The organism is Streptomyces sp. CRCS-T-1, assembly GCF_024442335.1.
Lineage (GTDB): Bacteria > Actinomycetota > Actinomycetes > Streptomycetales > Streptomycetaceae > Streptomyces > Streptomyces koelreuteriae.
In genome coordinates this window covers 2,289,779-3,203,214 of record NZ_CP101651.1, presented here as the reverse complement: position 1 = coordinate 3,203,214, position 913,436 = coordinate 2,289,779, and the positions used below count along the sequence as shown (strand labels likewise).

818 protein-coding genes, 3 tRNA genes, 6 pseudogenes and 4 riboswitches (2 of these 831 running past the window's edge) are annotated in these 913,436 nt (G+C 71.2%); of the genes and pseudogenes, 491 read left to right on the top strand and 336 right to left on the bottom strand.

Translation table 11 applies throughout. The features are described from left to right. The 8 genes from map to truA all read left to right on the top strand — a co-directional run. Positions 1-720, top strand: partial view of a type I methionyl aminopeptidase gene (gene map, locus NNW99_RS14140; RefSeq protein ID WP_215119428.1) — the 3' portion only. 117 nt of this gene lie to the left of the window's left edge; only the last 720 of its 837 coding nucleotides appear in the window; the start codon falls outside the window, past its left edge; the stop codon is at positions 718-720. A 234-nt stretch (positions 721-954) separates the two neighbouring features. Next, entirely contained in the window at positions 955-1,176 is a 222-nt protein-coding gene (gene infA / locus NNW99_RS14135) for a translation initiation factor IF-1 (RefSeq protein WP_003948620.1), read from the top strand. Between the two features lie 58 nt (positions 1,177-1,234). After that, positions 1,235-1,348: a 50S ribosomal protein L36 gene (gene rpmJ / locus NNW99_RS14130; protein ID WP_003948619.1), complete on the top strand. Its 114-nt coding sequence runs from the start codon at positions 1,235-1,237 to the stop codon at positions 1,346-1,348. A gap of 198 nt (positions 1,349-1,546) precedes the next feature. Beyond that, positions 1,547-1,927: a 30S ribosomal protein S13 gene (gene rpsM / locus NNW99_RS14125; protein ID WP_189728755.1), complete on the top strand. Its 381-nt coding sequence runs from the start codon at positions 1,547-1,549 to the stop codon at positions 1,925-1,927. Positions 1,928-1,992: 65 nt separating this feature from the next. Further along, entirely contained in the window at positions 1,993-2,397 is a 405-nt protein-coding gene (gene rpsK / locus NNW99_RS14120; protein ID WP_003956432.1) for a 30S ribosomal protein S11, read from the top strand. Positions 2,398-2,557: 160 nt separating this feature from the next. Continuing rightward, complete coding sequence (locus NNW99_RS14115) at positions 2,558-3,580, top strand: DNA-directed RNA polymerase subunit alpha (protein ID WP_003966937.1); 1,023 nt, start codon at positions 2,558-2,560, stop codon at positions 3,578-3,580. Between the two features lie 172 nt (positions 3,581-3,752). Then, the gene (gene rplQ / locus NNW99_RS14110; protein WP_215119426.1) at positions 3,753-4,253 is read left to right on the top strand and encodes a 50S ribosomal protein L17; all 501 of its coding nucleotides are present in this window, start codon (positions 3,753-3,755) and stop codon (positions 4,251-4,253) included. 80 nt (positions 4,254-4,333) lie between these two features. Beyond that, positions 4,334-5,188, top strand: a complete 855-nt coding sequence (truA, locus tag NNW99_RS14105) for a tRNA pseudouridine(38-40) synthase TruA (RefSeq protein ID WP_215119424.1) — start codon at positions 4,334-4,336, stop codon at positions 5,186-5,188. A 15-nt stretch (positions 5,189-5,203) separates the two neighbouring features. On the opposite strand, the gene NNW99_RS14100 is transcribed toward truA, so the two are convergent. After that, positions 5,204-6,019 (bottom strand): hypothetical protein, encoded by an 816-nt coding sequence (locus NNW99_RS14100; protein WP_370869198.1) that lies wholly within the window; start codon positions 6,017-6,019, stop codon positions 5,204-5,206. Between the two features lie 230 nt (positions 6,020-6,249). On the opposite strand from NNW99_RS14100, the gene NNW99_RS14095 reads away from it, so the two are divergent. The 5 genes from NNW99_RS14095 (at position 6,250) to NNW99_RS14075 (ending at position 13,035) form a co-directional block, all read left to right on the top strand. Continuing rightward, the gene (locus tag NNW99_RS14095; protein WP_251057788.1) at positions 6,250-7,392 is read left to right on the top strand and encodes a CapA family protein; all 1,143 of its coding nucleotides are present in this window, start codon (positions 6,250-6,252) and stop codon (positions 7,390-7,392) included. 205 nt (positions 7,393-7,597) lie between these two features. After that, positions 7,598-9,844, top strand: coding sequence for a HAMP domain-containing protein (locus tag NNW99_RS14090; RefSeq protein WP_215124272.1), 2,247 nt, complete (start codon positions 7,598-7,600; stop codon positions 9,842-9,844). A 7-nt stretch (positions 9,845-9,851) separates the two neighbouring features. Further along, positions 9,852-11,339, top strand: a complete 1,488-nt coding sequence (gene pgsB, locus NNW99_RS14085; protein ID WP_251057787.1) for a poly-gamma-glutamate synthase PgsB — start codon at positions 9,852-9,854, stop codon at positions 11,337-11,339. Positions 11,340-11,426: 87 nt separating this feature from the next. Continuing rightward, entirely contained in the window at positions 11,427-11,909 is a 483-nt protein-coding gene (locus NNW99_RS14080) for a poly-gamma-glutamate biosynthesis protein PgsC/CapC (protein WP_215119418.1), read from the top strand. A 40-nt stretch (positions 11,910-11,949) separates the two neighbouring features. Next, positions 11,950-13,035: an NlpC/P60 family protein gene (locus NNW99_RS14075; RefSeq protein WP_215119414.1), complete on the top strand. Its 1,086-nt coding sequence runs from the start codon at positions 11,950-11,952 to the stop codon at positions 13,033-13,035. Between the two features lie 22 nt (positions 13,036-13,057). On the opposite strand, the gene NNW99_RS14070 is transcribed toward NNW99_RS14075, so the two are convergent. Further along, positions 13,058-13,930, bottom strand: coding sequence for a hypothetical protein (locus NNW99_RS14070; protein WP_215119413.1), 873 nt, complete (start codon positions 13,928-13,930; stop codon positions 13,058-13,060). 74 nt (positions 13,931-14,004) lie between these two features. Between NNW99_RS14070 and NNW99_RS14065 the strand changes: the two genes are divergently transcribed. The 4 genes from NNW99_RS14065 to glmM all read left to right on the top strand — a co-directional run bounded on the left by NNW99_RS14065 (position 14,005) and on the right by glmM (position 17,102). Beyond that, positions 14,005-14,352 carry a hypothetical protein gene (locus tag NNW99_RS14065; protein ID WP_215119411.1) on the top strand — a complete coding sequence of 116 codons (348 nt, stop codon included), beginning with the start codon at positions 14,005-14,007 and terminating at the stop codon, positions 14,350-14,352. 214 nt (positions 14,353-14,566) lie between these two features. Continuing rightward, on the top strand, positions 14,567-15,010 hold the full coding sequence (gene rplM / locus NNW99_RS14060) for a 50S ribosomal protein L13 (protein WP_215119410.1): 444 nt from the start codon (positions 14,567-14,569) through the stop codon (positions 15,008-15,010). Between the two features lie 44 nt (positions 15,011-15,054). After that, entirely contained in the window at positions 15,055-15,567 is a 513-nt protein-coding gene (rpsI, locus tag NNW99_RS14055) for a 30S ribosomal protein S9 (RefSeq protein WP_184591418.1), read from the top strand. Between the two features lie 176 nt (positions 15,568-15,743). Continuing rightward, a complete protein-coding gene (gene glmM, locus NNW99_RS14050) occupies positions 15,744-17,102 on the top strand; it encodes a phosphoglucosamine mutase (RefSeq protein ID WP_215119408.1) in 1,359 nt (452 codons plus the stop codon). Positions 17,103-17,193: 91 nt separating this feature from the next. On the opposite strand, the gene NNW99_RS14045 is transcribed toward glmM, so the two are convergent. Both NNW99_RS14045 and coaA read right to left on the bottom strand, forming a co-directional pair. Further along, positions 17,194-18,117, bottom strand: coding sequence for a DUF389 domain-containing protein (locus NNW99_RS14045; RefSeq protein WP_215119407.1), 924 nt, complete (start codon positions 18,115-18,117; stop codon positions 17,194-17,196). A 31-nt stretch (positions 18,118-18,148) separates the two neighbouring features. Further along, positions 18,149-19,117 carry a type I pantothenate kinase gene (coaA, locus tag NNW99_RS14040; protein ID WP_215124271.1) on the bottom strand — a complete coding sequence of 323 codons (969 nt, stop codon included), beginning with the start codon at positions 19,115-19,117 and terminating at the stop codon, positions 18,149-18,151. A gap of 201 nt (positions 19,118-19,318) precedes the next feature. Here coaA and NNW99_RS14035 point away from each other — a divergent pair, with 201 nt between their 5' ends. The 3 genes from NNW99_RS14035 to glmS all read left to right on the top strand — a co-directional run bounded on the left by NNW99_RS14035 (position 19,319) and on the right by glmS (position 23,148). Beyond that, the gene (locus NNW99_RS14035; RefSeq protein WP_215119406.1) at positions 19,319-20,329 is read left to right on the top strand and encodes an ATP-binding cassette domain-containing protein; all 1,011 of its coding nucleotides are present in this window, start codon (positions 19,319-19,321) and stop codon (positions 20,327-20,329) included. Further along, on the top strand, positions 20,326-21,135 hold the full coding sequence (locus tag NNW99_RS14030; protein WP_215119405.1) for an ABC transporter permease: 810 nt from the start codon (positions 20,326-20,328) through the stop codon (positions 21,133-21,135). The genes NNW99_RS14035 and NNW99_RS14030 overlap by 4 nt, the downstream gene beginning before the upstream one ends. A 165-nt stretch (positions 21,136-21,300) precedes the next feature. Beyond that, entirely contained in the window at positions 21,301-23,148 is a 1,848-nt protein-coding gene (glmS, locus tag NNW99_RS14025; RefSeq protein ID WP_215119404.1) for a glutamine--fructose-6-phosphate transaminase (isomerizing), read from the top strand. 133 nt (positions 23,149-23,281) lie between these two features. On the opposite strand, the gene NNW99_RS14020 is transcribed toward glmS, so the two are convergent. After that, complete coding sequence (locus tag NNW99_RS14020; protein ID WP_215119403.1) at positions 23,282-23,638, bottom strand: hypothetical protein; 357 nt, start codon at positions 23,636-23,638, stop codon at positions 23,282-23,284. A 162-nt stretch (positions 23,639-23,800) separates the two neighbouring features. Further along, positions 23,801-24,466, bottom strand: a complete 666-nt coding sequence (locus NNW99_RS14015; RefSeq protein ID WP_251057786.1) for an ankyrin repeat domain-containing protein — start codon at positions 24,464-24,466, stop codon at positions 23,801-23,803. A 58-nt stretch (positions 24,467-24,524) separates the two neighbouring features. Between NNW99_RS14015 and NNW99_RS14010 the strand changes: the two genes are divergently transcribed. Continuing rightward, complete coding sequence (locus tag NNW99_RS14010; RefSeq protein WP_215119400.1) at positions 24,525-24,896, top strand: holo-ACP synthase; 372 nt, start codon at positions 24,525-24,527, stop codon at positions 24,894-24,896. A 158-nt stretch (positions 24,897-25,054) separates the two neighbouring features. Here the strand turns inward: NNW99_RS14010 and NNW99_RS14005 are convergent, their stop codons facing one another. Beyond that, complete coding sequence (locus NNW99_RS14005; protein WP_215124623.1) at positions 25,055-26,242, bottom strand: hypothetical protein; 1,188 nt, start codon at positions 26,240-26,242, stop codon at positions 25,055-25,057. A 231-nt stretch (positions 26,243-26,473) separates the two neighbouring features. Between NNW99_RS14005 and NNW99_RS14000 the strand changes: the two genes are divergently transcribed. From NNW99_RS14000 to NNW99_RS13980, 5 genes are all read left to right on the top strand, one after another. After that, positions 26,474-27,940 carry an NAD(P)H-hydrate dehydratase gene (locus NNW99_RS14000; RefSeq protein ID WP_215119399.1) on the top strand — a complete coding sequence of 489 codons (1,467 nt, stop codon included), beginning with the start codon at positions 26,474-26,476 and terminating at the stop codon, positions 27,938-27,940. Between the two features lie 140 nt (positions 27,941-28,080). Next, positions 28,081-29,250 carry an alanine racemase gene (gene alr, locus NNW99_RS13995; protein WP_215119397.1) on the top strand — a complete coding sequence of 390 codons (1,170 nt, stop codon included), beginning with the start codon at positions 28,081-28,083 and terminating at the stop codon, positions 29,248-29,250. Between the two features lie 122 nt (positions 29,251-29,372). Continuing rightward, the gene (locus NNW99_RS13990) at positions 29,373-30,632 is read left to right on the top strand and encodes an alpha/beta fold hydrolase (RefSeq protein ID WP_215119395.1); all 1,260 of its coding nucleotides are present in this window, start codon (positions 29,373-29,375) and stop codon (positions 30,630-30,632) included. Then, positions 30,601-31,119: a tRNA (adenosine(37)-N6)-threonylcarbamoyltransferase complex ATPase subunit type 1 TsaE gene (gene tsaE, locus NNW99_RS13985; protein ID WP_215119394.1), complete on the top strand. Its 519-nt coding sequence runs from the start codon at positions 30,601-30,603 to the stop codon at positions 31,117-31,119. The genes NNW99_RS13990 and tsaE overlap by 32 nt, the downstream gene beginning before the upstream one ends. A 176-nt stretch (positions 31,120-31,295) precedes the next feature. Next, positions 31,296-31,463, top strand: coding sequence for a hypothetical protein (locus tag NNW99_RS13980; protein ID WP_215119392.1), 168 nt, complete (start codon positions 31,296-31,298; stop codon positions 31,461-31,463). Here the strand turns inward: NNW99_RS13980 and NNW99_RS13975 are convergent. Continuing rightward, positions 31,460-32,014 (bottom strand): hypothetical protein, encoded by a 555-nt coding sequence (locus tag NNW99_RS13975; RefSeq protein ID WP_215119386.1) that lies wholly within the window; start codon positions 32,012-32,014, stop codon positions 31,460-31,462. The genes NNW99_RS13980 and NNW99_RS13975 overlap by 4 nt on opposite strands. 212 nt (positions 32,015-32,226) lie before the next feature. On the opposite strand from NNW99_RS13975, the gene tsaB reads away from it, so the two are divergent. The 4 genes from tsaB to NNW99_RS13955 are packed head-to-tail and all read left to right on the top strand — an operon-like array spanning position 32,227 to position 34,745. After that, positions 32,227-32,880 (top strand): tRNA (adenosine(37)-N6)-threonylcarbamoyltransferase complex dimerization subunit type 1 TsaB, encoded by a 654-nt coding sequence (gene tsaB, locus NNW99_RS13970; RefSeq protein WP_215119385.1) that lies wholly within the window; start codon positions 32,227-32,229, stop codon positions 32,878-32,880. An 11-nt stretch (positions 32,881-32,891) separates the two neighbouring features. Next, on the top strand, positions 32,892-33,383 hold the full coding sequence (rimI, locus tag NNW99_RS13965; RefSeq protein ID WP_215124270.1) for a ribosomal protein S18-alanine N-acetyltransferase: 492 nt from the start codon (positions 32,892-32,894) through the stop codon (positions 33,381-33,383). After that, the gene (gene tsaD / locus NNW99_RS13960; protein WP_215119384.1) at positions 33,376-34,491 is read left to right on the top strand and encodes a tRNA (adenosine(37)-N6)-threonylcarbamoyltransferase complex transferase subunit TsaD; all 1,116 of its coding nucleotides are present in this window, start codon (positions 33,376-33,378) and stop codon (positions 34,489-34,491) included. Before rimI ends, tsaD begins: the two co-directional genes overlap by 8 nt. Further along, on the top strand, positions 34,488-34,745 hold the full coding sequence (locus NNW99_RS13955; RefSeq protein ID WP_215119383.1) for a hypothetical protein: 258 nt from the start codon (positions 34,488-34,490) through the stop codon (positions 34,743-34,745). Before tsaD ends, NNW99_RS13955 begins: the two co-directional genes overlap by 4 nt. Before the next feature lie 9 nt (positions 34,746-34,754). Here the strand turns inward: NNW99_RS13955 and NNW99_RS13950 are convergent, their stop codons facing one another. Further along, entirely contained in the window at positions 34,755-37,061 is a 2,307-nt protein-coding gene (locus tag NNW99_RS13950) for a glycoside hydrolase family 3 N-terminal domain-containing protein (protein ID WP_215119377.1), read from the bottom strand. A gap of 163 nt (positions 37,062-37,224) precedes the next feature. Here NNW99_RS13950 and NNW99_RS13945 point away from each other — a divergent pair, with 163 nt between their 5' ends. The 4 genes from NNW99_RS13945 to NNW99_RS13930 all read left to right on the top strand — a co-directional run bounded on the left by NNW99_RS13945 (position 37,225) and on the right by NNW99_RS13930 (position 41,380). Then, entirely contained in the window at positions 37,225-38,304 is a 1,080-nt protein-coding gene (locus NNW99_RS13945; RefSeq protein ID WP_215119375.1) for a LacI family DNA-binding transcriptional regulator, read from the top strand. A 218-nt stretch (positions 38,305-38,522) separates the two neighbouring features. Further along, positions 38,523-39,566 carry an LCP family protein gene (locus NNW99_RS13940; protein ID WP_251057785.1) on the top strand — a complete coding sequence of 348 codons (1,044 nt, stop codon included), beginning with the start codon at positions 38,523-38,525 and terminating at the stop codon, positions 39,564-39,566. A 141-nt stretch (positions 39,567-39,707) separates the two neighbouring features. Further along, a complete protein-coding gene (locus tag NNW99_RS13935; protein ID WP_215119371.1) occupies positions 39,708-40,064 on the top strand; it encodes a YciI family protein in 357 nt (118 codons plus the stop codon). Positions 40,065-40,111: 47 nt separating this feature from the next. Beyond that, positions 40,112-41,380 (top strand): RNA polymerase sigma factor, encoded by a 1,269-nt coding sequence (locus tag NNW99_RS13930; RefSeq protein ID WP_215119370.1) that lies wholly within the window; start codon positions 40,112-40,114, stop codon positions 41,378-41,380. Positions 41,381-41,391: 11 nt separating this feature from the next. On the opposite strand, the gene NNW99_RS13925 is transcribed toward NNW99_RS13930, so the two are convergent. Next, entirely contained in the window at positions 41,392-42,555 is a 1,164-nt protein-coding gene (locus NNW99_RS13925) for a class I SAM-dependent methyltransferase (RefSeq protein ID WP_215119368.1), read from the bottom strand. A gap of 131 nt (positions 42,556-42,686) precedes the next feature. On the opposite strand from NNW99_RS13925, the gene NNW99_RS13920 reads away from it, so the two are divergent. The 5 genes from NNW99_RS13920 (at position 42,687) to NNW99_RS13900 (ending at position 47,923) form a co-directional block, all read left to right on the top strand. Further along, on the top strand, positions 42,687-43,610 hold the full coding sequence (locus NNW99_RS13920; RefSeq protein ID WP_215119367.1) for a polysaccharide deacetylase family protein: 924 nt from the start codon (positions 42,687-42,689) through the stop codon (positions 43,608-43,610). Then, on the top strand, positions 43,607-44,338 hold the full coding sequence (locus tag NNW99_RS13915; protein WP_251057784.1) for a polysaccharide deacetylase family protein: 732 nt from the start codon (positions 43,607-43,609) through the stop codon (positions 44,336-44,338). The genes NNW99_RS13920 and NNW99_RS13915 overlap by 4 nt, the downstream gene beginning before the upstream one ends. Before the next feature lie 345 nt (positions 44,339-44,683). Continuing rightward, on the top strand, positions 44,684-44,992 hold the full coding sequence (groES, locus tag NNW99_RS13910) for a co-chaperone GroES (RefSeq protein ID WP_003974211.1): 309 nt from the start codon (positions 44,684-44,686) through the stop codon (positions 44,990-44,992). A 121-nt stretch (positions 44,993-45,113) separates the two neighbouring features. Next, entirely contained in the window at positions 45,114-46,739 is a 1,626-nt protein-coding gene (gene groL, locus NNW99_RS13905) for a chaperonin GroEL (protein WP_215119365.1), read from the top strand. A gap of 140 nt (positions 46,740-46,879) precedes the next feature. Next, positions 46,880-47,923 carry a hypothetical protein gene (locus NNW99_RS13900; RefSeq protein ID WP_251057783.1) on the top strand — a complete coding sequence of 348 codons (1,044 nt, stop codon included), beginning with the start codon at positions 46,880-46,882 and terminating at the stop codon, positions 47,921-47,923. A 13-nt stretch (positions 47,924-47,936) separates the two neighbouring features. Here the strand turns inward: NNW99_RS13900 and NNW99_RS13895 are convergent. The 5 genes and pseudogenes from NNW99_RS13895 to NNW99_RS13875 all read right to left on the bottom strand — a co-directional run. After that, positions 47,937-48,545: pseudogene (locus NNW99_RS13895) on the bottom strand (BREX system ATP-binding domain-containing protein); the annotation flags it as partial. A 51-nt stretch (positions 48,546-48,596) separates the two neighbouring features. After that, a complete protein-coding gene (locus tag NNW99_RS13890; protein WP_215119363.1) occupies positions 48,597-48,878 on the bottom strand; it encodes a type II toxin-antitoxin system RelE/ParE family toxin in 282 nt (93 codons plus the stop codon). A 5-nt stretch (positions 48,879-48,883) separates the two neighbouring features. Continuing rightward, the gene (locus NNW99_RS13885; RefSeq protein ID WP_251057782.1) at positions 48,884-49,165 is read right to left on the bottom strand and encodes a type II toxin-antitoxin system Phd/YefM family antitoxin; all 282 of its coding nucleotides are present in this window, start codon (positions 49,163-49,165) and stop codon (positions 48,884-48,886) included. Between the two features lie 47 nt (positions 49,166-49,212). Then, the gene (locus tag NNW99_RS13880; protein ID WP_251057781.1) at positions 49,213-49,848 is read right to left on the bottom strand and encodes a hypothetical protein; all 636 of its coding nucleotides are present in this window, start codon (positions 49,846-49,848) and stop codon (positions 49,213-49,215) included. Positions 49,849-49,931: 83 nt separating this feature from the next. After that, positions 49,932-50,822: a hypothetical protein gene (locus tag NNW99_RS13875; RefSeq protein WP_215119361.1), complete on the bottom strand. Its 891-nt coding sequence runs from the start codon at positions 50,820-50,822 to the stop codon at positions 49,932-49,934. A 335-nt stretch (positions 50,823-51,157) separates the two neighbouring features. On the opposite strand from NNW99_RS13875, the gene NNW99_RS13870 reads away from it, so the two are divergent. Next, on the top strand, positions 51,158-51,451 hold the full coding sequence (locus NNW99_RS13870) for a hypothetical protein (RefSeq protein ID WP_215119360.1): 294 nt from the start codon (positions 51,158-51,160) through the stop codon (positions 51,449-51,451). An 820-nt stretch (positions 51,452-52,271) separates the two neighbouring features. On the opposite strand, the gene NNW99_RS13865 is transcribed toward NNW99_RS13870, so the two are convergent. The 3 genes from NNW99_RS13865 to NNW99_RS13855 form a co-directional block, all read right to left on the bottom strand. Next, on the bottom strand, positions 52,272-52,979 hold the full coding sequence (locus NNW99_RS13865; RefSeq protein ID WP_215119358.1) for an ester cyclase: 708 nt from the start codon (positions 52,977-52,979) through the stop codon (positions 52,272-52,274). A gap of 119 nt (positions 52,980-53,098) precedes the next feature. Beyond that, positions 53,099-53,872: an SDR family oxidoreductase gene (locus NNW99_RS13860; RefSeq protein ID WP_215119357.1), complete on the bottom strand. Its 774-nt coding sequence runs from the start codon at positions 53,870-53,872 to the stop codon at positions 53,099-53,101. Between the two features lie 94 nt (positions 53,873-53,966). After that, positions 53,967-54,635: an MOSC domain-containing protein gene (locus NNW99_RS13855; protein ID WP_215119355.1), complete on the bottom strand. Its 669-nt coding sequence runs from the start codon at positions 54,633-54,635 to the stop codon at positions 53,967-53,969. Between the two features lie 81 nt (positions 54,636-54,716). Between NNW99_RS13855 and NNW99_RS13850 the strand changes: the two genes are divergently transcribed. Continuing rightward, entirely contained in the window at positions 54,717-55,613 is an 897-nt protein-coding gene (locus tag NNW99_RS13850) for a LysR family transcriptional regulator (RefSeq protein ID WP_215119353.1), read from the top strand. Positions 55,614-55,671: 58 nt separating this feature from the next. Here the strand turns inward: NNW99_RS13850 and NNW99_RS13845 are convergent, their stop codons facing one another. Next, entirely contained in the window at positions 55,672-56,001 is a 330-nt protein-coding gene (locus NNW99_RS13845) for a WhiB family transcriptional regulator (RefSeq protein WP_184591351.1), read from the bottom strand. A 380-nt stretch (positions 56,002-56,381) separates the two neighbouring features. Between NNW99_RS13845 and NNW99_RS13840 the strand changes: the two genes are divergently transcribed. From NNW99_RS13840 to NNW99_RS13825, 4 genes are all read left to right on the top strand, one after another. Next, complete coding sequence (locus NNW99_RS13840; protein ID WP_003948568.1) at positions 56,382-56,993, top strand: response regulator transcription factor; 612 nt, start codon at positions 56,382-56,384, stop codon at positions 56,991-56,993. A gap of 409 nt (positions 56,994-57,402) precedes the next feature. Further along, positions 57,403-57,990 carry a sigma-70 family RNA polymerase sigma factor gene (locus tag NNW99_RS13835; protein WP_184591349.1) on the top strand — a complete coding sequence of 196 codons (588 nt, stop codon included), beginning with the start codon at positions 57,403-57,405 and terminating at the stop codon, positions 57,988-57,990. Between the two features lie 149 nt (positions 57,991-58,139). After that, complete coding sequence (gene guaB, locus NNW99_RS13830) at positions 58,140-59,648, top strand: IMP dehydrogenase (protein ID WP_215119351.1); 1,509 nt, start codon at positions 58,140-58,142, stop codon at positions 59,646-59,648. Between the two features lie 116 nt (positions 59,649-59,764). After that, a complete protein-coding gene (locus NNW99_RS13825) occupies positions 59,765-60,889 on the top strand; it encodes a GuaB3 family IMP dehydrogenase-related protein (protein WP_184591345.1) in 1,125 nt (374 codons plus the stop codon). A 15-nt stretch (positions 60,890-60,904) separates the two neighbouring features. Here the strand turns inward: NNW99_RS13825 and NNW99_RS13820 are convergent, their stop codons facing one another. Beyond that, a complete protein-coding gene (locus NNW99_RS13820) occupies positions 60,905-62,113 on the bottom strand; it encodes a nucleotide sugar dehydrogenase (RefSeq protein ID WP_215119349.1) in 1,209 nt (402 codons plus the stop codon). A 270-nt stretch (positions 62,114-62,383) separates the two neighbouring features. On the opposite strand from NNW99_RS13820, the gene NNW99_RS13815 reads away from it, so the two are divergent. Beyond that, complete coding sequence (locus NNW99_RS13815) at positions 62,384-64,090, top strand: glycerol-3-phosphate dehydrogenase/oxidase (RefSeq protein ID WP_215119347.1); 1,707 nt, start codon at positions 62,384-62,386, stop codon at positions 64,088-64,090. An 84-nt stretch (positions 64,091-64,174) separates the two neighbouring features. Here the strand turns inward: NNW99_RS13815 and NNW99_RS13810 are convergent, their stop codons facing one another. Then, positions 64,175-65,218, bottom strand: coding sequence for a serine hydrolase (locus NNW99_RS13810; RefSeq protein WP_215119346.1), 1,044 nt, complete (start codon positions 65,216-65,218; stop codon positions 64,175-64,177). Between the two features lie 172 nt (positions 65,219-65,390). Between NNW99_RS13810 and NNW99_RS13805 the strand changes: the two genes are divergently transcribed. The 8 genes from NNW99_RS13805 to NNW99_RS13770 all read left to right on the top strand — a co-directional run bounded on the left by NNW99_RS13805 (position 65,391) and on the right by NNW99_RS13770 (position 80,435). Continuing rightward, complete coding sequence (locus NNW99_RS13805; RefSeq protein WP_215119344.1) at positions 65,391-67,511, top strand: serine/threonine-protein kinase; 2,121 nt, start codon at positions 65,391-65,393, stop codon at positions 67,509-67,511. 153 nt (positions 67,512-67,664) lie between these two features. Next, the gene (locus NNW99_RS13800; RefSeq protein WP_215119343.1) at positions 67,665-70,166 is read left to right on the top strand and encodes a protein kinase; all 2,502 of its coding nucleotides are present in this window, start codon (positions 67,665-67,667) and stop codon (positions 70,164-70,166) included. A gap of 167 nt (positions 70,167-70,333) precedes the next feature. Further along, positions 70,334-72,103 (top strand): serine/threonine-protein kinase, encoded by a 1,770-nt coding sequence (locus NNW99_RS13795; protein ID WP_215119336.1) that lies wholly within the window; start codon positions 70,334-70,336, stop codon positions 72,101-72,103. A gap of 105 nt (positions 72,104-72,208) precedes the next feature. Further along, on the top strand, positions 72,209-73,423 hold the full coding sequence (locus NNW99_RS13790) for a serine/threonine-protein kinase (protein ID WP_215119334.1): 1,215 nt from the start codon (positions 72,209-72,211) through the stop codon (positions 73,421-73,423). 81 nt (positions 73,424-73,504) lie between these two features. Then, positions 73,505-75,178 (top strand): serine/threonine-protein kinase, encoded by a 1,674-nt coding sequence (locus NNW99_RS13785; protein ID WP_215119329.1) that lies wholly within the window; start codon positions 73,505-73,507, stop codon positions 75,176-75,178. 71 nt (positions 75,179-75,249) lie between these two features. Then, positions 75,250-76,857: a serine/threonine-protein kinase gene (locus NNW99_RS13780; protein WP_215119327.1), complete on the top strand. Its 1,608-nt coding sequence runs from the start codon at positions 75,250-75,252 to the stop codon at positions 76,855-76,857. A 144-nt stretch (positions 76,858-77,001) separates the two neighbouring features. Beyond that, positions 77,002-78,630: a succinic semialdehyde dehydrogenase gene (locus NNW99_RS13775; RefSeq protein WP_215119325.1), complete on the top strand. Its 1,629-nt coding sequence runs from the start codon at positions 77,002-77,004 to the stop codon at positions 78,628-78,630. 17 nt (positions 78,631-78,647) lie between these two features. Next, positions 78,648-80,435 carry a GMC oxidoreductase gene (locus NNW99_RS13770; RefSeq protein WP_215119323.1) on the top strand — a complete coding sequence of 596 codons (1,788 nt, stop codon included), beginning with the start codon at positions 78,648-78,650 and terminating at the stop codon, positions 80,433-80,435. 91 nt (positions 80,436-80,526) lie between these two features. Here the strand turns inward: NNW99_RS13770 and NNW99_RS13765 are convergent, their stop codons facing one another. After that, entirely contained in the window at positions 80,527-81,510 is a 984-nt protein-coding gene (locus NNW99_RS13765) for an LAETG motif-containing sortase-dependent surface protein (protein ID WP_215119322.1), read from the bottom strand. Positions 81,511-81,722: 212 nt separating this feature from the next. Here NNW99_RS13765 and NNW99_RS13760 point away from each other — a divergent pair, with 212 nt between their 5' ends. After that, the gene (locus NNW99_RS13760) at positions 81,723-82,859 is read left to right on the top strand and encodes a hypothetical protein (protein ID WP_215119320.1); all 1,137 of its coding nucleotides are present in this window, start codon (positions 81,723-81,725) and stop codon (positions 82,857-82,859) included. A 464-nt stretch (positions 82,860-83,323) separates the two neighbouring features. Here NNW99_RS13760 and NNW99_RS13755 read toward each other — a convergent pair whose 3' ends face one another. Beyond that, positions 83,324-83,617: a chorismate mutase gene (locus NNW99_RS13755; RefSeq protein WP_215119318.1), complete on the bottom strand. Its 294-nt coding sequence runs from the start codon at positions 83,615-83,617 to the stop codon at positions 83,324-83,326. 342 nt (positions 83,618-83,959) lie between these two features. On the opposite strand from NNW99_RS13755, the gene guaA reads away from it, so the two are divergent. After that, positions 83,960-85,540: a glutamine-hydrolyzing GMP synthase gene (gene guaA, locus NNW99_RS13750; RefSeq protein WP_215119316.1), complete on the top strand. Its 1,581-nt coding sequence runs from the start codon at positions 83,960-83,962 to the stop codon at positions 85,538-85,540. A gap of 3 nt (positions 85,541-85,543) precedes the next feature. Here the strand turns inward: guaA and NNW99_RS13745 are convergent, their stop codons facing one another. Next, on the bottom strand, positions 85,544-86,017 hold the full coding sequence (locus tag NNW99_RS13745; protein ID WP_215119315.1) for a pyridoxamine 5'-phosphate oxidase family protein: 474 nt from the start codon (positions 86,015-86,017) through the stop codon (positions 85,544-85,546). 355 nt (positions 86,018-86,372) lie between these two features. Between NNW99_RS13745 and NNW99_RS13740 the strand changes: the two genes are divergently transcribed. Beyond that, the gene (locus tag NNW99_RS13740) at positions 86,373-87,167 is read left to right on the top strand and encodes a class II aldolase/adducin family protein (protein WP_215119313.1); all 795 of its coding nucleotides are present in this window, start codon (positions 86,373-86,375) and stop codon (positions 87,165-87,167) included. A gap of 43 nt (positions 87,168-87,210) precedes the next feature. On the opposite strand, the gene NNW99_RS13735 is transcribed toward NNW99_RS13740, so the two are convergent. Next, positions 87,211-88,101, bottom strand: a complete 891-nt coding sequence (locus NNW99_RS13735; protein WP_215119312.1) for a DUF4429 domain-containing protein — start codon at positions 88,099-88,101, stop codon at positions 87,211-87,213. A 306-nt stretch (positions 88,102-88,407) separates the two neighbouring features. Between NNW99_RS13735 and NNW99_RS13730 the strand changes: the two genes are divergently transcribed. Then, positions 88,408-89,667 carry a hypothetical protein gene (locus tag NNW99_RS13730; RefSeq protein WP_215124267.1) on the top strand — a complete coding sequence of 420 codons (1,260 nt, stop codon included), beginning with the start codon at positions 88,408-88,410 and terminating at the stop codon, positions 89,665-89,667. 137 nt (positions 89,668-89,804) lie between these two features. Beyond that, positions 89,805-90,332 carry a DoxX family protein gene (locus NNW99_RS13725; protein WP_215119310.1) on the top strand — a complete coding sequence of 176 codons (528 nt, stop codon included), beginning with the start codon at positions 89,805-89,807 and terminating at the stop codon, positions 90,330-90,332. Between the two features lie 74 nt (positions 90,333-90,406). Here NNW99_RS13725 and NNW99_RS13720 read toward each other — a convergent pair whose 3' ends face one another. Both NNW99_RS13720 and NNW99_RS13715 read right to left on the bottom strand, forming a co-directional pair. Further along, positions 90,407-90,625, bottom strand: coding sequence for a hypothetical protein (locus NNW99_RS13720; RefSeq protein WP_215119308.1), 219 nt, complete (start codon positions 90,623-90,625; stop codon positions 90,407-90,409). After that, positions 90,612-92,120, bottom strand: a complete 1,509-nt coding sequence (locus tag NNW99_RS13715) for a PspC domain-containing protein (RefSeq protein ID WP_215119307.1) — start codon at positions 92,118-92,120, stop codon at positions 90,612-90,614. The genes NNW99_RS13720 and NNW99_RS13715 overlap by 14 nt, the downstream gene beginning before the upstream one ends. Before the next feature lie 178 nt (positions 92,121-92,298). Between NNW99_RS13715 and NNW99_RS13710 the strand changes: the two genes are divergently transcribed. Together NNW99_RS13710 and NNW99_RS13705 are read left to right on the top strand one after the other, a co-directional pair. Beyond that, positions 92,299-93,585: an ATP-binding protein gene (locus tag NNW99_RS13710; RefSeq protein WP_215119306.1), complete on the top strand. Its 1,287-nt coding sequence runs from the start codon at positions 92,299-92,301 to the stop codon at positions 93,583-93,585. Next, positions 93,582-94,325 (top strand): response regulator transcription factor, encoded by a 744-nt coding sequence (locus NNW99_RS13705; protein WP_215119305.1) that lies wholly within the window; start codon positions 93,582-93,584, stop codon positions 94,323-94,325. The genes NNW99_RS13710 and NNW99_RS13705 overlap by 4 nt, the downstream gene beginning before the upstream one ends. 68 nt (positions 94,326-94,393) lie before the next feature. Here the strand turns inward: NNW99_RS13705 and NNW99_RS13700 are convergent, their stop codons facing one another. Continuing rightward, positions 94,394-95,461, bottom strand: coding sequence for a C40 family peptidase (locus tag NNW99_RS13700; protein ID WP_215124266.1), 1,068 nt, complete (start codon positions 95,459-95,461; stop codon positions 94,394-94,396). 421 nt (positions 95,462-95,882) lie between these two features. Here NNW99_RS13700 and NNW99_RS13695 point away from each other — a divergent pair, with 421 nt between their 5' ends. Further along, positions 95,883-96,236 (top strand): hypothetical protein, encoded by a 354-nt coding sequence (locus NNW99_RS13695; protein ID WP_215119304.1) that lies wholly within the window; start codon positions 95,883-95,885, stop codon positions 96,234-96,236. Here NNW99_RS13695 and NNW99_RS13690 read toward each other — a convergent pair. Then, positions 96,214-97,230 (bottom strand): hypothetical protein, encoded by a 1,017-nt coding sequence (locus NNW99_RS13690; protein ID WP_215119303.1) that lies wholly within the window; start codon positions 97,228-97,230, stop codon positions 96,214-96,216. The genes NNW99_RS13695 and NNW99_RS13690 overlap by 23 nt on opposite strands. Before the next feature lie 77 nt (positions 97,231-97,307). Continuing rightward, positions 97,308-98,486: a C40 family peptidase gene (locus tag NNW99_RS13685; RefSeq protein WP_215119302.1), complete on the bottom strand. Its 1,179-nt coding sequence runs from the start codon at positions 98,484-98,486 to the stop codon at positions 97,308-97,310. A gap of 8 nt (positions 98,487-98,494) precedes the next feature. Continuing rightward, positions 98,495-98,653: riboswitch (cyclic di-AMP (ydaO/yuaA leader) on the bottom strand. A gap of 304 nt (positions 98,654-98,957) precedes the next feature. Between NNW99_RS13685 and pcrA the strand changes: the two genes are divergently transcribed. Next, positions 98,958-101,435, top strand: coding sequence for a DNA helicase PcrA (gene pcrA / locus NNW99_RS13680; protein WP_215119300.1), 2,478 nt, complete (start codon positions 98,958-98,960; stop codon positions 101,433-101,435). Positions 101,436-101,501: 66 nt separating this feature from the next. Here the strand turns inward: pcrA and NNW99_RS13675 are convergent, their stop codons facing one another. Together NNW99_RS13675 and NNW99_RS13670 are read right to left on the bottom strand one after the other, a co-directional pair. After that, on the bottom strand, positions 101,502-103,169 hold the full coding sequence (locus NNW99_RS13675) for a M23 family metallopeptidase (protein ID WP_215119298.1): 1,668 nt from the start codon (positions 103,167-103,169) through the stop codon (positions 101,502-101,504). Between the two features lie 97 nt (positions 103,170-103,266). Further along, a complete protein-coding gene (locus tag NNW99_RS13670) occupies positions 103,267-104,133 on the bottom strand; it encodes a triacylglycerol lipase (protein ID WP_215119297.1) in 867 nt (288 codons plus the stop codon). Positions 104,134-104,609: 476 nt separating this feature from the next. Between NNW99_RS13670 and NNW99_RS13665 the strand changes: the two genes are divergently transcribed. After that, positions 104,610-105,026 (top strand): cobalamin B12-binding domain-containing protein, encoded by a 417-nt coding sequence (locus NNW99_RS13665; protein WP_215119295.1) that lies wholly within the window; start codon positions 104,610-104,612, stop codon positions 105,024-105,026. A 179-nt stretch (positions 105,027-105,205) separates the two neighbouring features. On the opposite strand, the gene NNW99_RS13660 is transcribed toward NNW99_RS13665, so the two are convergent. Together NNW99_RS13660 and NNW99_RS13655 are read right to left on the bottom strand one after the other, a co-directional pair. Then, on the bottom strand, positions 105,206-106,879 hold the full coding sequence (locus NNW99_RS13660) for a DUF5691 domain-containing protein (RefSeq protein ID WP_215119293.1): 1,674 nt from the start codon (positions 106,877-106,879) through the stop codon (positions 105,206-105,208). A 142-nt stretch (positions 106,880-107,021) separates the two neighbouring features. Continuing rightward, positions 107,022-108,377, bottom strand: coding sequence for an SWIM zinc finger family protein (locus tag NNW99_RS13655; protein WP_215119291.1), 1,356 nt, complete (start codon positions 108,375-108,377; stop codon positions 107,022-107,024). Positions 108,378-108,522: 145 nt separating this feature from the next. On the opposite strand from NNW99_RS13655, the gene NNW99_RS13650 reads away from it, so the two are divergent. The 7 genes from NNW99_RS13650 to sucD all read left to right on the top strand — a co-directional run bounded on the left by NNW99_RS13650 (position 108,523) and on the right by sucD (position 117,496). Further along, on the top strand, positions 108,523-109,641 hold the full coding sequence (locus NNW99_RS13650) for an AAA family ATPase (RefSeq protein ID WP_215119290.1): 1,119 nt from the start codon (positions 108,523-108,525) through the stop codon (positions 109,639-109,641). Positions 109,642-109,686: 45 nt separating this feature from the next. Further along, positions 109,687-112,086 (top strand): DUF5682 family protein, encoded by a 2,400-nt coding sequence (locus NNW99_RS13645; protein ID WP_215119288.1) that lies wholly within the window; start codon positions 109,687-109,689, stop codon positions 112,084-112,086. After that, entirely contained in the window at positions 112,083-112,229 is a 147-nt protein-coding gene (locus NNW99_RS13640; protein ID WP_215119286.1) for a hypothetical protein, read from the top strand. Before NNW99_RS13645 ends, NNW99_RS13640 begins: the two co-directional genes overlap by 4 nt. Continuing rightward, positions 112,226-113,389, top strand: coding sequence for a VWA domain-containing protein (locus NNW99_RS13635; RefSeq protein ID WP_215119284.1), 1,164 nt, complete (start codon positions 112,226-112,228; stop codon positions 113,387-113,389). The genes NNW99_RS13640 and NNW99_RS13635 overlap by 4 nt, the downstream gene beginning before the upstream one ends. Positions 113,390-113,612: 223 nt before the next feature. Beyond that, a complete protein-coding gene (locus tag NNW99_RS13630) occupies positions 113,613-114,896 on the top strand; it encodes a hypothetical protein (RefSeq protein ID WP_215119283.1) in 1,284 nt (427 codons plus the stop codon). A gap of 515 nt (positions 114,897-115,411) precedes the next feature. Continuing rightward, on the top strand, positions 115,412-116,590 hold the full coding sequence (gene sucC / locus NNW99_RS13625; RefSeq protein WP_215119282.1) for an ADP-forming succinate--CoA ligase subunit beta: 1,179 nt from the start codon (positions 115,412-115,414) through the stop codon (positions 116,588-116,590). A 21-nt stretch (positions 116,591-116,611) separates the two neighbouring features. Continuing rightward, positions 116,612-117,496 (top strand): succinate--CoA ligase subunit alpha, encoded by an 885-nt coding sequence (sucD, locus tag NNW99_RS13620; RefSeq protein ID WP_215119281.1) that lies wholly within the window; start codon positions 116,612-116,614, stop codon positions 117,494-117,496. A 149-nt stretch (positions 117,497-117,645) separates the two neighbouring features. Here the strand turns inward: sucD and NNW99_RS13615 are convergent, their stop codons facing one another. After that, positions 117,646-118,899, bottom strand: coding sequence for a helix-turn-helix domain-containing protein (locus NNW99_RS13615; RefSeq protein WP_215119280.1), 1,254 nt, complete (start codon positions 118,897-118,899; stop codon positions 117,646-117,648). Positions 118,900-118,995: 96 nt separating this feature from the next. On the opposite strand from NNW99_RS13615, the gene NNW99_RS13610 reads away from it, so the two are divergent. Beyond that, the gene (locus NNW99_RS13610) at positions 118,996-120,735 is read left to right on the top strand and encodes a DUF6350 family protein (RefSeq protein ID WP_215119279.1); all 1,740 of its coding nucleotides are present in this window, start codon (positions 118,996-118,998) and stop codon (positions 120,733-120,735) included. 32 nt (positions 120,736-120,767) lie between these two features. On the opposite strand, the gene NNW99_RS13605 is transcribed toward NNW99_RS13610, so the two are convergent. After that, a complete protein-coding gene (locus NNW99_RS13605; protein WP_215119277.1) occupies positions 120,768-121,550 on the bottom strand; it encodes a hypothetical protein in 783 nt (260 codons plus the stop codon). A 334-nt stretch (positions 121,551-121,884) separates the two neighbouring features. Between NNW99_RS13605 and purN the strand changes: the two genes are divergently transcribed. The 18 genes from purN to NNW99_RS13515 all read left to right on the top strand — a co-directional run bounded on the left by purN (position 121,885) and on the right by NNW99_RS13515 (position 139,590). Continuing rightward, positions 121,885-122,523: a phosphoribosylglycinamide formyltransferase gene (gene purN / locus NNW99_RS13600; protein WP_184591279.1), complete on the top strand. Its 639-nt coding sequence runs from the start codon at positions 121,885-121,887 to the stop codon at positions 122,521-122,523. Continuing rightward, complete coding sequence (purH, locus tag NNW99_RS13595; RefSeq protein WP_215119276.1) at positions 122,520-124,085, top strand: bifunctional phosphoribosylaminoimidazolecarboxamide formyltransferase/IMP cyclohydrolase; 1,566 nt, start codon at positions 122,520-122,522, stop codon at positions 124,083-124,085. Before purN ends, purH begins: the two co-directional genes overlap by 4 nt. A gap of 229 nt (positions 124,086-124,314) precedes the next feature. Continuing rightward, entirely contained in the window at positions 124,315-124,974 is a 660-nt protein-coding gene (locus NNW99_RS13590; RefSeq protein WP_215119275.1) for a ScbR family autoregulator-binding transcription factor, read from the top strand. A 211-nt stretch (positions 124,975-125,185) separates the two neighbouring features. Continuing rightward, positions 125,186-126,088, top strand: a complete 903-nt coding sequence (locus NNW99_RS13585; RefSeq protein WP_215119273.1) for a helix-turn-helix transcriptional regulator — start codon at positions 125,186-125,188, stop codon at positions 126,086-126,088. Then, positions 126,085-126,906: an MBL fold metallo-hydrolase gene (locus NNW99_RS13580; protein WP_215119272.1), complete on the top strand. Its 822-nt coding sequence runs from the start codon at positions 126,085-126,087 to the stop codon at positions 126,904-126,906. The genes NNW99_RS13585 and NNW99_RS13580 overlap by 4 nt, the downstream gene beginning before the upstream one ends. Positions 126,907-127,134: 228 nt before the next feature. Further along, complete coding sequence (locus NNW99_RS13575; protein ID WP_215119270.1) at positions 127,135-127,656, top strand: flavin reductase family protein; 522 nt, start codon at positions 127,135-127,137, stop codon at positions 127,654-127,656. 32 nt (positions 127,657-127,688) lie between these two features. Continuing rightward, on the top strand, positions 127,689-128,807 hold the full coding sequence (locus tag NNW99_RS13570; protein ID WP_215124265.1) for a Gfo/Idh/MocA family protein: 1,119 nt from the start codon (positions 127,689-127,691) through the stop codon (positions 128,805-128,807). A 99-nt stretch (positions 128,808-128,906) separates the two neighbouring features. Continuing rightward, a complete protein-coding gene (locus NNW99_RS13565) occupies positions 128,907-130,055 on the top strand; it encodes an LLM class flavin-dependent oxidoreductase (RefSeq protein ID WP_215119268.1) in 1,149 nt (382 codons plus the stop codon). A gap of 225 nt (positions 130,056-130,280) precedes the next feature. Further along, positions 130,281-130,937: an AAA family ATPase gene (locus tag NNW99_RS13560; RefSeq protein ID WP_215119264.1), complete on the top strand. Its 657-nt coding sequence runs from the start codon at positions 130,281-130,283 to the stop codon at positions 130,935-130,937. Between the two features lie 46 nt (positions 130,938-130,983). Next, positions 130,984-131,781: an ATP-binding protein gene (locus NNW99_RS13555; protein WP_215119259.1), complete on the top strand. Its 798-nt coding sequence runs from the start codon at positions 130,984-130,986 to the stop codon at positions 131,779-131,781. 114 nt (positions 131,782-131,895) lie between these two features. Beyond that, complete coding sequence (locus NNW99_RS13550) at positions 131,896-133,365, top strand: MFS transporter (protein ID WP_251057780.1); 1,470 nt, start codon at positions 131,896-131,898, stop codon at positions 133,363-133,365. A gap of 122 nt (positions 133,366-133,487) precedes the next feature. Then, entirely contained in the window at positions 133,488-134,423 is a 936-nt protein-coding gene (locus tag NNW99_RS13545) for an AvrD family protein (protein WP_215119257.1), read from the top strand. A gap of 117 nt (positions 134,424-134,540) precedes the next feature. Continuing rightward, on the top strand, positions 134,541-135,554 hold the full coding sequence (locus tag NNW99_RS13540; RefSeq protein WP_215119255.1) for a beta-ketoacyl-ACP synthase III: 1,014 nt from the start codon (positions 134,541-134,543) through the stop codon (positions 135,552-135,554). Between the two features lie 51 nt (positions 135,555-135,605). Further along, a complete protein-coding gene (locus tag NNW99_RS13535; RefSeq protein ID WP_215119253.1) occupies positions 135,606-135,869 on the top strand; it encodes an acyl carrier protein in 264 nt (87 codons plus the stop codon). Beyond that, positions 135,859-136,617 (top strand): HAD family phosphatase, encoded by a 759-nt coding sequence (locus tag NNW99_RS13530; RefSeq protein ID WP_215119252.1) that lies wholly within the window; start codon positions 135,859-135,861, stop codon positions 136,615-136,617. Before NNW99_RS13535 ends, NNW99_RS13530 begins: the two co-directional genes overlap by 11 nt. Positions 136,618-136,689: 72 nt before the next feature. Beyond that, positions 136,690-137,697, top strand: coding sequence for an NADP-dependent oxidoreductase (locus tag NNW99_RS13525; protein WP_215119251.1), 1,008 nt, complete (start codon positions 136,690-136,692; stop codon positions 137,695-137,697). 111 nt (positions 137,698-137,808) lie between these two features. Further along, positions 137,809-138,861, top strand: a complete 1,053-nt coding sequence (locus tag NNW99_RS13520) for a ScbA/BarX family gamma-butyrolactone biosynthesis protein (protein WP_215119250.1) — start codon at positions 137,809-137,811, stop codon at positions 138,859-138,861. Positions 138,862-138,876: 15 nt separating this feature from the next. After that, the gene (locus NNW99_RS13515; protein ID WP_251057779.1) at positions 138,877-139,590 is read left to right on the top strand and encodes an HAD-IA family hydrolase; all 714 of its coding nucleotides are present in this window, start codon (positions 138,877-138,879) and stop codon (positions 139,588-139,590) included. Here NNW99_RS13515 and NNW99_RS13510 read toward each other — a convergent pair. From NNW99_RS13510 to NNW99_RS13500, 3 genes are all read right to left on the bottom strand, one after another. Next, positions 139,559-141,115 (bottom strand): protein kinase, encoded by a 1,557-nt coding sequence (locus tag NNW99_RS13510; protein WP_215119249.1) that lies wholly within the window; start codon positions 141,113-141,115, stop codon positions 139,559-139,561. The two genes, NNW99_RS13515 and NNW99_RS13510, sit on opposite strands and share 32 nt — an antisense overlap. Further along, the gene (locus NNW99_RS13505; protein WP_215119242.1) at positions 141,112-141,858 is read right to left on the bottom strand and encodes an FHA domain-containing protein; all 747 of its coding nucleotides are present in this window, start codon (positions 141,856-141,858) and stop codon (positions 141,112-141,114) included. The genes NNW99_RS13510 and NNW99_RS13505 overlap by 4 nt, the downstream gene beginning before the upstream one ends. A gap of 133 nt (positions 141,859-141,991) precedes the next feature. Continuing rightward, positions 141,992-142,573 (bottom strand): hypothetical protein, encoded by a 582-nt coding sequence (locus NNW99_RS13500; protein WP_215119241.1) that lies wholly within the window; start codon positions 142,571-142,573, stop codon positions 141,992-141,994. Positions 142,574-142,851: 278 nt separating this feature from the next. On the opposite strand from NNW99_RS13500, the gene NNW99_RS13495 reads away from it, so the two are divergent. From NNW99_RS13495 to NNW99_RS13450, 10 genes are all read left to right on the top strand, one after another. Continuing rightward, the gene (locus NNW99_RS13495) at positions 142,852-143,706 is read left to right on the top strand and encodes a bifunctional methylenetetrahydrofolate dehydrogenase/methenyltetrahydrofolate cyclohydrolase (protein ID WP_086602564.1); all 855 of its coding nucleotides are present in this window, start codon (positions 142,852-142,854) and stop codon (positions 143,704-143,706) included. A gap of 67 nt (positions 143,707-143,773) precedes the next feature. Beyond that, a complete protein-coding gene (locus NNW99_RS13490) occupies positions 143,774-144,493 on the top strand; it encodes a DUF3017 domain-containing protein (protein ID WP_215124262.1) in 720 nt (239 codons plus the stop codon). A gap of 367 nt (positions 144,494-144,860) precedes the next feature. Further along, a complete protein-coding gene (locus tag NNW99_RS13485) occupies positions 144,861-146,237 on the top strand; it encodes an XRE family transcriptional regulator (RefSeq protein ID WP_215119239.1) in 1,377 nt (458 codons plus the stop codon). A 383-nt stretch (positions 146,238-146,620) separates the two neighbouring features. Further along, on the top strand, positions 146,621-147,610 hold the full coding sequence (locus NNW99_RS13480) for a malate dehydrogenase (RefSeq protein ID WP_215119238.1): 990 nt from the start codon (positions 146,621-146,623) through the stop codon (positions 147,608-147,610). A 95-nt stretch (positions 147,611-147,705) separates the two neighbouring features. Beyond that, on the top strand, positions 147,706-148,290 hold the full coding sequence (locus NNW99_RS13475) for a DinB family protein (RefSeq protein ID WP_215119237.1): 585 nt from the start codon (positions 147,706-147,708) through the stop codon (positions 148,288-148,290). 180 nt (positions 148,291-148,470) lie between these two features. Beyond that, the gene (locus tag NNW99_RS13470; protein ID WP_215119235.1) at positions 148,471-149,991 is read left to right on the top strand and encodes an aldehyde dehydrogenase family protein; all 1,521 of its coding nucleotides are present in this window, start codon (positions 148,471-148,473) and stop codon (positions 149,989-149,991) included. Positions 149,992-150,087: 96 nt separating this feature from the next. After that, positions 150,088-151,620 carry a GMC family oxidoreductase gene (locus NNW99_RS13465; protein ID WP_215119233.1) on the top strand — a complete coding sequence of 511 codons (1,533 nt, stop codon included), beginning with the start codon at positions 150,088-150,090 and terminating at the stop codon, positions 151,618-151,620. Positions 151,621-151,625: 5 nt separating this feature from the next. Beyond that, positions 151,626-152,738 carry a glycine betaine/L-proline ABC transporter ATP-binding protein gene (locus NNW99_RS13460; RefSeq protein ID WP_215124261.1) on the top strand — a complete coding sequence of 371 codons (1,113 nt, stop codon included), beginning with the start codon at positions 151,626-151,628 and terminating at the stop codon, positions 152,736-152,738. Further along, positions 152,738-154,687: a proline/glycine betaine ABC transporter permease gene (locus tag NNW99_RS13455; protein ID WP_215119232.1), complete on the top strand. Its 1,950-nt coding sequence runs from the start codon at positions 152,738-152,740 to the stop codon at positions 154,685-154,687. The genes NNW99_RS13460 and NNW99_RS13455 overlap by 1 nt, the downstream gene beginning before the upstream one ends. 1 nt (position 154,688) lies before the next feature. Further along, positions 154,689-155,645 (top strand): ABC transporter substrate-binding protein, encoded by a 957-nt coding sequence (locus tag NNW99_RS13450; RefSeq protein WP_215119227.1) that lies wholly within the window; start codon positions 154,689-154,691, stop codon positions 155,643-155,645. Positions 155,646-155,649: 4 nt separating this feature from the next. On the opposite strand, the gene NNW99_RS13445 is transcribed toward NNW99_RS13450, so the two are convergent. Genes NNW99_RS13445 through NNW99_RS13435 form a run of 3 tightly spaced genes read right to left on the bottom strand, consistent with a single transcriptional unit; the run spans position 155,650 to position 157,324 of the window. Beyond that, complete coding sequence (locus tag NNW99_RS13445; protein WP_215119226.1) at positions 155,650-156,366, bottom strand: isocitrate lyase/phosphoenolpyruvate mutase family protein; 717 nt, start codon at positions 156,364-156,366, stop codon at positions 155,650-155,652. Beyond that, a complete protein-coding gene (locus NNW99_RS13440; RefSeq protein WP_215119224.1) occupies positions 156,363-156,809 on the bottom strand; it encodes a carboxymuconolactone decarboxylase family protein in 447 nt (148 codons plus the stop codon). Before NNW99_RS13440 ends, NNW99_RS13445 begins: the two co-directional genes overlap by 4 nt. Further along, on the bottom strand, positions 156,806-157,324 hold the full coding sequence (locus NNW99_RS13435; RefSeq protein WP_215119222.1) for a carboxymuconolactone decarboxylase family protein: 519 nt from the start codon (positions 157,322-157,324) through the stop codon (positions 156,806-156,808). Before NNW99_RS13435 ends, NNW99_RS13440 begins: the two co-directional genes overlap by 4 nt. Before the next feature lie 47 nt (positions 157,325-157,371). Between NNW99_RS13435 and NNW99_RS13430 the strand changes: the two genes are divergently transcribed. Together NNW99_RS13430 and NNW99_RS13425 are read left to right on the top strand one after the other, a co-directional pair. Next, complete coding sequence (locus NNW99_RS13430) at positions 157,372-158,760, top strand: PLP-dependent aminotransferase family protein (protein WP_215119220.1); 1,389 nt, start codon at positions 157,372-157,374, stop codon at positions 158,758-158,760. Positions 158,761-158,809: 49 nt separating this feature from the next. Continuing rightward, positions 158,810-159,277: a carboxymuconolactone decarboxylase family protein gene (locus NNW99_RS13425; protein ID WP_215119219.1), complete on the top strand. Its 468-nt coding sequence runs from the start codon at positions 158,810-158,812 to the stop codon at positions 159,275-159,277. A gap of 64 nt (positions 159,278-159,341) precedes the next feature. Here the strand turns inward: NNW99_RS13425 and NNW99_RS13420 are convergent, their stop codons facing one another. The 7 genes from NNW99_RS13420 to NNW99_RS13390 form a co-directional block, all read right to left on the bottom strand. Then, positions 159,342-160,139, bottom strand: a complete 798-nt coding sequence (locus NNW99_RS13420) for an aminotransferase class IV (RefSeq protein ID WP_215124260.1) — start codon at positions 160,137-160,139, stop codon at positions 159,342-159,344. 13 nt (positions 160,140-160,152) lie between these two features. Further along, a complete protein-coding gene (locus NNW99_RS13415) occupies positions 160,153-161,331 on the bottom strand; it encodes an FAD-dependent monooxygenase (protein WP_215119215.1) in 1,179 nt (392 codons plus the stop codon). Next, positions 161,328-162,917 (bottom strand): class I adenylate-forming enzyme family protein, encoded by a 1,590-nt coding sequence (locus tag NNW99_RS13410; RefSeq protein WP_215119212.1) that lies wholly within the window; start codon positions 162,915-162,917, stop codon positions 161,328-161,330. The genes NNW99_RS13415 and NNW99_RS13410 overlap by 4 nt, the downstream gene beginning before the upstream one ends. A 23-nt stretch (positions 162,918-162,940) precedes the next feature. Further along, on the bottom strand, positions 162,941-164,473 hold the full coding sequence (locus NNW99_RS13405) for an AMP-binding protein (protein WP_215124259.1): 1,533 nt from the start codon (positions 164,471-164,473) through the stop codon (positions 162,941-162,943). 17 nt (positions 164,474-164,490) lie between these two features. Continuing rightward, positions 164,491-166,956, bottom strand: coding sequence for an aminodeoxychorismate synthase component I (gene pabB, locus NNW99_RS13400; RefSeq protein WP_215119210.1), 2,466 nt, complete (start codon positions 166,954-166,956; stop codon positions 164,491-164,493). Between the two features lie 30 nt (positions 166,957-166,986). Then, entirely contained in the window at positions 166,987-167,601 is a 615-nt protein-coding gene (locus NNW99_RS13395) for an antibiotic biosynthesis monooxygenase (protein ID WP_370869136.1), read from the bottom strand. Between the two features lie 131 nt (positions 167,602-167,732). Next, on the bottom strand, positions 167,733-168,602 hold the full coding sequence (locus NNW99_RS13390) for a DMT family transporter (protein WP_215124258.1): 870 nt from the start codon (positions 168,600-168,602) through the stop codon (positions 167,733-167,735). A 162-nt stretch (positions 168,603-168,764) separates the two neighbouring features. On the opposite strand from NNW99_RS13390, the gene NNW99_RS13385 reads away from it, so the two are divergent. From NNW99_RS13385 to NNW99_RS13365, 5 genes are all read left to right on the top strand, one after another. After that, the gene (locus NNW99_RS13385) at positions 168,765-169,133 is read left to right on the top strand and encodes a hypothetical protein (RefSeq protein ID WP_215119207.1); all 369 of its coding nucleotides are present in this window, start codon (positions 168,765-168,767) and stop codon (positions 169,131-169,133) included. A 14-nt stretch (positions 169,134-169,147) separates the two neighbouring features. Continuing rightward, on the top strand, positions 169,148-170,329 hold the full coding sequence (locus NNW99_RS13380; RefSeq protein WP_215119205.1) for a glutathionylspermidine synthase family protein: 1,182 nt from the start codon (positions 169,148-169,150) through the stop codon (positions 170,327-170,329). Positions 170,330-170,404: 75 nt separating this feature from the next. Beyond that, positions 170,405-170,490: riboswitch (ZMP/ZTP riboswitch) on the top strand. Continuing rightward, positions 170,472-171,968, top strand: coding sequence for a glycine hydroxymethyltransferase (locus NNW99_RS13375; protein ID WP_215119203.1), 1,497 nt, complete (start codon positions 170,472-170,474; stop codon positions 171,966-171,968). Its footprint overlaps the riboswitch before it by 19 nt. 140 nt (positions 171,969-172,108) lie before the next feature. Next, positions 172,109-173,122, top strand: a complete 1,014-nt coding sequence (gene trpS, locus NNW99_RS13370) for a tryptophan--tRNA ligase (RefSeq protein ID WP_215119202.1) — start codon at positions 172,109-172,111, stop codon at positions 173,120-173,122. Positions 173,123-173,263: 141 nt separating this feature from the next. Beyond that, positions 173,264-173,842: a 2'-5' RNA ligase family protein gene (locus tag NNW99_RS13365; protein WP_215119200.1), complete on the top strand. Its 579-nt coding sequence runs from the start codon at positions 173,264-173,266 to the stop codon at positions 173,840-173,842. Between the two features lie 60 nt (positions 173,843-173,902). Here NNW99_RS13365 and NNW99_RS13360 read toward each other — a convergent pair whose 3' ends face one another. Next, positions 173,903-174,658: a decaprenylphospho-beta-D-erythro-pentofuranosid-2-ulose 2-reductase gene (locus tag NNW99_RS13360; RefSeq protein ID WP_215119199.1), complete on the bottom strand. Its 756-nt coding sequence runs from the start codon at positions 174,656-174,658 to the stop codon at positions 173,903-173,905. A gap of 16 nt (positions 174,659-174,674) precedes the next feature. Then, positions 174,675-176,057 (bottom strand): FAD-binding oxidoreductase, encoded by a 1,383-nt coding sequence (locus NNW99_RS13355; protein ID WP_215119197.1) that lies wholly within the window; start codon positions 176,055-176,057, stop codon positions 174,675-174,677. A 133-nt stretch (positions 176,058-176,190) separates the two neighbouring features. On the opposite strand from NNW99_RS13355, the gene NNW99_RS13350 reads away from it, so the two are divergent. The 4 genes from NNW99_RS13350 to NNW99_RS13335 are packed head-to-tail and all read left to right on the top strand — an operon-like array spanning position 176,191 to position 179,036. Next, positions 176,191-176,712, top strand: a complete 522-nt coding sequence (locus tag NNW99_RS13350; RefSeq protein ID WP_215119195.1) for a phosphatase PAP2 family protein — start codon at positions 176,191-176,193, stop codon at positions 176,710-176,712. A 10-nt stretch (positions 176,713-176,722) separates the two neighbouring features. Then, positions 176,723-177,667 (top strand): decaprenyl-phosphate phosphoribosyltransferase, encoded by a 945-nt coding sequence (locus NNW99_RS13345; RefSeq protein WP_215124257.1) that lies wholly within the window; start codon positions 176,723-176,725, stop codon positions 177,665-177,667. Beyond that, positions 177,664-178,119, top strand: a complete 456-nt coding sequence (locus NNW99_RS13340) for a GtrA family protein (protein ID WP_251057777.1) — start codon at positions 177,664-177,666, stop codon at positions 178,117-178,119. Before NNW99_RS13345 ends, NNW99_RS13340 begins: the two co-directional genes overlap by 4 nt. Next, positions 178,107-179,036, top strand: coding sequence for a YihY/virulence factor BrkB family protein (locus NNW99_RS13335; protein WP_215119193.1), 930 nt, complete (start codon positions 178,107-178,109; stop codon positions 179,034-179,036). The genes NNW99_RS13340 and NNW99_RS13335 overlap by 13 nt, the downstream gene beginning before the upstream one ends. Positions 179,037-179,235: 199 nt before the next feature. On the opposite strand, the gene NNW99_RS13330 is transcribed toward NNW99_RS13335, so the two are convergent. Then, positions 179,236-180,549, bottom strand: a complete 1,314-nt coding sequence (locus NNW99_RS13330) for a D-alanyl-D-alanine carboxypeptidase family protein (protein WP_370869135.1) — start codon at positions 180,547-180,549, stop codon at positions 179,236-179,238. A 91-nt stretch (positions 180,550-180,640) separates the two neighbouring features. Between NNW99_RS13330 and NNW99_RS13325 the strand changes: the two genes are divergently transcribed. The 4 genes from NNW99_RS13325 (at position 180,641) to NNW99_RS13310 (ending at position 184,516) form a co-directional block, all read left to right on the top strand. Continuing rightward, on the top strand, positions 180,641-180,880 hold the full coding sequence (locus NNW99_RS13325; protein WP_184591218.1) for an SCO4848 family membrane protein: 240 nt from the start codon (positions 180,641-180,643) through the stop codon (positions 180,878-180,880). A gap of 23 nt (positions 180,881-180,903) precedes the next feature. Further along, positions 180,904-182,367, top strand: a complete 1,464-nt coding sequence (locus tag NNW99_RS13320; protein WP_215119190.1) for a metallophosphoesterase — start codon at positions 180,904-180,906, stop codon at positions 182,365-182,367. Between the two features lie 42 nt (positions 182,368-182,409). Beyond that, positions 182,410-182,769, top strand: coding sequence for a hypothetical protein (locus NNW99_RS13315; protein WP_215119188.1), 360 nt, complete (start codon positions 182,410-182,412; stop codon positions 182,767-182,769). 190 nt (positions 182,770-182,959) lie between these two features. Further along, positions 182,960-184,516, top strand: a complete 1,557-nt coding sequence (locus tag NNW99_RS13310; RefSeq protein WP_215119187.1) for an ABC transporter substrate-binding protein — start codon at positions 182,960-182,962, stop codon at positions 184,514-184,516. Positions 184,517-184,564: 48 nt separating this feature from the next. Here the strand turns inward: NNW99_RS13310 and NNW99_RS13305 are convergent, their stop codons facing one another. The 3 genes from NNW99_RS13305 to NNW99_RS13295 are packed head-to-tail and all read right to left on the bottom strand — an operon-like array spanning position 184,565 to position 186,240. Continuing rightward, positions 184,565-185,308, bottom strand: a complete 744-nt coding sequence (locus NNW99_RS13305) for a TetR/AcrR family transcriptional regulator (RefSeq protein ID WP_215119186.1) — start codon at positions 185,306-185,308, stop codon at positions 184,565-184,567. Between the two features lie 32 nt (positions 185,309-185,340). After that, positions 185,341-185,820, bottom strand: coding sequence for a thiol-disulfide oxidoreductase DCC family protein (locus NNW99_RS13300; RefSeq protein WP_215119184.1), 480 nt, complete (start codon positions 185,818-185,820; stop codon positions 185,341-185,343). A gap of 12 nt (positions 185,821-185,832) precedes the next feature. Continuing rightward, the gene (locus NNW99_RS13295; protein ID WP_215119183.1) at positions 185,833-186,240 is read right to left on the bottom strand and encodes a hypothetical protein; all 408 of its coding nucleotides are present in this window, start codon (positions 186,238-186,240) and stop codon (positions 185,833-185,835) included. A 119-nt stretch (positions 186,241-186,359) separates the two neighbouring features. Between NNW99_RS13295 and NNW99_RS13290 the strand changes: the two genes are divergently transcribed. After that, positions 186,360-186,752, top strand: a complete 393-nt coding sequence (locus NNW99_RS13290; RefSeq protein WP_215119181.1) for a hypothetical protein — start codon at positions 186,360-186,362, stop codon at positions 186,750-186,752. After that, complete coding sequence (locus tag NNW99_RS13285; protein ID WP_215119179.1) at positions 186,752-189,223, top strand: DUF4132 domain-containing protein; 2,472 nt, start codon at positions 186,752-186,754, stop codon at positions 189,221-189,223. Before NNW99_RS13290 ends, NNW99_RS13285 begins: the two co-directional genes overlap by 1 nt. A 1-nt stretch (position 189,224) precedes the next feature. Here the strand turns inward: NNW99_RS13285 and NNW99_RS13280 are convergent, their stop codons facing one another. The 6 genes from NNW99_RS13280 to NNW99_RS13255 all read right to left on the bottom strand — a co-directional run bounded on the left by NNW99_RS13280 (position 189,225) and on the right by NNW99_RS13255 (position 194,123). Then, a complete protein-coding gene (locus NNW99_RS13280) occupies positions 189,225-189,836 on the bottom strand; it encodes a Uma2 family endonuclease (protein WP_215119178.1) in 612 nt (203 codons plus the stop codon). Between the two features lie 154 nt (positions 189,837-189,990). Continuing rightward, a complete protein-coding gene (locus NNW99_RS13275) occupies positions 189,991-190,770 on the bottom strand; it encodes a succinate dehydrogenase iron-sulfur subunit (protein WP_215119176.1) in 780 nt (259 codons plus the stop codon). After that, positions 190,770-192,524: a succinate dehydrogenase flavoprotein subunit gene (sdhA, locus tag NNW99_RS13270; RefSeq protein WP_215119175.1), complete on the bottom strand. Its 1,755-nt coding sequence runs from the start codon at positions 192,522-192,524 to the stop codon at positions 190,770-190,772. Before sdhA ends, NNW99_RS13275 begins: the two co-directional genes overlap by 1 nt. 19 nt (positions 192,525-192,543) lie before the next feature. After that, positions 192,544-193,023 (bottom strand): succinate dehydrogenase hydrophobic membrane anchor subunit, encoded by a 480-nt coding sequence (locus NNW99_RS13265; protein ID WP_215119172.1) that lies wholly within the window; start codon positions 193,021-193,023, stop codon positions 192,544-192,546. Between the two features lie 5 nt (positions 193,024-193,028). Continuing rightward, a complete protein-coding gene (gene sdhC / locus NNW99_RS13260) occupies positions 193,029-193,409 on the bottom strand; it encodes a succinate dehydrogenase, cytochrome b556 subunit (protein ID WP_184591193.1) in 381 nt (126 codons plus the stop codon). A gap of 255 nt (positions 193,410-193,664) precedes the next feature. Next, positions 193,665-194,123, bottom strand: a complete 459-nt coding sequence (locus NNW99_RS13255; protein ID WP_215119170.1) for a 2-oxo-4-hydroxy-4-carboxy-5-ureidoimidazoline decarboxylase — start codon at positions 194,121-194,123, stop codon at positions 193,665-193,667. A 290-nt stretch (positions 194,124-194,413) separates the two neighbouring features. Here NNW99_RS13255 and NNW99_RS13250 point away from each other — a divergent pair, with 290 nt between their 5' ends. The 4 genes from NNW99_RS13250 to NNW99_RS13235 all read left to right on the top strand — a co-directional run bounded on the left by NNW99_RS13250 (position 194,414) and on the right by NNW99_RS13235 (position 197,791). Next, positions 194,414-196,009, top strand: coding sequence for a glycoside hydrolase family 20 protein (locus NNW99_RS13250; RefSeq protein ID WP_215124255.1), 1,596 nt, complete (start codon positions 194,414-194,416; stop codon positions 196,007-196,009). 96 nt (positions 196,010-196,105) lie between these two features. Continuing rightward, a complete protein-coding gene (locus NNW99_RS13245) occupies positions 196,106-196,612 on the top strand; it encodes a hypothetical protein (protein ID WP_215119169.1) in 507 nt (168 codons plus the stop codon). 107 nt (positions 196,613-196,719) lie between these two features. After that, complete coding sequence (locus NNW99_RS13240; RefSeq protein WP_215119168.1) at positions 196,720-197,274, top strand: hypothetical protein; 555 nt, start codon at positions 196,720-196,722, stop codon at positions 197,272-197,274. Between the two features lie 121 nt (positions 197,275-197,395). Next, positions 197,396-197,791 carry a hypothetical protein gene (locus NNW99_RS13235; RefSeq protein ID WP_215119167.1) on the top strand — a complete coding sequence of 132 codons (396 nt, stop codon included), beginning with the start codon at positions 197,396-197,398 and terminating at the stop codon, positions 197,789-197,791. A 2-nt stretch (positions 197,792-197,793) separates the two neighbouring features. Here the strand turns inward: NNW99_RS13235 and NNW99_RS13230 are convergent, their stop codons facing one another. Beyond that, positions 197,794-199,059 carry an N-acetylmuramoyl-L-alanine amidase gene (locus NNW99_RS13230; protein WP_215119166.1) on the bottom strand — a complete coding sequence of 422 codons (1,266 nt, stop codon included), beginning with the start codon at positions 199,057-199,059 and terminating at the stop codon, positions 197,794-197,796. Between the two features lie 233 nt (positions 199,060-199,292). Between NNW99_RS13230 and NNW99_RS13225 the strand changes: the two genes are divergently transcribed. Further along, on the top strand, positions 199,293-199,910 hold the full coding sequence (locus NNW99_RS13225) for an RNA polymerase sigma factor (protein ID WP_215119165.1): 618 nt from the start codon (positions 199,293-199,295) through the stop codon (positions 199,908-199,910). 183 nt (positions 199,911-200,093) lie between these two features. Beyond that, on the top strand, positions 200,094-200,636 hold the full coding sequence (locus NNW99_RS13220) for a hypothetical protein (RefSeq protein ID WP_215119164.1): 543 nt from the start codon (positions 200,094-200,096) through the stop codon (positions 200,634-200,636). Between the two features lie 30 nt (positions 200,637-200,666). Here the strand turns inward: NNW99_RS13220 and NNW99_RS13215 are convergent, their stop codons facing one another. The 21 genes from NNW99_RS13215 to NNW99_RS13115 all read right to left on the bottom strand — a co-directional run bounded on the left by NNW99_RS13215 (position 200,667) and on the right by NNW99_RS13115 (position 223,051). Continuing rightward, a complete protein-coding gene (locus NNW99_RS13215) occupies positions 200,667-201,641 on the bottom strand; it encodes a ScbA/BarX family gamma-butyrolactone biosynthesis protein (RefSeq protein WP_215119162.1) in 975 nt (324 codons plus the stop codon). Between the two features lie 1,137 nt (positions 201,642-202,778). After that, the gene (locus NNW99_RS13210) at positions 202,779-203,255 is read right to left on the bottom strand and encodes a flavin reductase family protein (RefSeq protein WP_215119159.1); all 477 of its coding nucleotides are present in this window, start codon (positions 203,253-203,255) and stop codon (positions 202,779-202,781) included. A gap of 105 nt (positions 203,256-203,360) precedes the next feature. Continuing rightward, positions 203,361-204,470 carry an LLM class flavin-dependent oxidoreductase gene (locus tag NNW99_RS13205; RefSeq protein ID WP_215119158.1) on the bottom strand — a complete coding sequence of 370 codons (1,110 nt, stop codon included), beginning with the start codon at positions 204,468-204,470 and terminating at the stop codon, positions 203,361-203,363. Positions 204,471-204,533: 63 nt separating this feature from the next. Beyond that, the gene (locus tag NNW99_RS13200) at positions 204,534-205,799 is read right to left on the bottom strand and encodes an ATP-grasp domain-containing protein (RefSeq protein WP_215119156.1); all 1,266 of its coding nucleotides are present in this window, start codon (positions 205,797-205,799) and stop codon (positions 204,534-204,536) included. After that, positions 205,796-207,133 carry a PLP-dependent aminotransferase family protein gene (locus NNW99_RS13195; protein ID WP_251057776.1) on the bottom strand — a complete coding sequence of 446 codons (1,338 nt, stop codon included), beginning with the start codon at positions 207,131-207,133 and terminating at the stop codon, positions 205,796-205,798. The genes NNW99_RS13200 and NNW99_RS13195 overlap by 4 nt, the downstream gene beginning before the upstream one ends. Before the next feature lie 67 nt (positions 207,134-207,200). Then, on the bottom strand, positions 207,201-207,506 hold the full coding sequence (locus NNW99_RS13190; RefSeq protein WP_215119154.1) for a YciI family protein: 306 nt from the start codon (positions 207,504-207,506) through the stop codon (positions 207,201-207,203). A gap of 47 nt (positions 207,507-207,553) precedes the next feature. Next, positions 207,554-208,309: an SDR family NAD(P)-dependent oxidoreductase gene (locus NNW99_RS13185; RefSeq protein WP_215119152.1), complete on the bottom strand. Its 756-nt coding sequence runs from the start codon at positions 208,307-208,309 to the stop codon at positions 207,554-207,556. 30 nt (positions 208,310-208,339) lie between these two features. Beyond that, positions 208,340-209,599 carry an MFS transporter gene (locus NNW99_RS13180; protein WP_215119150.1) on the bottom strand — a complete coding sequence of 420 codons (1,260 nt, stop codon included), beginning with the start codon at positions 209,597-209,599 and terminating at the stop codon, positions 208,340-208,342. Further along, a complete protein-coding gene (locus NNW99_RS13175) occupies positions 209,599-211,506 on the bottom strand; it encodes a transposase (RefSeq protein WP_215119148.1) in 1,908 nt (635 codons plus the stop codon). Before NNW99_RS13175 ends, NNW99_RS13180 begins: the two co-directional genes overlap by 1 nt. Positions 211,507-211,661: 155 nt before the next feature. Continuing rightward, complete coding sequence (locus NNW99_RS13170; protein ID WP_215119147.1) at positions 211,662-212,912, bottom strand: hypothetical protein; 1,251 nt, start codon at positions 212,910-212,912, stop codon at positions 211,662-211,664. Then, on the bottom strand, positions 212,909-213,796 hold the full coding sequence (locus tag NNW99_RS13165) for an FAH family protein (RefSeq protein ID WP_215119145.1): 888 nt from the start codon (positions 213,794-213,796) through the stop codon (positions 212,909-212,911). Before NNW99_RS13165 ends, NNW99_RS13170 begins: the two co-directional genes overlap by 4 nt. A 98-nt stretch (positions 213,797-213,894) precedes the next feature. Continuing rightward, entirely contained in the window at positions 213,895-215,040 is a 1,146-nt protein-coding gene (locus NNW99_RS13160; RefSeq protein WP_251057775.1) for a mandelate racemase/muconate lactonizing enzyme family protein, read from the bottom strand. Beyond that, positions 215,030-215,911, bottom strand: a complete 882-nt coding sequence (locus NNW99_RS13155; protein ID WP_215119143.1) for an alpha/beta hydrolase — start codon at positions 215,909-215,911, stop codon at positions 215,030-215,032. The genes NNW99_RS13160 and NNW99_RS13155 overlap by 11 nt, the downstream gene beginning before the upstream one ends. Before the next feature lie 47 nt (positions 215,912-215,958). Further along, entirely contained in the window at positions 215,959-217,632 is a 1,674-nt protein-coding gene (locus NNW99_RS13150) for a GH3 auxin-responsive promoter family protein (protein ID WP_215119141.1), read from the bottom strand. A 147-nt stretch (positions 217,633-217,779) separates the two neighbouring features. Then, positions 217,780-217,977 (bottom strand): hypothetical protein, encoded by a 198-nt coding sequence (locus tag NNW99_RS13145; RefSeq protein ID WP_215119139.1) that lies wholly within the window; start codon positions 217,975-217,977, stop codon positions 217,780-217,782. Next, the gene (locus NNW99_RS13140; protein ID WP_215119137.1) at positions 217,974-218,660 is read right to left on the bottom strand and encodes a hypothetical protein; all 687 of its coding nucleotides are present in this window, start codon (positions 218,658-218,660) and stop codon (positions 217,974-217,976) included. Before NNW99_RS13140 ends, NNW99_RS13145 begins: the two co-directional genes overlap by 4 nt. Before the next feature lie 315 nt (positions 218,661-218,975). Further along, positions 218,976-219,782: a carbon-nitrogen family hydrolase gene (locus NNW99_RS13135; protein WP_215119135.1), complete on the bottom strand. Its 807-nt coding sequence runs from the start codon at positions 219,780-219,782 to the stop codon at positions 218,976-218,978. Between the two features lie 49 nt (positions 219,783-219,831). Further along, on the bottom strand, positions 219,832-220,593 hold the full coding sequence (locus NNW99_RS13130) for an SDR family NAD(P)-dependent oxidoreductase (RefSeq protein ID WP_215119133.1): 762 nt from the start codon (positions 220,591-220,593) through the stop codon (positions 219,832-219,834). A 45-nt stretch (positions 220,594-220,638) separates the two neighbouring features. After that, on the bottom strand, positions 220,639-221,202 hold the full coding sequence (locus tag NNW99_RS13125) for a TetR family transcriptional regulator (RefSeq protein WP_251057774.1): 564 nt from the start codon (positions 221,200-221,202) through the stop codon (positions 220,639-220,641). 203 nt (positions 221,203-221,405) lie between these two features. Beyond that, complete coding sequence (locus NNW99_RS13120) at positions 221,406-222,389, bottom strand: NAD(P)-dependent oxidoreductase (RefSeq protein WP_215119131.1); 984 nt, start codon at positions 222,387-222,389, stop codon at positions 221,406-221,408. Next, the gene (locus NNW99_RS13115) at positions 222,386-223,051 is read right to left on the bottom strand and encodes a ScbR family autoregulator-binding transcription factor (RefSeq protein WP_215119129.1); all 666 of its coding nucleotides are present in this window, start codon (positions 223,049-223,051) and stop codon (positions 222,386-222,388) included. The genes NNW99_RS13120 and NNW99_RS13115 overlap by 4 nt, the downstream gene beginning before the upstream one ends. A gap of 140 nt (positions 223,052-223,191) precedes the next feature. Between NNW99_RS13115 and NNW99_RS13110 the strand changes: the two genes are divergently transcribed. Next, positions 223,192-224,133: a ScbA/BarX family gamma-butyrolactone biosynthesis protein gene (locus NNW99_RS13110; protein ID WP_215119128.1), complete on the top strand. Its 942-nt coding sequence runs from the start codon at positions 223,192-223,194 to the stop codon at positions 224,131-224,133. A gap of 49 nt (positions 224,134-224,182) precedes the next feature. Here the strand turns inward: NNW99_RS13110 and NNW99_RS13105 are convergent, their stop codons facing one another. Further along, the gene (locus NNW99_RS13105; protein ID WP_215119127.1) at positions 224,183-225,103 is read right to left on the bottom strand and encodes a LysR family transcriptional regulator; all 921 of its coding nucleotides are present in this window, start codon (positions 225,101-225,103) and stop codon (positions 224,183-224,185) included. A gap of 101 nt (positions 225,104-225,204) precedes the next feature. On the opposite strand from NNW99_RS13105, the gene NNW99_RS13100 reads away from it, so the two are divergent. The 6 genes from NNW99_RS13100 (at position 225,205) to NNW99_RS13075 (ending at position 231,034) form a co-directional block, all read left to right on the top strand. Beyond that, positions 225,205-226,317: a DMT family transporter gene (locus NNW99_RS13100; RefSeq protein ID WP_251057773.1), complete on the top strand. Its 1,113-nt coding sequence runs from the start codon at positions 225,205-225,207 to the stop codon at positions 226,315-226,317. Then, positions 226,314-227,078 (top strand): cyclase family protein, encoded by a 765-nt coding sequence (locus NNW99_RS13095; RefSeq protein WP_215119123.1) that lies wholly within the window; start codon positions 226,314-226,316, stop codon positions 227,076-227,078. Before NNW99_RS13100 ends, NNW99_RS13095 begins: the two co-directional genes overlap by 4 nt. A 100-nt stretch (positions 227,079-227,178) precedes the next feature. Next, complete coding sequence (locus tag NNW99_RS13090; RefSeq protein WP_215119122.1) at positions 227,179-228,096, top strand: helix-turn-helix transcriptional regulator; 918 nt, start codon at positions 227,179-227,181, stop codon at positions 228,094-228,096. Next, a complete protein-coding gene (locus NNW99_RS13085) occupies positions 228,093-228,893 on the top strand; it encodes an SDR family oxidoreductase (RefSeq protein ID WP_215119121.1) in 801 nt (266 codons plus the stop codon). Before NNW99_RS13090 ends, NNW99_RS13085 begins: the two co-directional genes overlap by 4 nt. A gap of 360 nt (positions 228,894-229,253) precedes the next feature. Continuing rightward, positions 229,254-229,928, top strand: coding sequence for an RNA polymerase sigma factor (locus NNW99_RS13080; protein WP_215119119.1), 675 nt, complete (start codon positions 229,254-229,256; stop codon positions 229,926-229,928). After that, positions 229,928-231,034, top strand: coding sequence for a hypothetical protein (locus NNW99_RS13075; RefSeq protein WP_215119118.1), 1,107 nt, complete (start codon positions 229,928-229,930; stop codon positions 231,032-231,034). Before NNW99_RS13080 ends, NNW99_RS13075 begins: the two co-directional genes overlap by 1 nt. A gap of 165 nt (positions 231,035-231,199) precedes the next feature. Here the strand turns inward: NNW99_RS13075 and NNW99_RS13070 are convergent, their stop codons facing one another. Further along, positions 231,200-232,078, bottom strand: coding sequence for a L,D-transpeptidase family protein (locus NNW99_RS13070; RefSeq protein ID WP_215119117.1), 879 nt, complete (start codon positions 232,076-232,078; stop codon positions 231,200-231,202). 151 nt (positions 232,079-232,229) lie between these two features. Between NNW99_RS13070 and NNW99_RS13065 the strand changes: the two genes are divergently transcribed. Both NNW99_RS13065 and leuE read left to right on the top strand, forming a co-directional pair. Then, a complete protein-coding gene (locus NNW99_RS13065) occupies positions 232,230-233,810 on the top strand; it encodes a methylmalonyl-CoA mutase (protein ID WP_215119116.1) in 1,581 nt (526 codons plus the stop codon). 108 nt (positions 233,811-233,918) lie between these two features. Next, positions 233,919-234,572, top strand: a complete 654-nt coding sequence (leuE, locus tag NNW99_RS13060) for a leucine efflux protein LeuE (protein ID WP_215119114.1) — start codon at positions 233,919-233,921, stop codon at positions 234,570-234,572. 34 nt (positions 234,573-234,606) lie between these two features. On the opposite strand, the gene NNW99_RS13055 is transcribed toward leuE, so the two are convergent. Beyond that, positions 234,607-236,022: an FAD-dependent oxidoreductase gene (locus NNW99_RS13055; RefSeq protein WP_215119112.1), complete on the bottom strand. Its 1,416-nt coding sequence runs from the start codon at positions 236,020-236,022 to the stop codon at positions 234,607-234,609. A 74-nt stretch (positions 236,023-236,096) separates the two neighbouring features. Between NNW99_RS13055 and NNW99_RS13050 the strand changes: the two genes are divergently transcribed. Further along, positions 236,097-236,747 carry a TetR/AcrR family transcriptional regulator C-terminal domain-containing protein gene (locus tag NNW99_RS13050; protein WP_215119111.1) on the top strand — a complete coding sequence of 217 codons (651 nt, stop codon included), beginning with the start codon at positions 236,097-236,099 and terminating at the stop codon, positions 236,745-236,747. A gap of 9 nt (positions 236,748-236,756) precedes the next feature. Here the strand turns inward: NNW99_RS13050 and NNW99_RS13045 are convergent, their stop codons facing one another. The 4 genes from NNW99_RS13045 to NNW99_RS13030 form a co-directional block, all read right to left on the bottom strand. Continuing rightward, positions 236,757-237,680: a class I SAM-dependent methyltransferase gene (locus NNW99_RS13045; RefSeq protein ID WP_215119110.1), complete on the bottom strand. Its 924-nt coding sequence runs from the start codon at positions 237,678-237,680 to the stop codon at positions 236,757-236,759. 63 nt (positions 237,681-237,743) lie between these two features. Then, complete coding sequence (locus NNW99_RS13040) at positions 237,744-238,898, bottom strand: acyltransferase (RefSeq protein ID WP_215119109.1); 1,155 nt, start codon at positions 238,896-238,898, stop codon at positions 237,744-237,746. A 229-nt stretch (positions 238,899-239,127) separates the two neighbouring features. Continuing rightward, positions 239,128-240,459: an alpha-2,8-polysialyltransferase family protein gene (locus tag NNW99_RS13035; RefSeq protein ID WP_215119108.1), complete on the bottom strand. Its 1,332-nt coding sequence runs from the start codon at positions 240,457-240,459 to the stop codon at positions 239,128-239,130. Continuing rightward, positions 240,459-241,445 carry a glycosyltransferase family 2 protein gene (locus NNW99_RS13030; RefSeq protein ID WP_215119107.1) on the bottom strand — a complete coding sequence of 329 codons (987 nt, stop codon included), beginning with the start codon at positions 241,443-241,445 and terminating at the stop codon, positions 240,459-240,461. The genes NNW99_RS13035 and NNW99_RS13030 overlap by 1 nt, the downstream gene beginning before the upstream one ends. A 198-nt stretch (positions 241,446-241,643) precedes the next feature. Between NNW99_RS13030 and NNW99_RS13025 the strand changes: the two genes are divergently transcribed. The 4 genes and pseudogenes from NNW99_RS13025 to NNW99_RS13010 all read left to right on the top strand — a co-directional run. Further along, a complete protein-coding gene (locus NNW99_RS13025; protein ID WP_215119105.1) occupies positions 241,644-242,990 on the top strand; it encodes a DUF6716 putative glycosyltransferase in 1,347 nt (448 codons plus the stop codon). 35 nt (positions 242,991-243,025) lie between these two features. Beyond that, entirely contained in the window at positions 243,026-244,291 is a 1,266-nt protein-coding gene (locus NNW99_RS13020; RefSeq protein WP_215119103.1) for an N-acylneuraminate cytidylyltransferase, read from the top strand. Between the two features lie 13 nt (positions 244,292-244,304). Next, the gene (locus NNW99_RS13015; protein ID WP_215119101.1) at positions 244,305-245,243 is read left to right on the top strand and encodes an N-acetylneuraminate synthase family protein; all 939 of its coding nucleotides are present in this window, start codon (positions 244,305-244,307) and stop codon (positions 245,241-245,243) included. A gap of 47 nt (positions 245,244-245,290) precedes the next feature. Further along, positions 245,291-246,337 (top strand): annotated as a pseudogene (locus NNW99_RS13010) (hypothetical protein); the annotation flags it as partial. A gap of 736 nt (positions 246,338-247,073) precedes the next feature. On the opposite strand, the gene NNW99_RS13005 reads toward NNW99_RS13010, so the two are convergent. After that, complete coding sequence (locus NNW99_RS13005; RefSeq protein ID WP_215119097.1) at positions 247,074-247,772, bottom strand: class I SAM-dependent methyltransferase; 699 nt, start codon at positions 247,770-247,772, stop codon at positions 247,074-247,076. A gap of 298 nt (positions 247,773-248,070) precedes the next feature. Here NNW99_RS13005 and NNW99_RS13000 point away from each other — a divergent pair, with 298 nt between their 5' ends. The 9 genes from NNW99_RS13000 (at position 248,071) to NNW99_RS12960 (ending at position 258,624) form a co-directional block, all read left to right on the top strand. Continuing rightward, the gene (locus NNW99_RS13000) at positions 248,071-249,303 is read left to right on the top strand and encodes a M20 family metallopeptidase (RefSeq protein ID WP_215124251.1); all 1,233 of its coding nucleotides are present in this window, start codon (positions 248,071-248,073) and stop codon (positions 249,301-249,303) included. A 248-nt stretch (positions 249,304-249,551) separates the two neighbouring features. Next, complete coding sequence (locus NNW99_RS12995; protein WP_215119095.1) at positions 249,552-250,598, top strand: BMP family protein; 1,047 nt, start codon at positions 249,552-249,554, stop codon at positions 250,596-250,598. A 350-nt stretch (positions 250,599-250,948) separates the two neighbouring features. Continuing rightward, the gene (locus tag NNW99_RS12990; RefSeq protein ID WP_215119094.1) at positions 250,949-251,998 is read left to right on the top strand and encodes a BMP family protein; all 1,050 of its coding nucleotides are present in this window, start codon (positions 250,949-250,951) and stop codon (positions 251,996-251,998) included. Between the two features lie 211 nt (positions 251,999-252,209). After that, positions 252,210-253,775, top strand: a complete 1,566-nt coding sequence (locus NNW99_RS12985; RefSeq protein WP_215119091.1) for an ABC transporter ATP-binding protein — start codon at positions 252,210-252,212, stop codon at positions 253,773-253,775. Further along, a complete protein-coding gene (locus NNW99_RS12980) occupies positions 253,775-254,902 on the top strand; it encodes an ABC transporter permease (RefSeq protein WP_215119089.1) in 1,128 nt (375 codons plus the stop codon). The genes NNW99_RS12985 and NNW99_RS12980 overlap by 1 nt, the downstream gene beginning before the upstream one ends. Beyond that, a complete protein-coding gene (locus tag NNW99_RS12975; RefSeq protein ID WP_215119088.1) occupies positions 254,899-256,164 on the top strand; it encodes an ABC transporter permease in 1,266 nt (421 codons plus the stop codon). The genes NNW99_RS12980 and NNW99_RS12975 overlap by 4 nt, the downstream gene beginning before the upstream one ends. Then, positions 256,161-256,565, top strand: coding sequence for a cytidine deaminase (locus tag NNW99_RS12970; protein WP_215119087.1), 405 nt, complete (start codon positions 256,161-256,163; stop codon positions 256,563-256,565). Before NNW99_RS12975 ends, NNW99_RS12970 begins: the two co-directional genes overlap by 4 nt. 85 nt (positions 256,566-256,650) lie before the next feature. Then, positions 256,651-257,934: a thymidine phosphorylase gene (locus tag NNW99_RS12965; RefSeq protein ID WP_215119086.1), complete on the top strand. Its 1,284-nt coding sequence runs from the start codon at positions 256,651-256,653 to the stop codon at positions 257,932-257,934. A gap of 96 nt (positions 257,935-258,030) precedes the next feature. Further along, positions 258,031-258,624, top strand: coding sequence for a Uma2 family endonuclease (locus NNW99_RS12960; RefSeq protein ID WP_215119085.1), 594 nt, complete (start codon positions 258,031-258,033; stop codon positions 258,622-258,624). A gap of 1 nt (position 258,625) precedes the next feature. Here the strand turns inward: NNW99_RS12960 and NNW99_RS12955 are convergent, their stop codons facing one another. Next, the gene (locus tag NNW99_RS12955; RefSeq protein WP_215119081.1) at positions 258,626-259,552 is read right to left on the bottom strand and encodes an AEC family transporter; all 927 of its coding nucleotides are present in this window, start codon (positions 259,550-259,552) and stop codon (positions 258,626-258,628) included. A gap of 138 nt (positions 259,553-259,690) precedes the next feature. On the opposite strand from NNW99_RS12955, the gene NNW99_RS12950 reads away from it, so the two are divergent. Continuing rightward, the gene (locus NNW99_RS12950) at positions 259,691-260,077 is read left to right on the top strand and encodes an STAS domain-containing protein (protein ID WP_215119079.1); all 387 of its coding nucleotides are present in this window, start codon (positions 259,691-259,693) and stop codon (positions 260,075-260,077) included. Here the strand turns inward: NNW99_RS12950 and NNW99_RS12945 are convergent. The 3 genes from NNW99_RS12945 to NNW99_RS12935 form a co-directional block, all read right to left on the bottom strand. Further along, entirely contained in the window at positions 259,961-260,977 is a 1,017-nt protein-coding gene (locus tag NNW99_RS12945) for a sigma-70 family RNA polymerase sigma factor (protein WP_215119074.1), read from the bottom strand. The two genes, NNW99_RS12950 and NNW99_RS12945, sit on opposite strands and share 117 nt — an antisense overlap. A 140-nt stretch (positions 260,978-261,117) precedes the next feature. Beyond that, positions 261,118-262,332: a DNA polymerase III subunit beta gene (dnaN, locus tag NNW99_RS12940; RefSeq protein WP_215119073.1), complete on the bottom strand. Its 1,215-nt coding sequence runs from the start codon at positions 262,330-262,332 to the stop codon at positions 261,118-261,120. A 100-nt stretch (positions 262,333-262,432) separates the two neighbouring features. After that, entirely contained in the window at positions 262,433-263,704 is a 1,272-nt protein-coding gene (locus tag NNW99_RS12935) for an MFS transporter (protein WP_215119068.1), read from the bottom strand. 63 nt (positions 263,705-263,767) lie between these two features. Here NNW99_RS12935 and NNW99_RS12930 point away from each other — a divergent pair, with 63 nt between their 5' ends. Beyond that, a complete protein-coding gene (locus tag NNW99_RS12930) occupies positions 263,768-264,727 on the top strand; it encodes a LysR family transcriptional regulator (RefSeq protein ID WP_215119066.1) in 960 nt (319 codons plus the stop codon). Between the two features lie 73 nt (positions 264,728-264,800). On the opposite strand, the gene NNW99_RS12925 is transcribed toward NNW99_RS12930, so the two are convergent. Continuing rightward, positions 264,801-265,559 (bottom strand): alpha/beta hydrolase, encoded by a 759-nt coding sequence (locus NNW99_RS12925; protein WP_215119064.1) that lies wholly within the window; start codon positions 265,557-265,559, stop codon positions 264,801-264,803. A 123-nt stretch (positions 265,560-265,682) separates the two neighbouring features. On the opposite strand from NNW99_RS12925, the gene NNW99_RS12920 reads away from it, so the two are divergent. Continuing rightward, positions 265,683-266,840: an adenosine deaminase gene (locus NNW99_RS12920; RefSeq protein ID WP_215119062.1), complete on the top strand. Its 1,158-nt coding sequence runs from the start codon at positions 265,683-265,685 to the stop codon at positions 266,838-266,840. Between the two features lie 142 nt (positions 266,841-266,982). After that, the gene (locus tag NNW99_RS12915) at positions 266,983-267,309 is read left to right on the top strand and encodes an ATP-binding protein (protein WP_215119060.1); all 327 of its coding nucleotides are present in this window, start codon (positions 266,983-266,985) and stop codon (positions 267,307-267,309) included. Between the two features lie 85 nt (positions 267,310-267,394). Here the strand turns inward: NNW99_RS12915 and NNW99_RS12910 are convergent, their stop codons facing one another. The 5 genes from NNW99_RS12910 to afsQ1 form a co-directional block, all read right to left on the bottom strand. Next, the gene (locus tag NNW99_RS12910; RefSeq protein ID WP_215119058.1) at positions 267,395-267,607 is read right to left on the bottom strand and encodes a PspC domain-containing protein; all 213 of its coding nucleotides are present in this window, start codon (positions 267,605-267,607) and stop codon (positions 267,395-267,397) included. 63 nt (positions 267,608-267,670) lie between these two features. Continuing rightward, entirely contained in the window at positions 267,671-268,255 is a 585-nt protein-coding gene (locus tag NNW99_RS12905; protein ID WP_215119057.1) for a VanZ family protein, read from the bottom strand. Positions 268,256-268,353: 98 nt separating this feature from the next. Continuing rightward, positions 268,354-268,971 carry a hypothetical protein gene (locus tag NNW99_RS12900; RefSeq protein WP_215119053.1) on the bottom strand — a complete coding sequence of 206 codons (618 nt, stop codon included), beginning with the start codon at positions 268,969-268,971 and terminating at the stop codon, positions 268,354-268,356. Continuing rightward, positions 268,971-270,572, bottom strand: a complete 1,602-nt coding sequence (locus NNW99_RS12895) for a HAMP domain-containing sensor histidine kinase (RefSeq protein WP_215119051.1) — start codon at positions 270,570-270,572, stop codon at positions 268,971-268,973. The genes NNW99_RS12900 and NNW99_RS12895 overlap by 1 nt, the downstream gene beginning before the upstream one ends. After that, positions 270,569-271,246, bottom strand: a complete 678-nt coding sequence (gene afsQ1, locus NNW99_RS12890; protein ID WP_215119050.1) for a two-component system response regulator AfsQ1 — start codon at positions 271,244-271,246, stop codon at positions 270,569-270,571. Before afsQ1 ends, NNW99_RS12895 begins: the two co-directional genes overlap by 4 nt. A gap of 237 nt (positions 271,247-271,483) precedes the next feature. Between afsQ1 and NNW99_RS12885 the strand changes: the two genes are divergently transcribed. Beyond that, positions 271,484-272,233, top strand: coding sequence for a SigE family RNA polymerase sigma factor (locus tag NNW99_RS12885; protein WP_215119049.1), 750 nt, complete (start codon positions 271,484-271,486; stop codon positions 272,231-272,233). Positions 272,234-272,475: 242 nt separating this feature from the next. Here NNW99_RS12885 and NNW99_RS12880 read toward each other — a convergent pair whose 3' ends face one another. Next, entirely contained in the window at positions 272,476-273,180 is a 705-nt protein-coding gene (locus NNW99_RS12880; RefSeq protein ID WP_370869134.1) for a uridine kinase, read from the bottom strand. 56 nt (positions 273,181-273,236) lie between these two features. Between NNW99_RS12880 and NNW99_RS12875 the strand changes: the two genes are divergently transcribed. Further along, positions 273,237-273,638, top strand: coding sequence for a hypothetical protein (locus NNW99_RS12875; protein ID WP_215119037.1), 402 nt, complete (start codon positions 273,237-273,239; stop codon positions 273,636-273,638). 83 nt (positions 273,639-273,721) lie between these two features. On the opposite strand, the gene NNW99_RS12870 is transcribed toward NNW99_RS12875, so the two are convergent. Genes NNW99_RS12870 through deoC form a run of 3 tightly spaced genes read right to left on the bottom strand, consistent with a single transcriptional unit; the run spans position 273,722 to position 277,037 of the window. Then, on the bottom strand, positions 273,722-274,606 hold the full coding sequence (locus NNW99_RS12870) for an aldehyde dehydrogenase family protein (protein WP_215119035.1): 885 nt from the start codon (positions 274,604-274,606) through the stop codon (positions 273,722-273,724). Then, entirely contained in the window at positions 274,599-276,062 is a 1,464-nt protein-coding gene (locus NNW99_RS12865) for an aldehyde dehydrogenase family protein (protein WP_215124250.1), read from the bottom strand. The genes NNW99_RS12870 and NNW99_RS12865 overlap by 8 nt, the downstream gene beginning before the upstream one ends. A 12-nt stretch (positions 276,063-276,074) precedes the next feature. After that, the gene (deoC, locus tag NNW99_RS12860; protein ID WP_215119033.1) at positions 276,075-277,037 is read right to left on the bottom strand and encodes a deoxyribose-phosphate aldolase; all 963 of its coding nucleotides are present in this window, start codon (positions 277,035-277,037) and stop codon (positions 276,075-276,077) included. Between the two features lie 216 nt (positions 277,038-277,253). Here deoC and NNW99_RS12855 point away from each other — a divergent pair, with 216 nt between their 5' ends. Continuing rightward, complete coding sequence (locus NNW99_RS12855; protein ID WP_215119031.1) at positions 277,254-277,940, top strand: PH domain-containing protein; 687 nt, start codon at positions 277,254-277,256, stop codon at positions 277,938-277,940. Positions 277,941-278,010: 70 nt separating this feature from the next. Here NNW99_RS12855 and NNW99_RS12850 read toward each other — a convergent pair whose 3' ends face one another. The 3 genes from NNW99_RS12850 to NNW99_RS12840 all read right to left on the bottom strand — a co-directional run bounded on the left by NNW99_RS12850 (position 278,011) and on the right by NNW99_RS12840 (position 281,367). Further along, a complete protein-coding gene (locus tag NNW99_RS12850) occupies positions 278,011-279,660 on the bottom strand; it encodes a phospho-sugar mutase (protein WP_215119029.1) in 1,650 nt (549 codons plus the stop codon). A gap of 339 nt (positions 279,661-279,999) precedes the next feature. After that, positions 280,000-280,836, bottom strand: a complete 837-nt coding sequence (locus tag NNW99_RS12845; protein WP_215119028.1) for a purine-nucleoside phosphorylase — start codon at positions 280,834-280,836, stop codon at positions 280,000-280,002. Positions 280,837-280,929: 93 nt separating this feature from the next. Beyond that, on the bottom strand, positions 280,930-281,367 hold the full coding sequence (locus tag NNW99_RS12840) for a gamma-glutamylcyclotransferase (RefSeq protein ID WP_215119027.1): 438 nt from the start codon (positions 281,365-281,367) through the stop codon (positions 280,930-280,932). Between the two features lie 96 nt (positions 281,368-281,463). Between NNW99_RS12840 and NNW99_RS12835 the strand changes: the two genes are divergently transcribed. Both NNW99_RS12835 and NNW99_RS12830 read left to right on the top strand, forming a co-directional pair. Then, positions 281,464-282,912 (top strand): NAD(P)H-quinone dehydrogenase, encoded by a 1,449-nt coding sequence (locus NNW99_RS12835; RefSeq protein WP_215119026.1) that lies wholly within the window; start codon positions 281,464-281,466, stop codon positions 282,910-282,912. Between the two features lie 177 nt (positions 282,913-283,089). Further along, positions 283,090-284,073, top strand: coding sequence for a DeoR/GlpR family DNA-binding transcription regulator (locus NNW99_RS12830; RefSeq protein ID WP_215119025.1), 984 nt, complete (start codon positions 283,090-283,092; stop codon positions 284,071-284,073). A gap of 204 nt (positions 284,074-284,277) precedes the next feature. On the opposite strand, the gene NNW99_RS12825 is transcribed toward NNW99_RS12830, so the two are convergent. Beyond that, on the bottom strand, positions 284,278-286,050 hold the full coding sequence (locus tag NNW99_RS12825; protein ID WP_215119024.1) for a biotin carboxylase N-terminal domain-containing protein: 1,773 nt from the start codon (positions 286,048-286,050) through the stop codon (positions 284,278-284,280). A gap of 344 nt (positions 286,051-286,394) precedes the next feature. Here NNW99_RS12825 and NNW99_RS12820 point away from each other — a divergent pair, with 344 nt between their 5' ends. Continuing rightward, positions 286,395-286,826 carry a hypothetical protein gene (locus NNW99_RS12820; protein ID WP_215119022.1) on the top strand — a complete coding sequence of 144 codons (432 nt, stop codon included), beginning with the start codon at positions 286,395-286,397 and terminating at the stop codon, positions 286,824-286,826. Here the strand turns inward: NNW99_RS12820 and NNW99_RS12815 are convergent. From NNW99_RS12815 to NNW99_RS12800, 4 genes are all read right to left on the bottom strand, one after another. Then, positions 286,795-287,415, bottom strand: a complete 621-nt coding sequence (locus NNW99_RS12815; RefSeq protein ID WP_215119021.1) for a nucleoside triphosphate pyrophosphatase — start codon at positions 287,413-287,415, stop codon at positions 286,795-286,797. The genes NNW99_RS12820 and NNW99_RS12815 overlap by 32 nt on opposite strands. Before the next feature lie 27 nt (positions 287,416-287,442). Next, positions 287,443-287,571: a morphogenic membrane protein MmpB gene (mmpB, locus tag NNW99_RS12810; protein WP_255961279.1), complete on the bottom strand. Its 129-nt coding sequence runs from the start codon at positions 287,569-287,571 to the stop codon at positions 287,443-287,445. Between the two features lie 76 nt (positions 287,572-287,647). Next, positions 287,648-287,857: an acyl-CoA carboxylase epsilon subunit gene (locus tag NNW99_RS12805; RefSeq protein WP_215119020.1), complete on the bottom strand. Its 210-nt coding sequence runs from the start codon at positions 287,855-287,857 to the stop codon at positions 287,648-287,650. Between the two features lie 25 nt (positions 287,858-287,882). Next, entirely contained in the window at positions 287,883-289,487 is a 1,605-nt protein-coding gene (locus NNW99_RS12800) for an acyl-CoA carboxylase subunit beta (protein ID WP_215119019.1), read from the bottom strand. A gap of 110 nt (positions 289,488-289,597) precedes the next feature. Between NNW99_RS12800 and NNW99_RS12795 the strand changes: the two genes are divergently transcribed. Beyond that, entirely contained in the window at positions 289,598-290,473 is an 876-nt protein-coding gene (locus tag NNW99_RS12795) for a biotin--[acetyl-CoA-carboxylase] ligase (RefSeq protein WP_215119017.1), read from the top strand. 177 nt (positions 290,474-290,650) lie between these two features. Next, complete coding sequence (locus NNW99_RS12790; RefSeq protein ID WP_215119015.1) at positions 290,651-291,754, top strand: adenylate/guanylate cyclase domain-containing protein; 1,104 nt, start codon at positions 290,651-290,653, stop codon at positions 291,752-291,754. Positions 291,755-291,768: 14 nt separating this feature from the next. On the opposite strand, the gene NNW99_RS12785 is transcribed toward NNW99_RS12790, so the two are convergent. After that, positions 291,769-292,410, bottom strand: coding sequence for a hypothetical protein (locus tag NNW99_RS12785; protein WP_251057770.1), 642 nt, complete (start codon positions 292,408-292,410; stop codon positions 291,769-291,771). Between the two features lie 217 nt (positions 292,411-292,627). Between NNW99_RS12785 and NNW99_RS12780 the strand changes: the two genes are divergently transcribed. The 3 genes from NNW99_RS12780 (at position 292,628) to hutH (ending at position 296,430) form a co-directional block, all read left to right on the top strand. Next, positions 292,628-293,428, top strand: coding sequence for an enoyl-CoA hydratase/isomerase family protein (locus NNW99_RS12780; protein WP_215119014.1), 801 nt, complete (start codon positions 292,628-292,630; stop codon positions 293,426-293,428). A gap of 206 nt (positions 293,429-293,634) precedes the next feature. Beyond that, a complete protein-coding gene (locus NNW99_RS12775) occupies positions 293,635-294,789 on the top strand; it encodes a sensor domain-containing diguanylate cyclase (RefSeq protein WP_215119007.1) in 1,155 nt (384 codons plus the stop codon). Positions 294,790-294,891: 102 nt separating this feature from the next. Then, positions 294,892-296,430 carry a histidine ammonia-lyase gene (gene hutH / locus NNW99_RS12770; protein WP_215124248.1) on the top strand — a complete coding sequence of 513 codons (1,539 nt, stop codon included), beginning with the start codon at positions 294,892-294,894 and terminating at the stop codon, positions 296,428-296,430. A 70-nt stretch (positions 296,431-296,500) separates the two neighbouring features. Here the strand turns inward: hutH and NNW99_RS12765 are convergent, their stop codons facing one another. Next, positions 296,501-296,815, bottom strand: coding sequence for a hypothetical protein (locus tag NNW99_RS12765; RefSeq protein ID WP_215119005.1), 315 nt, complete (start codon positions 296,813-296,815; stop codon positions 296,501-296,503). A 109-nt stretch (positions 296,816-296,924) separates the two neighbouring features. Between NNW99_RS12765 and NNW99_RS12760 the strand changes: the two genes are divergently transcribed. From NNW99_RS12760 to NNW99_RS12740, 5 genes are all read left to right on the top strand, one after another. Continuing rightward, a complete protein-coding gene (locus tag NNW99_RS12760; RefSeq protein WP_215119003.1) occupies positions 296,925-297,254 on the top strand; it encodes a hypothetical protein in 330 nt (109 codons plus the stop codon). A gap of 242 nt (positions 297,255-297,496) precedes the next feature. Beyond that, a complete protein-coding gene (locus NNW99_RS12755) occupies positions 297,497-298,762 on the top strand; it encodes an Ig-like domain-containing protein (RefSeq protein ID WP_215119002.1) in 1,266 nt (421 codons plus the stop codon). Positions 298,763-298,915: 153 nt separating this feature from the next. Further along, positions 298,916-300,385, top strand: a complete 1,470-nt coding sequence (locus tag NNW99_RS12750) for an ABC transporter permease (protein ID WP_215118994.1) — start codon at positions 298,916-298,918, stop codon at positions 300,383-300,385. A gap of 31 nt (positions 300,386-300,416) precedes the next feature. Next, complete coding sequence (locus NNW99_RS12745) at positions 300,417-301,100, top strand: ABC transporter ATP-binding protein (RefSeq protein ID WP_215118992.1); 684 nt, start codon at positions 300,417-300,419, stop codon at positions 301,098-301,100. Between the two features lie 207 nt (positions 301,101-301,307). Further along, positions 301,308-304,622, top strand: coding sequence for a S8 family peptidase (locus tag NNW99_RS12740; protein ID WP_215124247.1), 3,315 nt, complete (start codon positions 301,308-301,310; stop codon positions 304,620-304,622). Positions 304,623-304,700: 78 nt separating this feature from the next. Here NNW99_RS12740 and NNW99_RS12735 read toward each other — a convergent pair whose 3' ends face one another. Continuing rightward, positions 304,701-305,627, bottom strand: a complete 927-nt coding sequence (locus tag NNW99_RS12735; RefSeq protein ID WP_215118990.1) for a helix-turn-helix domain-containing protein — start codon at positions 305,625-305,627, stop codon at positions 304,701-304,703. 180 nt (positions 305,628-305,807) lie between these two features. Between NNW99_RS12735 and NNW99_RS12730 the strand changes: the two genes are divergently transcribed. Next, positions 305,808-306,848, top strand: coding sequence for an NAD(P)-dependent alcohol dehydrogenase (locus NNW99_RS12730; RefSeq protein WP_215118988.1), 1,041 nt, complete (start codon positions 305,808-305,810; stop codon positions 306,846-306,848). A gap of 46 nt (positions 306,849-306,894) precedes the next feature. On the opposite strand, the gene NNW99_RS12725 is transcribed toward NNW99_RS12730, so the two are convergent. The 3 genes from NNW99_RS12725 to NNW99_RS12715 are packed head-to-tail and all read right to left on the bottom strand — an operon-like array spanning position 306,895 to position 310,015. Next, the gene (locus NNW99_RS12725; RefSeq protein WP_215118986.1) at positions 306,895-307,953 is read right to left on the bottom strand and encodes an iron chelate uptake ABC transporter family permease subunit; all 1,059 of its coding nucleotides are present in this window, start codon (positions 307,951-307,953) and stop codon (positions 306,895-306,897) included. After that, positions 307,950-308,960, bottom strand: a complete 1,011-nt coding sequence (locus NNW99_RS12720) for an iron ABC transporter permease (RefSeq protein WP_215118985.1) — start codon at positions 308,958-308,960, stop codon at positions 307,950-307,952. The genes NNW99_RS12725 and NNW99_RS12720 overlap by 4 nt, the downstream gene beginning before the upstream one ends. After that, positions 308,957-310,015: an iron-siderophore ABC transporter substrate-binding protein gene (locus NNW99_RS12715; protein ID WP_215118978.1), complete on the bottom strand. Its 1,059-nt coding sequence runs from the start codon at positions 310,013-310,015 to the stop codon at positions 308,957-308,959. The genes NNW99_RS12720 and NNW99_RS12715 overlap by 4 nt, the downstream gene beginning before the upstream one ends. 80 nt (positions 310,016-310,095) lie before the next feature. Between NNW99_RS12715 and NNW99_RS12710 the strand changes: the two genes are divergently transcribed. Continuing rightward, positions 310,096-310,479, top strand: a complete 384-nt coding sequence (locus NNW99_RS12710; RefSeq protein WP_215118977.1) for a VOC family protein — start codon at positions 310,096-310,098, stop codon at positions 310,477-310,479. A gap of 104 nt (positions 310,480-310,583) precedes the next feature. Further along, the gene (locus NNW99_RS12705) at positions 310,584-311,345 is read left to right on the top strand and encodes an SDR family oxidoreductase (protein ID WP_215118976.1); all 762 of its coding nucleotides are present in this window, start codon (positions 310,584-310,586) and stop codon (positions 311,343-311,345) included. Positions 311,346-311,378: 33 nt separating this feature from the next. On the opposite strand, the gene NNW99_RS12700 is transcribed toward NNW99_RS12705, so the two are convergent. From NNW99_RS12700 to NNW99_RS12680, 5 genes are all read right to left on the bottom strand, one after another. Beyond that, on the bottom strand, positions 311,379-312,296 hold the full coding sequence (locus tag NNW99_RS12700; RefSeq protein ID WP_215124246.1) for a DUF5829 family protein: 918 nt from the start codon (positions 312,294-312,296) through the stop codon (positions 311,379-311,381). Between the two features lie 74 nt (positions 312,297-312,370). Then, positions 312,371-313,027 (bottom strand): DUF4389 domain-containing protein, encoded by a 657-nt coding sequence (locus tag NNW99_RS12695; protein ID WP_215118975.1) that lies wholly within the window; start codon positions 313,025-313,027, stop codon positions 312,371-312,373. A gap of 102 nt (positions 313,028-313,129) precedes the next feature. After that, a complete protein-coding gene (locus NNW99_RS12690; protein WP_215124245.1) occupies positions 313,130-314,236 on the bottom strand; it encodes an AI-2E family transporter in 1,107 nt (368 codons plus the stop codon). A 130-nt stretch (positions 314,237-314,366) separates the two neighbouring features. Beyond that, entirely contained in the window at positions 314,367-315,035 is a 669-nt protein-coding gene (gene msrA, locus NNW99_RS12685; RefSeq protein ID WP_215118974.1) for a peptide-methionine (S)-S-oxide reductase MsrA, read from the bottom strand. A 110-nt stretch (positions 315,036-315,145) separates the two neighbouring features. Continuing rightward, complete coding sequence (locus NNW99_RS12680; RefSeq protein WP_215118972.1) at positions 315,146-316,264, bottom strand: hypothetical protein; 1,119 nt, start codon at positions 316,262-316,264, stop codon at positions 315,146-315,148. Between the two features lie 165 nt (positions 316,265-316,429). On the opposite strand from NNW99_RS12680, the gene NNW99_RS12675 reads away from it, so the two are divergent. Further along, the gene (locus NNW99_RS12675; protein ID WP_215118970.1) at positions 316,430-317,584 is read left to right on the top strand and encodes a cystathionine gamma-synthase; all 1,155 of its coding nucleotides are present in this window, start codon (positions 316,430-316,432) and stop codon (positions 317,582-317,584) included. A 22-nt stretch (positions 317,585-317,606) separates the two neighbouring features. Here the strand turns inward: NNW99_RS12675 and NNW99_RS12670 are convergent, their stop codons facing one another. The 3 genes from NNW99_RS12670 to NNW99_RS12660 all read right to left on the bottom strand — a co-directional run bounded on the left by NNW99_RS12670 (position 317,607) and on the right by NNW99_RS12660 (position 318,991). Next, a complete protein-coding gene (locus tag NNW99_RS12670) occupies positions 317,607-317,855 on the bottom strand; it encodes a hypothetical protein (RefSeq protein WP_215118968.1) in 249 nt (82 codons plus the stop codon). After that, on the bottom strand, positions 317,852-318,358 hold the full coding sequence (locus tag NNW99_RS12665; RefSeq protein ID WP_215118966.1) for a sigma factor-like helix-turn-helix DNA-binding protein: 507 nt from the start codon (positions 318,356-318,358) through the stop codon (positions 317,852-317,854). Before NNW99_RS12665 ends, NNW99_RS12670 begins: the two co-directional genes overlap by 4 nt. A 126-nt stretch (positions 318,359-318,484) precedes the next feature. Continuing rightward, the gene (locus NNW99_RS12660) at positions 318,485-318,991 is read right to left on the bottom strand and encodes a MarR family transcriptional regulator (protein ID WP_189722925.1); all 507 of its coding nucleotides are present in this window, start codon (positions 318,989-318,991) and stop codon (positions 318,485-318,487) included. A gap of 163 nt (positions 318,992-319,154) precedes the next feature. Here NNW99_RS12660 and ilvA point away from each other — a divergent pair, with 163 nt between their 5' ends. The 3 genes from ilvA (at position 319,155) to NNW99_RS12645 (ending at position 322,387) form a co-directional block, all read left to right on the top strand. Further along, positions 319,155-320,384: a threonine ammonia-lyase gene (gene ilvA, locus NNW99_RS12655; RefSeq protein WP_215118964.1), complete on the top strand. Its 1,230-nt coding sequence runs from the start codon at positions 319,155-319,157 to the stop codon at positions 320,382-320,384. Between the two features lie 147 nt (positions 320,385-320,531). Then, the gene (locus tag NNW99_RS12650) at positions 320,532-321,533 is read left to right on the top strand and encodes an ATP-binding cassette domain-containing protein (protein WP_215118962.1); all 1,002 of its coding nucleotides are present in this window, start codon (positions 320,532-320,534) and stop codon (positions 321,531-321,533) included. Then, positions 321,530-322,387 (top strand): ABC transporter permease, encoded by an 858-nt coding sequence (locus tag NNW99_RS12645; RefSeq protein WP_215118960.1) that lies wholly within the window; start codon positions 321,530-321,532, stop codon positions 322,385-322,387. The genes NNW99_RS12650 and NNW99_RS12645 overlap by 4 nt, the downstream gene beginning before the upstream one ends. Before the next feature lie 65 nt (positions 322,388-322,452). On the opposite strand, the gene greA is transcribed toward NNW99_RS12645, so the two are convergent. Together greA and NNW99_RS12635 are read right to left on the bottom strand one after the other, a co-directional pair. Beyond that, entirely contained in the window at positions 322,453-322,950 is a 498-nt protein-coding gene (gene greA, locus NNW99_RS12640; RefSeq protein WP_215118958.1) for a transcription elongation factor GreA, read from the bottom strand. Positions 322,951-323,129: 179 nt separating this feature from the next. Further along, on the bottom strand, positions 323,130-323,528 hold the full coding sequence (locus NNW99_RS12635; protein ID WP_215118957.1) for a DUF4307 domain-containing protein: 399 nt from the start codon (positions 323,526-323,528) through the stop codon (positions 323,130-323,132). Between the two features lie 148 nt (positions 323,529-323,676). On the opposite strand from NNW99_RS12635, the gene mca reads away from it, so the two are divergent. Together mca and NNW99_RS12625 are read left to right on the top strand one after the other, a co-directional pair. After that, positions 323,677-324,558 (top strand): mycothiol conjugate amidase Mca, encoded by an 882-nt coding sequence (gene mca / locus NNW99_RS12630; protein ID WP_215118953.1) that lies wholly within the window; start codon positions 323,677-323,679, stop codon positions 324,556-324,558. Beyond that, complete coding sequence (locus NNW99_RS12625; protein WP_215118951.1) at positions 324,551-324,871, top strand: hypothetical protein; 321 nt, start codon at positions 324,551-324,553, stop codon at positions 324,869-324,871. The genes mca and NNW99_RS12625 overlap by 8 nt, the downstream gene beginning before the upstream one ends. A 303-nt stretch (positions 324,872-325,174) precedes the next feature. Here the strand turns inward: NNW99_RS12625 and NNW99_RS12620 are convergent, their stop codons facing one another. The 3 genes from NNW99_RS12620 to NNW99_RS12610 all read right to left on the bottom strand — a co-directional run bounded on the left by NNW99_RS12620 (position 325,175) and on the right by NNW99_RS12610 (position 332,683). After that, complete coding sequence (locus NNW99_RS12620) at positions 325,175-326,512, bottom strand: CHAT domain-containing protein (protein ID WP_215118949.1); 1,338 nt, start codon at positions 326,510-326,512, stop codon at positions 325,175-325,177. 13 nt (positions 326,513-326,525) lie between these two features. Further along, entirely contained in the window at positions 326,526-329,375 is a 2,850-nt protein-coding gene (locus NNW99_RS12615; RefSeq protein WP_215118945.1) for a hypothetical protein, read from the bottom strand. Positions 329,376-329,482: 107 nt separating this feature from the next. Further along, positions 329,483-332,683 carry a tetratricopeptide repeat protein gene (locus NNW99_RS12610; protein WP_215118943.1) on the bottom strand — a complete coding sequence of 1,067 codons (3,201 nt, stop codon included), beginning with the start codon at positions 332,681-332,683 and terminating at the stop codon, positions 329,483-329,485. 238 nt (positions 332,684-332,921) lie between these two features. Here NNW99_RS12610 and NNW99_RS12605 point away from each other — a divergent pair, with 238 nt between their 5' ends. Next, positions 332,922-334,958, top strand: a complete 2,037-nt coding sequence (locus NNW99_RS12605; RefSeq protein ID WP_215118942.1) for a thioredoxin domain-containing protein — start codon at positions 332,922-332,924, stop codon at positions 334,956-334,958. 20 nt (positions 334,959-334,978) lie between these two features. On the opposite strand, the gene NNW99_RS12600 is transcribed toward NNW99_RS12605, so the two are convergent. Genes NNW99_RS12600 through NNW99_RS12590 form a run of 3 tightly spaced genes read right to left on the bottom strand, consistent with a single transcriptional unit; the run spans position 334,979 to position 337,118 of the window. After that, positions 334,979-335,710 (bottom strand): Mut7-C ubiquitin/RNAse domain-containing protein, encoded by a 732-nt coding sequence (locus NNW99_RS12600; RefSeq protein WP_215118939.1) that lies wholly within the window; start codon positions 335,708-335,710, stop codon positions 334,979-334,981. Positions 335,711-335,743: 33 nt separating this feature from the next. After that, the gene (locus tag NNW99_RS12595) at positions 335,744-336,370 is read right to left on the bottom strand and encodes a TetR/AcrR family transcriptional regulator (RefSeq protein ID WP_215118937.1); all 627 of its coding nucleotides are present in this window, start codon (positions 336,368-336,370) and stop codon (positions 335,744-335,746) included. A 34-nt stretch (positions 336,371-336,404) separates the two neighbouring features. After that, positions 336,405-337,118 (bottom strand): hemolysin III family protein, encoded by a 714-nt coding sequence (locus tag NNW99_RS12590; protein WP_215118935.1) that lies wholly within the window; start codon positions 337,116-337,118, stop codon positions 336,405-336,407. 328 nt (positions 337,119-337,446) lie between these two features. Here NNW99_RS12590 and NNW99_RS12585 point away from each other — a divergent pair, with 328 nt between their 5' ends. Next, positions 337,447-339,276 (top strand): phosphoenolpyruvate carboxykinase (GTP), encoded by a 1,830-nt coding sequence (locus tag NNW99_RS12585; protein ID WP_215118934.1) that lies wholly within the window; start codon positions 337,447-337,449, stop codon positions 339,274-339,276. A gap of 237 nt (positions 339,277-339,513) precedes the next feature. Beyond that, on the top strand, positions 339,514-341,247 hold the full coding sequence (locus tag NNW99_RS12580) for an Ig-like domain repeat protein (RefSeq protein ID WP_215118930.1): 1,734 nt from the start codon (positions 339,514-339,516) through the stop codon (positions 341,245-341,247). Between the two features lie 159 nt (positions 341,248-341,406). On the opposite strand, the gene NNW99_RS12575 is transcribed toward NNW99_RS12580, so the two are convergent. Continuing rightward, positions 341,407-341,823: a hypothetical protein gene (locus NNW99_RS12575; RefSeq protein WP_215118928.1), complete on the bottom strand. Its 417-nt coding sequence runs from the start codon at positions 341,821-341,823 to the stop codon at positions 341,407-341,409. Between the two features lie 113 nt (positions 341,824-341,936). Continuing rightward, on the bottom strand, positions 341,937-343,148 hold the full coding sequence (locus tag NNW99_RS12570; protein WP_215118922.1) for a pyridoxal phosphate-dependent aminotransferase: 1,212 nt from the start codon (positions 343,146-343,148) through the stop codon (positions 341,937-341,939). Positions 343,149-343,568: 420 nt separating this feature from the next. Between NNW99_RS12570 and NNW99_RS12565 the strand changes: the two genes are divergently transcribed. Continuing rightward, positions 343,569-344,495 carry a serine protease gene (locus tag NNW99_RS12565; protein WP_215118915.1) on the top strand — a complete coding sequence of 309 codons (927 nt, stop codon included), beginning with the start codon at positions 343,569-343,571 and terminating at the stop codon, positions 344,493-344,495. Positions 344,496-344,517: 22 nt separating this feature from the next. On the opposite strand, the gene NNW99_RS12560 is transcribed toward NNW99_RS12565, so the two are convergent. Further along, on the bottom strand, positions 344,518-346,131 hold the full coding sequence (locus NNW99_RS12560; protein WP_215118909.1) for an amidohydrolase family protein: 1,614 nt from the start codon (positions 346,129-346,131) through the stop codon (positions 344,518-344,520). Between the two features lie 11 nt (positions 346,132-346,142). After that, on the bottom strand, positions 346,143-347,420 hold the full coding sequence (locus NNW99_RS12555) for an amino acid deaminase (protein WP_215118908.1): 1,278 nt from the start codon (positions 347,418-347,420) through the stop codon (positions 346,143-346,145). 141 nt (positions 347,421-347,561) lie between these two features. On the opposite strand from NNW99_RS12555, the gene NNW99_RS12550 reads away from it, so the two are divergent. The 5 genes from NNW99_RS12550 to NNW99_RS12530 all read left to right on the top strand — a co-directional run bounded on the left by NNW99_RS12550 (position 347,562) and on the right by NNW99_RS12530 (position 351,942). Further along, positions 347,562-348,596: a sugar kinase gene (locus NNW99_RS12550; protein ID WP_215118907.1), complete on the top strand. Its 1,035-nt coding sequence runs from the start codon at positions 347,562-347,564 to the stop codon at positions 348,594-348,596. Beyond that, positions 348,593-349,354, top strand: a complete 762-nt coding sequence (locus NNW99_RS12545) for an IclR family transcriptional regulator (RefSeq protein WP_215118906.1) — start codon at positions 348,593-348,595, stop codon at positions 349,352-349,354. Before NNW99_RS12550 ends, NNW99_RS12545 begins: the two co-directional genes overlap by 4 nt. Further along, positions 349,351-349,761, top strand: a complete 411-nt coding sequence (locus NNW99_RS12540; RefSeq protein ID WP_184591008.1) for a RidA family protein — start codon at positions 349,351-349,353, stop codon at positions 349,759-349,761. The genes NNW99_RS12545 and NNW99_RS12540 overlap by 4 nt, the downstream gene beginning before the upstream one ends. Before the next feature lie 97 nt (positions 349,762-349,858). Further along, positions 349,859-351,337, top strand: coding sequence for a GntP family permease (locus NNW99_RS12535; protein ID WP_215118905.1), 1,479 nt, complete (start codon positions 349,859-349,861; stop codon positions 351,335-351,337). Between the two features lie 65 nt (positions 351,338-351,402). Further along, positions 351,403-351,942: a hypothetical protein gene (locus tag NNW99_RS12530; protein WP_215118904.1), complete on the top strand. Its 540-nt coding sequence runs from the start codon at positions 351,403-351,405 to the stop codon at positions 351,940-351,942. A 21-nt stretch (positions 351,943-351,963) separates the two neighbouring features. Here NNW99_RS12530 and NNW99_RS12525 read toward each other — a convergent pair whose 3' ends face one another. Then, positions 351,964-353,316, bottom strand: a complete 1,353-nt coding sequence (locus NNW99_RS12525) for a M14 family metallopeptidase (RefSeq protein ID WP_215118903.1) — start codon at positions 353,314-353,316, stop codon at positions 351,964-351,966. 274 nt (positions 353,317-353,590) lie between these two features. On the opposite strand from NNW99_RS12525, the gene NNW99_RS39115 reads away from it, so the two are divergent. The 5 genes from NNW99_RS39115 to NNW99_RS12495 all read left to right on the top strand — a co-directional run bounded on the left by NNW99_RS39115 (position 353,591) and on the right by NNW99_RS12495 (position 360,149). Then, positions 353,591-356,713, top strand: coding sequence for a LuxR C-terminal-related transcriptional regulator (locus NNW99_RS39115; protein ID WP_370869133.1), 3,123 nt, complete (start codon positions 353,591-353,593; stop codon positions 356,711-356,713). Positions 356,714-356,756: 43 nt separating this feature from the next. Beyond that, positions 356,757-357,668, top strand: a complete 912-nt coding sequence (locus tag NNW99_RS12510) for an MEDS domain-containing protein (RefSeq protein WP_215118902.1) — start codon at positions 356,757-356,759, stop codon at positions 357,666-357,668. Positions 357,669-357,741: 73 nt separating this feature from the next. Further along, positions 357,742-358,224: an ATP-binding protein gene (locus NNW99_RS12505; protein ID WP_251057769.1), complete on the top strand. Its 483-nt coding sequence runs from the start codon at positions 357,742-357,744 to the stop codon at positions 358,222-358,224. Positions 358,225-358,383: 159 nt separating this feature from the next. Beyond that, positions 358,384-359,700, top strand: a complete 1,317-nt coding sequence (locus NNW99_RS12500; RefSeq protein WP_215118901.1) for an Nramp family divalent metal transporter — start codon at positions 358,384-358,386, stop codon at positions 359,698-359,700. A 17-nt stretch (positions 359,701-359,717) separates the two neighbouring features. Further along, the gene (locus tag NNW99_RS12495) at positions 359,718-360,149 is read left to right on the top strand and encodes a hypothetical protein (protein WP_215118900.1); all 432 of its coding nucleotides are present in this window, start codon (positions 359,718-359,720) and stop codon (positions 360,147-360,149) included. A 6-nt stretch (positions 360,150-360,155) separates the two neighbouring features. Here NNW99_RS12495 and NNW99_RS12490 read toward each other — a convergent pair whose 3' ends face one another. After that, complete coding sequence (locus NNW99_RS12490) at positions 360,156-361,844, bottom strand: chitinase (RefSeq protein WP_215118899.1); 1,689 nt, start codon at positions 361,842-361,844, stop codon at positions 360,156-360,158. 305 nt (positions 361,845-362,149) lie between these two features. On the opposite strand from NNW99_RS12490, the gene NNW99_RS12485 reads away from it, so the two are divergent. From NNW99_RS12485 to NNW99_RS12400, 18 genes are all read left to right on the top strand, one after another. Next, complete coding sequence (locus NNW99_RS12485; RefSeq protein ID WP_215118896.1) at positions 362,150-362,983, top strand: hypothetical protein; 834 nt, start codon at positions 362,150-362,152, stop codon at positions 362,981-362,983. Between the two features lie 70 nt (positions 362,984-363,053). After that, the gene (cpaB, locus tag NNW99_RS12480; RefSeq protein ID WP_215118894.1) at positions 363,054-363,761 is read left to right on the top strand and encodes a Flp pilus assembly protein CpaB; all 708 of its coding nucleotides are present in this window, start codon (positions 363,054-363,056) and stop codon (positions 363,759-363,761) included. A 9-nt stretch (positions 363,762-363,770) separates the two neighbouring features. Then, positions 363,771-365,024 carry an AAA family ATPase gene (locus NNW99_RS12475; protein ID WP_215118892.1) on the top strand — a complete coding sequence of 418 codons (1,254 nt, stop codon included), beginning with the start codon at positions 363,771-363,773 and terminating at the stop codon, positions 365,022-365,024. Next, positions 365,021-365,422 carry a TadE/TadG family type IV pilus assembly protein gene (locus NNW99_RS12470; RefSeq protein ID WP_215118890.1) on the top strand — a complete coding sequence of 134 codons (402 nt, stop codon included), beginning with the start codon at positions 365,021-365,023 and terminating at the stop codon, positions 365,420-365,422. The genes NNW99_RS12475 and NNW99_RS12470 overlap by 4 nt, the downstream gene beginning before the upstream one ends. After that, a complete protein-coding gene (locus NNW99_RS12465) occupies positions 365,409-365,822 on the top strand; it encodes a TadE/TadG family type IV pilus assembly protein (protein ID WP_215118888.1) in 414 nt (137 codons plus the stop codon). The genes NNW99_RS12470 and NNW99_RS12465 overlap by 14 nt, the downstream gene beginning before the upstream one ends. A 16-nt stretch (positions 365,823-365,838) precedes the next feature. Next, positions 365,839-367,176, top strand: a complete 1,338-nt coding sequence (locus NNW99_RS12460) for a CpaF family protein (RefSeq protein WP_215118886.1) — start codon at positions 365,839-365,841, stop codon at positions 367,174-367,176. 9 nt (positions 367,177-367,185) lie between these two features. Then, positions 367,186-368,130: a type II secretion system F family protein gene (locus tag NNW99_RS12455; protein ID WP_215118884.1), complete on the top strand. Its 945-nt coding sequence runs from the start codon at positions 367,186-367,188 to the stop codon at positions 368,128-368,130. Positions 368,131-368,152: 22 nt separating this feature from the next. Next, positions 368,153-369,040 carry a DUF5936 domain-containing protein gene (locus NNW99_RS12450; protein ID WP_193481765.1) on the top strand — a complete coding sequence of 296 codons (888 nt, stop codon included), beginning with the start codon at positions 368,153-368,155 and terminating at the stop codon, positions 369,038-369,040. A 16-nt stretch (positions 369,041-369,056) separates the two neighbouring features. Beyond that, entirely contained in the window at positions 369,057-370,682 is a 1,626-nt protein-coding gene (locus NNW99_RS12445) for a sensor histidine kinase (protein ID WP_251057768.1), read from the top strand. A gap of 25 nt (positions 370,683-370,707) precedes the next feature. Beyond that, positions 370,708-371,646: a response regulator transcription factor gene (locus NNW99_RS12440; RefSeq protein ID WP_215118882.1), complete on the top strand. Its 939-nt coding sequence runs from the start codon at positions 370,708-370,710 to the stop codon at positions 371,644-371,646. Between the two features lie 145 nt (positions 371,647-371,791). Continuing rightward, positions 371,792-372,025, top strand: coding sequence for a Flp family type IVb pilin (locus tag NNW99_RS12435; protein ID WP_215118880.1), 234 nt, complete (start codon positions 371,792-371,794; stop codon positions 372,023-372,025). Next, entirely contained in the window at positions 372,022-372,627 is a 606-nt protein-coding gene (locus NNW99_RS12430) for a pilus assembly protein TadG-related protein (protein WP_215118878.1), read from the top strand. The genes NNW99_RS12435 and NNW99_RS12430 overlap by 4 nt, the downstream gene beginning before the upstream one ends. 34 nt (positions 372,628-372,661) lie before the next feature. Continuing rightward, positions 372,662-373,237 carry a hypothetical protein gene (locus NNW99_RS12425; protein ID WP_215118876.1) on the top strand — a complete coding sequence of 192 codons (576 nt, stop codon included), beginning with the start codon at positions 372,662-372,664 and terminating at the stop codon, positions 373,235-373,237. An 8-nt stretch (positions 373,238-373,245) separates the two neighbouring features. Then, a complete protein-coding gene (locus tag NNW99_RS12420) occupies positions 373,246-373,893 on the top strand; it encodes an OmpA family protein (protein WP_215118875.1) in 648 nt (215 codons plus the stop codon). Between the two features lie 62 nt (positions 373,894-373,955). Beyond that, positions 373,956-376,679 (top strand): Flp family type IVb pilin, encoded by a 2,724-nt coding sequence (locus NNW99_RS12415; protein ID WP_215118873.1) that lies wholly within the window; start codon positions 373,956-373,958, stop codon positions 376,677-376,679. A 47-nt stretch (positions 376,680-376,726) separates the two neighbouring features. Next, positions 376,727-378,046, top strand: coding sequence for a hypothetical protein (locus NNW99_RS12410; protein ID WP_215118871.1), 1,320 nt, complete (start codon positions 376,727-376,729; stop codon positions 378,044-378,046). A gap of 91 nt (positions 378,047-378,137) precedes the next feature. Next, positions 378,138-378,902, top strand: a complete 765-nt coding sequence (locus tag NNW99_RS12405) for a hypothetical protein (RefSeq protein ID WP_215118869.1) — start codon at positions 378,138-378,140, stop codon at positions 378,900-378,902. 64 nt (positions 378,903-378,966) lie between these two features. Next, positions 378,967-379,587 (top strand): hypothetical protein, encoded by a 621-nt coding sequence (locus tag NNW99_RS12400; protein ID WP_215118867.1) that lies wholly within the window; start codon positions 378,967-378,969, stop codon positions 379,585-379,587. A gap of 36 nt (positions 379,588-379,623) precedes the next feature. Here the strand turns inward: NNW99_RS12400 and NNW99_RS12395 are convergent, their stop codons facing one another. After that, positions 379,624-380,007: a DUF192 domain-containing protein gene (locus NNW99_RS12395; protein ID WP_215118866.1), complete on the bottom strand. Its 384-nt coding sequence runs from the start codon at positions 380,005-380,007 to the stop codon at positions 379,624-379,626. Between the two features lie 228 nt (positions 380,008-380,235). Here NNW99_RS12395 and NNW99_RS12390 point away from each other — a divergent pair, with 228 nt between their 5' ends. Genes NNW99_RS12390 through NNW99_RS12365 form a run of 6 tightly spaced genes read left to right on the top strand, consistent with a single transcriptional unit; the run spans position 380,236 to position 384,887 of the window. Then, positions 380,236-380,895 carry a hypothetical protein gene (locus tag NNW99_RS12390; RefSeq protein ID WP_215118865.1) on the top strand — a complete coding sequence of 220 codons (660 nt, stop codon included), beginning with the start codon at positions 380,236-380,238 and terminating at the stop codon, positions 380,893-380,895. Continuing rightward, positions 380,883-381,920 (top strand): hypothetical protein, encoded by a 1,038-nt coding sequence (locus tag NNW99_RS12385; protein WP_370869132.1) that lies wholly within the window; start codon positions 380,883-380,885, stop codon positions 381,918-381,920. The genes NNW99_RS12390 and NNW99_RS12385 overlap by 13 nt, the downstream gene beginning before the upstream one ends. A gap of 53 nt (positions 381,921-381,973) precedes the next feature. Then, on the top strand, positions 381,974-382,639 hold the full coding sequence (locus tag NNW99_RS12380; protein WP_215118861.1) for a hypothetical protein: 666 nt from the start codon (positions 381,974-381,976) through the stop codon (positions 382,637-382,639). Positions 382,640-382,696: 57 nt separating this feature from the next. Beyond that, complete coding sequence (locus NNW99_RS12375) at positions 382,697-383,575, top strand: LLM class flavin-dependent oxidoreductase (RefSeq protein WP_215118859.1); 879 nt, start codon at positions 382,697-382,699, stop codon at positions 383,573-383,575. Positions 383,576-383,610: 35 nt separating this feature from the next. Next, positions 383,611-384,087, top strand: coding sequence for a GNAT family N-acetyltransferase (locus NNW99_RS12370; protein ID WP_215118857.1), 477 nt, complete (start codon positions 383,611-383,613; stop codon positions 384,085-384,087). Then, the gene (locus NNW99_RS12365; RefSeq protein WP_215118855.1) at positions 384,084-384,887 is read left to right on the top strand and encodes a class I SAM-dependent methyltransferase; all 804 of its coding nucleotides are present in this window, start codon (positions 384,084-384,086) and stop codon (positions 384,885-384,887) included. The genes NNW99_RS12370 and NNW99_RS12365 overlap by 4 nt, the downstream gene beginning before the upstream one ends. 131 nt (positions 384,888-385,018) lie before the next feature. On the opposite strand, the gene NNW99_RS12360 is transcribed toward NNW99_RS12365, so the two are convergent. After that, the gene (locus NNW99_RS12360) at positions 385,019-386,170 is read right to left on the bottom strand and encodes a winged helix DNA-binding domain-containing protein (protein ID WP_215118853.1); all 1,152 of its coding nucleotides are present in this window, start codon (positions 386,168-386,170) and stop codon (positions 385,019-385,021) included. 756 nt (positions 386,171-386,926) lie between these two features. Here NNW99_RS12360 and NNW99_RS12355 point away from each other — a divergent pair. The 4 genes from NNW99_RS12355 to NNW99_RS12340 all read left to right on the top strand — a co-directional run bounded on the left by NNW99_RS12355 (position 386,927) and on the right by NNW99_RS12340 (position 392,115). Then, the gene (locus NNW99_RS12355) at positions 386,927-387,700 is read left to right on the top strand and encodes an isoprenyl transferase (protein ID WP_189722993.1); all 774 of its coding nucleotides are present in this window, start codon (positions 386,927-386,929) and stop codon (positions 387,698-387,700) included. A 570-nt stretch (positions 387,701-388,270) separates the two neighbouring features. Continuing rightward, complete coding sequence (locus NNW99_RS12350; RefSeq protein WP_215118852.1) at positions 388,271-389,596, top strand: PhoH family protein; 1,326 nt, start codon at positions 388,271-388,273, stop codon at positions 389,594-389,596. Between the two features lie 419 nt (positions 389,597-390,015). Beyond that, positions 390,016-390,714: a transglycosylase SLT domain-containing protein gene (locus tag NNW99_RS12345; RefSeq protein ID WP_251057767.1), complete on the top strand. Its 699-nt coding sequence runs from the start codon at positions 390,016-390,018 to the stop codon at positions 390,712-390,714. An 87-nt stretch (positions 390,715-390,801) separates the two neighbouring features. Further along, on the top strand, positions 390,802-392,115 hold the full coding sequence (locus tag NNW99_RS12340) for an AI-2E family transporter (RefSeq protein ID WP_215118848.1): 1,314 nt from the start codon (positions 390,802-390,804) through the stop codon (positions 392,113-392,115). A gap of 117 nt (positions 392,116-392,232) precedes the next feature. On the opposite strand, the gene NNW99_RS12335 is transcribed toward NNW99_RS12340, so the two are convergent. Both NNW99_RS12335 and NNW99_RS12330 read right to left on the bottom strand, forming a co-directional pair. After that, positions 392,233-392,766, bottom strand: coding sequence for an alkyl hydroperoxide reductase (locus NNW99_RS12335; RefSeq protein ID WP_215118847.1), 534 nt, complete (start codon positions 392,764-392,766; stop codon positions 392,233-392,235). Positions 392,767-392,772: 6 nt separating this feature from the next. After that, positions 392,773-393,327 carry a peroxiredoxin gene (locus NNW99_RS12330; RefSeq protein WP_184590931.1) on the bottom strand — a complete coding sequence of 185 codons (555 nt, stop codon included), beginning with the start codon at positions 393,325-393,327 and terminating at the stop codon, positions 392,773-392,775. 133 nt (positions 393,328-393,460) lie between these two features. On the opposite strand from NNW99_RS12330, the gene NNW99_RS12325 reads away from it, so the two are divergent. Further along, positions 393,461-394,411, top strand: a complete 951-nt coding sequence (locus NNW99_RS12325; protein ID WP_215118844.1) for a LysR substrate-binding domain-containing protein — start codon at positions 393,461-393,463, stop codon at positions 394,409-394,411. 46 nt (positions 394,412-394,457) lie between these two features. Here NNW99_RS12325 and NNW99_RS12320 read toward each other — a convergent pair whose 3' ends face one another. The 5 genes from NNW99_RS12320 to NNW99_RS12300 all read right to left on the bottom strand — a co-directional run bounded on the left by NNW99_RS12320 (position 394,458) and on the right by NNW99_RS12300 (position 399,322). Then, positions 394,458-396,797: an ABC transporter permease gene (locus NNW99_RS12320; protein ID WP_215118842.1), complete on the bottom strand. Its 2,340-nt coding sequence runs from the start codon at positions 396,795-396,797 to the stop codon at positions 394,458-394,460. Then, entirely contained in the window at positions 396,794-397,483 is a 690-nt protein-coding gene (locus NNW99_RS12315) for an ABC transporter ATP-binding protein (RefSeq protein ID WP_215118841.1), read from the bottom strand. The genes NNW99_RS12320 and NNW99_RS12315 overlap by 4 nt, the downstream gene beginning before the upstream one ends. Further along, entirely contained in the window at positions 397,480-398,004 is a 525-nt protein-coding gene (locus NNW99_RS12310) for a PadR family transcriptional regulator (protein WP_215118836.1), read from the bottom strand. Before NNW99_RS12310 ends, NNW99_RS12315 begins: the two co-directional genes overlap by 4 nt. 113 nt (positions 398,005-398,117) lie before the next feature. Further along, the gene (locus NNW99_RS12305; RefSeq protein WP_215118834.1) at positions 398,118-398,390 is read right to left on the bottom strand and encodes a hypothetical protein; all 273 of its coding nucleotides are present in this window, start codon (positions 398,388-398,390) and stop codon (positions 398,118-398,120) included. After that, the gene (locus NNW99_RS12300; RefSeq protein WP_215118832.1) at positions 398,387-399,322 is read right to left on the bottom strand and encodes an SPFH domain-containing protein; all 936 of its coding nucleotides are present in this window, start codon (positions 399,320-399,322) and stop codon (positions 398,387-398,389) included. The genes NNW99_RS12305 and NNW99_RS12300 overlap by 4 nt, the downstream gene beginning before the upstream one ends. A gap of 260 nt (positions 399,323-399,582) precedes the next feature. Between NNW99_RS12300 and NNW99_RS12295 the strand changes: the two genes are divergently transcribed. Then, positions 399,583-401,874 carry a transglycosylase domain-containing protein gene (locus tag NNW99_RS12295; RefSeq protein ID WP_215118830.1) on the top strand — a complete coding sequence of 764 codons (2,292 nt, stop codon included), beginning with the start codon at positions 399,583-399,585 and terminating at the stop codon, positions 401,872-401,874. Between the two features lie 60 nt (positions 401,875-401,934). Here NNW99_RS12295 and NNW99_RS12290 read toward each other — a convergent pair whose 3' ends face one another. The 4 genes from NNW99_RS12290 to NNW99_RS12275 form a co-directional block, all read right to left on the bottom strand. Beyond that, the gene (locus NNW99_RS12290; RefSeq protein ID WP_215118829.1) at positions 401,935-404,079 is read right to left on the bottom strand and encodes a SpoIIE family protein phosphatase; all 2,145 of its coding nucleotides are present in this window, start codon (positions 404,077-404,079) and stop codon (positions 401,935-401,937) included. 322 nt (positions 404,080-404,401) lie between these two features. Further along, positions 404,402-405,094 carry a DUF402 domain-containing protein gene (locus NNW99_RS12285; protein WP_215118828.1) on the bottom strand — a complete coding sequence of 231 codons (693 nt, stop codon included), beginning with the start codon at positions 405,092-405,094 and terminating at the stop codon, positions 404,402-404,404. Positions 405,095-405,177: 83 nt separating this feature from the next. Continuing rightward, the gene (locus NNW99_RS12280; RefSeq protein ID WP_215118827.1) at positions 405,178-406,581 is read right to left on the bottom strand and encodes an aspartate ammonia-lyase; all 1,404 of its coding nucleotides are present in this window, start codon (positions 406,579-406,581) and stop codon (positions 405,178-405,180) included. Between the two features lie 221 nt (positions 406,582-406,802). Next, entirely contained in the window at positions 406,803-408,473 is a 1,671-nt protein-coding gene (locus tag NNW99_RS12275; RefSeq protein WP_215118826.1) for a fumarate hydratase, read from the bottom strand. A 165-nt stretch (positions 408,474-408,638) separates the two neighbouring features. On the opposite strand from NNW99_RS12275, the gene NNW99_RS12270 reads away from it, so the two are divergent. Continuing rightward, positions 408,639-409,334 (top strand): DUF1707 domain-containing protein, encoded by a 696-nt coding sequence (locus tag NNW99_RS12270; RefSeq protein WP_215118825.1) that lies wholly within the window; start codon positions 408,639-408,641, stop codon positions 409,332-409,334. Positions 409,335-409,509: 175 nt separating this feature from the next. Continuing rightward, positions 409,510-409,887: a WhiB family transcriptional regulator gene (locus tag NNW99_RS12265; RefSeq protein WP_215118824.1), complete on the top strand. Its 378-nt coding sequence runs from the start codon at positions 409,510-409,512 to the stop codon at positions 409,885-409,887. A gap of 86 nt (positions 409,888-409,973) precedes the next feature. On the opposite strand, the gene glpX is transcribed toward NNW99_RS12265, so the two are convergent. Then, positions 409,974-411,008, bottom strand: a complete 1,035-nt coding sequence (gene glpX, locus NNW99_RS12260; RefSeq protein WP_215118822.1) for a class II fructose-bisphosphatase — start codon at positions 411,006-411,008, stop codon at positions 409,974-409,976. Positions 411,009-411,135: 127 nt separating this feature from the next. On the opposite strand from glpX, the gene NNW99_RS12255 reads away from it, so the two are divergent. Continuing rightward, the gene (locus NNW99_RS12255) at positions 411,136-411,660 is read left to right on the top strand and encodes a DUF4245 domain-containing protein (RefSeq protein WP_215118820.1); all 525 of its coding nucleotides are present in this window, start codon (positions 411,136-411,138) and stop codon (positions 411,658-411,660) included. A gap of 106 nt (positions 411,661-411,766) precedes the next feature. Here the strand turns inward: NNW99_RS12255 and NNW99_RS12250 are convergent, their stop codons facing one another. The 3 genes from NNW99_RS12250 to xseA all read right to left on the bottom strand — a co-directional run bounded on the left by NNW99_RS12250 (position 411,767) and on the right by xseA (position 413,955). Next, positions 411,767-412,357, bottom strand: coding sequence for a malonic semialdehyde reductase (locus NNW99_RS12250; protein WP_215118819.1), 591 nt, complete (start codon positions 412,355-412,357; stop codon positions 411,767-411,769). A 134-nt stretch (positions 412,358-412,491) separates the two neighbouring features. After that, positions 412,492-412,737, bottom strand: coding sequence for an exodeoxyribonuclease VII small subunit (locus tag NNW99_RS12245; protein ID WP_215118818.1), 246 nt, complete (start codon positions 412,735-412,737; stop codon positions 412,492-412,494). A gap of 9 nt (positions 412,738-412,746) precedes the next feature. Next, positions 412,747-413,955 carry an exodeoxyribonuclease VII large subunit gene (gene xseA / locus NNW99_RS12240; RefSeq protein ID WP_215118817.1) on the bottom strand — a complete coding sequence of 403 codons (1,209 nt, stop codon included), beginning with the start codon at positions 413,953-413,955 and terminating at the stop codon, positions 412,747-412,749. 168 nt (positions 413,956-414,123) lie between these two features. Between xseA and NNW99_RS12235 the strand changes: the two genes are divergently transcribed. Beyond that, entirely contained in the window at positions 414,124-415,161 is a 1,038-nt protein-coding gene (locus tag NNW99_RS12235; RefSeq protein WP_215118812.1) for a 4-hydroxy-3-methylbut-2-enyl diphosphate reductase, read from the top strand. 69 nt (positions 415,162-415,230) lie between these two features. Continuing rightward, entirely contained in the window at positions 415,231-415,977 is a 747-nt protein-coding gene (gene ppgK, locus NNW99_RS12230; RefSeq protein ID WP_215118810.1) for a polyphosphate--glucose phosphotransferase, read from the top strand. Between the two features lie 382 nt (positions 415,978-416,359). Here the strand turns inward: ppgK and NNW99_RS12225 are convergent, their stop codons facing one another. Beyond that, entirely contained in the window at positions 416,360-416,938 is a 579-nt protein-coding gene (locus tag NNW99_RS12225; protein WP_215118808.1) for a DUF6542 domain-containing protein, read from the bottom strand. Positions 416,939-417,108: 170 nt separating this feature from the next. On the opposite strand from NNW99_RS12225, the gene ychF reads away from it, so the two are divergent. Together ychF and NNW99_RS12215 are read left to right on the top strand one after the other, a co-directional pair. Next, positions 417,109-418,197 (top strand): redox-regulated ATPase YchF, encoded by a 1,089-nt coding sequence (gene ychF, locus NNW99_RS12220; RefSeq protein WP_215118806.1) that lies wholly within the window; start codon positions 417,109-417,111, stop codon positions 418,195-418,197. Positions 418,198-418,518: 321 nt separating this feature from the next. Beyond that, complete coding sequence (locus NNW99_RS12215) at positions 418,519-419,937, top strand: ATP-binding protein (RefSeq protein WP_215124241.1); 1,419 nt, start codon at positions 418,519-418,521, stop codon at positions 419,935-419,937. A 61-nt stretch (positions 419,938-419,998) separates the two neighbouring features. Here NNW99_RS12215 and NNW99_RS12210 read toward each other — a convergent pair whose 3' ends face one another. The 3 genes from NNW99_RS12210 to NNW99_RS12200 all read right to left on the bottom strand — a co-directional run bounded on the left by NNW99_RS12210 (position 419,999) and on the right by NNW99_RS12200 (position 421,523). Further along, on the bottom strand, positions 419,999-420,619 hold the full coding sequence (locus NNW99_RS12210; RefSeq protein ID WP_215118803.1) for a DinB family protein: 621 nt from the start codon (positions 420,617-420,619) through the stop codon (positions 419,999-420,001). Between the two features lie 70 nt (positions 420,620-420,689). After that, positions 420,690-421,094: a cupin domain-containing protein gene (locus NNW99_RS12205; RefSeq protein ID WP_215118801.1), complete on the bottom strand. Its 405-nt coding sequence runs from the start codon at positions 421,092-421,094 to the stop codon at positions 420,690-420,692. Positions 421,095-421,202: 108 nt separating this feature from the next. Then, complete coding sequence (locus NNW99_RS12200) at positions 421,203-421,523, bottom strand: carboxymuconolactone decarboxylase family protein (RefSeq protein ID WP_215118799.1); 321 nt, start codon at positions 421,521-421,523, stop codon at positions 421,203-421,205. Between the two features lie 152 nt (positions 421,524-421,675). Between NNW99_RS12200 and NNW99_RS12195 the strand changes: the two genes are divergently transcribed. Then, complete coding sequence (locus tag NNW99_RS12195; protein ID WP_215118797.1) at positions 421,676-422,575, top strand: helix-turn-helix transcriptional regulator; 900 nt, start codon at positions 421,676-421,678, stop codon at positions 422,573-422,575. A 135-nt stretch (positions 422,576-422,710) separates the two neighbouring features. Here the strand turns inward: NNW99_RS12195 and NNW99_RS12190 are convergent, their stop codons facing one another. The 3 genes from NNW99_RS12190 to NNW99_RS12180 all read right to left on the bottom strand — a co-directional run bounded on the left by NNW99_RS12190 (position 422,711) and on the right by NNW99_RS12180 (position 425,698). Then, positions 422,711-424,300 carry a S8 family peptidase gene (locus NNW99_RS12190; RefSeq protein ID WP_215118796.1) on the bottom strand — a complete coding sequence of 530 codons (1,590 nt, stop codon included), beginning with the start codon at positions 424,298-424,300 and terminating at the stop codon, positions 422,711-422,713. 194 nt (positions 424,301-424,494) lie between these two features. After that, complete coding sequence (locus NNW99_RS12185; protein ID WP_215118795.1) at positions 424,495-424,719, bottom strand: DUF2283 domain-containing protein; 225 nt, start codon at positions 424,717-424,719, stop codon at positions 424,495-424,497. Positions 424,720-424,741: 22 nt separating this feature from the next. Next, entirely contained in the window at positions 424,742-425,698 is a 957-nt protein-coding gene (locus tag NNW99_RS12180) for a DUF4258 domain-containing protein (RefSeq protein ID WP_215118794.1), read from the bottom strand. Between the two features lie 232 nt (positions 425,699-425,930). Here NNW99_RS12180 and NNW99_RS12175 point away from each other — a divergent pair, with 232 nt between their 5' ends. The 10 genes and pseudogenes from NNW99_RS12175 to NNW99_RS12130 all read left to right on the top strand — a co-directional run bounded on the left by NNW99_RS12175 (position 425,931) and on the right by NNW99_RS12130 (position 436,186). Beyond that, a complete protein-coding gene (locus tag NNW99_RS12175; protein ID WP_215118793.1) occupies positions 425,931-426,590 on the top strand; it encodes a response regulator transcription factor in 660 nt (219 codons plus the stop codon). After that, positions 426,587-427,795: a sensor histidine kinase gene (locus NNW99_RS12170; protein ID WP_251057766.1), complete on the top strand. Its 1,209-nt coding sequence runs from the start codon at positions 426,587-426,589 to the stop codon at positions 427,793-427,795. Before NNW99_RS12175 ends, NNW99_RS12170 begins: the two co-directional genes overlap by 4 nt. A 133-nt stretch (positions 427,796-427,928) precedes the next feature. Beyond that, complete coding sequence (locus NNW99_RS12165) at positions 427,929-429,047, top strand: DUF4190 domain-containing protein (protein WP_215118792.1); 1,119 nt, start codon at positions 427,929-427,931, stop codon at positions 429,045-429,047. 147 nt (positions 429,048-429,194) lie between these two features. Then, on the top strand, positions 429,195-429,947 hold the full coding sequence (locus NNW99_RS12160) for a GntR family transcriptional regulator (protein WP_215118791.1): 753 nt from the start codon (positions 429,195-429,197) through the stop codon (positions 429,945-429,947). A gap of 313 nt (positions 429,948-430,260) precedes the next feature. After that, positions 430,261-430,494: pseudogene (locus tag NNW99_RS12155) on the top strand (SPOR domain-containing protein); the annotation flags it as partial. 81 nt (positions 430,495-430,575) lie between these two features. Then, positions 430,576-431,043: a (deoxy)nucleoside triphosphate pyrophosphohydrolase gene (locus NNW99_RS12150; RefSeq protein ID WP_215118787.1), complete on the top strand. Its 468-nt coding sequence runs from the start codon at positions 430,576-430,578 to the stop codon at positions 431,041-431,043. A 123-nt stretch (positions 431,044-431,166) separates the two neighbouring features. Then, on the top strand, positions 431,167-431,610 hold the full coding sequence (locus NNW99_RS12145) for an ATP-binding protein (RefSeq protein WP_215118785.1): 444 nt from the start codon (positions 431,167-431,169) through the stop codon (positions 431,608-431,610). Positions 431,611-431,862: 252 nt separating this feature from the next. Further along, on the top strand, positions 431,863-434,502 hold the full coding sequence (locus tag NNW99_RS12140; RefSeq protein ID WP_251057765.1) for a SpoIIE family protein phosphatase: 2,640 nt from the start codon (positions 431,863-431,865) through the stop codon (positions 434,500-434,502). A gap of 31 nt (positions 434,503-434,533) precedes the next feature. Beyond that, positions 434,534-435,115: a GNAT family N-acetyltransferase gene (locus NNW99_RS12135; RefSeq protein WP_215118781.1), complete on the top strand. Its 582-nt coding sequence runs from the start codon at positions 434,534-434,536 to the stop codon at positions 435,113-435,115. A 75-nt stretch (positions 435,116-435,190) separates the two neighbouring features. Then, on the top strand, positions 435,191-436,186 hold the full coding sequence (locus NNW99_RS12130; RefSeq protein WP_215118780.1) for a phosphotransferase family protein: 996 nt from the start codon (positions 435,191-435,193) through the stop codon (positions 436,184-436,186). On the opposite strand, the gene NNW99_RS12125 is transcribed toward NNW99_RS12130, so the two are convergent. From NNW99_RS12125 to NNW99_RS12110, 4 genes are read right to left on the bottom strand one after another with little or no spacing between them, the layout of a single operon-like run. Further along, on the bottom strand, positions 436,161-436,937 hold the full coding sequence (locus NNW99_RS12125; RefSeq protein ID WP_215118778.1) for a succinate dehydrogenase/fumarate reductase iron-sulfur subunit: 777 nt from the start codon (positions 436,935-436,937) through the stop codon (positions 436,161-436,163). The genes NNW99_RS12130 and NNW99_RS12125 overlap by 26 nt on opposite strands. Further along, entirely contained in the window at positions 436,934-438,871 is a 1,938-nt protein-coding gene (locus tag NNW99_RS12120; RefSeq protein WP_215118776.1) for a fumarate reductase/succinate dehydrogenase flavoprotein subunit, read from the bottom strand. The genes NNW99_RS12125 and NNW99_RS12120 overlap by 4 nt, the downstream gene beginning before the upstream one ends. A 16-nt stretch (positions 438,872-438,887) precedes the next feature. Beyond that, on the bottom strand, positions 438,888-439,724 hold the full coding sequence (locus NNW99_RS12115; RefSeq protein ID WP_215118772.1) for a hypothetical protein: 837 nt from the start codon (positions 439,722-439,724) through the stop codon (positions 438,888-438,890). 54 nt (positions 439,725-439,778) lie between these two features. Further along, complete coding sequence (locus NNW99_RS12110) at positions 439,779-440,069, bottom strand: hypothetical protein (protein WP_215118771.1); 291 nt, start codon at positions 440,067-440,069, stop codon at positions 439,779-439,781. A 290-nt stretch (positions 440,070-440,359) separates the two neighbouring features. Here NNW99_RS12110 and NNW99_RS12105 point away from each other — a divergent pair, with 290 nt between their 5' ends. The 9 genes from NNW99_RS12105 (at position 440,360) to NNW99_RS12065 (ending at position 452,257) form a co-directional block, all read left to right on the top strand. Beyond that, positions 440,360-442,528 carry an ABC transporter family substrate-binding protein gene (locus tag NNW99_RS12105; protein ID WP_215118770.1) on the top strand — a complete coding sequence of 723 codons (2,169 nt, stop codon included), beginning with the start codon at positions 440,360-440,362 and terminating at the stop codon, positions 442,526-442,528. Between the two features lie 97 nt (positions 442,529-442,625). Further along, positions 442,626-443,249 (top strand): hypothetical protein, encoded by a 624-nt coding sequence (locus tag NNW99_RS12100; RefSeq protein ID WP_215118769.1) that lies wholly within the window; start codon positions 442,626-442,628, stop codon positions 443,247-443,249. Between the two features lie 143 nt (positions 443,250-443,392). Then, positions 443,393-445,300 carry a translational GTPase TypA gene (gene typA, locus NNW99_RS12095; RefSeq protein ID WP_215118767.1) on the top strand — a complete coding sequence of 636 codons (1,908 nt, stop codon included), beginning with the start codon at positions 443,393-443,395 and terminating at the stop codon, positions 445,298-445,300. A 621-nt stretch (positions 445,301-445,921) separates the two neighbouring features. Next, a complete protein-coding gene (locus NNW99_RS12090) occupies positions 445,922-447,535 on the top strand; it encodes an ABC transporter substrate-binding protein (RefSeq protein WP_215118759.1) in 1,614 nt (537 codons plus the stop codon). A 133-nt stretch (positions 447,536-447,668) separates the two neighbouring features. Continuing rightward, positions 447,669-448,598 (top strand): ABC transporter permease, encoded by a 930-nt coding sequence (locus NNW99_RS12085; RefSeq protein ID WP_215118757.1) that lies wholly within the window; start codon positions 447,669-447,671, stop codon positions 448,596-448,598. Continuing rightward, positions 448,591-449,553: an ABC transporter permease gene (locus NNW99_RS12080; RefSeq protein ID WP_215118755.1), complete on the top strand. Its 963-nt coding sequence runs from the start codon at positions 448,591-448,593 to the stop codon at positions 449,551-449,553. The genes NNW99_RS12085 and NNW99_RS12080 overlap by 8 nt, the downstream gene beginning before the upstream one ends. 11 nt (positions 449,554-449,564) lie before the next feature. After that, positions 449,565-450,623: an ABC transporter ATP-binding protein gene (locus tag NNW99_RS12075; RefSeq protein WP_215118753.1), complete on the top strand. Its 1,059-nt coding sequence runs from the start codon at positions 449,565-449,567 to the stop codon at positions 450,621-450,623. Beyond that, on the top strand, positions 450,616-451,764 hold the full coding sequence (locus tag NNW99_RS12070; RefSeq protein WP_215118752.1) for an ABC transporter ATP-binding protein: 1,149 nt from the start codon (positions 450,616-450,618) through the stop codon (positions 451,762-451,764). The genes NNW99_RS12075 and NNW99_RS12070 overlap by 8 nt, the downstream gene beginning before the upstream one ends. Before the next feature lie 82 nt (positions 451,765-451,846). After that, positions 451,847-452,257 (top strand): VOC family protein, encoded by a 411-nt coding sequence (locus tag NNW99_RS12065; RefSeq protein ID WP_215118751.1) that lies wholly within the window; start codon positions 451,847-451,849, stop codon positions 452,255-452,257. 124 nt (positions 452,258-452,381) lie between these two features. Here the strand turns inward: NNW99_RS12065 and NNW99_RS12060 are convergent, their stop codons facing one another. Further along, positions 452,382-454,505, bottom strand: coding sequence for a prolyl oligopeptidase family serine peptidase (locus NNW99_RS12060; protein WP_215118749.1), 2,124 nt, complete (start codon positions 454,503-454,505; stop codon positions 452,382-452,384). A 177-nt stretch (positions 454,506-454,682) separates the two neighbouring features. Here NNW99_RS12060 and NNW99_RS12055 point away from each other — a divergent pair, with 177 nt between their 5' ends. The 8 genes from NNW99_RS12055 to NNW99_RS12020 all read left to right on the top strand — a co-directional run bounded on the left by NNW99_RS12055 (position 454,683) and on the right by NNW99_RS12020 (position 462,410). Next, positions 454,683-454,877: a hypothetical protein gene (locus tag NNW99_RS12055; RefSeq protein WP_019755516.1), complete on the top strand. Its 195-nt coding sequence runs from the start codon at positions 454,683-454,685 to the stop codon at positions 454,875-454,877. A 62-nt stretch (positions 454,878-454,939) separates the two neighbouring features. Next, positions 454,940-455,800, top strand: coding sequence for an N-acetyl-1-D-myo-inositol-2-amino-2-deoxy-alpha-D-glucopyranoside deacetylase (mshB, locus tag NNW99_RS12050; RefSeq protein ID WP_215118748.1), 861 nt, complete (start codon positions 454,940-454,942; stop codon positions 455,798-455,800). Further along, entirely contained in the window at positions 455,797-456,207 is a 411-nt protein-coding gene (locus NNW99_RS12045; protein WP_215118746.1) for a DUF6113 family protein, read from the top strand. Before mshB ends, NNW99_RS12045 begins: the two co-directional genes overlap by 4 nt. A gap of 155 nt (positions 456,208-456,362) precedes the next feature. Next, positions 456,363-458,825 carry a hypothetical protein gene (locus NNW99_RS12040; RefSeq protein ID WP_215118744.1) on the top strand — a complete coding sequence of 821 codons (2,463 nt, stop codon included), beginning with the start codon at positions 456,363-456,365 and terminating at the stop codon, positions 458,823-458,825. Positions 458,826-458,984: 159 nt separating this feature from the next. Further along, positions 458,985-459,896, top strand: coding sequence for an ABC transporter ATP-binding protein (locus NNW99_RS12035; protein ID WP_215118742.1), 912 nt, complete (start codon positions 458,985-458,987; stop codon positions 459,894-459,896). Further along, the gene (locus NNW99_RS12030; protein ID WP_215118741.1) at positions 459,893-460,633 is read left to right on the top strand and encodes an ABC transporter permease; all 741 of its coding nucleotides are present in this window, start codon (positions 459,893-459,895) and stop codon (positions 460,631-460,633) included. The genes NNW99_RS12035 and NNW99_RS12030 overlap by 4 nt, the downstream gene beginning before the upstream one ends. Next, positions 460,630-461,799, top strand: a complete 1,170-nt coding sequence (locus tag NNW99_RS12025) for a sensor histidine kinase (RefSeq protein ID WP_215118739.1) — start codon at positions 460,630-460,632, stop codon at positions 461,797-461,799. Before NNW99_RS12030 ends, NNW99_RS12025 begins: the two co-directional genes overlap by 4 nt. Then, positions 461,796-462,410, top strand: a complete 615-nt coding sequence (locus tag NNW99_RS12020) for a response regulator transcription factor (RefSeq protein WP_215118738.1) — start codon at positions 461,796-461,798, stop codon at positions 462,408-462,410. Before NNW99_RS12025 ends, NNW99_RS12020 begins: the two co-directional genes overlap by 4 nt. A 91-nt stretch (positions 462,411-462,501) precedes the next feature. Here NNW99_RS12020 and NNW99_RS12015 read toward each other — a convergent pair whose 3' ends face one another. After that, a complete protein-coding gene (locus NNW99_RS12015) occupies positions 462,502-463,353 on the bottom strand; it encodes a transglutaminase-like domain-containing protein (protein WP_215118736.1) in 852 nt (283 codons plus the stop codon). A gap of 30 nt (positions 463,354-463,383) precedes the next feature. After that, complete coding sequence (locus NNW99_RS12010) at positions 463,384-464,400, bottom strand: GNAT family N-acetyltransferase (protein WP_215118734.1); 1,017 nt, start codon at positions 464,398-464,400, stop codon at positions 463,384-463,386. A gap of 140 nt (positions 464,401-464,540) precedes the next feature. On the opposite strand from NNW99_RS12010, the gene fdxA reads away from it, so the two are divergent. After that, on the top strand, positions 464,541-464,858 hold the full coding sequence (gene fdxA / locus NNW99_RS12005; protein ID WP_010047804.1) for a ferredoxin: 318 nt from the start codon (positions 464,541-464,543) through the stop codon (positions 464,856-464,858). Positions 464,859-465,171: 313 nt separating this feature from the next. Continuing rightward, positions 465,172-466,263, top strand: a complete 1,092-nt coding sequence (locus NNW99_RS12000) for a bifunctional succinyldiaminopimelate transaminase/glutamate-prephenate aminotransferase (RefSeq protein WP_215118732.1) — start codon at positions 465,172-465,174, stop codon at positions 466,261-466,263. Between the two features lie 86 nt (positions 466,264-466,349). Here the strand turns inward: NNW99_RS12000 and NNW99_RS11995 are convergent, their stop codons facing one another. Both NNW99_RS11995 and NNW99_RS11990 read right to left on the bottom strand, forming a co-directional pair. Continuing rightward, the gene (locus NNW99_RS11995) at positions 466,350-466,796 is read right to left on the bottom strand and encodes an ATP-binding protein (protein ID WP_215118730.1); all 447 of its coding nucleotides are present in this window, start codon (positions 466,794-466,796) and stop codon (positions 466,350-466,352) included. Between the two features lie 355 nt (positions 466,797-467,151). Then, positions 467,152-468,075: a heavy metal transporter gene (locus tag NNW99_RS11990; RefSeq protein ID WP_215118726.1), complete on the bottom strand. Its 924-nt coding sequence runs from the start codon at positions 468,073-468,075 to the stop codon at positions 467,152-467,154. A 145-nt stretch (positions 468,076-468,220) separates the two neighbouring features. On the opposite strand from NNW99_RS11990, the gene dapE reads away from it, so the two are divergent. After that, positions 468,221-469,300 (top strand): succinyl-diaminopimelate desuccinylase, encoded by a 1,080-nt coding sequence (gene dapE / locus NNW99_RS11985; RefSeq protein WP_215118724.1) that lies wholly within the window; start codon positions 468,221-468,223, stop codon positions 469,298-469,300. 120 nt (positions 469,301-469,420) lie between these two features. Next, the gene (locus NNW99_RS11980) at positions 469,421-470,179 is read left to right on the top strand and encodes a TIGR00730 family Rossman fold protein (RefSeq protein ID WP_215118722.1); all 759 of its coding nucleotides are present in this window, start codon (positions 469,421-469,423) and stop codon (positions 470,177-470,179) included. A gap of 36 nt (positions 470,180-470,215) precedes the next feature. On the opposite strand, the gene folP is transcribed toward NNW99_RS11980, so the two are convergent. Beyond that, on the bottom strand, positions 470,216-471,076 hold the full coding sequence (gene folP, locus NNW99_RS11975) for a dihydropteroate synthase (protein ID WP_215118720.1): 861 nt from the start codon (positions 471,074-471,076) through the stop codon (positions 470,216-470,218). A 142-nt stretch (positions 471,077-471,218) separates the two neighbouring features. Here folP and NNW99_RS11970 point away from each other — a divergent pair, with 142 nt between their 5' ends. Next, on the top strand, positions 471,219-471,614 hold the full coding sequence (locus NNW99_RS11970; RefSeq protein ID WP_215124239.1) for a DivIVA domain-containing protein: 396 nt from the start codon (positions 471,219-471,221) through the stop codon (positions 471,612-471,614). Then, positions 471,611-472,195: a DNA-3-methyladenine glycosylase I gene (locus NNW99_RS11965; RefSeq protein WP_215118719.1), complete on the top strand. Its 585-nt coding sequence runs from the start codon at positions 471,611-471,613 to the stop codon at positions 472,193-472,195. The genes NNW99_RS11970 and NNW99_RS11965 overlap by 4 nt, the downstream gene beginning before the upstream one ends. Positions 472,196-472,210: 15 nt before the next feature. Here the strand turns inward: NNW99_RS11965 and NNW99_RS11960 are convergent, their stop codons facing one another. Then, positions 472,211-473,014 (bottom strand): enoyl-CoA hydratase/isomerase family protein, encoded by an 804-nt coding sequence (locus NNW99_RS11960; RefSeq protein WP_215118717.1) that lies wholly within the window; start codon positions 473,012-473,014, stop codon positions 472,211-472,213. Positions 473,015-473,396: 382 nt separating this feature from the next. On the opposite strand from NNW99_RS11960, the gene NNW99_RS11955 reads away from it, so the two are divergent. Next, positions 473,397-473,564, top strand: coding sequence for a DUF3117 domain-containing protein (locus NNW99_RS11955; RefSeq protein WP_003966491.1), 168 nt, complete (start codon positions 473,397-473,399; stop codon positions 473,562-473,564). Between the two features lie 115 nt (positions 473,565-473,679). Here NNW99_RS11955 and NNW99_RS11950 read toward each other — a convergent pair whose 3' ends face one another. Then, positions 473,680-474,378, bottom strand: a complete 699-nt coding sequence (locus NNW99_RS11950; protein ID WP_285439965.1) for an O-methyltransferase — start codon at positions 474,376-474,378, stop codon at positions 473,680-473,682. Positions 474,379-474,540: 162 nt separating this feature from the next. On the opposite strand from NNW99_RS11950, the gene sigE reads away from it, so the two are divergent. The 5 genes from sigE to NNW99_RS11925 all read left to right on the top strand — a co-directional run bounded on the left by sigE (position 474,541) and on the right by NNW99_RS11925 (position 479,705). Next, positions 474,541-475,311 (top strand): RNA polymerase sigma factor SigE, encoded by a 771-nt coding sequence (sigE, locus tag NNW99_RS11945; RefSeq protein ID WP_221298717.1) that lies wholly within the window; start codon positions 474,541-474,543, stop codon positions 475,309-475,311. Between the two features lie 71 nt (positions 475,312-475,382). Continuing rightward, the gene (locus NNW99_RS11940) at positions 475,383-476,306 is read left to right on the top strand and encodes an anti-sigma factor (RefSeq protein ID WP_370869131.1); all 924 of its coding nucleotides are present in this window, start codon (positions 475,383-475,385) and stop codon (positions 476,304-476,306) included. A gap of 133 nt (positions 476,307-476,439) precedes the next feature. Further along, the gene (locus NNW99_RS11935) at positions 476,440-478,170 is read left to right on the top strand and encodes a S1C family serine protease (protein ID WP_215118709.1); all 1,731 of its coding nucleotides are present in this window, start codon (positions 476,440-476,442) and stop codon (positions 478,168-478,170) included. Between the two features lie 208 nt (positions 478,171-478,378). Then, on the top strand, positions 478,379-478,831 hold the full coding sequence (locus NNW99_RS11930; protein ID WP_215118707.1) for a sec-independent translocase: 453 nt from the start codon (positions 478,379-478,381) through the stop codon (positions 478,829-478,831). 202 nt (positions 478,832-479,033) lie between these two features. Then, the gene (locus NNW99_RS11925) at positions 479,034-479,705 is read left to right on the top strand and encodes a hypothetical protein (protein WP_215118705.1); all 672 of its coding nucleotides are present in this window, start codon (positions 479,034-479,036) and stop codon (positions 479,703-479,705) included. A gap of 51 nt (positions 479,706-479,756) precedes the next feature. Here NNW99_RS11925 and NNW99_RS11920 read toward each other — a convergent pair whose 3' ends face one another. The 3 genes from NNW99_RS11920 to NNW99_RS11910 are packed head-to-tail and all read right to left on the bottom strand — an operon-like array spanning position 479,757 to position 482,805. Beyond that, positions 479,757-480,890 (bottom strand): Mrp/NBP35 family ATP-binding protein, encoded by a 1,134-nt coding sequence (locus NNW99_RS11920; RefSeq protein WP_215118703.1) that lies wholly within the window; start codon positions 480,888-480,890, stop codon positions 479,757-479,759. Between the two features lie 42 nt (positions 480,891-480,932). Next, on the bottom strand, positions 480,933-481,532 hold the full coding sequence (locus tag NNW99_RS11915) for a DUF1003 domain-containing protein (RefSeq protein ID WP_215118691.1): 600 nt from the start codon (positions 481,530-481,532) through the stop codon (positions 480,933-480,935). Then, the gene (locus NNW99_RS11910; RefSeq protein ID WP_215118690.1) at positions 481,522-482,805 is read right to left on the bottom strand and encodes a magnesium transporter MgtE N-terminal domain-containing protein; all 1,284 of its coding nucleotides are present in this window, start codon (positions 482,803-482,805) and stop codon (positions 481,522-481,524) included. Before NNW99_RS11910 ends, NNW99_RS11915 begins: the two co-directional genes overlap by 11 nt. A gap of 237 nt (positions 482,806-483,042) precedes the next feature. Here NNW99_RS11910 and NNW99_RS11905 point away from each other — a divergent pair, with 237 nt between their 5' ends. After that, positions 483,043-483,798: a hypothetical protein gene (locus tag NNW99_RS11905; protein WP_215118686.1), complete on the top strand. Its 756-nt coding sequence runs from the start codon at positions 483,043-483,045 to the stop codon at positions 483,796-483,798. A gap of 23 nt (positions 483,799-483,821) precedes the next feature. On the opposite strand, the gene NNW99_RS11900 is transcribed toward NNW99_RS11905, so the two are convergent. Together NNW99_RS11900 and NNW99_RS11895 are read right to left on the bottom strand one after the other, a co-directional pair. Beyond that, entirely contained in the window at positions 483,822-484,334 is a 513-nt protein-coding gene (locus NNW99_RS11900) for a hypothetical protein (RefSeq protein WP_215118685.1), read from the bottom strand. 23 nt (positions 484,335-484,357) lie between these two features. Next, positions 484,358-485,473, bottom strand: coding sequence for a magnesium and cobalt transport protein CorA (locus NNW99_RS11895; RefSeq protein WP_215118683.1), 1,116 nt, complete (start codon positions 485,471-485,473; stop codon positions 484,358-484,360). 463 nt (positions 485,474-485,936) lie between these two features. Here NNW99_RS11895 and NNW99_RS11890 point away from each other — a divergent pair, with 463 nt between their 5' ends. Beyond that, entirely contained in the window at positions 485,937-486,521 is a 585-nt protein-coding gene (locus tag NNW99_RS11890) for a suppressor of fused domain protein (protein WP_215118681.1), read from the top strand. Positions 486,522-486,581: 60 nt separating this feature from the next. On the opposite strand, the gene NNW99_RS11885 is transcribed toward NNW99_RS11890, so the two are convergent. Beyond that, positions 486,582-487,805 carry an MFS transporter gene (locus NNW99_RS11885; protein ID WP_215118679.1) on the bottom strand — a complete coding sequence of 408 codons (1,224 nt, stop codon included), beginning with the start codon at positions 487,803-487,805 and terminating at the stop codon, positions 486,582-486,584. A gap of 159 nt (positions 487,806-487,964) precedes the next feature. Between NNW99_RS11885 and NNW99_RS11880 the strand changes: the two genes are divergently transcribed. The 3 genes from NNW99_RS11880 to NNW99_RS11870 all read left to right on the top strand — a co-directional run bounded on the left by NNW99_RS11880 (position 487,965) and on the right by NNW99_RS11870 (position 490,420). Further along, positions 487,965-488,606, top strand: coding sequence for a DUF6758 family protein (locus NNW99_RS11880; RefSeq protein ID WP_215118677.1), 642 nt, complete (start codon positions 487,965-487,967; stop codon positions 488,604-488,606). Positions 488,607-488,799: 193 nt separating this feature from the next. Continuing rightward, a complete protein-coding gene (locus NNW99_RS11875) occupies positions 488,800-489,657 on the top strand; it encodes a PHP domain-containing protein (RefSeq protein ID WP_215118668.1) in 858 nt (285 codons plus the stop codon). Positions 489,658-489,814: 157 nt separating this feature from the next. Next, positions 489,815-490,420 carry a MarC family protein gene (locus NNW99_RS11870; protein WP_215118667.1) on the top strand — a complete coding sequence of 202 codons (606 nt, stop codon included), beginning with the start codon at positions 489,815-489,817 and terminating at the stop codon, positions 490,418-490,420. Positions 490,421-490,433: 13 nt separating this feature from the next. Here the strand turns inward: NNW99_RS11870 and NNW99_RS11865 are convergent, their stop codons facing one another. Both NNW99_RS11865 and NNW99_RS11860 read right to left on the bottom strand, forming a co-directional pair. Beyond that, positions 490,434-492,491, bottom strand: a complete 2,058-nt coding sequence (locus NNW99_RS11865; protein ID WP_215118666.1) for a serine protease — start codon at positions 492,489-492,491, stop codon at positions 490,434-490,436. Between the two features lie 135 nt (positions 492,492-492,626). Next, on the bottom strand, positions 492,627-492,779 hold the full coding sequence (locus tag NNW99_RS11860; protein ID WP_010047718.1) for a hypothetical protein: 153 nt from the start codon (positions 492,777-492,779) through the stop codon (positions 492,627-492,629). Positions 492,780-493,008: 229 nt separating this feature from the next. Between NNW99_RS11860 and NNW99_RS11855 the strand changes: the two genes are divergently transcribed. Next, positions 493,009-493,902, top strand: coding sequence for an NYN domain-containing protein (locus NNW99_RS11855; RefSeq protein WP_215118665.1), 894 nt, complete (start codon positions 493,009-493,011; stop codon positions 493,900-493,902). Here the strand turns inward: NNW99_RS11855 and NNW99_RS11850 are convergent. Continuing rightward, the gene (locus NNW99_RS11850) at positions 493,899-494,771 is read right to left on the bottom strand and encodes an alpha/beta fold hydrolase (RefSeq protein ID WP_215118664.1); all 873 of its coding nucleotides are present in this window, start codon (positions 494,769-494,771) and stop codon (positions 493,899-493,901) included. The genes NNW99_RS11855 and NNW99_RS11850 overlap by 4 nt on opposite strands. Before the next feature lie 112 nt (positions 494,772-494,883). Then, complete coding sequence (locus NNW99_RS11845) at positions 494,884-497,604, bottom strand: DEAD/DEAH box helicase (protein WP_215124237.1); 2,721 nt, start codon at positions 497,602-497,604, stop codon at positions 494,884-494,886. Positions 497,605-498,085: 481 nt separating this feature from the next. Between NNW99_RS11845 and NNW99_RS11840 the strand changes: the two genes are divergently transcribed. Continuing rightward, a complete protein-coding gene (locus NNW99_RS11840; RefSeq protein WP_215118663.1) occupies positions 498,086-498,841 on the top strand; it encodes a ferritin-like fold-containing protein in 756 nt (251 codons plus the stop codon). A gap of 115 nt (positions 498,842-498,956) precedes the next feature. On the opposite strand, the gene NNW99_RS11835 is transcribed toward NNW99_RS11840, so the two are convergent. The 4 genes from NNW99_RS11835 to NNW99_RS11820 all read right to left on the bottom strand — a co-directional run bounded on the left by NNW99_RS11835 (position 498,957) and on the right by NNW99_RS11820 (position 500,861). Continuing rightward, on the bottom strand, positions 498,957-499,229 hold the full coding sequence (locus tag NNW99_RS11835) for a hypothetical protein (RefSeq protein WP_215118662.1): 273 nt from the start codon (positions 499,227-499,229) through the stop codon (positions 498,957-498,959). Positions 499,230-499,425: 196 nt separating this feature from the next. Next, positions 499,426-499,653, bottom strand: a complete 228-nt coding sequence (locus tag NNW99_RS11830; RefSeq protein WP_189723087.1) for a DUF3107 domain-containing protein — start codon at positions 499,651-499,653, stop codon at positions 499,426-499,428. 135 nt (positions 499,654-499,788) lie between these two features. Next, positions 499,789-500,430 carry a TetR/AcrR family transcriptional regulator gene (locus NNW99_RS11825; protein WP_215118661.1) on the bottom strand — a complete coding sequence of 214 codons (642 nt, stop codon included), beginning with the start codon at positions 500,428-500,430 and terminating at the stop codon, positions 499,789-499,791. Positions 500,431-500,636: 206 nt separating this feature from the next. Beyond that, complete coding sequence (locus tag NNW99_RS11820) at positions 500,637-500,861, bottom strand: hypothetical protein (RefSeq protein ID WP_215118660.1); 225 nt, start codon at positions 500,859-500,861, stop codon at positions 500,637-500,639. A 215-nt stretch (positions 500,862-501,076) separates the two neighbouring features. On the opposite strand from NNW99_RS11820, the gene NNW99_RS11815 reads away from it, so the two are divergent. The 12 genes from NNW99_RS11815 (at position 501,077) to moeZ (ending at position 515,675) form a co-directional block, all read left to right on the top strand. Continuing rightward, entirely contained in the window at positions 501,077-502,108 is a 1,032-nt protein-coding gene (locus NNW99_RS11815; protein WP_215118659.1) for an alpha/beta fold hydrolase, read from the top strand. An 8-nt stretch (positions 502,109-502,116) separates the two neighbouring features. After that, positions 502,117-503,685, top strand: a complete 1,569-nt coding sequence (locus NNW99_RS11810) for a DUF3152 domain-containing protein (RefSeq protein ID WP_215118658.1) — start codon at positions 502,117-502,119, stop codon at positions 503,683-503,685. 68 nt (positions 503,686-503,753) lie between these two features. After that, a complete protein-coding gene (locus NNW99_RS39110) occupies positions 503,754-503,846 on the top strand; it encodes an Ms4533A family Cys-rich leader peptide (RefSeq protein WP_321170411.1) in 93 nt (30 codons plus the stop codon). A gap of 173 nt (positions 503,847-504,019) precedes the next feature. Further along, positions 504,020-505,738 (top strand): ABC transporter substrate-binding protein, encoded by a 1,719-nt coding sequence (locus NNW99_RS11805; RefSeq protein WP_215118657.1) that lies wholly within the window; start codon positions 504,020-504,022, stop codon positions 505,736-505,738. A gap of 4 nt (positions 505,739-505,742) precedes the next feature. After that, on the top strand, positions 505,743-506,750 hold the full coding sequence (locus NNW99_RS11800; protein ID WP_215118656.1) for an ABC transporter permease: 1,008 nt from the start codon (positions 505,743-505,745) through the stop codon (positions 506,748-506,750). Beyond that, positions 506,747-507,745, top strand: coding sequence for an ABC transporter permease (locus NNW99_RS11795; protein ID WP_215118655.1), 999 nt, complete (start codon positions 506,747-506,749; stop codon positions 507,743-507,745). The genes NNW99_RS11800 and NNW99_RS11795 overlap by 4 nt, the downstream gene beginning before the upstream one ends. After that, positions 507,742-509,331 (top strand): ABC transporter ATP-binding protein, encoded by a 1,590-nt coding sequence (locus NNW99_RS11790; protein ID WP_215118654.1) that lies wholly within the window; start codon positions 507,742-507,744, stop codon positions 509,329-509,331. Before NNW99_RS11795 ends, NNW99_RS11790 begins: the two co-directional genes overlap by 4 nt. 189 nt (positions 509,332-509,520) lie before the next feature. Then, complete coding sequence (locus NNW99_RS11785) at positions 509,521-511,233, top strand: DUF3492 domain-containing protein (protein ID WP_215118653.1); 1,713 nt, start codon at positions 509,521-509,523, stop codon at positions 511,231-511,233. Continuing rightward, positions 511,230-512,546, top strand: coding sequence for a hypothetical protein (locus NNW99_RS11780; protein WP_215118652.1), 1,317 nt, complete (start codon positions 511,230-511,232; stop codon positions 512,544-512,546). Before NNW99_RS11785 ends, NNW99_RS11780 begins: the two co-directional genes overlap by 4 nt. 181 nt (positions 512,547-512,727) lie before the next feature. Continuing rightward, complete coding sequence (locus NNW99_RS11775; protein WP_215118651.1) at positions 512,728-513,687, top strand: NAD(P)-dependent oxidoreductase; 960 nt, start codon at positions 512,728-512,730, stop codon at positions 513,685-513,687. After that, complete coding sequence (locus NNW99_RS11770) at positions 513,675-514,433, top strand: spherulation-specific family 4 protein (protein WP_215118650.1); 759 nt, start codon at positions 513,675-513,677, stop codon at positions 514,431-514,433. The genes NNW99_RS11775 and NNW99_RS11770 overlap by 13 nt, the downstream gene beginning before the upstream one ends. A 63-nt stretch (positions 514,434-514,496) precedes the next feature. Beyond that, positions 514,497-515,675, top strand: coding sequence for an adenylyltransferase/sulfurtransferase MoeZ (moeZ, locus tag NNW99_RS11765; RefSeq protein WP_215118649.1), 1,179 nt, complete (start codon positions 514,497-514,499; stop codon positions 515,673-515,675). Between the two features lie 71 nt (positions 515,676-515,746). Here moeZ and NNW99_RS11760 read toward each other — a convergent pair whose 3' ends face one another. The 3 genes from NNW99_RS11760 to NNW99_RS11750 form a co-directional block, all read right to left on the bottom strand. Beyond that, entirely contained in the window at positions 515,747-517,222 is a 1,476-nt protein-coding gene (locus NNW99_RS11760; RefSeq protein WP_215118648.1) for an alpha/beta hydrolase, read from the bottom strand. Between the two features lie 171 nt (positions 517,223-517,393). Beyond that, positions 517,394-518,941 carry an alpha/beta hydrolase gene (locus NNW99_RS11755; protein ID WP_215118647.1) on the bottom strand — a complete coding sequence of 516 codons (1,548 nt, stop codon included), beginning with the start codon at positions 518,939-518,941 and terminating at the stop codon, positions 517,394-517,396. A gap of 150 nt (positions 518,942-519,091) precedes the next feature. Further along, on the bottom strand, positions 519,092-521,845 hold the full coding sequence (locus NNW99_RS11750) for a lysylphosphatidylglycerol synthase domain-containing protein (protein WP_215118646.1): 2,754 nt from the start codon (positions 521,843-521,845) through the stop codon (positions 519,092-519,094). A 185-nt stretch (positions 521,846-522,030) separates the two neighbouring features. On the opposite strand from NNW99_RS11750, the gene NNW99_RS11745 reads away from it, so the two are divergent. The 5 genes from NNW99_RS11745 to nudC all read left to right on the top strand — a co-directional run bounded on the left by NNW99_RS11745 (position 522,031) and on the right by nudC (position 532,230). Beyond that, positions 522,031-522,453 (top strand): MGMT family protein, encoded by a 423-nt coding sequence (locus tag NNW99_RS11745; protein ID WP_251057763.1) that lies wholly within the window; start codon positions 522,031-522,033, stop codon positions 522,451-522,453. A 266-nt stretch (positions 522,454-522,719) separates the two neighbouring features. Further along, positions 522,720-526,133, top strand: coding sequence for an ATP-dependent DNA helicase (locus tag NNW99_RS11740; RefSeq protein WP_215118644.1), 3,414 nt, complete (start codon positions 522,720-522,722; stop codon positions 526,131-526,133). A 114-nt stretch (positions 526,134-526,247) separates the two neighbouring features. Further along, a complete protein-coding gene (locus tag NNW99_RS11735) occupies positions 526,248-529,715 on the top strand; it encodes an ATP-dependent DNA helicase (protein WP_215118643.1) in 3,468 nt (1,155 codons plus the stop codon). A 10-nt stretch (positions 529,716-529,725) separates the two neighbouring features. Then, positions 529,726-531,129 (top strand): dipeptidase, encoded by a 1,404-nt coding sequence (locus NNW99_RS11730; protein WP_215118642.1) that lies wholly within the window; start codon positions 529,726-529,728, stop codon positions 531,127-531,129. A 156-nt stretch (positions 531,130-531,285) separates the two neighbouring features. Continuing rightward, positions 531,286-532,230 carry an NAD(+) diphosphatase gene (gene nudC, locus NNW99_RS11725; protein WP_215118641.1) on the top strand — a complete coding sequence of 315 codons (945 nt, stop codon included), beginning with the start codon at positions 531,286-531,288 and terminating at the stop codon, positions 532,228-532,230. Between the two features lie 98 nt (positions 532,231-532,328). On the opposite strand, the gene NNW99_RS11720 is transcribed toward nudC, so the two are convergent. Continuing rightward, positions 532,329-532,571 (bottom strand): mycoredoxin, encoded by a 243-nt coding sequence (locus tag NNW99_RS11720; RefSeq protein WP_031132359.1) that lies wholly within the window; start codon positions 532,569-532,571, stop codon positions 532,329-532,331. A 184-nt stretch (positions 532,572-532,755) separates the two neighbouring features. On the opposite strand from NNW99_RS11720, the gene NNW99_RS11715 reads away from it, so the two are divergent. From NNW99_RS11715 to NNW99_RS11695, 5 genes are all read left to right on the top strand, one after another. Further along, entirely contained in the window at positions 532,756-534,951 is a 2,196-nt protein-coding gene (locus NNW99_RS11715; RefSeq protein ID WP_215118640.1) for an ATP-dependent DNA helicase UvrD2, read from the top strand. Positions 534,952-535,115: 164 nt separating this feature from the next. After that, complete coding sequence (locus NNW99_RS11710; RefSeq protein WP_215118639.1) at positions 535,116-535,442, top strand: hypothetical protein; 327 nt, start codon at positions 535,116-535,118, stop codon at positions 535,440-535,442. A gap of 173 nt (positions 535,443-535,615) precedes the next feature. Continuing rightward, positions 535,616-535,984, top strand: coding sequence for a WhiB family transcriptional regulator (locus NNW99_RS11705; RefSeq protein WP_190049450.1), 369 nt, complete (start codon positions 535,616-535,618; stop codon positions 535,982-535,984). Further along, positions 535,981-536,304 carry a hypothetical protein gene (locus tag NNW99_RS11700; RefSeq protein ID WP_215118638.1) on the top strand — a complete coding sequence of 108 codons (324 nt, stop codon included), beginning with the start codon at positions 535,981-535,983 and terminating at the stop codon, positions 536,302-536,304. Before NNW99_RS11705 ends, NNW99_RS11700 begins: the two co-directional genes overlap by 4 nt. Before the next feature lie 164 nt (positions 536,305-536,468). After that, positions 536,469-536,678, top strand: a complete 210-nt coding sequence (locus NNW99_RS11695) for a hypothetical protein (protein WP_215118637.1) — start codon at positions 536,469-536,471, stop codon at positions 536,676-536,678. A 39-nt stretch (positions 536,679-536,717) separates the two neighbouring features. On the opposite strand, the gene NNW99_RS11690 is transcribed toward NNW99_RS11695, so the two are convergent. Both NNW99_RS11690 and NNW99_RS11685 read right to left on the bottom strand, forming a co-directional pair. Beyond that, a complete protein-coding gene (locus tag NNW99_RS11690) occupies positions 536,718-538,085 on the bottom strand; it encodes an AarF/ABC1/UbiB kinase family protein (RefSeq protein ID WP_215118636.1) in 1,368 nt (455 codons plus the stop codon). Beyond that, positions 538,078-539,292, bottom strand: a complete 1,215-nt coding sequence (locus tag NNW99_RS11685; protein ID WP_215118635.1) for a ThiF family adenylyltransferase — start codon at positions 539,290-539,292, stop codon at positions 538,078-538,080. The genes NNW99_RS11690 and NNW99_RS11685 overlap by 8 nt, the downstream gene beginning before the upstream one ends. 269 nt (positions 539,293-539,561) lie before the next feature. Between NNW99_RS11685 and NNW99_RS11680 the strand changes: the two genes are divergently transcribed. The 4 genes from NNW99_RS11680 (at position 539,562) to NNW99_RS11665 (ending at position 543,495) form a co-directional block, all read left to right on the top strand. Next, a complete protein-coding gene (locus tag NNW99_RS11680) occupies positions 539,562-540,170 on the top strand; it encodes a M48 family metallopeptidase (RefSeq protein ID WP_215118634.1) in 609 nt (202 codons plus the stop codon). 142 nt (positions 540,171-540,312) lie between these two features. Beyond that, positions 540,313-542,031, top strand: coding sequence for a TerD family protein (locus tag NNW99_RS11675; protein ID WP_215118633.1), 1,719 nt, complete (start codon positions 540,313-540,315; stop codon positions 542,029-542,031). A gap of 11 nt (positions 542,032-542,042) precedes the next feature. After that, positions 542,043-542,723, top strand: coding sequence for an AIM24 family protein (locus NNW99_RS11670; RefSeq protein WP_215118632.1), 681 nt, complete (start codon positions 542,043-542,045; stop codon positions 542,721-542,723). 16 nt (positions 542,724-542,739) lie between these two features. Further along, positions 542,740-543,495 carry an AIM24 family protein gene (locus tag NNW99_RS11665; RefSeq protein WP_184590674.1) on the top strand — a complete coding sequence of 252 codons (756 nt, stop codon included), beginning with the start codon at positions 542,740-542,742 and terminating at the stop codon, positions 543,493-543,495. 190 nt (positions 543,496-543,685) lie between these two features. On the opposite strand, the gene NNW99_RS11660 is transcribed toward NNW99_RS11665, so the two are convergent. Further along, positions 543,686-544,213 (bottom strand): NUDIX hydrolase, encoded by a 528-nt coding sequence (locus NNW99_RS11660; protein ID WP_215118631.1) that lies wholly within the window; start codon positions 544,211-544,213, stop codon positions 543,686-543,688. Then, positions 544,210-545,685, bottom strand: a complete 1,476-nt coding sequence (locus tag NNW99_RS11655) for a zinc-dependent metalloprotease (protein ID WP_215118630.1) — start codon at positions 545,683-545,685, stop codon at positions 544,210-544,212. Before NNW99_RS11655 ends, NNW99_RS11660 begins: the two co-directional genes overlap by 4 nt. A gap of 193 nt (positions 545,686-545,878) precedes the next feature. Here NNW99_RS11655 and NNW99_RS11650 point away from each other — a divergent pair, with 193 nt between their 5' ends. The 3 genes from NNW99_RS11650 (at position 545,879) to NNW99_RS11640 (ending at position 549,057) form a co-directional block, all read left to right on the top strand. Beyond that, positions 545,879-547,000: an SDR family oxidoreductase gene (locus NNW99_RS11650; protein WP_215118629.1), complete on the top strand. Its 1,122-nt coding sequence runs from the start codon at positions 545,879-545,881 to the stop codon at positions 546,998-547,000. Positions 547,001-547,122: 122 nt separating this feature from the next. After that, positions 547,123-547,584, top strand: coding sequence for a molybdenum cofactor biosynthesis protein MoaE (locus tag NNW99_RS11645; protein ID WP_215118628.1), 462 nt, complete (start codon positions 547,123-547,125; stop codon positions 547,582-547,584). Between the two features lie 381 nt (positions 547,585-547,965). After that, on the top strand, positions 547,966-549,057 hold the full coding sequence (locus NNW99_RS11640) for a PDZ domain-containing protein (RefSeq protein WP_215118627.1): 1,092 nt from the start codon (positions 547,966-547,968) through the stop codon (positions 549,055-549,057). A gap of 122 nt (positions 549,058-549,179) precedes the next feature. Here the strand turns inward: NNW99_RS11640 and NNW99_RS11635 are convergent, their stop codons facing one another. Beyond that, entirely contained in the window at positions 549,180-549,725 is a 546-nt protein-coding gene (locus tag NNW99_RS11635; RefSeq protein WP_215118626.1) for a PPA1309 family protein, read from the bottom strand. 164 nt (positions 549,726-549,889) lie between these two features. On the opposite strand from NNW99_RS11635, the gene NNW99_RS11630 reads away from it, so the two are divergent. From NNW99_RS11630 to NNW99_RS11615, 4 genes are all read left to right on the top strand, one after another. Next, positions 549,890-552,838: a UPF0182 family protein gene (locus tag NNW99_RS11630; protein ID WP_215124236.1), complete on the top strand. Its 2,949-nt coding sequence runs from the start codon at positions 549,890-549,892 to the stop codon at positions 552,836-552,838. A 57-nt stretch (positions 552,839-552,895) separates the two neighbouring features. Next, positions 552,896-552,969: transfer RNA gene (locus NNW99_RS11625), tRNA-Met, on the top strand. A 234-nt stretch (positions 552,970-553,203) separates the two neighbouring features. Then, positions 553,204-555,024, top strand: a complete 1,821-nt coding sequence (locus tag NNW99_RS11620; RefSeq protein ID WP_215118625.1) for a tetratricopeptide repeat protein — start codon at positions 553,204-553,206, stop codon at positions 555,022-555,024. Between the two features lie 111 nt (positions 555,025-555,135). Then, a tRNA-Met gene (locus NNW99_RS11615) sits at positions 555,136-555,209 on the top strand. A 65-nt stretch (positions 555,210-555,274) separates the two neighbouring features. Here NNW99_RS11615 and NNW99_RS11610 read toward each other — a convergent pair. From NNW99_RS11610 to hisN, 6 genes and pseudogenes are all read right to left on the bottom strand, one after another. Continuing rightward, the gene (locus NNW99_RS11610) at positions 555,275-556,420 is read right to left on the bottom strand and encodes an ABC transporter substrate-binding protein (RefSeq protein WP_215118624.1); all 1,146 of its coding nucleotides are present in this window, start codon (positions 556,418-556,420) and stop codon (positions 555,275-555,277) included. Continuing rightward, positions 556,417-557,279, bottom strand: a pseudogene (locus NNW99_RS11605) (ABC transporter permease). The gene NNW99_RS11610 and the pseudogene NNW99_RS11605 overlap by 4 nt, the downstream one beginning before the upstream one ends. Further along, a complete protein-coding gene (locus tag NNW99_RS11600; RefSeq protein ID WP_215118623.1) occupies positions 557,276-558,043 on the bottom strand; it encodes an ABC transporter ATP-binding protein in 768 nt (255 codons plus the stop codon). Before NNW99_RS11600 ends, NNW99_RS11605 begins: the two are co-directional and overlap by 4 nt. Positions 558,044-558,186: 143 nt before the next feature. Beyond that, positions 558,187-558,603: a Fur family transcriptional regulator gene (locus NNW99_RS11595; RefSeq protein ID WP_215118622.1), complete on the bottom strand. Its 417-nt coding sequence runs from the start codon at positions 558,601-558,603 to the stop codon at positions 558,187-558,189. Positions 558,604-558,749: 146 nt separating this feature from the next. Continuing rightward, the gene (locus NNW99_RS11590; protein ID WP_215118621.1) at positions 558,750-559,142 is read right to left on the bottom strand and encodes a cyclic nucleotide-binding/CBS domain-containing protein; all 393 of its coding nucleotides are present in this window, start codon (positions 559,140-559,142) and stop codon (positions 558,750-558,752) included. Positions 559,143-559,286: 144 nt separating this feature from the next. Beyond that, the gene (gene hisN / locus NNW99_RS11585) at positions 559,287-560,087 is read right to left on the bottom strand and encodes a histidinol-phosphatase (RefSeq protein WP_215118620.1); all 801 of its coding nucleotides are present in this window, start codon (positions 560,085-560,087) and stop codon (positions 559,287-559,289) included. Positions 560,088-560,435: 348 nt separating this feature from the next. On the opposite strand from hisN, the gene NNW99_RS11580 reads away from it, so the two are divergent. After that, the gene (locus NNW99_RS11580) at positions 560,436-561,044 is read left to right on the top strand and encodes a TetR/AcrR family transcriptional regulator (RefSeq protein WP_215118619.1); all 609 of its coding nucleotides are present in this window, start codon (positions 560,436-560,438) and stop codon (positions 561,042-561,044) included. A gap of 7 nt (positions 561,045-561,051) precedes the next feature. Here NNW99_RS11580 and NNW99_RS11575 read toward each other — a convergent pair whose 3' ends face one another. The 4 genes from NNW99_RS11575 to NNW99_RS11560 form a co-directional block, all read right to left on the bottom strand. Continuing rightward, positions 561,052-561,375 (bottom strand): multidrug efflux SMR transporter, encoded by a 324-nt coding sequence (locus NNW99_RS11575; RefSeq protein ID WP_193481056.1) that lies wholly within the window; start codon positions 561,373-561,375, stop codon positions 561,052-561,054. Between the two features lie 106 nt (positions 561,376-561,481). Continuing rightward, positions 561,482-562,492, bottom strand: a complete 1,011-nt coding sequence (gene rsgA, locus NNW99_RS11570) for a ribosome small subunit-dependent GTPase A (RefSeq protein ID WP_215118618.1) — start codon at positions 562,490-562,492, stop codon at positions 561,482-561,484. Positions 562,493-562,509: 17 nt separating this feature from the next. Next, complete coding sequence (gene aroA / locus NNW99_RS11565; RefSeq protein WP_215118617.1) at positions 562,510-563,826, bottom strand: 3-phosphoshikimate 1-carboxyvinyltransferase; 1,317 nt, start codon at positions 563,824-563,826, stop codon at positions 562,510-562,512. Between the two features lie 110 nt (positions 563,827-563,936). Continuing rightward, positions 563,937-564,659 carry a M50 family metallopeptidase gene (locus NNW99_RS11560; protein WP_215118616.1) on the bottom strand — a complete coding sequence of 241 codons (723 nt, stop codon included), beginning with the start codon at positions 564,657-564,659 and terminating at the stop codon, positions 563,937-563,939. Positions 564,660-564,709: 50 nt separating this feature from the next. On the opposite strand from NNW99_RS11560, the gene NNW99_RS11555 reads away from it, so the two are divergent. The 10 genes from NNW99_RS11555 to NNW99_RS11510 all read left to right on the top strand — a co-directional run bounded on the left by NNW99_RS11555 (position 564,710) and on the right by NNW99_RS11510 (position 574,804). Further along, positions 564,710-565,525: an SOS response-associated peptidase gene (locus NNW99_RS11555; protein WP_215118615.1), complete on the top strand. Its 816-nt coding sequence runs from the start codon at positions 564,710-564,712 to the stop codon at positions 565,523-565,525. Positions 565,526-565,535: 10 nt separating this feature from the next. Next, on the top strand, positions 565,536-566,183 hold the full coding sequence (locus NNW99_RS11550; protein WP_215124235.1) for an alpha/beta family hydrolase: 648 nt from the start codon (positions 565,536-565,538) through the stop codon (positions 566,181-566,183). Positions 566,184-566,439: 256 nt separating this feature from the next. Then, positions 566,440-567,126 (top strand): RNA polymerase sigma factor SigR, encoded by a 687-nt coding sequence (gene sigR, locus NNW99_RS11545; protein WP_215118614.1) that lies wholly within the window; start codon positions 566,440-566,442, stop codon positions 567,124-567,126. Then, positions 567,123-567,434 carry a mycothiol system anti-sigma-R factor gene (gene rsrA, locus NNW99_RS11540; protein ID WP_215118613.1) on the top strand — a complete coding sequence of 104 codons (312 nt, stop codon included), beginning with the start codon at positions 567,123-567,125 and terminating at the stop codon, positions 567,432-567,434. Before sigR ends, rsrA begins: the two co-directional genes overlap by 4 nt. A 163-nt stretch (positions 567,435-567,597) precedes the next feature. Beyond that, entirely contained in the window at positions 567,598-568,929 is a 1,332-nt protein-coding gene (locus NNW99_RS11535) for an HD-GYP domain-containing protein (protein WP_215118612.1), read from the top strand. Then, entirely contained in the window at positions 568,926-570,173 is a 1,248-nt protein-coding gene (locus NNW99_RS11530; RefSeq protein WP_215118611.1) for an HD domain-containing protein, read from the top strand. Before NNW99_RS11535 ends, NNW99_RS11530 begins: the two co-directional genes overlap by 4 nt. Positions 570,174-570,290: 117 nt before the next feature. Continuing rightward, a complete protein-coding gene (locus NNW99_RS11525; protein ID WP_215124234.1) occupies positions 570,291-571,271 on the top strand; it encodes a hypothetical protein in 981 nt (326 codons plus the stop codon). Between the two features lie 137 nt (positions 571,272-571,408). Next, a complete protein-coding gene (def, locus tag NNW99_RS11520; protein ID WP_215118610.1) occupies positions 571,409-572,059 on the top strand; it encodes a peptide deformylase in 651 nt (216 codons plus the stop codon). A 295-nt stretch (positions 572,060-572,354) separates the two neighbouring features. Continuing rightward, positions 572,355-573,440, top strand: coding sequence for an epi-isozizaene synthase (gene cyc1 / locus NNW99_RS11515; protein WP_215118609.1), 1,086 nt, complete (start codon positions 572,355-572,357; stop codon positions 573,438-573,440). Then, complete coding sequence (locus NNW99_RS11510; protein ID WP_215118608.1) at positions 573,437-574,804, top strand: cytochrome P450; 1,368 nt, start codon at positions 573,437-573,439, stop codon at positions 574,802-574,804. The genes cyc1 and NNW99_RS11510 overlap by 4 nt, the downstream gene beginning before the upstream one ends. Positions 574,805-574,818: 14 nt before the next feature. Here NNW99_RS11510 and NNW99_RS11505 read toward each other — a convergent pair whose 3' ends face one another. From NNW99_RS11505 to NNW99_RS11480, 6 genes are all read right to left on the bottom strand, one after another. Then, entirely contained in the window at positions 574,819-575,781 is a 963-nt protein-coding gene (locus NNW99_RS11505) for a GlxA family transcriptional regulator (protein ID WP_215118607.1), read from the bottom strand. A 248-nt stretch (positions 575,782-576,029) separates the two neighbouring features. Then, positions 576,030-577,037 (bottom strand): ribonucleotide-diphosphate reductase subunit beta, encoded by a 1,008-nt coding sequence (locus NNW99_RS11500; RefSeq protein WP_215118606.1) that lies wholly within the window; start codon positions 577,035-577,037, stop codon positions 576,030-576,032. After that, the gene (locus NNW99_RS11495) at positions 577,037-579,412 is read right to left on the bottom strand and encodes a ribonucleoside-diphosphate reductase subunit alpha (protein WP_215118605.1); all 2,376 of its coding nucleotides are present in this window, start codon (positions 579,410-579,412) and stop codon (positions 577,037-577,039) included. The genes NNW99_RS11500 and NNW99_RS11495 overlap by 1 nt, the downstream gene beginning before the upstream one ends. A gap of 122 nt (positions 579,413-579,534) precedes the next feature. Continuing rightward, positions 579,535-579,691, bottom strand: a riboswitch (cobalamin riboswitch). Between the two features lie 134 nt (positions 579,692-579,825). Beyond that, positions 579,826-581,454, bottom strand: a complete 1,629-nt coding sequence (gene mctP, locus NNW99_RS11490) for a monocarboxylate uptake permease MctP (RefSeq protein ID WP_215118604.1) — start codon at positions 581,452-581,454, stop codon at positions 579,826-579,828. Next, positions 581,451-581,705, bottom strand: coding sequence for a DUF3311 domain-containing protein (locus NNW99_RS11485; protein ID WP_215118603.1), 255 nt, complete (start codon positions 581,703-581,705; stop codon positions 581,451-581,453). Before NNW99_RS11485 ends, mctP begins: the two co-directional genes overlap by 4 nt. 139 nt (positions 581,706-581,844) lie before the next feature. Beyond that, positions 581,845-582,609, bottom strand: a complete 765-nt coding sequence (locus tag NNW99_RS11480) for a GntR family transcriptional regulator (RefSeq protein WP_215118602.1) — start codon at positions 582,607-582,609, stop codon at positions 581,845-581,847. Between the two features lie 265 nt (positions 582,610-582,874). Here NNW99_RS11480 and NNW99_RS11475 point away from each other — a divergent pair, with 265 nt between their 5' ends. From NNW99_RS11475 to NNW99_RS11450, 6 genes are all read left to right on the top strand, one after another. After that, positions 582,875-584,155 (top strand): extracellular solute-binding protein, encoded by a 1,281-nt coding sequence (locus tag NNW99_RS11475; RefSeq protein ID WP_215118601.1) that lies wholly within the window; start codon positions 582,875-582,877, stop codon positions 584,153-584,155. A gap of 121 nt (positions 584,156-584,276) precedes the next feature. Next, the gene (locus tag NNW99_RS11470; RefSeq protein WP_215118600.1) at positions 584,277-585,263 is read left to right on the top strand and encodes a carbohydrate ABC transporter permease; all 987 of its coding nucleotides are present in this window, start codon (positions 584,277-584,279) and stop codon (positions 585,261-585,263) included. Beyond that, entirely contained in the window at positions 585,260-586,138 is an 879-nt protein-coding gene (locus NNW99_RS11465; protein WP_215118599.1) for a carbohydrate ABC transporter permease, read from the top strand. Before NNW99_RS11470 ends, NNW99_RS11465 begins: the two co-directional genes overlap by 4 nt. 9 nt (positions 586,139-586,147) lie before the next feature. Beyond that, positions 586,148-587,716, top strand: coding sequence for a glycoside hydrolase family 3 protein (locus NNW99_RS11460; protein ID WP_215118598.1), 1,569 nt, complete (start codon positions 586,148-586,150; stop codon positions 587,714-587,716). Between the two features lie 64 nt (positions 587,717-587,780). After that, positions 587,781-588,029: a helix-turn-helix transcriptional regulator gene (locus NNW99_RS11455; protein ID WP_184590604.1), complete on the top strand. Its 249-nt coding sequence runs from the start codon at positions 587,781-587,783 to the stop codon at positions 588,027-588,029. Continuing rightward, a complete protein-coding gene (locus tag NNW99_RS11450; protein WP_215118597.1) occupies positions 588,026-588,577 on the top strand; it encodes a hypothetical protein in 552 nt (183 codons plus the stop codon). The genes NNW99_RS11455 and NNW99_RS11450 overlap by 4 nt, the downstream gene beginning before the upstream one ends. Positions 588,578-588,672: 95 nt before the next feature. Here NNW99_RS11450 and nagB read toward each other — a convergent pair whose 3' ends face one another. Further along, positions 588,673-589,458, bottom strand: coding sequence for a glucosamine-6-phosphate deaminase (gene nagB, locus NNW99_RS11445; protein WP_215118596.1), 786 nt, complete (start codon positions 589,456-589,458; stop codon positions 588,673-588,675). Between the two features lie 263 nt (positions 589,459-589,721). On the opposite strand from nagB, the gene NNW99_RS11440 reads away from it, so the two are divergent. Further along, complete coding sequence (locus tag NNW99_RS11440; RefSeq protein ID WP_215118595.1) at positions 589,722-590,795, top strand: SIS domain-containing protein; 1,074 nt, start codon at positions 589,722-589,724, stop codon at positions 590,793-590,795. A 176-nt stretch (positions 590,796-590,971) separates the two neighbouring features. Here NNW99_RS11440 and NNW99_RS11435 read toward each other — a convergent pair whose 3' ends face one another. Then, positions 590,972-591,724 carry an SDR family oxidoreductase gene (locus NNW99_RS11435; protein ID WP_215118594.1) on the bottom strand — a complete coding sequence of 251 codons (753 nt, stop codon included), beginning with the start codon at positions 591,722-591,724 and terminating at the stop codon, positions 590,972-590,974. A gap of 97 nt (positions 591,725-591,821) precedes the next feature. Here NNW99_RS11435 and NNW99_RS11430 point away from each other — a divergent pair, with 97 nt between their 5' ends. Both NNW99_RS11430 and NNW99_RS11425 read left to right on the top strand, forming a co-directional pair. Then, positions 591,822-592,520, top strand: a complete 699-nt coding sequence (locus tag NNW99_RS11430) for a TetR/AcrR family transcriptional regulator (RefSeq protein WP_251057762.1) — start codon at positions 591,822-591,824, stop codon at positions 592,518-592,520. Between the two features lie 379 nt (positions 592,521-592,899). Next, positions 592,900-594,366, top strand: coding sequence for a sensor histidine kinase (locus NNW99_RS11425; RefSeq protein ID WP_215124232.1), 1,467 nt, complete (start codon positions 592,900-592,902; stop codon positions 594,364-594,366). A 188-nt stretch (positions 594,367-594,554) separates the two neighbouring features. On the opposite strand, the gene NNW99_RS11420 is transcribed toward NNW99_RS11425, so the two are convergent. Both NNW99_RS11420 and NNW99_RS11415 read right to left on the bottom strand, forming a co-directional pair. Beyond that, a complete protein-coding gene (locus NNW99_RS11420; RefSeq protein ID WP_016639615.1) occupies positions 594,555-594,812 on the bottom strand; it encodes a WhiB family transcriptional regulator in 258 nt (85 codons plus the stop codon). 322 nt (positions 594,813-595,134) lie between these two features. Then, the gene (locus tag NNW99_RS11415; protein WP_215118593.1) at positions 595,135-596,103 is read right to left on the bottom strand and encodes a diacylglycerol kinase family protein; all 969 of its coding nucleotides are present in this window, start codon (positions 596,101-596,103) and stop codon (positions 595,135-595,137) included. A gap of 116 nt (positions 596,104-596,219) precedes the next feature. On the opposite strand from NNW99_RS11415, the gene NNW99_RS11410 reads away from it, so the two are divergent. Continuing rightward, entirely contained in the window at positions 596,220-596,669 is a 450-nt protein-coding gene (locus NNW99_RS11410) for a hypothetical protein (protein ID WP_215118592.1), read from the top strand. Between the two features lie 3 nt (positions 596,670-596,672). On the opposite strand, the gene NNW99_RS11405 is transcribed toward NNW99_RS11410, so the two are convergent. From NNW99_RS11405 to NNW99_RS11395, 3 genes are all read right to left on the bottom strand, one after another. Then, complete coding sequence (locus NNW99_RS11405) at positions 596,673-597,809, bottom strand: RNA polymerase sigma factor SigF (RefSeq protein WP_215118591.1); 1,137 nt, start codon at positions 597,807-597,809, stop codon at positions 596,673-596,675. A gap of 17 nt (positions 597,810-597,826) precedes the next feature. Beyond that, positions 597,827-598,240: a hypothetical protein gene (locus tag NNW99_RS11400; protein ID WP_003992877.1), complete on the bottom strand. Its 414-nt coding sequence runs from the start codon at positions 598,238-598,240 to the stop codon at positions 597,827-597,829. A gap of 260 nt (positions 598,241-598,500) precedes the next feature. Beyond that, the gene (locus tag NNW99_RS11395; RefSeq protein ID WP_107455506.1) at positions 598,501-598,761 is read right to left on the bottom strand and encodes a UBP-type zinc finger domain-containing protein; all 261 of its coding nucleotides are present in this window, start codon (positions 598,759-598,761) and stop codon (positions 598,501-598,503) included. Between the two features lie 62 nt (positions 598,762-598,823). Here NNW99_RS11395 and NNW99_RS11390 point away from each other — a divergent pair, with 62 nt between their 5' ends. Next, positions 598,824-600,422, top strand: a complete 1,599-nt coding sequence (locus NNW99_RS11390; RefSeq protein ID WP_215118590.1) for a Na+/H+ antiporter — start codon at positions 598,824-598,826, stop codon at positions 600,420-600,422. Positions 600,423-600,507: 85 nt separating this feature from the next. Here the strand turns inward: NNW99_RS11390 and NNW99_RS11385 are convergent, their stop codons facing one another. Next, entirely contained in the window at positions 600,508-601,425 is a 918-nt protein-coding gene (locus tag NNW99_RS11385; protein ID WP_215118589.1) for a 1-aminocyclopropane-1-carboxylate deaminase/D-cysteine desulfhydrase, read from the bottom strand. Between the two features lie 50 nt (positions 601,426-601,475). Continuing rightward, on the bottom strand, positions 601,476-601,907 hold the full coding sequence (locus NNW99_RS11380) for a DUF6010 family protein (RefSeq protein ID WP_215118588.1): 432 nt from the start codon (positions 601,905-601,907) through the stop codon (positions 601,476-601,478). A gap of 290 nt (positions 601,908-602,197) precedes the next feature. On the opposite strand from NNW99_RS11380, the gene NNW99_RS11375 reads away from it, so the two are divergent. The 3 genes from NNW99_RS11375 (at position 602,198) to NNW99_RS11365 (ending at position 605,935) form a co-directional block, all read left to right on the top strand. Further along, entirely contained in the window at positions 602,198-603,604 is a 1,407-nt protein-coding gene (locus tag NNW99_RS11375; protein ID WP_215118587.1) for a family 2B encapsulin nanocompartment shell protein, read from the top strand. Between the two features lie 111 nt (positions 603,605-603,715). Beyond that, positions 603,716-604,927: a family 2 encapsulin nanocompartment cargo protein polyprenyl transferase gene (locus NNW99_RS11370; protein ID WP_215118586.1), complete on the top strand. Its 1,212-nt coding sequence runs from the start codon at positions 603,716-603,718 to the stop codon at positions 604,925-604,927. Between the two features lie 393 nt (positions 604,928-605,320). Further along, the gene (locus NNW99_RS11365; protein WP_215118585.1) at positions 605,321-605,935 is read left to right on the top strand and encodes a GNAT family N-acetyltransferase; all 615 of its coding nucleotides are present in this window, start codon (positions 605,321-605,323) and stop codon (positions 605,933-605,935) included. Positions 605,936-606,017: 82 nt separating this feature from the next. Here the strand turns inward: NNW99_RS11365 and NNW99_RS11360 are convergent. After that, positions 606,018-606,152, bottom strand: a pseudogene (locus NNW99_RS11360) (TetR/AcrR family transcriptional regulator); the annotation flags it as partial. 159 nt (positions 606,153-606,311) lie between these two features. On the opposite strand from NNW99_RS11360, the gene NNW99_RS11355 reads away from it, so the two are divergent. From NNW99_RS11355 to NNW99_RS11340, 5 genes are all read left to right on the top strand, one after another. Then, complete coding sequence (locus NNW99_RS11355) at positions 606,312-606,896, top strand: dihydrofolate reductase family protein (RefSeq protein WP_215118584.1); 585 nt, start codon at positions 606,312-606,314, stop codon at positions 606,894-606,896. A 26-nt stretch (positions 606,897-606,922) separates the two neighbouring features. Then, entirely contained in the window at positions 606,923-607,246 is a 324-nt protein-coding gene (locus tag NNW99_RS39105) for a hypothetical protein (protein ID WP_370869130.1), read from the top strand. An 84-nt stretch (positions 607,247-607,330) separates the two neighbouring features. Next, positions 607,331-607,744 (top strand): YciI family protein, encoded by a 414-nt coding sequence (locus tag NNW99_RS11350; protein WP_215118583.1) that lies wholly within the window; start codon positions 607,331-607,333, stop codon positions 607,742-607,744. Positions 607,745-607,778: 34 nt separating this feature from the next. Continuing rightward, the gene (locus NNW99_RS11345; protein WP_215118582.1) at positions 607,779-608,999 is read left to right on the top strand and encodes an RNA polymerase sigma factor; all 1,221 of its coding nucleotides are present in this window, start codon (positions 607,779-607,781) and stop codon (positions 608,997-608,999) included. 10 nt (positions 609,000-609,009) lie between these two features. Continuing rightward, entirely contained in the window at positions 609,010-609,249 is a 240-nt protein-coding gene (locus NNW99_RS11340) for a hypothetical protein (RefSeq protein ID WP_215118581.1), read from the top strand. Here NNW99_RS11340 and NNW99_RS11335 read toward each other — a convergent pair. Further along, a complete protein-coding gene (locus tag NNW99_RS11335) occupies positions 609,246-609,980 on the bottom strand; it encodes a VOC family protein (RefSeq protein WP_215118580.1) in 735 nt (244 codons plus the stop codon). The genes NNW99_RS11340 and NNW99_RS11335 overlap by 4 nt on opposite strands. A gap of 105 nt (positions 609,981-610,085) precedes the next feature. On the opposite strand from NNW99_RS11335, the gene NNW99_RS11330 reads away from it, so the two are divergent. Further along, complete coding sequence (locus tag NNW99_RS11330; RefSeq protein ID WP_215118579.1) at positions 610,086-611,240, top strand: inorganic phosphate transporter; 1,155 nt, start codon at positions 610,086-610,088, stop codon at positions 611,238-611,240. Positions 611,241-611,256: 16 nt separating this feature from the next. After that, entirely contained in the window at positions 611,257-611,490 is a 234-nt protein-coding gene (locus NNW99_RS11325; RefSeq protein ID WP_215118578.1) for a hypothetical protein, read from the top strand. 84 nt (positions 611,491-611,574) lie between these two features. On the opposite strand, the gene sodN is transcribed toward NNW99_RS11325, so the two are convergent. Beyond that, entirely contained in the window at positions 611,575-611,970 is a 396-nt protein-coding gene (gene sodN, locus NNW99_RS11320; protein WP_030928916.1) for a superoxide dismutase, Ni, read from the bottom strand. Between the two features lie 144 nt (positions 611,971-612,114). Here sodN and sodX point away from each other — a divergent pair. Next, positions 612,115-612,366, top strand: a pseudogene (sodX, locus tag NNW99_RS11315) (nickel-type superoxide dismutase maturation protease); the annotation flags it as partial. Positions 612,367-612,431: 65 nt separating this feature from the next. On the opposite strand, the gene NNW99_RS11310 reads toward sodX, so the two are convergent. Continuing rightward, a complete protein-coding gene (locus NNW99_RS11310; RefSeq protein ID WP_251057761.1) occupies positions 612,432-613,088 on the bottom strand; it encodes an ABATE domain-containing protein in 657 nt (218 codons plus the stop codon). An 89-nt stretch (positions 613,089-613,177) separates the two neighbouring features. On the opposite strand from NNW99_RS11310, the gene NNW99_RS11305 reads away from it, so the two are divergent. Next, positions 613,178-613,948 (top strand): class I SAM-dependent methyltransferase, encoded by a 771-nt coding sequence (locus NNW99_RS11305; RefSeq protein WP_215118576.1) that lies wholly within the window; start codon positions 613,178-613,180, stop codon positions 613,946-613,948. A 65-nt stretch (positions 613,949-614,013) separates the two neighbouring features. On the opposite strand, the gene NNW99_RS11300 is transcribed toward NNW99_RS11305, so the two are convergent. Genes NNW99_RS11300 through NNW99_RS11290 form a run of 3 tightly spaced genes read right to left on the bottom strand, consistent with a single transcriptional unit; the run spans position 614,014 to position 616,699 of the window. Continuing rightward, positions 614,014-614,775 carry an amino acid ABC transporter ATP-binding protein gene (locus NNW99_RS11300; RefSeq protein WP_285439950.1) on the bottom strand — a complete coding sequence of 254 codons (762 nt, stop codon included), beginning with the start codon at positions 614,773-614,775 and terminating at the stop codon, positions 614,014-614,016. Then, entirely contained in the window at positions 614,772-615,713 is a 942-nt protein-coding gene (locus NNW99_RS11295; RefSeq protein WP_215118575.1) for an amino acid ABC transporter permease, read from the bottom strand. The genes NNW99_RS11300 and NNW99_RS11295 overlap by 4 nt, the downstream gene beginning before the upstream one ends. A 32-nt stretch (positions 615,714-615,745) precedes the next feature. Further along, a complete protein-coding gene (locus tag NNW99_RS11290; RefSeq protein ID WP_215118574.1) occupies positions 615,746-616,699 on the bottom strand; it encodes an ABC transporter substrate-binding protein in 954 nt (317 codons plus the stop codon). Between the two features lie 594 nt (positions 616,700-617,293). On the opposite strand from NNW99_RS11290, the gene NNW99_RS11285 reads away from it, so the two are divergent. The 4 genes from NNW99_RS11285 (at position 617,294) to NNW99_RS11270 (ending at position 620,888) form a co-directional block, all read left to right on the top strand. Then, positions 617,294-618,526, top strand: a complete 1,233-nt coding sequence (locus tag NNW99_RS11285) for an NADP-dependent malic enzyme (RefSeq protein WP_215118573.1) — start codon at positions 617,294-617,296, stop codon at positions 618,524-618,526. Between the two features lie 521 nt (positions 618,527-619,047). Next, complete coding sequence (locus NNW99_RS11280; protein ID WP_215118572.1) at positions 619,048-620,013, top strand: zinc-binding dehydrogenase; 966 nt, start codon at positions 619,048-619,050, stop codon at positions 620,011-620,013. 102 nt (positions 620,014-620,115) lie between these two features. Beyond that, complete coding sequence (locus NNW99_RS11275) at positions 620,116-620,325, top strand: HTH domain-containing protein (protein WP_004925761.1); 210 nt, start codon at positions 620,116-620,118, stop codon at positions 620,323-620,325. Beyond that, on the top strand, positions 620,325-620,888 hold the full coding sequence (locus NNW99_RS11270) for a Clp protease N-terminal domain-containing protein (RefSeq protein WP_215118571.1): 564 nt from the start codon (positions 620,325-620,327) through the stop codon (positions 620,886-620,888). The genes NNW99_RS11275 and NNW99_RS11270 overlap by 1 nt, the downstream gene beginning before the upstream one ends. Positions 620,889-620,909: 21 nt before the next feature. Here NNW99_RS11270 and NNW99_RS11265 read toward each other — a convergent pair whose 3' ends face one another. Next, positions 620,910-622,001: a PadR family transcriptional regulator gene (locus NNW99_RS11265; protein WP_215118570.1), complete on the bottom strand. Its 1,092-nt coding sequence runs from the start codon at positions 621,999-622,001 to the stop codon at positions 620,910-620,912. A 1-nt stretch (position 622,002) separates the two neighbouring features. Beyond that, entirely contained in the window at positions 622,003-622,971 is a 969-nt protein-coding gene (locus NNW99_RS11260; protein ID WP_215118569.1) for a DUF4097 family beta strand repeat-containing protein, read from the bottom strand. Positions 622,972-623,119: 148 nt separating this feature from the next. On the opposite strand from NNW99_RS11260, the gene NNW99_RS11255 reads away from it, so the two are divergent. Then, complete coding sequence (locus NNW99_RS11255; protein ID WP_215118568.1) at positions 623,120-623,959, top strand: hypothetical protein; 840 nt, start codon at positions 623,120-623,122, stop codon at positions 623,957-623,959. A 33-nt stretch (positions 623,960-623,992) separates the two neighbouring features. Here NNW99_RS11255 and NNW99_RS11250 read toward each other — a convergent pair whose 3' ends face one another. The 5 genes from NNW99_RS11250 to NNW99_RS11230 all read right to left on the bottom strand — a co-directional run bounded on the left by NNW99_RS11250 (position 623,993) and on the right by NNW99_RS11230 (position 631,027). Further along, positions 623,993-624,172, bottom strand: coding sequence for a DUF6104 family protein (locus NNW99_RS11250; RefSeq protein ID WP_003992906.1), 180 nt, complete (start codon positions 624,170-624,172; stop codon positions 623,993-623,995). Positions 624,173-624,258: 86 nt separating this feature from the next. Next, positions 624,259-628,083: a multifunctional oxoglutarate decarboxylase/oxoglutarate dehydrogenase thiamine pyrophosphate-binding subunit/dihydrolipoyllysine-residue succinyltransferase subunit gene (locus NNW99_RS11245; protein ID WP_215118567.1), complete on the bottom strand. Its 3,825-nt coding sequence runs from the start codon at positions 628,081-628,083 to the stop codon at positions 624,259-624,261. A gap of 281 nt (positions 628,084-628,364) precedes the next feature. Continuing rightward, complete coding sequence (locus NNW99_RS11240; RefSeq protein ID WP_215118566.1) at positions 628,365-629,477, bottom strand: HAMP domain-containing sensor histidine kinase; 1,113 nt, start codon at positions 629,475-629,477, stop codon at positions 628,365-628,367. Further along, positions 629,474-630,214, bottom strand: a complete 741-nt coding sequence (locus tag NNW99_RS11235) for a response regulator transcription factor (protein ID WP_215118565.1) — start codon at positions 630,212-630,214, stop codon at positions 629,474-629,476. The genes NNW99_RS11240 and NNW99_RS11235 overlap by 4 nt, the downstream gene beginning before the upstream one ends. A 135-nt stretch (positions 630,215-630,349) precedes the next feature. Further along, positions 630,350-631,027 (bottom strand): spermidine synthase, encoded by a 678-nt coding sequence (locus NNW99_RS11230; protein WP_215118564.1) that lies wholly within the window; start codon positions 631,025-631,027, stop codon positions 630,350-630,352. Positions 631,028-631,606: 579 nt separating this feature from the next. Between NNW99_RS11230 and NNW99_RS11225 the strand changes: the two genes are divergently transcribed. Beyond that, positions 631,607-632,410 (top strand): rhomboid-like protein, encoded by an 804-nt coding sequence (locus NNW99_RS11225; RefSeq protein ID WP_215118563.1) that lies wholly within the window; start codon positions 631,607-631,609, stop codon positions 632,408-632,410. A gap of 12 nt (positions 632,411-632,422) precedes the next feature. Here NNW99_RS11225 and NNW99_RS11220 read toward each other — a convergent pair whose 3' ends face one another. After that, entirely contained in the window at positions 632,423-633,073 is a 651-nt protein-coding gene (locus NNW99_RS11220; RefSeq protein ID WP_215118562.1) for a GNAT family N-acetyltransferase, read from the bottom strand. A 176-nt stretch (positions 633,074-633,249) separates the two neighbouring features. On the opposite strand from NNW99_RS11220, the gene lon reads away from it, so the two are divergent. Together lon and NNW99_RS11210 are read left to right on the top strand one after the other, a co-directional pair. Continuing rightward, complete coding sequence (lon, locus tag NNW99_RS11215) at positions 633,250-635,673, top strand: endopeptidase La (RefSeq protein ID WP_215118561.1); 2,424 nt, start codon at positions 633,250-633,252, stop codon at positions 635,671-635,673. 175 nt (positions 635,674-635,848) lie between these two features. Further along, complete coding sequence (locus NNW99_RS11210) at positions 635,849-636,343, top strand: MarR family winged helix-turn-helix transcriptional regulator (RefSeq protein ID WP_215118560.1); 495 nt, start codon at positions 635,849-635,851, stop codon at positions 636,341-636,343. 28 nt (positions 636,344-636,371) lie between these two features. Here the strand turns inward: NNW99_RS11210 and NNW99_RS11205 are convergent, their stop codons facing one another. Then, positions 636,372-637,157: a protein phosphatase 2C domain-containing protein gene (locus NNW99_RS11205; RefSeq protein WP_215118559.1), complete on the bottom strand. Its 786-nt coding sequence runs from the start codon at positions 637,155-637,157 to the stop codon at positions 636,372-636,374. A gap of 368 nt (positions 637,158-637,525) precedes the next feature. Here NNW99_RS11205 and NNW99_RS11200 point away from each other — a divergent pair, with 368 nt between their 5' ends. From NNW99_RS11200 to NNW99_RS11180, 5 genes are read left to right on the top strand one after another with little or no spacing between them, the layout of a single operon-like run. Continuing rightward, entirely contained in the window at positions 637,526-640,321 is a 2,796-nt protein-coding gene (locus NNW99_RS11200) for a nitrate- and nitrite sensing domain-containing protein (protein WP_251057760.1), read from the top strand. Beyond that, entirely contained in the window at positions 640,318-640,842 is a 525-nt protein-coding gene (locus NNW99_RS11195) for a roadblock/LC7 domain-containing protein (protein ID WP_215118557.1), read from the top strand. The genes NNW99_RS11200 and NNW99_RS11195 overlap by 4 nt, the downstream gene beginning before the upstream one ends. Further along, positions 640,839-641,261 carry a DUF742 domain-containing protein gene (locus tag NNW99_RS11190; protein ID WP_215118556.1) on the top strand — a complete coding sequence of 141 codons (423 nt, stop codon included), beginning with the start codon at positions 640,839-640,841 and terminating at the stop codon, positions 641,259-641,261. Before NNW99_RS11195 ends, NNW99_RS11190 begins: the two co-directional genes overlap by 4 nt. Beyond that, the gene (locus NNW99_RS11185; RefSeq protein ID WP_215118555.1) at positions 641,242-641,889 is read left to right on the top strand and encodes an ATP/GTP-binding protein; all 648 of its coding nucleotides are present in this window, start codon (positions 641,242-641,244) and stop codon (positions 641,887-641,889) included. Before NNW99_RS11190 ends, NNW99_RS11185 begins: the two co-directional genes overlap by 20 nt. 13 nt (positions 641,890-641,902) lie before the next feature. After that, positions 641,903-643,165 carry a styrene monooxygenase/indole monooxygenase family protein gene (locus tag NNW99_RS11180; protein WP_215118554.1) on the top strand — a complete coding sequence of 421 codons (1,263 nt, stop codon included), beginning with the start codon at positions 641,903-641,905 and terminating at the stop codon, positions 643,163-643,165. On the opposite strand, the gene NNW99_RS11175 is transcribed toward NNW99_RS11180, so the two are convergent. From NNW99_RS11175 to NNW99_RS11155, 5 genes are all read right to left on the bottom strand, one after another. Beyond that, positions 643,129-644,313: a C40 family peptidase gene (locus NNW99_RS11175; RefSeq protein ID WP_215118553.1), complete on the bottom strand. Its 1,185-nt coding sequence runs from the start codon at positions 644,311-644,313 to the stop codon at positions 643,129-643,131. The genes NNW99_RS11180 and NNW99_RS11175 overlap by 37 nt on opposite strands. Positions 644,314-644,419: 106 nt before the next feature. Continuing rightward, entirely contained in the window at positions 644,420-644,719 is a 300-nt protein-coding gene (locus NNW99_RS11170) for a hypothetical protein (RefSeq protein WP_251057759.1), read from the bottom strand. A 10-nt stretch (positions 644,720-644,729) separates the two neighbouring features. Further along, positions 644,730-645,383, bottom strand: coding sequence for a TetR/AcrR family transcriptional regulator (locus tag NNW99_RS11165; RefSeq protein ID WP_215118551.1), 654 nt, complete (start codon positions 645,381-645,383; stop codon positions 644,730-644,732). A 255-nt stretch (positions 645,384-645,638) separates the two neighbouring features. Then, a complete protein-coding gene (locus NNW99_RS11160; protein WP_215118550.1) occupies positions 645,639-646,616 on the bottom strand; it encodes a hypothetical protein in 978 nt (325 codons plus the stop codon). An 86-nt stretch (positions 646,617-646,702) separates the two neighbouring features. Further along, positions 646,703-647,641, bottom strand: a complete 939-nt coding sequence (locus NNW99_RS11155) for a diiron oxygenase (RefSeq protein WP_215118549.1) — start codon at positions 647,639-647,641, stop codon at positions 646,703-646,705. Positions 647,642-647,763: 122 nt separating this feature from the next. Here NNW99_RS11155 and NNW99_RS11150 point away from each other — a divergent pair, with 122 nt between their 5' ends. Then, a complete protein-coding gene (locus NNW99_RS11150; protein WP_215118548.1) occupies positions 647,764-648,876 on the top strand; it encodes a ferritin-like domain-containing protein in 1,113 nt (370 codons plus the stop codon). Between the two features lie 81 nt (positions 648,877-648,957). After that, positions 648,958-649,557: a Uma2 family endonuclease gene (locus NNW99_RS11145; protein WP_215118547.1), complete on the top strand. Its 600-nt coding sequence runs from the start codon at positions 648,958-648,960 to the stop codon at positions 649,555-649,557. On the opposite strand, the gene NNW99_RS11140 is transcribed toward NNW99_RS11145, so the two are convergent. From NNW99_RS11140 to NNW99_RS11110, 7 genes are all read right to left on the bottom strand, one after another. After that, positions 649,554-650,060: a DUF3291 domain-containing protein gene (locus tag NNW99_RS11140; RefSeq protein WP_215118546.1), complete on the bottom strand. Its 507-nt coding sequence runs from the start codon at positions 650,058-650,060 to the stop codon at positions 649,554-649,556. The genes NNW99_RS11145 and NNW99_RS11140 overlap by 4 nt on opposite strands. A 44-nt stretch (positions 650,061-650,104) precedes the next feature. Continuing rightward, complete coding sequence (locus NNW99_RS11135) at positions 650,105-651,583, bottom strand: penicillin-binding transpeptidase domain-containing protein (RefSeq protein WP_215118545.1); 1,479 nt, start codon at positions 651,581-651,583, stop codon at positions 650,105-650,107. After that, positions 651,580-652,944, bottom strand: a complete 1,365-nt coding sequence (locus tag NNW99_RS11130; RefSeq protein WP_215118544.1) for an FtsW/RodA/SpoVE family cell cycle protein — start codon at positions 652,942-652,944, stop codon at positions 651,580-651,582. The genes NNW99_RS11135 and NNW99_RS11130 overlap by 4 nt, the downstream gene beginning before the upstream one ends. 52 nt (positions 652,945-652,996) lie before the next feature. Next, a complete protein-coding gene (locus tag NNW99_RS11125; RefSeq protein WP_215118543.1) occupies positions 652,997-653,437 on the bottom strand; it encodes an SH3 domain-containing protein in 441 nt (146 codons plus the stop codon). Positions 653,438-653,551: 114 nt separating this feature from the next. Beyond that, entirely contained in the window at positions 653,552-654,805 is a 1,254-nt protein-coding gene (locus NNW99_RS11120; RefSeq protein WP_215118542.1) for an ATP-binding protein, read from the bottom strand. Further along, positions 654,802-655,515 (bottom strand): hypothetical protein, encoded by a 714-nt coding sequence (locus tag NNW99_RS11115; protein WP_215124230.1) that lies wholly within the window; start codon positions 655,513-655,515, stop codon positions 654,802-654,804. The genes NNW99_RS11120 and NNW99_RS11115 overlap by 4 nt, the downstream gene beginning before the upstream one ends. 442 nt (positions 655,516-655,957) lie before the next feature. Then, positions 655,958-656,461 carry a dual specificity protein phosphatase family protein gene (locus NNW99_RS11110; protein WP_215118541.1) on the bottom strand — a complete coding sequence of 168 codons (504 nt, stop codon included), beginning with the start codon at positions 656,459-656,461 and terminating at the stop codon, positions 655,958-655,960. Between the two features lie 111 nt (positions 656,462-656,572). Between NNW99_RS11110 and NNW99_RS11105 the strand changes: the two genes are divergently transcribed. Beyond that, entirely contained in the window at positions 656,573-657,376 is an 804-nt protein-coding gene (locus NNW99_RS11105) for a nuclease-related domain-containing protein (protein WP_215118540.1), read from the top strand. Between the two features lie 44 nt (positions 657,377-657,420). Here NNW99_RS11105 and ligD read toward each other — a convergent pair whose 3' ends face one another. After that, a complete protein-coding gene (ligD, locus tag NNW99_RS11100; RefSeq protein WP_215118539.1) occupies positions 657,421-658,302 on the bottom strand; it encodes a non-homologous end-joining DNA ligase in 882 nt (293 codons plus the stop codon). A gap of 54 nt (positions 658,303-658,356) precedes the next feature. On the opposite strand from ligD, the gene NNW99_RS11095 reads away from it, so the two are divergent. Then, positions 658,357-659,373 carry a Ku protein gene (locus tag NNW99_RS11095; protein ID WP_215124229.1) on the top strand — a complete coding sequence of 339 codons (1,017 nt, stop codon included), beginning with the start codon at positions 658,357-658,359 and terminating at the stop codon, positions 659,371-659,373. A gap of 64 nt (positions 659,374-659,437) precedes the next feature. Here NNW99_RS11095 and NNW99_RS11090 read toward each other — a convergent pair whose 3' ends face one another. Together NNW99_RS11090 and NNW99_RS11085 are read right to left on the bottom strand one after the other, a co-directional pair. Next, positions 659,438-659,935, bottom strand: a complete 498-nt coding sequence (locus NNW99_RS11090; RefSeq protein ID WP_215118538.1) for an Asp23/Gls24 family envelope stress response protein — start codon at positions 659,933-659,935, stop codon at positions 659,438-659,440. A 213-nt stretch (positions 659,936-660,148) separates the two neighbouring features. Next, positions 660,149-660,220, bottom strand: a tRNA-Arg gene (locus tag NNW99_RS11085). Positions 660,221-660,336: 116 nt separating this feature from the next. On the opposite strand from NNW99_RS11085, the gene NNW99_RS11080 reads away from it, so the two are divergent. The 26 genes from NNW99_RS11080 to NNW99_RS10955 all read left to right on the top strand — a co-directional run bounded on the left by NNW99_RS11080 (position 660,337) and on the right by NNW99_RS10955 (position 688,288). Then, positions 660,337-660,849, top strand: coding sequence for a response regulator (locus NNW99_RS11080; RefSeq protein WP_251057758.1), 513 nt, complete (start codon positions 660,337-660,339; stop codon positions 660,847-660,849). Positions 660,850-660,954: 105 nt separating this feature from the next. Next, complete coding sequence (nrtL, locus tag NNW99_RS11075) at positions 660,955-662,070, top strand: ArgS-related anticodon-binding protein NrtL (protein WP_215118536.1); 1,116 nt, start codon at positions 660,955-660,957, stop codon at positions 662,068-662,070. Positions 662,071-662,082: 12 nt separating this feature from the next. Further along, positions 662,083-663,474, top strand: coding sequence for a diaminopimelate decarboxylase (lysA, locus tag NNW99_RS11070; RefSeq protein WP_215118535.1), 1,392 nt, complete (start codon positions 662,083-662,085; stop codon positions 663,472-663,474). Between the two features lie 147 nt (positions 663,475-663,621). Then, entirely contained in the window at positions 663,622-664,914 is a 1,293-nt protein-coding gene (locus NNW99_RS11065; protein WP_215118534.1) for a homoserine dehydrogenase, read from the top strand. Between the two features lie 6 nt (positions 664,915-664,920). Beyond that, entirely contained in the window at positions 664,921-665,979 is a 1,059-nt protein-coding gene (gene thrC / locus NNW99_RS11060; protein WP_215118533.1) for a threonine synthase, read from the top strand. A 340-nt stretch (positions 665,980-666,319) separates the two neighbouring features. Beyond that, positions 666,320-667,249 (top strand): homoserine kinase, encoded by a 930-nt coding sequence (gene thrB / locus NNW99_RS11055; RefSeq protein ID WP_189723219.1) that lies wholly within the window; start codon positions 666,320-666,322, stop codon positions 667,247-667,249. 402 nt (positions 667,250-667,651) lie between these two features. Further along, positions 667,652-669,703 (top strand): transcription termination factor Rho, encoded by a 2,052-nt coding sequence (gene rho / locus NNW99_RS11050; RefSeq protein WP_215118532.1) that lies wholly within the window; start codon positions 667,652-667,654, stop codon positions 669,701-669,703. A 131-nt stretch (positions 669,704-669,834) separates the two neighbouring features. Continuing rightward, the gene (locus tag NNW99_RS11045) at positions 669,835-671,622 is read left to right on the top strand and encodes a trypsin-like serine protease (protein WP_215124228.1); all 1,788 of its coding nucleotides are present in this window, start codon (positions 669,835-669,837) and stop codon (positions 671,620-671,622) included. Between the two features lie 210 nt (positions 671,623-671,832). Then, entirely contained in the window at positions 671,833-672,969 is a 1,137-nt protein-coding gene (locus NNW99_RS11040) for an LCP family protein (RefSeq protein ID WP_215118531.1), read from the top strand. A 185-nt stretch (positions 672,970-673,154) separates the two neighbouring features. Beyond that, positions 673,155-673,376: a 50S ribosomal protein L31 gene (rpmE, locus tag NNW99_RS11035; protein ID WP_003992975.1), complete on the top strand. Its 222-nt coding sequence runs from the start codon at positions 673,155-673,157 to the stop codon at positions 673,374-673,376. A 106-nt stretch (positions 673,377-673,482) separates the two neighbouring features. Further along, positions 673,483-674,559: a peptide chain release factor 1 gene (gene prfA / locus NNW99_RS11030; protein WP_215118530.1), complete on the top strand. Its 1,077-nt coding sequence runs from the start codon at positions 673,483-673,485 to the stop codon at positions 674,557-674,559. A gap of 74 nt (positions 674,560-674,633) precedes the next feature. Further along, complete coding sequence (gene prmC / locus NNW99_RS11025; RefSeq protein WP_215118529.1) at positions 674,634-675,473, top strand: peptide chain release factor N(5)-glutamine methyltransferase; 840 nt, start codon at positions 674,634-674,636, stop codon at positions 675,471-675,473. A 79-nt stretch (positions 675,474-675,552) separates the two neighbouring features. After that, complete coding sequence (locus tag NNW99_RS11020) at positions 675,553-676,200, top strand: L-threonylcarbamoyladenylate synthase (RefSeq protein ID WP_215118528.1); 648 nt, start codon at positions 675,553-675,555, stop codon at positions 676,198-676,200. Further along, positions 676,197-676,877: a protein-tyrosine-phosphatase gene (locus tag NNW99_RS11015; RefSeq protein WP_215118527.1), complete on the top strand. Its 681-nt coding sequence runs from the start codon at positions 676,197-676,199 to the stop codon at positions 676,875-676,877. Before NNW99_RS11020 ends, NNW99_RS11015 begins: the two co-directional genes overlap by 4 nt. A gap of 71 nt (positions 676,878-676,948) precedes the next feature. Beyond that, positions 676,949-678,187, top strand: coding sequence for a serine hydroxymethyltransferase (glyA, locus tag NNW99_RS11010; protein WP_215118526.1), 1,239 nt, complete (start codon positions 676,949-676,951; stop codon positions 678,185-678,187). Positions 678,188-678,316: 129 nt separating this feature from the next. Beyond that, positions 678,317-679,642, top strand: coding sequence for an MraY family glycosyltransferase (locus tag NNW99_RS11005; RefSeq protein WP_215118525.1), 1,326 nt, complete (start codon positions 678,317-678,319; stop codon positions 679,640-679,642). 297 nt (positions 679,643-679,939) lie between these two features. Then, positions 679,940-680,377: a hypothetical protein gene (locus tag NNW99_RS11000; protein WP_215118524.1), complete on the top strand. Its 438-nt coding sequence runs from the start codon at positions 679,940-679,942 to the stop codon at positions 680,375-680,377. A gap of 273 nt (positions 680,378-680,650) precedes the next feature. Continuing rightward, positions 680,651-681,418 carry a F0F1 ATP synthase subunit A gene (gene atpB / locus NNW99_RS10995; RefSeq protein WP_215124227.1) on the top strand — a complete coding sequence of 256 codons (768 nt, stop codon included), beginning with the start codon at positions 680,651-680,653 and terminating at the stop codon, positions 681,416-681,418. Between the two features lie 68 nt (positions 681,419-681,486). Beyond that, positions 681,487-681,726 (top strand): ATP synthase subunit C, encoded by a 240-nt coding sequence (locus tag NNW99_RS10990; RefSeq protein WP_053670587.1) that lies wholly within the window; start codon positions 681,487-681,489, stop codon positions 681,724-681,726. A 39-nt stretch (positions 681,727-681,765) separates the two neighbouring features. Then, entirely contained in the window at positions 681,766-682,314 is a 549-nt protein-coding gene (locus NNW99_RS10985) for a F0F1 ATP synthase subunit B (RefSeq protein ID WP_215118523.1), read from the top strand. Further along, the gene (locus NNW99_RS10980) at positions 682,311-683,126 is read left to right on the top strand and encodes a F0F1 ATP synthase subunit delta (protein ID WP_215118522.1); all 816 of its coding nucleotides are present in this window, start codon (positions 682,311-682,313) and stop codon (positions 683,124-683,126) included. Before NNW99_RS10985 ends, NNW99_RS10980 begins: the two co-directional genes overlap by 4 nt. A 123-nt stretch (positions 683,127-683,249) precedes the next feature. After that, positions 683,250-684,839 (top strand): F0F1 ATP synthase subunit alpha, encoded by a 1,590-nt coding sequence (gene atpA / locus NNW99_RS10975; protein WP_215118521.1) that lies wholly within the window; start codon positions 683,250-683,252, stop codon positions 684,837-684,839. Positions 684,840-684,859: 20 nt separating this feature from the next. Next, positions 684,860-685,777 carry a F0F1 ATP synthase subunit gamma gene (locus NNW99_RS10970; protein ID WP_215118520.1) on the top strand — a complete coding sequence of 306 codons (918 nt, stop codon included), beginning with the start codon at positions 684,860-684,862 and terminating at the stop codon, positions 685,775-685,777. Between the two features lie 2 nt (positions 685,778-685,779). Then, positions 685,780-687,216: a F0F1 ATP synthase subunit beta gene (atpD, locus tag NNW99_RS10965; RefSeq protein ID WP_215118519.1), complete on the top strand. Its 1,437-nt coding sequence runs from the start codon at positions 685,780-685,782 to the stop codon at positions 687,214-687,216. Between the two features lie 117 nt (positions 687,217-687,333). After that, on the top strand, positions 687,334-687,711 hold the full coding sequence (locus NNW99_RS10960; RefSeq protein ID WP_215118518.1) for a F0F1 ATP synthase subunit epsilon: 378 nt from the start codon (positions 687,334-687,336) through the stop codon (positions 687,709-687,711). Positions 687,712-687,841: 130 nt separating this feature from the next. Then, on the top strand, positions 687,842-688,288 hold the full coding sequence (locus tag NNW99_RS10955; RefSeq protein ID WP_215118517.1) for a DUF2550 domain-containing protein: 447 nt from the start codon (positions 687,842-687,844) through the stop codon (positions 688,286-688,288). Between the two features lie 14 nt (positions 688,289-688,302). Here the strand turns inward: NNW99_RS10955 and NNW99_RS10950 are convergent, their stop codons facing one another. From NNW99_RS10950 to NNW99_RS10940, 3 genes are all read right to left on the bottom strand, one after another. Beyond that, entirely contained in the window at positions 688,303-690,129 is a 1,827-nt protein-coding gene (locus NNW99_RS10950; protein ID WP_215118516.1) for a glycoside hydrolase family 18 chitinase, read from the bottom strand. A gap of 122 nt (positions 690,130-690,251) precedes the next feature. Next, complete coding sequence (locus tag NNW99_RS10945) at positions 690,252-690,893, bottom strand: response regulator transcription factor (protein WP_215118515.1); 642 nt, start codon at positions 690,891-690,893, stop codon at positions 690,252-690,254. Beyond that, positions 690,890-692,077, bottom strand: coding sequence for a sensor histidine kinase (locus tag NNW99_RS10940; protein WP_215118514.1), 1,188 nt, complete (start codon positions 692,075-692,077; stop codon positions 690,890-690,892). The genes NNW99_RS10945 and NNW99_RS10940 overlap by 4 nt, the downstream gene beginning before the upstream one ends. 151 nt (positions 692,078-692,228) lie before the next feature. On the opposite strand from NNW99_RS10940, the gene NNW99_RS10935 reads away from it, so the two are divergent. Both NNW99_RS10935 and NNW99_RS10930 read left to right on the top strand, forming a co-directional pair. After that, complete coding sequence (locus tag NNW99_RS10935; protein ID WP_215118513.1) at positions 692,229-692,813, top strand: hypothetical protein; 585 nt, start codon at positions 692,229-692,231, stop codon at positions 692,811-692,813. After that, complete coding sequence (locus NNW99_RS10930; protein ID WP_215118512.1) at positions 692,810-692,998, top strand: DUF5708 family protein; 189 nt, start codon at positions 692,810-692,812, stop codon at positions 692,996-692,998. The genes NNW99_RS10935 and NNW99_RS10930 overlap by 4 nt, the downstream gene beginning before the upstream one ends. Here NNW99_RS10930 and NNW99_RS10925 read toward each other — a convergent pair. The 3 genes from NNW99_RS10925 to NNW99_RS10915 are packed head-to-tail and all read right to left on the bottom strand — an operon-like array spanning position 692,995 to position 695,141. Then, the gene (locus NNW99_RS10925) at positions 692,995-693,567 is read right to left on the bottom strand and encodes a cob(I)yrinic acid a,c-diamide adenosyltransferase (RefSeq protein ID WP_215118511.1); all 573 of its coding nucleotides are present in this window, start codon (positions 693,565-693,567) and stop codon (positions 692,995-692,997) included. The genes NNW99_RS10930 and NNW99_RS10925 overlap by 4 nt on opposite strands. A gap of 13 nt (positions 693,568-693,580) precedes the next feature. Next, positions 693,581-694,330, bottom strand: a complete 750-nt coding sequence (locus tag NNW99_RS10920) for an ABC transporter permease (RefSeq protein ID WP_215118510.1) — start codon at positions 694,328-694,330, stop codon at positions 693,581-693,583. A gap of 28 nt (positions 694,331-694,358) precedes the next feature. Next, positions 694,359-695,141, bottom strand: a complete 783-nt coding sequence (locus NNW99_RS10915) for an ABC transporter ATP-binding protein (RefSeq protein WP_215118509.1) — start codon at positions 695,139-695,141, stop codon at positions 694,359-694,361. 103 nt (positions 695,142-695,244) lie between these two features. Here NNW99_RS10915 and NNW99_RS10910 point away from each other — a divergent pair, with 103 nt between their 5' ends. From NNW99_RS10910 to NNW99_RS10895, 4 genes are all read left to right on the top strand, one after another. Further along, the gene (locus tag NNW99_RS10910) at positions 695,245-695,886 is read left to right on the top strand and encodes a TetR/AcrR family transcriptional regulator (protein ID WP_215118508.1); all 642 of its coding nucleotides are present in this window, start codon (positions 695,245-695,247) and stop codon (positions 695,884-695,886) included. Between the two features lie 128 nt (positions 695,887-696,014). After that, a complete protein-coding gene (locus NNW99_RS10905) occupies positions 696,015-696,863 on the top strand; it encodes a 3-hydroxyacyl-CoA dehydrogenase family protein (RefSeq protein ID WP_215118507.1) in 849 nt (282 codons plus the stop codon). A gap of 150 nt (positions 696,864-697,013) precedes the next feature. Then, positions 697,014-697,337 (top strand): STAS domain-containing protein, encoded by a 324-nt coding sequence (locus NNW99_RS10900; RefSeq protein ID WP_003993003.1) that lies wholly within the window; start codon positions 697,014-697,016, stop codon positions 697,335-697,337. 268 nt (positions 697,338-697,605) lie between these two features. Next, positions 697,606-700,113, top strand: a complete 2,508-nt coding sequence (locus tag NNW99_RS10895; protein ID WP_215118506.1) for an ATP-binding protein — start codon at positions 697,606-697,608, stop codon at positions 700,111-700,113. Between the two features lie 83 nt (positions 700,114-700,196). On the opposite strand, the gene nucS is transcribed toward NNW99_RS10895, so the two are convergent. Continuing rightward, positions 700,197-700,868, bottom strand: coding sequence for an endonuclease NucS (nucS, locus tag NNW99_RS10890; RefSeq protein WP_215118505.1), 672 nt, complete (start codon positions 700,866-700,868; stop codon positions 700,197-700,199). 253 nt (positions 700,869-701,121) lie between these two features. Here nucS and NNW99_RS10885 point away from each other — a divergent pair, with 253 nt between their 5' ends. Beyond that, positions 701,122-701,514, top strand: a complete 393-nt coding sequence (locus NNW99_RS10885) for an SCO5389 family protein (protein WP_215118504.1) — start codon at positions 701,122-701,124, stop codon at positions 701,512-701,514. Positions 701,515-701,598: 84 nt separating this feature from the next. Here NNW99_RS10885 and NNW99_RS10880 read toward each other — a convergent pair whose 3' ends face one another. Beyond that, a complete protein-coding gene (locus tag NNW99_RS10880; RefSeq protein ID WP_215118503.1) occupies positions 701,599-702,627 on the bottom strand; it encodes an LLM class flavin-dependent oxidoreductase in 1,029 nt (342 codons plus the stop codon). 251 nt (positions 702,628-702,878) lie between these two features. On the opposite strand from NNW99_RS10880, the gene NNW99_RS10875 reads away from it, so the two are divergent. Further along, complete coding sequence (locus tag NNW99_RS10875; RefSeq protein ID WP_215118502.1) at positions 702,879-703,211, top strand: ATP/GTP-binding protein; 333 nt, start codon at positions 702,879-702,881, stop codon at positions 703,209-703,211. 6 nt (positions 703,212-703,217) lie between these two features. Here NNW99_RS10875 and NNW99_RS10870 read toward each other — a convergent pair whose 3' ends face one another. The 7 genes from NNW99_RS10870 to mce all read right to left on the bottom strand — a co-directional run bounded on the left by NNW99_RS10870 (position 703,218) and on the right by mce (position 713,210). Further along, positions 703,218-704,099 carry an ABC transporter permease subunit gene (locus NNW99_RS10870; protein ID WP_215118501.1) on the bottom strand — a complete coding sequence of 294 codons (882 nt, stop codon included), beginning with the start codon at positions 704,097-704,099 and terminating at the stop codon, positions 703,218-703,220. Next, positions 704,096-705,526: an ABC transporter ATP-binding protein gene (locus NNW99_RS10865; protein ID WP_215118500.1), complete on the bottom strand. Its 1,431-nt coding sequence runs from the start codon at positions 705,524-705,526 to the stop codon at positions 704,096-704,098. Before NNW99_RS10865 ends, NNW99_RS10870 begins: the two co-directional genes overlap by 4 nt. A gap of 148 nt (positions 705,527-705,674) precedes the next feature. Next, positions 705,675-706,445: an ABC transporter permease gene (locus tag NNW99_RS10860; RefSeq protein ID WP_215118499.1), complete on the bottom strand. Its 771-nt coding sequence runs from the start codon at positions 706,443-706,445 to the stop codon at positions 705,675-705,677. A 5-nt stretch (positions 706,446-706,450) separates the two neighbouring features. Beyond that, positions 706,451-707,413: an ABC transporter ATP-binding protein gene (locus NNW99_RS10855; protein WP_215118498.1), complete on the bottom strand. Its 963-nt coding sequence runs from the start codon at positions 707,411-707,413 to the stop codon at positions 706,451-706,453. Positions 707,414-707,498: 85 nt separating this feature from the next. Beyond that, positions 707,499-708,434, bottom strand: a complete 936-nt coding sequence (locus NNW99_RS10850; RefSeq protein ID WP_215118497.1) for a cellulose-binding protein — start codon at positions 708,432-708,434, stop codon at positions 707,499-707,501. A gap of 210 nt (positions 708,435-708,644) precedes the next feature. Beyond that, positions 708,645-712,559 (bottom strand): polarized growth protein Scy, encoded by a 3,915-nt coding sequence (gene scy / locus NNW99_RS10845; RefSeq protein ID WP_215118496.1) that lies wholly within the window; start codon positions 712,557-712,559, stop codon positions 708,645-708,647. A gap of 210 nt (positions 712,560-712,769) precedes the next feature. Then, complete coding sequence (gene mce / locus NNW99_RS10840; RefSeq protein WP_215118495.1) at positions 712,770-713,210, bottom strand: methylmalonyl-CoA epimerase; 441 nt, start codon at positions 713,208-713,210, stop codon at positions 712,770-712,772. 148 nt (positions 713,211-713,358) lie between these two features. On the opposite strand from mce, the gene NNW99_RS10835 reads away from it, so the two are divergent. Then, entirely contained in the window at positions 713,359-714,567 is a 1,209-nt protein-coding gene (locus NNW99_RS10835; protein WP_215118494.1) for an acetyl-CoA C-acetyltransferase, read from the top strand. A gap of 64 nt (positions 714,568-714,631) precedes the next feature. Beyond that, positions 714,632-715,588 carry a methylmalonyl Co-A mutase-associated GTPase MeaB gene (gene meaB / locus NNW99_RS10830; RefSeq protein ID WP_215118493.1) on the top strand — a complete coding sequence of 319 codons (957 nt, stop codon included), beginning with the start codon at positions 714,632-714,634 and terminating at the stop codon, positions 715,586-715,588. Between the two features lie 528 nt (positions 715,589-716,116). On the opposite strand, the gene NNW99_RS10825 is transcribed toward meaB, so the two are convergent. Next, positions 716,117-716,785 (bottom strand): PepSY domain-containing protein, encoded by a 669-nt coding sequence (locus NNW99_RS10825; RefSeq protein WP_215118492.1) that lies wholly within the window; start codon positions 716,783-716,785, stop codon positions 716,117-716,119. 116 nt (positions 716,786-716,901) lie between these two features. Here NNW99_RS10825 and NNW99_RS10820 point away from each other — a divergent pair, with 116 nt between their 5' ends. Continuing rightward, a complete protein-coding gene (locus NNW99_RS10820; RefSeq protein ID WP_215118491.1) occupies positions 716,902-717,570 on the top strand; it encodes a response regulator transcription factor in 669 nt (222 codons plus the stop codon). After that, positions 717,567-718,979, top strand: coding sequence for an ATP-binding protein (locus NNW99_RS10815; RefSeq protein ID WP_215118490.1), 1,413 nt, complete (start codon positions 717,567-717,569; stop codon positions 718,977-718,979). The genes NNW99_RS10820 and NNW99_RS10815 overlap by 4 nt, the downstream gene beginning before the upstream one ends. Positions 718,980-719,012: 33 nt before the next feature. On the opposite strand, the gene NNW99_RS10810 is transcribed toward NNW99_RS10815, so the two are convergent. From NNW99_RS10810 to NNW99_RS10795, 4 genes are all read right to left on the bottom strand, one after another. Beyond that, positions 719,013-719,489, bottom strand: coding sequence for a MarR family winged helix-turn-helix transcriptional regulator (locus NNW99_RS10810; protein ID WP_215118489.1), 477 nt, complete (start codon positions 719,487-719,489; stop codon positions 719,013-719,015). A 116-nt stretch (positions 719,490-719,605) separates the two neighbouring features. Next, positions 719,606-720,406, bottom strand: coding sequence for an AIM24 family protein (locus NNW99_RS10805; RefSeq protein ID WP_215118488.1), 801 nt, complete (start codon positions 720,404-720,406; stop codon positions 719,606-719,608). After that, positions 720,403-721,053 carry an AIM24 family protein gene (locus tag NNW99_RS10800; protein ID WP_215118487.1) on the bottom strand — a complete coding sequence of 217 codons (651 nt, stop codon included), beginning with the start codon at positions 721,051-721,053 and terminating at the stop codon, positions 720,403-720,405. The genes NNW99_RS10805 and NNW99_RS10800 overlap by 4 nt, the downstream gene beginning before the upstream one ends. A 1-nt stretch (position 721,054) precedes the next feature. After that, positions 721,055-721,687: an AIM24 family protein gene (locus tag NNW99_RS10795; RefSeq protein ID WP_184591833.1), complete on the bottom strand. Its 633-nt coding sequence runs from the start codon at positions 721,685-721,687 to the stop codon at positions 721,055-721,057. Positions 721,688-721,917: 230 nt separating this feature from the next. Here NNW99_RS10795 and NNW99_RS10790 point away from each other — a divergent pair, with 230 nt between their 5' ends. The 4 genes from NNW99_RS10790 to NNW99_RS10775 all read left to right on the top strand — a co-directional run bounded on the left by NNW99_RS10790 (position 721,918) and on the right by NNW99_RS10775 (position 726,677). Then, on the top strand, positions 721,918-722,262 hold the full coding sequence (locus tag NNW99_RS10790; protein ID WP_215118486.1) for a DUF3817 domain-containing protein: 345 nt from the start codon (positions 721,918-721,920) through the stop codon (positions 722,260-722,262). After that, positions 722,259-722,552: an MTH1187 family thiamine-binding protein gene (locus tag NNW99_RS10785; RefSeq protein ID WP_215118485.1), complete on the top strand. Its 294-nt coding sequence runs from the start codon at positions 722,259-722,261 to the stop codon at positions 722,550-722,552. Before NNW99_RS10790 ends, NNW99_RS10785 begins: the two co-directional genes overlap by 4 nt. A 309-nt stretch (positions 722,553-722,861) precedes the next feature. Then, positions 722,862-724,718, top strand: a complete 1,857-nt coding sequence (locus tag NNW99_RS10780; RefSeq protein ID WP_215124226.1) for a glycosyltransferase family 2 protein — start codon at positions 722,862-722,864, stop codon at positions 724,716-724,718. A 3-nt stretch (positions 724,719-724,721) separates the two neighbouring features. Continuing rightward, entirely contained in the window at positions 724,722-726,677 is a 1,956-nt protein-coding gene (locus tag NNW99_RS10775) for a kelch motif-containing protein (RefSeq protein ID WP_215118484.1), read from the top strand. Between the two features lie 85 nt (positions 726,678-726,762). On the opposite strand, the gene NNW99_RS10770 is transcribed toward NNW99_RS10775, so the two are convergent. Next, positions 726,763-727,782 carry a glycoside hydrolase family 6 protein gene (locus NNW99_RS10770; protein ID WP_215118483.1) on the bottom strand — a complete coding sequence of 340 codons (1,020 nt, stop codon included), beginning with the start codon at positions 727,780-727,782 and terminating at the stop codon, positions 726,763-726,765. Positions 727,783-727,964: 182 nt separating this feature from the next. On the opposite strand from NNW99_RS10770, the gene NNW99_RS10765 reads away from it, so the two are divergent. The 5 genes from NNW99_RS10765 to NNW99_RS10745 all read left to right on the top strand — a co-directional run bounded on the left by NNW99_RS10765 (position 727,965) and on the right by NNW99_RS10745 (position 736,735). Beyond that, complete coding sequence (locus NNW99_RS10765; protein ID WP_184590369.1) at positions 727,965-728,474, top strand: MarR family winged helix-turn-helix transcriptional regulator; 510 nt, start codon at positions 727,965-727,967, stop codon at positions 728,472-728,474. Between the two features lie 43 nt (positions 728,475-728,517). Next, positions 728,518-728,856: a DUF3817 domain-containing protein gene (locus NNW99_RS10760; protein WP_215118482.1), complete on the top strand. Its 339-nt coding sequence runs from the start codon at positions 728,518-728,520 to the stop codon at positions 728,854-728,856. Between the two features lie 84 nt (positions 728,857-728,940). Then, positions 728,941-730,641: a methylmalonyl-CoA mutase gene (locus NNW99_RS10755; RefSeq protein WP_215118481.1), complete on the top strand. Its 1,701-nt coding sequence runs from the start codon at positions 728,941-728,943 to the stop codon at positions 730,639-730,641. 449 nt (positions 730,642-731,090) lie between these two features. Continuing rightward, positions 731,091-736,067: an RICIN domain-containing protein gene (locus tag NNW99_RS10750; RefSeq protein ID WP_215118480.1), complete on the top strand. Its 4,977-nt coding sequence runs from the start codon at positions 731,091-731,093 to the stop codon at positions 736,065-736,067. 2 nt (positions 736,068-736,069) lie between these two features. Continuing rightward, positions 736,070-736,735, top strand: a complete 666-nt coding sequence (locus NNW99_RS10745; protein ID WP_215118479.1) for a hypothetical protein — start codon at positions 736,070-736,072, stop codon at positions 736,733-736,735. A 198-nt stretch (positions 736,736-736,933) separates the two neighbouring features. Here the strand turns inward: NNW99_RS10745 and NNW99_RS10740 are convergent, their stop codons facing one another. Continuing rightward, positions 736,934-737,557, bottom strand: coding sequence for a TetR/AcrR family transcriptional regulator (locus NNW99_RS10740; RefSeq protein WP_215118478.1), 624 nt, complete (start codon positions 737,555-737,557; stop codon positions 736,934-736,936). A gap of 233 nt (positions 737,558-737,790) precedes the next feature. On the opposite strand from NNW99_RS10740, the gene NNW99_RS10735 reads away from it, so the two are divergent. The 4 genes from NNW99_RS10735 to NNW99_RS10720 all read left to right on the top strand — a co-directional run bounded on the left by NNW99_RS10735 (position 737,791) and on the right by NNW99_RS10720 (position 742,044). Then, entirely contained in the window at positions 737,791-738,765 is a 975-nt protein-coding gene (locus tag NNW99_RS10735; RefSeq protein WP_215118477.1) for a tetratricopeptide repeat protein, read from the top strand. Positions 738,766-739,387: 622 nt separating this feature from the next. Next, positions 739,388-740,047 carry a DUF6230 family protein gene (locus tag NNW99_RS10730; RefSeq protein ID WP_215118476.1) on the top strand — a complete coding sequence of 220 codons (660 nt, stop codon included), beginning with the start codon at positions 739,388-739,390 and terminating at the stop codon, positions 740,045-740,047. A gap of 127 nt (positions 740,048-740,174) precedes the next feature. Next, complete coding sequence (locus NNW99_RS10725; protein WP_215118475.1) at positions 740,175-740,735, top strand: DUF6114 domain-containing protein; 561 nt, start codon at positions 740,175-740,177, stop codon at positions 740,733-740,735. Beyond that, entirely contained in the window at positions 740,725-742,044 is a 1,320-nt protein-coding gene (locus tag NNW99_RS10720) for a hypothetical protein (RefSeq protein WP_215118474.1), read from the top strand. Before NNW99_RS10725 ends, NNW99_RS10720 begins: the two co-directional genes overlap by 11 nt. Before the next feature lie 154 nt (positions 742,045-742,198). Here the strand turns inward: NNW99_RS10720 and pyk are convergent, their stop codons facing one another. The 3 genes from pyk to pta form a co-directional block, all read right to left on the bottom strand. Next, on the bottom strand, positions 742,199-743,626 hold the full coding sequence (gene pyk, locus NNW99_RS10715; RefSeq protein ID WP_215118473.1) for a pyruvate kinase: 1,428 nt from the start codon (positions 743,624-743,626) through the stop codon (positions 742,199-742,201). Positions 743,627-743,700: 74 nt separating this feature from the next. Further along, on the bottom strand, positions 743,701-744,915 hold the full coding sequence (locus NNW99_RS10710; protein WP_215118472.1) for an acetate kinase: 1,215 nt from the start codon (positions 744,913-744,915) through the stop codon (positions 743,701-743,703). After that, positions 744,912-747,020, bottom strand: a complete 2,109-nt coding sequence (gene pta / locus NNW99_RS10705; RefSeq protein ID WP_215118471.1) for a phosphate acetyltransferase — start codon at positions 747,018-747,020, stop codon at positions 744,912-744,914. The genes NNW99_RS10710 and pta overlap by 4 nt, the downstream gene beginning before the upstream one ends. A 232-nt stretch (positions 747,021-747,252) precedes the next feature. On the opposite strand from pta, the gene NNW99_RS10700 reads away from it, so the two are divergent. Further along, positions 747,253-748,278 carry an ATP-dependent 6-phosphofructokinase gene (locus NNW99_RS10700; protein ID WP_215118470.1) on the top strand — a complete coding sequence of 342 codons (1,026 nt, stop codon included), beginning with the start codon at positions 747,253-747,255 and terminating at the stop codon, positions 748,276-748,278. 76 nt (positions 748,279-748,354) lie between these two features. On the opposite strand, the gene NNW99_RS10695 is transcribed toward NNW99_RS10700, so the two are convergent. Next, a complete protein-coding gene (locus NNW99_RS10695; RefSeq protein WP_215118469.1) occupies positions 748,355-749,095 on the bottom strand; it encodes a helix-turn-helix transcriptional regulator in 741 nt (246 codons plus the stop codon). A 187-nt stretch (positions 749,096-749,282) separates the two neighbouring features. Between NNW99_RS10695 and NNW99_RS10690 the strand changes: the two genes are divergently transcribed. Beyond that, positions 749,283-749,732 carry a PPOX class F420-dependent oxidoreductase gene (locus tag NNW99_RS10690; protein WP_215118468.1) on the top strand — a complete coding sequence of 150 codons (450 nt, stop codon included), beginning with the start codon at positions 749,283-749,285 and terminating at the stop codon, positions 749,730-749,732. Between the two features lie 104 nt (positions 749,733-749,836). Here the strand turns inward: NNW99_RS10690 and NNW99_RS10685 are convergent, their stop codons facing one another. Continuing rightward, positions 749,837-750,622, bottom strand: a complete 786-nt coding sequence (locus NNW99_RS10685; protein ID WP_215118467.1) for an IclR family transcriptional regulator — start codon at positions 750,620-750,622, stop codon at positions 749,837-749,839. Positions 750,623-750,763: 141 nt separating this feature from the next. Between NNW99_RS10685 and NNW99_RS10680 the strand changes: the two genes are divergently transcribed. Next, positions 750,764-752,101: a gluconate:H+ symporter gene (locus NNW99_RS10680; RefSeq protein WP_215118466.1), complete on the top strand. Its 1,338-nt coding sequence runs from the start codon at positions 750,764-750,766 to the stop codon at positions 752,099-752,101. A 36-nt stretch (positions 752,102-752,137) separates the two neighbouring features. Next, complete coding sequence (locus NNW99_RS10675; RefSeq protein ID WP_215118465.1) at positions 752,138-753,472, top strand: enolase C-terminal domain-like protein; 1,335 nt, start codon at positions 752,138-752,140, stop codon at positions 753,470-753,472. Positions 753,473-753,955: 483 nt separating this feature from the next. On the opposite strand, the gene NNW99_RS10670 is transcribed toward NNW99_RS10675, so the two are convergent. From NNW99_RS10670 to NNW99_RS10650, 5 genes are all read right to left on the bottom strand, one after another. After that, positions 753,956-754,795 carry a carbohydrate ABC transporter permease gene (locus NNW99_RS10670; RefSeq protein WP_215118464.1) on the bottom strand — a complete coding sequence of 280 codons (840 nt, stop codon included), beginning with the start codon at positions 754,793-754,795 and terminating at the stop codon, positions 753,956-753,958. Between the two features lie 5 nt (positions 754,796-754,800). Continuing rightward, the gene (locus NNW99_RS10665; protein WP_215118463.1) at positions 754,801-755,721 is read right to left on the bottom strand and encodes a carbohydrate ABC transporter permease; all 921 of its coding nucleotides are present in this window, start codon (positions 755,719-755,721) and stop codon (positions 754,801-754,803) included. Positions 755,722-755,731: 10 nt separating this feature from the next. Then, entirely contained in the window at positions 755,732-757,105 is a 1,374-nt protein-coding gene (locus NNW99_RS10660; protein WP_370869129.1) for an extracellular solute-binding protein, read from the bottom strand. A 114-nt stretch (positions 757,106-757,219) separates the two neighbouring features. Then, positions 757,220-757,918, bottom strand: coding sequence for a response regulator (locus tag NNW99_RS10655; protein WP_215118461.1), 699 nt, complete (start codon positions 757,916-757,918; stop codon positions 757,220-757,222). Beyond that, a complete protein-coding gene (locus tag NNW99_RS10650; RefSeq protein ID WP_215118460.1) occupies positions 757,915-759,585 on the bottom strand; it encodes a sensor histidine kinase in 1,671 nt (556 codons plus the stop codon). Before NNW99_RS10650 ends, NNW99_RS10655 begins: the two co-directional genes overlap by 4 nt. A gap of 177 nt (positions 759,586-759,762) precedes the next feature. On the opposite strand from NNW99_RS10650, the gene NNW99_RS10645 reads away from it, so the two are divergent. Beyond that, the gene (locus NNW99_RS10645; RefSeq protein WP_215118459.1) at positions 759,763-761,154 is read left to right on the top strand and encodes a cation:dicarboxylate symporter family transporter; all 1,392 of its coding nucleotides are present in this window, start codon (positions 759,763-759,765) and stop codon (positions 761,152-761,154) included. Between the two features lie 103 nt (positions 761,155-761,257). Here NNW99_RS10645 and NNW99_RS10640 read toward each other — a convergent pair whose 3' ends face one another. The 4 genes from NNW99_RS10640 to NNW99_RS10625 all read right to left on the bottom strand — a co-directional run bounded on the left by NNW99_RS10640 (position 761,258) and on the right by NNW99_RS10625 (position 764,362). Further along, positions 761,258-761,500 carry a ferredoxin gene (locus NNW99_RS10640; protein ID WP_215118458.1) on the bottom strand — a complete coding sequence of 81 codons (243 nt, stop codon included), beginning with the start codon at positions 761,498-761,500 and terminating at the stop codon, positions 761,258-761,260. Between the two features lie 3 nt (positions 761,501-761,503). Further along, complete coding sequence (locus tag NNW99_RS10635) at positions 761,504-762,829, bottom strand: cytochrome P450 (protein ID WP_215118457.1); 1,326 nt, start codon at positions 762,827-762,829, stop codon at positions 761,504-761,506. Positions 762,830-762,909: 80 nt separating this feature from the next. Then, positions 762,910-763,800 carry a DUF4097 family beta strand repeat-containing protein gene (locus NNW99_RS10630; RefSeq protein WP_215118456.1) on the bottom strand — a complete coding sequence of 297 codons (891 nt, stop codon included), beginning with the start codon at positions 763,798-763,800 and terminating at the stop codon, positions 762,910-762,912. A gap of 82 nt (positions 763,801-763,882) precedes the next feature. After that, a complete protein-coding gene (locus NNW99_RS10625; RefSeq protein ID WP_215118455.1) occupies positions 763,883-764,362 on the bottom strand; it encodes a hypothetical protein in 480 nt (159 codons plus the stop codon). A gap of 218 nt (positions 764,363-764,580) precedes the next feature. On the opposite strand from NNW99_RS10625, the gene NNW99_RS10620 reads away from it, so the two are divergent. After that, positions 764,581-766,830 carry an MMPL family transporter gene (locus NNW99_RS10620; protein WP_215118454.1) on the top strand — a complete coding sequence of 750 codons (2,250 nt, stop codon included), beginning with the start codon at positions 764,581-764,583 and terminating at the stop codon, positions 766,828-766,830. Here NNW99_RS10620 and NNW99_RS10615 read toward each other — a convergent pair. Next, complete coding sequence (locus NNW99_RS10615) at positions 766,827-767,738, bottom strand: aldo/keto reductase (RefSeq protein WP_215118453.1); 912 nt, start codon at positions 767,736-767,738, stop codon at positions 766,827-766,829. The genes NNW99_RS10620 and NNW99_RS10615 overlap by 4 nt on opposite strands. 1 nt (position 767,739) lies before the next feature. Further along, positions 767,740-768,654 carry an NAD-dependent epimerase/dehydratase family protein gene (locus NNW99_RS10610; RefSeq protein WP_370869128.1) on the bottom strand — a complete coding sequence of 305 codons (915 nt, stop codon included), beginning with the start codon at positions 768,652-768,654 and terminating at the stop codon, positions 767,740-767,742. A gap of 45 nt (positions 768,655-768,699) precedes the next feature. Between NNW99_RS10610 and NNW99_RS10605 the strand changes: the two genes are divergently transcribed. The 4 genes from NNW99_RS10605 (at position 768,700) to NNW99_RS10590 (ending at position 772,420) form a co-directional block, all read left to right on the top strand. After that, complete coding sequence (locus tag NNW99_RS10605; protein WP_251057756.1) at positions 768,700-769,209, top strand: Lrp/AsnC family transcriptional regulator; 510 nt, start codon at positions 768,700-768,702, stop codon at positions 769,207-769,209. A gap of 29 nt (positions 769,210-769,238) precedes the next feature. Beyond that, positions 769,239-769,652 carry a MerR family transcriptional regulator gene (locus NNW99_RS10600; protein WP_215118451.1) on the top strand — a complete coding sequence of 138 codons (414 nt, stop codon included), beginning with the start codon at positions 769,239-769,241 and terminating at the stop codon, positions 769,650-769,652. 50 nt (positions 769,653-769,702) lie between these two features. After that, positions 769,703-770,017 carry a co-chaperone YbbN gene (locus NNW99_RS10595; RefSeq protein WP_215118450.1) on the top strand — a complete coding sequence of 105 codons (315 nt, stop codon included), beginning with the start codon at positions 769,703-769,705 and terminating at the stop codon, positions 770,015-770,017. A 171-nt stretch (positions 770,018-770,188) separates the two neighbouring features. Beyond that, a complete protein-coding gene (locus NNW99_RS10590; protein WP_251057755.1) occupies positions 770,189-772,420 on the top strand; it encodes an AAA family ATPase in 2,232 nt (743 codons plus the stop codon). Between the two features lie 33 nt (positions 772,421-772,453). Here NNW99_RS10590 and NNW99_RS10585 read toward each other — a convergent pair whose 3' ends face one another. The 6 genes from NNW99_RS10585 to NNW99_RS10560 form a co-directional block, all read right to left on the bottom strand. Next, positions 772,454-772,924, bottom strand: coding sequence for a hypothetical protein (locus NNW99_RS10585; RefSeq protein ID WP_215118449.1), 471 nt, complete (start codon positions 772,922-772,924; stop codon positions 772,454-772,456). A 152-nt stretch (positions 772,925-773,076) separates the two neighbouring features. Continuing rightward, positions 773,077-775,863, bottom strand: coding sequence for a 1,4-alpha-glucan branching enzyme (glgB, locus tag NNW99_RS10580; RefSeq protein ID WP_215118448.1), 2,787 nt, complete (start codon positions 775,861-775,863; stop codon positions 773,077-773,079). A 30-nt stretch (positions 775,864-775,893) separates the two neighbouring features. Continuing rightward, positions 775,894-777,336, bottom strand: a complete 1,443-nt coding sequence (locus NNW99_RS10575) for a maltokinase (protein ID WP_215118447.1) — start codon at positions 777,334-777,336, stop codon at positions 775,894-775,896. Between the two features lie 155 nt (positions 777,337-777,491). After that, positions 777,492-779,192, bottom strand: a complete 1,701-nt coding sequence (treS, locus tag NNW99_RS10570) for a maltose alpha-D-glucosyltransferase (RefSeq protein WP_215118446.1) — start codon at positions 779,190-779,192, stop codon at positions 777,492-777,494. Next, on the bottom strand, positions 779,189-781,309 hold the full coding sequence (locus NNW99_RS10565; RefSeq protein WP_251057754.1) for an alpha-1,4-glucan--maltose-1-phosphate maltosyltransferase: 2,121 nt from the start codon (positions 781,307-781,309) through the stop codon (positions 779,189-779,191). Before NNW99_RS10565 ends, treS begins: the two co-directional genes overlap by 4 nt. Positions 781,310-781,524: 215 nt before the next feature. Next, positions 781,525-782,727 carry a S8 family peptidase gene (locus tag NNW99_RS10560; RefSeq protein ID WP_215118445.1) on the bottom strand — a complete coding sequence of 401 codons (1,203 nt, stop codon included), beginning with the start codon at positions 782,725-782,727 and terminating at the stop codon, positions 781,525-781,527. A 290-nt stretch (positions 782,728-783,017) separates the two neighbouring features. Between NNW99_RS10560 and NNW99_RS10555 the strand changes: the two genes are divergently transcribed. Continuing rightward, positions 783,018-785,636 carry a glycosyltransferase family 1 protein gene (locus tag NNW99_RS10555; RefSeq protein WP_215118444.1) on the top strand — a complete coding sequence of 873 codons (2,619 nt, stop codon included), beginning with the start codon at positions 783,018-783,020 and terminating at the stop codon, positions 785,634-785,636. Between the two features lie 73 nt (positions 785,637-785,709). Here NNW99_RS10555 and NNW99_RS10550 read toward each other — a convergent pair whose 3' ends face one another. The 7 genes from NNW99_RS10550 to NNW99_RS10520 form a co-directional block, all read right to left on the bottom strand. Continuing rightward, the gene (locus NNW99_RS10550) at positions 785,710-786,231 is read right to left on the bottom strand and encodes a DUF1990 domain-containing protein (RefSeq protein ID WP_215118443.1); all 522 of its coding nucleotides are present in this window, start codon (positions 786,229-786,231) and stop codon (positions 785,710-785,712) included. Positions 786,232-786,300: 69 nt separating this feature from the next. Beyond that, on the bottom strand, positions 786,301-787,944 hold the full coding sequence (locus tag NNW99_RS10545) for a M4 family metallopeptidase (protein ID WP_215118442.1): 1,644 nt from the start codon (positions 787,942-787,944) through the stop codon (positions 786,301-786,303). A 207-nt stretch (positions 787,945-788,151) separates the two neighbouring features. Further along, positions 788,152-790,233 carry a M4 family metallopeptidase gene (locus NNW99_RS10540; protein WP_215118441.1) on the bottom strand — a complete coding sequence of 694 codons (2,082 nt, stop codon included), beginning with the start codon at positions 790,231-790,233 and terminating at the stop codon, positions 788,152-788,154. A gap of 168 nt (positions 790,234-790,401) precedes the next feature. Further along, positions 790,402-792,174, bottom strand: coding sequence for an ABC transporter ATP-binding protein (locus NNW99_RS10535; RefSeq protein ID WP_215118440.1), 1,773 nt, complete (start codon positions 792,172-792,174; stop codon positions 790,402-790,404). After that, positions 792,171-793,925, bottom strand: a complete 1,755-nt coding sequence (locus tag NNW99_RS10530) for an ABC transporter ATP-binding protein (protein ID WP_215118439.1) — start codon at positions 793,923-793,925, stop codon at positions 792,171-792,173. The genes NNW99_RS10535 and NNW99_RS10530 overlap by 4 nt, the downstream gene beginning before the upstream one ends. A gap of 20 nt (positions 793,926-793,945) precedes the next feature. Continuing rightward, positions 793,946-795,808: an ABC transporter ATP-binding protein gene (locus NNW99_RS10525; protein WP_215118438.1), complete on the bottom strand. Its 1,863-nt coding sequence runs from the start codon at positions 795,806-795,808 to the stop codon at positions 793,946-793,948. Continuing rightward, the gene (locus NNW99_RS10520) at positions 795,805-797,805 is read right to left on the bottom strand and encodes an ABC transporter ATP-binding protein (RefSeq protein WP_215118437.1); all 2,001 of its coding nucleotides are present in this window, start codon (positions 797,803-797,805) and stop codon (positions 795,805-795,807) included. Before NNW99_RS10520 ends, NNW99_RS10525 begins: the two co-directional genes overlap by 4 nt. A 184-nt stretch (positions 797,806-797,989) precedes the next feature. Here NNW99_RS10520 and NNW99_RS10515 point away from each other — a divergent pair, with 184 nt between their 5' ends. From NNW99_RS10515 to NNW99_RS10500, 4 genes are read left to right on the top strand one after another with little or no spacing between them, the layout of a single operon-like run. Then, the gene (locus NNW99_RS10515) at positions 797,990-798,892 is read left to right on the top strand and encodes an ABC transporter ATP-binding protein (RefSeq protein WP_215118436.1); all 903 of its coding nucleotides are present in this window, start codon (positions 797,990-797,992) and stop codon (positions 798,890-798,892) included. Further along, the gene (locus NNW99_RS10510) at positions 798,889-799,638 is read left to right on the top strand and encodes an ABC transporter permease (RefSeq protein ID WP_215118435.1); all 750 of its coding nucleotides are present in this window, start codon (positions 798,889-798,891) and stop codon (positions 799,636-799,638) included. Before NNW99_RS10515 ends, NNW99_RS10510 begins: the two co-directional genes overlap by 4 nt. A 44-nt stretch (positions 799,639-799,682) precedes the next feature. Next, positions 799,683-800,936, top strand: coding sequence for a sensor histidine kinase (locus NNW99_RS10505; RefSeq protein WP_251058089.1), 1,254 nt, complete (start codon positions 799,683-799,685; stop codon positions 800,934-800,936). Further along, entirely contained in the window at positions 800,929-801,573 is a 645-nt protein-coding gene (locus NNW99_RS10500; protein WP_215118433.1) for a response regulator transcription factor, read from the top strand. The genes NNW99_RS10505 and NNW99_RS10500 overlap by 8 nt, the downstream gene beginning before the upstream one ends. A gap of 9 nt (positions 801,574-801,582) precedes the next feature. Here the strand turns inward: NNW99_RS10500 and NNW99_RS10495 are convergent, their stop codons facing one another. Beyond that, a complete protein-coding gene (locus NNW99_RS10495; protein ID WP_215118432.1) occupies positions 801,583-802,989 on the bottom strand; it encodes a sulfatase in 1,407 nt (468 codons plus the stop codon). A gap of 165 nt (positions 802,990-803,154) precedes the next feature. Next, the gene (glgX, locus tag NNW99_RS10490) at positions 803,155-805,407 is read right to left on the bottom strand and encodes a glycogen debranching protein GlgX (protein WP_215118431.1); all 2,253 of its coding nucleotides are present in this window, start codon (positions 805,405-805,407) and stop codon (positions 803,155-803,157) included. Positions 805,408-805,595: 188 nt separating this feature from the next. Between glgX and NNW99_RS10485 the strand changes: the two genes are divergently transcribed. The 5 genes from NNW99_RS10485 to NNW99_RS10465 all read left to right on the top strand — a co-directional run bounded on the left by NNW99_RS10485 (position 805,596) and on the right by NNW99_RS10465 (position 811,173). After that, positions 805,596-806,840, top strand: a complete 1,245-nt coding sequence (locus NNW99_RS10485) for an Ig-like domain-containing protein (protein ID WP_215118430.1) — start codon at positions 805,596-805,598, stop codon at positions 806,838-806,840. Positions 806,841-806,993: 153 nt separating this feature from the next. Beyond that, the gene (locus NNW99_RS10480; protein ID WP_215118429.1) at positions 806,994-808,226 is read left to right on the top strand and encodes an Ig-like domain-containing protein; all 1,233 of its coding nucleotides are present in this window, start codon (positions 806,994-806,996) and stop codon (positions 808,224-808,226) included. 99 nt (positions 808,227-808,325) lie between these two features. After that, complete coding sequence (locus NNW99_RS10475) at positions 808,326-809,093, top strand: enoyl-CoA hydratase/isomerase family protein (protein ID WP_215118428.1); 768 nt, start codon at positions 808,326-808,328, stop codon at positions 809,091-809,093. Positions 809,094-809,367: 274 nt separating this feature from the next. Beyond that, a complete protein-coding gene (locus NNW99_RS10470) occupies positions 809,368-809,871 on the top strand; it encodes an ATP-binding protein (protein ID WP_215118427.1) in 504 nt (167 codons plus the stop codon). A gap of 123 nt (positions 809,872-809,994) precedes the next feature. Then, the gene (locus tag NNW99_RS10465) at positions 809,995-811,173 is read left to right on the top strand and encodes a YncE family protein (protein WP_215118426.1); all 1,179 of its coding nucleotides are present in this window, start codon (positions 809,995-809,997) and stop codon (positions 811,171-811,173) included. 55 nt (positions 811,174-811,228) lie between these two features. On the opposite strand, the gene NNW99_RS10460 is transcribed toward NNW99_RS10465, so the two are convergent. Next, entirely contained in the window at positions 811,229-811,894 is a 666-nt protein-coding gene (locus tag NNW99_RS10460; RefSeq protein ID WP_251057753.1) for a GNAT family N-acetyltransferase, read from the bottom strand. Between the two features lie 49 nt (positions 811,895-811,943). Between NNW99_RS10460 and NNW99_RS10455 the strand changes: the two genes are divergently transcribed. Further along, the gene (locus NNW99_RS10455; RefSeq protein WP_215118424.1) at positions 811,944-812,858 is read left to right on the top strand and encodes a MerR family transcriptional regulator; all 915 of its coding nucleotides are present in this window, start codon (positions 811,944-811,946) and stop codon (positions 812,856-812,858) included. Between the two features lie 56 nt (positions 812,859-812,914). Further along, positions 812,915-813,127, top strand: a complete 213-nt coding sequence (locus tag NNW99_RS10450) for an EF-hand domain-containing protein (RefSeq protein WP_189727755.1) — start codon at positions 812,915-812,917, stop codon at positions 813,125-813,127. A gap of 73 nt (positions 813,128-813,200) precedes the next feature. Here the strand turns inward: NNW99_RS10450 and NNW99_RS10445 are convergent, their stop codons facing one another. After that, positions 813,201-813,992, bottom strand: coding sequence for an ABC transporter ATP-binding protein (locus tag NNW99_RS10445; protein ID WP_215118423.1), 792 nt, complete (start codon positions 813,990-813,992; stop codon positions 813,201-813,203). Next, positions 813,989-815,704 (bottom strand): 2-isopropylmalate synthase, encoded by a 1,716-nt coding sequence (locus tag NNW99_RS10440; protein WP_215118422.1) that lies wholly within the window; start codon positions 815,702-815,704, stop codon positions 813,989-813,991. The genes NNW99_RS10445 and NNW99_RS10440 overlap by 4 nt, the downstream gene beginning before the upstream one ends. Positions 815,705-815,912: 208 nt before the next feature. On the opposite strand from NNW99_RS10440, the gene NNW99_RS10435 reads away from it, so the two are divergent. Beyond that, positions 815,913-816,605 (top strand): FadR/GntR family transcriptional regulator, encoded by a 693-nt coding sequence (locus tag NNW99_RS10435; protein WP_215118421.1) that lies wholly within the window; start codon positions 815,913-815,915, stop codon positions 816,603-816,605. Positions 816,606-816,639: 34 nt separating this feature from the next. Here the strand turns inward: NNW99_RS10435 and NNW99_RS10430 are convergent, their stop codons facing one another. Further along, positions 816,640-817,197 carry a glycoside hydrolase family 25 protein gene (locus NNW99_RS10430; protein ID WP_215118420.1) on the bottom strand — a complete coding sequence of 186 codons (558 nt, stop codon included), beginning with the start codon at positions 817,195-817,197 and terminating at the stop codon, positions 816,640-816,642. A gap of 583 nt (positions 817,198-817,780) precedes the next feature. Between NNW99_RS10430 and NNW99_RS10425 the strand changes: the two genes are divergently transcribed. The 9 genes from NNW99_RS10425 to NNW99_RS10385 are packed head-to-tail and all read left to right on the top strand — an operon-like array spanning position 817,781 to position 829,239. Then, positions 817,781-819,592, top strand: coding sequence for a hypothetical protein (locus NNW99_RS10425; protein WP_215118419.1), 1,812 nt, complete (start codon positions 817,781-817,783; stop codon positions 819,590-819,592). A gap of 3 nt (positions 819,593-819,595) precedes the next feature. Further along, positions 819,596-820,813: an acetyl-CoA carboxylase biotin carboxylase subunit family protein gene (locus NNW99_RS10420; RefSeq protein ID WP_215118418.1), complete on the top strand. Its 1,218-nt coding sequence runs from the start codon at positions 819,596-819,598 to the stop codon at positions 820,811-820,813. Beyond that, on the top strand, positions 820,810-821,595 hold the full coding sequence (locus NNW99_RS10415; protein WP_215118417.1) for a gamma-glutamyl-gamma-aminobutyrate hydrolase family protein: 786 nt from the start codon (positions 820,810-820,812) through the stop codon (positions 821,593-821,595). Before NNW99_RS10420 ends, NNW99_RS10415 begins: the two co-directional genes overlap by 4 nt. Further along, positions 821,592-822,452, top strand: a complete 861-nt coding sequence (locus NNW99_RS10410; RefSeq protein WP_215118416.1) for a hypothetical protein — start codon at positions 821,592-821,594, stop codon at positions 822,450-822,452. Before NNW99_RS10415 ends, NNW99_RS10410 begins: the two co-directional genes overlap by 4 nt. After that, complete coding sequence (locus tag NNW99_RS10405) at positions 822,449-823,516, top strand: hypothetical protein (protein WP_215118415.1); 1,068 nt, start codon at positions 822,449-822,451, stop codon at positions 823,514-823,516. The genes NNW99_RS10410 and NNW99_RS10405 overlap by 4 nt, the downstream gene beginning before the upstream one ends. Continuing rightward, on the top strand, positions 823,513-824,181 hold the full coding sequence (locus NNW99_RS10400; RefSeq protein ID WP_215118414.1) for a hypothetical protein: 669 nt from the start codon (positions 823,513-823,515) through the stop codon (positions 824,179-824,181). Before NNW99_RS10405 ends, NNW99_RS10400 begins: the two co-directional genes overlap by 4 nt. Then, entirely contained in the window at positions 824,178-825,476 is a 1,299-nt protein-coding gene (locus NNW99_RS10395) for an MFS transporter (RefSeq protein WP_215118413.1), read from the top strand. Before NNW99_RS10400 ends, NNW99_RS10395 begins: the two co-directional genes overlap by 4 nt. Next, complete coding sequence (locus tag NNW99_RS10390) at positions 825,473-827,968, top strand: ATP-grasp domain-containing protein (protein WP_215118412.1); 2,496 nt, start codon at positions 825,473-825,475, stop codon at positions 827,966-827,968. Before NNW99_RS10395 ends, NNW99_RS10390 begins: the two co-directional genes overlap by 4 nt. A 2-nt stretch (positions 827,969-827,970) precedes the next feature. Beyond that, positions 827,971-829,239, top strand: coding sequence for an ATP-grasp domain-containing protein (locus NNW99_RS10385; RefSeq protein WP_215118411.1), 1,269 nt, complete (start codon positions 827,971-827,973; stop codon positions 829,237-829,239). A 2-nt stretch (positions 829,240-829,241) separates the two neighbouring features. On the opposite strand, the gene NNW99_RS10380 is transcribed toward NNW99_RS10385, so the two are convergent. From NNW99_RS10380 to gcvT, 4 genes are all read right to left on the bottom strand, one after another. Further along, positions 829,242-830,609, bottom strand: coding sequence for an L-serine ammonia-lyase (locus NNW99_RS10380; RefSeq protein WP_215118410.1), 1,368 nt, complete (start codon positions 830,607-830,609; stop codon positions 829,242-829,244). A gap of 115 nt (positions 830,610-830,724) precedes the next feature. Next, positions 830,725-831,987 carry a serine hydroxymethyltransferase gene (gene glyA / locus NNW99_RS10375; protein ID WP_215118409.1) on the bottom strand — a complete coding sequence of 421 codons (1,263 nt, stop codon included), beginning with the start codon at positions 831,985-831,987 and terminating at the stop codon, positions 830,725-830,727. A 14-nt stretch (positions 831,988-832,001) separates the two neighbouring features. After that, a complete protein-coding gene (gene gcvH / locus NNW99_RS10370; protein ID WP_215118408.1) occupies positions 832,002-832,379 on the bottom strand; it encodes a glycine cleavage system protein GcvH in 378 nt (125 codons plus the stop codon). A 156-nt stretch (positions 832,380-832,535) separates the two neighbouring features. Next, positions 832,536-833,711: a glycine cleavage system aminomethyltransferase GcvT gene (gene gcvT / locus NNW99_RS10365; RefSeq protein ID WP_370869127.1), complete on the bottom strand. Its 1,176-nt coding sequence runs from the start codon at positions 833,709-833,711 to the stop codon at positions 832,536-832,538. 120 nt (positions 833,712-833,831) lie between these two features. Next, positions 833,832-833,933, bottom strand: a riboswitch (glycine riboswitch). A 182-nt stretch (positions 833,934-834,115) separates the two neighbouring features. Here gcvT and NNW99_RS10360 point away from each other — a divergent pair. From NNW99_RS10360 to NNW99_RS10310, 10 genes are all read left to right on the top strand, one after another. After that, complete coding sequence (locus NNW99_RS10360) at positions 834,116-834,784, top strand: AAA family ATPase (protein ID WP_215124223.1); 669 nt, start codon at positions 834,116-834,118, stop codon at positions 834,782-834,784. A gap of 653 nt (positions 834,785-835,437) precedes the next feature. Beyond that, the gene (locus NNW99_RS10355; RefSeq protein WP_215118406.1) at positions 835,438-836,226 is read left to right on the top strand and encodes an enhanced serine sensitivity protein SseB; all 789 of its coding nucleotides are present in this window, start codon (positions 835,438-835,440) and stop codon (positions 836,224-836,226) included. A gap of 163 nt (positions 836,227-836,389) precedes the next feature. Continuing rightward, a complete protein-coding gene (locus NNW99_RS10350) occupies positions 836,390-837,190 on the top strand; it encodes an enhanced serine sensitivity protein SseB C-terminal domain-containing protein (RefSeq protein WP_215118405.1) in 801 nt (266 codons plus the stop codon). A gap of 330 nt (positions 837,191-837,520) precedes the next feature. Next, positions 837,521-838,519, top strand: coding sequence for an ABC transporter permease (locus NNW99_RS10345; RefSeq protein ID WP_215118404.1), 999 nt, complete (start codon positions 837,521-837,523; stop codon positions 838,517-838,519). An 8-nt stretch (positions 838,520-838,527) separates the two neighbouring features. After that, positions 838,528-840,294, top strand: coding sequence for an ABC transporter substrate-binding protein (locus tag NNW99_RS10340; protein WP_215118403.1), 1,767 nt, complete (start codon positions 838,528-838,530; stop codon positions 840,292-840,294). Between the two features lie 91 nt (positions 840,295-840,385). Then, complete coding sequence (locus NNW99_RS10335) at positions 840,386-841,396, top strand: ABC transporter permease (RefSeq protein WP_215118402.1); 1,011 nt, start codon at positions 840,386-840,388, stop codon at positions 841,394-841,396. Then, positions 841,393-842,475, top strand: coding sequence for an ABC transporter ATP-binding protein (locus NNW99_RS10330; protein WP_215118401.1), 1,083 nt, complete (start codon positions 841,393-841,395; stop codon positions 842,473-842,475). Before NNW99_RS10335 ends, NNW99_RS10330 begins: the two co-directional genes overlap by 4 nt. After that, positions 842,472-843,608 (top strand): ABC transporter ATP-binding protein, encoded by a 1,137-nt coding sequence (locus tag NNW99_RS10325; RefSeq protein WP_215118400.1) that lies wholly within the window; start codon positions 842,472-842,474, stop codon positions 843,606-843,608. Before NNW99_RS10330 ends, NNW99_RS10325 begins: the two co-directional genes overlap by 4 nt. A gap of 64 nt (positions 843,609-843,672) precedes the next feature. Next, a complete protein-coding gene (locus NNW99_RS10320) occupies positions 843,673-844,347 on the top strand; it encodes a trimeric intracellular cation channel family protein (protein WP_215118399.1) in 675 nt (224 codons plus the stop codon). Positions 844,348-844,798: 451 nt separating this feature from the next. Beyond that, entirely contained in the window at positions 844,799-845,659 is an 861-nt protein-coding gene (locus tag NNW99_RS10310; protein WP_215118398.1) for a thioesterase family protein, read from the top strand. Positions 845,660-846,256: 597 nt separating this feature from the next. On the opposite strand, the gene NNW99_RS10305 is transcribed toward NNW99_RS10310, so the two are convergent. Further along, the gene (locus tag NNW99_RS10305; protein WP_215118397.1) at positions 846,257-846,895 is read right to left on the bottom strand and encodes a TetR family transcriptional regulator; all 639 of its coding nucleotides are present in this window, start codon (positions 846,893-846,895) and stop codon (positions 846,257-846,259) included. A 115-nt stretch (positions 846,896-847,010) separates the two neighbouring features. Here NNW99_RS10305 and NNW99_RS10300 point away from each other — a divergent pair, with 115 nt between their 5' ends. From NNW99_RS10300 to NNW99_RS10290, 3 genes are all read left to right on the top strand, one after another. Then, the gene (locus tag NNW99_RS10300; RefSeq protein WP_184598666.1) at positions 847,011-847,178 is read left to right on the top strand and encodes a hypothetical protein; all 168 of its coding nucleotides are present in this window, start codon (positions 847,011-847,013) and stop codon (positions 847,176-847,178) included. A 65-nt stretch (positions 847,179-847,243) separates the two neighbouring features. Next, a complete protein-coding gene (locus tag NNW99_RS10295; RefSeq protein WP_215118396.1) occupies positions 847,244-847,510 on the top strand; it encodes a DUF4190 domain-containing protein in 267 nt (88 codons plus the stop codon). 161 nt (positions 847,511-847,671) lie between these two features. Further along, positions 847,672-848,841 carry a cysteine desulfurase family protein gene (locus NNW99_RS10290; protein ID WP_215118395.1) on the top strand — a complete coding sequence of 390 codons (1,170 nt, stop codon included), beginning with the start codon at positions 847,672-847,674 and terminating at the stop codon, positions 848,839-848,841. A gap of 37 nt (positions 848,842-848,878) precedes the next feature. On the opposite strand, the gene NNW99_RS10285 is transcribed toward NNW99_RS10290, so the two are convergent. After that, complete coding sequence (locus NNW99_RS10285; protein WP_215118394.1) at positions 848,879-849,544, bottom strand: N-acetylmuramoyl-L-alanine amidase; 666 nt, start codon at positions 849,542-849,544, stop codon at positions 848,879-848,881. Positions 849,545-849,604: 60 nt separating this feature from the next. Here NNW99_RS10285 and mnmA point away from each other — a divergent pair, with 60 nt between their 5' ends. Next, positions 849,605-850,735, top strand: coding sequence for a tRNA 2-thiouridine(34) synthase MnmA (gene mnmA, locus NNW99_RS10280; protein WP_215118393.1), 1,131 nt, complete (start codon positions 849,605-849,607; stop codon positions 850,733-850,735). A gap of 46 nt (positions 850,736-850,781) precedes the next feature. Here mnmA and NNW99_RS10275 read toward each other — a convergent pair whose 3' ends face one another. Together NNW99_RS10275 and NNW99_RS10270 are read right to left on the bottom strand one after the other, a co-directional pair. Then, a complete protein-coding gene (locus NNW99_RS10275; protein ID WP_215118392.1) occupies positions 850,782-851,564 on the bottom strand; it encodes an alpha/beta fold hydrolase in 783 nt (260 codons plus the stop codon). Positions 851,565-851,625: 61 nt separating this feature from the next. Then, the gene (locus NNW99_RS10270) at positions 851,626-851,949 is read right to left on the bottom strand and encodes a DUF427 domain-containing protein (protein WP_215118391.1); all 324 of its coding nucleotides are present in this window, start codon (positions 851,947-851,949) and stop codon (positions 851,626-851,628) included. An 80-nt stretch (positions 851,950-852,029) separates the two neighbouring features. Between NNW99_RS10270 and NNW99_RS10265 the strand changes: the two genes are divergently transcribed. The 10 genes from NNW99_RS10265 (at position 852,030) to gatB (ending at position 863,556) form a co-directional block, all read left to right on the top strand. Further along, positions 852,030-852,833 (top strand): class I SAM-dependent methyltransferase, encoded by an 804-nt coding sequence (locus NNW99_RS10265; protein WP_215118390.1) that lies wholly within the window; start codon positions 852,030-852,032, stop codon positions 852,831-852,833. Then, on the top strand, positions 852,830-853,369 hold the full coding sequence (locus NNW99_RS10260) for a TIGR00730 family Rossman fold protein (protein WP_215118389.1): 540 nt from the start codon (positions 852,830-852,832) through the stop codon (positions 853,367-853,369). Before NNW99_RS10265 ends, NNW99_RS10260 begins: the two co-directional genes overlap by 4 nt. Before the next feature lie 18 nt (positions 853,370-853,387). Further along, positions 853,388-854,086: an SDR family oxidoreductase gene (locus NNW99_RS10255; RefSeq protein ID WP_215118388.1), complete on the top strand. Its 699-nt coding sequence runs from the start codon at positions 853,388-853,390 to the stop codon at positions 854,084-854,086. Positions 854,087-854,117: 31 nt separating this feature from the next. Then, a complete protein-coding gene (locus NNW99_RS10250; RefSeq protein WP_215118387.1) occupies positions 854,118-855,122 on the top strand; it encodes a methionine synthase in 1,005 nt (334 codons plus the stop codon). A 15-nt stretch (positions 855,123-855,137) separates the two neighbouring features. Next, positions 855,138-857,333, top strand: coding sequence for an NAD-dependent DNA ligase LigA (gene ligA, locus NNW99_RS10245; RefSeq protein WP_215118386.1), 2,196 nt, complete (start codon positions 855,138-855,140; stop codon positions 857,331-857,333). A 259-nt stretch (positions 857,334-857,592) separates the two neighbouring features. Further along, the gene (locus tag NNW99_RS10240; protein ID WP_215118385.1) at positions 857,593-859,890 is read left to right on the top strand and encodes a bifunctional diguanylate cyclase/phosphodiesterase; all 2,298 of its coding nucleotides are present in this window, start codon (positions 857,593-857,595) and stop codon (positions 859,888-859,890) included. 103 nt (positions 859,891-859,993) lie between these two features. Beyond that, positions 859,994-860,290: an Asp-tRNA(Asn)/Glu-tRNA(Gln) amidotransferase subunit GatC gene (gene gatC / locus NNW99_RS10235; protein ID WP_095936815.1), complete on the top strand. Its 297-nt coding sequence runs from the start codon at positions 859,994-859,996 to the stop codon at positions 860,288-860,290. A gap of 6 nt (positions 860,291-860,296) precedes the next feature. Next, positions 860,297-861,790 carry an Asp-tRNA(Asn)/Glu-tRNA(Gln) amidotransferase subunit GatA gene (gene gatA, locus NNW99_RS10230; RefSeq protein WP_215118384.1) on the top strand — a complete coding sequence of 498 codons (1,494 nt, stop codon included), beginning with the start codon at positions 860,297-860,299 and terminating at the stop codon, positions 861,788-861,790. Then, positions 861,787-862,026, top strand: a complete 240-nt coding sequence (locus NNW99_RS10225) for a hypothetical protein (RefSeq protein WP_215118383.1) — start codon at positions 861,787-861,789, stop codon at positions 862,024-862,026. Before gatA ends, NNW99_RS10225 begins: the two co-directional genes overlap by 4 nt. A gap of 15 nt (positions 862,027-862,041) precedes the next feature. Then, a complete protein-coding gene (gatB, locus tag NNW99_RS10220) occupies positions 862,042-863,556 on the top strand; it encodes an Asp-tRNA(Asn)/Glu-tRNA(Gln) amidotransferase subunit GatB (RefSeq protein WP_215118382.1) in 1,515 nt (504 codons plus the stop codon). 74 nt (positions 863,557-863,630) lie between these two features. Here the strand turns inward: gatB and NNW99_RS10215 are convergent, their stop codons facing one another. Then, positions 863,631-864,434 carry a cyclopropane-fatty-acyl-phospholipid synthase family protein gene (locus tag NNW99_RS10215; protein WP_215118381.1) on the bottom strand — a complete coding sequence of 268 codons (804 nt, stop codon included), beginning with the start codon at positions 864,432-864,434 and terminating at the stop codon, positions 863,631-863,633. 368 nt (positions 864,435-864,802) lie between these two features. Here NNW99_RS10215 and NNW99_RS39100 point away from each other — a divergent pair, with 368 nt between their 5' ends. The 7 genes from NNW99_RS39100 to NNW99_RS10180 all read left to right on the top strand — a co-directional run bounded on the left by NNW99_RS39100 (position 864,803) and on the right by NNW99_RS10180 (position 872,412). Continuing rightward, positions 864,803-865,087: a hypothetical protein gene (locus NNW99_RS39100; RefSeq protein ID WP_370869197.1), complete on the top strand. Its 285-nt coding sequence runs from the start codon at positions 864,803-864,805 to the stop codon at positions 865,085-865,087. Positions 865,088-865,245: 158 nt separating this feature from the next. Beyond that, positions 865,246-867,492, top strand: coding sequence for an MMPL family transporter (locus tag NNW99_RS10205; RefSeq protein WP_215118379.1), 2,247 nt, complete (start codon positions 865,246-865,248; stop codon positions 867,490-867,492). Beyond that, on the top strand, positions 867,470-868,042 hold the full coding sequence (locus NNW99_RS10200; RefSeq protein WP_215118378.1) for a GNAT family N-acetyltransferase: 573 nt from the start codon (positions 867,470-867,472) through the stop codon (positions 868,040-868,042). Before NNW99_RS10205 ends, NNW99_RS10200 begins: the two co-directional genes overlap by 23 nt. 26 nt (positions 868,043-868,068) lie before the next feature. Continuing rightward, complete coding sequence (locus NNW99_RS10195; RefSeq protein ID WP_370869126.1) at positions 868,069-868,641, top strand: hypothetical protein; 573 nt, start codon at positions 868,069-868,071, stop codon at positions 868,639-868,641. 201 nt (positions 868,642-868,842) lie between these two features. Further along, positions 868,843-869,016: a hypothetical protein gene (locus NNW99_RS10190; RefSeq protein WP_215118376.1), complete on the top strand. Its 174-nt coding sequence runs from the start codon at positions 868,843-868,845 to the stop codon at positions 869,014-869,016. Positions 869,017-869,135: 119 nt separating this feature from the next. Further along, positions 869,136-872,180, top strand: a complete 3,045-nt coding sequence (locus NNW99_RS10185) for a helix-turn-helix transcriptional regulator (protein WP_215124222.1) — start codon at positions 869,136-869,138, stop codon at positions 872,178-872,180. A gap of 49 nt (positions 872,181-872,229) precedes the next feature. Beyond that, the gene (locus tag NNW99_RS10180; protein ID WP_215118375.1) at positions 872,230-872,412 is read left to right on the top strand and encodes a DUF6191 domain-containing protein; all 183 of its coding nucleotides are present in this window, start codon (positions 872,230-872,232) and stop codon (positions 872,410-872,412) included. A gap of 19 nt (positions 872,413-872,431) precedes the next feature. Here the strand turns inward: NNW99_RS10180 and NNW99_RS10175 are convergent, their stop codons facing one another. From NNW99_RS10175 to NNW99_RS10160, 4 genes are all read right to left on the bottom strand, one after another. Then, the gene (locus NNW99_RS10175; protein WP_215124622.1) at positions 872,432-872,689 is read right to left on the bottom strand and encodes a DUF6221 family protein; all 258 of its coding nucleotides are present in this window, start codon (positions 872,687-872,689) and stop codon (positions 872,432-872,434) included. A gap of 33 nt (positions 872,690-872,722) precedes the next feature. Beyond that, positions 872,723-873,552 (bottom strand): IS5 family transposase gene (locus tag NNW99_RS10170; protein WP_370869196.1). Its coding sequence is split into 2 segments (ribosomal slippage): positions 872,723-873,231 and positions 873,231-873,552, totalling 831 coding nucleotides; the frame shifts between segments, so codons are not numbered across the junction. Positions 873,553-873,627: 75 nt separating this feature from the next. Beyond that, positions 873,628-874,800 (bottom strand): sorbosone dehydrogenase family protein, encoded by a 1,173-nt coding sequence (locus NNW99_RS10165; protein WP_251057752.1) that lies wholly within the window; start codon positions 874,798-874,800, stop codon positions 873,628-873,630. A gap of 145 nt (positions 874,801-874,945) precedes the next feature. Next, on the bottom strand, positions 874,946-875,944 hold the full coding sequence (locus NNW99_RS10160) for an aldo/keto reductase (protein WP_215118372.1): 999 nt from the start codon (positions 875,942-875,944) through the stop codon (positions 874,946-874,948). 77 nt (positions 875,945-876,021) lie between these two features. Here NNW99_RS10160 and NNW99_RS10155 point away from each other — a divergent pair, with 77 nt between their 5' ends. From NNW99_RS10155 to serA, 6 genes are all read left to right on the top strand, one after another. Beyond that, positions 876,022-876,972: a 2-hydroxyacid dehydrogenase gene (locus tag NNW99_RS10155; protein WP_215118371.1), complete on the top strand. Its 951-nt coding sequence runs from the start codon at positions 876,022-876,024 to the stop codon at positions 876,970-876,972. Between the two features lie 343 nt (positions 876,973-877,315). Further along, a complete protein-coding gene (locus tag NNW99_RS10150) occupies positions 877,316-880,330 on the top strand; it encodes a bifunctional diguanylate cyclase/phosphodiesterase (protein ID WP_215118370.1) in 3,015 nt (1,004 codons plus the stop codon). A gap of 225 nt (positions 880,331-880,555) precedes the next feature. Then, positions 880,556-882,406 carry an acetolactate synthase large subunit gene (locus NNW99_RS10145; RefSeq protein WP_215118369.1) on the top strand — a complete coding sequence of 617 codons (1,851 nt, stop codon included), beginning with the start codon at positions 880,556-880,558 and terminating at the stop codon, positions 882,404-882,406. A 21-nt stretch (positions 882,407-882,427) separates the two neighbouring features. Further along, positions 882,428-882,952, top strand: coding sequence for an acetolactate synthase small subunit (gene ilvN / locus NNW99_RS10140; protein ID WP_010048631.1), 525 nt, complete (start codon positions 882,428-882,430; stop codon positions 882,950-882,952). Between the two features lie 122 nt (positions 882,953-883,074). Then, a complete protein-coding gene (gene ilvC, locus NNW99_RS10135) occupies positions 883,075-884,073 on the top strand; it encodes a ketol-acid reductoisomerase (RefSeq protein WP_215118368.1) in 999 nt (332 codons plus the stop codon). A gap of 218 nt (positions 884,074-884,291) precedes the next feature. Continuing rightward, positions 884,292-885,881, top strand: coding sequence for a phosphoglycerate dehydrogenase (gene serA / locus NNW99_RS10130; RefSeq protein WP_215118367.1), 1,590 nt, complete (start codon positions 884,292-884,294; stop codon positions 885,879-885,881). Positions 885,882-885,888: 7 nt separating this feature from the next. On the opposite strand, the gene NNW99_RS10125 is transcribed toward serA, so the two are convergent. Continuing rightward, positions 885,889-887,430 carry an MFS transporter gene (locus tag NNW99_RS10125; RefSeq protein ID WP_215118366.1) on the bottom strand — a complete coding sequence of 514 codons (1,542 nt, stop codon included), beginning with the start codon at positions 887,428-887,430 and terminating at the stop codon, positions 885,889-885,891. Positions 887,431-887,529: 99 nt separating this feature from the next. Here NNW99_RS10125 and NNW99_RS10120 point away from each other — a divergent pair, with 99 nt between their 5' ends. Continuing rightward, positions 887,530-888,114, top strand: coding sequence for a TetR/AcrR family transcriptional regulator (locus NNW99_RS10120; protein WP_215118365.1), 585 nt, complete (start codon positions 887,530-887,532; stop codon positions 888,112-888,114). Here NNW99_RS10120 and NNW99_RS10115 read toward each other — a convergent pair. The 6 genes from NNW99_RS10115 to NNW99_RS10090 all read right to left on the bottom strand — a co-directional run bounded on the left by NNW99_RS10115 (position 888,089) and on the right by NNW99_RS10090 (position 895,202). Then, positions 888,089-888,781: a dipeptide/oligopeptide/nickel ABC transporter ATP-binding protein gene (locus NNW99_RS10115; RefSeq protein ID WP_215118364.1), complete on the bottom strand. Its 693-nt coding sequence runs from the start codon at positions 888,779-888,781 to the stop codon at positions 888,089-888,091. The two genes, NNW99_RS10120 and NNW99_RS10115, sit on opposite strands and share 26 nt — an antisense overlap. Then, entirely contained in the window at positions 888,778-889,746 is a 969-nt protein-coding gene (locus tag NNW99_RS10110; RefSeq protein ID WP_215118363.1) for an ABC transporter ATP-binding protein, read from the bottom strand. Before NNW99_RS10110 ends, NNW99_RS10115 begins: the two co-directional genes overlap by 4 nt. Then, positions 889,736-891,502: an ABC transporter permease subunit gene (locus tag NNW99_RS10105; protein ID WP_215118362.1), complete on the bottom strand. Its 1,767-nt coding sequence runs from the start codon at positions 891,500-891,502 to the stop codon at positions 889,736-889,738. The genes NNW99_RS10110 and NNW99_RS10105 overlap by 11 nt, the downstream gene beginning before the upstream one ends. Next, positions 891,499-892,995 (bottom strand): ABC transporter substrate-binding protein, encoded by a 1,497-nt coding sequence (locus NNW99_RS10100; RefSeq protein WP_215118361.1) that lies wholly within the window; start codon positions 892,993-892,995, stop codon positions 891,499-891,501. Before NNW99_RS10100 ends, NNW99_RS10105 begins: the two co-directional genes overlap by 4 nt. A gap of 108 nt (positions 892,996-893,103) precedes the next feature. After that, positions 893,104-893,748, bottom strand: coding sequence for an HAD family hydrolase (locus NNW99_RS10095; RefSeq protein ID WP_215118360.1), 645 nt, complete (start codon positions 893,746-893,748; stop codon positions 893,104-893,106). Between the two features lie 14 nt (positions 893,749-893,762). Beyond that, complete coding sequence (locus tag NNW99_RS10090; RefSeq protein ID WP_215118359.1) at positions 893,763-895,202, bottom strand: CdaR family transcriptional regulator; 1,440 nt, start codon at positions 895,200-895,202, stop codon at positions 893,763-893,765. Positions 895,203-895,393: 191 nt separating this feature from the next. On the opposite strand from NNW99_RS10090, the gene NNW99_RS10085 reads away from it, so the two are divergent. The 4 genes from NNW99_RS10085 (at position 895,394) to NNW99_RS10070 (ending at position 898,999) form a co-directional block, all read left to right on the top strand. Further along, positions 895,394-896,320: a proline dehydrogenase family protein gene (locus NNW99_RS10085; RefSeq protein ID WP_215118358.1), complete on the top strand. Its 927-nt coding sequence runs from the start codon at positions 895,394-895,396 to the stop codon at positions 896,318-896,320. Positions 896,321-896,354: 34 nt separating this feature from the next. Next, positions 896,355-897,986, top strand: a complete 1,632-nt coding sequence (gene pruA / locus NNW99_RS10080; protein ID WP_215118357.1) for an L-glutamate gamma-semialdehyde dehydrogenase — start codon at positions 896,355-896,357, stop codon at positions 897,984-897,986. A gap of 92 nt (positions 897,987-898,078) precedes the next feature. Further along, a complete protein-coding gene (locus tag NNW99_RS10075) occupies positions 898,079-898,621 on the top strand; it encodes a GNAT family N-acetyltransferase (RefSeq protein WP_215118356.1) in 543 nt (180 codons plus the stop codon). Positions 898,622-898,867: 246 nt separating this feature from the next. Continuing rightward, complete coding sequence (locus NNW99_RS10070; protein WP_005479955.1) at positions 898,868-898,999, top strand: hypothetical protein; 132 nt, start codon at positions 898,868-898,870, stop codon at positions 898,997-898,999. A gap of 58 nt (positions 899,000-899,057) precedes the next feature. Here the strand turns inward: NNW99_RS10070 and NNW99_RS10065 are convergent, their stop codons facing one another. Then, positions 899,058-900,644: a metallophosphoesterase family protein gene (locus NNW99_RS10065; protein ID WP_215118355.1), complete on the bottom strand. Its 1,587-nt coding sequence runs from the start codon at positions 900,642-900,644 to the stop codon at positions 899,058-899,060. Between the two features lie 118 nt (positions 900,645-900,762). Here NNW99_RS10065 and NNW99_RS10060 point away from each other — a divergent pair, with 118 nt between their 5' ends. Then, complete coding sequence (locus NNW99_RS10060) at positions 900,763-901,806, top strand: 3-isopropylmalate dehydrogenase (protein ID WP_215118354.1); 1,044 nt, start codon at positions 900,763-900,765, stop codon at positions 901,804-901,806. Positions 901,807-902,050: 244 nt separating this feature from the next. Continuing rightward, positions 902,051-903,139 (top strand): branched-chain amino acid aminotransferase, encoded by a 1,089-nt coding sequence (locus NNW99_RS10055; RefSeq protein WP_215118353.1) that lies wholly within the window; start codon positions 902,051-902,053, stop codon positions 903,137-903,139. A 41-nt stretch (positions 903,140-903,180) separates the two neighbouring features. Here the strand turns inward: NNW99_RS10055 and NNW99_RS10050 are convergent, their stop codons facing one another. Then, entirely contained in the window at positions 903,181-904,632 is a 1,452-nt protein-coding gene (locus NNW99_RS10050; RefSeq protein WP_215118352.1) for a cytosine permease, read from the bottom strand. Positions 904,633-904,747: 115 nt separating this feature from the next. On the opposite strand from NNW99_RS10050, the gene ureA reads away from it, so the two are divergent. From ureA to cimA, 6 genes are all read left to right on the top strand, one after another. Beyond that, positions 904,748-905,518 (top strand): urease subunit gamma, encoded by a 771-nt coding sequence (ureA, locus tag NNW99_RS10045; RefSeq protein ID WP_215118351.1) that lies wholly within the window; start codon positions 904,748-904,750, stop codon positions 905,516-905,518. Then, the gene (locus NNW99_RS10040; protein WP_215118350.1) at positions 905,515-907,224 is read left to right on the top strand and encodes an urease subunit alpha; all 1,710 of its coding nucleotides are present in this window, start codon (positions 905,515-905,517) and stop codon (positions 907,222-907,224) included. The genes ureA and NNW99_RS10040 overlap by 4 nt, the downstream gene beginning before the upstream one ends. Before the next feature lie 22 nt (positions 907,225-907,246). Then, entirely contained in the window at positions 907,247-908,287 is a 1,041-nt protein-coding gene (locus NNW99_RS10035; RefSeq protein ID WP_215118349.1) for an agmatine/peptidylarginine deiminase, read from the top strand. Between the two features lie 16 nt (positions 908,288-908,303). Continuing rightward, complete coding sequence (locus tag NNW99_RS10030; RefSeq protein ID WP_215118348.1) at positions 908,304-908,903, top strand: TetR/AcrR family transcriptional regulator; 600 nt, start codon at positions 908,304-908,306, stop codon at positions 908,901-908,903. A gap of 113 nt (positions 908,904-909,016) precedes the next feature. Beyond that, complete coding sequence (locus NNW99_RS10025) at positions 909,017-910,264, top strand: PD40 domain-containing protein (RefSeq protein WP_215118347.1); 1,248 nt, start codon at positions 909,017-909,019, stop codon at positions 910,262-910,264. A 302-nt stretch (positions 910,265-910,566) separates the two neighbouring features. Further along, complete coding sequence (cimA, locus tag NNW99_RS10020; RefSeq protein ID WP_215118346.1) at positions 910,567-912,171, top strand: citramalate synthase; 1,605 nt, start codon at positions 910,567-910,569, stop codon at positions 912,169-912,171. A 394-nt stretch (positions 912,172-912,565) separates the two neighbouring features. Here cimA and NNW99_RS10015 read toward each other — a convergent pair whose 3' ends face one another. Beyond that, complete coding sequence (locus tag NNW99_RS10015) at positions 912,566-913,225, bottom strand: SLATT domain-containing protein (RefSeq protein ID WP_215118345.1); 660 nt, start codon at positions 913,223-913,225, stop codon at positions 912,566-912,568. Between the two features lie 183 nt (positions 913,226-913,408). Here NNW99_RS10015 and NNW99_RS10010 point away from each other — a divergent pair, with 183 nt between their 5' ends. Beyond that, on the top strand, positions 913,409-913,436 hold the beginning of the coding sequence (locus tag NNW99_RS10010) for a hypothetical protein (protein ID WP_215118344.1). It continues 1,331 nt past the right edge of the window; 28 of the gene's 1,359 nt are visible here — the first part of the coding sequence; the start codon lies at positions 913,409-913,411; its stop codon lies beyond the right edge, outside the window.

Here is a 913,436-nt window from a genome sequence, read left to right as displayed (position 1 = left end):
CTGGACCAGGCCGCCCGCAAGGTCCTCGCCGAGCACAACGCCAAGCCGAACTTCCTCGGCTACGGCGGCTTCCCGGCGACGATCTGCACGTCCGTGAACGAGGTCGTCGTCCACGGCATCCCGTCCGACGACGTCGTCCTCAAGGACGGGGACGTCATCTCCATCGACTGCGGCGCGATCATCGACGGCTGGCACGGCGACGCCGCCTACACGGCCTTCGTCGGCTCCGGCCACTCCCCGGAGCTGGTCGAGCTCTCCCGGGTGACCGAGGAGTCGATGTGGGCCGGCATCGCGGCCATGAAGCAGGGCAACCGGCTGGTCGACATCTCCCGGGCCGTCGAGACGTACATCCGCCGCCAGCCCAAGCCCGGCGGCGGCAAGTACGGGATCATCGAGGACTACGGCGGCCACGGCATCGGCACCGAGATGCACATGGACCCGCACCTGCTGAACTACGTCGACCGGCGGCGCGGCAAGGGTCCGAAGCTGGTGCCCGGCTTCTGCCTCGCGATCGAGCCGATGGTCTCTCTGGGGACGCCGAAGACGGAGGTCCTCGAGGACGACTGGACCGTCATCACGACGGACGGTACGTGGTCGTCGCACTGGGAGCACTCGGTGGCTTTGACCGAGGAGGGGCCGTTGGTGCTGACGTCTCCCGACGGGGGGAAGGCGAAGCTTGCCGAGCTGGGGATTGTGGCCGCTCCGGATCCGTTGGGCTGAGCGCGTTCCGGGGTGGGTGGTCCCGGCGTTCGGCGGCTGCGGGTGCGTTGTGGCTTGTCGCGCAGTTCCCCGCGCCCCTTTCGGGGCGCTTAAAGATCTGTCCGTTGGGGCAGACTGCCTCGATTCGTGTTTCTGAGGGCCCTGTCGTAGACTGACTCGTCGGCTCTGGTGTACCCGCATGCCTGCATGCGCCCGCACGGAGTCGATCAAGGTAGTCGATTCGAAGGGCGAAGCGTGGCCAAGAAGCAAGGTGCCATCGAGATCGAGGGCACTGTCGTCGAGTCTCTTCCGAACGCCATGTTCAAGGTCGAGCTCCAGAACGGCCACCAGGTCCTGGCACACATCAGCGGCAAGATGCGCATGCACTACATCCGCATCCTCCCTGACGACCGGGTCGTGGTGGAGCTGTCTCCGTACGACCTCACGCGTGGCCGGATCGTCTACCGCTACAAGTAGATCTTGCCCCGCATCTCGCCTCGGCGAGGTGGTGGCACTGACCCGGAGAACCTCACTAATGAAGGTCAAGCCGAGCGTCAAGAAGATCTGCGACAAGTGCAGGGTGATCCGCCGTCACGGCCGGGTCATGATCATCTGCGACAACCCGCGCCACAAGCAGCGCCAGGGCTGATCGACAGCGGATCGCACCCTCTGCATCCATCGCAGGGACTTCGCGCGACGCGAGCTGAATATGTTCATACGCAGGACCCGGGCGGACGATGTTCGCCTGACACCCCTGGTTCGGAGGCCGGGGACCCAGTTCGTACCTCATACGGCGGCTGGGAGTCGGTTCTGTGGAAGACCTCCGACAAGTAACTGGAGCCATTGAATGGCACGCGTTTCCGGTGTCGACATCCCGCGCGAAAAGCGCGTGGAGGTCGCCCTCACCTACGTGTTCGGCATCGGCCGGACCCTCGCGCAGCAGACGCTGGCCGCTACCGGCGTCGACCCGAACACCCGCGTCCGCGACCTCTCCGAGGAGCAGCTCGTCGCGATCCGCGAGTTCGTGGACAACAACATCAGGACCGAGGGTGACCTCCGTCGTGAGATCCAGGCCGACATCCGCCGCAAGGTCGAGATCGGCTGCTACCAGGGTCTGCGTCACCGCCGCGGCCTGCCCGTCCGCGGTCAGCGCACCAGCACCAACGCCCGCACCCGCAAGGGCCCGCGTCGCGCCATCGCCGGCAAGAAGAAGCCGGGCAAGAAGTAGTCCGCAGCGGACGCCTGTCCACGGTCTTCGCTGTAGGACCGACCACCTCCCGTAGGAGTTAAGAGATGCCCCCCAAGGGACGTCAGGGCGCTGCCAAGAAGGTGCGCCGCAAGGAAAAGAAGAACGTCGCTCACGGCCACGCGCACATCAAGAGCACGTTCAACAACACGATCGTCTCGATCACGGACCCCTCGGGCAACGTGATCTCCTGGGCCTCCGCCGGCCACGTCGGCTTCAAGGGCTCGCGCAAGTCGACGCCGTTCGCCGCGCAGATGGCCGCCGAGTCGGCTGCCCGCCGCGCCCAGGAGCACGGCATGCGCAAGGTCGACGTCTTCGTCAAGGGCCCGGGCTCCGGTCGTGAGACCGCGATCCGCTCCCTGCAGGCGACCGGCCTCGAGGTCGGCTCGATCCAGGACGTCACGCCGACCCCGCACAACGGCTGCCGTCCGCCCAAGCGCCGCCGCGTCTGATCTTTCGCAGATCGCAGACGCAGGCCGCTTGGTCTGAGGATTTCGGGCGGTATGGCTCTTCGGGGCCATATCGCCCGTACCCTTGCACGTAACACCATCAGGCTTCGCCTGGTGACTCAGGGCGTCAAATAGCGGGCGCCCCTGACAGAAGGATCACAACATGCTGATCGCTCAGCGTCCCTCGTTGACCGAAGAGGTCGTCGACGAATTCCGCTCCCGGTTCGTGATCGAGCCGCTGGAGCCGGGCTTCGGCTACACCCTCGGCAACTCCCTGCGCCGGACCCTGCTGTCCTCGATCCCGGGTGCGGCGGTCACGTCCATCCGCATCGACGGTGTCCTGCACGAGTTCACCACCGTGCCGGGCGTCAAGGAGGACGTCACCGACCTGATCCTCAACATCAAGCAGCTGGTCGTCTCCTCGGAGCACGACGAGCCGGTCGTGATGTACCTGCGCAAGCAGGGCCCGGGTCTGGTCACCGCCGCCGACATCGCGCCCCCGGCCGGTGTCGAGGTGCACAACCCCGACCTGGTCCTCGCCACGCTCAACGGCAAGGGCAAGCTGGAGATGGAGCTGACGGTCGAGCGTGGCCGCGGCTATGTCTCCGCCGTGCAGAACAAGCAGGTCGGCCAGGAGATCGGCCGGATCCCGGTCGACTCGATCTACTCGCCGGTGCTCAAGGTCACGTACAAGGTCGAGGCCACGCGTGTCGAGCAGCGGACCGACTTCGACAAGCTGATCGTCGACGTCGAGACCAAGCAGGCCATGCGTCCGCGTGACGCCATGGCGTCGGCCGGCAAGACCCTGGTCGAGCTGTTCGGTCTGGCCCGTGAGCTCAACATCGACGCCGAGGGCATCGACATGGGTCCGTCCCCGACGGACGCCGCCCTGGCCGCCGATCTGGCGCTGCCGATCGAGGAGCTCGAGCTCACCGTTCGGTCGTACAACTGCCTCAAGCGTGAGGGCATCCACTCCGTGGGTGAGCTCGTCGCGCGTTCCGAGGCGGACCTGCTCGACATTCGCAACTTCGGTGCGAAGTCGATCGACGAGGTCAAGGCCAAGCTCGCGGGTATGGGGCTTGCGCTGAAGGACTCGCCTCCCGGATTCGACCCGACCGCCGCCGCGGACGCCTTCGGTGCGGACGACGACGCGGACGCCGGGTTCGTGGAGACCGAGCAGTACTGATCGCCCCGCGGGGAGGCCGTACTGCGTCTGCGGGCCGGTCGTGGCTGGTCGCGCAGTTCCCCGCGCCCCTTCCAGGCCCCTTCGGGGGCCTGGATCTCCGACAGGTAACCGCCTGCTCGGATACTGACCCCGGTACCTGATACGGCCGGGGCAGACACCTAGGAGAAACACCATGCCGAAGCCCACCAAGGGTGCCCGTATGGGCGGCAGCGCCGCGCACGAGAAGCTCCTCCTCGCGAACCTTGCGAAGGCGCTGTTCGAGCACGGTCGCATCACCACCACCGAGGCGAAGGCCCGCAAGCTGCGGCCGTACGCCGAGCGTCTGGTCACCAAGGCGAAGAAGGGCGACCTTCACAATCGCCGTCAGGTGCTCCAGGTCATCACGGACAAGAGCATCGTCCACACGCTCTTCACCGAGATCGGCCCGCGCTACGAGAACCGTCCGGGTGGCTACACCCGCATCACCAAGATCGGTAACCGCCGTGGCGACAACGCGCCCATGGCTGTCATCGAGCTGGTCGAGGCGCTGACGGTGGCGCAGGAGGCGACCGGCGAGGCCGAGGCCGCGACCAAGCGTGCGGTCAAGGAAGACGCCCTCAAGAAGGACGAGGCCGTCGAGGCCAAGTCCGACGAGGCCGCCGAGGCTCCCGCCGAGGAGTCGAAGGACGCGTAAGCGTTCTGCCGTAAGGCGTTGGCGGGTCCGTTCCTCTTTGAGGAGCGGGCCCGCCTTTGTGGTGCTGAGAGGATCTGTGCGTGAGTGATGAAGCAGCTGCCGGGTTCGTTCGTGTCCGGCTCGACCTGGCGTACGACGGGAGCGAGTTCTCCGGGTGGGCCAAGCAGGCCGGGGGACGGCGGACCGTGCAGGGGGAGATCGAGGACGCGCTGCGGACCGTGACGCGGTCGCGGGAGACCTACGAGCTGACCGTGGCGGGGCGTACCGATGCCGGGGTGCATGCCCGGGGACAGGTCGCGCACGTCGATCTGCCGCGTGAGGTCTGGGCCGAGCACCATCAGAAGCTGCTGAAGCGGCTCGCCGGGCGGCTGCCGCGGGATGTGCGGGTCTGGGCCCTCAGGGAGGCGCCCAGCGGCTTCAACGCGCGGTTCTCGGCCGTGTGGCGGCGGTACGCCTACCGGGTCACCGACAACCCCGGCGGGGTCGACCCGCTGCTGCGCGGCCATGTGCTGTGGCACGACTGGCCCCTGGACGTCGACGCCATGAACGAGGCCGCGCGCCGGCTGCTCGGGGAGCACGACTTCGCCGCCTACTGCAAGAAGCGGGAGGGCGCGACGACGATCCGTACGCTCCAGGAGCTGAGTCTCGTGCGGGGCGAGGACGGGATCATCACCGCGACCGTGCGGGCCGACGCCTTCTGCCACAACATGGTGCGCTCGCTCATCGGGGCGCTGCTGTTCGTGGGCGACGGGCACCGGCCGCCGGACTGGCCGGGGAAGGTGCTGGCGGCCGGTGTGCGGGACTCGGCCGTGCACGTCGTACGGCCGCACGGGCTGACCCTGGAGGAGGTCGGCTACCCGGCCGACGAACTGCTCGCCGCGCGCAACAAGGAGGCGCGGAACAAGCGGTCGCTGCCGTCGGCGGGGTGCTGCTGAGGCTTGTGCCGTTGCTCACCGGCGGGCGGAGTTCCAGGTCGTGACCAGCCCTGAGAGAGCCGTTGCGGCGGCGTCGGCGTCGGTCCCGTCGCCGCGTGCCTCGGGGGAGAGCTCCACGTGGAGGAACGTGGCGTGGTGGCGCTCAGCGGCCTTGCCCTGGACGTTCGTGGTGCCTTCCAGGGGGCAGCGGGCCGACCAGCCCCGGCAGACCCGCAGACCGTCTGCCTCCATGCCGTCGGCCAGGGCGGCGGCCTCGGTGAGGGTGCTCCGTGCGGCTCCGGTGGAGAGGACGGCCTCGTAGGGGCGGTCCGAGTCCTTGGCGAAGCCGTGCAGCTGCACGCCCGGGACGTCGCGTTTCTGGAACTCCACGACGATGGCGTGGAAGACGCTGTCCGCCCGGTGGGCGACGTCGGCGGCGTCGCCCCGGCTCGCCTCGCGGTGCGCGCCGGCCAGGACCAGCGAGCCGCCGGGGTTGTCCTCCAGGAGCCGCACGCCGAGGCGTTCGGTGTCCCGGTCGGAGACCGGGTGCGGTACCTGGGCGTTCCAGCGGATGTCGGAGTCGGCGGTCAGGTAGAGGCGCCCCCAGCGTTCGGCCCGGCCCGGGCGGGCGGCGGCGATCTCGTCGTATCTGCGGCCGGACTCGGTGTCGGTGAGGCGGGTGAGCTTGAGGCCGAGCGGGGCGAGCAGTTGTCCGGCCTGTGTGGCCTCGCCGTCCAGGAGGTGGCCGACGCTTTCGGCGACGCGCTCGCGCTGGGTGTCGTCCGGTGGGGCGTAGACGGCGTCGGGTTCCAGTTCGGCCGTGTACGTGAGGATCCTGCTACGGAGGTCCACCAACTGCCGGGCATACGGAGTGGAATCGTCCGTTGACCGGTCTGGTGGCGACTGACAGCCGAACAAGGCTAGGACGAGTCCGATTTGGACCACAATACGAGTCAAGTGTGACTGTCTTGTGACGGTAACGTCCGTGGTGCTTGTGTGCTTCATGTGAATATGATGCGGTGACACTTCGTAATCCTCTCCGGATCGCTCGCGCGGCAAGCGCTTTACTGGCCACCGTTGCCGTGACGACCGCGTGCACCTCCGCGGCATCCGCACCGCAGGTGAAGCCGGGCGGCCGTTCGTTCACCGTCGCCGCCGCGGGTGACGTGCTGATCCACCCCGAGCTGGTCGACCAGGCCGCCAAGGATGCCAAGAAGACCGGTGGGGGAGAGGCCGGGCTGGACTTCGAGCCGCTGCTCGCCGGGGTGAAGCCGGTCATCAGCAAGGCCGATCTGGCCATCTGCCACATGGAGACGCCCGTCGGAAAGCCGCGGGGTCCCTTCGAGGGATACCCGGAGTTCCTCGTGCCGCCGCAGATTCTGACGTCCCTCAAGGGCGTGGGTTACGACACCTGCTCGACGGCCTCCAACCACACGTACGACCATGGCATCGGGGCCGTGCGGCGCACCTTGAACGCGATGGACAAGGCCGGCCTCGGGCACGCCGGCTCCGCTCGCACGCCCGCGGAAGCAGAAAAGATCAACATCCGTGACGTCAACGGCGTCAAGGTCGCCCACCTCTCGTTCTCCTGGATGTCGTTCCTGAATCCGACGCCGGAGAAGGAGAAGTGGGCGTTCAACCAGATCGGCACGGACGCGATCAAGGACGCCGAGGCCCGGGCTCGTGAGAAGGGTGCCGAGGTGGTCATCCTCTCGGTCCACTGGGGGCTGGAGCACTACAACGAACCGAGTGCCCCCCAGCTCCAGCTGGCGGAGCGGCTCACCACGGAGACCGGGGTCGACCTGGTGATCGGGCACCACGCCCATGTGGTGCAGCCGATCCAGAAGGTGAACGGCACCTGGGTCGCCTACAGCCTGGGCAACCAGGTCGCCCGTCACTCCTCGCCCACCGGGCTCACCGAGGAGGGCGCGATCGGCTGGTTCGAGTTCCGTGAGACGACCGACGGCTGGGACGTCTCCGCCCGCTACGCCACGACGCTCGTGGACATCCCGCCCGAGGTGGAGGCCGGTGAGAAGCCGCCCGCCGGCGCGGTCGAGGACCACCGGTTGGTGGACGTACGGCGGGCACTTGACGAGCCGGGCGACCTCTCCGAAGAGCGGCTCGCCCGCTACCGGCTGGCGGCCGACCGCACGCGTGGCTTCCTGTACAACCGCGGGGCGCCGGGCGGCGACGGGCTGAAGGAGCTCGCGCTGGGGCGTGACTAGCGCCACAGCGCACAGGGGGCGAGCGACACAACCTCGGCCCTCCCCAACAGTCTTGTAAACGGCGGTCCGTCGCCTCTCCCCCCGGGAGCGGTGTTCTGCGCGGCCGTCCTTCACCCAGAGAGGCCGGAGGAGACCACCGGTGACACCCACCCGCGCCGCGCGCCCCGTGAAGGGAGGACGGCGGCGCAGCCGGAGACGCGCTGACATGCCGCTGCTGGGCGGCGTTCGTCCCCCGATCGCGCTGCTGTGCGTGCTGGTGCTCGCTCTCGCTGGCCTCACCGCCCAGGTGCTCGGCCCCGCCGGCGAGCAGGCCGTACCGCAGGCGGTGCTCTCCTCGCAGCAGCACTTCGCTCAGGACGGCGCCATCGCTCTGCGTGCCTCGATCGACGAGCGGGTCACCGACCTGAACCGCACCGCCGCCGCGCTGAACGCGGGGTCACCGGTGAAGCCCGAGCGCGTCCTGTCCGACCTGGGGAAGACCTACCAGAAGTGGACCGGCACCACGGTCCTGGAGCTGGAGAGCGGCAAGGTGCTGGCCGCCAGGGGTGAAACGATTCCCCTCGGGTGGCTGGACAAGGACGCCCTCACCGGGGACACGGCTTTCAAGCCCCGCATGGTGCGACTGGAGACCGGTGACGTACGCCTGATGACCATGGCGGTCCTCGACGTGGAGGACCGGCCGCAGCAGCTGCTGATCGCCTCCAACAGCCTGTCCGTGCCCGCCATCAACCTGGGCCAGTTCCGTTCCATGGCGGTCGTCGCCACCGGCGGGGAGATCCTCGCCACGGCCGGCTTCGAGCAGTCCGAGGCGCTCAACTCCGACCAGGAGCGCAAGGAGCTGGGCTTCCTCCAGAAGCAGATGAGCGGGCTGTCCGCCCAAGCGGCACGGGAGACCGAGCAAGACCCGGTCAGCGCCAGGGAGCCGGGCTCCCGCGGCTACCCCGGTGTCAGCGGGACCCTGGTCGGCGGGAGCTACAACGGCCGTGTCGCCACGGCCGGTTACGCCTCCCTCTCCTCCGCCGACCCGGAGGAGAAGAAGAGCGTCGGCGCGGGTCTCGGGCTCACCGTCGTCGCCCTGCTGCCCGTGGTCCAGCAACAGGGCGCCGCTCCGGGCCGGGAGCTGTACGGACTGCTGGCGGCCGGAGCCCTGGTGGTGCTCGGACTGCTCGCAGCGGCGGTGCTGTGGGCGACCGTGCAGCGGCCGTTGCTGCGGCTGTTCCTGGAGTCCCGCCGGCTGGCCCGGGGCGACCTGACCCGCCCGGTGGACGTGCCCCGCTGGGGTGAGGCCGCGCGCATCGGCTCCGCCCTCGAGAGGCTGCGCGCGCAGCTGGGCGGCCCGGCCGGTGATCCCGGTGGGCGCCAGCGTGTCAAGGGGCGGTTCGGGGTGCGCGGGCCGCTCGCGCTGACCGCCGTACTGCTGTTGCTGTGGTGTGTGCCCGTCGGCCTCCTGCTGAACCGCACCGACGACTCCGTCAGCATCCCGGCGAGCATGGTCGCGGACCAGCGTGACCGTACCGACCTGGTCGCCGACCGGGTGCGCCGGGCGCTCAACGAGGCGCAGGCGGACCTGGTGTCCACGTCCCGGCTGATCGACCCGGACGACGCCGGCGCCGGCCGCGCACTGCTCGAGGAGACCCTGCGCGAGCACACCCGCTACCAGGCGCTGTACCTCCTCGACGAGGACGGCGAGGTCGTCGCCCGCGCGGGCGGGGAGCCGCGCGCTGGTTTCGCCGACGCGGACGAGCTGCCGCTGGTCCGGGTGGCCGGCAAGGGCGGGAAGAAACCGGTCGTCCAGGCCGGGGCGCCCCTGCCGGGCGACAAGGGCATGACCCTGGTCGGCGAGGTCCGGGTCGAGTTCCTCAACTCGCTGCTGAAGCGGCCCGGGCTCGGCGAGGTCCGCGTGGTGGATTCCAAGGCGGAGACCATCGCGGCCAGCGACGGCTTCCTGGCCTTCGAGGAACTGCCGCGCGACGCGCTCACCGACCTCGTCCGGGCCGGCGGCGTCCACGTCGGCGCCGGTCCTGTCGAGAACGGCCTGCTGATCCGCGAAGGAGGCGGGACCACGGTCGCCGCGGCCGCCCCGTTCTCCGGCGGGGGCGTGGCGGCCGACATCGGCTGGACCGTGGTCAGCTGGCAGAACGCCAAGGACTTCCAGATCACCCCGTACCAGCGCGAGGACCGCAGCGTCCTGGCCGGACTGCTCGGCCTGGCCCTGATCGTCGTCTGCCTCGGCTGGGTGCACCTGGTCGTGGCCCGGCCGATGCGGGCTCTGGCGGCCGGCGCGGAGAAGCTGGCCGACGGCGACCTCAAGTCCGTGCTGTACCCCCGCTACCAGGACGAGGTCGGCGCCGTCGTACGCAGCCTCGAACTGCTGCGCCAGCAACTCCAGGCCCGTAAACAGACCCAGGCACGCCGGCTCGCGGAGCCGCAGGCCGGCGTTCGGGGAAGGTGACCCAGCCGTGCTCTATCTGTACTTCGTCCTGCTCACCGGCAGTGTGCTGCTGCTGGTGGCGGGCATCGTGGAACAGCGCCGGCACTACGCCAGCCTGCACAGCATCCCCTCGCGCGTGCTCGTGAACGGCATCCGCGGCAAGTCCTCCATCACCCGGCTGTGTGCCGGGGCGCTGCGCGGCGGCGATCTGGTCACCGTGGCGAAGACCACGGGTACGGCGGCCCGGTTCATCCACCCGGACGCCACCGAGGAGCCGGTCTACCGCAAGTTCGGCATCGCCAACGTGGTGGAGCAGATCGGCATCGTGCGCCGGGCCGCCACCTACCGGCCCGACGCCCTCGTCATCGAGTGCATGGCCGTCATGCCGGCCCTGCAGGAGGTGAACCAGAGCAAGCTGATCCGCTCCACGATCGGCGTGCTGTGCAACGTCCGCGAGGACCACCTCGCCGAGATGGGCCCCACCCTCGACGACGTGGCGCGGTCGCTGTGCCGCTCCATGCCGGAGGACGGCATCTGCGTCACCGCCGAGAAGGAACGCTTCCACATCCTCCAGGAGGAGGCCGACGCCCGTAACTGCCAGCTCGTCTACGCCGACCCGGAGACCGTCACCGACGAGGAGCTGCGCGGCTTCAGCTGGTTCACCTTCAAGGAGAACGTCGCGATCGCCCTCGTCGTGGCCGAACTGCTCGGCGTGGAACGGCAGGTCGCCCTGCAGGGCATGTACGACGCCCCGCCGGACCCCGGCGTTCTGTCCGTCGAGCGCTACACGGCGCCCGAGGGCAAGCGGCTCGCCTTCGCCAACGTCTTCGCGGCCAACGACCCCGAGTCGACACTGATGAACATCAACCAGCTGCTCGACCTCGGAGCCATCCACCGGCCGCTGAACGTCGTGATCAACTGCCGGCCCGACCGCGTGGAGCGCAACGGGCAGATGGGCGAGATCATCCCCGACCTCCAGCCGGACCACGTCTTCGTCATCGGGCACCCCGCCAAGAGCGCGATCGACGCCATCCCCGCCGAGTGGCGTGACCGCGCGGTCGACCTCGGAGGAGAACGGCGGTCGGCCGAGGAGTTCATGCCCGCCCTGCTGGAGCGCCTGTCCGCCGACTCCTCCCTGGTCGCCATCGGCAACATCCACGGCCAGGGCGAGGAACTGCTGGAGTACCTGGCCGAACTCCCGGCGGACGAGTCCGCCACCGCCGACGCCGCGCCGCCCTCGGCCACGGCCGTGCCGGCCCAGCCGGCGCGCCTGGACCCCTACGCCTCGTACCCCATGGCCTACGAGGAGCGCTACCAGGCCTCCCAGACCCAGGAGATCCCGGTGGTCCGCATCCCCGCCCAGCCGTCGGGGCCGTACGCCGACACCGGGTACCCCGGCCGAGCCCACTACCAGCAGGGGCCGTACGCCGCCGAGGCCCAGCAGGCATGGCAGTACGCCGACGAGCCCTACGGGTACGTCCCGACCGACGACGGGGGACAGCCTCCCCGTTCCTGACGTCCACGGGCGGGGCGAGCGCCTCGCGCAGGACCGCCGATCGCCCCGTACCGAACCCGCACCCGTACCCGTGCCCGGAGACCTTCGTTGACCACCGCCGCCCTGACCCCCGAGATGGCCGCCCTCGGCATCGCCATCGGCCTGTTCTTCTCGTTGCTGTGCTACCTGACCACCAACCTGTCGCCCGGCGGCATGATCACGCCCGGCTGGCTCGCCCTGACCCTCATCGAGGACCTCCAGCGGGCGGCCATGGTGGTCGGCGTCACCGCCCTCACCTACGCGGGCACCAAGGTCATGCAGCGGCTGGTGATCCTCTACGGCAAGCGGCTGTTCGCCGCGGTGGTCCTGCTGGGCGTGCTGCTCCAGGCCACCGTGATGATCGTGCTCTCGATGGAGTTCCCGCTGCTGTACGGCAACCAGACCCTCGGCTTCATCGTGCCCGGACTGATCGCGTACCAGATGGTCCGCCAGCCCAAGGGGGCGACGCTGCTGGCAACCGGCACCGTCTCGCTCATGGCCTACATCGTCGTCGCCGCCGGACTGCTGCTCGGCATCATGCCCACCGTCTGAGAACCGGCGTCCCGGCGACCGACAACCCAGGGGAGAACACATGGCAGGAAAGAAGAAATCGCGGCCGGTCCTCTCCGGCCTCGTGGTGCTGGCGCTCGTCGCGACGTCCGGCTACCTCACCGTGGAGCTGCGCAAGCAGGAGGACAAGGGCGTCCCGGAGATCACGAACGTCGGCGTGCTGGACGGCTCGGACCGGGCAGGCGGCGCGGCGAAGACCCGTGACAAGGGCGGGGAGAGCTGGTCCCGGCTGGAGAACCCCGCCCGCTCCGTGCTGCGCGGAGCCGACGGCCAGGTCAAGGCGGTGTTCACCGACGGGGCGCGCACCGCGACCCTGACCGGACCGGCCCGCACCTTCGCCGAGCCCTCGTCGACGAGTTCCAAGGTCTCCTCGACGGACTGGGTCCGCCTCATGCCCGAGTCCTGGAAGAAGGGCGCGGACCAGCAGAAGTGGTTCAAGGACTGGTACGCGGAGTACGAGTCCAGCAAGGAGGACGACCTCCTGGCCATCGCCTTCCAGTACGTCGCGGGCGCCAAACAGAAGAAGGACCAACAGGGCACCGTCTACGCCGGTGACGCCAACTTCGGGCCCCTCAACACGAGCGGGGCGGAGGGCGGCGACCTGCGCCTGGAGCAGTCCGACTTCTACGACTACCTCGGCGTCCCGTACCCCTTCCGGGACGGCGTGATCGGGCAGCCGGAGACCGCGCGCGCCCGGTCGATCGACTGCTCGGGATACATGCGGATGATGTTCGGCTACCGCGCCCGCTATCCGCTCATGTCCTCGGACGACTCGGGCGACGGCCTGCCGCGCACCGCCAACGGTATGGCCCGCTCCAAGCAGGGTGCCGACGTCCTGCCGCTCACCGGCGTCTCGCCGAAGGACCGGCCCACCGGCATCGACCAGCTCCAGCCCGGGGACCTCGTCTTCTTCAAGCTCGACACCCGGACGAAGCAGCGCCTGGACCACGTCGGCATGGTGCTCGGCTACGACACCGAGGGCCACCTGCTCTTCGTCTCCAGCCGCGAGGAGGTCAACGGACCGACCATCGGCGATGTCGGCGGGGTGTCCCGGCTGGACGGCAACGGCTACTACGCCAAGACGCTGCGCAGCGCCAAGAGGCTGTGACCGGGCGCGCGGCGGCGGCCCGTCACTCGTTGGCCGCGGCCGATGCCTGGGCCTCGCCGCGGCGGCGGATCTGGTTGAACGTGAACCGGGCCAGGTCGTCGCCGGTCCTGAAGACCGCCGTGTCCTTGGGCGTCACGTCCTTGCCGTTGGTGAAGCCGGCGTTGGTGAAGTAGGCGTAGCGGCCGTAGGCGTTGCCGGTGGTGCGGCAGAACCCGGACTCGCAGAAGCCCTTCACGCCGCCGCCGGAGAGCGACTTGATGAAGCTCTTCTTGTCGGTCTGGCTCTTGGCCTTGACCGCCTGGGCCTCGGTGTCGAAGATCGCCACGCCGACCGTCACGGCGATGCCGTCCTTGGAGTAGGTGACTCGTATCAGGCGCGTGCAGTCGTTCGCGGTGAGCGCCTTGGGGAGGGTGCCGCCGGCCGCCGAGCCGCAGCTCTTCGTGTCGGCCGTGGGGCCCTTCTTGTAGACCGTCTCGCCGATGGTCAGCTGGGTGCCGGGGAAGAGGGTGTCCGGGCCGAGCGGGGCCTTGTCCTTCTTCGCGCTGGCGACGAAGTCCTTCGGGTCCAGCGGGGGCGGGGCGCTGGTCGGGGCGAACGACGGGGCCGAGGGCGAGCCGCTCGGGATGTCCGCCGAGGGCAGGGAGGCCGGGTTGTTCGCCTGGTTGTCGCCGCCCGCCGAGACCACCGCCACGGCGACGGCGGCGCCGATCGCGACGGTGGCGAGCGCGCCGCCGCCGACCATCAGCAGCCGGCGTCGTTTGTTACGCGACTCCGATGCCTCGGCCAGCGCGGCCCAGTCCGGAGACTGGCCACCGCCCCCGCTGTTCCAGGGCTGCTGCGACTGCGGTTTCCAGGGATCCCACTGGGACTGGGGTCCCCCCTGCCCATAGCTCATGGGGCGCATCTTAGACGGGACATGGGGTGTGCTGGTCCGCCTGGATCGGCCTCGCAGCCCCTAGCGTTCCTCCCATGCGGACGGGCAAAGGCGACATCTCCGGGTGGTTGGGGCGACTCGTGAGCGGGAGCCTGTGGGTGGGTTCCGTGCGGGTGGGGGCGCGGGTGCTGGTGGCCGTGGCGGTGCTGGCGTGCCTGGTGTCGTGGCCGTCGGTCTGGGTGCCCGCCGGGTTCGCGGTGCTGCGGGCCTGCCGTCGTCCGCGCGGTGGGGGATCCGTGCTGCGGTGGGGCGTCGCGGTGGCCGGCGATGTGCTGCTGTCGTCGGTGTTTCCGTATGTGCGGCCGGTCCGGCGCAGGGCCCTGCGGAGAGCTGTCACGCTGTGTGCGGGGCTGTGCGTCTGCGTGTTCGATCGTCGACGGTGATCCCGCGTTTTGACCCTTGTGGTGTGCCCCGGTATTCTGCTTGTTCGTTGTGTATTGGCTTGCTCATTCTCACGGGACGGGCCCTTACACCGGTCCGCCGGGCCGATGACCAGCGACCAGCACGCGGTTTGCGTCACCGCAGTGCGGTCAAGGCTGTCGTGATCGTTTCGGTGACCTGTTCAGGACCATTCACTCGAAGCGAAGGCTACGAACCGTGCGTACGTACAGCCCCAAGCCCGGCGATGTGACGCGCCAGTGGCACGTCATCGACGCCCAGGACATTGTCCTGGGTCGTCTCGCCACCACCGCAGCGACCCTCCTCCGGGGCAAGCACAAGCCGATCTACGCCCCCCACGTCGACGCTGGTGACTTCGTCATCATCATCAACGCGGACAAGGTGCACCTGTCCGGCAACAAGCGGACCCAGAAGATGGCGTACCGCCACTCCGGTTACCCGGGTGGTCTGCGTTCCGTCCGTTACGACGAGCTGCTGGACAAGAACCCCGAGAAGGCCGTCGAGAAGGCCGTCAAGGGCATGCTCCCCAAGAACTCCCTGGGCCGTCAGATGCTCTCGAAGCTGAAGGTCTACAAGGGTGACCAGCACCCGCACGGCGCGCAGCAGCCGCAGCCGTACGAGATCACCCAGGTCGCGCAGTAAGTCCGGCCACACCCCCTAAGACTGAACAGAATCTGAGGAGCATCGTGGCCGAGACCACTGCCGAGCAGCCGCTCGAAGAAGTCGACATCGACAGCTACACCACCGAGTCCGAGGTTCCGGTGGAGGGTGAGTACACCTCCGAGTCCCTCGCCTCGCGTTTCGGTGAGCCCCAGCCGGCCGCCGGCCTGGGCCGTCGCAAGAACGCCATCGCCCGTGTCCGGATCGTCCCGGGCACCGGCAAGTGGAAGATCAACGGTCGCACCCTCGAGGACTACTTCCCGAACAAGGTGCACCAGCAGGAAGTCAACGAGCCCTTCAAGGTGCTCGAGCTCGACGACCGCTACGACGTCGTCGCCCGCATCTCCGGCGGCGGTGTCTCCGGTCAGGCCGGTGCGCTCCGTCTCGGTGTCGCCCGTGCGCTGAACGAGGCGGACGTCGACAACAACCGCGGCCCGCTGAAGAAGGCCGGCTTCCTCAAGCGCGACGACCGTGCGGTCGAGCGCAAGAAGGCCGGTCTCAAGAAGGCCCGCAAGGCCCCGCAGTACAGCAAGCGCTAATCGCGTCCGCTGTCTTTGCAACGATCGCCCCGGCGGCACGAATGGTGCCGCCGGGGCGGTTCGTTTACACAACCCCTACCGGCCCCGGACAGTCTCAGGGATGTACTTCAGGGATGTACTAGGGAAGTACTTGGGGATGTGAGCCGCACTCTCACAGCAATTCGGAGGACACCACAGTGGGACGACTCTTCGGCACTGACGGCGTGCGCGGTGTCGCCAACGCGGATCTGACGGCGGAGATGGCCCTGGGCCTCTCCGTGGCCGCGGCGCACGTGCTGGCCGAGGCGGGCACCTTCGAGGGGCACCGCCCGACCGCGGTCGTCGGGCGTGACCCGCGCGCGTCCGGGGAGTTCCTGGAAGCCGCCGTGGTCGCGGGCCTCGCCAGCGCCGGTGTGGACGTCCTGCGGGTCGGCGTGCTGCCGACCCCGGCGGTGGCGTACCTGACCGGAGAGCTCGGCGCCGACCTCGGTGTGATGCTCTCCGCGAGCCACAACGCCATGCCCGACAACGGCATCAAGTTCTTCGCCCGCGGCGGGCACAAGCTCGCCGACGAGCTGGAGGACCGGATCGAGTCCGTCTACGAGGAGCACCGCACCGGCGCCCCGTGGGAGCGGCCGACCGGGGCCGGAGTGGGCCGCGTCCAGGAATACGGCGAGGGCTTCGACCGGTACGTCGAGCATCTGCTGGGCGCCCTGCCGAACCGCATCGACGGGCTGAAGGTCGTCCTCGACGAGGCGCACGGCGCCGCCGCCCGGGTCTCGCCGGCGGCGTTCCAGCGGGCCGGTGCCGAGGTCGTCACGATCGGGGCCGAGCCGGACGGGCTCAACATCAACGACGGGTGCGGCTCCACGCACCTGGACAAGATCAAGGCCGCCGTCGTCGAGCACGGGGCCGACCTCGGCATCGCGCACGACGGTGACGCCGACCGGTGCCTCGCCGTGGACCACACCGGTGCGGAGGTGGACGGCGACCAGATCCTGGCCGTGCTCGCGCTGGCGATGCGGGAGCGCTCCGCGCTGCGGTCCGAGACGGTGGTCGCCACGGTGATGTCCAACCTCGGGTTCAAACTGGCCATGGAGCGCGAGGGCATCCGGCTGGTGCAGACCGCGGTCGGTGACCGGTATGTGCTGGAGGAGATGAAGGAGCACGGGTTCGCCCTCGGGGGCGAGCAGTCCGGGCACGTGATCATCCTCGACCACGCGACGACCGGGGACGGGACGCTGACGGGGCTGCTGCTGGCGGCTCGGGTCGCCGGGAGCGGGCGTTCGCTGCGGGAGCTGGCGGGTGTCATGGAGCGGCTGCCGCAGGTGCTCATCAATGTGCCGGATGTCGATCGGACGCGGGTCGGGTCTTCCGCGGAGTTGTCGGCGGCGGTTGCCGATGCGGAGGCCGAGCTCGGGGCTACCGGGCGGGTTCTGCTGCGGCCGTCCGGGACCGAGCCGTTGGTGCGTGTGATGGTGGAGGCTGCTGATATCGAGCAGGCTCGGGCTGTTGCGGGGCGGCTGGCTGATGCGGTGAAGTCAGCGCTGGGGTAGTTGGGTTTTGCGGTTCGGGGTGGGGGCTGCTGTTGTGGGCGGGCTGCGGCTGCGTCGTGGCTTGTCGCGCAGTTCCCCGCGCCCCTGACACCTACTGGCGTTGCTTGGACCAGAAGTATCGCTGGGTCAGCAGTGTTGCCGTGCCGGCGACGATGATGCCCAGGAGGTTCAGCAGGAGTTGCTGGGTGGAGCCCCAGGTCTGGGTGGTGTCGCCGTAGCTGAGGGCCACCGCGGCGTTCGCCGCGGCCGGGACCGTCGTTACGGAGATGGCCACGCCCACCAGGGCTCCGGACTTCGCCGAGGTCAGGGAGAGGGTGCCGGCGATGCCGGCCAGGACCGCCACGACGAAGGAGAACCAGTCGGGGGCGTAGATGAAGCCCGTGTTCGGGCGGTCGGCTTCCAGTTGGGCCTCGGTGAACAGACCGACGGCGTTCATGAAGAGGCTGAAGGCGACCGTCGCCGCCATCGCCACCGCGAAGCCCACCAGCAGGGCGATCAGGGAGCGCAGGGCCAGGCGGGATCTGCGGCGGACGATCGCGGTGCAGATGCCGGCGAGGGGGCCGAACTCCGGGCCCACCGCCATGGCTCCCACGATCAGGATCGCGTTGTCCAGGACCACACCACAGGCCGCGATCATCGTGGCCAGCGTGATGAAGGCCAGGTAGGTGACGGAGAGCGTCGACTCCTCGTGCGTCGCGTCGCTCAGGTGCTCCCACAGGACCGCGTCCGCGCCCTCGCCGGGTGCGTCGGCCTCGGCCTTCTCGGCCCGCTCGGACAGGGACAGGTCGATGGTCTCGACGGCGATGGAACCGGTGGTGTCGATGCCCAGTTCCCGCAGGCCGGTGAGGAGTTCGTCGCCCGCCTCGCGTGCCACGTCGCACATGACGACGTCCCCGGAGGGGTTGCGGGCGGCGTCCGGCAGCACGACCAGGTGGGTGGTGCCGACCGTCTTCTCGATCAGCAGCACCACTTCGTCGGTCTTCTCGGACGGCGTGATCAGGCGCAGGTGGAGCATGACGACTATCCAACCGCCTTTTCCCCGCGCGTCACAGCTTGCGCAGGCTGAGCCGCTGCACCTTGTGGTCGGGGCCCTTGCGTACGACGAGGGTGGCCCGGCCGCGGGTGGGGGCGATGTTCTCGACCAGGTTGGGCCGGTTGATCGTGCGCCACATCGTCTGCGCGTAGTCGAGGGCCTCCTCCTCCGAGACCTGGGTGTACTTGCGGAAGTACGAGGAGGGGTTCTGGAAGGCGGTCGCGCGCAGCTTGCGGAAGCGGTTGAGGTACCAGCGCTCGACGTCCTCGACGCGGGCGTCGACGTACACGCTGAAGTCGAAGTAGTCGGCGAGACCGACCCGGGTGCGGCCGTCCTTGCCGGGCAGGGCGGGCTGGAGGACGTTCAGGCCCTCGACGATCAGGATGTCGGGGCGGCGGACCGTGAGCTTCTGGTCCGGGACGATGTCGTAGATGAGGTGGGAGTAGACCGGGGCCGTGACCTCGTCCTTGCCGGCCTTGATGTCGGCGACGAAGCGGGTCAGGGCGCGGCGGTCGTAGGACTCGGGGAAGCCCTTCCGTGACATCAGGCCGCGGGCCTGGAGGTCCTTGGTGGGCAGCAGGAAGCCGTCGGTGGTGACCAGCTCGACGCGCGGGTGCTCCGGCCAGCGGGAGAGCAGGGCCTGGAGGAGACGGGCGACGGTGGACTTGCCGACCGCGACCGAGCCGGCGACTCCTATGACGAACGGGGTGCCGGACTGGGAGCCCTGTTCGCCCAGGAACGTGTTCAGCGCTCCTCTGAGGCCGTCGGTGGCGCCGACGTAGAGATTGAGGAGTCTGGACAGCGGGAGGTAGATGTCCCGCACCTCGTCGAGGTCGATGACATCGCCGAGACCGCGCAGCTTCTCGACCTCCTCGGCCGTCAGTGGCAGCGGCGTCTTGTCACGCAGCGCGCTCCACTCGGCTCGGGTGAGGTCGACGTAGGGAGTCGCCTCCGGCCGCTGCCGGTGGGCGCTCCGGGGCATCGAGGAGACCGGAGAGATCACAGTCCATTGTTACGGGCGTACGAACGGACTGTGAGGTGGGATCCGTCACGCGAGGTGTTCGCCCCTGTTTGGCCTTGCTTGTGCTGAGAAAATTCGACACAGGCGGAATGTCAGTGGCGTGCGTCACAGTTGTGGGAGGAGTGGGCCCGGTCCGGGGTCCGCGGACGCCTGGGGGTACCCATGACGTATGCGATAGAGGCGGAAGGCCTGGTCAAACGGTTCAAGGAGACCGAGGCGCTGGCCGGCGTCGACCTGGCGGCCCGCAAGGGAACGGTGCTCGGGCTGCTGGGGCCCAACGGCGCGGGGAAGACGACCGCGGTGCGGATCTTCGCCACGCTGCTGCGCCCGGACGGGGGCAGGGCACGGGTGGCCGGCCACGATGTGGTCCGGGAGGCCGGGCTCGTACGCTCCCTGACCGGGCTGACCGGGCAGTACGCGGCGGTGGACGAGAACCTGACCGGTACGGAGAACCTGCTGCTCATCGGCCGGCTGCTGGGTCTGTCGAGGCGGGAGGCGAAGGCGCGGGCGGGTGAGCTGCTGGAGCGGTTCCAGCTCACGCACGCGGCCGGGCGGGCGGCGAAGACCTTCTCCGGCGGTATGCGCCGGCGGCTGGACCTCGCGGCCAGTCTGGTGGGGCGGCCCAGCATCCTCTTCCTGGACGAGCCGACCACGGGTCTCGACCCCCACAGCCGCGGTGAGCTGTGGGATCTGCTGCGCGGCCTGGTCGCGGACGGGGCGACCGCCCTGCTGACCACGCAGTATCTGAACGAGGCCGATGTGCTCGCCGACGACATCGTGGTGATCGACAAGGGGCGGGTGATCGCCGAGGGCACGCCGGACCGGCTGAAGGCGCAGGTCGGGGGGCAGGTGCTGGAGCTGCGGCCGATCGCGGGGCAGGACCTCGCGCGGGCGCACGCGCTGGTGGCCGGGGCCGCCGGGCCGGAGGCGCGGATCGAGGGCGAGATGGTCACGGCGCCGGTGAAGGATCCCGAGCTGATGCCGGCCGTGGTGCGTGCGCTGGACCGGGAGGGGATCGCAGTGGGGGAGCTGGCGCTGCGGCGCTCCTCGCTCGACGAGGTCTTTCTCGCGCTGACCGGGCATCGTGCGGAGCCGGGTGAGGAAGAGAAGGAGGACGACGCCGCCGCCGTCCGGGACGACGACGAGCTGGAGAAGGCGGTGAGCCGGTCATGACCGCCACCGCGCTTGCCCCGCCGGTCACCGCGTCGGGGCGGGTGCCGCCCCTCGCCGGGCTGCGGCAGACCTTCACGATGGCCTGGCGGAGTCTGGTCGCCGTCAAGCACAACCCGCTCGAACTGGTCGACTACAGCATTACGCCGATCATGTTCGTGTTCCTCTTCACCTTTGTGCTGGGCGGGCAGATGGCCGGGTCGCCCGAGGCGTATCTGAAGTACGCGCTGCCCGGGATCATCGTGCAGAACACCCTGTTCATGACGATGTACACGGCGATGGCCCTCAACACCGACCTCACGAAGGGTGTCTTCGACCGGCTGCGCAGTCTGCCGATCGCGCGTTCCGCGCCGCTGATCGGGCGGATCACCGCGGACCTCGCCAAGCATGTCTGGGCGCTGGTGCTGATGATCGGCCTCGGGCTGGCGCTCGGCTTCCGCATCACCGGCGGCTTCGGCGGGTTCCTGCTCGGCACGCTGCTGGTGGTCGTGTTCGCGGCGGCCGTGTCGTGGTGCGCCGTGCTGATCGGGATGCTGGCGGGCGACGCGGAGAAGGTACAGGCGTTCGCCTTCACCCTCATCTTCCCGATCACCTTCACCAGCAGCGCGTTCGTCATCGTCGACACCATGCCGGGGTGGCTCCAGGCATGGAGCGACGTCAATCCGGTCACGCATCTGTCGGACGCGTTCCGGGGGCTGCTGCTGGGTGGGGCGGTGGCGGAGCCGGTGATGTGGTCGTTGGTGTGGGCCGCGGGGATCGCGGTGGTGTTCTATCCGTTGGCCATGCGGGCTTATCGGGCGAAGGTGTGAGGGGGTGAGGCCTGCGTCTGCCGCCCGCTGGTCTTCCTGCCAGGTGGATCGAAGCGAGGGCGGTTGCGAAAGTCGTCGTTGTGGAGCCTGTATCGGCCTGAGAATTTCCGATTTCGGGCACACAGAAGGGCTTTCCTGGCGCTTTCGGGTCGTAGGCTGCGCTCCATGTGCGGAATCGTGGGATACGTGGGGCCGCAGTCGGCGCTTGACGTGGTGATGGCCGGGCTGAAGCGGCTGGAGTACCGGGGATACGACTCGGCGGGTGTCGCCGTGCTGGCGGACGGGGGGCTGGCGGCGGCGAAGAAGGCCGGGAAGCTGCTCAATCTGGAGAAGGAACTGGACGGGCGGCCGCTGCCGACCGGGGCGACGGGCATCGGGCATACCCGGTGGGCCACGCACGGTGGGCCGACGGACACCAACGCCCACCCGCATCTGGACAACGCGGGCCGGGTCGCCGTCGTGCACAACGGCATCATCGAGAACTTCGCCCTGCTGCGGGCCGAGTTGGAGGAGCGGGGTCACGCGCTGGGCTCCGAGACGGACACCGAGGTCGTCGCGCATCTGCTCGCCGAGGAGTTCTCTTCGTGCGCGGATCTGGCCGAGGCGATGCGGCTGGTGTGCCGGCGGCTGGAGGGCGCGTTCACGCTGGTCGCGGTGCATGCCGACGAGCCGGACGTGGTGGTGGGCGCGCGGCGGAACTCGCCGCTGGTGGTGGGCGTCGGAGAGGGCGAGGCCTTTCTCGCCTCGGACGTCGCCGCGTTCATCGCCCACACGCGGTCGGCGATCGAGCTGGGACAGGACCAGGTCGTGGAGCTGCGCCGGGACGGCGTGACGGTGACCGGGTTCGACGGACTGCCTGCCGACGTCCGCTCGTACCACGTCGACTGGGACGCGTCGGCCGCGGAAAAGGGGGGCTATGACTACTTCATGCTCAAGGAGATCGCCGAGCAGCCCAAGGCGGTCGCCGATACGCTGCTGGGCCGGATCGACGGCTCGGGGTCGCTGACCCTGGACGAGGTGCGGATCCCCCAGGGGGTGCTGAGGGAGATCGACAAGGTCGTCATCGTCGCGTGCGGTACGGCCTTCCACGCCGGGATGATCGCCAAGTACGCCATCGAGCACTGGACGCGCATCCCGTGCGAAGTGGAGCTGGCCAGTGAATTCCGGTACCGGGACCCGATCCTCGACGCGCAGACCCTGGTCATCGCCATCTCGCAGTCCGGCGAGACCATGGACACGCTCATGGCGCTGCGCCATGCCCGCGAGCAGGGCGCCAAGGTCCTGGCGATCTGCAACACCAACGGCTCGACGATCCCGCGCGAGTCCGACGCGGTGCTGTACACGCACGCCGGGCCGGAGGTCGCGGTCGCGTCCACCAAGGCGTTCCTGACGCAGTTGGTGGCCTGCTATCTGGTCGCCCTGTATCTGGGGCAGGTGCGGGGCACCAAGTGGGGAGACGAGATTCGGGCCGTGATCCGGGACCTGTCCTCGATCGCCGGTGCGGTGGAGCAGGTCCTCGGGACGATGGAGCCGGTGCGGGAGCTGGCCCGTTCGCTCGCCGCCAAGAACACGGTGCTGTTCCTGGGGCGCCATGTCGGGTATCCCGTGGCCCTCGAAGGCGCGCTGAAGCTGAAGGAACTGGCGTACATGCACGCCGAGGGGTTCGCCGCGGGGGAGCTGAAGCACGGGCCGATCGCCTTGATCGAGGAGGATCTGCCGGTGGTCGTGGTGGTGCCTTCGCCCCGGGGGCGGTCCGTGCTCTACGACAAGATCGTCTCCAACATCCAGGAGATCCGGGCGCGGGGTGCGCGGACGATCGTGATCGCGGAGGAGGGGGACGAGGAGGTCGTGCCGTACGCCGATCACCTGATCCGGATTCCCGTCACGCCGACCTTGCTGCAGCCGCTCGTCGCGACGGTGCCGCTCCAGGTGTTCGCCTGTGAGCTGGCGACGGCCCGGGGGAACGAGGTGGACCAGCCTCGGAACCTGGCCAAGTCGGTGACGGTGGAGTGATGGGGTGGGGGCGAAGGGGTTGAGTTCCCTTTCGCCCCCATCTTGGCCGGCCGGTGAGCCGGTGAGCCGGTGAGCGGGTTAGCCCGTTAAGCGGGTATGCCGGTGGGCCGGTCAGGCCGTCGGGTGCTCAGGCTCAGATGGGGAGGCAGGTCGCCGGCACCCAGCCTTCCTTGCCGGTGCTGTTGGGGCCGCCGAAGTACCACTTGTTGCTCGTCTTGCCACAGGCCGTGTAGCTGCCACCCTTGGTGGGCCCGCGGTCGCCGAAGCAGACCCCGCCCTTCTGGCCCTTGCCCCAGGTGCCGAGAGCCGTGGCGCTCGTCTTGGGCGAGCTGCGGAGGTTGACGGTTTCCTTGGGCTTCACGTTGGTCAGCGCGCTGCTGCAGTCCGGCGTCACCGCGGCGGCGGTACCGGCGGTGGCGACGGTGCCGGTCAGAGCCGTGGCTATGAGGGCCGCAGTGGTCAGTGCGGTGCCCAGAGACTTCGACATCATGGTCTGTGTTCTCCCGTTAGGCGCGATGCGTTTGCTCATCGCGATCATCGCGAACTGTACAAGGGGGAGGGGGAGTTCAGGCCTTGGGGTGCCCACTGGGAGTTCGGTGCGGAGGGCTTCCAGGAAGCGGGAGAAGGTTGCTGCCGGGAAGGTGAACGGCCCTCAGTTCGGGAGGCTCCAAGGTGCCGGTGGCCTGGGGCTGTACGGGAGCTTGGTCCAGCCGTCGGGGGTCACTTGGTAGAAGTCCCCGTCGTCGCCGTCCATCCGGGACCTGCCGTTCACGTGCACGGTGTCCATGTGGAGGCGGTAGTGGAAGCCACCCAGCATGCCGACCACCGGGAAAAAGATCCGCACGTCCAGACCCTCCGTCAGGGGTGACAGCGGTGGCAGCAGGTGCTCGACGTTGTCGAAGCAGCTGCTGGTGCGCTCTCGCAGCATCGCGTGGAAGTGGTCCTCCAGTACGTCGGAGGGGGTGGGGAGCCGGCGTACCGCGACCGGCTCCAGGAGCTCCAGCAGATGGGTGTGACCCCGCTCCCGCGCGATGTCCACGGGGAGACGTCCGTCCCGGGAGCGGTGTGTGCGCCAGGCGCCGTGGGCGAGCAGGCGGGAGACGACGGCGATGGTGGCGCCGTGCCAGGCGGCCTGATGCAGTGGGGCGAATCCGCTGTGGCTACCGGGCCGGGCGAGATTGACGTACCTGGGGTTCTCCTCCAGCTCCCCGAACAGGCCGCCCCAGTCGGCGTCCCGGGCCAGGTCCGAGAAGCGGTCGCGAGCCTTGAGGTACCAGTCGCCGTAGCGGTCGCGGTCGGTGAGGCCGTCCCATTCCATGTTGATCATGCTAGTCACTGCGAGGAATACGCCGTGGTGTCGCCGTAGGGTGCTGCGTATGAGCATCATCGGGGTCGGGATCGACGTCGCCGAGATCGAGCGGTTCGCCGCGTCGCTGGAGCGGACGCCCGCGATGGCCGAGAGGCTGTTCGTGGAGGGGGAGTTGTTGCTGCCCAGTGGGGAGCGGCGGGGGGTCGCCTCGCTGGCTGCGCGGTTCGCAGCCAAGGAGGCGTTGGCCAAGGCGCTCGGGGCTCCCGCCGGGCTGCTCTGGACCGACGCGGAGGTGTATGTGGAGGACAGCGGGCAGCCCCGGCTGCGGGTGAGCGGGAGTGTGGCCGCGCGGGCCGCCGAACTCGGGGTGCGGTCCTGGCATGTGTCGCTCAGCCATGACGCGGGGGTGGCCTCGGCCGTGGTGATCGCGGAGGGGTGAACCCGGGAGGCAAACAGGCCGGCGGTCGTGCCGGTCCGCTTCCCGGCTGGGACATGGCGTGTTCACCGTGTCGCTGGGATGCGGGAGCCTAGGGAGGGCGGGGTGAGGGCGGGGTGCGTGCCCCCGCCTGGTGGGCGGGGGCCCGGGTGGGTGACGGTTCAGCAGATCGACTGGCTGCTGTTCACCCGTGTGATGTTGCGGAACGTCGTGTTCTCGCCGCAGGGGCTTTCCCTGATGGCCGAGTTGGTGACCGTCAGGTTCTGGACGGTGATGTCCTTGTTGTTCGGGAACTCCGAGCGGGCGGCCAGGCGCAGTTCGCCGCCGCCTGTGATCGTGCCGCTCTGGGCCGCCAGATTGACGTTGTAGCAGTTCTCGATCAGGACCGAGTTGTTGCCGGTGTTGGAGAGCGTCACCTTGTTGATCGTCGCCCCGCCGCTCTCCGAGACGCAGAACACGCCGCGTCCGCCGCCGCGTGCGATGACCTCGCCGACGCGGATGTTGGTGGGGTAGCCGCTGCCGACCCGGCCGTTGCGGTTGGCCATGCGGAAGGCGGCGTAGCCCGTGCCGGTGCCGGCGTTCTCGGCGTCGACCTTCGTGACGTTGGCGTTGATCGTCTGGTTGAGCAGCAGGCCGGACTCGCCCACGTTGCGGGCGGTGACCGTGCCGACGGTGAGGCCGTCGACGCCGTAGGTCTCGACCGCGTGGCTGGACGCGCCGGAGACGTAGACGTTGTCGATGCGGACGTTGCGCGTCCACTGGCTGGTGTCGCCGCGGTTGTCGATCCGGACGCCCAGGCCGCGGGAGAGGCGCATGTCGATCTGGCCCAGCACCACGTTCTGGACGTTGCGCAGGAAGATGCCGTAGAGCGGGGTGCCGGTCAGCTTGAGGTTTTGCACCTCGATGTCGCGGGTGCCGCGGGAGTAGACCGGCGCCTGGTCGCCCGAGCCGCTGCCCGTGACGTCGATCGTGCCGCAGACGTCGAGGACGGTGTAGCTGGGGAGCGAGATGCGGGAACCCGCCGGGATCGAGCCCGAGCCGCGGACCACGACCCGCTCCTTCGAAGTCCGGCCCGAGGTGAGGCTGTTGACGGCGGCCTGGACGGCGGCGCGCAGGTCGGTGCCCGTGTAGACCGTGCTGCCGCCGCGCCGGGCGGTCCAGTTGGCGCCGTTCTGCACGGCCTCGGCCTGGAAGGAGCCGTCTCCACAGGCCGCCGCTCGCGCGGGGGCGGCGGCCGAGGTGGTGGCGGCCGAGGTGGTGGCGGCGGTGGCGGGGGCGGTCAGGGTGCCGGCGGCGGTGAGGAGGGCGGTGGCACCGGCGGCTGCGAGGAAGGCGGATCTGCGTCCCATGGGGGCCTCGGTTTCGTCGGACGTGGGGGGTGTGCAAGCGAGTGTGCAAGCGCTTTCTGCATCCTGCGGCCGGTGAGTCTGGCAAAGGGCATGCACAGCGTCAATGGGTGGGGCAGGGCGCCGAGTTGGGGGAGACGTGGCACGGCTCGCGTCGCGCGAGACCGTGCGGCGGTTCGCGCTTGCGCGAGTTGCGCGGGAGTGGCCGGGCGGTCGTACGGGAAACTCGACCGCATGCGGAGTGCGTACAGCGTGGAGACGGTCAGGACCGCCGAACGGGAGCTGATGGCGCGGCTGCCGGAGGGGGCGCTGATGCAGCGCGCCGCCGCCGGACTCGCCGCCGCCTGCGCCGACCTGCTCGGGCGGGTGTACGGCAGCCGGGTCGTGCTGCTGGTCGGGAGCGGCGACAACGGCGGTGACGCGCTGTACGCCGGGGCCCGGCTGGCCCGGCGCGGGGCCGGGGTCACGGCGGTGCTGCTCGCGCCGGAGCGTGCGCATGCGGAGGGGCTCGCGGCGTTGCGGCGGGCCGGGGGGCGGGCCGTGGAAGCCGGTGGGGTCGAGGGTGCCGGTGGGGCCGGTGGGGCCGGTGGCGTCGAGGAGCTGATCGAGCGGGCGGACCTCGTCCTCGACGGCATCGTCGGGATCGGCGGGAAGGGCGGGCTGCGGCCGGACGCCGTGCCGCTGGCCGCCGCGGCCGGGCGGGCGCGGGGCGCCGTGGTCGCCGTCGATCTGCCGAGCGGGGTCGACGCCGGCACCGGACAGGTGCGGGCCGTCGCCGTCCGGGCCGATCTGACGGTGACGTTCGGGACGCACAAGCCGGGCCTGCTGATCGACCCGGCGCGGGAGTACGCCGGGTCGGTGCGGCTGGTCGACATCGGACTGGAACTGCCGGTCGAACCGGAGCTTGAGGCGTTGCAGCACGCGGACGTGGCGCGGCTGCTGCCGGTGCCCCGGGCCGAGAGCGACAAGTACCGGCGGGGTGTCGTCGGCATCGCCGCCGGGTCAGCGCGCTACCCGGGCGCCGCCGTACTGGCCGTCTCGGGGGCCTTGCGGGGTGGGGCCGGGGCCGTGCGGTACGTCGGGCCGGCCGGGGACGCCGTCATCGCGCGGTATCCCGAGACGCTTGTGTCGGACCGGGGGCCGAAGCACGCCGGGCGGGTGCAGGCGTGGGTCGTCGGGCCGGGCGCCGGGGACGACGCGGCGACGGTGGGCGAGGTGCTGGCGGCGGACGTGCCGGTGCTGATCGACGCGGACGGGCTGCGGCTGGCCGACGCCGAGGTCGTACGGGGGCGGAGGGCGCCGACGCTGATGACGCCGCATGCGGGGGAGGCGGCGGCGCTGCTCGGCGTGGAGCGCGGGGAGGTCGAGGGCGCCCGGCTGGCGGCGGTGCGGGAGCTGGCGGGGCGGTACGGGGCGACCGTGCTGCTCAAGGGGTCCACGACGCTGGTCGCCGACTCGGGGGGCGGGGCGGTGCGGGTGAATCCGACGGGGACGTCCTGGCTGGCCACGGCGGGGAGCGGGGATGTGCTGTCCGGGCTGGCGGGGTCGTTGCTGGCGGCGGGGCTGTGCGCGGTGGACGCGGGGAGCGTGGGGGCGTATCTGCACGGGCTGGCCGGGAGGCTGGCGGCGGACGGGGCGCCGGTGGGGGCGCATGATGTGGCGGACGCGGTTCCGGTGGCGTGGCGGAATGTTCTCGGATGAGGGCGTGGGTGCGGTGGGGGGCCACGGGGTGAGGGTGCCCCCGCTCGGGCCCGGACGGCCACGTCCTCGAGTGCCGGACGGGCTGACATTGCGGGGCCGCTGCCCCGGCAGTGTCGTACCGCTCTGAGACACTGTTCGCGATGAGCGAGAGAACAGCCCCGCGGACCGTGCCCTCGCGGGCCCGTGCCGAGATCGACCTGGCCGCCCTGCGCGCCAATGTGCGGGCCCTGCGTGCCCACGCGCCGGGTGCGGCCCTGATGGCCGTGGTGAAGTCCGAGGCGTACGGCCACGGGGCTGTGCCGTGCGCCCGTGCCGCCCTCGCCGCCGGGGCGGACTGGCTGGGCACCGCCACGCCCGAGGAGGCCCTCGCGCTGCGGGCCGCCGGGCTGCCGGGCCGGATCATGTGCTGGCTGTGGACGCCCGGCGGGCCCTGGCGCGAGGCGATCGAGGCCGACCTCGACGTGTCGGCCAGCGGCATGTGGGCCCTGGAGGAGGTCACCGCGGCGGCCCGGCTCGCCGGGCGGCCCGCGCGGGTGCACCTCAAGGCCGACACCGGGCTCGGGCGCGGCGGCTGCCAGCCCGGTGACGACTGGGCCCGGCTCGTCGACGGGGCCCTGCGCGCCGAGGCCGAGGGGCTCCTGCGCGTCACGGGGCTGTGGTCGCACCTCGCCTGCGCCGACGAGCCCGGGCATCCCTCCATCGCCGCCCAGCTCACCCTCTTCCGGGAGATGGTCGCCTACGCCGAGGAGCGGGGCGCCCGGCCCGAGGTCCGGCACATCGCCAACTCCCCGGCCACGCTCACCCTCCCCGAGAGCCACTTCGACCTGGTCCGCACCGGCATCGCGACCTACGGCATCTCGCCCAGCCCCGAGCTCGGCACCCCGGCCGACTTCGGGCTGCGCCCCGTGATGACGCTGTCCGCCTCGCTCGCCCTGGTCAAGCACGTCCCGGGCGGACACGGCGTGAGCTACGGCCACGGGTATGTGACGCCCGGCGAGACCACCCTCGGCCTCGTCCCCCTCGGGTACGCGGACGGCATCCCGCGACACGCCTCCTCCGCCGGACCGGTCCTGGTCGAGGGCAAGTGGCGCACGATCGCGGGACGCGTCGCCATGGACCAGTTCGTGGTGGATCTGGGCGGCGACGAGCCCGCGGCGGGCGCCGAGGCGGTGCTCTTCGGGCCCGGGGACCGCGGTGAGCCCACCGCCGAGGACTGGGCCCAGGCGGCCGGAACCATCGCATACGAGATCGTGACGCGGATCGGATCGCGCGTTCCTCGCGTCTATGTGAATGAGGAACAGGACGGGTAACTCGTAGGGACATCCCGTCACACGAAGAACACCAGGCACCCTGACAACACCGGTACCGGTACCAGTACCAGCAAGAACAGCAGCACCGGCAGAGGTCCGACGAGCAACCCGAGGAGAGGCACGTGAGCGAGAGCAGTGCGGAGGCCGTAGCGAACGCAGCCTCCGCGGCCGTCGCGGCCTCCGCCGCGGGGGCGGCGGGAGGCTGGCGCCGGGCGACCGGCATCGCGGGCGTCGCGATAGGCGTGGTGGCCGCGGGCGCGGCCGCCGGTGTCGCCCTGGAGCGGATGACGGTCGGCCGGGGCATGCGCCAGAAGGCCCGCCTCGCCCTGGACTCGGCGGGACCGTACGGCTCGCTGCGCGGCATGCCCGGCAAGGCGATCGCCGACGACGGTACGGAGCTGTACTACGAGGTCGACGACATCGACCCGGAGGCCGCGCCCGCCGCCATCGGCCCCCGCCGCCGGAGGCTCTTCGGCCGCAAGGCCCCCGCTCCCGTCACCGTCGTCTTCAGCCACGGCTACTGCCTCAGCCAGGACTCCTGGCACTTCCAGCGGGCCGCGCTGCGCGGCGTCGTACGGACCGTGCACTGGGACCAGCGCAGCCACGGCCGGTCCGGCCGGGGCGTGGCCCAGACGCGGGACGACGAGCCGGTCACCATCGAGCAGCTCGGCGCCGACCTGAAGGCCGTCATCGACGCGGCCGCCCCCGAGGGGCCGATCGTCCTGGTCGGCCACTCCATGGGCGGCATGACGGTGATGGCGCTGGCCGACCGGTACCCCGAGCTGATCAGCGAGCGGGTCGTCGGAGTCGCCTTCGTGGGGACCTCGTCGGGACGGCTCGGCGAGGTCAACTACGGGCTTCCGGTCGCGGGCGTCAACGCGGTACGGCGGGTGCTGCCCGGCGTGCTGAAGGTGCTGGGGCAGCGGGCCGACCTGGTGGAGAAGGGGCGCCGGGCCACCGCCGACCTGTTCGCCGGGATCATCAAGCGGTACTCCTTCGCGTCCCGGGACGTCGATCCGGCCGTCGCCCGGTTCGCCGAGCGGATGATCGAGAGCACGCCGATCGACGTGGTCGCCGAGTACTACCCGGCGTTCAACGACCACGACAAGACCGAGGCGCTCGGGTGCTTCGCCGACATGCCGGTCCTCGTCCTGGCCGGGGTGCAGGATCTGGTCACGCCCAGTGAGCACAGCGAGGCCATCGCCGATCTGCTGCCGGACGCCGAGCTGGTGCTGGTGCCGGACGCGGGGCATCTGGTGATGCTGGAGCACCCGGAGGTGGTCACCGACCGCCTCGCCGACCTGCTCACCCGCACGGGTGCCGTCCCGGCAGGGGCTACCGTGAAGGGCTATGGAAGCACCAGCACCGCACAGCCCGGCTGAGCCCGGATCCGTCCAGATCGTCGTCACGTCCCCCGAGCAGATGCGGGAGCTGGGCCGCCGGCTCGCGAAACTGCTGCGCGCGGGTGACCTGGTGATGCTCAGCGGAGAGCTCGGGGCGGGCAAGACGACACTGACCCGTGGACTGGGGGAGGGGCTCGGCGTACGCGGGGCCGTCACCTCGCCGACCTTCGTGATCGCCCGGGTGCATCCCTCGCTGGGCGACGGACCGCCCCTGGTCCATATCGACGCCTACCGGCTCTCCGGCGGGCTCGACGAGATGGAGGACCTCGACCTCGATGTCTCGCTGCCCGAGTCCGTGATGGTCGTGGAGTGGGGCGAGGGCAAGGTCGAGGAGCTGACCGAGGACCGGCTCCAGGTCGTCATCCACCGCGCGGTGGGCGACACGACCGACGAGGTCCGGCAGATGACGATCACCGGTGTGGGCGAACGCTGGGCGTCGGCGGACCTGAGCGTGCTCGCCGCGTGAGCTTGTGAGCCGCGTGAGTTCCTGAGCCTGGTACGGCGCGGTGTGCGGTCTTTTGATGAACGTTCCGACAAGACGTCGGCAAGATGTTGCGTTCGGCGTCTTGTGCGTGGTCACATGGTATCCAGTCGTGGTTAGGTGAACCTAACTTCGTTTGCCCCGGCCTTCGGGAGGCTTCCATGTCGGCTACAGAGAGCAAGGGGCAGCCGCAGCCGTTCGCGGTCGCCGGGGTGTCCATGCGTGACCTGCTGGCGGCCGGCGAGGCGGCGGCCCTGGTCTCCACGCCCCCGCGCGCTCCCGAGCCGGAGTTCTCGGAACGGGCCCCGCACCACCGCGAAGCGGCCTAGCGGACCACGACGATCTTGCGGCCGATCGTCGCGAACGTCCACATCGCGTCGCCGTTCACGCGTGACTCGCGGATGCCGCCCGTGCGGACCTTCGGGTCGGGGGCGGCCGTCGAGCCGGGCACGGCCGCGCTGAAGCCGATGACCACGCCGTCCACGCTGGTGAAGCGCACGACGTGCTCGACGGGGATGCCGTCGGAGCCGGTGATCGCGTTCGAGCGGGACGTCACCGAGTAGCTGCCCGGGGCCGGATCCACCGCGCTCGGGTCGACCTCGAACGTGCGGGTGACCACCTCGTCCGTGCCGACCAGCCACACCCGGTCGCCGCTCAGGGAGTACACGACCCGGGCGCCCTGGCCGGAGCCGCCGGGCAGCGCGGAGGAGTCCTTCTTGGTCCGGGGTGCCTTCGACGCGCCGGCCGTCGGTGAGGCGCCCGCCTGCGGCTTGCCCAGACCGGCCGGGACGGTCGCCGACGCCTGGTAGGCCAGATAGCCGACCGTCGCGAGGGCGGCGGCGGTGAGCCCGGCAACGATTCCCGAGCTGCTGACTGCCACCGGCGACCACCTCCGCGTCGTACGTCCCTGCCGTGACGGTAGGTGACGGTAGCAGCAGGTGACGGCCCGGCAGGTGCGGCCGGGCCGGGCCGGGGGCCCGTGTCGGACGTCCTCGGTGCCGCACCGCGCCGGGCACGCAGGGCACGCACGGGCGTCCGGCTCGGCCGGAGCTGGCGTCCGACACCGGCCCCGGGGAGCCGTAGGCTGTTTGCGTGCTCTTGCTCGCTCTGGATACCGCCACACCCGCCGTCACCGTCGCGCTGCACGACGGCCGCGACGTCATCGCCTCGTCGAGTCAGGTGGACGCGCGGCGGCACGGGGAACTGTTGCTGCCGGCGATCGACCGCGTGCTCGCCGAGGCCGGTCTGAAGCTGGACGCCGTCACCGGGATCGTCGCCGGCATCGGTCCGGGCCCGTACACCGGGCTGCGCGTCGGGCTGATGACCGCCGAGACCTTCGGGCTGGCGCTCGGCGTCCCCGTGCACGGCGTGTGCACGCTGGACGGCCTCGCCTTCGCCGCCGACCTTCAGGGCCCGTTCGTCGTGGCGACCGACGCCCGCCGCAAGGAGGTGTACTGGGCGCGCTACGCCGACTCCCGCACCCGCCTCACCGACCCGGCCGTCGACCGGCCCGCCGACATCGCCGAGCAGGTGGAGGGCCTGCCCGCGGTCGGCGCGGGCGCGCTGCTCTACCCGGACACCTTCCCCAAGGCGCACGAGCCGGAGCACGTCTCCGCCGCCGCCCTCGCCCGGCTGGCCGCCGAGAAGCTGGCCGCGGGCGAGGAGTTCCCCGCGCCCCGGCCGCTGTATCTGCGCCGCCCGGACGCCCAGGTGCCCAAGAACTACAAGGTGGTCACCCCCAAGTGACCGAACCCGTGATGTGTGCGCTGCGCGAGATGCGCTGGTGGGACATCGACCCCGTGCTCGAACTGGAACGGAACCTGTTTCCCGAGGACGCCTGGTCGCGCGGCATGTTCTGGTCCGAACTGGCCCATTCGCGCGGGCCGGAGGCGACCAGGCGGTACGTGGTCGCCGAGGACGGCGGCCGGATCACCGGGTACGCCGGACTCGTCGCCACCGGTGAGCAGGGCGACGTCCAGACCATCGCCGTCGCCCGGGACCTGTGGGGCACCGGCCTCGGCGGGCTGCTGCTGGCCGAGCTGTTGCGCGCGGCGACCGCCTTCGAGTGCGCCGAGGTGATGCTGGAGTGCCGCGTCGACAACGTCCGCGCGCAGAAGCTCTACGAGCGCTTCGGCTTCGAGCCCATCGGCTTCCGGCGCGGCTACTACCAGCCCGGGAACGTGGACGCCCTGGTGATGCGCCTCACCGACCCTTCAACTTCCGTACAAGGAACCGAGATCAATGGCTGACGAACCCCTCGTCCTCGGCATCGAGACCTCCTGCGACGAGACCGGCGTCGGCATCGTCCGCGGCACCACCCTGCTGGCCGACGCCATCGCCTCCAGCGTCGACGAGCACGCCCGCTTCGGCGGCGTCGTTCCGGAGGTCGCGAGCCGCGCCCACCTGGAGGCGATGGTCCCCACCATCGACCGCGCGCTGAAGGAGGCGGGCGTCAGCGCCCGCGACCTCGACGGCATCGCCGTCACGGCCGGTCCCGGCCTCGCCGGTGCCCTGCTGGTCGGCGTCTCGGCCGCGAAGGCCTATGCCTACGCGCTCGGCAAGCCCCTGTACGGCGTCAACCACCTCGCCTCGCACATCTGCGTGGACCAGCTGGAGCACGGCCCGCTGCCCGAGCCGACCATGGCGCTGCTGGTCTCCGGCGGCCACTCCTCGCTGCTGCTCTCCTCGGACATCACCTCCGACGTCCGCCCGATGGGCGCGACCATCGACGACGCGGCGGGCGAGGCCTTCGACAAGATCGCCCGCGTGCTGAACCTGGGCTTCCCCGGCGGCCCGGTCATCGACCGCTACGCGCGCGAGGGCGACCCGAACGCGATCACCTTCCCGCGCGGCCTGACCGGCCCGCGCGATCCGGCCTACGACTTCTCCTTCTCGGGGCTGAAGACGGCCGTGGCCCGCTGGATCGAGGCCAAGCGGGCGTCGGGGGAGGAGGTCCCGGTGCGGGACGTCTCGGCCTCCTTCCAGGAGGCGGTCGTCGACGTGCTGACCCGCAAGGCCGTCCGGGCCTGCAAGGACGAGGGCGTCGACCACCTGATGATCGGCGGCGGTGTGGCCGCCAACTCCCGGCTGCGCGCCCTCGCCCAGGAGCGCTGCGAGGCCGCCGGGATCCGGCTGAGGGTGCCGCAGCCCAAGCTGTGCACGGACAACGGCGCGATGGTCGCCGCGCTCGGCGCCGAGATGGTGGCCCGCAACCGGGCCGCGTCGAGCTGGGACCTGCCGGCCGACTCCTCACTGCCGGTGACGGAGCCTCATGTGCCGGGCACGGAGCACGAGCACGGCCACCACCACGGCCACGACCATGTGCACGAGGTCAGCAAGGAGAACCTCTACCCGTGACGGTCGCCCTGATGTGGGAGGCGCGGGCCGTGCCCGGGCGCGGCGAGGAGCTGCTGGCCTGGGCCCGCACCCAGGAGCTGCCCCGCGAGCCGCTGCGCCGGGAGACCCTGCGCGCTCCCCAGGACCGGGTCCTCGTCCTCACCTGGTGGGACGCCCCGTACGACGCCGAGCTGCCGGAACTGCCGGAGCCGGACGGGGAGTTGGTGACCCGGGCGGTGCACCGGTGGCGGTTCGAGTCGCTGGGCGTGGACTGAGCGGGCCGGTCACTCCACGCCGGTGACCTCCGTGTCGCAGCGCAGCCGCCGGTCGGTGCCGAGCAGCCGGACCGGGCCCGTCAGAGCGATGCGCGCGGTGTGCCGTACGTCCGCGCTCGATGCGGCCAGCCGCAGTTCCAGGGCGCCCGGCTCGACCACCCGCCGGCCCGCGCGGTCGGTGAAGGACGACAGGTCCGCGTGGAAGCGGAACGTCACCCGGACCGCCTCGCCCGGGGCCGCCGTCACCCGCTGGTAGCCGATCAGCCGCATGTCGGGGCGGGTCACGGACGCCACCGGGTCGTGCAGATACAGCTGGACGACCTCCGCGCCTTCGCGCTCGCCCGTGTTGCGGACGGTCACCGACACGTCGTACGAGCCGTCCGTGCCGATCTCGACCGGATCGGGGGCGCTGCCCTCCCAGGCGAACGCCGTGTACGAGCGGCCGTGGCCGAAGGCGTACAGCGGGGTCGGGTCGAGGTTGCTGACCTCGCCCGCGAGGCCCAGCGGCGGCTGGAGATACGTCCAGGGCTGGCCGCCGGGGACCTGAGGGACGCTCACGGGGAGCCGGCCCGACGGGTTCACACGGCCCGACAGCACACCCGCGACCGCCGGGCCGCCCTCCTCCCCCGGGAAGAAGGCCTGGACGACGGCCCCCAGGCGCCCGTGCCAGCGGCCGAGGGCGTACGGACGGCCGGTCAGCAGGACCAGGACCACGGGCACGCCGGTGGCGATCAGCGCGTCCAGCAACTCGCCCTGGGCGCCCGGCAGGCCGAGGTCCGTCGCGTCGCAGCCCTCGCCCGAGGTGCCCCGGCCGAACAGGCCCGCCCGGTCGCCGAGGACCGCCACGCACACGTCCGCCTCGGCGGTGCGGGCGATGGCCTCCTCGAAGCCCGAGGTGTCCGGGCCGGTCACCTCGCACCCTTGTGCGAACGTCACCTTGGCGTCGGGGAGTTCGGTGCGCAGGGCGTCGAGGACGGTCGGGATCTCGATGCCGGTCGGCACCTCGGGGTGGTGGGTGAGGACATGGGACGGGAAGGAGTAGCAGCCCAGCATGGCCAGGGCGTCGGCGGCCCGGGGGCCGACCACCGCGATCCGGGTGTCGGGGGCCAGCGGGAGCAGGCCGTCGGGGTTGTCGAGCAGGACCACCGACTCCTCGGCCAGACGGCGGGCGAGGATGCGGTTGCCCGTGGAGTCCAGGTTCACCTCGGTGGCCGGCTCCGGGGTCCAGTCCTCGTCCAGCAGGCCCAGTTCGCACTTCTGGAGCAGGACGCGGCGGGCCGCGCGGTCCACGAGGTCCTCGGGCACGAGGCCTGACCGGACGGCGGCCGGCAGCGGATCGCCGTAGCACTTGAGGGTGGGCAGTTCGACGTCGATGCCCGCTTCGAGGGCCGCGTGGGCCGCCTCGGCCGGGGTGCCGGCGACGCGGTGCAGGGTCTGGAGGAAGCCGATGCCGAAGTAGTCGGCGACGACCGTGCCGGTGAAGCCCCACTCCTCGCGCAGGAGCCCGGTCAGCAGCTCGGGGTCCGCCGAGGCCGGGACGCCGTCCCGCTCGGTGTAGGCGGCCATCACCGAACGCGCCCCGCCCTCGCGCAGCGCCATCTCGAAGGGCGGGAGCGTGACGTCCGCGAACTCGCGGACACCGGCCCGTACCGGCGCCAGATTGCGGGCGCCCGCCGAGGACGCGTACCCGGCGAAGTGCTTGAGTGTGGCGACGACCCCGGCCGACTCCAGGCCCCGCACATAGGCCGAGCCGACCGTCCCGACCAGGTACGGGTCCTCGCCGATGGTCTCCTCCACCCGGCCCCAGCGCGGATCGCGTACGACGTCCAGCACGGGCGCGAGGCCCTGGTGGACACCGGCCGAGCGCAGGTCGTCGCCGATCCGGCGGGCCATCTCCTCGACCAGCGGGGGATCCCAGGTCGCGCCCCAGGCCAGCGGCACCGGGTAGGCCGTGGCCTGCCAGGCGGTGAAGCCGGCCAGGCACTCCTCGTGCGCGATCGCCGGGATGCCGAAGCGGCCGGCCTCGGTGATCCGGCGCTGGGCGCGGGCCAGGGCACGCACGCCGAGCGCCGGGTCCACGGGGGCGGTGCCGAAGGAGCGCGTGAGCTGGCCCAGGCCGCGCGTGATCAGCTCGTCCCAGTCATGGTCCACGCTCATGTCGTGCTGATGCGGAGCGACCCCGTCGCCGTCCGTCGAGGCGCCCACCCACACGCCGTACAGCTGGGCGGTCTTCTCCTCCAGGGTCATCCGGGAGAGCAGGTCGTCGACGCGGGCGGCGGCGGGCAGCGCGGGGTCACGCCAGGGCACGGTGGTCATGAAGCTCCTGTCGGGTGGACGGACGGCCCTCTCACGAACGGTGCTGACGAGCGTTTCTCGCGAACGTATCTACGAATGTTTCGTTATGCATTCCGAATGTTCCGGGAACCTATGGCGCCACGAGGACTTCGTCAAGGGGGCCCGCAGGGTTACGATCGCCGCCATGACTTCCCCGGAGCCCGCCGAAGGCCGGCCGCAAACCCGGACGCAGAACCGGACCCAGGGGCGCACCGCGCAGACCGCGACGCTCGCGGAGATCGCCCGTGAGGCCGGTGTGTCGGCGCCGACTGTTTCGAAGGTCCTGAACGGCCGTGCCGATGTCGCCCCGGCCACCCGGGCCCGTGTCGAGGACCTGCTGCGCGCGCACGGCTACCGGCGCCGCCGGGCCGAGGCGACCCGCTCGCCCCTGATCGACCTGGTCTTCCACGAGCTGGAGAGCGCCTGGGCGATGGAGGTCATCCGGGGCGTGGAGAACGTGGCCCGGGACGCCGGGCTGAGCGTGGTGCTGTCGGAGAGCGCAGGAAGGCTCACCCCCGGGCGGACCTGGGCCGACCAGGTCGCCGCGCGCCGCCCGCACGGCGTCGTCCTCGTGCTGTCCGGGCTCGACGCCTCGCAGCGGGCGCTGCTGACCAGCCGCTCCATCCCGTTCGTGGTGATGGACCCGGCCGGCGACCCGGGCGCCGATGTGCCGTCGATCGGCGCGACCAACTGGCAGGGCGGTCTCGCGGCCACCCGGCACCTGGTCGAGCTGGGGCACCGCAGGATCGGCGCGATCACCGGGCCCTCGCAGATGATGTGCAGCCGCGCCCGGGTCGACGGCTACCGGGCCGCCCTGGAGACGGCCGGGCTGCCGGTGGACCCCGGGCTGATCGCGGACGGCGACTTCCACCACGAGGCCGGCTACCGGCGGGGTCTGGAGCTGCTGCGCCGCCCGGACCGGCCGACCGCCGTCTTCGCCGGGAACGACCTCCAGGCGCTCGGGCTGTACGAGGCCGCGCGCGAACTGGGGCTGCGCATCCCCGAGGACCTGAGCGTGGTCGGGTTCGACGATCTGCCGGTGGCGCCGCTGGTCGGGCCGCCGCTGACGACCGTACGGCAGCCGCTGACGGAGATGGCCGAGGCCGCGGCCAAGCTGGTCCTGGACCTCGGCCGCGAGGAGGGCACCCCGGCGGCGACCCGGGTCGAGCTGGCGACGAGCCTGGTGGTGCGCAGCAGCACGGCGGCGCCGCTGGCCGGAAGTTGACGCATTGACGGGTGGAGCGCGCGTCTCCGCACTCCTCCGAAGTCAATCGGTTGACCCGCCGAAAGTTTCGTAGGCGGCGAGGAGTTCGCCGAGATCGGGCTCGGTCGTCCCCTCGGCGGTCGACGCTTGGGCCCGTACGGCCCATGAAGTCTGAGAATTTCCGAAGAAAAGGCGCGGCGAGGGCCCTGCCGGTAATAATTCGGACTTACGTTCCTGCCGTGACGGGACACGAGGCGAACGGGGACGAGAGCAGAGGCACGGGCCGGCGGTCGACCGCGCTGCGGACCGCCGGCCTCACCCTGGCGGCCCTGCTGACGCTGGCCGCCGCGGCGGCGGGCTGGGCCTACTGGCATCTCGACAGCAACATCAAGAGCGTCGACATCGACAACGCGCTCGGCGACAACCGCCCGCCGAGGCCGGTGAGCGTGCCGTCGCCCTCGGCGTCCGCCCTGCCCAGCGGCGCGCTCAACATCCTGGTCCTGGGCTCCGACTCGCGCAGCGGCGAGCAGAACCAGAGGATCGGGGGCGGCGACAGCACGGGTGCCCGCTCCGACACGGCGATGGTCGTCCACCTCGACGCCGGGCGGACCAGCGCGACGGTGGTGAGCATCCCGCGCGACACCCTGGTCACCCGCCCGTCCTGCCCCCGCTCCTTGGGCGGTTCGACGGCGGTGGCCTACCACTCCATGTTCAACAGCGCGTACGCGGTGGGCGGTCCGGTCTGTGCCGTGAAGACGGTCGAGTCGCTCACCGGCGTCCGCATGGACCACTACATCGAGGTCGACTTCTCCGGCTTCGAGAAGCTGGTGGACGCGCTCGGCGGTGTCACCGTCACCACCGAGGAGGACATCGCCGACGACCACAGCCATCTGCGTCTGAAGGCGGGCACCCACCATCTGGACGGCGACCGGGCCCTCGCGCTCGCCCGCACCCGGCACGGCATCGGCGACGGCAGCGACCTCGGCCGCATCGGCCTCCAGCACACGCTGGTGAAGGCACTGCTGGAACAGATCGCCGCACAGAACCTGCTCACCGACCCGGCGAAGCTGTACCGGGTCGCCGACGCGGTGACCGCCGGACTCACCACCGACACCGGCCTGGACTCCCTGACCGATCTGACCCGGTTCGGGCAGAGCCTCAAGGGCCTGAAGGCGAGCGAGGTGCGGACGGTGACGATGCCGGTGGTGCGGGCACCGTCGGACCCCAACCGGGTGGTGGCCGAGGAGCCCGCGGCGGAGAAGCTGTGGGAGTCACTGCGCTGACCTGCGTAAACGCGAACCGGGAAGGGATCCGGAAAAGAATCTCGAAGAAAACGCGGCGACCGTGTCGATCCCGGGCCCTCCCGATCGACGCAGGGGTGAGAGCGGGGAAAGCCCCCGCTGCGAAGACCCCGGGGAGTCACCATGCCGCGCTTTCTCACCCTGATCCGCATCGACGAGAAGAACGCGCCCGCCGAGGGCCCGAGCCCCGAGCTCATGGAGCGGATGGGCGCGCTCCTGGAGGAGATCACCAAGGCCGGGGTCATGCTCGACACGGCCGGGCTCACCCCGACCTCCGAGGGCAGCCGGGTGACCTGGGAGGGCGGGCAGCTGTCCGTCACCGACGGGCCGTTCACCGAGTCCAAGGAGGTCATCGGCGGCTACTCGATCAGCCAGTGCAAGGACAAGGCCGAGGCGATCGAGTGGACCAAGCGGTTCCTGTCCACGCACGAGGACTACTGGACGATCACCGCCGAGGTCCGGCAGATCGCCGAGGACTGACCGGCGCTGCTTGGCCGGGTGCCGCCGAGGGTGTCTGATGGTGGGCTGTGACAGCGCAGCCCACCCCGGACCCGAGCGGCACCGGCACGGCCATCGAGACGGTCTTCCGCATCGAGTCGCCCCGCATCATCGCCGGCGTCACCCGGATCGTCCGGGACGTCGGCATCGCCGAGGAACTCGCGCAGGACGCCCTGGTCGCCGCGCTGGAGCAGTGGCCCCGGGACGGCGTCCCCGACAACCCGGGCGCCTGGCTCATGGCCACCGCCCGCAATCGCGCCGTCGACCTGGTCCGCCGCCGGGAGAACTACGCCCGCAAGCTGGCGGAGATCGGCCGGAGCCTTCCGGACGAGGCCGCGCCTCAGGAACCCGCCGACCCCGACGACATCGACGACGACCTGCTCCGCCTGGTCTTCACCGCCTGCCACCCGGTGCTGTCCACCGAGGCCCGCACGGCCCTCACCCTGCGCCTCCTCGGCGGCCTCACCACGGCCGAGATCGCCCGCGCCTTCCTGGTCCCGGAACCGACCGTCGCGCAACGCATCGTCCGCGCGAAACGCACCCTGGCGACCCGGAACATCGCCTTCGAGGTGCCCTACGGCCCCGACCGCGAGGCCCGTCTCGGCTCCGTCCTCGACGTCATCTATCTCATCTTCAACGAGGGCTACGCCGCCACGGCCGGCGACGACTGGCTCCGCCCGTCCCTGTGCGAGGACGCCCTGCGCCTCGCCCGGGTGCTCTCCTCCCTCATGCCGAAGGAACCCGAGGTGCACGGCCTGACCGCGCTCCTGGAGTTCCAGGCGTCCCGTACGGCGGCCCGGACCGGCCCCTCCGGCGAACCCGTCCTCCTCAAGGAACAGAACCGGGCCCGCTGGAACCGCATGCTCATCGCCCGTGGCGTGGCCGCGCTGGGCAGAGCCGAGGCCGCCTCCTCCGGCGCCCCGGGCCCGTACCTCCTGCAAGGCGCCATCGCCGCCTGCCACGCGCACGCCTACAGCTACGAGGAGACCGACTGGCCGCGCATCGCCGTCCTGTACGGGCTCCTGGCCGCCCGCTCACCCTCCCCGGTGGTGGAGCTGAACCGCGCGGTGGCCGTCTCCATGGCCGAGGGCCCGTCCGAGGCCCTGCCCCTCGTCGACGCCCTGACCGACGACCCGGCCCTGCGCGACTACCACCTGCTCCCCAGCGTCCGGGCCGACCTTCTCTCCCGGCTGGGGCGTACGACGGAGGCCCGGGCCGAGTTCGAACGGGCGGCGTCGCTGACGCGCAACGAAAGGGAGCGGGAGCTGCTGTTGCGCCGGGCGGCGGAGCAGTCCTGACGGTGTCTCGGCTACGCGGGGTGCCCGATGAGCATCGCCGGTGCCCCCGCCACCCGGGTCAGGAACACCGTGGCCGCGTGCGGGCCCTGCGGCTTGACCTTCTTGCGGAGCTCCTCCGGCTCGACCGCCGAGCCTCGCTTCTTGACGGTGAGGGTGCCGACCTGACGTTCCCTCAGCAGGGCTTTGAGCTTCTTGACGTTGAAGGGGATGTGGTCGGTGATCTCGTAGGCGGTGGCGTACGGCGTCGGACGCAGGGCGTCGGCCGTGACGTACGCGATGGTCGCGTCGAGGAGGCCGCCGTCGACCCGGTCGGCCACCTCGGAGACCAGATGGGACCGGATGACGGCGCCGTCGGGCTCGTACAGGTAGCGGCCGGGCGGGCGGACCTCCGGGTCGGGCAGGCCGCGCGAGAGCAGGGTGCGGGGGCCCGGCAGCAGGGTGGCCCGTACCGCTCCCGGCTCGGTGCCGAACCACAGCACCGCCTCCTTCACGTCGCCGCCGTCGGAGATCCACTCGGCCTCGGCGTCCTCGGGCACCGCCTCGTGCGGGATGCCGGGGGCGATCTTCAGCGCGGCGGCGCGTGGTGCCCGGCGGGCGGCCGACACCGCCCAGGACAGGGGCGGTGAGTAGGCCTCGGGGTCGAAGATCCGGCCCCGGCCGCCGCGCCGGGCCGGGTCGACGAAGACGGCGTCGTACCCGGCCGTGTCCACTTCGGTGACATCGGCCTCCCGCACCTCGATCAGGTCGGCCAGCCCCAGCGCGTCGGCGTTCGCCCGCGCCGCCGCGGCCGTCATCGGGTCCCGGTCCACGGCCAGGACCCGGATCCCGGCGCGGGCCAGCGCGATCGCGTCCCCGCCGATGCCGGAGCACAGGTCGGCGACGGAGGCGATCCCCAGGTCCGTCATCCGCCGGGCGCGGTACGCCGCCACACTCGCCCGGGTCGACTGCTCCACCCCGTTCGGCGTGAAGAACATCCGCCCCGCGTCCTCGGCCCCGAACTTCACCGCCGCCCGCTGCCGCAGCCGCGCCTGGCCCAGCGCCGCCGACACCAGCTCGGCGGGGTGCTCCCGGCGCAGCCGCGTCGCCACGGCCAGCTCCTTCGCCGGATCGGTGTCCCGCACCTCGTCGAGGAGGGCGCGGCCTTCGGGGGTGAGGAGGAGGGCGAGGTCGTTCACCGGATCATTGTCGGCCACGGAGCGGCGGGGGCGGCGGGCCGGGGCGGATGTGGGCCAGTCGGAGGACGGCGGTGCCGTCGGTCGCGGTGTCGGGGCGGGTTCACAGGGGTGGGCTGCGAGGATCCGGCATCATGCGAGCAGTCGTACAAAATGACAAAAGGCGGGCAACGGGCGGAGCACGCATCGGCCTTGTCGTGCTCGCCCTCGCCGTCATCGCCTCGGGCTGCGCCCAGCCCGACGGCGGCCAGGTCGCCCCGGCCGGCGGCCAGCAGCCTCTCGACGCGCCCCCGGCCCGCGCGCTCGACTCCTACGCCACCAAACTGCGCGCCGCGCACGCCGCCCGCATCGCCGCGGCGCACCGCTGGGGGCTGCGCAGGGTCCCGCTGGTGGCGCCGCCGGCTCCCGGGAAGAAGCCCAGGATCAGGACCCGCAAGGGCTTCGCGGTGGACGGCCACCGGGAGCTGGACCTCCCGCCCGTCTTCACCACGATCCCCACCCGGGACAAGGTCGTCTTCCTCACCATCGACGACGGCGCCGAGAAGGACCCGGCGTTCCTGCGGATGATGAGCGACCTGGACGTCCCGTACACCGCCTTCCTCAGCGGCTATCTGGTCAAGGACGACGACCGCTACTTCCGGCAGATGCAGTCCAGGGGCACGGTCCTGAACAACCACACCCTCTGGCACCGCTACATGCCGGGTCTGTCGTACCGCGGGCAGCGGCGCGAGATCTGCGGCATGCAGCGCTTCATCGAGAGGCGCTACGGCACCCGCCCCACCCTCTTCCGCCCGCCCTTCGGCAGTTACGACCGGGCGACCCTGCGCGCCGCCAAGGCCTGCGGCATCGACCACGTCCCCCTGTGGAACGCGGAGGTCTTCGTCGACCACTGGGAGTACCGCGAGGCGGACCGGCGGCTGCGCCCCGGCGACATCGTCCTCAGCCACTTCCGGGGCCGTGAGCAGTGGAAGGGCGCGATGCCCGACATGATCCGCCGCTTCCTGAACAAGGTCACGACCGAGGGATACGCGGTGGGCCGGCTGGAGGACTACCTGTGACGCGGTGCCCGGCCGCCGCCGCGCTGTGCGCGGGCCTGCTCCTGCTGGCGGGGTGCGGCGGGCCGGCGGGGGAGCGGGCGGGAACGGACGGCCGGGGTCAGGACCCGACCCCCGCGGCCGGGCCCCTCGCGCGTCCGGCCCGCCTGCCGCCCGTCGTGGACCGGGTCCGCACCCGCGACCCCGTCGTCTTCCTCACCTACGACGACGGCATCGAACGCGACCCCGCCTTCGCCGGCCTCGTCCGCGAACGGCGGCTCCCGGTCACCCTGTTCCTCACGGACAGCGTCGCGGGCCCCGGCTACGGCCGGCTCGCCCGGCTGCGCGCGGTCGGCGTCTCCCTCCAGAACCACACCCTCGACCACCCGGCCCTGCGCGGTCTGCCCTACGCCGGCCAGCGCGCCGAGATCTGCGGCCAGCAGCACAAACTCCGCTCCCGCTTCGGCATCCGCCCCCACCTCTTCCGCCCGCCCTACGGCACGTACGACCGGGCGACCCTGCGCGCCGCCGCCGACTGCGGCATCACGGCGCTCGTGCTCTGGCGCGCGTCCCTGTCCGCCGACGGCGAACTGACGTACCCCCACGGCGAGCCGCGCCTTCACCCCGGCGACATCATCTCCGTGCCGTCGACCCCGACGGAGTCCCTGTCACCGACGGCACGGACCGTGCGACTGCTGAGGGAGATCGAGGGAAGAGGGCTGCGGGTGGGGCGGCTGGAGGATTACCTCTGACTCCCGACGCGGCCCTGCGGGGACACCCAGCCCGTCCGGCGCTTGAGGACGAGGCCGTTCAGGCCGATGCGGGGGTCTGGGGGCGGCAGCCCCCGGAGGGCCAGGACACGGACGCCGAGCACCTGCACGGACGTACGCCGACACCGGAACCCGGCCGACGCGCCGCCGGCAATTAGCAGTCCGCTTGACCGAGTGCTAATCGCGGTCATAGTCTCGGCTCTGGCACTCCCCACTGGAGAGTGCCAACACAGCGACGGGCAGGTCCGGCACCCGCGACGACGGATCCACCTGGTCGCCACCTCAGACAGTTAACCCCGTGAGATCTCCGAAGGGGGAGGTCGGATCGTGACGACCACCAGCTCCAAGGTTGCCATCAAGCCGCTCGAGGACCGCATCGTGGTCCAGCCGCTCGACGCCGAGCAGACCACCGCCTCTGGCCTGGTCATCCCGGACACCGCCAAGGAGAAGCCCCAGGAGGGCGTCGTCCTGGCCGTGGGCCCGGGCCGCTTCGAGGACGGTAACCGTCTTCCGCTCGACGTCTCCGTCGGCGATGTCGTGCTCTACAGCAAGTACGGCGGCACCGAGGTGAAGTACAACGGCGAGGAGTACCTCGTCCTCTCGGCTCGCGACGTGCTCGCGATCGTCGAGAAGTAATTCACCCCGCATTACCAGCATTGCAGTGAACTGCGCCCCTGGCCCCCGCGACCTTATGAAGCCGGGCGTCGGGGGCGCAGTTCGTTTCACCCACGTTTTCCGAGAGGGCTGAACCGCTCCCATGGCGAAGATCCTGAAGTTCGACGAGGACGCCCGTCGCGCCCTCGAGCGCGGCGTCAACAAGCTTGCCGACACGGTCAAGGTGACGATCGGCCCCAAGGGCCGCAACGTCGTCATCGACAAGAAGTTCGGCGCCCCCACCATCACCAACGACGGTGTGACCATCGCCCGTGAGGTAGAGGTCGAGGACCCGTACGAGAACCTCGGTGCCCAGCTGGTCAAGGAGGTGGCGACCAAGACCAACGACATCGCGGGTGACGGTACGACCACCGCGACCGTGCTCGCCCAGGCGCTCGTGCGCGAGGGCCTGAAGAACGTCGCCGCCGGTGCCTCCCCGGCCGCCCTGAAGAAGGGCATCGACGCCGCCGTCGCCGCCGTCTCCGAGGACCTCCTCGCCACGGCCCGCCCGATCGACGAGAAGTCCGACATCGCCGCCGTCGCCGCGCTGTCCGCCCAGGACCAGCAGGTCGGCGAGCTCATCGCCGAGGCCATGGACAAGGTCGGCAAGGACGGTGTCATCACCGTCGAGGAGTCCAACACCTTCGGTCTGGAGCTGGACTTCACCGAGGGCATGGCCTTCGACAAGGGCTACCTGTCGCCGTACTTCGTGACGGACCAGGAGCGCATGGAAGCCGTCCTGGACGACCCGTACGTCCTCATCACGCAGGGCAAGATCTCCGCCATCGCGGACCTGCTGCCGCTGCTGGAGAAGGTCATCCAGGCCAACGCCTCCAAGCCGCTGCTGATCATCGCCGAGGACGTCGACGGCGAGGCGCTGTCCACCCTCGTCGTGAACAAGATCCGCGGCACCTTCAACGCCGTCGCCGTGAAGGCCCCCGGCTTCGGCGACCGCCGCAAGGCGATGCTGCAGGACCTCGCGGTCCTCACCGGCGCCACGGTCGTCTCCGAGGAGGTCGGCCTCAAGCTCGACCAGGTCGGCCTGGACGTCCTCGGCTCCGCCCGCCGCATCACCGTCACCAAGGACGACACCACGGTCGTCGACGGCGCCGGCAACAAGGACGACGTGCAGGGCCGCGTCGCCCAGATCAAGGCCGAGATCGAGTCCACCGACTCCGACTGGGACCGCGAGAAGCTCCAGGAGCGCCTCGCGAAGCTGGCCGGCGGCGTGTGCGTCATCCGCGTGGGTGCCGCCACCGAGGTCGAGCTCAAGGAGCGCAAGCACCGTCTGGAGGACGCCATCTCCGCGACCCGCGCCGCGGTCGAGGAGGGCATCGTCTCCGGTGGTGGCTCCGCGCTCGTCCACGCCGTGAAGGTCCTCGAGGGCAACCTCGGCAAGACCGGCGACGAGGCCACCGGTGTCGCCGTCGTCCGCAAGGCCGCCGTCGAGCCGCTGCGCTGGATCGCCGAGAACGCCGGCCTGGAGGGCTACGTCATCACCTCCAAGGTCGCCGAGCTCGACAAGGGCCAGGGCTTCAACGCCGCGACCGGCGAGTACGGCGACCTGGTCAAGGCCGGCGTCATCGACCCGGTCAAGGTCACGCGCTCCGCCCTGGAGAACGCCGCCTCCATCGCCTCCCTCCTCCTCACGACCGAGACCCTGGTCGTCGAGAAGAAGGAAGAGGAGGAGCCGGCCGCCGCGGGCCACGGCCACGGCCACTCCCACTGACGACCTGAGGTCGCCAGATCCTGAGTGAGGGCCCGGCACCCCGGAAACGGGGTGCCGGGCCCTCACCGTTCCCTCCACCGCTCAGGGAACCGCGGCGGCGGTCGACGGCCTCCTAGACACCGGAACAGAAGGGGGTGTCGATGAGCCAGGCGCTCTATCAGGAACGGTCCCGCAATCCGCTGGCGCGCACCGCGGAACTCACCGAGGACCGGTTGCGCAGAGGCGGCCGGACCACACCGCTGGACGAGCTGAACCTCGCCGCCATGGCCGAGGCGTACCTGCGCGGGCGATGGCTCGGCGGCGGTGGCTGCGAACGCCCCCTGGAATCGCTGGCGCAGGGCCCAGGCTTCGTCCCGGTCACCCGCGTCACCGGCACGACCACGCCCCTGAAGGTGCGCCGGACCGCCGACTTCGCCCACGCGCTCGGCGAACTGGCCGTGCGCAGGTGCGGCGGGCCCGAGCACGTGGCCGCCCTCGCCGCGCGGGCGCAGGCGGAGGGCGTACCGTTGTGGATCGCCCGGCGGTACGCGCCGGCTCCCGCCGGCCGGGTCGCTGTCGCCGTGGACCGGCGCCTGGTCCGCGTGGACGTCTGGGGCCCGGGCGCCCCCGCCGTACGGCTGCGGGCACCGTACGGCTACCGCCCCGACACCGCCGACCGGACGGGCGGCCTGGTCATGACCGTCGGTGACCTCGCCGCACGGCTCGAACTCCGCAAGAAGATGCGCAAGTCCAAGAGCAGGGTCGAGATCCGCCTGCCCGACCGGCGGTGGACACTGGGCCGGGAGAACGCGGAGAGCTCGTGGCTGCTGCGCGACGACCGGCGGGTTGCGCTGCTGATCCGCCCCTCGCGGTGGCCCGGCCCCCCGCCCGGCACGGTGCTGCTGCCGCTGGCCGAAGTCCACCACGAGAGCCCCGACCCCCTGGACGCCGTCATGGCCCACGCGGTCGCGGTGTCCTTCGGCCTCGGCGACACCACGGGCCTGGCCAGGTTCCGCGCCGTGAACTCCCGCCGGGACACGGGCGACGACCTCTGGGAGCGCCCCTGGTTCAGCAACCTCGGCAGGGACCGCGACGACAACGAACCCGGCGGCGGCGACGGCTGGGGCAGCGACGGCGGGGACGGCGGCGACGGAGGCGGAGGTGGTGACGGAGGTGGTGACGGCGGTGGTGGCGGTGGCGACTAGCGCCGCGGTAGGCGACACGCTCGGGATGTCTGGCCGTCGCCGCGTACACCTCCCGCACCCTTGCGGCCGAGTTCGCCGAGGGAGGCCAGGCCGAAGCCACTCAGCCGAAGCTGTACCGCGCGCGGGGAGGCGAAGCGCGGGTCGGTGGTGAAGCCGGTCGCCAGCCGCTGGGCGAGGGGTTGCGAGGCGCCGCACGCCCTGCTGCCGACGTAGCAGGCGGGGGGCCGGTGATGACGAGGAAGAGTCCGGGAAACCGGCCCGCGTCGATCTCGTCGAGGAACTGGCGCAGCGCGTCGAGGGACTTCGCACGTACGTCGCCACGCACTCGCTGCAGGGTCTCCACCTCATCGAGCACGAGCAGCAGCCCGGGGCGGCCGCAGTCCCGCAGGACGGCCAGCGGTCCCTGGAGGAACCCGAGGGCGCCGAAGTGGTCCAGGTCGCCGCGCACCCCGGCCGCGCGCTTGGCCGCGGCGGCGACGGACTTCTGCCCGCCGAGCCACGCGATCAGTGTCTCTGCACGGCCTCCCGCAGTGGGTCCCGCAGCCACACCCCCGCTCACCAGGTACGACGCCGCCTCCACAGCGGCCGTCTGTCGGGGCGGCGGGCGACAGCGTCGGGCTAGTCGGGGGTGATCTTCGGGCAGTCCGGCGCAGACCGTGCGGGCGCTGACGCCTCAGGGAACTTGACGGTAGACCTCCCGCCGGTTGCCCACGGTCAGGACCCACACGACGACTCGACCGTCCTCGACGGTGTAGACGACCCGGTAGTCACCGACCCTGAGTCGCCACCGGGCGTTGTGCCCTCGGAGTGCCTTCACATCAAAGGCCGCCGTCTCCCCCGCATCCATCGCCTTCTGGAGTTCGGTCAAGCGGTACAGGATGCGCAGGGCATCAGGGCGCGGGATCTTGAGCATGTCCCGCTGGGCGTGCGGGGTGAAGCGCGTGACGTACCCCATGCGGATCAGTGCTGCTGGTCGCGGAGCAGGGCGGCCATCTCTTCGAGTGAGACCGACCCGTCGGTGCCTTCGGACTCGGCTTCGTCGGCCAGCCGGTTGAGCCATGCCTCTTCGGCGTCCTCGGCGAGCTGGCGCAGCCGCTGGTACTCCTCGATGTCGATCACGACGGCTTCCCGCTTGCCGCGCCGGGTGATGATCGTCGGTGTCTTGTCGCGGCGGGCGCGGTCGATCACGTCGGCGAGGTGACTGCGGACCTCGGCCATGGATTCCACAACCGGCTCACTCATGTCATGAATGTAGCAGATGTACATCTCTCGGGGCCGGTGGGTCTGGATCAGGCAAGCAGTCGGCGCACCCCGTTGTCGGCCGTCACCTCGTACCCGTCGATGCTCTTCTCCTCGGTGCGGCCCTTGGCCTCGCAGATCAGCCGCTCCTCGCCGCGCACGGCTTCGAGCCTGGTCCGGCGGTCCGTGGGCTCGTCGGGCGTCCACCCCTCGGCGAGCAGCCAGGCGCGGAAGGCGTCGGTGGCCCGGTTCTCGTCGCTGTCCCGGGCCAGGATCTTCCGCAGCTCCGCCAGGTCGGCTTCCTCGTTGCGCCGCAGCCGCCCGCGCCCGTCCGCGTCGAGGTCGGCGGGCCGGACCACGATCAGCCGCAGTCCGTGAGCGGGGATCTCGGCGTCGCGGCGGGCGTCGTACAGGGCCCGCTGCTCACCCCGGTGGACACCGCTCACGGTGAGCCGGTCCGGCTTGTCGAAGTGCGGCACCTGCTGGTCGTGCTGGAGCTCCCGGTACTCGACCACCAGTCGGCGGCCGGGCCAGTACGCGTCGACCGGCAGCCTGACCTGTCGGCCCCCGGTCCCCGGGTCGCCCAGCAGCCAGTCGAACCGGTGCTGGGTCAGGGCTTCTTCGCCGAGCACCCGATTGCACAGGCCGACCACGTACGCCTCGTCGCTGTCGCCTCTCGATGCCATGGCGCGCATCCTGCCCGGCGTCACTGACAAAGGCGGATGCGCGCCCCGGGGCTCCGGACCGGTGGCTTTCTTCTCCCGGTGGGCTAGGACGAGTGCCGCTTCTCCAGCTTGGCGGCGGTGTCGTCCGCGTCAGGCTGCTCAGGGATCGCGGCGGAGGACTCGTGCACTTCCACGACTTCCCCGTCCACGACCTCCCCGTCCACGACCGGTTCGTCGACGCCCCGGTGCGCCGGCTTCGTCAGCTCCAGGCTGGAGAGGTGCTTCTTCAACCTCTTGGCCATGGGAAGGTAGGTGGCGAGAGTGAGCCCGCCGGAGACGACGGCCCCGACGACGGGAATGGCCTTGGAGACGGACTTCGCGAAGGTCTGCTTCGTCATCTGGACGCCGAGGTAGCCCGCGACCTTCTTCACGATGGGGTAGATGACACCCTGGGTGAGTGCCTTCTGCGGCAGCTTCTTGGCGACCTCCTTCGACATCATCCCCGCGACCTTCCCCACGGCGGCGTTCGCCGACTGGGTGCCGAACATGACGCCGAAGAAGAGCGTGAGCACTCCCTTGGTCGCGTCGTCGAGGTCGTCGCTGTCGTCGGAGAACAGATCGGGCCAGCTGTAGAGGTAGGCGAGCTTTTGAGCGATGCGCAGCATGTGGCCGAAGTACTGGGCCGTATCGGCGGGCACAGTGGCGGGAAGAGCGATGAAGCCGGGTATCCCGGCAGCCGCCGAGAGGGCACTGGCCTTGGCGGCTTCGTAGTTGATCGAGTCGTTGGCCGCTTTGTCCAGAACAGCGATAGGGATACCCGCCGCTGCGGGGGTTTCTTCGATCGCCCTGCGGATCTCGTCCTCGGAGCAATAGCGGGCCAGCGCCTTTCGGAGGTATTCCTCCCTGTGGATACGCACGCCCGGAAGCCTGGCGGCACTCGCCAGCACTGCGGAGAAGCGCGACTCCGGGTTCTCGATCTCTTTGCTGGTGGCCATGGGCGGGAACCTACAGCAGCAGGGGGGTGGTTTGGGGCGGTTTTGAACTATGCCACCGCCGCGCCGAGTTGAGCAGTCAGCTCGGCGTAGTAACCGGACTTGGGCCTCTGCTGCGCGGCGACCTTCCACAGCGGTCCGGGGCCGTTCCCGGCTCAGTCGGACCCGTTGACCGGTGGGTGGTGAGCTGAGGCAGCGGCTGCACGGGGTTTCGTCGCCGGTCGGCCGGAAGAGCGTCGCCTGCATGTGGTCGCCCGCGCACGGGATGTCGCCGGTGTCGTCGACGAGAGATCCGCGATGCGGCGACAGCCTGCCGCGGCCGCTCGTAGGATGCCTGGATGCCCAAGCCGATACGGACGAGCCGTCGCACGTGGGCTGCCGCGTGGATGGTGCTGTGCGCGGCCGGCCTCGCCGCCACCGCCGGACTGGACGCCTCCTCCGCACCGGACCCGCAGCCCGAGAGGCCCGTCAGCGCCGAATGTGCCGAGTACGTCGCGGACATCGATAGGCAACTGGCCGAGGCCGAGCAGGAAGGCGGGGGAGACGAAGTGCTGGCCTTCTCTCGAGTCCAGGCCGGGATCGGTGAGGACTGCAACGACGAGCTCCGCGACCACCTCCTGGGACATCGGTGAGCCGCGGTGCACGGCGGCCGTGATGGCGGGACTGAGCCGCAAGATTTCATGATCCGGGCCTCGAATCACGAAAGTGGTGGCCAGGCCATGGCTGCACGTCCTTGGCGACCGGACACGGTGGAGGAGGACCGGCGACCGGGACGGTCCACCTCCACCCGAGGCGACGGGTTCGCGGGTGGCTGCTTGACCCTGATCGTGCTGCTCATGCGGTTTCCCACCGCGTTCTTGCTGGTCTTGGTGACGGTGATACGGGGATGGGGCAGCCTCACGGACGAGCGTGCCGGGCTCGGCGATACGGCCCTGAGCCGCCGCGTACAGGGAGCAGCCGGTACTGGTCAGGACGGAGGACGACAGCCCCAGTCGGCTGCCGCGCGCTTCCTCGGCCTTCGGGAAGAAGCGCCGCCGCTCGGTGTCCAAGTCCAACGGGAAACTCGCATCCCAGTGCCTCGGACAACTCGACGTATGTCGTCCCGTCCAGCGCCGACAGACCGGTGAATCGGGCCCGCACCCGGGACAACAGGTCGTCCGTCGTGATGCCGCTCTCCGGGCGAACCCCCGCTGGGCCTGCGAAATGCGCAGAGCGCGGGAAAGCCCCAGATCCAGCGGGAACAGTTCCAGGCGCGGTGAGAACGCCACCCCGCCCGCCATCGACGCGGCCGGCTCCACCAGCCGCGTGTCGGCGAGCGGCACCATGCCGTCCGGAGCCGCGACGGCGCGCAGCGCCTGGAGACGGACTCCACACAAGGCGTCGCTGGTGTGCGTGCACCGTCGTGGCCCGGGTCGGCTTACTGAAGGAGCGCCGCGGGGTCAGAGCTGCGGGTCACAGCTCCAGCGGATCGAGCGCCCCGAGCTGCTGCATCAGCCCCAGCCGGTCGTACTGCCACCAGCCCTCGGCGAGCTTCCCGTCCGGCGTGCACCGGTACACGGTCGTCCCGGTCATGGTGACGTCCTTCCCGGTCGACGGAATCCCGAGGAAGTCGCCCTTGTGGTGCCCCTGCCAGGACCACCGGGTGCACACCCGGTCGCCCTGGGCGATCTGGTCCTCGATCGTGAACGAGAAGTCGAACCCGCCCCGCCACACCTCCACCTCGCGGCGCAGCGCGTCCAGCCCGATCACGTCCTGCACATTGGCGGGATCGTGGTCGTGGTAGTCCTCGATGAACACGTCGTTGAACGGGGGCGCCGCCCCCTGCCCGGGCGCCTGCTCGAAGAAGCGGCGCGCGGTCGCCGCGTTCAGCTGCTCGTCCCGCACCACGTCGAGATCGGTGAACGTCGGCGTCTCCTCGCAGAGCGCCACCATCTCCTGGAAGATCCGTCCGGTCTCCGGAAGCCCCGAGTTCCGCATCGCCTCCTCGTACGACGGGAACTCCACGATCTCCACGACGTGCGACGCGTCGGCCCGGTCCTGCGCGACCACACTGTGCGTCGCCGTCCGCTTCCCTCTGGTCTGCTCGACCCACTGATCCATCAGCCGGTTCATCTCGTCGAGCCGACTGGTCTTGCACTCGATGAGCTGTACGAAGGTCATGGCCTCGCCTCCGGGATCGCTGGGGCCGGCTGGACAGCTCCATTCTCCCAAGCGGCCCGCCCAGGTGCCTCCCGGCGCTTCGGCGTCCCTTTCCGCTACCGAGCTCGCCACCGGGCCCGCTACTGCGGCCCGTACTTGCGCCCCGTCTTCGACGAAACCGCCCCGAGCATCCCCCGCGGCACCAGCTTCGCCGCCCCCATCAGCGCCTTGTAGCGCGGGTCCGGGATCGACAGCGTCTTGCCCCGGGCCAGGTCGTGCAGCGCCGCCGCCACCAGCTTGTCCGCGTCGAGCCACATCCAGCTCGGGATGTTGTCCGTGCCCATCCCGGCCCGGTCGTGGAACTCCGTGCGCACGAAACCGGGGCACAGCGCCATCAGCCGTACGCCGCTGCCGGCCAGATCGCGCGCCGCGCCCTGCGTGAACTGCACGACCCACGCCTTGGACGCGCCGTAGGTGCCCCGCGGCACGAACGCGGCGACCGACGCGACATTGACGACACCGCCCCGGCCGCGCTCCCGCATGCCGTCTGCCGCCGCCGACGTCAGCCGCAGCACCGCCTCGCAGTGCACCTTGAGCATCCGCAGCTCATCGGCCATGGAGACATCGAGATAGCGGCCCTTGTTGCCGAAGCCGGCGTTGTTGACCAGGAGGTCGACGGGGTTCTTGCGGTCGCCCAGCCGGCCGGCCACCGCCTCGATGCCCTTGTCCTCGGCCAGGTCGGCCGTCAGCACCTCCGCCTCGATGCCGTGCCCGTCGTGCAGTTCGGTCGCCTGTTCCCTGAGCCGCTTGGTGTCCCGGGCCACCAGCACCAGGTTGTGCCCGTCGGCCGCCAGTCGCCGCGCGAACGCGGCCCCGATGCCTGCCGTCGATCCCGTAATCAGAGCCGTTGTCATGGCAGAAGGTTAGTGACCCGGACTGGGTGCGTCCGCTTCCGGACGGGGCCTTCGGCGGTGAAGGGTCGGTGGAGACAGTCGCGGTGAGGCGCTGTCAGGCCCCGTTCTTCTCCACGTACTCCCGCGCCCAGCGCAGCACCTCCGGGTGCAGCGCCTCACCCGCCGCCAGCAGCCGCGGCAGCAGCGTCCGTTCGGTGGTCACCGCCCGGAACTGCAGGGCCACGGTGACGTCGTGGTCCGGCCGGTGCAGGATCTCGACGGCGTCGCCCGCGCGAATCTCCCCGGGCTCGATCACCCGCAGATAGGCGCCCGGCGCGCCCCGCCGCGTGAACCGCTTCACCCAGCCCTTCTCCTCCAGATGGCCCTGGAACGTACGGCACGGGATCCGCCCGGAGGTGATCTCCAGCACCACCTCGGGCCCGATGCGCCAGCGCTCGCCGATCAGCGCGCCGGACACGTCGAGCCCCTGGGTCGTGAGGTTCTCGCCGAACGCCCCGTCGGCCAGGGTCCGGCCCAGCGCGCGCTCCCACTCGTCCAGGTCCTCGCGCGCCATCGCGTACACCGCCTGGTCGTCACCGCCGTGGTGCTCCAGCTTGCACACCGCGTCCCCGGCCAGCCCGCTCCCGCCGACGCCCTTGGGCCCGGGCGCCGACACCCGTACCGCCCCGTCGACCGGCCGCTTGTCGATCCCGGTCACACCCTCCGGGTTGTCCGTGTACGGCACAGCCTCGGCGCGGCCCAGATTCACAGACAGAAGCTTCATGCCTCGCACGGTAAGGGACCGCCCCTCAAAGCGTCGACGCATTATTCGCATCGCGATCAAAGAGTCGCTTATCCTCGAAGGGTGATCGAAGCCCGCCATCTCCGCGTCCTGCGCGCCGTCGCCGCCACCGGTTCCTTCTCCGCCGCGGGGCGTGAGCTGGGCTGCACCCAGCCCGCCGTCAGTCAGCAGATGAAGGCCCTGGAATCCTCCGTCGGCACCCCTCTGCTCATCCGCACCGGGCGCGAGATGCGCCTGACCCAGGCCGGTGAGGCGCTGGTGCGGCACGCCGCCGGGATCCTCGCCGGGCTCACGGCCGCCGAGGAGGAGATCGCCGCCATCGCCGGGCTGCGCGCGGGACGGGTCCGGCTCGTCTCCTTCCCCAGCGGCAGCTCCACGCTGGTGCCCACGGCCCTCGCCGCACTGCGCGCCGCGCATCCCGGCACCCGTGTCTCCCTGGAGGAGGCCGAACCGCCCGCGTCGGTCGGCCTGCTGCGCGAGGGCGACTGCGACGTGGCGCTCGCCTTCCGCTACGAGGGCGCGGCGGGCGCGGAGGAGTGGGACGACCTCGTCGTACGGCCGCTGCTGTCGGACCGGCTCGTCGCCCTCGTGCCGGAGCGGCACCGGCTCGCGGGCGCGGGGTCCGTCGCCATCGGTGAGCTCGCGCGGGAGTCGTGGATCGCGGGCTGTCCGCGCTGTCGCGGCCAGTTGGTCGAGGTGTGCGCGGCGGCCGGCTTCACGCCTCGCATCGACTTCGCCACCGACGACTACCCGGCGGTCGTCGGCCTGGTCGGCGCCGGGCTGGGCGTGGCCGTGCTGCCCCAGCTCGCCGTCGAGTCGGTTCGGCCCCGGGGAGTACGCACCGTGACGCTGGAACCGGTGGTGCGGCGGGAGATCGTCGCGCTCACCCTGCCCGACCTCGCTCAGGTCCCGGCGGTGTCGGCGACGCTCGACCAGCTCGCGCGGGCGGCCGTCCGCTAGCTCCACGCGCAGGCGTGCATGCCTTGTCGTGCGCGTGCCTGTCTGCAGAAACGTTATTTCAATGGTGCGAGGCGGTATGCCCGCCCGGTGCCGACGCCGACACCAGCCGGTTGCGCGCCCGCCCCATGAGCTCTTCGCGCTCGTCCTCGGTCAGCCCGCCCCACACGCCGTACGGCTCACGCACCGCCAGGGCGTGAGCAGCGCACTCGGCGCGTACCGGGCACCTCATGCAGACCTCTTTGGCCGAGTTCTCGCGAGCACTCCGAGCCGCACCGCGCTCGCCCTCCGGATGGAAGAAGAGCGAGCTGTCCACCCCGCGACAGGCAGCCAGCAGCTGCCAGTCCCACAGGTCCGCGTTCGGTCCGGGAAGGCGGGAGAAATCTGCCATTACGTGACCCCTTGTAGCCGTTCTGGGCGGATCCGGTGTCTACGACCGTACAACTACGATCTAAGGAGATGAAAATATGACTCATTGCGAATCTAGCTCCAGACACTGGCAAAGCGGAAGAAATGGGTCTGAATGGGGCATAGGTTGTGATGAAAGTTCGTGGGTCTGCCGCTCATGTCTGCACCGTGTCCGCCCCCTCACGTAGAGTGCCGAAGATGACAGCCGACCCCGTAACTCTTTCGAGTGACCGTCGTTGAGAGTGCGAGGCGGTTGAAGGAACAAGGGCTCGGACAGATATCCGAGACGGTCGACCGCACAGGTGACGATTCCGTACCAGCCTGGAGGCTCAAGGTGACGTGCATCAGCTGCGGAGGGCGGTCATGACTTCCGTCCTCGTCTGCGACGACTCCCCGCTTGCCCGAGAGGCGCTCCGTCGCGCGGTCGCGACCGTGCCCGGCGTAGAGCGCGTGACGACGGCGGCCAACGGCGAGGAAGTCCTCCGCCGCTGGGGGGCCGACCGCTCGGACCTGATTCTGATGGACGTGCGCATGCCCGGTCTGGGCGGCGTCGAGACGGTCCGGCGGCTGCTGTCCGCCGACCCCGGTGCGCGCATCATCATGCTCACCGTCGCCGAGGACCTGGACGGCGTGGCGCTCGCCGTCGCCGCAGGTGCCCGCGGCTATCTGCACAAGGACGCCTCCCGCGCCGAGCTGCGCGCGACGGTGACGCAGGCCCTGGCCGACCCGACCTGGCGGCTCGCCCCGCGCCGGCTGCGCTCGGCCGAGATGGGCGCCGCGCCCACGCTCACGGCGCGTGAGATCCAGGTCCTCGAAGGCATGAGCCACGGCCGCTCGAACGCGGAGATCGGCCGCGAGCTGTTCCTCTCCGAGGACACCGTCAAGACCCACGCCCGGCGCCTGTTCAAGAAGCTCGGCGCCTCGGACCGGGCCCACGCGGTGGCGCTCGGCTTCCGGTGGGGCCTGGTGCGCTAGGGCCTGTCGTTCGGATCGGGCCGGCTTCGAGCTGCGGGTCGTGGAGCGGGGGCATGCGGATGCCCCCGCGTGAGCCGGGCGCGCACTCGCCCGTGAGCGCCCGCGACCCGGGGACGATCCGAACAGCAGGCCCCAAGGGTGACCGCGTGGGTCGGAGCGGTCGTAGCGGTCGTAGCGGGAGTGCGGAAAGCCAGGTGGGCGGGGGTGGACCGGGGGTCCGCAGGGTGCCCGCTGCTTGTTTCGCCGCGGATGCCGCATCCTTGAGGGTGTGGAGTTCCTCGGGAACGAGTCGGTCGAGCGGAAGGGGAGGGCGCAGGGGATGAGTGCCGGCGCACCTGCTCATAACGCTTCGGTGCACAACAACGGGCGCGGTGCCGCGGACCCGGTGGCCGCAGGGCACCATGGACCGATGCGCGATGACGAGGCGGTCAATGCCCAAGGGGCGATCGGCGCGCTCGTCCACCGCGCCGTCGACGGTGACGAGCAGGCCACGCACGATCTGCTCGCCCATGTCCACCCCCTGGCACTGCGCTACTGCCGCACCCGTCTGTCCCGCCTCCCGGGCGACGCCCGGCATTTCGTCGAGGACCTCGCCCAGGAGGTCTGCGTGGCGGTGCTCCTCGCGCTGCCCCGCTACCGGGACACCGGGCGCCCATTCGAAGCGTTCGTCTTCGCCATCGCCGCCCACAAGGTCGCCGACCTGCAGCGCGCGGCGATGCGCCACCCCGGCTCGACGGCCATCCCCTCCGACGAGATGCCCGAGCGCCCCGACGACTCCCTGGGACCGGAAGAGCGCGCCCTGCTGAGCAGTGACGCGGAATGGGCCAAGAAACTCCTGGCCAACCTGCCCGAGAACCAGCGGGAGCTGCTGCTGCTGCGCATCGCGGTGGGGCTCACGGCCGAGGAGACGGGCCAGATGTTGGGAATGTCACCCGGCGCCGTCCGGGTGGCGCAGCACCGGGCGCTGAGCCGACTGCGGGCGCTCGCCGAGCAGTAGGCCCTCAGCAGCCCTTGGTTGAACAGGTGGTGCGTGGCCTCCGTACGAACATACGAAGCCCCGAGCCGACCGGAACCGTGGAATGAGACAGCCGCGCTTCCCGTTAGCATGGACATCCGCACCGATCAAGGCCATTTGGGGAAGGTGTCATGACTGCAAACGTCGACGGAGTGCCCGGAAAATTCGCGACACTCGGGCTGACCTACGACGACGTGCTGCTGCTGCCGGGCGCGTCGGACATGGCTCCCGACGAGATCGACACCGCCTCGTACGTCTCGAAGAACGTGCGGGTCAACATCCCGCTGCTGTCCGCCGCCATGGACAAGGTCACCGAGTCGCGCATGGCGATCGCGATGGCCCGCCAGGGCGGCGTCGGCGTGCTGCACCGCAATCTGTCCATCGAGGACCAGGCCAACCAGGTCGACCTGGTGAAGCGGTCCGAGTCGGGCATGGTGGCCGACCCGATCACGGTCCACCCGGACGCCACGCTTGCCGAGGCCGACGCGCTGTGCGCCAAGTTCCGCATCAGCGGCGTCCCGGTCACCGACCCCGCCAAGAAGCTGCTCGGCATCGTCACCAACCGCGACATGGCCTTCGAGACCGACCGCACCCGCCGGGTCCGCGAGGTCATGACGCCGATGCCGCTGGTCACCGGCAAGGTCGGCATCTCCGGTGTCGAGGCCATGGAGCTGCTGCGCAAGCACAAGATCGAGAAGCTGCCGCTGGTCGACGACGACGGCGTCCTCAAGGGCCTGATCACCGTCAAGGACTTCGTCAAGGCGGAGAAGTACCCGAGCGCCGCGAAGGACGCGGAGGGCCGCCTCCTCGTCGGTGCCGCAGTCGGTGTCGCGGGTGACTCCTACGAGCGGGCCCAGGCCCTGATCGAGGCGGGCGTCGACTTCATCGTCGTCGACACCGCGCACGGCCACTCCCGGCTGGTCGGCGACATGGTCGCCAAGATCAAGTCGAACGCGAACGGTGTCGATGTCATCGGCGGCAACATCGCCACGCGCGACGGCGCCAAGGCCCTGGTCGACGCGGGCGTCGACGGCATCAAGGTCGGTGTCGGCCCCGGCTCCATCTGCACCACCCGTGTGGTCGCCGGTGTCGGTGTCCCGCAGGTCACGGCCATCTACGAGGCCGCTCTCGCCGCCAAGGAGGCCGGTGTCCCGGTCATCGGCGACGGCGGTCTGCAGTACTCCGGCGACATCGCCAAGGCCCTGGTCGCCGGCGCCGACACCGTGATGCTGGGCTCGCTGCTGGCCGGCTGCGAGGAGTCGCCGGGCGAGCTGCTCTTCATCAACGGCAAGCAGTTCAAGTCGTACCGCGGCATGGGCTCGCTGGGCGCCATGCAGACCCGCGGCGACCGCAAGTCCTTCTCCAAGGACCGCTACTTCCAGGAGGGCGTCGCCTCCGACGAGCAGCTGGTCCCCGAGGGCATCGAGGGCCAGGTGCCCTACCGGGGCCCGCTCTCCTCGGTCGTCCACCAGCTGGTCGGCGGCCTGCGCCAGTCGATGTTCTACGTCGGCGGCCGCACGGTGCCGGACCTCCAGGACAACGGCCGTTTCGTCCGGATCACGTCCGCGGGCCTCAAGGAGAGCCACCCGCACGACATCCAGATGACGGTCGAGGCACCCAACTACAGCCGTAGCAAGTGACCCGCACGCGCGCGTGAGACGGACCAGGGGCGGTCCCGGAGCATCCGGGACCGCCCCTGTCGTGCCCGTCGGCGATACTGGAAGACGCTGCAACGCATCAGGGAAAGGCCACAAACGTGACTGAGATCGAGATCGGGCGCGGCAAGCGCGGCCGCCGGGCGTACGCCTTCGACGACATCGCCGTCGTCCCCAGCCGCCGTACGCGGGACCCGAAGGAGGTCTCGATCGCCTGGCAGATCGACGCCTACCGCTTCGAGCTGCCGTTCCTGGCCGCCCCCATGGACTCGGTCGTCTCGCCGGCCACCGCCATCCGCATCGGCGAGCTCGGCGGCCTCGGCGTGCTGAACCTCGAGGGCCTGTGGACGCGCCACGAGGACCCGCAGCCGCTGCTGGACGAGATCGCCGAGCTGCCCGCCGAGGCGGCGACCCGGCGCCTCCAGGAGATCTACGCCGCGCCGATCAAGGAGGAGCTGATCGGCGCCCGCATCAAGGAGGTGCGCGACTCGGGCGTGGTCACGGCCGCCGCGCTCTCCCCGCAGCGCACGGCCCAGTTCTCCAAGGCCGTCGTCGACGCGGGCGTGGACATCTTCGTCATCCGCGGTACGACGGTCTCGGCGGAGCACGTCTCCGGCGCGTCCGAGCCGCTGAACCTGAAGCAGTTCATCTACGAGCTGGACGTCCCGGTGATCGTCGGCGGCTGCGCCACGTACACCGCGGCCCTGCACCTGATGCGCACCGGCGCGGCCGGTGTGCTGGTCGGCTTCGGCGGCGGCGCCGCGCACACCACGCGCAATGTGCTCGGCATCCAGGTCCCCATGGCGACGGCCGTCGCCGACGTCGCGGCCGCGCGCCGTGACTACATGGACGAGTCCGGCGGCCGGTACGTGCACGTGATCGCGGACGGCGGTGTCGGCTGGTCCGGCGACCTGCCCAAGGCGATCGCCTGCGGTGCCGACGCGGTCATGATGGGCTCCCCGCTCGCCCGCGCGACCGACGGTCCCGGCAAGGGGCACCACTGGGGCATGGAGGCCGTGAACGAGGAGCTGCCGCGCGGCAAGAAGGTCGACCTCGGCACGGTCGGGACCATCGAGGAGATCCTCACCGGCCCGTCCCACACCCCCGACGGCTCGATGAACCTCTTCGGCGCCCTGCGCCGGGCCATGGCCACCACCGGTTACAGCGAGCTGAAGGAGTTCCAGCGCGTCGAGGTGACGGTGGCGGACTCGCAGCACCGGCGCTGAGCCCCGGGCACGACGTCACAGACGGTGGGCGGCACCCATGGGTGTCGCCCCTCGTGTGTCCAGGAGCAGTTGCGCCTTCACCGACAGGCCCTGGAGGTCGTAGGTGCGGTGCTGCTGGAGCAGGATGGTCAGATCCGCGTCGGCGGCCGCTTCGTAGAGGGAGTCCGCCCGGGGGACGGGGCGGTCGAGCACGCTCCAGTCCGGGATGTACGGGTCGTGGTAGCTGACCGACGCGCCCAGGTCCATCAGCCGCCGGGCGATCTCCCGGGCGGGGGTGCCCTGCAGATCGGCGAGGTCGGGCTTGTAGGTGACGCCCAGGAGCAGCACGCGTGCGCCGCGCGCGGACTTGCCGTGCTCGTTGAGGAGCTGGGCGCCGCGCTGGACGACGTAGCGGGGCATGCGGCTGTTGACCTGCTGGGCCAGTTCCACCATGCGCAGGCTGCGGCCGCCGTGGGCGGTCAGGTCCTGCGGGAGGGTGTGGCCGCCGACGCCCGGGCCGGGGCGGAAGGCCTGGAAGCCGAACGGCTTGGTCTCCGCGCAGCGGATCACGTCCCACAGGTCGACGCCCAGGTCGTGGCAGAGCGCGGCCATCTCGTTGACGAGGGCGATGTTGACGTGCCGGTAGTTGGTCTCCAGCAGCTGCACGGTCTCCGCCTCGCGCAGTCCACGCGCGCGTACCACCTTGTCCGTGAGCCGTCCGTAGAAGGCGGCGGCCGACTCGGTGCAGGCCGGGGTGAGGCCGCCGATGACCTGCGGGGTTCCGGCCGGGGTGAAGTCGCGGTTGCCGGGGTCGACGCGGCTGGGGGAGTGGGCGAGGTGGAAGTCGCGGCCCGCCCGCAGGCCCGAGCCCTCCTCGAGGAGCGGGCGCAGGAATTCCTCCGTCGCCCCGGGGTACACAGGTGACTCCAGGATCACCGTGGTGTGCGGGCGCAGATGGGCGGCCAGGGTGCGGGCGGCCGTCTCCACCTGGGTCAGATCGAGCCGGCCGTCCGTGCCCGGCGGGGTCGGTGCGCAGATCACCGCGGTGCGCACCCTGCCGAGTTCGGCGGCGTTCGTGGTCGGCCGGAAGCCCTTCGAGAGCATCCGGCGCAGTTCGGCGGCGCTGAGGGAACCGGTCTCGGGTCCGGTCCGGTAGCCGATGGTGGGGATGCCGGCGGCGACGGCGGCCTGAGCCAGGGGCAGGCCGTAAGGGCCGAGTCCGATGACGGCGAGATCTGCGGGCACGGCGTGGCCGTCCTTCCCGTAGCCGAAGTGGGACAGGTGCGCAAGCCCTGTGGACAGGACGGGCGAGCGCAATGTCAGACTAGGAGTAAATATGACCGTTATGTGGGATTGCCTGGCCGAGTTTCGGTGAGTGTTCCGTGCGGGTTGTCCACAGGCTGAGGGCCCGTGGTGGCTGAAGTCGGGCAACCCGGTCAGAATTTGGGCATGGGGGGTACGGACGGGGTCTCACCCGACGGGTGCGGCCGGCGCGACCGATGAGCGGGAGGCAGCGTGAGGACAGCGACACTCGGGCCGGAGCAGCGAGCCGAGTCACTGGCATCCATGGCCGAGCGAGAGCTGGACGTGCTGGTCGTGGGCGCGGGCGTGGTCGGTGCGGGCACCGCCCTCGACGCCGTGACCCGGGGCCTCGCCACGGGCCTGGTCGAGGCCCGCGACTGGGCCTCGGGCACCTCCAGCCGGTCCAGCAAACTGATCCACGGCGGCCTGCGCTATCTGGAGATGCTCGACTTCGCCCTCGTCAGGGAAGCCCTGAAGGAGCGCGGCCTGCTGCTGGAGCGGCTCGCCCCGCATCTGGTGAAGCCCGTGCCGTTCCTGTACCCGCTGCAGCACAAGGGCTGGGAGCGCCTGTACGCCGGGTCGGGCGTCGCGATGTACGACGCCATGTCCATGGCGCGCGGCCATGGCCGGGGCCTGCCGATGCACCGCCACCTGACCCGCTCTCACGCCCTGCGCGTGGCGCCCTGCTTGAAGAAGGACGCCCTGGTCGGGGCGCTCCAGTACTACGACGCGCAGATGGACGACGCCCGCTATGTGACCAACCTGGTGCGCACGGCGGTGGCGTACGGAGCCAAGGCGGCCAACCGCGCGCGGGTGACGGGCTTCCTGCGCGAGGGCGAGCGGGTCGTCGGCGCGCGGGTGCAGGACGTCGAAGGGGGCGGGGAGTACGAGATCCGCGCCAAGCAGGTCGTCAACGCCACCGGGGTGTGGACCGACGACACCCAGGCGATGGTCGGGGAGCGCGGCCAGTTCCACGTCCGGGCGTCCAAGGGCATCCACCTGGTCGTGCCGCGCGACCGGATCCACTCCACGACCGGGCTGATCCTGCGCACGGAGAAGTCCGTGCTGTTCGTCATCCCCTGGGGCCGGCACTGGATCGTCGGCACCACGGACACCGACTGGGACCTAGACAAGGCCCACCCGGCCGCCTCCAGCGCGGACATCGACTATCTGCTGGAGCATGTGAACTCGGTGCTCGCGGTGCCCCTCACCAGGGACGACGTCCAGGGCGTCTACGCGGGGCTGAGGCCGCTGCTCGCGGGCGAGTCGGACGCCACCAGCAAGCTGTCGCGCGAGCACACCGTGGCGCATCCGGTGCCCGGGCTCGTCGTCGTGGCGGGCGGCAAGTACACGACGTACCGGGTCATGGCCAAGGACGCGGTGGACGCGGCGGTGCACGGCCTCGACATGCGTGTCGCCGAGTGCGTCACCGAGGACGTGCCGCTGCTGGGCGCCGAGGGCTACCGGGCGCTGTGGAACGCGCGGGCGCGGATCGCCGCCCGGACCGGACTGCACGTGGTGCGGGTGGAGCACCTGCTGAACCGGTACGGGGCGATGACCGAGGAGCTTCTGGAGCTGATCGCCGAGGACCCGTCACTGGGCGAGCCCCTGGCGGCGGCCGACGACTATCTGCGCGCCGAGATCGTGTACGCGGCCTCGCACGAGGGGGCGCGGCATCTGGACGACGTGCTGACCCGGCGGACGCGCATCTCGATCGAGACCTTCGACCGGGGCAGCCGCAGCGCACGCGACGCCGCCGTGCTGATGGCGCCGGTACTCGGCTGGGACAAGGACCAGATCGAGCGCGAGGTCGAGCATTACCAGAAGCGGGTGGAGGCCGAGCGGGAGTCGCAGCGGCAGCCCGATGACCTCACGGCGGACGCGGCGCGGTTGGGGGCGCCGGACATCGTGCCGCGGTAGGCGCCTGCCGTGACCGGGTGTCCGGCCCTGACATCACTCGAACGAGTGTCGTGAGCTGGGATCTCTGTTCGGGGCCCGGTCGTTCTACGAGGTGCGGGGGCAGAACTCGGCCGCGAGCACCGCGGGTTCGAGGTCGGGGTCGGATATCGCGTCCGTGTTCACGCGGAGGGTGAGGACACGCCGGCCGTCGAGGGTGGCCGCGGTGCGCACATAGCTGCCGGATATGTGCCCGTTGTGTCCCCACACCGTGGTGCCGCAGGGGAGCTTCTCGGGAAACAGGCCCATGCCGTACGCGCCGTGTGCGGCACGGGTGTCGAGCATCTCGCGCAGCCATCGCGGGGGCAGCAGCCGCCCGCCGAGCAGGGCCGCGTAGAAGCGGTCCAGATCGGCGAGCGTGGTCACCAGCTCGCCCGCGGCTCCGGCCACCCGGGGGTCGAGGGCGGTGACGTCGGTTCCGTCGGCGGCGTAGGCACGGCCGTGCGGAGAGGGCAGTGAGGAGCGGGAGCCGGGGAAGGAGGTGCCCGTCAGACGCAGGGGAGTGATGATGCGGCGCTCTGCCTCGGTGGCGTACGAGTGGCCGGTCACCTGCTGGACGACCAGGCCGAGCAGGACGTAGTTGGTGTTCGAGTAGGCGAAGCGGCCACGTGCGGCCGGAGGGTGGGTGAGTGCGATGCGTACGGCCTGACGGGGTGTGACGGGTGCGGTTCCGCCGGTGTCCGCGGTGAAGTCGTACAGGCCGCTGGTGTGGGTGAGCAGGGAGCGCAGGGTCAGCGCGCGGCCGTCGTTGCCCGCTCCCCGTACCAGGCCGGGCAGATGCCGCTCCACCGTGTCGGACAGCGACAGCCGATGCTCGGCGGCCAGTTGCAGCACGACCGTCGCGATGAACGTCTTGGTGATGCTGCCGGCGCGGAAATGGTCGGGCCGGGCGATTCCGGGACCGGCGTGGGCATAGCGGGTGGTGCTTCCCTCCCGGGCCAGCAGGGCCGCGGCGGGGGCTCCGCCCCGGGTCGTGAGCAGCGGCAGCACCGCGTCCGTGGGCGGGACCGAAAGAGCCGAGGAGTCGGCCGGGGGCAGGGCGAGGAGGGCGACGGCCAGCGGCAGGGCCGACAGGGCCCGGAACGGCGGCATGCGGGCTCCTCCCTCGTCAGGGCCCATCATGCAAGGCGGCGCGGGGCGCGGCGCACCCGGGTTCCGGGCGTAAGGGCCCGGCGCCCTGGGCCCAGGGGCCCCCTGGGCACGGGGCACTTGTCGGGTGAGAGACAATGGAGGCTCTGTCAGGGCGGGTTGTATGAGGGGACGCATGTCGGAGGCGGAGCGGGCGGGCACATCTCGTCAGGACACTCGTCAGGACAACAGGGAGCGTCTCCTGGCCGGGCGCTACCGGCTGGGCGACGTCCTCGGCCGCGGCGGCATGGGCACGGTGTGGCGCGCCGAGGACGAGACGCTGGGGCGGACGGTCGCCGTCAAGGAGCTGCGGTTCCCGACGAACATCGACCAGGAGGAGAAGCGGCGGCTGATCACGCGGACGCTGCGCGAGGCCAAAGCGATCGCGCGCATCCGCAACAACAGCGCCGTGACCGTCTTCGACGTGGTCCAGGAGGACGACCGGCCCTGGATCGTGATGGAGCTCGTCGAGGGCAAGTCGCTCGCCGAGGTCATCCGGGAGGACGGCCTCCTCGAGCCGAAGCGGGCCGCCGAGGTCGGGCTCGCCGTCCTCGACGTGCTGCGCTCCGCGCACCGCGAAGGCATCCTGCACCGCGACGTGAAACCGTCGAACGTGCTGATCTCCGACGACGGCCGGGTCGTGCTCACCGACTTCGGTATCGCCCAGGTCGAGGGCGACCCGTCCATCACCTCGACCGGCATGCTCGTCGGCGCGCCCTCCTACATCTCCCCGGAGCGGGCGCGCGGGCACAAGCCGGGCCCCGCCGCCGACCTGTGGTCGCTCGGCGGGCTGCTGTACGCGTCGGTGGAGGGAGCGCCGCCGTACGACAAGGGGTCGGCCATAGCGACGCTCACCGCGGTGATGACCGAGCCGCTGGAGGAGCCGAAGAACGCGGGCCCGCTGACGGACGTCATCCACGGGCTGCTCACCAAGGACCCCGCCAAGCGGCTCGACGACGCGGGCGCCCGGGCGATGCTGAACTCCGTCATCAACGCGCCGGAGACGCCCGAGCCGGAGCCGATGGACGCGACGAAGGTCGTGCCGCTGCCGGCGCAGCCGGACAAGGCGTCGCGCAAGGGTGGTTCGGCGGGCACCGGGAGCAAGCGGGGCGAGGAGGCCGGGGAGCGGCTGCGCGGGGCGTTGCGCTCCGTGCGCAAGGCCGCGGCCGGACCGGCCGCTGCGTCGGCGGCGACCCGTACGAAGTCGGAGGATGCCGAGGCCGCTTCCGGACCGAAGGGCGAGGCGGCCGCCGGGGGCGCGGGCACGGCCGCGTCGCAGTCGGGGCCGAAGAGCACCTCGGGTCCGAGGCAGGCCTCGGGTTCGAAGCAGGGCTCGGGTCCAAAGTCGGCGTCGGGTTCGAAGCAGGGCTCGGGGGCGGCGGCTTCCGGGGCCGGGGCCGGGGAGCGGGGCGCGCAGGACGCGCAGGCGAAGTCCGAGGGGCGGAGTTCGGGGTGGCCCGTCATGCCGCCGCCGGACCTGCCGCCGCGGCAGGTGCCCCGGGCGCCGCTCACCGACGTGGTGTCGCGGCGCACCCTGCTGATCATCGCCGTGGTCGTGGTGCTCGCCGTGCTCGGCACGGTGCTCACCATCGCCTTCAGCGGTGACGACGCGGGCGCGCAGGGGGCCGGGGGCGAGAGCGGCGGCAAGACCGTCGCCACCGCGTCGAGCAGCGCCGACACCAAGGACGACGAGAAGGGCGGCGCGCGCCCCGACAACACCGCGACGCAGCCCGCGCCGTCGGGACCCGCCTCCAACACCGAGACGAGCGGCGGGGCGAGCGGCTCGGCCGGCGACGGGAAGGACGGGTCCGCCGGAAAGGACACCGCGGCGAAGTCGACTCACCAGGGCGACCAGGGGTACTCGATCGGTCTGCCGAAGGGGTGGAGCTTCCAGTCCACGGGCTCCGCCGGAGACCGGTTCACCGGCCCCGACGGGCAGAAGCTGCTCATCGCCTGGACGTCCACGCCCAAGGGCGACCCGGTGGCGGACTGGAAGAACCAGGAGCGCTACATGCAGCGCGCCGAATACAAGAAGATCCGAATAGAGAAGGTGGACTACCGCAGCTGGAACACGGCCGACTGGGAGTTCACCTACCGGGAGAGCGGCACCAAGTACCGCACCATCGACCGCGGGTTCGTCGTCGACGGCTCCCAGGGCTACGCGCTGATGTACACGGCGAAGGCGGACGGCTGGGGCGACCAGAAGCGCAAGGACACCTGGGCGACGCTGACCAAGACCTTCGAACCCAAGTCCTGAGCATGAGCCTTCCCGGGTTTGGGGAGGCAGATCTGGCATCCCCACATTGCGGGTTGCCTGCGGCACGTATCGTAAATATTTGCGGTCCGCGCGCAGCCGGAACGGACCGTGGGGCGAACGGATGTGACCGACCGGGCTGACGGGGGAGGCAACGTGGACGACTATGCGGGCCGGGTACTCGCCGACCGCTACCGCCTGCCCCTGCCGCCGTCCGACGAGTACGAACTCACCGAGACCCGGGCCTTCGACACCTACAGCGGACAGGAAGTCCTGGTCCGGCAGGTGCCGTTGCCGGAGGTGGTCGAGGCCGAGGTCCTCGACGCGGAGGGACTGCCCGACGGCTTCACCGCGCGTGACGGCGGTGCGCGGCGCTCCGGTGGGCGTACGGGCACCCGGCGGCCCACGGACCCGGTGGTACGGCGCGCGGTCGACGCCGCCCAGGCCGCCGCGGCCATTCCCGACCATCCGCGGCTCGACCAGGTCTTCGACGTGTTCGCCGAGGGCGGTTCGCTGTGGATCGTCAGTGAACTGGTGGCCGCGCGCCCGCTGGCGGCCCTGCTCGCCGAGAAGCCGCTGACGCCGTACCGGGCGGCCGAGGTCGCCTCCGACGTCCTCATGGCGCTGCGGGTCCTGCACGGCCACGGCTGGGTGCACCGCAACGTCACCGCGCGGACGGTGCTTGTCTGCGACGACGGCCGGGTGATGCTGACCGGTCTCGCGGTGGGCGCGGCGGAGGAGGCGCTGTGCGGGTACGACCCGGTTCCGGCCGCCGAGGAGCTTGACCAGGGGCCGGCCCACGAGGGCGGCGCCGGGCCGGTCAACGGCGTCGGAGGTCCCGGCGGCCTCGGTGGCGCGGCCGACCCGGAGGCCGCGCGGCGAGCCGCCATAGAGGCACGCGAGGCCAGGGGGCTGCCCTCGGCCGGGAGCGATACGCCGGGCGGGGGCACGGCCGTGCCGGCCCGCAGGAGTGTGGACGACAGCGGTGACCCACGGGCCGCGCGAGCCGGGGCCATCGCGGCCTACCGGGCGGGTGCCCGGGCCGCCGCCCGGGTCCAGGAGGCGCAGGAGGGCGGCCGGGCCGCACTGCCCGGTGCCCGCTCCGCCCCGGACAGCGGGGCGCAGTCCTACAGCAACGGCTCGGCGCAGCCGCCGTACATCCCCGGGCAGGGCACGGCGCCCGGTGCGGGCCCGCCGGGGCGGATAGCCGACCCCTACGGCGTGGCCGGCGCCCCCCGGACGACCGCCTGGCACGGTGCCACGCCCCGGGGCGGAACCGGCGGCGCGCCCCTGCCGCAGGGGCAGGAACACGCGGCTCTCCCACCTGCCCCGGGCCCCGCCGCCCAGGATTCGGCCCGGTGGGACGAGCTGGTCGCCGACACCCCCGCACCCCGGCGCGGCCCGGCCACCGCCCTGGCCGCCGAGCGGGCGCGGCAGGCCCGGATGGCCGTGGTGGGTCCCGTGACGGAGCGCTGGGCGCCCGAGCAGGCCGGACCCGTGCACGAGAACTGGCAGTTGGCCGCCCCGATCGGTCCCGCCACCGACCTGTGGGCGCTCGGCGCGCTGCTCTTCAGGGCCGTACAGGGGCACGCGCCCTACCCGGAGGAGTCGACGGCCGAGCTGGTGCAGATGGTGTGCGCCGAACCGCCCGCCTACGCCGAGGAGTGCGGGCCGCTGCGTCCGGTTGTGGAGTCGCTGCTGCGTCAGGACCCCACCGAGCGCCTCGACTTCGAGGAGCTGCGCGGCTGGCTGCGCTCGCTCGTCCGCTCGGCGCCCGAGCCGGAGGCCGGGGTGCATGTCGTCGCCGCGCCGCCCGTCGACGCGAGCCGGCTGCCCGTCGTACGCCGCCGGGGCGAGCTGGTGCGCCGGCGCAAGGCCGGGCTGCCCGCGCACCACGGGCGGCACAAACGGGCCAAACACGAGTCCCGGTCGCCGAACCGTCTCGGCCGCACCCTGCTCGTGCTGGTCCTGCTCGTGATGGCCGCCGCGATCGCCTACGCCATGCTCTTCATGCCCAAGTCGAAGACCGACGGCGCGGAAGGCACGGGCGGCACGGACCGCACCGGTTCCGCCGGTGAGGTCAGCCAGGCGCCCGAGCCGGACGCCAGCAGCGAGCCCCGGCCCGACCAGACCTCGCCCGAGCCGGAGAAGAGCCCGTCGACATCGGCCGGTTCCGCCGAGACCCAGACCGCCGGCCCCGACGTCGCCGACGGCTTCACCCTGCGCAAGGACGCGGCGGGGTTCCAGGTCGCCGTAGCCAAGGGCTGGAGCCACACCCCGAGGAACGGCAGCGGCCAGGTCGTCTACGCGAAGGGCGACTTCGAGCTCATCGTCGTACCCGGCCGGGACAGCGCGTCGGAGTACGGCAGGGACCCGATGGCCTACCAGCGGGAGCGGGAGCGCGAGTTGCAGCCGTACCGCGACTCCAGCTGGGCCACCTCCACCGGGCTGAAGACCATAGAGGTGGGCGGACGGACCATGGCCGAGGGGCAGTTCACCTGGACCGGCGGCGACGGCGGAGAGCTGTATGTGCGCAATCTCGCGATGCTCGTCGAGGGGCGGTACCACGTGGTCCAGGTGCGCGGGCCGGAGGCCGAGCGGGACGAGGTGACGCGGCTGTACGAGCAGGCGGCGGCGACCTACAAGGCCACGGGCTGAGCGTCCGGCGCGCCGCCTGTACGCGGTAGTTCAACCTCTGGTTGCCTCGCGTCCCGACAGGCGACAACCGTCACAGTGCGGTCACCGTGGTACCCCGCTTGTTCCCTGGGGAGGGGCGGGTCCTTACGCTGACCCTGTCAAGACCATTGCGGGGCAACGTGAATCAGATGCAGGGCCAGCTCGTCGCGGGCCGCTACCGGCTCGCCGACTCCATCGGCAGCGGCGGCATGGGCCGGGTGTGGCGCGCCCATGACGAGGTGCTGCACCGGTCCGTCGCCATCAAGGAGTTGACGGCAGCCCTCTACGTCTCCGAGAGCGAACAGGCCATTCTCCTGGCGCGCACCCGGGCGGAGGCGCGGGCCGCCGCCCGGATCAACCACTCGGCGGTCGTCACGGTGCATGACGTGCTGGAGCACGACGGCCGCCCGTGGATCGTGATGGAGCTGGTCGAGGGCCGCTCGCTGGCCGACGCGGTCAAGGAGGAGGGGCGCGTCGAGCCGCGGGAGGCGGCACGCGTCGGCCTCTGGGTGCTGCGGGCCCTGCGCGCCGCGCACACCGCCGGTGTTCTGCACCGCGACGTCAAGCCGGGCAATGTCCTCCTCGGCCGCGACGGACGGGTCCTGCTCACCGACTTCGGCATCGCCCAGATCGAGGGCGACACGACCATCACACGGACCGGCGAGGTCGTCGGCTCCGTCGACTACCTGGCGCCCGAGCGGGTGCGCGGCCACGACCCGGGTCCGTCCTCCGACCTGTGGGCGCTGGCCGCGACGCTCTACACCGCGGTGGAGGGCCGGTCGCCGTTCCGCCGCACCACCCCGCTGACCACCATGCAGGCGGTGGTCGAGGAAGAGGCCGCCCAGCCGCAGCACGCCGGTCCGCTCGGGCCCGTCATCACCGCCCTCCTGCGCAAGGATCCGGCCACCCGCCCCGACGCGTCCGAGGCCGAGCAGATGCTCGCCGAGGCGGCGGAGGGACGGCAGCCGAGCGGGGCGCAGGCGTACGTCCCGACGCAGTACGGGGGGACGCCGTACCGGGACGCCCACAGCGGCACGGGCACGGCGGGCACGGGCATGGGCGTGGGCACGACCGGCCAGGGCCTGCGTGCGGGTCCCTCCGTCACCGGCTCCGGGTCGCACACCCGCACGCCGCTCCCGCCGCTGGCCGGAACCCCCGCCACCGGCACCCCCGTCCCCGGGACGCCGACGTCCGGGACCCCCGTCGTCGGCCATCCGACGACCGGTCCCACCACGGTCGGTCCGACGGCGACGGGCCCGCAGCAGCCGAGTTCGGGTTCGGGCCGGCGCCGTCGGCTGCGCACGCTCGCCCTCGTCGTCGCGCTCGCGGCCATCATCGGCGGGGGCACCGCGGTGGTGCTGCAGCAGTGGAACGAGGACCGGCAGACGCCGGGCGGCGCCTCCGCCTCCGCGGATCCCACGAACACCCAGCAGCCCGGCGGATCGGTTCCCGACAGCTGGGTCCGCCACGACGACCCCGCGGGTTTCAGCCTCTCCCTGCCCAAGGGCTGGAAGCGCAAGCCCTTCAGCGAGCAGGGCGAGCTCAAGCAGATCGACTACACGCCCGACGGCGGACGGCACTTCGTCCGGATCGCCATCGACACCTCCCCGGACTTCGCCGACCCGTACGCACACCAGCTCGATCTGGAGCAGCAGCTCCAGCGGCTCTACGACTACAAGCGGGTCACCCTGGAGCGGAACGTCTACCGCGACCGCGAAGGCGCCCTGTGGGAGTACACCTGGACCGCGCGCGCGAAGGACACCCCGTTCCCCGGGCCGCGCCGCGCCATCGAGGAGACGTACGTCGCCCGCGACGGCACCGAGTACGCGCTCTACATGTCCTCGCCGGCGGCGGACTGGGCGAAGGCGCGCAAGCAGTTCACCTCGCTGCTCCAGGGCTGGCAGGAGAAGACCTCCTGACGCGCGGGCCCGTTCGCACCGAGCCCTTCTGACACGGGCCGTCTGTTTCGGCCACCCGCGAGCGCCGCCCCGGAGCCGGTCCGTCCGGTGGGGCATGATTGCCGCATGGGGACCGAGGGGCACAACACGCGTGTCATCGCGGGCCGCTACCGGTTCGAGGAGAGACTCGGGCGCGGTGGCATGGGCGTGGTGTGGCGGGCGACCGACCAGCTTCTCGGCCGGGGCGTGGCCGTCAAGGAGCTCCCCTACGACGAGACGCTCTCCGCGGCGGAGGCGCGTCGGCAGCGGGACCGTACGCTGCGCGAGGCCCGGGCCGTCGCCCAGCTCAGCCATCCGCACATCATCGTCGTGCATGACGTCGTCGAGGACGACGAACGCCCGTACATCGTCATGGAGCTGATCGAGGGCGGCTCGCTCGCCGACCGGCTCGCCCACCGTGGCCCGGTCGACGCCTCCGAAGCGGCCCGCATCGGCATCGCCCTGCTCGGCGCGCTGAGCGCCGCGCACGCGGCCGGTGTGCTGCACCGCGACCTCAAGCCGGACAACGTGCTGCTGGAGACCGGAACCGACCGCGTCCTCCTGACCGACTTCGGCATCGCCCAGGTCGCCGGAACCCCCACCCTCACCGAGAACAACTCCTTCGTCGGCTCGCCCGAGTACACCGCGCCCGAGCGGATGTCGGGGGCCAGGACCGGGCCCGAGTCCGACCTGTGGTCGCTGGGCGCGCTGCTGTGCGCGGCCCTCAGCGGCGAGTCGCCGTTCCGCCGCGACTCCCTGGGCGGCATCCTGCACGCGGTCGTCGCCGCCGAGATCCGGCCACCCGCGCAGGCCGGGCCGCTCCTGCCCGTCGTACAGGGCCTGCTCGAACGCGATCCGGACCGGCGGCTGGACGCGGACCGGGCGGAGCGGATGCTGCGGGCCTTTCGCGAGACGGGCCGGACGCCGGAGGTGCCGCCGCCCGGGTATGTGCCGACGGTCCGGGACGCGCCGCGCGGCCGGTCGCGCAAGGCACCTCAGGACAGCGCGGGCCGGCAGCCGTTCGCGCCGCCGGCGGGCATGCCCGCCCCGGGCCGGCTCGCCGAACAGCTGATGCGGCAGCCCACCCGGCGGGTGCTCGTGGCCGCGCTGCTGGTCGCCGCGATGGCCGGGGCCGGGGTGTCCGCGGCGGCGCTGCTCATGGACGAGGGCGGTGAGCCGGGAGGAGGCCCCACGCCGACGAGTTCGGCTCCCGGGACGCCCACGACCCGGCCCTCCTCCCCGAGCGCCCCCGCCCCCACGACCACTCCCGCCAGCTCCCCTACCGGCACAAACGGGAGATAAGCCCCGGGCCGGGTCACGGGTCTGTGACCGGTTCGCGGCATTGGTGGATACGTAAGCGCTTGGCGCGATATGGATGACCTCATGAGCAGCAGCGGGGGATCCAGATCCGGGGCCGACGAGCCGACAAGTTTTGTTCTGCAACCGCCCAGTCCGCCTGCGTCGGCGCCGGCGCCGGTTCCTGGCAACCCCTATGCGACGCCCACCCAGGTCGTGCCGCCCCAGTCGGAGAGCGCGGTGCCGGCGGCGACGGAGACGGCCGAGGATCCCGGTGCCGGGCGTCTCATCGCCGGGCGCTACCGGCTGATCGCCAAGCTCGGGCACGGTGGCATGGGCACGGTGTGGCGGGCCCAGGACGAGACGGTGGACCGGGAGGTCGCCGTCAAGGAGCCCCGCGTCCCGGATCATCTTCCCGAACGCGAACGTGCCAACGCCTTCGAGCGGATGCGCCGTGAGGCACGTGCAGCGGCCCGGCTCGACCACCCGGCGGTGGTCGACGTCCACGATGTGGCGGTCGTGGACGACCAGCCGTGGATCGTGATGGAGCTGGTGCGGGGCCGGTCGCTGGGCGACGCCCTCCAGGAGGGCACCCTGTCCGCGCGCGAGGCCGCCCGGATCGGCCTGGAGGTGCTCGGCGCGCTGGAGGCCGCGCACGCGGCGGGCGTCCTGCACCGCGATGTGAAACCGGACAACGTGCTGCTCGGCCGCTACGACCGGGTCGTCCTCACGGACTTCGGCATCGCCCAGATCGAGGGCGAGACCAACCTGACGGACACCGGCGGCTTCGTCGGCTCGCCCGAGTACATCGCGCCGGAGCGGGTGCTGGGCCAGCGCCCGGGCCCGGCCAGCGACCTGTGGTCCCTGGGCGTGGTGCTGTACGCGGCGACCGAGGGCGTCTCGCCGTTCCGCCGCAGCAACACCCCCGCCACGCTCCAGTCCGTCCTCAACGCCACGCCCGCGCCGCCCGCCTCCGCCCCGGGCCCGCTCGCCGAGGTCATCACGGGCCTGCTGCACAAGGATCCCGCCCGCCGCCCGAACGCCGCACAGGTGCGCGCCCGGCTGGAGGCGGCCGCGAACCCGCCCGCCGCCCAGCCCACCCAGACCGTCCCGGTCACCGGCCAGGGCGACGGCGGCCGGGGTGTCCGGCTCGGCCGCGGGGCGTGGACCGGACTCGGCGTGGCCGTCGTCGTCGCGGCGGTGACGGCGGGCCTGATCATCGCGGACCCGTTCGCCGGGCCGCTGCCCGACGGCTGGCAGACCAAGCGGGAGAAGGGCCTCGCCGTGTCGCTGGCCGTCCCCGACGAGTACCGGCGGACCGTGCCCGACCCGGAGAAGGACCAGGGGCACTGGGTCACGTACACGGACTGGAGCGGCAGCGTCTGGATCGGCCTGACCCTCGACAGGAAGGCGGAGGACACCGGCAGCAACATCGCGGGCTCCGCGGCCGCCGAGATGTACGACGACGACAGCCGGTTCAAGGAGAGCGGCAGCTACGACCTGGACATGCCTCAGAATCCGAGGACGAACCCCAGGGTGACGACGTACAGAGACAAGAAGGCCGCCGAGAACACCGTCGGCTACGACACCGACGACAGCGAGAACCCCCGCCCCCGCGAACTCCGCATGTTCTACTACCGGACCCCCGGCGGCGACATGTACAAGCTCACCGTCAGCTACCCGGGCAAGGGCGACTTCACCGACCGCGGACGTGAGGTGGCGAGCACGGCGATCGCGAACCTGGACATCGACGGGACCTGAACACGCCCCTCCAACACCCCTGGAAATGACCCGCGTCGACAACCGCCCGCCCCGCACGGTACTGATGGGGCATGAGCAACGACGGGGGCGGGACGGGCGCCCAGGGCCGGCTGATCGGCGGGCGCTACCGGCTGATCGAGCCCATCGGCTCCGGCGGGACGGGCACCGTCTGGCGGGCCCGCGACGAGCTCGTGCAGCGTGAAGTCGCCGTCAGACAGCCCCGGTTGCCGGGCGGCCCGCGGGACGAGAGCCACCGGCGCGCGGCCCACCGGCTTCACCGCGAGGCCCGGGCCGCCGCCCGCGTCGACCATCCCGCCGCCGTCACCATCCACGACGTGGTCGTGGAGGCGGAGCGGCCGGAGGAGCGCTCGGGTCCCACCGGCCCCGACGAGCTCGACGGGGCCGAGGTGCTCGACGGACTCCCCTGGATCGTCATGGAGTCGGTCCGGGGCGAGTCCCTGGACGAGACGCTCCGGCGCGGACCCGTCGACGCGGTCGAAGCGGCCCGGATCGGCCTGGCCGTCCTCGGTGCCCTGCGCGCCGCGCACTCCGTCGGCATCGTGCACCGGGACGTGAAACCCGCCAATGTGCTGCTCGGCCCCGAGCGGCGCGTCGTTCTCACCGACTTCGGCATCGACCAGGCGGGGGGCAAGGAATTCCTCGAGGCCGCCGGGGAGTTCGTCGCCCCCGAGCGGCTGTCCGGCCGTATCGCCGGGCCCGCGTCCGACCTGTGGTCCCTGGGGGCCCTGCTGTACACCGCCGTGGAGGGCTCGCCTCCGTTCCGCCGCGCCACGCCGGAGGTGACTCGCGCCGCGATCCTCGCCGCCGAGGCGCCCGAGGCGCCCGAGCCGCCCGAGTCGGAGCGGGCCGAGCCGGAGCGGGCCGGACCGCTCGGGCCGCTGATCGTCCGGCTGCTTGCTCACGACCCCGACGGGCGGCCGGACGCCGAAGAGGTCGCGAAGGAACTGGAAGCGGTGGCGGGGCCGACGGCGGCCGAGCCCATACCGGAGTTCACGCAGGAGACGCCGAGGCTTGAAGAGACCGCCGAACCGCCGGAGGCCGGCCCCGCCGAGCGGCACGACGCACCCCCGAAGCGCCAGAGCCTCCTCCGCCCCGCCCCCCTCGCCCTCCTCAGCGCACTGCTCGCCGGCGGCATAGGCGCAGCCACCCACCTCGACGGCACCAGTACCGCCGAGAGCGCCGAACAGACCGCCGACACGGCGGACACCTGGACCCCGCACCACGAGCCGGACCTCGCGGCCGTCCTCCATCTCCCGCGCCCCTACCGCGAACTCGACCGGACCGGCAGCGCGACCGACCAGCCCCGCACCGTGCTCTACGGCGACGAACGGGGCGGCACCGTCCAGGTCCGCCTTCTCCTCTGGGACCGGGCCCCGGGTTCCCCCATGGACCAGGCCCGCGAGGAACCCGTCGTCCCGGGGGACACCCGCTACACCCGCACCAGCGTCCAGGGCCACGACGCCGCCCTAGCCGACACCCCCTACCAGACGGACGAGGGCCCGAGGCGGCTCACGCGCGTGCTGATCCGCACCGGCGAGGACCGCATGTACGAACTGCGCGTCGACATGCCCCGAGGCACGGCCGAGGAGCAGGAAGGCACCTCGGTGTTCGAGGGCGCCCGGGACCGGCTCGGGCTCGGGCCTGGCACGGGATCGTAAAAGGCCGAATCACCCCGACTGCCACCGCACAACGCCCTGATCAGGGTGTTTGTTGCCAGCAGCCACTGGCGTCGTGTGTGTACTCGGTGAAGCCGTATTACCGACGGGTACCCAAAGCCTCCGCCGGGGCATACCCTGCGGCTCATGACGGACGCGCACGCCCCGGAGAAGACCGGCACGGCACAGACCGGCACGAACCCCCTCGCCCCCGCCCCGGAGGGCGCCCGCACGGCCGCCGACGTGGTCACCCCGGAGCTGGTCGCCCAGCTCACCAAGGGCGTGGTCGGTTCAGGTCGCACCGCCAACCACACGCCGTTCACCGGGGAGAAGCTGGCCGAACTCCCCGAGTCGACGCCCGAGGACGTGGCGAGGGCCTTCGAACTGGCCCGCACCGCCCAGGCCGTGTGGGAACAGACGCCCGTACGGCAGCGCGCCGCCGTCCTGCTCCGCTTCCACGACCTGGTGCTGGAGCGCCAGGCCGAGGTGCTCGACCTGATCCAGCTGGAGACCGGCAAGGCACGGCTGCACGCCCACGAGGAGGTCCAGGCCGTCGCGGTCGCCGCCCGGCACTACGGCCGCAAGGCCCCCGCCTACCTCCGGCCCAAGCGGCACGCCGGTGCCATGCCGACCCTCACCAAGGTCACCGAACTGCGCCACCCGCGCGGTGTGATCGGCCAGATCGCCCCCTGGAACTACCCCCTGGAGCTGTCGGTCGGCGACGCGATCCCGGCCTTCGTGGCGGGCAACGCGGTCGTCATGAAGCCGGACACGGAGACCTGCCTCACCGCCCTGTGGGCCCGTGACCTGCTCATCGAGGCCGGCCTGCCCGCCGACGTCTTCCAGGTCGTCCTCGGCGACGGCCCGGTCGTCGGCCCCGAGGTCGTCAAGCACGCCGACTACGTCTCCTTCACCGGCTCCACCCGCACCGGCCGCGAGGTCGCCCGGGGCGCCGCCGCCCGGCTGGTCGGCGTCTCCCTCGAACTCGGCGGCAAGAACGCCATGCTGGTGCTGGAGGACGCCGACATCGAGAAGGCCGCCGCCGGCGCCGTCCGCGCCTGCTTCTCCTCCGCCGGGCAGCTCTGCATCTCCATCGAGCGGCTGTACGTCCACGAGTCGGTCGCGGACGCCTTCCTGGAGCGCTTCGCCGCCCGTACGAGGGCGATGCGCCTGGGCACGTCGCTGGCGTACGGCGCCGACATGGGCTCCCTGGTCGGCGAACGCCAGCTGGAGACCGTCACGCGCCATGTGGAGGAAGCGGTCGCCAAGGGCGCGAAGGTCCTCGCCGGCGGGACGGCCCGCCCGGACATCGGCCCGTACTTCTTCGAGCCCACGATCCTCGACGGCGTCGAAACGGAGATGTCCGTCTGCGCCGAGGAGACCTTCGGCCCGGTCGTCTCGATCTACCGCTTCAAGGACGAGGACGAGGTCATCGAGCGCGCCAACGCCACGGCGTACGGCCTGAACTCCTCGGTCTGGACGAAGAACGGCCGACGCGGCCAGGAGGTCGCCGCCCGGCTGCGCACCGGCACGGTCAACATCAACGAGGGCTACGCCCCCGCGTACGGCAGCGTCCAGTCGCCCATGGGCGGCATGAAGGACTCCGGCCTCGGCCGCCGCCACGGCTCCGAGGGCATCCTCAAGTACACCGAGGCCCAGACGGTCGCCCACCAGAGGGTCCTCCCGATGGCCCCGTCCCTGGGCATGGACGACGAGAAGTACGCCCAGTTCATGAGCAGGAGCCTCCGCCTGATGAAGGCGTTCCGGTTCCGGTGATTCAGCGAGGAGACCACGTGCCTCAGGACGTTCACGACTACGACGTCATCGTCGTAGGCTCCGGCTTCGGCGGCTCCGTGACCGCCCTGCGCCTCACCGAGAAGGGCTACAAGGTCGGCGTCCTGGAAGCAGGCCGCCGCTTCACCCGCGAGTCCCTCCCCAAGAACTCCTGGGACCTCAAGAACTACCTCTGGGCGCCGAAACTCGGCATGTACGGCATCCAGCGCATCCATCTGCTGGGCAACGTCATGGTCCTGGCGGGCGCGGGCGTCGGCGGCGGTTCCCTCAACTACGCCAACACCCTCTACGTCCCGCCGAAGCCGTTCTTCGAGGACCCGCAGTGGCGGGACATCACGGACTGGCAGGACGAGCTGAAGCCGTTCTACGACCAGGCCCGGCGCATGCTGGGCGTGCGGCTCAACCCGACCATGACCCCGTCCGACGTGCATCTGAAGGCCGCCGCGGAGCGCATGGGCTGCGGCGACTCCTTCCATCTCGCCCCGGTCGGCGTCTTCTTCGGCGACGGCGAGGACGCCGACGGCACGGCGAAGGCGAAGCCGGGCCAGGAGGTGCCCGACCCGTACTTCGGCGGCGCGGGCCCGGCCCGCAAGGCCTGCGCGGAGTGCGGCGAGTGCATGACCGGCTGCCGCCACGGCGCGAAGAACACCCTCAACGAGAACTATCTGCACCTGGCCGAGAAGGCCGGTGCCGTCGTCCACCCCCTGACGACGGTCGTCTCGGTCACCGACGACTCGCGCGGCGGGTACGCCGTCGCCACGCTCCCCACCGACGACCGTCGCAAGGCGAAGGGCCGCACCTACACGGCCCGCAAGGTCGTCCTCGCCGCCGGCACCTACGGCACGCAGACCCTGCTGCACCGCATGAAGGCGGGCGGCCAGCTGCCGTACGTCTCCGACAAGCTGGGCGAGCTGACCCGTACCAACTCCGAGGCGCTGGTCGGCGCCCAGACCGACGACCGGCGCTACCGCAAGGTGCACGGCGCCCGGAAGGCCGACTTCACGCGGGGCGTGGCCATCACGTCCTCGATCCACCCGGACGAGAACACCCACATCGAGCCGGTCCGCTACGGCAAGGGCTCCAACTCGATGGGCGGCCTGTCCATCCTCCAGGTCCCCTACGCCGGCCACGGCTCGGGCTCCTCGCGGGTCCTGGGCTTCCTCGCCCACGCGGCGAAACACCCCTTGCTGGTGCTGCGTTCCCTGTCCAACCGCCGCTGGTCGGAGCGGACCATCATCGGCCTGGTGATGCAGTCGCTGGACAACTCCCTGACGACGTATCTGAAACCGTCGGGCGCCGGCCGCGGCCTGCTCACCGCACGCCAGGGCCACGGCGCCCCCAACCCCAAGCAGATCAAGGCCGCCACGGAGAGCGCCTCGGCCCTGGCCGCCGAGATCAACGGCTTCGCGGGCTCGAACGTCGGCGAACTGATGGGCACCCCGCTCACCGCCCACTTCCTGGGCGGCTGCCCCATCGGCGCCTCCCGCGAGACCGGCGTCATCGACCCGTACCACCGCCTCTACGGCCACTCCGGCATCTCGGTGGTCGACGGCGCCGCGGTCTCCGCCAACCTGGGCGTCAACCCGTCCCTCACCATCACCGCCCAGGCCGAGCGGGCGATGTCGTACTGGCCCAACAAGGGCGAGCCCGACCTCCGCCCGAAGCAGGGCGCGGCCTACGAACGTCTCCAGCCTGTCGAGCCCAAGTCCCCGGCGGTCCCGGCGGACGCGTTCGGCGCGCTGCGGCTGCCGTTCCTGGGCGTGCCGTCGGTGCCGCCGAAGAAGTAGCCGAAGCCGACACGGCCGACGCAGAGAAGAGGGACCTGCGCCCCCCTCCGAGCGCAGGTCCCTCTTCCGTCTTGCGTCAAGCTCTGGCGTCCTACGCCTGCGCACCGGCCTTGCGGCGACGCACCACGAAGATCGCACCGGCACCGGCGACGACCGCGGCACCGCCGACGAGGCTGATCATCGGCAGGGCGGAGCTGGAGCCGGTCTCGGCGAGGCTGCCGGTGACCTGCGGCGTGGTGCCGCTCGGCTTCTTGTCGGTGACGGGCGCCTTGCCGCCTTCCTGCGGCTTGGTGCCACCGGTGTCCGTACCGGCGGAGACGATCTGGAACTTGTAGGAGACCTCACCGACGCCCACGCATTCGGCGTCGTCGTCGCTGTAGATCGTCGCGCCGAGCGAGAAGCCGGCGCCGACCGGGGCGGACTTGCTGACGTTGAGGCGCAGCGGGATGTTGACCTCGTAGTCGGGCTTCAGCTCGTCGGTGTAGCCGACGTAGCCGACCGCGAGGCCGTCCTCATTGAGGTCGACCCAGATCTTGTCGTCCGGGTCCCAGGCCTGGAGCTGGACCTGCTTGCTGGAGAACAGGTTCGTGCCGGCCTTGTCGGCGGAGGCACCGGCGTAGAAGTCGAGGTCGTTCAGCGTGGAGTCGGAGTTGTTGAGCACGTTCAGCGAGAACTTGTGCCAGCCGCTGCCCGCCGAGATCTTGCCGGGCAGGCCGCTGATGCCGACGTCGACCGTGGTGTCCTTGCAGATCGAGGGCTCGGGGTCGGGGGACTCCGACTCCTCGGGCTCGGACTCGGTGGGCGCCGGGGAGGACTCGCTCGCGGAGGCGCTCGGCGAGGTGGACGTCTGAGGAGCGGACTCGCTCGCGGACGCGCTCGGAGTCGGCGTCGTCTCGGGCGTGGACTCACTCGCCGACGGCGAGGGGCTGCTGCTCTCGGTCGCCGACTCGCTCACGGAGGTGCTCGGAGTCGGCGTCGTTTCGTCGGTCGCGTACGCGGCCGGTGCCGCGAGCAGTGCCACCGGGGCTATGACCGCCGTAGCGGCCGCTGCTGCCATGGCGCGGCGAAGCTTCATGAAGACCTCGGAGAGTCCGGCGTACCGCAGGGCGCGGTACGAACGTTGGTGAGGCCTCCGCGTGTGGGGCGCGGGAGTGCCCGTGGTTCTGCAGGTTTGATCCGTGAAACCTGTGAATGGTTGCGCTGGCATTCACAGAATTTTTATGTGGCCTGAGTCACGCCCATGACCTTCTTGTGAAGGCGCTTGCCGAACGCCTAGAACTGATCCTCGTGTCTGACAAGCCGTCCGACGGTCATCCGTCGGCCTCCGATATCCCCGACGACGTCTGGGAACAGTTCACCCGCGACACCGAACGGGACATCCGCGGCTCCGCCCCGAAGGAACCCTCCGCGCGGGCGCGCATGGTCACCGAGCGGTTGCGCCTGCAGGAGGAGCGGGGCGAGGTGCCCCCGGGGTGGCGTACCGGCCCCGTACCGCCGGAGTCGAACCGCCGGGCGGGCCGCCGCCGCACGCTGTGGACCGTTCTCGGGGTGGCGGTCGCCGTCACCGTGGCCGTGGTGGCCCTGAAGCCGTCGCTGCTGCCCGGTGACCCTTTCGGTACGGGTGAGTCCGGGGCCGGCGAGGCCTCGTCCCTGCCCGCCGAGACGGCGGCGCCCACCAGCGCGCCCGGGGCGTCGGACCCCGAAACCCCCACCCTGGACAAGCCCTTCGCCGGTTCCCCGGCGCTGAGGTGGGCCGACGGCGAGGCCGGCATCGTCCTGCCCGAGGCGAAGGCCGTCGGCGCGGTTTCCAAGGACCGTGTGGAACAGGCGCTGAAGCTGACGAAGAAGCTGCTGGTCGCCGCCAACCTCGACCCGGCGACGGTACGCGGCGAGCGTCCCGAGGCGGCGCTCGATGTGCTCGACCCCAAGCAGCCGGGCCTCCTCGACAATCTGAACACCGCCCTGCGCTCCCCGAGCGACAAACACGACCCGCTGACGATGTTCAGCCGTTTCGACCCCGACGAGATACGTCCGGTCGGCGACGTGATCAAGACGCGCGGGCGCATGACGTTCGAGAAGGGCTCGCACGCGGGGGTCGCGGTGCGCGCCGACTACACCTTCGTCTACCCCGTCATGCGCGCCGACGGTTCGACCGAGGTCACCCGCACGATCGTGCGCAGGGTCCTCGACGTCGAACTCGCCGACCCCACCCGCTACCGGGTCACCGAGGGCCGGCTGACCGTCCGGGAGTACGACGAGGAGGTCGGCAACTCCGCCTGTGACGTCCACGACGGCTATCTGCACCCGGAGTTCCCGTCGAACCGGGACAAGGGCACCGACCCCACCGGTCCGACGACGGACCCGTACGACCGGAGCAAGGTCCTCGACGACGGTGCCCCCTGCGGGACCGTGACCCGCACCTGAGCAGGCAGTCACAACAGGTCAGCCACGAAACGCGGTCACGAAACGCGGTCACGAAAGCATGAGCGAAGGGCCCCGCGGGGTGGAGCCGCAGGGCCCTTCTTCTCGTCAGCACCGACGTCAGGGCAGCGCCGGTGCCTGGAAGCGGCGCCGGGGGGTTGCGCCGCTGGTCTCGAGTCTTGGCCATGTCCGCCGGGCGGCCCCGGGCGTCCCCGGAGCCGTCCGTTCTCTTGGGTGACCGGGCTGCTGTCCCCTGCCGTCCGGTCACTTCCCTGGAGCGAGGTCCCACGACGCACGGCACGATCCGTACGTCTCATCGCTCCAGTGAGCCACGCGTGGTTCTTTCGGGCCCGCCCCTGGCTGGCACGGACAACGAGACCAACGAGGGGGCCCGGGGCCGGTCACGCGCCGGACGGGTGAGAGGGGTGCGTACGTCTGTCCCGGGAACGCGGATTCCTCCGCCGGACTCAGATCCTGCCCCGGCACAGCTCCAGCAGGGTCATCGCCAGGGCCGTGCCCGGCTTGCCCAGCGCGTCCCTGTAGTGGCCGAGCACCTCCATCTCGCGGGAGAGGTTCACGCGCCGGCCCCCGGAGGTGATCCGCGCCTCCTGGATGACGGCCGATACCGCCACCCGTTCCTGGATCAGGCCGATGATCCGGTCGTCGAGCGCGTCGATCCGCTCACGCGCGCCGGTGATCACCTCGGCGGCCTCGGGGGTGCGGGCGCCGGTCACGTCGCCGGTGGTGGTGGGAACGGTCATGGGAGGGGCTCCTCGTCGTCTGGGGTGCCCCGGAGCGGCAAGGCCCGGACGACGACAGACGCCCCGGGCCTTGTCGGCCCGGGGCGCCTGGGAAGTCGCTTGTCAGTTGCTCAAGCAGCACGACCATGGCAGCCGGCGGGCCGGATGCCATAGGTAAAGCGGAAGGTCTGGTGCGTGAGCATGGCGCTCAGTATGCCCTGGGCCGGCGCGGCGTCCAAGCGGGTTCGCATGGTGAGACACGGCTGCCGGAGCCCGGACCGTCCGTGCGCGGGACGCTGCCCACGAGCACCTCGGTAGAATCGGGTGGCACAAGACCCCCGCCCCACCGCCGGAAGGCACCCCGTGTCATCAGCGACTCCCGCTGCCAACGCCCCCGACACCGTCCTGGTCGTCGACTTCGGCGCGCAGTACGCCCAGCTCATCGCCCGTCGTGTCCGCGAGGCGCGGGTCTACAGCGAGATCGTGCCGAGCACCATGCCGGTCCAGGAGATCCTCGCCAAGAACCCCGCGGCGATCATCCTCTCCGGCGGCCCCTCGTCGGTCTACGAGGAGGGCGCCCCGAGCCTCGACCGCGCGATCTTCGAGGCCGGCGTCCCCGTCTTCGGCATGTGCTACGGCTTCCAGCTGATGGCGCGCACCCTCGGCGGCACCGTCGACAACACCGGAGCCCGCGAGTACGGCCGCACCGATCTGCACGTCTCCAAGGCGTCCTCCACCCTCTTCGAGGGCACCCCCGTCGAGCAGGCCGTCTGGATGTCGCACGGCGACGCCTGCTCCGCCGCCCCCGAGGGCTTCTCCGTCACGGCCTCCACGGACGTCGTGCCCGTGGCCGCCTTCGAGAACGACGAGAAGAAGCTCTACGGCGTCCAGTACCACCCCGAGGTGATGCACTCCACGCACGGGCAGCAGGTGCTGGAGCACTTCCTGTACCGGGGCGCGGGCCTCACGCCGAACTGGACCACCGGCAACGTGATCGAGGAGCAGGTCGCCGCGATCCGCGAGCAGGTCGGTGACCGGCGCGCCATCTGCGGGCTGTCCGGCGGCGTGGACTCCGCCGTCGCCGCCGCCCTCGTCCAGAAGGCCATCGGCTCCCAGCTGACCTGCGTGTACGTTGACCACGGCCTGATGCGCAAGGGCGAGACCGAGCAGGTCGAGAAGGACTTCGTCGCCGCGACCGGCGTCCAGCTGAAGGTCGTGGACGCCGAGGAGCGGTTCCTCAAGGCGCTCGCCGGGGTCTCCGACCCCGAGGAGAAGCGGAAGATCATCGGCCGCGAGTTCATCCGGGTCTTCGAGCAGGCCCAGGCCGAGATCATCGCCGACCAGGGCCCGGCCGTGGAGTTCCTCGTCCAGGGCACCCTCTACCCGGACGTGGTCGAGTCCGGCGGCGGCACCGGCACCGCCAACATCAAGTCCCACCACAATGTGGGCGGTCTGCCCGAGGACCTCGAGTTCAAGCTGATCGAGCCGCTGCGCCAGCTGTTCAAGGACGAGGTCCGGATGGTCGGCCAGGAGCTCGGCCTGCCGGACGAGATCGTCCAGCGCCAGCCCTTCCCCGGCCCGGGCCTGGGCATCCGTATCGTCGGCGCGGTCAGCAAGGAGCGCCTGGACCTGCTGCGCGAGGCCGACGCCATCGCCCGCGAGGAGCTCACGGCGGCCGGCCTCGACCGGGACATCTGGCAGTGCCCGGTGGTCCTGCTCGCGGACGTCCGCAGCGTCGGCGTCCAGGGCGACGGCCGTACGTACGGCCACCCGATCGTGCTGCGTCCCGTCTCCTCCGAGGACGCCATGACGGCCGACTGGTCGCGTCTGCCGTACGACGTCCTGGCGAAGATCTCGACCCGGATCACCAACGAGGTGCGCGACGTCAACCGCGTCGTCCTCGACGTGACGTCGAAGCCGCCGGGGACGATCGAGTGGGAGTGACCCCTAGGTGCGCTTGACGGTGCGCAGGGGATTGCCGGGCGTCCAGACCTGGACGACGAGGTACGTGTCGTCCTCGACGTAGGTCCGCACGACCTCCGTCAGCTCGGTGCGGAAGAGGTGGAACGGCTCCGGCGGTTCCACCTCTTCGACGTATCCGGCCTTGGTCTGCGCATCGTCGACCTCGATCGCCCGGCCGCTGATCCGGACGTCGCCGCCGCCCATGCGCGTGCCCTCCCCGGTGTTCGCCTGGAGCGCGAAGCGCGGGTCGCGGCGCAGGTCCAGTGCCTTCACCGAGTCCGGCATCATGCCGAGCCACAGCTCACCGTTCAGGAACCGCACCTCCAGGCCGCTGGTGCGGGGCGAACCGTCCTTGCGGAGGGTGGCGAGGACGTGGTGGGTATAGGCGCCGAAGCGCTTCTCGACCGTGTCGGCCAGGTCCGGTTCGACGGTGGCGAAAGCCGCCCAGTTCGCTGTCATACGGAGAGTGTGGCGCCGAAATCCGACATCTTCTGTCGGCTATTCGTGGGGTAGGGGCCGTCTAGTGGATCTCCGCAGGAGAAGGAGCGGCGTTCCGTGCGTGCGATCGGCGTGCGGTGCGGAGGGTCATGTGGCGGAGCCACCTGGCCATTCGCGCCGTGCGGCGAGCGGGCGTGCCGGGCGTCGCGACGCTGCGGAGATCCACTAGACGGCCCCCAGGGGAGACCGGGGGCGAAAGGGTGCGCATGGGGTGCTTTCAGGGGCGCTCGTTTCATCTTTACGAAACGGTTCTGTTCATCCCGGCCCCACCGGCGGTAGCTTCCGCCCCGTACGAAGAAACAGCGCTGGAGGACCTATGCACGGGCCCACCCCGCCCCTGCCGCTGCCCACCGACCGGCTGCGGTTCGCGATGCCGCCCATGCACGAGTCGGTCGAGGACGAACGACTGCACCGCAAGGAACGGCTCGCGGGCGCCCTGAGGATCTTCGGGCGGCTCGGCTTCGAGGACGGTGTGTCCGGGCACATCACCGCCCGCGACCCGGAGTACACCGACTGCTTCTGGGTCAACCCGTTCGGGCTGCCCTTCCGGCACGTCACCGTGAGCGACCTGGTGCTCGCCAACCAGGACGGCCAGGTCGTCGAGGGCCGCTACCACGTCAACCAGGCCGCGTTCACCGTGCACGCCCAGGTGCACGCGGCCCGCCCCGACGTGGTCGCCGTCGCCCACTGCCACTCGGTGCACGGCCGGGCGCTCGCGGCCCTCGGCGAACTGCTGGAGCCGATCACCCAGGAGAGCTGCGCGTTCTACGAGGACCACGTCCTCTACGACGCCTACACCGGGGTCTCCGTCGACGCCGAGGAGGGCCGGCGCATCGCGACCGCGCTCGGCTCCCGCAAGGCACTTGTGCTGCGCAACCACGGCCTGCTGACCGTCGGCGACTCGGTGGACGCGGCGGCCTGGTGGTTCGTGTCGATGGAACGGTCCTGCCAGGTGCAGCTCACGGCGCAGGCGGCCGGGCGGCCGGTCCGCATCGACCACCGGATGGCGGTGGCGACGCGGGAGCAGTTGGGCGGCGACCTGGTGGCGTGGATCAACTACCAGCCGATGTGGCAGGACGTCAGCCGGAGTGAGCCGGATCTGCTGAGTTAGGCGGTCGTGGCTGCGGCTGTGGCTGTGGGGCGTGCCGCTGGTGTCAGAAGCCGCGGAGCACCACTGCTTTCGTCCTCGAGAACTCCTCGTCCGTGAGCACCCCGTCCCGGTGCAACCGGCCCAGTTCGCGCAGGCGGCGCAGCAGTACGTCGTGGTGCTTGTCATGGTGCTCGTCGTGGTGCTCGGAGGCGGGCGGACAGTGGGCGGACATGTCGTGCGCGGCTTCGGTGGACGGGTGGGGCAGCCGGGCCGTGACCGCCGTGGCGACGAGTGCCGTGAGCAGATCGCGGCGGGGGCTGCCCCACAGGTCCAGGGCGTACGGATCCTTCTCCGGCGGCAGTTTCGAGACCACCGTCTCGCGGGTCACGAAGCGCAGGAGGCCGTCCTCGTGGCCGGAGTTCGGCAGCCACTCGACCCGGACCAGCTCACCCAGGGTGATGATGCGCGGGCCGGTGGCGCGTTTGACCCGCTCGGAGGTGTCGGCCCAGTCGATCCGTACCCGGCTGCCGTCGAAGGAGACCGTCCCGTCGGACGAACGGACCGACACCGGGACCGGCGGTCCCGGCAGCAGATAGGCCTTCACCGGTGCCTTCGGGATCCGGTCCAGGAGCAGCGCGCGGCGGATCTCCTCGGCGACGTACTCGGCGACCCCCGTCCGGTCCGCGTCCACCGTCAGCCGGTACGGATCGGCCACCTCCGGCAGCCGCCCGCCCGTCGCCTGGAGCAGGGGGTCCGCGCCCTCCCGCAGCCGCAACCGCAGCCGTCCGCGCCTGCGTTCGGGTTCGAGGGCGACACTCGAGACCGCCTCGAGCGGCACGGCGATCTCCCCGTACGTCTGCCGGAACAGCGGTACGGAGCGGTGCAGACCGGGCGTGATCCGGACCGTTTCGCCGTCGAAGGCCCAGGTCCCGTCACGCTGGATGATCTCGGCCATAGGGGAATTCTCCCAGCCAGGTCAACACGGCCCGCTGAAATTCACCCGTGTTGACCAGACCGAGCGGACGTGAACCGCCTGGTGTAGGGGACAATTCGCTGTCGTCGCAGGGGAGTTGTACAGCGGTCTTCCGGGGTCCGGAAGGCCGACGGTGGTTGGGTCGCGGGAAGGCGGGCGTCGGACGTGGCGGTGCGCGAGACGGGGCAGGGCGGCGCGGACGCGGGTGGGTACGCGGACGCGGGAGCGTATGCGGGCCGGTACGCGAGTGGACACGGCAGTGCCTATGGGAGTACTCACGGCACTGCTCTGGGTGGTGCTCACGGCACCGCTCACGAAGGCGGGTGCGCCTGCGGGGACTGCCCGCACGGGGCGCGTGAGGGGCACCGGCGGGCCGTCGCCGCGTTCCTGCGCAGATGCGACGAGTTCGCGGCCGGGCAGGGGCTGCCGGCCGCGGTGGCCCACTCCGCCACGGCATCCCGCAGTTGGGTCTCGGAGGAACTTGCGCAGTCCGCGGAACTCGTCGCCGAGCGCGGCCGGGCCGAGGGCCACGCCTGGCTGACGGGACTGTGGCGCCGCACGGCGGGTGTGGTGTGGGCGGCCGTCGTGCTGTTGCTGCTCGGCCAGTGCCTCACCGCGGTCGGCGCGGGCTGGACGGCGGCGCGTACGGCCGGGCTGGCCGCGGCGCTGGTGGTGGCCGCGGGGGTGACCGCGGCGTCCTGGTTCCACCGGTCGAAGGGCGGTGCGCTGGCCCCTGTGATCGGCGAGGACAACCGCCTGTCGACCTCCCGCACGGTCGCCGCCGCGTGGGTGCTGTTCGTGGCCTACGCGGTGCTCGTCCTGGTGGGGCGGCTGGCTGCCGCCTCCCGGCACCCGGAGCGGGACGCGCTGATCTCCGGGCTGGAACTCGCCCGCGGCGCCGGGGTCGTGACCGTGCTCGCCGTGGTGTGCGGGATCGCCGTGCTCGTACGGCGGGTGGTCGGGCTGCGGGTCCTGGGACAACGGCTGCAGAAGGTGCGCGCCGACCGGCCGCGCGCCGCCGACCTGCTGACCGACGACGCGGGCCGGGGCACCTTCGCCGACATCCAGTACGTCGTCATCAGCGCTGTCGCCCTGGTCTTCGCGGCGGTGCGGCTGGCCAGGCGCCCGGACCAGTTGCCGGACCTGCCGTGGGGTCTCGCGGTGGTGGTCCTGGTGTCGGCCGCGACCTATCTGGCCGGCAAGTACGCCGAGGGCGGCCGGCCGGTCATCCTCTCCGTGGTCCGGGCCCGGGAGGCGGGCGACCTCGACGGGCCGATCCGCACGGGCGACGACATCGAGATCCGGGGCGCCGGCTTCGTGCCGCCGGGCGCGCAGGGTGCCGACCGGCTGGCCCGGATGGTCGTCCGGGTGGGTGCCGTGCACGTCCACGTGCCCCTGGTACCGGTACCCGGCGGCTTCAGCAACCCGGCGGACACCCTGCTGACGGTGCCGGTGCCGGCGGATGTCGAACCGGGGCGGGTGGACGTGCAGGTGGTCACGGCGGCGGGCGTGGAGACGAACCGGTACGCCGTTGATGTGACGGAGTGACGGCTGCCCGCCGGCTCCGGCGGTCGGGCAACAACGGGCAACAATTGGGGACAGACAGGGTTGAGCGCGGTCTGTTTGTCGTACGTATGGTCTGTTGAGGGGGTCTCGGCACCGGCGGCGAGAGGCGGCTTGCAGCGATGACTCACAGTATGCGTACGGACACGAACGGCCCCCACTACCGCGGTGACGGAGGTTGGCGGGACACCCTCGGCCGCTACGCCCTCCTTCCTCTGCGCATCTTCCTCGGCGTCACCTTCATCTACGCCGGCCTGGACAAACTCACCGACAGCGCCTTCATGAAGGACTCCGGCGCCGGGTCGATCGGCGACATGATGCGCGCCGTCCGCGACTCCTCCGCCATTCCCGCCCTGGTCGACCTCTCCCTGAAGAGCCCGGTCGGCTTTGGCTACGCCATCGCCTTCGGCGAACTGGCCGTCGGCATCGGCACCCTGCTCGGCGTGCTCGCCCGTCTGGCCGCACTCGGCGGCGCGCTGATCTCCCTCAGCCTGTGGCTGACCGTGAGCTGGGCCTCCGATCCCTACTACTACGGCAACGACCTCGCCTACCTCATGGCCTGGACACCCCTCGTCCTGGCGGGCGCCCCCCTGCTGTCCGTGGACGCGGCCCTGAGGTCGCGACGACGGCAGAGGCGGGAGTACCGATAGCCGATAGCCGGGGGCCGGGGGCCGCAGCCCAGAGCCCGGAGCCCGAGGCGTCCGGAAGCCCGGGGCGTCGGTGGCTAGTCGGTGGCGGTCCGGCCCGTCGTGCGGCGCCGGCGCAGGCGGCCCGTCAGGAACGCCACCGCGCCGGCCAGGCACAGTCCGCCCGTGACAAGGGGGATCGCCAGGAACCACGGGATCTCCCAGGCGCCGCCCGCATCACCGGCGTACAGGACGCCCGTCAGGACGAGAACGACACCGGCGACCAGCGTTCCGGGCCGGGGCTCATGACGCAGCACGGGTCACCTCCACCTGTCCCATGCCGACCTGGAGGTCCAGGTCGATGGTGCCGGACCTCTCGACACCCTTGGCGGGGGAGAGGGTGATCTCCTTCTGCTGGCCCGGTTTCACATCCACGTCCTTCGTGTCGTCGCCCGGCAACTGGAGGTCGCCGAGCCCCACGTCGACGCTCAGCCGCACGGTCACGTCCTCGGGCACGAGCACCTTCACCCGGCCGATGCCCACGTCGGCGCTGGTCGTCACGGTCTGTCTCCCGGCCATGTCCAGCCCGGTCAGGTCGAGGGTGCCGACGCCGGTGCCCAGTTCGTACTGCTCCCGTACGTCTGCCACCGAGGCGGGCCGCCAGGTCGTGCGGGCCCACTGGGTGCCGATGTCCTTGGGCAGGGCCGCCGACCCGGCGAGCAGCCCGGCCGTGATGACCGCCAGCAGGATCGAGCCCGCCCCTGTCCGCCCCAGGAAGGCGCTGACGGCTATGCCCAGGCCCAGGACGGCGAGCGCGCAGGCCAGGCCCGTCTGCAGGCTGGTGCCCAGCGGGTGCGTTTCCCAGGTCAGGTCGGTGCCCAGGGCGCCTGCGAGCAGGGCCAGCAGGAAGACCCAGCCGCCGATCCAGCGGGGGCCGCGCGGCTCGGGAGGCCGGGTGCGCGGGACGGGTATGTCCTCGCGGCCGCCGGCCCGGGTGCCGCGCCCGATGTTGATGGCTGCCGCGACATCCGGGTCGCGGGCGTCGCGGGGGCCCCACAGATAGCCCGTGCCGCCGATGTGGGTGCCGTCCTTGACGATGGGGTCGCGCCACCAGGAGGGGGCGGTGACGAAGACCGGCGGCGCCTGGGGTTCGGGTGGGGCGTCGGCCACGGCTTGGGCGGCCAGCGGGTCGGGGCTGGGGGCGCCGCGCTGGCGTGACCAGAATCCGGAGCCGGCCAGGAGTATGGACAGGACGAAGGCGAAGGTCAGCACTCCGCCGTTGTTCAGCAGGGTCAGGAACACTCCGCAGCCGACCAGCGCGAACAGCACGGCCGTCAGGGCCTGGCCGTCGACCCGGCCGGTCAGCAGCTTGCGCACCTCGTTCTCTTCCTCGTCCTCGTACGGGACGAGGAGCCAGACGAAGCCGTAGAAGAGCAGACCGATGCCGCCGGTCACGGAGAGCACCGCGAGCGTGATGCGGAAGATCACCGGGTCCATGTCGCACTGCCGCCCGAGCCCGGAGCAGACGCCGGCCAGGGTCTTGTGGCGGCGGTCGCGGCGGAACGCCCGGGGAGGGCCGGGCGCGTCGGCAGGGCCGGGCTGGCCGGGCTCGCCGGGAGGGGCCGTTTCCCCGGCAGGGCCGGTCGCGCCGGTCGCGTCGGCCGTGTCGGGAGCTCCTCCCTGTTCTCCCGCGCCCGCACGCCCCTGCGCGGGGGAGCCCGTGGGCGCGGCGTCCTGCGGCCCGGCGCCCGGTGCGGGGCGCGGGCCGGAGCCGGGTCCCGGACCCGTCGCGGCGTGCTCGTGATCGGTCATGAGTCCATGGTGACGGGCGCGACGCCGCCGCGGCAGTCGGAACGACCCTGGCCGGACCCTGATATCGGCCCTGAGGAACGGCTCGGGAAGCGTTCGACGGGCCGGGGTTCGGAGATCAGGGGAGTCTCCGGGGTCGACCCTGATGCTCCTGCCCTGCGGCCGTGTGACCATCAATGGCATGTCGGAAGCCGCAGCAGCGCCACTCGCCGAACCGCGGCCGCCGCGCAAGCTCTACCGCAGCAGTGACGGACGCTGGCTCGGTGGCGTGGCGCGAGGGCTCGCCGGGCATCTCGGGCTGCCCGTCGTCTGGGTGCGGCTCGTGTTCGTCGGCCTGTTCATGGCCGACGGCCTCGGTGCGCTGCTGTACGCCGCGTTCTGGTTCTTCGTCCCGCTCGGCGTCGGCGGAGTCGACGCGCAGAAGCCGCCGGCCGCCGCGGAGGCCTCGGCCGACGGCCGCCGCAGGCTTGTCGCCCGCAAACCCGACAAGGGCCAGATAGTGGCCCTGCTGCTCATGGTCGCCGTGGCCCTGGTGTTCGTGGGCAATGTGAACCTCAGCGGCGGGGCCCGGGTGTACCTGTGGCCGGCGGTGCTCGTCGGCGCGGGCGTCGCCCTGGTCTGGCGGCAGGCGGACAACGCCCGCCGCGCCCGCTGGGTCGAGGTCGGCCGTCGCCGGCGCACGGTCACGCTGCTGCGCGCGGTGGGCGGGGTGCTGCTGGTGACGGCCGGTGTCTCCGGCATCTTCGTCCTGCAGGGCTCCGCCGCCCACCTCGGCTCCGTCCTGCAGGCGGCCCTCGCGGTCCTCGTCGGGATCACGCTTCTCGCCGGGCCCTATCTGGTGCGTATGACGCAGGACCTCTCCGAGGAGCGCCTGATGCGCATCCGCGCCCAGGAGCGCGCGGAGGTCGCCGCCCATGTCCACGACTCGGTGCTGCACACCCTCACCCTGATCCAGCGCAACGCGGAGAACGCGGGCGAGGTGCGCCGCCTCGCCCGCGCCCAAGAGCGGGACCTGCGCACCTGGCTCTACAAGCCCGAGGGCACCGGCAAGGACGAGGCCGACGAACCCACCACCCTCGCCGACGCCGTGCGGCGCAACGCAGCCGAGGTGGAGGACAAGCACGGCGTGCCCATCGAAGTCGTGGTGGTGGGGGACTGCCCGCTCGACGAGGGGACCGGCGCACAGATGCAGGCCGCGCGGGAAGCGATGGTGAACGCCGCCAAGTACGGTGGCGAGGGCGGAGCCGTACAGGTCTACGCCGAGGTCGAGGGGAAGACGGTCTTCGTGTCCGTCCGGGATCGCGGCCCCGGCTTCGACCTCGACTCGATACCCGCCGACCGCATGGGTGTCAGAGAATCGATCATCGGCCGCATGGAGCGCCACGGCGGCACGGCGCGGCTGCGCGCGGTGCCGGACGGCGGCACGGAGGTCGAGCTGGAGATGGAGAGGGCGGAGAAGACGTCATGAGCGACCCGACCGAGGCGAACGGTACAGGGGGAGCGGCGGAGGCGGCCGGGCCCGGGGAGCCGGGCGGCGGCACCGGCGGGCGTCGGGTGCGCGTGGTCCTCGTCGACGACCACCGCATGTTCCGTACGGGGGTCCAGGCCGAGATCGGGCAGACCGAGCAGACCGGTGTCGAGGTCGTCGGCGAGGCCGCGGACGTCGACCAGGCGGTCACGGTCATCACCGCGACCCGGCCCGAGGTGGTTCTCCTCGACGTGCATCTCCCGGGCGGTGGCGGGGTGGAGGTACTGCGCCGCTGCGCCCCCTTGATGGCCGACCCCGAGCAGCCGGTCCGCTTCCTCGCGCTGTCCGTGTCGGACGCGGCGGAGGACGTGATCGGCGTGATCCGCGGCGGGGCCCGCGGGTATGTCACCAAGACGATCACCGGCACGGACCTCGTCGACTCCGTCTTCCGCGTCCAGGAGGGCGACGCGGTGTTCTCCCCGCGGCTGGCCGGGTTCGTCCTCGACGCCTTCGCCTCCACGGACGCTCCCCCGGTCGACGAGGACCTGGACCGGCTGACGCAGCGCGAGCGCGAGGTGCTGCGGCTCATCGCCCGGGGGTACGCGTACAAGGAGATAGCCAAGCAGCTGTTCATCTCCGTGAAGACGGTCGAGTCGCATGTCTCGGCGGTCCTGCGCAAGCTCCAGCTCTCCAACCGGCACGAGCTGACCAGGTGGGCCACGGCGCGACGGCTGGTGTGACCCGGCGACCGGGTCGGCCTGCGCCGTCGCGGTCCACCCTGCCCGTAGGTCCCGTGCCGGACCACCCGTCAGACCACCCGTGTCGCCCCCGCGTACGGCATCTCGTCGAGCGGGGCGACCCGTACCGGGGCCGATGAGTTGGGGGCGTGGATCATCTGGCCGTTGCCCACGTAGATACCGACGTGGCTGATACCGGCGTAGTAGAAGACCAGGTCACCGGGGAGGAGTTCGGAACGGGAGACGCGGCGGCCGGCGGCGATCTGGGAGTACGTCGTGCGGGGCAGTGCGACGCCCGCGGAGCGGTACGCGGCCTGGACGAGGCCCGAGCAGTCGAAGGCGTCCGGGCCGGTCGCGCCCCAGACGTAGGGGCTGCCGAGCTTCTGGTAGGCGTAGGAGACGGCGGCGGCAGCGCGGGCGTTGGGCGCCTGCGAGGCGGCGGAACCGGGGGCCGCCAGGGTGTCCCGGAGGCCCGTCGAGGAGCGGGAGGCGCGGTCCGTGCCGGGCCCTTCGCCCAGGCCGGCACGTTCCTGCGGGGTGAGCCGGGACAGCAGCTGCCGTGCGGAGCCCAGCTTGCCGGTGATCGTCTTCTTGTGCCGCTTCAGCTCCGTCTGCCGCGACTTCAGGGACGTCAGCTCGATGTGGGCGGCCCCGCGCAGCTGCTCGATCTCCCGGAGCTGCTTGCGGACACCCGCGACGGCGGACTTCTGCCGGTTGCCGGCCCGCTCCACGAACTCGGCGTTCTCGAGGTACCGGTCGGGGTCGTCGGACAGGGCGAGCCGGAGGGCGGGGTCGATGCCGCCGTCCCGGTACTGCGCGGCGGCGAGGGAGCCCAGGGCGTCGCGGGCCGAGTTGAGCCGTTCCTCCTTGCGGGCCGCCTGGTCCTGGAGCTTCCTGATCCGCTCTCCGGCGGCGTCGGCCTTCTCCTTCGCCCTGTTGTACTTCTCGGTGGCGACCTCCGCCTCCTGGTACAGCTTGTCCACCTCGGCCTTGACCTGGCCGGGGGTGAGCTGCGGTTCGGCGTGTCCGGTTCCGTCGAAGCCCGTCGCGGTCGCCGCGCCGGCGAGCGCGATCGTGGCGGCCGTACGGGCCGTGTTGCCGCTCGCGGTGCGCTGTCGGGGCTTGCGGTGCGCTGCCACCTGGGGTGCCACGTCCTTTCCTGCGACCGCCGGGCGTGCGACGACCGCAGTGGGGAGCGGACGGGCGGCCTGCGCGTCCGGCGACGGCCCGCACAGGGGAAGCGGGCCGCCGCCGGACCTTCTGGCGGTGGTGCCCGACTGCCGCCCCTGGCCCGGGCGGCGGTGGGGAGCCGGTCACCTGGGGCAGGACGCTAAACCTCGCCATGGCGGGCCCGTGGCCGGTGCGCGGAACTGTCCCGAGAGGACCGGCGGTGACCGTATGCGACCGTGATCCCGCCCCGGCGCCGTCGTCTTCACTCAGCGTGATGACCGATGCGTCGATTTCCCGGGCGAGTGCCAGTGATCGGGTGCTATGGGGCGCATATATGCATCGGTGGGCCGGTGCCGGGCGGATCGGACCCCCTGATTAGGCTCCGGCCTCATGGACGTTCTCATCCACCTCTTCGTCGGTCTCCACATCATCGGCATCGCCTCGCTCCTGGGCGGCTTTCTCACCCAGATGAAGGCGATGGGCGAGGGCACCGCCCGCTACACCCCGGCGATGCTGCACGGCGCGCTGACGATGCTGGTCACCGGTGTGATCCTGATCGGCCTCAACCAGGCCGACGACCAGTCCGTGAACAACATCAAGATAGGTGTGAAGCTGGCCCTGCTGATCGTGATCCTCGGCCTGGTCTATGTGAAACGGGACGACGAGAAGGTGGACAAGGGCCTGTTCGGCCTGGTCGGGCTGCTGACCACGGCGAACGTCTTCATCGCCGTGCTCTGGACCTGACCCGCCGGCCGGGCCGGGCACCGGACCGGGCCGCGGCGGCCGTCAGGGCGGCGGCCACCAGCCACGCGGCGATGGCGATCCACAACAGTGCCTCCCCGAAACCGTCGAGCCAGGAGACGTCGAGGGCGACGGCGACGCCCAGTGCCGCCGTCCCCGTCGTGGCCCAGGTGAACACGGTCGCCCAGCGGCGGACGTCATCACGGGGCCGGGGCCACAGGAACTCGGCGGCGAGCAGGACGGCGTAACAGACCAGCGCGAGCACGAGCAGGGCGACGGTCATATTGCGCAGGACGTCCCGGTCGTCCACGTTCCACAGGTACAGACGCACGCTGTCGGCGCTGATCAGCAGCGCCCCGGCGAGCGCCGAGAGGGCGAGGGCCCCGCCCGCGAGCCAGTGATCGCCGGTGCCCTCGGCCACCTGCCGCACATCGAAACGGACCAGGGCGAAGACGTACAGCACCAGCCCCAGCCAGAACAGCACCAGCGCCGCGTGCGCGAGCCACGCCTCCGACTCGGCCGCGGCCAGCGTGGCACCGAGCACGGCGAGCCCCTGGGTGGCCATGCAGCGCGCGAACACCGTCCCGGGCCTGCGCCGCTGCTCGCCCTGCGGGACGAGGACGAGCGGCACCGGCCAGAGCAGCACGGCGAGCACCAGCAGCGTCACGGCCAGAGCCTGCGAGCCCGCCGCCGAGAAGGCGGTCCCGAGGACAGCGGTCGCCGCCACGGTGGTGAGGGCCGTCGTCGTCACGCTCTCGAGGACGCCCGGCCTGCGGATGTACGCCCGCCACCTCGTCCCGGCCCGCAGCAGCCGCAGGGTGAAGTCCGCGGCGAACAGCAGCCAGGCCGCGCAGGCGAGAGCGAGGGCGATGAGCGAGAGGACCTCGTACCCCGCCAGATCCAGACCGACCGACAGGGTGCCGGTCGCCAGCACGGCGGCACTGGCCGCCGGGGCACGCCGCGCCCACCAGGCGACGGAGGGGGAGGTCGCGGGCATGGGCCCGATGCTAGGTAGGCCCCGCGCGCGTTACGGGCAGGCCACGCGCGCGGGGTCCCAAAAACCTGCGAGACCCGTCAGGCCGGACGCACCACGCTGTGGATCGACGACTCGCCGTCGTAGTAGATCGACTCCTCGCGCACGTACGTGCCGGGCTTCGGAGCGTGGATCATCATGCCGTTGCCGATGTAGATACCCACGTGGGTGACATCGTCGTAGAAGAAGACCAGGTCACCGGGCTGTGCGTCGGCCAGGGGGACCGTGGTGCCGGCGTTGACCTGGTCGTACGTCGTGCGCGGCAGGGTCACCCCGGCGGCCTTCCAGGCGGCCTGGGTGATGCCGGAGCAGTCGTAGGAGCCAGGGCCGGTGGCGCCCCAGACGTACGGCTTGCCGATCTGGGCGCGGGCGAAGGCGAGCGCCTTGTCGGCCTTGGTGGCGTACGAGGAGTCGGGCGCGGTGGACGACGACCCCGAGGACGAACCCGCCGAGGAGGAGCCGCCGCCCTGCTGCTGGGCGGCCTCCTGCTCCTGCTCCCGCTCCTTCTGCTGCTCGGCCTGCTGCCGGGCCAGCTCGGCGGCCTTGCGGGCCGCCTCCTGCTGCTTCTCCTTCTCGATCGCCGCGAGCCGCGCCTTCTCCTCGGCGGTCAGCTTCGACAGCAACTCGCGCGCGTCCGCGAGCTTCCGCTGGACGGTGGCCTTGGCCGTCTTCAGGTCGCCCTGCGACTCGGTGAGCGTCTCGAGGCTCTCGGCGGCCTCCTGACGCTTCTCCATCGTCTCTGACTGCTGAGTGATGTAGTCGTCGACCGCCACTTTCTGACGGCCGGTCATCCGGTCCATCAGCTGGGTCTGGTCGAAGTAGTCCTGCGGGGTGTCCGCGAGCAGGAACGTCGCCGTGTCCGGGGCGGAGGCGCCGGTGCGGTACTGGGCGGCGGCGAAGGTGCCCAGCTCCTCCCGCGCCTCGTTCAGCTTCTCGGTGCGCTGGGCGACGTCGTCGAGGAGGGTGTCGACGCGCTTGCGCTGCTTGGCGGTCTTCTCCTTCGCCCCGTTGTACTTCTCGGTCGCGGACCCGGCCTGGCGGTAGAGGTCGTCGACCTTCTTCTCGACTTCCTCCAGGCTGGGCTTGTCGTCGGCCTCGGGGGCGGCGTTGGCCGACTGGGACAGCAGGGCCACGGAGGTGAGGGCCGCCGTTGCGAGGGCGGGGGTCCGTATGCCTGCCACGCGCGAACCCGTAGGACGCGACTTGCGGTGCGACGCCAAGGGAGGCGACTCCTTCCATGCTCCGCCTACCGGGTTAGCTGTCGGGTTCGGGCGGGTGCTTCGGAAGGGTTGCCCTACGGCCTTCTCCGGAAAGGGAGTCGGGCCGATTCACCCCGGGGTCTCGGTTGGGTCCCCGGCTCTGGCTGCCGCTGCGGCACGCCGGACTCGGCGGAGGCCACGCGGCCCGGCGAGGTTCGCCGGTGGGGGTCGTGTGGCCTCCTCGCACGGTAGCCAACTCGTGTGGCCCTTGTGAAGGTTGATGGGTGATATGCCCGATACATTTCCGTGACCTTACTCATGAGCGTCGCCGAGAGTGATCAATCGGGGGAGGTCGGTCATCATTCGTCCGCAATTGTGGAGGCCATAGCGGCCTGTGATCACCCGGACCTGGAGGGTGACGGGGGGGTGCTTTCGGCGATGTTCTCAGGGCGGCGGCGGGCTGTCAGTGGGGCGCCCTAGACTCGGAGAGCGATGAGCAGCCTCTTTGACGACAGCTTCCTGGCGGACCTCCAGGCCCAGCGGGGCCCCGCGGACGAGCCCCCGCCGCCGCCCGAGGACGATCACGGACCGGAGCCGGTCCCGGACGATCTGTTCGGCGGGAAGTTCGACGTGCCGCCGGACCGCGACGCCTACTACCGGGGCGGCGCCGCGCGCCCGCCGGTGGACGCCGCCGCGCTCCTGGAGGGGCTGAACGACAACCAGCGCGCCGCCGTCACCCACTCCGGCTCCCCGCTGCTCATCGTCGCCGGCGCCGGCTCCGGCAAGACCCGCGTGCTCACGCACCGCATCGCCCACCTGCTCGCCGAGCGGGACGTCCACCCGGGCCAGATCCTCGCCATCACCTTCACCAACAAGGCCGCCGGCGAGATGAAGGAGCGCGTCGAACAACTCGTCGGCCCGCGCGCGAACGCCATGTGGGTGATGACGTTCCACAGCGCCTGCGTGCGCATCCTGCGCCGGGAGAGCAAGAAGCTCGGCTTCACCTCGAGCTTCTCGATCTACGACGCCGCCGACTCCAAGCGCCTGATGGCCCTGGTCTGCCGCGACCTGGACCTCGACCCCAAGCGCTTCCCGCCGAAGTCCTTCAGCGCCAAGATCAGCAACCTGAAGAACGAGCTGATCGACGAGGAGGATTTCGCCGCCCAGGCCGCCGACGGCTTCGAGAAGACCCTCGCCCAGGCCTACGCGATGTACCAGTCACGGCTGCGCGAGGCGAACGCCCTCGACTTCGACGACCTGATCATGACGACGGTCAACCTGCTGCGCGCCTTCCCGGACGTCGCCGAGCACTACCACCGCCGCTTCCGCCATGTGCTGGTGGACGAGTACCAGGACACCAACCACGCCCAGTACTCCCTCGTCCGGGAGCTCGTGGGCACCTCCGAGCACCCCGTCGACGTACCGCCCAGCGCGGACGACCTGCCGCCCGCCGAGCTGTGCGTGGTGGGCGACGCCGACCAGTCGATCTACGCCTTCCGCGGCGCGACGATCCGCAACATCCTCCAGTTCGAGGAGGACTACCCGGACGCGACGACGATCCTCCTGGAGCAGAACTACCGCTCCACACAGACGATCCTGACCGCGGCCAACGCGGTCATCGAGCGCAACGAGTCCCGCCGCCCCAAGAACCTGTGGACCAACGCGGGCACGGGCGCGCGGATCACCGGCTACGTCGCCGACACCGAGCACGACGAGGCGCAGTTCGTCGCCGACGAGATAGACCGTCTCACCGACGCGGGCGAGGCGAAGGCGGGCGATGTCGCCGTCTTCTACCGCACCAACGCCCAGTCCCGTGTCTTCGAAGAGATCTTCATCCGCGTCGGCCTGCCCTACAAGGTCGTCGGCGGCGTCCGCTTCTACGAGCGCAAGGAGGTCCGGGACGTCCTGGCCTACCTGCGCGTCCTGGCCAACCCGGAGGACTCGGTGCCGCTGCGCCGGATCCTCAACGTCCCCAAGCGGGGCATCGGCGACCGCGCAGAGGCGATGATCGACGCCCTCTCCCAGCGCGAGAAGATCAGCTTCCCGCAGGCGCTGAAGCGCGTCGACGAGGCGTACGGCATGGCCGCGCGCTCCACCAACGCCGTCAAGCGGTTCAACACGCTGATGGAGGACCTCCGTACGGTCGTCGAGTCCGGCGCCGGCCCCGCCACCGTGCTGGAGGCGATCCTGGACCGTACCGGGTACCTCGCCGAACTGCAGGCCTCCACCGACCCGCAGGACGAGACCCGGATCGAGAACCTCCAGGAACTCGCCGCCGTCGCCATGGAGTTCGAGCAGGAGCGCGCCGAGGACGAGCAGGGAACGCTGGCCGACTTCCTTGAGAAGGTCGCGCTGGTCGCCGACTCCGACCAGATCCCCGACGAGGAGGACGGCGACGGCGTCATCACCCTGATGACCCTGCACACCGCCAAGGGCCTGGAGTTCCCGGTCGTCTTCCTGACCGGCATGGAGGACGGCGTCTTCCCGCACATGCGCGCCCTCGGCCAGACCAAGGAGCTGGAGGAGGAGCGGCGCCTGGCGTACGTGGGCATCACGCGCGCGCGGGAACGGCTCTATCTGACCCGCTCCACCCTGCGCAGCGCTTGGGGCCAGCCGTCGTACAACCCGCCCTCCCGGTTCCTGGAGGAGATCCCGCCGACCCATCTGGAGTGGAAGCGGACCGGTGCGACCGCGCCCGCGTCCTCCGGGCCGGTCTCCGCCGTGGCGTCCTCGCTGTCGTCGTCCCGTTCGCGGTCGTCGGCGTCGGGCGCCTCCGGTTTCGCCACGCGCCGCACCGCCGAGAAGCCGGTCGTGTCACTGGCGGTCGGGGACCGGGTCACACACGACCAGTTCGGGCTCGGGACCGTCGTGGCGGTCAAGGGCACGGGCGCGAACGCCGAGGCGACGATCGACTTCGGGGACAAGCCGAAGCGGCTGCTGCTGCGGTACGCGCCGGTGGAGAAGCTGTAGCCCCGGGGCGCTGAAGCCCTGTGAGGTGAGCCTCCGCCGGCCGGACCGGCGGAGGCTGCCGAGACGTTACGTCGGGTCCACGCCGTGGCTGCGCAGCCACGGAAGCGGGTCGATCGGCGAGCCGCCGCCCGGCCGCACCTCGAAGTGCAGATGAGGGCCGGTGGAGTTGCCGGAGTTGCCCGAGCGCGCGATCGAGTCGCCGGCCTTCACGGTCGTACCGGAGGGGACCGTGTAGGTGGAGAGGTGGCAGTACCACGTCTCCGTGCCGTCCTTCGCCGTCAGGATCAGCATGTTGCCGTAGGCGCTGTTCCACTGGGTGCGGACGGTGCCGTCGGTCGCGGCCATCACGGTCGTGCCGTACGAGACGGGGAAGTCGATGCCGGTGTGCAGGGACATCCAGTTGATGCCGGACTGGCCGTACTGCGCGCTGAGTCCGTGGCGGGCGACCGGCATGGCGAACTTCGGGCGCAGCCGCTCCTTGCGGGCCGCCTCTTCCGCCGCCCGCTTCCGCTCGGCCGCCTGCTGAGCCTTGAGGTCGATACGTTCCTGCGTACGGCTGGCCCGGTCGGCGAAGTCGTCCGCGCCGGCGGAGAGACTCTGCAGCTGCGTGTCCAGCTTGTTGTTGGCGGCGGCCGGCTTGACCGGCTGCGCGTCCGCCGCGGTCGTCTGCGCCTCCGCGGCGCTGTCCTCGGTGAGGCTGCCGACGGACGCGGCGGCGATCCCCGCGACGCCCATCACGCACGCCGAGGGCACCGCGATGGTCATCAGCGCCGAGCGCTTGGGGGGCGTACGGCGGCGGGAGCGGGACCCGGCGCGCGAGGCCGCTCGTGCGGCGGTGCGCGGGCCGACCTCCTCCTGGCCGTCCAGGAGCGGGGCGACGATGGGCAGTTCGCCGGTGGCGGCAGGCTCGCCGCCGTCCGCGGCGGGGTCCTCGTAGGGGGCGCCGGTGGCCTCGTCGTAGCCGAGCTGCTCGAACGTCGCCGTCTCTTGCTGGTGGAAGGCGTCCGCGTGCTGCTCGTACCCGTCGGGGGACGGCGCGGCGGAGCCGTCGGAGTTCCACTGCGTGGCGTCGTAGGTGCCGGTGTCGAAGGCCTGCGTGCCCCATTCCCACTGCTGGGTCTGGTCGGCCGGGTTGCCGGACTGGTCGGGCTGGAGCCAGGCGCCGGTGTCCCACTGGCCGGTGGCGTCCGGGGACCCGGCCTGCGGCGGGATGACCGACAGCGGCTGCTGCTGGGGCGTCCAGGAGGTGGTGTCGTACACGCCGGTGTCGTAGGCGGCGTGATGCTGGGCCGCGTACGCGTCGTAGTGCGGGTTCTCGTGCTGGCCCGTGGGCCAGTGGCCTGAGTCGTACGTGCCCGTGTCGGCGCCGCTGCCCGGCAGGTTGCCGAAGAGGGGGTCGCTGGCGAAGCTCGCGGTGGCGTGCCCGGTGGCATCGAAACCGGCGCCGTCCGTACCGGCGGGGTGGGCGCCGGGGGCGTCAAAACCGGTGGCGGCGTAGTCGCCGTACGTGGTGAAGTCGCCGTACTGGGCTTCCTGGGTGCCGTACGACGCGTAGTGCGCCGAGGCGGCCTCGGAAGCCGGAGCCGGGGTCATGGTCCCCGACGGGTGACGGTCGTTCACCAACTTCTCTTTCGCCTCGACAACAGGGGCTGCCAGAGCAGTGCGGCGACTGTACCCGGCGGTACGCGGGCACGACAATCTTCGGCAGGTTTCGCGCGCGCATGAAACGGGCATTCGGCCGTGTTTTGGCGGACGGCGGGCGCGAGTTTGGCTTTGTGTTCGAAGTTTGTTCGACATTTCGATGTGAGGCGCGCGCCGGTCGGTTCCGCTTTCAGGCCACCGTGAGGCCGCCGGTGTGATCTGCGGACGGTTCACCCGGGTGGGCCGTGTCGAGGACCTGCCGTATTCCGTTGGCGACGGCGGGGTGCACGGGCAGCGCGAGGTGGCCGATGCCGGTCACCCGCACGTTCTGCACCGTCAGATCGGGATGGTCGATCCGGGCCGTCTCCAGCGGGTCCATCACATGATCCAGGTCGCTCCAGTAGCTGACGAAGTGCGTACGGCAGTCAGGGGCGGGCCGAGTGAGCTCCTCGAGCACCGGTGAGCCGGGGCGCATCTGGCGCACGATGGGGTGCGCGTCCGCCAGGGGCGCGACCCGGGTCCCGGAGTGCGGCGTGCCGAGGGTGACGAGGGTCCGGACGCGGGCGTCACCGCCGAGCCGCTGCACGTAGTAACGCGCTATCAGGCCACCGAGGCTGTGCCCGACGACATCGATCTGCCGGGCTCCGGTGCGCTCGCAGATCTCCTCCACGCGCCGGCCGAGCAGCTCGGCCGCGGCGCGTATGTCGCAGGTCAGCGGCGAGTAGTTGAGGGACTCGATCTGCTGCCTGCCGTGCTGGGCGAGGCTGCGGCGCAGCAGGACGAAGACCGAGCGGTTGTCGATGAAGCCGTGCAGCAACAGGACCGGGGGCTTGGCCTCCGTGGGCAGTTGGGCGGCGCCGTCCGTGCTGGGCGGTACGGCGGCGGGGGCCCGTCGCTCCTGGGTGATGCCCGAGGGGTAGAGGAGGAGATGCCCGGCCAGGATGGCGATCTCCAGGGCGGTGGCCTTCAGAAGGGCCAGGGAGAGTCCCGTCAGCCGGCTCGGCAGCAGGTGCCTGCAGGACGGGAGAAAGGGCAGAACAGCCCCGGTGACCTTCATGGCCGACCTCCTGTCGGCACGTGGAAGGACGGCTCCGCCCCCCGTGTGCCCTCGTGGAGAGCCGCTGCGAAGTCGGCCGGCGAGAACCATGTGAGCGGCCTGAGCCGCGTGTGCCGTGGGGCCTGAGTGTCGCGTGTGGCGTGTGTGGCGCCAGTGGTCCCCTGGGTGCGGTGCGTGCCGAACGTGCGGTTCTTGCCCTGCGTGTCTTCGCCGAAGTGCCGTACCGCTGCTGTGCGTGGTGGGTGGAGCGGCGGTACGGCGACTTCGTCGCGGCTCCCCTTGCGCTTGTCCCACCGTGTGATTTCCCCCTCGCTCCGCAGCGCGAAACTGCCGGTTGCGGGATCCTGGAGATAACGTTCGTTCACTTGCCCGGACGATGCGGGGCGGGGGGTCCGTGCGGTGCGGCGTGTACGGCGTGCCCGATGTGTGCGGTACTTGTCGGTACGGATGGATGTATTCGCTTCATGGAGGCAGTGATGGGTGTGGCAGCCGGTCCGATCCGCGTAGTGGTGGCCAAGCCGGGGCTCGACGGCCACGATCGCGGGGCCAAGGTGATCGCGAGGGCCCTGCGCGACGCCGGTATGGAGGTCATCTACACCGGGCTCCACCAGACTCCCGAGCAGGTCGTCGACACGGCGATCCAGGAGGACGCCGACGCGATCGGGCTGTCCATCCTCTCCGGCGCGCACAACACGCTCTTCGCGGCGGTGATCGAGCTGCTCAAGGAGCGGGACGCGGCGGACATCCTCGTCTTCGGCGGCGGGATCATTCCCGAGGCGGACATCCCGCTGCTGAAGGAGAAGGGCGTCGCGGAGATCTTCACGCCCGGCGCGACGACGACGTCGATCGTGGAGTGGGTCAAGACGAACGTACGCCAGCCGGCCGGGGCGTAGGCCTCCGGCGGTTCGGCCGGGGCGGCTCGGGTTGGTCGAGGTCGAGGCCCCGGCCGGGGGCGATGTCGGTTTCGGTTTCGGGTTCGGATTTGGCTCCGGTTTTGGCTTCGGTGTCGTGGCTGGTGGGCCCGTTGTCGGCCGAGGTCCTGTCCTCGCGCGGTCGTCGGATGCTCGCCGGGCTACGGCGCGCCCAGTTCCGCCGCCATCGCCGCGCGCAGCCGCAGGGTCGTGACCAGGCGCTGGAAGGCCTCCGCCCAGTAGCCGCCGGCTCCGGGTGAGGCGTTCTCCGGTTCGTCCGGTACGGCCAGCAGGACGTCGAGGCGTCCGGCCTCGGACGGGTCGAGGCAGCGCTCGGCCAGGCCCATGACCCCGCTGAAGCTCCATGGATAACTCCCTGCGTCCCGAGCGATGTTGAGCGCGTCCACCACCGCCCGGCCGAGCGGCCCGGACCACGGCACCGCGCACACCCCGAGCAGCTGAAAGGCCTCGGACAGGCCGTGCGTCGCGATGAAGCCGGCCACCCACTCGGCCCGCTCGGCCGCGCTCAGGGTGCCGAGCAGCTTGGCGCGTTCGGCCAGGGACACCGCGCCGGGGCCGCCCGCCTCCGGTGCCGAGGGGTCGCCGAGCAGCGCACGCGACCACTCGGCGTCCCGCTGGCGCACCGCAGCCCGGCACCAGGCCGCGTGCAGCTCGCCCTGCCAGTCGTCCGCCACCGGCAGCGCCACGATCTCCCGGGGTGTCCGCCCGCCCAGCCGCCGCGACCAGGTCCCGAGCGGTGCGGCCTCGATCAACTGGCCGAACCACCAGGACCGTTCTCCCCGTCCGGCCGGGGCCTTCGCCACGACGCCGTCGCGCTCCATGGCCGGGTCGCACTCGTGAGGTGCTTCGACGGCTATCACCGGTGTGGGCTGAGTGGACTGAGTGGTGGGTGTGGTTGGTGTGGGTGTGGCCTGTGCGGTCTGCGTGTGGTCGACGGCCACGCATGCCTCCGCTCTGACCGCCATCCGCGCGGCGAGTGCCGAACCGGGCAGCGCCGACAGCAGCTCCGCCGCCGTCGCCCGGACGTTGCGGCTGCGGTCGGCCAGGGCCTGTTCCAGGAACGGCTCGTCGTCCGGGCCCAGGCCCGAGCGCAGGGAGTCGAGGAACATCAGCCGGTCCTCGGCCCGTTCCGTCGCCCAGGTCGTCGCGAGCAGTTCGCGTGCGGAGGCCGGTTCGCGGGAACGCAGGGCCGAGAGAAGGGCGACCCGTTCGGCGAACAGGCCCTCCTGCCACAGCTGCTGAGTCCGCTCGTCGTCATCGACGTGCGGCAGGGCCGCGCCACCGCCCCGTGCCGAGCGCAGGGCGAACCGCCAGTCCTGATTCAGCCGCGCCAGCCACAGGGCTCGCGGGCCCGCGAACTCCAGCACCGCCGGACGCAGGTCGGTACGCCCCCGGGCCGCGTCCAGCAGTGCGGGGAGTGTGTGCGGAGGCGGGCCGAAACCGTGGGAGTTGGCCGCCGCGAGCCACTGGGGCAGCAGCTCCATCAGATCGGGCGCGGCGCCCCGGCGGCCGCCGCCGGACGGGCCGGGGCGGTCGGCCAGCAGCAGCGCGAGTCTGCGGGCCGCGGCGGGAGGCAGGGGTGGACGAGGGTCCTCTGGGGCCGCTTGCGGGCGCTCCGCCGCCCTCGCCGGGCGCAGACCGGCCCGGCGTCGTACGGTCTCCGTCGCCGCCGCGTCGAGCAGGGCCACCGGGGCCTCCGGGCCCGGCCTGGAGCCCGGCGGGGTGCGCCGGTCCGTGCCCAGCAGCGCCGTGGTGACGAGCCCCTCCCAGGCGTCCGCGACGGGCGCGTCCACAGGAGCGGAGGTCCTGGTCATGAGCGTCCTTTCCGTGGGGCGCCCGTGAGTGGTTGAAGTCTCACCCTCATCGGTTGTCCCGTGATGCCTGAAAGATGCGTTGATTTGATGGATTCATGGGAAGGGTGGGGCAGGCCGGAACGGCGGGGCCGTCGCCGTCGGTTCAGCACAGGGCCACCGCGTCGCCCGGTCCCTCGGGCCAGGCCGTGAGCGGGGTGAAGCCCTGGTGGCCGCATTCGCCGAAGACCCTGACCGGGGCCCCGCCCGACAGGGCGACGAGCCGCCACAGGCCCGGCCGGGAACGCGCGGCGGGAGTGAGCGGCAGCGCCATGTCCTCGTCGGCGTCCGCCAACTGCCAGGAGCCGCCGTCCGGGGTGGGTACGACGCGGTCCAGCGTCACCGGGACGGACTCCAGCCACGGATCGTCGCGCAGGGCGTCGCCGTAGCGGGCCGCCGCCTGCGATGTCGTCATCCCCGGCGGACGTATGTCCGTGGGCGTGGGCGGGGAGAACCGCTCGCCCAGGGCCACCCGCAGCTGCCCGGCGCCCGGGTAGGCGGATATCTCTGCCTCGAGGGCCAGGCCCACCGGCAACGCCAGCTCCGGGGCGCGGCCGGCGGCGCCGTAGGAGAGGAGCAGCACGGTGCGGTGCGAGTCGGCGCCGTGCAGCCAGATCCGGCGGGTCGTCAGGCGTGGGTCCGTCGTGTCGTACTGGGCGAGCACCAGCCACCGGTCCCGCACCGGCGGGCCCTCCACGGAGGCCGGCAGGCCGATCCGGGAACGGACCGTGGCGGCGAGGCCGTCCGGCAGTCGCTCGCGGCGCAGCCAGCCCTGGCCGAGGAGATGCAGCAGCGCGCACTCCTCCAGCAGCCGCACCGGCCAGCCCGGACCGGTGGACGGGATCGCCCCCAGCTCCCGCACCCGCGCGGCGAGGCCCTGCGCCTGCGCGTCGACCATGCGGGCCGCCGTCTCCTCCCAGAGGCCGTAACCGGACTGCTCCGCCGCCGCCAGACCGCCGCGCAACAGGTCCGTCAGGCGCTGCTCCAGCTCCACCGCACCCGCCGTGACCCGCTCGGCCCGTCGCTCCGCCCGGCGCCGCGCCGCCTCCGGATCAGCGGACCCGGACGGAGAGGCCGGGCTCTCTTCCGAACCCTTCTCCTCCGCGCGCTTGCGCCGCCCCGCTATCCACTGCCCGGCCCACTCCGGTGCCTGCCCCGACGGCACCGCTCCGTCGCCGCCCGCCCAGAGCAGCAGCAGCCCGAGAGCGTGCTTGCACGGGAACTTGCGGCTCGGACAACTGCACTTGTACGCGGGCCCCGAGGCGTCCGCGATGTCCACGATCGTCTGATACGGCTTGCTCCCGCTGCCCTTGCACAGCCCCCACACCGTCCCCTCGTCGGAACTCCCCGCCTCGGACCACGGCCCTGCCGCGCCGAGTTTGCTTCCCGCTTTGCGTGACGCGGTGTCAGGTGCCAGTGCCAGCACCTGGTCCGCCGTCCAGCGCACCCCCTGCTGAGTCATGGCAACGAAGGTAGATCCCACCACTGACAATCGGGTCCGCGAGCGACTCCGGCAGGGCATTTTCGCAGGTCAGAACGCATTGTCAGTGGTGTGGTGCAACGTGGTCACCAGATCCGAACCGGCCGAGCTGGAGGGGGACTCAGCCATGCCTGTGTCCGTTGAACCGACGTCGCAGACCGACGGTGCCGAGGCGCTGCGGCCGCACGCCGAGGACGCTTTCGCCGGCGAACTCGCCGCACTCGCCGCGCAGGACGACCGCCCGCGCCCGGCCCGCTGGAAGCTGTCGCCGTGGGCCGTCGCGACCTACCTGCTCGGCGGCACACTGCCCGACGGCACACTGATCACACCGAAGTACGTGGGCCCGCGCCGCATCGTCGAGGTCGCGGTCACCACGCTCGCCACCGACCGCGCCCTGCTCCTGCTCGGCGTGCCCGGCACCGCGAAGACCTGGGTGTCCGAACACCTGGCCGCGGCGGTCAGCGGCGACTCCACACTGCTGGTGCAGGGCACCGCCGGAACACCGGAGGAGGCCATCCGGTACGGCTGGAATTACGCGCGGTTGCTCGCCCACGGCCCGAGCCGCGACGCCCTCGTGCCCAGTCCGGTCATGCGCGCGATGTCCGACGGCATGACCGCCCGCGTCGAGGAGCTGACGCGCATCCCGGCCGATGTGCAGGACACGCTCATCACGATCCTGTCGGAGAAGACACTGCCGATACCGGAACTGGGCCAGGAGGTGCAGGCGGTCCGCGGCTTCAACCTGATCGCCACGGCCAACGACCGCGACCGCGGGGTCAACGACCTGTCCAGCGCCCTGCGCCGTCGCTTCAACACGGTGGTGCTGCCCTTGCCGGAGAGCCCCGACGCCGAGGTCGACATCGTCTCGCGCCGTGTCGACCAGATCGGCCGCTCCCTCGACCTGCCGGCCGCGCCCGAAGGCCTCGACGAGATCCGCCGGGTCGTCACGGTCTTCCGGGAGCTGCGCGACGGCGTCACGGCCGACGGCCGGACCAAGCTGAAGTCGCCCAGCGGCACGCTGTCCACGGCCGAGGCGATCTCCGTCGTCACCAACGGACTCGCCCTGGCGGCCCACTTCGGCGACGGCGTGCTGCGGCCGAGCGATGTCGCCGCGGGCATCCTCGGCGCGGTGGTCCGCGACCCGGCGGCCGACCGCGTCATCTGGCAGGAGTACCTGGAGACCGTCGTCCGCGAGCGCGACGACTGGAAGGACTTCTACCGCGCCTGCCGTGAGGTGAGCGTGTGAGCGGTACGGGGCGGGGCCGTCGGACATGCGCGTGGAGGGGAGGGGATGGGCGTGACAGGCGTGGAGAAGGCTGAGGGCCGGGGTGTTGGGGCCGGGCCGCTGCTGCTCGGGGTGCGGCATCACGGGCCGGGCTCGGCCCGGGCCGTGAGGGCGGCGCTGGAGGAGGCCCGGCCGCGGGTCGTGCTGATCGAGGGGCCGCCCGAGGCCGATGCCCTGATCCCGCTCGCCGCCGACGAGGAGATGCGGCCTCCGGTCGCCCTGCTCGCCCATGCCGTGGACGAACCCGGCCGCTCGTCGTTCTGGCCCATGGCCGAGTTCTCCCCGGAGTGGGTCGCCATCCGCTGGGCCCTCGCACACGACGTCCCGGCACGCTTCATCGACCTGCCGGCCACGCACACGCTGGCCTGGGGGAGGCAGGAGGACGCGCCGGGGACCGACAGCGAGGGAGACGGCGACGGCGACAGTGAAGGCGACTCGGGCCCCGGCCCCGCCGATCTGCGGATCGATCCGCTCGGCGTGCTCGCCGAGACCGCCGGTTACGACGATCCCGAGCGCTGGTGGGAGGACGTCGTGGAGCACCGGGGCGTCGGGAAGGGGGACGCGCTCGCGCCGTTCACCGTGCTGGAGGAGGCCATGGGGGCGCTGCGCGAGACCTACGGCGCCGGCGGGCACGACCGGGACCTGGTGCGGGAGGCCTATATGCGGCTCCAGGTGCGGGCCGCGCAGCGGGAGTTCGAGGACGGCGTGGCCGTCGTCTGCGGAGCCTGGCACGTGCCCGCCCTGCGGCAGAAGACGACCGTCGCCGCCGACAAGGCACTGCTGAAGGGGCTGCCCAAGGTCAAGACGGACATGACCTGGGTGCCGTGGACCCACCGCAGGCTGTCCCGGAGCAGCGGCTACGGGGCCGGTATCGAGTCGCCGGGCTGGTACGGGCATCTGTTCAGCGCCCCGGACCGGCCGGTCGAGCGGTGGCTGACCAAGGTGGCCGGGCTGCTGCGCGCCGAGGACCGGATCGTCTCCTCCGCGCATGTCATCGAGGCGGTGCGGCTGGCCGAGACGCTCGCCGCGATGCGCGGGCGTCCGCTGCCGGGCCTGAGCGAGACGACCGACGCGGTGCGGGCGGTGATGTGCGAGGGCTCGGATGTGCCGCTGGCGCTGGTGCACGACCGGCTGGTCGTGGGCGATGTGCTGGGGGAGGTGCCGCCGTCGGCGCCGGCGGTTCCGCTGCAGCGGGACCTCGCCCGGCTCCAGCGCAGGCTGCGGCTGAAGCCGGAGGCGCTGGAGCGGGAGTTGGAGCTCGACCTGCGCAAGGAGACCGACGCCGGCCGCAGCAGGCTGCTGCACCGGCTGCGGTTGCTCGGGGTCGCCTGGGGTGAACCGGCCGCCTCGCGGGGCAGCACGGGCACGTTCCGGGAGACCTGGCGGCTGCGCTGGGAGCCCGAGCTGTCGGTGCGGGTCGCCGAGGCCGGAGTGTGGGGGACGACCGTGCTGTCCGCCGCGACCGCGAAGGCCGAGGCGGACGGGGTCGCCGCGCAGGGCCTCGCCGATGTCACCGCGCTCGCCGAGCGCTGTCTGCTGGCCGAACTGCCCGACGCCCTGCCCACGGTGATGCGGATCCTCGCCGACCGGGCCGCCCTCGACTCGGACGTCGGCCATCTCGCCCAAGCGCTGCCTGCCCTGGTCCGCTCCCTGCGCTACGGCGATGTGCGCGGCACGGACACCGGAGCCCTGGGAGAGGTCGCCGCGGGCCTGGCCGAGCGGGTCTTCGTCGGCCTGCCCCCGGCCTGCGCCGCGCTCGACGCGGACGCCGCCGAGGAGATGCGGCGCCATGTGGACGCGGTCCACGGGGCTGTGGGACTCCTGGGCGACGCACCCGCGGCGGGACACGGCCACTTGAGAGGCCGCTGGCAGTCGGTGCTGCGCGGGCTGTGCGGGCGGGACACCGTGCCCGGGGTGATCCGGGGCCGGGCCGTGCGGCTTCTGCTCGACGACGGGGAGCTGGCGCAGGACGAGGCGGCGCTGCTCATGGGGCACGTCCTGTCCCCGGGCACACCGCCCGCGGACGCGGCCGCGTGGATCGAGGGCTTCGTCGGAGGCGGCTCCGGCGGCGGGATGCTCCTGGTGCACGACGAGCGGCTGCTCGGGCTGGTCGACGCGTGGCTGACCGGGGTGCCTGCGGACGCGTTCACGGACGTGCTGCCCCTGCTGCGGCGGACGTTCTCGGCGTACGAGCCCGGGGTGCGCCGGACCCTGGGCGAGCTGGTCCGGCGCGGGCCGGGGGCAGGGGGCGGTGGTGCGGCAGCGGCCGGCTCCGGCATACCCGGCTTCGCGGCCGAGCTGGACACGGCGCGGGCAGACGCCGTGCTGCCGGTCGTGCGGCTGCTGCTCGGGCTGGACGACGTAGGGGAGAAAACCGGTAACGACCTGGCGGGGGTGACGGCATGACGACCGACGGACTGAGGGAGCCGGCTCCGAGGACGGAAGCGGCGGAGCCCATCGGCAATGGACCCCGGGCGGAAGGCCGGCCGACGACGACCGTGCTGGTGATCCCGCTGTGGGAGCGGCTGCGCGGGGGAGGACGCGGATGACGACCGAGGCGACGGACCCGGCGCAGGAGCGGTTGCGGCGGTGGCGGCTGGTGCTCGGCGGTGATGCGGCGGACGGCACCGGGTGCGCGCTGTCGGGGCGGGACGCGGCGATGGACGGGGCGCTGACCGCGCTCTACGGAAAGGGGGAGAAACCGCAGGGGGGCCGGGATCGTTCGGCGGGGCTCGGGGCGTCGGCGCCGTCCGTGGCGCGCTGGCTCGGGGACATCCGGACGTACTTCCCGTCCTCCGTCGTCCAGGTCATGCAGCGCGACGCCATCGACCGGCTCGGTCTCGCCGCACTGCTGCTGGAGCCGGAGATGCTGGAGGCGGTGGAGGCCGACGTGCATCTCGTCGGCACGCTGCTGTCGCTCAACAAGGCCATGCCGGAGACGACGAAGGAGACGGCACGGGCCGTCGTGCGCAAGGTCGTCGAGGACCTGGAGAAGCGGCTCGCAACCCGCACCCGGGCCACCCTCACCGGCGCCCTCGACCGCAGCGCCCGCATCAACCGGCCGCGCCATCACGACATCGACTGGAACCGCACGATCGCGGCCAACCTCAAGCACTACCTGCCCGAGTACCGAACGATCGTGCCGGAGCGGCTCATCGGGTTCGGGCGGGCGACCCAGTCCACGAAGAAGGAGGTCATCCTCTGTATCGACCAGTCGGGATCCATGGCGGCATCGGTTGTCTACGCGTCGGTGTTCGGAGCGGTGCTCGCCTCGATGCGGACGATCTCCACGCGACTCGTCGTCTTCGACACGGCGGTCGTCGACCTCACGGACCAGCTCGACGACCCGGTGGACGTGCTCTTCGGTACGCAACTGGGGGGCGGTACGGACATCAACCGGGCGCTCGCGTACTGCCAGTCGCAGATCACCCGGCCCGCCGAGACGGTGGTCGTGCTGATCAGCGACCTCTACGAAGGGGGCATCCGCAACGAGATGCTCAAGCGGGTCTCGGCGATGAAGGCGTCGGGGGTGCAGTTCGTGACGCTGCTGGCGCTCTCGGACGAGGGGGCACCGGCGTACGACCGGGAGCACGCGGCAGCGCTCGCCGCGCTGGGGGCACCGGCGTTCGCCTGCACGCCCGATCTGTTCCCGGAGGTGATGGCGGCGGCGATCGAGAAGCGGCCGCTGCCGATACCGGACGCGGTGTGACGATTTGCCGACGCGTCGTCGTCCGGTTCGGTCCAGCAAAACGGATATGACGGGCCATCAGTAGAGAGGGGCTTGCGCGACCTCCGCACTCCCGTGCGAGGATCAGCGCCTGCTCGGCAGTGTGTCGTGCCGCTCCGGGCAGTACCGCGTTGTGCCGACTCGTTGCCCGTGACGCGTGATGCGTTCCGCACTTGTTCCGTCGCACGGGAGGAAGCTCCCCCTCTTGACCTCGTCAGCAGCCCTGTCCGATGCCGCTGTGCGCATGCTGCGCACGGCGGCCGGGCGGCGTGCGCTCCAAGTGGCGCTGCTGGTGGGCGGGGTGCTCGTCCTCGGGTTCCTGTGCGGTGAGCGGGCGTATGCGGCGGACGGTGTGCGGGCGTCGGCGGGCAGTGCGGTCGGGCGGTTGGTGAGTGGGCAGGAGAGCGAACCTCTCGGATCCGGGGCTGGGGGTGCTCAGCTCGTCCGGGCCGTGGGGGAGCGGGCCGTCGGAGTGGCCGGTGACGCGAGGGCGTCGGGCGGCGGGGAGCTGGTGAAGGCACCGGCGAAGCTGCCGACGCCGCCGAAGGCTCCCTCGGGGCCGGGTCGGCCGGACCGGCCGTCCTCGCCGGGCCTGTCGGGTGCGCCGGATCGGCCGGACCAGCCAGACGTGCCGAACCAGTCAGACCTGTCGGACGCGCCGCCCCTGCCAGACCTGTCGGACGCGCCGCCCCTGCCGGACCTGCCGGATTCGTCGGCCCTGGCCGTACCTCCGAAGGTGCCGGCACTCCTCGTACCCCCGAAGGCGCCGACGCTCCCCGCCGCTCCGAAGGCGCCGAGGCTCCCAACCGCGCCGAAGACGCCGACGCTCCCCGTCCCGCCGACGGCACCGTCCGTCCCCGCCCTGCCTGCCCTGCCGACCCTGCCTGACGCACCGCCCCTGCCGGACCTGCCCGGCCTTCCAGACCTGCCCAGCCTGCCCGGCCCGCCCGCTCCGCCCAATGGCGACATCGCGCTCCCGGGGATGCCCGCTGAGCCCGGCCTCCCCGGCTACCCGGCGCCCCCGAGCCACCCCCTGCCTGCGCCCCTCCCCACCCCCGCGCTCGCCACGGTCGATCCGCAGCCGGCCGATGCCCCTGCGTCGCGGGGTGCCTCCCCGAGCCCGACCCGGGACGCGACCCCCGAGGCGCACGGCGTGGACGGCGAGCAGTACGGAGCCCCGTACGCCCCCCGCGCAGCCCGCGATCACACGGCTCACGACCCCGCGCATCACGTCAGACGCGCAGCCCGCACCGGCCCCTCCGCGAGTGCCGGAGGCGTCGTGCCGGTCGGGCATGTGCCCGGAGGTCGTCCGGACGGCACGCTCTGCAACCGTTCCATGGCCGACAACGGCACCCCGCGTCACGGCGACACGCATGCCGTCACGCCGAGCGGCCGGGCTCCGCTGGGCCTCGTGCGCGGTGTCGCTGCCCGTGCCTGCGTGGCGGACACCCGGGACGGTCACCGGGACATCCCGGTCTTCCCCGGCTAGCCGAGTCAGGCCGGCGCTCCTCCGTCGCGCGCTCTCGAGCTCCGTTCTCGAGATCTCAAGCTCTCAAGTTCTCAAGACTCCGCGAGCCCTCACGCCCGGACGGTCGAAAGCCGTCGGCGGTCCGAGGCCGAAACCTCGTGGATGAGGTCGGCGGTCCCCATTGGGGTGGGGGCCGACCGACCCGCCCCCCGGAGAGCAGGCCCTGAACTGGGCCTTCGGGCTTCTTCGGGGGTGCTCGGCGGGCCTCACCGGGTTTACCCCGGCCCGGTGAGGCCCCTCACTCCAGGCACGCTGTGCCAGAGAGCGCGGCATCATGTGACAGGTATCACCGCTCAGGTGTGACCCTCGATTTAGGGGCCTCCTGCAAGCAGCGATAACCTGCGAGACGGACATGCCGCGCGCTCGGACACCGTGTGCGCCTCCCTTGTGACTGACAGACGGCGGACGTCACGTTGCCCTCGCGGCACGCCCACGCAGACAACGAACCGCGAGATCACTGATAGGGACGGAAGCGCGTGGACCTGTTCGAGTACCAGGCGAGGGACCTCTTCGCCAAGCACGATGTACCGGTGCTGGCCGGTGAAGTCATCGACACGCCTGAGGCGGCCCGCGCAGCCACCGAGCGCCTCGGTGGCAAGTCCGTCGTCAAGGCCCAGGTGAAGGTCGGCGGCCGTGGCAAGGCCGGCGGCGTCAAGCTGGCGGCGACCACCGACGAGGCGGTCGAGCACGCGAGCAACATCCTCGGCATGGACATCAAGGGCCACACGGTCCACAAGGTGATGATCGCCGAGACGGCTCCGGAGATCCTGGAGGAGTACTACGTCTCCTTCCTCCTGGACCGTGCCAACCGCACCTTCCTCTCCATCGCGTCCGTCGAGGGCGGCATGGAGATCGAGGAGGTGGCGGAGACCCGCCCCGAGGCCGTCGCCAAGACGCCGATCGACGCCAACGTGGGTGTGACCCCCGAGGTCGCGCGCCAGATCGTCGAGGCCGCGAACTTCCCGGCCGAGGTCGCCGACAAGGTCGCGAACATCCTCGTCACCCTGTGGAAGACCTTCGTCGAGGAGGACGCCCTCCTGGTCGAGGTCAACCCGCTGGCCAAGGTCGCCTCCGGTGACGTCATCGCCCTGGACGGCAAGGTCTCCCTCGACGAGAACGCCGAGTTCCGTCAGCCGGAGCACGAGGCCCTCCAGGACAAGGACGCGGCCAACCCGCTCGAGGCCGCCGCCAAGGAGAAGAACCTCAACTACGTCAAGCTCGACGGTGAGGTCGGCATCATCGGCAACGGCGCGGGTCTCGTCATGAGCACCCTGGACGTCGTCGCGTACGCCGGTGAGGCCCACGGCGGCGTCAAGCCCGCCAACTTCCTCGACATCGGCGGTGGCGCCTCCGCCGCCGTCATGGCGAACGGCCTGGAGATCATCCTCGGCGACCCGGACGTCAAGTCCGTCTTCGTCAACGTCTTCGGTGGCATCACCGCCTGCGACGAGGTCGCCAACGGCATCGTCCAGGCGCTGCAGCTCCTCAAGGACAAGGGCGAGGACGTCACCAAGCCCTTGGTCGTCCGTCTGGACGGCAACAACGCGGAGCTGGGCCGCAAGATCCTCTCCGATGCCAACCACCCGCTGGTGCAGCGCGTGGACACCATGGACGGAGCGGCCGACAAGGCCGCCGAGCTCGCGGCTGCGAAGTAAGGGACGAGGGACTAAACAGCCATGGCTATCTTCCTCAACAAGGACAGCAAGGTCATCGTCCAGGGCATGACCGGTGCCACGGGCATGAAGCACACCAAGCTCATGCTGGCCGACGGCACGAACATCGTCGGTGGCGTGAACCCCCGCAAGGCGGGCACGTCCGTCGACATCGACGGCAACGACATCCCGGTCTTCGGCTCGGTCGCCGAGGCGATGGAGAAGACGGGCGCCAACGTATCCGTCCTCTTCGTGCCGCCGGCCTTCGCCAAGGCCGCCGTCGTCGAGGCCATCGACGCCGAGATCCCGCTCGCGGTCGTCATCACCGAGGGCATCGCCGTCCACGACTCGGCCGCGTTCTACGCCTACGCCGTGTCGCAGGGCAACAAGACCCGCATCATCGGCCCGAACTGCCCCGGTCTCATCACCCCGGGCCAGTCGAACGCCGGCATCATCCCGGGCGACATCACGAAGCCGGGCCGCATCGGCCTGGTCTCGAAGTCCGGCACGCTGACGTACCAGATGATGTACGAGCTGCGCGACATCGGCTTCTCGTCCGCCGTCGGCATCGGTGGCGACCCGGTCATCGGCACGACGCACATCGACGCGCTCGCCGCGTTCGAGGCCGACCCCGACACCGACCTGATCGTGATGATCGGTGAGATCGGCGGCGACGCCGAGGAGCGGGCCGCGGCCTTCATCAAGGAGAACGTGAAGAAGCCGGTCGTCGGCTACGTCGCGGGCTTCACCGCGCCCGAGGGCAAGACCATGGGCCACGCCGGCGCCATCGTCTCCGGCTCCTCCGGCACGGCCGCCGCGAAGAAGGAGGCCCTCGAGGCCGCCGGCGTCAAGGTCGGCAAGACGCCGACCGAGACCGCGAAGCTGGCCCGCGCCATCCTCGCCGGCTGAGCATCGCCTCACGGCTCACAGGTGGGCCCGCTCCCCGCAGAGGGGGGCGGGCCCACCGCCGTTTCACGAAAGCCACGAAGCCACGAAGCCACGAAGCCACGAAGCCACGAAGCCGCGAAGCCGCAAAGCCGAAGCCACGAAGGCCGACGTCACCGCGGCTGCGGCATCAGCCGGTCCGGCCCCTTCTGCTGCTCCTTGCGCAGCTTGGACCGCAGGTCCCGCTCCGACTCCGACAGCGGTCCGGGTGCGACCGGCGGTGGCACGCCCTGGACGGTCGCGCCCGGCGGCACGGGCGGCTCGTAGCGCGTCGGGGCCGTGCGCACGGTGAGCACCGTGGTCCCGATCAGCAGGGCCGTGAAGGCGATGGCGGCCCGGGTCCAGAGGCGGGCCCGGCGTTCCCCGGCCTGCCGCACCACCACCGGTTTGGCGGCCCGCAGCCGTTCCGTGGAGGCGAGTTCGACCAGCCGCCAGTGCAGGACCTCCGGGTCCGCCAGCTCCGGCAGCCGCTCGGCGACCGCCTCGCGCGCGTGCGCCAGCCGGTTCACGGCGCCGCGGGTGCTCGCCTCCGTCTCCGCCGCCGTCTCCGGCAGGCCGAGACCGACGCCGTCGTACAGCAGCAGCGTGCGGCGGTACGAGGGCGGAAGCCCCAGCAGGGTGTCCATCAGGGCGCGGTCGAACGCGTCGGGCGGCGGCGGCTCCGGGTGCCGGTAGCGGGGCCGGAGCCGATGCCACGGGGAGAGCGCGCACTCGTACGCCACCGCCCGCACCCAGCCCGCCGGATCCCGGTCGCGGGCCACCTCGGGCCAGCGCTGCCAGGCGATCTGGAACGCCCGCTCGACGGACTCCCGGGCCAGCTCACGGCGCCCGGTCAGCAGATAGGTCTGCCGAACCAGCGCGGGGGCGCAGAAGGCGTACAGCGCGTCGAAGGCCTGTTCGGGGGCGAGCGCGGAGGTCGCGTCGTCCGGCCGGTGCGGGGCCTTCGTACGGTCGGGGGTCCGGCCGCGGTCGCCGAGGGTGACACGGGCGGCGGTACGGCCGCGCTCGGGGACGTGGGAGCGGCCCCGGTCGGAGACATGCCCCCTGTCCCGGTCTCGCTCCCGGTCTCTGGCGGGCGGGCGGCTCCTGGCGCCCCTGCCCGGGGCGGAGGGCCTGCCCCGGTCGGTCGGGCCGGTGCTCCGGTGAGGCTCCGTCACCTCCCGTGCCTCGCCCAGTGAGTTCAGCAGCCTCGCGTACTTCTCCCCCTTCCGGCCGCGTGGCGTGGCGCGGCCGGTCTCCCATCCGCGCACCGTCTCGCTGGTGACGCCCACCCGGGAAGCCAGCTGAGCCCGCGTCAGCGAGGCGGCCTCGCGCAGGCGTCGGCGTTCCTTGGGCGGGGGGAGGGGGAGGGCAGGGCTCTGTGTCACAGGGCGCCCCTCCATACGGAAAAGTACATAAACGTATATTGAGCGACACAACGGTGGTTCGCCTGTTACGCCGGTAAAGCGCGTGTCGTTGGGAGCATGGCGGGCGTGATCAAGATGACCGCAGCCGCTCGCCGCCGTCTGTCGGCGCCCCTGCTCGCCCGGGTGCGCGACCGTTCCCCCGGACTGGGCGACGCCCTCGTGAGTGGTGCGGTGGCGGCGGGCCTGGGGCTCGCGTGGTGCGCCGTGCTGGTGATGCTGCTGTGGATCACCTCGCCGTACCCCGACAGCGGGCCCAGCGGCGTGCTGCACGTCACCGCCGCGCTGTGGCTGCTGGCCCATGGAGCCGAGCTGATCCGCGTCGACACGCTGTCCGGAGTCCCCGCCCCTGTGGGCCTCCCGCCGCTGCTGCTGCTCGCGCTGCCCGTGTGGCTGCTGCTCCGGGCGGCACGCGACGCCACGGACGGCGGGGCGGGGGACGGGGACGACGGCGCCGGTGGCTTCAAGGCCATCGCGACCGTCGAGGACCTCGAGGACGGCGAGGGCCTCCGGGAGGGCGGGCGCGAGGAGGCCGTCGAGGGTGCGGGACCGCCGCTGGTCGACGCCCGTACGGCGTGGACGGGCGTCGTCCTCGGGTATCTGGCCGTTGCCCTCGCCGCCGCGCTGTTCGCCTCCGGTGGCGTGCTGCGGCCGTCCTGGCTGTGGACGGGGGTGTATGTGCCGCTGGTCGCCGCCGTGGTGGCGGGGCTGGGCGTGTGGTCGGCGTACGGCCGTCCGGGCGGGCCCCTGCGACGGCTGCTGCGGGTCCTGCCGAAGGGCCTGCGGCCGCTGCTCCACGGCCCGGACGGGCGCCCGGGGGTCGCCGCCCGGGCCGCGGCGGCCGGAGTGGCGGTGCTGCTCGGGGGCGGTGCGCTGCTGGTGGCGGTGTCGCTGGTGGCGCACGGTACGGAGGCCCAGGCGTCGCTGCTGCGGCTGACCGAGGGGTGGTCGGGGCGGTGCGCGGTGCTGCTGCTGTGTGTGGCCCTGATGCCGAACGCGGCGGTGTGGGGTGCCGCGTACGCCCTCGGTCCCGGCTTCGCTCTCGGCGCCGGGCATGTCGTCGGCCCGTTGTCCTCCGCGCCTCCGCCGTTCCTGCCGACGTTTCCGCTGCTGGCGGCGGTGCCGGAGGCCGGGCAGGGGGCGTGGGCGCACTGGGCGGCCGGGGTCGTGCCGGTGGTCGCCGGGGTGGTGATGGGCCGGACCGTGGCGAAGGGGGCGGCCCCCGGGGAGCGCGGCGGCACGAAGCCGGGCGCCGGACGGGACGTCGCCTGGTCGCCGTGGCGCGGTGCTGCCGCCGCGGCCCTGGCGGCACTGCTGTGCGCGGCCGTACTGGCGGGCCTCGCCGCCTTGGCGGGCGGCCCCCTCGGAGTCGCCGTACTGGCCCGTTTCGGTCCGGAGTGGTGGCAGGTGGGCGCGGCGACCCTGTCCTGGCTGACGCTCGTCGCCGTCCCGACGGCGGTGGGCGTGGGACTGTGGCGCCGCCGCTCACCCCGGACGGAGGACCCGGTGATCGGCAGACAGCGCGAGCAGGCGTCCAAGGGCGCCGGTAGTGCCAAGGGAGCCGGCAAAGCCAAGAGCACCGGAACCGCCGGGGGAGCCGGAGCCGCCCGGGCCGACAAGAACCCCGAGGGCACCCTGCCGGACAAGACGGGAACCACGGCATCGCGCACCCCGGACGTGCCCTACGACCTCTACGAGTACGACGCGCTCTACGGACCGCAGGACCAGGACGACGACACGGGATACCACCCCTACGACTTCCTGCCGACCGACCCCGCCCCCGGCCCCGACCGCGCCTGAAGCCGGCCGCGCCTGAAGCAGGCCGGGTCGGATCAGCCCTTCGTCCCCAGCAGGCCCCGCAGCTCCTCCGGCAGGAGCTTCGCGCAGGACTGTTCGGCCTTGTTGGTGAGGGCGTCGTTGGTGCAGGTGTAGTAGTCGCGGTAGACCAGCTGCGCCGTGAAGGACGCGGCGACCAGGGCGATCGCCAGGGACGCCGTGACCAGGCCGCTGACCGCGGCGGTCGTCTGGGGGCGGCCCGGCTGCTGCTCGGGGGCCGGGGAGTCCGGGTCGGGCCTGCGGGGCTTGGCGCGCAGCGCGCTGATGCCCCAGTAGAGGGAGAGCGCGCCCAGCAGCAGCGCCACGTACGGCCAGCTGAACAGGGCGAAGAAGAAGGCCCACATGCCCGACAGCAGGGCATAGCGCGCACGGCGCTGGGAGGGATCCGTCGGGTCCCAGCGCGGGTTCGGACCGCCCTGCGGGCCGCCGCCCTGGCCCTCGGGGCCGCCGCGGGGGCGGTCGCCGAAGCCGTCGGGGGAGCGGCCGGGCTGCCGGTCGCTCCACTGGCTGCCCCATGGCGCACGGTCGCCCCCGCCGCCGTCCTGGGAGTCGTCGCCCGACGGCCGGCGCGGCTGCCAGGGCCGGTCCGGGGTGCCCTCGGGCGGCGGGGCGAAGGGGTTGTCCTCCTGGGAGCCGCGCTCCCGCCCGTCCCCGCCGGAGCCGTCCGACGGCGCGTCGGGCGGTGAGCCGGGGCGCTCCCGCAGCAGCACGGCGCCGCGCTCCCCTCCCTGTGCCGACGGCGGGGGGAACGTGAGGAGTCGCAGGCTGCGGTCCGGCATCAAGTGAGCGTCTTCCCGTTGGTGAGTGGGGCGGTGTGGAGGAGTGCGGGGATCTGGACTGGACGGACAGAGGTCGGTGCGGCGTCGGGACCGGCTCCGTCACCCTCCTGAACGCACCACGCCCGGACGGCGTTCCCGAACCGGCTCCGCCCAGACGCTACCTTCCGGCCACGCCCCCGTCCCGTGGGGGCCGTCCGGTGTGCCGGTATCGTTGCTGACGGTCGGCCGGTTCGTAGGCTTCCCCGTATCCGGGAGCCCGAAGCATTCGTATGAATGTACAAACGCCACGGTCCGGCCGCCTGGACAGACGCTTCCTTCGAGAAAGGCCCCCACCGTGGCCGCCAAGCCCGTGGCCCCGCGCGCCAAGCGCCTCGTCGTGCTGGTCTCCGGATCCGGCACCAATCTGCAGGCGCTCCTCGACGAGATCGCCGCCACCGGCGCGCAGGCCTACGGGGCCGAGATCGTGGCCGTCGGCGCCGACCGCGAGGGCATCGAGGGGCTGGCGCGCGCCGAGCGCGCCGGGCTGCCGACCTTCGTCCGCAAGGTCAAGGACCACGGGAGCCGCGAGGAGTGGGACACCGCCCTCGCCGAGGCCGTCGCCGCCTTCGAGCCCGACCTCGTCGTCTCCGCCGGCTTCATGAAGATCGTCGGCAAGGAGTTCCTCGCGCGGTTCGGCGGGCGGTTCGTCAACACGCACCCCGCCCTGCTGCCCAGTTTCCCGGGAGCCCACGGTGTGCGGGACGCGCTCGCGTACGGCGCCAAGGTCACCGGCTGCACCGTCCACTTCGTCGACGACGGCGTCGACACCGGGCCGATCATCGCGCAGGGCGTGGTGGAGATCCGGGACGAGGACGACGAGAGCGCTCTGCACGAGCGCATCAAGGACGTCGAGCGAAGGCTGCTCGTCGAGGTCGTGGGGCGGCTCGCCCGCAACGGCCATCGCATTGAGGGACGAAAGGTAGTTATCCAGTGACCGCCGAGAGCAACAAGCGGCCCCTTCGCCGGGCGCTCGTCAGCGTCTACGACAAGACCGGGCTCGAGGAGCTCGCGCGCGGGCTCCACGAGGCCGGGGTCGAGCTCGTCTCCACCGGCTCCACGGCCGCGAAGATCGCCGCTGCCGGCGTCCCCGTCACCAAGGTCGAGGAGCTGACCGGCTTCCCCGAATGCCTGGACGGCCGCGTCAAGACCCTGCACCCGCGCGTGCACGCGGGCATCCTCGCCGACCTGCGCCTGGAGGACCACCGGCGGCAGCTCGCCGAGCTGGGCGTCGAGCCGTTCGACCTGGTCGTCGTCAACCTCTACCCGTTCCGCGAGACCGTCGCCTCGGGTGCCTCGCCCGACGAGTGCGTCGAGCAGATCGACATCGGCGGTCCCTCCATGGTCCGCGCCGCCGCCAAGAACCACCCCTCCGTCGCGGTCGTCACCAGCCCGGACCGCTACGCCGACGTGCTCAAGGCCGTCCAGGGCGGCGGCTTCGACCTCGCCACCCGCAAGCGGCTCGCCGCCGAGGCCTTCCAGCACACGGCCGCCTACGACGTCGCCGTCGCCTCCTGGTTCGCCTCCTCCTACGCGCCCGTCGACGAGTCGCGGTTCCCCGACTTCCTCGGCGCCACCTGGGAGCGCGAGCACACCCTGCGCTACGGCGAGAACCCGCACCAGCCGGCCGCGCTCTACGTCTCCCCGGAGGGCGGCGGCCTCGCCCAGGCCGAGCAGCTGCACGGCAAGGAGATGTCGTACAACAACTACACGGACACGGACGCCGCCCGCCGTGCCGCGTACGACCACGCCGAGCCGTGCGTCGCGATCATCAAGCACGCCAACCCCTGCGGGATCGCGGTCGGCGCGGACGTCGCCGAGGCGCACCGCAAGGCGCACGCCTGCGACCCGCTGTCGGCGTTCGGCGGCGTGATCGCGGTCAACCGCCCGGTCAGCAAGGAGCTGGCCGAGCAGGTCGCCGAGATCTTCACCGAGGTCATCGTCGCGCCGGACTACGAGGACGGCGCCCTGGAGGCCCTCACCAAGAAGAAGAACATCCGCGTGCTGCGCTGCCCCGACGGCCCCGCCGCGCCCGTCGAGGTCAAGCCGATCGACGGCGGCGCGCTGCTCCAGGTGACCGACCGGCTCCAGGCCGACGGCGACGACCCGGCCGGCTGGACGCTGGCGACCGGCGAGGCGCTGAGCGCCGACGAGCTGGCCGAGCTGTCCTTCGCCTGGAAGGCCTGCCGCGCGGTGAAGTCCAACGCGATCCTGCTCGCCAAGGACGGCGCCTCCGTCGGTGTCGGCATGGGGCAGGTCAACCGCGTGGACTCCGCGAAGCTGGCGGTCGAGCGGGCCGGCGCCGAGCGCGCTCAGGGTGCGTACGCCGCCTCCGACGCGTTCTTCCCCTTCCCGGACGGCCTGGAGATCCTCACCGAGGCCGGAGTGAAGGCCGTGGTCCAGCCCGGCGGTTCCGTCCGTGACGAACAGGTCGTCGAGGCCGCGCGCAAGGCGGGCGTCACGATGTACTTCACGGGGACGCGGCACTTCTTCCACTGACAGCGGACGGTTCGGCACGGTGGTCGGACCCCACGAGCGGCGCCACGCGGAAACGCGTGGCGCCGCTCCTGTTTCCGGCTCCTGTTTCCGGCTCCTGTTTCCGGCCCTTGTTTTCCGGGCGCGCGCCCCACTTATCGGATCCCGGGACTCCGGGTAACATACAGACTTATCTGTTTTCCGGTGCTCGCCGTCCGGTTTACCCGCCCTCTTCGCCTCGGAGATCCCGTACATGCCACGTCAGGAACGCGCCCTGCGCACCCGCGCACTGCTGCTCCGGTCCGCCGCCGAATGCATCAAGGAGCACGGCTACGACGGCTCCAGCACCACGGACGTGCTGCGGCGGGCGGGTGTGACCCGGGGGGCCCTCTACTTCCACTTCCCTTCCAAGGAAGCGCTGGCCGATGCCATCGTCGAGTACCAGATGCCGCTGCTGCGGCCGCTTCCCGGGGACTCCTCCCTGCAGTCGGCCATCGACCTCACGCTGTCCTACGCGCGGATGCTGCAGAACGACGTGATCCTGCAGGCCGCCGTGCGGCTGGCCACCGAGGAGACCTCCTACCAGCCCGGCACCCGCCCCTACCTGTGGTCCCAGCAGAGCGTGGCCGACCTTCTGTGCCAGGCCCGCAACAAGGGCGAACTGCTGCCGCACACCGACCCCGACGAGATCGCCGTCCTGATCGTCGGGGCCTTCACCGGCATCCAGTTGCTGTCCCAGCTGTCCTGCGGGCGGACCGACCTGCTGTTCCGCGTCTGCGTGCTGTGGCGGGCCCTGCTGCCCGGGATCGCCGCCCCCGGGCTGCTGCTGCGCCTGCGGACCGACGAGAGGCGGGTGGAGGAGCTGGAGCAGGCCGAGGCGGTGCCCGCCCCGGCGCTGCACGACGTGGGGTGACGCGGGCTGACCGTGTGTGACGCTTCTCGCGTCCGTACGGTGTCAGCCAAAACATGTAGCGCCACCGAAATAAACAGGCGAGTATGTTTGTTTACGAGGGTGAGGCGGCACGGGGGAGCCGCGTGATCCTGGTACATCCGTATGTCCCCCTGCTCCGCCATGAACAGAAGGGGAACCGCAACCGATGGGAAACGCTGCTTCCGCCAGGCGCGTGGCACCTCCGCACCTCCTCGAACTCGGCCGGTTCCTGATGGCACGGCGGGCCGAGGTGTCACCGAACCAGGTAGGCCTCCCGGATGCCGGTAAACGCCGCACGCCCGGCCTGCGCCGGGAGGAGGTGGCGCTGCTCGCCGGCGTGGGCGTCTCCTGGTACACGTGGATCGAGCAGGGCCGCGCCGAGAACGTCTCGGGCGAGGTGCTCGACTCGATCGCCCGCGTGCTGCGCCTGAGTGAGAACCAACGGCTGTATCTGCGCCAGCTCGCCGGTGTGCAGGCCGTCCCGCTGCTGCCGGACGCCCCGCCGGAGGCCGAGGCCATGCGCCCGTTCGTCGAGAACTGGTGGCCCAACCCCGCGTACATCGCCGACCACGCCTGGAACGTCGTGGTCGCCAACGCCGCGGCGGAGTCGCTCCTGGGCATGGTCGACGAACATCCGGGCGACGCCCGCCTCGGGCGCCGGCGGCCGTACAACATCCTGCGGGAGTTCTTCACCAACGACCGCGCGCGGTCCGCCTATCCGCTGTGGGACAAGATCGCCCCGACCGTCGTGGCCCGCTTCCGCAGCCAGGCGGCGCTGCACATCGAGGACGCGGCGATCCCGGCGCTGGTGGCGGAACTGCGCGTCGCCAGCCCTCTGTTCGCGCAGCTCTGGGACCGGCACGAGGTGCTGGAGGACTCCTGCGGCCCCGAGGTGCTCACCCACCCCGCCGTCGGCGACCTGCACTTCACCCGCGCCACGCTCGACTTCACCCGCCGTATCGCCCTGCGGATGACGGTGTTCCTGCCCGCTCCGGGCACCGGCACGGAGGCGGCACTGCGCCGGATGTCCCATGTGACGCTGTCGCAGCGGATGAACAGCCTGAACCGTGACGACCTGGTGGGAGAGGCCCGATGAGCACCGCGGTGAACAGCCATGTGACCGAGCCGGTCCGTGTCGGGCTCGGCACCCACCGGCTGACCTATCTCCCCGACGGCTATGTGCAGTTGCATCCGAGGGCCTGGTTCCCGGACTCACCCGGCGCGTTCTGGGAGGGCCACCGCGGCCGCCTCGACGACGAGGGCTTCCTGCGGGCCTCGGTCGGTGCGCTGCTCGTCGAGTACGAGGACCGGGCCATGCTCTTCGACACCGGCTTCGGGCCCGCCCGCATCCCCGCCGACCACACCATCGCGCCCCTGGGGCGGATCGAGGGCGGAGGCCTGCCCGACGCGTTCGCCGCGGCGGGGATCGCCTGGGACGCGGTGGACACCGTGGCGTTCACGCACCTGCACGACGACCATGTGGGCTGGGCCGGTGACGAGCGGCTGCGCGGAGCCCGGTTCGTGGCCTCGGCCGCGGAATGGCGTGGTGCGCACCGCCGTCCGGCCGGGCAGCCGGTGGCCGTGCGGGACGGCCAGGAGGTCTTCCCCGGCGTCACGGCACTCGCCACCCCGGGACACACCCCGGGCCACCTCTCGTACGTGATCCGTGGCGAGCCGGACGGGCCCGCGGCCGTGGTGGTCGGCGACGTCCTGCACTCCGCCCTGCAACTGGCCGACCTCACCTGGCGTGCGGCCTCGGACCTCGATCCCGCGGAGGCGGTCCGCAGCCGCCGCAAGGTCGTGGCCGAACTCTCCCGTCCCGGCACGATCGGATTCGCCGGCCACTTCTCCGGCGCGGTGTTCGGACGGCTGTCGGCCTCCGACGACCGGCTGCGGTGGGATCCACTGGACTGACCCGCCCCCCCGCTAGCCCACCCGTCGGCCCCCGGTCCCACCAGGACCGGGGGCCGGACGTTTTTCCGGTCTGCGGCCCGCGTCCCTAGAGCTTCCGCCCCCACCGTGCTGTGCGCGACCCCCGTGGATATTCCCGGCCCGGGACAAGTGGCCAGTCCCTTCTGTTGGCGCGAGCAATATGTTGTCTGCGCACTGGCAGGTCACTCGGCCCCGGCTGAGCCTGAGGGCATGTCCTCAACGGTTGTTCCCCCGATGTCCCGCTCGGCACCGGTCGAACCGCGGCGCCTGCGTACCGTCGCCGGACGGTTCACCACCGGAGTGGTGGCCGTGACGGCACTGCGCGGCTGCGACGGCGCTCCCGTGGGGCTGGCCGTCAACTCGTTCACCTCGGTGTCCCTGGACCCTCCCCTCGTGCTGTTCTGCGTGGCCAGGACCAGCAGCAGCTGGCCGGACGTGCGTTCGGCGGACCGGTTCTGCGTGAACATCCTCGGCGAGGGCCAGCGCGACCTCAGCACCCGGTTCGCGACCAGCGGCACCGACAAGTTCGCCGAGGCCTTCTGGACGCCCTCACCGGGCGGGGCGCCCGTGCTCGACGGCTCGATCGGCTGGATCGAGTGCTCCGTCGAGGAGGAGATACCGGCCGGCGACCACGACGTGGTGATAGCCCGCGTCCACGACCTGGACACCCACCACGAGGACGCGCCGCTTCTGTTCTTCCGCGGCCTGTACGGGCGTTACGCCCAGCTCTGACCCTCTTTCCAGGAAAGGACGATGCATTCGTGATGCACACAGCGGCCCCGCTCGGAGTGGGGATCGTCGGACTCAGCGCGGACGGCGGGTGGGGCGGACGCGGTCATCTGCCCGCGCTGCAAGCCGTCGAGGGCTACGAACTGCGCGCGCTGACGGCGTCCACGCCCGACTCCGCGCGCAAGGCCGCCGCCGCGTTCGGACTGCCCGAGTCGGCCGCGGGCACCGACGCCGGCGAACTCGCGGCCCGGGACGACATCGACCTGGTGGTGGTCGCCGTCCGCGTGCCACGCCACCGGGAACTGATCATGCCCGTCCTGCGGGCCGGCAAGACGGTGCTCAGCGAGTGGCCCCTGGGCAACGGCTCGGCCGAGGCCGAGGAACTCGCCGAGCTCGCGGCCGAGTCGGGCGTGCGGACGGCCGTCGGCCTGCAAGCCCGGTCCGCCCCCGTGGTCCGCTACCTCCGGGACCTCGTCGCGGACGGATTCGTCGGCGAGGTGCTGTCCACCACGCTGGTGGGGTCCGGCGGCGGCTGGGGCCCGGTGGTGGCCGAGCGGACCGCCTACACGGCCGACCGCGCCAACGGGGCGACCCTGCTGACCGTTCCGTTCGGGCACACCCTGGACGCCCTGACCATGGTGCTGTCCGGGTTCGCGACCCTGACCGCCACCACGGCGACCAGGCGCCCCCGGGTGCGGATCGCCGAGACCGGTGCCGAACTGCCGATGACCGCCGAGGACCAGATCGCCGTGACCGGGCGCCTGGAGAGCGGGGCGGTCGCCTCCCTGCACTACCGGGGCGGCTCCTCGCGCGGCACCAATCTGCTCTGGGAGATCAACGGCACCGAGGGCGACCTGGTGCTGACCGGTGACTCGGGCCATCTGCAGTTCGGCCAGGTGGAACTGCGCGGTGCCCGGGGCGACCAGCGGGACCTGCGGCCGCTGCCCGTACCCGAGAACTATCTGCTGCCGGACGGCCTCGACCGGCTCGCGGCGCTCGAAGGGCCGGCCGGAGTGGTCGCCCACGCCTACCACCAGTTGCGCGCCGACCTGCGCGACGGCACCTCCGTGGTGCCGGACTTCGCCCACGCCGCCGCCCACCACCGGCTGCTGGACCGCATCACCCGCGCGGCGGAGACCGGCAGCCCGCAATAACCCCCGGCCGTACAGGCCGCCCCCCGACCCGACGGACCCGTGCCGAACCGCGCACCGGCGCCACGGCGTCCGCCGCCACCCCCCGATCACAGGAGCATCATGCACACCGGCTTCGGAGCCTTCCTCTCCCCCCTCCACGCGCCCGGACAGGACCCGCACCTGACCATCCGAAGGGACATCCAGCTCGTCGAGCACCTGGACGAACTCAACTTCGACGAGTGCTGGTTCGGCGAGCACCACTCCCTGTCCTGGCCGACGGTGGGCGCCCCGGAGACGCTGATCGCGGCCCTCGCCGACCGGACCCGGCAGATCAAGCTGGCCAACGGTGTGGTGACACTGCCCTTCCACCACCCGTTCCACGTCGCGAACCGGGCGATCATGCTGGACCACCTGACACGCGGCCGGTACATCCTGGGCGTCGGCCCCGGCGCCACCCCCAACGACGCCCATATGCTCGGAGTCGACCCGGGCGAGCTGAAGCGCATGGCGCGCGAGGCCATCCCCACCGTCATGGAGCTGGTCAACGGCGAGGAGCGGATCTCGGAGAAGACGGACTGGTACACCCTCCAGGACGCCAAGATGCAGCTGCCGCGCTACAGCGAGCCCGGCATCGAGATCGCCGTCTCCAGCGTCGGCACCCCCAACAGCCCCCAGATCGCGGGCAAGTACGGCCTCGGCCTGCTGTCGTTCGGCGCCCCGCCGCCCGGCTGGCCGGCCGTCGACCTGGCCCGGCAGTGGAGTTACGCCGAGGAGTCGGCCGAGGAGCACGGCCGGACCGTGGACCGCCGCACCTGGCGTATCGCCGTGCCCCTGCACATCGCCGAGACCCGCGAGGAGGCCTTCCGGGACGTTCGGGAGGGGTTCGGGAAGTGGCTGCACGGCTACTGGGGCGAGGCGGTCGGCGCCGACGTCCTCGGCGGCCTCGAAGGTGTGCCGGAGTCCCGGCACCTGGAGGCGACCGTGGAACAGGGCCGCGCCGTCGTCGGGTCGGTCGAGGACGCGGTGGAGGCGATCCGCCACCTGCGGGAGACCACCGGCGGCTTCGGCACGTTCCTCACCTACGTCGTCAACTGGGCCTCCTTCGAGAAGGTGAAGCGCAGCTTCGAGCTGCTGGCGACCGAGGTGGCCCCGAGGTTCACCGGCACCGCCGACCGCGGTCTGGAATCGGTGCGGTGGAGCACCGAGAACCGCGCCCTGTTCCCCCACACCGAGCCCCTGCGCACGCGCCTCGCCGCGACGACCCGCTGACCCACCGGCCCGGAGGACCTCGTCACCCGTGCCCGGCCCGCCGCCTCACCGGCGGGCCGGGCACACCCGTGTTACGGAACAATCAATTCCAGCTTCGGTCCCGGGGACATTGCAGTAACGTGTAATCCGGACTTTCCATTTCCGGATTCGAGCTCATCCTGTTGGTCGTGGCAATAGCGTTGATGGCCACTGGTTCAGGTCAAAGTCCCCTGTGATGCTTGATCCGTGACGAAAAGAATCGCCGTCGTTGGCGCCTACGGATCGGGAAAGACAACGCTTTCCGCGGCGCTCTCGCATCTCACCGGCCTGCCCCGCACCCACGGTTCGCCCATGCGGGAGCCGATCGGGGGCGAGGGCCGCAGCGTGCACAACTGGACCGACGGGCAGCTCATCCAGCTCACGGTCAACCGCTACGCGGAACGACTGCTCGGTGAGGCCGCCCAGCCCGGCGGCTTCGTGTCCGACGGCTCGGTGGTGCACGAGTGGGTGTACGCCAAGCTCCGCCTCGTGGCCGGCTCCTACCCGGGCACGACCACCCCGATGGAGGACCGGCACCGCAGCATCACGACGACCGCGCTGGAAGCGGCCGTGGACGACATCGGCCTGCTGATGAAGCACCACGCCCGCACCGCCTACCAGGCCTTCGTGTATGTGCCGGTGGAGTTCGAGCTGGCACCGGACAACCGCCCGATCAACGAGAACTTCCGGCAGCTGTCCGACTCCCTGCTGCTGCCCGCCCTCGAAGCGACGGGCGTCCCCGTGCACACCGTCCACGGCGATCCGGCCGAGCGCCTCACCCAGACCGTGAAGCACCTGGGGCTCCAGGACGCGACGGTCATGACGGTCGACGAGGCCGTCGCCCTCGCCGCCCCCGCCCGCTGACCCACCCATCGAGCCCCGGGGCTCTCTTCCACAAAGGTGACCATCTGTGTCCGCGCTCGAAATACCCAGTTTCAAGGACAATCCCAAGCTGAAGCTCGCCATTTCCGGCACGTATTCGACGGGTAAGTCGACGACGACCGAGGCCCTTTCCATAGCCACCGGAATACCGCGTACCCACGCCAAGACGTCCCGCGAGCTGCTGGTGGACCTCGTCCCCGGCAAGACCGTCATGGAACTCAACGCCATGGAACTCGTGAAACTCGGACTGCGCCGCTTCGAGGAGCGCGTGCACAACGAGTCCAGCGGTGACGCCTTCATCTCCGACGGCGGCGTGTTCCACGAGTGGGTGTACTTCGAAGCGCGGATGCGCGTCGGCATCAACCCCGGCGCCGACTGGTGGTTCAAGGGCATCAAGAAGGTCATGGGCCTGCCGGTGAAGCACTTCTACCAGCGCTACACCGACACCCTGGGCGACATCACCCGCGCCCGCGCCAAGCGGATCTACGACGCCTACGTCCACCTGCCGGTCGAGTTCGACATGGAACCCGACGGCCACCGGCCCGTCTCCGAGAAGTTCCGCCGTCTCTCCGACGACCTGCTCATCGAGGCGCTGGACCGGATGGACATCCCCTACCGGGTCATCGGCGGTCCCATCCCGGACCGGATCGAGAAGATCGTCAAGCTCTTCGACCTGCCGGTGGTGGTCCCGATCGAGGAGGCCATCGAGGAAGCGCAGCGCCGCGTCCTGGCCGACATCGAGGACCTCAAGGCCGACGCCCGCTTCCACGAGGCGCAGCGCGAGAAGTCGCTGGCACGGCGCATCGGTTACGCCCTGCGCTACTGACCGGCGCGGCGCCCGGTCCCCTCCGGATTTCCCCCACGCATCCCCGCCTCCCCCCACCCCCTTCCTCTCCATTCCCGTCCCTCGTCCCCCGACGTCAAACTGAAAGGAACCGGCGTGTCCGGCATCAATTCGACACGGCCGCGTCATCTGGGTGCGGTGCTCGCACTGCTCGCGTTCGCCCAGATGATCATTGCGATCGACTACAACATCGTCTTCGTCTCCCTGCCGGAGATCGGCGACAAGCTCGGCTTCGGCGCCCAGGACCTGCAGTGGGTGGTCTCCGCCTACGCCGTCGCCTTCGGCGGATTCCTGCTGCTGGGCGGCCGGGCCACCGACCTCTTCGGCCGCAAGCGGATGTTCGTCCTCGGCCTCTTCCTCTACGCGGCGTCCTCCCTCGCGGGCGGTCTCGCCGAGGACCCGTGGCTGCTCATCGCCGCGCGTGCGGTGCAGGGCCTGGGCGGCGCGTTCCTCGCGCCGGCGACCCTGTCCCTCGTGACGACGCTCTTCGCGGAGGGCGCCGAACGCAACCGCGCCCTGTCCGTGTGGGGCGGCGCCGGCGGCTCCGGCATGGTGCTCGGCTCGATTCTCGGCGGTCTGCTGACCGACGCCTTCGGCTGGCCCTCGGTCTTCTACGTCAACGTGCTGCTGGCCGGCGCCGCCATGTTCGTGGCGATGTCCCTGCTGCCCGACGACAAGACGCAGGCCGGCAGCGGCTTCGACCTGCCCGGCGCGATCACCGGCACCGTCGCCTCCACGCTGTTCGTCTTCGCCCTCGTGCAGGGCCCCGAGGCGGGCTGGGGCTCCGGCCAGGTCCTCGCCGCACTCGCCGTCGCCGTCCTGACCTTCGTGCTGTTCCTGGTCATCGAGAGCCGGAGCGCGGCCCCCATGGTGCCTCTGCGGCTGTTCGGCAACCGCAACCTGTCCACCGGTGCCGGCATCACGTTCCTGTTCATGGCCACCTTCGGCGCGCTGGCGTACTTCCTCACCCAGTACTGGCAGATCGTGCAGGGCTACAGCGCCTGGACCACCGGCTTCGCCTTCGTGCTGCCGTCCGGCAGCGTCCTGATCGGCACCATCGTGGGCGGCAAGTGGGCCACCAAGTTCGGTGTGCGCAACACCCTGTTCATCGGTTTGACCATGGGCCTGGTGGGCACCGTCGTCCTCGCCCTCACGCTGGGCCAGGACGTCTCCTACGGCGTCATCGCGCCGTCGCTGTTCGTGCTCTCGCTGGGTCAGGGCATCGTCTTCACGACCATGTTCGCCGCGGCCACCACCGGCGTCGAGGCGGCGGACCAGGGCATCGGCTCCGGCATCGCGACGACCGGCCAGCAGATCGGCGGCGCCGTCGGCCTCGCCGTGCTGATCGCCATCGCCAACGCCTCGGGCAGCGGTGACGGCAAGGACCTCGGGCAGATGATGGACGGGGTCACCACGGCCACCTGGGCGATCGCCGTCGGCATCGCGCTGACGTTCCTCGTGGTGCTCAACTTCAAGAAGCCGGCGGCGGGCGACCAGGTCGACCCCTCCGAGACCGAGCCGGTCGCGGGCACCGCCGAGCCCGTCCAGGCCAGCCGGACCGCCTGAGCACCGCTCCGATCCGGACGCCGGCGATACCCGGTCCACTGTTGCGGAGGGTCCCGGGCATCGCCGTCGCCGTTCAACGGCCGTCACCCCGCCGGGGTGTGGCCGCCTACGAAGGAAACTCTATGACTACGGCAGCACCTCTCGACACCCTGGGCACCGTGGACGACTTCCTCGGCGCCAGGGAGGGACGGTTCTTCGGCGAGGGCTTCAAACGGGTGCACCACTCGCTCACCGACCTCACCGTCGACGACCTCGGCATCACCGCCACGGCGGGCCTGGAGATCCCGGGCGCCTGGTCCCGGAAGGGCGACAGCACCCAGCGGCCCCACCTGTCCACCATCGACGTCATGCTCTACGGCGCCCGGCTCGCCGGCCTGCACGCGGCCCACACCCGCGGCCTCGGCCCGGACACGCCCTTCACCGTCCGCTCGCTGACGATCAAGGCCGGGAAGAAGCCGCAGGAGGAGGACCTCGACACGTTCGCGGTCTCCGGCCGGCTCCTGGACACCGCCGACGACGGCACGACGACCATGGAATGCCGCGTCGGCCTGCTCACCGTACGGGTGGAGACGACCGCCGGCACCGGCTCCCCGGAGGCGGCCCCCGCACGGCCGGGCACGGCCCACTACGCGGACGCCGGCGCGCTTCCCGGGCCCTGGAACGACGCGCCCTTCGGCACCCCGCACCGCGACCGGCGGCAGCTGCTCACCTCCGTCGACGTGCACCCCGACGCCTCGCTGGCCAGTGCCGACCTCACCCTCGACCCGGACGGCCCGGCGTCGATGATCGACCTGTTCGTCGCGGCCCTCCAGCTCGGCCAGGTCCTGCTCTACTCGCTGGACGGCGTCACCCGGGCCGACAGCAACACGCTGTGGATGCGGCGCACCGTCATCCGGCCCGCGCCCGAGACCACCGAGGCCGGGGGCCGGTTCGAGGTCCGGCTGCGGGAACCGCAGCTGCTGCGCGGCGCCCAGGGCACCTGGCGGAGCGCCGAGGTGACCGCCGACCACGCCGGCCTGCGGCTGAGCTGCTCCGTCGCCCATCTGCTGCCCGCGTGACGGCCCCTGCGCGGCACCACCCGGAGCTGACAGCTCCGATCCCAGTTCGCGTCCTCGGGCCGCAGCCGGACACCACCGGCGACCGCGGCCCACGGTCCTTCACGGGAGGCGTAAGACATGCCCCTGACCGCCGTACTCACCGGACTCGGCGCCTACCTTCCTCCGCGTCGCGTCAGCAACGAAGAACTCGCTGACCGCTTCGACACCACCGACGAATGGATCACGTCCAGAACCGGCATACGCAGCCGGCGCTGGGCGGACCCCGGCACCTCCACCGGCGACCTCGCCGTCGAGGCCGGGCACCGCGCGCTGAAGTCCGCGGGCGTCGACCCCGAGCCGGGCGCGGTCGACCTCGTGGTCCTCGCGACCACCACACCCGACCACCTCTGCCCGGCCACCGCGCCCGACGTCGCGGCCCGGATCGGCCTCACCGGCGCGGCGGCGTTCGACATCAGCGCCGTCTGCTCCGGATTCGTCTACGCGCTGGAGACCGCGGCCAACGCCATCGGCGCCGGACGGGCGCGAACCGCGCTGGTCATCGGCGCCGAGACCTACTCGACCATCCTGAACCCGGCCGACCGCACCACCTCGGTGATCTTCGGCGACGGCGCCGGCGCGGTCGTCCTCACCGCGGGCGACGCGGACCGGCCCGGCGCCCTGCACGGCTTCGAGCTCGGCTCCGACGGCACGCAGAAGGACGTGATCTGCATCCCGGCCGGGGGCTCCCGGCAGCGCGCCGCGCTGGCCGAACCGGCCCCGGGCGACGAGTACTTCGCCATGGAGGGCCGCAAGGTCTTCCTCTCGGCCGTGCAGCGCATGAGCGAGTCGTCCACGGCCCTGCTCGACCGGATCGGCTGGCCCGTCGAGAGCGTCGGCCACCTGGTCGGCCACCAGGCCAACGTCCGCATCCTGCGCGCGGTCGCCGAGCAACTCGGCATCCCCGCCGAGCGGGCGGTGGTCAACCTCGACCAGGTCGGCAACACCTCGGCCGCGTCCATCCCCATCGCCCTCGCGGACGCCGCGGCCGCCTCCTCCCTCACGGTGGGGGAGCGGGTGCTGCTCACCGCCTTCGGCGGCGGGCTCACCTGGGGCTCCGCTGCCCTGACCTGGCCCGATGTCGTTCCCGCCTGACCCGGCCCGGCCCCACCCGCCGGCCACACCCGACCGTAGGAGAAGGACACCATGACCGTTCCCACCACCGCCCCCGGCGACCTGACCGAGGCCGTACTCGACATCGTCCGCGGCAAGTTCGAGGCACCGCAGGACACGACCGCCACCACGCCGTACGAGGACATGGACTTCGACTCCCTCGTCCTGCTGGAACTCGCGGTGCACCTGTCCAAGGCGTACGGGGTGGAGATCGGCGACGACGAGATACTCGACGCCTCCAATGTCGCCGAGACCGCCAGACTGCTCACCGCGAAGGGCGCGCGCCTTGCCCGGTGACGCCCCGGCCGGCACCGCGGGGGCCGCGTTCTTCGACGTCGACGGCACGCTGACCACCGGGACCACCCTGTTCCGGTTCCTCGAGTACCGCTTCGCCGTCGAAGGACGCCCCCCGCAGGCCTACACCCAGGAGCGGCAGCGGCTGCGCGCCATGACCGAGGCGGGCGTCTGCCGGTCACGCACCAACCGCGCCTACTTCGCCAGCTACGCCCGGCTCAGCGTCTCCTGGGTGACGGAGCTGGCGGAGGAGTGGTTCCGCCACGAGCTGGAGTCCGAGGGCTTCCTGCACGACAGCGCCGTCGCCGCACTGCGCCGGCACCAGGCGGCGGGGGAGCCCGTGGTGCTCGTCTCGGGCTCCTTCCCCGCGCTCCTCGCGCCGCTGGCCCGCCTGCTGGAGGTGGACGCGGTCCTGGCGACGGAGCCCGAGACCGTCCTCGGCCACTACACCGGCGACGCGGCGGTCACGATGATCGGCGGCACCAAGGCGGACGCCGTCCGGTCCTGGTCCGCCGAGCACGGCATCGACCCAGCCGCCGCCACCGCCTACGGCGACCACGCCTCGGACCTGCCCATGCTGCGGGCCACGGGCCGTGGCGTGGTGGTCGGCGGCGACCGGGAACTGCGCGCCATCGCCGCACGGGAGGGCTGGCGCCTGCTGCCCGCCCCGCCTCCGGCGCCCCCGCTGCGGCTCCCCGAGCCCCGCTGGACGGCCCGGACACCCCTCGCTGCCGGGCGTCGCCCGGCCTGACCACCGCGTTCCACCCCACCCCGAGAAAACCCACCCGCAGGCCTCGCGGCCCCACAACGGAAGTGCTCCACCATGCGCGCAGTCGGAATCCTGGAATACGGCGGACCGGACGTGCTCGAGGTCATCGACCGGGGGATACCCGACCCCGGCCCCGGTGAGCTGCGCATCCGCGTGGCCGCCGCAGCCGTCAACCCCACCGACCTCATGCTTCGCTCGGGCGAACTCGCCGACTACATGGCCGCCTTCGAACCCCCGTTCATCCCCGGCATGGACGTCTCCGGCACCGTCGACGCCGCCGGCGCCGGCACCCTGTTCGCCCTCGGCGACCGGGTCATGGCGTTCGTCAACCCGTTCCGCCCGCAGAGCGGGGCACAGGCCGAGTACGTGGTCGTCTCCGCCGCCGACACGGTCCTCGTCCCGCCGGGCATGGACCTGGTCCGGGCTGCCGGGCTGCCGATGAACGCGCTGACGGCCCATCAGGCGCTCGCCCTGCTCGGACTCCGCTCCGGGGCGACCCTGGCCGTCACCGGCGGAGCCGGCGCACTCGGCGGCTTCGTGATCCAGCTCGCCGTGCACCGCGGCCTGCGTGTGGTCGCCGAGGCGGCCGAGCAGGACGAGCCGCTGCTGAAGCAGCTCGGCGCCGAGATCGTCGTGCCGCGGCACGCGGAGCCGACGGACACACCGAGCGAGACCCCCGCGGCGGCGGCCTCGCTCGCCGAGCGGTACCGCCACGCCGTGCCCGAGGGCGTCGACGCGCTGGTGGACGCCGCCGTCCTGGGCGAAGGGGTCCTCGGCGCCGTCCGGGACGGCGGCGCCGTGGTGACCTGCCGTCCGGGCGCACTGGCCCTGCCCCGCGGCATCGTGCGGCACGAGCTGAACGTCATGGCCTACCCGGACAAGGCCGCCGCCCTCACCGAACTCGCCGCGCTCGCCTGCGAGGGACTGCTCTCCCTGCGCACGGACTCCCTGCTCACCCCGTCCGCGGCGCCGGACGCCCACCGCCGGCTCGCCGCGGGCGGTGTTCGAGGACGCCAGCTCGTCGTCTTCAACGGGCGGCGGGAGACCACGGCCGGTTCCTGACCGGCCGTCACCCCGCCCCGCCGTCGCCCGGCGGCAGCCCCACGGTCTTCCGCACCGCCCCGCACCGCCCCGCACGACCCGACATCGAACCCGCCCGAGGAGGCAACACCCATGACAGACGGCGTCCTTTCCTACGCCCGGACCGTCGACCGCGCCCTCACCCACCGGGCCGCCGTCAGCGAGTGCTTCCTGACCGACGCTCTGCGCACCGGCGAGCGCACCTTCCGGGTCGCCGCCCAGCCGCCGCGAGCGCACCTGTACTACAGCGACCATGTGACGGACGCGGGGACGGCCCCGTCCTACGATCCGCTGCTCGTACTGGAGATCTTCCGCCAGTCCTGCATCCTCGCCTCGCACGAGTACCTCGCGGCACCGGCGGACAGCAGCTTCGTCTTCGACCGGGGCGCACTCGAGATCCTCGACCCCGAGGCGCTGCGCGTCGGCGAACTGCCCGCCGCCGTCACCGTGGAGGGCGAGTTCACCGACGTCCGGGAGCGGGCCGGCCGGCCCTGCGGCGCCACCGTGGAGGTGCGGGCCTTCGTCGACGGCAGGGCGGCGGCGACCATGCGGCTCGCCTACCGCTGGATACCGGGCCGGACCATGGGGCAGCTGCGCACCCGGGCCAGAGCCGCCCTCGCCCTGGACCCGAGACGCGCCCACCCGCTGGTCAACCGGCTGGAGCCCGCGGAGGTGGGCCGTGAGCTGTCCGCCAACGTCGTCCTGGGGAGGGTGACCGTGTCCTCGGCCGCGGAGGTGGTCGCCCAGGTGGTCGTCGACCGCACCCACCCCGCGCTCTTCGACCACCCCGTGGACCACATCCCGGGCGCGGTGATGTTCGAGGCACTCCGGCAGACGGCCACCACCGCCGCCCGTGAGCTGTGCGGCCTGGACATCGCCCCCCAGCACCTCGCGCTCACCGGCTGCGACGTGACGTTCCTGAAGTACGGCGAGTTCGAACTGCCCACCGACTGCCGGGCCCGCCCCGCCGACGGTGCCGACGGCCAGCCCGTGCTCGACCTCGTCCTGGAGCAGGAGGGCGACGTCCTGGCGACGGCGCGGGTGACCCTCGCCGCCAGGGACCTCGCTCTCCCGGAGCAGCGCGGCCGCGGCACCAGCGGCGTCGCGGCGACGGATCCCCGCCCCCGGCTCGTGACCGCGGCCTGAGACGGGAGATACACCGTGACGACCACCGACACCACCGTCTGGTTCGACTTCGGCGGTGTCCTGACCCCCACCATGGCCGAGCTGTACGCCCGGTACGCCGAGGAGACCGGCATCTCGCCCGGGCGGCTGCGCCGGGCCGTGGCCGACGTGGGAGCGGACCTCGGCATGCACCCGCTGGCCCCGCTCGAACTGGGCCGGATCAGCGAGGCCGAATGGGGAGGCAGGGTCCGGGCGGCCCTGCGCGCCCGCCACCCCGGCCTGGACCTCGGCGCCGCGAGACTGGAGCGGTTCGGCGAGCAGTGGCTGGGAGGACGACCGGGCAACCCGGTGATGGCGGCGGCGGTCCGCGCCGTCCGGGCCGCCGGTCACCCGGTCGGGCTGCTCACCAACAACGTGCCCGAATGGGAGGGGCACTGGCGGCGTATCACCGCTCCGGCGGGCCGCTTCGACGCCGTCGTGGACTCGTGCCGGGTCGGCGTGCGCAAACCCGATCCGGCCGTCTTCCGCATCGCGGCGGAGGCGTCCCCCACCGCCCGCCACGTCCTCGTCGACGACCTCGCGGAGAACTGCGCGGCCGCCGAGGCGGCGGGCTGGCGGACCGTGTGCTTCCGCGACAACGCGCAGGCGTCCGGCGACCTCTCCGCGCTCCTGGGCATCCCACTGCCCGGCCCCGGCACGCCCCGCGCGGCCGGCCAGGTCACCTCCGGCCGGCCGGCGCGTACTCCGTGAGGTAGTGCGCGACGCGGCCGGCGTAGGCGCGGGTGTCCGCGGGCACGCCGCCCGCCTTGTTCACCGTCTTGTACGACGTCCGGTACGCGGCGGCGACCAGCACCCGTCTGTCGCCCCGCAGCCCGGGCTCCAGACGCGGGGCGATCCAGCACAGATAGCGGCCCATCGCCGGGATGGACTCGGCGGGCGGGAACGGCGGCTGGGGGACGGCCTCGCCGGGAGTGCCGTCCTCGTTCATCCACCAGCGCAGCACCCGCGGGGTCCAGCGGGCGATGCCGTACTCGTCGTTGGCGGGATCGGAGAGGTCCGGGTCGAAGTCGCTCTCCACCTTCAGCATGGCGGCGATCAGGACCGGGGTGACCTCCTTCTGGTCGCAGTCGTGCGCCGTCTTGACGATCAGCAGCCGGTAGGCGGGCGGGACGCCCCGGTCGGTACGCAGGTCGGACGCGCCGTACGTGGCGGCCGCGACGCTCGCGGGGGCGCCCGAGCCGCTGCCGCCGGGCCGGAAACCGACACCGTACGCAAGGGCGGCCAGGGCGGCGAGGGAACCGGCCGCCACCGCCGCGGCGACGGACGTACGGCGCACGCGGCGGCGGGCCGGAAGCAGCCGGGGCAGCCGGAAGGGACGATGAGCCGTCCCGGCGGCGGCCGCCCGGACGCGGCGCAGCAGCGCCTCGCCGGTGATGCGGTCGCGGTACGACCGCGTCAGACAGGCGCCCACGATCTCCCGCCAGCCGTCGGCCAGTTCGGGCGACAGACGCAGCTCGTCGGTGCCGCGGGCGTAGGCCGCCGCCGCGTCGCGGCGGGCCGTCGGAGTGGCGCCGGGCAGCGGGAAGGAGCCCGTGAGGACGAGGTGGGCGAGGACGCCGAAGGCCCACACGTCGGCCGACGGGCGGATCCGGCGGCCCCGTTCGCCGATCTCGGTCCACAGCAGCTCGGGCGGTGTGTAGTCGGGCGTGGAGAACGCCGGGGTGTAGGCGTGGGTGCCCTCCAGCTCGGCCGCCATGTTGAAGTCGGCCAGCCGGACCGAACCGTCCTCCATCAGCAGCACGTTGGCCGGCTTCAGGTCGCCGTGCACCCAGCCGGCGTCGTGCAACTGGGCCAGCCCCTCGCAGATCTGCGCGAGCAGCGCCGGACCCGCCTCGGGCCGGGGCACCGCCCTGAGCAGGGCGGACAGGGAGCCCTCGGCCCGCTCCAGGACGAGCACGGTGGCGCCGTCCAGCTCCGGGCGGCCCGGGTCGTCGACGGTCAGCGTCTCGTACATCCGCACCAGCCGCGGATGCCTCAGCCGCCGGTACAGCGCGACCTCCCGCTCGATCAGCTCGCGCAGGTGGGTGAGCCGGCGGGGCGTGGCCGTACCGGTGGGCAGGAACTTCAGGGCCACGGTCGCGGGCAGCTCCGGGCTTCCCCCGACGCGCCGGGCCGCGTACACACTGCCGAAGGCGCCGGTCGCGATCGGCTCGCGCACCTCCCAGACGCCGACCCGGTACCCCTTCGGCACCGGCACGGCGTAGGGCTCGTTCACCGCGTCACCCCGCCCGGCGAGGCGGCCAGGACGCCCAGGTCGTCCTCCCGGACCAGGTCGAAGCGGAGCGCCAGGGAGACCAGGGACTCCTTCTTGCCGTTGAGCCGCGGGCCCGTGTCCGCGCTCTCCGGGCCCGGTTTGAGACGCAGCTTCACGGCGAGGTAGTCGATGTTCCACTGCACCGACGTGCGGGACGCGGCCGGCCAGGCGGGGCGCAGACGGTCGGCGACCTGCTCGACGGTGGGCAGCGGCGCGTGCGGGGTGCCGCGCAGACGCGGTTCGCACAGGGCGGCCAGGACCGCGAAGTAGCGCTTGGTGCGGTCGAGCGAGAAGGCCGGCGCGGTGGTGGCGCCGTCGAGGCCGCCCGTGCCGCTCAGATAGTCGTGGCGCGGCGCCCACACCTCCAGCGCCAGCAGATCGCCCGCCGCGGGCAGCACGATCCGCGAGAACTCGAAGGGGATCGGCGCGTCCAGCCGCCCCGGCGCCACCTTGACGTGTTCGCCCGCGCCCTCCGGGTTCTCCACCACGTAGGTCTGCTCGCGGCTGAGGTTGCTCAGGATCCAGAAGGCGCCCTGCGCGGTGATCTCACCGGCCCGGCGGGAGACCCCGTCGTGGGTGATGGGCAGGTCGTTGTCGTGCGCGGACCGGCCGAAGGCGAGGCGTTCGCCGGGCGCGAGTCTGCGTTGGGTGCGGTTTCGCTCGTCCTCCGTGGTCGGCGGAGGTACCACGATGATGCTGAACAAGGTGCTCTCCCCGTGCCTGCACAGCTACCACCGTCAGACTAGGGCGACGCACCAGGGCCGTGCCCCCCTCGTACGGGTGAGACACGGCCCTTGGAAGTGATTGGCGTGAACTGGTCCGCCCGCCGGGGGCGGTTCAGTAACGGGGGCGGTTGAACCAGGCCTTGCCGTTGGCGTTGCCGACGAACACCGCGACCAGGATGCCCAGGACGGTGTGCACCAGGCCCATGATGACGAACGGGTAGATGCCGAGGACGGCCGTGACGATGGCGAAGACCAGGATGGTGATCCGGGCGCCGTTGCCGCCGTTCTTGAACTTCGTCGCCAGGACGGCCGCGAACACCAGCCAGGCCAGGCCGAACACCACGTAGCCCCAGATCAGGCCGGTCGACTGGCCGACCAGGTCCTGGAAGGCGGTGTTGTCCTGGAGGGACTCGTCGTCCTTCGCGGCGTTGATGGCCGCGGCGGCGAAGGCGAGGATCGCCACGGCGACGACCTGCAGACCGACGATCACCCACGTCATCACCCGGGCCGCGCTCACCGAGCCCGGCATCGTGGTCGGCGCGGCGGGGCCGCCGCCGTAGGGGGAGACCGGAGGGGCCTGCGGGTAGCCGTAGCCGGGCGCCTGGCCCTGCTGCTGCGGGTAGCCGTAGCCCGGCTGCTGCGGCTGCTGCCCCTGGGGAGCGCCGTAGGGGTTGTTCGGGTCGCCGTAGCTCATGGCTGACTTTCCTCCGTTGATGTTTCGAGTGCGGGGACGACGCGGGTCATCCGCACGGAGGAGAAGTACTTCGTATTGCGACCGTCCCCCCGTTGAACTGCCCGCGGCACTTGTCATGTCATCGTTCTGCACCGGTGACGGGCTTGTCCAGCCGCATTCCCGATGTGTTGTGCAAGTGCAACATCGCTGATCATGGGCGGATACGGGAGGAGCGGCCCCCGGTGCCCGGATTGTGGCCGGATTGGAACCGTGGGCGGGTCATCCGCGAGGATGGGGCCATGACCGCCCAGATTCTCGATGGCAAGGCCACCGCAGCCGCGATCAAGTCCGATCTGACCGCCCGCGTGGCGGCGCTGAAGGAGAAGGGCGTCACGCCCGGCCTCGGCACGATCCTGGTCGGGGACGACCCCGGCAGCCAGAAGTACGTCGCCGGCAAGCACCGTGACTGTGCACAGGTCGGTATCGCCTCGATCCAGCGTGAGCTGCCCGCGACAGCGACGCAGGAGGAGATCGAGGCGGCCGTCCGCGAACTGAACGAGGACCCGGCCTGCACCGGGTACATCGTGCAACTGCCGCTCCCCAAGGGCATCGACGAGAACCGCATCCTCGAACTGATGGACCCGGACAAGGACGCGGACGGGCTCCACCCCATGAACCTCGGCCGCCTCGTCCTGAACGAGCCGGCCCCGCTGCCCTGCACCCCGAACGGCGTGCTGACCCTGCTGCGCCGCTACGGCGTGGAGATCAAGGGCGCGGAGGTCGTCGTGGTCGGCCGGGGCGTGACCATCGGCCGCCCGATGCCGCTGCTGCTCACCCGCCGCAGCGAGAACGCGACCGTCACCCAGTGCCACACCGGCACGCGTGATCTGTCGGCGCACCTCAAGCGCGCGGACATCATCGTCGCCGCGGCCGGTTCCGCCCATCTGATCCGCGCCGAGGACGTCAAGCCGGGCGCGGCCGTCCTCGACGTCGGCGTCTCCCGCAGCGCCGAGGGCAAGATCGTGGGCGATGTCCACCCCGACGTGGCCGAGGTCGCCGGCTGGATCTCCCCGAACCCCGGCGGAGTCGGCCCGATGACCCGTGCCCAGCTTCTCGTCAACGTGGTCGAGGCGGCGGAGCGCAGTGTCGGCTGAGCGGAGCGCACGCGGCGCGGCGGCACGCGGCGGGGGCGTGGAAGGCGCCCCGGCCGCGCGGAGCGGCCTGAGCACGGAGAGCGCCCCGGCCGGCAGGAGTGCGGAGGGCACCGAGGCGACCGCTCGCGGCGCGCGGGCCGGACGAGGTGCCGAGAACGGGCAGGGCGGCCCGAATGCTTCGGGCGAGGCGGACGAGCGGGTCGCTTCGGCCGAGCAGGTCGCTTCGGCCGAGCCGGACGCGCAGGCCGGCGCGAGCGCTCCGGCCGAACGGGCCGAGTCGGATGAATCGCGCGAATCAGATGAGTCGGGCAAGTCGGGTGAGCCGGAAGCGGGTGAGGACGATCTCACCGTCCGGGACCCGGTCAGCGCGCCCGACGCCGAGGGGCGGCCGCGCCGGGTCACCCGGCGGTTCCCGCTCTTCACCAAGGACACCGCGCGGCCCGAGGGCGGCGGCCGGGCCGTGTCCGGGGACGCGCCCGCTCCGGTGCGGCAGTGGCCCGTGCTCGTCGTGCTGGGGCTCGTGGGTCTCGGGCTGCTGGTGACCGCCTTCGACCAGTTCCGGATCGGGACGCTGCTGATCGGCTTCGCCCTGCTGGGCAGCGGTGTGATGCGCTGGCTGCTGCCGGACGTCGGCATGCTCGCCGTCCGCTCCCGCTTCACGGACATCGTCACCTGCGGCGTGCTGGGCCTGGTGATCGTCCTGCTGGCGCTGATGGCGCAGCCGGACCCGTTGCTGAAGATTCCGTTCCTGAAGGACACGCTGCACTTCACGGTCACCAGCGACTGACCGGACGGCGGTCCGTCCTCTCCCCCGAGGAAGGACGGGCCGCCGCCACGCATCACCCTCCGGTACGGCCGACGGCCCGTTCAACGGCTGTCAGTACGCTGTGGCACGGAAGTGACGGTTCCGGTACTTCCTCTGGCGGATTCCGTACGAAGTGGTGCGGCAACGGGGTTGGCGTGGACAATCGGGACGGTCCCGGGTGTATCGCGCGCGGTCACCGTGCTTCTGTGCGCCCCCGGTCAGGGAACTGAGATCCTGAGGTTGCGCATCCCTGTGGGTAACCAGAACGGGGACTCGGCCAAGGCCGCCAACGCGCGGGGCGAACAGCGCGGGAAATATCAGCACGACCGGGGGGAAGAGGGGGGAAGCAATGCCTCGTTGGAAGGCCTTGCCGGAGGAGCTCGATCCACAGATCAGGGAGTTCACCAGCCAGCTGCGCAGGCTCGTGGACCGCAGTGGTCTGAGCATCGCGTCGATCGCGGACCGCACGGGCTACAGCAAGACGTCGTGGGAGCGATATCTGAACGGCCGGCTGCTCGCGCCCAAGGGCGCGATCGTGGCGCTGGCCGAGGTGACCGGGACCAACCCGTTGCACCTGACCACCATGTGGGAGCTCGCCGAGCGCGCCTGGAGCCGCTCGGAGATGCGGCACGACATGACGATGGAGGCCATACGGATCTCCCAGGCGCGCGCCGCGCTCGGGGAGTTCGGCGGCCAGGACTTCGGCGACCCGTCGGCCGGCTCCAAGAGCACCGGATCCAAGAGCGGCGGCACGAGAGCCTCCGGCGGCACGTCCGCTTCGGGCAAGTCGGCGTCCGGGGGTGACGACAAGCCCGCCCGCAGGAGCGGCAGTGCCACGGTCACGCCGGGTATCGCGGGGCCGGCCGGGGTGTCCCCGACCGTGCCGCCGCAGCCGACGGCGCCCGAGGTCCAGGACTCCTCCACCAGCGGTGGTGCGCGGGAGGACGGCGGCCGGGGCGGTGCGCCCGAGGTCAACTCGTGGGGCCTCGCCGGATACCAGGGGCCGTCACCGTCGGGCGGACGCTCCACCGGCACCGGCACCGGCACCGGCACCGGCACCGGCACCGGCACCGGCGTCGGCGCGGGCAGCGGCCTCGGGGCCCGGCCCGGTGCGGGCGGCGGTACTCCCGCGGGGTCGCCCGACGGGCCCGCGCGGACGCCGGGTGCGGGCGCGGGCTCGCAGCACCGGTCGCCGCAGGGCGCTGACCAGGACCGCTCGAAGGGACCCGCCGGGGGCAAGCGGCGGACCGTGACCTTCGTCGCGGGTGTCGTGGGCGTGCTCGTGGTGATCGCCGGCGCGTTCTACCTCACCGGTGGCGGTGGCGACGACGAGGCCAAGGGCGGCGCCAAGTCGCCCAAGCCGAGCGCCACCACGAACCCGGACCTGCCGCCCGGTGTGAAGTGCAGCGGCGAGAGCTGCACCGGCAAGGACGCCGAGAGCATGGGATGCAGCGGTGACCTGGTGACCACGGCGCAGACCGCGACCGTCGGCACCACCGTCGTGGAGGTCCGCTACAGCGAGACCTGCAAGGCGGCCTGGGGCCGTGTCACCCAGGCGACCCAGGGCGACGAGGTCGAGATCAGCGCGGGCAAGGCGAAGCAGACCGGCAGCATCACCGTCGCCGGTGACGCGATCGCCTACACCCCGATGGTCGCCGTGAAGAACGCCGCCGACGCCAAGGCCTGCGCGACCCTGGCCTCGGGCCAGAAGGGCTGCACGGAGTAGCCCCGAGGGGTCGGCCTCCTGAGGGCGCCGCCGGCAGGTCAGGGGGCTTCTGGCGGGCCTCTGGCCGGCCCGCCCGGACTCGTCCGAACTAATTTCGGGGACGCAGGCATGGCCGGGGGAATCCAGGGCACGCGAACCGTACCCCCACGGGAGTCCGGCAGAGTCGGTTCCCCCCGGCGGCCGCCCCAGTCCACCTCTCCCGGACGGGCGGCCGCCTTTTGTATGGGCGCCGGGCGGGTTGTGGGGTGGGCCACACCGACCCGGCCGTGCGAGATACCGGATGCGCGATAGCCTGACCGCTGGTGGATCTCTTGATACCAAGAGATCGATCAGACGTCCGGGGCAGGGACCGCCCCACCGCCAGCTGTCATACGGAGAACGCCATGACCCGCACTCCCGTGAACGTCACCGTCACCGGCGCGGCCGGCCAGATCGGTTACGCCCTGCTCTTCCGCATCGCCTCCGGTCAGCTCCTCGGCCCGGACGTGCCGGTCAAGCTGCGCCTCCTGGAGATCACCCCGGCGCTCAAGGCCGCCGAGGGCACCGCCATGGAGCTCGACGACTGCGCGTTCCCGCTCCTGCAGGGCATCGAGATCTCGGACGACCCGAACGTCGCCTTCGACGGTGCCAACGTCGCGCTGCTCGTCGGCGCCCGCCCCCGCACCAAGGGCATGGAGCGCGGTGACCTCCTCGAGGCCAACGGCGGCATCTTCAAGCCGCAGGGCCAGGCCATCAACGCCCACGCCGCGGACGACATCAAGGTCCTGGTCGTGGGCAACCCGGCCAACACCAACGCCCTGATCGCCCAGGCCGCCGCGCCCGACGTACCGGCCGAGCGCTTCACCGCGATGACCCGCCTCGACCACAACCGCGCGCTGACCCAGCTCGCGAAGAAGACGGGCTCGACGGTCGCCGACATCAAGCGTCTGACGATCTGGGGCAACCACTCCGCCACCCAGTACCCGGACATCTTCCACGCCACGGTCGCCGGCAAGAACGCCGCCGAGGTCGTGAACGACGAGAAGTGGCTGGCCGAGGACTTCATCCCGACCGTCGCCAAGCGCGGCGCCGCCATCATCGAGGCCCGTGGCGCCTCGTCGGCCGCCTCCGCCGCGAACGCCGCCATCGACCACGTCCACTCGTGGGTCAACGGCACCGCCGAGGGCGACTGGGTCTCCATGGGCATCCCGTCGGACGGTTCGTACGGCGTGCCGGAGGGCCTCATCTCCTCCTTCCCCGTCACCACCAAGGACGGCACGTACGACATCGTCCAGGGCCTGGACATCAACGAGTTCTCCCGCGCCCGGATCGACGCCTCCGTCAAGGAGCTCGAGGAGGAGCGCGAGGCGGTCCGCGGCCTCGGCCTCATCTGACCCGAGCCTCTCCACGCGGGCCCCGTACCGGAACCGACCGGTACGGGGCCTGCGTGCTTTCCGCGTTGTCAGACCCCGGTCGTAGTCTTCGCGGCATGACACCGGACGTGGAACGGGACGTGGCGGACGTGCCGCTGGAGCCGCCGATCGCGGGCGACGAGGCCGAGACGCTGGTCGGCTCCCTGGAGCGCCAGCGCAGGACGTTCGCCTGGAAGTGCGAGGGCCTGGACGCGGCCGGCCTGAGCGCGCGGGTGGCCTCCTCGGCCGTCACGCTGGGCGGGCTGCTCAAGCATCTCGCCCTGATCGAGGACCACTACCTGTCCGTGCGGCTGCTGGGGAGGGAGCCCGCCCCGCCGTGGGACGCGGTGGACTGGGACGCGGAGCCGGACTGGGAGTGGAGCTCGGCCGCCGGGGACCCGCCGGAGCGGTTGTACGCGCTGTGGACGGAGGCCGTGCTGCGGTCCCGGGTGAATCTGCGGGAGGTGCTCGCGGGGAGCGACGCCGGCCGCCTCGCCGCCTTCACGACCCGGGACGGCCGGTCGCCGAACGTACGGCGCCTGCTGGCCGATCTCATCGAGGAGTACGCGCGCCATGTCGGCCACGCCGACCTCATACGCGAGGCCGTGGACGGGAGGGTGGGCGAGGACCCGCCGGAGGGCTTCCGACCTCGGACGACTTGACGTCAGCCGTCCCTGATCGGCGGGTGGTTCGCCCGTGTTTGACCGCATCTTCAGTGACACAGCGCACTTTCGGCCATGGATCGTGCATGCATCGGGAGGGTGAGGGCAGGCGCACTCGGTCTCTTAGTGACACGTGTGTGACACAAGGGCGCTGATCAGGAACGGAAGGCGAAAGCGGTCATGGCGGAAAGCAACGTACTTCAGGCGCGCAGCACCATCCACGCGGGAGGGGAGTGGCGTGCGGCCGTCTCCGGCTCCACCCGGGAGATCCTCGACCCCGCGGACGCGCTGCCGTTCGCCGTGGTCGCGGAGGGCGACGAGAAAGACACCGACCTGGCGATCGCCGCCGCCCGGCGCGCCTTCGACGAGGGCGACTGGCCCCGCACGCCCGTCGCCGAGCGCGCCGCGCTGCTGAGGCGCGTCGCCGACCTGCTGGTGCGCGACCGCGAGGAGCTCGGGCGGCTGGAGGCCCAGGACGCGGGCAAGACCGTCGAGGAGGGCCGCGTCGACATCGACTGTGTCGCCGACGCCTTCCGCTACTTCGCCGACCTGGTCGCCGGCGAGGCCCCGGGCCGGGTCGTGGACGCGGGCTCGCCCGACGTCCACAGCGTCGTCGTGCACGAGCCCCTCGGCGTCTGCGCGATGATCACGCCCTGGAACTATCCGCTGCTGCAGGCCAGCTGGAAGATCGCCCCGGCGCTCGCGGCGGGCAACACCTTCGTCATCAAGCCGAGCGAGATCACCCCGATGACGACCATCGCCGTCATCGAGCTGCTGGTCGAGGCCGGGCTGCCCGCCGGCGTCGCCAACATCGTCACCGGCCCCGGCCACTCGGTCGGCGCGCGCCTGTCCGAGCACCCCGACGTCGACCTGGTCTCCTTCACCGGCGGTCTGGTCAGCGGCACCAAGGTCGCCCAGGCCGCCGCGCCCGGCGTCAAGAAGGTCGCCCTGGAACTCGGCGGCAAGAACCCCAACGTGGTCTTCGCCGACGCCTGCGCCACTGAGGAGGGCTTCGACACCGCCGTCGACCAGGCCCTCAACGCCGCCTTCATCCACAGCGGCCAGGTCTGCTCGGCCGGCGCCCGCCTCATCATCGAGGAGTCGGTCCGGGACCGCTTCGTCGCCGAACTGGCCCGGCGCGCCGAGAAGATCCGCCTCGGCCGCGGCACCGAGGACGGCGTCGAGTGTGGCCCGCTCGTCTCCGAGCAGCAGCGCGACAAGGTCGAGATGTACGTCGAGTCCGCCCTCAAGGAGGGCGCGGTGCTGCGCTCCGGCGGCAAGCGCCCCGAGCCGTCCCCGCAGCGCCCCGAGAACGGCTACTTCTACGAGCCGACCGTCCTCGACCACTGCCACCGCGAGATGCGGGTCATCCGTGAGGAGGTCTTCGGACCGGTCCTCACCGTCGAGACCTTCCGCACCGAGGACGAGGCCGTGACCCTCGCCAACGACACCGAGTACGGCCTCGCGGGCGGTGTCTGGACCTCCGACGCGGGCCGCGCCCGGCGCGTGGCCGGCCGGCTGCGTCACGGCACGATCTGGATCAACGACTTCCACCCCTACCTGCCGCAGGCGGAGTGGGGCGGTTTCGGCAAGAGCGGCGTGGGCCGGGAGCTCGGCCCGGCCGGACTCGCCGAGTACCGAGAGACCAAGCACGTCTACCAGAACCTCGCCCCGAAGCCGGTGCGCTGGTTCGCGGGCTGACCTCCCGCGCCCCCGCACGCGCGCACCCGCGCACCCACGCCCTTCGGGCCCGAATTCTTCGTCCCCTCTGGTTCACCCCTCTGGAGCAAGTACGCCATGTCCCACACCAGTCATGAGTACGACTATGTCGTGATAGGCGGCGGAACCGCAGGTTCCGTCATTGCCTCCCGTCTGACCGAGAACCCCGATGTCACCGTCGCTGTCATCGAGGGCGGCCCCAGCGACGTCGGCCGCGACGACGTGCTGACCCTGCGCCGCTGGATGGGCCTGCTGGGCGGCGAGCTCGACTACGACTACCCGACCACCGAGCAGCCACGCGGAAACTCGCATATCCGGCACAGCCGCGCCCGGGTCCTGGGCGGCTGCTCCTCGCACAACACCCTCATCGCCTTCAAGCCGCTGCCGGCCGACTGGGACGAGTGGGAGGCCGCCGGCGCCAAGGGCTGGGGCGCGGTGCAGATGGAGGCGTACTTCGCACGCCTGCTCAACAACGTCGTCCCGGTCGACGAGAAGGACCGGAACGCCATCGCCCGCGACTTCGTCGACGCGGCGCAGGCGGCGCTGAACGTGCCGCGCGTGGAGGGCTTCAACAAGAAGCCGTTCACCGAGGGCGTCGGCTTCTTCGACCTCGCCTACCACCCCGAGAACAACAAGCGCTCCTCGGCGTCGGTGGCGTATCTGCACCCGGTCATGGACGAGCGGCCCAACCTGACGATCCTGCTGGAGACCTGGGCGTACAAGCTGGAGCTGGACGGCAACCGCGCCGAGGGCGTGCACGTCCGCACCAAGGACGGCGAGGAGATCCTCGTCAAGGCCCGCAATGAGGTCCTGCTCTGTGCCGGCGCGGTCGACTCGCCCCGGCTGCTGATGCACTCCGGCATCGGCCCGAAGGCGGACCTGGAGAAGCTCGGCATACCCGTGACGCACGACCTGCCGGGCATCGGTGAGAACCTGCTCGACCACCCCGAGTCGGTGATCGTGTGGGAGACGAACGGCCCCATCCCGGAGAACTCCGCGATGGACTCCGACGCGGGCCTGTTCGTGCGCCGGGACCCCGAACAGCCGCACCCCGATCTGATGTTCCACTTCTACCAGATCCCCTTCACGGACAACCCGGAGCGCCTCGGCTACCAGCGGCCCGAGTTCGGCGTCTCGATGACCCCGAACATCCCCAAGCCCAAGAGCCGCGGCCGGCTCTACCTGACCAGCGCCGACCCCGAGGTCAAGCCGGCCCTGGACTTCCGGTACTTCACCGACGAGGACGACTACGACGGTCAGACCCTCGTCGACGGCATCAAGATCGCCCGTGAGATCGCCAAGACCGAGCCGCTGGCAGGCTGGCTCAAGCGCGAGGTGGCGCCCGGCCCGCACGTGACCGACGACGCGGAGATCAGCGAGTACGCCCGCAAGGTCGCGCACACCGTCTACCACCCCGCGGGCACCTGCAAGATGGGCGACGCCGACGACCGCCTCGCCGTCGTCGACCCCGAGCTGCGCGTCCGCGGCCTGGAGGGCATCCGCATCGCCGACGCCTCCGTGTTCCCGACCATGACCACCGTGAACCCCATGATCGGCGTGCTCATGGTCGGCGAGAAGGCCGCCGAGCTGATCGGCGGTGGTGACCGGTGACCGAGATGACCGAGATCCCGACCCTCGAACCCCCCACGGAGCAGACCATGGACACCACCCCCGTCTTCTCGGTGGAGGGCCTGTGGAAGGTGTTCGGCCCCAAGGCCGAGCGCGTTCCCGCCGACCCCGAGCTCACCGCCCTCGACCCCGCCGAGCTGCGCTCCCGCACCGGCTGCACGGCCGCCGTCCGCGACGTCAGCTTCGATGTGCGCAAGGGCGAGGTATTCGTCGTCATGGGCCTGTCCGGCTCCGGCAAGTCCACGCTGGTGCGCTGTCTGACCCGGCTCATCGAGCCGACGGCCGGCACCATCGCCATCGATGGCGAGGACGTCCGCGCCATGGACCGCTCCCGGCTGCGCGAACTGCGCCGCCACCGCGCCGCCATGGTCTTCCAGCACTTCGGCCTGCTGCCGCACCGCACGGTCCTCGACAACGTCGCCTACGGCCTGGAGATCCAGGGCATGGGCAAGGCCGAGCGCCGTGAGCGCGCCGCCGAGGTCGTCGCCAAGGTCGGTCTGGAAGGCATGGAGCACCGCCGCCCCAGCCAGCTCTCCGGCGGCCAGCGGCAGCGCGTCGGCCTCGCCCGCGCGCTCGCCGTCGACCCCGCGGTCCTGCTCTTCGACGAGCCGTTCAGCGCCCTCGACCCGCTCATCCGGCGCGAGATGCAGGAGGAGGTCGTCCGGCTGCACCGCGAAGAGGGCCGCACGATGGTCTTCATCACCCACGACCTCCAGGAGGCCCTCAAGCTGGGCGACCGCATCGCCCTGATGCGCGACGGCCGGGTCGTGCAGCTCGGCACGCCCGAGGAGATCGTGGGCTCGCCCGCCGACGACTACGTCCGCGAGTTCGTCCGGGACGTCCCGCGCGAGCAGGTCCTCACCGTCCGCACGGCGATGCGCAACCCCTCGGCCGACCAGGACGGCAGCGGACCGGCCGTCCGGCCCGACGCGACCGTCTCCGAGGCGATCGAGGCGGTCGCCCGCGCCGGCGCCCCGGCCCGGGTCGTGGACGAGGGCCGCTGCGTGGGCGTCGTCGACTCCGACACGCTGCTCGGTGTCGTCGCCGGCACGGAGCAGCCAGCTCCGCCCGGGACGGAGAAGTCCAAGGAGGCGGTGTGATGGCGACCATCACCGCGTCCCCGCCCCGCGTGGGCCTGCCCGCCCTCCTCAAGAGCCCCGCCGTCCGCAAGCTGCTGCTGCTCGCCCTGGCCGCCGCGATCCTCGTGCCGCTGGCGAACGCCCGCTGGGCGAGCGGCAGCTGGCCGACCGCCCTGACCGTCGACTTCTCCGAGCCGCTCGCCAAGGCCAGCGACTGGATCATCGACAACCGCGACAGCCACCCGCTGTTCCTGTACTTCTTCGGCCACGTCAGCAATGTCGTCGTCATCGCCGTACGAGCCGTCTACCTCGGCCTCCTGGCTGTCGGCTGGGCGGGCGTCACGGCCCTCGGCGCGCTGGTCGCCTGGCGCGTCGCGGGCGTCCGGCTCGCGCTCGGCACGGGCGTCGCGTTCCTGGCCTGCGGCCTGCTCGGCATGTGGGTGCCGACCATGCAGACGCTCGCCCTGATGGTCGTCGCGGTCCTCGCGTCGGTCCTCGTGGGCGCAGTGCTCGGGCTCGCCGCCGGGCTCTCCGACCGGATGGACCGCGTCCTGCGCCCGGTCCTGGACACCATGCAGGTGCTCCCGGCCTTCGCCTATCTGCTGCCCGTCGTGCTGGTCTTCGGCATCGGCGTCCCGGCGGCCGTCCTGGCCACCGTCATCTACGCCGCCCCGCCCATGGCCCGGCTCACCTCGCTCGGTCTGCGCGGAGCCGACAAGGAGGTGCTGGAGGCGGTCGAGTCGCTCGGCTCCACCGCGCGCCAGCGGCTGCTGACGGCCCGTATCCCGCTGGCCCGCAAGGAACTCCTGCTCGGCCTCAACCAGACCATCATGATGGCGCTGTCGATGGCCGTCATCGCGGCCGTCATCGGCGCGGGCGGTCTCGGTGACCGCGTCTACCAGGCGCTGGCCTCGGTCGACGTCGGTGCCGCGCTCGCCGCCGGTATCCCGATCGTGCTGCTGGCCGTCGTCCTGGACCGCGTCACGGGCGCGGCGGGGGAGCGGCTCGGCGCCGAACCGGAGCCCCGGCAGGGACTCGGCTGGCTGTACGCCCTGGTCGCCTTCGCCGCCGTGGCGGTCGCCGGGCGTCTCGTCGGCCGGCTCGACTGGCCCGAGTCGTGGGTCGTCGGCATCGCCGAGCCCGTCAACCGCGCGGTCGACTGGATGACCGCGCATCTCTACTCCGGCGTCCCCGTCATCGGCGGCACCGCCGACTGGGCCGGCCACTTCACCACCTGGGTCCTCGACCCGATGCGCGACGGCCTGCAAGGGCTGCCCTGGTGGTCGGTGCTGCTGATCGTCGCCGCCCTGGCCTGGGTGATCGGCACCTGGCGCACCGCGCTCACCGCCGTCCTCGCCATGGCCGCGATCGGCGCCCTCGGCGTCTGGAAGCCCTCCCTCGACACCCTGTCGCAGGTCCTCGCCGCCGTCGCCGTCACCCTCGTCCTCGGCTTCGCCACCGGCATCGCGGCGGCCCGCAGCGACCGTCTGGAGCGGCTGCTGCGTCCCGTCCTCGACGTGTTCCAGACGATGCCGCAGTTCGTGTACCTGATCCCGGTCGTCGCCCTGTTCGGCGTCGGCCGCGCCCCGGCCGTCGCGGCCGCGATCGTCTACGCGCTGCCGGCCGTCGTCCGCATCACCACCCAGGGCCTGCGCCAGGTCGACCCGGCCGCGCTGGAGTCCTCCAGCTCGCTCGGCGCGACCAGCTGGCAGCAGCTGCGGCAGGTCCAGCTCCCGCTGGCCCGCCCGGCGCTGCTCCTCGCCGTCAACCAGGGCCTCGTCCTGGTCCTCGCCGTCGTCGTCATCGGCGGCCTGGTCGGCGGTGGCGCGCTCGGCTACGACGTGGTCTTCGGCCTCGCCCAGGGCGACCTGGCGACCGGTCTGGTGGCCGGCGGGGCGATCGTCTGCCTCGGCCTGATGCTCGACCGGGTGACCCAGCCCACCGAGCGACGTGCGAAGAAGGGAGCGTGACATGCGAGTCCGTACGACTGCCCTGATCGCCGCCGTGGGTTCCCTGGCGCTGCTCACCGGCTGCGGCGCCGCCGACATGACCAAGCAGGCCTCGCCCTTCGCCAACGCGCAGGGCGCCAAGTCCGTGACCCTGTCCGTGCAGTCCTGGGTGGGCGCGCAGGCCAATGTGGCCGTCGCCCAGTACCTCCTGGAGCACGAGCTGGGCTACCGCGTCGACACCGTCCAGGTCGACGAGGTGCCCGCCTGGGACGCCCTCAGCCAGGGCCGCGTCGACGCGCTCCTGGAGGACTGGGGCCACCCCGAGCAGGAGCAGCGCTACGTCAAGGACAAGAAGACGATCGCGCCCGGCGGCGGACTCGGCGTCACCGGCCACATCGGCTGGTTCGTCCCGACGTACTTCGCCAAGAAGCACCCGGACATCACGAACTGGAAGAACCTCAACAAGTACGCCGATCAGTTCCGCACCCCGGAGAGCGGCAGCAAGGGCCAGCTGATGGACGGTTCGCCGTCCTATGTCACCAACGACAAGGCGCTGGTGAAGAACCTGAAGCTGGACTACCAGGTGGTGTTCGCCGGCTCCGAGGCGGCGCAGATCACCCAGATGAAGCAGTTCGCCAAGGAGAAGAAGCCCTTCCTCACCTACTGGTACTCCCCGCAGTGGCTGTTCAAGAAGGTCCCGATGACCGAGGTGAAGCTGCCGGAGTACAAGGAGGGCTGCGACGCCGACCTGGAGAAGGTCGCCTGCGCCTACCCGCACACGCCGCTGCAGAAGTACCTCAACGCGGACTTCGCCAAGAACGGCGGCAAGGCGGCGGCCTTCCTGAAGAAGTTCAAGTGGACGACCGAGGACCAGAACGAGGTCTCCCTGATGATCGCCGACAAGAAGATGACCCCGGAGGACGCGGCGAAGAAGTGGGTGGACAGCCACAAGTCCACCTGGAAGAAGTGGCTGTCCTGACGTCCTACGTCAACTGAGCGGCGATCTCCCGCAGGGCCCGTGCGGCCCGCCGCTGGAGTCGCGGCCCGAAGGTGATCCGGGTGGCCCCTCGCGCGCCGAGTTCGGCGGGTGAGGGGCCTTCGTCCGTCGGGGCCCCGATGTTGATCGGCCCCTGCGTCCCGGCCCGCAGCAGCGGCAGCACCTCGTACGGGGCCCCGATCGGATAGACGCAGTCGGCGCCCGCGGCGACGTACAACGCGGCCCGCTCGATGGCCCGTCCGGGATCGGCCACCCCGCAGGAGAAGGTGTCCACACGGGCGTTCACGAAGAGCCGGTCACCGGCCGCCGCCCGCACCTCGGCCAGCCAGTCGGCGTGTGCGCGCGGGTCCTTGAGCACCCCGTCCTCGGAGTCCTCCAGATTGCAGCCCACCGCCCCCGTCTCCAGCAGCCGCTCCACCAGCTCCTTCGGGGCGAGTCCATAGCCGCCCTCGACGTCCGCCGACACCGGCACGTCGACGGCCCGGACGATCCGGGCGACCGCGGCGAACATCTCGTCGGCCGGGGTCCGCCCGTCCTCGTACCCGAGGGACGCGGCGACCCCGGCGCTGGGCGTGGCGAGCGCGGGGAAGCCCGCCTCCTCGAACACCCGCGCACTGGCCGCGTCCCAGGGACCGGGCAGCACGAGCGGATCACCGGGCACCCGGTGGTGGTGCAGGGCGCGGAACACTTCGGCCTTGCTCATGGCGTGTGACCCCCCGGCGGGATCCGGCGGCTCACCATCACCCGGTTCCAGTTGTTGATGGCGACGACCAGCCCGATCAGATGGGCCAGCCGGGCCTCGTCGAAGTGCTTGGCGGCGTTCTCGTACACCTCGTCGGGCACGGAGCCCTCCGTCAGCAGGGTCACCGCCTCCGTCAGCGCCAGCGCGGCCCGCTCCCGCTCGTCGAAGACGTCCTCGGCCTCCTCCCACGCGGCCAGCAGGTCGAGCTGCTTCTCACTCACCCCGTACTCGCGGGCGAGCGCGAGATGCATGTCGAGGCAGAACGCGCAGTGGTTGAGCTGCGAGGCGCGGATCACGACGAGTTCGGCGAGCGCCGGGTCGCCGAGGCCCCGCTTGGCGACCTTGCTGAGGGCGGCCATGGCCCCGCCGACCGCCGGGTCGAGCAGCCGGGTCCGGGGCGTCACTTGTACTGGCCCGGCTGGTAGTGCCCCGGGGCCATCCGGCAGGTCACGCCGAACCGGTTCCAGGCGTTGATCACCGTGATCGCGGCGATCAGCTGCGCCAGCTCCGCCTCCTCGAAGTGCCGCGCGGCCCGCTCGTACACCGCGTCCGGCACGAAACCGTCCGTCAGGACCGTCACGGCCTCCGTCAGCTCCAGCGCCGCGAGCTCCTTCTCGGTGTAGAAGTGCCGCGACTCGTCCCAGGCGCCGAGCTGCATGATCCGCTCGACGCTCTCACCCGCCGCGAGGGCGTCCTTGGTGTGCATGTCGATGCAGAAGGCGCAGTGGTTGACCTGCGAGGCGCGGATCTTCACCAGCTCGTACAGCGTGTGGTCCAGGCCCTGCCGGGCGGCGGTGTCGAGCCGGACCATCGCCTTGTAGACGTCGGGCGCGTGCTTGGCCCACTCCAGGCGGGCGGGCCGCTCGGCGGCGTACTCCGCACTGGTCGCGGGCGTCGTGTCATCGGTGTGCGTGGTCATGCCCTCGACCCTAGGAAGGAAGCAGCCCAGGGGTATGGTCCATTTCCATGGCGGAACCATGGGCCACTCTGGGCATCGACCTGCATGTGGAGCCGACCGGCCCGGGCCTGCGCCGGGGGCTGACCGACGCCCTGCGCGAGGCGGTGCGCTCCGGCCGGCTGGCCCCCGGCACCCGGCTGCCCTCCTCCCGCGCGCTCGCCGCCGACCTGGGCATCGCCCGCAACACGGTCGCCGACGCCTACGCCGACCTGGCCGCCGAGGGCTGGCTCACCGCCCGGCAGGGCTCGGGGACCCGGGTCGCCGAGCGGACGGTCGTCCCGCCGGCCGGTACGGCACCCCACCCCCGCGCCCGCACCCGCCCGGCCTACGACCTGCGCCCCGGCAGCCCCGACCTCGCTTCCTTCCCGCGCGCCGAGTGGCTCAAGGCCGCCCGCCGCGCCCTCACCGCCGCCCCGTACGACGCGCTGGACTACGGCGACCCCCGGGGCCGCCCGGAGCTGCGGGCCGCGCTCGCCGGCTATCTGTCCCGGGCCCGGGGCGTACGCGCCGACCCCGAACGGATCGTGGTGTGCGCCGGGTTCGCGCACGGTCTGAAGCTGCTCGGCACGGTCCTGCGGGCACGCGGGGCTCGGACCGTCGCGGTCGAGTCGTACGGGCTCGACGTGCACGGCAGGCTCCTCGCCGCGTCCGGCCTGGACACCACCCCGCTGCCCTTCGACGGACTGGGCACGGACCCCGGCGAGTTGTCGGGCGCCGACGCCATCCTGCTCACCCCCGCCCATCAGTTCCCCATGGGCGTGCCCCTGCACCGCGATCGCCGTACGGCCGTCGTGGACTGGGCGCGCCGCACCGGCGGGCTGGTGCTGGAGGACGACTACGACGGTGAGTTCCGCTACGACCGTCAGCCCGTGGGCGCGCTCCAGGGCCTGGACCCCGACCGGGTGATCTACCTCGGCACCGCCAGCAAGTCCCTCGCCCCCGGGCTGCGGCTGGCCTGGATGGTGCTGCCGCCCGGCCTCGCCGAGGAGGTCGCGGCGGCGAAGGGCGGCGTCGACACCTGCGGAGTCCTGGACCAGCTCACCCTGGCCGAGTTCCTCGCCTCCGGGGCCTACGACCGCCATGTGCGCGCGACCCGCCTGCGCTACCGGCGCCGCCGGGACGCCCTGGTCGCCGCCGTCGCCGCCCGCGCTCCCGGGGCCCGGGTCACCGGCATCGCGGCCGGGCTGCACGTCCTGCTGCGGCTGCCGCCCGGCACCGAGCAGTCGGTGGTCCAGGCGGCCCACTGGCGGGGGCTCGCGCTCCACGGACTCGCCCGCTACACCCACCCCGCCGCGCAGGCCGCTCCGGTCGACGCCCTGGTCGTCGGATACGGCACACCCCCGGACCACGCCTGGTCCGGGGCGCTGGACGCGCTGTGCGCGGTACTGCCCGGATAATCGCGCGAATTCCCCATCCATAATGCGCTCGTGAGGATATGGTCACCTCATGAGTGAAAGCCCTTCCCTATCCCGCGTCGCGCTGAAGAAAATCACCCCGGACGTCTCCGTCGCCATGGGTTCCCTGCACGCCGCCGCCGTTTCCGCGGCGCAGGACGCAAAAGTCGAACCGGAACTGCTCGAACTGGTCAGGATCCGCGCCTCGCAGATCAACGGCTGCGCGTTCTGCCTCGACCTGCACACCAAGGACGCCCGCGCCCAGGGCGAGACCGAGCAGCGCCTGTACACCCTGAACGCCTGGCGGGAGACGCCCTTCTTCACCGAGCGGGAGCGCGCAGCGCTGGCGCTGACCGAGGCCGTGACCCTGGTCCACGACGGTCGCGTCCCGGACGCGGTGTACGCCGAGGCGGCCGAGGTCTTCGACGAGAACCAGATCGCGGCATTGATCTGGGCGGCCACCGTCATCAATGCCTACAACCGCATCGCGATAGCCACGCGTATGGTGCCGAAGAACTGAAACAGAGCAGCGAAAATAACGCCGGGTCGAATTCTTCGGCCCGGCGTCTTCATGGCCTGTTGATTCAGCTCGGCAGCGGCTCCATAAGGCCGTCCAGCCAGGTCCGCCATTCCCCGGCCCGCTCCACCGGAGGCACCCGCATCGGGCGTCCCGTCCAGCCCGTCACGGGCCGGATCCCGTGCAGCGCGTTCACCAGCCACACCTCACGGCCGTCCAGCTCGGCCACGGTCCGCTCGCGGTGCGCGACCCGGATCCCGGACCGCAGCGCCCGCTCCTGGATCAGCCCGGCCGTCACACCCGGCAGCACGGGCAGCCCGGGCGGGGGCAGGCACAGGGTGTCGTCCTCCCACCACAGCACGCTCGCGGTGGCCGACTCCAGCACCGTGCCCGAGGGCGCGATCAGCACCGCCTCCTCCGCGCCCTCGCCCACGGCCCGGCTGCGCACCCGGGCCAGGGTCTCCAGGTCCGGGCCCTTGCGGCGGGGCACGGTCCGCGGGTCGGGCTGGCCCGCCGCCCACAGCCGGATCTCGGAGCCGAGCGGCGGGGCGGGCCGCACCAGCAGCCGCAACTCCAGGGAGCCCGCCGCGAGTTCCACCCGCGGGAACCACTCGCCCGTGCGCGGCAGCGCGGCGGTCACGTCCTGCCAGAACGCGACGAGCCGGCGCGGCTCCGGCCCGCCGCACTCGACGCAGGACCGCGAGAACCGCTCCCGGTGCCGGGCATAGGCTCGCACCCGGCCCTTGCGCAGCAGCCACGAGTCCGCGACGAGCAGCCGCCCCCCGGCCTCCTGGTCCGGGGCGGGCGCCAGGCCACGGCCGGGCGTCCACGTCCACACGCCTTCCGCCACCGCCGGTCGAGTCACCACCCGCTCCTCCTCAGTACTTGCGGCCCGCGACGGCCGGCGCCCCGTTCCGGGGCCCGTACGGCGCGTGCTCCAGCCACGATCCGCACCACGGCAGCACCGGCGCCAGGGCCGCCGCCGCACGCTGTCTGACCCGGACGGTACGGCGGTGCGGCCGCAGATGGTCCAGGGCCGTACCGGCGGCGGCGCTGTTGAACAGGCCCGCCGCCCGCCGCACCTCGGCGAAGCGCGCGACCGCCTCGCCGGTCCCCGCGGCGATCGCCTCGGCGGCGGCCGCCGCGTCCGCGATCCCGCTGTTCATGCCGCGTGCCCCGAACGGCGGGAAGAGATGCGCCGCCTCCCCGGCCAGCAGCACCCGCCCGTGCGGGTCGGTGAACGAGGCCGCCACCTTGCGCAGGAAGCGGTACGTCGACACCCACATGATCCGCTCGCCGTAGCCGTCCCCGACGACCCCGGGCAGCCAGCGCCGTACGGCCTCCTCGGTGCCGTACTCCTCCTGCGCGTCGTCGTCCCGGCACTGCAGGTCGACCTGGAAGCCGCCGGTGAACGGCACCCGCATCACACTGCGCCCGCCGACCCCGGGATGCTCGTAGTGGAAGACCCGCTCCAGCGGCAGCTCCGCGCCCGGCACGTCGGCGACGTCCACCACGACATGGAAGCCCTCGCCGTGCGTGCCCTCCATGGGGATGCCCAGCTCGCGCCGGACCGCCGAGCGGGCGCCGTCGGCGGCCACGGCGTACGCGCCCGTCCACACCCGCCCGTCCTCGCCCGTCAGCCGGACCTCCGTCTCCGAGGTGCTCAGGCCCGCCACCCGCGCGCCCCACACGAACTCGACTCCGGCGCCTTCGCAGGCCGCGCGCAGGAACCGTTCGGTGTCCGTCTGGCGCAGGCTGGTGAAGGGCGGCGGTCCGGACGGCGGCGGGAAGGTGCGGGCGTAGACCTCACGCCCCCGGTAGAGGGTGCGCCGGGTGTGCCAGGTCCGCCCGTACGAGGTGATCTCGGCGGCGAGGCCGGGCAGCATCGCGTCCAGCAGGCCGAGGGTCTCCCGGTGCACGAACAGGGCCCTGCTGCCCGGCCGTTCCCGGTCCTCCGGGTCGGCCTCCAGCACCACGACCGGGATTCCGTGCCCGCGCAGCGCCAGAGCCGCCGACAGGCCCACGGGTCCGGCGCCCACGACCACGACCAGGCTCATGCGCGGGCGCCTTCGGCCCTGCTCCCGGCCAGCATCCGGGCGATCTCCACGCGCTTGACCTTCCACGTCGCGGTCATCGGCAGATCCTCGAACCGCCACTGCCGCGGCTCGGCCATCGCCGGCAGCCCCGCCGTCGCCTGCCGCCAGCGCTCCGGGTCCAGGGGCCGCTCGCCGCGCACGCACACCACCGGCACCGGCTCGCGGTCCGCGCCCGGCACGATGACGACCTCGCGCAGCTCCTCCAGGCGGGACATCAGCGCGTCCTCGACCTCCAGATTGCTGTGCACGGCGTCGATCCGGTCCACCTCACGGTCGATCAGGTACAGCGAGCCCAGGCGGCTGCGGTAGCCCATGTCGCCCATCTCCCACCAGCCGTCGGTGAGCTGACGGTCGTAGCGCTCCGGCATGCCCAGGTAGGTGAGGATGCGGCCCCGGGTGCGGGCCTCGATCCGGCCGGGCGTGCCGGGCGCGACCGGTCTGCCCTCGGCGTCGGTGACCCGGACCCGGGTGAAGCCGGGTATCCCGATCCCGACCCGGCGCCCGTCCACCCGGGCGGCACCGCGCCGGGTCACCACCTGGAACGCCACCGGGCCCGTCTCGCTCTGCCCGTACAACTGGATCAGCCAGGGCGTACGCCGCCGGGACGCCCCCAGCAGCCGCCGTACGGTGCGCGGATGGATCGCGTCGAACGTGGAGCCGTACGACCTCACCCGGGACAGCGGGGCCCCGGGCGCGTCGGCCAGCTCCTCCCACAGTACGAAAGTGTTGGGATGCGTCTCCACGATCCCGGGCCGGTGCCGGACCAGCAGCGGGCCCACCGCGGCCGGGTCCGGGTCGGTGATCAGCACGAGCGGGCTGCCGAAGTGCAGCAGGACGCCGAGCAGATGGTAGAAGCGCGAGTGCACGAACGACATGTGCAGCGCCGCCGGCTCGCCCCGGGTGGGCCAGCCCATCGCCTGCTGCGGCACGAGCCGGTTCCACATGGTCTGCGCGCAGTGCACGGCCAGCTTCGGCACCCCGGTGGTGCCCGAGCTGTGGGTGATCAGGGCGGGTTCGCGGGGGTGGAGCCGGACCGGCGGGGGCGGCTCGGCGCCGGCGTACGTCGCCAGGGGCTCCGCCCCGGACGCGTCGTCCACGGAGAGCGTCCGCCGCACGAGCCCGTCCAGGGCGAGGTCCTTCAGCCCGTCCAGGGTGGCGCTGTCGGTGATCAGCCAGGGGCGGCGCAGCCGCGCGAGGAGCTGCCCGGCGATCTGCGGGGCCAGCGTGGGCGACAGCAGCACGGGCACGGCGCCGATCCTGGCGGCGGCGCAGGTCAGCAGCATGATGTCGACGTTGTCGGCCTTGTGCACGACGACCTGCTCCGAGGGCCGCACCCCGGCCTCCCACAGCCGCCCGGACAGTTCCTCGACCACGTCGGCGAGCACGGTGTAGCTCAGGTCGACCCCGAGGGAGGGGTTGACGTCCAGCGACCGGTCCAGGGTGACGAAGACGGCCCCGTGGCGGTCGGCGGCACGCCGGAAGACCGGTCCCAGATAGAAGCCGCGATCGGCGAGCAGAGGCCGGGGCTGAGCCGGGGACTGTCGCATGAGGCCGTTCCTCTCCGTGGTGTTCACCAGGCACCCCGGCGCACCAGATGGCGGCGGAGTTTCCCGGTCGGGGTGCGCGGCAGCGACGGGACGAAGCTGACGCTGCGGGGGACCTTGAAGGCGGCGAGGCTCTCCCGCGCCAGGCCGATCAGCTCGTCCGGCAGACCGTCCCGCACGGCCGCGGCCGGCACCACGAAGGCCCGTAGCCGGCTCGCGCCCCGCCCGTCGGGCACGGCCGCGACCGCCACCTCCCGTACCGCCGGATGGCCGCGCAGCACGGCCTCCACCTCCAGCGGGGAGACGGTGATGCCGCCGACCATCTCCATGTCGTCGGCGCGGCCCAGATGCCGGTAGGAGCCGTCCGGTTCGCGGCACGCCCGGTCGTGGGTGGCCAGCCAGCCGCCGACCAGGGTCCGGGCGGTCTCCTCGGGCCGGTTCAGATAGCCCGGGGTGACCGTCGGCCCGCGCACCCACATCTCGCCCTCCTCGCCGTCCGGCACCGGGCGCCCGTCACGGCCGCGCAGCTCCACCTCGAAGCCGGGCACGGGACGGCCGACGGTCCCGGGGTGGTCGTGGGCGAAGCCGTTGGCGCAGAACGCGTGACCGGCCTCGGTGGAGCCGATCTGCTCCAGCACCGGCGCCCCGAGCAGCGCGGTGAGCTGCCGTGCGAGCCCGTCCGGCAGCCCCTCACCGGCCGACACCGCGGCCCTGACCGAGGCGAAGCAGCCCTCGTGCCCGTGGCCCCGCTCGGCGACCAGCGCGGCGTACGCGGACGGCACCGAGTAGAGCAGCGTCACCCGGTGCCGGGCGACCAGCTCGTCGATGCCGGCCGGGGTCGGACGCCGGTCCACCAGCACCGCGGACGAACCCGAGAACAGCGGGAAGACGAAAGCGTTGCCGAAGCCGTAGGCGAAGTACAGCTTCGACACCGACAGCGTGACGTCGTCCGCCGTGATCCGCAGCACCCGCCGGCCGACCAGGTCGTGGTACGTCCGGGGATCGCCGTGCGTGTGCACGACGCCCTTGGGGCGGCCCGTCGTACCGGAGGTGTACTGGATGTAGAGCGGGGCGTGCGCGTCGACCTGGTGCGTGGGCGCGGGCTCGGCGGCCGGGGCGAGTGCCATCAGCTGATCCGCTCCGAGGCAGGCCCGGCGGGCGAACCGCTCCTCCAGGCCCGGCCCCGTCACGCACAGCAGGGCCCCGGTGTCCTCGGTCAGGAACACATGGTCGGCCGCCGGGAGTTCGGGGTTGACCAGGACCGCGACGGCGCCGAGACGGGCAGTGGCGAGGAACGCCGTCACCCACGCGAGCGAGTCGGGCAGCGCCAGCAGTACCCGGTCCCCGGGGCGCACCCCGTGATCGGCGAGCACGGTGGCCGCCCGGGCCGCGAGGTCGTGCACCTCCCCATGGGTCCAGGCCCGGTGCCCCTGGTGAAACGCGGTCCGCCCGTTCCACCCACGCCGCTCGGCGAGCTCCGCGAGCTGGGCGGCCATGTTCCCGGGGGCCTCGGCCTCGGCCGGACCGAGGCCTTCCTGAAGCGTGGTCACACTGGTCATCTCGACCTGAGAACTGGTCATCGCCGGGCCTCCCCGCCCGCCCCGGCTCTGTCTCCCGGCGGGGTCTGACGCCGTATCCGGTCGGCCGTGTGCTGGTGCAGGGCGCGCATCGGGGCGGCGGTCTTCAGCAGCATCTCGTCGTACTCCGCCTCCGGATCGGAGCCGAGGACGATCGCGCCACCCGCGCCCAGATGCAGCTGGCCGTCGGCGAACACGGCGGTACGGATGACGATGTTGAGATCCGCGCCGCCGCCGCACCCGAAGTAGCCGAGGGCGCCGGAGTACACGCCCCGGGCCTCGGTCTCCAGCGAGTCGATGATCTCCAGCGTGCGCAGCTTCGGCGCGCCGGTCATCGACCCGCCGGGGAAGCAGGCCCGGACGCAGTCCACCGCGTCCGTGCCCGGCCGCAGCCGTCCCACCACGGTCGAGACGAGCTGATGCACCGTGGCGTAGGTCTCCGTGGCCATCAGCTTCGACACCCGTACCGACCCCGTCCTGCAGACCTGCCCCAGGTCGTTGCGGAGCAGATCGACGATCATCAGGTTCTCGGCCCGGGTCTTGTCGTCCGACGCGAGCGCGTCCCGCAGCCGGGCGTCCTCCTCCGGTCCGTCGCCTCGGGGCGCGGTCCCCTTGATGGGCCGGGCCTCGGCGGTACCGTCCCGGCCGATTTTCAGAAACCGCTCGGGCGAGGAACCGGCCACCTCCAGCCCGCCGAATCTCAGGAACGCCGCGTACGGGGCCGGGTTGTCGCGGCGCAGCGTCCGGTAGAACTCGAGCGCGTCGGGCGGAGCGGGTAAACGGGCGGCGTTCGTCAGGCACACCTCATAGCTGGTGCCGGCCCGCAACTCCCGCTGGCACGCCTCGATGTCCGCGAGATACGTCGCCCGGTCCCGTACGAGCCACGGCTCGGCGGCGCCGGGGTCGGCCGGGGCCGACGGCACGGGCAGTGGTGCCCGCTCCGTCGCCACACAGCTCAGCTCCGCCAGCGCGCCCTCCAGCCAGTCGGCGGCCTCGCGCGCCGCCTGCGGGGTGTCCTCCGCCAGGCATACGGCGTAGGTGAAGCCTTCCTCGTGGTCCACCGCGATCACCCGGTCGGCGAACAGCCAGGCGGCGTCCGGGGCGGGGGAGCGGTGCCGGTTGGGCGAGCCGCAGTCGGCCTTCACCTCGTAGCCGAGGTAGCCGACGTAGCCCCCGGTGAAGTCGAACGGCAACCCGGTCGCGTCCACCCACCGGTTCGTCAACTGCCGCTTCAGATAGTCGAAGACACTCGCCGAGACCTTCCGCACCGGCCGTCCGGCCCGCTCGATCTCACAGCGCCCGGCGGTGACGTCGTACCGCACGAACTCGGAGAGCGGCCCGCTGTCGTCCCCGAGGAACGAGAACCGCGACCGCCCGGGCTCGACCAGGGAGCTGTCCAGCCAGAACGCCCGCGCGGACCCGGCGAACATCCGGGTGAAGACCGCCTCGGTGTCGACGGCACCGGTGACCCGACGGGTGTGCAGCCGGTAGCCGACGCGCCCGGGGCGCCGGGGGCGGGGAATGGCGACGGTGGGAGGTGTGGGGGACAGGGGGGCGTCGTCGCCCGCGCCGGAACGGCCGGCCACAGCCTCTCCGGCGGGGTTCACCGCCGCCCGGGACATCGCCGAGACGGGAAAGACGGCCGCAGCCCGAGGACCCCCGGCCCGCAGCGGGCCCGCCACCGGCCCGGACCGACCACCGGCCTCGGCGCCGGAAACCCCCGCCGCCCGACCACTCAGCCGAGCCTCGGAAGCAGCCGCCGCCCGAGCACCGCGAGCCCCTGCCGGCCGCCGGACCCCCGCGTCGCACTCCGGCACCGACGCCCGGCGTCGGGTCGGTGCCTCGGGGGACGGCACCGCCGTGTTCTTCGTACGCAGCTTCCCCGCCCGCGCTGCGGTCAGGTTGCGGAAGTTCACGAGCATGCGGTGGCCGTACTCCGTGAGGACGGACTCCGGGTGGAACTGCACGCCCCACAGCGGCCGGTCGCGGTGCCGCAGCCCCATCAGGACGCCGTCCTCGGACCAGGCCGTGGCCTCCAGCGCCGGAGGCAAGGGCTCGCGCACGGCCAGTGAGTGATAGCGGACGGCGGTGAAATGCTGCGGCAGGCCCTGGAACAGATCCTGTTCGTCGTGCCGGATCGTGGAGAGATGCCCGTGGCGCGGCTGCGGAGCCGGCTCCACCAGACCCCGCTCCCCGAGCGCGATGCCCTGATGGCCGAGACACACACCGAGCACGGGAACCGGGGAGGACGCGAGCAGCCTGGTCCCGATGCCGAAGTCACGCGTGTCGCCCGGGTGCCCGGGGCCCGGGGACACCACCAGATTGTCGAACTCCCGGAGATCCGGAATCCCGTCGACGGGCGCGTCGTTACGGACGACCACCGGCTCCTCGCCATTGACCTCGGCGATGAGCTGGAACAGGTTGTACGTGTACGAGTCGTAATTGTCGATGAGCAGGGTCTTCACCCGCCCACCTCCCTCTGTTCGTTCGCGGACCTACGTGGTCCGGCGTTTGTGCCGCCCACGAAGCGCCTGAAGCGACGGGTACAGCCATTTCCTGAAGAAACGCTGGAGGCGCGGCATGAGAATCCAGGTGACAAGGGCGGTCACACACAGACATAACAACAGCGTGCGAATCAGTGCGTTGAGGTCACCGAGATAGGGAAGAACCGTCAGATTGAACAGGAGCACCGGAGGGAAAACCGCGCTCATATTCACGAACCACAGTTTCCATTTCTTCGGCGGTGCCGGTGGCGCGGGTGTCAGAGTCTGCGCTTCGAACCAGGCCCGGGCGCCCGGCACCCTCCGGCGCTCCGCCTCCCGGGCGACCCCCTCCAGCCGGGCGTCCCACTGTGTCCGGGAAAGCGATTGCTCCCAGGCCAGGGCCGACCCCTCGCTGGCGAAGCGATAGACGACATGCCACTCCGCGCCTCCGTCGACAAGTACCCCACCCCCCAGAAAACCCGGCTGTCGCGCGGTCGCGCCCAGCATGGCCCACCCCCAGGAGTGGAAGTCGGCCGCACGGCCCGGCGTCACGCGATAGGCCACGGTGACCGTGACGGGATTACTGGTCACGCCGTCCCATACGGAAAGCGGTTCCCGCGCGTTCAAGTTTCAACAAACAATTTTCCGGCCGCCCGGAAGTTGCCCGGAAGCCGCCAGGAAGAACCCCCGAAGCCCCCCGGAAGACGTCCGGATCGTGAGGCCTTACGGCAGGTGCGCACCCTGCGCGAAAGCCCAGCTCACTTCGGCGCGACCGCGTCCTCCCCGGCCTCCCCGGCCGCCCCGCCCTCGGCCTCCACCGGCGCCTCCCCGAACCGCGACAGCGCCAGCGCCCCGGCCACCGCCACCGCGAAACCGAGCACCGCCAGCCAGCCCAGCCCCTCCCGCGTACGGTCCCCGAGCCAGATCACGCCGATCAGCGCGGGCGCGACCGTCTCCCCGAGGACCAGCCCCGCGGTCGCCGTGGTCACAGAGCCGCGCTGCAGGGCCGAGGTCAGCAGCAGGAACGCGGCCCCGCCCCCGAGCACCAGCGCGTACGCCGCCGGGTTCGTGAAGAGTTCCCCGGGCGACAGCCCGTCGATGAGCCGGACCGCCACCTCCACCACCCCGAACCCGCAGCCGGCCCCCAGACCGAGCGCGAGCGCCCGCCCCCGCTCCGGCAGCCGTCCGCCCACCGCCCCGAGCAGCAGCACCCCGGCCGCCGCCCCGAGCATCGCCCACTTCAGCCAGCCCGGCCCGGACTCGTCGCCCTCCGCCCCGGACGCAAGACCCAGCAGCGCGAGCCCGGCGCACACCACCCCCACCGCGGCCCATTCCATCCGGCTCAGCCGCACCTTGAGCAGCCGCGCCGCGACCACCGCCGTCACCGCGAGGCTCGCGGCCAGCGCCGCCCCCACGGCGTAGATCGGCACCGACCGCAGCGCGATGATCTGGAGCAGGAAGCCGAGCCCGTCCAGCGCGAGCCCCACCAGATACCGCCACTGCCGCAGCGCCCGCCACAGCAGCGCCACGTCCCCGACCGGGCCGGTCGCCGCGACCGACCGCGCGGCCATCGCCTGCAACACCGTCGCCGTACCGAAGCAGACGGCGGCACCAAGGGCGCACAGCATTCCAAAGATCACAAAACGACAGTAGGGGAGGGGGCGCGGGCAGGGGGGCATGCGCGCCCGCTCTCACCCCTCTCTAGGCTGACCGCTCGGCAGTACACGGCGCGGTACCGAAGCGGTACCCGACGCCGTACACGACACGGAGAACACGGGGGAGAGACGAACATGGCCGAAACACGACGGCGACTGCGCTCCAGCACGGTGGTGCTGGGCGGCATGGGTGTCCTCGCGGCGGCCCTGTCGGCCTGCGGCTCCGACCCGGACCGCCGCTGTGTGGACCGGGACAGCTACGACTACATCAACGGTTACAAGATCGTCGCCGACAAGAACTGCGCCTCGTCCTCCTCGTCCGGCTCCTCCTACGGCAAGGGCAAGGGCGGCAAGAAGACCGGCAAGGCCAGGACCACGGACGCCGACTGGTACTACGACGCCGACGTCAACGCCGGCTGGGCCGACGACGGCACCTTCAGCCGCAGCGAGGCCGTCGACCGGGGCGGCTTCGGCTGCTCGGGCTCCGGCAGCGGCGGCGGCTGACCGGGCCCGCGCCGATGGAACGCCACACGATGGAGCCCCGCCCCGGCTGGCAGCAGACCGTCGAGGAACAGGGCCTGATCTACCCCCTGACCCGCTACCCCGACGACTCCCTGCGCCCCTACTGGGACGAGAGCGCGTACTACGTCTTCACCCTGCCGGAGATCGAGGCCCTGGAAGAGGTCGTCGAGGAACTCCACCGCATGTGCCTGGCGGCGGCCGCCCACATCGTCACCGAGGACCGTTTCGCCGACCTGGGCATCACCGACCCCCGCGTCGCCGAGGCGGTCGCCGAGTCCTGGCACCGCCGCGCCGAACTCCCCTCCCTCTACGGCCGTTTCGACCTCCGCTACGACGGAACCGGCCCGGCCAAGCTCCTGGAGTACAACGCCGACACCCCCACCTCGCTGGTGGAGGCCGCGTCACCCCAGTGGTTCTGGATGGAGGAGCGCTTCCCCGGCGCCGACCAGTGGAACTCCCTCCACGAGCGCCTGATCGACGCCTGGAAGAAGCAGGCCGGCCTCCTACCGCCCGGCAGCCCCCTGTACTTCGCGTACTCCTCCGCCGACGAGCTCGGCGAGGACATGATGACGGTCGCCTACCTCAAGGAGACGGCCGAGCAGGCGGGCCTGGAGACCGACTGGATCTCCATGGAGGAGATCGGCTGGGACCGCCTCTCCGGCCGCTTCGTCGACCAGCGCCTGCGCTTCATCCGCAGCGCCTTCAAGCTCTACCCCTGGGAGTGGCTCACCACCGACCGCTTCGCCGGCCATGTCCTGGACACCCTCGACAACGGCGGCGGCACGGGCTCCACCCTGTGGATCGAACCGGCCTGGAAGATGCTCCTCAGCAACAAGGCCCTGCTCGCCATCCTCTGGGAGCTCTACCCCGACCACCCCAACCTCCTCCCGGCCCACCTGGACGGCCCCCGCGACCTCCCCGCCCAGGGCTGGGTCGCCAAGCCCCTCCTCGGCCGAGAGGGCGCGGGCGTCACGATCCACCCCCCGGGCTCCGACCCCTTCGTCCGCGACGAGCCTTGCGTCTACCAGCAGCTCGCCCCCCTCCCGGACTTCGACGGCAACAGGGTGGTCCTGGGCGCCTGGATGGTGGAGAACGAGTCGGCGGGCCTGGGAATCAGAGAGTCCTCGGGCTTGATCACAGACGAGTACGCCCGCTTCCTGCCCCACGTGATCCTTTAGCGACCTGCTTCTAAGGGGCGCGGGGAACTGCGCGACCAGCCACAACGAAACCCGCACACACCGTCCGGTAGGCTGCCCGCGGGCCGTGACTGGCGCGCTGGGATGGACAAACCATCGGGGAGCGGCCCGAACGACAAGAGCCGTGCGCCTGGGCCGTACCGTGAACGCTGAACGCAACGTCCGGAGGTCCCCCATGCCCGAGCAACTCTCCCCCGCTTCCACCGCCTACCGCGCCGCCCTCGACGTCATCCGCACCGTCGAACCCCGCGTAGCGGACGCCATCGGCCAGGAGGTCGCCGACCAGCGCGAGATGCTCAAGCTGATCGCCTCCGAGAACTACGCCTCCCCGGCCACGCTCCTGACCATGGGCAACTGGTTCAGCGACAAGTACGCCGAGGGCACCATCGGCCGCCGCTTCTACGCCGGCTGCCGCAACGTCGACACCGTCGAGTCGCTGGCCGCCGAGCACGCCAAGGAGCTCTTCGGCGCCCGCCACGCCTACGTCCAGCCGCACTCCGGCATCGACGCCAACCTCGTCGCCTTCTGGGCCGTCCTCGGCGCCCGCGTCGAGGTGCCCTTCCTGGAGAAGACCGGCGTCCGCCAGATCAACGACCTCACGGACGCCGACTGGGCCGAGCTGCGCCAGGCCTTCGGCAACCAGCGCATGCTGGGCATGTCCCTGGACGCCGGCGGCCACCTCACCCACGGCTTCCGCCCCAACATCTCCGGCAAGATGTTCGACCAGCGCGCCTACGGCACGGACCCGGCCACGGGCCTGCTGGACTACGAGGCCGTGCGCGCCACCGCCCGCGAGTTCAAGCCGCTGATCATCGTCGCGGGCTACTCGGCCTACCCCCGCCTGGTGAACTTCCGGATCATGCGCGAGATCGCCGACGAGGTCGGCGCGACCCTCATGGTCGACATGGCGCACTTCGCCGGCCTGGTCGCGGGCAAGGTCCTGACCGGCGACTTCGACCCGGTCCCGCACGCGCAGATCGTGACGACGACCACGCACAAGTCGCTGCGCGGCCCGCGCGGCGGCATGGTCCTGTGCGACGACTCGCTCAAGGACCAGGTCGACCGCGGCTGCCCGATGGTCCTCGGCGGCCCGCTCCCGCACGTGATGGCCGCCAAGGCCGTCGCCCTCGCGGAGGCCCGCCAGGACTCCTTCCGCGACTACGCCCAGCGCATCGTCGACAACTCCCGCGCTCTCGCCGAGGGCCTGATGCGCCGCGGTGCCACGCTGGTCACGGGCGGCACGGACAACCACCTGAACCTGATCGACGTCGCTTCCTCCTACGGCCTCACCGGCCGCCAGGCCGAGGCCGCCCTGCTCGACTCGGGCATCGTCACCAACCGCAACGCGATCCCCTCCGACCCGAACGGCGCCTGGTACACGTCCGGCATCCGCATCGGCACCCCGGCCCTGACCACGCGCGGCCTCGGCACGGCGGAGATGGACGAGGTCGCGGGCCTGATCGACCGCGTCCTCACCAGCACGGAAGCGGGCACGACCAAGTCGGGCGCCCCCTCCAAGGCCCAGCACGTCCTGGACGCGAAGATCGCCGACGAGATCTCCCAGAGGGCGACGGACCTGGTCGCGGGCTTCCCGCTGTACCCCGAGATCGACCTCGGCTGACAAACGCCCTCAGGGGCAGCGCCTCAGTGGCGCGGGGCCGCATTGATTTGCGGCTCCGCCGCGGGGCGCGACCAGCCACAACGGGCGCGCGGTTCCCCACCCGCCGAAACCACCCACACCCCTCTGAGACAATAAAGAACATGGCCTCTGACCGTCCCCGCGTGCTCTCCGGTATCCAGCCCACCGCCGGCTCGTTCCACCTCGGCAACTACCTCGGCGCCGTCCGCCAGTGGGTGGCCCTCCAGGAGAGCCACGACGCGTTCTACATGGTCGTCGACCTGCACGCGATCACCATCCCGCAGGACCCGAAGGACCTGCGCGCGAACACGCGTCTGGCCGCCGCCCAGCTCCTCGCCGCCGGTCTCGACCCGGACCGCTGCACGCTCTTCGTCCAGAGCCACGTCCCCGAGCACGCCCAGCTCGCCTGGATCATGAACTGCCTCACCGGCTTCGGCGAGGCCGGCCGGATGACCCAGTTCAAGGACAAGTCCGCCAAGCAGGGCGCCGAGCGCGCCTCCGTCGGCCTGTTCACGTACCCGATCCTCCAGGTCGCGGACATCCTGCTCTACCAGGCCCACGAGGTCCCGGTCGGCGAGGACCAGCGCCAGCACATCGAGCTCACCCGCGACCTCGCCGAGCGCTTCAACGGCCGGTTCGGCCCGACCTTCACCGTGCCGAAGCCGTACATCCTCAAGGAGACGGCGAAGATCTACGATCTTCAGGACCCGTCGATCAAGATGAGCAAGTCGGCGTCCACGCCGAAGGGCCTCATCAACCTCCTCGACGAGCCGAAGGCCACCGCGAAGAAGGTCAAGAGCGCGGTCACGGACACCGACACCGTCATCCGCTTCGACGCGGCCGAGAAGCCCGGCGTCAGCAACCTCCTCGGCATCTACTCGACGCTCACCGGCGAGACCATCGCCGAGCTGGAGCAGAAGTACGAGGGCAAGGGCTACGGCGCGCTCAAGACGGACCTCGCGGAGGTCATGGTCGATTTCGTGACGCCGTTCCGGGAGCGCACCCAGCAGTACCTGGACGACCCCGAGACGCTCGACTCGATCCTCGCCAAGGGCGCCGAGAAGGCGCGCGCGGTCGCCGCGGAAACGCTTTCCCAGGCGTACGACAAGGTCGGTTTCCTGCCCGCCAAGCACTGAACCCGCCCCCGCGCACAGCCGTACCACCCGACAGCGCTGTACATCACTCCGGTTGCGCCTGCCCGTAACCCGCCCGTGGCCGTACAGTCGATAACCGGGTGGTCGTATCAGCGACCCGCCAACTGAACGACAGGAGACGACGTGGGGACCGTAACGATCGGTGTTTCGATCGCGGTCCCGGAGCCTCACGGCAGCGAGCTCCAGCAGCTGCGCGCGGGCTTCGGCGACGCCTCGGCTCACGGCATCCCCACGCACGTCACCCTGCTGCCGCCGACGGAGATCGACGAGGACGCCCTGGCGGCCGTCGAGGCGCATCTGACCGAGGTCGCCGCGGCCGGCCGGCCGTTCCCCATGCGGCTGTCCGGCACGGGCACGTTCCGGCCCGTGTCGCCGGTCGTCTTCGTCCAGGTCGTCTCGGGCGCGGAGGCCTGCACGGGGCTCCAGCAGCAGGTCCGCGACCCCTCCGGACCGGTCCCGCGCGAACTGCAGTTCCCGTACCACCCGCACGTCACGGTGGCGCACGGCATCGACGAGGCGGCGATGGACCGCGCCTTCGAGGAACTCTCCGGCTACGAGGCCGAGTGGCCCTGCACCGGCTTCGCCCTCTACGAGCAGGGCGCCGACGCCGTCTGGCGCAAGCTCCGCGAGTTCCCCTTCGGCGGCGCGGTCGTCCCGACCCAGGCCGGCCCGGCGGAACGCGGCTCGATCCCCACCCGCTGACCCGGCGTCAGATCGGCGCCCGCGCCGGACCGACGGCCCCACACCGGACCGGCCGCCGCGTCAGATCGGCAGCCGCCGGAACACCCCGCGCGGCAGATGACGCAGGGCCGCCATCACCACGCGCAGGGCGCCCGGTACCCACACCGTCTCCGAGCGGCGGCGCAGACCCAGCTCCACGGCCGTCGCGACCGCCTCGGGCGTGGTCGCCAGGGGCGCGTCGGGCAGGCCGGCGGTCATCCGCGTACGGACGAAGCCGGGGCGTACGACCATGACGTGCACGCCCGTGCCGTGCAGCGCGTCGCCCAGGCCCTGTGCGAAGGCGTCGAGGCCGGCCTTGCTGGAGCCGTAGATGAAGTTCGCGCGGCGGGCCCGCTCGCCCGCGACGGAGGACATGACGACCAGGGAGCCGTGACCCTGGGCCTGGAGGGCGCGGGCGCACACCAGGCTCGCGGAGACCGCGCCGGTGTAGTTGGTCTGCGCGACCCGCACCGCCGCCTCCGGCTCCCGCTCGTCACGGGCCTGGTCGCCGAGCAGCCCGAAGGCGAGCAGCACCATGTCGATGTCGCCCTCGGCGAAGACCTTGCCGAGCACGGCCTCGTGGGAGCCGGGGTCGAGCGCGTCGAAGGCGATGGTGTGCACATCGGCCCCGAGCCCGCGCAGCCGTCCGGCGGCCTCCTCCAGGGCGGCCGAGGGGCGGCCCGCGAGCCAGACCGTGCGGGTGCGGCGGGCGACCAGCCGGCGGGCCGTCGCCAGCGCGATCTCCGACGTACCGCCGAGGACGAGCAGGGACTGGGGGAGACCGAAGGCGTCCTTCATGACAGCTCCTAAATGCCTAGAGGTGGAGGCGGCGGGCCAGGTCGGACACGAACACCCCGTGCGGGTCCAGTTCGGCGCGCAGTGCGCGGAAGTCGTCCAGGCGCGGGTACATGGCCGCGAGCAGCTCCGGACGCAGCCGGGCGTCCTTGGCGAGGTAGACGCGCCCGTCCGCGGCGGCGACCTCCTCGTCGAGTTCGTCGAGGAACGCCCCGAGGCCGGGCAGCCCCGCCGGGATGTCCAGCGCCAGCGTCCAGCCCGGCAGGGGGAAGGACAGCCAGCCCGGGTCGGACTCCCCGAAGCGCTTGAGGACGGCCAGGAAGGACGGGCAGCGGCGCTCCGCGATACGGCGGACGATGCGGCGCAGCGCGTCCTCCCGGCCGTGGCCGACGACGAACTGGTACTGCACGAAGCCGCCGCGGCCGTAGACCCGGTTCCAGTGGGGCACCCCGTCCAGGGGGTGGAAGAACGCGGAGATGCGCTGGAGCCGGCCGATCCGCGCCCGGGGGGACTTGCGGTACCAGAGCTCGTTGAAGAGGCCCACGGTGGTCCGGCTGAGCAGACCCTCGGGGACGACGGCCGGGGCGGCCGGGAGACGGGCGGTGCGGAAGGCCAGCGGGTCCGTGCGCAGCCGGGCGGGCAGCGCGTCCAGGGGCGCGTGGTCGCCGCGGGTGAGGACCGCCCGGCCGGTGGCGGCGCCCCGGGCCAGCAGATCGATCCAGGCGACCGAGTAGCGGTAGCGGTGGTCGGTGGCCGCCAGCCGGGCCATCAGATCGTCGAGGTCCGCCGCCCGTTCGGTGTCGACCGACATCAGCGAGGTCTCGACCGGCTGGAGGCGGAGCGTCGCGGTGAGGATCACGCCGGTCAGTCCCATGCCGCCCGCGGTGGCGTCGAACAGGGGCGTGCCGGGGATCACCGTGCGGATCTCGCCGTCGGCGGTGAGCAGTTCGAAGGACAGCACGTGCCGCGCGAACGAGCCCGAGACATGGTGGTTCTTGCCGTGGATGTCGGCGCCGATCGCCCCGCCGACGGTGACATAGCGCGTGCCGGGGGTGACCGGCACGAACCAGCCGAGCGGCAGCAGCACCTGCATCAGCCGGTGCAGGGAGACGCCCGCGTCGCACAGCACCGTGCCGCCGGTGGCGTCGATCGCGTGGACGCGGTCCAGGCCCGTCATGTCGAGCACGGACCCGCCCGCGTTCTGCGCCGCGTCCCCGTACGCCCGTCCCAGGCCCCGGGGGATCCCGCCCCGGGCCCCGCACTCCCGTACGGCCGCCGCCGCCTCCTCGTACGTCCTCGGGCGGATCAGCCAGCCCGCGGTGGGAGCGGTGCGGCCCCAGCCGGTGACGGTGGTGTGGTCCGGGCCCAGGACGTCCGGGTCGGAATCGGTGTCGGCAGACATGTTCGTGACCGTATCGCCCTCTTGTGGGTGATTAGTTAGGGAACATGGCATCCCTCCCCGAAATGGGTGATTAATGGGATGTCGCTCAATATTGCCGGAGTTCGGGCCGCATGGGCATGAACAGTGAGTCCACATGGACGACCTCGACGACCTGCACGGCATGGACCACCGGATCGTTTCGGCGCTCAGGGCGTGCGGCACCGACCCGCGCGTGGCGGGCGCCGCGCGCGCCCTGTCGTGGGCGGGGGAGCACGCGGCGCTGTGGCTGGCGGCGGGGCTCGCCGGAGCCGCCGTGGACCGCGGGCGGCGCGGCGCCTGGCTGCGCGGCACCGCGCTGACCGCCGGGGCGCATCTCGTCAGCATGGGCGTGAAACGGGTCGTGCGCCGACCGCGCCCCGCGCATGTCGAGCCCCTGGTGCGCACCGCCGGCCGGCACTCCTTCCCCAGTTCGCACGCCGCCTCCGCCACGGCAGCCGCCGTCGCCTTCGGCGCCCTCGGAGTGCGCGGGGTCCCGCCGCTGGCCGCCGCCGTGTGCGTCTCGCGGCTGGTGGCCGGCGTCCACTACCCCTCGGACGTCGCGGCCGGCGCCGCCCTGGGCGCGCTCACGGCCCGGCTCGGCGCCCGCTGGGTGCAGGGAGGCGCCCGACATGACTGAGGCGCCCGCCATGGCCGAGACGGCCGTACTGCGGCAGCGCGGGGGCGAGAAACGGCCCGCGCCACCCCGCGGGGGCGGTCTCCTGGCCGGTCTCCTCAGGACCGCGCGCCCCCGGCAGTGGATCAAGAACATCCTCGTGGTCGCCGCCCCCGCGGCGGCCGGGGAGCTCTTCTCCCGGCACGCTCTCGTGCAACTCGCCCTGGTCTTCACCCTCTTCACCGCCTGCGCCGCCGCCGTCTACCTCGTCAACGACGCCCGCGACGCCGAGGCCGACCGTGCCCACCCCACCAAGCGGCACCGCCCGGTCGCCGCCGGGCAGGTCCCCGTACCCGTCGCCTACGCCGTCGGCGGCGTCCTGGCCGTCCTCGCGCCCGCCGCCGCGTCCTGGCTCTGCTCCCCGGCCGTCGCCGCCCTGCTGGCCGCCTACCTCGGCATGCAACTGGCCTACTGCGTCAGCCTCAAGCACGTCCTCGTCGTCGACCTCGCCGTCGTCACGACGGGCTTCCTGATGCGGGCGATGATCGGCGGACTCGCCCTCGGCATCCCGCTGTCGCGCTGGTTCCTGATCACCACCGGCTTCGGCGCGCTGTTCATGGTGTCGGCCAAGCGCTACTCCGAGGCCGTGCAGATGGCAGGGAAGGCGGGTGCCACGCGCGCGTTGCTCACCGAGTACACCGCCGGCTACCTCCGCTTCGTCTGGCAGCTCGCCGCCGGGGTCGCCGTCCTCGGCTACTGCCTGTGGGCCATGGAGGAGGGCGGCGTCCCGCACACCAGCGTGCTGCCCTGGCGGCAGCTGTCCATGGTCGCCTTCATCCTCGCCATCCTCCGATACGCCGTCTTCGCCGACCGCGGCACGGCCGGGGAACCCGAGGACGTCGTCCTGCGCGACCGGGCGCTCGCCCTCATCGGACTGGTGTGGATGGCGATGTACGGCCTGGCGGTGGCCAATTGGTGACCACGCGCGCGTGGCGAATCCGGTCGGTCTTCCCCTCGCGCCGGGAACTGACCGGCTTCGCCGCCGTGGGTCTCCTCGCCTACGCCGTCGACCTGGCCCTGTTCACCTGCCTGCGCGGCCCCGCCGCACTCGACCCGCTCACCGCCAAGTCCCTGTCCTTCGTGGCCGCCTGCTCGGTCGCCTACGCGGGCAACGCCCTCGGCCCCTACCGGGCGGCACGGGGCCGGGGCTGGCGGCCGTACGCCGTCTTCTGCGCGGTGAACCTCGCCGGGGCCGCCGTCCAGCTCCTCTGCCTCACCGTCAGCCACTACGGCCTCGGGCTCACCTCCCAGCGCGCCGACACGGTCTCCGGAGCGGTCGTCGGCATGGCCCTGGCCACGATTCTGCGGTTCTGGGGTACCCGTACATGGGTGTTCCGGGCGGAGGGCAGAAGCGGATCATGGACTGGCTGAAAAAGCTTCCGGTGGTCGGGCCGTGGATGGCACGGCTGATGATCACGCACGCGTGGCGGTCGTACGAGCGGCTGGACCGCGTGGCGTGGACGCGGCTGGCCGCCGCGATGACCTTCACCAGCTTCGTCGCGCTGTTCCCGCTGCTGACCGTGGCCGCCGCGATCGCCGCCGCCACGCTCGGCAAGGACCAGCAGGACAAGCTGCAGGACACGATCGCCGAGCAGGTGCCCGGCATCTCCGACCAGCTCGACATCTCCGGCCTGGTGGACAACGCCGGCGCCATCGGCCTCATCGCGGGCGCGCTGCTGTTCTTCACCGGCATCAGCTGGGCCGGCTCCATGCGCGAGTGTCTGCGCGCGGTGTGGGAGCTGCCCGAGGAGGACGAGAATCCGGCCCTGCGCAAGGCCAAGGACGCGGGCGTCCTGGTCGGCCTCGGCGGCGCCATCCTCGTCACCCTCGCCGCCTCCGCCGTCGCCTCCGCGATGGTCGGCTGGATCATCCGGCAGCTCGGCATCGACGAGGGCGGCTGGGGCGGGGTCCTGCTCCGCGTCGCCGCGTTCCTGGTCGCCGTCCTCGCCGACTTCCTGCTCCTGCTCTACGTCCTGACCCTGCTGCCCGGCGTCGAGCCGACCCGCCACCGCCTGGTCGTCGCCGCGCTGACCGGCGCGGTCGGCTTCGAACTCCTCAAGCTCCTCCTCAGCGGCTACCTCCAGGGCGTCGCCGCGAAGAGCATGTACGGCGCGTTCGGTGTCCCCGTCGCCCTTCTCCTGTGGATCAACTTCACCTCGAAGCTGGTCCTGTTCTGCGCGTCCTGGACGGCGACACAAAGCAAGCAGGACGAAGTCCCGGCCGAGGGCCAGGGCCGCCCGGAGGGGTCGGGCGGGGCAGCGGACGCGGCGGTGGCGGGGGGCGGCTGACGGCACGGGCGCCGACAGCGCGCTGTGGGCTCCTGACAGCCAGGCGCCCCCGGGGCCGGTCGGCCGGCCTACCAGGTTCCGCTGGCGGCCGGCGGGGTGCCGGATGCGGTGGCGGCCGGGGCGGCTGTCCTGACGGACGCTGCCCGACCGGCCCCGGTGTCGTGCCGTGCCTCCCCAGCGCGGTGGTGGCTCCCGCGCGTCAGCCGTCGTCGCCCGAACGGGCCCTGCGGCGGACCAGGTCCGGGAGGGGCCAGCGGCGGTTGATCAGGAAGGCGCCGGCCGCGAGCAGTACCAGGACGCCGCCGGTGATGCCGAGCGCGGTTCCGATGCCGCTGTAGCCGTCCGCGGTGGAGGCGCTGGCCACCGGCTTGGAGCCGGTTCCGGCCTTGCCGCCGTCGCCGGAGCCGCCGGCCTCGCCGGAGGGGTTCGAGCCGGGCCGGTCGGCGCCCTGCGCGGCGCTCCTCGGCGGCACCAGCTCGCCCACCGGCTGCACCTTCCCGGCCGCCTTGAACCCCCAGTCGAACAGCCGGGCGGTCTCCTTGTAGACCTCGTTGTGCTCGTCCTTCGACGGGTTCATCACCGTCACCAGCAGCACCTTGCCGTTCCGCTCGGCGACGCCGGTGAACGTGGCACCCGCGTTGGTGGTGTTGCCGTTCTTCACACCCGCGATGCCCTGGTAGACGGGCACGTCCGCGTCACCGCTCAGCAGCCGGTTGGTGTTCTGGATCTCGAAGGGCTTGCGGACGGTCTTGCCCTTCTTGTCCTTCGTCGTCTCGCCGGGGAACTTCGCGCTGACCGTCGAGGCGTACTCGCGGAAGTCCTTCTTCTGCAGCCCGGAACGGGCGATCAGCGTCAGGTCGTACGCCGACGACACCTGCCCCTCCGCGTCGTAGCCGTCCGGGCTGACGACATGCGTGTCGAGGGCCTGCAGCTCCTCGGCGTGCGCGTTCATCTCCTTGACGGTGTTCTCGACGCCCTTGTTCATGGCGGACAGCACATGCACCGCGTCGTTGCCGGAGCGCAGGAAGACGCCGAGCCACAGGTCGTGGACGGTGTAGGTCTCGTCCTCCTTTATCCCGACCATGCTGGAGCCCGAGCCGATGCCCGCCAGGTCGGAGGGCAGGACCTTGTGCTGGGTCGTGCTCGGGAACTTCGGCAGCAGCGTGTCCGCGAACAGCATCTTCAGCGTGCTCGCCGGGGCCAGCCGCCAGTGCGCGTTGTGCGCCGCGAGCACGTCACCGGTCTCGGCGTCGGAGACGATCCAGGAGCGGGCGCTCAGGTCCTTCGGCAGCACCGGCACCCCGCTCGCCAGGTTCACCTGCGTCCCCGGCCGCCCGAGCCGGGCACCGCCCACGGTCGACATCGACGCCGGGGGAGTGGCCGAGGGGCTCGCCGACGGGCTCCCCGAGGGCTTCGGGGCCGCGACGGCGGCGGGTGAGGCCAGGGCGAGGGACGACAGGACGGCGGTGGTGACCAGCAGGGATCGCCTGGCGGTCTTCTTCGGTGCGGGCACGGTCGGAAACGTACATGCCGTGCGCAGGGAAGTCCCGCTTCCACCCCCACCCCGGGAACGGAACAGGACACGCTCTGGCGATACTGGACTCATGAAGCTCAGCCGCCCCGTCTCCTGGTTCCTGCTCGCCTTCGGGGTGTGGAGCTGGGTCATCTGGATCACTTTCGTCAAAAACCTTGTCAAGGACGGCAGCGGGCTCGCCTTCGACGACGGTCATCCCACGGCGTACTTCTGGGTGCACCTGCTGCTCGCCGTCGTGTCCTTCGTATTGGGGACGGTCGTCGGCGCCATCGGGTTGCGTGGTCTGCGCGCATTGCGCCGGACGTCATAACGGCAATCGGGAGACACGACACCGTGGCCATCGTCTTCGTACTCGTCGCCCTGCTGGTCCTGGCCGTCGTCGTGACGGCCAACTGGTACGTGTGGCGCCGCCTGTTCCGCGACACGACCCGCGGCCCGGGCCTCACCCGCCGCGCGGGCGCGGTCCTGATCGCGGGCGGCTGGGCCCTGGCGATCACGGCCCTGGTCGCCGAACGCTCCGGCGCCCCCTTCTGGCTCCAGCAGACCCTCGCCTGGCCGGGCTTCCTCTGGCTGGCCCTGTCGATATACCTCCTGCTGGCGGTACTGGCGGGCGAGCTCGTACGCCCCCTGCTGCGCCGGTTCCTGGAATGCCGGGACAGATCGAGGACCGACCCCGGGACGGCCCCGACGGTGTCGCCTGCGGCGCCCCTGAACACCGAGCAGACCCCGCACACCCCCGCCACCTCCGACGAAGCGACCGCCCCGCCGCAGACGGGTGTCGGCGCCGCCGCACCCGGCGTAGCGGCGGCAGCCGCCGCACAGGCCGCCTCCCGCGGCGGGGCGACGGCCTCCGCCACCGAGTCCCACCCCCGGACGGAACCCACCCCGGACACCCCGGAGACCCCGGAAGCCACCCCCCAGCCCCTCACCCTCACCGGCACCACTGACACCACCCCCGCTCCCCCCACCGGCCCCTCCCGCCGTCTTTTCGTCTCCCGGGTGGTCGCCGGAGCCGCCGCGGCCGCCGCCGTCGGGACGGTCGGGTACGGGACGTACGGCGTGCTGCGCGGGCCGAAGGTCAGGCGGGTCACGGTCCCTCTGGCCAAGCTGCCGCGCGCGGCGCACGGCTTCCGGATCGCGGTGGTCAGCGACGTGCACCTCGGCCCGGTCCTGGGCCGCGGCTTCGCCCAGACGGTCGTCGACACGATCAACGCGACCCAGCCCGACCTGATCGCGGTCGTCGGCGACCTGGTCGACGGCAGCGTCAAGGATCTCGGCCCCGCCGCGGCCCCGCTGGCCGGGCTGAAGGCCCGTCACGGGTCCTACTTCGTCACCGGCAACCACGAGTACTTCTCCGGCGCCGAACAGTGGGTCGAGGAGGTCCGCAGCCTCGGCATCAACCCCCTGGAGAACGCCCGCCGGGAACTCCCGTACTTCGACCTGGCCGGAGTCAACGACATCGCCGGCGAGGAGGAGGGCCAGGGCCCCGACTTCGCCCGGGCACTCGGCGACCGGGACACCGCACGCGCGTGCGTGCTGCTCGCCCACCAGCCCGTGCAGATCCACGACGCCGTCGAACACGGCGTCGACCTCCAGCTCTCCGGCCACACCCACGGCGGCCAGCTCTGGCCCGGCAACCTCATCGCCTCCGCCGCCAACCCCACCCTCGCGGGCCTGGAACGCTACGGCGACACCCAGCTCTACGTCTCCCGCGGCGCGGGCGCCTGGGGCCCACCCACCCGCGTCGGCGCCCCCTCGGACATCACCCTGATCGAACTGGCGTCGAAGCAGGCCTGACCACCCGTCACTCCGGCCCAGAGGACGCTACGGAGGCTCCCCATGTCCCGAACCGTCCGCACCACTCCCAGGCAACTCCGCATCCAGGACATCCCTTCGGAGTCCATGTCCCTGTACGACCTGCGCTACGCGCACGCCGAACTGGCCCGGGCCACCCGCGAAGGCCGCCGCCCCGCCCCGGCGAAGCTGCTGCACCGGATCACCTCCTGGCCGTGGATGGAGCTCCACTGCAGAAAGGGCTCGTTCTCCGCCGAGATCGCCACGGCCGAACGCCGGGCCCGGCTCCAGGGGCGGCTCGCGGCGCAGCGGATCCGTGGACTGCACCACGCCGGCCACGACCTCGACGACGCGGACGTCCCTCCGGTCCGCCACCGTCACGACGGGCTCTGGAACGCTTGGTAGACACGCAGCACCCAGGACCGGCCGGAGCCGTGAAACCGGACCGAAACGCCCATCGGGCCCATCGGTAAGTTCTTTCCCAAGTCGCCAGATCTCCCTTCCCCGGCCGCAAAAGCCTGTGATTGGGTGAGGCCGCCATGAAGGGGTGTGGCACCGGCACAAGGGCCCGAAGGGTCTGGGGAGGGCAAGGCCGATGCGATCGGTTCGCATGCGGATACTCGCGGGGCTGCTCGTCCTGGCCGCCGCGGGCGTGGGCGCCTGGCAGTTCCTGCCGTCCAAGAGCGACGGCAGGACCATCACGGTCGGCACGACGGACGCCGTCACCTCGCTCGACCCGGCCGGTGCCTACGACGCCGGATCCTGGGCGCTGTTCAGCAACGTCTTCCAGTCGCTGCTCACCTTCACGCCGGGCGGCGCCGCCCCCGTCCCGGACGCGGCCAAGAGCTGTGCGTTCGCCCGCGGCGACCTGACGACGTACCGCTGCGAACTGCGCTCCGGCCTCGCCTTCCCGAGCGGCCGGACGATGACCGCCGAGGACGTGAAGTACTCCTTCGACCGGATCCTGAGGATCAAGTCGCCCGTCGGCCCCGCGCCCCTGCTCGACACCCTGCGCTCCGTCGACGCCGACCGGCTGACCGTCACCTTCCACCTGTCCTCGCCCGACGCGACGTTCCCCTTCAAGGTGGCCACCGGCGCCGGCTCGATCGTCGACCACACCGCCTACCCGGCCGCCGAGCTGCGCACCGACAACGGTGTCGACGGCACCGGCCCCTACACCCTCACCTCCTACACGAAGAACGCCAAGGCGGTCCTCGCCCCCAACGCCGGTTACCAGGGCGCAGTCAAGGGCGGCGCCGACCGCTCCGTGGAGCTCCGCTACTACGACACCCCCGACGCCCTCGACACTGCCTGGAAGGACAGACAGGTAGAGGTCGCGACCCGCCAGCTGCCGCCCCAGGTCCTCGCCGGCCTGAACCCGAGCGACCCGGCCCAGCGCGTCTTCGAGGCGGACGGCTCCGAGACCCGCAACCTGTACTTCAACACCCGCGCGGGCAAACCCCTGCACAAGCCCGAGGTCCGTCAGGCCCTGGCTTGGCTGATCGACCGCGAGCGGCTGGCCGCCACCGTCTACGACGGCACCGTGGACCCCCTGTACTCCCTCATCCCGGCAGGCATCACCGGCCACACCGCCTCCTTCTTCGACGACTATCCCGAGCAGGACGCGAAGAAGGCACGGCGGCTGCTCACCGAGGCCGGCGTCACCCTGCCGGTCCACATCAGCTACGGCTACGCCGAGGGCCGCGGCGCAGGCGCCCAGGAGGGCGCCGAGATCAAACGGGAGCTGGAGGCGAGCGGACTGTTCAAGGTCACTCTCCAGGGCTACGAGTGGACCGACTTCCAGAAGCGCTGGGCGGACGGCAAGCTCGACGCGTACGCCGTCGGCTGGGTCGCCGACTTCCCCGACCCGGACACCTTCGGCGCCGCGCTCGTCGGCACCGGCAGCGCCATGAACACCGGCTACAGCAGCAAGACCGTGGACCGGCTCATCAAGGACAGCCAGCGCTACGCCGACCGCGGCGAGGCCGACCGGGACTTCCGCGAGGTGCAGCAGACCGTCGCGCGGGACGTGCCGGTGCTCCCGCTGTGGCAGGCGAAGGAGTACGTCGTCACCACCGAGGACATCGGCGGCGGCCAGTACCTCTCGGACGGCACGGGCGTCTTCCGCCTCTGGAGCCTCACAAGGCTCTGAAGGCGATGAAGGCGCTGAGGCGCCCCGCGTGGCCCTACGACTCGGTCCCTACGACTCGGTGCGGCGCGCCGCCGGGTCCGGGATCGCCCGCGTCATCCCCGGCAGGAAGTCCGTGAACAGCTCGTGCACCTCCCGCACCAGCGGCCGCAGCACCCGGAAGCGGGCCAGGGCGACGCCCCGCGAGGTGAGCCGGGCGCCCCGCTCGGCGAGCCGGTAGCTGCGCTCCCGCCCCTCCGTACGGTCGAAGATCCAGTACAGGACGAGCCCCATCTGGGACAGCCACATCAGCTCGGGAAGGATGTCCCGCAGTTCCTCGGGCACCTTCGTCTTCGTCGCCCCGGCCAGCACCTCCTTGTGGACGCTGATGGCCTCCACGCGCGCGTGCTCCGACTCGGGGGAGAAGGGGCTGAGCGGGCTGTCCGGGTCGGCGGCGTTCTTGAAGAACTGCACCGCGAACTCGTGGTAGGGCGCGGCGATGTCCAGCCAGGTCCGCAGGACACCCGCGAGCCGCGTCTCCAGGTCGGTCTCCCGGTCCAGGATCTCCCGGACCGCCACCTGGTGCTCGGCGGCGATCCGGTCGTAGAAGCCCTGGATCAGATGCTCCTTGCCCGCGAAGTAGTAGTACGCGTTGCCGACGGAGACCCCGGCCTCCTGGGCGATGGCCCGCATCGTCGTCTTGTCGTAGCCGCGCTCCTGGAACAGCCGCATGGCCGTCTCCAGGATCAGGGCGCGGGTCTGTTCGGACTTCGTGGGGGTGGCGCCGTCGTCGGGGCCGTCGTTCTTCGCGGACACGGGAAGAGAGCCTAACGTCAGCACCGGTGCGGCTACCGAGGGGCGCAGGTGCCGTCGGCGCAGCCCGGCGCGGTGTAGGTCCAGCCGGCCTCCGGGGTGTACGCCCACCCGTCCGCCCGCCGGTACACCCGGCCGCCCCACCGCGTCCCGCCCCACTGCGACCCGCGCCATTTCGCGGCGGCCAGCACCGCGCCCTTGGCGAGCAGGGCACCGGAAGGGGTGCTGAGCCGGTGGGCGAGCGGACGGTGCTCGCGCAGCGCCCACAGGGTGACGATCCAGGCGGCGGGCCCCAGATAGACCTGCCCGGCGTCGCCGACGACGGTGATCTCGTCGAGGGTGGCGCCGTGGTCGAGTCCGGGAAAGCGCCGCCGGGCCTCCTCGGAGGCGGCCGGGACCAGCTCCAGCGGCACCAGTTGCGGCTGCCGCAGGAGCCAGTCGCGCAGGAACGCGCACAGGGAGCACTCGGCGTCGTACAGGACGGTGAGCCGGCGGACCGGTGCGGTGGCGTTCACCCGGGCCTCCGCTCAGGCCCGCGCCGACGGAGCCGCCCAGCCCTGCGGCGGCACGGGCGGCACCTGCTCCCGCTCCATCACACCCCGCCGCCGGATCCGGTTCAGCACATAGACGTTGGCCAGGTGCATCACACCGAGCACCAGCAGCACCACACCGAGCTTCGTCGACAGGGCCTCGAAGACCCCGCGGGTGTCGGTGATGGTCTCGTCCCCGCTCAGATACAGCGCGACGAACCCGAGGTTGACGAGATAGAACCCGACCACCAGCAGGTGGTTGACGGCATCGGCGAGCTTCTCGTTGCCGTGCAGCACATCGGCCAGGAACACCTTCCCGTTCCGACTGAGCGTGCGAGCCACCCAGACCGTCAACGCGACGCTGACCACCAGGTAGATGACATAGGCGATGACCGTGCGGTCCATTGCCCCACCCTTCTTGAACACGTTCAAAACGCTGTCGAGGAAGACTGTAGACCCTTTTTTGAACACGTTCAACACAGGGGTCGGGGTGATTGTCAGTGGCGCCTCGTACTGTCTGCGGCATGGCAATCGTGACGTTCGTCGACGAGACGACAGCGGGGGAGCGACGGGCGGGCTGGGGGCTCGAGATCGCCGAGGAGCGGCTGACCGTGCGGGAGTTGATCCGGCGCCGGGTGTTCCAGGAGGTCGCGGAGTTCAACGCCCGTACGCCGAAGGTGTTCCAGGGGCTCGTCCAGCCCGAGGACACCGAGCGCGTGCTGAACGGATACGCGGTGCGCACACCCCGCCGCATCGACCCCGAGGCGCAGACGGCCCTGGCCCTGCGCGCCTTCGCGGGGAACGGCTTCCTGGTGCTGGTGGGGGACCGTCAGATCACGGACCCGGACGAGGAGATCGAGCTGCCGCTCGGTACCGAGATCACCTTCCTGAAGCTCGTTCCCCTGGTGGGTAGCTGATGAGCGCCTTCCGGTCGCCCCGGTCGCACACGGACCGGCTGCGCAACAGGATCGAGGACGGCGACATGGGCCGGGTCGCCGACGAGGCGCTGCGGGTCATGGACTCCAGCCGCGGCGCCTGGGGAGGCAGTTGGCAGCAGGTGCTGGACCAGCTCCGGGAGCTGCCGGCCGAGCGCCGCCGCGCCCTGCTGTACGCCCTGGCCGACCGCTTCGGCCAGGCCGGTGACGAGACGGAGGCCCGCTGCCGCCATCTCGCCCTGTGCGGCATGGTCTCCGAGGGCCTCACCGACGACCCGCTGGCCGCCGAGCGCCACCGGGCCCTGGCCGATCTGGCCCGGCACCAGTCCTTCTGGTACGCGGCCCGTTTCGACGTGCTGTTCCGGGCCGAACTGGCCGCGGGACGCCCGCTCCCCGCGCCCGTCGTGGCCGTGGTCCGCCGCGCCGCCCTGGACGCCTACCGCGCGGGCGACCTCACGGAACTGGCCGGGCAGCTCACCGACCCCGTCCTCAACGTCGGCGAGGAATGGGCCGAACAGGCCATGCGCGACGCCGCCGCCCCCGACTGGCAGGCCCTCCTCGCGCACGCCCTCACGGCCACCGCCTCCAAGCCCACGGCCAAGTGGGACAAGGGCGCCCGCGCCCTGCTCGACACCCTCGGCCCCGACGACGTCCGCGAGCGACTCCACTCCTGGCTCGCCCTCGTCGGCCGCCCTCGCACCCTCCTCCTGGAACGCCAGGCGTGGCAGCCGGACATCAACAACGCCTACGACCCGTACAACGCGACCGCCCTGCGCGGCCTGGCCTGGCTCCTCTCCCTCCTGCCGCCCCACCCCGACACGGCCCGGGCCCTCGGCGCCCTCGTCGAGACCTCGCTGAAGAAGGCCGCCGGACTCGGACCCCGCAATCCCAAGGTCGCCAACGCCGGCGTCGTCGCGCTCGCCCGCATCGACAGCGAGGCCGCCCTCGCCGAACTCGCCCGGCTGGCCACCCGGGTGACGTACAAGAACACCGCCAAGCTCCTCGACACGGCCCTGGAGACACGGGCCACCGCGCTCGGCCTCAGCCGCGAGGAGATCGAGGAACTGGCGGTCCCCGCCTACGGCCTCACAGAGGTCGGCCGGGCGGAGCACCGCTTCGGCGAGGTGACCGCGCTGCTGGAGGTCCAGGGCACCCGGGCCGTGCTCGGCTGGCGCAACGCCGCGGGCAAGCCCGTCAAGAGCGTGCCCGCCGCGGTGAAGCGCGACCACGCCGAGGAGCTCAAGGAGCTGAAGGCCGGGCTCAAGGACATCGACAAGATGCTCTCCGCGCAGAGCGAGCGCCTGGACCGCCAGTTCCTGGCCCGCCGCACCTGGTCGTACACCACCTGGCGCGAGCGCTACCTCGACCATCCGCTGGTCGGCACCCTGGCCCGCCGCCTGCTGTGGACCGTCGACGGTACGACGGCCGGATTCGCGGACGGCGAGCTGCGGACACTGACCGACGACCCCCTCACTCAGGGCACGCGGGTCGAACTCTGGCACCCGGCCGGCCATGAACCCGCCGAGATCGTCGCCTGGCGCGACTGGCTGGAACGGCACGCCGTCACCCAGCCGTTCAAACAGGCCCACCGCGAGATCTACCTGCTCACGGACGCCGAGCGCACCACCGGCAGCTACTCCAACCGCTTCGCCGCCCACATCCTGCGCCAGCACCAGTTCCACTCCCTGGCCGCCGTCCGCGGCTGGCGCAACAAGCTCCGCCTGTGCGTCGACGACTCGGCCCCGCCCGCCACCCGCGAGCTGCCCCAGTGGGGCCTGCGCGCCGAGTACTGGATCGAGGGCGACGGCGAGGACTACGGCGTCGACACCACCGACTCCGGCAGCTATCTGCGCCTGCGCACCGACCAGGTCCGCTTCTATCCGATCGACGCCCCGCAGAACTCGGCGCACTGCTCCGGCGGCGAGTACGGCATGTGGCTCCGCGACGGCCAGGACCCCGTCGACCCGCTCCCCCTGGCGGACATCCCGCCCCTGGTCCTCTCCGAAGTCCTGCGCGACGTCGACCTGTTCGTCGGCGTCGCCAGCATCGGCAACGACCCGACCTGGCAGGACGGCGGCCCCGGCGGCCGCTTCCGGGAGTACTGGACGTCGTACGGCTTCGGCGAACTGAACCAGAGCGCCGAGACGCGACGCGCGCTGCTGCAGCGCCTGATACCTCGCCTGGCCATCGCCGACCGCTGCACCCTGGAGGGCCGCTTCCTGCATGTGAAGGGCGAACGCCACACGTACAAGATCCACCTCGGCTCGGGCAACATCCTCATGACCCCGAACGACCAGTACCTCTGCATCGTCCCGAAGTCCGACCCGGCCGCCCCGGGGACGGGCTACCTCCCCTTCGAGGGCGACCGCATGCTGGCGGTCATCCTGAGCAAGGCGATGCTCCTGGCGGCGGACACGAAGATCACGGACCCCACGATCCTGAGCCAGCTGTGACTCAGTCGCTCGTCGCCGGCTGTCCCGCCTTCAGAATCGCGGCGACATCGAGGGTGACCTCGGCGCCGATGGAGTCGGGGAGCGTGACGAGTTCGCCGGGGGCATGGGGACGGTGGTTCTCGTACTTGTCCCCGGCTGGGGCGGTGAGGACGTGGAGGCGCTGGTGTTTGCGGTCGACGATGACATACACCGGGACCTTCGCCTCCGCGTACGCGGTGACCTTGGTGCGCAGGTCGGTCCGGTAGTTGCTGGAGGTGACCTCCAGGACCAGGCGGAAGCAGACGGGGTCGTAGCAGTTGTTCTCGATGAGGTGGTCGTCGATGTCGCCGTCCACGAGAGACAGATCGGGAATCGCGTAGTCCTCCGTGCCGGTCGGCAGCCAGAGGCCGATGCCCTGAACCAGCTTCGAGTCCGGCCCGTGAAGGCCCGCTGCCATGAAAGGCAGCATGAGGTCGGTCAGGGCCACCGCGTGCGAACCGTCGGGAGGTGGAGACGCGAGGATCTGGCCTCCGATGATCTCGACTCGGTAGCCCGGGTTGCGCTCCATGAGCCGGTTGGCCTCCGTGATCAGCGGACGCCTTCCGTAAGGCCGCTCGACGGCTGCAGCGGACATCAGGTGCCTCCCGTGGCTGGTGTCGAGAGCATCATCGTAGGTCGGACGCCCCCCGAGCGTCGCTCTCGGCCTCCTTCACCCGATGGTGTGGCATATGCCCGAGGGCCCCGTTCCCAGCGGAAACGGGGCCCTCGAAGGACTGCGGAACGCGAACTCAGAAGCGGCGCGTGATCAGCGCTCGCTTCACCTCCGCGATCGCCTTGGTGACCTCGATGCCGCGCGGGCAGGCGTCCGTGCAGTTGAAGGTCGTGCGGCAGCGCCAGACGCCGTCGCGGTCGTTGAGGACCTCCAGGCGCTGCTCTCCGGCCTCGTCGCGCGAGTCGAAGATGAAGCGGTGCGCGTTGACGATGGCCGCCGGGCCGAAGTACTGGCCGTCGTTCCAGAAGACCGGGCACGACGTGGTGCAGGCCGCGCAGAGGATGCACTTCGTGGTGTCGTCGAAGCGCTCGCGGTCCTCGGCCGACTGAAGGCGCTCACGCGTCGGCTCGTTCGTGTCCTTCGTGATGAGGAAGGGCATGACGTCGCGGTACGCCTGGAAGAACGGCTCCATGTCGACCACGAGGTCCTTCAGGACCGTCAGGCCCTTGATGGCCTCGACCGTGATCGGCTTCTCGGGGTTGATGTCCTTGATCAGCGTCTTGCACGCGAGGCGGTTCTTGCCGTTGATCCGCATGGCGTCGGAGCCGCAGATGCCGTGCGCGCAGGAGCGGCGGAACGTCAGCGTGCCGTCGACGTCCCACTTGATCTTGTGGAGGGCATCGAGGACGCGCTCCTTGGGGTCGATCTCCAGCTGGAAGTCTTCCCAGGTCGCCTCGGCCGAGACCTCCGGGTTGAAGCGGCGGACCCGGAAGGTGACGGTGATGTAGGGGGAGTCGGCGAAGCCGGGCTCGGGCTGGCCGGCCGCTTCCGCCTTGTCCACAACAGGGGTAGCCATCAGTACTTACGCTCCATCGGCTGGTAGCGGGTCTGGACGACCGGCTTGTAGTCGAGACGGACGGTTTCGGAACCGTCGGCGCCGACCTCGCGGTACGCCATGGTGTGCCGCATGAAGTTGACGTCGTCGCGGTTCGGGTAGTCCTCGCGGTAGTGACCGCCGCGGGACTCCTTGCGGGCGAGCGCGGAGACCGCCATGACCTCGGCGAGGTCCAGCAGGTTGCCCAGCTCGATGGCCTCCAGCAGGTCCGTGTTGAACCGCTTGCCCTTGTCCTGGATCGACACGTTCTTGAACCGCTCGCGCAGCTCCGCGATCTTCTCGACCGCCGTCTTGATCGTCTGCTCGGTGCGGAACACCATGACGTTGGCGTCCATGGTCTCCTGCAGTTCGCGGCGGATCGCCGTCACACGCTCGGTGCCGGTGGAGTCGCGCAGGCGCTCCACCTGCTCGACCACGAGCTCCGCCGGGTTCTCCGGCAGCTCGACGAACTCCGCCGTCTGCGCGTACTCGGCGGCGGCGATGCCCGCGCGCTTGCCGAACACGTTGATGTCCAGCAGCGAGTTGGTGCCGAGGCGGTTGGCGCCGTGCACGGACACACAGGCGACCTCGCCGGCCGCGTACAGGCCCGGGACGACGGTGGTGTTGTCCGACAGGACCTCACCCTCGACGTTCGTCGGGATGCCGCCCATGACGTAGTGCGCGGTGGGCTGGATCGGGATCGGGTCCGTGTAGGGCTCGATGCCGAGGTAGGTGCGGGCGAACTCCGTGATGTCCGGGAGCTTCGCGTCCAGCTGCTCCGGCGGGAGGTGCGTCAGGTCCAGGTAGACGTGGTCGCCCTCGGGGCCGCAGCCGCGGCCTTCCCGGATCTCCGTGTAGATGGAGCGGGAGACGACGTCACGGGACGCGAGGTCCTTCATGACCGGCGCGTACTTCTCCATGAAGCGCTCGCCGTCCTTGTTGCGGAGGATGCCGCCCTCACCGCGGGCGCCCTCCGTCAGCAGGATGCCCATGCGCCAGATGCCGGTCGGGTGGAACTGGAAGAACTCCATGTCCTCCAGCGGCAGACCCCGGCGGTAGACCGCCGCCTGGCCGTCACCGGTCAGGGTGTGCGCGTTGGACGTCACCTTGAAGAACTTGCCGCAGCCGCCGGACGCGTAGACCACGGACTTCGCCTGGAAGACGTGGATCTCGCCGGTGGCGAGCTCGTACGCCACCACACCGGCCGACTTCTTGACGCCGTCGACCTCGGTGATCAGCTGGTCCAGGACGTAGAACTCGTTGTAGAACTCCACGCCCTCCTTGACGCAGTTCTGGTACAGCGTCTGGAGGATCATGTGGCCGGTGCGGTCGGCCGCGTAGCAGGAGCGGCGGACCGGGGCCTCGCCGTGGTTACGGCTGTGACCGCCGAAGCGGCGCTGGTCGATGGTGCCGTTCGGCGTGCGGTTGAACGGCAGGCCCATCTTCTCCAGGTCGAGGACGGAGTCGATGGCCTCCTTCGCCAGGATCTCGGCGGCGTCCTGGTCGACCAGGTAGTCACCACCCTTGACCGTGTCGAAGGTGTGCCACTCCCAGTTGTCCTCCTCCACGTTGGCCAGCGCGGCGGCCATGCCGCCCTGCGCGGCGCCCGTGTGGGAGCGGGTGGGGTACAGCTTCGTCAGGACCGCGGTGCGGCTGCGCTTCGTCGACTCGATGGCGGCGCGCATGCCCGCGCCACCGGCGCCGACGATGACGGTGTCGTACTTGTGGATCTTCATGATTCTCGCAGCCCCGTGCCTAGCGGATGTTCGGGTCGAAGGTGAAGATCACCAGCGTGCCCAGCAGGATGGTGAACACCGTGGCGGTGTAGAGCAGGCCCTTGAGCCACAGCCGGGTGTTCGCGCGCTCCGCGTAGTCGTTGATGACCGTGCGCAGGCCGTTGGCGCCGTGCAGCATCGCGAGCCACAGCATCAGCAGGTCCCAGACCTGCCAGAAGGGGCTCGCCCAGCGGCCCGCCACGAAGGCGAAGCCGATCTTCGACACACCGCCGTCCAGCACGAGCTGGATCACCAGGTGGCCGATGACCAGCACGACCAGCACCACGCCGGACAGGCGCATGAACAGCCAGGCGGCCAGCTCGAAGTTGCCCCGCGTGGACTTCGGGGTCTTCTTGGTGCGCTTGCGCGGGGCCTCGATGAAGGGGGCCGGGTTGTCGACGGTGTAGACGTCGCCCTCGACGGGGCCGACGCCCGCAGCGGTCTTCTCAGTCGTGGACATTGGCGTCAGCTCCCGAACAGTTCACGAGCGGCGTGGCCGAGGACGGGGTAGATCGCCCCGAGCATCAGCACGGCCCACAGGGCTACGACGGTCCAGAGCATCTGCTTCTGGTAGCGAGCGCCCTTGGTCCAGAAGTCGACGGCGATGACGCGCAGACCGTTGAGCGCGTGGAAGAGGATGGCGGCGACGAGGCCGTACTCCAGCAGCGCGACGATCGGCGTCTTGTACGTGGCCACGACGGTGTCGTAGGCCTCAGGGGACACGCGGACGAGAGCGGTGTCCAGCACGTGAACGAACAGGAAGAAGAAGATGAGGACGCCGGTGACTCGATGAGCCACCCAGGACCACATTCCTTCCCGGCCGCGGTACAGCGTTCCAGCCGGCACGGAAGTTTCCTCCGGGAGCGGGGATTGGGGCCGCGCCGGCTTGGTGTGTCGGTCGGGCCCGGCCGGGTACGGTCCACCGGCCCCCAGCATCGTAGCGATGCGTTGTCGCTGGGCTTAGCGGGGGTCTGGCTGTGTGATCAAACTGGCATGCTTACGGGCTAGTGTCTGCGGCTTCTGGGGTGTGATTTCCCGTTATCTGCCGGGTGCGGCGCCGTTGTGGCTTGTCGCGCCCACGCGGCGGTAGCCGCACATCGACTACAGCCCCGCGCCCCTGAGGGTGTCGATCAGCCGCTCCGTTGCCAGGCGCCGCAGCTCGTCTGCCACCACCGCTCGCTCCTCTTCGGGATCGTTGGTCAATCGTGACCGGATGGCTTGCAGGAGGTGGTCCAGGGTCTCGTCCGGGGTCAGGCCGTCCAGGCAGATGACGAACACATGGCCGAAGCGGGCCTCGTAGGCGGCGTAGGCCGCGCTGAGGGCCGTGTGCGCGACGGCGTAGGTGTCCGGGGCGAGGGCGGGCAGGGGCTCGGCCGCCAGGGCTTCCGTGAGGTCGGGCCAGGCCAGGTCGTAGGCCGCCTCGTCGGAGGCGGCGAGCAGGGAGGCCAGGTCCGGATAGGGGCGGTGTTCCGCGACACGCCGGGACCAGCGGGGGCTGCGCAGGCAGGTGAGGAGAGTCCGCTCCAGCTCCGGAGCGGAGGCCGCGTTGACATGCTCCACCGGTATGGCGGCTCGGCCGGGGAGATCTGGGAGACGGTGGGCGGGCAGCGTGGGTCCTCGTGGGCTTCACGTGTGTCGGCAGGGCAAGGTGTGAGAGATGTGACGTCACGCTATCGAGTGCGACCGAGACGTGTCCGACGGATGCCCGAATTTCACCCGGGCGAGAGAGTTTCGGAACGTGTGGTGGACGCGCGCCACGCGCCGTGGGGTTTTAGGTTGGCCGTGTGAGTCAGCACAGGCGCCGGGGTACGGCGAAGCAGGTGAAATCACGGCCAGTGCTGGTCGTGGCCATGGCCGTCGCACTGGTCGTGATCGCGGCCGGGGTGAGTCTGGGGCTCTGGGCGGCCTCGGACGGCGACGGCGGGTCCACCGGGGCCGAGGCCAGACCCTCCGACGGCCGGACCGCCGCCGCCCCGCGCGGCACCACGCCGGAGAGCAGCCCCAGCCCGAGCCGCTCGTACGCCCTGTCGAAGGCGCCTCGGACGATTCCCTCCGTGCGCGACCACGAGCCGGCGCGCGGCCCGGGCTGGAAGCCGGAGAGCGGCAACCGCGTGGTCGTGGACGACGCCTCCCTGGCCGACGAGGGGCGGCTGGTCGCCGGTGAGCTGGGGATGAGCTACGCGGGCGAGAAGGGCGACCGGCGCGCCGGGGACCTGCGGCTGGCGCTCGGCGGCGACAAGAAGGCGAACCCGGAGTCGTACGTCATGACCGTGCGCGAGGGGCGTACGGAGATCACCGGGCCCACCGACGCGGGCGTCTTCTACGGCACCCGCACGCTCAAGCAGGAGACGCACGACGGCGGGACGGCGCCCGAGGGCGTGGTGCGGGACGAGCCGGCCAAGCCGCAGCGCGGCTTCATGCTGGACATCGCGCGCAAGCCCTTCACGGCCGGCTGGATCGAGGACCGGGTCCGGGAGCTGGGTGATCTGAAGTTCAACCAGCTCGGCCTGCACTTCTCCGACGACCAGGGCTTCCGGATCGAGTCCGACACGCAGCCGGAGATCGTGTCCCAGCCGCATCTGACCAAGGCGCAGGTGCGGAAGATCATCGACCTCGCGGAGAGCCGGCACATCACCGTCGTGCCCGAGATCGACTCGCCCGGGCACCTGGGCGCGGTCCTGCGCGCCCACCCCGACCTGCAGCTGCGCACCGCGCAGGGGTCGGCGGTGCAGGGCGCCATCGACATCTCCAAGCCCGAGAGCGCCGAGATCGTCGACGAGCTGCTGAACGAGTACGCGGAGCTCTTCCCCGGCAAGCCCTGGCACCTCGGGGCCGACGAGTACCAGGCGCTGGTCCGCTCCGACCCGGAGGCGGCGTTCCCGCAGCTGGCCGCAGCGGCGCAGAAGAAGTACGGCTCCGGTGCCACGGTCGCCGACCTCACCACCGGCTGGCTCAACGACCGGGCCGCCACCGTCCGCGAGAACGACCGCACCCCGCGCGCCTGGAACGACGGCTTCTTCCGCGGCACGTCCGTCGAGCCCGACAAGGACATCCAGGTCGCCTACTGGACCGGCAAGGAGATCGGCGCCCGGGAGCCCCTGGAGTACCTGGAGGCCGGCCGCAAGGTGATCAACTACAACGACGAGTACCTGTACTACGTGCTCGGCGAGCCGCAGACCTTCGTCTATCCGACGGGGCAGCGGATCTACGAGCAGTGGACACCACGGGTGCTGCGCGGCACCGCGGCCGTGCCGGAGCGCTACGACGGCCAGATCCTCGGCGGGAACTTCGCCGTCTGGTGCGACCTCGCGAACTCGCAGACGCAGGACCAGGTGGCGGACGGGATCCGGATGCCGCTGCGGGCGACCGTCCAGAAGCTGTGGGACCCGGACAGGCCCGAACTGTCCTGGGCGGAGTTCCGGACGCTGGCGGACAGGCTCGGCTGACTCCGCACGAATTGGCCCATACGGCTGCGAACTCCCGTACGACTGTGGTGGTCTACTGACGCGAGTCGAAGCGAATATGCCGGGGGGAACCGGAACATGGGCTACTGGGGTTACTTCGTCGTGGGCAGAGCGGAGCAGCCGCTGGGGGAGCTGGCCGCGCTGCCGGGGGCCGAGGGCGGTATGACGCCGCATGCCTCGGCGCCCGGCGGATGGCAGTTGTGGGAGTACCCGAGCGGCGAGGGCGACATCGGGAACATGAACGACCTCGCCCGGGAGACCGGGGCGCCCGCGCTCTTCGGGTACGTCATGAACAGCGAGTGCGTGGTGCTGGAGGCCGCGGCGCCTCAGAGCGGGGCGTGGACGACCTGCCTCGCGCGGGCCGCGATGGCCGGTTACTTAGGCGCGGACCGGGAGGGCCTCACGCTGGAGGACTACTTCCTCGAACCGGGCGACGCCGCCGAGCGCGCGGTGCGCTGGGCCGCCGAGGCGGGACACGAAGTGAACGCCGACGCCCTGGTGGACGTACTGACTTCAGACCCCGATCCTCTGGCCGAAAATCTCTTTTTCCGCTTCCTCGACCGACTGGGCGTGGTACCCCTGTGACACTCCGAGGCTGTTGCGCGCAGTAAGGGGAAGTGCGGGTTCCGTGAGGGTGAGGGCTGGTAGCGGCCTGGTAGGGCCCTGGAAAAGGCCCGCGGAGGGAGGCGTGGATGAGCCTGGTGGAGTTGATCGCACAGGCCGACGAACGCGGGCTGGCCGCGAGCGGGCTGGCTTGTTTGGATCGGTGCGTGCCCCTGCTGGGCGGCGACGACGAGATCCTGCGGCCGCTGTGGGCGAGCCTCACCGATGACGCCGGTGCCGGCGACTGGGGTGACGGTCTTGAGCAGGCGCGCGGGAAGCTGGACGCCGCGGGCGACGGGGACGAGGCGGTCGCGCTCGCCCACCGGATGCTCGAGGCCGCTCCCGCCGAGCGGTCCGCCGCCGAGGTGCGGGTGTGGGCCGACGCCTGCTCCGTCGCCTCCCTCCAGATCCACCGCCTCCTGGACACCGCCCCGGACGAGGCCTCCTCGGTCGACACCCGCCGCCAGGGCCGTACGGAGGGCATGTCGCCGCTCGTCGCCGCCGAACTGCGCCGCCAGGTCACCGTCCTCGAGGTCCTGGCCGGACACGGTCCGGCCGGGCTGCGGCGGGCGCTGGAGGTCTCGACGGAGGGCCGCCGGGTGCTGCGCGCGGTGGTCTCCCGCCGGATCCGGCAGCAGGGCTAAACCTCGTTCCTGAAAGAGTCCTGTGACTGTCGTAAGGCCGAGGTGGGGCGGTCCTGCGCCACTTCAGGGAAGTCGCCGATTTCGCGTGACGAAACACCGCCCGGCAGCGCATTGAAGGGGTGTGACGACTCAAGCGGAGACCAGGCCATCCGCGGCTGCGAAGCCGCTGCGGTGGGCGGCGGACACAGTGGCGACGATGCGCGAGGGAGCCCGACTGCGCCTCGACTACTCGGCACAGAGCCTGTGGAGCATCGACCGGATGATCGAAGGCATACGGCGGGAGGGAGCGCCGTACGCGGCCGTGGAGGAGGTGCTGCGCGGATTCGGGGCCTATGCCGGTGAGGTGATGGCACGGCAGACCGGGGCCGAGTGGTGGGCCACCGGCGGCGACCACTGGATACGCACCCCCGACGGGCGCCTCTGGGACCCGATCGACGAGGCCCGCCGCTGCTACGGCGGTCAGGGATCGCTGCGGCTGCTGTGCCGGGACGCGGTGGGTACGGCGCCCCGGCGGTAGCGTCAGCGGGCGAACACGCCCTCGATGCCCAGCTCGGCGAGGTCCCCTTCCCAGTCCGGCTCGAGTGCGGGCTCCGGGGCCGGTTCGGGTGCCGGTTCCGGTTCCGTCGCCGGTTGCGGTGCGACGAGCGTGCCGGCCTTCGCGGCGAGGGCGCGGATCTCGGGCAGGTCGTTGTAGAGGTTCTGTCCGGGGCACTCCGTCGGGGAGCCGTCGCGGTGCCCGGAGATGCGGTTGAGCGTGACCTTCTGGCCCGCCTGGTACTTGCCGTTGTCGGCGCCGGAGGTCAGCACCACGGTCCCGGCCGGGTCGTGGCCGTACAGGCCGAGCTTCCAGGCCGCCACCTTGGCGACCGACGCGCGCACCGCGGCGTTGGTGGCCGCCGTGGAGTAGTCGCCGAGCACCGACACGCTGCTGGTGGCGGTGTTGAAGCCGTAGGTGTGCGCGCCGAGGACGGGCTTGTCGATGCCGCCCGCACGGCCCTCGAAGACGGTTCCGCACTTGTCGACGAGGAAGTGGTAGCCGATGTCGTTCCAGCCGTTGCTCTGCACGTGGTAGAGGAACACACCGCGCACGATCGACGCCGACTGGGCGCAGGTGTAGTCGTTGGTGCCCGCCGTGTGGTGGACGAACATGGCCTGGGTGCCGGTGGTGTAGGTGGGCGGGTCCTTCACCAGGGACTCGTCGGCGCCCCAGGCGGAGCGCGACGTCACGGTGGGGCGGCCGGCCAGGGACGGGGCTCCGGGGGCCGGTTCGGCGGCGCCCGGTTCGGAGGCGCCGGGTTCGGGGACGCCGGGTTCGACGACCGAGGTCTGCACGGCCTCCGACCCGCCGTCGGGGTCGACCAGTTCGACACGCAGCCCCTGGGGCAGCCGCCCGCCCGAGACGCGTACCTGGACGCCGTCCGAAGGGCCGGTCCACAGCGGCTGGGTACCGCCGCGCACCCCGGTGTGTTCGCGGTCGGGGCCGCTCTCGGGCATGCGCACATCGGCGTCCAGCGCCCGCCACGCGCTCCACTCGCCGCTCGCGCGGGAACGGGTGCGCACATACGCGGTGCCGTCCAGGGCGGCGTCCGGGTCCGCCCAGGTGACACCGACCATGCTGAACGGCTCGGTGGTGCGCGGGGCGAGGGACCGTTTGTGCGGATCGCCGTCCGGCACCCGGACGGTGTACACGCCGTCCGAGGACGAGGCCCGGGCGGGCTGGGCCAGACCGAGGGCACCGAGGGCCAGAGCGGTGGCGACGGCGGTGCGCAGGAGGGGAGAGGGCATACGGCGCTCGCCTTTCGTCGGGCGGTTGCATCGCCTCACAGAGCTCCCCGGTACGTCACTTGGCCCAAACCTCAACGGGCCGGCGCTCCCGAGGACGGCGGGTCGGGTTGACCCGAACGGTGGTCGGCCGCCGGGCGTCTGACGCGCTGTGACACATCCGCGCGCACCGGCGCTGATCAGCGTGGGGGCGTGGTACGGGAGGGCGCGCACTCGGTACGGACGGGGACGGGTACGTGGGTCAGGGAGCGGCGCCCCGGCACATGCGGGCGTACGACGGGGAACTGGGCGCGGCCGTCGCGCGCGCCCAACAGGGAGACGAGGCGGCCTTCGCGGTCGCCTACCGGCTGGTGCAGCCCGGCCTGCTCGGCTATCTGCGCGGCCTGGTCGGGGACGACGCGGAGGACGTGGCGTCCGACGCCTGGCTGGAGATCGCCCGGGACCTCGGCCGGTTCCAGGGCGACGGGGCCGGTTTCCGCGGCTGGACGGCGACCATCGCCCGGCACCGGGCGCTGGACCATCTGCGCCGGCAGCGGGTACGGCCCCGGCCGGCCGTGCTGGAACAGGACGTCCTGGACCTGCCCGGGCCGCACAGCACGCACGACCAGGCGCTGGAGGCCCTGTCCACCGCGCACGCCCTGGAGCTGGTCCGCGGTCTGCCCCGCGACCAGGCCGAGGCCGTGCTGCTGCGCGTCGTGGTCGGCCTCGACGGCCCGGCCGCCGCGCGCGTCCTCGGCAAGCGGCCGGGCGCGGTCCGCACGGCCGCCTACCGGGGGATCAGGCGCCTCGCCCGGCAGTTGGGCGCGGAGGGTGTGACGGATGAGGCTCCCCGGACGCTGGGGGAGTCGACGTGAACGAAGCTCAGCTTCGCCGGCGGGGCTGACGGGACCGCGCGGCAGATCCGCCGTGAACAGGCCGGACGTGCGGGACGTACTGGTGGCCCGGCGGCGGTGCGGGCGTGCGGCCGTGCGGGCGAGTGGGTCGAGCGGGACCGAGCGGGAACCGAGCAGGGACGGGATGGGACATGGGTGTCGGGCATGGGTGAACGGCAGAGCGGCGGCGGGCCTCCCGGCCGTGCCGCCGGCCGTGGTGCCCGTCCCGCCCTGCTCGACGCCGAGGTCGAGGCGCTGATCGTCGCCTCCCTCGTCCGGGACGGAGTCGACGCCGAGGCCGAGCAGCGGGCCGTGGCCGCGTTCCGCGCCGCGCGGGACGCCGGGGACCACCGGACCCGTGCCCGCCGCCGGGGCGACGGGGAGCCCCGGGAACGGCGGTCCCCGGGGCGGTCTCTACGGACGGCGCTCTCCGTGCTGTTCGGCGGTCTCGTGCTGGTCGGTGTCGTCATGGGCGTGATCGGCGCGGCGGGGTTCCCGGCGGACGACGGTCCCCCGGCCCCCGCCCCGGCCACCGAGGACGACTGCCGCGACTATCGGACGGTCGGGGGAAACGGCCGGGTCATGAACGCGATGGTCTGGCAGCGTCTCGTGGCGGCGGCGGGCGGTGCGCGGAACGTCACGGCGTACTGCACGGCACAACTGGCCGAGCCGAAGCCGGACGGGAACGACGGCCGCGCCACCCCCTAGGAGTGTCCTGAAGAATTCTCCTGTCCCCCTTCAGTCGCACAGGCTGGCCACCACGAGGCTGTCGAAGGCCAGCCGTCCGGACTGCCACGCGGTGACCCGGATCGCGGCGTCCTCGCTCGCGTCCTGCGCGGGGAGCCTGGTCGCGGAGACACGGCAGGGGAGGCCCAGGGCCAGGGGGAAGTGGAAGGCGCTGCGCAGTTCCACGGGGAGCACGCGGTACGGGGCGCAGGCCGCCTGTACGGCCTGGCGGGCGGCCTCCAGGAGCACCATGCCGGGGATCTCGTGGGTGGGGTGGTCGAAGAGCACCGGGTGGCCGGGGTCGATCCGCAGGTCCCAGTTCAGGCCCCGGCGGGCGGCGGCGGAGCGGGGGACGCCGAGGACGACGTCGCGTTCGTCGAGGCGGCCCACGATCGCGGGAGGCACGGGGTCGGGCAGGGACGGGTACCCGCCGCCCTCCCCTGCGGCGGGGTCCCGGGGGGCGGACGCGTGCAGGGTCAGCCGTCCCGCGCCGGCGAAGTCGTCGCCGCGCAGCAGGTCGGCCTCCAGGGTGAGCGCGGTCGGGGGGCCGTGACGGTCCGTGGCGCCCCGGACGTCGGTGGCCGCGGCCTCCAGGCGCATCTCGGCGGGGCGGGTGCCGAGCAGGATGACGCCCGGTACGACCTCGAACTCCAGTTCGGCGATGGTGAAGTGATGGTCCGCCGGGACGCCGTAGTACGTCTGGCCGACCAGGACGGAGGCCTGCCGTAGCGACTCCGCTGTGAGCAGGGGGTCGTACCAGGCGCCCGCGATCGGCGCGTAGAAGTGGTGCCCGCGCGGCCACTGCGCGCCCAGCCGGAACGTGTCGGGGCCCAGCCGCCGCCAGTCGGTGATCAGCACCTCGGCCACGGCACTGCGGTCGACGAGATGACGCGGGGCGGTCCGGACGAAGCGGAGGTCGGCCTCCGGCCCGGCATCCGGCGGCCGGGGGAGGGTGAGCGCCTTGGGTGTCGGATCGGTGTGGGACACGCGGGTTGCCTTTCTCATGGGCGTCGACGCGACGAACGCGCCCCGGGGGCGGGTCCCGGGCGGGTCCGCCCCCGCCGAGCCGGGCCGGGGCAGGGGGAGTGCGGAGTCGGGTCCCTGTGCGGTACGGGGTCCCGGGCCGGCGCCGCCCGGCCGGCTGGACCCCTGGGCGGACGGGCCAGGCCCGGGGCTCGTACAAGCCGGGCTGCACCCTGACGGGCGGAGCCGGGTCCCGGGCCGGGTGGGGTGCGGAGTCGGGTCCCGGGGTGGTGCGGGGTCCGGGGCTTGGTCGACGCCGCTCGGTCGGCTGGACCCCCGGGGTCGGCGGGGGCCAGGTCCGGGGCGGGCCCTTGCCGGCCGGGCTGGGCACTGCCGGGGTCGAGTTGGGTCCCGGGGTGGGCGGAGTTGTCGGGCGCAGGGCCGATTCGGGTCCCGGGCCGGGCGGAGTTCTCGGAGTCGGGGGCGGGGTCGAGTTGGGTCCCGGGCCGGAGTTCTCGGAGTCGGGGCCGGGGCGGGTCCCGGGCTCGGCGGGCCGTCCCATCGGGCCGGGCCCCCTCGCCGGGCCGAGGACGCCGGTGGCCTCGGATCGGCGGGTGGTGGGCGGGCAGGGTAGGTGGCGGGTGCGGGTGCGGGTGCGGGTGCGGCGGGTGGTGAGTGACGTGGTGCCGCGTCTTGCCTGGCGGCCCGGCCCGTACAGCGGCCGGGCCCGGTGCGGGAAGGGACCCGTAGTTACGGCCAGGGCCGTGCTTGCGGTTGGGGCCCGGTGTCCGTGTGGGACCCGGTGCCTGTGCTGGACCAGTGCCCGTGCGGTACCCGTGCCCGTGCGGGAGCCGGTGCCGGAACGGGACCGTAGCCACGACCAGGGCCGTGCTTGCGGTTGGGGCCCGGTGTCCGTGTGGGACCCGGTGCCTGTGCTGGACCAGTGCCCGTGCGGTACCCGTGCCCGTGCGGGAGCCGGTGCCGGAACGGGACCGTAGCCACGACCAGGGCCGTGCCCGCGACTGGACCCGGCGCCCCTACGGGACTCGGTGCCCCTGCTGAGCCGTTGCCCCTGCTGGGCCGGTGCCCCTCCGTGACCCGGACCCGGTGCCCCTGATGGGCCCGCATCGAGGGTCGTTCGGCCGTAGCCGGAAGGAGATGTCAGGCCGCTGCCAGAGCCGTGAAGCGGCCCGCGTGGAAGACCAGGGGGCCCTCCTGGGCTGTCAGGGCGCCTTCCAGGGCCTCGGCGATGACCAACTCGTGGTCGCCCGCCGGGTGGACCGTGGTGATGCGGCAGTCCAGCCAGCCGAGACCGTCCGCGGGGATGGGATGCCCGGCCCGGGTCGTGGACCAGGCGCCCGCGGCGAAACGGTCGGCGCCCTTGGTGCTGAACAGGCGGCACAGCTCGGCGTGCCGGTCGCCGAGGATCGTGACCGCGAAGGAACCGGCCTCACGGATCGCCGGCCAGGTCGAGGACGTGTCCGCGGCGCACAGGGCGACCAGCGGCGGGGTGAGGGAGACGGAGGTGAAGGAGTTGACCGCCATGCCCTTGGGGCCTTCGGCCGTGTCGGCGGTGACCAGGACCACTCCCGTGGTGAACCGGCCGAGTATGTCGCGGAACGAGCGTTGCTCCAGCATGAGTTCTTTCCGATCGGGTGAGACGCACGGCCGGGCCGAGGGAACGGCCCGACCCGGCGTGACATGACGTGGCATACGGCGGGCTCGGCGAGGACGCCCCTCGCGCTACTTCTTCCGGCTGGCGATCGCGAAGTCCACGGCCTCCTGCGGCCGGGCCGCCGAGCCGTTGATGCGGGGGGCGACATGACGGGCCAGCAGCTCCATGCTGCGGTTGGTCTTCTCCCAGGACGTCCAGTCGGCGACGTAGACGAGCAGCGTGCCGAAGCCGCCGGTGATCTCGTGCAGCCGCTCGATGCCGGCGACCACGTCGTCCACCGAGCCGACGAGCGCGCCGCCCGCCTCGACCCGGGCCTCCAGCGCCTTCTCGCGCGGCACGTCGGGGCTGAGGACCTCACGGCCGGCCGCCTTGCCGAAGTACTCGAACAGCCAGCGGTCGTAGCCCTCGCGGACGTCCGCGAACGCCTCCTCGCGGGTCTCGGCCACGTGCACCGGCAGCGCGATACGCCACTTGTCGCGGTCCAGGGTCTGCCCGTGCTCGGCGGCGGCCTCCTCCGCGTACTTCCACTGGTGGGCCAGGTTGATGTGCGCGGGGGCGCCCGGCGTGAGGAGGGCGAAGGGCAGCGCGAACGAGGTCATGCTCAGCCCGTACTGGCCGATCAGGCGCGGGCTGGACTGCGAGGTGCCGGACGTCGCGACCGCGACCTCGATGCCCTGCGGGCTGAAGCGCGGCAGCTGGAGCTTGGCGTCGCGCAGGTCGAACCAGTCCGTCTGCTGTGTGATCCGCTCGTCGCCGTTGACCAGCTCCAGGACCGTCGGCAGGGCCTCCTCCAGCCGGCGGCGCTGCACCGGCTGCTCCAGGCCGAACATCTTCGCGTCGAAGGGCACGCCCGGGCCGACGCCCAGGATGTACCGGCCGCGGGTGAGGTGGTCGAGGTGGACCGCGCGGCTCGCCACGTGGAAGGGGTGGTGGCCGGAGAGCGGTACGACGCCGTGGGCCAGCTTGATCTGGGTGGTGCGCTGGGACGCGGCGGCTATCAGCGTCTCGGGCGCACCGACCAGGCCCCAGCCCAGCGTGTGGTGCTCGCCGAACCACGCCTCGTCGAAGTTGAGGTCGTCGACGTACTCGACGAGGTCCAGGTTGCGGCGGATCGCGAGGTGCGGGTCCTGGCCGGTCTCGTGGACGGGGGACAGGAAGAGACCGATACGGCTGTGCATGACAGACCTCCGGGAAGCAGGTAGAGAGAACAAAGGCAGGGCAGGGCAGGGAGTGGGTGAGGGTCAGGCGACCCGGTACACCGCGTCCTTCAGCGCGCGGACCTTCTCGTAGCCGGCCGTCAGGGCCGTCTCGTCCGGTGCCGTGAGGAACACCCGCATCGAGCTGGTCAGCAGGTCGACCGTGGGCTTGATCCGGGCGCCGGGCGTGTACTTGACCGTCGCGAGGAAGACGCTCTCCAGGCCGCGGATCTCGGCCACGGCCGTCTCATCGACGGAGGACACGACCCCGTCGAGCTCGGTCGGGGCGTTGTAGACGACGGCGGGCTGAAGCCTCGTGTACGTCCGGCCGGCGTACTCGGCGCGGAACGCGTCGGGCCGGGTGTACGCCTGCGCGGTGAGCGCCGCCTGGTTGTGGCCGAGGCACACGTCGTGGAAGGGGGCGTTGATGTTGCCGTTGAGGCGGGTGCCGATCTCGACCAGGACGGGACCCTCGTCGGTGACGATGACCTCGGCGTGGGCCGGCCCCCAGGCGACGCCGAGGGCGGCGAGGACCTCGTCGACGTACGCGGTGAGTTCGGCGACCACCGGGTTGTCGTACGGGTCGGCGAGGAGGTCGCGGTTGTAGATGTTCTTGCCGGACGGCAGCAGCGTCTTCTCGTACTCCCAGACCCCGCAGACGTACCGCTCGCCGCCGCGGCTGACGGTGTCGACGATGTACTCGGTGCCCTTGAGGTAGGACTGCACGAGGATCTCGGTGTTGGCGAGGCCGAACATGTTCGGGGCGTCGAGGACGGTCCGGGCGGCCGCGCGCACCGCGTCGGGGCCGTCGCAGACGAAGACGCCGTCGGAGGCCGCCGAGCTCAGCGGTTTGACGACCACCGGGTAACTGCCGTGCTCCTCGGCCCAGTCGACCGCCGCGTCCGGGTCGTCGGTCTTGAGCTGGCGTGCGCAGCGCACCCCGGCGCGGCGCAGCGTCTCGATCATCTCGTACTTGTCGCGGCGGGCCGGTGACAGCGCCGAGCCGTTGGAGGGGACGCCGACCGCCTCGCTCAGCCGGTCGGCGAGCGGTACGGACGACTCCTGGCCGGCGATCACGCACACCGGGTCGAGGGCCCGCAGCCGCTCGACGAGGGCGCTCTCGTCGCCGTGTCCGGGGATGTTCTCCCGGTAGGCGGTGAGGTCCGGCGGTGCCATCGCCGGGATCAGCTCCGGGGTGGACTGGACGTGGACGACGTCCGTGCCGTACGCGGCGAAGGCGGCGGGGTAGAAGTTGCCGGCGGAGTAGCCGTCGACGATCACCGCCACGGGGCGCGTGGGCGTGCTGCTCATGAGGTGGCCTCCGGTTCGGGCGTGGACTCGGCCTCGATGAAGCGGGCCAGGCGGGCGATGCCCTCGCGGATCGCGGCGGGCGTGAGGTTGCTGAAGCCGAGGCGCAGGGCGCGTTCGCCGCTGCCGTCGAGGTGGAACATCCTCATCGGCGCCCAGCTGACGGCGTAGTCGCGGGCCGACCGCTCCATGGCGACGAGGTCGGCCTCGAAGGGCACCTCGACGACCAGGAAGAAACCGCCGCGCGGCCGGTTCCAGCGCACGCCGTGCTCGGCGTACCGCTCGGGCGGGAAGTGCTCGGCGAGGGCGTCGAGGGTGGCGGCGAGCCGCTCCTGGTAGACGGCGGCCAGATCGCGGGTGGCGGAGCGCAGGTCGTAGCCGGCGTCGACGAGGATGCCGCCGATCGCGGCCTGGGAGAGCGAGGACGAGCCGACCGTGAACATCGCCTTGGCCTTGGAGAGTTCCTGGGCGAGGGTGCGCCGGGTGCCGTCCTCGCCGACGACCTCCCGGTCACCGACCAGATAGCCGAGGCGGGCGCCCGGGAACGCGGACTTGGCGAAGGAGCCGAGGTAGACGACGTCACCGCGGGTGTCCAGCGCCTTGAGCGTCGGCAGCCGCTCCTCGTCGTCCGCGAAGAGCCCGTAGGGGTTGTCCTCCAGGATGGTGAACCCTTCCTCGGCGGCCAGTTCGAGCAGCCGCCGCCGGGCCTCCAGGGGGACGACCGTGCCGGACGGGTTGGAGAAGTCGGGGACCAGGTAGAGCGCGGTGGGCCGCTTGCCCTCGGCGCGCACGGCGCGTACGGCGGCGGCCACGGCCTCCGGCTCCAGTCCGTTGGGCCCCTCGGTGATGCCCTTGACCGGAATGTCCAGCATGCGGGCGGCGCCGCGGATCCCGACGTAGGCCGGCGACACGGACAGCAGGACGTCGTCGGGCGAGCGGAACAGCCCCCGCAGGGCGACGAGTGCCGCCTCCTGGAAGCCGTGCGTGATCATGATGGCCTCGGGCGCGACATCGATGTCCTCGTCCTTGGCGAGCATCCGGGCGACCTCTTCCTGGATGAACCCGTTGACGGGTCCGTACTGGAAGTGCAGCCGGGTGACGCGCTGCTCGGGCACCCCCTGCTCCCGCAGGTGCGCGATGTAACGGTCGACGTAGTACGAGAGCTTGGTGAGGTCGTGCGTACCGTCGTGGGGCGCACCCGACGAGAACGACAGCGCCTCGGGGAACTTCATCGCCGTCTCGCTGAGCAGCCGCATCGAGTCCATGCCCGGGTCGACGATCCCGGCGTGCAGGGCTTCCCGGCGCAGCGGGGCGGGGGTTTGCTGAACTGGCGTCACGAGCACGTCAGTCGGTCCTTTCGGGGGAGGCTTTCTTCATTACGGGGAGGGTGGCGAAGCCCCGGGCTCAGGCCGCGGCCTGCTCCGACGCCGCGGCGGCCCAGGTGCCCTTGCCCGGCGCCCACTGCCGGATACGGACCCGGCGGACGATGCCGCCCTTGACGTAGGGCTCGGCGTCCAGGACCTCCTGGAGGCGGTCGCGGTCCTCGGCCTCGTAGACCAGCAGGCCGCCGTTGGTGTCCTTGAGCGGTCCGGCCAGTAGCAGGACGCCGCTGTCGGTGAGGGACCGCAGATACTCGGTGTGGGCGGGGTGCAGATGCTCCCGGCCCGCACGGTCGACGTTGTACTCGAACTCGACGACGAACTTCGCCATGGATGCCTCCGGTGTCACTGGGCGTGGGGACGGTGTGCGGGCGGGACTCACATGTAGATGCCGCCGTTGATGTCGATGACGGACCCGGTCGAGTAGCCGGCGCTCTCGGAGCAGAGGTGCAGCACACTGCCGACGGCCTCGGCGACGGTGCCGTAGCGGCCCATCGGCAGCTTGGCCAGGACGGCCCGCTGCTGCTCCGGGTCACGCCGCTCGAACGCCCCGGCGACCCGCTCGGTGGCGATGGGCCCGTGGGCGACGACGTTGACGACGACCCCGGTCGGGGCCAGCTCGAACGCCAGCTGCTTGGTCATGCCGATGACGGCGGCCTTGGCGGCGACGTACGCGGCGTTGTTGAAGCGGCTGTAGGTACGGCCGCCCGCCGAGGCGAAGTTGACGATGCGGCCGTAGCCGTCGGCGGCCATGCGCGGGGCGCACACCTTGACCGCGATCCAGCTGCTGACCACGTTCTCCAGGAAGGACTCGTCGAAGTGGTCGGTGGTGAGGTCGGCGTAGCCGATCACCCGGGTGTCGCCGCCGACGCCGTTGACGAGGATGGACGGGGCGAACCGGTCGACGATGTCGGTCAACTGGCGTTCCGCCGCCGCGATGTCGGTGATGTCACCGACGACCGTCTCGACCTTGGTGATCCGTCCCAGCTCCTCGGCGAGCCGGCCGACGGCCTCGGCGTCCCGGTCGAACAGGACCAGCGTGTGGCCCTCCTCGGCGAGCTCGCGGGAGACCTCCTTGAGGATGCCGCCGGCGGCGCCGACGAGGAGTGCGGTGCGGGGGGTGGGTGCGGGCATGGTGGGTCACCTTGTCTCTCGGGTGGGGGCTTACGGGGTGGTCGCTCGGGCGCTGGTGACGGAGTCGGTGTCCGGATCGGAGGCGGAGTCGGGGTCGGGGCCGGACTTGGTCACGAACCCGGCCAGCCGGGGCAGCAGGGCGAAGCCGGCCGTCACCGCGAGCCCGAGGCCCAGGACGGACATCCACAGCGCCTCGTAGCCGTGGGAGTGGGCGAGGGCGAGTCCGGCGGGACTGCCGACCATGAACGCCGCGTTCCAGGCGAAGAAGTAGGAGCCCTGGTAGGTGCCGCTGCGTCCGGCCGGGGCCCGGTCGGCGATGAACGTGGCGGACATCGGGGCCCACAGCACCTCGCCGAGCGTCCAGACGACGGTGGCGATCGTGAAGGAGACCATGCCGCCGGCGAGGGCGTTGCCGCCGAAGCCGAGCGCCATGAACACGGCCGCCAGGATCAGCGGGACATGGGCGCGCAGTCCGCCGACCAGGCGGGGCACGAGCGGGAGCAGCAGTACGGACAGGACGGCGTTGACGGCGAGGACGAAGCCGATGTCCCCGGTGGACAGCCCGCTGGCCCGCATGTCGAGCGGCAACGCGGAGTTGACCTGGAGGTAGATGCAGGCCAGCAGGAAGGTCAGCAGGAGGAAGGCGACCAGGACGGGGGTCCGGAAGGGTTCGGCGATCCCGCGTGCGGCCGACTTGAGGGCCGCCGCGGCCCCGGCGGGCCGGTCGGCGTCCCGCACGGGCGGCGGATCGGCCGGCACCGCGAGGACGAGGGCCGCGTAGGCGAGGCTGGAGGCCGCCCAGACGACGAACAGGGCGCCGGGGCTGACTTCGAGCAGGAAGCCGGAGAGCACGGGGCTCAGCGACATGCCGATGTTGAAGCCGACGAGGAAGAGGCTGTACGCCTTCGCGAACTGCTCCTGCGGAACGATCGCGGAGATCAGCCCGGCCCCGGCCGGCCGGTCGACGGCCGAGAGGAACCCGGTGATCAGCGACAGCGCGCACAGGGCGACGACGTTCTCGGCGACGGCGAAGAGCAGCGCCATCGCGGCGGAGACCGGCTGGGCGGCGACGATGGTGCGACGCGGCCCGATCAGATCGGCGACCGCCCCTCCCACCAGCCCGGACAACACGACACCGGCACCGAAGAGCCCGACGACGAGCGGGGTCGTACCCGGGGCGACGAGCCCGTCCTGCTCCATGTAGAGCACGAGGAAAGCAGGGGCGAGCGTCCCGAGCCGACTGACGGTCTGCCCGAACCACAACAACCAGAACGCTTTGGGAAGGGCCATCAGGATTCCGTTCGTATCGGGGTGGGGAGGGGGTGCGAGGCGGCTGCGGCGGACCGCGTGCGTCTCGCGGATGCCGGTGTCGACCCCGGGGGTGCGGAGGGCTGGGCCGGGGGCGAGGGCGGCTGCGCCGATGCCGTGACAGGGGCGGGTGGGGCCGTGGAGATCCGTGCCGGTGCCGCAGGGGTCCGTGGGGGAGCAGCGGTCGGCCGCGGCGGAGCGACCGGGGTCGGCTCCGGTGTCCCGGCAGCCCGCGCCAGGGCCATGGGAGTTCGCGCCGTAGCCGCATCGGCCTGAGAGGGAGGCTCCGGAGTCCGAATGAGGTCCTCGGCAGTCCGGACGGGGCCCTCGGCAGTCCGGATGGGGTCCCCGGCAGTCCGGACGGGTTCCTCGGTAATTCGCCTGAGGAGCACGGCAGTTCGGGCCTCGGTGCCCGCATCCCGCGTGAGAGGCCCCGGAGTCCGCGCCCGAGCCCCGGCAGGGGGCGCCGAAGGCGTCGGAACCTCCGAGCCCCGCTCACGAGCCCCGACGGCGCCGCCCGCGACAGCTTCCGTGCGCGTCACCCCCGCAGAGGTCTGTGCCGAACCCGCCGTGCCCCATGGCGGAGCCACGCCTGCCCGTCCCCGAGCCCCGGTGGCCCGCGTCGACGGCTCGGCCGTGCGCGTCGGAGCCGCCAGGGAGCGCCCGGGTGCCGTGAGCGGCCGGGCCGGAGCCCCGGGGGCGCGCCCCGGTGCCGTGCCGGCGCGTCCGCCGGTCGTCGACGTCCGGGTCCGGTGCGGTGGGCGGGTGGTGCGTGGGCGGTGCGGTGTGTGGGCCGGGGCGGTGGAGCCGAGCACGCTGTAGGCGTAGGCGGCGGAGACCAGGGTCTTGTGGTGGTGCCAGCCGGCGAACGAGCGGCCCTCGAAGGCGCGCAGGCCGAAGTCGTCGGCCAGTCGCTCCACCGTGTCGAGGGCACCCGTGTGCAGCCGGGCCAGCGCCAGCACCTCGCGCGGCGACCTGTCGACGAGGTCCGTGAGCCAGATCCGGCCACCTCCGGGCTCGCCGATCAACCGGAGGGCGACGGGGATGCCGGGGAGGCGGACCACCCCCGTCGCCACGCGCGCCGGGTGGTCGGTGAGGAGGCTGCGCGCGCTCACCCCACCGGTGTCCGCACCGGCACGCGAGCCGGGCCCGAGGAGAGCCGGGCGGTCCGGGTGCACCACGAAGTCATCGGGTACGGCCACGACGAACCGCCGCCCCCGGCCGGCGAGTCCGCCCACCAGTGCGGTGGTGTCCGCGAACCCGAGCAGGTCGGCGACGACCGGCACCCCGCCCGGGCCGGCCCCGTCCACCAGGTCCGACGCCAGGGCGTCGGCCGCCCCCGCGGCCGGAACCGAACCGGTCCGCCCATGGGCCTCGGCCTCCTCGGCCCACCGCCCGGGCAGCAGTAACCGCCAGTCGACCGGCACCGTCCCCTGCTCCACCGCGAGGAACGCCCCGACGCCGACCTGGCAGTTGACCGTACGGCCGTCCCGGGGGACGAAGCGGCGGTGCACTCCGCAGGAGCGGTCACCCCGCTTGGGCAGCACCGCCGTGGCGATGACCAGGGCACGCGGCCGGGACCTCCGTACGACCCAGTCGGCCAGCCGGGCGCGGACCGGCTCCCAGTCCCAAGGGCTGGCGTTGACGAACTGGTGCAGGGCCTGGGCCGCCGTGGCGGAGTCCGAGACGGACTCGGCGAGCCGGCGAACGGTCTTGCGCCCCGGCGTCACCAGCAGGCCGCGTGTGTAGACATGGGCCCATCCGCGCTGATCGGCGCGGGGCAGCCGTTCGAAGATCTCCGCGATGAAGGTGTCGAAGGCGCCGGAGGAGGCGCGGCGTGCGGAGGATCCGCTCCGCCCGGGAGCCACGCTGGAAATCGCCGTCACCATGACGCGTCCCCTTCCTCTGGACCGGTCGCACTGGGCGGGCCCCCGCCGGTTCGAACGAAGCCCGCCCTCAAAAAATAGAGAACGAACTCTTTGTTTTCAATCGAGGGGACCATCTCCAGCTACGACTTTGAGGAGTCCGCACTCCCGCAGGGCTCTCACCTGCGGTGGAGCAAAAGCATGGCGTCGCTCAACTCCCGCTCGGCCACCGCCGCCCAGGGCCCGCCGACGGCCAGCCCCACCGTCAACGCCCCCTTGAAGGTCGACAGATGCAGCGCCCCGTCGAGCGCCCCGTCGCCCCGGGCCACCACGGTCCGCAGCCCCGTGACCCGCCCCGCGTGCGGCCCGAGCACGGTGTCCACCGAACCGGCGTCGGTCACCCGCAGCTCCGGCCCCGCGCCCCCCGCCGCCTCCCGTTCCACGGCCCGGCGGATCGCGGTGTGCGCCCGCCGCTCCGGACGCCACTCCCGCCCGGCCGAGCACAGCACCTCCGCATGGCCCCGCGCCCGGCCCACGAGGTCGCCCCCCGCACCCACCGCTTCACGACCGGCGCCGCCCGCCCGCAGCCGCGCCCGCACCACGCCCAGCACACACCCGGGCTCGCTGATCAGCGCCCGCTCGGCATAACGCCGGCGCAGCGACACCGCCCTGGCGACCGTGACCTCCCGGCGGCCGCTCTCCCGGGCGAACGCGTCGGCCAGCACGGTCGCGAGGAACCCGCTGACCGTCAACCGCCGCGCCCCGCACCAGTCCCGCAGCCGCCGGGTCTCGTACGCACCGAGGGCGAGGGTCACACCCTCACCGCCCTCACGCACCACCCCGGTCCACCGCCCACGCCCCGGCCCCGCGCCCGCTCCTCCTCCGTACGACGACATCGCCCGCCGCGCCGGCCCCGGCGCGCACACCCCGCACACCCCGCCGCTCTCGTACGTCAGCTCGTCGGTGTCCGGCGGCAGCTCCTCCTCGGCTCCGGCACCCGGCACGCCGAACAGGGCGTCCAGCAGCGGCCGTACGAGACGCCCGACGGAGTGGCCGTCGCAGATCGCGGGGTGCAGGCTCAGGGAGAAACGCGTCGCGCCCTCCGAAGCCCGCCCGACCCGCAGCCCCCACAGCCGCTCACCCGACGGCGGCCCGGGCTCCCCCCGCCGGAACCACAGCCCCCCGGACCCGGTGTCCTCGATCCGCAGCGAAAGCAGCGGCAGCCGCCGCAGCCACAGCTCCACGGCCGCCTCCACCCGCTCCGGCGAGAACACGCCGTTCACGGTGAAGGAGGTGGTGAGGCCGCCCCTGCCGCGCATCAGCGCATGGGTGTACGCGAACGTCGCCTCCGTGTCACCGAGCCTGCGCACCCCGCCGACCGGCGTACCCGGCCTGCCGGCCTGCGCGCGCCCCCGCTCACCGCCGCTCACGATCCCTCGCGCGCGGCGGCCGCGAGCATCGGCGACGCACATCGAACGGTGTTCGACAGGGTGACCCCGTGGCTCGCGAAGTCCAGGGTGACGCGGTCGCGGTCGGTCATCCGGAAGCCGTCGTGGAAGCTGCTGCGGTCGGCGCCGATGTAGACGTAGTGCACCCGGCCGGGGGCGAGCAGGGCATCGTAGGAGAACAGCTCCGACATGATGTCGTCGAGCCCGTAGTGCAGGGCCTTGGTGCCGGTGGTGAACTCGCCCCGCCAGGCCGGCTCGCCGTCCCGCTCGATCGTGACGTGCCCGGTGACCTGGCGCGGCGGTTCGTCGAGGAAGAGCCAGGGCGCCACGCCCGCGTCGCACAGCTTGGCGTACGAGAGGTGCCCGCGGTGGCGGCGGAAGCGGCCGATGTCGGTGAGGTCGTTGCCGAAGGTGTAGCCGACGTAGCGGGGCATGCCGTCCGCGTCGGTGACGTAGACGAGGACGACCTCCGCCTCCTCGGTCAGCGCGACGGACCCGGCCGGCGCGCGCAGGTCCTGACCGGAGGTCCGCAGCACATCGCCGAGGCCCTTGAGGAACCAGTTCGGCTGGGACGGGGTGTCCGCGTCCACCTTGACGTTGTGGGTCTGCATGAAGCCGCCGACGACCGCGTCACCGAGGTGGTCGGGCAGCAGCGGCGGGCGGAAGGACACGGTGTCGAGTTCGCTCACGGGAACGGTCACGGTCTCGGAGGCGGCGAGGAGCACGGCGACGTCACCGCCCTCGGTGAGCAGCTTCCCCAGGTTCCGGTCGGTGAGCGGAGTGAGGCTCAACGGCTCGTCGGACTTGGGCAGTCCGAGGCCGAAGTAACGGCCACCCCGGTAGGTGCATTCGAACAGTACGGTCATGACGGTCCCGCCTTTCGGGCATGGGTGTGGTGGGTGATGTGCTTCGGTGAAGTGCGTCGGTGCTGTGCGTCGGTGGGGTGCGCGTGGGCAGGGCCGGGTCAGAAATCCCGTACGGCCCAGCGCTCCGCGTTCGCGGCGAGGTCCATGCCCCAGCCGGGGCCGTCCGCCGGTGCCAGCGTGTTGGTGTGGCGGTCGACGGCCGGGGGCGGGGCGACGATCATCTCGGGGAAGAAGCGGTCGGACTGCCCGGCCTCGACGGTGAGCGCGTCCGGGTGGCCGAAGGCCAGGGCCCGGCCGGAGTTGATGAGCGGGCCCACCTCGGCGACCTGGACCCCGAACTGGAAGCGGACGCCGTTCTCCCGGGCGTAGGCGACGAGCCCGGCGGCCGGCAGCGGCCCCCCGTTCTTCGACACCCGGATGTTGAACGCGTCGCAGGCCCCGGACTCGACCGCCGTACGGGCGTCCTGGGCCGTGCACACCGACTCGTCCAGCATGATCCGCAGCCCGCCGTCCTGGCGCAGCGCGCGCAGCGCCTCCCAGGAGCCCTTGGGCAGCGGTTCCTCCACATAGTCGACGCCGGCCTCGCGCAGCCGGTGGGCGTGGCCGACCGAGTTCTCGGGCGTCCAGCACATGTTGGCGTCGACCATGACCGGTACGTCGTCGCCGATCTTGTCGCGGATCGTCCGGACGGTACGGGCGTCGTGCTCGATGTCGTCCGACGCCTTGATCTTCACGAAGTGGAAGGGCCCTCGGGTGGCGAGGAACTCCTCGGCGTCCAGGCTGAGATCGAGCACCTGCGAGACGGGCAGCGACCGCCGCTCCTCGTCGGCCTCGCCCGGCAGCAGCTCCCGCGCGCCCAGCCCCGTCCGGCGCCCCAGCCAGTCGAGGACCGCCGTCTCCAGCAGGCAGAGCAGGTTGTTGCCGCCGTCGATCCCGAAGGTCCGCGCGAAGCCGTCCCGGTGCAGCAGCTCCAGCAGCTCGTGCGGATCCCGGCCGGTCAGCAGCGCGAACAGGGCCTCGAAGTCGACCTGTTCGAGCGCGGTGCGCACACTCGCGGTGGTCTCCCCGGTGACGTACGACCGGGGCGCGCACTCGCCGATGCCGTCCACGCCGTCGGCCGAGAGCCTCAGGACCAGGCTGTCGGACGTCCGCCGCCGGGCGGCCGGATGGTCGAACGGTGTCCGCATGGGCAACTCGACGTGGTACAGCCGCGCCCGCCCGGACCTCCCGGCGTCAGGCGCCACGGTTCACCCCCTGGAGCAGGGTGTACGTCGACGTCCAGTCGACCAGGTCGGCGCTGACGTCGGTGTAGAAGAGGTAGTGCTTGTCGGTGGGGAACTTCATGATCGAGCCGCGCCCGGAGACCAGGTCCTGGAAGACGGAGTGCGCGGCGTCGAGGTCCACGATCGGGTCGGTCATCCCGGAGACGAAGGTCGCGGCGGGGACCGTCGGGCTCAGACGCCCGCGCGTCAGATACCGCTGCTCCAGTTCCAGCAACACGGCCCGCGACCGCCGCGTCAACTGCCGTACCGCCAGGTCGTCGTGGTCGATGAAGTGCTGGTACTTGACCTCGTCGGTGAAGTCGCCGGCCTTGAGCCCCGCGTCCCACAGCTCCTCGCTCCGGCTCGCCGCGACGGCCTCGCGTGCCTCCGGGTCGAGGGTCGCGTGCATCCGGCCGAGCCAGGACGAGCAGAACACGGCCGCGTCGTACGAGGTGGTGAACCCCTCGTAGGACATCAGGGCCGCCAGGAAGGAGCCGCCGAGGCAGTGCCCGAACAGGGACAGCGGCACGGTCTCGCCGATCATGTCCCGGACGAACGCGACGGCCTTCGCGTAGTCGTCGAGGACGGTGTCGGCGTCCGGTATCTCGTGCCGCGGCCCGGGGCTGATACCGCTGCCGCGCCGGTCGAGGACGAAGAACGCGATGTCGTTGTCGGCGAACTGCGGTCCCACTTCCCACAGCCACCCGGCGTGGCTCTGCAGCCCGTGGAAGTAGAAGACCGCTCCCTTGATCTGCTCCGGCCGCCACAGGTGCAGGGCGAGCCGGGTGTCGCCGCAGGGCAGGTCGATGATCTCGCGGCGGGTGTTCTGCGGGGGCCTGAGGGTCTCCAGCATGGTCAACTCTCCTTGATCGGTACTCGGTGGATGAGGGGCGGACGTGTTCAGTCGGCGAGGATCGCGTCGACGAAGTCGATGTCCTTCTGGAACGGCTTGTACTTGTACTGAGTGGCGTTGCCCCGCTGCCGCCGCGACTCGACGTACGCGGCGATCGCGCCCTGCGCCACGGTCCGCACCCGGAGCGCGGAGAGCCGTCCGCTGTCCCGCTTCGAGGCGTACTCGATGTTGATGATCGACAGTTCGCGGTCGATCGCGGCGGACAGCACCTCGTCGAGGTCCGCCCCGGGTTCCGGTACCTCGACGACGACGGTGTAGGACGGCGGCTCGTCCCAGCGCGGCCCGCACATGTACAGCCCGGTGTCGAGCCCGCTGCCTTCGAGGCCCTGCCGGATGGCCTGGGTGACCTGGCCCTCGGTGATCTTCTCGCCGGTGAAGGAGTGGAAGACGCCGTCGCGGTGGGTGAAGTGGACCCAGGGGGTGCCGTCCACGATCCGGTCCACGCGGTAGATGTCACCGGTCCACAGCCGGTAGAGGCCGTTCCCCTGGGACATGATCAGGTGGTAGTCGCGGCCCGCCTCGACCTCGTCGTACAGCAGCGTCGGAACCTTCTCGCCGGCGTCGAGGAGCGCGCCGAGCGGTACGTCGGCGGGGACGAACTCGAAGTAGGCCTGGCTGACGGCGAGCGGCTGGCTCTCCAGGGTGTCGTCCACGGGGATGGTGGTGACGCCCTCGGTCCCGCAGCTCATGAACGGCAGCTTGGCGACACCGGGCAGTACGGCGTCCAGGCGCGGCCGGTACAGCTCGGCGGAGGCCGACAGCCAGCAGCTGTACAGCGTCAGCGACGGCCATAGGTCGACGAGGCTGAACTCGCCCTTGGCCAGCACCCGTTCCAGGTGCTGCGCGGCCTTCTCGTCGGGCTCGGTGCACGGCTTGCCCTGCAGGGTGCCCTCTCTGAGGTCGCGCACCAGCTCGGCGCCGTGCTCGGCGATCAGATCGCGCAGCGAGACGAGCGTGCTGGGGTTGATCGCCGAGATGTAGTGCAGGTCCTTGCCGACGAGGTGCCGTACCCGGTGGTACATCCGCCCGGCGTGGCTGGTGGGCGTGTCGGGGCCGAACCACGGCGACTCGTACCACGGCGGGTTCCAGTCCCGGCTGTTGATCTGCGGATGCCGGTTGCTGATCGCCTGGTGCTCGACGCCGTGCACGAAGTCGTACACGTCCTCGCGGACGGTCTGGGTGTCGAGGGTGGCCCAGGGGTGGGCGAGGATCTCGGGGTGGTGCTCCAGATAGGTGCCCCACATCGCCTTCATCGCGGGGATGCGGTACTTGAGCAGCCAGTGCAGGGTGTACGGGACGCGCTTGGGGGTGCCGGTCGTCCCGCTGGTCTTGAGCCAGCGCAGTACGGGGCTGCACGACAGGATGCCGCCCTTGGTGCGGGTCTCCCGGTCGATCTGCTCGACGAAGTCGTTGTAGCGCATGATCGGCAGCACCGCCCGGAAGGTGCCCGGGTCGGCGGCGACGGCGTCGTACCCCTGCTCCTTCCAGTGCAGCGAGGCGGTGCCGATGTCGATGAGGTCGTCGAGGACACGGGCCTGGGCGGTGGCGGGGTCCTTCAGATCGGCGAGCAGGTTCTCGCGGGCCCGGAAGCACTCCTCGACGAAGGGGTCGCGCCGGTCCTGCCAGTGCTGCTGCCACTGCGATGTGCCGTGCGTCTCCATGGCTGTCTCTCCTCAAGAGCTGTGCGGCGGCCCGTTTTCGGGCATGCCGAAGGGCCGCGCGGCGATGGCCGAACGGTGGTGGGGGTGCTGTGGGGGAGGTCTCTAGGGGTGGGGCTGGGGTCGGGGGCGGGGCTTCGGGGGGGGGAGTTACGCTCCGCTCTCCCCGGCCGCCGCGAGCGCGGCGAGCTCGTTCAGGTCGTACAGGGCCTGGCGTTTGGTCCCGTACCGGGTGATCTTGCCGCGCCGGGCCCACTGGCGGATCGTGCCCTCGCGGACGCCGAGGGCGAGGGCGGCGAGCGAGGTGGGGACGCGTTTGCCGCGCGGGGCGCGCAGGTCGTCGTTCATGCCGACTCCTTGGTCTCGAGCGTCGATTGACGATGGTTCATCAGCAGCCACTGGCGTGGCGTGAGCACATGCCCCGCGCCGCACATCGGCCCGCGCAGCACCAGCTCGTCGCCGCCGCGCCCGGGGAGCGACACCTCCGCGTCGCAGTCCGGCTCCACGCACCGGCCGAGCGGTACGAGGTCGGGCTTGGGCGGCGCGACGAGGCGCCGCAGGGCGGTGGCGGTGCGGGCGATCTCGTCGGCCGCCGCGCCCGCGGCGGGGTGGGCGGTCAGGAAGCCGATGTGCCGGCCGAGGAAGGCGGCCAGGTCCGGCACGGTCCGCTCCGGCGGTGCCCCGGCGGCCGGGTCCTCGTCTAGGACGAGCCGGGCCCAGGAGGCCAGCCGTACGACGGCGTCGTGCCGGGCGTCCAGCGCCGCGTCGCTCACGGGCGGCGCGTCCGGCCGGTGGCCGGTGACCCGGGCGAGGCCCCCCTGCCGCGCGGGGAGTACGAGCCGCTGCTCGCTCTCGTGGTGGAGCGCGGGCAGGGCGGTCAGATCGGCCGCGAGGGCGCGTGCGCAGGGGCCGCAGAGCCGGGCGCCGGGCGCGGCGGTCCTGCGCCGCAGCCCTTCGGAGCGGGCCGCACGGCGGCAGCGGTTCGACGCGCACCGCTCCGGGAGGGGCTGCGAGGGGGTCGGGTCGGCCATGGTCACTGGTCGCCTCACCTTCGGGAGACAAGGAGATGCGGGGAAACGGGAGAACCGGGAAGCGGGGTGGTGCGGAAGCGGAACCCGGAAAACAAAAAAGCGCCGCTCGACGGCGACGCGATGGCAGTGCGAAGGCTCCTGGAAGTGGGCAGACTGCCTCGCGAAAGAGTGTTACACGTCTGCCTTGTGGGCCGCAAGAGGTCACCGGAAAATATCCAACACGTCTGTATCGCCTGGCAGTTGGCCGCGCACAGACGACAGGTGCCGTCCGCCCCGGCACTCGCGGGGCGGACGGCACCTGTCGCCGACGGTCGGTCAGCGGGGCGTCGGCACACCGAGAACACGGTCGCGAAGGGCGGGGAACTCGGCACGGGTCTTGGCGACGAGCGCCGGGTCGAGGTCGACGACGAGTGTCTCCTCGCCCGCCCCGGCCTCGGCGAGGACCTCGCCCCATGGATCGACCACCACGCTGTGGCCCGCCTGTTCCACCCCGGCGTGCGCACCGGCCGTACCGCAGGCGAGGACGTACGCCTGGGACTCGACGGCCCGTGCGCGGGCCAGCAGCGACCAGTGGGCGCGGCGGGCGGCGGGCCAGCCGGCCGGGACGACGAACATGCCCGCTCCGGCGTCCACCAGGAGCCGGAACTGCTCGGGGAAGCGCAGGTCGTAGCAGGTGGCGAGCCCTGCCGTCAGCTCCGCCGGGCCGCCCTCGCCCAGCGTGAGAGTGACGGTCTCCTCGCCCCGGCCCAGCAGGGTGGCCTCGCCGCGGTCGAAGCCGAAGCGGTGGATCTTCCGGTACGTCCGGCGCAGCCGGCCGTCGGGCGCGAAGACGAGGGAGGTGTTGAACAACGTGCCGTCCGGGCCGTCTTCGATGATCGAGCCCGCGTGCAGCCAGACCCGGGCGTCGGCAGCGGCCGCGCCCATCGCCTGTGCCGTGGGCCCGTCCAGTGGCTCGGCGTGGGCGCGGAACGCGTCGAAGGCGAACGCGCCGACCGTCCAGAGTTCCGGCAGCACCACCAGGTCGGCGGTGTGCTGTTCACGGACGAGACCGGCCACGCGGGCACGCCGCTCGGCGACGGTCTCGTCCGGTCGTACGGCGATCTGCGACAGCGCGGCGCGCACGGGATCTCCCTAGAGGTGTGGAGCGGCCCGGGAGGGCCGGGTGGGGGTGTCAGCGCAGGTGCGAGGCGCCGTTGACGTCGATCACGGCGCCGCTGCACCACTCGGCCCGCTCACTGCTGAGCCAGGCCACGGCGGCGGCGACGTCCGAGGGCGCGGCGATCCTGCCGAGCGGGCTCTGGCGGCGCACCTGCTCCTCGGCGTCCCCGACGAGCATGCTTTCCGCCAGGTCCGTACGGACGAAGCCCGGCGCCACCGCGGTCACCGCGATGCCGAGCGGGCCCAGGGACTGGGCGAGCGACCCGGTCAGCGCGTGCAGGGCGGCCTTGGTGGCGCCGTAGGCGGGGGCGTCGGGTTCGCCCCGGTGGGCGCCGCGCGAGCCGACGTTGACGATCCGGGCGCCCCGCGGGCCCTGCGGCCGCTGCCGCAGGTGGTCGACGAGGTGCCAGATCAGGTCGGCGGGCCCGAGCAGGTTGACGTCGACGAGACGCCGCCAGTCGGCCTGCCAGTCCTCGTACGAGGTGGTGGCGACGGGCTGCTCGGCGTAGACGCCGGCGTTGTTGACGAGGACGTCCACGGTGCCCAGTTGCCGGGCGGCGGACTCGATGATCTCCCGGGCCGCGCCCGGGGTGCCGACATCGCCGGTGACCAGGGCGTGGCCGGTGCCGGGCAGGGCGTCCAGGACGGCCTTCGCGGCGGCGGAGTCGGCACGGCAGTGCACGGCCACGCGGTGTCCGTCGGCGGCGAGTTCGGTCGCGATGGCGGCCCCGATGCCCCGGGAACCACCGGTGACGAGCGCGCAGCGTCGAGTCATGGGATGAGCCTTTTCGTCGGATCGGTCTGGAAACAAACAAGGGGGTCAGCGAGGCCCGACCGGACACTCCTTGGGGGAGTGCACCAGGGCCCACAGACACTCCAGTTGGGTCTGCACCTCCGGGCCGGTGCTCCCCGCCCGCAGGGCCGCCTCGGCGCCGGCGGTCAGATAGACCGCCAGCAGCTCCAGCTCGTCGGGCGCGGGCGGGGCATCGGCCGGTTCCCTGGTCGCTGCCACCAGGTCCCGCAGGGCTGCCCGCCAGAGGGTGTACCAGCAGGACGGGACGGCCCGTTCCCGGGCGAGCCGGGCCGCCGCGCGGACGGTGACCTCCCGCTCCAGCAGCCGGGCCACTTCGAGGGTGAACTCGGCGACCGGCGGGAGCGGTCCGGCCGGTACGAGCTTGGCGAGCGCCTCGCCGGTGAGGGCCTCGGCCTCACGGCAGACGGCGGTGGCCAGGTCGGCCTTGGCGGGGAAGTGGAAGGTGAGTGCTCCCATCGTCGCCCCGCAGGCCCGGTGCACGGCGGACAGCGAGGTCCCGGCGTACCCCTGCCGGTCGAACTCGACGGCCGCCGCCGCGATCAGCGCCTGACGGGTACGTTCCGCTCTCACCTGCTTCACCATGGGCTCGACCTCTGCATCCATCACGGGAAATGACTCCCACGGGCCCGCCGCGGACGGGGGCGGGCGGGGGCACGGGGGAGGACGGAGGGCCACGCCTCCAGTCCTGTGAACGTACCGCCGCTTTCCCTCGCGGACGCCTCCCGTGCCCAACCCCGCAACCACTTGGCCAAGTCGGGCGCGCCACCTTGACGTCACCCGGCGCGCAGATGCTCCCGGTACCAGGCCGCCGCCCCGGCCAGCCGCTCCAGCGGTCCCGGCCCGGGGGCGCAGCCCGTGAGCCGCCAGATCTCCTCGCTCTCGTACCAGTGGTCCCGCGCCAGCAGGGCGAACTGCCGCTCGCTGATCCGCCCCGGCGTCTCCCGCAGCCGCGCGAGGCACGTGTCCCAGTCCCAGTCCTCGGCGCCGGCCGACGGCAGTACGTCCAGCTCGGCGAGTCTCGCCATGAGGTCGCCGCCCCGCACCGGCACCGGGTGGCTGGCGTGGTGGACACCGGGGGCGACGGCGCCGCCGTCCGGTGCCGTGGCCAGGGCGGTGACGAGGCGGGCCAGGTCGTCGACGTCCACGACGGAGACGCGGCTGTGCCCGCCGTCCCAGCGGGCCGGTACCCGCTGGAGCAGTTCGCCGAGCGCGGGCACCACCCAGCGGTCCCCGGGGCCGAGGACCAGCCCGGGGCGCAGGACGACGGCCCCCGCGTCGAGCGCGATCCGCTCGGCCGCCAGCCGCGTACGGCTGGCCGCCGACACGGGTGCGGGCACCACCCCGTCCACGGGGATGCCCCGGTGCGGACCGGGCCCGTACACCGCCGCCGTGGACAGCTGGACGATCCGCCTCACCCCCGCACGCCGCGCCTCGTCGACGATCGCCCGGGTGCCGCCGACGTTCGTCCGCTCGCACTCGTCCGCCCCGCCGGAGACCCGGCAGGCGAGGTGGACGAGGACATCCGTGCCGCTCGCCGCACCGTGGAGGGAGGCGGGGTCCGACAGGTCCGCGCGCACCCACTCCACGCCCGCCCGCTCACCCGCGCCGGCGGGAACCGTGCGGGCTGGAACCGTGCGGGCGACGGCCCGCACCTCGACCCCTTGCCCGTCGGCCCCGCGGGCGCGCGGCAGCCGATTCAGGACCGCCCGCCCGACGAACCCGGTCGAGCCGGTCAGCAACACCCGGACAGGTGTCATGAGGCCGCACCCTCCTCGGGCTCGGCCGCCCCCACCGATTCCCCCGCCGGCTCCCCGTTCCCCGGGAACTCCAGCGAGGCGACGATCTCCGCCGGCGCGATGGCCGGCAACAGACATCGCAGCATGTTCTCTATGCGTGCGGGCAGGTCGGACCGGTTGGTGGAGAGCCGGGACATGATCTGCGTACCGGTGTACGAGGCGACGATCACCTGGGCGAACGCGGCCTCGTCCACCTCCGGGTTGAGCTGGCCGAGTTCACGCGCCTCGGTCAGATGGGTGCGGAACTGATCGGACCACCAGTCGTAGATCGAGTAGTCGAGCAGATTCACCTCGCTCTGCTCGACGGCGAGCCGGACGCCCGCCCGGAACAGCACGTTGGAGCGCATCTCCACGGCCAGGTACTGGCACACGTCGACGAGCTGCTGCAACCCCTTCTTGCCCTGGGGCCATTGCAGCTCGGCGGCCTGGTCGACGATGACCGCGCGGGCCAGTTCCTCCTTGGACTTGAAGTGGAAGTACATGGCTCCGGTCGTGATGCCGGCTCTCTGCAGGATCGCGTTCAGACCCGCGCCGTGGTACCCGGCCTGGTCGAACACCTCCGCGGCCGCGTGGATGAGCGCGGCACGAGTACGTTCCGCGCGTTCCTGCCGTTGTCGTGCCATCGGCAGACTCCCTCAACCCGTAGACAAACAAAAAGAACGACCTCTATTTTATTCACGTCGGCGCGGTCCTGTCACCGGGAGCGCCTTCGCTTCACCTGCGCGTGCCCATTTCGAGAGTCACCGCAACAGGGGGGAACACCATGTCCATCAGCCTTGCCCAGCACAGTGTCGAAGACCGTTTTGAGACGGTTTCGCCCGTCCTTACGCACAAGACGAACCAGGACGAAGTACTGCTGCGCAACTGGCGGCGGACCGCGCCCGACGCCTTCACGGTCACGGCCGCCTGGCCCGCCACCCACCCGTTCTACGTCAACCGGCTGGGTCTGCACGACCCGCTGATGCTCAGCGAGACCGTACGCCAGACGCTGCCGCTGCTGTCCCACGGTGCCTACAACGTGCCGTTCGGCCACCAACTGCTGTGGAAGGACTTCAGCTGGACGCTCGACCCTGCGGTCGCTCATGCCGACGGGGGGCCGGCCGAGCTGGAACTGCACATCACCTGCGACGAGGTGACCTACCGTCGTGAGCGGGCGTCCGCGATATCCCTGAGAGTCGACGTCGAGCGCGCCGGCCGCCCGCTGGCCTCGGTGCGCTCGCGCTTCACCATCCAGGACCGCACCGTCTACAACCGGCTGCGCGGCCCGTACGCCGACGCGGCCGCGGCCACCGCGCGCGCCGTGCCGCTGCCGCCTCCGGCGGGCCTCACCCCGTTCGGCCGCGACCGCTTCGAGGACGTGGTGCTCGCCGCGACCGACCGGCCCGACCGCTGGCAGCTCCGGGTGGACACGACCCACCCCATCCTCTTCGACCACCTCGTGGACCACGCCCCGGGCATGCTGCTGCTGGAGGCCGCCCGGCAGGCGGCGCTGGCCACGGCCCACCCCGACACGGTGACGATCACCGGCATGGACAACGACTTCGTCCGCTACGCCGAGATGGACATCCCCTGCTGGCTGGAGGCGGAGCAGCTCGCGGACCCGGACCAGGTCAGGATCAGCGCACGGCAGCACGGCAAGGAGATCTTCGCCAGCGTGGTGACCCTGGCCGCCGCGCCCGCCGATTCCACCGCCCACCGCGTCTGACATGTGCCTCTTCCGTCCTCGCCGCCGATCCGCGCCCCCGGGGCGGCGGTCAGTCCGCCCCGGGTCCGCCGGGCGGGTCGGCGGTGGCGGCCGCGTCCCGCAGGGCGTCCAGCAGGCCGCGCAGGGCGGGCTGTTCGAGGGCGGTCTCCCGGACGGCCGCCGAGATCACCCGGACCGGTTCGGGGTTGCGGACCGGGCGTACGACGACGCCGGGGTGCTGGTTGCGCAGCCCCAGCCCCGGCATCAGACCGACGCCGAGACCGGCCGCGACGAAGCCCTGCGCGGTGGCGTAGTCCTCGCTCTGGATGACGAAGTCCGGGCTGAAGCCGGCCGCCGCGCAGGAGTCGATGACGGGTTCGAGGCAGGGGCCGGGGGGCTCGCTGCCGACCCACTGCTCACCGGCCAGCTCATGGAGGTCGACCACCTCCTTGCCGGCGAGCGGGTGACCGAGCGGCAGTACGGCGGCGTACGGGTCGTCGAGGAGGTGGACGAGCCGGAAGCCGTCGCCCGCGCGGTCCCGGGCCTGGACGACCACGGCCAGGTCGGCCCGGCCCCGCGCCACCTCCTGGAACGGGTCCTCCGGGTCGGTGAGTTCGAGGTCGACGCGGACGCCGGGGTGCTCGGCGCGCAGCCGGGCCAGGGCGGGCGCCACCAGAGTGGAGCCGGCCGTGGCGAAGTAACGGACCGACAGCAGGCCGGTGCGTCCGGCGCGGAGGTCCGCGAGGGCGGACTCCGCCTGCGCGACCGCCGAGCTGATCAGGGCCGCGTGCTCGGTGAGCAGCAGACCCGCGGCCGTGGGGCGGACCCCTCGGCCGATCCGCTCCAGCAGTGCCGTACCGGCCTGCTTCTCCAGTGCCGCCACCTGCTGGCTGACGGCGGACGGTGTGTAGCCGAGGTGGGCCGCGGCGGCGGTGACCGTGCCGCTGGTGACCACCGCGCGCAGGACCTGGAGCCGCCTTACATCAAGCATGTAGCTGAGCTTAACAGAATAGGTAGAACCATTTGCTTGTCCTCAAAGCTTGACTGAGGCACCTTCGTAGGACCGGGACGAGAACGCACCGGGCGGGCTTCATGGGACGGAGGAACATCGTGAACAGCGGTACGCGGAGTCTGTGGGGCGGATTGCGAGTGGCCGTGCTCGCCCTGCTGTGGGGATCGACGTTCCTCTGGATCGAGTTGGCGCTGCGCGGGCTCTCCCCGCTCCAGGTCACGTTCGTCCGCTGTGCCCTCGGCGCGCTGGTCCTCGTCGTCGCCTGTTACGCGACGGGCCATCGGATGCCCCGGGGCGTGACCGTCTGGCGGCACATCGCCGTCGCGGCCTTCTTCTGCAACGCGCTGCCGTTCGCGCTGTTCAGCCTGGGCCAGCAGACGGTCGACTCGGGTCTCGCCGGTGTCCTGAACGCCACGACCCCGCTCTGGTCGATCGCCCTCGGCCTGGCCCTCGGCTCGGAGCGCGGACTGCGTCCCGTACGGCTGGCGGGCCTGCTGCTGGGCTTCACCGGGACGATCGTGATCTTCGCCCCCTGGCAGACGACCGGCGCGACCGGCTGGGGCGCCCTCGCGATCCTCGGCGCGGCGGCCAGTTACGCCGTCGCGTTCACGTACATGGGCCGCACGCTGGTCCGCAAGGGCACCCCCACGATCTCGCTCTCCGCCGCCCAACTCGTGGCGGCGAGCGGGCTGACGGGCCTTGTGGTGCCGGTGGGCGGCCTGGAGTCGATCGACGTCGGTCCTGCCGTGGTGACCGCGGCGGTCGTCCTGAGCGTCTTCTGCACGGCGATCACCTTCCATCTCACGTACCGGATCATCAACGACGAGGGTGCGACGAACGCGGCGGTGGTGGGGTATCTGCTGCCGGTCGTGTCCGTACTGCTGGGGGCGGTGGTCCTGGGCGAGAGCCTGAGTGTGCGGGTGGTGCTGGGCATGGTTGTGGTGCTGGTGGGGGTGGGGCTGACTCGGCGGAAGGGGGCGGCGGGTTCGGGTTCTGGGTCGGGTTCTGGGTCGGGTTCGGGTTCGGGTTCGGGTTCGGGTTCGCGGGATGGTGGGCTGGGCTCCGAGGGGCTGGTCGCTGAGGGGCGGGCTTCTGGGGAGTTGGCCTCCGAGCAGCCGGCTGCTGTGGAGCCGACCCACGGTGGCGGCACGTCAGGTGGTTCTCGCCGCACCCTCCTGGAGAACGCACGATGAGCTTCGGCGTATCAGAGCCCCGGCTGTGGTCGGCGTATCGCGCGCTGACCGAGGGGGCGGTGTTCACGGACCTCACCCATGCCTTCCGGCCGGGCCAGCCGCACTTCCCCGGCTTCGGGGACGAGCGGCGCGAGACGCTCTTCGACCTGGAGCGCGGCGACGGTTTCACCGTCCATCGCTACACACTGGTCGGCCAGTGGGGCACGCACGTCGACCCGCCCTCCCACTTCGTGGCCGGGGCCCGCGCGCTGGACCGTATCCCGGTCGAGGAGATGATCCTGCCGCTGGTGGTGCTCGACATCACCGCCCGGGTGGAGACCGACCCCGATGCCACGCCCACCCTGGACGACGTGCGGTCATGGGAGGAGCGCAACGGCCGTATCCCGTCCGGCTCGTTCGTCGCCCTGCGCACCGGATGGAGCCGGCGCTGGCCGGACCCGGTGGCGCTGGTCAACCGGGACGAGGCGGGCGTCAGCCACACGCCGGGCTGGTCGGCCGAGGTGCTGCGGTATCTGTTCGAGGACGCGGGCGTCACCGCCATCGGCCACGAACAGTCCGACACCGACCCGGGCCTCGCCGCCTCCTCGGGCGACTACAGCCTGGAGGGCTACGTCCTGGGACGCGACCGCTGGCAGATCGAACTCCTGGCCAACCTCGACCGGCTCCCCGAGGCAGGCGCCCTGATCATCGCCACCTGGCCCAAGCCCCAGGGAGGTTCGGGCTTCCCGGCACGGGTCTTCGCCGTGCATCCCTCGGAGTGAGCCCGCGGCGGACTCCGTAACTCAGGGACGCGACTTCCTGGGACGCGGCGACCCACCCATCGCCATCGCGACGCCCCCACCGGGGCGGGACGATGGAGCCATGGCCGGCAATGTGGACCTCTCCCAGTTCCTGCGCCGCTGCCGGGACCGCATCGACCCCGCATCGGTCGGCCTCCCCGAGCGCGGCGCCTACCGTCGCGTACCGGGGCTTCGCCGCGAGGAAGTCGCCCAACTCGCCGGGGTGAGCACCGACTACTACACCCGCCTGGAACAGGGCCGGAACATCACCCCCTCCGACAGCGTCCTGGACGCCGTCGCCGACGCGCTGCGGCTGGACGACGCGGAACGGGCGCACCTGCACGACCTGATCAAGACCCGCCCCGGCCGCCGTACGCGGCGCACCGCCCCCGGCGTGCAGCGTGCCCGCCCGGGACTGCTGCGGTTCCTGGACTCCTTTCACGACCACGCCGCCTTCATCCTCGGCAGACGCGGCGACGTCCTGGCCACCAACCACCTGTGCCGGGTCCTGATCGCCGACTTCGACGCCATGCCCTACCGGGAGCGCAACCTCACCCGCTGGATCGTCCTGTCCCCCGAGGCCCGCGACCTGTACGTGGACTGGGAGCGGCTGGCCGCGGAGATGACGGCGATCCTGCGCCTGGACGCCGGCCGCCACCCGGACGACGCCCGCACCGCCGAACTGATCGGCGAGCTGACGATGAAGAGCGAGCACTTCCCTCGCTGGTGGGACGACCACAAGGTGCTCACCCGCACCCACGGCCAGAAACGCTTCAACCACCCGCTGGTCGGCGGGCTGACCATCGACTACCAGGCGCTCACCCCGCCCGGTGAGGACGACCAGACCCTCTTCCTCTACATGCCGGCCCAGGACCGGACGTCCGAGGAGGCCTGGCGCCTGCTCGCCGACTGGAACACCCCCGGCCCCGACCGTCCCCAGCCGGACGACACCGCCACCACTCCCTCCCCCTCCCCCTCCGAAGACAGGAGCAGCCCGTGAACACCCCCTCCACCCGCCCGTTGGCCCTGGTCACCGGCGCCTCCAACGGCATCGGCTACGAGCTCGCCCGCCTGTGCGCGGCCAACGGCTTCGACCTGGTCGCCACCGGCCGCAGCGAGAGGATCGACGAGGCGGCCGAGCGGTTCACCCGCGACGGCGCCCACGTCATCCCGGTCCGCGCCGACCTCGCCGAGGCGAACGGAGTCGAGGCGGTGTGGAAGGCCGTGGAGGAAACCGGCCGCCCCCTGGCCGCCGCGGTGCTCAACGCCGGGCGCAGCATCGGCGGAGCGTTCATCGACACCGACCTGGACGACGAACTCTCCCTGATCGCCCTGAACGTGACCTCGGTCGTCCACCTCGCCAAGCACGTCGCCCGGCACATGGCAGCCCACGGCACAGGCAGGATCCTCATCACCTCGTCGCTGTCCGCGACCCTGCCCACCCCCTACGAGACCGTGTACGGCCCGTCCCGCGCCTTCACCCGCATGTTCGCCCTCGGCCTGCGCGAGGAACTCAAGGAGCGCGGCGTCACCGTCACCACGCTGATGCCCGGCGCCACCGACAGCGACTTCCATGCCCGCGCCGGTATGAACGACACCGCCTTCGGTGTCGGAGCGAAGAAGAACAGCCGCAAGGAAGTCGCCCGCCAGGGCTTCATCGCCATGATGGAAGGCCGCCCCGAGATCGTCGGCGGCGACACCGCCACCAAGCGCACCGCCCTCGAACACCGCTTCCTGCCCGAGCCCTACAAGGCCGCCCGCCACGCCACCAAGGCCAAACCCCGGCCCCAGCACTGAGCCCCGTCGCGAAGAGCTCGCGACAAGGTCGGCGGCAAACCGTGGCAACGGCCGGGGCCGCCACCCCCCACAGGAGAGGCCCCGGCCGTCGCGCGGTACGGACCGCGCGGCGGCCCGTACTTCCTACAGCGCCATGTCTGCGTTTTCTGTCACACCCTGGCGGGTCACGGCTTAGTTGCATCCTGGACGGACATGGACGGGGAATGGTTTCAGGACGTAACGTGCCTTTCGCGCCAACGCGGAGGCGGCAGACCACCGCAACCACCTGCGGTCTTGACACCGCAACCATCAATTGAGGAACCACGACGGCGAGAACCCGGTCCGCGAGAGCGGCGCCGGTTTAGGCGCATAAGGGGTGCGGTGCTGGGGGACGACGCGGAGCTGACCGCCGCGGTGCGTGCGGCACAGGACGGAGATGAAACCGCGTTCCGGACTGTGTACCGAGCCGTGCACCCGCGGCTGCTCGGGTATGTGAGGACGCTGGTCGGCGACCCCGACGCCGAGGATGTGACGTCCGAGGCGTGGCTGCAGATAGCCCGTGACCTGGAGCGGTTCACCGGCGACGCGGACCGGTTCCGCGGCTGGGCCGCCCGTATCGCCCGAAATCGTGCGCTGGACCATATACGTATGCGTGGGCGCCGGCCCGCGATCGGCGGTGACGAGACCGAGCTGACCGGCCGGGCCGCGGAGTCCGACACCGCCGGTGAGGCCATGGAGGCGCTCGCCACGAACGGCACCTTCTCCCTGATCTCCCGGCTGCCGCAGGACCAGGCCGAGGCGGTCGTGCTGCGGGTGGTCGTGGGGCTCGACGCGAAGTCCGCCGCTGAGACGCTCGGCAAGCGCCCGGGCGCTGTCCGGACGGCGGCACACCGGGGTCTGCGGCGGCTCGCCGAGCTGCTCGGCGACGACCCGGAGGCCGATCCGGAATCAGCCGGGGTGCTCGACGCCCTGCCGCCCCAGAGAGAACCGCGCGGTGGCGCGGTGACGTCCGCAGGTGTGACGCATAGCGTCCCGCGGACGCAGAAGGATGTGTGATGGCCGACGAGCAGTACAGGTGGCTGGACCGCGAAACGGCGGAGCGTTTGCTGAGCGGAGAGCCACTCGAAGCTGTCGACGGCGCCGACCGGGGCGAGGCCGAACGACTCGCCAGGACGCTCGGTGCGCTGTCCGCGTCACCCCCGCTGACCAGCGAGGAACTCCCCGGTGAGGCCGCGGCGATGGCCGCTTTCCGCAAGGTGCGCGCGGAACGTGCCGACGCCGCCGCGGCCCTCGCGGCCACAGGTGCCCCAGGGGCCACGGGCGGACAGGCCGCCGCCGAGGTCGTGGACGCCGGACTCGTCCGGATCGGAACCTCGCGCGGCAGTGACGGCGGGAGCGGTTCCGCCCCCGCCCCGCGGCCCCGCTGGACCCGTCCCGCACGCCTCGCCCTGGCCGCCGTACTGGCCGTCGGCATGGTCGGCGGGGTCGCCGTCGCGGCCGGAACCGGAGTCCTGACGCCGTTCGGCGGCGACGAGCCCGACCCCGGTGCCTCGGTCTCCGCCGCCGTCTCGCCTCCCGGGCATCCGCTGGCCTCGCCCTCGCCGAGCGACGCCGTACAGGGCGGCTCCACCCCCGACATCACCCCGGACGACGCCTCCAGCGGCCCCGCCGCGGGCGGCGCCGGTGCCTCCGGACGGGACGACGCACGCGACGACACCGCCCCGAAGCCCGGCCCCGGCAAGCAGTCGGACCGCCCGGGCGACAGCCGCGGGAACATCGCCTCCGCCTGCCGCGACCTCCGCGACGGCAAGCGGCTGAACGCCGACCGCAGACGCGCCCTGCGCGACGCGGCGGGCGGCACCCGGGTGTGGAAGTACTGCAAGGGCCTCCTGTCCACGACCGGAACCCGCTCCACGGACCGCTACGACGGGGACAGCGGCACGGGCAGGCACCAGAGCAACAAGGACAAGAACGACCAGGACGAGAACAACAAGGACGAGAAAAAGGACCGGGACCGATACGGGGATCGCAAGCAGGACCGCGACCGTTACAACCGGAACGACGACGATGACGACGCGCGCCGCAGCCACACCCGGCAGTCCCTCGCACCCCTCCGACCTGCGGTTTCGTACTCCGTGAAAATCTCCTGGCCGAGGGTGTGACGTTTTCGGCCGCCCCGGCGCAGTAATGAGTGAGCCGACTGGTCATCGGCCGTCGCACAGAGCCGGGGTTCCCCCCGTACCTACGGCTCGTGCACCTGAGCGCGGGCGGGACACGTTCCCCGGTCCCGCCCGCGCCCCAACTTCCCGCACTTCCGTCCCGCGTCCTCACCAGGACACGACGACCTTGTCGCCGTTGCGGACCTGCCCGTACAGCTCCGCGATCGCCGCCTCGTCCCGTACGTTGACGCAGCCGTGCGAGGCCCCCGCGTAGCCCCGGGCGGCGAAGTCCGCCGAGTAGTGCACGGCCTGGCCGCCGCTGAAGAACATCGCGTACGGCATGGGTGAGTCGTAGAGCGTCGACACATGGTCGCGGGACTTCCAGTAGACCGAGAACACACCCTCCCGCGTCGGCGTGCCGCTCGAACCGAAGCGGACCGCCACCGTCGACACGGTCCGGCCGTCGATCATCCAGCGCAGTGTCCTGCTGGTCTTGTCGATGCACAGCACCCGGCCCCTGGCGCAGCGCGGGTCCGGCGGGTCGGCCGGCTGGCCGCCCATCAGATACAGATCCCAGCGGCCCGGCTCGCGGGTCATCCCCAGCAGCCGCTGCCAGGTGACGGTGTCGGTCCGCCCGGTGCGCGGCAGCCCGCGCTTGCCCTGGAAGCCGCTGACCGCCCGCTCCGTCTGCTCGCCGTACGTCCCGGTCGGCCCCTCGAAGAGCCAGGCGACCTGCCGCAGCCGGGCCTGGAGCTCACGGACGTCGCGGCCGGTCGCACCGCGCGACCACAGCACGCGGGGCGGGGCGGGCGCCGCACTGGGCTTGTCGTCGTCGGGCGGGGCGGGGGCGGTACTCGGGCTGCTGCCGCCGCCGTTCGGAGCGCCGCCGTCTGTCGGGGTGCGCGCCGGGGACGGGGTGCCGCTCGGTAACTCGATGTGCACCGGTGAGCGGCGCTTTCCGTCGCCGTCGGGCGGCTGCACCGTGCAGCCGGGCAGCGCGGCCAGTGCGGCCAGCGCGGCGAGTGCCGCTGTGATCGCTCTCCCCATGCCCGTAGTACGCACGCGGCCCCCTGTCGTCTCACCGGTCTGCCCGGATGTCACCTCAGATGTGTTCCCCCGGCGGGCCCCGTCGCGAACCAGGGGGCATGGTGGGGAGCGAGGTCCCGACCACCCACTGCTCGGCGGGAGGCATCGCACCATGACGCGTGAGTCGGAGTCCGGGCTGCCCATCGAGCCGGTCTACGGACCGGAGGCCCTCGCGGGCTGGGATCCGGCGGAGAAGCTGGGGGAGCCGGGGGCGTATCCCTTCACCCGGGGCGTGTACCCGTCGATGTACACGGGCCGGCCCTGGACGATGCGCCAGTACGCCGGCTTCGGTACGGCGACGGAGTCCAACGCCCGCTACCGGCAGCTCATCGCCCACGGCACGACGGGCCTGTCCGTCGCCTTCGACCTGCCCACCCAGATGGGCCACGACTCCGACGCCCCCCTCGCGCACGGCGAGGTCGGCAAGGTCGGCGTCGCCATCGACTCCCTCGACGACATGCGGGTGCTGTTCGGCGGCATCCCGCTGGACCAGGTCTCGACGTCGATGACGATCAACGCCCCCGCGGCCCTGCTGCTCCTGCTCTACCAGCTCGTCGCCGAGGAGCAGGGAATCGGCGCGGACCGGCTGACCGGCACGATCCAGAACGATGTGCTGAAGGAGTACATCGCCCGGGGCACCTACATCTTCCCGCCGAAGCCGTCGCTGCGGCTGACCGCCGACATCTTCAAGTACTGCAAGGCCGAGATCCCGAGGTGGAACACGATCTCCATCTCCGGCTACCACATGGCCGAGGCGGGCGCCTCGCCCGCGCAGGAGATCGCGTTCACCCTCGCGGACGGCGTGGAGTACGTCCGGACGGCCGTCGCGGCAGGGATGGACGTCGACGACTTCGCACCGCGCCTGTCGTTCTTCTTCGTCGCCCGTACGACGTTCCTGGAGGAGGTCGCCAAGTTCCGTGCCGCGCGCCGGATCTGGGCGCGGGTGATGAGGGAGGAGTTCGGCGCGAGGAACCCCAAGTCGCTGATGCTGCGCTTCCACACGCAGACGGCCGGGGTGCAGCTCACGGCCCAGCAGCCCGAGGTGAACCTGGTCCGGGTCGCCGTACAGGGCCTGGGCGCGGTCCTCGGCGGCACCCAGTCCCTGCACACCAACTCCTTCGACGAGGCGATCGCCCTCCCGACCGACAAGAGCTCCCGCCTGGCCCTGCGCACCCAGCAGGTCCTCGCCTACGAGACCGATGTCACGGCTACCGTCGACCCCTTCGCGGGCTCCTATGTCGTCGAGAGGATGACCGACGACGTCGAGGAAGCGGCCGTCGCGCTGATGGCCAGGGTCGAGGAACTCGGCGGCGCTGTCGGCGCCATCGAGCGCGGCTTCCAGAAGAACGAGATCGAGCGCAGCGCCTACCGGATCGCCCGGGAGACCGACTCCGGCGAGCGGGTCGTGGTCGGCGTCAACCGCTTCCGACTCGACGAGGAGGAGCCCTACGAGCCGCTGCGCGTCGACCCCGCCATCGAGGCCCGGCAGGCCGAACGCCTGGCCGCGCTCCGCGCGGAGCGCGACCAGCGGGCGGTGGACACCGCGCTGACGGCCCTGCAGAAGGCCGCCCGGGGGTCGGACAACGTCCTGTATCCGATGCGGGAGGCCCTGCGGGAGCGGGCGACCGTGGGCGAGGTGTGCGACGCGCTGCGGGAGGTGTGGGGCGCGTACGTCCCCTCGGACGTCTTCTGACGGCGGCTGTATGTCTGACGGCGGCTGTCTGTCTGACGGCGGCCGATGGCCGATGGCGGCGGCACCGGGGGAGGGGCGTTGTCAGACCCCCGTGCGACACTCCTTTGCATGTTCGGTGTCATCGATCTGCCCACCTACCTCGTGGGCCTCGTCCTGATTGTCCTGCTGCCCGGCCCCAACTCGCTGTACGTGATCTCCGTCGCCGCGCGACGCGGTACACGCACCGCGTATCGGGCCGCGGCCGGCGTGTGGTGCGGGGACGCGGTGCTGATGACGCTGTCGGCGGCCGGGGTCGCCTCGCTGCTCCAGGCGAACGCCGTGCTGTTCGGGATAGTGAAGTACGCCGGTGCCGGATATCTGGCCTGGCTGGCGGTCGGGATGCTGCGCGCCGCCTGGGGGCTGTGGCGGACCCGCCGCGAGCGGGCCGTGGACGCGGGCGCGCCCGGGGCCGCCGCCGATGAGCGGCCCTTCCGCAGGGCGCTGGTCATCAGCCTCCTCAACCCCAAGGCGATCCTGTTCTTCGTCGCCTTCTTCGTGCAGTTCGTCGACCCGGGCTACGCCTACCCGGCCGTCTCCTTCGTCGTCCTCGGCACCTTCGCCACGCTGGCCAGCGTCCTCTACCTCAGCGCGCTGATATTCGGCGGCACCCGGCTGGCCGCCGCGTTCCGCAGCCGCAAGCGGCTCGCCGCGGGCGCCACCTCGGCGGCGGGAGCCCTGTTCCTGGGCTTCGCGGTGAAGCTGTCCCTGGCGTCGAGCGCGTAGCGCGTCACCCTCACTGGCCGCACCCTTCCAGGCCTCAGCCGCGCCGGCCGAACTGGCCGAGATACTCCGCGACCCCGGTCGGCGCGTCTCCCGCCCAGCCGACGTATCCGTCGGGCCGTACGAGGAACAGCCCGGCCCCGTACGCCCCGTGCGCCGGGCCCTGGACGGTCCGCACCCCCACCCCCTCGCCGAGGGCGAGAGGCGGCACCGCCCCGCCCAGGGCCAGCAGCGTCCAGTGCGGTCCTCGGAACGCGTCGAAAAGGCGGGTCCCGTCCACGGTCCCGTCGGGTGCCCGGTCCCCGGCCCGCACCGGACCGGGGTCGGTGCGCGTCTCCCGCGTGAGCGACGACGTCCGGTAGCCGAGGCCGAGCTGCTGAGTCGCCTCGCCCCTCCGGGTCTCGCCGCGGTGCACGCTCGTGGACAGCCCGAGCATGTCGGCGGCGATGGGACGCCGCTCCTCCTCGTAGGAGTCGAGCAGGGCCGCGTCCGTGCCGTCGCGCAGCACCGCGCCCAGCTTCCAGCCCAGGTTGTAGGCGTCCTGGACGCTGGTGTTGAGGCCCTGGCCACCGGCGGGGGAGTGCACATGGGCCGCGTCGCCGGCGAGGAAGACCCGCCCGGAGCGGAAGCGGTCCGCGAGGGCCGCCCGGGGGCGGAAGTCCGAGGCCCAGCGCAGCTCGGTCACGCTCTCGGGGGCGAGGTGCGTGCGGGCGGCGACGACCTTCCGTATGCCCTCCAGGGAGAGGTCCGGTGCCGTCCCGTCCGGGAACTGCGCCACCAGCTGGAAGTCCTCCGTACCGGCCAGCGGGCAGAGCGCGAGGTAGCCGTCGCTGTCGCCGCCCGGCGGGAAGATGTGCCAGTTGTCCCGGTCCAGGCCGCTGATCCGGACGTCGGCCACCAGCGTCGGGTTGGGGTCGAGGGTCTCGCCCGCCATGCCGATGCCGAGCAGTCTGCGCACCGTCGAGCGGCCGCCGTCCGCCGCGACCGCGTACCGGGCGGTGACGGGCTCGCCCGAGGCGAATTCCGCGCGCACCCCGTCGGCGTCCTGCGTCAGGCCCACGAACTCCCGGCCGAAGGCCACCTCACCCCCGAGCCCGGTCAGCCGCGCGTACAGGATCTCCTGCGTGCGCCACTGCGGCACCATCCACGGCTCCGTGTACGGCGCGTCCTCGCTCGCCTCGGCCGGGTCGAACATCCGGTGCTCGCCCGCCCGCCTGCCGTCCTGCCAGATCATCCCCACCGGGTAGCGACCGCCCGCCGCGCGGATGGCGTCCAGCACACCCAGATCGTCGAAGACCTCCATCGTGCGCGGCTGGATGCCCTTGCCCCGCGAGCCGGGGAACAGCGCGTCCGCCCGCTCGACGACCAGCGCGTTCACACCGCGCCGCGCGAGATCGATGCCGAGCGCCAGGCCGGTCGGGCCCGCGCCCACCACCAGTACGTCAGTGTCCATGATCCACCCTCTCCTTAACGTTGTTAAGTTCCCTCGCTTCCGAGGGTGGCCTTAACGGTGTTAAGTTGTCAAGCGTGAGTACGGAACGACGTGAGCCCCTGGACCGGCGGCGGGTCGCGGACACCGCCCTGCGGCTGCTGAACGAGGTGGGACTGGACGGCCTGACCCTGCGGGCCATCGCCCGGGAGCTGGACGTGAAGGCACCCGCCCTCTACTGGCACTTCAAGGACAAGCAGGCGCTGCTCGACGAGATGGCGACGGAGATGTACCGCCGGATGGTCGCCGACGTCTCGCTCGACCCCGCCGACACCTGGCGGGAACGGCTGCTGAAGGCCAACCGGGGACTGCGTACGGCCCTGCTCGGCTACCGGGACGGCGCGAAGGTGTTCAGCGGCTCACGCTTCACCGGCATCGAGCACGCCGGGCAGATGGAGGAGAACCTGCGCCTGTTCACGGCCGCCGGTTTCACCCTCGCCCAGGCGGTCCGCGCCCTCACCACGGGCTATATGTACACGCTCGGCTTCGTCACCGAGGAGCAGGGCGTGCAGCCCCTGCCGGACGAACGCCGCGAGGGCTACGACGTCGACGAACGCGCCCGCCTGATGGCCGACTTTCCCTTGTCGGCCCAGGCGGGCGCGGAGATCTTCGAGGACTACGAACAGCACTTCGAGGAGGGACTCGCCCTCGTGATCGACGGGATCGGGGCGCGCTACGGGGTCTCATGACACCCCGCGTCAGGCACGCTTCGCGCGTGCCCGCCGTACGGCCCGGGTGACCAGGGGCGGCAGCAGGTCCTTGGCGAGCCGGCGCGCCCGGGACGGGGCCGGCCGGGCCGGTCGCGCCGCGCGGGACTCGGTCACCTCGGCGGCGGGGGCCTTGGCCGCGGCCGGAGGCGCCACATAGTGCCGGGAGACCGGGAACGGCGGCGGCTTCATGCCCCGGGACCGGGCCCGGACCAGCCGGTGCCCGGCCGCCGACTGCACGCTCAGCCCGACGTCGGAGCGCAGCCGCAGCATCTCGAGCAGCTCCTCCTGGAGCGGCTCGGGGTCGCCCCAGGTGCCGTACAGCTTCTGTGTGCTGAGGCAGATCGGGCGCAGGCCCCGGTTGAGGACGGCCTCCCAGGCGGCGACCGAGACTCCGGGGGTGTGCTCGGAGCGGAAGTCGTCCAGGACGACGATGCCCTCGGGCACCAGGATGTCGTGGGCCGCGCCGATGTCGCCGTGCACATGCTCGTACAGGTGCGAGGCGTCGACGTGGATGAAGCGGCAGCTCGCAGGGGACACCTTCTCGGGCACCACGGAGCTGGGGGCGGCGATCACCGTGGGCAGCTCGTCGTGGAAGGAGAGATAGTTCCGCTCGAAGGTCTGCCGGGTCAGCGAGGCGTAGGACTTCGCCGACTCCGCCTGGTTGGCCCCGTCGGGGGCGTCGCCCTCGAACAGGTCGCAGACCGTGAACTTCTCGCCGTTCTGGAGGTGTTGGCCGAGCAGGATCGCGCTCTTGCCCATGTAGACGCCGAGTTCCAGCAGGTCACCCTTTATGCCCTGCTTCTGCTGCCCCTCCAGGAACCAGGTGAACAGCATCTGGTCCAGCGGGGGGAACCAGCCCGGAACATCCGTGAGTTCGCCGGGGTGCTTGTCGGTCGCTTGTGCGTTGGTCATGAGACGAGCCTTCTCTCTGAGCGTTGCCCGAACCGACGGTCGGTTGAACGTCCCGTGAACAGCTCAGCGATCCTTCGCCAGTACTGCCCGCAACCGTGGCGTCAGGGGCTTCTCCACATACTGGTTCAGCAGCCACGCCAGCAGCAGCATTGAGGCCGCGGTCAGCGCGAATGTCGCCCCGGATGGCAGGCCCAGGCCGCTGTGCAGCGCGTGGATCACCACCCAGCCGAGGTGTTCGTGGACGAGGTAGAACGGATACGTCAGCGCCCCCGCCACCGTCAGCCAGCCCCAGTTGGCCCAGCGCAGCCAGCCCAGGGCGATCGCGGCGACCGCCAGGAAGCCGAAGGTCACGACGAGGACGATGCCGGTCGAGGAGCGGTAGGAGAAACCGTCCTCACCGGCCGCGTGCCACAGGCTCTGCACCGCGTAGTGCTGCCCGATCAGCCAGCTGACGGCGACGATGCCCCACGCGTAGGCGTCCCGCCGGTCGAGGTGGACGAGGTAGAGGCCGACACCGCCGATGAAGTACGGGGCGTACTCCGGCATCAGGACGATGTCGAGCAGCGGCATGTTCGCGTTGTCCGCGATCACCGCCGCCAGCATCCAGCCCGCGCAGAACATGATCACCCGGCGGCGGCTCGCCCCCGGGAGCACCACGCACAGCGCGAACAGGGCGTAGAAGCGGACCTCCGCCCACAGCGTCCAGCACACCCCGAGCACCCGGTCCACGCCCAGCGGCATCTGCAGCATGGTCATATTGACCAGCGCGTCACTCGGCGACACCGCCTTGTAGGCCACCACCGGCAGGGCGAAGACCAGGGTCACTATCGCGACCGCCACCCAGTAGGCGGGCAGCAACCGGGAAGCGCGGGAGGCGAAGAACGACTTCAGGGGACGGCCCCAGCCGCTCATGCAGATCACGAACCCGCTGATCACGAAGAACACCTGGACGCCGAGGCAGCCGTAGGCGAAGAACTCGTGCAGCGTGGGGAACTGGACCTTGGGCGAGCTGCCCCAGGCCTCGCCGACCTCACCGTCGCGGCCGCCGTAGTGGTACGCCGCCACCATCAGCGCGGCCACCAGTCGCAGGCCGTCCAGGGCGCGCAGCCGGCCGCCGGGGCCCTTCTTGCGCCGCGGGGCGGTCGTGGCTCCCGGTGGTTCGACCAGCACGCTGACTTCGGGCCGGGGCTTGTGGGTGCTGACGACCGTATCGGTCACGCTGGAACCTCTGTAGCTCGTATGTCCTTCACCTGAGCCGCCTGTGGGCGGGCAGGGCGCCGCCTGTCACCCTAGGGCGGGAATTGACGCTTAAACGTTCGACGGAAACAGGCTTCGCCTTCCTGTTTCCAGGGATTCATCTGGATGTCGGAAACCAGTGGCGAAAACGCGGAGGCGCCGGTCCGCCTCTGTGGGGGACCGACGCCTTTGCGGTGCTCGGCATACGTTTTCAGCGGCGTACCGCCTTGCGCAGTGCCCTGGCCCGCCGGACCACCCGGCGTGCGGTGGAATTGCGCGGCAGGAATGCCAGCCGCTGCGGAATACCGCCGGGCAGGCCGAGCGAGGTGAGACGGCGCTTCTTGAAGTAGCGCCGGGTGCGCGGACCGAGATACCGGGCGAGGAACCGCTCCGCCTGCGGGCGCAGCTCCGGGTAGATCTGCGGCTGCATGGTGAACCCGACGGCGGTGACCAGACCGGACAGCCGTTCGGCCGGCAGGACGTCGCCGTCCTGGCCACCGTCCAGGTCGGGCAGCAGCGCGTCCGCGAGCGTGGTGGGGATCCGGTTGCTGTTCTGGTACGGCGTCAGCCGCTCCAGCAGCAGCTCGGTGCCGATGCGCGCGACCGGCAGGTCGTAGAGCGCCGAGGCCGTGAACAGCGCCGTCGAGAAGCAGCCGACGACCAGCGCGGGCCGGGCCCGGTCGAAGAGCACCTCGGCGAGGACGGGCGTGTCCAGCACGGTGAGGTCCACGCCGAGCTTCTCGGCCTCGGTCTCCAGGGCGCGGCTGTAACGGGCCGGCGCGGTCGGGTGCGGCTTGAAGACGACCGTGCGGTGCCCCTGGGCGACCGCGCCGCGCATCATCCGCATATGCAGGTCTTCCTCTTCCTCCGGGGAGAGGATGTTCAGCGCCGACAGGTACTGGCCGAGCAGCAGTGCCGCGTCACCGGGCACGTCGGGCAGCTCGGGGACGGTCTCGGTGACCTCGCCCAGCACCTTCAGGAACGCGGGCGACGGCACCAGATGCGCCGGCACCTCGAACTCGGTCAGCAGCATCGGCGTGAGCCCCGGCACCAGATCGAGGTGCAGCAGCCGCCGCACCCGCGTGCCGACCAGCGGGTCCAGCTTGTTGCGCGTGGGGCCGTAGCTCATCAGCCCGTCGGCGTAGACGTCGATGGGGGCGTCGGTGAACAACTGGGCCACCGTGAGCGCGGGCGCTACCTGGATGGACTCCAGCACCAGGCTCACGCGGTCGTCGCCGAGGCCCCACAGCATCCGCAGATACCGCTCGAACAGCGGGATGTCGTCGGAGCGCGGCGTCCAGGCCCCGGGGTGGAAGGGGCGGATCGCCTCGTTCCAGGACAGCACCTCGTCGAAGTGCTCGCGCAGCGGCGCGAAGCCCGGCATCTCGTCCAGGGCCGGGGTGGTCTCCGGGGTCGCGGAGTTGTTGAACACCAGCAGCACCCGGCGGTCCGGCTCCTCGAAGAGGTCCGAGTCGATCGCGGCGGCCAGGGTGGCGACGCCGTACAGCGTCGAGGCGCAGAAGATCTGAGTGGTCCCGGGCATCAGGCGGCCGCCTCCGTGGTGGTAGCCCGGCGCCGCAGGCGCCGCAGCCTGGACGAGCGGTCCATGTCCATCGCCTCCAGTGCGTCACCGAGCGCGTCCTGCGGCATGCGCTTGATGGCCGCCGCGCTCATCGACCGCAGCTGCCTCGCCACGGCCGGTTCGAACCTGTCTTCGTTGGAGAGGTGGTGCGCGATGATCGCGCAGTAGGTCCGCACCGCCTTGGGCAGCAGCCGGTCCGCCTCCCGGTCCGCGGCGGTCTCCTCGATCACCTGGTCGAAGGCCCGGATGAAGTCGAGCTGGCGGACATCACCGATCTGGGTCAGCGACGAGGCCACCCCGCGCCGGTAGAACACACCGAGCAGGCTCACCACGGCGAACGACTCCGCCTCCCGGTGCAGCTTCCAGATCCACGGCCGGTCCTCGGCCGTGCGCAGACCATGGGTGAAGTGGAGCACGCCCTGGTCGAGGAGGCGGCGGTGGTAGGCGCCGGCCCAGGCGTAGGCGTAGTCCACCGACGTCGAGCGGTGGGCGGGCAGGATGGCGTCGCGCGGGCTGAACACCTCCCAGCGGCGGCCGACGGGCACCCGGCTGACGGAACGGGCGCGCGCGGTGGCCTGCACATGGTCGGTGCGCACGAAGTCGCATCCCAACTCATCCATGGCGGACACCAGTTCGGTGAAGTAGCCGGGGGCCAGCCAGTCGTCGCCGTCCAGGAACGTCAGGTACTCGCCCTGGGCAGCGTCCAGGCCGGTGTTCCGGGCGGTGGCGAGCCCGCCGTTCTCCTCATGGCGGATGTAGCGCACCTGGGCGACGTCCGACAGTTCCTCGGCCGCTCGCTCGAGAATGGCCGGGGTTTCATCCTTCGAATGGTCGTCCACCAGGATGAACTCGAAATCACGGTCGGCGTTCAACCGAAGGCTTCTGAGGGTGTCCGGGGCATATTGCTGCACGTTGTAGAACGGCACGATCACGGAAAGCTTAGGCACCTGCAAAACGTTAGGAGCCCGCCCGGCAGCGCAACTTTCCGGTGAACGTACACCGGGTGAACTCAATGTGTCAGAACGGTGCACCACGTGTACTTCCGGCCTTCCAGCGGGCCAGTTCGGCTCTCGGTGGGGTGTTGTTAACTTTTCGTTGAGTCGCGGTTCCGCCGTACCTCGGATTCGCTTCCTAGCGTCATCGACGTGCCAGCAAGTACACCGAAGCGCCCGCGAATCGCCGTCCTCGCGGACTCAGACACCCGATGGAAATGGGGTGCGCTGACCGCGGACCGCATCGCCCCGGGCCCGTCCATGGAAGCCGGACCGCGCGAGGGCGCGCAAGTCCGCCCGGTCCTCGACGGCTACCTGCTGCGCGGCCGGGCGACGCCCACCCCGCGCCAGCTGGAGGAAGTGGGCGTGCGCGCCGACTCGCTGCGGGAGGTCACCGCCGTCGAGTTCCTGCGCGCCATGGAGGAGGAGTCGTACGACCTCCTGGTCCTGGCCCTCGTCGGCGGCGGGGTACAGGCGATGCTGCACGGCCTGGCGCGCGTCTGGCAGGACCGCACCGAGCGGCCCGTCGTCGTCACCGGCTACGTCGGTGTCGTCTACGAGAAGCTCGCCGACGGCCTGCTGCTGCGGCACGGCGCGGACCTCGTCCTCGCCAACTCCCGACAGGACGCGGACCGCTTCCGGGCCGTCTACGAAGGGGTCGGCGCCGACGCCTCGGCCGTGACCGAGGTGGCCCTGCCCTTCCTCGGCGGTGCGGCCTACGAAGGTGAGCACGAGCCCTACACGGTCGTCTTCGCCGCCCAGCCCTCCGTCCCGGACAGCCGCAAGGACCGTACGTACCTGCTGAGCCGCCTGGTGCAGCACGCCCGCCGGCACCCCGAGCGCGAGGTGCTGCTGAAGCTGCGCTCCAAGCCGGGCGAGCACACCACCCACATCGAGGAACTGCCGTACCAGAAGCTGGTGCAGCGCCTCGATCCGCCGGACAACTTCCGCCTCGTCTACGGAAACATGGGCGAGGTCCTCGACCGCACCGACCTGCTGGTCACGGTCAGCTCCACGGCCGCCCTGGAGTCGCTGCACCGCCGCGTCCCGACCGTCGTCCTGACCGACCTCGGCATCCGCGAGTCGCTCGGCAACCACCACTTCGTGGGCTCCGGCTGCCTCGCCTCCTGGGACCAGCTGGACGCCGGGCACCGGCCCACGCCCGACGAGGAGTGGGTCGCCCGGCAGGGCGTCGCAGCGGACGGCTCGTACGAGTCCGCCTTCGACGCGGCCCGCGAACGCATCGCCAAGCTCCTCGGCCGGCCCGGCGGCCTGCCCCCGCTGGCCCCGTACTACACACCCGTCACCGCGCCCGGCTATCTGCCCGGGATCCTCGCCCGCCACCACCTCGGCCCGGACGGCACCCCGCTGCCCGGCGCGCCCGCCGCCGACAAGGACCCCGGAGCGGTCCGGCAGATCGTGCGCCGGGCGGCGCGCGGCGCCTACCGGCACGGCGTGCAGCGCGTGGCGCCCGTCATCCGGCGGATGGGCGAGCTGTGAGCCGCCCCGAGTCCCCTGCCCAAGGAGTAGTCCCCATGTCACAACCGGAAGCGGGCCAAGGCGCCTCGGTGCGCCGCGTGCTCGCGGTGATCCCCGCGCGCGGCGGCTCCAAGGGCGTGCCCGCGAAGAACCTCCTGCCCGTCGGCGGCGTCCCGCTGGTGGCGCGTGCGGTGCGCGAGTGCCGCGCCGCCCGGCTGGTGACGGACGTCGTGGTCTCCACCGACGACCAGGCCATCGCGGCCGCCGCCCGCGAGGCGGGTGCCGAGGTCGTGCTGCGGCCCGCCGCCATCGCCGGCGACACCGCCACCTCCGAGGCCGCCGTCCTGCACGCCGTGGACGCCCACGAGGCCCTGCACGGCGCGGTCGTGGACGTGGTGCTGCTGGTGCAGTGCACCAGCCCGTTCATCACCCGCGAGGACGTCGACGGCGTCGCCGAGGCCATCGTCGAGAACGGCGCCGACACGGCCCTCACCGTGGCACCGTTCCACGGCTTCGTATGGCGCGACGCGGACGACGAGGTGGCGGCCGGCACCGTCACGGAGGCCGACGCGGCCACCGGCGGCGGCTACGGCGTCAACCACGACAAGTCCTTCCGCCCGCGCCGCCAGGACCGCCCCCAGGACCTGCTGGAGACCGGCGCCGCCTACGGCATGGAGGCGGTCGGCTTCCGCAAGCACCAGCACCGCTTCTTCGGCCGCACCGAACTGGTGCGCACCGACCCCGCGCGCGTGCTGGAGATCGACGACCCGCACGACCTCGCCCGCGCCCGGGCCCTCGCCCCGCTCTTCGACGCGGACCGGCCCGGCGCGCTCCCGACCGCCGACGACATCGACGCGGTCGTCCTCGACTTCGACGGCACCCAGACCGACGACCGGGTGCTCGTCGACTCCGACGGACGGGAGTTCGTCTCCGTGCACCGCGGAGACGGACTCGGCATCGCGGCCCTCCGCAGGAGCGGCCTGAAGATGCTGATCCTGTCCACGGAACAGAACCCTGTGGTCGCCGCCCGGGCCCGGAAGCTCAAGCTCCCGGTGCTGCACGGCATCGACCGCAAGGACCTCGCACTGAAGCAGTGGTGCGAGGAGCAGGGCATCGCGCCGGAGCGCGTGCTCTACGTCGGCAACGACGTCAATGACCTCCCGTGCTTCGCCCTCGCGGGCTGGCCCGTGGCGGTCGCGAGCGCCCACGACGTCGTGCGCGGCGCCGCACGCGCGGTCACCACCGTCCCCGGTGGCGACGGCGCGATCCGAGAGATCGCCAGCTGGATCCTCGGCCCCTCTCTCGATTCCCTCACCAAGTAAGGACATCTGCGCCATGAGCAACAACTCCCGCATCCGCAAGTTCGGTACTCGCGAGGCCGGCCCGGGCCGCCCCGTCTACGTCACCGGCGAGATCGGCATCAACCACAACGGCGACATCGAGAACGCGTTCAAGCTGATCGACGCCGCCGCCGAGGCCGGCTGCGACGCGGTCAAGTTCCAGAAGCGCACGCCGGAGATCTGCACCCCGCGCGACCAGTGGGACATCGAGCGCGACACCCCCTGGGGCCGGATGACCTACATCGACTACCGCCACCGCGTCGAGTTCGGCGAGGACGAGTACGGCCAGATCGACGCCTACTGCAAGAAGCGCGGCATCGACTGGTTCGCCTCCCCGTGGGACACCGAGGCCGTCGCCTTCCTGGAGAAGTTCGACGTCCCCGCCCACAAGGTCGCCTCGGCCTCCCTCACCGACGACGAGCTGCTGCGCGCCCTGCGCGCCACCGGCCGTACGGTCATCCTCTCCACGGGCATGTCCACCCCGAAGCAGATCCGCCACGCGGTCGAGGTCCTGGGCAGCGAGAACATCCTCATGTGCCACGCCACCTCGACCTACCCGGCGCAGGCCGAGGAGCTCAACCTCCGCGTCATCAACACCCTGCAGCAGGAGTACCCGAACGTCCCGATCGGCTACTCCGGCCACGAGACCGGTCTGCAGACCACCCTCGCCGCGGTCGCCCTGGGCGCCACCTTCGTCGAGCGTCACATCACCCTCGACCGCGCCATGTGGGGCTCGGACCAGGCCGCGTCCGTGGAGCCGCAGGGCCTCACGCGCCTCGTCCGCGACATCCGCACCATCGAGGCCTCCCTCGGTGACGGCGTGAAGAAGGTCTACGACTCCGAGCTGGCCCCGATGAAGAAGCTGCGCCGCGTCGCCGGTGTGGTCGCCGAGGCGGAGATCGCCGACGCGGCGGGCGAGCCGGTCGGCGTCTGAGCGCACAACTCCCCACACCCCCCTTACGACGGGACGGTCGTACGTCGATGAGCCCCCGCGCCGGGAACGCCGGCCCCCACACTCTCGCGTTCGTCGAGAGTCCGGTACAGCTGCTGAACGTGCTGGAGTGGGCGCACGCGCATGCGCCCGGCGTGGGGCTCACCCTCGTGGTGCTGTCACCCGTCGACCCGATGACACGCGGCCAGTTGCGGCGGATGTCCGACCTGGCCCGTGACGAGGGGCACGAGGTCCGCTGGGAGGAGGCGCGCGGCGGCCCGCTGGCGCCCTTCCAGACCATCGGCGGCCTGACGGGCATACTCCGCAAGGCCCGCCGGATCGTCCTGGGGGACCCCTTCTCCCGCTACGTTCAGCTCCTGCTGACCATCACCCGCGCCCGTGACCTGGTCGTCGTCGACGACGGTACGGCGACGATGGAGTTCGTGGGCCAGCTCGCCCGGGGCGAGCGACTGGTGCGCTGGCACCGCAAGGGCGGCCGCCCCGGCCCCCGCGACCTGATCTTCGCGCCGGTGTCCTCCTCGGCCCGCCGCCGCCTCACCCCCGGGGGCAGTCGCCGGGTGGAGATCTTCTCCTCCATGCCGATGGAGGAGACCCCCGAGGGCGTCACGATCAGCGCCAACGACTTCGCCTGGACCCGGGCCCGCTTCGGCCCGCCGCGCATCACCAAGGGCGCCGACATGGTGGGCACGTCCCTGGTCGAGACGGGCGTCGTCGACGACGACCGCTACCTGGAAGCCGTCCGCGCCCTGGCCGCCGCCCACGGCGCCACCCGCTACTTCGCCCACCGCCGCGAGAGCCCGACCAAGCTCCGTCGCCTCGCGCTCGAGACGGGCCTGGAGATCGTCCGCCCCGAACTCCCCCTGGAACTGATCGCCCGCCGCGGCCCCATCGGCCGCACGATCCTCAGCTTTCCCTCCACCGTCGTCCACACCCTCCCCCTGGCCCTCTCCGGCACCGAGGTCCGCGTAGCGGTCTGCGACATCGACCCCACCTGGCTGACCGAAACGGCCTCCCCCCGAGCCCAGGGCTTCCTCTCGGGCGTGACGGGAACAGCACGGGACGTACACCGGCTGTCCCCGGGCGGTTCCGGAGGCCAGGAGGCTTCGGAGAACCCGCCGAGCCCGCCGAGCCCGGGAAGCATCCCGGGCCCGGCGACGATGACCGGCCCGGGCAGTGTCACGGGCCCGACGAGTTCGGCGACCATGACCGGCTCGGCCGGCGCGGGCAGTATCCCGGGCCCGACAGCCAGGGCGACCGTGTCCGGCCCCACGGGCACGGTGGGCCCGGCAAGCAGGCCGGGCCCGGGCCCTGCGGACGCCGCAGGCGCGGTGGCGGCCGGCTGAGACCGTGCGGGGCCTCTACGGCAGGAGGCCGGGGGAGCCAGGCGCCCTCGCGTTCCCGGTCTGCCGACCAGGCCTGCGGGATCGGCAGGGCCGGGCGGCGAGGGCCTCCGGTCTGACACGGGAGGCCTGTGGGACCGAGCGGGCCAGGCGGCGAGGGCCTCCGGTCCTGCGGCGGGTTCACGCCCCGACCAGGGCTGACCCACGCTCCGAGTGGGCGGACCGTTCCGCCGATCGGCGCCGCCCGAAGCCGCTCCACCGGCCTGGCCGAGGCAGGCTCACGCTCCGAGTGAGCCGACCGTTCCCCCGAACGGCGCCCACCGAAGCCCCTCGATGAGCCCGACCGAGCCACACCCACGCTCCGCCTGCGCTGACGCCCGTACGCGACCGGTACGGATCCACGCCCCGGCCAACGCGGACCGGCGCACGCCGAAGCGAAGCCGCGTGCCCTCAGGCCCGGCCCCCGACCGGCTCACTCCCGCACAGAGCCCGGCCTGTACGCCAGCAGAAACGCGCGGGGCAGCTTCTCCTCGCCCTCCGGCTCCCGGAACACGCGGGCGTGCACGCGCAGGCCCGCCTCCCTGAGGGCGGTCGTGACCGACTCCGGGGTGCGCCAGTAGTAGTCGAGGGAGATCGGGCTGCCGAAGCGCTCGGTGAGACGCTGATGCCCGTCCTCGGCGCCGGACTGGAAGCCGAGCAGGACCGGCGCGCCCGGCAGCAGCACGCGGTGGAACTCGGCGAAGACCGAGGGCAGATGATCGTCCGGCACATGGATGATCGAGTAGAGCGCGACGATCCCGCCGAGCGTCTCGTCCGGCAGGTCGAGGGCCGTCATCGAACCGACGTGGAACCGCAGCCCCGGGTGCGCCCGACGGGCCAGGGCCACCATGCGGGGCGAGACGTCGATGCCGAACACCGGCAGCCCGAGCCCGTGCAGCCGCGCCGCGACGTACCCGGGGCCACTGCCGATGTCCGCGACCGGGGGCCGCACCGCCGCCCCGGGCGCTCCTGCCGTGCCGGGCGCCCGGACCAGGTCCACGAAGGCCGTGAGCAGCGCCCGCTCCAGCGGTCTCCCGGCCAGGCTGTCGGGGAGCCCGGCGGCATAGGCCTCGGCGATGGCGTCGTACGAGGTCTGGGTGGCTGTGAGGAACTCCGGGCTGTCGGCGCGCACGGGCCGCACACTATCGGGGCCCTGTGGCAGTGAGATGAACAAGACAGTGTTCCCCGCGCGGGGCGTGGTATCCGTGGAGAGGATGGATGGGTACCGGAGTCCCGACCGAGGTGTGTCCGACGTCACACTCCGGGGATGCGGTGACCGGCTCAGCCCAAAAGGCGGGCGAGTTTACCCATCTCACTTGATAGCTATACGTCCGGCGGTCATATTTTCTTCCCCTAACGGGTTGAAAATTTGTTGATCGAGGGTCAGCCGACCGCCTTGGCGCCCTACCCTTCAGAGGGTGAAGCAATTGATGTCACTGGAGTCCGAGGTCGATCTTCCCGGCGAAGCCGTACTTCCCGGCGCACTGCCCGACGCCCTGCGCGCAGAGCTCATCGCGTTCCGGCGCGACATGCACATGCACCCGGAGCTGGGCAACCAGGAGTTCCGCACGACCGCCGCGATCAAGGAGCGGCTCGAGCGGGCCGGCCTCAAACCGCGCGTCCTCGCCGTCGGAACCGGACTCGTCTGTGACATCGGCGTAGAGGGCGAGCAGTGGGACGGCGGCCCCAGCATGCTCGCGCTGCGGGCCGACATCGACGGCCTGCCCATCCCGGACACCAAGGCCGACTGCCCGTACCGCTCGACCGTGCCCGACCGCGCCCACGCCTGCGGCCACGACGTGCACACCACCGTCGTCCTCGGCGCCGGCCTGGTCCTCGCCGAACTGCACAAGCAGGGCCTGCTGCCCCGCCCCGTCCGGCTGATCTTCCAGCCCGCCGAGGAGGTCCTGCCCGGCGGCGCCGCCGATGTCATCAAGTGCGGTGCGCTGGAGGGGGTCGGCGCGATCATCGCCGTGCACTGCGACCCCCGGGTGGACGCGGGGTACGTCGGACTCCGCGAGGGTCCCATCACCTCCGCCTGCGACCGGCTGGAGATCTCCCTCGACGGCCCGGGCGGTCACACCGCACGCCCCCACCTCACGACCGACCTGGTCACCGCGGCGGCCCGCGTCGTCACCGACGTACCCGCCCTGGTCGGCCGCCGCTTCGACAGTCGCAGCGGACTCGCCATCACCTGGGGCCGCGTCGAGTCGGGCCACGCGCCGAACGTGATCCCGCAGCACGCCGAACTCTCCGGCACGGTGCGCTGCCTCGACATCGAGGCCTGGCGGCAGGCCCCCGACGTCGTGGTCGCGGCGATCGACGAGATCGCCAATCTGCACCGCGCCAAGTCGGAGATCAACTACGTGCGCGGCGTACCGCCCGTCGTCAACGAACCCGGCGTGACCGAGCTGCTGCGCGACGCCATGATCGCCCGCCGCGGGGTCGACTCCGTCCTGGGCACCGAGCAGAGCCTCGGCGGCGAGGACTTCTCCTGGTACCTGGAACACGTCCCCGGCGCCATGGCGCGCCTCGGCGTCCGCACCCCGGGCGAACGCCACGTCCGCGACCTCCACCAGGGCGACTTCGACGTGGACGAGTCGGCGATCACCGTAGGCGTGGAACTCTTCACGGCGGCGGCCCTGGTGAACGGCCTGCGTTAGGGCGGCCCCTGACCTGCGAAAAGGAATCCGGCCGGGGATGAGCGACGGCGCGCGGTGAAAAGGATCGCGCCATGTCCCCGGCCGCACTTTTCGACCCCGTTCGCTCCCGTGGTTCACAAGGGCGTAACCGGCCATCGGCACGAATGGATAACGGCCCCACGGTGAACCGTTCCCAAGGGTGTCTACGCGCGTTAATGTGCGCCGCACTGAGCGCCCACTGCGGGGCTTTGGAGAATGGGGAACTTCAGATGCGTCGGATTTCCAAACTGACCCGTGTCGCGGTGGGGGTCGCGTCGCTCGGGCTCGCCGCCACGGCCTGTGGCAGCACCAGCAGTGAGAGCGGTGGCAGCGACACGAAGGAAGACAAGGGTCTCGCCATCGCCTACGACATCGGCGGCAAGGGTGACCAGTCCTTCAACGACGCCGCCTACGCGGGCCTGACGAAGGCCAAGGACGAGTACGGCTACAAGACGGCCGACATCGAGCCCACCGAGGGCGAGACCGACGCCGACAAGGAACAGCGGCTGGCCTCGCTGGCCAAGCAGGGCTACAACCCGGTCATCGGCGTCGGCTTCGCCTACGGCCCGGCGATGAAGGCCGTGGCCGCCAAGTACCCGAAGACCACCTTCGGCATCGTCGACTCCGTGGTCGAGGGCAAGAACGTCGCCTCCCTCGTCTTCGCCGAGGAGCAGGCCTCGTACCTCGCCGGTGTCGCCGCCGCCAAGGTCACCAAGTCGAACACCGTCGGTTTCGTCGGCGGTGTGGACATCCCGCTGATCCACAAGTTCGAGGCCGGCTACAAGCAGGGCGTGCAGGACACCAACCCCAAGGTGAAGGTCGTCTCGCAGTACCTGACGCAGACGGCCGAGGAGGGCGGCTTCGCCAGCCCCGACAAGGGCAAGGCCGCCGCCGAGGGCCAGATCGAGAAGAAGGCCGACGTCGTCTACCAGGCGGCCGGTCTCTCGGGCCAGGGCGTCATAGAGGCCGCCGCCAAGGCGAAGGTCTGGGCGATCGGCGTCGACTCCGACCAGTACAAGCAGGCACCCCTCGCCGCGTACAAGCAGTACATCCTCACCTCCGCCCTCAAGGACGTCGGCGGCGCGGTCTACGCGCTGTCCAAGTCGGTCCACGACGGCAAGCCGCTGTCCGGGACCCAGACCTTCGACCTGAAGGTCAACGGTGTCGGAGTCTCCGAGGCCAACCCGGAGTTCGGCCAGGTCGCGGGGCTCAAGGACGCCGTGGACAAGGCCAAGAAGGGCATCATCGACGGCTCCATCAAGGTCAAGACCGAGTAGCGGTACCGGTCTGCGACAGCCACGGAGGGCGGGCACCCCAGGGTGCCCGCCCTCCGTGGCGTTCCCGGGGCGAATCGCCCCGAGCCACCCGGATCACCCTGCGCCACCCCTCGTTCGCGGTCGGCGACACCCGACCCGAGACCCGGGGATGGCTTGGCCACGGGCGGATAACAAGGTGGACAGAAGGGGTTTTCAGGCAGGTCTACGCGCGTTAATCTGCGGCGAAGCCAGCGTCGACGCTGAACCGTTCCGGCGCTTGGCGACCCCGGGGTAGTGAGAGCACGTCCCCACGCCGCCCGGCACGCACCCTCGCCGCACCGGGCCCGCCAGTACGACAGGAGCACCCACACATGCGCCGGATTTCCCGGATCACGGTCGCAGGCGCAGCGACCGCCTCCCTGGCCCTCGCCCTCTCCGCCTGCGGCAGCACCTCGACCTCTGCCGGGTCGTCGGACTCGAAGGGGAACAAGGGTCTCGCCATCGCGTACGACGTCGGTGGCAAGGGCGACCAGTCCTTCAACGACGCCGCGTACGCGGGTCTGGAGAAGGCGCAGAAGGAGTTCGGCTACAAGACGGCCGACGTGGAGCCCACCGAGGGCGAGACCGACGCCGACAAGGAGCAGCGTCTGGTCTCGCTGGCGAAGCAGGGTCACAACCCGGTCATCGGCGTCGGCTACGCGTACGCCTCGGCCGTCAAGGGTGCCGCGGAGAAGTTCCCGGACACCACCTTCGGCATCGTCGACGACGCCACGATCAACAGCAAGAACGTCGCCGACCTGGTCTTCAACGAGGAGCAGGCCTCCTACCTGGCCGGTGTCGCCGCCGCCAAGAGCACCAAGTCCAAGGTCGTCGGCTTCGTGGGCGGTGTGGACATCCCGCTGATCCACAAGTTCCAGGCGGGCTTCGCGCAGGGCGTCAAGGACACCGACCCGAAGGTCAAGGTGCTCTCCCAGTACCTGACGCAGACGGCCGAGGAGGGCGGCTTCGCCAGCCCCGACAAGGGCAAGACGGCCGCCGAGGGCCAGATCGAGAAGAAGGCCGACGTGGTCTACGCGGCCGCCGGTCTGTCCGGTCAGGGCGTCATCGAGGCCGCCGCCGCCAAGAAGGTGTGGGCGATCGGCGTCGACTCCGACCAGTACGAGCAGGCCGCCCTCGCCAAGTACAAGGACTTCATCCTGACCTCGGCGATGAAGGACGTCGCCAAGGCGGTGTACAACCTCGCGAAGTCGGTCGAGGACGGCAAGCCCGAGACCGGTATCGTTCGTGGCGATCTGAAGACCGGCGAGGTGAGCCTCTCGGACTCCAACCCGAAGTTCGCGGACGACGCCGAGCTTCAGGAAGCCATCAAGACGGCCAAGGAGAAGATCATCAGCGGCGAGATCAAGGTCAAGAGCAGCTGACGACTTACTGCCTCGAGCAGGCAGTGACCCCCGGGGGTCGCGTCCGCTCAACGGGGCGCGGGGAGGCTGCTCTCCGTGCCCCGTTGGCGCGGGGGCCCGGCCCCTTTGTATGCCGTAGGGGCGCTACGCGCGTAGACGACCCCCGTCCCCAGGAGAGTGCGTTATCAACGCGTCCAGCAGCCCTCCGGCCGGAGCGGCGGTCAACGAATCGGTGACCGCCGTCGAACTCGCCGGGATCACCAAGCGTTTCCCCGGCGTCGTGGCCAACCACGACATCCACCTCAGCGTCCGCAAGGGCACCGTCCACGCCCTGGTCGGTGAGAACGGCGCCGGCAAGTCGACCCTGATGAAGATCCTCTACGGCATGCAGAAGCCGGACGAGGGCACCATCGCCGTGGGCGGCGAGCAGGTCGCCTTCTCGTCGCCGGCCGATGCCATCGTCCGCGGCATCGGCATGGTCCACCAGCACTTCATGCTCGCCGACAACCTCACGGTCCTCGAGAACGTGGTGCTCGGCAGCGAGAAGCTCCACGGCATCGGCGCCAAGGCCCGCCGCAAGATCAAGGAGCTCTCCGAGCGCTACGGCCTCGACGTCAAGCCCGACCTCCTGGTCGAGGAGCTCGGCGTCGCCGCCCGCCAGCGCGTGGAGATCCTCAAGGTCCTCTACCGCGGCGCCACCACGCTGATCCTCGACGAGCCCACGGCCGTCCTGGTGCCGCAGGAGGTCGACGCCCTCTTCGCCAACCTGCGCGAACTGAAGTCCGAGGGCCTGTCGGTCATCTTCATCTCGCACAAGCTCGGCGAAGTGCTCTCCGTCGCCGACGAGATCACCGTCATCCGCCGCGGCACCACCGTCGGTACGGCCGTCCCCGCCGAGACGACGCCGCGTCAGCTCGCCGAGATGATGGTGGGCAGCGAACTGCCCACGCCCGAGACGGCCGAGTCCACGGTCACCGACCGCCCGGTCATCACCGTCGACAAGCTCCGCCTGGAGGCCCCCGGCGGCAAGGCCCTCCTCGACGACATCACCTTCACCATCCACGAGGGCGAAGTCCTCGGCATCGCCGGCGTCGAGGGCAACGGCCAGACCGAGCTGGTGGACGCGCTCATCGGCCTCAAGCACGCCGACTCCGGCACGATCCGGCTCGCCGACGAGGAGATCACCGCCTGGCCCACCCGCAGGCGCCGCGAGCAGGGCATCGGCTACATCCCCGAGGACCGCCACCGCCACGGTCTGCTCCTGGAGGCACCCCTCTGGGAGAACCGCATCCTCGGCCATGTCACCGAGAAGCCCCTCGCCAAGGGCGTCTGGCTGGACCCGAAGGCCGCCCAGGAGGACACCCGCCGGATCGTGACGGAGTACGACGTCCGCACCCCCGGCATCGACGTCACCGCCGCCTCCCTGTCCGGCGGCAACCAGCAGAAGCTGATCGTCGGCCGCGAGATGAGCCACAAGCCGCGCTTCCTGATCGCCGCCCACCCCACCCGGGGCGTGGACGTCGGTGCCCAGTCCGCCATCTGGGACCTCATCCGCGAGGCCCGCCGCGAGGGCCTGGCCGTGCTGCTGATCTCCGCCGACCTCGACGAGCTGATCGGTCTGTCCGACACCCTGCGCGTGATCTACAACGGCAAGCTGGTCGCCGACGCCGACCCGGCCGGCATCACGCCCGAGGAACTCGGCTCGGCGATGACCGGCGCCGCGACCGGCCACCTGGAACACGAAGAGACCCCCGAGACCCGCAAGTCTCCCGAGTCTGGGGAAGACGAGGCCCGCTGATGAAGAAGTTCGACAAGGAGCGCGTGCTCCTCGCGGTGGCCGGGCCGGTCATCGCGCTCGCCGTGGCCTTCGTCCTGATCGCGATCGTGCTGATCGCGTCGGGCAAGAACCCGATCGAGCCGTTCGCCCTGATGTTTGAGCAGCTCGGCTTCTCCGACATCCAGGTGCTGATCATCAACCAGGCGTCGATGTACTACATCGCGGCGCTCGCGGTGGCCATCGGCTTCCGGATGAACCTGTTCAACATCGGCGTCGACGGCCAGTACCAGCTCGCCGCCATGATGGCCGCCATCGTCGGCGCCCACGCCAGCATGCCGGCCGCGATCCAGGTGCCGCTGCTGCTCCTGACGGCCGTCCTCACCGGCGCCTTCTGGGCCGGTATCGCCGGTGTCCTCAAGGTCACCCGCGGCGTCAGCGAGGTCGTCGCCACGATCATGCTCAACGCCATCGCCACCTCGGTGATCTCCTACCTGTGGCTGCCGGACGTCTTCGGCGTCAAGGTCGGCAACAACAACACCACCGGCGAGATGCACGAGTCCGGCTGGATCCCCGGCATCTCGATGGGCGCGGCCGGCGAGATCTACGGCCTGGTCCTGCTCGCCGTCCTGCTCGGCATCGGCTACTGGGTCGTCCTGAACCGCACCCGCTTCGGCTTCGACCTGCGTGCCTCCGGCGCCTCCTCGACCGCGGCCGCGGCCAGCGGCGTCGACCCCAAGCGCATGGTGCTGACCGCCATGCTGCTCTCCGGCGGCCTCGCGGGCCTGGCCGGTCTGCCGATCCTGCTCGGCGACACCCACACCTACAGCCTGAACTTCCCCACCGGAATCGGCTTCCTCGGCATCGGCATCGCCCTGCTCGGCCGCAACAGCCCGGTCGGCATCGCCTTCGCCGCCCTGCTGTGGGCCTGGCTCGACAAGGCCTCGCCCGAACTGGACTTCCACGGCTACGACAAGGAGATCGCGGTCATCATGCAGGGCCTGATCGTCCTCTCGGTCGTCGTCTCCTACGAGGCCGTCCGCGAATGGGGCCTGCGCCGCCAGCAGCGCCGGGTCGGCGCCGAACTGGCCGCCGGTCACGTCCTCGGCACCACCACCCACAACGCCACGAAGGAGGTGGCTGGCCGATGACCACCGTGACCGACCTCAACCAGCCCACGCTGCAGCCCGCGGCGCCCACCGGCCGCCGCCTGTCGTGGCCCGTCCTGCTGCTGGTCATCGCCGGCGGTCTGGCGCTGACCTCGATCGTCCGCATCATCACCGGCGCCGACGGCATCACCAACGTCAGCCAGATGTCCACCGCGCTCCAGCTCGCCGTGCCGATCGGCCTCGCCGGTCTCGGCGGTCTGTGGGCCGAGCGCGCGGGTGTCGTCAACATCGGCCTCGAGGGCATGATGATCCTCGGCACCTGGTTCGGTGCCTGGGCCGGATTCCAGTGGGGCCCGTGGACCGGTGTCCTGGTGGGCATCGCGGGCGGCGCGATCGGCGGCCTGCTGCACGCCTTCGTCACCGTCACCTTCAACGTCAACCACATCGTCTCCGGTGTGGCCATCAACATCCTCGCCCTGGGCGCCACCCGCTACCTCGCGCCCCTCGCCTTCGAGGGCCACACGGGCGGCTCCGCCAAGCAGTCCCCGGCGGTGGAATCCCTCGGCAACTTCACGGTGCCGGGCCTCTCCGACGCGCTGCGCGACCTCAACGCCCACGGCTGGTTCCTGATCTCGGACATCGCCGGCCTGCTCGGCGGCCTGGTCACCAACGTCTCCTGGCTGACCCTGATCGCCATCGCGCTGATCCCCGCCACCTGGTGGATCCTGTGGCGCACCGCCTTCGGCCTGCGGCTGCGCTCCTGCGGCGAGAACCCGGTCGCCGCCGAGTCCCTCGGCGTCAACGTCTACAAGTACAAGTACATCGCCGTGATCATCTCCGGCGGTCTGGCCGGCCTCGGCGGCGCCTTCCTGTCCATCGTGGCCAACCCCTTCTACCTGGAGGGCCAGGTCAGCGGCCGCGGCTACATCGGCCTCGCCGCGATGATCTTCGGCAACTGGATGCCCGGCGGACTCGCCCTCGGCGCGGGCCTGTTCGGCTACACCGACAGCCTCAACCTGCGCGGCGGCTCGGCCAACGTGCACGCCCTGCTGCTGCTCGGCGCGCTCCTGCTGCTCATCGGCGCCATCTGGCTGGTGGTCCGCAAGAAGTACGTCCAGGCCGCGATCACCCTGGTCGTCGGCGGCCTGGTCTTCGCCTGGTACGCGACCACCGACGAGGTCCCCAACCAGGTCGTCTCCGCCACGCCGTACGTCATCACCCTGGTGGTGCTCGCCCTGTCCGCGCAGCGTCTGAGGATGCCCAAGGCGGACGGCATGCCGTACCGGAAGGGACAGGGCAAGTGACCGACGCCGGCCCGGCCGTCGACTGGGAGAAGCTGCGCGCGGTGGCCCGGGACGCCATGTCCCGGGCGTACGCCCCCTACTCCGGCTATCCGGTGGGCGTGGCCGCCCTGGTCGACGACGGCCGGATCATCTCCGGCTGCAACGTCGAGAACGCCTCGTACGGCCTCGGCCTGTGCGCCGAGTGCGGCCTGGTGTCGGAGCTGCACAACACCGGCGGCGGCCGGCTGACGCACTTCACCTGCGTCGACCGCGACGGCGACCCGCTCGTACCGTGCGGCCGCTGCCGCCAGTTGCTGCACGAGTTCGGCGGCCCGGAGCTGCTGCTGGAGACCCCGGAGGGCATCCTGCCGCTGTCGGCGATGCTGCCCCAGGCCTTCGGCCCCGGCCACCTCGACAAGTAGTCATTCCCGTACGGCCCCTCCGAGTCGCCAGTCGCTCAGGAGGGGCCGTACGGCTTCTGGAAATCCTCGGAAGGAAGCCCAAGCCATGGCCATGGACGCCATCTCCGTCATCCGCACCAAGCGGGACCGCGGCGAGCTCAGTGACGAGCAGATCGACTGGGTCATCGACGCGTACACCCGCGGGGAGGTGGCCGACGAGCAGATGTCCGCCCTCGCGATGGCCATCCTGCTCAACGGCATGAACCGCCGTGAGATCGCCCGCTGGACCGCCGCGATGATCGCCTCCGGCGAGCGCATGGACTTCTCGTCCCTGTCCCGCCCGACGGCCGACAAGCACTCCACGGGCGGCGTCGGCGACAAGATCACGCTCCCGCTGGCCCCCCTGGTCGCCGCGTGCGGCGCCGCCGTACCGCAGCTCTCGGGCCGCGGCCTCGGCCACACCGGCGGCACGCTGGACAAGCTGGAGTCCGTCCCCGGCTGGCAGGCCCTGCTCTCCAACGAGCGGATGCTGAACGTCCTGGACACCACCGGCGCGGTCATCTGCGCGGCGGGCGACGGCCTGGCCCCCGCGGACAAGAAGCTCTACGCCCTGCGCGACGTCACGGGCACCGTCGAGGCGATCCCCCTGATCGCCTCCTCGATCATGTCGAAGAAGATCGCCGAGGGCACGGGCTCGCTCGTCCTGGACGTCAAGGTAGGCACGGGCGCCTTCATGAAGACTCTGGACGACGCCCGCGAACTGGCCTCCACGATGGTCGGCCTGGGCACGGACCACGGGGTGCGTACGGTCGCCCTGCTCACGGACATGTCGACCCCGCTCGGCCTCACCGCGGGCAACGCCCTGGAGGTCCGCGAGTCGGTGGAGGTCCTGGCGGGCGGCGGCCCGGCGGACGTGGTCGAACTGACCATCGCCCTGGCCCGCGAAATGCTGGACGCCGCAGGTGTGAAGGACGCCGACCCGGCGAAGGCCCTGGCCGACGGCTCCGCGATGGACGTCTGGCGCCGCATGATCGCGGCCCAGGGCGGCGACCCGGACGCGGCGCTCCCGGTGGCCCGCGAACAGCACGTGATCAAGGCCCCGGCCTCGGGCACCCTGACCCGCCTCGACGCCTACGACATCGGCATCGCCGCCTGGCGCCTCGGCGCGGGCCGCGCCCGCAAGGAGGACCCGGTCCAGGCAGGCGCCGGCATCGAACTCCACGCCAAGCCGGGCGACCCGGTGAAGGAGGGCCAGCCCCTGCTGACCCTGCACACCGACACCCCGGAGCGTTTCGAGTACGCGCTCCAGGCGGTGGAGGGCTCCTACGACATCGCGGCCCAGGGGACGGACTTCACGGCGTCGCCGGTAGTGCTGGAACGTATCGCCTGACCTGGGGGTTTTCCTTTCGGGTGAACGGGATCGGTGGACCTCCGCCGGTCCCGTTCGGCATGCTGGGATCGGTGACGCACTGATTGGAGAACCGCCATGAGCGCACTCACCGTCGACCACTCGGCTGCCAACGGCCACGAGTGGGACGACCTCGTTCGGATCTGGCAGGAGACGGACGCGCCCGAGGGCTGCAAGGTGGAGATCATCGAGGGGATCGTCACCGTGGCACCACCGCCGTCCAATGCCCACAACGACATCGCTGACCTGGTCCAGCGAGTCCTGTACGAGGTCATCCCCAGGCACTGGGGCATCTACCAGACCCTGGGCACGGCGGTCCCGTCCCGTGACGGGCTCTACATCCCTGACCTCGCAGTCGCCCCCAGGCAGGTGCTGCGTGACGAGGGCGGCCACTTCATCCCAGCGGCTGCCGCGGAACTCATTGTCGAGATCACGTCCAAGGGGAATGCGGCCCACGATCGGATCAAGAAAGCCGCCGGTTATGCCCACGCCGGCGTTCCGCTGTACCTGCTCATCGACGGCTGGGCCCCCGGAGGGCCCGTCATCACGCTCTACGGCGAACCGCGGGGGAAGGTCTACCGGGTTCTGGATGAGGGCAAATTCGGAGATCGCATCACGCTGCCCGAGCCCTTCACCCTAGAACTCGACACCGCCGAGTTCCCCCACGACTGACTCACCCCAGCACCGCCGCCACCACCACAAGCACCGGCACCGCCAGCACCGTCGACAGCAGGATCGCCTCCCTCGCCAGCACCTCGCCCACTCGGTAGCTACTCGCGTACGTGAACAGGTTCTGTGCCGCAGGCAGGGCAGAGGTGACGACCACGTCGAGCAGGGACGCTCCGTGGAGGCCGAAGACGGTCGTCGCCAGGGCCCAGGCGATCAGGGGCTGGGCGATCGCCTTCAGGGCCACGGCGAGGAGGACGGGGGCCCGTTCCGCGCCGCGCAGGGGGAGTGTGCTGCCGCGCAGGGAGATGCCGAAGGCGAGGAGGACGGCCGGGACCGACATGTTGCCGATCAGGGTGAGGGGGTCCATCAGCGGGCCCGGGACATGGAGGCCGGTCGCCGACGCCGCCACCCCGGCGAGGGAGCCCAGGGCGATCGGATTGCGGAGCGGGGTGAGCAGGCTCTGCCACAGGGGGCGCTTGTCCTCCTCCGAGACGGTCGCCAGGTCCAGGACCGTCAGCGCCACCGGTGTGACGGCGACCAGCTGGAACAGCAGCACCGGCGCGACCAGCGACGCGTCACCGAGGACGTACACGGCGATCGGGATGCCGAGATTCCCCGAGTTCACGTAGCTGGAGCACAGCGCGCCGATCGTCGTCCGGCCCGCACCCCACCGGCGCACCGCACCCACCGCCACGAAGACCCCCGCCGCCGCTGCCGTGCTCATCGCCGTGACCAGCAGCCGGTCGGAGAAGATCACCGACAGGTCGGCCTGCGCGAGCGTCGTGAAGAGCAGCGCCGGGGACGCCACATGGAAGGCCAGCTTGGTCAGGACCTCGCGGCCCCCGTCCCCCAGATAGCCCCGGCGGCCGATCAGGTAGCCGACCCCGATGACCACGGCGATGACCGCGAACCCGCTCAGCACCCCCTGCACGACGCCCCCTCACCGGCGAAGAGAGCATCGGGCAGCGCGGGAGGGGCAGGTGCATGGGGCATACAGCCAACCCTCCGGGGAAGGCCATGTCCCGGTCAATGTGATCTTCCCTGCGCACCGACAGAAGGGACCGTCGCGATGAGTTACCGCCGCCCGCCCGGTCTACCGATCGTGGACGCCATGACACCGCCCGTGCTCGTACTGCCCGGCCCCGTCACCCGGGACGAGGTGAGAGGGCTGAGCGACGACGTACGGGCACTGCTGCACACCAGCGGTGCCCGGGTCGTGGTGTGCGATGTCGGGGGCCTCGGACCGCCGGGCCTCGCCACCGTCGACCTGCTGGCGCGGCTCCAGCTCGCCGCCCGCCGGGCGGGAGGCCGGATCAGGCTCCGCGACCCCGACCCGGCCCTAGGCGCCCTGCTCGACCTGGTCGGCCTCCGCTTCGAGACGGAGGGGCAGGTCGAAGAGCGGGAACCAGCGCTCGGTGTCGAGGAAGCAGTGGAACCCGGTGATCCGGCCGTCTGAGATCTCCAGCACCTGGACCGCCCACGGCATGAAGCCGCCGCCCTCCGGGTCGGGCTTGTACTGGGCGAACCCCGGCAGCCCGTTGACCTCGACCGGCACCAGCCGGGAGCCCGCGCAGGGCGCGCCGAGCGTCGTCATGAAGCCGGTGATGTCGCCGACGCCGGTCAGCCACAGGTCGAACGGCGGCATCGTCATGACCGCGTCCTCGTGCAGCAGGGCCGTCAGCGCCGCCATGTCGTAGCCCTCGAAGGCCGCCACATAGCGGTCCAGCAGCTTCTGCTGGTCCTCGTCGAGCGGGTCGGAGACGACCGCGTCGGCGCCCGGCTGCTGCCGCTCGGCCAGGGTGGCGCGGGCCCGCTGGAGGGCGCTGTTGACCGACGCCACCGAGGTGTCCAGCAGCTCGGCGACCTCGCTCGCCCTCCAGGCCAGCACCTCGCGCAGGATCAGCACGGCCCGCTGCTTGGCCGGAAGCTGCTGCAGCGCGGCCATGAAGGCGAGCCGCACGGACTCCTTGGCGACCGCCGCCTCCGCCGGGTCCTCGGTCGTGGGCAGCACACGGGCGTCCGGCATCGGCTCCAGCCAGGTGTTGTCCGGGCGGGGGGACAGGGCCGCCCGGGCGAGCGGCGTGGACTCGGTGAGATCCATGGGCCGGGCGCGCTTGTTGCCCGCGGTCAGCATGTCCAGGCACACGTTCGTCGCGATGCGGTAGAGCCAGGAGCGAAGGCTGGAGCGGCCCTCGAACTTGTCGTAGCTGCGCCAGGCGCGGACCATCGTGTCCTGCACCGCGTCCTCGGCCTCGAAGGAGGAGCCGAGCATCCGGTAGCAGTACCCGGTCAGCTCGGTGCGGTGTGCCTCCAGCCTGGTGTCCAGGTCCGTCGGTGCCGCCGTGCCGTTCGTCATCGTCCACCCACCCCTGTGGAATGTCTGTCACGCGCCATTGCGCCCAGTACTCCGGAAGCTACCGCAGCCCACTGACAACGGCCCCCCGAGCGCACGAACCCGCAGGTGGGAGCACCCGCCTCGGACCGGTCTCAGCCGCCTCAGACGAGCTGCTTCACCGACATCAGCAGATGCCGGTGCGCCCCGGCCTCCGCCGTGCCCGCCTCCGCCGTGCCCGCCTCCGCCGTGCCCGCCTCCGCCGTGCCCGCCCCAACCCCGCCGCCGTCCGCCACCCCGTGCAGCAGCGCCCGCTGCCCCGCCCCCAGCAGCTCCAGCCGTACCCGCGGGCTCTCGAAGGACGTCAGCGCGTCCAGCAGATAGGCCGGGTTGAAGGCCACCGGCACCTCGTCGGCGCCGCTCAGCGTGGCCGGCAGCCGCTGAGCCGCCACATCGTCCCCGAAGCCGGCCCGCAGCATCACGAACCCCTCGGCCGAGAAGTCCAGCCGCACCGAACTGTTCGCCTCCGCCACCACCGCGACCCGCCGCACGGCCTCCGCGAGCCCCTCGCGCTCCACCTCGGCGACCGCCGCCCCCGCCATGTCGAACAGCGATGTGTAGGCGGGCAGCCGCCCGTCCAGGAGCCGCAGCGCCGTCCGCGACTGCCCGCCCTCGAAGCCCATCAGCCCGCCGCCCCCGGCCGGATCCCATCCGATGACCACGTCCCCGCAGCGCCCCAGCGACCGCGCGACATCCAGCAGCCGCCGCGACGGCAGCAAAGCCTCCACCACCCCCTCGGCGGCCTCCACCACCCCGTCGGCCGCCGCCCCCGGCTTCCACTCCAGCCGCCGCACCGCGTACCGGTAGCGATCCGAGGCCGACAGCGTCATCTCCCCGCCGTCGAGACGCAGTTGGACGCCCGTCAGCAGCGGCAGCGTGTCGTCCCGTCCGGCGGCGAGGGCGACCTGCGCGACGGCGGTCGCGAACGCGGCGGCGTCCACCGTGCCGTACGGCGCGGGCGCGGCGGGCAGGGCCGGGTACTCGGCGATTGGCAGTGTCGAGAGCCCGAAGCGCGTCCCGTCCGCCTCCACGGTGAACCGCGACGCCTCCAGCGCACAGCTCACCGGCCCCTCCGGCAGCACCCGGCACACCTCCAGCAGCCGCCGCCCCGGGACGAGCACCCGCCCTTCAGCCGCGACCTCCGCTTCGGCCTCCACCCGTACCGCCGCCTCGAAGTCGAACCCCGTCACGGCGAGCCGTCCCGCGTCCGCCTCCAGCAGCAGTCCGCCCAGCACCGGCACCGGCGTCCGCGCGGGCAGTGCCCGCCCCGCCCGGCCCACGGCCTCGGCGAACGCCGTACGGTCGATGCGGAACTCCATGAGAAATCCCCCTGCTCGGATCCGGTGGTCAGTCAGACGCGGACGTTATCCGCGCCCACTGACAACCGGCCCCGACCAGGGGGATTGACGCGCTGTACGGTCAGGCGGCCGTGGCCAGCCTCCGCTGCAGCCGAGCCGCCCGCGTGCCGAACACCGTGATCGTCACGACGCCGAGCACCGCCAGCAGTCCGACGCCGACCGTTCCGGCCCAGCCGCCCGCGTGGAAGGCGATCGCGCCGACCGTGCTGCCCGCGCTGGAGCCGATGTAGTACGACGACTGGTAGAGCGCCGAGGCCTGCGCGCGGCCGGTCGTGGCCGTCTTGCTGACCGCCGAGGAGGCCACCGCGTGGCCCGCGAAGAAGCCGCCCGTGATCAGGACCAGACCCAGCAGGACCAGCGGCAGCGACCCGGCCAGGGACAGCAGCAGGCCCGCCGCCGTCGTACCGCCCGCGGCGTACAGCGCGCCCCGGCGGCCCATCCGGCCCACCAGCCGGCCCGCCGTCGACGCCGACACCGTACCGACGAGGTACACGAGGAAGATCGAGCCGATGATGCCCTGCGGCAGTGAGAACGGGGCCTCGGTCAGTCGGTAGCCGATGACCGTGTACACGCCGCCGAACACCGTCATGAACAGCGCGCCGATCGCGTACAGCCGGCACAGCAGCGGGTTGGACAGGTGGTCGCGGACCGTGCGCGCCAGGACGCGCGGGCGCAGCGAGCCCGGCTTGAAGTGCCTGGGGGCGGGGAGCAGCGCCCGGAAGGCCACCGCACACGCCACGGCGAGCGCGCCGATGACACCGACGGCGACCCGCCAGCCCCACTCCTGTGCGACCCAGCCGGTGATGACCCGGCCGCTCATCCCGCCGACGCTGTTGCCGGCGACGAACAGCCCGATCGCGGTGACCAGCGCCTTGGGGCTGACCTCCTCCGCGAGGTACGCGGTCGCCGACGCGGGCAGCCCGGCCAGGGCCGCGCCCTGGAGGGCCCGCAGCACGACCAGCACACCCAGCGACGGGGCGAGCGGCACCAGCAGCCCGATCGTGACCGCCACGGCCAGCGACGCCGTCATGACCGCACGCCGTCCGAAACGCTCGGACAGGGCGCTCATCGGCAGCACGAACAGCGCCAGCCCGCCCGTCGCGGCGGCCACGGTCCAGCTCGCGTCGCTCGCCGCCACCCCGAACTCACCGGAGATCAGCGGAAGCAGCGCCTGCGTGGAGTACAGCAGCGCGAAGGTCGCGACACCCGCGAGGAAGAGGGCGAAACTCATCCGGCGGTAGCCGGGCCCGCCCGGCGACATACGGGAGTCGGAAGCAGGGACAGAGACATCGGCGCCCACGGTGGTGGACGCCCCGGTACTGGCGGGAGTCATGCCTCGAAATTACGTACGCCCCCACTGATCCGTCCAATGCATGGAACGGCGATAATCGTTCCCATGGTGCATCAATCCAGTTCAGCGGCTCGCCTGTCACCATCCAGTGACACAGAAGACATGGCGGAGATGTCCAAGGTGCTGGCCCCCCGCCTCGCCTACTTCGCAGGCGTCGCGCGCACCGAGCACGTCACCCGTGCCGCCCAGGAGATGAACGTCCCGCAGTCGACCCTCTCCCGCTCCATGGCCCGTCTGGAGCAGGACCTGGGCGTCGACCTCTTCGCCCGCCACGGCCGTACGGTCTCCCTCACCCCGGCCGGCCGCACCTTCCTCGCCTCGGTCGAGCGCGCCCTGGCCGAGGTCGAGCGCGCCGCCGAGGAGGTGCGGGCCGACGCCGACCCCTTCACCGGCAAGGTCGCCTTCGGCTTCCTGCACACCATGGGCGCCGAGACCGTCCCGGGCCTCCTCCAGGCCTTCCGCGCCGACCATCCCCGCGTCCGCTTCAGCCTGGTCCAGAACTACGGCGAGGCCATGCTCGAACGCCTCCGCGCCGGCGAACTCGACCTCTGCCTGACCTCCCCGGTCCCCGACGCCCCCGACCTGGTCGCCCGCCGCCTCGACGAACAGAAACTCCGCCTGGTCGTCCCCGCCGACCACTCCCTCGCCACCCGCCGCCGCATCCGCCTCGCGGAAGCGGCCGACGAAACCTTCGTCACCCTCGAACCCGGCTACGGCCTGCGCCGCATCACCGACGACCTCTGCCAGGAAGCGGGCTTCAAGCCCCGCATCGCCTTCGAGGGCGAGGAAGCCGAAACCCTCCGAGGCCTGGTGGCAGCAGGCCTCGGAGTAGCCCTCCTGCCCCCACCGGCCGTCCCTCGCCCCGGAGTGGTCGAACTGACGGTGACGGCCCCCCGAGCAGTCCGCGAAATCGGCGTGGCCTGGCTGGAAGGCCACCCGGACACACCCCCCGTAGCAGCCTTCAAAAGGTTCCTGCTCTCAAGAAGAGGCAGTCTGCTGCCCTAGTCAGGGGCGCGGGGAACTGCGCGATCAACCACAACGAACCCGCACTCCGAAAACCACATGCACCCCAGCGGCGCTACCGCCTCGAAGGACTGAACCCCGCAGCCAACGGCATCCGCAACCCCAACGGCGGCGGCGCGGCCAACGCATCCCGCACAGGCCGGGACACCGCCCGCCCGTACACCGCCCCCATCACGAAGTCCTCGGCCAACGCCAGCACTTCGTCCCGGTACTGATGCAACCCGTGCCCATCCGCATGCACTTCGAACCGGCACACATCCCGATTCGCCTTCTTCACCCGCGCCGCCAGCCGGAACGACAACTCGGGATCCGTCCGCTCGTCATTCGTGCCGTGCACGATCAGCACCTGCCGCCCCACCAACTGCTTCACCGGTTCGGGTGGCGCCGCCACATCCTCCTCCGGCAGCCAGGGGGCCAGCGCCAGCACGGAGTTGACGGCCTCGTGCCCACCCGCGCGCAGCCCGGCCCGGCCGCCCATGCCGATCCCCGCGAGGCAGACGGGCACGTCCCCGTACCGCCGTACGACCTCGTCGGCCGCCCAGACGGCATCGGCCGCGAGGTTGGCCTCACTGCCGTTCCAGCCGCGGCAGCGGTAGTGCACCACGTGCGCGGCGAGCCCCTCGTCCCGGCCCGCGCGGGCCAGCCGGCGCCCCAGGGCGCGTACGGAGGCGGTCGCCAGCAGGGGCGACGGTCTGCGGCCGGAGACCTCGTCCCCGCCCGGCAGCAGCAGCACCACGCCGCTCACCGCCGTCGGCTCCGGACCGAGTGTCCTGCCCAGCCGGGCCCTGCGAACCGGCGTCGCTTGGTGTGCCATGACAGAACAGTGTCAGAAACACAGGTGTATTCGACCCGTCCCCGGGGTCACCGTTACGTATCGACGAAAACGTAAAGCGGCCGAAGAGGAGCCATCTACGCGCGTAGGAGTTAGAGTGCGGAAATGACGAGCCAGACCATCGCGAACACCCCGACACCGGACCAGATCCGCCGGGCGCCCAAGGTTCTGCTGCACGACCATCTCGACGGCGGCCTGCGCCCCGCGACGATCGTCGAACTCGCCCGCGAAACCGGCTATACCCAGCTCCCCGAGACCGACCCGGAGAAGCTCGGCATCTGGTTCCGCGAGGCCGCCGACTCCGGTTCCCTGGAGCGGTACCTGGAGACCTTCTCCCACACCGTCGGCGTCATGCAGACCCGCGACGCCCTGGTCCGGGTCGCCGCCGAGTGCGCCGAGGACCTCGCCGAGGACGGCGTCGTCTACGCCGAGGTGCGCTACGCCCCCGAGCAGCACCTCGAAGGCGGGCTGAGCCTCGAAGAGGTGGTCGAGGCCGTCAACGAGGGTTTCCGGGAAGGGGAGCGGCGCGCCAGGGAGAACGGCCACCGCATCCGCGTCGGCGCCCTGCTCACCGCCATGCGGCACGCGGCCCGGGCCCTGGAGATCGCCGAACTCGCCAACCGCCACCGGGACCTGGGGGTGGTGGGTTTCGACATCGCCGGTGCCGAGGCCGGCTACCCGCCCACCCGGCACCTGGACGCCTTCGAGTATCTGAAGCGCGAGAACAACCACTTCACCATCCACGCCGGCGAGGCCTTCGGACTGCCCTCCATCTGGCAGGCCCTGCAGTGGTGCGGCGCCGACCGGCTCGGGCACGGCGTGCGGATCATCGACGACATCCAGGTCCACGAGGACGGCCGCGTCGAACTCGGGCGGCTCGCCTCGTACGTCCGGGACAAGCGCATCCCGCTGGAGCTGTGCCCGAGCTCCAACCTGCAGACCGGGGCGGCGTCCTCGTACGCCGAACACCCCATCGGGCTGCTGCGGCGGCTGCATTTCCGAGCCACCGTAAATACGGACAATCGACTCATGTCTTACACCAGCATGAGCCGGGAATTCGAGCACCTTGTCGAGGCGTTCGGTTACACGCTCGACGACATGCAGTGGTTCTCAGTCAATGCGATGAAATCAGCGTTCATTCCTTTCGATGAACGACTGGCCATGATCAATGACGTGATCAAGCCGGGATACGCCGAGCTGAAATCCGAATGGCTGTTCCGGCAGACCGCTTCGACCAGCGGCTCTGCGGATTCGGAGGGCTGACCGGGCGGGAAATGGCGCACAGGGAATGCGGACGGTGTTCACAAGCCGTCCGCATTTCGATGTTTGCGGCGGGTGGTGCCGCGTGATTACGGTCGCCGCACCGCTCACACACCCCGTCATCCCATTGCGAGGACGCGTTTTCATGAAGCAGTCTGCTGCCAAGTCCCTCGGTGTCGCCGCTCTCGGTGCCGCCTTCGCCGCCACCGGTGCGGGCGCCGCCAATGCCGCCCCGGCCGTCCCGGACGCCACCCAGGCGCTGGGGGGCCTCACCCAGGCCCTCCCGGCGGAGCAGCTCTCCCAGACGCTGCCGGCGGGCTCGGGCGAGGCGGTGGGTCAGGGCCAGAGCCTGGCCGGTACCGGTCTCGCCGCCGCCCAGCCGGTCGCAGGCCAGCTGCTCGCCCAGGGCCCGAACGGACCGGCCCCCAAGCTGCTCGGCGGGCTCCCGGTGAACGGCATTCCGCTCGCCTGACCCTCCCGCCCGTGCGGACGCACACGCCGATGGGGCGCACCCCTGGACACAGGGTGCGCCCCATCGGCGCTTCAGCGGCGGGCGGTCACCAGGCCGTCTGGGCCTTGTGCCGCACCTTGTCCTCGGAGGGCAGCACGATCCACAGCGCGATGTACAGCAGGAACTGCGGCCCGGGCAGCAGACACGAGACCAGGAAGATCACCCGCATCGTCGTCGTGGAGGTGCCGAAGCGCCGGGCCAGCGCGGCGCACACTCCGCCGATCATGCGGCCGTGGGTGGGGCGGGCGAGGCGGGACATGTGCGACTCCTTCAGCGTCGATGTGCGAGGTCTCTCGTCCGAGTACCCCATCTGCACTCCACGCTACGGAGACGAAGGCGGCAAAGCGTCGCTCCACGGAGCGATCCCGACCCTGGGAATCGTCGGGGTCCGACCCTGAGCCGGCTCCTCCGGGGGGAGGGGCGCCCGGGTCAGGGGCGCGAGGGCGCGGCGGCGCAGCCAGGAGCGGCCCGCCGGGACGAGCGCGAGATGCGCGAGGCCCACGCCCGCGGTGTTGAGGAACAGCGAGTCGACGTCCACGACCTGACCGGGCACGCCGGTCTGCAACAGCTCGATGCCCATCGACAGCAGCGCACCGGCCGCGACGGCGCGCAGCAGGGACGCCAGCGGCGAGACGGCCAGCCTGCCGCTCGCCATCGGCAGCAGCACGCCCAGCGGGGCGAGCAGGGCCAGCTTCTCGCCGATGTGGCGGGCCGCCTCGGGCCAGCCCAGGGCGAGATCGGCCCGGATCCCGGCGAACGGCCGCAGATTGGCGGGCATCACCCAGGGCACCTCCAACGGCCGCAGCGTGAACCAGGCGACGAACGCGAGGTGTGCGACGAGGAGGACACCCCCCGTCACACGGATGCGGAACTCGGCGCTGCCGCCGATGGAGCCTTGACGCTGCACGCCCCCCTAGACGCGGCCTCCGGCAGGATCGGTTCCGGGATACCCCCCGGGACGCGTGTGAGGCGTGCGCCACAGCCGGGCGGAGCCCGCCCGCGGCCTCACTCGCCGGCCACGTCCTTGGACGGCGGCTCGGTGCTGCCCGGGCGGGCCCGCACCTCGTCGGTGCACGCGTAGCGGCGCGGGGACTCGGGACCGGGGCCGCCCAGGACCACGGAACCGTCGCCCTCGGCGGCGGCCGAGTCGGAGAAGGTGCAGACGATCTGGGCCAGGGCGTACGAGGTGAGGCTGTCCGGCGCCGTGCTCAGCCGCAGCGTTTCCTCCGGGTCGCCCTTCAGCGGCCCGCCCACGGTGATGCCACCGCGTACGTCCGTGCTGTAGCCGGCCTCCTTCTCGGCGGGCGACGGAGTCTCGGCGAGCTGGTCCAGCAGGCCCTGCGCCACCAGCATGCGCCGCTCGGAGTCCGCCGCGCCGTCCGGGACCCGTACGGTCCGGTCGACGGTCACCAGCGAGGACCCGCACAGCAGGAACACCTGCACCGGCAGCCCCCGCGCGGCCCGCGTCGACACGTCCGGCTCGGCCAGCGAGCACTGCACCCGCGAGGGCGCGGGCCCGAAGTTCGTCGGCACCTCCGTCGCCCGGATCCCGCAGCCGGCCAGCGATACGGCGAGGGCGGGCACGGCGAGCAGACGAGACACGGCCGCGAGACGTACCGTCATCAGGCGTCCCCCCTCGAGTCCTCGCCCTTGGGCTGGTCGGTATCGCTCTCGGGCCGCTGCCCGTCGTCGGCGGGCTCTTCCGCCGGAGCGGTGCCGCGCGGGAGCCGCAGGGTGAACACCGCCCCCGAGTCCGCCGAGTTGGCCGCGGTGATCTCGCCGCCGTGGATGTGGGCGTTCTCCAGGGCGATGGACAGGCCGAGGCCGCTGCCCTCGGAGCGCGGCCGGGAGGCGCTGGCCTTGTAGAACCGGTCGAAGACATGCGGCAGCACGTCCTCGGGGATGCCGGGCCCGTGGTCCTGCACCTCGATGACGAGCGAGTCGTCGTCCGCGCGGACGGTCACCCGCACGGGGGAGCCGCCGTGCTTGAGCGCGTTGCCGATGAGGTTGGCCAGGATGACGTCGAGGCGCCGCGGATCCAGCCGGGCGTGGATACCGCGCTCGGCGTCCAGCTCCACCGCGTCCAGCCAGGCCCGGGCGTCGATGCACGCGGTGATCTGGTCGGCGATGTCGACGTCGTCCAGGACGAGCCGGGCGGTGCCCGCGTCGAAGCGGGTGACCTCCATCAGGTTCTCGACCAGGTCGTTCAGCCGCCGCGTCTCACTCACCACCAGCCGGACGGCGGGCTCGATCATCGGGTCCATGCTCCCGGTCTCCGCCTCCAGCTCCTCCTCCAGCACCTCCGTCACGGCGGTGATGGCGGTGAGCGGCGTACGCAGTTCATGGCTCATGTCCGCGACGAACCGCCGGGACGCCTCGTCCCGCGCGGCCATGTCGGCGACCCGCTTCTCCAGCGCCTCGGCCGCGTTGTTGAACGTCCGCGACAGATCGGCGAGTTCGTCGGTGCCGGACACCCTGAGCCGGGTGTCCAGCTTGCCCTCGCCGAGCCGGCGCGCGGCCGTCCCGAGCCGTTGTACGGGCTTCAGCACCGTCGTCGCGGCGGCCTGCGCGAGCAGCGCCGAGCCGATCAGCGCGAGCGCCGTGGCGATTCCCAGCGACCAGGCGAGCGAGTTCAGGTCCTTCGCCTCCGGTTCCAGCGACTTGAGCATGTAGCCGGTCGGGCCGCCGCCGATCACCCGCGTCCCGGCCACGAGGTAGGGCGTGTCGTGGTCTATGACCCGCTGCCAGTACAGGTGGTACGGGTGCTTGTTGGCCCCGTCGACCTTCTGCGTCTTGTTCACCGCCGTGCGCAGCGAGGCCGGCACGTCCCGCAGCGAGAAGCCGCTCAACCCGCCGGAGCTGCCGTAGACGGTCCTGCCGTCGGCGTCACGGGCGACCAGCAGCACACTGAAGCGCTGGTCGCTGCCCGCCATCTGGCCCGCGGTGTGCTGCAACTCGTCCTGCGTCGGCCGCTCGGGCAGCGCGCCCGCCCGGTTCTGCATCTCCTGCTCGAAGTCGCGCAGCACCGCGTCCTGCGCACGGGTGAGGACCGCCTCGCGGTTGAGCCAGTACGCGATCCCGGACGCGGACACGGCGGCCGTCAGGGCCACCAGGCCGAAGACGACGACCAGCCTCAGACGCAGACTGGTAAAGCGCAGCCGCGACAGAACTCCCTTGCGCGCCCCGGTCCAGCCGCGGGCCCCCCCTTGGTGCGCCTGTGTCACTGAGGCGCGTCCAGCCGGTAGCCGACACCCCGCACGGTACGGATCAGAGTGGGCGACGACGGCACGTCCTCGACCTTGGCGCGCAGCCGCTGCACACAGGCGTCCACGAGCCGCGAGTCACCCAGGTAGTCGTGCTCCCACACCAGCCGCAGCAGCTGCTGCCGGGACAGCGCCTGCCCCGGCCGCCGGCTCAGCTCCAGCAGCAGCCGCAGCTCGGTCGGCGTGAGCTGGAGGTCCTCGCCGTTCTTCGTCACGGTCATCGCCGAGCGGTCGATGACGAGGCTGCCGAACGACGCCGCGTCGTTGGACTCCCGCTCGCCGCGCCGCAGCACCGCCCGGATCCGGGCGTCGAGCACGCGCCCCTGCACCGGTTTGACGACATAGTCGTCGGCGCCGGACTCCAGCCCGACGACCACGTCGATGTCGTCGTTGCGCGCGGTCAGCAGGATGATCGGCAACTGGTCCGTGCGCCGGATGCGCCGGCACACCTCGAACCCGTCGATGCCGGGCAGCATCACATCCAGCACGATCAGATCCGGCCGCTGCTCGCGCAGCAGCTGCAGACCGTCCTCACCACTGGCAGCGGTCGCCACGCGGTGACCCTGGCGCGTCAGTGAGAGCTCCAGGGCCGTCCGGATGGCGTCGTCGTCCTCGATCAGCAACAGGGAAGGCACGGGCTCATTCTGGCCCATGAGGGGGGCGGGGTTCGACCTGTGGGCCGAGATCAGCGCCGCTCCTACCGCCGACACCTGTGGATGAACCGTGCTCGTCCTGTGGCCGACCCCTGTGACAGGCCTGTGACAGTCGGCGGACACGGCGATGAAAGTGCCGGGGCAAGCTTTTCGGCACAGGCAAGGAAGCCCGCCGGACCGGCGGGCCGCACACCGGAAGTCCACGACGGGGGGCGCGAGATGAACACGCTGCACGGCATCAGCACGAGCGCAGTGATCACGCGTCTGCACGACGTGCACCGGGGTTCCGAGAAGTCCGGTGCCGTGAGCGGGCGGGGGTGCGCTCGCGGCACCGGGCGTCAGCACACCGCCTACATGACGGTGGTTGACGCACCGACGGGGGAGATCAACAAGGGGGCTCACGGGGGAGCCGCGTACAGGGAGGACTCGGGGGAGCGCCGTTCGCTGTCGGAGGCGGAGTTCACCGCCTACGTCCAGGAGCGCCGCGCCTCCCTGTACGCCACCGCCTATCACCTCACCGGCGACCGCTTCGAGGCCGAGGACCTGCTGCAGAGCGCGCTGTTCTCGACCTACCGGGCGTGGGAACGGATCAGTGACAAGGCTGCGGTCGGCGGATATCTCCGCCGCACCATGACCAACCTGCACATCAGCGCGTGGCGCCGCCGCAAGCTGAACGAGTACCCGACCGAGGAGCTGCCGGAGACGCCCGGCGACACGGACGCGATGCGCGGCACCGAGCTGCGCGCGGTCCTGTGGCAGGCGCTGGCCCGGCTGCCCGAACTCCAGCGCACCATGCTGGTCCTTCGTTACTACGAGGGCCGCACGGACCCGGAGATCGCGGAGATCCTCGACATCAGTGTCGGCACGGTGAAGTCCAGCATCTGGCGGTCGCTCCGCCGGCTGCGCGAGGACGAGGTCCTCAGCTTCGGCCGTGACGAGGAAGACGCCTTCGGCGAGCTCGTGGCCTGAAGGTTCGGGGGGAGCACCACAAAGGGGGCCCACGGGGGACTGGGAAGACGCTGGGGGGCGTCTGCTCAGGAGAGTGGGGACACGGGGGGAACGAGGGGGGAAACGGGGGAGCACCCTGGGGGGGAGCACCACGGGGGAACACAAGAGCGGGACTGGAGGGCCGGGGGGTCCGTCCAGTCCCGCTTCTCTCGTTGCCGTGTCTCGGCCTCGTGCCTCAGGGGCTTGTTTCTCAGGCTTGCTTCTCAGGCCGCCGTACGGAGACTCGCGCACCGGCCCGCCGCGGCGGCCGCCAGCCGGCCCATCGCCTCGTCGCGGTCGCAGGCGTACGCGCCCAGCGCGCTCTGCCGGGCGACGATCGAGCGCTCCTGCCGCATCAGACGCCAGCCGCGGCGCAGCAGGAACGGCACCGACTTGCGGCCCTCCTTCAGATCCCGCAGGAACCGGCGGCGGAACGTCTTCACCGGGCCGCGGCTCAGGCACAGCGCGTCGGCCAGGACGCCCAGTTCCCGGCAGCGTGTGACGATCTCCGCGGCGAAGATGCCCTCCGCGAGGAACAGCGGGGTCCGTCCGATGTCGACCGTCTCCTCGCCGGTGCGGGCGCTGAGGGAGAGGTCGTAGACGGGGACGGCCGTACGGCCCGTACGGCACAGCCGGGTGATCGCGGCGACGGCCGTGTCCGCGTCCCAGGAGTCCGGATGGTCCCAGTCGATGTCCGAACTCCCCTCCACCAGAGGCAGAGTCGGGTCGTCGCCCTCCTTGTAGAAGTCGTCGAGCCGCAGCACCGGAAGGCCGGAGCGGGCCGCGAGGAGGGACTTGCCGGAGCCGGAAGGGCCGCAGAGCAGCACGACTCGCGTCGGTATGGGCAGAGGGGAACTCACGGGACACCAGTGTGAGGCATCCATCGGGCGTCGTACGACCCCGCGGGTCGCCTTTGATGCGCGCGTCACATCTCAACTACCCTTCGTGTCGTTCCGATTACCCAGAGCGTCAGAAGGTGGCAACGATGGCCCGACACGTCTCACCCAAGAAGCCGACCGTCCAGCGTGCCCTGGCCGTCCTCGCGACCGCGGGAGTGGCGCTGGGGGCGGGTGCGGGGGCGGCGTCGGCCGCGGCGGGCGCCGGCTCGGTCCTGGACATGGCCCACACCTCCCTGGGCAAGACCGACCTCCGCTCCGGCCTCCAGGCCGCCGGCGACACCCTCGCCTACACCACCGGCACGGTCACGGGCCTCAAGCCCAACCCCCTCTCCGGCACGGGAGTCGACCCCCTCGACAACAGCGTCGGCACCGAGGTCGCCGACTTCAAGCCGATGACGTCCCGCGAGGTGACGGGGCCGGTGGCGCAGGCACCGTCGGTCGGGGGTCTCCCGGTGGTGGAGCAGGCGGCCGGGGCGCTCTCGCGGTAACTCGCGGCCCGTGCGGAGAAGCCCCGGACCTCCTGGACGGAGGAGAGCCGGGGCTTCCGTATGAGGGGGGGGCGGGGGTGGCGTCAGTAGGAGGAACCCGACGCGCCCAGTGACCCCGTGGGGTGCCAGACCGTTTTGGTTTCCAGGAATGCCGTCATGCGGTCGGTGCCCGGGGGCTCCGTGTAATCCACAGGCTGTGGACGGAGGACGCGCTTGAGGTTGTCGGCTGCCGCGATCTCCAGGTCCTTCGCGAGGGGCTCGTCGGCGCCCGCGAGGTCGATCGCGTTGACGTCCTGGTGGGAGGCGAGGGGGGTCGCGATCTCCGCTGTGCGGCCCGAGAGGATGTTGACCACGCCGCCGGGGACGTCCGAGGTGGCCAGGACCTCGGCCAGGGACAGGGCGGGGAGAGGGGACTTCTCGCTGGCTACGACGATCGCCGTGTTGCCTGTGGCGATGACCGGGGCCAGCACCGAGACGAGGCCCAGGAAAGACGACTCCTGGGGTGCCAGGACCGCGACCACGCCCGTCGGCTCGGGGGAGGACAGGTTGAAGAACGGGCCCGCCACCGGGTTGCCGCCGCCGACCACCTGGGCGATCTTGTCGGTCCAGCCCGCGTACCAGACCCAGCGGTCGATCGTCGCGTCCACGACCGCCGCCGCCTTGGACTTCGACAGGCCCTCCGCGTCGGCCACCTCGCGGGTGAACTGGTCGCGGCGGCCCTCCAGCATCTCGGCGACGCGGTAGAGGACCTGGCCGCGGTTGTACGCCGTCGCGCCGGACCAGGCGCCGAACGCCTTGCGGGCCGCGACCACGGCGTCACGGGCGTCCTTGCGGGACGACAGCGGTGCGTTCGCCAGCCACTTGCCCTTGGAGTCGCTCACCTCGTACACCCGGCCGCTCTCGGAACGCGGGAACTTTCCGCCCACGTACAGCTTGTAGGTCTTGAGGACACTGAGTCGGTCAGACATCGAGGTACGCCTCCAGGCCGTGACGGCCGCCCTCGCGGCCGAAGCCCGACTCCTTGTAGCCGCCGAAGGGCGAGGTCGGGTCGAACTTGTTGAACGTGTTGGACCAGACGACACCCGCGCGGAGCTTGTTCGCGACCGCCAGGATGCGCGAGCCCTTCTCCGTCCAGATGCCGGCGGAGAGGCCGTACTGCGTGTTGTTGGCCTTGGCGACGGCCTCGTCCGGGGTGCGGAAGGTCAGGACCGACAGCACCGGGCCGAAGATCTCGTCGCGGGCGATGCGGTGCGCCTGGGTGACGTTCGTGAAGAGCGTCGGGGCGAACCAGTAGCCGCTCTCCGGGAGTTCGCAGGCCGGGGACCAGCGCTCGGCGCCCTCCGCCTCGCCCTGCTCGACGAGGGAGGTGATGCGGGTGAGCTGCTCCTCGGAGTTGATCGCCCCGATGTCGGTGTTCTTGTCGAGCGGGTCGCCGAGGCGCAGCGTCGACAGGCGGCGCTTGAGGGAGTCGAGCAGCTCGTCCTGGATCGACTCCTGGACCAGGAGGCGGCTGCCGGCGCAGCAGACCTGGCCCTGGTTGAAGAAGATGCCGTTCACGATGCCCTCGACGGCCTGGTCGATGGGGGCGTCGTCGAAGACGATGTTGGCGCCCTTGCCGCCCAGTTCCAGCGTGAGCTTCTTGCGGGTGCCGGCGACCGTGCGCGCGATCTCCTTGCCGACGGCCGTGGAGCCCGTGAAGGCGACCTTGTTCACGTCCGGGTGGGCCACCAGCGCTGCGCCCGTGTCGCCGTAGCCGGGGAGGATGTTGACGACGCCCTTGGGGAGACCGGCCTGGCGGCAGATGTCCGCGAAGAACAGCGCCGAGAGGGGCGTCGTCTCGGCCGGCTTCAGGACGACCGTGTTGCCCGTCGCGAGGGCCGGGGCGATCTTCCACGCCAGCATCAGGAGCGGGAAGTTCCAGGGGATGACCTGGCCCGCCACACCGAGCGGCTTCGGGTTCGCGCCGTAGCCGGCGTGGTCGAGCTTGTCGGCCCAGCCCGCGTAGTAGAAGAAGTGCGCGGCGACCAGGGGCAGGTCGGCGTCGCGCGTCTCCTTGATCGGCTTGCCGTTGTCGAGGGTCTCGAGGACGGCCAGCTCGCGGGAGCGCTCCTGGATGATGCGGGCGATGCGGAAGAGGTACTTCGCGCGCTCCGCGCCCGGCAGCGCCGACCACTTCTCGAAGGCCTTGCGGGCGGCCTGGACGGCGCGGTCCACGTCCGCCTCGGTCGCCTGGGCGATCTCGGCGAGGACCTCCTCGGTGGAGGGGCTGACCGTCTTGAAGACCTTGCCGTCGGCCGCCTCGGTGAACTCACCGTCGATGAACAGGCCGTACGAGGGCGCGATGTCGACGACCGCGCGGGACTCGGGGGCCGGGGCGTAGGCGAATGCGGGTGCAGACGCGGGTGCGGATGCCACGTTTTCCATACTCATGGGGTCTCAGTCCACCGTCACGTAGTCGGGGCCGGAGTAGCGGCCGGTGGCCAGCTTCTGGCGCTGCATCAGGAGGTCGTTCAGCAGCGAGGAGGCGCCGAAACGGAACCAGTGGTTGTCCAGCCAGTCGTCGCCCGCGGTCTCGTTGACCAGGACGAGGAACTTGATGGCGTCCTTGGTGGTGCGGATGCCGCCGGCCGGCTTCACGCCGACCTGGACACCGGTCTGGGCGCGGAAGTCCCGGACGGCCTCCAGCATGAGGAGGGTGTTGGCCGGGGTGGCGTTCACCGCGACCTTGCCGGTGGAGGTCTTGATGAAGTCCGCGCCCGCCAGCATCCCGAGCCAGCTCGCGCGGCGGATGTTGTCGTACGTGGACAGCTCGCCCGTCTCGAAGATGACCTTCAGGCGCGCGGATGTGCCGCAGGCCTCGCGGACGGCGGCGATCTCGTCGTACACCTTCAGATAGCGGCCCGCGAGGAACGCGCCGCGGTCGATGACCATGTCGATCTCGTCCGCGCCCGCGGCGACGGCCTCGCGGACGTCCGCCAGCTTGATGGTGAGCGGGGCGCGGCCCGCCGGGAACGACGTGGCGACGGAGGCGACCTTCACATCGGAGCCGGCTACGGCCTCCTTGGCCACGGCCACCATGTCGGGGTAGACGCAGACCGCTGCCGTGGCGGGCGTCGTACGGTCCGTCGGGTCGGGCTTGGCCGCCTTGGCGCCGAGCGCCCGGACCTTGCCCGGGGTGTCCGCGCCTTCCAGCGTCGTCAGGTCGACCATCGAGATGGCGAGGTCGATGGCGTACGCCTTCGCGGTCGTCTTGATCGAACGTGTGCCGAGGGAGGCCGCGCGTCCCTCGAGTCCGACCGCGTCGACGCCGGGGAGCCCGTGGAGGAAGCGGCGCAGCGCGCTGTCGGACGTGGTGACGTCCTTGAGGGGGTGAGCTGCGGTGAGTGCAGAACTGGGCATGGTCACCAGACGAGCATATCTACGCGCGTAGCGGCTGTACAGCCCTGGGGTTGTCTTGGGTGGGAGGTGGTGGGGGTGTTCTGAGTGGGGTGGGGAGCGGTGGGGTGCGGGTGGTGGCTTTCGCTTTGAGGGGGTGGTGGCTTTCGCTTTGAGGGGGGCAGGGGCTTGAGCTGGGGTGCCAGGGGTGGGGTGGGCCGCGTCCGGCAGAATCGGGGTATGACGAGTCCCGAGTCCCAGTCGCCCGAGTTCAAGGACCGGGTCTACCGGTCGGTCCCGGCCATCGCCGGTGGCGTGATGCTGCTCGCCATCGCCGCGTGGCTCGGCATCGACGCGCTCGTGTCGGGGCAGGGGCGCACGCAGTGGCTGACGCTCGCGGTCATGCTGTTCGTCGTGCCGCTCGTCGTCGCCTTCACCCTGCGGCCCGCCGTGTACGCGGGCGACGACCTGCTGCGGATCCGCAATCCCTTCCGCGTCATCGTGCTGCCCTGGGGGCAGGTCGCCGCGCTGAAGTCCGCCTACTCGAACGAGGTCCTCACCGAGTCCGGCGCCAAGTACCAGATGTGGGCCGTCCCCGTGTCGCTGCGCGCCCGCAAGAAGGCCGCGCGGCGTGAGATGCGGGCGACCGCGCAGGCGCGGCGGACCATGGGGCGGGACGAGGGGCGGGGCGGTGCGCTCGGGATGGGGTCCGGGCTGGGGCAGGGGCTCGGTGGGGGCGGTCCGGAGTCCCAGGGGCCCGCGCGTGCGGGGACCGACCAGATCATGGACGAATTGCGGGGGTTGCACGAGGAGCGGCACGGGGCTGAGGCCGCGCAGGGTGAGGTGACCGTGCGGTGGGCCTATGAGGTGGTGGGGCCGGCGGTTGCCGGGGCGGTGCTTGTCGCGATTCTGCTGGCTGTGGGGTAGCTGCTGGCTGTGGGGTAGCGGCAGGCAGGGTTTGTGCAGGGGTGCCCCCGGGGGCACCCCTTTGTTGTGGTCAGATGCCCGCTGACTTCGAGAGGTCGCGTTTGATCGACTCCAGCAGCGTCGTCGCCTTCGCTCGGGCCGTGGGGAGGTCCGTGGGTGACGCGACCGGGATCACGACCTCCAGGTAGCACTTCAGCTTCGGCTCCGTGCCGCTCGGGCGGACGATGACCCGGGCGCCGTCCAGCGTGTAGCGCAGGCCGTCGGTGGGCGGGAGGGTTTCCGTGCCCTGGGTGAGGTCTTCGGTGCGGGTGACGGGGAGGCCGGCCAGTTCCGTCGGGGGCTGTTCGCGCAGGCGGTGCATCGCGGCGGCGATGAGGGAGAGGTCCTCCACGCGGACCGACAGCTGGTCCGTGGCGTGCAGGCCGTGTTCCACGGCCAGGTCGTCGAGGAGGTCCAGGAGGGTGCGGCCCTCCGACTTCAGCCGCGACGCCAGTTCCGTGATCAGGAGCGCGGCCGTGATGCCGTCCTTGTCGCGTACGCCGTCGGGGTCCACGCAGTAGCCGAGGGCCTCCTCGTAGCCGTAGCGCAGGCCCTCGGCGCGGGCGATCCACTTGAAGCCGGTGAGTGTCTCGACGTGGGGGAGGCCCGCCTTCTCGGCGATACGGCCGAGGAGGGAGGACGAGACGATCGACTCCGCGAAGGTGCCGGTCGCTCCGCGCTGGACCAGGTGGGCGGCGAGGAGGGCGCCGACCTCGTCGCCGTGGAGCATGCGCCAGTCGTTGCCGTCGCCGTTGCCGTCGCCGTCCCGTACTGCGACGGCGCAGCGGTCCGCGTCCGGGTCATTGGCGATGATCAAGTCGGGGGCGGTTTCGCGGGCCTTGGCGAAGGCCAGGTCCATCGCGCCGGGTTCCTCCGGGTTGGGGAACGCGACGGTCGGGAAGTCCGGGTCGGGGTCGGCCTGTTCCGTGACGAGGGCCGGGGGCGGGAAGCCCGCGCGGGCGAAGGCCGCCAGGAGGACGTCCTTGCCTACGCCGTGCATCGCCGTGTACACCGTGCGGGCCGTGCGGGGGGAACCCTTGGCCAGGACGGCGTCGGTGCGGGTGAGGTAGGCGTCGAGGACGCTGTCGTCGAGGGTGTACCAGCCGTGGGTGGGGCGGGGGACGGTGGTGAGAGTCTCGATGGCGGCGATCTCTGCCGCGATGTCGATGTCGGCCGGGGGGACGATCTGGGAGCCGTCGCCCAGGTAGACCTTGTAGCCGTTGTCGCGGGGTGGGTTGTGACTGGCGGTGACCTCTACGCCCGCGACCGCGCCGAGGTGCCGTATGGCGAAGGCGAGGACGGGGGTGGGGAGGGGGCGGGGGAGGACCGCGGCGCGGAGGCCGGCGCCGGTCATGACGGCGGCGGTGTCCTGGGCGAAGTCGAATGACTTGTGGCGGGCGTCGTAGCCGATGACGACCAGGCCGTTGTCGTGGCCCTGCTTCTTGAGGTAGGCGGCGAGGCCCGCGGCTGCGCGGATGACGACCGAGCGGTTCATGCGCATGGGGCCGGCGCCGAGTTCGCCTCGGAGGCCGGCGGTGCCGAACTGGAGCGTGCCGGAGAAGCGGGCGGCGAGTTCGGTGTGGTCGTCGGCGTCGAGGAGGCGGGCGAGCTCGGCGCGGGTGTCCGGGTCGGGGTCCTCGGTGAGCCACGCCTGGGCCTGTGCGATGAGTTCGTCGTGCACGGTCGGTCTCAGCCTCTCGGTTGTCGGGGGTGCGCGATGCCTGCGGCGCCTGTGCGGCCTCGGTGGGGGTGTGCGTAGCGCCTGTCGCGGGGTGGTGGGTCGGGGCCGCGTCGGGGGGTGTCCGTCCTCGGAACGGCGCGATGGGGTCGGACGCCGACTGGCTGTTCGTTGACGCGCCAACCGCTGCGGGCGGACACCCCCCGACACGTCCCCTGCTCGCCGTACGCGGGTGCGCGTGCGTACCGGCTGAGCGGCCGCCGGCCCGTCGCCGTGGGCGCGGCGGTGCCCCGCTCCGCCGGGTTGCGGGCCCAGCCGGCTCCGGCACCGACGCCGGGTGTCTTACAGGCGTCCCAGGACCTGGGCGAGCAGGGAGCCCATCCTCGTCGCCGAGTCGCGGCCGGCCTGGAGGACCTCCTCGTGGTTGAGGGGCTCTCCGGTCATGCCCGCGGCGAGGTTGGTCACCAGGGAGATGCCGAGAACCTCCGCACCCGCTTCCCGGGCGGCGATCGCTTCGAGGACCGTGGACATGCCGACGAGGTCCGCGCCGATGACGCGGGCCATGCGGATCTCGGCCGGAGTCTCGTAGTGCGGGCCGGGGAACTGGGCGTAGACGCCCTCCTCCAGGGTGGGGTCGACCTCCTTGCACAGGGCCCGCAGGCGCGGGGAGTAGAGGTCGGTGAGGTCGACGAAGTTGGCGCCGATGATGGGGGAGGTGGCCGTGAGGTTGATGTGGTCGCTGATCAGGACCGGCTGGCCGGGGCGCATGCCCTCGCGCAGGCCGCCGCAGCCGTTGGTGAGGACGATCGTCTTGCAGCCGGCCGCCACGGCGGTGCGGACGCCGTGGGAGACGGCGGCGACGCCGCGGCCCTCGTAGTAGTGCGTGCGGCCGAGGAAGACCAGCGCGCGCTTGTCGCCGATCTCGTACGAGCGGATCTTGCCTCCGTGGCCCTCGACCGCCGGGGGCGGGAAGCCGGGCAGCTCGGTGACCTGGAACTCGGCGGCGGGATCGCCCAGGGCGTCCACGGCCGGGGCCCAGCCGGAGCCCATCACGAGGGCGACGTCGTGGGTCTCGGCGCCCGTCAGTTCGCGCAGGCGGGCCGCGGCGGCGTCGGCGGCGGCCCTGGGGTCGATCGGGGCGGCGCCCTGGATGTCGTCCGGAAGAAGAGATGCGTTCACGCCGACGAGGGTAGCCGGTGAATGCCTACGCGCGTAGATGGTGGAGCCGACGGGGTGGCGATCGTTGTCTTGTCGTTTCCGACAGGCAGAGGCTCAGCAGGGGCGCTTGCGGAGTTCCATCACATAGTCGTGCGGGGCGCCCGCCGATTCGGCCGCGTCGGCGATCTCGCCCAGGTAGCGGGCGGAGGGCAGGCCGCCCTCGTAGGCGTTGAGGGCGTAGGACCAGGCCGGCTCGTCGGCCTCCAGGGTGTGCACCCGTACACGGGTACGCCGGTAGATTTCCAGGCCCACGCCCTCCCAGCGGTCCATCGAGTCCTCGTCCATGGGGGCGATGTCGTAGAGGGAGACGAAGACCTGGGAGGTGGGGTCCTCGACGATCGTCGGCAGGGCGCCCTCCCAGCCCATGTGCTCGCCGCCGAAGGTCAGCCGCCACCCGTTCAGCCAGCCGGTGGCGCGCAGCGGCGAGTGCGGGGCGCGGCGGGACATCAGCCGCGCGTCGAGGTTGCCGGCGTACGCGGCGTAGAGCGACATGGGGGAAGGGTACGGCAGGTGGACTCGCGTCACTCGCGTAACGGAGCCGCATCGCGGCGGGCCCCCGGGCGGTGTCCCGTTGAGCGGTGCGGGACAATGGAGTACGTGACTCGGATCGTGATCATCGGTGGCGGACCCGGCGGATACGAAGCGGCGCTGGTGGCCGCTCAACTCGGCGCGGAGGTGACCGTCGTCGACTGCGACGGTCTGGGCGGGGCGTCGGTGCTCACCGACTGCGTGCCGTCGAAGACTCTGATCGCGACGGCCGAGGTGATGACCACCTTCGACTCGTCGTACGAGGAACTGGGCATCATCGTCGCCGACGACACCCCGCCCATGGAGCAGGCCGCCAAGGTGGTGGGCGTCGACCTGGGGAAGGTCAACCGGCGTGTGAAGCGGCTCGCGCTCGCCCAGTCGCACGACATCGCGGCCTCCGTGACGCGTGCCGGGGCGCGTGTCATGCGCGGGCGCGGGCGGCTGGAGGGCATGCAGGCGCTCGACGGGTCGCGGAAGGTCGTGGTGCGCGCCGCCGACGGGAGTGAAGAGACTCTTACGGCTGACGCGGTGCTCATCGCCACCGGTGGGCATCCGCGTGAGCTGCCCGATGCGCTCCCGGACGGTGAGCGGATCCTTAACTGGACCCAGGTGTACGACCTCAATGAGCTCCCCGAGGAGCTGATCGTGGTCGGGTCGGGTGTGACCGGTGCCGAGTTCGCGGGTGCCTACCAGGCGTTGGGTTCGCGGGTGACGCTCGTGTCGTCGCGGGACCGCGTGCTGCCGGGCGAGGACCCGGACGCGGCCGCCGTGCTGGAGGACGTCTTCCGGCGGCGCGGCATGAACGTCATGGGGCGTACCCGGGCGCAGTCCGCCAAGCGGGTCGGGGACCGGGTCGAGGTGACCCTCTCCGACGGGCGTGTCATCACCGGGTCGCACTGTCTGATGGCCGTCGGCGCCGTGCCCAACAGCGCGGGCATGGGGCTGGAGGACGCCGGTGTCCGGCTGCGCGAGTCCGGGCACATCTGGACCGACAAGGTGTCGCGTACGACCGCTCCGGGCGTGTATGCCGCCGGTGACGTGACCGGGGTGTTCGCCCTCGCGTCCGTGGCCGCCATGCAGGGGCGGATCGCGATGTACCACTTCCTCGGTGACGCCGTGGCGCCGCTGAACCTGAAGACCGTCTCGTCGAACGTCTTCACCGACCCGGAGATCGCCACCGTCGGCTACACCCAGGCCGATGTCGACGGTGGGAAGATCGACGCCCGCGTCGTGAAGCTGCCGCTGCTGCGCAACCCGCGCGCCAAGATGCAGGGCATCCGCGACGGCTTCGTCAAGATCTTCTGCCGGCCCGGCACCGGGATCGTGGTCGGCGGTGTCGTCGTGGCGCCGCGGGCCTCGGAGCTGATCCACCCGATCTCGATCGCGGTCGACAACAATCTGACCGTCGAGCAGATCGCGAACGCCTTCACCGTCTATCCCTCGCTGTCGGGCTCGATCGCCGAGGTGGCACGGCAGTTGCACACGCGCAAGGAGACCGGCGAGGGCTAGGGCAGGCCCTGAGGCCGAAACCGGCTCCTCCCTGGTCACGGGGAGTATTCGACCGTGCGTACGGCATAGGCGGCGGGACTAGGCTCTATACCACTTCGTGCTGCTCGGTGCGAACATCTTCTGCTATTCAGCGCAAACTGCTGAAAGCAGACGGTCGCTGGCGTTACTGTCAGTTTCGTGTTCGCTGCAGAACGTCGCCAATTGATCCTCGAAATGGTGCGAGCGAACGGGGCCGTGTCGCTCCGTGAGCTCGCCCGCGTCGTCCAGACCTCCGAAGTGACCGTACGGCGGGACGTGCGCGCGCTGGAGGCAGAAGGACTCCTCGACCGCCGGCACGGCGGTGCGGTACTGCCGGGCGGTTTCACGCGGGAGTCCGGCTTTCCGCAGAAATCCCATCTCGCGACCGCCGAGAAGACCGCCATCGCCGACCTCGCCGCGAACCTCGTGGAAGAGGGCGAGGCGATCGTGGTCGGGGCGGGTACGACGACCCAGGAGCTGGCGCGCCGGCTCGCCCGGGTGCCCGGACTGACCGTCGTCACCAACTCGCTGCTGGTGGCACAGGCATTGGCCCATGCCAACCGGGTCGAGGTCGTGATGACCGGCGGTACGCTCCGCGGTTCGAACTACGCCCTCGTCGGCAGTGGTGCCGAGCAGTCCCTGCACGGGCTGCGGGTGTCTCGGGCCTTCCTGTCCGGGAGCGGTCTGACCGCCGAGCGTGGGCTGTCCACGTCCAACATGCTGTCGGCGTCCGTCGACCGGGCGTTGGTGCAGGCCGCCGCGGAGGTGGTGGTGCTCGCCGACCATACGAAGCTCGGGACGGACACCATGTTCCAGACCGTGCCTACGGATCTCATCACCCGGCTGGTGACCGATGAGCCGCCCGCGCATGACGATCGGGCGGGTACGGAGCTTCAGGCCCTCGCCGATCAGGGTGTGCAGATCGCTGTGGCCGGGGGGCAAGGGGGGTCGGCCGGGGTGGCCGGGCCGGGGGGTGATCCTGCTTCGGCGCGGCAGCAGCGGCGGGATGTGCCGTTGCCCGGGCCTCGGCGGCAGGTGCCGGGGGCGGGGGGTGGGGGGTTGCGGTCTGCTTCCGCCGCGATGTTGGGGGAGCAGGGGCCTGGGGCTGAGCGGGCTCGGGTGGCGGATCTGCGGCGGCGGTAGGGAGCCGGGCAGGTCGGTCCAGTTGCTGTGGTGTGTCGGGCACCGGCGTTGTTGCTGGGGCCGGGTGGGGCCGCAACCCGGCGGAGCGGGGTGCCGCTGCGCCCACCCGTGCCGCCCCTAGCGGCACGCATGCCCGCAGCTCAGCCACCGACATGAGTCGGGCGGGCAGGTGCTTGTGCGCCTGCCCGCCCGACTCGTGTTGTCTCAGTCCTTGATTTCGCAGATCGCCGCGCCGGACGTGACCGAGGCGCCGATTTCCGCGCTCAGGGCCTTGATCGTGCCGGACCTGTGGGCGTTGAGGGGCTGTTCCATCTTCATGGCTTCCAGGACGACGACCAGGTCGCCTTCCTTGACCTCCTGGCCCTCCTCGACGGCCACCTTGACGATGGTGCCCTGCATGGGGGAGGCGAGGGTGTCGCCGGAGGCGACGGGGCCCGACTTCTTCGCCGCGCGGCGCTTGGGCTTGGCGCCCGCCGCCAGGCCCGTGCGGGCCAGGGACATGCCCAGCGAGGCCGGCAGGGAGACCTCCAGGCGCTTGCCGCCGACCTCGACGACGACCGTCTCGCGGTCCAGTTCCTCGTCCGCCTCGGTGTCGGCCGACGCGGCGAAGGGCTTGATCTCGTTGACGAACTCCGTCTCGATCCAGCGGGTGTGGACCGTGAACGGGTCGGACGAGCCGGTGAGCTCGGGGGCGAACGCCGGGTCCTTCACCACCGTGCGGTGGAACGGGATCGCCGTGGCCATGCCCTCGACCTGGAACTCCTCCAGCGCGCGGGACGCCCGCTCCAGGGCCTCCTTGCGCGTGCGGCCGGTGACGATCAGCTTGGCCAGCAGGGAGTCCCACGCCGGGCCGATGACCGAGCCGGACTCCACGCCCGCGTCCAGGCGGACACCGGGACCGGCCGGCGGGTCGAACTTCGTGACCGAGCCGGGCGCCGGGAGGAAGTTGCGGCCCGGGTCCTCGCCGTTGATGCGGAACTCGAAGGAGTGACCGCGCAGCACCGGGTCGTCGTAGCCGAGGACCTCGCCGTCGGCGATGCGGAACATCTCGCGGACGAGGTCGATGCCGGCGACCTCCTCGGTGACCGGGTGCTCCACCTGGAGACGGGTGTTGACCTCCAGGAAGGAGATCGTGCCGTCGAGGCCGACGAGGAACTCGACCGTGCCGGCGCCGACGTAGCCGGCCTCCTTCAGGATCGCCTTGGAGGACGAGTACAGCTCCTCCACCTGCGCGTCGGACAGGAAGGGCGCGGGAGCCTCCTCCACCAGCTTCTGGTGCCGGCGCTGGAGGGAGCAGTCACGGGTGGAGACCACGACGACGTTGCCGTGCTGGTCGGCCAGGCACTGGGTCTCCACGTGCCGAGGCTTGTCCAGGTAGCGCTCGACGAAGCACTCGCCACGGCCGAATGCGGCGACCGCCTCGCGCACCGCCGAGTCGTACAGCTCGGGCACCTCTTCGAGCGTGCGCGCGACCTTCAGGCCGCGGCCGCCGCCGCCGAAGGCCGCCTTGATGGCGATCGGCAGACCGTGCTGCTCGGCGAAGGCGACGACCTCGTCGGCACCGGAGACCGGGTCGGGCGTGCCCGCCACCAGCGGGGCGCCCGCGCGCTGCGCGATGTGCCGGGCGGCGACCTTGTCACCGAGGTCGCGGATCGCCTGCGGGGGCGGGCCGATCCAGATCAGATCCGCGTCCAGCACCGCCTGGGCGAAGTCCGCGTTCTCGGAGAGAAAGCCGTACCCGGGGTGGATGGCGTCCGCGCCCGATTCCCGCGCGGCCTTGAGCACCTTCTCGATGTCGAGGTAGCTGGTGCCCGGAGTGTCACCGCCCAGGGCGAACGCCTCATCCGCGGCGCGGACATGCAGAGCGTCCCGATCCGGGTCGGCGTAGACGGCCACGCTCGCGATGCCGGCATCCCGGCAGGCCCGGGCCACACGGACAGCGATTTCGCCACGGTTGGCGATGAGCACCTTGCGCACGATGAGGCTCCCTCCTTGAAACAAGCCGAGTTTAGGGACTGCCGACACGGCACTTCGACCCGTCCCCAGTGGTGAGCTTGCCCACACGGAGCGTGATGCGAGGCTCGATCGACCCGCGAAATCCCTTGTCGCACCGCGGTACGCAGCACTCCTGCGGGAAACCCTAGCCGTCCCCTGTGGTCAAGGTCTCTGTCATCACGTGCTGCGGGCCACTCCGTTTCTTTGTGGAGTCCCTACGAATGGCCCAATGATTCTTTGCCCGCCCCGGAACCCTTGTCCCAGGGTTTACCAGTCAGTAGCGTTCGCGATGTCTCGAACGTACTAGGGGTAAGAGGGTGGGCCCGGTGGTGCGCAGGCCGGTGGCGTGGGTCGTGGCGGTGGTGCTGTTCGGCGAGGCGTTCGGCATCGCCGGGCTGAACTGGTTTCTCGGGGTCGTCGTCGACCGGCAGGACATGTCCCTGGCCGGGCTCGACCCGCACATGATGTCGGTGTCGTCGAAGATCGGCGGGGTCGCCTTCGGCCTCTACTTCGCGCTGTGCGGCCTGGTCGCCCTGCTCGTGGCGCTGCGCAACCGCCCCCCGGCGGGCCTCGGGCGGGTGCTGCTGATCAGCGCGGCGGTCGTGCACGGGCTGCTGGGCGCCTTCACCTGGGGGCTGGTCGGCTGGCCCGCGTTCCTGTTCATGATGCTGGTGCTGGGCCTGATCGTCCTGCTGCTGATGACCTACGACCGCGTGGCCGAGCCGGTCACCGCTCCGCCGGCGCCCACAACTCCGTGATGCCCACGCCCAGGTCGGCGAGGAGCCGCCGGACCAGGGGCAGGCTGATGCCGATCACGTTGCCGTGGTCGCCGTCGATGCCGTTGATGAACGGGGCCGAGCGGCCGTCCAGGGTGAAGGCACCGGCGACGTAGAGGGGTTCGCCGGAGGCGACGTAGGAGGCGATCTCCTCGTCCGTGGGGTCGCCGAAGTGGACGACCGTGGACGCGGTGGCGGAGACATAGCGGCCGGTGAGCGTGTCGTAGACGCAGTGGCCGGTCTGCAGGGTGCCAGCGCGGCCGCGCATCGACTTCCAGCGGGCCGTGGCCTCCTCGGCGTCCGCGGGCTTGCCGAGGGCCTGGCCGTCCAGGTCGAGCACCGAGTCGCAGCCGATCACCAGCGCGCCCTTGACCTCCGGGCGGGCCGCCACGACGGAGGCCTTCGCCTCGGCGAGGGCGAGTGCCAGCTCGGCGGGGGTGGGGGCGGTGACGGCGTCCTCGTCGACGCCGCTCACGATCACCTCGGGGGTGAGTCCGGCCTGGCGGAGCAGTCCGAGCCGGGCGGGGGACTGGGAGGCGAGGACGAGTCGCCTGCGGTGCTCATCGGTCATGCCGTCAGGTTAGTGCGCGAGGGGGACTCACCTCACGCCGATCACCAGCATGGCCACGAACATGGCCAACGCCATGAGAACGCCCAGCCGCCGAAGCATGTCCTGCATGTCGCGCAGTTCTTTTGGCGGTTCATTCTCGGGGTCGGACCACAGCATGAGTCCAGCGTGCGGCTCGGCAGGGCGGGGCGCCTGAGTAGGCGTACTCAAATCGGCGCCCCGCCTTGTCGAGCGATCAGGCCGGCCAGTAGGTCCTGCCCCAGGCCGTCGGGCCCGGCTGGGGCAGGCGGTGGGACGCGATGCGGGACGGGTCGGACCAGGAGTCGCGGGCGGCCGGTGCGCCGGGCGGGTCCTCTGTCGCCGCCGCGGCGCGGGCCCTGACCACCGCCAGTGCGGCGGCCAGCTCCTCCGGGGTCGGGTTGCCCCGTACGACCTTGATCGTCATGTGGGCCTCCTGGGCTCGCTGAGGGCTAGAGGGGGATGTTGCCGTGCTTCTTCGGAGGCAGGGATTCCCGCTTCGTGCGCAGTTGACGCAGACCCCGTACGACATGGCAGCGGGTGTCGGACGGCATGATCACCGCGTCGACGTAGCCGCGCTCGGCCGCGACGTAGGGGTTGAGCAGGGCGTCCTCGTACTCCTGGATCAGCCGGGCGCGGACCGCCTCGAGATCGTCGCCGTTGGCCTCCGCCTCCGCGATCGTGCGGCGGTGCAGGATGTTGACCGCGCCCTGGGCGCCCATGACGGCGATCTGGGCGGTGGGCCAGGCGAGGTTGAGGTCGGCGCCCAGGTGCTTGGAGCCCATGACGTCGTAGGCGCCGCCGAAGGCCTTGCGCGTGATGATCGTGATGAGCGGGACGGTGGCCTCGGCGTAGGCGTAGATCAGCTTGGCGCCGCGGCGGATGATGCCGTCGTGCTCCTGGTCGACGCCGGGCAGGAAGCCGGGGACGTCCACGAAGGTGATGACCGGGACGTTGAAGGCGTCGCAGGTGCGCACGAAGCGGGCCGCCTTCTCGGAGGCCGTGATGTCGAGACAGCCGGCGAACTGCATCGGCTGGTTGGCGACGATGCCGACGGGGTGTCCCTCGACCCGGCCGAAGCCGGTGACGATGTTCGGCGCGTACAGCGGCTGCGTCTCGAAGAACTCGGCGTCGTCCAGGATGTGCTCGATCACCGCGTGCATGTCGTACGGCTGGTTCGCGCTGTCCGGGACGATGACGTCCAGCTCGCGGTCCTCGTCGGTGATCTCGAGGTCGGCCTCCTCCGCGAACACCGGCGGCTCGGAGAGGTTGTTGGACGGCAGGTACGACAGCAGCTGCTTGACGTACTCGATGGCGTCCTTCTCGTCGCCGGCCATGTGGTGGGCCACGCCCGAGGTCGCGTTGTGGGTGCGGGCGCCGCCCAGCTCCTCGAAGCCGACGTCCTCGCCGGTGACCGTCTTGATGACGTCGGGGCCGGTGATGAACATGTGCGAGGTCTGGTCGACCATGACCGTGAAGTCGGTGATGGCCGGGGAGTACACGGCTCCGCCCGCGCACGGGCCCACCACCAGGCTGATCTGCGGGATGACACCCGAGGCGTGGGTGTTGCGGCGGAAGATCTCGCCGTAGGCGCCGAGCGAGGCGACGCCCTCCTGGATCCTGGCTCCGCCGGAGTCGTTGATGCCGATGACCGGGCAACCGGTCTTCAGCGCGAAGTCCATGACCTTGACGATCTTCTGGCCGTAGACCTCGCCGAGCGCCCCGCCGAAGACCGTGAAGTCCTGCGAGAAGACGGCGACCGGGCGGCCGTCGACGGTGCCGTACCCGGTGACGACGCCGTCGCCGTACGGGCGGTTCTGGTCCAGACCGAAGTTGGTGGACCGGTGCCGGGCGAACTCGTCCAGCTCGACGAAGGAGGCTTCGTCCAGGAGGAGTTCGATCCGCTCACGGGCCGTCAGCTTGCCCTTGGCGTGCTGCTTTTCGACGGCGCGTGCGGAGCCGGCGTGCGTCGCTTCCTCGATACGGCGCTGGAGATCCGCGAGCTTGCCCGCGGTCGTGTGAATGTCAGGCTGCTGCAGCTCTTCCGGCTCGGACATCGGGATGCGGCTCCCTGCCTGCTCAAAAGGGGGGACGGTTACTCATCCGTAGAGTAGTGCGGTGCCCTCGGGTCGGCAGTGCGGCGTTTACCACACCTAGTGTGGCTTGCATGACGCCGCGAGATGCAGCAGAGCCGCAAGAGCCGAACGGCAGCCGTTGGTCGGATCTGGACCGTCCGCCCCTCAATGTCACCGCCCTGCGCCGGGGGCTGGTGCGGGAGGGAGGGCTGTGGTCCGAGGTGGACGTGGTGCAGCGCACCGGCTCCACCAACTCCGACCTCGTGGACCGGGCGGCGAAGGGGGAGGCCGTCGAGGGGGCGGTGCTCGTCGCCGAGGAGCAGACGGCCGGGCGCGGGCGCCTGGACCGGCAGTGGACGGCGCCGCCGCGGTCGGGCCTGTTCTTCTCCGTGCTGCTCACGCCGAGCGAGGTGCCGGTGGCGCGGTGGGGGTGGCTGCCGCTGCTCACGGGCGTGGCGGTGGCTACGGGGCTGTCGCGGGCGGCGGGTGTCGACACGGCCCTGAAGTGGCCGAACGACGTGCTGGTCACGGTCCGGGGAGAGGAGCGCAAGGCCGGGGGGATCCTCGCCGAGCGGGCCGGTGACGACGGGGTCGTGATCGGGGTCGGCATCAATGTCTCGCTGAAGGAGAAGGAGCTGCCGGTGCCGACGGCGGGGTCGGTGGGGCTGGCCGGATCGGTGAGCACGGATCGGGATCCGCTGCTGCGGGGTGTGCTTCGGTCCCTGGAGGAGTGGTACGGGAAGTGGCGTGCGGCCGGGGGTGACCCCGAGGTGAGCGGGCTGCAGAAGGCGTACGCGGCGTCGTGCGCGACGCTCGGGCGGACCGTGCGGGCGGAGCTGCCCGGGGATCGGGGCGTCGTGGGGGAGGCCGTGGCTGTGGATGGGGACGGGCGGTTGGTGCTGGCTACGGAGGAGGGGGTGCAGGAGCCGGTGGGAGCGGGGGACATCGTGCACCTGAGGCCGGCTTGAGCTGGGGGCAGGGCGTTGCGCAACCCGGCGCGACGGGGTGCCGCTGCGCCCACCCGTGCCGCCCCTGGCGGCACGCATGCCCGCAGCGGGGTGCCTGACGGAGTGAGCTGGCGCACACCTGCCGTAGAGTTGAGGCCGGTCGATACATGACCGTGACAGATCGGAAGGGCAGCACGCGTGACCGTCGAAGACCCGGATTCCGGTACGGACGCGCAGGGCGCCGACCCCGGCGAGGACCCGCTGGCCCTGCGCCTCGAAGGGCTCATTCTGGGGGCCGAGCGCCGGTACACCCCGTTTCAGGCGGCCCGTAGCGCCGGTGTCTCCATGGAGCTGGCCTCCCGCTTCTGGCGGGCGATGGGCTTCGCGGACATCGGGCAGGCCAAGGCCCTCACCGAGGCGGACGTCCTCGCCCTGCGGCGCCTCGCCGGTCTCGTCGAGGCGGGGCTGCTGAGCGAGGCGATGGCCGTACAGGTGGCCCGTTCCACCGGGCAGACCACCGCACGGCTCGCCGAGTGGCAGATCGACTCGTTCCTGGAGGGGCTGACCGAGCCGCCCGAGCCGGGCATGACCCGTACCGAGGTGACGTACCCGATCGTCGAGCTGCTCCTGCCCGAGCTGGAGGAGTTCCTCGTCTACGTCTGGCGGCGTCAGCTCGCCGCCTCGGCCGGACGGGTCGTGCAGGCCGCCGACGACGAGGAGATGGTCGACCGGCGTCTCGCCGTCGGCTTCGCGGACCTGGTCGGCTTCACCCGGCTCACCCGCCGCATGGAGGAGGAGGAGCTCGGCGAGCTGGTCGAGGCCTTCGAGACCACGGCCGCCGACCTGGTGGCCGCGAACGGCGGACGGCTGATCAAGACCCTCGGCGACGAGGTGCTGTACGCCGCCGACGACGCGGGCATCGCCGCCGAGATCGCCCTGCGGCTGATCGAGACCATGGCGCACGACGAGACGATGCCGGAGCTGCGCGTCGGCATGGCGTTCGGCACCGTCACCACCCGAATGGGCGATGTGTTCGGTACGACCGTGAATCTGGCCTCCCGGCTCACCTCGATAGCTCCGAAGGACGCCGTCCTCGTCGACACCGCCTTCGCCGAGGAGCTGATCCGCACGCAGGACGCGCCGTCCTCCGAGGCGGAGGCGGCCGAGGAGGCCGTCGCGGCGGAGAAGGAGGGCGAGGAGCCTCCGGAGTACCGGTTCGCGCTGCAGCCGATGTGGCAGCGGCCCGTGCGTGGGCTGGGCGTCGTGGAGCCGTGGCTGCTCACCCGGCGGGACCTGGGCTGAGCTGACGGGGGCGGTCAGCCGGGGCGGCCCGGTGTGTCCACGCACAGGCCGATGATCGGCACGCACAGGCCGGGGTCGTCGTCCGGTTTCTTCGGTTTCTTCGGTTTCTCGGGGTCGGGCGCCGGGGCGGGCGTGGTCCGGCTCGGTGGAGCGGGCGTGGCCGGGGCCGGGCGTGGGGCGTCGCCCTGGGTGGCCGGTGCCGGGGTGTTCGGTGCGTCGGGGATGGTCGTGGGCTTGTGAGCGGCGGTCGTGGTGGCGCTTCGGGTGTCGGCCGGGGCGGTCGGGGCCGGGCGTGCGCCCCGGGTGGCCGGGGACGGGGTCAGGCCGCCCAGGGCCGTGGGTGACGAGGGGCTGACCTCGGGGGTGGCGGCCGGGAAGGTCGCGGCGGTGTCGGCGGTCCGGTCCGTGTCCGTGCCGGTGGTGACCGGGTCCGGGCTGGGTCCGGCCTCGACGGTGCCGACGCCGTCGGGGCTCGGGCCGGAGGTCAGGCGTACGAGGCTCAGGGCGCCGGCGGCCAGGGCGAGGCCGCCCGCGGCGAGCAGGGCCTTGGGGGAGCGGGGCTTGCGGTGGCGGCCTCGGACGCGGGGGGCGAAGAGGCCGGTTTCCGTCGCCCCGGTGTCCCGCTGTGGCCTCGTCGGCGTGTTCGTCGTCCTCATCACGGTTCCTCCCGCTGCGCACGCGCCCCCTGTGCGCCATTGGCGGACGCACGCTATGCGCTCCCTTGGGCGGTCGGGCCGGAATTGAGGTGATGTCACTCGAACGGGTGGGCGGGTGATCGCGTGGGAACCGGTCGCGTCCGCTCTTTCGTGCGGGGGGTGCGGCTGCGATGATCGGGGCGCTGAGGTTGTTAACCCGCGTTAACCGGAGGGTGTCATGAGTGAGGAACGGTTCGGGGACTTCGTGCTGGTGCGGCGGCATGAGCAGGGGCGTGTCGCGGAGCTCGTCCTCGACCGGCCCAAGGCTATGAACGCCGTGTCGACCGAGATGGCGCGGTCCGTCGCCGGGGCGTGTGCGGCGCTGGGGGAGGACCGGGACGTACGGGTGGTCGTACTGACCTCGACGCATGAGCGGGCGTTCTGCGTGGGGGCCGATCTGAAGGAGCGGAACTCCTTCAGCGACGCGGATCTGGTGCGGCAGCGGCCGGTGACGCGTGGGGCGTACACCGGGGTGCTGGAGGTGCCGGTGCCGACGGTGGCGGCGGTGCACGGGTTCGCGCTGGGGGGTGGGTTCGAGCTGGCGCTCGCCTGTGACGTGATCGTGGCGGACCGTACGGCGGTGGTGGGGCTGCCGGAGGTGTCGGTGGGGGTGATTCCCGGGGGTGGGGGCACGCAGCTGCTGCCGCGTCGGGTGGGGGCTGCTCGGGCGGCTGAGCTGATCTTCTCCGCGCGGCGGGTGGAGGCCGTGGAGGCGGGCGAGTTGGGGCTGGTCGATCAGGTGGTGGAGGAGGGGCGGGACCGGGAGGTGGCGTTGGAGCTGGCGTCTCGGATCGCGGGGAATTCGCCGGTGGGGTTGCGGGCGGCGAAGCGGGCGTTGCGGTTGGGGCAGGGGTTGGATCTGCGGGCGGGGCTTGAGGTGGAGGACGCGGCGTGGAGGGCTGTGGCGTTTTCCGGGGACCGGGCGGAGGGTGTCGCGGCGTTCAACGAGAAGCGGAAGCCGGAGTGGCCGGGGGAGTGAGCTGGGGTTTGTTGTCCGGTGCTCGGGGTTGGGGCTGGGGGCGGGTGGGTCCGCAGCCCGGCGTAGCGGGGTGCCGCCTGCGCCCACCCGTGCCGCCCTTAGCGGCACGCATGCCCGCAGACGAGGCGGGGCGCGCCCGCAGCTAAAGGCTCCCCGTTCGCGTCGTCTACCGGACAGATTGGCTGAAAAGTCCCTAGCCTGGAGTGATGGGTGAGGACAGACGGCTGCTGGCCGTCGTCGCGTTGGCTCAGGGGATGGCGGCCGCGCACGGGTCGCGTGAGGCGTGGCGTGCGGCGGCTGCCGGGGCGTGCCGGGCGCTGGGCGGGAGTTTCGCCGCGCTGTCGGTGTGGGAGCGGGAACTCGGGCGGCTGAAAGTCCTCGTGAACGTGGGGGCGCTCGCCGACGGGGAGGAGGAGTTCCCCGAGGACGAGGCCTATCCGGTGCACCAGTTCGCGGAGATCACCGAGTTCCTGCACGAGCGGTGGGCGGCCGGGGGTGGGGAGCCCGACGCGTGGGTGGAGACCGCCGAGGGGCCCGCCGCCGGGCGGCGCCCCGGGTACTGCCATCAGCGCGTCGCGGCTCTGCGCCGCCGGGGCCGCGGCTGCTGCGTGGTCGCGCCGATCGTGCTGCACGGGCGGGCCTGGGGCGAGCTGTATGTCGCCCGGCCGGCCGGTGAGGCCGTCTTCGCGCGGGCCGACGCCGATTTCGCCACCGTCCTGGCCTCCGTCGTCGCCGCCGGCATCGCCCAGACCGAGCGGCTGGAGGAGGCCCGGCGGCTCGCGTTCACCGACGCGCTGACGGGACTCGCCAACCGCCGTGCCGTGGACGTACGCCTGGAGCAGGCCATCGAGCGACACCGCAGGGACGGCGTGGTCGTCAGCCTCGTCGTCTGCGATCTGAACGGGCTCAAGCAGGTCAACGACACCCATGGGCACGCCGTCGGCGACCGGCTCCTGGAGCGGTTCGGCTCGGTGCTGTCGCTGTGCGGGGCCATGCTGCCGGGGGCGCTCGCGGCACGGCTCGGCGGGGACGAGTTCTGTCTGCTCGCGGTCGGGCCGCCCGCCGACCAGGTGGTGAAGGCGGCCGGTGAACTGTGCCGCCGGGCGTCCGAGTTGGAACTCGGGGAGGGCGTGGCCTGCGGGGTCGCCTCCACGGAGGACCCGATCGGGCCCGTACGCTCCGCGCGGCGGCTGTTCCGGCTCGCGGACGCGGCCCAGTACCGGGCCAAGGCCGAGCGGGCCGCGCGGCCGGTGGTCGCGGGCCGGGCCGGGCCCGACGACCCCGTCATGCGGCTGGCGGACGAGCCGTCCAAGGGGGCCGACGGGGAGCGCCGGCGCTTCCGCGGACGGCACGCGCCGTAGCCGTCGGGGAGCGGCCCGGGGGTGTGACGTATCGGTAAGGGGCGGAGCCCGTCCCCAGTGGTGACATCATCGAATTCACTGCGTACGCTCCTGAATATGGATATGCACACTGTGGTGGTGGGGACGTCCGGCGTGACCGCGTCCGACGTGCTCGCCGTGGCGCGTGCCGGAGCCCGCGTCGAGCTCTCCGGGGAGGCGGTGGCCGCCCTCGCCGCGGCCCGCGAGATCGTCGAGGCGCTGGCGGCCAAGCCGGACCCCGTGTACGGCGTGAGCACCGGCTTCGGGGCCCTGGCGACCCGGCACATCAGCCCCGAGCTGCGCGCACAGCTCCAGCGCAACATCGTCCGCTCGCACGCCGCCGGGATGGGGCCGAGGGTGGAGCGGGAGGTCGTGCGCGCCCTGATGTTCCTGCGGCTGAAGACCGTCTGCTCCGGGCGCACGGGCGTACGGCCCGAGGTCGCGCAGACCATGGCCGACCTCCTCAACGCCGGGATCACCCCGGTCGTGCACGAGTACGGCTCCCTCGGCTGCTCCGGCGACCTCGCGCCGCTGTCCCACTGCGCCCTCGCGCTGATGGGCGAGGGCGACGCCGAGGGCCCCGACGGTGTCGTACGCCCGGCCGCCGAACTCCTCGCCGCGCACGGCATCCAGCCGGTCGAACTGCGTGAGAAGGAGGGCCTCGCCCTCCTCAACGGCACCGACGGCATGCTCGGCATGCTGGTCATGGCCCTGGCCGACCTGGACACGCTCTACCGGTCCGCCGACATCACGGCCGCCCTGTCGATGGAGGCCCTGCTCGGCACCGACCGGGTCCTCGCCCCCGAACTGCACGCCATCCGGCCGCACCCGGGGCAGGCCGCCAGTGCCGCCAACATGCTGGCCGTGCTGAAGGGTTCGGGCCTGACCGGGCACCACCAGGACGACGCCCCGCGCGTCCAGGACGCCTACTCGGTGCGCTGCGCCCCGCAGGTCGCCGGGGCCGGGCGGGACACCATGGCCCACGCCCGGCTGGTCGCCGACCGCGAGCTGGCCTCGGCGGTGGACAACCCGGTGGTGCTGCCCGACGGACGGGTGGAGTCCAACGGCAACTTCCACGGGGCGCCCGTCGCCTACGTCCTGGACTTCCTCGCCATCGCCGCCGCCGACCTCGGCTCCATCGCCGAGCGGCGCACCGACCGGCTGCTCGACAAGAACCGCAGCCACGGCCTGCCGCCGTTCCTCGCCGACGACGCCGGTGTGGACTCGGGCCTGATGATCGCTCAGTACACGCAGGCCGCGCTGGTGAGCGAGCTGAAGCGGCTCGCCGTACCGGCGTCCGCCGACTCGATCCCGTCCTCCGCGATGCAGGAGGACCATGTCTCGATGGGCTGGTCGGCGGCGCGCAAGCTGCGCACGGCCGTCGACAACCTCACCCGGGTCCTCGCCGTCGAGCTGTACGCCGCCACCCGCGCCGTCGAACTGCGCGAGGGCCTGACGCCCGCGCCCGCGACACGGGCGGTCCTCGACGCCGTACGGGAAGCGGGAGTTCAGGGCCCCGGTCCGGACCGGTTCCTGGCGCCCGACCTGGCCGCCGCGGACGCCTTCGTGCGCGACGGGCGGCTGCTCGCCGCTGTGGAGACGGTCACCGGGCCGCTCCAGTAGTACGACGAACGCGGCCGGGGCCTTGCCGGGTGGCAGGGCCCCGGGGCGGTCGCCCTTGCGCCAAGTGCGCTCAGAAGCCGAGCCGTTCCCGGCGGACCGAGTAGGCGACGAAGCCCGCGCCCAGCATGAGGAACATCGTGCCGCCGGCCACGTAGGGGGTGCTGTCGAAGCTGCCCGTGTCGGCGAGGCGGGTGTCCGTGACGGTGTTGCCCGCGGTCGTGGCCGCGATCCGCGCCTGCTCTGTGACCTGCGGCGACGGGGTCGCCGAGACCGCGTCTCTCACCGGGGAGTCCGACGTCGCGTTGGCGGACGGGACGAACCACAGGGCCCCCAGCAGGGACGCCGCGGCGGTGGCGGTCAGCAACGGACGGCGAGCGGATGACACGGAATATCGATCCCCTTGTGGCACTGGCGAATTGGCCGTGTGGGGTGATGTTAGTAAAAGGCGCGGGTCACGGGAAAGTCACGGGAGGCCCCGGACGTACGCTCCCGCCATGAGCACTCCTGAGGAATCACGTTTTGTGCGGGTTCGGGTGGAACTCGTTCTGGAGGTCGGCGACGCGGACGCGGTCACCAAGTCCGCGCTGCGCCGGATCGCCGACGACGCCGAGTTGCCGGCGTCGGAACGGGTACACGCCGAGAGCGCTGTGACGGAAGACACCGCTGAGGCCCTCGCGTACCTCGTGGACCCGTTCGACCTGGTCAGCCAGGTTCCGGGGGTCGAACTCCAGCAGGCCTCCTGGAGCAGCGAGAGGATCGAGTACGACCCCGATTCGCCGGAGTGGGACTACGACGAGGATGATGAAGACGACAACCTCGGCTGAGGCTGCCCGGAAAAACATCGACCCCGGGCGGCAACCGCCGCCCGGGGTCTTCTCGTCTCAAACGGGGGACGTGACGCACCTGGCGCATGTGGTGGACGTGGTGATCCCCACACTTGTGCGCCATGGGGAACCGGACGAACCGGTCGTAGCGTTGAAAGGTCTCGACGAGGACTCACGAGTCCGCGCGGGGGCACTTGGTCTTTGACGGGGACACACTCGGGGTCTTGGGGAAATCGGCAACGATGGAGAAGCGTGTGATAACGGTCAGTAAGCGGCGCAAGGGCCTGGCGGTCGCGTCCGCACTGCTCGGAGGAGTGCTGGCGCTCTCGGCCTGTACCGGCGGCGACGACAACGCCTCCGGGAGTGACGGCGGCGACAGCTCCCAGTCGAAGGTCGACGAGGCCGCGGCGAAGAAGACCTCCGCGGCCCAGATCAAGATCACGCCCGAGGACGGCTCCGACAACGCCTCCATCAACAACTCCGCCGCCGTCACCGTCAGCAAGGGCACGCTCACGGACGTCACGATGACGACGTCCGACGGCAAGGAGGTCGGTGGCGAGATATCCGCCGACAAGAAGAGCTGGAAGCCCAGCGCCCAGCTGGAGCGCTCCACGAACTACAAGCTCTCCGCCGAGGCGAAGGACTCCGACGGCCGGGTCGCCCACGAGAACGCCTCCTTCACCACGGTCTCCCCGGCCAACAGCTTCATCGGCAACTTCACGCCGGACGACGGCACCACCGTCGGCGTCGGCATGCCGGTCTCGATCAACTTCGACAAGGCGATCACCAACAAGGCCGCCGTCCAGAAGGGCATCAAGGTCAGCACGACCGGCGGCCAGGAGGTCGCCTGCCACTGGTTCAACGCCAACCGCATGGACTGCCGCCCCGACGAGTACTGGAAGGAAGGCTCCACCGTCACGCTGAAGCTCGACCTCGACGGCGTCGAGGGCGCCAAGGGTGTCTACGGCGTCCAGCAGAAGACGGTCACCTTCAAGATCGGCCGCAACCAGGTCTCGTACGTCGACGCGAAGACCAAGCAGATGAAGATCACGCAGGACGGCAAGACCGTGCGGACCATCCCGATCTCCGCCGGCTCGCCCGAGAACAAGACCTACGAGGGCATCATGGTGATGTCCGAGAAGTTCAAGGAGACGCGCATGAACGGCGCGACCGTGGGCTTCACGGACGACGACGGCAAGGGCGAGTACGACATCAAGGACGTGCCGCACGCCATCCGCCTCTCCGCCAGCGGCACCTTCCTCCACGGCAACTACTGGGGCGCGAAGTCCATCTTCGGCAGCGCGAACACCAGCCACGGCTGCGTCGGCCTCCAGGACGTGAAGGGCGCCGACGACCCGAAGACGCCGGGCGCGTGGTTCTACAACAACTCGATCCTCGGTGACGTGGTCGTCGTCCAGAACACCGGCGACAAGACGGTCGCGCCGGACAACGGCCTCAACGGCTGGAACATGAGCTGGGCCGACTGGAAGGCCGGTTCCGCCGTCTGACGGTCCGCCTGCTCCGGCAGCTCCTGAACGGAAGCCGCCGCCCGCCCTGGAAACAGGGACGGACGGCGGCTTCCGTCGTTTCTCCCGGCTCTTCTCATCCACCTCTTATGCGTGGCTCAAGTCCTCATCACAGACCGTCCCTAGCTTGCGGCCATGTTCTTCACCTATCTGAGGCGCGAGCTGCGCCGCCGCAGAAAGGCGGCCCTCGTCGTCGCCTCAGGCCTCGCGCTGGGTATCGCGCTGGTCATCGTCGTCACCTCCGTGTCCGCCGGCATGAGCAAGGCCCAGGACAAGGTCCTCCAGTCCCTCTACGGGCTGGGCACGGACATGACCGTCACCAAGGCCGCCGCACCGCCCGGCAGCGGCTCCGAGCGGCCGCGCTTCCGCTTCGACGCCCAGGACGACGACTCCGGCGGTGAGCAGAGCAGCGACCGCGTCATGGTGCAGGGCCTCCAGACGCTGGCGGGCTCGACCGTGGGCAAGGTCGACGCGCAGAGCGGGGTCGCGGACGCGGTGGGCGGGCTGAGCCTCCAGGTCGTCAAGGTCAGCGGCGAGTTCACGCGCGGCCGGTTCCAGCAGGGCGAGAGCGGAGGACAGGAAGGCGGCGGGCAGGAAGGCGGCCGGGGCGGCGGCCTCGGGGGAGCCCAGCCGTCCCCGCAGGGCCGGGTCGAGGGCGGCGGCGCCGACTTCGACGTCAACAGCTACTCCGTCTACGGCACGGACGTCACCAAGCCGGCCCTCGGCCCGCTGACCTCCTCCAAGATCACCAGCGGCCGTACGTTCAAGACGAGCGAGACCGACGCCAAGGTCGCCGTCGCGGACGCGGCGTACGCCAAGGAGAAGAAGCTCAAGGCGGGGTCCACGGTCACCGTCAAGGGCACGAAGTTCCAGGTCGTCGGCATCGCCACGGCCGACAGCGGGGACGCGGCCGCCAACCTCTACATCCCGCTGAGGCGCGCGCAGACGCTGGCCGACGCGAAGGACAAGGTCACCACGATCTATGTCAAGGCGACCGACTCGCAGCGCATCGACTCCGTCAAGGCGGCCCTGCAGAAGAACATCTCCGGTACGACGGTGACGACCTCCGCCGACCTCGCTGACACGGTGTCCGGCTCACTGTCCACGGCGTCCTCGCTGGCAGCGAGCGTCGGCAAGTGGCTGTCGGTCGTGGTGCTCGTGGCCGCGTTCCTGGTCGCGGGCCTGCTCACGTCCTCGGCGGTCTCCCGTCGCGTCCGCGAGTTCGGCACGCTCAAGGCGCTGGGCTGGAAGTCGGGGCGGGTGACCCGTCAGGTGGTGGGCGAGGCGGTCGTCAACGGGCTGGTGGGCGGGGTGCTGGGCATCGCGCTGGGGCTGGCGGGGGCGTATGCGGTGACCGCTGTCAGCCCGACGCTTCAGGCGCAGTTGGGCTCCGGGGGCGGTGAGGGCCTCAGAGGCGGCTTCGGCGGACCCGGCCGCCAGGCCGCGACGAAGACCCTCGACGTCGCCCTCACCGCACCGGTCGCCCTGACGACGATCGCGCTGGCGGTGGGGCTGGCGGTGGCGGGCGGTCTGATCGCCGGTGCGTTCGGCGGCTGGAGGGCTTCACGACTCCGACCCGCTGACGCTCTACGCCGAGTCGAGTAGCCGACCGACCAACCCATCCAGGAGCCACACCATGTACGAACTAAAAGCAGTCACCAAGCACTACACCCGAGCCAAAGACACCGTCCAAGCCCTCGACGGCATAGACCTCACCATCCCCGACGGCGACCGACTGGTCATCCAGGGCCCCACCGGCGGCGGAAAGTCCACCCTGCTCCAAATGCTCGGCGCCCTGGACCGCCCCACCTCCGGCGAGATCATCCTGGACGGCACGGACCTCGCCGCGCTCCCGGAGGCGAGACTCACCCGGGTGAGAAGCGAAAGCATCGGCTTCGTCTTCCAGTCCTTCAACCTGATCCCGACGCTCACCGCACAGGAGAACGTGGAGACGGCCCTCGTCCCCCTCGGCATGAAGCCGAAGCAGCGCCGCGAACGGGCCGCGGAGGCCCTGGAATCGGTCGGCCTCGGCGAACGCCTCGCGCATCTGCCCGGCGAGATGTCCGGCGGTCAGCAGCAGCGCGTCGCCATCGCCCGGGCCCTCGTGAAGCAGCCGAAGGTGCTGCTCGCCGACGAACCCACCGGAAACCTGGACGAGTCGACGCGCGATGAGATCATGGACGTGCTGATCCGCATGTGGAAGGAGCTCGGGCTCACCTTCGTGATGGTCACCCACGACTCGGCCCTCGCGAAGCAGGCCCCGCGCGTGGCGACCATCCGCAAGGGGCGGATCACCGTCCAGGAGAACGCGCGGGCGTAACCATGCGGTCCTGTAACGGAGTTCCGGCGGCCGTGTAACAGTCAGCCGACGGATTTCTTACCTTCCTCTCATCTATTGAGCACCTGATCACCCCTCGGCATACTGCGTATTCCGGGGGGTGTACGTCCATGCGTACGAGATGACCCCCGGCCGGGTGAACGGGGAATTCACCTGGCTCTTCTGCAAGGGGGACTCTTGCGCAGACAAATGAAAAAGGCGTGCGTGGCCACGGTCGCCACCGCGGCGGCCGTGGCCCTGGCGGCGGGTATGACCAGCCCGGCGTCGGCGAACGGCGAGCAGACGGCCGCAGCCTCCAAGCCCACCTCGCTAACCGCCAAGCAGCGCGTCACGCTGATCACCGGTGACCGGGTCGTCCTGGACGCCAAGGGGCGCGTGGTCGGTCTGGAGCGGGCCAAGGGCCGCGAGGACATTCCTGTCCAGATCCGCAGGCTCGACGGCCACACCCTCGTGATCCCCGCCGACGCGGCCCGCCTGGTCGCCACCGGCAAGCTCGACCAGCGGCTCTTCGATGTCACCGAGCTCAACAAGTCCGCGACCCGCAAGGCCCAGAAGAAGGGCCTGAAGGTCATCGTCGGCTACCGGGGCAGCGCCGCGGCGGCCAAGGCCGACGTCCGCGACGCGGGCACCCTGAGCCACTCGCTGAAGTCCGTGAACGCGGACGCGGTGCAGGCGCCCAAGGAGGACACGCCCGACCTGTGGGACGCGGTCACCAACGGCGACAAGACCGCCTCCGGCATCGCGCACGTCTGGCTCGACGGCGTCCGCAAGGCCAGCCTCGACAAGTCCGTCGCGCAGATCGGCACCCCCAAGGCGTGGTCGGCCGGCTTCGACGGCAAGGGCGTGAAGATCGCCGTCCTGGACACCGGTGTCGACGCCACCCACGCCGATCTCAAGGGCCAGGTGATCGGCGCCAAGAACTTCACCACCTCGCCCGACACCACCGACAAGGTCGGCCACGGCACGCACGTCGCCTCGATCGCGGCGGGCACCGGCGCGAAGTCGGGCGGCAAGTACAAGGGCGTCGCGCCCGGCGCGAAGATCCTCAACGGCAAGGTGCTCGACGACGGCGGATTCGGCAGCGACTCCGAGGTCCTCGCCGGCATCGAGTGGGCGGCCGCCGAGGGCGCCGACGTCGTCAACATGAGCCTGGGCGGCGGCGACACGCCCGCGATCGACCCGCTGGAAGCGGCGGTGAACAAGCTGTCCGAGGAGAAGGGCATCCTGTTCGCCATAGCCGCCGGCAACGAGGGCGAGCTCGGCGACCAGACCATCGGCTCCCCGGGCAGCGCCGCCGCGGCCCTGACCGTCGGCGCCGTCGACGACAAGGACGTGCTGGCCGACTTCTCCAGCCGCGGCCCCGGCATGGACGGCGCCCTCAAGCCCGACGTGACCGCGCCCGGCGTGGACATCACCGCGGCCTCCGCCCCGGGCAACCAGATAGCCCAGGAGGTCGGCGAGAACCCGGCCGGCTACATGTCCATCTCCGGTACGTCGATGGCGACCCCGCATGTCGCGGGCGCGGCGGCGATCCTGAAGCAGCAGCACCCGACGTGGAAGTACTCCGAGCTGAAGGGCGCCCTCACCGGCTCCACCAAGGGCGGCAAGTACACCCCGTTCGAGCAGGGTTCGGGCCGTATCCAGGTCGACAAGGCCATCACGCAGTCCGTGATAGGCGAGCCGGGCTCGGTGAGCTTCGGCCTCCAGCAGTGGCCGCACACCGACGACAAGCCGGTCACCAAGGAGCTGACGTACCGCAACCTCGGTACGAAGGACGTCACGCTGAAGCTGACGTCGACCGCCACCAACCCCAAGGGCCAGGCCGCCCCGGCCGGCTTCTTCACGCTCGGCGCCACCTCGGTGACCGTCCCGGCCGGCGGCAAGGCCTCCGTCCCCTTCACGGTGAACACCAAGCTGGGCGGCACCGTCGACGGCGCGTACTCGTCGTACGTGACGGCGACCGGCGGCGGCCAGAGTGTCCGCACGGCCGCGGCCGTGCAGCGCGAGGTCGAGTCCTACGACGTCACGCTGAAGTTCCTCGACCGTGACGGCAAGCCCGCCTCGAACTACAACGCCGACCTGGCCGGTCTCTCCGGCCTGGGCACCGGCAAGTTCTTCACGCCGTACGACGCGGACGGCACCGTCACCGCCCGGGTGCCCAAGGGCGGTTACGTCCTCAACACGAGCCTCTACGCGGGCGACGACCCGGAGAAGTTCGAGGGCGCCGACTGGCTGGCCCAGCCCAAGCTGAACGTCGCCAAGGGCACCACGATCACGCTGGACGCCCGCAAGGCCAAGCCGGTGGACATCACCGTCCCGGACGCCGCCGCCAAGTCGGAGTTCGCCTCGGCCGACTACACGGTGGAGGCGGGGGACTCCAGCTTCGGCTTCGGCTGGTGGCTGGACTCGTACGCCGGCTTCCGCACCGCGCACGTCGGCCCGCAGGTCACCGACGGTTCGGTGACCCAGCAGTGGGACGCCCACTGGAGCAAGGGCGCCAAGGAGCAGTACGACGTCACCGGCGGCGGTCCGGTCAAGCAGCTCGCCACCGGCTACACCAAGCACTACAAGGCGAGCGAGCTCGCCACGGTGAAGGCGGGCCTCGGTGCCGCGGCGAGCGGCAAGAAGGGCTCGATCAACGCGGTGGGCTGGCTGCCGTGGAGCAGCGGCGCCTCCTCGATCGGCTTCGAGCAGACCCTGCCGGGCACGCGGACGCTGCACCTGTCCACCCTGGGCGGTGTGAAGTGGGACCTCGAGTTCGCCCAGAGCGGCGGCGTCGACGCCGACGGCTTCCCGATCTACGAGGCCGGCTACTCGCTGGAGGGCCAGAAGTTCACCGGCGGCAAGAGCTACTCGAAGACGTTCAACACCGCTGTCTTCGGGCCGCGCATCAGCGCCGGCTTCGGCCTGTTCCGTGACGGCAACCAGATCCACGGCTCCCTGCCGCTGTTCGCCGACAGCAAGGGCAACCCGGGCTCCTCGCTGTTCACCTCGGTGGACACGACCCTGTACCGCAACGGCACCAAGGTCGGCAGCAACGACGACCCGCTGTTCGGCGGTGAGGCGTTCAAGGTCCCGGCCGGCGACGCCGAGTACAAGCTGACGACGTCGGTCAAGCGCAGCGTCAAGGTCGCGGCGGCCTCCACCCGCATCGACGCCAGCTGGACGTTCCGCTCGAAGAAGACCACTGACCTCAAGCAGCTGCCCGCCTCCACGGCCCGCTTCGGCGCGACCACCGGTCTGGACAGCAAGGTCCCGGCCGGCAAGACCGTCAAGGTCCCGGTCACCGTCGAGGGCGCGGCCAAGGGCAGCAACCTGAAGTCGCTGTCGGTGTACGTGTCGTACGACTACGGCAAGACCTGGAAGAAGCTCACGGTCAAGGACGGCAAGGTCAGCGTCAAGAACCCGGAGAAGGGGAAGGCCATCTCCTTCCACGCCAAGATCGCCGACAAGAAGGGCAACAAGTCGACGGTCTCGATCTACAACGCGTACTACGGCAAGTGAGTACCCGTTAGCGAACGGCCCGTCGGAAGCCTCGGTTTCCGGCGGGCCGTTCGTGTGGGCGGCGGGCGTTCGCGTGTGTCAGGCCGGTGGGGCCGTGCTCCCGGCCCCCGCCCGGGTCGCGTCCGCGCCCCAGCTCGCCAGCAGGCGCAGGGCCTGGGCCGAGGGGGTGTCCGGTTCCGCGTGGTACGTGATCAGGGACTGCTCGGCCTCGTCGACCAGGCGGAACGTCTCGAAGGACAGGGTCAGATCGCCGACCAGCGGGTGCCGCAGCCGCTTGACGCCGAAGCTCTTCTCCTTGACGTCGTGCGCCGCCCACAGCCGGCGGAACTCCTCGCTCTTCACGGAGAGCTCGCCCACCAGGGCGGACAGCCGCGGGTCGTCCGGGTGGCGGCCCGCGTCCATGCGCAGATAGCCGACCATGTCCTGCGCCTTCCGGTCCCACTCGACGAACAGGTCGTGGTACTCGGGCCGCAGGAACACCAGCCGCGCCCAGTTCCGCTCCGGCGCCGGCAGCTCCGCCCAGTCGCCGAAGAGGGCCGCGGCCATCCGGTTCCACGCCAGGATGTCCGAGCGGCGCCCCACGATGTACGCCGGGACGGTCTCGATCGAGTCCAGCAGATGCCGCAGCGTCGGCCGCACCTGCTGGGTGCGCGCCACCGGCTTCTTCTTGTGCTGCTTCGGCTTCGCCAGGTGCGTCAGATGGGCGTGCTCGGCGTCGCTCAGCCGCAGGGCCCGTGCGATCGCGTCCAGCACCTCCGCCGAGACGTTGCGCCCGTTGCCCTGCTCCAGCCGTGTGTAGTACGCCACGGAGACCCCGGCCAGCTGCGCCAGCTCCTCGCGGCGCAGCCCGGGCACGCGCCGCCGTCCGAAGTCGGGCAGCCCCACGTCCTCCGGCTTCAGCCGGGCCCGCCGGGTGCGCAGGAACTCACTGAGCTCGGCACGCCGGTCCAGGCCCCCGCCGGACTGCGCTGCGGGCTCCTGTGCGGATTCGGGCTGTTCGTCCATGCCCTCCAGTATTCACGGTCGTACGCACACGAGCCTGACCCCGCCAGTGGTACGCACCGTGTGCGTACGCAAAACGGTGGTCTGGGTAGACGCTCGCGTTTTCGGCACGCTGGGATGCGTGCCCGGTCAGAGGATCCAGAAGGCAGCCGGGCGCACAACCCCCGCTAGGAGAACCCCGGCATGACCACTGTCGCCGCGTACGCCGCACCCGCCCCCAAGGCTCCGCTGGAGCGCACCACCATCGAGCGCCGCGAGGTCCGCGAGTTCGATGTCCTGATCGACATCAAGTTCGCCGGTATCTGCCACTCCGACATCCACCAGGCCCGTGAGGGCTGGGGCGAGGCCATCTTCCCGATGGTCCCCGGCCACGAGATCGCCGGTGTCGTCACCGAGGTCGGCCCGGGTGTGACGAAGTTCGCCGTCGGCGACCGCGTGGGCGTCGGCTGCATGGTCGACTCCTGCCGCGAGTGCGAGAACTGCAAGGCCGGGAACGAGCAGTACTGCGTCGAGGGCAACACCCAGACGTACAACTCCATCGGCAGGGACGGCGAGCCCACCTACGGCGGCTACTCGCAGAAGGTCGTCGTCGACGAGAACTTCGTCGTCCGCATCCCCGACGGCCTCTCCCTGGACGTCGCCGCGCCGCTGCTGTGCGCCGGCATCACCCTCTACTCCCCGCTCAAGCGCTTCGGCGCCGGCCCCGGCAAGAAGGTCGCGATCCTGGGCCTCGGCGGCCTCGGCCACATGGGCGTGAAGATCGCGCACGCCCTCGGTGCCGAGGTCACCGTGCTGTCGCAGTCCCTGCGCAAGCAGGAGGACGGCCTGCGCTTCGGCGCCGACCACTACTACGCCACCAGCGACCCGAAGACCTTCGAGGAGCTGAACGGCACGTTCGACCTGATCGTGTCCACGGTCGCGGCCCCGCTGGACTTCAACGCCTACCTGGGGCTGCTGAAGCCCGAGGGCACGCTGGCGAACGTCGGCGCCCCCGAGGAGCCGATCTCCCTCAGCCTCTTCTCGGTGATCGGCGGCGGCAAGTCGCTCGCCGGTTCCTTCATCGGCGGCCTGCCGCAGACCCAGGAGATGCTGGACTTCTGCGCCGAGCACGGCCTCGGTGCCGAGATCGAGCTGATCGGCGCCGACCAGATCAACGAGGCGTACAAGCGCGTGGAGGACAGCGACGTGCGGTACCGGTTCGTGATCGACACGGCGACGATCTGAGACCTTGCGGTCTGAGAGCGAGGGCCTCGGCTGTGCGCCGGGGCCCTCAGCGTCGTCCCAGGAGCCACAGCAGGTACGGCCCGCCCACCAGCGAGGTGAGCGCGCCCACCGGGATCTCCAGCGGCGGCAGCAGCGTCCGGGCCGCCAGATCGGCACCGACCAGGATCACCGCACCCGTCAGAGCCGAGGAGAGCAGCGGCAGCTGAGGCGTGCGCGTGAGGCGTCTCGCCAGCTGCGGAGCGGTCAGTGCGACGAAGCCGATGGGGCCCGCCGCGCCGGTCGCCGTCGCCGCGAGCACCACGCCCAGGACCGTCAGTCCCAGCCGGGCCCGGTCCACCCGTACACCGAGCGAGGCCGCGGTCTCGGGGCCGAGCCCCAGCGGGCGCACCGCCCGGCTCGCCCACACCAGCCCCGGCAGACACAGCAGGCACACCACGGCCAGCGGCCCGGCCTGCTCCCAGCCCCGCCCGTTCAGGCTCCCGGTCAGCCACAGCTTGACCTGCTCGGCGGCCTCCAGCTCGCTGTCCGTCAGATACAGCTGCACCACGGCGCCCAGTGCGACGCCGATCCCGACGCCGGTCAGCACGAACCGGCTCGGCTGCATGCCGTGCCGCCAGGCCAGCACATAGACCAGCGCGGCGGCGGCCAGCCCGCCCGCGACCGACACGGCGGGCAGCGCGCCCGGTGAACTCACCGCCCCCGTCGCCAGCGCGAACACGGTCGCCGCGGCCGCCCCGTGCCCGACCCCGATCACATCCGGACTGGCCAGCGGATTGCGCGTCACGGCCTGCACCAGGGCCCCCGCCACGCCCAGCGCCCCGCCGACCAGCGCCCCCAGCACGATCCGGGGCACCCGCAACTCGCCCACGACCAGCTCGTGAGGGCCGCTCCCGGTCCGCAGGGTGTGCCACACCTCGCCGGGCGACACGTACGCCTGCCCCACACAGGCGGAGACGAGCATGACGACGCCGAGGAGCAGGACGAGGGCCAGGGCGACGGCGGCGGAGCGGCGGTGGAGGAGGAGGGAGACGCGAGGGTGGGGCCGTAGGACGGAGACCTGGCGGTGAGCCGGCTCGGCCGGGGACAGTCGTGCGGTATCGGTCACGTCACAGCTCCTCTGCGCCGTACCAGCGCGACCAGCACCGGAACCCCCACCACCGCCGTCATGACCCCCGCCGGCACCTCGGCGGGAGCCCGGACCACACGCCCCGCCACATCGGCCCCCACCAGCAGCCCCGCCCCGAGGAGTCCGGACAGCGGCAGTACGACGCGATGGCCTCCGGCCACCATCCGCCGGGCGAGGTGCGGCACGGCCAGTCCCACGAAGGCGATCGGACCGGCGGCGGCCACCGCGGCGGCGGTCAGCAATGTCGCCCCCGCCGCTGCCACGCCCCGCACCAGCCCGACCCGATGCCCCAGAGCCCGTGCCGCGTCGTCTCCGAGTGCCAGCGCGTCCAGTCCCCGGGCGCACGCCAGCACCGCCAGCAGTCCCGCGCCGAGGAACGGCAGCATCGCGCCGACCGTGTCCGCGTCCCGGCCGCTGAGCGCCCCGACCTGCCAGAACCGGAACTGGTCCAGCGTCGCCGAATCGGCCGTCAGGACGACCGTCGTGGCACCCGCCGTCATCGCCGACAGGGCCGTCCCGGCCAGCGCCAGCTTCACCGGCGAGGCCCCGCCCCGCCCGCGCGCGGCGATGCCGTACACCAGGCACGCGGCCACGACCGCGCCGGTGAAGGCGTACCAGACGTAGCCGCCGAAGCCGCCCGCGAGCCCGGACGCGACGGCGACGACGACCCCGGCCGCGGCGCCCTGGCTCAGCCCGAGGATCCCCGGGTCGGCGAGCGGATTGCGGGTGACCGCCTGCAACGCGGCCCCGGCGATGCCGAGCGCGGCGCCCGCGGCCAGCCCCACCGCGGTCCGCGGCACCCGCAGGGACCGTACGACGAGCGCGTCCGGGGAGCCGCCGCCGTGCAGCAGCGCGTCGAGCACGCGGTCCGGCGCCACGGGCCGGGTGCCGACGGCGAGCGAGAGGAGACCGGCGACGGCCACCACCAGCACGGCACCCAGTACGGCGAGCGCGGCCGGCGGCCGGACGGCGAGACGCCGGGTCACCTGCCGAGGTGCTCGGCGAGCTGCCGTACGACGAGGCGGGCGGCGGTGGGACCGGCGTTGAGGTACCAGGGGTCGTCGTCGACCTTCACGGCGTGCCCGGCGTCGACGGCCTTCATCGACTTCCACAGCGGCCCGGCCAGCACACTCCCGGCGTCCGTCTTCTCCGGGTCGCCCTGCACCGAGTAGAAGATCCAGTCGCCGTCGGCGACATCGATGCTCTCCGGCCCGACGTCCTCGGAGATCGCCGTGAACCGCTGGGACTCCGGCCGCTTCAGGCCCATGTCCACGGCGAGGGACCCGGTGAAGGAGGAGACGCCGAACATGCGCGTCCGGTCGGGCGTGAACCGCACCATGGAGACGGCCGGGTCGCCCTGCACGTCGCGCCCCTCGGCGCGAGCGTCCGCGGCGATGCCGTCGAGCAGGCGCTGCGCCCGCTGCCCCTTGCCGACGGCCTCGCCGACGAGCAGCAGGTCGCGCTTCCAGTTGATGCCGTTGCCTGCGGTGATCACGGTCGGCGCGATCTTCGACAGCTTGGGGTAGAGCTCGCCGAGCGAGTCGTTGGCGAGGATCAGGTCCGGCTGGGCGGCGGCCAGGGTCTCCAGATTGGGGGCGGAGCGGGTGCCCGCGTCGGTCATGCCGGCCAGCCGGTCCTTGTGACGCGGGAAGGCGTCGGCCAGGTAGCCGGGCACGAGGCCGGCGTTGTCGGCGCGGGTGGTCGCCGTCGGGACGATGCCCAGCGACAGCAGGTCGTCGAGCTGCCCGGTGCTGAGCACGGCGATGTTCCGCGGCTCGGCCTTGATCGCCGTACTGCCCTCGAAGTGCTTGACGGTGCGCGGGAAGACCCCGTCCTCGTCGGTGTCGGCGCCCATGCCCTTCGCGAGGGCGCTCGGCGCGGCGGAGGGTCCGGCGGAGCCCTCGGCGGCGCCGATGACCTCGCTGCGCGAGCCGTCCCCCTGCTTGCCGGCCCCGCTGCCGCCGCCCGGCGACGAGCAACCGGCCAGCAGCCCTCCGGCGACGGCCAGGGCCAGGACGGCCCTCGATCCCACTGCGCGCACCACGTACTCCGATCAATGAATAAGGTGAGGCTTACCTTAATATGTGCCGGAGTATGGTGGGTCGGGAGGGGAGGCCCACCATGACCGTGCAGCTGAACCACACCATCGTCGTCGCGCACGACAAGCGCGCCTCGGCCCGGTTCCTCGCCGACCTCCTGGGACTCGAAGTGAGCCCGCCCTACGGCCCGTTCCTCCCGGTCGAGATCCCCAACGGCGTGACGCTCGACTACATGGACACCCCCGGCGCCATCACGCCGCAGCACTACGCCTTCCTCGTCTCGGAGGAAGAGTTCGACGTGATCTTCGGCCGTATCCAGGAGGCCGGTCTGACGTACTGGGCGGACCCGTTCCACAGCCGCCCCGGCGAGATCAACCACAACGACGGCGGCCGGGGCGCGTACTTCGACGACCCCGACGGCCACCGACTGGAGATCATCACGCGGCCGTACGGCAGCGGCGGCTGACCTTCCTCTCGGCCCGCGTCTGTCACATCTCCCCGCCGCCCTCCGTCATACCGGCGAAGGCGGACCGCGACAGCGAACCGCGAAGTCGACATCGGGGAGTGGTCATGACGTCATCCATCCTGGTCACCGGCGGTACGGGCACCCTGGGCGGCCATGTCGTCCCGCTGCTGCGCGCGGCCGGCCACGAGGTGCGGATCCTCAGCCGGACCGCCCGCCCGGCCGCCGACGGCATCGAGTACGTCACCGGCGATCTGCTGAAGAACGAGGGTGTCGATGCCGCCATCGAGGGCGCGGGCACCGTGCTGCACCTGGCGGGCGGCCCCAAGGGCGACGACGAGGCGACCCGCAATCTGGTGCGCGCCGCGTCCCGGGCCGGGGTACGGCACCTGGTCTACATCTCGGTCATCGGCGCGGACCGGGTGCCGCTGGCCTGGATGCGCACGAAGCTGGAGTCCGAGCGGGCCGTCGCCGACTCGGGCATCCCGTGGACGACCCTGCGCGCGGCCCAGTTCCACGACCTCACGCTGACCATGGTCGAGAAGATGGCCAAGCTGCCGGTGTTCCCGGTCCCGGGCGGCCTGCGGCTCCAGCCGGTCGACTCCCGCGAAGTCGCCGCCCGACTCGCGGAGTTGACCCTCGGCGCCCCGTCCGGCCTCGTCCCGGACCTGGCCGGGCCGCACGTCCACACCCTCGCCGAACTGGCCCGCCCCTACCTCCGCCTGAGGGGGCGGCGCCGCCCGATGCTGCCGGTGCGCATCCCCGGCAAGGCGGGGCGGGCGTACCGGGCCGGGGCGAACCTCACCCTGCGGGGGGCGGAGGAGGGGAAGCGGACGTGGGAGGAGTTCCTGGTGGAGCGGCTGGGCTAGGGGGCTCGGGGGCTCCTGGGGGCCTTACGGGCCTTACCGGGAAGCCGGCCGGTCCTGGTCGTCGAAGGTCCACACGGCACGGGACCCCGGGCCGACGGTGAGGGTCGAGTGACCGATGCGCTCCTCGTGCCGGTACGACACCGGCCGGTTCAGCGACATCCGGACCTGCCGCAGGCCCACCTGGTCGAGGGGCACGGCGTCGAAGCGGAGCGTGGTGGTGCCGCCCTTCGCGACGACGCCCCCGTCCGGCAGGGAACGCACGGCGAACCCGCCGGCCTGCAGCAGCGGCACCGTGTTGGCGAGGTCGCGTGCGGTCACCGCGAGCCGGATGCCCGTCACGTCCCGCATCAGACGGTCGCGGTAGGCGTCGGGCAGATAGCGCTCCCGGCCCACGTCACCGGGGTGTGCGGCGGGCTCGGTGTTGCCGCGCGGGTCGGCGAAGTACTCCGGCCGGTACTCCATGCCCCAGGCGCCGAAGCGGTCGTACTGGTCGGTGGTGAAGACGGCGTCGAACCACGGCACGGGGACGCCGTCGCCGAAGTCGCGTGTCTGCTGGAACTCGATCGGGTCGCCGACTCCCTGCTCGCGCAGCCGCGCGAGCACCGTCACCAGGTCGCCCTTCCGCTCGGTCGAGACGCCCATGCCGGTGGCGCCGAGGGCGGCCTCCTTGCCGGGCAGGTCGCCGACCCCGAACAGCTCCAGGTAGGTCTCGCGCCCCATCAGATAGCGGCCGGTCCAGGTCTGCCCGCCGGAACCCGTCGTGGTGCGGACCTGGAAGTCGGCGAAGTCGCGCAGATAGGCGGAGTGCTCGATGGCGTCGGCGGTCTCCCGGTCGAGGACGCCGTAGGCGTGGTTGTAGAACAGCAATTGCCGTCCGGAGTCGGTCGCCCGCGCCGAAACCGCCCCGCCCTGGACCGCCCCCGCGAGGGCCAGAGTGACGACCATGATCACCTGTAACGCTCGTCTGAGAACCATGCGAAGGAGCGTAGGGCGGGAGGAATCGATTCCGCTGGGGCGCGGCGTTGTCAGAGGCTCTTCGCCGGGGATTCCTGGCCGCCCAGGTCGAGCCGGAACGGCGGGTACTGGTCGGTCATCAGGGCGGCGTAGGCGGTCACCCGCGCGCACCAGCGGGCGAGGCCCAGCAGGAAGTCGAAGAGGTGCCGCGGATAGCGGGCGGTGAACAGCAGGATGACCACCGCGACCAGGGAGAGCCAGGGCATCAGCCCGGCGCCGCGCCAACTGTCCCCGCCCCAGCCGCCCCCGACGAACATCGCGACCACGATGTACTGCGGGATCGCCAGCAGCCACCACTTCACCAGGACCAGCCCGCGCGACAGCCGCTCGGGGTAGACGACGTCGAAGCGCGCCGGATAGTCGGGCACGTCGGCGAGGGTGAACGGCGGGTACCGGTCGGTGCCGAGGGCGGTGTGGGCGTAGTAGCCGACCCGCCAGTTCCAGCGCAGCACGCCGACACTGAAGTCGAAGAGGGACCGGGGGTACCGGGCCGTGATCAGGATGGCGAAGAACGCGATGACCGTCACGACCGCGAAGGCGATCCACAGGAAGAACAGCACGATGTAGTGCGGGATGGCGAGCAGCCACTTCACCAGCCACAGCCATCGGGACAGCCGGGCGTCCACAGACGCCTCGATACGCACGGGCGACGCGGTGACAGGGTTCATGTGGCGGAACTCCTTTCGCCTGCAGATTCGCAAGCGAGGAGGAGCCCCGCGACCCGGGCGGGGCCGTTCGCGCGTCCATGACCGGTCGCGCGAACGGGGCCGTTACGACAGCACGGGCGCGACGGCGTCCGGCTCGTCGGTGTCGTCCGGTTCCCGCGGCGGGTCGCTGAGCTGCTCGCGTACGTAGTTCCACACCACCGCGATCAGCGCGGCGATGGGGACGGCGAGCAGACTGCCCACGATGCCGGCCAGACTGCCGCCCAGCGTTACAGCGAGCAGCACCACGGCCGCGTGGAGCCCGAGACCACGGCTCTGGATCATGGGCTGGAAGACGTTCCCCTCCAGCTGCTGCACCACCACGATGATGGCCAGCACCATCAGCGCGTCCGTGACGCCGTTGGAGACCAGCGCGATGAGGACCGCGACGAAACCGGCGAACAGGGCGCCGATGATCGGCACGAACGCCGAGACGAAGGTCAGCACCGCCAGCGGCAGCACCAGCGGCACGCCCAGGATCCACAGGCCCAGCCCGATCAGCACCGCGTCGAGCAGGCCGACGGCCGCCTGGGACCGTACGAAGCTGCCCAGGGTGGCCCAGCCGCGCGCGAACACGATCGGGACGTCGGCGGCGAACCGGCCCGGGAGCTGCCGGGACAGCCACGGCAGGAACTTCGGCCCGTCCTTGAGGAAGAAGAACATCAGGAACAGCGCGAGGACAGCGGTGACCACTCCGCTCACCACGGTGCTGACACCGGTGACGACCGTGCCGACCATGCTGCCGACGCCCTCCTGGGCGCGGGCGACCGCCGAGTCGAACGCCTTGTTGATCTGGGCGTCACCGATGTTCAACGGCGGCCCCGCCGCCCACTCGCGCAGCCGCTGGATGCCCTCGACCACACCGTCGGTCAGCTCACCGGACTGCGACGCCACCGGCACCGCGATCAACGCCACCACACCCACGGCGACCAGCAGGAACAGCACGGTCACCAGCGACGCGGCGAGCGCGGGCGGCCACCCGCGACGACGGAGGGCGCGGGCCGCGGGCCAGGTCAGCGTGGTCAGCAGCAGCCCGACGACGAGCGGCCACACCACCGACCACATCCGGCCCAGCAGCCACAGAGACACGGCCAGCATCACGAAGACCAGCAGCAACTCCGCGGACACGCGCGCGGACAGCCGCAGCGCGTGACGGGCTTTCGCCGGACTCAGGGTCGAATTCGAGGGGGCAGTCACGGGGGCACCCTATTGCCAGGGAGCCCCCGCGTATCCAGCGGTACCGGTGTTCAGCACTCGGCCTCGGCTTCAGCGGTACCGGGTTCGGCTCTGCCGGTACCGGGGTTCAGCCCTCGGCCTTGGCCACACCGATCGGGCAGGACAGGCCCGTGCCGCCGATGCCGCAGTATCCCGCCGGGTTCTTGTCCAGGTACTGCTGGTGGTAGCCCTCGGCCGGGTAGAAGGGACGGCCCTGTGCCGGGGCGATCTCCGTCGTGATCTCGCCGAACCCGGAGGAGGAGAGGACCTGCTGGTAGGAGTCGCGGGAGGACTTGGCGGTGGCCGCCTGCCCGGGGGTGTGGGTGTAGACCGCCGAGCGGTACTGCGTGCCCACGTCGTTGCCCTGGCGGAAGCCCTGCGTGGGGTCGTGCGACTCCCAGAACGTCTTCAGCAGGCGCTCGTACGAGATCAGCTTCGGGTCGAAGACCACGCGCACGACCTCCGTGTGGCCGGTCAGGCCCGAGCAGACCTCCTCGTAGGTGGGGTTCTCGGTGTGACCGCCCTGGTAGCCGGCCAGGGTCGTCCACACCCCCGCCGGGAGCTGCCAGAACTTGCGCTCGGCGCCCCAGAAGCAGCCCAGACCGAAGTCGGCGACCTCCAGGCCCTCCGGGTAGGGGCCGAGCAGGGGGTTGCCGAGGACGGTGTGGCGGTCGGGCACCGTGAACGACGGCACCGGGCGGCCGGGCAGCGTCTGCTCGGGGGAGGGCAGCTGGGGCGTACGGCTGTGCAGGAACATGCGGTCTCCAGCGGTCTTCCAGGGGGCGGCGCCATCTGCGGCCGTCTACGGGACGCCCTCTACAACGTGCGGAGGCCGGAGGGAATTCCGGCCTTCCGCGGCCCGGGCCCTCAGTGCGGCAGGCTCGCCGGGCTGCCGCCGTTCGCCTCGTAGCCCGCCACCGCCAGCGCCCGGTACACCGCGAACTCCGCCGCCGGGTCCTGGGACAGCGTCCACGGCAGGGCGCCGACATGGCCGTCGATGTGTATGAGCTGGCTCATGGCCTCCGCCCAGCGCTCGCTGCGGACCAGGAAGAACATCAGGAGATGCCGCGCGTGTGCCAGCATCGGGTCGTCGGCGCGGGCCGAGTGCACCGCGTGCAGCGCGCCGTGCATCGCCTTCGTGACGACCTCCGACTGCCAGAAGCTGCTGACCAGGGTCACCTCGGGGAGGTGCTCGAACACCGCGAAGAGGGGCATCGCAGCGAGCAGCGAGCCCTGGGGCGCACGGGCCGCCGCGGCCTCGGCGAACGAGTACGCCAGCTCACGCGAGCCGTGCCACTTCTCGCACCAGTAGTGCAGCGCCGCCAGATGCGCGCCCATGTGCGCCGGGTCGCGGTCCAGGATCTTCAGCCAGAGCTGCTCGAAGTCCTTCCGTGAATAGCCGAGCCCGCGGGCCACCGACAGCTCGACGATGTACGGAACGGGATCGCCGGGGGAGAGCAGCGCCGCGTCGCCGCACGCTGATCTGGCCTCCTCCATGATGATCCGGAACTCGTCCGTCCCCGGTGTCGCCGTCCGCCACGCCTGCTGCACCAGGAACTCGGCCTGCACCGCGGCGCCGCCCGCGTCCTTGGGCGCCTCGGCCCGCCACACCCGCAGCCACTGACCGCCCGGCGCCTCGCCGACCCCGCCGGGCCGCCGCGCGAGCTCCAGTGATGCGGCACCCGCGAAGGCCTGCACCCGCTGCCAGCGACGCTCGCCCTCCGTCTCCGTGCCCGCGAGGAGCTGCTGCGCCGCGCGGTAGTCCCCCGAGCGCTGCACCACGTCCAGGACGTCCAGCAGGTCCTGGTCGGGGCCGGGCATGCGGATGTCGAGCTCCTCCTCGCGGACGAAGCCGTAGTTCGCCGGGTCCGCGGCGTCCGGGTGGTCGGGCGAGACCAGTCCGACCGCACCGCGCCGGCGTCGCAGGAAGGGGAGCAGCACGAAGCCCAGCATGACCAGTGCGATCAGGACCCACAGAATCTCCATGCAACAAGCGAACCAGACCGCGCCGACAATTGGCCAACCCCCTCCCCGAACCTGTGGAAAACCCCCGCCGGGCAGCCCCCGGCGGTCCTGTGGAGAACCCTGCGCCGAGCGCGCGTCGACTCGTACTCCGGCACTCTTCGTCTCGGCGCACTACCCTCGGTCCTCATGAGCGACAGGCACATCAGTCAGCACTTCGAGACGCTCGCGATCCACGCGGGCAACACGGCCGACCCCCTGACGGGCGCGGTCGTCCCGCCGATCTACCAGGTCTCGACCTACAAGCAGGACGGCGTCGGCGGTCTGCGCGGCGGCTACGAGTACAGCCGCAGCGCCAACCCCACCAGGACCGCGCTGGAGGAGAACCTCGCCGCCCTGGAGGGCGGCCGCCGCGGCCTCGCGTTCGCGTCCGGGCTGGCGGCCGAGGACTGCCTGCTGCGTACGCTGCTCAGCCCCGGCGACCACGTGGTCATCCCCAACGACGCCTACGGCGGCACGTTCCGGCTGTTCGCCAAGGTCGTCGCCCGCTGGGGCGTGGAGTGGTCGGTCGCCGACACCAGCGACCCGGCGGCCGTGCGGGCGGCCCTCACCCCGAAGACCAAGGTGGTGTGGGTGGAGACCCCCTCCAACCCGCTGCTCGGCATCACCGACATCGCCGCCGTCGCTCAGATCGCCCGGGACGCGGGCGCCCGCCTCGTCGTCGACAACACCTTCGCCACGCCCTACCTCCAGCAGCCGCTGGCCCTGGGCGCGGACGTCGTCGTGCACTCGCTGACCAAGTACATGGGCGGCCACTCGGACGTCGTCGGCGGCGCGCTGATCACCAGCGACGCCGACCTGGGCGAGGAACTGACCTTCCACCAGAACGCGATGGGCGCCGTCGCCGGCCCCTTCGACTCATGGCTGGTGCTGCGCGGCACCAAGACGCTCTCGGTCCGCATGGACCGGCACAGCGAGAACGCCGTCAAGGTCGCCGACATGCTCACCCGGCACGCGCGCGTGAGCAGCGTGCTGTACCCGGGCCTGCCGGAGCACCCGGGCCACGAGATCGCCGCCAAGCAGATGAAGTCGTTCGGCGGCATGGTCTCGTTCCGTGTCGAGGGCGGCGAGGAGGCGGCCGTCGAGGTCTGCAACCGCGCCAAGGTGTTCACGCTGGGCGAGTCCCTGGGCGGCGTGGAGTCGCTCATCGAGCACCCCGGCCGTATGACGCACGCGTCCGCCGCCGGCTCGGCCCTGGAGGTCCCGGCCGACCTGGTGCGTCTGTCCGTCGGCATCGAGAACGCCGACGACCTGCTGGAAGACCTGCAGCAGGCGCTCGGCTAGAACGGCCCGGCCCCTTCGGGGGTCACCAGCCGGTGAGGGGTGGAGTCGTCTCCGACGGCGGCTCCACCCACGGGCGGACCGTCAGCGCCCACACGGTGAACGCCACGGCCGCCGTGAGCAGCAGCAGCCACAGCATCCGGCGGGCCAGCGCCCTGCGCCGCAGCATGCGGCCGCCCCGGCGCACCGCCTCCGTGTGGATCTCGGGCGGCACGGGCCGCGGCGCCTGCTCCATCAGCCGCCGCACGGTCGCCTCGCGGTCGTTCCCTCTCATGACGGCACCGCCTTCGCGGAAGCCGCCACCGCAGGTGCCGGACCCCGCTGCCGGTGCAGCAGGGTCGACATCGCCCGGTGACAGATGGCCCTTACGCGCTCCACGGAAAGCCCGAGCAGGGCCGCCGTCTGCTCCTCGGCGACGCCCTCGTAGAGCCTGAGGACCAGGATCAGACGTTCCTGCGGAGTGAGCGGGGCCAGCGGTGCGGCGGGGTGCGGGCGGGTGCGGCCGAGCGGGCCGTGGTGATGCCAGGTGCCGCGTGCGAAGCGGGTGGCGAGGTACTGGCGGGTGCGGTCGTAGGGATCCTCGCCGCGCAGCCGGTCCCAGCACGCGTACGTGTGCGCCAAGGACAGGGTCAGCAGGCGCCGCGCACGGGGGTTGTCGTCCGGGTCCTCTGCGGTGAGCAGGGTGGCGGCACGCAGCAGCCGACCCGCCGCGCCCGCGACGAACGCCTCGAACTCCCGGGCCCGACGGGTCTCCCGGGACGCATGCCGTTGCCGCATCGCGCCTCCCGCCCGCCGGCGACCCTGAGGATGCGGGCCCGGCCGCGTACGGACGCGTACGACAGGACCCGGTCTCATATCAGGCCAGGGTCGGCCCCGCGGTCAAGAGCCGCGCACGGCCGGTGCTCAGGAGGGCGACTGCGTCTCCGGCCCCGGCACTCCCGGCACCGCCATCCGGGCGGACAGCGCGCTGTTGAAGCGCGTCAGGAGCGTGCAGAACGCCTCGCGCTCCTCCGGCTCCCACTCCTCGGTCAGCTCGGCCATCAACTGCCGCCGCGACGAGCGCACTTCCTCCAGCCGGGCCTGCCCGCGCGGGGACAGCTGGAGCACCACCGCGCGTCCGTCCTCGGGGTGCGAGGTGCGCTTCACCAGACCCGTGTCCACCAGCGGAGCCACCTGCCGGGTGACCGTCGACGAGTCGATCCCCATGCTCGCGGCGAGCGCCTTGACGCCCATCGGGCCTTCCTTGTCGAGACGGTTGAGCAGGAGATACGCGGCGCGGTCCATGGAGTTGCGCACCTGCCCGACTCCGCCGAGCCGGGTCTGTTCGGCACGGCGGGCGAACAGTGCCACCTCGTGCTGCAGCGTGTCGAGAAGACCGGTGTCACCGACGGTCGTCATGTCCATCGACATTTCAGGTGTTGTGGGCATCGCCGGGGGCTCACTTCGTGGAGGGCTGGCTGATTGGGGGACAGGGTACGCGGCCGGGAGGCGGGTCGTACCGGCGCTTCACAAAGCGGGTCTCGGAGGTTGGTCACAACCGTCGTTCCCGCCTGTGAACTGCGATGCTGGTGTCATGAGCTACAGCACGGCTGACTCCTTGCGACCCGTCACCCTCGACGATGTGCGCGGCGCCCAGAAGATGCTCTCGGGTGTGGCGCGGGTGACCGCGATGGAAGGCAGCAGGCACCTCTCCCAGATGGTCGGCGCGCCCGTACACCTCAAGTGCGAGAACCTCCAGCGGACCGGTTCGTTCAAGCTGCGCGGCGCGTACGTCCGGATCGCCGGTCTGCTGCCCGAGGAGCGCGCCGCCGGTGTCGTCGCCGCGAGCGCCGGAAACCACGCGCAGGGCGTCGCCCTCGCGTCCGCACTGCTCGGTGTGCGCTCCACGGTGTTCATGCCGAAGGGCGCCCCGTTGCCCAAGGTCAGCGCCACCCGGGACTACGGGGCCGAGGTGCGGCTGCACGGCCAGGTGGTCGACGAGACGCTGGCCGCGGCGCAGGAGTACGCGGCCGAGACGAGCGCGGTGTTCATCCACCCCTTCGACCACCCCGACATCATCGCGGGCCAGGGCACGGTGGGCCTGGAGATCCTCGAGCAGTGCCCCGAGGCGCGCACGATCGTCGTCGGCATCGGCGGGGGCGGTCTCGCCGCCGGGATCGCGGTCGCGGTGAAGGCCCTGCGGCCGGACCTCAGGATCGTGGGAGTCCAGGCGGAGGGCGCGGCGGCCTACCCGCCCTCACTCGCGGCGGGCCGGCCCATGACGGTGGAGAACCCGGCGACGATGGCCGACGGGATCAAGGTCGGACGGCCCGGCGATGTGCCGTTCGGGCTCGTCGGCGAGCTGGTCGACGAGGTGCGCACGGTCAGCGAGGACGAGCTGTCCGCCGCGCTGCTGCTGTGCCTGGAGCGGGCCAAGCTGGTGGTGGAGCCCGCCGGGGCGAGCCCGGTCGCGGCGCTGCTGAGCGAGCCCGGCGCCTTCGAGGGGCCGGTCGTCGCGGTGCTCTCGGGCGGCAACGTCGACCCGGTGCTGATGGAGCGGGTGCTGCGGCACGGCATGGCCGCGCAGGGCCGCTACCTGGCCGTACGGCTGCGGCTGACGGACCGTCCCGGTGCTCTCGCCACACTTCTGGGTGTGTTGTCAGTGGTGGACGCTAACGTCCTCGATGTGAGCCATGTACGGACCGACCCACGGCTCGGGCTCACGGAGGCGGAGGTCGAGCTGCACCTGGAGACGAAGGGCCCGGAGCACTGCGTCGAGGTCGGCCGCGCGCTCCGCGAGGCGGGTTACACGGTCATGAGCTGACCCGGCGCCGGAGCCCGTCAAGATCCCTTCTTCTCACGGAACGCGACATGGGAAGTTCGATTGTGAGACGCGATACATCGCGTTATGGTGTGTCCGTGTACTGCCTTGTTCATCTGTCCGGAGATCCCCGAAGACGTGGAGACTCACATGCCAGGTGCCATCCATGCCGAAGGTCTGGTCAAGACCTTCGGTGACGTCAAAGCCTTGGACGGTGTCGATCTGGACGTGCCCGAGGGCACGGTCCTGGGCCTGCTCGGGCCGAACGGCGCGGGTAAGACGACCACCGTCCGCTGCCTGACCACCCTGCTGCGACCCGACAGCGGGCGAGCGGTCGTCGCGGGCATCGACGTGCTCAAGCAGCCCGACGCCGTCCGCCGCTCGATCGGCCTGTCCGGCCAGTTCGCGGCCGTCGACGAATACCTGACCGGCCGTGAGAACCTCCAGATGGTCGGCCAGCTCTACCAGATGAGGGCGAAGGCGGCGAAGGAGCGCGCGGTCGAGCTGCTGGAGCAGTTCCACCTCACGGACGCCGCCGACCGCCCCACCAAGACCTACTCCGGAGGCATGCGCCGCCGGCTCGACCTCGCGGCGGCCCTCGTCGTCTCGCCGCCCGTGATGTTCATGGACGAGCCGACGACCGGCCTCGACCCCCGCAACCGCCAGCAGTTGTGGGAGGTCATCAAGCAACTGGTCTCCGGCGGTACGACGCTGCTGCTGACCACCCAGTACCTGGAAGAGGCCGACCACCTGGCGCACGACATCGCGGTCGTCGACCAGGGCCGGGTCATCGCCCAGGGCACCTCCGACCAGCTCAAGGCCCGCACCGGCGGTGAGCGCGTGGAGCTCGTGGTGCACGAGCGCGAGCACATCCAGGCGGCCGCCGAGGTCCTCGCCGGCTTCGGCAAGGGCGAGACCGCCGTCGAGGAGCACATGCGCAAGCTGACCGCGCCCGTGACCGGCGGCGCCAAGCTCCTCGCCGAGGTCATCCGGGAACTGGACACCCGAGGCATCGAGATCGACGACATCGGCCTGCGCCGGCCGACCCTCGACGACGTCTTCCTGTCCCTGACGGGACACGTGGCCGAAGCCAAGGACGAGGAGATGGACGAAGAGATCGACAAGAGGGTCGACAAGGAGGCCGCCCAGTGAGCGCCGTCAGCGATGCCGTGCGGGTCGCACCCGCCGCGAACCCGGTCAGCCAGTCGATCCGGGACTCGATGGTCGTTGCGAAACGCAATCTGATCAGAATGTCCCGCATCCCCGAGATGATTATCTACGGGCTGATCCAGCCCATCATGTTCGTGGTGCTCTTCACCTATGTCTTCGGCGGTTCCATGCAGATCGGCAGCAGCACCAGCGCCGTCGACTACAAGAACTTCCTGATGGCCGGCATCTTCGCGCAGACCGTCACCTTCGCCACCGCCAGCTCAGGCGCGGGCATCGCCGACGACATGCACAAGGGCCTCATCGACCGCTTCCGCTCCCTGCCCATGGCACGCGGCGCGGTGCTCACCGGGCGCACCCTCGCCGACTCGGTGCAGACGGCCCTGACCCTGGTGGTGCTCGCGGTGGTCGCCCTCCTGGTGGGCTGGCGCGTCGGGTCGGACGGCAGCACCAACGCCGGCAAGGTGCTCGGCGCCTTCGGCCTGCTGCTCCTGCTCGGTTACGCGTTCACCTGGATCGGCGCCCTGATCGGCATGTCCGTCAGAACCCCCGAGGCGGCCACGTCCAGCGGGCTCATCTGGCTCTTCCCGGTCACATTCATCTCGAACGCCTTCGTGGACACCAGCCATATGACCCCGTGGCTGCGCCACATCGCCGAGTGGAACCCCTTCAGTGCCACGGTCCAGGCCTGCCGTGTGCTGTTCGCCAACCCGGGCCAGTCACCGTCGGACGCCTGGCCCATGCAGCACCCGGTCTGGGCCTCGTTGATCTACTCGATCCTCATCCTGGTCGTCTTCCGGACCCTGGCGGTGCGCAAGTACCGGTCGGCGACGGCGTGACACGGCATGACGATGCCCCCGGTGCCGCAGCGACACCGGGGGCAGGTCGAGGCTCGACGGGCGGGTCAGCCGTCGTACGGGTCGGCCTTGATGATCTTCACCGAGGCCTTCTTGCCGTTCGGCAGCTCGTACTCGGCGTCCTCGCCGACCTTGTGGCCGATCACGCCGGAGCCCAGCGGGGACTGCGGCGAGTACGTCTCGATGTCGGAGCTCGCGTATTCGCGTGAGGCGAGCAGGAACGTCAGCGTGTCGTCCTCGTCGCCGTCGAACGCGATCGTGACGACCATGCCGGGCGCCACCGCACCGTCCGCTGCGGGCGCCTCGCCGACCTTCGCGCTCTCGAGAAGCTGGGTGAGCTGGCGCACACGGAGTTCCTGCTTGCCCTGTTCCTCCTTGGCCGCGTGGTACCCGCCGTTCTCACGCAGGTCGCCCTCCTCGCGCGCAGCGGCGATCTTCGCGGAGATCTCCGTTCGCGCGGGACCAGTAAGGTGCGCAAGCTCAGCCTTGAGCTTGTTGTACGCCTCCTGGGTCAGCCAGGTGACGTTCTCGCTGGTCTGGGTCACAGGTGCTCCTCGTAGGTACTGGGAATACAAAGCATCGCCCTACCCAGAAGAATGTTCCTTCACGGATGGGCGAAACCACGAGCCTAACAATTCAGGAGCAGAAGGGGGAGGACATAAGCCACCAGAATCGCGTCAACGCAGGTCAGCCGCTGCGTATTGCAGGTGACGTCCTGGCGGCCTCAGTCGGCCTGGCAGCCCTGCAGCTCAGCGGTCGTCCCGGGTGAGGTCGTGCGCAGCGTGAAGACCTTGTCGATGACGGTGTCGTCCCCGTCGAAGCGCACTTCGGCCCGGCCCACCACGGAACCGTCCTCGGCCTGTGAGCGCACGGTGCAGTAGCCGGCGGCACCGGCGTCCTTGCGGACCTCCAGATGCACCTTCACGGATTCCTTGCCGGGCTCGAAGCTGATCACTTCGGCGCTGATCTCGTTCTTGACGACGTAGTGGTAGCCGAACCAGCCGACCAGGCCGAGCAGCGCCACCGCGAGGACGGACCCGATGATCTTGAGCTTGCGGTCGGCGCGCTCGTCCGAGGTACGGCCGTAACGGCCCTCGGGCAGTCGCGTGCTCGCCGTACTCATGATCGTCCTCCTGGCAGGGGCCCGGGCGAAGGGGCCGGGAGAGGCCCTGTGGCCCGGTCCCGGAATTATTCGTCCCCCGGTTCGGTCACTATAGAAGCCGCTGATTGCGCCGACGCACACAGGGCGCCGACTTACTGAGGATTGAGTCTTGACTGACCAGTTGCGACTGATGGCCGTTCACGCCCACCCCGACGACGAGTCGAGCAAGGGCGCGGCCACCATGGCGAAGTACGTGTCCGAGGGGGTGGACGTGCTGGTCGTGACCTGCACGGGCGGGGAGCGCGGCTCCATCCTCAATCCCAAGCTTCAGGGCGACAAGTACATCGAGGAGCACATCCACGAGGTACGCAAGAAGGAGATGGACGAGGCCCGGGAGATCCTCGGGGTCAAGCAGGAGTGGCTCGGCTTCGTCGACTCGGGGCTGCCCGAGGGCGACCCGCTGCCGCCGCTGCCGGAGGGCTGCTTCGCCCTGGAGGACGTCGACGTGGCGGCCGGAGAGCTGGTGCGGAAGATCCGCGCCTTCCGCCCCCAGGTGATCACCACCTACGACGAGAACGGCGGCTACCCGCACCCCGACCACATCATGACCCACAAGATCTCGATGGTCGCGTTCGAGGGGGCGGCGGACACCGAGAAGTACCCGGAGGCCGAGTACGGCCCGGCGTACCAGCCGCTGAAGATGTACTACAACCAGGGCTTCAACCGCCCCCGCACCGAGGCGCTGCACCAGGCGATGCTCGACCGGGGCCTGGAGTCGCCGTACGGGGACTGGCTCAAGCGCTGGGACGAGTTCGGTATGAAGCAGCGCACACTCACCACGCACGTCCCCTGCGCCGACTTCTACGAGATCCGTGACAAGGCGCTGATCGCGCACGCCACGCAGATCGATCCGGACGGGGGCTGGTTCCGGGTGCCGATGGACATCCAGAAGGAGGTCTGGCCGACGGAGGAGTACGAGCTGGCGAAGTCGCTCGCCGATACTTCCCTCCCCGAGGACGACCTCTTCGCGGGCGTCCGCGACAATGCCTGACATGAGCGCAAGCGCAAGCCTGGCAATGACGCACCTCGTCTCCTTCGCCAAGGAGGTCGACGAGGACAAGGTCACCCCCGGCGTCCTCGGCTTCATCGTCTTCGCGGCGATGGCCCTGGCGGTGTGGGCCCTGATGAAGTCCATGAGCCGGCACATGAACAGGGTCGACTTCACCCAGGTCCCGGACCCCAAGGCCGACCAGGCGGAGGCGGCTGCGGAGCCGAAGCCGGAGTCGGAGTCGGAGTCCGTGGAGTCGAAGGGTTCCGCCGAGAGCGCCGCCGGGTCCGCGAAGAAGCCGTCCGCGAACGGCTGACCACCCGGCTGCCGCCCGTCGGCAGCGCACTGTCACCGGCTGCGGGCGGCCGGTGACAGCAGCAGGTGTGCCGTCTCCCGCCCCAGACGGCCGGAGCGTGCGCCCCGCTGGGCGGCAGCATCAGGACCGCCGAGACGGGGGCGGGCCGCGCAGGGGCGCCTCGGACAGGGCCGGGAAGCCGGTCGCGAAGGCGTCGCGCGGAGCCGCCGTCTGCAACAGCGGCAGCGAGTCCACAGTGAAGCCGTGAAGCCGTGAAGCCGTCCGGCCCCAGGCCGACGGTGTGCACGGTCGCGTCGGCAGGGGTCATACAGGCACCTCCCGCCCGGCGTCCGCGTCGGGGGCGGCGGTCCGTTCCAGGCGGGTGTCCATGCCGTGGTGGAGGGCATAGGCGAGGCCCAGGGGGTTGCGCAGTTCGTCGGCGAAGTGCCTGGTCACCGCGAGGGCGATGCTGCCGGCGGTCTGCGTCCCGTCCAGGTAGCGGGTCAGGAACTCCAGCGCGTACTCGGCCGCGAAGACCTGGGGTATCTCTATCTGCGGGCCCAGCACCCCGCGTGCCCCCGCATCGACGAACGCCCTGCTCAGGAACCTGGCGTCCGCGCTCCCCTCGGGCAGCCCCGCGTAGCAGGCGTTGAGGACGACGAACGGCTGGAAGGGGTGGTCGGTGCCGAAGCGGCGCCGGCGTTCGCGGATGGTGTGCGCGTCGATGCTCTTGTGGTCGGTCAGGCTGAGCACCAGGGAGGGCGGCTGTGCCCCGTCGGCGGTGAAGCGGCCGTGGCACCAGAAGTACATGAGCTGCTCGCACAGATCGGACCGAGCCAGCGCGCTCACCAGTTCCTGCCAGGTGGACCGCTCGACGAACCGGGTGCCCTTGGCGAGGAGGGCCGCTACGTCGGCGGCCCGGGTGCGGCCCGCCCGGTCGACGCGCGTGTCGTGGTTCAGGCTCACGGCCGGCACCTCGGGGGCGTCACGGAGCCCGTCGAGCCAGGGATAGGCACCGCCGGTCTGCTCGATCTGATGGCGGTGGCCGAGGAAACGGCGGAAGAGCGCGGGGAGGACCTCGGCGCGGGTCCCGGGGCCGGGCGGCAGATCCTCCGCCGCCAGGCACACCATCGGCCAGGGCAGATGCAGGTCCGAGTCGAAACGGATCCGCATGCCCTCGCCCTGGGCCAGGGCCTCCGTCAGATAGCCGCGGAAACGGGCGATGCGCGGGTCGGTGCCGCCCAGCAGCACGCCGTACAGCAACTCCGAGCCGACCAGCGCGAGTTCCTCCAGGAGAGTCGTCAGCTCGTCCACGGGGCGGGAGCGCAGGTCCACCAGGGAGGCGTACGGCGTCTCCGGCTCACCGGCGACGGGGCGGCCGTCCGGCGCCATGGGACGGTGGTCGAGCAGGAGCTCCTTCCACATCCGGCACAGCCGCGCCGCGGCGGAGCGCACCTCGGCCGGATGCACCGCCAGATCCACCCGGTGCTCCGTGCCGTACAGCGACGGCACGGCCGGGCCGTAGAGCCGTGCCCTGAGCCGGTCCTCGCCCAGGACGTCCAGGGACACCGTGATGTCCGGCCCCTCGGTCCGAGCGTCGGGCAGGTTCGTGAAGCCGCGGCTGGGGTCCTGGACGACGCGTACGTGAAGCTCTCTTGGCATGCGCGGGGCGTTCCTAGCGGCCTCGGTGCGTGACGGCCTCGGGCGAGGACAGCCCGCCGTGCTCGTCGTGATCCAGGATGTCGAGTTCTGTTTCCACTTGCTGCAGGACCGTCCCGGTGCGTTCGAGGGCGATGGTGAAGCGGATGCGGTGGGTGCCGGTGCGGTGCGCGGTGAAGGTGAACTCGGCGCCGTGCACCGCCTGTTCCGAGGGTCGTAGCAGGGCGCTGGCGGGGTCGACGGACGCGGGGGTGAGGGGCGCGGCGGTCACGGTCAGCCAGGGCCGGTCCGCCCCTGAAGCGCCCCAGGGGTGGCCGTCCTCGGGGGAGACCCGCAGGAGCAGGCGGGCGGTGGTGTCCTCGGCGGGGGTGTCGTCGAGCAGGGTGACGCGGACGCGGCAGTGGGGGCCGGTACGGCCGGGCACGTCCACGAACCAGGGGCCGGTGTGGCGGACGGCGACGGTGTTCCGGGCGCTCAGGGGAATGGTCCGGCCGCTCAGCACGCCCCCGGCCTCCAGGTAGCGCCTGATCTCCGCGACCAGTCGCTCCCGGTCCGGAACCGGGAGTTCGGGCGGCAGGGAGGCGACGAAGGCCCGGACCCAATACGGACCGTCCAATTGCGGGTGGTGCTGGTGGTCGGCCCGCACGGCGGCGGCCCACGCCATTCCGTAGGCGTCTCCCAGGGCCCGGAAGTGTTCCTCCGCCGAGTCCAGGAGCGGCAGATCGCGGTCACTGGGCCTGCGGCGGGCGACCATCTCCAGCTCGGTCCACGCCGTCCCGAGCGTGCAGCCGAGCCTCCCGAACAGCGCCCAGGCGGGCCTCAGCGACACCTGTGCGGGTGCGGAGTAGTCGTTGTCGGGGGCGGAGAACAGGAGAGCCGACCAGTGCTCCGTCCACGCGCTGCCGAGGTCGTCTCCGCATTCCCGGAAGAGCTGCGCGGCTCGCCCCAGCGCCCCGCGGGCACCGTGGCGGTCGCCCCGCTCCAGCGCGGCGAGGGCCCGGTAGAAGGCCGTCCACCCGTCGCCGCGGATGTCCTCGGCGAGCTGGTGCCGGGCGTGGGCCCCCCGGCCCAGTTCATCGGCTGCCTCCGGCACGCCGTGCCGCAGCGCGAGCCGGAGCCGCTGCGTCGTGACCCAGTTCATGCCGCGGGTGTCCGCGACGGACAGCAGTTCCGCGTCGGCCTGTTCGAGCAGCAGTCCGGCTTCGTCGTCCCGGCCGCTCAGGAGGCACACCCGGGCACTGTGCAGCAGGGTCCAGCCGAGCCCGCGCCGGCATCCGGAGGCCCGGTGCAGGGCGGCCGCCCGCAGCAGCGCCCGCTCGGCCTCCACCACCTCGCCCTGGTCGCACCGCACGGCCCCGAGGACCAGCAGCGCCCAGGCCGTGTGCCGGTCGTCGGGGCGGGCCTCGTCCCTGAGCAGGCCGTCCAGCACTGTCAGCGCCTCGGACAGTCGCCCCGCCCGATGGCACAGGGCGGCGGCGTGCGGGACGGCGTCCGCGTTGCTCCACTTGTCGGTGTCGTACAGCGCCGCGGCCTGCTCCAGCAGGCCCACATCGGCGGCGAGCGAGCTCAGGGCACGGCGAACGGAGAGGATGGGCCACAGCCGGTGCAGTGCCACTAGCCGGTGCGCGTCACCGAGGACGGCCAGCAGCACGGCCAGGCCGTCCGCGATCGCGTCCTCCCGCCGCCCCCGCTGAGCGCTGCCCGCGAGCAGGGACAGGAAGTCGTCGAGGTGGGGGACGAGGTCGCGGGGGGCGAGTCCTGGCGGGGTAGGGCCGAGGGGGTGCTCGGTCCGGCCGTCCAGTGCGACGGCGGTGCCCTGCAGGGCGTGCTCCGCCCACAGGGCCGTGACCTTCTCCACCGAGAACACCGGCTCCGCCGCCCGTACGACATCCGCCACCGGCTGGGGAAGACAGTAGGTCCCGTCTCGGCTCCACCGCTGTAACAGCTCCTTGTCGAGCAGGCCGCCCAGCATGGAACGCACGTGGTCCGGGCCGTCCTCCGGCGAGCCGAGCAACTCCGCCGTGCGCTCGGTGAACGGCGCCGCGGAGTTCCGCGCCGACAGACGTCCCAGCAGCGCCCGCTGATCGGTCGTGCAGTCCTCCAGGGCCAGCCGGACGAGCCGTCCGGGCCCCGACTCGCCCGGTCGCGGCCCTTCGCGCGGCGCCGTCCCACGGGCGATGAGGGAGCTCGCGATCCGGGCGAGCGCGGGCAGCCCCTGCGCCGCGCCTGCCAGCGAAGCCGGCCAGGACGCGGGCCCGTATCCGGCCGTCCAGGGCCCCCCGGTCGCCATCCGGGCGACGAGATCCCTGCTCGTCCCGGGGTCCAGGGGGTCGACGGCGAGCAGTCGGGCGCCGATGCGCCGCCAGCCGGACTCCTGACGTGAGGTGACGAGCACGGCCAGGCCGCGGCAGTCACGCAGGAAGAGCAGCAGGGCCCGCACCACCGGGGGCGTGGTTCCGTCCAGGACGAGGAGGCGGTCGCGAAGCCGCCGGGCGAGTTCGCCGCGCAGGGTGCGCCGGAACGCACGGTCGGTGCCCAGGGCCGCCCCCACGATGACGGCGCGTGACCCGCCGCACTCGCCGAGCAGCCGTAACAGCGTGGGTTCCACGTCCGCGAGCGTGGCGTCGTAGAGGGAGATCCAGTGCGTGCGTACGCCGGACCGGTGGGCAGCCTGGGCGGCCACGGCGGACTTGCCGACGCCCGCCGGGCCGTGCAGCACCATCAGGGTGGGCAGGCTGCGGCCGGACGGCGGGGGCGGGGCCGTGCGCAGCTCCAGCCACGTCCCGATGCGGGCGAGTTCGTCCGCCCGCCCGAAGAATTCCCCGAACGTCGGAGGCGGTGTCGGATCGCGCGGGTCCTTTACCAATGGCTTTCCCCCCGTCGGCCCGCCCCATCGGCACTGTCCGTCAACCGTTGCAGTCCCCGGCCCCCACCGTCAGCGAAACGTCCGACAATGACCCGTCCGGGCCCGCCTCACCCCCGTGCCGCCGAAACCGACACTCCCATCACCTCCCGCGCATGCCGGCTCGGCGTCATCCCCAGCCCCCACGCCTGCCAGCCCGCCTCCAGGCTCACGCCCCGTTCCAGCAGCAGCCCCCACGCGTCGATGTACTCGTCGAGCTTCTCGTCCCGCAGGGGATGGCCCGCGCGGGACAGCTCGGACAGTTCCTCCTGGGCGACGGCCGTGCCGACCTCCACGCCGCCGGGGGCCGCGTACGGCAGGAGCGTGCAGCGCAGGAAGCGGGCCCAGTCCTCGCCGCGGCGGTCGCCGTAGGACGTGAAGAGGGTCGTCGCCTCCTCGCAGAGGGCGAGGGCCTGCTGGGTGCGGGCGTTGCCGGCGTCCACGACGGCCAGTTCGAGGCAGGTCCAGGCCTCGCCGTGGGCGACGCCGATGCGCTGGAAGTCGGCGCGGGCGTCTACGAGGAGCTGGCGGGCGAAGCCGGAGTTGCGCAGCGAGCCGGTCTGGGCGGCGCGCTGGTCGCGGGTGGCGCGGGCCGAGTGGTGGCGGGCGCAGGCCAGGCCGTAGACGTCGCGCATACGGGAGAACATCGTGCGGGAGCGTTCGAGTTCGCGGACCGCCTGGTCGAGGTTGCCCGTCTCCTCCAGGGCCTGGCCCAGGTAGTAGAGGGTCCAGGCCTCGCCGCGCGCGTCCTCGTTGTCGCGGTGCCGGGCCGCGGCGCCGCGCAGTTCCTCCACGGCTGGGGACGCATCGCCGGCGACCAGCAGGGCCCGGGCGAGCTGGGTCAGGGCCCAGGCCTCGCCGCGGGCGTCGCGGGTACGGCCGTAGAGGTCGAGGGCCGCGCGCAGTTCGGACTCGGCGCGCGGGACGTCGCCCATGCGCAGGCCCAGTTGGCCGAGCTGGAAGTGGGCCCAGGCCTGGCCGTGCACGGACTCGCCGGCGCGGTGCAGGACCAGGGACTCGGTGAGCAGGTCCAGGGCCTCGGCGACCCGGGCGCGGTCCCGCTCCACCGCAGCCAGGGCGTGCATCGTCCACGCCCGGTCCGTCGCCAGCTCGGCGGAGGACTGCAGGGCCAGGGCCTCCCGGAGCTTCGCCGACGCCTCCGTCAGATTGCCCTGGTGGTGCAGGGTGATGCCGAGGGAGCACAGGGCGCGGGCGGCACCCGCGTCGTGATGGGCCTCCCGGTAGAGGTCGACGACCGAGGCGAGGGTGGTGCGGGCCTTGTCGAGTTCGCCGAGCTGCCGTGCCGCGATGCCGGTGCGCCACTGCACCGAGCGGACCAGCAGTCCCTCGTCCACCGCCTGCGCCAGTTCGCTGATCTCGCCCAGGCGGTAGAGGTCGCCGCGCAGCAGGCAGTAGTCGCACAGGGCGCCCAGGAGGTTCAGCACCGCCCCCTGGTCCACGCCCTCGGCGTGCCGCAGCGCCGCCGTGATGAAGCTCGACTCGTCGTCCAGCCAGCGCAGCGCCTCGTCGAGGGAGGTGAAGCCGTACGGGCTGAAGCGGTTGGTGCGGGTCGACATGTTGCCGTCGACCATGCGCAGCACCGAGTCGGCCAGCTCGGCGTAGTTCACGATCAGCCGCTCCTGCGCCGCCGTGCGCTCGGCGGGTTCCTCCTCGTCGAGGAGGCGGGCCTGGGCGAAGGCGCGGACCAGGTCGTGCAGCCGGTAGCGGTCGCCCCGGACGTGGTCGATCAGGCCCGCGCGGGTCAGGGCCTGCAGATGGCGCTTGGCCTCCGCCTCGTCGGTGGCCAGCAGCGCGGCGGCCGCGGCGGCGCCGAGCGAGGCCCGTCCGGCCAGGGCCAGCCGGCGCAGCAGCCGCCGTACGGTGTCCGGCTGGTCGGTGTAGCGCAGCCACAGGGCGCGCTCCACCGGCTCGACCGGGCCGTACGCGCCGAGGTCGGTGGCCAGCGCGCGCGGGGAGCGCGGGCCGAGGCAGGAGCCCACGATGCGCAGCGCCAGCGGCAGCCCGCCGCACAGCTCCCGGACCTGGTCGGCGGACTCGGCGTCGTACGGCCCGGAACGGTCCTGCGCCGCCGCCCCCAGCAGTTCCTCCGCACCCGCCGCGTCCAGCGGCTCCACCGCGAGCTGATGCACCCGCGCGGGCAGCTCGTCCAACTTCAGCGGGCCCCGCGCCGTCACCAGCACCAGGCTGTCGGACCGCTCCGGGACCAGGGCGCGGATCTGCTCGGCGTCCGAGGCGTCGTCCAGGACGATCGTGACGGGCAGGCCGGTCAGGTGCTGGTGGTACAGCTCGCTCAGCCGCTTGACCTGCTGGTCGGGGGAGGAGCGCTCACGGAACAGCAGTTGCTCACGGGGCGCCCCGAGCCGGTTGAGCAGATGCAGCAGGGCGTCACGGGTGGACAGCGGTGACCCGGCCGGGCCCGCGGCCCGCAGATCGACGACGCAGGCACCGCGGAAGTAGTCCCGCAGATCATGTGTGGCTTGCACCGCGAGCGTCGTACGGCCGCTGCCGGGCGTGCCGTGCAGGACGACCACCGTCGGCCGGGTCTCCGTGCTCGCACGGGCCGCCTGCACCCACTGCCGGATCTGCGCCAGCTCCGGCCGCCGCCCCGCGAACGGCTCCGCCGGATCCGGGAGTTGCGCGAAGGACTGCTCCAGCACATTGCGCCCGCGCGCCGCCGCGCTCTTGTCGGCGCCCCGCAGCCGCGGCCCGGTCTTCTTCGGTCCGGTGGAGGCGGCCAGCACCCGCTGCTGGTCGAGGAACGGCCGGATGCCCCGCACCTCCAGCGCCGTCAGCCACTGCAGCCGCAGCTGTTCGGGCCCGCCCGGCTGGCCCACGGCCCCGGCCCGGCGGTGCGCGGCCGGCACATGCGATCCGACGACCTTCACGACCGTCGCCGCGGCGCCCACGACCCCGACGGTCACGCCCGCGCCCAGCGCCGTCCCGGTGCCCGTGCCGAGGGCCATGTCGGCGACGACAGCCGCGACCGCCGCCACCCCGGCCACCAGCAGCGGAGTCCCGGCGCCCTCCCGCGCGTAGCGCTGCCCGAAGGTGAGCTGTCCGGCCGCCGCCTCGTCCAGGGCGCGCGTATAGGCCTCGTACTCCTCGGCCGCGCTCCGCGCCATCCCGTCGAGCCCCCCGCGCGCCCGCGCGAGCAGCACCTTCCCGTCGCTGCGCCCGCCCGTCCGCCGCACCTCCTCCTCCACGGCCCGCGCCAACAGCCCCTCGGCCTCCGCCCGATGACTGTCCCGCATGTCACGTCCCCCTCGCGCGGCACCGGCGTTCTCTCCCGCTGCCTCGGTCGTGTCCTCGATCGTTTCCTTGGTCAAGTGTGCTGCGGACGGCGCATCGTTGCGAGGGGGCGTACCCGGCACGATTGTGTGAAGACACGGGCCCGTCGGCGCGCCGGATGCCTCGCGGGCGGGCCCCGGGAACGTCGCCAGGGCAGCGCCTGACGCGAGACCGGCGGGGTACTGCGGCAGGATGGACACCATGCCGAACCGACTGGCGCACGAGACGTCCCCCTACCTCCTTCAGCACGCAGACAACCCCGTCGACTGGTGGCCCTGGTCGGCGGAGGCCTTCGAGGAGGCCCGCAAGCGGGACGTGCCCGTGCTGCTCAGCGTCGGCTACAGCAGCTGTCACTGGTGTCACGTCATGGCCCACGAATCCTTCGAGGACCAGCAGACCGCCGAGTACCTCAACGCCCACTACGTGAGCGTCAAGGTCGACCGGGAAGAGCGTCCCGACGTGGACGCCGTCTACATGGAGGCCGTGCAGGCGGCGACCGGGCAGGGCGGCTGGCCCATGACCGTGTTTCTGACGCCGGACGCCGAGCCGTTCTACTTCGGTACGTACTTCCCGCCCGCGCCCCGCCAGGGCATGCCCTCCTTCCGGCAGGTGCTCCAGGGCGTGCACCAGGCGTGGGACGAGCGGCGGGACGAGGTCACCGAGGTCGCCGGGAAGATCGTCCGGGATCTGGCGGCCCGGGAGATCTCCTACGGGGATGACCGGACACCCGGGGAGGAGGAGCTCGCGCAGGCGCTGCTCGGGCTCACCCGGGAGTACGACCCGCAGCGCGGCGGATTCGGCGGGGCGCCGAAGTTCCCGCCGTCCATGGTGCTGGAGTTCCTGCTGAGGCACCACGCGCGGACCGGTGCCGAAGGTGCGCTGCAGATGGCGTCCGACACCTGCGAGCGGATGGCCCGGGGCGGGATCTACGACCAGCTCGGGGGCGGGTTCGCCCGCTACTCCGTCGACCGCGACTGGGTCGTGCCGCACTTCGAGAAGATGCTGTACGACAACGCCCTGCTGTGCCGGGTGTACGCCCACCTCTGGCGTGCCACGGGGTCGGAACTCGCCCGCCGGGTCGCCCTGGAGACCGCCGACTTCATGGTGCGGGAACTGCGCACGAACGAGGGCGGGTTCGCCTCCGCGCTCGATGCCGACAGCGACGACGGCACCGGCAAGCACATCGAGGGCGCCTACTACGTGTGGACGCCCGAGCAGCTGCGTGAGGTGCTGGGGGAGGAGGACGCCGACCTGGCCGCGCAGTACTTCGGTGTGACCGAGGAGGGCACCTTCGAAGAGGGGGCCTCCGTCCTGCAGCTGCCTCAGCAGCAGGAAGGGCTGGTCGACGCCGGGAAGATCGCCTCCATCCGGGAGCGGCTGCTCGCTGCGCGGGCCGAGCGGTCCGCGCCCGGCCGGGACGACAAGGTCGTGGCCGCCTGGAACGGGCTCGCGATCGCCGCGCTCGCCGAGACCGGCGCCTACTTCGACCGGCCCGACCTCGTCGACGCCGCCGTCGCCGCCGCCGATCTGATGGTGCGGCTGCACCTGGACGAGCAGGCCCGGCTCACCCGCACCAGCAAGGACGGCCACGCCGGCGCCAACGCGGGCGTCCTGGAGGACTACGCCGATGTGGCGGAGGGCTTCCTCGCGCTCGCGTCCGTGACCGGTGAGGGCGTCTGGCTGGAGTTCGCCGGGTTCCTCCTGGACCACGTCCTGGTCCGCTTCACCGACCCGGAGTCGGGCTCCCTGTACGACACCGCCGCCGACGCCGAGCGGCTCATCCGCCGCCCGCAGGACCCGACCGACAACGCCGCCCCGTCCGGCTGGACCGCGGCGGCGAACGCCCTGCTCGGCTATGCCGCGCACACCGCCTCAGAGCCGCACCGCACCGCGGCCGAGCGGGCGCTGGGTGTCGTCAAGGCGCTCGGTCCGCGCGTGCCCCGCTTCATCGGCTGGGGGCTCGCCGCGGCGGAGGCCGTGCTGGACGGGCCGCGCGAGGTCGCGATCGTGGGGCCGTCCCTCGACCACGAGGGCACGAGGGCCTTGCACCGCGCGGCACTTCTGGGCACCGCGCCGGGCGCGGTCGTCGCCGTCGGCGCTCCGGAGAGCGACGAGTTTCCGCTGCTCGCGGACCGTCCACTGGTCGGCGGTGAACCGGCGGCGTACGTCTGCCGCAACTTCACCTGCGATGCCCCGACGACCGAAGTCGAAAGGCTGCGCTCGGTGCTGAGTGACTGAGGGGCTGAGCGGCTGAGGGCTCAGCCCTGACCGTCTGACTCCGCCAGGGCGCGTTCCACGATGGCCTCCAGCTGCTCGTGGTGCGCGCCCTTCCAATAGGCCCGCCCACACGCACCGCACTGCGCGAACACGTCGTACGTCGCATGCGTCCCGCGCTTCAGCTGATCGGCGACCTCGTCCTTGCTCGCCTTGCGGAGCAGCCCGTTGCAGGCGGTGCAGCGCGTCCAGGGAAGCAGCTCGGGGCGGAACCGGTCCAGGACGTCCCGGAGCTGTTCCTCGGGTCGGGTGCTGTAGACGAACGCCCCCGCCCACAGCTCGCGGCGCCGCAGCAGCCCCCGGTCCCGGCTCAGCATGACCCGCTGCTCCGCCGCCGAGAGAGCGGCCAGCGCCGGGTCGCCGATGTCGGTCGACTCATAGGCCGTGTCCACGCCGAGCAGCCGCAGCCGGCGGGCCAGCGTGCCGAGGTGCACATCGAGGAGGAAGCGCAGGGGAGCGCCCGGCACCTTCTGGGGGCGCGCGACGGTCCGTACGGTCACGGACTCGCCGGCCGCCGGCACGTAGGAGACGGGCACCTCGCGGCCGTCCACGACCAGGGCGCCCACCTCGGTCAGCGGCACGCCCAGCGACTCGACGACATGGCCGAGGCCGGCGACGCCGTCGGTGGCGGTCGGGACGGTGCCCGTGGGCCGGGCCCGGGGGACGAACACCTGCAGCTCGGGGGCGAACTCGACGTGGATCTCGGGACCGTTCACCCGGTCAGGATGACATGACGAGGGGCCGCGGCCTCAGGGTTTTCCGGCGGGCAGGCCGTGTTCCAGGACGTCCAGGGCGCGGTCGACGAGGTCGCGGATGTCGTCCCGGTGGCCGGTCTCGGCCCAGTAGTGGGAGACCTCCATCAGCCCGCCCATCACGGACATGGCGAAGACGCGCAGCTCCGGGCCGTCCGGGTCGAGCCCGGAGCGCTCGGCGAGGGCCTCGCGCAGCAGCAGGGCGGTCGCCGCGGTGCTCTCGAGCATGCGGGCCCGGACCGCGGGCACCTCGACCCCGAGCCGGGCCCGCAGCCGGGTCACCTCGGGCTCCTCGGCGAGGCTCTGGTCGAGTGCCTTGCGCATCACATGCCTGAGGACGTCGGCCCACGACTCGTCCTCCGGGCGGGCCCGCAGCTCCGCCGTCGTCAGCGGGTCCCACGCGTCGGTGACGACGATGTCCTCTTTGGTCGGGAAGTAGCGGAACACCGTCGACGGCGACACCTCGGCACGGTCGGCGATCTGCTCGATCGTCGTGGCGTCGTAGCCCTGCTCCTCGATCAGCGCGTAGGTCGCGCCGCGGATCGCCCGGCGGGTCTTGATCTTCTTCCGCTCCCGGAGCCCCGGCGGGGGCCGGTCGTCGGGGGTGGTGCGTGGGGCCGTCATGACATGACGGTAACTGTCAAAAGGCATGCACTGTCTACGCGTGCTGGTACGCCACCAGCGAGATCCCCACGTAGTGCGTGATGAAGGCCGCCAGGGTGAAGGAGTGGAACACCTCGTGGAAGCCGAACCAGCGCGGTGACGGGTTGGGCCTCTTTATGCCGTAGACCACGCCGCCCGCGCTGTAGAGCAGTCCGCCGACGATGACCAGGACGAGGACGGCGATCCCGCCGGTCCGCATGAAGTCCGGCAGATAGAAGACGGCCGCCCAGCCCATCGCGATGTAACAGGGGGTGTAGAGCCAGCGCGGGGCGCCCACCCAGAAGACGCGGAAGATGATCCCGGCCGCCGCCGCGGCCCAGACGCCCCACAGCAGCCACTGCCCCTTCGCCCCGGGCAGGAGCAGCATGGTCAGCGGTGTGTACGTGCCCGCGATGATCAGGAAGATGTTGGCGTGATCCAGGCGGCGCAGAACGCCGTCCATGCGCGGACTCCAGTTGCCCCGGTGGTACAGCGCGCTCACGCCGAACAGCAGGCACGCCGTCAGCACGTAGATACCGCAGGCGATGCGCCCTCTGGAGGAGTCGGCGAGGGCGGTCAGGACCAGGCCCGCGACGAGCACGGCCGGAAACATGCCGAGGTGCAGCCAGCCGCGCAGCTTGGGCTTCACCGGGTGCGGCAGGGAGAGAGCCACCGGGCCACGGCCATCGGCCGGCGTATCCGAGGGCGCGTCGGGGACGAACGCAGTCATGGCCGAATGGTAGCTACGGAAGCGTAAGTGACCCATCAGCCCGGTCGTTTGGCCGATGAAGAGTGGCCATCCTCTCACCGCCCCCGAACGATGGTTACGCAAACGGACGGTCATGTGAACCCAACGTGCACGCAAAGCGTCCCCGAGAAACCGTGGCGATCCTCACGTTGCTCACCTGTGCGCTCCTCTGGACAGATGGGCGCGGACGTCGGATGATCAAATGAGTGCGGTCGGCACCGGATGAGCGCCAAGTTGCACCGTGAAGCATCCGGGTCGCAGCCCCCACGGGGCCTCCACATCAACAAAAAACCCTCATTTAGGAGCAATCGTGGCGCGCGACATCGCGGCTCCCACCGTCCCCACCACTCACCAGGGGCTGATCTCGTGGGTGAACGAGATCGCCGAGCTGACCCAGCCGGACAACGTGGTCTGGTGTGACGGATCCGAGGCCGAGTACGAGCGCCTGTGCGAGGAGCTCGTCCAGAAGGGCACCTTCCGGAAACTCGACCCGATCAAGCGCCCCCACTCCTACTACGCGGCCTCCGACCCCACCGACGTCGCCCGCGTGGAGGACCGGACGTTCATCTGCTCCGAGAAGGAGGAGGACGCGGGCCCGACCAACCACTGGAAGGCCCCCGCCGAGATGCGGGAGATCTTCCAGGGCTCCGGGGGTCAGGGCGGCCTGTTCCGCGGCTCGATGCGCGGCCGCACGCTGTACGTCGTGCCCTTCTGCATGGGCCCGCTCGGCTCGCCGCTCTCCGCGCTCGGCGTCGAGATCACCGACTCGGCCTACGTCGCCGTCGCCATGCGCACGATGACGCGCATGGGCCAGGCGGTCCTGGACGAGCTCGGCTCCGACGGCTTCTTCGTCAAGGCCGTGCACACCCTGGGCGCCCCGCTGGAGCCCGGCCAGGAGGACGTCCCCTGGCCCTGCAACCAGACCAAGTACATCTCGCACTTCCCCGAGGACCGCGAGATCTGGTCCTACGGCTCCGGCTACGGCGGCAACGCCCTGCTCGGCAAGAAGTGCTACGCCCTGCGCATCGCCTCCGTGATGGCGCGTGACGAGGGCTGGCTGGCCGAGCACATGCTCGTCCTGAAGCTCACCCCGCCGCGCGGCGAGGCCAAGTACGTCGCAGCGGCCTTCCCGAGCGCCTGCGGCAAGACCAACCTCGCCATGCTGGAGCCGACCGTCCCCGGCTGGACGGTCGAGACCATCGGCGACGACATCGCCTGGATGCGCTTCGGCGAGGACGGCCGGCTCTACGCCATCAACCCCGAGGCCGGCTTCTTCGGTGTCGCCCCCGGCACCGGCGAGCACACCAACGCCAACGCGATGAAGACGCTGTGGGGCAACTCCGTCTTCACCAACGTCGCCCTCACCGACGACAACGACATCTGGTGGGAGGGCATGACGGAGGAGACTCCGGCCCACCTGACGGACTGGAAGGGCAACGACTGGACCCCGGAGTCGGGCGTCCCGGCCGCGCACCCCAACGCCCGCTTCACCGTCCCGGCCTCGCAGTGCCCGATCATCGCGCCCGAGTGGGAGGACCCCAAGGGCGTGCCGATCTCGGCGATCCTCTTCGGCGGCCGCCGCGCCACCGCCGTACCGCTGGTGACGGAGTCCTTCGACTGGAACCACGGCGTCTTCCTCGGCGCCAACGTGGCCTCCGAGAAGACCGCCGCCGCCGAGGGCAAGGTCGGCGAGCTGCGCCGCGACCCGTTCGCGATGCTGCCGTTCTGCGGCTACAACATGGGCGACTACATGGCCCACTGGATCGACGTGGCCAAGGACAAGGACCAGTCCAAGCTGCCGAAGATCTACTACGTCAACTGGTTCCGCAAGGACGACCAGGGCAAGTTCGTGTGGCCCGGCTTCGGTGAGAACGCCCGTGTCCTGAAGTGGATCGTGGGCCGCCTGGACGGCTCGGCCGAGGGTGTCGAGTCGCCGATCGGCGTCCTGCCGGCGAAGGGCGCCCTCGACACGGACGGCCTCGAGCTGTCCGACGCCGACCTGGACTTCCTGCTCACGGTCGACAAGGAGGTCTGGCGCGAGGAGGCCGCCCTGGTCCCCGAGCACCTCAACACCTTCGGCGACCACACGCCGAAGGAGCTGTGGGACGAGTACCGCGCGCTGGTGAAGCGCCTGGGCTGACACCCACCCCCAAGACTCCGCGGCCGGTCTACCGAGAGTGCCCTGACCAGCAACATCGTCACGGCCGGCCGCGGTGCCAGCAGGACCGGAGGCAGGGGTTCGCACAACGGCGTGCGAGCCCCTGCCTTCGTCGTTCCCGTCGCGCCCCCTTGCTCACCGAATCTTCACGGCTGTTTCATGCTTCAGGCGCCTCACCGGTCCCGGTGGGGCTCTCAAAACAGTCTGTGGGGGGCACAGTTGAATACCGCACACCGTTCCAGACGGCTCGCCGCCACGCTGTCCGCCGCGTTACTCGCGGGGACCGGCCTGACCGTCGCCGCCGCACCCGCGGCGCACGCGGCGGCCTCCGACGCCGTGGCCAAGTTGCCGATCTCGTCGTACTCGGCGCTGGCCGTCGACAACGTCCACCAGCGCGTCTTCGTCGCCGACAGCAACGTCGGCTACTACCTCAACTCCGGCACCATCGCCGTCTACACCTTCGGGGGCGAGCGCCTGACGACGCTCACCACCAACCAGGCCCATGTCTCGGGCCTCGCGGTCAGCGCCGACGGCAACACGCTCTACGCGGGGCTGCGCGACCGTATCGAGGCCTTCGACACCACCACCTACCAGCGCACCACCGTCGCCTCCGTCAGCACCGACACCTGCGGCCGGGAGGTCGCCCAGTCCGGCGGCCAGACCTATTTCACGACGCCCTACGCGTCCTCGACCTCCCAGTGCGCCACCGCCGAGACCCACCTCGACGGGATCGTGAACGGCACCCACACCCGCACCGGCTGGAACGACAGCGGCGATCTGCTGCTGGAGGCCGGAGCCGGGGACCGCATGCTCATGGGCCAGCCGCTCAACGCGAAGGCGGCCGACCCCTTCCTCGCCGTGTACGACACCAGCGACGGCGCCCTCGTGCGCAACGCCGCGCGGCGCTTCGCCGACGGCCAGGGCAACGGCGCCCTGAACCTCAAGGACCTGGCGTTCTCCGCCGACGGCGGCAAGGTCGCCCTGGCCGACGCCACGGCGGGCACCCGGCTGCTGAACACCGGCGACCTCTCGGACGCGGCGACCGGCTACCGGGCCCTGCCCGAGGGGGCCACCGCCAGCGCGGTCGCCTTCAGCGGCGACGGCAAGTACATCGCCCGCGGAGCCTCCGCCACGGGTTCCGTGCCCGACCTGCTGGTGCAGCCCGCCGACCCGGGCGACTCCACCACCCCGCTGGAGTTCGTCTTCGAGGGCAGCCTCGACGGCGACCGCGTCGTGCCGCGCGGCATGAAGTGGTCGGCGGACGGCTCCCGGCTGTTCGCGGTCACCACCAACGCGTCCGGCGGCCAGTACTGGCTGCACATCATCAAGCCGCCCGCCGTCCAGTACGACGCCCGCTTCACCGGCGGCCTCACCCACAGCCCCGGCCAGGCCGTGGCGGGCGAGCCGCTGGCCGTGCGCGGCAAGCTGGAGCACGACGGGCCCGCGCCCGCCGAGCCGCTGAAGGTCAAGGCGACCCGCACCGACGCGAGCGGCACCCATGACCTGGGCACCGCCACCGTCAAGGCGGACGGCACCTTCACGGTCCTCGACGAGCCCGACCGCCTCGGCGAGGCCACCTACACCGTCTCCTACCTCGGCGACCTGACCCACCGCCCGGCCACGGACATCACCCACACGGTGACCGTCGCCAAGGCCCCCACCGCCATCGCCCTCACGGCACCGGAGGAGGCGAACCTCTCCGACGGCATCGAGATCACCGGCAAGTTCACCGCCCAGGGCAAGCCCCTCGCGGACCGAGCCGTGCTCAAGGTCGTACGCGAGGACCGCCTCGGCAGGGGCACCCTCTCCTCGGTGACCGCCGCCGCCGACGGCACCTTCACCATCAACGACATCCCCCGCACCTACGGCGACACGACCTACACGGTGACGTGGCCGGGCGACGCCCTGCACGAGAACTCGACGGCATCGGCGGAGACCTACGTGAGGCGCTAGTTCTTGCGATGCCGTTAGGGGGACGTCCCCAAGGGGCGCGGGGAACTGCGCGACCAGCCCAACTCAACCCGCACCCACTCACAAACTGTGGCACCCGGCCCGCGCGTCGCTGCGGGTGCGCGCGGACCGGGGCCGTTCAAGGGAGCCCGTTAAACAGGCTCAGTGGGAGGCGAGCTCGCGCGGATCGAGGGCCGCCGAGTGCACATCCATCTGCTCGGCGGCCAGAATCGCCGCAGCCGTATCAGCCCGGGACGCGGCGACAACCAACGCCCGCCCCGCCAGGGCATGCGCCCGCCGATGGAGCGCCACCGCACTCCGCTCGCGGCGCCCCCGGGACGCCCGGGTCGGCGTACGCCCACCCCGCAGCCGGGCCACCTGCTCCGTGAGCCGTTCCGCCGAGGCGTCCAGGTCGGCCGAGGGCGCTGCCGCGCGGAGTTCGTCCGTGACGGCGAGGAGCGCGGCGAGATGGCCGGCGAGCTGGATGTCCAGCTCTTCCTCACGCGAGCGGTGGGGGAAGTCGGCGGTGGTGCCGGCCATCGTGCTGTGGACCGACTTGGCGCGGATCGGTTCGTACATGGGACGGCCTCCTGAGTGCTTCAGGAAGCCATCCTAGCTTAGATTTCGTCTAAAGTTGAGTTGTTCACAAAACCGGACCGCCCGCACACGCAGTGTGAGCGGGGTCTCTTCGGTCAGGGCTGGCTGTAGCCGTCCAGGAAGTGCCCGATCCGGCCCATCGCGTCCCGCAGGTCGCCCACCGACGGCAGGGTCACCACCCGGAAGTGGTCCGGCTCGGGCCAGTTGAAGCCGGTGCCCTGGACGACCATGATCTTCTCGCGCCGCAGCAGGTCCAGGACCATGCGCCGGTCGTCCTTGATCTTGAAGACCTTGGGGTCGAGACGCGGGAAGAGATACAGCGCGCCCTTCGGCTTCACACAGGTCACGCCCGGGATCTGGGTCAGCAGCTCGTACGCCACGTCGCGCTGCTCGCGCAGCCGGCCGCCCGGCAGGACCAGGTCGTTGATCGTCTGCCGTCCGCTGAGCGCCGCGACCACGCCGTGCTGTCCCGGCATGTTCGCGCACAGCCGCATGTTCGCGAGGATCGTCAGGCCCTCGATGTAGGAGTCGGCGTGGGCGCGCGGCCCGGAGATCGACATCCAGCCGACGCGGTAGCCGGCGACCCGGTACGCCTTCGACATGCCGTTGAAGGTGAGGGTGAGCAGGTCGGGGGCGACGGCGGCGGTCGGGGTGTGCGTGGCCTCGTCGTAGAGGATCTTGTCGTAGATCTCGTCCGAGCAGACCAGCAGGTTGTGGCGGCGGGCGATGTCGGTGAGCCCCTTGATCATCGCCTCGTCGTAGACGGCCCCGGTCGGGTTGTTCGGGTTGATGATCACGATCGCCTTGGTGCGGTCGGTGACCTTGCGCTCGATGTCGGCCAGATCCGGCATCCAGTCGGCCTGCTCGTCGCACCGGTAGTGCACGGCCGTGCCGCCGGACAGGGAGACGGCGGCGGTCCACAGCGGGTAGTCCGGCGCGGGGACGAGGACCTCGTCGCCGTCGTCGAGCAGCGCCTGCATCGCCATCACGATCAGCTCGGAGACGCCGTTGCCGATGAAGACGTGCTCGACGTCCGTCTCGATGCCGAGGGTCTGGTTGTGCATGACGACCGCGCGGCGTGCGGCCAGCAGCCCCTTGGCGTCTCCGTATCCGTGGGCCGAGGAGACGTTCCGGAGGACGTCCTCCAGGATCTCGGGCGGGCATTCGAAGCCGAACGCCGCCGGGTTGCCGGTGTTGAGCTTGAGGATGCGGTGACCTGCTGCTTCCAGGCGCATCGCCTCCTCGAGCACCGGGCCCCGGATCTCGTAACAGACGTTGGCGAGCTTGGTCGACTGGATCACCTGCATGACAGGGAGCTTACGGCCCGGTAATGCCCCGTGGCTCGTGTTTTCCGCCACGCGAGACGCGCCGGTTTCGCATGAAATCGCCATACGCAGCCTCATCGGCCTCCGGGGGCGCCGGGAGCGCGCGCGGAGGCGGATTGGGCCAAAGGGGCGACGGGTGCGTGGTTCCCCGCACCCCGGGGCGGGGCGCCCGCTACCCGGGCAAAACCCGACGAAGCTCGGAAGCGGCCACCAAGTCCCCCAACCGTGCCCCCCAAGTTCCCGGCAGGTCACGGCGGTTGCGTAGGGTCGGCCCGGACGCCGAGGGTCCCGTTGTGAAACAGGTTCTTGTGCCGCCCGCCTTGCGACGATCACAATGCACATGACAACAGTGCGGGCGGCCGGAGGATTTCCGGCCGCCTCCGTCGCAAGAGGGGACCCCCCATGAGAAAACCTCTCGCCGCCGCGTTCTTCGCCCTGGCGATAGCCGGGGCCGGCGCGGCTCCCGCGACCGCTGCCGAAGCAGGCCCCCAGGGCTTCGGCAAGGGCGCGGAAACGGGCAAGGTCACGTCCGCCGTCACGGACGTGGTCACGTCCGCAACGGAGACCCTGTCCGGGCTCAGGAGCCCGTCGGCCAAGGCTGTGAACTTCGCCGGCACCGTCGCGCTCAGCAACTGCTCCGGCTCCGTCGTCCGCATGCCGGACGCCGAGGCGAACGACCCGGCGCTGGTGATGACCAACGGCCACTGTCTGGACGGCGGCATGCCCGGTCCCGGCGAGGTCCGTGTCGACCAGGCCTCCAGCCGTACCTTCGGACTGCTCAACTCCTCCGGCTCGCGGGTGGCCACCCTGCGCGCCAACAAGCTCGCGTACGGCACGATGACCGACACGGACGTCGCGTTCTACCAGCTCACCACCACGTACGGGCAGATCAAGAGCTCGTACGGCATCGACGCGCTGACGCTGAACGACGCGCACCCGGTCGCCGGCACCGCCATCAGCATCCCCTCGGGCTACTGGAAGCGGATCTACAGCTGCGACATCGACGGGTTCGCACACAGCCTGAAGGAAGGCGACTGGACCTTCAAGGACTCGGTCCGCTACACCTCCGCCTGCAACACCATCGGCGGCACGTCCGGCTCGCCCGTCGTCGACCAGGCCACCGGCAAGGTCGTCGCGATCAACAACACCGGCAACGAGGACGGCCAGCGCTGCACGGTGAACAACCCCTGTGAGGTCGACGCGAACGGCAACGTGACCGTCCGCAAGGGCATCAACTACGCCCAGCAGATCTACCAGGTCCCGGCCTGCTTCGGCGTCGACAGCAAGCTCGACCTGAGCGCGAGCGGCTGCACCCTGCCCAAGCCGTAGGGCAGGGTGCCGGGCCGGGTGGTCACACGAGAGCGGTTCTGCGGACCGCCCGGCCCGCCAGGACGTCCGTGCGCCGGCCGTCCTCGATCACGAAACAGCCGTCGACCAGGACGTACGGGATGCCCGTAGGGAGCGTGCGGGGTTCGTCGAAAGTGGACCCCGCCGCCACCGTCGCCGGATCGAAGAGGACCAGGTCGGCGACATACCCCTCGCGCACCAGGCCCCGGTCCGGCAGTCGCAGCCGGGCCGCCGGGCGTGCGGTGAGGTGCGCGACGCACTCCTCCAGCGACAGCACCCCCAACTCCCGCACGTAGTGGCCGAGGTAGTGCGGGAAGGTGCCGTAGGCGCGCGGGTGCGGCTTGGCGCCCTGGAGGATGCCGTCCGAGCCGCCGGTGTGCACGCGGTGGCGCATGATCGCCCGGACGTTCTCCTCGTGGCCGACGTGCTGGAGGATCGTCGGGGCCAGCCGGTCGGCCAGCAGCAGCCCGCGCGCGGTCGCCCAGGGGGCCTCGCCGCGCACGTCCGCCGACTCCTTCACCGTCCGGCCGACGAACTCCGCCAGGGCCGGATCGCCCACGCCCGAGATCTCGATCGTGTCCCACTCGATGGGCACGCCGTGACAGCCGTCCGAGCCCGTGATCTCCAGGTCGTGGCGGATCAGCGCCGCCGTCTCCTCGTCCGCCAGCCGCTTCAGTGCCTGCTCGGGGCCGCCCTCGTTCGCCCAGCTCGGCAGCATGGCCGCCAGGGTCGTACAGCCCGGGGTGTAGGGGTAGGTGTCGAGGCTGATGTCGGCCCCGGCCGCCAGCGCCTCGTCCAGGAGGGACAGCAGCTCCGGCGCCCGGCCCTTGTTCACGCCGAAGTTCATGGTGGCGTGGGCGAGATGCAGGGAGCAGCCCGCCTCACGGGTCAGGGCGACCATCTCCCGGTAGGCCTCCAGGGCGCCCGCGCCGTAGGAGCGGTGGTGCGGGCAGTAGTAGCCGCCGTACGACGCCACCACCCGGCACAGCTCGGTGAGTTCGGCGTCCTGCGCGTACATGCCGGGCGTGTACGTCAGCCCGGACGACATGCCGACGGCGCCCTGCTCCATGCCCTCGGCGACCAGCCGCCGCATCCGGTCCAGCTCGTCGGGGGTCGCCTCGCGGTCCTCCCAGCCGACGGCGAGCGCGCGGACCGTGCCCTGGGGGATCAGATAGGCCGCGTTGACCGCGATCCCCCGGTCCAGCCGGTCCAGATACTCGCCCACCGACCGCCAGTCGAAGTCGATGTCGTCACCGGAGCCGTTCCACCCGGCGATCGCCCGGCGCACCTCGCCGAGCGTGCGGTCGTCGACCGGCGCGTACGACAGTCCGTCCTGGCCGATGACCTCCAGGGTGACGCCCTGGGCGGCCTTGGCGCTGTGGTCGGGGTCGCGCAGCAGGGCCAGGTCGCTGTGGGCGTGCATGTCGACGAAGCCGGGGGAGAGGACCAGCCCCTCCGCGTCCAGCTCCCGGCGCGCCCGGGGGCGCTGGCAGCCGGCCGCGGCCGCCTCCTTGACGATCGACACGATCCGGCCGCCGTCGACCACGACATCGGCCCGGTAGGAGGGTCCGCCGGAGCCGTCCACGACCTCCGCGTCCCGGATGACGAGCTCTTCCATCGCGGGCCTCCTCAGAAGAACGTACGGACGTAGTCGACGACCGTGCCGTCCGCCGCCACGACCGGGATCAGCTGCCACTTGTCGAACGACGTGCACGGATGGGACAGCCCCAGACCGACCCAGTCACCGACCTCCAGATCCGCCTCCGGCGTGGTGCTCAGCCACGCGTGCTGGTCGGACAGGCCCGTCACCGACACCCCGGTGGCCGGGCGCTCGGCGCCGTCCCGGCGGATCACCTGCGCGAAGGGCAGATCGAGGTCGTAGGCCGCGTCCCGCTTGCCCGCGTTGACGAAGGCCTGCTCGGCGGAGGGCCGCGACACCACCTGCGTCCACAGGCGGAACGCCGGCTCCAGGGCGCCCTCCTCGGGGACCCGGTTGAACGGGGTCAGCTTGCGGTAGTGGCCGTCGTCGTGCGAGACGTAGGCGCCCGAGCGCAGCAACTTGCAGACGGGACGGGAGAGTTCGGGGATCTCCGCGAAGACCTCGGCGACCGCGTCGAACCAGGCGCTGCCGCCCGCGCTGACGACGATCTCGTCCAGGCCCTCGAAGCGCCCGGCCTCGTCGAAGCCGGCGGCGAGCGCGACCAGCCGCCGCAGCCACGCCGTCACCCGCTCCTGGTCGGCCTTCGGCACCTCGCCCTCGTAGCCCGCGACACCGACGAGCCGCAGGGTCCGGGTGCGCGCCACCGCGTCCGCGACCGCCGCGCACTCCTCCTCCGTACGGACCCCGGTCCGGGCGCCCTCCCCGGCGGCGAGTTCGACGACGACGTCCACCGGGCGCCCGGCACCGCTCAGGGCCGCGTCCATCAGCTCCACTCCGCGCACGGAGTCGACGTAGCAGACGAAGCGGAAGTCCGGGTCGGCGTCCAGCTCGGCGGAGACCCAGCGCAGGGCCGCCGCGTCGACCAGCTCGTTGGCGAGGAAGATCCGCCGGGTCCCGAACGCGCGCGCCACCCGCGCCTGGTGGGGGACCGCCAGCGTGATGCCCCACGCCCCGTGCTCGATCTGCCGCTGGAAGAGCTGCGGGGCCATGGAGGTCTTGCCGTGCGGAGCGAAGGCCAGGCCGTGCCGGGTCGCGTACGTCTCCATGAGCCTCAGGTTGTGCTCCAGGCGCTCGGCGGACAGCGCGAGCACGGGCGTGGCGAAGCCGCCGGTGAAGAGGTTGCGGCGCTCGGCGGCCAGCTCGCCCACGGTCAGTCCGTCGGCGTCCGGCGGGAGGCCCTTGAAGCGGTGGTCGACGCGCTCGGCGGCGAGCCGGGCGAGGGACTCGGCGGCGGTGTCGGCTGTCATGGAGCCTCCTGATCAGCAGTGTTGCGTTCTGTGCAACCGTCATTGCGTATGTCGATGCACGCTGTCTAACATCTCGGCCACCCCCGGTCAATGAAACCGTCACCGGCCGGCCCGACGCCTCGAAGAGGAGCCACGAGCATCGTGACCCCCACCGGACCCTGCAACGCCCCCGACGTCGTGGACGTCGTCGCGCTCGGCGAGTCCATGGTCACGTTCCTGCCCTCCCGGCCGGGGCGGCTCGCCGATGTGCCCTCCTTCGAACGGGGCATCGGCGGGGCCGAGTCGAACGTGGCGTGCGTGCTGGCCGCCGCCGGGCATTCCGTGCGGTGGGTGAGCCGGGTGGGGGACGACCCGTTCGGTGATCACCTGGTCGAGGCGATCGGCGGGTACGGGGTCGACGTGGCCCACGTCCGGCGCGATCCCGGCCGCCCCACCGGCATCTACTTCCGCACTGCCGGGGACCGGGCCACCGACGCGCACGAGGTGGCGTACTACCGGGCCGGTTCCGCGGCGTCCGCGATGAGTGTCACGGACCCCGACCCTGCGGCGGTGCGCTCCGGGCGCGTGCTGCACCTGTCCGGGATCACGCCCGCGCTCTCCACGAGCTGCCTGGAGCTGATGCGCGAGCTGACCGCCCGCCGCCCCGGCCGCCCCCTGGTCTCCTTCGACGTCAACCACCGGCCCGGACTCTGGGGCGACACCGACGCCCCCAAGGTGCTGCGGGACCTCGCACGCGGCGCCGACCTCGTCTTCGTCGGGCAGGACGAGGCCTGGGGGCTGGACAGCCCCGAGGCCGTCCGCGCCGCCCTCCCCGAACCCGAGGTACTGGTCGTCAAGCAGGGCGCCGCCGGGGCCACCGTCTTCGAGAAGCGGGACGTCACCTTCGTCCCCGCCCCGAAGGTCGACGTCGTCGCCGAGGTCGGCGCCGGAGACGCCTTCGCCGCCGGGTTCCTCTCCGCCACCCTGCGCGCACTGCCCGTCCGGGACCGGCTGCGGCACGGGCATCTGATGGCCGCCGCCGCCCTCACCGTCCCCGGCGACCACGCCACGCCGCCTTCCCGGGAGCACGCCGACCGGCTCGCCGCCCTGGACGACGCGGCATGGGGGAGACTGCGACTCGGCCCGGGCTGGACCGCGGAGGCACAGCGGGCCGACGAGGAGGTACGTACGCCATGAGCCAGACCGTCGACCGCGCGCTCAGCATCCTGCCGCTGCTCGCCGAGGGCCCCGCCGACCTGGGGCAGGTCGCCGACCGCCTCGACGTGCACAAGTCCACGGCCCTGCGCCTGCTGCGCACCCTCCACGAGCACGGCCTCGTCTACCGCCAGTCCGACCAGCGCTACCGCCTCGGCGCCCGGCTCTTCGCGCTCGCCCAGGAGGCGATGGAGAACCTCGACGTCCGCGAGATCGCCCATCCCCATCTGATCCGCCTCAACGAGAGCTGCGGGCACACCGTGCACCTCGCCGTGTACGAGGAGAACGAGGTCCTCTACATCGACAAGGTCGAGAGCCGCTACCCCGTGCGGATGTACTCCCGCATCGGCAAGCCCGTCGCCATCACCGTCGCCGCGGTCGCGAAGCTGCTGCTCGCCGACCTGCCCGAGCACGAGCGCCGGGCCGTGGCCGAGAAGCTCGACTACCCCACGTACACGGCCCGTTCGACACCCAACGCCGGCGCGTTCCTGCGCGAGCTGGACAAGGTGCGCGAACAGGGCTGGGCCACCGATCTCGGTGGCCACGAGGAGTCCATCAACTGCGTCGCGGCGCCCATCCGCGGCGCCGACGGCCGGGTCGTCGCCGCGATGTCGGTCTCCGCGCCGAACGTCGTCGTCACCGCCGACGAACTCCTCACCCTCCTGCCGCTGGTGCGCCGTACGGCGGACGCCATCAGCGGCGAGTACTCCGGCAGGACACCAGTGAAGGGCACCGTATGACGGACAAGATCGCACTCACCCCGAAGACCCACACCACCCCGCCGGCGAAGTTCTCGCACGGGGTGAAGAAGGGCAACATCCTCCAGGTCGCCGGCCAGGTCGGCTTCCTGCCCGCCGAGGAGGGCAAGGCGCCCACCCCCGCCGGGCCGACCCTGCGCGAGCAGACCCTCCAGACCCTGGCCAACGTCAAGGCCATCCTCGAAGAGGGCGGCTCCGGCTGGGACGACGTGATGATGATCCGTGTCTACCTCACCGACGTCGACCACTTCGCCGAGATGAACGCGATCTACAACGCGTACTTCGAGGAGCAGGGCCTCACCCAGCCGCCCGCCGCGCGCACCACGGTCTACGTCGGCCTGCCCGCGGGTCTCCTCATCGAGATCGACGCGCTGGCCGTACTCGGCTGACACACCCCTCTTTTCGTTGAGGCGCGGCGCCTTCGGAGCGCCGCGCCGCGCTCCCCCCTACCCCGAAACCGAATGCATTTACGTAGAGGACCCCCCCATGTCCCTTCCGCTCGCCGCGGCCGCCCCTGCCGAGACCCCACCCCACACCGGAGGCCTGCTCCTCCTCGTGGACGGCACGGCCGGACTGCTGCTCACCGCCGCCCTCGGCATCGGGCTCCTGCTGTTCCTCATCATCAAGATGAGACTCCAGCCGTTCGTCGCGCTGCTCGCGGTCTCCATAGCCGTCGGCCTCGCGGCCGGTCTCTCGGTCACCGAACTCTTCGGCACGGTCCAGAAGTCGGACGCCGTCTCCACGATCGAGTCCGGCATGGGCGGCATCCTCGGCCATGTCGCGATCATCATCGGCCTCGGCACCATGCTCGGCGCGATCCTCGAAGTCAGCGGCGGCGCGGAGGTACTGGCGAGCCGTCTCCTGGGCCTCTTCGGCGAGAAGCGCGCCCCGCTCGCCATGGGCCTCACGGGCCTGATCTTCGGCATCCCGGTCTTCTTCGACGTCGGCATCTTCGTCCTGGCCCCGATCGTCTACGCCGCCGCCAAGCGCTCGGGCAAGTCGATCCTGCTCTACTGTCTGCCCCTGCTCGCGGGCCTCTCCGTCACCCACGCCTTCCTGCCGCCGCACCCCGGCCCGGTGGCCGCGGCCGGTCTCCTCAATGTCGACCTCGGCTGGGTCATCCTCATGGGCATCGTCTGCGGACTGCCCGCCGTGCTGGCCGCGTGGGCGTACTCGGCGTGGATCGGCCGCCGCATCTTCGTCGCCGTGCCGCAGGACATGGTCGAGGCGGCCGAAGAGGCCAAGCAGGCGGTCCTCGACGAGCAGCGGGCGACCGGCACCGAGCCGCGCGAGCAGCCGGTCTCCCTCGGCACGGTCCTCGGCATCATCGGCACGCCCCTGGTCCTCATCCTCGCCGCGACGTTCTCCTCGATCGCCCTGGACCCCTCCACGCTCCGCTCGGTGATCGAGTTCTTCGGCAACCCCTTCGTGGCGCTCACGCTTGCCCTGTTCCTCGCGTACTACCTGCTCGGCATCCGGCGCGGCTGGTCCCGCAAGTCCCTGGAGACGGTGTCCACGGCGTCTCTCAAGCCGGTCGGCAACATCCTGCTGGTCGTCGGCGCGGGCGGCATCTTCGGCGCCGTCCTCAAGGCCAGCGGCGTCGCCCAGGCCCTCTCCGACACGTTCAACGACGTGGGCCTGCCGGTGATCGTCCTCTCCTACCTGATCTCCGTGGTCCTGCGCGTCGCCCAGGGCTCGGCGACGGTCGCCATCGTCACGACGGCGGGCATCGTCGCCCCGCTCCTCTCCGAGGGCGACCACTCCCAGGCCTTCGTCGCCCTGGTCATCATGTCCATCTCGGCCGGCTCCATCTTCGCCTCGCACGTCAACGACGGGGGCTTCTGGATGGTCTCCAAGTACTTCGGCATCAGCGAGCGGGACACGCTCAAGTCGTGGACGGTGCTGGAGAGTGTGCTGTCGGTGGCGGGGTTCGTGGTGGCCGCGGTGCTGAGCCTGTTCGTGTAGGCGTCTGATAACGATGCAGGGGCTGGTTGTGTGCGGCACAGGTTTGTCGACCATACTGCTCCGCTGTGGAGCAGCGCATAGGTTCGAGCAGCCAGCCCCTGGAAGGCGCCGGATTCGACCCGGCCTTCATCCCCGGGCTCACGTCACCCGCGTCCGGACGGACGAAGGACGAGGAGCCGGAGAAGGAGCCCGAGGTCGCGGAAGCCGAAGACGCCGAAGACGCCGACGACACGGAGGAGACCGAGGAAGCCGAGGGGGCCGAAGAGGCCGCCCCGGAGCCGGTGGAGGAAGCCGCGGCGGAGGACGCCGCACCGGAAGACGGTCCCGTCTTCGAGGCCTCCGACCGCCGCGCGAAACTGGTCGCCGACCACAGAGGCGTACGCCTCTTCCTGGACGACCAGGAGTGCGAGTTCCGCTGGGACGAGATCGGCGCGGTCGAGACGGAGACCGCCCGCTTCGGCAAGCGCTGGACCGTCACCGTCCACACCCCTGACCGGCGCTGGTACCCGATCGAGATCGAAGCACCGGCCAGGAGCCGTTTCACGGAGTGGGACAGCCAGTTGGACGCGGTTCTGGACGCTTACTTCGACGAGAACGCCGAGTAGGGGCGCGGGGAACCGCGCACCTCAGCTGCAGTACTGAGTTTCCTTTCCGATCGACCGGTACATGCAGTCCGCGTTCTCCAGAAGTTGCAGCACCGCGTCGCGGTTACGCGAAGTCTCCCGCTCGATGACCTCGTCGGGCGGGTAGAACCCGCCTCCACCGGACCTCGGATACATCTCGAACGTGTAGCCGAAGATCTTGTGCGTGCCCCAGAGGTAGTCGTCGATCGACCCGTCGGTGATGTACAGATCGCTCGACTGCTCCGCCGTGTAGCCGTTGCTCGCGGCCATCTTCTGCCCGACCGACTTGAACGCCGCGTGGTCGTCCGCGGTCATCCCCGTCGTGGTGTCCGAGTACGTGTAGCCGAACGGCCACAGCACCAGCTCGCTGTACGTGTGGAAGTCGACACCGGCCCTGATCTGCTGCTTCCCGCCGACGACCCGGCTGCGCACGAAGTCGGCGACGACCTTCACCTCGGGCGCCGACTCCGCCGCCGTGCCCCGGTAGGTGTCGGAGGACGGCGAGCCGGAGGAGCCGCCGCAGCAGCCCCAGCGGTAGTTCCAGTTGCGGTTCAGGTCCGTGCCGACGTACGACGAACCCGAGTTGGGCTGGCGGTTCTTGCGCCACGAGCGGTACGACCCGGTGGCGATGTCGTACTCGCCGCCGTCCGGGTTGAGATCCGGGACGATCCAGATCTCACGGTTGTTCACCATGCTGGTGACGCGTGAGTCGGAACCGTAGTCGGAGGTCAGCTCGCGCAGCAGGTAGAGCGCCATCTCGACGGTCAGGTGCTCGCGGGCGTGCTGGTGGTGCGTGAACAGCACCTCCGGCTCGGCCTCGTCGGTGGCGACGTTGTCGCTGATCTTGAGGGCGACGATGTCCCGGCCCTGGTACGACTTGCCGATCACGCGCCGGCTCGCGATCGACGGGTTGGCCGAGACGATCGAGTTGATCTCGGTCGTCATCTCCGCGTAGTTGTGGTAGCGCGAGTCGGCGGACGGGAAGTCGTAGATCCGGACGTCGTCCTCGCCCGCGGACCGGTCGGGCACCGCGCCGAGCGGCGTGACCTCGTAGCCCAGGGCGCGCAGCTTTCTGATCTGGTCCGCGCGGCCGGAGACGACGACACCGTGACTGTGGGACTCGTCCACGGTCACGCCCGTGCGCTGAAGTGCCGTGCGGTCCTTGGCCGTCGCGTGCAGATGGACCTCGTACTGCCTGACGTCGTCGGCCGAGGGGGCCGCCTTGGGGGCGCTGTCGGCGGTGGCGTCCGGCGCCGTCGCCGAGAGGGGCGCCGCGAGGGCGAGTGCGAGAAGGGCGGCGAGGGCGGCGGTGCGTCTGCCGGTGCCGGCCCCGGAACCTCGTATGCGAAGTCGCATGAAATCTCCTTGTGGGAGGTGGGGTTGTTCGTGCGACGTACGTAGTGCGGGTGGCGCACATCGTTCTGCCAATGGCATGAGCAGGTCAAGACTGAAAGCGGTCGCGCAGTGTACGCGTGCGGCGTGTCCGTCGAGGTGTCACGGGCGAAGTACACCCACGGGTGTGACGCGCGCGTGCATATATGTAGGCGGCGGGGGAGAGTGAGGATTCGCGCAAGGGGAGCCGGACTGCCCGGATCCTCGGACCACACCCCCCCCAGAGGACTGGCTGATCATGGGCGGATCAGCGCCACGACGGGACAACCAGCTACCGGCCGAGACGACCAGCTTCGTCGACCGGCGTGGCGAACTGACCGAAGGCCGTGAACTGCTGTCCCGCGCACGGCTGGTGACGCTCACCGGACCGGGCGGCGTCGGCAAGACCCGGCTCGCCGCACGCATCGCGGCCCGCGTGCAGCGCGCCTTCCCGGACGGCGTGCGCTTCGTGCACCTCTCCGGGCTGCACGACCCGGCGCTCGTGCCGCTCGCCGCCGCCGACGCGCTGGGACTGCACGACCACTCCGCGCAGCCGCCGCTGGACGCCCTCGTCGAGCAGGTACGGGACCGGCGGCTGCTCCTCGTCGTCGACAACTGCGAGCATCTGGCCGGTGCGTGCGCCCGGCTGGCCGCGGCCCTGCTGCACGGCACCGCGGGCGTCCGGATCCTCGCCACCAGCCGGCACCGCCTCGGCCTCACCGAGGAACATCTGCTGGAGGTACGGCCGCTGCCGGTGCCCGACCCCGACGGCGACCTGTCCGCCGCCGAGGGCTATCCGGCCCTCACCCTCTTCGCCGACCGGGCCGCCGCCGTCGTCCCCGGCTTCCGCCTCACCCCCGGCAACCTCGCCTCCGTGGCCCGCCTCTGCCGCCGCCTGGACGGCCTGCCCCTGGCCATCGAACTGGCCGCCGTCCGCATGCGCGTCCTCGACGTCGACCAGCTCCTGGACCGCCTCGACGACCGCTACCGCTTCCTCACCACCGGCAGCCCCGCGGCCCTGCCCCGCCACCAGACCCTGCGCGCGGCCGTCGCCTGGTCCCACGACCTGTGCACCGCCCCCGAACAGACGGTCTGGGCCCGCCTGTCGGTCCTGGCGGGCGGCTTCGACCTGGAAACGGCGGAAGCGGTGTGCGCGGACGAGCCGGGGGAGAGGGACGCCGGCTGGGGAACGGGCTCGGCACCGGCCGGGGTTCTCCCGCCGGAGGACGCGGCGGGCTTCGCCGACGCGGCCGTGCGGGGGGTGGCGGCCGGAGCCCGCCCTCTCCCGGCGCAGGAGCTCACGGGACCCAGGACCCTGCCCCCGCGCGACACCGACCGCGGCCCGGCCGCCGGCATCGCGACGCGACCCGTGCCACGCCGCTACCCCCTGGCCGCTCCCCGCGCCGGTGAGGGCCCCGGTGGCGGAACGCTGCCCTCGCCCGTGCCGTGTCCGGGCGGTGTGCCGCTGTTCCTGGGCGTGCCGGGCCCCGGCGGTGTGTCTCCGTCCCCGGCTGTGCCGGGCTCGGGCGGTGCGGTGCTGGCCTCGCCGGTGCCGTGTCCTGGCGGTGCGTCGCCGTCCCTGGCCGTGCCCGGCCCAGGCGGTGCGTCTCCGTCCCCGGCTGTGCCCGGCCCAGGCGGTGCGTCTCCGTCCCCGGCTGTGCCCGGCCCCGGCGGTGCGATGCTGGCCTCGCCCGTGCCGTGTCCTGGCGGTGTGCCGCTGTCCGTGGGCGTGCCGGGCCCTGTTGGTGTGACGGAGTCTCTGGGCGTGCCCGGCCTTGGCGGTGCGACATTGCCGTCGCCCCCACCCGGCCCTGGCGGTGCGACGTTGCCCTCGCCCGTGGCGTGTCCTGGCGGTGCGCCGCCGTCCCTGGCCGCGCCAGGCCCCGGCGGTGTCGCCGCGCCCCCTGCCAGGGAAGCCGGGGACGCCATAGGTGAGTGGCAGGACCGGTCCGGACCCGTCGCGCTCCGGGCCGATGAAGTCCTCGACGCCGTCGCCGGGCTCGTGGACAAGTCCGTGTTGTGCCGGGAGCCGGGGCCCGGTGGGGTGCGGTATCGGATGCTCGACACGTTGCGGCAGTACGGGCTGGAGCGGTTGCGGCGGACGGTGGGGGAGGAGGGGGCCGCGCGGCGGCGGCAGCGGGACCGGATGCTGTGGCTGGCCGAGGAGTGCGAGCGGGGCTGGTTCGGGCCGGGGCAGCCGGAGACCGTCGCACGGCTGCGTGCCGACCGGGACAATCTGCGTGCCGCCCTCGACTTCAGCCTGTCCACCCCGGACGAGGAACGCGCCGCACTCAGGCTCGCCGGCGCCCTGTGGTTCTACTGGCACGCCTGCGGCGCCCCCCGCGAGGGCCTGTACTGGCTCGAACGGGCCCTGGCCGCCAGCCCCGAGCCGACCCGGGAACGGGCCCGCGGACTCTGGGTCGCCGGGCTGCTGGCCGCCACCACCCAGGACTTCCCCCGGGGCCGCCGCCAGGCCTCCGACGCCCTCGCCCTCGCCCGTGCCCTGGGCGACACCGCCGAGGCCGCCCACGCCGAGTACGTCATCGGCGTCATCCGGCTGTTCGGCGACGACCTGCCCGGCGCGCTGACGCACTTCGAAGCCACCGTCGCCCGCGGCCCCGTACCCGGCCAGCATCTGAGCCTCGTCGGCCTCGACCAGGTCGAACTCGCCTGCGCGCTGGGCTTCCTGGGCGAGGCCGACCGCGCCGTCGAGGTCTGCGAGCAGGCCCTGCGGCTGTGCGAACGGCACGGCGAGCAGTGGGTACGGTCGTACGTGCTGCGCATCCTCGCCCTCGCGCACACCGTGCGCCGCGACTGGCCCCGGGCCGAACGGCACGCCCGTGAGGCCCTGCGGCTCAAACACGCCGTCCACGACATCATCGGCATCGCCCTCACCCTCGACCTGCTCGCGTCGATCGCCGCCGAACGCGGCGCCCACCGGCACGCGGCCCTGCTGATGGGCGGCGCCGACCGCGTCTGGGCCGACATCGACACCGGCCGCTGGGGCGCCCACACCCTGAACTCCGTACGCCGGGACAGCGAGGAGCGGGCCACCCGGGCTCTCGGACGGGACGCGTTCGAGCGGGCCCACCGGCGCGGCGGCGGACTCGGCCTCGCGGAACTCGTCGGCCAGGCCCTCCAGGAACCGGCCCGCCCGCGCCCCGCGGCCTCCCCGGCCCCGCAGGACGACACCACGGTCCGTCTGACCCGCCGCGAGTCGGAGGTCGCCCGGCTCGTCGCCGAGGGGCTCGCCAACCAGCAGATCGCCGACCGCCTGGTGATCGCCCGCCGCACCGCCGAAGGCCATGTGGAACGCATCCTCAGCAAGCTCGGCTTCAGCAACCGCAGCCAGATCGCCGCCTGGGTGACGGCGCAGCGCTGACCCTCCCGCACCGGAACACCCACCCACCTCCCGAGGGGAACACATGACCGTCCGACAGCCCTCCGCACCCACCCCCTTCGACCACCGCATGGCCGTCTTCGACTCCGACGAGGACTTCCTGGCCGCCGCCCTGCCCTTCCTCGGCGAAGGCCTCGCCGCCCCCGGCGAACCACCGCCCGTCGCCATCGCCGACCCCCGCAACCTGGACCTGCTCCGGGACGCCCTCGGCGGCGACGCCAAGGACATCACCTGCATCCCGCACACCGACTGGTACACCGGCTCCGCCGCCAACGCCGTCGCCCGGGCCGCCGCCTACCTCGCCGCCCACGCGGCCCCGGGCGGCGGGATCCACCTCCTCATGGAACCCGTGTGGAGCGGCCGCGCCGGCCGCTCGGCCCGCGAGACCACCGAGTGGATCCGCTACGAGGCCCTCGCCAACCCCCTCTTCGCCCCCATGGCCACCACCGCCCTGTGCGCGTACGACACCCGCACCGCCGGGCCCGCCGTCGTCGCCGCGGCCCGCCGCACCCACCCCGACACGGAGGTGTACGAGGACCCGGTACGGCTCACGGCCGAACTCGACGCCGTACCCCTGCCGCTGCCCCCCGTCGGCGTCGAGCGCCTCGCACAGCCGCACGCCGGGGCCGTCCAGTCCTGGGCGCAGACCCGCGGCCTGCCCGCCGCCGACGCCGAACTGTTCGCCACGGCCGTCGCGGAGACGGCGGCGGCCCTCGCCCCCCTCGACGGCGCCGCCCTGCTGTGGGGCGAGGCACCCGCCTGCGTCTGCGAACTCCGCTCGGCCCGCCGCATCGACGACCCCCTCGCCGGATTCGTCCCGCCGCCGCCCACCGGCCAGGACCCCGGACCGGGCCTGTGGTACGCGCGCCAGGTGTGCGCGTACGTCGACATCCGCGACGACACCGAGGGCGCCACCGTGCGGCTCCAGTACGCGTGACCTGCACAAGCAGGTAGGGGATCGGGTAGTCCTCCCCCTGCGCCGGACCGACCGGCTGGATCACCCTGGACCCATGCTGCAACTCTCCGGGCGCCACCTCCCGGACCCCGACGCACGGTACGGTCCGTTTCCCCAGCCACCCCTGGGAGCGGGCCACCTCAGCGTCGAGTACGGGCCCCGGCCCTCCGCCGTCCGCGAGGCACGCGCGGAGGTCCGCAGACAGTTGGAAAGCTGGGGGCTCGCGGAGCACGGGGAGGTGGCGGACGTGGCCGAACTCCTCGTCGGCGAACTGGCCACCAACGCCCTGGTGCACGCCGGGAGCGGCTTCCGGCTGACGCTCTTCGCCGCGCACGGCGTACTGCGCTGCGAGGTCGCCGACGCGGAGCGCCGGGTGCCGCGGGTGCTGGACGCGGGCACCGGGGAGAACGGCCGTGGAATATTCCTGGTGGACGCGCTCGCCCAGCGCTGGGGCTGCCACCGGGACGGGCCGGGCAAGACCGTGTGGTTCGAGCTCGGTACGTGTGGGGCGGACGGCTGTGGTCGGCGACAGCCGTGACGCTCCGCTGGGTGGGCCAATGGCGGTTTGTCAGAGCCGCCTTGGCCTGTTCCCGGGCTGCGGGTTCGTTGTGGTTGTTCGCGCAGTTCCCCGCGCCCCTAAGGGTGATTGCGCCACGCCCTCTTGTCGGTCCGGGTTCTTTGATGTTTCTTGACCTGCATGGCGGACACCACGGGAAACACCACGGAGAACGAAGCCCAGCAGCCTCCTCAGCCGCGTAAGGCGAGTTGGAAGTACATCGGGCCGGGCATCGTCGTCGCGGCGACCGGGGTCGGCGCCGGGGACCTGGTCGCCACGCTCATCGCGGGCAGCAACTTCGGCTACACCCTCCTGTGGGCCGCGATCATCGGCTGTCTGGTGAAGATCTCACTGGCCGAGGCGGCGGGCCGCTGGCATCTGTCCACGGGGCGCACCCTGTTCGACGGCTGGGCGAGCCTCGGCCGCTGGACCACATGGTTCTTCGCCGTGTACGTCGTCGTCTGGGGCTTCGTCTACGGCGCGGCGGCGATGTCGTCGAGCGCGCTGCCGCTGCAGGCGCTGTTCCCGGACGTGATGGACCTGAAGTGGTGGGCCATCGCCTGCGGTCTGGTCGGACTGGTCTTCGTCTGGTTCAACAAGTACGCGGTGTTCGAGAAGGTCATGACGGTCCTGGTGGGCGTCATGTTCGTGGTGACGGTGTATCTGGCCATCCGGGTCACCCCGAACCTCCTCGACGCCTTCGCCGGTCTTCTGCCGGTGCTGCCCGACGAGAAGGACTCGATCCTCAACACCCTGGGCCTGATCGGCGGCGTCGGCGGCACGATCACGCTCGCTGCGTACGGCTACTGGGTCAACGCCAAGGGCTGGACCGACACCGGCTGGATGAAGGTCATGCGCCTGGACAACCGCGTCGCCTACGCCACGACCGGCATCTTCGTGATCGCCATGCTCTTCGTCGGCGCGGAGCTGCTCCACTCGGCGAACGTCGCGATCGCGAGCGGCGACAAGGGCCTGATCCAGCTCGGCGACATCCTGGAGGCCGAGTACGGCGCGGCCACGGCGAAGTTCTTCCTGATCGGCTTCTTCGCCACGTCGTTCACCTCGCTGATCGGCGTCTGGCACGGCGTGAGCCTGATGTTCGCCGACTTCGTGGCCCGGCTCGCGGGCAAGGAGGCCGTCAAGGGCGAGGAGATCGCCTCCGGCAAGCGCGAACGCTCCTGGCCCTTCCGCGCCTACCTGCTCTGGCTCACCTTCCCGCCGATGGTCCTGCTGTTCCAGGGCCAGCCCTTCCGCCTGATCATCATCTACGGCGTCCTGGGCGCGGCCTTCATGCCCTTCCTGGCGGGCACCCTGATCTGGCTGCTGAACTCCTCCCGCACGCCCCGGGAGTGGCGCAACGGCCCGCTCAGCAACATCATGCTCGCCATCGCCGGTCTGCTGTTCCTGGTCCTGTGCACGAAGCAGATCTGGGACCAGCCGTGGGCCGACTTCTTCTGAGGCGTGAGAATGGCCGGATGACCCAGCAGCCCCCGCCACCCGGCCCTGGCTTCGGCCCGCCCCCGCCGCAGTACGCGCCCGCACCACCGCAGTACGCACCGCAGTACGCGCCGCCCGTACCGCCGTCGTACGGTCAGGCCGGCCAGGTTCCGCCCCCGCAGGTGCCGGCCGGTCCGGACTTCCTCGCCGTCGACAAGCGCAACGCGGTCGTCGTCGACGCGAGCGGCGTCGCCTTCGAGTCGTCCGGTCAGACGATCGAGTTCCGCTGGCCGGAGATCCGCGGTGTCCACTACCGGGCGAGCCCGGACGGCAAGGCGCTGATGGTCGCCGTGGTCCACATGGACGGCCGGTTCTACGAGTGCGTGGTGGAGGCCAAGCCCAGGACACGGCTCCAGGAGTGGTTCCCGCAGCTGGCCTGGGTCCTTGGCCACTACCGTCCGATGGGCTAGGGGAGGCTACGGCAGCCCGTGCACATGCGGACCCACCGCGTTGGACCACGCGTTGCCCGCGGTCGCGTCCCAGTTGGTCGACCAGGTCATCGCGCCTCGCAGGTCGGGATAGGTACGCGACGGCTTGAAGGACCCGCAGCCCGTGCCCCTGGTCAGGCAGTCCAGGGCGTTGTTCACGACGGACGGCGACACATAGCCGCTCCCCGCGCCCCGGGTCGAGGCGGGCAGGCCGAGTCCGACCTGGGACGGGGCGAGGCCGCCCTCCAGCTGGATGCAGGCCAGGGCGGTCAGGAAGTCCACCGAGCCCTGGCTGTAGACCTTGCCGTCGCAGCCCAGCATGGAACCGCTGTTGTAGTACTGCATGTTGACGACGGTGAGGATGTCCTTGATGTTCAGGGCCGTCTGGAAGTAGGAGTTCGACGTCGACTGCATGTCGATGGTCTGCGGCGCCATCGTGATGATCAGCGACGAGCCCGCCTTCGCCGACAGCGACCGCAGGGCCTGGGTCATGTAGGTCGCGTTGAGGCCGTTCTCCAGGTCGATGTCGACGCCGTCGAAGCCGTACGTCTGCATGAGGGAGTGGACGGAGTTCGCGAAGTTCGTCGCCGACGCGGCGTCGCTCACCGCCACCGTGCCGCGCTCACCGCCGACCGAGATGATGACCTTCTTGCCGGCGGCCTGCTTGGCCCTGACATCCGCCTTGAACTGGTCGACGGTGTAGCCGCCCAGCCCCGCTGAGTCCAGGTTGAAGGTCACCGTGCCCGGCGTCGAGGTCGCGTCCGCGAAGGCGACGGCGATGATGTCGTACTGCGACTGGACGTCCGCGAGCTTCTGGACCGCGGCCCCGTTGTTGAAGTTCTGCCAGTAGCCGGTCACCGCGTGCTTGGGCAGGGCGGGACCGGGGCCGGTCGGCGCGTTCGTCCGGCCCGTCACCGCCGCCGACTTGGGAGACTCGCCCGCCGCGTTGGTCGCCGTGACCTGGAAGGAGTACGACGTCGAGGCCGCGAGCCCGGTCACCGTCGCCGAGGTGCCCGAGACGGCCGTCACCTTCGTGCCGTCGCGATAGACGGTGTAGCCCGTCGCCCCGGAGACGGTGTTCCACGCCAGGGACACCGACGAGGACGACGTCCCGGAGACGTTCAGACCGCCCGGCGCGGCCGGGACCGTGGGGCCGGGGTCGGTGCCGCCGCCCCCGTCGGGCCCGAACACCGACACGTCGTCCGCGTAGTAAGCGGCCTGCCCGTACCAGCCGTGCGTGTACACCGTCACCGAGTTGGTTGACGAGCCCGTCCTGAAGGTCGTCGACAGCTGCTTCCAGGAGGAGGAGTCCGGGGTCCAGGTGGACACATCGGTCGTGCCCGTGCCCGAGACGCCGAGATAGGCGTAGCCGCCCCGGACCCAGGCGCCCAGGGTGTACGTCGAGCCGGGCTTCACCCGCACCGTCTGGGCGCACCGGGCGTTGTCCTGCCCCGCCGGGGTCCCCTTCAGCGCGGCCGTGCCGGCGTGCACCGGGGAGGAGACGGCCGTACCGCTGCCGGCGGAACAGGTCCAGTCGCTCAGGCCCGACTCGAAGCCGGCGTTCCTGGCGTTGTTGACGTCGGCCGCGGAGGCCTGGCCGACGGTCGTGACAGTGAGGGCCAGGGCAGCCGTGACGGCACCCGACCACAGCCGCAGGGATCGTCTGTGTCTGGACATGACAAGAAAATGGTCCAGACCAGAGGTGCTGTCAAGAGGTCCAGACCAACTTGGGGCTTCGCCCTGAGTCCTCGCCCTCGACCGGCAAGATGCTCAACCTGCCCCGTTTTGGCGCATCTTGTGCAACGACAGTTGCTCCCGAGCTACACAAACGCTGTTCTCCGGTCACAGAGCCGTGGATACAGTGCTGAGGTAGTCACGCAGTGAAGTCACCGAAGTCGGCCGGAGTCACACCGGCGCGCCGACGGGCATGGGGAAACGGGGAGCTGCGCGTGCCAACTGCCATTGCCGTGACAGGTGCCGACATGGCACTGCCGCCACAGGACGAACGCACCCTGCCCGCCGTCGTGCTGAGGGACATCGACAAGCGCCCCCTGGAACAGGCGCTCGCCGAGATGCAGGCCCTGGTCGAGCACCACGGACACGTCATCGTGGTCTGCTCCCAGGCCGCGCCCACCGCCGTACAGCGCCGCCTGCACACCCTGCGCTCCCTCATGGAGAGCGACCGCATCGCCCTCTTCCGCCCGGATCTGCCTCCGCTCGGACTGGCGGTCCTGGCCCGTCAGTTACGGCAGCTCGCGTCCTGCGACATCAGCCCCGGCGTGCTCGCCTCGGCGGGCCGGCTGCTCGTCCACTACATCCACGCCGGGGCGCTGCTGGGCTCCGTCACCCGCCTCGACCGCGTCCCCGTCGGCCTGAAATCACACGCCAAGTCCTGGGTCCCGGGCAGCCAGTTCGGCGTCCTCGCCCACCCCGAGCCACGGCTCGTGAAGATCACCCCCGAAGCCGCCCTCCCCGGCCCCGAGTTCGGCACGTGGATGCTCGTCGCCAAGGGGCAGCTCCAGTCCGACTGGGTCACCACCACCCTCGCCCCCTCCTGGAAGGTGCAGGGGCTGCGCGAGATCCCGCTCCCGGCCGAGTCCCCCGGCTGGTGGGGCACCGGCAAGCTCATCGAGTTCTGCAGCTTCCTGCCCGACCTGTCGGTCCTCTACCAACTGGTCACCTCCGTACGGCGCGGCAGTTGCCACTGGTGCGGCATCGACGTCATCGGCGACCGCTGCGTGTTCTGCTCGGCCATGCCACCCGTTTACGACGGCCCGCCCCCCAAACAGCTCGAGAACCGAACGGCCGTCGGGTGAGCCCTGACACCGCTCGCGCGCACCGCTCCGATCCCGACCGACCGCTATCCCCAACGAGGTTGCACGGTTCATGAATTCCCGTCAGCGCCGCGGCGTGCTTCTCCTGCTCCTGTCGGTCGTCTGCGCCCTGGGCGCCTTCACCGGCGTGCTCTCCGTCATAGGCGACGTGAAGTCCAAGGTCGGCCCCGAGGTCACCGCCTACCGGCTGAAATCCGACGTGCCGCCCTACACCACGCTCACCACGGGCCAGTTCGAGAAGATCAAGATGCCCGAACGGTGGCTGTCCGACAACGCCGTCACCGATCTGCGGGAGATCCAGGGCAAGATCGCCGTCACGACGCTGCGTTCGGGCTCCCTGCTCCAGTCCGACATGATCGTCCGCCAGCCCGCCCTCCAGCCGGGCCAGCAGGAGGTCGCCATCATGATCGACGCGGCGACCGGCGTGGCCGGCAAGATCACGCCCGGCTCCTCGGTCAACGTGTACGCCACCTTCGAGGGCAAGCGCGAGGGCGACCCCGACCAGTCGAAGATCATCGTGACCAACGCCAAGGTCATCGACGTGGGCGATCTGACCGCGCTGAAGCCGGACGAGAACAACCGCACCCAGCAGCCCACCGACGCCGTCCCCATCACCTTCGCGCTGTCCGCCCTCGACGCCCAGCGCATCACCTACGCCGAGTCGTTCGCCCAGCGGGTCCGGCTCGCCCTCGTCGCGCCCGGCGGCGACACCACGGTCCCCGAGCAGGACCGGACGTACGAACTCGCGAAGGACAAGTGAGAGGCCCGCATGCCCACGAGGATCCTCCCGGCAGTCGGTGAAGCGGACGCCGTCCGGTCCATCACGACCCTGCTCAGCCAGCTCCCGGACGCCGAGCCGGTGGCCCCGGTGGGCGACTCCACCCAGCTCATCGACACCCTCGCGCGGCTCGCCGCCGAGTCCGTCGACGAACTGCCCGAGGTCGTGGTCGTGCACGAGCGGATCGGCCCGGTCCCCGCGCTGGAGCTGATCCGAGAAGTGGCCCTGCGCTTCCCGGCCGTCGGCGTCATCCTCGTCACCTCGGACGCCAGCCCCGGCCTCTTCCAGGCCGCCATGGACTACGGCGCCCGCGGCCTCGTCGCCCTGCCCCTGAGCTACGAGGAACTGGCCAGCCGCGTCCAGGCGGTCGCCCAGTGGTCCGTGGGCGTACGGCGGCACCTGGGCGCCGGCGGCGACGTCTTCACCGGCGTCGGAGGCACCGTCGTCACCGTCAGCGGCGCCAAGGGCGGCACCGGAGCCACCCTGACCGCCATCCAGCTCGCCCTGGCAGCCCAGGCCTCCGGCCGCAGCACCGCCCTGGTCGACATGGACCTCCAGACCGGCGACATCGCCTCCTACCTCGACGTCCAGTTCCGCCGCTCCGTCGTCGACCTGGCCGCCATCACGGACATCTCCCCGCGCGTTCTGGCCGACGCGGTCTTCCGTCACGACACCGGCCTCGCCCTGCTGCTCGCCCCGGCCGAGGGGGAGCGCGGCGAGGACGTCACCGACCGCGCCGCCCGCCAGATCGTCAGCGCCCTGCGCTCCCGCTACGAGATCGTCGTCATCGACTGCGGCGCCCAGCTCGGCGGCGCGGGCGCGGCGGCCGTGGAGATGGCGGACCGGGCCCTGCTCGTCACCACGCCGGACGTGGTCGCCGTACGGGGCGCCAAACGGGCGGTACGGATGTGGGACCGGCTGCAGATCCGCAAGGCCGAGGAGACGACCGTCGTCGTCAACCGGCACAGCCGCGGTACGGAGATCCAGCCGCCCCTGATCCAGAAGATCACCGGCACGGCGGTCGCCGCCACCGTCGTCCCCGCCAACTTCAAGGAACTGCAGAGCGTCGTGGACGCGGGCCGCATCCACGAACTGGAGAACAAGAGCGCGGTGAAACAGGCCCTGTGGGGCCTCGCGGGAGAACTGGGCCTGGTCAAGGTCCCCGACGGCGCCCAGAAGGGGGGCCGGGGGTTCCGCGGCGGCGACCGGGGGTCGGTGAGCTTTCGACGGCGGAGGGAGGGATGAACGTGCCTGTGAGGGAGCGAGAACGGGACCGGGGCCAGGTCACCATCGAGTTCCTCGGGATGACACCGACGATCATCGTGACGCTGGTGGCGCTGTGGCAGGTCGTCCTCGTGGGCTACACCTACATCCTCGCGGGGAACGCGGCGGACGAGGCGGTGCGGGCGGCGACGGCGACGGAGCGCGGCGCGCGCGACGGCGCCTGCCGGGCCGCCGGGCTCAAGCACCTCTCGGAGGCGTGGAGCTCCGGCGCCGAGGTGACCTGCGGCGGCACCGGCTATGTCACGGCCGACGTCAAGCTCGAAGTCCCCATCCTCTTCCCGGGCACGCTCTCCGTCCCGTTCCCGGTCCGGGGGCACGCCGGTGCGGTCGAGGAGGCGGACTCAGATGGCGCGTCCTGACAAGGGCCGCGACCGGGACCAGGTCGCGATCGAGGGCCGTGACCGGGGCCAGGTCGCGACAGAGGGCCGTGACCGGGGCCAGGTCGCGATCGAGTTCATCGGCTTCCTGCCGATCCTGATCCTCGTCGGGCTGGCCGCCGTACAGCTCGGCCTGATCGCGTACACGGCCCAGCAGGCGGGGACGGCGGCCCGGACGGGGGCGCGCAGTGCGTCGCTGGAGGGGCCGCACGAGGCGGACTGCCGGGCGGCGGTGAGCAGCTGGCTGAACGTGACCGGCTGTCCTGCGTCGTACGGCCCGGACGAGGTCACCGTCACGGCCACCGTGGAGATCCCGTCCCTCGTGCCCGGCTGGAAGTTCGACCCGGCGGTCAAGACCGCCACGATGCCGCGCGACCACTGAACGGAGCACCGCACCCATGAGCCTGCGAGCACGCATCAACTCCCCCGAGGAGCACGGGAACCGGGGCGAGGACGGTCACATGGTCGCCTCCTACCGGGCCAAGCTCCTGGAGGAGATCGACCTCGCGGAGATGAGCTCGCTGGCCGCCGCCGAGCGCAGGGCGCGGCTGGAGCGGGTGCTCGGGCACATCATCAGCCGCGAGGGCCCGGTGCTGTCGACCGTGGAACGCTCGCAGCTCATCCGCAGGGTGGTCGACGAGGCGCTGGGCCTCGGCATCCTGGAGCCGCTCCTGGAGGACGCCTCCATCACGGAGATCATGGTGAACGGCCCGGACGCGATCTTCGTGGAGCGCGGCGGCCGGGTGGAGCAACTGCCCCTGCGCTTCGCCTCGAACGACCAGCTCATGCAGACGATCGAGCGGATCGTCTCGACGGTCAACCGCCGTGTCGACGAGTCGAACCCGATGGTCGACGCCCGTCTTCCCTCCGGCGAGCGTGTCAACGTCATCATCCCGCCCCTGTCCCTGACGGGCGCCACCCTCACGATCCGCCGCTTCCCGCGCTCCTTCACGCTCCAGGAGCTCATCGGCCTCGGCTCGCTCGACGAGCACATGCTGTACCTGCTGGCGGGCCTGGTGCAGGCGAAGTTCAACGTCATCGTCTCGGGCGCGACCGGCACGGGAAAGACGACCCTGCTGAACGCGCTCTCCGGGCTCATCCCCGGAGGCGAACGCATCATCACCATCGAGGACTCCGCCGAACTCCAGCTCCAGCAGGCCCATGTGATCCGCCTGGAGTCACGCCCGCCGAACGTCGAGGGCAAGGGCCAGGTCTCCATCCGCGACCTGGTCCGCAACTCCCTGCGCATGCGCCCCGACCGCATCGTGGTCGGTGAGGTCCGAGGCGGGGAGTCCCTGGACATGCTCCAGGCGATGTCGACCGGCCACGACGGCTCGCTGGCCACCGTCCACGCCAACAGCGCGGAGGACGCGCTGATGCGCCTGCAGACCCTCGCCTCCATGTCGGACGTGGAGATCCCCTTCGTGGCGCTGCACGACCAGATCAACAGCGCGGTGGACGTCATCGTGCAGCTCACCCGGTTCGCGGACGGCGCCCGCCGCATCACCGAGATCGCCCTGATGGACAGCCACGGCAGCGACCCGTACCGGCTGGTCACGGTCGCCCGTTTCAACGCGCGGCCCATGAGCTCCGACGGCCGTATCCACGGCAACTTCGAGTACTTCCCCGTCCCACGCCGCACCGCCGACCGCCTCTACATGGCGAGCCAGCCCCTCCCGCAGGCCTTCGGCATCGCCCGGTCCGCGGACCAGCTAGCCACCCGAGAAGCCAGGTAGGACCGACCGATGGATCTGCACACGCTCATCACGCTCACCACGGGCATCACCCTGCTGACGTGCGTCCTCGCGGTCGTCGGCCTGCACTCCTGGGCCACGGGCAAGGCACAGCGTCAGGCGCTCGTCGACCGCCTGACCGCCGCCGGCCAGGTCCCGGTCGGCGGCCGGCGCCGGCACTTCCCGAACCTGGACCGCCGGCTGCGGCGCACCGGGCTCGGCAGGAAGCTGGAACTCCGCCTGGCGGCGACGGGCCTGGACATCACCCCGGGTGAGTTCTTCGTCTACATGCTCGCCATGGTCGCCGGCCTGTGGCTGATCGGCCAGGCAGCCCTCGCCCCGTTCTTCGGCCCGCTGGCGGGCCTCCTCGGCATCGGGGTGGCGATCCAGTTCCTCAACTGGCAACGCCAGAAACGCATCGAGAAGTTCATCAACCAGCTCCCCGAGATGGCCCGGATCCTCGCCAACGCGACCCAGGCGGGCCTTGCTCTGCGCACGGCCATCGGCATGGCGGCGGAGGAGATGGAGGCCCCGGCGGGCGAGGAACTGGGCAAGGTCTCCGCGCAGCTCGCGGTGGGAGCGTCGCTGGACGAGGCACTCGACGAGATGGCGGACCGCCTCCCGTCCCGCGAACTCGTCGTCCTCGTCACCACCCTCGTCCTGTCCAACCGGGCGGGCGGCCAGGTCGTGAGCGCCCTGCGGAACCTGACGGAGACCTTGGAGGAACGCAAGGAGACCCGACGCGAGGTCCGCACCCAGCTCTCCCAGGTCAGCATGACGTCCTACGCCGTGCCGGTCCTGGGCGTGGGCTCACTGTTCCTGATGAACGGGGTGAAGGACGGCGCCCTGGACCGTATGACCGGCTCCCCCTTCGGCCAGGGGGCGGTCATCATCGCCTTCGCGCTCTACGCCGTCGGCTTCGTCCTCATCCGCCGCCTGTCCCGCATCGACGTCTGAGAAGCCAGGAGGGAACGGACCCATGGGACTTCTCCTCGCCCTGCTGATGGGCCTCAGCGTCTGGGGCATCTTCGCCGGCATCCGCATGTACCGCGCCGAGGCGAAACTGCCCGGCGACCTCGCGCTGGCGTTGGAGGTCGGCTCCACGCGTACGGGAGCGGTCGACTCGCTCATCGACCGCATGGGCATGCGCTACGCCCCCGCGGTGCTGCGCCTCATGGGCCCCAAGCAGGTGGCCAAGTACCGCCGCAAGATCGACCTGGCGGGCAACCCGGGCGGCCTGACGATCGACCGCTACGCGGCTCGCCGGGCGGTCTACGGAGCCCTGGGCGGGGTCGGCTTCCTGGTCTTCCTGATGCGGGGCCAACTCCTGGTGGCCTTGTTGTTGCTGGCCTTCGGCGCGTTCTGGACGGAGGTCGGCATCTGGTCGGCCATCCGTATCCGCAAGGACGTCATCGAACGGACCCTGCCGGACTTCCTCGACGTCCTCGCGGTCGTGGTGAGCGCCGGCCTCGGCTTCCGCCAGGCCCTGGACCGGGTCGCGTCCAAGTACGAGGGCCCCTGGGCGGACGAACTGCGCATCACCCTCCGCCAGATGGACCTCGGCATGAGCCGCCGCCAGGCCTTCGCGGAACTGCGCCGCCGCAACGACTCCGAGCAGGTCGCCATGTTCGTCACGGCGCTGCAGCAGGGCGAGGAACTGGGCGCGCCGATCGTCGACACGCTGGTGGCTCTCGCCAAGGACATGCGGCGCACGGATGCCCAGAACGCCCGCCGCAAGGCCGCCCGGGCCGTTCCCAAGGCCACGATGATGATCACGACCTTCATGGTCCCGGCCACGATGCTCCTCCTCGGCGCCGGCCTCATCCTCGGCTCGGGCACGGACTTCGGCTCGGTGACGGGCAAGTAGGGGGGCGGGCGACAGCATGCCGATGACAGGGGAACGCGCCGGGCTGCTGCGCCGCCGCCCCAAGACACCCGAGATCACCACCCCACCGGCGGGCACGGTCCTCCCGACCCACGCCCGCACGGGCGCACCGGACATCCCGGTGACGTCGGTCACACCGGCGTTGCCGCCGGGGTGGGAGGCGGTGGAGGGGGGTGGGGAGGCGGGCACGGGTGCCGGATACGTGGGCTACGCGGGTGGTAGGTCGGAGGGGCAGCCGAACGACGGCCCGGCCCTCTGCGCGGTCGGCCGGTCAGCCGCCGACGGCGCTGAGCCCCGACCGGGGCCACCCGCAGGCGACCACGAAAGCCGCACGGGTGGTGCGGGTGGGAACTCCATCCCGGCCGAAGGCCGGGACACGGGCACCCTCACGAGCCCCGCGATCGACATCCAGGTCAACGCCCTACAGGCACTGTCCCGACAGGTCTTCGGCTTCCGCCTGGCCATGATCGCCCTGGCCACCCCCACCGCCCTCCTCAACGCCAACGAGGGCCTCCCCACCCGCCTGGTCGGCGCAGCCGTAGTCGTCACCTTCATGACCTCCTACGTCCTCTTCAGAGACTGGGAACGCTTCGGCCCCCTCCTCCTCCGCCACCCCACCCTCCTCGCCGCCGACACCCTCTTCGGCGCCCTCCTCCTCATCTCCGCGGGCCCCGACAGCACCCTCGCCTACGTCAGCGTCTGCACCCCCCTCCTCGCCGGCCTTGTCTACGGCTGGCGAGGAGCCGCCGTCTTCGCCAGCCTCCAGGCCCTCCTGCTCCTCCTCATCCACGCGGCACAGGAGAACCCACCCCCCGGCCTCGCGGAGGCGACCCTCCTGCCCGGCCTCTGCGTCGTCGCCGGCGCCGTCGGCTCCAGCCTCCGTAACCTCATGCTCCGCTTCGGCGCGGCCACCCAGGCCCTCACCACCGTCCAGGCCAGGCTCGCCGTAACGGAAGCGGTCAGCGCGGAACGCGCCCGCCTGGCCCGCGAGATGCACGACTCAGTCGCGAAGACCCTGCACGGCGTAGCGCTGGCCGCGGACGGCCTGGAAGGCTCCACAGCCGCCGACCGGATGAACCCCACCCTGATCAGACAGCAGGCGGCACTGGTCGCCCGCTCGGCCCGCCGGGCAGCCGCCGAATCCCGCGAACTCCTGGCGGACCTGCGCCGCGAATCGGACCCGTCCCAGGCCACGGACGTCCTGGTCGAACTGGCCGCCCGCACCCGCGACTTCAGCGCCCGCACGGGTCTCACCGCCGTCTACCGCCCCACCGGCGAGCACTCCGTACCCCCCGTCCCACCCGCGGTGGCCCGCCAGCTCCTCACCATCGCCGCGGAAGCGATGGAGAACGCCCACCGCCACGCACACCCCACCCGCGTCGACGTCAGCGCGGGCGTCCACGGCGACCTGCTCCGCATCAGCGTCTACGACGACGGAAAGGGCCTTCCCCCCGGCACGACACTCGAACAACTCCGCCGAGCGGGCCACTTCGGCCTGGTCGGCATGGTCGAACGCGCCGCCTCGGTGGGCGCCCGCATCCGCATCGGCCGCGGCAGCCACCCCCAGGGAACGGAAGTCCGCCTGGAACTCCCCTTGGCGGCCCTGACCACCCCCACCGCATAACCCACGACACGAGAGGAGGCCCCCGATGCCGAACCAGCCGCAGCCACCGCAGAACCCGTTCGCCGACCTCCCGGGGCCCGCACAGCCGAGCCGCAGCCTCCGAGTCGTCGTGGCGGACGACAACCCCGTGGTCCGCGCGGGCCTCACCGCGCTCCTCTCCGGCCGCGCGGACATCACGGTCGTAGCGGAAGCGGCCGACGGCCTCCAGGCCTACGAGGCCGCCCACCAGCATCGCCCGGACGTAGTCCTCCTGGACGTCCGCATGCCCGGCGTGGACGGCATCTCGGCCCTCCCGTACCTGGTGGGAATCGCCCCGGTCGTGATGCTGACGTACAGCAGGGAGTCGGAGATCGTCCAGGAAGCCCTGCGCCGAGGAGCGGGCGGCTATCTGGTCCACGGCGAATTCACGGCCGACCAGCTGGTCGAGGCCGTACGGGACATCAAGGAGGGCAGGGCCCACTTCACCCCCACGGCAGCGGGCGCCCTGCTGGCCCGACTCCGCCAGGACCGGACCCCGACGCCCACCCTCCCCGAGGGCCTGGGCCAGTCATCAAATGCGACTGCATACGGAATTCCCCCCTCCGCAAACCCGCATACTCAATCTCAACAACCGCACCCACCAGCGAGTTTCACTCCACGCCCCACTCAGCGATCACCCATTTCTCCAGAAAACCTTTCGCAAGTGCAACCGCATGTGGGACAGTCATCGTCTGGATGGACGACGCATGGCCGCCCGGCTCCGGACAGGTCGCGTTTCCAACTGAGCACGAGGGAGGCAGAGATCATGGACCTCATCGCATCCGGCATGAACAACCAGCAGATCGCCGCCACGTGCTTCATCAGCGAGAAGACCGTCAAGAACCACATCAACCGCATCTTCGCCAAACTCCACAGCACCAGCCGCTCCGAGGCCGCAGCCAAATGGATCGGCACAGCACCGGACTCACACCGAGGGCTGGGGTGACCTTCGGTGACAGTCTGGGGAAAGACCCGCCCTGCCCCGCACGATTGGGCCCGGAATTGGGCCCTGGGGCCCTCTCACGGACGGCACCTCCCGCCGTACGTTCCTCCCGTCGAAAGCGACACAGCCGAAACCGGAGGGGAACACCATGAGCGACCTGATGCTGAAGACCGCCGTCGCGACCAAGGTCCGCGTGAACGGCTGGAAGAACACCACAGCCGAAGCGATGCGCCGCCGCGCCGGCGACAAGGGCCAGACGGCGGTCGAGTACCTGGGTATCATCGCGGTGGTGGTGGCGATCGTGCTGGCGATCACGGGCACGAGCATCGGCACGACGATCCTCAACAAGATCACGACCCTGGTCAACCGGGTCGGAAATTGACGCGACCTCGCAGGTACGGCGACGCCGGGCAGGCCTTCCCCATCTACATCACGGTGGTGGGGGGCCTGCTCTTCCTTGCGCTCGCCTACTTTGCGGTCGGCCAGGCCACGGTGAACCGGGGAGGCGCTCAGACAGCGGCCGACGCTGCTGCACTCGCGGCGGCCCAGGACGCCCGGGACCAGCTCGCAGCCGCATGGGTCCTGTCCGTTCTCGACCCGGACAAGTGGCAGGACATCTTCAACGGCGACGTACCACTGGCCACAGACCCCTGCTCGCGCGCCAATCAGCTGGCCGACCGGAACGACGCCGACGTTCAGGGGTGCTTCGACGCCGGATGGCCCATGGGTTACGAGGTCAACGTGCAGACCAGGAAGCCCATGGGAGAGTCCATAGTCCCGGCCACAGCGCAGAAGAGATCGAGAGCAAGTGCCACAGCCGTCATCGAGCCTCTCTGCGAATTCAAGCCCCCTGCCGAGGACGCGGAGGACGATGTGCTCCCACGCCTCACCTGCGAGGGCGACAGGAACTGGGACCTGAACCCGGATGATCTCACCGACCTTCCGGAACCCGAGGAACTTTTCGACGTTCACCTGGCCGACTGAGAAGCGAACGACGAGTGATGAAGGAAGCGGAGAGATGAGTATGCGGTTCACCGGGCGGGCCCGCAGGGGGATGTTCGCGCTGACTCTGGCGGTCGGACTGGCCCTCGGTACAGTCGGCTGTAGTGGCGACGACGACAAGAAGCCGGACACATCGGCCTCCGCTTCCAGGGACCGCGGCTCTGCGCCGAGCGCTCAGGAGGGGAAGTCAACGGCCCCTCTGGCTGAGCTGAAGGGCAGGGACGGCCTACTTCTTCAGATCACGTCAGCGCAACGGGACGGGGGTGGATTCCTCACCGTGAACGCCCAGTTCAAGAACGACGGATCCGGTTCGCTGACCATCCCCGCCGAACTGCGCGGTGACGAGACGGAGATCCTCAAGCACGGTACGTCGCTCGGCGGCGCGACGCTGGTCGACTCGGGAGGGAAGAAGCGCTACTACGTGCTGCGTGACACGGATGGTCGGCCGCTCACGACCACGGGCCTCACCACCATCGAGTCCGGACAGACGATCCCCGTCTTCATGCAGTTCCCGACGCCCCCTTCGAGTACCACCGACGTCACTCTCCAGATCCCGACCTTCGCCAGCGCCCCCATCAAGATCTCCGGATGAGGCCGGCCATGACCCCCACACGCCCCCGACCGACAACCCCACGCCTCGCCCTGGTCCTCACCGCCGCCACCCTCATGGTCGCCACCAACATCTACGGCGCCGTCTCGGCCCACGCCGACGAAACCCCCGGCGTCCCCCCAGGCACCGAGGCCTCCCCCTCCGCCCCCGTAGAGGTCGACCCCAACGACCCCGACCTCAAACTCCCCGAGGGCGCCACCCTGGCCTCCGCCAAGGTCCTCGACATCAAACAGGTCGTAGAAGACCAAAGCGGCGACGAACGCCGAGAAGACACCAACGCCGACGTCAAGTTCGCCCTCCAGGCCGAGGTCCTCTTCGGCAAGGACAGCGCGAAACTCAGCGCGGAGGCGAAGTCCCGGATCTCCGCGATCGCCGAGGAGATCAAGACACAGAACGCGACGAAGATCCGGGTCTTCGGCTTCACGGACAACCTGGGCTCCTCGGCCCACGGCGACGTCCTGTCCAGGAAACGCGCCGACGCCGTACAGAACGTCCTGGACCAGGAACTGACCGACTCCGACGTCACCTACGAGGTACGCGGCTACGGCGAGCAGTACCCCATCGCGGACAACTCCTCGGAACCCGGCCGCAAGAAGAACCGCCGCGTCGAGGTCTCCTTCCCCCGCTCGGAGAGCTGAGTCACCCGCACCCACTCACCCGGGGCCCGTTCAAGTTGGGCCAGGGGTGGGCCCGGGGGCCCATGTGTCAGCGTTCGATCCTCATTAGCGTCAGCCGGGCGCCTCCCTCGAATGCCCGCCCCGCTGAACCGAGGTCACACATGGCCGGTACCGGTAACTCGATACCCCCGAACGGGATGTGGGGTGCGCAGAACACCCCTCCCTGGGAACGACGTTCGCCGTTGCCAAGGGAGTTGGGCTGGGCGCAGGTGCTGCTGTGGGTGCAGTTCGCGCTGACGGCGCTGTACGTGGTCACCGTGCTGTCGGTGGTGTCGTTCTACTCCGGTGAGATCTTCGGGATCCTGGTGTACGACTCGCTGCCCAGCGTGGCCGGGGTCTGTCTGGCCCGGCGCCTGTGGCGGGGCGGGGTGTGGACGAGCCGCGCGCTGATCGGCGTACAGGCGTGGATCGTGTGGCTGTCGTTCGGCACGCTGACGCACGGTGATCTGCGAGGCATCACGCAGGCGGCGATGCCGGTGGCGGTCATCGTGCTGTTGCGTCGAGCCCGGTCGCGGGAGTGGTTCGAAGCCGCTCCTCAGGACAGGGAGGAGCGGCGGGCGTTCAGCCTGGAGAGGATGATCCGCTGGCGCCGGGACGAGGGCCAGACCGCGGTGGAGTACGCGGGGCTCGTAGCGGTCGTCGCCGCGATCATCCTCGCACTGTCGGTGGGCGGCCTCGGCGGGCGCATCGCCGACGGCATCCGGTCGGCGGTCTGCTCGGTGACGGGCACGGCCTGCGCCGCTCCGCAGGGCGATGGTGCGCAGACGGGTGCGGCCGGGGACGACGACGATGCCCGTAACGGTGGTTCGGACGCCGGCGCCGACGCTGGCAACGGCGCTGATCCAGAGGGTGGCGCGGACGCGGCCGGCGGCGCGGATGCGGCTGGTGGCGCGGGGGCAGACCGTGGCTCGGGCGCGAACGGCGAGGCGGGTGCCGAAGGCGACTCGGGTACCCAGGGCGGTTCGAGTGGACAGGGAGGCACGGGCGCCGGTGGTGGCACGGGCGGCAACAACAGCGGCGGCCGTCCGGCGTGGTCGACTCAGATCATCACCCATGAGGGCGCGGAGCCGGGCGATACGGTTCCGCTCGCTCCGGGTCCCTTCGACGACAAATCCCTCTGGGACGCCGTTCATGACCAGGAACGTCATGACAGGACGTTCATGGACCACGTCCGGGGCTTCTTCGTGGCACCGACCAAGAGCTTCCTGGCCGGCACCATGGACTTGGTGAGCGACCCCGTCGGCTCGATCAAGGACACCTGGAACGGCCTGAAGGGCTACACCACGAACTGGTGGGGCGACAAGGCCGACGAACTGGGCAAGGAGTGGGACAAGGGGAACTACGTCTCCTCCGTATGGGGCTGGGTCAACTCGCCCGAGGACTTCGTGTCCGACCTGGCGACCGACACGTTCGTCGACAAGGAGAACTGGAAGAAGGGCAACTACGGGGCCTCCATCGGCAACACCGTGGTCAACGTCGTCGGCATCTTCAGCCCGAAGACCATCACGAAATTCACCAAGTTCAAGAAGCTGGCCGAGATCGGTGAATCCCTCGACAAGGCGGCGGACGCTGCGGAGGCGGCCCGCAAGGCCGCCAAGGCGGGCGATGCCGAGGGCGCTCGGAAGGCGGCGAAGGACGCCGACGAGGCGGCGGACGCAGCCGAAAAGCAGGCCCGCGATTCGGGCTGCACCATCGCGGCGCCGACTCGCCGGATCCCGTACGGCGACGGCCCGCCCGGAGCCACCCCTGGCCCCCTCACCGGATCCTCCGGCGCAGGCACCACGGTCATCGCCGCCGGCCCTTCCGGCTACCCGTACGTCATCCTCGCCGAGGACGGCTGCGACGAGGAGGCCAAGCAGCAGGCCCAGGACGCCCGCAAGCAGGCCGACGAGGCGGACACGGCCGCGGACGGGGCCGAATTGGCGGATCGCCATGAGGCCGCCAGAAAGGCACTCGAGGACGAGGGCGTCCAGCACGCACCGCGGAAGATCGACGAGTTCGTTCAGCAGGCGAAGGACAACCCGGACCCGGACAAGAAGGAGATCGGCAAGGAGGACGCGGCTCAGGCGCTGGATGAGATCTCCAGACTGGCCGGGACGAAGAGCATCTCCAAGGAGGCACGTTCGTCGCTGACCAGCAAGGTCACGAACGCCAAGAACACCGACGAGCTCAGTCAGGCACGTGCTGAACTGAACGCCGTCCAGCGAGCAGCCGACGGCGAGGCAGTACCTGGCACGACCGTGCACACCGCTGTCGGCAAGGACTTCGGCAAGGAGAACGTCGATCTCGGCAACGGCGAAACGGTGAACATCTCCGAGATCAACGACGCCGACGTGCTCTATCGGGGCAAGGACGGCAAGGTCCACGCCGTGGAGGTCAAGAACACGGGCAATGCCACCATCAAGGCCGACTTCGAACGGCAGGTCGAGGATCTGGCTGATTGGGAGGGGAAGGGCGGCGCAGGCAGGGCGACGCGTGTCGAGATCGAGACCACGGACAAATGGACCAATATCTTCAGCGGCTACAAGAGCGGAAAGCGGGACGGCGTCAAGTACAAGCCTGAAGGGACACCGGCCGGAACCATGGCGAAGAACGGGGTACCGGTACGGATCGCGGGGACGGACATCTCCCCGAGTCAGCTCAAGCGGATGGAGACAGAAATCCAGGCCCGGAAGCAGGCTGGGACGATGAATTGGTCCAGGATGAAGACCCCGAAGGAAGCAATGGATTACCTGGGCGTCTCGTGACGCCAGCGCCTCGGGGGAGCTGCCGGGGCACGGACGGAGAGCGACTAGTGGACACCTACCTGCTGCCCGCCGCCATGCGCGAGCTGCCACCGCCTTGGCACGATCTGACCTACCGCAGGTCTCAGGCTCTGGAGGCACTTGCCCCCACGGAGGAGCGACGTGAGCAGGCCCGGCACGTGCTGCGCGCGTGCCTGCCCGCCCGACGGCAGAGTGTGCATGACTGGGACGAGGAACTACGGGATTTCTACGACGACCGCGATGACCACACCTTGGACGAGGCGGACGCCTGGCTGACCCGCACCATGCCGACCACGTCCCAGGTCACTCGGGAGCGAGTGGCGCGGGTGGTCGGAGCCTGGGCTGACATGGGGATCCCCACGGTGCCTGAGCCCCCGACTGAACAGTGGGTCGACGAAGTGGCGGCAGAGTGGGCCGCCTCGGTGCGGCAGGCGCTGGCGTACGACGCCTTCTCTTTCATCGAGCGCGCCACCACCGCCGGATTGCGCAACGACGGGGAGGCTGAAGACGTCGCGCTGCTCGCAGCCGCGTTCGTGCGGGTCGGCGTGGCGGTCGAGGCGGCGGTGCGCGTGCTTGTCTCGCTCGGTCGTCCGCGCGGCGAACAGGCCCTGCGGGAACTTGTGAACGACGACGAGGTCAGGGACCTCCGCCCGTATGTGCGTTCCCGGCTTCTCGGGCTGCGCCGTCCGGTGTACGAGGCCCGGGCCCGTGAAGTCACCCGCGACGAGGAGCCGCTGCTGCCCCAAGGGCTGCGGGGCCTTCCGTATTCCTGGCAGAACGACTTCGACTGGGGAACGACCGAGCCGGATTCCCACGGCCTCGCCCAGGCGCGTTCGGCACTGGAGGCGTGTCTGACCGTCGAGCGGGTGCCGGACGACGGGCAGATGTGCACTGACACTCCGGCGGACCGCAGCGCCGTCGCCGAGGTGGTGCGTGCCCTGATGCCCTACCCACGGCTGGTCACTCGCGAGCGCATGAACGAGGCGTGGCGCGAGTGCCAGTCGTTGGGGTTCGAGTTCCGAGGCATGGACGCCGCCTGTTTCGCCGACGTCTGGTGCATGAGGATCGCCGACCGGGTCACCGCAGCCGTCTTCCGCTGGCTCGCCGACCTCCCGCAAGGCGGAGGAGTGGCAGACGACAAGGAACCGGCTGTCCTGTCGGCAACGGCCCTCTGGGCTGCGGGACTCGCCGAGCGGTGCGCCCGGTGCGGCAGCGCGGTACAGGAGGCCATCTGGTTCCTCCACCGCACGGATGACGTGCCGAGCAGCCGTGAAGCCCTGGCACGACTGGCCTTCGACCCGAGCCTGCCGGCCACGACGAGGAATACCGCGCAGGAGTGGGCGCCATGATGCCCTGCACCCGTTGCTGGACCCTGAAATTCCCGCACCCCCGGCACACTGCCGGGCGGGTCTACCCGAAGGTGGATGACGAGACCTACCGATGATCTATGACCTGCTGCTGGTCGGGCCGCCGGTGTCCCCCATGTCACTCGCCGAGGCTCTGGCGGGAGCCGTGAGACCAGAAGGCGCAGACGTGGACGTGGCCGACCGGGACGGCGACCAGAGCCAACGCGACTGGACCGCACCCGTCCTCTGCGGCTACAGCAGACTGCGAGGCGACCTGTCGTTGGCCCTGGACATCTACGTAGAGGACGCCTTGGTCAACGAGGCGCCGCCCGAGCCCGAACTCGCTCGACGCTTGGCGGCAGCGCTGGGTGTTCCCGTCCTGTACCCGGCCGAGGTGGACCTTCCGCCGTCGGCATACTGGCTGGCGACCTCTTCGGGACAGTCCGTCCGCGCCCGTCTGCTGTCCTCGGACGACGAACCACCCGTGCACGTGATCGACGCGGTCGAGGCGAAGGTCCCCGGCCTGCCCCGGGCAACCGTCGAGATCCTCCCGGAGATCCTCGAAAGAGACCCCATCCCCACCCCCGTCTCCGACACCGCCCTCGCCACACTCCCCCCAGGCACGGCAGCGAGCGCAGAAGGCCATGTGCACTACTACCTACGCGTCTGGGAAAGGCTGACCCACGCCCTGGAAGGCCTCATCCCGGAGCCGGGCGAGCCACACGCGGACCCCCTACGGGACGCGGTCACCCGCCTCGACCGAACCTTCGGCGAGCACACCGTCCCCGACCCCACACAAGACAACGCGGAAGCGGCCCCGTGGTGGCAGAACCGCGTCCCTCGCCACATTCCCTGGTGAATCACCAACAGGGCACCACCTGGGCATCGACTATCGACTGACGGGACGCCGGGGAGGGACCTTAATGAATGAGCCGGGCACGGAGCAGCCGAATGCCGAGGAGACGTGGGATCCGCAGATCGATCGGTGGCGCGATCCGGAGGGTGACTACGCCCTGCCCCGTGCCATGCGGTCCTTGCCACCGCCGTGGAACGAGTGCGACTGGGGTCGGATCGCGGAACTGCCCCGTTCCGAGGAGCGACTCGCGGAAGCCCGGCGAGTGGTGACCGTACTCCTCGAAGACCCGGAGCTGGCTCCGCATGTGCCTCAGCCACCGTCGCCCGGCCTGCTCCATCATGCGTGGGAGGAGTTCCATCAGGCCGTCGTGAAGAGCATGCCCCGCACGAGCCAGGTGACGTGGTCCGGCGCGGACGACCTGGTCCGCGCGTGGCAGGACCGACCGCACCTGTATCCGCTGCAACTGCACGTCGTACGGCACGTCGAAGCGGCGATGCCGGCCATGATCGCGTCTCTGCGGGACGACATCGCCGACTCGGCCATCGAACTGCTGACGGTGGGCGGACCAGAGGCCCAGCTGGCACTCAAGCGGCTGTCGGTGAAGCCGGGCGGCCCGGCAAACTGGGACAACGCGGAGGCGGCCCGGAGCAGGCTCCTCGGCCTGGGGAGTGAAGGTACGAGCGACTGACAGCAGTACACGTCGGACGACGCCCCCCCCGTGGACCTAACTGCCCTTCTCCACCACGACAACCTCCACCTGGGCACCTTCCCGCACCCCCCACTCACCCATCACTCCCATCCCCGCCTCCACCACATGCCGAGCCCGCAGCCGAGGCATCCCCAGCCGCCCCGGCCGCATGGTGCGTACGGCGATGACACGCAGGTGCCGATCGAGATAGGCGACATCGATCGGCATGCGCATCCGAAAGGTGTGCACGCCGTTGGCGGGGGACAGCAGAATCGCCCCGTCGATGAAGTCCCGCCCCAACAGCCCTTTCGTCCGGGCCCGATACGAGGTGGCGATCTCCAAGGGCACCCGGACAGACGGCCCCCCACCACCCCCACTCACGACCAACTCCCCACGCCCGTCCCGCCAGCGCCGCCCCATACGAGCCCCTTCCACCGTGCCACCTGCTACCTGTCACCGGCTGTCCGACTTTGCTGATTCATAGTTGAAACCGTGTTATGCAACCGTTACGGCCCATACCGGTCGGCGAATCGCCGCTTTCTCCCCATACACCGCGCCAGTTGACAACCCTCACCCTGGTGCGTCCCCACCCCGCTGTATAGCTTTGGTTCGCTCAAGAGAAGCCTCGCCTCTGACCGGGAGCCGACCGTGAACCGCCGCCCCACCCTCCTCGCAGCGCTCACGCTGACCGCCGCTGCGGCCCTGACGCTGTCCGCGTGCGGGAGCGATGACAGCTCCAAGAGCAAGGACAACGACAAGATCGCGGGAGCCGACACGGGAGAAAAGGCATCCGCCTCCCCCTCGGAGAGCGCCGCGGAATCGGCCGACCGGCCGAAGATCGACCTGCCGTCCGACCTCTCCTACACCTTCGACTGGCCCAAGTCCGGGGACAAGGAGAAGGACGCGGTCCTGGCGGACAGCGAGCAGTCCATCAAGGCAGTGGACATGGCGATCGCCAACCAGGACGCGCTCGACAAGCCGTACCTCTACTACTTCGAGGGTGAGGCGGCTGCCTCGACGCAGAAGTTCATTCAGAACTACGTCGATCACAAGGCTTCCATCACCGGCGTCTATCGCTTCTACGCCCCGGAAGTGGCAGTCGACAAGGACGGCACGGCGTCCCTCAGCTATTGCGAGGACCAGGGCAAGGCGTATGTGAAGTACCTCAAGACAGACAAGGTCAAGAAGACCGAGGTGACTGCCAAGAGTTACGTCATCTATCACACGTCGCTCAAGAAGAACGACAAAGGTGTCTGGGTGATTCAGAAGATGATTTCGCAGAGCGGGAGTGCCAAGTGCCGGCCCTGACACGTCCGTTGCGGACGCTTTCTTCGGTGGTCGTAGTCGGCACATGCTGGTCACTCCTCGCACTCCCAGGCGTGGCGCGCGCTGATGACACCCTGGGCGGCGACACACAGGGAAGCAACCAGGGGGCCGACGCCGACGACGACGGCACCCTCTCCGTGACCGCCGGCGGCGTCGTCTTCGACCGCTCCAAGAACGGCACGGGCAACTCCGCCGGTGCCCTGAAGTCGTCCACCTCCTGGACGCCACCGCCCTGCTGGTACGCCCCCAAGTACACGCCGGAGCAACTGCAGAAGACCCTGGAGCCGACCTGGGAAGTCGGTTCGACGGGGTACGAGTGGGACGCCGAGCAGCGCGACCGCTACGTCAACGGGCACCCGTACAAGGACTTCAACAAGGAGAAGACCGGCAAGGGCTACTTCTGGGACTCGTACGTGGACGAGAGTTTCCCTCCGGGGTGGGATTCCTGCGATGAGGACGTTTTCTGGGTGGACCAGGGCGATCCTCCGCCCGCCAACATCGAGAACGCCGTCACTCCCAAGATCCTCGCCGACCTCGCCTACGCGGAGATCCGCGTCCCCAGCACCAGGGTCACCCTGGCACCCGCCGCCGCGACCAAGGTCAACCTGCCGACCTGGTCCTGGCTGGACGCCGCCGACTTCAAGCCGGTCTCCGTCACCGCGTCCGTACCGGCCATCGGCATCACGGCGACCGCGACCGCCGTGCCGCAGTCACTCAGGATCGAGCCCGGCACCGAGGACGCCGTGACCTACCCGGACTCCGGCGTCTGCGAGATCAACAACGGCCGCATCGGCGAGCCCTACGCCAAGGGCAAGGCGGACCAGACACCCCCCTGCGGAGTGAGGTACCTGCGTTCCTCGGGCGACGGCACGTATCCGCTCCAGGCCACCGTCACCTGGAAGATCGACTGGACCGGCAGCGGCGGCGCGGGCGGTACCCTCCCCGACGGCACGTTCGGTGCGACGCAGGACGTCGTCGTCCAGGAGATCCAGGCCGTCAACCGCTGAGCCGGATCGATCCCACCCGGCACGTGTGCTGACTCGGAGGACAGAGAACTCGTATGAACCCCACCGAGCATGCCGTCGCCTGGGAGCATCCGCCGACCCGGCGCGCCTGGTCGATGCAGTTGGCTGCGAACGTGCTCGCTCTGCTCGGCTGGATCGCGCTGTGGACGGGCCTGTTGGCGATCCTGGTGGTCTTCGTTCCTCCCGGGTACACGATCCTCTTCGTGCCGTTCCTGCTGTACAGCTTCTACCGCGCGTTCATCCAGCTCTTCGTCTTCCCCGTTGCCTTCGGGATGAGAAGGGTCCTGCGGGAACACCCGTGGTGTCTGTACCGAGACGCCGCGCACGGCCTTGCCGATCGGCCCGACGTCGTCGGCAGGCAGTGCGGGTGGTTCGAGTTCCCGAACCCCGCCCGCCCGGAGGAGCGCCTGCCCATGGTGTTTCCCCGGCACTGGGGAGTGGGCTGGTGGCACCGGAGGATGGCTCCTCGCGCGGCGCCTGAGGTGAAGGCCCAGATCGGCCTGGTGTGGCTCGCGGGTGACCCTCGCTTCATCGGCGTGATCGCCGCGCCCGCCTCGGACGAGTCGACGCCCCGCCGATTCCGCTTCCTGAGCGGGAACACGGGATCGGACGGAGAGCGCAGTTCTCTCGCCGATCGGGGAGCTACCGCCGAGGACATCGAACGTGGCCGCCGCGCCGGCGTCCGCCTTGCCCGCTCCTGATCCGTCACGCGGCAAGGCTTCCTTGTCTGCCGCTACCGGCCCGGGTAGGAAGACCCCATGACCGAACTCGGCGCAGTATTCCGTCCGCAGCTCGCCCCCGAGCGGCTTCGTGCCGTTGCCCGTGTGGCCGATGAGACAGGCCTCGACCAACTCTGGCTCTGGGAGGACTGCTTCCGAGAAGGCGGTATCTCCACCGCCGCCGCAGCCCTCGCGTGGACCGAGCGCGTGCGGGTCGGGGTCGGGCTGTTGCCTGTGCCGTTGCGGAATGTGGCTATCACGGCGATGGAGGCGGCGTCGCTGCACCGGATGTTCCCGGGGCGGGTGATCGTCGGTGTGGGGCACGGGGTGCAGGACTGGATGGGGCAGGTGGGGGCGCGGGTCGAGTCGCCGGTGACGTTGTTGCGGGAGCATCTTGTGGCGCTTCGGGCCTTGTTGGGAGGGGAGAGGGTGACCACCGAGGGTCGGTACGTGACGCTGGACGACGTCGCGCTCGACTGGCCGCCGGAGGCTGGGGGAGGCGGGGTGCTGGCCGGGGCCACCGGGCCGCGGTCGCTGCGGCTCACCGGGGAGGCCGCCGACGGGACGATCCTCACCGCCGCCACCAACGCCGAGGGCGTGCGCAAGGCGCGGCAGCTCATCGACGCGGGGCGGGAGGCCTCCGGGCGAGGGGCCGGACCGCATCCCGTCGTCGTGTATCTGCTCACCGCGACCGGCACCGACGCCGCCGACCGGCTCCGTGCCGAGCTGGCCGACGAGGGGCTCGAGTCCGTTCCCGATCTGGGGGTCGCCGGGGACGCCGGTGCCGTCGCCAAGGCCGTCGGGCGGCTGGTCGAGGCCGGGGCCGACACCGTGGTGCTGCAACCGACCGGGGACGAGCCCGACCCGGAGGGGTTCGTGCGGTTCGTCGCGGAGGAAGTGCGTCCGCTCGTGCCCTGAGGGCCGTTGTCAGTGGTGGCTGACACACTCCGGGCATGAGTACTGCGGGCAAGAGCGGTGACGACGTGGACGTGCGGCTGCGAGCCGTGGTGGAAGCGGACCTGGAGTTCTTCCTGGAGTACGAGCATGATCCGGAAGCCGTCCGGCGGTCCAGGTTCACGCCCCGGCCTCGCGACGCGTTCCTGCGGCACTGGAAGGCCAACGTCCTCGGGGACGACACCGTCTTCGTGCGGACCGTGACCGTGGGCGGCGACGTCGCCGGCAGCGTCGTCGCCTGGTGGGACGGCGACCGCCGCTTCCTCGGGTACTGGCTCGGACGCCCGTACTGGGGACGCGGCATCGGCAGCCGGGCCATGGCCCTCTTCCTGGAGCGGGAGCGGAACCGGCCGCTGTACGCCGACCCCTTCAGTGGGAACGCCGGCTCCGTTCGTCTCCTGGAGAAGCAGGGCTTCCGCCGCGACGGCATCGTCCGGCACGGAGACGACGAGCATGTCGTGCTGGTCCTGTCATGAGACCGCAGCGCACCTTCGAGGACCTCGTCGCCGAAGGGGCCTCCGTGCCCACGGAAGGCTGGGACTTCTCCTGGTTCGAGGGGCGGGCCACCGAGGCGCGGCCGTCCTGGGGGTATGCCACGTCGATGGCCGCGCGGCTGGGGCGGGCGAGTGCCGTGCTCGACATCCAGACCGGGGGAGGGGAAGTCCTCGACTTCGCCCTTGCCCAAGTGGCCCCCGCACAGCCCCCGCTCGCCGTCGCCACCGAGGGCTGGCCGCCCAACGTGGCCAAGGCGACCGCCCTGCTCCGGCCGCGCGGAGTCGTGGTCGTCGCCGCCCCCGAGGACGCGCCGCTGCCGTTCGCCGACGGTGCCTTCGACCTGGTCGTGAGCCGGCATCCCGTCCGCCCGCAGTGGGACGAGATCGCCCGGGTCCTCCGGCCCGGAGGGACCTATTTCGCCCAGCACGTCGGACCGGCCAGCGTCTTCGAACTCGTCGAGCGCTTCCTCGGGCCCCAGCCGGAGGACGTGCGCGGCGGGCGCCGTCCCGACCGTGAGCGCGCCGACGCCGAGGCCGCCGGGCTCGACGTCGTCGGTCTGCGGGCGGAGCGGCTGCGGATGGAGTTCCACGACATCGCCGCGGTCGTGCACTTCCTGCGCAAGGTCGTCTGGATGGTTCCCGGCTTCACCGTCGAGGCGTACGAGCCACAGCTCCGCGCGCTGCACGAGCGGATCCGGGCCGAGGGGCCCTTCGTCGCCCACAGCACCCGCCACCTCTTCGACGCCCGCAAGCCGGACCCACCCTCCCCTCGCCACCCCTGATCACGCGTGCGGCCTCACCGTCACCCTCCCCTCGCCACCCCTGATCACGCGTGCGGCCCCACCGTCACCCTCCCCTCGCCACCCCTGATCACGGTGCGGCCCCACCGTCACCCACCCCTCACCACCCCTGATCACGCGTGCGGCCCCACCGTCACGTCCCCCACCACCAACTCCGCCGTCGCCTCCAGCACCTCACCCACCCGCTCCGCCTGCTCGCCCAGCTCCCGCTCCTGCCGTGCCGTCAGCCGGACGAGCGGCTCGACCGTGACGGTCGTACGACGGCCCCGGCGCCGCTGGTGCCACACCCCCGCCGCCACGCCGTCGACGAGCAGCACCGGATAGTTGCCCGCCTGGCCGCCCGCGAGGGCGCGCCGGTACGCCGCCCCGGGGAAGAGCCGCTCGCGGGGCTGCCCGGCGATGACGTACGCGTCGAAGTAGGGGAGCAGCCGCACACCCCGAGGGGGCCCGTCGGGGAAGTCGGTGTCGCCCGCCGCCACCCACGCCGGTGTCCCCTCGAAGTCGACCTCCTCGATGCGGCCCGCGGCGGCCAGTTCTCCGAACAGGGTGGTGGCCCAGCCGGGCGGTGCGGCCAGCCACTTCGCGAAGTGCCGCGGGGTGGCCGGTCCGTAGGCGTGCAGATAGCGGCGTACGAAGGTGCCCAGCGCGTCGGGCACGGGCTCCGCGCGCGGCGGGCGGGTGTACGTCGCCTTGCGACCGCGGTTCGGGCCGAAGCACAGCGTGCCCGCCCAGCCCGCCCGGTGCATCACCTGCCGCCAGCGCGGCCACAGGTCCTGGAACGCCTCCACCACCCGGTCACCGGCCCACGGGCCCGTACGGGCCACGATCTCCTCGGTCAGCTCGTCGAGGGTCAGACACCTGCCGTCGAGCGCGTCGCCGATCGCCGTGATGATCTGGCCCGCCTGCTCCTCGGTGAGCCGTACGTCGGGTGGGAACGGGCTCGGTCCGGTCGGAACCGCCGTCAGGGCGGCGGACCAGAGGGGGAGTTCCGCCGCGGGGAGCAGATGTAGCGTGCCGCGCGGGCCGTACGTCTTGATCAGGGACCGGTCGTCCCAGAGCGCCGTCCGTACGTCCGCCCTTGTCAGCCCGGCCGTGCGCATTCCCACCGAGACCTCGGCCGCGGACAGCACCTGCGCGTGCGCGCCCGCCATCGCGCCGACCACCTCGGCGACCGGCGTGCCGCTCCCTGCCGGGTCGGCCAGGAACTGCCGCTCCGCCCGCCGTGCGCTCGCGGAGTCCCATGTGATCCTCACGGTCGTCGTCATGGGGCGACGTTAGGCGCGAATAAGGACAGAAACTGTCCTCTTGGGCCCTCGCTGGTGCGTCACTCCTTTCACTCACTCCACTTGCGCAACTTCCGTCGATGTTTTTCACATCGTTATCGCTCGCGACTCGCCTTCGGTGCCGCCGCTCACGTAAGTTCAGACCAAGGTAATTCGCGTCAGCAAAGCTGCGCGGGCGGTACCGCGCAGTGGAGGGGGCTGCGCGGTGCCAGGGCCTCCCTGTTGGGGTGGCGGCGCGGCCGCCGCGGGGTCAAGCCGGCGTTCGCAGCCGGGTCACCCGTCGGAGGGACGCCGGGGACAACTCGCCGAGCGAGTCTCAAGATGTGGCAAATCCCCCGGATCTTGCCTGAGGGTGCCCGATTTCGCTGCGTATCGGCCGTCTTTCCGTCGAGAACAAGCCACGAACGAGGGCTTCCGCGGGCATCGCCCCGTCGCCGGGTGGCTCCGGAGAGTAGTTGTGGCACGCCGATGCACGCAGCATCACTTACGAAGGGTTATGGTGGAAACCCCCCTCGGGCCGGTCCGTCTCCCCCCCACGGACCGGCCCGATTTTTTTGTGCGCCGGGGCGGGCCGGAGCATCGGCCGGAATCCTTCCCTCCGCACCCGTTGGCGGCCCGCGGGCACAGCGGGGGTAGGCTTCGCCTCCGGGGACTGCCGCACGGGCAGGGACCGCCCGCGGCCACGACCGGGCCGCACATCGCGGCCTGTCCGATCCTTACGGAGGGGCTGACAATCACGTGAACCTGCGCGACAAGCTGCGTGGCCTGCTGGTCAGGCTGTACGCACGCCGGGTGGAAGGTCACCTGGACCACGCTCAGGTGCCCAAGCACATCGGCGTCATCATGGACGGCAACCGGCGCTGGGCGAAGGCCGCCGGTTCCAGCACCGTCGACGGCCACCGGGCCGGCGCCGGGAAGATCGAGGAGTTCCTCGGCTGGTGCAGTGAGACCGACGTCGAGGTCGTGACCCTCTGGCTGCTGTCGACGGACAACTTCGACCGGCCGCAGGACGAGCTCGGTCCGCTGCTCGGCATCATCGAGGACGTCGTGCGCACCCTGGCCGCCGACGGCCGCTGGCGTGTGCACCACGTGGGCACCCCCGACCTGCTGCCCTCCGGGATGCAGACGGTCCTGAAGGAAGCCGAGGAGACCACCGCGCACGTCGACGGGATACTGGTCAACGTCGCCATCGGCTACGGCGGCCGCCAGGAGATCGCCTACGCCGTGCGCTCCATGCTGCTCGACGCGCAGGAGAAGGGCACCTCGATGGAGGAGCTCGCCGAGGCCGTCGACACCGACATGATCGGGCGTCACCTCTACACGAGCGACCAGCCCGACCCCGACCTGGTGATCCGCACCAGCGGCGAGCAGCGGCTGTCCGGATTCATGCTCTGGCAGACGGCGCACTCCGAGTACTACTTCTGCGACGTGTTCTGGCCGGCCTTCCGCAAGGTCGACTTCCTCCGCGCCATGCGCGACTACGCCGCCCGCCACCGGCGCTTCGGCGGCTAGAGCCCGCCGCTCGCCCGGATCGCGCCGCAGACGCGGGGCCCGGCACGCGCCGCCTCTGCCGTGTTGTCGCCGGTCGCGCCGTTGCCGTAGGTCGCCGACGCCCCCGCCGCGCGGGCGTGCGCAGCGGCCCGCTCCCCGGTGCTCGGGCGGCCGAGCCGTACAACGCTGAACTTTTCGCGGGAGGGCCAACGGTGCCCGGCCGCCGCCCGGGCACCGTGGTCACCGCACGTCGCAACACTTCCCGGTACCCCTCCGAAGACGCGCGTCACACGGAGTTCACCGGCTCGCCGTCATATGCCGTGGCATGGCGGCGCTCGTTCGAGGGCATAAGTCAGACAGGTCGACGCCCGAATCACGGGTGTCGTATCTCAGCGGACGGCACGGGGCCGTCCGCCCGGGAGGCCCTTTGCACCAGCCCGATCGTGCGGTCACAGCACGGACGAAGAAGGCGGAGGGCCGGTCCTCGGCCCGCGCAGGGCGGCCGAGCACCGGTCGGGATTTTTCCCACCCCTCCCGGTCCAGCTTCCACTCCGTCGCTCCCCGACCTCATCCGAGGGGGTACGTCCTTCCGTGGTGACCAGCACAAAGCGCCACAAGCCAGACCGGCGCACCTATGTCCTCGACACCAGCGTTCTGCTGGCCGACCCCAACGCCCTGAGCCGCTTCGACGAGCACGAGGTCGTGCTCCCCATCGTCGTGGTGACGGAACTGGAGGCCAAGAGGCACCATCCCGAACTCGGCTACTTCGCGCGGCAGGCCCTGCGTCTGCTCGACGACTACCGGATTCGTCATGGGCGCCTGGATTCGCCGATCCCGATCGGGGATCTCGGCGGGACCGTCCGTGTCGAGCTCAACCACTCGGACCCCAGCGTGCTGCCCAGCGGCTACCGCCTGGGGGACAACGACTCCCGCATCCTCGCGGTCGCCCGCAATCTGCAGGCCGAGGGGTTCGACGTCACCGTCGTGTCGAAGGACCTCCCGCTCAGGATCAAGGCGTCGTCCGTGGGGCTCCTCGCCGAGGAGTACCGCGCCGAACTCGCCATCACGGACTCCTCCGGCTGGACCGGAATGTCCGAACTGACCCTGCCGGGCGAGCAGGTGGACATCCTCTTCGAGGAGGGGCACGTCTACGTCCCCGAGGCCGCCGAACTCCCGGTGCACACGGGCCTGACCATCCAGTCCGAGCGCGGCAAGGCGCTCGGCCGGGTCACGCCCGAGGGCAACATCCGTGTCGTACGCGGGGATCGGGAGGCGTTCGGCATCAAGGGCCGCAGCGCCGAGCAGCGCATCGCGCTCGATCTGCTGCTCGATCCGGATGTCGGGATCGTCTCCATGGGCGGCCGGGCCGGCACCGGAAAGTCGGCGCTGGCGCTGTGCGCGGGTCTGGAGGCGGTGCTGGAGCGCCGTCAGCACCAAAAGGTGATGGTCTTCCGTCCGCTGTACGCGGTGGGCGGGCAGGAGCTCGGCTATCTGCCCGGCTCCGAGGCGGAGAAGATGAGCCCCTGGGCGCAGGCCGTGTTCGACACGCTGTCGGCGGTCACCAGCCGGGAGGTCATCGAGGAGGTCACCGCGCGCGGGATGCTGGAGGTCCTGCCGCTCACCCACATCCGGGGCCGCTCGCTGCACGACGCGTTCGTGATCGTGGACGAGGCGCAGTCACTGGAAAGGAATGTGCTTCTTACCGTTCTGTCCCGGATCGGGGCCAATTCACGGGTGGTTCTCACCCATGACGTGGCCCAGCGGGACAACCTCAGGGTCGGCCGCTACGACGGTGTCGTCGCCGTCGTGGAGAAGCTGAAGGGGCATCCGCTCTTCGCGCACGTGACCCTGAACCGGTCCGAGAGGTCCCAGATCGCTGCCCTTGTGACCGAAATGCTCGAAGACGGGCAGATCTGACCGTCCCGCCCCAAGCGGTGGTGGTTACGCAGTAGTTGGCGCCGTCCGAAAAGGCGAAGAGCCTAGCCGGGCGGCGCCTTCGCGCGTGAGGGTTTCCGTGAATCTCCTGCATCAAACGGGATGTGAGCTTTCACACCCAGCACAGAATTGCCTTGCCCCGTCGTGGTACGGCAGAGTCTCAGTCCTGTCAGGCCCCGCATACGACACACCTGTACCCCCAGCGGTACGGCACCACAAAAGCAACAGCATCAACTGCATAGCGATGTCGTATGCCGCCCGCGCACCACGCGGCGCTCCCTCCCGAGGGAGTTGCCCACCGGGCCCGTGCCTCCCGTGACCCGTAGTTGGGGAGGCCAGTGCCAGGGGCACGATTGCGTCCGCGAGGGTCACCGAAGCGGGCGATGCTGGAAGGAAACCGTGTGAGCCGGATCTCGGTCCGGGGATTCGCAGTGGCTTCGGCCACGGCGGTCACCGCTGTCGGAAGCGTCGTCGGCGTTGCCTCGGGCAGCACCGCGCAGAACAACGACGCCGAAGCGACGGCAAACGGCACCACGTTGCTCGCGGACATCCCCTCGGGTCAGCAGGCCCAGGTGCAGACCGCGTCCCTGACGCAGCAGGCCGACGTACAGGCCATCGCCGCCGACGTGAGCGCGAAGAAGGACGCCGAGGAGGCCGCCCGCAAGGCCGCCGCCGACACGGCCATCGCGAAGAAGGAGGCCGCCGAGAAGGCGGCGAAGGCGGCGAAGGAAGCCAAGGAGCGCGAGGAGGCCGACAAGGCCGCCAGCCGTTCCAAGGACATCTCCGACATCCCCGTCTCGAGCTCCTACACGATCGCGCAGATCCAGGCGATGGCCCGGCAGATCGTGCCCTCCGGTCAGTTCCAGTGCTTCAGCAACATCGTGGACCACGAGTCCGACTGGAACTACAAGGCCGTCAACCCCTCCTCCGGGGCCTACGGCATGTTCCAGGCACTGCCCGGTACCAAGATGTCGTCCGCCGGTGCCGACTGGCGGACCAACCCGGCCACCCAGATCAAGTGGGGCCTCGGCTACATGAACGACCGCTACGGCAGCCCGTGTGACGCCTGGTCGTTCTGGCAGGCCAACAACTGGTACTGAGCCACCCGGCCTTCGGGCCCCTGTCATCCTCAGCACGAGCCCCGCACCGTCGTACGGTGCGGGGCTCGCGCCATGTACGGTCGGACCATGTCGCGAGTGCCAGGGTGGCTCGGCCGGCTCGGCGCCGGACTGACCGAGATGAGCGAGCAGTGGAACGAGCGCCGCGCCGAGGCCGAACGGGAGCGCGGCGAAGCCGAGTCCAGGACCGGGCCCGACGAGTACGTGCCGCCGCCCCCGGACTACGCGCCCGACGTTCCCGCCCGGCCCGATCCCGCGCTGGCCGTGCCGTGGGGCGTGCGGGTCGCGGCGGAGGCCGCCTGGCGGCTGCTCATCCTCGCGGGCACCCTGTGGGTGCTGATGCGGATCATCAGCGCCGTCCAACTGGTGGTGCTGGCGTTCGTGAGCGCCTTGCTGATCACCGCGCTGCTCCACCCGACCGTGGGCAGGCTCCGGCGGCTCGGAGTGCCGCGCGGGCCGGCCACCGCGCTGACCGCGATCCTCGGCTTCGTCATCATGGGGCTGATCGGCTGGTTCGTGACCTGGCAGGTCATGGAGAACATCGACGATCTCTCGGGCCAGATCCAGGACGGCATCGACGAGTTGCGGAACTGGCTGCTGAACAGCCCCTTCCACGTCACGGACAAGCAGATCAACGAGATCGCGGCGAACCTGCGTGAGGCGGTCGGCGCCAACACCGACCAGATCACCTCGGCGGGCCTGGAGGGCGTGACGGTCGTCGTCGAAGCCCTGACCGGGATCCTGCTGGCCGTCTTCTCCACCCTGTTCCTGCTCTACGACGGCAAGCGGATCTGGGAGTGGACGCTGAAGCTGGTCCCGGCGGCGGCGCGGCCGGGAGTGGCCGGGGCCGGGCCGGCGGCGTGGCGGACGCTGACGGCGTATGTGCGGGGCACGGTGATCGTCGCGCTGATCGACGCGATCTTCATCGGGCTGGGGATCTACTTCCTCGATGTGCCGATGGCCGTGCCGCTGGCGGTGTTCATCTTCCTGTTCGCGTTCATCCCGCTGGTCGGCGCCGTGGTGTCCGGGGCGCTGGCCGTGGTGGTCGCGCTGGTCACCCAGGGCGTGTTCACGGCCGTCATGACGCTGGTGGTGGTGCTCGCGGTGCAGCAGATCGAGGGCCACATCCTGCAGCCGTTCATCCTCGGGCGGGCGGTGCGGGTGCATCCGCTGGCCGTGGTGCTGTCCGTCGCGTGCGGGGGGATGGTGGCCGGGATCGGCGGTGCGGTGGTCGCCGTGCCGCTGGTCGCGGTGACGAACACGGTGGCCGGGTATCTGCGGGCGCATTCACGGGGGTCGGCGCTGCGGCATTCGGTACGGCCGCGGGGTGCCACGGCGGTGAGCGCCGAGCCGCCGCCTGCCACGGACCCGCCGTCGGAGTAGCCCGGCCACATCCACGCCGGCATGAAACAGGGCCCCGTCCACCATGCCCAGGGGACGGGGCCCTGCGGTTCATCGCCCGCGGTGCAATGCCCGCGGTTCATCGCCCGCGGTGGGGAGTTACTCCGCCAGGACCGCCTCGGCGTCCAGCGTCACGCCGACCGCCTGGATCACGGACGCGATCTTGAAGGACTCCTGGATGACGTCGCGGTCGATGCCGGCCTTGCGCAGGACCTGCTCGTGCGAGTCGAGGCACATGCCGCAGCCGTTGATGGCGGAGACCGCGAAGGACCAGAGCTCGAAGTCGACCTTGTCGACGCCAGGGTTGCCGATGACGTTCATCCGCAGGCCCGCGCGCAGGGTGCCGTACTCGTGGTCCGAGAGCAGGTGACGCGTGCGGTAGAAGACGTTGTTCATCGCCATCACCGCGGCCGCGGCCTTCGCCGCCGTGTAGGCCTCCGGCGACAGGTTGGCCTTCGCCTCCGGCTCCAGCTCGCGCAGCACGATCGGGGAGCGCGAGGCGATGGCCGTGGCCAGCACCGTGCCCCAGAGCTGCTGGGCCGGCAGGTCGGAGTTGCCGATGACCGAGCCCAGGTTGAGCTTCAGGTCCTTGGCGTAGTCCGGTATCGCGGACTTGAGGTTGTCGAGGGACATCTCAGATCACTCCCCGGAGAGCAGCGCGACGGGGTCGAGCGTCTCGTCGCCCTTGCTCCAGTTGCAGGGGCAGAGCTCGTCGGTCTGCAGGGCGTCGAGGACCCGCAGGACCTCCTTGGGGTTACGGCCGACCGAACCCGCGGTCACCATGGAGAACTGGATCTCGTTGTTCTGGTCCACGATGAACACCGCGCGCTTGGCGAAGCCGTCCTCGCCCTCGATGCCGAGGTCGCGCATCAGCTCGTGCTTGGAGTCGGCCATCATCGGGAAGGGCAGGTCACGAAGGTCGTCGTGGTCCTTGCGCCAGGCGTGGTGGACGAACTCGGAGTCGCCGGAGAAGCCGAGGACCTGCGCGTCGCGGTCGGCGAACTCCTCGTTCAGCTTGCCGAAGGCGGCGATCTCGGTCGGGCACACGAAGGTGAAGTCCTTGGGCCAGGCGAAGATGACCTTCCACTGACCCTCGTAGGTCTTGTGGTTGATCTGCTCGAACTCCGCGCCCTTCTCCAGCGAGACACAGGCGGTCAGGTCGAACTCGGGGAACTTGTCACCGACGGTGAGCACACACTCTCCTTGCAGCGAAGAAACACCCGGATTGCGGGTGTTTCCCATGGGTTGGACTGTGTTGATGTTGGCACAGCCTCGATTGATTACGGAAATAGCTACACTCGGTCGGGTTGATCGGAGGTAGTTATTAGTGACTGTGGGTAATAAGCGCAGGCAGCCCAGCCTCGCCCAGCTGCGTGCCTTCGCGGCCGTGGCCGAGCATCTGCACTTCCGGGACGCCGCCGGGGCGATCGGCATGAGCCAGCCCGCCCTCTCGGGTGCCGTCTCGGCGCTGGAGGAGACACTCGGAGTGACGCTCCTGGAGCGTACGACGCGCAAGGTGCTGCTCTCACCCGAGGGCGAGCGGATCGCCGTACGGGCCAAGGCGGTGCTGAGCGAGGTGGGCGCGCTGATGGAGGAGGCCGATGCCGCGCGGGCCCCGTTCACCGGGGTGCTGCGGCTCGGGGTGATCCCGACGGTGGCGCCCTATCTGCTGCCCACGGTTCTGCGGCTCGTCCATGAACGGTATCCGCACCTCGACCTCCAGGTGCACGAGGAGCAGACCACCAGCCTGCTCGACGGTCTCACCAGCGGGCGGCTCGATCTGCTGCTGCTCGCGGTGCCGCTCGGCGTTCCGGGCGTGAGCGAACTGCCGCTCTTCGACGAGGACTTCGTGCTCGTCACCCCGCTCGACCACCGGCTCGGCGGACGCGAGGGCATTCCGCGCGAGGCGCTGCGCGAGCTGAACCTGCTGCTCCTGGACGAGGGACACTGCCTGCGCGACCAGGCCCTCGACATCTGCCGGGAGGCAGGCCGCGACGACGTGCCCGTCACCACGACCGCCGCCGGGCTGTCCACGCTGGTGCAGCTCGTCGCCGGCGGACTCGGAGTCACGCTGCTGCCGCGCACCGCCCTCACGGTCGAGACCTCCCGCAGCAACCAGCTCCTCACCGGCTACTTCGCCGACCCGGCCCCCACCCGCCGGATCGCCCTGGCCATGCGCACGGGCGCGGCACGCGGCGCCGAGTACGAGGAACTGGCGGCGGCCCTGCGACAGGCACTGCGGCCGCTGTCCGTACGGGTCGTCGGCGAGGACGCGTGACGATCCGTACGGACAGCGGCTCGTACGAAAGACCTCTGCTCGAGACCTACTCGGTCCGCAGGCCCTCCGGCCTCATCAGCTTCCACAGCGGCGGCAGGCTCAGCAGGGTCACCACCAGGACGACCCCCGCGCCGATGCCGGTCATCGACAGCACGCTCGGCCAGTCCACGCGGACGGACGTGTCCGTCATGCGCAGCAGGACCGCGCCCAGGGCGATCCCCACCGTCGCGGCGAGCAGCAGGCCGAGGCCGATCGGGATCGCCGTCTGCCACAGGACCGACAGGCTGAGCGTGCGGCGCCGGGTGCCGAAGGCGACCAGCGACGACAGCAGCTTGCGGCGTTCGCGCAACTGCTCCAGCTGCGAGACCAGCAGGCTCGCCCCGATCAGCGCCAGCACACACGCGGCGCCGACGGACAGGCCCGTGCGGATGGTGGCGTAGCGCTCGTTGCTCTCGGTGCCGCTCCACGTCATCGGCTCGACCGTCGGGTCCAGCCGCGCGGCGGTGTTGCGCACGTGTTCGTACGCGTCCGGCACGGAGAGGTCCAGGCTGATGAAGATCTCCGTGGAGGCGGCCGCCCCGAGCGTCTCGGGCAGCGCGGCGGGCGTGACCAGGATGCCGCCGCGCTCGTACCCGGTGGGGTCCTCGCGGGGCTGGGCCTGCCGGATGTCCTTCGGCACGGTCCAGGAGACCCAGCCGTCGTCGGAGCGGAGGGTGTCCTGAGGGTCGGCCCACAAGGTCGTGCCGGGCTCGGTCAGATGGTCGTTGGCGCTGTCGTACTCCGAGCCCCTGACGGCGAAGACGTCCCCGTCGCGACAGGAGGGGAGCGTGGCCACCTCGCGCAGCGAAGCGCAGTCGGCCACGGTGAGCTGGGCCATGGACTCCGACTCGCCGCGCCGGTCGCCGAGATAGACATCGGACAGTGCGGTGAGCCCCCGCACGCCCTCGGTGTCGCGGTACTTCCCGGCGATGGCCGCGGGGTCGTCCCCGTCCGGCACCTGCACGCTCATCTGGGCCCGGGAGACGTCGTACCGGGACGCCTGGGTGTACTGGCCCTCGACACCCGCGAACAGCATCTGAAGGGCGATCGCCCCGGCCACCGCCACCGCGATGCCGTTGACCATCCGGGCCGCCGTGCCACTGCTCAACTGGAGCCTGCGCACGGCGAGCTGCCAGGCGATGCCGCCCGAGCCGAGCCGCGCCACCACCCTCTCCACCACCCAGGGGAGCAGCGCCGTGACGCCGACCAGCAGGAGCATCACGCCGCCGACGACGAGGTACTGGTTGAAGTTCCCGCCGTCGTCGCCCTGCCCGACCATCGGGGCGAGCAGGGCGAGCCCGCCCAGCGGCAGCAGCAGCCGCCACCACAGCCGGCGCCGCGTCGGCTTTGCCGAGCGCACCACGCCGAGCGGCTCGATGACCACCCCGCGCAGGGCGAGGATCGTCACCAGGACCGCCGCCGCCGGCACCGCCAGCGCGACCAGGACGGCCAGCAGGGGAGAGGGGTTCAGATAGCTCGGGAACACGCTGACCTGGAACACCTCGGCGGTCGCCGCCAGTTCGCGTCCGATCAGGAAGAACCCGGTGCCCAGGACGAGCCCCAGCACGGAACCGGCGAGCGCCTCACCGGCGGCGATCCTCCGGGTCATGCGGCTGTCGGAGCCGACCAGTCGCAGCGCCGCCAGCCTGCGGTCGCGCCGCTCACCGCCGAACCGCACGGCCGCGGCGATGAACACGGCCACCGGCATCAGCAGCACCACGAAGACGACCAGGACCAGCAGGAGCAGCACCGGGTCCCAGGGGTCGGACGACGCCAGGTCCGGGTTGCCGAAGCTGTCGATCCGGGCCCCGCTGGCGGGTCCCTCCAGCAGCTTCTCGAGCCCCTTGCCGCCCGCGAAGTAGGCGAGTTCCTGCGAGCCGACGAGCCCCTGCTCGCCGATGGTGCCCACGACGCGGTAGTCCAGCCGCTCCCGCAGCAGCCTGCCGTCGTCGGAGGCGAGCAGCTCCTTCAGCGCGGGGGAGACGACCATCTCGCCCGCCGCGGGGAACTCGGCGACTCCCGGCGGCAGCGGGGCCAGCGGGCCCTCCGGCTCCAGCAGCCGCCCGCGGACGGACACGTCCCGGAACGTGGTGTCCGCGTCCAGGACCATCAGCGTGTCGTCGGCCTTCGGTATCTCCTGCTGGCCGATGGTGTGGTCGCTGCGCGCCTCCTCACGCCGGTCCCGCTCCGCCAGCGCGTTCGGGATGGCGGTGGTGAGCAGCAGCAGCGCCACGCCGAGCCCGACGCCGACGGCCGTGAGCAGTGCCCGGGTCCATCCCTCGCGTCCGCCGGCGAAGGCGTACCGGGTGCCCATGGCCAGGTCCCGGGCCCACTGCCGTGCGCTCATACGACGCGCTCCATGTCCCGGGACTTCCCGTCGCGGACGACGATCTCGCGGTCGGAGTAGGCGGCGACCCGCGCCTCGTGCGTGACGAGCACCACGGCCGCGTTGGTGGACCGGGCGGCCTCGGTGAGCAGCTCCATCACGCGCTCGCCGTTGAGCGAGTCGAGCGCGCCGGTCGGCTCGTCGGCGAAGATCACCCGCGGGCTCGTCACCAGGGAACGGGCGACGGCGACGCGCTGCCCCTGACCGCCGGAGACCTCGCCGGGTCGCTTCTTGCGCAGGTCGTCGACCTCGAGCCGCTCCATCCACGCCAGCGCGGTCCGCTCGGACTCCTTGCGGGAGGACCCGCTCAGCCGCAGCGGGAGCGCGACGTTCTCCACGCAGGTGAGTTCCGGCACGAGCTGGCCGAACTGGAACACGAACCCGAACTCGGAGCGCCGCAGCGCACTGCGCTCGGCATCGCTCATCGAGGTCACCTCGCGCCCGTTGTACGTGATCGAGCCCGAGTCGGGTGTGACGATCCCGGCGAGGCAGTGCAGCAGCGTCGACTTGCCCGAGCCGGAGGGGCCCATCACGGCGACGACCTCGCCCGGGTGGATGGAGAACTCGGCGCCGTCGAGCGCGGTGGTCGGGCCGTACGCCTTGCGCAGGTCCTGGGCGGTGAGCAGCGAACCAGCGGGATGGGTCATCGGGCCACCGCCTCACGGAGCTTGTCCAGACGGGCCGCGGTCAGTTCCAGCCAGCGCAGGTCGGCCTCCAGGTGGAACAGGGCGTGGTCGCAGATGAGCTGGTCGGCCAGGTCGCCCTTGCGCTTGCGGTCGGTGAGGATCCGCATGCTGCGCAGATGCTCGGAGCGCTGGGTGTCGAGGATGTCGGAGGCGTCGCGGTGGGTGAGCAGCGCGAGGACGACCTTGGTGTAGAGGGTCGACTGGAGGTACGGCTCCGGCTTCTCGGGCGTCGCGAGCCAGCGCTCGACGTCGGTGATGCCGGCCTCGGTGATCGCGTACCGCTTGCGCTCGGGCCCGCCGCCCGCCTCGATGCCGTCGACCTCGACGAGCCCGTTCTTCAGCAGGCGGGACATCGTCGAGTAGACCTGGCCGTAGTGGAGCGGCCGGTCGTGACCGAACTTCTCGTCGAAGGCCCGCTTCAGGTCGTAACCGTGGCGCGGGCCGGACTCCAGGAGCCCCAGGAGAGTGTGACCGATGGACATGCCAAGCACTCTACATACTGTGTATACGCCGCATGTATACGCGGGGTGTGCAGTCCATGGCGGGCGGTGCGGTCGTGCAGGTCGGGGGCTGTTGTCACGGTTGCGCAACAGCCTCAGGCCGGCGGAGGTCCAGGCGGGGGCTCGGGGGCCGAGGTGCCGGGCGGCCGCCCGCGCCGGGGGATGGGCCCGGTCTCCCGCGGCAGCCTCCCGGTCTCGGCCAGCGCCTTCCGCAGCAGGAACTCGATCTGGGCGTTCGCCGACCGCAGCTCGTCCCCGGCCCACCGGGCCAGCGCCTCGTACACCGCCGGGTCCAGCCGCAGCAGCACCTGCTTGCGCTGCTGCTGCGGCCGGCGCTGCGGGCCCGGACCCTCGGACGGTGCGGTCACTGGTAGAGGGACCCGGTGTTGAGGACGGGCTGCGCGGCGCGGTCCCCGCACAGCACCACCATGAGGTTGGAGACCATGGCCGCCTTCCGTTCGGAGTCCAGCTCCACGATGTCCCGCTCGGAGATCCGGGCGATCGCGGCCTCCACCATGCCGACCGCTCCGTCCACGATCTGCCGCCGGGCCGCGACGACCGCGCCGGCCTGCTGCCGCTGGAGCATCGCCGAGGCGATCTCGGGGGCGTACGCGAGGTGCGTGAAGCGCGACTCGATGATCTGCACCCCGGCGGCCTCCACGCGCGCGTGGAGTTCGACGGCGAGCTTCTCGGTGATCTCCTCGGCGTTGCCGCGCAGCGAGAGGCCGTCCTCCTCATGTGCGTCGTAGGGGTACTCGATGGCGATGTGCCGCACGGCCGCCTCGGTCTGGGTGGAGACGAACTCGATGTAGTCGTCCACCTCGAAGGTGGCCTGGGCGGTGTCCTCGACCCGCCACACCACGACCGCGGCGAGCTCGATCGGGTTGCCGTAGGCGTCGTTGACCTTCAGGACGGCGGTCTCGTGGTTGCGCACGCGGGTCGAGATCTTCGTGCGCGAGGTGAGCGGGTTCACCCAGCGCAGGCCGTCCTCGCGGATCGTCCCCCGGTAGCGACCGAAGAGCTGGACGACCCGGGCCTCGCCGGGCGCCACCATGTTCAGCCCGCACATGGCCAGGAACGCCGCGAGCGCGACCAGGATGCCGCCGATGATCAGGCCGGCCTTCGCCCCGGAGCCGTCCACCGCCGTGGCGGTCGCGATCAGCCCGGCACCGGCCAGCAGCCCGAGCAGCCCGAGGAACAGGGCGAGCCCGCCGCCGATGCTCTGCGCGGTGAACTCCCGTACGCGTGGTGCCGGCATCTCGGGCACATCGGCGGTGACCTGCGCGTCGTGTGTGGACATGGGTGATCCCCCGTTCTTCTCGCGGACCCATCCTGCATAGCGTCCGTCTAACTAAGTGATATCACTTTATCGTGTCCTGGCAACCCTTCGGGTGTCTCGAACGTCGGTTCCGTTGGGATGGGTGCTGATTGTCACGCCCGCAAAGGGCCGGATCGGCAGCCCTATCTCTTATCTCCCGGTGTTAGCTTTCTGAGCTGACCTGAGCGGCGAACCTGTGTGACACACGAGCACACATGAACGAAGCGGAGCGGATCGGACCCATGGGACGAGCGGAAGAAAGACGCGCCAGACAGCGCGCCGGGCGCCGGGCGGCACCCAAGGGCCACCGTTCGTCGGCCCCTGCCGGGAAGAGCGGCATACGCAGGCTCTTCACCTGGAAGAAGATCCTCGGCACCTTCTTCGGCCTGTGCCTGCTCGGCATGGGCGCCTTCATCGTGCTGTACATGGTGATCGACATCCCCGAGGGGAACGCCGACGCCAAGCGCCAGAGCAACATCTACAAGTACAGCGACGGCTCGATCATGGCCCGCGACGGCAAGGTCAACCGCGAGGTCGTCGACCTGTCCAGGGTCCCCAAGGAAGTCCGGAAGACCTTCGTCGCCGCCGAGAACAAGACCTTCTACAAGGACGCCGGCGTCGACCTCAAGGGCACCGCCCGCGGCGTGGTGAACACGCTCTCCGGCCGTGGCGCGCAGGGCGGTTCGACGATCACCCAGCAGTACGTCAAGAACTACTACCTGACGCAGGAACAGACCGTCTCGCGCAAGCTGAAGGAACTGGTCATCTCGCTGAAGCTGGACCGGGAGAAGTCCAAGGACTACATCCTCGCCGGCTACATCAACACCAGCTACTACGGCCGCAACGCCTACGGCATCCAGGCCGCCGCCCAGGCCTACTACCGCAAGGACGCCGAGGACCTCACGGTCGCGCAGGGCGCCTACCTCGCCGCGCTGCTCCAGGCACCGAGCCAGTACGACTGGGCGGTCGCCTCCGAGGGCGGTAAGAAGATGGCCAAGGCGCGCTGGAACTACGTCCTGAAGAACATGGTCGAGGAGGGCTGGCTGAGCCAGTCCGAGCGTGACGGCATGAAGTTCCCGGTGCCCAAGGAGCCCAAGCCCGCCCCCGGCATGGAGGGCCAGAAGGGCTATCTGGTCAACTCGGCCAACGCGACCCTGGAGAAGCAGCTCGTCGCCGAGGGCAAAGCGAGCAGCCGCAAAGAAGCCGAGGCGCTGGTCAACGCCGGCGGCTGGACCATCACGCTGAACATCGACAAGAAGAAGCAGGCCGCGCTGGAGAAGTCCGTCCGGCAGCAGCTGAACAGCAAGCTCGACCCCGACAAGCGCGAGGTCGACGCGGACGTCCAGGCCGGTGCCGCGTCCGTGAACCCCAAGACGGGCGCCGTGGTCGCGATGTACGGCGGCCAGGACTACTTCAAGCACTGGTCCAACAACGCCACCCGCACCGACTACCAGCCGGCCTCCACCTTCAAGCCGGTCATCCTGGCCGCCGCCCTGGAGGAGCAGGCGAAGACGCAGGACGGCGAGCCGATCAACGCGCGCACGGTCTACGACGGCACAAGCAAGCGCCCGGTCATGGAGGACGGCAGCAAGGTCGGCTTCGCCCCCGAGAACGAGGACGACCAGAACTACGGGCCCATCAGCGTCCAGACGGCGATGAACAAGTCCGTCAACTCCGTCTTCGCGCAGATGGGCGTCGACGTCGGCATGTCCGAGGTGGTCGACGTCGCCGGCAAGCTCGGCATGGACACCGAGAACATGGAGGCCGTGCCCGCGCAGACCCTGGGCAGCATGGGCGCGAGCCCCCTGCAGATGGCCGGGGTCTACGCGACCCTCGACAACCACGGCAAGAAGGTCACCCCGTCCCTCGTGAAGTCGGCGGAGCACCTGAACCAGAAGGTCACCATGCCCGACCCGATCGGCGAGCAGGTCATCAGCCGTGAGGCGGCCGACTCGGTGACCTCGGTGCTGACCGGCGTGGTCGACGACGGCACCGCGCAGGGGTCCGTACGCAACAATCCGGCCCGCGACGGCCAGCAGGTGGCGGGCAAGACGGGTACGTCCGACAACAACAAGTCGGCCTGGTTCACCGGCTACACGCCGAACCTGGTCACCTCGGTCGGGATGTTCGGCGAGGACAACAAGCCCCCCTACAAGCAGGTCCCGATGTACAAGGCGGCCGGCGAGCCCCGTATCAACGGCGGCGATTTCCCGGCTCGGATCTGGGCGGCGTACACCTTCGGCGTCATGGGCGATGTCACCAAGTTCAACCTGGACACCCAGCAGGGCGCGGCCGTCCAGCCCACCTGGACGCCGACGCCCACGCAGTCGGAGACCGAGGAGCCTACCGAGGAGCCGACGACCGAGGAACCGTCGTCTTCCGCGCCGCCGACGACGGAGGAGCCGAGCACCTCGGCGCCCCCGACCCCGTCGACGTCACCGCCGACCATCACGCCGCCGACGACCCCGGGGACGGCGTCGCCGCCGACCGACGGCGACCCGTTCGACCCGGTGAATCCGGGCGACGAGGACTAGGAGACGCGAAAGGGCGCCCGGCATCACGCCGGGCGCCCTTTCGCCGTGTCGTCCCCCGCGTCAGCCGCGGTTGAGCTCGAACCAGACCACCTTGCCCGTGCTCAGCCGCGTCGCGCCCCAGCGCCGGGCCAGGCGGTTCACCAGGTACAGGCCGCGGCCGCCCTCGTCGGTCGCGCGGGCCTGCCTCAGGCGCGGCAACTGCGGCACGTCGTCGCCCACTTCGCAGCGCAGGACGTCCGTGCGCAGCAGGCGCACGGTGACCGGCCGGGTCGCGTACCGCACGGCGTTGGTGACGACCTCGCTGACCAGCAGCTCGACGGAGTCGCTGAGTTCCTCCAGGCCCCAGCGCTGCAGCGCGCGCCGGGCCAGCCGGCGGGCGCGGCCGGGGGCGGCGTCCTCCGGCTCCAGGAACCAGTACGCCACATCGCTGGGCGCGATCCCGTCGAAGCGGGCGGCGAGCAGCGCGATGTCGTCGTCCCGGTCGCCCGGGCCGAGCATGTCGAGCACCTCGTCGCAGAGGGCCTCCAGCGGCGGCGGATGGTCGGGGCCGGTGAGCTGCGCGGTCGCGGCGAGCTTCTCGCGCAGCTGCTCGATGCCGGTCCAGACGTCCCTGAGGCGCGACTCCACCAGGCCGTCGGTGTACAGCAGCAGGGTCGCGCCGGCGGGCGCGTCCAGCTCCACCGCCTCGAAGTCGACGCCGCCGACCCCGATGGGGGCACCGGCCGGCACGCGCAGCACCTCGGCACGGCCGCCCAGGTGGAGCAGGACGGGCGGCGGGTGACCGGCGTTGGCGATGGTGATGCGGTGCGATACCGGGTCGTAGACGGCGTAGAGGCAGGTCGCCATGCGGTCCACGCCGAGGCGCTGGGCCTGTTCGTCGAGGTGGTGCAGCACCTCCTGCGGCGGCAGATCGAGGCCCGCGAGGGTCTGGGCGGTGGTGCGCAGCTGGCCCATGATGGCGGCCGAGGTCATGGAATGGCCCATGACGTCACCGACGACCAGGGCGACCCGGCTGCCGGGCAGCGGGATCGCGTCGTACCAGTCGCCGCCGACCCGGGCCGTCTCCGCGGCCGGCAGATAGCGGGAGGCGAGCCGTACGCCGGTGGGGCGGGGCAGCGTCTCGGGCAGCATGGTGCGCTGCAACTCGTCCGCGATGTACGCCTCACGCCCGTACAGCACGGCCTTGTCGATGCCCAGCGCGCTGTGCGTGGCGAGCTGGGCGGCCACCAGCAGGTCGTCCGGCTCGAAGGCGACGCGCTCGGGGCGGCGCAGGAACAGGGCGGCGCCGATCACCCGGCGCCGGCCGCGCAGCGGGGCGAGGATCGCCCGCTGTCCGTCCGGTACGGCGAACTCGCCGCCCTCGCCGAGCAGCTCGGGCAGCGCGGCACGGGCCGCGGGAGCGTCGGTGAAAACCGGGCGCACACCCCGCAGGACCTCGGCGAGCGCGCTGCCGGGCCGCACCTCGCACAGCTCGGCGCCGACCGCGTCCAGCTCGTCCGGCTCGGGCTGGGTGGCCGGCTGGAAGCCGTTCTCGGTGTCGCGCTCCGCCGGTATCCGGTCGGTGCGGCGCAGCCGCAGCACCAGCGGGCCGGTGGGCCGCTCGTCGCCCACGGGCAGCGGGTCGCGCAGATAGACCAGGATCGCGTCGGAGAAGGTGGGCACGGTGGCCCGGCACAGCCCCATCACGATCTCGTCGAGATCGATGCCGCGGGCGATCCGCCGGGTGGCGGCGCCGACGAACCGGAGCCGGTCGCCGTCCCGCCGCATCGGCGTGGGCTTGCCCGGCGGCAGGCTCTGGCCGCTGCGGCGCTCGGGCCCCTCGGGATTCGGCGCGGGCCGGTCCTGCTCGTCGGCCGGCTGGACCGGAATGCTCTCGGGAGACGGGCGCGGCCGCGGGGTCTCGCGCTCGGCGGTCTGCTCGGCACCCGGCTGGGAGTGCTCGGAGGCGGGGTCGCTCACGGTGTCCTTGCCCTTGCCGAACGGCGTGGAGGTGCCCGGCTCCGAGGTGCCCGGCGTGGTGTGCGCCGTCGTGACCGGAACGGTGACGTCGCCGCCTGAGCGGCCCTGTACCGGTAAGGCGCCCGAGCCGGGCGTGCGCGCCGGTGTCGAGGTATGCACGAGCGCCCCGCGGGGATCCGCGGGGTCGATGCCCGTCTGCGGGCGTTCGAAGGAGGTCGGCTGCTCCGTCACGCGTGTCGAATCCATCCGTCCGGGGCTGCACGCCAGAGGTGCAGGTGGTCCCGCCGAAACTCCGATACCCGGAATACGTGCCCCAGGAACGAAATTCCCGCGTGGTCAGAGGTTGTTTCTGTGCCACCGGCAGACCGTCTGCGGTCCTCAGAGGCCCGCTGACGGCCCCCAGGGCCCGTGGAGCAGGCCCCGCCGGTGTTGCCCTCGTACCCCTCGCTCACGTCCTGCCGCCCCTCGGTGACGATCGGTCAAGCCCAGCGCGTGCTCCGGTAGTTGCCGCCGCGCGCCCTTGCGGAGGACGATCCTACGTTTCTTGCCCGGGGGCGCATCAAGGGTCTCATGAGGACACATGCGCGGGCGTACGATCCCAGTCCTCCGGCAGTGACGGTACCGCCCAGGACGGATCCGGGCGCCAGTGCTGCCAGCCTTCCGAGAACGGCGGCCCCCACGCGCGGATCACCTCCACCGCGGCCTGCCCCGCCGCTCGTACCTTTTCCGCCTGTTGGTCGTCCATCAACCCGTCCCGCCGGGCCTGGGCGAACTCGTCCTCGTCCCGCCAGTGCCAACTGCGGTCCGGATGGACGGAGATGTCCAGGAAGTGGTCCACGGAATCCACACCGCCCTCCCAACGGGCCAGCGGCTCCTCCAGGTTCACGTACCAGTTCTTGAACTGCCACCCCGGATCCCAGAACAGCCACACCGACCAGGGCTCGCCGGGGTGGGCCAGTTTCAGGACACCCGTACCGAACCACCGGTCGCGCTGCACGGCGCGCGGCTTGGTGTAGCGCGTCTCCAGCGGCTCCAGATGCACGGGGGTGCCGTCGGCGAGCACCGGCTTCACACACTCGGTGCCGGGCGCCAGCCACACGGCGAGCAGCTCGGCGTCGTCCCGTACGACGGTGACGGGACGGGCGATGTGCAGACGCGTGCCGCCGTTCTCCCGGTACCGCCACAGGATCCGGCTCCCGGGCGCCCAGAAGCCTGCCGCACCACCCGTTTCCACGCGTCTCACCGCTCCACCCTCTGCCATGGACAGATATTAGGTGCCATAGGCATACGACGCTGCGGCGCGTGTCACGGTTCACGCGCCGGGCGTAGTCGCTCCACACATCGTCACGGGTGCGTCATCCGCAGGACATCCAGTGCCTCGTCGAGCTGCTCCCGGGTCAGGTCGCCGCGCTCCACGTACCCGCCGTCCAGGACGACCTGACGGATGGTCTTCCGCTCGGCCAGCGCCTTCTTGGCGACCTTCGCGGCCTCCTCGTACCCGATGTACTTGTTGAGCGGGGTGACGACGGAAGGGGAGGACTCGGCGTACTCCCGCGCCCGCTCGCGGTCGGCGGTGACGCCGTCGACGGTCCGGTCGGCGAGCAGCCGCGAGACGTTGGCGAGCAGCCGGATCGACTCCAGCACGTTCTTCGCGATGACCGGCAGCATGACGTTGAGCTCGAAGTTTCCGGCGGCGCCCGCCGTGGCCACGGTCGCGTCGTTCCCGACGACCTGGGCCGCCACCATCAGCACGGCCTCCGGAATGACCGGATTCACCTTGCCCGGCATGATCGAGGAGCCGGGCTGGAGGTCGGGCAGGGCGATCTCGGCGAGGCCGGTGCGCGGGCCCGAGGACATCCACCGCAAGTCGTTGGCGATCTTCGTCAGCCCGACCGCGATGGTCCGCAGCTGCCCGCTGGTCTCGACGATGCCGTCCCGGGCGCCCTGTGCCTCGAAGTGGTCCCGGGCCTCGGTCAGGGGCAGCCCGGTCGTGCGGGCGACCTCCTCGATCACGGCGGCGGAGAAACCGGGCGGGGTGTTGATGCCGGTGCCGACGGCCGTGCCGCCGAGGGGCAGTTCGGCGAGCCGGGGGAGGGAGGCCTCGAGCCGCTCGGCGCCGTACCGCACCTGGGCGGCGTACCCGCCGAACTCCTGGCCCAGCGTCACGGGCGTGGCGTCCATCAGATGGGTCCGGCCCGACTTCACGACGTCGGCGAACTCCTCGGCCTTGCGCCCGAGAGAGGCCGAAAGGTGCGTGAGGGCGGGGACGAGGTCGCGGATGACGGCGGCGGTGGCGGCGATGTGGATCGACGAGGGGAAGACGTCGTTCGACGACTGGGAGGCGTTGACGTGGTCGTTGGGATGCACGCTCCGGCCCAGCCGCTCGGTGGCCAGGGTCGCGATGACCTCGTTGGTGTTCATGTTGGACGAGGTCCCGGACCCGGTCTGGAACACATCGACCGGGAAGTGCTCGTCCCACCTGCCCTCGGCCACCTCGGCGGCAGCCGCCTGGATCGCCTCGGCGATCTCCTTGTCCAGGACCCCCAGCTCGGCGTTGACCTTGGCCGCCGCCCCCTTGATCCGCGCCAGCGCCTCGATGTGCGCCCGCTCGATCCGCTGCCCGGAGACGGGGAAGTTCTCCACGGCCCGCTGCGTCTGGGCCCGCCACTTGGCATGGGCGGGCACCCGCACCTCTCCCATGGAGTCGTGCTCGGTGCGGTACTCGGTCCTGTCCTGCTCGCCGGTCATCGACGATCACCTCCACGTGGCACAGCGTCCGCGACGCGACCACTGTTCCCCGTGGAGGCGAACAGTCACCCCTGTTCTCAGGCGAGTCCGGGGGCCAGTACCGGAATGGCGGTGAACCTCGGCGCCGGGGCCCCGGGCGGGGTCGAAGGGGCGGAGCCCCAGGAGGACGGGACGGGTAGGGGCGGCGGGGGCGAGATCCGTCCCCCGCCGTACCCGAGGTACTACGCCAGCCCGGGGCCCCGCACCGGGATAGACGTGAACGTCGGCGCCGGAGCCGGGTCCTGGAAGAAGTCGTTGCCCTTGTCGTCCACGACGATGAACGCCGGGAAGTCCTCGACCTCGATCTTCCAGACGGCCTCCATGCCGAGCTCCTCGTACTCGACGACCTCGACCTTCTTGATGCAGTCCTGGGCGAGGCGGGCGGCCGGGCCGCCGATGGAGCCGAGGTAGAAGCCGCCGTGGCTGCCGCAGGCGTCGGTGACCTGTTTGCTGCGGTTGCCCTTGGCCAGCATCACCTTGGAGCCGCCGGCCGCCTGGAACTGCTCCACGTAGGAGTCCATCCGGCCGGCCGTGGTCGGGCCGAAGGAGCCGGACGCGTACCCCTCAGGCGTCTTCGCGGGGCCCGCGTAGTACACCGGGTGGTCCTTCAGGTACTGCGGCATCTCCTCGCCCGCGTCCAGCCGCTCCTTGATCTTGGCGTGCGCGATGTCACGCGCCACGACCAGCGGGCCGGTCAGCGACAGCCGCGTCTTCACCGGGTACTTCGTGAGCGCGGCGAGGATCTCGTCCATCGGCTGGTTCAGGTCGATCTTGACGACGTCGCCCTCCGACTCGAGCTGCTCGTCCGTCGTCTCCGGCAGGAACCGCGCCGGGTCCTTCTCCAGCTGCTCCAGGAAGACGCCCTCGGCCGTGATCTTCGCGACGGCCTGGCGGTCGGCGGAGCAGGACACCGCGATGGCGACCGGGCAGGACGCCCCGTGCCGCGGCAGGCGCACCACGCGCACGTCGTGGCAGAAGTACTTGCCGCCGAACTGCGCCCCGATCCCGATCTTCTGCGTCAGCTCGAAGACCTTCTGCTCCAGGTCCTCGTCCCGGAAGCCGTGCCCGAGCTCCGACCCCTCGGCCGGGATCTCGTCCAGGTAGTGCGCGGAGGCGTACTTCGCCGTCTTCAGCGCGTACTCGGCGGACGTACCGCCGACCACGATCGCCAGGTGGTACGGCGGGCAGGCGGCCGTACCGAGCGAGCGGATCTTCTCCTCCAGGAACTTCATCATGGAGGCCTCGTTCAGCACGGCCTTCGTCTCCTGGTACAGGAACGACTTGTTGGCCGAACCGCCGCCCTTGGCCATGAAGAGGAACTTGTAGGCGCCGCCGTCGGTCGCGTACAGCTCGATCTGCGCCGGGAGGTTGGAGCCCGTGTTCTTCTCGTCCCACATGGTCAGCGGGGCCATCTGCGAGTAGCGCAGGTTCAGGTTCTGGTACGCGTCGTAGATGCCGCGCGACAGGGCCGCCTCGTCGCCGCCCTCCGTCAGCACGTTCTGCCCGCGCTTGCCCATGACGATCGCCGTGCCGGTGTCCTGGCACATGGGCAGGACGCCCGCCGCCGCGATGTTCGCGTTCTTCAGCAGGTCCAGCGCCACGAACTTGTCGTTGCCCGACGCCTCGGGGTCGTCGATGATGCGGCGCAGCTGCGTGAGGTGGGCCGGGCGCAGGTAGTGCTGGATGTCGTGGATGGCCTCCTCGGCGAGCTTGCGCAGCGCCTGAGGCTCCACCTTGAGGAAGGTCCGCCCGTCCGGCCCCTCGACCGTGGAGACACCCTCGGAGGTCACCAGCCGGTACGGGGTGGTGTCCTCTCCCTGGGGGAGCAGATCGGTGTACGCGAACTCAGGCATCTCGCCCATTCCTCACTCGACAGACGCGACCCGCCTCCTTTGGCGAGCGCCAACCAGCGTAGAACCTGCCTCTGGCGGCGAGCTTGTGAGGTAAGGCTCAGTTCGTCACACACCGGCCTTCACGCGGGGGTGTCGCGATCTATCGTGTGTGGGTACGCTGCTGTCGTGGACCTTCAGAAGCAGGACCTTCAGACGCAGGGGGCGCCCGTCGGCTCCGAGTTCCGCGCCTCCGACGCGGAGCGTGACCGCATCGCCGACATCCTGCACGACGCCCTCGCCGAGGGCCGTCTCACCGCGGACGAGCACGCCGAGCGGGTCGACGGGGTGCTGCGCGCCAAGACGGTCGGCGAGCTGGAGGTGTTCATACGGGACCTGCCCGCCGCCCACCGTCAGGGCCGGGCGCCGTCCCCCGCCCCGTATCGCCCGACCGCCGGCGCCATCCCGATGGACCCCGACGACAACGTGGTCGCGATCTTCAGCGGAGCCGTCCGCAAGGGCCGCCGGCGAGCGGGCCGCCGTATCCACGCGTACGCGATCTTCGGCAGTGTCGAGATAGACCTCAGCGAGGCCCTCTTCGACCACCAGCAGGTCGTGATCAAGTCCTTCGCGGTCTTCGGCAGCGTCGACATCCGCGTCCCGGAGAACGTGTCGCTGCGCGGCATGGGCGGTGGTGTGCTCGGCAGCTTCGAGGTGGACACCCTCGACTCGGACGAACCCCAGGCCCCCGTCGTCTACGTGGACGGCTGGGCCGTCCTGGGCAGCGTCGAGGCGCGGCCCAAGCGCGGCAGGTTCGTCGCGGACATCCTGGACCGGGTGCAGCGCAAGGTCGAGGGGGGTCTTCGGGGGCGCCTGGATCATTGACGGTCGCGAATCCGCCCCGGGCCCGGAGCAAATCGGGGCACCGGGTGACAGGGCCCCACGGGTGCTGCGAACGGGGCGAATCCAGCGGTTCGGAACTCAGTGCATAGGCGCGGGTACAGCGGGTAGGCCTTGCTGCATCGTCTCTCGCTCGCGAAGCCGTCGTCAGGAGTAGACCGTGCTGCAACCGCCGCATTCGTCCCTGCAGGTAGCTGCCGTTCCGGCCCCGCGGGTGCCAGCGCGAGACAGGGATCAAGACGCCCCGTGGCACACCGAGGCGGTGTGCCGGCGGGACGAAGCGGGCCTGTTCTTCGCTCCCTCCAAGGAGCCCACCGCTGCCCGGCTCTCCCGCGAGGAGGCGGCGAAGCGCGTCTGCGCCCGCTGTCCGGTGATGGTCGAGTGCCGCGAACACGCCCTGCTCCAGCCCGAACCGTACGGCGTCTGGGGCGGCCTCACGGCGGCGGAGCGCCGCGTGGTGCTGGCCCGGCGCCGCCGTCGTGACCTGGAGCTGAAGAAGGCGGCCCACTCCTCGGACCGCATAGCCGCGGCAGGCTGAGCGACAGAGGAAGAGGGCGCCCCCACCGCACCGGGGGCGCCCTCTTTTTCAGCGGTCCTTCGACCGTCGGCCCTTGGGGCGCAGGGCTACTTGCCCTTGTCGAAGTCGATCGCGCTGTACGCCCGCAGCTTGCTCAGGCGGTGCTCGGAATCGATTCTGCGGACCGTGCCCGACCGCGAGCGCATCACGATCGAGTCGGTCGTGGCGGTCTCCGCCCGGTAGCGAACCCCCCGCAGCAGCTCCCCGTCGGTGATGCCGGTCGCGACGAAGAACACGTTCTCGCCGGTGACCAGGTCCTCCGTGGTCAGCACCCGGTCCAGATCGTGCCCGGCGTCGATCGCCCGCTGCCGCTCCTCGTCGTCCTTGGGCCACAGCTTGCCCTGGATCGTGCCGCCCAGGCACTTCACGGCACAGGCCGAGATGATGCCCTCCGGCGTCCCGCCGATGCCGAGCAGCAGGTCGACGCCGGTGCCCTCGCGCAGCGCCAGGATCGAGCCGGCGACGTCACCGTCGGAGATCAGCCTGATCCGCGCACCGGCCTCCCGGATCTCCTTGATGATGCCCTCGTGCCGCGGCCGGTCCAGGATCACCACCGTCACGTCCTCGGGCGCGGACCGCTTGGCCTTGGCGACCCGGCGGATGTTCACCGACACCGGGGCGTTGATGTCGACGAAGTCGGCCGCCTCGGGGCCGGTGACGAGCTTGTCCATGTAGAAGACCGCCGACGGGTCGAACATGGAGCCGCGCTCGGCCGCGGCCAGCACCGCGATCGCGTTGGTCATGCCCTTCGCGGTCAGCGTGGTGCCGTCGATCGGGTCCACGGCGATGTCGCACTCGGGCCCGGTCCCGTCCCCGACGCGCTCCCCGTTGAACAGCATGGGGGCTTCGTCCTTCTCGCCCTCGCCGATGACGACGACGCCGTTCATCGAGACGGTGGAGACGAGGGTCCGCATGGCGCGCACCGCGGCGCCGTCGGCGCCGTTCTTGTCCCCGCGTCCCACCCAACGGCCCGCGGCCATCGCCGCCGCCTCGGTCACCCGGACCAGTTCCAGGGCGAGGTTGCGGTCGGGGGCCTCGGAGGGCACATCGAGTTCGGACGGCAAGTGATGATGCTCGGTCATCGGAGCGCACCTTTCTGTACGACGACGGCCGGATGAGGGCTTTGTCGCCCGACTCTATCTCCGAGTGCGCAAAATGAGCAGGGGCCCCCACGGATGAGCGCTCGGGAGACCTGCGACGATAGGGGGCGTGGCAGGCACGAACGGTAAGCAGAAAACGGCGCGGGACATGATCCTCTCCATGGGCGTCATCGTCCTCGTGGCGGGCTTCGTGTACCTCTTCATCCCGCACGACGACTCCCCGCCCGAGACCAAGGTGGTCGACTACCGGGTCGAACTGCTCACCGCACGCCGCGCCGCCCCCTACCCCGTGGCCGCGCCCGAGGGCCTGACGGACGCGTGGAAGGCCACCTCCGTCCGCTACAAGGGCGACGACTTCGACACCTGGCATCTCGGCTTCCACGACCCCGAGGGGGAGTACGTGGCGGTCGAGCAGTCCACTCAGCGGCGCCCCGTCTTCCTCGACGAGGCGACCCAGGGCGCCGAGGAGACCGGGAAGACCGAGAAGATCGCGGGCCGGACCTGGACCCGCTGGGAGGGCGGCCGGTACGACGCGCTGGTCCTCGAAGGCGCCAAGGGCTCGACGACGGTCGTGACGGGCACCGCGTCGTTCGCGCAGCTGTCGAAGATGGCGGAGTCGCTGAAGACGAAGTGAGCCGCGGCCGCGCATCCGCGCACGCATGACGAAGGCCCCCGGCGTGCTGCCGGGGGCCTTGTCCGTGTCCGGGGTCCGGGGTCCGGGATCCGTGTCCGGGAGGGGCTCAGACCGTGGTGACGACCTGGTCGAACTCCAGGCGCGGGGAGCGCGGGTGCCAGGCGTCCGGGCCCGGGCGGCCGATGTTGACGACCATCAGCGGGGTGTGGTCGTCGTCCAGGAACTCCTTGCGCACGCCCTCGAAGTCGAAGCCGGTCATCGGGCCGGCGGCGAGACCGGCGGCGCGGACGCCGACGATGAAGTAGGCGGCCTGGAGCGCGGCGTTCAGGCCTGCGGCGTTCTCACGGACCGGGCGCTCGGTGAAGAAGACGTCCTTGATCTGCGGCGCGGCCGGGAACAGGTGCGGCAGCTCCTCGTGGAACTCGTTGTCCGCGGAGAGGATCGCGACCAGCGGGGCGCTCGCCGTCTTGGCGCGGTTGCCCTCGGCCAGGTGCGGCACCAGGCGCTCGCGGGCCTCGGGGGAGCGGACCAGGGTGATGCGCAGCGGGGTCTGGTTGAAGGCCGTCGGACCGTACTTGACCAGGTCGTAGATCGCCTGCACCTGCTCGTCGGTCACCGGCTCGTCGGTGAAGGCGTTGGCGGTGCGGGCCTCACGGAACAGCAGGTCCTGGGCGGCGGGGTCAAGAACGAGGGACATGAGTGCACTTTCTCGCGACGGTCGGTCCGAAAGATCGGCTGACGTCTTCGACCGTACGCGAGTGAAGTTCAACGTTCAACTAACCTCAGGGTGTCGTGTGTCACCCCGCGCGGACCGGCCCGGCCCCGCTCGGTCTACTCGCTCTCCTCGTCCTCCGCGGACTCCTCGGCCAGCGCCGCGTCCAGCCGCGCCCGCGCCCCGTCCAGCCAGCGGCGGCAGACCTTGGCCAGCTCCTCGCCGCGCTCCCAGAGCGCGAGGGACTCCTCCAGCGTCGTACCGCCCGCCTCCAGGCGCCGGACGACCTCGATCAGCTCGTCCCGTGCCTGCTCGTACCCGAGCGCCTCGGTCGCGCCCGGCGCCTCATCAACCTCGCTGGTCATCCACCCACCCTATGTGTCCACTCGTACGGAGAACTCACCCTCGGAGACCCGCGCGCGCAGCGCCTCTCCGGCCTCCACCTCGCCGGGATCGCGCACAGCGTGACCGTCCGCCTTCTGCAGCACGGCGTACCCGCGCTTCAGGGTCGCGGCGGGGGAGAGGGCCACCACGCGCGCGTGCGTGTGCGTCAGCTCCGAGTCGGCCCGGTCCAGCTGGTGCCGCAGACAGCGCCGCCCCCGGTCGAGCAGGTCCGCCACATGGTCGGCGCGCTCGTCGATCATCCGGTGCGGATCCTCTATCGACGGCCGCGCGAGGGCGTGGGCCAGCCCGCGCTCCTCCCGCTCGACCAGCGCCGCCACGCACCGCCGCGCCCGGTCCCGCAGCAGCCGCACGCGCTCGTACTCCTCGCCGACGTCCGGTACGACCTTCTTGGCGGCGTCGGTCGGGGTGGAGGCGCGCAGGTCGGCGACATGGTCGAGGAGCGGGTTGTCGGGCTCGTGCCCGATCGCGGACACCACCGGCGTACGGCACTGGGAGACCGTCCGGATCAGCTGCTCGTCGGAGAACGGCAGCAGGTCCTCCACGCTGCCGCCGCCGCGCGCGACGATGATCACGTCGACGTCCTCGATCGCGTCGAGCTCCTTCACGGCCTGCACGACCTGCGGTACGGCGTGCACGCCCTGCACGGCGACGTTGCGCACCTCGAAGCGGACGGCGGGCCAGCGGTGCCGGGCGTTCTCCAGGACGTCGCGCTCGGCGGCCGAGGCCCGTCCGCAGACCAGCCCCACGAGCTGCGGCAGGAACGGCAGCGGCTTCTTCCGCTCCGGCGCGAACAGCCCCTCCCGCGCGAGGGCCTTCTTCAGCCGCTCCAGACGCGCGAGCAGCTCACCGACCCCGACGGGCCTTATCTCGGCGGCCCGCAACGACAACTGCCCCCGCGGCGCGTACCACTCCGGCTTCGCCAGGACGACGACCCGGGCGCCCTCGCTCACCACGTCCGCGACGGCGTCGAACACCTGCCGGTAGCAGGTCACCCCCACGGAGATGTCGTGCGCCGGATCCCGCAGCGTCAGGAACACCACACCGGCGCCCGGCCGCCGCGACAACTGGGTGATCTGCCCCTCGACCCACACCGCCCCGAGCCGGTCGATCCATCCCCCGATGAGCCGCGACACCTCACCGACGGGCAGCGGGGATTCCGCGGACGTGTTCACAGCCATGCCCGCGAGAGTAGTGGGAGCCGCTGACAACGCGGCTCAGCCGCCCGGAGGCTCCTGCCACCGGCACCACGACGGGCCGCCCCCTTGCAGCCTCCCCGGGAACCTCACAGCGACTTCCCGGGGACCTCACACCGGCGCGATCTTCGCCCTGCCGAACGCGGCCTTACGATGGGACGCATGTCTGCTTCGCCTGGCCGCCGTGTCCTGCTCGCCGCCCCCCGTGGCTACTGCGCGGGTGTGGACCGCGCCGTCATCGCCGTCGAGAAAGCGCTGGAGCAGTACGGGGCTCCGGTCTACGTCCGGCATGAGATCGTCCACAACAAGTACGTCGTGCAGACCCTGGAGAAGAAGGGCGCGATCTTCGTCGAGCAGACGGAGGAAGTGCCCCCGGGGAACATCGTCATGTTCTCCGCCCACGGCGTTGCCCCTGTCGTCCACGAGGAGGCCGAGCGCGGCCGCCTCGCCACCATCGACGCCACCTGCCCCCTGGTCACCAAGGTCCACAAGGAAGCCGTCCGGTTCGCCAAGGACGACTACGACATCCTCCTGATCGGCCACGAGGGCCACGAAGAGGTCATCGGCACCTCCGGCGAGGCCCCCGAGCACATCCAGCTGGTCGACGGCCCGGGCGATGTCGCGAAGGTCGAGGTCCGCGACCCCTCCAAGGTCGTCTGGCTCTCCCAGACCACACTGTCCGTCGACGAGACCATGGAGACCGTCGACGCGCTGCAGGAGAAGTTCCCGCAGCTCATCTCCCCGCCCAGCGACGACATCTGCTACGCCACGCAGAACCGTCAGCTGGCCGTGAAGCAGATGGGAGCCGAGTCGGAGCTGGTGATCGTCGTCGGCTCCCGCAACTCCTCCAACTCCGTGCGGCTCGTGGAGGTCGCCAAGAACGCGGGTGCGCGCGAGGCGTACCTCGTGGACTTCGCCGACGAGATCGACGAGACCTGGCTGGAGGGCGTCTCCACGGTCGGTGTCACCTCGGGCGCCTCCGTCCCGGAGGTCCTGGTCGAGCAGGTCCTGGAGTGGCTCTCGCAGCGCGGCTTCGAGGACGTCGAGCTCGTCAAGGCGGCCGAGGAGTCCATCACGTTCTCCCTGCCGAAGGAGCTGCGCCGCGACCTGCGCGAGGAGGCGGCGACGCTGGCCGCGGAGCGTGGTGGGGCGGGGACCGGCACCGAGGCCCGTGAAAATTCCGGGGAGTGATCGCGAACGGGCTGGGCAGCGACCGCTGTCCGGCCTGTGACTGTCAGTCGTTCGTCGTAACGTAGGGCCATGCAGATCTTCGGTGTGGACATCGGCGGTTCCGGGATCAAGGGCGCCCCGGTGGACCTGGACAAGGGTGACCTGGCGCAGGAGCGCCACAAGGTCCTCACCCCGCACCCGGCCACGCCCGACGGGGTGGCCGACGGCGTCAAGCAGGTCGTCGACCACTTCGGCTGGACGGGCCCGATCGGGGTCACCTTCCCGGGCGTGGTCACCGACGGCGCCGTGATCCGTACGGCGGCCAACGTCGACGACGGCTGGATCGACACCGACGCCCGCGCGCTCCTCGGCGAGCGGCTGGGCGGCTCGCAGGTGACGGTGGTGAACGACGCGGACGCGGCGGGCATCGCCGAGATGCACTTCGGCGCCGGCCGCGGCCGCCACGGCACGGTGATCGTGCTCACGCTCGGCACGGGCATCGGCAGCGCGGTCTTCGTCGACGGTGTCCTCGTCCCCAACACCGAGCTCGGCCATCTGGAGCTCGACGGGCACGACGCGGAGAAGCGGGCCTCCAGCAAGGCCCGCGAGGACCACGACATGACCTGGGAGCACTGGGCGTCGCACCGCGTGCGCAAGTACCTCGCCCACGTCGAGATGCTGTTCTCTCCGGAGCTGTTCATCATCGGCGGCGGCGTCAGCCGCAAGTCCCACAAGTTCCTGCCCCACATCGAGGGCATCAAGGCGGAGATCGTCCCGGCGCAGCTGCAGAACAACGCGGGGATCGTGGGGGCGGCGATGAGGGCGGCCGGGCACTAGGGCATTGCCTTCGGCGGGTGTCGGAGGGGTGGGCGTTTTCCGGCGGCCGTCCTGCGGGCGGTTCTCCCGGCGCCGGGGGCACATGGACGGTTGTCCGACGGGGCGGGTAGGACGCTGGGGGACGCCGCACCGCTAGGCGTTGCTCCGGCAGGTGCCCACCGTCTGGCGTGGCCGTCCTGGCAGGTGTCTACCTGCGGGGGCAGCCCGGGCAGTCGCCACCCCCGGCAGGTGTCCCACCGGCAGCCGCCGCCCGGGCTGGTGTCCGGCAGGGGGGCGCCCCGGCAGTCGCCATCCCGGGCAGGTGCCCACCGTCTGGCTTCGCTGCCCTGGCTGGTGTCCCACCGGCGGGTGCCACACCGCCAGGCGGCCCCCGCAGCAGGCGTCAAACCGGCGGACGGGCCCCGGCTGCTGCTGCTGCTGCTGTCGCCGCCGCCCGGCGCCTGTGTACCAGCCGGATTCGCCGGACGAGGACGATGAGGGCGGCGACGAGCGTCCCCCCGTACAGCCACCCGGCCTGCGTGGCGAGTGCCGTCACCAGCCCCATGAGCCTGCCGCCGGTTCCTCCCTCGCCGTCGGCCATCGGCAGCAGCCCCACGGCGAACGCGATCGGCACGACGACGGGCGCGATCATCAGATCCCCCCGGCGCACCCAGACGGCGGTCAGCACACACACCGGCAGGAACAGCACGCCGTACGCCGTCAGCGAGGCCCCGAAGAGCACCGCGCACAATCCGCCGAGCAGGAACATCACCAGTCCGCAGAACAGTCCGCTGCCCAGCCCGGTCAGCCGGGGATTCGGCAGGCGTCCCACCGTGGGTGCCGCCGACGCGGGCGCGGTCCGCCGTACCGCGACCCCGCTCTCCGCTCCTCCCACTCCTCGTTTCGCCTGGGGCGGCAGTGACGATCTCGGCCGGTCGCGTCGCGGTCCGTACCGGGCAGGTCGCGTCCTGTATTGCTCCACGGCACCAACGTAGGTCGTTTAATGTGCCGAATCGCCCACCAGACACGCCGTGGACCCCGGCTTGGCCAAGCGTTCGACAGCCCGCCGGGCCGCTTGCGGGTACGCCGTAGACTGGTGGATCGGCCGGTCCCCTGGCCCCCTGGCCCTCTCCACTCACGGGAAGTCGCAACGTGTCGCTCACGATCGGAATCGTCGGTCTGCCGAATGTCGGCAAGTCGACCCTGTTCAACGCCCTGACCAAGAACGACGTGCTGGCGGCCAACTACCCGTTCGCCACCATCGAGCCGAATGTGGGCGTCGTCGGCGTCCCCGACCCCCGGCTCGGCAAGCTGGCCGAGATCTTCAAGTCGGAGAAGGTCCTCCCGGCCACGGTCGACTTCGTCGACATCGCGGGCATCGTCCGCGGCGCCTCAGAAGGTGAGGGCCTGGGCAACAAGTTCCTGGCGAACATCCGTGAGTCGGACGCGATCTGCCAGGTCATCCGTGCCTTCGCGGACGAGAATGTCGTGCACGTGGACGGCAAGGTCTCGCCCAAGGACGACATCGAGACGATCAACACCGAGCTGATCCTGGCGGACCTCCAGACGATCGAGAAGGTCCTCCCGCGCCTCCAGAAGGAGTCGCGCATCAAGAAGGACATCGCCCCGAAGGTCAAGGCCGTCGAGGAGGCCAAGGAGATCCTGGAGAAGGGCGACACCCTCTTCGCCCACGGGATCGTCCAGGGCAGCGAGCGCAACGAGCTGCTGCACGACCTGCACCTGCTCACCACCAAGCCGTTCCTCTACGTCTTCAACGTCGACGAGGACGAGCTGGTCGACGAGGACTTCAAGAACGAGCAGCGGGCCCTGGTCGCCCCCGCCGAGGCGATCTTCCTCAACGCCAAGCTGGAGGCGGACCTCGCCGAACTCGACGAGGACGAGGCCCTCGAACTCCTCCAGTCCGTCGGCCAGGAAGAGCCCGGCCTCGCCACCCTCGCCCACGTCGGCTTCAACACCCTCGGCCTCCAGACCTACCTCACGGCCGGCCCCAAGGAATCCCGCGCCTGGACCATCAAGAAGGGCGCCACGGCCCCTGAGGCGGCCGGCGTCATCCACACCGACTTCCAGAAGGGCTTCATCAAGGCGGAGGTCATCTCCTTCGACGACCTGATGGAGACAGGCTCGGTGGCGGAAGCCCGCGCGAAGGGCAAGGCCCGCATGGAGGGCAAGGAGTATGTGATGCAGGACGGGGATGTCGTGGAGTTCCGCTTCAACGTGTAGCGGCTGACATGCCACCACGTCGCTGACCTGGTGAGACGTGCATTCACAAGGGGTCTGGCCTTCGAGGTCGGACCCCTTGTCATTTTCCGTACGGCCAGGGCGCCGGTCGAACGTCCTCCTCCCGCGCGGACAGCAGGGAGCCCGACTGTGACCATGCGCATGAAGCCCCACAGCCACACGGTTGCCGAGCGCAGCCGGTGCGAGGCCGCAGAGTCACTGGGCGACACGAAGACCGATGACGAACCGAGCGGCTGGCGAGGGAGTCTACTAATGTCTATGTTAGTAACGTCGCCGTTAGTATCATGCGTGGAGGTCGGCCGCGTGGTGGACTTTGTGGGTCGTCGGCAGGAGCTGGCCGCACTGGAGCGAGAGCTGCAGAAGGTGGCGGCAGGGATGGGCGGGGAGCGGCCCGGTCGGTGCGTGATGCTGCGTGGGCGGCGCCGGGTGGGCAAGTCGCGGCTGGTCGAGCGGTTCGCGGAGCGTTCCGGGGCTCCGTTCTTGTTCTACGCGGCGACAGGTGCGACCCCGAGGGATGATCTGGCACGGCTCGTCCGGGACGCCGAGGTGTCGACGCTGCCGATGGCACGGCTCGTGACCGCCGCACGGCCGGAGAGCTGGGACGCCGCGTTCGACGTGCTGGCCGCGGCGCTGCCCGCCGACCGGGCGAGTGTGCTGGTCATCGACGAAGTGCCGTACCTGATGGACGCCGACGGCGCCTTCGAGGGGATGTTGCAACGGGCCTGGGACCGGGTGCTGGAGAGCAAGCCCGTGCTGCTGGTCCTCATCGGCTCCGATCTGTCGATGATGGAGGCACTGAACAGCTACGGACGCCCCTTTCACCAGCGCGGCCGGGAAATGGTGCTGGGACCGCTGAACCCTGCCGAGGTGGGGCGGATGCTCGGGCTGGATCCGGCGGCGGCCTTCGACGCCGCACTGGTCACCGGCGGGCTGCCGCTGATCTGCGCGGAGTGGCCGAGAGGAGCAGGCCTGTGGGACTTCCTCGGTGAGGCGTTGACCGACCCCGTCTCGGCCCTGCTGGTGTCGGCCGAGCGCTCGCTGGCTGCCGAATTCCCTCCACAGGCTCAGGCGCGTACGGTGCTGGCGGCCATCGGCAGTGGTGAGCGGACCTTCACCAACATCGCCCGTGCAGCCGGCGGAATCGGGGCCACGCCCCTGCAGCGGGCGCTGGAGCTGCTTACGGACAAGCGGATCGTGGCCGCGGAGCTGCCCGTATCGCTGCGTCCGTCGAAGGACCGCCGCTACCGGGTGGCAGATCCCTACCTGCGGTTCTGGCTGCACCTGCTCGGCCCGGCCATCGAGGAGATCGAGCGGGGGCGGGGCGACCTGACCCTGGCGCGCATCCGGGAGAACTGGACCAGTTGGCGCGGCCGAGCCGTCGAGCCCCTTGTCCGCGAGGCCCTGGCGCGGATTCTGCCCGATGACAGGCTGCCCGCGGCCCCCGCAGTGGGCGGCTACTGGACCCGTACCAACGACGTCGAGATCGATATCGTCGGGGCGGACCGCGCTCCCATCGCCAAGGAACTGCTCTTCGTCGGCTCCATCAAGTGGCTGGAGCATTCGCCCTTCGACCGGCACGACCTGGCCGCTCTCCATCGACACCGGGCCGCCCTCACCGGCGAACCTGTTCCCGTCGTGGCGGTCTCGCGCAGCGGAGTCGACTGCTCGGGGCTCGATGCCGCCTACGGTCCTGACGACTTGCTGACCGCCTGGCCGCTGTGAGTGGCAGGTGGCGGGAGAATCGTACGGCTCGTGAGCAGCCGTCCCGCCATGGCAGGACGAGTCAGCGATGTCGGGCGCGGTAGAGGTCGCGCAGCAGGGCGATTTCGGCGCCGTGGTGGAGCAGTTCCTGGTTGACCCACCAGATGATGTCGAGGAACGGCTCTTCCGGGTCGCTGCCGTGGGGGTAGGTGCAGTACCCGGTGGTGTCGAGGGCCGTGTCGTCCGCGTTCAGCAGGGCCTTTCGCCAGGCCTCGGCGCCGGCGGCGAAGGCGGTGAGCGCCGCTGCGGTGTCTCCGGCGACGGGGTGGTCGTCGCGGGTCAGGGTGTGGGTGCCGGCGGTGTGGTCGGCGCGCAGGGTCAGCATCTCGCTGAGGTGGCTCAGGCGCCAGGCGATGGTGGTGAAGGGCGGGGGCCAGGGGTGCGGATAGGAGGCGGCGTCGCGGCCCCAGTCGCCGGTACCGGCCAGGAGAGTCGCGCGCGGCCCGGGCCCGTCCACACGCCGCCGCACCGACCAGCAGTCGGGCACCGGTTCCCAGAGGTATTCCTCGTCGGTCATGGCGTCGACCTTGGTGTCCGTCCCGTCGCCGCTGTCCATGACGGGCCCTGCCATGCGCCCGACGAGACGCTCGCGTGCGAAGTCGAACTGGTCCAGCAACGGAGCCAGGCGGGGCGGTGTCGTCATCGCGTGCTCCTGTGCGTGAACCGGTCCGGGCGATCCGCCAGCCTGGCACAGCGGGTACTGCGGCCGCGCCTCATTTTCCCAGGGCCGTCGCGTACTCCTCGTCCGTCACCCGCTCCAGCCAGGTCGTGCCGTCGCCGGTCGGGTCGCCGGTGACGATGGCGATGTGGGCCAGCAGGTTGATGTCGGTGGCGCCGTGCCAGTGTTCCTCGTTCGGGGGGCACTTGACGGTCTCGCCGGCGCGGACACGGATGACGTCGCCGTCCCGGGTGCCGACGAGGCCGATGCCGTCGGTGATGTGCAGGACCTGGCCGAGGGCGTGGGAGTGCCAGTGGGTGCGGGCGCCGGGGGTGAAGCGGACCAGGGCGGCGGCCAGGTGGGCCGGTTCCGTCGGGGTCTCGATCATGTTGAGGTAGACATCGCCGGTGAAGCGCTCGGCCGGGGCCTTGAGGGTGGGGGTGTCGGTGATGTGTTCCATGGGGTCTCTCCTGTCGTCAGTGACTCGTCAGTGACTCGTCAGTGACTCGTCAGCGTCTCGTCAGGCGGCTCGTCAAGCGTCTCGTCAGACGTCTTGGCAGGTGACTCGTCAGGCGTCTCGCGCGTCGGTGATCTGCTTGAGCCTGGTGATCGCCGTCATCGCGTTGGGCCAGCCCGCGTAGAAGGCCAGGTGCGTGATCGCCTCGGACAGCTCCTCGGTGCTCAGGCCGTTGTCCAGGGCCACACCGAGGTGGTAGCCGAGCTGCTCGCCGCGGTACAGGGCGGCCAGCACGCTCACGGTCACCAGGCTGCGGTCGCGCGGGGACAGTCCGGGGCGTTCCCAGACGTCGGCGAACAGGACCTCGTCGGTGACCTCGACGAGCTTCGGCGCGATGTCGGCCAGCTCCCGGGGTGCGGACTGCTTCGGCATGTGAACGACTCCTCGATCAAGACGGACTGTGCGGGCTCCGGCCCGCTGCCGATATCGAGGAGAACGCAGTCCGGAGCGGTGGAGAAGGGACCGCTGTTACAGGTACTGACAGGGCCCCCCACCCGTGGGGCGTCCGGCCTAGCCTGGAACGTGTGAGTACCGAGAGCGACGCCCGCGAGTTCCTGGCATCCCGCCGGGCCAGGATCACGCCGCAGCAGGCGGGGCTGCCCGCCTACGGTGGGAATCGGCGCGTGCCGGGCCTGCGCCGGGAAGAGGTCGCGCTGCTCGCCGGGGTCAGCATCGACTACTACGTCCGCCTCGAACGCGGTCACCTCGGCGGTGCCTCCGAGGAGGTCCTGGACGCCGTGGCGAACGCTCTCCAGCTCGACGACGCCGAGCGCGCGCATCTGTTCGACCTGGCCCGTGCCGCCGCCAAGCGCCCTGCCCGCCGTGCCAGACGTGCCCGCGGCCCCCTGCCGGACAGCGTCCTACGCGTCCTGCGCTCGATGACCGACTCCCCGGCCTTCATCCGCAACGGCCGTCTGGACATCCTCGCGACCAACCACCTCGGCCGCGCCCTGTACTCCCCGCTGTTCCCCGACCGCACCACCCGGACGGCCAACATCGCGCGGTTCCAGTTCCTCGACGCCCGTGGCCGTGACTTCCTTCCCGACTGGGAGGAGTCCTTGAACACCACCGTCTCCCTGCTGCGGACCGAGGCCGGACGCGCCCCTCACGACACCGGGCTGACCGGTCTGATCGGCGAGCTCGTCACCCGCAGCGAGGAGTTCCGCACCGCCTGGGCCAGGCACAACGTGCGTCTGCACCACACCGGCCGCAAGTCCTTCCGCCACCCCGAGGTCGGTGTCCTCACCCTCGACTTCGATGCCATGGAACTGCCCGCCCAGCCCGGCCTGACCCTCACCGCCTACAGCGCCGCACCCGGTTCCGCCGACCACGAGGCACTCCAGTTGCTCGCCGCGTGGGCCGCCACCGAGGAGGCGCTGTTCGCCGGTGATCCGGCTGTCGGCTCCGACCGGCGGCAAGGCTGAGTACGACGGACTCTCGCACGGTCGGCGCGGCGTACGGCCGATCCGGGACGCCGTAGAGCAGCCCGCGCACACGCTGCTCGCCGAGTTCGGCGTCCCGGACCGGTCAATGAGCCGACGGACCTTCACACACGGGGCTCAGAACTGCAGCGCCCAGGCATCGATCCGCCCGGTGTCCAGACGGGCGTTGTCGCTCACCCGGAGGGTCCACGTGCCGTTGGCGGTCTCGGCCGAGGCGTTCACGGAGTACGTGGTGTCGATGTTGTCGGCACTGCCGCCGGTGCCGTACGACTTCAGGGTGTACGCCGTGCCGTCGGGGGCGATCAGCTGGACCTGGAGATCGCCGATGTAGGTGTGGACGATGTGGACCTCGACGGCCAGGGCCGAGGGCGCGTTGCCGGAGACGCCGGAGACGGTCACCGGGGACTCGGCGGTGGAGTTGTCGGCGATGGCCTGGTCGGCGGTGTTCTCGAAGCGCGGGCCGGGCGGGGTGGTCGTACCGCCGCCCACGTAGAGGAGCCGGTTGGGGGAGCCGCTGCCGGGGCTGGTGACGACGCCGGTGGTGGCGGCGGCCGTCAGCGCGGCGGAGACCTGCGCGGGAGTGGCCGTGGGGTTGGCGGCCAGGTGGAGGGCGGCGGCCCCGGCGACGTGCGGGCTCGCCATCGACGTACCGGAGATGGTGTTGGTCGCCGAGTCGCCGGAGTTCCAGGCCGAGGTGATGGACGAGCCGGGCGCGAACAGGTCCAGCACCGCACCGTAGTTGGAGTAGCTCGCCTTCGCGTCGCTCGACGTCGTGGCGCCGACCGTGACGGCCTCGGTGACACGCGCCGGGGACCGGGTGGAGGCGTTGGTGGACTCGTTCCCGGCCGCGACCACGAAGGTGACGCCGGAGGTGATGGCGTTGCGTACGGCGGTGTCGATGGCCGTGTCGGCCGGACCGCCCAGGGACATGTTCGCGACGGCCGGCTTGACCGCGTTCCGCGCCACCCAGTCGATGCCCGCGACGACCTGGGCGGTGGTGCCCTGGCCGGAGTTGTTCAGCACGCGGACCCCGACGACCTTGGCCTGCTTGGCGACGCCGTAGGCGCTCCCGGCGACGGTGCCGGCGACGTGCGTACCGTGACCGTGGCCGTCCTGGGCGGTGTTGTCGTTGTCGACGGCGTCGTAGCCGTAGGAGGCGCGTCCGCCGAAGTCGCCGTGGGTGATGCGGACACCGGTGTCGATGACGTACGCCGTGACGCCCTGCCCGGCCGAATCCGGGTAGGTGTAGGAGCTGTTCAGCGGCAGGTTCTTCTGGTCGATGCGGTCCAGGCCCCAGGAGGGCGGGCTGGGCTGCGTCCCGGTGACGCTGTAGATCCTGTCCTGGACGACGGAGGCGATGGCCGGATCGGCGGCGAGACGTTTCGCCTCGGACGCGGACGCCTCGACGGCGTAGCCGTTCAGGGCCTTGGTGTACGTCCGCTCGATCTCGGCGCCGTGCTTGTGGGCGAGGGCGCGGCCCTCGGCGGAACCGGCCTTCTCGGTCTTCAGGGTGACGATGTAGCTGCCGGCGACGGCGTTCGCGGCGCCCTCGTACTGGACGCGTCCCCCGTCGGCGACCGGGGCCGCGCCGGCGGGGAGGGCGGAGACGAGGCTCGCGACGAGCGCCGCGGTGGCCGTCGCGCCGAGCGCGGCCAGTCTTCGCCGGGTGGATCCGTGCGGGGTGCGGGGAGTACGCATCACTGCCATCTGAGGGATCCTCCTCATCGGTGGTGCGCTGTGGGGTGTGGTGCACGCCCGTCGGAGCCACCCGGAAGCCTGGAGTCATGGTCATGTCAGACAAAGGGTGACTCCTGTGCGTCAGCCGAAAGATTGAGGCCTCCACAGGAATTGCACAAGGGCCCTGCACGCACAGGGCCCTTGTCCCGCACTCGGTCGGCTCGTCAGCGGGTCGAGGTGGACTGCTCCAGCGCCTCCGCCGGCAGGGCGGCCTCGGCGCCGATGACCTCGATGCCGAGCAGCCGGCCCGACGCGTCCACGTCGAGGAACACCTCGGCGTCCGCCCCGATCCCGGTGACGGGGATCTGCCGGACGGCGGCGCCGTCCGCGATGTGCGCGACGAGCGACACATAGGCGGTGTCGTTCTCGCGGTCGTACTCGATGTGCATGGTTCGCCTCTCGGGAACGGGCTCAGTTGCGGCCGACGGACACGACGTTCCCGGCCTTGTTGACGACGACCCAGACCTTGCCGGTGGTGTACTTCCACGTGCCCGGCGACTTGCCCTTGGTCTTCTTGCCGGTCTTCACCGTACGCGCGACCATCTCCTGGCTGATGCCGCGCTGGGCCATGCGCTGGGCCGCGTGCCGGGAGATGCTCTTGACGCCCTGGGTGAGCAGCAGCCGCCCGGCGACGATCGCGATCGGGATGAACCACGCCGGGTCCGCCACCACCGGGAAGGCCGTGCCGGGCCCGGGCCGCACGGTCTGGATCAGGGCACCGCCCTCGACGCGGTACTCGGTGGGTACGGCCTCGCCGCGCGCGTCCTTCGCCCAGGGCGCGTCGAACGTACCGAGGTACTCCTCACCGCGGCTGACCAGGATGGAACCGTCCTCGAGGACCTCGGTGGCCGCGTCCGCGGGCAGGCCGAGCGGGAAGCGGTACTCGGTCGGGGCGTCCGCGTCCTTGAGCGTGACGAGGGTGCGCACACCGTCGCGGTTGGGCTGCACGGCCAGGTCGATGTCCTCGCCCGCGCCCGGGTAGACGACGGTGCCGTTGGCGCCCGCGGTGGCCTGCGAGGCGGCGCTGCCGGGCAGGGTGAGGCGCAGCACGTCCGTGCCGTAGGCGAACTCCACGGCTCCGTCTGCGGTCGCGGGCGCGGTGATGCGGGCCGCGGACGTCTCGGTGGTCACCTCCGCGCGGGTGGCGCCGCCGCCGAGCGGCGTGCCGGGAACGAGGTCGGAGGTGCCCGTGACGCGCTCGACCGTCTCGGCCGCCTGCACGGCCAGTGACGTCCGGGCCTCGGCGCCGCCGGTCTCCGCGTGCGCGCCCGCGGCGGTCAGCAGCACCGCTCCGGCGGTGCAGCCGGCCACCAGGATGCGGGCGTGGAGGCGTCGGCGTCGGGCGGGGCGGTCCTGGGTGTGGTGCATGTGCGTCCTTGCTGAAGGCCCGTACGACGGGCAGGTGGTGAATCGGCGACCTGACGGATCGTGACAGCGGGGCACCCACCGGGGACATCCGCCCGAGGACGGGAACCGACCCCGCCGACCGGCGGGGGGCGCGCGGCCGTGTGTGTCAGGTGGCACACGGCGGCCGCGCAACGTCTCGCGGGGGTGGGCCGTCGTAACGAGCGTTGAGAGCGACGGGGTGGGGGATGCGGGCGTGATACGGGTCGCGGTGGTGGACGACGAGCCTCTGGTGCGTGCCGGGCTGCGGGTGATCCTCGGTTCGGCGGAGGACATCACCGTGGTCGCCGACTGCGGGGGAGCGAGCGCCGTGGAGACCGTGCGCAGCGGGCGGGTGGACGTCCTGCTGCTCGACATCCGGATGCCGGTCCTGGACGGGCCGTCCGTACTGCGCCGGGTCGCCTGCCTGCCGAAGCCCCCGGCGGTGGCGATGCTGACCACCTTCGACGCCCGTGAGCACGTCGACGAGGCGTTGCGGCTGGGCGCCGCCGGGTTCCTGCTGAAGAACACCGCTCCGGAGCAACTGATCGAAGCGGTACGGGCGTTGGCCGCCGGTCGCAGGGTGCTGGCGCCCGAGGCCGTGGGGCAGGTGATCGACGGCTATCTGCTGTCCGGCCGTGACGAGGAGGCCGTACGGCGGGTGCGGGCGCTCACCTGCCGGGAGCGCGAGGTGCTCGCGCTGGTGGGAGCGGGGCTCAGCAACCGTGCCATCGCGGGCCGGCTCCACCTGGCGCACGGCACGGTCAAGGACCATGTCAGCGCGGTACTCGCGAAACTCGGCGGCCTCAACCGGGTCCAGGCGGCGGTGGTCGCCGACCGGGCGGATCTGGTCGAGGGCGGGGTGGGACGGGGGTGAGCGGCCCTCCGACCACCCGAGCCCGTGCCCGTGCCCGTGCCGGTGCCGTACGCCGCATCGCCTCCCGCGCCCTCCCGGTCCTGGTCGCCCTCGTGGACGGGATGGTGGTCAACGGCCTGACCGCCGGTCACGGCACATGGCTGGCCCTCGTCGCGGCCGCTGCGCTGCTGCTGCGGCGACGGGCTCCGGAGGTGGCCGTGCTCGCCGGACTGCCGGGGCTGTACCTCGGGCACATCGCCTTCGCCCCGCTGATCGCGCTGTACTGCGTCGCCGTACGGCGCGACCGTCTCCTGGTCGCCGCGACGGGTGCGGCAGCGGTCGCGGTGGCGTGGTTCCTGCCCCACCCGGCGGCCGGTGTCTCCTCCCTCGTGCTCGACCGGGAGACCGCGCTGCTGGCCCTGGACTGCTGCGGACTGGCGGCGGGCATCGTCGTACTGGGCCGCTCCGTACGGTCACGGCAGGAGCGCCTGCGGGAGGCGACGGCCCGGCGCGCCTGGGAGAACCAGGTCCTGACCGAGCGGGTGCTGGCCACCGAACGCAACCGGCTGGCCCGGGAGATGCACGACGTGGTCGCGCACAAGGTGAGCCTGATCAGTCTGCAGGCCGGAGCGCTGCAAGTGAGCCGGCCCGGGGACACGGACGTACGCACGACCGCCCGGTCGATCCACGAACTGTCCGCGCAGACCCTCACCGAACTGCGGCACCTGGTGGGGGTGTTGCGCACCGCGGGAGGCACGGACGCGGGGGCCGCCCCCCGGGCCGGACTGGCCGACATCCCGGACCTGGTCCGCGACAGCGGCCTCCCGGTGGACCTCGACCTACCGGCATGCCCTGCCCCGGTGCCCGAAGCGGTCGAACGCGCCGCGTACCGCACCGTCCAGGAGGCCCTGACCAACATCCGCAAGCACGCCCCGGGCGCCCGTGCGCGCGTCCGCGTCCACTTCGCGGCCGGTCTGCACATCGAGGTGCACAACACGCCCCCACCCGCCCGCGACACCTCCCGACCGGCACTCCCCGGGGGCGGCCACGGCCTGGTGGGCCTGCGGGAACGCGCGCACCTCCTGTCCGGCGAGTTCCACGCGGGGCCCGGTACGGACGGCGGCTTCACCGTACGGGCCGTGTTCCCCGTGGGGTGGGCGCCGTCCGACGGGCCGGAGAGCCACGGCCCGCTGACCGGGACAGCGCGGGCCGAACCGGTGCCCTGAACCGACCGGCCGCAGGCGTGTTGCAGCCCCTCCGCGCCGAAATGCAGCCGTCCCGCCCCGCCTTGCCCCCTTACGATGCGCCCAGCCGTACGACAGACCCCCGCCCACCGCCTCAGCCAGGAGCCCCCTACCCGTGTCCATACCCCCGCCCCCTGGGAACCCGCAGCCCCAGGACCCGTACGGCCGTCCTCCTGCCAACTGGCCGCCCCCGCGGCGTCCGTACGGCACCCCGGTCTCCGTCAACGCGCTCGCCGTGGCCGCTCTCGTGCTCGGCGTGCTCTGCTTCCTGCCCGCGGTGGGGCTCGTCCTCGGGCTGGTCGCGCTGTGGCAGATCCGGCGGTCCGGGCAGAGCGGACGGGGCCTGGCGATCGCCGGGGTGGCGCTGTCGACCGTCGGAGCCGTGCTGTGGGGAGTGGTGCTGGCCACGGGCGCCGCGTCCGAGGTCTGGGCGAAGATCGAGGACGGCGCGCGGGGCAACGAGAGCCTGTCCCTGCGCACGGGCGACTGCTTCGACGCGCCCGACGGCCTGGAAGGCGACACCTACGACGTCGACCCGGTCCCCTGCGAAGGCGGGCACGACGGCGAGGTGTTCGGGGTCGTCACGCTGCCGGGCGGTGCCTTCCCGGGCGACGCCAGGATCGGCGACATCGCCGACGAGCGGTGCTACCCGCTCGAGTCGCAGTACGCCATGGACACCTGGGCGATGCCGGCCGACGTCGACGTGTACTACCTCATGCCGTCCCGGGAGACCTGGCGCTTCGGTGACCGCTCGATCATCTGCGTCTTCGGCAAGACCGACGCGAAGGCCGAGCTGACCGGCTCCCTGCGCGAGGACTTCACCACGCTCGCCACCGACCAGGTCGTCTTCCTGTCCACGGCCAACGCCGTCGACGCGGCGCTGTACGAGGAGCCGGAGGAGTCCCCGGATGACGACCTCGCCGGAGCCCGGGCCTGGGCCGCGCAGGTGCGCGACGTGCTCGGCGAACAGACCGAGGCCCTGCGCGGCCACACCTGGCCGTCGGCTGCCCGCAAGCCCGTCGCCGACCTGGTCGAGGAGATGGAGGACGCCCGCGAGGAGTGGTCGAAGGCGAGCGAAGCCGGTGACGTGGACACCTACTTCACGCACTACGAGAAGGCGTACGTGTACGTCGACGGCCCGGAGACCGTCACGGCGCGCAAGGCCCTCGGGCTGGACTCCACGCCGCCGTCGTTCGACGACAGTGAGAGCGGGAACTCCGAACTCGAGGTGTGACGGCGGCTATAGCGGGGAGAAAGTGCCTGCGTAAAGCCCCCAGGGCCACCATGTCATCACATCGAGTGATTCTCTGGCCTTTGCTTGCATCGCACAACCTACGGTTGCCAGGCTGTTGCTGTCTGTACAACCTGATGGGAGCGGCCAGTGACATTCGGTGAGCAGCCGGCGTACCTGCGCGTCGCGGGTGATCTCCGCCAGAAGATCGTCGACGGTCAGCTGCCACCGCACACCCGCCTCCCCTCCCAGGCCAGAATCCGCCAGGAGTACGGCGTCTCGGACACCGTCGCCCTGGAGGCCCGCAAGGTGCTCATGGCGGAGGGGCTGGTCGAGGGCCGCTCCGGCTCGGGGACCTATGTGCGCGAGCGGCCCGTCCCCCGGCGCGTCTCCCGCTCCGGCTACCGCCCGCCCGGCGGGGCCACGCCGTTCCGCCAGGAGCAGGCCGACGGTGAGGGGCGCGGCACCTGGGAGTCGAGCAGCGAGCAGTCCGAGGCCAGTGTCGCGGTCGCCGAGCGGCTGGACATCGAGCCGGGCGACCGGGTGATGTGCACGAAGTACCTCTTCCGCGAGGGCGGCGAGGCGATGATGCTCTCCACATCCTGGGAGCCGCTCGCCGTGACGGGCCGTACGCCGGTGATGCTGCCGGAGGAGGGGCCGCTCGGCGGCATGGGCGTCGTGGAGCGCATGCGCGCGATCGAGGTGATCGTGGACAACGTCACCGAGGAGGTCGGCGCCCGTCCGGGGCTCGCCGAGGAACTGCTCGTCCTGGGCGGCGTCCCCGGCCATGTGGTGGTGGTCGTCCACCGCACGTTCTACGCCTCCGGCCGCCCGGTCGAGACGGCCGATGTGGTGATTCCGGCCGATCGGTACCGAGTCGCCTACCACCTTCCGGTCAAGTAGCGAACGCTCACATCCGTCCCGGGGCGCGCTCCTTGCGCGCCCCGCTCACGCGATCGCCGAGGCGGCCGTCGTCGAACGGGGCGGTCCGTATCCCCTGACCGGTCGTCGTCTCCGCAGGTCGGCAGTAGTGCATACGGGCCGCCGGCGGTGCCTCCCGTATGCCCGCGCCCAGGTGCGATGAGGCACTCAGACGGCGCGTTCATCATCGCGCGCCCCCTGCGTTCTGGCTGGTTGCGTACCTCTTTGTGAAAACCCGTATTCGCTCCGTGAAGGTTAGGCGTAGGCTCGGGCATATGCGCATTGCGGTTTCCTTAGCGGGAGGGGCGCGGCACAGGCCGCGGGTGGGAAGTGGAGGGGCGCGATGAACGACAGCACGATCACTCTTCCCTGGCTCGTGATACGAGAGGACGACAACGGCAACCGCTACCGGGTGGGCCGGTACGCGACCAGGACCGAGGCCCAGAAGATCGCGGACAGCCTCGACGGCCGCGGTCACAAGCAGCTCTACTGGGTCGAGCGGCTGGGGCAGAACGGGGCGGGTGCGTGACGCACGGCTGAGTCACCCGGTGCCCGCGTGAGGAGCCGGAGCCGACGTCGCCGTCCGGCCGTACTCCCGTAGGCTCCCCGCATGAGTGAGCGGATCGTCGTCGTGGGTGCCGCGCTGGTCGACGACGGGCGGCTGCTGGCGGCCCGGCGCAGCGCGCCCGTGGAGCTGGCCGGGCGCTGGGAGTTGCCCGGCGGCAAGGTCGAGCCCGGGGAGAGCGCTGACGCGGCGCTGGTACGGGAACTGCGCGAGGAACTCGGCGTCGACGCCGAGGCCGGCGGTCGCGTCCCGGGGGAGTGGCCCCTGAAGTCGCCCTACGTCCTGCACGTGTGGACCGCCCGGCTGCGACCCGGCTCCGCCGCGCCCGAGCCCCTCGAGGACCACGACGAACTGCGCTGGCTCGGCCCGGGTGAGATCTGGGACGTGCACTGGCTGGATCAGGATGTCCCGGCCGTACGGCAGACTCTGGCGCACCTCGGAGCCGCGGGCGGCCTGACCTCTTCCGGCCCCGGTTCTTCCCGCCCCGGCGCGGAGGAAGTGCCCGGCGCCTGAGGCGAACCGGGGGCGTGCGGGGTCGGGGCATTGCCGTACGGGCGCCCCCTGTGCATTTCGTGCCACTGTGCGCCGCCCGCACGATACTCCGCCCCGGATATCGGGTATGTGCTCATTAACCCCATGAAACCGGACATGGGCGGGCCTCTTGCCTGGGAAGTGATCGGCGTGATCGACACCGAAGGTGACCGCGCCGAGTGGACCTTTCCCGCCGAACCGGGCGCCGTGCGCACCGCCCGCCAGGCCGTCCGCGGCCAACTCCGCGGCTGGGAACTCGACAGCCTGTCCGACCTCGCGGTGCTGCTGGTCAGCGAGTTGGTCACCAACGCCCTGCGGCACGCCACCGGGCCCATCGGGGTCCGCCTGGTCCGCCCGTCCGACCTGGACGGCGTCCTGCGGGTCGAGGTCTCCGACCCGCTCCCGGACCCGCCCCGCGAGCGCGCCCCCCGGCTCGACGACGAGAGCGGCCGCGGACTGCAACTGGTCGCCTCCTCCTGCCGCCGCTGGGGCACCCGGCCCGGCGCCGCGGGCAAGACGGTGTGGTTCGAACTCACCGTGCCGGGGTGAAAAATCGGTGTACGTACGCCCTGTCACTGTCGAGCGATTGGTTCAGGCCAGTGGCGGTTGTCGGCAGACGTGATTCGACGACGTGTCCCCTGGTTAGAAGACTGGAAGTGTTGTCACGGTCCGGACCGAAAACCATCGGGACCGTGCTGTGATCGTGAACACCGTGTTGTGCGGCACCGTAGTGCTGGATACTGCGGGCAGCCGCCCCCGGTGACCGGTGCCGGACGCGGTGAGCTGGAGGGGACGGTTCGCGTGAGCGAGATACCAGCGAAGGCCACGGAGTCCGAGGACCCGTCGGACGGCGCGAGGGCCAGGGCCGCGGACGGCCTGGCCTCCGCGGTGGGAGGTGCGCTGGCGGCCGACGGGGTCCAGACCGGGGACGCCATGTGGCAGAGCAGTCCCCCGGGATCCATCTACGACTACATCAAGGTCGCGTCCTTCTCGATCGGCCCCGACGGTCTGGTCGATCAGTGGAGCCTGCGCGCCGAGCACCTCTTCGGCATCCCCGCCGCACGCGCCGTCGGCATGGACCCGATCGAGGCGTTCATCGACCCGCGCCATCACGAGCGCGGCATGCGCAAGATGGCCGAGATCCTCGACGGCCGCGAGTGGACCGGCGTGGTGCCCTTCCGGATGCCCAAGGACGCCGAGGGCGGCGAATGCGGGCACGAGGGACTCGCCGAGGTGTACGTCATGCCGACGCGCACCGAGGACGGCGAGAAGGCCGCCGTATGCATCGTCGTCGACGTCCGCACCCTGCGCAGCATCGAGACTGACCTCGCCGCCTCGCAGGCCATTTTCGGTCAATCCCCGTTCGGTTTCGTGCTGATCGACCCCGATCTGCGGGTCCGCCGTGTCAACCATCGGTTCGCTTCCGTCTTCGGCGGCACACCCGACGACCACCGGGGCAAGGACGTCCACGACTTCCTCCAGCGCGGTGAGGGAGACCGGGTCGCCGCCACGCTGCGCCGCGTACTGGAGACGGGCAACTCCATCACGGACATGCACGTCACGGGCTTCGTGCCGGGCTCCGACGAGCGCCGCCACTGGTCCGTCAACCTCTATCGCGTGCACAGCGGTTCGGGCCGGCCCATCGGGATCGCCTGGCTCGGAACCGACATCACCTCGCGCCGGGAGGCCGCCCGCGAGGCCGCCGCCGCCCGGCGCAATCTGGCTCTGCTGAACGAGGCCGGCGCCCGCATCGGCAACTCCCTCGACCTGGAGACCACGGCCAGGCAGCTTCTCGACGTGGTCGTGCCCGGCTTCTGCGACCTGGCCACCGTCGACCTCTACCAGGGGCTGCTGGTCGGCGACGAGACCCCGCCCGGGCTCGCCGACGGCAGCGCCGAGCTGCGCCGGGTGGCCTTCGCCAGTGCCGTCTCCGACGAGCCGTTCGCCGGCAGCGGTGTGCCCGTCTCGGTCGGCGCCGTCCACCACTACCCGTTCAACTCGCCCTGCGCGGACGCCCTGCGCACGGCCCGTCCCCAGTTCGTCCCCGGCGAGGACGGGGGGCTCGTGCAGTCCACGCTCGCCGTGCCGATGGTCGCCCACGACACCGTCGTCGGGCTCGTGCAGTTCGCCCGTACGAAGGGCAGCGAGCCGTTCGGCGACCGGGACCGCGACCTCGGCGTGGAGCTGGCGGCGCGCGCGGCCGTCTGCATCGACAACGCCCGGCTCTACCGGCGCGAGCACGAACGCGCGTTGATACTGCAACGGTCCCTGCTCCCGCCCGGCGACCCGGAGGCCTCCGGCCTCGACATCGCCTGCCGCTATCTGCCCGGCAACGCCAACACCGGCCGGCCCAGCGAGGTCGGCGGCGACTGGTTCGACGTCATCGAACTCCCCGGGCACCGCACCGCGCTCGTCGTCGGCGACGTCATGGGCCGCGGCCTGCGCGCCGCCGTCGCCATGGGCGAACTCCGTACGGCGGTCCGGACCCTGGCGCAGCTCGACCTCGAACCGGCCGAGGTGCTCTCCCAGCTGGACGAGATCGCCCGCGGCCTCGGCGCCCCCGGGGGCGTCCAGCAGGCGACCAGGGCAGCTCGCCGCCCGCGTGAGGCGGACCTCTCAGAGGTGTATCTCGCCACCTGCGTCTACGCCGTCTACGACTCCGTCACCCGGCGCTGCACGTTTGCCAACGCGGGCCATCTGCCGCCCGTCCTGGTCGAGCCGGGCGAGTCCGCCCTGATGCTCGACGTGCCGCCGGGCATGCCCCTCGGGGTCGGCGGCGAGCCCTTCGAGGAGGTCGAGGTCGAACTCCCCGAGGGCGCTCTGCTCGCGCTCTACACGGATGGACTGGTCGAAAGCCGCGACCATCCCCTGGACGAGGGCCTCCAGGCCTTCGTCAGTGCCCTGTCCGACTCCTCCCAGCCGCTGGAGGACGTCTGCGACCACGTCCTCAACACCCTCGACACCCACCACGGCGAGGACGACATCGCGTTGCTGATGGCACGTGTACAGGGCCTGCCGAACGAATCCGTGGGCGACTGGACCCTGCCGCGCGAGCCGCGCAGTGTGGGCCGGGCCCGGGAGTACGCGCGGGCCCAACTGATGAGCTGGGACATGGAACCCCTGGTCGACACCACAGAGCTCCTGGTCAGCGAGCTGGTCACCAACGCCCTGCGCTACGGCGAGGGCGAGATCCGCCTCCGGCTGCTGCTCGACCGCACCCTGGTCTGCGAGGTCTGGGACTCCGGCCTGGTCCAGCCCCGCCGCCGCCGGGCCCGCGACACCGACGAGGGCGGCCGCGGCCTGCAACTCGTCGGCCTCCTCAGCGCCGCGTGGGGCTCCCGCCGCACCCCCCGGGGCAAGACGGTCTGGTTCGAACTCCCCCTGCCCGGCGGCGAAACCCGCCTGACGGATCCGGCGGAGGCGCTGCTGAGCCTGTTCTGAGAACGCCCCGCCGCGCCCGTACGCTCACGCCATGTCGATACCCACCACACGGCTGCGAGCGGCCACACCGACGGCCCCCGCCCTGATCCTGCGTCCCTGGACCCCCGAGGACGCCGCGGGGCTGGCCGCCCTGGGGCGCCGGGACGACGCCGCCCTGCGCCGCTGGACGGCCTTCGCCGTCGACGACGAGCCGAGCGCCGCCCAGTGGCTGCGCGAGCAGCAGCAGGGCTGGGAACAGGGCCACCGCTACGCGTTCGCCGTCGAGGAAGCCAACCCCTCCGGCTCGCCCGGCCCGCCGGCCGGCCACGTCGTCCTCAAGGACATCGCCCCCGGCGCCGCCTCCGCCGAGGTCGGCTACTGGACAGCCGCACACGCCCGCGGCCGCGGCATCGCCTCCCGCGCCCTGCACACCCTCACCGACTGGGCCTTCACCACCTTCGCCCCCACCGGCCTGACCCGCCTCGAACTCCTGCACCAGGTCGACAACACGGCGTCGTGCCGGGTGGCGGACAAGAGCGGCTACCCCCTCACGGGCATCCGCCCGCCGTGGCCGCCGGACTATCCGCTGGAGGGGCATGTGCATGTGCGGCACCTGGCCCAAGGGCTCGGCTGACCGCACCTCCCGGGCCGCCGGCCGCGGTCGGAAAATCCCGGAAGAAGGCCGAGCCGACTCCGTACGCTCGGCGCGGTGACAGCGACCCGACGCACCCTCACCCGCACCGACCTCGCCCCCTTGGCCCGCGCAGCCCTGGGCCCGGGCTGGGCGCTGACGGGCGTGGAACGCCTGCGCGGAGGCACCAAGAAGGGCGTCTACCGTCTGGCTCTCGACGACGGCTCCACCGCCATCGCCTATGTCTGGTCCGCCGACGAGGACTTCTGGGACGCCGGCCCGTCCGATCCCCGTGACCCGTTCTCCCACGGCACGGGCCTCGGCCTGTTCACGGCGGCCCACGACCGGCTCGTCGCCGTCGGCGTCCGCACGCCGCGCCTGCTGTACGCCGACGCCACGCACAGGCACCTCCCGGCCGACGCGGCCGTCGTGGAGGACATGTCCGGCGGCAGCCTGGAGGACGCCCTGGCCCGTGAGCCGGACCAGGCGCCGCGGGCCATGGAGCGGATGGCGGAGCTTCTTGTCACCTTGCACGCCCGCACCGGCCCCCGCCTCGGCAAGGTCGCCCTCGTCGACAACGGCGGCTCCTCCCGCCCCGCCTCCTGCGAGCAGCGTGTGACCGAGGGCGCCCTGCGCTGTATCGCGGAAGCGGCCCGTCGTGAGCCTCGTGTCGCCGCCGTACGTCGGGAACTGGAGGAGACCGTCCTCGCCCTGGCCGCCGAGGTCCGTCCCCGGGATCGGCACACCCTCATCCATGGCGAACTCGGCCCGGACCATGTCCTGCTGACGCCCGACGGGCAACCGGCGCTCATCGACATCGAGGGCCTGATGTACTTCGACCTGGAGCACGAGCACGTCTTTCTCCGGCTCCGCTTCGGCCCTCACTACGACGCCCTGCGGGTCCCCGGCCTGGACGAGGCCCGTCTGCGTCTGTACCGCCTGGCGATGCACATCGGGCTCGTCTCGGGCCCGCTGACGCTCATCGAGGGGGACTTCCCGCACCCGGAGCGGATGCGGGAGATCGCCGAACACAACCTCCGGGAGACGCTCAGCCTGCTGAGGAGCGCCTCCTGATCTTCGAGCCCAGCCACACCAGTGGGTCGTACTTGCGGTCCACCGCCCGTTCCTTCAGAGGGATCAGCGCGTTGTCCGTGATCTTGATGCCCTCGGGGCAGACCTCCGTGCAGCACTTGGTGATGTTGCAGTAGCCCAGGCCGTGTTCGTCCTGGGCGGTGGTCTTGCGGTCCAGGCCGGATTCGGAGGCCGCGTCGAGGGGGTGCATGTCGAGTTCCGCCACCCGCATCAGGAAGCGGGGGCCCGCGAAGGCCTGTTTGTTCTCCTCGTGGTCGCGGACGACATGGCAGGTGTCCTGGCACAGGAAGCACTCGATGCACTTGCGGAACTCCTGCGAGCGGTCGACGTCCTCCTGCATCATGCGGTACTCGCCGGGCGCGACCCCGGCCGGCGGTACGAAGGACGGGACCTCCCTGGCCTTGGTGTAGTTGAAGCCGACGTCGGTGACCAGGTCGCGGACGACCGGGAACGCCCGCAGTGGCGTCACCGTGATCGTCTCTTCCCGCTCGAACACCGACATGCGGGTCATGCACATCAGCCGGGGCCTGCCGTTGATCTCCGCCGAGCAGGAACCGCACTTGCCCGCCTTGCAGTTCCAGCGCACGGCGAGATCGGGGGCCTGCGTGGCCTGGAGGCGGTGGATGATGTCGAGGACGACCTCGCCCTCGTTGACCTCGACCTTGAAGTCCTCCAGGCCGCCGCCCCCGGTATCGCCCCGCCACACCTTGAACCGGGCCTCGTAGCCGCTCACTCGTACAGCTCCTCTTCGGCCAGGTACTTCACCAGCTCCTCCTTGTCGAACAGGGCGAGCAGGTCCGCACGGACGGGTTCGGTGGTCTCGCTGGTGAGGGTGATCTGGCCGCGGACCGGATCCGCCGCCAGGCCGCCCGTCGGGTCGGCGAGCGCGCACAGCAGGTTGATACGGCGCCACTTGCGGTCCATCCCCGGATGGTCCTCACGCGTGTGACCGCCACGCGACTCGGTGCGCTCCAGCGCGGCCCGCGCCACACACTCGCTGACCAGCAGCATGTTCCTGAGGTCCAGGGCGAGATGCCAGCCCGGGTTGAACTGCCGGTGCCCCTCGACCCCGGCCCGGCGCGCCCGTACCCGCAGCTCGGCCAGCTTCTCCAGGGCCTGCTTCATCTCCGGCTCGCGGCGGATGATGCCGACCAGGTCGTTCATCGTCTGCTGGAGTTCCTGGTGCAGGGTGTACGGGTTCTCCGGCGGGCCGCCCGAGGGCTCCTCGCTCTCCGCCTCGGCGGAGAAGGGCCGCAGGGCCTCGGCCGCCGCCGAGTCGACCTGGACGTCGTCCACCAGCGGGCGGGCACCGGCCAGCCCCGCCGTGTACTCGGCCGCGTGCCAGCCCGCCCGGCGGCCGAACACCAGCAGGTCGGACAGCGAGTTGCCGCCGAGCCGGTTGGAGCCGTGCATGCCGCCGGCCACCTCACCGGCCGCGAACAGCCCCGGCACCCCCCGGGCCGCCGCCGTGTCGGACTCGACCGCGACCCCGCCCATCACGTAGTGACAGGTGGGCCCGACCTCCATCGCCTCCGCCGTGATGTCGACGTCCGCCAGCTCCTTGAACTGGTGGTACATCGACGGCAGCCGGCGCTTGATGACCTCGGCCGGCATCCGCGTCGACACATCGAGGAACACGCCGCCGTGCGGCGAGCCACGCCCCTCCTTCACCTCGGCGTTGATCGCCCGGGCGACCTCGTCGCGGGGGAGCAGCTCGGGGGGACGCCGGTTGTTGTCCGGGTCGTCGTACCAGCGGTCGCCCTCGGCCTCCGACTCCGCGTACTTGTCCTTGAAGACATCGGGGACGTAGTCGAACATGAACCGCTTGCCGTCGGAGTTGCGCAGCACCCCGCCGTCGCCGCGCACCGACTCGGTGACGAGGATGCCCTTCACCGACGGCGGCCAGACCATGCCGGTCGGGTGGAACTGCACGAACTCCATGTTCAGCAGGGGAGCGCCCGCGAGGAGGGCCAGCGCGTGGCCGTCGCCGGTGTACTCCCAGGAGTTCGATGTCACCTTGAAGGACTTGCCGATACCGCCGGTAGAGATCACGACGGCCGGTGCCTCGAGGACGAAGAAGCGGCCGGACTCGCGCTCGTAGGCGAAGACGCCCGAGACCCGGCCGTCCTCCTTCAGGACGCGCGTGACCGTGCACTCCTGGAAGACCTTCAGCCGGGACTCGTAGTCGCCGGTCTCCTTGAAGTCCTCCTGCTGGAGCTGGACGATCTTCTGCTGGAGGGTGCGGATCAGCTCCAGGCCCGTGCGGTCGCCGACGTGCGCGAGGCGCGGGTACTCGTGGCCGCCGAAGTTGCGCTGGGAGATCCGGCCGTCCTTGGTGCGGTCGAACAGCGCGCCCCAGGTCTCCAGCTCCCACACCCGCTGCGGCGCCTCCTGCGCGTGCAGCTCGGCCATCCGCCACTGGTTGAGGAACTTGCCGCCGCGCATGGTGTCGCGGAAGTGGACCTGCCAGTTGTCGCCGGTGTTGACGTTGGCCATCGCCGCGGCGATACCGCCCTCGGCCATCACGGTGTGCGCCTTGCCGAACAGCGACTTGCAGATCACGGCCGTACGGGCACCCCGCTCGCGGGCCTCGATGGCGGCGCGCAGTCCGGCCCCGCCCGCGCCCACCACGACGACGTCCCACTCCTGCCGGTCGACCACGGACATCAGAACGCCCCCCTCATCAGAAGAACCGCGGATCGTCGAAGGCGCCGGAGGCGACCAGATAGACGTAGAAGTCGGCGAGCGCCACGCTCACCAGCGAGGCCCAGGCGAGCTGCATGTGCCGGGCGTTGAGCTTCCCGGCCCACTGCCACATCCGGTAGCGCACGGGATGCTTCGAGAAGTGCTTGAGCTTGCCGCCGACGATGTGCCGGCAGGAGTGGCAGGAGATCGTGTACGCCCAGATCAGCACGATGTTGACCAGGAACACCAGGGTGCCGAGGCCCATGTGGCCCCACGCGTAGTTCTCGTCGCGGAAGGCGAGCACGGTGTCGTAGGTGAGGATCCCGGCGACGACGAGCGCGGCGTAGAAGAAGTACCGGTGGATGTTCTGCAGCACCAGCGGGAAGCGGGTCTCACCGGTGTACTTCTTGTGCGGCTCGGCCACCGCGCAGGCCGGCGGGGACGCCCAGAAGCCCCGGTAGTAGGCCTTGCGGTAGTAGTAGCAGGTCAGCCGGAAGCCGAGCGGGAAGATCAGGATGATGATGGCGGGCGAGATGCCCCACCAGCTGCCGAAGATCTCCCAGTTCGGGCCGGCCTTCATCGGCTCGCAGCGCTCCGCCAGGCACGGGGAGTAGAAGGGCGAGACGTACGGCGCCGCGTAGTAGTGCGCGTCGGCGAAGGCCCGCCAGGTCGAGTAGACGATGAAGGCCAGCAGGCCGGCGGCCGTACCGGCCGGGGCCAGCCACCAGCGGTCGGTGCGCAGGTGCGGGGCGGAGATAGCGGCGCGCGTACCCGCCCGTACGCCGCCGCTTCTGGGTTGGGGTTCGGTGGCGGGAGGTTCCGTACCAGTGGCCACGTGACGACTCCGGTCGGGTTCGGGGGAGGTGCCGGTCGTACCACTCCGGACCGGTCAGGGAGCGCGCCGGTCCCGGGCGCCGAGCCCCTCGTCGTCCGAGTCGCGCCACAGGGCGGAGTCGTACGGCGCGTCCGAGATGGTGACGAGCTCGGGGCGCTTCGGCGTTGCCGGGGAGGCGGCGGCGTCGCGCAGCAGGGCGACGCTCTCGCGCAGATGGTTGGCGTCGGCACGGACGCGGCGCATCTCCAGGCCGCCGGTGCCGAGCTGCTTCTCCAGGCGTCCCACCGACCGGAGCAGGTCGTCGAGGCTGCGCTGGACTGACGTCAGTTCGTCGTGAACGGACATGACTTGCCCTCACTTCCGCGGGTCCTTCAAGGCCCAAGGCGGCAACGTTCATGCGCCTGCGAGTGTTGCGCGTCACACCTTGTGCTGTGAAGGGATGTGCACCGATTGGCCGAGGCGCATGGGTGCGCTTCTGCCGTGTATTGCTCCGCACGGGTGACTCTCCGACCGTGACCGCCGTGTCGCCCTGTGTTGCCGAACCCTTTCCTCTTCAGTGGGCCGCATACATCAGATGAAATCCAAATACCGCCAAAAGTGATCATAACGCCCGCGGCTTTCCGGAGGTAGCACAGATGTCCCAGCACGCCGTCGGCCCGCGTGCGGTCTCGCGCTCGGTCGCCTTCCTCCTCACCGCGGGAGTGCTCGCGGTGCCCGCGCTCGCCGGATGCGGCTCCGAGGACCCGGCGGGCAAGCCGCTCGCCGGGCAGGACATCCAGCCCGCCCCCCGCGACCGGATCACCGACGGCGGCACCCTGCGCTGGGCCGTCGACTCCGTGCCCGACACCCTGAACACCTTCCAGTCGGACGCCGACGCCACCACCACCCGCGTGGCCCAGGCCGTCCTGCCCTCGATGTTCCGGATGAACGCCGACGGCCGCCCGGAGCGCAACCCGGCCTACCTGGAGTCCGCCAAGGTCGTCGAGACGGAGCCCAAGCAGGTAGTCCTCTACAAGCTCGACCAGCAGGCCGTCTGGAGCGACGGCCGGGAGATCGGCGCCGCCGACTTCGCCGCCCAGTGGCGCGCCCTGTCCGGCAAGGACACCGCCTACTGGACCGCCCGCAACGCCGGCTACGACCGCATCCAGAAGATCGAGCGCGGGGACAACGCCCTGGAGGTCCGGGTCACCTTCAGCCGCACCTACGCCGACTGGCGCTCCCTGTTCTCGCCGCTGTACCCGAAGGACGTCATGGGCACCCCGGACTCCTTCAACGACGGGGCACGCAAGAAGCTCAAGGTCACCGCGGGCCCCTTCACGGTGAAGAAGCTCAGCCGCAAGAACGAGGAGATCACCCTCACCCGCAATCCGCGCTGGTGGGGACGGCCGGCCAAGCTCTCCGAGATCGTGCTGCGCACCGTCCCGCGCGAGAAGCGGGCCAAGGAGCTGGCCGCCGGCACCCTCGACCTGGCCGAGATCGCCCCCTCCGAGGCCCGCCGCATCACCGTCGCCGCCCGCCCCCGGGGCTCCAGCAGCCCGGTGATGGGCCCCGAGGCGGACCAGAAGCCGCAGGGCAGCCAGGCCGCCGCCAAGTACGCCCGGCAACAGCAGGCCCTGCGCGGCTTCGAGGTGCGCAAGTCCCTGGAGCCGGCCTTCACCCAGCTCGCCCTGAACGGGGCCGAGGGGCCGCTCGCCGACGAGCGCGTCCGCAGGGCCGTCGCCCGCGCCCTGGACCGCAAGGAACTGGCCGAGGCGGTGCTGAAGCCCCTCGGGCTGCCCGCCGTCCCCGTCGGCAGCCACCTCGCCCTGTCCGGGCAGGCCGCCTACGCCGACAACAGCGGCGCCCTCGGCGGCCAGGACACCAAGGAGGCCCAGGCGCTGCTCGCGGACGCCGGGTGGGTGCGGGGCGGCCCGATCAAGGAAGAGAAGAAGAAGGGCGAGAAGGCGGCCGGCGCCGAGGGCGAGAAGGCCGGCAAGTCCTCCGACGGCGACTCCGGGAACGACGACGGCGAATACATCGTCGGCTCGGACGACAAGGACCAGCAGGACAAGAAGGACCAGCGGAACGACAACGACCAGCAGGACGGCAAGGCGCACCGCGAGAACGACCCGGCCCACCTCGCCCAGGACGGCAAGCAGTACAAGCAGCCCCACCAGGGCGGTGCCCCCGGCGCATACGCCCCCATGGGCACCGCCGCCCCGGCCGGCCGCGAGTCCGCCCCGCTCGCCAAGAACGGCAAGCCCCTCACCCTCCGCTTCGTGCTCCCCTCAGGGCCCGGCTCCCAGACGCTGCGCACGGTGGCCGACCGCGTCGCCCGCATGCTGAAGCGCGTCGGCATCGGCACGGAGATCTCCAAGGTCTCCGACGAGTCCTACTTCAAGGACCACATCGCCTCCGGCCAGTACGACCTCGCCCTGTACTCCTGGCCCGCCTCCGCCTTCCCCGCCACCGACGCCCGCCCCGTCTACGCCAAGCCCGTCCCGGCCGCCGACGGTTCGCTGAACGTCGAGCAGAACTACACCCGCGTCGGCACCGACCAGGTCGACCAGCTCTTCGACCAGGCCGTGGCCACCCTCGACGAGGGCGAGTCCCGCTCCCTGATCCGCAAGGCGGACTCCCGCATCTGGGCCGCGGCCGGCTCGATCCCCCTCTTCCAGCGCCCCCAGCTCATCGCCGCCCGCAAGAACCTGGTCAACATCGGCGCCTTCGGCCTCGGTACACCGGTCTACGAGGACATGGGCTTCCTGAAGAAGGGCGCGAAGCCGGCGTCCGGCCCGTCGGCGAAGGGCTCCGCGACCCCGTAGCTCCCTTGTCACCCGCGCGGGGCGCCCGCATCATGAACACGACAGTGATCATGGTGCGGGCTCCCTGGCGTCCGTACACGGGGGACGGGGCCGGCGCATGCGCGGCAGAGTACGGCTGACCTGGGCGACGGGGCTGGTCATCGGGGCGCTGATGACGGGGCTGACGGCGTGCACGGGGGACTCCGGCGGCAGCGGGGAGGACAAGGCCGAGGCCTGCGCGGACGGTACGTACGCATGGTCCGGCGTCCGCCGGGAGCAGCGGCTGACCGCGCTGTCCGACCCGATCAGGTTCAAGAAGAAGACCGCCACCTACTCGGCCCGTCTCGAGCCCGTCGGTGACACGGTGTACCGGCCTTCGGTGACCGGTACCCCCGAGGGCGCCGACGCGGCCGGTGTGATCAAGGCGCTGGGCAAGCACCTGAAGGTCGATGAACCGCTCGCGGGCCCGTCGGAGACGGAGCGGCCTCGGGACGACCACTACTTCGAGTCGGCGACCGGCGACCACTTCGGCGCGTACTACTCGTGGGCGGCGATCGACCTGGTCGAGGCCGACTTCACCCACACCTGCGGGGACGGCGAGCCCGCCAAGGGCCATGTGCGGACCTGGGAAGGGACCGGCGCCGGATTCCTGCCCTGTTCCATGTCCTCGGACGAAGAGGCCGGCCGGCTCGCCGCCGAGCAGACCTGTCCCGCCGGATCCGAGGCCGCGCAGGACCTCTGACCTGCACTGACGTATCCCGGCTCACCCCAACGGCCGCGCACCCGTACCATGGGGTGTGGCCGTGGCACGTTCAGCCCGGCAGGGCCCGCGCACCGCAGACGTCCGCGCAGGGCATTCCTCACACTCCGGGAGTACGCCTTCTTATGGCCACGCGCCACGACATCCGCAACGTCGCCATCGTCGCCCACGTCGACCACGGCAAGACGACCATCGTCGACGGCATGCTGAAGCAGGCCGGTGCCTTCGCCGCCCACCAGCTCGAAGGCGTCGACGACCGCATGATGGACTCGAACGACCTGGAGCGTGAGAAGGGCATCACGATCCTGGCCAAGAACACGGCGGTGAAGTACCACCCGAAGGACGGCGGGGAGGTCATCACCATCAACATCATCGACACCCCCGGCCACGCCGACTTCGGCGGTGAGGTCGAGCGCGGTCTGTCGATGGTCGACGGTGTCGTCCTGCTCGTCGACGCCTCCGAGGGCCCGCTGCCGCAGACCCGCTTCGTGCTGCGCAAGGCGCTGCAGCAGCGTCTGCCCGTCATCCTGTGCATCAACAAGACGGACCGCCCGGACTCCCGGATCGACGAGGTCGTCAACGAGACGTACGACCTCTTCCTCGACCTGGACGCCGACGAGGAGCAGATCGAGTTCCCGATCGTCTACGCCTGCGGCCGTGACGGCATCGCCTCGCTGACCAAGCCCGACAACGGCACGGTCCCGGGCGACTCCACCAGCCTGGAGCCGTTCTTCTCCACGATCCTGGAGCACATCCCGGCGCCGACGTACGACGAGGCCGCCCCGCTCCAGGCCCACGTCACCAACCTGGACGCCGACAACTTCCTCGGCCGTATCGCGCTGCTCCGCGTCGAGCAGGGCGAGCTGCGCAAGGGCCAGACGGTCGCGTGGATGAAGCGCGACGGGTCCGTCAGCAACGTCCGCATCACCGAGCTGATGATGACCGAGGCGCTCACCCGCAAGCCGGCCGAGATGGCCGGCCCCGGTGACATCTGCGCGGTCGCCGGTATCCCGGACATCATGATCGGCGAGACCCTGGCCGACCCGGAGAACCCGGTCGCACTGCCGCTGATCACGGTCGACCAGCCCGCGATCTCCATGGTCATCGGCACCAACACCTCCCCGCTGGTCGGCCGTGGTGCCACCGGCAAGGGCGCCGACAACAAGGGCGCCGTCAAGGACCGCAAGGTCACCGCCCGCCAGGTCAAGGACCGCCTCGACCGCGAGCTGATCGGTAACGTCAGCCTCCGCGTGCTGGACACCGAGCGCCCCGACGCCTGGGAGGTCCAGGGCCGTGGCGAGCTGGCCCTCGCGATCCTCGTCGAGACCATGCGCCGGGAAGGCTTCGAGCTGACCATCGGCAAGCCGCAGGTCGTCACCAAGGAGGTCGACGGCAAGACGCACGAGCCCGTCGAGCGCATGACGATCGACGTGCCCGAGGAGCACATGGGCGCCGTCACGCAGCTCATGGGCGTCCGCAAGGGCCGCATGGACAACATGTCCAACCACGGCTCCGGCTGGGTCCGCATGGAGTTCGTCGTCCCCTCCCGCGGTCTGATCGGTTTCCGTACGGAGTTCCTGACCCAGACCCGCGGCACGGGCATCGGCCACTCCATCCACGAGGGCTTCGAGCCCTGGTTCGGCGCGCTCCAGACCCGTAACAACGGCTCCCTGGTCGCCGACCGCTCCGGTGCGGTCACCGCGTTCGCGATGACCAACCTCCAGGAGCGCGGCGTGCTGTTCACCGAGCCGGGCACCGAGGTGTACGAGGGCATGATCGTCGGCGAGAACTCCCGCGCCGACGACATGGACGTCAACATCACCAAGGAGAAGAAGCTCACGAACATGCGGTCCTCGTCGGCCGACTCGTTCGAGGCGATCGTCCCGCCGCGCAAGCTCTCCCTGGAGCAGTCCCTGGAGTTCTGCCGCGACGACGAGTGCGTCGAGGTCACCCCGGAGGCCGTGCGCATCCGCAAGGTGAACCTGGACGCCCGCGAGCGCGCCCGCGCCGCGAGCCGCGCCAAGCACGGCTGACGCCTCTCACCGCACGACGACGCCGGGCACCCCGCATCAGCGGGGTGCCCGGCGTCGTCGTAAAGGGTCGTCGTAAAGACGGGGGAACGCGAAGGCAAGGGTGAGGGAAAACCCTCGATTTGGCCGGCGCAGCACTGCGGAACGCCCCGCTCCCACTAACCTGTCGCGAAAGCGCTGCACCCTGCCCTGAGCCAGGAGCCGGTCAACGGCCTTACGGCGGAAGCCTCTTGAGACGGCGACAGCCGCCGGTGGCACCCTGCACGGCAGCCACGGGAGTCGCAACCCGTTTATCTCATCTCTGTGTCCGGAATGCGGACACCAGCCACCGATAGATGTGTAACAAGTCCGTTTCGCAGGGATCTTTCACCAAACCCTTTGTCCGGATTTTGGAAGAAGTAGGCTTGAGCTGTGATCGAACCGAGACCTCGAGAGTGTGGTTCGGTCTGGGCGTTTGGCAGATAGTTAGGCGCGTAGAGCTCGGATGTACGGGTCAGTAGCCGGCAGCGGCGCGACTCACGAGCGCGGGGGCACTCGACGAATTCCGGCACCGGCGACGGGCGGGCGCCGTGATCTGTCCTGTGCTCCCTTCGCGGTGAACCAATGACTTCATAGGAGGAACCCATGCGCGGTGCCAGGAGCGCCAAGTGGGTCGCGGGGGCGATAGTCGTCGCCCTGGCCGCCACCGCCTGCGGCGGCGACAGTGACGGCGAGGGGAACAGCAAGGGTTCCGGGCCGGCCGGATACGTCTCGATCGACGTCGGTGAGCCCCAGAAGCCGCTGATCCCGGCTGACACCAACGAGAGCAACGGCTCGTACGTCATCCAGTCCCTGTTCACGCAGCTGCTGGACTTCGACTCCAAGGGCGAGATCGTCTACACGAACGCGGAGTCGGTCACCACCGACGACTCCAAGACGTGGACGGTCAAGCTCAAGAAGGGCTGGAAGTTCCACAACGGCGAGGAAGTCACCTCCAAGTCGTACATCGACGCTTGGAACTGGTACGCCAACATCAAGAACAACCAGCAGAACTCCTTCTGGTTCCAGGACATCAAGGGCTACGACGATGTCCACCCGGAGAAGGGTGACCCGAAGGCCGAGACCATGTCCGGTCTGAAGGCCGTGGACGACCACACCTTCACCATCGAGTTGAAGAACACGATGCCGTACTTCAACTACAAGCTCGGCTACACCACGTGGGCCCCGCTGCCCAAGGTCTTCTACGACGACCCGAAGGCCTTCGGCCAGAAGCCGGTCGGCAACGGTCCCTACAAGTTCGAGAAGTGGGACCACAAGAAGCTCATCCAGGTCAAGGCCTGGGACGAGTACCAGGGCCCGAACAAGGCGAAGAACAAGGGCGTCCAGTTCAAGGCCTACACGACGCTCGAGGCCGCCTACAAGGACGTCGTCTCCGGCAACCTGGACATGATCCGCCAGGTCGGCCCGACGGACCTGCCGAAGTACAAGCAGGACCTGGGCGACGGCGCCATCGAGCAGCCGTACGCGGCCATCCAGACGCTGACCCCGGCGTTCTACTCCAAGACCTTCAAGGACATCGACCCGAAGGTCCTGCAGGGTCTGTCGATGGCGATCGACCGCAACACGATCACCAAGACGGTTCTGAACAACACCCGTACGCCGGCCGAGTCCTTCACTCCGCCCGGCGTCAAGGGCAACCAGAACCTGGACACCGACGTGTTCACGTACAACCCGACGAAGGCCAAGCAGCTCATCGAGGAGGGCGGTGGCGTTCCGGGCAACAAGTTCACCGTCCAGTACAACACCGACGGTGGGCACAAGGAGTGGGTGACCGCGGTCTGCGAGTCCATCCGCAAGGCCACCGGTGTCGACTGCGTCGGCGACCCCAAGCCGGACTTCGCCACGGACCTCGAGGCCCGTGACAACGACCAGGTGAAGGGCATGTACCGCGGTGGCTGGGTCGCCGACTACCCGGTCAACGCCAACTTCATGAAGGAGCTGTACCACACCACCGCCGAGGCCAACAACGGTCGCTTCTCCAACAAGGAGATCGACAAGCTGATGAACGAGGCCGACAAGGCCAAGTCCCTCGACGAGTCGGTGAAGGCCTTCCAGGAGGTCGAGAAGAAGCTGGTCGAGCACATGCCGGCCATCCCGCTCTGGTACTACCGCATCAACGGCGGCCACGGTAAGAACGTCGACAACGTCAACGTCGACTTCCACGGTGACCTCGAAGTGTGGGCCGTCACCACCAAGTAAGAGGAGCCTCGCAGGCTCTTCCCACTCGGCCGTAAGCCCGCCGCCGCCCTCGGTGGCGGTGGGAGGTGCGTGGGGCCGTCTCGTGACCAGGAGACGGCCCCCGCACCTGCGTTAACCCCTCACGGAGGCACCTATGGGGCGCTATGTCGCACGACGACTGCTCCAGATGATCCCGGTGTTCATCGGATCAACCTTGCTCATCTTCTGCATGATGTACGCCCTGCCCGGCGATCCCGTCCGGGCGATGATGGGGGATCAGGCGTACGACCCGACGGTGGTCGCGAGCATCAAGAAGGACCTCGGCCTCGATCAGCCGCTCATCCAGCAGTACGTGAACTACATGACCGGGCTGCTCCAGGGCGACTTCGGTACCCAGATCGCCAGTCAGCGGCCCATCGCGGACGTCATCGCCGACGCGTTCCCGGTGACGATCAGACTGACGATCTTCGCCTTCACCTTCGTCACGGTCGTGGGCATCGGCCTCGGTGTCGTCGCCGGCCTGCGCCCCGACACGCTGCGGGACCGCGGCCTGCTGACGCTGACGCTGATCCTCGTCTCGATGCCGTCCTTCGTGCTGGGCTTCCTGCTGCAGTACCTGCTGGCGTTCAAGTGGCAGGTCACGACGCCGACGGTGACCGACTCGACCGACTTCGGCCAGCTCGCGCTGCCCGCGACGGTACTGGCGTCGCTCTCCCTGGCCTACGTCGCCCGACTGACCCGCACGTCGATCGCGGAGAACCTGCGCTCCGACTACATCCGCACCGCCGTGGCCAAGGGGCTGCCGCGCCGCCGTGTCGTCGGGGTCCACCTGATGCGCAACTCGCTGATTCCCGTGGTCACCTTCCTCGGTATCGAGATCGGCAGCCTGATGACCGGCGCCATCGTGACCGAGGGCATCTTCAACGTGCGCGGTATCGGTATCGAGATCTACGACGCGCTCAGCCGTCGCGAGGGCGCCACGGTCGTGGGAATCGCCTCGCTGATGGTGCTCATCTACCTCGCTGCCAGCTTGATCGTGGACCTGCTCTACGCGGTCCTGGACCCGAGGATCCGGTATGCCTGACAAAACCGTCGAGAAGAAGGTCGAAGCCCTTCCCGGTGACACCGTGAGCACCGCGGGCGTCGTCGTGACCGACGCCGGCCCGGCTCCCGAGAAGGCCCGCAGCCTGTGGTCCGACGCCTGGCACGATCTGCGGCGCAACCCGCTGTTCCTGGTGTCGGCCGTGCTGATCGTGTTCCTGCTGGTGATGTCGATCTGGCCGGGACTGTTCACCAGCGCCTCGCCGCGCGACGCCGACCTCGCCAAGCACTACCTCGGCAAGCCGAACTGGGGCCACCTCTTCGCCCCGGACTGGTTCGGCTACGACGTCCAGGGCCGCTCGATCTACGCACGGGTCGTCTACGGTGCCCGCGCCTCGATCACCGTCGCCGTGGGTGTCACCGTCGCCGTCACCGTCATCGGCACGTTCATCGGCATGGTCGCCGGCTACTTCGGCGGCTGGACCGACACCCTGCTCTCGCGGGTGACCGACATCTTCCTCGGCATCCCGTTCCTGCTCGGCGCCCTGGTCGTGCTCAACTCCTTCGACAACCGCACCGTCTGGGTCGTCATCATGGCCCTCGCCTTCCTCGGCTGGACCCAGATCGCCCGCGTCGCCCGCGGTGCCGTGATCACCATCAAGCAGGCGGACTACGTGGTGGCCGCCAAGGCACTCGGCGCGTCGACGTCCCGGATCCTGTTCCGGCACATCCTGCCCAACGCGCTCGCACCCATCATCGTCGTGGCGACCATCGCGCTCGGCGGCTACATCGCGGCCGAAGCCACCCTGTCCTTCCTGGGCGTGGGTCTCGGTGACACGGCGGTGTCCTGGGGCGGCGACGTGGCGCGTGGACGTGAGCAGCTCCGTATCGCCCCCCACACCCTGATCATCCCGTCGGTGATGGTCTCGATCACGGTGCTCTCGTTCCTGATGTTCGGCGATGCGGTACGCAACGCCCTCGACCCCAAGCTGCGCTGAGGGAGGCGTACGTGACCATCATCGATGAAACGGCCGGGAGCCCCGCCCCGGACAGCTCCGGGGACGCGGGCCGCCCGCTGCTCGAAGTCCGTGACCTGCACGTGGAGTTCCGCACCCGCGACGGCGTCGCCAAGGCCGTCAACGGCGTCAACTACTCCGTCGCCGCCGGTGAGACGCTCGCCGTGCTCGGCGAGTCCGGCTCCGGCAAGTCCGTGACCGCGCAGGCGATCATGGGCATCCTCGACATGCCCCCCGGCCGCATCCCCAAGGGGGAGATCCTCTTCCGCGGCCAGGACATGCTGAAGATGTCCGCCGAGGAGCGGCGGAAGATCCGCGGCAGCAAGATCGCGATGATCTTCCAGGACGCGCTCTCCTCGCTGAACCCGGTGCTCTCCGTGGGCTACCAGCTCAGCGAGATGTTCCGCGTCCACCAGGGCATGTCCAAGAAGGACGCCAAGGCCAAGTCGATCGAGCTCATGGACCGGGTGAAGATCCCGGCCGCCGCGGCGCGCGTCAGCGACTACCCGCACCAGTTCTCCGGCGGTATGCGCCAGCGCATCATGATCGCGATGGCGCTCGCCCTGGAGCCGGACCTGATCATCGCCGACGAGCCGACCACGGCGCTCGACGTGACGGTCCAGGCCCAGGTCATGGACCTGCTGGCGGAGCTGCAGCGCGAGTACAACATGGGCCTCATCCTGATCACCCACGACCTCGGCGTCGTCGCCGACGTCGCGGACAAGATCGCGGTGATGTACGCGGGCCGGATCGTGGAGACCGCCCCGGTGCACGAGCTGTACAAGCGGCCCGCGCACCCGTACACCAAGGGTCTGCTGGACTCGATCCCGCGCCTGGACCAGAAGGGCCAGGAGCTGTACGCGATCAAGGGTCTGCCGCCCAACCTGCTGCGCATCCCGAGCGGTTGCGCCTTCAACCCGCGCTGCCCCCAGGCCCAGGACGTCTGCCGTACGGACATTCCGGCGCTGCACCCGGTCGCCGAGCGGGACGGCGGCGAACTGGCCGGCCGCGGATCGGCCTGCCACTTCTGGAAGGAGACGATCCATGGCTGAGCTCAGCAAGACCGACGAGCCGCAGGACGCCACGCCGCACGTCTCCGAGGTCGACGTCGTCGACGCCCACTCCGAGTCGGAGGCGGTCGCCGCGATCGAGGCGCCGGTAGAGCGGGGCGAGCCGATCCTTCAGGTGCGCAACCTGGTGAAACACTTCCCCCTGACCCAGGGCATCCTGTTCAAGAAACAGGTCGGGGCGGTCAAGGCGGTCGACGGCATCTCCTTCGACCTCTACCAGGGCGAGACGCTCGGCATCGTGGGCGAGTCCGGCTGTGGCAAGTCCACGGTCGCCAAGCTGCTGATGCTGCTGGAGAAGGCGACCGCGGGCGAGATCTTCTACAAGGGCCAGGACATCACCAAGCTGTCCGGGCGTGCGCTGAAGGCGGTGCGCCGGAACATCCAGATGGTGTTCCAGGACCCGTACACCTCACTCAACCCCCGTATGACGGTGGGTGACATCATCGGGGAGACCTTCGAGATCCACCCCGAGGTGGCCCCGAAGGGCGACCGCCGCCGCAAGGTCCAGGAGCTCCTGGACGTCGTCGGCCTCAACCCCGAGTACATCAACCGCTATCCGCACCAGTTCTCGGGCGGTCAGCGCCAGCGCATCGGCATCGCCCGCGGCCTCGCGCTCAACCCCGAGATCATCATCTGCGACGAGCCGGTCTCCGCGCTGGACGTGTCCGTCCAGGCGCAGGTCATCAACCTGATGGAGAAGCTCCAGGACGAGTTCAACCTCTCCTACCTCTTCATCGCGCACGACCTGTCGATCGTCCGGCACATCTCGGACCGGGTCGGGGTCATGTACCTCGGCAAGATGGCCGAGATCGGAACCGACGAGCAGATCTACGACCACCCGACGCACCCCTACACCCAGGCGCTGCTGTCGGCGGTCCCGGTGCCGGACCCGGAGGCCCGTGAGGGCCGCGAGCGGATCATCCTGACCGGCGACGTCCCGTCCCCGGCCAACCCGCCCTCCGGCTGCCGGTTCCGCACCCGGTGCTGGAAGGCGCAGGACAGGTGCGCCGAGGAGGTGCCCCTGCTGGCGATCCCCGCGCGCTTCGAGGACGCCGACACCCCGGCGGCCCACGAGTCGGCCTGCCACTTCGCCGAGGAGAAGGACGTGGTCCACGCGGCCTGACGGCCCCGCACGACGTCCCTCCCGGTTCCCGGTGCCTTCTGACGAGGGCACCGGGAACCGGCGTTTCCCACGGGGGTCAGGAATGCTGCATCACATCGAGCTGTGGGTCCCCGATCTGCCCCGGGCGGCCCGTGCGTGGGGCTGGCTCCTGGGCCGCCTCGGCTATGTCCCGTACCAGGAGTGGGAACGGGGGCGCAGTTGGCGCCTGGGCGCGACGTACCTCGTCGTCGAGCAGTCCCCCGCCCTGCGGGGAGCCGAGCACGACCGTATGCGGCCCGGCCTCAACCATCTGGCGTTCCACGCCGGGACGGCCGCGGAGGTCGACGCGCTGGCCAGCGAGGCGCCCGCACACGGCTGGACGCCCCTCTTCGCCGACCGCTACCCCCACGCCGGGGGCCCGGACCACCACGCCGCCTACCTCGCCGACACCGACGGGTTCGAGGTCGAGCTGGTGGCGTCCCAAGTGCCCGCAAACCCCCGCCAACTGCGTTAACAAGCAGGCAACTTCGGCGACCCGGTCCCGATATACGGACGCGTCAGGCTGAACTCCGTACGGCCGTGCGGGTGCCGTAAGCGGGCCGGGACGCGCCATGTCGTCCCGGCCCGTTGCCGTGGGCTCAGGCGGTGGTGATGCCCAGGGAGCGCTTGAGGAAGTCGACCTGGAGGAGGAGCAGGTTCTCGGCGACCTGTTCCTGCGGGGTGATGTGCGTGACCCCGGACAGCGGCAGGACCTCGTGCGGGCGGCCGGCGGCCAGGAGGGCCGAGGAGAGGCGCAGGGCGTGGGCCACGACCACGTTGTCGTCGGCGAGGCCGTGCACGACCATCAGGGGGCGGTGCGGCTCGGCGGGGGAGGACAGCCCGTCGGCGGTCACCAGGGAGCTCCCCGCGTACGACTCCGGGTGCTCCGCCGGGGTGCCCAGGTAGCGCTCGGTGTAGTGCGTGTCGTAGAGGCTCCAGTCCGTCACCGGCGCCCCCGCGATGCCCGCGTGGAAGACATCCGGGCGGCGCAGCACCGCGAGGCCCGCCAGCCAGCCGCCGAAGGACCAGCCGCGGATCGCCACCCGGGACAGATCCAGGGGATACCGCTCCGCGAGGTCGTGCAGCGCCTCCACCTGGTCGTCGAGCGACAGCGTGAAGTCGTGGTGGATGCCCTTCTCCCAGGCCGGGGACCGCCCCGGGGTGCCGCGGCCGTCCGCGACGATCACCGCGAAGCCCTGGTCCGCGAACCACTGCGAGGTGAGGTGCGGGTTGTGCGCTGCGACCACCCGCTGCCCGTGCGGCCCGCCATAGGGGTCCATGAGCACCGGCAGGGGGGTGTCACCGGCGTAGTCCCGAGGCATAAGCACGGCGCACGGGATGCGGCGTGCGCCCCCCTCGGTCAGCGTCACGCGGGGGGACATACCGGGGTCTTCGGCGTAAGAGGGGACAGTCGCCGTCGCTTTTCCGTCGCGCAGTACCTGCAGCCGCACACCTGGCTGATTCAGCGTCGCCGAGACCAGAACGGTGACGTCCCCGGCCCGCGCGGCCGAGTGCACCCCCGGCTCCTGCGACAACCGCTCCACGCCCAGCTCGTTCACCCGGTACACATGCACCTGGCCCGTCTCCGCCTCGGCGGCCTCCTCGCCCGCAGACGCCGAGACCAGCACATCGTCGTCGGAGACGTCCAGCACGGTCCGGACATGCAACTGCGCTCCCGTGAGCGGCCGTTCCCCGACCGCCAGCACCCGCGCACCGCCCTCGTCCGCGATCCGGACCAGCTGCCCGGACGGGCTCCAGCACGGCACCCCGGGGAAAAGATCAAGCCATGTTCGATCTTCGTCGGCGTGCACCATCCGCGTCGCGCCCGACCCCGGATCCACGGCCAGGATCAACTGGCTGCGCTGATCGCGCGCCTGGACGAGCAGCAGCGGCGCGCCCGCCGCTGACCAGTGGACATGCGCCAGATACGGATACCGCGCCCGGTCCCAGGCGACCTCCGTGCGCACCCCGTCCAGGCCGATCACGAACAGCCGCACCTCCGCGTTGCCGGTGCCCGCCGCCGGATACGCCACCCGCTGCGGCTCACGCCCCGGATGCGCCGGATCGGAGATCCACCACCGCTGCACCGGGGTGTCGTCCACCCGGGCCACCAGCAGCCGGTCCGACTCCGGAGCCCACCAGAAGCCGCGCGAACGCCCCATCTCCTCGGCCGCGATGAACTCGGCGAGCCCGAATGAGACATTCTCCGAATCCGGCTCGGCGAGCGCCCGGTCACCGTCCCCCTCCGCGCCCACCACCCGCAGGGCGCCCTGCGCGACATAGGCGATGTGCCGCCCGTCGGGCGACGGACGCGGGTCGATCACCGGCCCCGGCGTGGCGAGCCCACGCGCCGTCCCGGCCCGCAGCTCGGCCGCGAAAAGCCGCCCTGACAAGGCGAAAGAGGCCAGCTCCACGGCCGCGTCGGTGGCGTACCCGACGATCCCCGCCCCGCCCTCGCGGCTGCGCTCACGCCGCGCCCGCTCCTCGGGCGACAGATCCTCCGAGGCACCGCCCAGCAGGGCACGCGGGTCGGCGGCCACGCGCTCCGCGCCCTCCTCCGTGTCGAGGACCCACAGCGAACTCGCCCGGTCCGTACCGGAACCGGAGCGCAGGAAAACAACACGTGAACCGTCGGGCGCCACACTGAACGAACGCGGCGCGCCGAGCGTGAAGCGCTGGGTGCGGGCGTGCCGGCGGGGGAAGGAGTCAGGCTCGGTCGTCATGCCCTGACCATATTGGCCATGCGCCCCCTTGTGCGGCCGTGCGCCGATCGATGCGCACGGACGGATAGTTATGATCAATGTCGCATAGTGGGTATGAACCTGCTGGCTGCTGTACGGATTTAATGCCCCCATAGTCCGACCCCCCGCGCCCTTGTGGATCTTTGGAGGTGAGCCGCCGTGGCACTCTCGATTTCGGCGGTGGTGCTGCTGGCGATCATCGTCTTCTTGCTCATCAAGAAGTCGGGACTCAAAGCCGGGCATGCCGTGGTGTGCATGCTGCTCGGCTTCTACCTCGCCTCTTCGACCGTCGCTCCCACGATCAGCGAGCTGACGACGAACATCGCGGGCATGATCGGCAGCATCAAGTTCTGACCGCCCGGGTCCCGCGTACGGCCTCGTGAGCAGGGGTCGCGGGACCTCGTAGGGTGGTTCCCATGACGGAACTGCCCGACCGGCGTCTGCTGCTGGTGCACGCGCACCCGGACGACGAGTCGATCAACAACGGCGCCACCATGGCCAGGTACGCGGCAGAGGGTGCGCACGTCACCCTCGTCACCTGCACCCTCGGTGAACGCGGGGAGGTCATCCCGCCCGAGCTCGCGCACCTGACCGGCGCCGCCCTCGGGCAGTACCGCCGCCAGGAGCTCGCCGCCGCCATGGCCGAGCTCGGCGTCCGGGACGTCCGCCTGCTCGGCGGCGCCGGACGCTACAGCGACTCCGGGATGATGGGCCTGCCCGACAACGACGACCCCGGCTGCTTCTGGCAGGCCGACGTCGACGAGGCCGCCGCCCACCTCGTCGAGGTGATCCGCGAGGTACGCCCCCAGGTCCTCGTCACCTACGACGACGACGGCGGCTACGGCCACCCCGACCACATCCAGGCCCACCGCGTCGCCATGCGCGCGGCCGAACTCTCCGCCGAGGCCGGCGCCCCGGTCGCGAAGGTGTACTGGAACCGGGTCCCACGCCCCGTTGTGGAGGAGGCCTTCGCCCGGCTCCACGACGACCTGCCCGGCCTCCCCTTCACCAAGGCGGCCGCGGTCGACGACGTCCCCGGTGTGGTCGCCGAGGAGCGCGTCACCACGGTGGTCGACGGCACCGCCCACGCCGCCGCCAAGGCCGCCGCGATGCGCGCCCACGCCACCCAGGTCACCGTGGCCGAGCCGTACTTCGTGCTGTCCAACGAACTCGCCCAGCCCATCCTGGCGACCGAGTACTACGAGCTGGTGCGGGGCGAGCGTGGTCCCGGTGAGCGGGAGACCGACCTGTTCGCCGGTGTCGAGGAGACCTCATGAGCGACCGGAGTCCGATGCTCGCCCAGCCCGTGCGGCCGCCGTCCGCCGCACGGGTCACCGCCTGTCTGGGGTTCTTCCTGCTCGGCGCCGTGGTCGGCGTGGCCGGGGCGCTGGTGCAGCCCGCGTGGTTCCCGGGCGGGCTGCTGCTCGCCCTCGCCGGGGAGGCCGGAGCCGTCCTGGGCGCGTCACTCGTCACCCGCGGCCGGATCGGCGGCGTCGCGGCCGCCGCAGGCTGGATGCTCGCCGTCATCCTGCTCACGGCCAGCCGCCCCGAGGGCGACTTCCTCTTCGCCGCGGGAAGCGGCTCCTATCTCTACCTGCTCGGAGGCATCGGTGTTGCTGTGATCTGCGCCACCCTTGCCCCGGGGCGGCAACCGGACGGCGGCCCCGTCCGACTTGCCAAATGACGTACCACTTCGCCAGGACGTGCCCGTGGGGGTCCGGTGTGGGATTCCCGGCGGTCGTGGGATACGGGCCAGAAGTGGCCAGTATGGTGGTGCGCGCCGCCGAGCTGCCCGCGTGAGGTTGTGTCGGGCGGCGGAGCCAACCGGGAGAACCTGCCTTGAGTCGTGAAACTGACACTCCGTCCTCCGGGCCCAACGGGCGCGGTGGAGCCGCCTACCCGTCGGGTACGCCGCCGTACGGGACCCCCGCGGTCTCCGACGCCGGTACGGACGCGGGCCGTTCGGCCGCGCGGCCGGAGGAACGCAAGACCGAGACCACGCTGACGACCCGGATCCGGATCAACATCCCCGGGTCACGGCCCATTCCGCCCGTCGTGGTGCGCAAGCCCGTCGCGGACGCGGAGAGCTCGGCCGACACCGGGACCGCCGCGGGCAGCGGCAACGAGGCCTCCGCGCCGGGTGCCGCGACCTCCAGAGGCACCGGCACGGTCGAGCCTCCCGCCGAGCCCGCGCAGCCCGCCGACGACAAGCCGACCAGCGACTGGTTCGCGCCCCGCAAGTCCGGCACGGGACCGGGCGGTCAGGGCGGCGGTTCCACCAACGGGGCCGGTATCCCGGGCGGTTCGAACCCGGCGGCGGGCGGTTCCGGCGCGGGCGCCCCTGGTCCGGGTGCTCCCGGCGCGGGCGCTCCCGGTGCGCCCGGTGGGGCCCGGCCGGGTGCCGGGCGGCCCGGAGGCGTGGTCGGCTCCATGGGCGCGCCGGGCGGCTCCCGGCCCGGCGGTACGAACGGTGCGGGGCTTCCCGGCGGCGCGACCGGCGGACCCGTCGCGCCCGGGCACGGCGGCGGCACCGGCTCCTTCGACGTCACCGAGGCACTGGCGGCGGGCCCGCTGGGCAACGGCTCGCGTCCCGCCCCGGGCAGTGGCGGTGGCGGTGGTGACGCGCGCCGCGACGATCTGCCGTTCTTCGCGGAGAACGACCGCGGCGGCCAGGGCGGTCCCGGCTCCCCGGGCCCGTCCGGCCCGACGGGCGGTCCGGTCACCGGCGACGGCCCGATGGTGCCGCCGGCCGGTGGACCCGGCGCCCCGGGCAGCGGTCCCGACGCCTTCTTCGACGGACCGGGTGGACGCGGTGCCCCGGGCCGACCGGGTGGCCCCGGCGGTCCTGGCGGCCCCGGCGCCTTCAGAGAGCCGGGCAGGCCCGGTGGTCCCGGCGGCCCCGGCGCCTTCGACGAGCCCGGCCGCTCCGGCGGCCCCGGCGCCCCCAGCGCCTTCAATGACCCCGGCCGACCGGGCGGGCCCGGAGCCATAGGCGGGCCCGGTGGCCCCGGACGCCCGGGCGCACCCGGCGGCCCCGCCGGCAAGAGCGGCCCCGGTGGCCCTGCCGGCGCAGGCGGCCCCGGCCCTCTGGGCGGCGCCCCCGGCGGCGGCATGAGCGACGACACCGCCATCCTCACCCCGCAGAAGCCGGCCCCCGAACCGGACGGCCCGGGCTTCGGCCCCCGCCACGACAACGTCTCCGGGCACACCGTCACCAGCGGCATCCCGGTCGTACCGTCCGGCGCGGCCTCCCCGTTCGGCCCGGGCGCGCCCGGCGACGGCCCGGTGCCGCCCGGGGCCCCGAAGCTGCCCGAGCCGGTCTCCCCGCCCCCGGCCAGCTCCTCGAAGGCGCCGAAGAAGAAGGGCCGCAACAAGCTGGTGCTGCTCGCGGTCGGCGTGGTCGTCGCCGCCGGTGGCCTCTACGGCGCCGGTCTGCTGATGAACCGCACCGACGTCCCCAAGGGCACCAGCGTCCTCGGCGTCGACATCGGCGGCACCACCCGCGACGGCGCGGTCAAGAAGCTCGACGAGGCCTTCGACGACCGGGCGGGCAAGCCGCTGAAGCTGTCGGCGGGCGGCAAGGCCGTGTCCCTCGACCCGGACAACGCGGGCCTCCAGTTCGACATGGACGCCACGGCCGACGCGGCGGCCAAGAGCGACTACAACCCGGTCTCCGTGATCGGCTCGCTCTTCGGCAACCACCGCGTCGTCACTCCCGTCATGCCCATCGACGAGGAGAAGCTGCACGCGTCCCTGGAGACCGCGGCCGGCGGCTCCGGCTCGTCCTCCGACGGCACCATCAAGTTCCAGAACGGCAAGGCCGTCGCCGTGTACGGCAAGGCGGGCCAGGGCGTCGACCTCGCCAAGTCGACGGCCGCGGTCGAGGAGGCCTACCGCTCCCAGGTGGAGACGGGCACCGCCGGCACGGTGGACCTCCCGACCACGACCCGGCAGCCGACCGTCTCGAATGCCGAGGTCGACCGGGTGCTGAAGGACTTCGCGCAGCCCGCGATGTCGGCCAAGGCCTTCGTACAGACCGACGCGGCGCACAGCATCCCGTTCGGCGCGCTGTCGCTGCCGAAGATCCTCGGGTTCAAGGCCGTCGACGGCAAGCTTGTGGAGACCTACGACCTGAAGGCGCTCAAGGAGGCGTACGGCACGACCTTCGACGGCGTGCAGATCGAGGGTGCGAGCGGCAAGCGCGACGTCCTTCCGCAGGACGTCGTCGCGGCGCTGCGCAAGGCGCTGCGCGGCAAGACGACGGCGGAGCGCGTCGGGGTCATCGAGACCAAGCCGAACTGACCTCGGACGGTCCGCACAGACCGCACGGACGGACAGCCCCTGCCCCCGACCGGGCAGGGGCTGTTCCGCGTCGTCACCCGCACGGCATGACATCTGTCATCCGGCACTCCGGACGCCCGACACTGCCCCCGCCCACACCCCCGAAGCCACCATGGCCGTATGACAACGACAGCCTCGGTGGTCGCGTTCGACCAGGTGAGCAAGGCATACGGCACCGTCCGGGCCGTGGACGGACTGACTCTGACCCTGCGTCCGGGGGAGACCGTGGCGCTGCTCGGCCCCAACGGTGCCGGCAAGTCCACCACCCTCGATCTGCTCCTCGGTCTCAAGAAGCCCGACAGCGGCACGGTCCGGCTCTTCGGCGAGGGCCCCCGGGAGGCGATCGTCGCCGGGCGCGTGGGCGCCATGCTGCAGAGCGGCGGGCTGATGGACGAGGTCACGGTCGCCGAACTGGTGCGGCTCGCCTGCGATCTGCACCCGAAGCCGTACCGGCCCTCCGAGGTGCTGTCCCGCGCGGGCATCGCGCAGATCGCCGACCGCAAGGTCAACAAGCTCTCCGGCGGCCAGGCCCAGCGCGTCCGCTTCGCCCTCGCCACCGCGGGCGACAGCGACCTCATCGTCCTGGACGAGCCCACCACCGGCATGGACGTCACCACCCGCCAGGCCTTCTGGGCCACCATGCGCGAACAGGCCGACCAGGGCCGGACCGTCCTCTTCGCCACCCACTACCTCGAAGAGGCCGACGCCGTCGCCGACCGGGTCCTGGTGCTGCACCGCGGCCGGCTCCTCGCCGACGGCACGGCCGCCGAGATCAAGGCCAAGGCGGGCGCCCGCCGCGTCTCCTTCGACCTCGCGGGCGACGTCGACGAGGCGGCCCTGCGCGGCCTGCCGTTCCTGACCTCCCTGGCCCTCTCCGGCCGGACCGTGCGCATCCAGTCCACCGACGCCGACGCGACCGTCCACGCCCTCTACGGCCTCGGCGTCTACCCCCGCAACCTCGAAGTCGCCGGGCTCGGCCTGGAGCAGGCCTTCGTCGCGATCACCGCCGCCGAGGAGGCGAAGTCGAAGTGAACAGCCTGATCAAACTGGAACTCACTCGCGCCCTGCGCAACCGCAAGTTCCTCTTCTTCTCGGTGATCTACCCGTCGATCCTGTTCCTGATCATCGCGGGCAACTCCGACAGCACCACGAAACTCCCCGGCACCGGCCTGACCCTGCCGACCTACATGATGGTCTCGATGGCCTCCTTCGGCGCTCTCACGGCCGTCCTCATGGGCAACAGCGAGCGCATCGCCAAGGAGCGCGAGGGCGGCTGGGTGCGGCAACTGCGCCTGACCACCCTGCCGGGCCGCGGCTACGTCCTCGCCAAGACCGCGAGCGCCGCCGTCGTCAGCCTGCCGTCCATCGTCATCGTCTTCGCCGTCGCGGCGGCCGTGAAGCACGTACGACTGGACGCCTGGCAGTGGCTCGCCCTCACCGGCGCGATCTGGGCCGGCAGCCTCGTCTTCGCCGCGCTCGGCGTCGCCCTCGGCTACCTCGCCAGCGGCGACGCGGTCCGCCCGATCACGATGATCACCTACTTCGGCCTGTCGATGCTCGGCGGCCTGTGGATGCCGACGACGACCTTCCCGGCCTGGCTCCAGGACATCGCGAAGTGGCTTCCCACGCACGCGTACGCTGCCCTGGGGCAGGCCATCGAGCAGAGCCGCGCCCCGCACGTCCAGGACCTCGCCGTCCTCGTGGTGTCGTTCGTCCTGTTCGCGGGCGGCGCGGCCTGGCTGTACCGGAAGGACACCCTGAAGGCGTGAGCGGCGTCGGGTTCGGTATCGGGCAGCGCCCGGTGAACCGCAGGCAGCGGGCGGTGAAGTCGCTGTGGACCGGCATCTGGCTGGTCTATCTGAGCGCACCCGTCACCGACCTGCTGCACGGCGGCCACAGCACGGGCGTACGGATCCTCGGCTGGCTGGGCCTGGCCGCGTTCGTCACCTGGTACATGCTGCTGGTCTTCCGCACCGGCCGCGGCGAGCGCAACGGCCTGGTGCTCGCCTCGCTCGGGGTCCTCGCGGCCCAGTCCACGCTCCTCGCCCTCACCCTGGGCCGCGAGTGGCTGGTGCTGTTCGTGTACGTCTCGATCGCGTCCGGGGCCGCCCTGCCCCTGCGCCTGGCCCGCTGGACGATCCCGGTCGCTTGCGCCCTGCTGACCGCCGTGGCACTCGCGACGCACGACGGCCTGGCCTATCTGTCCGGGCTCCTCATCCCGGCCCTGCTCGGCGGCTTCGCCATGACCGGCGTACGCGAACTCGTGCGCACCACCATCGCCCTGCGCGAGGCCCGCGCCACCGTCGCCCAGCTCGCCGCCAACGAGGAACGCCTGCGGCTGGCCAGGGACCTGCACGACCTGCTCGGCCACTCCCTCTCCCTGATCACCCTCAAGAGCGAGCTGGCCGGCCGGATGCTCCCCGGCCGGCCCGACGAGGCGGCCCAGCAGGTCGCCGACATCGAGCAGGTCAGCCGCCAGGCCCTCGTCGACGTACGCGAGGCCGTCACCGGCTACCGGCGCCCCCGCCTCGCCGCCGAACTCGCCGGTGCCCGGGTCGCCCTGACCGCGGCCGGTGTCACCGCCGACCTGCCCGCCGAGCCGCCCGGCCTCGCCGGTGTCCCCGAGGAGAGCGAGTCCGCCCTCGCCTGGGCCCTGCGCGAGGCCGTCACCAACGTCGTACGGCACAGCGGCGCCCGCCGCTGCACGGTCGGGCTGCTGCCCCGCCAGACCCTCGACGGCCCGGTGCTCGAACTCACCGTCGAGGACAACGGCTCCGGCGGCCCGGGCGGGGGCCACGGCAACGGCCTCACGGGCCTCACCGAACGCCTGGCCAAGGCGGGCGGCACCCTGGAGGCGGGCCCGCTCAAGCACGGCTTCCGCCTGGTCGCCCGCGTGCCGACGGCCCATCCGGCGGACGTAGGATCCCCGGCATGAGCCGCACGATCAAGGTCCTCCTCGCCGAGGACCAGTCGATGGTCCGCGAGGCCCTGGCCGCTCTGCTCGGCCTGGAGGAGGACATCGAGGTCGTCGCCCAGGTGGCCCGCGGCGACGAGGTCCTGGAAGCGGCCCGCGCACACGCCGTCGACGTCGCCCTCCTGGACATCGAGATGCCCGGTGCGACCGGCATAGAGGCCGCGGCCCGCCTCCACGAGGAGCTCCCGGCGGTGAAGCTGGTCATCCTCACGACCTTCGGCCGCCCCGGCTATCTCCGCAGCGCCATGGAGTCCGGCGCCGACGCCTTCCTGGTCAAGGACGCCCCCGCCGCCCAGCTCGCCGACGCGATCCGCAAGGTCCTCACCGGCGAACGCGTCATCGACCCCACCCTCGCGGCAGCGGCCCTGGCCGACGGCGCCAACCCCCTCACGGACCGAGAACGAGAGGTCCTGCGAGCAGCCGCCGACGGCTCCACCAACGCCGAACTGGCAACCACCCTGCACCTCTCCCAGGGCACGGTCCGCAACTACCTCAGCACAGCCATCCAGAAGCTCGCGGTGAGAAACCGAGCAGAGGCGGTCCGAACAGCACGCGAAAAGGGCTGGTTGTAAAAACGCCCCCTCAGGGGCGCGGGGAACTGCGCGACCAGCCACAACGCACCCGCACAAGCGACGCGACACAAGCCCCCACGGCGAGAAGGCGTCAATTGAGCATCGCCCGAGCCGCAAAAGCCTCCCCCCGAACCTGCTCGGCCGCAGCCTCATCCACGGCCTCCACCACCTCCGCATAGGCCTCCAGCTCCGAGGCCCCGCCCAGGAACTCCCCCCGCTGCACCAGCAACTGCGCCCGCTCGTACCGCAACCGAGCCGGATGCGAGGGCAACAACAGCGACAGCTCGACCGCCCACAGCGCGACATCCGACCGCTCCGGCCGAGCCGCGGCCCACGCCCGCACGTTGTTCAGAATCCGCAGCACCACATCCAGCGGATCCGCAGGCCGCAGCATCGCCGGATCGATCCCCGCCCCCGTCGCCCCGGCGACCAGCACCTCCGCGTCCTCCCCCGTCAGCACCCGCCCCCCGTCGAACGGATCGGCGAGCACCTGCCCCTCGTCAGGCCCGAACCCGACGACGAAATGCCCCGGCAGGGCCACCCCGTACACCGGCGCCCCGGCCCGCCGGGCGACCTCCATCCACACCACGGACAGCAGAATCGGCAACCCCCTGCGCCGCACCAGCACCTCGTGCAGCAGCGAGGACTCCAGCCGCTGGTAGTCGGCCGGGCTGCCGCCGAAGCCCATCCGCTCACCCAGCAGCTCGCGCAGGGCGACCGCCCAGGCGCGCGGCCCGCCGGGCCGGTACGGCAGCAGCCCGGCCAGCCGGTCCAGCTCGACCTGCGCGGCATCCAGGCCCGCCTCGTCCAGCTCCCGGTCCGCCTCCGCGCCCACCAGCAGGCACAGCGTCGACAGATCGGGCCGCTCGGAGCGGGCCTCCTCGGCGAAGCGCCGCCGCAGCTCGGCGGAGCGCTCAGGGGACGGGGGACAGGGGGGACGCATAGTTGGCTCGTGCCCTCTCGCGACGATCGGTTACCGGCCGGTGCCGCCGGATTCCGGCGCCCGGTAGTGGTGGTAGGCGTGGTGCGCGGCGAAGCCCATCCCGGCGTACAGCTCCCGCGCTCCCGCGTTCTCGGCCTCGACCTGGAGCCACGCGGCCGACGCCCCCTCGTCGAGGGCCCGCCGGGCCAGCGCCGCCATCACGGCGGTGCCCAGCCCCTGCCGCCGCAGCGCCGGATCGACCTCGACGGCGGCGAACCCGGCCCACCGCCCGTCGACGACACACCGCCCGATGGCGGCCGGAGCGGCACCCTCCGTGGCACCGGGCACGGTCGCGAACCACACCGAGGGCCCGCTCCCGAGCACCCGCAGCGCCACCTCGCTCACGCCCTTGCGCTGGTACCGCGCCAGCCACGCCTCGTCCGCCTCCCGGGACAGCACGACCCCGGACGGCTCCTCCCGGTCGGCGACCGGCGCCAGCGGCCCGACCCACAGCTCGGCGGTCACCTCCCGCACCCAGCCCCGCGCCTCCAGCTCCGCGCAGAGCAGCTCCTGCGTGCCCTCGGCGCCGGTCGCGGTCTGGACGTAGGCGGGCAGCCCGCGCTCGTCGTACCAGCGCCGGACGGCGCCGAGCGCCTCGTCGAGCGGCAGGCCCGGCTCGCCGAGCGGCAGCACCGAATTGGCCCGCCGCGTGAACCCGGAGGCGGCCCGCAGCTCCCAGTCTCCGAGCCGCTCGCTCTCCACGGACCGCCAGGCCCGCGCGGCGACCCGGGCCAGCTCCTCGTACGAGGCGGCCGGACCACGGCGACGCGCCGGAGCGGCGGGTACGACCTTCCCCGCGACCAGCGAGGATTCCGCGATGCGGACGCTCTCGCCGCTTCTGCGTGTGATCAGCAGCACACCGCTGTCCCATGATGTGAGAACGCCGACCGTGTCGGTGAACTTCTCACCCGGAGCCGCGTGTTCGATCAAGCTCCGTACGGAGACCCGTTTGCCCACGTCAGCAGCGGTGATGGCCACCTCGAGACGCCCGCCGGCTGAGATTTCCACAGGTCCGTACACCCCTCCTGTTCGGATCATGCCCAAGAACGGAGATACTAGGGGCGGGCATCGACGACGCCGCGCTCCCGCGCGCCAGGCGGCGGAGCCTGAGGAGGCCCGCCAGCGCCCTATCGAGGAGGAACGACAGCGTGACCTACGTCATCGCGCAGCCTTGTGTCGACGTCAAGGACAAGGCGTGCATCGAGGAGTGCCCGGTCGACTGCATCTACGAGGGCTCCCGGTCCTTGTACATCCACCCGGACGAATGCGTCGACTGTGGTGCCTGTGAGCCGGTCTGCCCGGTCGAGGCGATCTTCTACGAGGACGACACCCCGGAGGAGTGGAAGGACTACTACAAGGCGAACGTCGAGTTCTTCGACGAACTCGGCTCGCCCGGCGGCGCCAGCAAGCTGGGGCTGATCGAGCGCGACCACCCCTTCATCGCCGCGCTGCCGCCACAGGCCTAGCCACCGCAAGCGGCCCGCACACCGCGCCGCTGGGCCTGTCGTTTGGATCAGGTCGCAGGGAATCGGCGGTGTCTCGTCATCGCCGGTGAGCGGGGTCTGGTGCGTGCGGCTGCAAGGCGGAGGAGGGAGTCGACGCGGAGCGTCGGCGACCGACGACAACGCCGCAGACGTGCGTGCCGGGCCCCGCGTCTGCGGCCTGATCCAAACGGCAGGCCCTGAGGTCCCGTACGGCCCGATCACGCCCTGATCGCCGTACGGGGCCGAGGCGTTTGCCCTACGACGGCTCGTACGCACCAGAAAGTGAGCCAGATCCGTGTCCGCAGTCTCCGACCGTCTCCCCGCTTTTCCCTGGGACAAGCTGACGCCGTTCAAGGCCACGGCCGCCGCCCACCCGGACGGCATCGTGGACCTGTCCGTCGGCACCCCGGTCGACCCGGTCCCCGAGCTGATCCAGAAAGCGCTGGTCGACGCGGCGGACTCGCCGGGCTACCCCACCGTCTGGGGCACGCCCGAGCTGCGCGACGCGATCACCGGCTGGGTCGAGCGCCGCCTCGGCGCCCGCGACGTCACCCACCGCCACGTCCTGCCGATCGTCGGCTCCAAGGAACTCGTCGCCTGGCTCCCGACCCAGCTGGGCCTCGGCCCCGGCGACCGGGTGGCCTACCCGCGCCTGGCCTACCCGACGTACGAGGTGGGCGCCCGCCTGGCCCGCGCCGAGTACGAGGTCTACGACGACCCGACGGAGCTGGACCCGAAGGGCCTGAAGCTCCTCTGGCTGAACTCCCCGTCGAACCCCACGGGCAAGGTCCTGTCGAAGGCGGAGCTCACCCGGATCGTGGCCTGGGCCCGTGAGCACGGCGTCCTGCTCTTCTCCGACGAGTGCTACCTGGAGCTGGGCTGGGAGGCCGACCCGGTCTCGGTGCTGCACCCCGACGTCAACGGCGGCTCGTACGACGGCATCGTGTCCGTCCACTCCCTCTCCAAGCGCTCGAACCTCGCGGGCTACCGCGCGGCCTTCCTGGCCGGCGACCCGGCCGTCCTGAGCCCCCTCCTGGAGATCCGCAAGCACGGCGGCATGATGACGTCCGCGCCGACACAGGCGGCCGTCGTGGCGGCCCTGAGCGACGACGAGCACGTCCGCGTCCAGCGCGAGCGCTACGCGTCCCGCCGCGCCCTCCTGCGCGAGGCTCTGCTGTCCCACGGCTTCCGCATCGAGCACAGCGAGGCCAGCCTCTACCTGTGGGCCACCCGGGGCGAGTCCTGCTGGGACACGGTCGCCCATCTCGCGGAACGAGGCATCCTCGTGGCCCCGGGCGACTTCTACGGCACGGCCGGCGCGGAGTTCGTCCGCGTGGCCCTGACGGCGACGGACGAGCGGATCGCGGCGGCCGTACGGCGCCTGTAGCCCCCCGCGGGCCGTCAGCGAAACGGAACACGGCGAAGGGGTCCAGGGAATTCCCTGGACCCCTTCGCCGTGTTCCGGGACCGGCGTCAGCCGATCGGCAGGCCCTTCGCCGGCAGCGTCTTCGCGGACGGCACGCCGCCCTTCGTCAGCGAGTCGGTCGGCAGACCGCCCTGCGCCGAACCGGCGGCCTCGCCGACGAGCTGCCCGGCGGAGCCCGCCGCCTCACCGGCCGCCTTCTGGGCGACGGGCGTGGCCTTCTTGACCGTCTTGCCGCCGAGCTTGCCCGCGGCCGGCACCGCCTTCTTGACGGCCTTGCCGCCGGTGTCACCGGCGGACTTGCTGACGTCCGTCGCCGCGCCGTCGACGGTGTTGCCGACGTTCGCCCCGTCCAGGGCGGTCAGGCCGCCGAGGTTCGGGTTGGCCGGCAGCTCGGGGGCCGCACTCGCGGAGCCGGCCGCACCGACCCCGGCAGCCGCCCCCGCAGCGACAATGAGCGCGGCACGGGCGATCCGGCGGGTCAGGGGGAGGGACATGGTGCTCCTTCGACGGAGAGAACAGTGAGGTTCGTGAAGTGTCCGACCGGCTCCGGGAGTTGATCGACTGGCTGTTGACCACCCCGGCTCGGACGCAGTGACTACCGCTCGAAGCCCGGGAAGGTTGCGGCGTCGCAACGTAAAGAGTTGGTAATGCGTCGCATAATCGGCTGCGGACAAACGGGCAAAAAGACCCACCCCGGAAAGTCCGCCGAATCCTTCCAGCCCTGTACGCCCAAGGGTTTTCACGGATTCCCGGGTGAGGACGCGAAAACCTGCGCACACCGTCGCGGCCGAGCCGCGCGGGTAATCCCCAGGGGTGAGTTCCCGTACCTCTGCGCGATCCGGGTACGAGTCAGCGCATCGTGACAATACGGACGTCGTCCGCGTCCCGCTGCGCGCCCGCGGTGCCCTTCGTCGCCGGAGCGCGCCATTCGCTGGCCGTGTTCCCGGCGACCCACTCACGCCCGGCGTACGTCACGCGCGCGATGTGCAGCTCGGAGGCGTTGGCCACGGCCCAGTGCGCGAGCTGCCAGCCGCGCTGCTCCGTGCTCCGCCCGGTCGCGGAACCCGGGGCGGTGGTCACCGGCAGCGTCACCGTCCGCCCGCCGGACTCGCCCGTACCGCCGCTCGGGGACGGCGTCGGCGTGGCCGCCGAGGAGCCGCCCACCTCGGCGGCGGCCGGCTCCAGCACATCGCGTCCGAAGTCCCGCACGAGCGCGGTACGCACCCCGTCCGGGCCCGTCGCCCGGGTCGCGCCCGGACGGCCCTCGCAGGTCAGCGTGGCCGAGGACTGGCCGGTGAGGGCGGCGGCGAGCAGCGCGGCGTCCGGCTCGTGCTTGGCGTAGGCCTGCGGGAAGCCGCTGCGCTGCACGCGCTGCGCGGCGACGGTGAGGGGCAGCCGGGTGTAGCCGGGCACCTTGACCAGGTGGTCGTAGAACTCGCCGGCCGAGTACGTCGGGTCCAGGATCTCCTCGCGCGTGCCCCAGCCCTGCGAGGGCCGCTGCTGGAACAGGCCGAGGGAGTCCCGGTCGCCGTGGTTGATGTTGCGCAGGCTCGACTCCTGCAGCGCGGTCGCCAGCGCGATGGTCACGGCCCGCTCCGGCAGCCCGCGCCCGGTGCCCACGGCGGTGATCGTCGCCGCGTTCACGGCCTGCTCCGGGGAGAACGTGTACGACGCCCCGTCGCCCTTGCCCGAGACGACCTTGCAGCCCGGTTCGCCCGTGCCTCCGGTGATGTACTGCACGACGAGGTATCCGGCGACCGCGAGCAGGGCCATGAAGGCGGACCCGCATCGAAAGAGGCGGCCGCGACGCTTGGGGGAGGACGGCTCTGGCACGCCGTACAAGGTACTGGAGAGTATGGATGCCCATGTGCCCGGTGGGGAGACTGGGCACCGGGTCTGGCGCGTTAGGGTCGACGGCATGGCCGACACCTCGCTTGACCTCACGCTGGACGCCGCGGAGCTCACCGCCCGGCTCGTCGACTTCCGCTCCGAGAGCGGCACCGAGAAGCCGCTCGCGGACGCCATCGAGAACGCGCTGCGCGCGCTGCCCCACCTGACGGTCGACCGGTACGGCAACAACGTCGTGGCCCGTACGAACCTGGGCCGCTCGGAGCGGGTGATCCTGGCCGGTCACATCGACACCGTCCCGATCGCGGACAACGTCCCCTCCCGGCTCGACGAGGACGGCGTCCTGTGGGGCTGCGGCACCTGCGACATGAAGGCGGGTGTCGCGGTGCAGCTGCGCATCGCGGCGACGGTCCCGGCCCCCAACCGCGACCTGACCTTCGTCTTCTACGACAACGAGGAGGTCGACGCCGAGCTGAACGGCCTCAAGCACGTCTCCGAGACGCACCCCGAGTGGCTTGAGGGCGACTTCGCGGTCCTCCTGGAGCCCTCGGACGGCCAGGTCGAGGGCGGCTGCCAGGGCACCCTGCGGGTGCTGCTGAAGACCGCGGGCGAGCGGGCCCACTCGGCGCGCGGCTGGATGGGCTCCAACGCGATCCACGCGGCCGCCCCGATCCTCGCCCGCCTGGCCTCCTACGAGCCCCGCTGGCCGGTCATCGACGGCCTGGAGTACCGCGAGGGCCTGAACGCCGTGGGGATCGGCGGGGGAGTGGCCGGCAACGTCATCCCCGACGAGTGCGTCGTCACGGTCAATTTCCGCTACGCGCCCGACCGCACGCCCGAGGAGGCCGTCGCCCACGTGCGGGAGGTCTTCGCGGACTGCGGCGTGACGGAGTTCGAGGTCGTCGACCACAGCGGCGCGGCGATGCCGGGCCTGTCCCACCCGGCGGCCAAGGCGTTCATCGAGGCGGTGGGCGGCACCCCGATGCCAAAGTACGGCTGGACGGATGTCTCCCGCTTCTCCGCGCTCGGAGTCCCCGCGGTCAACTACGGCCCCGGCAACCCCCACTTGGCCCACAAGCGGGACGAGCGTGTGGAGACCGCGAAGATCCTCGCGGGCGAGGAGCGTCTGCGGAGTTGGCTGACGGCCTGATCCCGTCCGGGGCGCCCCCGTGTTTACGGCGCTTTATCGCGGACATGCTCACGTCCCTCGTTCGTAACCCGCGTAGATCTACGCTGAGGTGGAACGACAGGCACGACGGAGGGAGCGCACATGGCGACCGGCAACCCCGAGGGGAAGAAGCAGCCGCCGGAGGAGAAGCGCCTGGGCCCGGTCCTCCGGAGGCGGGACCAGGTGCAGGCCAGCACGACCGACCAGCGGCTGCTGGACGCGGGCGGCCCCTCCGACTGGGTGCACACCGACCCCTGGCGCGTGCTGCGCATCCAGTCGGAGTTCATCGAGGGCTTCGGCACGCTCGCCGAACTCCCGCCCGCGATCAGCGTGTTCGGCTCGGCCAGGACATCGGCCGAGTCGCCCGAGTACGACGCGGGCGTCCAGCTGGGCCGGGGCCTGGTGGAGGCGGGTTTCGCGGTCATCACGGGCGGCGGCCCGGGGGCGATGGAGGCGGCCAACAAGGGCGCCCTGGAGGCCAAGGGCATCTCCGTCGGCCTGGGCATCGAGCTGCCCTTCGAGCAGGGGCTGAACCCGTACGTCGACATCGGCCTGAACTTCCGCTACTTCTTCGTCCGGAAGATGATGTTCGTCAAGTACGCCCAGGGCTTCGTGGTCCTGCCCGGCGGCCTCGGCACCCTCGACGAACTCTTCGAGGCCCTCACCCTCGTCCAGACCCAGAAGGTCACCCGCTTCCCCATCGTCCTCTTCGGCAGCGACTACTGGGGCGGCCTCGTCGACTGGCTCCGCGGCACGGTCATCGCCCAGGGCAAGGCCGCGGACAAGGACCTCCTCCTGTTCCACGTCACGGACGACGTGGACGAGGCGGTGGCTCTGGTGTCGAAGGAAGCGGGCAGGTAGAGGTCTTTTCGAGCTCAGGTACCTCGGGGTGACGCCCTAGGCCAACCCACGCCGGGCAACGGCAGGAGCCCGATGCCCGGCGATGGATGCCACCATGTCCAGCACCTGCCGCGTCTCGGCGACCTCATGCACCCGGTACACCTGCGCCCCCAGCCACGCGGACACGGCCGTCGTCGCCAACGTCCCCACGACCCGCTCCTTCACGGGCCGGTCCAACGTCTCTCCCACGAAGTCCTTGTTGGACAGCGACACCAGCACCGGCCACCCCGTGTCGACCATCTCGCCCAGCCGCCGAGTCGCCTCCAGGCTGTGCCGCGTGTTCTTCCCGAAGTCGTGCCCGGGATCGATCAGCACCGACTCCCTCGGCACCCCCAGCGCCACCGCCCGCTCCGCCAGCCCGACGGTCACGTCCAGAATGTCGGCGACGACATCGTCGTACTCGATCCGGTGCGGCCGCGTCCGCGGCTCCGCACCGCCCGCGTGCGTGCACACCAACCCCACCCCGTACCGCGCGGCGACCTCGGCGAGCCCCGGATCGACCCCGCCCCACGCGTCGTTCAGCAGATCGGCCCCGGCCTCGCACACGGCCCGGCCGACCTCGGCCCGCCAGGTGTCCACGCTGATGATCACGTCCGGGAACCGCCGCCGCACCTCGGCCACGAACCCGACCGTCCGCCGGGCCTCCTCCTCGGCCGTGACCTCCTCGCCCGGCCCGGCCTTGACCCCGCCGATGTCGATGATCGCGGCTCCCTCGGCCACCGCCTGCTCCACGCGCGCGAGGGCCGGCTCGTCGAGGAAGGTCGCGCCCCGGTCGTAGAAGGAGTCCGGGGTCCGGTTGACGATCGCCATGATCACCGGCTCACGCGGCTCGAATTCCCGCCTGCCCAGCCTGAGCATCCCCTGTGACCTTTCCTGGTACGTCCCCGTCTTCCGCCGCCTGCGACCCTAACTGTCAGACTCGCATGGCACGATCGGAGCCTGACAACATCCGTCTTTCGAAGACTCCGAGACACCTGACCGTGGGGGCCCCGCGATGGTTATGTTCTTGTTCCTGGTCGTCGCGCTGGTCCTCGTGGTCGGCGCGGTGACCCTGGCCGTGCTGGGCGGCGGCGAGAACGGCCCGCTGCCCGAGGCCGCCCCCGAGCAGCTCCGCGACCCGCTGCCCCCGGACCGCCCCGTCGACCGCGCCGATGTGGAGAGCCTCCGCTTCCCGCTGGCCGCCCGCGGCTACCGCATGGGGGACGTGGACGACGCCCTCAGCCGCCTCGGCGCCGAGCTCGCCGAGCGCGACGCCCGCATCGCGGACCTGGAATCGGCCCTGGCGGGCGCCCGCACGGCCGCCACCCACGGCCCGGTGTCCCCGCCGCACCACGCGTCCGCGGAGAACCACGTGTCCATGGACAAGCCCGGTCCGCGACAGGAGGACCGGCCGTGAGCGACGGCGCCGCCCTCGCCGGCCCGGACGGCGCGCCGCGCTGCCCCTGGGCCCTGTCCGCCCCGGAGTACGTGACGTACCACGACGAGGAGTGGGGCCGCCCGGTCCACGGCGACGACGCCCTCTTCGAACGGCTGAGCCTGGAGGCCTTCCAGTCCGGCCTGTCCTGGATCACGATCCTGCGCCGCCGCCCCGGCTTCCGTGCCGCCTTCGCCGATTTCAAGATCGCCTCGGTGGCCGCCTTCACCGACGAGGACCGCGAGCGCCTGCTGGCCGACACCGGCATCATCCGCAACCGCGCCAAGATCGACGCGACACTCGCCAACGCGCGCGTGCTGACCGAGTGGGCCCCGGGCGACCTGGACGAGCTGATCTGGTCCCACGCCCCCGAGCCGGGCACCCGCCCGGTCCCGAAGGCGCTCTCCGACGTCCCGGCCGTCACCCCCGAGTCGACGGCCCTGGCCAAGGCGCTGAAGAAGCGGGGGCTGCGTTTCATCGGCCCGACGACGGCGTACGCCCTGATGCAGGCCTGCGGACTGGTCGACGACCATCTGCAGACCTGCGTGGCGCGTCGGTCCTGACGCCGTTTCCGCAGGTCAGCGGCCCAGGTACTTCGGCTTCTCCTTGTTGACGAAGGCCTGCACCGCGATCGCGTGGTCCTCGGAGGAGCCCGCCCGCGTCTGGAGTTCGTCCTCCTTGTCCAGGGTCTCCTCCAGGGAGTGCGTCAGCCCGTAGGCCACCGCCTCCTTGAGCGCCGCGTACGCCACCGTCGGACCCTCGGCCAGCGCCCGTGCCACCTTCTCGGCCTCCGCGCGCAGCTCGCCGGCGGGCACCAGGCGGTTGGCGATACCGAGCTCGTACGCCTCCTGCGCGCTGATGCTCCTCGGGAAGAACAGCAGGTCGGCCGCCCGGCCGGGGCCGATCACGCGCGGCAGCGTCCACGAGATGCCCGAGTCGGCGGTCAGGGCCACCCCGGCGAAGGAGGTGTTGAACGCGGCCGTGTCCGCCACGATCCGGTAGTCCGCCGCCAGCGCGAAGCCGAAGCCCGCCCCGGCCGCCACGCCGTTCACGGCGGCGACGACCGGCTTCGCCGCCTCGGCCAGCGCCCGCACGATCGGGTTGTAGTGCTCCCGCACCGTGTTCATGGTCTGCCGCGAGCCGGTCTCCCGGTCCTGGACCAGCAGCCCGATGTGTTCCTTGAGGTCCTGCCCGACGCAGAACGCCCGGTCACCGGCGGCGGTCAGCAGCACCGCCCGCACGGCGGCGTCGTCCGCCGCGGACCTGACCGCCTCCCGCAGGGCGACCTTGGCCTCCACGTTCAGCGCGTTCATCGCCTCGGGGCGGTTCAGCGTGATCGTCGCGAGCCCGTCGCTCACCTCGTAGAGCACGGTGTCGGCCATGGCGTATCCCCTCCGTGTCGCTGCTCGGGGACCTACCGGCCGGTAGGTCCCGGGTCTGCAGGACAGCATGACGGAGATCGCCGACGGGTGACCGCACCGGACGTGTGACCTGCGTCAAAGAATTCTCGCCCGTTTCCGTTCGGCGGATGTGTGTGCGGTGGCGGAGTATCGCAGTCACTTCGCCGAATTGAGTGGTTTTGCTCGCGTGCGTTGCCCAAGCGATGCCTACTGATGTTGGTCATCGGGTCCTGCGATGCGGGATAATGGCTTGGAAGCAATGTGTTCGATGCCGGTGTCGCGAGTCCTGCTCAGGGCCGCACGTGTGCCCTTCTCGGGGCCGACGGCTTTGACGATGAGCTGGGTTTCAGGAAGGGGAACGAGCATGGCGGCCATGAAGCCGCGGACGGGCGATGGCCCGCTCGAGGTGACCAAGGAGGGGCGGGGCATCGTCATGCGCGTTCCGCTCGAAGGCGGCGGTCGGCTCGTCGTCGAGCTGACCCCGGACGAGGCCGACGCGCTGGGCGATGCCCTCAAGAAGGTCGTCGGCTGAGGCGCAAGCGACCATACCCTTTCAGCTGCCCCGGCATCATCCGCGATGCCGGGGCGGTTGTTTTCTCATCAACTTCCGACTGCCCCGGCTGCCGCTTCGCTAACGTGCGATCCGGCTAGCGTTTCACCGCGCACAGCAGCCCGTCGCCCACCGGCAGCAGCGACGGCACCAGCTCCGGGCTCTCGCGCACCGTGCGCAGCAGCTCCCGCAGCCGCAGCACCTCCGTGGGCTGCGGTCCGGAGTCCACCGTCCGGCCGTTGGCGAAGGCGCCCTCGAAGACCACGAGCCCACCGGGGCGCAGCAGCCGCAACGATTCAGCGAGGTAGTCCATGACCTCGAGCCGGTCACCGTCGCAGAAGACGAGGTCGTAGCCGGAGTCGGCGAGGCGGGGCAGCACATCGAGGGCGCGGCCCGGGATGAAGCGGGCCCGGTTGCTGGCGAAGCCGGAGGCACGGAAGGCCTGGCGGGCGAACTGCTGGTGCTCCGGCTCGGGATCCACGGTCGTCAGCACACCGTCGGGCCGCATACCGTGCAGGAGGTGGATCCCGGAGACACCGCAGCCGGTCCCGATCTCCGCGACGGCCTTGGCGTCGACGGAGGCGGCCAGCAACCCCAGCGCGGAGCCCGTGCCGGGCGTCACCGAGCGCAGCCCCGCGTCACGGGCCCGGTCCCGGGCCCAGCGCAGCGCGTCGTCCTCGGCGACATAGGCGTCGGCGAACGCCCAGCTCGTCTGCCGGTTGCCGGTAATGACCCTCTCCTGTCCCCGTGAATGCCTCGGCGTGACTGTATCCGTTGGGCGCGGGAACCCGCAGATGGGACCGGTCGTTTAAAGGGATGAGCAAACGGCGCGGACCGGGACGGGGGGCGGGCAGTGGACGAGGACGCCGAGCAAGTGCCGTCGCAGCAGTACGAGGCGTATCAGCCCAGATCAAATTCTCGTAAAACCGCTTATCCGGTCCTAACGGGCGAGGTGGCTATGGTAGGGGCTCCACTGGACACCACCAGAGCTGACAGGGGAGGTGCGGCTGCGCCTGTGGATCGCGGAGGAGTGTTCCGGCGCTTCCTCGGATCAGCGGGCAGGCCGACATCCGTGAACGACACCGCTGACCACAGCCACGCCGCTGACTTCGCCCAGACCGCGACCTTCTCCACCGACGCGGACGGGCAGGCGTGGACTCCGCCCACCTGGGAGGAGATCGTCAGCACGCACAGCGGCCGGGTCTACCGGCTCGCCTACCGCCTCACCGGCAACCAGCACGATGCCGAGGACCTCACACAGGAGGTCTTCGTCCGTGTCTTCCGCTCCCTGTCGACCTACACGCCGGGCACCTTCGAGGGCTGGCTGCACCGCATCACCACGAACCTGTTCCTGGACATGGTGCGCCGCAAGCAGCGCATCCGCTTCGACGCGCTCGGCGAGGACGCGGCCGAGCGGCTGCCCAGCAAGGAGCCCACGCCCCAGCAGGTCTTCAACGACGCGCACTTCGACGCGGACGTCCAGCAGGCCCTCGACACCCTGGCCCCCGAGTTCCGCGCCGCGGTCGTCCTGTGCGACATCGAAGGACTGTCGTACGAGGAGATCGCCGCGACCCTCGGCGTCAAGCTCGGCACGGTCCGCTCGCGGATCCACCGTGGTCGCTCCCAGCTGCGCAAGGCCCTCGCGCACCGCTCCCCGCAGGCACGGGCCGAGCGCCGCTCGTTCGTGCCCCGTGTTCCCGCACTGGGAGGAGGGGGCGCGAGCGCGTGAGCGGATCACGTCCTGAGTCTTCCGAGGGACACCTCGCAGAGCAGCACCTGGGAGACCGACTCTCCGCCCTGGTGGACGGAGAGCTCGGTCATGACGCGCGGGAGCGCGTACTGGCGCATGTGGCCACCTGCCCGAAATGCAAGACGGAGGTGGACGCCCAGCGCCGGCTGAAGAACGTGTTCGCGGAGGCGGCCCCACCGCCTCCCTCGGAGAGTTTCCTGGCCCGCCTGCAGGGACTACCCGCGGGCGGCGACCCGGACGGTGACGGTATGCCCCCGGGTGGCGGAGGGCTGCCCGGCGGACTGTCCGGACGGTTCGGATCGTCCGGGGCCTTCGGCGCGAAGCGCGGCGAGCGGTTCGAGTTCGGGTACGCCCCGTCCCGGCCGCATGTCCCCGTGCTGCCGTCCGACAACCGAGGCCTTCCCTCGGGGAGCCGGGGTTTCCGTATCCACGACGTCGGCCGCCCCGAGCCCGACAGATCCTCCTCGCGGCTGCGGTTCGCCTTCGCCGCCGCCGGGGCGGTGTCCCTGGCCGCGATCGCCCTGGGCGGCGTCAGCACCGTCACCCCCGGCGACGTGGAAGCCCGCGGCGGCTCCGGCACGGGAAGCAATGTGACGCCGACACGTACACAGGGTTCGGGCGCGACGACCACGCCCGAGTCCCAGCGACGCCGGGGCGCGGCGCCGCTGCTCGGACAGGGGCAGGGCCAGAGCATGCTCGGCCGGACGCCGGTCGCCCCGACCGAGGCGTCCGCACCGCTGCTGCCCGGAATCCCGCCGGTCGGAGGGCACCATGCCGTGCACGCGCTGACCGCCCCCGTGGTGGCCGGTGCCGTGGCCATGTCCCCGCTGATACATCCCCTCGCGGCGGCCGCCCCGGCCGCCCTGACCTCGTGGTCCGCGGCCCCCGAGATCGCGGCGCCCCTGCTCGCCGTGCCCCTCCCGGACCCGGCCCCGTCCCCCTCTCCTCCCGCCTCCTCGCGGACGGCCCGCTGACCGGCTCCCCTGCGCACCGGGCGGCGAACCTGATTGAATCCGGGGGTTGTCGCCCGCTGCCGAGGTGTGGCCGGGCGCCGATTCGACGAACCGCGGCCACCGCATCGAGCCGTGCCGCGGCTGTGGGGAGAGCATGAACGAGGGGAAGCCCACGAAGGCGAAGTGGTGGAGCCGTCCACGGCCGCAGGACGCTCCGGGGGAGCAGGGGGAGTCAGGGGAGCATGAGGGGCAGGGGGCGGCCCCGGAGGACTCAGCCGACACCGACGGTGACTTCGAGCTGGCGCGGCCCGCCGTGCGGCAGGACGAGGACGCGGGGGACTACGAGTTGAGGGGTCCGGAGGAGCCCGCCGACACCGCGGTGGAGCCCGCTGACGCCGTCGTGGAGCCCGCCGTGCCGGTCGGCGGCGCTCCCAAGCCGCTGCACGATCCCGACCCCTACAGCACCCCGCCCTACGGCGAACCGGGCCCCTGGGCGCCCGCGCCGCCCGTCCAGCACCCGGCGGCGACGCCGACGCACGGCACGGCGATACCGAGTCAGCCGAACCAGACGTCCATACCGGCGGCGTCGGCACCCCCTCCCGGCATCCCGGCACCGGCCCCGGCTCCGGCACCCGCACCGGCTCCTGAATCCGCGGCCCCCGCCCCCGCCCCCGCTCCCGACCCCTGGCAGCGTTACGACCCCTGGGCGGCTCCCGCGGCCGCCGGGCCTCTCCAGCAGACCGGGGCCGGTGTGCCCAGTACGGAGCAGCGGCGCAGGCGGGGCAGGAAGGCGCTGGTGGGTGCCGCCGTGGTGCTGGCGCTCGTGTCCGGGGGGTTCGGCGGCGTGGTAGGGACGTATCTGGAGCGGAACGGGGGCATCGGGTCCGTCGAGCTGCCGCAGGCCGGGAAGGAGTCCGCGGGGCGGGACTCCGGCAGTGTGGCCGGGATCGCCCAGCGGACTCTGCCCAGCGTGGTCACCCTGCATGTGAGCGGCGGCGGAGAACAGGGCACCGGCACCGGCTTCGTGCTCGACGACCGCGGGCACATCCTCACCAACAATCACGTCGTGCGGCCCGCCGGATCCACCGGCGAGATCACCGTGACCTTCAACAGCGGGGAGACCGCCCAGGCCGAGCTCGTCGGCCAGGACAGCGGCTACGACCTCGCCGTCGTGAAGGTGAAGGGCGTACGCGGCCTCACCCCGCTGCCCCTCGGCAACTCGGACAACATGCAGGTCGGCGATCCGGTCGTGGCCATCGGCGCGCCCTTCGACCTGGCCGGCACCGTCACCTCCGGCATCATCAGCGCCAAGCAGCGGCCCATCACGGCGGGCGGCGAGAAGGGCGACGGCAGCGACGTGTCGTACGTCGACGCGCTCCAGACCGACGCGCCCATCAACCCCGGCAACTCCGGCGGGCCGCTGCTGGACTCCCGGGGCCGGGTCATCGGCATCAACTCGGCCATCCGCTCGGCGGGCAGCGGCTCCGAACCGGACAGCGGCCAGTCCGGCTCCATAGGCCTCGGCTTCGCCATACCCATCAACCAGGGCAAACGCGTGGCCGAGGAGCTGATCAACACCGGGAAGGCGACCCACCCGGTGATCGGCGTCACCCTGGACATGGACTACACGGGCGACGGCGCCCGGGTCGCCGCCGAGGGCAGCGAGGGCGGAGCCCCGGTCACCGCGGGCGGGCCGGGTGCCAAGGCCGGGATCAAGGCGGGCGACGTCATCACAGCCGTCGATGGCCAGCGGGTCCACTCGGGCGAGGAACTGATCGTCAAGACCCGGGCCCACCGCCCCGGCGACCGGCTGGAGCTGACGCTGGAGCGCGGAGGCAAGGAACGGACTCTCTCCCTCGTCCTCGGCTCCTCCGGCGGCGGCTGAGACGTGATGTCCGGGACGCACAGGGACCAAGAAGGCAAACAATTCGGAAAGCGCTCCCACTCCCCGCGGCCGGAGGTCTCGGGACAGTACCGGTCGGACAGGAACGCCGGGTACCGTGGATCCGGCCCGGACCACGGCAAGACCCGCACCGACCACCGAGGGCCGACCACCGAGGGCCGAGGACCGCGGACATCGCAAGGAGCTTCAGGTGTTCAATGACATAGGACCACTCGAGCTGGTGACGCTCATCGTCCTCGCCGTGCTCGTCTTCGGTCCGGACAAGCTCCCCAAGGTCATCCAGGACGTGACGCGCACCATCCGGAAGATCCGCGAGTTCTCGGAGAGCGCCAAGCACGACATCCGGGAGGAACTCGGCCCGGAGTTCAAGGACTTCGAGTTCGAGGACCTCAACCCCAAGGCGTTCATCCGCAAGCAGCTGGACAACGAGGACCTGGGGCTCAAGGAGATCCGCAACGGCTTCGACCTGAAGAAGGAGATGGCCGAGGTCACCGACGCCGTCCACAGCCGTGACTCCGACGCGTCCTCCTCCTCGTCGTCCTCCGCTGCCGCAGGTTCGTCGGGGGGCCGTATCGACATGACGAAGAAGCCCGAGACGCCCGACCGGGACAACCGTCCGCCCTTCGACGCGGACGCCACCTGAGCGACGCGCGTGACGCGTTTCATACTCCGGTCGGGCTGTGTACGGCCTGAACAAGGCCCCCGTGCGGCCCATGCGCCGGGCGCTTTCCCTGCTGCTCGCAGCGGTGTGGCTATGCTGCCGAGTTGTTGTGCGGACCGGAAGAGTACGCCCGAAGGGGGGCGGGCCGTTCCGGACCGACTAGAGCGAGGAGGCGTCCGGGCACATGGAGACGACGAGTCCAGGAGTCGCGCAGGCGCCGGCCGCGGAGGACGGACAACAGGTCCCCTCCGCCCGGCGTAACGTCGACGGCTACCTGCGCGCGCCCTTCCCGTGGTACGGCCTCGACGAGGCCTTCACGGGACCGCGCTGGCTGATGCAGGTCGGTACGGCGGCCGACGGGGCCGTGGAACACGGGTCGATCGGGCACGGAGACGAGCCCAGGGTGCGCAACGAGTTCGTGGCCGGGGGTGATCAGGAGGCCAAGGAGAAGTTCGCGGTCGTGGTCACCGTCGCGGCGCATCCCTCGCGGCGTACGGCGGACGGTACGGGGCTGCTGGAGGCCACGTCGGTGTCCTCCGCGGCGTGGCTCGCGGGTGTGGGGCTGCTGTCCTCCACCTGGCCCGGGCAGATGGACCACTCCCTGCGGGACGACTGGCTGGAGCAGCAGACGGAGACGGCGTGGGTGCTGGCGGACGACCTCGACGGGGCCGACTGGTCGACGTTGTCGTTGCCGGTTGACGGTGTGCCGACGACGTTCCACTACCGGGAGTCGGAGTTCGGGTGGGTGCTGGCCGGGTCTACCTCGGCCGGGGTTCATGTCGGGGCGTACGGCAGAGGGATGAGTGCGTATGGGATTGGCTTCGCCGTGGTGAAGGACATCGCCGACTACGCGTGATCGAAGGGGCGCCGGGTGTTTCGGCGCCCCTTTGCCCAGCCGCGTCCAGATCTAGAACTTGTTCCTCGGAGTGATCCCCAGGGACAGGCCCGACAGGCCCCTCTGGCGGCCTCCCAGCTTGCCCGCGATGGCGCGCAGGGCGGAGCCCGCCGGGGAGTCCGGGTCCGTCAGGACGACCGGCCTGCCGTCGTCGCCGCCCTCGCGGAGGCGGACGTCGATGGGGATGTTGCCGAGGACCGGGACGGTGGCGCCGGTCGTGCGGGTCAGACCGTCGGCCACCACCTGGCCGCCGCCCGTGCCGAAGACGTCGACCATCTCGTCGCAGTGCGGGCAGGGCAGGCCGGACATGTTCTCTACGACGCCGACGATCTTCTGGTGGGTCTGCACGGCGATGGAGCCCGCGCGCTCGGCGACCTCGGCCGCCGCCTGCTGCGGGGTCGTGACGACCAGGATCTCGGCGTTCGGGACGAGCTGGGCGACGGAGATGGCGATGTCGCCGGTGCCGGGCGGCAGGTCCAGCAGGAGGACGTCCAGGTCGCCCCAGTACACGTCCGCGAGGAACTGCTGCAGGGCGCGGTGGAGCATCGGGCCGCGCCAGACGACCGGGGCGTTGCCCGGGGTGAACATGCCGATGGAGATGACCTTCACGCCGTTCGCCGACGGCGGCATGATCATGTTCTCGACCTGGGTGGGACGGCCGTCGGCGCCGAGCATGCGCGGCACGGAGTGGCCGTAGATGTCGGCGTCCACGACACCGACCTTGAGGCCGTCGGCCGCCATGGCCGCCGCCAGGTTCACCGTCACCGAGGACTTGCCCACGCCGCCCTTGCCGGAGGCCACCGCGTAGACGCGGGTCAGGCTGCCGGGCTTGGCGAAGGGCACCTCGCGCTCGGTCTGGCCGCCGCGCAGGGCGCTGGCCAGCTCCTTGCGCTGCTCGTCGCTCATCACATCGAGCGTGACATCGACGCGGGTGACGCCCTCGACGCCGGAGACCGCGTCGGTCACGCGCTGCGTGATCGTCTCCCGCATCGGACAGCCCGAGACCGTGAGGTACACGGTGACCGCGACCGCCCCGTCCGCGCCGATCTCGACCGACTTGACCATCCCGAGTTCGGTGATGGGCTTGTGGATCTCGGGGTCGTTCACCGTCGCCAGTGCCTCGCGCACCGCGTCTTCCGTAGCCATAGGACGATGGTACGGCGCTGTACCGGTGCGTAGGAAAGGCTGTCAGCGGTCGTCTGCGTCACGTCCCCGTGGCCGTTCCGCCGGGAATACGACGGGGTCGTGACGGTGGCCGTTGTGGCGTTCCTCCAGCTCCTTGATCGTGTCCTGGAGCTCCGAGCGGATCCAGTCCCGGGTGGCGACCTCGCCCAGGCCGATCCGCAGGGCGGCGATCTCGCGGGTCAGATACTCGGTGTCCGCGATCGACCGCTCGTTCTGCTTGCGATCCTGCTCAAGATTGACCCGGTCACGGTCGTCCTGCCGGTTCTGCGCGAGCAGGATCAGCGGAGCGGCGTAGGAGGCCTGGAGCGAGAGCATCAGGGTCAGGAAGATGAACGGGTACTCGTCGAAGCGCAGATCGCGCGGGGCGAGGCTGTTCCAGGCCACCCACAGCACGATGGCGGCCGTCATCCAGACCAGGAACCGCCCGGTGCCGAGGAAACGCGCGATGCGTTCCGACATCCGCCCGAAGGCCTCCGGGTCGTACTCGGGCAGGAACCGGTGCTTGGGCACACCGGGCTGGTCGAGCCGGGCCGTGCGCGGCCGGCTCGCGGCCGTGGCGCCGGTCGGCGTGCGCTCGCGCAGGGTCTCGCGCTCAGGAACCATCGGTCGCCACCTCCTCGTCCAGATGGAACTCCGTCTCCCGCCAGTCCTCGGGCAGCATGTGGTCGAGGACGTCGTCCACGGTCACCGCGCCCAGCAGCGACCCCGCCTCGTCCACCACGGGCGCCGCGACCATGTCGTACGTCGCGAAGAACCCGGCGATGGCCGGCAGGTCCGCCTCGGGGTCGAGCGGTTGCAGATCGCTGTCCAGGATCGAGCTGACCAGCGAGGGCGGTGGCTCGCGCAGCAGGCGCTGGAAGTGGACCGTGCCCAGATACTTGCCGGTCGGTGTCTCGTCCGGTGGCCGGCAGACGTAGACCTGGGCGGCCAGGGCGGGGGAGAGGTCGGGCTCGCGGATGCGGGCGAGGGCGTCGGCGACGGACGCGTCCGGGCGCAGCACGATGGGCTCGGTGGTCATCAGACCGCCCGCCGTGCGTTCCTCGTACGACATCAGGCGCCGCATGTCGGCCGCGTCGCCGGGCTGCATCAGGTTCAGCAGCCGCTCCTGCTCGTCCGTCGGCAGCTCGCCCAGCAGGTCGGCCGCGTCGTCCGGGTCCATGGCCTCCAGGACGTCGGCGGCGCGCTCCTCCTTCAGCTTGCCGAGGATCTCGATCTGGTCGTCCTCCGGCAGCTCCTCCAGCACATCGGCCAGCCGGTCGTCGTCGAGGGCGGCGGCGACCTCGGCCCGGCGCTTGGGGGAGAGGTGGTGCAGGACGTTGGCCAGGTCGGCGGCGCGCAACTGCTCGAAGGTGGCGAGCAGGTTCTCCGCGCCCTGCCCCTGCTCCTCCAGGGAGAAGCCGGTGACGGCGGTCCACTCGACGGTCAGCGCCTCGCCCTTGGCCCGCCGGAAGGCGCTGCCCTTTCTGCCCTTGCGGACGAAGACCCGGTCGATCTCCCACTCCCGGCGGGCCGGCAGCTGATGCACCGACAGGTCGAGGACGGTGACGTCCTCGCCGGTCTCGGTGAGCGTCACACGCCGGTCCAGCAGCTCCCCGAAGACCAGCCGCTCGGTGGGCCGCTGCTCGAAGCGCCGCACGTTGAGCACGCCGGTCGTGATGACCTGGCCCGACTGGATGGCGGTGACCCGGGTCATGGGCAGGAAGATGCGGCGGCGGGTGGCGAGTTCGACGACGAGGCCGAGCAGTCTCGGCGGCCGTTGCGCCACCCGCAGCATGACGACCAGATCGCGCACCCGCCCCACCTGGTCCCCCGCGGGGTCGAAGACGGCGACACCGGAGAGGTGCGATACGAAGATCCGGGGGGCGCCCGCTGCCATGGCCGCGGCTCCTTTACGTGCGGGGTGTTTCGTGGTGCCTGTCCTTGCGTCCGGCTCTGTGCCGGTCTGTGTAGCCGTCTGTTCCGAATTGCCCGCTCGGGTGGGCTTCAGGCTAGCCCGTCCCGATCGGTGGTGCGTCGGCGGGCGGTCCGGACGGACTGGCTCCGACCTGCCCGCACGTGCCCGGTACCCTGCGGTACGCCGTTCAGGTCTCCCCGCAGAGAGGCAGCTCCACCAGTGACTCCGATTCGCCACGGCCGAAGCCGTAGTGCCGTCCTCGCGAGCGCGATGTGCGCACTGCTCGTGACGGGGACGGTGCTCACCGGCTGCGCGGAGGATCCGAACGAGGGCACCAACGGGGTCGGCAGGCTTCCCGCCGGGAAGATCCAGACCAAGACCCGCACGGCCGCCGAGTCCGCCGGGGCGGTCCGGGTGCACGGCAGCGTCGTCAGCGGCGAGAAGACGTACGCGCTCGACATGCGGCTGAAGGACGACGGCGGCGAGGGATCGGTGACCACCGAGGGGACGACCTTCCAGGTGCTGCGCATCGGCGAGCAGCTCTTCGTCAAGGCCGACGCCGAGTTCTGGAGTCACGGCGACGGCCAGGGCGGGAAGGGCGACGGGGACGCGGCGGCGGCCTCCAAGCTCGGCGGCAAGTTCGTGAAGGTGCCGCAGGGCGACCCGGCGTACAAGAAGTTCAGTGGTTTCACGGACAAGGGTGTCCTCCTCGACGGTCTGCTGACCCTGCACGGCACACTCGCGACGGACGGCCACGAGGAGCAGGCGGGCGTCCGCACCATCCGCATCACCGGCGACAAGGGCTCCGGCGGCGCCCTGGAGGTCTCCCTGGAGGGCACGCCGTATCCGCTGCGCCTGGAGCGGGCCGGCGGCGCGGGCACCCTCACCTTCTCCGCCTGGGGAGAGGACTTCTCCCTCAGGGAGCCGGAGAAGAACGAGACGGTGGACTACGGCCGGCAGCTGCCGACGTCGTAGCGACGGCTCCGCGCGTCCGGCGGCTATGTGCGTTTGCGCTTCTTCAGCAGCAGACGGGGCAGGCCCGCCGGGATCGGCCGGCGGGTGATCGCCGGGGACGGCAGCGGCGGCTCGGACAGGGAGCCGTCGGGCAGGGGTGCCCTCGCCCCGGTCGGTTCCAGGCGCAGCACCCGGCATTCGCGGGCCCAGCGGCCGGTCATCGCCTCGCCGTCGGGCGCGTTCAGCCGTTTGCCCTTGAGCTCGGCGACCGTCGCGTCCCACGCCTCGGAGCCCGGCGCCAGCTCGGTGACCCGGGCCGTCCAGGAGACCAGCCGGCCTCCCTTGTCCTTGCTGCGGACCGTCACCCGGGCCTCGGCCCCGTCGGCGAGACCCGGCAGGGGCTGCTCGCCCGGCCCGTCGCCGATCAGGCACGCGGCACCCTCGTGCCACACGTGCCAGAGCGCACGCGCCGGGCCGTCGGGGCCCTGCACCCAGACGAGGCCGGACTTCTTGGTGGCCTCCTCGACGAGGGCCTGGCCGAGCAGCTCGCTTGTCATGGTCCCCAGCCTATCCAGGCTGCTCACAGCCACCCGTTCCGCTTCAGCGTGCGGTGGATGCCGAGGCAGATGACCACGGTGATGCCCATGATCACCGGGTAGCCGTACCGCCAGTGCAGCTCCGGCATGTGGTCGAAGTTCATGCCGTACACCCCGCACACCATCGTCGGTACGGCGATGATCGCGGCCCATGAGGTGATCTTCCGCATGTCCTCGTTCTGCGCGACGGACGCCTGCGCGAGGTTGGCCTGGAGGATGGAGTTGAGCAGCTCGTCGAAGCCGAGGACCTGCTCCTGGACCCGGGCCAGGTGGTCGGCCACGTCCCGGAAGTACTTCTGGATGTCCGGGTCGATCAGCAGCATCGGCCGCTCGCTCAGCAGCTGCATGGGCCGCAGCAGCGGCGACACGGCCCGCTTGAACTCCAGCACCTCGCGCTTGAGTTGGTAGATCCGGCCGGCGTCCGAACCGCGCGGCGAGCCCTTGCGCCCCGGGGAGAACACCTCGGTCTCCACCTCGTCGATGTCGTCCTGCACCGCGTCGGCGACCGCGATGTAGCCGTCGACGACGTGGTCGGCGATGGCGTGCAGTACGGCCGAGGGGCCCTTGGCCAGCAGCTCGGGGTCGTCCTGGAGGCGGTGCCTGAGGGCCCGCAGGGAGCCCTGGCCGCCGTGCCGGACGGTGATGAAGAAGTCCCGTCCGGTGAAGCACATGACCTCGCCGGACTCGACGACCTCGCTGTTGGCGTCGAGCTGGTCGTGCTCGACGTAGTGGATGGTCTTGAAGACCGTGAAGAGCGAGTCGTCGTAGCGCTCCAGCTTGGGCCGCTGGTGGGCCTGGACGGCGTCCTCCACGGCCAGCGGGTGCAGTCCGAACTCACTGGCGATGCCGGAGAATTCGGCCTCGGTCGGCTCGTGCAGGCCGATCCACACGAAGCCCCCGTCGCGGCGCACCAGGCGCACCGCCTCGTGCGGGGTCAGCGGGGCCTCGGTCTCGATGCGGCGGCCGTCGCGGTAGACGGCGCAGTCGACGACGGCGGTGGCCGTCGCCGGGCTGCGGGTGGCGTCGTACGGGCCGCTGTCCTTGCGCAGCGAGACGCGGGACGGACGGACCACGGCGCGCAGGTCGCGAATCATCGACATGGCGGGCTCCTTCGCGGGGAGGGCAACGAAAGGCGCCGACGGCGACGGGTGGAACTACCCGGAATGAGGACGTAAGGACTACGGATGTTTGGCACGTCCACAAAGCGGGGAGCACCGCACCGTCGCGGTGGCGGGCTTCGTTACTGATTCAGCTACTGAGGCAGATCAGGAAAAACGAAACGAAGCGCTCTTCCGCGGTGAAGCGAGTGCGAGAGGTGGCGGCCGGCCAGAGAGACAGAGCGGCTACATCAGCGGCGGGAGAGCGTGGTGCTACTGCACGGTCGACTTCGATCCATTGCAGCCCCACCTCCTCCGGCCGGTCCCTCGTAAGGGAGTTCCTTCGGCGTCGGGGCTTGATCGCGACGCTTCTGCGTGCTGCCCCGAACCAGGGGGCAAGAGTAGCAGCCGTCAAAACTGTCAAGGTGCTCCTTTGCCCGCTACTGACGAGTTCTATGCTCACCGCATGGCTGATGTTCTTCCTCTGGTCGAGGCCCGGTTGCGCAGCGCCCTGGGCGAACCGGACGCGCGCGCGGCAGTGACGTTCCTCGGTACGGACCGCATCGAGGTGCTGCGCTTCCAGGACGGCGGCATCGCCCGCTACGCCACGCTCGGCATGTCCGCGCAGCCCATGACGGAGCCCACGGCGACGCTCGCCGACCCGGTCAAGGGTCCGCGCGCGGAGCTGGTCCTGTCGGTGCGCGCGGGGCTCGCCGAGACGGACAAGGTGCTCCGCCCGCTCGCCGTTCTCGCCGCGTCTCCGCAGGTCGAGGGCGTGGTCGTGGCCCCCGGTGCCTCCCTCGACGTCGGCGAGCCGCTGTGGCCCGGCGCCCCCTTCACCTCGGTCCTGGTCGCCGAACCGGGCGGCCTGGTCGAGGACCTCGAGCTCGACGAACCCCTCGACCCCGTACGGTTCCTGCCGCTGCTGCCGATGACCCCGAACGAGGCCGCCTGGAAGCGGGTGCACGGCGCGCAGGCGCTCCAGGAGCGGTGGCTGAACCAAGGGACGGACCTCCGGGATCCGTCCCGGAAGTCCGTCCCGCTGGAGTGAGGTGGACTGAGGCCTGAGTGAGGAACCTCACCAACCCATGGCCGAAAAGCATCAGTTGGCTCAGTTGGCGAAGACGGTGACGCTGTCCTCGGTCGCGTGCCTCGGCTCCAGCTCCTCGGCCTCGTGGGTGAGGGCCTTGCGGCGTACGACCACGACGACGGCGCCCAGTACGGCCGTGACGGCCGCGACCACGAAGGGGATGTGGATGTCGGTCCACTCCTCGATCCTCGGTGCGAAGAACGGTGCGGCCGCCGCCGCGAACCAGCGCACGAAGTTGTAGCCCGCGCTCGCCACCGGCCGGGGCGCGTCCGAGACGCCGAGGGCCAGCTCGGTGTAGACGGTGTTGTTCACGCCGATGAAGGCACCGGACAGGATCGTGCAGACGACGGCCGTGGTGTGGTCGCCGTAGCCGAGCACGAGCACGTCGGCAGCGAGCAGCACCAGGGAACCGCCGAGCACCTTCAGCGAGCCGAACCGCTTCTGCAGGCGCGGTGCCACGATCACCGAGAACACGGCGAGCAGCACACCCCAGGCGAAGAACACCGCACCCGAGCGGTACGGGCTCATGTTCAGCACGAACGGGGTGAAGGCCAGCACGGTGAAGAACGTGTAGTTGTAGAAGAACGCCGAGATCGCCGCCGAGGCGAGGCCGCCGTGCCCGAGGGCCTTGATCGGGTCCAGGAGTGAGGTCTTGCGGGCCGGCTTCGGCTGCTCCCGCAGGAACACCGCGATGCACAGGAAGCCGACGGCCATCAGGAAGGCCGTACCGAAGAACGGGTAGCGCCAGCTCGCGTCGCCGAGCAGGGCGCCCAGCAGCGGACCGCAGGCCATGCCGAGGCCGAGGGCCGACTCGTACAGCAGGATCGCCGCCGCGCTGCCGCCCGCCGCCGCTCCGACGATGACCGCGAGGGCCGTCGAGACGAACAGCGCGTTGCCGAGGCCCCAGCCGGCCCGGAATCCGACCAGTTCGCCGACGGATCCGGAGGTGCCCGACAGTCCCGCGAAGACCACGACCAGGGCGAGGCCGAGCAGCAGGGTCTTCCTTCCGCCGATGCGGCTGGAGACGAAGCCGGTGACCAGCATCGCGATCGCGGTGATGAGGAAGTACGAGGTGAACAGCAGGGAGACCTGGCCGGCCGAGGCGTTCAGGCCCGAGGCGATGGACGGCAGGATCGGGTCGACGAGTCCGATGCCCATGAAGGCGACGACCGACGCTCCGGCGGTCGCCCACACGGACTTGGGCTGCTTGAGGAGGCCGCCCGCTCCGGCGTCGAAGGGGTCCATTGCTTGCTCCCTTTCCCGAGACGAGGTAGTTGGTATATACACATACTAAGTTAGCCACGCTAACTAATGCAAGTTACATCTAATATGGGGGTGAAGGGTTCCGTCCGGTTGGGTGATCGTCCTTGACGCGGCGGGGCGGGGGTAGGACCGTGGGGCCCTATGAGGGGCGAACCCAGTTGCCCGAAGTGCGGTGGCCGGGTCAGGGCTCCCGGCCTCTTCTCCGACTCCTGGCAGTGCGATGTGCACGGCACCGTTCATCCGGTGCAGCCTGTGATACCGCCCAGCGTCGACGCCCTCAACGTCGTGGTGCACCGGACTCAGGTGCCGGTGTGGATGCCCTGGCCGCTGCCGGTCGGCTGGCTGTTCACGGGCGTGGCCTGCGCGGGCGACGACCGCACGGGCGGCCGCGCCACGGCCGTGGCCTGCACCGGGCCCGGGCCGCTCGGCGGGATGGGCGAGCTGATCCTGGTGGCCGAGGAGTTGGGTGTCGGCCTCGGCGCGCGGTACGCGGGTATCGACGGTCCGGACCCGGGGCCGTCCATGGACGTCGGCAAGCCGGCTCACGCCAAGGTGCTCGCCGCGGGGCGGCCGACGCCGCTGTGGCATGTCACCGGAGCGCCGGGCGACCGGGCCGTTTTCGCCGGTGAGGCGCTCGGCATGTGGCTGTGGGCGGTGGTCTGGCCCGAGCAGTCGGGGTTGCTGATGTACGACGAACTGGTGCTGGCGGATGTGCGGGACGCGGGGGCGGAGGTGGAGCTGGTGCCGTGCGGGGCCCTGTCGCCGCGCTTGCTTGAGCCGTAGCGCCTCGGGGGGCGGTGGTTCGGTTTGCGCGCGGCCGCGGGGCGGACGTGGCTGGTCGCGCAGTTCCCCGCGCCCCTTTGGGGGCGTCGGGGTGTAGGGGGCGCTTCCTTGGTTCGGGTGTGACATCGGATGTTGAAAATCCGGTTATCCTTGAGCAGCCCTGTTCGTCCCGTGAGCGTCTGGAGTCCGTGTCGTGCGTATCGATCTGCACACCCACTCCACCGCTTCCGACGGCACGGACACCCCGGCCGAGCTGGTGCGCAAGGCTGCCGCGGCCGGGCTGGACGTCGTCGCGCTCACCGATCACGACACCACCCGCGGGCATGCCGAGGCGATCGCCGCGCTGCCCGAGGGGCTGACGCTGGTCACCGGGGCCGAGTTCTCCTGCCGACTCGACGGCGTCAGCATGCACATGCTCGCCTACCTCTTCGACGCCGCGGAACCGGCGCTGCTCGCCGAGCGCGAGCTGGTGCGGGACGACCGGGTGCCCCGGGCGCAGGGCATGATCGCCAAGCTCCAGGCGCTGGGCGTGCCCGTGACCTGGGAGCAGGTGGCGCGGATCGCCGGTGACGGGTCCGTCGGTCGCCCGCATGTCGCGAGCGCGCTCGTCGAGCTGGGTGTCGTGCCGACCGTGAACGACGCCTTCAGCCCGGACTGGCTGGCCGACGGCGGCCGGGCCTACGTCGAGAAGCACGAGACCGACCCCTTCGAGGCGATCCGGTTGATCAAGGGCGCGGGCGGGGTCGCCGTGTTCGCGCATCCCGCGGCGAGCAAGCGGGGGCGTACGGTGCCGGAGGCCGCGATCGCGGAGATGGCGGCGGCCGGGCTGGACGGGGTCGAGGTCGACCACATGGAGCACGACGCGGATACGCGGGCGCGGCTGCGGGGGCTGGCGAAGGAGCTGGGGCTCCTGGTGACCGGGTCGTCGGACTATCACGGCAGTCGGAAGACGTGTGTGCTCGGGGAGTACACGACGGATCCCGAGGTGTACGGGGAGATCACTCGGCGGGCTTTCGGGGCGTTTCCCGTGCCGGGGGCTGGCGGGGTCTGAGGTTTCTCTCCTGTAGGTCCGTTTCAAGGCACCCGGCGCTGTCGGCTGTGCCCACCCGTTCCTCCCCCAGTGCCTGAAGGGCCTGGGGGGACCCCCAACGGAACGCCTGCCCACAGCGGTAACCGCGCGTTTCATCAACCCTGCAAGGCCATCACCCATGTTCGAACTCGCCGTCTTCGGCTCCCTCTTCCTCACTCTCTTCGTCATCATGGATCCCCCCGGGATCACCCCGATCTTCCTCGCGCTCACCGCCGGCCGGCCCGCCAAGGTGCAGAAGCGGATGGCCTTTCAGGCCGTCTGTGTCGCCGGTGGGGTGATCACCGTGTTCGGGCTGCTCGGGCACCAGATCCTCGACTATCTGCATGTCTCCGTGCCCGCGCTGATGATCGCGGGCGGGCTGCTGCTCCTGCTGATCGCGCTCGATCTGCTCACCGGGAAGACCGACGAGCCGAAGCAGACCAAGGACGTCAACGTCGCCCTCGTGCCGCTGGGCATGCCGCTGCTGGCCGGGCCGGGGGCGATCGTGTCGGTCATCCTCGCCGTGCAGAAGGCGCACAGCGTCGCCGCGCAGGTGTCCGTGTGGGCGGCGATCCTGGCCATCCATGTCGTGCTGTGGCTGGTGATGCGCTACTCGCTGGTGATCATCCGGATCATCAAGGACGGCGGCGTGGTCCTGGTGACACGGCTCGCGGGCATGATGCTGTCCGCGATCGCCGTGCAGCAGATCATCAACGGCGTCACCCAGGTGATCCAGGGGAGCTGACGGGGCGGGCGCGTCAGGTCCGGCCGAGCACCGAGCCGATCGCACCGGCCGCTTCCGAGTGGGCGAGGTACTCGTCGATCTTGTGCGCACGGTCGCGGCCGTTGGAGACGGCGAGCTGCGTGAGCTTGCCCCAGCGCTCGTCCTCCAGCGGGCAGCCGATGGCCACCGAGTCGGTGGGGCACCAGACGTTGACCCAGTCACGCACCCGGGGCGGCCGGTGCGGGCCGCGGGCGAGGAGCCGTTCGTTGACGCCGTCCAGGCCGAGCGGGCTGCCCGCGGTGACGAGCAGGACCGGGTCGAGGGTCTCCGGGAGCCGGGTCAGCAGGTCCAGGCCGACGACCGTGCCCAGGCTGTGCGTGACCAGCACCAGTTCGCCGGTGGTGGGCATGGTCGCCATGACGCTGTCCAGCACGGACTGCCGTACGGCGCTGTCGCCGAGGTACAGATCGACGTCCCGCAGGAACGTGGCGATGGTCCACTCGTCCAGGTCGGACCGTGCGGCCAGCCAGCTCAGCGGCCGGTGCAGCGTCCCGACCAGGCCCGCCCCGAAGCCCTCGGTGGCCGCCGGGCCGTTCTGCGGCATGCCGGCCCGGGCGGCCGCCTCGTAGAGCAGTCGGTCGTAGGAACCGGTCGGTGACTTCGCGGCGAAGATCTCGGCGGCAGCGGCGGCGCTCACCTCGTCCAGGCCGATGGCCTCGACCGCGCTCTCCTGGCCGGTCACGAGGTTGTGCAGTCTCGTGCCGTAGAAGGGGAACCACACGTCCTGCGGGTCGATCGGGGGCAGGCTGGCGAGGGTGAGTCCGCGGTTCAGGCCCGCCGTCCACTCCCGGCGGAGGACCTCGGGAACCTTGCCGTGCTGGTCCCTGCCGTGCAGGAAGAGCAGGTGGCGGCGGCCGCCGAAGGCGGTGCTCCGCGCCGGGCGTCCGACCTTGGGCTGCTGGGCATCCGTTCCGCTCTCGGTTGCCGGAGTGGTGGAGGCCGGTGGGGGCGTGACGCCGGGCAGCGTCGGCGCGGGGAGCGGGGCCGTGCTCTGGTCCAGGCCCGAGTCCGGGCCCATCTCGGTCAGCAGGGCGCGCCGGGCGGGGTCGAGGTCCAGCCGGGCCAGGTGTTTGAGGATCACGCTGATGCGGACGCCCTCGTTGGCGACCCACTCGATCGCGTCGTCGCCGTCTCCCTCGTGCCAGGGCTGCCCGTCCTTGCGCAGGACGCGGCCCCGGTCGTCCTTCTTCGGCACGCCGCTGTGATGCAGGGCCACGACCTCCCACTGGTCGTTGAAGACGGGGGAGCCGGAGTTGCCGGGGCGCGTGTCGGTCCGGTAGTGGACGAAGTCGTCGAGCCGTACCAGCACCGCGTTGTCGCGCAGAACGATCTCCTTGAGGCGCCCGTCCGGGTGACCGATGATGTTCACCTTCTCGCCGAGCACCAGCTTGCCGATCTGCACGCTGAGCCGGTTCCAGCCGAAGATCTCGCCCGGCGGGCGGCCGTCCGGGGCGGGTGCGACCGCGACCAGGGCGAAGTCCAGCCGTCTGTCCGCGGCGAAGAAGGCCCCCGGGTCGAGCTCCATGCGGACGGTGGCGTCGGGGAGGTTGTCGACCGTGACCTGGGCGTTGAACTCGGCGAAGCACCGGCGGGCGAAGCTCTCGTCGGGCAGTACGTGGTGGTTGGTCAGCATCAGCCGCGGCGACACCAGGAAGCCGGTGCCGTGCGGCAGCTCACGGCCGTCGCGGCGCAGGGTGATCCGGGCGACCGAGGACCCGGCCCTGACCCCGCGCGGCAGGAAGCTCCAGGCCTGAAGCTCGTTGGACAGGTCGATGATGCGTTCGTTGGCGTCGGGCAGGTCCATGGCCTCGGCGTGGATGTCCGCCACGACCGCGGAGGGCGACAGACCGCCCCGCTCGAGGATCCGGTCCGCGCGGACGGCGAGCGCGTCCGGGGCGTCCGGGAAGCGCACCCCGGCCGCCAGCTCGCCCTCGATCCGCTCACGCTCCGCGGTGGAGTCCTCGTACCGCCGCGCGGCCTCGTCCCTGGCCTGCTGGTGCAGCTCCCCGTTCGACCGGCCCGTCTCGGACATGTGTCCCACCGTCCTGTTCGCTCTCGCTGGGCCCCCCAGCCAGTACGCCCCCGGTCACAGCGGTCCGCAACAGCGACAGCCCCCGCGCGGCCGGTGCCGGGCGGGGGCTGTCGAAGTGGGGGAGAGCTGCGCGCGTTATGAGGCCGTGGTCCCGGCCGGGCGGATCCAGAGGCGCTGCCCGGTGGCGGCGGCCTGCTGAACGATCCGGTTGACGGAGGCGGCGTCCACGACGGTCGTGTCCACGGGCGTGCCGTCGACATCGTCGAGGTGCATGATTTCGAAGCGCAAGGGCTTCTCCCTTCGTCTGGTCATCCTCCTGAGGAGAACTACTTGGTGTGGCGGCCCACGAGGCGTCGGTGCCCGGTGTTCCATATGGGTCAACAGGACTGCATGGTTCAAACATTCCCTACGCTAAGGAAATTTTTCGAACGGCTAATTACTGTGCCGTAAGAGTGTCGTTACGGGACCGACCGGGACCGTTTGTGTTCGCAGCGTGACCGCCAGGACAATGGAAGTGATGAACGACGACCTCGCGGCCCTGAGCGCCCGCATCGACCACACCAACGAGCTGCTCCAGCGCATGCTCGCCGAGGTGGCGAAGACACCCTCGACCCATGCGATCTTCGTCGATGCCGGGTACCTCTACGCGGCCGCGGGACGGCTCGCCGCCGGTACGGAGGACCGCCGCGCGTTCGATCTGGACGCCGAGGGCCTGATCGACGCGCTGATCGACAAGGCCCGCACGATCTTCGCGGACAGCAGGCTGCTGCGGGTCTACTGGTACGACGGCGCCCGCCGCCGCATCCACACGGCGGAGCAGCAGACCATCGCGGAGCTGCCGGACGTCAAGGTGCGCCTGGGCAACCTGAACGCCAACAACCAGCAGAAGGGCGTCGACTCCCTCATCCGCTCCGACCTGGAGTCACTCGCCCGGCACCGCGCCATCAGCGACGCGGCCCTGCTCGGCGGCGACGAGGACCTGGTGTCGGCGGTGGAGGCGGCGCAGGGCTACGGCGCCCGGGTCCACCTGTGGGGCATCGAGGCGCCGGAGGGCCGCAACCAGGCGGAGCCCCTGCTGTGGGAGGTCGACAGCCAGCGCACGCTCGACCTGGACTTCTTCAAGCCCTACGTCTCCCGCCGCACGGCCGCCGCCTTCGAGGCGACCACGGGCCGGCCGACCCGCGAGGACGTGCGGTTCGTGGGCGCCCAGATCGCGGCGAAGTGGCTGGCGGCACGCGGCCGGGAGACGCTCGGGGAGCTGCTGCACGGCCACCCCTATCTGCCCGGCTCGGTCGACCAGGACCTGCTCGTGGAGGCGGAGGGACTGTTGCAGTACTCGCTGCGCGGACAGGCCGATCTGCGGCGCGCCCTGCGGGACGGGTTCTGGGAGCATCTGCGGGCGCAGTACTAGACCGTCCGGACGCCGTCCCAGAAGTCGGCGAGGGCGGCGGCCATCGGCAGGGGCCGGTCGGCGTTGGGGGAGTGCTCGGCCCCCGTGATGACCGTGCGGTGCGCGTTCAGCCGCAGGGCCATGTCGTCGAGGAGTGCCACCGGCCAGGTGTCGTCGTGCGCGCCCGACAGGACGTGGAACGGCAGCGGTGCGCCGGCGAGTTCGCCGACGCGGTCCGGCTCGGTGCACAACTGGCGTCCGGCCGCGCGCAGTTGGGCGGGCTTGTTGCCCAGCCAGCGTCGGCGCAACTGCTCCTGGTCGCCGATGCCGCGGGCGGGCCCGCCGACCTCCTCCGGCGGCCCCATGGCCTGGATGGCCCCCCACACCTCCTCCATCGACATCACGGCGAGCGCGTCCCGCAGCAGCTTCACGCGCTGCTGCTGGGAGACGGAGATCTCCGCCGGGCCCGACGAGACCAGGGTCAGGGAGAGGAAGGGGGCGTGGTCGAGCAGCACGGCCGCACGGGCGACCTGGCCGCCGAACGAGTGGCCCAGGAGATGCAGGGGAACGCCGACCGCCTCGGCCTGCGCGAGCACGTCCCGGGCCAGTTCCGGCCGGCTGTAGGCGGATTCGTCGGCCTCCGGTCCGTCCGACTCGTGCTGCCCCCGACCGTCCAGGGCGACGACCCGGTACCCGCGCTCTCCGAGCGGCTCGTGGAGCAGGCTGAAGTCCTCCTTGCTCCCGGTGAACCCGGGCAGCATCAGGACGACCCCCCTGACCCGCGCACCCGCCTTCGGTGACGACTCGACGGCGGCGAACTCACCGCGTGCCGTGCGCAGGGGGTAGGCGCGGGCGCCCGGGGGCGGGGTGAAGGTGGCTTGCCTGCTCACGGGGTGAGGGTAGCGGGTGGGGCGCGCTCCGCGGTGGGTGGCCCGCGCGCACCCGTGCACGCCGACGGCCCGGCCCCACCTGGGTGGGAACCGGGCCGTCGGGCGGAGAGTGTCAGCCCTCCGTGGGCTCCGCGGTGGCCGTGGCCTTGCGGGTGCGGCGGGCCTTCGGCTTCGCCTCGGCCGTGCCGTCGGCGGAGGCCGTGGCGGCAGCGGCGGCCGTCTTCCGCGTGCGGCGCGGCTTGGCTGCGTCGGGCTCCTGAGCCGTCTGGGCCGGGATCTCGGCGGTGACGGCCCCGGCTGCCTCGACTGCCTCGGCGGCCTTGCGGGTGCGGCGGCGCGGCTTGGCCTCCGCGGCTTCGGCCGTGTCGACGGCGGTCTCGGCCGCTGCGGCGGCCTTCCGGGTCCGGCGCGGCTTGGCCTCGGCGGCTTCGGCATCCGGAGCCACCGCGGCGGTCTTCCGCGTGCGGCGCGGCTTCGCCTCGGTCGCCTCGGCCGTGTCGACGCTCGCCTCGGCCTTGGGCGCCGCCTTGCGGGCACGGCGCGGCTTGGCCTCGGCCTTCTCGACGACCTCGGGCTCCTGAGCCGTCTGGGCCGGGATCTCGGCGGTGACGGTCTCGACGGCCGTGGCTGTCTCGGCGGCCTTGCGGGTGCGGCGGCGCGGCTTGGCCTCCGTGTCCTCGGCGGTGTCGACGGCGGCTTCGGCCGCCGCTGCGGTCTTCCGCGTGCGGCGGGGCTTGGTCTCGGCGGCCTCGGCCGTGTCGACTGCGCCCGCAGCCGGTGCCGTCGCCTTGCGCGTGCGCTTCGGCTTCGCCTCGGTGGCCTCGGCGGTGTCGACGGCGGCTTCGGCCGCTGTCGCGGTCTTCCGCGTCCGGCGGGGCTTGGTCTCAGCGGCCTCCGCCGTGTCCACGGCGGCTTCCGCCGCTGCCGTCGCCTTGCGGGTGCGGCGCGGCTTGGCCTCGGGGGCCTCGCCTTCCGGAGCCACGGCGGCCGTCTTGCGCGTACGCCGCGGCTTCGTCTCCACCGGCTCCGTGACGGACTCGGTGGTGCCCTCGGCCGTGTCGACCGCGGCCTCGGCAGCGGACGCCGCCGTGCTCTTGCGGGTGCGGCGACGCGGCTTGGTGGCGGAAGCCTCGGGCTCCGCGGTCACCGGGGCGTCGGCCACGACGGCCGCGGACTCCGTGGCCGACGGCGTCACCGCGGCCTCGGTCTCCACCACCGGCGTCTCCACCGGCGTCTCCGACCGGCGCGTACGACGCCGGCGAGACTTCGCCGCCTCGGGCGCCTCCACGCTCGTGCCCTCCGCCGTCGCCACGGCGTCCGCCGCCTGCTCGGACGGGGCGGGCGAGGCGGACTCGACGGCCGTGACCGGCGCCGACTCGGCCGAGGCGCCACCGCGGGTGCGGCGGCGGCGACGCGGGGTGCGCGGAGCCGTGACGGCGTCCGCCTCGGCGGTGCCGCCGGTTGCCGTGGCGTCGGGTGCGGTGGTGCCGGTGGACTCCGGCGCCGAGCCCAGCGCCGCTCCGCCGCGCGTACGGCGGCGGCGTCGCGGCGTGCGCTCGGAACGCTCGCGCTCGGCCGGCTTGGACTCGTCCCGGCCGCCGCGGCCGTTCCGGCCACCGCGCCCGCGCGGCGCCCGGCCGCCCGGCTCGCCCAGATCCTCCAGCTCCTCCGCGTCCAGCCCGGCGCGCGTGCGCTCCGAGCGCGGCAGGACGCCCTTGGTGCCCTCGGGGATGCCGAGGTCGGAGAAGAGGTGCGGGGACGTGGAGTACGTCTCCGGCGGGTCGTTGAAGCCCAGCTCCAGCGCCTTGTTGATCAGCTGCCAGCGCGGGATGTCGTCCCAGTCGACGAGGGTGATCGCCGTACCCTTCGCGCCCGCGCGGCCCGTACGGCCGATGCGGTGCAGGTACGTTTTCTCCTCTTCCGGCGACTGGTAGTTGATGACGTGGGTCACGCCCTCGACGTCGATGCCGCGGGCGGCGACGTCGGTGCAGACGAGCACGTCCACCTTGCCGTTGCGGAAGGCGCGCAGGGCCTGCTCGCGGGCGCCCTGCCCGAGGTCGCCGTGGACCGCGCCGGAGGCGAAGCCGCGCTGCTTGAGCTGGTCGGCGAGATCAGCCGCCGTGCGCTTCGTCCGGCAGAAGACCATCGCGAGCCCGCGGCCGTCGGCCTGCAGGATGCGCGCGACCATCTCGGGCTTGTCCATGTTGTGCGCGCGGTAGATGAACTGCTTGGTGTTCGCGACGGTCGCGCCCGCGTCGTCCGGCGCCGTGGCGCGGATGTGCGTGGGCTGCGACATGTAGCGGCGGGCCAGGCCGATGACCGCGCCCGGCATGGTCGCCGAGAACAGCATCGTCTGGCGGCGGACCGGAAGCATGTTGATGATCTTCTCGACGTCGGGCAGGAAGCCCAGGTCGAGCATCTCGTCGGCCTCGTCGAGGACCAGGCACTTGACGTGCTTCAGGTTCAGCTTCTTCTGCCCGGCGAGGTCGAGCAGCCGGCCCGGGGTGCCGATGACCACATCGACGCCCTTCTTCAGGGCCTCGACCTGGGGCTCGTATGCCCGGCCGCCGTAGATCGCCGTCACGCGCACGTTACGGGCCTTGCCGGCCGTCAGGAGGTCGTTGGTCACCTGCTGGCACAGCTCGCGCGTGGGGACGACGACGAGCGCCTGCGGGGTGTCGGTGAGGTCCTCGGGCTTGGCGCGTCCGGCCTCGACATCGGCGGGAACGGTGACGCGATCGAGGAGCGGGAGGCCGAAGCCCAGCGTCTTGCCGGTGCCGGTCTTGGCCTGGCCGATGACGTCCGTGCCCGAAAGGGCCACGGGCAGCGTCAGCTCCTGGATGGGGAAGGGGGTGGTGATGCCGACGGCCTCAAGGGCCTCGGCGGTCTCGGGAAGGATTCCGAGCTCTCGGAACGTCGTAGTCAGGGTGCTGCCTCTTCTGTGTGGGGCGGTGCGAGGCGAGCGCGGGGGTCGTGTACGGACCGTGCCGGGGACGTCGGCGGCCTTGCGGCGGTGCCGTTGGGCACGGGACCACTGTCGACGCTCTAGCGCTCGTACCGCTGAGGGTGTCCCTCCGGGCTCCGTACGCACAGTGCCATACGGACGCGGAGGTCTGTCGGGTCGGAGCCGATCGGGCCACCGACCGGGCATCCTCATACGTGCGGCCTGTCGAGGTACGTCGAAGTACCAGCAGGCGCATTACCACCATACCCCGGATTCCCGCACATGCGATGGCCGATTTGGTCACGTAGCCGTTGTCACAGTGATTGACCAGGGCCTTACGCCTTCCGGCGGGCGGGCTATTGTGCGCTTCATGACGAGCTCTGACAAGCCTGAGAACGCCTCGGACACCACCGCCACCCCGGCCGAACACACCGGAGTCGCCGCCCGGGACTGGGCGACGGCCTCCGCCGACCCGCAGTACCGCGCCGCTGTCGTGGACCTGCTCGGCGCGCTCGCCTACGGGGAGCTGGCGGCGTTCGAGCGACTCGCGGAGGACGCCAAGCTGGCGCCGACGCTGGCGGACAAGGCGGAGCTGGCCAAGATGGCCTCGGCCGAGTTCCACCACTTCGAGAGGCTGCGCGACCGGCTCGCCGAGATCGGGGAGGAGCCGACGCGGGCGATGCAGCCGTTCGTCGGCGCCTACGACGGCTTCCACAAGCAGACCGCCCCCTCGGACTGGCTGGAGGGGCTGGTCAAGGCCTACGTCGGCGACTCCATCGCCAGTGACTTCTACCGGGAGGTCGCCGCCCGCCTGGACTCCGACTCCCGCGATCTGGTGCTGGCCGTGCTCGACGACACCGGCCACGGCGGCTTCGCCGTGGAGAAGGTGCGGGCCGCGATCGACGCCGACCCGCGCGTGGGCGGACGGCTCGCGCTGTGGGCGCGGCGGCTGATGGGCGAGGCCCTGTCGCAGTCCCAGCGGGTGGTCGCCGACCGGGACGCGCTGTCGACCATGCTGGTGGGCGGCGTCGCGGACGGGTTCGACCTGGCCGAGGTCGGCAAGATGTTCTCCCGGATCACCGAGGCCCACACCAAGCGGATGGCCGCGCTGGGGCTGGCCGCGTAGCGCTCTCCCAGAGGGTGGCGCTTCCGCGGGGGTGTGGGGAGACCGCGGGCCGCCGGTGGCCGGCCGCGCGGTTCCCCGCGCCCCTGTCAGGTGCGTAGTCCGCCGCCCCGGACGGCTACGCCGTGGCTGATCGTCGGCGCAGGTGGCGCCCCGCCGGGCGCAGCAGCAGCGACAGCGAGGCCACCGAGACGATCGCCGCGCCGAGCAGGACCAGCAGCAGATGCCCGGCCTCCAGCGCGCTGTGCATGACGAAGGCTCCGAAGAGGGCTCCGGCGACACCGGTCGACAGGACCAGGGGGCGGGCCGGGAGCCTGTGCGACAGGCGTTGCGTGGCCGCCCAGGCCAGAGCCAGACCGAGGATCGCGGAGCTCAACGCTTCCAGGAGCATGTCGGGGTCCCTCCCACATGGCCGGCCTACCCAAATCGGTCGTAGCCCGTCTTACCCCTGACCTGCGGAATCCAATCCCTTTCTGTGGGCCCTCTGTGCTCCATCCGTGGAGGAACCCAGGTGCCGCACGGGGCCCCGGAGAACACGAACGGGGCGGGACGGCCGATGGCTGTCCCGCCCCGCTGCGCTCACGCGTCTACAGCGCGCCGAAGCCCACCTTGCGCGGGGCCGGCTCGCCGATCTCGACGTATGCGAGACGGTCGGCCGGGACCAGGATCTTGCGGCCGTGTTCGTCCACGAGGCTCAGCAGCTGCGACTTTCCGGCCAGTGCCTCGGCCACGACGCGCTCGACCTCCTCGGGGCTCTGACCGCTCTCCAGAACGATCTCGCGGGGCGCGTGCTGCACGCCGATCTTGACCTCCACGGCTATGTCCCTCCGACGGTCAGTGATGTGCGCGACCTTCCGCGCCGTACGCAGCACACATTAGCCCGGCGAGGGGACCCGCAGTCCCCGCCCGAGAACGCCACGAGCGAACATCGGGCGGGAACAAAGCACGCGTCAGTGGTGATCGGTCCCGTGCAGCGGGAAGCCCGCGATGCCGCGCCACGCCAGCGAGGTCAGCAGCTGCACCGCCTGATCGCGGGGCACGCTGCGGTCGCTGTGCAGCCAGGACCGCGCCACGACCTGGGCAAGGCCGCCCAGGCCCGAGGCGAGCAGCATCGACTCCGCCTGCGAGAGGCCGGTGTCCTCGGCGATGACCTCGCAGATCGCCTCCGCGCACTCGTTGGTGACCTTGTCGACGCGCTCGCGCACGGCGGGCTCGTTCGTCAGGTCCGACTCGAAGACCAGGCGGAACGCGCCGCCGTCGTCCTCGACGTACGCGAAATACGCGTCCATCGTCGCCCGCACGCGCTGCTTGTTGTCCGTCGTCGAGGCGAGCGCGTGGCGCACGGACTGGATGAGCGACTCGCAGTGCTGGTCGAGCAGGGCGAGGTAGAGATCGAGCTTGCCCGGGAAGTGCTGGTAGAGCACCGGCTTGCTGACGCCCGCGCGCTCGGCGATGTCGTCCATCGCCGCCGCGTGATAGCCCTGGGCCACGAAGACCTCCTGGGCGGCGCCCAGGAGCTGGTTCCGTCGGGCACGGCGTGGCAGGCGTGTACCCCGCGGGCGAACCGCCTCTGTCTGCTCGATGGCTGTCACGCCGCCTCCCATAGTCGTCCACGTGCGGATCTGGCCGCGTCGCCATCGTACTTTTCGGTAACCGTGGTGTGCGCGGTGAGAACGCAGAATTTCACGGACCGGACGGTTGCGAAAGCGGTTGCGAAGGTTTCAAACAGGGGCAGAGCGGGCAAAATGCAGCCTCTTTCCTGTTCAACGGCGCTGCTTGCCGCCCCCGGTGGGGAGCGTCACCGGTAGTCGTCCTCGTCGAGCGAGACGACCCGGGCCTGCTCCGCGAGATCGGCCTCGTTGGCGCGGTCCGGGTCGACGCCGGTCAGCGGGTCGTCGCGGTCCGGCGCGAGGTCCGCCTGCTGCTCGGCCGCGTCGACCTCGGGGGCCTCGACGTCGTACTCCCGCGCCTGGGGCGCGTCCTCGGCCTCGAATGTCTCGGGGTCGGTGGGGTCTACGGCCATGCTGGGCTCCCTTCCTACGAACGTCCCTGAGGATCAGGGGCCACATGCGGGTGCCCTCTGTACGAGCCTAGGAGACACCCGATCCGGACGCTATGCGATCCGCGTCCGGGGTGTGACGCAGTGCGCACCCCCTGAACTGCTCCTGTCCGATTCTTGTGACGGCGAACACAGGCGAACACATGAGCCACTGCGTGATCGTCTCGTAACATTGCCGCATGTCTTCGACCGAGCTGCCGTTCGTGCCGCCCGCCAATGTGCTGCCGAGGGTGGGGGGCGTCAGGGTCGCGGAGGGCGAGCGGCTGCGGTCGGTGGAGCTGCCCGGGGTCACGCTGACGGTGCGCTCGCGACCGCCCGCCCGCGAGGGGCTGCCGCCCGCGCTCTACGTGCACGGGCTCGGCGGTTCCTCGCAGAACTGGTCGGCGCTGATGCCGCTGCTGGAGGACGCCGTCGACAGTGAGGCCGTCGACCTGCCGGGCTTCGGCGACTCCCCGCCACCGGACGACGGCGACTACTCCGTCACCGGGCACGCGCGCGCGGTCATCCGCTACCTCGACGCCTCCGGCCGCGGTCCCGTGCACCTGTTCGGGAACTCGCTCGGTGGCGCCATCACCACCCGTGTCGCGGCCGTACGGCCCGATCTCGTCCGTACGCTCACGCTCGTGTCGCCCGCCCTGCCGGAAATCCGCGTGCAGCGCTCCGCCGTGCCCACCGGGCTGCTGGCGGTGCCCGGAGTCGCCCTGCTCTTCACCCGGCTCACCCGCGCCTGGACGGCGGAGCAGCGGGTCCGCGGCGTCATGGCACTGTGTTACGGGGATCCGGGCATGGTGACGCCGGAAGGTTTCCGCAACGCCGTGCAGGAGATGGAGCGGCGGCTGCGGCTGCCGTACTTCTGGGACGCCATGGCGCGGTCCGCGCGCGGGATCGTCAACGCGTACACGCTGGGCGGCCAGCAGGGGCTGTGGCGCCAGGCCGAGCGCGTTCTCGCGCCCACCCTTCTCGTCTACGGTGGCCGTGACCAACTGGTCGGCTTCCGCATGGCGCAGAAGGCGGCCCGGGCCTTTCGTGACTCGCGGCTGGTGACGTTGCCGGACGCGGGGCACGTGGCCATGATGGAGTACCCGGAGACAGTGGCCCTGGCGTTTCGCGAACTCCTCGCGGACTCCGGAGAGTTGGGCACGCGGCGAGCACGGCGGGCCAAGGACGGCGCCGTCGACAGGGAAAGCACCGACGAGAGCATGGGGGGCTGAGGCGCGAAGTGGGACGCCACAGCCGCCGCGGGGCGGTCGCCAAGGGCGACACCGCGGACGCGACCGCAGTACGGGACGACCGGGCCGGGTCGGCGCAGGGAGAGAGACCAGGGCAGGGCCAGGCGCCGGACCCCGGCTGGGGAGGCCGGCCGGTACCGCCCGGCGCCGGGCAGGGCGGCTGGCCGCCGCCGGGCGCGGGTCCTCGCCGTACGCCGGGGCCGCGGCCCGCGCCGGGCTCCGGTCCCGCGCCGGGTTCCGGCACGCCTCCGTACGGGACGCCGCAGCCGCCGGACGGATGGCGTCCGGACGGCATGCCGGGACGCGGTGTGCCGCGGCTGCCCGACGGCACCCCCGCGCAGGGCTTCCCCGCCGCCCGGGGAGGCCACCCCGAGCAGCGGGAACCCGGCGGCGGCTGGGGCGAGTTGAGGGAGAACGGCCGGGGCGCCGCTCCCATACCGCGGCAGCGGCGGGCGTCCGTGCCCGGACCGCGGCAGGACTACCTCGACGCCTTCGGCGAAGGGGACGACGTCTTCGCGCCCCGTACGGCCGCCTCCGCCCACGCGGCGGACGGATACGCCTCCGTCACGGACTGGGGCGCGGGCACTCCGGCCGACACGCCCTTCGACGACCAGGACCGCGACTTCGGCCGTGACCGCGGCTTCGGCCGTGACCGCGGCTTCGGCCGTGACCGCGACTTCGGCCCCGGACTCGACGGTGACCAGGACCGCGACCGTGACGACGCGGAGCCCACCGGTGCGCCCGCGCCGGTCAAGGGCGGCAAGGGCCGTACCTTCACCGGCATCGCGGCCGCCGCCGTCACCACCGTGCTGGCCGTGGTCGTCGCCGGCCAGGTCGCCGACGACCAGGGCGGTTCCGGCGTGCAGTCGCAGTCCGCCACGGACCAGGCCCGCGACGTCCGGGACCCCGCGCCCCAGAGCGGCGGGCAGACCCCCGCCCCGGAGTCCGACGCCAAGCCGCTCACGTACAACGAGAAGATGGCCAGGACGTACCCGCTCGGCGCCGAGCTCAAGGGCTCGGGGAAGTTCGACGCCGTCCCCGGAGTCGCGAAGGCACCCGGCAGGGGACAGAAGCACACCTACCGCGTCGACGTGGAGCAGGGACTCGGGCTGGACGGCGCACTCTTCGCCGAGGCCGTGCAGAAGACGCTCAACGACGAGCGCAGCTGGGCCCACAACGGCGCGCACACCTTCGAGCGCGTCTACTCCGGCAACCCCGACTTCGTGATCACTCTCGCCAGCCCCGGCACGACCGCCGACTGGTGCGCCAAGTCCGGCCTGGACACCACCGTGGACAACGTCTCCTGCGACTCGGCCGCGACCGAGCGCGTGATGATCAACGCCTACCGGTGGGCGCAGGGTTCGCCGACATACGGCGACAAGATCCACGCCTACCGGCAGATGCTGATCAACCACGAGGTCGGACACCGTCTCGGCTACAACCACGTCACCTGCGACAAGGACGGCGACCTCGCGCCGGTCATGCAGCAGCAGACCAAGTTCCTCAACCACGACGGCATCCGCTGCCGTGCCAACCCCTGGGCCTACCCCGGGAATTGACCGGCATCACAGGGGCCGGCCAGCGCCGCGCGTTGACATGCGCAGAAAAGTCGTACATATTTCTGCGCATGTCCCCCCGTCCCGCCTCCGTTCGCGCCGCCTTCGAGCTGGCGCTCATCGGCGTGACCCCGCTCTGCGTGGCCGACATTCACTGTTGCTGACGCCCGCTCCAGGCGCGCGTCGCGAAAACCCCTGCTCTCCGTGACCCGGTCACGGCTTCATCGGTCACGGCTTCTTCGACGACCCGGCGCCGGGCAGACGTCTGTTCCCGTTCGTCTCACCCTTCGTCATTTCGTCTCGCGATCCGAGACATCATCGAGAGGTCGTCAATCCGATGCGCCAACCGTCCGTCACAGCGCGCCGCGTGGCCGCGGCATCCGTCAGCCTGGTCCTGGCAGCGGGCGCCGCCGCCTGCGGGCCCAAGGACAACGATGCCAAGGGCGCCGGCGGCGACACCACGCCCCACAAGGGCGGCACTCTCACGGTCCTGAACGCCAATCCGCAGCAGGATTTCGACCCGGCACGGCTGTACACCTCCGGCGGCGGCAACGTCCCGTCCCTGGTCTTCCGTACGCTCACCACCCGCAACCGCGAGGACGGCGCCGCCGGCACCGAGGTCGTCCCCGACCTCGCCACCGACACCGGGCGCCCCAGCAAGGACGCGAAGGTGTGGACGTACACCCTGAAGAAGGGCCTCAAGTACGAGGACGGCACCCCGATCACCTCGGCCGACATCAAGTACGGCATCGAGCGCTCCTTCGCCCCCGAGCTGTCGGGCGGCGCCCCCTATCTGCGGGACTGGCTGGTCGGGGCCGCCGACTACCAAGGCCCGTACAAGGACAAGAAGGGCCTCGACGCGATCGAGACGCCGGACGAGCGGACCATCGTCTTCCATCTGAACAAGCCCGAGGGCGAGTTCCCGTACCTGGCCACGCAGACGCAGTTCACGCCCGTCCCGAAGAGCAAGGACACGGGCACCAAGTACGAGGAGCACCCGGTCTCCTCCGGGCCGTACAAGGTCGTGAAGAACGAGAACGACGGTGAGCGGCTGACCCTGGAGCGCAACACGCACTGGTCCGCCTCGACCGACGCCGAGCGCAAGGCCTACCCGGACAAGATCGACGTACGGTCCGGGCTCGACTCGTCCGTGATCAACCAGCGGCTGTCCGCGTCCCAGGGGGCGGACGCCGCCGCGGTCACCACGGACACCAACCTCGGCCCGGCCGAGCTGGCCAAGGTCAGCGGCGACAAGGAGCTCGCCGCCCGCGTCGGCACCGGGCACTTCGGCTACACCAACTACATCGCGTTCAACCCGACGATCAAGCCGTTCGACGACCCCAGGGTGCGGCAGGCGATCTCGTACGCCATCGACCGGTCGTCCGTGGTCAACGCCGCCGGCGGCTCCGCGCTCGCCGAGCCCGCGACCACCTTCCTGCCCGACCAGAAGTCCTTCGGCTACACGCCGTACGACCTGTTCCCGGCGGGCAAGGGCGGCGACCCGCAGAAGGCCGAGGAGCTGCTGAAGGAGGCCGGGCACGCGAACGGTCTCACCATCACGCTGACCCACTCCAACGCCAAGGACTTCGAGACCAGCCCGGAGATCGCGACCGCCATCCAGGACGCGCTCAAGAAGGCCGGCATCACGGTCAAGCTGCAGGGCCTGGAGGAGAACGACTACTCCGACAAGATCCACAACGTGAAGACCGAGCCGGGCTTCTTCCTCGCCCACTGGGGCGCCGACTGGCCCTCCGGCGGTCCGTTCCTCGCCCCGATCTTCGACGGCCGGCAGATCGTCAAGGACGGCGCGAACTTCAACACGGGCCTGCTCAATGACAAGTCGGTCAATGCCGAGATTGACGCGATCAACAAGTTGACGGATCTTGACCAGGCCGCCAAGAGGTGGGGTGCACTGGACAAGAAGATCGGCGAGAAGGCCCTGACCGTCCCGCTGTTCCACCCCGTCTACAAGCGCCTGTACGGCGAGGACGTCAAGAACATCGTGATCAGTGACTGGACCGGTGTGCTGGACATCTCCCAGGTCGCGGTGAAGTAGCGCCGTGAGTGAGGCAGTTCTCGCCGTCGAGGCTCCCGGAGCGCCCGCTCCGGGAGCCTCGGGGGCCCGTCAGTTCTGGCGGCGGCTGCGCACGCAGCGCGCCGCCCTCGTCGCGGCGGTCGTCGTCGCGCTGCTCGTCCTGATCGCGGTGGCCGCACCCCTGCTCACCGCGATCGAGGGGCAGGACCCGACCACCTACCACCCCTCGCTCATCGACTCCGCGCGCGGAGGCGTGCCCATCGGGTCGTTCGGAGGGATGAGCGCCGAGCACTGGCTCGGCGTCGAACCGCAGACCGGACGCGATCTGTTCGCCCGGCTGACATACGGCGCGCGGGTCTCGCTGGGCGTGGCGCTGGCCGCCACGGTGGTGCAGGTGCTGCTCGGCGTCGTGCTGGGCGTCGTCGCGGGACTCGGCAACCGCTGGGTGGACCTCGCCGTCACCCGGATCGCCGACATCTTCGTCTCCATGCCCCTGATGGTCATCGCGCTGGCCCTGCTCGCCATCGTGCCGACGAGCTTCCCGCGTCCCGTCCTGGTCGCCCTCGTCGTGGGGCTGGTCTCCGGCTGGGGCACGCTGGCCAAGATGGTGCGCGCGCAGACGCTCACCCTCAAGCAGCTCGACTACGTCTCCGCGGCACGGCTCAGCGGCTGGGGCACCGCCCGGATCGCACGCCGCGAACTGCTGCCCGGCCTCGCGGCCCCCGTCATCACGTACTCGGCGCTGCTCATCCCGACGAACATCACCGTCGAGGCGGCGCTGTCCTTCCTCGGCGTGGGCGTGAAGCCGCCGACGCCGTCCTGGGGACAGATGCTCACCGCGGCCGACGTCTGGTACCAGGCGGCCCCGCAGTACCTGCTGCTGCCCGCGGGCGCGCTGTTCGTGACCGTGCTGTCCCTGACCGTCCTCGGCGACGGAGTGCGCACCGCCCTCGACCCGCGCGCGGCCTCACGGCTGCGCATCGGCACGGGACGGAAGCGGGAGGCGAAGGCGGCCGAAGGGGGTGCGGCATGAGCGGCTTCGGCGGATTCGTACTGCGCCGCGTCCTCGGCGCCCTGGTCACCCTCTTCGCCCTCTCCGTGATCATCTACGTCGTCTTCTACGCCACGCCCGGCAACGTCGCCCAGATCACCTGCGGCCCGCGCTGCTCACCGGAACAGGTCCACCAGGTCGCTCAGCAGCTCAGGCTCGACGACCCGTTGTACGTGCGGTACTGGCACTTCCTGTCGGGCCTCGTCGCCGGCCAGGACTTCTCCACCGGTACGTCCGTGCAGCACTGCCCGGCGCCCTGCCTCGGCCTGTCGTACCAGAGCGACCAGCCGGTCACCGACCTGATCCTGGCGAAGCTGCCGGTCACCGGCTCGCTCGCGCTCGGCGCCATGGTGCTGTGGCTGATCATCGGCATCGGCACGGGCGTGCTGTCGGTGTGGCGGCGGGGCCGGCTCACCGAACGGCTGCTGACCGGCCTGACGCTGGTCGGCACGGCCACGCCCGTCTTCGTCATCGGACTGATCCTGATGATCGTCGTCTGCGGACAGCTTCAACTGCTGCCGTTCCCGCAGTACGTCGCCTTCACCGACGACCCCGAGCAGTGGGCCTGGAACCTGCTGCTGCCCTGGCTGTCGCTCGCGCTGATCGAGTCGGCCACCTACGCCCGGCTGACCCGGGCCGCGATGCTGGAGACCCTCGCCGAGGACCATGTGCGGACCTTCCGCGCGTACGGCATCGGGGAGCGGTCCATCATCGGGCGGCACGCGCTGCGCGGCGCGGTGGCACCGCTCATCGCCGTGAACGCCAACAACCTCGGGGTGCTCTTCGGCGGTGCCGTGCTCACCGAGACGCTCTTCGGGCTGCCCGGCATCGGCCAGGCGCTGGTGGGGGCGGTGAAGGTCGTCGACCTGCCGGTGGTCGTCGGCATGGTCCTGGTGACCGGTTTCTTCGTGGTCCTCGCAGGCGCCGTCGCCGACGTGCTGTACGCGGTGGCCGACCGACGGGTGGTGCTGACATGAGCCTGGTCGACGTGACCGACCTGAGCGTGGACTTCGGCGAGTCGCGTGCCGTCGACGGACTCTCCTTCCGCCTCGAACAGGGCGCCGCCCTGGCCCTGGTCGGCGAGTCCGGCTCCGGCAAGTCGACCGTGGCGTCCGCCCTGCTCGGCCTGCACCGTGGCACGGGAGCGCGGGTCCAGGGCTCGGTCGAGGTGGCCGGCACCGACGTGCAGCGGGCCTCCGACGGGGATCTGCGGCGGCTGCGCGGCGGGCAGGCGGCGATGGTGTTCCAGGATCCGCTGTCCTCCCTCGACCCGTACTACGCGATCGGCGACCAGATCGCCGAGGTGTACCGCGCCCACGCGCGCGTGTCCCGGCGGGCGGCACGCGCGCGTGCCGTCGAGGTCCTGGACCGGGTGGGGATTCCGGACGCGGCCCGGCGCTCGCGTTCCCGGCCGCACGAGTTCAGCGGCGGCATGCGCCAGCGCGCCCTGATCGCCATGGCGCTCGCGTGCGAGCCCCGCCTGCTGATCGCCGACGAGCCGACGACGGCCCTCGACGTCACCGTCCAGGCCCAGGTCCTCGACCTGCTGCACACGCTCCGCGAGGAGACCGGCATGGGCCTGCTGCTCGTCACCCACGACGTGGGCGTCGCCGCCGAGAGCGTCGACGAGGTGCTGGTGATGCGGCACGGGCGGGCGGTCGAGCACGGGCCGGTCTCGGGTGTGCTGGGCGCGCCGGCCCAGCCGTACACCCGGGAACTGCTGGCCGCGGTGCCCCGGCTGGACGCGCCCCGGAAGGACTCGTCGGAGCCCGAGGAGATCGTGCTGGAGGCGACCGGCCTCACGCGCGTGTTCGGGCGCGGGAAGCGGGCGTTCACGGCCGTGGACGAGGTGTCGCTGACCTTGCGGCGCGGTGAGACGCTCGGCATCGTGGGCGAGAGCGGCAGCGGGAAGACGACCCTGGGGCGGATGCTCGTCGGGCTGCTGGAGCCGACGACCGGATCACTGCGGTTCGAGGGCCGCGCGCACACCGGGGTGAACCCGGCCGTGCAGATGGTCTTCCAGGACCCCGTCTCCTCCCTCAACCCCCGCCGCAGCGTGGGCGAGTCCATCGCCGATCCGCTCCGCGCGCGCGGCGAGTCCGAGGGGCGCATTCGGGAGCGCGTGGCAGAACTGCTGGAGCGCGTGGGGCTCGAAGCGGCGCATCACGACCGCTACCCGCACGAGTTCAGCGGCGGCCAGCGCCAGCGCATCGGGATCGCGCGGGCGCTCGCGGCGGACCCGCGCGTCATCGTCTGCGACGAGCCGGTCTCGGCCCTCGACGTCACCACCCAGGCGCACGTGGTCGACCTGCTGGGGGAGTTGCAGCGCGAACTCGGGCTCGCGCTGGTCTTCATCGCGCACGACCTGGCCGTCGTCCGCCAGGTCAGCGACCGGGTCGCGGTGATGCGCGAGGGCGTCGTCGTCGAGGAAGGACCCGTCGCCGACGTGTACGGGGCGCCGCGCGAGCCGTACACCAGGCAGCTGCTCGCCGCCGTACCGGCGCTCGACCCGGAGGCCGCCGCGCGACGCCGGGCGGAGCGACGGGAGTTGGCCGCGGCATGACGATCCGTGTCCACTTGATCTCCTAGCGCGACGGAACGCGACCCGCACGGGAAAGTTACGACCGTTCACCCCTTTTGGTGGTGCGACGGACAACCGTCCGTCGTACCACCGCCCTGACCGCATACGTTCGTCCCGCTGCGAGCCGCCGGGCAACGGCGGCTCCCCATACGGGAGATCGGGGGTGGACACATGCGCATCGGACTGCTCACGGAAGGTGGCTATCCGTATGTGAGCGGTGACGCCAGGCTCTGGTGCGACCGGCTGGTGCGCGGGCTCGCACAGCACGAGTTCGACGTCTACGCGCTCAGCCGCAGTGAACACCAGGAGGACGAGGGCTGGACCCCGCTCTCGCCGAACGTCCGCAGGGTACGGACCGCGCCGCTGTGGATGACCGAGGACGACGGGGTGGTCCTGGGGCGCCGTGCGCGCCGGCGGTTCACCGAGTGCTTCGGGGAACTGGCCGCCGTGCTCTGCGGGGCGGCGTCCGAGCCGTGCGGGGCGACGTCCGAGGGGGCCTCGACCCCCGAGGCGGACCGTTTCGCCAACGCTCTGTACGGGCTTGCCGAACTCGCCCGTGAGGAGGGCGGGCTGGCCAGTGCTCTCCGCTCCGAGGCCGCCGTACGCGCGCTGGAACGCGCCTGTCGTGCGCCGGGCGCCCACCGCGCCGCGCGTGAGGCCCGGGTCCCGGACCTGCTCGCCGTGGCCGCACACCTCGAACGGGCGCTGCGCCCCCTCTCCCTCGACTGGTACGAGGACGACGGACTCGGCGCGGTCGACCTCTGCCACGCCGCGTCCGGCGGCCCGGCCGCCCTGCCGGGCCTGCTGGCCCGCCACTTCACCGGCGTCCCCCTGCTGGTGACCGAGTACGGCGTGCGCCTGCGGACGCACTACCTCACCGCCCCCGACGCCCCGCCCGCCGTTCGGTCCCTGCTGGCGGCCTTCCACGGCGGACTCGCCGCCGAGGTCTACGGGCAGGCCGAGGTCGTCACCGCCGGCAACACGCACGCCCGCCGCTGGCAGGAGCGCTGCGGTGCCGGCCGCGAGAAGCTCCGCACGATCTACCCCGGCATGGACGCCCGGCCCTTCGCCGAGGTGGGCGAGTCCGCGGAGTGCGCCGACCCGGACGCGCTCGTCTGGGTCGGCCGCGTCGAACCCGCCAAGGACCTGGTCTCGCTGCTGCACGCCTTCGCCGAGGTCCGCAAGCAGCAGCCGCGGACGCGCCTGCGCATCGTCGGAGCCCCCGCCGGGACCGAGGGCGCGGCCTATCTCGCCCACTGCAGGGCGCTGGCCGCCCATCTCTTCCCCGACGAGGCCGAGGGCCCGCACACCGCCGGCCACAACCCGGTGTCCTTCGAGGAGGTCGGAGAGCCGGAACTCCCGGCCCTCGCCGACGCCTACGCCTCGGGCGCCGTGACCGTCCTGTCCAGCGTCGTCGAGGGCTTCCCGACCGGCCTGGTCGAGGCCATGCTCTGCGGACGCGCCACGGTGTCGACGGACGTCGGCGCGGTCGTGGAGGTCATCGGCGGCACCGGCTTGGTCGTGCCCCCGCGCAACCCACGAGCGCTCGCCGAGGCGTGCGTCGCGTTGCTGCGCGACCCGGAGCGCCGTGAGCGCTTGGGCGCAGCCGCCCGGGCCCGTGCTCTCGAACTGTTCACGGTCGAGCAGAACATCGAGGCGTTTCACAGCATTTACCTGGAGATCGTCTCGCGCGCTCCCGTCCGCCGTGTCGTCCTAGACGCTGCGGGTGAGCCGCTGCCCTTCGCGGTGCCCGCCGAGGCCCGTGTCCCGGTCAGCTGGGCCGGCCCGACCCCCGGCCTCGCCGCCCGCGGCGTCCCCGGCTGGGCCGGAGGCAGCCCCGTACGAGCCACCACCGCCGTCCCCGCCCCGGAGAGAGCACGATGAACGACTTGGGCGAACTGGACCGTCCTGGAACCCCGGCCGGACCCGGCACCTCTGCCGGTACGGGAGCGTCGGATGCCCCCTCGGAGAGGGCGCTCGGGCCGGCGGCCACGGCCTCACCGGCACCGGAACCGGCTGCCGACCGTGAGTCGCCCGGGAAGCGCGAGCCGGCCGACGGCCGCGAGGCATCCGTGGCGCAGGGGCAGGCCGCCGATCGCAAGCCGCCCTCCGCGCGTCGGGGTGCCGACCCGGTGAAGGCGCTGATGCACCGTCACCGGGAACTCTGCGAACGGGCGGTGGACCCCCTCGAGATCGCCGCGGGACTCGAAGCGCACGGCATCACCGAGCGCACCGCGGCCCGCTTCCGCCACCGGGACGTCTTCTCCCTCGCCGAGGAGATGTACGCCCGAGTCACCCGGGACGGGGACGCCCCCGCGTCGCCGGCGCCCACGGCCCCCCGGGCGCGTGCCGACTGGGTCCTCCTGACGCTCCTGCCGGGCGCGCTGTGCGCCGCCGCCGTGAACGCCGCGCACCTCACCCACGGACGGACGCGCCTGATCGCCGTGGCAGCGGGCATCCTCGCCGTGGGCCTGGCCCTCCGCGCCGCACTCCGCCGCGGCCCGCTGAGCCGGACCGACCACACCGGCCCCCGCGGCAGCGCCCTGTGGATCTCCTGGCTCGTCGCCTACTCCGTCCTGGGCGACGGCCTGCTCCACAGCGCCGTCACCGGCGGCCCCGACGGTCCGCCCACCGGCGCGGCCGGCGGCTCCTGGCCCCTCGCCGTCGCCCCCGTCCTGGCCCTCGCCCTGGCGTGCGCGCCCGCGGCCTGGACCGCCCACCTCTTCACCGCGCGGGGCCGCCGCAGGCTCGCCGCCAGCCGTGGCCTCGAGGACTTCGCCGCCGCCGTACGCCCGCTGCTGCTCGGCACCGTCGCCCTCTTCCTGGGCGCCTTGGCGGGCCTGCTCGCCCTCTGCGCGGCAGTCCTCGACGAGCCCGCGGACCACGCGGAGGTCCTCGCCCTGGGCGCCCTCCTCTTCATCGCCCGCCTCCTCACCACCCACTGCTTCCCCTACGCCCCGGCCGCAGTGCTCGCCGCGACGGCAACGGTCCAGGCCGCCGCCCTCGCCACGGTCTTCATCGCCCGCCTCCCCGGACTCGGCTTCCTGGGCACCCCCGTGGAGACCCTCGTCACCCTCTGGGGCGCCGGCAGCGTCCCCACCCTCGCCTGCGGCGCGGCGGCCCTGACCCTCCTCGTCCACGCGACGCGCAGGCTGACCAGGGCCTCGGCCCACGCACCCCCGGTCCCCTCCCGGTGACCGCCGGGGGAGCCAGGACCGTCGGAGAGCGACTCCCGAGCCCCCCGGCCGAAGCCCCGTCACCTGTAGCCGCAGACACCGGCCCACCGCCGGAGGCACCCGCACCACCCCGTCCGCCCCGCACCAAGGAGAACCCGATGACCACCCACCCAGGAGTCCCAGCCGCCCCAGGAGCCGCGCGATGAGAGTCCTGCTGATCGGAGCCAACGGCTACATCGGGCGCTTCGTCGCCGACCGCCTGCTCGCCGACCCCGCCGTGCAGCTCACCGCCCTCGGCCGCGGCGACGACGCCGACGTCCGCTTCGATCTCGCCTCCGGCAGCCCCGGCGCCCTCACGCGCTTCCTCGACGCGGTCCACCCGGGCGTTGTCGTCAACTGCGCCGGCGCCACCAGGGGCGGTGCCCGCGAACTCACCCGCCACAACACCGTCGCCGTCGCCACCGTCTGCGAGGCCCTGCGCCGCAGCGGCTGCGGCGCCCGTCTGGTGCAGATCGGGTGCAGCGCGGAGTACGGCCCCAGCCAGCCCGGCTCCTCCACGGCCGAGGACGCCGTCCCCCGGCCCGGCGGCCCGTACGGCGTCAGCAAACTCGCCGCCACCGAACTGGTCCTCGGCTCCGGCCTGGACGCCGTCGTCCTGCGCGTCTTCTCGCCGGCCGGACCCGGCACCCCCGCGGGCTCCCCGCTCGGGCGTCTCGCCGAGGCCATGCGTCGCGCCATGCAGTCCGGCGACGGCGAGCTGAAGCTCGGCGGCCTGGGCGCGCAGCGCGACTTCGTCGACGTCCGCGATGTCGCCCGCGCCGTCCACGCCGCCTCGCTCTCCGCCGCGCAGGGCGTCATCAACATCGGCTCCGGCCGCGCCGTGCGCCTGCGCGACGCCGCCGCGGTCCTCGCCCGCGTGGCCGGATACGGCGGCGCCCTCCATGAACTCGACGGCCCTCCCGGCGCCCTGCGCCCGGCCATCGGCCATCCCCGCCCGGACTCGGACCACGCCCCCCAGGTCGCGTACCCGTACCCCGACGGCTGCGGCAGCTGGCAGCAGGCCGATGTGCGCACCGCCCGCGACCGGCTCGGCTGGCGCCCCCGGATCGGCCTCGAGGAGTCCCTCGCGGACATCTGGATGGAGGCGGCATGCCGCATCTGACCAGCCCACAGCCGCGCACCTCCGGCACGGAACTCCGCCCCGGCGTCGGCGTCCCCGGCTACGCCCACCCCCTCCTCGCACCCACCGAATGGGGTGAGCTCACCCGCCCCGGCACCCCGCTGCACTGGGTTGTCCTCAACGTGGCCGACGGCCCCGGCACCCGCCCCGACCCGCACTGCCTGGAGGCGGCCGGCCGCCTGCGCAACGCGGGCATCCGGGTCCTCGGCCACCTCGACACCCGGTACGGCACCCGGAACTTCGGAGAGCTGATCTCGGACGCCCACCGGTTCGTCGACTGGTACCAGGTCGACGGCTTCCTCCTGGAGCGCTGCCCGGCGGACCACGCCGGGCTGCCCGAGGTGCGCCGCACGGTGGCCACCCTCCGTGTGATCCGTGACGCGGCCCACATCGTCCTCGGCCACGGCATCCACCCGCACCCGGGGTACGTCGAACTCGCCGACCAGCTCGTCACCTTCTCCGGACCGTGGAGCGACTACCGCTGGTCGCAGGTGGCCGAGTGGACCGCGGACCACTCGCCGGAGCGCTTCTGTCACTTCGTCCACGGAGTGCCCCGCCCCCATCTGGGGGAGGCGCTGGGCATCGCGCGCTGGCAGGGCGCCGCGACGATCTACTTCACCGACCGCACGGACCGTACCGACCGCGGCGGAGACGCCGATCCCTGGGAGGCCATGCCCGGCTACTGGGACGAAATCGTCTCGCGTGTCGGAACAGGTGTCTCGGAATGAAAAAGCGCATGGCACTGTTACGGGGAGAACAACCGTAGTGATTGACCGACCAACGGAGCCCCCGTGTCGCTGCCACCCCTGGTCGAGCCGGCTTCCGAGCTCACCGTAGACGAGGTCCGCAGGTACTCCCGCCACCTGATCATCCCCGACGTCGGGATGGACGGGCAGAAGCGGCTGAAGAACGCCAAGGTGCTGTGCGTGGGCGCCGGCGGCCTGGGCTCGCCGGCGCTGATGTACCTGGCCGCCGCGGGCGTCGGCACCCTCGGCATCGTGGAGTTCGACGAGGTCGACGAGTCGAATCTGCAGCGCCAGATCATCCACAGCCAGTCCGACATCGGCCGCCCCAAGGCCGAGTCCGCCCGTGACTCCGTCCTCGGCATCAACCCGTACGTGAACGTGATCCTTCACGAGGAGCGGCTCGAGGCCGACAACGTGATGGACATCTTCAGTCAGTACGACCTGATCGTCGACGGCACGGACAACTTCGCGACCCGCTACCTGGTCAACGACGCCTGCGTGCTGCTGAACAAGCCGTACGTCTGGGGCTCGATCTACCGCTTCGACGGCCAGGCCTCCGTCTTCTGGTCCGAGCACGGCCCCTGCTACCGCTGCCTCTACCCGGAGCCCCCGCCCCCCGGCATGGTCCCCTCCTGCGCCGAGGGCGGTGTCCTGGGCGTGCTGTGCGCGTCCATCGGCTCCATCCAGGTCAACGAGGCCATCAAGCTGCTCGCCGGCATCGGCGACCCGCTGGTCGGCCGACTGATGATCTACGACGCCCTGGAGATGCAGTACCGCCAGGTCAAGGTCCGCAAGGATCCCGACTGCGCGGTCTGCGGCGAGAACCCGACCGTCACCGAGCTCATCGACTACGAGGCCTTCTGCGGCGTCGTCTCCGAAGAGGCCCAGGCGGCGGCGGCCGACTCCACGATCACTCCCAAGCAGCTCAAGGAGTGGATCGACGACGGCGAAGGCATCGACATCATCGACGTCCGCGAGCCGAACGAGTACGAGATCGTCTCCATCCCGGGCGCCCGGCTGATCCCGAAGAACGAGTTCCTCATGGGCACCGCCCTGGAGAGCCTCCCCCAGGACAAGAAGATCGTCCTGCACTGCAAGACGGGTGTCCGCAGTGCGGAAGTCCTCGCGGTCCTGAAGTCCGCGGGCTTCTCGGACGCGGTCCACGTCGGCGGCGGCGTGATCGGCTGGGTCAACCAGATCGAGCCGGACAAGCCGGTGTACTGAGCCGTATCCGGCCACCCTTCCCGACCGGCGGGGGCTTCGGGCACCACGAGTGCGCGAAGCCCCCGCCGTCGTCATGAGCAGACCTTGCCGTCCTTCGGGATCGAGCCGTTCAGCAGATACGAATTCACGGTGGAGTCCACGCAGTCGCTGCCGCTGCCGTACGCGCCATGGCCCTGGCCCCGCCAGGTGAGCAGCACGCCGACGCCCTTGCCCAGCTCGCCGGACATCTTCCGGGCGCCCTCGTAGGGGGTGGCCGGGTCGCCGGTGTTGCCGACCACCAGGATCGGTGCCGCCTCGGGGGCGCTGACCTCCGGGGTGTCGTGCTGTCCGGGCACCGGCCAGTCGTGGCACCAGCCGGCCGTGTCCCAGCCCAGGAAGGGGCCGAAGACCGGGGAGATCTTCTCGAACTCCGGCAGCAGCTCCTTCGTCCGGGCCGCGGTCGGCCGCTGCCTGTCGTCCAGGCACGATATGACCCGTTGCGAGTGGGTGGTCGTGCCGTAGTGGCCCGAAGGGGCGCGGTCGTTGTAGCCGTCGGCGAGGGTGAGCAGCTCCGAGCCGTCACCCCGCTCGGCCGCGTCGAGGGCGCTGGTCAGGGTCGGCCAGCTCTCCTTGTTGTACAGCGGCAGGGTGAGGCCGGTGACAGCGAGCGTCTCGGTCAGCTTCCGCCCGGGGGTGGCCGTCGGCAGGGGCCGGGCGTCGATCCGTCGCAGCAGGGCCGCGATCTTCCGCGTGCCCTCCTCGGGGTCCTGGCCCGTGGACTCGAGATAGCCGTTCAGCGCCCGCTGGAAGCCCCTGGCCTGGTTCTGGGCGTGGCCCACGGTGTCGGCGTCGGGGTCGACGACCGCGTCCAGCGTCATCCGCCCCACCCTCCTCGGGAACAAGTGGGCATAGGTGCCGCCCAGTTCGGTGCCGTAGGAGATGCCGAAGTAGTGCATCCTGTCGTCGCCGAGGACGTCCCGGATGCGGTCCATGTCGCGGGCCGAGTCGGCGGTCGAGACATGCGCCATGAGCTTCCCGGCGTCCTTCTGGCAGCCCTCGCCGAAGTCGGCGGCGTCCTGGAAGTACGCCTTCTCCTCGGCCGGTGTGTCGGGGGTGACGTCCACCGACTCGGCGGCCTGGATCTCCTTGTCGCCGCGGCAGCGCACCCCCTCGCTGGCGCCCACCCCGCGCGGGTCCCAGCTCACCAGGTCGTACCGCTCACGGAGCCGGGAGACCGTCGGGGCGTACGACGGCATCATGGACAGGCCCGAGGCGCCGGGGCCGCCGAAGTTGAACAGGAGCGAGCCGACGCGGTCGTCGCCGCGTGCCTTGGCGCGGATCAGCGCGAGTCCTATCGTCTCGCCGTCCGGCTTCGACCAGTCCAGCGGCACCTTCAACGTGGCGCACTGCCAGTCGTTGCCCGGCGCGGGGGCGTCGGCGGTGGCCTTGCAGCGGCCCCAGGAGAGCCCGCCGCCGCCCTTGTCGTCGTCGGACGAGCCGCCGCCGCAGCCCGCCGCGAGCAGTGCCGAGGCGACCGCCACAGCGGTCCACCGTACGAAGCGCGACATGCGCCCAGTCCCCCCTCGCAGGCCGTCCGCACCGTGCTGCGGATGGCGGTCAGGCCATGGTAGGCAGATCCCGCGTCGGCCGTGTCCGCCTGTGGATAACCTTCTGACCTGCGGCTTTGCTGGGTGTGGCCTTCCTCAGGTGCAGTCTCACGTGCAGCCTTGGGTGCCGTCTCAGGTACAGACGGTCCCCGCCTGCGGCACCTTCCCGTCCAGCAGATAGCCGTCCACCGCGCTCTGCACGCACTTGTTCTTGCTGTTGTAGGCGCCGTGCCCCTCACCCCGGTACGTCAGCTCGACCCCGACGCCCTTGCCCAGCGCGTCCACCATCTTCCGGGCCCCTTCGTAGGGGGTGGCCGGGTCGCCGGTGTTGCCCACGACCAGGATCGGCGCCGAACCCGGCGCGCTCACGTCCGGGTGGTTCGCGGCGCCCGCCACGGCCCAGTCGGTGCAGCCGATCATGCCCCACGCCAGATAGTCACCGAACAGCGCGGACGCGGCCCGGAACTCGGGCAGCTTCTGCTCCACATAGGCCGTGTCGTAGCGCGGCTTGGAGTCGGAGCAGCTGATGGCGGTGTGGGCGGCGGTCGAGTTGTCGTACTCGCCGTTCTCGCTGCGCCCGTTCATCGAGTCGGAGAGCAGCATCAGGATGCTGCCGTCGCCGTCGTACGCCTGCTCGAGGCCGTCCGTGAGGTACTCCCAGAAGTCCTTTGAGTACAGCGCCTGCACGATGCCGCTGGTCGCCGCGGTCTGGGTGAGCTGGCGGGGGAAGACGCCCGGGATCGGCTTGCGGTCGAGGTCCCTCAGCAGCGTGGCGATACGGTCCTTCACATCCTGCGCGCTGTCGCCGACGGGGCACTCCTCGGTCTTGGACACACAGTCCTCGGCGAAGTTGTCGAGTGCGAGCTGGAAGCCCTTGGCCTGCCCGAGCGAGCCCTGCTCGGGGTTCTGCGTGGGATCGACGACGGCGTCGAACACGGCACGACCGACCCGCTTGGGGAACAGGTGTGCGTAGACGCCGCCCAGTTCGGTGCCGTAGGAGATGCCGAAGTAGTGCAGCTTGTCGTCGCCGAGGACCTGGCGCATCAGGTCGAGGTCGCGGGCCGCGTCGGTGGTGCGCACATGCGGAAGGATCTTCTCGGAGTTCTCCTCGCAGGCGTCGTTGAACTCCGTGGTGCTGTCCAGGAGCTCGGTGCGCTCGGCGGAGTCGTCGGGCGTGGCGTCCTGCTGGAAGTACGCGTCGAGCTGCTGGTCGTTCTCGCAGATCACGGGGTCGCTGCGGCCGACTCCGCGCGGGTCGAAGCTGACCAGGTCGTAGCGGGTGCGCAGGGTCTTGTAGTCCTCGGCGAAGCCGGGCAGCGCGGTCACGCCCGAGCCGCCGGGTCCGCCGAAGTTGAAGATGAGCGAGCCGATGCGTTCGCTCGCGGGGCCGCTGGTGCGGACCCGGATCAGCTCGATGCCGATCGTGTCGCCCTTGGGGTCGTCCCAGTCGAGCGGGGCCTTCATGGTGGCGCACTGCCACTCGCCGTCGTCCGGCAGGGGAGAGGGCGGAGTGCCTCCGCCCTGGGCCTCGTCCGGCGCCGGGCAGGCCTTCCAGCTCAGCTCCTGCCGTGTGAGGTCCTCGCCCTTGGTGTCGTCGTCACCGCAGCCCGCCAGCACGGTGGACAACAGCACGGCGGTGGCGGTGAGGACGACGGCGCGCAGGCGGAGGAGCGAAGGCATGGTTCCATCCTGCGGCGGCACGGGCGCCCCCGCGCGGGACGCGTGTCGTACGAGGTAGGAGGGACTGGTGTTGCCAAAAGCTGTGCCGAGAGCTGTGCCAAGAGCCGTGCCGAAAGGCGGGTCGAAAGCCCTGCCCGGCCGGCCCTGGCGTCAGAGGGCCTGCTTGCGGGTGAGGTGGTTGAAGGCCAGCCAGCCCGGCAGCACGGGCAGCCATAGCGTCAGCAGGCGGAACAGCAGCACCGCCGGTGCCGCGACCTCCTTCGGGAGGCCGACGGCGATCAGACCGACCGTCAGGGTCGCCTCGACCGCGCCCACACCGCCCGGCGTCGGAGCCGCGGATCCCAGGGCGTTGCCCGCGAGGAAGACGACGGCGACGCTGGCGAGGCTGATCGAGGTGGACTCGTCGCCGAACGCGCGGATCGACGCGTCCAGGCACATCACGAAGCAGGCGGTCAGCAGCAGCATGCCGCCGATGCCGGTGACCAGCTTCTGCGGCCGCTGCAACACGTCCAGCATGCGCGGCACGACACCCGCGAACAGCGACCGCACGCGCGTGACGACGAACTTCCGCAGGAACGGCACCGAGGTCACCACGAGCACGAGCACCGCCACCGTCAGCAGACCGGCGATGACCGTCCGGGACGGCGACAGCGACGGCGTCTTCTCGGTCCCGGTCAGATAGCCGAAGGCCAGCAGCATCAGGATGTGGCAGCCGAGCCCGAACAACTGCGACGCGCCCACACTCGCCACCGCGAGCCCCGGCCGCACCCCCGCGCGCTGCAGGAAGCGCGTGTTCAGGGCGACGCCGCCCACCGCCGCCGGGGCGACGATCTTCACGAACGAGCCGGCGACCTGTGCCGCCACGGTCCGCAGGAACGGCACCCGCTCGGGCACGAACCCCAGCAGCGCCATCGCCGCCGCGAGATAACTGCACATCGAGAACAGCACCGCGGCCGCGACCCAGCCCCACTCGGCGTTCGCGATGAGCGGTCCGAACTCGATGTGCGTGAGCTGCGTCAGCAGGAAGTACGCGCCGATCGCGCCGGCCATGAAACTGATCAGTGTGCGCGGCCGTACCCGCTCCAGCCGGGCCGGCTCGACCGGTGCCTGCGGCCTGATCAGCAGCACCTCGTGGCGGATCTGCGTGAGCAGGTCCTCCTCGCGTGCCTCCTCCACGGCCTCGTCGATGGCCCGCTTCTCGGCCCGCTGCTCCGCCCGTACGGTCTTCTTGTCCGTCTTCTCGGGGACCGGCGGCTCCTCGTCCGAGGACTCCTCCAGGCGCGCCTGTTTGGCCAGCCGGGACGCCTCCAGCACCGCCTCGCGCTCGCGCTGTGCCCGCTCCCTGGCCAGTTTGCGCAACGTCGCGCGCGTGGAGCGGCTGAGCGCGATGGGCTGGAGCATCGGCAGACAGTCCGCCACCGCGTCCGGGCCGAGCACGCCCACCGCCGAGGCCACCGCACGCTCGGCGCCCACCCGCAGGCCGAGGGTCACCAGCAGCTGGGAGATGTCCATACGCAGCAGCAGGTCGCCGGCCGCGATCTCGCCGCCGCGCAGGTCGGTGAGGATCACCGTGCCTGAACGATCCACCAGGATCGCGTCGCCCACCAGCCTGCGGTGCGCGATACGCCGGGACTGCAGGGCCTTCACCTGGTGCCAGGTGTCGCGCAGCAGATTGTCGGTGATCTCCTCGTCCGGCAGCGAGTCGAGGGTGTGTGCGCCGCTGTGCTCGTAGACGAGCATGACCGCGTCGGGGCCGAGCTCGGAGGTGGCGATCAGCTTGGGCGCGTTGGCACCGGCCGCGATGGCCGCGTACGCCAGCAGCGCCTCCTGCTCCAGGGCCTGGCGCAGCGACTGGAGGCTGCTGCGGGTGGCGAAGCCGCGCAGGGTCAGATTGCGCCACGCGCGGTAGAAGAACCCCTGGGCCTGCTGCTCCCGGTCGACCACCGTGACGTCCAGCGGAGGGCCGTCCTCGAGCGTGACGAAGTAGCGCCGGCCCCGGTCGCCGGTGTCGGGGTTGTCCGAGGTGTCCTCGCGTGACGCGCTGACCGGGCGGAATCCGACGGTCCGCAGACCGGCCATCAGGGTCTGCCCGGTGGGACGGACATTGGGCGAGCCGACCGCGTACAGCGTGCCGTATGCCACGGTCCAGCCGATCAGCACGGTCAGGATGATCGAGAACGGGGTCGTGTACCCGGTGACGAGCATCGAGAAGGCGTCGAGCAGCAGCACGACCCACAGCACCGTGCGCCACCTGGGTCTGCGTGACATGCCCACGGCTGTCATATAGGCGATGACCGGCGCCAGATAGCCGTGCACGGGGTCGGTCAGCGCGTGGATGTCCCCGGGGGAGGGCTGGGTCAGCGCCTCCTGGATCGAGTCGGGGGCGGCCCGGGCGACCCACAGATCGGTGGCGAGTGTCACACCGTGCGCGAGGACCGCCGCGAGCACGCCGTCGGCGATTCTGAGGCCGTCCCGCTTGATCAGCCGCTCGATGGCGAAGGCGACCGGCACCAGCAGGATGGCGATGCTGGAGGCCAGCCCCGCGATCTTGATGAGCAGATCGGGTGCCTGCCCGGTGCCCTTGTTGATGTCCTGTTCGAGGCCCGAGGTGGTGCCGTGCGCGAACGCGGCGATGCCGATCAGTACCGCTACCGCGAGCACGCCCACCAGGAGCCGCATCAGATCGGACGGGCGGTGCACGCGCGCGGGGAGCAGCGGTTCGTCGCCCTCCACCTCGTCGATGTGCGCGATGTCGGGCTCCTCGGCGACCGGCCGTTCCTTCGTGCCTGCCTCCTCGGGGCCGTGCTCGCCGTCCGTCTTCGGGCGGTCGCCCGGAGTGCCCGGGCGCGACGAAGCGTCAGAGGTGCTCCCCGTGTCCTCGGAATGCGCGCCCTGCTGCTTCATCGTCTCTTCTTGGTCTCGTATCACCGGTCACCGCCCGCACGATGGTGGCATGCCGCACCGATACGCGGGGGCATCAGGGTGCACATGCGGGGGCGGACAGTCTGCCCGACGCGGTCCTGCCGGGCGAGGGAACGCCCGTGGGCACACGCGTCCCGTTGTCGGTGGGGTGCGGCAGGATGGGGCGGATGAGCGAGGAGAGTCTTCCGCAGGACGCCGGCGCGCGGGACACCCGCACGGGGGACGACGGCGCCCCCGCGGAACCCGGGGAAGCCCTGCCCGCGTATGCCGAGCGGGTCCTCGACGTCGCCGAACTGATCCCGCCGGGCCGTGTCATGACATACGGGGACGTCGCCGAGTGGCTCGAGGAGGGCGGCCCGCGGCAGGTCGGCCGGGCCATGGCTCTCTACGGGGGAGCCGTTCCGTGGTGGCGGGTCGTCCGCGCGGACGGCCGCCTGCTCCCGGGACACGAGCAGCGGGCGCTCGGCCACTACCGCGCGGAGGGCACACCCCTGAAGGAAGCGAGCCGGGCCGCCGAGGACCACCTGCCGCGGATCGACATGCGACGGGCGCGGTGGGACGGCGGCGAACGCGCGGAGGGTCACACCTGACAGCTTCCGCCATCGGACGGCCGCCCGTGTGGCCCGTGATCCGGACGGGGGAATCGGGGCACGTCGGTGCCATGACGTACGTTCGTGAGGCGAGGGGCATGAGTGGCGCGAGCGCCGCGAGTGGCCGGCGGGAAGAAGGGGAAGCCCTGCTTCCGCCTCATCCGTCGGCGTAGCGTCGGCTGCGCGTGCCCCCGTCACCCCGAGGTCACCTCCCGCCACGCGCGGTGGCCCGCCCACCAGTACTTCCACCAGGACCGGCGAACCACGTGAGCTCCTCTTCCTCCACCAGCGGCCTGTCGCACCCCCGGGTGCGGCGGGGGAGCCGTGGCGCTTATCGACTGGTTCGTACCCCTCCTGCCCGGGTGGACCCCCCTCTTCTGGACGCCGCGCAGCGCTCCGTGGTTGACCACGGGTCCGGCCCGCTGCTCGTCCTCGCAGGTCCGGGCACCGGCAAGACCACCACGCTCGTCGAGTCCGTGACCGAGCGCATCGCCCGGGGCGGGGACCCCGAGCGCGTCCTGGTCCTCACCTTCAGCCGCAGGGCGGCCGTCGAACTGCGCGACCGCATGGCCACCCGGGCCGGGGCGGCCCGCGCTCCCCGGGCGACCACCTTCCACTCGTTCTGCTACGCCCTGGTCCGCGCCCACCAGGACAGCGACCTGTTCGTGGAGCCGATGCGACTGCTGTCCGGCCCCGAGCAGGACGTGTCCGTACGGGAGCTGCTCGCGGGCCAGGTGGACCTGGAGCGGCTCGGCCTCGCGCACGTGCGCTGGCCGGACGAACTGCGCGCCTGCCTGACCACGCGCGGTTTCGCCGACGAGGTCCGGGCGGTCCTCGCCCGCAGCCGTGAACTGGGCCTCGGCCCCGACGCCCTGGACGCCTTCGCCCGCAGCACGGGCCGCCCCGACTGGCGCGCGGCGGCCGCCTTCCTCGCCGAGTACCTCGACGTCCTCGATCTCCAGGGCGTGATCGACTACGCGGAACTCGTCCACCGCGCGGTACTCCTCGCCCGCCGCCCCGAGGTCGCCGCGTGGCTCGCCGCCCGGTACGACGCCGTCTACGTCGACGAGTACCAGGACACGGATCCCTCTCAGGTACGACTTCTGCACGCCCTGGCGGGCGGTGGCCGCACCCTCGTCGCCTTCGGTGACCCCGACCAGTCGATCTACACGTTCCGCGGGGCGGACGTGAACGGCATCCTCGACTTCCCGCACACCTTCCCGCGCGCGGACGGCCGCCCGGCCCCCGTCGCGGTGCTGCGCACGTCCCGCCGCTCCGGCGCCGGCCTGCTGGCCGCCACCCGGCTGCTGACCCAGCGCATGCCGCTGACCCGCCTGCCCGCCGAGAAGGTGCGCGCCCATCGCGAACTCGCGCCCGTGCGGGACGGCGGCCGGGTCGAGGCGTACACGTACCCGACCTCGGGGACCGAGCTGGACAACATCGCCGACATCCTCCGCAGGGCCCACCTGGAGGACGGCGTCCCGTGGAGCGAGATGGCCGTGCTGGTGCGCGCCGGCTCCCGCACCGTCCCCACGGTCCGCCGCGCCCTCACGGCGGCCGGTGTCCCGGTGGACGTCGACGGCGACGACGTACCCCTCCGGCACGAACCGGCGGTGGCACCACTCCTGACGGCGCTACGGGCGGTGGCCGCGGCGGAGGCGTCGAGGGCTCCCGAGGGGGAGGCCTCTTCCAAGGACGAACCCTCCGCTTCCGAGGACGAATCCTCCGCTTCCAAGGACGAACTCTCCGCTTCCGAGGATGCCCCTTCCGCTTCCGGGGGCAGCCCATCCGCCGAGCCGGACCCCTCCTGGCTCGACACCGAGACCGCCCTCACCCTCCTCACCTCCCCCCTCGCGAGCATGGACGCCGCCGACCTGCGCCGTCTCGGCCGGGCCCTGCGGGACGAGGAGCGGGCTGCGGGCAACCCGCTGCCGCCGCCCTCCGACGTGCTGCTCGCGCAGGCCCTCGCCGAGCCGGAGCGGCTGGCCGTGCACGACCCCGCGTACGTGCGCGGGGCACAGCGCCTCGGCGCGCTGCTCCGCAAGGCCCGCGAACGCCTGGCGGGCGGCGGTACGGCCGAGGAGGCGCTGTGGGACCTGTGGAACGGCACACCGTGGCCCGCCCGGCTGGAGCGGGCCGCCCGCCGCGGCGGCGCGGCCGGGCGCAACGCGGACCGTGACCTGGACGCGGTCTGCGCGCTGTTCGCGACGGCGGCCCGCGCCGAGGAGCGCACCGGCGGCCGGGGCACGCTGAACTTCCTGGAGGAGATCGAGGCCGAGGACATCGCCGCCGACACCCTCACACGACGTGCCGTACGCCCCGAAGCCGTCCGCCTGATGACCGCGCACCGTTCCAAGGGCCTCCAGTGGCGCCTCGTGGTCGTCGCGGGCGTCCAGGAGGGGCTCTGGCCCGACCTGCGCCGCCGCGGCTCCCTCCTGGAGGCCGACCGCATCGGGCGCGACGGACTCGCCGAACCCCTCACCCCCGGCGCGCTGCTCGCCGAGGAACGCCGCCTGTTCTACGTGGCCGCCACGCGCGCGCGTGAGCGTCTCGTCGTCACCGCGGTCAAGGCCCCGGCGGACGACGGCGACCAGCCCTCCCGCTTCCTCACCGAGCTCGGCGTCGAACCCAAGGACGTCACCGGACGCCCGCGCCGCCCGCTGTCCGTCGCGGCACTCGTCGCCGAACTGCGCGCCACCACCGTCGACCCGCGCGTCTCCGACGCCCTCCGGGAAGCCGCCGCCCGGCGCCTCGCCCGGCTCGCCGCCCTCGCCGACGAGGACGGCCGCCCCCTGGTGCCGTCCGCGCACCCCTACCGCTGGTGGGGCATGTTCGAGCCGACGCAGTCCAAGATGCCGCTGCGCAACCGCGACCAGCCCGTCGTGCTCTCCGGCAGTGCCCTCGACCAGCTGGCCAACACCTGCGCCCTGCAGTGGTTCCTGGGCCGCGAGGTGAAGGCCGACGCGCCCGCGACCGCCGCACAGGGCTTCGGCAACGTCGTGCACGTCCTCGCCGACGAGGTCGCCTCCGGGCACACCCCGGCCGACCTCTCCGTCCTCATGGAACGCCTCGACTCCGTGTGGAACGCGCTCGCCTTCGACGCGCCCTGGAAGTCGGACCAGGAGAAGGACAACGCGCGCGTGGCGCTCGAACGGTTCCTCCAGTGGCACGTCATGGACCGCACCGGGCGTACCCCGGTCGCCAGCGAGCACGACTTCGACGTCACCCTCGAAGCGGGCGAATACGAGGTGCGCATCAGGGGCCAGATGGACCGCGTCGAGGCGGACGGCGACGGCCGCGCCTACGTGGTCGACTTCAAGACCGGCAAGCAGGCGCCCACCGGCAAGGAGGTCGAACGCCACCCGCAGCTCGCCGTCTACCAGCTCGCCGTCCGCGAGGGCGCCGTCGACGACGCCTTCGACGGCGTGCGTCCCGAGCCGGGCGGCGCCGAACTCGTCCACCTCCGGCAGGGCGCCGCCCGGCGCGACGGCGGCGAGACCCTGCCCAAGGTGCAGGCCCAGGAGCCGCTGGAGGGGGAGTGGGTCGGCGATCTGCTGGCCACCGCCGCCGGGAAGGTCCTCGACGAGCGGTTCACGCCGACCGCCGGACAGCACTGCACGCACTGCTCGTTCAGGGCCTCGTGCAGCGCGCGCCAGGAGGGCCGCCATGTCGTCGAGTGAGCTATCGCACCACCTGCGCTGACCTGCGCCTCTTCGTCCCCGGGGCCTCTGCGGATCCTCCCCGGAGACCGATCCGGCCACCACTGTCAGTGGTCGCTACTAGCCTCTGTCGTTGTGCCCGCCCGAATCACCGATCCCGAACAGCTCAAGGAGCTCCTCGGCATCCCGTTCACCCCGGAGCAGTCGGCCTGCATCACCGCGCCGCCCGCCCCGCAGGTGATCGTGGCCGGCGCCGGCTCGGGCAAGACGACGGTGATGGCGGCCCGTGTGGTGTGGCTGGTCGGCACCGGCCAGGTCGCCCCCGAGCAGGTGCTCGGACTCACCTTCACCAACAAGGCCGCCGCCGAACTCGCCGAGCGCGTGCGCAAGGCGCTGGTCAAGGCCGGTGTCACCGACCCGGACGCCATCGACCCGGACAACCCGCCGGGCGAGCCGGTGATCTCCACGTACCACTCCTTCGCGGGCCGTCTGCTGACCGACCACGGCCTGCGCATCGGGCTCGAGCCGACCTCCCGGCTGCTCGCCGACGCGACCCGCTTCCAGCTCGCCGCGCGCGTCCTGCGCGAGGCCCCGGGCTCCTATCCGGCCCTGACCCGTTCCTTCCCGGACCTGGTCGGCGACCTCCTCGCCCTCGACTCCGAACTCGCCGAGCACCTCGTACGCCCGGAGGCGCTGCGCGCGTACGACGCCGAACTGCTGCTGACCCTGGGCGGCGTCAAGCTCAGCAACGGCGATCTGCGCAAGGTCCCCGAAGCAGCCGCCGCGCGGCGTGAACTGGCCGAGTTGGTGACCCGCTACCGGGCCGCCAAGCGCGAGCGGGACCTGCTCGACTTCGGCGACCAGATCGCCCTGTCGGCCCGGCTCGCCGGGATCCCCGAGGTGGGCCGCCTCCTGCGCGACGAGTTCCGGGTGGTCCTGCTCGACGAGTACCAGGACACCTCTGTCGCCCAGCGCGTCCTCCTTGCGGGCCTGTTCGGCGAGGGCACCGGCCACCCGGTCACCGCGGTCGGCGACCCCTGCCAGGCGATCTACGGCTGGCGCGGCGCCTCCGTCGCCAACCTCGACGACTTCCCCGAGCACTTCGCCCGCGCCGACGGCCGCCCCGCGACCCGGCAGGCGCTCAGCGAGAACCGCCGCAGCGGCGGCCGCCTCCTCGACCTCGCCAACGGCCTCGCGGAGCCGCTGCGCGCCCTGCACGCGGGCGTGGAGGCGCTTCGCCCCGCCCCCGGGGCCGAACGCGACGGCATCGTGCGCTGCGCCCTGCTGCGCACGCACGCCGAGGAGATCGACTGGGCCGCCGACTCCGTCGCCCACCTCGTGAGGACCGGGACGGCCCCCGGCGAGATCGCGGTCCTGTGCCGCACGGCGACCGACTTCTCCGAGATCCAGGGCGCACTCGTGGCCCGGGACATCCCGGTCGAGGTCGTCGGCCTGTCCGGGTTGCTGCACCTGCCCGAGATCGCCGACCTCGTCGCCGTCTGCGAGGTCCTCCAGGACCCCGGCGCCAACGCCTCCCTGGTCCGCCTGCTGACCGGCCCGCGCTGGCGCATCGGCCCGCGCGACCTCGCCCTGCTGGGGCGGCGGGCCCGGTTCCTCGTCACCCACGCGCGCGTGGAGGGCGAGGACGACCCGGACCGGCGCCTCGCCGAGGCCGTCGAGGGGGTCGACCCGGCCGAGGTGATCTCCCTCGCGGACGCCCTCGACACCTTCCTGGAGACGCCGCTGGACGGCCAGGGGGACGACGACGGGCTGCCCTTCTCGCCCGACGCGCGCGTGCGCTTCGCCCGTCTGGCCACCGAACTGCGCGACCTGCGCCGCTCCCTGTCCGACCCTCTGATGGACGTCCTGCACCGCGTCCTCGCCGTCACCGGCCTGGAGGTGGAGCTGTCGGCGTCCCCGCACGCCCTGGCGGCGCGCCGCCGCGAGACCCTCTCCAACTTCCTGGACGTCGCCGCCTCCTTCGCCGCCGGTGACAACGAAGCGAGCCTGCTCGCCTTCCTCGGCTTCCTGCGCACCGCCGCGCAGTACGAGAAGGGCCTCGACAACGCCCTCCCCGGCGGCGAGAACACCGTCAAGGTGCTCACCGCCCACAAGTCCAAGGGCCTGGAATGGGACGTCGTGGTCGTCCCCGGCCTGGTCACCGGCACCTTCCCCAGCAGCCAGGGCCGCGAGAAGTGGACCTCCCAGGGCAAGGTCCTGCCCCACGAACTGCGCGGCGACGCCGACACCCTCCCCGGCATCACCTCCTGGGACGCCAAGGGCCTCAAGGCCTTCCAGGAGGCCATGAAGGACCACCAGCACACCGAGGAACTCCGCCTCGGCTACGTCACCTTCACCCGCCCCCGCTCCCTGCTTCTGGGCTCCGGCCACTGGTGGGGCCCCACCCAGAAGAAGCGCCGAGGCCCCTCGGCGTTCCTCCAGGACCTCTACGAGCACTGCGCGGCCGGGTACGGCGAGATCGAGGCCTGGGCGGACGAACCCGCCGAGGACGAGGAGAACCCGGCCCTGCACCAGGCCACCGCCGACCAGGTCTGGCCCCTGCCCCTGGACGAGGCGGCCCTGGCCCGCCGCCGCGCCGCCGCCGAGACCGTCCTGGCCCACCTGGAGGACCTCGCCTCCCAGGAGGACGGGCACCCGGCGGCCGTGCACGACCCGGACGCGATCGACGACCCGGAGTGGCCCCCGCCCCCCGAGGACGACGAGCCTCCGTACGACGAGCCCGACCCGTTCGACTTCGACGAGGACACCGTGGGCTTCGACGACCCAGCGGCCGGAGACGCACGGCCGGCAGACGGCCCCACAGTCCCCCACCAGGCGGGACCACCGGAACCTCAGGACTCACACCCATACCTCACCCCGGAGGAATCCCGCACCGTCGCCTCCTGGGACCGCGACCTCGACGCCCTCACCGGCGAGCTCCTGCGCGCCCGCGACAGCGTCACCGAGGTCCCCCTGCCCACCTCCCTCACGGCCACCCAGCTCCTGCTCCTGGCCGCCGACCCGGACGGCCTCGCTCAGGAGCTGGCCCGGCCCATGCCCCGCCCGCCCCAGCCCGCCGCCCGCCGCGGCACCCGCTTCCACGCCTGGGTCGAGGCCCGCTTCGAAGAGCTGACGCTGCCCCTGCTGGAGCCGGAGGAGCTGCCCGGCCGCGAAGCGGAGATCGCCGACGAACGGGACCTGGAGGCCCTCAAGGACGCCTTCGAGCAGACCGAGTACGCCCACCGCACGCCCTACCGGGTGGAGGCCCCCTTCCAGCTCGCGCTCGCCGGCCGCGTCGTACGGGGCCGCATCGACGCCGTCTACAAGGAGGGCGACGGCGAGAGCGCGACGTACGAGATCGTCGACTGGAAGACCCACCGCGCACGCACCGCGGACCCCCTCCAGCTCGCCGTCTACCGCCTCGCCTGGGCCGAGCAGCAGGGCGTACCCCCGGAATCCGTCACGGCCGGATTCCTGTACGTACGCACCGGCGAGATCGTCCGCCCCGACGATCTGCCGGACCGCGCGGCGCTGGAGCGGCTGCTGAGCGAGGAGCCGCCCGGTGAGGAACCGCACTCCGAGGACGTCGGTGCGGGCCGATAGGCTCGTGACCATGAGCCAGACCCCGGACAGCGTCGTCCGTACGTACATCCAGCAGCACCGCGACGCCTTCCTCGACGACCTCGCCGAGTGGCTGCGCATCCCGTCGGTGTCCGCCCAGCCGGACCACGCGCCCGACGTACGACGCAGTGCCGACTGGCTCGCCGCCGAGCTGAAGGAGACCGGGTTCCCGACGGCCGAGGTCTGGCAGACCCCCGGCGCCCCCGCCGTCTTCGCCGAGTGGCCCTCCGACGACCCGCAGGCGCCCACGGTGCTGGTCTACGGCCACCACGACGTGCAGCCCGCCGCCCGGGAGGACGGCTGGGACAGCGACCCCTTCGAGCCCGTCGTCCGCGAGAACCGTCTCTACGCGCGCGGGGCGGCCGACGACAAGGGCCAGGTGTTCTTCCACACCCTCGGCGTCCGCGCCCACCTCGCCGCCACCGGCCGCAGCACCCCGGCCGTGCATCTGAAGCTGCTGATCGAGGGCGAGGAGGAGTCCGGCTCGCCCCACTTCCGGGCCCTCGTCGAGGAGCACGCCGAGCGGCTCGCCGCCGACGCCGTGATCGTCTCCGACACCGGCATGTGGTCCGAGGACACCCCCACGGTGTGCACGGGCATGCGCGGCCTCGCCGAATGCGAGATACGGCTGCACGGCCCCGACCAGGACATCCACTCCGGCTCCTTCGGCGGCGCGGTGCCCAACCCGGCGACCACGGCCGCCCGCCTCGTCGCCGCCCTGCACGACGAGCACGCGCGCGTGGCGATCCCGGGCTTCTACGACGGCGTGGTCGACCTCACCGACCGCGAGCGCGAACTCCTCGCCGAACTGCCCTTCGACGAGTCGCAGTGGCTGCGCACGGCCAAGTCGTACGCCACTCAAGGGGAGGCCGGGTACACCACCCTGGAGCGTGTCTGGGCCCGCCCCACCGCCGAGGTCAACGGCATCGGCGGCGGTTACCAGGGCCCCGGCAGCAAGACGATCATTCCGTCCTCCGCCCTGGTGAAGCTGTCCTTCCGGCTGGTGGCGGGCCAGGACCCCGACCATGTGGAGCAGGCCGTCCGCGCCTGGGCCGAGCGGCAGGTGCCCGCCGGGATCCGCTGCGAGATCACCTTCAGCGGCGCCACGCGCCCGTGCCTGACCCCGCTGGACCACCCGGCCCTCCGGTCGGTGGCCCGCGCGATGGGACGGGCCTTCGAAAAGCCCGTCCGCTTCACCCGAGAGGGAGGCTCCGGACCGGCCGCGGACCTCCAGGACGTCCTCGGTGCTCCGGTGCTCTTCCTCGGCATCTCCGTCCCGTCCGACGGCTGGCACGCGCCGAACGAGAAAGTCGAACTCGACCTGCTCCTCAAGGGCGTCGAGACCACCGCGTACCTGTGGGGCGACCTCGCCGAGAACTGGCGCGATGCGCCCTGAGCGTCCCGGGTCGCCCGGACCGGCCGCGCGCGAGGGGCACACTGGAGGAACTGCCCCGCACCGCCCGAGCCCCGCCGGACCCGGTCACCTCCCGCCGCATGTCCCGCTGATCAGCCCGCAGAACCCGACCGTTCCACCGGGGAGTTGGAAGCACCAGTGACCACCTGGACCGACCGATACGCCGACCGACCCATCTCGCTCACCGCCCCGAGCGGCATCGACAGGGGCGCGCACCACCGGCTCGACGAGGCCTGGCTCGCGGCGGCGTGGAGCCACCCCTCGACGCGCTGTTTCGTGGTCTCCGGCGGCCAGGTCCTCATCGACGAGACGGCGGACGGGCACACCGAACTCGTCATGATCCCCTCCTTCGAGGCCCCCCTCACCGAGGCGCACCGGTACTTCCTCGGCATAGACGAGGACGGCGTCAGCTACTTCGCCCTCCAGAAGGACTCGCTGCCCGGGCGCATGGACCAGTCCGCCCGCCCGGCGGGCCTGCGCGAGGCGGGCCTGCTCCTGTCGGCCCGTGACGTGGGCCTGATGGTGCACGCGGTGGGTCTGGAGAACTGGCAGCGCACGCACCGTTTCTGCTCGCGCTGCGGCGAGCGCACCGTCATCGCCGCGGCCGGCCACATCCGCCGCTGCCAGGCCTGCGGCGCCGAGCACTACCCGCGCACGGACCCCGCCGTGATCATGGCCGTGACCGACGAGGACGACCGCATCCTGCTCGGCCGCCAGGTCCACTGGCCCGAAGGCCGCTTCTCGACGCTCGCCGGCTTCGTCGAGCCCGGCGAGTCCATCGAGCAGTCGGTGCGCCGCGAGGTCCACGAGGAGGTCGGCATCACCGTCGGCCCGGTCGAGTACGTCGCCAGCCAGCCCTGGCCCTTCCCGTCCAGCCTCATGCTGGGCTTCATGGCCCGCGCCACCTCGACCGAGATCGAGGTCGACGGCGACGAGATCCACGAGGCCCGCTGGTTCTCCCGCGACGACCTGCGCGCCGCCTTCGAGTCCGGCGAGGTGCTCCCGCCGTACGGCATCTCCATCGCGGCCCGCCTGATCGAACTCTGGTACGGCAAGCCGCTCCCGACGAGGAGCGCGGCCTGACGCCCGTGTGAGCCGCGTCCCCGCCCCGGCCGCAGAGACGGAGAAGGCGGTTCCCGAGCCGCCTCAGGAACCGCCTTCCCCGCACAACCGTGCCGCGCCTACGCGCCGACCTTCTGCTTCACCTGGGCCAGCGACGGGTTGGTGAGGGTCGAGCCGTCCGGGAAGAGAACGGTGGGCACCGTCTGGTTTCCGCCATTCGCCTTCTCCACGAACGCGGCGGACTCCGGGTCCTGCTCGATGTTGATCTCGGTGTACGCGATGCCCTCGCGGTCCATCTGGCTCTTCAGCCGGCGGCAGTAGCCGCACCACGTGGTGCTGTACATCGTCACAGTGCCCAGCATGTCTCTCGTGCTCCTTCGGGGGGCTCGGGGCGGGTGGTCGCAGAGGTGGAACGTACGCGAAGGGGCCGCCATTCCCGGGGGCCGGGCCCTGCCGGACGTGACGCCTGCCGCATTAGTACGACTATCAGGGCCCGCCTGTGGACAACCGGCACGGCCGTCTCCCGCGACCTGGCAGCATGGCCGTGTGACAGCAGCAACGCACTCCACCCTGTTCCCGCAGGTACCGGACTCGGCCGACGCGGTGCTCGAAGGGCTCGACCCCGAGCAGCGCGAGGTGGCCACCGCCCTGCACGGTCCGGTGTGCGTCCTGGCGGGCGCGGGCACGGGCAAGACCCGGGCGATCACCCACCGCATCGCCTACGGGGTGCGCGCGGGCGTCCTCCACCCCTCCAGCGTGCTCGCCGTCACCTTCACCAACCGCGCCGCCGGAGAGATGCGCGGCCGGCTGCGCCAGCTCGGCGCGGCAGGTGTCCAGGCGCGCACCTTCCACTCGGCGGCCCTGCGGCAGCTCCAGTACTTCTGGCCGAAAGCGATCGGCGGCTCCATGCCCCGGCTCGTCGACCGCAAGATCCAGCTCGTCGCCGACGCGGCCGCCGCCTGCCGCATCCGGCTCGACCGGGGCGAGCTGCGCGACGTCACCGCCGAGATCGAATGGTCCAAGGTCACCCAGACCGTCCCCGCGGACTACGCCCCCGCCGTCGCCAAGTCCGGCCGAGACGCCCCTCGCGACCCCGCTGAGATCGCCCAGCTCTACGCCGCCTACGAGGACGTCAAGCGCGAGCGCTCCGTCATCGACTTCGAGGACGTGCTGCTGCTGACCGTGGCCGTCCTCCAGGACCGGCACGACATCGCCGAACAGGTCCGCTCCCAGTACCAGCACTTCGTGGTCGACGAGTACCAGGACGTCAGCCCTCTCCAGCAGCGCCTGCTGGATCTGTGGCTCGGCGAGCGGGACAGCCTGTGCGTGGTCGGAGACGCCAGCCAGACGATCTACTCCTTCACGGGGGCGACTCCGGACCATCTGCTCGATTTCCGCACCCGCCACCCCGGTGCCACTGTCGTCAAGCTGGTCCGCGACTACCGCTCGACGCCCCAGGTCGTGCACCTCGCCAACGGCCTGTTGTCCCAGGCCAAGGGCCGCGCGGCCGACCACCGTCTTGAGCTCGTCTCCCAACGCGCGCCGGGGCCGGAACCGGTCTACACGGAGTACACCGATGAGCCCGCCGAGGCGGAGGGCGCGGCCCGCCGCATCCGTGAACTCATCGACTCGGGGGTCCCGGCCGCCGAGATCGCCATCCTGTTCCGGACGAACGCGCAGTCCGAGACCTACGAACAGGCCCTCGCCGACGCCGGGGTGCCCTACCAGCTGCGCGGCGCCGAGCGGTTCTTCGACCGCCCCGAGGTGCGCAAGGCGGGCGTCGCCCTGCGCGGCGCGGCGCGCTTCGGCGGCAACGACTCCCTCCTGGACGACGTCGTCGACCTGCCCTCGCAGGTACGCGCCGTGCTCTCGGGCGAGGGCTGGACACCGCGACCACCGGCCGGCTCCGGGGCCGTCAGAGAGCGCTGGGAGTCCCTGGCCGCCCTGGTGAACCTCGCCCAGGACTTCGCCGCCGCCAAACCCGGCGCCACCCTGGCGGACCTCGTCGCCGAGCTCGACGAACGGGCGAACGCCCAGCACGCCCCGACCGTGCAGGGCGTCACCCTCGCCTCCCTGCACTCGGCCAAGGGCCTGGAGTGGGACGTCGTCTTCCTGGTCGGCGTGGCCGAGGGCATGATGCCGATCACCTACGCGAAGACCGACGAACAGATCGAGGAGGAGCGCCGCCTGCTGTACGTCGGCGTCACCCGCGCGCGGGAACACCTCCATGTCTCCTGGTCCCTCTCCCGCTCACCCGGCGGCCGTCCCAACCGCCGCCCCAGCCGTTTCCTCGACGGGCTGCGCCCCGGCTCGACGGCCACCAAGGGCCGTGCAACCGGCGGTGGCGCGGGCGGTATCGAGCGCGGAATCCCCGGAACCAGGGGCTCCGCCCCGAGACGAGTGCAACGAACCCCCGCCCGCTGCCGGGTTTGCGGCCGCACGCTCACCGACGCGGGCGAGATGAAGCTGATGCGCTGCGACGACTGCCCCTCCGACATGAACGAGGGCCTCTACGAGCAGCTCCGCGAGTGGCGCGCCGAACAGGCAAGGAGCAGTGGTCAGCCCGCCTTCTGCGTCTTCACCGACAGGACACTGGTGGCGATCGCCGAGGCCGCGCCCGACGACGAGCACGAGCTGGCGCGCATCCCGGGCGTCGGGATGCGCAAGCTCAACCGCTACGGAGCCGATGTCCTGGCCATCTGCGCAGGCCAGTACCCCGCAGGGGACACAGATCAAGACTGACACCAACTCGTCGAAAAAATAGTTTGCGCATGCCCCAGCAATCCCCATAGGTTCTTAGGCACGAGAGCAGCGGCCTTCTCGAAGGCCCTCACTCCGTGTTGTACTTGCATATCCGTCGGACTGGTTCGCCCAGTCCCCCGAGACGCCGAGAGGAGGCGAGTCCAGTGATCAGCATCAACACCAGCTCCATCAGCACCGTGAAAATGACCGATCCCTCGGCCGTCTCCACGTGCATGCTCGGCGTTTCGAACCTGGGCACCGGTCTGTCCGGCATTCGTGCCGTCCGTCCGGCGTCCTCCTCCCTTGCTCCCGCGGGCCTTGTCGTCCGTGAGCGCAATGAGCGACCGACCAAGGCACTGGAAGCAGCAGTAAAGGCGCAGGCGCGGGCCTATGCCTTTGCGGCGACCGGTGCCGGATTCCGGAAGCAGACGACGCAGCACCACCAGATGTGGGCCTTCCGTGGGCCAGAACCCTGGAGTGATCCAGCCTGATTAGATCAGGCCGGCGCCTTCAGGGCCGCGGAACCCCATCCGGGATCCGCGGCCCTTCTGTTTGTCCCTGACCAGGGACGACGGACCGAAGGAGCCTCGGGACAAGAAAAGAACCGGGTACCAGCCGCCCCCCGGCCAAACAGGCCGGAACGACCAGACGAGGAAGACGAATCGTGCAACTCGAAGCGCACGCCCCGTCCGTACCGCCTTCCGACACGATCCCCAAGCCCGGCCCCACGGAGGACTCCGCCTTGACCCCGCTCACCGCGCTCACCGCGCTCGACGACGCCATCGAGAACCTCGGCGTACCCGTCCCGTGCCGCTCCTACGACCCGGAGGTCTTCTTCGCCGAGTCGCCCGCGGACGTCGAGTACGCCAAGTCCCTGTGCCGCACCTGCCCGCTGGTCGAGGCCTGCCTCGCCGGCGCCAAGGAGCGGCGTGAGCCTTGGGGCGTCTGGGGTGGCGAGCTGTTCGTGCAGGGTGTCGTCGTCGCCCGGAAGCGGCCGCGTGGCCGCCCGCGCAAGAACCCGGTCACGGCATGAACACCGCAGGAACGATCGACCGTCCCTTCACGCACGACCCCCAGAAGCAGGCCCCGATGAAGCCGTCCACCCACGAGCCCGCCGGCTCCGCGACTCAAGACTGCACCCCGCGCGACGCGAAGGACTCGCGTCAGAACAGGACCCGAGAGATGCAACTCATCCCAGAAGCCATGGCTCGTGCACATATGCACGAGCGACTGCAGGAGGCGGACCGAGACCGCCGGGCCGCGCGCCTGGTGGCCGCCCGCCGAATGCAGCGCAAGGCGGAGCGCGCCTCACGGCGTGCCCGCCGGGCGCTCGCCATGGCGGTCATGCAGTAACCGAACCCGTCTGAAGCGCCCTTCTGAAGCGCCCCATCCGAAGCGGTGGCCTCCCGGCCCGGGAGGCCGAGCTCACCCCGCGGGGGCCGGTCCGTGCCGAACGGACCAGCCCCCGCGGTGCGTTGTGTCCGCGAAGCCGCCGGGCACGGCGATATCGTCGGCGCGTGACGAGTCCTCCCGGAGGAAACGACGACGACCGCTCCGCCGCGAAGTCGGGACGCCTCGTGTGCGCCCGCTGCGGCACCTCGGCCGAAGCCCCGCAGCTCACCTGGGCCTCCTCCGTGGAGCACGGCGCTCGCCGGGACTTCTGCGAGACCTGCTCCCGGAAGAACCTCAGATCGATCGAGGGGCGGCTGGACTCGGACTGGTGGTAGCGCGCGGGCAGCGGACCACCCGTCGCGCCCGGCCGGTGCTCACGCCTCCGCCGCCTCGTCACCGTCCACCGGGTCCTCCGGGACGAACCCCGGCAGCCACTCCTCCAACTCCTCGCGCAGACGCACCGCAGCCCCCAGCTGGCACAGCACCCCGATCGTGCTCAGGGTCACCCGGTGGATCAGCAGATACGACGGGGGCAGGTTGAGCTGCTTGCCGAGCTGGTAGGCGGGGGAGCGGGGGTCGGCGACCCGGCCCGCCTGGCTGCGCATCCAGCCGCGGGTGAAGGTGAACTCATCGACCTGGGCCGGTTCGATGATCGGCAGCAGATAGTCCAGGACCGCGTCGGGATCGAGCTCTATCGTCTCCTTGACGAACCCCTCCGCGCACAGCAGCTCGTAGACCGCCTCGGCCTCTCCGTCGAGGGTCATCCGCAGGGACTCGCCGATGGTGGCCGGCAGACCACCCGGGAGCCGGTCGACCGTGCCGAAGTCCAGGACGCCCAGGCGCCAGTCGTCCTCGCCCTCCGGTCCGCCGGGCAGCAGCCGGAAGTTGCCCGGGTGCGGATCGGCGTGCAGCAGGCCGGTGCGGGCGGGGCCGGAGAACAGGAAACGGGCCAGAAGCTGGCCGGCGCGGTCACGCTGCTCCTGGGTGCCGTCCGAGATGATCTCCGACAGCGGGACACCGTCGATCCACTCGGTGACCAGGACCTGGTCGGACTGGTGCACCACCTGCGGTACGACGACGTCCGGGTCGTCCTCGAACTCGTCCGCGTGCGCTTGCTGGGCCTGGGCCTCCAGGCCGTAGTCCAGCTCCTCCGAGACGCGGTCCTTCAGCTCCGCGATCAGCGGCTTGATGTCCATCCCGGGGATCAGCGGACCGAGCAGACGGGAGAAGCGGCTCAGCTGGTTCAGATCGGACAGCAAGGCCTCGCCGGCACCCGGGTACTGCACCTTGACCGCCACCTCACGGCCGTCGTGCCACACCCCTCGATGCACCTGGCCGATCGAGGCCGCCGCGGCGGGCTTGTCCTCGAACTCCAGGAACAGCTCGTGCCAGCCCTCGCCGAGCCGCTCCTCGAGCACCGCGTGCACGGTGCGCGTCGGCATCGGCGGCGCCGCCTCCTGGAGCTTCGTCAGCGCCGCTCGGTACGGGCCGGCCACCTCCTCGGGCAGGGCCGACTCGAAGACGGACAGGGCCTGGCCGAACTTCATCGCGCCGCCCTTGAGCTCGCCGAGCACCTTGAAAAGCTGCTCCGCGGTGCGCTGTTGGAGCTCGCGGCCGACAAGCTCCGCCGACTCACCGACGATCCGCTTGCCGAATCCCCAGGTCGCCCGCCCGGCGATGCCGAGCGGGAGTGCGGCGAGCTTGGCGGTCCGGGTGACCGCCTTCCGGGGAAGATCAGACATGCGCCCTCCAAGTCCCAGCCGGCCGCTCCGCCTCTGCCTCACGGCACTGCTCCGACGGCCGTTGCACCGCCATTGTCTCGTGCGACTGCCCTTCCTCCGAGAGGCGCTCCCCTTTTCCTCTCTCCGCCGCAGCGCACGGGCATGCCGGATGCGCCCAGATCGGCCGAGCATGCCAGTGGAGACCGGGGAGGGACACCTCCCAGCGTGCCCCCGCGCTCGACGGAACCCGGCCGTCCAGGAAGGCGAGCGCGTGGGCGGCCGCCAACCCGGCCACGGTCGTGGCCAGTGTCAGGTCGCAGGGCCGCACCTGCCGCTGCCTGCCGGAGCGCCACTGGGCGACCAGACGAGGCCAGGTCGGATCCCGGTCGGCGCGGCTGTGATGCAGACAACCCGCGCAGCTTGTCTCCCCGGGCAGGACGAGAGGGCCGACCATGCCGGTCCCCTCCACGACACCGGCGTACAGATGAGGCGTCCCGGCGGACATCAGCGACTCCGCGGCGGACGGGTCCGGCGCGTACATCGCCACATCGTCCCGCGGGGCGATGATCACCAGTGAGAAACCGGGATCGCCTTCCGCCGGACGCGCCTGCGCTGTCGCGGGGCGCGGCGGCCGGTCCGGGGCCGCCCGGCGCGCGGCGCGTCGGGCCGCCTCGTCGCGGCGGTCGCCGACGGCGTCGGCGGGCAGCCCGCCCGGCGCGACGTCCCACGGCTCCACCTGTCCGAGATCGCGCACATCGACCTCACCGACACCGGCCCCCGCCAGCAGCGAGGCCAGCACGGCACCGACCCGGCCCGCGCCCCGCACCTGGACGCGCTGCGCGCGCCGGGCGGCCAGCTGCCCGATCGCGTCGCCGGGAGCGGAGGTGGTCAAAGACAGGGAGGCCAGATCGGGGCGCAACCGGTCGAGGACCTCCTTCTTGCCGCGCAGGGCGTCGGCGGCCGGTCCGCCGCCGCGCGCGTCGTCCAGGAGCCCGGCCCGCGCGAGCCGCCGCACCAGCCCGTCCACATGACCGTCGGGCAGATCCATGCGGCGGCCCTCCTCGCGCAGCAGCTCCAGCCCCCGTGTGCCGTTCAGTAGGTCGAGGAAGCTGCCCGTCGCTTGGTCCATCGGGCCGAGTGTCATGGCATGCGCCGGTGTCATCCCGAACTGCACCGTGTTGAGGTCGCGCCAGCCGCGCCTGAGCGCGGGTTTCACCATCGGATGCATGACAGGCCCCCGTATATCAGAGAACGTCCCCGTATGTCGGCCGCGCGCGGGAGCAGCCCGAGACTGGCCGCGGACTCGGTCCTGGTCCCGGACCGAAGTCGCCCATCGCTTCGCCGACAAGAGTCAGCATGCCCACCCCCGACGCGGGCTGCAGAAAGTTGTCCACAGTCACGGGCATTCGTCGTACAAATCCGGCGGGCGGTGGGGGCATCGGCACGGAACCGTCCCGGAGCCGGGACTTCCCCGTGTGCAGCGGGTAACGTCGGGGCGTGCCCGCCGACCCACTGCACCGCGCCGGAAAGCCACAGCGCAGCACGACGAGCCAGCCGCCGAGCGGCTCCAGGGCGAGCGCGATCGAGGTCCGCAGGAGCACCCGCCGACGCCGAACGGTCTCCGCGTACCGCGAGGGCGATCGCACCGTTGTGCTCATCCCCGCCCGGATGTCCGAGGCGGAGGAGCAGCGCTGGGTGACCGTCATGCTCGACAAGCTGGCCGCCCAGGAGAGCAAGCGGACCCTCGGTGACACCGAGCTGGCCGAGCGGGCCCGGCGTCTTTCGGACCAGTACTTCGGCGGGCGGGCCCGGCCCGCTTCGGTGCGCTGGGTGACCAACCAGAACACGCGCTGGGGATCCTGCACCCCGTCCGAGGGCAGCATCCGTCTGTCGCACCGTCTGCAGGGCATGCCCGAGTACGTGGTCGACTACGTCCTCGTCCACGAACTCGCCCATCTGCTCGTCCCCGGACACGGCCCCCGCTTCTGGGAGCTGCTGGAGTCCTATCCGCGGACGGAGCGGGCCCGGGGCTACCTCGAAGGCGTGGTCGCCGCCGAGCGGTTGCCGCATGTGCCCGGTGCGCGGGGTGAAGACCCCACGGGGTGAGTGCCCGCTTTGCGTGAGCGAGCAGCGGATACGGCCCCGCGCGGGTTGTGTACCGGGTCTGTACCGACTTCGTCCGGTGTCAGACTTTGCCGTTAGCCTGGCGCGACGCAATCACGTTCTGGATGGGGGACGGTCGTTACGCATGGCCAGGGAATTCCAACGCGGCCACAAGGCCAGGATCAGTGACCTCACCGCGGGCACGGATCTGTACGTAGGCGTACAGATCTCCGGCCCCGGGCTGAGCTTCGACATCAGCTGCTTCGGCCTCGACGCCGACGAACGGCTCTCGGACGACCGTTACTTCGTCTTCTTCAACCAGCCGAAGTCCCCCGAGGAATCCCTTCAGCTCCTGGGCGCCCAGGCGGGCGACACGGAGTCCTTCCGGGTGACGCTCGACCGGATCCCCTCGCAGATCCAGAAGCTGTCCTTCACGGCGACGATCGACGGCGCCGGGCAGATGTCGCAGATCGCCCCCGGGTACATCCGCATCGTCGCGGGCGGCGAGGAGGTGGCCCGGTACTCCTTCGACGGCTCTGAGTTCTCCACCGAACGCGCCGTGATGCTGGGCGACTTCTACCTCAAGGACGTCTGGCGGTTCGCCGCCGTCGGGCAGGGCTTCGACGGCGGTCTCGACGCGCTGCTGAAGAACTTCGGCGGCGAGGTGGCCGAGGAGGAAACGCCCGAGCCCGCCCCGCAGCAGCAGCCGCAGGCCGGCGCCGCCCCGGGCTTCGCCCCGCCCGCGTTCGGCGTCCCCAGCACTCCGGAACCGGCCCCGGCTCCCGCCCCGGCAGCGCCTCCGGCCCCGGCTCCCGCGCCGCCGCCCGCTCCCCAGCCCGCCGCGCAGGGCTTCGCCCCGCCTCCGGCACCGGCGCCCGGAGTGCATGGCGCCCCCACCATCGCCGCGCCCATGAACACCCAGCCGGACGGCGCCCCGGTGCCGCCCCCGGCCCCGGCGCCCGCGCCCTACGGCCAGCCGGGCCAGCAGCCGCCGCCGTACGGCCAGGTCCCCGGCCAGACGGCCCCACTGCCTCCCGGCTACGGCCAGCCCCAGGCACCCCAGGCACCCCAAGCCCCGGCCCCGCCCCCCGGTTACGGGCAGCCCACCCCGCCCCCGGGCTACGGCCAGCAGCCGCCGTTCGGACAGGCCCCCTACGGTGCCCCGCAGCAGGGCGCCGCCCCGCAGGCCGCCGCTCCCCAGGGCGCCGGTGTGTCCGCCGCGCTCCAGCAGTTCAAGGAGACCCCCACCGGGCAGCGCTGGACGCAGCAGAATAAGAAGCTCGTCCGCGTCGACCTCGGCATCGGCGGACAGCCCGTACTGGCCCGGCAGGGCAGCATGGTGCTCTACCAGGGCAAGGTCGACTTCAGCTACAAGGGCGCCGGCTTCGCCGGCCGGATCGTGGGCAACGCGACCGGCCAGGAGATGCAGCTCATGCGCTGTACCGGCCAGGGGCAGGTGTTCCTCGCCGAGAACTCGACCATGCTGCACCCCATCGAGCTCCAGGGCGACGCCGTCTGCGTCTCCGCCGAGAACGTCCTCGCGTTCGACGAGAGCCTCACCTACGAGGTCCGCCGCATCGAGGGACACGGCATCCCCGGAGGCGCGCTGTTCACGATGCAGTTCCAGGGGAGCGGCACCATCGTCGTGAAGACGCACGGCACGCCCGTGGTGCTGCCGGTCACGCCCACCACGTTCGCCGACTGCAACGCCGTGGTCGCCTGGTCCGCCGCCGCCCAGGTCGTCGTCTCCAGCCAGGTGCGGATGCGCCGCAACGCCTACCCCGGGGACACCGGCGAGAGCGTGAACCTCCAGTTCCGGGGAGCGCCCGGCAACTTCATCGTCGTCCAGCCGTACGAGGTCTGAGGGAGCCCGTCATGACACAGCAACTCGCGGGCCACGCCCCCGCACCCGTCACCGCCCGCATGGAGAACCACGGCAATCACATGCTGAAGGTCGCCATGCAGACCGGGAACGACCTCTTCGCGCGCGTGGGGTCGATGGCCGCCTATGAAGGGTTCGTCCAGTACGAGCCCAACCCGCCGGCCGTGCGCCAGATCGCCAAGGACTGGATGACCGGCGAGGGCGCGCCCCTGATGAAGTGCTCAGGCGACGGCCTGCTCTACCTCTCCGACTACGGTGCGAACGTCGTCGTCATCAACCTCAACGGCGACGGCATCTCCGTCAACGCCACCAACCTGCTCGCCTTCGACGCCCACCTCACGTGGGGCGTCGAGCGGGTCAAGGGCCTGGCGAAGTTCGCCGGGCAGGGCCTGTGGAACACCAAGATCTCCGGGCAGGGCTGGGTCGCGCTGACCTCCCGGGGCAAGCCGATCGTCGTCGACTGCGGAGGCGGCGAGGACGAGACGTACGTCGACCCCGACGCGCTCGTCGCCTGGTCCCCGAACCTCAAGGTCAAGGGCAAGCGCAGCTTCAGGGCACAGTCGCTGATCGGCCGCGGCAGCGGCGAGGCCTACCAGATGGCCTTCTCCGGTCAGGGCATCGTCGTCGTCCAGCCCAGCGAGGACAGCACCGACCGCCTCCGGGTCCGGGGCTGAGGGGGAGCAACACGCCATGCAGAGCCCGATTTTCGCCTACAACGAGCAGCAGACCCAGGACCGCTGGAGCCTGCAGAACAAGCAGATGCTGCGCGTGACCCTGGAGGGCCACGACGACATCCTGGCCCGCAAGGGCACCATGGTCGCCTACCAGGGCCTCGTCGAGTTCGACGCCGAGTACCAGAGCAACGACCAGTCACGCGCGCGTGCGCACACCGGTGAGGGACTCGACCTGATGCGCTGCCACGGGCAGGGCACGGTCTACCTCGCCAACCTCAAGCAGCACGTCCACGTCATGGAGGTCGAGCAGGACGGCCTCACCGTCGACAGCAGCTATGTGCTGGCGATGGACTCCTCCCTGCACCACGAGGTCATCGCCGTCGACAGCCTGTACGGCATCTCCGGCTCCGGGAAGTACCAGCTCAACATCACCGGCCGGGGCAAGATCGCCCTGATGACCTCGGGCATGCCGCTGCTGATGCAGGTCACCCCCGACAAGTACGTCAACTGCGACGCCGACGCGATCGTCGCCTGGTCGACGAGCCTGCGCGTGCAGATGCAGGCCCAGACGCACTCCTCCGGGGTGTGGCGGCGCCGCGGCAACACCGGTGAGGGCTGGGAGCTGAGCTTCATGGGCACCGGCTACGCGCTGGTCCAGCCCAGCGAGCTGCTGCCGCCGCAGAACGCCCAGGTCGGCTCGGGTCTCTCCGCGCAGTACGGCATGGGCCAGCAGGGAGCGCGCGGGCAGAACCAGGGCAACGTCTGGAGCTGAGCGCTCCGCGGGTTCGGCCGGCGGGGTCCAGCGGGATACGGGCCGTTTGTTGGCTGCGGGCTGTTCGTGGCTTGTCGCGCCCACGCGGCGGAGCCGCACATCGATACAGCCCCGCGCCCCTGAGGGAGTGCAGCCGACGTCAGGAGCGAAAGTAGGGGCGGCCGCCCGGCGGTCGCCCCTTACACATGCCTCAGGCCGCGAGCCTCGCGCGCGTCGCCTCCAGCAGGCGTACGACCGACTCGTCGGCCACCTCCGCGACCTCGTCGTACCCGAACCAGCGCACGTCGAGCGACTCGTCGCTGACCTCGTGCGCGGCGTCCGGGGGTGCCAGGGCCGCGTACTGGACGTCGAAGTGGCAGTGGCACGGCGGTGGGATGGGATGACGGTCCAGGCGCACCGGGCCGCCGGGCAGCAAGGAGAGCCCCGGTACGCCGGACTCCTCCGTGGCCTCACGCAGGGCCGCGTCCGCGAGGGAGGCGTCACCCGGCTCGCAGTGGCCGCCCATCTGCAGCCACATCTGCAGCTTCCTGTGCAGGGTCAGCAGCACCCGGCCGCCCTCGGGGTCGATCACCAGGGCGCTCGCCGTGATGTGACCCGCCTGGCACGGCTTCCACAGGCCGTCCGGGTGCTCCGCCAGATGGTGCAGGTAGGCCTGGCGCAGGTCCGTCTGGTCCTCGTACTCCTTCAGCACGAGGACCGCGTCGTCGTACAGGCTCACCCGGCGTCGTCGCCCTTGTTCTTGTCCTCGCCTTCGCCCTCGCCCTCGGCCCCGGACTCGTCCTTCTTCTTCAGATCGGGCTTGTCCGCCGCCTCGCCGAGCATCTTGTCCAGCTCGGAGAAGTCGATCTGCTCGCGGTGCACGAAGCCGTCCGGGTCGTCCAGGTCGCTCGCCGTCGGCAGCATGTCCGGGTGGGCCCACAGGCCGTCCCGGCCGTCGACACCGCGCGCGTCCGTGAGCGAGGCCCACAGGCGGGAGGCGTCGCGCAGGCGGCGCGGGCGCAGCTCCAGACCGATCAGCGTGGCGAACGTCTGCTCGGCCGGGCCGCCCGAGGCGCGGCGGCGGCGCAGCGTCTCGCGAAGGGCGTCGGCGGACGACAGACGGGGCTTCGCGGCGGCGTGGACCACCGCGTCCACCCAGCCCTCCACGAGCGCCAGAGCCGTCTCCAGACGCGCCAGGGCGGCCTTCTGCTCCGGCGTGTCCTCCGGCTGGAACATGCCCTGCTGGAGAGCCTCCTGCAACTGCTCCGGGTTCTGCGGGTCGAACTGGCCGACCACGTCCTCCAGCTTGGCCGTGTCGACCTTGATCCCGCGGGCGTAGCCGTCGACCGCGCCGAACAGATGCGAGCGCAGCCACGGCACGTGCGCGAAGAGGCGCTGGTGGGCGGCCTCGCGCAGGGCGAGATACAGCCGCACCTCCTCCTGCGGGACGCTCAGGTCCTTGCCGAACGTCTCCACGTTCACCGGCAGCAGCGCGGCCTTGCCTGCCGGGCCGAGCGGCAGGCCGATGTCGGAGGAGCCGACGACCTCGCCCGCGAGCACGCCGACGGCCTGCCCGATCTGCGTGCCGAACATGGCGCCGCCCATCGAGCGCATCATGCCGATCAGCGGGCCGGCCATGGCCTGCATCTCCTCCGGCAGGACATCGCCCATGGCGGTGCCCACGCGCTCGGCGACCGGGTCGACGAGCTCCTTCCAGGCGGGCAGGGTCGCCTCGACCCACTCCGCGCGGCTCCAGGCCACCGCGGAGGTCGCGCCGGACGGCAGGGACGTGGCGTCGTCGAGCCAGAGGTCGGCCAGGCGGACGGCCTCCTCGACGGACTTGCGGTCGGCGGGGCCGACGCTCGCGTCCTTGGTGCCGTCAGGGCTGCCCTGGGAGACCGTCTGGCGGGCGATCTGCTTGGCCATGTCCCAGTTCACCGGGCCGCCCTCGTAGGAGAGCATCTGGCCCAGCTGCTGGAACGCGGCGCCCAGGTCGTTGGGGTTCAGGGAACCGAACATGGCAGCGAACGGATTGTCCGCACCGGGGCCACCAGGGCCGCCGCCAAAGCCTCCGGCGCCTGGCAGGCCGCCGAATCCGAACGGATTGGCCGGTCCCTGACCACCACCGCTCTGCTGGTCCTTCTTCTTGCCCTCGTCGCCGTCGTCCGGCTCCTCCGGCGGAAGGCCGAATCCGAATGGGGTGTCACTCACGGGATTCCTCGGCTTGTAGGGCCGCCGGTTCTTTCCGGCGGCACGGCTGCCCGACATCACCACCCAGCGTAGACACCTCGGGGCGGATCGGGCCTCGGTGCTTCGCCGAGTGACGGCCTGCGGCAGGATGGATGCCACCTGGTACGCACGCTTCACTCGTGCTCGTACTGAAGACAACCGCTGGAGACGCCCGGTGAGTTCCCCAGATCCGCAGGTTCGCGCAGCGCGAAACCAGTCAACCAGTTCCGCGAGTCCCGCGGGGCGCGGGCCCGTCGTCGCGGTCACCGGTGCCGCGTACGGCATCGGAGCGCTGCTCACCGAGCAGCTCGCCGCGTCCGACGAGGTCAAACAGGTCGTCGCCATCGACGAGCGGCGCGGCGAGTGCGCGGCGGCGCAGTGGCACATCCTGGACGTACGGGATCCGGCCATCGCGGACAAGCTGCGCGGCGCCGACGTGGTGGTGCACCTGGCGCTGGATCTCGATCTGGAGACCGACGCGGCCGCCCGGACGGCCTACAACGTACGGGGGACGCAGACCGTCCTGACGGCGGCGGCCGCGGCCGGAGTGCACCGGGTCGTGCTGTGCACCTCGGCGATGGTCTACGGGGCGCTGCCGGACAACGAGCTGCCGTTGTCCGAGGACGCCGAGCTGCGGGCCACGGCCGAGGCGACGGGCGTCGGCGACCTGCTGGAGATCGAGCGGCTGGCCCGGCGGGCCCCGCGGGCGCACCCGGGTCTCAATGTCACCGTGGTCCGTCCCGCCGTGCTGGTGGGAGGCACGGACACCGCGCTGACCAGGTACTTCGAGTCGCCTCGACTGCTCGTCGTCGCCGGGTCGCGGCCCGCGTGGCAGTTCTGCCACGTCGAGGACCTGTGCAGCGCGCTCGAGTACGCCGTCCTGGAGAAGGTCGACGGGGAACTGGCCGTCGGCTGCGACGGGTGGCTGGAGCAGGAGGAGGTCGAGGAGCTCAGCGGCATCCGGCGGATGGAGCTGCCGTCGGCGGTCGCCCTGGGCGCGGCGGCGCGACTGCACCGGATCGGGCTCACGCCGTCCCCGGCCGGGGACCTGGCGTACACGATGTACCCCTGGGTGGTGAGCGGCAGCCGGCTGCACGACTCCGGGTGGCGCCCGCAGTACACCAACGAGGAGGTGCTGGCCGAGCTCCTGGAGGAGGTCTCCGGCCGGCACACGGTGGCCGGGCGGCGCCTCGGCCGCAAGGACGCGACGGCCGCGGGCGCAGCGGGCGCGACGGTGGCTCTGCTGGGCGCGGCCGCGGTGGTACGCCGGGCCCGCAAGGCCCGTCGGCGGATCTGAGGGACACGCCTTCGCAGAGACCTCCTACAGGTGCGCACCTGTAGGAGGCTCCAACGCGCACGCGCGCGTGCCGGTCGATAGGTCTATTCCGCGTTGTCGGTCCCGTGCGGCACGATGGAGGCATGGCAGCCACGAGCGATCACCCGGGTGAGCAGGGAGCACAGGATCCGATCAAGCTGATCGGGATCCGGGACACGGCCCTCTCCCTGGACGAGGTGTTCCGGGCCGTCGGGGACGACGCGGCCGGCGGCACCGCGCTCTTCGTGGGGACCGTGCGCGACCACGACGGGGGTGCCGACGTCGCGGGGCTGGGATATTCCTGCCACCCCAGCGCCGAGGCCGAGATGCGGCGGATCGCCGAGAAGGTCGCCGCCGATTTCCCCGTGCGGGCGCTGGCGGCCGTGCACCGCGTGGGGGACCTCCGGGTCGGAGACCTCGCCGTGGTCGTCGCCGTCTCCTGTCCGCACCGGGGAGAGGCCTTCGAGGCCTGCCGGAAGCTGATCGACGACCTGAAGCACGAAGTGCCCATCTGGAAACACCAGAAGTTCTCCGACGGCACCGAGGAATGGGTCGGTGCCTGCTGATCCCCGGAACGGCCCTCCGGTTGCGTAACCGCACCCCTGGCGTGAGCGTTGTCACTGCGGATGGTTAATCTGCTGATCAGTCAGTTGCGGACGCTCAATGGGGTTGGAGGTCGGCATGGCGGCTCTCGCCTGGTTGCTGATTCCGCTTGTGGCTGCCATCGGCGCGGGGCTCTGGGGCAGTTGGGCCAACAGGACTCGCAAGTCCCGCGGCGACGGCCCGGAGCTCACCGGATATGCCCGCTTTCGCGAGGCCATGGAGAAGCCCGGGCCGGGTAGCTGAAGGCCAAGGAACAGCAGGTCACAGACGGTATGGACCGCAGGGCCGCCCCGGACGGGCGGCCCTGACGGTGCGCTGACAGGCCCGTCCCGTACTGTCGAGTCATGCCACGCCGCACCGCGACGATGCTCGCCTCCACCCTGATGCTGATCGCGCTCCTGTGCGCGGGAGTGTTCATCCGCGTCCCGTACGCGGAGATGTCCCCGGGGCCGACGGTGAACACACTTGGCGATCATGACGGCGAGCCGGTGCTGCAGATCTCCGGGCGCAAGACCTACGCGGCCGATGGCCACCTGAACATGACCACGGTCCGGGTCACGAGCGCCGATTACCGGATGAACCTGGTCGAAGCGGTCTACGGCTGGCTCGCGCACGACAACAAGGTCGTGCCGCGCGAGACGCTCTACCCGGACGGCAAGACCGAGGAGCAGTCGACCCAGGAGAACGCCGAGGAGTTCAGCCAGTCCCAGGAGAGCGCCAAGGTCGCCGCCCTGAAGGAACTCGACATTCCGGTGAAGTCGTGGGTGATCGTCTCGACGGTCGTCAAGGGATCCCCGGCCGAGGGCAAGCTGCACGCCGGCGATGTGATCAAGGCCGTCGACGGTACGACGGTCAAGGAGCCGGCCGACGTGGCGAAGCTCGTCACCCGGCACAAGCCGGGCCAGGACGTCCGCTTCACGATCGTGCCGGCCAAGGAGCAGGCCGCCGCGGAGAAGGAGAAGCGGACGCCGACGAAGACGCAGGACATCACCATCACCACGACGACCTCGGACGACGGCGGCGAGAAGCGCGCCATCGTGGGGATCTCCGCGGGGACCGACCACACGTTCCCGTTCACCGTCGACATCAAGCTGGCCGACGTCGGCGGGCCGAGCGCCGGGCTGATGTTCGCGCTCGGCATCTACGACAAGCTCACGCCGGGCGATCTGACCGGGGGCAAGTTCGTGGCCGGCACCGGCACCATCGACGACACCGGCAAGGTCGGCCCGATCGGCGGCATCGAGATGAAGACCGTCGGCGCCCGGGCCAAGGGCGCGCAGTACTTCCTGACGCCCGCCGACAACTGCGCCGCCGCCGTCAAGGACACCCCGGAGGGCCTCACCCTCATCAAGGTGGACACCATCCAGGACGCCCTCGGCGCCCTCAAGGACCTCCGCAGCGGCGACACCGCGGACCTGCCGAAGTGCGGCAAGTAGTCCGCGGGGCCGAGGACAGGTCGGCGCAAGGCGAACGGCGCGGCTGAGGGGGCCTGCGGGACCGGTGGGGCCCGAGGGTCCCAAGGGACCGGCGGGCCCCCTCACACCGCCGTGCTCCCGCTCTACTCCTCCTCGAACGTCGCCGACAGCGCCTCCGCCAGGCCCGGGACCAGGTCGGACCCGGTGAGGACCTCCGTGGCGGAGTCCTTCTCACGCAGGCGCAGGGCGGACTCGCGGGCGCCGTCGCGCAGGACCGCGACCGTCATCCGGACCTCCTGACGGTCCGGGTGGTCCGCCACCCACTTCGTCAGCGCGGCCTCGCTCAGACCCTTCGGAACCTGGGCCTCCGCGGACGGCGGCAGCATCAGTCGTTCCACGGCGAGGGCGCAGCCGACCACCGCGTCGGGCCAGGCGATGGTGGCGAGGAACTCGTCGAGCGGCTTGCCCGTTGGCACCTCGTCCTGCTCGATCGGGGTGAGGCCGGGGTTCTCGGACTCCTCCCCGAGACCGAGCCGGTCGGCGAGCGAGGGCTGTTCGGCCCGCAGTCGTGCGGTGTCGACGAGGGCGAAAAGGCGGGCGGGCTGGTCCCAGCCGAGGCCGGAGACGTACTCGTCGATCTCGAGAACGGCCCGGGTGAGCGGGTTCGCAGCCATGGGAGTGTTGGACATGGTCACAATCCTGCCTCGTTCCTGGCCGGAATCGGGAACCGAGTAAACGGTGAGTAAGTTGCATAGGTGGGGGCCCACGATCACCGGGGGCCACGCACGGTCCGTGAAGACGCGGGCCTGACGGATCAACAGCGAACTTCGAGGTGCGCACCTTGGCTTTCCAGATGCCGGACCGCGGCGGAGGCCCGACAGGGCCGCGGATGAGAGTGGGCCGCCCGTCCCGGCGTGTCCGCACCCTGCTCATGACGCTGGGCGTCCTGGCCGTCCTCGGCATGGCGTTCACCATGTTCGCGGGCTTTTGGACGGACTGGCTCTGGTACCGGTCGGTGAACTACTCGTCGGTCTTCACCACGACCCTGTGGACCAAGATCGGACTCTTCTTCGTCTTCGGCCTGCTCATGGCAGTCGCCGTCGGCGTCAACATCTGGCTGGCGCACCGGCTGCGGCCACCGCTGAGCGCCATGTCGATGGAGCAGCAGAACCTCGACCGCTACCGGATGGGCATCGCGCCCTACAAGAAGTGGCTGCTGTTCGGGATCACCGCCCTGGTGGGCCTGATCGCCGGAGCCTCGGCGTCCGGCCAGTGGCGGACCTGGCTGATGTGGGTCAACGGCGTGCCGTTCGGCGAGAAGGACCCGCAGTTCAAGCTGGACGTCTCGTTCTACGCCTTCGACCTGCCCTGGTACCGGTTCCTGCTCGGCTTCGGCTTCGCCGCCGCGATCCTGTCCGTGATCGCCGCGGCGCTCACGCACTACCTGTACGGCGGCCTGCGCGTCACCAGCCCGGGCGCGCGCGCCACGGCGGCGGCCACCGGGCACCTGTCGGTGCTCATCGGCGTCTTCGTGGCCCTGAAGGCGGTCGCGTACTGGCTCGACCGGTACGGACTCGCGGTCAAGTCCAGCGACTTCAGAGCGACCGACAACTGGACGGGCCTGAGGTACGTCGACGCCAACGCCTACCTGCCGGCCAAGACGATTCTGTTCTGCATCGCCGTCATCTGCGCGCTGCTGTTCTTCGCCACTCTGTGGCGGCGCACCTGGCAGCTGCCCGTGATCGGCTTCGGCCTGATGGTGCTCTCCGCGATCCTCATCGGCGGCCTGTACCCGGCGATCGTGCAGAAGTTCCAGGTCCAGCCGAACGAGCAGGCCAAGGAAGCGCCGTACGTCGAGAAGAACCTCGACGCGACGCGCAAGGCCTACGGCATCGACGGCACCAAGGTCACCGACTACACGGGTACCAGCAAGACGGAGGACAAGACCAAGCTCCGCGATGACGTCGACTCCACGGCGAGCATCCGGATCATGGACCCGAACATCGTCTCGCCGACGTTCCAGCAGCTCCAGCAGATCAGGAACTACTACGCGTTCCCGAACAACCTGGACGTGGACCGCTACCCCAAGGACGGCAAGGACCAGGACACGGTGATCGGCCTGCGTGAGCTGAACCTCGCGGGCATCCCGAAGAAGAACTGGATCAACAACCACTTCCGCTACACCCACGGGTACGGAGCGGTGGCCGCCGAGGGCACCAGCGCCGACGCCCAGGGCCGTCCCAACTTCACGGAGTCCGACCTGCCCTCCAAGGGCGATCTCGGCTCCTACGAGCAGCGGATCTACTACGGCGAGAAGACCACCACGTACTCGATCGTCGGCGGTCCCCAGAAGGAGATCGACTACTCCGACGACAACGGCGAGAAGACCACCAGCTACAAGGGCGACAGCGGGGTCAACCTCTCCAACCCGGTCAACCGGGCCGCCTACGCGGTGGCGTTCGGCGAACCGCAGATCCTCTACTCGGGCGCCATCGGCGAGGGTTCGCGGGTCCTGTACAACCGCACGCCCAAGGAGCGCGTCGAGGCGGTCGCTCCCTGGCTGACCATCGACGGCGACGCCTACCCGGCGGTCGTGAACGGCCGTATCCAGTGGATCGTCGACGCGTACACGACGACGAACGGCTACCCGTACTCCTCGCGTACGACCCTCGGTGACACCACGGCCGACTCGCTGACCGCCACCAACGACAACCGCGCGGTGGTGGCCCAGCAGAACCAGGTCAACTACATCCGCAACTCGGTGAAGGCGACCGTCGACGCGTACACCGGCGAGGTCAAGCTCTTCCAGTGGGACACCAAGGACCCGGTCCTGAAGACCTGGATGAAGGCATTCCCGGACACGGTGAAGCCCAAGAGCGAGATCTCCAAGCCGCTGATGGACCATCTGCGCTATCCCCAGGACCTGTTCAAGGTCCAGCGGGAGCTGCTCACGCGCTACCACGTGAAGGACGCGACGACGTTCCTCAGTGGCAGCGAGGTGTGGCAGGTGCCGGACGACCCGACGAACCGGTCGGGCAGCGCGGTGCCGCCGTACTACCTGAGCATGAAGATGCCCGACCAGAAGGCACAGGCGTTCTCGCTTACGACGACCCTCACGCCCAACGGCCGGGACAACCTCAGTGCGTTCATGGCTGTCGACGCCGAGGCGGGCACCAGCGACTACGGCAAGATCAGAATCCTGAAACTGCCGACGAACACCACGGTCAACGGACCCAAGCAGGTCCAGAGCCAGTTCAACTCGCAAGAGGACATCGCCGAGTCCATCAGGCTCCTGAGAGGCGGTGACTCCGAGGTCGAGTACGGCAACCTGCTGACGGTGCCCCTCGACGGAGGACTGCTGTACGTGGAGCCGGTCTACGTCCGCGGTGGCGGACTGAAGTACCCGCTGCTGCGCAAGGTGCTGGTCACCTACGGAGGCCAGACGGCCTTCGAGAACACGCTCGACGAAGCCCTCAACAAGATCTTCGGGGCGGAGGGCGCGACGCCGGAGCCACCGGACGACGGCGATACGACACCACCGCCGACGGCCGAGGACCCGACGGTCCAGCAGGCCCTGGAAGACGCCCAGAAGGCGTTCACCGAGGGCCAGGACGCCCTGAAGGAGAACGACTGGGAGGCGTACGGCAAGGCGCAGAAGGACCTGGAGGACGCGCTGCAGCGCGCCGAGGAGGCACAGGCCGAGGCGGACAAGGCCGGCGGCGCCGGGGGCGGCGAGAGCACGCCCAGCGGCAGCCCCAGCGCGAGCCCGAGCGGCAGTCCGAGTCCGAAGCCGAGCAGTTAGGCCTCCGGCCTGGTCAAATGCTCCACCCGCGCCGTGATACGGTTGTGAACACAACGGCGCGGGGTGGAGCAGCTCGGTAGCTCGCTGGGCTCATAACCCAGAGGTCGCAGGTTCAAATCCTGTCCCCGCTACTGAAATCGCGAAGTCCGAGTGACGGAGCGACATCGAAGGCCCGGATTCCACACAGGAATCCGGGCCTTCGTGATGTGTGAACGCATGTGCTGGTGCGGGCTGCGGCCGTGCCGCCGGGGGGAGTTGGGAAAACTGTGTTTGACTTGTCTCTCTGTGGGCATGTCGACAAAACGCTGTAGTGACCTCAATGGCTGCGGTATACCAGGTGTACCCAGGTTGCAGGTGGTGCGACGATGGACGTTATGGGGGACAAGGCAACTCTGTTCGAGACAGGGCGTTTTGTGCAGCCTTCCAGCCGGGAGGACACCGACACCCCGGACGAGACCGGGGAAATCGCCGATGAGGCGGCCGAGGAGCTGCGTCAGCGGCTCGCCGCGGAGACCGGCGACGTAGAGGCGATGAGTGTCCTCGGGGCCATGCTGCTGCGCCGTGGTGATCTCGACGGTGCCGAACCCCATCTGCGTGCCGCGACCGCCGCGGGCGACCGGGCCGCGGCCAACAATCTGGGAGTCCTGCTCCACCAGCGGGGATACGCCGACGAGGCCGCCGGATGGTGGCGGATCGCCGCCGTCGCCGGATCCACGGCGGCCGCGCACGCCCTCGGCCGGCACCACCGCGAGCGCGGCGACGAACCCGCTGCCGAGTACTGGCTGCGCCAGTCCGCGGAACAGGGCCACACCCTGGGCGCGTACGCCCTCGCGGACCTGCTGGAGCACCGCGGGGACCCCGGGGCCGAGCACTGGATGCGGGCCGCGGCCGAGCGGGGGCACCGGGAGGCGGCGTACCGGCTGGCGCGTGCGCTGGACCGCAAGGCGGCGCGGGACGCCGACGACGACGGCGCGTCCGTGCCGGACGAGGCCGAGCAGTGGTACCGGCAGGCCGCCGCGCGCGGGCACCGGCGTGCCGCGCTGCACCTCGGGACGATCCTGGAGAGGCGCGGCGAGCTCAAGGAGGCCGGGCGCTGGTACCTGACGTCCGCCAAGGACGGCGAGGCGCGGGCCGCCTGCGCGCTCGGCTTCCTGCTGCGCGACGCGGGAGACACCGAGAACGCCGCCGTGTGGTGGCTGCGGGCCGCTCAGGACGGCGACGGCAACGCGGCCAACGCGCTGGGCGCGCTGCACGCCGAGCGGGGCGAGACCCAGACCGCCGAGCGGTGGTACCGGGCCGCGATGGACGCGGGCGACGTCAACGGCGCGTACAACCTCGGGCTGCTCTGCGTCGAGCAGGGACGCACCCCGCACGCCGAGCAGTGGTACCGGCGCGCGGCCTACGCCGGGCATCAGGAGGCCGCGAACGCGCTGGCGATCCTGCTGCTGCGGGCCGGGGACGAGACGGGCGCGGAGCCGTGGTTCTCCAAGGCCGCGGAGGCCGGGAGCGTGGACGCCGCCTTCAACCTGGGCATCCTCCACGCCGGACGGGGCGAGGAGCAGACCGCGCTGCGCTGGTACGAGCGGGCCGCCGCCGCCGGGCACACGGAGGCCGCGCTGCAGGTCGGCATGGCGCTGCTGCGGGACGGCGAGGACCAGGAGGCCGAACGGCATCTGCGGTGTGCGGCCGGGGGCGGGAGCGCCGAGGCCGCGTACCGGCTGGCGACCGTGCTCGACGCGCGCCGGCCGCCGGAGCCGGCGCACGAGCTCGGGGAGCCGGTGCACCAGCGGAGCGAGTGCGAGGAGTGGTACGAGCGGGCTGCCTCGCAGGGGCACCGGCGGGCGCAGGTGCGGGTCGGTATGCACGCCGCGGCCCGGGGGGACGTCGTCGAGGCGGCTCGCTGGTACCGGGAGGCGGCCGAGGCCGGGTCCCGCAACGGTGCGTTCAATCTGGGGCTGCTGCTGGCCCGGGAGGGCAGCGAGCCCGAGGCGGCGGTGTGGTGGACGCGCGCGGCCGACGCGGGGCACGGGCGGGCGGCGTTGCGGCTGGCCCTGGTCTACGCGCGTCGGGGAGAGCTGGCCGAGGGGCAGCGCTGGGCCGACCGCGCGGTGTCTCTCGGGCCCGAGTCCGTGGCGGAGCGGGCGGCTCGGCTGCGGGACGCGTTGCGGCAGGAGCTGTCGGCGTAGAACCGGTCCGGGCCGCGAGGTGCGCGGCCCGGCTGCCGCACCCTCCGCAAGGCCTCGCCGTTAAGCGATTTGCATCCGGCCTCCGCGTTCACGTAACGTTGCATTCAACGACGCGGGGTGGAGCAGCTCGGTAGCTCGCTGGGCTCATAACCCAGAGGTCGCAGGTTCAAATCCTGTCCCCGCTACTGAAGGCCGAGGGCCGGAACCCGAAAGGGTTCCGGCCCTCGGTGTTTTGCCCAGGGGCAGGTGCTCAGGGGCGGTGGCCCACGGCCTCCGCGTAGAGGGAACGGTTCACGGTCCGGGACTCGGGGAGCGTGTCGGCTTCTGCCACGCCCTGGGCCCGGTAGGCCGCCTGGAGACGGGCCGTCGTGCCGGTGCGGATCTCCCAGTCCATACGGAGGGACGGGGTGGAGCGGAGGATCGCCTCGTCCGTCTTCAGGAGCTTCGCCAGGTAGGTGACGTACCTCTCGTTCTGTTTGTATTCGGCCGCGAAGTACGTGTTCACCGTGCGGATGTACGCCCGCAGCAGGGCCACCCCCGCGTCCACGTCGTCGTCCAGCAGGCTCGGGCCGTAGAGCATGCCGCCCAGCGGCTCGCCGGGCGGCTGGCCGCCCAGGAAGGCGTAGCCCGGCTCGCCGTCGACCCGGCGCCAGACCGGGTCCAGCAGCCACGCGGAGTCGACGCCGCCGTTCTGCAGGGCCGTGAGGACATCGGCCGAGCCCAGCTGCTGGTAGCGGATCCGGTCGAGGCCGCCGCCGTGCTGCTCCAGGGCCTGTTCCATGGGGTAGGCGATCACCGAGCCCTTGCCGATCATCGTGCCGAGTGTCCGGTCGGCCATCCGGACGGCGGCCGGCGTCTCGCCGTCCTTGAGCCGGACCCACAGGCCGCTCTTGGACTTCGGGTCCGGGGAGAAGTTCCCCGCGACCCAGCGGATGACGAAGCCGCCGCGGATACCGTTCATGACCGCCGCCTCCGGGGCCGCCCAGAGGGCGTCGACCTCGCCCTTGGCCAGCAACGGGAGGGCCTCGGGCGTCGGCAGCACCTTCAGCGTGACGTCCAGGCCCTCCTTGTCGAACTCGCCCTTGTCGAGGGCGACCCGCAGCGGTGCCACGTACTCGGCGCTCAGCGTGCCCGTCGCGATCGTCAGCTTCCGGGGCTCGGCGAGCCGCTGCGGGGCCGGGGCGCCCGGTCGGCAGCGGGCCGGGGCGCGATCGGGGGAGCGGTCGGCGGGGTCCGTCCAGGACGCGGCGCCGCAGCCCTGGACCGGGCGGACCGTGCGCGTCGCCGTGTCGGCCTTCGGCTGCCCCGAGGACGGCCCCGAGGAGGGCGACGAGCAGGCCGCCGAGGCCAGCAGCGCGCCCGCGAGCAGGGCGAGGCCGTACGTACGTGCCCTCATGCCTGCCCCCGTCCCCGGTCGCGCGGTGCCCAGGGGGTGAGCAACCGGCCGGCGAAGCGGACCAGTTCGGAGAAGAGCACGCCCAGGACGGCGACGCAGACGATGCCGACGAACATCACGTCGTTCTGGAAGAGGGCGCGGGAGTCGAAGATCAGATGCCCCAGGCCGTCGGTCGCGGCGATCTGCTCGGAGGCGACGATCACCAGGACCGCCACGCCCGCCGCGATCCGCGCGCCGACCAGGACGGCGGGCAGGGAGGCCGGGAGCAGGACATGGCGGAACATCTGCCACGGGGAGGCCCCGAAGACCCGGCCCGCGTCCCGGTGCCCGTCGGGGACGGCCATGACCGCGGACATCGTGGAGATCCAGACGAAGAAGAAGACCGTGGCCGCCACCAGGGCCACCTGCGGCCCTCGCCCAGGCCGAACATGTTCAGGAAGACGGGCAGCAGGGCCAGCTTCGGTACGACGTACAGGGCGTCCAGGAGGGGTTCCAGGGCGGCCCGTACCAGGGACAGCGAACCCATCAGCAGGCCCAGCAGGTATCCGGCCGCCGTACCGACGGCGTACCCGGCCAGGACGCGCTTGAGTGTCGCCCACACGTCCGGCCACAGATCACCGGCGGCGGCCCGGTCCCAGCCGTCGGCGAGGATCGTGGACGGTGCCGGGTAGACGCGCTCGTCGATCCAGCCCCGGACGGCCGCGAGCTGCCAGAGCAGCACCAGGAGGAGGGGGACGGCGGCCGCGAGGGACAGTTCGAGGGCGCGGCGGCGGCGATGGGTGCGTACGGGGTGCATCTCGTGCGGGCCGGGGCGGCGGACCAGGGCCGGGCCTCGTGTCCCGGGGGCGACGGTGGTCATGCGGGCACCGCCTCCTTCCGCAGCAGATCCCACAGCTCGCTCTTCAGCGCGGTGAACTCGGGGGTGGCGCGGACGTCGCCGGTGCGAGGGCGCGGGAAGGGCGGGCGGTGTGCGGCGATGATCCGGCCGGGGCGGGCGGACATCACCAGCACGCGGTCGCCGAGGACGATCGCCTCCTCCAGGCTGTGCGTGATGAAGAGGGTCGTCGTGCGCAGGGCCTGGGTGATCTCCAGCAGTTCGTCCTGGAGGATCGTGCGGAGCTGGGCGTCGAGGGCGGCGAACGGTTCGTCCATCAGCAGCAGTTCGGGTTCGACGGCGAGGGCGCGGGCGATGGCGACCCGCTGGCGCATACCGCCCGAGAGGGTCGCCGGATAGGCCTGCGCGAAGTCGGCGAGGCCCATGCGGGCCAGCCACTCTAAGGCGCGGGCGTTCGCCTCCCGGCGCGGGACGCCCTGCACATCGAGGCCGAAGCGGACGTTGGCCTGGACGGTCTTCCAGTCGTAGATGCCGTAGTCCTGGAAGATCATGGCGGCCGGGCGTGCGCTGGAGGTGCGGATCTCCAGCGTGCCGGTGCTGGGGCGGAGCAGGCCGGCGGCGATGCGCAGCAAGGTGGACTTGCCGCAGCCCGAGGGGCCTACGAGGCAGAGGAACTCGCCGGGAGCGACAGTCAGGTCGAGGGGGCCGAGGGCGTCGACCGCGCGGGGGCCCCGGCCGAAGGTGCGCGTCAGGTCATGGGCGGTGAGTTTTGGATACGGCTCTCCCACTTCGGTCTCCTCGCGGAGTGCGGAACGGACTGGTGGGTGCCGTTGACCATATGACGACCCGTCAGATACGGGAAGTGCGCAGACACGGACAAGCCCCGGCGTCCATCGATGCCGGGGCTTGTCGCGAAGAGAAGGGGGGGCGGCTAGGCGGCCGCGCAGTTCGGGCAGACGCCGCGGTACGTCACCTCGACGTCCGAGACCGTGAAACCGAAGCGCTCCGAGTCGGGGAGGTCCGCCAGCGGGTTGCCGATCGGGTGGACGTCCCGGATCGCGCCGCACTGCGCGCAGACCAGGTGGTGATGCGGCTGGTGGGCGTTCGGGTCGTACCGCTTGGCGCGCTGGTCGGTGGAGACCTCCAGCACCTCGCCGAGGGTCACGAGCTCACCGAGTGTGTTGTAGACGGTCGCCCGGGAGATCTCGGGCAGCTTGGCGACGGCCCGGGAGTGGACCTCGTCGGCCGTCAGATGGACGTGTTCGCCGTCGAGGACCTCGGCCACGACACGCCGCTGCGCGGTCATCCGCCATCCGCGTCCGCGCAGCCGTTCCAGAAGGTCACTCATGGCGACCAGCCTAACAGCAAAACGGACCAGGTCCCGAACAGGTGTGAGTTTAGAATCTATCCGGTTTTAGATGGTGTCTATGGGGATGGCGGGGGTGAGTGTGGGCGGGCCGGGCCCTCGGGGGAGGGGCCGGCCCGGTCGTGCGGTCAGGCGGGTACCTGCTGGCGGGCCGGTACCCAGCAGCGGATGATGTCGCGGACCGAGACGATGCCGGCGGGTTCGTCGTCGTCCAGCACGATGAGATGGCGGAAGCCGCCGTGGGTCATGGCTCGTGCCGCCTCCTCCAGGGTCCAGGACGGAGCCGCGAACACGACGTCGGTGGTGGTGTGGGCGTGGGCGCGTTCCGTGTCCGGGTCCTGGCCCAGGCCCACGGAGTTGAGGATGTCGCGTTCGGTGAGGATGCCGATGCCGCCGGCGTCGGGGTCGTGGACCACGGCCGCCCCGACCCGGCGCGCGGACATCAGTGCGGCGGCCTGTCGAAGGGTGTGGGTCGGGCCGATGGTGAGGACGACGGTGCTCATGGCGTCACGGACGAGCATGGATCGAGCCACCTCCTGGGAGTGCCCCCGCCGTTTGGTCCGCCGTTTGTTCAGCGTTTCACAAGTTCACAAGTTGGGGGGACTCTCAGGGTGGCAGGTAAAGGGAGGGTCAACAAGGGGGCGCTCGGTAACAGCGGGGCGCGCTCAGTAGCGCTGGTTGAGATATCCGAGCAACTCGTCGTGCAGCAGGCCGTTCGACGCGGCCGCGTTGCCGCTGTGCGGGCCCGGGCGGGCGTCGAGGCCCGTGAAGGTGCCGCCGGCCTCGGTGACGATGATCGCGGTGGCGGCCATGTCCCACAGGGACAGCTCGGGCTCGGCGCACATGTCGATGGAGCCCTCGGCGACCATCATGTACGGCCAGAAGTCGCCGTACGCGCGCGTGCGCCACACCTCTCGGGTGAGGTCCAGGAAGCCGTCCAGACGGCCCTGCGCCTCCCAGCCGCTGAGTGACGAGTACGCGAAGGAGGCGTCGGCGAGCTTGTTGACGCGGGAGACGTCCAGGCGGGAGGCCTTGGTGAGGCTGCGGCCGGTGAAGGCGCCGTGGCCCTTCGCGGCCCACCAGCGGCGGCCCAGGGCGGGGGCGGAGACGACGCCGACGACGGGCTGGAAACCGCCCTCGCCGGCCTCCATCAGGGAGATGAGGGTGGCCCAGACGGGGACGCCGCGTACGTAGTTCTTGGTGCCGTCGATCGGGTCGATGACCCAGCGGCGGGGGCCGGTGCCCTCGACGCCGTACTCCTCGCCGAGGACCGCGTCCCGGGGGCGGGCGCGCTGGAGTTGGCCGCGGATGAGTTCTTCCGCGGCCTTGTCCGCTTCGCTCACCGGCGTCATGTCCGGTTTGGTCTCCACCTTGAGGTCGAGGGCCTTGAACCGGTCCGTCGTCGCGGCGTCGGCGGCGTCGGCGAGGACGTGGGCGAGACGCAGGTCGTCGAGGTAGTCGGGCATGCGACGAACCTATCTGCCGAGGTGGGGGTGGGGCTACAGGGGGTTTGTGCCGGGGTGTGGGGGCGTTGTGGTTGCCGGGGGTGCTCGGCGTGGCACATGGGGCGTGTGTGTCCTGGTGGCTTCGGGGTGCTCGGCGTGGGGGCTCGGGGCGGGTGGGTGCGCAACCCGGCGCGACGGGGTGCCGTCTGCGCCCACCCGTGCCGCCCCTAGCGGTACGCATGCCCGCAGTCAGAGAGACGCACCGCGCAGGTCGGCTCAAAGGCGACCCCGCATGCCTTCGTGAACCCTTGACAGTGGGTGCGGGCGCGTCAAATCTGGGCGCAGAGCCGCTGGCCCCCAGGGGAGGCAATGATGCCTGCAGCGCGGGAATCTCTGTTGGACGCCGCCTACGCGGCGCTGGCGCGCCGGGCGTGGTCCGGGGTGCGGATGGTGGACGTGGCCGTGGCGGCCGGAGTGTCCCGGCAGACGCTGTACAACGAGTTCGGCAGCAAGGACGGCCTCGCCCGGGCGCTCGTGAGGAGAGAGGCCGACGGCTACCTCGCCGGTGTGGACCGCGCGCTCACCGGCCACAGCGACCTGCGCGACCGGCTCACCGCCACCGCCGAGTGGACCACGTCGGCGGCTCGCGAAAACGCCCTGGTCCGCGCCATGCTCACCGGCTGCTGGAGCGAACGGCTGCCCTCGCCGCCCCTCTCGGCCGTGCCCTCCACCTCCGCCGTACCGGCACAGCGCCGCGCCGACGGCCCGCTGCCCTCACCCGGCGACCTCGTCACCCTCATCCGCGACCGGGCCGTCACCGTCCTGTCCGCACCCGGCACGCCCAAGTCCGACACCGCCGACCTGGCCCGCTCCTGCGAACTCGCCGTCCGGCTCGCCCTGTCCTGCGTGGCCGCGCCGCCCGGCGAGGGCGGCGTCACCGACCTGGTCCGCAGCGCCCTGCACCGGCAGTCCGGGTGACAGGGCGTCAGTGCGCCGAGCCCGACAACTGCAGCCCGATCACGCCGACGATGACGAGACTGATCGACACCAGCTTCAGCGTCGACACCAGGTCGCCCAGGAACACCATGCCGTAGATCGCCGTCCCCGCCGCCCCGATGCCGGTCCACACCGCGTACGCGGGACCCACGTCGAGCCTTCTCAGCGCCAGGGTCAGCAGCCCGAAACTGCCGAGGGCGAAAACGCAGAACGCCACCGTCGGCCAGAGCCGGGTGAAGCCGTGCGACAGCTTCAGACACACGGCGAAGCCGGTCTCCAGCAATCCGGCCACGATGACCAGCAGCCACGCCATGAGCCGTTCCTCCCGTGTGCCACGCTAAGTGACCGCTTGCATTCGGCTTGGTGCGATGAGTGATTATGCACTTACCGTCCGCCCGCCATGACAAACAACGCTGAGGTCAGTCGCCTTCCTTCCGCTCCCGCGTGGCCAGCAGCCGCCGCAGCGAGTACAGCCGCGCCGGGTCCGCGTGCCCCTCGGTCACCCACGCGTCCAGCGCGCAGTCCTGTTCGTCGTGGCTGCACGCGCGCGGGCAGCCCTCGGTGCCCGGCTCCAGGTCGGGGAAGGCGTGGATGACCCGGGACGGGTCCACGTGGTGCAGCCCGAAGGACCGCAGGCCAGGGGTGTCGATCACCCAGCCGTCGTTGTCCGACAGCGGCAGTGCCAGCGCCGAGGTGGTGGTGTGCCGGCCTCGGCCCGTCACCGCGTTCACATGCCCGGTCGTACGCCGCCGCTCCTGAGGTACGAGCGCGTTGACCAGGGTCGTCTTGCCGACTCCGGAGTGCCCGACGAACGCGGTGATCTTGCCGTCGAGCTGTTCGCGCACCCGGGCGATGGCGGTGCCGTTCTGCAGTTCCTCGCGGCTGGTGACGACGTAGGGCGTGTCGAGGTCGCCGTACAGCTCCAGGAGCTTGTCGGGCGGGGCGAGGTCCGACTTGGTCAGCACCAGCAGCGGGTCCAGGCCGCCGTCGTAGGCCGCGACCAGACAGCGGTCGATCAGACGGGGGCGGGGTTCCGGGTCGGCCAGGGCGGTGACGATGGCCAGCTGGTCCGCGTTGGCGACGACCACGCGCTCGAACGGATCGTCGTCGTCAGCGGTCCGTCGCAGCACGGAGGTGCGTTCCTCGATGCGGACGATCCGGGCGAGGGTGTCCTTCTTGCCTGACATATCGCCCACGAGCGCCACGCGGTCGCCGACCACGGCGGCCTTGCGGCCCAGCTCGCGGGCCTTCATCGCCATGACCACGCGGTCATCGACGAGGCAGGTGAGGCGGCCCCGGTCGACGGTGAGGACGAGCCCCTCGGCGGCGTCCTCGTGCTTGGGCCTGATGTTCGTCCGGGGCCGGGTGTTCCGGCGCCCGGGACGGGTGCGGATGTCGTCCTCGTCGGTGTGCTTGCCGTAGCGGCGCATGACGTGATCCCCGCGTCCTACGCCCCGAGCATCCCGGTCCACAGATCGGGGAAGTCCGGCAGCGTCTTGGCCGTCGTCGCCACGTTCTCGATCTGCACCCCCTCGACCGCGAGGCCGATGATCGCACCGGCCGTGGCCATGCGGTGGTCGTCGTACGTGTGGAAGATCCCGCCGTGCAGCCGGCGCGGGCGGATGTGCAGGCCGTCGGCCGTCTCCGTCACGTCGCCGCCGAGTTCGTTGATCTCCTTCGTCAGCGCGGCCAGCCGGTCCGTCTCGTGCAGCCGCAGATGGGCCACGCCGCGCAGGGTCGAGGGGGAGTCGGCGAGCGCCGCGACCGCCGCGATGCCCGGCGTCAGCTCGCCGACCTCGCTCAGGTCGACATCGATGCCATGGACCGAACCGGAGCCGGTGAAGGCGAGGCCCTGCTCGGTCAGCTCGCAGGAGCCGCCCATCTCGGTGAAGATCTCGCGCAGCCGGTCACCGGGCTGGGTGGTGCGGTCCGGCCAGGCCGGGATGACGACCTTGCCGCCGGTCACCAGCGCGGCCGCCAGGAACGGCTGGGCGTTGGACAGGTCCGGCTCGATGACCAGGTCCCGGCCGAGCAGGGCACCCGGCGTGACCCGCCAGACGTTCGGCTCGCCGCCCGACTCGGGCGTGTCCACCTGGGCGCCGACCGCGCGCAGCATGTCGACGGTCATCCGGATGTGCGGCATGGAGGGCAGCGTGGCGCCGGTGTGGCGGACCTCGACGCCCTGGTTGAAGCGCGGCCCGGACAGCAGCAGCGCGCTCACGAACTGCGACGAGGAGGACGCGTCGATCGAGACCTGGCCGCCCTCCAGGGCACCGCTGCCGTGCACGGTCATCGGCAGCGCGCCGCGCCCGTCGTCGTCGATCCGGGCGCCGAGCCGGCGCAGCGCGTCGATGACTCCGTTCAGCGGACGCTCGTACGAGCGGGGGTCACCGTCGAACCGGACGGGACCGTCGGCGAGCGTGGCGACCGGCGGCAGGAAGCGCATCACCGTGCCGGCGTTGCCGACGTCGACCGTGGCCGGTCCGCGCAGGCCCGTGGGGAGCACACGCCAGGCCTCGCCGGTGCCGTCGGGGCCCACGCCCTCCTCGATCTCGATGCCCATCGCGCGCAGGGCACCGGCCATCAGCAGGGTGTCGCGGGAGCGCAGCGGGCGGCGCAGCCAGCCGGGCTCGGAGGCGAGGGAGGCGAGGACGAGGGCGCGGTTGGTGACGGACTTGGACCCGGGCACGTGGACCGTCGCGTCGACGGCTCCGCTCGCGTGCGGGGCGGGCCAGAGGGCGGTGTCTGCGGTGTTCGGGGCCATGCCCTTACTTTATAAGCAGGCCGTACTTCGAGTGCGGCGCCGTGGGAGCTGCTCGCGCCCGCGCGGCGGAGCCGCACATCGGCACAGCCCCGCGCCCCTGGGTCGGCTGGTCACAAGCCCAGTAGCCAGCGACCCCCACCTATCAGCGAGCACAGCGACACCGCGTGGAACAGGAAGAACCACAGCCCCGCCGGTACGTGCGTCAGGCGCGACAACTGGTCCGCGTCCGAGTCGCCCGCGCCGCCCCGGGCCCGCTTCGCCTGGAGTTCGAAGGCCGGGCGGACCCCGCCCAGCAGCAGGAACCACACCACCACGTACGCGAACGCCGCCTGCACCTGAGGGCCGGCCAGCCAGGACACCAGGACGAACAGGCCGCCGGTGACGATCATGGTCAGGGCGCCGTACGCGTTGCGGATCATCACGAGCATGGCCAGGAGCAGGGCCGTGGCCAGCCAGAGCAGGAGCGTGATGCGGCCGGCGCCCAGCAGGGCCGCTCCGCCCAGGCCCAGCAGGGGCGGGGCGGTGTAGCCGGCGGCGGCCGTGAGGATCATGCCGATGCCGTGCGGCTTGCCGCGGCTGACGGTCAGGCCACTGGTGTCCGAGTGCAGGCGTATGCCGGTGAGGGTGCGGCCGGTGAGCAGGGCCACGAGCCCGTGGCCGCCCTCGTGGGCGATGGTGATGGCGTTGCGGGAGATGCGCCACAGGCCGTGCGGGATCACCACGGCGAGCGCGGCGGCCAGCGTCGCGATCACCACCCACAGGTCGGGATCGGGCTGCGTGCCGGAGACCTCGTCCCAGAGGGAGGCGAGCGAGGCGGTAGCGGTGCTGTCCATGTGCGGCGTTGGCTCCCTGTGGTCGGATGGAATCTGGCAGTGTGGCACGTATGTGCGGACGGTATTCAGCGAGTCGCAGGCCAGAGGATCTCGCAGGAATCTTTGAGATCGAGAAGTGGGAGCCCGAGGAGACCCTCGAGCCGGACTACAACGTGGCGCCCACCAAAGAGGTCTACGCCGTCCTCGACCGCCCTCTGAAAGACGTGGACGACCCGCGCCCGGTTCGGCAGCTGCGCAAGCTGAAGTGGGGGCTCGTCCCGTCCTGGTCGAAGACCCCCGAGGGCGGCGCCCGGATGATCAACGCCCGCGCGGAGACCGTCCACGAGAAGCCGTCCTTCCGCCGTGCCTTCACCTCCCGGCGCTGCGTCCTGCCCGCCGACGGCTACTACGAGTGGGTCACCGGTCAGCAGGAGCGCGAGCTGGAGGTCGAGGGCAAGAAGAAGCGGCCCCGCAAGCAGCCGTACTTCGTGACACCGGCGGACGGGTCGGTCTTCGCCATGGCCGGGCTGTACGAGTTCTGGCGGGACCGGACGCTGCCCGACGACCACCCGCAGTCCTGGTGGGTGACCTGCTCCGTCATCACCACCGAGGCCGAGACGAGCCCGCTGGCGGTCTCCCCGGCGGACGGCCCGCGGGCCCTGGCCGAGATCCACCCCCGGATGCCGCTGATGCTGACGCCCGACCGCTGGGACGACTGGCTCGACCCCTCCCGCACGGACCCCGACGACCTGCGCGGGCTGCTCGCCCCGCCGCCCGCCGGGCTGATGCGCGCCTACCCCGTCGCCACGGCCGTCAGCAACGTCCGCAACAACGGACCGGAGCTGCTGAAGGAGCTGGAAGGGCCCGAAGAGGGCACACTCTTCTGACGTGACGCATGTGACGAAAGCGACCAGCACGGCCACCGAGACCGTCGAGACCGACGCCGGAACCGCCCGCATCACCTGGCACCCGGCGAAGAAGGCCCGGCTCGTGCTCGCCGTCAGCCACGGCGCCGGCGGCGGTATCGAGGCCCGCGACCTGAAGGCCCTGGCCGAGGTCCTGCCCGCGCACGGCGTGACCGTCGCCCGGGTGGAGCAGCCCTGGCGGGTGGCCGGGAAGAAGCTGGCGCCCGCGCCCAAGACCCTGGACGTCGGCTGGCGCGGCATCTGGCCCGCCCTGGCCGGGCCCGGACTGCCGGTGATCTCCGGCGGCCGCAGCGCCGGGGCCCGGGTCGCCTGCCGTACCGCCACCGAACTGGGCGCGCACGCGGTCCTGGCCCTCAGCTTCCCCCTCCACCCGCCGGGCAAGCCGGAGAAGTCCCGCGCCGACGAACTGCTCGGTTCCGGGGTGCCCACCCTGGTCGTCCAGGGCGGGAACGACCCCTTCGGGAAGCCGGAGGAATTCCCCGCGGGTTCCCACGAACTCGTCGAGGTGCCGTACGGCGATCACGGCTTCGCGGTCCCCAAGCGGGCGGAGATCTCCCAGGACGAGGCCGTGGCGCTCATCACGGACGCGGTCCTGGAGTGGACCGGGTCACTCGGGTAAAGCTCCGGGAATGCCGGGACGGCGAGCACTGTTGTGCGGGACGTACGTGCTGGAGACCAGCGCAGACGCCGTAGGAGAGGAAGTCCGCCGCATGGGTTCGACCATCTGCCCGACCCGCAGCAGCCGTGCCGACCTGGACTGGACGGTGCTGCACGCGGCCAGGACCGCCCCTGTTCGGGCGGCGGGCGGACCGGATCGTCGTCTATCCTCCGATTCGGGTGAGACCGGTCTCGGTCTCACGAGAACACTCGAGGAGGTGGGTCCGGTCACAGGGACCGACGCAGGGACCGAACACGGCCAGGCGGAGCAGCCCGGGGGCCAGAGCGGCACGGGCGCGGAGACGGCCGCGGAGCGCAGTGCGCGCTTCGAGCGGGACGCTCTCGAGTTCCTCGACCAGATGTACTCGGCCGCGCTGCGCATGACGCGCAACCCGGCGGACGCCGAAGACCTGGTGCAGGAGACGTACGCCAAGGCGTACGCGTCCTTCCATCAGTTCCGCGAGGGCACCAACCTCAAGGCGTGGCTGTACCGGATCCTCACCAACACCTTCATCAACTCGTACCGCAAGAAGCAGCGCGAACCTCAGCGCTCCGCGGCCGAGGAGATCGAGGACTGGCAGCTCGCCCGCGCCGAGTCGCACATGTCGACGGGCTTGCGCTCCGCGGAGTCGCAGGCGCTCGACCACCTGCCCGACTCGGACGTGAAGGAAGCGCTCCAGGCGATCCCCGAGGAGTTCCGCATCGCCGTGTATCTCGCGGACGTCGAGGGGTTTGCCTACAAGGAGATCGCCGACATCATGGGCACACCCATCGGTACGGTGATGTCCCGGCTGCACCGGGGCCGCCGTCAGCTGCGCGGCATGCTGGAGGACTACGCCCGTGACCGCGGGATGGTCCCGGCCGGCGCCGGAGAGTCGAACGAAGCGAAAGGCTCGGGGTCATGAGCTGCGGAGAGCCGCACGAGACGGATTGCAGCGAAATCCTCGATCATCTCTACGAGTTCCTCGACCGGGAGATGCCGGACTCGGACTGCGTGAAGTTCGAGTCCCACTTCGAGGAGTGCTCGCCCTGCCTCGAGAAGTACGGGCTCGAACAGGCCGTGAAGAAGCTCGTCAAGCGCTGCTGCGGGCATGACGACGTGCCGGGTGACCTGCGGGCCAAGGTCATGGGGCGGATCGACCTGATCCGTTCCGGCCAGGCCGTCCCCGATCAGGACGTCACGGCCTCGCCTGCCACGCCCCAGGAGTCCTGAGACTCCTGCGCTTTTCAACTACCCCGCCTCTCCAGGGGTAGTCATCCTCTCGGCATCGTCGAACGCGTCACTCGAACGTGCTAATCCATGGGCTATCGGCCCATGGAGCCCCCCATCTGCGGCCTAGGCTCCGGGCCTGACGGACATGGCCGGGGAGGGGCTCATGGAAGCGGTATCGGCGCGGGCACGTGTGTATGTCGCCTCTGTCGCCGTCGCCGCCCTGTGCTGTCTGCTCCCGCTGCCGGGCGTTCGTACGCCCTGGTGGGCCGTCGCCCTGCTGGCCGCGCTGTACGCCGGGTGCGAGCGCGTCGCCCGGTCCCGGTTCGTCGGCATCTCGCATCCGGCCGGGACCTTCTATCCCGTGCTGCTCGCCGGTGCCTTCCTGCTGCCGGCGCCCGCCGCCGCCCTGGTCGCCGTGCCCGCCGCGCTGCTCTCGCCCGTGGAACAGCGGCCCGCGACGCTACGGCGGATCTGGCGGGCCGCCCAGCTCGTCCTCGGCGTGTGGGCCGCTGCCCGGGTGCACTGGGCGCTCGGCGGGCGGGACGCGGTCGTCGCGGGCGACGTCCCCTACGCGCTCGGGCCGGCCGGTGCCGCCGTGCTGGCGTTCTGCCTGGTGCTCGCGCTGCTGGACGGGGGGATCCTCGCCGCCGCCGAGCGGGTGCCGGTGCGGCGCGCCTGGCGGGGGCTGGTGCCGCGTTCGCTCGCGCCGATCGCCGTGCACGGGCTCGCCGGGCTGATGATGGCCGTCCTGTGGCGCAGCCCGTACGGTCCCGTGGCCGCGCTGCTCGTGCTGCTGCCGATGTGCGTCTCGTGGTGGGCGTTCGCCCAGTACCACCGGGAACGGGCCGCCCACCAGGCGACCATCCGGGCGCTGGTGCAGGCCGTCGACATCAAGGACGGGTACACCCGCGGGCACAGCGAGCGCGTCGGACAGGCCTCCATGATGATCGCGCGCGAGCTGGGCATGGACGACGAGCGCGTCGAGGTGCTCCGCTTCGCCGGGATCCTGCACGACGTCGGCAAGCTGGGCGTGCCCACCCGGCTGCTCAGGAAGAACGGGCCGCTGACCCCCGAGGAACGGCGTGTGATCGAGCTGCACCCCGAGTACGGGCACGAGATGGTGCGCGGCATCGGCTTCCTCGGTGAGGCCCGCGCCGCAGTACTGCACCACCACGAGCGGCTGGACGGCAGCGGGTACCCCTACGGGCTGGTGGGCCGTCAGATCCCGGAGTCCGCACGGGTCGTGGCGGTCGCCGACGCCTTCGACGCCATGACCTCCACCCGGAGCTACAGCAGGGCCTGCCCCGTCCCGGTGGCCCTGGAGGAGCTGGAGCGGTGCGCGGGCAGCCACTTCGACCCCGTGATGGTCACGGCCCTGGTCGCGGCCGTACGGAGGGCGGGCTGGCACCCCGCGGTGACCGCCGACGACGTCCACACGCCCCGGGTGCCCCCGCCCGGCGCACCCGTCTCCAGCCGGCCGGGAGCACACCGATGAGCGGGTGCGGGGCGCCGCACCTGCGCACCCTGGTCCACGCCTCCGCCGCCCTCCTCGCCACCGGCTCCCTCGCCGTCACGCTCTACAACGGGCTCGAGGAACGCCGGGTCGCCCTCGCCTTCGGGGTCCTCGTCACCGTCGGGGAGCTCACCCGGCGGGGCGGGGCGCGGATCCGGGAGCCGGCACCGCTCGGAGCCGCGGCGGCCCTGTCGTACGCGCTGCTCGGGGAGGCCGGCGGGCGGGCCACGCACCACGGCCTCGCCCAGGTCCTCGCCGTCGTCCTGGCCGCCTCGCTGCTCGGCAGCGTGCCGCACGTCGCGCGCGGACAGGGGCCCACGCTCGACCATCTGGCGCGCCGCATGCTCACCGTCGGCTTCGTCGCCGTGTGCTTCCAGCCCCCGTACAACCGGGGGATGTTCGACGACTGGGGCGGACCCGCCTACGCGCTGCTGCTGCTCGCGCTGCTGTCCCTGACCGCGCTGTGCGACGCGGTGCTCGCCGCCGCCCTGGCCCACTCGCGCACCGGCTGGCCCTTCGGCCCGGTGCTGCGGGACGAGCTGCGGGCCGTGTGCGGCATCGGCTCCGCCGTCATCGCCACCGGGGCCGTGATGGCCCTCGCGGTCGCCGTGGTCGGGCTGTGGGCGCTGCCCGTCTTCTCCGTGCCGCTGCTGCTCGCCCAGATGTCGTTCCGGCGCTACGCAGCCGTCCGGGCCACCTACGGGCAGACCATCGCCTCCCTCGCACGGGCCACCGAGGTCGCCGGCTGCACCCCCTGCGGGCACGCCCGGCGCGTCGCCGCGCTCGGCCAGGCGGTGGGGCGGGACCTGGGCCTGACCGAGCCCGAACTGGCCGTGCTGGAGTACGCCGCGCTCATGCACGACATCGGCCAGCTCAGCCTCGTCGACCCGGTGCCCGCGGGAGCCACCGCCGACCTGCCCGCGGCGGAACAGCGGCGGATCGCGCTGCTCGGCGGTGCCGTCGTACGGCAGACGGGCGTCGACGAGGCGGTCGCCGTGGTCGTGGAGCGGCAGGCCGACCCCTACGCCGAGCAGCCGCTCGCCGCGCGAATCGTCCGGGCCGTGAACGCGTACGAGGAGAAGTCCAGGGAAGGCGGGCCCGGCGGGCCGCTGACGGCGCTGGAGGAACTCCGGCTCGCCACCGCCGGGAAGTACGCGCCGGAGGTGGTGGAATCACTGGCCCGGGTACTGGCAAGGAGCAGTCTGAGTCTGCCCGTGGCTGGGTAACCCATGGGTAATGAGCGCCTCGGAGGCCGTACGTGGTTGGATGCGAAGGAGAAGGTGTCCGGGGGCTCGAAACACAGCTACGGCCAGCCCACCGCACGGAACTGGCAGGCGGGAATCGTGAGGATCTTCGGCAAGGGACGGCACCGGCCCTCCGCCTCCTGGCGGCAGGCCACAGACCGGGCGTTCACACTTATCGGCGACGGTAGGTACGAGGACGCGGGCGCACTGTTGACACGTGCCGCCGACCTCGAGCCCTGGTTGTCCGAGTCGTGGTTCAACCTCGCCCTGCTGCACAAGTTCCGGCACGACTGGGAGCAGGCGCGGGCGGCGGGCCTCAGGGCCGTGGCCCTGCTCGACCGGGACACCGGTGCGCCCGACTGGTGGAACGTCGGCATCGCCGCGACCGCCCTCCAGGACTGGCCGCTGGCCCGCCGCGCCTGGCAGGCCTACGGGCTGCGGATGCCGGGTTCGGCCACCGCCGCCGGCGAGCCCGTCGGCATGGACCTCGGCAGCGCGGCCGTGCGGCTGTCCCCCGAGGGGGAGGCCGAGGTCGTGTGGGGGCGGCGGCTGGATCCCGCGCGGATCGAGGTGCTGTCCATTCCGCTGCCGTCGTCGGGGCGGCGCTGGGGCGAGGTCGTCCTGCACGACGGGGTGCCGCACGGGGAGCGGACCACGGCCGCCGGGCACACCTACCCGGTGTTCGACGAGATCGAGCTGTGGGCGCCGTCGCCGGTGCCGACCTGGGTGGTGCTGCTGGAGGCGGCGACCGAGTCCGACCGGGACGCGCTGGAGCAGCTGGCGGGTGACGCCGGGTTCGCGGCGGAGGACTGGTCCTCGTCGGTGCGGTTGCTGTGCCGGATGTGCTCGGAGTCCCGGATGCCGTCGGACGAGGGTGACGGGGAGCATCTCGATCCGCATGATCACAGTGAGCCGGGGCATCCCGGGCCGCTGGGGCATCGGACGGACGGGCAGCTGTGGGTGCCGGAGCGGGAGTGCGGGCTGGCCGCGCCGGCTTCGCTGGTGAGGGGGTTGCTGGACGGGTGGGTGGCCGACAGTCCGGATTCCCGGGATTGGCGGGATCTGGAAGAGGTCTGTTAGGTCGCCTGACGGGTGCGGCGCCGCGGGGGCTGGTCGCGCAGTTCCCCGCGCCCCCAAGAAAAAAAGGGCGTCCGATACCGGCGTAACCTGTATCAGCATCTCAGCCCGGTCAGTTTCAGGAAGGCGTACATAACGTCATGGCTCAGCAGGACACCGATCAGCAGCACGCGGGCGTGCTCCCCGTCGATGACGAGGGGTACGTGATCGACACGGAGGACTGCGAGGAGCGCGAGGCGGCCTGGCGGGAGCGGGGGACCTCGCGGCCGATCACGGTGGTCGGGAACCCGGTGCTGCACAAGGAGTGCAAGGACGTCACCGAGTTCGGCGAGGAGTTCCAGCAGCTCGTCGCGGACATGTTCGCCAGCCAGCGCACCGCCGAGGGCGTGGGCCTGGCCGCCAACCAGATCGGTGTCGACCAGAAGGTCTTCATCTACGACTGCCCCGACGACGAGGGCGTCCGCCACACCGGCGTGATCTGCAACCCCAAGCTCGTCGAACTGCCCGCCGAGACGCGCCGGCTGGACGACAGCAACGAGGGCTGCCTGTCCGTGCCCACCGCGTACGCCCCGCTCGCCCGGCCCGACTACGCCGAGGTGACCGGGCAGGACGAGAAGGGCAACCCGATCAAGGTGCGCGGCACCGGATACTTCGCTCGGTGTTTGCAGCACGAGACCGACCACCTGTACGGCTCCCTGTACATCGACCGGCTCTCCAAGCGCGAGCGCAAGGACGCGCTGCGGCAGATGGCCGAGAACGAGCCCCGCTACCCCGTGGTCGCGAACGACTGAGACCTCACACGCACCAGACGAACGGCGTCTGTCCGGGAATCCCGTCCCGAACAGACGCCGTTCGTCTGTGTCGTTCGCCTGTCCGTCGCACGTTCGATCGCTTCTGCTCTCCTGGCGATCCGCCACCAGTCACACACCGGGAGGATCCCGGCACTGTGGGGTAGTGAATGAAGCAAATGCGTTCCCAGAACGGTCAGTTGTAGTGCTGAATGGGATGAGCGGGGTATGCAACGGCGCACGCCCGGCACGAAGGGAGGGGCGCCCGCGCCAACTGGCGGCTGAGAGGGGTTAGTTCGTGCATGCTTTGCCAGACGGCACCACATCGGCACCGACCACCATCGCAGTTCCACCGTCGCTCTCTCTACCGGTGATCGAGGCGGCGTTCGATCGGCAACTCCACCCGTATTGGCCGAAGTGCCAGGAGAAGACCCGGGCCTGGCTGCTCGAAAAGCGGCTCATGCCCGCGGACAAGGTGGAGGAATATGCCGACGGCCTTTGCTACACCGACCTCATGGCGGGGTACTACATCGGTGCCTCCGACGAGGTCCTCCAGGCGATCGCGGACTACAGCGCCTGGTTCTTCGTCTGGGACGACCGGCACGACCGCGACATCGTGCACGGCCGTCCGGTCGCCTGGCGGCGGCTGCGGGACCGGCTGCACACGGCCCTCGACTTCCCCGGGGCGCATCTGCACCACGAGGACCCACTGGTCGCCGGGTTCGCGGACAGCGTGTCCCGGCTGTACGCGTTCCTGCCGAGGACGTGGAACCTCCGGTTCGCCCGGCACTTCCACGCGGTGGTCGACGCCTACGACCGGGAGTTCCACAACCGTACCCATGGAATCGTGCCCACGGTCGACGAATATCTCCGGTTGCGCCGGCTCACCTTCGCTCACTGGATATGGACGGATCTACTGGAGCCGGTCGCGGGATGCGAGATACCCGACCCCGTCCGGAAACACCCGGCATACCGGCGGGCAGCGCTGCTGAGCCAGGAATTCGCCGCCTGGTACAACGACCTCTGCTCCCTTCCGAAGGAAATTGCGGGCGATGAGGTGCACAATCTCGGAATCAGTCTCATCACCCATGAGGGGCTGACTCTGGAACAGGCGGTCGTGGAGCTGAGAAACCGTGTCGAGAAGTGCATCACGGAATTCATCGAGGTCGAAGGGGAAGCATTACGGTTCGCCGACGACCTCGCCGACGGCACCGTGCGGGGAAAGGAACTGAGCGCCGCCGTGCGGGCCTGTCTGAGCAATATGCGCAACTGGTTCAGTTCCGTCTACTGGTTCCACCACGAGTCCGGCCGGTACATGGTCGACAGCTGGGACGACCGGTCCACGCCCCCGTACGTCAACAACGAAGCGGCAGGTGAGAAATGACCGTCGAGTCCGTGCAACCCGAAGCCCTGGCTCCGGATCTGCGTGAGCCGCCCCGGGCGGGCGGCGGTGTCCCCGGCCTCGGCCACGGCTGGAAGCTGGTGCGCGACCCGCTGGCGTTCATGTCCCGGCTGCGCGAGCACGGCGACGTGGTCCGCCTGAAGCTCGGGCCGAAGACCGTGTACGCCGTGACCACCCCGGATCTCACCGGGGCGCTGGCGCTGAGCAACGACTTCATCATCGCCGGCCCGCTCTGGGAGTCCCTGGAGGGCCTGCTCGGCAAGGAGGGCGTGGCCACCGCGAACGGGCCGCAGCACCGGCGCCAGCGACGCACCATCCAGCCCGCCTTCCGGCTCGACGCCATACCCGGCTACGGGCCGATCATGGAGGAGGAGGCGCACGCGCTGACCGAGCGCCTGAGCGCCGGGGAGACCATCGACTGCACCTCCGAGTCGTTCCGGGTGGCCGTGCGCATCGCGGCCCGCTGTCTGCTGCGCGGCAACTACATGGACGAGCGGGCGGAGCGGCTGTCCGTCGCGCTCGCCACCGTCTTCCGCGGGATGTACCGGCGGATGGTGGTCCCGCTCGGGCCGCTGTACAACCTGCCGCTCCCGGCCAACCGCGAATTCAACCGGGCATTGGCCGATTTGCATCTCCTGGTCGACGAGATCGTCGCCGAGCGCCGGGCATCCGGTCAAAAGCCGAACGATTTGCTGACGGCATTGCTGGAGGCGAAGGACGAGAATGGCGACCCCATCGGGGAACAGGAGATCCACGATCAGGTCGTCGCGATCCTCACCCCCGGCAGCGAAACCGTCGCCTCCACGATCATGTGGCTGTTGCATATGCTCGCGGAACACCCTGAACAGGCGGACCGGGTGCGGGACGAAGTAGAAGCCGTCACCGGTGGGAGGCCGGTGGCATTCGAGGACGTCCGGGGGCTCAGGCACACCAACAATGTCGTCGTCGAGGCCCTGCGTTTGCGCCCCGCCGTCTGGATTCTGACGCGCCGGGCGGTACGGGACACGGAACTCGGCGGATACCGGATTCCGGCCGGGGCGGACATCGTCTACAGCCCGTACGCCATCCAGCGCGATGCGAAGTCGTACGACCGGAACCTCGAGTTCGACCCCGACCGGTGGCTGCCCGACCGGGTCAAGGACATCCCGAAGCACGCCATGAGCCCGTTCAGCACGGGCAACCGCAAGTGCCCGAGCGACCACTTCTCGATGGCCCAGCTGACGCTGATCACGGCGGCGCTGGCCGCCGGGTACCGCTTCGAGCAGGTGGCCGGTTCGAACGACGCCACCCGCGTCGGCATCACGCTCCGGCCGCACGATCTGCGGCTGCGGCCGGTGCCGAGGTGACGGGCCGGTGATCGTCAGGCCGCTTCGGGGCCCCTGAACGTGCGCCGGTACGCGTTCGGCGTGGTGCCCACCGCCCGGACGAAGTGGTGGCGCAGCGTGGCCGCGTTGCCGAACCCCGTTCGGCCGGCGATCGCGTCCATCGTCTCGTCCGTCGCCTCCAGCAGCCGCTGGGCCAGCAGCACTCGCTGGCGCAGGACCCAGCGGTAGGGAGTCGTCCCCGTCTCCTGCTGGAAGCGGCGGGCGAAGGTGCGCGGCGACATATGGGCGCGGACGGCGAGCTGCTCGACGGTGACCTCCTCGTCGAGATGCCGCTCCATCCACGCCAGCACCTCGCCGATCGCGTCGGCCTCGGAGATCGGCAGCGGACGCTCGATGTACTGGGCCTGGCCCCCGTCGCGGTGCGGCGGCACCACCATCCGCCGGGCGATCTTGTTGGCGACCTCCGAGCCCTGCTCCTTGCGCACCAGGTGCAGACAGGCGTCGATCCCCGCGGCCGTGCCGGCGGAGGTGATCACCGGGTCCTCGTCGACGTAGAGCACGTCCGGCTCCACGGCCACCCGGGGATACCGCCGGGCGAGGTCCCGCGCGTGCTTCCAGTGCACGGCACAGCGACGGTCGTCCAGCAGCCCGGCCGCGGCCAGCACGAAGACGCCGGAGCAGACGCTGAGCACGCGCGAGCCGCGGTCCACCGCGCGGCGCAGGGCGTCCAGCAGCTCCGGCGGGAACTCACGGGTCGCGTAGCTCTGCCCCGCCGGCACCGCGATGAGATCGGCCGTCTCCAGCCGCTGCAGCCCGTGCTCGGCGTGCAGCGAGAAGCCGGAGTTCATGCGCAGGACCGGGCCCTCGGCCGAGGCGACCGCGAAATCGTAGACCGGCAGGCCGTCGTCGCTGCGGTCGGTGCCGAAGACCTCGCACACCACACCCAGTTCGAAGGGGTTCACGCCGTCGAGCAGGACGACGGCCACATTCTGGAGCATGTCTCCAGTGTGCCTCGCCGGTGGCAGTAATTCGAGGGTCTACGGCAGTACTGCCACTGACGGTAAGGAGTCATCGGCGCGACAGTGGTGTCCATGGAAACGAACCAGGCACAGACACTCATCGCAATGATCTTCGTACTCGGGACGCTGGTCCTCCTGGTCCTCCCGTCAGTGATCGGCCTCGTGCGCGACAAGCGCGTCGACCGTCAGATCAGGGAGGCCCAGGAGGCCAGGGAGAGCGAACCGGCTCAGAAGTCCTCGTCCAGGTCGACGGTGCCCTCCACCGCAACCTGGTACGCCGAGGGGCGCCGCTCGAAGAAGTTGGTCAGCTCCTGAACACCCTGGAGCTCCATGAAGGAGAAGGGGTTCTCGGAGCCGTACACCGGAGCGAAGCCGAGCCGGGTGAGCCGCTGGTCGGCGACGCACTCCAGGTACTGCCGCATCGACTCGGTGTTCATGCCCGGGAGGCCGTCACCGCACAGGTCGCGCGCGAACTGCAGCTCGGCCTCGACGGCCTCCCGCAGCATGTCCGTGACCTGCTGCTCGAGCTGGTCGTCGAAGAGCTCCGGCTCCTCCTTGCGGACGGTGTCGACCACGTCGAAGGCGAAGGACATGTGCATCGTCTCGTCCCGGAACACCCAGTTGGTGCCGGTGGCCAGGCCGTGCAGCAGACCACGGCTGCGGAACCAGTAGACGTAGGCGAAGGCGCCGTAGAAGAACAGGCCCTCGATGCACGCGGCGAAGCAGATCAGGTTCAGCAGGAAGCGGCGGCGGTCGGACTGGGTCTCCAGCCGGTCCAGCTTCTCCACCGAGTCCATCCACTTGAAGCAGAACCCGGCCTTCTCGCGGATGGAGGGGATGTTCTCCACGGCGTCGAACGCCGCGGCACGGTCCTCCGGGTCGGGGAGGTAGGTGTCGAGCAGCGTCAGATAGAACTGGACGTGCACGGCCTCCTCGAAGAGCTGGCGGGACAGGTACAGCCGCGCCTCGGGGGAGTTGATGTGCTTGTACAGCGTCAGCACCAGGTTGTTCGCGACGATCGAGTCGCCCGTCGCGAAGAAGGCGACCAGCCGGCCGATCAGGTGCTGCTCCATCGGGGACAGCTTGGCGAGGTCGGCGACGTCCGAGTGGAGGTCGACCTCTTCCACGGTCCAGGTGTTCTTGATGGCGTCCCGGTAGCGCTCGTAGAAGTCCGGGTAGCGCATGGGACGCAGGGTGAGCTCGAAGCCGGGGTCGAGAAGGTTCTGGGTGGTCATTACTGGCAGGCCTCGCAGGACTCGGGGTTTTCCAGGGAGCAGGCGACCGCGTCGGGGTCGGCCGTCTGCTGGACGGGGATGGTCTTCTCAGGCTGTGCCTGGCCCTGCGCGGCGCGGGCGATGCGGGTCGCCGGGCGCGAGCGCAGGTAGTACGTCGTCTTCAGCCCGGCCTTCCAGGCGTACGCGTACATCGAGGAGAGCTTGCCGATGGTCGGCGTCTCCAAGAAGAGGTTCAGCGACTGGGACTGGTCCAGGAACGGTGTCCTGGCGGCCGCCATGTCGATCAGGCCGCGCTGCGGAACCTCCCACGCCGTGCGGTAGAGCGCCCGTACGTCCGCGGGGATCCAGGCGAACTCCTGCACCGAGCCGTTGGCCTCGCGCAGCGCCTCCCGGCTGCGGGCGTCCCACACGCCGAGCCGCTTCAGCTCGTCCACCAGGTAGGAGTTGACCTGGAGGAACTCGCCCGACAGCGTCTCACGCTTGAACAGGTTGGACACCTGCGGCTCGATGCACTCGTACACGCCCGCGATGGAGGCGATCGTGGCCGTGGGCGCGATGGCGAGGAGCAGGGAGTTGCGCATACCGGTCGCGGCGATGCGCTCGCGCAGGGCCGCCCAGCGCTCGGGCCAGGTCAGCTCCACGTCGTAGTGATCGGGGTGCAGCACACCCCGGGCCGTACGGGTCTTCTCCCAGGCCGGCAGCGGGCCGTTGCGCTCGGCCAGGTCGGCGGAGGCCTCGTAGGAGGCGAGCATGATGCGCTCGGCGATACGGGTGGACAGCGCCTTCGCCTCGGGCGAGTCGAAGGGCAGGCGCAGCTTGAAGAAGACGTCCTGCAGGCCCATGGCCCCGAGGCCGACCGGACGCCAGCGGGCGTTGGAGCGGCCCGCCTGCTCGGTCGGGTAGAAGTTGATGTCCACGACACGGTCGAGGAAGGTCACGGCCGTGCGGACGGTCTCGTCCAGCCGCTCCCAGTCGATGTCCCTGCGGGCCAGGTCGACGAAGGCGCCGAGGTTGACCGAGCCCAGGTTGCAGACCGCCGTCTCCCCGTCGTCGGTGACCTCCAGGATCTCCGTGCAGAGATTGGAGGAGTGGACGACGTGGCCCGGCTCGGCCGTCTGGTTGGCGGTGCGGTTGGCGGCGTCCTTGAAGGTCATCCAGCCGTTGCCGGTCTGCGCGAGGGCGCGCATCATGCGGCCGTACAGCTCACGGGCCGGCAGGGTCTTCTTCGCCAGGCCCTTCGCCTCGGCCGCCCGGTACGCGGCGTCGAACTCCTCGCCGAACAGGTCGACCAGCTCGGGCACGTCCGAGGGGGAGAACAGCGACCACTGCCCGTCGGCGTTGACCCGCCGCATGAACTCGTCCGGCACCCAGTGCGCGAGGTTCAGATTGTGCGTACGGCGGGCGTCCTCGCCGGTGTTGTCGCGCAGCTCCAGGAACTCCTCGATGTCGGAGTGCCAGGTCTCCAGGTACACCGCGGCGGCGCCCTTGCGGCGGCCGCCCTGGTTCACGGCGGCGACCGAGGCGTCGAGGGTCTTCAGGAACGGGACGATGCCGTTGGAGTGGCCGTTGGTGCCGCGGATCAGCGAACCGCGGGAACGGATACGGGAGTACGACAGCCCGATGCCGCCCGCGTGCTTCGACAGCCGCGCCACCTGGTGGTACCGGTCGTAGATCGAGTCCAGCTCGTCCTTGGGGGAGTCCAGGAGGTAGCAGGACGACATCTGGGGGTGCCGGGTGCCGGAGTTGAAGAGGGTGGGCGAGGAGGGGAGGTAGTCCAGGCGGCTCATGAGCCCGTAGAGCGCGGCGACCTCGTCGACGGACTGTGCCGTGTCGTCCTCGGCGAGACCGGCGGCGACGCGCAGCATGAAGTGCTGGGGCGTCTCGACGACCTTGCGGGTGATCGGGTGGCGCAGCAGGTAGCGGCTGTGCAGCGTCCGCAGGCCGAAGTAGCCGAAGCGGTCGTCGGCGGCCCGGTCGATCAGCGCGTCGAGCCGGGCGGCGTGCAGGAGCACGAACTCGGCGGTCCGGTCGGCGATCAGACCCTCGCGGTGGCCGACCGCGACGGACTCGGTGAAGGACGTGACACCCTGCGAGGCGGCCTCTTCACGGATGCCGATCGTCAGCAGACGGGCGGCCAGCCGGGAGTAGGCGGGGTCCTCGGAGATGAGGCCGGCGGCCGACTCCGTCGCGAGCTCGCGCAGCTCCGCCTCGTCCGCCCGCGCGGACCGGCCCCGCAACGCGGCGGCGGCGACCCGGCCGGGGTCGGCGTCGGGGAGGTCGGCGGTCAGCTCGGTCAGGGTCCGCAGCAGCGCGGCACCGGGACCGTCGTGCTCTTCTTCGGCAGCTGAGACCGGTTCGGCTGGCGCGATGGTCACGTGGGGCTCTCCCTCGCTCGGCAAGGGGCCTCGCGCAGGGCAGGGGGCAGCACACGAGCGCACACGGCGTCGCGTCCACCGGCCCATTCCACGAGGCCCGGACGTCAGGGCACCCCGGCCGGACGGCCGGGCGCGCTGTCGGCAGGTCCTCGGACTGAAGCCTGTGCGCCCCGCCTTGGGGGCGGATACGCATAAGTACACCGTTGCGGGACAGTTCCGGATTCGCACCGGATTCCCCTGCGGCGACAGCGAGCACGAGCATACATCTTGTGCTGGGTTCGGGTGGCACCCCCAGATGTTGTGTCGCATTGGTGTCAGAGCGTCAACTTCACGTGACAGCGGGCCGCCGTGAATCCTTCTCACGGCGGCCCGCTGCGGGCTGTGTGCGGTTGTTCGCGCTGTTCCCCGCGCCCCTAGTGGGCGCTGCCGGCGGTGGCGGGCGGGAGTTCCACCTGGACGCCCGGGTCGCCCGCGTCGGCCGTGTAGTCCTCCGGCTTGGTCTCGTCGATGCCGTCGGGGGCCTTGAGGGCCTTCAGGACGAAGGTGAGGACCACCGTCACCACCACGTTCAGGACGAACGCCGTGAGGCCGATGTAGCCGATCTCACCGATGCCGGGGATCTCCTTCGAGGAGCCGCCGAAGTGCTTCTGGGTCGGCGAGGCGACCCCGTACGCGGCGGCTGTGCCGTAGATCATGCCGACCGCCCAGCCCGCGAGCAGCGCCCAGCGGTGGAACCAGCGGGTGAACAGGCCGCCGACCAGGGCCGGGAAGGTCTGCAGGATCCAGATGCCGCCGAGCAGCTGGAAGTTGATGGCGACGGTCTTGTCCATGGTGAGGACGAAGGCCAGCGCGCCCACCTTCACCAGCAGGGAGACCAGCTTGGAGACCTTGGTCTCCTGCGCCGGTGTGGCGTCCGGCTTGATGAAGTCCTTGTAGATGTTGCGGGTGAAGAGGTTCGCGGCCGCGATGGACATGATGGCCGCCGGCACGAGCGCTCCGATGCCGATCGCCGCGAAGGCCACGCCCGCGAACCAGTCCGGGAACATCGTCTCGAACAGCTGCGGGATCGCCAGCTGCCCGTTCTGCACCTTGATGCCGGCCGCGATCGCCATGAAGCCGAGCAGCGCGAGCAGGCCCAGCATCAGCGAGTACAGGGGCAGGATCGTGGTGTTGCGGCGGATCACCTCACGGCTGCGCGAGGACAGCGTCGCCGTGATCGAGTGCGGGTACATGAACAGCGCGAGCGCCGAGCCGAGCGCCAGCGTGGCGTACGTCCACTGCCCCGCCTCCGGCGGCACCAGCGCACCGCGCGCCGCACCCGTCGCCGGGTTGGTCTGGCTGTACGCGTCGCCCGCCTTGGCGAAGATCTCGTCGAAGCCGCCCAGCTTGATCGGGATGTAGATGATCGCCACCGCGATGACGATGTAGATCAGGGTGTCCTTGACGAAGGCGATCAGCGCCGGGGCCCGCAGGCCCGACGAGTACGTGTAGGCGGCCAGCACACCGAACGCGATCAGCAGCGGCAGGTCCTTGATGAACCAGTTGGTGTCCTCGCCGCCCCCGACGCCCATCACGTCCAGCACGGCCTGGATGCCGACGAGCTGGAGCGCGATGTACGGCATGGTCGCGAGGATGCCGGTGACGGCCACGGCCAGCGACAGGCCCTTGGAGCCGAAGCGGCCGCGCACGAAGTCGGACGTCGTCACATACCCGTGCTTGTGGGACACCGACCACAGACGGGGGAGGAAGGTGAAGATCAGCGGATAGACCAGGATCGTGTACGGCACCGCGAAGAAGCCGGCCGCGCCCGCCGCGTAGATCGCCGCCGGAACGGCCACGAAGGTGTAGGCCGTGTACAGGTCGCCGCCGAGCAGGAACCAGGTGACCCAGGTGCCGAACGACCGGCCGCCCAGGCCCCACTCGTCGAGGCTGTTCTCGTTCTCGGCCTTGCGCCAGCGCGAGGCCAGGAAGCCCATGACCGTGACGAGCAGGAAGAAGAAGATGAAGACGGCGAGCGCGACGCCGTTCACGCCGTCCTTCACCGCGCACCTTCCTTACGGGCGCGCTGGTCACGCTGCCACAGCTTGTAGGCGGTCATCGTCAGCGCGGTGGAGATGAGCACCCACGCCATCTGGTACCAGTAGAAGAACGGGATCCCGATGAAGGCCGGGTCGGTCTTGGCGTACGAGCCGACCCACAGCATGGCCACGAACGGCGCTATGAGGCACAGGGCGATGACGACACGCATCGGCGTCACCACCGGCCCTCTGCTGGCTTCTGGGGCTTGCGACATCAAGCGACTCCGTCCCCTCAGTGATCACCTGTGTAATGCGCAGGCAATCTAGGTCAGGGTGTGGCGGGAACGGAACCCCTCGTCCGCAATGCGGTACCCAATAGAAACCGGGGCCCACCAGCGGTCCGCGTGGCGTGCGCTACTCGACGGGCCGCTTCAGCCGGGCCACGAACTTGTACCGGTCCCCCCGGTACACCGACCGCACCCACTCCACCGGCTGTCCCTCCCGGTCCAGCGAGTGCCGGGACAGCATCAGCATCGGCAGGCCGACGTCCGTGCCGAGCAGGCCGGCCTCGCGCGGGGTGGCCAGCGAGGTCTCGATGGTCTCCTCGGCCTCCGCGAGATGGACGTCGTAGACCTCGGCGAGCGCGGTGTACAGGGACGTGTACTTCACCAGTGACCGCCGCAGCGCGGGGAAGCGCTTGGCGGACAGGTGGGTGGTCTCGATGGCCATCGGCTCGCCGTTGGCCATGCGCAGCCGCTCGATGCGCAGCACGCGTCCGCCGGGCGCGATGTCGAGCAGGCCGGCGAGGCGGTCGTCGGCGGTGATGTAGCCGATGTCCAGGAGCTGCGAGGTGGGCTCCAGGCCCTGGGCGCGCATGTCCTCGGTGTACGAGGTCAGTTGCAGCGCCTGGGAGACCTTCGGCTTGGCGACGAACGTGCCCTTGCCCTGGATGCGCTCCAGCCGGCCCTCGACGACCAGTTCCTGAAGGGCCTGGCGCACGGTGGTGCGCGAGGTGTCGAACTCCGCCGCCAGCGTGCGCTCGGGCGGGACCGGTGTGCCGGGCGCCTGCGTGTCCGTCATGTCGAGCAGGTGCTTCTTCAGGCGGTAGTACTTGGGCACGCGTGCGGTACGGACGGGTGCCCCGTTCTCGTTCTCCGCACTGCTGACGTCGGTGCTCATGCTCCGCCTTCCCGGCTCGGTCCGCCGAACGATCCCACTTGTATACCGTCGGCGCCGATTTTGGTCTAGTCCACCACGTCCAGTGGTCTACCTGAAGTATGGCGTGTACAGCCGGTATTTCGCTGGCTTATTACTTAAAGGTCCCTGCATATGTAGGTCGCATAACGGCTGGTCAGAGCCTTATCGGGCCTCTTGACAGGTCCCGTGGTCCAGGCCAAGCTCCTCCCTACTGGTCTACACCAATGGTCCAGCTGAGGAGGGTGGCGTGAAGCGCAAGCTGATATCCGCGATCGGTATCGCGGGCATGATGGTCTCCATCGCGGCGTGCGGGGGCGGGGGCGGTGGTTCGGACAAGGGCGGCGCGGACGCCAAGGAGCTGACGGTCTGGCTCACCGTCGACGCCCAGAACAACTGGCCGCAGCTGGTGAAGGCCGCCGACGCGGCCGTCAAGAAGAAGCACCCCGGCCTCAAGATCAACCACGAGTACTACGGCTGGCCCGACAAGAACGCCAAGCTCGACGCCGTCCTCGCCACCGACAAGGCCCCCGACGTGGTCGAGATGGGCAACACCGAGATGCTCGGCTACATGGTCAAGGGCGCCTTCGCTCCCCTGGACCCGGCGAAGTTCGACAACTCCGACGCCTGGCTGGACGGCCTCAAGGCCTCGGTCACCTACGAGGACAAGACCTACGGCGTCCCGTACTACGCCGGCGGCCGCGTCGCCAACTGGCGGGGGGACATCGCGGCTTCGGTCGGGGTGAAGACGCCCCCGAAGACCTACAAGGAGCTGACCGCCGCCCTGGACAAGATCCAGAAGAAGGAGGGCGGCAAGTTCAACGCCTGGTACCAGCCGACCCGCGACTGGTACGCGGCCATGTCCTTCGTCTACGACGCCGGCGGCGCCATCGCCACCGAGTCGGGCGGCCAGTGGAAGGCCTCGCTCTCCTCGCCCGAGTCCCTCAAGGGCCTGGGCGAGTTCAAGAAGGTCGTCGACTCCTACATGCACGGCGACAAGACCAAGGACGAGTCCGACCGCTACATCGTCTACGGCCAGGGCAAGTCCGCCATGATCTTCGCCGCCGCCTGGGAGGGCGCGACCGCCGAGGACCCCAAGAACGACAAGACCGGCAAGCTCAAGGGCAAACTCGAGAACTTCGTGATGCCCGGCCCGTCCGGCAAGAACATGCCCGTCTTCCTGGGCGGCTCCGACCTCGCCGTGCCGGTGAAGTCCGACGCGCAGGACCTCGCCGCCGAGTGGATCAACGCCTACACCGGCTCCTCCGGGCAGAAGGGCCTGATGGCCAAGGGCAATCTGCCCAACAACAAGACCGACCTCGCGACCCTGAAGAACGACCCGGCGACGGCGGTCCCCGCCACCGCGGCCGAGTCCAACTGGTTCGTCCCGATGGCCCCCGGCTGGGGCCAGGTCGAGAAGGCGCAGATCCTGCAGACCATGCTGCAGAGCATCGGCACCGGCAAGAAGTCGGTCGAGGCCGCCGCCAAGGACGCGGACGCCGCGATCGACAAGGTCATCAACACGAAGTGACCCGCGGGCGGGGCTCCCTCACCGGGTGGGGCCCCGCCGCCGTCACCTGGCGGAGACCCGCCGCCGTTCACCGGGCGGAGCCCCGCCCCGTCAGACCTGAGGGAGCGCCGAGGAGCACGCGATGAGTGCCGCAGACACCACCACCCCCGCCAAGGTGCCGCCGCCGCGGCAGGCACCGCCACCCCCTGCCGACGATCTGCCACGGGTGAAGCGGCCGTCGGGCGGGGCCACGGCCCCCTGGCTGCTGCTCGCGCCCTGCCTGCTGATCCTCGCCCTGGTCATGGGCTATCCGCTGGCCCGGCTGGTCACCCTGTCCTTCCAGAAGTTCGGGCAGTCCCAGCTGTGGGGCTTCCAGCCGGCCGAGTCGGTCGGGTTCGACAACTTCGCGAAGGTGCTGGGCGACGGCGAGTTCTGGGCCGTCGTCGTGCGCACCGTCGTCTTCGCGGCCGGAGCCGTCGTCTTCACGATGGTGATCGGCATGGCGCTCGCCCTGCTGCTCCAGCGGGTCTCCGGCTGGCTGAAGGTGCTCATCAACATCGTGCTGGTGGCGAGCTGGGGCATGCCCGTGATCGTGGCGACCACGGTCTTCAAATGGCTCTTCGACTCGGACTACGGCGTCTTCAACGCGCTGCTCAGCAAGCTGCCCGGCGTCGACATGATCGGCCACAACTGGTTCGCCAGCGGCCCCCAGGGCTTGGCCGTGATCATGCTGCTGGTCGTCTGGGGAGCCGTGCCGTTCGTGGTGATCACGCTCAGCGCGGGTCTCACCCAGGTCCCCAAGGAACTGGAGGAGGCGGCCCGCCTGGACGGCGCCGGCTCCTGGGGCGTCTTCCGCTACGTCACCCTCCCCGTCCTCAAGCCGATCATCGTGATGCTCACGACCCTGTCGGTCATCTGGGACATGGGCGTCTTCCCTCAGGTGTTCGTCATGCGCAACGGCCACCCCGAGCCGGAGTTCCAGGTCCTCAACACCTACTCCTACGACCGGGCGTTCGTCGTCAACGACTACGCCCAGGGCTCCGCCATCGCGCTGATCACCGTCCTGCTGCTGCTCGGCGTCGTCGCCGTCTACATGCGGCAGATGCTGAAGATCGGAGAGGTCGAATGAGCACGCTCGCCGGAGCCGGCCGCCGGAAGTCAGCCGTCCGCCGTCAGCCGGCCGGCCGCGGTCAGTCGCGGCTCGGCTGGAACCTCCTCGGCCTCTTGGTCTTCCTCGTCGCCGGCTTCCCGCTCTACTGGATGCTCAACACGGCGTTCAAGCCCGCCAAGGACGCCATCGACCCGGACCCGAGCCTGCTGCCGACCGGCATCACCTTCTCCAACTTCGGCCGGGCGCTGGACATCGCCGACTTCTGGGGCCCGGTGGGCCGCAGCCTCGTGGTGTCGCTGGCGGTCGTCGTCATCGGCATGGCCGTCGGGCTGCTGGCCGCGCTCGCCATCTCCCGGTTCGCCTTCCGCGGCCGGAAGGTCGTGATCGTGGGCATCCTGGCGGTCCAGATGGTCCCGCTGGTCGCCATGATCATCCCGGTGTTCCTGCTGCTCAACGACCTGGGCCAGTACGACCGGCTGACCGGCCTCATCATCACGTACCTCACCTTCGTCCTCCCGTTCACGGTGTGGACGCTGCGCGGCTTCATCGTCAACATCCCGAAGGAACTGGAGGAGGCGGCCATGGTCGACGGCTGCTCCCGCACCGGCGCCTTCCTCCGGGTCGTCTTCCCGCTCCTGGCCCCCGGCATGGTCGCCACCTCGGTCTACGGCTTCATCCAGGCCTGGAACGAGTACCTCTACGCCCTGATGCTGCTCAGCCAGAAGAACCAGACCGCGACCGTCTGGCTCGGCAACTTCACCACCAAGCACGGCACCGAATACGCCCCGATGATGGCCGGCGCCACGATGATGGCCGTGCCCATCGTCGCCCTTTTCCTCCTCGTCCAGCGCAAGATGGCCGCGGGCCTGACCGCGGGCGCCGTGAAGGGATGACCTCACCCGATGACGACACTCGCCAGCGGTGCCGACACGCTCACGCGTGACGCCCTGACGGTTCTCCAGCCCGGCTTCACCGGCACCACCGCCCCCGACTGGCTGCTGCGCAGGCTCGGCGAGGGCCTTGCCTCCGTCGGCCTGTTCGGCCGCAACATCGCCTCGCCCGGCCAACTGGGCGCACTCACCGCGCAACTGCGGGCCGAGCGCGACGACGTCCTGGTCGCGATCGACGAGGAAGGCGGTGACGTGACCCGCCTGGAGGTGCGGTCCGGCTCCTCCTTCCCGGGCAACCACGCCCTCGGCGCGGTCGACGACGTCGAGCTGACGCGCGCCGTCGCCCACGAACTGGGCCGCCGTCTCGCCGCCTGCGGCGTGAACCTCAACTGGGCCCCCTCCGCCGACGTGAACTCCAACCCGTCCAACCCGGTGATCGGCGTCCGCTCCTTCGGCGCCGACACCGATCTGGCCGCCCGGCACACCGCCGCCTACGTCGACGGCCTCCAGTCCGCCGGAGTCGCCGCCTGCACCAAGCACTTCCCCGGCCACGGCGACACGGCTGTCGACTCCCACCACTCCCTTCCGCACATCGACGTCCCCGCGGACGTCCTCACCGACCGCGAACTCACCCCGTTCCGCGCCGCCGTCGCCGCCGGCACCCGGGCCGTGATGAGCGCCCACATCCTGGTCCCGGCCCTGGACCCCGACCACCCGGCCACCCTCTCCCGGCGCATCCTGACCGGCCTCCTGCGCGGCGAACTCGGCTACGACGGCCTCATCGTCACCGACGGCATGGAGATGCGGGCCATCGCCGGCACCTACGGCATCGAACGCGGCAGCGTCCTCGCCGTCGCCGCCGGAGCCGACGCGATCTGCGTGGGCGGCGGCCTGGCCGACGACGCGACCGTACTGCGCCTGCGCGACGCCCTGGTCGCCGCGGTCCGCGCGGGCGAACTCCCGGAGGAACGCCTCGCCGACGCCGCCGACCGGGTGCGCGCACTGGCCCGCTGGGCGGGCACGGCCGGCCGCTCACCCGAGCCGGGTACGACACCCGGCGACGACATCGGCCTGCGGGCCGCCCGCCGCGCCCTCACGGTGACCGTCGCCCCGGGCCTGGAGGGCCCGGAGAGCTTCAAGCCCCTCACCGAACCCCCCTACGTCGCCGCCCTCACCCCCGTCGCCAACATCGCGGTCGGCGACGAGACCCCCTGGGGCGTCGCCGCGGAACTCATCCACCTCCTGCCGGGCACCGTGACCGGCAGCTTCTCCGCCGAGCCCGACAAGACCGGCGAGGGCCCAGACGGCGAGAGCGGGGCGAGCGCCGGACGGGCGGCACTTCAAGCGGCCGGTCCGCGCCGGATTGTCGCCGTCGTCCGGGACGAACACCGCCACCCCTGGATGGCCTCGGCCCTGGACACCCTCCTTGCGGCCCGCCCCGACACCGTCGTGGTCGAGATGGGCGTCCCCCAGGCCGCCCCGCGCGGCGCCCTGCACATCGCCACCCATGGCGCGGCCCGCGTCTGCGGCCGGGCGGCAGCCGAGGTGATCACGGGGCTGGCCGGGATCACGGGGTTGTAGGCATCCGGCGGGTGTAGGCATCAGGGGGTTGTAGGGATACCTCCGAATGTAGTACTTCTTATACATGAGCGAGCAGGTGCACAACAGGTTGGCCATGGTGCGTGCCGAACGGAAGGTGTCGCGCCAGAGCCTGGCCGAGGCAGTGGGAGCCCACTACCAGACCATCGGCTACATCGAGCGGGGGCAGTACAACCCGAGCCTCGACCTGGCGCTGAAGATCTCGAAGTTCTTCGGCCTGCCGGTCGAGGCCGTGTTCTCCCTCGAACCGTTCCGCCCGCTCACGGACGAGGTCTACGGGAGGAACCAGCCATGACGACGACACGCCTGACCCGCTACGACCGCAGCATGCTGCGGCTGATGAACGACCGCCGGGGCCAGGCCTGGTACGCCACGGCGACCCGCCGACGTCTGGCCGTCGCCGCGCACATCACCCTCACCGTGGCCCTCGGCGGACTGATGACCCACCTCTTCCTCGCCCAGGGCGAGCCGCTGTGGCCCGTCGCCGCCATGGCCGTCCTGCTGCTTCCCTGGATGGTCGCGACCGGCGTCATCAACGGCGCCACCAGGGGGCTGCTGGAGCTGCGCGAGCACGTCCTGGACGAGAGGCAGTCGGCGGAACGCAGCCGCGTCCTGGCCCGCGCCCACCGCATGACGACCCTGCTCCTGGCCGCGGCGGCGACTGCCCTGCTGACCACGGGCGGCGTCGCCGGCGACGCCCCGAAGGCCTACGCCGCGCCCCTGCTCATCGCCGTCCTCGTCGTCCACTGGGTGATGCCGCTGTGGGTGGCCGGCCTGCGCGCCCAGGACGAGCCGGCCGAGGATGACGCAGTGGAGGCCGGGGACCTCGCGTCTGCGGGGTGATCCGAAGGGAAGGGCAGGGTCTCCGGCGACCGGGACTCCAGCAACCGGGCTCCAGCGGCCGGGGCTCTGGCGGCAGGGACTCGGAAGGGCAGGCCCTATATCCCCTGCCACTCCGGCTTGTTGACGTACGTGTGCCGGAAGTAGTCCGCGAGCTTCAGCTTCGACGCGGCGGCCTCGTCCACGACGACGGTCGCGTGCGGGTGGAGCTGGAGCGCGGACGCGGGGCACACCGCGGCGACCGGCCCTTCCACCGTCGCCGCGACCGCGTCCGCCTTGCCCTCGCCGGTGGCGAGCAGCACCAGATGCCGCGCCTCCAGGATGGTGCCGATGCCCTGTGTGATCACGTGATGCGGCACCTGGTCGATGTCGCCGTCGAAGAACCGCGCGTTGTCTATCCGGGTCTGCTCGGTCAGCGTCTTGATCCGGGTCCGCGACGCCAGCGACGAGCACGGCTCGTTGAACCCTATGTGCCCGTCGGTCCCGATCCCGAGCAACTGAAGGTCCACACCCCCGGCGTCCGACAGCGCCTTGTCGTACGCCTCGCACGCGGCCTGCACATCCTCGGACGCACCGTCCGGTCCCGTGAACTGCTCCATCCCGATCCCGAGCGGCTCCAGCACCTCACGCCGCAGCACCGATCGGTACGACTCCGGATGGTCGGCGGGCAGCCCCACGTACTCGTCGAGCTGCGCGATCCGCGCCCCCGCGACGTCCACGGCACCGGACAGCGCCTTGGCCGCCAGCGCCTCGTACACGGGCAGTGGTGTCGAGCCCGTGGCCACGCCGAGCAGCGCGTCGGGCTTGCGCCGGAGCAACTGGGCCATGGCCTCGGCGATGAGCTCGCCGCCCGCCTTGGCGTCCGGAACGATGACAACTTCCACGCTGGGCCTGCCGATCTGAGTGGAATGCTCGACTGGGACTGGACCCACGAGGGGTCATGTGGTTTAGACCAATCTAACAGAGCGGGGCCCCCGCTCCCAGGGTGCGGGCCCTCGCTCCCGAGCAGGCGGCACGACTGTGCCGACCAGGCCTCGACCAGGTGAACAGTGCCGGTCTCGCGGGGGCGTTCTCGGGCCCGGGGGGAGTGGAATGGGAGTTGCAGCCGCCCGCGCCCCGCGCCCCGTGCCCACGGAAGGAACCTGACATGACTGCCGCCGTCACCCCGGACCCCTTCAGCGACCTCCCGGGCCGGACCATGGCCCGGGAGATGGCGGAGCAGCCCGCCGTCCTGCGCCGGATCCTGGCCGACGGCGCCCCTGCCGTTCGGGACGTGGCGCGGCAGATCGCCGCCCGTGCACCCCGCTTCGTCCTGCTGACGGCCCGCGGCACGTCCGACAACGCCGCCCTCTACGCCAAGTACCTGCTGGAGATCCGCCTCGGCCTGCCCTGCGGACTCACCTCGATGTCCACCACCACGGCCTACGGCGCCCGACCCGACCTCACGGACGTCCTCGTCGTCACCGTCAGCCAGTCCGGCGGCTCCCCGGACCTGGTCGCCTCGACCCGGGCCGCCCGCGAGGCCGGCGCGATCACCCTGGCCGTCACCAACAACCCCGACTCACCGCTCGCCGGCGTCTCCGAGTACCACATCGACATCATGGCCGGACCGGAGAAGGCGCTCCCCGCGACCAAGACCTACACCGCCTCCCTTCTCGCGCTCTACCTGTTCGTCGAGGGACTGCGCGGCGGTGACGGCGGGGCCGCGCACGCCCTGCCGGACCTCGCCGGGCAACTGCTCGCCCGGCAGGACGAGGTGCGCACCCTCGCCGCCCGCTACCGCTTCGCCGAGCGCATGGTGATCACCTCGCGCGGCTACGGCTACCCCACGGCCAAGGAGGCCGCCCTCAAGTTGATGGAGACCAGCTACATCCCCGCCCTCTCCTACTCCGGCGCCGATCTGCTGCACGGCCCGCTCGCGATGGTCGACAACGTCTCTCCGGTCATCGCCGTGGTCACCGACGGCAGGGGCGGCGAAGCGCTCCAGCCCGTCCTCGACCGCTTGCGCGGCCGGGGCGCCGACCTGGTCGTCATCGGCCCCAGGCATCAGGTCGAGCAGGCGACGGCCGGCTTCGTCCTGCCCACGGACGGCGTGGCCGAAGAGGTCCAGCCCGTCCTGGAGATCATCCCCCTCCAACTCCTCGCCTACGAGGTCACCATCGCCCGGGGCCAGGACCCGGACGCGCCGCGCGCGCTGGCGAAGGTGACGGAGACGCGCTGAACGGTGGGGGATCGCGGGCGCCGGGGGAGTGCTCTCGGTCTGATCGCCGTCGGGTGAGGCTGACTCAGGCAACCGTTGTGGGTGAGTCCGGTCCAGGCCCTATCGGCGCGTGAGCCCGACCTCGTCGCGGCGCCGGCCGTCCGCCCCCCCGCATCGTCGAGGGATACCGGCGACGCCTACGTAAGCGAACCCCCCGTCACATCCACCCAGCTCCCCGTCACCCACCGGCCCCCGTCCGAGGCCAGGAACGCCACCACGTCGGCGACGTCGGCGGACTCGCCCACTCCGCCCAGTGCCGATATCGCTGCGGCCTTCGCCCAGCCGTCGGGACTTCCGTGCAGCAGCGCGGCCGTGTTGTCCGTGTCGATGATCCCGGGCGCCACCGAGTTCACGGTGATGCCCCGAGGGCCCAGCACCTTGGACAGGTCCCGTGAGAAGACGTCCAGGGCGCCCTTCGTCATCGCGTACGCCATGTTGTCCGGCATCACCGCCGTGCGGGCCAGCCCCGACGAGATGTTGACGACCCGCCCGCCGTCCCGCAGTCGCGTCATGCCGTGCTGGAGGATGAAGAACGGCGCCTTCACATTGACCGCGAAGACCTGGTCGAACTCCCGCTCCTCCAGTTCCCCGATCGGTCGCGTGTTCCCGATCCCCGCGTTGTTCACCAGGATGTCGAGCCCGTCCGCGTGCCGGTCGAACTCCTCCCACAGGGCCTCGGCGTCGCCCGGTACTCCGAGCTCCACGCCCACCGCGAACGCCGAGCCGCCCGCCGCCTCGATCGCCGCGATCGTCTCCTTCGCCGCCGTCTCGTTCCTGCCGTAGTGCACCCCGACCCGCGCGCCGTCGCGCCCGAGCCGCTCGGCGATGCCTCGCCCGATGCCCCTGCTCGCCCCCGTGACGAGAGCCGTCCTACCCGTGAGCACGCCCATGGCGGCGCCCCCTTCTCATTTTCCTAGTGGTCGCTACAGAAATGACCGTACAGCAGCCCGCCGACATTTCTCTAGCGTCCGCTATAAAATGCACCCCATGGTGAACGACGACGACGCGACCGCGAAGCCGGAGCGGCCCGCCACCGCGGACGACCGGAGGGTGGCTACCGCGGGGGACGGCAAGAAGAAGGGCAGGCCTCGCGGCCGCCCCCGCTCCTTCGATCGTGAAACCGCACTGGAGAAGGCCCTCCTGGCCTTCTGGGAGCACGGCTACGAGGCCACGTCGGTCTCCGATCTCACCCGCGTCATGGACATCGGCACCCCCAGCCTCTACGCGGCCTTCGGCGACAAGCGCTCCCTCTTCGAGGAGGTCGTCCGCGTATACGGCACGGGTCACGGCTCGTTCACCGACCGCGCCCTCGCCGAGGAGCCCACCGCCCGGGCCGCCGTCGAGCGCACGCTGCGCGAGGCCGCCACGGCGTACACGGAACCCGGCCACCCGCACGGCTGCCTCGTCGTCCACGCGGCCACGAACTGCTCGGACACCGAGGTCGAGCAGTCGCTGCGGGACCGCCGCAACGCCAACATCGCCGCGTTCGAGAGCCGTATCGGCGCCGATGTCGCCGCCGGCGTGCTGCCCCCGGACACCGACGCCGCCGCCCTGGCCCGTCACGTCGGCGCGATGATCCAGGGCATGTCACAACAGGCGCGGGACGGGGCGAGCCGGGAGGAACTGGAGGCGGTCGCGGAAATTGCCATGACCATCTGGCCCCGCACAGGAACCCACAAGGGTTAGGCTGCGTGGTGGACGTCACTGCGTCCGACGCGCGGAAGACAGCACAACAACGAACAGCCTCCAACGCATGGACACCTCCTAGTGGTCTAGTCCACAATGCGTACGAAGGCGCTTGCGAAGCGCGTACAAGCCTCCGTCCTCCCCGCACAGGAGGACGGACCGAGGAACCGAGGGCTCTCTGCCCTGACTGCCCCGGGTCCTCATCCTTCGGCCGACCGGGACCGCACACCCCACGGCCGATGCTGCTCCGGGCTGCGGTGCCGAGAGGGTTGAGGGTCCCTCTCAGGCGCCGCGGCCCGCGGGTGTCTCAGGGCCCGTGGAGCATCCGAACATTTCAGAGCCGTACAAACCCCCGGGTACGCTCGCACACGTGCCCTCCATGAACGAACTCGTACGCCAGCACACCGCACTCGACGACACCGATCTCGAGTGGCTGCACCTGCTGGTCTCGGAGTGGCAGTTGCTCTCCGACCTCTCCTTCGCCGACCTGGTCCTGTGGGTCCCCACGAGCGACGGCACCCGGTACGTCTCGGTCGCCCAGATGCGGCCCAACACCGGACCGACCTCGTACCAGGACGACATGGTGGGCCACCTCGTCCCGCGAGGCCGCCGGCCCATGCTGGACGCCGCCCTCGACGAGGGCCGCATCGTACGCGAGGGTGACCCGGAGTGGCGCGAAGAGGTTCCCGTCCGGGTCGAGTCGATCCCCGTCCGGCGGGAGGGGCGCGTCCTCGGCGTCATCGCGCGCAACACCAACCTCCTCACCGTGCGTACCCCGAGCCGCCTGGAGCTCACCTACCTGCAGAGCGCCTCCGACCTCGCGCAGATGATCGCGGCCGGCTCCTTCCCGTTCGCGAACCAGCAGCTCGACATGGACGCCTCGCCCCGCGTGGGCGACGGACTGATCCGGCTCGACGCCGACGCCCTCGTCCAGTACGCCTCGCCGAACGCCCTCTCCGCCTACCACCGGCTCGGCCTCGCCTCCGACCTGGTCGGCCAGCACCTGGGCAGGACCACCGCCGAACTCGCCCCGACCCGGGGCCCGGTGGACGAGGCGCTCGCCAAGGTCGCCAGCGGCTGGGCGCCGCGCGAGTTCGAGATCGAGGCCACCGACGGGGTCATCCAGTTCCGCGCGATCCCCCTCAGTCCCAAGGGCACCCGCATCGGCTCGCTGGTCCTGCTCCGTGACGTCACCGAACTCCGTCGCCGCGAACGCGAGTTGATCACCAAGGACGCGACGATCCGGGAGATCCACCACCGGGTCAAGAACAACCTCCAGACGGTGGCCGCCCTGCTCCGGCTCCAGGCCCGGCGCATCGAGTCCGACCGCGGCCGCGAGGCCCTCGAAGAAGCGGTGCGACGCGTCGGATCGATTGCGATCGTGCACGAGACGCTCTCTCAGAACCTGGACGAGCGCGTCGAGTTCGACGACATCGCCGACCGTGTCCTGGCCATGGTCGCGGAAATCTCCCCGGGTAAAGTCACGGGCCGGCGCACCGGCCGCTTCGGCATTCTCGACGCCGAGGTCGCCACGCCCTTGTCCATGGTGCTGACCGAAATTCTGCAGAACGCTTTGGAGCACGGTTTCCGCGAGGGCGACACCGGCACGGTCGAGGTGTCGGCGATCCGCGGCGGTACTACCAAGGAAGCGAGGCTGCTGGTCACCGTTCAGGACGACGGCGTCGGTCTTCCGGAAGGCTTCGATCCGCACACCGCGGGCAACCTCGGTCTGCAGATCGTACGGACCTTGGTGGAGGGCGAGTTGAGCGGCACCTTCGACATGGTCCCGGCCCCGGAGCGCGGAACCCGCGTGATCCTCGACATCCCCGTGCGGTCACAGAAGTAGGGAAACGGCGGCTCGTCGGCGAAGCCCCCCGAACAGCATTGAGCCCCAGGCCACTTGGGGGCCCGGGGCTCAAGCTCGTTGCTGCTTTGCTAAGCGCATCGGGGGAACTGCGCGCTGCGGCTCGGGGGCGGGAGATGCGTACTCGCTGTACGCGCCGCCAAGCTCAGGCTGTCAGCAGGGGTGGGTTGTCAGGCGGAGGCCTGACGAGCCCGGTTGCGGGCGGCGCGGCGCTTCATGGCACGGCGCTCGTCCTCGCTGAGACCACCCCAGACGCCGGAGTCCTGGCCGGACTCGAGCGCCCACTGCAGACACTGCTCCATTACCGGGCAGCGACGGCAGACGGCCTTGGCTTCCTCGATCTGCAGCAGCGCAGGACCGGTGTTGCCGATGGGGAAGAAGAGCTCGGGGTCTTCCTCGCGGCAAACGGCGTTGTGACGCCAGTCCATGGCTGCTACCTCTCCTTGGTATTACGTGCAGGGCTTGCTTGTGAATGTGAACGCTTTCACGAATCCCTCAACAAGTGAAGGGCCGACCGCCAGGTTCCCTGGCGTAGGTCCTGTGATGTGGAGAGGGATTCTGGTGATCAGTGGAGGCCGGTCTTGCGGGCCATCCCGATCGCCACGTAGAGACTCGCAAACCTCAGCGGCGGATACAACCCCTTCTGGAAAGTTTTTTTTGATTCTTCGGTGTCGACTAGGTCACAGCCGTACTTCCATGGGGTGGATCCTGGCCTAAACGTTCGAGTGAAAGGACTTTAGCCAGTTCTGCTCACACAATCACACGCAGTGCACGGCGTACGCCTGTGAACGTCACGCTCGTTCGCAGACCCAGGTGGTCACCGTCCATCTGGAGGGGGAGCGGCACCTTGGAATGCAAGGTGAACTCGGTCAAGTCATGCAGGGAAGTGGCGTGTTTGCCATGGGGTCCACGCTCGGGGGACGAAGTGAGCAACTGGGTCCCATACCGGGCAACAGCGGCGGTGGACAGACGGCTGAGACCGAAGAGATCGAGCCCGGTATCGAACGAGGCCTTAGGTGCCGCGTAGATCGGGCGATTCCCCAGAAACGTCCACGGGGAGGTGTTCGAGACTATGGACAGCACCAGATCGGTGACCGGATCCTCGCCGGCCCGCTCCAGCGTGATCATGCCGTGCCGGCGATTGGTCTCACCGAGGAGTTGACGCACGACCTGGCGTACGTAGAGAGCGTGTGTGGATTTCCGGCCGCGCTCGCGGTGCTGTTCCACCCGGCCGACCACTCCGGCGTCGAAGCCGAGCCCCGCGTTGAAGGTGAACCAGCGGGCCGGCACCGTCTCGTCCTCCGTGCCGGGCGTGCCCGAGGCCAGGCCCAGGCCGACGGTGCGTTCGCTGCCGTCGCGCAGGGCGTCCAGCAGAGCGCCGGTGGCCTCCACGGCGTCATTGGGCAGGCCGAGGGCGCGGGCGAAGACATTGGTGGAACCGCCCGGGACCACGGCGAGGCCGGGGAGGTGCCCCGGGGCGGGGCCGGCGTGCAGGAGGCCGTTGACCACTTCGTTGACCGTGCCGTCGCCGCCGAGGGCCACCACGAGGTCGATGTCCTCGCTGTCCGCCGCCTGCCGGCCGAGGTCGCGCGCGTGGCCGCGGTACTCGGTGGTGACCGCCTCCAGCTTCATCTCGCTGGCGAGCGCGTGGATCAGTACGTCGCGCGTGCGCGCACTGGTGGTGGTTGCCGCCGGATTGACCACGAGAAGTGCACGCATGACTGGCAGCGTACCTACTGGGGGGTACCTGGCCCAGACCGAGGTAGGGATCCGGTAAGAGACCAGGGGTGAACCTGGCTACGGGAGGCGCGTACGACGAGGGCTACTCTTCAGGGGTGAGCAGTGAGCAGACCCCCACCACCGAGGTAACCACCGGCCCCCGCCCCCGGCGTCTGACGTACGCCGCGCTGCTGGCCGCGCTCGAGGGGCTCGCGCTGGTCGTCGGCGGCGTGTGGATCCTCGTCCTCGGCCTCACGGGGCATCCGGACGACCGGCAGCAAGCCGTGACCGGAGGCATCACGCTCGTGGTGCTCGCACTGCTGCCGCTGCTCGCGGCCCGTGGTCTGCTCGCCCTGCGCAGCTGGAGCCGCGGCCCGGCCGTCATCACCCAGCTCCTGGCGCTGCCGGTGGCCTACAACCTGCTGCAGGCCGACAGCATGGCCATTCCGGCCGGGATCGCTCTCGCGGTCGTGGCCGTCACGTCGCTCGTCCTGCTGGTGAACCCCGAGACGACCCGGGCCCTGGGGATCCGCGGGCCCGGCAACCCCGACAACGTGGGGAAGTAGCCGTCACTCCTCGACGAGGAGCTTCTCCCGCAGCTGCGCGAGTGTGCGCGCCAGTAGCCGCGAGACGTGCATCTGGGAGATGCCGACCTCCTGCGCGATCTGCGACTGGGTCATGTTGCCGAAGAACCGCAGCAGCAGGATCCGCTTCTCCCGCGGCGGGAGGTCCTCCAGCAGCGGCTTGAGGGACTCCCGGTACTCCACGCCCTCCAGCGCCTCGTCCTCCGCGCCGAGGGTGTCCGCGACCGCCGGGGACTCGTCGTCGGTGTCGGGGACGTCCAGGGACAGCGTGGAGTACGCGTTGGCGGACTCCAGGCCTTCCAGGACCTCCTCCTCCGAGATCGCCAGCTTCTCGGCGAGCTCGTGGACCGTGGGGGAGCGGCCGTGCAGCTGCGAGAGCTCGGCCGTGGCCGTGGTCAGCGCCAGGCGCAGCTCCTGCAGCCGGCGCGGGACGCGCACCGCCCAGCCCTTGTCCCGGAAGTGCCGCTTGATCTCGCCGACGACCGTCGGGGTCGCGTACGTCGAGAACTCCACGCCGCGATCCGGGTCGAAACGGTCGACGGACTTGATCAGTCCGATCGTGGCGACCTGGGTGAGGTCGTCCAGCGGCTCGCCGCGGTTGCGGAAGCGGCGTGCGAGATGCTCGACGAGCGGCAGGTGCATGCGGACCAGCTGATTGCGCAGTTCCGCGTACTCGGGGCTGCTGTCCCCCAGGGTGCGCAGTTTGAGGAACATCTCGCGCGCCCCGCTGCGGTCCGGAGAGCCATGGTGCGCACCCTGTGCGCGGGGCGCGCTCGGTGCCTGATGCTCGGAGTCCCGCTCGTGCTCGCTCATCGTCCCGCCCGTCGCCCTTCCCCGAGCCCTCGCCTCCTCCGCCACTCTCGACTTCGCGTGAGTGGGAGGACCCCCTGGGACAGGGGATGCGGTGATCCCCCCGCCCGGAGGCGCGCTCCGCACGGCACCGCCTTGGTCCAGCGGCCCGCCGCCCTGGAGGACGGCCCCCGCGGAGTCGTCCTCAGGGTGCGGGCGGGCCTGCTCGGGGATGCCGTCGATGCCGTCCGCCATGCGCCGGGCCCCGCTCGGACCGCTCGTGCCCGTGCCCTCGGCCGGCAGCTCCTGTGTGCTGCGCTCTTCGTCCCGCACCGGCCCGTCCTCGCTCCTCACGCCGGCCCGGGTCCCGCGCCGCGCTGTTTGTAGAGGCTGATCGAAACGGTTTTGTCCTTGTCCACGGCGGAGGAGACCTTGCCCGCGAGGGCGGACAGGACGGTCCAGGCGAAGGTGTCCCGCGAGGGGGCATGGCCATCCGTGGTCGGAGCCGAGACAGTGACCTCGAGTGAGTCGTCGACGAGGCGGAACACACAGCTGAGCACCGAGCCGGGCACGGCCTGCTGAAGCAGGATCGCGCAGGCCTCGTCCACCGCGATGCGCAGGTCCTCGATCTCGTCGAGGGTGAAGTCCAAACGGGCCGCGAGACCGGCCGTGGCCGTACGCAGCACCGACAGGTAGGCACCCGCGGCCGGCAGCCGGACTTCCACGAAGTCCTGGGTCGCGGGCTCGCCTGCGATCTGGGACACCCTCACCTCCATGGTGGTACAAGCGTTTCAGGGCCGAGGGTCGCCCCCCGGGGTAACGCGATACGTGGTTCAGCGGTGACGCTATCGCGCTCTCGACGGTTCTGTCCTCGGGACCCCAACCCCTTGTCGTCACTCACAGTAAACCTGTGGATACGCTCCGTGTCTAGGGGTTGGGCGGGCCCAAATGGGAAGAGCGCGCGCCGGGTTGACGTACCCAGACGTCAGACGGTCGAACCGTCCCCCGCCGGGGTCTTGCCGAGTCACACCAGGACATGGTCGACGAAGCACCATCGCCAGGTCTCCCCGGGCTCGTGCGTCCGCATCACGGGATGGCCGGACTCCTTGTGGTGCCCCGCCGCGTGCCGCCCCGGCGAGGAGTCGCAGCAGCCGACGTGACCGCAGCTGAGGCACAGCCGCAGTTGCACCGGATCCATGCCTTCCGCCAAGCACTCCGGACACGTCTCGCTGAGCGGGCCGGGTTCGGGGTGCGGCAGCGCGTCGGCGTGCGTGCACTGTTTCATGATTGCCAGGTTACGACGGTCGAGCGGAAGACCGCGCGGAAAAAAGAGGGCGGGCGAGAACGATGGACGTGATGCCACTGCTGTTGCTGGTGGCGGGCAGTGCCGCGATCGCGGCGGCCGCGCGGCGCACCCCGGTGCCGGCGCCGCTGCTGCTGGTGGCGATCGGGCTGGCGGTCAGCTACGTCCCCGGGGTGCCCGAGTACACGCTCGACCCGCACATCGTCCTGCCGCTCATCCTGCCTCCGCTGCTGTACACGGCCGCCACCGACAGCTCCTACCTCGACCTGAGAGCCCAGCTCAGGCCGGTCGCGATGCTGTCCGTCGGCTACGTGCTCTTCGCGACCTTCGTCGTCGGCTGGGCCCTGTACCTGATCGTGCCCGACCTGCCGCTGACCGCGGCCCTGGTCTTCGGCGCGGTGGTGGCGCCGCCGGACGCCGTCGCGGCGACGGCGGTGGCACGCCGGGTCGGGCTGCCGTCCCGGATCACCACGATCCTCCAGGGCGAGTCCCTGCTGAACGACGCCACCGCGATCACCGCCTACCGGGTGGCCCTCGCGGCCGCCATCGGTGAGGGCGCGACCTGGGCCGGGGGTATCGGCGAGTTCCTGCTCGCGGCGGTCGGCGGTGTCGTCGTCGGGCTGCTGCTGATGGCGCCGATCCACTGGCTGCGCACGCACGTGAAGGAGGCGCTGCTGCAGAACACGCTCTCCTTGCTGATCCCGTTCGTCGCCTACGCCGTCGCCGAGCAGGTGCACGCCTCCGGTGTCCTCGCGGTCGTGGTCGTCGCGCTCTACCTGGGACACCGCGCGTGGGAGGTCGATTTCGCCACGCGCCTCCAGGAGGAGGCGGTGTGGAAGATGGTGGCCTTCGTCCTGGAGTCGGCGGTGTTCGCGCTGATCGGACTGCAGCTTCCGGTGGTCCTGAAGGGCCTCGGACAGTACGAGGGCGCCGAAGCCGCCTGGTACGCGCTCGTCGTGTTCCTGGTGGTCGTCGCGGCCCGGTTCGTCTGGGTGTACCCGGCGGCCTTCCTGCCCCGGCTGCTGTCGGCCCGGATCCGGGAGAGGGAGGCGAGCCTGACCTGGAAGGGGCCGTTCATCGTCGCGTGGGCCGGTATGCGGGGGGTGGTCTCGCTGGCCATCGCCTTCTCCATCCCGCTGACCATGCACGACGGCGAGGTGCCCTTCCCGCACCGCAACCTGATCCTCTTCCTGACCTTCACGACGGTCATCGCCACCCTGGTCGTGCAGGGCCTGACCCTGCCCCCGCTGATCCGGCTGCTGAAGGTCCCCGGACGGGACGTCCAGGCCGAGACGCTCGCCGAGGCGAACGCCCAGGCGCAGGCCTCCCGGGCCGCCGAGCGGCGCCTGGACGAACTCCTCGCCGACGAGCGCAACGCCCTGCCCGCCCCGCTCGCCGACCGGCTGCGCATCGTCCTGGAGCGCCGCCGCAACGCCGTCTGGGAACGGCTCGGGCAGGCCAACCCGGTCACCGGGGAGTCCGTCGACGACACCTACCGGCGGCTGTCGCGGGAGATGATCAGCGCCGAGCGCGAGGTGTTCGTCAGACTCAGGGACGGCCGGTACATCGACGACGAGATGCTGCGGACCCTGCTGCGCAGGCTGGACCTGGAGGAGGCGGCGGCCTTCCGGGAGGCGGCGTAGGGACGGCGAGGAGTCGCTGTGGGCGTCAGGAGAGGCTGCCCTGCTGCCGGAGGCCGGGTCGGGTGTGACGAGGCGCTGCCGGCCGTCACGGGAAGGGGCGGCCGGTGATGACGGCCGCCACCGTCGTCCCGCGCGGGAAGGCGCCTTCGTCGGCCAGGGCGACGAGGCCGTAGAGCAGCTTGGCCACATACAGGCGTTCGACAGGCAGGCCGTGACGGCGTTCGAAGTTCGCGGCGAAGGCGTCGAGCTCGTCGGGCACGCGCGCGTAGCCGCCGAAGTGGAAGCGGTCGTCGAGGCTCCAGGAGCCGCGCGGGCCGCCGAAGGCCTGCCGCTGCAGGGCCTCGGTCTCGGCGGTCAGGAAGCCGCCCTTGAGGACCGGCACGCCCAGAGCGCGCTGCGCGGGAGCGAGCCCGGCGGCCAGTCCGGCCAGCGTGCCTCCGGTGCCGCAGGCCACGGCCACGACATCGGCCCGGTCGCGCAGTTCTTCGCCGAGCGCCCGGCATCCGCGTACGGCCTCGGCGTTGCTGCCGCCCTCGGGGACGACGTAGGCGCCCTCGGCGTCAGCCGCGCGAAGGATGCCGGCCAGGGCCTCCGGCTCCGACTTGCGGCGGTACGTCGTCCTGTCCGCGAAGTGCAGCCGCATGCCGTCGGCCGCACACCGTGCGAGGGAGGGGTTGAGGGGGCGGCCGGCCAGTTCGTCGCCGCGTACGACGCCGACCGTGGGAATGCCGAGCAGGCGCCCGGCCGCGGCCGTGGCGCGCAGGTGGTTGGAGTAGGCGCCGCCGAAGGTGACGACGGGGCGACCGGCCGCCGCCGCGAGGTTCGGCGCCAGCTTGCGCCACTTGTTGCCGATCAGCTCCGGGTGGATCAGATCGTCCCGCTTCAGCAGCAGCCGGACGCCCCGGCGCTCGAACCGGTCGTCGACGACTTCCCGCACCGGCGAGGGCAGCCGGGGGCGCAGGGCCGCGAGGCCGGGCGCGTCGGGGGCGTCGGGGCTGGTCACCCCGTCATTGTGACTCGGGGCGAAGGCGGCCCGGCCGTCGGCCCGCTCCGTCAGCCGGCCGTCGTTGTCGGTGTCGGCTCGGAACCCTCGGGGCGGCGTCGGCCACGCACGAACTCGACGAGCGAGGGTCCGCCTCGCAGGCACCAGAGCGCGATCACCGGGTCGCAGATCGCGCAGCCCAGGGACGAGGTGTGGAGGAACGGGATGATCGGGGCGCCCTTGACGTGGTGGACGAGGTCCCACGCCGTGTGCAGCAGCCAGCCGACGCCGATCCACGTCCACGACTCCAGACCGCGGAAGGCGACGTAGGTGACCAGCGCGGTGAAGGGGAACTCCCAGCCGCCCATGCCACCGCCGCTGAGATACGCGGCACCGGCGCCCGCGACCATCACCGCGTTCAGGCGCCGCCGGTGCGGTTCGCGGACCAGGGACATCAGCAGGGCGTAGAGGATGCCGATGCCGATCGGCGCGATGTACTGCATCGATGGGGCCGTTTCTGGAGCCGGGACGGGAACGGCTCATCACGCTAGATCCCGGCAGGCCCGCTCCCCAGGGGCGTGAGCGACAGCTTTCCACGGGTTGTCGCCACCCGGCCCGGCTCGGGCCACGGCACCTTCGAAGTCCAAAAAGGGCCTCCTCTGCCCAGTGATACGAAGATCCATTCCCCCTCTTTCGGGTAATAGCACCGCGACGCTGAGTGAGGAAGGCTTGCCCGTGGACATCGATGCCCGAGGCATATGGGCGTTGGGCATAACCGGGAGGGCAGTTCTCTATGTCGGTAGGCGAAGAGGTCCGCACGGAGGAGACCAAGCCGCAGCAGAGTCTCGGCACGGCGGCCGCGCGGAACCTGGCCACCACGACCAAGTCCGTGCCGCAGATGCAGGAGATCAGCTCCCGCTGGCTGCTGCGGACGCTGCCCTGGGTGGACATCCAGGGCGGTACGTACCGGGTGAACCGGCGGCTGACCTTCGCCGTCGGCGACGGCCGGGTGACGTTCGTGAAGACCGGCGACCGCGTCGAGATCATCCCCGCGGAGCTGGGCGAACTGCCGGCGCTGCGGTCGTACGAGGACCAGGAGGTGCTCTCCGAGATCGCCCGTCGCTGCGAGCAGCGGGAGATCCGGGCGGGCGAGGTGATCGCCTCGTTCGGCAGCCCGTCCGACGAGGTGTACCTGCTGGCGCACGGCAGGGTGGAGAAGGTCGGCACGGGACCGTACGGGGACGACGAGTCCCTCGGAGTCCTCGCCGACGGCGCCTACTTCGGTGAGGACGCCCTGCTGGACGAGGACGCGATCTGGGAGTACACGGCCCGCGCGCTCACCGCGTGCACCGTGCTGGTGCTGCCCCGACAGGAGTTCGCGCAGATCGCGGAGCGCTCGGACTCGCTGCGCGAACACCTGCACCAGAGCCGCGCGATCCCCGAGCAGCGCTCCAACAAGTACGGCGAGAAGGAGATCGACGTCTCCTCCGGCCACTCCGGCGAGCCGGACATCCCGCACACCTTCGTCGACTACGAGGCCAGTCCCCGCGAGTACGAACTGAGCGTCGCCCAGACCGTGCTGCGCATGCACACGCGCGTGGCCGACCTCTACAACCAGCCCATGAACCAGACCGAGCAGCAGATCCGGCTGACGGTCGAGGCGCTGAAGGAGCGCCAGGAGCACGAGCTCGTCAACAACCGCGACTTCGGGCTCCTGCACAACTGCGAGTACGAGCAGCGGATCCAGCCGCACGACGGTGTGCCCAGCCCGGACGACATGGACGAGCTGCTCAGCAGGCGCCGGGGCACCAAACTGCTCCTCGCCCACCCGCGTGCGATCGCCGCGTTCGGGCGTGAGCTCAACAAGCGCGGGCTGGTGCCCGAGACCATCGACGTCGGCGGCAACCGCATCCCCACCTGGCGCGGTGTGCCGATCTACCCGTGCAACAAGATCCCGGTGACCGAGGCCCGTACGACGTCGATCATCGCCATGCGTACCGGCGAGGCCGACCAGGGTGTCATCGGGCTGCGGGCCTCCGGCATCCCGGACGAGATCGAGCCGAGTCTGTCGGTGCGCTTCATGGGCATCAATGAACAGGCCATCATCAAGTACCTGGTCACGGCCTACTACTCGGCCGCGGTGCTGGTACCGGACGCGCTCGGAGTCCTGGAGAACGTCGAGATCGGCCGCTGGCGGTGACGCTCCCGGTGCATCGGCCGTGTCCCTGTCCGCCCGGGCGGGTACACCCTGGGGGTACGCGCCCAGCGGCAGCGGAAGCGCCACCGTCCGCTCATACTCCGAGGCGGTCCCATGGGTGAGTCCCTTACGGAGTTCAGGACGGAGGCGACGCTGCCCGCCCCTGGTGAGCAGCGAGCCGCCCGTGATGAGCAGCGTGCCGCCCCGGGTGAGCAGCGAGGTGCCGAGCTTCGGGGCGCGGCCGGAGTGCCGGAAAGGCGGGGGTCCATCGGGACGCAGCGGGACGGCCGGCCCGTACCGGCCGAGGGGCACGAGGCGGTCATGCTCCTGGAGCGGGCCCGGGCGGAGGTCGACCCGGTGCTGCGGGCCGCGCTCGACTCGCTGCCCGGGCCGATGCGCCGGATCGCGCTCTACCACTTCGGCTGGGAGGAGGCGGACGGAACACCGTCCGAGGGCGGCTCGGGCAAGGCGATCCGCCCCGCGCTCGTCCTGGCCGCGGCGTCCGCTCTCGGGGGGCCCGAGGCACGGGCGGGGGCGGTCCGGGCGGCCGCGGCGGTGGAGCTTGTCCACAACTTCACGTTGTTGCACGACGACGTGATGGACCGGGATGCCACCCGTCGGCACCGGCCCACCGCGTGGACCGTGTTCGGAGACGCCGACGCGATCCTCGGCGGGGACGCGCTGCAGGCGCTCGCCCTGCGACTGCTGGCGACGGATCCGCACCCGGCGGCCCGGGCCGCGGCGGTCCGGCTCGCGGACTGCGTGGTCGAACTGTGCGCGGGGCAGCACGCGGACACGGCCATGGAGCGGTGCGACCCCGGCGACGTCACCCTCGAGGAGGTGCTCGCCATGGCGAAGGCCAAGACGGGCGCACTGCTGGGGAGTGCCTGTGCGATCGGGGGCCTGTACGCGGGCGCCGGGGACGGGGATGTGGCGGCGCTGGACGCGTTCGGCCGTGAGGCCGGGCTCGCCTTCCAGCTCATCGACGACGTCATCGGTATATGGGGCGACCCGCACCGCACCGGCAAGCCCGTCGGTGCGGACCTGGCCGCCCGCAAGAAGTCACTGCCGGTCGTCGCGGCCTTCACCTCCGGTACGCCGGCGGCCGCCGAGCTGGCCGAACTGTACGCACGGCCTTGCGAGAAGGAGGACCTGGACCACATCGCCCTGACCGTGGAGCGCGCGGGTGGCCGTGACTGGGCGCAGGGCCAGGCGGCCGACCGGATGGCGCGGGCGATGCAGCAGCTAGCGCGCGCGGTGCCGGATCCGGAGGCGGCGGGCGGTCTGCTGGCCCTCGCCGAGTTCGTGACACGGCGCAGTAGTTGATGTTCGGTGACCCTTGACGGCCCGCGGTGGTTGACGGCTTTGGCGGTCGACCGCCGGCAGTGGTCGACCGTCGGCAGCGGTCGACGGCCGACAGTCGGTCTGCCGGATGCAGGGGCCGGCGGCCTGCAGCACAGCATGACCCTTCGGGCGACCGAAGGCAGGACCCCGGAGCGTCGGGGCCGTGCGGCTCCTGACCCCGCACGGCTTGCGGCCTCCGGTCGGCGGGTCCCGCACTGCCCCACGGTGTGCGGGGCCCGCCCCTTCTCACGCATCACACGACCGAGTTTGGACAGACGTTCGACTGGATTCCGCCAAGCTGCCGCCCCGCCTGCCCCGGACGGCCCTCAACCCCCTTACGATCAACGCCCGTCGGGACGATCGAAGGGGCGGGGCATGGGCGTGGCGATCCGTACGGCGGGCGAGGCGGACCGGGAGACGGTCGTCCGGCTGCTGGACGAGGCGTTCCAGGACGACCCCGTGAGCGGTTGGGTCTTCCCCGGTGCGGAGGACCGTCGTGAACGCCACCCCGGGCTGATGGCCGCCTTCACCGACATCGTGCTCGAGGCGGGGCGTATCGACGTCACCGAGGACGGCTCGGCCTGCGCGCTCTGGCTGTCCATGCCGGCCGACGACCATGACGGTGACCCCGAGGACGACGACGGTCCGGCCCAGGTGCGGGCGGCCGTCGACCCGGACAACGAGCGCATCGAGCTGATCGGCCGGCTGACCGCCGCCATCCATCCCTCGGGGCGGGCCCACGAGTACCTGTGGATGATCGGTGTCGCCCCCGGCCGTCAGGGCGAGGGGCTCGGCACCGCGCTCATCGAGTCGGTCCTCGATCGTTGCGACCGCGAGGGGCTGTCCGCCTATCTGGAGGCCAGCAGCGCGCGCAGTCGCACGTTGTACGAGCGCCTCGGCTTCGAGGTCGCCGGTCAGGTCCTCGACCTCCCGGACGGCCCGGCCATGTGGCCGATGTGGCGGGAGCCGCGCACGGGCGCGGGCTCTTAGGGCCTGCCTTCGCGATCCCGATGGCCGGCTTCGACCCGACCTTGATTTCCCGGTCTGGCCCGGCCTTGGTCCTGCCCAGGCCCTACCCCTGCTCCCGCACCCCGGGCAGTACGCCCTCCAGGACGCCCGGCAGGGGCAGGTGCTCCAAGAGCAGTCCGAGCATGGCCAGATAGGGCACGGTGACGGACTCGTCGCCGCCGGGCAGTCCGGCACCTCGACACCGGCGTCGACGAGCACGGCCCGGCGCCCGGGATTGCCGGCCATGCGGAGTTACTTCTCCCACTTTCGACGGCTCGCGAAAATCACCTTGCAACCACTACAGGGGGAGTACTATAACTGAAGTTATTCAACCGGCGGCCTACGAAAAGAGACCGGCTTGCGAAAGCTCACGTACTTCATCGCCTGTTCCATCGACGGCTTCATCGGGGACCCGGACGGCGACGCGACAGCGATGATGCGTTTCCTCGACGAGGAGTTCCTCGGCTTCCTGACGTCGGAGTATCCGGAGACCGTGGCGACCCACGGCCGCCGGGCCCTCGGTATCGACGACCTGCCGAACCGGCGGTTCGACACCGTCGTTCAGGGCCGGGGCAGCTACGACCTCGCCCTGGCGGAGGGCATCACCAGCCCCTACGCGCACCTGCGCGAGTACGTCGCCTCCGGCACGCTGAAGGAGTCGCCCGACCCGAACGTCGAGATCATCGCGGAAGACCTGGTGGGCAAGGTCCGGGACCTGAAGGCCGAGGACGGCGAGCTCGGCATCTACCTGTGCGGCGGATCGAAGGTCGCGGGCGAGCTGCTCGACGAGATCGACGAGGTCGTGATCAAGACCTACCCGCTGGTGTACGGCTCGGGCATGCCCATGTTCGGGGAAGCGTTCGCGATCTCGGAGTTCGCCCTGGAGTCCGTGCGTACGTTCGGCAACGGCGTGCTGGTGCGCTCGTACAGCAGGAAGCGCTGAGCCCCCGACCGTCCTACTCTGAGGGCATGGGCAGAGACGAACACGTCTGTCCGACCTGCGGACAGCCAGTCGAAACAGTCGTCCGGCGCCACAAGACGCTGGGCGCATGGGTCCCCCTGTGGGTGGCGGGCCCCTGCCACAACCCCCGGTGCGGGGTCCAGGACGCGGAGGGCGCGGACAGCGGCCCCGCCGCCGAGGACACGCGGCCCGCCGGGGAAGCACGGCCCGAAGCGGCCCCCCGGCCCGCCGATGACACCGCCCCACCCGCGACGACCCCACCCGCGACGACCCCAACCGCCACGACTCCACCCGCGACGACCCCCGGAGAAACCGTCTCGGAAAGCTCCTGAGCTCGTGTCGAGAATCCCGGCCCGGCTCCGACGTCCCCTGTGAGAGCCGCCCGGAAGGGTGGTGAGAGCCGAAGGAGCGGACTGATGAAGTACCTGGTCATGGTGCAGGGCACACAGGCGGACTACGAGGCCATGCGCGGCAAGGCGTCAGCGGAATCGCCCGCCTGGAACGAGGACGAGCTGCAGGCGATGTTCGCCTACATGGGGGCCATCAACGACGATCTCTCCGAGACCGGCGAGTTCGTCGACGGGCAGGGCCTGGCCGAGCCGGCGCAGACCCGGCATGTCACCCTCGGTGACGACGGCAAGGCCGTGATCACCGACGGCCCGTACAGCGAGACCAAGGAGCTGCTGGCCGGCTACTGGGTCCTGGAGTGCGAGAGCCTGGAGCGGGTCACGGAGATCGCCGACCGCATCTCCCGCTGCCCCCAGCCGGCCGGTGCCCCCGACTACCCGGTCGTGATCCGCCCGATCATGGACGGCAGCGGGGACATCTGACGAGCCGGCCCGTGCGAGGCCGACGGACCCGCCGGTGAGGAACACACCCGAGGTCGAGGACCTGCTGCGCCGGAACGCGCCGCAGGTCCTCGGCGCGCTGGTCAGACGGTACGGGCACTTCGACGCCGCCGAGGACGCCGTACAGGAGGCGCTGCTCGCGGCGGCCGGGCAGTGGCCTGAAGCGGGCGTGCCCGGCAATCCGCGCGGCTGGCTGATCAAGGTGGCCTCGCGGCGGCTGACCGACGCCCTGCGCAGTGAGGAGGCCCGGCGACAGCGCGAGGAACGGGCGGCGGCGCTCACGCCCCGCGACGCCTTCACCGCCCCGCCGCCGGGGGAGCGGGCTCCCCGTGAGGACGACACCCTCTCGCTGCTCATCCTGTGCTGCCATCCGGACCTCACCCCGTCCGCCCAGATCGCGCTCACGCTGCGTGCCGTCGGCGGTCTGACCACGGCGGAGATCGCCCGTGCGTATCTGGTCCCGGAGGCGACGATGGCGCAGCGCATCAGCCGGGCCAAGCAGAGGGTGCGGGGCGTGCGCTTCGGCCGCCCGGACCGCTGGGAGCAGCGGCTGCCGTCCGTTCTGCAGACCCTCTATCTGATCTTCAATGAGGGCTACACCGCCACTTCAGGCACGGCCCTGCAGCGCCCCGACCTGGCGGGCGAGGCCGTACGGCTGACCCGTACGGTCCACCGGCTGCTCCCCGACGACCGCGAGGTGGCCGGGCTGCTCGCGCTGCTGCTGCTCACCGACGCCCGGCGCGATGAGCGCACCGGACCGGGCGGGGAGCTGATCCCCCTCGACGAGCAGGACCGCGACCGCTGGGACAAGGCTGCCATCGAGGAGGGTGTCGCGCTGGTGACCCGGGCGCTGTCCCGGGGCAGGCCCGGGCCGTACCAACTGCGGGCCGCGATCGCCGCCGTGCACGACGAGGCGCCTTCGCCCGAGGCGACGGACTGGGCCGAGATCCTGGGCCTGTACGACGTCCTCGTCGACCTGCTCCCCGGGCCGGTCGAACGCCTCAACCGCGCGGTGGCCGTCGCGATGGTCCACGGCCCGCGCGCCGGCCTGGCCGAACTGGACGCGTTGCCGGGCACGTTGAAAGGCCACCGCCTGGACGCCGTACGCGCGCACCTCCTTGAACGCGCGGGCGAGCCCGAAGCCGCCCGGGTCGCCTACGAGTCGGCGGCCGCCCAGACCCTCAGCCTGCCCGAGCAGCGCTATCTCCAGGCGCGGGCGGCGCGGTTGAGGGACTAGCGTGTCAGGCATGGGCATGACGGGGGAGGGGCGTCGCGGGGTGTGGCGCTGGGTGGTCATCGTGTGGGCGCTTGCCGTGGTCGTCGCGGGTGGGCTGACCTTGTGGATGCAGGACTCGACGGAGCCTCAGGGGCCGTACGTCTGGGAAGAGGCGAATCCCGACGAGATGCCGAGCCTGCCGCCCTGCCCGACGCCGGAGGGCGTCGCCGATGTGGCGTGCGCGTACGCGTCGTATGCGGAGGCCGACTAGCGGCGCCGCCCGCCCGTCTCCGGATCCCGGGTCGTCAGGCAGTACGTGCCGCCCGCCGGGTCGCGCATCACCGACCAGCCGGAGCGGTCGGCCACGTGTACGGCCCCGAGTTTCTCGTGCCACGCCCGGGTGGCGCCGACGTCCGTACAAGCGAGGTCGAAGTGGGCGGAGGCCGGGCGCTCCTCGCCGAGGCGTTGCAGAAGCAGCCGGACGGGCAGGCCGGGAGGCGGCTCGACCACATGGAACTCCGGGAGCGCGCCGGGACGCGACACCCAGCCGTCCAGCAGGCCGCTCCAGAAGGCGACTTCGGCGTCGTACGACGACGGCGGTACGTCCAGGCACACCTGGTCGAGCCGGCTGCCGCGCACCACACCCGGGCGCGACGACTGGCCGCGCCACGGGTCCCCGCAGAACAACTGCCCGCCGGGCGAACGCAGCACGACGAGCGACCCGAGGTCCAACACCACGCTCGCCCCGAGCCGCACCGCCGAGTCCCTGAACCCCGCCACGTCGTCCACGCAGAAGTCGAGATGCGCCCCGCCGTCCCCCGACCGCACCGCCTGGGCCTTGACGTAGGCGTCGGCGCCGTCGGGGAGCAGGGTCACGAACTCGGAGTGCTGCCCGCGGAGTTCGGAAAGTCGCGTGTCCGTGACGGCCGTCCAGAAGTCACATGCGGTCCCGAAGGTCTCGCGAGGCCGGTCGGCGAAGGCGTATGTCCAGCGGATCCTCATGGGCGCGATCGTAGAGGGGTCCCGTCACGGCCACCTGCGTGAACCTTGACCAGCCTTTGCCTCGCCGTTCCCCGCGCATGGGGCCGCGCTTGTTTGCATTCAGGAATGGACCACATCACGTTCCTCGTGGCGGTCGTCATCGTCACGGCGCTCGCCTTCGACTTCACCAACGGATTCCACGACACGGCGAACGCGATGGCCACGTCCATCGCCACCGGCGCGCTGGCTCCCCGTACTGCGGTCCTGATCAGCGGTGTCCTCAATGTCGCCGGTGCCTTTCTCTCCACCGAGGTGGCCAGAACCATCTCGGGCGGCATCGTGGACGACACCCTCGTCAGCCCGGGGATGATCTTCGCGGGACTGGTCGGGGCGATCCTGTGGAACCTGCTGACCTGGCTCGTCGGACTGCCGTCGAGCTCCTCGCACGCCCTGTTCGGCGGGCTCATCGGGGCCGTGTGGGTCGGGGCGGGCAGCCACGGCGTCAACTTCGACAAGGTCGTCGAGAAGGTGCTCGTCCCGGCGGTGGCCTCGCCGCTCGTGGCCGGTGTCGCCGCGCTGATCGCCACCTACCTCGCCTACCGGCTCACCGACCGCGCCCGCAAGGAGTCCGTCACCAAGGGCTTCCGGATCGGCCAGATCGCCTCCGCCTCGCTGGTCTCCCTCGCCCACGGCACGAACGACGCGCAGAAGACCATGGGCGTCATCACCCTCACCCTCATCTCGGCCGGCGCGCTCGGCCACGACGCCGGCCCGCCCCTGTGGGTCATCGCCTCCGCCGGCCTCGCCATCGGCCTCGGCACCTACCTCGGCGGCTGGCGGATCATCCGCACCATGGGCAAGGGCCTCACCGAGATCCAGTCCCCGCAGGGCTTCGCCGCCGAGACCGCCTCCACCACCGTCATCCTCACCTCCGCCCACCTCGGCTTCGCCCTGTCCACCACCCAGGTCGCCTCGGGCAGCATCCTCGGCGCGGGGCTCGGCCGCAGGCTCGCGGAGGTCCGCTGGGGCGTCGCGGGCCGGATGGTGATCGCCTGGATGGTCACCCTGCCCGCCGCCGCGCTGGTCGGGGGCCTGGCCGCGAGCGTCGTCCAGAACGGCGGCGACCTCGGTACGGCGGTCGTCGCACTGGTCGGCGCGGCCCTGGCCGCGGGCATCGTGGCCGTCTCGCGCCGCAACCCGGTACACGCGCACAACGTCAACGACGCGCACGAGGTCAGCATCCGCACCGAGCCGCCCGCCAAGGTCGGCACGGCAGCCTGAACGACGGGGAGTCGACATGCATCTGGACTGGACCGCGCTCGGCCAGGTCGCCGCGGTGAGCGTCGGCGCCACCGTCGCCGTGGTCGTCCTGTTCGCCTTCGGCGTCCTCGGCCTCGCGCGCCTGGAGGGCGCCCGCGAACAACCGGGCGGCACCCCCGCCCTCGGACTCACCCAGGCCGCCCTGTGCTTCCTCACCTGCGCGGCGGTGGTGGCGTACGGGATCTCACTGATCGTGCCTCAGTTCCACTGACCCACGGCTACGAGTGACCCGTACGTACGACGAAGGGGCCCGACCGGTACACCCGGCAGGGCCCCTTCGCGTGGCCCATGGACTTCAGGCCTTCTTGGTCTCCCAGAAGATCTTGTCGATCTGGGCGATGTAGTCCAGAGCCTTCTGGCCGGTCGCCGGGTCGGTCGAGCCCTTGGCGGCCGAGAGGGCCTTGAGGGCGTCGTTGACCAGCTGGTGCAGCTCCGGGTACTTCTCGAAGTGCGGGGGCTTGAAGTAGTCGCTCCAGAGCACGGACACGTGGTGCTTGGCGAGCTCCGCGCGCTGCTCCTTGATGACGGTGGCGCGCGCCTGGAAGTGCGGGTCGTCGTTTCCGGCCATCTTCTCCTGGACAGCCTTGACCGACTCCGCCTCGATGCGGGCCTGGGCAGGGTCGTACACACCGCAGGGCAGGTCGCAGTGAGCGCTGACCTTGACCTTGGGGGCAAACAGGCGGGAAAGCATGGAGCATTCCTCCCTCGTGATCGTCTTCTCACAGGGGACATTACTCCGTGGCGGACGGGTTTTCGCGAGTGCCCCCGTGGGCTTAGGACGAAAGTCCGGGGTGAGACTGAGACTGGTGGAGAAGAACCGGGGAGGTGCCGGGTGATGCCGGAGCTGTCGCAGGAGTCCGAGCGGGGGAGGTCGGCCGCGCCCTTCGGCGTCGCCGAGGTGACCGGGCCGTCCATGGTGCCCACGCTGTACCACGGGGACCTGCTCCTGGTGCACTACGGGACCCGGGTCAGGCCCGGTGACGTCGTCGTACTGCGGCATCCCTTCCAGCAGGACCTGCTCGTGGTGAAGCGGGTCGCCCAGCGGCGTGAGAGCGGCTGGTGGGTGCTCGGGGACAACGCGTACGCAGGTGGTGACAGCACCGACTACGGCGTCGTGCCGGACGACCTGGTGCTGGGGCGGGTCCGCTTCCGCTACCGGCCGCGCGGGACCGGGCGTTCGCCGTGGGCGCTGCTCGGCTGGGTGTTGTCGGCCGCCAGGCCCGTCTTCTCCGACAGGTCGGGCAGGGCGGCCTCGCGGCGTTTGCGGGCGCGGTAGGCCGCCACGTTGGCGCGGGTCGCGCAGCGGTCGGAGCAGTAGCGCCGGGAGCGGTTCGTGGAGGTGTCCAGGTAGGCGTTGCGACAGGGCGCGGCCTCGCACAGGCCGAGCCGGTCCACGCCGTACTCGGTCAGATGGAACGCCAGGCCCATCGCCGCGATCGCCGCGTAGCCGGCAGTGGCGTTGGACGGGTGGTCCGCCAGATGCATGTGCCACAGGGGGCGGCCGTCGTCGTCGCGGAAGTCGTGCCCGGAGATCTGCGGGCTCACCGGGAACTCCAGGAGGAGGGAGTTCAGCAGGTCGACGGCCAGGGTCTCGTCGCCGGTGTCGGCCGCCTCGAAGACCGCGCGCAGCCGGGCCCGGATCGAGCGGAACCGCGTCACGTCCGAGTCGGTGGCGCGACGGGCCGCCGACTGGCTGGCGCCGAACAGGTCGCGGACGGCCTCGACCGACGTCAGCGTGTCCTTGCCCCGGACCGGTTCCTCGGTGTTGACGAGGCGCACGGCATAGTCCGAGTAATAGGCCAGTTCCACTTGTAGTCCTTACGGAGGGGCTTTATTGTCGTGAGCGCGCACTTGTAACAGCTGATGGTGCTTCCAGGGTATTACGAGGGAGGGGCTCGATGACGGACTCCGACACCACGACGGCCACCACCGACTGGCGTGCCTGGCAGGAGAGCTGGGACCGGCAGCAGGAGTGGTACCTGCCCGACCGCGAGCAGCGGTTCGAGATCATGCTCGACATGGTCGAGGCCCTGGTGGGCACCGCCCCGCGCGTGCTCGACCTCGCCTGCGGCACGGGCAGCATCACCGCCCGGCTGCTCGCCCGGTTCCCCGACGCCACCAGCACCGGCGTCGACCTCGACCCGGCGCTCCTCGCCATCGCCGAGGGCACCTTCGCGGACGACGACCGGGTCGGCCTCGTCACCGCCGACCTCAAGGACCCCGACTGGCCGGCGAGGCTGCCGTACGACGCGTACGACGCCGTCCTGACCGCGACGGCCCTGCACTGGCTGCACCGGGAACCCCTCGCGAACCTCTACGGCCAGGTCGCGGGAGTCGTCCGCGACGGCGGTGTCTTCATGAACGCGGATCACATGATCGACGAGTCGACGCCCCGGATCAACGCGGCCGAGAGCGCGCTGCGGCACGCCCGTATGGATCAGGCCAAGCGGGACGGCGTCCTCGACTGGTCCGAATGGTGGCAGCTCGCCGCCAAGGACCCGGTTCTCGCCGAGCCCACGGCCCGGCGCTACGAGATCTACGGCGAACACGCCGACGGTGACATGCCCTCGGCTGCCTGGCACGCGCGCGTGCTGCGCGAGAAGGGGTTCGGCGAGGCCAGGCCGGTGTGGTGCTCGCCCTCGGACACCCTGCTGCTCGCCCTGAAGTAACCGGACGCGGACCACGCGAAGGGGGCGGTACGGAGATCCGTACCGCCCCCTCGGTGTGCGTTTCCTCAGAGCACCTTGGACAGGAACGACTTCGTCCGCTCGTGCTGCGGGTTGGTCAGCACCTCGCGCGGGTGACCGGATTCGACCACCACACCGCCGTCCATGAAGACCAGGCTGTCGCCCACCTCGCGGGCGAAGCCCATCTCGTGGGTGACGACGATCATCGTCATGCCCGACTCGGCGAGGTCGCGCATGACGTCCAGGACGTCACCGACCAGCTCCGGGTCGAGCGCCGAGGTCGGCTCGTCGAACAGCATCAGCTTCGGGTCCATGGCGAGGGCCCGGGCGATGGCGACACGCTGCTGCTGGCCGCCGGAGAGCTGGGAGGGGTAGTTGCCCGCCTTGTCGGCCAGGCCCACCCGGTCCAGCAGCTCTTGGGCGCGGCTGCGGGCCTGGCTCCTGCTCACGCCCTTGACCTGGACCGGTGCCTCCATGACGTTCTCGACGGCCGTCATGTGCGGGAACAGGTTGAAGCGCTGGAAGACCATGCCGATGTCCCGGCGCTTGACCGCGACCTCGCTGTCCTTGAGCTCGTAGAGCTTGTCGCCCTTCTGGCGGTAGCCGACCAGCTCACCGTCCACGTACAGACGGCCGGCGTTGATCTTCTCCAGGTGGTTGATGCACCTCAGGAAGGTCGACTTGCCGGAGCCGGAGGGGCCGATGAGGCAGAACACCTCGCCGGACTTCACCTCCAGGTCGATGCCCTTGAGGACTTCAACGGGGCCGAAGGACTTGTGGACGCCCTCGGCCTTGACCATGGCGGTCATGCGGTGCCTCCCTTCGGCTTGGAGCGGCTGGACAGGGACAGCACGTTCGCCTTGATCTTCTGGAAGGGGGTGGCCGGGAGCGACCGGCTCGAACCACGCGCGTAGTAGCGCTCCAGGTAGTACTGGCCCACGCTGAAGATCGAGGTCAGCAGCAGGTACCAGGCCGCCGCCAGGAACAGCATCTCGGCGGGGGCGCCGGAGGTCTGTCCGATGTCCTGGGCGGCGCGGAGCAGCTCGGGATACTGGACGACCGAGACCAGCGAGGTCGTCTTCAGCATGTTGATGACCTCGTTGCCCGTCGGCGGCACGATCACGCGCATCGCCTGCGGGATGACGATCCGGCGCAGCGTCTTGGTGTGGCTCATGCCGAGCGCGTGCGACGCCTCCGTCTGGCCCTCGTCGACCGAGAGCAGACCGGCACGGCAGATCTCCGCCATGTAGGCCGCCTCGTTGAGGCCGAGGCCCAGCAGTGCCGTCAGGAACGGGGTCATGAAGTCCGACCACTCGTCCTTGTAGAACGGCCCGAGGTTGATGTACTCGAAGACCAGGCCCAGGTTGAACCAGACGATGAGCTGGACCAGGACCGGGGTGCCGCGGAAGAACCAGATGTAGAACCACGCGATCGACGAGGTCACCGGGTTCTTCGACAGGCGCATCACGGCCAGCAGGACGCCGCCGATGATGCCGATCGCCATGGACAGGACGGTCAGCAGGAGCGTCTTGCCCACGCCGTCCAGGATGCGGTCGTCGAAGAAGTAGTCCGGGATCGCGTCCCAGTTGATCTTGCCCTGGGAGAACGCGTAGACGATGCCGCCCAGCAGGGCGAGGGCGACGACGGCGGAGACGTACCGCCCGTAGTGCCGGACCGGGATGGCCTTGATGGCCTCCGGCCCGGCCGGGGGCGTGTCGGCCGGCGTCTTGTCGATGTCAACAGTCACGGGTGTTGCCTTTCAGTGCCGCTGGGGCGCGGTCACTTGCCGCCGTTGATGGTGGCTTCGTCGATGGAGCCGTCCGTGACGCCCCACTTCTTCATGATCTTCTCGTACTCACCGTTGTCGATGATCGCGTCCAGCGCGGCCTTGAGCGCGTCACGCAGCTCCGTCTGGTTCTTGGCGACCGCGATGCCGTACGGAGCGGCCTCGACCTGCTCGCCGACCAGCTGGAAGTCCTTGCCGCCGCCCGAGGTCTTTACCGCGTACGCGGCGACCGGGAAGTCGGACGAACCGGCGGCCGCGCCGCCCGCGCGCAGACGGGTCTGGGCCTGCTGGTCGTTGTCGAAGGGCTCGATGGCGATCTTCTTGCCGGCCGGGCACTTCTTCGACTCCGCCTTGGCGAGGTCCTCGGAGACCGTGCCGCGCTGCAGCACGATCTTCTTGCCGCACAGGTCGGACCAGGTCTTGATGCCCTGGTCATCGCCCTTCTTGGTGTAGATCGAGACACCGGCGGTGAAGTAGTCGACGAAGTCGACGCCCTCACCGACCTTCTTGCCGGTGTCGGAGTCGATGCCCTCCTGGCGGTCCTTGGTGTCGGTCATCGCGGACATGGCGATGTCGTACCGCTTGGAGCGCAGGCCCGTGATCAGCGTGTCGAAGGTGCCGTTCTCGAACTCGAAGTCGACCCCGAGCTGCTTGCCCATGGCGGCGGCGAGGTCCGGGTCGATACCGACCGTCTTGCCCGCGTTGTCCTTGAACTCGACCGGGGCGTAGGCGATGTCCGAACCGACCTTGATGACGCCCTTGTCACGGATGGACTTCGGCAGCTTGTCGGCGAGCGGGGCCGAGGCCGCCGTGTCGCTGTCCGAGCCGTTGTCCTGGGTCTGGTCACCGCATCCGGTGAGCAGCAGCGCGCCTGCGACCGCGATCGCACCGACCGCTGCTAGCCGGGAGTGCGCGGCGGTCGTACGACGGGTGGAGCTTGCGGTCATGGTGGGTTCCTCCGGCGGATGGGTGGAGTTGCCGATGGGGCCGGCGTCTGCTGGTACAGCAGTGCCATAGGTCGACGAGAGCACACGCCTTCGAGTGTCGCGACCTCGTGTGATTACGGCATCTTGCCATTCGGACTGCGGCATTCTGGGCGCCATCCATGTCAAAATCGGATAACGGGCGACCCCCGAACCGCACCACTCCGGTACATCACGGCCGGACCTTCTGTTGGAATCTTTCCTTCCGGCCGGAAGATCTTCGGCGAATCCCGGGATTTCGGTACGGGGGCCGTGGGCTTCGCCGACGCTTGAGCGGTTGCCGCTGGTTTGTCCAGACCTTGTCCCGGTTTTGGGCGAAGAGTCGGAGCGCGTGCATGTGACCTTCGCGTTATGGACTCGTCGTCGATGCCGTCCGTCCGGTAAGAAGGGTCTTTACACCCCTCATCCGGGGCTCAGGGCGCGTGTGCGGCGCGCCCGTCGCGTATGTGCCCGTACGAAACTCGTACACAGCACGACCATGGCCGTACGCGGTGCCCGCCCACCCCTCACCAGGAGTGGCCACCCTCAAACCAATGAAGATTTAAGGGGTAAAACGAAGTGGCAGCGGAGATCGTCAATCCTCGCAGCGGAAGCACGACGGACCATACGGGTCACGAGGGCGGTGCGGAGCCCCTCGACTCCTTCGACCCGGCGTTCGCGTTGCATCGCGGCGGCAAGATGGCCGTGCAGGCCACGGTGCCGGTCCGTGACAAGGACGACCTGTCCCTGGCGTACACGCCCGGGGTCGCGAAGGTGTGCAGCGCGATCGCGGAGCAGCCGGACCTCGTCCACGATTACACGTGGAAGTCCTCGGTCGTCGCCGTCGTGACGGACGGTACGGCCGTGCTCGGACTCGGTGACATCGGGCCCGAGGCCTCCCTCCCGGTGATGGAGGGCAAGGCGATCCTGTTCAAGCAGTTCGGGGGCGTGGACGCGGTTCCGATCGCGCTGAACTGCACGGACGTCGACGAGATCGTCGAGACCGTGGTGCGGCTCGCGCCCTCGTTCGGCGGGGTCAACCTGGAGGACATCTCGGCGCCCCGGTGCTTCGAGATCGAGCGGAAGCTGCAGGAGCGGCTGGACATTCCCGTCTTCCACGACGACCAGCACGGTACGGCCGTGGTGACGCTGGCGGCCCTGCGGAACGCTGCGCGGCTGAGCCAGCGGTCGCTGGGGGAGCTGCGGGCGGTCATCTCGGGCGCCGGTGCGGCCGGTGTCGCCATCGCGCGGATGCTGGTCGAGGCCGGGATCGGGGATGTCGCGGTCGCCGACCGCAAGGGTGTCGTGTCGGCGGACCGGGACGACCTCACGGCGGTGAAGCAGGAGCTGGCCGGGTTCACGAACAAGGCGGGGATCAGCGGGCCGCTGGAGGCCGCGCTGGACGGGGCCGATGTGTTCATCGGGGTGTCCGGGGGGACGGTGCCGGAGGCGGCGGTCGCCTCCATGGCCAAGGGTGCGTTTGTGTTCGCCATGGCGAACCCGAACCCCGAGGTGCATCCCGAGGTCGCGCACAAGTACGCGTCCGTGGTGGCTACCGGGCGGTCGGACTTCCCCAACCAGATCAACAACGTGCTGGCGTTTCCGGGGATCTTCGCGGGGGCGCTGCAGGTGCGGGCCTCTCGGATCACGGAGGGGATGAAGCTGGCGGCTGCCGAGGCGCTGGCGTCGGTGGTCGGGGACGATCTCGCCGCCGACTACGTCATTCCGTCGCCGTTCGACGAGCGGGTCGCGCCGGCGGTTACGGCGGCTGTGGCTGCGGCTGCGCGGGCTGAGGGTGTGGCTCGGCGCTGACGTGACGTGACGTTGCGGTGATGTGGCCCCGTCCGGGTTGGGCGGGGTCATTTCTTTTGCTGGTGCGGCTGTTTGGGTGGTGGGGGTGCCTGCGGCGCCTGTGCGGGTAGCGCCATCTCGCCGGTGGTGGGTCGGGGCCGCGCCGGGGGGTGTCCGTCCTCGGAACGGCGCGATGGGGTCAGACGCCGACTAGCTGTTCGTTGACGCGCCAACCGCTGCGGGCGGACACCCCCCGACACGTCCCCTTCTCGCCGTACGCGGGTGCGGGCGCGTCCCGGCTGAGCTGCCGTCCGGCCGTCGCCGCGGGCCCGCACCCGCCGCCTAGCCGCGGGCCCGCCCTGCCGCCGCCGCTGCGGGCATGCGTGCCGCTAGGGGCGGCACGGGTGGGCGCGGCGGCACCCCGCTGCGCCGGGTTGCGGACCTACCCGGCACCGGCATCAACGTGGTGCGTCTGGCAAGAGGGTGTGTCTCACATGTGGCGGTGGTTCCAACGGTTGGGTGGGGAACTTATCGTCAAGGTCATGTTCGCTGTCTATGCCGCCCGAATCGACCGCGACCAGCCGCTGACCGGCCTGGAGTTGGGAGAGCGTCCGGCTCCCGAGGCCCGGCCCGGCTGGAGTACCGTCACGGTCAAGGCCGCCTCCCTCAACCACCATGACCTGTGGTCCCTGCGCGGCGTCGGCCTCGCAGAGGACAAGCTGCCGATGATCCTCGGCTGTGACGCCGCCGGTGTCGACGAGGACGGCAACGAGGTCGTCCTGCATTCCGTGATCGGACAGACCGGGCACGGGGTGGGGCCGAACGAGCCCCGTTCCATCCTCACCGAGCGGTATCAGGGCACGTTCGCGGAGCAGGTCGCCGTGCCGACCTGGAACATCCTGCCCAAGCCCAAGGAGCTCTCCTTCGAGGAGGCCGCTTGTCTGCCGACGGCGTGGCTGACCGCGTATCGGATGCTGTTCACCAACGCGGGGGTCCGGCCCGGCGACTCCGTGCTGGTGCAGGGGGCCGGTGGCGGTGTCGCCACGGCCGCCATCGTGCTGGGGAAGGCTGCGGGGCTGCGGGTCTTCGCCACCAGCCGGGACGAGGCCAAGCGGAAGCGGGCCGTGGAGCTGGGGGCCGTGGAGGCGGTGGAGGCCGGGGCGCGGCTGCCGCAGCGGGTCGACGCGGTGATCGAGACGGTCGGGGCGGCGACATGGTCGCACTCCGTGAAGTCGCTGAAGCCCGGGGGCGCGCTGGTGATCTCCGGTGCGACGAGTGGTGACCGGCCGTCGCACGCCGAGCTGACCCGGATCTTCTTCCTCGAGCTCAAGGTCGTCGGCTCCACGATGGGGACCAAGGACGAGCTGGAGGATCTGCTCGCCTTCTGTGCCGCCACCGGTGTGCGGCCCGTGATCGACGAGGTGCTGCCCATGGACCGTGCGCGTGAGGGCTTCGAGCGGCTGGCTTCGGGTGAGCAGTTCGGGAAGGTCGTGCTGACGAACTCCTGAGGTGCTTCGTGCGGGGCGTTGGCGGTCGGTCCGGGACGGGCCGGCCGTTTTCGTTTGTCAACTGGGGTTGACGAGTGTTGGGTGTCAACGTAGGTTGACGGTATGACCGAAGCAACGGATCTGGCCGAGCGCGCGGGTGACCGTGATCCACGGGTCGGCTTGCGGGCCGTCGCCGCGCTGCGCAGGCTGCTGGAGCAGTTGGAAGCCGTACAGGTGCGCAATGCGCGCAATCAGGGCTGGTCGTGGCAGGAGATCGCCGCCGAACTCGGTGTGAGCAGGCAGGCCGTGCACAAGAAGTACGGGAGGCATTGATGTTCGAGCGGTTCACGAAAGACGCCCGGGGTGTGGTGAAGAGCGCCTTCGCGTACGTGGAGGGTGGTGACGGGCAGAGTGTGGAGCCGGAGCATCTGCTGCTGGCGCTGCTCGACCGGGAGGGCAGTCGCGGGTCCTTCGCGCTGACCGCTCTCGGGCTGGGGGAGCGGCGGGAGTCCGTGCGTCAGGCGCTGCGTCAGGCGCGGCGGCGGGCCGGGCTTTCGCAGGCGGATACGGATGCGCTCGCCGGGCTGGGGATCGATGTGGCGGAGATCGTCGCCCGGGTGGAGGAGGTGCACGGGGTCGGCGCACTGTCCGGTGACCACGGCGACAAGGGGTGGTGGTCCGGGCGGGCCTCGTTCGGGCGGGGTGCCAAGGGCGTTCTGGAGCACTCCTTGCGCGTCGCTCTCGCCCAGCGGGACCGGCATATCGGTGATGAGCACATCCTGCTGGCCCTGACCATGCGCCCCGGCGTGCCGGCCGAGGTCCTCGCCGACCACGGGGTGACGTACGAGTCCCTGGTGCGGGTGCTGTACGGCGGTGGCGAGGCCAAGGCCGGGTGACGGGGCTTCCCTGCCGGCCGCCTACTTCTTCGGCGAGCGCAGCAGTGCTCCCAGGTGGGCCGCCGCTGTCGACAGGTGGTGGCGGGCGTCGCGGAGTTGGTCGGAGGTGACGCCGTGGTCGCGGGCCGCGTCGCGGATGTCGTCCCGGAAGCGGTCGAGCAGGCGGTCCAGGTCGCGGGCCGGGTCGCCGGTGGAGTCCGCCGCGTCCTCGTGGGCCCAGGCCGGTTCGTAGGCGGCCGGGAAGTCCGCGGGGGGCTGGGATGAGGGGGGCTGGGATGACGGGGACGGCTCGGGGGCCGGCCGCTGGGTGTCGGCCCCCGAGCCGGTGCCCGTCCAGTCGAAGCCGAAGTCCTTGCCGTAGCCCTTTCCGAACTCGCCGACCTCCTTCACCAGTTCGCTCAAGCCCTCGCGCAGGCCCGTCGGCCAGTCGCCCCGGGTGAAGTGGTCCTGCACCTGCTCCTGGACCTTGCGGGCGATGTGCTGCACCTGCTCCTGGGCCTGGGCCCGGGCCTGCTCCTGGGCCTCCTTGGCCTGGCGGCGGGCGCGCTGGGCGTCCTCGCGGGCGCGGCGGCTCTCGTCCTTGGCGCGGCGGGCCTGTTCCTTCCACTCCTGCCGGGCGCGCCGCATCTCCTCCTTGGCGACGCGCCAGGCCTCCTTGTCGCCGTAGGCCGTGAAGTCCCCGAAGGGGGTGTCCTGCGCGCCGGAGGTCTTGCCGCCGTTGCCGCGGCGGGCCTCGGTCGCCGCCGCGCGCATCTCGCGGCGCAGGTCGCCCGCGGCTCCGCGCACATCGGCCTGGATCTCGGCGGCCAGCTCGGCGACCGACTCCCGGATCTCCAGTTCCAGATCGGCCAGTTCGCCGCTGCGGTCGGCCAGTTCGGCCCGGCCGGCGTCCGTGATCGAGTAGACCTTGCGGCCGCCCTCGGTGGTGTGGGTGACCAGGCCCTCGGTCTCCAGCTTGGCCAGGCGCGGGTAGACCGTGCCCGCCGAGGGTGCGTACAGCCCCTGGAAGCGCTCCTCGAGGAGGCGGATCACCTCGTAGCCGTGGCGGGGGGCCTCGTCCAGCAGCTTCAGCAGGTAGAGGCGGAGGCGGCCGTGGGCGAAGACGGGGGGCATGTCAGAGCACCTTCTTGTCGGTCGTGCCGTCGGCCGGGACGCCGGTGGCGCCCTCGCCCCGGCCGGAGACGGAATTGTCTCCCGAGTCGCCCTGCGGGCCGGCCGGCGGGTCCGTCGGCGAGCCGCTCGTGCCGGGGTGCGTCTCCCAGGGCTCCTCCTCGTCCTCTCCGGCCGGGCGGCGCAGCAGGGCGATCGAGCCGGAGACGGTGGTGGCCCGCAGCGTGCCGTTGCCCGCGCCGAGACGGCCTGTGATCTTGTGGGCGCCCCACTGGCCGTGTACCCGCAGACCGTCGAAGGTGTTGGAGATCGCTCCGCTCGCGGTGTTGGCCTCGACCTCCGCGTCCGCCGGGTAGGGCAGGCGGATCGCGATCTCGCCCGAGACGCTGGTCAGCCGCACATCGGTGGGGCCGTCCGGGTCGAGGTCGATGATCATGGAGCCGCTGACCGATTCGGCCCGCACGGAGGGGCCGGAGCCCTCGACCACCGTGAGGTCGCCGGAGACGGAGTTGAACCGGAGGTCACCGGTCACGTCCTGGGCCTCCAGGCTGCCGGAGACCGTGTCGGCGCGGACCGGGCCGGAGAGCCCCACCAGGGTCGTGTCGCCCGTGACGCCCTTCACCACCGACGGTCCCTGGATCCCGGAGACCACGGCGGCCGCGCCGACCACCCCCACCTCCACCCGGGTGGAGGCCGGGACCGCCAGGGAGACCACCGCGCTGCGACGCCAGCCCTTGCGGTCCAGCCACTTGAGGAAGCCCTTCCAGGGCAGGTCCTCGTAGGCCACGGTGAGGGTGCCGTCCTCCTGGGTCACCACCAGGGGTGGGCCCTCGATCTCGGAGATCTCCAGGCGGGCGGAACCTTCGTCGGTGCCCACCACGTTCACCGTTCCGTTGACGAGTCGCACATGCAGATCGCTCACGGGCTCGTCGAAGGTGAGCTTCTTCGGTTCCGCGACGGACCACTCGGACATGGTGCAGACCTCCCCGACTCAACGCGCCATATCGCGTCTTCTCGTATTCACGATATATCGTGGACAAGGAAAGTCAAGGCACTCGTTCTGGGGATGGCAGGGCGGGCAAAAGTGTTCAAAGGTGAGCGATTCGCCCTAGCGTGTGACCATGTCGACGGAAGCTGGCCGTACCGGTCCCGAGGGTTCCGCCCCTGGCGCGCTGCTGCTGTGCCGGGCGGTGCCCGGGGCCGTCGCTCCCGTCGCCCACCTGCTGCGTGAGCCCATGCAGGTCGTCCGCGCGGGCGATGAATGGAGCGTGCTCGTCCCGGAGGGCGGGCCCTGGCGGGACGGCGGCGAGCCCGTCGACCGGGTGATCAGCGGCTGGGCCACGGCCCTCGCCGTCGGGGCGCCCTGGCCCGTGCTCGCCCTGTGGTGGGACGCCGACCACGCGGGTTTCCTGCTGGCGTCCGGTTTCCGCCGCCCGGTCGGCTTCGTCTGGCTCGCGAGCGGCGTCCCGGTGGGGGAGGACGAGGCGATGCGCACCTTCGCCGCGCGCGTGGGCCTCGATCCCGTCCTGGACGTCCAGGCCCTCGAGCGACTGGCGAAGGCCGACACCGCCGCCGACGCCCGCGCCCGGCTGCGCGGCCTGCTGGCGGTCCTTGCGCGCGTGGGCGTCTCGCCGCCTCCCGAACTCGCCCTCGGCGAGCCCGCCGACCGCCTCCGGGCAGCCGCCGCGCTCCTGCCGGACAGCCTCCCGGTCGCATGGCCGGGCGGGCGCGAGGCCGTCGGCGAACGCCGCGCGGCTGCTCACAGCCGCCTCGGCCCCTGGATGCCCTGGACCGGCGACCCCAGGGCCCGCGCCCTGGCACTCGCTCAGGTGGCGGCGGGCGTACCGCTCCTGGCCTGGGCGCTACGGCGGCGCAGCGGGGGCTGGGCCGCGGCCGGAGGGCTGCTTCTGGCCAACGGCACGCTGGGACTGGCGTACGGCCTCATGTATCCACGCGACTGACACCCTGAAAGGCCGCCCGGAGCCGGCGGATCCCTACTCGTCGTCCTCGTCGTCCAGCCGTGCCAGCCAGGTCGCCAGGCGCTCCACCGGCACCTCGAAGTCGGGGTTCAGGTCGACGAACGTCCGCAGTTGCTCGGCGAGCCACTCGAAGGTGACCTCCTCCTCGCCGCGCCGCTTCTCCAGTTCCTCGATGCCACGGTCCGTGAAGTACATGCCGTCAAGGATAGGTGCGCACACACGGCCGGGCCGCACCCCCGTAGCGGGGATGCGGCCCGGTCACATGCGACGCGCGAGGGTGCTTACGCCTCGAACACCTCACGCACCAACTGCTCCTGCTCGGCCTGGTGCCGCTTCGCGGAACCGACCGCCGGGGACGAGCTGTGCGGGCGCGAGATGCGGCGCAGGCGCTCGCCGTGCGGGACGTCGGCGCCGACCGCCAGGTCCAGGTGGTCGATCAGGTTGAGCGCGATGAACGGCCAGGCACCCTGGTTCGCCGGCTCCTCCTGGGCCCACAGGTACTTCTCGGCGTTCGGGTACTTCTTGATCTCCGCCTGGAGCTCGGCACCCGGCAGCGGGTACAGGCGCTCGATGCGGATGATCGCCGTGTCCGTGACGCCGCGCTTCTGACGCTCGGCCTCCAGGTCGTAGTAGACCTTGCCGGCGCAGAAGACGACCTTCTTGACCGCGGCCGGGTCGACCGACGCGTCGCCGATGACCGGCTGGAACTGGCCCGTCGTGAACTCCTCCGCCTGAGCCGCCGCCGCCTTCAGGCGCAGCATCGACTTCGGCGTGAAGACCACCAGCGGCTTGTGGTGCGGGTTGTGCACCTGCCACCGCAGGAGGTGGAAGTAGTTCGACGGCGACGTCGGCGTGGCGACCGTCATGTTGTTCTGGGCGCACATCTGGAGGAAGCGCTCTGGGCGGGCCGAGGAGTGGTCCGGGCCCTGGCCCTCGTAGCCGTGCGGCAGGAGCAGGACGACGCCGGACGTCTGGGCCCACTTCTGCTCGGCCGACGAGATGAACTCGTCCACGACCGTCTGGGCGCCGTTGACGAAGTCGCCGAACTGCGCCTCCCACATCACGAGCGCCTCGGGGCGGGCCAGCGAGTAGCCGTACTCGAAGCCCATCGCCGCGTACTCGGAGAGGAGGGAGTTGTAGACGTTCAGCCGCGCCTGGTCCTCGGAGAGGTACTGCAGCGGCGTGTACTCCTCGCCGGTGCTGCGGTCGATGATGACCGCGTGGCGCTGGCCGAACGTACCGCGCTGCGAGTCCTGGCCCGCCAGGCGGACCGGGACGCCCTCCAGCAGGAGGGAGCCGATGGCGAGGGTCTCGCCCATGCCCCAGTCGATGGTGCCGTCCTCGACCATCGCCGCCCGGCGCTGCAGCTGCGGCAGCAGACGCGGGTGGACGGTGATGTGGTCGGGGATGTTGACCTGGGACTCGGCGATCCGCTTGACGACCTCCGAGGTGACCGCGGTGTTCACGGCGACCGGGAACTCGGCCTGCGGGTCGCTGGGCTCCGCGGCGGCCGGCTGCGAGGTGGCCTCGCGGACCTCCGTGAAGACCTTCTCGAGCTGGCCCTGGTAGTCCTGCAGCGCCTGCTCGGCCTCTTCCAGGGTGATGTCGCCGCGACCGATGAGGGACTCGGTGTAGAGCTTGCGCACCGAGCGCTTCTTGTCGATCAGGTCGTACATCAGCGGCTGGGTGAAGGCCGGGTTGTCCGACTCGTTGTGACCGCGGCGGCGGTAGCAGATGAGGTCGATCACCACGTCCTTGTTGAACGCCTGGCGGAACTCGAAGGCCAGCCGCGCGACGCGCACGACGGCCTCGGGGTCGTCGCCGTTCACATGGAAGATCGGGGCCTCGATCATGCGGGCCACGTCCGTCGCGTACATGGAGGAACGCGAGGACTCGGGGGCCGCGGTGAAGCCGACCTGGTTGTTGATGACGATGTGGACCGTGCCGCCGGTGCGGTAGCCGCGCAGCTGCGACATGTTCAGGGTCTCGGCCACCACGCCCTGGCCCGCGAAGGCCGCGTCGCCGTGGATCGCCACCGGCAGGACCGTGAAGTCGGTGCCGCCCTTGTTGATGATGTCCTGCTTGGCGCGCGAGACGCCCTCCAGGACCGGGTCCACCGCCTCCAGGTGCGAGGGGTTGGCGGTGAGCGAGACCTTGATCTGCTCGCCGTCCAGGCCGGTGAAGGTGCCCTCGGCGCCCAGGTGGTACTTCACGTCGCCGGAGCCGTGCATCGACTTCGGGTCGAGGTTGCCCTCGAACTCGCGGAAGATCTGCGCGTACGACTTGCCGACGATGTTCGCCAGGACGTTCAGCCGGCCGCGGTGGGCCATGCCGACGACGACCTCGTCGAGACGGGACTCCGCCGCGCTGTCGAGGACCGCGTCCAGCAGCGGGATGACGGACTCGCCGCCCTCCAGGGAGAACCGCTTCTGGCCGACGTACTTCGTCTGCAGGAAGGTCTCGAAGGCCTCGGCGGCGTTCAGCCGGCGCAGGATGCGCAGCTGCTCCTCGCGCTCCGGCTTGGTGTGCGCGCGCTCGATCCGGTCCTGGATCCACCGGCGCTGCTTCGGGTCCTGGATGTGCATGAACTCGACGCCGGTGGTGCGGCAGTACGAGTCGCGCAGCACACCGAGGATGTCGCGCAGCTTCATCAGGGACTTGCCGGAGAAGCCGCCGACGGCGAACTCGCGCTCCAGGTCCCACAGGGTGAGCCCGTGCTCGGTGATGTCGAGGTCGGGGTGCTTGCGCTGCTGGTACTCCAGCGGGTCGGTGTCGGCCATGACGTGGCCGCGGACCCGGTAGGAGTGGATCAGCTCGAAGACGCGGGCGGCCTTCGTGACGTCGTCGTCGTGGCTGGCGTCGATGTCCTTGAGCCAGCGGACCGGCTCGTAGGGGATGCGCAGCGCCTCGAAGATGTCGTCGTAGAAGCCGTTCTCACCGAGGAGGAGGTTCGCGACGATCCGCAGGAACTCGCCGGAGGCGGCGCCCTGGATGACCCGGTGGTCGTAGGTCGACGTGAGCGTCATGACCTTCGAGATGCCGAGCTTGTTCAGGGTGTCCTGGGACGTGCCCTGGAACTCCGCCGGGTAGTCCATGGAGCCGACGCCCATGATCACCGACTGGCCGGGCATCAGCCGCGGCACGGAGTGGACGGTGCCGAGGCCGCCGGGGTTGGTCAGGGAGACCGTCACGCCGGTGAAGTCGTCCATGCCGAGCTTGCCGTCGCGAGCACGGCGGACGATGTCCTCGTAGGCCTGCCAGAACTCGAAGAAGTTCAGCGTCTCGGCCTTCTTGATGCCCGCGACCACGAGCTGGCGGTCGCCGTTGGGCTTGACCAGGTCGATGGCGAGGCCGAAGTTGACGTGCTCCGGCTTGACCAGGGTCGGCTTGCCGTCCTTCTCCACGAAGGAGTAGTTCATCGACGGCATGGCCTTGATGGCCTGCACCATCGCGTAGCCGATCAGGTGCGTGAAGGAGATCTTCCCGCCCCGGGCGCGCTTCAGGTGGTTGTTGATGACGATGCGGTTGTCGAAGAGCAGCTTCACCGGGACGGCGCGCACGGACGTGGCCGTGGGCACCTCCAGCGAGGCGTTCATGTTCTTCGCGACGGCGGCGGCGGGGCCGCGCAGCACGACCTGCTCGGGGCCCGAGGGGGCCTCGGCGGCGGGCTCGGCCTTCGGCTTCGCGGCGGCCGGCTTGGCGGGGGCCGGAGCGGCCTTCGCCGGGGCGGCGGTCTGGGCCGGGGCCTGCGCGGCGGGCTTCGCCTGGGCCGGAGCCGAGGGAGCCGGCGCGGCGGCGGGCTTCTCGGCCGCCGGGGCGGGGGCCGCGGCCTGTGCGGGGGCGGCCTGGGCCGCAGGCTGTGCGGTGGTGGTGCCCGCGGCCCCCGCGGCCGCGGTACCCGCCGGAGCCGAGGCGGCGGCCGCCCCTGGCTTGTAGTCGGCGAAGAAGTCCCACCAGGCTCGGTCTACCGAGTTCGGGTCCTGGAGGTACTGCTGATAGATCTCGTCGACGAGCCACTCGTTGGCACCGAACGACGCGGCAGGGTTCTTCCCCGCTTGGTCGGTGTCGGTCGAGATGCTCGAGTTACTGGGGGACTGTGGCGACACGGCGGCAACCGCCCTCTTCCGCTTCACAAGATGATGGACAGCGGGAATCAAGGCTACGCCTCCCGGACCGTGAAGGTCAGGCCGGGCCCGTTCAACGTCACGCAAGTCACACTTTGAAGAGTGTTTCAGGGCTTGAAATGGCGGGAAACAAGCGTGGTTCCGCTTAGGGAGGGAAGGGGGGAGCGGCACCCGGGGCGCCGACGGCGCGGGTCTGTGCCTGATCACACGTGTCCGTCAGCGCGGACGCCCGTGGATCTTGAGGCTCCGCTTCGAACTTTACGTCAACTTGGCAGAGAGGGAAGCCCTGGAAGAGTGACAAGAATCCGGCAACCTCGCTCGGATTCGGCCACTCCGATCCGACCGCCGTGCAGATCCACCGCCCAGCGGGCGATGGCGAGGCCGAGACCTGTGCCGCCGTCGCTGCCCGGGCCCTGCGGCCGCTTGGCGCTGCCGCGGTTGAACCGCTCGAACACCCGGTGCCACTCGGACTTCGGAATGCCGGGTCCCTCGTCCAGGACCTCCAGCTCCAGCGACTCCGGCAGCGCCCCGCGCCGCGCCTTGACCGTCACCCGGCCGTGCGGCGGGCTGTGCTTGACCGCGTTGTCGATGAGGTTGGCCACGACCTGGTGGATGCGCTCCGGGTCGGCGTGCGCGGTCAGCTCCGGCGGGGAGACGTCGAGGTGCAGATGGACGTCCGTACGGGTGTGACTGCCCGAGCCGGTGGCGATGCCCGCGCGCACGGAGGCGACCATGTTGGCCTCCTTCAGCACGCCCGACAGATACGGCCACACCTCGAAGCGCCGCTGTTTCAGCGGTACGACGCCGTTGTCCAGGCGGGACAGGTCCAGCAGCGTCTCCACCAGCCGGCCGAGCCGCTCGGTCTGCTTCAGGGCCGTGCGCATCGTCTCCGGGTCGGCCTGGGTGACGCCGTCGACGATGTTCTCCAGCACCGCGCGCAGCCCCGCGATGGGCGTGCGCAGCTCGTGCGAGACATTCGCCACCAGCTCCTTGCGCTGGCGGTCCTGGGCCTCCAGCTCGTCGGCCATGGCGTTGATCGTCACCGCAAGGTCGCCCAGCTCGTCACGGCGGTTGTCCCGCACCCGGCGGGTGTAGTCGCCCTGTGAGATGGAGCGGGCCACAGCGGTCATCTCGTCCAGCGGCGCGGTGAGCGAATGGGCCACGAACTGCGTAATGAGGAGCGTGGCGATCATCGAGAAGACCGTGATGAAGCGCAGCTCCGTCTTCGTGTGCACCGCGATCACCGAAAGGCCTGTGGTGATCAGCACCGAGATGACGACCAGCGCGCCCAGCTTGGTCTTGATCGAGAACGGGCTCACCCCGCCCCAGGGTTCCGGCTCCCCGGGGTTTCTCCGTGCGGCCGGCCCGCCGCTCATGGCGTCGGGGTCTCCAGGGCGTAGCCCACACCGTGCACGGTGCGGATCCGCTCGGCGCCGATCTTCCGGCGCAGCGCCTTGATGTGGCTGTCGACGGTCCGGGTGCCGGAGGCGTCCGCCCAGTCCCAGACCTCGGCGAGCAGCTGCTCGCGCGAGAGCACCGCGCGCGGGGTGTTCGCCAGACAGACCAGCAGGTCGAACTCGGTCGGGGTGAGGTGAACATCCTCACTGCGCACCCGCACGCGCCGCTGCGCGTGGTCGATCTCCAGCTCGCCGAGGCGCAGGATGCCGCTGCGCGGCGTCGCTGCGGCCAGCGCGGCCCGCTCCACACGGCGCAGCAGCACGTGCACACGCGCCGCCAGCTCCCGCATCGAGAACGGCTTCGTCATGTAGTCGTCGGCGCCGACGCCCAGACCGACCAGCATGTCGGTCTCGTCGTCGCGCGCGGTGAGCATCATCACCGGCACCGGCCGGGCGGCCTGCACACGCCGGCAGACCTCCAGACCGTCGAAGCCGGGCAGCATGATGTCGAGGATCAGCAGGTCGGGCTGCCAGGCCTCGGCCGTGTCGACCGCCGCCGGACCGTCGCCCGCCGTTTGCACGAGGAACCCCTCGGCGCGCAGGCGGGTCGCGATGGCGTCCACGATCGTGGCGTCGTCCTCGACGACGAGAACCCGGCGCTGTGCACCCGGGCTGGCCGTCGCCGAACCGTTGTGGGAGGTCTGTGTCTGCTCCATCGCCCGCCCCTGGGGTGTGCTTTCCGGAATCAGTGGGGTGATTCCTTCTGACTGGCTGTGCCTGCGCATGGTTGCGATTGACGCTTGAATGATCGGCGTCAGAGGAGCAGCGTACGGGGAGTCAGCACGCCTTTGCTATCCAGGGCGGATGCCGAGGTGCACGACGTCGGGAACGCCCCGGGCAACCGGGATCTCTTCGGTACGCACCCGCTGGAACCCGGCATTCCGCAAGGTTTCTTCGAATTCCGGAGAGGGCTGGGCGGACCAGACGGCGAGTACCCCACCGGGTCTCAACACCCGCGCGCAGCTTGCCAGTCCGGCCTGCGAGTAGAGATTTCCGTTGCCCTCCGTGACAGTCCAGCCGGGGCCGTTGTCGATGTCGAGACACAGGGCGTCGAACGTGTCGGATGTCTCATTGACGTAGGTCACGAGATCGGCTTCGACGATTTTCGCGCGAGGGTCGGCCAGAGCCTCGGCGGAGAACACGGAGAGCGGGCCGTCGAGGTGCCATTCGACGATCGCATGCTCGCGTTCCACGACCGCGATCCCTCCCCAACGGGGGTCCGCCGCCGCGTGGGCCAGGGAGAAGCCGACGCCGAGCCCGCCGATCAGCACGTCCGGACGGTCCCGGCCCTCCAGCGCGTCCAGGGCCGCGTCGACCAGCCGCCGCTCCGAGCGGCCGTCGGAGGTGTCCATCAGGAAACAGCCGTTGGCGATGATCTCCAGCCGGTCTCCGTGCCGCCGCAGCACGACCTCGCCGTGCGGGCCCTCGCGACGGTCCAGTACATCGGGAAGGTCGTTCGAGGTGGGCATCGGAACATCCTGGCAGGTGCGGGGTGCCGGGCGCCAAGCATTACGGAGCGGGCGCGGCGGACGAGGTGTGCGGCAGGGAGTGGTGCGGCGGGCGGGTGTGCGGCAGGGAGTGGTGCGGCGGACGTCGTGTGCGGCGGAGGCGGGGGCGGTGCGGAGTGGCGGCTTGGACGCGGTGTGCGGCGTGGAGCGGGTGCGGCGGACGAGGTGTGCGGCAGGGGGCGCGGCGGGCGGGTGTGCGGCAGGGAGTGGTGCGGCGGACGTCGTGTGCGGCGGAGGCGGGGGCGGTGCGGAGTGGCGGCTTGGACGCGGTGTGCGGCGTGGAGCGGGTGCGGCGGACGAGGTGTGCGGCAGGGGGCGCGGCGGGCGGGTGTGCGGCAGGGAGTGGTGCGGCGGACGTCGTGTGCGGCGGAGGCGGGGGCGGTGCGGAGTGGCGGCTTGGACGCGGTGTGCGGCGTGGAGCGGGTGCGGCGGACGCCGTGCGCGGCTCTCGGGTTGCTGTGAATCGCCTCTCGCGTGGCGCCGGTCACAGACAGTGGGGTAGGTGTACGCGAAGGCTGGGGCCTGACGGAAGGAGCGCCCGTGGCGGAACGCACCGCGCCGCCCGACGAGACGGCTGTGACGGCGCCGACGGGCGCGCCCGTCTCCGATACGCCGGGGCTGCTGGACGGGGTTCCCCGGCAGCGGGGCCCGCGGGAGAGCGTGGACGCGGGCGTACGGGAATCCCTCCCGGTGCGGGAGCCGCGGCTCCGGGTGCCGCTGCGGCCCTGGCGGTTGGTGCCCACGCCCACCGGCACGCCCTTCACCTTCGGGTACGCGGTCGTCCTCTGTGTCACCTCGCTGATCTCCGCCTACGCGGACCCCGCGCTGGTGCACGCCCTGCTCCAAGGCTCCAGCACCGATGTGGCGCATCTGGTGCGGACGCCGGAGCTGGTGCTGATCGGCAGCGCGCTGTGGGTCGCGGGCGGGGTGGCCTCGCCGTTCACGATCGGGTTCGTGCTGGTGCTGACCGCCCTGGAGCGGCGGATCGGCGGCCTGCGCACGGCCGGTGTCTTCCTGCTCGGGCATGTCCTCGCCACTCTGGCGACCGAGGTCCCGGTGGGGCTGGCGGTGCTGGCCGGGCATCTCCCCGACAGTTCGCTGCACCGGCTCGACTACGGCGTCAGCTTCGGTGTCGCGGCCGGCACCGGCGCCCTGGCCGGTCTGCTCTCCCCCTGGCTGCGCGTGCCCCTGCTGGCCGTCTTCGGCGGGATGCTGCTCCAGGACCTCCTCGCCTTCACCGACCCGATGACGAACTGGGGCCATCTGATCGCCCTGGCCATCGGCATCGCGACCTGGCCGGTGCTGCGGCGGTGGGGCGCGAAGCGCGCCCGTGCCGGGAGCTGAGAGCGAGGCTCGTCAGGCCGGCGTGACGTCGTGCCTGGCACTGGTCAGCAGTGCCGTCGCCTCCCAGCCCAGTGCCTCGTAGAGCCCTCGTCCCGCAGGGGTCCCGGACAGGACGCCGGTGCGTGCCCCCTGCTGGAAGGCGGCGTTCTGCAGGGTCCGCATGACGAGGCTGCCGAGCCCTCTGCGGCGATGCCCGGGTGCCGTCTCTATCTGGTCGGCGACGGCGGTCGCGCCCGTCGGGGCGATCTGGCCGCGCGCCGCGAGGGAGCCGTCCGGCGCGGCGACCAGGACGCGCGTGACCCCGCCGCGTGACCAGGTCCGCAGCCGGTAGCCGTCGGGCACGTCCGGAACGTCGTCCGCCGTCAGGGGAACCGTCATCAGATAGCCGGGCTCGGGGTCGATCCACCAGCTCTCGTCCAGCCAGCCGGCGACCACCGAAGGATCCTGGAACGCCTTCAGCCAGACCGCGTCCCCGGTCACGTCGCCGGCCACCTTGCGCACGGTCGACTCGTCGAGATTCCCGCCCGTCGCGCCGAACACATGGCGTGTGACGTGGCCGAACGCCCCCACGTCGATCGTGCAGCCCCAGGGCTCGGCCACCGGTGGAGCCGCCCCGCGCGACACGACCCATCCGTCCACCCATGCCCGCACGGTCGCTTCCACGCCGCCCCCCAAGTAATAGTCACTGATGCCCTTTATCTATTACGGGAGTGACCTTACGCGCCCGGCCTTCTCTCGTGTCACAAGTGATCGCTCACAGCGAACGGCGGTGGGGGAACATCCGGCGGCTCCCGTGCATTGAGTCGGCATAGCTCAACTTGACTGCCGAAGGGGAGATCATGGCTGCTGAGTCCAAGGCGTTCACACCGCTCACCCTGCCCGTGCTGCCGCTCGACGGTGAGGTCGTGCTGCCCGGAATGGTGGTCCCGCTGGATCTGAGCGACTCCGAGGTCCGTGCCGCGGTGGAGGCCGCTCAGGCCGCTGCCAGGTCAACGCCGGGGAAGCCCCGGGTACTCCTGGTGCCGCGGATCGACGGGACCTACGCGAACACCGGTGTCCTCGGCACCGTCGAACAGGTCGGCAGGCTCGCCGACGGCGACCCGGGCGCGCTGATCCGAGGCCGGGACCGGGTGCGTATCGGGGCGGGGACCACGGGCCCCGGTGCCGCCCTCTGGGTCGAGGGCACCCGTCTCGAGGAGACCGTCCCGGAGCCGCTGCCCGGCCAGGTCGCCGAACTGGTGAAGGAATACAAGGCCCTCGCCACCGCATGGCTGCGGGGTCGCGGAGCGTGGCAGGTCGTCGACCGGGTCCAGGCCATCGACGACGTCCCGGCGCTCGCCGACAACTCCGGCTACTCACCGTTCCTGACCACCGACCAGAAGATCGAACTGCTGGAGACCACCGACCCGGTGGCCCGGCTGAAGCTCGCCACCCAGCAGTTGCGCGACCACCTCGCCGAGCAGGACGTGGCCGAGTCCATCGCCAAGGACGTCCAGGAGGGCGTCGACAAGCAGCAGCGCGAGTTCCTGCTGCGGCGTCAGCTGGAAGCCGTCCGCAAGGAGCTGCGCGAGCTGAACGGCGAGCAGGACGGTGAGGAGTCCGACGACTACCGCGCCCGTGTGGAGGCCGCCGACCTGCCCGGACACGTCCGCGAGGCCGCCCTCAAGGAGGTCGACAAGCTGGAGCGGTCCTCCGACCAGTCCCCCGAGGGCTCCTGGATCCGCACCTGGCTCGACACGGTCCTGGAGATGCCGTGGAACGAGCGCACCGAGGACGCCTACGACATCCAGGGCGCCCAAGCCGTCCTCGACGCCGAGCACGCGGGCCTCGAGGACGTGAAGGAGCGGATCACCGAATACCTCGCGGTGCGCAAGCGGCGTACCGACCGGGGCCTCGGCGTGGTCGGCGGGCGGCGCGGCGGCGCCGTGCTCGCGCTCGTGGGACCGCCCGGCGTCGGCAAGACCAGCCTCGGCGAGTCCGTCGCCCACGCCATGGGCCGCAAGTTCGTGCGCGTCGCCCTCGGCGGTGTGCGCGACGAGGCCGAGATCCGCGGTCACCGGCGTACGTACGTGGGCGCGCTGCCCGGCCGGGTCGTCCGGGCCATCAAGGAGGCCGGGTCGATGAACCCGGTCGTGCTGCTCGACGAGATCGACAAGGTGGGCTCGGACTTCCGGGGCGACCCGGCCGCCGCCCTCCTCGAAGTCCTCGACCCGGCGCAGAACCACACCTTCCGGGACCACTACCTGGAGGTGGAGCTCGACCTGTCGGACGTGGTCTTCCTGGCCACCGCCAACGTCCTGGAGGCCATCCCGGAGGCGCTGGCCGACCGGATGGAGATCGTCCGCCTGGACGGCTACACCGAGGACGAGAAGGTCGTCATCGCCCGCGACCACCTGCTGCCGCGCCAGCTGGAGCGGGCCGGGCTCGGCGCCGACGAGGTGACCGTCGACGAGGGCGCGCTGCGCAAGCTCGCCGGTGAGTACACCCGCGAGGCGGGCGTCCGGAATCTGGAGCGCTCCGTCGCACGGCTGCTGCGCAAGGTCGCGGCCCAGCACGAACTGGGCGAGCGGAAGCTGCCGTACACCGTCACGGACGGGGATCTGCGCGCACTGATCGGCCGGCCGCACCACGTGCCCGAGTCCGCGCAGGACCCGGCGGAGCGGCGGACGTCGGTGCCGGGTGTGGCGACCGGGCTCGCGGTGACGGGAGCGGGCGGTGACGTGCTGTTCGTGGAGGCGTCGCTGGCCGACCCGGAGACGGGCGCGGCCGGGCTGACCCTGACCGGCCAGCTCGGTGACGTGATGAAGGAGTCCGCGCAGATCGCGCTGAGCTTCCTGCGCTCGCGAGGCGCCGAGCTCGAACTGCCGGTGGCCGATCTCAAGGACCGGGGCGTGCACATCCACTTCCCGGCGGGCGCGGTCCCCAAGGACGGCCCCAGCGCCGGCATCACGATGACCACGGCCCTCGCGTCCCTGCTGTCCGGGCGGCTGGTCCGCACGGACGTGGCGATGACCGGCGAGGTCTCGCTGACCGGGCGGGTCCTGCCGATCGGCGGCGTGAAGCAGAAGCTGCTGGCCGCGCACCGCGCCGGGGTGACCACCGTGATCATCCCCAAGCGCAACGAACCCGACCTGGACGACGTCCCGGCCGAGGTGCTGGACCGGCTCGACGTCCACGCCGTGACCGACGTCCGCCAGGTCCTGGAGCTGGCGCTCGCGCCCGCGACGAACGGGGCGACGCCGGAGGTTCCGGTCGCGGCGTGACGGGCGCGGCCGGATAAAGGAGGCCCGGGCTCTCGTGAGGGAGGCCCGGGCCTTCACCGTGTGGCGGCCCTGTGTACGAGTACGCCGTGACCTGCGGAATACTTGCCGAACTGCGGTGATGACGGCAGGTGACGGAAAATTCCAGTACGGGGCGAGAACCGAGGCAGGGGCTGACGTGCAGGACAACGGGAACGGCGACGGGCCGGGAGGCGAATCCGCGCTGGCCGCGAGCGGTGTGGACCAGCCCGCCTTCCTCGCGCTGGAGCGTGAGCTGACCGTGCTGCTGCGGCGTGCTCGGGCCAACCAGGGCGAGATGGCCCGCGAGGTCCACCCCGACCTGGAGTCCTCCGCGTACGGGCTCCTCGTCCGGCTCGACGAGTGCGGCAACCAGCGGGCCACCGAGCTCGCCGGCTACATCGGCGTCGGCAAGGCCACCATGTCCCGCCAGCTGCGCGCCCTGGAGGAACTGGGACTGGTCGCGCGCGAGCCCGACCCCGCCGACGGACGCGCCTGGCTCGTCGCCCTCACCCAGGAGGGCCACGACCGTGTCCGCCGGGTGCGGGAGGCCCGCCGCGCCCGCTACGCCGGCCGCCTGGCCGACTGGGACACCCACGAGGTCACGGAACTGGCCCGGCTGCTGCACCAGCTCAACCGCGGCATGGAGAAGTGACCACGGCACCCGGGCCCCGGCCCCGCGCCTAGAACTCGACGAAGACCACCGTCGCGTCGTCATGCGTCTTGCTCCGGCCCAGGAACGTCCTGGCGGAGTCCCCCCGCTCCAGCGCCCGAACGCGGTCCACCAGCGCCTGGGGTCCCTCCTTGCGCAGGAGGTGGAAGCAGTCCGTCCAGTCGCCCTCCTCGAACCGCTCCACCCAGCGGCCGGCGCCGTCCGTGAGGGCGGCCAGGGCGCGTACCTCGTGGCGGGGCACGGTGCCGGTCACCGCCCGCGCGGCCACCGAGGGGTCGGCGGCCGCGGTGAAGAAGCCGCCCTCCTTGTTGCGGACCGTGGAGTCCACCAGCGCGTCCGTGGCCAGGGCCGACCGGGGGAGGAGGGAGAGGCGGTCGTCGAGGACGGGCGTCACCACGCCGTCGGGGGACTCCAGCAGAAGCGCGGAGTCCGAGAGCACCAGGTACTCCACCGTGGCCGGGGTCCAGCGGGCGATCACCACCGTGGCCTGCGGAGTCCTGGGGTGAGAAAGGTCACAGGTTGCGGCGTGCGCCTCGGAGGTACGCGCGATGGCGCGGGACAAGGCGTCGACCAGGGGAGCATCCGGGAGTGAAACGGTCAGTTCGGTCAGAGCTCCGCCGAGGCGTGCGGTGAACCAGGGGACGGAATGCAGACAGCCCGTCCCGTCCTTCGGTGGCGTGACGCCGTCCAGGACGACGACCGAACCGCCCTGTCCGGAGGCCGGTAGTCCGACACTGGCGAAGTCCTCGTTGGGGCGGTCGGCGTCTCCCGGCTCCGAGGCGAGTTCAGTACGCATCCAGCCAGTCTGCACGAGCCCTTCACAAGGGTCGCAAAAGGCTGGCAATGGTTGCGAGATCACTGCCGCAACGCAGGTCAGACGCCTGTTTTGGGATGGAATGATTTGTTCCGGGAAGGCGTGGTGGCGAATACTGCCACCGCCCGCCTCCGGCGTCCAACCGGCGTGCCGCGCACGGCCGCTGCAAGGGCCAGCGGAACTTGCCCCTCAACTCTCGTCCGGGGTTCACTCCTTCGGGTGGCGGGTCAGGTGATGCGCGTGCGCTGCCCACCGGCGCTGGGAGGGTCGGGAAATGTACCGGGAGTACGCGCCAGTTGACGGAACGTCACCCGGGCCCATGGGTTCACGAGTCAGGAATGCGAGCACCGGTGCAGAAGACGCGGCCTCGTCGTACAGGCAAGCAGACGGCCCCCGCTCAGGGCGCTGAGCCGACGCCCCCCACCGGCAAGGGCCGCCCCACGCATGTACGCAACCGGCTCATCGTCGCCGTGGCCGTCGTCGCCGCGGCCATCGCCGGTGCCGGCACCCCGTCCGTCCTGGCGGCCTCCGGGCAACTGCACGACTCCCAGGAACTGGTGACGCTCGCCGAGCAGACGCAGGACGCCCTCGGGCTCGCGCACTCCCTCGCCGACGAGCGGGACGACGTCACCTCCTACATAGCGGCCGGCCGCCCCAAGTCCAAGGCCCCCTCCGAGCAGCGCAGCGCCCGCGTGGACCGGCAGGTCGAGGAGTTGCGGGCCGACACCGACACACCCGCCTCGCTCCGTTCGGACCTCGACGACATCGCGGCCGTCCGGCGGGCCGCGCTCACCGGCAAGAGCAGCGCCCTCGAAGCGCACCAGGCGTACTCCACCTCCATCACCCAACTCCACCGGCTCGCGGAACGACTGGCGCAGCAGACGCCGCCCCGTGCGGGCGCCGGCGCCTACGCCCGGGCCGAGCTGGACTCCGCCGTCCAGCAGGCCGCCGCGGCCCGCGGGCTGCTGCTCGCCGCCCTCAGCGTGCCGCGCGGCGAGACGGTCACCGACCCCGTCACGGGCCTGCCGGCCGAGAACTCCTCCGACGCCGGCACCCGGCAGCGCGACGCCCTGAGCGCCGCCGCCCAGCAGGCCCGGCTGCGCTCCGACGCGGCGCTGGCCGACTTCCGCGACACCGCGCCCAAGGAGTCCCGCACCTCCTTCGACTCCACGGTCACCGGCACCGAGGTCAACTCCGCCGAGAAGTACCTCGCCGCCCTCACCGGCCAGCCGACGCTGTCCGGGGACGAGCTCTCCGTCAACACCAAGCGGCTGGACGCGGCCCTCTCGGCCCGGGTCGACCTGATGCGCGGCGTGGAGTCCGCCCTCTACGACCGGAGCACCAAGGACCTCGAGGCGCTGCGCGACGACGACGTCACCGCGCTGGAGATCCGCATCGCCGTCCTCGGCGCCCTCATGCTGCTCGCCGTCGGCGTCGCCACGGGCATGGCCCGCAGCCTCACCCGGCCCCTGGCGGTCCTGCGGCTGGGCTCGAAGCGCCTCGCCGAGGCCGAGGACCCGGCGGCCGAGGAGCCGGTGAAGTTCACCGGCCGCAACGACGAGTTCGCCCAGGTCGTCCGCTCCGTCAACGCCCTGCACGCGCACGCGGCCGGCCTCACCGAGCGGATCACCACGCTGGAGTCCGACCGCAAGCACCTCGTCGGCCAGCGCCAGAAGATGGCCGACGCGCGCGAGGAACTGCGCGGCGAACTCGCCGAGTCCGTCGCCCAGCTCGAGCGGGTGCGCACGGCCATCGGCGGTACGTTCGTCAACCTCGCGCTGCGCACCCTCGGACTGGTCGAGCGGCAACTGGCCGTCATCGAGAACCTGGAGGAGCGCGAGCAGGACCCGGACCGGCTCGCGACCCTCTTCAAGCTCGACCACTTCGCGACGGTCATGCGCCGGCACAGCGAGAACCTCCTGGTCCTCGCCGGCACCGAGCACGTCCAGCACGCCGCCGGGCCCGTCCCGCTCGTGGACATCGTCCGTGCCGCGGTGAGCGAGATCGAGCGGTACGAGCGGGTCCGTATCGCCGCGCTGCCGCCGCACGCGCACATAGCCGGATTCGCCGCGGACGACCTCTCCCACCTGCTGGCCGAACTCATGGAGAACGCCACCTCGTTCTCCCCGCCCGACCTGCCCGTCGAGGTCTCCGGCTGGCTGCTGGAGAACGGCGAGGTCATGCTCTCCGTCCAGGACGAGGGCATCGGCATGACCGAGGACCGGCTGGAGCGCCTCAACTCCCGCCTCGCCGACTTCGACCCCGAGGCGCCCTACGACCAGGAGGGCGAGGACGGTCTCGGCCTCGGCCTGTACGTCGTGGCCCGCCTCGCCCACCGGCACGGGGTGCGCGTGCAGTTGCGTGAGCAGAAGCAGGGCGGTGTCGCGGCGGTCGTCGTCCTGCCCCGCAACCTCTTCGCTGCCGCCCCGCACACCGCCGTCCCGGCCTCCGGCCCGCTCTCCGGCACGACCCACACCGTCTCCTTCCCGGGCGCCGACGCCGAGGCCAACTCCAACGTCCTGCACGGCCGCGCCGGCGGCGGGGACCCCTTGGTGGCACTGGCGGAGAAGGCGGTACGGCGGGACGAGGCAGCCGAGCACCCGGAGCCCAACGCAGAGGTTGCCGAGCACCCGGAGCCGACGGCGGCGGACGTACCGGACGTACCGGTGGCACCGCCGGAAACCCCTGCAGAGACCACGATGGAGCTGCTGCTCCCGGCGCCGCAGCCGGACCCGGAGCCGACGCAGCACGAATCCGCGGCCGCCGACGGCGATTTCGCCCCGCAGGGGCCGCAGGCACAGGACCAGGAAACCCGCACGGGGGGTGCGGGTGGGCACGACAGCGCCGACGGCGAAGCCGAGGCCGACGTGGAGCACGAGCGTGTCACCGACAAGGGCCTCCCCAAGCGCACCCCGAAGGTCACCGCCCAGACCACCGCCCCGCGCCAGCGCAGCGGCTCCGTGGACGCCGAGGCCCTCCGCCGCCGGCTCGGCGGCTTCCGCCAGGGTGCCCAGGCCGGCTACCGCGAGGTGGAGGCGGAGATCGCCGAGCAGACGGCCTCGCACAAGCGGCCGGTCACCGGCACATCAGGACCAGCTGTATCCGAAGAAGCCACGGGGGGCACAGCCGAGGAGGCAAGCAGTTGACCGCTCCCAGTACCTTCGGACTGATCGGGCTGAGCAGTGAGGCCCGCAACCTGCACTGGCTGCTGACCAACCTCGTCGAGGAGGTACCCGGCATCCAGTCGGTCGCGGTCGTCTCCTCCGACGGACTGCTCCTGCTCTCCTCCGACGACCACCGCAACCGGCAGGCCAGGGAAGCCCTGCAGGCCCGCGGCACCAAGCGGACCGGCCCGCGCGGCTCGGCCGCCGACCTGGCCACCATCGTCTCCGGCATCGGCAGCCTCACCGTCGGCGCCGCCAAGCTGATGGACTTCGGCGGGGTCCGGCACACCATGGTCGCGATGGACGAGGGCAGCCTGTTCGTGATGTCGATCAGCGACGGCTCGCTGCTCGGCGTCCACGGCTCCGCGGAATGCGACATGAGCGTGGTGGCGTACCACATGGCCCTGTTCGTCGGCCGCGCCGGCCATGTCCTGACGCCCGAACTCCGCAGCGAGCTCCGTAGTTCCCTGGAGCGGTCCCAGACGACGGGGAGTGCCCGATGAGCAGTACGCCGAAGCATCACCTCCCGGTCCGCGGCGGTGACCGCAAACCCGCCCGGGTCCGCCCCTACTCGCTCACCGGCGGCCGCACCCGCTTCGGCCACGTCCTCCTGGTGGAGACGTTCGTGGCGAGCACGGCCGCGCTGGAGGCCCCGGAGGAGCGCAAGGAGCTGACGAACGGCTCCCTCTCCACCCGGGTGATGCCGGAGCTCCAGGCCATCGTCGAACTGTGCCGCCGGATGCGTACGGTGGCCGAGATCGCCGCGCTGCTGAAGATGCCGCTCGGCGTGGTCCGCGTGCTCCTCAGCGACCTCGCGGACCAGGGAAAGATTCGTGTGTACGGCACGGGAACCGGCCACGGCACGGGCCGCCCGGACCGGGCTCTGCTGGAAAGGGTGCTGAGTGGACTCCGTCGTCTCTGACGCCGCTCACGGCGTCTCCGCAACTTCCCCGTTCGTCCAGCCCGACGCGAGCATGCACGCCTGGGAGACGGACCGCACCCGCGCACCCATCGCCACGAAGATCGTGGTGGCGGGCGGCTTCGGCGTGGGCAAGACCACCCTGGTCACCGCCGTCTCGGAGATCACGCCTCTGCAGACCGAGGCGCTGATGACCGAGGCGAGCGAGGCCACCGACGACCTCACCGCCACACCGGGCAAGAGCACCACCACCGTGGCCATGGACTTCGGGCGCCTCACGCTCGACGACGACCTGGTGCTCTACCTGTTCGGCACGCCGGGCCAGCAGCGGTTCTGGTTCATGTGGGACGACATCGTGCGCGGTGCGATCGGCGCAGTCGTCCTGGCCGACACCCGCCGGCTGAAGGACTGCTTCCCGGTACTGGACTACTTCGAGAGCTCCGGGCTGCCGTACGTGGTCGCGGTGAACCACTTCGACGAGAGCGAGCTGTTCGAGCCGGAGGATGTGCGGGAGGCCTTGACCATCCCGCGACACATACCTGTCATGATCATGGACGCGCGTCGCCGGATCTCCGTGATCGAGACCCTCCTGGCCCTGGTGGGCCACGCGCTCGACGAAACCCCCGAGTAGAGGACAGCCCCGCATGCGGAAGATACTCGTCGTCGGAGCCGGTCAGTCCGGGCTCCAGATCGCTCTCGGCCTCCAGTCGCAGGGGTACGAGGTCACCCTGATGTCCAACCGGACGGCGGACGAGATCCGCACGGGCCGGGTCATGTCGACGCAGTGCATGTTCCACACGGCACTGCAGCACGAGCGCGATCTCCAGCTGAACTTCTGGGAGTCCCAGGCCCCGAAGATCCAGGGACTCGGCGTCTCGGTCGCCGCCCCCGGCTCCTGGGCCGAGGGTCCCGCGGCGCGTGCCATCGACTGGCTGGGCAGGCTCGACGGGTACGCGCAGTCGGTCGACCAGCGCGTGAAGATGGCCGGCTGGATGGAGACGTTCGCACAGCGCGGCGGACAACTCGTCATCCACGGCGCGGCCGTCGGCGACCTCGACTACTTCTCCCGCACGTACGACCTGGTCCTCGTCGCGGCCGGCAAGGGCGAGCTCGTGCAGATGTTCGGCCGGGACGCCGAGCGCTCCCCCTACAGCGAGCCGCAGCGCGCACTGGCCGTGTCGTACGTCCACGGCCTCGGCCCGCGCCCCGAGCACCCGGACACCGAAGGGGTCCGCTGCAACCTCGTGCCGGGCGTCGGCGAACTGTTCGTCATGCCGACTCTGACGACCTCCGGCCGTGCCGACATCCTGTTCTGGGAGGGCATACCCGGCGGCCCGCTCGACGCCTTCGGCGGCGTCAAGGACCCCGCGGAGCACCTCTCCCTGACCCTGGAACTCATGGAGCGGTACGTCCCCTGGGAGTACGCGCGGGCCACCAAGGTCGAGCTGACCGACGCGGGCGGCGCGCTGGCCGGCCGTTACGCCCCCACCGTCCGCAACCCCATCGGCCGCCTCCCTGGCGGCGGACTCGTGCTGGGTGTGGCGGACGTCGTCGTGGCGAACGACCCGATCACCGGCCAGGGCTCCAACTCGGCGTCCAAGTGCGCCGCCGCGTACCTGTCCGCGATCGTCGAGCACGGTGACAAGCCGTTCGACGAGGAGTGGATGCGGTCGGCCTTCGACCGCTACTGGGACACCGCCCAGCACGTCACCAAGTGGACCAACGCGATGCTCGCGCCGCCGCCGGAGCACATCCTGAACCTGATCGGCGCCGCCGGCGAGCTCCAGCCGGCCGCCGACCGCTTCGCCAACGGCTTCAACGACCCGTCCGACTTCGAGAACTTCTTCTACGACCCGGAGAAGACGGGCGCCTACCTCGCCGAGCTGTCCGGCGCGGGCGCGGCGTAACCGTCGTAGCCGCTGTCCGACCCGTCCGTGGCGCCCTTGGGGAGCTTCGGCGGCGCGTACCGCCGCAGGGGCTTCCCGGACGGGTCCGGGCGCACGGCGCCCAGGAGCGGGTTGGCCGCGATCGGTGACACCTTCACCTTCGCGCCCGGACGGGGGGCCTGGACGACCATGCCGTCGCCGAGGTACAGCGCCACATGCGTGGCCTCCGGGAAGTACACGACCAGGTCCCCCGGGCGCAGCTCGGCGAGCGGGATCCGCTTCAGCCGCTTCCACTGCTCCTGGCTGGTCCTGGGGATGGGCGCCCCGGCCTCGGCCCACGCCTGCGAGGTCAGGCCCGAGCAGTCGTACGACTTCGGGCCCTCCGCGCCCCACTCGTACGGCTTGCCGAGCTGCCCGACCACGTAGCGCAGGGCTCGATCGCCCTCCGCCGACGGTCTGCGGGCGCTGCTGAGCGCGCCGGACGCCATGAACTTCTTCTGGGCCTTGGTGATCCCGCTCGTCTCGAACGCGGAGAGGGCGGCGAGCTGGTCGCGGCTGAGGGAGGCGAGGAGGTCCTCCACGTCGTGCAGGCGTTTGACGACCTGGTCCTGTTCCTTCTTTCGCCGTTCGGTGAGGGTGAGCTGTTGGTCGAGGGCCTTGCGGGCCTTGCGGGCCAGGTCGTCGGCCTTTCGCTCGGCGCCGGTCAGGCGGTTGATGGTGGCGGCCCGTTCCCGGGCGATCCTTCCGATCACATGGCCCTGGTCGATCGCGTGCTGGGGATCGCGGGCCAGGAGCAGGTGTACGTACGGGGAGATGTCCGTGCTGCTCTGGTACTGCTGCCTGGCCAGGCGGCCGACCTCGCTCCGGCTGTCGTGCAGGGAGAGCCGGGCGCGGGCCAGGGCGTGGTTCAGGCGGTCGGTCTCCGTGCGCTGCTTCTTCAGCTTCTCCTCGGTGGCGTTGTAGGCCTCGGTGGCCTGTTCGGCCTTGCGGTAGAGCTGCTGAAGGTCCGTCAGGAGGTAGGCGAGGGAGGCGGGGGGTGGTCCGGGGGCGGCGGTGGATGTGGGTGTGGGGGTGGGAGTTGGGTCCGGGGCTGCTGTGGCGGGGGTGGGTGCGAGGGTTGCTGCTGCCATCGCCGCCGTACAGGCCAGACGCAGAAGGGTTCCTGACATGCCATCACCTCCGATGCGGGGGCGGCCCTTCGGCCACCGGACATCGTGAGGATGAGGGGTGTGGGACGGTCTGTGCGGTAGGCCTGCGCGATTCGGCGCAACAGGGTCACCCGTCGGCGTCGTCCCGTTTGCCGGGCGGCGTGGCGTGTGGCTTCGACCAGGGCCATGTGAGCCGCCGGGGCGGGACGCCCTCCGGGGCGTACTCGTACTTCCAGCGGTTGGTCAGGCCGACCTTGCCCGGGCCGCGGGGGACACGGCGGTAGGCGAGCACCGTGGGCGGGCCGCCGGCCGGGTCCGGGACGGGGATGCGGTACGTCTTGGGCGGGTGGCCGGTGATGCCGAGCAGGACGGGCAGGACCCTGCCGTCCATGGGGCCGCCCTCGAAGGGGGTGTCTTCGCTCTTCACCAGATCAGTGTCAGACATCCTCGGCGAGCGCCTGGACCAGGGCGTCGGTCTGCGGGTCACGGCGGGCGGTCACCGACAGCATGGCCACGAACTGCTCGACGAGCCAGTCGCGGAGGTCCTCGGCGGGGGGCTGCTTGTCCTCGTCGAGCCAGATGAGGCTCGATGCCTCCACGGCCGTGATCCACATGCGGATGGTCATGCGCAGGCGGGGGCCGGGGGTGGTGACCTCCAGGTGCCTGACGATGTGCTCGGCGGCGGCGCGGCGGACGCCGTCGACGATGGCGGTGGTCCGTGAGGTCTCCACGACGCTGCCACCCTGGAGGAGGGCGCTGAAGCCGGCGTCGTGCTGGTCGACGAACGTGAGGTAGCGGTCGAGGGCGCGGGACAGGCGGGGGAGGAGGGGGCCCTCTCGGGGTTCGTCGAAGCAGGTCCGGAGCTCGTCGGCGGCGGAGCGGAGGGCGGCCTCGTAGAGCTGCTGCTTGCCGCCGGGGAAGTAGCGGTACACCAGGGGGCGTGACACCCCCGCCGCCTCCGCCACGTCGTCCAGGGAGACGTCCTCCGGGGCGCGGTGCGCGAAGAGCGACAGCGCGGAGGTGAGCAGTTGGCTGCGGCGTTCCTCGACGCTGAGGCGCCGGTAGGCGGGGGTGGGGGCGGCTGGTGTCATGCCTCGCAGCGTAGCCGGGAGCCGGGGCGGGGGCCGGATGCCTGCGGCGGCCTGTGGCTGCTTCGGTGGGGGTGCGCGTAGCGCCTACGCCGTGGGTGGTGGGTCGGGGCCGCGCCGGGGGGTGTCCGTCCTCGGAACGGCGCGATTGAGTTTCATACCGACTGACCGGCGTTGACGCGCCAACCGCTGCGGGCGGACACCCCCCGACACGTCCCCTTCTCGCCGTACGCGGGTGCGGGCGCGTCGTGGTCCCGCCTAGCGCGCGTCCACGTGCTGGAAGTCGACGTTGGTGAGGCGGGCGGCCTTCGGGGTCAGTTCGGCCAGGCCCTGGCCCTCGAAGGTGTCGGTGATCAGGGGGCCGCTGGTGGCGCCCAGGGCGGCCTGCTCGTCGTTGGGGACGAGGCTCGCGATGGAGCGGTAGGACTCCTTGAGCAGGGATTCCTGCTTGTGGGCGAGGGGGACCAGGGCGAGGACGCCGCCGTCGGCTGTGCGCAGGGCGTAGACGCTCGGGTCGGCGGGGGCCTTGGCGAAGAACTTCTCGGTGGCCTTGCCCTCGGCCGCGCCCTTGGTGCTGCTGCGCTGGTAGGTCTTCTTGGCGTTCTCGACGGGCTGCGTGGAGGTCAGGGACTTGCCCTTCTTCTTGCCGCCGGTTTCGAGGTAGTCCGCGTAGGCGGCGCGTATGTCGGTGGGGGCCAGTCCGCCGATCTTGGTGCCGGGGTCGACGGCCTCGGCGAGCCCGTCCTTGTCGAGGGCCGGCTTGGGGATGTCCGCCGCGGCGGCCCAGAGGGACAGCACCATCTTGTAGGTGCCGTCGACCTTGTCGAAGACCAGGAGCACTCTTTCCTCGTCGTTCACGCTGGACTTGGCCTGGACGGCGAACCAGTCGCCCGCGCCCTTCTTCGGGATCACGTAGGTGCGGTCCGTGTAGGAGAAGGGCTTGGCGTAGTCCTTCTGGTCCTTCTTCGGCCAGGTGTCGAAGAGGGTGTAGACGGCCTTGTCCATCGCGTAGACCTGGCCGCCCTCGACCGTCGCGAGGAGCTTCTCGTCCTGGGCCGCGTTCGCCTTGTTGTTGACCTTCTCGTAGCGGTCGGCGATCTTCTTGGCGGTCGCCTTGCTGACGACGCCCTGTGGGGCGGGCGCCTTGTCGGTGTCGGCGGACTCGCTGCCGCACGCGGTCAGGGCGAGGGCGGCAGCGGCGCCTACGGCGGCGGTGCGCAGGGAGTGGGGGGACATGCCGGGTGATCTCCTTTGTGGCCACTGACAGTGACGGGGTCACAGAGGACAGTAGCCACCCTGCATGGACATGACCCGGGCGGGGTCTATGCCAGCAAACCGGAGGACTTCCAGAGCCGGCGTCCCACTCCGCGCAGCACCCCGATGTCGTCGAGGAAGTCCGTCAGCCGCTTCGAGCCGTTCTGCATGACCTCGCGGCGGTGGCCGCTGGCCTTGACCTGGGCGAGGGCCTCACGCCTGTCCAGGCCGACGTTCGTGTAGACGTCCGGGTTCACGAACGCCACCGAGAAGACCCGGGCGAACTCGCCGGAGGTGACCCGGGTGAACTCCTGGGACCACCTCGGGGCCGTCACCATCTGGCGGCGGAGTTCCTCGCGGGCGTAGCGCACATGGCGGGCCTCCTCCACGACGTGGATGCGGGTGACGCCCCGGACCAGGGTCTGGACGCGCTCGTCGGGGAACGTCAGGCGCTGCATCCAGTCCAGGACCTCCTCACCGAGGAGGGTGGCGGTGAAGGAGCCGGGGGTGGTGGAGATGGTCTTGAAGAGGCGGCCCAGGTGCTGGTGGGCGCGGCTGACCGGGTACCAGGGTGTGTCGCCGTGGGAGATCAGCCGGGCGAACATCTTGGAGTGGCGGCACTCGTCCTCGATCTCCGTGAGGGCGTAGCGGACGTGTGCGCTCGTCGCGGCCTTGTCGTAGATGTGGCGGACGAGGAGCTGCATGAGGATGATCTCGAACCAGATGCCCAGGGAGGCCAGGGCCGCCGCCTCGTGCTGGGAGAGCAGGATGCGCTGCTCCTCGCTCATGCGCTTCCAGAGCGGGGTGTCGTAGAGCGAGACCAGCTCCGGGGGCCAGAACCACTTGCCCTCCTCGAAGGGCGCGTCCCAGTCCAGTTCCTTGTCCGGGTCGAAGGAGTGCTTGGCGGAGGAGTCGAGGAGCCGCTGGGCCACCTGCTCCCGGTCCTTGAGCAGGCCGAGGGCGTCGCGCAGGCCGTCGAGCGCGTCGGCTTCCGTCAGGGTCGTCATGGCTGCCCACCTCGTTGTGCACACGTCACTGTCCCTCTTATGAGACTGCGTGTCAGCAAGGCCGTCAATCCCCTGTGCGCGATTTGTTGACGCGGCGTCTACCACGTAGGAGCCTGCGGGGCATGCCGACCTTCGACCTGTACGCCGAGGAACCGGAAGAGTCCGTGTGGCAGGTGCCGGCGAGCGGAGCTGCCCGTTTCAACTGGGAGTACGACGGTGGCCGCGACCGGCTCCTGGCCCTCTATCAGAAGGGCAAGGACAAGCAGTGGGACGGTCAGAAGCGGATCGACTGGGAGCTGGAGGTGGATCCGTACGATCCGCTGGGGACTCCCGACGAGGCGATGTCCCTCTACGGGACCAGGCACTGGGCGAAGCTGACGGAGAAGGACAAGGGGGAGTTGCGCCTGCACTACGCCTCCTGGCAGTTCAGCCAGTTTCTGCACGGTGAGCAGGGCGCGATGATCTGTGCCGCGCGGATCGTCGAGTCCGTCCCTGATCTGGACGCGAAGTTCTACTCCGCGACCCAGACCATGGACGAGGCCCGGCACGCCGAGATCTACGGCCGGTTCCTGCACGAGAAGGTCGGGCTGCTGTACCCGATCAACGACAACCTCCAGTCCCTGCTGGGCGACACGCTGCGCGACTCGCGCTGGGACATGCCGTATCTGGGCATGCAGGTGCTGATCGAGGGACTGGCGCTGGCGGCCTTCGGCATGATCAGGGACACCACGGACAAGCCGCTGCCGAAGCAGATCCTCGCGTACGTCATGCAGGACGAGGCCCGGCACGTGGCCTTCGGGCGGATGGCGCTCAGGGACTACTACCAGCAGCTCAGCGACGCCGAGCTCCGCGAGCGCGAGGAGTTCGTCATCGAGGGCTGCTACCTCATGCGCGACCGGTTGCGGGGCGTGGAGGTGCTGGAGAACTTCGGCATCCCGAAGGCCGAGGCGGAGGCCTGCAGCGAGCAGTCCGAGTTCCTCGCCCTCTTCCGCAAGCTCCTCTTCAGCCGCATCGTCCCCTGCGTCAAGGACATCGGCCTGTGGGGCAAACGCCTCCAGCAGGCCTACGTCGACATGGGCGTCCTGGACATGGGCGACTCCAACCTCGACCTGCTGATGTCCCAGGACGAGGAGATCGCCGAGAAGCTCGACGCGGAGCGCTTCGCGGTGGAGGAGGGGGAGCGGGTCGCGGAGGTGGAGGCAGTCATCGAGGCCGGTCAACGACTCGACGGTTGATCACTCGTTCGACGGGCGAATCGGCATATTCCCCTGGGTACGCTGGCTGTGCCAGGCAGACTCCGGCACATGGGAGCGATCATGAGCGCCGCGCGTGACTACGGGCTGGACGACGACTACGAGTGGCCTCGTCCGCCCGAGGGCGGCTGGACGGCGGACGACCTCGACGAGCTTCCCAACCTGCCTCCGCACACGGAGCTGATCGACGGGAGTCTTGTCTTCGTGAGTCCGCAGACCAACTTCCACTCACGTGCCATCCGCTTGCTGGACAACACCCTGCTGGATCAGGTGCCGGAGGAGTTCGACGTCATCCGTGAGATGACCATCAAGCTGAACAAGCGCAATCGGCCGGAACCCGATGTCCTGGTGTTTCAAGCGGGTGCCGACACTGGCCCCAAACAGACCTGGTACCGGCCGGAAGACGTCGTCATCGCTGTCGAGGTCGTCTCCGCGGACTCGGAGGACCGGGACCGTGAGGTCAAGCCGCTGAAGTATGCGCGTGCCGGAATTCCGCACTACTGGCGCGTCGAGGAGAACGAAGGCCTCCCGGTGGTTTATGTGTACGAGCTCGACCCCGCGACCCAGGCCTACGGCCTGACCGGCATCTTCCACGACAAGCTCGAACTCACCGTCCCCTTCCCCCTCGCCATCGACCTCACCGCCATCGACCGCCGCCGCTAGACCGAGCAGCCCAGCCCCTCCGGTACCTCGCCCAGGAGGGGCGTCGCGCCCTGGGGCGGGTACGACGTGCGCAGGGTGAAGGCGTAGGGGGTCGGGCCGTGGGTGCGGAGGTGGAGGAGGCGGGATTCGGCCTCGGCGACGGTCGGGCGGTGGCCGGCCGGGACCCACCAGAGCGCGACCATGGCCTCCTGGACCCGGTCGAACCACTCGCGGCGGCGGGCGAGCATCTCCCGGTGCCTGCCCTGGTACATGTACGCCGTGAGCGCGTCCGTGTTCCGCCACACCGACATGTTGATGATCAGCCAGGAGTCTCCGAAGACGGCCACGTCCGTCGCGTCGCCTGAGTCGCCCTGCAAGCGCCACACGAAACCGTCGGCGGCGTCGGCGTCCGCGTTCACGGGGTCCAGGGCGTCGACGAAGTCCTTCAACTGCGGGGAGTCCAGCGGGGCCTTGAGGCGGGCGATGTTGACCTGGGCGAGTTCGAAGGCGGCGGCAGCAGTCATGACCGAACGGTAGGTCGGGGCCCCGGTCTCCCGGTAGAGCCGTCTCAGGAACCGGGCAGCCGGTCCCGGGACTTCAGTACCGCCTCCATCACCGCCCGCGCGATCGGCGCCGCGTCGCCGCCCCCGCTGATGTCCCCGCGGTTGGCGTCCGCGTCCTCCACGACGACCGCGACCGCCACCCGCGGCTGCAGATCACGACCGCCCTGCGCCCAGGAGACGAACCAGGCGTACGGCGTACCGGAGTTGCCGATGCCGTGCTGGGCCGTGCCCGTCTTGCCGCCCACCTTGGCACCGCGGATCGCGGCGTTGCGCCCGGTGCCGCCCCTGACCACGCCCAGCATCAGCCCGCGCAGCCGCGCGGCGGTCGCGGGCGTCATCGCCTGGCGGATCGGGCGCGAGCCGGCGGTCGCGAGGGTGCTGCCGCCCGGCCGGGTCGTGCGCTCCACCAGATAGGGATCCCGTACCTGCCCGCCGTTCGCCACGGCCGCCGCCACCATCGCCATCTGCAGCGGGGTGGCGCGGGTGTTGTACTGGCCGATCGACGACAGCGCGAGCTGTGCCTGGTCCAGCGAGGTGTCGAACGTGGACCGCGCCACCGCGAAGGGGATCCGCAGCGCCCGGTCGTTGAAGCCGAAGGACCGGGCCGCCGCCGTCATGCCCGGCACCCCCACCTGCACACCGAGCTGGGCGAAGACGGTGTTGCAGGAGAAGACGAACGCCTCGCGCACGGAGGCGTCCGCGCAGCCCTTGGCATAGTTCGACAGACGCGTCCTCGTACGGGGCAGCCGGTAGGCGTCGGGGGAGTCGGTCGGCTTGTCGAGGTCCGGGACCAGGCCGGCGTCCAGCGCCGCGGCCAAGGTGACGATCTTGAAGGTCGAACCCGGCGGATACGTCTGCCGCACCGCCCGGTTGAGCATCGGCCGGTCCCGGTCGGCGTTCAGCCGCTGCCAGGCCCGGGCCGCCGCCGCCCCGTTCCCGGACAGCGGCTGGGGGTCGTAGGACGGGGCGGACACCAGGGCCAGGATCCGGCCGGTGGACGGCTCCAGGGCGGCCACGGCCCCCTTGCGTCCGGCGAGCCCTTGGTACGCGGCCCGTTGCGCGGCCGGGTCGAGTGTCGTCACCACGTTCCCGCCGGCGTTGCGCGCCCGCGTGAAGTCGTTCCACAGCGGGAACGGCGCGAGCATCGGGTGCGAGCCGGACAGGATGCCGTCCTCGGTGTGCTCCAGCAGCGTCGTGCCGTAGAGCTGGGAGGCGAAGCCGGTGACCGGCGCGTACATCGGGCCGTCGGCGTAGGTCCGCTCGTAGCGCAGATGCTCGCGGGTGTCCTGCGAGCCGGTGATCGGCCGGTCGCCGACCAGGATGTTCCCGCGCGGCTGCTCGTAGCGGGCGATCTCCGGGCGACGGTTGGCGGGGTGGCCGTCGTACAGCGGCGCCTGGACGACCTGGACGCGGGCGGCGTTCAGCAGCAGGGCCACCAGCAGCAGGGCGCAGAAGAGGCCGGCGTGCCGGATGTGCCGCGTCATGGGGTCTCCTGCCCGTCGTGCTGACGCCGCGCCGAGTCGCTCACCCGGACCAGCAGCGCCACGATCGCCCAGTTGGTCACCACCGACGAGCCGCCCTGCGCCAGGAACGGCATCGCCATACCGGTCAGCGGGATCAGGCCGGTCACCCCGCCCGCGATCACGAACACCTGGAGCGCCACGAGCGAGGAGAGGCCCACCGCGAGCAGCCTGCCGAAGGGCTCGCGCAGCGCCAGGCCCGCCCGGTAGCCGCGCTCCACCAGCAGGCCGTAGAGGACGAAGATGGCCGACAGACCCGCCAGGCCCAGTTCCTCGCCCGCCGTCGCCAGGATGAAGTCCGACTTCACGGCGAAGCCGATGAGGACCGAGTGGCCGAGACCCAGCCCCGTGCCGAGGAAACCGCCCTCCGCGAAGGCGAACAGCGACTGCGCGAGCTGGTTCGGGCCCTCGCCCGCCTCGACCGAGGCGAACGGATGCAGCCACGTCTCGATCCTGCTGTGCACATGCGGCTCCAGACGCCCGACGGCGACCGCGCCCAGCGTGGCCAGGAGCAGTCCCACGGTGATCCAGCCGGTGCGGCCCGTGGCGACGTAGAGGAGGACGACGAACAGGCCGAAGAAGAGCAGCGACGTCCCGAGGTCCCGCTCCAGGATCAGTACGCCCACGCTCACCAGCCAGACGGCGACGATCGGCCCGAGCACCCGTCCGGTGGGGAACTGGAACCTCCAGATACGGCGGCCGGTGTACGCCAGGGCATTGCGGTTCGCGGCCAGATACGCGGCGAAGAACACCGCCAGCAGCACCTTCGCGAACTCGCCCGGCTGGATCGAGAACCCGGCGATCCGGATCCAGATGCGGGCCCCGTTCACCGCCGGGAACAGGATCGGCAGGGTGAGCAGGACCAGCACGGCGACGACACAGACGTAGGTGTAGCGCTGGAGCACCCGGTGGTCGCGCAGAAGCAGCACGACCAGGATGAACAGCGTCACGCCCAGCGTCGACCACACCAGTTGGGCCGGTGCCGCCCGGTCGCCCGGGGTCTCCAGGTCGAGCCGGTAGATGAGCACCAGGCCGAGCCCGTTGAGCAGCACGCCGATGGGCAGCAGGAGGGGGTCGGCGTGCGGGGCCCGCAGCCGCACCGCCAGATGCGCCAGCAGCGCGAGCACGCCGAGCCCGGCGCCGTAGCCTGCGGCGCCGGGCGGGAGGGTGCCGTGCTGGGCGAGGCCCACCGCGCAGTAGCCGTACACGGACAGCAGTACGGCCACGACGATGAGGGCGAGCTCGATGCCACGGCGCCGGGGGAGGGGGCGGACGGCGGGCGCGGGCGGGTCCGCCGTCGCCACGGTGATTCCGGCCTTGCTCATGTCCGGAACCTACCCAAACGGTACGTCTTGTGTGTGTTTGGGTGACCGAGTGTCAGCACCAGCGTGGCGCGGGGCCGATGTTGTCGATGAAGCGGGCCGCGCCCCAGGCCCAGGTGCCGTCCGCCAGGAGATACCAGAGCGGGTTGCCCTGCACGGTCTGGCCGGGGGCCTTGCAGAAGATCTTGACCTTGTCCCCCCGGTGGGCGAACCGGATGATCCGCGAGCCGCGGTTCGGGGCGCTGCGCAGCGCCAGGGTGTTCGCCGTGACGACACCCCGGTAGAAGCGCCGGTCGTCGTGGCGGTGGTATCCGTCGCCGCCCATCGTGCCGGCGTCCGTCGTGTCGGACCCCAACGTGTCGGCGCTCATCGAGCTGGCGCCGGACGCGTCCCACTCGTCGTCCGCGACGGCGGGCGTGACGGCGGCAGCGGCGGCGAGGAGCGCGGCGGCGGTGGTTATGGAGAGGCGGGAGCGCAGAGACATGGGGAGTGACATCGGGAGTACCTCCATGTGGGGGCGGAAGGACCGAAGCTGACTAATCGCCACATTAGGAGCGCCCCTCGGGCCCCGCCCGTCACGCTGGGCCATAGGAGGAAGGCCCCTACGCCCTCACTCCACCGCCAGTGCCAGGGTGGCCACCGCCCCGCCGTCCGGCGCGTTCGCGAACCTCAGCCGCGCGCCCAGCACCTCGGCCTGCCCCAGCGCGATGGTCAGCCCCAGCCCGTGCCCCCTGGACCCGCCCTCCGTACGGAACCGCTGCGGACCGTGCGCCACCAGGTACTCCGGAAAGCCGTCCCCGTGGTCGCGAACCGTCACCACCGGCCCGTCCACGGTCAGTACGACCGGGCCCCGGCCGTGCTTGTGCGCGTTCGCCACGAGATTGCCGAGCACCCGCTCCAGCCGCCGCCGGTCCGTCTCCACGGACACATCCCGTACGACCCTGACCTCCGTGCCGTTCCCCGCGGCCCGCACCGCCCGCTCGGCCAGCGGCCCCAACTGCTCCGTGTCCAGCTCCAGCAGCTCCCGCCCGGTGTCCAGCCGGGAGATCTCCAGCAGGTCCTCGGTGAGCGTGCGCAGTGCCGCGACCCGGTCCCGCACCAGCTCCGTCGGGCGGCCGGGAGGCAGCAGTTCGGCCGCCGCGTGCAGCCCGGTCAGCGGAGTGCGCAGCTCATGGGCCACGTCCGCCGTGAACCGCTGCTCGGCCAGCAGCTTGCCCTGCAGCGACGACGCCATGGAGTCCAGCGCGGCGGCGACCGCGGCCACCTCGTCCGGTGGCCGCGCCGGAGTCTTCGTACGCGGATCGGTCCGGGGGTCGTTCACGCGCGCGTCCAGGTCGCCCGCGCTGATCCGCCGGGCCACCCGCGCCGTGGTGTGCAGCCGCCGCGTCACCCGCGTCACCGCGAACGCGCCGACCAGCAGCGTCGCCCCGATCGCCAGGCCCGACGACCACAGGATCGCCCGGTCCAGGCCCGCGATGGTGCGCGCCTGCTGCGAGTAGTCCACCGCCACGGCCAGGGCCCTGCCGCCGTCGGCCGGCCCGGCCGCCCACATCGTGGGGCGCCCTTCGCGGTCGGCCACCATCGTGCCCCGGTCACCGGCCACCGCGAGGTCCCGCAGCTTCCGGGGCAGCTCCGGCGGATCCAGCGCGGCGCCCCGCCGCAACGGGTCACCGGCCTCGTACCGCTCCGTCGCCTGCTCCAGCCGCTGCAGCGCCTGGTCGCGGGCCTGGCCTACGGTCTGGTCGGTCACCTGCACATGCACCAGGACGCCGAGCAGGGCGGCCAGCGCGCAGCACATCACCGTGATGAAGGCGGCGGCCTTCACGGCGAGCGTCCCCGACCACTGGGGGAGCACGGGTCTCATCCGGTGCTCGCCGAGGGGGAGGCGGCCGGGTGGCGGGAGTGCTTGCGCGGCCCGGTGCGCAGCATCTCGTCGTGGGTGAGGAGCATCGCCCGCTGGTCCCGGTCCCAGGTCCACTGCAGGCGGTACTCGTAGCCCGCCACCTCGGAGGGCGAGCGGATGACCAGGGAACGCCCGGCCAGTTCCACGCCGCTCAGCGCGTCCTCCCACGACATCACCTGCACGAGCCGGTGCTTCTCGACGGTGTAGACGCGCACCGCGGTCGTCTTGCCGGGCAGCAGCCGGAAGCCCAGTGTCAGGTCGTCGCGCCCGTCGCCGGTCAGGTCCCGGTAGTACGGCTTCAGGACCGGGCACCGCCCGTGCCCGGGGCCCTTGCCGCAGCCGGTCATCCGCCCGGCCGTGTCCCGGTACGGCGCCTTGCCGCCGTCGTAGTCGCCCGGGCTCGCGGCGATCTCGGCCCGGACGACCTCGACCGGGTCCACCCCGCGGATGTCGTCACCTGCCGGGACCTTGACGCCCTTGACCACCTCGGTGTTCACCTCACCGATCTCGAAGGCCGGGCTGGACGCGGGCGTCTGCTCCGGCCAGAGCCGCGCCGGCCCGACCGCCGTCGGCGTCGCCCCGGCACCTTCGAGCCCACCGGTGTCCCCGCAGGCCGCGGCGGTCGCCAGCAGGAGAGTGACGAGGAGGGCGCGACGGGCGGCTCGGATGATGCGAGGGGTGGCTTGGCGGGGGTGGCGGGCTGCTTGGCCGGGGCGGCCGGAGGCTTCGCCGGGTTGGCGGGCTGCTTGGCCGGGGCTGTGGTCGGTTTGGCCGGGGTGCGGGTCGGCTTGGCCGCTGTGGCGCAGGTCGGCTCGGTCAGGGCTGACGTCGGCTCGGCCAGGGCAGCGGGAGGCTTCGCCGGGTCGGCAGTCGGCCTCGCCGGGTCGGCCGGAGGCGTCGCCCGGTCGGCAGAGGGCTTCGCCGGGTCGGCTTCCGAGAAGGCCTCCGGGACGGCTGAGGGGCACTGCACTCCTGCGGTTCGAGGGGGTGATCACGCGGCTCGGGCACGACCCGCCGGCCCGGCCCACTTTATTCGCGGGGACGTCCCATTTGCGCGCGAGGGAGCCCGTTTGCCGAGGCACCGGCCGGGTGCTGTGCTGGTGGGGTGGCGTGTCACTCGGTGAGTTCCTCCAGCAGCCGGGCCGTGGCCAGACCGGCCCGCAGGTACTCGACGAACAGTTCGTTGTGCAGCGCCCAGGGCGAACGGCGGTCCCGGATCAGCCGGATCGCCGTCTCCGCGGAGTCGCCCCGGCGCATCAGCGCGTGCGCGACGACCAGCCCCGAGCGGTTGTACCCGTGGTAACAGCGAACGAGGACCCTGCGGCCCTCGTCCAGCGCCTCGCAGGCCGCCTCGGCCAATCGGATCACCCCGGCGAGCTGCGTCCCGTCGAGCGGCCCGTCGGGAATGGGCCAGACGTGATGCCGGACGCCCGGATCGGGGCCGTGGCCGGGCAGCCGCAGCAGCGTCTGCACGAGGTCGAACTCGTCCCGTACGACGGCGAACTCCACCTGCCCCGGGGTGCCCGCGTACTCGTGGCCGCCCATCCACAGGCCGGGCACCACCTCGCTCCACGGGCTCTCCGGAGCCGGCACATCGGGTTTCCTGCGGGTACGCAACAAAGCCTCCCCACCATCACCGACCGGGGGCCTGCCCAACTGCTCTCCAAGGTAACCGGGTTCTTGCCCCCGCAGCACCCCGCCTGTTCCCATGGTCGGGGGTGATGGTGCATGGACGGACTGCGCGTCGTACCGACCCGGCGACACGGCCAGGAACGGCTCTACGTCTGCCTCCCGGACGGCAGGAACATCGCCTGGTACGACCGTGAGGCCGCCCGGGTCAACCTGCTCGGCACGGACCGCGAGGACGAGGTCCTCCGGGCTCTCGGGCCCTTCATCACCGGCCCGGTGACGGTCGGCCCGCCCCCGGTGCCGACCCCCTCCGACCTCGCCCGGCTGGCGCTCCACCCCGACGACGACCTGGCGCCCAACCGCCCCGGCGAGGCCCTCGTCGTCGCCCTCGACCGCGAACCCGGCCCGGCCCACCGGCTCCGCCCCGACCCGCGCCGCCGGGCCCTGACGGCCGAGCAGACCGTGGGGGAGGCCCTGGACCGCCTGGACGGCGCGGGCTGGCACACCCTGCACTCCGTCCCGCTCCCCGGCGGCGGCCGCATCCACCATCTGCTGATCGGCCCCGGCGGCCTGTACGCCGTACACACCCTCTACGCCCGCAAGCACCGCGTGACGGTCACCGACCCCATGGTCACCCTGAGCCGCCGCGACCCCCACCCCCTGCTCCGCCGCGTCCGCACCGACGCCGACCGCGCCTCCTACGCCCTGACAGCCGAGGTCCACCCCGTACTCGCCCTGCTGGCCCCCACGACGGTGTCGGTCCAGGCCCGGCCGCGCGACCTCCGCATCCTGACGGACACCGACATCCAGAGCCTGACCGCCCAGGACGCCGTCCTGAAACCGGCGGACGTGGAAGCCCTGCACGCGGCCGCCCGGGACCGGAAGACATGGGCGAGGGTGTGAGGCCACGAGGGCAGCGGGTGTGGACACACCTGAGGTTCCCGTGGCTACGGCAACGACCCGGCCCGCCCCGGATCGAGCAGCGGCCCGAGCAGATCCCCGTGGTCCTGGACCCGTGACGCGAGATCCCGCGCCTCGAAGTCCAGCCGGCCGGGCGCCTCGCACTGCTCGACCTCCTCCCAGGTCACCGGCGCCGAGACGGTCGGCTCGGGGCGGGCCCGGAGGGTGTAGGGGGTCGCCGTGGTCTTGCGGGCGGCGTTCTGACTCCAGTCGACGAAGACCTTCCCCGGCCGCAGGCTCCGCGTCATCCGGTGCAGCGCGAGCCGCGGCATGGCCCTCTCCGCCTCGACCGCCAGCTCCTTGGCGTACTCGGACACCTGCTCGGAAGACGCCCCGCGCACGGCGGCGAGCAGATGCAGCCCCTTCGAGCCGGAGGTCTTTGCGTAGGCCTCGATGCCGTCGTCCGCGAGCCGTTCCCGCAGCCACAGCGCGACCTCGCAGCACTGCACGATGCTCGCCGGCGCCCCCGGATCGAGGTCGAAGACGATCCGGTCGGCCGTCTCCGGCGTGTCCACGAGCCACTGGTGGGTGTGGAACTCGGTGACGAGGTTGGCCGCCCACATCAGGCTCGGCAGATCCTGCACCAGGACCATCCGCGAGGGCCCCTCGACCCTCGGCACCTCGGCGGTGGTGACCCACTCGGGCGTACCCGGCGGCACGTTCTTCGTGAAGAAGACCTGCCCGTCCGGCCCGTCCGGATACCGCAGGAAGGACACCGCCCGGTCCCGCAGATGGGGCAGCAGGACCTCGGCGACGGTCGCGTAGTAGTGCAGCACCTCGCCTTTGGTGAAGCCGGTGGCGGGATACAGCACCTTCTCCAGATTGCTGAGCGCGAGCCGTCGCCCCTCCACCACTGTGATAGGCGCCATACGATAAGAATCCCACGCGAACCAGGACGAACACTCCCGAGAGTGACCGGAAGGGTGCTGCACGTGAGATCCATCTGGAACGGCGCCATCTCGTTCGGGCTGGTCAGCATCCCGATCAAGCTGGTGAACGCCACCGAGAGCCACTCGATCTCCTTCCGCCAGATCCACACCGAGGACGGCGGCCGCATCCGTTACCGCAAGTTCTGCGAGCTGGAGGACCGCGAGGTCACCCAGGGGGAGATCGGCAAGGGCTACGAGGACGCGGACGGCACGATCATCCCGATCACCGAGGAGGACCTCTCCAGCCTGCCCATCCCCACGGCCAGGACGATCGAGATCGTGGCCTTCGTCCCGGGCGACCGGATCGATCCGCTCCAGATGGACGCCGCGTACTACCTCCAGGCCAGCGGCGCCCCCGCGGCGAAGCCGTACACCCTCCTCCGCGAGGCACTGAAGCGCAGCAACAAGGTGGCGATCGCCAAGTTCGCCCTGCGCGGCAGGGAACGCCTGGGCATGCTCCGGGTGGTCGGCGAGGCCATCGCGATGCACGGTCTGCTGTGGCCGGACGAGGTCCGCGCCCCCGAGGGCGTGGCCCCCGACACGGACGTCACGGTCCGCGACCAGGAACTGGACCTGGCGGACGCCCTGATGGACACCCTGGGCGAGGTCGACCTGGAGGATCTGCACGACGAGTACCGCGAGGCCGTGGAGGAGGTCATCGCCGCGAAGGCCGCCGGCGAGACCCCGCGCCAAGCCCCGGAACCGGCCAAGGGCGGCAAGGTCCTGGACCTGATGGCGGCCCTGGAGAACAGCGTCCGCGCGGCCCGCGAATCCCGCGGCGAGGAACCCGACGACCACGCCGAGGTCAAGCCGCTCCCGCAGCGCAAGACGGCCCGCGCGGCCCCCAAGCAGACCGGCGGCAAGAAGTCGACGTCGACGGCGAAGAAGACGGCGGCCAAGAAGACGACGGCGGCCAAGAAGTCCACGGCGAAGTCGGGCCAGGGCGCGAAAAAGACGGCCGCGAAGAAGACGACGGCGAAGAAGTCGACGTCACGCAAGCGCACGGCCTGACCCACCCCGGGGCGCGCACACGGCGCCCCGGAGAGGGCGCTGAACCTGGGGGAGCCGGGCTCCCTCAGGCCACGCGCCGCTGCCCCTCCTGCTCGGACTCGTCCTCCTCATCCGGCAGATGTACGTCGTCGACGGCGATGTTGACCTCCACGACCTCCAGACCGGTCATCCGTTCCACCGCGTTGACGACGTTGGTCCGGACATCCGCCGCGGTGTCGGTGATGGCGGCGCCGTACTCGACGACGAGATCCAGATCGACGGCGGCCTGACGCTCGCCGACCTCCACCTTCACACCCTGGGTGACCCCACTGCCCCCACCCGGCACCCGCTGGCGCACGGCCCCGAAGGCCCTGGTCATCCCTCCGCCGAGGTTGTACACCTCCGGAATCTCCCGGGCGGCCATCCCCGCGATCTTCGCCACGACCGTGTCCGCGATCTCCGTACTGCCACGGGCTTCAGCGGAGGTCCCGCCCCCTCTGCCGCCCTGCGATGCCGTGGCCCCGTCCTGCTTGCCCGTCCTGGTACCCGGAGGGGTGTTCCTGCGCTGTGTGGTCTCCGTCATGACCGTCACCTCGATGACTGGGTGCGGGGGTATGAGCAGCGTCGTTCCTCTCTACGGTAGAACAACGGTGCGTATGGGGCGAAAGTGATGCAAAAGCCCGCCCCGCCCCACGCACGACAACAAGGAAAAACGGGACCCAGTACCACTGGGTCCCGCTCTCCATCTCAGGCATCCACGCTGATCAACCACAAGATCATGTCAGCTGAAGCGAAGTGCCCCCGGCAGGATTCGAACCTGCGCACACGGCTCCGGAGGCCGTTGCTCTATCCCCTGAGCTACGGGGGCGTGTCCGGCGCGATTGCTCGCGGCGACGGGTAGAACACTACCAGCTCCCTCGGGGTGGTCATCAACGGGTTTGCGCTGCCGGGGGCGGGTGTGCGGGTCGCCCGTGCGGGGTGGAAGTGGGGAAAACCCGGACGCGATGGCGGGGGCCGACCTACTCTCGAGTTGTGCCAGGCGCGTCGGGTCGGGTGCTTGTTGTGGACGACAACAAGGTCATCCGGCAGTTGATCAGGGTCAACCTCGAGCTGGAGGGGCTGGAGGTCGTGACCGCGGCCGATGGTGCCGAGTGCCTTGACGTCATTCATCAGGTGCGGCCCGATGTCGTGACCCTCGACGTCGTCATGCCCCGGCTGGACGGGATCAGGACCGCCGCCCGGCTGCGGACCGATCCGCTCACCCGTGATCTGCCCCTCGCCATCATCAGCGCCTGTACGCAGGCCGAGGTCGAGGCCGGGCTCGACCTCGGCGTCGACGCCTTCCTCGCCAAGCCCTTCGAGCCCGCCGAACTGGTCCTGATGGTGAGGCAGTTGATGGAGCGGGCCCGGCGCCGGGAAAGGCAGGGCGGTGGTGGCCCCGACATCGGGGGCGACGGTGCCCCGGCGCAGACCGTCGACCAGCCGGCCGTACCGTAGGTGACGAGCCGCCGCTCGGCCTCCTGAGGGAAGCCGCGTCCATATCCCGGACCCTCCCCAAACCGGGTCGCATACCCACCCCCCTCCTCCCATACGCTTGTGCCCGTGACCCCCGTCGAGCTCTCCCGCACCGTGCTGCACGCCGTGCGTCGCGCTGTCGACGACGGTGAGCTCAGCGTGACCGTGCCGGAGCGGGCCGTGGTCACACCGCCGGGGCCCGGGGGCTGCGGCGACTACGCCACCAACATCGCCCTCCAGCTCGCCCGCGCGGCGGAGCAGCCGCCCCGGCGCGTGGCCGAGATCCTGCGGGGGCGTCTCCTCGACGACCACCGCATCACCGACGTCGTCGTCACCGGGGCCGGGTTCCTCAACCTCAGCCTGGAGAGCGCCGCGTCCGCCGCGCTCGTCGACGAGATCCGGCGGCGCGGGCGGCGGTACGGGCACGCCGCGCGGCCCAGCGGGAACAGCGTCGAACTCCGGTGTCCGGCTGAGGTCCGTGCCGTCGTGGCCGCGGATGCCGTCGCCCGTCTGCTGCGCAGCCAGGGCGACTCCGTCCGCGTCAGGTACGACGGCCGGCCCGCGCCGGAGTGGGAATCCGTCCTGGGCGTGGACCTCAGGGACGGCGTGGACCTCAGGGACGGCGTGGACCTCAGCGAGGTGGACAGCGAGGGCACGGACACCGACAGCGCGGACGTCACCATCCGGCCCGTCCCCGTCCCCGTTCCCCTCCTCGTCCCCGTCCCTGCCCCCACCAACCCCCTCCCCCTAGGCCGAGACGCCGCCCGCTGGGCCCTGCTCCACCCCGCCGCGCACGACCGCCCTCGGATCCCCGGCGACCATCTGATCCAGCGGGAGACCAACCCCCTCTTCCGCGTCCGGTACGCCCACGCCCGCACCCGGGCCCTGCTGCGCAACGCCGCCGACCTCGGCTTCGACCCCGAGCCCGGCCCCGTCAGTCGTACCGAAGAGCTGGTCGCCCTGCTCGGCGATCACCCCCGCATCCTCACGGCCGCCGCCACGCACCACACCCCCGACCGCCTGGCCCGGCACCTCGTCACCGTCGCCGACGCCACGTCGCCGCTGCTCCCCGCCGTGCTGCCGCTCGGCGAGGAGAAACCCTCGGCCGCCCACCGTGCCCGGCTCGCGCTCGCCGAAGCCGCCGGGACGGTGCTGGCCGGCGGCCTGTCCCTGCTCGGCATCGACGCACCCGATCACCTCTGAAAGACACGAAACATGAGCCGTTCCGCACACCCCGCCGGGCCCCGTCACGCCGATGTCTACCCCGAGGGCCACTACTCCGCCCCGCCCGCCGACCTCAACGCCCTGGACCCCAAGGTGTGGGCCGAGACCGTCACGCGGGACGAGGACGGGGTCGTCACCGTCGGCGGCATCCCCGTGACCCGGCTCGCCGAGGAGTTCGGCACCCCCGCCTACGTCCTCGACGAGGCCGACTTCCGGGCACGCGCGCGTGCGTGGCGCACCGCCTTCGGGACCGACGCCGACGTCTTCTACGCGGGCAAGGCGTTCCTCTCCCGTGCCGTCGTGCGCTGGCTGCACGAGGAAGGGCTGAACGTCGACGTCTGCTCCGGCGGCGAGCTGGCCACCGCCCTCAGCGCCGGCATGCCCGCCGAGCGCATCGCCTTCCACGGCAACAACAAGTCCGTCGACGAGATCACCCGGGCCGTCGAGGCCGGCGTGGGCCACATCGTGCTCGACTCCTTCCAGGAGATCGTCCGGGTCGCCCACATCGCGCAGAGCCTCGGCAAGCGGCAGAAGGTCCTGATCCGGATCACCGTCGGCGTCGAGGCCCACACCCACGAGTTCATCGCCACGGCCCACGAGGACCAGAAGTTCGGCATCCCGCTGGCCGGCGGACAAGCCGCCGAGGCCGTACGCCGGGCCCTGCAGCTCGACGGGCTCGAACTCGTCGGCATCCACAGCCACATCGGCTCGCAGATCTTCGACATGTCCGGGTTCGAGGTCGCCGCCCACCGGGTCGTCTCGCTGCTCAAGGACGTCCGCGACGAGCACGGCGTCGAGCTGCCGGAGATCGACCTCGGCGGCGGGCTCGGTATCGCGTACACCAGCGACGACGACCCGCGCGAGCCGCACGAGATCGCCAAGGCGCTCACCGAGATCGTCACGCGGGAGTGCGAGTCCGCCAAGCTGCGCACGCCGCGCATCTCCGTCGAGCCCGGGCGCGCCATCGTCGGCCCGACCGCCTTCACGCTCTATGAGGTCGGCACCATCAAGCCCCTCGACGGGCTGCGGACGTACGTCTCCGTCGACGGCGGCATGTCGGACAACATCCGCACCGCGCTGTACGACGCCGAGTACAGCGTCGCGCTGGTCTCCCGCACCTCCGACGCCGAGCCGATGCTCGCCCGTGTCGTCGGCAAGCACTGCGAGAGCGGGGACATCGTGGTCAAGGACGCGTTCCTGCCGGCCGACCTGGCACCGGGTGACCTCATCGCCGTCCCCGCGACGGGCGCCTACTGCCGCTCCATGGCCAGCAACTACAACCACGTGCTGCGGCCGCCGGTCGTCACCGTGCAGAACGGCGAGGCCCGGGTGATCGTCCGCCGCGAGACCGAGGAGGACCTGCTGCGTCTCGACGTCGGCTGAAACCATCCCCGGGTGGGGTGGAAGATCTCCTGCCTTCCACCCCCGTACAAATGAAATAGATATCTCACGATCCGGACGAAGGGCAGAAAGTCCCGTCCGGTGAGTGAGACTGGTGAAACCGTAGACGGTATGAGGAAACGAGGTCGGATGATGCGTACGCGTCCGCTGAAGGTGGCGCTGCTGGGCTGTGGAGTGGTCGGCTCAGAGGTGGCGCGCATCATGACGACGCACGCCGACGACCTCACAGCCCGGATCGGTGCCCCCGTGGAGCTCGCGGGCGTGGCCGTACGACGGCCCGACCGGGTCAGGGAGGGCATCGACCCGGCCCTCGTCACCACCGACGCCACCGCCCTCGTCAAGCGCGGCGACATCGACGTCGTCGTCGAGGTGATCGGCGGGATCGAGCCCGCCCGGACCCTCATCACCACCGCGTTCGAGTACGGCGCCTCCGTCGTCTCCGCCAACAAGGCGCTGCTCGCCCAGGACGGAGCGGCCCTGCACGCCGCCGCCGGCGACCACGACGCCGACCTCTACTACGAGGCCGCCGTCGCCGGTGCCATCCCGCTGATCCGGCCGCTGCGCGAGTCCCTCGCCGGCGACAAGATCAACCGCGTGATGGGCATCGTCAACGGCACGACCAACTTCATCCTCGACAAGATGGACTCCACCGGGGCCGGCTACCAGGAGGCCCTCGACGAGGCCACCGCCCTCGGATACGCCGAGGCCGACCCCACCGCCGACGTCGAGGGCTTCGACGCCGCCGCCAAGGCCGCCATCCTCGCCGGTATCGCCTTCCACACGCGCGTGCGTCTCGACGACGTCTACCGCGAGGGCATGACCGAGGTGACGGCGGCCGACTTCGCCTCCGCCAGGGAGATGGGCTGCACCATCAAGCTGCTCGCCATCTGCGAGCGGGCCGCGGACGGCGCCTCCGTCACCGCGCGCGTGCACCCCGCCATGATCCCGCTGAGCCACCCGCTGGCCTCCGTGCGCGGCGCCTACAACGCCGTGTTCGTCGAGTCCGACGCCGCCGGGCAGCTCATGTTCTACGGTCCCGGAGCGGGCGGTTCCCCCACCGCCTCCGCCGTGCTCGGCGATCTCGTCGCCGTCTGCCGCAACCGCCTCAACGGCGCGACCGGACCGGGCGAGTCCGCCTACGCCGCCCTGCCGGTGTCGCCGATGGGCGAGGTGGTCACGCGCTATCACATCAGCCTCGACGTGGCCGACAAACCGGGCGTTCTCGCCCAGGTCGCGACCGTGTTCGCCGAGCACGGAGTCTCGATCGATACGGTTCGCCAGTCGGGGAAGGACGGCGAGGCCTCCCTCGTCGTCGTCACGCACCGCGCGTCCGACGCCGCCCTCACCGGGACCGTCGAGGCGTTGCGCAAGCTCGACACCGTGCGTGGTGTCGCCAGCATCATGCGGGTTGAAGGAGAGTAACCAGCAATGACCCACCAGTGGCGCGGAATCATCGAGGAGTACCGGGACCGGCTGCCGGTATCCGACACCACGCCGGTCGTGACGCTCCGCGAGGGCGGCACGCCGCTCGTGCCCGCGCAGGTGCTCTCCGAGCGCACGGGCTGCGAGGTCCACCTGAAGGTGGAGGGCGCGAACCCCACCGGGTCCTTCAAGGACCGCGGCATGACCATGGCCATCACCCGGGCCAAGGAGGAGGGGGCGAAGGCCGTCATCTGCGCCTCCACCGGCAATACGTCGGCCTCCGCCGCCGCGTACGCCGTGCGCGCCGGGATGGTCTGCGCCGTGCTCGTGCCGCAGGGCAAGATCGCGCTCGGCAAGATGGGCCAGGCCCTCGTGCACGGCGCGAAGATCCTCCAGGTCGACGGCAACTTCGACGACTGCCTCACCCTCGCGCGCGCACTGAGCGACAACTACCCCGTCGCGCTGGTCAATTCGGTCAACCCGGTACGTATCGAGGGTCAGAAGACCGCCGCCTTCGAGATCGTGGACATGCTCGGCGACGCGCCCGACATCCACGTCCTGCCGGTGGGCAACGCGGGCAACATCACGGCCTATTGGAAGGGCTACAAGGAGTACGCCGCCGACGGCGTCTCCGCCCGGACCCCCCGGATGTGGGGCTTCCAGGCCTCCGGCAGCGCCCCGATCGTGCGCGGCGAGATCGTCAAGGACCCGTCGACCGTCGCCACCGCCATCCGCATCGGCAACCCGGCGTCGTGGAACCACGCGATCGCCGCGCGGGACGAGTCCGGCGGCTCCATCGACGAGGTGACGGACCGTGAGATCCTGCGCGCCTACCGGCTGTTGGCCTCGCAGGAGGGCGTCTTCGTCGAGCCCGCGTCCGCCGCGTCCGTCGCCGGTCTGCTGAAGGCCGCCGAGCAGGGCAAGGTCGACCCGGGGCAGCGGATCGTGTGCACCGTCACCGGCAACGGTCTGAAGGACCCCGACTGGGCCGTCGCCGGCGCCCCGCAGCCGGTCACCGTCCCCGTCGACTCGGCGGCCGCGGCGGAGCGCCTCGGACTCGTCTGACGTGCGCGGACGTGCCGAGCGCCGGTGGAGCGCTCGGCACGGTCCGGCGTAAGACGGCGCTTGCTCCGGGACGTTCCCCGCAGGGGGTGCACAGGGCTCATACGACACGCATCGTGCGCCTCCTGTGCGCCCTATGTCGCCACAGAACCTTCTTTCGATAGGCTGTACTGAACCCGCCCGCCGCATATGCCTCCGCATAGAGCACGGTGCCGCGCCGTCTTTGCGGCCGGGACAGCGGCCGGCCATCCCGGTCGGCAGCGGCCCCCAGGGTTCTCGTACGCATCGAATGTCCATCGAACGTCATTCGACAATCACGCAGCTCAAGGAGAGTCATCGAGCGATGGCCGGTCCAGCGTTCCGCGCCGCCGCCGTCCGGGTGCGCGTCCCCGCCACCAGCGCCAACCTCGGCCCGGGCTTCGACGCCCTCGGCCTCGCGCTGGGCTTGTACGACGACGTAGTCGTCCGGGTGGCCGACTCCGGGCTGCACATCGACATCGCGGGTGAGGGCAGCGAGACGCTCCCGCGCGACGAGAAGCACCTCCTCGTCCGTTCCCTGCGCACGGCCTTCGACCTGCTCGGCGGACAGCCGCGCGGCCTGGAGATCGTCTGCGCCAACCGCATTCCGCACGGCCGGGGCCTGGGCTCCTCCTCGGCCGCCATCTGCGCCGGGATCGTCGCCGCCCGCGCCGTGACCATAGGCGCCGACGCCAAGCTCGACGACACCGCTCTGCTCGAGCTCGCCACCGAGATCGAGGGCCACCCCGACAATGTCGCGGCCTGTCTGCTGGGCGGCTTCACCCTTTCCTGGATGGAGGGCGGCGCGGCCCGCGCGATCAGGATGGAGCCCGCCGATTCCATCGTTCCGGTGGTTTTCGTGCCCGGAAAGCCAGTGCTGACGGAGACGGCGCGCGGCCTGCTCCCGCGCTCCGTTCCGCACGTCGATGCCGCGGTCAACGCGGGCCGGGCCGCCCTGCTCGTCGAGGCCCTGACGCGGCGCCCCGAGCTGCTGCTGCCCGCCACCGAGGACCGCCTGCACCAGGAGTACCGCGCGCCCGCCATGCCCGAGAGCGCGGCGCTGGTCGAGCGGCTGCGGGCCGAGGGCGTCCCCGCGGTCATCTCCGGCGCCGGACCGACGGTCATGGCGCTCACCGACGCGGGCACCGCCGACAAGGTCGAGGCGCTGGCGGGCGCGGACTGGGCCGCGAACCGGCTGAGCCTCGATCAGCAGGGCGCGAGTGTTCTTCCGCTCGCGGCCCCCGGTGACTTCTAAAAGCACACGGTTGCCGGATTTCGAGAGGGGGAATGTTTGTTGGATCCGGTAGTGTTAACCTCAAGTCTGCACCCGACCCCACCATGGCGAGGTGCCTCGTGTCCCCGTCCGGGACAGACATTCTTCCGGGAGCCCCCCAAGCCGCACTGTGTTTCGTACGTCGGACCGTACGCCGTACGCGGACACTGAGCGGGGCGCAGGGCACGCTCCGGAACCGGTGCGACCACGCCGCGTGACACTGACACTGGGTGCCACGGCTCAAGGAAGCGCCATCACCAGATTCCTCCGCCGCTTAGGCGGACCACCGCCCCGGCACGGTTCACACCACACGGACCGAAGTCGGACAGCACAACCGGTCGCCGAGCCAGACAGGCCGACGTCCGCTCCAGGGAAGGACCCTTCGTGAGCGACACCACCGATCTGATGGGCGCACGTGTCGAGGAGACCGCTGCCGCGCCCGCCACGGACGCCTCCGCGCCTGCATCCGGTGCCGGCTCCCGGCGGCGCCGCGGTACCGGCCTCGAGGGCATGGTGCTGGCCGAGCTGCAGCAGGTCGCATCCGGCCTCGGCATCAAGGGCACGGCGCGCATGCGCAAGAGCCAGCTGATCGAGGTCATCAAGGAGGCGCAGGCGTCCGGCGGCGCCGCTCCGGCCGCGAAGGCGGCCGACGCCCCCGCCGAGACCAAGCCGAAGCGCCGCGCCACCTCCCGGACCCGTACGGGGGACAACGCCGAGAAGGCGGAGAAGAAGGCGGACGCTAAGCAGGCCTCCGAGGCCCCCGCCGAGAAGGCCGACAAGGCCGACAAGGCCGTCGCCCAGCAGCAGATCGAGATCCCGGGCCAGCCCGCCAGCGACGACGCGCCTTCCGAGCGCCGTCGTCGCCGGGCCACCGCCGACGCCGGATCCCCGGCTTCCGCTGCCGAGACGGTCGCCGCCGAGGCGAAGAACGACGCCAAGGCCGAGGCTCCGGCGCAGCAGTCGCAGCAGCAGTCCCAGAACGACGCCAAGTCCGACTCGGGCGACGGCGGCGAGGGCCGCCGCCGCGACCGCCGTGACCGCGGCCGGGACCGTGACCGCGGTGACCGCGGTGACCGCGGTGGCCGGGGCAACAAGGGCGACGACCAGCAGGGCGGCCAGCGCGGCCAGCAGCAGAACCAGCAGCAGGGCGGCGGTGGCGGTCGTCAGGACCGTGGCCAGCAGCAGCAGGACGACGACGACTTCGAGGGCGGCCGTCGCGGCCGTCGCGGGCGCTACCGCGACCGCCGGGGCCGTCGCGGCCGCGACGACGTGCAGGAGCCGCAGATCACCGAGGACGACGTCCTGATCCCCGTCGCGGGCATCCTGGACATCCTCGACAACTACGCCTTCATCCGCACCTCCGGCTACCTGCCCGGCCCGAACGACGTGTACGTCTCCCTCGCCCAGGTCCGTAAGAACGGCCTGCGCAAGGGTGACCACATCACCGGTGCCGTGCGTCAGCCGAAGGAGGGCGAGCGCCGCGAGAAGTTCAACGCGCTGGTCCGTCTGGACTCCGTCAACGGCATGGCGCCCGAATCCGGGCGCGGTCGGCCGGAGTTCAACAAGCTGACGCCGCTTTACCCCCAGGACCGGCTCCGTCTGGAGACCGACCCGGGCGTGCTGACCACCCGCATCATCGACCTGGTCTCGCCGATCGGTAAGGGCCAGCGCGGTCTGATCGTGGCCCCGCCGAAGACCGGCAAGACCATGATCATGCAGGCCATCGCCAACGCGATCACGCACAACAACCCCGAGTGCCACCTGATGGTCGTCCTGGTCGACGAGCGTCCGGAAGAGGTCACCGACATGCAGCGGTCGGTCAAGGGCGAGGTCATCTCCTCGACCTTCGACCGCCCGGCCGAGGACCACACGACGGTCGCCGAGCTCGCCATCGAGCGCGCCAAGCGTCTCGTCGAGCTGGGCCACGACGTGGTCGTGCTGCTCGACTCGATCACGCGTCTGGGCCGTGCGTACAACCTCGCCGCCCCGGCCTCCGGCCGCATCCTGTCCGGTGGTGTCGACTCGACGGCCCTGTACCCGCCGAAGCGCTTCTTCGGTGCGGCCCGCAACATCGAGGACGGCGGCTCGCTGACCATCCTCGCCACCGCCCTGGTGGACACCGGGTCCCGCATGGACGAGGTGATCTTCGAGGAGTTCAAGGGCACCGGCAACGCGGAGCTCAAGCTCGACCGGAAGCTCGCCGACAAGCGCATCTTCCCGGCGGTGGACGTGGACGCGTCCGGCACCCGTAAGGAAGAGATCCTGCTCGGCAGCGACGAGCTCGCCATCACCTGGAAGCTGCGCCGTGTGCTGCACGCGCTCGACCAGCAGCAGGCGATCGAGCTGCTCCTGGACAAGATGAAGCAGACCAAGTCGAACGCCGAGTTCCTGATGCAGATCCAGAAGACGACGCCGATGCCGGGCAACGGCGACTAGGCACCTTTTGGCCAAAGGGCCGCGCCCGTCCGGAAACGGACGGGCGCGGCCCTTTGTGGTGTTCATGTGCAGGTAGGATCACGCTCTCTTCGAACATGTGATCCCGAGGGGGGACCTACGTGGGTACATCCATGCCTGGGGGCGGGCGGCACAGACGTCGCATACGCATCGCGCTGCCCGTGGCATCGGCCGGAATCGCCGCCGCCGTGGCCGCGGCGCTGCTGACGTCGTCGGCCGACGCGGCCACTCCGCTGCCGCAGCCGACGGTCAAGCCCGCCATCAGCTCACCGTCGTCCGCCGAGCTGGAGAAGCGCGTCGCCGGCGCCCTGGCCGGCGACGACATCGCGGGCAAGACGAGCAAGGCGTCGCTGAACGCGAGCACGAACGAGGGTCGCGTCGACCCGAAGATCATCGGCGGCAGCCAGACCGCCATCACCACGGCCCCGTGGATGGCGCAGCTCCACTACTTCGACGACCGGGGCACGTCCAGCACCAGCGACGACATCGGCTTCTTCTGCGGCGGTGCCGTCGTCGCGCCGACGAAGATCCTCACCGCCGCGCACTGCGTCAAGGGCTACGACTGGAACGCCAACGGCGCCGTCGTCACCGGCACCGCCCAGCTGCCCTCGGCGAACGGCACCGACCTGCACGGTGGCACCGCCACCGCCGTCTGGCGGCAGTGGAACCACCCGTCGTACAACGCGTCGACCATCGACAACGACATCGCGGTGCTCACCCTGCCCCAGCCGGTCAAGGCCAAGACGATCCGGATGACGACGTCCGGCGACACCACCTCGTACAAGGCCGGTACCAACGCCAAGGTCTACGGCTGGGGCCGCACCACCTCCACCAGCGACGCCGTCTCCGAGAGGCTGAAGACGGCCACGCTGCCCCTGCAGTCCGACAGCACCTGCGCCGGCGCCTACGGCAGGGACTTCGTCAAGGGCCACATGGTGTGCGCGGGCAAGCCCGCCACCGGCAGCGACACCGGCACCACCTCCGCCTGCAACGGCGACTCCGGCGGCCCGCTGGTCGTCAACAACCGGATCGTCGGTGTCGTGTCCTGGGGCGTGACCGACTGCGTCGCCAAGGGCGCCTACAGCGTCTTCGCGAAGGTCAGCTCCTACGTCGGCTCCGCCTATCCGCGCGTCGACGACACCAACATCAGCGGTGACCACAGGGCCGACCTGTGGGTGCGCAACGCCTCCACGAAGACCGGCTACTCCAAGGACTCCAAGGGCACGTCGTTCGCCGCCCGCCAGTCCTGGGGCAACTGGGACGGCTTCAACGTCGTCCTGCAGACCGACTTCGACCGCGACGGCTACCAGGACCTCGTCTACCGGCGCAGCAGCGACGGCGATGTCTTCTGGACCCACTTCGTGCTCGCCGACAACGCCTGGTCCACCAAGAAGATCGCCGACAACTGGAAGACCCGCACCCGCATCATCACCCCCGGTGACGTCACCGGCGACTACCTGGCCGACCTGCTCTCGGTCGACTCCGCGGGCGTGCTGTGGATCTACCCCGGCAAGGGCAACGGCACCTTCGCCCCCCGTGTGAAGGCCGGCTCGGGCTGGAACCAGTACAACTCCGTGCGCGGCAAGGGCGACTTCACCGGCGACGGCAAGACGGACCTGATCGCCCGCAGCAAGTCGGGCAGCCACATCTACCTCTACAAGGGCACCGGCAAGTCCGGCTCCGGCGCCTTCTCGGCCCGGGTCAAGGTGCGCTCCTGGGGCGGCTACAACGCCTTCGACGCGACCGGTGACATGACCGGCGACGGCAAGGCCGACTTCCTGGCCCGCACCCCCGGCGGCACGCTCTACCTCTACCCGGGGACCGGAAAGGCGACCAGCGAGATCTTTGCCACAAGAAAGTCCGTAGGTACCGATTTCAAGCAGTACGACATCTTCGGCTGAAGCCGCAGGTGAGCGGGATACACCCCGCTGTGACGAACACGCACTGTGCCCACCGCCGTACGCGGTGGGCACAGTCCGTTGTGCAACCCTTTCCCGAGTTTCCCCGTCTGACCAGGCGGAGCGACGATGGTGCCAGGGGGAAGTCCCCCGACCGAGAACGCCTGGCACCGACAGCAGGGGGTAATCGACCGAAGACGAGCCGAGGAGCACATGTCTGCCGAGAGCACGCCGGGTCCGGGTATACCGGACGAGACCGGCACCACCGGACCGCGCCACCGCGCCAAGGGCCGACGCCGCAAGCCCCGCAAGCGTCACAAGGGCATGATGATCATGGCCTGGACCGCTGCGGGCATCGTCGTCCTCGGCGGGACCGGGGCGGGGTACGTGTACTTCAAGCTCAACGGCAACCTCAAGAGCGTCGACATCGACCAGGCCCTCGGCACCGACCGGCCCGAGAAGGCCGACAACGGCTCCGAGAACATCCTGGTCCTCGGCTCCGACACCCGCGCCGGCGGCAACAAGAAGCTCGGCGGTGGCAGCGACGACGGCAGCGCCCGCTCCGACACGGCGATGATCGTGCACGTCAACAAGGGCCACAAGAAGGCCAGCGTGGTCTCCATCCCGCGTGACACCCTCATCGACCGGCCCTCCTGCACGGACACCAAGGGCGAGAAGTACCCCGCCGCGAACAGCGTCATGTTCAACTCCGCGTACTCCACGGGCGGAGCCGCCTGCGCCGTGAAGACCGTCGAGTCGATCACCGACCTGCGCATGGACCACTACCTGGAGGTCGACTTCGCCGGCTTCCAGACGCTCATCGACGACCTCGGCGGCGTCGAGGTGACCACGACCAAGCGCATCGACGACCCCGACAGCCACCTGAAGCTGAGCGCCGGCACCCACAGACTCGACGGCGAGCAGGCCCTCGGCCTGGTCCGCACCCGGCACGGCGTGGGCGACGGCTCCGACCTGGGCCGCATCCAGCTCCAGCAGGCCTTCATCAAGGCCCTGCTCAACCAGGTCAAGGACGTCGGCGTCTTCTCCAACCCGAAGAAGCTCTACGACCTCGCGCAGACCGCGACCAAGACGGTGACGACCGACTCCGAACTCGGCTCGGTCAACAAGCTCGTCTCCTTCGCGAACGGCCTCAAGACCATCACCCCGGCGAACATGAACATGGTCACGATGCCGGTCGCCTACGACCCCGCCGACCCGAACCGCGTCCTCCTCCAGAAGAAGCAGGCCGACCAGATCTGGAAGGCCCTGGAGCACGACAAGCCGATCCCGAAGAGCGCGACCAAGGGCTCGGCAGCGGGTGAGGCCAAGGGCGTCGTCAGCGCCCCTTGAGGGCACGTCCCCAGGGGCGCGGGGAACTGCGCGACCAGCCCCCACCGGCCCGCAGGGAACAAACAACGGCAACCCCCGGTTTTGGGGGATGGGCCCAGTCCTGGCAGACTGGTACGTCGGCTCCGGTTCACGCTCCCGCACCCCGCGTCAGCGACCCGGCGCCCTCCCGAAACCTAGGAGACACCTTGAAGCGCGACATCCACCCCGAGTACGTCGAGACGCAGGTCAGCTGCACCTGCGGCGCGTCGTTCACGACTCGCAGCACCATCGAGTCCGGCACCATCCGTGCCGACGTCTGCTCCGAGTGCCACCCGTTCTACACGGGCAAGCAGAAGATCCTCGACACCGGTGGCCGTGTGGCCCGCTTCGAGGCCCGCTTCGGCAAGGCCGCCGGCTCCAAGAAGTAGCGAGCCTCCATTCGCCGGTCCGCGGACGCGCCCCCTCACCGGGCGCTCCGGGACCGGCGTTTTTGGTCGCCCGCCCTTCACCCCCGTCCGTACACAGGAGCCCAAGATGTTCGAGGCCGTCGAGGAACTCGTCGCCGAGCACGCCGACCTGGAGAAGAAGCTCGCCGACCCGTCGGTGCACTCCGACCAGGCCAACGCGCGCAAGCTGAACAAGCGTTACGCCGAGCTCACCCCGATCATCGCCACGTACCGCTCCTGGACGCAGACGGGCGACGACATCGAGACCGCGCGCGAACTGGCCGCCGACGACCCCGACTTCGCCGCCGAGGTCAAGGACCTGGAGCGGCAGCGCGAGGAGCTCACGGAGAAGCTGCGCCTGCTCCTCGTCCCGCGCGACCCCAGTGACGACAAGGACGTCATCCTCGAGATCAAGGCCGGCGCCGGCGGCGACGAGTCGGCGCTGTTCGCCGGCGACCTGCTGCGCATGTACCTGCGCTACGCCGAGCGGGTCGGCTGGAAGACCGAGATCATCGACGCCACCGAGTCCGAGCTGGGCGGCTACAAGGACGTCCAGGTCGCCGTGAAGACCAAGGGCGGCCAGGGCGCCACCGAGCCCGGCCAGGGCGTCTGGGCGCGGCTGAAGTACGAGGGCGGCGTGCACCGCGTGCAGCGGGTGCCGGCCACGGAGTCCCAGGGCCGTATCCACACCTCCGCCGCCGGTGTGCTGGTCACCCCGGAGGCCGAGGAGGTCGACGTGGAGATCAACCCCAACGACCTCCGCATCGACGTCTACCGCTCCTCGGGACCGGGCGGACAGTCCGTCAACACCACCGACTCCGCGGTGCGCATCACGCACATTCCCACCGGAGTCGTCGCCTCCTGCCAGAACGAGAAGAGCCAGCTGCAGAACAAGGAGCAGGCACTGCGTATCCTGCGCTCGAGGCTGCTCGCAGCGGCGCAGGAGGAGGCGGAGAGGGAGGCCGCCGACGCCCGCCGCAGCCAGGTCCGCACCGTCGACCGCTCCGAGAAGATCCGCACGTACAACTTCCCGGAGAACCGCATCTCGGACCACCGCGTCGGCTTCAAGGCGTACAACCTGGACCAGGTCCTGGACGGCGACCTCGCCGCGGTGATCCAGGCCTGTGTCGACGCGGACTCGGCGGCCAAGCTGGCCGCCGCGTAAAACACGTAGGAGACGAGTACCGGAGGACTGGCGTGCAGCAGTCATTTGGGGGGCGACCCCCAAGCCCCCGCAGCGTGCTGCTCGCGGAGGTGGCCCAGGCCACTCAGCGGCTCGCCGACGCCGGCGTGCCCTCGCCGCGCACCGACGCGGAGGAACTCGCCGCGTTCGTGCACGGCGTCAAGCGCGGCGCGCTGCACACCGTCAAGGACTCCGACTTCGACGCCCGTTACTGGGAGGTCATCGCCCGCCGCGAGGCCCGCGAGCCGCTCCAGCACATCACCGGGCGTGCCTACTTCCGGTACCTGGAACTCCAGGTCGGCCCCGGGGTGTTCGTGCCGCGCCCCGAGACCGAGTCCGTGGTCGGCTGGGCCATAGACGCCGTACGGGCCATGGACGTCGTCGAGCCGTGCATCGTCGACCTGTGCACCGGCTCCGGCGCCATCGCGCTCGCCCTCGCCCAGGAGGTGCCGCGCTCGCGCGTGCACGCCGTGGAGCTGTCCGAGGACGCCCTCAGGTGGACCCGCAAGAACGTCGAGGGGTCCAGGGTCGAGCTGCGCCAGGGCGATGCCCTGACGGCCTTCCCGGACCTGGACGGCCAGGTCGACCTGGTCATCACCAACCCGCCGTACATCCCGCTCACCGAGTGGGAGTACGTCGCCCCGGAGGCGCGGGACTACGACCCCGACCTCGCCCTCTTCTCCGGCGAGGACGGACTCGACCTCATCCGCGGCCTGGAACGCACCGCGCACCGGCTGCTGCGCCCCGGTGGCGTGGTGGTCGTGGAGCACGCCGACACCCAGGGCGGCCAGGTGCCGTGGATCTTCACCGAGGAGCGGGGCTGGGCCGACGCGGCCGACCATCCGGACCTCAACAAGCGCCCGCGCTTCGCCACGGCCCGCAAGGCGCTGCCGTGAGCACACCGAGCGCCACGAGCGCACAGCAGTCTTCGCAGTCTTCACCCCAGCAGCACGTGTACGAGGAGGCCAGCTAAAGATGGCACGGCGATACGACACCAACGACGCGACCGACCGTGTGACCGGTCTGCGTGAGGCAGGGTCCGCCGTCCGCCGTGGCGAGCTCGTGGTGCTGCCGACGGACACGGTGTACGGCATCGGCGCCGACGCGTTCTCCTCGGAGGCCGTCGCCGACCTGCTGGACGCGAAGGGCCGGGGCCGCAACATGCCCACCCCCGTCCTCATCGGCTCCCCGAACACCCTGCACGGGCTCGTCACGGACTTCTCCGAGCTGGCCTGGGAACTCGTCGACGCCTTCTGGCCGGGCGCGCTCACCCTCGTCGCCAAGCACCAGCCGTCCCTCCAGTGGGACCTCGGGGACACCCGTGGCACCGTCGCCGTGCGCATGCCGCTGCACCCGGTCGCCATCGAGCTGCTCACCGAGGTCGGCCCGATGGCCGTGTCGTCCGCCAACCTCACCGGCCACCCGGCGCCGGAGGACTGCGACGCCGCGCAGGAGATGCTCGGCGACTCCGTCTCCGTCTACCTCGACGGCGGCCCCACCCCCGGCAACGTGCCGTCGTCGATCGTCGACGTGACCCGGGAGGTGCCGCTGCTGCTGCGCGCGGGCGCGATCTCGGCGGACGAGCTGCGAAAGGTCGTACCCGACCTCGAGGTGGCGAATTGACGGCCCCTGGAGCGGGGCGTGGCATAGGCAACGGGGAAAGCGCGGCGGAGATCACGACGACGTTCGTGGGGCTTCCGCGTGACAGCTTCCGCATCCTCCACGTCAGTACCGGCAATGTGTGCCGCTCGCCGATCACCGAGCGGCTGACCCGTCATGCCGTGCGGGAGCGGCTGGGGATCCTGGGCGGCGGGCTGATCGTGGAGAGCGCGGGCACCTGGGGCCACGAGGGCGCGCCCATGGAGTCCCACGCGGAGACGGTCCTCGCCGACTTCGGCGCGGACGCCTCCGGCTTCACCGGCCGTGAACTCCTCGACGAGCATGTGATCCGCGCCGACCTGGTGCTGACCGCCACCCGGGACCACCGGGCCCAGGTCATCTCCATGGGGCACTCGGCGGGCCTGCGGACCTTCACGCTCAAGGAGTTCACCCGCCTGGTCAAGGCCATCGACCCGGCGACCCTGCCTCCCCTGGAGGAGGGTGTGGTCACGCGCGCGCGTGCGCTGGTGCGTGCCGCCGCGGCTCTACGCGGGTGGCTCCTGGCGCCGAACGCCGAGGCCGACGAGGTGTACGACCCGTACGGGGCGCCCCTGACGTTCTTCCGGTCCATCGGGGACGAGATACACCAGGCACTCGATCCGGTGGTCACGGCCCTCACGGGTGTCCCCGCAAAGACGTAACAGCCGAGCGCCCCGGGGGCCCCGGGCCTACATTGGACGTACGTCACCGTCGACGCCGCCCGGAGCCCATCATGACGGTCACCCCTGCCATCGAGGCCGACGTCCTGCGCCACCAGGACCCCGAACTCGCCGACATCCTGCTCGGCGAGCGGGAGCGGCAGTCGACGACGCTCCAGCTCATCGCCGCCGAGAACTTCACCTCGCCGGCCGTGCTGGCCGCCCTCGGCTCGCCGCTGGCCAACAAGTACGCCGAAGGCTACCCGGGGGCGCGGCACCACGGCGGCTGCGAGATCGTCGACGTCGCCGAGCGGCTCGCCGTGGACCGGGCCAGGGCCCTGTTCGGCGCCGACCACGCCAACGTCCAGGCGCACTCGGGCTCTTCGGCGGTGCTGGCCGCCTACGCCGCCCTGCTCCGCCCCGGCGACACCGTCCTCGCCCTGGGCCTGCCCCACGGCGGCCACCTCACCCACGGCTCGCCCGCCAACTTCTCAGGCCGCTGGTTCGACTTCGCGGGCTACGGCGTGGAGGCCGAGTCCGGGCTCATCGACCACGAGCAGGTGCGCACCCTCGCCCGCACACGCCGGCCCAAGGCGATCGTGTGCGGTTCGATCGCCTATCCCCGGCACATCGACTACGCCTTCTTCCGCGAGGTCGCCGACGAGGTGGGCGCCTACCTCGTCGCGGACGCCGCGCACCCCATCGGGCTGGTCGCCGGGAGGGCGGCGCCGAATCCGGTGCCGTACGCGGACATCGTCTGTGCGACCACTCACAAGGTGCTGCGCGGCCCGCGCGGCGGCATGATCCTGTGCCGCGCGGAGCTGGCCGAGCGGGTGGACCGGGCGGTGTTTCCTTTCACACAGGGCGGCGCGCAGATGCACACCATCGCCGCCAAGGCGGTCGCGTTCGGTGAGGCGGCAACACCGGCGTTCGTCGCGTACGCCCATCAGGTGGTCGCCAATGCGAGGGTTCTCGCGGCCCGGCTGGCCGCCGAGGGCCTGGTCGTCACCACCGGCGGCACCGACACCCACCTCATCACGGCGGACCCGTCACCCCTTGGCGTAGACGGACGCACCGCCCGCGGCCGGCTCGCCGCGGCCGGTCTGGTCCTGGACTGCTGTGCGCTTCCTCACGGCGACGCCCGGGGGCTCAGGCTCGGCACGGCCGCGGTGACCACGCAGGGTATGGGGGAGGCGGAGATGGCGAGGATCGCCAAGCTGCTCGCGGGCGTGCTCAGAGGCGTGACGGAGACCGCGAGGGCGCGTGAAGAAGTGCGGGAGCTGGCCGGTGGATTTCCGCCGTATCCGCGCTGAGTGGGGGTAGACGCACCGGGGTGCACAGCCACTCGTGCAACCATCGTCGCTACCCGGAAGTCCCCACCCATATGCGCGCATCGCTAGGGTGTGGGGCTGTGATGGCCAGCGAGACCTGTGGGGAAGCCCGTGCGTGAATACCTGCTGACGCTCTGCATCACGGCCGCGGTGACGTATCTGCTGACAGGGCCGGTACGGAAATTCGCGATCGTGGCCGGAGCGATGCCGGAGATCCGGGCACGTGATGTGCACCGGGAACCCACTCCGCGGCTCGGCGGGATCGCGATGTTCTTCGGCCTGTGCGCGGGCCTGCTGGTCGCCGACCACCTGACCAACCTCAGCCAGGTCTTCGAGACGTCGAACGAACCCCGGGCACTGCTGTCCGGGGCGGCGCTGATCTGGCTGATCGGGGTACTGGACGACAAGTTCGAGATCGACGCCCTGATCAAGCTGGGCGGCCAGATGATCGCCGCGGGCGTGATGGTCGTGCAGGGTCTGACGATCCTGTGGCTGCCGATCCCGGGCGTCGGCTCGGTCGCGCTCTCCCAGGGCCAGGGCACGCTGCTGACGGTGGCGCTCGTCGTCATCACCATCAACGCGGTCAACTTCGTGGACGGCCTGGACGGTCTGGCGGCGGGCATGGTGTGCATCGCGGCCGCGGCGTTCTTCCTGTACGCCTACCGCATCTGGTACTCGTACGGCGTCGAGGCCGCCGCCCCCGCCACCCTCTTCTCGGCGATCCTGATGGGCATGTGCCTGGGCTTCCTGCCGCACAACATGCACCCGGCGCGGATCTTCATGGGCGACTCGGGCTCCATGCTCATCGGCCTGGTCCTGGCCGCCGGTGCGATCTCCGTCACCGGTCAGGTCGACCCGGACGCGCTCAACCTGTACGTCGGGTCCGAGAAGGAGGCCGTGCACCAGACGGTCCCCGTCTACATCCCGCTGCTGCTGCCGCTGACCATCATCGCGGTGCCGGCCGCCGACCTGATCCTGGCGATCGTGCGGCGCACCTGGCGGGGCCAGTCGCCGTTCGCCGCCGACCGCGGCCACCTGCACCACCGCCTCCTGGAGATCGGCCACTCGCACAGCCGCGCGGTGCTGATCATGTACTTCTGGTCGGCGCTGATCGCCTTCGGGGCGCTCGCCTACTCGGTCAACTCGGCGTCCATGTGGATCGTGCTCGGCGTCGTGTTCCTCAGCGCGATCGGTCTCCTGCTGCTTCTGCTGCCGCGCTTCACACCGCGCGCCCCGCGCTGGATGGAGCGCTTCGTGCCGCCGCGCTACCGGCGCCGTGTCTCCGTCTCGGCGCTCTCACCCGAGGCCTCGACGCCGGCGTCGGCGGCTGTGGCGCCCGGGGTGTCCGGGGTGGCCGGGGTCTCCGGTGTCAACGGGGCGACCGCCATCGGCCCCCGTTCGCGTCTGGCGGACCGGCGCAAGGCCGGGACAAGGTAAGAATCTGACTAGAGCATTGCCAAGTCGTGGGGTGACGATGGGGGAGCGAAGCACCCCAATACCAGACAAGTCGGCGCTGTTCTTGCACAGACGCGCAGCGTCACTCTCATGTGTGACAGCCCGCACACCCCCAGGTAAAGACTGCATCAAATAGTTTGTGATACGGTTCACGAGAACCCCCGGATAGAGCCGAAGGACCGCAGTGCGACGGTCCATTGGCGTGAGGACTCCACTCAGCCCGGGACTACGCTCGTCCATGACGACACCCCTGCCCCCTGCGAAAGCGGAGTTGCCGCCATGCCGTCCAATGACGCCCGGAACCTCTTGCAGTGCGCTGTGCCCACAGCGGCTGCCGGTGCGGTCGCGGTCGCCGTCAGTGGCGTGGTGGCCGGAGGCAAGGGAGCCCTCGGGGCGGCCGTCGGCACCCTGCTGGCCATCCTCTTCATGGGGATCGGTCTGTACGTTCTGCAGCGGACGGCGAAATCGCTCCCGCAGTTGTTCCAGGCCATGGGTCTGATGCTTTATATGGCTCAGCTCCTGCTGCTCTTGATCTTCGTGGCCCTCTTCAAGGACACCTCTCTCTTCAACGCGAAGACGTTCGCCGTCGGGCTCGTCGTCGCGACGGTCGTGTGGATGGCCGCGCAGGCTCGTGCGCATATGAAGGCCAAGATCTTCTACATCGACCCTGACTCCGAGAAGAGCGAGAAGCCCGAGAAGACCGGGTCGTCGTCGTGACGAGTAGGGGCGCGATAAAGAGCACGGAGAACTCCTGCTATCGTCCGGTGCCAACTGCGGCATCGCGGGCGCGGGCATCTGAGCTGACGCCTGCTCGAACGCGAGGCTCGATGCCCCAAAGCCGCCCTCACATCCGTAACACCAGTCCAGTGCCGATCCGCGGCTGCGCGCCGCGCCGACACAACGAGGTTGCCGTACCCATGCGTCACGCCGAAGGAGCCCCCGGTGAGTGCTGACCAGACCCAGCTCGCCTTTGACTGGAGCTGTCGGATCATGTCCGACGGGTGTGGTTTTCCGGCACCGGGCCTGCACTCGTTCCTCTTCAAGCCGATCGCCACGGTCGGAGGGTTCGAGTTCAACAAGGTGATGCTGCTCGCGCTCGTCACCACCGTCCTCGTCATCGGCTTCTTCTATGCGGCCTTCGGCAAGGCCAAGGTGGTGCCGGGCAAGCTGCAGATGGTCGGTGAGGCCGGCTACGACTTCGTCCGCCGCGGCATCGTCTACGAGACGCTCGGCAAGCGCGAGGGCGAGAAGTACGTCCCGTTCATGGTCTCGCTGTTCTTCTTCATCTGGATCATGAACATCTGGTCCGTGATCCCGCTGGCGCAGTTCCCGGTGTCGTCGATCATCGCCTTCCCGGCGGTCCTCGCCGCGATCGTCTACGTGACCTGGGTCTCGCTGACCTTCAAGCGGCACGGCTTCGTCGGGTTCTTCAAGAACGTCACCGGCTACGACAAGTCGCTCGGCCCGGTGCTGCCGCTCGTGATGGTCATCGAGTTCTTCTCGAACCTGCTGGTCCGGCCGTTCACGCACGCGGTGCGACTCTTCGCCAACATGTTCGCCGGCCACCTGATGCTGGTCATGTTCACCGTCGCATCCTGGTACCTGCTCAACAGCTGGATGATCCCGGCGGCCGGTGTCTCGTTCGTGATGACTATCGCCATGATCGGCTTCGAGCTTTTCGTGCAGGCCGTCCAGGCGTACGTCTTCGTACTCCTCGCCTGCACGTACATCCAGGGCGCTCTCGCTGAGCATCACTGAGCCCCACCCCACCCCCGGTCGTCCGGTGGCCAACCCCCACCGGTCCGTTAAGAGAAGGAAGATTCAGCATGGCTGCCACTGAGACCCTCGCCGCTGTCTCCGGTTCCATCGGTTCCGTCGGTTACGGCCTCTCGGCTATCGGCCCCGGCATCGGCGTCGGCATCATCTTCGGCAACGGCACCCAGGCCCTCGCCCGCCAGCCCGAGGCCGCCGGCCTGATCCGTGCCAACCAGATCCTGGGCTTCGCCTTCTGTGAGGCGCTCGCCCTCATCGGCATCGTCATGCCGTTCGTGTTCGGTACGAAGTAAGAACTTCCCTACCGACACGTTTCGACGAAAGGCACTGATGTGATCGCCAACCTGGTGCAGCTGGCGGCCGAGGAAGAGCAGAACCCGCTCGTTCCTCCGGGCCCCGAGCTGCTCATCGGCACCATCGCCTTCGCCATCGTGTTCTTCTTCTTCTGGAAGAAGCTGCTTCCGAACATCAACAAGGTTCTGGAGGAGCGCCGCGCGGCGATCGAAGGCGGTATCGAAGAGGCCGAGACCATGAAGGTCGAGGCCCAGAGCGTCCTTGAGCAGTACAAGGCACAGCTCGCCGAGGCCCGGCACGAGGCCGCGCGCCTGCGCCAGGAGGCGCAGGAGCAGGGCGCGACGCTCATCGCCGAGATGCGGGCCGAGGGCCAGCGTCAGCGCGAGGAGATCGTCGCCGCCGGCCACTCGCAGATCGAGGCCGACCGCAAGGCCGCCGCGTCCGCGCTGCGTCAGGACGTCGGCAAGCTCGCCACCGACCTGGCCGGCAAGCTCGTCGGGGAGTCCCTCGAGGACCACGCCCGCCAGAGCCGTGTGATCGACCGGTTCCTCGACGACCTCGAGGAGAAGGCCGAGGCCGGGCGATGAACGGAGCGAGCCGCGAGGCCCTGGCAGCCGCACGAGAGCGTCTCGACGCGTTGACGGACTCCACGTCCGTCGACGCGGGCTCGCTCGCCGACGAGCTGGCCGCCGTCACCGCTCTGCTCCACCGCGAGGTTTCGCTGCGTCGGGTCCTCACCGACCCGGCGCAGGACGGCGAGGCGAAGGCCCAACTGGCCCAGCGTCTGCTCGGCACCCAGGTCAGCGGCCCGGCCGCCGACCTGGTCGCCGGCATGGTGCGCTCCCGCTGGTCGCAGTCGCGCGACCTGGTGGACGCCCTGGAGCAGCTGGCCGACACCGCCGACCTCACCGCCGCGCAGCAGGCCGGCAAGCTCGACGACGTCGAGGACGAGCTGTTCCGGTTCGGCCGGATCGTCTCCGGCAGCACCGGGCTGCGGGCCGCGCTGACCGACCGGAAGGCCACCACCTCGGCCAAGAGCGAGCTGCTGCGCAGCCTGCTCGGCGGCAGGGCGCAGTCGGCCACCGAGCGTCTGGTGACGCGCCTTGTGACCGCGCCGCGGGGACGTAGCCTGGAGTCGGGACTGGAGTCCCTGTCCAAGCTCGCCGCCGAGCGCCGGGACCGCATGGTGGCCATCGTCACCTCGGCGGTGCCGCTGAGCGACCCGCAGAAGCGGCGCCTGGGCGACGCCCTCGCGAAGATCTACGGCCGCCGGATGCACCTCAACCTGGACGTGGACCCCGAGGTCCTCGGCGGAATCCGGGTGCAGGTCGGCGACGAGGTCATCAACGGCTCCCTCGCGGACCGGCTGGAGGACGCGAGCCGCCGCCTGGCGAGCTGAGCAGCAACTCAATAGCACGACGTACTTACGACGGCCCTGGTTGGGCCGTGCAGAAGAATCCTGGGGGTCGCCCCCAGACCCCCTAAGAAACTTCGGGCCCAACAAGGAGAGCAGGGAACCCAGATGGCGGAGCTCACGATCCGGCCGGAGGAGATCCGGGACGCGCTGGAGAACTTCGTCCAGGCGTACAAGCCGGACGCGGCCTCGCGCGAGGAGGTCGGTACGGTCACCTTTGCCGGCGACGGCATCGCGAAGGTCGAGGGTCTGCCCTCGGCCATGGCCAACGAGCTGCTGAAGTTCGAGGACGGCACCCTCGGCCTCGCCCTCAACCTCGAGGAGCGCGAGATCGGTGCCATCGTCCTCGGTGAGTTCAGCGGCATCGAGGAGGGGCAGCCGGTCTCGCGTACCGGTGAGGTTCTCTCCGTAGCGGTCGGCGAGGGCTACCTCGGCCGTGTGGTCGACCCCCTCGGCGCCCCGATCGACGGCCTCGGCGAGATCGAGACCCAGGGCCGCCGTGCCCTGGAGCTGCAGGCCCCCACGGTCATGGACCGCAAGTCGGTCCACCAGCCGATGGAGACCGGCTACAAGGCCGTCGACACCATGACCCCGATCGGCCGTGGCCAGCGTCAGCTGATCATCGGTGACCGCCAGACCGGCAAGACCGCCCTGGCCGTCGACACGATCATCAACCAGCGCGACAACTGGCGCTCGGGCGACCCGGAGAAGCAGGTCCGCTGCATCTACGTCGCCATCGGCCAGAAGGGCTCCACCATCGCCGGCGTGCGCGGCGCTCTGGAGGAGGCCGGCGCGCTGGAGTACACGACCATCGTCGCCGCCCCGGCGTCCGACCCGGCCGGCTTCAAGTACCTGGCGCCGTACACCGGTTCGGCCATCGGTCAGCAGTGGATGTACGAGGGCAAGCACGTCCTCATCATCTTCGACGACCTGTCGAAGCAGGCCGACGCCTACCGCGCCGTGTCGCTGCTGCTGCGCCGCCCGCCGGGCCGTGAGGCCTACCCGGGTGACGTCTTCTACCTGCACTCCCGCCTGCTGGAGCGCTGCGCCAAGCTCTCCGACGAGATGGGCGCCGGTTCGATGACCGGTCTGCCGATCGTGGAGACCAAGGCCAACGACGTCTCGGCGTTCATCCCGACCAACGTCATCTCCATCACCGACGGCCAGTGCTTCCTGGAGTCGGACCTGTTCAACGCCGGTCAGCGCCCCGCGCTGAACGTCGGTATCTCCGTCTCCCGAGTCGGTGGTTCCGCCCAGCACAAGGCGATCCGCCAGGTGTCCGGCCGCCTCCGCGTGGACCTCGCCCAGTTCCGTGAGCTGGAGGCGTTCGCCGCCTTCGGTTCCGACCTGGACGCCGCGTCCAAGGCGCAGCTCGAGCGTGGTCAGCGCATGGTCGAGCTGCTGAAGCAGCCGCAGTACCAGCCGATGGCCACCGAGGACCAGGTCGTCTCCATCTGGGCCGGCACCACCGGCAAGATGGACGAGGTCCCGGTCGTCGACATCCGCCGCTTCGAGAAGGAGCTGCTGGAGTACCTGCACCGCAAGGAGCAGGGCCTGCTGACCTCCATCCGCGAGGGCGCCAAGATGTCGGACGACACCCTCCAGGCCATGGCCGACGCCATCGCGGAGTTCAAGAAGCAGTTCGAGACCTCCGACGGCAAGCTGCTCGGCGAGGACACCCCGGCTGCCGGTAAGTGACGACGGAAGGGACCTGACTCATGGGAGCCCAGCTCCGGGTCTACAAGCGTCGCATCCGATCCGTCTCCGCGACCAAGAAGATCACGAAGGCGATGGAGATGATCGCCGCCTCGCGCGTCGTCAAGGCGCAGCGCAAGGTGGCGGCCTCCACCCCGTATGCGACCGAGCTCACCCGCGCGGTCACCGCGGTCGCCACCGGGTCGAACACCAAGCACCCGCTGACGACGGAGGCGGAGAACCCGACCCGCGTCGCGGTCCTGCTCCTCACGAGCGACCGCGGTCTGGCCGGCGCCTTCAACTCCAACGCCATCAAGGCCGCGGAGAGGCTCACCGCGCAGCTCGAGGGTGAGGGCAAGGAGGTCGTCAACTACATCGTCGGCCGCCGTGGTCTCGCCCACTACAACTTCCGCGAGCGCAAGGTCGCGGAGTCGTTCACGGGCTTCACCGACGAGCCCTCGTACGCGGACGCCAAGAAGGTCGCGGCCCCGCTGATCGAGGCGATCGAGACGGAGACGGCCGAGGGCGGCGTGGACGAGCTCCACATCGTCTACACCGAGTTCGTGTCGATGATGACGCAGACGGCGGTCGAGGCGCGGCTGCTGCCGCTCAGCCTCGACGAGGTCGCCGAGGAGGCCAAGCCCAACAAGGGCGAGATCCTCCCGCTGTTCGACTTCGAGCCCTCGGCGGAGGACGTCCTGGACGCCCTGCTGCCGCGCTACGTGGAGAGCCGCATCTACAACGCGCTGCTCCAGTCGGCCGCCTCGAAGCACGCCGCCACGCGGCGCGCGATGAAGTCGGCAACCGACAACGCCGGTGATCTCATCGAGAATCTCACCCGGCTTGCCAACCAGGCCCGCCAGGCCGAAATCACCCAGGAAATCAGCGAGATCGTCGGTGGTGCCAGTGCCCTGGCCGACGCGACCGCGGGGAGTGACTGAAAATGACCACCACTGTTGAGACGGCCACGGCGACGGGCCGCGTCGCGCGGGTCATCGGCCCGGTCGTCGACGTGGAGTTCCCCGTCGACGCGATGCCGGACATCTACAACGCCCTTCACGTCGAGGTCTCCGACCCGGCGAAGGCGGGCGAGAAGAAGACGCTGACCCTGGAGGTCGCCCAGCACCTGGGTGACGGCCTGGTCCGCGCGATCTCCATGCAGCCCACCGACGGTCTGGTCCGCCAGGCCCCGGTCGTCAACACCGGCGTGGGCATCTCCGTCCCGGTCGGCGACTTCACCAAGGGCAAGGTGTTCAACACCCTCGGTGAGGTGCTGAACAGCGACGAGGAGTACGACGGCGAGCGCTGGACCATCCACCGCAAGGCCCCCGCGTTCGACCAGCTCGAGTCGAAGACCGAGATGTTCGAGACGGGCCTGAAGGTCGTCGACCTGCTCACCCCGTACGTCAAGGGCGGCAAGATCGGTCTGTTCGGTGGTGCCGGTGTCGGCAAGACCGTGCTGATCCAGGAAATGATCATGCGTGTCGCCAACCTCCACGAGGGCGTCTCCGTCTTCGCGGGCGTCGGTGAGCGCACCCGTGAGGGCAACGACCTCATCGCGGAGATGGAAGAGTCCGGCGTTCTGGACAAGACCGCCCTGGTCTTCGGCCAGATGGACGAGCCCCCGGGCACCCGTCTGCGCGTGGCCCTGGCCGGCCTGACGATGGCGGAGTACTTCCGTGACGTCCAGAAGCAGGACGTGCTGTTCTTCATCGACAACATCTTCCGCTTCACCCAGGCCGGTTCCGAGGTGTCGACCCTGCTCGGCCGTATGCCCTCCGCGGTGGGCTACCAGCCGAACCTGGCCGACGAGATGGGCACCCTGCAGGAGCGCATCACCTCGACCCGTGGTCACTCGATCACCTCGATGCAGGCGATCTACGTCCCCGCGGACGACCTGACCGACCCGGCCCCGGCCACCACCTTCGCCCACCTCGACGCGACGACGGTTCTCTCCCGTCCGATCTCCGAGAAGGGCATCTACCCGGCCGTGGACCCGCTGGACTCGACGTCCCGCATCCTCGACCCGCGGTACATCGCGGCGGACCACTACAACGCCGCGATGCGCGTGAAGAACATCCTGCAGAAGTACAAGGACCTGCAGGACATCATCGCGATCCTCGGTATCGACGAGCTCGGCGAGGAGGACAAGCTCGTTGTCCACCGCGCCCGTCGCGTGGAGCGCTTCCTGTCCCAGAACACCCACGCCGCCAAGCAGTTCACCGGCGTGGACGGTTCGGACGTGCCGCTGGACGAGTCGATCGCCGCGTTCAACGCGATCTGCGACGGCGAGTACGACCACTTCCCGGAGCAGGCGTTCTTCATGTGCGGTGGTCTCGAGGACCTGAAGAACAACGCCAAGGAGCTGGGCGTCTCCTGACCCGGGCCGCGCTCGAGTTCATGAGGGGGCGGGGCTCGTCCCGCCCCCTCTGTCACGCCTACTAGACTTGTAACCAACACCCGGCACTACCGCCGGGTGGTGACCCGAGGAGCCACCTTGGCTGCTGAGCTGCACGTCGCGCTGGTCGCCGCCGACCGTGAGGTCTGGTCCGGCCAGGCCACCCTGGTCGTCGCGCGCACCACGTCCGGCGACATCGGCGTCATGCCCGGTCACCAGCCGCTGCTCGGTGTGCTGGAGTCGGGCCCGGTGACCATCCGTACGAGCGAGGGCGGGACCGTCGTCGCCGCCGTCCACGGCGGTTTCATCTCGTTCGCGGACGACAAGCTCTCGCTGCTGGCCGAAGTCGCCGAGCTGTCGGACGAGATCGATGTCCAGCGCGCTGAGCAGGAGCTGGAGCGCGCGAAGGCGGAGGACGACGCGGAGGCCAAGCGCCGCGCTGACGTCCGTCTGCGTGCGGCCACGGCGGCGCGCTGATCCTGTCCGCCGTGTGAAGACGTCACTCAGCCGCGGCTGGGTACCGGAGAGATCCGGACCCAGTCGCGGCTGAGGCAGATGTGGGAGTTTTTTCCGTTCCGTTACCTAGGAGACGAGGAGGTCGGTGTCGATGGTCCTCGCTCTGACTGTGTGCGGAATCGTGGTGGCGCTCGTGGTGGTGGGGCTTTTCGTCTTCGGTCTGCGCCGCCGGCTCATCCAGCGTTCGGGGGGCACCTTCGACGCCAGCCTGCGCTGGGACGCCCCCGAGCAGGGCGACAGCAACGGCAAAGGGTGGGCGTACGGGGTGGCCCGGTACAACGGCGACCGCGTCGAGTGGTACCGCGTCTTCTCGTACTCACCGCGCCCGCGCCGCATCCTGGAGCGCTCCGCGATCGAGGTGGCCGGCCGCCGCGTCCCGGAGGGCGAGGAGGAGCTGGCCCTGCTCTCCGACCATGTGATCCTGACCTGCCTGCACCGGGGCTCGCGTCTCGAACTCGCGATGAGCGAAGACGCGCTGACCGGTTTCCTCGCGTGGCTTGAGGCAGCCCCGCCCGGTCAGCGCGTCAATGTGGCTTGATCAGCCGAACCTGTCTACGACAGGCCGTTGTTGATCGCTGTCACCAGCTCTCCGTTGCCGGTGTCGCCGCTGAACTCCCAGAAGAACGCGCCGCCGAGCCCCTGGTTCTTGGCCCATGTCATCTTCGAGCCGATGGTGGCGGGGGTGTCGTACGACCACCAGTTGCTGCCGCAGTGGGCGTACGCCGTGCCCGCGATCGTGCCGGTGGCCGGGCAGGAGTTCTTCAGGACCTTGTAGTCCTCGATGCCCGCCTCATACGTACCGGGCGCCGCGCCGGTCGCCGATCCGCCCGGTGCGGACTGGGTGACGCCGGTCCAGCCGCGGCCGTAGAAGCCGATGCCGAGCAGCAGCTTGGCGGAGGGGACGCCCTTCGCCTTCAGCTTGGCGATCGCGTCGGCCGAGTTGAAGCCGGCCTGCGGGATCCCGGGGTACGAGGTGAGCGGGGAGTGCGGGGCGGTCGGGCCGTCCTTGTCGAAGGCGCCGAAGTAGTCGTACGTCATCACGTTGTACCAGTCGAGGTACTGCGCGGCGCCGCCGTAGTCGGCCGCGTCGATCTTGCCGCCGGAGGAGCCGTCGGCGGTGATGGCCGCGGTGACCAGGTACTTCGAGCCGAACTCCGTGCGCAGCGCGGACATCAGGTTCTTGAACGCGGCCGGGCCGGATGTGTCGCAGGTCAGGCCGCAGGCGTTCGGGTACTCCCAGTCGATGTCGATGCCGTCGAAGACATCGGCCCAGCGCGGGTCCTCGACGACGGCCTTGCAGGACTTGGCGAACGCGGCCGCGTTCTGCGCGGCCTGGCCGAAGCCGCCCGAGTAGGTCCAGCCGCCGAAGGAGTACAGCACCTTGATGTGCGGGTACTTGGCCTTGAGCTGGCGGAGCTGGTTGAAGTTGCCGCGCAGCGGCTGGTCCCAGGTGTCGGCGGTGCCGCTGACGGACTGGTCGGCGGTGTAGGCCTTGTCGTAGGCGGCGTAGGTGTCGTCGACGGTGCACTGACCGTTCTTGACGTTGCCGAACGCGTAGTTGATGTGGGTGATCTTCGAGGCCGAGCCCGAGGACACCAGGTTCTTGACGTGGTAGTTGCGGCCGTAGACGCCCCACTCGACGAAGTAGCCGAGCTTGACCTTGTCGCCCGTGGGCGGGGGCTCGGTGGTGCCGCCGGTGGTGCGGACCGCGCGGGCGCCGCTGACCGGGCCGGTCTGGTCGGCGGTGTCACGGGCCTGGACGGTGTAGGAGTAGTCGGTTCCGGCGGTCAGGCCGGTGTTCGTGTACGACGTGGTGGTCACGGTGGCGACCTTGGCGCCGTCGCGCAGGACGTCGTAGTTCTTGATGCCCTTGTCGTCGGTGGCGGCGCTCCAGGACAGCTTCACCGAGGTGTCGGTGATGTCCGAGGCGGTGGGCGTGCCGGGGGCGCTCGGGGCCTTGTCGCCGGGTTCGGTGGTGCCGCCGTCGCAGCTTCCGCCGTTGAGCTTGCAGTTCGCGGGGGAGCCGGAGCCGGTGCCGTTGAAGCCGAAGGAGACGGAGGCGCCGGGGGCGAGGGTGCCGTTCCAGGACTTGTTCTTGGCGGTCCAGTGGGTGCCGGAGGAGGTGACGTCGGCGTCCCAGGCGGAGGTGACGGACGTACCGGAGGGGAAGTCCCACTCGACGGTCCAGGAGCTGAGGGCGGTCGTGCCGGTGTTCTTCACCGTCCACTTGCCCTCGAAGCCGGAGCCCCAGTCCTGGGTCTTGGCGTAGGTGGCGGTCGCGGATGTCGCGGCCTCGGCGGGACTCGCGAGGCCGACGAGACCGGCCAGTGGGAGCAACAGGGACGCGAACCCTGCCGCGGCTCTGTGTCTGAAGCGCATGCTGCGCCTCCCTTGTGGGGTTCTCGGGGCGTGACTGAGCCTCACGCCCCTCATGGTGCGGTGAGAATAGAAAGGTCTGGACCACCGGTCAATAGGTCTGGACCACCGCTCCCACGGTCGGGTCAGACACCCAACTCCTGTGCCAGCACCGCCGCTTGCACCCGGCTGCGCAGCTCCAGCTTCCCCAACAGCCTGCTGACGTGGGTCTTCACGGTCGCCTCGGCCATGTCGAGCCGGTCGGCGATGTCCGCGTTGGACAGGCCCTCGCCGAGGCAGGACAGCACCTCGCGCTCGCGCCGGGTCAGCCGGTCCAGAACGGCCGGGTCGGCCGTGGGCTCCCGGGTCGGCTTCGCGGCGAACTCCGCGATCAGCCGCCGGGTGACCGCCGGGGAGATCAGCCCTTCCCCGCGCGCGACCGTGCGCACGGCCTCCAGCAGCTGCCTGGCCTCGGTGTTCTTCAGCAGGAAGCCGGACGCGCCTGCCCGCAGCGCCCCGAAGACGTACTCGTCGAGGTCGAAGGTGGTCAGCACCAGTACATCGGCGAGCCCTTCCGAGACGACCTGGCGGGTCGCCGACACCCCGTCCAGGCGTGGCATCTGAACGTCCATCAGCACCAGGTCCGGCCGCAGCTCGCGGGCCAGCTCCACCGCCTGCTCGCCGTCCGCCGCCTCGCCGGCCACCTCGATGTCGGGCGCGCTGCGCAGGATGAGGACCAGTCCCGCGCGGACGGCGGACTGGTCCTCGGCGACCAGGACGCGGATCATTCGGATTCTCCTTCGACGATGGGCAGAGCGGCGCGTACGGCCCAGATCTTGCCGTCCGGTGAGTCCTCGGGGCCGGCCTCGAACGTGCCGTCCAGCAGTGCCGCCCGCTCGCGCATGCCGACCAGACCGGCGCCGGAGCCGGGCGCGCGGGGGGCGTCCCGGTCGCCGTAGGGGCTGGTCACGGTGACGACGAGCGAGCCGTTCCGCTGGGCGAGGGACACGGTGACACGGCCCGAGTCGGAGTGCTTGAGCGCGTTGGTCAGTGACTCCTGCACGATGCGGTAGGCGGCGAGTTCGACCGGCGTCGGCACCTCGCCCTGTCCGGTGTTCTCCAGCGTGACGTCGAGGCCGTTGGCGCGGGCGCCCGTCACCAGCGCGCCGAGGCCGTCGAGCGTCGGGGCCGCGGCCGGTTCCAGGTCACCGCTGCTGTCGCGCAGGATGCCGATCAGCCGCCGCATCTCCGAGAGCCCCTCCACGCTGTTCTCGCGGATGACGACCAGCGCGTCCTGGGAGGTCTTGGGGTCGTCGAGGGAGAGGGCGGCCGTGGAGTGGATGGCGATGGCGGACAGATGGTTGGCGACCATGTCGTGCAGTTCGCGGGCCATTCGGGCGCGTTCGGCGGTGACCGCCTGGGTGCGGTCCATCTCGGCGAGCAGCGCGGTCTGCTCGGCGCGCAGCCGGGCGGACTCGGCGGCGTCGCGGTGGTTGCGGACGATCAGCCCGGTGGCGGCGGGGCCGAAGGCCACGATGCCCGTGACCACCCCGATCAGCAGTACCTCGGGCTCGCGCCACAGGGCGAACGGCACCACGGCCCCGATCACCGAGAGCAGCCCGGTGATGCGTGGAATGCGGCGGGCCGAGGCGGGTGTGCCGTACAGGACGGCCGCGTACATCAGGTCGGTGTACATCAGGATCGTGACCAGGTTGCCCTGGGTGAGGGTGTCCAGGACGATCGCGGCCGTGCCGGTCAGCAGGGCGGTGCGCGGGGCGGCCCGGCGCAGCAGCTCACAGCCGGCCATGACGAAGAGGGGCAACAGCACCGGCCAGCGTCCCGGCAGCAGCACGTACACCTCGGTGTGCGGACGGGTGGCCAGGCCTACGCCCCACAGCAGCAGTCCGCCGAGCAGGCCGCCCGCCGCGATGTAGACGTCGAAGCGGCGTGGGCGGGGGAGTCGTACGGCCATGACTCCATCCAACACGGCAGGGACGCCTTGTGCGTGATCCCCGCGTAGGGTCCCTGGCTGCATCTTTCGATGTACGGCGCTTTCGTCAGTCACGACGACGATTCCGGCCGCCCCGACCGGAAGCCTTGAAGGTGACCGAGAGGAGCGAACCGTGATCGTCGCCTTGATCGCCGCCTGCGAGATCGGCTTCTGGGTACTGCTGGCCGCCGGACTGGGCGCCCGCTACCTGCTGAAGATGCCGCGCACCGGCCTGGCGCTGCTGCTGTGCGAGCCGCTGCTGGAGGTCGTGCTGCTGATCGCCACCGCGCTGGACCTGAAGAACGGTGCCGACCCGAACTGGACCCACGGCCTGGCCGCGCTGTACATCGGCTACACCGTCGGGCACGGCCACCGCACCGTGAAGTGGCTCGACGGCCACGCGGCCCACCGGTTCGGCGGCGCCCCGCCACCGCAGAAGCCCCCGCAGGGCGGCATGGCCCGCGCGCGCCACGAGGCCAGGATCTGGCTGGGCACGCTGATCGGCGCGGTCGTCGCGACCGTGCTGCTCCAGGGAGCCATCTGGTACGTGGACGACCCGAGCCGCGTCACCTCCCTGGAGAGCTGGCGCTACGTGGCCTGGCGCGCGGCCGGCATCCACGGCCTGATCGCGCTGAGCTACTTCGTCTGGCCGCGCAAGCCCTCCGCCGGGGAGCAGGACACCACCGTCAGCACATCGAAGGAAAGGATCCCGTCATGACCAAGGCGAAGCAGTATGTGACCGAAGGCGTCGTCACCTTCCTGATCGGCCTGCTGCTGTGGCGCTTCACCGGAGACGTGGACGTCCCCGTCGTCACCCTCACCAAGGTCGGCATCGTGATGATGATCGTCGGCGGGGTCCTCTCCGCCAACGGCGTCTGGCACGCGGCGCGGGGGAGAACCTAGCGCTCTCCGCCCGGCACCCACAACACGTCTCCGACCTGCTTGTTCGCCGTCCTCGCGAGGATGAACAGCAGGTCGGAGGCGCGGTTGAGGTAGGTCGCCGTCAGGGGGTTCATCGTCTCGCCGTGCACCTCCAGGGCGGCCCACGTCGAGCGCTCCGCCCGGCGTACGACCGTGCAGGCCTGATGGAGCAGGGCCGCGCCCGGGGTGCCGCCCGGAAGGATGAAGGAGCGGAGCTTCTCCACCTGTTCGAGGAAGCGGTCGCAGTCCGCCTCCAGCTTGTCGATGTAGAACTGCTCGACCCGCAGCGGCGGGAACTCCGGGTTCTCCACCACCGGCGTCGACAGGTCCGCACCCACGTCGAACAGGTCGTTCTGCACACGGGTGAGGACCTTGACGACCTCCTCGTCCAGGCCGCCCAGGGCGATCGCGGTGCCGATCGCCGCGTTCGCCTCGTTGGCGTCGGCGTACGCGGAGATCCTGAGGTCGGTCTTGGCGACCCTGCTCATGTCGCCGAGGGCGGTGGTGCCCTGGTCGCCGGTCCTGGTGTAGATGCGCGTCAGATTGACCATGTGGCCAGCGTAGTTACGCTCCGGCGGTTCGGAACACGCGTGTGCCCACTGTCACGGACAGCGCCGTGAGGCCGACGGCCACCAGAACGCCGTAGAGCATGGGCCATGTCGTGTAGCCGCCGACGTATGCCTCGCGCACCGCGTCCACCAGATAGCGGAACGGCATGAGGTGCGACAGGACGTCCAGCCAGGCCGGGCCCAGGGTCATCGGGAGCATCAGGCCGGACAGCAGCATGGACGGCATGGTCAGCGCGTTGATCGCCGGGCCGAAGCTCTGCGGGGTGTCCAGCTTCATGGCCAGCGCGTACGACAGCGAGGCCAGCGAGAGCGAGAGCAGGGCGACGAACCCGAAGCCGATCAGCACACCGGCCAGCGGGGCCCGCAGGCCCATCGCCACCGCCGCCAGCACCAGCAGCACCGCCTGGAAGACGAACACCGTGGCGTCCCGCAGCACCCGGCCCAGCAGCAGGGCCAGCCGGCTGACCGGGGTGACGCGCATGCGTTCGACCACCCCCTGTCCCTTCTCGATGATGATCGAGAAGCCGGCGAACGACGCCCCGAACAGACCCAGTTGGAGCAGCAGCCCGGGGACGAGCACCTGCCAGGAGCTGCCCCGCTCACCGAGCGGCAGATCCGTGAGCAGGGGACCGAAGAACAGCAGATAGAGCAGCGGCATCAGCACGCCGAAGAGCAGCGCGAAACGGGAGCGCAGGGACTGGCGGAGATAGCGCCCGTAGACGAGCGCGGTGTCGTGCAACAGCATCGGGAGTCCTCTGTTTCCTCTCTCGCGCCTATACGGCGACGGGGGCCCGGTCGGCGGGGTCGGCGCTGCGCCCGGTGATGGCGAGGAACGTGTCCTGGAGCGAGGCGTCGATCGAGCCGCCGTGGCGGAGCTTCAGCGCGCTCGGGGTGCCCTCGGCGACCACCACGCCCCGGTCGACGACGACCAGCCGGTCGGAGAGCGCGTCGGCCTCGTCGAGGTAGTGGGTGGTCAGGAAGACGGTCGTGCCGTGCTCGTCGCGCAGCCGGCGCACCAGGTCCCACAGGTCGGCCCGCCTGCCGGGGTCGAGACCGGTCGTCGGCTCGTCGAGGAACAGCACCTTCGGGCGGTGGGTGAGCGCCATCGCGATGTCCAGACGCCGCCGCTGTCCGCCGGAGAGCGCGGCGCACTTGCTCTCGAGCAGGTCGGCAAGGCCCAGGTCGCGCGCCAGCTCCTCGGCGCGCTCGGCGGCGTCCGCCCTGCTCAGCCGGTACAGGCGCCCCTGGGTGACCAGCTCCTCCCGCACGGTGATGCCCGGGTCCACGCCGCCGGACTGCGCCACGTAGCCGCAGGCCCGCCGCACCCCGGCCGGGTCGGTCGCCAGGTCGTGGCCCGCGACGGTGGCGGCTCCGCCGGTCGGCTCCAGCAGGGTCGTCAGCATCCGCAGGGTGGTCGTCTTGCCGGCGCCGTTCGGGCCGAGGAAGCCGAGGATCTCGCCCTCGCGGACGGTCAGATCGATGCCGCGCACGGCGGGCACCGGGCCGCGCTTCGTCTGGAAGGTACGCGCCAGTCCAGCCGTACTGATGATCGCCATGCCCCTGTTCTCCATGTTGTTCATGGCCACAGAAAAACAGAGTCTCTTAAAGTTTGCAATGACCCCAAGTTTTGAGAAGCCCCAGGGAAGCTAGGATTCGGACATGGCTGAGGGGCTCAGGGAACGGAAGAAGCGCGAGACCAGGCAGCGCATCTCGGACATCGCCACCGGGCTGTTCCTGGAGCACGGGTTCGTGACGGTGACGATCGCGGACGTGGCGGAGGCGGCCGACGTCTCCGTGAACACCGTCTACAACTACTTCCCGGCCAAGGAGGACCTCTTCTTCGACCGCTCCCAGGGCGTCGTCGACCGCCTCTCCCGCTGGGTGCGCGGCCGGGACGAGGGAGAGTCGGCCGCCCGGGCGGTCCTGCGCGAACTGCGCGCCGAGACCGAGGCCGTCTCCCCCCGGATGGGCCTCATCGAGGGCTACGACCGCTTCATGCGCTGCATCGACGAGGCGCCGCCGCTGCGCTCCCGGCTGTGGAGCATCCAGCAGGAGGTCCAGGACAACCTGGAGGCGACCCTCCGTGAGGAGACCGGTGCCGGTGCCGGCGACCCGCTGCCGGGGCTGATCGCCGGTCAGATCTGCTGGATCCACGGCACCGTCTTCGTCGCCGTCGGCCGCGAGATGGTCAAGGGGCGCAACCCGGACGAAGTGTCACGAGAGATGCTCGTCCTCCTCGACGACATCGAGGAGCTGTTGAGCGAGAAGGTGCTCAACTACGCCGTACGAGGCGCTCCCTGACCCTGCCCGGTGTGATGTCCGTCATGTGAGACGTGACGCGCGTTACTTAGCGGTCACACAGCGCCTCACGAACGCTAGTGTCCGCCCGAGAGGCATACATAAGAGCCGTGTCAGCAGGGAGTCGTAACGTGGCAGGGAAGCTCGCCGTCATCGGAGCCGGCCTCATGGGAGCCGGTATCGCCCAGGTCTCGGCGCAGGCGGGCTGGGACGTCGTCCTGCGCGACGTCACCGACGAGGCGTTGAAGCGGGGTACTGACGGCATCAAGGCCTCGTACGACAAGTTCGTCGCCAAGGGCAAGCTGGAGGCGCACGACGCCGACGCCGCCGTCGCCCGGATCACCGCCACCACCGACCTGGACGCCGTGGCCGACGCGGACGTCGTCGTGGAGGCCGTGTTCGAGAAGCTCGAGATCAAGCACGAGATCTTCCGCACGCTCGACAAGCTCGTGAAGGACGAGGCGATCCTCGCCTCCAACACCTCCGCCATCCCGATCACCAAGATCGCGGCCGCGACGGAGCGCCCCGAGCGGGTCGTCGGCGCGCACTTCTTCTCGCCGGTGCCGATGATGCAGCTGTGCGAACTGGTCCGCGGCTACAAGACCAGCGATGAAACCCTGGCCAAGGCCCGGGAGTTCGCCGAGTCCGTCGGCAAGACCTGCATCGTCGTCAACCGCGACGTCGCCGGCTTCGTGACGACCCGTCTCATCTGCGCCCTGGTCGTCGAGGCCGCGAAGCTGCAGGAGTCGGGCGTGGCGAGCGCCGAGGACATCGACCTCGCCTGCAAGCTGGGCTTCGGCCACGCCATGGGACCGCTGGCGACGGCGGACCTGACGGGCGTCGACATCCTGCTGCACGCCACGAACAACATCTACACCGAGTCCCAGGACGAGAAGTTCGCGGCTCCCGAACTGATGCGCCGGATGGTTGACGCCGGTGACATCGGACGCAAGAGCGGGCAGGGCTTCTACAAGCACTGAAACCGCACATGCCCCGGGGGCATCACACCCCCGGGTGAATTCGGTATCGGTTCGCTTACAAGAAGCAACCTCTGCCGCCTCCACACAGTCAGAGGTTGCATCACCGGCATCAGAAACGCGGAGCACGAGACGCACGCACGGGGAGCGCATATGCACATCAGGGGCGACCACGCCGAGCTGGTCGTCGGGGGCCGCCTCGACGTCCGGAGCGCGGCGGACGCCCGTACGGTCCTGCACTCGGCCGTCGACGACGGAGTCGGCGACCTCGTGCTCGACCTGTCCGAACTGGACTCCTGGGACGCCACCGGACTGGGTGTGATCATGGGAGCCCACCGGCGGGCCGGCCGCTGCGGCCGGCGCCTGGTGCTGCGCGGTGTACCGCCGCAGATGCAGCGCCTGCTGGTGGCCACCCGCCTGCACCGGATCCTGGCGATCGAAGGGGGCATCGGGGTGGAGACACTGCCCCGCGTGTGACGCCGACGTACGGGTGGGAACCGGGAGACCGGGGAGGACCCGGACGGACGTCGTCGAATCGTGCGACGCGCACAATCCTCACGAGACCGTGACGTCTCGGACGCCGCGGTACCCCGGACTGTCGTAGATACTGTGCGAAGGTTTAGGGTTCGGCTGCCCGCTGCCTTGCCACCCTTCGAGCGGGCCCGGACCAGAAGCGACAGCGCGGTGTGCAGCAAGGCCGGGAAGGGCTTTCACAGCACACACCCGCTTTTGGGGGGCTTGACTTATGGACCCGAACACCCGGGGACCCGAGGAGTACGGCCACGAGGGCGACGGCCAGGGGCCGCGCCAGCGCCCGCCCCGGGACTCCCTCACACCCGACTTCGCGCAGCACGCGCCCGCACTCGCCCGCACCGTGCGGCTCGTCGCCGGCGACTTCCTGCTGACCGTCAACCCCGTCGACGGCAGCGAAATAGAGGTCTGCCCGCCCGCCGAACGGCCCGCCCGGCCCGTGAAGCTCACCCCGGCCGAACGCGCCGAGGCCGAGCGCGCGGCCCGGCCGCCCGTCCCGCCCGGCCCCGCGCGTCCCGCCCTGCCGCTGCTGGCCCGCCAGGACGAACGCGAGCAACTGGTGCGCCTGCTCGCCCGCGGCCGCTCCGTCCGCCTCACCGGACCCGCCGGCTCGGGCCGCACCCGCCTCCTCGACCTCGTCGCCGAGGACTGCGCGGACCTCGCCCCCGACGGCGTCGTCCGCCTGGGCGGCTTCGGCCGCACCTGCGAGGACCTGCGGCACGACCTCTTCCGCGCCGTCTTCAACGCCCCCCTGTACCGCCCGGACCGGGACGAACTGCTCACCCACCTCCGTGAGATCGGCGCGGTCGTCGTCCTCGACGACCTCGAGTTCGGCGGCGCCGCGCTCGACGAGCTGCTGGAGGCGACCCCGGAGTGCGCCTTCCTGCTGGGCGCCACCCCCGACGTGCCCGCTCCCTCCGCCGACTCCGCCGTCGAGGAGGTCGCCCTCGGCGGCCTGGACCGCGCGGCCGGACTCGACCTGCTGGAGCACGCGGTGGGCCGGACCCTCACCGACGAGGAGTCCAACTGGGCGGGCGACCTCTGGTTCGAGTCCGAGGGCCTGCCGCTGCGCTTCGTCCAGGCCGGTGCCCTGCTGCGGCAGCGCGACCGGCTGCGCGCCGGGACGAGCGCCGTCGACGAGTTCGGCGTCTTCGAGGACGCGCCCCCGGCCGAGGGCTGCGACGCCGCCGACGGCGACGACGTACCGCTGCCCGCGCTCGGCGAGGCCGCCGCCCCCGCCCCGCTGCTCGCCGCCCGGCTGAGCGCCTCCGCCCGCGCCACCCTGCGCTTCGCCGTGGCCCTCGGCGGCGAGGTCCCGCACCAGGCGCATCTGCCCGCCCTGGTCGGCGACACCCACGCGGACGCCGCCCTCGGCGAACTGGCCGACTGCGGTCTGGTCTCCCCGGTCGGCTCCCGCTACCGGCTCGCCGCGGGCGTGCCGGCCCAGCTGGAGGCCGCCGGATACGCCGACGAGGCCGAGGCCGGGGCCCGCAGCGCCGCCCAGCACTACTCCTGGTGGGCCGGGCACCCCTCGGTCACCCCGGAACGGGTGTGCGCCGAGTCCGACGCCGTCCTCGCCGCCCTGGCCGTCCTCGGGCCCCTCACCGAGCCGCCCGCCGAGGACGAGGAGAGCCCGGCCGTCCACCTGGCCCGCACCGCCGCCCCCGCGTTCGCCGCCGGACTGCACTGGAGCGCCTGGGAACGCGCCCTGCGCACCGGCGCCGAGGCCGCCCGGCTCGCCGGGGACGTCGCCGAGGAGGCCTACTTCCACCACGAGCTCGGCATCCTCGCCCTGTGCGGCGGCCGGCTCGACCGGGCCCGGGCCGAACTGGAGGCCTCCATCGGCCTGCGCGGCGCCCTGTCCGACAAGCGCGGCACCGTCGCCGGCCGCCGCGCCCTCGCCCTGGTCTCCGACCGCTCGGGCACCCCGATCGGGCTCGGCCCGACCGCGGGGGAGGAGGTGCCCGACGCCCGGTACGAGGAGTCGGCGTCCCCGGCCGGCGGTGTTCCGGCGGCCTTCCCGACGCTCCAGCAGCCCTCCGCGCCGACCGTGGTCACCCACCACAGCCCGGCCGCGCCCTCGCACAAGGCCCGGCTCGGTCTCAAGGGCCTGGCCCGGCGCAACCTGGTGGCCGCGGGCGCCGGTGCCCTGCTCGTCGCCGTGCTCGGCACCGTGGTGACCCTCGGCGCCACCTCCGACAAGGACCGCAACCCGCCGTCCGACCAGGTCGGCGTCAACCCCTCGGCCAGCCAGGGCCTGGGCGACGGCAGCCTGGGCGCCGACCCGGCGGCGAACGAGGGCGGCGACACGGGCGCTGCGACCAGCCGCCCGACCGACCCGGGTCCGGACGGCACGCTCGGCACGTCGGACGATCCGACGCCGACGGACGAACCGAGCGGTTCGCAGGACCCGAGTGATCCGGCGTCCACGTCGAAGCCGCCGACGACGTCGAAGCCTCCGACGTCCTCCAAGCCGCCGACGACCCCGACCAAGCCGCCGTCCTCACCGACCAAGCCGCCGTCGAGTTCCACGCCGCCCTCGTCGACGCCGACGCCGACGGACACCGGGGAGCCCACGCCGACGACGACTCCGCCGACGACCACCCCGTCCACCTCCGACTCGGCCAGCGGCCCGGCGTCGAGCGCGCCCGCGAGCACCACCGCGAGCGCGCCGCAGAGCAGCGGCGCGAGCACGCCCGGCAAGTCGGAGCAGGTGATCTGACACCCCGTACACACGGCAGGGCCGGGTCCGCGCTCGCGGACCCGGCCCTCTTTGTCTGGCGGGGTGGGTAGAGACGGGGCAGGTCAGAACAGGCGCAGCTTGTCGTCCTCGATGCCGCGCATCGCGTCGTAGTCGAGGACCTGGCAGCCGATGCCCCGGTCCGTCGCGAGGACGCGGGCCTGGGGCTTGATCTCCTGCGCGGCGAAGACACCGCGGACCGGCGCGAGATGGGGGTCGCGGTTCAGCAGCTCCAGATAGCGCGTCAGCTGCTCCACGCCGTCGATCTCACCACGCCGCTTGATCTCCACCGCGACGGTCTTGCCGTCGGCGTCCCGGCACAGGATGTCCACCGGCCCGATGGCCGTCGGGTACTCGCGGCGGATCAGGGTGTAGCCCTCGCCGAGTGTCTCGATGCGGTCGGCGAGCAGCTCCTGAAGGTGCGCTTCCACGCCGTCCTTGATCAGGCCGGGATCCACGCCCAGTTCGTGCGAGGAGTCGTGGAGAACCTCCTCCATCGTGATGATGAGCTTCTCGCCCGCCTTGTTGATGACGGTCCAGACGCCCTCTTCCTCGCCGGTGCCCTCCTTCAGGGTGCAGGGCGGCGACATCCAGTTCAGGGGCTTGTAGGCCCGGTCGTCGGCGTGGATCGAGACGCTGCCGTCCGCCTTCACCAGGATCAGGCGCGGGGCCGAGGGAAGGTGGGCGGTGAGCCGCCCGGCGTAGTCCACGGAACAGCGGGCAATGACGAGACGCATGGTCGGCAACGCTACTCGACGGGCGCCTGCCGACGCGATTCGCCCTGGAAAACGCGTGTTCGGTAATGGCCGATTGTGTGCACGGTGTGCTCATTGAGAGTGTCCCATCTGCGCATTCTCCTGGTGCCGTCACCGCCGGTTGCTTACCGTATGAACGGGAGGTCGCGAGGTGTGTACGCAGCGTGTCCGGTATCGCGATCCTCCCCTATCTGTCCGGCAACCCCCACGCGTTGGGGGTGCGAGAGGAGAACTCATGTCGCTCGACGTCTCACCGGCCCTACTCGAACAGGCCGAGCGAGGCGAGGTCGACGAAGCGGAATTCGTCGACTGCGTCCGGACCTCCCTGCCCTTTGCATGGGAGATGATCAGCTCCCTGGTGGCCCAGCTGAAGGTGGACGGCGGTGCGTTCGCCGACAACCAGACGCCTCCGCCGGACGAGCAGGCACGCGGTCAGTTGCTGCGTGCGCTTGCGAGTGACGCGATACGCGGCGCGCTGCAACGGCACTTCGGTGTGCGGCTGGCTTTCCAGAACTGCCACCGGGTGGCCGTGTTCCCGCTTGACTCCTCGGTCGACGAGAAGCTGAACCGCTTCACCTCGGTCCGCAGCCAGGTGCTGAACCAGTCACCCGAGTTCCGGGACTGCTGACGCGGCGCCGCTTGCTTGCCGCTCCGTACGCGGGAGGTGCGCTTTTGTACCGGAGCGGCAAGCCCCCAGGAATCCACCGCGCGCTCAGACGAGTTGGGGGAGCACCTCGGTCCCCAGCCGCCGCACGTTCTCCTCGGTCGCCGCCAGGTCCCCGGAGCCCTCGACGAGCAGCGCGAAGCGCGAGATGCCCGTCCGCTCGCTGGTCGCCGCGAGCCGGTCGGCGCACAGCCGCGGAGTCCCCACCGGGTGGAGCCCGCAGAGCAGTTCGGTGTACGCCAGCGGGTCGCGCATCCGGCGGGTGCGCCCGTCGACCGTGACATGCGCCTCCAGGCCCTGCTTCAGCCAGCCCGGCATCGCCTTCATCAGCGTCTCCGCCGCGTCGACCCGACGGTCCGCGATCTGGCAGACGCCCGCCGACACATGGGACGCGCCGAGGATCTCCTCGGCGGGCCGGCCGCACGCCCGCGCGTGCTGCCGCCACAGGGCGACCATCTCGGCCTTCTCCTCGTCCCCCACATGCATCCCGAGCAGCATCGACAGACCCCGCTCGGCGGCCAGCCGCACGCTCGCCGGGGAGGTGCAGGCGACGACCAGCTCGGGCCCCTGGACGTCCGTCAGGGCCTCCGAGGGCCTCGGGACCACCGGGACCTCACGGAAGCGGAAGCGCTCCCCGTCCGCCGACACGGACGGTTCGCGCAGCCAGCGCTCCAGGAGGTCCAGGGCTTCCGGGAACCCCTCCTCGTACGCCTCCAGGCCCGCGCCGAACACCTCCAGGTCGACCCACGGGCCGCCGCGCCCGACACCGAGCGTGAACCTGCCGCCGCTCGTGTGGTGCAGCAGCGCGGCCTGTTCGCCGAGGGCCACGGGGTGGGCGGTGGGCAGGACGCTCACCGCCGTACCGACCCGGATGCGGCGGGTGCGGCCCAGCAGTAAGGCCGCCAGAGTGATCGCCGACGGACATGTGCCGTACGGCACGAAGTGGTGCTCGGCCAGCCAGACCGCGTCGAGCCCCGACTCCTCGGCCACCTCGGCCGAGCGGACCGCGCGGTGCAGCGCCTCGCCCTCGCCCTGGCCGGGGAACTGGGCCGCCAACACGAAACTTCCAACGTGCATTGCTTTCCTGCTTCCTTGGCTCCGACACGGAGCTCCCCCACAGGGCATAACCGTCTGACACGTGCCGAGGACACGGCCGGGCGGAGTATTTTGCGGATTGTCTGCAGAATGGGGCGTTCCGCTGAGAGCCGGGGAGCACCCGCCTCGCCCGGAGAGGGACTTGTGGCGATTGGTGCCGTACGCGTACCCTCGTCCGCGCCGCGTAGGCTGGACACGGCCCGTGCTCCCTGTATATCCCCGAGAGGTGTCCCGTGTCCCCGCGTCGTAACCGACCCAAGGATGCCGGTTCGTCCGGCCGGAGCGCCGAGGACGACAGCCCCGGCCGCTACGGCGGCTGGCAGTCCTCGGAGAACTGGCAGGGTGAGAACTGGAGCGTGCGGCATGTGGCCGGCGCGAGCGCGCAGGGCAAGTCCTACCGCTGCCCCGGCTGCGACCAGCTGATCCCCGACGGTGTGCCGCACGTGGTGGCCTGGTCCGAGCACGCGGGCGTCGACGACCGCCGGCACTGGCACAAGGCCTGCTGGAACGCGCGGGACCGCCGCACCCCGGGGGTGCAGCGGTCCCGTAACTCGCCCAGATTCTGAGGGGACTCAGACGTCCCGCTTCTCCAGCAGCGCGAAGGCGGCGGCGAAGGCCACGGCCGTCGCGGCGAGGATGATCCACAGCGGGTCCCAGCCGGACGGGCCGGACTCGCTGAGGGAGTTGGCGTAGAAGATGCTCAGCTGGTTCGGGATGGAGTACTCGAACAGCGCGTCGCGCACGGCCACCAGCGACTCCGAGAACATGAACAGCGCGATCACCAGCGGGGCGAGCACCGTGCCGATCATGATGGTGATGGCGCCCGCAGAGTGCCGGATGATCGAGCCGACGGCGAGCGAGAGCAGGCCCAGCAGCGCGATGTAGGCCGACATGCCGACCGTGGCCTTCAGCCACTCCCCGCCGGTGGGGGACTTGGCGCCGTCGCCCTCCAGCATGGCGACGTGCAGGAAGGCGACGAGGGACGAGGACACCAGCGTCACCACGAACGCGACCAGGAAGAACACGATGGCCTTCGCCGCCAGCACCCGGCCGCGGCTCGGGCAGGCGACCATCGTGGTGCGCACCATGCCGGTGCCGTACTCCGAGGCGGTGGTCAGCACGCCCAGCGTGATGACGCACATGCTGCCCAGCAGCAGCCCGAAGAAGCCGAGGCCGAGCGGGCTCTCGCCGGACAGGGCCGGGTCGGAGTTCGCCACCACCACGCCGGTCAGCAGGCCGATGCCGACGACGAGCAGGACGAACACGCCGAGCGTCCACATGGTGGAGCGCACCGAACGGATCTTCGTCCACTCCGAGGCGATGGCGTGCCCGAGGTGCGTGCGCACGACCGGGATCGGCGAGGTGTAGCCGGGGGCGGGGTAAGCAGAGCCGGGGGCCGCCGCCTGCTGCCAGGTGGGCGCGGCCTGCGGTGTCTGGGGCTGGGGGCTGCTCATCGGGCGTCCTCGGGCTTGGTCAGGTCGGAGGTCGGGGCGGGAGCCGGCGGAGCGGCGGGCGCCTGCGGGGGCACGGGCGGCTGGGCAGCCGCCTGCGGAGCCGGAGCGGCGGCGGGCCGCGCGGGAGCGGCGGAGGCCTGCGGCGCCTGACCGGCGGGCTGCCCGGGGGCCTGGGGCGCCTGGGAGGCGGGCTGCGCCGGAGCCTGGGGCGCCTGCGGCGCCTGAGGCGCGGGCTGGGCGTACGGGTTGGGTGCTCCCGCGCCGGAGGCGCCGGGTGTGCTGGGGGCGCTCGGAGCGGACCCGGGCGCGCTGGGAGCCACGGGCGCCCCGGGTGCGCCGTACGGGCCCGCCGGAGCCTGACCGGGCGCGCCCTGCGGCGGCATCGGCAGCGGCTGCCCGCCCTGCTGGGGCGGCGGCGGGGCGTACCAGCCCGGCTGGCCCTGCCCCGGCACCGGCATCGGCGGCTGCGCGCCGGGCGGCAGCTGCTGCTGGAGGCCTTCCTTCTGGTCGATGGTCGAGCGGTAGTCGACGGCGCCCTGCGTCATCCGCATGTACGCCTCCTCCAGCGAGGCCTGGTGCGGCGACAGCTCCCACAGCCGTACGTCGGCGGTGTGCGCGATGTCGCTGATGCGGGGGAGCGGCAGCCCGGTCACGCGCAGCGCGCCGTCCTGCTCGGGCAGCACGTGCCCGCCCGACTCGGTGAGCGCGGCCGACAGCTTCTCGCGCTGCTGCGGCTCGGTGTCGGGTGTGCGGACCCGGGCGAAGTCCGCGGAGTTCGCGGAGATGAAGGCCGTGACGCTCATGTCGGCGAGCAGCTGTCCGCGCCCGATGACGATGAGGTGGTCGGCGGTCAGCGCCATCTCGCTCATCAGATGGGAGGAGACGAAGACCGTACGGCCCTCCGCCGCCAGCGCCTTCATCAGGTTGCGCACCCAGAGGATGCCCTCGGGGTCGAGGCCGTTGACCGGCTCGTCAAACAGCAGCACCTGCGGGTCGCCGAGCAGCGCGGCGGCGATGCCGAGGCGCTGCCCCATGCCGAGGGAGAAGCCCTTGGACCGCTTCTTGGCCACCTCCTGCAGACCGACGACCCCGAGCACCTCGTCCACGCGCCGGGCCGGGATGCCGGAGAGCTGGGCCAGGCACAGCAGGTGGTTGCGGGCGGCCCGGCCACCGTGCACGGCCTTGGCGTCCAGCAGGGCGCCGACCTGGCGGGCGGCGTTGGGCAGCTTGCGGTACGGATAGCCCCCGATCGTGACCTGCCCGGCCGTCGGGTTGTCCAGGCCGAGGATCATCCGCATCGTCGTCGACTTGCCCGAGCCGTTCGGCCCGAGGAAGCCGGTGACGGCTCCGGGCCGCACCTGGAAGGAAAGGTTGTACACAGCGGTCTTGTCGCCGTAGCGCTTCGTCAGGCCGACTGCTTCGATCATGCTCCGCACCCATCGCAAGGTTCAGGACAGCGGGGCACACGCCCCCCGTAAGGGTTAGGAGGATATCGAGGCGCTGACGGTTCCGCCCAAATGAAAGTAAAGGGTGGGGCCCCTGAAGGCCCCGACAGCCCCCTCCCCGACGCCCAGCCTAGGCGTCGCGCTTCTTCAGCAGCACGTACCCGCCGATCAGGGCGACGAGCACCCACAGCCCCATGATCCCGAGGCCGCCCCAGGGCCCGTACGGGGTGTCGTCGTCGATCGGCGTGACCACCTGCATGATCTTGCTGCCGGCCTGGTCGGGCAGGAACTGGCCGACCTTCTTCGTCGCGTCGACATTGCCGAGGATGTTGGAGATCAGGAAGAAGAACGGCATCAGGATGCCCAGCGACAGCATCGGCGAGCGCAGCATCGCGGCGACGCCCATGGAGAACATCGCGATCAGCGCCATATAGAGGCCGCCGCCGAACACGGCCCGCAGCACACCCGTGTCACCGATCTCCGCCCGGTGCCCGCCGAGCATCGCCTGCCCCAGGAAGAACGCGGCGAAGCTGGTGACGAGCCCGACCAGCAGGGCGAGGCCGCTCGCCACCGCGATCTTGCTGAACAGAAAGGAGCCGCGCTGCGGCACGGCGGCCAGCGAGGTGCGGATCATTCCGGTGCTGTACTCGTTCGACACCACCAGCACACCGAACACGATCATCGCGAGCTGACCGAGGCTCATCCCCGCGAAGCTGATGAACGTCGGATCGAACTCCGCCCGGGCCTGCGCGCTCATGCTGTCGAACTCGTTCTTCGACAGCGCCGAGATCAGCATGCCGAGGGCGACCGTCACGACCACCACGAGCGAGAGCGTCCACACCGTGGACGCCACCGACCTGATCTTGGTCCACTCCGACCGAACGACCTGAGTCGTCGCCATGCTCCTCAGCCCCTCTTCCAGCCGTCGCCCCACTGCTGCTGCTGTGGCGGCTGCGGGCTCGTCTCGCTGTGTGCGTGATACTCGACCGACTCCGCGGTCAGCTGCATGAACGCCTCTTCCAGCGAGGCCTGTTGCGGGCTCAGCTCGTGCAGCGTCAGCCCGTGCCGCGCCGCCAGCTCACCGACCAGCTCGGCCTTGCCGCCGTCCACCTCCAGCACCCCGTCGCCGCTCTCCACGGCCACGATCCCGGCCTCGTGCAGCACATCGAGCAGCCGCTCCCGCTGCGGGCTGCGGACCCGGACGTACGACCGTGAGTTGCGCGCGATGAAGTCGGCCATGGAGGTGTCCGCGAGCAGCCGCCCCTGCCCGATGACGACGAGATGCTCGGCCGTCAGGGCCATCTCGCTCATCAGATGGGAGGAGACGAACACGGTCCGGCCCTGCCCGGCCAGCGACTTCATCAGGGTGCGGATCCAGTGGATGCCCTCGGGGTCGAGGCCGTTGACCGGCTCGTCGAACATCAGGATCCGCGGGTCGCCGAGCAGCGCGGCCGCGATGCCGAGCCGCTGCCCCATGCCCATCGAGAAGCCCTTGGTCTTCTTCTTCGCGACCGCCGTCAGCCCGACCGTCTCCAGCACCTCCCGCACCCGGCCGCGCGGAATGCCGTTGCTCTGCGCGAGGCACAGCAGATGGTTGTAGGCGGTGCGCCCGCCGTGCCAGGCCTTGGCCTCCAGCAAGGCGCCGATGTACGTCAGCGGATCCTTGAGCTGCTGGTAGTGCTTGCCGTCGATACGGACATCGCCGGCGGTGGGGTGGTCGAGACCGAGGATCATCCGCATGGTCGTGGACTTCCCCGCGCCGTTGGGCCCGAGAAAGCCGGTGACGATACCTGGTCTGACAGTGAAGGACAGGTTGTTGACCGCCACCTTCTCGCCGTAACGCTTGGTCAGCCCCTCGAGCTCAATCATGCCGCCACGCTAGAACGCAACAAAGCCCTCTGCCACCCGAGCGGCAGAGGGCTTTGCGGAGATTCAGACTCCGGATGCCCGCGTGTTACCGGGACTGCTGAGCCGGGACCCCACGGGAGATCGGCTCCTCCTCGGCCGGCGTACCGGCGGCGGCCACCGCGGCGCCCGTGAGCGTCGCGAGCATCTCGCGGACGTTCGTCAGCTGGGCGTTGATGCTGTCGCGGCGGTTGGTGAGGGCGGCCAGCTCGCGCTCGGATTCCGAACGGATGCGGTCGGCCTTGGCGTTGGCGTCGGCCACGATGTCCTCGGCCTGGCGCTGGGCCGTCTCCACCGTCTGACGGGCGCGGCGCTCGGCGTCCGTGCGCAGCTTCTCCGCCTCCAGGCGGAGCTGCTCGGCGCGGTGCTCGATCTCGGCGAGACGCTTCTCGGCCTTGGCCTGACGGGACGCCAGGTCGCGCTCGGACTGCTCGCGGCGCTTGGCGAGGTTCGTCTCGAAGTCCGCGGCGGCCTGCGCGGCCTTGGCACGGGTCTCCTCGAAGAGGGCGTCCGCCTCCTCGCGCTTGGACTGCGCGTCCTTCTGCGCCTCGGAACGCAGCTGCGAGGCGTCACTCTTGGCCTTCTCGACGATCCGCAGGCCCTCGTCCTCGGCCTTCGCCTTGCGCTCCGAGGAGTACGCCTCGGCGTCGTTGCGCACCTGCTGGGCCGCCGACTCGGCGAGCTCACGGTGCTGCTCGGCGGCGCGCCGGGCCTCCTCGCGCAGGTCCTTCGCCTCCTCCTCGGCGAGGCGGAGAATCTTCTCCACGCGCGCACCGAGACCCGCGTACGACGGCTCGGCGTCGGTGACCTGGGCCTGGGCGTTCTGCGTCTCGAGGTGGAGCTCTTCGATGCGCTTTTCCAGAGCGGTGATGCGGGCGAGAGCGCTGTCACGGTCGGAGACGAGCTTGGAGATACGTTCGTCCACCTGAGCGCGGTCGTATCCACGCCGCACAAGCTCGAAGCCGTAGGGGGAAGTGTCGCTCATGGGGTTCCTGTCGAATGAGACCGGTGAGGTGATAGGTGGAATCCTAGGGGCCGAAACGGTGTGTCATCGAGCGGATGCGCGTTTGATCTGGAAAATGAGACCCCTTTTGGGTGGCTGAGCGGCAGAGGGCTTGCCAAAACTTGGTCAAAGCCCCCGGATGGCCCCGGAATCGGGCTCCCGTCCAGGGTGGCACGGGCCGCCGGAAGGCCCCTAGCTCTCCGAGGACTTGCCACCCGAACGAGGTGCGCCGACCGTCGCGCCCGCCTTGACCCCGTTGTCCTTGCCCCCGCCCGGCGCCTCGAAGGACTCCAGCGCCTCCAGGACGTCCTGGACACGGGAGATCTCCGCGTTGATGTCCTCGCGACGGCGGACCAGGACCTCCAGCTCGCGCTTGCCCTCCTCGACCGTGCGCTTGGCCTCGCGGATCGCCTCGGCCTTGAGCTCCTCGGCCTCCCGGATCAGCGTGGACTTCTTCTGCTCGGCCTCCTTGAGCAGCCCCTCGGCCTTCTTCACCGCGGCGATACGGACCTTGCCCGCCTCGGAGTTGGCCTCCGAGACGATCTCCTTCGACTTCGACTGCGCCTTGGCGAGCTGCTCCTCGGCGGCCTTGACGAGCGCGTCGCAGCGGTCGCCCGCCGACTTCATCGTCTCGGCCGACTCCCGGCGGGCCCGCTCGTGCAGTTCCTCGATCTCACCCGTGATCCGGTCGCGCAGCTCCTCGGCGCGCTCCCTGATCTGTGTGGCGTCCCGACGCGCGCCGACCAGCAGCTCGTCCGCGTCCGTACGGGCCTTCTCCACCAGCGAGTTGCCCTCGACCGTCGACTCGGACACCAGCCGGTCGGCCTCCGTGCGGGCCGCGCCCACCATCGTGTCGGCCTGCGACTCGGCCTCCGCGGTGGTCTTGTGCGCCTGCTGCTGGGCCTCGCTCAGCAGCTTGTCGGCCTCGGCCGTGGTCTCCGTGATGAGCTTGTCGACCTGCTCGGCCGCCTCGGAACGCCGCTTGTTGGCGTCCTTGCGGACCTCGTCCAGGGTGCGGTCGGCCTCCTCGCGCGCGGTGGCGACGAGCCGCTCCGCCTCCGCCTCCGCGTCGGCCTTGACCCGGCCGGCCTCGCCGCGGACCCGTTCGGCGTGCTGCTGCGCCGAGCCGACCGTCTCGGCGGCCTCGGCCCGCAGCCGCTCCGCCTCGCCGGTGGCCTCCCCGACGAGCTGGTCGGCCTTGGCGACCGACTCGGCCCTGACCCGCTCGGCCTCGTTCAGCGATTCGGTGCGGACCCGCTCGGCCTCGTTGACCGTCTCCATCCGCAGGCGGTCGGTCTCCGTGACCGTCTCGGTGGTGAGGCGCTCCGCCTCGCCCCGCGCCTCGGTGATGAGGGTGTCCGCCTGCGTCGCCGCGTCCGACCGGATGCGGTTGGCGTCCTCACGGGCGTCCGCCCGGGTGCGCGAGGCGTTCTGCTCGGCCTCGGCGATGGCGTCCGACGCCTCCGTGCGCGCCCGCTGGGCGTGCTCGGCGACCTCCGTACGGATGCGGTCCGCCTCGGTGATCGCCTCGGACATCGTGCGCTCGGCGAGCGCCTTGGCGGCCTCGGTCTCCTCGTGCGCCTCGCGCCGCAGCCGGCCGGCGTCCTCGCTGGCCCGCTCCCGCTCCGCGTAGGCGTCGGTGCGGACCCGGTCCGCCTCCTCCTGGGCCTCGCGCCGCGTCCGGTCCGCGACATGCTCGGCGGCGCTGCGCAGCCCGGCGATCTCGTCCTGGGCCTGCTCGTGCAGCCCCGCGACGGAGTCCCGCACCTGCTGGGCGTGCTGCTCGGCGGCCGACACCATCTCCGTGGCCCGCCGGTCCGCCTCCTCGACCAGGCGTACGGCCTCGGCCTGCGCCTCCTCCACGCGCTTGCGCGCCGAGGCCAGCAGCTCCTCGCTCTGCTCGCGGGCCCGCTCGCGCTCCTGGTCGGCCTCCTGCCGGGCGCTGCCGAGGAGCTCCTCGGCCTCGCGGCGCCGACGGCTCGCCTCCTCCTGGGCGGCGGCCAGCGTCTCGGACGCCTCCGTGCCGATCCGCTCGGCGGCGGCCTGTGCCTCCGCGCGCATCCGGTCGGCGCTCTCCTGCGCCTCCGACTTCAGCCGCTCGGCCTCGTTCGAAGCCTCCGAGCGCAGGCGTACGGCGACGGCCTCGCCCTCGGCCCGCGAGGCGGACGCGTCGGACGCGGCCTCGTCGCGCAGCCGTTCGGCCTCGGTCTCGGCCTGCTGCCGCAGCGTACGGATCCGCTCGGCGGCCTCGTCGCGCAGCCGCTCGTTCTCCTCGGCGGCCTCGCGGCGGATCCGCGCGGCCTCCTCACGGGCGTCCGACAGCGCCTGCTCGGCGGCCGTCAGCCGCTCCTCGGCCTCCGTCTGGAGCCGCGTCAGCTCCTCGGCGGCGTCCGTGCGGCGGGCCTCTATGGCGCGCTCGGTCTCCTCGTGCAGCTCGACCGCCGCGCGCTCGGCGTCCGCCTTGATGCCCTCGGCCTGCTCGACGACCTCCTCGCGGTGCCGCTCGGCCTCCTGCCGGGTGCGCTGAAGGGTCTCCTCGGCCTGCCGGCGCAGGGTCGTCGCCCGCTCGATGGCCTCGGTGCGGACCTTCTCGCTGTCCCCCTGGGCATTCGTGCGCAGCTCGTCCGCGTCCGCCTTGGCCTTGGCGAGCAGCTCCTCGGCGGACCTCGCCGCCTCCTCGATCTGCGCCACGGCCTCCTTGCGGGCCTCGGCGCGGATCTTCTCGCCCTCTTCGACGGCGTCCGCCCGCAGCTGCTCGGCGTCGCCGCGCAGGCGGCGGGCCTCCTCCTGCAGCTCGACCGTCTTGGCGCGGTACTCCTTGGTGTCGTCCTTCGCCGTGCCCTTGAGCTCCTCGGCGATGTCGTGCGCCTCGGCGCGCAGCCGGTCCGCCTCGGCCTCGGCCTCACTGCGGATCCGCTCGGCCTCCTCGGCTGCGGCCTTGGTGGTCTTCTTGGCGTCCTCGGACGCCTTGTTGAGGACCTCCTCGGCGGTCCTGGCCGCCTTGGAGAGCTGGGTCGCGGTCTCCTCGGCGGTGGACGTACGCGCGTTCTCGGAGGCCTCCGCGACGATCTTCTCGGCCTCGGCGCGGGCATCGGCGACGAGCTGCTCGGCCTCGGCCTTGGTGTTCTCGAACTCCTTGGTGGCCTCCTCGACCAGCCGGGCGACCTGCTCCTTGGCGGTGCGCGTACGCGTCTCGTTCGCGGACTCGGCACTCGACAGGGCCTTGGCGGCGGCCTCCTTGGCCTCCGTGACCAGCTTCTCCGACTCGGTCTGCGCCTTGCGCAGCGCCTCCTCGGCCTCGGCCATCCGCTGCTCGGCGGCCTTGCTCAGCTCCGTGGCCTCGCGGCGCGCGGACTCCGACTCGGTGGCGGTGGAGGTCCGCAGCTGCTCGGCGTGGTCCGTGGCCTCCTGGGCCTGGGAGGAGGCGGCGTTCAGCAGCCGCTCGGCGTCCGTACGGGCGCGGCGCAGGATCTGCTCGGCCTCGGCCCGGGCCTCCTCGGCGGAGTTCGTCAGCCGCTGGCGGGCCTCGGTCGCCAGCCGCTCGGCCTCCGCGCGGGCCGTGGACATGGCCTGCTCGGCCTCGGCCCGGGACTCCTCCATGAGGCGCCGGGCCTGCTGCTCGCTGCGGGCCCGCAGCTGCTCGGCCCAGGCCACGTTCTCGTTGACGTGCGACTCGACCGTCTGGCGGCGCTCGGCCAGCTCCTGGTCGAGCTGCTGGCGGCGGGTCACCGCCTCCTGGTGCAGCTCCGACTGGAGCCGGGCCGCCTGCTCGGCGTGCTCCTGGAGGATCCGCTGGGTCTGTGCCCGGGCCTCGCTCAGCTCACGGTCGGCGTCCGTCCGGATCTGATCGGCCTGCATCTGAGCGTTGCGCAGCAACTGCTCGGCCTGCCAGCCGATGTCGCCCCCGTCGAAGGAGGGCCGGGTCATGATGGTGCGCCGTGCCTCGTGCAGCTTGGCACGCAGCACCTCGACCTGGTAGCCGAGGTCCTCGGCGTGCTGGATCGCCTTTTCCCGCTCGGTCTTCAGCCGCTTCATCTCGGCTTCGAACCGAGAGAGGTGGTCGACGTCAGCCGCCGGCTCTCGCTCCTGGCTCTCGTAGCCCCGCACTGCGCGGTCCCATCCGTCCCCTGGTCGCAACTCTCTCCAAACGAGCTCCGTCCATCCGCCGAACGGGGCCCCCGGGGAATGGTGTCAGATCATCGGCGGAGCATGGGCTGCTGCCCCGACGCTCGTCCCCCGAAACCCGGACCCCGGAATGCGGTCGCCGCAGCTTGAGCGGTGACCGCACCCAACCCTACCGGCCCTTATGTACGAGGGTCAGTGCTCAGGTGACTCAACAGGCGCCGAAGTGACCAGTTCTGTCAGTACGCCATGACAGTCCTTGGGGTGCAGGAAGGTGATCCGTGACCCCATGGAACCGCGTCGGGGCTCTTCGTACAGCACGCGTACGCCCTTGTCGCGGATATCGGCCGCCTCCGCGTCCACATCTGCCGTACCGAAAGCGATGTGGTGCACCCCCTCGCCGTTCTTGTCGAGCCACTTCGCGACGGTGGAGTCCGGGCGGGTGGGTTCGAGAAGCTGCAGGTACGAGGCGCCGCCGTCGGACGTATCGTTGATCTTGAGCATGGCCTCGCGCACGCCCTGCTCCTCGTTGACCTCGGAGTGGAACACCTCGAAGCCGTAGGTGGCACGGTAGAACTCGACGGTCTTGTCGAGGTCGAAACAGGCGATTCCGATGTGGTCGATTCGCGTCAGCATGTTTTCAGTGCAGCGCCCCGGAGGTGGTTACGCAACGTGCGCGCGATCACACCGACAGCCCGATGACGGCACGGAGTGCCACTCAGTACATTCGAAGTAAACCCTCGTTCACTCCTCGGCTGTGCAGCCGGTAAGGGGATCGCAGCTCATGTCTTCTGGAACTTCTGGAGCGACCAGCACGGTGATCGTCGCGGGCGCGCGTACGCCCATGGGGCGCTTGCTCGGATCGCTGAAGTCCTTCTCCGGAGCCGACCTCGGCGGCTTCGCGATCAAGGCCGCCCTCGACCGCGCGGGGATCGGCGGCGACCAGGTGCAGTACGTGATCATGGGGCAGGTGCTCCAGGCCGGGGCGGGGCAGATCCCTGCCCGTCAGGCCGCGGTCAAGGCCGGCATCCCGATGAACGTGCCCGCCCTGACGATCAACAAGGTGTGTCTGTCGGGCCTGGACGCGATCGCGCTGGCCGACCAGCTCATCCGCGCGGGTGAGTTCGACGTGGTCGTCGCGGGCGGTCAGGAATCCATGACCAACGCCCCGCACCTGCTGCCCAAGTCCCGTGAGGGCTTCAAGTACGGCGCCGTCGAGATGATCGACGCCATGGCCTACGACGGGCTCACCGACTCCTTCGAGAACGTCGCCATGGGCGAGTCGACGGAGAAGCACAACACCCGGCTGGGCATCGGCCGCGCCGAGCAGGACGAGATCGCCGCGCAGTCGCACCAGCGGGCCGCCGCCGCGCAGAAGAACGGCCTGTTCGACGCGGAGATCACGCCCGTCGAGATCCCGCAGCGCAAGGGCGACCCGGTGCTGTTCAGCAAGGACGAGGGCATCCGGGGTGACACCACCGCCGAGTCCCTCGGGAAGCTGCGTCCGGCGTTCGCCAAGGACGGCACGATCACGGCCGGTTCGGCCTCGCAGATCTCCGACGGCGCGGCCGCCGTCGTGGTGATGAGCAAGGCCAAGGCGCAGGAGCTCGGCCTGGAGTGGATCGCCGAGATCGGCTCCCACGGGAACGTGGCCGGTCCTGACAACTCGCTGCAGTCCCAGCCGTCCAACGCGATCCTGCACGCGCTGAAGAAGGAGGGGCTGGGCGTCGAGGACCTCGACCTGGTCGAGATCAACGAGGCGTTCGCGGCGGTGGCCGTGCAGTCAATGAAGGATCTTGGGGTGTCCACCGAAAAGGTGAATGTCAACGGTGGCGCGATTGCCCTGGGTCACCCGATCGGGATGTCCGGTGCGCGTCTCGTGCTGCATCTCGCGCTGGAGCTGAAGCGGCGGGGCGGTGGTGTGGGTGCGGCGGCGCTGTGCGGTGGCGGTGGGCAGGGTGACGCGCTGATCGTGCGGGTACCGAAGGGCTGAGCGGCGGTTCTACGGCCGTACCTCGGCCTTCGCCTGTTGGTCCTCGTTCATGAACGGAGCTGTGATGCAGGACGTCTCCACGCTGGTCGCCCAGGCCAGGGAGGGCCGGCCGCGGGCCGTGGCCCGGTTGATCTCCCTGGTGGAGGGGGCGTCCCCGCAGTTGCGGGAGGTCATGGCGGCGCTGGCGCCGCTGACGGGCGGGGCGTACGTGGTCGGGCTGACCGGGTCGCCCGGGGTCGGCAAGTCCACGTCCACGTCGGCGCTGGTGACGGCGTATCGCAAGCAGGGGAAGCGGGTCGGCGTGCTCGCCGTCGACCCGTCGTCCCCGTTCTCGGGCGGGGCGCTGCTCGGGGACCGGGTGCGGATGTCGGACCACGCGTCCGACCCGGGGGTGTACATCCGTTCGATGGCGACGCGGGGGCATCTGGGCGGGCTCGCGTGGGCCGCGCCCCAGGCGATCCGGGTGCTGGACGCGGCGGGCTGTGACGTGATCCTCGTCGAGACGGTGGGGGTCGGGCAGTCCGAGGTGGAGATCGCCTCGCAGGCGGACACGTCCGTGGTGCTGCTGGCGCCGGGGATGGGGGACGGGATCCAGGCGGCCAAGGCCGGGATCCTGGAGATCGGTGACGTGTACGTCGTGAACAAGGCGGACCGGGACGGGGCCGATGCGACGGCTCGGGAGCTGAACCACATGCTGGGGCTCGGGGAGTCCCGGGGGCCGGGGGACTGGCGTCCGCCGATCGTGAAGACGGTCGCGGCGCGCGGGGAGGGCATGGACGAGGTCGTCGAGGCGCTGGAGAAGCATCGGGCCTGGATGGAGGAGCGGGGGGTGCTGGCGGAGCGGCGGGCCGCGCGGGCTGCCCGTGAGGTCGAGACGATCGCGGTGACGGCGCTGCGGGAGCGGATCGGTGACCTGCACGGCGACCGGCGCCTGGGGGCACTGGCCGAGCGGATCGTGGCCGGGGAGCTGGATCCTTATCGTGCGGCTGACGAGCTGGTGACGGGGTTGACGGAGGGCTGAGAGGCGCCTGCTTCGGTGGGGGTGCGCGTCCGCGCCTGGTCGCCGGTGGTGGGTCGGGGCCGCGCCGGGGGGTGTCCGTCCTCGGAACGGCGCGATGGGCTCGGACACCGACTGACTGTCCGCTGACGCGCCAACCGCTGCGGGCGGACACCCCCCGACACGTCCCCTTCCGTGATCCGGCGGGTGCGGGCGCGTCGTGGCTCCCGCCATCCGCCGGGCTTCGGCTCTCCGCGCCGGTCGCGGGTTTCCGCCTCTGCCGCAGCCGCGGGCGCCGCACTCGCCCTGGCTGCCGCCGGCCGCCGCACTCGCCCTGGCTGCCGCCGGCCGCCGCCGCTGCCCTAGCTGCGGGCATGCGTGCCGCTAGGGGCGGCACGGGTGGGCGCAGCGGCACCCCGCTCCGCCGGGTTGCGGGCCCACCCGGCATCAGCATCGACGCCGGGTGCCTTGAAACGCCGCGGCAGTCCTCTCGCGTACGGGGACGCCCCGGCGTCAGGGAGACGCCGGGGCGGTCGGAATGGGGCAGGAGGGTCAGTCCTGGTCGTCGGTGTCGTCCGCGTCGTTGTCCTGGGCGTCCGAATGGTCCGCCGTGACCTTGCCCGTGGTGAGGTCGATCTTCCAGTCCTGCTCGGCGCCGCCGGACTTGTGGGTCTCGGCCTCCCAGGACTTGTTCTTGCCGTCCTCGTCGAGGTCGACGGACGTGACCGTGCCCTTGCCGGCGGCGGCCTTCGCGGCCTCCTCGGCCGTAACGGAGGAGCCCTTCAGTGCGGCACGCACCTGCGCCGTGTCGTCCTCGTCGTCCGTCTGCGCACCGAGGACCTTGCCGCTGGACGGGTCGACGCTGACGCTGTGCCAGGCGTTGTCACCGGACAGGACGTCGACCTTCCAGATCACCTTGTCGCTGTCGTCCTCGTCGTCCAGCTCGGCGGAGACGACCGTGCCGGGCGTGTGCTTCAGCGCGGAGGCGATCGCCTCGGGCGCCGTCACGTCGCCGGAAGCCGCCCGCGCGGTGTCGTCGTCCCGGCCGTCGTCGTCGCCGCGGTCGTCCTGGTCGTCACGGACGTCGTCGTCCGACAGCCGGGTGTTGCCCGCCTGCTGCGCCGAGCCCCCGCCGTCTCCCGTGGTCGCGAGGGCCGTGGCCGTGCCGCCTCCGATCAGGGCGGCGGCGGTCACAGCGGCGATCACGATGTTGCGCTTCATGGGGGTTCCTCCCGAGTCGGTTTGTTTTCGACGTGTTCCAAGGTGGCTGACCGAGGCTGAGAGGAAGCTGAAGCCCCCTGAAGGGATCTTCAGCTTGGTTTTGCGACTCTTTACCCATGCGCCTGTTGATCGTGGAGGACGAGAAGCGGCTGGCCCTGTCGCTCGCCAGGGGCCTGACGGCCGAGGGGTACGCCGTGGACGTCGTCCACGACGGACGGGAGGGGCTGCACCAGGCCTCGGAGGGGACGTACGACCTGGTGATCCTCGACATCATGCTGCCCGGCCTCAACGGCTACCGGGTCTGCGCCGCCCTGCGCGCCGCCGGGCACGAGGTGCCGATCCTGATGCTGACCGCCAAGGACGGCGAGTACGACGAGGCCGAGGGGCTCGACACGGGGGCGGACGACTATCTGACCAAGCCCTTCTCGTACGTCGTGCTCGTCGCCCGGATCAAGGCGCTGCTGCGGCGGCGCGGGGTGGGGGCCGGGGCCTCGCCCGTGCATGTGCACGGGGAGCTGAAGGTGGACACGGCCGCCCGCCGGGTGTTTCTGGAGGAGGACGAAGTCTCCTTGACCACCAAGGAGTTCTCCGTGCTGGAGCAGCTCGTGCTGCGGGCCGGGGAGGTCGTGTCCAAGTCCGAGATCCTCGAACACGTGTGGGACTTCGCGTACGAGGGCGATCCCAACATCGTCGAGGTGTACATCAGCACCCTGCGGCGGAAGCTGCGGCCGGGGCTGATCCGGACCGTGCGCGGGGCCGGGTACCGGCTGGAGAAGTCGCCATGAGGCGGCTCTTCGGGTCCGTCCGGGCGCGGGCCACGCTGGGCGCCACGCTCGTGGTCGCGGTGGCGCTCGTCGCGGCCGGGGCCGCCGTGCTGCTGTCCCTGCGGTCGAATCTGATCGGCGAGGCCGGGACGCAGGCCGAGCAGTCCGCCCGGGCCGTCGCCTCCGAGCTCGCCGCCGGGACGCCGTACGACAAGCTGTCCGGGCTCGACGGTGACGACGGGCCGGTGCAGGTCCTCGACGAGAACAAGCGGCTGGTCGCGGCCAGTGAGGACCTCCAGGAGATCAGCGGCACCGACTCCGACCAGGTGAAGCCGCAGCCGCCGGCCACGCCCCGGGCGGACGATGACGACGACGCCGACGAACACGAGGAGGCCGCCCTCGAACCCGGGGAGATCGCCGGGGAGAGCGTCTTCAGCAACGGGTCGGCGACGATCGACGGTGACGCGGAGGACTACCGGTTCGCCGCCGTGGAGGTCGAGACCCAGGACCGGGGGACCCTCAAGGTCTACGCCGGTTCGCCGCTGGCCGCCGAGCACGGCGCCGTGCGGACCGCGCTGACGGTGATGCTGATCGGGTTCCCGCTGCTGCTCGGCGTCGTCGCGGGAGTGACCTGGCTGGTCACCCGGCGGGCGCTGCGGCCGGTCGAGGGCATCCGGAGCGAGATGGCCGCGATCACCCAGTCCGAGGATCTCGCGCGGCGCGTCCCGGAACCGGACACGCACGACGAGATCGCCCGGCTCGCCAGCACCACCAACGAGACGCTCGCGGCGCTGGAGACCTCCGTGGAGCGGCAGCGGCGCTTCGTCGCCGACGCGTCCCACGAGCTGCGCAGTCCCATCGCCTCGCTGCGCACGCAGTTGGAAGTGGCCGCCGCCCATCCCGAGCTGCTGGACCTCGACGGGGCCGTGGAGGACACCGTGCGGCTCCAGCACCTGGCCGCCGACCTGCTGCTGCTCGCCCGGCTGGACGCGGGGGAGCGGCCCAATGACGCGGGGGTCGACCTCGCCGCGCTGGCCCGGGAGGAGGCCGAGGGGCGGACGGGGGTGACGGTGGACGCGGAGCCGGTTGAAGTGGCCGGATCGCGGGGGCAGCTGGGGCGAGTGCTCGCCAATCTGCTCGACAACGCCCAGCGGCACGCCCGGGCGGCCGTCACCGTCAGCGTGCGACGGGAGGGTGACCGGGCCGTGGTCGGCGTGGCGGACGACGGCGACGGGGTGCCGGAGGCCGACCGGGAGCGGATCTTCGAACGGTTCGTACGGCTGGACGCCGCCCGCAGCCGGGACGACGGCGGGGCCGGACTGGGGCTCGCCATCGCCCGGGACGTCGCCGTACGGCACGGCGGCACGCTCACGGCCGGAGAGGGACCCGCAGGCGGAGCCCTGTTCGAACTCCGCCTGCCGCTCGCCTAGGGCCCTCGGCCGGCCCGGGGTGTGCTGTCGGGGTCAGGGGCGCCCGCGCTGTCCGCGCAGGTGCTCCGCGATGGGCTTGAGGGCCTTGTCGAGCTCCGTCAGGGCCTCGGGGGACAGCAGGTCGATGAAGTGCCTCCGCACGGACGCCACATGGTGGGGCGCGACCTTCTGCATCGTCGCCATGCCGTGGTCGGTGAGGACCGCGTAGAGCCCCCGGCGGTCGGATTCGCAGTTCTCCCGCCGGACCAGGTCCGCGTTCTCCATGCGCGTGATCTGGTGCGAGAGGCGGCTCTTGGACTGGAGGGTGGCGGAGGCGAGGTCACTCATCCGCATCCGCTGGTCCTCCGACTCGGAGAGGTTCACCAGGATCTCGTAGTCGTTCATTGTCAGTCCGAACGGCTGCAGGTCCTTCTCGAGCTGGTACGTCAACAGCCTGTTGACCTCCAGGTGGGTGCGCCAAGCGCACTGCTCCGCATCGGTCAGCCAGCGCGTGGCCGTCTCGGTCTCCATGAATGAAGTCTACCTAAAAGGTTGAAAGGCGAACTAGTGAGGGTTTTCGTATGACGGCGCACGCCTGCCGAACAATGGTGCGCAGGCGTTCGATGTCACACTCCGCAGACTACCGCTCACAGCCCGAAGCGACGCTGGAGGTCCCCCAGCTGTCCGGGAAGACGCGGTGCGCCGGATTGACCGGGGTGGGGTCCGGATGCCCCGCCGCCGGGCACACCGGCCTGATGCGGAACGGCTCCGGTGGCCTGCTCGGCCATCAGGGTCTCGGAGGACTGCAGCAGCACTGTGCCGGCACCGACGAACTCGAACTGGTGCTCCTCTCCGGAGGCCCCTCCGAGGCCCGTCAGCGCACGTAGACCGCCCATGACGCCGGTCATGTACCCGTGGTCGTAGTGGTGGCAGGGCGAGGGGCAGTCGGCCCATCCGACCAGGGCCTGGGGGTCGACCCGGATCGGGGGTTCCATGAACACCACCGGACCGTTCGACGCGGCCACGAACTTTCCGGTTCCGATGAGGGTCAGAAAACCCGGCACGATTGATTGCTTCAGTGCGAGAGTTGGCTGAAAAGCGAGGAGGTTGCCCGAGCGAATGGTCAGGTTGCCGTCCTCGAGGTCGAACGAATTCACGTCGAAGGCCCGGTCGGCGAGGAGCATCTTGCCCGAGCCCTCCGCCACGACCCAGTCGCTCGCGTGCAGTGGCGAATGGAACGACGTACGGACCAGACGGTCCAGCCGGCCGTGTCCGACGCCGTTGAAGTCGATCGAGCCGTAGTAGGCGATCATCTTCCCCTTCTGCAGGAACCACTGGCTCCCCTTCAGTTCCACGCAGAAGGTGTACGGATTGACGTTGTCGTCGGGCGGCAGCGACGCAGGGTCGAAGACCGCGGGGCCGGCGCCCGGAGTTCCGTAGGTGCTCACAGCTTCTCCTCCGACGCCTGGACGTACACCGCACCGCTGCCGCTGAGCTCCAGCTGGAAGGCCTCGCCCGAGCCGCGGCCCACCATGTCCCGCCAGCCCAGGGCGGTGGACAGCTTGTTGCGGACGTCGCCGTGGTGGGCGACGTAGGCCTGCGGGTCCACATGCACCGGCCGCTGGGGTGTGATCGGGATCTCGATCACACCGCCGTGGGCCATGACCGCGACGGCCCCGTGCCCCTTCAGCGTGGTCGTGAACAGCCCCTGGCCGCTGACCTGGCCGCGGACCATGCCCATGACGCCGCCCTGCGAGCCGAGGAACATCGTGCCCTGCTGGAGCGAGCCCTCGAAGGCCAGCAGGCGGTCCGCCTCCACGTAGAGGGTGTCGCCGGTGAGCTGAATCACCTGGATGTGATGGCCGCCGTGCCCGAACAGGACCGTGCCGCTGCCCTCCACGGTCATCAGCGGTGTGTCCTCGTCCGCCACCCGGCGCCCGATCATCGACACGATCCCGCCCTGCCCGCCCGCCGTATTGGGCGTGAACGACACCTCGCCGCGGTACGCGAGCATCGCGCCGCGCTGGCTGAACAGCCGCTGACCGGGCGTCACCGTCGCCTCGACCATCTTCGCGTTGATCTCCCGGAAGGCCATCTCACACGTCTCCCGCGATCGTGTTCCGCTCGCTCGGCTGTACGTACACCAGCCCGTCGCCCTCGAACCGCATCTGGAAGGCCTCGCCGCCGCCCTCCCCGAGCAACGTGCGGAACGTCACACCGGACTGGAAGGACTGCCGGAGGTTGCCCTGATGCGCCACATACGCCCCCGGGTCGACGGTCAGTGGATACTGCGGACTCACCCGCAGCACCACTGCCGGCCCGTCGGACATGATCGCCGCCTGGCCGTGGCCCTCGACGGACGTCGTGAACAGCCCGTTTCCCTGTGAGGCGCCGCGCAGGCCGGTGAACTCCGTCCCCGTGCGCAGCCCGCCGTCGGTCGCCAGCAGATTGCTCGACTCGACGTAGAGCTTGTCGCCCTGGAGGCCGACCAGGTTGATCTCGGAGGCGCGGTCCGCGAACCAGCAGGTGCCGCGCCCCTTCACCTCCATCAACGTCATCTGCTCACCGGTCAGCCGCCGGGTCACCATGCCCCGGATGCCCTCGCCGCCGCCGCTGAGCTTCTTGAAGGCCATCTCGCCGTCGTACGCGACCATCGAGCCGTTCTTCGCCTTCACGGCATCTCCGGTCATGTCGACGGCGAGCACCTTGTTGCTCTGAAGTCGGAACATCGCCACGTACGGGAAGGTATCCGCAGGCCGGGTCCTGTGGACAGGGTCCGTGGGTGGAGAAAGTCCCTGATCGCACCCTTAGGGGGCGGGGAGCCGGACCCCGGGCCGGGGGCCCGTCGGCTGTTTGCCACAATGGGCGGGACGCTTGTGCGTGCGTTCACAAACCCTCAGTCTGTCAAGCTCATCCAGATCCGTTCAGACCGCCGCGTCTCTCCCACCGAAGGTGACCCGTGGACCTCAAGACCGCCACCGCCCTCCGCCGCCTCCGCCTGGTCTCGGCACCCGAGGCGATCTCCTTCCTTCTTCTGCTGGTCTGCTCGGTGCTGAAGCGGACCACGGAGTTCAATGCCGTGCCGGTGATGGGCATGGTGCACGGTGTTCTGTTCATCCTGTACGTGATCTTCTGGGCCGACGCGTGGAACCGGACGAAGTGGCCCGTGAAGACCGGCGCGCTGTACTTCGTCCTCTCGGTGCTGCCCACCGGTGGCTTCTTCGCCGACCGGAAGCTGCGGCGTGAGGCCGAGGACGCGGTCATCGCGTCCCGGGCGCGCCAGGAAGGGACCGTGAGCGCGTGATCGTCGCCTTTTCCGTGACGCCGCTCGGGGTCGGTGAGGACGTGGGGGAGTACGTCGCCGACGCCGTGCGGGTGGTGCGCGAGTCGGGGTTGCCCAACCGGACCGACGCGATGTTCACGACCGTCGAAGGTGACTGGCACGAGGTCATGGACGTCGTCCATCGCGCGGTGGCCGCGGTCGAGCGGCGCGCGCCCCGGGTCTCCCTCGTCCTCAAGGCGGACATCCGGCCCGGCGTGACGGACGGCCTGACCTCCAAGGTCGCGACAGTGGAGCGGCATCTCGCCGAGTAGGCGTACGCGGCGAGCGGCAACGACGACGAGAACCCTGGTCCGATACGGGCCGGGGTTCTTTCGTGTCACTGCAGGGTGGGTCCGCAGCCCGGCGGGGCGGGGTGCCGCTGCGCCCACCCGTGCCGCCCCTAGCGGCACGCATGCCCGCAGCTGGGTGGGCCCCCGCTCAAGCCGCTGAGGCTGCCGCAGGCATATGCGGGGGTCCACCCACCTGGACGCCCTCAGTTCGACACTGCGTCAAAGGTCCACTTTTGTATGAGTATCGGGGTATCGGTGCTCCGGTCAGGCCTCAATCACCTGGAGGGCGCTGTGCGGCCGGAGGGCTACGACTACGACTCCTACAGCCGACTCGCCGGACCGCTCACGGAGCCGTCCGGTGAGGAGTACCGGGTGCAGTACGTCTCGCTCCTCGCCCGTGAGCCCCGCCGAATACGAGCCGTCCTCCTGATGTGCCTGGCACCGCTGCTCACCGGTGCCCTGCTGGTCTACCTCGTCTGGCCCACCCACTGGGTGGAACGCGAGGGCGCCCAGCGCTGGCTCATCGGTCTCGACGTCACCATGCTGATGGCGATCGGCCTCATCGAGCTCTTCATGCTCGTCAACGTCGCCTCCGTCGCCCACGCCACGATGGTCGCCTGCGACCCCGTCCCCGTAGTCCCCGAACCCGGCACCCGCGTCGCCTTCCTCACCACCTACGTCCCCGGCAAGGAACCCCTCGCCATGGTCCGCGCGACCCTGGAAGGAGCCACCCGCATCCACCACACCGGCCCCTGCGACGTCTGGCTCCTCGACGAGGGCGACGACGCCGAGGTCAAGGCCATGTGCGCGGAACTCGGCGTACGCCACTTCACCCGCCGCGGCATCCCCGAGTGGAACCGCGAAACCGGCGTCCACAAGGCCCGCACCAAGCACGGCAACTACAACGCCTGGATCGCCATGCACGGCGACGCGTACGACTTCTTCGCGTCCGTCGACACCGACCACATCCCGATGCCCAACTACCTGGAACGGATGATGGGCTACTTCAGGGACCCCGACGTGGCCTTCGTCGTCGGCCCCCAGGTGTACGGGAACTACCACAACCCCGTCACCAAGGCCGCCGAGTCCCAGCAGTTCCTCTTCCACGCCCTCATCCAGCGCGCGGGCAACCACTATCGCGCCCCCATGTTCGTCGGCACGAACAACGTCGTACGGATCTCCGTCCTCAAGCAGATCGGCGGCCTGTACGACTCCATCACCGAGGACATGGCCACCGGCTTCGAGATCCACCAGCACCGCAACCCGGACACGAACCGCTTCTGGACGTCCGTCTACACCCCGGACGTGCTCGCCGTCGGCGAGGGCCCCGCCTCCTGGACCGACTTCTTCACCCAGCAGATGCGCTGGTCGCGCGGCACCTACGAAACGCTCATCACGCAGTACTGGAAGGCGCCCGTGAGCATGCCGCCGGGCCGGCTGCTGTCCTACACGCTCATGCTCGTGTACTACCCGATGACGGCGGTCAACTGGTTCCTCGGCATCTTCAGCTGCTTCCTCTTCCTCTGGTTCGGCGCCTCCGGCACGGAGGTCGCCGTGTCGGTCTGGTTGATGCTCTACAGCGACGCCGCCGCCTGCCAGATCGGGCTGTACCTGTGGAACCGCCGGCACAACGTCTCACCGCACGAACCGGAGGGCTCGGGCGGCCTGGCCGGCATGGGGATGTCGGCCCTGTCCGCGCCGATCTACCTCAAGTCCCTCAGCGAGGCGGTCATGCGCCGCCCCAGCCGGTTCGTCGTCACGCCCAAGGGTGACGACGCCAGCCCCGACCAGCTGGCCACCTTCCGTATCCACCTCTTCTGGGCGGCCCTGCTGGCCACGTCCCTGGCCGCCTCGGTGGCCCTGGACCACACGCACGCCGCGATGCGCACCTGGGCCCTGCTCGGCATGGCCATCTCCCTGGCACCGGCCGGGGTCTGGGCCGCCACGGCCTGGAAGGACCACCGGGAGCGGCACCGCCGGCTCGCCCACGCCGAGGCACCCCCGCACCCGCACCCCCGCGCACCCGAAGCCGACGAGCCCGCCCTCGCCACCACGCCCACGCCCACGCCCGCACCCACGCCCACCCCGGCCCTCGCCACCGTGTCCCCCGCGGCCCCGGTCTCCGGCACCCCGACAGGAGGCAGCTAGGCCATGGCCTACCAGCTCTCGCAGAAGACCAAGAAAACCGTCCTGGGCATCGGCGGCATCGCGGTCCTGGCGGGCCTCAACGCCCCGGCCGCGCTGGACTTCGTCTCCACGCAGTACCACGAGTACAAGATCGCCCAGCCGGACTACATGGCGAAGTACGGCTCCTGGACCCAGCTCGACATCCCGGAGGAGTTCCGCACCAACGCCATCCACGCGGCCCTGCTGCACACCGGCAAGGTGCTGATCGTCGCCGGGTCGGGCAACGAGCAGCGCAAGTTCGACGCGGGCGAGTTCGACACCATCCTGTGGGACCCGGACAAGAACACGTACAAGAAGATCCCCACCCCGGAGGACTTCTTCTGCGCCGGTCACGCCCAGCTCCCCGACGGCCGCCTGCTGGTGGCCGGCGGCACCGCCCGCTACGAACGCCTCGGCGCCGAGGTGACCCGGGCCGGCGGCGGCATGCGTGTGAAGAACGAGAGCCCCGACAAGGCGGTGTTCCTGAAGAAGGGCACCCGCTTCCGCTCACCGTCCGGCTTCGAGTACGTCACCAAGTTCGACGTCACCGTCCCGAAGGCCAAGCGCACCCAGAAGATCACGTACAACAGCCGGGGTGTGATGCAGCCCTGGAAGACCAAGGTCACCGCCAGCGAGGCCCGTGTCTGGGTGGACGCCGTGGACAAGGGCTCCCTGTCGGCGACCCGGAAGCAGGCGCAGTACGCCGTCGTCGGCCTGACGGGCAAGGCCGGTGACAACGTGTACGGCCTGTCGGAGAAGATCACCCTCGACAAGCAGGACTTCCAGGGCATCCGCGGCGCCTACGAGTTCGACCCGAAGGCGGAGAAGTACATCCCCGTCGAGCCGATGGACAAGGCCCGCTGGTACCCGACGCTCGTCGGCCTCGACGACGGCAGGGTCCTGGCGGTGTCCGGCCTGGACGACGTCGGCATGATCGACCCGGGCGACAACGAGATCTACGACCCCGAGACCAAGAAGTGGACACCGGGACCCAAGCGGTACTTCCCGACGTACCCCGCCCTGTTCCTCACCAAGGGCGGCAAGCTGTTCTACCCGGCCTCCAACGCCGGTTACGGGCCCGCCGACCGCGGCCGTGAGCCGGGGCTGTGGGACGTGGAGAAGAACACGTTCCGCAAGGTGCCGGGACTGACGGACCTCGACCAGACCGAGACCTCGGCCTCCCTGCTGCTGCCCCCGGCGCAGGACCAGAAGGTGATGATCCTGGGCGGAGGCGGCGTCGGCGAGTCACGCAAGGCGACCCCGCGCACGGCCGTCGTGGACCTGAACAAGGACAACCCGGCCTTCGAGGACGGCCCCGACCTGCCGCAGGGCACGCGCTACCTGAACAGCGTGATCATGCCGGACGACACGGTGTTCACGTCCAACGGCTCCAGGGACTACCGCGGCCGCAGCGCCAGCAACATCCTCAAGGCGCAGTTCTACGACCCGAAGAGCAACGCCTTCCGGGAGGCCGCCGCGCCGAGGGTGGGCCGCAACTACCACTCCGAGGCGCTGCTGCTGCCCGACGGCAGGATCGCCACCTTCGGCTCCGACCCGCTCTTCGACAACCAGCAGAACACCAAGCTGGGCCACTTCGAGCAGCGCATGGAGGTCTTCACCCCGCCCGCGCTGCACAAGAACCTCCAAAACCGCCCCGTGCTGAAGGGCGGTTCCCAGAAGCTGAACAAGAAGCACAGCATCACGTTCCGTACGGCCCACCCGGAACGCGTGGCCGAAGCGCGGCTGATGCGGCCCAGCGCGGTCACGCACACGACCGACGTCGAGCAGCGCTCCATCGAGCTGGACATCACCAGGAAGGGCGACGCGCTGACGTTCGAGGTACCCCGCGACCCGGCCCTGGTCCCGCCCGGCTGGTACATGCTCTTCGTGACGGACGGCGCGGGCACGCCCTCGCGGGCCAAGTGGATCCACGTGGAGTGACTGAGTGAGCGAGGGGGGGAAGGGAGCGGAGGGAGGAGCCGGAATCAGTCCCCGACGCTGCTCGACCCTCCGCGGCGCTCCATCCTCAGCGTTCCCGTCGTGCCCAGTCCTCCGCGTTGCGCGCCAGCTCCAACGCGTACTCCGGCCACCAGCGACCGGCGTCCGGGCCGCCCTCGCAGTCTCCGTCCGACTCGCCGGGCCGCTTGATCCACAGGTAGGCGTCCAGGGTCCGTTCGCCGGTCTGGGTCGTGGGCGGGGTGCCGAGCGCCCGGCCCGGCGGGTTGCACCAGACGCCGGGCAGGGGGCCGTTGCCGTTGCGGCTGGTGTCGATGACGAAGTGCTTGCCGTCGAGGGCCTCGGCGAGCCGGAGGCCGTACTCCGTGGTCTCGTCGTCGGTCTGGAAGTTGGAGACGTTGAGCGCGAAGCCGTCCGCCTGTTCGATCCCGGCCCGCCGCAGCGGCTCCACCAGCTTGTCCGGCTCCCGGATCCAGTCCGCGTTGCCCGCGTCCAGATACACCTTGGTGTTCGGCTGCTGCTTCAGCCGCGTGATCGCCTCGCTGAGCAGCTGCTCGCGCTCGGCGTGGTACTCGCCGGGCGTGCAGCCGTCCACGATGTGCGCGACCGCGTCGGGCTCCAGGACGACCAGGGCCTCCGCCTCGCCGAGGGCGTCGGCGAACTGCCCGATCCACTGCCGGTAGGCGTCCGCGTCCTGCGCCCCGCCCGCCGAGTGCTGGCCGCAGTCCCGGTGCGGGATGTTGTACGCGACGAAGACCGCCGTCTTCCCCTCCTCGCTCGCGGCCGAGGCGGCCGCCCGCACCGTCGGTGCCGGGTCGGTCTCGCCGGGCGGCCACAGCGCGGCCGGCCGGTCGGCGATCAGTCGGATCAGCTCGGCGTCGTAGTCCCGGTCCTGCTGCTCCCAGAGCCGCGCCTGCTGGGCCGCGGAGCTCTCGGGGTCGACCCAGAAGGGGGAGCCGGCCGTGTAGCCGGCCTTCGTGGTGTCGTCGCCGGTGTCGGACGCCGTGTCGGCGCGACCGTGAGCGGACGAGCAGCCCGCAGCGAGACCGAGCACCGCGAGGACCGCGAGGGCGTGGTTCAGCCGTCTCATGCCGCTCCCTGTGAGGAAGGTGACGTTCAGTGATGGAGCTGTTATCAATAGTTACATACTCGTATGAATAGCCATGTAAAGGACATGGGCTCGCCCTGCCCCCGTATGGCGGAGCCGGAGGCGCCGGACCGAAGGGCGAGACGGGGCTGACCACCATGTGACCGGCCGGTAAGGTCGGGTTCGTGCCGAAGCCGCTCAGTCTCTCCTTCGATCCGATCGCGCGCGCCGACGAACGCTGGAAGCAGCGCTGGGGAAACGTGCCGTCCATGGCCGCGATCACCTCGATCATGCGCGCCCAGCAGATCCTGCTCGCCGAGGTCGACTCGGTGGTCAAGCCGTACGGGCTGACGTTCGCGCGCTACGAGGCGCTGGTGCTGCTCACCTTCTCCAAGTCCGGCGAGCTGCCGATGTCCAAGATCGGCGAGCGGCTCATGGTGCACCCCACGTCCGTGACGAACACCGTGGACCGGCTGGTGAAGTCGGGTCTCGTCGACAAGCGGCCCAACCCCAACGACGGGCGCGGCACCCTGGCCAGCATCACCGAGAAGGGCCGCGAGGTGGTCGAGGCGGCCACCCGCGACCTGATGGCGATGGACTTCGGGCTCGGGGCGTACGACGCCGAGGAGTGCGGGGAGATCTTCGCGATGCTGCGGCCGCTGCGGATCGCGGCGGGGGACTTCGAGGAGCAGTGACCCGGGGCAAGATCCCCCGGAACGGGTCGTTACGCTCGACGGCATGAAAAAGAGCGTGCTGACCCGCTACCGCGTGATGGCCTATGTCACCGGCGTGCTGCTGGTCCTGCTGACCCTGGGCATGATCGGCAAGTATCTGCTCGACCTGAACGGCGCGGCCGACTTCACGCGCGTCGTCAGCATCGCGCACGGCTGGCTGTACGTCCTGTACCTGGTCTTCGCCTTCGACCTGGGCTCCAAGGCGAAGTGGCCGGTCGGCAAGCAGGTCTGGGTGCTGCTCGCCGGGACCGTTCCGACGGCCGCCTTCTTCGTGGAGCGCAAGATCAGCCACGAGCTGGAGTCCCGGCTCGCGGAGGACTCGCCCGCGCCCGCCAAGGCGTAGCTCGCACGACCCGACCGCCGTACGGACGAACGTACGGCGGTCTCCCATCGACATTTACTAGGACGTCCTAGTAAATTCGAGGGTATGGACGCTGACGCCATCGAGGAGGGCCGCCGCCGCTGGCAGGCCCGGTACGACGCCGCGCGCAAGCGCGAGGCCGACTTCACCACGCTCTCCGGCGACCCCGTGGAGCCGGTGTACGGGCCGCGGCCCGGGGACAGGTACGACGGTTTCGAGCGGATCGGGTGGCCCGGGGAGTATCCCTACACCCGCGGCCTGTACGCGACCGGCTACCGAGGGCGTACGTGGACCATCCGGCAGTTCGCCGGGTTCGGCAACGCCGAGCAGACCAACGAGCGCTACAAGATGATCCTCGGCAACGGCGGGGGCGGGCTCTCGGTCGCCTTCGACATGCCGACGCTCATGGGCCGTGACTCCGACGACGCGCGCTCCCTGGGCGAGGTCGGGCACTGCGGTGTCGCCATCGACTCGGCCGCCGACATGGAGGTCCTCTTCAAGGACATCCCGCTGGGCGACGTCACGACGTCGATGACCATCAGCGGCCCGGCCGTCCCCGTCTTCTGCATGTACCTGGTCGCCGCCGAACGCCAGGGCATCGACCCGGCCGTCCTGAACGGCACGCTCCAGACGGACATCTTCAAGGAGTACATCGCCCAGAAGGAGTGGCTCTTCCAGCCCGAGCCGCATCTGCGGCTCATCGGCGACCTGATGGAGCACTGCGCGGCCGGCATCCCCGCGTACAAGCCGCTGTCCGTCTCCGGCTACCACATCCGCGAGGCCGGGGCGACGGCCGCGCAGGAGCTGGCGTACACGCTCGCGGACGGCTTCGGATACGTGGAGTTGGGGCTGTCGCGCGGGCTCGACGTCGATGTCTTCGCCCCCGGCCTCTCCTTCTTCTTCGACGCGCACGTCGACTTCTTCGAGGAGATCGCCAAGTTCCGTGCGGCGCGCCGGATCTGGGCTCGCTGGATGCGGGACGTGTACGGCGCGAAGAGCGAGAAGGCGCAGTGGCTGCGCTTCCACACCCAGACGGCCGGGGTCTCCCTCACCGCGCAGCAGCCGTACAACAACGTCGTACGGACAGCCGTGGAGGCGCTGGCGGCCGTGCTCGGCGGGACCAACTCGCTGCACACCAACGCCCTCGACGAGACGCTCGCGCTGCCCAGTGAGCAGGCGGCGGAGATCGCGCTGCGGACGCAGCAGGTGCTGATGGAGGAGACCGGCGTCGCCAACGTGGCCGATCCGCTGGGCGGTTCCTGGTACGTCGAGCAGCTCACCGACCGCATCGAGGCCGACGCGGAGAAGATCTTCGAGCAGATAAGGGAACGGGGTCTGCGGGCCCACCCCGACGGACGGCACCCGATCGGGCCGATCACCTCCGGGATCCTGCGCGGCATCGAGGACGGCTGGTTCACCGGGGAGATCGCCGAGTCGGCCTTCCAGTACCAGCGGGCGCTGGAGAAGGGCGACAAGCGGGTCGTCGGGGTCAACGCCCACCACGGGTCCGTGACCGGGGATCTGGAGATCCTGCGGGTCAGCCATGAGGTGGAGCGGGAGCAGGTGCGGGTGCTGGCTGCGCGCAAGGCGGGCCGCGACGACACCGCGGTCCGGACGGCCCTGGACGCGATGCTGGCCGCCGCCCGCAGCGGCGCGAACATGATCACGCCGATGCTGGACGCGGTGCGGGCGGAGGCGACCCTCGGCGAGATCTGCGACGTGCTGCGGGACGAGTGGGGGGTGTACACCGAGCCGGCGGGGTTCTAGCTGTAGGCCCTGTGAGGTCAGCTGGAGGCCATGAGGGGGTGGCACTTGCCTCACAACCTCTTCGCACAGTGCGACGAGATTCAGTCAATCTCACGAGCTGCCGGGGCCCGACGGCTGTTTCACATTCACGAGTCCCGCACAAATGATCCGCGGTGTGAGCACGCGGATTGCGCATGCGGGGTGTGAACATCCGCCACGGATATATCGCGCCACGTCGCCCCAGCCCCTGAGTCAACACTGTCCCGACCTGGTTACCCGCGCGTATGGTGATCGTCGCGCCCGGCGGAGCTGACCCCTCCGCCACAGCGCGCGTCACCGGCGACCGGGGGGACATCGTCGCCATGGGGAGGGACGCACCGTCATGCCGGGACACCGGCTTTTCACGCATTTCCTCCGCTCCTTCTGACGGGCACCCCCAGCGCCTTCCTTTGCGATGAGGGGATACTTCCTTGCGCCCAAGACCTGGGCCCTTCCTGCCCAGAACCCGTGTTTCGTCCGGATCGGGTAAGTCCCGGTTCCTGACTTCCGTCGTGACGTCCGCGGTGGCCGTGGCCGTGTTGGCCGGCGTGGCGGTCCAGCCCGACGTGCTGGATCGGCTCACCGGATCGGAGGTGGCCGCCCCGGCGAACGGCTCGTCCGACTGGTCCGAGGACACCGCGGCTGAGCACCTGCGGCAGGACCAGTGCCTGATGGCGGATGTGCTGCGTCTGGGTGGGCCGTCCATGGCCGCGACCGCGCAGGACGGGTTGAACCAGCCGTCGGACAAGCTGCATGCCCTGGCCAACCGGCAGCACTGGGAGGACACCCCGCTGGCCGTTGCGTACCAGCAGGACAGGGACGCGGCCTCGAAGGAGCTCAACGCCCTCAACAACCGGCTTGGGGAATGGGGCAAGCCGCTCGACGGGCTGTCGCAGCCGGGTGGCTTCGACTCGTTGGCCGACTGGAAGGACCCTCCCGGCTCGACCGGCAGCAAGGAAAGCGACTTCTATACGCAGACCGGACTGACCTCTTGGGTGGCCGCCAGGTTCTGGAAAGACGACGGCGACTTCTATGAGGATTCGACGCCGAAGGCGGACGAGAAGACGCTCAAGGCCGTGACCGATCTGGGGGCCCCGCTTTACGGCGAGAGGCCCTACGATCCGGACCTGCCCAACGAGGAGCGGCAGCGCCAGTACGAGGAACGACGGGCCTTCGAGGGGTTGTTTGACACTTTCAACGGCAAGGGCGCTGATGACGCCCGTATGTTCCTGGCCTCCGGCGGATTCTCCCGCACCGCACCGGAGCCCGGTACCGCCGAACACCGGATCGCGGTCGAGGACCTGAAGACCAGGTTCGCGGCCTGTGCCTGGCGGGATCCGATTGACCCGAACAGGGTCTGGGGCGGTATTGCCGAGACGGCCGCTTCGGAGTGGCAGCGGGAGATCACTGCCCAGGCCGGTCAGCGCAACCAGATCCTGAAGTCCAGCAAGGACACTACCAACTCCCTCGCTGCCGGTGCGAAGGCGTTGGGGAACCTGCTGGGGCACTCGTGGGTCGCCGACCGTCTGGTCCGTTGGCAGGACTACTGGGCTCCGGGTGGTATCGGCTGGATCGGGGACTCCCCGACGGTGATCCAGGTCGAGGCGGCCAAGGGCAAGTGCCTGGACGCCGAGGGCGGCAAGACGGCTTCCGGCACGCCGGTGCAGGTCTACACGTGCAACAACGCCTCGGGGCAGCAGTGGCAGCTCCGCAGTGCTTCCGGTGGCAGCTACAACCTCGTCAATGTCAAGTCCGACAAGTGCCTGGACGTAGAGAACAGTGACCCTGCCAACGGCACGAAGATCCAGATCTGGACGTGCAACGGCAGCAAGGCGCAGCAGTGGAAGTTCGATGTCCGGGCTGTCAGTGAGCTGCGCAACGTCGCCACGGACAAGTGCCTGGACCTGAACAAGTTCGACAACAGTCACAACGCCTGGCTGTGGGGGTGCAACGGCACGAACCCGCAGAAGTTCCGGGTCGTTCCCACGGGCCACAAGGGCACGGACGACCATGACTACCCGGACAAGGCGCAGTTCGACCAGGCCAAGAAGAACATCGCAGCGGCACAGACGCAGGCGAAGAAGCAGCTCGACATCCTCAAGGCTCAGTCGGACGCGGCACAGAAGAGCGCCGTCGGCACGGACGCCGCGCAGAAGGCCGCTTATGCCATCGCCGACGAGGCCGGTGCCCCGCGCGGCCGTGGCCTGCTGGTCGGCCAGCAGAAGGCTCAGATCACCAAGGGCGCGGCAGCGGCGCTTGAGGCGATGGTGAAGGCAGGTACGACAGCAGAGGCCGCCACCCGCGCCTCGGCCGGTGACAGCGCGACCATCGCGCAACGGGCCCTGGCCCAGGCCGCGCAGACGAAGGCGGAGTTCCGCAAGGCCGCCGCGGCGATGGCCGAGTCCCAGGCGAAGGCCGCGGCCGACGCCGCGAAGCTGCACCGCGATAACGCCAAGAAGGACAAGGAGACGGCGGAGGCCAAGCTCGCCGAAGCGCTGAAGGCCGAGGGCGAGGCCAAGGCGGCAGCCGCCGAGGCCCATTCCGAGCGTCTGGCCGCCGAGGCCGAGGAGAAGACGGCCGAGGCGGAGAAGAAGACGGCCGCCGCGAAGCAGGCCGAGGCCGCCCAGCACAGGAAGAACGCCGAAGCCGAGGCGACGAAGGCCGAGGACGCCAAGGACAAGGCTGAGGCGGCCGAGGGCACGGCGGTCGAGAAGAAGAACGCCGCTGTGAAGGCTCGCGACAAGGCGCGCGACCTGCGCGACGACGCCTGGGACGCCGAGCAGAAGGCCGACGCCGCCCGCGCCAAGGCCGACGCCAAGGAGGCCTACGCCCAGGCCCACGAGTCCGACAGCAACGCCCAGGAGGCCAGAGCGGCGGCCGACGCCGCGGCCGGGCACGCGGATGACGCCGAGGCTGCCGCCACGAGGTCCCGTTCCGCGGCGGACGCCGCGACCAAGGCGGCAGCAGACGCCGACGCGGCGGCCACCCGGGCGGAGGCGGCGGCCAAGCGGTCCCGCGCCCACGCGGACGGCGCCCAGGCGGCGAAGCTGAAGTCCGACGCCGCGGTGAAGACCGCGACCAGCGCCGCGGCCGACGCCATCGACGCCTCCGAGCACGCCTCCTCGGAGGCGAAGGCCGCGGTCGCGATGGCCGACGAGGCGGAGAAGCAGGCCAAGACCGCCAAGTCCCACGCGGACGAGGCGAACAAGGAGGCCGCCAAGGCACTGGCCGCCTCCGCGAAGGCCGCGGGCTACGCCCACGTCACCGCACAGGCCGCCGTGGACGCCGGCAACGCCGCCGCCCAGGTCGCCAAGCCCGCCAACGACGCGATCCAGCTCGGCTCCCCGTACGTCACCACCGACTCGGCCGCCGGCCTGGTCGTCCTCACCGGCCAGGCATCCAAGACGATCGCCGAACAGCAGAAGGCCGTCGCCGACGCCCACGCCAAGAACGCGGCGGCAGAGGCCTCAGCCGCCAAGAACCTGGCCGACCAGGCGAAGGGCGATGCCAAGGCCGCCTACCAGCACGCGGCCAACGCAGCCGGACATGCCTCCGACGCCCGCGCCTACGCCAAGGAAGCCCTCGGCTACGCCGCCGACGCCGCCAAGGCCGCGTCCAAGGCAACCGCGTCCCTGGCCCGCACCCTCGAATACAACCGCCAGGCCACCGAGGACGCGGCGGCTGCTGACAAGGCAGCCGGGCGGGCCGAGGGCCATGCCAGAGACGCCCGCGACTCCGCCGACCAGGCCGCCCTTGACGCCGAAGCCGCCCGCACCGCCGCCGCGGCAGCCGAAGAGGCAGCCAACGACGCCCGCGCAGCAGCCAACCGCGCCGACGCCGCGGCGACTGAGGCGGAGGAAGCGGCCAAGGACGCGAAGAAGTACGCAGACGAGGCGCAGGAAGCAGCGGAGTCCGCCGAGCGGAAGGCTGCCAACAAGCAGATCTCGAGCGGCAGCGGCACCGGGATCGGCGGCCTGTTCTACGTCGTCAATGAGGACAGCGTAGAGGTAACCGACGCAAAGCAGCAGAACCCGTGCGTCATCGAAGTCGGTTTCGAGGGCTGCACCGTCACGTTCCTGGTGACGTTCAGCGCCACGGTGGACTTCTTCCTGTGCACTAATCCCGAGGTTCCGGCCACCGCCTCCGGCTGCCCCACCTCGGACACGGTGCTGCTCGACACGCAGCCATTCAAGGGCTTGAAGAAGGAGGTCACCCGGTCGTTCAGCAAGCTGGATCTCATTCAGCAGACCGTCGTCTACAAGATACTCAAGGCCGTTTTGGTCCAGGACTTCGTCGACTGCTGGCACGGCAGCGCGAGTGGTTGCGCCTGGGCCGCCAGCAACTTCATCCCCGGCAAGGCGTTCGGCAAAGTCGCTGAGGCGATCCACGCGCTGGACGCCGCGATGCATACCGGAGTCGGAGTCAGCGACGCGTTCAAGGCACTGAAGGCTCTGGATCTGGACACGGCTTCCCTCGCCAAGATCGAGAGCACGATCAACGGCTACGAGGACGTCGTCACTGCCTGTAGGGTCAACAGCTTTCCCGGTGACACGCGGGTGCTCATGGCGGACGGCTCGCGGAAGGAGATCCGCGACGTACGCGTCGGCGACCTCGTACTTGCGACGGACCTGGTGTCCGGTCGGTCGACCGCTCAGCCGGTGATCGACACGTTCCGGCACGACACCCGGCGCCTGGTGGACATCACCGTGGCTGACGGGACCCTGAGTAGCACGGCGGGTCACCTCTTCCATGTCGAGGGGCGCGGCTGGACCGTGGTCTCCGACCTACGCCCGGGCGACCGGTTGCGCACACCGGACGGCGAACTCCGGACGGTCACCGCTCTCCGGGATCGAGCCGGTCTCGTCCCCCGCGAGGTGTACGACCTGACAGTCGACAGGTTGCGCACCTTCTACGTCGGCACTGCAGGGGGACGTCCCCAGGACGTCCTCGTCCACAATTGCACGAACATCGTGGCCGACGAGGGGCTCGAGGAAGCCCATACGCTGAGGGAACACGTACGCCCGAACGACAATGCCATGGCGCAAAAGGCGGAGAAGTCGAAGAACGGCATCGCAACGAGATGGACCAGTGAGGCGATCGCCGCGGAGGCCGTCGACAAGGCCATGACAGCGTGGATCAAACAGGCTGGCAAGGCGAAGGAACTAGACGACTGGAAGATCCAGCAGGCCCAGAGAATCGGAAAGAAGATCGGCTTCATGCCGGACCGGGACCTGAAGACGATTAGGTGGACGATCCGGGACATGGGCCCGTCACTCGGGCAGAAGTGGGTGAGGAACGGCCCGCAGGGAGTGGCGGCCGGTACGACGGTGATCATCAAACTGAAGTATGTGGGCAAGCAGCACAAGCCCAGCAAATACGTCGTCTACACCGCCTACCTGGAAAGCTGACCATGACGGAAGAGACTGGGTTGTCCTGGGTGGCCGCCGAGTGCGACGACTTGGAGGACCTCCCTGTGGAAGAACTCGACTGCCTTGCCGAGCGAGGGCCTGTCGAAGCGATGCTCTGTGTCGCGGAGAGGGCAGTGGCGGTCCTGTCTCAACCGGCGGCGGTACGGCTGGGACAAGACGTGCGGCGTCTGATGGAGTCCTCGCTGCCTGACGCGACGATCCGCACGGTGTGGCTGGGTGCGACGGACCATGTCTTTGACCCGGCCAAGGACGGCATAAGCACCCGCACCTGGCTGTGGAAGATGGAACAGGCATGGCTCACAGCCGAACGCCGCAACGACCCTGCGTTCATCTCCCCACCCGCCGCCCCTGAAACAGACGAGCGACTACGACGGGACGTTCTCCAGGCCATCGGACGGATCGACCATGACCTCACGGGCGCCGTCGAGAACCGGATCTATCCGCTCTCCCTGCCGGGTCTTGTTCCAGCCCTTGAGCTGGTAACCGTCCGGGCCTGCGCGGACCTCGGGTACCGGATGGTCCTGCGCGCGCTAAAGGCGAACTACGTGGCTGTCGATGCAAAGAGCCGCGACATGTTCGTCGAGCTCGGAAGCCGTTTCGGCCACGCACGGTCCCTGGTGACAAAGGACCTCAATCACCAGGCGTGACCGTCGCATGCGGACGGGTGCGCGCAGCTCGCCTGCCACGCAACCGTCTGCTGAATGAGGCCGCCGGAGCGGAGGGGCTACCCCTCCGCTCCACCCGGTCCCCAACCCACACGGGACAGGCCCTCCGTCGGCCGGCCGCATGGCAACGAGAGAGGTCACCATCCCTCTCCGCTCCACCCAATGAGCCGCGAGCGGGCGTCAGACTGCCGCCGCTGCCGCCAGGCCGTTGAGCAGGAGTGCGGTGAGACTCCACGCCCACGTCGCGTCGACGGGCTCGGCGCTCACCAAGGCCCGATGTACGACAGCGCCCGCGATTACGTCGAAGATCAGGTCCACCGTGCGGGCCGACTCCGACGGGTCTGTCTCCGGGGGTAGCTCGCCACGGGCCTGTGCTCTGGTCCGGCCCTCCACGACCAGGCGCTTCTGGCGGTTCACGATCGACTCGCGGATACGTTCCCGAAGGGCGTCGTCTCTCGTCGACTCCGCGACCACCGCCATCAGTCCGCTCCGCGCCTCAGGGCGGGCCAGAATCGTGGCGAACTGGAGGACGACGCCCTCGATGTCCGCGGCCAGTGAGCCGCTGTCCGGCAGCTCCAGTTCGTCGAAGAGTTCCGCCACCGCGTCGACGACCAGTTCGTTCTTGCCCGCCCAGCGGCGATAGAGGGTTGTTTTTGCAACCCCGGCGCGGGTTGCGACGTCTCCCAGGGTGAGTTTGGACCAGCCCAGTTCCACCAGGGCCGCCCGGGTGGCGGCCAGGATCGCGGCGTCCGCCGCGGCGCTGCGCGGGCGCCCGGTGCGGCTGGCTGGGCTGCGGCTCTGCATGCCATGACCATAACGGGCGGTTCCTGTGTGGCCGTGAGGGAGATCACCGGGGGGTGGTGGTCCGGCGGCACGGCGTGCCATTACGCTACGTCTCGTAGCGAAAGCCCGTGATGGACGTACACGGGCTTCGGCGACTTGGCGTGGGGTGGGGACCCGGCGCCGAACGGGACCCGACCGGCCCGGCTTTCACACCGTTTTTCACACGCGCGCGCAGTACGGGGGAGGATAGACGCATGCAGCCACGGAACATGTCCATGAGCGGAGTCGTCGACCTCGCCGCGGTGAAGGCGGCCCAGGAGGCCAAGGCGAAGGCGGAGCAGGCGCGTGCCCAGACCGCCCGGGAGGGCGGTGCGGGGGCGATCTCCCCGGCCGACCTCGTCATCGACGTCGATGAGGCGGGATTCGAGACCGACGTCCTGCAGCGGTCCGCCGAAGTGCCCGTCGTCATCGACTTCTGGGCCGAGTGGTGTCAGCCCTGCAAGCAGCTGAGCCCGGTCCTGGAGCGGCTGGCCGTCGAGTACAACGGCCGTTTCCTGCTCGCCAAGATCGACGTCGACGCCAACCAGATGCTGATGCAGCAGTTCGGCATCCAGGGGATCCCCGCGGTGTTCGCGGTCGTCGCGGGGCAGGCGCTGCCGCTCTTCCAGGGGGCCGCGGGCGAGGAGCAGATCCGGGGAACCCTGGACCAGCTCGTGCAGGTCGCCGAGCAGCGCTTCGGCCTGACGGGTCTCACTGTCGACCCCGACGCCGAGGCGGGCGGTGCCCCGGAGACTCCCGAGCGTCCGGCCGGTCCGCACGACGCGGTCCTCGAGGCCGCCGTACAGGCGCTGGACTCGGGTGATCTGAGCGGTGCGATCCAGGCGTACAAGAACGTACTGAACGAGGACCCGGGCAACGAAGAGGCCAAACTGGGTCTCGCCCAGGCCGAGTTGCTCCAGCGGGTGCAGGGCGTCGACCCGCAGCAGGTGCGCAAGGACGCGGCCGACAAGCCGGCCGATGTGCGGGCGCAGATCGCCGCGGCCGACCTGGATCTGGTGGGCGGCCATGTCGAGGACGCTTTCGGCCGTCTGATCGAGACCGTGGCGCGCACGGTGGGTGACGACCGGGACACCGTGCGGATGCGGCTGCTGGAGCTGTTCGAGGTGGTCGGGCCCGAGGATCCGCGGGTGATCGCGGCGCGCAGGGCCCTGGCACGCGCCCTGTTCTGACCAGTCGTTAAACACGCGGGCTTGTGGTGCCCACGTGAAAGATTTGCCCACGGAACGTCACCGCGGCCGCGCTTTACCAAAACTTGGTAATCGCGGCCGCTGTTACTGCGAGTAAGTCACGGGCGTTGATCTGTCGGTTTCTGTCCATTGATCAACAGCTTTGTACCGCAGGTGAGGACCACCCTGCGTCGTCGGCCGAGACCGATGGGTCGTTGTTCGGTTATACGGCCGTTACTAGCCAGTAACGAACCCCCTTGTGCGGGCGGCGAGAATGCACCACGATCGGCCACGCTCGGTCCATTCCCGTACCCCGGCAGCCGGTTGGGTCGCGGGACATCCAGGGTCCCCACCGAGCAGAGCCGGCGGCAGTGGCGCCGGCTCTTGGACAGGGGGGTCTTCGCCCACCCGGCGAAGCCTGTCCAGCAGGGTTGTGCGTGATGCGTGTCAGGCGCGACCAGTGGTTGTCGCTCGGGGGTGATCGCCGGTGATTCGGGCGCGAGTTGCGCCGCCGAGTGCAGGCGCTCTCCTTCCCGAGGACGTAGCACTTCTCCCATCCCTGCCCGGCTGAGCCGCCATTCGGGGCGAGCCAGGGCAGGAGATGTACGTCCGAGAAGGAGGAAATATGGAGTCCCAGGTGCGTGGCGGGACGAGATGGAAGCGGTTCGCTGTGGTGATGGTGCCCAGCGTCGCCGCCACGGCTGTGATAGGTGTCGCCCTCGCGCAGGGTGCACTCGCCGCGTCGTTCAGTGTGTCGGGGCAGTCGTTCAAGGTCACGGCGAAGGAGCTCAACGGTACGGGCTTCTCCCAGTACGGGGCCGTCGACCAGGGGACTACTCTCTCCGGCGAGAAGACGGGGCACGCGGTGGCGGTCTCGGCATTCGAGTCGGCCTACATCGAGAAGATGTGCCAGTCCGTTGTCACCCCGAGTGTGCCTTTCGTCGGGGACATCACTCTGAGGCTGGAGGCAGGTGACAGCAGCGACCAGAAGAAGCAGGTCTATGCCAAGAACCTGTACATCGACGTCGAGGACCTTCAGGCGGATGCCGAGTTCCGCAACATCGACATCGGTGTAGCGGCCGGGGACATGAAGAACGGCCCCGGCCCCGGCATGAAGGGTGGCAAGGAACAGGCCAACCCGAACGGCTTCGGTCAGCAGGCGGAGTCTGCGACGCTGAAGAACGTGAAGCAGACGGCGTGGGCGACCACTGCCGGAACCTTCAAGCTGAGCGGTCTGCACATGTCGCTGCACAAGGGCAAGGGTGCCGGCGTCGAGTGCTACTGAGCACTCCGTGGCGGGCGGGGGGCCGATGGCGCCCCGCCCGTCGGGGCTTCGGCCGCCTCTTCACCCTCAACCCCTCATCGCAGTACCACCCTCACCACAGCAACGCCGCACCAGGGAGCTGTTTTCCATGAGCGCCGAGATCTCTGCCGCGCCCGGTCAGTTCGCCCGCCGGAGGCTGCAGTTCCGCGCCTGGCGGGGCACTAGGCCGTTCTGGGCCGGCCTGTTCATCATGATCGGTGGCTTTCCGATCATGTACTTCCCGTACGCGAACCTTCAGATCGGCCACCTGACCCTGGCGATGGCGACCACCGCGGGCGCCGGCTCCCTGATCATCGGTGTGCTGCTCGTTGTGCTGGGCATCAGTCTGTGGTTCCAGAAGCACATCCGGACCTTCGCGGGCGTCGCGGCGATTCTGCTGGGCCTGGTGTCCATTCCGGTGTCCAACTTCGGCGGTTTCGTCGTCGGTTTCCTGTTCACCCTCGTCGGCGGCGCGATGGCTGTGGCGTGGGCGCCAGGCGGGGACACCGACGCACAGCCGGCGCAGCAGGTCGCGGTAGGCGGAGGGGGCGCACCCGCGGGTGTCGCTGACTCCGACACCACGATTCTCAGGCCCGTGGCGGGCGAGCCGAACGATCTGTCAGGAACGAGCCCGGCGAACGGGGCGAACGGGAGGCGCAGTGCCGGCTGACGACGTGACTCACAGGGATGATGCGGAAGCGTCCCGTGTGAGAACCGGGCCGCGCCACGCGGCACCCAAGAAGCCGCTCTTCACCCGGTTCCAGATGCCGGGCGGCAAGGCGATAGCCATGGCCGCGATGCCGACCGCGGTTCTCATGGGGATGGGCTTCACATCGACGCTCGCGATCGCCGACAGCAAGACCCCGGCGACGCCCTCGGCGAAGAGCCTGACGGCCGACGAGTACAAGGACTGTGTGGCGTCCATGGAGGGCTCCGAGAAGGAGCCCAAGGGGGACGACCCGGCCTCGCCCACACCGTCTCCGTCGGCGAGCAATGGCGAGACGGACGACAAGGGCGACACCGCACCGGCGCCGTCCCCGTCGAGCAACACGGGCAAGGGCGGTTCCTCCTCGTCGGATTCAGGTTCCGACGACACGGGCGACAAGACCGAGCCCACCCCGACCCCTTCGGCATCCGAGGCCACGCCCAGCCCGTCGGAGTCCGAGGGTGGCGGCAACGTCCTCGAGGACATCGGCGAGGCGATCGGCGGCATCTTCAAGGGCGGCAAGTCCACGGAGAGCCCGAGCGCCACGCCCTCCGCGTCCGCCTCGCCCTCCGAGGACACCGACAAGGCCTCGGACACGAGCAAGGACAGCGCGTCCGACGCCGTCGAGAAGACGACCGACACGGTCGAGGACACCGTCAAGGACACGACGGACACGGCGTCCAAGGCAGCCGAGGGCACGACCGACGCCGTCGAGAAGGCGGCCGAGAAGGCCGAGGACGCGGCAGGGAAGGCCACCGCCTCCCCCAGCCCGTCCGAGAGCCCCTCGGTGGACCCCGAGGACTGCCCGGCCGCCACGGACGCCGAGGGCGGCGTCGACAACGAACTCCTCGTGCCCGACGAGCCCTGGCGCCTGGAGGCCAGCTCGCTGAAGCTGCACGGCGCCGACTACCAGGGCATCGTGCAGGTGAAGACAGCGAGCGGTGCCACCAAGAAGGTCCTGAAGTTCGTCATCTCCAAGGGCACCGAGATCGGGGATCTGCACCAGCTCGTCACGGACAAGCAGTCCGGCAAGACCCACCACGTCCAGGCGGCCAAGGGGTCGACGTCCACGATCACCGACGGCAAGACGGTGATGTACACGGAGAAGATCTCGGGCAACCTGCTCGGGCTGGTCCCGCTCACGTTCGACCCCGAGCACCCGCCGCCCCTGAACCTGCCGGAGATCTACTTCACCAACGTGAAGGTCGTCCAGGCCGGCCAGTTCGGCGGCACGCTGACCGTGCCGGGGCTGCACCAGTACATCACCGACTGACACCGCCTCAGAGGCCTCTCCGGGAGCCGCAACAGACTGTGCCCCGCCGGGTTCGACCCGGCGGGGCACAGTCGCGTCCTACGAGACGAGGGCGCCCCCTGGATCGCAGGGGGCGCCCTCGGGGCCGTTCAGGGGCCTGTGTGGCCCTTGTGGGTCAGGACTTGGCTTCGCCCAGGTGGTGGACGCGGACCATGTTGGTGGTGCCGGGGACGCCGGGGGGTGAGCCGGCGGTGATGACCACGATGTCGCCGTCGTTGAAGCGGTTGAGCTTGACCAGCTCCTGCTCCACCAGGTCGACCATCTCGTCGGTGCTGTTCACGAACGGCACGACGTACGGCTCGACGCCCCAGCTGAGGGCCATTTGGTTGCGGGTGCCCTCGTCGGTGGTGAAGGCGATGATCGGCTGCTGGGCGCGGTAGCGGGACAGGCGGCGGGCGGTGTCGCCGGACTGGGTGAAGGCCACCAGGCCCCGGCCGCCGAGGAAGTCGGCGATCTCGCAGGCGGCACGGGCCACCGAGCCGCCCTGGGTGCGGGGCTTCTTGCCCGGGACGAGCGGCTGCAGGCCCTTGGAGAGCAGCTCCTGCTCGGCGGCGGTGACGATCTTCGACATCGTCTTGACCGTCTCGATCGGGTAGGCGCCGACGGAGGACTCCGCCGACAGCATGACCGCGTCGGCGCCGTCCAGGATCGCGTTGGCCACGTCGGAGGCCTCGGCGCGGGTCGGACGGGAGTTGGTGATCATCGACTCCATCATCTGGGTCGCCACGATCACCGGCTTGGCGTTGCGCCGGCACAGCTCGATCAGGCGCTTCTGCACCATGGGGACCTTCTCGAGCGGATACTCGACGGCGAGGTCACCGCGGGCGACCATCACACCGTCGAACGCCATCACGACGTCCTCCATGTTCTGCACCGCCTGCGGCTTCTCCACCTTGGCGACGACGGGGACGCGGCGGCCCTCCTCGTCCATGACGCGGTGCACGTCCTGGACGTCCTTGGCGTCGCGGACGAAGGACAGCGCGACCAGGTCGCAGCCCATGCGCAGCGCGAAGCGGAGGTCCTCGATGTCCTTCTCGCTCAGCGCGGGCACGTTGACGGCCGCGCCGGGCAGGTTGATGCCCTTGTGGTCGGAGATGACGCCGCCCTCGATGACGATCGTCTTCACCCGGGGGCCTTCGACCTCGGTGACCTTCAGTTCGACGTTGCCGTCGTTGATCAGGACCTGGTCGCCCTTGGTCACGTCGCCGGGCAGGCCCTTGTAGGTCGTCCCGCAGATCGTCTTGTCGCCCGGGACGTCCTCGGTGGTGATGGTGAACTCGTCACCGCGCACCAGCTCCACGGGGCCTTCTGCGAAGGTCTCCAGACGGATCTTCGGGCCCTGGAGGTCGGCGAGGACACCGATGGCCCGGCCGGTCTCCTTGGCGGCGGCACGGACCCGGTCGTACCGGCCCTGGTGCTCGGCGTGCGAGCCGTGGCTGAAGTTGAAGCGGGCCACGTTCATACCGGCTTCGATCAACGCGACAAGCTGCTCGTGGGAGTCGACCGCGGGGCCGAGAGTACAGACGATTTTCGAACGGCGCATGGGGGCGATCCTATCGGTTTGTTTCGCAACGGAATATTCCGTCTGGCGGAAAATACAAAAGGGCGGGATGCCGCTCAGGTGTGATTCCCCGAACCAATTACCAGCGCGTAGGTCTGCGTCGCGATCTCCAATTCCTCGTCAGTAGGTACCACCGCCACCGCCACCCGGGAGCCCTCGGGCGAGATCAGCCGCGCCTCGTCGCCGCGTACGGCGTTGCGCTCGCCGTCCACCACCAGGCCCAGCTCCTCCAGGCCGGCCAGGGCGGCCTCCCGTACGGGCGCCGCGTTCTCGCCGACACCGGCGGTGAAGGCCACCGCGTCCACCCGTCCGAGCACGGCGTAATAGGCACCGATGTACTTCTTCAGGCGGTGAATGTAGATGTCGAAGGCCAGCTCCGCCTGCTCGTCGCCTTCGTCGACGCGACGGCGGATCTCCCGCATGTCGTTGTCGCCGCACAGACCGATCAGACCGCTCTTCTTGTTGAGAAGAGTGTCGATCTCGTCCGCGGACATTCCACCAACACGCATCAAATGGAAGATGACGGCCGGGTCCATGTCTCCCGAGCGCGTACCCATCACGAGCCCCTCCAAAGGCGTCAGCCCCATGGAGGTGTCCACACACTTGCCGCCCCGAACGGCCGAGGCGGACGCCCCGTTGCCCAGGTGCAGCACGATCACGTTCGTCTCGGCGGGGTCCTTGCCCAGCAGCCCGGCGGTGGCCCGGGAGACGTAGGCGTGCGAGGTGCCGTGGAAGCCGTAGCGCCGCACGCGGTGCTCGTCGGCCGTCTTCACGTCGATCGCGTAGCGGGCGGCCGACTCCGGCATGGTCGTGTGGAACGCGGTGTCGAACACGGCGACCTGCGGCAGATCGGGCCGCAGCGCCTGGGCCGTGCGGATGCCCGTGAGGTTGGCCGGGTTGTGCAGCGGGGCCACCGGGATGAGCCGCTCGATCTCGGCGAGCACGGCGTCGTCGACGACGGTCGGCTCGGTGAAGGACTTCCCGCCGTGCACCACGCGGTGGCCGATCGCGGCCAGTTCGGGCGAGTCCAGACCGAGGCCGTCCTTGGCGAGCTCCTCGGCCACGGCCTTCAGCGCGGCGTCGTGATCGGCGATCGCGCCGCCCCGCTCGCGGCTCTCGCCGCCCGCCGGGGTGTGCTTGAGCCGGGAGGTCTGCTCGCCGATGCGTTCGACGAGCCCCACCGCCAGCCGGCTGCTGTCGCCCATGTCGAGCAGCTGGTACTTCAGCGACGAGGAGCCGGAGTTGAGGACGAGGACACGGGACGGGCTCACTGGGCGGTTGCCTTCTCACTCGGGGACGGGGCCGGGGACGGGGGCTGGGCCTGTATCGCCGTGATGGCGACGGTGTTGACGATGTCCTGGACGAGAGCGCCCCGGGACAGGTCGTTGACCGGCTTGCGCAGGCCCTGGAGCACCGGGCCGACGGCGATCGCGCCGGCCGAGCGCTGCACGGCCTTGTAGGTGTTGTTGCCGGTGTTCAGGTCGGGGAAGATCAGCACGGTCGCCTGCCCGGCGACCTCGGAGCCGGGCAGCTTGGTCGCCGCGACCGACGGCTCCACGGCGGCGTCGTACTGGATCGGGCCCTCGATCTTCAGGTCGGGCCGGCGGGAGCGGACCAGCTCGGTGGCCTCGCGGACCTTGTCCACGTCCGCGCCGGAGCCGGAAGTGCCGGTGGAGTACGACAGCATCGCGATGCGCGGCTCCACACCGAACTGCTCCGCCGTCGTCGCCGACTGCATGGCGATGTCCGCGAGCTGCTCGGCGTTCGGGTCGGGGTTGACCGCGCAGTCGCCGTAGACGAGGACCTTGTCCGCCAGGCACATGAAGAACACCGACGAGACGATGTCCGCGTCCGGCTTGGTCTTGATGATCTCGAAGGCCGGGCGGATGGTCGCGGCCGTGGAGTGCACCGAGCCCGAGACCATGCCGTCGGCGAGGCCCTCCTGGACCATCAGCGTGCCGAAGTAGTTCACGTCGGAGACCACGTCGTACGCCAGCTCCACGGTGACGCCCCGGTGGGCGCGCAGGGCCGCGTACTTCTCGGCGAAGGCGTCGCGCAGGTCGGAGGCGGCCGGGTCGATCAGCTGGGACTCGCCGAGGTCGATGCCCAGGTCGGCGGCCTTCTTGCGGATCCGGTCGACCGGGCCCAGCAGGGTCAGCTCGCACACGCCCCGGCGCAGCAGCACCTCGGCGGCGTGCAGCACCCGCTCCTCGGTGCCCTCGGGCAGCACCACACGGCGCAGGTCGGAGCGGGCCTGCTCCAGCAGCTTGTGCTCGAACATCATCGGTGTGACGCGGTCGCTGCTGGGCGCGGAGACCCGGCGCGTGAGCTCAGCGGTGTCGGTGAACCGCTCGAACAGGCCCAGTGCCCGCTCGGCCTTGCGCGGGGTGGCCGCGTTCAGCTTCCCCTCCAGGGAGAAGAGCTGCTCGGCGGTGGGGAAGCTGGTGCCCGCCACCGACAGCACCGGGGTGCCCGGCGCGAGGCGGTCGGCGAGGGTGAGGATGTCGGGGCCGGGCACCTCGTCCAGGGTGAGCAGCACCCCGGCTATCGGCGGGGTGCCGGCGCTGTGCGCGGCGAGCGCGCCGACGACCAGGTCGGCCCGGTCGCCCGGGGTGACGACGAGGCAGCCCGGGGTCAGGGCGCCCAGGAAGTTCGGCAGCATCGCGCCGCCGAAGACGAAGCCCAGCACGTCCCGGGCGAGCCCCGAGTCGTCGCCGAGGACCACCCTGCCGCCGAGCGCGTGGCTGATCTGCGAGACGGTCGGGGCGGACAGCGCGGGCTCGTCGGGCAGGACGTAACAAGGTGCGGGGAGCCGGGAGTCGAGCCGGCGGGCGATCTCGTCGCGGTCCTCGCGGGCCACCCGGTTGGTGACCATGGCGAGGACGTCGCAGCCGAGTGTGTCGTAGGCCCGGTAGGCGTTGCGCGTCTCGGCGAGCACCGACTCGACGGTCTGCTTGCGGCCGCCGACGACCGGGATCACGGAGGCTCCGAACTCGTTCGCCAGCCGGGCGTTCAGCGACAGCTCGTCGGGGAGCTGGGTGTCGGCGAAGTCGGTGCCGAGGACCAGGACCACGTCGTACTCGCGGGCGACCAGGTGGAACCGTTCCACCAGCGTGGACACCAGCTCGTCCGTGCCGGCCTCGGCCTGCAGGGCGGACGCCTCCTGGTAGTCCATGCCGTAGACGGTCGACGCGTCCTGGGCGAGCCGGTAGCGGGCGCGCAGCAGCTCGAAGAGGCGGTCGGGCCCGTCGTGGACGAGGGGGCGGAAGACACCGACCCGGTCCACCTGCCGGGTGAGGAGCTCCATGACCCCCAGTTCGACGACCTGGCGTCCGTCGCCGCGGTCGATGCCGGTCACGTACACGCTGCGGGTCACGCGCGCTCTCCGTTTCGTCTCAGTGGCATGTCTCTGTTCGGGATGTCTCTGTGGGACGTCGAATCTCTGCGGACGTCGAAAAATCGCCCATCGGGGTGAGCGGAACCGCCTTGACAATACCTCCGCCGATGGATAAGGCGCCCGTCAGAGGCGGGTACCCCACCCGGCTGGGGAGCGTGAAACAATCGGCAGAAGCTCACCGGTGTCAACAGCGAGCAGGAGACACAGCACGATGCGTATCGGAGTTCTCACCGCAGGCGGCGACTGCCCCGGCCTGAACGCCGTGATCCGGTCGGTCGTGCACCGGGCGGTCGACAACTACGGCGACGAGGTCATCGGCTTCGAGGACGGCTACTCGGGCCTGCTGGACGGCCGCTACCGCGCCCTCGACCTCAACGCCGTCAGCGGCATCCTGGCCCGCGGCGGCACCATCCTGGGATCGTCCAGGCTGGAGCGCGACCGGCTGCGCGAGGCCTGCGAGAACGCCTCCGACATGATCCACGAGTTCGGCATCGACGCGCTGATCCCGATCGGCGGCGAGGGCACACTGACGGCGGCCCGGATGCTGTCCGACGCGGGCCTGCCCGTCGTGGGCGTCCCGAAGACGATCGACAACGACATCTCCTCCACGGACCGCACCTTCGGCTTCGACACGGCCGTGGGGGTCGCCACCGAGGCGATGGACCGTCTGAAGACGACCGCCGAGTCCCACCAGCGGGTGATGGTGGTGGAGGTCATGGGCCGGCACGCCGGGTGGATCGCGCTGGAGTCCGGCATGGCGGCGGGTGCGCACGGCATCTGTCTGCCCGAGCGTCCGTTCGACCCCGCCGATCTCGTCAAGATGGTCGAGGAGCGCTTCGCCCGCGGCAAGAAGTTCGCGGTGATCGCCGTCGCCGAGGGCGCCCACCCCGAGGACGGCACCATGGACTATGGCAAGGGCGCGATCGACAAGTTCGGCCACGAGCGCTTCCAGGGCATCGGCGCGGCACTCGCCCATGAGCTGGAGCGGCGGCTCGGCAAGGAGGCCAAGCCGGTCATCCTCGGCCACGTCCAGCGCGGCGGCTCACCGACCGCCTACGACCGGGTGCTCGCCACCCGGTTCGGCTGGCACGCGGTGGAGGCGGCGCACCAGGGCCGCTTCGGCCGGATGACCGCGCTGCGCGGGACGGACATCGTGATGGTGCCGCTCGCGGAGGCCGTGACCGAGCTGAAGACGGTGCCGAAGGACCGGATGGACGAGGCCGAGTCGGTCTTCTAGTCGTTTCGGATGTTCCAGACGTTCTGGATGTTCCAGACGTCCTGGGTGTTCCGGGGCTCTGGACGTTCTGGAGGTTCTAGGCAGGGATCTCCTGGATTCTCGTCCAGAAGTGGTCGACGATCCGGTTCAGGAAGTCGCGGGCGGTGTCGCCCGCGTCGCTGTTGCCGCCGCCCCAGCTCAGGGTGGCGGCCATATGGCCCTGGTAGTCCTCGTGCAGCGCCCGCAGGGCGCCCTCCAGGAAGGGCCGGTCCAGGGGTACGAGTTTGGCCACCGGGCGTACGTAGGCCTGCCAGCGGGTGCTGACCGCGCTGCGCAGCAGATCGCCGAGCTTGGCGTTCCGGCCCGTGACGGTGACGAAGTCGGGCAGGCCGAGGCCGAGCAGGTCGGCGAGGGCGCCGGACTGGCGGTCCGTGCCGCGCCAGGTGTCGGTCTCCTCCATGCGCAGATAGGCGTGGACCTCGTGTCCCACGGCCCGCGCCACGTCCTCGGGGGCGAGGCAGCGGGCGATGCGATGCTCGCGCAGGGTGCGGGGTCTGCCGATGAGCTCGCCGGGGGAGCACCACAACACTCCGGCGAGGGCGGTGAGTTCGGAGTTGGACGGGGCCGCGGTCCCGCGCTCCCAGTCGACGACGTGGTCCGGGGTGACGCGGGGATGCCCGTACGAGACGCGCATCCCGTGAGCGACGTGCTCGGGCGTCATGCCGAGCGCCGCGCGCAGACGGCGGGCAGCCGGGGCGTTGAAGGGCGGGGCCGTCGGGGCGGACTGTGGAGGGGGAGGGGCGGCGGGCTTGCTCGGACGGGCTGAAGGTCGGCGCACGCGCCACAAGCTAGGGGGACGGGGGTGCGGTGACTACGGTCTGTTCGGCCAGGATCACGGATTGTAGGAAGCTACGGCTACCGGTGGGTTCGGCCGGGGCCGAAGATCGGCTTGTCGCTCGGGGCGGGTTGGGGGTAGGGATGACCCCGGGCCCGATGATCATGGGTCCGGAAAGGCAGTGACTTAGGTGAACGGCAAGCTCAACGGGCATATTCGCGAGCGACTTCTCGCGCCGAACTTCTGGCATCTCGCGACGGTGGGGGCTGACGGGGCGCCTCAGGTGTCGCCCATGTGGGCGGACATCGAAGACGAGTACGTCATGGTCAACACCTCGATCGGGCGGGTGAAGGAGGAGAATCTGCGGCGCAATCCGTACGTTTCGCTGTCCCACCACGACCCGGAGAACCCCTACGACCGGGCCGAGATCCGGGGGAAGGTCGTCCGGTTCGTGGAGGGCGAGGAGGCGGAGCGGGGCATGGACCGGCTGACGCGCAAGTACCTCGGGCAGGACCGGTATCCGTGGATGCTGCCGGGTGAGCGGCGGGTGATGCTGCTGATCGAGCCGACGCGGGTGCGGACGCTGGAAGGGGTGGAGCCGTTCCGGGCGGGGGTTTTGCCGGACGGGGCGGCTGGGTGAACGTCTGAGTCCGGGATCCGGGCTCGGTGGAGAAGGTGCTGGTCACGATCGTGTGGCCGGCACTTTTTTGTGTGGTGTGTCGTGTGTGTGGGTGGCGGTGGGTTCTAGCGCCAGTCCACGCCCGAGACCGGCGGCAGTTGGAATTCGATCCTGGTGCGGATGTCGCTCATCACGGAGATGATGCGGGTCTCGTGTTCCGGGGTCAGCCGGGCCACCGGGACCGAGCAGCTGATGGCGTCCATCGCCGGTGTGCCGTAGCGCAGAGCGAAGCCGAAGCCCGCGATGCCCGGCACCGTCTCCTCGCGGTCGACGGAGTAACCGCGCTCGCGCACCCCGGCCAGGTCGGCGAGCAGGGCGGCGCGGTCGGTGTGCGTGTTCGCGGTGAGGCCGGTCAACGGGCCGTCTCCGAGGGGTAGTTCGTCATCGGCTCGCTCGGCGAGGAGCGCCTTGCCCAGTGCGCCGGCGTGGGCCGGGACGCGGCGGCCGACCCTGCTGATGGTGCGCAGGTACTCGTGGGACTCGCGCGTGGCGAGATAGACGACGTCCCGGCCGTCGAGCCGTGCCATGTGGATCGTCTCGCCGAGCGCGTCCGACGCCTCGTCGAGGTACGGCCGGACCACCCGGATGCGGCGGTCCCCGTCGAGATACCCGGTGCCGGTGAGCAGCGCGCGGATCCCGATGCCGTAGAGGGAGCCGGTGGCGTCGGTGCGGACCCAGCCGGAGTCGACGAGCGTCTGGAGTAGTTGGTACATGCTGCTGCGCGGCACGTCCAGGTCCTCGGCGAGCTGGTCGAGGCGCGAGGGTTCCTCGCCCCGCTCGGCGAGCAGTTCCAGCAGCGCGACGGTTCTGGCCGCCGACTTCACACCGCGGACGCCTCTGCTCTCCTGCATGGGCTCATCGTAGGTCCGCATCAATCTGTGATCGTCCGGGGCATTGACCCGTCCCGTTCACGCACTTAGCCTCCATCTGCATACGTGGACGCCATCTGCATACAGGGATGAGAGCTCCCACCAGTTCAAAGGGGAACTGCCTTGCCTCTGCTCGTCGTCGGGATCAGCGTTGTGGTCCTGCTCCTGCTCATGACCCGGCTGAGAATGAACGGCTTCGCGGCGCTGCTGCTGGTCGCGGTCGGTGTCGCACTGGTCCGTGGCATTCCGGTGGCGACCATCCCGGACGTCCTCTCCGAGGGCATCGGGGACCAGATCGGCGACACCATGCTGACCATCGGGCTCGGTGCCATGGTCGGCCGGGTGATGGGGGACTCGGGCGCCGCACAGCGCATAGCCGGCAAGCTCCTCGACGCCTTCGGCCCGCGGTGGGTGCAGGTGGCCATGGTGGTCACGTCCATGCTCATCGGCGTGACCATGTTCTACGAGGTCGCGTTCGTCATCATCGTGCCGATCGCGTTCACGCTGGTCAGGGTCACCGGCGCGAAGCTGCTGTGGGTCGGGCTGCCGATGTCCATCGCGCTGTCCACCATGCACAGCTTCCTGCCGCCGCACCCCGGCCCCACCGCCGTCGCCGCGACCTTCCACGCCTCCGTCGGACTGACGCTGTTCTACGGCCTGTTCATCGCCGTGCCCGCGGGGGCGCTCATCGCCCTGGCCTGGCCGCGTCTTCCGTTCGTCGCCCGGATGACGCCCACCATCCCCAAGGGGCTGGTCAGTGAGCGCGAGTTCAGTGAGGAGGAGATGCCGGGGCTCGGGTGGTCGCTGTTCGTGGCGCTGTTCCCCGTGGTGCTGATCGTGGCCGCGGCTGTCACTGACATGGCCGCTTCGGGCGACAGTCCGTTCCTGCACGTCGTCGCCTTCATCGGGTCGGCGCCGATCGCCCTGCTGCTGACCCTGTGTCTGGCGATCTGGGTGTTCGGGCCGCGGATCGGGCGGAGCCTGAGCGAGGTCGGCGCCTCCTGTTCTTCGGCGGCCCAGGCCATGGCGATGATCCTGCTGGTGATCGGCGCGGGCGGGGCCTTCAAGAACGTCCTCGTCGAGGGCGGCATCTCCGACTACATCAAGGACGTCACCGACGGCTGGTCCGTCTCGCCGATCGTCCTCGCCTGGCTGGTCGCCGTCATTCTGCGGATCGCGCTCGGGTCGGCGACGGTCGCCGTTGTCACGGCCTCAGGTGTGGCGCTGCCGTTGCTGGCGGGGGGTGGGGTGCATCCGGAGGTGATGGTGCTGGCCGTCGCGTGCGGCTCCATCGCGTTCTCGCATGTCAATGATCCCGGGTTCTGGCTGTTCAAGGAGTACTTCAACCTGTCCGTCGTCGAGGCGATCAAGGTGCGGACGTCTTATACGACGGTGCTGGCGGTGCTCGGGCTCGGGGGTGTGCTGGCGGTCGAGTGGGCGTTGGACGTTTTCGGGTTGTAGGTCGACTTGTGTATGGATGAGAGGGTTTGGATCGCAATGGGCAGCAACCAGCCGACCGTTACCGGGTTCGCCGTCTATCCCGTCGCCGGGCGGGACAGCATGGAGCTCAATCTGTCCGGTGCGCACGGGCCGTACTTCACTCGCAACGTCGTCGTGCTCACCGATTCCGAGGGGCGTACCGGGCTGGGGGAGGTGCCCGGTGGGGAGAAGATCACGCGGACCTTGCGGGATGCCGAGTCGCTCGTAGTCGGGGCCACGGTGGGGGACTACCAGCGAGTGCTGCGGGAGATCGGGGAGCGGTTCGCCGACCGGGACGCGGGTGGGCGGGGTGCGCAGACGTTCGATCTGCGGACCACGGTTCATACGGTGACGGCGGTGGAGTCGGCGTTGCTCGATCTGCTCGGGCAGCATCTCGATGTGCCGGTCGCCGCGCTGTTGGGGGACGGGCAGCAGCGGTCTTCCGTGCGGGTGCTGGGCTATCTCTTCTACGTTGGTGATCCGGGGCGGACCGATCTGGAGTATGTCCGGGAGCCCGACTCGGACGTGGAGTGGTACCGGGTGCGGCATGAGGAGGCGTTGTCGCCGGAGGCGATCGTGCGGCAGGCGGAGGCGGCGTACGAGCTGTACGGGTTTCGGGACTTCAAGCTCAAGGGGGGTGTGCTGGAGGGGGTGGAGGAAGTCGCGGCGGTGCGGGCGTTGAAGGAGCGGTTTCCCGAGGCGCGGGTCACGCTGGATCCGAACGGGGCGTGGTCGTTGCGGGAGGCGGTTGAGCTGTGTCGGCCGTTGGTGGGGACGTTGGCGTATGCGGAGGATCCTTGTGGGGCGGAGGGGGGTTACTCCGGGCGGGAGGTGCTCGCGGAGTTTCGTCGGGCTACCGGGTTGCCTACGGCGACGAACATGATCGCTACGGACTGGCGGGAGATGGCGCATGCGTTGGCTCTGCAGTCCGTGTCGATTCCGTTGGCTGATCCGCACTTCTGGACGATGCGGGGGTCGGTGCGGGTGGCGCAGTTGTGCAACGCGATGGGGTTGACGTGGGGGTGTCACTCGAACAACCACTTCGACATCTCGCTGGCGATGGTGACGCACTGTGGGGCGGCGGCGCCGGGGGAGTACAACGCGCTGGATACGCACTGGATCTGGCAGGAGGGGTTGGAGCGGCTCACTGTCGCTCCGCCTCGGATCGTGGGTGGGGAGGTCGCGGTGCCGGATGCTCCGGGGCTGGGGGTGCGGGTTGATATGGACCGGCTTCTTGCGGCGCATGAGCTGTACCGGGAGAAGGGGCTGGGGGCGCGGGACGATGCGGTGGGGATGCGGTATCTGGTTCCGGGGTGGGAGTTCGACGGGAAGCGGCCGTGTCTCGTGCGGTGAGTGGGTGGATGCCTGCGGCGGCCTGTGGCTGCTTCGGTGGGGGTGCGCGTAGCGCCTATCGCCGGGTGGTGGGTCGGGGCCGCGCCGGGGGGTGTCCGTCCTCGGAACGGCGCGATGGGCTCGGACGCCGACTGACTGTCCGCTGACGCGCCAACCGCTGCGGGCGGACACCCCCCGACACGTCCCCTTCCGTGAGCCGGCGGGTGCGGGAGCGTCGTGGCTCCCGCCATCCGCCGCGGCTTCGGCTCTCCGCGCCGGTCGCGGGCTTCCGCCTCTGCCGCAGCCGCGGGCGCCGCACCCGCCCTGGCTGCCGCAGGCCGCCGCCGCTGCCCTAGCTGCGGGCATGCGTGCCGCTAGGGGCGGCACGGGTGGGCGCAGCGGTACCCCGCTCCGCCGGGTTGCGGGCCCACCCGGCCTCAGCGCCGACGCCGGGTACCTGCCGACGCCGGGCCGTGAATCCACCCGGTCCAGCCACAAGCAGCCTCAGCCCTTGACCGCCCCGCCCAGTGCGAAGCCCCCTCCCAGGCGGCGGGAGATCAGGACGTACAGGAGGATCACGGGGGTCGAGTAGATGATCGAGAACGCGGCCAGTTGCCCGTACGCCACCATGCCCCGGTTGCCGAAGAAGTCGTTGATGCTGACGGATGCCGGCATCTGGTCGGGGGTGAGCAGGAGCATGAAGGGGACGAAGAAGTTGCCCCACATCATGACGAAGGAGAAGACCGTCACGACGGCCACGCCGGGGCCCATGAGGGGGAGGACGATGCGGAGGAGGGACTGGAGGGGGCTCGCTCCGTCGGTCCAGGCGGCCTCTTCGAGTTCCTTGGGGACGCCGTCCATGAAGTTCTTCATCAGCCAGATGGCGAAGGGCAGTTGGGACGCGGCGAAGAAGAAGATCGTGCCCTGCATGGTGTCGATCAGGTCCACTTGGACGAAGAGCGCGTAGACCGGAACCATGATCGCCGTGATGGGCAGGCTGGTGGCGAAGAGGATCGTCAGCAGGAACGGGCGGTTGAAGCGGGAGCGGAAGCGGGACAGCGGGTAGGCGGCCAGGGCCGCGCAGACCACCGTCAGCAGGGTCGCGCCGCCGCACAGGAGCAGGCTGTTGAGGAGGGGGGTGAAGGTGATCTCGGGGGTCAGGATCGCGTCGAAGTTGGTGAGGGTGAGGCCGTCGGGGGTCTTCACCCGGAGACCGGCGTGGGGGTCGAGGGAGGACAGGACCACCCAGGCCAGGGGGAGGACGAAGGCCGCGGCGACGACCAGGAGGCCCGCGTCGGCCGCCAGGCGGCGGGTCGTGCGGCGGGAGGAGAGGGTGTGGGGCATGCGGGTCAGACCTCCGTGCGGAGCAGGCGCAGGTAGACCAGGGAGAACAGGGAGCCGACCAGGAGCAGGAGTAGGGCGACCGCCGTGCCGTAGCCGATGAGGCTGTTCTGGAAGGCCTGTTCGTACATGAAGAGCGGGAGTGTCTGGCTCTTGCCGCCCGGGCCGCCTCTCGTCATCACCCAGATCAGGCCGAAGACCGAGAGGGTCTGGAGGGTGTTGAGCATCAGGTTGGTGCCGATGGAGCGGCGGATCATCGGCAGTGTGATGTGCCAGAGGCGGCGCCAGCCGCCCGCGCCGTCGACCTCCGCCGCCTCGGTGATCTCCTGGGGGATCTCGTTCAGGGCCGCTGAGTAGACCAGCATCGAGAAGGCCGTACCGCGCCAGACGTTCGCGAAGGACACCGCCAGGATCGGGAGCGTGAACAGCCAGTTCTGGGAGGGCAGATGCAGCCAGTCCAGGATGGCGTTCAGGGTGCCCTCGCGGCGGAAGAAGGCGTAGAGGAGGAAGCCCGCCACGACCTCCGGCAGGACCCAGGCCGTGACGACGATGCCGCCGGTGAGCGTGCGCACCGGTTTCGACGCGCGCTGCATCAGTGCCGCCAGGGCCAGGCCGAGTGTGTTCTGTCCGATGAGGGAGGAGAGGACCGTGAACACCAGCGTCAGCCATACGGCGTTCAGGAACGCCTCGTCCCCGAAGGCCCGGGTGAAGTTGTCGAGGCCGACGAACGTCTCCTGGGCCTGGCCGGTGAGCTGGAGGTCGGTGAAGGCGATGTAGACGCAGTAGGCGATCGGGCCGGCCAGGAAGAGGAGCAGGAGGACGATCGCCGGGGTCAGGGGCAGGACGCGCAGCGGCCCGCGGGGGCCGCGCGCCGGGCGGGTGTCCCTGAGAGACTTGGTGGGTTGGGGGTGCGGTGCGGTGGTGGTCATCGGGCTCCGCTCACCGTTCGACCACCTGGTTGTCCGTCGCGTCCTTCAGCGCGTCCGTGTAGCCGCTCGCCGCCTCGTCCACCGATGTGTCGCCCGTGGTGACGCCTTCCATCGCCTCCTGGATCGCCACCGAGACCTTGGGGTAGGCCGGGTAGGCGGGGCGGTAGTGGGTGTTGGCCACGAGGTCCGTGAAGAACTCGGTGCCGGGCTGGGCGGTGGCGTACGCGGGGTCCTTCGCCACGTCCTCGCGGACCGCGATGCCGGAGTTGGCGACGTACCACTTCTGCGCGTTGGCCTTGGTCTGCATCGTCGTGATGAACTCGAACGCCAGGTCCGGGTTGCCCGCCTTGGCGGGGATCGACCAGGTCCAGCCGCCGGACATGCTCACCTTGCCGGGCGCCTGGCCGTTCTGGGTCGGCATGGCGGCCAGGCCCAGTTCTTCCGACCACTCGGGCCACTCGTGGCCGCTGCCGGGCAGCCAGTCCTGCGGCAGCCAGGAGCCGTCGAGGGCGATGCCGAGCTTGCCCTGCGGGAGCCACTCGCCGCGGACCCGGGTCATGACGTTCGGGTCGAGCGCGTCGGAGACGTCCGGGCCGAGCTTCTCCTTGTAGACCGTCTCGACGAAGGAGAGCGCGTCCTTGAAGCCCTGGCCGCCGGCGATCCACTTCTTGCCCGACTTGTCGTAGAGGGGGTCCGTGGTGCCGTCGTTGGTGCCGTAGAGCAGCATTTCGAACGTCTGCATGGTGGCCGCCTCGCCGACCGGCTTCCCCGTGTAGATGTTGAGGGGGATGGTGTCGGGGGCTTTGCGTTTGATGGTGCGGGCGGCCGTGAGGATGTCGTTCCAGGTCTTCGGCTGCCAGTCGGCGGGCAGGCCCGCCTTCTTGAAGATGTCCTTGTCGAACCAGAGGCCGCGGGTGTCGGTGCCGTCGGGGACGCCGTACGTCTTGCCGTCCTCGCCCTTGGCCGCCGTCTTCGCCGTGTCGATGAACTTGTCCCAGTCCGGCCACTTGGCGAGGTAGGGGTCGAGGGGCTTGAGATAGCCGCTGGTGATGTCCGAGTTGATGAGGAACGTGTCCTCGTAGACCAGGTCGGGGGCGGTCTTGGGGGAGCGGAGCATCTGCTGGAGCTTGGTGTAGTACTCCGAGTCCGGGGCCTTGATCGGGACGAGCTCGACCTTCTTGCCCGGGTGGGCCTTCTCGAACTGCTTCTTGATGTCCGCGAGATACGTGTCCATCACCTTGATGGAGTTGTCCGTGGACTGTTTGAAGGAGATCTTCACGGTGTCCGGGTCGCTGCCGGAGCCCCCGCCGCAGGCGGTGAGGGCGGACGCGGCGAGGGCCAGGGCGACGAGGGGGGTGAGAGCGGCGGTGGGGCGCACGGGCACGACCTCCTGCGGGCGCACTTCTTTGTGGCCTGGACGGCTGCGTCGTGAACCTAAGTTGAGTGGTCTAGTCAGGTCAATGCGTGTGCGGTGGATTGACCGGCGTACGGTCAACCGTCATTGACCCGTGACCCAGCGGTACTGCAACTCCGGGCGCCCCACCGTGCCGTACTGAGGGCGGCGGGCCGCGCGGCCCGCGTCCACCAGGTGCTCCAGATAACGGCGGGCCGTGATGCGGGAGATGCCCACGGTCTCCGCGACACCCGCGGCGGTGAGGCCCTCCGCGCTGTCCCGCAACGTCACCGTCACCCGCTCCAGTGTCGGCGCGCTCAGACCTTTGGGCAGCGCGGCCGGGCCGGGGGCGCGCAGGGCCGCCAGGGCCCGGTCCACCTCGTCCTGGCCGCTCGCCTCGCCGACCGCCGCGTGGAACTCGGCGTACCGCACGAGACGGTCCCGCAGCGTCGCGAAGGTGAACGGCTTCAGGACGTACTGCACGACACCGAGCGAGACACCCTCGCGTACGACGGCCAGATCGCGCGCCGAGGTCACCGCGATCACGTCCGCGTGGTGGCCGGCCGCTCTGAGAGACCGGGCGAGGTGCAGTCCGTGCACGTCCGGCAGGTGCAGGTCGAGCAGGAGGAGGTCCACCGGGGTGCGCTCCAGGGCCCGGCGGGCCTCCGCGCCCGTGTGCGCCTTGCCCACGGCGACGAACCCGGGGACCCGGCCGACGTACATGACATGGGCGTCGGCGGCGACCGGGTCGTCCTCCACCACCAGGACCCGGATGGATTTCGCGTGTGTCGTGTCGCTCGTCATGCGGGGCCTCCAGAGCCCTCGGACACCGGGCCTCCGGATGTCACGCCTGCGGCGACCGCGCCGGACTCGCGCAGCGGCAGCCGTACCTCGAACCGAGCCCCGCCCCCGTCGGCCTCCGCCACCGACAGCGTCCCCTCGTGCCGCTGCGCCGCCTGCCGTACGAGCGCCAGTCCGAGACCGCGCCCGCCCGGGCCGGACGGCTTGGTCGTGAAGCCCCGCTGGAAGACCGCCTCGGCGTGCTCCGGGTCGACGCCCGGGCCCGTGTCCGAGACCCGCAGCACCAGCTCCGGGCAGTCCTCGGTGCCCCGGGTGTACGCCGCCACCGTCACCCGCGCCGACACGCTGCCCTGCGCCGCGTCCACGGCGTTGTCGATCAGATTGCCGAGGATCGTCACCAGGTCCCGCGCCGGGAGGGTCTCGGGCAGCAGACCGTCGTCCAGGCTGCTGTCCTCCGACACCATCAGCTCCACGCCCCGCTCGTTCGCCTGGGCCGTCTTGCCCAGCAGCAGTGCCGCCAGCACCGGCTCGCTCACCGCCGCCACCACCTGGTCGGTCAGGGCCTGCGCCAGCTCCAGCTCGGCCGTCGCGAAGTCCACCGCCTCCTCCGCCCGGCCCAGCTCGATCAGCGAGACGACCGTGTGCAGCCGGTTCGCCGCCTCGTGCGCCTGCGAGCGGAGCGCCTGCGTGAAGCCCCGCTCGGAATCCAACTCGCCCATCAGCGACTGGAGTTCGGTGACATCGCGCAGGGTGACGACCGTACCGCGCCGCTCGCCGCCCGACACCGGGGAGGTGTTGATGACCAGGACCCGCGACGCCGTCAGATGCACCTCGTCCACCCGCGGCTCCGACGCCAGCAGCGCGCCCGTCAGCGGGGCGGGGAGCCCCAGCTCGGCCACCGACCTGCCCACCACGTCCCCCTCCACGCCGAGCAGCTCCCGCCCCCCGTCGTTGATCAACGCCACACGGTACTGCCCGTCCAGCATCAGCAGCCCCTCCCGTACGGCGTGCAGGGCGGCCTGGTGGTAGTCGTGCATCCGGCTGAGCTCGGCCGCGTTCATGCCGTGGGTGTGGCGGCGCAGCCGGGCGTTGACCACATAGGTGCCGATGGCGCCCAGGGCCAGCGCCCCGGCGGCGACGCCCAGCAGGGCCGTGACCTGGCTCTGCACGCGCTCACTGATCGCCTCGACCCGTATGCCCGCGCTGACCAGGCCGACGATCTGCTTGCCGTTCTTGATCGGGGTGACCGCGCGGACCGACGGGCCGAGGGTGCCGGTGTAGGTCTCGGTGAAGGTCTCGCCCCTCAGGGCCCGCTCGGTGTGGCCCTGGAAGGTCTGGCCGATCTGGTCCGGGTCGGGATGCGTCCAGCGGATGCCCCGCGGGTTCATGATCGTGATGAAGTCGACCTCGGTGTCCCGCATGACCTTCAGCGCGTACGGCTGGAGCTCCGCGGTCGGGTCGGAGGCGCGGGTCGCAGCCAGCACCGACGGGGAGTCGGCGACGGAGCGCGCCACGGCCTTGGCCTGGCGCTTCGCGGCCTCCTCGGCCTGGCTGCGGTCGCTGACATAGGTGAACAGTGCACATCCGGCCACGACGACCGCGATCAGCACCGCCTGCATGGCGAAGAGCTGGGCCGCCAGGCTGCGGGGTCGGGGGACGGAGAAGCGCATGTCGTCAGTCTGCCTCGTGGCTGATTGTGAACTAAATGAACGGAAGGGTGACCGCGCTCACAGAGCAGGACATAGTCACGGCATTCCCCATAACGCATCTGCGGGAGCCCCGCTCCCGGTTTTCCGGACGTGAGCCGCACGCCGGTGATGCCGACGACGTCGTCAAGGAGGGCCGCCGTGACCAGCGCAGCCGATACGGCACCTGCCGCACGCAAACCCAAGCGGGACCGCACCCACTATCTCTACATCGCGGTGATCATCGCGGTCGCTGCCGGTATCGCGGTGGGTCTGGCCGCACCGGACTTCGCTGTCGGGCTGAAGCCGATCGGCACGGGCTTCGTCAACCTGATCAAGATGATGATCTCGCCGATCATCTTCTGCACGATCGTGCTGGGCATCGGTTCGGTGCGGAAGGCCGCCAAGGTCGGTGCCGTCGGCGGTATCGCCCTGGGCTACTTCACCGTGATGTCGCTGGTCGCGCTGGGCATCGGCCTGGTCGTCGGCAACATCCTGGACCCGGGCACCGGCCTCGCCGTGACCGACGCGGTCAAGGACGCCGGTCACGCGCAGATCGATGCCGAGGCCAAGGACACCACCGAGTTCCTGCTCGGGATCATCCCGACCACGATCGTCTCCGCCTTCACCAACGAGTCGGTCCTGCAGACCCTGCTGATCGCCCTGCTCGCCGGCTTCGCCCTCCAGGGCATGGGCTCGGCCGGCCAGCCGATCCTGCGCGGCATCGAGCACATCCAGCGGCTCGTCTTCCGCATCCTCGCCATGGTCATGTGGGCCGCCCCGATCGGTGCCTTCGGCGCCATCGCCGCCGTCACCGGCTCCGCCGGCCTGGAAGCGCTCAAGAGCCTCGCCGTGCTGATGCTCGGCTTCTACGTCACCTGCTTCCTCTTCGTCTTCATCGTGCTCGGCGCCCTGCTGCGCGTGATCTCCGGGCTGAACATCCTCGCGCTGTTCAAGTACCTGGGCCGGGAGTTCCTGCTGATCCTGTCCACCTCCTCCTCCGAGTCCGCGCTGCCGCGGCTCATCGCGAAGATGGAGCACCTGGGCGTCAGCAAGCCGGTGGTCGGCATCACCGTCCCGACCGGCTACTCCTTCAACCTCGACGGCACCATGATCTACATGACCATGGCCTCGCTGTTCATCGCCGACGCCATGGGCACCCCGATGTCCATCGGCGAGCAGATCCCGCTGCTGCTCTTCCTGCTGGTCGCCTCCAAGGGCGCCGCCGGTGTCACCGGCGCCGGCCTCGCGACCCTGGCCGGTGGTCTGCAGTCGCACAAGCCGGCCCTGGTGGACGGCATCGGCCTCATCGTCGGTATCGACCGCTTCATGAGCGAGGCCCGCGCCCTGACCAACTTCGCGGGCAACGCCGTGGCCACCGTGCTGATCGGTACCTGGACGAAGGAGATCGACAAGGAGCGGGTGGGCGAGGTCCTCGCCGGCCGGCTGCCCTTCGACGAGAAGACCCTGCTGGACGACGGCCACGGCGGCCCGTCCGATGAGCACGTCGAGGTGCCCGAGCAGGGCGGCGAGAAGGAGCTGGCGAAGACCTGACGGTTCTCGCCGCCGCGCTCCCCGAGAATCCGGGCGGCTGAACGTCCCCCCCGTCGCTCAGCCGCCCGGTCCGTGAAACGCCGAGCGGACAGGTCCTCCTCCCCTAGGGACCTGCCCGCTCGGCGTCGCCGTTTTCCCCGACGGTGATGGCTCCGGCGGGGCAGAGACCGGCGGCCATCCTGGCGGTGGGCCGGTGCTCGGGGGGCGGGTCGGGGCGCAGGAGCACCACCAGGCCCTCCTCGTCGTCCTGGTCGAAGACCTCGGGGGCCGTCAGGGCGCACATGCCGGCGCCGGCGCAGCGGTCGCGGTCGACCTCGATCCGCAGCGGCTCGTGTCGGTCGCTCATGGGCTACGCCTCGTCCCAGGTGACGGGCAGGCTGATCACGCCGTAGATGTTGGAGCGTTCGCGCAGCGGCACCTCCTGGGGCGGCACCGCGAGGCGCAGGGTGGGGAAGCGGGCGAGGAGCGCGGGGAAGACGACGGCCATCTCGACGCGGGCGAGCTGCTGGCCCAGGCACTGGTGGGCGCCGTGCCCGAAGGAGAGATGTCCGGTGGCCTTGCGGTGGATGTCGAGCCGGTCGGGGTCGGGGAACCGGAGCGGGTCGCGGTTGGCGGCCTGCACGGACACGGTCACCGTCTCGCCCGCCCTGATCGTCTCGCCCTCCACCTCGACGTCCTCGAGCGCCGCCCGCAGAATCGGGTCGGCCACGCTGAGATAGCGCAGCAGTTCCTCCACGGCCTGACCGGCGAGGCCGGGGTCGGCGCGCAGGGCGTCGAGCTGGTCGGGGTTGCTCAGCAGGGCGAAGGTGCCGAGGGCGAGCATGTTCGCCGTGGTGTCGAGTCCGGCGGCGAGCAGCAGCCCGCCGATGCCGGCCAGCTCCTCGTCGGTGAGGTCGGAGGCGGTCAGGTCGCTGAGCAGGTCGTCGGTGGGTTCGGCGCGCTTGGCGAGGACCAGTTCGTTCAGGTACTGGAGCAGCCCCGCGTAGGCACCGCCCCTCGCCTCCGCGTCCGCCGCCTGGTCGAAGATGACCGCCACCTGGCTCTGGAACCGGTCGCGGTCGGCGTACGGCACGCCGAGCAGTTCGCAGATCATGAGCGCGGGCACGGGTTGCGCCAGCGCCTCGACCAGGTCGGCCGTGGGCCCGGCCTGCTCCATGGCGTCCAGGCACTCGGCGGTGAACCGCTCGACGCGCTCGGTGAGTTGACGCATCCGCCGGACGGTGAACCTGCCGGTGAGCAGACGCCGGTAGCGGGTGTGCTCGGGGGCGTCGAGGCCGGTGATGTCGCCGACCGGGGCCGGCGGCAGCTCCGCGGGCATCCCGGGGACCGGTACCGGCATGTGCAGGAGTTCGTAGCGTGAGCTGAAGCGCGGGTCGGCCAGGATCGCGCGGGCCGCGGCGTGACCGGTGGCCAAGTGGCCCGTGTGTCCGTCGGCGTAGCGCAGGCGGCGCAGCGGCCGGTCGCTCAGCGCGGTGAGTTCGGCGGGCGGGTCGAAGGGGCAGCCGGTGTGGCGGCCGGTGGGCAGGGTGGGTGGCTCTTCGGCGGCGGTGGTGGTGATCTCGGTGGTGGTGTCGGCGGTGGTGTTGTCGGCGGTCGTGGTGGAGCCGGCTGTGGGGGTGTCGGCCGTTGGAGAGTCGACCGTGGTGGTGTCGGTGTCCGGCGGGTCGTACGGCATGCGGTCCTCCTGCGATCGGCGGGCGGGTGGGCGGGCGTGCGTCGTGAGGAGCGGGTGCGGAGCCGGGGGTGTGTGCCGGGTCAGGCGCGGCGGATGACGATGTCGCCGGCCGAGGTACGGGCGAGCACTTCGACTGTCTCGTCGGAGTCCGCGGGGCCGGCCGAGGAGCCGAGCGAGTTGCGGACGGTGCCGTACTTGGCGTTCAGGTCGAGCCAGGCGGCGGTGCCCTCGTGGATGCCCACTTCGAGGTCACCGACGGAGGTGCGCAGTTCGATGCGGCCGCGGCTGGCGTCGCCGACGCGGATACGGCCGTTGGAGGCCATCGCGTCGACCCCGGCGTGGGCGACGCCGATCTCGATCCGGCCGTTGGCGCACTTGGCGCCGACGTCGCCGTGCGCGATGCCGACGGAGATGTCGCCGTTGGCCGCGTTGGTCTTCAGGCCGCCGGTGACCTCGCCGACCTCGGTGGCGCCGTTGCTGTTCTTGACGGTCGCCGTGCCGGTCACCGTGCCGACCTCGACCCGGCCGGCGCCGGTGATCTCGATGTCTCCGGTCGAGCGCGCCAGACGGATGTCGCCGTGGTCCGTCTTGAGGACGGCACCGGCCGCCTCGTCGACCTGGAGGTCGCCTAGCGAGGTCTTGAGCGTGACGTCCCCGAAGCCCCCTTCGCAGAAGAAGCCGCCCATGGCCGTGGTGCCGCGGAGGTCGGATCCGGCGGGCAGTCCGACGCTCACCTCGATGGCGCCCGGCTTGCCGAACAGCGACCGCTTCTTGGGTGTCTTGATGGTGAGGCGGCCGCCCGAGAAGGTGACCTGGGTCTGCTGCACGGCGCGTACGTCGTTGTCGTCGGAGCCGTTGCGCGGCAGCACCTCCACGACCGTGTCGGTGCGCTTGCCCGCGGTGATGCGGGCTGTGCCGGCCTCCAGTTCGAGGGTGACGGAGATCGGCTCGGGGGTGTCGAAAGCAGGCATGGCTGTCCCGTTCTTCTCGTGGCTCATGGCTTGGGCAGGTAGGGCGGGTGGTGCGTGACGTCGGGGGTAGGCAGGCCGGGCCCTAGTGGACCCAGCCGGTGAGGCCCGGCGGGCTCGCGCGCGCCCCGGTGTCGAGGGCGAGGGACACGGCCCGCACCAGCCAGGCGTTGACCGACAGGCCCTCGGCCGCCGCGGCTTCCTCGGTGCGGGTCTTGAGGTGGGCGGGGAGACGGAAGTTGATCCGCGCCATCGTGCCGTCGTCGGCGTCCGGGGGAGTCGCGACCGGCTCCCGTGCCTCCCGGAACGGCTCGGGGGCGTGCGGCGCCGTCACCACGAACTCCGGGTCGGATCCGCGCAGCCGCACATCGACCGAGCCCGGCGCCAGCTCCCGCGTGACCTCGCCCATGGCGGCGGACAGCGCGTCGAGCAGGGTCAGGCGGGCGGCGGACTCCAGAGGGCCGGTGAGCCGCTCCGCCAGGGCGCGGGCGTCGTCGTTGCCGCCGGCCTCGGCGGCGACGGCCAGCTCGTGCCGCAGGGAGTCGACGTAGGGCGTGAGGTCCATGACGTCATGATGGCACAGGCGTGGCGCCATAGCGAGCCATCTTGGCTCATCTCTGTAAAAGTCGCCTCTGAGCTGCTCTTTCTTCATCTCGCTAAGGGGCAATCGCGCGGCGATGGTCATGAAGGGGCTTGCGGGAGAGTCGGAGTGGTGCCATGGTGGCGTCACTTCAGCGCCAGAGTCTGGTGCCATTCCTCGCCCACCGACAGGAGTTCCCCGCCGTGGCTACCTTCCTTTACAAACTGGGCCGTCTCGCCTTCCGGCGCCGATGGCTGATGGTGTTGCTGTGGGTGGTGGTCCTCTTCGGTGCGGGCTTCGCCGCCTCCGCCGCACCGGCGCCGCCCGCGGACACCTTCTCGATGCCCGGCACGGAGTCGCAGAAGGCCTTCGACCTGCTGCAGAAGAAGTTCCCCGACGCGAGCGCCGACGGTGCCGGCGCCCGGGTCGTGGTCCGCGCGCCCGAGGGCGGGAAGATCTCCGAGCCCGCGCAGAAGGCCCATGTCGCCACGCTGGTCGCGGAGTTGAGGAAGTCTCCGCAGGTCGCCTCGGTGAGCGACCCCTTCGCGACGAAGGCGGTCAGCGAGGACGGCTCCACCGCCTACGCCATCGCCACCTACAAGGTCCCCGCCGCCGAGGTCGGCGACAAGGCGCACGACGCCCTCGACGACGCACTGGCCCGGGCCCGCGACGCCGGCCTGACCGCGGAGGCCGGCGGCGACGCCGTGAAGATCGACGCCGCCATGAGCGGCACCGGCGAGAAGATCGGCATCCTGGTCTCCGCCCTGGTCCTGCTTCTCACCTTCGGCTCCGTGATCGCCGCAGGGATGCCCCTGCTCACGGCCCTCATCGGTGTCGGCGTCGGCATCTCCGCGATCACCGCGCTCGGCGCCACCCTCGGCCTGTCCAGCACCACCTCCACCCTTGCGATGATGCTCGGCCTCGCCGTCGGCATCGACTACGCCCTGTTCATCGTCTCCCGCTACCGCGCCGAACTCACCGAGGGCCGCGACCGCGCCGACGCCGCCGGGAGGGCCGTCGGCACCGCGGGCTCCGCGGTCGTCTTCGCCGGGCTCACCGTCATCGTGGCCCTCGCGGGACTGGCCGTGGTGAACATCCCGATGCTCACCAAGATGGGCCTGGCCGCCGCCGGAACCGTCGCCATCGCCGTCCTGGTCGCCCTCACCTTCGTACCGGCGCTGCTCGGCTTCGCACCGGTCAAGGTCCTGCGCCGCCGGGACCGTCACCGCTTCTCCGGCAAGCCCCTCAGCGCCCGCCGTCAGCGCAAGGCCGACAAGCTCGCCGCGAAGGACGCCCGTCGCAAGCCCAACCTCGGCTCCCGCTGGGCCGGTTACGTCCTGCGCCACCCCGTCGCCGTCCTGGTCCTGGCCGTCCTCGGCCTCGGCGCGGTCGCCGTACCCGCCGCCAGTCTGGAGCTCGGCCTGCCCGGCGAGGGCACCATGGCCCCCGACACCACCCAGCGCAAGGCCTACGACCTGCTCTCGGGCTCCTTCGGCCCCGGGTTCAACGGGCCGCTGACGATCACCGTGGAGGGCCCGGACGCCAAGGCCGCAGCCGACACCGTCGGCAACCGCCTCGCCGGGCAGGACGGCGTCGCCACCGTCACCCCGGCCACGCCCAACGAGGCCGGAGACACCGCGATCCTGAACGTCGTCCCCACCACCGGCCCCACCGACGCCGCGACCGAGGACCTGGTACGTCATCTGCGCTCCCTCGCCGACGGCTTCCGGGCCGACACCGGCGCCGAGGTCCTGGTCACCGGCCAGACCGCGATGTTCATCGACTTCTCCGAGACCCTCGACGACGCGCTGCTGCCCTATCTCGCCCTGGTCGTGGGCTTGGCGTTCCTGCTTCTGGTGGTGGTCTTCCGCTCGGTCCTCGTGCCGCTCAAGGCCGCGCTCGGCTTCCTGCTCTCGGTGACCGCCGCGCTCGGCGCCGTCGTCGCGGTCTTCCAGTGGGGCTGGCTCGCCGACGTCTTCGGCGTCGACCAGCCGAGCCCGATCATGAGCACCATGCCGATCTTCATGATCGGTGTGGTCTTCGGACTCGCCATGGACTACGAGGTGTTCCTGGTGACCCGGATGCGGGAGGCCTACGTCCACGGGGCGCGGCCCGCCGAGGCCGTCGTCACCGGCTTCCGCTACGGCGGCCGGGTGGTCGCCGCGGCCGCCGCCATCATGATCAGCGTGTTCTCCGGCTTCATCGTGGAGGACAACGACTTCGTCAAGATGATCGGCTTCGGTCTCGCGGCCGCGGTGCTCTTCGACGCCTTCCTGGTCCGCATGACGATCGTCCCCGCCCTGTTCGCCCTGCTCGGCAAGTCGGCCTGGTGGCTGCCGCGGTGGCTCGACCGGGTGCTTCCGAACCTCGACGTCGAAGGCGCGAAGCTCTCCGGCACGGCACCGGCCGGTCAGGCGGCGCCGCAGCCCCGCGCACCCGAACTGGTCGACTAGCCGGCCCCGTCGACCGTGACCGGCTCGGCGGCCTCGTCCAGGCGGGCCTGTTCCTCTTCGCCGAGGAGCAGGTCCGCCGCGGCCGCCGAGTCCCCGGCCGTCTCCGGCCGGCTCGACCCCGGGATCGGGATGACGGCCGGGGAGCGTGCCAGCAGCCAGGCCAGCCCGACCCGCTGGGGACTGACACCGCGCTCCGCGGCGACGGCGTGGAAGGCGGCGAAGCGGTCCGCTCCCTCCGTCCGCGACGGCCCGTCCAGGGAGCTGCGGGACAGCCCGCCCAGCGGACTCCACGGCAGGAACGCCAGCCCCAGTTCCGCGCACAGCCGCAGCTCCGGCTCGCTGTCCCGGACGGCGGGGGAGTACCGGTTCTGCACCGACACCAGCCGGTCGCCGAGGATCGCACGCGCCCGGCGGATCTGGTCCGCGTCCACGTTGGAGATCCCGGCCAGCCGGATCGTGCCCGCGTCGAGCAGCTCGCGCAGGGCGCCGACCGACTCCTCGAACGGCACCGATGGGTCCGGCTTGTGGAGCTGGTAGAGGCCGATCGCCTCCACGCCAAGGCGCGTGCGGGAGGCCTCGGCGGCGGCCTTGAGGTGGCGCGGGTGGCCGTTCACCGTCCAGTCGCCGTCGGCCGGGCGGCCGCGCCCGCCCTTCGTCGCCACCAGCACGCCGGAGGTGTCACCGCCATAAGTGGCGAGGGCCCGCGCCAGCAGGCGTTCGTTGTGGCCGGGCTCCGCGCCCGGCAGATGGTAGGAGTCGGCCGTGTCCAGGAGGGTCACGCCCGCGTCGAGCGCGGCGTGCACGGTGGCCAGGGCGCGCTTCTCGTCCGGCCGGCCTTCGAGGGACAGCGGCATCGCGCCGAGCCCGATCGCGCTCACCGGCAGTCCGCCCAGTGTTCTGTACCGCATGTCAGTCGCCCTTTCCGAGCGTCTCGGCGACGGCACGCGGCAGCCACTGCCGGGCGTCGGCGAAGGCGAACCCGAGCCGGCCGGCCCGGGTGTTGTCCATGCCGTAGGAGCGGCGGAAGGAGAACGGGGAGACCTCGCCGACGTCCACCGGCCGGAACACGGCCCGCCCGCCCGGGACGTGCGCGGCCACCGCCTCGCACAACTCCTCGGTGCTCAGCGTCCCGTGGGAGGCGGCGTTCACCGGCCCGGTGAATGTCTCACCCGTTGCCCAGGCCAGGAAGCGGGCGATCTCCTCGACGTGGATGTAGGTGGCGGGCCGGTTCGCCACCGGCACGGCGATCGGCTCGCCGGTGCGTATCCGCTCCGCGTAGTGGGCCAGCCGTCCGGTGAAGTCGTCGTCCCCGCCCAGCACATGGGCCACCCGCACCGCCGTGTACGGCAGCGCGGGGCCGTCGGCCGCGAGGACCGCCTCGGCCTGCCGCTTGCCCTCCCCGTAGTGCGACTCCAGGAACACCGGGTCGTCCCAGGGCAGTTCGAGATCGACGGTGACCTTGGCCGGGTCGACGGCCTCCTCGCGCACGAGGGCCGGGGAGTCCTCGTACTCGTACACCTCGACGGTCGAGGTCATGACGTAGCGGCGAGTACGGCCGGAGAAGACGCGGCGGGCGAGTGCCGCCTGGCGCGGGGTGTAGCAGACCTGGTCGACGACGACGTCGAAGACGCGCGAGCCGAGCGCCCCGGTCAGCGAGTGCTCGTCGTCCCGGTCGGCGACGAGATGCTCCACCCCGTCCGGCGGCGGGGAGGACCCCCGGTTCAGCACGCTGACCCGGTGCCCTTCGTCCCGCAGCCGTGCGATCAGGCGCTTGCCGAAGTAGCGGTTTCCACCGATGACCAGTACGTTCCGGGCGTTTTCCATGGCCATAATTCTCCTGGCGTACATCCGCGTACTGAAGGGGGAACCATGGGAGTTCAGGCGACCACGCCGAAAGAACCACGGCATCTGCGCCCCGCCGCCGACGAAACCTCGGTGGCCTTCGACGCGCTGGACCGGCAGATCCTCCACCTGCTCCAGACCGACGGCCGGATCAAGCTCAGCGAGCTGGGCCGCCGGGTCCGGCTCAGCCCGGCGGCGGTCACCGAACGGGTACGGCGACTGGAGGCCGCGGGCGTGATCAGCGGCTACGGCGCCCAGGTCGTCCCGGCCCGCCTCGGCTACGGCATCCAGGCGTTCATCCGCGTCAACCCGCACGGCGGCTACAACCTCAAGCACCCGAGGACCCTGGAGCTGATCGAGCGGCCCGAGATCACCGAAGTGCACCACGTGGTCGGCGAGGACTGCTGGATCCTCAAGGTCGCCGTCCGCGACACCGTCCACCTGGAGGAGGTCCTGGAGGGCGTCTCCGCGCTGGGGCGCACGACGACGTCGATCGTGCTGACCTCCCCGGTGGAGCGGAAACCGCTGTTGCCTTGACGCGGGCGTCAAGGAATACGTTCGTACGCATGCGAATCGGCGAGCTGGCCGCACGGGCCGGGACCACGACGCGGACGCTGCGGTACTACGAATCGCGGGGGCTGCTGCCCGCGCGGCGTACGGGCAACGGATACCGGAGCTACGACGAGAGCGATCTGCGGCTGCTCCGGCAGATCCGCACGCTCCAGGACTTCGGGTTCGACCTGGAGGAGACGCGGCCCTTCGTGGAGTGTCTGCGGGCCGGGCACCCCGAGGGCGACTCGTGCCCGGCGTCGCTCGCGGTCTACCGGCGCAAGCTGGGCGAGCTGGACTCCCTGATCGGTGAGCTGACCACCGTCCGGGACACGGTCGCGCGGCAGCTGGCGCGGGCCGAGCTGGCCGCCGAGGCGGAGGCTCCGGGCGGTCCGGAGCCGCAGTGCGAGCTGGGAGGGGACCCCTGGTGACCGACGTGAGCGATGTGACCGGCGTGAGCGGCGTAAGTGATGCGACCGGCGTGACAGACGTGACGGACGCGGATTTCGAGGCCGAGGTGATCGGCGCCGATCTGCCGGTGCTCGTGGAGTTCACCGCCGACTGGTGCCCGCCGTGCCGGCAGATGGCCCCGGTGCTGAAGGCCCTCGCCTTCGAGGAGGGCGACCGGCTGAAGGTGGTGCAACTGGACGTGGACGCCAACCCGGAGACGACCAACGCCTACAAGGTGCTGTCGATGCCGACCTTCATGGTGTTCCGGGGCGGCGAGCCCGTGAAGTCGATGGTGGGGGCGCGGGCCAAGCGGCGGCTGCTGGAGGAGCTGGCCGACGTGCTCTAGGCAACCCGCCCGGACAACAGGAAATCCCCCGAGCAATTGCGCTCGGGGGATTTCCTTGCGTATATTTGTTTGTTCGTGACTTCAACCCGAAAGAAGTCACGCGAAGTTCAGTGAGCACAGTATATCCGGGCGGGAGCGGAATTGTCAAACACCGAATTTCCGGACGATGAATTGCGACAGGAACAGGAATTCATCGACGGGTTGTACGCGCGCGTGGACGCGCTGCGCGGCGACGCCGAGACCTCCGTCACGGACGCGCTCGCGCAGGGCAACACGCCCATGCAGGCCAGACTCGAGCGGGACATCCTCGTCGCCGAGCGCTCCGGGCTGCTCGCCGCGCTGAACGCGGTGGACGGCTCTCTGTGCTTCGGCCGGATCGACCTCACCTCGGGTGTCACCCACCACATCGGCAGGATCGGGCTGCGCACCGACGACGCCGAGCGCACCCCCGTCCTGATCGACTGGCGTGCCGATGTCGCCCGCCCCTTCTACCTGGCCACCGGCCACACCCCGATGGACCTCAGGCGTCGGCGGCACATCGCGACCGACGGCCGGCAGGTCACGCATCTGCACGACGAGATCCTGGACCTCGGCGACGAGACCCGCACCGGCCACGAGGACCCGACGGGTGACGCCGTGCTGCTCTCCGCGCTCAACTCGGCCCGCACCGGCCGCATGAGCGACATCGTGCAGACCATCCAGGCCGACCAGGACCGCATCATCCGCGCCCCGCACCGCGGCGTCATGGTGGTGGAGGGCGGTCCGGGCACCGGCAAGACGGCCGTCGCCCTGCACCGCGCCGCCTATCTGCTGTACGAGCACCGCGAGCTGCTCGCCAAGCGGGCCGTACTCATCGTCGGGCCCAACCCGGCGTTCCTCGGCTACATCGGCGAGGTGCTGCCCTCCCTCGGCGAGACGGGCGTGCTCCTCGCGACCGTCGGCGAGCTGTTCCCCGGCGTGAAGGCGACCGCGACCGACACGCCCGAGGCCGCCGCCGTCAAGGGCCGGGCGGACATGGCCGACGTCCTCGCCGAGGTCGTCCACAGCCGGCAGGCGCTGCCCGACCCGGTCATCGCCATCGAGCACGACCGCGAGATCCTCATGCTCGACGACGGCCTGGTGAACGTCGCCCGCGAACGCACCCGCGCCGCCAAGCTGCCGCACAACGCGGCCCGCGAGCACTTCGAGGGCCACATCCTCAACGCGCTCACGGACCTGTACGCCGAACGGATCGGCACCGACCCCTTCGACGGGTCCAGCCTGCTCGACCCCAGCGACATCACCCAGATCCGCGACGACATCGCCGACAACCCCGACGTCTGGTCCGCCATCGACCAGCTCTGGCCGGTGCTCACCCCCGAGCGGCTCGTCGCCGACTTCCTCGCCGCGCCCGAGGAGTTCCTGCCCGCCGAGGACGCCGAGGCCGTACGCCGCCCGGTGACCCGGCGCTGGAGCGTCGCGGACGTGCCGCTGCTCGACGAGGCCGCCGAACTCCTCGGCGACGACGACCGGCTGGCCCGGGAGCGCGCCGCGCGTGAGCGGGAGGAGCAGATCGCCTACGCGCAGGGCGTGCTGGAGGTGTCGTACGCCTCCCGGACCTACGAGTTCGAGGACAAGGAGGACGGCGACCCCGACGGCAGCGAGGTGCTGTCCGCGCACGACGTCATCGACGCCGAGCGGTTCGCCGAGCGGCACGAGGAGGACGACCACCGCAGCGCCGCCGAGCGCGCGGCGGCCGACCGCACCTGGGCGTTCGGGCACATCATCGTCGACGAGGCGCAGGAGCTGTCGCCGATGGCCTGGCGGCTGCTGATGCGCCGCAGCCCGACCCGCTCGATGACCCTGGTCGGCGACCCCGCGCAGACGGCGGAGGCGGCCGGTGTCGGCTCCTGGGCGGGCATCCTCGACCCGTACGTCGAGGACCGCTGGGAGCACACCCGGCTGGGCGTCAACTACCGCACCCCGGCCGAGATCATGGACGCCGCGGCGGCCGTGGTCCGCGCCGAGCACCCGGACTTCGAGCCGCCCAGCTCGGTCCGCTCCACGGGCGTACGGCCGTGGGCACGGGCCACCGACGACCTCCCGGGCGCCGTCGCCAAGGCGGTCGGGGAACTCACCCCGGACGAGGGGCGGCTCGCGGTGATCGCCCCGCGCGACCTCCACCGCGGCCTCGCGGCCCGGCTGGACGGCGTGACGGCCGGCGCCGAACCCGACCTCACCCACACGGTCGTCCTCCTCGACCCGCGCCAGGCCAAGGGCCTGGAGTTCGACTCCGTCCTGGTCGTCGAGCCCGGCCGCTACGGCACCAGCGACCTGTACGTGGCCCTGACCCGGGCCACCCAACGGCTCGGCGTGCTGCACACCGGGGAACTGCCGAAGGCGCTGGCCGAACACTTCGGATAGCCCGACCGGCGGGGGCTCTCCGACGCCCGGGAGTCATGCCCCCGCCGGTGCCCTCCGGGCGCGGAACTCCGTCGCGTAGCCCGCGCTGATGCCGAGCCCGGCGGCGGACAGGGCGCAGGACATGCTCGCCCAGTTCATCCACAGGTAGGAGGAGTCGGCGCTGTAGACGGTGCCGTCCTCGCGTACGCAGTCGAAGCGCAACGGCAGGTACGAGGAGCGGTGGTGGGACAGGCCCGCGGTCGTGTCCCGGTCGAAGTCGTCGAGGCAGGCTCGGGCCGGGACCGAGGAGGCGCCTTCGCCGAACTCCCACTCCGAGTCCAGCACGGCGAAGAGCCCCAGGGAGTAGACGGACACGGCCGCCCAGGCGAACATCGCCGCCGCCCGGCGCAGCAGCAGTGGCAGCCAGGGTTCGGGGCGGCCGGGAAACGCCATGGCGACGACTCCCGCGGCCGCGACCAGCGCGCCGAGGGCACAGATGACGGAGATGCCCAGACCGATCAGCACGCCGTGACCCCATCCCGCGCGGGCGGACCCCCACGGCCCGGTGGGGTGGCACGGCGCATGCCGCCACCCCACCAGGGCCCGACGGGACGGGCTGTGGCGGAAGCCACACCTCCCGTCACAGAGGTGTCACAGGTCGCCGGAGGCCTGTCGTTTCACGCCGGGCGCAGCCACACCGTCGACAGCGGCGGCAGGGTCAGGCGGATGCTGGCCGGGCGGCCGTGCCAGGGCTGGGCCTCGGGCTTGACCGGGTCGGGGTTGGTGATGTCGCTGCCGCCGTAGCGGGCGGCGTCGGTGTTGACGGCCTCGTGCCAGGCGGGGACGTCCTCGGGCACGCCGAGGCGGTAGTCCTGGCGGGTGACCGGCGCGAAGTTCGACACCGCCAGGATCGGGGTGCCCTCCGGGTCCAGCCTGAGGAACGCGAGGACGTTGTCGTCGGCGGCGTCCCCGACGATCCACTCGAAACCGGCCGGGTCGGTGTCGAGGCGCCACAGCGCCGGGGTGGCCCGGTAGACGGTGTTGAGGTCGCGGACCAGGTCACGCACGCCCCGGTGGTCGGGCTCGGCCCCGTAGCCGGGGTCCAGCAGCCACCAGTCCGGGCCGTGCGCCTCGGACCATTCGGCGCCCTGCGCGAACTCCTGCCCCATGAACAGCAGTTGCTTGCCCGGGTGGGCCCACATGAAGCCGAGGTAGGCCCGGTGCCCGGCCCGTTGCTGCCACCAGTCGCCGGGCATCTTCGACACCAGGGACCGCTTGCCGTGCACGACCTCGTCGTGGGAGATGGGCAGGACGTAGTTCTCGCTGTACGCGTACACCATCGAGAACGTCATCTCATGGTGGTGGTACTTGCGGTGCACCGGTTCATGGCTCATGTACTGGAGCGAGTCGTGCATCCAGCCCATGTTCCACTTCAGCCCGAAACCGAGCCCGCCGAAGCCGCTCGGGCCCTCGTGGTGCGTGGCCCGGGTGACCCCGTCCCAGGCGGTCGACTCCTCGGCGATCGTGACCACGCCGGGCACCCTGCGGTACACCGTCGCGTTCATCTCCTGGAGGAAGGCCACCGCGTCCAGGTTCTCCCGGCCGCCGTGCTCGTTGGGCGTCCACTGCCCCGCCTCGCGCGAGTAGTCGAGGTAGAGCATGGACGCCACCGCGTCCACCCGCAGCCCGTCGATGTGGAACTCCTCGCACCAGTACAGGGCGTTGGAGACGAGGAAGTTGCGCACCTCCCGCCGCCCGAAGTCGAACTCCAGCGTGCCCCAGTCGGGATGCGCGGCCCGTAGCGGATCCTCGTGCTCGTACAGGGGCCGCCCGTCGAACTCGGCCAGCGCCCAGTCGTCGCGCGGGAAATGGGCCGGTACCCAGTCCATGAGGACGCCGATCCCGGCCCGGTGCAGCGAGTCGACCAGGTGCCGGAAGTCGTCCGGCGTACCGAGCCGGGCCGTCGGCGCGTAGAAACCGGTGACCTGGTAGCCCCAGGAACCGCCGAACGGATGCTCCGCGACCGGCATCAGCTCGACGTGCGTGAAGCCCAGGTTCTTCACATACCCGGGGAGCTGATCGGCGAGCTGCCGGTACGTCAGCCCCGGCCGCCAGGAGGCCAGATGCACCTCGTACACCGAGAACGGCGCCTCGTGCGCCGGGGCCTCGGCCCGCCGGGCCAGCCACTCGGCGTCGCCCCACTCGTACGCCGAGGACGTGATGACCGACGAGGTCGCGGGCGGCACCTCCGTGCGGCGGGCCAGCGGGTCGGCGCGCAGCGTCTTCGAACCGTCGGGGCGGGTGATGTCGAACTTGTACAGCTCGCCCTCGCCGATGTCCGGCAGGAACAGCTCCCACACGCCCGACGAGCCCAGCGACCGCATGGCGTGGCCGGTGCCGTCCCAGAAGTTGAAGGTGCCGGCCACGCGCACGCCGCGCGCGTTCGGCGCCCACACCGAGAACCGGGTGCCGGTCACGCCCTCGTGGATCGTCGGGTGCGCGCCCAGCGCCGTCCACAGCTCCTCGTGCCGGCCCTCGCCGATCAGATGCAGATCGAGGTCGCCCAGCGTGGGCAGGAAGCGGTAGGCGTCCTCGGTGTCCAGGAGCGTGCCCTCGTACGCCACGAGCAGCCGGTACGCCGGCACCTCCCGCAGCGGCAGCAGCCCGGAGAAGAACCCCTGCCCGTCGTCGTGCAGCTCCGCCCGCAGTTCCCCGGCGACGACGGTCACCGACAGCGCGTACGGCCGGAACGCCCGGAACGCGACCCCGCCGGGCACGGGGTGCGCGCCGAGCACGGAGTGCGGGTCGTGATGCGTCCCGCCGAGCAGCCGCTCCCGGTCCACCGCGTCGACGGCGGGCGAGACGGCGATCTCCATCTCCGGCGGGAAGACCTGGGCGGGGGCGGCCTTCTTGGCAGCGGCTTTCCCGGCTCCCGCCGCCTTGGCGCCCGCTGTCTTGGCCGGGGTCTTCTTGGCGGTGGCTGTCTTGGCAGGTGCCCTCTTGGCGGTGGCCCTCTTGGCGGTGGCCTTCTTCGCCGCGGCCTTCTTGGCAGGGGTACCGGCGGCCGTGGTCCGGGTGGCCGCGGCCTTCGCGGTCGTGGCCTTCTTGGCGACGGCCTTAGCGGTCGTCGTCTTCTGGGCAGCCGTCTTCTTCGCGGCGGCCTTCTTCGCAGGGGTCTTCTTGGCGGCCGCCTTCGTCGCGGCCACCTTCTTGGCGGTCGACTTCGCCGCCGTCGCCTGCGCGGGATCCGCCTTCTTCGCCACGGCCTTCTTCGCCGCAGACGTCGTCTTCGCCGGTGACTGCGCCGAGGCCGACTTCTTGGCGGCGGCCTTCTTCGCCGCCTGTTTCGGTACCGCCGTCTTCTTCGCGGCGCTCTTGCGCTGGGCGGCCGTCGGCTGCTCGGGGATCTTCTCCCCGGCCGTCTTCTTCGGGTGCGAACCGCTGGACTCGGAGCGGGGGGTCACGGGCGCAGCCTCCTGGGCGCAGGTGGTCGGTCAGGTCAGATGGCCGGACGAGGACAGCCGGCTTATGGCGGCCAGCGGCACCGGCAGCCAGTCGGGGCGATGGCGGGCCTCGTACACCACCTCGTAGATCGCCTTGTCCGTCTCGTAGGCCCGCAGCAGCACCGGGTCGGTGCGCGGATCGCGGCCGGAGGCCTCGGCGTAGCCGGAGCAGTACGCGGACCGGCAGGTCTCGGCCCAGTCCGGCTGGGGCGGATCGGCCGAGCGGGCCGCGTAGTCGAAGGAGCGCAGCATGCCGGCGACGTCCCGCACCGCCGGCTGCGGCATCCGCCGCTCGGGCAGCGGCCGGGCCGGCTCGCCCTCGAAGTCGATCAGCCACCACTCACCGCCCGGTGAGCGCAGGCACTGCCCGAGATGCAGATCGCCGTGCACGCGCTGCGCGGTCCAGGTGCGGCCCTCGGAGGCCAGATCGCCCAGCGCCGTGAACGCCGAGCGCAACCCGTCGGCGTAGGGCCGCAGCGCGGCGACCGCCTGGACGGCCGCCTCCAGCCGCTCGATCATGCCGTCCACCATGAGCTGGAGCTGCATGTGACCGAGCGTGACCGTCGGCAGCGCCCGGGCGAGCGCGGTGTGCACCTCGGCGGTGGCCCGCCCCAGCGCCCGCGCCTCGGCGCCGAAGTCCTCGCCCTTGGCCAGCTCGCGCAGCGCCAGCTCCCAGCCGTCGGAGGCGCCCTGCAGATACGGCTGGAGCACCCCCAGCACGTACGGATGCTGGGCGAGGTCCGCCTGGCCCGCCGCGATCACCGGGTCCGCCGTGGGGTCGATGTCCGCGACCATCCAGGCCGTCGGCGCGGGCACCCGGGGGCTGCCCTCGCGGGCCAGCGCCAGCGGCAGCTCCAGATCGGGGTTGATCCCGGGCACGATCCGGCGCAGCAGCTTCAGGATGAACGTATCTCCGTAGACGACGGACGAGTTGGACTGCTCTGCGGTCACCACGCGGGGCACCAGCCCGGAGCGGATGTCCTGGCCGGGGTCCCGCTCGAAGCGGAGCCTGCCGATACGGGCCTGGGTGCGCAGCGCCTCCAGGAGCAGCTCGGCGGGCCGGGTGTCGTGCAGGGCGTCGTAGACGGTGCGGCCGGCCAGCGGCCCCGTCGGTACGTGTCCGATCAGCGCGGGCGCCAGCCGAGGCGGCAGCGCCTCGCGCACGCCTATCAGGAGCTGGTAGCAGTCGCCGGGGTGGCCGGGCGCGCCGGGGGACGGCACAAGCGGCTGATGGGCGCGTACCAGCAGGTGGTACAGGCCGAGCTTGGCACTGGCGGGCAGCAGCTCGGTGGCCTCGACCAGTGTGAACCCGGTGACCGGACGGCCCTTGCCGGCGAACCAGCGCTGCCGTGGCAGCCATTCCCGCAGCAGGGGATCCAGAGAGGCGAGAAGGCCGGGCGGGGTGGTGACGGTGCGTGTGACGGCTTCCGACATGACGTCGCGTCCTTTCACCCATGTGTGATGCGTCACCGGGTGGGGTGTTCTTCATGCGTGCCCCGGGCGGGGCAGGGGAAACGCCCCGCCGCGGGGGTTTGCGGCCTGCCCCGCGGAACAGGCCTCAGCAGGCCGATCCGGGCCTCATACGGCCCTCATACGGTGTCCCCGCGGAGCCGGAACCAGTAGAAACCGTGGCCCCCGAGGGTCAGCAGATACGGCAGCTCGCCGATGGCCGGGAAGCGCACCCCGCCGAACAGCTCCACCGGGTGCCGCCCCTCGAAGGCGCTCAGATCCAGCTCCGTGGGCTGCGCGAACCGGGAGAAGTTGTTCACGCACAGCACCAGGTCGTCCTCGTACTCCCTGAGGAAGGCCAGCACCGCCGGGTTCGTCGACGGCAGCTCGGTGTAGGTGCCGAGTCCGAAGGCGGGGTTCTGCTTACGGATCTCGATCATCCGCCGCGTCCAGTGCAGCAGCGACGACGGCGAGGACATCGACGCCTCGACGTTCGTGACCTGGTAGCCGTAGACCGGGTCCATGATCGTCGGCAGGAACAGCCGCCCGGGGTCACAGGACGAGAAGCCCGCGTTGCGGTCGGGCGTCCACTGCATCGGCGTGCGCACCGCGTCCCGGTCGCCGAGCCAGATGTTGTCGCCCATGCCGATCTCGTCGCCGTAGTACAGGATCGGCGAGCCCGGCAGGGCCAGCAGCAGGGCCGTGAACAGCTCGATCTGGTTGCGGTCGTTGTCGAGCAGCGGGGCCAGCCTGCGCCGGATGCCGATGTTGGCGCGCATCCGTGGGTCCTTGGCGTACTCGGCCCACATGTAGTCGCGCTCTTCGTCGGTGACCATCTCGAGCGTGAGCTCGTCGTGGTTGCGCAGGAAGATGCCCCACTGGCAGTTCGAGGGGATGGCCGGGGTCTTGGCCAGGATCTCGGAGACCGGGTAGCGGGACTCACGGCGTACGGCCATGAAGATGCGCGGCATGACCGGGAAGTGGAAGGCCATGTGGCACTCGTCGCCGCCGCTGGGGTAGTCGCCGAAGTAGTCGACGACGTCCTCGGGCCACTGGTTGGCCTCGGCGAGCAGCACCGTGTCCGGGTACTGCGCGTCGATCTCCTTGCGCACCCGCTTCAGGAAGTCGTGCGTCTCCGGGAGGTTCTCGCAGTTCGTGCCCTCCTGCTGGTACAGGTAGGGCACCGCGTCCAGCCGGAACCCGTCGATGCCCAGGTCCAGCCAGAACTTCAGCGCGGAGATCATCTCCTCCTGCACGGCCGGGTTCTCGTAGTTGAGGTCCGGCTGGTGGGAGAAGAAACGATGCCAGTAGTACTGCTTGCGGACCGGGTCGAAGGTCCAGTTGGAGGCCTCGGTGTCGACGAAGATGATCCGCGCGTCCGGGAACTGCTTGTCGTCGTCGGCCCACACGTAGTAGTCGCCGTAGGGCCCGTCCGGGTCCTTCCTCGACTCCTGGAACCACGGGTGCTGGTCGCTGGTGTGGTTCATGACGAAGTCGATGATCACGCGCATGCCGCGCTGGTGGGCGGCGTCGACGAATTCCACGAAGTCGGCGAGATCGCCGAACTCGGGGAGCACGGCCGTGTAGTCGGAGACGTCGTAGCCGCCGTCGCGGAGCGGGGACTTGAAGAACGGCGGCAGCCACAGGCAGTCGACGCCGAGCCACTGGAGGTAGTCGAGCTTGGCGGTGATGCCCTTCAGGTCACCGACACCGTCGCCGTTGCTGTCCTGGAACGAGCGGACGAGCACCTCGTAGAAGACGGCGCGCTTGAACCACTCGGGGTCGCGGTCCCTGGCGGGAGTGTCCTCGAAGGTGTCCGGAACGGGTTCGTTGACGATCATGTTGTGGGTGACCCTCCCATCTGCGGGGTGGACGGTCGCAGCACCGTGAAGACGTGCGCGGGGCTCCGGCCCGGTTCGAGACGCACGTAGTTGGCCCTGCCCCAGTGATAGGTCTCGCCGGTGAGCTCGTCCCGCACCGGCACCGACTCGTGCCAGTCCAGGCCGAGTTGCGGCATGTCCAACGAGACCGTCGCCTCCTGGGTGTGGTGGGGGTCGAGGTTGGCGACCACCAGAACCGTGTTCGAACCCTGCCGCTTCGAGTAGGCGATCACCGCCTCCTGGTCCGCGTCGTGGAAGTGGATGTCGCGCAGCTGCTGGAGGGCCGGATTCTCCCGCCGGATGGTGTTGAGCCTGGTCAGCAGCCGGGTGATGCTGCGCCCCTCACGCTCGGCCGCTTCCCAGTCGCGATGCCTGAGCTGGTACTTCTCCGAGTGGAGGTACTCCTCGCTGCCTTCCTTGAGCGGGGTGTTCTCGCACAGCTCGTAGCCCGAGTAGATGCCCCAGGTCGGCGACAGGGTTGCCGCCAGCACCGCCCGGACCTCGAAGGCGGGGCGCCCGCCGTTCTGGAGGTAGGCGTGCAGGATGTCGGGGGTGTTGGCGAAGAAGTTCGGCCGCATGTAGGAGGCGGCTTCGCCGGAAAGTTCGGTGAGGTAGTCGGTCAGCTCCTGCTTGGTGTTGCGCCAGGTGAAGTACGTGTAGGACTGCTGGAAGCCGATCTGGGCCAGGGTGGCCATCATCGCCGGGCGGGTGAAGGCCTCGGCCAGGAAGATCACGTCGGGGTCGGTGCGGTTGATGTCCGCGATGACCCGCTCCCAGAAGACGACCGGCTTGGTGTGCGGGTTGTCCACGCGGAAGATCCGCACGCCGGTGTCCATCCAGTGCCGCAGCACCCGGACGGTCTCGGCGATGAGGCCGTCCATGTCGGCGTCGAAGGCGATGGGGTAGATGTCCTGGTACTTCTTCGGCGGGTTCTCGGCGTAGGCGATGGTGCCGTCGGGGCGGTGGTGGAACCACTCGGGGTGCTTCTGCACCCAGGGATGGTCCGGCGAGCACTGCAGGGCGAAGTCGAGAGCCACCTCCATGCCCAGGTCCCGGGCCTGCTCCACGAACCAGGTGAAGTCCTCCAGGGTGCCCAGGGCGGGGTGCACGGCGTCGTGGCCGCCCTCGGGCGAGCCGATCGCCCAGGGCACGCCGACGTCGTCGGGGCCGGGGGAGAGGGTGTTGTTCTTGCCCTTGCGGAAGGTCGTGCCGATCGGGTGGATCGGGGGCAGGTAGACGACGTCGAAGCCCATCGCGGCGATCGCCGGGAGGCGCCGGGCCGCGGTGCGGAACGTGCCGTGCGGCTGCTTCGGGGTGCCTTCGGAGCGGGGGAAGAACTCGTACCAGGAGCCGTACAGGGCCCGCTCCCGCTCCACGAGGAGCGGCAGGGGTTCGGAGGTGGTGACCAGGTCCCGGAGGGGATGGCGGGCCAGTACCTCGTCCACCTCCGGCGTCAACGCCGCCGCGAGACGTGAGGCCGCCGGGCGGCTCTCGTCCCGCAAGGCGTCGACGGCGGCCAGGACCACGTCCCGCAGGCCCTCCTCCTCGGGGACGCCGTCGGCCGCCCGCTCGTACAGGCGTGCGCCCTCCTCCAGGACTACGTCCGTGTCCATGCCGGCCGGGATCTTGATCTGCGCGTGGTGGCGCCAGGTGCCGACCGGGTCGCCCCACGCCTCCACGGTGAACGTCCACAGGCCGGGCTCCCCGGCGGTGACCGTGGCGCCCCAGCGGTCCGTGCCGGGGGCCAGCTCCCGCAGCGGTGTCCAGGGCCCGGGGCAGCCCTCGGGGTCCCTCAGGACGGCATTGGCGGCCACCGCGTCGTGCCCCTCCCGGAACACGGTCGCCGAGATGTCGAAGGTCTCCCCGGTCACGGCCTTGGCCGGACGGCGGCCGTGCTGGACGACCGGGCGGACATCGAGCACGGGTATGCGCCCGACGGCGGTCGCCTCGCCCGCGGGCGACGGTGGCGGGGCCGGTGGGCCGGTGTCGGCCGGGCGCACGGGACGTTCCCCGCCGCCGGGCGCGCGCGCCCCGGTGCGGCGGGTGGGGGGTGGTGACGAAGGGTGCTTGGCGGGCATGACCGCTCCTGTCCGCGTCAACGTGGGTGGGCGGAGGTCTATGGGGAGGTGGGTCCTGCGTGGTGCTCCTGAGAGGGGTACCCGCAGGAGCCTTCCCACCCTATTCGGGTGGGCAATCCGGCACTTTGTTAACTACTCACGCGTATGTCGACACACAAGACCGGCCTCGTCCGCGACGGACGAGGCCGGCCCTGGTGTGTGGCTGCTCCTTCGCCCTACGGGTGCGGCACCCGCAGTAACTTGTCCGGCGAACCCGCGCCCCGACCGGAGATCTTCCCGGTCGCCGCTCCCGTGGTCAGAGCCCTCCCGACCTGGGACGGAGTCGCTTTCGGATGATCGGCCAGATACAGCGCGGCCGCGCCCGCCGCGTGCGGAGAGGCCATCGAGGTACCCGAGAAGGTGGCCCGCGCGGTGTCGCTCGCGGCGGTGGCGGAGGTGATTTCGACGCCCGGGGCGAACAGATCGAGGGCCGGACCGTGGTTGGAGAAGGCCGGTTTTGTATCCCTGCGGTCGGTCGCGCCGACCGTGATCGCCTGCTTGACGCCCGCCGGGGAGTACAGCCCGGCCGGCCTGCCGTCGTTGCCCGCGGCGATCGTGTAGCTGACGCCGGAGGCGATGGAGGCACGGACGGCGGCGTCCAGCCGGTCGTTGCGCGGGCCGCCCAGACTGAGGTTGGCGACCGCGGGCTTCCTCGCGTGCCGCGTCACCCAGTCGATCCCGGCGATCACCCGGGCCGTGGTGCCGGCGCCCGCCGCGTCCAGGACGCGCACGGAGACGATCCGGGCCTTGCCGGCGACGCCGTGGGTCTTCCCTGCGACCGTGCCGGCCACGTGCGTGCCGTGGCCGCCTGCGTCCGCCGCGACCTTGTCGTTCCCGACGAAGTCCCAGCCGTGGCTCGCCCGGCCCCCGAAGTCCCGGTGGGTGGTCCGGACGCCGGTGTCGATCACGTACACCGTCACCCCGGCCCCCGCCGACTCGGGCCAGGAGTAGCTGCGGTCCAGGGGCAGACTCGGCTGGTCGACGCGGTCCAGTCCCCAGGACGCGGGGTCGCGCCGCGTGCCCTCCAGCCGTACCCGGGTGTCCTGGACGACCGAGGCGACCCGGGGATCGGCGGCGAGCCGTGCGGCCTGTCTCGCGTTCGCCCTGATCGCGTAGCCGTTCAGGACGGTCCCGTAGGTGTGGCTTATATCGACCCCGTACGTCTCGGCCAGGCCCCTTCCGGCCCCCGACGGTGCCCGCGTGCCCTCCTTCAGTGTCACCAGATAACTGCCGTGCACGGAGCCGGGTCCTCCGGCGCCGAGTATCCGCCCCTCCGGTACGGCGTGCGCGGGCAGGGTGATGGCCGAAAACGCCGCGATGCAGATCGCCGCGGCCAGGCCCCCCGTCCAGCGCGGGCGCCGTGTGCGCGTCCGTGCCATGGTCCGAGTTCCCCTCCTCGACTCGGCGTACGGCGGCCCGCGCGACGCCGTGAGCGGCGGGCGCGGGCCGGTACGCCAGAGGCAGCCTCTCGTGGCGCGTGAAACACCACAAGGACGCCTATGGGGGTGGAATCGGCCATATCCGTGAATGGTGCTGTTCAGGCCGATCGGGGGTCCGACGGCGGAGCCTCAGCGGCGGCGGCACATCCGCCGGTACTGTCGTAGGAGACGTCGATGAAGCCCTGTGTCAAAGCCCTGCGTCAACCTGCGAACGCGCCGAGGTGGAACCCGTGAAGGCGATCCGTCGATTCACCGTCCGACCCGTTCTCCCCGACCCGCTCCGGCCGCTGAGCGATCTGGCCCGCAATCTGCGGTGGTCGTGGCACACGGAGACCCGTGACCTCTTCCAGTCCGTCGACCCCGAGCGCTGGGCCGCCTCCGGGCGCGACCCGGTCCGGCTGCTGGGCAGCGTGCCGCCCGCGCGGCTCGCGGCCCTGGCCGAGGACCGCCGCTTCCTGCGCCGCCTCGCCGCCGTCGCGGGCGATCTGCACGACTACATGACCGGCGAGCGCTGGTACCAGGCCCAGCCCGAGGAACTGCCCGCCGCGATCGCCTACTTCTCACCCGAGTTCGGCATCACGGCTGCCCTGCCGCAGTACTCCGGCGGCCTCGGCATCCTGGCCGGCGACCATCTGAAGGCGGCCAGCGACCTGGGCGTCCCGCTGATCGGCGTCGGCCTGCTCTACCGGCACGGCTACTTCCGCCAGACCCTCTCCCGGGACGGCTGGCAGCAGGAGCACTACCCCGTCCTCGACCCGAACGAGCTGCCCCTGGTCCTCCTGGAGGAGCCCGACGGCACCCCCGCCCAGGTCGCCCTCGCCCTGCCCGGCGGCAAACAGCTGCGCGCCCGGATCTGGCTGGCGCAGGTCGGCCGGGTCCCGCTGCTGATGCTCGACTCGGACGTCGAGGAGAACGACCTCGGCGAGCGCGGTGTCACCGACCGGCTCTACGGCGGCGGCAGCGAGCACCGGCTGCTGCAGGAGATGCTGCTGGGCATAGGAGGTGTGCGGGCGGTCCGGACGTACTGCCGGCTGACCGGGCATCCCGCGCCCGAGGTCTTCCACACCAACGAGGGGCACGCCGGGTTCCTCGGCCTGGAGCGGATCGCCGAACTCTGCGCGGCGGGCTCGGACTTCGACGCGGCCCTGGAGGCGGTCCGCTCCGGGACCGTCTTCACCACCCACACCCCCGTCCCGGCCGGCATCGACCGCTTCGACCGCGAACTGGTCGCCCGCCACTTCGGCCCCGACGCGGAGCTGCCCCGCATCGACGTCCAGCGCGTCCTGCGGCTCGGCATGGAGACCTACCCAGGCGGGGAGCCCAACCTGTTCAACATGGCCGTGATGGGCCTGCGCCTGGCCCAGCGCGCCAACGGTGTCTCCCTGCTGCACGGCAACGTCAGCCGCGAGATGTTCTCCGGCCTGTGGCCCGGCTTCGACGCCGACGAGGTGCCGATCACGTCCGTGACCAACGGGGTGCACGCACCCACCTGGGTCGCCCCCGAGGTGTTCCGGCTCGGCGCCCGGCAGATCGGTGTGCAGCGCGCCGAGGACGCGCTGACCGTCGGCGGCTCGGACCGCTGGGACTCGGTGGCGGACATCCCCGACCAGGAGATCTGGGAGCTGCGCCGCGGCCTGCGCGAACAGCTCGTGACCGAGGTGCGGGAGCGGCTGCGGGCCTCCTGGCGGCAGCGCGGTGCCGGTACGGCCGAGCTGGGCTGGATCGACGGCGTGCTCGACCCGGACGTCCTCACCATCGGCTTCGCCCGGCGCGTCCCCTCGTACAAGCGTCTGACGCTGATGCTGCGCGACCGCGACCGGCTGATGGACCTGCTGCTGCACTCCGAGCGGCCGGTCCAGATCGTCGTCGCGGGCAAGGCGCACCCCGCGGACGACGGCGGGAAGCGGCTGGTGCAGGAGCTGGTGCGGTTCGCGGACGATCCGCGGGTGCGGCACCGGCTCGTGTTCCTGCCTGACTACGGCATGGCCATGGCGCAGAAGCTGTACCCGGGCTGCGACATCTGGCTGAACAATCCGCTGCGGCCGCTGGAGGCCTGCGGCACGTCCGGCATGAAGGCCGCGCTCAACGGTTGTCTCAATCTGTCCGTCCTCGACGGCTGGTGGGACGAGTGGTTCCAGCCCGACTTCGGCTGGGCCATCCCCACCGCCGACGGTGTCGGGACCGACCCGGACCGCCGCGACGACATAGAGGCCGCGGCGCTGTACGACCTGCTGGAGCAGCGGGTGACGCCCCGCTTCTACGAGCGCGGCCGCAGCGGGCTGCCCGACCGCTGGATCGAGATGGTCCGCCGGACCCTCAGCCTGCTCGGGCCGAAGGTGCTGGCCGGGCGCATGGTCCGCGAGTACGTCGAGCGGCTCTACGCGCCTGCGGCGCTGGCGCATCGCTCGATGGGGGTGGATGCGGCGCGGGAGCTCGCCGAGTGGAAGGGCAGGGTGCGGGGTGCGTGGCCGGGGGTCACGGTCGACCATGTGGAGACGTCCGTGTCCGAGGCGTTGGCGGAGCTGGGTACGACGCTGGGGGTGCGGGTGCGGGTCGGTCTCGGTGTGCTCGGGCCGGATGACGTGGATGTGCAGGTCGTCTCGGGGCGGGTGGACGAGGAGGACCGTATCGGTGACGCGACGGTCGTTCCTCTGAAGCCGGTCGGGTCCCCCGGGGAGGACGGGCGGTGGGCCTATGAAGGGGCCTTGTCGTTGGATCGCACCGGGCCTTTCGGGTATACGGTGCGGATCCTTCCTGCGCATCGGTTGTTGGCCTCTAGTGCGGAGTTGGGGCTGGTGGCCGGGCCGTCCGAGGAGCTCGTGGAGGCGGCCGGGTTGTTGATGCGTTGAGTCTTGTCCGCGGGTGCGTGGGGGCTGGTCGCGCCCACGCGGCGGAGCCGCAAATCGATACAGCCCCGCGCCCCTAAAGACCGTCGCCACCCTCCGTTGCGATGTTCCGTAGGACCGCTCCACACCTGCGCGCGTACGCGTGCTGCAAGCCCCTGGTCGCCAGGCCTCCGGCCCTCGCGTACCACTTTGCTGCCCTGCTGAAGGCGTTCACCGTCAGCCAGACCGTGCCGTCTCCCGTGCGGTCGACGACGAAGGATTCCTCGCCGCACTCGGGGTGGCCGGTCAGGGTGCCGTAGGCCCAGCCGGTGCGGCGGGGTTCCTCCAGGGTCCAGACGACGCGGCAGGGGGCCTTGATCATGCCGGCGAGGGTGACGGTGACGTCGACGCCGGGGGCGGCCCGTTCCGCGCTCGCGTCGACGCCGACGCCCATGGCCCGGTGCATCTCCCAGGTGAGCACCGCCTCCGAGGCCCGCCGGAAGACCTCCTCGCCCTCCCCCAGGCGCGTGCGCACGTTCATGGGGTGGAAGCCCGGCGGGCAGAAGTGCTCCTCGCGGGTGGCGCCGACATCGGCGTAGGTGAAGTCCTCCGAAGACATGGTCCCCAAGAGTAAGGCGGTACCCGGAGCCGCCGTCGCTCCGGGTACCGCCCTGGGGTCGTGCTTCGGTCAGCCGACGTTGACCGCGGACCAGGCGGCCGCGACCGCCTTGTACTCGGTGCTGGTGGCGCCGTAGAGGTCCTTGGCCGCGTTCAGGGTCGCCGTGCGGGCGGCCGCGTACTTGGTCGTCGACGTCATGTACGTCGTCAGCGCCTTGTACCAGACCTGCAGGGCCTTGGTGCGGCCGATGCCGGTGACCGTGGAGCCGTTGGAGGTGGGCGAGTTGTAGGTCACGCCGTTGATGGTCTTCGAGCCGCTGCCCTCGGACAGCAGGTAGAAGAAGTGGTTGGCGGGACCGGAGGAGTAGTGGACGTCCAGGCCGCCGAGGCTGGAGGACCAGGCGTCCTTGGACGAGCCGTCCTTGCTGGGCTTGTCCATGTAGCGCAGCGGGGAGCCGTCGCCGTTGATGTCGATCTCCTCGCCGATGAGGTAGTCACCGACGTCGGAGGAGTTGCCGGCGAAGAACTCGGCGCCCGCGCCGAAGATGTCGCTGGTGGCCTCGTTCAGACCGCCGGACTCGCCGCTGTAGTTGAGGCCGGCCGTGGCCGACGTCAGACCGTGGCTCATCTCGTGGGCGGCCACGTCGAGCGAGGTCAGCGGGTTGGCGTTGCCCTCGCCGTCGCCGTAGGTCATGCAGAAGCAGCTGTCCGACCAGAAGGCGTTGACATAGGCGTTGCCGTAGTGGACGCGTGAGTAGGCGGCCTTGCCGTCGTTGCGGATGCCGCTGCGGCCGAAGGTGCTCTTGTAGAAGTCCCAGGTGACCTGGGCGCCGTAGTGCGCGTCGGCGGCGGCGGTCTCCAGGTTGGACGGGTTGCCGGTGCCCCAGACGTCGTCCGCGCCGGAGAACAGGGTGCCGGTGCCGGAGGTGCCGCGGTTGAGGTTGTAGGTCTTGTGGCCGCCGCGGGTGCTGTCCGTCAGGTTGTACGTCGACCCGGACTTGGTGGTCGTGAGGTCGACCTTGCCGCTGTACGTGGTGTTGCCGGTGCCGGTCTCGATCGCCTGGTGCTCGTAGAGCTTCTTGCCGGTGGCGGCGTCGGTGACGACGTGCAGCTCGTTCGGCGTGCCGTCCTCCTGGAGGCCGCCGACGACCGTCTCGTAGGCGAGGACGGGCTTGCCGTCGGCCGCCCAGATCACCTTGCGGGGCGCGGAGTTCGCCTCGGTCTTCTCCGAGCCGGCCGCCTTGGCGAGCGTCACGGCCTGCTTCTCGGCCTTGGCGGCGGCGACCGTCGGCTTGAGCGAGGCGACCTTGAGGGTGGCCTTCGTCGCTCTGGTCACGCCCTCGGTCGCACCGGACTTCGACTCGTGCACGACGAGGTCGCCGCCGAGGACCGGCAGGCCCGCGTAGGTGCGCTCGTAGCGCGTGTGGACCGAGCCGTCGACGTCCTTCACGACGTCCTTGACGACCAGCTTCTCCTGCTCGCCGAGGCCTATCTCGTCGGCGGTCTCCGGGGCGTCCGCCTGCTGCTCCTTGACCAGGGCCGTGCGGGCGGGTGCCGAGAGCAGGACGGGGGCGGCGGCGAGGGCCGGCTTGGAGGAGGAGTCGGCGGCGACGCTGCTGCCGGAGGTCAGGCCGGTGGTGAGCAGGGCGCCGGCGGCGACGGCGGTGGCGATGGCGAGCGTGGTGCGCTTGTGACGCGCGTAGAGGGGGGTCACACGAGCTCCTTGATGTGGGGGAACTGCTGGGGTGCTGTGCGGCGGGTGGGGGAAGAGTGGCACCAAGGGCGCGTACATGTCAGGAGTAACGAGTGATGTTGGCCGGAAATCGACGACAGGCTGACGGGTCCGGGCATGTGAAGCGGGCGCCGCCCCGGGGGATTCGAACCCACCGGGGCGGCGCCCTGACTTGGGGACCGATGCGGCCTACGGGAAGGTGAGCTTCCAGCTGTTGATGTAGCCGGTGTCGATGGCTGCGTTGTCCTGGACCCGCAGCTGCCAGGTGCCGTTGGCGACCTCGGAGGAGGCGTTCACCGTGTAGGTCTCGTTGATGTTGTCCGCGCTGCCGCCGGTGCCGTAGCCCTTCAGCGTGTACGCGGTGCCGTCGGGGGCGACCAGATCCACCTTGAGGTCACCGATGTAGGTGTGGACGATGTCCACCGCGACCTGGAGGTTGGAGGGCGCGTTGCCCGTCCGGCCGGTGACGGTGACCGGCGAGGTGACCGCCGCGCCCCGGTCCGGGATCGCCACGTCGGCGGCGTTCTCGAAGGACGTACCGCCGCCGCCTCCGTCGCCGGGACGGGTGCCGACGTTGATGCCCGCCCACGCGTGCTGGACCGCCGTGTACTCGGCGCTGTCGGTGCCGTAGAGCTCACCGGTCGCGGCGAGGGTGCCGGTGCGGGCGCCCGCGTAGTTGGTCGTGGACGTGAACTTCGTGGTCAGCGCGCGGAACCAGATCTTCTCCGCCTTGTCCCGGCCGATGCCGGTGACCGGAAGCCCGTCCGAGGTGGCCGAGTTGTAGGTGACACCGTTGATGGTCTTGGTGCCGCTGCCCTCGCTCAGCAGGTAGAAGAAGTGGTTCGCGGGGCCCGAGGAGTAGTGCACGTCGATCGAGCCGATGCCGGAGTACCAGCTGTCCTTGGACGAGCCGTCCTTGCTCGGCTTGTCCATGTAGCGCAGCGGGGTCCCGTCGCCGTTGATGTTGATCTCCTCGCCGATGAGGTAGTCACCGACGTCGGAGGAGTTGTTCGCGTAGAACTCGACGGTCGCGCCGAAGATGTCGCTGGTGGCCTCGTTCAGACCGCCGGACTCGCCGCTGTAGTTGAGGCCCGCGGTGTTCGACGTCAGCCCGTGGGTCATCTCGTGGGCGGCCACGTCGATCGACGTCAGCGGGTTGGCGTTGCCCGAGCCGTCGCCGTAGGTCATGCAGAAGCAGCTGTCCGACCAGAACGCGTTGACGTAGTTGTTGCCGTAGTGGACCCGGGAGTACGCGCCCACGCCGTCACCGCGGATACCGCTGCGGCCGTGCACGTTCTTGTAGTAGTCCCAGGTCAGCGCGGCCCCGTAGTGGGCGTCGGCGCCGGCCGACTCCAGGTTGGAGGGCGTGCCGTTGCCCCACACGTCGTCGGGGCCGGAGAAGAGGGTGCCGGTGCCGGAGGTGCCGCGGTTGAGGTTGTACGTCTTGTGGTTGCCGCGGGCGCCGTCGGTGAGGTTGTACGTCGACCCGGACTGGGTCGTGGTGAGGTCGACCGTGCCGCTGTAGACCGTGTTGCCGGTGCCGGTCTCGATGGCCTCCCACTCGAACAGCTTGGCGCCGGTGGTGGCGTCGGTGACCACGTGCAGTTCCTGCGGGGTGCCGTCGTGCTGGAAGCCGCCGACGACCGTCTCGTACGCCACGACCGGCTTGCCGCTCGCGGCCCAGATCACCTTGCGGGGCTCGCGGTTGATGTCCGGGCTCTTGGCCTCGTCGGCCTTCCCCGCGGTGAGGGCCTGCTGCCGGGCCTTGGCGGCGGAGACCGCCGCCTTCGTCGTCGCCGGCTTGATCGCGGCGCGGGTGGCCTTCACGACGGCCGCGGTGGCGTCGGCCTTCGTGCTCTCCACGACCAGGTCGCCGCCGAGGACGGGCAGGCCCGCGTAGGTGCGCTCGTAGCGCGTGTGCACGGTGCCGTCGCGGTCCTTCAGGACATCGCGGACGACCAGCTTCTCCTGGGCGCCGAGGCCCAGGTCCTTCGCGGTCTCCGCCTTGCCGGCGTTCGCCTCCCGGATCAGCGCGGCGCGCTGCGCGGGGGTGAGCCGGACCGATTCCGATCCAGGCTTCGCCTTGCTCGCGGCCGCCGGAGCCCTGTTCTCCGGAGTCGCGGTGGCGGTGCCGGCCTGCACGGCGGTGGCGATCAGCGCGGCGACGCCGGCGAGGGCCACGACCGCGGTACGGCGAGGGGTGTGGGGAGTGCGTCTGTGGGAGGTGCCTCTTCGCGAGGAACTGCTTCTCAACACTGACTCCTTCTGCATGGCCGGGGGTCGCCCGGCCTGGGGAGGTGGAGGTGTTGCAGTGGGGTTTCTGTGGAGCAGTCGTGGGAAGCGTGGCAGGGGAGTGCGCTTTCTGTCAGGACCGCGTCAACAGTATGGCCGGAAAAGGTTCGTTGACCGGAAGTTCATGTTCGCTATACGAACGCTTGCCTAGGCGGACCCTTGACGGCCCTCGGGCAGGTCCCCGTGCCAGGAGTGCCACAGGGCCGCGTACGCCCCGCCGGCCGCCACCAGCTCGTCGTGCGTGCCCAGTTCGGTCAGCCGGCCGTCCTCCATCACCGCGACCCGGTCGGCGTCGTGCGCGGTGTGCAGCCGGTGGGCGACGGCGATGACCGTGCGCCCCTCCAGGACGGCGGCCAGGGCGCGCTCGGTGTGCCGGGCGGTCGTCGGATCGAGCAGGGCGGTCGCCTCGTCCAGGATCAGCGTGTGCGGATCCGCCAGCACCACCCGGGCGAGGGCGAGTTGCTGGGCCTGCGAGCCGTCGGTGCGGCAACCGCCCTGGCCCAGCCGGGTGTCCAGGCCCTCCGGCAGCTCCCGCACCCAGGTGTCGGCGCCGACCACGGCCAGCGCTTTCCACACCTGTGCGTCATCGGCGGACGGTTCGGCGATCCGCAGGTTGTCACGGACCGAGCCGAGGAACACATGGTGCTCCTGGGTGACCAGGACGACCTGGCGGCGCAGCCGCTCCGGTCCGAGCCCGACCACGGGCACACCACCGACCGTCACCGAGCCGGCGGTCGGCGCGTCGATGCCCGCCATCAGCCGGCTCAGCGTGGTCTTGCCCGCCCCGGACGGCCCGACCATGGCCAGCCGCTCCCCGGGCGTCACCGTCAGATCGACGCCGCGCAGCACCTCGACACCGCCGTCGTAGGCGTAGCGCATGCCGGTGACGTCGATGCGGTCGCCGTCCGGATCCGGACACTCGCCCTCCCCGGGAGTGCGCGGGGCCCGGGCCAGTCCCTCCACCCGGGCGAAGGAGGCGCCGCCCGCCTGGAGTTGCTCGATCCGGACCAGGACCTCGTCCAGCGGCGCGCTGAGCTGCGTCAGATACAGGGCCGCCGCCACCACCGCCCCGAGACTCATCGACCCGGACGCGTGCAGCGCGCCGCCGATCACCAGCACACCGGCCACCGGCAGGACGTACGACGTCTCCATCACCGGGAAGAACACCGAGCGCAGGAAGAGCGTGTAGTAGCGCGTACGGCGGGAGGTCTCCAGAGCGTCCCGGCTCGCGGCCGTGCGCTGCTCCTGGAGCCCGAACGCCTCCACCGTGCGCGCCCCGGCCGCCGTCGACGCCACGATCTCCGCCACGTCCGAGGTCGCGGCACCCTCGGCGAGGTACCCGTCGCGGGCCCTGCGCAGATACCAGCGCAACGCGATCCAGATCGGCGTCAGCGCCAGCACCGCCAGGGCGCCCAGCAGCGGGTTCGTCAGGAACACCGCGGCGACCAGGAACAACGCCTGCACCAGGTTGACGAGCAGGACCGGACCCGCGTCCCGCAGGGTGTTGCCGACGGTCGTCACATCCGCCGTCCCCCGCGCGGTCAGATCACCCGTACCGGCCCGCTCCACCACCGACGCGGGCAGCGTCAGCGCCCGGTCCACGAACCGCTCCCGCACCCGGGCCAGCGTCCGCTCCCCGAAGCGATGCCCCACGGACCGGGCCCAGCGCGCCAGCAGCACCTGTGCCAGTGCGCTCAGCAGGAGGAGCAGGGCCAGCCGGTCCACGGCGGCCACGCCCTGCCCGGCCCGCACGTCGTCGATCATCCTGCCCAGCAGCCACGGTCCGGCGAGCCCGGCCACGGCCGCGAGCGCGTTCAGGCCCAGGACGACACCGAAGGCACGGGCGTCGGCCCGTACGAGTCCGAGCAGGGCGCGCCGGACGTCGGCCCGGGCGGCGACCGGCAGTTGTCCCTGGCTCATCCCGCGACCTCTTCCGTTTCCCTCGCGACGAGTGCGCGGTAGGCGGGGGCGGTGTCGAGGAGTTCGTGGTGGGTGCCGGAGGCTTCGACCTTGCCGTCCTTCAGGTAGAGGACGGTGTCCGTGCGGTCCAGGACCAGGGGGGAGGTGGTGGTGACGACGGTGGTGCGGCCTTGGCGGGCGTCTCTGAGCCGGGCGGCGACTGTGGCCTCTGTGTGGGCGTCGAGGGCGGAGGTGGGTTCGATGGTGAGGAGGATGTCGGGGTCGGTGAGGAGGGCTCTTGCCAGGCGGATGCGTTGGCGTTGGCCGCCGCTGAGATTTCTCGCCTGGGCGTCCATCTGGGTGTTCAGGCCGTGGGGGAGGGCTTGGACGATGTCTTCGGCTGCGGCGGTGTGGAGCGCCTTCTGAAGTGCGGGGTTGAGTTGTGTGGCGTGTGCGGGTGCGTTGTGGCTTGTCGCGCAGTTCGCCGCGCCCCTGAAGGAAGGGGCGATCATCTCCTGGAGGGTTCCCGCGAACAGGTCGGCCTCGTGGTCCGCCACCACGATGTGGGATCGGAGCTGGTTCAGGGCGATCTCGTCCAGGCGGATGTCTCCCCAGGTCGCGTTCGACGGGGTGTAGCGGCCCAGGCGGTCCACCACCGCTGTGGCATCCGCCGGGTGTTCGGCCACCAGAGCCGTCAAGCGGCCCGGCAGGACCCGTACGCCCGACTCGGGGTCGTACAGGGCCGACGGTTCGGAGGGGGCGTCCAGGGTGCCGGTGTCGGGCATCGGGTCCAGGCGCAGGAACCGTACGACGCGCCGTGCGCACACCAGGCCCCGGCTGAGCTGGTAGCCGCACTCGACCAGGAAGGCCACCGGCCACACCAGCACGGCCACATAGCCGTAGACGGACACCAACTGGCCCACCGTGATGTCGCCCTGGGCGGTGAGCCGGGCCGCCAGCCAGGTCACCACCGCCAGGAACAGGGTCGGCAGCCCCGTTCCCAGCGCCTGCACCCAGCTGGTCACCCTCCCCACCCGGTAGCCCTGCTCGCGCAGCCGCCGTGAGTCCTGCTGGAAGGCGTCCGCCACCAGTTGCTTGCCGCCCAGGCCGGCGAGGACGCGCAGCCCGCCCGCGAGGTCGCCGATCCGGGCCGTCAGCACGCCCTGCCGCTCGCGGTACTCCGCCTCCGACCCCCGCAACCGGCCGAGCAACGGCCCGACCAGCAGGAGGATCACCGGCAGGCCGAGCAGCACGACCGCGGCGACCAGCCCCGAGACCGACATCAGCAGCAGGGCGGTGACCAGATAGCCCAGGACCGCCCCGACCCCGGGCCCCACCACCGTCAGCGACTGGCTGACCGTCTGCACATCGCCCACGCCGATCGTGACGACCTCACCCGCACTCGCCTGTCGCCGCAGCGAGGCGCCGAGGCGCACCGCCTGGCCGACGACCACCTTCACCGTGCGGAAGTTGGCGTCCATCCGCACCCGGGTCATCGTGCGGTGCCGCATGACGCTCAGCCAGGCGTTGAACGCGCCCACCGCGAACAGCGCCCCGCTCCACAGGACCAGGGCGCGCATGTCGCCGGGCTCGAGACCGTCGTCGATCGCCCGGGACATCAGATACGGCGTGGCCGCCAGCAGCACCATCCACACACTGCCGAACACCGCCCCGGCCGCACACCGCCCGGGCTGCCGGGTGACCAGCCACCACAGGTAGCGGCCCCCGCCTCGGCGGTCGGGTGTGCCCGGGTCCTCGTACGCGTCGATCATCCGCCCGCCCTCCGCCGCCGCTACGCCAGACTGTCCCGCCAGGCCCGGTGCAGATCGGCGAACCTGCCCGTGCCCGCGACGAGTTCGGCCGGTGCGCCGTCCTCGACGATCTTCCCCTGCTCCATCACCAGGACGCGGTCCGCGATCTCGACGGTCGACAGCCGGTGGGCGATGACCACCGCCGTGCGTCCCTTCAGCACCGTCGCCATCGCCCGCTGCACCGCGCGCTCGCCCGGGATGTCCAGCGAGCTGGTGGCCTCGTCGAGGATCAGCACCGCCGGATCGGCCAGCAACGCCCTTGCGAACGCGACCAGTTGCCGCTGCCCGGCCGAGATGCGGCCGCCGCGCTTGCGTACGTCGGTGTCGTAGCCGTCGGGCAGGGCGCTGATGAAGTCGTGGGCGCCGATCTCCTTCGCGGCCTGCTCCATCTCCGCGCGGGTGGCGTCCGGGCGGCCGATCGCGATGTTCTCGGCGACCGTGCCCGAGAACAGGAAGGCTTCCTGCGTCACCATGACCACCCCGCGCCGCAGGTCGGGCACCGCGAGGTCGCGCAGGTCGACGCCGTCCAGCAGCACCCGGCCCTCGGAGGGGTCGTAGAACCGGGCCAGCAGCTTGGCCAGCGTGGACTTCCCGGCGCCCGTGGAGCCGACGACCGCGACGGTCTGCCCGGCCGGGATCGTCAGGTCGAAGCGGGGCAGCACCTCGCCGCCGGTGCGGTAGCCGAAGCCGACGCCGTCGAAGACGACCTCGCGGCCCGGGTGCTCGCTCGCCAGGGGCGGGAGCGGCCGGGGGCCGGCCGGCTCGGGGACGGACGGGGTCTGGGCGAGCAGCCCGGCGATCTTCTCCAGCGAGGCTGCCGCCGACTGGTAGGAGTTGAGGAACATCCCGAGCCGGTCGATCGGGTCGTACAGCCGCCGCAGGTACAGCACGGCCGCCGCCAGCACCCCGAGGGCCAGGGTGCCGCCCGCGACGCGGTAGGCGCCCCACAGGACGATCCCCGCGACCGCCGTGTTGGCGACCAGCCGCGAGCCGGTGACGTAACGGGCCATCTCCAGCAGCGCGTTGCCGTTGGTCCGCTCGTGCCGCTCGTTGAGCAGGCCGAAGTCCGCGTCGTTGACGGCCTCGCGGCGGAAGGCGCGCACGGGCCGGATGCCGTTCATCGTCTCGACGAACTTCACGATGACGGCCGCGATGGCGGTGGACCGCGCCCGGTACACCCGCCCGGCGCGCCGCTGGTACAGCCGTACCAGGGCGTAGAGCGGCACGAAGGACGCCACCGCCACACCACCGAGGCCCAGGTCGAGCCAGAGCAGCATCGCCGAGATGTAGACGAAGGACAGGACGACCGTCACGAGTTCCTGCAGGCCCTCTTCCAGCAGTTCGCGCAGCGACTCCACGTCCGCCGTGGAGCGGGAGATGAGCCGGCCCGAGGTGTAGCGCTCGTGGAAGTCGACGCTCAGCGCCTGCGCGTGGCGGAAGATCCGGCCGCGCAGGTCGAGCAGCACGTCCTGGCTGACGCGGGCCGCGGCGAGGACGAAGGCCCACTGCAACCCGCCCGCGGCCAGCGCGCAGACGAGATAGCCGGCGCCCACCGCGATCAGCGGCCCGTGGTCGCCGGCCCGGAACGCCGGTACGGCACGGTCGATGGCGTACGCCACGAGCAGCGGGCCCGCCTGCACGACCGCCTGCTGGAGCAGCAGCAGAACCGTCGTGACCGTGACCCGGGTCCTCAGGGGCGCGAGCAGGGAGCGCAGCAGGGCGGCGGTGGCGCCCGGGGGAGTGGGCAGGACGTCCTGGTCGAAGGGGTCGCCGGTGGCGGCGGGCCGGTCGTCGGGTTCCTCGTCGGGTTTCCTGTCGGCCGGTGTGCTGGTGGCCGCCGTCATCGTGCGCCCTCCTCTTCCCCTGACATCAGGTGCGCGTACTCCGCGTTCGTCCGCAGCAGTTCCTGGTGGGTGCCGACCGCGGCGATCCGGCCGCCGGACAGCAGCGCGACCCGGTCGGCGAGCAGCACGGTGGACGGGCGGTGTGCCACGATCAGGGCGGTCGTGTCCGCGAGGACGTCCCGCAGGGCGGCCTCCACGGCGGCCTCGGTGTGCACGTCCAGCGCCGACAGCGGATCGTCCAGGACGAGGAACTCCGGCCGGCCGACGACGGCCCTGGCCAGCGCGAGACGCTGCCGCTGCCCGCCGGAGAGGCTGAGGCCCTGCTCGCCGACCTGGGTGTCCGTCCCCTGCGGCAGCGCGTGCACGAAGTCGGCCTGGGCGACGGCGAGGGCGCGCTCCAGCTCCGCCGTCCCGGCCGTGCCGTCGGCCCCCATGAGAACGTTGTCGCCCACCGCTGCCGAGAAGAGCGTGGGCTCCTCGAACGCGACGGCCACCTTGGCGCGCAGCGCGTCCCTCGACAGCTCGGTGACGCCGACGCCGTCGAGGGTGATGCGGCCCGAGGTCACCTCGTAGAGACGCGGGATGAGCGCGGTGAGGGTCGTCTTGCCACTGCCGGTGGCGCCGACCAGGGCCATCGATTCGCCGGGGCGGACGTGCAGGTCGATGTGCTGGAGGACGGGCGGGGAGTCGGCGGGGGCGTCGGGGTAGCGGAAGGTGACGCCGTGAAAGCGCAAGCCCGCCCGAGCCGCGGGCGGCCGCACCACCGATGCGGCCCGCGCGGGCGCGTCGGCACCTCGTGACGCCGAGTCACGTGCCCGGTCCTCCGACAGGGACGCCGAGTCGTGCGCCGGGTTCTCCCGTAGGAACGCCGAGTCGCGTGCCGGGCCCGCGGGAAGGGACGCCGAGGTCCCGGCCACCACCGGCGCCCGGTCCTCCGGCGGCGACGCCGAGTCACGCGCCCCGCCTCCCGGCAGCGACGCCGGACTTCCAGCCGCTCCCGGCTCCTCCACCTCCTCGTCCATCACCTCGAAATACCGCTCCGTCGCCGTCGCCGCCTCCTGGCTCATCGCCAGCAGGAAGCCGATCGACTCCACCGGCCACCGCAGGGCCAGTGCCGTCGACAGGAACGCCACCAGCGTGCCCGCCGACAAGCCGCCGTCGGCGACCTGTACGACGCCCACGACCAGCGCCGCGCCGATCGCCATCTCGGGCAGCGTCACGATGACGCCCCAGATCGTCGCCAGCAGCCGCGCCTTGCGCAGTTCCGTGCCGCGCAGCTTCCCCGACAGGTCCCGGAACGCCCGCGCCTGGCTCCGGTGGCGGCCGAACCCCTTGATGACGCGGATGCCGAGCACGCTCTCCTCGACGACCGTCGTCAGATCGCCGACCTGGTCCTGCGCGCGCCGCGCCACCTCGGCGTACCGCTTCTCGAAGACCACGCAGGTCACCATCACGGGCACGGCGGGCCCGAGGATCACCAGCCCCAGCGTCCAGTCCTGGAGCAGCATGATGATCACGCCGATCACTATCGTCACCCCGTTGACCAGCAGGAACGTCAGCGGGAAGGCGAGGAACATACGGACGAGGCCCAGGTCCGCGATCCCCCGCGACAGCAACTGCCCGGAGGCCCAGCGGTCGTGGAAGGACACCGGCAGCCGCTGCAGGTGCCGGTACAGATCCGCCCGCATCGACGCCTCGACATGGGCCAGCGGCCGGGCCACCAGCCAGCGCCGCAGCCCGAACAGCAGGGCCTCCGCGAAGCCGAGCAGCAGCAGGAACAGCGCCCCGAGCCACACCCCGGCCGGGTCCCGGTCGGCGACCGGCCCGTCCACCAGCCACTTCAGGACGAGCGGGATCACCAGGCCCGTGCTGGAGGCGACTATCGCCACGAACGCGGCGCTGAACAGCCGTGCCCGCGCGGGCCGCACGTACGGCCACAGGCGCAACAGGGAGCGCACGGCAGAACGGTCGGGGGCGGGGGCGGATGTCGTGGCCATCAGCGGTGAGCCTACGGACCGCCACTGACACTGCCCACCGAGTTTTCCCCGAGTCCGGCTCGGTCCTTGGTCCTACGACCTGGGTGTTCGGGGGGTCGTAGGGCGGGCATCAGCCGATCGGCTGATGCCCGTTCGAGCGCGACGGGCGATGTGCGCGGACCCGCCGCACCGGGACCCTCGGTCCATGTCCGTCATCGAAGTCACCGATCTGCGCAAGGCCTATGCCGGCCGCCCGGCCGTGGACGGCGTCTCCTTCGCCGTCGAGGAGGGCGAGATCTTCGGGATCCTCGGCCCGAACGGCGCCGGCAAGACCACCACCGTGGAGTGCGTCGAGGGCCTGCGTGTCCCCGACTCCGGCCGGGTCCGCGTCACCGGCCTCGACCCGGTCGCCGACCACGAGCGCGTCGCCCAGGTCCTGGGCGCCCAGCTCCAGGAGAGCCGGCTCCAGCCCAAACTCACCGTCCGAGAGGCGCTGGAGCTCTACAGCGCGTTCTATCCGCGCCCCGTCGACTGGCGCCCGCTGGCCGAACGCCTCGGCCTGGAGGAGAAGCTGACCACCCGCTTCGCCAAGCTGTCGGGCGGTCAGAAGCAGCGCCTGTTCATCGCGCTCGCCCTGATCGGCGACCCCCGGGTCGTCGTCCTGGACGAGCTCACCACCGGCCTCGACCCACGCGCCCGCCGCGCCACCTGGCAGCTCATCGAGGACGTCCGCGCCGGGGGCGTCACGGTCCTGCTCGTCACGCACTTCATGGAGGAGGCACAGCGGCTCTGCGACCGGATCGCCGTGATCGACAAGGGCCGGGTCGCCGCCCTCGACACCCCCTCCGGGCTGATCCGCCGCTCGGCGGGCGCCACCGTCATCAGCTTCACCCCGTCCACGCCCCTGGACGACCGTGAGCTGAACACGCTCCCCGCCCTGGTCGCCGTCGAGAACAAGGACGGCCGGATCACGCTGTCCGGCACGGACGACACGGTCAACGCCGTGCTGTCGCTGCTCGCCCGCCACCACATCACCGCCCGCCAACTCCGCGTCACCGACGCCACGCTGGACGACGCGTTCCTGGACCTCACGGAGGCCTCCGCATGAGCACGGCCCTCATCAACCCCGCTGTGCTGCGCAGCGAGTTCCGGCTCTTCCGGCGCGAGCCGGGCAGCCTCTTCTGGATCCTGCTGTTCCCGGCCCTGCTGCTGGGCGTCCTCGGTTCCGTGCCGTCGTTCCGCGAGGCGCAGGACGGGCTCGGCGGGCTGCGGATCGTCGACGTCTACGTGCCCGTCTGCGTCCTGGTCGCCCTCATCATGGCCGGAGTGCAGGCGATGCCGCCCACCCTCACCGGCTACCGCGAGAACGGCATCCTGCGCCGGCTCTCCACCACTCCCGTCCGGCCCTCGGCCCTGCTGGCCGCCCAGATGCTGGTGAACGGCGTGGCGGCCCTGGCCTCCGCGCTGCTCACACTCCTCGTCGGACGGCTCGCCTGGGACGTGACGCTGCCCGAACAGCCCGTCGGGTACCTGCTCGCGCTGCTCCTCGCCGTGCTCGCCGCCATCTCGCTGGGCGCGGTGATCTCGGCACGGGCCCGCACGACGAAGATCGCGACCGCGATCGGGACGGCCGTGTTCTTCCCGATGATGTTCTGCGCCGGGGTCTGGGTGCCCGTGCAGGCCATGCCGGACCTGCTGGGCCGCATCGTCCAGTGCACCCCCTTCGGCGCCGCCGCACGGGCCCTGGACCAGGCCGCAGCGGGCGACTGGCCGGGCTGGGGCCATCTGGCCGTCCTCGCCGCCTGGACCGCGGTGCTCTCGGCGTCGGCCGCGCGCTGGTTCCGCTGGGAATGACCGGCGCCCGGGGAGGGGACACGGCCGTGGCCGACACTGTGGGCATGACGGACGTGGCGGGTGTGGAGCAGCGGTGGGCGGCGTACTTCCGCTGGGGGCCGTACGGGATGCTCGCGGCGGGCACCGTGCTCTGCGTGGCCACGGTCGACGCGGTCGGCATGACCGGGCGGGAGCGGTACGCCACCGTCGTCCTGGTCGGCGCCGCCGTGGCCCTCCAAGTCTGGTGGGGGCGCTGGTCCCGCGGCCGGCCCCTGGCCCCGTCGGTGCCGGGCGCCTGCTACTACTTCGTGCGCTGGGCGCTGGCCTTCGCGCTGAGCTGGTTCAACCCGTTCTTCGCCTTCTACGCCGCCGCCGGATTCGTCGGCCCCGACCGGCTGCTGCGGGGGCGCCCGCTCAGACTCGGGCTGCTGGCGACCGCGGTGACCATCGCGGGGTCGCAGTCCGGCGGCATGCCCCTGCACGGGCCGCTGAACTGGGCGGTGTTCGGCGCGCTGCTCTGCGTCCACATCGCGCTGCTGATCGTCTTCGGGCAGCTCGCCGCGCGCGAGGAGGAACGCACCCGGATCCAGACCGCCAGCATCACCGAACTGGAACGCACCAACGCGGCCCTGCAGCAGGCCCTCGACGAGAACGCCGCCCTGCACGCCCAGCTCCTGGTGCAGGCCCGGGAGGCCGGCGTCGCCGACGAGCGCCGGAGGCTCGCCGCCGAGATCCACGACACCATCGCCCAGGGGCTGACCGGCATCATCGCCCAGCTCCAGGTCGTCGCGAACGCCCCCGACCTGGCCGTGGCCCGCACCCACCTCGAACGCGCCTCGGACCTGGCCCGGCACAGCCTCGGCGAGGCCCGCCGCTCCGTGCACAACCTCGCCCCCGTGGCACTGGCCGACGCCGGACTGCCCGAAGCCCTGAAGAAGACGGTCGCCGAATGGGGCGAACGGACCGGAGTGCGCGCCGAGTTCACGGTCACCGGCACCGACGAGCGACTCCACGAGGAGATCGCGGCCACGCTCCTGCGGATCGTCCAGGAGGCCCTCTCCAACACCGCCCGGCACGCCGCCGCAGGCCGGGTCGGTGTCACCCTGTCCTTCGTCGGTGACGAGGTCATCCTCGACATCCGTGACGACGGCCGCGGCTTCGACCCGCTCACCGTCCCCGAACGCGACCGGGCCGGCGGCTTCGGCCTCGACGGTATGCGCGCCCGCGCCGAACGCGTCGCCGGGTCCCTCACCGTCGAGTCGGAGCCGGGCCACGGTACGGCCGTCTCCGCTCGCGTACCGTTGGTCCGCCATGACTGACGCCGCCGCGATCACCCTGCTCGTCGTCGACGACCACCCCGTCGTACGGGACGGCCTGCGCGGCATGTTCGAGTCCGCGCCGGGCTTCGGCGTGCTGGGGGAGGCGTCGAACGGCGTCGAGGCGGTCGCGCTCGCCGCCGCCCTGGACCCGGACGTGATCCTGATGGACCTGCGCATGCCGGGCGGCGGGGGAGTGGACGCCATCCGCGAGCTGACCCGCACCGGCGCCCGCGCCAAGATCCTCGTCCTCACCACGTACGACACCGACTCCGACACCCTCCCCGCGATAGAGGCGGGCGCGACGGGCTACCTCCTGAAGGACGCCCCGAGGGACGAACTGTTCGCGGCGGTCCGCGCGGCGGCGGAAGGCCGGACCGTCCTCTCCCCGGCCGTGGCCTCCCGCCTGGTCTCCGCGGTCCGCACGCCCCGCACCCCCGGCAACGACACCCTCTCCGTCCGCGAGCGCGAGGTCCTGGCCCTCGTCGCCAAGGGCACCTCCAACCGCGAGATCGCCCGCGAACTGTTCGTCAGCGAGGCCACGGTCAAGACCCACCTCACGCACCTCTACGCCAAGCTGGGCGTGAAGGACCGTGCGGCGGCGGTGGCCACGGCGTACGAGCGAGGCATCCTGGGCTAGCCGGCCCGGCTAGCCCGGGTACGGCAGCAGCCCCGCCGCGGTCTGCTCCCAGGCCGCCTTCAGCTCGGTGAGCAACTCCGGCTCGTCGGGGGCGAGGTCGGCCTGTTCGCGGGAGTCGGTGGCCAGGTCGTACAGGTGGTCGGTGCCCTTGGCGTCCCGGTAGTACTTCCAGTCGCCGCGCCTCAGGGCCCGGTTGCCGCGCGTCCGCCAGAACAGGTCCCGCTCGGGCAGCCGTTCGCCGCGCAGCAGGTAGCCGGCGAGGCTCGTGCCGTCCAGCGGATACGCCGGGTCGGGCCGGGCACCGGCCAGCTCCAGCAGGGTCGCGGTCCAGTCGGGGGAGAAGTTCGGCTCGTGGCTGACCTGGCGGCCGTCGATCCGGGCGGGCCAGCGCAGGATCGTGGGCACCCGGATGCCGCCCTCCTGGAGGGAGAACTTCTGGCCGCTGAGAGGCCACAGATACGACCAGCGTTCGCCGCCGTTGTCGCTGGCGAACAGCACGACGGTGTTCTCCTCCTGGCCCGAGCGGCGCAGGGCGGCGAGCACCTCGCCGACGGCCGCGTCCAGGCTCTGAACCATCTGCGTGTACTTCTCGACCGAGCCGCCGTCGTAGTGGTTCAGGGCCTTGCTGACCTCGGCCTGGGACGTCGCCGCCCGGATCTTCGCCGCGATCTCGGCACCGGTCTCCTCGTCGCCCTCGGCGAGCCAGGGCCAGTGCGGGGTGGTGAAGTTGAGGTTGAGCAACCAGGGCCGGTCATGGTCCCGGCCGACGTACTCGACGGCCCGCTCGGTCAGCACCGTCGTGTAGTACCGCAGATCCTTGTACTCGGCGTCCCCCTCGTAGAGGTCGTGGTCGCCGAGCTGGCCGAGCTTGGAGAAGTACTCCAGCACGCCCCCGTGATTGCCGAAGAACTCGTCCCAGCCCGACTTGGTGGGGCTGAAGTCGGGCAGCCAGCCGCAGTGCCACTTGCCGATGAGGGCGGTGGCGTAGCCCGCCTTCTTCAGCAGGGAGGCGAGGGTGGGGTGGTGGGGGTCCAGGCCCTGCGAACGGTCGGCCATCGGCTCGGCGAGCCCGCCTTTGGTACGGCCCGGATAGCGCCCGGTGTAGAGGCTGAACCGGGTCGGGGAGCAGGTCGAGGAGCCGGAGTAGGCGTCGGTGAACCGCACGCCCTGGCGGGCCAGCCGGTCCAGGTTCGGCGTCCTGATGTGCGGGGCGCCGTAGGAGGACAGGTCGGCCCAGCCGAGGTCGTCGCCCAGGATGACGAGGACGTTGGGGCGACGGCCGGAGGCGGCACCGGGGCGGGCCCGGAACGGCCGCTCGGCGGGCACGGCTTCGGCGCCGGTGGCCGTACCGGCGACGGCGCCCACGGCACCACCACCGACGAGGGCACCGAGGGCACGACGGGATATCTCGGGCATGCGGAAGTCCTGGAGGTGTCGACGAGCAGGAGGGGGAGGGAGGCGCCGCGGCTCAGCAGGGACGCTGCCAGCGGTCCGACGACGGGGTCAAGAAGATCCCCGCCGAGTTCACGGACCCGCAACGCCCCGCAACAAAGCGGCAGCCTTACCGGGCGAAACGCTGCCTCAGCCCGCCACCCGCAGCAGCAGCACCGCCCGCCCCGGCATCGTGATCTCCGCCCCCGCCCGGTGCTCCACGCCCGGTGCCTCCCCCTGCTCCTCCAGGCTCGTGTCGACGACGACCTCGTACCGCTCCGCCCAGGGCGGCCCCGGCAGTTCGAAACTCACCGGTCCCTCGCCCGCGTGCAGCACGGCGAGGAAACTGTCGTCGAGGATCTGCGCCCCGCGCTCGTCCCGGCCCGGGATGTCCCGGCCGGACAGATACATCCCCAGCGTGGCGGCGGGCGCGTACCAGTCCTGCTCCGTCATCTCCGTGCCCCGGGACGTGAACCAGGCCAGGTCGCGCAGCCCGTCCGCGGTCTGCGCCCGGCCCGAGAAGAACGCCCGGCGGCGGAGCACCGGGTGCCGGTGGCGCAGCGCGATCAGCCGGGAGGTCAGCTCGAACAGGGCATGCCAACCGGGATCCTCCAGCAGCCCCCAGTCCACCCAGCTGATCTCGTTGTCCTGGCAGTAGGCGTTGTTGTTGCCGCGCTGGGTGCGGCCCAGTTCGTCGCCCGCGACCAGCATCGGCACGCCCGTCGACAGCAGCAGCGTGGTCAGCAGGTTCCGCAGCTGCCGGCGCCGCAGCGCCCTGACCCCCTCGTCCTCGGTCTCGCCCTCGGCGCCGCAGTTCCAGGCCCGGTTGTCGTTCGTGCCGTCGCGATTGCCCTCGCCGTTGGCCTCGTTGTGCTTGCGCTCGTAACTCACCAGGTCGCGCAGGGTGAAGCCGTCGTGCGCCGTCACGAAGTTGACGGACGCGTACGGCCGGCGCCCGCCCCAGGCGTACAGATCGCTGGAGCCCGACAGCCGGTAGCCCATCTCCCGTACGTCGGGCAGCGCGTGCCGCCAGAAGTCCCGTACGGCGTCGCGGTAGCGGTCGTTCCACTCCGTCCACAGCGGCGGGAACGCCCCCACCTGGTAGCCGCCCGACCCCACGTCCCACGGCTCGGCGATCAGCTTCACCCGGCGCAGCACCGGGTCCTGGGCGATGACCGCGAGGAACGGGGAGAGCATGTCGACGTCGTGCATCGAGCGGGCCAGCGCCGCCGCCAGGTCGAAGCGGAAGCCGTCCACGCCCATCTCCGTCACCCAGTACCGCAGCGAGTCCGTGATCAGGCGCAGCACCTGCGGCTGGACCACGTGCAGGGTGTTGCCGCAGCCGGTGTAGTCGGCGTAGCGGCGCGGATCGTTCTGGAGCCGGTAGTAGCCGCGGTTGTCGATGCCCTTCAGGGACAGCGTCGGGCCGAGTTCGCCCGCCTCCGCCGTGTGGTTGTAGACCACGTCGAGGATGACCTCGATCCCGGCCGCGTGCAGGGCGCGCACCATGCGCTTGAACTCGCCGACCTGCTCACCCCTCGTCCCGGAGGCCGCGTAGGCCGCGTGCGGGGCGAAGTAGCCGATGGAGTTGTAGCCCCAGTAGTTGCCGAGGCCTCTGCGCAGCAGATGGTCCTCGTGCGCGAACTGGTGCACCGGCAGCAGCTCCACCGCCGTCACGCCCAGCCTCACCAGGTGCTCGATCGCGGCCGGGTGCGCGAGCCCGGCGTAGGTGCCGCGCAGCTCCTCGGGGATGCCCGGGTGCAGCGCGGTGAAGCCCTTGACGTGCAGCTCGTAGATCACCGAGTCCGCCCACGGCGTCTTCGGGCGGCGGTCGTCGGACCAGTCGTCGTCATCGTGGACGACGACACCCTTGGGGACGTACGGCGCCGAGTCCCGGTCGTCGCGCACGGTGTCGGCGACATGCTGCTGCGGCCAGTCGCGCACATGCCCGTACACCTCCGGCGGCAGGCCGAAGTCTCCGTCCACCGCGCGGGCGTACGGGTCGAGCAGCAGCTTCGCCGGGTTCCAGCGGGCTCCGGTCCACGGGTCCCAGCGGCCGTGCACCCGGTAGCCGTAGCGCCGGCCGGGCAGCACGCCGGGGACGAAGCCGTGCCAGATCTCGTGGGTCAGCTCGGTCAGCCGGGCCCGCGACTCCTTGCCCGCCTCGTCGAAGAGGCACAGCTCCACCCCCTCCGCCCCGCCCGCCCACAACGCGAAGTTGGTCCCCGCCACCCCGTCCGGGCCGACCCGGAACCGGGCGCCCAGCGGCGTCGCCGCACCCGGCCAGGCGGACACCATGGGCGGCGGCGCGGGCCGCCGTACGCCGTTCGCGGCGGCGGCCTGGCGCCCGTTCCCGGTGGCCTGATGGCCGGCCACCGCCTCCTGCTCGGCTGCGCTGGACACCTGTCAGCCTCCCGCGGCTCGTGGAACGACCGGGGACAGAGGGATGCGGACCTGTACTGCGGCCCGGGCCGCGGCTCCCCTGCGCGTCGTCCTCCCCACTGTTCTGCCCAGAGCATGGGTCGCACTCACGTTTCCCCGGGGGCGGGCATGGTCGTTTCCCGGGGACGCGGCCGGTCGTTGGGTACCCCGTGAGGCACGTACAAGGGCGCGCGCGGCGCGCGAGGGCCGCGCTGGCCGCCGTAGTGACATGGGCAGGGCTGCTGGCCGGGGCCACGGGCTGTACCTCGGACGACGCGGGCGGGATCGCGGGGGCGTTCGGCGCGCCCCCGGCGCCCGAGGACGTCATCAAGGTCTCGCCCGAGGACGGCAGCAGGGGCGTACGCCCCGGGAGGACGCTGCGGGTGCGCGTGCCCGACGGCAGGCTGGAGTCGGTGAAGGTCACCCGGTCCCAGGACGCGCAGGAGTCCCCGGTGCCCGGGCGGGTCTCCGCCGACGGCCTGACCTGGGAGCCCGACGAGAAGCGCCTGGGGCTCGCCGCCGAGTACACGGTCGACGCGGTGGCCGTGGACGGCGACGGCCACCGCTCGGCCCGGCACACCACCTTCACCACGTACGTCCCCGAGGAACGCTTCATCGGCTACGTCGCCCCGGAGAACCGCGCCACGGTCGGCACCGGCATGATCGTCTCCCTGGAGTTCAACCGGGAGATCGCCGACCGCGCCGTCGTCGAACGCGCGGTGCGGGTCACCTCCCGCCCGGCCGTCGAGATCCGCCCGCACTGGTTCGGCCGGAGCCGCCTCGACTTCCGCCCCGAGGACTACTGGAAACCCGGCACCCAGGTCACCGTCGACCTGCGCCTGCGCGACGTCGAGGGCGCGCCCGGGGTCTACGGCCTGCAGCACAAGACGTTCTCCTTCACCGTCGGCCGCGGCCAGGTCTCCGTGGTCGACGCCGCCCGGCACACCATGGAGGTCCGGCGCGACGGCGAGACCCTCGCCACCGTGCCGGTCACGGCCGGCGCCCCCGAGACGACCACGTACAACGGGAAGATGGTGGTGACCGAGATGCTCGACGTCACCCGGATGAACGGCGCCACGGTCGGCTTCAAGAAGCGCGACGGCAAGGGCGAGTACGACATCCCGGACGTCCCGCACGCCATGCGCCTGACCGACTCCGGCACCTTCCTGCACGGCAACTACTGGGCGGACCACACCGTCTTCGGGCGGAGCAACGTCAGCCACGGCTGCATCGGACTGCGCGATGTGAAGGGTGGCGGCGCCGCCACCCCGGCCGGCTGGTTCTTCGACCGCAGCCTGATCGGGGACGTCGTCGAAGTCGTCAACAGCAAGGACAAAGAGGTCTCTCCCGACAACGGCCTCGGAGGCTGGAACATGAGCTGGGACGCATGGAAAGCGGGCAGTGCGGTGAAGTAGTCCGACAGGGGGCGGATCGACCCCGCGCTGTTGGGACGGAACAGTGACAATCGCGGGCCGCCGGTGCCCGGCGCCTTGTGGTTACTATGCGCCGGGGCGCGGGGGACGCGCAGGGGTTGTGGGCCTGACCAGGCCCGGGGAGGGGAGTACGACTTGAACGGGCGACCGATATCGGGGGCGTCGGTTGGGGGCAGGCACGGACTGCTCGCGCTGATACTCGGCGGGGTGCTCCTCGCCGTCACGGCGTGTGGCGGCGGGGAGAGCGGAGCCGGTGCCGCAGGGGGCGGCGGCGCGGGCAAGGGCTCGGACACCGCGCAGAGCAAGCAGTCCGAGGCCGTGGTGAGCATCACCCCCAAGGACGGCACGAAGTCCGTCGACACCAGCGGGAAGCTGAAGGTCACGGCCGCCAAGGGCAAACTGACCGAGGTCGAGGTCAAGGACGCCAAGGGCAAGAAGGTCGACGGCGAGATATCCGGCGACGGCGCCACCTGGACGCCGTCCAGCCATCTGGCCGCCGCCACCAAGTACACGGTCCACGCGGTCGCGAAGGACTCCGAGGGCCGCACGGCCGCCGAGGACGCGGGCTTCACCACGCTGACGCCCGAGAACACCTTCACCGGCACCTTCACTCCCGAGGACGGCTCGAAGGTCGGCGTCGGGATGCCGTTCTCCATCCGCTTCGACCGGGGCATCACCAACCCGGAGGACGTCGAGAAGGCCATCCGCATCAAGACGGAGCCGGCCGTGGACGTCGAGGGCCACTGGTTCGGCAACGACCGTCTCGACTTCCGCCCCGAGAAGTACTGGAAGACCGGCACCAAGGTGACCGTCGACCTGAACCTCGACGGCGTCGAGGGACGCTCCGGCGTCTACGGCGAGCAGGACAAGACGGTCGACTTCACCATCGGCCGCAACCAGGTCTCCGTCGTGGACGCCAAGAAGCTCACGATGAAGGTCATGCGCGACGGCAAGCTGTTCAAGACCATCCCCGTCACCACCGGCAAGCCCGGCATGGAGACCTGGAACGGCCAGATGGTCGTCAGCGAGATGCTCCCGGTGACCCGCATGAACGGCGAGACCGTCGGCTACGGCGGGGAGTACGACATCAAGGACGTCCCGCACGCCATCCGCCTCACCACCTCCGGCACCTTCCTGCACGGCAACTACTGGGCGGGCGGCGCCTTCGGCGAGTACAACGCCAGCCACGGCTGCATCGGCCTGCGCGACGTGCGCGGCGGCTGGGACAAGAAGGTGCCGGCCGCCTGGTTCTTCAACCACTCGATGATCGGCGACGTGGTCGTCGTCAAGAACTCCGAGGACCGGATCGTCGCCCCGGACAACGGGCTCAACGGCTGGAACATGTCGTGGGAGAAGTGGAAGAAGTAGCGCCCGGCTCACGATGAGCCGACGCTGATTCGACGGCAGGGCCCCGGTGTGACGGACAGCACCGGGGCCCTCGCCGTTAGTCGCCGTTAACCTGCTCCCATGACCGTCTCTCTCGAAGTCGCTGAAGGCGTCGGCACCCTGCGCCTGGACCGCCCGCCCATGAACGCGCTGGACATCGCCACCCAGGACCGGCTGAAGGAACTCGCCGAGGAGGCCACGCGCCGCGACGATGTGCGGGCCGTGGTGGTCTACGGCGGCGAGAAGGTGTTCGCGGCCGGCGCGGACATCAAGGAGATGCAGGCGATGGACCACGCCGCGATGGTCCTGCGCTCCCGCGCCCTGCAGGACTCCTTCACGGCGGTGGCCCGTATCCCCAAGCCGGTCGTCGCGGCCGTCACGGGTTACGCGCTCGGCGGCGGCTGCGAACTCGCGCTCTGCGCGGACTACCGCATCGCCGGCGAGAACGCCAAGCTCGGCCAGCCCGAGATCCTGCTCGGCCTGATCCCCGGCGCGGGCGGCACCCAGCGCCTGGCCCGGCTGGTCGGCCCCTCCAAGGCCAAGGACCTGATCTTCACCGGCCGGATGGTGAAGGCCGACGAGGCGCGGGAGATCGGCCTGGTGGACCGGGTCGTGCCCGCCGACGAGGTGTACACGCAGGCGCACGCCTGGGCCGCCAAGCTGGCACAGGGCCCGGCGCTCGCCCTGCGTGCCGCCAAGGAGGCGATCGACGCCGGCCTGGAGACCGACATCGAGACGGGCCTGACCATCGAACGCAACTGGTTCGCGGGCCTGTTCGCCACCGAGGACCGTGAGCGGGGCATGCGCAGCTTCGTGGAGGAGGGACCGGGCAAGGCGAAGTTCCTCTGACCCCCCCTCCAGGGGCTTGCAATTGACGAGGCGTCTGATCCGGGTCCCTCGAAGGGGCGGTTTATGTCAGCCTTAAGGCAACCTTAAGCGTGTTCGGGCGGTGAACTTCGCCGCTTGCCCCGGAACGAGCCGTTCTCGCAGGTCACACCGGGCGTGAGAGGCTCCGAAGTGCCTTGGGCATATGCCGTCCGACTGCCGGTTCCGGGCCCGTTCCGGGGGGTCTATTCCCCGGGAACGGCCCCGTCGGGCGCGCCGGGCGGCCATGATGGGGGGCATGGCGGGGCTGGAGGGTATGGAACAGCCGCGGGGACACGCACATGCGGCCGCGGCGCGCTGGTCACCGACCGTCGAGGACGAACGGGCGCTCAAGGCGCTGGAGTTGTACGGCAATCCGACGGAGGCAGAGGTTCCACTGCCGTCCCGCCCCGAGTCCGCGGCCACCGCCAGACGGCTCACCCAGGTCGTGGTCCTGCGCCACTGGGGGCTCACCCCCAAGATCACCGAGGAAGCGGTCTTACTCGTCTCCGAACTGGTCGGCAACGCCGTACGCCACACCGGTGCCCGTGTCTTCGGGCTGCGGCTGCACCGGCGCCGCGGCTGGATCCGCGTCGAGGTCCGCGACCCCTCCCGGGGGCTGCCCTGTCTGATGCCGGTCCAGGAGATGGACGTCAGCGGCCGGGGTCTCTTCCTCGTCGACAAGCTGGCCGACCGCTGGGGGGTCGATCTGCTGCCCCGGGGGAAGACGACGTGGTTCGAGATGCGGGTCGTCGAGCGCTGACGGCCGCTTGTCGCCCGCCGGTGGCGGCCGGGGCTCGACCGGGGGTGTGACCTGCGACGACTCACCTGGACGTCGATCGGGCGAATCACCGATTTCCCCGTGAAGCGCCCCTTAAATGGTCCAATGCACCGCCACTTCCTCAAGAGCACCCTCGTCGCGGGCGCCGCCCTCCTCGCCCTCGCCGCCTGCGGCACCCCGGGCGAGGAGCGGACCTCCCCGGCACGCCCCACCAAGGCCGCCGTGCCCGCCCCGCACGAGAAGAAGACCGTCCAGGGCCTGCCGGGCATGCCGCCCGTCCTCGACCCGAAGGACGTGTACGCGGCCGACCGCCCCAACAAGCTGTCGCCCGTGGTCAAGGGCTTCCCGTCCCGGGTCTACGTCCCCAACACCGAGTCCGACACCGTCTCCGTCATCGACCCGAAGACGTACGAGATCATCGAGACGATCCCCGTCGGCCGGCAGCCCCAGCACGTCGTGCCCTCCTGGGACCTGAAGACGCTCTGGGTCAACAACAACCGCGGCCACACCCTCACCCCGATCGACCCGAAGACCGGCAAGGCGGGCAAGGAGGTCGAGGTCCACGACCCGTACAACCTCTACTTCACGCCCAACGGCAAGTACGCCGTCGTGATGGCCTCCCTCGACCGCGAGCTGGTCTTCCGCGACCCCCACACCATGGAGATCAAGAAGACCGTGCCGGTCTCCTGCTACGGCGTCAACCACGCCGACTTCTCCCTCGACGGCCGCTACTTCATCGTCTCCTGCGAGTTCAGCGGCGAACTGCTCAAGGTCGACACCGAGAAGATGAAGGTCGTGGGGCAGCAGCGGCTGCCGTTCGAGGGCGCCATGCCGCAGGACGTGAAGGTCTCGCCGGACGGCAAGCGGTTCTACATCGCCGACATGATGGCCCACGGCATGTGGGTCCTCGACGGCGACACGTTCACCGAGCCCACCCTGCTGCCCACCGGCAAGGGCTGCCACGGCCTCTACGTCAGCCGCGACTCCCGCGAGATGTTCGTCTCCAACCGCGGCGAAGGCACCGTCTCCGTCTTCGACTTCACCCGGAACAAGCTCACCAAGAAGTGGGACCTGCCCGACGGCGGCAGCCCCGACATGGGCGGCGTCTCCGCCGACGGCAAGGTCCTGTGGCTCTCCGGCCGCTACGACGCCGAGGTCTACGCCATCGACACCCGCACCGGCGCCCAGCTCGCCCGCATCCCCGTCGGCAGCGGCCCGCACGGCCTCGCGGTCTACCCGCAGCCGGGCCGCTACTCCCTCGGCCACACGGGCATCTTCCGGTGAGCGCCGGCTGCCCTCCACCGAAGGGAGTCGGCACGCCCTGCTCGTGCCCTCGTGATCACGTGCGAGAGCGATCCGCACCACGAGCCCTGGCACTGAGCAGCGCCTCCGAGCCCACGGGACGGTAGCCGGCCGCCTGGAACGCCCGCAGACTACGGGCGTTCCCCGCCGACACCTGGGCCCACACCGGGGCGTCCCCGACCAGGTGCCGCGCCGCCTCCACCAGCCGCCGCCCCAGCCCTCGCCGCCGCGCCTCCTCCGCCACCTCGACGGCGACCTCCCACCGCCCGGCCACCCCACGGCCGAGGACGAGGACCCCGCCGTCCGCCGCCCACACCCGCACGTCGTCACGCCGGCGGCGTGCGGAGACCACCCGTGGATGGCCGGGATCGTCGATCTCCGTCAACGCGAGCGGAGGCTCCCCGGGCAGCGCGGCGCCGGTCAGCAGCACGTCGATGGTGTCGGACGTACGCCCGGTGCGGTCCATGAGTGCCGCCAGGAAACGGGCGTTCATCGTGGCCGCGAGACCGTCGCAGTCGGTGCCGGCCAGCGTCCGGCGTATCCACCCGGGATCCTCGTCGGTGAAGACCACCGAGTGGGCCGTGAAGGCGAGGACCCCCGCGTCCCGGTGCGAGGGCTGGTTCACGATCGTCGTCCCGCCGTCCGCCGGCGGGAAGACCCCTCGGGCCGCCGCGTCCAGAATGTCCCGCAGAGTGTCCGCCACCGACGCGCTCCTTGAGTCTCCACCCACTGGAGGGCCCAGACTCCCAGACATGACCGACGAAGCCACCGGACTTCTCACCATCGGGGACCTGGCCCGGGTCACCGGGCTGACCGTGCGCACCATCCGCTACTGGTCGGACGAGGGCGCCCTGCCCCCGGTGGCCCGGTCCGCGGGCGGCTACCGGCTGTACGACGCCGCGTCCGTGGCGCGCCTGGAGCTGATCCGCACCCTGCGCGAACTCGGCCTCGGCCTGGCGGACGTCCGCCGGGTGCTGGCAGGCGAGACGACGGTCGCGCGGGTGGCCGCCGCGCACGTGGTCGCGCTGGACGCGCAGATCAGCTCGCTCAAGGTGACCCGTGCGGTGCTGTCGACGGTGGCGAAGCGGGGTTCCAGCGCGGAGGAGATGACACTCATGAACAGACTGGCACGGCTCTCGGCGGCCGAACGGCGGCAGATCGTCGAGGACTTCATGGCGGAGGTCTTCGAGGGGATCGACACGGCCGACCCGGACATCCGCCGCAGGCTGCGTCTCGCCGCCGCCGAGCTGCCCGACGACCCCACGCCCGAGCAGGTCGACGCCTGGGTGGAGCTCGCCGAGCTGATCCAGGACCCCGGCTTCCGCGCCCAGATGCGGCAGATGGTCGAGTTCAACGCGGCCGACCGGGGGCCGGACGTCCCGGCCGGTTCGTCCCTGTGGTTCGTCAGCCGGCTCGTACAGCTCGCGGCCGACGCCCGGCGGCGCGGCATCGCCCCCGGGGCACCGGAGGCCGACGCCGTCCTGAGGGACCTGCTCGGCGACACCGACCGGTCCGCCGTACTCGACCGCCTCACGGCCGCCTCCAACGTCCGGGTCGCCCGCTATCGCGAACTTCAGGCCGTCGTGGGCGGCCTCGACCCCCAGCCGACCCACGACGAGGAGTTCGCCTGGGTGGTCGCCGCGCTGGAAGCACGCACGGCCAGTTAATCTGACCTGCGTCAGCAGGACAGAGAACACGAGAGCACGAGAGTAGGGGCGGATCGGTGGCGGACATCGAGGAAGCACGCAAGCAGTTCGAGCGGATCGATACGGACGGCGACGGATTCATCACCGCTGCCGAGTTCAAGACCGCCCTGGCCCGGTCGGGTGACTGGAACGTCACCGAGTCCGTCGCCGAGGTCGTCATCAAGACCCGCGACCTCGACGGCGACAAGCAGCTCAGCTTCGACGAGTTCTGGGCCTACCTGAACAAGTAGTCGCCCGCTGCCGGGGGCGCTCCGCTTCCTGAACGAAGGGGCCCGGTCCGACCTCGGTCGGACCGGGCCCTCGTCATGCCCCGCGCGCCGTGCGCACGCTCCAGCGGCCGTCGTGCCGTTCCAGGGCCAGCGGCAGGTCGAAGCACTTGCCGAGCCCGTCCGCGGTCAGCACCTCAGCCACCGGGCCCCCGGCCAGCGGACGGCCCTCGCGCAGCAGCAGGGCGTGCGTGGTGTGCGGCGGCAGCTCCTCCAGGTGGTGGGTGACCAGGACCGTCGCCAGGCGGGGGTGATCCCGGCGCAGCTCCGCCAGCGCCACGATCAGCCGCTCCCGGCCGGGCAGGTCCAGCCCGGTGGCCGGTTCGTCCAGGAGCAGCAGCCGGGGCTCGGGCATCAGGGCCCGGGCGATCAGCGTCCGGCCGCGCTGGCCCTGGGAGAGAGTGGGCCAGCGCGCCTCACGGTGCTCCGCCAGCCCCAGCGTCCGGATCAGCCGCTCCGCCCGTTCCTCCTGCTCCGGCGTCGGACGCCACCGGGGCAGCGGCTCCACGGAGTTGGTCAGGCCGGTCAGGACGACGTCCCGTACCCGCAGCGGCGAGCCGAGCGGATGCCGCGGATCGACATGCCCGACGTGCGCGCGCAACTCCCGCAGATCGACCCGGCCCAGCCGGTGCCCCAGCACCTCCACGGTGCCCCGGGTGGGGTGAACGAGCGCGCCGAGCAGACGGAGCAGAGTGGACTTGCCCGCCCCGTTGGCCCCGAGCAACGCCCAGTGCTCACCGGCCCGCACCGTGAGGGACACCTCCTGAAGGATCGGCCGCCCGTCGCGCACGACGGCCACGTCCTGGGCACGCAGGACGACCGCCGTCATCGCAGGGCCCGGTTCACCGCGGACAGCACCGCCCGGACGGACGCGGCCAGGGCCGAGGAGTCCCGGCCCGCGCCCCAGCACGTCGTACCGCGGACCCGGCACTGGGCGAAGGCATGCGCACCGTCGCCACCGGCCTGCTCGTGGAAGTCGAGCACCTCCACGTCGACTCCCGCCCCGGCCAGCGCGTCGACGAACGCGGAGACCGGGCCGCTGCCGGTGCCCTCGTAGTCGCCGGTGCGCTCACCGGTTCGCAGCGTGCAGACGAACCGATGGCCGCCGCCGGACTCGTCCGGGTGCACGGACCAGGCCTCCAGCGCCACCTCCCCGTCCTCCACGACGTACGTGGCCCGGAACAGCTCGTACAGCTCCTTCGCCGCCATCTCCCGGCCGCTGTCGTCCGTCGCCCGCTGCACCGCCCGGGAGAAGTCCGGCCGCATGCGCGCGGGCAGGTCGACGCCATGGTGGGCGCGCAGCAGATAGGCCATGCCGCCCTTGCCCGACTGCGAGTTCACCCGGATCACCGCCTCGTAGGAGCGGCCCACGTCGGCCGGGTCGACCGGCAGATACGGGACCGACCAGGGCGCCCGCCGCTCCGGCACGCCCAGCTCCCGCGCCCGCTCGGCGTGCCGGGCCAGGCCCTTGCTGATCGCGTCCTGGTGGGTGCCCGAGAAAGCGGTGTGGACGAGGTCCCCGGCGTACGGGTGGCGCGGGTGCACGGGCAGCCGGTTGCAGTGCTCGACTGTCTCCCTCACCGTGTCGATGTCCCGGAAGTCGATCATCGGGTCGACGCCCTGGGCGTACAGGTTCAGCGCGAGGGTCACCAGATCGACGTTGCCGGTGCGCTCCCCGTTGCCGAACAGGCAGCCCTCGACGCGCTGGGCACCGGCCAGGACGGCCAGTTCGGCGCAGGCGACCCCGGTGCCGCGGTCGTTGTGCGGATGCACGGAGAGGATCACGCTGTCGCGCCGGGACAGATGGCGGTGCACGTACTCGATCTGGTCGGCGTAGACGTTCGGCGTCGCGATCTCCACGGTCGCCGGGAGGTTGTGGGTCACCGGCCGGTCCGGGCTCGCGTCCCACAGCTCGGTCAGCCCGTCGCACAGTTCCAGGACGAAGTCGGGCTCGGTCAGGTTGAAGGTCTCCGGGGAGAACTGGAAGCGGACGTACGATGCCCGGTCCGCCCGTCGGGCCATGTGCTCGGCGGCCTCCCGCACGGTCCGCCACACCTCCGCCCGGTCCCGCCCCAGGACGACGTCCCGCCACACCGGCGAGGTCGCGATGTACAGGTGTACGACCGCTCTCGGCATCCCCTCGATCGCCTCGAAGGTGCGGTCGATCAGGTCCCGGCGGGCCGGGGTGAACACGACGGGCGTGACATCGTCCGGTACGGCGTCGCCGGTCGCCAGGTGCCGTACGAAGTCGAAGTCGGCGCGGCTCGCGGACGGGTAGCCGACCTCGATCTCCTTGAAGCCCATGCCGGTCAGCAGATCGAAGAAGCGGCGCTTGCGGGGTGTGTCCATCGGCTCGGCGAGGGCCTGGTTGCCGTCGCGCAGGTCGACGGGGACCCAGAGGGGGGCGCGCTCGATCGTGGCGGCGGGCCAGTCGCGGCCGGCGGCGGGGACGCGCACGCGGTCCTGGAAGGGGCGGTAGCGGTGGAAGGGCATGGGGCCCGGGCGCTGGGGGTTCCAGGCCGGGGCGGGGGTGGTGGTCATCGTCGGCTGTGGCCTTCGGCTCGGTCGGACGGTGACCGGCAGCACGGCGCCCCGCGGCGGGGTGCCGGTCGCGTCAGGCCCCGCCGCGGCAGCCGAGAAGAAGGAGACCGCGGAACGTCATACGCCGTACGCTAGCCACTCCTCAGCTCCTCAGACAAGTGAATCCCCGCTAGAATCCTTCCACTCCTCAGACAAGTTGGTGAAACACATGCCGCTCGGCGCCGTCCGCCCCAGCCCCCTGGTAGAGCAGGCCGCCGCCCGGCTGCGCGAGCAGATCACCGGCGGCCACTGGCCGGTCGGCACCAAGCTCCCCGGCGAGACGACCCTCGCGAAGGAACTGGGCGTGGGCCGCTCCACCGTCCGCGAGGCGCTGCGCGCCCTGGCCGGAGCCGGGCTGGTGCAGCCGCGCCAGGGCGCCGGCGTCTTCGTCCTCGCGACCGAGCCGGTCGAGGACTGGCCCACCCGACTGCGCCGGGCCGCCGTGACCGATGTCTACGAGGTCCGTATGGCGGTCGAGGTCCACGCCGCCCGGCTCGCCGCACGCCGCCGCACCCCCGACGACATCACGGCACTGCGCGCCGCGCTGGAGGGCCGCCGGGCCGCCTCCACCGCCGACGACGCGGCCTTCGTCGACGCGGACATCGCCTTCCACGCCTCCGTGGTCGCCGCCGCCCGCAACCCGGTGCTCGCGGACCTCTTCACCGAGATCACCCCCGTCCTGCGCGAGGGCCTGATCGAACTCCTCACCCTGACCGGCCTGCGCGCCCACGACCCGAACACCGCCGACGACGCCCACGAGGCGCTCGTCCGGGCGGTGGAGGACGGGGACGCGGAGGCGGCGGCGGAGGTGCTGCGCGGGGAGTTGGAGGACCCGTTTGCACCCGTGGGCAAGCCGGAATAGCCCGACCGCACCGGCGGTCGAGCCCTCCGTTCGGTCAGGCGCTCTCCGCCCATCTCCGCAACGCGGCCTTGCTCTCGAAGTCGGCCACGTTCTTGTCCAGCGGGTCGTCCGTGTACTGGTGGAAGCGCCACTTCGCCTTGATGCGGGGCTTGCCCGCGGAGACGTAGTCGGCGATCCAGAGGCCGTCGCCCGCGTAGGAGGTCTTGTCGACCGTGAGCCAGAAGTGCCGGTTGCAGTAGAGCACCACCTGGTTCTCCGGCCGGAGGTCCTTCAGCTTGCGGATGAAGAGGTCCTTCTCCGCGTTGCTCGCGTGTGTTCCGTTGCTGGTCGTCTCCCAGTCGACGGCGAGGATGTCGCCCGGGCGGTCCGGGGCCTTGCCGACGAAGTACTCGGCCTGGGCCGTCAGGTTGCCGGGCCACAGGAAGTGGTAGAAGCCGACGACCAGCCCGGCGTCACGCGCCCGCTTCGTCTGGGCGGCCAGCTTCGGGTTGACGTAGGAACGCCCCTCGGTCGCCTTGACGAAGACGAAGGAGAGGCCGTCGGTGCCGTAGGAGGAGGACTGGTACGCACTCACGTCGATGCCGCGCAGCATGGGGGGCTCCCTGAAGTGCTGGTGGGGGAGGGGAGTTGGTGCTCACCACCATGGCACGTCCCGCTGCGGACTGACGTGGCAATGTCAACTTCGGTGGGCGGCCGGATGCGCGCCGGGCCGGAGGGGCGATCGATGCGACCACATGGTGGACACTCGAAAACATTTCCATCAGCGGTGGTTGGCGGCCCGTGACCGGGGTGTCACCGCCGGTTCACCTGGGTTTCTCCCACTCAGGAGCCGTCCGGCGGGGCCGAGTTGGGGCGCATGAGGCACCCCTTTCTCCGCCGGCGATGGTTGCCCGCGGATGTCGCCGAGGTTAAGGTCTGCTCGCACAGCGGATTCCCGAGAAAGTCCGGGCCGCTGTCGCCGGAGTCGCAACGGGGCTTTTCCGGCATCGCAGGGGGAGGACCACCGGCGTTCGCTTCCCTTCCGCCAGGGGTATCGCAGTGCGTGGCCGATCGGCCGTATTCGCACGGCTCTTCACGCTTTTCAATTCGCGTTCCGTACGGGCATGTGAGCGTTCGCCGAAGAACGCCTCGCTCGCATGCCTCACAGGCACGCCTTCCATCGGGGGAAACGCGCAATGGGGCTTTTACGTACCGAGGGCTTCGACAAACTCCTGGAGACGGTCGCCTCGGAAGCCGTGGCGCACAAGGCCGCCGGCCCCGCCGTCAGACATCTCGCCACGATCGGCGAACGGCTCGCGCCCGAGGTGGCGCTCGGCGCGCTGAGACCGGGCGAACGCCATCTGCTCGACGCGGCCGAAACCGCCCGCGCCACCGTCGCCCCGGCCCCCGCGGACCAAGACCACACGGACCAGGATCACGCGGACGGGTACCGCTTCGGCCAGCTCAAGGCCGGCAAGGTCTGCATCCTGGGCCCCGGCGAGACGGGCGAGCCGGGCCTGCGCGTCATCGCCCTCATCGACTGGCCCGACGGGGCCCCGGAGGGGCTCGAAGCCGAACGCGCCCGCCTCGCCGCACGCGAGGCCGCGGAGATCGAGTCCTGCCGCCTCTGGCTCCAGGGCCAGGGCGAAGAACACGCCGCACAGCTCGTGGCCCGGCTGCGCTTCCTGTTCCGGCACGTCGGGCCGATACGCCTCTACATCGGGGATGCCTGTTACACGAACCTGGGCCGCGAGGGCAATCTCGTCGGCAAGTCCGTGGGCCCGGAGTCCGACCGTTGCCGGATGAAGGTACTTTCCGAAACGCCCCTGGGTGAGTGGAGCGCGGCAGACGCCTGCTTCGTCGTCTGCATGTCGGCGCTGATTTCCTCCGGCACCCCTTCCCGCACCGAGGAGTTCAGCGGTACGCAGCTCATTCCGAGCAGGCTCACGGCATTCCTCGAGGGTCGCGTTCTCGCGTACGACGGAGACATTCCCGACATCGCGGATTCCGCCTCGCCGATCGGCAGGCTTTTCGAACTCGCGGATCTCGCCCGGGAACTGAGGGCGCGGAAACTGGAGTCCGGAGCGGTGGTGTACCGCACGGTCCAGTCGATGACCATCAACAAGAAGGAACACTTCTTCGCCACCGCGGTGACCGGCGCCGACGTGCCGGAGGAGTTCCTCGACACGCTCTCCGGCTTTGTGCCCTCCGCGCCAGACGCCGTCCGCGGCGGTGCGCTGGAAGTGGACTGGCAGCCGCTCCTCGACGGCGACCCACGGCCCTCGCGGCCCGGGTTCGGCAGCCGCTTCGAGGAAGTGCTGCACGAACTCGTCGGCGCCGCAGGGGCCGGCACCGGGTCCGACGTCAGCATGTCCCGCGGCCCCCGCGACACCCTCCGGCTCAGCATGCTGCTGGCCGAGGGCAGCATCGAGCCCGGCCACTGGAAGACCGGCGAGTACTACTGCTGCGTCGTACCCGGTGAGGGCTTTCGCCGCCGGCTCATCGACGCGGGGGCGGCCGCCGAGGTGCCTCAGGTGGTGCGCGCCATCGCGGCCCGTATGCGCTGGAACGGCTGGCACTTCATGCCCCATGCCGCCGCCGTCACGGACGACGAGAGCCTCGCCGAACGCGACTGGTTCTTCGCCCCGTCCATGCCCGACATGACGGAGTGGACCTCGCACCACCACCAGGGACACGTGGCGAACGGTGTGCGGCACGCCATCCGTGTCCCCTTCGGCATCACCCTCGCCGGCGCGCACCGGCCCGGCGTGCACGACCTGCGGCTGATGCGCAGCGAGGGCGATGTCTACACCCCGCGCGACCTGCGCGCGGCGATCGCGATGGGCGAGATCCTGCGCGGCCTCTACCAGGAACGCGCCCTGCGACTGGAGAAACGGGCGGAGACCGCCGTGGTCGACGACTTCACCAACACCTGGTACCAGCACCGCTACGGTACCGAGGCCCCTCGGGGCGCACAGGCCACGACGGCGAACGAGAACGGTGTCTGACAGATGACCACAGCCCACACCCCCGCGGCGAACCCGACGACGGCGGACCACGACGACGAGGCCGGCAGCGGCACGGTGCTCTACCTCGGCCTGCGACGCTCCCCCCTGGAATGGCGCGCCGAACTCGACGCCGCCGCGGCCCGGGGACTGAGCGTCCATGTCGCGTCCGACGCCGACGTCTCCCACACCGGGCTCCCCGGTCACCGGCTCGGCTCCTTCGACCGCGGCGCCCCGCTCCCGGAACAGGCCGCTCAGGCCTCGCCCGGCCGGGCCCCCGCCGCCGTCGCCTGCTGGGGTGACAAGTACGTCGGTCTGACCGCGCTGCTCGCCGAGCGCTTCGGGGTGCGCGGCATCGGCACCACCGCCGCGGACGTCGTGACGGACAAGGCCGCCCAGCGCCGGGCCATGGAACCGTACGGGCTCAACCCGCCGTGGCGGGCGGGCCGGACGGCCGACGATCTGCGGACCATCGCCGCGGAGCTGGGCGCCGCCGGGAAGCCCCTGGTGTTCAAGCCCGCCCACTGCTCCGGCGGCCGCGGCATGGCGCTGATCACCGAGGACACCGGCCTGGACGAGGTGTTCGCGCTCACGTCCGCCAACTACTCCAAGACCAGCGACTTCCTCGTCGAGGAGTACGTGGACGGCTCCGAGCACTCCGTCTCCGGCGTCGTCTCCGAGGGCACGGTGCGGATCCTCGGCGTCACCGACAAGAGCGTCGACGGGCCGCTGTCCCCGTCGTGGGCCACGGCCGTCCCCTCAGCCCTGACGGAGACGGAGGTCAAGGACCTCAAGCGGGCCGCCGAGCAGGCCGTGATCGCCGTCGGCCTCGGGACCGGCGGGTTCCACGTCGATCTGCGCCTCGGCTCCGGCGGCCCCGTCGTCCTGGAGGTCGGCGGACGGCTCGGCGGCGACCTGATCAACTCCCACCTCATCCCCTGTGCGCATCAGGACGCGGTCCGGCCCTACGAGGCGCTGCTCGCCCTGCTCGTCGACGGCGAACTGCCGGACGAGACCCCCGATCCGGCACGCGGTGCCGCGATGGTGCTGCTGCCCACGTCGGGGCGCCCGGCCGCCGAGGTGGCCGAGGCCGCGCTCACCCACCCGCGGGTCGTCCTCGCCGAGGACTGGCCCGGCACGGACACCGTCGTGGCCCTCGTCGTCACCGACGACCCGGCCGGACTGCCCGCCGCCGTCGCGGACGTACGCGAGTCGGCCCGGTGACCGGCGGCCCGCCGCACCTCCCGCTGGTCGGAGTCCTCGCCTGCCAAAAGGAACGGGCCAACGGCACCACGTACTCCCGGGTCAACGACCATCTGACCGAGCCGCTCCTGGACCACGCGGGCGTGGCCGCCGTCCTGATCCACACCGTGCGCCCCGAGCACGCCCGCAGTGTCCTGGCCCGCCTGGACGGGCTGGTGCTGCCCGGCAGCGGCTCGTTCGTCCACCCGGCCCGCTACGGCGGCCGGGAGGCCGACGCCGTGTCCGGCAGGGAGTACGACCCGGCCCGGGACGAGACCGCGGCCGCGCTGCTGCGGGCCGCCGACGAGATGCCCGGCCTGCCCGTGCTCGCCAGCTGCCGCGGCATGCAGGAGCTGGCCGTGCACCACGGCGGCACCCTCGCCCAGGTGCCGCCCTCGGAGGTCAAGCACCGGCTGCGGGCCGGAGTGGACGGGCCCGACCGGTGGGCGCCGGCCCACACGGTGGCCGTGCGGCCGGGAGGTCTCCTCGCGGAGCTGGCGGGCCCCGCACCGGACCCGGCCGCCGTGCCGGTCAACTCGCAGCACAGCGACCGGCTGGACAAGATCCCCGGCGAGGTCTTCGTCGAGGCCGTGGCCCCGGACGGGACCGTCGAGGCGATCAGCGTCGGCGCGCCGGACCGCTTCGTCCTCGGGGTGCAGTGGCACTTCGAGCACCACACCGACCGATCAGTTCTGGACCGCGCGGTCCTGGCAGCGTTCGGCAGCCGCTGCCGGTCCCGGATGACGTCGAGGAAGCCGCAGTGAACGCATCAGGAAGCCCGACCGCCTCCGTGCAAGGGGAGGGCGAGCGGACCGTCGATCTCGAGGCGCTCGCCGTCACCGCCCTCGCGGCGGCCGGCGGCAGTGGCGAGGAACTGCTGTTCCTCGCCGGCTCCACGACCGACGGCCTCGCCAACCGCAACTCCGACCTCGACCTGTATGTCGTCGGCGACCTGCGGGTCACCGGATCGGAGACAGCGGCCCGGCGGGGCGAGCGCACCGCGACCGTGGCGTACCACGAGGGCCGGGAGGTCAACGTCGCCGTCCTCGATCCGGCCGCTCTCGGCAGTCTGCGGGAGGCCTTCGGCGCCAGCGTGGCGAGTCTGTCGGGGGAGAAGGGCATCGCCCAGCTCGTCGACGAGGACAATCTCAAGATCCTGCACCGTGTCCGCACCGGCCGCGCCCTGCGGCGCCCCGACCGGCTGCGGGAGCTGCGCGAGGAACTGGGCACCGATGACCTGCCCCGCTATCTGCTGAACGTCGCCGCCGTCGCCGCCGTCAACCGGCTCACCGACGTGTCGGGCGAACTGGCCGACGGACACGCCGACTCGGCCGCGTGGATGTACCGAGAGGCTCTCGTGCACACCGGCCAGTGCGCGCTCGCCGCCGCGGGCGTGACCGTTCCCTCGGTCAAGTGGCTCGTCCGGCTGCTCCAGCGGGAGGCGGCCCGCCACGTCGACGGCGGCTGTGCCGCGCACGTCGCCCGGCACCTGCTCGCCCCGCCCTCCGACACCGCCGCCGCGGTGGCACGGACCCGGGCCGAGCTCGCCGCCGTCATCGACGCGGCAGGCGACCTGGCGGGCCCGTACGTCCGCACCGTGGCCCGACCGAAGCTGGGATGACGCCGATGCCCCTCGTCGACCATGACGACCTGAGCGAAACCGCCCGTGGTGAGGGTGACGTCCGAGTCGTCGGCATCCCGGCGGAGACCGTCGCACCTCGGACCGGGCGCGGGTTCACGCCCGTCGAGCTGTACGACCTGCCCGACGCGCTGATACCCCGCGAGCCCCGGCTGGGCGGCGCGTGTGTCCCCGTCCCCGCCGACCGGCTCGCGTCCCTCGCCCGGTCCGGGCCCGTCGTCCTCGGGCTGCAGCCCGGCTTCGCCCACACCGACGGCTTCCTCGCGTCGCTCCTGAAGGAACTGCGCGCGCTGCTGCACCTGCCGGACGGCCATTCTTGCGTCCTCGTCCCCGCCCCGCCGCACGCCGTGGCCCGGCTGATCGCCGAGGAGAAGTGGGCCCGGGCCCACGACGCCGTCCCCCGGCCGGTCGACGGGGGCGAGCGGCCGACCGGGTCCCCCGGCAGCGGGGGATGGGCCGCCGCGGACCTCTCGCGCACGACCTGGCCGCTCGACGACAGCCTCCTCGGCGCACTGGACGTCGCCTGCTTCTGCCCCAGTTGGCTCTTCGGTGTCGTGCCCGGCTCCACCGTCCTCACCCTGTCCCCCCGGGCCGCCGCGGCCGCCCGGGCGGAGGAGGGCGGCGGACCCTTCAGCGTCCGCGCCCTGCTGGACGCGGACGCGCCCGGTGCCCCGCGCCCCAGCGCCTCGGACCTGATGATGCTCGCCCACGGGGTGCGCACGCTCGCCGAGTCGCACCCCGAGTGCCTGGAGAGCGAGATCGAGGCCCGCATGGAGTTGCTGCGCGCCCACACGGCCGGCCGCTCCTGGCTCGCCGGCCCGCCGCGGCGGCCGGGACGCGACCTCGCCGCCGTGCTGCCCACCGCCCTCGCACCGGCCGCCGTGCGCGATGTGACGGAGTTCCTGGCGACCTGGGCCCTGGCCTACGGGCTCGCGGACCCCGCGCTGCCGGGCGCGTTGCGGATCGGCCTGTACCGCACCGTCACCGACGACGACCTCGTCCGCCTGCTCGGACTGCTCGACCTGCTTCTGGGGGAGGCCCGATGAGCGCGGGCGCGTTGCTCATTCTGAAACCCGACATCCTCGCCGGCCCCTACGCGCGGTGCCCTGCCGCGGCGGCCAGGGACGCGGTGCGCGGACTCCTGCGCGTGTACGAGCCCGCCACCGCCCAGGCCTTCGAGGTCGACACCTCCGCGCAGGCCGTCGCCTGGGCGCTGGCCAACATCGAACGCAAGGTGCGCGCCCGGGACTGGTACGTCCGCACCCTCCACGCCCCCGGCCCGCGGCTCGCCGCGCTGCGGAACCTGCTCTCCGGGCCGGTCCTCGCCCCCCGCGAGGACGGATCCGTCCGCACGTCCGACCTGGTGCTGGGCATCGCGGACGCGTTCGGCTTCACGGTCGCCGACCGCCGGCGCACCCGGTGCACCCAGCGCGACTTCCTCGGCCTGTACGCGGACAACACCCACTTCACCCGGCTCGCCGGCAGCCTGCGCGGCTACCTGGTGGACCAGGAGGTGGAGCTGTACCGCTACGCGGGCGAGGAGGAGCTGTCGACCCTGCACATCGCCAAGGAGATGGTGCGCCGGGTCGTCCGCTACCCCACCACGCACTACGACGCGGTGGAGAACCTGCTGCACGTCTCGGATCCGGGCGCACGGGACTGGACGTACTTCCTGAACACGGCCTTCACGCAACGGGACACGGCCGCGTGAGCGGGGGGCAGGGCTCCGCGCGGCGCCTCACCGCGGCCGACGTGCTGATCCTCGTCAACGGCGTGTCGGCGTTCGGCTCCGGTCTGGTGTACCCGTACACCGCGCTCTACCTGTCGGACCTGCCCGCCATGGGCACGGCCGGCGTCAGCGTCTTCTACGGGGCCGCAGCCGCGGCGAACCTCGCGACCTCGGGTGTCCTCGCGACCGGCCGGCTCGCACCGAGGCCCGCGCTGCTCGGGCTCGCGGGCACGCTGATGCTCGCCGTGGGGTTCGCGGGCGCCGCCGTCGCGGGCTCCCTGGCCTTCCTGTGCGCGGCCGTCCTGTTCATCGGCTGCGGTCAGGGCTGCCTGCTGGTGGCCATGGTGCCGGTGCTCAACTCCCTGACGCCGCAGGAGGAGCGACGCTCGGTCTTCGCCCGCCGCTACCGGGCGATCAACGTCGGCCTCGGACTCGGCGCCGTCGTCGCCGGCCTGACCACGGGCATCCTCACCACCTCGGCCGTGCCGTGGCTGTTCGTCTGCAACGCGGCGAGCTATCTGCCGCTGGCCTACGTCTTCCACCGGGTCCGGGCACGGGAGCGCGACGACGCGGCCCGAACCGCGGACGCCGAGCGCCCGACCGGCCCCGAGGACAAGAGGCGTGACACCGTCGGGCGCTGGAAGTGGCTCGGCGTGGCCGGCACGCTCGCCGTCCTGTTCCAGCTCGGCGCCTACCTCTTCGGGCACAGCCAGTTCGAGGCGACCGCGCCGCTCGTCGCCGTCCGGCTGATGGGCATCGGCCTCGGCACCGTCTCGGGCCTGCTGCTCGTGAACACCCTGGTGGTGGCGCTCGGGCAGACCTGGGTGACCCGCGTGCTGAGCAGCCGTGACGAGGCGTACGGACTCCGGGCCGCCGTCGTGCTGTGGGCCGCGGCGTACGGCCTGGCCGCGGCCTCGGCGTTCGGCCCGCTGCCCGTGCGCTACGCCGGACTCCTGCTCTTCGCCGTCGTCTTCGCGCTCGGCGAGTGCGCCTACTCCTGCTCGTTCCACCCGTGGCTGATCGACTCGGTGGGCCCGAAGGACGTCACCCGCGTCTCCGCGCTGGCCGCGGGCGCGATGGGCGTCGGCACGGCCGCGGGGCCCTCCGTCGGCGTCGCCCTGACCCTCACCGGCGAGGCCACCGCCGTCTGGCTGAGCCTCGCCTCGCTCTGCCTGCTGCTGCTCCTGGCCGTCGGCCGGAGGCGCGCGGCGGCGCCGGAACCCGCCGCCGGCACACCCGAACCGACACCCGCGTCACACACAGGGGACACGACATGACGGACACACTGCTGCTGGTCGGCGCGGGCATCATGGGACGGGGCTACGTCGACGCCGCCCACGACCTCGGCCTGCGCACCGTCCTGCTCGACGACGAGGCCTGGCGCGAGCACCACGAGAGCCGCGTCGCGCACTTCGCCACCCCCTCGGGCGGCACCGAGACGGACTGGCTCCAGGGCGCGCTGAGCCTGGCGGACCGGCACCGCCCCCAGGGTGTCGTGCCCTTCGCCGAACAGCACGTGCTGGCCGCGGCCCGGGTGCAGGAGCGGCTCGGACTGCCCGGCCCTTCCCTCGCCGCCGCCGAGGCCAGCCGCAACAAGGCGGTCCAGCGCGCCCTGTTCGCGCACGCCGGACTTCCCCAGCCCGAGCACACCGTCGTCGACGACGCCGACCGGGCCGCCGAGTGGAGCCGTGGCCGCTACCCGGTCGTCGTCAAGCCGCTGCGCGGCATGGGCAGCGTCGGCGTGCACTGTGTCGCGGACGAGGACGAACTGCGCGCCGACCTGGACCGCCGGGACGTGGGCGGGCTGGTGCTGATCGAGGAGTACCTCGACGCCCCCGAGTACAGCTGGGAAGGACTGGTCCGGGACGGCGAGGTGATCTTCGGCAACCACACCCGCAAGGTGACCACCGGACCGCCCGAGTTCGTCGAACTCCAGCACCAACTGCCGTACGTTCCCGCCGATCGTGACCGCGCCGACGCCCAGACCGCCGCACTCGTGGCCGCCGCCGGCATCCGCACCGGCATCGTGCACCTGGAGTACCGCGACGACGGCAGCGCGCTGCGGCCGATGGAGTTCGCCGTACGCACCCCCGGCGACCACATCATGGAACTGATGTGCCGGGCGTACGGGCACGACTTCTTCCGCAGCGTCATCGAGCTGTCACTCGGCCGGGCCGTGAGCCTCCCGGCCGGGCGCCCCCGCACCGCGGGCGTACTGTTCCTGCCCGCACCGAGCCCGGGCCGCATCGCGTCCGTGGACGGCACCGGGGAAGCGGCGAAACGCCCCGAGGTGGTCAGGGTCGGGCAGAAGAAGCACGCCGGGGACCTCGTCGCCGGTCTGCACTCGTCCGGCGACCGGGTCGCCCATGTGCTGCTCCTCGCCGACGGCCCCGCGGAGGTGGACGCCGCCGCCGACCTCGTCCGCGGGCAGATCCGGATCCGCATGGAACCCGGCACCGCCGCCCCGGCACCACACCCCGCCCCGGAAGCCGAACCCCCCGCCCTCGCCGAGGACGGGCCCACCGTCGTGCTCTGCAAGTGGCGCCCCGACATGGTCCGGGCGCTGCTCGCCGCCACCCCGCACCTCCACCTGGTCCTCGACGAGGCCGAGGCGGACCGCGCCGCCGCGTCCCCCGAACTGCTCGGCGCGGCCCGCGCCGTCTACCGCGTCGGCAGCACCGACTCGGTCGAGGAGATGACCGGCGTCGCCGTCGACCTCACGGTGCGCGGTGTCCGGGTCGACCAGGTGCTCTGCTTCTCCGAGGACGGCCAGCTCGGCGCCGCCCAGCTGCGCGGCCTGCTCGACCGCACCGCGGCGAGCGCGGCGATGCAGGCGGCCGTCCGTGACAAGCGGCTGATGAAACACCTCGTGGCCGGTGCCGGAGTCCCCGTCACCCCGTGGGCCTCCCTGCCCGTCGGCGTGACCTTCGCCGACGGCGATCCCCTGCCCGACGTGGGGTTCCCGGCCGTGGTGAAACCGGCGTTCGGCTTCGGCACCATGAGCACCGTCCGGGTCGAGAGCGCGAGGGAGATCGCCGCCGTCCTGCGCGACCTGCCGAAGCCCGAGCGGCTCAGCTCCGGGCACCTCGTCGTCGAACGCTTCGTGCACGGCCGCGAACTGCACATCGACGCGCTCTGGTCGGCGGGCAAACCGCTCTTCCTGACCGTGAGCGCGTACTACGCGCCCCGGCTCGACCACGTCCCGGCGCGCGACGAGCACGAGACCCCGCGCTCCCGGGACGGCTCGTACATCCTCCCCAGGGAGGACCACCCCGAGCTCTACGAACGCCTCCTCGGCATGCACACCAGCGTCAACGAGGCCCTGGGAATCGAGACCGCCGTGACCCACATGGAGGTGTTCGAGACCCCCTCGGGCGACCTGGTCTTCTCCGAGATCGCCACCCGCATCGGCGGCGGCTGGGTCCCCGACATGCTCTCCGCGGGCCTCGGGCACAGCGTGTACGACACCGTCGCCACCGGCCTTCTGTACGGTCGCACGGCGGATGCGACGCCCCCGCGCCGCCACATCGGGGCGCTGCACCTGCGCCCGCCGCGCGCCGGGACCATCACGGCGATGCCGACGGACCGTCAGATGCGGGCGGTCGACGGTGTGCTCGGCTGGCGCCGCTCCAAGAGCACCGGCGACACCTTCGGCGTCTCGCACGCCATGGACTGGTGCCTGCTCGTCGTCCTGGGGGCGGACACGGCCGAGGAGTTCGAGGCGCTCCTCGACCGCGTCGAGTCCGAGTTCGTCATCGAGGTGGAGTGACCGTGCCCGAGCCCGCCCCGCGCCCCGTCGTCGTCTTCGTCGGGCTGCGCAAGAACCCGCTCGAACACCGCCCCGCCCTGGAGGCCGCCCACCGGTGCGGCTTCTCCGTGGCACTCCTCGCGGGCAAGCCCCCCGCCGGACTGCCGGGCGCCCTGCTCGCCGAGGTACGCGCGGTCGATCCGCACGACACCGAGGCTTTCGACGCGGCCGTGGACGCCGTCGCCACCGCGCACACCGTCGCCGGTGTCGTCGCCTGGGGGGACGCGGGCGTCGAACCGGCGGCCCGCGCCGCCCGGCGCCTCGGCCTGCCCGGCATCGCCCCCGCCGCGGCCCGCCTCGCCCGCAACAAGTACCTCATGCGCCAGGCCCTCGCGGACCGGCCGCACCTCATCCCCCGCTTCGCCCGGGTACGGACCTGGCGGGACGCCGTGCGGTCGCTGGCGGACATCGGGCTCCCGGCGGTGCTGAAGCCGGCCGCCGGCAGCGGCAGCAAGGGCATCTTCCTGCTGCGGGACGAACAGGAACTGCGGCCCGCCTTCGACGAGTTGACGCGCCTGACCGGCGCGGACGGCGACGGCATCTTCCGCCACGACCGCGGCGAGCTGATCCTCGAGGAGCTGCTGCGCGGCAGTGAGCACAGCGTCGAGGGCTTCGTGCACCGGGGCGAGGTGACCGTCTGCGGAATCACCGACAAGACGACCACCGAGCCGTTCCGCCTGGAACTCGCCCATCTGCATCCCAGCGCCCTGCCCGGCGCCGCGCGCTCGGCCGTGCACGCGCTCACCCGCGAGACCGTCCTCGCCCTCGGCTTCGACGACTGCGCCTTCCACCTGGAGTGCATGTACGACCCGGGGACGGGCGCCCGCCTGATCGAGGTCGCGGCCCGGGCCGGCGGCGACTTCATCGGCTCCCACCTCGTGGGCCTGGCGACCGGGGTCCCCTTCCACGAGAACGTGATCCGGGTCGCCACCGGACAGGCTCCGCGCCTGCCCGACCAGCCGCCCCTGCACGCGGGCCTGCGGAAGATCACGGCCCCGGCGGCGGGCGAACTCGTCCGGATCGACGGCCTCGACACCGCGCTGGGCGTCCCCGGTGTCCAGCACCTCGTGCTCGACCGGAGCCCGGGCACGACCATCAGGCTGCCGCCCGAGCACTTCTCCTCCAGCCTGCTCGGCGCGGTGATCGCCACCGGAGAGACCGGCGAGGCCGTCCGGGGCACCCTGGAGGCGGCGGCGAAGGCACTACGGGCGGAGATCGCCCCGCCCTCGTGACCTCAGCACTCGATGATGTTCACCGCCAGCCCGCCCCGGGCCGTCTCCTTGTACTTCACCGACATGTCCGCCCCGGTGTCCTTCATCGTCTTGATGACCTTGTCGAGGGAGACCTTGTGGGAGCCGTCGCCGCGCATGGCCATGCGGGCGGCGGTGACGGCCTTGACCGCGGCCATGCCGTTGCGCTCGATGCAGGGGATCTGGACCAGCCCGCCGACCGGGTCGCAGGTGAGGCCGAGGTTGTGCTCCATGCCGATCTCGGCGGCGTTCTCGACCTGCTCGGGGGAGCCGCCGAGGACCTCGGCGAGGGCGCCCGCGGCCATCGAGCAGGCGGAGCCGACCTCGCCCTGGCAGCCGACCTCGGCGCCCGAGATGGAGGCGTTCTCCTTGAACAGCATGCCGATCGCGCCCGCGGCGAGCAGGAAGCGGACCACGCCCTCCTCGTCGGCGCCCGGCACGAAGTTGACGTAGTAGTGCAGCACCGCCGGGATGATGCCGGCCGCGCCGTTGGTGGGGGCGGTGACGACCCGGCCGCCGGCCGCGTTCTCCTCGTTGACCGCCATCGCGTAGAGGGTGATCCACTCCATGGCGAGGGCCTTCGGGTCGCCCTCGGAGCGGAGCTTGCGCGCGGTGTTCGCGGCGCGGCGGCGGACCTTCAGGCCGCCCGGCAGGATGCCCTCGCGGGACATGCCGCGCGCCACGCACGACTGCATCACGCGCCAGATCTCCAGCAGACCGGCCCGGATCTCCTCCTCGGTGCGCCAGGCGCGCTCGTTCTCCAGCATCAGCGCCGAGATGGACAGGCCCGTCTCCTCCGTCAGGCGGAGCAGCTCGTCGCCCGTGCGGAAGGGGTACTTCAGGGCGGTGTCGTCGAGTTTGATGCGGTCCGCGCCGACGGCCTCCTCGTCGACGACGAAGCCGCCGCCGACCGAGTAGTAGGTCTTCGTCAGCAGCTCGGCGCCCGAGGCGTCGTACGCCCACAGGGTCATGCCGTTGGCGTGGTAGGGCAGGGCCTTGCGGCGGTGCAGGACCATGTCGTCGTCGAAGGAGAACGCGATCTCGTGCTCGCCGAGCAGATTCAGCCGGCCGTCGGTCTTGATCGCCTCCACCCGGTCGTCGGCCTTCTCCACGTCGACCGTGCGCGGCGAGTCGCCCTCCAGGCCGAGCAGGACCGCCTTGGGCGTGCCGTGGCCGTGGCCGGTGGCGCCGAGGGAGCCGTACAGCTCGGCACGGACGGATCCGACCGACTCCAGCAGCTCCTCGTTGCGCAGCCGCCGGACGAAGAGGCCGGCCGCGCGCATCGGGCCGACCGTGTGGGAGCTGGACGGGCCGATGCCGATCGAGAACAGGTCGAAGACCGAGATGGCCACGGGAACTCCTGACTACGGGGGTGGTGCAGTGGGGCCGGGCGCCGCGACCGCTTGTGGCGGGCGCGGCGCCCTGAAAGGTTTCTTCGCTCTTGTGCAGGTGTTACTTGTGCGGGTGCTACTTGTTGAGGCCCGGGTACAGCGGGTGCCGGTCGGCGAGGGCCTTCACCCGGGCCTTGAGCGCGTCCGAGTCGTAGGACGGCTTCAGCGTCTCGGCGATGACGTCCGCGACCTCCGCGAAGTCCTCGGCCGTAAAGCCCCGGGTCGCCAGGGCCGGCGTGCCGATCCGCAGACCGGACGTCACCATCGGCGGGCGCGGGTCGTTCGGGATCGCGTTGCGGTTGACCGTGATGCCCACCTCGTGGAGGCGGTCCTCGGCCTGCCGGCCGTCCAGCTCCGAGTGGCGCAGGTCGACCAGGACCAGGTGCACGTCCGTGCCGCCGGACAGGACGTCCACACCCACGGCCCGGACGTCGTCCTTCACCAGACGCTCGGCCAGGATGCGGGCACCCTCCAGCGTACGGCGCTGGCGCTCCTTGAAGTCCTCGGAGGCCGCGACCTTGAACGAGACCGCCTTGGCCGCGATCACATGCTCCAGCGGACCGCCCTGCTGACCGGGGAAGACAGCCGAGTTGATCTTCTTGGCGAGCTCGGACGTGGAGAGGATCACACCGCCGCGCGGGCCGCCCAGCGTCTTGTGGGTGGTGGTGGTCACCACGTGCGCGTGCGGAACGGGGTTCGGGTGCAGGCCCGCCGCCACCAGCCCGGCGAAGTGCGCCATGTCGACCATCAGGTACGCGCCGACCTCGTCCGCGATCCGGCGGAACTCGGCGAAGTCCAGCTGCCGCGGGTAGGCCGACCAGCCCGCGACGATCAGCTTCGGCCGGGACTCCTTCGCCAGCCGCTCCACCTCGGCCATATCGACCCGGCCGTCCTCGCCCACGTGGTAGGCGACGACGTCGTAGAGCTTGCCGGAGAAGTTGATCTTCATGCCGTGGGTCAGGTGCCCGCCGTGCGCGAGGTTCAGACCCATGATGGTGTCGCCCGGCTTGAGCAGCGCGAACATCGCGGCGGCGTTGGCCTGGGCGCCGGAGTGCGGCTGGACGTTGGCGTGCTCGGCGCCGAACAGCTCCTTGACGCGGTCGATCGCGATCTGCTCGACCACGTCGACGTGCTCGCAGCCGCCGTAGTAGCGGCGGCCCGGGTAGCCCTCGGCGTACTTGTTGGTGAGGACCGAGCCCTGCGCCTCCATGACCGCGACCGGGGCGAAGTTCTCCGAGGCGATCATCTCGAGCGTGGACTGCTGCCGGTGCAGCTCGGCGTCGACCGCGGCGGCGACGGCCGGGTCGAACTCGTGCAGGGACGTGTTCAGGACGGACATACGGCTACGACCTCTCAGCCGGCGGAGAAGGCGGTGTACTCGTCGGCGGAGAGCAGGTCGCCCGGCTCGTCCGTGACGCGCACCTTGAACAGCCAGCCGCCCTCGAAGGGGGCCGAGTTCACCAGGGACGGGTCGTTCACCACGTCCTCGTTGACCTCGGTGACCTCGCCGGAGACCGGGGAGTAGAGGTCGGAGACGGACTTGGTCGACTCCAGCTCGCCGCAGGTCTCGCCGGCGGACACGGCGTCACCGACCTCGGGGAGCTGGACGAAGACGACGTCGCCGAGCGCGTTGGCCGCGTGCTCCGTGATGCCGATCGTCGAGACGCCGTCCTGGGCGCCCGACAGCCACTCGTGCTCCTTGCTGTACCGCAGCTCATTGGGGTTGCTCATGGCCTGGATTCTCCTGTACGCGCGGGAGTGCTGATGTATGTCGAGGAATGCTTGTGCATGCCGGTGAAGGGGACCGCTGGTGAGCGGGGGTGAGACGGCCCGGGACCGCGGTGGCGGCCCGCGCGCCGGTGCCTGCTTCTGGCGCTGGGCCAGTCTCTACTTCTGGCGCTTGTAGAACGGCAGCGCCACGACCTCGTACGGCTCGTGACTGCCCCGGATGTCCACGGCCACACCGGGTGTGCCGGGAGCCGCGTGCGCGGGGTCGACGTACGCCATCGCGATCGGCTTGCCGAGCGTCGGGGAGGGCGCGCCGGAGGTGATCTCGCCGATCACCTCACCGCCGGTGACGACCGGGTACCCGGCTCGCGGGACCCTACGGCCCTCGGCGACGAGGCCGACCAGGACGCGGGGCGGGTTCTGCTCGGCGCGCGCGGCGGCCTCGGTGAGGGCCTCGCGGCCGACGAAGTCGCCCTCCTTCTCGAACTTCACCACCCGGCCGAGCCCGGCGTCGAAGGGCGTCAGGGAGGTGCTCAGCTCGTGCCCGTACAGCGGCATGCCCGCCTCCAGGCGCAGCGTGTCGCGGCAGGACAGCCCGCACGGGACCAGGCCGGCGGCCTCGCCCGCCTTGGTCAGGGCCTGCCACAGCTCGACCGCGTGCTCCGGCTTCACGAACAGCTCGAAGCCGTCCTCGCCGGTGTACCCGGTGCGGGCGATCAGCGCCGGGACGCCCGCGACGGTGCCGGGCAGGCCGGCGTAGTACTTCAGGCCGTCCAGGTCGGCGTCGGTGAGGGACTTCAGGATCCCCGGGGACTCGGGGCCCTGTACGGCGAGCAGTGCGTAGGCGTCCCGGTCGTCGCGCACCTCGGCGTCGAAGCCGACGGAACGTTCCACCAGGGCGTCCAGGACCACCTGGGCGTTGGAGGCGTTGGCGACGACCATGTACTCCTGCTCGGCCAGCCGGTAGACGATCAGGTCGTCGAGGATGCCGCCGTCGGCCTGGCAGATCATGGTGTAGCGGGCGCGGCCGGGCTTGACCCCGCCGATGTTGCCGACCAGCGCGTGGTCGAGCAGGGCGGCGGCCCCGGGGCCCGTGACGGTGATCTCGCCCATGTGGGAGAGGTCGAACAGCCCGGCCTTCGTGCGCACGGCGTTGTGCTCGTCGCGCTCGGAGCCGTAGCGCAGGGGCATGTCCCAGCCGGCGAAGTCGGTCATCGTCGCGCCGAGGGCACGATGCAGGGCATCGAGCGCGGTGTGGCGGAGTTCTCCTGTACTGCTCACGGTCGGTCGTCTCCCAAGGCATAAGGCATGACGGGCGAGGTCGTTCCTCCCCATCTGTCATCGGAACCTGAGAGGTTCGCCATGACCGCGCAGGTCATCGGCTTGCACCTTGGGTGGGGCCACGCCGCTTCCCCGGACTCCGGAGGAAGGGTGCGGCCCGCTTTTCAGATGTGCCTCGCCCGCGCGGTAACGGGGCCTGAGAGATTCAAGGGAGGGACTTGCTCCTTCGGCGCCCCAGTGGTGAAACGGTGCTGGGGACTCTCCCGCGCGGATTCAAACGGCCGGTATGCAGTTGGCGGGCACATCATTGCACGCATCGTCGCGGGGTGGCAGGGGGACCACCCTGTAGCAGGGCTGTTGCAGGAAGAGGACTAAAACCAGAGACATCGGGCATTACCTTCTCTTTACACTCGGCGGGCATGGGACTCCGTACCTGGCCCCAGGGGAGGACGATCACGGTGAACAGGACCACCGCGTACGCCACGACGTCGGGCATCGCGCTGCCCGAGCAGCCGGCCGCTCCGGTGCGTGCGGTCTGCGGCCCGCAGCCCGCGCCGGTCGTCCGCGATCTGCGCGAGCGCGCCGGCCGCGGCCCGCACGCGCTGCTGTTCGGCTCCCGCGACATCGTCGTGGTCACGGGCCTGCCCGGCAGCGGCAAGTCCACGCTGATGCGGCGCACCGTGCCGGGCCGGCGCATCGACTCCCAGGACACCCGCGACCACTGGGACGGCCGCATGCCGCGCGCCCTGCCGTACGCGGTCTACCGCCCGCTCGTCCGCCTCGCCCACTACGCCGGGCTGCGCCGCGCCCTGCGCACCGGTGAGGGCGTCGTCGTGCACGACTGCGGCACCCAGGCCTGGGTCCGCCGCTGGCTCGCCCGCGAGGCCCGCCGCCGGGGCGGCACGCTCCACCTGCTGATGCTCGACGTCACCCCCCAGCAGGCCCTGGCCGGCCAGCGCGACCGCGGCCGGGGCGTCTCGCGCTACGCCTTCCTGCGCCACCGCGCCGCCACCACCCGCCTCCTCCACGAGGTCGAACGCGGCGAACTCCCCACCGGCTGCGGCTCAGCCATCCTCGCCGACCGCGACGCAGCAAACACCCTCCACCGCATCGCCTTCACGGGCTGACGCCCCGGGCGCACGGGGCTGCGTTCACGGCCCGACTGTGGTGGGCACGGGCCGGCTGTCCAGGGCTGGGGGTTGTGGTTCATGGGGCCGGTGATCCGGGGCCGGGGAGTTGTGGTTCGGGCCGGTGACCCGTGTGCACGGGGCGGTGCCGTCGGCCGGGCGTCCGGGAAGAAGGGGCCGTCCGCCGACCCCGCTGTGCGCAGGGGGGCCGGCGCGCGCCGGGGAGCACAGGCCGTCCGCGTGCGGCCCCGTGCAGCGGGCCCGCGTCCGCGGTTGGTGAGCCCGGAGGCGGGGGCGGCGGCGCGGCGGTCGGCGATCCGTGTGTATAGGACAGGCATCCGCGCGGTCGTCTGCGCCGGACAGCCCAGCCCATCCGCATTCCGGCCCTGAGCCGTGTGCACGCGGCAGGCGCCTGCGGTCGGTGCGCCGCGCACAAAGCCCGTCCGCCCGCAGCCCCGGCCGTGTGCCCGCGGCACGCATCCACGGTCGGAGCACCCCCCACACACAGCCCGTCCTCCCGCCAGGATTCGGCAGGCCCGGGGCCGCCGTCCGGCCACCCCCGTCACCAGTCATGCTTCACGGGGTGGCAGCCCCCCGTTCCCGAGCCGCTAGCCTTTCAGTCACAGCAGTGGTTTCAGGCAGGCGGTAGGCAGATGGACTTCCCGGCGGACTTCTCCGCGGACTTCCCGGCGCAGACGCAGACACACCCGCACGGCGGATGGCCCGGCAACGAGCTGGAGGAGGTGCTCTCGGCCTCCCTCGGTGCCGGGCCGTCCGCCGGCGGGCGGATCGTCGAGGTGCTCGGCCGGAGCTTCGTGTGGATCCCGCTGCCCAGCGGCGGCGGCCCGCAGAGCGGCCCCCTCGATCTCCCCGGCATCGAGATCGAGGGCCAGGCGTACGTGCCGGTGTTCAGCTCCGAGGAGCAGTTCCGCCAGGTCGTCGGCTCGCACATGTCGTACACCATCGCGCCCGCCGTGGAGTTCGCCCGCGGTCTGCCCCCGCACGCGGGGATCGCCATCAACCCCGGCGGCGTCGTCGGCGTCCCGCTCCCGCCGCCGGCCGTCGCCGAGCTGTGCCGGGCCGGCCGGACCCCGCTGGACGGCCCCGCGAGCGGCGGACGGGTCCGCCTCTTCGAGCCCGACTGGCAGGACGACCCGGTGGACTTCCTCGCCGCCGCCTCCGCCGAGTTCGAGGCGATCGGCGTCGTCGTCACCGCCCGCCGCTGCCTCGCCGCGATCGAGACCGCCGACCCGGTGATGTTCGTCGGCGTCGAACTCTCCCAGTGGGAAGGCGACCTGCGCGCCCTCCCGCTGGACGCCCTCACCCGCGCGGTCACCGAGTCCCCGGCCCCCTGGCCCGTCAACCTGGTGCTCCTGGATGTGGCGGAGGACCCGGTGGGCAATTGGATGAAGGACCGGGTCCGGCCCTTCTTCCAGCGGTAGGTCAGGCACCTCAGGGGCGCGGGGCTGTGACACTATGCGGCTCCGCCGCGTGGGGGCGACGAGCCACATACGAACCGCACTCGCGAACCGGCACCAATCTCCGGGCACCTGCGCGGGCTTAAGCTAGGTCACGGTCGAGGCGTTGTACGAAGGGGCGGTAAAGGTGAGCGCGAGCGGCACGGCCGCGGCCGGACAGGTCGAGCACATGCTGCGCCAGGTCACGCCCGGGCGTTATGACGCCTATGAGGCCCTCCTGCGCGCGCTCGCGACCCCCCACAGCGGCCAGATCTGGATGCTCCTGTGGCAGGGCCAGGCCGGATCCCCCGACGCCCAGTACGGAAACATGGAGGTCGAGGGCCACGGCTACGCCCCCTGTGTGACCTCCGCGCAGGAGCTCTCGGCCAGCGGCTGGAACCGCAGTTACGAGGTCGTCGACGGCATCGACGTGGCCCGCGCCCTCTACCCCGACCACTACGGCCTCTGGCTCAACCCGCACGCCCCCGGCGGCGGCGTCGGCATCCCCTGGCTCGACCTGCGGCGGATCGCCACGGGCCTGGACCGCCAGCCCGCCGGACCCCTGCGGCTGTCCGAACCGGCCATCGAGATCCCGCAGTTCTACGCCCTGCTCGCGCAGAACGCCCACCGCACCCCGGCCGTCCGCTCACTGCGCCGCGCCTGGGTCCAACCCGCGCTCGGGGCGCCGTATCTGGCCATCGGACTGGACGTCTACGACACCTCGCCGCCGGCCGTGGACTCGGTGCGCGCGATGATGCAGCAGTCCCTCGGCGCCGTACCCGACGGGCTCCCCGTCTCGACCGTCGCGATGTCCGACGAGCACGACCCGGTCGCCATGTGGCTGCGCGCCGGCGCACGCCCCTTCTACGACCGTGAGGCCCACGCCACCGCCCCCGTCCAGGCGCCGGCTTCGGGCTACGGATACCCCCCGGTCCAGGGCAGGTACTGACTCCGCCCCCAGGTCCCTCAAGGCCGTCCCCGAACGCGACGACCTTTCAACTCTCCGCGCGTAGATAAGGGTAAAAAGGGCGGCTGCGTCCTAATATGCCCCTGACGTTGCGCGTCCGACCCCTGCTACCCGCTGTCCGGATAACGGAACCTCGCAGACAGCATCACGTTTACGCATCCTTTCATCGCCAAGTCTGGCAACAGATCGCCAAAGCGTTGAAGACTCCCCGCAAGACACGGGCCGGGTCGGTCTCGTGTACGAGACAAACAAACCGCTACAGCGGCAGCCAGGGGGTCGGCCATCGCCGGCCCGAGAGGGGTCAATCGCACCGTGACCGCACCGATCGAGACCACCGGGGCGGAAGCCGGAGCACAGCCCGAGGCCGTGCTCGCCGGGGTCAAGAAGAGCCAGATCGAAGGGCGCTCGCTCACTCAGATCGCCTGGATGCGCTTCAAGCGGGACAAGGTGGCGATGGCGGGAGGCGTCGTCGTCATCCTGCTCGTCACGATGGCGGTGCTCTCCAAGCCGATTCAGTGGATCTTCAACCTCGATCCCAACAAGTTCAACCAGGACCTCATCGACCCCGCTCTGCTCGCCCCCAAGGGCGGCTGGGGAGGCATGAGTTGGGACCACCCGCTCGGCGTGGACCCCCAGTACGGCCGGGACATGCTCGCCCGCATCATCGACGGCTCCTGGGTCTCCCTGCTGGTCGCGGGCGGCGCCACGCTGCTGTCCGTGTGCATCGGCACCGTGCTCGGAGTCGTCGCCGGGTACTACGGCGGCTGGATCGACAGCGTCATCAGCCGGATGATGGACACCTTCCTGGCGTTCCCGCTGCTGCTGTTCGCCATCTCGATCTCGGCCTCGGTGCAGGACGGCTTCTTCGGTCTCGACGGACTGTCCCTGCGCATCTGCGTGCTGATCTTCGTGATCGGCTTCTTCAGCTGGCCGTACATCGGACGCATCGTGCGGGCGCAGACCATGACCCTGCGCAAGCGGGAGTTCATCGAGGCCGCCACGAGCCTCGGAGCGCGCGGTCCGTACGTCCTGTTCCGGGAACTGCTCCCCAACCTCGTCGCGCCGATCCTCGTCTACTCGACGCTGATCATCCCGACGAACATCCTGTTCGAGGCCGCGCTGAGCTTCCTCGGCGTCGGTATCGCTCCGCCGCAGGCCTCCTGGGGCGGCATGCTCAGCAACGCTGTGGATCTCTACACGGCTGATCCGCAGTACATGTTCGTGCCCGGACTGGCGATCTTCATCACCGTCCTGGCCTTCAACCTGCTGGGTGACGGGCTGCGTGACGCCCTCGACCCTCGCAGCAAGTGATCCATCGAATGAGGGGGCTTCCTCAGGTGAAGACGAGAAGGGTGACCGCCGGCGTTGCGTCGGTCCTGGCACTGTCGCTGGGTGCTGCCGCGTGCGGCGGCGGAGGTGACGACAACGACGGGGGAGGCAACGGCAAGAAGGACGCCGCGCTGAACTCGATCGTCAACGCGTCGAGCAAGAAGGGCGGGACGGTCTCGTACGAGCACTCGGACGTGCCGGACTCCCTCGACCCGGGCAACACGTACTACGGCTGGGTGCAGAACTTCTCCCGCCTCTACGGCAGAACGCTCACCACGTTCAAACCGGCGGCGGGCAAGGAAGGCCTGGAGGTCGTGCCGGACCTCGCCGAGGGCCTCGGCAAGTCCAGCACGGACGCCAAGACCTGGACGTACAAGCTGCGTACGGGTGTGAAGTTCCAGGACGGCACCCCGGTGACGTCCAAGGACGTGAAGTACGCCATCGAGCGTTCCAACTTCGCGCCCGAGGCGCTGTCCAACGGCCCGACGTACTTCAAGGCGTACCTGGACGGCGGCGACAAGTACAAGGGCCCGTACAAGGACAAGTCCGCCGAGGGCATCAAGTCCATCGAGACGCCGGACGACCAGACGATCGTCTTCAAGCTGAAGCAGCCGTTCGCCGACTTCGACTACCTGGCGACGTTCTCGCAGACGGCCCCGGTGCAGCAGTCGAAGGACACCGGCGCGAAGTACGTGCAGTCCATCCAGTCCACGGGCCCGTACCAGTTCCAGTCCTACGAGGAGGGCCGCGGCGCCACCCTCGTGCGCAACCCGCAGTGGGACGCGAAGACGGACCCGATCCGCAAGGCTCTGCCGGACAAGGTCACGATCAAGTTCAAGGTCAACCCGGTGACGGTCGACAACGACCTGCTCTCCGACAAGATCACGGCTGACGCGGCCGGCACGGGTGTGCAGCCGCAGACCCAGCCGAAGGTCCTGCGCGGCCCGAAGGCCAACCAGACGGACAGCTCCTACGCCGGTGCGACGCAGTACATCGCGCTGAACGTGAACGTGAAGCCGTTCGACAACGCCGACTGCCGCAAGGCCGTTCAGTGGGGCCTCGACAAGCAGTCGGTGCTCGACGCCATGGGCGGTTCGCCGAAGGGCGACGTGGCGACCACGCTGCTGCCGCCGTCGGTCAACGGCTACACCAAGTTCGACACCTACGCGACCGAGGGTCACAAGGGTGACGTGGCCAAGGCCAAGGCGGCGCTGAAGGCGTGCGGCAAGCCGAACGGCTTCAACACGATCCTGACGGCCCGTTCCGACCGGCCCGCCGAGGTCGCGCAGGCCACGGCCGTCCAGGCGTCGCTGAAGAAGATCGGCATCAACGTCGAGATCAAGCAGTTCCCCTCCGGCAAGTACTTCTCCAACTTCGCCGGTGTCCCGAGCTACGTCCACGACAACAAGCTCGGCATGCTCTCGATGGCGTGGGGCGCCGACTGGCCGACCGGCTACGGCTTCCTCGACCAGATCATCAACGGTGCGGCCATCAAGCCCTCGGGCGGCAACAACCTGATGGAGCTGGACGACCCGAAGATCAACAAGGCCCTGACGGACGCGATCGCCAACACCGACGACGCGGCCCGCACCAAGGCCTGGGGCGACATCGACAAGATGGTGCTCGACAACGCCTCGGTCGTTCCGATCATCTACCGCAAGAACCTGCTGCTCAGGCCGACGTCCGCGGCCAACGTCACGGTCACGCAGGCCTACCTCGGCATGTACGACTACCTGCTGATGAGCTCCGCGAAGTAAGCCAGCAGGCCGGATCCTTTCGAAAGGCAGGTGAAGGCACCGGGTGGCCGCGTCGGACGATCCCGCCGCGGCCACCCGGGGCCGTACAGCTGTGGCTGCGTACATCCTCCGACGCGTCATGGGCGCCGTGCTGTTGCTGCTGGTGGTCAGCGCAGTCACTTTCGCCATCTTCTTCCTGGTTCCCCGCATCGGGGGCCAGACGGCCGACCAGTTGGCCACCCAGTACGTCGGCAAGGACGCGAACCCCGAGTCCGTCGCCGCGATCAAGCAGAACCTCGGCCTGGACCAGCCGGTCTACGTCCAGTACTGGGACTTCATCAAGGGCATCGTGATCGGCGCCGACTACAAGTTCGGTCCCGACGCGACGCACTGCAGCGCACCCTGCTTCGGGTACTCCTTCAAGAACCACGTCGAGGTGTGGCCCCAGCTTCAGGAACGGATCCCCGTCTCCTTCTCGCTGGCCGTCGGCGCCGCGGTGATCTGGGTGGTCTTCGGTGTCACGACCGGTGTGATCTCAGCGCTGCGCAAGGGCAAGCCCATCGACCGCATCGCCATGTTCATCGCCCTCTCCGGCGTCTCGCTCCCGATCTTCTTCACCGGCCAGATCCTGCTCGCGCTCTTCGTCTACGAGATCCCCATCTGGGACAGCGTCGACTACGTCCCCTTCACCGAGAACCCCGCGGAATGGGCCTGGCACCTGATCCTGCCCTGGGTCAGCCTCGCCTTCCTCTTCTCGGCTCTCTACGCCCGGCTCACCCGGGCGGGCATGCTGGAGACGATGGGCGAGGACTACATCAGAACGGCCCGGGCCAAGGGTCTGAAGGAGACCACGGTCGTCGCCAAGCACGGCCTGCGCTCCGCGCTGACCCCGATCGTCACGATCTTCGGCATGGACTTCGGTCTGCTGGTCGGCAGCGCGGTGCTCACCGAGACGGTCTTCTCGCTGCAGGGCATCGGCGCCTACGCCATCCAGTCCATCCAGCAGAACGACCTGCCCATCATCATGGGTGTGACCATGGTCGCCGCGTTCTTCATCGTCTTCTGCAATCTGATCGTCGACCTGGTGAACGCCGCCATCGACCCCCGGGTGAGGTACTCGTGAGCAAGCTCGACAAAGCCGCTCTCGGCGAACCGGACCCCGTCGCCCCGTCCACCGCGGACGACGTGTTCCTGTCCGTACGGGATCTGCGCATCCACTTCGACACGGACGACGGTCTGGTCAGGTCGGTGGACGGCGTCAGCTTCGACGTGCGCAAGGGCAAGACCCTGGGCATCGTGGGCGAGTCCGGCTCCGGCAAGTCCGTCACCTCCCTCGGGCTGATGGGCCTGCACCGCTCGGCCCGTGCCAAGGTCTCCGGCGAGGTGTGGCTGGACGGCCAGGAGCTGATCGCGGCCGACCCCGACGAGGTACGGCGGCTGCGCGGCCGGAAGATGGCCATGATCTTCCAGGACCCGCTGTCGGCGATGCACCCCTACTACTCGGTCGGACACCAGATCGTCGAGGCGTACCGGGTCCACCACGACGTCAGCAGGAAGGCCGCCAAGCAGCGGGCGGTCGAGATGCTCGACCGGGTCGGCATCCCCGAGCCGGCCAAGCGCGTGGACGGCTACCCGCACGAGTTCTCCGGCGGTATGCGCCAGCGCGCGATGATCGCCATGGCGCTGGTGAACAACCCCGAGCTGCTCATCGCCGACGAGCCGACCACCGCCCTGGACGTCACCGTGCAGGCGCAGATCCTCGATCTGATCCATGATCTGCAGAAGGAGTTCGGCTCCGCGGTCATCATGATCACCCACGACCTGGGTGTGGTCGCCGAGATGGCCGACGACCTGCTGGTCATGTACGGCGGCCGGTGCGTGGAGCGCGGTTCCGCCGAGGACGTGTTCTCCGAGCCCCGGCACCCCTACACCTGGGGTCTGCTCGGCTCGATGCCGCGTATGGACCGGGAGGAGACCGACCGGCTCATCCCGATCAAGGGGGCTCCGCCCTCCCTCATCAACCTCCCGTCCGGCTGCGCCTTCAACCCGCGCTGCCCGTACGCGGACCTCCCGAAGGACAACGTCACCCGCACGGTCCGCCCCGAGCTGACCGAGGTCGGCGGCGGTCACTGGGCCGCCTGCCACATGACCCAGGAGCAGCGGGAGCGTATCTGGACCGAAGAGATTGCGCCGAAGCTGTGAGCGACGAGAAACCGGTGACCAAACCGGACACCAGCGGGGCCACCCTCACCAAGGACTCCGCCGCCGACGGCGAGATCCTGCTGAAGGTCACCGGCCTGCAGAAGCACTTCCCGATCCGCAAGGGCCTGCTCCAGCGGCAGACCGGCGCGGTGCGCGCCGTCGACGGCATCGACTTCGAGGTCCGCAGCGGCGAGACGCTCGGCGTCGTGGGCGAGTCGGGCTGCGGCAAGTCCACCATGGGCCGGCTGATCACCCGGCTGCTCGAACCGACCGGCGGCTCGGTCGAGTTCGAGGGCAAGGACATCACACACCTCGGCACGAGCGATCTGCGCCCGATGCGCCGTGATGTGCAGATGATCTTCCAGGACCCCTACTCCTCGCTGAACCCCCGGCACACGATCGGCACGATCGTCGGCGCCCCCTTCAGGCTCCAGGGCGTCGAGCCCGAGGGCGGCGTGAAGAAGGAGGTCCAGCGGCTGCTGTCGGTGGTCGGCCTCAACCCCGAGCACTACAACCGCTATCCGCACGAGTTCTCCGGCGGCCAGCGCCAGCGCATCGGCATCGCCCGCGCGCTCGCGCTCAACCCCAAGCTGGTCGTGGCCGACGAGCCGGTCTCCGCGCTGGACGTGTCGATCCAGGCGCAGGTGGTGAACCTGCTGGACGACCTTCAGGAGGAACTGGGCCTGACGTACGTGATCATCGCGCACGACCTGTCGGTCGTCCGGCACGTCTCGGACCGGATCGCGGTGATGTACCTCGGCAAGATCGTCGAGCTGGCCGATCGCGACAAGCTGTACAAGTCGCCGATGCACCCGTATTCCAAGGCCCTGCTGTCGGCTGTGCCGATACCGGATCCGAAGCGCCGGGGCACCAAGAGCGGGCGCATCCTGCTCAGGGGCGACGTGCCCTCGCCGATCGCCCCGCCGAGCGGCTGCCGTTTCCACACCCGGTGCTGGAAGGCGACCCAGATCTGCAAGACGACCGAGCCGCCGCTCAAGGAGCTGCGGGCCGGGCAGCGCGTCGCCTGCCACCACCCGGAGAACTTCGAGGACCAGCAGCCGCAGGACACCGAGCTGCTGATCTCGGCCCACAAGGCCGCCGCGGAGAAGACCACTCCCTCCGTCGAGAAGTGATTCCGCCCGAGCCCCCGCCCCTCACTCGGGGGGCGGGGGCTCGGCCGTGGGTAAAAATGTTCGGGTGCTCCAGGAACTCTTCACCCCGTCCGTCCAGCACTCGCTCGAGCTGATCGGCATCTTCGTCTTCGCGATCTCCGGCGCCCTGCTGGCCGTCCGGAAGAACTTCGACGTGTTCGGCATGGCCGTCCTCGCCGAGGTCACCGCACTGGGCGGCGGTCTCTTCCGCGACCTGGTCATCGGGGCGGTGCCGCCCGCCGCCTTCACGGACCTGGGGTACTTCCTCACCCCGCTGCTCGCCACCCTCCTCGTCTTCTTCCTGCACCCCCATGTGGAACGCATCCAGGTCGCCGTGAACGTCTTCGACGCGGCCGGCCTCGGCCTGTTCTGCGTCGCCGGGACGACGAAGGCGTACGAGTACGGGCTCGGCCTGACCGCCTCCGCGTGCCTGGGCATGGCCACCGCGGTGGGCGGGGGAGTGCTGCGGGACGTGCTCGCCAACGAGGTGCCCTCCCTGCTGCGCTGGGACCGCGACCTCTACGCGGTCCCGGCGATCGTCGGCTCCACCATCGTGGTGCTGTGCATCCGGTACGACGCCCTGTCCCCGCTGACCAGCGCCCTCGCGGTGATCACCGGCTTCGTCCTGCGGCTGCTCGCGATGCGGTACCACTGGCGAGCCCCGCGGGCCTGGCACCGGCGGTCCACGGTGAGCGAGGAGGAGGAGCCCGTCCTGCCGTGACGGGCACGCGGCCCGTCATCGCCGTCAGCCACATGCACGGTCGTCGGGGCCTTCGCGGCGTGCTCGAGCGCCACGGCGTCCTCGTAGCCGTCGTGCGGCCGGCCGGAGAGGCACAGCGCGAGCCGCGGCGGGACGGGCGCCTCGCGGAGCAGCGTGTACGGGTCGTTCCCCGGCACGCAGGGCGGGGCTCCGCGCGGCGAGCGAGTCGCGCTCGCCCAGCCCCCGGGGGCGGACCGCCTTCGCCGAGCCGGGGTAGCCGGGCAGCAGCTCGACGCCGGTTCAGCGCGATACCGCCCGTGCCGTCGGCGCCCAGATCGGCCGCCTGCCGCACATGGTCGCCGGTGCCGAACAGGTCGTCCCACTGAGAAGTTGCCCATGTCTCACCAAGTCGGGGGCGCGGGCCGAGCGAGAAAAGCTACCGCTTAGTAGTCGGTTCTTGTACTGTTCAGCCATGCCAGAAGCAGCCACCGCCCCGGACGTCCGGGCCACGATCGGCGACAGCGAGTTCGACCGCGACACCGCGCTCACCCCCCGTGCGCCCGGCGTCTACGACATCGACCTCTCCGCCGGCTGGACGATCATCAGTGCCGTCAACGGCGGCTATCTGCTGGCCGTCCTGGGCCGCGCGCTCGCGGACGCCCTGCCGCATGCCGACCCGTTCACCATCTCGGCGCACTACCTGACCGCATCCCAGCCCGGCCCGGCGGTCGTCCGCACGGACCTCGTCCGCACCGGCCGCACCCTGTCGACCGGCCAGGCCTCCCTCTTCCAGTACGACGACGAGGGCCGCGAGGTCGAACGCATCCGCGTCCTCGCCTCCTACGGCGACCTGGACGCCCTGCCCGACGACGTCCGTACGACGGCCCAGCCGCCCGCGATCCCGCCGATGGAGCACTGCTTCGGCCCCGAGGACGGGCCGGCCCCCGTCGACGGCAGCTCGGCCATCGCCGACCGTCTGATGCTCAAGCTGGACCCTTCGACGCTGGGCTGGGCCCTCGGGCAACCGTCCGGCAAGGGCGAGATGCGCGCCTGGTTCGGTCTCGCGGACGGCCGCGACCACGACCCGCTCTCCTTGCTGCTCGCGGTGGACGCCCTGCCGCCCACCGCCTTCGAGATCGGGCTGAAGGGCTGGGTCCCCACCGTCGAGCTGACCGTGCACGTCCGCTGCCGCCCGGCACCGGGCCCCCTGCGCGTCTCGATCACCACACGCAACCTCGCCGGCGGCTTCCTGGAGGAGGACGCCGAGGTCTGGGACAGCGCCGACCGCCTGGTCGCCCAGTCCCGGCAGCTCGCCCGGGTCAGGCTCGGCTGAATTTTGCCTCACTGACAGGCAGATCACAGGGCGTCCCGAGGGGAGTCCTGAGCGGCGTTGGTTGAGTGCTCGCCTCAGGACTTCCTCATCCTCCCTGGAGCTGTCTCTCATGAAGCGTGCCCGTCTCCTTCCTGCCGTGGCCCTGCTGGCGTTGTCGCCCCTCGCTCTGGCGGCCTGCGGCTCGGGTGACTCCTCGTCGTCCTCGAACAGCGGCGGCGACTCCGGACAGCAGCAGGCGTGCCAGGCGCCGTCGGGTGCGCCTTCGGGGGCTCCGTCCGGTGCGCCGTCGGGCGCCGCTTCCGGGGGTTCGAAGCCATCGGGTATGCCGTCGGGTACGCCGTCCGGGGCGCCTTCGGGTGCGCCCAGCGGTGCGCCAGGCGGCGCTCAGGGCGGCCCCGGCGGTGGCCAGGGCGGCGGCTGCGGCGGGCCGGGCGGCGGTGGTCAGGCCTCGGGCGGGCAGGGGCAGCAGACCCCGCAGGCGCAGAAGGAGCAGTAGGCGTAGAGGGTACGGAGGGGCCGACGGGACCCTCCGGGATACGACAGGGGCGGCGTGCTCGGCGAACGGGCGTGCCGCCCCGGTGCGTTGTGCGCGGGAGGTCAGTCCAGCCAGTGGTGGCGGCCGAGGCCGATCAGCCGCATCTGGCGGGTCGCCACCTGTGTGACGTGCCGCGTCCGCTCCGCACGCTCCTTCTCCGGGCCCTCCAGCGCCTCCAGGAAGAGCGACGCCGTGATCAGCATCTGGTCGACGTAGAGGTGCGCGAGCATCAGCAGGTCGTCCTCGGTCCACCCCTCGGACACCGAGTCCTTGGCCAGCTCCTCCTTGACCTCCTGGGCGAAACGCACCAGTTGCTCCCGTATCGCCTCCCGTACCGGCTGGACTCCGCCGTGCCGTTCACGGGCGATGAATCGGACATGCGCGGGGTACCCGTCGACATGACGGGCAATCAGCTCGATGGCGCGGGTGATGCGTTCCTCGTGGTCGCCGGTCGTGGACACCGTCGTCCGGATCATCGGGTGCAGGCTGCCCAGCGCCTCCTCGACCAGGGCCACGCCCAGATCCGCCGTGGAGCGGAAGTGGCGGTAGAAGGCCGTCGGGGCGACACCGACGGCGCGCGTGACCTCGCGCAGCCCCAGGCTGCTCAGGCTCTGCTCCTCCAGCAGCCCCAGGGCCGCGTCCAGGAGTGCCTGCCGGGTCTTCTGTTTCTGGGCCTGCCGGATGCCGAGGGTGTGACTCATACCATGCAGTTAACAACTGTTCTCTGGAATTGAAAAGTCATAGGAGACGCTAGACTGGGAAGTCAGTGAACAACTGTAACCACAACCGTTCACCGAAACCCTGGGGGCTGTACCCATGCTGTTCATCGTCGCCGCGCTCCTGCTGCTGGGAGTCGTGCTGGGCACCGTGGCCCACGCGCCGCTCACCTTCTCCGTCGCCGCCGGCGTGGTCATCGCCGCCTGGCTCGGCATCTTCGCGATCCGCGAGCGCCACAGCCGCCGGCGTCACACGCAGGCCCACTGACCCGGGCCCACCGGCTCAGGCCCGCCGACCACCGTTCCCTTCGACCCGACTGGGAGTCGACCATCATGCAGCTCACCGCTCCGGCCTCGCGCCGCACCGGTATCCGCGACACCGACGGCATGGCCGTCGCGTCCTTCATCCTCGGCCTGCTCGGCCTGCTCGTCCTCAACCTCTTCCTCGGCCCGATCGCCATCGCGCTCGCCAGCATCGCCCTGTGGCGCGGCACCGAGCGCCCCGGCCGCGCCTACCTCGGCCTCGGCCTGGGCATCGCGGACCTGCTGGTCCTGGCGGCGTTCATGGAGTTCGACAGCTCGATCTCCTGGAGCTTCTGAGCCGCACTCCTGAGCCGCTGAGCCGCCGTCGGACGACCGTGCGCCGGCACGGCGCGGCCGAGCCCGTGGACGACGGGCGGCAGCCGCGCGGGAAAGCGGTTCACGTTCGGCCAACCTTGCTCTGAGGCCCGTGGAACCGGAGCCGTAGAATCGGGCTCACCATGGCTTACCTCGACCACGCCGCGACCACCCCGATGCTTCCGGAGGCGGCAGAGGCGCTCACCGCGCACCTGGGTGCCACCGGCAACGCCTCCTCCCTCCACTCATCCGGCAGGCAGGCCCGCCGTACCGTCGAGGAGGCCCGCGAGACCCTCGCCGAAGCCCTCGGCGCCCGCCCCAGCGAGGTCGTCTTCACCTCGGGCGGCACGGAGGCCGACAACCTCGCCGTCAAGGGCCTGTACTGGTCACGCCGCGACGCCGACCCGGCCCGCACCCGCGTCCTCGCCAGCCCCGTCGAGCACCACGCCGTCCTCGACGCCGTCCACTGGCTCGGCGAACACGAGGGCGCCACCATCGAGTACCTGCCGGTCGACGCCCACGGCCGTGTCCAGCCGGACGCCCTGCGCGAGGCGATCGCCCGTAACCCCGACGACGTGGCCCTCGCCACCGTCATGTGGGCGAACAACGAGATCGGGACGATCCTGCCGATCCGCGAACTCGCCGATGTGGCAGCGGAGTTCGGCGTCCCCCTGCACTCGGACGCCGTCCAGGCCTTCGGCCAGATCCCCGTGGACTTCGCCGCCTCCGGCCTCGCCGCGATGACGGTCTCCGGCCACAAGATCGGCGGCCCCTACGGCATCGGCGCCCTGCTCCTCGGCCGCGAGCACGCCCCCGTACCGGTCCTGCACGGCGGCGGCCAGGAACGCCATGTGCGCTCCGGCACCCTCGACGTACCCGCCATCGCCTCCTTCGCGGTCGCCGGACGGCTGGCCGCCGAACAGCGCGAATGGTTCGCCCGCGAGGTCGGCGCCCTGCGCGACACCCTGGTCACCGCCGTCCGCTCGGCCGTGCCGGACGCGATCCTCGGCGGCGACCCCGCGCCGGAGGGCCGCCTCCCCGCCAACGCGCACTTCACCTTCCCCGGCTGCGAGGGCGACTCCCTCCTCCTCCTGCTCGACGCCCAGGGCATCGAATGCTCCACCGGCTCCGCCTGCACCGCCGGCGTCGCCCAGCCCAGCCACGTCCTCCTCGCCACCGGCACCGACCCCGACCTCGCCCGCGGCACCCTCCGCTTCTCCCTCGGCCACACCTCCACCGAGTCCGACGTCAAAGCCCTCGCGAAGGCCATCGGCCCGGCGGTGGAACGGGCGCGGGCGGCGGGGCTGACGTAGCGCGGCGGGACCGACGTAGCGAGCAGGGACCGGCCGGTCAGGCCGGTGCCGTGCGCGCCCGCTTCACCAAGCGCATGTACTTGTCCCAGTCCCAATGCGGCCCCGGATCCGTGTGGTCCGTGCCCGGGACCTCCACGTGGCCGATGATGTGCTCGCGGTCGACGGGTATGTCGTAGCGCGCGCAGATGCGGGCCGTGAGGCGGGCCGAGGCCTCGTACATCTCGTCCGTGAAGTCCTGGGGGCGGTCCACGAAGCCCTCGTGCTCGATGCCGACGCTGCGTTCGTTGTAGTCGCGGTTGCCCGCGTGGTACGCCACGTCCAGCTCGCGGATCATCTGCGTGACGTGCCCGTCCTGGCGGACTATGTAGTGCGTGGCCGCCTGGTGCCCCGGGTCCTGGAAGGCCTTCACCGCGCTGTCGAAGCTGCCCTGCGTGACATGGACGATCACCATGTCTATGCCGAAGTCGTCCGGGCGGTCCGCCCGCCGCCAGTTCGCCTCCGACGCCGCCACCCAGCGGGCGCCCGTGTAGTCGACCTCGCCCGCCTTGCGCGGCTTCTCGACGCCGGGAGTCCGCCACCACAGGCGCGCGAGCTCGTCCCGGGCCAGCGCGGCCGTGCCCGCCGCTGCCGCCGCCCCGCCGATCAGCAGCGCGCGACGCCCGACCTTCCGGTCGCCGTCCTTCGAAGCCTTCCGCTGTCCCATGTGATCGTCAACGGATACTCGTGAGCCCTGGTTCCCGCGCCCCCGTACCCTGGAAGGGCTATGACTGAAACCCCGCAGCGCTCCCGTCCCCTCCGCGTCCTGGCCGCCATGTCCGGCGGAGTCGACTCCGCCGTAGCCGCCGCCCGCGCGGCCGAGGCCGGTCACGATGTGACCGGCGTCCACCTCGCGCTCTCCGCCAACCCCCAATCCTTCCGGACGGGCGCGCGCGGCTGCTGCACCATCGAGGACTCGCGCGACGCCCGCCGCGCCGCCGACGTCATCGGCATCCCCTTCTACGTGTGGGATCTCGCCGACCGCTTCCGCGAGGACGTGGTCGAGGACTTCGTCGCCGAGTACGAGGCCGGCCGCACCCCCAACCCCTGCCTGCGCTGCAACGAGAAGATCAAGTTCGCCGCCCTCCTCGACAAGGCGCTCGCGCTGGGCTTCGACGCGGTGTGCACCGGCCACTACGCCAAGGTCGTCACCCTCGCCGACGGCACCCGTGAGCTGCACCGCGCCTCCGACATGGCCAAGGACCAGTCGTACGTCCTCGGCGTGCTGGACGACCGGCAGCTCGCCCACGCGCTCTTCCCCCTCGGCGACACCCTCACCACCAAGGACGAGATCCGCGCGGAGGCCGAGCGCCGGGACCTCGCGGTGGCCAAGAAGCCCGACTCCCACGACATCTGCTTCATCGCCGACGGCGACACCCAGGGCTTCCTCGCGGACCGGCTCGGCAGGTCCGAGGGCGACATCGTCGACGAGTCCGGCAACCGGATCGGCACGCACGAGGGCGCGTACGGCTTCACCATCGGACAGCGCAAGGGCCTGCGCATCGGCACCCCGGCCCCCGACGGCAAGCCGCGCTACGTCCTCGACATCTCCCCGGTGGACAACACGGTCACGGTCGGCCCGGCCGCCGCGCTGGACGTCAGCGCCCTGACCGCGATCAAGCCGCGCTGGTGCGGCGCCGCCCCCACGGGCCCCGGCACCTACACGGCCCAGCTGCGCGCCCACGGCGGCGAGACCGAGGTGAGCGCCGAACTCGTCGACGGCTCCCTGGAGGTCACCTTCACCGAGCCGGTCCGCGGCGTCGCCCCCGGCCAGGCGATCGTGCTGTACGACGGCACCCGCGTGGTGGGCTCGGCGACGATCGCCTCGACGACCCGGGCGACGGCGGGCGTGGCCTGACGGAGTCGACCGACGGCGTCGGCCTGACGAGGCCCCGCCGTCGGCCCTAGCCCTGCAGGAAGAAGTCCGTCAGCACCGGCGTCAGCACGTTCGGCTCGACCATGTGCGTCTGGCCCTGGAGCGTGCGGCACGTGCCCGTGGGGACCGAGTCCGCGATCGCCCGGGCCGCCTCGCGCAGCCAGGCGGGGCTCGCGTCGCCCGCGACCGCCAGGACGGGGACCCCGACCGCGGCCAGCCGGTCGCGGGGCACCCGGCCGTCGCGCATGACGGCGTCGTCGTAGGCGAGGCTCCCGGCGATCGCCTCCATGCCGGCCCACATGGGGGACTGGCGGGCCCCCTGGATCATCCCCTCGGCCAGACCGGCCAGCCGCAGGAACAGCTCGACCGCGTCCCCGCGCCGTCCCTCGCCGAGCGCCTCCGTCAGCCGCCCGGTGTACTCCGCGCGCTCCTCGGCGCCCTCCTCGGACATCGCGAACGGCGTCTCGTACACCGCGACGCGCCGCACCGGCAGCCCGCTCGCCGCCGCCTCCAAGGCCAGCGCCCCTCCCGAGGAGATGCCGTACAGGAACGCCTCGCCGCCCACCGCCTCGATCACCGCCGCCAGGTCCTCGAGCTCACGCTCCACGGCGTACGGCGCGGTGTCCCCGCTGGCGCCCCGGCCCCGGCGGTCGTACACGACGGCCTGGAAACGCTCCGAGAGCGACACGGCCAGCGGCGCCAGCGTGCCGCCCGTCGACATCGCGCCGCTCACCAGGACGACCGCGGGGCCCTGTCCGGTGCTCTCGTAGGCGATGCGGGTGCCGTCGCGCGAAAGGATCTTCTTGTCCATGCTCATGCAGACTGCCGCACGGCGGGGTGTTCATCGGTGAGGCGGGCCGAGCGTCGGCCGATCACATCACTTCCACCTCGTAGAAGCACAGGTGGTCCTTGATCTCAGCGACGTCCGGCTCGGGATCCGGATACGCCCACACGAGGTCCGCCGCGCCCGGCAGCGACCAGTAGGAGGCGTCCCCCTTGAACGGGCAGTGTGTGTGAGTGCCCGACGGTGTCAGCAGATCCAGGCGTACGTCCTCGGCGGGGATGTAGTACCGCTCGGGACAGCCCGTCTCGCGCAGGACCAGCGACCGGTCGCTCTCCGCCAGGATCTGTCCGCCGTGCACCACGCGCACGTGGCGGCCGCTCGGTTCGACGGTGATGCGGTGCCCTCTGGTCACGATCGCCCTCCTTGGGTAGCCGAGTCCTTCGATACAGCGCACGCTGTAGCGGAGTTCTTCCCACGCCGCAGGAGGCCCCGATGCGAGCAACGGAACCGGCCGGAAACCGCAGCACCCTGGCCCACCAGGTCAGGTACGCCCTGCGCCACCCGGGGCGCGTGCCCGCGCACGCCCGGCGCGCGGCGCGGGACGCCTGGCTGCGGCTGCGCTACCGCGACCACATCTCCTACTACCGCGCCGTCATGGCCTCCGACGCGGCCCGCAGCGCGGAGGCGGCGGTGGGGCACAACCCCTCCCGCGAGGCGTGGGCGCGGATCGGGCGCATGCAGTTCGACTACCTGGTGGGGCACGGCCTCCAGCCGCGGCACCGGATGCTGGAGATCGGCTGCGGCAATCTGCGCGCCGGGCGTCTGTTCATCGACCACCTCGACGCCGGCCACTACTACGGCATCGACATCTCGCCGCACATCCTGCTCGCCGCCCAGGACACCCTCGTCGCCGAGGGCCTCCAGTCCAAGATGCCCTACCTGGCGCTCGCCGACGACCTCACCTTCGCCTTCCTGCCCGACGCGCACTTCGACGTCGTGCACGCGCACAGCGTCTTCTCGCACTCGCCGCCGCACGTCATAGAGGAGTGCTTCGCCCACGTCGGCCGGATCCTCGCACCCGGCGGCTTCTTCGACTTCACCTTCGACCGCACCGAGGGCGAGGAGCACCAGGTGCTCCACGAGGACTTCTACTACCGGACGCGGACGCTCACCGAACTCGCCGCCAAGCACGGCCTGGACGCCCGGTTCATGGACGACTGGGAGAAGCTCCCGCACCGGCAGTCCAAAATGCGGGTCACCGCGGCTCCCGACCGGGCCCGTACGGTGGGCTCATGAACATCTGTGTCTTCCTCTCCGCCGCCGACCTCGACGAGCGCTACACCCGTCCCGCGCGGGAGTTCGCCACCCTGCTGGGCAAGGGCGGACACACCCTGGTGTGGGGCGGCTCGGACGTCGGCCTCATGAAGGTGGTCGCCGACGGTGTGCAGGAGGCGGGCGGCCGGCTCACCGGCGTCTCCGTGAAATTCCTCTCGGCGAAGGCCCGCCCGGGCGTCGACGAGATGGTCGTCGCCGAGGACCTCGCCGAGCGCAAGAGGATCCTGCTGGAGAAGGCCGACGCCGTGGTCGTCATGGTCGGCGGCACCGGCACGCTCGACGAGGCGACCGAGATCCTGGAGCTGAAGAAGCACGGCCACACGGACAAGCCGGTCGTGCTGCTCAACACCGCGGGCTTCTACGACGGCCTGAAGGAGCAGTTCCGCCGCATGGAGGACGAGGGCTTCCTGCCCCGCCCCCTCACCGACCTGGTGTTCTTCGCGGAGGAGCCGGTGGGCGCCCTGGCGTACCTGGAGGAGAGCCGCGGCATCGAGTGACCTGAGGCTGATGCGAGCATGGCGGGCATGGCTACTCATGTGATCACCGGAGCGGGCTCCGGCATCGGCGCGGCCGTGGCCCGCCGTCTGCACGCGCGCGGGGACGACCTCGTGCTGCACGCGCGCGACGCGGGCCGCGCCAAGGAGCTGGCGGCCGAGTTCCCGGGGGCGAAGACGCTCGTCGGGGACCTGTCCGACCCCGACAGGCTCTCCTGGGCCTTCTCCCACCAGTCGCTGCCCGACCGCGTGGACTCGCTGCTGCACATCGCCGGGGTCGTCGACCTCGGCCCCATCGGCGAACTCACCCCGAAGACCTGGCGCCATCAGCTCAACGTCAACCTCGTCGCCCCCGCCGAGCTGACCCGGCACTTCCTGCCCCAGCTGCGCGCCGCCCGGGGCCACGTCGTCTTCGTCAACTCCGGCGCCGGCCTCAACGCCCACGCCGGCTGGTCCGCGTACGCCGCGTCCAAGCACGGCCTCAAGGCCCTGGCGGACTCCCTGCGCCACGAGGAGCACGCGGCCGGCGTCCGGGTCACCTCGGTCTACCCCGGCCGCACCGCCAGCCCCATGCAGGCCAAGGTCCATCAGCAGGAGGGCAAGGAGTACGACGCCGCCAAGTGGATCGACCCGGAGTCGGTGGCCACGACGATCCTGACGGCCCTGGACCTGCCGAGGGACGCCGAGGTCAACGACCTGACGGTGCGACCTGGGAACTGACCCCGGCGGAGCCGCTGCGTAGGCTTCTCCGGTGAGCGAAAACAGCCAGTTCAGGTTCGGCGCCGCCACCGGTGTGGGGTCCATGCCGGGCGGCGACGCCCGAGAAGCCGCCAAAACCGTCACCGGAACCTTCGAGGACTTCCCCTTCCTGCCCGAACTGCCCGCCCGGGGACCGGGAGCGGACATGATCGGGCGGACCGCCGGACTGCTCGTCGAGCTGTACGCGCGCGTGGAGCCCAGCGGCTGGCGCCTGGGGGACCGGCCCGGTCGGGACACCAAGCGGGCCCGCTCCTGGCTCGGCGAGGACCTCGACGCGCTGGAGGAGTTCACCCAGGAGTACGAGGGGCCGCTGAAGGTCCAGGCCGTCGGGCCCTGGACGCTCGCCGCCAACCTGGAATTGCGTAACGGCGAGGCGGTCCTCTCCGACCCCGGGGCCTGCCGCGACCTCGCCGCCTCCCTCGCCGAGGGACTGCGTCTGCATCTCGACGAGGTGCGGCGGCGCATCCCGGGCGCGCGGCTCGTCCTGCAACTCGACGAGCCGTCCCTCACGGCCGTGCTGCGCGGCCAGGTGAAGTCCGCCAGCGGCTACCGCACCCACCGGGCCGTCGACCGGCAGATCGTCGAGGCCACGCTCCGCGACGCCATGGGGGTGCACGACGGCCCGGTCGTCGTCCACTCCTGCGCACCGGACGTCCCGTTCGCCCTGCTCCGCCGGTCGGGCGCGGCGGCCGTCTCCTTCGACTTCTCCCTGCTCACCGAGCGTGACGACGACGCGATCGGTGAGGCGGTGGAGGCCGGCACCCGGCTCTTCACCGGTGTCGTCCCGGGCACCGAGGGCCCATTGTCAGACCCTGCCGGTAGCGTCATGGGTGTCAGGACGCTGTGGCGCAGGCTGGGGCTGTCACCGGGGCTTCTCGCGGAGGCGGTCACGGTCACCCCGGCGTGCGGACTCGCGGGGGCCTCCCCGGGGTACGCGCGCACGGCTCTCGCCCACTGCGTCCGGGCGGCGAGATCTCTCGCGGACAACCCAGAGTAACGGGAGGACGACACGGTGGCCGGGGACAAGCAAGCGGAGACGACGACGGTGCCCGCCGAGGCACGGGAGAAGCACGCGCGCCTCGCTGAGCAGATCGAGGAGCACCGCTTCCGGTACTACGTGAAGGACGCTCCCGTCGTCAGCGACGCGGAGTTCGACGAACTGCTGCGTTCCCTGGAGGCGCTGGAGGAGCGGTATCCGGAACTGCGCACGCCGGACTCGCCGACCCAGAAGGTCTCCGGGTCGTACGAGACGGAGTTCACGGCGGTCGAGCACCGCCAGCGCATGCTCTCCCTCGACAACACGTTCAACGACGAGGCGATGGCCGCCTGGACGGAGCGCATCGCCCGCGAACTGGGCGAGCAGGACTACCACTTCCTGTGCGAGACGAAGGTCGACGGCCTCGCCGTGAACCTCACCTACGAGCACGGCCGTCTCACCCGCGCGGCCACCCGCGGCGACGGCCGCACCGGCGAGGACATCACACCGAACGTCCGGACGATCGCCGAGATCCCGGAGCGCCTCAAGGGCGACTCGGTCCCCGACCTCGTGGAGATCCGCGGCGAGGTCTACTTCCCGATGGAGAAGTTCCAGGAGCTCAACGCCCGGCTGGTCGAGGCCGGCGACAAGCCCTTCGCCAACCCGCGCAACGCGGCGGCCGGTTCACTGCGCCAGAAGGACCCGCGCGTCACCGCCACCCGCCCCCTGCACATGGTGGTCCACGGCATCGGCGCCCTGGAGGGCTTCACCGGTCTCAGCCGCCTCTCCGAGGCCTACGCCCTCCTCAAGACCTGGGGCCTGCCCGTTTCCGGCCACAACCGCGTCGTCGACGGCCTCGACGGCATCCGGGAGTTCATCGCGTACTTCGGCGAGAACCGCCACTCCGTGGAGTGGGAGATCGACGGCGTCGTCGTCAAGCTCGACCAGATCCCCCTCCAGGGCCGGCTCGGCTCCACCTCGCGCGCGCCGCGCTGGGCCATCGCCTACAAGTACGCGCCGGAGGAGGTCAACACCAAGCTCGTCAACATCCGCGTGGGCGTGGGCCGCACGGGCCGTGTCACACCGTACGCGCAGGTCGAGCCGGTGACGGTCGCCGGATCCGAGGTCGAGTTCGCCACCCTGCACAACCAGGACGTGGTCAAGGCCAAGGGCGTCCTCATCGGCGACACCGTGGTGCTGCGCAAGGCCGGTGACGTCATCCCCGAGATCCTCGGGCCGGTCGCCGACCTGCGCGACGGCAGCGAGCGCGAGTTCGTGATGCCGAGCGAGTGCCCCGAATGCGGTACGGCGCTCAGGCCCATGAAGGAGGGCGACGTCGACCTGCGCTGCCCGAACGCCCGCACCTGCCCGGCCCAGTTGCGCGAGCGCCTGTTCTACCTCGCGGGCCGCAAGTCGCTGGACATCGAGCACTTCGGCTATGTGGCCGCGGCGGCCCTCACCGCGCCGCTGGAGCCGAAGGAGCCGCCGCTGCTCGACGAGGGCGACCTGTTCGACCTCACCATCGACCGGTTGCTGCCCATCAAGGCCTACGTCCTCGACCCGGACAGCGGCCTGCCCAAGCGCGACCCGAAGAGCGGCGAGGAGAAGGTCGCCACGATCTTCGCCAACCAGGAGGGCAACCCCCGCAAGAACGCGCTCGCCATGCTGGAGAACATCGCGGCGGCCAAGCAGCGCCCGCTCGCCCGCATCCTCACCGGCCTGTCGATCCGTCACGTCGGACCGGTCGCGGCCGAGGCGCTGGCCAGGGAGTTCCGCTCGATCGAGCGCATCGACCAGGCCAGCGAGGAGGAGCTGAAGAACACGGACGGCGTCGGCCCGATCGTCGCCGCGGCCGTCAAGGAGTGGTTCGCCGAGGACTGGCACCGCGAGATCATCCGTAAGTGGAAGGCCTCCGGAGTCCGCATGGAGGAGGAGAGCACCGGCGAGGGCGAGGGGCCGCGCCCGCTCGAAGGGCTCACCGTCGTCGTCACCGGCACCCTCGAACACTTCACCCGGGACGGCGCCAAGGAGGCGCTGCAGAGCCGCGGTGCGAAGGTGACCGGATCGGTTTCGAAGAAGACGTCGTTCGTCGTGGTGGGTGACAGCCCCGGATCGAAGTACGACAAGGCGATGCAGATGAAGGTGCCGGTCCTGAACGAGGAGGGTTTCGCGGTCCTGCTGGAGCAGGGACCGGACGCGGCGGCCGAAGTCGCGCTTTCGGCCGAGGAGTAGCGGTTGAAGGCCACCCGTTCAGCGCATATCAGATGCATACGGGTGGCCGGGGCGCATTCGGGCAACCGTCCGCGACCGCTGCCCGTGGAAGCCTTCTGCGGCCTACTGTTGAGATGTGCGCCTGCCGTGCCCAGCTGCGGTCGGGGCATCTTCGTGCTCGCACAGAGCGCGGGGAAGGGTTTTCCAACGCGGGCCGCCAGAGGGTTGTCGGGCACCGGTCCGCGGGGCGTGGGCACCGCCGGCTGTGAGAGGGACGGGAATGGAACCGACCGAGAGCGCCGTGCCGGGCGCACGGCTGCGCCTGCGCCGCATGGCGGCCGTATGGCGTGCGGTCCGTGGGGTCGGACTGCCGGCGGTGCGTCCGGGTGCGGAGGGGCGCGCCGTCGGACAGTACACCGCGGACGGGCGTACCCCCGGTGGGCGCGCCGCGGCGGACGGCCGCGGCGGGCCACAGCCGGTCACCGAGCACACCCCGGGACTGACCGGCGAGGACGCGGACGGCGGACGGCACCACTCCTGGCCCGCGCTGCCCGCCGCGGTCGTCGCCGCGGCCGGGTTCGTCCTGGGCGCCGGCTTCTACCGCGCCTTCACCGGCGGCCACGCGCTGTTCCCGTCCGGCACGGCCGGCTGGGCGCTCGCCGTGCTGACCGGCGTCATCGTCGGCCACCTCGTCATGCTCGGCCGCTCCCGCTGGTGGGGCGGCACCGGCTCGGGCGCCGCCCTCACCCTCGCCGTGCTGCTGCTCTACGGCTGGGTTCCGGCCGGCATGGTCAGCCTCACGGTCGTCGTGCTGGTCGGCGTGGCCCGCCGCAACCGCTGGCGCCAGGGCGTGCTGCACGGGGCGGTCGACCTCCTCGGCATCGGCGCCGGCGCCCTGGTGCTCGCCGTGTTCGGGACCGTGCCGTCCGTCGAGTCGCCCGCGCGGCCCGACGCCTGGACGCTCGCCACCGCGCCCCAGGTGGCCCTGGTCGCCGCCTCCTACCTGCTGGTCACCCGCGTCCTGCTCTGGTATCTGCACGCCCCGCGCCCCGGGCTGCCCACCGTCGCCCGCACCGCCCTGGTCCGGCAGGGCCTGGTCGCGGTCGCGCTGCTCGGGATCGCGCCGCTGGTCTGCGTGGTGGCCGTGGCCAAGCCGATCCTGCTGCCCCTGTTCTCCATCCCCCTCATCGCCCTGGACTCCACCCTGTGGATAGCCCGGGCCCGCGCCGAGGAGCAGCTGCGCGACCCGCTGACCGGGCTGCCCAACCGGCAGTGGCTGCTGGAGCGCATCTGGACCGCGCTGGACGACGCCGAGCGGATCGACGCCCGCGCCGCCCTGATGCTGATCGACCTCGACCGCTTCCGGTCGGTCAACGACACGCTGGGTCATCTCGCCGGTGACCGGCTGCTGCTGCAGATCGCCGACCGGCTGCGGGTGGCACTGCCGCGCGGGGCCGAGGCCGCCCGGCTCGGCGGGGACGAGTTCGCCGTCTTACTGCCCGTCGCCGACTCCACGACGTCCGCGACCCGGGTCGCCCGGAGCCTGGTCGCCGCCCTCAGCTCCCCCCTCGACCTCGACGGCCTCACCCTCGTCCTGGAGGCCAGCGCCGGGGTCGCCGTCTTCCCCGACCACGCCCTGGACGCCGAAGGGCTGCTGCGGCGGGCGGACGTGGCGATGTACCAGGCGAAGCGGGACCGTACGGGCGTGGAGGTCTACGAGTCCAAGCGCGACTCGAACACCCCCGACCGGCTCGGCCTGCTGGGCGATCTGCGCCGCGCCCTCGAAGCGGGCGATGTGCATCTGCACTACCAGCCGAAGGTCCGCTTCGACGGACAGGTCGTGGGCCTGGAGGCCCTGGTCCGCTGGGTGCACCCCGAGCGGGGCAAGGTGCCGCCGGACGAGTTCATAGCGATCGCCGAGTCCTCGGGCCTGATGCCCCACCTCACCGAGTACGTCCTGGAGGCCGCGCTCGGCCAGGTCGCGCGCTGGCGTTCCCAGGACCTGTTCGTACCGGTCGCGGTCAACGTCTCCCCGCGTGATGTGCACACGCCCGGCTTCGCGGGCTCCGTCGCCGCCCGGCTGGCCCGGCACGGCGTGCCCGCGGGAGCGCTCCAACTGGAGATCACGGAACACGTCCTCCTGGAGGACCCGCAGCGCGCCGCCGACACCCTCAACGCCCTGACCGGGCACGGCGTGAAGATGTCCCTGGACGACTTCGGCACGGGCTACTCCTCGCTCGTGCACCTGCGCCGGCTCCCGGTCAGCGAACTGAAGATCGACCGCTCGTTCGTGGCCCGGCTCGCCGTCGACACCGAGGACGCGGAGATCGTGCGCTGCACCGTCGACCTCGCGCACTCCCTCGGCCTGCTCGTCGTCGCCGAGGGCGTCGAGGACGACGAGACCTGGGAGCGCCTGCGCGACCTCGGCTGCGACGCCGTCCAGGGCTGGCTGGTCGCCGCCGCGATGCCCCCCGACGAGACGACGGCCTGGCTGCGCGCCCGGGGCTCGCGCGGCTGGCAGCGGCCCCGCGCCGCCCTGCCGGCGGCGACGGCGGACGACTCGGGCCGCGTCGGCTAGCCCTCCGCGCGACAGGGCCCGGCAAACCGTTTCACGGGCACGGCCTCCCGCCCCATAGGATTGGGCCAAACCACACTCACTCACCACCCCAGAGGATCGCTGCATGCCTGGCATCACGCGCGAGGAGGTCGCCCACCTCGCCCGGCTGGCGCGTCTGGAGCTGAAGCCCGAAGAGCTCGACCACTTCGCGGGACAGCTGGACGACATCATCGGCGCGGTCGCCCGCGTCAGCGAGGTCGCCGACCAAGACGTACCGCCGACCTCGCACCCGCTCCCGCTGACGAACGTCATGCGCGTGGACGAGGTCCGTCCGTCGCTCACCCCCGAGCAGGCGCTCTCCGGCGCCCCGGCCCAGGAGCAGCAGCGTTTCAAGGTGCCGCAGATCCTGGGGGAGGACTAAGAAGTCATGACGGACATCATCAAGCTCACGGCCGCCGAGACCGCCGCGAAGATCGCCTCCGGCGAGCTCACGGCCGTCCAGGTCACCGAGGCCCACCTCGCCCGCATCGAGGCCGTCGACGAGAAGGTGCACGCCTTCCTGCACGTCGACCGTGAGGGCGCCCTGGCGCAGGCCCGTGCCGTCGACGAGAAGCGTGCCAAGGGGGAGAAGCTCGGTCCGCTGGCCGGCGTTCCCCTCGCGCTCAAGGACATCTTCACCACCGAGGGCATCCCGACCACCGTCGGTTCGAAGATCCTCGAGGGCTGGATCCCGCCGTACGACGCGACGCTCACCCAGCGCCTGAAGGCCGCCGACGTCGTCATCCTCGGCAAGACCAACATGGACGAGTTCGCCATGGGGTCCTCCACCGAGAACAGCGCCTACGGCCCGACCGGCAACCCCTGGGACCTCACCAAGATCCCCGGCGGCTCCGGCGGCGGCTCCTCCGCCGCGCTCGCTTCCTTCCAGGCGCCGCTCGCCATCGGCACCGACACCGGCGGCTCCATCCGCCAGCCCGCCGCCGTCACCGGCACGGTCGGTGTGAAGCCGACGTACGGCGCGGTCTCGCGCTACGGCATGGTCGCCTTCTCCTCCTCCCTCGACCAGGGCGGCCCCTGCGCCCGCACGGTCCTGGACGCCGCTCTGCTGCACGAGGTCATCGCCGGGCACGACCCGCTCGACTCGACCTCCATCGACGAGCCCGTCCCGGCGGTCGTCGAGGCCGCCCGCAACGGCTCGGTCGAGGGCATGCGCGTCGGCGTCGTCAAGCAGTTCCGCGGCGAGGGCTACCAGGCCGGCGTCATCCAGCGGTTCGACGAGTCCGTCGCGCTGCTGAAGGAGCTGGGCGCCGAGATCGTCGAGCTGGACTGCCCGTCCTTCGACCTCGCGCTGTCGGCGTACTACCTGATCGCGCCGTCCGAGTGCTCCTCCAACCTCGCCCGCTTCGACGGCCTGCGCTACGGCCGCCGGACCGGCGACGACGGCGCGCACTCCGCGGAGGAGGTCACCTCCCTCACCCGCGAGGCCGGTTTCGGACCCGAGGTCAAGCGCCGCATCATGCTCGGCACGTACGCCCTGTCGAGCGGCTACTACGACGCCTACTACGGCAGCGCCCAGAAGGTCCGCACGCTCATCAAGCAGGACTTCGACAAGGCGTTCGAGCAGGTCGACGTCATCGTCTCGCCGACGACCCCGACCACCGCCTTCGCGATCGGCGAGCGCGCCGACGACCCGATGGCGATGTACCTCGCCGACCTGTGCACCATCCCGACCAACCTGGCGGGCAACGCGGCCATGTCGCTGCCGTGCGGTCTCGCCCCGGAGGACAACCTCCCGGTCGGCCTGCAGATCATCGCCCCCGTCATGAAGGACGACCGCCTGTACAAGGTGGGAGCCGCCGTAGAGGCCGCCTTCGTGGAAAAGTGGGGCCATCCGCTGATCGAGGAGGCTCCGTCGCTGTGAGTGCACTGACCAAGGCCAAGGGCTTCAAGAAGTCCAAGTCCGGCACGTACCTGTCCATGGCCGGGACCGCGTTCGGCGCGATCGGCGTCGCCAAGCGGCTGAAGAAGGCCCGCGCCGAGCAGGACACGCTGGTCCTGATCGACGCCACCGTGTCCGCCGTCGCCATCGTCACCGGCCTCGCCATCCTCTACCGCGAGCTGAAGCGGCTGGGCGACGACGACGTCCTGCTGGGCTGAGAGGGAAGTTTCACCGTGACCACCACGACCGACCTGGTGTCGTACGAGGACGCACTCGCGTCGTACGACCCCGTCATGGGCCTCGAGGTCCATGTCGAACTCGGCACCAAGACCAAGATGTTCTGCGGCTGTTCGACCGCGCTCGGCCAGGACGCGAACACGCAGACCTGCCCCGTCTGCCTCGGCCTGCCCGGCGCGCTCCCGGTCGTCAACGCGACCGGCGTCGAGTCCGCGATCAAGATCGGCCTCGCGCTGAACTGCGAGATCGCCGAATGGTGCCGCTTCGCCCGGAAGAACTACTTCTATCCGGACATGCCGAAGAACTTCCAGACCTCCCAGTACGACGAGCCGATCGCCTTCAACGGCTACCTCGACGTACAGCTGGAGGACGGCGAGACCTTCCGCGTGGACATCGAGCGCGCCCACATGGAGGAGGACACCGGCAAGTCGACGCACGTCGGCGGCGCCACGGGCCGTATCCACGGCGCGTCCCACTCCCTGCTCGACTACAACCGCGCCGGCATCCCGCTCATCGAGATCGTCACCAAGCCGATCGAGGGCGCGGGCGAGCGTGCCCCCGAGGTCGCGCGGGCCTACGTCCGTGAGCTGCGCGAGCTCATCAAGGCGCTCGGCGTCTCCGAGGCCCGGATGGAGATGGGCCAGATGCGCTGCGACGTGAACCTGTCGCTGCGCCCGAACGGCACCGAGAAGTTCGGCACCCGCTCGGAGACGAAGAACGTCAACTCCCTGCGGTCCGTGGAGCGCGCGGCCCGCTTCGAGATCCAGCGGCACGCGGCTGTCCTCGGCAGCGGCGGCACGATCATCCAGGAGACCCGGCACTTCCACGAGGACACGGGGTCGACGACCTCGGGCCGTGTGAAGGAGGAGGCCGAGGACTACCGGTACTTCCCGGAGCCCGACCTGGTGCCCGTGGCCCCGTCGCGCGCGTGGGTCGAGGAGCTGCGGGGCGCCCTGCCCGAGCTGCCGCTGGTCCGCCGCAGCCGGCTCCGTGAGGAGTGGGGCGTCTCGGCCGTCGAGATGCAGGCGATCCTCAACGCCGGTGCGCTGGAGCCGATCGTCGCCACCATCGAGGCCGGGGCCGACGCCGCCTCCGCCCGCAAGTGGTGGATGGGCGAGCTGGCCCGCAGCGCCAACGAGTCGGGCAAGGCGCTCGACGAGCTGGCGATCACGCCGCAGCAGGTCGCCCGGGTCACCGAGCTGGTGACGAAGGGCGATCTGAACGACAAGCTGGCCCGGCAGGTCATCGAGGGCGTCCTCGCGGGCGAGGGCACCCCGGACGAGGTCGTCGACAAGCGCGGTCTCAAGGTCGTCTCCGACGAGGGCGCGCTGACGGCGGCCGTCGAGGAGGCCATCGCGGGCAACCCGGGCGTCGCGGACAAGATCCGCGGCGGCAAGGTGGCCGCGGCCGGCGCCCTGGTCGGCGCGGTCATGAAGGCGACCCGGGGCCAGGCCGACGCGGCTCGCGTCAAGGAGCTGATCCTTCAGAAGCTGGGCGTCAGCGAGGGCTGACCTTCGCGGACCCGGCCTGCACGCAGCTGACAGGGGGGATGCACCGGACCCGGTGCATCCCCCCTGCGCGTGTTCTACGGCTTGCGCCCGACGACCCGGACGAAGCCCAGCGTGCCGCCCTGGTCGAGTCGCAGCATCTCGGCGCACTGGCCGGCCATCCGGACGTGCCAGTCGTCCGTGTGCTCGTCGGCGACGATCTCGCACCAGCGCAGCCAGTCGCGCCAGCCGTCATCCAGCCAGTCGGCCGTCTCGACCTCCACGGCCCCGCTGCGGGTCCAGTGGCGACGCCACCAGGCGGCCGAGTGGAAGCACCAGAAATCGGGCTCCCAGAACGGCTTGAGGTGCTCCGGCGGCTCGACGCCGTCGATCTCCTCGCGCAGCGCCGGTACGACAACACCGATCCGCCCGCCGGGCTTCAGCAGCCGCGTCAGCCGGGGCAGGTACAGATCATCGGTGCCGAAGTACTGGTAGGCGTCGACGGAGACGATCGCGTCGAAGCTGCCCTCGCCGAACGGCAGGTCGTGCGCCTCGGCGAGCACGGGCAGGACACGGTCGGCCACGCCCGCCCCGGCGATGCGCGGGGCGTTCTCGCCCGGCTTGATCCACAGGTCGGCGGCGGTGACCGACACGTCGTACTCCTTGGCGAGGAAGATCGACGTCATGGCGCGTCCGCAGCCCAGGTCGAGCACGCGCGAGCCGGGGCTCAGGGTGTCGAGTCCCAGCGCCGGGGCCAGCCACTCCAGCAGCCAGAGCGCGTGCGGGCCCATCTGGTTGTCGATGGCCCAGCGGGCGTCGTAGCGGTTGCTGCGCGGGTAGCGGGGGTGGTCGGTGCGGTCAGCGAGGGGGTCGTTCGGGGTCCGGGAAGTGTGGTCCGACATCGGTGAACGGGCTCCTTGAGTCCTTGGAGAGGAAAGGGGATGCGTAGGAGCTCGGTCGGACCGTCAAACAATGCACCTGCTTCGGCCGGGCGGCGGGCTGCCGCGGGCGTTCCTCGGACCGGCGGACGCTAACAGGGGGGCGCACGACCCCGCACCCGGTTTTTCGTTCATGACGCGCTACCGTCTCGCCCATGCATGGACGCGCTGAATCCGACACCGACCCAGAGATAGCGGACTCGGAGCCGGCCGCCGTTCAGAAAGCCGACCAGGACGAGGAGCGGGAGCCGGACGACGAGCCGGATGGCGCGGACCATCCCGACGGCGCGGACCGTCCGGACGATGCGGACGCCGACGATGACGACGACGACCTGGATGACGACGACGATCCGGATGACGACGACGACCTGTATGACGAGGACGTGCGGCGGGCCCGCTGGACCGCCGCCGGGACCGGTGCCCTGCTGACCCTCGCGGGCCTGGCCGCGGCGCTGCTCCGTCTCACCCGCCCGGCGCTCGTCCCGGCGGCGTACGCCTGCGGTGCGCTCGTGTGCGCCGGCGCCGCCGCGCTGGGCTACCGGGGACGCACCCGGCGGGCGCTGTGGCTGCTGATCGCGGGGACGATGGTGATGGCGCTGGGGGACCAGTTCGACTGATCACGGCCACTGTGAATAAGCCCACGAAAGCGACAAAGGATCTCGCGCGCCTGTAAGAGTGGCTTCGCATTGCTCATGCGTTCTTTGCTGGATGTTCAGGTCGCGGACGACTGCTCCCGGTCAAAGATCCACAAAAAGTCACCCTGGGAGCACGTCTCGTGGCAGCCCTAGCACGCTGGTGTGTCCAACGCCGTCTGGTCACCGTTCTGCTCTGGCTGCTCGCCTGCGCGGGGGTGGCCGCGGGCGCCGCCGTCGCCGGCTCCGCGTACTCGAACGACTACCAGGTCCCCGGCACCGAGTCGGGCCGCGCCACCGAGCTGCTGCACGAGGGCTTCCCGAAGCTCGGCGGCGACAGCGACACCGTCGTCTGGCACACCACGTCCGGCACCGTCCGCGCCGCCGACGTCGAGCAGACGATGACCCGCACCCTGGACAAGATCGAGCACCTGCCCGGCGTGGCCTCCGTGACCAGCCCCTACGACGGGCCGGGCACGGGCCGGATCAGCGCGGACGCCCGCACGGCGTACGCCACGGTCACCTTCGACGACCGGGCCGAGGACATCGACCAGGGCGAGGCCAGGGCCGTCGTCGACACCGCGAAGAGCGCGGAGACCGACGGGCTCCAGGTGGAGCTGGGCGGCAGCGCCGTCGCCCTCACCCAGTCCTCCGGCGGGCACATCGCCGAGATCGTCGGCGTGGTCGTCGCCGCGGTCGTGCTGTTCCTCGCCTTCGGCTCGCTCGCCGCCTCCCTGCTGCCCATCGCCACCGCGCTGGTCGGCGTCGGCACCGCCTACGCGGGGATCGTGCTGCTCGGGCACGCCATGACCGTCGCCGACTTCGCCCCCATGCTCGGCATGCTGATCGGGCTCGGCGTCGGCATCGACTACGCGCTGTTCATCGTGACGCGGCACCGGCGCGGGCTGAAACGCGGTCTTTCGGTCACCGAGGCGGCCACCAACGCCGTCGCCACCACGGGACGCGCGGTCGTCTTCGCGGGTGCCACCGTTTGCATCGCCCTGCTCGGCATGCTGATCCTGCGGCTGAGCTTCCTCAACGGCGTCGCCATCGCGGCCAGCCTGACCGTGGTCCTCACCGTCGCGGCCTCCGTGACCCTGCTGCCCGCCCTGTTGTCCTTCATCGGCCCCCGCGCGCTCAGCCGCCGCGAACGCCGCCGCCTCGCGGAGCACGGGCCCCAGCCGGAGCTGCCCACCGGCTTCGCCGCCCGCTGGTCGGCCTTCGTGGAGCGCCACCCCAAGGTGCTCGGCGGGGTCGCCCTGGTCGTCATGGCCGTCCTCGCGCTGCCCACGTTCTCCCTGCACCTGGGCACCTCCGACCAGGGCAACGACCCCAGGACGGCCACCACCCGGCAGGCCTACGACCTCCTCGCCGACGGCTTCGGGCCCGGCGTGAACGGCCCGCTCACCCTCGTCACCAAGGTCGACGGAGCCGACGACAAGCTCGCCCTGGACAACCTCGACGGCACACTCCGCGCCACCGACGGCGTCGCCTCGGTCACCCCGGCGACCTTCGACTCCGGCGGCCACACCGCGTACCTCACCGTCGTACCGGAGTCCTCGCCGCAGTCGAAGCAGACCAGCGACCTCGTCGACCGGCTGCGCGGCGAGGTGCTGCCGCGCGCCGAGGCGGGCACCTCGCTCGACACGCACGTCGGCGGCATGACGGCCGGCTACGACGACTTCGCCGACGTCATCGTCTCCAAGCTGCCCGTCTTCGTCGGCGTCGTCATCGGCCTCGGCTGTCTGCTGCTCCTGCTGGCCTTCCGGTCGATCGGCATACCGCTGAAGGCCGCCGCGATGAACGTCGCCGCCGTGGCCTCCGCCTTCGGGGTGGTGGTCGCGATGTTCCAGTGGGGCTGGGGCAGCGAACTGCTCGGCCTCGGCAGCGCGGGCCCCATCGAGCCCTTCCTGCCCGTGATCATGGTCTCGGTGCTCTTCGGCCTCTCCATGGACTACCAGGTGTTCCTGGTCAGCCGGATGTACGAGGAGTGGCTGGAGACCGGCGACAACCGGCGAGCCGTGCGCGTCGGCCTCGCCGAGACCAGCCGGGTCATCAACTCGGCGGCGGTCATCATGATCTCCGTCTTCCTGGCCTTCGTCCTCAGCGGCGACCGCGTGATCGCCATGTTCGGCATCGCCCTGGCCGCCGCCGTCGCCCTGGACGCCTTCGTCCTGCGCACGCTCCTCGTCCCCGCCCTCATGCACATGCTCGGCGGCGCCAACTGGTGGCTGCCCCGCTGGCTCGACAAGCGCCTGCCGCGGATCAGCATCGAACCGCCCGAGGCCCGGGCCGCCCATGAGAGGCTGGCCGCCGCGACGGACGCCGAGGTGGCGGACGTCCTGGCGGAGGAGGAGCGGCAGCGGGATGTACGCGATATCCCTGGGTGACGACGCCGAGCTGAGGCCCCTCGAGCCCTGGCACGCCGAGGAGTTCTTCGCGCACCTGGAGCGGGGCAGGGACTTCATCGGGCAGTTCATCAGCTTCGGTTCGCAGGAGACGGACGTGGAGTCCGCGCGGGCCATGCTCCAGCGGTACGCCGACATGCGCGCGGCCGACACCCGCTCGCTGCACGGCCTGTGGCTGAACGGCAAACTCGTGGGCGGCGTGCTGTTCCTGAACTTCGACGCGGCGAGCGGCAACTGCGAGGTCGGCTGCTGGCTGGAGCCCGCCGGGACGGGGCGCGGCCTGGTCACCCGGGCCATGCGCGTCCTCATCGACTGGGCGGTCGAGGAGCGCGGCATTCACCGGATCGAGTGGGTCGCCGCAGCGGGAAATCAGCCCAGTCTGAACGTGGCCCGGCGCCTCGGCATGACCCGCGACGGTGTGCGACGCGAGGCGCACCCCTATCGTGGCGTACGGCACGATCTCGAAGTCTGGTCGGTGCTGGCGCCCGAGTGGCGGGCGGCCCGCGCGCGTGCCGCTCACAACGATCATTAAGAGACTTCTCAGACAGCGACTTTACGGTGCGAGACATGGCAACGAACGCAGTGGACGAGACCAAGGCCACCGAGGCCACGACCGAGAAGGCGGTGGACACCACCGAGTCCGACGAGGCGACCACGACCGAGGCCCCGGCCGAGGCGGAGGTCGTCGAGACAGAGGTTGCCGAGACCGAGGTCGTCGCGACCAAGGAGGAGACCCCCTCCGGCACCGGCCAGGGTGCCGCCGCCGTGGTCTCCGCCGCGCTGGGCGTCGTCTCGCTCACCGGCAGCTGGGTCGGCACGATCGCCGCGGCGCGCCAGAACCTGGTCGGCCAGCTGGAGACCGCGCAGGGAGCGGGCGTGGCCCAGCAGATCCAGGCGGTCTACGGCGACGCCTGGCAGGCCACCGCCCTGTGGGCCGGCCTGTTCGCGGTCGTCGCGCTGGTCGTCGGCGTCGTGACGCTGGCCCGGCCCGCGTTCGGCACGCCCGGCAGGATCCAGGCCCCCTGGATCAAGTCCGTCGCCTGGGCGGGCGTCGCGCTCGGTGTCATCGGCCTGTTCCTGGCCGTCCTCAAGTACACCGGCATCCTGCTCGGACTGCCCTCCGCAGGCTGAGTCACCGCAGGTCCTGAGGGGTCTTAGGAGTTCCGTAAGCACCTTACGGAGCCCCTGGGACCCCTCAGCCGTGTCCTAAGGCCCCGGCCGCCGCCGAAGATGCGGAACTCTCCCGATGTGGCGGGCCCGCCTGGGAGACGAGAGTGAGGTCAGCACGGAGAAACCCTCCGTGACCGACCCTCTCACCTCGAAGGACACACCATGTTCGAGTACGAACTCCAGCAGTTGCGCACCGCCGACCTCATCAGCCGGGCCGAACACCAGCGCCTGGTCCGCGAGGCCGCCCGGGCCCGCCGGGAAGCGGCCGAGAACTCCGCCGAGCACGAGAGCCATACCCGGGGCTTGCGCCGGACCCGGTCCACCCGGGCCGCGTGAACGCCGGGGCGGCACCGGCCGGAGCGGCGGCCGTCGGTGTCCTGTCCTCCGATCGGAAGACCGGTGATCGGAAGACCGCTGATCGGAAAACCGGTGCCGCTGTGTCGGACACGCATGCGATGCTCGGGCCCGTGGAGACCAGGTCCGTCAGCCCCGTGTTCGTCGGCCGTGCCGAGGAGTCGGGCGCGCTGCACGACGCCCTCGCCCGCTCCCGCGAGGGCGAGCCGCAGGCCCTGCTCATCGGCGGAGAGGCCGGGGTCGGCAAGACCCGCCTCATCGAGGAGTTCGCCACCGCCGCCCGCCGCCGGGGGGCGGTGGTCGCACTCGGCGGCTGTGTGGAGATCGGCGCCGACGGACTGCCCTTCGCGCCGTTCTCCACCGCGCTGCGCGCCCTGCGCCGCGAACTCCCCGGCGAGCTGGCCGCCGCGGCCGCCGGACAGGAGGAGGAGCTGGCCCGGCTGCTGCCCGAGCTGGGCGAGTCCGGCACCGGGCGGCGCGACGAGGACGGCATGGCCCGCCTCTTCGAACTCACCGCCCGCCTGCTGGAGCGCGTCGCCGCCGATCACACGGTCGTCCTCGCCCTGGAGGACCTGCACTGGGCCGACGCCTCCACCCGCCATCTGCTCGCCTATCTCTTCCGCACCCTGCGCACCGGCCGCCTCGTCGTCCTCGCCACCTACCGCTCCGACGACATCCACCGCCGCCATCCGCTCAGGCCCCTGCTCGCCGAACTCGACCGGCTCCGCACCGTCCGCCGCCTCGAACTCGCCCGCTTCACCCGCGAGGAGGTGTGCCGCCAGGTCGCCGGCATCCTCGCCCAGGAACCCGACGCGGACCGGATCGACGCGATCTTCGAACGCTCCGACGGCAACGCCTTCTTCGTCGAGGAACTCGCCGTCGCCGGACTCGAGGGCTGCCGCAGGGGGCTGACCGACTCCCTGCGCGACCTGCTGCTCGTCCGCGTGGAAGGGCTGCCCGAGGAGGCCCAGCAGATCGCCCGGATCGTCGCCGAGGGCGGCTCCACCGTCGAGTACCGGCTGCTGGCCGCCGTCGCCCGGCTCGCCGAGGACGATCTCATCGAGGCGCTGCGGGCCGCCGTGAACGCCAGCATCCTCGCCCCCGCCCGCGGCGGCGACGGCTACCGCTTCCGTCACTCCCTGGTCCGCGAGGCCGTCAGCGACGACCTGCTCCCCGGCGAACGCTCCCGCCTGAACCGCCGCTACGCCGAAGCCCTGGAGGCCGACCCGACGCTCGTCCCCGCCGACCAGCGCGCGGCCCGCCTGGCCAGCTACTGGTACCACGCCCACGACCCCGCCAAGGCCTTGCCCGCCGTCCTCGACGCCTCCGTCGAGGCCCGCCACCGCCACGCCTACGCCGAGCAACTGCGGCTGCTGGAACGGGCCATGGAACTGTGGGACGCCACCCCCGACGCCGTACGGAGCACCCTGCGCCCCGTCGACTACGCCGAGGTCTACCCTCCCTGCGGCTGCGACCCGGCCACCACCGCGCTGCGCCATCTCGACCTGCTGGCCGAGGCGGCCGTGGCCGGACGGCTCTGCGGGGAGCGCGAACGCGCCCTGAAGATCACCAAGCGGGCGCTGCGCCTGCTGGACGACGAGGACGACCCCCTGCGCGCCGCCTGGTTCTGGATCCAGCGCTCCCGGCTGGTGCAGAGCCTCGCCCGCGGCGACGGCTGGAAGGAGATCGCCACCGCGCAGGACCTGGTCCGGGGCCTGCCGCCGTCCGAGGTGCACGCCGAGGTGCTCGCCCTGGCCGCCCACTGGTCGATGCTCCACGAGCCCGGCCCGGAGGCCCTGACGGCCGCCGAGCGCGCCGTCGAGTACGCGCGCATGGTGAGCGCCGACGACATCGAGTCCAACGCCCGGCTCACCCTCGGCGGCCTCATGGTCGACGCCGGGCAGATCGAGGCCGGGCTCACGCACATGTACGAGGTCAGGGACGAGGTGGTCGCCCGGAGCCTCGCGGCGGTCGTGGGCCGCAGCCATGTGAACCTGCCCCACGCCCTCGAAGGCCTCGGCCGCTCCGAGGCGTCCGTCGACATCCTGCGCGAGGGCCTGCGGCTCACCGGGGCGATGGGCCTGCGGGTCGCCGAGGCCTGGATCTGGAGCAACCTCGCGGAGTCGCTCATCTCGCTGGGCCGCTGGGACGAGGCCGCCGAAGCGGCGGGCAACGCCCAGCGGCGCGGTCAGACGGCCGGGCCGCACGGCTCCGGCGCCAACAGCCTGGCGTTCCTCGCACTCGCCCGCGGCCGGGTCCCCGAGGCCGCCCGCCATCTCGCCGAGGGCCGCGCCGCCTACGGTCCGCTCGACCCCATGCCGCAGCACGAGCTCCCGGTCTCCTGCCTCACCATCGCCGTCGCCGTCGCCGAGGGCCGCCTCCCCGACGCCCGCGCCGAACTGGCCCGCACCCTGGAATCCGGCTTCCCGCCCGGCACCCAGCGCTACGCCTGGCCGCTGCTGCTCGAAGCGGCCACCGCGGAGGCCGACGCCCGCGCCCTGCCCGCCGCGCGGGACGGCCGCGCCGAGGCCCTGGACGGCATCCTCAAGGCCACCAAGCGCCTCACCACCAACGCCCCCGTCTGGCTCGCCCACGAGAGTTGGGTCCGCGCCGAACTCCAGCGCGCCGAGGGCCTGAGCACCCCGGACACCTGGTCGCGGGTGGTCACCGCCTTCGAACCCCTGGAGCGGCCCTACGACCTCGCCCGCGTCCGGTACCGCCTGGCCGAGTCCCTGCTGACGGGCGGCGGCGAGGACGAACGCGACCGCGCCACGGAGCTGCTGCGCCTCACCCAGACCGTCGCCCGCCACCTCGCCGCCCGGCCCCTCGCCGAGTCCGCCGCCGCGCTCGCCCAGCGCGCCCGCCTCCCGGTCGCACCCGCCTCGCAACCCGCCCCCGCCCCGGCCGACCCCGCCGAGGCCCTCGGCCTCACCAGCCGGGAACGGGATGTACTGCGCCTGGTCGCCGTCGGCCATACCAACCGCCGGATCGCCGAGGAGCTGTTCATCTCCCCGAAGACCGCGAGCGTCCACGTCTCCAACATCCTGGCGAAGCTCGGCGTCTCCGGGCGCGGCGAGGCGGCGGCGGTGGCGCACCGGCTGGGGCTGTTTCCGGCCGAATCGGTCATACCCCGCCCGGCGGGCTGAGGCATACGCTGTAAGGGAGGCCGCTGTCGCCGCGGCCGAGGGAGGCACCGTGTTCAACGTGTTCGAGGAGCTGTTCTCGCCCGGCCGCAAGCACACCCGCGACGAGCAGAACCGCCTGGAACTGACCCGGGAGGACACCGGCGACGGTGATCCCGGACGCGGGCCGATAGACCTGGCGTCCGGGAAGGTCGTCGTACGCCCGCAGCAGGAGCCGGAGGACCACGAGGGCTAGAGCTTGTCTCCTTGAAACGCTATGGGCGCCATTCCTGCCGGTAGGCGGGGTGCTCGGCGTATGACTGGGCTAGGACCCGAAGTACGTATGCCAGGCCGGCCATGCGGGAGTCCGAGGGATCTATGGCCTTGTAGTCGTGCGCCAGTTGCTCGGTCAGGTCGAGCATGGGGAGATGGCTGTCGAGAAGAGCCTCGCCGCCCAGGGTGTCGGCCACGTAGGCATAGGCGTGGTTGTCGTCCATGATGCGCGCGACGAGGAACTTCACAAGATCGTCCATGTGGTCATCTTCGCGGGCAAGGCGCTTCGGCCGTCAAGCGGCTGTCCAGATGAGGATGGCCGCGAGGTGGAGTCCGGCCTGGTAGGCGATGGCGAGCTTGTCCGTTCGCATGGCCAGGCCGCGCCACTGCTTCAGCCGGTTGATGCACCGCTCGACGGCGTTGCGCTGCTTGTACGCCTCGGCGTCGAATGCCGGCGGGCGGCCTCCGTCGCGGCCCCGGCGCAGCCGGTGGCCGACCTGGTCGGACGGCTGGGGGATGACCGCACGGATCCCGCGTCGCCGGAGATGATTGCGGATCGCGCGGGATGAATACGCGCGGTCCGCCAGGACGGTATCGGGACGGTTTCTCGGTCGTCCGGGTCCGCTTCGCGGAACACGGATGCCTGCCATGACCGTCTCGAAGGCCGGAGCGTCGCCCGCCTGGCCTGCGGTGACGCGGAGGACCAGGGGCCGTGCACGGCTGTCGCTGGCGAGGTGGACTTTCGTGCTCAGGCCGCCGCGGGAGCGTCCGAGGGCATGGTCATCGGGTTCGGCCCGGCCTGGCGCCCCCTTTTCCTGGCTCCGGCGGCGTGCTGGTGAGCCCGGCAGACAGTGGAGTCCACCGAGACAGTCCAGCCGATGTCGTCAGCGTCGTCGGCCGCTGCCAGGACCGCGGCAAGGATGAGTTCCCAGGTGCCGTCCACGGCCCACCTGATCAGGCGTTTGTGAGCGGTCTGGAACGAGCCGAGCTCGTCCGGCAAGTCCCGCCAGGGCGAGCAGGTGCGGTACTTCCACGCGATGGCCTCCAACGTTCGGCGGTGATCGGCCCATCGCCGACCGCGGACCGGATCGGCCGGCATCAGCGGCTCGATCCGGCCCCACATCGCATCAGTGATCACTAACCGGACGGACACATCCGATCAACTGACCAACCGATCAAAGAGACACGCTCTAGGCGGCTACGACACCCGCAGCTCGAGGATCCGGTCGTCCCCGTCCTCGGGGCTGCCCCGGCCGTCCGTGTTGCTGGTCACGAGCCACAGCCGGTCGCCGCCCGCCGGGACGACCGTGCGCAGCCGGCCGTACTCGCCGTCCAGGAAGGCCTGCGGTTCGGCCGAGGCCTCCGTGCCGTTCAGCGGGATGCGCCACAGCCGCTTGCCGCGCAGGCCCGCCATCCAGACCGAACCCTCGGCGTAGGCGATGCCGCTGGGGGACGCCTCGGCCGTCGTCCACTGGTCGATCGGGTTGTGGAAGTCCCCGTCGCCCGACCTGCCCTCGGCCTCCGGCCAGCCGTAGTTGTCGCCCGGCTTGATCGCGTTGAGCTCGTCCCAGGTGTCCTGGCCGAACTCCGAGGCGAAGAGCCGCTGCTTGGTGTCCCAGGCGAGGCCCTGCACATTGCGGTGGCCCAACGAGTACACCGGCGAGCCGGGGAACGGGTTGCCCGGCGCGGGCTCGCCCTCCGGGGTCAGGCGCAGGATCTTGCCGCCCACGGAGTCCTTGTCCTGGGACAGACCGGTGTCGCCGCTCTCGCCGGTGCCGACGTAGAGCATCTTGTCCGGGCCGAACTCGATCCGCCCGCCGTTGTGGATGAAGCCCTTGGGGATGCCCCTGAAGACCGTGTCGGGAGCGCCGAGCTGCTCACCGGCGGGCTTCTTCTCGTCGTAGAGCATGCGGACGATGCGGTTGTCGCCGGCGGAGGTGAAGTACGCGTAGACCATGTGGTCCGAGGCGTAGTCGGGCGACAGGGCGATGCCCAGCAGGCCGCCCTCGCCGGCGGCCGATACGCCCGGCACCTCGCCCAGCTCGGTCTTCTTCCCGGTCTTCTCGTCGACCCGGACGATCGTCCCGTCGTCCCGGGAGGAGACGAGCAGACCGCCGCCCGGCAGCGGAGCGAGACCCCAGGGGGAGTCGAGGCCCTCGGCGACGGTGCGCACCACCTTCACCGAGCCCTTCGCGGGAGGTGTCTCCTCGGCGGCCTTCCCCGGCGGCGCGGAGGACTGCGGTGCCGTACGACCGGGGGAGGCGCCCTCGTCGGAGCCGGAGGTTCCTCCGCCGTCGGAGGAGCAGCCGGCCGTCAGCAGGAGCGCGGCGGCGGCCAACACGGCCGGGACGGCTCGACGTTGCACGATCATGGTCCCTTCGACGCGGCGGGTTCTCCCTGTCATACACCGCTCGGGCCTCACAAGTTCCCGATCGCCGAACCCCGAACCGCGAACGGGGGGCCCTGGGCGGGTTTGTGCCGTACGCACCCGGCCGGCGTCAGGGTCCGGACCCGGCTCAGTCCCACGACCCCTGGGCCCGGGGCAGCACTGCCACTTCCCGCAGATTGTCCGGCGTCAGACGCAGGGCCGTCGCGGCCGCGTTCTCCGTGACCCAGCGCTCCTGCTTCGTGCCCGGGACCGGGACCACGTGCGGGCCCTGGGCGAGGACCCAGGCGAGGGCGACCTGGGCGGTGGTGACGTGCTCGCCGTGGCGGCGGGCCACGCGGCGCAGGCCCGCGACGATCGGCTGGTTCGCGGCCATCATCTCGCCCGTGAACCGGGGGTGCCGGGCGCGCAGATCGTCCGCCTCGAAGCCCGCGCCGGTCCGCAGCCTGCCGGTCAGATAGCCGTTGCCGAGCGGCATCGCGGCGAGGAAGCCGACGCCCCGCGTCTGACACCACGGCAGCAGGGTCTCCAGCGCCTCGGGCGACCACACCGACAGCTCCGCCTCCACCGCGCTCACCGGGAAGACCTGCTGCACCCGCTCCAGCTGCCGTATCGTCGCGTCGTGCGGGCGGGCCCCGCCCCGGCGGCCCGCCCGCGCGCCCACCGCGCACAGACCGAGCGCCCGCACCTTCCCGGCCTGGACGAGCTCGGCCATCGCGCCCCACGTCTCCTCGACGGGCACCTCCGGGTCGGCCCGGTGCAGCTGGTAGAGGTCTATGACGTCCGTCTGCAGACGCCGCAGCGAGGCGTCGCAGGCACGTTTCACATACCCCGGGCGGCCGTTGGCGACGATGTGCTGGTCGCCCACCAGCAGACCGACCTTGGTCGACACGAACGCGTCGGACCGGCGCTCCTTCAACGCCCGCCCCACCAGCAGTTCGTTGGTGAAGGGGCCGTACATGTCGGCCGTGTCCAGCAGGGACACGCCCAGGTCCAGGGCCCGGTGCACCGCCCTGAGCGACTCGTCACCACGCTGCCGAGAGGTGCTGTAGGCCCAGCTCATCGGCATGCACCCGAGTCCGACGGCCCCCACCGCGAGCGCCGCCGCGCCGATCGTCCTGCGCTCCACCTGGTCGTGACCCTCCCTGTTCCGGCCACCCCAACCTAACCTCTGCCGTCGCACGCTCCTGACATAGCCTCCAGAGCATGACTGCTGACGTGTGGCTGCCCATCCCGCCGGAAGAGATCGAGGGACTCCCCGAGGGTCCCGGCTACCGCTACTGGAACGGCGAGGACGACTTCCCCGCCGACCCGGCGGACTGCGCCTTCTACGTCGTCCCCTACATGAAGCCGAGCCCGCTGTGCGTGCGTCCCATGCCGCAGATGAGTCATGTAGAGGTCGTGCAGACCCTCTCGGCCGGGATCGACCACGTGCAGCCCGGGCTGCCGCACCTGCCTCCGGGCGTGCGGCTGTGCAACGCGCGCGGGGTGCACGAGGCCAGCACCGGAGAGCTCACCCTCGCGCTGATCCTGGCCTCGCTCCGCGGGATCCCCGACTTCGTCCGCGCGCAGGACCGGGGGGAGTGGCTCGGCGGATTCCGGCCCGCGCTCGCCGACAAGAACATCCTCATCGTGGGATACGGATCGATCGGCGCGGCCATCGAGGACCGGCTCGTTCCGTTCGAGGTGGCGCGGGTGGCGCGCGTCGCGCGCTCCGAGCGCACCACGGCGCGCGGTCCGGTGCACCCGCTCACCGAACTCGCCTCCCTGCTCCCCGAAGCGGACGTCGTCATCCTGTCCACACCGCTCACCGAGGCCACCCGCGGCCTGGCCGGGGCCGACTTCCTGTCCCGGATGAAGGACGGCGCGCTCCTGGTCAACGTGGCCCGCGGCCCCGTCGTCGACACCAAGGCCCTGCTCGCCGAGGTGGAGACCGGCCGCATCACCGCCGCCCTAGACGTCACCGACCCCGAGCCCCTGCCGCGCGAACACCGGCTGTGGCGTGCGCCGGGGGTACTCATCAGCCCTCATGTCGGCGGACCCACCTCCGCGTTCCTTCCGCGCGCCGAGCGGCTCCTGGTGGACCAGTTGAACCGTTATGTGAACCGGGAGCCGCTCCGCAACGTGATCCTCACGACGGGTGCATCAACAGACTGAAGCGACCTCGGGTACCGTCCGCAATCCTTCGGGTGCGGTGGGTACTCATATATCTGTTGATCGTCACGGAGAGTAGAGAACCTATGTCCCTGAGTGACGAGACTGGTGTATCGTCCCGACAGGGGCAGCGCCGGGGGATATTCGGCGCCGGGGACGGACACTTCGGACTGTGAGGGGGGCGACAGGCGATGCACGGCCCATGGACGAGCGATCCGACCGGACGGGGCGGCCGGCGGCGACCCTGGCGGACGGCCGCGTTCCGACGCGGTCACCACGCCGATCACGGCGGCCACCACACCCACCGCAGCGATCATGACCAAGGCGCACGGACCGGGAGGGCCCGGTGAGTGCGCCCCCGACCCCCATGCTGGACGGAGCGCTGCGGGCACAGCCTCCGTCGCCAGGGGTGCTGCTGCCCCGTACGCCGCTCTCCGGCCCTCGGCCGGGCCTGGCCCTCCAACTCGTCCTCGCCCTCGTCTGCGCGGGATACGCCGTCGGTTCCGCGCTCGGCTGGGGCTCCTACCAAGTGGCGCTCATCATGGGCGACTTCGGGCTGAGCGCCGCAGCGGCCACGGCCTCCGTGTCGTGCTTCCTCTACGCCCGCAACCGCCGCACCCGCTTTCGACCCGCATGGCTGCTCTTCGGCCTCTCCTCGGCCATGGCGGCCCTCGGCAACCTCGTCTGGGGGTGGTACGAGGTGGTCCTCGGACTGCCCGTGCCCAGCCCCAGCTACGCCGACCTGTTCTTCCTCTGCTTCGCGCCGCCCGCCATCGTCGGGCTGCTCGTGCTCGCCAAGCGGCCGGCGTCCAAGGCCGGCTGGGTCTGTCTCGGGCTGGACGCCTGGCTGATCGGCGGCTCGCTGCTCACCCTGGCCTGGAGCCTCGCCCTTGCCCAGGCCGCCAAGTCCGAAGGGCCCGGCGTGGCGCACACCGCGCTGTCGCTGGCCTACCCGCTGCTCGACATCGCACTGGTCAGCATGGTCCTCGCGCTGCACTTCAGGCGCTCCGCGGTGAACCGCTCCGCGGTCAACACCGCCATCGGCGCGCTCGCGCTGACCGTGATGTGCGACGCCCTGTTCACCTCGCCGCTGATGCACCACGACTACCGCTCCGGCCAGTTGCTCGACGCGGGCTGGTTCGCCGGCTCGCTGCTCCTGGCGTACGCCCCGTGGGCCGCGCCCCGCACGCCGGACACCGACCGGCACGGCCTCGACCGGCAGAGCACGACCGGGCACACGCGCGTGGTGCACGAGCACCTGCCCGGGCAGCGCAGCGGGCCGCACCACCAGCCGCCCGCACCCGGAGGCGAGCTCGGCCGCTATCCGGCCGCCCGGCCCATCTCCGGCTCCCTCGCCGCCCTCACGCCGTATCTCGCGGCCGCCGTGTGCACGCTGGGGATCCTCTACAACGTCCTCAACGGCCGCAGCGTCGACCGCGTGGTCCTGCTGACCGGGGGCACGGTCGTGCTCGCGCTCGTCGTGCGCCAGGGCATCATGCTGCTCGACAACATCACCCTCACCCAGGAACTGGCCCAGGCGGAGAACCACTTCCGCTCCCTGGTGCAGGGCTCCAGCGACGTCATCATGATCGCCGCGCCCAGCGGAGTCCTGAGGTACGTCTCCCCGGCCGCCGCCGGTGTCTACGGCCGCTCGGCGGAGGATCTGGTGGGTACGGAACTGGCCAATCTCATCCACCCGGAGGACCTCGGCTGCGTCGTGCATGAGGCGCGCAGGTTCCTCGCCGCCAGCCCCGTCGAGGAACCCACTACGCGCATCGAGTGCCGCTTCCGGTCGGGTGACGGAGCCTGGCTCAACGTCGAATCGACCGTCAACCGCCATCACGGCGGCCTCATCTTCAACAGCAGGGACGTGACCGAAAGGGTCCGGCTCCAGGCCCAGTTGCAGCACAACGCCGAGCACGACCCGCTCACGGACCTGCCCAACCGCGCCCTGTTCACCCGGCGCGTCCAGCACGCCCTCTCGGGCCGAAGGGCCTCCGACCGGGGCGTGGCCCTGCGGAACACGGCCGTGCTGTTCATCGACCTCGACGGCTTCAAGGCCGTCAACGACACCATCGGGCACCAGGCGGGGGACGAGCTGCTCGTCCAGGCCGCCCGCAGACTCCAGGACTCCGTCCGCCAGGGCGACACCGCCTCCCGGCTGGGCGGCGACGAGTTCGCGGCCCTGATCGTCGGCGACAACACCCGCGACCGGGCCGCCCGGGAGCGGCACATAGTGGAACTCGCCGACCGCCTCAGGACGACGCTGTCCCAGCCGTACCTCATCGACGGCAACGATGTCCGTGTCAACGCCTCCATCGGCGTCGCCTTCGCGGACGCGGGCCTCGGCGCGGGCGAGCTGCTGCGCAACGCCGACCTGGCCATGTACCGCGCCAAGGCCGGCGGCAAGGGCCGCGTCGAGCTGTACAAGCCACAGATGCAGCAGGACGTCGTACGCAAGGTGGAGCTGGCCACGCGCCTGCGGGCCGCGCTGCACGACGGCGAGTTCGCCCTGCTGCACCAGCCGGTGGTCTGCCTGGAGGACGGCCGGATCACATCGGTGTCCGCGCAGGCGCGCTGGCGCTCCTCACAGGGGGTGCTGTTCACCCCGGCGGAGTTCCTGCGCGTGGCCGAGGACAGCGACAAGACCGCCGAGCTGGGCCGGTGGGTGATCGAGGAAGCCGTCGAGCAGGCCGCCGAGCGGCAGGCGACCGGGCTGTCCGTGCCGGTCGTGGTCCGGATGAGCGCGCGCCGCCTGCTGGACCGGTCGATGCCGCTCGGCTCGATCGAGGCGCTGCTCACCCGGCACGGGCTGCCCTCCGGGTCGCTGATCATCGAGCTGTCCGACACCGGCCCGAAGGTCTCGCCGGACGAGCTGGAGCGGCGCCTCGGCGCCCTGCGGCGGGTCGGCGTCCGGATCGCGCTCGACGGGTTCGGCAGCGACTGCGCGGCGATCACGGCCCTCAGGCGGTTCCCCGTCGACATCCTGAAACTCGACCGCGCGCTGGTCGAGGGCGTCGTCGAGTCGGCCCGGCTGTACAAAATCACCAGTGGGCTGCTGCGCATCGCCACCGATCTCGGGCTGAAGTCCGTGGCCGAGGGGGTGGACCTGCCCGAGCAGGTCGTCGCCCTGCGCGCGATGGGCTGCACGCACGGGCAGGGCATGGCGTTCTCCGGACCGCTCGACGAGTACCGGCTGCGCCGGGCGCTCGCCGGTGGCCACTACCCGGTGCCGAACGCACCGGCCGAGCCGGTGTTCGCGGGCGGCGCCCCGCGGGTGTACAGCTCGGGAGTGTCCGCCGTCATCGGAGGCGGTACGGCCCTACGCTCACATAATGAGACTCCCGTCCCACCCACTTGACAGTGAGTGTGCGCCGGGGGGAGGGTCTGTGCCATGCGCACCCGAATTCTCGTACTTGGAAAGCGCGTCGGCTGACGCTGAGCCTCGACCGCTCAGCGACTCCACCCGGCGCGCTCCCCTCGCTTGCCTTATGGCACGAGGGGTTTTTTGTTGCACAGGCGCCTGACGTGCAGCAGCCGAAAACCGCACGAACCTCGCAAAAAACCCTCAGCATCTGAGAAGAGAATGCCGATGACCGAGCAGGCCACCGGGGCCCACCACCCGCAGCCCCGGCCCCGATCCGGAGGACACTCCGCCCCCGAGCAGGTGACGGGCGCGCAGTCCCTCATCCGCTCTCTCGAGGAGGTCGGCGCCGACACGGTATTCGGCATTCCCGGCGGTGCGATCCTTCCGGCCTACGACCCGCTGATGGACTCCACCAGGGTGCGCCACGTCCTGGTCCGGCACGAGCAGGGCGCCGGTCACGCCGCCACCGGCTACGCGCAGGCCACCGGCAAGGTCGGCGTCTGCATGGCCACCTCGGGGCCCGGCGCGACCAACCTGGTCACCCCGATCGCCGACGCGCACATGGACTCCGTGCCGCTGGTCGCGATCACCGGCCAGGTGGCGTCCAAGGCGATCGGCACGGACGCCTTCCAGGAGGCGGACATCGTCGGCATCACCATGCCGATCACCAAGCACAACTTCCTCGTCACCAAGGCCGAGGACATCCCGCAGATCATCGCGCAGGCCTTCCACATCGCCTCCACCGGCCGCCCCGGACCGGTCCTGGTCGACATCGCCAAGGACGCCCTCCAGGCGAAGACCACCTTCTCCTGGCCGCCCGCCATGGACCTGCCCGGCTACCGCCCGGTGACCAAGCCGCACGCCAAGCAGATCCGCGAGGCAGCCAAGCTGATCACCCAGGCCAGGCGTCCCGTGCTGTACGTCGGCGGCGGCGTGCTCAAGGCCAGGGCCACCGCCGAGCTGAAGGTCCTCGCCGAGCTCACCGGCGCGCCCGTCACCACCACCCTGATGGCGCTCGGCGCGTTCCCCGACGACCACCCCCAGCACCTGGGCATGCCCGGCATGCACGGCTCGGTGGCCGCCGTCACCGGTCTGCAGAAGGCGGACCTGATCGTCGCCCTCGGCGCCCGCTTCGACGACCGCGTCACCGGCAAGCTGGACAGCTTCGCCCCCTTCGCCAAGATCGTCCACGCGGACATCGACCCGGCCGAGATCGGCAAGAACCGCGCCGCCGACGTGCCGATCGTCGGAGACGCCCGCGAGGTCATCGCCGACCTGATCCAGGCCGTCCAGAAGGAGCACAGCGAAGGCCAGCAGGGCGACTACAGCGCCTGGTGGAAGGACCTGAGCCGCTGGCGCGACACCTACCCGCTCGGCTACGACCAGCCCGACGACGGCTCGCTCTCCCCGCAGCACGTCATCCAGCGCATCGGCCAGCTCGCCCCCGAGGGCACGATCTTCGCGGCGGGCGTCGGCCAGCACCAGATGTGGGCCGCCCACTTCATCGAGTACGACAAGCCGGGCACCTGGCTGAACTCCGGCGGCGCCGGAACCATGGGCTACGCCGTCCCCGCCGCCATGGGCGCCAAGGCCGGTGCCCCTGAGCGGGCCGTCTGGGCCATCGACGGCGACGGCTGCTTCCAGATGACCAACCAGGAACTCACCACCTGCGCCCTGAACAACATCCCGATCAAGGTCGCCGTCATCAACAACGGCGCCCTCGGGATGGTCCGCCAGTGGCAGACCCTCTTCTACAACCAGCGGTACTCCAACACGGTCCTGCACTCCGGCCCGGAGGACATCAACCCGCAGGCCCGCGGCACCCGCGTCCCCGACTTCGTGAAGCTGTCGGAGGCCATGGGCTGCTACGCCATCCGCTGCGAGTCCCCGGACGACCTCGACAAGGTCATCGAGGAGGCGAACTCCATCAACGACCGCCCCGTCGTCGTCGACTTCATCGTCCACGAGGACGCGATGGTCTGGCCGATGGTCGCCGCCGGCACCTCCAACGACGAGATCATGGCCGCCCGGGACGTCCGCCCCGACTTCGGCGACAACGAAGACGACTGAGCGAGAGAGACGTAAAAGATCATGTCCAAGCACACGCTCTCCGTCCTGGTGGAGAACACGCCCGGCATCCTCGCCCGGATCGCCGCCCTGTTCTCCCGCCGCGGCTTCAACATCGACTCGCTCGCCGTCGGTGTCACCGAGCACCCCGACATCTCCCGCATCACCATCGTCGTGGGGGTGGAGGACCTGCCGCTGGAGCAGGTGACCAAGCAGCTCAACAAGCTCGTCAACGTGCTCAAGATCGTCGAGCTGGAGCCGTCGCAGGCGGTGCAGCGCGAACTCGTTCTGGTGAAGGTGCGCGCCGACAACGAGACGCGCTCCCAGATCGTCGAGATCGTCCAGCTGTTCCGCGCCAAGACCGTCGACGTCTCCCCGGAGGCCGTCACCATCGAGGCCACCGGATCCGGCGAGAAGCTCTCCGCCATGCTCAAGATGCTGGAGCCGTACGGCATCAAGGAGCTGGTCCAGTCCGGCACGATCGCGATCGGCCGCGGCGCCCGCTCCATCACGGACCGGTCGCTGCGCGCCCTGGACCGGTCGGCGTAATACCTGGGAACGGGCGGTCGGCGCGCCGTCGGCCGCCCGTATTCCGAGACCCTCAGACTTCCCTTCCGCCCTCCGTCATACGGTGGGACGCAACACCTGCACTCCCGAGGAGAGAACCCAAAGTGGCCGAGCTGTTCTACGACGCCGACGCCGACCTGTCCATCATCCAGGGCCGCAAGGTCGCGGTCATCGGGTACGGCAGCCAGGGCCACGCCCACGCGCTGTCGCTCCGTGACTCGGGTGTCGACGTCCGCGTCGGTCTGCACGAGGGCTCCAAGTCCAAGGCCAAGGCCGAGGAGCAGGGCCTGCGCGTGGTGAGCCCGTCGGAGGCCGCCGCCGAGGCCGACGTCATCATGATCCTCGTCCCGGACCCGATCCAGGCCCAGGTCTACGAGGAGCACATCAAGGACAACCTGAACGACGGCGACGCGCTGTTCTTCGGGCACGGCCTGAACATCCGCTTCGACTTCATCAAGCCCCCGGCCGGCGTGGACGTCTGCATGGTCGCCCCGAAGGGCCCGGGCCACCTGGTCCGCCGCCAGTACGAGGAGGGCCGCGGCGTTCCGTGCATCGCCGCCGTCGAGCAGGACGCCACGGGCAACGGCTTCGCGCTGGCCCTGTCGTACGCCAAGGGCATCGGCGGCACCCGCGCCGGCGTCATCAAGACGACCTTCACCGAGGAGACCGAGACCGACCTCTTCGGCGAGCAGGCCGTTCTCTGCGGTGGCACCGCCGCTCTGGTCAAGGCGGGCTTCGAGACCCTGACCGAGGCCGGCTACCAGCCGGAGATCGCCTACTTCGAGTGCCTGCACGAGCTGAAGCTGATCGTGGACCTCATGTACGAGGGCGGCCTGGAGAAGATGCGCTGGTCGATCTCCGAGACCGCCGAGTGGGGCGACTACGTCACCGGCCCGCGGATCATCACGGACGCCACCAAGGCCGAGATGAAGAAGGTCCTCGCCGAGATCCAGGACGGCACCTTCGCCCAGCAGTGGATGGACGAGTACCACGGCGGTCTGAAGAAGTACAACGAGTACAAGACCCAGGACTCCGAGCACCTGCTGGAGACCACCGGCAAGGAGCTGCGCAAGCTCATGAGCTGGGTCGACGAGGAGGCGTGAGCCCCCGGGGCCGGCCGCGGCACCGCTGCCGCGACCGGCCCCTTTCTCGTCCGGGTGATCCTTCCGCACAGGCGTGAGGCGCCCACCGCAGCACCACTACACTGCTGCATATATACGCGTCAGGCTCACAGCGTCGTGCGTCTTCCACGCGGCTAGCCCCTCCACCGCCTGCGGCCGTCGGGACGGCCGTCCGCAGCACTGGACTTGTGAGGACTCACGTGAGCTCGAAACCCGTCGTACTCATCGCTGAAGAGCTGTCGCCCGCAACCGTCGACGCGCTTGGCCCGGACTTCGAGATCCGGCATTGCAACGGCGGGGACCGAGCCGAGCTGCTCCCGGCCATCGCCGATGTCGACGCGATCCTGATCCGTTCGGCCACCAAGGTCGACGCCGAGGCGATCGCCGCGGCGAACAAGCTCAAGGTCGTCGCACGAGCCGGCGTCGGCCTGGACAACGTGGACGTCTCCGCCGCCACCAAGGCCGGCGTGATGGTCGTCAACGCCCCCACCTCGAACATCGTGACCGCCGCCGAGCTGGCCTGCGGTCTGCTGCTCGCCACCGCCCGCAACATTCCGCAGGCCAACGCCGCGCTGAAGAACAGCGAGTGGAAGCGCAGCAAGTACACCGGCGTCGAGCTGGCCGAGAAGACCCTCGGCGTCGTCGGCCTCGGCCGCATCGGTGCCCTCGTCGCCCAGCGCATGTCGGCCTTCGGCATGAAGGTCGTCGCCTACGACCCCTATGTGCAGCCGGCCCGCGCCGCGCAGATGGGCGTCAAGGTGCTGTCGCTGGACGAGCTGCTCGAGGTCTCCGACTTCATCACCGTCCACCTCCCGAAGACGCCCGAGACCCTCGGTCTGATCGGCGACGAGGCACTGCGCAAGGTCAAGCCGAGCGTGCGCATCGTCAACGCCGCGCGCGGCGGGATCGTCGACGAGGAGGCGCTGTACTCCGCCCTCAAGGAGGGCCGGGTCGCCGGTGCCGGTCTCGACGTGTACGCGAAGGAGCCCTGCACGGACTCCCCGCTCTTCGAGTTCGACCAGGTCGTCGCCACCCCGCACCTCGGTGCCTCCACGGACGAGGCGCAGGAGAAGGCCGGTATCGCCGTCGCCCGCTCGGTGCGGCTCGCCCTCGCCGGTGAGCTCGTCCCGGACGCGGTGAACGTGCAGGGCGGTGTCATCGCCGAGGACGTCAAGCCGGGCCTGCCGCTCGCCGAGCGTCTCGGCCGGATCTTCACGGCGCTCGCCGGTGAGGTCGCGGTCCGCCTCGACGTCGAGGTGTACGGCGAGATCACCCAGCACGATGTGAAGGTGCTGGAGCTGTCCGCCCTCAAGGGTGTCTTCGAGGACGTCGTCGACGAGACGGTGTCCTATGTGAACGCCCCGCTGTTCGCGCAGGAGCGCGGGGTCGAGGTGCGCCTGACCACCAGCTCCGAGGCGTCCGAGCACCGCAATGTCGTCACCGTGCGCGGCACCCTCGCCGACGGCGAGGAGGTGTCGGTCTCCGGCACGCTGGCCGGCCCGAAGCACCTCCAGAAGATCGTCGCGGTCGGGGAGTACGACGTCGACCTCGCGCTCGCCGAGCACATGGTCGTGCTGCGGTACGAGGACCGTCCGGGTGTCGTCGGCACCGTGGGCCGCATCCTCGGCGAGGCGGGCATCAACATCGCCGGCATGCAGGTCTCGCGGGCCGCGGTCGGCGGCGAGGCGCTGGCGGTGCTGACCGTGGACGACACGGTGACCGCCGGGGTGCTGGCCGAGGTGGCGGCGGAGATCGGTACGACCTCCGCTCGTTCCGTGAACCTGGTCTGACCTGCCTTCAGACGCCGGACGGGCTGAGCTGATCAGCCCGTCCGGCGTTTTCCTTTTCGGGGACCCGCCGCAGGAGCACCGTGGCGGCCACCGCCGCTCCCACCAGCAGCACCGCGCTGGTGATCGCCGCCGCGTGCATACCGCTGGTGAAGGCCTCGCGGGCCGCCGTCGCCAGGGCGTCTCCCGCGCGCCCCGGCAGCCGGTCGGCGACGGCCAAGGCGCCGCCCAGGGTCTCGCGGGCCGGGGCGGGCGCCGAGGCCGGGATCTCGTGGCGGTAGACGGCCGTACCGATGGAGCCCAGGAACGCCATGCTCAGCGCGCCGCCGAACTCGGTGCCCGTCTCCAGCAGGGACGAGGCCGCGCCCGCCTTCTCCACCGGGGCGGCGTTCAGGGCCAGGTCCGCCACCTGCGACATGACGACGACCACGCCGGAGGCCAGAACGGCGCACGCGGCGAGCAGCAGCCACAGCGAGTCCGTCCCGGCCAGGGCCAGCAGCACATAGCCGCACGCGGTGACCGCGAAGCCTCCGCCGACGACATGCGCGCGGGGAACGCCCCGCTGCACCAACTGCGCGCCGGCCACGGCCGCCAGCCCGATCGGCACCGACGGCAGCAGGCTCCACAGCGCCGCCTCCAGGGGGCCCATGTCCAGGACCGACTGGATGTACTGCGTCGTGAAGTACGCCGAGCCCATCATGCCGAAGGCGGCGACGAGGTTGAGGACGACGGCCGGGCCGAAACCGCGGGCCCGGAACAGCTCCGGTGAGATCAGCGGGGACACCGCCGTGCGCTGGCGGTGGACGAAGAGCGCGGCGAAGACCAGGCCGACGGACACCGACATCGCGTACCGCACGTCCCAGCCCTGCGACGCGAGTTCCTTCAGGCCGTAGATCACGGGGAGCACCGCCGCCATCGACAGCGGAACGCTCAGCCGGTCGAAGCGGCCGGGGTGCGGGTTCCTCGACTCGGGCAGCAGGAAGGGCCCGAGGACCAGGAGCAGTGCCATCGCGGGCAGATTGACCAGGAAGACCGAGCCCCACCAGAAGTGCTCGACCAGCACACCGCTCATCACCGAGCCGAGCGCGATGCCGGCCGTCATCACCCCCGACCACACGCCGATCGCCTTGGTGCGCTGCGCGGGGTCGGTGAACATCGTGCGCACCAGCGCCATCGTCGAGGGCATCAGTGTCGCGCCGCCGATGCCGAGGACCGCCCGGGCGGCGATCAGGGTCTCGGCGCTGTTCGCATAGGCCGCCACCAGGGAGGCCGCGCCGAAGGCGGCGGCGCCGAACAGCAGGAGCCTGCGGCGGCCGATGCGGTCGCCGAGGGAGCCCATGGTCATCAGCAGGCCGGCCAGGACGAAGCCGTAGATGTCGAAGATCCAGAGCTGCTGGGTGGCGCTCGGCTCCAGGTCGGCGCTGATCGCGGGGACCGCGAAGTACAGGACGGAGACGTCCATCGAGACCAGCAGCAACGGCAGCATCAGCACGCCGAGCGCCGTCCATTCACGGCGGCCGGCACGGGCCGGAGGGGTGGGGTTCGTCGTCATGGGCAGGACTGTACGAGCGTCTTAAACGCTTGTCTAGTACGCATGTATAAAACGTACGTCTGGGACGGGTGTATGAATGCCGGGGTAGAGTGGGCTGTCATGGGACACCGTGAGGATCTGCTCGAGGGCGCCAAGCGCTGCCTGTTGGCGAAGGGGTTCATGCGCACGACCGCGCGCGACATCGTCAAGGAGTCGGGGACCAACCTGGCTTCGATCGGCTATCACTACGGCTCGAAGGACGCGCTGGTCGCGGAGGCGTATCTGTCGCTGGTCGGTGAGCTCTCCGACGCCTTCGAGGGGGAGAAGCCCGGGGGGAGCGAGGCCGAGCCCGGCTCGCTGGAGCGGTTCCAGGAGGTGTGGTCCAACATCATCGGGACCATGCGGGGGCCCGGTTCGATGTGGCGCCTCAGCATGGAGATCGTGGCCATGGGGGACCAGCTGCCCGTGGTGCGCGACCATCTGGCGCAACAGCAGCGGGATGCCGAGCGTGCCCTGGTCGCGCTCTTCATGGGGGTCCGTGAGGAGGACATCCCGGACAAGACCCTGGATACGCTCGGCAGGTTCTACACGACGCTGATGACGGGGCTCATCGCACAGTGGAACTTCGACCCCGAGCGTGCGCCGGACGCCGACGCGCTCACCGACGGGCTGCGCCAGGTCATCGAGGCCGCTGACCGGACGTGAGGCGGCCCTCGCGCATCTCGATCACCCGGTCCGCGAAGTGCCGTACGAGCGCTCGGTCGTGGCAGATGAACAGGTAGCCGAGGCCCAGGTCGTCCTGGAGGTCGGCCAGCAGGTTCAGTACGCCCGCCCGCACCGACGGGTCGAGCGACGACACCGGCTCGTCGAGGACCAGCAGGCGTGGTTCGCAGGCCAGGGCGCGGGCGATGCCGGCACGCTGGCACTGGCCGCCGGAGAGTTCGTGCGGCCGGCGGTCGCCGTACGCGGGGTCGAGGCCGACCCGGTCGAGGAGTTCGGCCACCCGGGCGGGCCCGGCCGTGGGGCGCCAGCGGCCCTGGACCTTCAGCGGTTCGGCGACGGCGTCCCGGATGCGGTGGCGGGGGCTCAGCGAGCCGTACGGGTCCTGGAAGACGGGCTGCATACGGGGACGCAGCGGACGCAGTTCGTGTTCCGGGAGGGACGTCAACTCCCGCCCCTCGAAATGGACTTCACCTCCGGCCGGGCGGCGGAGCTGGAGCACCGCGAGGGCCGTGGAGGACTTGCCGCAGCCGGACGGGCCGTTCAGGGCGAGGGTTTCTCCGGGGGCCAGGGAGAAGGAGACGCCGTCCACGGCGGTGACCTGGCCGTAGCGGACGACCAGGTCGCGGACGTCGAGCAGGGGATCGGTCATGCCGGTTGTCCCTCCTTCATGAACAACTCCGTCGCGGGGTGGGGGAGTTCCTCATGGCGATGGCAGGCGACCAGGCGTCCGGCCACCTGCCGGGGCTCCGGTTCCGTCGTGTGGCAGGGGTCCGCGGCGAGCGGGCAGCGCGGGGCGAAGGCGCAGCCCGGCGGGAGCGCGCCCGGGGCGGGCGGGGTGCCGCGCAGGGCGGGCAGGCGGCGGCCCGGGGGAGCGTGCTGCGGGAGGGACGCCAGCAGGCCGGCCGTATAGGGGGCGCGGGGGCGGGCCAGTACCTCTTCCGCCGGGCCGAGTTCGGTGAGGCGGCCGGCGTACATGACCAGCACCCGGTCCGCGTGGGCCGCCACGGCGTCCAGGTCGTGGGTGACCAGGACGAGCGCGGCGCCGACCGCCTCCCGCTGCTCGGCGAGCAGCCGCAGGACCTGGTCGCGGCGCTCCTCGTCGAGGGCGGTGGTGGGCTCGTCGGCGATGACGAGGTCGGGCTCGTTGATCGTGGCCATGGCGATCACGGCGCGCTGTCGCATGCCGCCGGAGTACTCGTGCGGATACGCCCGTGCCGTGCGTGCCGCGTCCGGGATGCCTACGCGGTCCAGGGCCGCGACCGCCCGGGCCCGGGCCTCCTTGCGGGAGGCCCCGGTCACCGACCGTACAGCGGCGGCGAGTTGGTCGCCGACCGGGTGCACGGGGGAGAGGGCGGACAGGGCGTCCTGCGGGACGAGGGAGATACGGCGGCCGCGGTGGGCGGAGAGGTCCGGGGTGATCGTCCCGCCGGTGGTCGCGCCGCGCGGCGTCATGCCGAGGAGCGCGCGGGCCGTGAGGGACTTGCCCGCTCCTGACTCGCCGACGATTCCCAGGACTTCACGCGGCAGCACGTCGAAGGAGAGACCGCGCACGGCCTCGACCCCGTCGAAGGCGATCCGCAGCTCGCGCACGGACAGCAGGGGCTCAGACTCCAACGGGGGCCTCCTTCTTCGCCTTGGTCTCGACGGGCGCCGGGGTGGTTCGCCGTACTCTCCGGCCTTGCGTGAGCGCCGCGCCCGACACGGCGAGGCCCGCCAGCAGGGCCAGGGCCACCGCCGGGGCGAGGGCCGCCCACGGGGCGCGTTCCACATAGGCCCGGGACTCCTCCAGCAGCAGGCCCCACTCGGGGGCGGGCGGCTGGGCGCCGAGGCCCAGGAAGCCGAGGGAGGCCAGGGCCAGGGCGATGCCCGGCAGCCGCAGCAGGGCATGGCGGGCGACCGGGGCGGCGACGGACGGCAGGACATGCCGGGTGAGGATCCAGAACGGGCTTGCGCCGATGGCCCGTTGGGCGGTGAGGAACGCGGACGCCCGCACCTCCTGGACCAGGGCCGCCGCGTGCGCGGACAGGGCGGGCCAGGAGATCAGAGCCACCGCCAGGGCCGCCCCTCCGGTGCCCGGTCCGACGGCCGCCGCGACCAGGATGCCGACGATCACCGGCGGCAGGGCGTTGGCGATGTCCGACGCGCCCGCCGCGAGGCCCGGCGCGAAGCCCAGCACGAGTGCGATCAGCAGGCCCAGCAGACAGACCGCCGTCGCCGTGCCGACCGTCGAGGCGGCGCCGTGACCGAGCCGGGCGAGCACATCACGGCCGAGACCGTCGGTGCCGAGCGGATGTGACCAGGAAGGCGCGGCGAGACGGACGGTGGTGTCCACGGTGTAGGGGTCGCGCAGCAGGCCCCAGCCGATGGTGAGCAGCAGAACGGCGGCCAGGACCACCGGAACGGCCGGGTGCGCGCGGACCGGGCGGGCCGGTGGCAGCGTCAGCCCGGCGTCCCGCAGCGAGGGCCCCAGCAGCCGGTGTCGTACGCCCGCCGCCACCGCGCCCGCGACCAGCCCGAGCAGCAGCAGCGCGAGGACCGAGCCCTGCAGCAGCGGAAGATCCTGCGACCGGGCCGCGCCGAGGGCCGTACGGCCGATGCCCGGCACCGCGAACACCGTCTCCACGGCCACCGCACCACCCGTCAGACCGACGGCGACCATCCCGAACTGCGGTACCAGCGGCGGCAGAACGCGCCGCAGCGCCGCCCCCGCGATCCGCGCCCGGCTCACCCCGGCGCCCCGCCACAGCTCCGCCCACCGCTCGTCGAGCACGGCGGGCAGCGCGTCCGCCACCAGCCGCCCGAGCAGCCCGCCCGCCGGGACGCCCAGGGCGAGCGCGGGCAGCACCAGATACTCGACGCTCTGCCAGCCGGACGTCGGCAGCCATCCGAGCCACACCCCGAACACCAGCAGCGCCACGGTGGCCAGCAGGAACTCGGGTACGGCGGCCAGCATCGCGGCGAACGCCCCGGCCGAGCCCCGCCCGCGCACCAGCACCGGCGTCACCAGCGCGGCGGCCAGCAGGACCGCCACGCCGAGCGCCGCACCCATCAGCCCCAGCGACACCTGGAGCCCGGCGATCACGGAGGGCAGGACGTCGTGGCCCGACACCCAGGAGGTGCCGAAGTCGCCGTGCAGCAGGTCGGCGGCCCACCGGCCGAGCAGGGACAGCGGACCGGCGTCCAGGCCGAGGTCGGCGCGGATCGCGGCCAGGGCCTCCTCGGTCGCCTCCTGCTCGGCCGACCGGGCGCGCAGCACGGTGAGTGCCGGGTCGCGGTGGGAGAGCCAGGGCAGCAGGCCGACGACGGCCAGGACGGCGAGGAGACCGGCGCAGCGGGTCAGCCCGGCCGTGTGCTTCGCGAGGGACTTCACTTGACGTAGGTGTCCGCGGTGACGAGTTCCCGCTCGCGCGGGTCGTGCGCGGCGTTCACGACCCCGGCGGCATCGCCCTGGATCACGCGCTCGTGGAGCATCGGAACGGCCGCGTCCGTGGCCAGGACGGCGGCCTCGGCCTCGGCGATCGCCTTGCGGCGGGCGTCGCCGACCGGGGTGTCGGTGGCCTTCTTCAGGGCCTTGTCGACCTCGGGGTCCTTCAGGTGCGAGAGATTGAAGGTGCCCTGGGAGGCGAAGTCGCTGTAGAGATACGCGGCCGGGTCGCCGGAGTCGAGGACGGTGGCGCGGGAGAGGACGAACGCGTCGAAGCGGCCCGCGAGCGCGTCGGACTCGATGTTGGCGTACTCGCGCACGTCCAGCTTCACCTTGAACCCGGCCTTCTGGAGCTGCTGTTGCAGCGCTGCGGCGGCCTCGGGCATCTCGGAGCGGTCGGTGTACGTGCCGATCGTGACGGTCTTGCCCGCCGGGTCGCCGGGCTCGGCGCGCTCGACCGGGGTGCGCAGCTCGGCAGCCCAGGGGAGGGCGGGCCCGAGCAGGCCCTTCGCGACGTCGGCGCGGCCCTCGTAGACGCCCTTCACGATCGACTCGGCGTCGATCGCCGCCCTGGCCGCGGCGCGGATCGCGGGGTCCTTGAACGCGCCCTTCCCGGTGTTCAGGTAGAGGGTGTTGGTGCGCGGCATCGGGACCTCGGTGACCAGGTCCTGGTCCAGGACGGCGGCCTGCGAGACGGGGATCGCCTCGACGATGTCGGCCTCGCCGCTGCGCAGCGCCGCCGCGCGGGCGGTGCCGTCGGGGACGAACTTCACGTCGATGCCGGGGGATTCGGCCTTGCCGCCCCAGTAGCCGTCGTAGCGGTCGAGGGTGGCGGAGGAGGTGCCGGTGACCTTCGTCAGCTCGAAGGGGCCGGTGCCGGCGCCGACGGGGTTCACGGTCTTTCCCCGGTAGGCCTTCGCCGCGAGGATCGCGAGCTGCGGGGAGCTGAGGCGCTGCGGGACCAGGGGGTCCTCGGTGGCGGTGGTGACGGTGACCTTCTCGCCGTCGGCCTTCGCGGTCAGGTCCACGCCGTCGAGGATGCGGGGCTTGGGGGAGGCGGTGGCGGCCTCGGTGAGGGCCCGGACGACGGCTTCGGGGGTGAGCTTCGTGCCGTCGTGGAAGGTGACGCCGTCGCGGAGGCTGAAGGTCCAGGTGCGGCCGGACTGCTTCCACTCGGTGGCGAGCGCGGGCCGGGCGTCGCCCTCCCGGTCCAGCTTCACCAGCGTCTCGGCGGTCGACCAGCGCGACAGCTTGAACGCGTCGTCGGAGAGCGGGGAGAGGCCGGAGCGGGGTGGCTGGAGCATGGCGACGCGTATGCGCTTGCCTCCCGGCCCGGAGTCGTCCGTGGCCTGCTGGGTGCCGGTGAAGCAGCCGGTGAGCAGGGCGGAAGCGGCCGTGAGGGCGGTGGCGGGAAGCAGGCGGCGAGCGGGCAGGCGCACGGGGCCCTCCGGGTAAAGGGGTGGTCAAGAGAGCGGTTGCGCCGACCTTAGCATTGACAATCGTTTTCAACAATTGACGGTTGGATCACATGCGGGCGGCCGATGTGATCAGGGGCGGGTGAGGACGACCGAGTCGATGGCGGAGGCCGCGTCGGAGCTGGTTCGGGTGGGGCGGAGTGCCGCGTCCGACCAGGCACGGCCCGCCGACACCCAGACACTCGGGACGCCGATGGCCGCCGCGCCGGCGATGTCGGCGTGCGCGGAGTCGCCGATCACCCAGGCGCCGTCGAGGGAGGCGCCGACGGTGGCGGCCGCGGCGTGGAAGATCTCCGGCGCGGGCTTCTTGTGCCCGACCGCCTCGGAGACGACCCAGCCGTGCGTCAGCCCGTCGAGGCCGGTGTTGCGGATCTTCGCCTCCTGTTGCGCGGTACGGCCGTTGGTGACGATGACCAGGGTCCAGCCGGCGGTGGCCGCACGGTCGAGGGCGGTGCGGGTGGAGCCGTCCAGGACGACACGGTCGGCCACGCCCCGGTCGAGCAGGGCGCGGACGGTGTCCTGGCCGATGCCGTACCGGTCGTACAGGGCCCGGGCGACCTCCTGGCGGGGCGTGTATCCGCTCGCGTCGAGGGTCATGACCCACTCGACGTCCTGCGGGGGCAGCCCGTACTCGGCGAGAAACGCCGTCACCGCACCGCGGAACGCCCCGTCCCGGTCGATGAGGGTGTTGTCGAGGTCGAGCAGCAGCAGGGGCATGTCCGGGCCGGTCCTCACAGTCGGTGCGCCTTCAGGGCCATGTGCAGCAGCAGCCGGTCCTCGCCGTCGTCCAGGTCGAGGCCCGTCAGCTTCTCTATCCGGGACAGGCGGTAGTACAGGGTCTGGCGGTGGATGCCCAGTTCGGCGGCGGCCCGGGCGGCCTGCCCGGCGCAGTCGAGGTAGATCTCGGCGGTACGGGCCAGCTCCCGGTGCACCGGGAAGAGCAGGGCGTGTACGGCCGGGTCGTGGGCCACGTCCGGCGGCAGCGCGGTGAGCAGCCGGAACGGCCCGATCTCCGCCCACTGCGCGACCGGCCCGAACCGGGCCTCGGCCAGCGCGGCCCGGGCCGCGGCGGACGCCTCCCACCAGGCGGTGCCGAGCTCTGCGAGGCCTGAGCGAGGGGTGGCGAGGCCGGCGGCGGGGCCGCTTGGACCGTGGGGGGAGGAGCCCGCTTGACGGGACCCGGACCCGGACCCGGGCCTCGATGCCGACCCGGCACCGGCCCCGGACACGGACCCGGGCCTCGATGCCGACCCGGCACCGGACCCCGACCCGGACCCCGACCCGGACCCCGACCCGGACCCCGACCCGGACCCGGACCCCGACCTGGCCCCGGACCCCGAGCCGGACGCGGACCCGGACCCGGACCTCGGCGCCGACCCGGACCTCGACCCGGACCCGCCGGAGGCAGCGCCACCGCCCGCCCGCTCCAGCAGCCGTGCCGCCGCCGTTGTCGCCGGAGTCAGTACGTCCGCCGAGCGCAGGCGGATCAGCAGGGCCACGCACTGGGACGCGGCGCCCCACGGCAGGGTGCACAGGGCCGTCGCGCCCGGCATCGTGCGGACCGAGGGCGCGTCGTCGGGGTCGGTCGAGGGCCAGGGAGCCACACAGATCACCGTGTGCAGACCGTCGGCGCGGGGGCCGAGGGCGGTGCGGAGTTCCGCTATGGCCATGTCGCGCTGCCAGTCGCGTTCCGCCGTGAGGACGGCGCGCAGCTCGCGGCTGAGGTCGGCACCGTGCTGGGCCTCGTCCGCGAGCAGCGCCCCGATCCGGGTCGTGACCTGCATGGCGGCGGAGAGCTGGCGTTCGCTCGGGCCGGGATCGTCGTCCAGGAGCCAGACATAGCCGTGGACGACGCCCCGGTGACGGACCGGGAGGCAGATCCGGCCCCGGTTCACCCCCGCCTCCGGCGTCGGCGGGATCCGCACCGGGCCCGTCGCACGCGTGATGCCGAAGCCCTCGAACCACGCCCGCACGGCAGCCGTCGAACGGCGGGTCAGGATCGAGCGGGTGCGCACCGGATCCAGGGCCGACGGATCGAGGTCGCCCTCACTGTCGTACGCCCCGAAGGTGATCAGCTCGAAGTCCCGGTTCTCCAGCGTCGCGGGCGCGCCGAGCAGCTCCGAGATCTCGTCGACCAGCTCCTCGTAGTCGCCCCGGTGTTCCGACGTCATGCGGGCATTGTCCCCCACGGGCCACAAGCCTTCATACATCTGTCTGAGATCTGCGGCACGGATGCGTGACAGCTGTCGATGGTCGACGATCGAGGGGATCCCTAGGTTTCACGGTGGTTCTCCGCGCCGTACCCGAAGCGTCATCCGCCTGAGGTTCGGCCATCCGTTTGGTTGTGCTCTGGAGGTGCCCCGTGCTGGGTCCCGTGATTCTCGCCGCGTCTCGCAGCGACCGGATGCGACGTCTGATCTCGGCGGCCCCGGTGACCAAGCAGGTCGTCGACCGCTTCATCCCGGGCGAAGGCGTCGACGACATCGTCCCGGTGGTCCAGGGCCTCGCCGGCCGGGGTCTGGAGCTGACGATGGACGTCGTCGGCGAGGACATCACCAACCCCGCGCAGGCCGCCGCCGCCCGGGACGCCTACCTGGAGCTGATCGACCGCCTCAAGCCGCTGGAGCTCGGCACCCGCGCCGAGATGTCGGTGAAGCTGTCGATGTTCGGGCAGGCGCTGGAGGACGGCCACGAGCTGGCCCTGAAGAACGTCCGCCCGGTCGTCGAGGCCGCCGCCGAGATCGGCACCACGGTCACCCTCGACGCCGAGGACCACACCACCCTCGACTCGATGTTCGCCATCCACGAGGAGCTGCGGAAGGACTTCCCCCAGACCGGCTGCGTCATCCAGGCCTACCTCTTCCGCACCGAGGCCGACGCCCGCCGCCTCGCCGCGAACGGCAGCCGGGTGCGCCTGGTCAAGGGCGCCTACAAGGAGCCCGCCTCCGTCGCGTACCAGGACAAGCACGAGATCGATCGGGCGTACGTACGGATTCTCGGTACGTTGATGGAGGGGACGGGGTACCCGATGATCGGGTCCCACGACCCGCGCCTGATCGCCATCGGCCAGGAGCTCGCGCACCGCGCCGGGCGCAAACTGGACGAGTACGAGTTCCAGATGCTCTACGGCATCCGCGGCGACGAGCAGACCCGCCTCGCCGCCGAGGGCCACCGCATGCGCGTGTACACCGCCTACGGCACCGACTGGTACGGCTACTTCATGCGCCGGCTCGCCGAGAAACCGGCCAACCTGCGGTTCTTCGCACGATCGATGCTCACCAAGGGCTGACCGACACACCGCTCAGTAAGGAGTTTGGGAAAACATGGACGCTGTGACCCAGGTCCCCACCCCCGTCAACGAGCCGGTGCACGGCTACGCCCCCGGCTCGCCCGAGCGTGCCCGGCTGGAGGCCAGGCTGAAGGAGCTGGCCGACAACCCCGTCGACCTGCCCTGCACCATCGGCGGCGAGAAGCGGATGGGCGGCGGCGAGGCCTTCCAGGTCGTCCAGCCGCACAACCACCAGGCCGTGCTGGGCACGTACCGCAACGCCACGCAGGCCGACGCCCAGGACGCCATCGACGCGGCCCTGGCCGCCGCGCCCGCCTGGCGCGCGATGTCCTTCGACGACCGCGCCGCGATCATCCTGCGCGCCGCCGAGCTGCTGTCCGGCCCCTGGCGCGAGACGCTCGCCGCCTCCACCATGCTCGGCCAGTCCAAGACCGCGCAGCAGGCCGAGATCGACACGCCCTGTGAGCTGATCGACTTCTGGCGCTTCAACGTCGCCTACGCCCGCAACCTGCTCGCCGAGCAGCCCCCGGCGAACTCCCCGGGCGTGTGGAACCGTCTGGACCACCGCCCGCTGGAGGGCTTCGTCTACGCGGTCACGCCCTTCAACTTCACCGCCATCGCGGGCAACCTCCCGACGGCCCCCGCCCTGATGGGCAACGTCGTCGTCTGGAAGCCGTCCCCGACGCAGACCCACGCCGCCGTGCTGCTCATGCAGCTGCTGGAGGAGGCCGGTCTGCCCAAGGGCGTCATCAACCTCGTCACCGGCGACGGCATCGAGGTCTCGAAGGTCGCCCTGGAGCACCGCGACCTCGCGGGCATCCACTTCACCGGGTCGACCCCCACCTTCCAGTACCTGTGGAAGACGGTCGGCAACAACATCGAGAAGTACCGCACCTACCCGCGTCTGGTCGGCGAGACCGGCGGCAAGGACTTCCTCGTCGCCCACCCCTCGGCCGACCCGGCGATCCTGAAGACGGCCTTCACCCGGGGTGCCTTCGAGTTCCAGGGCCAGAAGTGCAGCGCCACCTCCCGCGCGTACATCCCCGCCTCGATCTGGAACGCGGGCTTCAAGGAGGAGCTGGCCGCCGAGGTCGACGGCATCAAGATGGGTGACGTCACCGACCTGTCGAACTTCATCGGCGCCGTCATCGACGAGCGTGCCTTCGCCAAGAACAAGGCCGCCATCGACCGCGCCAAGGAGGACGCCACCTGCACGATCGTCGCGGGCGGCACCTACGACGACTCCGAGGGCTACTTCGTCCGGCCGACCGTCATCGAGTGCACCGACCCGGAGAACGAGGTCTTCCGCACCGAGTACTTCGGCCCGATCATCGCCGTGCACGTCTACGAGGACGACCGCTACGACGAGATGCTGACCCAGATGGAGTCCGTCTCCGACTACGCCCTGACCGGCTCGGTCATCGCGAACGACCGCGCGGCGGCGGCCTACACGGCCGACAAGCTCCGCTACGCGGCCGGCAACTTCTACATCAACGACAAGTCGACCGGTGCCGTCGTCGGCCAGCAGCCCTTCGGCGGCGGCCGTGCCTCCGGCACCAACGACAAGGCCGGTGCCCCGCAGAACCTGATGCGCTGGACCCTGACCCGCGCCATCAAGGAGACGCTGGTCCCGCCGACCGACTACACCTACCCGCACATGGGCTGAGCCCTCGCGGAACCGACGGGCCGGGTCGTCCGACCCGGCCCGTCGGCGTATATCCGGTCGAGAGCCTCCCGGCCCCTTCCCATACTGGGCCGATGACCATCCGCGTGCGCACCGCTCACACCGCCGACCTCGCCCCCGCCGAACTGGCCGCCGTACGGGCCCTCCTGGACGCCGCCTTCGAGGGCGACTTCGGCGACGACGACTGGGACCACGGCCTCGGCGGCATGCACGCCCTCGTGCACGACGACTCCGGTCTCGCCGCGCACGGGGCGGTCGTGATGCGCCGGGTGGGGCACCGCGGGCGCTGGCTGCGCGCCGGGTACGTCGAGAACGTCGCCGTCCGCTCCGACGCCCGCCGCCGCGGCCTCGGCGGGCGGATCATGGGCGAGCTGGAACGCGTCGTCGAGCGGGCCTACGACCTCGGCGCGCTGTCCGCCAGCGACGACGGCGCCCGGCTCTACACCTCCCGCGGCTGGCGGCTGTGGAGCGGTGAGGTGCACGCCCTCAGCCCGCGGGAGGGCGACATCCGCCTGCCGGACGAAGAGGACAGCACCTATGTCCGCCCGGCCCTCGCCGGTGCGCTCGACCCCGCGCACGCGCTGCTCTTCGACTGGCGCGACGGAGACGTGCTCTAGGAATCACCGCAGCTCAGCGCAGTGTGACGCAGTCCACCGTCTCAGATAGTAGGAAGTCCGAGTAATTGTGGAGACAGACGCTCCGGCCTCCCTTAGTTTTGTAGGAGCCGAACGTCTCGCTCGACCAAGCGAATGGCGGTCGTGAGCCGGGCCCCGTGCAGGCAACCCCTGCGGCACCGCTCCCCGCCCCCTCCGGCGTCTCCCATCACTCTGTGCGCTCCATGCTGTCGAAGGAGTCGATTTCCCATGGCCGAGACGACCGTCCGCCGCCGAGTCCGTCACGTTTCCCGGACGACCGAGTCCGACCGCAAGAACGCCGCCGCCGCGCTCCAGCGCGCCCTCGACCGCAGGGACAACGGCGGATCCACCGGCCACTGAGCCGCACCGGAGCCGCTGACAGGACCGGGAGCCGCCCGACGAGGCGCGGTGCGGGGCCTCACGCCCCGCGCCGCACCTCGAAATGGTCGATCCGCTCACCGCTCGACGCCAGCGCCGACACCTTCAGCTTCGGCGCGGCGCCGCTCTCCGCCTCCACCGAGAGGAACGAGAACCCGCGGTAGCGCACCCGCGACCACTCCACCGACTCGCCCTTCGTGTCCTGGGACTTGGTCCACCGGAACGTGGCGACCGCGTCATGGTCGGCGGTGTTCCCCTCGTAGCTCTCCTTCACCCCGTCGGGGAAGCCGTACAGCTCCTTGCCGCCGCCGCCCGCGGTGACGTAGACGATCCCGTCCCGCCTCGGGTCCGTCGTCCCGCCGACCGGCACCGGCCTGCCCACCTCGCCGTTCTTGATCGCGTCGGTCCGCTCGTACACGTGGTTGTGCCCGTTGATCACCAGGTCCACCTCGTGCTTCGCGAACAGCGGCAGCCACTCGGCGCGCACCCCGCCGTCGGAGGCGTGCGTGGACGTCGAGTACGCGCAGTGGTGGAAGTAGACGACGATGAAGTCCACGTCCTTCGCGGCCCTCAGCTCACCGAGCTTCTTCTCCAGCCACTTCGTCTGCCGCCCCTCCGTGTAGCCGAAGTTGGCGGGGATCTCGTACGACACGTCGTTCGCGTCCAGCGCGACCACGCCGACGTTGCCGTACGTGAAGGCGTACACGCCCGGTGCCGTACGCGCGTCGAAGCCGCTGTCCGGCAGGGAGAAGCGGGCGAGCTGGCCGCCGTAGCCGTCCGGCGAGTACCAGGCCTCCATGTCGTGGTTGCCGGTCGTCACCATCCACGGCACCGACCGGGCGACCGGCTCGGTCTGCTTGAGGAACCGGTCCCACTGCCCGGCGTCGAAGACGTCCGACTCCTTGCCCTTGCCGGTCGGATCGGCGTAGCAGATGTCACCGGCGTGGAGGTGGAAGGCGGGGCTCTGCCGCAGCAGCAGACGGTCGTTGAGCGCCGCCTCCTCGCCGACGCCCTGATCGCCGAACGCGGTGAACACGAACCGCTCGGGCGGGCTCGCGGGCGCCGTGCGGAAGGAGGCGATGGTGGACCGGCGGTCGGGGGAGGCGGGGTCGAAGCCTTCATGGCCGACGCCGTAGTAGTACGTCGTGCCGGGCCGCAGCCCGTCCAGCGCCGCGTGCAGGTAGTACTGGTCGACCGCCGCCCGTACGCCCTTCAGCTCCGGGGTGTGCAGATCGCGCAGCTCAGCTTCCACCTTGCGGCCGAGGTCGTCGGGGCGCAGGCCGACCCGGATGTACGGCTTCCGCACCGCGAGCGGCACCTGCCAGGAGATCCGCATCTGGGACTTCGGGTCGGCGCCGAAGGCGAGATGGCGGCCGAAGGGGGGGACGAAGGAGCCGGGGGCCTTCGACGTGCTCGGCGACGGGTCCCCGGTCGCCGTGGCGCCCCCGGATCCGGATCCGGACCCCGAGCCCGAGCCCGAGCAGCCGGTCAGCAGCCCGCTCGCCACCGCGCCGGCCGTCACCAGCGTGCGCCGCCGCGACAGCCGCGTCCGCAGATACTCGTGCTGTTCCGCCATGCTCATCCGGTCCGCGAGCCGCCGGGGAATGCCGAAGTCGGGAGTCTCCATGGGAGTCAACTTCCCAGCAAGGCCCAACACCGGTCTGACATACGGGTGAACGAGGGGCGACGTGTCCGTATCGCGGACACTGCGTGTCATCCCATGGGACGAGGAGTAGGGTGCCCGCATGTCTCGCAGCATCAATCTCGCAGTGATCCCCGGTGACGGAATCGGCCAGGAGGTCGTGACCGAAGGGCTGAAGGTCCTCTCCGCCGTCCTTCCGCAGGATGTGAAGCTGGAGACCAAGGAGTACGACTTCGGCGCGCGGCGCTACCACGCCACCGGTGAGACCCTCACCGACGCCGACCTAGACGCCCTCAAGAAGCACGACGCCATCCTCCTCGGCGCCATCGGAGACCCGAGCGTGCCGTCCGGCATCCTGGAGCGCGGCTTCCTGCTCAAGCTCCGCTTCGCCTTCGACCACCACGTCAACCTGCGCCCGTCGAAGCTGCTCCCGGGTGTCGCCACCCCGCTGGCCGGCGAGCCGGAGATCGACTTCGTGGTGGTCCGCGAGGGCACCGAGGGCCCGTACACCGGCAACGGCGGCACGATCCGCAAGGGCACCGAGCACGAGGTCGCCACCGAGGTCTCCGTGAACACGGCCTTCGGTGTCGAGCGCGTGGTCCGCGACGCCTTCGCGCGTGCCCAGGCCCGTCCGCGCAAGAAGCTGGCGCTGATCCACAAGAACAACGTGCTGACCTTCGCGGGTCACCTGTGGACGAACATCTTCAACAAGGTGGCCGAGGAGTTCCCCGAGGTCACCACCGAGTACATGCACGTGGACGCGGCGACGATCTACCTCGTCACGCAGCCCGAGCGCTTCGACGTCGTCGTCACGGACAACCTCTTCGGCGACATCGTCACCGACCTCGCCGCGGCCGTCTCCGGCGGCATCGGCGTGGCCGCCTCCGGCAACATCAACCCGTCCGGAGACTTCCCGTCCATGTTCGAGCCCGTGCACGGCTCGGCCCCGGACATCGCAGGCCAGGGCAAGGCCGACCCGACCGCCACGGTGCTGTCCGTCGCCCTGCTCCTGCGCCACCTCGGCCACGAGGCCGAGGCCGACCGTATCGACGAGGCGGTCGCCGCCGACCTCTCCGAGCGGAAGGGCAAGCCCGCCCGCTCCACCACGGAGATCGGCGATGCGCTCGCCGTACGAGTAGCCGGCTGACCCGCCGCTGCTTTTCACGAAGCCGCCGGGTCGCATCCGCACCCGGCGGCTTTCGCATGTTCCCCGCCGGGTGCCACCATCGACCACCGGGTCGCATTCACCCCGTTCCTTCCTCCGCCGCCCACGGGCGATAATCGAACGCGAGGCCGCGGAATGAGGGAATGCTCGGACGTCCTAGCACTGGTCACATTCAGAGCAGTACCGAGCGCGGCCCGTCACTACAACCGGTGAAGGACATCAACCCATGACGACGCCCACGATCGAGCTCAAGCCCTCCGCCAACCCGCTCTCCGACGCAGAGCGCGAGGCGATCCTGGCCAACCCCGGGTTCGGCCGCCACTTCACCGACCACATGGTGACGATCAAGTGGACGGAAGGCCGCGGCTGGCACGACGGACAGCTCGTGCCGTACGCGCCGATCTCCCTCGACCCCGCCACCACGGTCCTGCACTACGCCCAGGAGATCTTCGAGGGGCTGAAGGCCTACCGGCGCCCCGACGGCTCGGTCGCCACGTTCCGGCCCGAGAAGAACGCCGAGCGTTTCCAGCGGTCCGCGCGCCGGCTCGCCATGCCCGAGCTGCCGGTCGAGACGTTCATCGAGGCGTGCGACGCGCTGGTGAAGCAGGACAAGGCGTGGGTTCCGGCGCACGGTGGCGAGGAGTCCCTGTACCTCCGTCCGTTCATGATCGCGACCGAGGTCGGGCTGGGCGTGAAGCCGGCCAACGAGTACCTGTTCCTGGTCATCGCCTCCCCGGCCGGGGCGTACTTCCCCGGCGGCGTGAAGCCGGTCTCCATCTGGGTCTCCGAGGACCGGGTGCGTGCCGTGCCCGGCGGCATGGGCGACGCGAAGACGGGCGGCAACTATGCCGCGTCCCTGCTCGCGCAGGCCGAGGCCGCGACGAAGGGCTGCGACCAGGTCTGCTACCTCGACGCCGTCGAGCACACCTGGGTCGAGGAGCTGGGCGGGATGAACCTGTACTTCGTGTACGGGGACAGGATCGTCACGCCCTCGTTGACCGGGTCGATCCTGGAGGGCGTCACGCGGGACTCCCTGCTCGCCGTCGCCCGTGACCTCGGGTACAAGGCCGAGGAGGGCCGGGTTTCGGTCGACCAGTGGCAGCGGGACTCGGAGAGCGGGGCGCTGACCGAGGTGTTCGCCTGCGGTACGGCGGCTGTGATCACTCCGGTCGGTACGGTGAAGAGGGCCGGGGCGGAGTGGAAGCAGAGCGGGGGAGAGCCGGGCGAGGTCACGCTCCGGCTCCGCCAGGCTCTGCTGGACATTCAGCGGGGTACGGCTCCTGACGCGCACGGTTGGATGCACCCGCTGGGCTGAGTGGCCCTGGCCCCCGGGGGCTCCGCCCCCGGACCCCCGGCCTATGCCCACCCGCCGCCCGAAGCGGTTGGGCTGGAAGCCCGACTTGCCTCATCGGCCCCGCGCTCCACCGAAACCGAGCCCGGGGCCGAGAGCACATAAGCCACCCCGCCCACCAGCCCCGACAGCAGAAAACTGCAGTCCACCCCGCCGGTCAGCGACAGCAGTGGCCCCTCGTACGACGGCAAGGACACCGCCAGGACGCCCACGCCCGCTCCCGCGGCCCAGGAGAGTGTCGCCGGGACGTTCCAGCCCGCGCGGTACCAGTAGGCGCCGCCCCGCGCCCGGCGGTTGAATACCTGGAGGGCCTCCGCGTCGTACGCCCCGCCGCAGCGGGCGAAGCCGATGAGGGTGATGACCGCCCAGGGCGTGCCGATCGCGGTCAGCAGCAGCACGAAGGACGTCATCGCGTTCTGCGCGGTCGAGTGGTAGTGCCCGGCGAAGACGCAGGCCGTGGCCACGACGGCGACCGTGTACGTGGCCGTGGCGCGGGAGGCGCGCGGCAGGATCGCGTCCAGGTCGAGGCCCATCGAGTACAGCATCAGGCCCGCGTTGCCGACCGACCCGGCGGAGGCCGCGAGGAGCAGCGGGACGAGGTACCAGGCCGGGGCGGCGGCGACCAGCGGGCCCGCGTAGTCGAGAGCGGCTCCGGCCGCGTACGCCGTGAAGGTGCCGAAGAGTTGCGGCACCAGCAGGCCCAGCGTCAGCCCGAGCCAGGTCGCGTGCAGCACCCGGCGTGAGGAGTGGCGGGTCGGGGAGATGTAGCGGGTGTAGTCGCCGAGCAGCGTGATGAACGCGATCGGCCCGGACAGTCCGGCCGCCACGGCCGCGAGCAGCCAGGTCGGCCAGAAGCCGTCCAGCAGATAGCCACCGGCCTCCGGCAGCGCGGCGGTGGTGAAGCCGGGGGCGTAGGCCGCCACGCCGAGCACGAGCAGGGCCGTCATACCGAACGCCAGCACCCGGGACATCGCGAGCAGCACCCGGTAGCCGTACACCGCGCCCGCGACGGTGCCCGCGGCGAGCAGCCCGTAGACGATGCCGTACGACACCCCGCCCTGCGGCAGCCCGGCCAGCCGGCCCAGCGCGCCCACCATCACGTCCCCGCCGATCCACACGGTCAGCGCGGTGTAGCCGAGGGCCAGCAGCAGCCCGACCACCGAGCCGACCAGCCGGCCGCGCACGCCGAACTGGGCGCCGGAGGAGGTCGACAGGTTGGTGCCCGTGCGCAGTGAGACCAGCGCCAGCGGAGCCGTGAACACCACGCCCGCCACCGTGCCCGCGAGCACCGCGCTGACCGAGCCCCACCAGTCCAGGCCGAAGGACGGCGGCAGCCAGCCGAAGACGATCACGCCCAGGCAGAGGTTGGAGCCGAGCAGGATCGAGACGAGGTCGCGTGGCCCGCTGGTGCGCTCCTCCTCGGGGATGGTGTCGACTCCGCGCTGTTCGATCGGCATGCTGGTCTCCCTTGGTTAGAGCGACGTTCAATGTGATGTGTGCATCGCCTCACCGTCAACCTTTCGGACAGGGGGATTTCATGTTTAGAGTGATGCTCTAAATGGAGGGAGTGACATGCGGCTGACCCCGACCGAACGCGACCGGCTGCTGCTCTTCGGCGCCGCCGAACTCGCCCGCGCCCGAAGGGCCAGGGGGCTGAGGCTCAACGTCCCCGAGGCGACCGCGCTCATCGCCGACACGGTGTGCGAGGCCGCCCGGGACGGCAAGCGGCTCGCGGAGGCCGTCGAGGCCGCACGGTCCGTGCTCGGGCCCGGCGATGTGCTGCCCGGTGTCGCCGACGTCGTCACCGAGGTGCATGTCGAGGCGGTCTTCGACGACGGTTCGCGGCTCGCGGTCGTCTCCGACCCCATCGGCGGCGGATCGGGGCCGGCCGCGCCGGGCGCGCTGCTGCCAGGACCCGAGTACGCCGAGCCCGAGCCGGCCGCGCGGCTGACGGTCACCAATACCGCGACGGTGCCGGTCTCCGTCACCTCCCACTTCCACTTCTTCGAGGCGAACCCGCGCCTCGACTTCGACCGCGGGCGGGCCTACGGCATGCGACTCGCCGTGCCCGCCGGGTCCACCGTGCGGTTCGGGCCGGGGGAGAGCGTCGAGGTCGGGCTGGTGCCCATGGGCGGCGACCGGATCGCGATCGGGTTCGCCGGCCTGGTGGACGGGCCGCTGGATGCGCCGGGCGCCCGAGAGGAGGCCCTGCGCCGTGCCGCCGCTTGCGGCTACCTGGGCGTGCCGGATCTGCCCGGTGGCGTACCGGGCCCGCCCGACGACGGCGTACCGAACCCGCCCGATGGCATATCGGACACCGCTGATCAGGAGGTCGAGCGATGAGCCGCCCAGGAGGGCACCCCGCCGAGGCCCGCCGCCTCACCCCGTACGAGTACGCCGCCGCTCATGGTCCCCGGGCGGGTGACCGCATCCGGTTGGGGGACTCCGGCCTGACCATCAGGGTCGAGTCCGACTCCCAGCGCTACGGGGACGAATTCCTCGCCGGGTTCGGCAAGACCGCCCGTGACGGGCTGCATCTCAAGGCCGCCGCCGTCCGGGAGACCTGTGACGTCGTCGTCAGCAATGTCGTCGTGATCGACGCCGTGCAGGGCATCCGGAAGGTCTCCATCGGGATCAGGGAGGGCCGGATCTGCTCGATCGGGCGGGCCGGGAACCCCGACACCCTCGACGGGGTCGACGTCGTCGTCGGCACCGGTACGTCGATCGTCTCCGGTGAGGGCCTCATCGCCACGGCCGGGTCCGTCGACACGCACGTGCACCTGCTGTCGCCGCGTGTCATGGAGGCCTCGCTCGCCTCCGGCGTGACCACGATCATCGGGCAGGAGTTCGGCCCGGTGTGGGGCGTCGGCGTCAACTCGCCCTGGGCGCTGCGGCACGCGTTCAACGCGTTCGACGCCTGGCCGGTCAACATCGGCTTTCTGGGCCGGGGTTCGTCGTCCGACCCGGCCCCACTGGTGGAGGCCCTCGCCGAGGGCGGCGCCTCCGGCTTCAAGGTGCACGAGGACATGGGCGCCCACACCCGCGCCCTGGACACCGCCCTGCGCGTCGCCGAGGAGCACGATGTCCAAGTGGCCCTGCACAGCGACGGGTTGAACGAGTGTCTGTCCGTCGAGGACACCCTGCGCGTCCTGGAGGGGCGGACCATCCACGCCTTCCACATCGAGGGCTGCGGCGGCGGACACGTCCCCAACGTCCTGAAGATGGCGGGCGTGCCGAACGTCATCGGCTCCTCCACCAACCCCACCCTGCCCTTCGGCCGGGACGCCGTCGCCGAGCACTACGGGATGATCGTCTCCGTCCACGACCTCAAGACCGACCTGCCCGGCGACGCCGCCATGGCCCGCGACCGCATCCGCGCCGGCACCATGGGCGCCGAGGACGTCCTGCACGACCTGGGCGCGATCGGCATCACCTCGTCGGACGCGCAGGGCATGGGACGCGCGGGCGAGACGGTCCGCCGCACCTTCGCCATGGCCGGGAAGATGAAGTCCGAGTTCGGCGCCCCGGACGACCACGACAACGAACGCGTCCTGCGCTACATGGCCAAGCTGACCATCAACCCGGCCCTCGCGCACGGCCTCGCGCACGAGGTGGGGTCGCTGGAGCCCGGCAAGCTCGCCGACATCGTGCTGTGGCGCCCGGAGTACTTCGGCGCCAAGCCGCAGCTGGTGCTGAAGTCCGGCTTCCCGGCGTACGGCGTGACCGGCGACCCGAACGCGGCGACCGACACCTGCGAACCCCTGGTGCTGGGACCGCAGTTCGGCGCGCACGGGGCGACACCGGCCGACATCTCGGTGGTGTTCGTCGCGCAGGCCGCCCTGGACCAGGGGAGCGACACGATGCCGACCCGCCGCCGCAGGGTCGCCGTGCGCGGCACCCGCGGGATCGGCCCGGCCGACCTGCGCCACAACTCCCGTACCGGAGCGGTCGACGTCGACCAGCGCACCGGCCTGGTCACCCTCGACGGCGAGCCCCTGCGTTCGGATCCCGCCGACTCGGTCTCCCTCAACCGCCTGTACTTCCTCTGAGCACCCCGGACAAGGACCCCTGATGAACAAGGCTGCCGCCGACGGCTTCCGCATGCCCGCCGAGTGGGCCCCGCACGAGCGCACCTGGATGGCCTGGCCCGGCGAGAACCCCACCTTCGACGATCCGGGGGAGCTGGCCGCCGCCCGTGTCGCCTGGGCCGCGGTCGCCCGGGCCGTGCGCCGCTTCGAACCGGTGACGGTGGTGTGCGGGCCGGGGCAGTCGGACCAGGCGCGCACCCTGCTGGGCGAGGGCATCGACACGGTCGAGCGGGACCTCGACGACGCCTGGATGCGCGACATCGGCCCGACCTTCCTGACCGACGGGAAGGGTGCACTGGCCGCCGTCGACTGGACGTTCAACGGCTGGGGCGCCCAGGAGTGGGCCCGCTGGGAGCGCGACGAGAAGGTGGCCGCGCATGTCGCGGACCTCGCCGGGGCACGGACGTACGCCTCGCGGCTCGTCAACGAGGGCGGGGCGATCCATGTGGACGGCGAGGGCACCGTCCTGCTGACGGAGACGGTCCAGCTCGGCCCGGAGCGCAACCCCGGCTGGACGCGGGAGCAGGTCGAGGAGGAGATCCACGCCCAGCTCGGCACCCGCAAGGCGATCTGGCTGCCGCGCGGACTGACCGGCGACTATCCGCCGTACGGATTCGGCACCCTGGGTCATGTCGACATCGTCGCCGCCTTCGCTCGGCCGGGGGTCGTCGTGGCGCACTCCCAGCCGGACCCGGCGCACCCCGACCACGAGGTGACCAAGGAGGTCATCGGCCTGCTGAAGGCCCAGACGGACGCGCGCGGCCGCCGCCTGGAGGTGGTGGAGGTCCCCGCACCGACCGTCCTGGAGGCCGACGGCCACTGGGCCGACTACTCCTACATCAACCACTACCTCTGCAACGGCGGCGTGGTGCTGTGCGGCTTCGACGACCCTCGCGACGAACTCGCGGCCGGTGTCTTCCGCCGGCTCTTCCCCGAGCGGACCGTGACCCTGGTGGACGCCCGTACGATCTTCGCTGGTGGTGGAGGCATCCACTGCATCACACAGCAACAGCCCAAGATCTAGAACCCGGGAGCCGCAGATGGCCGGTGGGCGCAGGCAGGCGCCGCCCCGCGAGGACGTGCTCGCCGTCGCCATGGAGATGATCGCCGAGCGCGGTCTGGAGAAGCTCACCATGGCGGCGCTCGGCCGCGAGGTCGGGATGAGCAGCGGGCACTTGCTCTACTACTTCGGCTCCAAGGACGAACTGCTGCTGCGCACCCTGGAGTGGAGCGAGGGCCGGCTGGGCGCCGAGCGCGGACGGCTGCTGACCCGGACCGCCCCCGCCCGCGAACGCCTAGACGCCTACGTCGACCTGTACGTCCCCGACGGCCATCGCGACCCGCACTGGACCCTGTGGCTGGAGGTCTGGAACCGCTCGCAGAACGCCGACGAGGCCGCCCGCGACCGGCAGGCCGCCATCGAGGGCGTCTGGCACCGCGACCTGGTCGCCCTGCTCGCCGAGGGCGTCTCACGCGGCGAGTTCCGCCCTGTCGACCCCGACCGCTTCGCCGCCCGCCTGCGGTCGCTGCTGGACGGCTTCGCCATCCATGTGGCGATCGGCCTGCGCGGCACCGACCGGTCACAAGTCCTCCAGCACGTACGGGAGTTCCTTGAGGACAGCCTCCTCGCGGACACCTGAACGCCCGCCCGCGTTGTACTCAATTCGGCGGATTGACCCCCTGTCCGGTGGTGATGTTGGCTCTGGAGGAGCCCTCGGCGCGGGGCCGGGGGAACACAGGGGGAAAACAGCACATGACCAGCATCAGGAGGGCCACGTCCGTCGCGCTCGGACTGGCCCTGGCCGTCACGCTCGGCACCGCCGCCGCGCTGCCCGCGACCGCCGCGCCGGCGCCGGTGCCGCGCACCGAGAAGGCGAGCGTCGCCCCGGACGGCAGCGACGGCGACGCGCCCTCGGGCGGACCGAGCCTCAGCGCCGACGGCCGCCGTCTGGCCTTCGTCTCCCGCGCCGACAACCTCGTCGCCGGTGACACCGACGGCCTCGACGACGCCTTCGTACGCGACCTCGACACCGGCACGACCCGGTCGGCGAGCGGCGGTGTGGACGGCTCCGTCGACGACGTCGCCCTGAGCGGCAACGGCCGCTATCTGGCCTTCGCCGCCACCGGCGCGAGCGACGGCCGCAGCCACATCTGGGTCAAGGACCTGAAGACCGGCACCCTCCAGCGCATCGCGGACACCGTCGCCGGCGGCTACGACACCGGCAGGGCGCCCGCCATCAGCGCCGACGGCCGCTACGTCGCCTTCGTCGCCGAGCGCTCCGCGTTCACCCAGGGCGACGACGTCTGGGGACGTGTCTACAGAGTTGACCGGACCAGCGGCGAGGCCGTCCGCATCAGCCAGGTGCCCGGCGCGACCGACCGGAAGACCGCCGCCACCAACCCGTCCATCAGCGCCGACGGCAGCCGTGTCGGCTACCAGTTCTTCGTCCCGCACCCCTCCTCGGGTGACTGGAGCGACGCCTGGGTCCGTGATGTGCCGAGCGGGAAGCTGTTCCACACCGACCTGGCGCCGGACGGCCTGACGTCCGACGGGCAGACCGAGTTCCCGCAGGTCAGCGCCGACGGCCGGTACGCGGTCTTCAACTCGCTGGACTCGCGGCTGACCCCGGGCGACACCAACAAGGGGCACAACGTCTTCGTCCGCGACCTCAAGACGGGCGAGCTGCGCCGGATCGACGCCGCCGACCCGGCCGCCTTCACCGCGTTCCCCCGGCTCAGCGCCGACAGCCGGTACCTCGCCTTCGTCTCGGCCGACCCGGGCGACCCGGACCGTACGACGCGTGCCTACGTCCGTGACCTGCGCACCGGGCGCACGGTCCTGGCCAGCCCGGACGCCGAGGGCGGGCCGAACGACCAGAGCGTGTCGGCCCCGGTGATCGACCGGCACGGCCGCGCGGTCGCCTTCAGCAGCTCCTCACCCGACCTGGTGCCCGGCGACACGTACGACACCTCGCACGTCTACGTGCGCCGTATCAGGTGACCGACCGCATCCTGAGACAACCGTGAGCGAGGCACGGGGGCTGTGCCAGACTGCCCCCGTGCTCTCGTTCGCCATGATTATTGGCAGCAGGCGCGCCGGTCCGCAGTGACCGCCACGTACGACCAGGTACGGGCGGACACCGTCGTCCTCGACCCGCGCGCAGACCTCTCGCACCCGCGAGGGGTTTTTCGCTTTTTCTGGCCCACCCGCAGCCAGGAGCGAGAGCGCGAGGGAGTATGTGGGGGCGGTGGAGCCGGTCATTCCGGTACGACCGAGATCCAATCCTCAGGAGCCTTGAGACCATGACCGCAACCAGCGAGCTCGACGATTCGTTCCACGTCTTCGACACCACCCTGCGCGACGGCGCCCAGCGTGAGGGCATCAACCTCACCGTCGCCGACAAGCTGGCCATCGCACGGCACCTGGACGACTTCGGCGTGGGCTTCATCGAGGGCGGCTGGCCGGGCGCGAATCCCCGGGACACCGAGTTCTTCGCCCGCGCCCAGCAGGAGATCGACTTCCGGCACGCCCAGCTCGTCGCGTTCGGCGCGACCCGGCGCGCGGGAGCCAAGGCGGCCGAGGACCCGCAGGTCAAGGCGCTGCTGGAGTCGGGCGCCGAGGTGATCACGCTGGTCGCGAAGTCCCACGACCGGCATGTCGAGCTCGCCCTGCGCACCACCCTGGACGAGAACCTGGAGATGATCCGCGACACGGTGTCGTTCCTGACGGAACAGGGCCGCCGGGTCTTCGTCGACTGCGAGCACTTCTTCGACGGCTACCGGGCGAACCCGGAGTACGCCAAGGCCGTCGTCCGTACGGCGTCGGAGGCCGGCGCGGACGTGGTGATCCTCTGCGACACCAACGGCGGCATGCTCCCGGCGCAGATCCAGGCGGTCGTCGCCACGGTCCTGGCCGACACGGGCGCCCGGCTCGGCATCCACGCCCAGGACGACACGGGCTGCGCGGTGGCGAACACGCTGGCCGCCGTCGACGCCGGGGCGACGCATGTGCAGTGCACCGCCAACGGCTACGGCGAGCGCGTGGGCAACGCGAACCTCTTCCCGGTCGTGGCGGCGCTGGAACTGAAGTACGGCAAGAAGGTGCTGCCCGACGGCCATCTGCGCGAGATGACCCGTATCTCGCACGCCATCGCCGAGGTCGTCAACCTCACCCCCTCCACGCATCAGCCCTACGTCGGTCTCTCCGCCTTCGCCCACAAGGCCGGGCTGCACGCCTCTGCCATCAAGGTCGACCCGGACCTGTACCAGCACATCGACCCCGAGCTGGTCGGCAACACCATGCGGATGCTGGTCTCCGACATGGCGGGACGCGCGTCCATCGAGCTCAAGGGCAAGGAACTCGGCATCGACCTCGGCGGCGACCGGGAGCTGGTCGGCCGGGTCGTGGAGCGGGTGAAGGAACGCGAACTCCAGGGCTACACCTACGAGGCGGCCGACGCGAGCTTCGAACTCCTGCTGCGCACCGAGGTCCAGGGCAAGCCGCTGCGCTACTTCGAGGTCGAGTCCTGGCGGGCCATCGTCGAGGATCGGCCCGACGGGTCCCACGCCAACGAGGCCACGGTCAAGCTGTGGGCCAAGGGTGAGCGCATCGTCGCCACGGCCGAGGGCAACGGCCCGGTCAACGCCCTCGACCGTGCCCTGCGCGTCGGCCTGGAGAAGATCTACCCCCAGCTCGCCAAGCTCGAGCTCGTCGACTACAAGGTCCGCATCCTCGAAGGCAAACACGGCACCCAGTCCACGACCCGCGTCCTCATCTCCACGTCCGACGGCACGGGCGAGTGGTCCACGGTCGGCGTCGCCGAGAACGTCATCGCAGCGAGCTGGCAGTCCCTGGAGGACGCGTACACGTACGGCTTGCTGCGGGCGGGGGTGACGCCGGCGGAGTAGCGGGCCGCGTCTGTGCCTGCGCCTACGCGGTGGTGGTGGGTCGGGGCCGCGCCGGGGGGGGTCCGTCCTCGGAACGGCGCGATGGGGTCGGACGCCGACTGACTGTCCGTTGACGCGCCAACCGCTGCGGGCGGACACCCCCCGACACGTCCCCTTCCGTGGTCCGGCGGGTGCGGGCGCGTAACGGCTGAGCTGCCGTCGATCGCCGTGTGGCCGCTCTAGTCGCGGGTGGCCGCGAGCCGCCCTGGCTGCCGGCGGCCGTCACCGCCCCTAGCTGCGGGCATGCGTGCCGCTAGGGGCGGCACGGGTGGGCGCAGCGGCACCCCGCTACGCCGGGTTGCGGACCCACCCGGCGCCAGCGCCGGTGCCGGGTGCCGGGAAGCGGCCAGGTGGGTCACATGGCGGAGTCGCGGGCGCGTGGCACCTGGGCCTCACCCAGGCGCTCACGCCCCGCCCCCCGCTCCAGCCGGAACAACCCCGCCCCGTTCGACCGCTGCCCGGGCGCGTGCACGGTGGCGCGGGTCAGTTCCTCCACCCCGTCGGCCAGGTAACCGACCCACGCCGACCCCTCGTCCTCGATGATCCGCTGCGCGTCCGTCCGCAACCGCTCGATCACCCCGAGCAGCGCGGCCTGCTCCTTGTCGCTGGGAGAGTCCGTGGCCCGCAGATACGTCTGCGCCCACTCGGACTGCGCCCTCTTGAGGATCTGCTGCAGCGCCTGCTGCGTACGGATGTAGCGCGTCCAGGACGCCGAGAACCCGAAGATCCGATCGAACAGGACACACCCCGCCCCACCGGCCAGGAACACGAAGCCCCACTCGGGCGGCAACGCGGAAGGGGTGGCCGCGTGCACCAGCGGAGTCAGCGTGCCGACGATGCCCAGCAGCGCGGCCAGCGCCCGCAGCCACCGCGACCACAGCGACGGCCCCCGGCGCCGCGCCAGGTACCAGCCGATCGCCGTCGTCACCTCCGCCTCGGCATGCCGGAACAGCTCCCACAACAGGTCGGCCCGCGAACGCGACCGGTCCAGCTCGGCGAGTGCGGACACCGTCATGTCCGCGGCCCTGCGTCTTCCGAACATGCCCCTGATCCGCCCTTTCCCCTGCGACCCGTGGCGTGGGCCGGACCCGGCCCGGCCCACGGAGGTGAGCCAGAAGGCATCGTAGGCGCAGCGGCGTCCCGAAATCCCCGCCCCTATCGATATCCCTTCTGTGCTGATTCGGGTAGCTTCGAACATATGAAGGCCGCACTGGTGCGTACTGTCG

What these genes read in the sequence shown, in the direction of transcription:
- NNW99_RS10675 (WP_215118465.1), top strand. Translation starts at nt 752,138, where the DNA reads ATGGGCAGCAACCAGCCGACCGTTACCGGGTTCGCCGTCTATCCCGTC.
- NNW99_RS11505 (WP_215118607.1), bottom strand. Translation starts at nt 575,781, where the DNA reads ATGCTCCAGAATGTGGCCGTCGTCCTGCTCGACGGCGTGAACCCCTTC.
- NNW99_RS12565 (WP_215118915.1), top strand. Translation starts at nt 343,569, where the DNA reads ATGAGAAAACCTCTCGCCGCCGCGTTCTTCGCCCTGGCGATAGCCGGG.
- NNW99_RS12450 (WP_193481765.1), top strand. Translation starts at nt 368,153, where the DNA reads ATGGGACTTCTCCTCGCCCTGCTGATGGGCCTCAGCGTCTGGGGCATC.
- NNW99_RS12205 (WP_215118801.1), bottom strand. Translation starts at nt 421,094, where the DNA reads ATGGAACACATCACCGACACCCCCACCCTCAAGGCCCCGGCCGAGCGC.
- NNW99_RS11125 (WP_215118543.1), bottom strand. Translation starts at nt 653,437, where the DNA reads ATGTCACTCCCCATGTCTCTGCGCTCCCGCCTCTCCATAACCACCGCC.
- NNW99_RS11780 (WP_215118652.1), top strand. Translation starts at nt 511,230, where the DNA reads ATGAACGACTTGGGCGAACTGGACCGTCCTGGAACCCCGGCCGGACCC.
- glyA (WP_215118526.1), top strand. Translation starts at nt 676,949, where the DNA reads ATGACGGTCACCCCTGCCATCGAGGCCGACGTCCTGCGCCACCAGGAC.
- NNW99_RS13465 (WP_215119233.1), top strand. Translation starts at nt 150,088, where the DNA reads ATGTCCCACACCAGTCATGAGTACGACTATGTCGTGATAGGCGGCGGA.
- gatA (WP_215118384.1), top strand. Translation starts at nt 860,297, where the DNA reads ATGACGGACATCATCAAGCTCACGGCCGCCGAGACCGCCGCGAAGATC.
- NNW99_RS11805 (WP_215118657.1), top strand. Translation starts at nt 504,020, where the DNA reads ATGCGCCAACCGTCCGTCACAGCGCGCCGCGTGGCCGCGGCATCCGTC.
- NNW99_RS12065 (WP_215118751.1), top strand. Translation starts at nt 451,847, where the DNA reads ATGCTGCATCACATCGAGCTGTGGGTCCCCGATCTGCCCCGGGCGGCC.
- NNW99_RS13205 (WP_215119158.1), bottom strand. Translation starts at nt 204,470, where the DNA reads ATGCACAGCCGTATCGGTCTCTTCCTGTCCCCCGTCCACGAGACCGGC.
- NNW99_RS11500 (WP_215118606.1), bottom strand. Translation starts at nt 577,037, where the DNA reads ATGACCACCCAGAACCTTCTCGACCCCGGCTTCGAGCTCACCCTGCGT.
- NNW99_RS12875 (WP_215119037.1), top strand. Translation starts at nt 273,237, where the DNA reads ATGGCCCGACACGTCTCACCCAAGAAGCCGACCGTCCAGCGTGCCCTG.
- NNW99_RS13945 (WP_215119375.1), top strand. Translation starts at nt 37,225, where the DNA reads ATGACTTCCCCGGAGCCCGCCGAAGGCCGGCCGCAAACCCGGACGCAG.
- NNW99_RS13445 (WP_215119226.1), bottom strand. Translation starts at nt 156,366, where the DNA reads ATGAGCAAGGCCGAAGTGTTCCGCGCCCTGCACCACCACCGGGTGCCC.
- NNW99_RS11980 (WP_215118722.1), top strand. Translation starts at nt 469,421, where the DNA reads ATGGCGACCGGCAACCCCGAGGGGAAGAAGCAGCCGCCGGAGGAGAAG.
- atpB (WP_215124227.1), top strand. Translation starts at nt 680,651, where the DNA reads ATGTCCGACGGGTGTGGTTTTCCGGCACCGGGCCTGCACTCGTTCCTC.
- NNW99_RS10035 (WP_215118349.1), top strand. Translation starts at nt 907,247, where the DNA reads ATGAACAAGGCTGCCGCCGACGGCTTCCGCATGCCCGCCGAGTGGGCC.
- NNW99_RS12300 (WP_215118832.1), bottom strand. Translation starts at nt 399,322, where the DNA reads ATGTCCACACACGACGCGCAGGTCACCGCCGATGTGCCCGAGATGCCG.
- NNW99_RS12085 (WP_215118757.1), top strand. Translation starts at nt 447,669, where the DNA reads ATGGGGCGCTATGTCGCACGACGACTGCTCCAGATGATCCCGGTGTTC.
- NNW99_RS12105 (WP_215118770.1), top strand. Translation starts at nt 440,360, where the DNA reads ATGTCCCAGCACGCCGTCGGCCCGCGTGCGGTCTCGCGCTCGGTCGCC.
- NNW99_RS12950 (WP_215119079.1), top strand. Translation starts at nt 259,691, where the DNA reads ATGAGTTACCGCCGCCCGCCCGGTCTACCGATCGTGGACGCCATGACA.
- NNW99_RS10550 (WP_215118443.1), bottom strand. Translation starts at nt 786,231, where the DNA reads ATGTCTTCGGAGGACTTCACCTACGCCGATGTCGGCGCCACCCGCGAG.
- NNW99_RS13045 (WP_215119110.1), bottom strand. Translation starts at nt 237,680, where the DNA reads ATGACCAACGCACAAGCGACCGACAAGCACCCCGGCGAACTCACGGAT.
- NNW99_RS11380 (WP_215118588.1), bottom strand. Translation starts at nt 601,907, where the DNA reads ATGCAGTACATCGCGCCGATCGGCATCGGCATCCTCTACGCCCTGCTG.
- NNW99_RS12915 (WP_215119060.1), top strand. Translation starts at nt 266,983, where the DNA reads ATGAAGCAGTCTGCTGCCAAGTCCCTCGGTGTCGCCGCTCTCGGTGCC.
- NNW99_RS12235 (WP_215118812.1), top strand. Translation starts at nt 414,124, where the DNA reads ATGGGACGCATGTCTGCTTCGCCTGGCCGCCGTGTCCTGCTCGCCGCC.
- NNW99_RS13890 (WP_215119363.1), bottom strand. Translation starts at nt 48,878, where the DNA reads ATGGGGTACGTCACGCGCTTCACCCCGCACGCCCAGCGGGACATGCTC.
- NNW99_RS11120 (WP_215118542.1), bottom strand. Translation starts at nt 654,805, where the DNA reads ATGAGACCCGTGCTCCCCCAGTGGTCGGGGACGCTCGCCGTGAAGGCC.
- NNW99_RS12945 (WP_215119074.1), bottom strand. Translation starts at nt 260,977, where the DNA reads ATGACGAACGGCACGGCGGCACCGACGGACCTGGACACCAGGCTGGAG.
- NNW99_RS10700 (WP_215118470.1), top strand. Translation starts at nt 747,253, where the DNA reads ATGCGTATCGGAGTTCTCACCGCAGGCGGCGACTGCCCCGGCCTGAAC.
- NNW99_RS13190 (WP_215119154.1), bottom strand. Translation starts at nt 207,506, where the DNA reads ATGGCGAAGTTCGTCGTCGAGTTCGAGTACAACGTCGACCGTGCGGGC.
- NNW99_RS11250 (WP_003992906.1), bottom strand. Translation starts at nt 624,172, where the DNA reads ATGTACTTCACGGACCGTGGCATCGAGGAACTGGAGAAGCGGCGCGGC.
- NNW99_RS12665 (WP_215118966.1), bottom strand. Translation starts at nt 318,358, where the DNA reads ATGCGGCAACGGCATGCGTCCCGGGAGACCCGTCGGGCCCGGGAGTTC.
- NNW99_RS11325 (WP_215118578.1), top strand. Translation starts at nt 611,257, where the DNA reads ATGCATCTGGACTGGACCGCGCTCGGCCAGGTCGCCGCGGTGAGCGTC.
- NNW99_RS10090 (WP_215118359.1), bottom strand. Translation starts at nt 895,202, where the DNA reads ATGACGTCGGAACACCGGGGCGACTACGAGGAGCTGGTCGACGAGATC.
- NNW99_RS13865 (WP_215119358.1), bottom strand. Translation starts at nt 52,979, where the DNA reads ATGACCTTCGTACAGCTCATCGAGTGCAAGACCAGTCGGCTCGACGAG.
- NNW99_RS10930 (WP_215118512.1), top strand. Translation starts at nt 692,810, where the DNA reads ATGACCAAGGCGAAGCAGTATGTGACCGAAGGCGTCGTCACCTTCCTG.
- NNW99_RS13250 (WP_215124255.1), top strand. Translation starts at nt 194,414, where the DNA reads ATGGCCGTCGCACTGGTCGTGATCGCGGCCGGGGTGAGTCTGGGGCTC.
- NNW99_RS12780 (WP_215119014.1), top strand. Translation starts at nt 292,628, where the DNA reads ATGAGTGAGGAACGGTTCGGGGACTTCGTGCTGGTGCGGCGGCATGAG.
- NNW99_RS13660 (WP_215119293.1), bottom strand. Translation starts at nt 106,879, where the DNA reads ATGACCAGGACCTCCGCTCCTGTGGACGCGCCCGTCGCGGACGCCTGG.
- NNW99_RS11920 (WP_215118703.1), bottom strand. Translation starts at nt 480,890, where the DNA reads ATGGCTACGGAAGACGCGGTGCGCGAGGCACTGGCGACGGTGAACGAC.
- NNW99_RS11155 (WP_215118549.1), bottom strand. Translation starts at nt 647,641, where the DNA reads ATGACGACCCTGACGGAAGCCGACGCGCTCGACGGCCTGCGCGACGCC.
- NNW99_RS11955 (WP_003966491.1), top strand. Translation starts at nt 473,397, where the DNA reads ATGGCGGCCATGAAGCCGCGGACGGGCGATGGCCCGCTCGAGGTGACC.
- NNW99_RS12695 (WP_215118975.1), bottom strand. Translation starts at nt 313,027, where the DNA reads ATGAACCCTGTCACCGCGTCGCCCGTGCGTATCGAGGCGTCTGTGGAC.
- NNW99_RS10530 (WP_215118439.1), bottom strand. Translation starts at nt 793,925, where the DNA reads ATGATCGACGCGTACGAGGACCCGGGCACACCCGACCGCCGAGGCGGG.
- NNW99_RS12180 (WP_215118794.1), bottom strand. Translation starts at nt 425,698, where the DNA reads ATGCACCACACCCAGGACCGCCCCGCCCGACGCCGACGCCTCCACGCC.
- NNW99_RS11255 (WP_215118568.1), top strand. Translation starts at nt 623,120, where the DNA reads ATGTCGACGGAAGCTGGCCGTACCGGTCCCGAGGGTTCCGCCCCTGGC.
- NNW99_RS13100 (WP_251057773.1), top strand. Translation starts at nt 225,205, where the DNA reads ATGGGACGGAGGAACATCGTGAACAGCGGTACGCGGAGTCTGTGGGGC.
- NNW99_RS12465 (WP_215118888.1), top strand. Translation starts at nt 365,409, where the DNA reads ATGGCGCGTCCTGACAAGGGCCGCGACCGGGACCAGGTCGCGATCGAG.
- NNW99_RS11510 (WP_215118608.1), top strand. Translation starts at nt 573,437, where the DNA reads ATGACCGTCGAGTCCGTGCAACCCGAAGCCCTGGCTCCGGATCTGCGT.
- treS (WP_215118446.1), bottom strand. Translation starts at nt 779,192, where the DNA reads ATGATCGTCAACGAACCCGTTCCGGACACCTTCGAGGACACTCCCGCC.
- NNW99_RS12660 (WP_189722925.1), bottom strand. Translation starts at nt 318,991, where the DNA reads ATGTCGATGGACATGACGACCGTCGGTGACACCGGTCTTCTCGACACG.
- NNW99_RS13385 (WP_215119207.1), top strand. Translation starts at nt 168,765, where the DNA reads ATGGCCGAAACACGACGGCGACTGCGCTCCAGCACGGTGGTGCTGGGC.
- sdhA (WP_215119175.1), bottom strand. Translation starts at nt 192,524, where the DNA reads ATGAAGATCCACAAGTACGACACCGTCATCGTCGGCGCCGGTGGCGCG.
- NNW99_RS13090 (WP_215119122.1), top strand. Translation starts at nt 227,179, where the DNA reads ATGGCCGGCAATGTGGACCTCTCCCAGTTCCTGCGCCGCTGCCGGGAC.
- NNW99_RS10425 (WP_215118419.1), top strand. Translation starts at nt 817,781, where the DNA reads ATGGGGCTTTTACGTACCGAGGGCTTCGACAAACTCCTGGAGACGGTC.
- folP (WP_215118720.1), bottom strand. Translation starts at nt 471,076, where the DNA reads ATGCTCAGGCTGGGCAGGCGGGAATTCGAGCCGCGTGAGCCGGTGATC.
- NNW99_RS12535 (WP_215118905.1), top strand. Translation starts at nt 349,859, where the DNA reads ATGTCCCTTCCGCTCGCCGCGGCCGCCCCTGCCGAGACCCCACCCCAC.
- NNW99_RS10495 (WP_215118432.1), bottom strand. Translation starts at nt 802,989, where the DNA reads ATGCCCGAGATATCCCGTCGTGCCCTCGGTGCCCTCGTCGGTGGTGGT.
- NNW99_RS12320 (WP_215118842.1), bottom strand. Translation starts at nt 396,797, where the DNA reads ATGAGCGCACGGCAGTGGGCCCGGGACCTGGCCATGGGCACCCGGTAC.
- NNW99_RS10600 (WP_215118451.1), top strand. Translation starts at nt 769,239, where the DNA reads ATGCGAATCGGCGAGCTGGCCGCACGGGCCGGGACCACGACGCGGACG.
- NNW99_RS12840 (WP_215119027.1), bottom strand. Translation starts at nt 281,367, where the DNA reads ATGTCGCTCTACGCCGCGTACGCCGGCAACCTCGACGCGCGGCTGATG.
- NNW99_RS12060 (WP_215118749.1), bottom strand. Translation starts at nt 454,505, where the DNA reads ATGACGACCGAGCCTGACTCCTTCCCCCGCCGGCACGCCCGCACCCAG.
- NNW99_RS10155 (WP_215118371.1), top strand. Translation starts at nt 876,022, where the DNA reads ATGACTGCTGACGTGTGGCTGCCCATCCCGCCGGAAGAGATCGAGGGA.
- trpS (WP_215119202.1), top strand. Translation starts at nt 172,109, where the DNA reads ATGGCCTCTGACCGTCCCCGCGTGCTCTCCGGTATCCAGCCCACCGCC.
- NNW99_RS12870 (WP_215119035.1), bottom strand. Translation starts at nt 274,606, where the DNA reads ATGTCTGACCGACTCAGTGTCCTCAAGACCTACAAGCTGTACGTGGGC.
- mshB (WP_215118748.1), top strand. Translation starts at nt 454,940, where the DNA reads ATGACGGAACTGCCCGACCGGCGTCTGCTGCTGGTGCACGCGCACCCG.
- NNW99_RS12900 (WP_215119053.1), bottom strand. Translation starts at nt 268,971, where the DNA reads ATGACGGTACGTCTCGCGGCCGTGTCTCGTCTGCTCGCCGTGCCCGCC.
- alr (WP_215119397.1), top strand. Translation starts at nt 28,081, where the DNA reads ATGAGCGAGAGAACAGCCCCGCGGACCGTGCCCTCGCGGGCCCGTGCC.
- NNW99_RS10850 (WP_215118497.1), bottom strand. Translation starts at nt 708,434, where the DNA reads ATGAGCGACACTTCCCCCTACGGCTTCGAGCTTGTGCGGCGTGGATAC.
- NNW99_RS11575 (WP_193481056.1), bottom strand. Translation starts at nt 561,375, where the DNA reads ATGGCGTGGCTGCTGGTCATCGTGGCCGGATTGCTGGAGACCGGCTTC.
- NNW99_RS11460 (WP_215118598.1), top strand. Translation starts at nt 586,148, where the DNA reads ATGACGACACTCGCCAGCGGTGCCGACACGCTCACGCGTGACGCCCTG.
- NNW99_RS11925 (WP_215118705.1), top strand. Translation starts at nt 479,034, where the DNA reads ATGGAGACGACGAGTCCAGGAGTCGCGCAGGCGCCGGCCGCGGAGGAC.
- NNW99_RS13390 (WP_215124258.1), bottom strand. Translation starts at nt 168,602, where the DNA reads ATGCTGTGCGCCCTTGGTGCCGCCGTCTGCTTCGGTACGGCGACGGTG.
- NNW99_RS10405 (WP_215118415.1), top strand. Translation starts at nt 822,449, where the DNA reads ATGACGCCGATGCCCCTCGTCGACCATGACGACCTGAGCGAAACCGCC.
- hutH (WP_215124248.1), top strand. Translation starts at nt 294,892, where the DNA reads ATGCACACTGTGGTGGTGGGGACGTCCGGCGTGACCGCGTCCGACGTG.
- NNW99_RS13705 (WP_215119305.1), top strand. Translation starts at nt 93,582, where the DNA reads ATGAGCGACCCGACCGAGGCGAACGGTACAGGGGGAGCGGCGGAGGCG.
- NNW99_RS12960 (WP_215119085.1), top strand. Translation starts at nt 258,031, where the DNA reads ATGAGCGCACTCACCGTCGACCACTCGGCTGCCAACGGCCACGAGTGG.
- NNW99_RS10740 (WP_215118478.1), bottom strand. Translation starts at nt 737,557, where the DNA reads ATGCAGAGCCGCAGCCCAGCCAGCCGCACCGGGCGCCCGCGCAGCGCC.
- NNW99_RS11890 (WP_215118681.1), top strand. Translation starts at nt 485,937, where the DNA reads ATGGCTGATGTTCTTCCTCTGGTCGAGGCCCGGTTGCGCAGCGCCCTG.
- NNW99_RS10255 (WP_215118388.1), top strand. Translation starts at nt 853,388, where the DNA reads ATGGCGGGCATGGCTACTCATGTGATCACCGGAGCGGGCTCCGGCATC.
- NNW99_RS12610 (WP_215118943.1), bottom strand. Translation starts at nt 332,683, where the DNA reads ATGCGGGACAGTCATCGGGCGGAGGCCGAGGGGCTGTTGGCGCGGGCC.
- NNW99_RS10855 (WP_215118498.1), bottom strand. Translation starts at nt 707,413, where the DNA reads ATGATTGAGCTCGAGGGGCTGACCAAGCGTTACGGCGAGAAGGTGGCG.
- NNW99_RS11675 (WP_215118633.1), top strand. Translation starts at nt 540,313, where the DNA reads ATGGCCAGGGAATTCCAACGCGGCCACAAGGCCAGGATCAGTGACCTC.
- NNW99_RS13845 (WP_184591351.1), bottom strand. Translation starts at nt 56,001, where the DNA reads ATGGCAGATTTCTCCCGCCTTCCCGGACCGAACGCGGACCTGTGGGAC.
- NNW99_RS12360 (WP_215118853.1), bottom strand. Translation starts at nt 386,170, where the DNA reads ATGACGACGACCGTGAGGATCACATGGGACTCCGCGAGCGCACGGCGG.
- NNW99_RS12145 (WP_215118785.1), top strand. Translation starts at nt 431,167, where the DNA reads ATGAAACCGGACATGGGCGGGCCTCTTGCCTGGGAAGTGATCGGCGTG.
- NNW99_RS13115 (WP_215119129.1), bottom strand. Translation starts at nt 223,051, where the DNA reads ATGGCACGACAACGGCAGGAACGCGCGGAACGTACTCGTGCCGCGCTC.
- NNW99_RS13245 (WP_215119169.1), top strand. Translation starts at nt 196,106, where the DNA reads ATGGGCTACTGGGGTTACTTCGTCGTGGGCAGAGCGGAGCAGCCGCTG.
- NNW99_RS14010 (WP_215119400.1), top strand. Translation starts at nt 24,525, where the DNA reads ATGAGCATCATCGGGGTCGGGATCGACGTCGCCGAGATCGAGCGGTTC.
- NNW99_RS11795 (WP_215118655.1), top strand. Translation starts at nt 506,747, where the DNA reads ATGAGCGGCTTCGGCGGATTCGTACTGCGCCGCGTCCTCGGCGCCCTG.
- NNW99_RS10945 (WP_215118515.1), bottom strand. Translation starts at nt 690,893, where the DNA reads ATGATCCGCGTCCTGGTCGCCGAGGACCAGTCCGCCGTCCGCGCGGGA.
- NNW99_RS10355 (WP_215118406.1), top strand. Translation starts at nt 835,438, where the DNA reads ATGGACTTCCCGGCGGACTTCTCCGCGGACTTCCCGGCGCAGACGCAG.
- NNW99_RS11555 (WP_215118615.1), top strand. Translation starts at nt 564,710, where the DNA reads ATGTGCGGACGGTATTCAGCGAGTCGCAGGCCAGAGGATCTCGCAGGA.
- NNW99_RS13335 (WP_215119193.1), top strand. Translation starts at nt 178,107, where the DNA reads ATGGACTGGCTGAAAAAGCTTCCGGTGGTCGGGCCGTGGATGGCACGG.
- NNW99_RS10095 (WP_215118360.1), bottom strand. Translation starts at nt 893,748, where the DNA reads ATGCCCCTGCTGCTGCTCGACCTCGACAACACCCTCATCGACCGGGAC.
- NNW99_RS11420 (WP_016639615.1), bottom strand. Translation starts at nt 594,812, where the DNA reads ATGGACTGGCGTCACAACGCCGTTTGCCGCGAGGAAGACCCCGAGCTC.
- NNW99_RS12925 (WP_215119064.1), bottom strand. Translation starts at nt 265,559, where the DNA reads ATGGCACACCAAGCGACGCCGGTTCGCAGGGCCCGGCTGGGCAGGACA.
- NNW99_RS13265 (WP_215119172.1), bottom strand. Translation starts at nt 193,023, where the DNA reads ATGTCCACGACTGAGAAGACCGCTGCGGGCGTCGGCCCCGTCGAGGGC.
- NNW99_RS11910 (WP_215118690.1), bottom strand. Translation starts at nt 482,805, where the DNA reads ATGGCAGCGGGCGCCCCCCGGATCTTCGTATCGCACCTCTCCGGTGTC.
- NNW99_RS12455 (WP_215118884.1), top strand. Translation starts at nt 367,186, where the DNA reads ATGGATCTGCACACGCTCATCACGCTCACCACGGGCATCACCCTGCTG.
- NNW99_RS10635 (WP_215118457.1), bottom strand. Translation starts at nt 762,829, where the DNA reads ATGCCGTACGACCCGCCGGACACCGACACCACCACGGTCGACTCTCCA.
- NNW99_RS39110 (WP_321170411.1), top strand. Translation starts at nt 503,754, where the DNA reads ATGTCCCCCCGTCCCGCCTCCGTTCGCGCCGCCTTCGAGCTGGCGCTC.
- NNW99_RS11535 (WP_215118612.1), top strand. Translation starts at nt 567,598, where the DNA reads ATGGAAGCGGTATCGGCGCGGGCACGTGTGTATGTCGCCTCTGTCGCC.
- NNW99_RS13525 (WP_215119251.1), top strand. Translation starts at nt 136,690, where the DNA reads ATGCGCGCAGTCGGAATCCTGGAATACGGCGGACCGGACGTGCTCGAG.
- NNW99_RS11595 (WP_215118622.1), bottom strand. Translation starts at nt 558,603, where the DNA reads ATGAGTGACCTTCTGGAACGGCTGCGCGGACGCGGATGGCGGATGACC.
- NNW99_RS13095 (WP_215119123.1), top strand. Translation starts at nt 226,314, where the DNA reads ATGAGCTTCGGCGTATCAGAGCCCCGGCTGTGGTCGGCGTATCGCGCG.
- NNW99_RS13645 (WP_215119288.1), top strand. Translation starts at nt 109,687, where the DNA reads ATGGGCGTGACAGGCGTGGAGAAGGCTGAGGGCCGGGGTGTTGGGGCC.
- NNW99_RS10525 (WP_215118438.1), bottom strand. Translation starts at nt 795,808, where the DNA reads ATGACGGCGGCCACCAGCACACCGGCCGACAGGAAACCCGACGAGGAA.
- NNW99_RS11065 (WP_215118534.1), top strand. Translation starts at nt 663,622, where the DNA reads ATGATGCGTACGCGTCCGCTGAAGGTGGCGCTGCTGGGCTGTGGAGTG.
- NNW99_RS39115 (WP_370869133.1), top strand. Translation starts at nt 353,591, where the DNA reads ATGGGCGGATCAGCGCCACGACGGGACAACCAGCTACCGGCCGAGACG.
- NNW99_RS13165 (WP_215119145.1), bottom strand. Translation starts at nt 213,796, where the DNA reads ATGACCGTACTGTTCGAATGCACCTACCGGGGTGGCCGTTACTTCGGC.
- NNW99_RS11130 (WP_215118544.1), bottom strand. Translation starts at nt 652,944, where the DNA reads ATGAGCAAGGCCGGAATCACCGTGGCGACGGCGGACCCGCCCGCGCCC.
- NNW99_RS12735 (WP_215118990.1), bottom strand. Translation starts at nt 305,627, where the DNA reads ATGGACGAACAGCCCGAATCCGCACAGGAGCCCGCAGCGCAGTCCGGC.
- NNW99_RS13275 (WP_215119176.1), bottom strand. Translation starts at nt 190,770, where the DNA reads ATGGCTACCCCTGTTGTGGACAAGGCGGAAGCGGCCGGCCAGCCCGAG.
- NNW99_RS11835 (WP_215118662.1), bottom strand. Translation starts at nt 499,229, where the DNA reads ATGCTCCTGGAAGCGTTGAGCTCCGCGATCCTCGGTCTGGCTCTGGCC.
- NNW99_RS13690 (WP_215119303.1), bottom strand. Translation starts at nt 97,230, where the DNA reads ATGCCCGCGACCTCCCCCTCCGTCGCCTGGTGGGCGCGGCGTGCCCCG.
- NNW99_RS12275 (WP_215118826.1), bottom strand. Translation starts at nt 408,473, where the DNA reads ATGCCTGAGTTCGCGTACACCGATCTGCTCCCCCAGGGAGAGGACACC.
- NNW99_RS10885 (WP_215118504.1), top strand. Translation starts at nt 701,122, where the DNA reads ATGTCGCTCGACGTCTCACCGGCCCTACTCGAACAGGCCGAGCGAGGC.
- NNW99_RS10615 (WP_215118453.1), bottom strand. Translation starts at nt 767,738, where the DNA reads ATGCGGTACAGAACACTGGGCGGACTGCCGGTGAGCGCGATCGGGCTC.
- dapE (WP_215118724.1), top strand. Translation starts at nt 468,221, where the DNA reads ATGGCCGACACCTCGCTTGACCTCACGCTGGACGCCGCGGAGCTCACC.
- NNW99_RS12545 (WP_215118906.1), top strand. Translation starts at nt 348,593, where the DNA reads ATGAGCCAGACCGTCGACCGCGCGCTCAGCATCCTGCCGCTGCTCGCC.
- NNW99_RS10040 (WP_215118350.1), top strand. Translation starts at nt 905,515, where the DNA reads ATGAGCCGCCCAGGAGGGCACCCCGCCGAGGCCCGCCGCCTCACCCCG.
- NNW99_RS10800 (WP_215118487.1), bottom strand. Translation starts at nt 721,053, where the DNA reads ATGGCCTTCCGGGAGATCAACGCGAAGATGGTCGAGGCGACGGTGACG.
- NNW99_RS12020 (WP_215118738.1), top strand. Translation starts at nt 461,796, where the DNA reads ATGAGCCGCACGATCAAGGTCCTCCTCGCCGAGGACCAGTCGATGGTC.
- NNW99_RS11785 (WP_215118653.1), top strand. Translation starts at nt 509,521, where the DNA reads ATGCGCATCGGACTGCTCACGGAAGGTGGCTATCCGTATGTGAGCGGT.
- NNW99_RS12395 (WP_215118866.1), bottom strand. Translation starts at nt 380,007, where the DNA reads ATGGGGCGGCGCTGGCGGGACGGGCGTGGGGAGTTGGTCGTGAGTGGG.
- NNW99_RS12110 (WP_215118771.1), bottom strand. Translation starts at nt 440,069, where the DNA reads ATGTCCGTTCACGACGAACTGACGTCAGTCCAGCGCAGCCTCGACGAC.
- NNW99_RS10665 (WP_215118463.1), bottom strand. Translation starts at nt 755,721, where the DNA reads ATGACCACCACCGCACCGCACCCCCAACCCACCAAGTCTCTCAGGGAC.
- NNW99_RS11370 (WP_215118586.1), top strand. Translation starts at nt 603,716, where the DNA reads ATGGGTGAGTCCCTTACGGAGTTCAGGACGGAGGCGACGCTGCCCGCC.
- NNW99_RS11880 (WP_215118677.1), top strand. Translation starts at nt 487,965, where the DNA reads ATGAGGGGCGAACCCAGTTGCCCGAAGTGCGGTGGCCGGGTCAGGGCT.
- NNW99_RS13150 (WP_215119141.1), bottom strand. Translation starts at nt 217,632, where the DNA reads ATGGAGACGCACGGCACATCGCAGTGGCAGCAGCACTGGCAGGACCGG.
- NNW99_RS10340 (WP_215118403.1), top strand. Translation starts at nt 838,528, where the DNA reads ATGAGGGGGCTTCCTCAGGTGAAGACGAGAAGGGTGACCGCCGGCGTT.
- cpaB (WP_215118894.1), top strand. Translation starts at nt 363,054, where the DNA reads ATGAATTCCCGTCAGCGCCGCGGCGTGCTTCTCCTGCTCCTGTCGGTC.
- NNW99_RS13485 (WP_215119239.1), top strand. Translation starts at nt 144,861, where the DNA reads ATGCCTCGTTGGAAGGCCTTGCCGGAGGAGCTCGATCCACAGATCAGG.
- hisN (WP_215118620.1), bottom strand. Translation starts at nt 560,087, where the DNA reads ATGCCCGACTACCTCGACGACCTGCGTCTCGCCCACGTCCTCGCCGAC.
- NNW99_RS13070 (WP_215119117.1), bottom strand. Translation starts at nt 232,078, where the DNA reads ATGGGGAGAGCGATCACAGCGGCACTCGCCGCGCTGGCCGCACTGGCC.
- NNW99_RS10925 (WP_215118511.1), bottom strand. Translation starts at nt 693,567, where the DNA reads ATGGTCAATCTGACGCGCATCTACACCAGGACCGGCGACCAGGGCACC.
- NNW99_RS10640 (WP_215118458.1), bottom strand. Translation starts at nt 761,500, where the DNA reads ATGAGCGACCGACACGAGCCGCTGCGGATCGAGGTCGACCGCGACCGC.
- NNW99_RS10515 (WP_215118436.1), top strand. Translation starts at nt 797,990, where the DNA reads ATGTCCGTCATCGAAGTCACCGATCTGCGCAAGGCCTATGCCGGCCGC.
- NNW99_RS11305 (WP_215118576.1), top strand. Translation starts at nt 613,178, where the DNA reads ATGACGGACTCCGACACCACGACGGCCACCACCGACTGGCGTGCCTGG.
- lon (WP_215118561.1), top strand. Translation starts at nt 633,250, where the DNA reads ATGGCTGCTGAGTCCAAGGCGTTCACACCGCTCACCCTGCCCGTGCTG.
- NNW99_RS10185 (WP_215124222.1), top strand. Translation starts at nt 869,136, where the DNA reads ATGCTCGGGCCCGTGGAGACCAGGTCCGTCAGCCCCGTGTTCGTCGGC.
- NNW99_RS13735 (WP_215119312.1), bottom strand. Translation starts at nt 88,101, where the DNA reads ATGGCCGAGATCATCCAGCGTGACGGGACCTGGGCCTTCGACGGCGAA.
- sucD (WP_215119281.1), top strand. Translation starts at nt 116,612, where the DNA reads ATGGCTATCTTCCTCAACAAGGACAGCAAGGTCATCGTCCAGGGCATG.
- NNW99_RS13015 (WP_215119101.1), top strand. Translation starts at nt 244,305, where the DNA reads ATGAGCAACAACTCCCGCATCCGCAAGTTCGGTACTCGCGAGGCCGGC.
- ppgK (WP_215118810.1), top strand. Translation starts at nt 415,231, where the DNA reads ATGCAGATCTTCGGTGTGGACATCGGCGGTTCCGGGATCAAGGGCGCC.
- NNW99_RS11990 (WP_215118726.1), bottom strand. Translation starts at nt 468,075, where the DNA reads ATGGCCCTGCTCGCGGTCGCCGGATACCTCGTCGTGCAGTACATCACC.
- NNW99_RS12650 (WP_215118962.1), top strand. Translation starts at nt 320,532, where the DNA reads ATGCCAGGTGCCATCCATGCCGAAGGTCTGGTCAAGACCTTCGGTGAC.
- NNW99_RS14005 (WP_215124623.1), bottom strand. Translation starts at nt 26,242, where the DNA reads ATGGGACGCAGATCCGCCTTCCTCGCAGCCGCCGGTGCCACCGCCCTC.
- NNW99_RS10510 (WP_215118435.1), top strand. Translation starts at nt 798,889, where the DNA reads ATGAGCACGGCCCTCATCAACCCCGCTGTGCTGCGCAGCGAGTTCCGG.
- NNW99_RS11165 (WP_215118551.1), bottom strand. Translation starts at nt 645,383, where the DNA reads ATGACACCAGCCGCCCCCACCCCCGCCTACCGGCGCCTCAGCGTCGAG.
- NNW99_RS10575 (WP_215118447.1), bottom strand. Translation starts at nt 777,336, where the DNA reads ATGTCGGAAGCCGTCACACGCACCGTCACCACCCCGCCCGGCCTTCTC.
- aroA (WP_215118617.1), bottom strand. Translation starts at nt 563,826, where the DNA reads ATGGCCCCGAACACCGCAGACACCGCCCTCTGGCCCGCCCCGCACGCG.
- NNW99_RS13675 (WP_215119298.1), bottom strand. Translation starts at nt 103,169, where the DNA reads ATGCCCGTTTCATGCGCGCGCGAAACCTGCCGAAGATTGTCGTGCCCG.
- coaA (WP_215124271.1), bottom strand. Translation starts at nt 19,117, where the DNA reads ATGCCCCGGAGCGCCCACCGGCAGCGGCCGGAGGCGACTCCCTACGTC.
- NNW99_RS13285 (WP_215119179.1), top strand. Translation starts at nt 186,752, where the DNA reads ATGAGCGCCTTCCGGTCGCCCCGGTCGCACACGGACCGGCTGCGCAAC.
- NNW99_RS13110 (WP_215119128.1), top strand. Translation starts at nt 223,192, where the DNA reads ATGTCCATCAGCCTTGCCCAGCACAGTGTCGAAGACCGTTTTGAGACG.
- NNW99_RS12415 (WP_215118873.1), top strand. Translation starts at nt 373,956, where the DNA reads ATGTGTCAGCGTTCGATCCTCATTAGCGTCAGCCGGGCGCCTCCCTCG.
- NNW99_RS13075 (WP_215119118.1), top strand. Translation starts at nt 229,928, where the DNA reads ATGGCCGACGAGCAGTACAGGTGGCTGGACCGCGAAACGGCGGAGCGT.
- NNW99_RS12595 (WP_215118937.1), bottom strand. Translation starts at nt 336,370, where the DNA reads ATGACGGCCCCACGCACCACCCCCGACGACCGGCCCCCGCCGGGGCTC.
- NNW99_RS13840 (WP_003948568.1), top strand. Translation starts at nt 56,382, where the DNA reads ATGACTTCCGTCCTCGTCTGCGACGACTCCCCGCTTGCCCGAGAGGCG.
- ureA (WP_215118351.1), top strand. Translation starts at nt 904,748, where the DNA reads ATGCGGCTGACCCCGACCGAACGCGACCGGCTGCTGCTCTTCGGCGCC.
- NNW99_RS13350 (WP_215119195.1), top strand. Translation starts at nt 176,191, where the DNA reads ATGGACGACCTCGACGACCTGCACGGCATGGACCACCGGATCGTTTCG.
- NNW99_RS11770 (WP_215118650.1), top strand. Translation starts at nt 513,675, where the DNA reads ATGCCGCATCTGACCAGCCCACAGCCGCGCACCTCCGGCACGGAACTC.
- NNW99_RS12420 (WP_215118875.1), top strand. Translation starts at nt 373,246, where the DNA reads ATGACCCCCACACGCCCCCGACCGACAACCCCACGCCTCGCCCTGGTC.
- NNW99_RS10125 (WP_215118366.1), bottom strand. Translation starts at nt 887,430, where the DNA reads ATGACGACGAACCCCACCCCTCCGGCCCGTGCCGGCCGCCGTGAATGG.
- NNW99_RS12405 (WP_215118869.1), top strand. Translation starts at nt 378,138, where the DNA reads ATGATCTATGACCTGCTGCTGGTCGGGCCGCCGGTGTCCCCCATGTCA.
- NNW99_RS12495 (WP_215118900.1), top strand. Translation starts at nt 359,718, where the DNA reads ATGACCCAGCAGCCCCCGCCACCCGGCCCTGGCTTCGGCCCGCCCCCG.
- NNW99_RS10835 (WP_215118494.1), top strand. Translation starts at nt 713,359, where the DNA reads ATGTCTTCTGGAACTTCTGGAGCGACCAGCACGGTGATCGTCGCGGGC.
- NNW99_RS10625 (WP_215118455.1), bottom strand. Translation starts at nt 764,362, where the DNA reads ATGGACCTCACGCCCTACGTCGACTCCCTGCGGCACGAGCTGGCCGTC.
- NNW99_RS12745 (WP_215118992.1), top strand. Translation starts at nt 300,417, where the DNA reads ATGTACGAACTAAAAGCAGTCACCAAGCACTACACCCGAGCCAAAGAC.
- NNW99_RS10605 (WP_251057756.1), top strand. Translation starts at nt 768,700, where the DNA reads ATGGGAGTTCAGGCGACCACGCCGAAAGAACCACGGCATCTGCGCCCC.
- ilvA (WP_215118964.1), top strand. Translation starts at nt 319,155, where the DNA reads ATGAGCTACAGCACGGCTGACTCCTTGCGACCCGTCACCCTCGACGAT.
- NNW99_RS10275 (WP_215118392.1), bottom strand. Translation starts at nt 851,564, where the DNA reads ATGGACAAGAAGATCCTTTCGCGCGACGGCACCCGCATCGCCTACGAG.
- NNW99_RS13580 (WP_215119272.1), top strand. Translation starts at nt 126,085, where the DNA reads ATGAGCACCGCGGTGAACAGCCATGTGACCGAGCCGGTCCGTGTCGGG.
- nucS (WP_215118505.1), bottom strand. Translation starts at nt 700,868, where the DNA reads ATGCGTCTCGTCATTGCCCGCTGTTCCGTGGACTACGCCGGGCGGCTC.
- msrA (WP_215118974.1), bottom strand. Translation starts at nt 315,035, where the DNA reads ATGTTCCTGCACAGCCGTACGCCCCAGCTGCCCTCCCCCGAGCAGACG.
- NNW99_RS12470 (WP_215118890.1), top strand. Translation starts at nt 365,021, where the DNA reads ATGAACGTGCCTGTGAGGGAGCGAGAACGGGACCGGGGCCAGGTCACC.
- NNW99_RS10560 (WP_215118445.1), bottom strand. Translation starts at nt 782,727, where the DNA reads ATGGCACGGACGCGCACACGGCGCCCGCGCTGGACGGGGGGCCTGGCC.
- NNW99_RS13835 (WP_184591349.1), top strand. Translation starts at nt 57,403, where the DNA reads ATGCGCGATGACGAGGCGGTCAATGCCCAAGGGGCGATCGGCGCGCTC.
- NNW99_RS10970 (WP_215118520.1), top strand. Translation starts at nt 684,860, where the DNA reads ATGGGAGCCCAGCTCCGGGTCTACAAGCGTCGCATCCGATCCGTCTCC.
- NNW99_RS12285 (WP_215118828.1), bottom strand. Translation starts at nt 405,094, where the DNA reads ATGGCAGAGGGTGGAGCGGTGAGACGCGTGGAAACGGGTGGTGCGGCA.
- NNW99_RS10505 (WP_251058089.1), top strand. Translation starts at nt 799,683, where the DNA reads ATGACGGACGTGGCGGGTGTGGAGCAGCGGTGGGCGGCGTACTTCCGC.
- NNW99_RS12425 (WP_215118876.1), top strand. Translation starts at nt 372,662, where the DNA reads ATGAGTATGCGGTTCACCGGGCGGGCCCGCAGGGGGATGTTCGCGCTG.
- rpsK (WP_003956432.1), top strand. Translation starts at nt 1,993, where the DNA reads ATGCCCCCCAAGGGACGTCAGGGCGCTGCCAAGAAGGTGCGCCGCAAG.
- NNW99_RS13055 (WP_215119112.1), bottom strand. Translation starts at nt 236,022, where the DNA reads ATGGACACTGACGTACTGGTGGTGGGCGCGGGCCCGACCGGCCTGGCG.
- NNW99_RS11685 (WP_215118635.1), bottom strand. Translation starts at nt 539,292, where the DNA reads ATGCATCCGATGGTGAAACCCGCGCTCAGGCGCGGCTGGCGCGACCTC.
- NNW99_RS39105 (WP_370869130.1), top strand. Translation starts at nt 606,923, where the DNA reads ATGGGCAGAGACGAACACGTCTGTCCGACCTGCGGACAGCCAGTCGAA.
- NNW99_RS13635 (WP_215119284.1), top strand. Translation starts at nt 112,226, where the DNA reads ATGACGACCGAGGCGACGGACCCGGCGCAGGAGCGGTTGCGGCGGTGG.
- NNW99_RS11260 (WP_215118569.1), bottom strand. Translation starts at nt 622,971, where the DNA reads ATGTCCGAGTGGTCCGTCGCGGAACCGAAGAAGCTCACCTTCGACGAG.
- NNW99_RS13810 (WP_215119346.1), bottom strand. Translation starts at nt 65,218, where the DNA reads ATGCCGCCGTTCCGGGCCCTGTCGGCCCTGCCGCTGGCCGTCGCCCTC.
- NNW99_RS10190 (WP_215118376.1), top strand. Translation starts at nt 868,843, where the DNA reads ATGTTCGAGTACGAACTCCAGCAGTTGCGCACCGCCGACCTCATCAGC.
- NNW99_RS11995 (WP_215118730.1), bottom strand. Translation starts at nt 466,796, where the DNA reads ATGTCCCTCCCCCTGACCCGCCGGATCGCCCGTGCCGCGCTCATTGTC.
- NNW99_RS11430 (WP_251057762.1), top strand. Translation starts at nt 591,822, where the DNA reads ATGGTGAACGACGACGACGCGACCGCGAAGCCGGAGCGGCCCGCCACC.
- NNW99_RS10115 (WP_215118364.1), bottom strand. Translation starts at nt 888,781, where the DNA reads ATGACCGATCCCCTGCTCGACGTCCGCGACCTGGTCGTCCGCTACGGC.
- NNW99_RS12525 (WP_215118903.1), bottom strand. Translation starts at nt 353,316, where the DNA reads ATGCGACTTCGCATACGAGGTTCCGGGGCCGGCACCGGCAGACGCACC.
- NNW99_RS13540 (WP_215119255.1), top strand. Translation starts at nt 134,541, where the DNA reads ATGCCCCTGACCGCCGTACTCACCGGACTCGGCGCCTACCTTCCTCCG.
- NNW99_RS13315 (WP_215119188.1), top strand. Translation starts at nt 182,410, where the DNA reads ATGTCCCGAACCGTCCGCACCACTCCCAGGCAACTCCGCATCCAGGAC.
- NNW99_RS12910 (WP_215119058.1), bottom strand. Translation starts at nt 267,607, where the DNA reads ATGTCCCGCCTCGCCCGCCCCACCCACGGCCGCATGATCGGCGGAGTG.
- NNW99_RS13665 (WP_215119295.1), top strand. Translation starts at nt 104,610, where the DNA reads ATGGGTGTGGCAGCCGGTCCGATCCGCGTAGTGGTGGCCAAGCCGGGG.
- NNW99_RS12295 (WP_215118830.1), top strand. Translation starts at nt 399,583, where the DNA reads ATGGGACGAGCGGAAGAAAGACGCGCCAGACAGCGCGCCGGGCGCCGG.
- NNW99_RS11590 (WP_215118621.1), bottom strand. Translation starts at nt 559,142, where the DNA reads ATGCTCGTCCGTGACGCCATGAGCACCGTCGTCCTCACCATCGGCCCG.
- NNW99_RS10015 (WP_215118345.1), bottom strand. Translation starts at nt 913,225, where the DNA reads ATGACGGTGTCCGCACTCGCCGAGCTGGACCGGTCGCGTTCGCGGGCC.
- NNW99_RS12625 (WP_215118951.1), top strand. Translation starts at nt 324,551, where the DNA reads ATGCCTGACATGAGCGCAAGCGCAAGCCTGGCAATGACGCACCTCGTC.
- NNW99_RS11620 (WP_215118625.1), top strand. Translation starts at nt 553,204, where the DNA reads ATGGACGTTATGGGGGACAAGGCAACTCTGTTCGAGACAGGGCGTTTT.
- NNW99_RS10955 (WP_215118517.1), top strand. Translation starts at nt 687,842, where the DNA reads ATGGTCCTCGCTCTGACTGTGTGCGGAATCGTGGTGGCGCTCGTGGTG.
- NNW99_RS13210 (WP_215119159.1), bottom strand. Translation starts at nt 203,255, where the DNA reads ATGCTGGAGCAACGCTCGTTCCGCGACATACTCGGCCGGTTCACCACG.
- NNW99_RS11610 (WP_215118624.1), bottom strand. Translation starts at nt 556,420, where the DNA reads ATGAGGGCACGTACGTACGGCCTCGCCCTGCTCGCGGGCGCGCTGCTG.
- NNW99_RS10670 (WP_215118464.1), bottom strand. Translation starts at nt 754,795, where the DNA reads ATGCCCCACACCCTCTCCTCCCGCCGCACGACCCGCCGCCTGGCGGCC.
- NNW99_RS12800 (WP_215119019.1), bottom strand. Translation starts at nt 289,487, where the DNA reads ATGTCCGAGCCGGAAGAGCTGCAGCAGCCTGACATTCACACGACCGCG.
- NNW99_RS13775 (WP_215119325.1), top strand. Translation starts at nt 77,002, where the DNA reads ATGACGGACGCGCACGCCCCGGAGAAGACCGGCACGGCACAGACCGGC.
- NNW99_RS11045 (WP_215124228.1), top strand. Translation starts at nt 669,835, where the DNA reads ATGCCTGGGGGCGGGCGGCACAGACGTCGCATACGCATCGCGCTGCCC.
- NNW99_RS14035 (WP_215119406.1), top strand. Translation starts at nt 19,319, where the DNA reads ATGACGTATGCGATAGAGGCGGAAGGCCTGGTCAAACGGTTCAAGGAG.
- NNW99_RS11175 (WP_215118553.1), bottom strand. Translation starts at nt 644,313, where the DNA reads ATGTCAGGAACCCTTCTGCGTCTGGCCTGTACGGCGGCGATGGCAGCA.
- NNW99_RS11970 (WP_215124239.1), top strand. Translation starts at nt 471,219, where the DNA reads ATGTTCTTGTTCCTGGTCGTCGCGCTGGTCCTCGTGGTCGGCGCGGTG.
- NNW99_RS11580 (WP_215118619.1), top strand. Translation starts at nt 560,436, where the DNA reads ATGATGCCTGCAGCGCGGGAATCTCTGTTGGACGCCGCCTACGCGGCG.
- glpX (WP_215118822.1), bottom strand. Translation starts at nt 411,008, where the DNA reads ATGACCGAGCATCATCACTTGCCGTCCGAACTCGATGTGCCCTCCGAG.
- lysA (WP_215118535.1), top strand. Translation starts at nt 662,083, where the DNA reads ATGAGCCGTTCCGCACACCCCGCCGGGCCCCGTCACGCCGATGTCTAC.
- NNW99_RS10860 (WP_215118499.1), bottom strand. Translation starts at nt 706,445, where the DNA reads ATGGCGACGACTCAGGTCGTTCGGTCGGAGTGGACCAAGATCAGGTCG.
- NNW99_RS11330 (WP_215118579.1), top strand. Translation starts at nt 610,086, where the DNA reads ATGGACCACATCACGTTCCTCGTGGCGGTCGTCATCGTCACGGCGCTC.
- NNW99_RS11390 (WP_215118590.1), top strand. Translation starts at nt 598,824, where the DNA reads ATGGACGTGATGCCACTGCTGTTGCTGGTGGCGGGCAGTGCCGCGATC.
- NNW99_RS10820 (WP_215118491.1), top strand. Translation starts at nt 716,902, where the DNA reads ATGCGCCTGTTGATCGTGGAGGACGAGAAGCGGCTGGCCCTGTCGCTC.
- NNW99_RS11750 (WP_215118646.1), bottom strand. Translation starts at nt 521,845, where the DNA reads ATGAAGCAGCAGGGCGCGCATTCCGAGGACACGGGGAGCACCTCTGAC.
- sigE (WP_221298717.1), top strand. Translation starts at nt 474,541, where the DNA reads ATGGTAGGGGCTCCACTGGACACCACCAGAGCTGACAGGGGAGGTGCG.
- NNW99_RS11760 (WP_215118648.1), bottom strand. Translation starts at nt 517,222, where the DNA reads ATGTCGCGCTTCGTACGGTGGACCGCTGTGGCGGTCGCCTCGGCACTG.
- mmpB (WP_255961279.1), bottom strand. Translation starts at nt 287,571, where the DNA reads ATGCTGTGGTCCGACCCCGAGAATGAACCGCCAAAAGAACTGCGCGAC.
- NNW99_RS12975 (WP_215119088.1), top strand. Translation starts at nt 254,899, where the DNA reads ATGACCACCGTGACCGACCTCAACCAGCCCACGCTGCAGCCCGCGGCG.
- glmS (WP_215119404.1), top strand. Translation starts at nt 21,301, where the DNA reads ATGTGCGGAATCGTGGGATACGTGGGGCCGCAGTCGGCGCTTGACGTG.
- thrC (WP_215118533.1), top strand. Translation starts at nt 664,921, where the DNA reads ATGACCCACCAGTGGCGCGGAATCATCGAGGAGTACCGGGACCGGCTG.
- NNW99_RS10950 (WP_215118516.1), bottom strand. Translation starts at nt 690,129, where the DNA reads ATGCGCTTCAGACACAGAGCCGCGGCAGGGTTCGCGTCCCTGTTGCTC.
- pcrA (WP_215119300.1), top strand. Translation starts at nt 98,958, where the DNA reads ATGAGCAGCCTCTTTGACGACAGCTTCCTGGCGGACCTCCAGGCCCAG.
- NNW99_RS10310 (WP_215118398.1), top strand. Translation starts at nt 844,799, where the DNA reads ATGCCAGAAGCAGCCACCGCCCCGGACGTCCGGGCCACGATCGGCGAC.
- NNW99_RS12605 (WP_215118942.1), top strand. Translation starts at nt 332,922, where the DNA reads ATGCCGAACCGACTGGCGCACGAGACGTCCCCCTACCTCCTTCAGCAC.
- NNW99_RS10400 (WP_215118414.1), top strand. Translation starts at nt 823,513, where the DNA reads ATGAGCGCGGGCGCGTTGCTCATTCTGAAACCCGACATCCTCGCCGGC.
- NNW99_RS10120 (WP_215118365.1), top strand. Translation starts at nt 887,530, where the DNA reads ATGGGACACCGTGAGGATCTGCTCGAGGGCGCCAAGCGCTGCCTGTTG.
- NNW99_RS12635 (WP_215118957.1), bottom strand. Translation starts at nt 323,528, where the DNA reads ATGAGTACGGCGAGCACGCGACTGCCCGAGGGCCGTTACGGCCGTACC.
- NNW99_RS12540 (WP_184591008.1), top strand. Translation starts at nt 349,351, where the DNA reads ATGACGGACAAGATCGCACTCACCCCGAAGACCCACACCACCCCGCCG.
- NNW99_RS13795 (WP_215119336.1), top strand. Translation starts at nt 70,334, where the DNA reads ATGCAGGGCCAGCTCGTCGCGGGCCGCTACCGGCTCGCCGACTCCATC.
- NNW99_RS13575 (WP_215119270.1), top strand. Translation starts at nt 127,135, where the DNA reads ATGTCCTCAACGGTTGTTCCCCCGATGTCCCGCTCGGCACCGGTCGAA.
- NNW99_RS13765 (WP_215119322.1), bottom strand. Translation starts at nt 81,510, where the DNA reads ATGAAGCTTCGCCGCGCCATGGCAGCAGCGGCCGCTACGGCGGTCATA.
- NNW99_RS10760 (WP_215118482.1), top strand. Translation starts at nt 728,518, where the DNA reads ATGAAAAAGAGCGTGCTGACCCGCTACCGCGTGATGGCCTATGTCACC.
- NNW99_RS10810 (WP_215118489.1), bottom strand. Translation starts at nt 719,489, where the DNA reads ATGGAGACCGAGACGGCCACGCGCTGGCTGACCGATGCGGAGCAGTGC.
- NNW99_RS12560 (WP_215118909.1), bottom strand. Translation starts at nt 346,131, where the DNA reads ATGGAAGAGCTCGTCATCCGGGACGCGGAGGTCGTGGACGGCTCCGGC.
- NNW99_RS11160 (WP_215118550.1), bottom strand. Translation starts at nt 646,616, where the DNA reads ATGTCCCCCCACTCCCTGCGCACCGCCGCCGTAGGCGCCGCTGCCGCC.
- def (WP_215118610.1), top strand. Translation starts at nt 571,409, where the DNA reads ATGGCTCAGCAGGACACCGATCAGCAGCACGCGGGCGTGCTCCCCGTC.
- NNW99_RS12785 (WP_251057770.1), bottom strand. Translation starts at nt 292,410, where the DNA reads ATGAGGACGACGAACACGCCGACGAGGCCACAGCGGGACACCGGGGCG.
- NNW99_RS14030 (WP_215119405.1), top strand. Translation starts at nt 20,326, where the DNA reads ATGACCGCCACCGCGCTTGCCCCGCCGGTCACCGCGTCGGGGCGGGTG.
- NNW99_RS14090 (WP_215124272.1), top strand. Translation starts at nt 7,598, where the DNA reads ATGCCGCTGCTGGGCGGCGTTCGTCCCCCGATCGCGCTGCTGTGCGTG.
- NNW99_RS10065 (WP_215118355.1), bottom strand. Translation starts at nt 900,644, where the DNA reads ATGGAGACTCCCGACTTCGGCATTCCCCGGCGGCTCGCGGACCGGATG.
- tsaE (WP_215119394.1), top strand. Translation starts at nt 30,601, where the DNA reads ATGGAAGCACCAGCACCGCACAGCCCGGCTGAGCCCGGATCCGTCCAG.
- NNW99_RS11885 (WP_215118679.1), bottom strand. Translation starts at nt 487,805, where the DNA reads ATGGACCCCTTCGACGCCGGAGCGGGCGGCCTCCTCAAGCAGCCCAAG.
- NNW99_RS13130 (WP_215119133.1), bottom strand. Translation starts at nt 220,593, where the DNA reads ATGACTCGACGCTGCGCGCTCGTCACCGGTGGTTCCCGGGGCATCGGG.
- NNW99_RS11300 (WP_285439950.1), bottom strand. Translation starts at nt 614,775, where the DNA reads ATGACCGCCATGGTCAAGGCCGAGGGCGTCCACAAGTCCTTCGGCCCC.
- NNW99_RS10175 (WP_215124622.1), bottom strand. Translation starts at nt 872,689, where the DNA reads ATGGACGATCTTGTGAAGTTCCTCGTCGCGCGCATCATGGACGACAAC.
- NNW99_RS11755 (WP_215118647.1), bottom strand. Translation starts at nt 518,941, where the DNA reads ATGCCTTCGCTCCTCCGCCTGCGCGCCGTCGTCCTCACCGCCACCGCC.
- NNW99_RS12445 (WP_251057768.1), top strand. Translation starts at nt 369,057, where the DNA reads ATGCCGATGACAGGGGAACGCGCCGGGCTGCTGCGCCGCCGCCCCAAG.
- rsrA (WP_215118613.1), top strand. Translation starts at nt 567,123, where the DNA reads ATGAGCTGCGGAGAGCCGCACGAGACGGATTGCAGCGAAATCCTCGAT.
- NNW99_RS10630 (WP_215118456.1), bottom strand. Translation starts at nt 763,800, where the DNA reads ATGCCTGCTTTCGACACCCCCGAGCCGATCTCCGTCACCCTCGAACTG.
- NNW99_RS11720 (WP_031132359.1), bottom strand. Translation starts at nt 532,571, where the DNA reads ATGCTGGGCACTGTGACGATGTACAGCACCACGTGGTGCGGCTACTGC.
- NNW99_RS11480 (WP_215118602.1), bottom strand. Translation starts at nt 582,609, where the DNA reads ATGAGCACCGACGTCAGCAGTGCGGAGAACGAGAACGGGGCACCCGTC.
- NNW99_RS11775 (WP_215118651.1), top strand. Translation starts at nt 512,728, where the DNA reads ATGAGAGTCCTGCTGATCGGAGCCAACGGCTACATCGGGCGCTTCGTC.
- NNW99_RS10465 (WP_215118426.1), top strand. Translation starts at nt 809,995, where the DNA reads ATGCACCGCCACTTCCTCAAGAGCACCCTCGTCGCGGGCGCCGCCCTC.
- NNW99_RS11435 (WP_215118594.1), bottom strand. Translation starts at nt 591,724, where the DNA reads ATGGGCGTGCTCACGGGTAGGACGGCTCTCGTCACGGGGGCGAGCAGG.
- NNW99_RS13460 (WP_215124261.1), top strand. Translation starts at nt 151,626, where the DNA reads ATGACCGAGATCCCGACCCTCGAACCCCCCACGGAGCAGACCATGGAC.
- NNW99_RS13755 (WP_215119318.1), bottom strand. Translation starts at nt 83,617, where the DNA reads ATGACCGTTCCCACCACCACCGGCGACGTGACCGGCGCCCGCACCCCC.
- NNW99_RS12435 (WP_215118880.1), top strand. Translation starts at nt 371,792, where the DNA reads ATGAGCGACCTGATGCTGAAGACCGCCGTCGCGACCAAGGTCCGCGTG.
- NNW99_RS14000 (WP_215119399.1), top strand. Translation starts at nt 26,474, where the DNA reads ATGCGGAGTGCGTACAGCGTGGAGACGGTCAGGACCGCCGAACGGGAG.
- NNW99_RS14070 (WP_215119413.1), bottom strand. Translation starts at nt 13,930, where the DNA reads ATGAGCTATGGGCAGGGGGGACCCCAGTCCCAGTGGGATCCCTGGAAA.
- NNW99_RS10500 (WP_215118433.1), top strand. Translation starts at nt 800,929, where the DNA reads ATGACTGACGCCGCCGCGATCACCCTGCTCGTCGTCGACGACCACCCC.
- gatC (WP_095936815.1), top strand. Translation starts at nt 859,994, where the DNA reads ATGCCTGGCATCACGCGCGAGGAGGTCGCCCACCTCGCCCGGCTGGCG.
- NNW99_RS11935 (WP_215118709.1), top strand. Translation starts at nt 476,440, where the DNA reads ATGAACGAGGGGAAGCCCACGAAGGCGAAGTGGTGGAGCCGTCCACGG.
- NNW99_RS12935 (WP_215119068.1), bottom strand. Translation starts at nt 263,704, where the DNA reads ATGACTCCCGCCAGTACCGGGGCGTCCACCACCGTGGGCGCCGATGTC.
- NNW99_RS13035 (WP_215119108.1), bottom strand. Translation starts at nt 240,459, where the DNA reads ATGCCCGGGACCACTCAGATCTTCTGCGCCTCGACGCTGTACGGCGTC.
- NNW99_RS10295 (WP_215118396.1), top strand. Translation starts at nt 847,244, where the DNA reads ATGCAGCTCACCGCTCCGGCCTCGCGCCGCACCGGTATCCGCGACACC.
- NNW99_RS11395 (WP_107455506.1), bottom strand. Translation starts at nt 598,761, where the DNA reads ATGAAACAGTGCACGCACGCCGACGCGCTGCCGCACCCCGAACCCGGC.
- rpmJ (WP_003948619.1), top strand. Translation starts at nt 1,235, where the DNA reads ATGAAGGTCAAGCCGAGCGTCAAGAAGATCTGCGACAAGTGCAGGGTG.
- NNW99_RS13475 (WP_215119237.1), top strand. Translation starts at nt 147,706, where the DNA reads ATGACACCGGACGTGGAACGGGACGTGGCGGACGTGCCGCTGGAGCCG.
- NNW99_RS10565 (WP_251057754.1), bottom strand. Translation starts at nt 781,309, where the DNA reads ATGCCCGCCAAGCACCCTTCGTCACCACCCCCCACCCGCCGCACCGGG.
- NNW99_RS11870 (WP_215118667.1), top strand. Translation starts at nt 489,815, where the DNA reads ATGTTCGAACTCGCCGTCTTCGGCTCCCTCTTCCTCACTCTCTTCGTC.
- NNW99_RS11915 (WP_215118691.1), bottom strand. Translation starts at nt 481,532, where the DNA reads ATGGTTCCTGAGCGCGAGACCCTGCGCGAGCGCACGCCGACCGGCGCC.
- NNW99_RS10075 (WP_215118356.1), top strand. Translation starts at nt 898,079, where the DNA reads ATGACCATCCGCGTGCGCACCGCTCACACCGCCGACCTCGCCCCCGCC.
- NNW99_RS10520 (WP_215118437.1), bottom strand. Translation starts at nt 797,805, where the DNA reads ATGGCCACGACATCCGCCCCCGCCCCCGACCGTTCTGCCGTGCGCTCC.
- NNW99_RS12500 (WP_215118901.1), top strand. Translation starts at nt 358,384, where the DNA reads ATGGCGGACACCACGGGAAACACCACGGAGAACGAAGCCCAGCAGCCT.
- NNW99_RS14020 (WP_215119403.1), bottom strand. Translation starts at nt 23,638, where the DNA reads ATGATGTCGAAGTCTCTGGGCACCGCACTGACCACTGCGGCCCTCATA.
- mnmA (WP_215118393.1), top strand. Translation starts at nt 849,605, where the DNA reads ATGACTGAAACCCCGCAGCGCTCCCGTCCCCTCCGCGTCCTGGCCGCC.
- NNW99_RS11190 (WP_215118556.1), top strand. Translation starts at nt 640,839, where the DNA reads ATGAGCAGTACGCCGAAGCATCACCTCCCGGTCCGCGGCGGTGACCGC.
- NNW99_RS12980 (WP_215119089.1), top strand. Translation starts at nt 253,775, where the DNA reads ATGAAGAAGTTCGACAAGGAGCGCGTGCTCCTCGCGGTGGCCGGGCCG.
- NNW99_RS12015 (WP_215118736.1), bottom strand. Translation starts at nt 463,353, where the DNA reads ATGCGTCCCCCCTGTCCCCCGTCCCCTGAGCGCTCCGCCGAGCTGCGG.
- NNW99_RS11865 (WP_215118666.1), bottom strand. Translation starts at nt 492,491, where the DNA reads ATGTCCGAGACGGGCCGGTCGAACGGGGAGCTGCACCAGCAGGCCAGG.
- NNW99_RS13180 (WP_215119150.1), bottom strand. Translation starts at nt 209,599, where the DNA reads ATGGCCCTTCCCAAAGCGTTCTGGTTGTTGTGGTTCGGGCAGACCGTC.
- NNW99_RS11440 (WP_215118595.1), top strand. Translation starts at nt 589,722, where the DNA reads ATGACTGCCGCCGTCACCCCGGACCCCTTCAGCGACCTCCCGGGCCGG.
- NNW99_RS12490 (WP_215118899.1), bottom strand. Translation starts at nt 361,844, where the DNA reads ATGTCCAGACACAGACGATCCCTGCGGCTGTGGTCGGGTGCCGTCACG.
- NNW99_RS10285 (WP_215118394.1), bottom strand. Translation starts at nt 849,544, where the DNA reads ATGGGACAGCGGAAGGCTTCGAAGGACGGCGACCGGAAGGTCGGGCGT.
- NNW99_RS13590 (WP_215119275.1), top strand. Translation starts at nt 124,315, where the DNA reads ATGCCACGTCAGGAACGCGCCCTGCGCACCCGCGCACTGCTGCTCCGG.
- NNW99_RS13240 (WP_215119168.1), top strand. Translation starts at nt 196,720, where the DNA reads ATGAGCCTGGTGGAGTTGATCGCACAGGCCGACGAACGCGGGCTGGCC.
- NNW99_RS11455 (WP_184590604.1), top strand. Translation starts at nt 587,781, where the DNA reads ATGAGCGAGCAGGTGCACAACAGGTTGGCCATGGTGCGTGCCGAACGG.
- NNW99_RS12375 (WP_215118859.1), top strand. Translation starts at nt 382,697, where the DNA reads ATGACCGAACTCGGCGCAGTATTCCGTCCGCAGCTCGCCCCCGAGCGG.
- pruA (WP_215118357.1), top strand. Translation starts at nt 896,355, where the DNA reads ATGGACGCTGTGACCCAGGTCCCCACCCCCGTCAACGAGCCGGTGCAC.
- NNW99_RS13650 (WP_215119290.1), top strand. Translation starts at nt 108,523, where the DNA reads ATGCCTGTGTCCGTTGAACCGACGTCGCAGACCGACGGTGCCGAGGCG.
- NNW99_RS14065 (WP_215119411.1), top strand. Translation starts at nt 14,005, where the DNA reads ATGCGGACGGGCAAAGGCGACATCTCCGGGTGGTTGGGGCGACTCGTG.
- NNW99_RS13435 (WP_215119222.1), bottom strand. Translation starts at nt 157,324, where the DNA reads ATGACCACGCACACCGATGACACGACGCCCGCGACCAGTGCGGAGTAC.
- NNW99_RS11365 (WP_215118585.1), top strand. Translation starts at nt 605,321, where the DNA reads ATGGGCGTGGCGATCCGTACGGCGGGCGAGGCGGACCGGGAGACGGTC.
- NNW99_RS13785 (WP_215119329.1), top strand. Translation starts at nt 73,505, where the DNA reads ATGAGCAGCAGCGGGGGATCCAGATCCGGGGCCGACGAGCCGACAAGT.
- NNW99_RS13380 (WP_215119205.1), top strand. Translation starts at nt 169,148, where the DNA reads ATGGAACGCCACACGATGGAGCCCCGCCCCGGCTGGCAGCAGACCGTC.
- NNW99_RS12440 (WP_215118882.1), top strand. Translation starts at nt 370,708, where the DNA reads ATGCCGAACCAGCCGCAGCCACCGCAGAACCCGTTCGCCGACCTCCCG.
- NNW99_RS12990 (WP_215119094.1), top strand. Translation starts at nt 250,949, where the DNA reads ATGCGCCGGATTTCCCGGATCACGGTCGCAGGCGCAGCGACCGCCTCC.
- NNW99_RS13715 (WP_215119307.1), bottom strand. Translation starts at nt 92,120, where the DNA reads ATGACCGATCACGAGCACGCCGCGACGGGTCCGGGACCCGGCTCCGGC.
- NNW99_RS13920 (WP_215119367.1), top strand. Translation starts at nt 42,687, where the DNA reads ATGCGAGCAGTCGTACAAAATGACAAAAGGCGGGCAACGGGCGGAGCA.
- NNW99_RS11645 (WP_215118628.1), top strand. Translation starts at nt 547,123, where the DNA reads ATGGCAGCCACGAGCGATCACCCGGGTGAGCAGGGAGCACAGGATCCG.
- sodN (WP_030928916.1), bottom strand. Translation starts at nt 611,970, where the DNA reads ATGCTTTCCCGCCTGTTTGCCCCCAAGGTCAAGGTCAGCGCTCACTGC.
- NNW99_RS11335 (WP_215118580.1), bottom strand. Translation starts at nt 609,980, where the DNA reads ATGAGGATCCGCTGGACATACGCCTTCGCCGACCGGCCTCGCGAGACC.
- NNW99_RS10825 (WP_215118492.1), bottom strand. Translation starts at nt 716,785, where the DNA reads ATGAAGCGCAACATCGTGATCGCCGCTGTGACCGCCGCCGCCCTGATC.
- NNW99_RS13875 (WP_215119361.1), bottom strand. Translation starts at nt 50,822, where the DNA reads ATGGCCACCAGCAAAGAGATCGAGAACCCGGAGTCGCGCTTCTCCGCA.
- NNW99_RS13145 (WP_215119139.1), bottom strand. Translation starts at nt 217,977, where the DNA reads ATGAACGACGACCTGCGCGCCCCGCGCGGCAAACGCGTCCCCACCTCG.
- NNW99_RS12590 (WP_215118935.1), bottom strand. Translation starts at nt 337,118, where the DNA reads ATGACTGCGTTCGTCCCCGACGCGCCCTCGGATACGCCGGCCGATGGC.
- NNW99_RS12340 (WP_215118848.1), top strand. Translation starts at nt 390,802, where the DNA reads ATGTCGCGAGTGCCAGGGTGGCTCGGCCGGCTCGGCGCCGGACTGACC.
- NNW99_RS12680 (WP_215118972.1), bottom strand. Translation starts at nt 316,264, where the DNA reads ATGGAGATTCTGTGGGTCCTGATCGCACTGGTCATGCTGGGCTTCGTG.
- NNW99_RS11140 (WP_215118546.1), bottom strand. Translation starts at nt 650,060, where the DNA reads ATGACTGCTGCCGCCGCCTTCGAACTCGCCCAGGTCAACATCGCCCGC.
- NNW99_RS10535 (WP_215118440.1), bottom strand. Translation starts at nt 792,174, where the DNA reads ATGAGCCAGGGACAACTGCCGGTCGCCGCCCGGGCCGACGTCCGGCGC.
- NNW99_RS13670 (WP_215119297.1), bottom strand. Translation starts at nt 104,133, where the DNA reads ATGAAGGTCACCGGGGCTGTTCTGCCCTTTCTCCCGTCCTGCAGGCAC.
- NNW99_RS12400 (WP_215118867.1), top strand. Translation starts at nt 378,967, where the DNA reads ATGAATGAGCCGGGCACGGAGCAGCCGAATGCCGAGGAGACGTGGGAT.
- NNW99_RS12965 (WP_215119086.1), top strand. Translation starts at nt 256,651, where the DNA reads ATGGCCATGGACGCCATCTCCGTCATCCGCACCAAGCGGGACCGCGGC.
- NNW99_RS13455 (WP_215119232.1), top strand. Translation starts at nt 152,738, where the DNA reads ATGGCGACCATCACCGCGTCCCCGCCCCGCGTGGGCCTGCCCGCCCTC.
- NNW99_RS10455 (WP_215118424.1), top strand. Translation starts at nt 811,944, where the DNA reads ATGACCGACGAAGCCACCGGACTTCTCACCATCGGGGACCTGGCCCGG.
- NNW99_RS11270 (WP_215118571.1), top strand. Translation starts at nt 620,325, where the DNA reads ATGTTCGAGCGGTTCACGAAAGACGCCCGGGGTGTGGTGAAGAGCGCC.
- NNW99_RS13790 (WP_215119334.1), top strand. Translation starts at nt 72,209, where the DNA reads ATGGGGACCGAGGGGCACAACACGCGTGTCATCGCGGGCCGCTACCGG.
- NNW99_RS12090 (WP_215118759.1), top strand. Translation starts at nt 445,922, where the DNA reads ATGCGCGGTGCCAGGAGCGCCAAGTGGGTCGCGGGGGCGATAGTCGTC.
- NNW99_RS13570 (WP_215124265.1), top strand. Translation starts at nt 127,689, where the DNA reads ATGCACACAGCGGCCCCGCTCGGAGTGGGGATCGTCGGACTCAGCGCG.
- NNW99_RS10610 (WP_370869128.1), bottom strand. Translation starts at nt 768,654, where the DNA reads ATGGAAAACGCCCGGAACGTACTGGTCATCGGTGGAAACCGCTACTTC.
- NNW99_RS12250 (WP_215118819.1), bottom strand. Translation starts at nt 412,357, where the DNA reads ATGTCCCTCGTTCTTGACCCCGCCGCCCAGGACCTGCTGTTCCGTGAG.
- NNW99_RS12035 (WP_215118742.1), top strand. Translation starts at nt 458,985, where the DNA reads ATGACAACGACAGCCTCGGTGGTCGCGTTCGACCAGGTGAGCAAGGCA.
- NNW99_RS12100 (WP_215118769.1), top strand. Translation starts at nt 442,626, where the DNA reads ATGCGCGGCAGAGTACGGCTGACCTGGGCGACGGGGCTGGTCATCGGG.
- groL (WP_215119365.1), top strand. Translation starts at nt 45,114, where the DNA reads ATGGCGAAGATCCTGAAGTTCGACGAGGACGCCCGTCGCGCCCTCGAG.
- NNW99_RS12185 (WP_215118795.1), bottom strand. Translation starts at nt 424,719, where the DNA reads ATGCACATCGAGTACGACCGCGAGAACGACACCGCCTATGTGTCGCTC.
- rsgA (WP_215118618.1), bottom strand. Translation starts at nt 562,492, where the DNA reads ATGCGCCGCTACGGCAAGCACACCGACGAGGACGACATCCGCACCCGT.
- atpD (WP_215118519.1), top strand. Translation starts at nt 685,780, where the DNA reads ATGACCACCACTGTTGAGACGGCCACGGCGACGGGCCGCGTCGCGCGG.
- NNW99_RS11040 (WP_215118531.1), top strand. Translation starts at nt 671,833, where the DNA reads ATGTCTGCCGAGAGCACGCCGGGTCCGGGTATACCGGACGAGACCGGC.
- NNW99_RS12245 (WP_215118818.1), bottom strand. Translation starts at nt 412,737, where the DNA reads ATGACCAGCGAGGTTGATGAGGCGCCGGGCGCGACCGAGGCGCTCGGG.
- NNW99_RS12755 (WP_215119002.1), top strand. Translation starts at nt 297,497, where the DNA reads ATGGAGAAGCGTGTGATAACGGTCAGTAAGCGGCGCAAGGGCCTGGCG.
- NNW99_RS11145 (WP_215118547.1), top strand. Translation starts at nt 648,958, where the DNA reads ATGAGCGCCGCGCGTGACTACGGGCTGGACGACGACTACGAGTGGCCT.
- deoC (WP_215119033.1), bottom strand. Translation starts at nt 277,037, where the DNA reads ATGCCCAGTTCTGCACTCACCGCAGCTCACCCCCTCAAGGACGTCACC.
- gcvH (WP_215118408.1), bottom strand. Translation starts at nt 832,379, where the DNA reads ATGAGCAACCCCAATGAGCTGCGGTACAGCAAGGAGCACGAGTGGCTG.
- NNW99_RS10735 (WP_215118477.1), top strand. Translation starts at nt 737,791, where the DNA reads ATGCAGCCACGGAACATGTCCATGAGCGGAGTCGTCGACCTCGCCGCG.
- NNW99_RS11340 (WP_215118581.1), top strand. Translation starts at nt 609,010, where the DNA reads ATGGGCATGACGGGGGAGGGGCGTCGCGGGGTGTGGCGCTGGGTGGTC.
- NNW99_RS10725 (WP_215118475.1), top strand. Translation starts at nt 740,175, where the DNA reads ATGAGCGCCGAGATCTCTGCCGCGCCCGGTCAGTTCGCCCGCCGGAGG.
- NNW99_RS13000 (WP_215124251.1), top strand. Translation starts at nt 248,071, where the DNA reads ATGTCACTGGAGTCCGAGGTCGATCTTCCCGGCGAAGCCGTACTTCCC.
- NNW99_RS13410 (WP_215119212.1), bottom strand. Translation starts at nt 162,917, where the DNA reads ATGCGACAGTCCCCGGCTCAGCCCCGGCCTCTGCTCGCCGATCGCGGC.
- NNW99_RS11205 (WP_215118559.1), bottom strand. Translation starts at nt 637,157, where the DNA reads ATGCGTACTGAACTCGCCTCGGAGCCGGGAGACGCCGACCGCCCCAAC.
- NNW99_RS13065 (WP_215119116.1), top strand. Translation starts at nt 232,230, where the DNA reads ATGACGCGTGAGTCGGAGTCCGGGCTGCCCATCGAGCCGGTCTACGGA.
- NNW99_RS13610 (WP_215119279.1), top strand. Translation starts at nt 118,996, where the DNA reads ATGGCGGGCGTGATCAAGATGACCGCAGCCGCTCGCCGCCGTCTGTCG.
- NNW99_RS10420 (WP_215118418.1), top strand. Translation starts at nt 819,596, where the DNA reads ATGACCACAGCCCACACCCCCGCGGCGAACCCGACGACGGCGGACCAC.
- NNW99_RS12370 (WP_215118857.1), top strand. Translation starts at nt 383,611, where the DNA reads ATGAGTACTGCGGGCAAGAGCGGTGACGACGTGGACGTGCGGCTGCGA.
- typA (WP_215118767.1), top strand. Translation starts at nt 443,393, where the DNA reads ATGGCCACGCGCCACGACATCCGCAACGTCGCCATCGTCGCCCACGTC.
- NNW99_RS11280 (WP_215118572.1), top strand. Translation starts at nt 619,048, where the DNA reads ATGTTCGCTGTCTATGCCGCCCGAATCGACCGCGACCAGCCGCTGACC.
- NNW99_RS11840 (WP_215118663.1), top strand. Translation starts at nt 498,086, where the DNA reads ATGACGAGCTCTGACAAGCCTGAGAACGCCTCGGACACCACCGCCACC.
- NNW99_RS11900 (WP_215118685.1), bottom strand. Translation starts at nt 484,334, where the DNA reads ATGACAAGCGAGCTGCTCGGCCAGGCCCTCGTCGAGGAGGCCACCAAG.
- NNW99_RS12805 (WP_215119020.1), bottom strand. Translation starts at nt 287,857, where the DNA reads ATGACGATCAAGGTCGTACGGGGCAACCCGACCCCGGAGGAGCTGGCC.
- ilvN (WP_010048631.1), top strand. Translation starts at nt 882,428, where the DNA reads ATGTCCAAGCACACGCTCTCCGTCCTGGTGGAGAACACGCCCGGCATC.
- NNW99_RS10265 (WP_215118390.1), top strand. Translation starts at nt 852,030, where the DNA reads ATGCGAGCAACGGAACCGGCCGGAAACCGCAGCACCCTGGCCCACCAG.
- NNW99_RS11375 (WP_215118587.1), top strand. Translation starts at nt 602,198, where the DNA reads ATGTCGGTAGGCGAAGAGGTCCGCACGGAGGAGACCAAGCCGCAGCAG.
- NNW99_RS13425 (WP_215119219.1), top strand. Translation starts at nt 158,810, where the DNA reads ATGAGTGAAAGCCCTTCCCTATCCCGCGTCGCGCTGAAGAAAATCACC.
- NNW99_RS11790 (WP_215118654.1), top strand. Translation starts at nt 507,742, where the DNA reads ATGAGCCTGGTCGACGTGACCGACCTGAGCGTGGACTTCGGCGAGTCG.
- NNW99_RS12080 (WP_215118755.1), top strand. Translation starts at nt 448,591, where the DNA reads ATGCCTGACAAAACCGTCGAGAAGAAGGTCGAAGCCCTTCCCGGTGAC.
- NNW99_RS11450 (WP_215118597.1), top strand. Translation starts at nt 588,026, where the DNA reads ATGACGACGACACGCCTGACCCGCTACGACCGCAGCATGCTGCGGCTG.
- NNW99_RS10910 (WP_215118508.1), top strand. Translation starts at nt 695,245, where the DNA reads ATGGCTGAGGGGCTCAGGGAACGGAAGAAGCGCGAGACCAGGCAGCGC.
- NNW99_RS13805 (WP_215119344.1), top strand. Translation starts at nt 65,391, where the DNA reads ATGTCGGAGGCGGAGCGGGCGGGCACATCTCGTCAGGACACTCGTCAG.
- NNW99_RS13695 (WP_215119304.1), top strand. Translation starts at nt 95,883, where the DNA reads ATGGACGTTCTCATCCACCTCTTCGTCGGTCTCCACATCATCGGCATC.
- NNW99_RS11425 (WP_215124232.1), top strand. Translation starts at nt 592,900, where the DNA reads ATGAACGAACTCGTACGCCAGCACACCGCACTCGACGACACCGATCTC.
- ligD (WP_215118539.1), bottom strand. Translation starts at nt 658,302, where the DNA reads ATGGCGCCTATCACAGTGGTGGAGGGGCGACGGCTCGCGCTCAGCAAT.
- NNW99_RS10940 (WP_215118514.1), bottom strand. Translation starts at nt 692,077, where the DNA reads ATGGCCGTACGACTCCCCCGCCCACGCCGCTTCGACGTCTACATCGCG.
- NNW99_RS13950 (WP_215119377.1), bottom strand. Translation starts at nt 37,061, where the DNA reads ATGACCACCGTGCCCTGGCGTGACCCCGCGCTGCCCGCCGCCGCCCGC.
- NNW99_RS10475 (WP_215118428.1), top strand. Translation starts at nt 808,326, where the DNA reads ATGACCGTCTCTCTCGAAGTCGCTGAAGGCGTCGGCACCCTGCGCCTG.
- NNW99_RS10540 (WP_215118441.1), bottom strand. Translation starts at nt 790,233, where the DNA reads ATGCAGAAGGAGTCAGTGTTGAGAAGCAGTTCCTCGCGAAGAGGCACC.
- NNW99_RS13535 (WP_215119253.1), top strand. Translation starts at nt 135,606, where the DNA reads ATGACCGTTCCCACCACCGCCCCCGGCGACCTGACCGAGGCCGTACTC.
- NNW99_RS12190 (WP_215118796.1), bottom strand. Translation starts at nt 424,300, where the DNA reads ATGGCAGTGATGCGTACTCCCCGCACCCCGCACGGATCCACCCGGCGA.
- NNW99_RS13155 (WP_215119143.1), bottom strand. Translation starts at nt 215,911, where the DNA reads ATGCTGGAGACCCTCAGGCCCCCGCAGAACACCCGCCGCGAGATCATC.
- NNW99_RS11240 (WP_215118566.1), bottom strand. Translation starts at nt 629,477, where the DNA reads ATGAGCGGCGGGCCGGCCGCACGGAGAAACCCCGGGGAGCCGGAACCC.
- NNW99_RS10215 (WP_215118381.1), bottom strand. Translation starts at nt 864,434, where the DNA reads ATGTCGGACCACACTTCCCGGACCCCGAACGACCCCCTCGCTGACCGC.
- NNW99_RS12795 (WP_215119017.1), top strand. Translation starts at nt 289,598, where the DNA reads ATGACGCCGCGAGATGCAGCAGAGCCGCAAGAGCCGAACGGCAGCCGT.
- NNW99_RS10470 (WP_215118427.1), top strand. Translation starts at nt 809,368, where the DNA reads ATGGCGGGGCTGGAGGGTATGGAACAGCCGCGGGGACACGCACATGCG.
- NNW99_RS13745 (WP_215119315.1), bottom strand. Translation starts at nt 86,017, where the DNA reads ATGACAGCGAACTGGGCGGCTTTCGCCACCGTCGAACCGGACCTGGCC.
- NNW99_RS13185 (WP_215119152.1), bottom strand. Translation starts at nt 208,309, where the DNA reads ATGCCCGCACCCACCCCCCGCACCGCACTCCTCGTCGGCGCCGCCGGC.
- NNW99_RS11635 (WP_215118626.1), bottom strand. Translation starts at nt 549,725, where the DNA reads ATGTCCAACACTCCCATGGCTGCGAACCCGCTCACCCGGGCCGTTCTC.
- NNW99_RS13740 (WP_215119313.1), top strand. Translation starts at nt 86,373, where the DNA reads ATGCACGGGCCCACCCCGCCCCTGCCGCTGCCCACCGACCGGCTGCGG.
- NNW99_RS12885 (WP_215119049.1), top strand. Translation starts at nt 271,484, where the DNA reads ATGAACACGCTGCACGGCATCAGCACGAGCGCAGTGATCACGCGTCTG.
- NNW99_RS13710 (WP_215119306.1), top strand. Translation starts at nt 92,299, where the DNA reads ATGTCGGAAGCCGCAGCAGCGCCACTCGCCGAACCGCGGCCGCCGCGC.
- xseA (WP_215118817.1), bottom strand. Translation starts at nt 413,955, where the DNA reads ATGGCTGTGAACACGTCCGCGGAATCCCCGCTGCCCGTCGGTGAGGTG.
- NNW99_RS10030 (WP_215118348.1), top strand. Translation starts at nt 908,304, where the DNA reads ATGGCCGGTGGGCGCAGGCAGGCGCCGCCCCGCGAGGACGTGCTCGCC.
- NNW99_RS12460 (WP_215118886.1), top strand. Translation starts at nt 365,839, where the DNA reads ATGAGCCTGCGAGCACGCATCAACTCCCCCGAGGAGCACGGGAACCGG.
- gcvT (WP_370869127.1), bottom strand. Translation starts at nt 833,711, where the DNA reads ATGGGGAGGAACGACCTCGCCCGTCATGCCTTATGCCTTGGGAGACGA.
- NNW99_RS10980 (WP_215118522.1), top strand. Translation starts at nt 682,311, where the DNA reads ATGAACGGAGCGAGCCGCGAGGCCCTGGCAGCCGCACGAGAGCGTCTC.
- NNW99_RS12315 (WP_215118841.1), bottom strand. Translation starts at nt 397,483, where the DNA reads ATGACCCATCCCGCTGGTTCGCTGCTCACCGCCCAGGACCTGCGCAAG.
- NNW99_RS13495 (WP_086602564.1), top strand. Translation starts at nt 142,852, where the DNA reads ATGACCGCCCAGATTCTCGATGGCAAGGCCACCGCAGCCGCGATCAAG.
- NNW99_RS10050 (WP_215118352.1), bottom strand. Translation starts at nt 904,632, where the DNA reads ATGCCGATCGAACAGCGCGGAGTCGACACCATCCCCGAGGAGGAGCGC.
- NNW99_RS11020 (WP_215118528.1), top strand. Translation starts at nt 675,553, where the DNA reads ATGGCACGGCGATACGACACCAACGACGCGACCGACCGTGTGACCGGT.
- meaB (WP_215118493.1), top strand. Translation starts at nt 714,632, where the DNA reads ATGCAGGACGTCTCCACGCTGGTCGCCCAGGCCAGGGAGGGCCGGCCG.
- NNW99_RS13415 (WP_215119215.1), bottom strand. Translation starts at nt 161,331, where the DNA reads ATGAGCCTGGTCGTGGTCGTGGGCGCCGGACCCGTGGGCCTGTCGGCG.
- NNW99_RS10815 (WP_215118490.1), top strand. Translation starts at nt 717,567, where the DNA reads ATGAGGCGGCTCTTCGGGTCCGTCCGGGCGCGGGCCACGCTGGGCGCC.
- tsaD (WP_215119384.1), top strand. Translation starts at nt 33,376, where the DNA reads ATGGCTGACGAACCCCTCGTCCTCGGCATCGAGACCTCCTGCGACGAG.
- NNW99_RS11820 (WP_215118660.1), bottom strand. Translation starts at nt 500,861, where the DNA reads ATGGCCGTAGACCCCACCGACCCCGAGACATTCGAGGCCGAGGACGCG.
- NNW99_RS12335 (WP_215118847.1), bottom strand. Translation starts at nt 392,766, where the DNA reads ATGTCCCTCGACAACCTCAAGTCCGCGATACCGGACTACGCCAAGGAC.
- NNW99_RS14015 (WP_251057786.1), bottom strand. Translation starts at nt 24,466, where the DNA reads ATGGAATGGGACGGCCTCACCGACCGCGACCGCTACGGCGACTGGTAC.
- NNW99_RS13295 (WP_215119183.1), bottom strand. Translation starts at nt 186,240, where the DNA reads ATGGACCGCACGGTCATCGCCTATGTCATCTACCTGGTGGTCAGCGTC.
- NNW99_RS11895 (WP_215118683.1), bottom strand. Translation starts at nt 485,473, where the DNA reads ATGTCGATGATTCGCGACCTGCGCGCCGTGGTCCGTCCGTCCCGCGTC.
- NNW99_RS11560 (WP_215118616.1), bottom strand. Translation starts at nt 564,659, where the DNA reads ATGGACAGCACCGCTACCGCCTCGCTCGCCTCCCTCTGGGACGAGGTC.
- NNW99_RS13640 (WP_215119286.1), top strand. Translation starts at nt 112,083, where the DNA reads ATGACGACCGACGGACTGAGGGAGCCGGCTCCGAGGACGGAAGCGGCG.
- NNW99_RS10650 (WP_215118460.1), bottom strand. Translation starts at nt 759,585, where the DNA reads ATGCGCTTCTCCGTCCCCCGACCCCGCAGCCTGGCGGCCCAGCTCTTC.
- NNW99_RS12750 (WP_215118994.1), top strand. Translation starts at nt 298,916, where the DNA reads ATGTTCTTCACCTATCTGAGGCGCGAGCTGCGCCGCCGCAGAAAGGCG.
- NNW99_RS11665 (WP_184590674.1), top strand. Translation starts at nt 542,740, where the DNA reads ATGCAGAGCCCGATTTTCGCCTACAACGAGCAGCAGACCCAGGACCGC.
- NNW99_RS12280 (WP_215118827.1), bottom strand. Translation starts at nt 406,581, where the DNA reads ATGACCGGCGAGCAGGACAGGACCGAGTACCGCACCGAGCACGACTCC.
- NNW99_RS12730 (WP_215118988.1), top strand. Translation starts at nt 305,808, where the DNA reads ATGACCACTGTCGCCGCGTACGCCGCACCCGCCCCCAAGGCTCCGCTG.
- NNW99_RS11815 (WP_215118659.1), top strand. Translation starts at nt 501,077, where the DNA reads ATGTCTTCGACCGAGCTGCCGTTCGTGCCGCCCGCCAATGTGCTGCCG.
- rimI (WP_215124270.1), top strand. Translation starts at nt 32,892, where the DNA reads ATGTGTGCGCTGCGCGAGATGCGCTGGTGGGACATCGACCCCGTGCTC.
- NNW99_RS11670 (WP_215118632.1), top strand. Translation starts at nt 542,043, where the DNA reads ATGACACAGCAACTCGCGGGCCACGCCCCCGCACCCGTCACCGCCCGC.
- NNW99_RS10260 (WP_215118389.1), top strand. Translation starts at nt 852,830, where the DNA reads ATGAACATCTGTGTCTTCCTCTCCGCCGCCGACCTCGACGAGCGCTAC.
- NNW99_RS11275 (WP_004925761.1), top strand. Translation starts at nt 620,116, where the DNA reads ATGACCGAAGCAACGGATCTGGCCGAGCGCGCGGGTGACCGTGATCCA.
- NNW99_RS13230 (WP_215119166.1), bottom strand. Translation starts at nt 199,059, where the DNA reads ATGCCCTCTCCCCTCCTGCGCACCGCCGTCGCCACCGCTCTGGCCCTC.
- NNW99_RS13655 (WP_215119291.1), bottom strand. Translation starts at nt 108,377, where the DNA reads ATGACTCAGCAGGGGGTGCGCTGGACGGCGGACCAGGTGCTGGCACTG.
- NNW99_RS13430 (WP_215119220.1), top strand. Translation starts at nt 157,372, where the DNA reads ATGGCGGAACCATGGGCCACTCTGGGCATCGACCTGCATGTGGAGCCG.
- NNW99_RS10865 (WP_215118500.1), bottom strand. Translation starts at nt 705,526, where the DNA reads ATGATCGAAGCAGTCGGCCTGACGAAGCGCTACGGCGACAAGACCGCT.
- NNW99_RS10445 (WP_215118423.1), bottom strand. Translation starts at nt 813,992, where the DNA reads ATGACGGCGGTCGTCCTGCGTGCCCAGGACGTGGCCGTCGTGCGCGAC.
- NNW99_RS10755 (WP_215118481.1), top strand. Translation starts at nt 728,941, where the DNA reads ATGGACGCTGACGCCATCGAGGAGGGCCGCCGCCGCTGGCAGGCCCGG.
- NNW99_RS10895 (WP_215118506.1), top strand. Translation starts at nt 697,606, where the DNA reads ATGGACCCGAACACCCGGGGACCCGAGGAGTACGGCCACGAGGGCGAC.
- NNW99_RS10430 (WP_215118420.1), bottom strand. Translation starts at nt 817,197, where the DNA reads ATGCTGCGCGGCATCGACGTGAGTGCGTACCAGTCCTCCTCCTACGGC.
- NNW99_RS13355 (WP_215119197.1), bottom strand. Translation starts at nt 176,057, where the DNA reads ATGTCTGCCGACACCGATTCCGACCCGGACGTCCTGGGCCCGGACCAC.
- NNW99_RS11730 (WP_215118642.1), top strand. Translation starts at nt 529,726, where the DNA reads ATGAGCCAGACCCCGGACAGCGTCGTCCGTACGTACATCCAGCAGCAC.
- atpA (WP_215118521.1), top strand. Translation starts at nt 683,250, where the DNA reads ATGGCGGAGCTCACGATCCGGCCGGAGGAGATCCGGGACGCGCTGGAG.
- NNW99_RS12380 (WP_215118861.1), top strand. Translation starts at nt 381,974, where the DNA reads ATGAACCCCACCGAGCATGCCGTCGCCTGGGAGCATCCGCCGACCCGG.
- NNW99_RS13900 (WP_251057783.1), top strand. Translation starts at nt 46,880, where the DNA reads ATGAGCCAGGCGCTCTATCAGGAACGGTCCCGCAATCCGCTGGCGCGC.
- NNW99_RS10900 (WP_003993003.1), top strand. Translation starts at nt 697,014, where the DNA reads ATGCACATCAGGGGCGACCACGCCGAGCTGGTCGTCGGGGGCCGCCTC.
- NNW99_RS12575 (WP_215118928.1), bottom strand. Translation starts at nt 341,823, where the DNA reads ATGTACGAACCGATCCGCGCCAAGTCGGTCCACAGCACGATGGCCGGC.
- NNW99_RS13545 (WP_215119257.1), top strand. Translation starts at nt 133,488, where the DNA reads ATGACTACGGCAGCACCTCTCGACACCCTGGGCACCGTGGACGACTTC.
- NNW99_RS11105 (WP_215118540.1), top strand. Translation starts at nt 656,573, where the DNA reads ATGGACGGACTGCGCGTCGTACCGACCCGGCGACACGGCCAGGAACGG.
- NNW99_RS12865 (WP_215124250.1), bottom strand. Translation starts at nt 276,062, where the DNA reads ATGGAAAACGTGGCATCCGCACCCGCGTCTGCACCCGCATTCGCCTAC.
- NNW99_RS13520 (WP_215119250.1), top strand. Translation starts at nt 137,809, where the DNA reads ATGACAGACGGCGTCCTTTCCTACGCCCGGACCGTCGACCGCGCCCTC.
- rpsM (WP_189728755.1), top strand. Translation starts at nt 1,547, where the DNA reads ATGGCACGCGTTTCCGGTGTCGACATCCCGCGCGAAAAGCGCGTGGAG.
- NNW99_RS12070 (WP_215118752.1), top strand. Translation starts at nt 450,616, where the DNA reads ATGGCTGAGCTCAGCAAGACCGACGAGCCGCAGGACGCCACGCCGCAC.
- NNW99_RS12920 (WP_215119062.1), top strand. Translation starts at nt 265,683, where the DNA reads ATGACGAGCCAGACCATCGCGAACACCCCGACACCGGACCAGATCCGC.
- NNW99_RS11235 (WP_215118565.1), bottom strand. Translation starts at nt 630,214, where the DNA reads ATGGAGCAGACACAGACCTCCCACAACGGTTCGGCGACGGCCAGCCCG.
- NNW99_RS13860 (WP_215119357.1), bottom strand. Translation starts at nt 53,872, where the DNA reads ATGACAACGGCTCTGATTACGGGATCGACGGCAGGCATCGGGGCCGCG.
- NNW99_RS11530 (WP_215118611.1), top strand. Translation starts at nt 568,926, where the DNA reads ATGAGCGGGTGCGGGGCGCCGCACCTGCGCACCCTGGTCCACGCCTCC.
- NNW99_RS10920 (WP_215118510.1), bottom strand. Translation starts at nt 694,330, where the DNA reads ATGCTGTTGCACGACACCGCGCTCGTCTACGGGCGCTATCTCCGCCAG.
- leuE (WP_215119114.1), top strand. Translation starts at nt 233,919, where the DNA reads ATGTTCGGTGTCATCGATCTGCCCACCTACCTCGTGGGCCTCGTCCTG.
- NNW99_RS10240 (WP_215118385.1), top strand. Translation starts at nt 857,593, where the DNA reads ATGGAACCGACCGAGAGCGCCGTGCCGGGCGCACGGCTGCGCCTGCGC.
- NNW99_RS12505 (WP_251057769.1), top strand. Translation starts at nt 357,742, where the DNA reads ATGCTGCAACTCTCCGGGCGCCACCTCCCGGACCCCGACGCACGGTAC.
- NNW99_RS13325 (WP_184591218.1), top strand. Translation starts at nt 180,641, where the DNA reads ATGAAGCTCAGCCGCCCCGTCTCCTGGTTCCTGCTCGCCTTCGGGGTG.
- NNW99_RS10915 (WP_215118509.1), bottom strand. Translation starts at nt 695,141, where the DNA reads ATGGCGATCATCAGTACGGCTGGACTGGCGCGTACCTTCCAGACGAAG.
- NNW99_RS10990 (WP_053670587.1), top strand. Translation starts at nt 681,487, where the DNA reads ATGGCTGCCACTGAGACCCTCGCCGCTGTCTCCGGTTCCATCGGTTCC.
- NNW99_RS14115 (WP_003966937.1), top strand. Translation starts at nt 2,558, where the DNA reads ATGCTGATCGCTCAGCGTCCCTCGTTGACCGAAGAGGTCGTCGACGAA.
- NNW99_RS11090 (WP_215118538.1), bottom strand. Translation starts at nt 659,935, where the DNA reads ATGACGGAGACCACACAGCGCAGGAACACCCCTCCGGGTACCAGGACG.
- NNW99_RS12135 (WP_215118781.1), top strand. Translation starts at nt 434,534, where the DNA reads ATGTCGATACCCACCACACGGCTGCGAGCGGCCACACCGACGGCCCCC.
- NNW99_RS13480 (WP_215119238.1), top strand. Translation starts at nt 146,621, where the DNA reads ATGACCCGCACTCCCGTGAACGTCACCGTCACCGGCGCGGCCGGCCAG.
- NNW99_RS10165 (WP_251057752.1), bottom strand. Translation starts at nt 874,800, where the DNA reads ATGATCGTGCAACGTCGAGCCGTCCCGGCCGTGTTGGCCGCCGCCGCG.
- NNW99_RS11000 (WP_215118524.1), top strand. Translation starts at nt 679,940, where the DNA reads ATGCCGTCCAATGACGCCCGGAACCTCTTGCAGTGCGCTGTGCCCACA.
- NNW99_RS12120 (WP_215118776.1), bottom strand. Translation starts at nt 438,871, where the DNA reads ATGTCCGTGGTCGACCGGCAGGAGTGGGACGTCGTCGTGGTGGGCGCG.
- dnaN (WP_215119073.1), bottom strand. Translation starts at nt 262,332, where the DNA reads ATGGAGTTCCGCATCGACCGTACGGCGTTCGCCGAGGCCGTGGGCCGG.
- NNW99_RS14075 (WP_215119414.1), top strand. Translation starts at nt 11,950, where the DNA reads ATGGCAGGAAAGAAGAAATCGCGGCCGGTCCTCTCCGGCCTCGTGGTG.
- NNW99_RS12200 (WP_215118799.1), bottom strand. Translation starts at nt 421,523, where the DNA reads ATGCCGAAGCAGTCCGCACCCCGGGAGCTGGCCGACATCGCGCCGAAG.
- NNW99_RS12675 (WP_215118970.1), top strand. Translation starts at nt 316,430, where the DNA reads ATGAGCGACAGGCACATCAGTCAGCACTTCGAGACGCTCGCGATCCAC.
- NNW99_RS10055 (WP_215118353.1), top strand. Translation starts at nt 902,051, where the DNA reads ATGACGACGCCCACGATCGAGCTCAAGCCCTCCGCCAACCCGCTCTCC.
- NNW99_RS10060 (WP_215118354.1), top strand. Translation starts at nt 900,763, where the DNA reads ATGTCTCGCAGCATCAATCTCGCAGTGATCCCCGGTGACGGAATCGGC.
- NNW99_RS13280 (WP_215119178.1), bottom strand. Translation starts at nt 189,836, where the DNA reads ATGTCCGCTGCAGCCGTCGAGCGGCCTTACGGAAGGCGTCCGCTGATC.
- NNW99_RS12620 (WP_215118949.1), bottom strand. Translation starts at nt 326,512, where the DNA reads ATGCCAAGAGAGCTTCACGTACGCGTCGTCCAGGACCCCAGCCGCGGC.
- NNW99_RS13470 (WP_215119235.1), top strand. Translation starts at nt 148,471, where the DNA reads ATGGCGGAAAGCAACGTACTTCAGGCGCGCAGCACCATCCACGCGGGA.
- NNW99_RS11150 (WP_215118548.1), top strand. Translation starts at nt 647,764, where the DNA reads ATGCCGACCTTCGACCTGTACGCCGAGGAACCGGAAGAGTCCGTGTGG.
- NNW99_RS11700 (WP_215118638.1), top strand. Translation starts at nt 535,981, where the DNA reads ATGAACACCGCAGGAACGATCGACCGTCCCTTCACGCACGACCCCCAG.
- NNW99_RS10070 (WP_005479955.1), top strand. Translation starts at nt 898,868, where the DNA reads ATGGCCGAGACGACCGTCCGCCGCCGAGTCCGTCACGTTTCCCGGACG.
- NNW99_RS12930 (WP_215119066.1), top strand. Translation starts at nt 263,768, where the DNA reads ATGGTGCATCAATCCAGTTCAGCGGCTCGCCTGTCACCATCCAGTGAC.
- NNW99_RS11690 (WP_215118636.1), bottom strand. Translation starts at nt 538,085, where the DNA reads ATGTCTGATCTTCCCCGGAAGGCGGTCACCCGGACCGCCAAGCTCGCC.
- NNW99_RS11485 (WP_215118603.1), bottom strand. Translation starts at nt 581,705, where the DNA reads ATGTCGCAAGCCCCAGAAGCCAGCAGAGGGCCGGTGGTGACGCCGATG.
- NNW99_RS12485 (WP_215118896.1), top strand. Translation starts at nt 362,150, where the DNA reads ATGGCACTGCCGCCACAGGACGAACGCACCCTGCCCGCCGTCGTGCTG.
- NNW99_RS10685 (WP_215118467.1), bottom strand. Translation starts at nt 750,622, where the DNA reads ATGCAGGAGAGCAGAGGCGTCCGCGGTGTGAAGTCGGCGGCCAGAACC.
- NNW99_RS11230 (WP_215118564.1), bottom strand. Translation starts at nt 631,027, where the DNA reads ATGCCCACCTCGAACGACCTTCCCGATGTACTGGACCGTCGCGAGGGC.
- prfA (WP_215118530.1), top strand. Translation starts at nt 673,483, where the DNA reads ATGTTCGAGGCCGTCGAGGAACTCGTCGCCGAGCACGCCGACCTGGAG.
- NNW99_RS13855 (WP_215119355.1), bottom strand. Translation starts at nt 54,635, where the DNA reads ATGAAGCTTCTGTCTGTGAATCTGGGCCGCGCCGAGGCTGTGCCGTAC.
- NNW99_RS13405 (WP_215124259.1), bottom strand. Translation starts at nt 164,473, where the DNA reads ATGACCAGTGTGACCACGCTTCAGGAAGGCCTCGGTCCGGCCGAGGCC.
- NNW99_RS10795 (WP_184591833.1), bottom strand. Translation starts at nt 721,687, where the DNA reads ATGTTCCGACTTCAGAGCAACAAGGTGCTCGCCGTCGACATGACCGGA.
- NNW99_RS12710 (WP_215118977.1), top strand. Translation starts at nt 310,096, where the DNA reads ATGACCGTGCAGCTGAACCACACCATCGTCGTCGCGCACGACAAGCGC.
- NNW99_RS10145 (WP_215118369.1), top strand. Translation starts at nt 880,556, where the DNA reads ATGCCGATGACCGAGCAGGCCACCGGGGCCCACCACCCGCAGCCCCGG.
- NNW99_RS12475 (WP_215118892.1), top strand. Translation starts at nt 363,771, where the DNA reads ATGCCCACGAGGATCCTCCCGGCAGTCGGTGAAGCGGACGCCGTCCGG.
- NNW99_RS10745 (WP_215118479.1), top strand. Translation starts at nt 736,070, where the DNA reads ATGACGGAAGAGACTGGGTTGTCCTGGGTGGCCGCCGAGTGCGACGAC.
- NNW99_RS12855 (WP_215119031.1), top strand. Translation starts at nt 277,254, where the DNA reads ATGACGAGTCCCGAGTCCCAGTCGCCCGAGTTCAAGGACCGGGTCTAC.
- NNW99_RS12835 (WP_215119026.1), top strand. Translation starts at nt 281,464, where the DNA reads ATGGAGTACGTGACTCGGATCGTGATCATCGGTGGCGGACCCGGCGGA.
- NNW99_RS10870 (WP_215118501.1), bottom strand. Translation starts at nt 704,099, where the DNA reads ATGAGCAGCCCCCAGCCCCAGACACCGCAGGCCGCGCCCACCTGGCAG.
- NNW99_RS11180 (WP_215118554.1), top strand. Translation starts at nt 641,903, where the DNA reads ATGCGGAAGATACTCGTCGTCGGAGCCGGTCAGTCCGGGCTCCAGATC.
- NNW99_RS10305 (WP_215118397.1), bottom strand. Translation starts at nt 846,895, where the DNA reads ATGAGTCACACCCTCGGCATCCGGCAGGCCCAGAAACAGAAGACCCGG.
- NNW99_RS12150 (WP_215118787.1), top strand. Translation starts at nt 430,576, where the DNA reads ATGAGTGAGCGGATCGTCGTCGTGGGTGCCGCGCTGGTCGACGACGGG.
- NNW99_RS13565 (WP_215119268.1), top strand. Translation starts at nt 128,907, where the DNA reads ATGCACACCGGCTTCGGAGCCTTCCTCTCCCCCCTCCACGCGCCCGGA.
- NNW99_RS12365 (WP_215118855.1), top strand. Translation starts at nt 384,084, where the DNA reads ATGAGACCGCAGCGCACCTTCGAGGACCTCGTCGCCGAAGGGGCCTCC.
- NNW99_RS11465 (WP_215118599.1), top strand. Translation starts at nt 585,260, where the DNA reads ATGAGCACGCTCGCCGGAGCCGGCCGCCGGAAGTCAGCCGTCCGCCGT.
- NNW99_RS13880 (WP_251057781.1), bottom strand. Translation starts at nt 49,848, where the DNA reads ATGGCATCGAGAGGCGACAGCGACGAGGCGTACGTGGTCGGCCTGTGC.
- NNW99_RS12510 (WP_215118902.1), top strand. Translation starts at nt 356,757, where the DNA reads ATGACCGTCCGACAGCCCTCCGCACCCACCCCCTTCGACCACCGCATG.
- NNW99_RS11415 (WP_215118593.1), bottom strand. Translation starts at nt 596,103, where the DNA reads ATGCGTGCACTTCTCGTGGTCAATCCGGCGGCAACCACCACCAGTGCG.
- NNW99_RS12570 (WP_215118922.1), bottom strand. Translation starts at nt 343,148, where the DNA reads ATGCAGGTGATCCAGTCGACCAAGCTCGCCAACGTCTGTTACGAGATC.
- NNW99_RS11290 (WP_215118574.1), bottom strand. Translation starts at nt 616,699, where the DNA reads ATGACCGCAAGCTCCACCCGTCGTACGACCGCCGCGCACTCCCGGCTA.
- NNW99_RS13725 (WP_215119310.1), top strand. Translation starts at nt 89,805, where the DNA reads ATGACTCACAGTATGCGTACGGACACGAACGGCCCCCACTACCGCGGT.
- NNW99_RS13605 (WP_215119277.1), bottom strand. Translation starts at nt 121,550, where the DNA reads ATGCCGGACCGCAGCCTGCGACTCCTCACGTTCCCCCCGCCGTCGGCA.
- NNW99_RS13780 (WP_215119327.1), top strand. Translation starts at nt 75,250, where the DNA reads ATGAGCAACGACGGGGGCGGGACGGGCGCCCAGGGCCGGCTGATCGGC.
- NNW99_RS10200 (WP_215118378.1), top strand. Translation starts at nt 867,470, where the DNA reads ATGTACGCGATATCCCTGGGTGACGACGCCGAGCTGAGGCCCCTCGAG.
- NNW99_RS13870 (WP_215119360.1), top strand. Translation starts at nt 51,158, where the DNA reads ATGCCCAAGCCGATACGGACGAGCCGTCGCACGTGGGCTGCCGCGTGG.
- NNW99_RS12740 (WP_215124247.1), top strand. Translation starts at nt 301,308, where the DNA reads ATGAAAAAGGCGTGCGTGGCCACGGTCGCCACCGCGGCGGCCGTGGCC.
- NNW99_RS11745 (WP_251057763.1), top strand. Translation starts at nt 522,031, where the DNA reads ATGAGCGAGGAGAGTCTTCCGCAGGACGCCGGCGCGCGGGACACCCGC.
- mce (WP_215118495.1), bottom strand. Translation starts at nt 713,210, where the DNA reads ATGCTGACGCGAATCGACCACATCGGAATCGCCTGTTTCGACCTCGAC.
- NNW99_RS11135 (WP_215118545.1), bottom strand. Translation starts at nt 651,583, where the DNA reads ATGACGCGGCACATCCGGCACGCCGGCCTCTTCTGCGCCCTGCTGCTG.
- guaB (WP_215119351.1), top strand. Translation starts at nt 58,140, where the DNA reads ATGACTGCAAACGTCGACGGAGTGCCCGGAAAATTCGCGACACTCGGG.
- NNW99_RS13175 (WP_215119148.1), bottom strand. Translation starts at nt 211,506, where the DNA reads ATGGTGACGGCGATTTCCAGCGTGGCTCCCGGGCGGAGCGGATCCTCC.
- NNW99_RS10655 (WP_215118461.1), bottom strand. Translation starts at nt 757,918, where the DNA reads ATGACGAGCGACACGACACACGCGAAATCCATCCGGGTCCTGGTGGTG.
- NNW99_RS13140 (WP_215119137.1), bottom strand. Translation starts at nt 218,660, where the DNA reads ATGGCCGACCCGACCCCCTCGCAGCCCCTCCCGGAGCGGTGCGCGTCG.
- NNW99_RS13450 (WP_215119227.1), top strand. Translation starts at nt 154,689, where the DNA reads ATGCGAGTCCGTACGACTGCCCTGATCGCCGCCGTGGGTTCCCTGGCG.
- NNW99_RS13500 (WP_215119241.1), bottom strand. Translation starts at nt 142,573, where the DNA reads ATGAGCTACGGCGACCCGAACAACCCCTACGGCGCTCCCCAGGGGCAG.
- NNW99_RS12290 (WP_215118829.1), bottom strand. Translation starts at nt 404,079, where the DNA reads ATGGATTCGACACGCGTGACGGAGCAGCCGACCTCCTTCGAACGCCCG.
- NNW99_RS12760 (WP_215119003.1), top strand. Translation starts at nt 296,925, where the DNA reads ATGAGCACTCCTGAGGAATCACGTTTTGTGCGGGTTCGGGTGGAACTC.
- NNW99_RS13220 (WP_215119164.1), top strand. Translation starts at nt 200,094, where the DNA reads ATGGGTGAACGGCAGAGCGGCGGCGGGCCTCCCGGCCGTGCCGCCGGC.
- glyA (WP_215118409.1), bottom strand. Translation starts at nt 831,987, where the DNA reads ATGTCCGTCCTGAACACGTCCCTGCACGAGTTCGACCCGGCCGTCGCC.
- NNW99_RS10300 (WP_184598666.1), top strand. Translation starts at nt 847,011, where the DNA reads ATGCTGTTCATCGTCGCCGCGCTCCTGCTGCTGGGAGTCGTGCTGGGC.
- NNW99_RS13020 (WP_215119103.1), top strand. Translation starts at nt 243,026, where the DNA reads ATGTCACAACCGGAAGCGGGCCAAGGCGCCTCGGTGCGCCGCGTGCTC.
- NNW99_RS10440 (WP_215118422.1), bottom strand. Translation starts at nt 815,704, where the DNA reads ATGACCACCACCCCCGCCCCGGCCTGGAACCCCCAGCGCCCGGGCCCC.
- NNW99_RS10880 (WP_215118503.1), bottom strand. Translation starts at nt 702,627, where the DNA reads ATGCACGTTGGAAGTTTCGTGTTGGCGGCCCAGTTCCCCGGCCAGGGC.
- NNW99_RS10025 (WP_215118347.1), top strand. Translation starts at nt 909,017, where the DNA reads ATGACCAGCATCAGGAGGGCCACGTCCGTCGCGCTCGGACTGGCCCTG.
- NNW99_RS13885 (WP_251057782.1), bottom strand. Translation starts at nt 49,165, where the DNA reads ATGAGTGAGCCGGTTGTGGAATCCATGGCCGAGGTCCGCAGTCACCTC.
- NNW99_RS10290 (WP_215118395.1), top strand. Translation starts at nt 847,672, where the DNA reads ATGGCTTACCTCGACCACGCCGCGACCACCCCGATGCTTCCGGAGGCG.
- NNW99_RS11350 (WP_215118583.1), top strand. Translation starts at nt 607,331, where the DNA reads ATGAAGTACCTGGTCATGGTGCAGGGCACACAGGCGGACTACGAGGCC.
- NNW99_RS12310 (WP_215118836.1), bottom strand. Translation starts at nt 398,004, where the DNA reads ATGTCCATCGGTCACACTCTCCTGGGGCTCCTGGAGTCCGGCCCGCGC.
- NNW99_RS12705 (WP_215118976.1), top strand. Translation starts at nt 310,584, where the DNA reads ATGACGTCATCCATCCTGGTCACCGGCGGTACGGGCACCCTGGGCGGC.
- NNW99_RS13120 (WP_215119131.1), bottom strand. Translation starts at nt 222,389, where the DNA reads ATGACACCTGTCCGGGTGTTGCTGACCGGCTCGACCGGGTTCGTCGGG.
- NNW99_RS11960 (WP_215118717.1), bottom strand. Translation starts at nt 473,014, where the DNA reads ATGGCCGACACCGTGCTCTACGAGGTGAGCGACGGGCTCGCGACGATC.
- rplQ (WP_215119426.1), top strand. Translation starts at nt 3,753, where the DNA reads ATGCCGAAGCCCACCAAGGGTGCCCGTATGGGCGGCAGCGCCGCGCAC.
- cimA (WP_215118346.1), top strand. Translation starts at nt 910,567, where the DNA reads ATGACCGCAACCAGCGAGCTCGACGATTCGTTCCACGTCTTCGACACC.
- NNW99_RS12045 (WP_215118746.1), top strand. Translation starts at nt 455,797, where the DNA reads ATGAGCGACCGGAGTCCGATGCTCGCCCAGCCCGTGCGGCCGCCGTCC.
- NNW99_RS10435 (WP_215118421.1), top strand. Translation starts at nt 815,913, where the DNA reads ATGCCGCTCGGCGCCGTCCGCCCCAGCCCCCTGGTAGAGCAGGCCGCC.
- thrB (WP_189723219.1), top strand. Translation starts at nt 666,320, where the DNA reads ATGGCCGGTCCAGCGTTCCGCGCCGCCGCCGTCCGGGTGCGCGTCCCC.
- NNW99_RS11855 (WP_215118665.1), top strand. Translation starts at nt 493,009, where the DNA reads ATGAACGACGACCTCGCGGCCCTGAGCGCCCGCATCGACCACACCAAC.
- NNW99_RS13200 (WP_215119156.1), bottom strand. Translation starts at nt 205,799, where the DNA reads ATGAGCAGCACGCCCACGCGCCCCGTGGCGGTGATCGTCGACGGCTAC.
- NNW99_RS11640 (WP_215118627.1), top strand. Translation starts at nt 547,966, where the DNA reads ATGCCACGCCGCACCGCGACGATGCTCGCCTCCACCCTGATGCTGATC.
- pyk (WP_215118473.1), bottom strand. Translation starts at nt 743,626, where the DNA reads ATGCGCCGTTCGAAAATCGTCTGTACTCTCGGCCCCGCGGTCGACTCC.
- NNW99_RS13360 (WP_215119199.1), bottom strand. Translation starts at nt 174,658, where the DNA reads ATGAAGGACGCCTTCGGTCTCCCCCAGTCCCTGCTCGTCCTCGGCGGT.
- NNW99_RS13345 (WP_215124257.1), top strand. Translation starts at nt 176,723, where the DNA reads ATGGCCGAGACGGCCGTACTGCGGCAGCGCGGGGGCGAGAAACGGCCC.
- NNW99_RS10730 (WP_215118476.1), top strand. Translation starts at nt 739,388, where the DNA reads ATGGAGTCCCAGGTGCGTGGCGGGACGAGATGGAAGCGGTTCGCTGTG.
- NNW99_RS13290 (WP_215119181.1), top strand. Translation starts at nt 186,360, where the DNA reads ATGGCAATCGTGACGTTCGTCGACGAGACGACAGCGGGGGAGCGACGG.
- NNW99_RS10770 (WP_215118483.1), bottom strand. Translation starts at nt 727,782, where the DNA reads ATGAGACGGCTGAACCACGCCCTCGCGGTCCTCGCGGTGCTCGGTCTC.
- NNW99_RS12210 (WP_215118803.1), bottom strand. Translation starts at nt 420,619, where the DNA reads ATGACGACACCGCCCCGCCTGGCTCCGTTGCTGGACCAGTTCGACTTC.
- NNW99_RS13310 (WP_215119187.1), top strand. Translation starts at nt 182,960, where the DNA reads ATGCGATCGGTTCGCATGCGGATACTCGCGGGGCTGCTCGTCCTGGCC.
- NNW99_RS12995 (WP_215119095.1), top strand. Translation starts at nt 249,552, where the DNA reads ATGCGTCGGATTTCCAAACTGACCCGTGTCGCGGTGGGGGTCGCGTCG.
- NNW99_RS11630 (WP_215124236.1), top strand. Translation starts at nt 549,890, where the DNA reads ATGCCGGACCGCGGCGGAGGCCCGACAGGGCCGCGGATGAGAGTGGGC.
- NNW99_RS13105 (WP_215119127.1), bottom strand. Translation starts at nt 225,103, where the DNA reads ATGCTTGATGTAAGGCGGCTCCAGGTCCTGCGCGCGGTGGTCACCAGC.
- NNW99_RS12775 (WP_215119007.1), top strand. Translation starts at nt 293,635, where the DNA reads ATGGGTGAGGACAGACGGCTGCTGGCCGTCGTCGCGTTGGCTCAGGGG.
- NNW99_RS13935 (WP_215119371.1), top strand. Translation starts at nt 39,708, where the DNA reads ATGCCGCGCTTTCTCACCCTGATCCGCATCGACGAGAAGAACGCGCCC.
- NNW99_RS12815 (WP_215119021.1), bottom strand. Translation starts at nt 287,415, where the DNA reads ATGACCGATGAGCACCGCAGGCGACTCGTCCTCGCCTCCCAGTCCCCC.
- NNW99_RS11265 (WP_215118570.1), bottom strand. Translation starts at nt 622,001, where the DNA reads ATGCCCCCCGTCTTCGCCCACGGCCGCCTCCGCCTCTACCTGCTGAAG.
- NNW99_RS12555 (WP_215118908.1), bottom strand. Translation starts at nt 347,420, where the DNA reads ATGACAGCCGACACCGCCGCCGAGTCCCTCGCCCGGCTCGCCGCCGAG.
- NNW99_RS10390 (WP_215118412.1), top strand. Translation starts at nt 825,473, where the DNA reads ATGACGGACACACTGCTGCTGGTCGGCGCGGGCATCATGGGACGGGGC.
- NNW99_RS14045 (WP_215119407.1), bottom strand. Translation starts at nt 18,117, where the DNA reads ATGCTCCACCTGCGCCTGATCACGCCGTCCGAGAAGACCGACGAAGTG.
- NNW99_RS11470 (WP_215118600.1), top strand. Translation starts at nt 584,277, where the DNA reads ATGAGTGCCGCAGACACCACCACCCCCGCCAAGGTGCCGCCGCCGCGG.
- NNW99_RS13980 (WP_215119392.1), top strand. Translation starts at nt 31,296, where the DNA reads ATGTCGGCTACAGAGAGCAAGGGGCAGCCGCAGCCGTTCGCGGTCGCC.
- NNW99_RS10775 (WP_215118484.1), top strand. Translation starts at nt 724,722, where the DNA reads ATGGCCTACCAGCTCTCGCAGAAGACCAAGAAAACCGTCCTGGGCATC.
- NNW99_RS12670 (WP_215118968.1), bottom strand. Translation starts at nt 317,855, where the DNA reads ATGAGAGGGAACGACCGCGAGGCGACCGTGCGGCGGCTGATGGAGCAG.